Below are 744,187 nucleotides of genomic sequence, written 5' to 3' on the forward strand. Positions count from 1 at the left end.
GGGTCAGGTAAGGCGCAGCGAAGCTCCATTCTTCATCGCTGACGTCTGTTGGGTAGGGCTTGCGGGGCATCTGCAAACTCTACCCTTGGCTTCGCTCTCACGGAGCAAAGTTCATAACACGCTCTAGTCCCGTGGGGATGTGTCCAGTACGTTGCGCGATGCCCCCTCTGCACACGTTGGGCTTCCCCCAATTTCCCGGACGCCTTTTAAGCGCTGTGACGTCTCGGATGCGCGCACCCACTCAGCTGTGTTTACGACTTTAGGCAAACAAGCAGATAGCCAATCAACGCGCGCAGCCGCATGGATGCTGGACCTCTGTTTACGACTTTAATTGGCCAGAATAACTGCTGCGCGACAGTTGCACGCTCGGGAGCGAATCGCCTGCTTTTGCAAATCAAGTAACGACCATCTCTGGCTAACGCACTCCACCATGGCCAAGGCCTAAGGTGGGGGCTCAGTTGCAGGTGCGGCTTTTGCCAGAAGAAATTCAATGCAGGTTCGCACGGCCCTCGTCTGGTGGCGGTTGGGTAGATACAGCAGGTACATGTGGGTGCCGAAGATGCTCAGGCGGTACTCGTCCAGCGTGGTCAGCACCTCACCGCTTTCCAGCTTGTCCTGCACCACGTAGTCCGGCACCAGGCCCACCCCCAGGCCGGCCAGGATGCCCTGGCGCAGGAAGGGGAAGTGCTCGGAGATCAGCGTGGGCTCCAGCATCACCTCATGCCGTTCGCCGCCCTGGTAGGCCGCCAGACGCAGTTGCCGCCCGGTCACGCCGGCGGTGATCACGGGACTGGTGCGCAGGGCGTGCAGGGTGCGCGGCAGCCCGTGGCGATGCGCGTAGTCGAGAGAGGCGCAGGCCAGGTAGCGCACGGTGCCCAGGCTGCGAGCCACCAGTGACAGCGGCGGCTCCTGCACCACGCGGATGGCGATATCGACTTCGTCGCGCAGATTGTCGGCGCGGTTCTCGAACAGCACGTCCAGCACGATGCCCGGGTAAGTGCGCTTGAATTCGATCAGCCAGTCGCTCACCACGATTTGTCCATAGCCGCTGGGCACGCTGATACCCACGCGGCCCTGCAAGCCCTGGCCCAGGGTGGTGATGGCTTCGCGCGCGGCCAGCATCTCGTTGTGGATGGTGCGTCCGTGCTGGTACAGGCGCAGGCCGATCTCCGTGGGCTCCACGCGGCGCGTGGTGCGCTGCACCAGCTGCACGCCCACGTCCTTCTCCAGCTTGGCGAGGTGGTAGCTCACGTTGGCGCGGGTCATCTTCAGCTTGCGAGCGGCCTGGCTCAGGTTGCCGCTGTCGATGATCTCCACCAGCAGGGTCAGCGATTGGGAATCCATGTCTCAACAGTTATTGGTTTAAATCATTTGACAGTCTGTCAATGATTCATGGGATTGTTAGAAACCATTGTCGCCGTAAGAATGGATGATGGACGTTCCAGATCCACAACAAAGGAGACAAACGCATGACCCGTGAGGCAGCGGCTTCCGTCGTTCAAACCCGCCAACAAGGCGATGTGCTGGTGGTCGGCATCCACAATCCGCCCGTCAACGCCTTGGGCGCCGCCGTGCGCCAGGGCCTGTTGGCTGCGGTGGCGCAGGCCGAAGCCAGCGCAGCGGTGAAGGCCGTGCTGATCGTGGGCGAGGGCAAGGCGTTCATCGCCGGTGCCGATATCCGTGAATTCGGCCAGCCTGCCGTGCCGCCGTCGCTGCCCGAAGTCTGTGCGCGGATCGAGGCGTGCACTAAGCCGGTCATTGCTGCCATCCATGGTGCTGCGCTGGGGGGCGGACTGGAGGTTGCGCTGGCGGCCCATTACCGCCTGGGCTTGCACAACGCTGCCGGTGGTGCGCAATTGGGCCTGCCCGAAGTGAACCTGGGCCTGCTGCCAGGCGCTGGAGGCACACAGCGTGCGCCGCGCCTGATGGGCGCCAAGGCCGCAGCCGAACTGATGTTGAGCGGCAAGTCCATGTCGGCACGGGCGGCGCTGGCCGCAGGCCTGTTGGACCAGTGCGTGGAGGGCTCCGACGCCACGGCCGCAGGCCTGGCCTTTGCCAACGCCTTGTTGGCGCAGAACGCTCCGGTGCGCCGCACGCGCGACCTGCCCATTCCCGACGCGGCTGCGGCGCTGGCCGACCTGGATGCTTTGGCAGTCGACACGGCCAAAAAAAGCCGAGGCTTGTTTTCACCTTTGAAGATCGTCGAATGCGTGCGCGCCGCAGTCGAGTTGCCGTTCGACGAGGGACTGGCCAAGGAGCGCGCGCTGTTCGTGGAGTGCCTGAACAGCCCACAGCGCGCTGGCCTCATTCATGCGTTTTTTGCCGAGCGCGAGACTGCCAAGATTCCCGAGGCCCGGGCCGCAGCGCCGCGCACTGTCGATCGGATCGCCGTCATCGGGGGCGGCACCATGGGCGCGGGCATTGCGGTGTCTGCACTCGATGCCGGATTCTCGGTGGTGATGTTGGAGCGTGATGCCGAGGCCATTGCGCGCGGCCAGGCCAATGTGGAAAAAGTCTACGACGGCCTGATTGCCAAGGGTCGAATGAGCGAGGAGGACAAGGCCGCCATCCTGGCACGCTACGTGCCGACCACGCGCTATGAAGACATCCAGGCAGTGGACCTGGTGATCGAGGCCGTGTTCGAGGACATCGAGGTCAAAAAGGCCGTTTTCAAAGAGTTGGACCGTGTCTGCAAGCCCGGTGCGGTGCTGGCCACCAATACCTCGTACCTCGACATCGATGCCATTGCGGCGGCCACCTCGCGCCCGCAGGACGTGATCGGTCTGCACTTCTTCAGCCCGGCCAACATCATGAAGCTGCTGGAAATCGTGGTGCCGGCCCGAGTCGCCCCCGACGTGGTGACGACGGCCTTCGAACTGGCCAAGCGCATGAAGAAGACGCCGGTGCGCGCCGGAGTGTGCGACGGCTTCATCGGCAACCGCATCCTGGCCGTGTACAAGCGGGCCGCCGACTTCCTGATGGAAGACGGCGCTTCGCCCTATGAGATCGACGCCGCGTTGCGCGGCTTCGGCTACCCCATGGGCCCTTTCCAGGTGACCGACCTGGCGGGCGGCGACATCGGCTGGGCGACGCGCAAGCGCCGTGCCGCCACGCGCGACCCGAAGGCCCGCTATGTGGAGATCGCCGACCGCATCTGCGAGCGCGGCTGGTTCGGCCAGAAGACAGGCCGGGGCTTTTATGTGTACCCGCAGGGCTCCCGCGCGGGCCAGCCCGACCCCGAGGTGCTGGCCATCGTCGATGCCGAGCGCGCCAGGAAAGGCATCACGCCGCGCAGCTTCACCTCGGAAGAGATCATTCGCCGCTACATGGCCGCGATGGTCAACGAAGGCGCCAAGGTCGTGGACGAGGGCATCGCCCTGCGCCCGCTGGATGTGGACGTGACCTTTCTGTCAGGCTACGGTTTCCCGCGTTTTCGCGGCGGACCGATGAAGTACGCCGACATGGTGGGGTTGGACGCCATCCTGGCCGACATCCGCGAGTTCGCAAAAGAGGACCCGCTGTTCTGGCAGCCTGCGCCGTTGCTGGAAAGGCTGGTGGCCGAAGGCCGGAACTTCGACAGCCTGAACCAAGCTGCGGCAAAGGCCTGAGACGGGCGCTGTCGGTCGAATCAAAACAGAGAGCGTTTGCTGTTGGACTGTCGGCAGATTCAGATGCCTTTGGCGCTGAATCGTCCGTGGCGCCAGCGCAAGCCGCTACTGAAAACGCAGTGAACCACCTACCGAGACAAGAGAAAAACATGCGCGAAGCCGTCATCGTTTCTACCGCCCGCACGCCATTGGCCAAGTCCCACCGCGGCGAGTTCAACGCCACCCCTGCGCCCCAGTTGGCGGCGTATTCGGTCAAGGCCGCCGTGGAGCGCGCGGGTATCGACCCGGGAATGATCGAGGATCTCATTCCGGGTTGCGGCAATCCCGAGGGCATGCAGGGCAAGAATCTGGGCCGCCAAACGGTGTTGCGGGCCGATCTGCCGCTGTCCATCGCTGGCACCACGGTCACGCGTTTCTGCGCTTCGGGTCTGCAGGCGCTGTCCATCGCTGCCGGCCGTATCGTGGACGAAGGCGTGGATGCCATGATCGCTGGCGGGGTGGAAAGCATCTCGGGCGCGCGCGCCCTGGGCACTCCGGCCGACCTGGACCCCTGGCTGGTGGAGCGCAAGCCCGAGTTGTTCATGGCCATGATCGACACGGCCGACGTGGTGGCCCAGCGCTACGGCATCACGCGCGAGGACCAGGACGCCTTCTCGCTGCAGAGCCAGCAACGCACCGCCGCCGCGCAAGACGAGGGCGTGTTCGCCGAGGAAATCATTGCTTGCGCCGCACGCATGGCCGAGAAGAACAAAGACTCCGGGGAGGTCACCTACCGCGACGTGATCGCTACCCGGGACAACTGCAACCGCCCCGGCACCACGCTGGAGGGGCTGGCCAAACTTGAACCTGTCAGAGGCGAGGGCCACTTCGTGACAGCCGGCAATGCCTCGCAGCTGTCCGATGGATCCAGTGCCTGCGTGCTGATGGAAGCCAGGCAGGCCGAACGCCTGGGCCTGCAGCCCCTGGGCGCCTTTCGAGGCATGGCCGTGGCGGGCTGCGAACCGGACGAGATGGGCATCGGCCCGGCGTTCGCAGTGCCGAAGCTCCTGAAGCGCCATGGGCTCACGGTGGATGACATCGGGCTGTGGGAACTGAACGAAGCCTTCGCCTCGCAGGCCCTGTACTGCCAGCGGCAACTGGGCATTCCCATGGAACGCTTGAACGTCAACGGGGGAGCCATCTCCATCGGCCATCCCTTCGGCATGACGGGCGCGCGCCTGGCTGGCCACATCCTGCTCGAAGGCCGGCGCCGCAAGGCGAAGTACGGCGTGGTGACCATGTGCATCGCTGGTGGCATGGGTGCGGCCGGCCTGTTCGAGATGTATTGATGCCCCTGATTCGCTGCGCGCTGTCCCTGGCAGGGGCGAAGAGCGCATGGCGCCAGAGACGACTGAGGAAATAGCAAATGGATCTCCAATTCACACCGCAGGAAGAAGCCTTCCGCACCGAAGTGCAGGCCTTCCTGAAGGCTGAACTGCCCGTGCGCATCGCTGGCAAGGTCAAGGCCGGCCAGCGACTGACCAAGGCCGATCAAGAGGAGTGGCACGCCATCCTGAACGCGCGCGGCTGGCTGGCCAACCACTGGCCCCAGGAGCACGGCGGCCCGGGCTGGAGCGCAGTCGAGAAGTTCATCTTCGATACCGAATGCGCGCTGGCTGGCGGCCCGCGCATCGTGCCGTTCGGCGTGAGCATGCTGGGCCCGGTGCTCATCAAGTACGGCAATGAAGCGCAGAAGCGTTACTGGCTGCCGCGCATCCTGAGCGGCGCCGACTGGTGGTGCCAGGGCTATTCCGAGCCCGGCGCGGGCTCGGACCTGGCCTCAGTCAAGACCACGGCAGTGCGGCAGGGCGACCACTACGTCGTCAACGGCCAGAAGACATGGACCACCCAGGGCCAGCACGCCAACATGATTTTCTGCCTGGTGCGCACCCAACGCGAAGCCAAGGCCCAAGCCGGCATCAGTTTCCTGCTGGTGGACATGAACAGTCCCGGCGTGGAGTTGCGCCCCATCCGCACGCTGGACGGCGATCACGAGGTCAACGAAGTCTTCTTCACCGACGTGAAAGTGCCCGTGGACCACTTGGTGGGCGAGGAGAACAAGGGCTGGACCTATGCCAAGTACCTGTTGACCTATGAGCGCACGGGCATCGCTGGCGTGGGCTTTTGCATCTCGGCCCTGGCCAAACTCAAGATCATCGCTGCCAAGGTGCAAAAGAACGGCAGGCCCATCGACCAGGACCCGCTGTTCGCCGCGCGCATGGCCCGCGTCGAGATCGACCTGGAGAACATGAAGACCACCAACCTGCGTGTGATTGCCGCCGTGGCCGGCGGCGGGGTGCCGGGCGCGGAAAGCTCCATGCTCAAGATCCGCGGCACCGAGATCCGCCAGGAGATCCTCTCGCTGATCCGCCGCGCCATGGGCCCTTATGCCGCACCTTTCATCGAGGAAGCGCAGTACGAGGGCTACACGCAAGCGCCGGTGGGCCCGCAGGAGGCTGCAACGGCCGCCGCCAACTACTTCAACTACCGCAAGCTGTCGATCTTCGGCGGCTCCAATGAAATCCAGAAGAACATCATCTCCAAGATGATTCTCGGCCTGTAGCCATGCAAGACCCCTTGAGTCGTTTGGCGCCTGCCCCTTGCGAGGAGACAGCCTGCGCGGTGGCTGCTTTCTGGCCCCATGGATTGAGAAAGAGTTTCCTATGAACTTCGTACACACCGAAGACCGCCGCATGCTGGCGGACAGCCTGAACCGCTTCATCGCCGAGCAGTACGGCATGGAGCGCCGCAACCAGTTCGCCTATGGCGACGAGGGCCACAGCCCCGCCCTGTATGCCCAGTTCGCAGAGCTGGGCGCCATCGGCGCTTTGTTCCCCGAAGCCGCGGGAGGCTTTGGCGGCGGAGGTTTCGACATCAGCTTGGTGTTCGAAGCCCTGGGCAGAGGCTTGGTGGCTGAGCCCCTGCTGGGGGCCCTGGTCGTGGGCCAGGCGCTGATCGCAGCGGGCACCGAGGCGCAGAAAGCCAGGTTGCAAGACATTGCCGCCGGTGGTCTGGTCGCTGCCTTGGCCCACGACGAACCCGGCAGCCACTACGAGCTTTCCAATGTCTCGGCGACAGCTACCAAGACCGCCCAGGGCTGGGTGCTGAACGGTGCCAAGTCGGTGGTGGCATTTGGTGGAAAGGCCGATCTGCTGCTGGTTTCCACACGCACGGCAGGCCGCCCGTTCGACACCGCCGGCATCAGCCTGTTCCTGGTAGATGGCAGTGCGGCTGGCATCGCCAAACGCGGCTACAGCCGGATTGACGGCGGCTGTGCAGCTGAACTGACGTTCACCGATGTGCAGCTTGGCTCCGAAGCGCTAGTGGGCCAGGAAGGGGAGGGCTACGCGCTGCTAGAGCTCGTGCAGGGCTATGCGCTGCTGGCACTGGCGGCCGAAGCCCTGGGTGCCATGGATGTGGCCAAGCAGAGCACTCTGGAGTACCTGCAGACGCGCAAGCAGTTCGGCGTGGCCATCGGCACCTTCCAGGCCCTGCAGCACCGCATGGCCGACCTGTTGCTGGAGGTGGAGCAGATGCGTTCGGCCGTCATCAACGCGGCCGACGCCATCGACAACGCGCGGGGCGGGGCGCGCGAACGCGCTTTGTCGGCTGCCAAGTACACCGCAGGCTATGTGGGCGCGCTGGTCGCGGAGGAAAGCATCCAGCTGCACGGCGGTATCGGCATGACCTGGGAGTTGCCCCTTTCGCACTACGCCAAGCGCCTGGTGCTGATCGACCATCAGTTCGGCGACGAAGACCACCACCTTGCCCGGTTCATCGCTCTGGGCGCGGCATCCGCTGATTCCCCGAAAGGACGGCCATGACAGAGACCAACCCGCCTTTGCTGCAGCGGCGCGATGGCGCCGTGCTGGTGCTGAGCAACAACAACACGGCTGCGCGCAATGCGCTGTCCCCCGCGTTCTACGCCGCACTGACGCAGGCCTTGGTCGAGGCGCAGGCCGATCCTTCGGTGGGCGCTGTCGTGCTCACAGGAGAGGGCGGCCATTTCTGCGCGGGTGGCGACCTGAGGCAGTTGGCCAAACGGCGTGAGTTGAGCGTCGAACAGCGACGCGAGAGGCTCGAAGGCCTGCACGACCTCATCCGCGCCGTGCGCGACTGCGAGAAGACCGTGATCGCTGCAGTGGAGGGCGCCGCCGCGGGTGCTGGCCTGTCCTTGGCCCTGGCGTGCGACATGCTGGTGGCGGCGCGCGATGCCGTGTTCTCCGTGGCCTATGTGAAGGTCGGCCTCACTCCCGACGGCGGTGCGACGGCGTTCCTGGCCGAGTTCGTTTCACGCCAGGTGCTGACCGAGTTGTGCCTGACGGGTGAGCGCCTGTCGGGCGAACGCCTGCATGCCTTGGGTGCGGTCAACCGCCTGGCCGAACCGGGCAAGGCTCTGGCGGGCGCTGTGGCACTGGCCGCCAGCGTGGCGGACGGTCCGCACCGGGCGATGGCACGCATCAAGGCCTTGTGCCGTACTGCGCCCCATGCGTCGCTGGAGGAGCAGCTGGAAAGTGAAGCCCGCTTCATGGTGATGTCGCAAGCGACCGAAGAGTCGCGCGAGGGCATCGGCGCGTTCCTGGAAAAGCGCACGCCGGACTTCGCGCCGCTGCGCGGTGCGGACTGACGCACGCATGCCCACTACGACCAACACAGGAGACAACACCATGACCGCCCCAGAACCGTCACAGGACATCGATTTTCCGCTGGAAGGCGTGCGCGTGCTCGATCTGTCGCGCGTGTTCGCCGGGCCGCTGTGCGGCCAGGTGCTGGCCGATTTCGGCGCCGAGGTCATCAAGGTCGAGCACCCGGGCCGCGGCGATGACACGCGCGACTGGGGCTTGCGCATCGGCAAAACCGAGACCACTTACTACAACAGCATGAACCGCAACAAGCGGTCCATTACGCTGGATCTGCAAAGCCCCGAGGGCCTGCAGATCATCCGTGACCTGCTGCCGCAGTTCGACGTCGTCATCCACAATTTCAAGACCGGTGGGGCCGAGAAGCTGGGCCTGGGCTACGAGCAGTTGAAGGCGCTGCGGCCCGGCCTGATCTATTGCGCGGTGGCTGGCTACGACAGCAGCGGCCCGGAGGCCAAACGCCCTGGCTACGACCTGGTGATCCAGGGCGAGGCGGGCCTGATGGCGCTCAACGGCGAGGCCACGCAGCCACCGCTGAAATTCGGCGTGGCTGTGGTGGACCTGATGACCGGCATGTACGCTGCGCAGGCGGTGCTGGCGGCGCTGTTTCGCCGGGAGCGCACTGGGCACGGCCGGCTCATAGAAATGGCTTTGTACGACTGCGGGATCATGGTCACAGGCTACTACGGCCTCGACGCCATGCAGCTGGGCCGCGATCCGGAGCGCTACGGCAATGCGCACCCGTCCATCGTTCCCTACGGCATGTACGACGCGGCCGATGGTCCGTTGATCATCGCCGTAGGCAACAACGCGCAGTTCGACAAGTTCTGCCGCCAGGTCATCGAGCGGCCCGACATCGTGGAAGACCCGCGCTTTTCCACCAACGTGGACCGGGCCAGGAACCGCGTGGAACTGGGCCCCTTGCTGAAGGCGCTGATCCATGCCTTCCCGCGCGATCTGCTGCTTGAGCGCCTCACGGCCGCCGGTATTCCCTGCGGCCGTGTGGCGGGGCTGCACGAGGCGCTGACGAGCGAGAGAACGCGCCGCAGCGGCCTGCTGCGCGACATGCCGCACCCAGTGGTCGGAACCACGCCCGTCTTTGCACCTCCCTACCGCATGGACGGCCAGCGCCTGCCCATTCGCAGCGCGCCGCCCACGCTGGGCGAGGGCACACGCGAGGTGCTGCACCGCCTGCTCTCGATGAGCGACGACGAACTGCAGCAACTGCAGCAGCGCGGCGTGCTGACCCTGCCGGACGATTCGCCACCGGCCTGAAGGCCGTTCATTCACCGCCCGGTCCCTTGCGAAAACACCGCATCAGACGGTGCATGGGGCCGTTTTCATCCCTTGACGACGATCGCACTGATCCAGGAGACAACGCTATGGGAATCCAATACAACCGCCGCAACCTGCTGCAAGGGCTGGCCGCGCTGGGGGGCACCAGCCTGCTCGGCCAGGCCGCAGCGCAAACCGGCAAAGCAGCCTGGCCGACCAAGCCCATCCGGCTGATCGTGCCGTTCAACGCCGGGGGGGCGACGGACATCATCGCCCGCACGGTGGGCGAAGCGCTGGCGAAACGCGTGGGCCAGCCCGTGGTAGTGGACAACCGGGGCGGTGCCGCCGGCATCCTGGGTACCGACGCAGTCGCCAAGGCCGCACCGGACGGGCACACCCTGTTGGTATCGCTCAGCACATCGATGCTGATCAACCAGTTTCTGTACACCAAGCTGCCCTACGACCCGCAGAAGGACATCACGCCCATCACCCAGATCGCGGCAGCGCCCGTCACGTTGGTGGTTCACCCGTCGGTGCCCGCGAGCAATATGAAAGAGTTGCTGGCCTACGTGAAGGCCCACAAGGGCAAGCTCTCGTACGGGTCCTGGGGCGTGGGTTCCTACGCACACCTGGCCGGGGCCTACATGAGCAAGACGATGGACGCCGACATGACCCACGTGGCATACAAGGGCGAGGCGCCCATGATCCAGGAGCTGATCGGCGGCCAGCTGCAGCTGTGCTTCTCCAGTGCGCTGAACACCAAGCCCTTCATCGATGCGGGCCGCCTGAAGGCCATCGGCGTAACGGGCAAGCAGCGCATGGACATCCTGCCCACGCTGCCCTCCATCTACGAGCAGGGGGTGCCGGACGATGCGTATGCCATCTTCGGCTGGGTGGCCATGGGTGCCCCTGCCGGACTGCCCAAGGAGATCGTGGACCAGCTCTACGGCCATCTGCGCGAGATCGCCAAGGACCCGAAGGTGCTGGAGCGCACCGTGGGGGCCGGCTTCATGCCCCTGATGAACAGCCCGGAAGCCTTTCGCGAGAACTACCAGCGCGACATGCCTGTCTGGAAGGCTTTGGTCGACGAAGCTGGCGCCAAGCTCGACTGAAACCTGGCGGCCGCAGCTCAGCAACGAGTCAGTGGCTGCCCCTGCAATGACTGACCGATGGATTGACGGGAAACACCATGCCTATGCCTCACAAAACGTTTCTTGCCTGCACGCGCCGGAACACCCTTCTGGCGCTGGCCGCCGCCCCCTGGCTTTTCGGGAGCGCCAGCGCGCAGCAAGCGGCGGCCGTCTGGCCCACCAAGATGATCAAGCTGGTGGTGCCTTTTCCGGCAGGGGGGCCCACGGACACGGCTTCGCGCATAGTCGGGCAGAAGCTGGCCGATCGGTTTAAGCAGTCCGTGGTGGTGGACAACCGTCCGGGTGCCTCGGGCTCCATCGCCGCCTCGCAGGTGGCCAAGGCCGACCCGGATGGCTACACCTTCATGATGCTGGCCACTCCGACCTTGCTGGCCCCGCATCTCTACAAGAAGCTGAGTTACGACACGGTGAAAGATTTCACCCCCGTCGCCACGGTCTATGACCTGCCCATCGTGGTGGTGGTCAACCCGGCGCAGTTGCCGGACGTGACCGACCTGCGCACGCTCATCGCCCACGCCAAGGCGCAGAAGACGCCGCTCAACTACACCAGTTCCGGGACCGGCAGCTTTGGTCACCTCAGCATGGAGTTGCTCAAGCAGATGGGCCATTTCGACATGCAGCATGTGCCCTACAAGGGCGGCGTTCCTGCCATCACCGACACCATCGGCGGCCAGGTGCCCATCATGTATGCCGACCTGGTCGCTGCACTTCCGCATATCCAGGCCGGCAAGCTGCGGGCGATCGCCGTGGGCTCGCCCCAGCGGGTAATCATGCTGCCGGATGTGGCAACCATCGCCGAGCAAGGCTTCAAGGGCTACGACGCCGTGTCCTGGGGCGGACTGCTTGCACCACCCGGTACGCCGAAACTGGTTGTGGACCGGGTGGCGAACGAGGTCAAGCAGATCCTGGCCGAAAAAGAAACGCAGGAGAAGCTGCTGCACGCCGGCGCCATCGCGCGTTTCGAAGACCCCGCGCAGATGGGCAAGCATGTTCAGCAAGACTATGCCAAATGGGGCCAGCTGATCCGGGACAAGGGCATTGCCTCGGAGTGACCCCCGTTCAGTAATCCATCGGCCGCTTCATGCGTGAAGCCCATGCCCGTCTGCGAGCGCCTGGCTGGGCCGGCCTGCCGAGCGCTTCATCAACCCATCCTTTGCACAGGAAAGAACACTGCCATGAAAATTCTGGTTCCCGTCAAGCGCGTGGTGGACTACAACGTGAAGGTCCGAGTGAAGTCGGACAACACGGGTGTGGACATCGCGAACGTGAAGATGAGCATGAACCCCTTTGACGAAATCGCCGTCGAGGAGGCCGTGCGCCTGAAGGAAAAGGGCGTGGTGACCGAAGTCATCGCCGTCTCCTGCGGCGTCGCGCAGTGCCAGGAAACGCTGCGCACCGCGATGGCCATCGGCGCCGACCGCGCCATTCTGGTGGAGACCACCGAAGAGCTGCAGCCCCTGGCCGTGGCCAAGATCCTGAAGGCGCTGGTGGACAAGGAGCAGCCCCAGCTCATCATCCTGGGCAAGCAGGCCATCGACGACGATGCCAACCAGACCGGGCAGATGCTCGCCGCGCTCGCCGACTTGCCGCAGGCCACCTTCGCCTCCAAGGTGGAAGTGAGCGGCGACAAGGTCAACGTCACGCGCGAAGTCGATGGCGGTCTGGAGACCATCTCCCTCACGCTGCCGGCCGTGGTCACCACCGACCTGCGCCTGAACGAGCCGCGCTACGTCACCTTGCCCAACATCATGAAGGCCAAGAAAAAGCAGCTCGATACCGTCAAGCCCGAAGACCTGGGCGTCGATGTCAAGCCGCGCCTGAAGACCCTGAAGGTCTCCGAACCCCCGAAGCGCGGCGCTGGCATCAAGGTGCCCGACGTGGCCGCCCTGGTGGACAAGCTCAAGAACGAAGCAAAGGTGATCTGAACATGACAGCCCTCGTAATTGCCGAACACGACAACGCCAGCATCAAGCCCTCCACCCTGAACACCGTGACGGCCGCCGTGGCTTGCGGTGGCGACGTGCACGTGCTGGTGGCGGGCAACGGCGCCGATGCCGCCGCCCAGGCCGCCGCGCAGATCGCCGGCGTCAGCAAGGTCATCCTGGCCGATGGCGCGAGCCTCAAGGACGGCCTGGCCGAGAACGTCGCCGCCCAGGTGCTGGCCATCGCCGCCAACTACAGCCATATCCTGTTCCCCGCCACCGCGGGTGGCAAGAACGTGGCCCCCCGGGTGGCCGCCAAGCTCGATGTCGCGCAGATCAGCGACATCACCAAGGTCGACAGCCCCGACACCTTCGAGCGCCCCATCTACGCCGGCAACGCCATCGCCACCGTGCAGAGCAGCGATGCGACCAAGGTCATCACCGTGCGCACCACCGGCTTCGATGCCGCGGCCGCCACGGGGGGCTCGGCCGCTGTCGATAAGCAGGAGGCCGCCGCCGATTCGGGCAAGAGCAGCTTCGTGGGCCGGGAAGTGACCAAGAGCGACCGCCCCGAGCTCACCGCCGCCAAAATCATCGTCTCGGGCGGACGGGCGCTTGGCAGCAGCGAGAAGTTCAACGAAGTGATGACGCCCCTGGCGGACAAGCTGGGTGCTGCGATCGGCGCGAGCCGCGCGGCAGTGGATGCGGGCTACGCGCCCAACGACCTGCAGGTGGGGCAGACGGGCAAGATCGTGGCGCCGCAGCTGTACATCGCGGCGGGCATCTCGGGCGCGATCCAGCATCTGGCGGGCATGAAGGACTCCAAGGTGATCGTGGCGATCAACAAGGACCCGGAAGCGCCGATCTTCAGCGTGGCCGACTACGGCCTGGAGGCCGACCTGTTCACGGCCATGCCGGAACTGGTGGACCGGCTCTGACCCATGGACCAGAGCCACACGCCATGCCCGTGTGCCGGTCATTTCCCCTGATTCCTGGAGATAGGAGACACACATGCACACATTCCTTCGCCGCCGCCAACTGTTGCTCGCCGCCACGGCGGGTTTTGCCGGAGCGGCTGTCAGCGCGCCGGCCTTGGCCAGCGTCCCCTGGCCGAGCGAGCCGATTCGGATCGTGGTTCCTTACACTGCGGGCGGTTTCACCGACCAGATGGCGCGCTTGCTGCAGGTGGGCTTGCAACAGCGCTTGGGCCAGCCGGTGATCGTGGACAACAAGCCGGGCGCCAATAGCATCATCGGCGTGGACGCCGTGGCCAAGGCCGCGCCGGACGGCTACACCTTCGGCGTGTTCATCGCCGCCTATGCCGCCAATACCACGCTGTATCCCAAGCTGCCGTATGACCCGAAGAAGGATTTGGTGGGCGTGTCACTGATGGGGGTGTCGCCCCTGGTGGCCGCCGTAGCGATGAATGCGCCCTTCAAGACGACGGCCGAACTGGTGGCCTATGCGCGTTCCAACCCAGGCAAGCTGAGCTTCGCGTCGTCTGGCAACGGATCTGCAGCCCACCTCACCTCCGAGCTGATGCGCCTGATCACCAAGACCGAGATGGTGCACATCCCGTACAAAGGTGCTTCACCTGCGCTGGCAGACCTCATGGGTGGGCAGGTGCCGCTGTTCCTGGATCCACCGCCCAACCTGATCCAGCCAGCCAGGGCCGGAAAGATCCGACTGATCGGGGTGGCCAGCGAAAAGCGCCTTCCTGCCTTGCCCGATGTCCCGACCTTTGCCGAGCAGGGCTACCCTGGCCTGGTGGGCAGTACCTGGGCCGCGATGCTCGCGCCTTCCGGCGTGCCGCGCGAAATCGTGCAGCGCATGTCTGAAGAAGTGGCGCGCATCATCCGCAGCCCCGAAGTGACGCAGCGGCTGGAGCAGACCATGGGGACGTTCGCTGAAGGCTCCACCCCCCAGGAATGCGATGCCTTCATTGCTTCGGAAACGGTCAAATGGGCCAAGGTGATTCAGGAGGCGCGCGTCACGCTGGAGTGACGCGGCGGGCAAGGGCGGGGTTTCGACCCCGTCGGCACAGGCAGCACCTGCCGCCGCTCTTCATGAAACTTCGCACTCCGTTGATCAGCCACTGGATCTGCGCCATGACCGGATGAGCATCTGACGAGTGATCTGCTCCAGCAAACGCATGGGCGCCAAAGTACGAGAGGGAACCTCTCAAAACCCATCCGGTCCCTTGTTGATCGAGAACGCGTGCTCCATCCTTTGCCATGATCACTCCCCGTAGCGCCCTGAAGTTCGACCTGTTCGCTGAGGCCTCGCGCCAACACAAGAGAGATGAGGTGGGCGATCCGCTGCAGGTGATCGCGCGGCACATCGACTTCGCAGAACTGGCCCGGCTGGTGGATGCCTTGATCGAACGCGGGGGTGGCCGCCGGGGCGGTCGGCCCGCCTACCCCACCGAGGTGATGGTGCGCATCCTGGTGTTGAAGCGGCTGTACAACCTGTCCGATGAGCAGATGGAGTATCAGTTGCTGGACCGGGGGAGCTACCAGCGGTTTTGCCTGTTGCAGGATGCGATGAACGTGCCGGACCGCAACACGATCTGGCGCTTTGGCGAGCGCCTTGGCGTGGGCGGGGCAACGGCCTTGTTCCAGGGGGTGGATGCCCAACTGCAGCGCCACGGCTACATCGCCCGGGGCGGGCAGGCCATTGATGCCACGCTGGTGCCCGCGCCCCGACAGCACATCGGCCAGCAGGAGCGGCGAACGCTGGCACAAGGCGGGCAGCCGGACTGGAGCCAAGCGCGACGCAGGCAAAAGGATGTGGAGGCCACGCACACGAAGAAGCACGGCAAAAGCCACTTCGGCTACAAGCTCAGCGTGAGCGTGGACCTCAAGCACGGCTTCATCCGCCGCCTCGCCACGGGCACGGCCAGCGAGCACGACGGGCGCCACTTCGATGAGGTGCTGGACATGCACAACACCGGGCGGGCAGTGCATGCGGACAAAGCCTACCCGAGCCGCCAAAGGTGCCAGATGCTGAAAGTGCTGGGATTCGTGGATGCGATGCAGCGCCGTGCGCAGGCGGGCCGACCACAGAGCGAATGCCAGAAGGGGCGCAACCAGCGCATCGCAAAGAAACGAGCCAAGTTGGAGCACGTGTTCGCCGGTCTCCGCCACCTGGGGGGCAAGTTCGTGCGCACCATCGGACAGGCGCGCGCCACGGTGGGGATGACGATGATGGCCGCCTGCTACAACATGAAGCGACTGGCCTGGTTCCTGCATCGGGGCGTGGATGCTTTCTTCAAGCCCGCCACTGGCAAGGCACAAGTGCGCCTGCAAACGGTGAACGCCTGAGCCACCGGGCCTGCAAGGCCCCTCATGCACCCAGGCGCAGACCGCTGCTGGGCCTCATCACGCTCAAACGGCTACTGGCGCCCACTCCTCCCTATTCGGATTCGTCAAACATGGGGTTGTGAGAGGCTCCCGAGAGTGAAGGTGGTCCTTGGTACCAGTTACTCGGCTTTCGCACCGGACACCCGCACCTGCTCGGCAGCCAATGGCATCTGCTGCTGCACGAAGCTCCAGAATTCATCGACGCCCATCGGCTTGACGGGCAGCGAACCCTGGTCCAGGAACTGCTTTTGCACTTCGGGATTGCTCAGGGCGGTAGCGAGCGCAGCATTGAGCTTGTCCAACGCTGCACGCGGTGTACCTGCCGGCGCGACCAGTCCGTACCAGGAGTCGGTATGGAAACCCTTCACCCCGGCTTCCTCGAACGTCGGTACGTCGGGTAGCGCTGGCAGGCGCTGCCGAGCGGCCACCGCGAGCGGGCGCAGCTTGCCTGAGCGGATGAAGGACATTGCGCCCGTCGTCAAAACGAAATCCACGCGGCCAGCCATCAGGTCGGTCATCGCCGGGGCCGTTCCCTTGTAAGGGATGTGGGTCACGTCGGCGCCAGTGATCTTCTTGAAGTTGGCGCCAGCCAGATGCTGACTGGACCCGACGCCGCCTGATCCGTAATTGAGTTTGCCTGGTCGGGTTTGAGCGGCCTTGAGCAAGTCCGCAACCGAGAGAAACGGCGAATTGGCCGGTACCAGCAGCACGCTGGGAGATGTCGTAATCATGCCGATGGGTGCGAAGTCTTTCATTGGGTCATGGTTGAGCTTTGGGTACAGCGCAGAATTCAGACCGTGCGATGCCACTGTCGCCAGCATGATGGTGCTGCCATCCGGCTTCGCGCGTGCAGTCGCATCGCTGCCGATGTTGCCCCCAGCGCCCCCCTTGTTGTCGATGACGATGGATTGGCTCAGTGCCTCGGACATGCGAACGGCCGTGAGCCGTGCCACGTTGTCGGAGGGGCCTCCGGCAGGCCAGCCCACGATCATGGTGATGGGGCCGGCTGGTAGAGCGCCCTGGGCTATGGCGTGGATGTGAGGTAGCAGCGCAACAGCCAAGGCAAGTGTGGAGAAGAAGGTACGGCGATTCAGTATGTTCATGGTGTGCGTTCATCGAGGAGCCCGCAGGCCAGCGGCGAACCCATAGAGCGGCGAGGTCTTCAAGGGTGTTCCGGAACGGAAGGAGCGGCGCGTGTGCCTCGGCAAGCAGACGGGCTTGCGCTTCACGGTCTGTCCTGCCAGGGCATTTCTGCCCAGAGTTTGCGGAAGTTGGCTTCAGTGGCTTCGAGTTCGGCCGCATAAGCCGCTGGCGTCAGGTATCGCAAAGGTGCGTACATGGCTTCGGCCTGCTGCTTGAACGCAGGGTCCGCGGCGATGGTGGCAATCGCATCGACCAGTTTCTTGCGGATCGCCTCCGGTAAGCCCTTGGGCGCCGCCAAGCCACGCAGCGAGGCCAACTCAATGGCAATGCCTTGCTCTTTGAAGGTGGGCACCTGTGGCGCCAGGGATGAACGCTCAGCTGACATTTGACCCAGCAGTCGGATCGGGGTGCCACCCTTCTGATATGCCAGTACCTCCCCGACGTTGATGGCGCCAATCACAATCTGCTGGCCCGTGGCCGCGGCACGCACCTCGCCAGCGCCTTTGTAAGGCACATGCGTCAGCTTGGTTCCGGTAGCGCGTTCGAACAGCAGCATCGCCAGGTGGTCATCCGATCCAGTGCCTGTCGTGCCAACGGTCACGGCGCCAGGGTGCGCCTTGGAATAGGCCGCCAGGCCCGCCAGCGTGGTGATGTTGTTTGTGTTGTGTATGGCGAAGCCGCCCGGGTCATCCACCAGATTGCCGAGCAGGTCATACTGGCTCCAGTGGAAGCTGCTCTTGCGTTCAATCGGGATGGTCAACACGTTGGGCGTGTTGATAAAGCCGATGGTGTAGCCATCAGGCTTCGCGCGTGCCAGCTCACCGAAGCCGATGCCACCTCCTGCGCCAGGACGGTTGAGCACCACGACACTGCCTTCGAGTTGCTTTTCCAGGTGCCGTGCCAGCAGCCGGGCGACAAGGTCGGTACCTCCACCAGGACCGTAGGCCACAATCAGCTCGATGGGTTTGGACGGGTACGGCGCGGCGGGCTGCGCTGCTGAGGGCAGCGCAAATGCAGTCGCTGCCAGGCCGGCGCACAGCGTGCGACGGGTCCATCGTTTGTTCATGCTTGTCTCCGTGATGTTTGCCCGTTTCGGGCTTATGGAAATCAGTGGCCGAGCGCGGCGGCAATGCGCTCCCTGGCCCGTGGCCAGACGTCAGGGTTGACCAGTCGCTCAGGTCGCTCGCCATCCGAGAGCAACTGCAAGATCTGTGTGGCGGCCAGCGTGGCGTTGTTGCGCCGGGCTTCATGTGTGACACCGGCCGTGTGGAACGTGGCCACGACATTCGGGAGGCGCAACAGGGCATGGTTGGCGGGTGGAGGCTCCTGGTCCCAAACATCGAGACCTGCACCCGCGAGATGGCCGTTGGCGATTGCGGCATGCAGGGCGTTCTCATCGTGAATGCCGCCGCGTGCGGTGCTGACGAAGATGCTGCCCGGCTTCATCGCTGCGAATGCGGCTGCGTTCATCAGCCCGAGGGTGCTGGCATTTCGCGGGCAGTGCAGCGAGACAATGTCGGAACGACGCAGCAATTCATCCAGTGGCACGGATTGCGCACCTCGTGCACTCAGCTCGGCGTCGTCCAGGGCGGGATCAACGCCCAGCACTTGCATGCCGAAGGCCCGACCCAGCGCTGCGGTGCGTCGGCCGGTTTCGCCGACACCCACAATGCCCAGTGTGCGTCCGCGCAGTTCGTGGCCCATCAGGTCTTCGCGACTGAAGCTGCGTTGGTCCGAGCGCAGCAACGCATCCGATTCCGGAATGCGGCGCAGCACCGCCAGCATCAGGCCGAGTGCCAATTCGGCCACCGAATCGGCGTTGCCGCCGGCCTGGTTCATGACCACCACGCCAGCGCGCGTACACGCTTCGATGTCGATGGTGTCGCAGCCTGAACCACTCGACGAAACCGCCAGCAGCCTGGGGCAGCGTGCCAGCAATTCTGCGCTGACGAACCAGCGTCGCGGCAACTCATCCTTGGCCGCAGTAACCTGCAGCACCTGTGCTTGAGCCAGTACCTCCCATGCTGCACTGTCAGCGCCTTCCCGTGCGCAGGTCTGCAATGTCACGCCAGGGGCTGCGGAGATGATGCGATTGAAGGCCGGGTCCAGCCAATAGTCGAAGCGGACGACCTGGCTCACAGAACCCCCTTCTCGCGCAGCGTGCGTTCAACCCAACTCCGGTCGGCGCGGCCTTCAGCGATGGCCTGCAGCGCATCGGCTTCGATGCGTTCAATGGCTTCAACACGTGCCGCAATGTCTTCGGCCTCTTCGGGCGGCACCGCCAGCAGGCCATCGCCATCGCCAACCACAATGTCCCCGGGATGCACCACCATCCCGTCAATGGTGACTGGCACATGCAACTCGCCTGGACCATCCTTGTATGGGCCACGGTGTGCAACGCCGCGTGCATACACCGCCAGACTATGTTGACCGATTGTGTCGCTGTCACGAATCAGCCCGTCGATGACGATGCCTGCCGCGCCGCGCGCGATCAGGAGCGCGAGCATGATTTCGCCAATGATGGCGTTCGGACCCACTCCGCCGGCATCCACCACGATGACGTCACCCGGTGCGCAGGTGTCGATGGCGTGGTGCACCATGAGGTTGTCACCAGGCCTGGTGCGCACCGTCAGCGCACGGCCTGCGAGTCCACCCTCGCGTTTGTGGAACGGTTTCAGCGACGAGGTTCCGGTGGTGCGGCTCATGGCGTCGCTGATGTTGGCGACCTGAAATCCACGGTAACGCTCCAAGAGTGCGTCACTTACGACGGTCGAGGGGCGCGCATGGATGTGGAAGCCCTGGATTTTGCTCATGGTTGGTTCGAAGTGATGGGGAAATAGTCGGTCGGACTGGCAACTGGACGGATGCAGCGGGATGTGATGTCGGCAATGCGCGTGAGCCCCAGCATGGCCATATCGCGAGAAATTTCTTCGTGCAGCAGGGCGATGGCATGGGCCACGCCGCCTTGGCCTGCGACCGAGGCTGCATAGTTGAAGGGCCGGCCCACGAATACGCAGCGCGCCCCGAGGGCCAGCGCTTTGACGGCGTCGGTACCGCGGCGAACGCCGCTGTCGAGCATCACCGGCATTTCGGGAACGGCGCGTGCGATGGCGGGCAACACGCGCAGCGGTGCCACCGCACCGTCGAGCTGACGCCCTCCGTGGTTGGAGACGATGATCCCGTCGACGCCATGGTCGCGTGCATGCACAGCGTCCTCCGGCGTCAGGATGCCCTTGACCACGAGTTGATTCGGCCAGCGCTTGCGTATGGCTGCCAGATGCGGCCAAGCCAGGTGGGCGCGGTCTGAGAAATCGCGCAACACATTGGAAGAAAGGATGGGTGCGCCGCGCATGGCGTAGTTGTTCTCGAAGTGGGGCATGCCATGCAGCAGCAGCGTCTTCAGAAACGTACCCAGCAACCAGCGCGGATGGCTCAGGCCTTGCCAAGCCAGCGAAAAGCTGGGCTTGAGCGGCGTTGAAAAGCCTGCACGCACATTGTTCTCCCGGTTCGCTGCGACGGGTGTGTCCACCGTGACCACCAGGGTCTGTACGCCTGCGCCTTGCACGCGATCGAGCAGGCCACGTATCTGCGCAAGCTCGCCTGGCAGGTAGGCCTGGAACCAGGTTTGCGGAGCGACCGCCATCACCTCTTCGAGCCGAATCAACGAAGAGCCGCTCATGATGGCCGGCACATTGGCTTGCTGTGCTGCCTGGGCCAATACGACATCGCCACGGTAGGCCGAGAGCGCGGAAATACCCATGGGCGCGAGTCCCACTGGTGCGGCGTAGCGGCGGCCGAAGAGTTCGAATCCGAGGTCGCGTTGCGCGACGCCGACCAGCATGCGCGGTCGGAAGGCCAAATCACTGAAGGCCCGGCGGTTCTCCGCCAGCGACTGGTTGTCCTCTACGGCGCCGCTGATGTAGGCATAGATGGGCCGAGGCAGGTGGCGGCGGGCCAACTTCTCGAAGTCGTCCAGGGACAGCACCTGTCGGCAGGCTTTGGGGATGCGTGGGGGAGACGAAGGCATGGCGCAACAATGGTGCGCCGGTTGATATTGAAAGAAAAGAGAAAAAATTCGAACTTTTGATTTCGCTTTTCGTAAACTCAATTCATGACTCTCAAGCAACTCGAGGCCTTCTACTGGGCCGCCACTTGTCTCAATTTCACGGTCGCGGCTGAACGGGTGCACCTGTCCATCTCTTCCCTGTCCAAGCGCATTGCTGAATTGGAGGTTTCGCTGGGGACCCTGCTGTTCGACCGGAGCGGGCGGTCAGCCGAGTTGACGCCCCATGGCGAACTGCTGTTGCCGCGTGTTCGTGCGTTGCTGCATGACGCGGCCCAGTTGCAGCAGGTCATCGGTCAAAGTACTGGTTTGCAAGGGCGTTGCCGGATTGGCTTCGGCGAACTGAGTGGACTGACCTGGCTGCCGAAGCTGGTGCAGAAGGTGGCCGAACTGCATCCTGCGCTGCAGTTGGAGCCGCATACCGACATTGGCCAAGTGCTGGAGCAGCGCATCGTGGATGGCGAACTCGACTGCGTGGTGATCGCAGGCCCCTCATCGCGCAGTACCTTGGCTTTCGAACGCGTAGCGCAGGTGCGATTCGTCTGGGCTGCAAGCGAGGCATTTCTCGTGAAAGCCGGTACCGACTTGCCGCAGCGGCTGGTACGCGAGCAGATGCTGATTGCCCTGCCTGAGGGCTCAGGTGCTACCCGCATTCTGGATGAATGGCTGAGCGGTCAATCGATGAGCGTCGAGCGGCGGCTCAGCTGCAACAGTTGGGGTGCGGTGGTGGGAATGGTGGCCGAAGGCCTGGGCTTCACGTACATGCCCCACGGGTGGGCCGAAGCGCTGCAAGCTCGCGGGATGCTGAGGATTCTGTCTGCAGGCAATGCGTTGGCACCCCTGACCTATACCGTGCAGTGGCGGCGCGACGATGTGAGGCCGCTCATCACGGAAATGCGAAAAATCATCAAAAGCGTCATCGACTTTTCCGCCCCCCGCTGCTTGTGCTGAAAAGTGCAGAGTGATCCATCGTGATCTCGGATACGCAGGCGCAACGCGCTTTTGATTCCGAACAGTGCTCGTCGACACTTCGATGCCAGATCTCAATCGCAGCGACATCACCCGAAACGATCAGCGATGCTGGTTCGGAGGATTGCGTTTTCGTCGGCACGATGTGTGCTGGCACACCGTTCGCTGCAAGTGCGGGAGCTGTGAAGGGCTTGCTTCACGGCGCCGGCAGCGCCTGTCGCCGCTCCTCACAAAATCCCCGTCCCTCTTCTACCAGCCACTCCCGGACCTGCTCCATGGCCGGGCTGGGATGCACGGTGGTCACAAATGAGTAAGACGCGCGCGACAGCACGCTGCGCTGGAGAACCGGCACCAAACGCCCTGCCTTGATGTCCTGCAATACCAGTGCGGCCCGGCCCATGGCGATGCCCTGGCCGGCCAGGGCGGCGCCCTGAGCCAGTTGCGACAGGTTGAATTGCTGGCCGCCCGCCCACGGCGGGGGCGTGGCGCCCACTTGGGTAAACCAGTGCTGCCATTCCTCGTACGTGTCGGCGCCATCCCATGCGCTGCCGTCGTGCAAAAGCCAGTCACGCTGCAGGTCCTGGGGGGATGTGATGGGCAGATGCCGCGCCAAAAATTCGGGGCTCGCCACGGGCAGGAGCCACTCATCAAGAAACACCGTTGCGTTCAGATCACGGTAGCCGCCCAAATCGAAACGCACTGCGGCCTCGATACCGTCCCGCACCATGCGGGTGCGGTCCAGCCTGTGGAACTCGCCAAACACCCGCAGGCCCATGCTCGGATACTGGTGGAAAAATTCGCCCAGCCGGGGCGTGAGCCAGCTCATGGCGAACGACGGTGAGCAACTGAGGGTGGCGGTAGCGGCCTCCTGCGGCCGGCGCATCTGCGCCAGCGTGTTTTCGATCGCGGTGAAGCTCTCGCGCAGTACCACAGCCAGCCACTGGCCCTCGGGCGTGGGCACCAGTGCGCGCGGTGTGCGAAGGAACAGCGGACGGTGCAGCCAGTCTTCGAGGTGCTTGACCTGCTGGCTGACGGCGCCTTGGGTGATGCAAAGTTCGGCAGCGGCCTTGGTGAAGCTTCCATGGCGGGCGGCTGCATCAAAACAGCGCAGCCAGGCGAGCAAGGAGGCGGAGAGGTGGATGTCCATTACTTTGGTTAATGCGTTCGCCACTATAAATGCGTTGTGACAACGGGGTGACGGGCGAAGAATGCGTGGCAGGGGCCCTTTGGAAAGCGGCCCGAAGACCGCGTCCCATTGCTGCCAAAACCCGATATGTCCCATCCAATCGACCGTTCCCCGCGGGCTGGATTTGCCGCCTTGGCAATCCGTCTCCGGCAGGCCCAACCGTGCGTGTGGATCAATCCTGAACGCTTGGCACATCCACCGGCCACGTTGGAAGCATTGGGGCGCAGCATTAGTCTGGATGATACGAAAACCGCTGCCGCTCGCCTGAAACGTTTCGAGGCATTGCTGGCACAGGTGTTTACGGAATTGGCAGACGCGGAGGGCGTCGTGGAGTCGCCCCTGCTGCCGGCTGCCGCGTTGAAGCCTGTGCTCGGCCTGCAGCCAGGGCAGGGCAACCTGTTCATCAAGGCCGATCACCGCCTGCCAGTGGCGGGCTCCATCAAGGCGCGGGGCGGGATGCATGAGGTGCTGGAGTTCGCCGAACAACTGGCGTTGAAGCATGGGTTGGTGTCGCAGGGCGATGACGAACATGCCTACCTTGCGCTGGCCGGCACTGCGGCACGCGAAGTACTGGGACGCTACCAAGTGGCGGTGGGGTCTACCGGCAATCTGGGACTGAGCATCGGCGTGGTGGCCTCTGCCCTGGGATTCAAGGCGGCGGTACACATGTCAGCCGACGCCAAGGAGTGGAAAAAGGATCGTCTGCGCCAGCGTGGCGTGCTGGTGGTGGAGCATGCGGGCGACTATGAGCGCGCAGTGGCCGCCGGTCGCTCCCAGGCCGGAGCCGATCCCACGTGCCACTTCGTGGATGACGAGCAGTCGTTCTCGCTGTTGCTGGGGTACAGCACCGCGGCCTTGCATCTGCAAAAGCAGCTGGCAGAGCAGGGCATCGTGGTGGATGCCGGTCACCCCCTCATCGTTTACCTGCCTTGCGGGGTGGGCGGAGCACCTGCGGGCATCACCTTTGGCCTGCGGCAGTTGCTGGGACCCCATGTGCATTGCTTCTTCGCGGAGCCGGTTCAGTCGCCATGTTTCCTGGTGCAGATGCTGGGTGGGCAAGCCGGCTTGGCAAGCGGTTCAGCGCACCCTTCGGTATATGACTGGGGCCTGACAAACCAGACAGAGGCTGATGGGCTGGCCGTGCCGCGCGCTTCGTTGCTGGCGGCTGAATTGATGGCGCCGCTGCTGTCCGGGGTGTTTACGGTGGCGGACGACACCTTGTTCGTCCATTTGGTGCAGGTGCTGGATGCGCTGGGCGAGCGCATCGAGCCCTCTGCAGCGGCAGGCTTCAGCGGCCCCGGCATGCTGACTGGCACCGACGCGGGGCAGGCTTGGCTGCGCAGCACCGGCGTGGGCGAAGTGCTGCCCCAGGCCACCCACCTCGTGTGGACCACTGGTGGGCTCTTGGTGCCCGATGCGCAGTACCAGGGCTTCGTGGAGCGCGGGCGGGCTTTGCTTGCCGCGCGTGACTGACGCGGGGTGCGGCTGCGGCCTTTCTCGGCGTCTCTTTTTTGTTTCTATACCCTTGTTTGACCCTTGGAGCGAATGTCATGAACCGCAAGAAGCTGCTTTTGTCCGCTGTGATCTGTGCCCTGGGCGTGGCTTCGTGGGCCCCTGCCATGGCACAGGAGGCGCCATTCCCCACCAAGCCCATCACGCTGGTGATTCCGTTTCCGCCCGGCGGCGCCACCGACGTGCTGGGCCGGCTGATTGGCAAGAAGATGGGCGATCTGCTTGGGCAAAGCGTGGTCATCGACAACCGCGCCGGGGCGGGCACCACCATTGGGGCTGCTTATGCGGCCAAGGCAACGCCCGACGGCTACACGTTGCTCATGAGTTCAGGCACGACCTTTACCGTGAACCCTGCGGTGCGCCCCAAGCTGCCCTACGACCCGGTCAAAAGCTTCGAGCCCATCGGCATTGCCGGGCGCACCAGTCTGATCCTCTTGGCCAACAAGGACTTGCCGGCGGCTGACGTGAAGCAGTTCGTGGCTTTGGTGAAGGCCGCACCCGACAAATATTCCTATGGTTCCTTTGGCGCGGGCACCACGTCGCAGTTTGCAGGCGAGATGTTCTTTCACGCTGCGGGTTTGAAGATCCAGCACGTGCCCTACAAGGGCAGTGCGCCAGCCATGACGGACCTGATGGGTGGGCAGATTCCGTTCACGGTCGACACCGTTTCGGCGGCGCTGCCGCAGCTCAAGGACGGCAAGATCAAGGCCATTGCCGTCACGGCGGGCAAGCGTTCGGCCCTGCTGCCCAAGGTCCCCACGCTGGTGGAAAGCGGATACCCCGGCCTGGAGATGGACACCTGGCTGGCCATGGTGGCGCCGCGCGGGCTGCCGCCCGCCGTCAAGTCGCGGCTTGAGTTGACCCTGGCCCAGGTGGTGTCGGACCCGGAAACCCGCGACAAGATGATCGCCGTGGGATTCGAACCTGCCTATGCTTCGTCCAAAACGGTGGCCGAGTTGATCGACAGGGAACTGCCCCTGATGCGCGCCATTGCCCAGCGAGCAGGCATCACGGCCGATTGAGAGCCACTCCGCGCTGTACTCCCCTGTGCCATTGGGTAGGACGGTGCCAGCGCGGCAGAAAGACTTTGCGCTGCGGCCACTGCTTTGGACTGCCGCAGGTTCAGAGGCTGGCGGTGTTTTGCAGACATCATGGATAACGAATGGACACGCACTGCCGGATACGCACTGCCAAATCGACAAGGAGACGAGTACCCCATGACCACCCCCAGCACGCTGGTCGAGTTGACCGCCAACGAACTGCGTCACCGCATCGGCAGCCGAGAGGTATCGCCGGTGGAACTGCTGGACGCCTGCATCGAACGCATCGAGGCGTTGAACCCGTCTGTTAACGCCATCACGGCCACCTGCTACGACCGCGCCCGCGCTGAGGCCAGGGTGGCCGAGGAGGCCGTGCTGCGCGGCGAGCCGTTAGGCCTGCTGCATGGCCTGCCGCTGGGCGTAAAGGATCTGGAAGCCACAGCTGGGCTACTGACCACCTATGGCTCGGAAATCTACCGCGACCACATTCCTGTGCAAGACAACGTGCTGGTGGCGCGCCTGCGAGCCGCAGGCGCCATCGTGGCGGGTAAAACCAACATTCCCGAAATGGGTGCCGGCGCCAACTCGCGCAACACCGTGTGGGGGGCCACGGGCAACCCGTTCAATCCTGCGCTGAATGCCGGGGGCTCATCGGGCGGCTCGGCTGCGGCGCTTGCCTGCGACATGCTGCCCGTGTGCACAGGCTCGGACACGGGCGGGTCGCTGCGCATTCCCGCCTCCATCTGCGGCGTGGTGGGTTTTCGGCCTTCACCCGGTGTGGTGCCGAGTTCACGCAAGCTGCTGGGCTGGGCGCCTATCTCCGTTGTGGGCCCAATGGGCCGCACGGTGGAAGAAGCTTGCCTGCAACTGGCCGCGACGGCGGGCATGTCGGCCGGCGATCCGCTGAGCTACCCGCTGGACCCCACGAGCTTTCAGTTCCCCGAAACGGTGGACCTGGGCCGCCTGCGCGTGGCGATCACGGAGGACTTTGGTGCCTGCGCGGTGGACAACGGCATCCGCGCCGTGTTTCGCACCAAGGTGCAAGCCATGAAGCACCTGTTCGGCACCTGCGACGCGATCGACATGGACCTGGGCGACGTGCACCGCTGCTTCGACGTACTGCGCGCCGAGGCCTTCGTGGCCGGCATGCGCGAAGCCTACCAGCGCGACCCGAACAGCCTGGGGCCCAACACCCGTGCCAACTACGAAATGGGTGCCGCCATGACGCTGCTGGACAGCGCCTGGGCACAGGCCGAGCAAACGCGCATTCTGGCGCGGTTTCAGGCGCTGTTCGAGCAATACGACGTGATCCTGTCCCCTACCACGCCCGTGTCTCCCTTCGCATGGACGCAGCTGTTTGCCAGCCACATCAACGGCGAGCCACAGGCCAATTACTACCGCTGGCTGGCACTGACCTATGTGACCACGCTCACCACACACCCCTCGCTGAGCCTGCCGTGCGGGCTGGACGACGCGGGCATGCCCTTCGGCCTGCAGATCGTGGGGCGCTTTCGGGCAGACCGCCACACGCTGGGCGTGGGCCATGCGATGGAGCAGGCCTTCAAGGGCATCGCCGGGCTTGACCGCCCAAGGCCGGACCTGGCCAAGTTGGTGGCAACCCGTGTGGAGCCCGCACTGACCTCGATCGTGACCGGCGCACCCGATCCGCGCGATGTCCGCAGCCTGCCGCGCGATGACCGAGCGGCCTCGGCGGCGAAGGTGTCTGCGGTGTGATGGGGGAGCGTGAAATCATGCAATCAGTGGACTACATCATCATCGGCGCAGGCATTGCAGGTGCCTCGCTGGCCTGGCAATTGGTCAATCGGGAGGGCGAGAACGAACGCCCCGGCGTGCTGCTGCTGGAGCGTGAATCGCAGCCCGGTTATCACACCACAGGGCGTTCCGCGGCGCTTTACATGGCCACCTATGGAACCCCCAATATCCAGGCGCTCACACGAGCAAGCCGCGCTTTCTATGACGCGCCGCCGCCCGAGTTCGGAGCGGACCCCATCCTCTCGCCCCGTGGCGTGGTCTATGTGGCGGGGCCTGACCAACTGGACCTGCTCCAGCAGACTTATGATGAAGCCAGGGCCGCATCGCCCAATGTGGAATGGATGGAAAAGGCAGCACTGCTGGCCCAACTGCCATGCCTGAAGCCCGATGCCGTGGCGGCAGGCATGCGCGAGCCCGACGCTGCCGACATCGACGTGCATGCGCTTCACCAGGGCTATCTGCGTGGGCTGCGGCAGCGTGGTGGTCAGGTGCTGACCCATGCCGAGGTAACGGCTCTGCAGCGCCAGGGCGGCGGTTGGCGGGTCACACTGGCAGATGGCCGGCAGCTGCAGGCCGGAACCATCGTCAACGCGGCGGGCGCCTGGGCCGATGTGGTGGCAGGCCTCGCCGGCGTGCCGCCCATCGGATTGGAGCCGCGCAGGCGCACCGCCTTCACTTTCGCCGTGCCCGAGGGCCTGGATGCCACCCACTGGCCGGCCGTGGTGGGCATCGACGAAAGTTTTTACTTCAAGCCCGACGCAGGCCAGTTGCTGGGTTCCCCTGCCAATGCCGACCCCACCCATCCGCACGACGTGGTGCCCGAAGAGCTGGATGTGGCCACCGGCATCTATCACATCGAGGAAATGACGACTTTCCAGATCCGCCGCCCATCCCATATCTGGGCGGGGCTGCGCTCATTTGTGCCGGATGGCGACATGGTCATCGGGTGGGACAACCATGTTCCGGGCTTTTTCTGGCTGGCAGGGCAGGGCGGGTATGGCATTCAGAGTGCTGCTGGCGCGTCGCTGCTTGCTTGGCAATTGCTGCGCGGCGAGCCACTGCCTGATGAATTGGTGCGTGAGGGCTTGGTGGTGGAAGGGCTATCGCCTGCCCGGCTGTCCGCACGGCAAAGCATTCCGGACCAGGTGATATAGCCCTTTCCTGGCCGCGAAGTCAAAAACCATTCCCCGATTACCAATGGGTGTCTGCATCGCGGCCATGGGACATCCATGGCGGCCACCACGATCACCACCTTGGGCCTGAGAGGTCAGGTCATTTTGTACAGCTGATGGGACGCGGCCAAATTCTCGAGCTGTGCACCGAACTGCTCCGCATGGCTCCAAAAGCGCCGGTCCAGGCCATCGAGCACCTGGTTCGCAATTTCATATTCAGGGTGGTCTTCCGATGCCGTGCGCATGAGGTCGAAGCGAGCCACTCGGTTGGCGGGTACTGGTGCGTCACCGAATACCGCAGCCTTTGCCTGTAATAGAAGGTCTAGGGCCACGGTATCCCCGATCTCCTGGAGCGCATCGACGGTTTCGCGGTAGTGGTTACCGCTGGAGTTGGAGAAGAACTGATCGAAGCCTCCGTTGTGGACCTCGCCAGAAAGGACGCTGAGCAAGTAATAAAGCTGGTCGCCATGCGAGAGCGATTCAAAGCCCTCGCCTTTGTACACCCGGTCGACGAGGGCAATCCAATACAGGCGTTCCGGGGATTCTCGATCGGCACGCTCGGCCTCGCGGCGCTGCCGATGTTCCTCGCGACGCTCTCCAATGGAGCGGGTATTGCCTCGCACACAAGGCATGCACAGGCCATCGTTGCTTGCTGCCGTATCGGGGTGGATGGAGTCGCCGCATCTGGTGCATGGAAGACGTTGCAAGGTTTGATTCCTGTCTTTGGATCAAGTCGACTGTGCCGTTCGCTTCGATCAAAAATTCGCGTGTGTGTCTGAAGTAGATGACTTTGCCCTGCTGTCTCTCTTTCACGCAAGCGCTGAAACAATTTGCTGCAGCACTATCAGGGGCTGAGGGTACGCTAGACCAGAATGGGCGTACAAGCTGATCTCGAAGCTCAGAAAACCCCCTTGGGTCGGCGTGTCCGTATGGGCGCTCCAAGCTTCGAACGCGCCGATGATGTTCTGCACCGTGCTGATCGCATTGAATTCAGAGGGTGGGAGGAACATCACCGGAGTCAGGGTTTCAACGGCCGGCGTGGAGCTTGCGACACGGTAGCCATAGGTGGTACGGACCATGATCTCGCGACCCGTTTCATCGCTGTCGAACAACGCGTTGAACAGTGACGTCAGTGGGTTGGTGGCCACGTCGTTGGTCCAGATGCCGATGGGCAGCGGGGTATCGATGCGGATGAGTGGGATCAGCGGTTCTGAAACCCCCCTCTGCGCGGTTCGGTAGACAAAGGCCGGGCAGGTCAGGGCACCGTCGGTGCCCAGCAATTGCGCATTGCGTATGACGGCCACGGTCGCGTTGGCCCGTTGATAGCGAGCCACGTGCAGACCGGAAAGCGTCCATTGGCACGACACAGGGGTAAAAGCCGGCACATTGGGCACGCCTTCACCCGCAGGAAAGTTGTAGTCACGACTCTGGCCCACCGGCTCTACTCCGATCAGCGGGACGTTCGCGCCGTCTGCGCAGAGGATGGTGATCTCTGGCCATGCTGCGGGTCCATCGGCTTGCAGCCGCTGCAGCGTCAGTTTGCAGTAGGCAGGTTGATTGGTCCCGTCGCCAGCGGCTGTGGTGGCGTGCAGCGTTGCCAGGTATTGATAGCGCTCATGCGGCACACTCGCATCGGTCGAGCCTGGCATGGAGACGCCATGCGCGGCACTTTCGGCGCTGCCGGAAAGGTGTGGCGCCCGATGTCCGTCCATGCGGTGCGTGGCAGGGGGCGAGTCCTGCGAATCATGGCTGGGCCACCAATCCGACCAGAGTGCGCCCACACGTTCGGCCAGGTCGGCGTAGGTATGGAGTGCTGTCACGAGCACCGGGTCCTTCGGCGAAACGCTGGGCACTTGCAGTTGCCCAAGGATGGCCCAAAGGGGTTCCTGCACGGCCGTGTACTGCGCCAGGGCCTGGAACAGCGCGTTGTCACCCCGGTTCCCGAGGTCGGTGGCAACGGGCGGCTGACCGTTGAATTCAATCTCGATGAGGGCTTGGTCTTGTGCTGCGTTGTCATGGGCATGGATGAACACATAAGACCAGTGCAGAGCCTCTGCCAGCGTGGCTGGGTCGGTCGGCCCTTCGGCCTGATGCGAGGCCACGAGCGGCGGGTTGGGGCAGGTGCGCAGCGGCACCGGTATGACCGTCGTGCCCAGCGGCGCGCTGAAGGCCGCGGGTGGGAACCGTTCGAAGTCGCGTAAGAAGCTCAGTCGCTTTGGCTTGCCACTGTCGTGGTCCAAAAGCTCGCCGGCGACCTCGATGTCATGGATGGCATAGTCTGGTTGCAGTGCCACCGCTCGGTGGAAGGCGGGCTGGTCGACATCCAGCGGGAAGGAGACAGTGCCTTTGCGGGTGTTGGCCAGGGCGGTCGCGGCATTTCCCAATTGGCAGATTTTCCACGCGCCTGGATCGTCGGAGACGGAGTCGTGTGCGCCTGCAGCCTGTGGATTGCCCACGCGCCCAGTTCCCCAGAGCCGTGCCATGGACGCGGTGGCTGGGGACTTGACAGCGGCATTGAACTGCAGGATGGCAGCGGTGTCGTAGCCACTCAGCAACTGGTCCTGCAGGCGCTGTTGCAGTGCTTCGCGAGACGCTTGCCATGCCTCCGAATCGCGGGCGCCCATGCTTGTCTCCTGACTCACTAGGACGGGGGAAAGCCCGTTTGCCACGGCGCGGGCCATAACATTCTTGGCGGTCATCAGCCGAGCGAGCGCTTCGGGCGCCACTTGTGCAGCGGGCACGGCATAGCGGTCAGTGCAAAGCTGGTCCAATCCCGCCAACCAGATGCGCGCCCAGGCCTCCAGGTCAATGCCCTGGTAATCGTGGACAGAGGAGGCACCCCAGCCGCCGGTGGTCTCGTCAATGGATCGGATCTCGACACCAGTCGCGTGCTCCAACGTGTTTGACAGAGGGCGCAGCGCGAAGCTCAGCGGCTGGAGCCCTTCAACGCCGGGTACGCTGGCCTGTGGCGACACCTTCACTTCGGCGATGCCGCCAGTGGCGACGAAAGAGACACCCCATACATCAGCGGGGGCAGTGCCATGCTCCGTGGCCAGCTTCAGGCCGATCACAGTGTTCTCGATGGCAACAGCCAACTGGTCCAGCGCGACAGCGTTGCTTTCTTGGCCATCGCCAATGCCGTTGCCCACCGCCACCACCACGCTGCTGTCCTGCACTGCCGCGCCGGGCGCTTCTGTGGTGCCACGCAACGCCGGTAGTACCTGGTCAGCGTCGCGCTTCAGCGTGACCCAGGTGCGCAAAGGAAAAATCGCTGCCGGCAATTGCCAGCCGCTAGTGCCGAAGGCAGCGTTCAGTACCGTATCGACCGGCGGCAGAAGCAATTGCGCGCCGGCTGCCAGAAAAGCGGTGCTCTGATTCGCGCGGACCAAGTCCTCGATGGTGACGTCCATCCCGGCCAATGCGAAGCGGCGGATGATGGCATGGATGCTGTCGCTTTGCGCGGTCTCAATGGTGGGCCCATCGGCGACTTGCGATGGCTTGAGCACGAGGCCTGGCACGATCAGCTTCGGCGTGGCCGCATTGGCGCTGAGCAGTGCTGTCGCAGTCAGGCCATAAGCGGTAGCCAGATCCTCTGGCGTGGTGGCGCTTGCCAAAAACACGGGTGGACAAAGTAGCAGCGCGCCAGCGGCCAGTGCTTCGGGGTCGGTGGCGATGGCCGTGGCAAATTCGTCCAGGGTGACGGCTGGGTTGGCGCGCGCGATCAGCGCGTCGAAGCTGTCGCCGGCCTGGGTGGTCAGTGGTTGGCCTGCGACGGTGATGACCTGGCCCGGCGCCAGCGTGGCGGGCATGGAACGGTTGGTTTCGCACAATGCCTGTTCGTCTGTTTGCTCGGTGGCGGGCGCGGCAGAGGGCATAAACATCGCAGCAATGGTGGACAGTGTTTGACCAGCGCGAACGCGGTAGGGAATGCGCAGCGAAAGGGATGTGCCAAGCCATGCCGCCAAGCCGGGCACGGGCAAGTCGCGCACCGCCAGTCCCGCGTTGTGGCGCAGCAGATCGCCCGGTCCGATGGCATGGGCGTGGGCCAAGGCGCCGAGCGGCTCTGCATCCAGGCCTGTGGTCAGCGTGGTTTTGAGCAAAAGCGCCGAACCTGCAGGGAGCAGATCCACCGTACCGACATTGAGTCTGGCCAGCGGGCCCATGGCAGTGCCGGTGGGGTTGTCCGCCAGCGTCCAGCCTGCTTCGATCAGCCTGCGGTTCACTGCCAGCGTGATATTGGGGCGGAACATGCCTGGTTTGTCTGCGTTGGCCAGGGCGACCATGGCCGCTTCAATCCGTACACCTTTGTCTGAAAAGAGGTGCGCGATGTCGTTCAGGCAGGCTTCGGCGCCTGGATCGCCTTCGGCCGGAACTTGCACCGCCACGCCTTCGGCTTCGAAGACAAACCCCGGCGCCAGCAGAGCGGGGCGGGCGCAGTTGGCCGCCACCAGGCTGGCCGGAGTCAGGTGCAGCGTGGCGGCGAGTGCCGACAGCGGCAGGCCGCCGGTGGGTTGTGTCCGGTCGGTGGTCGGAATCGCCAACTCGATTCCGGGGTTCAGCGGCGCTGAGATGTTGTTCGGGTCGGTCAGCACGGCAGCAGGGTCCAGGTCCTCGGCCACCAGCGCTGCCACGGTGCCACCGGCCACGAAAGCGGCATAGCTGGGCATCCACAGGCCCTCGGGTGGTAGGTGCACCAGGGTGCCAATCGTGCGGTCTCGAGCGGCCAAGCCCATCGCCTGCCAATCCACACCGTAATGCGAAGAGACATCGGCCAGCGTGGCTGCTGCGACGGGGTCGGCCATGGCCACGCCCAGCGTTGCAGCCGCTTGGCTGAATGCGTGGCACGCTGCGGCATGGGCGCGCAGCGGCGGGATTTCCACCGGCATTTGGATCGGCGTGCCGCCAGCCGGCTGGTTCAGCGAGGTGGCGAGGGACAGTTGCATGTCCGGCTGTACCAACTGCCACATGATGGCTTCGAAGCGGGTCGCGACTTCGCTGGCCGTGGCTGCCGCCGCATCACCCGCCGCTGTGGGTGCGGGCAGCAGGCCTTCGGGATGCATGGCGATGTTCACCGCCAATGTGGCGCCCGTGGTCTCGGCACTGGCAGGCAAAAAACGCCATGCCATGGTGGTGTTTGGCCAGGATGCGATGCCCAGCACGGCATCGCTGTAGCCGACCGACGTGTTGTCGGTGTCGGCCTTTGCATCGCTTGATAGGGCGCTGGCTTGGGAGGGAGGGGATGGAGAGTTCACTGCGGCGCTCATGGTCGCGCGTCCCCTGGCGCTGTCAGGCTGGCCGAGACGGCCGGTGCAACTGCCTCGGGCGCAGTGCTGCTGCGGAATATATCTTGAAGCTCCGCACCGCTGCTGGCCATGGGTGGCGCATGGGACGCGGCACCAAGATGCCTGCCCGGCCAACCTTCAGCAAGCCCCTGTCACCAAGCCGTCTCTTGACCCTGCAGCGCACGCCGGGCCATCAGGAAGGTGGCTGCATTCCAGCTCTGCCCGGCCATGCCGAGCGGCGCCAGCGTGCGGCCGTGGAACCACTCGGTGAAGCGCCAATTGTCGAGTTCGTTCGTGCGCGCCAGCTTGACCAGTTCGGCCCAGCCTTCTGCTTGCAGGCCCACCTTCGTCAATGCCATGACCCAGAATGCACCGACAAAGGGCCAGATACCTCCGTTGTGGTATTGGTGCGCAAGGTTCTGTCGATGCCGTCCCATGTAGGCTCGCCAGAGATCGTGCTGTTCCGACAGGGGATGCAGCACCACCCGCACCGGATAAGGATCGCTGGCCCGCGCGGCCCCGATCGCGTTCGTGATGCTGTGCGACATGGCCTCGTCGGCCAGGCCGCATTGGATGGCCAGCAAATTGCCGAACACATCGCCCTCGTCCCCCACGACCGCCAGATTCACGAAGCTCAGGTAGAGCCCACGATCCCGACGGCCACGGCGCGCGTAGTGCTGGAGCAGGCGGGCGCGGTGGTACTGGTGAAGATCGCGCTGGAACGGATTGAAGAGATGGTTGAAATGGTGCTGCGTCTCGTCCGCATGGCACAGCGCGAAACGGCGCTTGACGTCGAACCACAGTGCATTGGTGTAGAGCACATATCCCGAGCGCGGCATGATGTCCGCCCAGTCGCTTGCCTCGTTCTGCTGCAACAGTCGAAAGTGCTGGTGCTCTTGCGCCAGCAGCCATCCGAGCGCGCGGTCGACTTCGCTGGCCCAGTGGTCGGTCCCAACCTCGCCGTGCCGTCGCACGTGGTCCACCGCGATCAACCACCACAACGTGGCGTCGATGCAGCCCAGGTACCAAAAGTCCGCATCATGGCCTTCCGGGTCCACATACTTTGGGATCTGCCCGTTGGGAGCCTGCTTCGCCGCCAGCGCATCCAGGCTGGCCACCGCGCCTTGTTCGAGGGCCGGCACCCCGCTGCCGCACATGGCCATCACGCAAATGGCCGCATCCCGCCCGAAGATGCGCGTGTAGCGTCGCGCCTCCGCAGCTGCGGTGCGGCTTGCCGCCAAAATACCATGCTGGGTGAGATTGCTCTCCAGCAGCGTCAGCGCAGCTTCCGAGCAGGTGTCAATCAAGGCGAGCGAGGACGTATCAAGGGTATGGTCGGACATGGGCAGTTCAGATGCCAAAGTGAACGATGCGTGGATTTTGCCGATCGTGGCGAGCGCTGACCATTTCTCCTTTTGTGCAGCACCTCGCTGGCAAATCAACGGTAACGACAACCCATCCTATGCCAAACCAATCGAAGCGGGCGAATAACCACGATGGATTCGTTCTTGTGCGCGGCGCACGGGAGCACAACCTGAAGAATGTGGATGTCGAGATTCCCCGCAATGCCATCGTGGTGTTCACGGGCGTCTCGGGCTCCGGTAAGTCTTCGCTGGCTTTTGGCACCATCTATGCGGAGGCGCAGCGCCGGTATTTTGAGTCGGTGGCGCCCTATGCGCGTCGTTTGATCGATCAGGTGGGCGTGCCTCAGGTCGATGCCATCGAGGGTTTGCCGCCCGCTGTGGCCCTGCAGCAGCAACGGGGCACGCCCACCGCACGATCATCCGTGGGCAGCGTGACCACTATTTCCAGCCTGGTGCGCATGCTGTACTCCCGCGCTGGAACCTACCCACTCCGGCAGCCCATGCTGTACGCGGAAGACTTTTCGCCCAACACCCCACAGGGCGCTTGTCCGCACTGCCACGGCTTGGGCCGCATCTACGAGGTAACCGAGGCCTCGATGGTGCCCGACGATTCACTCACCCTGCGCGAGCGGGCTGTGGCGGCTTGGCCCAGCGCCTGGCAAGGGCAGAACCTGCGCGATATCCTGACCACGCTGGGGCACGACATTGATGTGCCTTGGCGAGATCTGCCGCGCAAGACGCGAGACTGGATTCTCTTCACCGACGAGCAGCCGACAGTCCCTGTGTACGCAGGCTTCACGATGGAAGAGGTACGCCGGGCGCGACGCGCCAAGCAGCAGCCCAGCTACATGGGCACCTTCACCGGCGCTCGCCGCTACGTGATGCAGACTTTCGCCACCAGCCAGAGCGCCATGATGAAGCGCAAGGTGGCCCAGTTCATGGTGGGCACGCCCTGTCCCGTGTGCCATGGAAAACGTCTCAAGCCGGAGGCCTTGTCCGTCACTTTTTGCGGGCTGGACATCGGCGACCTCACACACCTGTCCCTGTCCGCATTGGCCGATGTACTTGGCCCGGTGGCCAAGGGGTTGCCGTCCATTGGGCCCTCGGAAAGTGCGAGCGCCAGCTTGTCGAAAGCGGCTCGCATGCGTGCGGCCGCACAGCGCGAAGCGGCAGGAGCGTCGGGCCACGCGAGCGCGCCCGACATCCGCCGTACGCCCAACCTGTCGGCGGAAAAGCAATTGGCCGCTCAGCGCATTGCGCAGGAGCTACTGGCCCGTGTTCGGGCGTTGACGGACCTCGGTCTGGGCTATCTGTCGCTCGACCGCGCCACCCCTACCCTGTCGCCTGGCGAGTTGCAGCGGTTGCGCTTGGCGACCCAGCTCGCATCGCAACTCTTCGGAGTCGTTTACGTGCTGGACGAGCCTTCTGCCGGCCTGCATCCCGCCGACAGCGAATCGTTGCTCACGGCGCTGGAGCGTCTGAAAGCCGCCGGCAACTCCATCTTCGTGGTGGAACACGACATCGCCACCATGCGCCGTGCCGACTGGCTGGTGGATGTGGGGCCGGCCGCCGGAGAACAAGGTGGCCAAGTGCTTTACAGTGGCCCGCCGCAAGGATTGGCCGGCGTGCTGCAATCCCAGACACGCCGGTATCTGTTCGCAGACGTTGCACGTGATCGCCGCGTCCAGCGAACACCGCAAGCCTGGCTGACATTGGAGGGTGTGCATCGCCACAATTTGCGTGGGGTGGATGCGGCTTTCCCCATCGGCTGCCTGACTGCCGTAACCGGTGTTTCAGGGTCAGGCAAGTCAAGTCTGGTCAGCCAAGCGCTTCTGGAACTGGTCAGCGCCCATCTGGGGCAGCCCATGCCGGCGCCGGAGGACGGTGGCATGCCGGAGGGGCCGCCCGATGCGGCTGCCGGCGATGATGATCCGGGCGCTACTCTTGAGCTGGGTGGGGCCATTCCCATCGTGGGCCGACTGGGTGGTGCAACCGATCAGGTGCGCAGGCTGGTGCGGGTGGACCAGAAACCCATTGGACGCACCCCCCGCTCCAATTTGGCCACATACACGGGCCTTTTCGATGCCGTTCGAAAGTTGTTTGCGGCCACACCTGCTGCACGAAAGAAGCGGTACGACGCAGGTCGTTTTTCGTTCAATGTTGCGAAAGGGCGGTGCCCCACCTGCGAGGGTGAAGGTTTCGTCAGCGTGGAGTTGCTCTTTCTGCCCAGTGTCTATGCACCTTGCCTTACTTGCCACGGAACACGCTATAACCCCCAGACATTGGCCATTACCTGGAACGGACTGTCGATTGCCGACGTGCTGGCACTTACCGTGGACGCAGCATGCGAAACCTTCGTGGACGAACCCAGTGTGTTCCGGTCTTTGCAAGTCCTGCGCGACATCGGTCTCGGCTACCTGCGCCTTGGTCAGCCCGCCACGGAACTGTCGGGTGGCGAAGCACAGCGCATCAAGCTCGCCACCGAATTGCAGCGCACGCAACGCGGGCACACGCTGTATGTGCTGGACGAGCCGACCACCGGTTTGCATCCTGCCGATGTGGACCGCCTGCTGTCCCAGTTGGATGCTCTCGTGCAGTCAGGCAACACGGTGGTAGTGGTTGAGCACGACATGCATTTCGTCGCCTCTAGCGATTGGGTGATCGACATCGGTCCGGGGGCAGGGGCCCAGGGCGGGCGCATCGTGGCGAGCGGGACTTCGGCGGAGGTGGCACTCTGCGCAGAGTCTCGCACCGCAGCCTATCTGAAAGCGGTGTTGGGAGTCATCACAACTGAAGCCTAAGCCCAGCAGGAACCCATGAGCTACGGCAGCATGGACCGCCCTGCTTATCCGCGTGATGGGGTGTTTGTGCTACCTGCCGTCTTGCGAGACTGGTATTTTTTCCAGAGATAGCCAGCGACAGCCATGAGAATCATTTTTCGCATCTGAAGACTCCGTTTGATGAAGTCCAGAGCTTCCTTGGGTTGTCAGTCGCGCCTTGTAGGAAGTCCGGGCGAGGCCATGTCGTCTTCTGCGGAATGCCCTGATCCTTGTCCGAAGGGATGACAGAGGGGTTGGGCTTGCCGAGCCCATTCGCGGCAGCAGAGTGAGCGCGCTGGCTGGGGGTCTCCCATCAACGCTGCTGCGCTGAATCCAGCAGCCAGCTCCTAAAGGTCTGCAGGGTCGGTGATTGCACCGACTCTTCCGGATAAACCAGATAGTAGCCCTTGGGGCTGCGCCATGTGCGCGAAGACAGGCGCACAAGCCGCGTGGCCTGCACCATGTCTTCGGCCATGTAGTCCGGCAGCAAGACCACGCCCAGGCCCGCCACGGCGGCATTCAGTGCCATGGACATGATCTCGAATCGGGGGCCGGTGCGGCCGGGAGCGGCGTCGATTTGCTCCGCCAAAAACCACTGCTCCCAGGCATCCGGCAGTGTGTGGTGATGCAGCAGCCCCGAACCGGGCGTTGCTGCCCCGATCTGCGTGCCGTGGCGCGCCACCCAGGCAGGGGCGGCATAGGGTGCGAGGTCCAGTGCCGCCACGAAGTCGCAGCACAGCCCGGCGCGCTGGCCATCGCCGAATTCCAGGGAAGCATCGATGGTGCCAGCCTTGAAGTCGGCGGGGCCCACGCGTGTGCTCAAGCTCAGCGCAATTTCTCCATGCGCCCGGGTGAATGCAGGCAGGCGGGGGATGAGCCAATACGCACCGATCGAAGCGCCCACCGACAAAGCCAACCCGCCGCCGCGCCCTTTGAACGCCATCACATTGACCGTGGCCCGCTCCAGGCGCTGAAGCAATGGCGCGATCTCCTCGAGGTAGTAGCGTCCGGCATCGGTGGTGGCCAGCGATTCGCGCCGCCGAACGAACAGACGCACGTCCAGCCGTGATTCCAAGGCCTGTATCTGCCGGCTCACCGCGCCCTGGGTGAGGTGCAATTCCTGAGCGGCCGCAGTGAACGAGCCGAGGCGCGCGCTGGCCTCCAGGCATAGCAGGGACATGGTGGATGGAGCACGGTACATGAAGGGAAACCATGAGCAATGCACATGCCGGCAGCAAGATGCACCGGGAAAGGGGCAAAGATCACCGCAATAGTGCATGAGAAAAAGACATGGTATCCCCAGCAAACATGGTTTGTGCCAAGCCAGATCGATTTCTAGCATTCATGCGGTTGAATCCAACGAACTGAAGGAATGCACCGATGAACGCTCCGCTCCGCCCCGCATCCCTGTCGCGCCGCCGCTGGCTGCAGACGGTCTCTCTCACCCCCTCCGTCGCACTGTTGCCGGATTCGACCCGGGCGGCGCCAGGGTATCCCGATCGTCCCATTCGCCTGGTCGTGCCATCGGCCGCAGGCGGTTCTCCGGATGCCGTCTGCCGCATCCTGACGAACGAGTTGCCCAAAGCACTGGGCCAGCCCTTCGTGGTGGACAACAAGCCCGGTGCCAGCGGCAACATCGGCATGGCCGACGTGTTTCGTGCCCCTGCAGACGGCTATACGCTGGGCTATGCCAACGTGGGCACCCTGGCCATCAACAAGGCCCTGTATTCCAAGCTTCCTTACGACCCTGACGCTCTGGTTTCCATCGGTTTGATCGGCTTCGTGCAGAACGCGCTGGTGGTGCGCAAAGACCTGCCCGTGCAGAGCGTGAAGGACCTCATCGCGCTTGCGCGCGCCAAGCCCGGGGAGTTGACGGTGGCTTCGGGCGGCAGCGGTACCACGGGGCACCTGAGCGGCGAGTTGTTCAAGGCATCGACCCAGGTGTCGATGACGCACATCCCCTACAAGGGCAGCCCGCAGGCCATCACTGACCTGATGGGCGGCGTGGTGGACCTGATGTTCGACAACCTCAGCTCCATTCTTCCGCACATCCAGTCGGGCCGGGTGCGCGTGCTGGCCGTGACAGGCGCCGCGCGCAGTCCGCAACTGCCGCAGGTGCCCACCGTGGCAGAGGCCGGCGTGCAGGGTTACGAGACCGTGGGCTGGGGTGGCATCGTCGCCCCGCCTGGCACGCCCAGCGCGATTGCCGCCCAGCTCAACAAGGCCCTCAATGACGCTCTTCGCCTGCCCCCCGTGCAACAGAAATACGCGGCCCTCGGCTTCGAACTGACGCCTGGTCCTCCAGAGCGCCTGATCGAGCGGGCGCGAAAGGAATCACCGATGTGGGCAGACGTCGTCAAGCGCTCTGGTGCCCAGGTGGGGTGAGGCGGGCCATGTTCGATCTCCTCATTTTCGGAGGCACCGTCGTGGACGGCAGCGGAGCGGCTCGTCGGCAGGCCGACGTCGGCATTGCAGGCGGGCGCATTCTCGCCGTGGGCGACCTCTCAGCGCAGCCTGCCCGCCAACGCCACGACGCTGTCGGGCGCATCGTGTGCCCAGGCTTCATCGACGTTCATACCCATGATGATCGGTTGTTGCTCACATCACCGGCCGGCCCCCATCCCAAGCTCACGCAAGGCGTGACCACAGTGGTCACCGGAAATTGCGGGATCAGCCTGGCGCCGCTTCTGAGCAATGAGACACCGCCAGCACCACTGGACCTGCTTGGCGCGGACGACTGGCGGTATGACCGGTTCGGTGACTACCTCGATGCACTGGAGGCCGCGGGGCCGGCGCTGAACGCGGCATGCCTGGTGGGGCATTCCACTTTGCGGGTGCGCCATGTGCCGGACCTGCGCCGACCGGCCACCGCGCCCGAAGCTGAGCGCATGGCCAGGGATCTGGCCGACGCATTGGATGCGGGCGCTTTCGGCCTGTCCACCGGGCTCTACTACCCTCCCGCCCGGGCCGCCACCGCAGAAGAGGTGATTGCGGTGGGCGCCCCGCTTTCGGCGGCGCAGGGCCTGATCACGATGCATATTCGCGACGAGGCCGATGCCATTGATGATGCATTGCGCGAAGCCTTGCACATTGGCCAGGCGCTGGGGGTGAGCACTGTGCTGTCGCATCACAAGTTGATTGGCCAACGCAACCATGGGCGCTCGGTGAACACCTTGGCCATGGTGGACACTGCCGCGCTGTCGCAGCCCGTTTGCATGGACTGCTATCCCTACAACGCTTCGTCCACCATGCTGCTGGCCAGCCGCGTCGGGCAGTCCCGGGAGGTCTTGGTGACTTGGTCTGTTGGCGACCCATCGGCGGCTGGGAAATCGCTGTTTGCACTGGCGCGTGAACGGGGTTGTTCTCCCGAATCCTTGGTGGAGCCTTTGTCTCCCGCCGGCGCGGTGTACTTTGCCATGCATGAAGACGATGTGCGCCGCATCCTCGGACACCCTTTGACGATGGTCGGCTCGGACGGACTGGCCCACGATGCGGTGCCGCATCCTCGTCTGTGGGGAACATTCCCCCGGGTTCTAGGGCATTACGCGCGCGACCAGCGCCTGTTCTCCCTCGAAACGGCGGTGCACAAGATGACCGGGTTGAGCGCGCGCCGCTTCGGGCTGCGCGACCGGGGTTTGATCGCCCAGGACCATGCGGCGGACATCGTGGTGTTCGATGAGACGTGCATCGCCGACCGTGCCACGTTCGAACAGCCCACCGCTCCCAGCGCAGGCATCGATGCAGTGTTCATCAATGGCCAATTGGCCTGTGCACATGGCCATACCGTCAATGCGCATGCCGGTCAGGTGTTGCGGCGACAGCGCTCGTTCTGATTCCCGACGCTAGGAGGTCACGCTTTGGCGGGCATGCCAGACGCATCTGGGCGATCTGTCGGCCGAAGCCGAGATGGCGAGGCGACGTTGCCTCATTGTCGGCCGAAGTGCTTTTGTCGATCTGGCTGGGCAAGTTTCCTATTTCTATCAAATTGCCAAGAGGTGAATAAATCAGCTTCTTCAGTAATTTACTTCTGTTGAGGGATTATGAAAAGTTTTCCTCTAGTTGTTGATAAAAAAGTCTTTGTAGGTATGTAAATCAAGGATCTCAAATATTTATCGATACTGCATGTAAAAAATACTTTGGGTTTTGAAGCATTGATTGCGCGCAGAAGGGAATCTGCCTACTGCTTGGGAGCGCTGATGGGCTATGTTCAGGTTCGGGGTGACCAAACGAATGGTGATCGCTCATCATCTTTTTCTATTGGTAATTATTTTTTGTGGAATTGCTGCTGAGTGTTTTATTCATTGTTTGAATAATAAGGGTAAACCCTTGTATTGCGAGAGCGCTTCCCTAATAGACTTTTTTGAAAATAAATGTGTCGGCTCAAAATAAACAGCCGTAATGGTTAGGGAAGAGAGGGATTCATGTCATTGAATCAATGGGGAGGGCGCACGCCGCGCACGGGTGTGATTCGGAAGGCGTGTCATTGCATGCGCCTCCAAGTTGCTGAGGGGCTCGGCCTGCACCTGCGGGCGTGTGCCGAAGCAAGCGACGCCGAGCACCAAAGGGTATTCCCACCAGCGGGCCCGGGCAGGGCTTGTCCTTGCACCGCCTACCAGCGCCTCCATGCGCGCAAACGCTTTCGTTCCTTCGGTGCATTTGCTGCGCGGATGCCTTCTGCGCCACGCCTCTGCAATGCGCCACTGCTCCGTCATGCGGCAGGGCACAGGCCGGATGGCCTGGGCATTCATCCGGTTTCAGAAGCAACGGTGAAGATCTTTTCCCCCGTGATTTCTACCGTCGACTGAGTGCGCAGGCGCGGCCTCCAAGGCCGTGCGATGCCTGCACTTCCACACCCTGCCATTCCTGGCCGGGCAGATCTGTCCCAGGCTCGTCCGAGCCTGCCAGTACCGATTTCAAGAGCGACATACGTCCGTGTCCGTACAGGTGCGGATGCTGAATTTCGTCCATACGACAGGGAGAATTGCATGAGCACGGTCGATCAATCCGGTGGTTCCATCCAACTCATGGCAGGCCAGATGGCCATGTGGCTGGGGGCTCAGTTCGCTTCGGCAGACACCAACTTCAACTTGGCTGAGGCCATCGACATCGAGGGAGACATCGATCCCGCACTGTTCGCCGAGGCTGTGCGCCGAGTCACCCACGAAGCCGAGGCCACGCGGCTCCACTTCGTCGATGCGGGGCAAGGCCCGACGCAGGTGCTTGCACCGACCTTTACTGGGGATCTTCCTTTCCTCGATTTCAGTGGCGAGGCCGACCCGATGGCTGCGGCGCAGGCTTGGATGCAGGCCGATTTCAGCCGTCGGGCGGAACTGGCATCAGGGCAGCTGTGGCTCTGCGCGCTTATCCGGCTCGCACCAGGAAAGCATGTTTGCTATCAGCGCAGCCACCATATCTTGCTGGATGGTTTCGGTGGTGGCCTGGTGGCACGGCGCATTGCGGATCTCTATACGGCGCTGGCGCAGGGGAGCGTCGTTCCTGAAGCTTCGCGACTTGCGCCGATGGCACAGTTGGCCGAAGAGGAGCGCGCCTACCGTGAATCCGGTCGGTTTCCAAGAGACCGCCAATACTGGATGGAGCGCTTTGCTGACGTGCCGGAACCTTTGACCCTGGCGTCGCGCCAGTCGGTGAACATCGGCGGCCTCCTGCGCCAGACCGTGCACCTGCCGGCTGCCAGCGTTCAAGCGCTGCAGGCCATCGGTCAGGCCTGGGGAAGCACGCTGCCTCAGATCCTGATCGCCACGACAGCCGCTTACCTCTACCGCGCGACGGGGGTGGAAGACATGGTGATCGGCATCCCGGTCACTGCGCGGCACAACGAGCGCATGCGGCGGGTGCCTGCCATGGTGGCGAATGCATTGCCACTGCGCCTGTCGATGCGCCCTGACCTGCCATTCCCTGAACTCGTTCGCGAAGTGGGGCGCCAGATGCGCCAGATCCTGCGACACCAGTGCTACCGATACGAGACCCTGCGCGGTGATTTGAATCTTCTGCTGAACCATCGACAACTCTTCACGACAGTCGTCAATGTGGAGCCTTTCGACTACGACTTCCGTTTTGCGGGGCACGTGGCCAAACCACGAAATCTTTCCAACGGAACGGCAGAGGATCTGGGCATCTTTTTGTACGAGCGCGGCAACGGCCAAGATCTGCAGATCGATTTCGATGCGAATCCCGCGCTGTACACCGCACAGACTTTGGCCGAGCACCAGCGGCGGCTGCTGACGCTCATGGCGGCAGTGATCGAGCGGCCGGATCAGGCCATTGGCTGCATCGAACTGCTGGGCGTCCAGGAGCGCCAACAGGTGCTGATGGGCTTGAACGATACCGAGCACGCGGTGCCCGACACTCACCTTTCCACCTGCATCGAAGCCGGCTTGCTGGCAGATCCCCAAGCCATTGCCTTGCGGTTCGAGGACCAGACGCTGAGCCGTGGTGAACTGGATCAAAGGGCGAATCGGCTGGCGCACCTGCTGCGTGCGCGTGGCGCGGGGCCCGAGCGCGTCGTGGCGATCGCCATGCCGCGGTCGCTGGATCTCATGGTGGCCTTGCTGGCCATTCTGAAAACCGGGGCGGCCTATTTGCCGGTCGATCCGGATTTTCCAGCCGATCGCATTGCCTACATGCTCGGCGATGCTCGGCCGGTATGCCTCGTCACCACGCAGGCGCTGGCGCAGACCTTGCCTGCGCCGGTGTCGTTCGTGCTGCTCGATGGCCCGGAAACCATCGACGAACTGGGCAGCCATCCCGAAACCCGCCCCGAGCCGCTGGGAACGCTCGATACCGCGCAGCCGGCCTATGTGATCTACACGTCTGGATCGACCGGAAATCCGAAAGGGGTCGCCGTCTCGCACCGCGCCATCGTCAACCGGCTCCGGTGGATGCAGGACCAGTATGGCCTGCAAGCCGATGACCGCGTGTTGCAGAAGACCCCCTCCAGCTTCGATGTTTCGGTGTGGGAATTCTTCTGGTCCCTGATCGACGGCGCCACGCTGGTGCTTGCCAAGCCGGGTGGGCATAAGGATGCAGCGTACCTGGCGGAGCTCATCGTTCGCGAAGACATCACCACCTTGCATTTCGTGCCCTCCATGCTGGAGGTCTTCTTGCTGGAGCCGGCCGCCTCCGCCTGCTCCAGCCTTCGGCGAGTGATTTGCAGCGGCGAGGCTTTGTCGTCTGCGCTGGCGCGCAAATTTCACCAGCAGTTGGGGTGCGAACTGTACAACTTGTACGGCCCTACGGAGGCGGCCGTCGATGTGACCGCATGGGCCTGCCCAAGCACGCCGCTGATGGAACCGGGGTCGGAAGGCGTGCCCATTGGCCGCCCCATCTGGAACACACAAATGGTGGTGCTGGACAGTGGCCTGCAGCCCTTGCCCGTGGGGATGACGGGCGAGTTGTACATCGCGGGAACGGGCCTGGCGCGAGGCTACCTGGGTCGCCCTGTGCTGAGCGCAGAGCGCTTCGTGGCCAATCCTCATGGCGGGCCGGGAAGCCGCATGTACCGCACGGGTGATCTGGCGCGCTGGCGTGCCGATGGCAGCCTGGACTTTCTGGGCCGAGCTGACCATCAGGTGAAGATCCGCGGCCTGCGCATCGAGCCGGGAGAGATCGAGTCGGCATTGCTGCAGCACCCTTGGGTCGCGCAGGCGGCGGTGATTGCTCGCGAGGATGTGGCAGGCGAAAAGCGCCTGGTGGCCTATGTAGTGTCCGCCGGTGAAGGCGAGCTTGCGCCCGGTGAGCTGCGCAGCCATCTGGCGCTGTCTTTGCCTGAGTACATGTTGCCTTCGGCCTTCGTTCAATTGGCGGCCTTGCCGCTCGGTCCGAGTGGCAAGCTCGACCGAAAGGCCCTGCCTGCACCCGAAGTGCAGAGCGCCGTTGCCTATGCGGCACCGCGCACACCGACGGAAAAGGCACTTGCGGACCTGTGGGCCGAGACACTGCATTTGCCCCGCGTCGGCATTCACGACAACTTCTTCGAGTTGGGTGGGCATTCTCTGATGATCGTGCAGTTGATCTCGATGATCCGGCAGCAGTTCATGATCGATCTTCCCCTGGACACCCTGTTCCAGGTCTCCACCATTGCGGGGCTTGCGGAGCGGCTGGACCAGGAGGCGGTATCGCGGCCGCGCCTGGCACCGATGCCCCGCCCGGCGCGGATTCCGCTGTCGTCCGCACAACGTCGCCTATGGCTCATGAACCAGCTGGACGGCGCCAATCCGGCCTACAACATGCCCCTGGCGTTGCGCCTGTCCGGCCTGCTTGATCGCGTGGCGCTGCACGTCGCCCTGGGCGATCTGGTGCAGCGCCATGAGAGTTTGCGCACGATCTACCCGCATGAGGCGGGACTGCCATACCAGCAGATCCTCGATGGTGCCGACGCCAACCCACCCGTGATAGAGGCGGAGGCCTGCGAAGACGATTTGACTGCGCAGTTGCACGCGGCGGCCCGCCACGCCTTCGACCTGTGCCATTCGATGCCTTTGCGGGTCTCGCTGTTCCGGCTGGCCGAGGACGAGCATGTGCTGTTGCTGCTCACCCACCACATCGCAGGCGATGGTGCTTCGCTGCTGCCATTGGCGCGGGACCTGAGCGTGGCCTACGCCGCGCGTTGCAGCGGCCAGACTCCGGATTGGGAGCCGCTGCCGCTCCAGTACGCCGACTATGCGCTGTGGCAGCAGGCAATGCTGGGCAGCGAAGACGATCCCGACAGCCTGGCTGGCCGGCAGCGCGGGTTCTGGCATGACGCGCTGCGCGACCTGCCCGAGCAAATGGCATTGCCTGTGGACCGTCCCCGCCCCCTGGTGCCCAGCCACCGTGGCGACGTGGTTCCGCTGCACATACCGGCTGCGGTCCATGAACGCATGCTGCATTTGGCCCGAGACGGGCAAGCCAGCCTATTCATGGTGCTGCAGGCTGCCCTGGCCGCGTTGCTGAGTCGCCTGGGGGCGGGCGACGACATCGTGATCGGCAGCCCGGTCGCGGGGCGCAGCGATCATGCCCTCGATGGGCTGATCGGCTGTTTCGTGAACACGCTCGTTTTGCGTACCGATACGTCGGGCCAGCCCGGGTTTCGCGAACTGATTGAGCGCGTGCGTGCCACCAATCTGGCGGCCTACGCGAACCAGGATTTTCCTTACGACCGCTTGGTGGAACTGCTGCGGCCGGGGCGCTCGCGGTCCAATCTGCCGCTGTTTCAGGTCATGCTGGGATTTCAGAACAGCAGCCGGCTGTCATTCAGCCTTCCGGGGCTGTCGATCACGCCGCAGCCTGTGGCCGTCGACACCTCCAAATTCGACCTGTCTTTCATCCTGACAGAGCAACGCCATCACGATGGCCTGCCCGGCGGGATCTCCGGCGGCATTCAATACAGCACCGATCTGTTCGACAGGACCACGGTGGAGTCTCTGGCGGCCCGGCTGGCGCACTGGCTGGAGCAGGCGTGCGACACACCGGACGAGGCGCTGGGCCGCATCGACATCCTGCATCCCGAGGAGCGCCGCCGCTTGCTGCGGAAGTGGAGCGACTCCGAACGAGCTTTGGCCACCAAGACCATTGCCTCCATGGTGGAGGGCCACGTCAGCCGGCGTCCGCACGCACCTGCGGTGGTTCTGGATGACACCACGGTCAGCTATGGCGAGCTCGACACACGGGCCAACCGCCTGGCCCACCTGCTGCAGGCACGGGGCGTGGCTGCGGGGGCCATCGTCGGGACGGTGCTGCCGCGCTCGCTCGATCTGGTCGTGGCGCACTTGGCCATCGTCAAGGTCGGGGCGGCTTACCTGCCTCTCGATCCGAACCATCTGGCAGGACGCAGTGCGTTGGTGTTCCAAGAGGCCGCTCCCGCCGCCGTCCTTACGCACGAAGCGCTGCTGCCGAGGCTGAGCAAGGTGGCCCATTGCATGGCGCTTGACAGCGACCTGACGGTTGCGGCCCTGGCAATCCAGTCGGACAGCCGCCCAGGTGGTTCGGGTGGAGCGCGACCTCAGGATGGCCCCCACGCGCAGGAGGCGGCATACCTCATCTACACGTCGGGCTCCACCGGGACACCGAAGGGCGTCGTGGTGCCGCATGCAGGCCTTCACAGCCTGGCCGCTTCCATGGCGGAGCGGATGGAGATCGGCCCGGATTCCCGCGTGCTGCAGTTTTCCTCCAGTGGGTTCGATGCTTCGGTGATGGACCTGCTGATGGCCTTTCACGTCGGTGCCGCGCTGGTGGTGCCCGGGCCTGCGCCATGGCTGGGGCAGGATCTGGCGCAGGGGTTGGTTCGCCAATCGATCAGCCATGCCCTGATTCCACCTGCCGCGCTGGCCTCGGTGCCGCCCGGCGAATTCCCAGCGCTTCGAACGCTGGTGGTCGGCGGCGATGTGTGTCCTCCCGCGCTCGCAGCGCAGTGGGCGCCGGGTCGCCGCATGATCAATGCCTACGGCCCTACGGAGACCACGATCTGCGCGAGCCTGAGCGAGCCCATGCAGGCCGGGACCGTGCCATCGATCGGACAACCGATCTGCAACACACATATGTACGTGCTGGACGGAGACCTCCAGCCGGTGCCCGCGGGCGTGGCCGGCGAGTTGTACGTCGCAGGGGCAGGCCTGGCGCGGGGCTACCTGGGGCGCCCAGCCCTGAGCGCAGAGCGATTCGTGGCCAATCCGCATGGCGGGCCAGGCAGCCGCATGTACCGCACGGGCGATTTGGCGCGCTGGCGTGCCGATGGCAGCCTGGACTTCCTGGGTCGTGCCGACCAGCAGGTGAAGATCCGCGGCCTGCGCATCGAGCCGGGAGAGATCGAGTCGGCATTGCTCCAGCACCCTTGGGTCGCGCAGGCGGCGGTGGTTGCCCGCGAAGACGTGGCAGGCGAAAAGCGATTGGTGGCCTATTTGGTGGCCGCTGGTGAGGGCGAGCTTGCCCCCGGCGACCTGCGCAGCCATCTGGCGCTGTCGCTGCCCGAGTACATGGTGCCTGCGGCCTTCGTTCAACTGGCGGTATTGCCGCTCAACTCGAGTGGCAAGCTCGACCGGAAGGCACTGCCTGTGCCGCAGGCGCCAGGCGACCAGCCCTACGCCGCGCCACGCACCGACACGGAAATCGCTTTGGCCGCGCTGTGGGCTGAGATCCTGCATTTGCCGCGGGTGGGTATTCATGACAACTTCTTCGAAATCGGTGGTCATTCGCTGATGGCGATCCAACTGGGTATGCGGATCCGGGACCAGATCCACCCCGATTTCCCGCATGCCGAGGTTTACAACCGCCCGTCGATCGCGCAATTGGCCCAATGGATCGACCAGGCCGGCGATGACGGCGCAGCCCTGGATCTGGCGCGCGAGATCCATTTGCCAGAGCACATCCAGGGCCAGGCCGCCGCGCCCACCCTGGTGCCGGCGCGCGTCTTTCTCACCGGGGCCAGCGGATTCGTCGGAAGCCATCTGCTGGCTGCGCTGTTGCGTGACACCTCGGCTTGCGTGGTCTGCCATGTGCGGGCTGCCGACGAGGCGCAGGGGCGGCAGCGCTTGCAGCGCACCATGGCCGAGCGGCAACTGGGCACCCTCTGGGACGATGCGCGAATCCAGGTGGTCACCGGCGATCTGGGTGCACCGCGGCTGGGGTTGGATGACGCCGCCGTGCAACAGGTCCGCGATGGCTGCGACGCCATTTACCACTGTGCTGCGCAAGTGGACTTTCTGCATCCGTATGCCAGCCTGAAGGGCCCCAATGTGGACAGCGTGGTCACGTTGCTCGAATGGACTTCGCAAGGGCGGCCCAAGACCCTGCATTACGTCTCGACGCTGGCCGTGATTGGTCAAAACGAGGACGGTGGCACGGTCACGGAGCGTTCGGCGCTGCCTTCCTGGAACGGCTTGGTGGACGGCTACAGCCAGAGCAAGTGGGTCGCCGACGCGTTGGCTCGGGAAGCGCAGGCGCGGGGAATGCCGGTGGCCATCTACCGGCTCGGTGCCGTGACCGGTGACCACGATCACGCGATTTGCAATGCCGCTGACCTGATCTGGCGGGTGGCACACCTGTATGCGGACCTGCAGTCCATCCCCGACATGGACTTGCCTCTGAACATGACCCCGGTGGACGATGTGGCGCGGGCCATCCTGGGTCTGGCTGCCCGGGCATCTTCCTGGGGGCAGGTGTATCACCTGATGAGTCCGGCGCCGCTGCGGGTGCGGGACATTCCTCCGGTGTTCGAGCGTCTCGGCCTGCACCTGGAACCGTTGGCGCTGGAGTCCTGGCTGCGGCGGGCCCATGTGCGGCTGGCCGAGGGCCAGGACCGCGATTTGGCTGCCGTGCTGGCGATCCTGGACCGCTACGACGCATCGGCCACGCCACCGAAGGTGTGCGGCGCGGCGACGCACGCGCAGCTCGAATCCATCGGCGCGGCGATCCGCCCGGTGAATCGCGATCTGCTGCACCGCTATTTCGTCGATCTGGGTATCGACGCCAAGGCACACCGTGCCCTGGAAACCAGCATTTCATGAACGAAGGAGGAAACCATGGCACGTTATCTCATTGCAGCGACCGCCTTGCCGGGACATGTGTTGCCCATGCTGGCCATCGCCCAGCATCTGGTGCGCCAGGGACACGAGGTGCAGGTGCACACTGCCAGCCACTTCAGGGAACAAGCCTTGGCCACTGGCGCGTCCTTTACCGCATTCGATCCGTCGATTGATTTCGAGCACCAGGAGCTGGACCGGCGGTTTCCGCAACGTCTGCAACAGCCCTCCGCCCATGCGCAGCTGTGCTTTGGACTGAAGCACTTCTTTGCCGACGCGATGGCGCCGCAGTTGGCAGGGTTGCGGCGCATCCTGGCGCATTTCGATGCCGATGCCATTTTGGTGGACACGATGTTTTGCGGCACGTTTCCGCTGCTGCTGGGACCGAGGGAGGAGCGGCCCGCCATCGTCGCCATCGGCATTTCGGCGCTGGCGCTGTCCAGCCGGGACACTGCCTTTTTTGGCACGGCGCTGCCGCCTTCGTCGACGGCCGAAGGTCGCATTCGCAACCAAGCCATGAACCGCAATCTGCAGCAGGCCATGTTCGGCGACGTGCAACGCCATTTCAATGACGAACTGGCACGCTTGGGGGCGCCGGCACTGCCCCGCTTTTTCATCGATGCGATGGTGACGCTGCCGGATCTGTACCTCCAACTGACGTCGGCATCTTTCGAGTATCCGCGCAGCGACCTGCCTGGCTCCGTCCGGTTCGTGGGGCCACTGCTGGCACCGTCACGTGCCGACTTCAACCCACCCGACTGGTGGCCCGAACTGGATGACGGCCGGTCCGTCGTGTTGGTCACGCAGGGCACGCTGGCCAATCAGAACCCTGCGCAGTTGATCGGGCCCACCGTGCAGGCGCTGGCCAGGTTCGATGACATCCAGGTGATTGCCACCACGGGCGGACCGGTGCCTCCGGGCCTCAGCGCAGCGATGCTTCCCGCCAACGCCCGTGTGGTGCCATTTCTGCCCTATGACCGTCTGTTGCCCAAGGTGCATGCCATGGTCACCAATGGTGGATATGGATCGGTCAACCACGCGCTCAGCCTGGGCGTGCCGCTGGCCGTGGCGGGCGCGACCGAAGAGAAGCCGGAAATTGCCGCGCGCGTCGCCTGGTCAGGCGCCGGCATCAACCTGGCCACCGGGCAGCCCAGCGCGCGCCAGATCGGCGATGCAGTGCGCAAGCTGCTGGACAACCCTTCCTACCGGCAGCGCGCCCGAGCGCTGCGACTGGATTTCGCGCGCCACCACGCACTGACCGAGATCGCATCGGCCCTGGCGGCACTGCGTGAAACATCCTCCGCCATCGCGGAATTTGCATGACCTTCAAGGAGATCTGACATGAGCAACCCATTCGACGACGAAAACGGCCACTTTCTGGTGCTGACCAATCCTGAAGGCCAACACTCGCTATGGCCCGCGTTTCTCGATGTGCCCGCTGGCTGGGAGGTGGCCTTGCCTGCGTCCGACAGAACCGCTTGCCGTGCGTACATCGAGGCCCACTGGACGGACATGCGGCCCCGTTCACTGGTTGCCGCCATGGGCGGTTGATTGCCAGGGAAGGGTGGATCGCCCCCTCGGTGTCCGGCATGCCGGCACGCCGAAGTACGGTCTGCACGGGGATTCAACGAATTGTTTCTGTAAACCCTGAAACGGCCCCTGCAACGGGCAGGCCACCCGTCGCATGGTGCGTGGCCTGCGCAGCCAGGTATGCGTGTACATCGAAGAGTTCGGTGCCCTCCCAGCGCTGCTCTGCATGCATCGCCACGCTACCTGCTTGAGCACGTTCTGCCACATCAGGGCACAACTGGCCCAGCACCCTTGGGAATGCCCGGCAGTATCCCTTGGCGACGCCAGCGAGGTCCGCCAACTGCCGGTACCCGATGCGCTTGCCAGCCGGTATGCGTCGCACGATGTGGGCGATGCGATCCTTCCAATCGTTGCTCATGGGGGGAATCGGTGCAGGTCCCTGGCAGATCGCATCGCCTACCCGCAGCACGCCGCCTTGCAACACCCGCGCCAGCGCGCCGCGGCGGCCCTTCAAAGCCTTGACGACGCCTGGCTTGCGCTGCTCCAGGCGGGCGCAGGGCTCGCACTCAAAGGTGATCCACAGCACCACTTCCGGGCCGATCTTCAACAGGGAGCCGGAGGGAAGGCCTGCCGTAGGCCAATCGATGAGCAGGTTTTCGCGCAGTGTGAACGATGGCATTTGGAGATCGCGATACACGTCGGTCCCAGCCAGCAGGACTTGGCGTGGCGAAAGCCGTTGGGCATGCCGGTCGCGAAGCAATCCCTGATCGGCCATGGCAGTGGCTTCAGGGACGGACTGGGGTTCCAAAGCGGCTGGACTGTGCAGACACAGTCTTTGCAGGGTGCCCACGGCCCGCCAGGGCAGAAATGGGGGAAACAGCACGGGGAGAGCACCCTTGGGATCAGGGACTGGCATCTGGGGGCGAATGGCAATGGGGTGGAGCGATGTTCGGGGAGGTTTTCCCGGAGCTTGGCAGAAATTTCACGCTGGGGTGGATGCAGGCGCAATTCCTACAACCTGGCTGCAGCCCGCCCAGCACACTGGCCCGCCCGCCCACCCGGCCGTGAAAGAAGCGCCATGCACTCCAGCCCACCCCTGTTAGAAGCTCCTACAGAGAGCCCCGGCGACGGCCTCGCCTCTGTCCATTCCGTGCGTCTGCGCGTGAACGGGCAAGACCATGAAGTCGAAATTCCCAGTTGGGTCACGCTGTTGGACCTGCTGCGCGAGCGGTTGGGACTCATGGGAACCAAGAAAGGCTGCGACCACGGCCAGTGCGGCGCTTGTACCGTGCTGGCCGATGGGCAGCGCATCAACGCTTGCCTCACGCTCGCGGTCATGCAGGAGGGGGTCGACATCACCACGGTGGAGGGCCTGCCTGCACTGGCCGGAGAGGGCCGCACGAGTGCCGGACTGCATCCTTTGCAGCAGGCTTTTATTGACCATGACGCATTCCAGTGCGGCTATTGCACGCCAGGGCAGCTGTGCTCCGCCGTGGGTCTGATGAACGAAGGCGGTGCGAAGACGGCGGACGATGTCCGCGAACGCATGAGCGGTAACCTCTGCCGTTGCGGTGCCTATCCGCAGATCGTGCAGGCGGTCGCTCAGGTGGCTGGCATTCGGGTCGATGCCATGCGTTTGTCGTCGCCTGCCCCCTTCACAGTGCAAGAGAGCCAGGCATGAGGGCATTCGTGTACGAAGCCGTCGCCACTGCCGACGCTGCGCTGGCGGCGATGCCCGGTCAAGCGCCCGACATTGGCGAGACCGCACCGCAGGCCAAGTTTCTTGCGGGGGGAACCAACCTGATCGACCTGATGAAGGAAGACGTCATGCGCCCACGGCGGCTGATCGATGTCAGCCGCCTGCCGCTGGCCGCCATCGAGGCCCGGCCCGAGGGCGGCGTGCGCCTCGGAGCCATGGCACGGAATGCTGCCACCGCGCGCCATCCCTTGGTGCGGGAACGTTATCCCTTGCTGTCGGCTGCCATCCTGGCGGGCGCATCGCCGCAGATTCGCAACATGGCGACCAATGGGGGCAATCTGTTGCAGCGCACACGGTGCCACTACTTCTACGACACCGGAACTCCCTGCAACAAGCGTGAACCGGGCACAGGTTGTCCCGCGCGGGGAGGGCTGGCCCGGCAACTGGCCATCCTGGGGACCAGCGACCATTGCGTGGCCACGCATCCGTCGGACATGTGCGTGGCGCTTGCCGCGCTCGATGCGGTGGTGCATGTGCAATCGCCGAGCGGGCAGCGGACCATCGCGTTCGCCGATTTCCATCGTTTGCCAGGCAACGCGCCGCAGCGCGACAACACGCTGGCCGGCGATGAACTCATCGTGCACATCGAGCTTCCGGCTAACGGGCTGCAGCGGCACAGCACCTATCTGAAGCTGCGTGACAGGGCCTCCTATGCCTTCGCCCTGGTGTCGGTGGCTGCGGCGTTCGAGCTGGACGCTTCCGGGCTGATGCGAAACGCCCGCATTGCGTTGGGTGGCGTGGCCCACAAGCCCTGGCGCGACGCCGAGGCAGAACAGCTTCTGGAGGGGCAGCGTCCGGAAGCCGCGCCTTTCCACGCGGCTGCGCATTTGCTTCTGCGGGACGCCCGTGGCCATGGTGCCCCGGGTGGATCCGGCGACAACCGTTTCAAGATCGTTCTGGCCCGGCGTGCCATCGTGCGTGCGCTCGAGATGGCGCGCGATGGCGAACTGACCAACACCGGAGAGCTGGGTACCGAACCTGTGCAGGAATTTCAGCCATGAGCACCCACGATGATTTTCGGACAGACACCGTCGCCTTGCAGGCCCTCTCCCAGCAGCCGATGGCGGAGCCCGGCACCGGGCTGGTGAAGACGGGTGCGCCCGTCTCCCGCATCGATGGCCGCCTCAAGGTCATGGGCCAAGCGCGCTACGCTGCGGAGCATGCCAGCGATGACCTGGTTTATGGAGTGGTCGTCAACAGCACTGTGGCAAAAGGGCGGATTCTGAATCTGCGGACGGATCCAGCGCTTGCAGTGCAGGGCGTGCTCGATGTCATCACACACACGAACCGGCCCGCGGTTCGGTCGCTCGATCTTTTCTACAAGGACATGACCGCCCCTGGGGGCTCTCCGTTCAAGCCGCTGCACGACGCGCGCATCCACTACAGCGGCCAGCCGGTCGCGCTGGTGGTGGCCACGTCCTTCGAGGCGGCGCGCTGTGCGGCCGCCTTGGTGGAACTGGACTACGAGGTCGAAAAACACGAGACCCACCTGCTGCACAACTTGCGCCGCGCGCGGGAGTCGAGCAGGCTCAAGGCCGGCTATTCACCGCCACCCAAGCCCCGGGGTGACGCACCGCGAGCGTTCGGCGCGGCGCCTGTCAAGATCGACGCCCAGTACTACAGCGGTGTAGAGCACCACAATCCCATGGAGATGCATGCCTCCACCGTATTGCGCGGTGCCGATGGCCATCTCACCATCTACGACAAGACCCAGAGCCCGCAGAACAGCCGATGGGTGGTGTCGCGCGTGTTCGGTCTTTCGCAGGAAGAGGTGACCGTTCGCAACCCCTTCGTTGGCGGGGCATTCGGGTCGGGCCTGCGGCCGCAGTACCAGCTCATCCTGGCGGTGATGGCCGCATTGCACCTGCAGCGTTCGGTGCGGGTGGTGCTCACGCGGCAGCAGATGTTCACGTTCGGGCACCGGCCCGAGACATGGCAGCGCGTCAGGCTCGCCGCTGATCGCGACGGTACCCTGAAGGCCGTCATGCACGAGGCAGTGGCTGAGACCTCGCGCCTGGAAGACTATGTGGAAGTGGTGGTGAACTGGTCCGGTCAGCTATACCAGTGCGACAACGTCAGCCTCGGGTACCGACTGGTGCCGCTCGACCAGTACAGCCCCTTGGACATGCGCGCACCGGGGGCGGCCCATGGTGTGCACGCGCTGGAAGTGGCCATGGACGAATTGGCCTATCAGCTGCGCATGGATCCGCTGATCTTGCGGCTCAAGAACTATGCGGAGCGCGATGCCTCGAAGGGTTTGCCTTTCTCTACCAAGGAGCTGCATGCGTGCTACCAGCAAGGTGCGGAGCGTTTCGGTTGGGCGCAGCGCCCCCTGGAGCCGCGTTCCATGCAGCAGGGGCGAGAGCTGATTGGTTGGGGCATGGCCACGGGTACCTGGGATGCCATGCAGATGTTCGCGCGTGTCCGCGCGGTGATGCATGCGGATGGGCGGTTGGTCGTGAGCAGTGCGGCCTCCGACATCGGTACTGGCACGTACACGGTCATGGCCATGATCGCCGCCGAAGCGATGGGCTTGCCACTGGAACAGGTGACCTTCGCCCTGGGCGACTCCAACCTGCCGTTGGCCCCTGTGGAAGGCGGATCGTCGCATGTAGCGACGGTCGGTGCCGCGGTGGAGGGCGCATGCGAGAAGTTGCAGCGGTTGCTCTGGGCGCTGGCAAGGCGCAGCCGAAGCATGGGCTTCGGCAAGGTGCTGCTCAAGGAGGTGGAATTCAAGGCGGGTCGCATGCGTCGCCGGGACGCCCCGCCGCAGGACCTGGGCGTCGCATTCGCCGACATCCTGGCGTCGCAAGGGCGCTCGTTGATCGAGGTGCGTCACCTCATGCTTCCGAACCTGCTCCGGCAAAAGAAGTTCGTGCGGGCCACGCATTCCGCCGTGTTCTGCGAGGTGCGAGTAGACGAGACCCTGGGGACGGTTCGTGTCACGCGGGTGGTCAGTGCCGTCGCCGCAGGGCGCATTCTGAATGCCAAAACGGCCCACAGCCAGATCACCGGAGGCGTGGTCTGGGGCATCAGCCAGGCATTGCATGAAGAGACGCAGACCGACCATGCCCTGGGCCGGTTCATGAATCACAACTATGCGGAATACCACGTTGCCACCAACGCCGACATTCCACCGATCGATGTGATTTTTGTGCAGGAGGATGACCGCATCGTCAGCCGCCTGGGCGCCAAGGGGGTGGGCGAGATCGGCATCGTGGGTGTGGCGGCGGCCGTGTGCAATGCCATCTTCCATGCCACTGGCCGGCGCGTGCGCTCCACCCCCATGACGCCTGACAAGGTGATGCTCCCTGCACCACCCGCCGTGCCGTCTTCCACGGAGGACGCTTTGTCCCTGTAGGCGGCCAGGGTTGCTGCGGCGGGCGACCGGATCGTGGCGGGCCGTCAGTCCGGGTTCATGGGCGGGGATGCAGTGCTGCATCCTTTTCGTGGCGGGCGGCCAGCAGCGCTTTCAAGCGCTCCAGCAGCCGGCCCATGTCCACCGGCTTGGAAAAATGGTCGTCGAAACCCGCCTCCAGCGCGAGCAGCCGGTCGGCATCGCTTCCATAGCCTGTCAATGCAATCAAAGGAAGGTGCCTGGTATCTGGCTGCGAGCGGACGCGGCGCGCCAGTTCGTACCCGTTGATCTCGGGCAGACCGATGTCGAAGATGGCCGCGTCGAACCGTGCTTCGGCTAATTTGGCCAAGCCCTCGGCGGCACTGTAGGTGGCCTGTACCCGATGGCCTTCCATTCGCATCCATTCCGCCAGCAGGTCGGCGGCATCGTTGTTGTCATCGACCAAAAGCAATCGCAGTGCGGGCAACGCCTCCGATCCCGAATCTCCTTGCGGGTCATCGGTGGCTTGTCGTTGGCCGAGCAAGGGCAAGCGCAGCGTGAAAGTGCTTCCTCTGCCCGGTCCGTCGCTGTGCGCCTCAATGGTGCCGGAGTGCAGGCCCGTCAAGCTGCGGGCGATGGCCAGTCCCAGGCCGAGCCCTCCGGACGCGCGCTCCAATGCTTGCTCGCCCTGCACGAACCGCTCGAATACGTGGTGGAGCAGGTGGGCAGGAATGCCCACGCCCTCATCGCTGACGCGGAGCACGGCCCAGCCCGTCTCGCTGGCGAGTTCGATCCGGATGGGCGTTTCCGGCGGGCTGAATTTCGCGGCGTTGTTGAGCAGATTGCAGACGATCTGAACGAGCCGGAGCAATTCGCCCTGCACGAGGACAGGCCCGTTTGGCAGGGTCAGCTGGGGCATGGAGCTGCGTGCCTGCAAGGCGGGCATCGTCAGCTCCAGCGCACGCTCCACCACCTCTTGAAGATCCACCGGTTCCAGCGCCAGGGTGATCTTTCCCGACACGATTCTCGAGATGTCGAGCAGATCGTCCACCAGGCGCGACAGGTGCTTGACCTGGCGGCCGATGATTTCGCGTTCCCGGGAAAACGCCGTGGGATCCCGGCGGGCGATCAACTGAAGGGCCAGCACGATGGGTGCCAGAGGGTTGCGGAGTTCATGGCCCAGCATGGCCAGGAATTCATCTTTCGCGCGGTTGGCTGACTCGGCCTCGCGCTGCGCCTTTCGCGCCTCCGACAAGAGCAGTGCATTGTCCAGTGCCAAGGCTGCGCGTTGCGCGAGCTCGCCGATCAGTGCGCTGTCTTCCGCTCCAAAGATGCGGCTAGGGCCGGCCTGCAGCACCGCCATGGTGCCGATCGTGCGCCCACGCGCAATGAGCGGCACGACGCAGGCCGCGACGGCTTCGAATTCCGGCACAAGCGCTGAAATGTCTTTGCTGCGGCCGTCGTCTTCGCCAGTCTGGCCGGATGGATGCAGGCTGGGCTTGCCGGTCTTCAGGGCGGTGATCAGCACTTGCGGTGTTTCCGCGGAATGGACCGGCATGCTGTCTTGTTCGGCAAGCCTGCCGCTGTGCTCCGTCCATTTGGAATGGCTCAGCCTTGGCAGCAAGGCCCCTTGCTCATCCAGCAGATCGATCCGGCAGGCATCGCCGATGGCGGGCACCACCAGGCGGGCAATCGCGTCGAGCGTGTCCGACTCCTCCAGTGATCCGGAAAGCACGGCACTGGCATTGACCAGCAACCCCAGCCGCTGTTCGGCCGCCTGGGCCGCGGACCGTGCATGGCTTTCGAGCTGCAGCAACTCTTCCCGCTCTGCCTCGCTGCCGGCGCGTTGCACAGCGGCCGATTCGAGCGCCCGGGCCACGGCGTCGATTTCCATGATGCGCGACATGCCGGATGGCCGCAATTCGCCCCGGCCCAGGGCATCGGCGTCGTCTCGCAGGCTGCGCATGGGCATCGTGATGGACTTCGACATCCACCAGGCACCCGTGCCCCCGAGAATCAGCGATGCCAGAAGACCCAGCACGTAGGCCCCCGCGGTGCGCCACCAGGAGCTTTCTGCCTTCGACAGCGATGTGCCCAGGACGAGCGTCCAGCCCCCTTCGTCGAGCCGCGCGAGCACGGTCTTCGCAAGCACGCCATCGACATTGGTACTGGTGCCCAGGAGTTCTTGCTTGTCGTGGCCCAGTGCCTGGAAAAAGGGCTTGAGCGATTCACTGGGGCCGGAGCCCCGCCATTTTTCGTCGTCCACCGTACGGGCGATGCGAGCCAGCTTGGCATCGAAGACGGACACGTACCAACCTTCGGGAACGCGTTGCGCACGCAGCACGGCGGCAATGGCCTCCGGTCGAATGATGGCTGTCAGCACATATTTCACCACCCCATCCCGTACCACCGGAACGCGGACCGGAAAGGCCAGATTGCCCCCGGCACCACGCGCCATGGACCCGGCGACGGGCCGTCGGGTCTGGACTGTTGCGTCAAAGCTGGATCGCTCCACCACGTTCGCGCTGGTAGGGCGGTCTGTCTCGGTGGAGAACACCACCCGCCCTGAAGGGTCCGCCAGCAGCAAGCCCCGCCACTCCGGATGGGAGGCACGCACCGCCCGGCTGAGTGCGAGGGCCTGGGCTTTGCCCTCGCCATCCGCCGTGCCCAGCGGATCGGCCAGGGCCAGCGTTTGCAAGGCGGACATCGTCAGTCGCAACTCTCCCTCCACTGCCGTGGCCAGCGCGCGTGCGACACCGAGGCTCGAAGCCTCGTTTTGCGCACGCTGGCTTTCGAAAAGGGCGGACAGGGAGATGCCGCACACGACCGCCAGCGGCAGGATCGCCGCCGCAGCCACCAGCAGCAGTTGGGTTTTCAAGGGAACGGTGCGCACGGGTTTCGGAAGGCGTTGTGTCCACTGAGACGGGCGGGCGTGGCGCAATGGGCAGGCGGAGGCATGACCGTTTTGCGGCGTGGCCTGGGCGAAGGGCAGGCGTGAAAGGCGACAGCATGTTATCTCCGCCCGGGCAGATTCCTTCCCTCCTATCTTCCGCAAATTTCCCGGCCCCCTGGCCTCCGACCGGCGATTTGTTGCAAAATGTTCGATTGATCCGCTTGACGGAATGCAGGAGGGGAGAAATGGCAAGAAGACGTCAAAAACAAAGTGCCGCAGACGATTTCATGGATTGGGTGGCACGGCTTCCATGGTGGGTCGGGCTTGGCCTGGCGGCCATGATTTATTGGGCGCTGCACACGGTGGCATCCCAGCCCATGCCGGCGATGAGAACGTCGCACGAGATGGGGTTGGTGGTCACCGGTGCGCTCTGGCGCAGTCTGGCTTATGCCGGGCAATTCGTGCTGCCGCTTCTGTGCCTGATGGGAGCCGTGCTTTCCGCCCTGAGGCGTCGGGAGCGGCGCCATCTGCTGGACGACTGCGGGACCGCCAGCTCCAGCGCACAGGCCTTGCAAGGAATGTCCTGGCAGGCTTTCGAAAAGCTCGTGGGCGAGGGATTCCGGCGGCGCGGCTATGCAGTGCAGGAGCGGGCGCAAGAGGGCGCGGATGGTGGGGTGGATCTGGTTCTCACCAAAGCGGGGGAAATGTCCCTCGTCCAGTGCAAGCATTGGAAAGCCTTCCAGGTCGGCGTCCCGGTGGTCCGCGAGTTGTATGGCGTGATGGCCGCGCACGGGGCGTCCGCCGGCTTCGTGGTGACGTCCGGGCGCTTCACACAAGACGCTACGGCGTTCGCCAGCGGGCGAAATATCCGCCTGATCGATGGCGCAGCACTGCTGCAACTCATTCGCGAAACCACCGTTGATCGCAGCCCGCTCCCGCAAACTGCGTCCAAGGTGTCGGTCCCTTCCTCACCGCAGGAGACCCCGGCAGTGCGGTCCGAAGTGTCCTGTCCTCAATGCGGCAGCCGGATGGTGCGGCGCACCGCCAAGCGGGGCGTGCTGGCTGGTCAATCGTTCTGGGGATGCTCTGACTACCCCTCCTGCCGGGAAACGCGCAACGGCTGAAGGGGCTTTGCACGGTGCGCAGACCTTGCAGGGTTTGGACGCCCAGCGACGGCATGACCGGCAGGCCCCATTCAGCCAACCCACTCCGGTCTGTGGGCCCAGCTCAAGACAGCGGTTTGGCCCGCGCGCCCCGGGGAACAAACCGCTGCACGAAGTCCGGCTGAAAACAGCGTTGGGTCCCGTCGGCAAAATCCACCGTGACGGAAATCGCGTCGATGGCCGCCACGGTGCCCTGGCCATACCGTTTGACGCGAACGGTTGCCCCCAGTTCGAGCGCCTGGGCATCACGACGGGCTTGCGCTGCCGACGCGATGACCGGCTCTCCCATTTCGCCCAGGTCGGTCGCCCCCAGGTTCCGCACCGTGTCGGCAGCCCGCTCGGCCAAAGCCTGTTGGGCCAGATGGGCCATGCGAATGCAGTTGTCGCAGGTACCGCAACGCTGCGGTTCGTCCGATGGGTCGAAATACTCGAGCAGCACCTGCCAACGGCAGCGACCCGTCTGCGCATAGAACACCATGCGCTCCAGCGCCTGCTGGTCTTGCTCCCGCTTGTCGGCATAGGCCTGCAGGAGCGCACGCACCGACGCGGGCTCCAGTTCCGTCTTGCGCAGGGAGAGTGCGCCGCTGCGCGCTTTCGAGACAATCTTGTGCCGCTGCAGCAGGCCCAGTCCCACCTGCAGCTTGCTGCGGGGCCGGTCCAGGCGGGCCTGCAGGCTGTCTAGCGTCCAGACGCCCGGGTCTTGCGGCGCGGGATCGCGCAATGCCTGGTAAAGCGCGTCGATGTCGTCCGCGCTCGGGTAGCGGCCCGCCAGAAAGAACTGCTGTACCGCTTTGTCCTTGCGGAGAAACAGCAGCGTGCAGTCTGCTGGATCGCCATCGCGTCCCGCACGCCCTGATTCCTGATAGTACGCATCGAGGCCGCCCGGCATCTGGTAGTGCACGACAAAGCGGACATCCTGCTTGTCGATGCCCAGTCCGAACGCATTGGTGGCGACCATCACGCGGACCTCTCCCCGCATGAACGCATCCTGGGCTTCACTGCGCTCCGCGGCTGGCATGCGCCCGTGGTAGAGGCCCGCCGCCACATCCGCAGCGCGCAGCGCTGCATGAACCTCCTGCGCTGCTTTCACCGTAGCGGCATAGACCAGCCCGGAACCCTCGGCCGCTTTCACAATGTCGATGAGGCGCGCCCGCTTGTCCGCTTCGTTGGCCAGCGCTTCGGCGCGGTAGCGGAGGTTCGGCCGGTAAGTCCCCGTGTCGACGACGCCTGCGGCAGGAATGCCCAGTTGCTTGCGAATGTCCGCCGCCACCGGCCCGGCCGCTGTAGCGGTCAGCGCCAGCACGGTCGGGCGGCCGAGCCGTGCCACCGCTCCGGCGATTTCGAGAAAGGCCGGCCGAAAATCATGGCCCCATTGGGAGATGCAGTGGGCTTCGTCCACCGCGAGCAGGCCGATCGGGCCGCTGGAGGCGACCAAGGCCAGAAATTCTGCGTCGGCGAGCCGCTCCGGGGTGGTCAGCACGATGCGTGCGCTGCCATCGGCAATGGCCTGCTCTGCCTCGCGCGTTTCCTGCGGTGTGAGCCCGCTGTGCAGTTGCACGGCGGGAACACCCCGCTCGCGCAGCGAGTCGCATTGGTCCCGCATGAGCGCGATGAGCGGTGACACCACCACCGTCCTGCCTTCGATCATCAGGGCAGGCAATTGGTAGCAAAGCGACTTGCCCGCCCCGGTCGGCATCACCGCCAACGTGTTTTCGGACTGCAGCACGCGGTCGATCACCTCGCGCTGGCCCGCCCGCAGCTCGCGCAAACCGAACGTCTTCTTCAGCACCGACTGGATGCGTGCCGCTGACGGCTTGCGAGGTGCTCTCGGCTGGCGGGCACGTTTGGGGGAGGCGGGTATGGGCTGGGGCGGGATGACAGGCATAGGCTGCCATGCTGGCGGGGGCCGCATCTCCCCCGCGTCAGACGTTGCTCACGCCGGATGTCATCCGCTGCCTCTGCCCCCTCCACCCCCTGCGCGATGTGTCAGAAACGTGCCTGCACGCCCAGCGTCAACGCGCGCGCCGTGCCCGGTGCAACCCAGAGGCGGCTGTACGAACTGGTGTAGTACGTGGTGTCGAAAACATTGTCCACGTCCAGGGTCAGCCGCACGGCCGGGGTGATGCGCCAGTAGGCGACCAGCTTGGCTGTGCGGTAGCTGGGCAGATCGAAGGCCGCCGATCCCGCATTGGCCTCGGCCTGGGTGCGGGCCTGGCCCAGGCGGCGGCCGACGTGCGTGACGCCGCCCCCGATGCCATAGCGTTGCCCATTGTCGAAGGCGTTCTCGTACACCGCCAGCACGCTGCCATTGACCTTGGGCACGTTGAGCAGCCGGCCGCCGACCTCCAGGGTGTTGTCCCGGGTGATTTCCACGTCGTTCAGAACCAGGCTGGCGTTGACCCGCCAGCGGGCCGTCACCTGGCCTGCGAAATCCAGCTCCAGGCCCCGGCTGCGCACCTCGCCAGCGGCCACGGAATAGCTCGAATTGAGCGGGTCGGAGGTCAGTACATTGCGTTTACGGATGTCGAACAGGGCGGCCGTGGCACCCATGCGCTGGTCCGCGCTCTCCCACTTTGCGCCGACTTCCAGGGAACGCCCGGTTTCTGGATCGAAGGGCTGCGAGGCACTGTCGGACCCCACGTTCGGGCGGAACGAACGCCCCACGTTCGCGTACACCGTCCATTGCGAGGACGGCAGCCAGCTCAGGCCGACGCGCGGCGAGGTGGATGACGGCTCCTGGCGGACCGTGGAGCCATTGCGCCGGTTTTCCAGCGACTGCCGGTACTGGTCCACGCGCACCCCGCCCACCAGGCGCCACGTCGGCGACAGCTTGATGGCATCCTGAAAATAAAGCGCGGTGTTGCGCTGGCGCTCCAGGGTGTCCGTGTTGGGCAATGGCGTGGGCTGGGACTGTCCGTAGACAGGGGTCTGGATGTCGATCGCATAGGGGGAGGTCGCCGTGGGGTTGGCGCGCAGCATCAGCGTGTCCAGATGGAACTTGAAGCTCTCCACGCCGAACAGCAGTTCGTGTTCCATGCCGCCGGCCTTGACGTTGCCCTGCAGTTCGGCCTGCAATGCGATGTCGTCCGAGGCGAAGTCCCGAAAGCGGCGCTGGCGGGTCAGCAGGCCATTGGACTGCAGTGCGCTGGCTTCGGTGGAGAAGCCCTGGATGGAGGTCTCGCGGTACGACAAGCCCACGCGGCTGCGCCATTGCGGGCTCCATTCGTGCGACAGGATGAACTGATGGGTCTGGTTCTCCACCGTCACATCGCCATCGCCCGGCTCGCCCAGGAATCGGCTGCGCGGGATGGTGCCCAACCGATTGCCCACGGCCACGACGCCCCGGTCCAAAGGCGTGGCATGGCGCAGAAACTCCCCGGCGTATTCCAGCGACGTGTCGCGGCCCAGCTTCCAGGTGAATGCCGGGGCGACCACACGCCGTTCGGAACTCACATGGTCGCGGAAGCTGTCGCGGTCCTCCGCTGCCACGTTGAGGCGATAGGCGAAGTTCTCGCCGATGGGGCCGGTGCTGTCGAATGCGCCCCGCTTGAGGCCCTGGCTGCCCACGGAGCCCTCGACGGCGTTGGCTGCCTTCCACAAGGGCCGCTTGCTGACGATGTTCAGGGTGCCGCCGGGCTCGCTGCTGCCATAGAGCGCTGCAGCGGGGCCTTTGAGAAATTCGATGCGCTCCACGCCGGCCAGATCGCGCGGCGCGTTGAAGCCCCGGTTGGAGGAAAAGCCGTTCATCAACGTGGCCATGCCGGTGTTTTCATTGCCAGGCAGGCCGCGGATGGCCACGTTGTCCCACAGCCCGCCGAAATTGTTCTGGCGGGACACACCGCCCACATAGTCGAGCACATCATCGAGCCGCGTGGCGCCCAGGTCGTCGATGGCCTGGCGGGTGACGACCCGCACCGATTGCGGCAGCTCCCGCAGCGGCAGGTCGGTCTTGGCACCCGCGGATTCTTCGGCATGGTAGGCCCCGGACTCGGTGCGTCCGACGATCTCGACGGTGGAAAGTTGGGGCGCATTGTCGGCGGTCTGCGCCATGGCAGAGCCGCACGACAGCGCCGCCATGGCGAGCGTGAGTGGAAAGGGGGCGCGAGCGCCCCGGCAGGAAATGAGGAACATGGACGTACTGAGGAAAAATCGCCGGCCGCGATTCGGGGCGGCCGGATGGCATGCACGGACCCGCCCGCGACGGTAGCGCCGCCACGGCGAGAGAGAGAAGATCCAACTGGGATGCGACCGCCTTGCGGGGCGGCATGCATCAGGCGATGGGAAGAGGGGGATCGCGCGATGCAAAAGGCCAGCGGCCAGGTGCCGGCACGAAGGCAAATGCCGCTGTGGGCTGCGGGCAGTTGGGGCCGCCGCCTGCCTGCGGCACCGGTAGTCCGATGCCACCGGGCAGGGCGGCGGGCTGCGCGAATGCCATGCACCCGGCGCAGGGGCCGCGTTCCAACGCGTGCGCCAGCTTCGCCGGCTGCGGCGCGTCGTCTTGCACCACGCTGACGGCCTCCGGGCCTGTGCCGATGGCGACCCGCAGGTGCTCCGCCTCGTGCAAGGGCAGCCCGATGCACGTGTGCAGGAACACGGCAAGCAGGAGCAGGCGAAGGAGGGCGCGGCGATGGTTCATGGCGAGGGCGCCGAATCATAGCGGCGTCTCTGCCGCTTTCCCGCCGGGGTAAAAAGGTGTCAGGCGCTTTCGGTCGCCACCACCACCTGGTTGCGCCCTTGCTGCTTGGCCTGGTACAGGGCCTGATCGGCACGCTGGACGATGTCGGTTTCGCTGGTGTCCTTCAGGCTGCAAAAGCTCATGCCCAGGCTCACGGTCAGCTGGCCGACGGCCGGGAAGTGGCTCTGGCTCACCGCGACGCGGATCTTTTCGGCCACCACGCGGCCCTCTTGCCGGTCCTGCGGCTCCGGCAGCAGCACCACGAATTCCTCGCCGCCGTAGCGCGCCACGAAATCGGTGATTCGCACGCTGCCGGAGATCACCTGTGCCAGTTGCTGGAGCACCGCGTCGCCGGCCTGGTGGCCGTGGTGGTCGTTGACATGCTTGAAATGGTCGGCGTCGATGACCAGCAGCGCGAAGGTCCGGCCCGTGCGCTGAAAGAGCTGCACGTACTCGCGCAGCTTTTCGTCGAACCTGCGGCGGTTGTATAGGCCGGTGAGGGCATCGTGAATCGCCAGGTTCTCCAGTTCCTGGTTGGCCCGGTGCAGCGCCTGCGTGCGCTCCGCCACCTGGGCTTCCAGGGAGATGTTCAGTTGGGACAGCTCGCGCTCGCGTTCGAGCAGGGAGGCAGTCATCGACTGGAATGAGTGGTTGAGCTGCGTGATCTCCGACGCGTGTTCGTCGCCCGGATACACCGGCGTTCCAGCGCGGTTTTCGATCATGCGGGCGGCGCGGGCCAGCTGCTCGATGGGTCGGCTGATGCGCGCTGCCAGCCGGTAGGCCACCAAGGCGCAGGCCAGGGCCGTGAGCAGGCCGAGCAGAATCAGTTGCTGGCGCAGCGCCTTCACCGGAGCCAATGCCTTGTCCAGCGGCTGGCGCAGCACGATGCGCCAGCCCAGATCGGTGTGCGCCACGGTCGGTATCTCCACCATGCTGGTGAGGTACTCCGCGCCATCGCTCCATTGCAGGCGCTCCGACTGTGCCTGCGGCGAGGCACCGGCAGGAAGATTCAGCAGTCCGGCATGCTGGAACGGGTAAAGAATGTGCCCGGCCTTGTCCGCGATCAGCACCTCTGCGCCGTGCTGACCGACCCGGTTCACCACGATGGACTCCACCGTCTCGGTCACCCAGGACCAGTGGGCATGGGCACCCAGCACCCCCCGCAACTGGCCCTGTTCGTCCAGGATGGGGGCTGCAAAGTCGATGAAGCGCAGCGGCTGGTCCGGGTTGCGGTTGGGCAGCTGCTTGGCCAGCAGCACGGCCTCGTGCACGTCGCCCACGAACAGTCCGGAACGGGCGGACTGGAACCACGGCCGGTGCTCGACCTGGGCTCCGACCAGCACGCCATCGGTGGCTTGCGTGACCCGTCCGCTCGCGTCGGTGACGCCGATCCAGGCGTATTCGTTGTGGGTGGTCTTGCGCAGATCCAGCGCCTGCCGCATTTCCTGGGCGGAAAGGTCGCCGCGGGTGAAGAGTGCCAACTGGCGCAGGAGGTCGATCTCCTGGGCCCGCTCGCGCAGGTTGGTTGCCAGCAGGTCGGCGGCCGACCGGGCACTGGTGTGCAGCAGTTCGCCGCCGAACCGGGCCAGTTCCCCCGTGGCGATGTGGCCCACGTAAACCCCCACGCCCAGCAGGCTGGCGAGCGACAGCCCGCCGAACAGCAGGGTCAGCTGTCCTCTGAAGCTCTGGCGTGAGCCGTTGGCCTTGTCGGTGGTTTTCATACGCCTGGCGATTTTCTCCGGATCAGGATCGGCTCTCTACAATGCCGGCCCTTTGGTCCTGGAAACCCCGCCCATGCATATCGTCGTCAACGAAGAACTCAAGGCCTACATCGACCCCCTGAGCCCCGAAGAGCACGCGGCCCTGGAGCGCAGCCTGCTGGCGGAAGGGTGCCGCGATGCGCTGGTGCTGTGGGGCGAGGTGCTGGTCGATGGCCATAACCGTTACGGTATCTGCCAAAAGCATGGGTTGCCGTTCCAGACGGTTCAAAATCAAAATTTCCGCTCCATGGAAGACGTGCACCTGTGGATGATCGACCAGCACCTGGGTCGGCGTAGCGTATCGGACTTCCAGCGCGGCGTGCTGGCCCTGCGCAAGCGGGAGATTCTGGCTGATCGCAACGTGCGCGCTGCCAATGGCGAAGCCCTTCGGGAAGCGACCCCCGGCGAACCAGGGGATGGCGTGGAAACCGCCGATGCCGCCGCGCCTGGCCCGATCGCAGCCGATGCCCCGGCGCAGGCACCATCGCCAGAGCCCCAGCCGCTGTCCAGCCGGGAGGCCATCGCCAAGGCCGCACGGCTGAGCAGCAGCCAGGTGGTGATGATCGAAAAAATACGCAAGCAGGCCGCGCCCGAGGTGGTGGCCGCGGTCAAGGCGGGCGCCCTTTCGCTCAACGCGGCGGCGGCCGTGGCCACGTTGCCGCAGGACGAACAGCGTACGGCGGCCATGGCGGGAGGCGACGAACTCAAGCAGGCGGCCAAGCGGGTGCGCGAAGCCAAGCGCAAGCCGCGGGACGAAGCCAACGCCCCATCGCCCGATACGCTGCAGTCGTTGCGCGACCGCGTGGCCGAACTCACGGCCGAGAACGAGGAACTGCGTCGCCAGTTGGCGGCCTGGCAGGCGCAGCCAGGCACCTAGGGACAGGGCGCAAGGGCATTTGCGCCACCGCGCCCCACCTGTTCCGCGGGTATCCGCACCTTGTGTGCGGGTGTTACCGCCATGCCATTGGGCTCTATGATTTGGGCCCACTCCGATCCGCGCCATGACATCTAACGCCCCTTCCTCCCAGATCCAGCGAGGCATGCCGATCCGGCTGTTCGCTGGCTTCATGTTGGCCGCGTTGGCCACCACCATCATTGCCCTGTTCACCTACCAGTCGCAACAGGAGCGGGCCGAAGCGGTGACTCGCATCAATGCGGCCGTGGAATCGCTCACGCAGATGCAGACCGTCCTGTCCATCACGAAGGATGCGGAAACGGGGCAGCGTGGCTATCTGCTCACCGGTGAGACCCGCTACCTGCAGCCCTACACGGCAGCGCAGGCCTCGCTCAAGCCCGAGATGGGACGACTGCGCACCCTGGTTCAGGCGTCGCCCGAACAGGTGCAGCGCTTCGAGCATCTGCAGGCCCTGGTGGCACAGAAGATGGCGGAGCTCGACGAAACCGTGAACATGCGGCGCGCAGGCAATGTGGAGGGCGCGGCGGATGTGGTCCGCACGGACAGGGGCCGTGCGACCATGGATGCGATCCGCAACATCCTGCGGGAAATGCTGAACGCCGAGCGCCAGGAGTTGGACACCCGGCGCGGCGAATGGGACGCCGCAGCCACCTTCGGCGCGTATTTCACCTGGGTCAGTTCGTTCGTACTGCTGCTGCTGATCCTGATGTCCGCCGTGCTGGCTCGAAGCGATCACCGCGCCAAGGCCCAGGAAGACTGGATCAAGGGCGGCCTGGTGGGGCTGGGCAACCGGCTGCAGGGCGACCACCGCTTGAGCGATCTGGGCCCGATCGTGATGGACTACCTGGCGGACTGGCTGGGTGCGCGGGTGGGCGCGGCGTATGTGGCTGAAGGTGGTGGTGTGTTCCAGCGGTTCGGCAGCTATGCGCTGGCCGATCCGCAGGCCGGGGCCCGGGTGTTGAGCGGCCAGGGCTTGCTGGGGCAGGCGGCCGATTCCCGCCAGCTGATGCATGTGACGGACGTGCCGACGAACTACCTGCCGATCTCCTCGGGGGTGGGGCACGCCACGCCGGCCGAGATCGTGCTGGTGCCGGCCGTGCACAACGGCGTCGTGCATGCGGTGATCGAGTTCGGGTTCTTCCGCACGTTGCGCGATGCCGATCTGCAGTTGCTCACCCGCGCGTCGGAATTGCTCGCCACCTCCATCCGATCGGCCATCGACCGGACCCGGCTCGAAGCCCTGCTGGAAGAAACCCAGCGCCAGGCCGAGGAACTGCAGGCCCAGCAGGAAGAGCTGCGCGTGAGCAACGAAGAGCTCGAGCAGCAAAGCCGGGTGCTGCAGGAGTCCCAGGCCCAGATGGAAGCGCAGCAGACAGAACTGGAGCAGAGCAATGCCCAGCTGGAAGAGCAGACGCAGCAGCTGGAATACCAGAAGCAGCAGTTGCTGCGCGCGCAGGATGCCCTGTCGCAAAAGGCCAATGATCTGGAACAGGCCAGCCAGTACAAGAGCGAGTTCCTGGCCAACATGAGCCATGAGTTGCGCACCCCGCTGAACTCCAGCCTCATCCTGGCCAAGCTGCTGGCCGACAACAAGTCCGGCAACCTGACGGGCGAGCAGGTCAAATATGCCCAGACCATCCATGGCGCGGGCAACGATCTGCTGTCCCTCATCAACGACATCCTCGACCTGTCCAAGATCGAAGCGGGGCAGGCCACCATCTCCATCGAGCCGATGGACGTGGCCCGCGCGGTGAACGCGTTGGTGGACCCGTTGCGGCCCATCGCGCACGACAAGGGCCTGGCCCTGCACTGCACGGTGGAGCCGGGCGCCCCGGCTGCGTTGCAGACCGACGTGCAGCGCTTCGGCCAGGTGCTGAAGAACCTGCTGTCCAACGCCCTGAAGTTCACCGAGCAGGGCGAGGTCTCGCTGCGTGTCTTCGGCAACGCCGACGGCACGGTGTCGTTCGCAGTCGGCGACACGGGCATCGGCATTCCCGAGCACCAGCAGGAACTGATCTTCGAGGCGTTCCGGCAGGCCGATGGCAGCACCCACCGCCGGTACGGCGGGACGGGCCTGGGACTGTCGATTTCCCGGGACCTGGCGCAATTGCTCGGCGGCAGCATCACCGTGCGAAGCACACCGGGGCAAGGCAGCATCTTCACGCTGGTGCTGCCTCTGGTGGCACCCTTGAATGCCCCGCAGGACGCGGCGCGGCCCACCGCGCAGGCCTCGCCGGCCCCTGCGGCTCCGGCGCCCGCCGGCCGTCCTTCCGGCCTGTCCGCGCCGCCGGCAGACGGTGCGCCGGTCGTGCCGCCATCCGCCGGCGCGTTGCGGCGCCCGGCGAATGCCGTGGCGGACGACCGGGACCAGCTGGCGCCCGGCCGCCGCACCATCCTGGTGGTCGAGGACGACGTGCGTTTCGCACGCATCCTGCTGGACCTGTCGCGGGAGATGGGCTTTCAGTCCGTGATCACGCATACCGGTGGCGAAGGCCTGGCCGCGGCCCTCGAATACATGCCCAGTGCGGTCGTGCTGGACATGAACCTGCCGGACATTTCCGGCCTGGCGGTGCTCGACCAGCTCAAGCGCAACCCGTTGACGCGGCACATTCCGGTGCATGTCGTCTCCGTGGCCGACTACGCCCAGGAGGCCATGGGTCGGGGGGCCATCGGCTATGCGCTCAAGCCCGTCAAGCGCGATGAACTCGTGCAGGCGCTGCAGCGCATGGAAGCCAAGTTCACCCAGGCCATGCGCCGCGTGCTGGTGGTGGAGGACGACGAGCGCCAGCGCGAGAGCATGCACCACCTGCTGGCCAATGGCGATGTCGAGATCGTCGGTGCCGAGACGGCGCAGCGCGCGCTCGAACTGCTGCGCACCAGCACGTTCGACTGCATGGTGATGGACCTGAACCTGCCCGACCTGAGCGGTTACGAGCTGCTGGAGAAGATGGCCGGCCAGGAAGAGGTGGCGTTCCCGCCCGTCATCGTCTACACCGGCCGCTCGCTGTCGCGCGACGAAGAGCAGCGGCTGCGGCGCTACTCCAAGTCCATCATCATCAAGGACGCCCGCTCGCCCGAGCGGCTACTGGACGAAGTCACGCTGTTCCTGCACCAGGTGGAGTCCAAGCTGCCCGCGGACCGCCAGCAGATGCTGCAGATGGCCCGGGACCGCGAGTCCACCTTCGAGGGGCGCAACATCCTGGTGGTCGAAGACGACGTGCGCAACATCTTCGCGCTGTCCAGCGTGCTCGAGCCCACCGGTGCCAAGGTGCAGATCGCGCGCAACGGCCGCGAGGCGCTGGAGGCCCTGCAGCGTGCGCAGTCCGGCGACGCGGCCACGGTCGATCTCGTCCTGATGGACATCATGATGCCGGAGATGGACGGCTTCACTGCTATGAGCGAGATCCGCAAACGCCCCGAATGGCGTCGCCTGCCCATCATCGCGCTCACTGCCAAGGCCATGAAGGACGACCAGGAGAAGTGCCTGGCCGCCGGTGCCAACGACTACATCGCCAAGCCGCTGGATGTCGAGAAACTGCTGTCGCTCGTTCGCGTGTGGATGCCCAAATGAGCGAAGACCCGGCGGCGCAGCAGCAGCGAAAGAAGACGTTCGACATCGAGCAGCACCTGCTGGTCGAGGCCATCTACCGGCGCTACCACTACGATTTTCGCGGGTATGCGCAGGCCTCGCTCAAGCGCCGCCTGCAGACGGCGCTTACCCGTTTCCATTGCCGGACGGTGTCCCAGTTGCAGCACTTGGTGCTGCACGACCCGGAGGTGTTTCCTGCCATGCTGGAATACCTAACGGTCCAGGTGAGCGAGATGTTCCGCGACCCGACGTACTTTCGCGCACTGCGCGAGACCGTGGTGCCGGTGCTGCGCACCTACCCGTCGCTCAAGATCTGGGTGGCGGGCTGCAGCACGGGCGAGGAGGTGTATTCGCTGGCCATCCTGCTGCGGGAGGAGGGGCTGCTGGAGCGCACCCTGATCTATGCCACCGACATCAACGCCAATGCCCTGCAGAAGGCCGAGGCGGGCATCTACGCCATCGAGCGCGTGCCGGCCTTCACCGAAAACCACGCCAGGTCGGGCGGGCGCACCTCCCTGTCGGAGCACTACACCGCCGCCTACGGGCGCGTGGTGCTCGACAAGAGCCTGCGCAAGCACATCGTGTTCTCGGACCACAGCCTGGCCACCGACAGCGTGTTCGCCGAAGTGCAGCTCGTGTCCTGCCGCAACGTGCTGATCTATTTCGACCGCGACCTGCAGGACCGCGCGCTGGGCCTGTTCCGCGATGCGCTGTGCCGCAAGGGCTTTCTCGGGCTGGGGTCGAAGGAGTCGCTGCGCTTTTCTTCGCATGCCGGCGAGTTCGAAGAGCTCGTGCCGCAGGACCGCCTGTACCAGAAGAAGGGTGGGGCATGAGCGACCGCATCCGCCCGCAGGCGGTGGTGATCGGCGGCTCTGCGGGGAGCATCGAAGCGCTCTCGGTCCTGTTGCCGGCGCTGCCGTCCGGCCTGCGGGCCGCGGTCTTCGTGGTGCTGCACCTGCCGCGCGAGCGGCCCAGCCTGCTGTGCGAAATCTTCCAGCCGAGCTGTGCCGTGCCTTTGCGCGAAGCCCAGGACAAGGAGCCGGTCGAGCCCGGGACCGTGTACTTCGCGCCGCCGGACTACCATCTGCTGATCGATGGCGGGCCTTCATTGGCGCTGTCCGTGGATGATCCGGTGCATTTTTCGCGTCCGTCCATCGATGTGCTGTTCGAATCCGCGGCGGACGCGTATGGTGAGCGCTTGCTCGGCATCCTGCTGTCGGGTGCCAACAGCGACGGGGCGCAAGGATTGGCGGCCGTGCAGGCCGCGGGGGGCACCACGGTCGTTCAGGACCCGGACAGCGCCCCCGTGCCCTTCATGCCCGAAGCCGCGATGAGCGCCTGCACGCCCGGCCATGTTCTTTCCCCGCAGCGCATCGCTTCGCTGCTCGAGACCCTGTTCCATCGGAGAGCTTCTTGATACCCGCCCCCATCCCGCCGTCCCCCGTGCGCACTGCCCCGGTGAAGTGCCTGATCGTCGACGACGTGGAGGAAAACCTGATCGCCCTGGAGGCCTTGCTGCAGCGCGACGACGTGCAGATCCTCAAGGCCGCTTCGGGCTCCGAGGCCCTGGAACTGCTCCTCGTGCACACCGACGTGGCCCTGGCGCTGCTGGACGTGCAGATGCCCGAGATGAACGGCTTCGAGCTGGCCGAGTTGATCCGCGGCAGCGAACGCACCCGCCATGTGCCGCTCATCTTCATGACGGCGGGCTCGCGCGACCAGAACTGGCAGTTCAAGGGCTACGAGACCGGCGCGGTGGACTTCCTCTACAAGCCCATCGATCCGCACGTGCTGGTGAACAAGGCCAACGTGTTCTTCGACCTGCAAAAGCAGAAGGTGGCCCTGGCGCGCGAACTGCAGGAACGCACCGAAGCCCTTCGGGTGAACGAAATGTTCATGGCCGTGCTGAGCCATGACCTGCGGGGACCGCTGAGCGCCCTCCTGGCGAGCGCGCTGGTGCTGCAGCGGCCGCAGGAGCCCGACAAGGTGCAGGCCATCGCCGGCAAGATGCAGTCGAGCGCGCAGCGCATGGGCCGCATGATCGAGGACCTGCTGGATGTGACGCGGGCGCGCCAGTCCGGCGGGCTGCCCGTGAAGACCGGGCCCGCCGACCTGGGCGAGCTGGTGCAGCGTCCGGTGAACGAGCTGCACGTCAGCCACCCCGACCGGACTATCGAGGTCACGCAAAAGGGCAACCTGACGGGCCAGTGGGATGCCGAGCGCCTGTGCCAGGTGGCGGCCAACCTCCTGGGCAATGCCATTCACCATGGCGATGCGGCCGAGCCGGTGCAGGTGACGCTGGACGGCACGGCGGCCGACCGGGTGGAGCTCACCGTGCGCAATGCCGGGACGATCCCCTCGGCGCTGGTGCCCCACCTGTTCGATCCGTTCCGGGGGCGGGAGCGCGAGCCGGGGCAGCACCAGGGGCTGGGGCTGGGCCTCTACATCGTGCACCAGATCGTGCAGCGCCACGGTGGGCGCATCGACGTCTGCTCGCGCGAGGGGCACACGGCCTTTCATGTGCAGTTGCCCCGCCAACCGGCCGCGGCCCGTCCGGCAGCGCGCTGATCTGCCCCACGGGCCGCATGCGGCCTGGGCCGGCTTCAGGGAGCGTTGGGATCTATTGGCGTGGCTGCGGCGGCTGCGCTGCCAGAAGAACGAAAAAAAGGGGGCACGAAGCCCCCCGTTCACTGTGGCGGTGCTCTGCGGTCAGGCAGGGTGATTGGAGCTGGATCCGCGCAATTGGTCGCGGATCGAATCCATGAGCTCTTCCAGCTCTTCCAGCTCGAACGGCTTGAGCAGCGCACGCACATTGGGGCCCAGGGCATTCAGGCCGTGGCCGAACTGGTAGCCCGAGCACAGCACGATCCAGCGCTGCGGATTTTCCGCCACCAATTGGCGGCACAGGTCGGTGCCCGACATGCCGGGCAGGCTGACGTCGGTGACGACCAGGTCGTAGGCGCCCTGCGCATCCAGCGTCAGCGCCTCTTCGGCGGTGGCGCACAGCGACACCTCCCGGTCGTCCCCCTCCAGCAGCATGCCGATGGTCTCGCGGAGTTCCGCGTTGTCCTCAACGTAAAGGATGCGCAAGGGAGGGGTCATGCTGTGGTCGATCCGGTCGAGCGGTGTGTGAAGGTCTCCGGCTGGCGGTCGCGCGTCAGTGGAAAACGGGGTGGAGGGGTGGGCCAGCGCTTGCATCATGCCAGCGTGCGCACGGAAGGTTCGCGCGCCCATTGTCGCGTGGTGGCCGCTTGAATGAAAGCAGCGGTCTCAGCGGGGTCCACCACGCCGGCGTCCGGCTGGATGCCGGCGGCCTTCAGGATCGGCTGCGAACCCTTGCATGCGGCGATGGCCTTGAGGTGACCGAAGGCGTCACGGAACCAGTCCACGGCGGCGGCTTCGCGCGACAGTTGCTCGCCCGCCTCGGGCGACAGGACCGAGGCCACCGCATCGAACACCGTGGAGGGCGTGCCGGCCAGTTGGCCATCGGCCGGCAGGCGCGAGCCATCCGCGAGCACGGCGCCGCCCACCTTCGGGGCTACGATCTTCACCGTGGCGCCGGCCTTTTCCGCCGCCTTGCGCAGCGCGGCGATAGGTGCGGCGGCCGAGCCGTCCGCCACCAGGATGCCCACGCAGCGACCCTCCAGCGTGGGCTTCATGCGGTCGATGATGCGCAGCGCGGGCGACAGCGGCAGGTCCTGCACGGCCGCAGCGGCAGGGAAGGGCTCGGGGAGCTCGGGCATGCCCAGCCCATCGGCCACGCGGCCGGCCAGGCTGTCATCCACATTGCGCAGCTGCGCCACCACGGCCGTCCGCACGGCGGGCGTCTCGACCTTGGACAGCTCGAACACCAGCGCCGATGCCATGTGGGCCTGCTCCAGCGGGCTCTGGCTGCGAAAGAACATGCGCGCCTGGCTGTAGTGGTCGGCAAAGCTCTCGGGCCGCACGCGGCCCTTGGAGCCGCCATCGGCCACTTCAGCGAAATGCCGCGTGCCCTGCGCCAGCGAGGCGCGCGGGCTGTCTCCGAGCAGGCTGCTCGGCTCATAGGCCACGCGACCCTTGGGCACCTGCATCTGCATGTGGCCATCGCGCTGCATGTTGTGGAAGGGGCACTTGGGCGCGTTGATCGGGATCTGCACGAAGTTCGGGCTGCCCAGGCGCGACAGCTGAGTGTCCAGGTACGAGAACAGGCGGCCCTGCAGCAGCGGGTCGTTGGAGAAGTCGATGCCCGGCGGCACGTTGGCAGGGCAGAACGCCACCTGCTCGGTCTCGGCGAAGAAGTTGTCGGGCCAGCGGTTGAGCACCATGCGGCCGATCATCTTGAGCGGCACCAGCTCTTCGGGGATGAGCTTGGTGGGATCCAGATGGTCGAAAGGAAACGCCTCGGCCTCTTCCTCGGTGAACAGCTGCACGCCCAGTTCCCACTCGGGGAAGCTGCCGGCCTGGATGGACTCGAACAGGTCGCGGCGATGGAAATCGTTGTCCGCCGCCTGCAGCTTCAAAGCCTCGTCCCACACGGTGGACTGGATGCCCAGCTTGGGACGCCAGTGGAACTTCACGAACGTGCTCTGGCCTTCTGCGTCGAGCAGGCGGAAGGAATGCACGCCGAAGCCTTCCATGGTGCGCAGGCTGCGCGGGATGGTGCGGTCGCTCATGGCCCACATGATCATGTGCATGGCCTCGGGCATCAGCGAGATGAAATCCCAGAACGTGTCGTGCGCGCTGGCCGCCTGCGGAAAGCCGCGGTCGGGCTCCATCTTCACGGCATGCACCAGGTCGGGAAACTTCATCGCATCCTGGATGAAGAACACCGGGATGTTGTTGCCCACCAGGTCCCAGTTGCCTTCTTCGGTGTAGAACTTGACGGCGAAGCCGCGCACGTCGCGCGGGGTGTCCACCGAGCCGGCGCCGCCGGCCACGGTCGAGAAACGGCAAAACAGCGGCGTCTGCTTGCCCACCTCGGTGAGGATGCGGGCGGTGGTGTATTTCGACAGCGATTCGGTCAACTCGAAGAAGCCGTGCGCGGCCGTGCCACGGGCATGCACGATGCGTTCAGGAATGCGCTCGTGGTCGAAATGCGTGATCTTTTCGCGGAGGATGAAGTCCTCCAGCAGCGTGGGGCCACGGGGCGTGGACCGCAGCGAATTCTGGTTGTCCCCGACCGGAATGCCCTGCTGGGTGGTGAGCACCGGGTGGGCGCCTCCGGCCTGCTGCTGCAACTCGCCCCCGGTGCCGCGCAGTTCTTCGCCTTCGTGGGCCTTGGACGGGGGGGCGGAGGCCTTTTTCACGGGACGTTGAACTGCGGGTGCTTTTGCCATGGAGGGGCCTTTTGGTTGATTACCGTGGGACCGCCGATCTTTTGCCGCGCAGGGGAGCGCTGGTGTAGGACAAGCCCGCGTCGGCCGAACTGCCCGCGGGGCGGATCGCCGGGGGACCTGCCGTGGGGGCTGGCACTTCGATGCGCTCTCCACTGACAAGGCGCGCTCGCGATGGGACACATACTCCAGCAGCGTCTGGTGCGGCATCGATCAGGTTCCTCACCCAACAGACGCAGGCCCTTTCCCCTCTACCACCACGGCAGGCCCCATGATCCGAATGAAACTCCAGTTGGAGTTGGAGTACGCGGTAGGCGATCCCGGCGCTGACTTCGTCTTCAACATCCATGCAGCGCAGACGCATTGCCAGACCGTTCAGGACGAGAACCTGGTCATCAGCCAGGACATTCCGACGCACTTGCACACCGATCCCGCCACGGGCACCCGCTGCCTGCGGCTGCACGCCGAACCCGGGCCGCTCACGCTGGCCTACACCGCGACGGTGGACCTGAACCACCACACCGCCGATCCCGCGCTCATTCCCGAGGTCGGCGTTCGCCACCTGCCCGACGATGTCGTGGGCTACATCTTTCCCAGCCGCTACTGCCAGTCGGACCGGCTGGCCACGCTGGCCTTTCGCGAATTCGGGCACCTGTGGCAGGGCTACAGCCGCGTGCAGGCCATTTGCGACTGGGTGCGCAACCACGTGGCCTTCCGCTCCAACACCTCCAACTCGACCACCTCGGCCGTGGACACGTTCGTCGAACGCGTCGGCGTCTGCCGCGATTTCGCCCACCTGATGATCGCGCTGTGCCGGGCGGTGAACATTCCCGCGCGCATCGCCACCGGCACCGACTACGGCGCCGACCCGGCGCTGGGCCCGCCGGACTTTCACGCCTACGTCGAGGCCTATCTCGGCGACCGCTGGTACCTGTTCGATCCGTCGGGCACGGCCATTCCCATGGGCATGCTGCGCCTGGCCACCGGCCGGGATGCCGCGGACGTGGCCTTTGCCACCATCTTCGGCAGCGTGCAGTCGCAGCCGCCCAAGATCCGCGCCTGGGCCGTGCAGGACCCGTCGCGGGGCTTTCAGTTGCCTCAGCACTCGTCCCTGGCTCTTTCCACCGACGCGCCGCAGAACTCGGGCGCATCGCCCGTGATGTCCGGTGGGCGCAGCGATTCGGCCCCTGGCGGCCGCTCGGTGATGGCCGGCTGAAGCCTTCGGGCCGGGAGCGCAGCGGCGCCCGCCCGGCCCGCGTGCGCGCCGTGCCTGCGGGGCATCGCTCGCCAGCCGCAGGCATGCGGCACCCCATGGTGACCATGAAAGTGGCACGACGCCCTAGTACCGATTGTCCTGTTTGCTATATATTTTGTAGCAATCATGCATCTCGGCGTTGATGCGCTGACGGCCTCCCCGTGTCCGGCGCACAGGCCCGGAGCTGCTTCGCCAGGCGGCATGCCACTTCGGGTGAATCCCCCCTTTCCGTTCCCCGCGAGGTTGGAATGCAGCCTCACGGAGAGGTGGTCCGGCCCCTGCTGCACAGGGCCCGGGAACAGGCACAGGGCGCACAGGGGCGGGATACCGGCCTCGGTCGGCGTGCGCGTGCGAAACCTTTCTTTCGCCACCCTGCCACGCCGAGCGCCTGCCATGCCATCTGCCGCCCTTTCTCCCTCGCTCCCTTCCCGCCGCGTGGCGGTGGACGGTGGTTCGCACGAAGGGGCTGCGTCCGGCAGCCCCCGGCCCGATCCACACACCCGTGCCCCCGGTTCTCCCCGCGAGTCGGCGCAGCGGCAGGAGCCCACCGCGATCCTGCCGCGCGCGCCCCTCCCGCCCGGTGACGCCGCCGCCGCGGGCATGGCGAGCTTGCCGCCCCGTTCCTCGCGCCAGGCGTCGTCCCCAGCGCCGCGCTCCGGACCCGCCTGGGGGGCACTGGCCTCGCGTGGCATGCAGCTGCTTCAGCCCCATCCCGCCTTGGTGCGGATCGGTGCGCGGTACCTGGCGCCTCCCGCCCTGTGGCTGGGCGAGCAGATGAGAACGCATTCCGAATGGACCCTGTTGGCTGTGCACACGCTGCAGGACCCAGCCTCTGCCACCGCATTGGCGCAGCGCGTGGCGGTGGCGGCCGGGCTGTTCGCCACCGGCACCGCCGCGCTGTCGCGGCAACTGCAGGAACGCGACGACCCGCAGGCCGTGGCCCGCATCGCGCAAGCGCTGGTGGACCTGGATGCCGCACGGCTGGCGGGCGAGCTGCTGGGCGAGGCGATCCAGGGCCTGCTCCAGCGCCTGCCCGACCGCGACGTGGCAGGGCTTCAACTGTTCGTGGGGATCGGCGCGGTGATGGCCCACTGGCACCTGAAGCATCGCGCCCCGGCGCCTGCGATAGTTTCACCCCCGGAGGTGCCGGACACCACCGCGACCCCGGGCACCGCCACGGCGCGTGTTGAGCCTCCCCGCCCGCGAAGCGCAGGGCTGGACCGCGTGGTCCTGGCCAACGCGGTGGTGGCCCTCCACCATGCGGGGCAGGGCATGCTGGGCGAGGGGTATGCCCGTGGCGTGGCCGAATCGCTGTCCGAGGGCGTGCGGGAGTCCGTGGGCCAGTGGCTGGCGCGGGCACGGGAGCGGCGGTAGCACCACGCGCCCGCCGATCACCTCGCCCGGCGGAAGGTCAGGTTCACGCGGACCGCTCCCCACTCCGCGTGGTGGCCTTGCGGCACCGGCAGCACGCCGTGAAAGCGCAGGCGGTCCTCCCCGCCCCACACCACCACGTCGGAATGGCGCAGCGGCACGCGCAGGGCGCGGTCGCCGCGTGCCAGGCCGCCCCAGAGGAACGTGGCCGGGAGTCCGAGCGAGACCGAGACGATGGGCGCCTGCAGGTCGCGTTCGTCGCGGTCCTGGTGCAGCGACAGGCGCGTGCCCGGGGCATAGCGATTGACCAGGCAGGCGTCCGGGACGAAATCCGCAAAGCCGGCCGCTGCCGCCGCCTCGCCCGCCAGCGTGGACAGCACGGCAGGCAGGGCGGGCCACGGCCGGCCGCTGTCCGGGTCCACGGCGGCGTAGCGGTAGCCGCGCGCATCGCTCACCCAGCCCAGGGCGCCGCAGTTCGTGGTGGCCACCGACATGCGGCGCCCGCCCGGCGTGGCCATGTGGCGCCACGGCGCCTGCCGCGCGATGGCGGCCACCTGCGCGTGCAACGCCGCAGCCACGGGGCGGGCGAAGCCGCGCAGCAGCACTGCGCCGGGCCCGAGGACGAGCCGGCCGCCCGGCGCTTCATCGGTGTCGAACAGGTCGTCGGTCATGGAACGAGCGGACAAGGGCCGAGGCCAGGGCCACCACCGGGGGCCTTGCCGTCAGGCCGCGTCATGAAAAATGAGGCCCATGGTATGCCGCTGTCCCGAGCGCACCCGCGACACGCCGTGCCGCATCTGCACGCGGTAGGGCCCGCGCGTGCCCTGCACTGGCCGGTGGTGCACCGCGAACACCACCGCATCGCCCTGGCGCAGCGGCACCACCTCGGGCCGCGACTGCATGCGCGGGCGCTGCTCGGTCAGCACGAACTCCCCACCCGTGAAATCGGCCCCCGGCGCAGAGAGCAGCACGGCCACCTGCAGCGGAAACACGTGCGCGCCATACAGGTCCTGGTGCAGGCAGTTGTAGTCACCCGGGCCGTACTGCAGCAGCAGCGGGGTGGGGCGCGTCTGGCCGGCCGCCTGGCACCGCGCGATGAACGCCGCGTGGTCCGGCGGAAAGCGGTCTTCCAGGCCCAGGGCCGCCTGCCACCGGTTGGCCACCGGCACGAGGTGCGGATAGAGCCCGGTGCGCAGCGCCGCGATGGCCTCGGGCAGCGGGTACTGGAAGTACTGGTATTCGCCGCGCCCGAAGCCGTGTCGCTCCATCACCACGCGGCTGCGAAAGCGCGCAGGCTGCGCGTAGAGGCCGGCGAGGGCGCGGCAGTCGGCCGCGGGCAGCAGGGCGTCGATCACGGCGCAGCCCTGGCCGTCCAGCGCCTGGGCCACGGCGTCCCAGTCGATGGCGCCCAGGTCGCGCGCGCTCACGCCTGGGCCTCCTTGTCCAGCAGCGCCCGCTTGCGCTCCACGCCCCAGCGGTAGCCGGAGAGCGCGCCGTCGGTGCGCACCACGCGATGGCACGGAATGGCCACGGCCAGGGCATTGGCCCCGCAGGCCTGGGCCACGGCCCGCACCGCGCGCGGTGCGCCGATGCGCTCGGCGATCTGCGCGTAGCTGGCGGTCTCGCCGGGGGCGATGGTCTGCAGCGCGGTCCACACCCGCTGCTGGAACACCGTGCCCTGCACGTCCAGCGGAAGGGCCAGCCCGCGCCGGGGCGCATCGACGAAGCCGATCACCTGCGCCATCCACTGCTCGAACGCGGCATCGGCCCCGAGCAGTTCCGCGCGCGGAAAGCGGTCCTGCAGATCGCGCACCAGCGCGTCGGGGTCGTCGCCCAGCAGCAGGGCGCACAGGCCCCGCTCGCTGGCCGCCGCCAGCACCGCGCCCAGGCTGCACTGGCCCACCGCGAAGCGGATGCGCACCTGCGCGCCCCCGGTGCGGTAGCGGCTGGGCGCCATGCCGAGCACGCGGCCGGCCTCTTCGTAGAAGCGCCCCTGCGAGCCGTAGCCCGCGGCATAGAGGGCCTCGGTCACCGTGCCGGCGTGGGGCAGGCCGTCGCGCAGCTTTCCCGCGCGGTGCGCCGCGGCGTAGGCGCGCGGCGTGAGGCCGGTGGCCGCCTTGAACACGCGGTGCAGGTGGTGCGGGCTGAGCCCGGCGGCTTGCGCCAGCGCGTCCAGCGAGGGCGGAGGCTCGCTGGCTTCGATCAGGCGGCACAGCCGCGCCACCGTGTCGGCATGCGGATCGAAGCCGGCGGGCCGGTCCGGATGGCAGCGCCGGCAGGGCCGGAAGCCGGCGCGCGCCGCCGCCTCGGCCGTGGCATGGAAGTCCACGTTCTCCGGCCGGGCGGGCCGGGCGGCGCACGAGGGCCGGCAGTACACGCCGGTGGTGCGGACCGAATAGACGAAGCGGCCGTCGGCCTGGGCGTCCCGCGCCGCGACGGCCGCCCACCGGGGATCGGCCAGCGTGGCGGCGGCGCGCTGCGCCGCCGGGGAAATGGTGCGGGGGGTGGGGCAGGAGTGGGGGCGGGAAGCCATGGCGTCGATTCCTCGTTCAATGGTAAGGGCCTGGCCTTGAATCTACGCACGGCGCGGCGGGCCCGCACCCCGGTTCTTGCGATCGCATTCGCAAGCCGCCGGACAGTGCCCACAGGCGTGCACGGTCATGGGAGGCGGCCTAGCATCACGCGTTCGCCCTTTGCAATGGAGTTGCCATGACCACCCCCCCGGCCCCTGCCACCCCCGTCCCCCTCAAGATCGATTTCGTCTCCGACGTGTCCTGCCCCTGGTGCGCCATCGGGCTGCACGCGCTGGAGCAGGCCCTGGACCGGCTGGACGGCACGGTGGCGGCGCAGCTGCACTTCCAGCCGTTCGAGCTCAACCCCCAGATGGCGCCGGAAGGCCAGGACATCGCCGAGCACCTGGCCGAAAAATACGGTGCCACGCCCGAGCAGTCGCAGCGCAACCGCGAAGCCATCGCCGAACGCGGCGCCGCGCTGGGCTTCACGTTCGACATGGGGCAGCGCAGCCGCATCTACAACACGTTCGACGCGCACCGCCTGCTGCACTGGGCGGGCGAGGCGGGCGGCGAGGCTGCGCAGACGGCCCTGAAGCACGCACTGTTCAAGGCCTACTTCACCGATGGGCAGAGCCCGGGCGACCATGGCGTGCTGGTGCGCGCGGCGGCCGGCGCCGGCCTGGATGCGGACCGGGCGCAGGCCGTGCTGGCCTCGGGCGAATACGCCGACGCGGTGCGCGAACGCGAGGCGTTCTACCAGCAGCACGGCATCCATTCGGTGCCGGCGGTCATCGTCAACGACCGCCACCTCATCCAGGGCGGCCAGCCGCCCGAGGTGTTCGAGCAGGCGCTGCGCCAGATCGCCGCCGGCCAATGATCCGGATCAGCTGTTTGCTATATAAATAATAGCAATAGAGGCAATGAGTACTAGGGCATGGAGGCGATTCGGCCACGAATCGCTTGCCCGTGCCCCGTTGGTCACTTCTTTAGCGGAATCGGCGTGGCGCGGTCCACCGGCACGGCGGTCACCGCGTTCTGCGGCGAGCCTTCGATGAGCCGGTCGGAGTACGTCAGGTACACCAGCGTGTTGCGGGCCGGGTCCACCATCCGCACGATGCGCAGGCGCTTGAACAAAATGGAGATGCGTTCGCTGAACACCTCGTCCTGCTGCTTGAGCGGCGGCTTGGGGAACGCGATGGGCCCGGTCTGCCGGCAGGCGATGGAGGCCTCGGCCTTGTCCTCGGCCAGCCCGAGCGAGCCCTTGATGCCGCCCGTGCGGGCGCGCGACACGTAGCAGGTCACGCCCTGCACGGCCGGGTCGTCGTAGGCCTCCACGATGATGTCGTGGTCGCGGCCCAGGAGCTTGAACGCGGTGTCCACGGTGCCGATGGTCTCGGCCTGGGCGCACAGCGCGGCGGCGGCCAGCCCGAGCGCCAGCGCGGCACGGGGCAGGGCATTGGAGAGGCGGCGGGCGGCGGTCATGCGGCCACCTCCGCGCAACGCTTGGCCAGGTGCGCCAGGGCTTCTTCCACCTGGTCCACCAGCACGAGGCACAGGTCGCCCGGCTGCAGCCGGTCCAGCGCCGAATCAATGGCGATGAACTCGCCGCGGATCTCCTCGATGTGCTTGGTGCGTGAGGCGCCCGCCAGGCCCTCGCGCAGCAGCGCCATCACCTCGCCATCGGCACGGCCGCGCTGGGCCGCGTCCTGGTAGAGGATCACGTCGTCGAACGCCGCGCCCAGGATCACCGTCTGGTCGCGGATGTCCTCGTCGCGCCGGTCGCCCGCGCCGCTGATGACCACGCTGCGGCGGTTGCCCGGCAGCGCATCGACGGCGGCCACCAGGGCGCGCATGGCGTCCGGGTTGTGGCCGTAGTCGGCGATCACCGTGGCACCCTTGAAATCCATCACGTTGAAGCGGCCGGGGGCGTTGTCGCTGTCGTTCACGAAGCCCGAGAGTCCGCGGCGGATGGTCTGCCATGGCAGGCCCGCGCCCCAGGCGGCGGCCACCGATGCCATGACGTTCTCGACCTGGAAGCCGATCTTGCCGTTGCGCGTGATGGGCACGTCGCGCAGGTGGATGGTCTCGCGCCACGAGCCTTCGGCCGCGACGATGGACTCGCCGTCCATGTACACCGACCGGTGGCCCTGCGCGCGGTGCGTGGCCATCACCGGGTGGTGGCGGTCGCTGGCGAAGTAGATCACCTTGCCCGGCGTGGACGAGGCCATGGCCGCGACGATGGGGTCGGCCGCGTTGAGCACGGCGTAGCCGTCCGGCGCCACGTTCTGCACGATCACGCGCTTGAGCACGGCCAGATCGTCCACCGTGGTGATGTAGTTCAGGCCCAGGTGGTCGCCGGCGCCGATGTTGGTCACCACGGCCACCTGGCAGCGGTCGAAGCCCAGGCCCTCGCGCAGGATGCCGCCGCGCGCGGTCTCGAACACGGCGGCATCCACCTCGGGGTGCAGCAGCACGTTGCGCGCGCTCTTGGGGCCGGAGCAGTCGCCGCTGTCGATCTGGCGGCCGTTCACGTACACGCCGTCGGTGTTGGTCATGCCCACGCGCAGGCCTTGCGCGGAGAACAGGTGCGCGATCAGGCGCGCGGTGGTGGTCTTGCCGTTGGTGCCGGTCACGGCCACCACGGGAATGCGCCCGTCCTGCCCGTTGGCGAAGAGCTTGTCCACCATGGCCTGGCCCACGTTGCGGGGCTTGCCGTAGCTGGGCGCCAGGTGCATGCGCAGGCCGGGCGCGGCGTTCACCTCGACGAAGCCGCCGCCTTGCACTTCCAGCGGCTGCAGCACGTTTTCGGCCACCATGTCCACGCCGCAGATGTGCAGGCCCACCATCTGGGCCGCGGCGATGGCGCGGGCCGCCACCTCGGGGTGCACGTCGTCCGTCACGTCGGTGGCGGTGCCGCCGGTGGACAGGTTGGCGTTGTTGCGCAGGATCACGCGCTGGCCCTTGGCCGGCACGGCGTCGGGCGTGAGGCCCTGCATGGCCAGCCGCGCCACGGCGATGTCGTCCAGGCGGATCTTGGTGAGCGAGGTGGCATGGCCCTCGCCGCGGCGCGGATCGAGGTTGACCAGGTGCACCAGCTCGCGCACGGTGCGCTCGCCGTCGCCCAGCACCTGCGGCGGTTCGCGGCGCGCGGCGGCCACCAGCTGGTCGCCCACCACCAGCAGCCGGAAATCATGGCCCGGCAGGAAGCGCTCGACCATCACCGTGCCGTATTCGGCGGCGGTGCGGAAGGCCTCGTCGAGCTGCGAGCGCTCGGTGATGTTCACCGTCACGCCCTTGCCCTGGTTGCCGTCCTGGGGCTTGACCACCACGGGCAGGCCGACTTGCTGCGCGGCCTTCCAGGCATCGTCCACCGACTCGACCGGGCGGCCCAGCGGCACCGGCACGCCGGCGGCGTGTAGCAGGCGCTTGGTGAGGTCCTTGTCCTGCGCGATGGATTCGGCCACGGCGCTGGTCGAATCGACCTCGGCGGCCTGGATGCGGCGCTGCTTGGAGCCCCAGCCGAACTGCACCAGGCTGCCCGACGTGAGCCGGCGCCACGGAATGCCGCGTGCCGCGGCGGCCTCGACGATGGAGCCGGTGCTGGGGCCCAGCCGTTCGTCCTCGTCCAGTTCGCGCAGGCGGGCCACGGCGGCCTCGGCGTCGAAGTGGCCGCCTTGCAGCGCGGCCTGGATCAGCGCCTGGGCATCCTCGAAGGCCTGCCTGCCCACGGCCTCTTCGCTGTACTCGACGACGACCTGGTACACGCCGCGGTCCACGGTGGCCGAGATGCGGCTGAAGCTCACGGGGCAGCCGGCCTGCGCCTGCAGCGCCAGGGCCGCGCCGCCCAGGACATGGGCCAGGGAGACATCGGCATCGCTGCCCTCGGGGTGCAGCACGCCCACGGCGGGAAACAGCGCGCGCAGCCGGGATTCGAAGCCATCGATCTGGCGCATGGCGAGTTCGGATTCGGCACAGGTCACCACGGCCTCGATGGCGGTGTGGCGGCTCCAGAGGTTGGGGCCGCGCAGGGCCCGGGTGCGGGATACGTCCATGGAAAAGCGTCTCTTTCTTGGGGTTGCCGGCGTGGGGTGCCGGCTCGAGTCCATGCGGTCGTTGAAAGGGGTCTAGCGGGCCGGGGCGGCGCAGGGAAGCTCGGGCTCGAACGTCTTGATGCCCGCGCCGATCAGGTCCGGCGCGATGTCCAGCGCCCAGGCCGTCGCCACGATGGCCAGCAGGGTGTCGGGCTCGGTCTGCACGGCGTTGCGGCCGAACGTCAGGTCGGCCAGCGCGCCGAGCACATGCTCGGCCGAGCCGGTGGCCAGCACCACCCGGCCTGCCTTCACGAAGACGGCGCGGCCGTTGTCCTGCGCGCGGTGCTCCGCGATCGCGGGCAGCGTGCCGTCCTGGGCGTACAGCACCACGGCGCCGTCCGACAGCGGGGCCAGCTCCAGCACCTGGGGCTCGGCGGCGTTCAGCACGGCGGCGCCGCCGGGCAGCACCACGTCGATCTGCGTGCGCAGCACCTTGAACATCTGGTCCTGTTCGAACACGTCGAACTCGGCCAGCGTGTCCTTGCCGTCCATGTCGGTCACCACGCCCACCTGGCAGCGGTCGTAGGCCAGGCCGTCGCGCAGGATGGTGCGGGCGTCGTTCTCGATCACGGCGGCCTGCACCATCTGGTTCATCAGCAGGCGGTGCGCGGCTTCCCAGTGGGCGCTGTCGGCGGTGTCCACGCAGCGGCGGTCCAGGAACAGGCCCTCGCGGCAGGCCAGGCCCGTGTGGCGCCCGCCCAGGTGCATGAGCCAGCCCACCACGCGGGCGATGGTGCTGGTGCCGCGCGTGCCGGCCACGCCGACCAGCGGAATGCGGCCGATCGTGCCGTCGGCGTTTTCTTCGGCCGGGAACAGGTGCTCGGCAATCGCCTGGCCCACGGGGCGCGGCGCGCCGATGGCGGGCTTCAGGTGCATGAGCAGGCCGGGACCGGCGTTCACTTCGACGATCGCGCCGCTCTGCTCCTGCAGCGGGCGGCCGATGTCGCGCGCCACGAGGTCGATGCCGGCGATGTCCAGGCCCACGACCTTGGCCGCCAGCGCGGCAATGTAGGCCACCTCAGGGTGCACTTCGTCGGTGCAGTCCACGGCCACGTTGCCGTTGCGCTGCACCACGACTTCGCGGCCGGCCTCGGGCACGGCCGTGGCGCTGAGGTCCTGGCGCTTGAGTTCGAGCTGCACGGCCACGTTGGTGTCCACCTGGATCAGCTCGAGCGGGTATTCCTCTTCGTAGCCGCGGCGCGGGTCGGAGTTGAGCTGCGTGTCGATCAGCTCCTGCACGGTGGATCGGCCGTTGCCGGTGATGCTCACCACCTCGCCGCGCGCGGCGGCCACTACCTTGCCGCCCACTACGAGCACCCGGTGCTCGTCGCCGGGGATGAAGCGCTCGACCATCACGTCGCTGCCCTCGGGATAGGCCACGTGGTAGGCCGCCTCGATGTCGGCCTGCTTGCGCAGGTCCAGCGTCACGCCACGGCCATGGTTGCCGTCCGAGGGCTTGACGACCACCGGCAGGCCGATGTCCTGCGCGGCATCCCAGGCCTCTTCGGGGCTGTTGACGACCTGGCCCTCGGGCACGGGCACGCCGCACGATTTGAGCAGGCTCTTGGTCAGGTCCTTGTCGCTGGCGATGCCTTCGGCGATGGCGCTGGTGAACTCGCTCTCGGCCGTCCAGATGCGGCGCTGCGAGGCACCGTAGCCCAGTTGCACCAGGTTGCCGTCGTTCAGCCGGATGTGAGGAATGCCGCGGTCGGTCGCGGCGGTGACGATGCACGCGGTGCTGGGGCCGAGGTACTGGTCGTCCACCTCGGTGCGCACGCGCGCCACGGCGGCCTGCACATCGAACGGGGTGTCGTTGATGGCCGCCATGATGAGCTGGTGGCCCTGCTCGAGCGCCACGCGCGCCACGCGCTCGTCGCGCGCCCGGAACACCATGCGGTACACGCCGCGCTGCGAGGTGCTGCGCGTCTGCCCGAAGCCCGTGGGCATGCCCGACAGGTTGAGCAGCTCGATCACGATGTGCTCCAGCACGTGGCCGCACCAGGTGCCGCCCTCCAGCCGCTGCAGGAAGCCGCCGCGCTCGCCCACGCCGCAGTGGTGCTCGATGAGCGCCGGCAGCCAGGTGGTCAGGCGCTCGTTGAATCCCGGCAGGGCGTTGGACGGGTGGTCTTCGAGCGCGCCGAGATCCAGCCAGACTTCGAGCACTGGACGGTAAGTCCAGATGTTGGGACCGCGCAGGTAGTTGATGCGCAGCAGTTGGATGTCATTGAATGTCGCCATGGAGTGCAGCGTAAAGGAAACTGCGGCCCGAAGCGGACCGATTTGCGGAAGGAGTGTCGGTCAATTGTGCGCCCACTCGGGGGTGGCCTAGAGGATGTCAGCGTGGCCAGTGGGGAAGGCGTTACATGCAGATGCGAAACCGGCTTGTGGAGCATCGGGGAGAATGGGTGCCAGAGCACGGGCTGGCTTCTCGGGCCGTCCAGGGCGGAAAAACCAACCAAAATGCAACATCAACATCCTGTGGACGCCTCGAGTGTCTTGAATGGCCCCGACGGGGCCGAATGGCGAGCCAAGCTCGCCCCCCACGAAAACGTGCTGGCCGCGCTACAGGTTGACCTGAGCCCGGCCCTGCGCTTCGCGCCCGGCCTGCTGGTGCTGACCTCCCAGCGCCTGCTGTCGCGCACCGATGGCGGTGCCGTGCAGGAGTGGCCGCTGGTCGCCGGCATGGCCTTGCGCCTGTCCGACCACGGTGGCGTGGGCGCCCTGGAACTGCACGACACCGAGCGCCGCCTGGCGCTGTGGCGCTTCACCCTCGGCGCGCATCCGCAGGCCCTGCGCATGCTGCAGAAGTTCGACCAGCGCCTGGCTGCGCTGGGCATGCCGCACGATGCCACGCTCGAGTCCGAGCCCGCGGACGAGGCCCGCTGCGAGGTCTGCCACACCGCGCTGCCGCCCGACACCGAGGAGTGCCCCGCGTGTGCCCGCGCGCCGGCCCCGCAGACCTCCACCTGGGTGCTGCTGCGCCTGTGGCGCTTCGCCCGGCCGTACCGCAAGCAGCTGGCGACGGGCTTCGGGCTCACGCTGGCCTCCACTGCGGCCACCCTGGTGCCGCCGTACCTCACGATTCCCCTGATGGATGACATCCTCATCCCCTACCAGAACGGCCAGCAGATTCCGGTGCACCTCGTGGGGCTGTACCTGGGCGGCCTGCTGCTGTCGGCGCTGCTGGCCTGGGGGCTGGGCTGGGCGCGCACCTACATCCTGGCGCTGGTGTCCGAGCGCATCGGCGCGGACCTGCGCACCACCACCTACGAGCACCTGCTGCGCCTGTCGCTCGACTATTTCGGCGGCAAGCGCACCGGCGACCTGATGGCGCGCATCGGCTCGGAGACGGACCGCATCAACGTCTTCCTGTCACTGCACGCCCTCGACTTCATGACCGACGTGCTCATGATCCTGATGACGGCGGCCATCCTGTTTTCGATCAACCCCTGGCTGGCGCTGGTCACGCTGGTGCCGCTGCCGTTCATCGCCTGGCTGATCCACAACGTGCGCGACCGCCTGCGCACCGGTTTCGAGAAGATCGACCGCGTGTGGTCCGAGGTCACCAACGTGCTGGCCGACACCATCCCCGGCATCCGCGTGGTGAAGGCCTTCGCCCAGGAAAAGCGCGAGGCGCAGCGCTTTCGCGATGCCAACCAGCACAACCTGGAGGTGAACGACCGGCTCAACAAGACCTGGTCGCTGTTCACGCCCACGGTCTCGCTGATGACCGAGATCGGCCTGCTCATCGTCTGGGGCTTCGGCATCTGGCTGGTGGCGCACAACCAGATCACCGTCGGGGTGCTGGCGGCGTTCATCGCCTACATCGGGCGCTTCTACACCCGGCTCGACTCCATGAGCCGCATCGTCTCGGTCACGCAGAAGGCCGCGGCCGGCGCCAAGCGCATCTTCGACATCCTGGACCACGTGAGCAACGTGCCCGATCCGGTGCAGCCGGTGACCATGGAGCGCGTCGAGGGCGCCATCGCGATGCGCAACGTGGGCTTTCGCTATGGCAGCCGCTCGGTCATCAAGGGGCTGAACCTGGATATCCGGCCGGGCGAGATGATCGGCCTGGTGGGCCACAGCGGCTCGGGCAAGAGCACGCTGGTCAACCTGATCAGCCGCTTCTACGACGTGACCGAGGGCTCGATCCAGGTCGACGGCGTGGATGTGCGCCGGCTGCGCGTGGCCGACTACCGCCGGCACATCGGGCTGGTGCTGCAGGAGCCGTTCCTGTTCTTCGGCACCATCGCCGAGAACATCGCCTACGGCAAGCCCGAGGCCACGCGCGCCGAGATCGTGGCGGCCGCGCGCGCCGCCCACGCGCACGAATTCATCCTGCGCCTGCCCCAGGGCTACGACTCGCTGGTGGGCGAGCGCGGCCAGGGCCTGTCGGGTGGGGAGCGCCAGCGCATCAGCATTGCCCGCGCGCTGCTGATCGACCCGCGCATCCTGATCCTGGACGAGGCCACCTCCGCCGTGGACACCGAGACCGAAAAGGAAATCCAGAAGGCGCTCGATAACCTGGTGCAGGGCCGAACCACCATTGCCATCGCCCACCGCCTGTCCACGCTGCGCAAGGCCGACCGCCTGGTGGTCATGGACCGGGGCGAGGTGGTCGAGGTCGGCCCGCACGACGCCCTGATGGAAAAGCAGGGCGCCTACTGGCGCCTCTACGAAGCCCAGGCCCGCCGGGCCGAGGAGGACGCCGAGGCGTCGGGCCTCGTCATCGACAGCGCGTTGCTGCACCCCGCCCATCCCGCGGGCAACTCCTGATCCTTGAAAGAGAGCGCACGCCCATGACTGCTTCGCCTTCTCCTTTGTCCGCAGCCGCGTCCACCGCGGCCGCCGTCCCTGCCACCGCTTCGGCCGTGGCCGGCATCCGCCTGCAGCGCAACGCCCACGGCCGCCTGGTGCTCACCCAGCCCGGCGGCGCCGAGCACGCCGAAGTGGTGCCGGTGCGGGCCTTTCCCATCGCCGCGCCGGCCGAGGGCATCTCCCTGGTCGGGGCGGACGGCCATGAACTGCAGTGGATCGAGCACCTGGACCACCTGCCTGCTGCCGCCCGGGCGCTGGTCGAGGAAGACCTTCATGCGCGCGAATTCGTGCCGATCCTGGAGAGGCTGGTCAGCGTCTCGGGGTTTTCCACCCCCAGCACCTGGGTGGTGGAGACGGACCGCGGCCCCGCGCAGCTGGTGCTCAAGGCCGAAGAGGACATCCGCCGGCTGGGCGGGCGCACCACCTTGCTGATCGCCTCGGCCGACGGCGTGCAGTTCCGCGTGCCCGATGTGACCGCGCTGGACAAACCCTCGCGCCGGCTGCTGGAGCGTTTTCTATAGCACCCCGGCCGCGCCGGTCGTGGGCCGGCGCCGGTGGATGCCGCCCTGCCTTACGACGTGGCGGGGCGCAGGCGTGCCCGGGAGATAGGGGTAAACCCTGGTTTTTGCCTTGATCCGTTAAAAAGGCCTTAATTTCCCTTTCTTTTTGCCGTTATGAAATACGACGAGGGATGAATTCCCCTTGCCGCTCCACTTTCACGAACGGACCCCGCCATGCAAATGCCACCTGTTGACCGATCGCCGAGCTGGCGTCCCCAGGGCGCCGATTTGTATTCCACGGGGGCCTCCGGCGCGGTTCCTGTTCGGCCCATCCATGCGGCCAACCCCGTCGAGTCGATGGACCGGCTGGGCGAGGGCGCCATCGTGCGAGAGCCGGACAAGCCCTCCGACCCGGACACGCGCAACCGCGACTGGACCGAGGTGAAGAAGAAGGACACGGTCGAAGAGAAACAGGAGCCGCCGCCGGAGCCCATCTACAAGCAACTGCTCGAGTTCATCCAGTCGATGTGGCGCGCCAGCGGCAGCGCCGTCGAGATGGCGCAGGAACTCAACAAGACCCCGCTGCAGGAGCGCCTGGCCCAGGAGGCCAAGGACGAGCCCCTCACCTATGCTGACCCCAAGGTCAAGCGAACGGGCGGGCTGTAAGACGATTGCTATTCAATCAATAGCAAGATGCCCTAGTGCTGATTGCGCTGGAGGCCATTTTGACTAAAAAGCCCCTAGTCTGGTGGCCCGTGCGGTAGCGAACGGCGCCTAGGGCTTGGCCGCGCTGGCCGGGGTTTTCGCTTCTTCGGCCCGGGCGCGGTCGCGTTCGGCCCGGTACTTGGCGGCGAACGCCCGCACTTCCTCGTACGACACGAAACCGTCGTGGTTGGTGTCGGCGTCGTCGAACGCGTTGGCCAGGCGCGGGAACAGCGCCACTTCCGAGCGGCTCAGCTTGCCGTCGCCGTTGAAGTCCAGCATCTTGAATTCCTTTTGCGCCTTGATTTCGCCCTTGCTCAGGGGCTCGCTCGCCTTGGTCTGGGGCGCGGCGGCCGGGGGCGTGGCGGCCACGGCACTGAAGGCCAGGCCGATGGCGAGCAGGGAAAACAGCGCGATGGCACGCAGGGCGGCCGCACCGGGCTGCACCGGCGCCGCGGCGGCGCGGGCGGCATGGACACGGGACGGCAGGGGAGCGGCAGGGGTGTTCATTCGGGGCATGGTGTCACAGATGGTGGGGCCAGCGGGTTTTTGCAATCGGGGGCGGCAGGGTTTCACCGGCGGTTGCAAAGGTTTGCGCTTCTTTGCCTTTCGATGGCGGGGTCGCTGCGCCGACGGCCTTCAACCGGGGTTGGAGATGCCGCTGTTCACGTGGCCCGAGGGCACGTGCCGCGCCGCCGAGGTGACGTGGCCGGTCTGGTCGTCGAAGAAGAAATCGGGCTCGAACTCGCGCAGGAACCCGCCCTTGTCCAGCCCGCCGAGGAACATGGCCTCGTCCACGGCGATGTTCCAGTTCATGAGCGTCTGGATGGCGCGCTCGTGCGCCGGTGCGCTGCGGGCGGTGACCAGGGCCGTGCGCAGGCGCATGCCCGACGAACTGCCCGCCGCCTGCTGAAGCCGGTGCAGCGCGGCCAGTAGCGGCTTGAAGGGGCCGTCGGGCAGCGGCTGCGCGGCCTTGTCGGTCTCGTGGCGCTGAAAGGCGGCCAGCCCCTGCGCCTGGTACACGCGCTCGGCCTCGTCGGAGAACAGCACGGCGTCGCCGTCGAAGGCGATGCGCACCTCGTGCGGATTGGCGTGGCTGGCCTGCACCGATTCGGTCAGCACGCGCGCGGCCGGGTAGCCCAGCTGCAGGGCCTGGCGCACGTCGGCCTCGTTGGCGGACAGGAACAGGTGTGCGCCCAGCGGCCGCAGGTAGCGGAACGGGTCGCGCCCCTGCGTGAACACGCCGCGCTCCAGCGGCACGTGCGCGGCGCTGGCCGAACGGAAGATGCGCATGCCGCTCACCGGGTCGTTGCGCGACAGCACCACCACCTCCACGCGCTGGTGGCCGGGCTCGTTGAAGGCCAGCAGCTTCTTGACCAGCGAGAACGCCACGCCGGGGCGCGCGGGCGTGTCCAGCCGGTCGAGCTGCAGCTGCATGTAGGTCTGCGGCTGCAGCGGATCGAACAGGCGGTTTTCCTCCTCGAAATCGAACAGCGCGCGCGAGGAGATGGCGACGACGAGCTTGTCGTCCAGGGTCATGGCCATGGAGGGCTCCGGCGGCGGAGGGAAGGCAGGCCGGTCATTATTTGACGAACTGGTTGAGCTGGATGATGGGCATGAGCACGGCCAGCACGATCAGCATGACGATGAGCCCCATGGCGACGATGAGCAGGGGCTCCAGGATGGTGGCCAGCTGCAGCGCCCGGCGCTGCACCTCGGTGGACAGCTGCGTGGCCGCGCGCTGCAGCATCACGGGCAACTGGCCGGTCTGCTCGCCCAGGCGCGCGAACATGGCGACCAGGCCGGGAAAGCGTTTTTTCTGCGCCATGGCCGACGCCAGCGGTGCGCCCTCGCGCACCAGCACCAGCGCGTCGAGCGCGTCGGCGCGCATGGCGCGGTTGTTCAGCGTCTCGGCGGCGGCCTGCAGCGCCCGCAGGATGGGCACGCCGGCGCCCGCCAGCATGGCCAGCGTGCCGGCAAAGCGCGCCGCGTTGTAGCCGCGCGCGAGCTTGCCCACCAGCGGCAGGGTCAGCCACACGGCATCGAACCTCTCGCGAAAACGCGGCTGCGCCAGGGCATACCTTGCCCCGAATGCTATGAAAATAATAGCGATTAGCGCTGCCCAGCCGTAGTGGCGCACCGCGTCGCTGATGGCGAGCATGGCCACGGTCAGAAAGGGCAGGGCGCGCTTGGTGCCGGCGAACACGGCCGCCACCTGGGGCACGACATAGCCCACCAGGAACAGCACGATGACGATGGCCACCAGGGTGACGATGGCGGGGTAGAGTGCCGCGCCGATCAGCTTGGCCTTGAGCGCCTGCCGGTCCTCCAGGTCGTCCGCCAGGCGCTCCAGCACCAGGCCGAGGTTGCCGCTGTGCTCGCCGGCACCGATCACGGCGCAGTAGATGGCCGAGAACTCGCGCGGGTGGGCGCCCAGGGCGCGGGCGAAGGTGGAGCCGGCGTTCACCTCGGCGCGCAGGGTGGCCACGAGGTGGCGCTGGCGCTCGTCGTCGGCCTCGTCGGCCAGGGCGGTGAGGGCCCGTTCCAGCGGCAGGCCCGAGGCGACGAGCCCGGCGAGCTGGCGGGTCCAGATGGAGAGCGCCGTGGCGCCGAACACCGGCCGCGTGAAGAGCCGCTGGCTGAAGGTGGCCGCGCCCCCGCCGGTGGGGCCCTGGCCCGCCGCGAGCGCCTCCACGGCCATGGGCACGAGCGCCTGGGCGCGCAGCAGGCTGCGGGCGGCCTTGGCGGTATCGGCTTCGATGGTGCCTTTGCGGGTCTGGCCCTGCGCGTCGAGGGCTTCAAAGGAAAAGGCGGGCATGCGGTTCAGTCGGGATCGGCGAGGGGAATGGGCAACGGGGCGGTGCGTGATGGTAGCCGCTGCCGGTGGCAGGCCGGTGTCGCGCGGTGATGGCGGGCCGGCATGCGCCTGCCGGCCCGGCGCCGTCCGTCGCGCGCGGCGCCGGGCCGGCCGCTCACTCCGCCCGGTTGGCGGCGGCCACGACGTCCAGCGACCGCAGGCGCAGCGCCGGGTCGTACACGTCGCTCACCAGCATGAACTCGTCGGCGCGGGTTTCCTCGGCCAGTTCGCGCAGGCCGGCGCGCACCGTGTCCGGCCCGCCAATCACGCCCGCGGACAGGAAGTCGCCGATGGCGGCGCGCTCCTGGGGCGACAGTCGTGCCGCGAAGTCCTCCACCGGCGGCTGCAGCTGCAGGCGGTTGCCCGTCAGGATGCCCAGCACCCGCTGGTAAGTGCTGCTGGCGAGGTATTCGGCCTCGGCGTCGGTCGGGGCGGCGATCACCGGCACGCCGACCACCACGTAGGGGGCGGCCAGGGTGGGCGAGGGGCGGAACAGGCGCCGGTACAGATCGATCGCCTGGTGCAGCATGCGCGGCGCGAAGTGCGAGGCGAAGGCGTAGGGCAGGCCGCGTTCTGCCGCGAGCTGGGCCGAGAACAGGCTGGAGCCCAGCAGCCAGATGGGCACCTCGGTACCGGCACCGGGCATGGCCACGAGGCGCTGGCCGGCCTGCACGGGGCCCAGCAGGCGCTGCAGCTCGGCCACGTCGCGCGGAAAGTCCTGCTCGGTCTCCACGCGGTCGCGGCGCAGGGCGCGCATGGTGGGGCCGTCGGTGCCGGGCGCTCGGCCCAGGCCCAGGTCGATGCGGCCGGGGTACAGCTCGGCCAGCGTGCCGAAGGCCTCGGCCACCACCAGCGGCGCATGGTTGGGCAGCATGATGCCGCCCGAGCCGACGCGGATGCGCTGCGTGGCGCCGGCGATGTGGCCGACCAGCACGGCCGTGGCCGAGCTGGCGATGCCGGGCATGTTGTGGTGTTCGGCCAGCCAGTAGCGCGAAAAGCCCAGCGATTCGGCATGCTGGGCGGTGCGCACGGCGATCTGCAGGGCCTCGGCCACCGTGCCGCCTTCGCGCACGGCCACCAGATCGAGCATGGAAAGAGCGGGGAATCGTTGCGTGGGGCGTTGCGTAGAGGTCATGCGGACGATTGTGGGGCGCCGGCCAAACCTGTGCTCGCCCGCGGCCATCGGTTCGGTGCTAGGCGCGCCGTGCGGGGCGCCGCGAATGCCAAGTTTGGCGATGGCTGAGCCAGCGTCGATAATCCCAGGCTATGACGGCGCCGCCGTCCCTGTCCCCTGCATCGCCGCAGTCCGCGGCGTGGCCGAGCGGGGCACGCACCAGGACCAGGAAGCCATGGGATTTTTCAGCCGTTTGTTCACGCCGCAGGCGGATGGCAAGGCCGTGGAAGACGACTGGACCTCGCTGCCCGACAGCAACGCCAGCGAACTGGTGGTGATGGGCGAGGAGGCCGCCAAGCTGCTGGCCGAGATCGACATCGACGCCGCCATCGCCAGCCACGAGCGCTGGCTGCCTTGGCTGGAGCAGGTGCTGCAGGGCGCGCGCGACGAGCGGCTGCGGCCCGAGGTGATCCAGGACGACGGCTGCTCAGAACTGGGCCAGTGGCTGCAGGGGGACGGGCGCATCGCGCTGGGCCACTTTCCGGCCTTCGACATGATGGCGCGGCGCCACCGCCATTTCCACCAGCAGGCGGCGGATCTGGTGCGGCACGCCGAGGCGGGCGACATGGCGCTGGCGCAGCAGGCGTTCAAGGGCTGCCAGCACGCGTCCAAGCAGGTGGTGCTGCTGCTCAAGGAGCTCAAGCGCGGGCTGGGGCGCTGAAGCGGAGCGGCCGGGCGACAGGCACGGCCGCCTCCGGATTTCGACCTGCCCTGGCCGCCGATCGCGATGGGGGTCGAATAGGCCGTCAGTGCAATCAATACTAGGGCATCGTGCTATTAAAATAATAGCAATCGATGCCTCACGCCGTGGCCGCTCTCTGGCGTGCCTGCCCGCTCAGTCCCGCGTAACGCGCAGCACTTCCTCGGGGCTGGTGATGCCGGCGCGCACCAGGCGCTCGCCGTCGTCGCGCATCAGCGTCATGCCGCCGGCCAGGGCCGTGGCGCGCAGGTCGGCCTCGGAAGACTGGTTGTGGATCTGCGCGCGCAGCGTGTCGTCCACCACCAGCATCTCGAACACGCCCGTGCGGCCGCGGTAGCCGCTGGGGTCGGACGGATCGAGCTTGCGCACCAGGCGCTGGGCCAGCACGCCGAGCAGCGAGCTGGACAGCAGGAAGGGCTCCACGCCCATGTCGGTCAGCCGCGTGACGGCGCTGGCGGCGTCGTTGGTGTGCAGCGTGGCCAGCACCAGGTGGCCGGTGAGGGAGGCCTGGATGGCGATCTGCGCGGTCTCGAAATCGCGGATTTCGCCGATCATGATCACGTCCGGGTCCTGGCGCAGGATGGCGCGCAGGGCCTTGGCGAAGGTGAGGTCGATCTTGGCGTTCACCTGCGTCTGGCCCACGCCCGGCAGCTCGTATTCGATGGGGTCTTCCACCGTCATGATGTTGCTGCTGGCCGCGTCCAGGCGGCCGAGCGCGGCATACAGCGTGGTGGTCTTGCCCGAGCCCGTGGGGCCGGTCACCAGGATGATGCCGTGCGGCTGGTGGATCAGGCTGTCGAAGCGGCGCAGGGTGTTGCCCTGCATGCCCACGGCCTCCAGGCTCAGCTTGCTCTCGCTCTTGTCCAGGAGGCGCAGCACGGCGCGCTCGCCATGGGCGCTGGGCAGGGTGGACACGCGCACGTCGATGGCGCGGGTGCCCAGGCGCAGGCTGATGCGGCCGTCCTGCGGCAGGCGCTTTTCCGAGATGTCCAGGTCGGCCATGATCTTCAGGCGCGAGATCAGCGCGGCGTGCAGCGCGCGGTTGGGCTGCACCACCTCGCGCAGGGTGCCGTCCACGCGAAAGCGCACGCTGGAGTGGCGCTCGTAGGGCTCGATGTGGATGTCGCTCGCGCCGTCGCGCGCGGCCTGCGTGAGCAGCGCGTTCAGCATGCGGATGATGGGCGCATCGCCGGCCGATTCCAGCAGGTCTTCGACCGCCGGCAGCTCCTGCATCATGCGCGAGAGGTCGGCATCGGATTCGACCTCGCTCACCACCGTTGCCGCGCTCGACTCGCCCTGCGAATAGGCCGCGCTGATGCGCTGCGCCAGCGCGTGGGCGTCCAGCGGCATGAGCTCGCGCACGGCGTACTTGCGCAGCACCTCCGACAGGGCGCCGGCATCGGGCGCGGGGCCGTGCCACAGCACGGTAGTCTGGCCGTCGTCCTCGAGCAGCAGCTGGGCGGTGCGCGCGAAGGCGTAGGGAAGCGGGTGGCGCATGGGTCGTTTATTGGGGGCTGAGCTTTTCCGGCGGCGCGGTGTACTCGTCGGCGGGCGCGGACATCGACCGGGGCACGGCGCGCTGCTCGGGCGCCAGCGGGGCGATCGGCGCGGTGCGCATCGGGGTCTGGGGTGCGACGGGCGTGCCGGGCGCGTTGTCGTTGCGCAGGGGCGGCAGCACTGGTGCTTCGGACACGCTGCGCATCACGGTGCTGGGCGCGGGCTGCGTGGTCTGCTGCAGGGCGCGGATGGCTTCGTAGCGGTCGGTCATCACCGCGTCGCTGGTGGCCGCGTCGCGGATCACCAGGGGGCGCAGGAACACCATCAGGTTGGTCTTCTTGCGCGAGCGGTTCTCGTTGCGGAACAGGCCGCCCACCAGGGGCAGGTCACCCATCAGCGGCACCTTGTCCTGGCCCAGCGCGTAGCGGTCTTCCAGCAGGCCGCCCAGCACGATCACGCTGCCGTCGTTCACCAGCACGGTGGATTCGATCGACCGCTTGCTGGTCGTCGGGCCGTTGGCGGCGGTGAGCGTGCCGTCGTTCACTTGCGAGACTTCCTGGTACAGCGTGAGCTTGACCAGGCCGTTTTCGTTGATCTGCGGGCGCACGCGCAGCATCAGGCCCACGTCCTTGCGCTCGACGGTGGTGAACGGGTTGACGGTGCTGCTGCCGGTGCTGTTGGCGTAGGAGCCTGTCACGAACGGCACGTTGTTGCCGATGATGATCTGGGCCTCTTCGTTGTCCAGCGTCATCAGGTTGGGGGTGGAGAGCACGTTCGCATCGCCCGTGTTCTCCAGGAAGTTGGCCAGCGCGCCCAGGTAGTAGTTGCCGTTGATGCGCGGTGCGATGGCGACGTTCAGGCCGGCGCCCAAATTGGCTGCGCTGCTGGCGATCGTCGTCGTATTGCCAGATGCGGCGGCGAGGGCCAGATTGAGAATGTTGGCACCCCCGCCCTGGGTCGAATTCGTGCCCAAAACCCCGACCGTGCCATTGCCGTAGTTGCCCATCACGCCTTGCCACTGGATGCCGAATTCAGCGACCTTATTGGCGGATACCTCGACGATCAGGCTTTCCACCAGCACCTGGGCACGCCGGCCGTCGAGCTGGTCGATGACCGCGCGCAGTTGCCTGAATTGCGGCTCGGGCGCGGAGATGATGAGCGAATTGGTCGTCGGGTCGGCCTGGATCTGCCCACCGGTGGATGGCTGGTTGCTGTTACCGGAGTTGCCCAGGCTGGCGTTGCTGCCCAGCCCCCCGCCGCTGCTACTGCTTCCGCTGCCTCCGAATGTGGAGTTGTTGCCCATGGAACTGCTGCCCCCGGACGGCGACATGCCGCCGCCCAGCCCGGTCGAGCCCAGGCCCATGCCGGTGCCCGCGGAGGTGCTGGAGCTGGCGCCCCCGCTCGACGATCCGCTGCCCGTGGCCGCCGACAGCGCGGCGCGCAGCGTGGCCGCAAGCTTGGTGGCGTCAGCGTTCTTGAGGTACACCACATGGATGTTGCCGCCCGCGGCGCTGCTGCCGGGCGTGGCGGGCTGGTCTAGCTTTTGCACCAGCGACCGCACGAGCGCCAGGCGCGCCGGGTTGGCCGCGCGCAGGATGAGCGAGTTGCTGCGCGGCTCGGCCAGCAGCGTGGTGCGGAACGACGTGTCCGACTGCCCCTGGGCCACGGCCGGAACGGCCCCGGCGGCCGTGCCGCTGCCCTCCAGCAGGCGCGACACCAGCGGCGCCAGTTCGGTGGCCAGCGCGTTCTGCAGCGGGATCACTTCCACGTCGCTGGCGTTGGAGACATCCATGGCCGCCACGATGCGCGCCAGGCGCTGCAGGTTGTCGGCGTAGTCGGTGATCACCAGCGAGTTGTTGCCGGGGTTCACGTTGATCGTGTTGTTGGGGCTGATGAGCGGGCGCAGCACCGGCACCAGGTTGGCCGCGTTCTCGAAGTTGAGCTTGAAGATCTGCGTGACGATCTGCCCGCCGCCGCGCGTGCCGCCGAGGCCGCTTTCCGACACGTTCACGCTGCCGGCCTGCAGCTTGGCATCCGCCTCGGGCACGACCTTGTACAGGCCCGCGGCCTCCACCACCGTGAAGCCCTGCAGCCGCAGCGCGGCCAGAAACTGCTGGAAGGCGGCCGCGGGCGTCACCGCGCGTTCGGTCACCAGGGTGAGCTGGCCCTTCACGCGCGGGTCCACCACCACGTTGCGGCCGGTGATGGTGGCCATGGTGCGTGCCACGGCCTCGATCTCGGCGTTGGCGAAGTTCAGCGTGACCGGCTCGCCGGCGCGCACGCTGCTGGTGCCGGTGCCCACGGCCGTCTGGGCCTGGAGCGTGCCGCCCGCGCAGGCCAGCAGGGCCCCTGCGGCCAAAGCGTGGAGTGCGAACCGCAGGCGTTGCGAAGTCAAGGAAGTCATAGGGTCAACCCACGGTGATGATGGAGCGCGCGCCGGTGCGCCGCCCGATGATATTGAGGAGATTGGCCAGCGCGCCCTCGCGCTCGGGCGCCGCGGTGGCCTCGCCGGTGAAGCGCAGGCGCTGGCCCACCCACTGGCCGCTGCCGGACAGGCGCAGCGCGCCGTCGAGCGTGGACAGCGCCAGGGTGGGCGCCTGCCCGCCCTGCAGCACCAGCCGGTAGCTGCCCATGGGGCGCAGCGTGGACAGGCGCGAGGACATGTCCAGCGCATCGACCTGCGCCTGCCCGTCCACCACGAGGCGGCCGGCGGACCAGTCGAACGAAAGGCTCTGCGTGCCCAGGGCCAGCTGGCCCTGCGGCTGCAGCGTGTTCCAGGGCGTGCCCAGGCCGGCCAGCACGGCGGCCGGCCACTGGCTGCGGCCGTCGGCCACGGTCACGCGGGCACCGCCCCAGTGCGGGCGCAGCCGCAGCTGCACCGGCTGGGGCGTGCAGCAATCGGCCCGCAGTTCGGCGCGGGCGCCGTCCCACGCCGGGCGCAGGCGCCACTGCAGGCGCCCGGGCAGGGCGGCCTGGTCCTGGCTGCCGCGGCCGCCGGTGAGCACCATCTGGGCCGAGCCGGTCCACACCGTGCCGCGCGCCTGCGCCAGCCGCACCTGCCCGCCGCTGGCCTGCTCCACGGCGCTGGCCAGCCACTGCGCGGGAGCGAAGACCAGCAGCGCCGGCAATGCGCCCAGCAGCACGCCGGCCAGCGCCCAGCCGCGCGGCGAGCGCGGCACGGCGGAGCCGGCGAATGGAGGGCGGGGGGCGGTGCTGCGGGACACGGTGGCGTTCAAGAAGGGGGCTCGGGGAAGGGTTGGGCGAGAGGGGGATGGCAAGGACCAGCGGATCAGCCCGGCGGCAGGGCCAGCACCAGGGTGCCGTCCCAGCGCGGCATGTCGGGCGCCGCAGGCTGGTTGGACAGGGCCGCGGGCGGCTTTCCGGCCGGCGTGGGGCCGACCACGGCCGTGCTGCTGCGCGCCAGGCGCGCCTCGATGGGCACGGTGCGGGCATTGCTGCGCGCCTGCGAAAGCCACAGGGCCAGCGCATCGGCAGGCGCCCCTTTGAGCGTGACGGTGGCGCGGTCGCCCAGCACCGCCATCTGCGCGGTGGTGCCCAGGCGCTGCGTGAGCGAGCTGCGCAGCACCTGGGCGGTGTCGCCCAGCGGCGCACGCGGCGCGCTCTGCAGCTGCAGGGCCTCGGCCTGCAGCGACTGCATGTGCTGCAGCTGCGCATCCAGTTCGGCATGGCGGGCGGGCGCGCTGCGCAGGGTCTGCAGTGCGGGCGCGACCGCCACCCACCACAGCAGCGCGGCGGCGACCAGGCCGCCGGCGGCCAGCACCAGCGACTGCTCGCGCGGGGCCAGGGCCTTCCAGCGCGCCTTGAGGGGCGTGACGGCGCTGGAGGGCGAAGAGGGGGCGGCGGGTGCGGGGCGCTTCATGGCTGGCCTCCGGTGCGCAGCAGCCACTGGCCGTCCTGCATGCGGGAGGAATACCCGGCGGCGGACAGCCGCTGGTTGGCGCTGGCCAGCGCCTCGGCGGGCAGCTCGAGCCCGCGCAGGCGCAGGTCGCCCGCGCTGTAGTCGAGCGCGGTGGGCAACTGGCCCGGCGGCAGCGCGGCGCCCGCGGCGGCCAGCATGGGTTCGAGGTCGCGCGGCGAGACGCTGCCGGCGGCTTGGCGCAACTGGGCGAGTTCGCGCTCCATCTGCACGGGCGCATCGACCACCACCTTCACCTGGGGAAAGGTCTGCGTGAGCGCGGCGCGCACGCCGGCCTGCTTGGCCTCCAGTGCCTGGCGTTCCTGCCAGGCCCAGGCATTGAGGCCCACGAGCTGCGTGGCCACCAGCAGCCCGAGGGCCCAGCGCGCGGCGCGCCATTGCGGCGCGCGCGCGAAGGTGCCGAGCGTGCTGCCGGCCTTGCGCAGCGCGCGGGTGCGGCCGCTGCTGGCCAGGTCGAACTGCGCCAGGTCCCAGTCGCCGCGGGCGGCGTCCAGGGCGCGCTGGCTGGCGGTGTAGAGCACGGCGGGGCGGCCCAGCATCTGCTCGGCGAGCGCGGCCACGGCGGGTTCGGCGCGCACGGCGGGGGGCTGTCCCCCCGCATCCGCACCGGCCATCGCGCCCGTGAGCTGCAGGGCCATGGGCGACAGCGGCAGCACCGCCACGGCCTGATCGGGGCCCTGCGCGGTGGCCACCAGATGGGCGTCTTCGGGCGTGCCCAGGGCGAAGTGGTCGGGCGCTCCGCTGGCGGTGGGGCCGGGCGCGAACTCGGGCACCACCCGCTGCACCGGGCGGCCGGCCGCCTCCAGGGCCTGCAGCGCGGCGCGCAGCCAGGCCCGGTCGCACACCGCGACCCAGGCGGGCGCGCCGGGGCGGGCCCCGGGCTCCAGCGCGAAATGCAGTGCGGCGGGATCGTCCAGCAGGCGCTCTTCGAGCAGCCCTTCGAGCACGGCGCGCAGGCGCGGCGCCTGCGTGCCGGCACCGGGCGGCAGGGTGACGCGCTGCCACGACAGGGCGCGGGCCGGCACCACGGCCACCACCTCGCCGGCGCGGCCCGGGTCGGGCAGCAGCGCGGCGGGCGCGTTCGCGTGTCGTGTGGCGGTGTGGCCGTCGGTGGTCAGCGTGTAGCCGTACTCGGTGGCCGGCCCCGGGTGGCCCGGGGGCAAGGAAAGGATGAGGGTGCTCATGGATGGGTTTCGCGGGCCATTTTAGGGGCGTGGCATGACGGATCGCGCGGCCGGGGTCAGCGGGTGGCCGTGGCGGCGTCGTTGCGCGCGAAGACCCCGCGTTCGCGCCACAGCGTGCGGGCTTCGCGGCCGGCCTTGTAGACCAGGGAGCGTTCCTGCACCACGGTGCTTCCCAGCCGCAGCCGGCCAAGCACTTCGTAGTACGACGAGGAGACGGTGTGCGTGGTGGTGTCCATCTGCGCCGAGCCGCTCAGCAGCTTGCGTGCGTCTTCCTCGTTGCGAAAGTGCCGGGCCTCGCGCGCCTGCACCAGTTGCTGCGCGCCGGCCATGTCCAGCCCCTCGATGCTGGCCTGCAGCACCTGGGCGCTGGCCGTGTTCAGGTTCACCCGCGTGCTGCGCGGCAGCACGGTGGCGTAGGGCTCCAGCGCCGCGATGGTGGCGGCGTCCACTCCCAGCCAGGACAGCTGCGACAAAGTGCGCGGCATCAGGGGCGCGTTGCCCGCATCGCCGCCCGTGGCCTTGGCCTGGCGCAACCCGTCGGCCAGCAGGTTCAGCTGCTGGCGCGGCAGGCCGAGCTGCTCGAAAAGGCGGGTGAACTGGCGCAGGGGGATCTCCTGCACCGCATTGCCGTCCACCAGGTTGAAGAGGTTCAGGCGCGACTGCAGGTCGATGATCCGGCCGGACAGAAAGGCATCGGCCGTGTCGGTGCTCGCATCCTCGGGCTGGCTCACGTTGCGGTCCGCCGCGAGGAAGGTGGACAGGCGCGCTTCTTCCAGCGGCACCGCCCAGGGCTCGGCCAGGTGGTCGGTGCCGTCGCTGTCGCGCGCGGCGGCGTCCTCGCGCAGGATGAGCCGCGACCAGTCGAGCGCGCCGGCCAGGATCCACGCCGACTGCGCGCGTGCGCGCTCGGCGGTCTCCACCTCGACCGCGCGCCACTGCTGCCACATGGCTGCGGCCGCGAACGTGGCCACCAGCGTCACCGTGAGCATGGCGGCCAGCAGCGCCGCGCCGCGTGCGGCGGGGCGGCGGGGGGGCGTGCGGCGGGCGCGGGTCATGTCTTGCCTCCGCCGTTCACCGGGTTGACCCAGTCGCGGGTGAGCGTGCCCGCCAGCGCGCGGCCGGGTGGCAGCGTCAACTGCAGGCGCACGCCTTCGGGGATGTTGGTGGCGGCCGTCGGGCCCTGCGATTGCGGCAGGTTGGCGGTCGTCTCGCTGCTGGACAGGGCGTTGTACCAGGCGCCGTCGCGGTAGTAATAGATCTGCCAGTTCACCAGCGGCATGAGCACGGTCTCGGCGCGCCGCTCGGCCTCGCCCGGCGTGCGGGCCCACTGCGCCGCGCGCTGCCAGGCCTCGCGCCATTGCGCCCGCGTGCGCACCGGCGGCGACTGCCAGCGCAGCCACTGGTCGATGCCGTTCACGTTGCGCCGGGTCCAGGCCACGACCACCGGGCCTTCGTCGGGCTCGGCGCTGCTGCGGCGCGTCATGCGCAGCACCTGGCCATCCCAGTCGAGCGGCTCGGTCTGGTCGATGGCCTGCAGCGCATCCAGGTCGGTGCCCCACTGGGCGAGCGCCGCCTGGATGACGAGCAGGCCGTCGGCCCGCTCCCGCGTCTGCTCCTGCGCGCGCACCATGCCGTCGAGCCCGCGCCAGCTCATGATCGCCAGGATCGCCATGATGGCGATGGCCACGAGCAGCTCGATCAGCGTGAAGCCGCGCGAAAGCCGGTTCGGGCGGTGCATGTCAGTACCTCCCCACGATGGTGGACAGGCGCAGCACGGAGTTCTGCCCGTCGGACACCTGGGCATCGACCCGGCGGAACTGCGGGTTGGGCGTGGGCCGCACGACCAGCGTGACGTCGTAGCGGCGCCCGGCCTGCTCGCAGGCCAGCGTGCTGTCGCCGATGGCCGGCATCTGGCGCGACAGGCGCACCTTCACGAGTTCGTTCTCGGCGCACAGGTGGGCGAGCAGCACGTCGGTCTGCCGCGCGGCATTGCGCGTGAGGGCCGACGTGGCCTGCAGCCCCGCCATGAGCGCGATCGCCACGATGGCCAGCGCCACCATCACCTCGACCAGCGTGAAGCCGCGCTCGCGCGGCCCGCCGGGGCGGCCGGTCATGGCGCGGGCTCCACGGCGAAGGGCCGCAGCCCGTCGGTGACCACGCGCACCGCGCGCCCCGGGTGGCCCTGGTTGGCCAGCACGACCTGCTGCGGGCCGATGAGCGGCTCCGGCCCGAGCTGCAGCAGGCCCGGCCCCAGCACCTGCGTGCCGGGGTCCAGCCAGGCGCCGGCCGACGGATTGCCCGGCAGCCCTTCGAAGCGAAAGCCGCCCGCGAACGCGCGCCAGCGCACGGTGGCGCCGGACGCCCGCGATTGCGCGCGTGCCGCCTCCAGCAGCGCCGAGAGCCGTTCGCCCTCGCGGTCCAGCAGCGTCTGGCCGTTGTCGCGCAGCGCAAAGCCCACGCCGGCCGTGGCCAGCGCGATGATCGAAACCACCACCAGCAGCTCGAACAGGGTGAAGCCCCGGGCGCGGCGGAAAGGATTCGGGGTCACAGGACGTCGATCGCCACAGGGGCGGGGGCCGGCGCGTTCATGCGGGCGGCGGCCGCAAGCCGGGGCCCCGTGGCGCGGCCGTCACTGCCAGCTGCCGATGTCCGCATCCTTGCCCTCGCCGCCGGACTGGCCATCGGCCCCGAACGACATCACATCGACCTCGCCCTTGATGCCGGGGCTGAGGTACTGGTAGGGGCGGCCCCAGGGGTCGTTGGGCAGCTTCTCGAGGTAGGGGCGCCAGTTGCCGGGCGCGGGGCCCGAGGTGGGCTTGGCAATGAGCGCCTGCAGGCCCTGCTCGGCCGTGGGATAGCGCTGGTTGTCCAGCCGGTACAGCTTCAGGGCCTGCACGATGTTGGTGATGTCGGTGCGCGCCGCCGTGCTGCGGGCATCGTCGGCGCGGTCGAGCACGTTGGGCACGATCAGCGCGGCGAGCACGCCGATGATCACCAGCACCACCATCAGTTCGATCAGGGTGAAACCGGCCGCCAGGCGGCGGCGTGCGGTGCGGGCAAGGGAGAAAGCGTGTGAATTCACTGAGGGGCGACTCGGATAGGGCAGATGCGGTCAATCATAATCGTGCGATGGTGACAAACACATACGGCAGGTGGGGCGTGCGCCTGGGCACGATGGCCCTGTGGGCATTGGCGGGCGCCAGCGTGGTCTATTGGGGCCTGCGCCTCTCGGCCCGGCCGGCAGGCCCGGGCGTGGCGGCGGCAGCGCCCGCGCCCCTGGCCCCCGATGCCCAGGCCTTGGCGCGGCTGCTCGGGGCAGGGCCCGCCGCGCCGTCGGCGCCGGCAGTGCGCGAACCCAGCCGGTTCGCGCTGGTGGGCGTGCTCGCGGGCACGTCCAGCGGTGGCGGCGCGGCCTTGATCGCCGTGGACAACCAGCCGGCCAAGCCGTTTCGCGTCGGGGCCACGGTGGCCGAAGGGCTGGTGCTGCAGGCCCTGGGCCGCCGCCAGGCGCGGCTGGGGCCGTCGCACGACGGCGCGGCCACGGTCACGCTGGAAATTCCGGACAAGCGGTAGCGGTTCGGGGGCCGCACGCGGGGTGTGCAGCACAAAGAAAGACACCTGTTTCAGGTGGGGCGAAAGCCGCTGTCTCCGACGCGTTCAGTGCGTTGGCGCGTCCAGCGGCACCGTGGTCCATTCCCCATAGGCCGGTGCGGCCACCGGCCATTCGTCGGCCCGCGGCAGGCGCCCGGGCCGGGCCTGCAGCCACTGCACGCAGCGCGCTACTCCCGCATGGGTGATCCACAGCACATCGCCACCCCGGTCGTGGGACAACTGGCGTGCCTCCGCCAGCGCTGCCTCCACGCGCAGCAGCATCGCGGCCAGGCTGTCGCCGCCGCTGGCGCGGGGGGCGCCGAAATCCGACGTCCACGCATCGATGTCGGCCCGGGCAATGGCGTCCCAGGCGCGGCCTTCCCAGGTGCCGAAATCCATCTCGGCGAGGCGGGCGTCGGGCTCGCTGGCCGAATCGGCCTTCAGCGCCATCAGGGCCTGCACAAGCTGCTCACATCTTTGTAGCGGCGAGTGGCGCATGTCCGCGAGCGTGCCGGGCAGCGCGCGGGCCAGCCGGCGGGCGGCATCGGCCGTCGCGGCAGGGTCGGCGGGTACGTCGAGCGCGCCGTAGCACACGCCCGGCGCCACGAGCGGCAGCGCATGCCGCACCAGCCACAGGCGCCGCTGCGTCACCGCAGGCCAGGCCCCAGCGCGATGGCGGTGGCCAGGTAGATGGCGATTTCGCCGATCTGCTGCGTGGCCCCCAGGCAGTCGCCCGTGAAGCCGCCCAGCCGCCGCGCGAACCAGCGGCGCATGCACAGCGCTGCCAGGGCGCTGGCCGCGAGGGACGCTATCCAGACAGCAATGCCCAGCGCATAGCCCATCAGCGCCAGAGGCCCGATCGACCACAAGAATGCGGTGGCCAGCGCGCGCCCGCTGATCTGGTCCGCCAGCGGCTTGCTCTTGGAGGTGGCCGTGTCGCCCACATGGGCCAGGGTGCGCACCAGCACCAGGGGCCAAAAGCGCGACAGCACATGGGCTGCGGCCAGCGCCGGCAGCACCACGCCCAGGCCACCGGCGCCCAAGAGCGCCAGCAAGGCCAGCTTGGCGGTCAGCGCCAGCACCAGCGCCATGGCCCCGAAGGCGCCGATGCGCGAGTCCTTCATGATCTCCAGCGCCCGCTCGCGCTGCAGGCTGCCGCCCAGGCCATCGGCCACGTCGGCTAGGCCGTCTTCGTGGAACCCCCCCGTGACCAGCACGGTGGCCACGGTGCTGAACACCGCGCACACCCAGGGCGCGGCGGGCTGGGGTCCCAGCGCCCACGCGAGCGCGGCGTGCACCGCCACAGCGACCGCCGCCACCAGCCAGCCCACGCCCGGCAGGTGTCCGGCGCTCGCGCGCAGCAGGGCAGGGCTGTAGCCTACCCAGGCCGCGGTCCGGCCGGTGACGGGAATCCGGGTGAAGAACTGCACGGCCAGCAGATAGTGGCGAAGCGCCTGCATGCTTTTTGCTATCAAATAAATAGCTATATGCCCTAGTGCTAATTGTGCTGGAGGCCTTTTTGGCGCCAAGCCTTCGGGCTAGGCGCGCCCGGCCTGCAGGAACAGCTGGTAGGCCGGGTTCAGCGTTTCTTCCACATAGGGATAGCCCAGTGTGGCCAGGAAAGCGTCGAACGCCGCCGCATCGCCCGGCGGCACCTGCATGCCCACCAGAATGCGCCCGTAGTCGGCGCCCTGGTTGCGGTAGTGGAACAGGCTGATGTTCCAGCTCGGCTGCATCAGGCTCAGGAACTTGAACAGCGCCCCCGGCCGCTCGGGGAAGACGAAGCGCAGCAGCCGCTCTTCCTGCGCGAGCGCCGAGCGGCCGCCCACCAGGTGGCGCAGGTGCTCCTTGGCCAGTTCGTCGTGCGTGAGGTCGAGCGCCTCGAATCCGTGGCGCTGGAAGTTGCGGGCGATCTTTTCCGACTCGCCCTTGCCGTGCGTGGTCAGGCCCACGAACACGTGGGCGCGCGCGGCGTCGCTGATGCGGTAGTTGAACTCGGTCACGTTGCGCGGGCCGCCGGGCAGTTCCCCCACCACCTCGCAGAACCGCTTGAAGCTGCCGCGCTCCTCGGGAATGGTGACCGCCAGCAGGGCTTCGCGTTCCTCGCCCACCTCGGCGCGCTCTGCCACGAAGCGCAGGCGGTCGAAATTCATGTTGGCGCCGCACAGGATGGCCGCGTAGGTCTCGCCCCGCGTCTTGTGCGTATCGACATATTGCTTGATGGCGGCCACGGCCAGGGCGCCGGCCGGCTCCACGATGCTGCGCGTGTCCACGAAGATGTCCTTGATCGCGGCGCACACGGCGTCGGTGTCCACGGTCATGAACTCGTCCACCAGGCCCTGGGCCACGCGGAAGGTCTCCTCGCCCACCAGCTTGACGGCCGTGCCGTCGGAGAACAGGCCCACGTCGGCCAGCGTAACGCGGCTGCCGGACGCCACGGACTGCGCCATGGCGTCGGAATCGTTCATCTGCACGCCGATCACGCGGATCTCGGGGCGCACCGCCTTGATGTAGTTGGCCACGCCGCTCACCAGCCCGCCGCCGCCGATGGCGACGAACACCGCATCGAGCCGGTTGCTGCCCAGGCTCTGCAGCTGGCGCAGGATTTCCATGGCGATCGTGCCCTGGCCGGCGATCACGTCGGGATCGTCGAAGGGGTGCACGAAGGTCAGGCCCTGGGCTGCCTGCAACTGGGCCGCGTGCTCGTAGGCGTCGGAATAGCTGTCGCCGTGCAGCACGACCTCGCCGCCCAGCGTCCGGACGGCATCCACCTTGAGCTGGGGCGTGGTCGTCGGCATGACGACGACGGCGCGGGTCCCCAGCTTGTGCGCGCTCATCGCCACGCCCTGCGCGTGGTTGCCAGCCGAGGCGCAGATCACGCCCTTTTGCAACTGCTCGGGCGACAGGTGCGCCATCTTGTTATAGGCGCCCCGTAGCTTGAAGCTGAACACCGGCTGCTGGTCCTCGCGCTTGAGCAGCACTTGGTTGTGGAGCCGGCGGCTCAGCGCCTTGGCGGGCTCCAGGGCCGATTCGACCGCCACGTCGTAGACGCGGGCCGTGAGGATCTTCTTTAGGTAGTCCAGGGGCGTGAGGTGCTGGGTCATGTCGTGCGGATCGTTGCCGCGCCGGTCGCGGGCAGGGCCGCCATCATAGGCGGTGGCCCGACGCTGCTGCCGTCGTGCGCTGGGCAAAAAAAACGGCCCCGGACTGTGAAGTCCGGGGCCGAATCCATCCTTTGAGGAGATGGAGGAGACAATGGGTGCGAACAAGCCGTTTGGGCTTGCTGTCCACCCTTTCGGGCAACGCATGGTGCGAAGTGTAGCCCAAACCATGCTGCGTTGCAGCAAAATTGACGGACCATCTGGGGATGGAAATGCCGTTTCGCTTTTTTTGATGGAGAAAAACAACATGGAATGCACAGTCACCTGGACGGGCGCCACGGGCACTCGGTCCGGTATGGGATTCATCGCCGAAACCGGCAGCGGCCATGTCCTGGCCATGGACGGCGCGCCCGATGCTGCCAACCCCGCCAACGGAGGGCAGAACCTGGCGCCGCGCCCCATGGAGACAGTCCTGGCCGGCACGGGGGGATGCACGGCCTACGACGTCGTGCTGATTCTCAAGCGCGGCCGGCACGACGTGCGCGGCTGCAGCGTCAAGCTCACCTCCGAACGCGCGCCGGTCGATCCCAAGGTGTTCACCCGCATCCACATGCAATTCACCGTGACGGGCAAGGCGCTGCCTGCGTCGGCGGTCGAGCGTGCGATCGCCATGAGCCACGAAAAATACTGTTCCGCCAGCATCATGCTGGGCAAGATGGCGGAGATCACCACGGGCTTCGACATCGTCGAGGGGTGATCGGCCTGGCGGCGCTTTGACGGCCGCCGCCGCTCCGGAGGGCCTTTGCTCAGATGCGGTGCGCCACCGTGGTCATGCATTTGGCGGCGGCTTTCATCAGCAGGCGCACCGGGGCAGGCAACTCCTGGCCACCTGCGGCCAGGGCACCGCTCGCGTGCCGCTCTTCATCGCTCTTCATGCGTGCCACGACCGAGCGGGACGCCAGGTCCTGTGCCGGCAAGCGCTCCAGATGGCTTTGCAGATGCTGCGCCACCTGCCGCTCGGTTTCCACAACGAACCCCAGGCTCACCCGGTCGCTGACCTGGGCCGCGGTCCATCCGATGGCGAACGCCCCGGCGAACCAGAGCGGATTGAGCAGGCTGGGCCGGTCGCCCAGGGCGTCGAGCCGCTCGCGGGTCCAGGCGAGGTGATCCGTTTCCTCCCGCGCCGCCTCCAGCAGGTGGGCGCGCAGGTGCGCATCCCGCGTCACGGCGGCCTGGCCGGTGTAGAGTGCCTGGGCACACACTTCGCCCACGTGGTTCACCCGCATGAGCGCGCCCGCCAGGCGTTTTTCCGCGGGCGAGAGATTGCCTTCAGAATGGGCGCGGGCCGGTGACGGCTCCCCGGCTCGGGGCTTGGCGAAGAGGGTGCGCAGTGCGGTATCGACCGCCGTCAGAAGTGGATCCATGGAAAAATCGGGTGGAGTTCGAAAGCGCTACAGAATTTTCGAATGGATACAAAAATGCGAGCATCCTTTGCCCGCTGGGCGCCGCGATAAGTCAGTTCCGTGACGCCCCAAGGGTTGTTGCAACACAGCAACGATTTGGGCCTTTCGGTGCAATTGTGAGGGAATTCCTTTGCGAAACGGACGTGGCTCTGTTGCAATAAGGACAACTTCCCCACCAGGAGGTTGGCCCGGGGATCCGGCGGACTGCGCTTGTGCATCTCAGCCCCCCGAACCGGCGCCCTCGTTTAACCTTGGAGTAACTCGCAATGAAAAAATCCCTGATTGCCCTGGCTGTGCTGGCTGCTTCCGGCGCTGCAATGGCTCAATCTTCCGTCACGATGTTCGGTATCGTTGATGCAGGCGTTGGCCGCATCTCCGCCGACAATTCCGTGACCGGCGTGTACAACAGCGGCAATGCAACCAGCCGTCTGGGTTTCCGCGGCGTTGAAGACCTCGGTGGCGGTCTGAAGGCTGGTTTCTGGCTCGAAGGCGCTATCCAGAACGACACCGGCACCGGTGCTGGCGGCGGCGCTACGGGTCCTGGCTTCGAATTCAAGCGCCGTTCCACGGTGAGCCTGATGGGCAACTTCGGTGAAGTTCGTCTGGGTCGTGAACTGACGGCTGGCTACGACAAGCCCAGCTCGTACGATCCGTTCGGCCAAGTCGGCGTGGGTAACTTCCTGGGCTTCGGCATCGGCGGTCAACCTTTCCGTATCGGCAACGGCGTGAGCTACCGCACCCCTGGCAACCTGGGTGGCTTCTTCGGTACCGTGCACTACGCTTTCGGCGAAACGCCTTCCAACGCTGCCTACGACAAGGCTGGCAACTACCTCGGCCTGGCCGGCGGCTACGAAAACGGTCCTCTGAGCGTGACCCTGGCAGCTGACAAGCTGCGCGGCGCTACGGCTCCCCAAGACGTGACCACGTACTCCATCGCTGGTTCGTACGACCTGGGCGTCGTGAAGCCAATCTTCATCTGGCACCAAGAAAAGAACAACGCTGCTGTGCAAACGAAGTACAGCACGTACCTGATCGGCCTGACCGCTCCTGTCGGTCCTGGCACGGTGAAGGCTTCGTTCGCGAACCTGGACCTGAAGAACAGCAGCGCCGACTCCCGCGTGCTGGCTCTGGGCTACGTGTATGACCTGTCCAAGCGCACCGCTGTGTACGGCACGATCGCTCACATGCAAAACAAGGGCGGCGCAACGCGCGTTCTGGCCAGCAACGGCCTGACCGGCGCTACCGCTCTGCCTGGCGAGAACGTCAACGGCTACCAAGTTGGTATCCGTCACTCCTTCTAATAGGGCGCTGACGCAAGTCAGCGGTTCTTGAGAAGAAAAAAGCCGCCGACCTTCGGGTCGGCGGCTTTTTGCATTGGTGTCCCCTGTGTCGCGTATGTAACAAAAAACTAGGGAAAACGCCTGTGGGTATGCTGCCATACGGTCTGTTCTGCAAAAACCGGGATTTCTAAAATGAATTTCCCTTATTCCAAGCAGAAAGAGACAACACATGCGTACTTCGTTTGTGACAAAAACCATCGCTGCCGCGGCGCTGGGTGTGGCCTCGCCATTGCTTTTCGCTCAGGCCAATACCAGTAGCGTGCAGCTGTACGGTATTGTGGATATGGCATATCGCCACACGAACAACGAAGGCCCGGCCGGCAGTCCCGGGGGCTCGCTGAACCAGATGGTGGGCGGCGGCATGTCTCAAAGTCGTTGGGGCATCAATGTGACCGAGGACCTGGGCGGTGGCCTGAAGGCTTTGGTCAATCTGGAAAACCGATTCGGGGCAGACACGGGAACCCCGGCGACGCCCTATTTCCAGCAGTCCTGGGTGGGCGTGCAGGGAGGCTTCGGACGGCTGACCATGGGCCGCCAGTACAACATCCTGTTCGACCTGGTCACGAGCACCTACGCCTCCTATCCCTATTCCCCCTACATGGACGTGTACAAGCCGGAAATCGGCTTCGCACTGGGCGCGCGGGCCGACAACATGCTCAAGTACATGGCCGAGGTCGGTCCATGGCGGGGCGCATTGCAGTATTCGTTCGATGAGAAGAGCCCCACCGGCGGCAAGACGGCCGGGGGCTATCTGCGCTATGCATCGGGCGGCTTGGCCGCTGGCCTGGGTTACCAGAACTACGAGTTCGCCTCGGGCAAAAAAGTTGATGCCTGGACGGTCGGTGGTTCCTACCGCATGGGCGATTGGTACTTCAATGCGGGCTACGGGCAGAACAAGGTGGATGACGGTCTCACGGCGGTCGACCGGGCCGTGCTGGGCGCCATGTGGCAGGGCACGATCAACGGCGGCTTCGGCGGGCCGGCCTTCCTGGCTGCCAACAAGCGCACCATCTACAAAGTCGGTGCGGGTTATCAGATCACGCCCCAGTTGAACATCGGCGCGCACTACTTCCGTGCCGACCAGAAGGGCAACACGGCGGCGGCCAAGGGCAAGGCGGACTTCTTCACGATGGCCTTCGACTACGCGTTCTCCAAGCGCACCGACGCGTACCTCGAACTCGACCACACCAAGCTCAAGGGTGACCAGATCAGCCTGAGCAACGCGGCGGGCCAGGTCAATGGCGCCAAGAGCCGCACGGGCTACACGATCGGCCTGCGTCACCGCTTCTGACGTGCCCTGGCTGCGCCCCGGGGCGCAGCCGATCATCGATGCGAACGTCAGCCTCTTCGAAAGGGGCTGTCTGCACTGAGTGCTCACGAAGGGCCGGGTGGTCCGCCAGCGCCGATCTGCGCATGGCGGGGACTGGCACCTTCCTTGCATGGGTTTCCCGCTCATGCCAGATCCTGGGCCGGCCAGACCCCGGCTTCCAGCGACCTTCCGCATTCCTCAAAAAGGAATGCGGCATGTTCCACGCTTTATCCAAGAGGGTTCCATGAAGCTCATCACTGCCATTGTTTCGGGCGCTGCCGCCTGTGCGATCCTCGCATCGCCCCTGGCCCACTCCAAGACGTTCAAATGGGCCAGCCAAGGCGAAATCTCCACCTGGGACATCCACTCGCAGAACAATGCCCTGCAGAACGGGCTGCACGCGAACGTGTACGAAACGCTGACGTACTACAACAGCCGCACCTTCGAGATCGAACCCGTGCTGGCGACTGCGTGGCGCGAGGTGAGCCCCACGCAGGTGCGCTTCACGCTGCGGCAGGGCGTCAAGTTCCATGACGGCTCGGCGTTCACGGCCGACGATGCGGTGTATTCGCTCTCCCGGGCCATGGCCAAGACCTCCAACTACACGCCGTTCGTACAAGGTTTCGACCGGATCGTGAAGGTCGATGCCCAGACGTTCGACATCTTCCTCAAGTCGCCCAATCCCGTGCTGCTGCGCCAGTTGACCGAGCTGCGCATCATGAGCAAGGCCTGGGCCGAAAAGAACAAGTCCGTGGAACCCAAGGACATCAAGGGCACCGACGAGAACTTCGCGCACCGCAATGCCATGGGCACGGGGCCGTACACCCTCGAGTCCTGGCAGCCGGACGTGCGCATGGTGTTCAAGCGCAACCCGAACTGGTGGGGCACGATGGAAGGCAACGTGACGGAGATCGTCTACACGCCCATCAAATCCGCCTCCACGCGCGTGGCTGCCTTGCTCTCCGGCGAGGTGGACATGGTGCTCGATCCCTCGCCGCAGGACCTGGCACGGCTGCGCTCCGGCGCCGACCTGAAGGTGGTCGATGGCGTGGAGAACCGCACCATCTTTCTCGGCATGGACCAGTTCCGCGATGAGTTGGTGGGCTCCAGCGTGAAGGGCAAGAACCCGTTCAAGGACGTGCGCGTGCGCCGCGCGCTCTACCAGGCCGTGGATGTGAACACGCTCACCCGCAGCATCATGCGCGGCCTGGGCAAACCGACCGGCACGCTGGTGGCGCCCCAGGTCGCGGGCTGGACCGAAGCGGTAGGCAAGCGCATGCCCTATGACGTCGAGGCCGCGAAGAAGCTCATGGCGGACGCCGGCTACGCCGATGGCTTCGAGGTGGACTTCGCTTGCCCCAACAACCGCTACATCAACGACGAGGCCATCTGCCAGGCCGTGACGGCGATGTGGGCGCGCATCGGCGTGAAAGCCAAGCTGCGCACGCTGCCGCAGGTGACGTACTTTCCGATGATCCAGCGCAGCGAAGCCAGCATCTACATGCTCGGCTGGGGCGTGCCGACGTTCGACGCGCTCTACAGCCTGCAGTCGCTGGTGCGCACCGTCGGCACGGGCGGCGACGGCAACTACAACGTGGGCCGCTACAGCAACGAGCGCATGGACTACCTCGTGGACCGCATCAAGGCGGAGACGGATGCACCGGTGCGCTCGCGCATGCTGACCGAGGCGCTGCAGCTGTCCAACGACACGGTTTCGCACATTCCGCTGTACGACCAGGTCATTCCCTGGGCGATGAAAAAGACGGTGGACGTGGTCCACCGTGCCGACAACCGCGTGGACATGCGCACGGTCAAGATCAATTGATGCACGCGATCCTGCCCAGGCCGACAACCCGGCCTGGACCTTGCCCAACTGCCGGCCGGGGGGTATTCGTGGCGATGGCCCATCCCCCTGCTAGCATGCCCGATTCACTCACGGTTCACTGATGCTTGCCTTTATTCTGCGACGCCTGATTCAGGCCGTCATCGTGATGATCGCGGTGGCCTTCATCTCCTTCATGCTGTTCCAGTACGTCGGAGATCCCGTCACCTTCCTGCTCGGCCAGGACGCCACGCCCGAGCAGATCCGTGAGCTGCGCGCGGCGCTCGGCCTGGACAAGCCTTTCATCGTGCAGTTCTGGCACTTTCTGGTGAACGCCGCGCAGGGCGAGTTCGGTCTCAGCCTGCGCCAGGGCGCGAAGGTGTCGCGGCTGATCGCCGAGCGCTTTCCCGCCACGCTGGAGCTGGCGCTCGTGGCCGCCGTGCTCGCGCTGCTGATCGGCGTGCCGATGGGCGTGTACGCCGCCTTGCGGCGCGGCAGCTTCGCGAGCCAGCTGTTCATGACGCTGTCCCTGCTCGGCGTGTCGCTGCCCACCTTCCTGATCGGCATCCTGCTGATCCTCGTGTTCGCCGTGCACCTGGGCTGGTTCCCGAGCTTCGGGCGGGGCCCCGTCACGCAATTGGGCTGGTGGAGCACCGGCCTGCTGACCCCCAAGGGCTGGCACCACATCACGCTGCCGGCGATCACGCTGGCGATCTTCCAGCTCACGCTGATCATGCGGCTCGTGCGCGCCGAGATGCTGGAGGTGCTGCGCACCGACTACATCAAGTTCGCCCGCGCGCGCGGCCTGTCCGACCGGGCGATCCACTTCGGCCATGCCCTCAAGAACACGCTGGTGCCGGTGATGACCATCACCGGCCTGCAGCTGGGCGGCCTCATCGCCTTCGCCATCATCACCGAGACGGTGTTCCAGTGGCCGGGCATGGGCCTGCTGTTCATCCAGGCGGTCACCTTCGCGGACATTCCGGTGATGGCGGCCTACCTGTGCCTGATCGCGCTGATCTTCGTGGTGATCAACCTCGTGGTCGATCTGCTGTATTTCGCCGTCGATCCGCGCCTGCGCGTGGGCAAGGCCGGAGGGCACTGAGACATGGCGCAGGCGCTTCGCTTCAAGGCCGGGGGCCGGGCCTTCGCGCACATCGCGCAGTACCACCCCGAACTCACTGCGTTCCGGCGGGACCTGCACGCCCACCCCGAACTCGGCTTCGAGGAGGTGTACACCGGGGCCCGCGTGAAAGAGGCCCTCAAGGTCTGCGGCGTGGACGAGATCCACGACGGCATCGGGCGCACGGGTATCGTCGCCGTCATCCGGGGGCAGGGCCGCGGCAGCCGCAGCATGATCGGCCTGCGTGCCGACATGGACGCGCTGCCGATGACCGAGCAGAACGATTTCGCATGGAAGTCCTGCAAGTCCGGCCTCATGCACGGGTGCGGGCACGACGGGCACACCGCCATGCTGATCGGCGCGGCGCGCTACCTGGCCGCCACGCGCCAGTTCGACGGCACCGCCGTGCTGATCTTCCAGCCCGGCGAAGAAGGCTTCGCCGGCGCGCGGGTGATGGTGGAGGACGGCCTGTTCGAACGCTTTCCCGTGCAGTCGGTGTACGCCATGCACAACTGGCCCGCCATGAAGCCCGGCACCATCGGCCTGAACTCGGGCGCCATGATGGCCGCGGCCGACCGCGTGACGATCGAGATCACCGGCCGGGGCGGCCACGGCGCCCATGCCTACCAGACGGTGGACGTGGTGCTGGTGGCGGCGCACATCATCACTGCGGTGCAGGGCATCGTCTCGCGCAACGTGCGCCCCATCGACAGCGCCGTGATCAGCCTGTGCGCGATCCAGGCGGGCGACCTGGGCGCCTTCAGCGTGCTGCCCGGCACGGCCACGCTGGTGGGCACGGTGCGCAGTTTCGATCCGGTGGTGCAGGACATGGTGGAGCGGCGCATCCAGGAGCTGTGCAGCGCCATTGCGCTCGGCTTCGGCGCCACCGCCACGGTGCGCTACGAACGCATCTATCCGGCCACCATCAACACCGAAAGCCATGCGCAGTTCGCGGGCGACGTGGCCGAATCGCTGGTGGGCGGCGAGAACGTGGTGCGCGACATGGACCCCAGCATGGGCGCGGAAGACTTCTCCTTCATGCTGCAGAACAAGCCCGGCGCCTACCTGCGCATCGGCCAGGGCACGGGCCCCGGCAACAGCGCGCTGCACAACAACCGCTACGACTTCAACGACGACATCCTGCCGCTGGGCGCCGCGCTGCATGCCAGCCTGGTCGAGCAGGCTATGCCGCTGGCGAGCGCCTGACGCCCGCATCGGCCCGTGTGCGCACATCCCCCTTTTCTTCCTCAGGAGTCCCCATGAAATTCCAGACAAAAACGGCGTTGGCCCTGGCGATGGTCGCCATGGTGTCCGTCGCAGGGGCGCAGACCATCCGCGTGGCGAACCAGGGCGATGCCCTGTCGATGGACCCGCACTCGCTCAACGAATCGCTGCAGCTGAGCGTGACCGGCAACGTCTACGAGCCGCTCGTGGGCCGCAACAAGGACCTGAGCCTGGCGCCCGCGCTGGCCACCAGCTGGAAGATGACCTCGCCCACGGTCTGGCGCTTCGAACTGCGGCGCGGCGTGCAGTTCCACGACGGCACCCCGTTCACGGCGGACGACGTGCTGTTCTCGCTGGGCCGCACGCAGGTCGAGGGCTCGGACATGAAGAGCTACACGAACGATTTCAAGGAAGTGCGCAAGATCGACGACTACACGGTCGAGATCGAGACCCGCTCGCCCTATCCCATCCTGCCGGACGTGCTCACGCTCGTGTACATGATGAGCAAGAAGTGGTGCGAGACCAACCAGGCCACGACGCCGGTGGACCGCCGCAAGGGCATCGAGAACGCCGCGTCGTTCCGCGCCAACGGCACCGGGCCGTTCCGCGTGCGCGAGCGCCAGCCCAACGTGCGCACGGTGTTCACGCGCAACGGCAGCTACTGGGGCGCCATCGAGAGCAATGCCAGCGAGATCATCTACACGCCGATCGGCAACGACGCCACCCGCGTGGCGGCCCTGCTGTCGGGCGAGGTGGACGTGATGGAGCCCGTGCCGGTGCAGGACATCGAGCGCGTCAACACCAGCCCCAACACCCGCGCCGTGACGGGCCCCGAGTTGCGCACCATCTTCCTGGGCATGGACCAAAAGCGCGACGAGTTGCTGTATTCCAGCGTGAAGGGCAAGAACCCCTTCAAGGACAAGCGGGTGCGGCAGGCGTTCTACCAGGCCATCGACATCGAGGGCATCCGCAAGACCGTCATGCGCGGCGCGGCCAACCCGTCCGCCCAGCTGGTCGGCCCCGGCATCAACGGCTTCCAGGCCGACATGAAGCGGCTGCCCTACGACGTGGATGCGGCCAAGAAGCTCATGGCCGAGGCGGGCTACGCCAACGGCTTCGAGCTGACGATGAACTGCCCCAACGACCGCTATGTGAACGATGGCCGCGTGTGCCAGGCGGTGGCGGCCAATCTTGCGCGCATCAACGTCAAGATCAATCTGCAGGCCGAGACCAAGGGCACCTATTTCCCGAAGGTGCTGCGCCGCGACACGAGCTTTTACATGCTGGGCTGGTCGCCCGCGACCTACGATGCGCACAACGCGCTGAATGCCCTCATGACGTGCGTGGACGACAAGGGCGCCGGCCAGTTCAACCTGGGCGCGTACTGCAACCCCAAGGTCGACGAGCTCACCCGGCGGATCCAGGCGGAAACCGACAAGACCCAGCGCAACGCCATGATCCGCGAGGCGTTCGCGATCCACGCCGCCGACATCGGCCACGTGCCGCTGCACCAGCAGGCGCTGGCCTGGGGCGTGAGCAAGAAGGTCAAGCTGGTGCAGATGGCCGACAACTTCATGCCCTTCAAATGGATGAGCATCGTCAAATGAGTGCCGCAGCGGCGTAGCCAACCAAGCAGGGTGCGCCGGCAAGGTGCCCGACCGAGGCGGTGGCCAGCCGGCGCCGCCGCAGTGAGTTTCCTGGGGTTTCCAAACACGATGAAAAAAACGCTCTTCCGATGGTTCGACAGCGATGTCGGCCACAGCTTTCGCACCTCGCCCGTGGCCATCGGCGCGGCGGTGATCGCGCTCATCTGCGTGTTCTGCTCGTTCTTCGCGGGCTGGGTCGCGCCGCACAACCCGTTCGATCTGACCACGCTCGAGCTGGGCGATGCGCGGCTGCCGCCGGCCTGGAGCGCCGAGGGCTCCACCAAGTACCTGCTGGGCACCGACGACCAGGGCCGCGACATCCTGTCCGCGGTGATCTACGGCGCGCGCATCTCGCTCATCGTGGGCTTCGCCTCGGTGGTGCTGTCGGTGGTGGTGGGCGTGGCGCTCGGGCTGCTGGCGGGTTTTCGCGGCGGCTGGGTGGATGCGGTGCTCATGCGCCTGTGCGACGTGATGCTGTCGTTCCCGGCCATCCTGGTGGCGCTGCTGATCGCCGGCGTGGGCCGCGCGGTGTTTCCCAATGCCCACGAGTCGCTGGCGTTCGGGGTGCTGATCATCTCGATCTCGCTGACCGGCTGGGTGCAATACGCGCGCACCGTGCGCGGCTCCACGCTGGTGGAGCGCAACAAGGAATACGTCCAGGCCGCGCGCGTGACGGGTGTCAACTCGCTGCGCATCATGCGCAAGCACGTGCTGCCCAACGTGATGGGCCCGGTGATGGTGCTGGCCACCATTCAGGTGGCGACGGCCATCATCACCGAGGCGACCCTGTCGTTCCTGGGCGTGGGCGCGCCGCCCACCTCGCCCTCGCTGGGCACGCTGATCCGTATCGGCAACGACTACCTGTTCTCGGGCGAGTGGTGGATCACGGTGTTTCCGGGCGCCATGCTGGTGTTGATTGCCCTGTCGGTGAACCTGCTGGGTGACTGGCTGCGCGATGCGCTGAATCCCCGTCTCCGCTGAAAGCACCCCCCATGAGCCTTCTCGAAGTCAAGAACCTCGTCGTCGAATTCCCGAGCCGCCGCGGCACCCTGCGCGCGCTGGACGACATCTCCTTTTCCATCGCGCCCGGTGAAATCCTGGGGGTGGTGGGCGAGTCGGGAGCCGGCAAGTCGCTCACGGGCGCGGCCATCATCGGCCTGCTGGAGCCGCCGGGGCGGGTGGCCTCCGGCCAGATCGTGCTGGAGGGCCAGCGCATCGACAACCTGTCGTCGCGCGAGATGCGGCACATCCGCGGCCGGCGCATCGGCGCGATCTTCCAGGACCCGCTGACCTCGCTGAACCCGCTGTACACGGTGGGCCAGCAGCTCGTCGAGACCATCCAGGCCCACCTGCCGGTGAACGCTGCCGAGGCGCGCCGCCGCGCCATCGACCTGCTCAAGGACACGGGCATCCCGGCCGCTGAGCAGCGCGTGGACCATTACCCCCACCAGTTCTCGGGCGGCATGCGCCAGCGCGTGGTGATCGCCCTGGCGCTGGCGGCCGAGCCGCAGCTCATCGTGGCGGACGAGCCCACCACGGCGCTGGACGTGTCGATCCAGGCGCAGATCATCCAGCTGCTCAAGAACATCTGCAAATCGCGCGGCGCGGCCGTGATGCTCATCACCCACGACATGGGCGTGATCGCCGAGACCTGCGACCGGGTGGCGGTGCTGTATGCCGGCCGCGTGGCCGAGATCGGCCCCGTGCACGAGGTCATCAACCACCCGGCGCACCCCTACACGGCCGGCCTGATGGCGTCCATCCCCGACATGGAGCAGGAGCGCGAGCGCCTGAACCAGATCGACGGCGCCATGCCGCGCCTGAACGCCATTCCCCAGGGCTGTGCCTTCAATCCGCGCTGCCCCCACACCTTCGACCGCTGCAAGGTGGAGCGCCCCGAACTGCTCCAGGCCGGCGCCACGAAAGCCGCCTGCTGGCTGCACGACCTGCCCAAGAAAGCCGCCGCATGAGCGCCCACACTCCCATCCCTTCCGCCAGCGCCAGTGCCGCCGCGGGCGAGCCCCTGGTGCAGGCGCACGACCTGGCCAAGACGTTCGATGTGTCCGCCCCCTGGCTCAACCGCGTGCTGGAGCGCAAGCCGCGCACGCTGCTGCACGCCGTCGACGGCGTGAGCTTCGAGATCGAGCGCGGCAAGACGCTGGCGCTCGTGGGCGAATCCGGCTGCGGCAAGAGCACGGTGGCGCGGCTGCTGGTGGGCCTGTACGAGCCCACGCGCGGCGGTCTCACCTTCGACGGGCAGGACGCGCACGCGGCCTTCAAGGGCAAGGATGCCCAGGCCATGCGCCGCCGCATCCAGATGATCTTTCAGGACCCGTATGCCAGCCTCAACCCGCGCTGGCTGGTCGAGGACATCATCGGCGAGCCGCTGCGCGAGCACGGCCTCATCACCGACAAGGCCGAGCTGAAGGCCCGCGTGGGCGAGCTGCTGCAGTCGGTGGGCCTGTCGCCGCTGGACATGGTGAAGTACCCGCACCAGTTCTCGGGCGGCCAGCGCCAGCGCATCTCGATCGCGCGGGCGCTCGCCACCGAGCCGGAATTTCTCGTGTGCGACGAGCCCACGTCGGCGCTGGACGTGTCGGTGCAGGCGCAGGTGCTCAACATCATGAAGGACCTGCAGCGCGAGCGGCACCTGACCTACCTGTTCATCTCGCACAACCTCGCGGTGGTGCGCCATGTGAGCGACCAGGTGGGCGTGATGTACCTGGGGCGCCTGGTGGAGCTGGCCGACAAGCGCGAGCTGTTCGCCACGCCGCGCCACCCCTACACGCGCATGCTGCTGGACGCCATCCCCAAGATGCACGACACCGGCCGCTCGCGCACGCCGGTGCAGGGGGAGGTGCCCAACCCGCTCAACCCGCCGTCCGGCTGCGCGTTCAATCCGCGTTGCCCGCACGCCAACGACCGGTGCCGCACCGAGCGGCCGCAGTTGCTGAACCAGGGCGGCGCCCGCGTGGCCTGCCACGGCATCGAGGAAGGCCGCATTCCGCTGGTGGCGGTGCCCGTTCCCGCCGCGGTTTGATCGGAATCGGGCCGATGCCCTAGTGGATCATGTTCCTTTTGCTATATTTTTCATAGCAAAAGGGGTGGCTCGGGTGGATTCGGGTGAGCGGCGGTGGGCGCCACCGCCCATCCCCCTTCAGTTGAATTTGCCGTTCACACCGCCCACGCTGTAGCGTCCGGCGCCCAGCAGCACCACGCTCAACGCGCCGAACAGGTACAGGCCCTGCAGTTCCAGCGCCCAGCCGCCCTGCTTGTTGAGCGCGAACAGGTCGGCCATGTGCACCAGGCCGAACGCCACCAGCATGTTGACCACCACGATGGCGGCGCCAGCGCGAGTGGCCAGGCCGACGATCATCAGCACCGGCGCCAGGATCTCCCCGACGAACACGAGGTAGCCCAGGGCGCCCGGCAGGCCGGCCCGCTCCAGCAGGCCGCTGACGAAGCCCACCCCGTTCTGCAGCTTGAAGATGCCGTGCAGCAGCACCAGCACGCCGACGGCGACACGCAGGACGAGTTTGCCGGCATCGTCCGAGGGGGCGGCGTCGGTATGGCGGGATACGTTGTTCATGGTTTCTCTCCTCTCTGAGTCAAAAAACGCAGTATGCGGGCCCGTTCGGGAGGTGTCAGTGCGTTTTCTCACAATCGGCCGAAGGGCTGTCGCACCTGGACCACGCCGTGTACCCCAGACCGCACAGTGCAGCGCAGCACGCTGCGCTGTGGGCGCTGCCGCCGGTCAAACCGCTTTGTCCTCCGGTGCGTTCAGCCTGTCGCGCAGCGTGGCGAGGATTTCATCGGACAGCGCAGGCTGGGCGGCGGCGGTGGCTCTGGCCAGCACGAGCCCGCCCACCATGGTCGCCAGCATTTCCATGGCGCGCGCCCGGCCTTCGGCGCTGATGGGGCCGCCGTCGGGGGCGAGTTCTTCGATCACCCGGGCGAAGCGGTCGATGTTGCGCTCGATGCCGCGCGCGAACACCTCGGACAGGTCGCTGCCGGCCCGGGCCGCGTCCACCGCCAGCGCGGCGGCGGGACAGCCTTCGCCGGGCCTGTCACGGTGGGTGGCCGAGAGATAGCTGTTCACGCGCGCAGCCAGGCCGGTCGCGCCTTCCGCGCCGTCCAGCGGGGCGATCGACCAATCGAACGCACGGGCACAGGCTTCGCGCACCAGCGCGTCCTTGGAGGCGAAGTGTCGATACAGGCCGCCGTGGGTCAGTCCCGCGTCGCGGGTGATGTCGGCCACCCCCACGCCCGACAGGCCGCGCTCGCGGTAGAGCCGCGCGGCGGCGTCCAGGATGCCTTGCCTGTTTTCCGCCGACTGGGCCTTGGACACTTTCATCGCTGATTTTCCTTTTTGATTGCGACCGTACGCAAAAACGGATCGTGCATTTATGATGACGGCCGCAATCATAAAAGCGCGGGCAGCCGTGCATCAACCAGCGAGGCCAATGATGGTGAATCACAAGGTGACCCCGGGCGGGGTATTTTCGGGCGGGGCAGCCTGATGCGGCGCGTCGTCGTGACCGGCATGGGGTTGGTGTCTCCCCTGGGCTGTGGTGTGGAACTGGCTTGGGGCCGACTGCTGTCCGGTGCATCGGGCCTGCGGCGCCTGCCCGAAGCCACGGTGGAGGGGCTGGCGGCCAAAGTGGGCGGCGTGGTGCCCACCATCGAGGAAGACGGGCAGGGCGGCTGGAATCCGATGTCTGTGATCGGCACGAAAGACGCTCGCAAGATGGACCGCTTCATCCCCTTCGCCCTCGGCGCGGCGCAGCAGGCCCTGGCGCAGGCCGGCTGGGCGCCGGCGGATGCCCACGCGGCCCACCGCACGGCCACGGTGATCGCCTCCGGCATCGGCGGCTTCGGCGCCATTGCCGAGGCCGTGCGCACCACCGACACGCGGGGGCCGCAGCGCCTGTCGCCCTTCACCGTGCCGTCGTTCCTGATCAATCTGGCGGCAGGGCACGTGTCGATACGGCATGGCCTGAAAGGGCCCATCGGCGCGCCCGTGACGGCCTGCGCCGCCAGCATCCAGGCCATCGGCGATGGCGTGCGCATGATCCGCTGCGGCGAAGCCGACGTGGCCGTGTGCGGCGGCACCGAGGCCGCGATCGACCGCGTCAGCCTGGGCGGTTTCGCCGCGGCCAAGTCTTTGTCCACCGGCTTCGCGGACCACCCCGCCGCCGCATCGCGCCCGTTCGATGCGGCGCGCGACGGCTTCGTGATGGGGGAGGGCGCCGGCGTGCTGGTGCTGGAGGCGCTGGAGCATGCGCTGGCGCGCGGCGCCGTGCCGCTGGCCGAGGTGGTGGGCTACGGCACCTCCGCGGACGCGCACCACATCACCTCGGGCCCGGAAGACGGCGACGGTGCCCTGCGCAGCATGCAGGCGGCGCTGGCGCAGGCCGGGCTGCAGCCGGCGCAGGTGCAGCACCTCAATGCCCATGCCACATCCACCTACGTCGGCGACCGGGGCGAGCTGGCGGCGATCCGCCGCCTGTTCGGCGAAGGGGCCGCGGTGGCCATTGCCTCCACCAAGGGGGCGACCGGGCATCTTCTGGGAGCGGCAGGCGCGGTGGCATCGGTCTTCACGGTGATGGCGCTGCGCGATCAGGTCGTGCCCGGCACGCTGAATCTGGACCAGCCCGATGACCTCGCCCAAGGGCTGGACATCGTGGCGCACCGGGCGCGCCCGATGGCGCTGGAGCATGCGCTGGTCACCGGGTTCGGATTCGGCGGCGTGAACGCATCGCTGGTGTTCCGCCGATGGGTGTCCTGAAATGCTATAAAAATAATAGCTATATGCCCTAGTGTTTATTGCGCTGGAGGCCTGAAAGCCTCTGCCTCTTGGTGGGCGGACCGGATCAGGTGTACCGCTTGGCCCGCAGGTTGTCCTTCATCTGCTGCAGGCGGGGCTGCAGCGGCTCGCCGATGCGCAGGGCCACGCAGGTGGCGAGCACGTCGATCACCAGCAGGTGCAGCAGGCGCGACACCATCGGGCTGTAGCGGTCGTAGCCCTCGGGGTGGTCGGCCGCCAGGTGGATGTGGCAGGCCAGGGCCAGGGGCGATCCGCTCGCGGTGATGGCGATGGTTGTGGCGCCGTTCTTGCGCGCGATGTCGGCCGCGTCCATCAGGTCGCGCGTGCGGCCGGAGTTGGAGACGATCACCGCACAGTCGCCCGGGCCGAGCAGGGTGGCGCTCATGACCTGCATGTGGCCGTCGCTCGTGCTGATGCTGGTGATGCCCAGCCGGAAGAACTTGTGCTGCGCGTCCTGCGCGACGATGCCCGAATTGCCGGCGCCGTAGAACTCGATGCGCCGGCCGGTCTGCCAGGTGTCCGCGATGGCCTTGGCGGCGCGCTCGATGGCGCCCGTGCTGGCGGCGTTGCGGTATTGCAGGAAAGCGGCGGCGGCGTTGTCCACCACCTTCACCAGCACGTCGCCGGTCTTGTCGTCGGCGTCCACGCTGCGGTGGATGAAGGGCACCCCTTCGCTCACGCTGCCCGCCAGCTTGAGCTTGAAGTCGGCCAGGCCGTCGTAGCCCATGCTGCGGCAAAACCGCACCACGGTGGGCTTGCTCACGCTGGCGCGGGCGGCCAGTTCGCGCACCGGCAGCCGGGCGAAGGCCCGCGCGTCGTCCAGCACGAGCTGGGCCACGCGCTGCTCGGCCGGGGCCAGCGAGGGCAGGGATGCGGTGATTCGTTCAAGCATGGCGGGGGCCCTTCATCGCCGGACGGCACGCGTGCTGCGAGCCACCGACGCGGCCTTGACCATCGGATGGCCGCGGAGCAGGCCACGCCAGCAGACGCCGTGGAACTGGCTCTGCCAGGCCACGGGCGTCGTCCCCCTCTGGGGGAAGGCGCCGCAGGCGACACAGGGGGCGGCTCAAGTCTCTTCCATCCAGGTGTGGCCGTCGCGCGCCACCATGGCGCTGGCGGCGCTGGGTCCCCAGCTGCCGGCGGAGTAGGGCCGGGGGCCGTCGTCGGAGTCGCGCCAGGCCTGCATGATGGGCTCCACCCAGCGCCAGGCGGCTTCCTGCTCGTCGGCCCGCACGAAGAGGTTCAGGCGCCCGCCGATCACGTCCAGCAGCAGGCGTTCGTAGGCGCCCACGCGCTCGGTGCCGAAGCGCTGCTCGAAGTCGAGGTCCAGGTGCACCGGCGCGAGTGCCTGCGCCTCCGACACGCGGGTGCCGCGCTTTTCCTGGCCCGCCGCGAACAGGTGCAGGGCCACGCCGTCGCGCGGCTGCAGGTGGATCACCAGCCGGTTGGCCGCGCCCATCGGCGAGCGGTAGATGGGGTGGGGCGTGGGCCGGAAGTTGATGGCGATGTGCGCCTCGTGCGAGGCCAGCCGCTTGCCGGTGCGCACGTAGAAGGGCACGCCGGCCCAGCGCCAGTTGGCGATCTCGGTGCGCAGGGCCACGAAGGTCTCGGTGCGGCTGCCGGGCGCCACGCCGTCCTCGTCGGCGTAGCCCTTCACGCGCTCGCCGCTCAGGCTGCCGGCCGTGTACTGGCCGCGCACCACGTCGCGTGCCAGGGTGGCGGGCGTCCAGGGGACCAGCGAGCGCAGCACCTTGAGCTTTTCGTCACGGATGGCATCGGCATGGGCGTTGATGGGCGGCTCCATGCCGATCGCGCACAGCAGCTGCAGCGCGTGGTTCTGCACCATGTCGCGCAGGGCGCCCGTGCCGTCGTAGAACGCGCCGCGCTTTTCCACGCCCAGCTTCTCGGCCATGGTGATCTCGATGCTGGCGACGGTCTCGCGGCGCCACAGGGGCTCGAAGAGCGCATTGCCGAAGCGCAGCGCCAGCAGGTTCTGCACCGACGGCTTGCCCAGGTAGTGGTCGATGCGGAAGATCTGCCACTCGTTGAACACCGTGCGAACCGCCGCGTTGATGGCGCGGTTGGATTCGAGGTCGTGGCCCAGGGGTTTTTCCAGCACCACGCGCGTGTTCGGGGTGGCCAGCCCGGCGGCGCCGAGCTGCTCGCAGGCGGTGGTGAACAGGCCCGGGGCGGTGGCCAGATACATCACCACGGTGTCGGCCTGCCGCTCGCCCAGCCGCTCGGCCAGCCGGGCGTAGTCCTCGGGCTTGGACAGGTCCATGCGCTGGTATTGCAGCAAGGCCGCGAACTGCTGGAACTCCTCTGCGCTCGGGCGCTTGTCGTCCACCACGGCGGCGAAACGGCTGGCGATCAGTTCGCGGTAGGCGGCGTCGGTCAGGTCGTCCCGCGCCACGCCGATGATGCGGCCGCCTGCGGGCAGCGAGCCGTGGCGGAACGCCTGGAAAAGGGCCGGCAGCAGCTTGCGCCATGCCAGATCGCCCGTGCCGCCGAACAGAACCAGATCGAAACTCATCGTTGTCGCGTCCCCAGAAGATTGGTAATTAAGCTGCCGGGCATGTTACCGAGTTTCATGATGAGGCGGCGACTGACAGGAACCCGGGTTACCGCGCAATACACTCTGCGGTTGCCGTGCCGACGGGGCCCGCCCGAGCGCCCCCGCACGCCACCTCACGGGAGCATTGCATGAACCAACTCGACGCCCTCAAACAAGTCACCACCGTGGTGGCCGACACGGGCGACTTCCGCCAACTGAGCGCCTACCAGCCGCAGGATGCGACGACCAACCCCTCGCTGATCCTCAAGGCGGTGCAAAAGCCCGACTACGCCCCCCTGCTGCAAGAGGCCGTGACCCGCTGGAAGAACCATCCGGTGGAAGAAATCATGGACCGGCTGATCGTGCGGTTCGGCTGCGAAATCCTCTCCCTCATTCCCGGCCGCGTCTCCACCGAAGTGGATGCGCGCCTGTCGTTCGACACCATGGCCACCGTCACGCGGGGCGAACGCATCATCGAGCTGTACCAGGCCGAGGGCGTGGACACCGCCCGCGTGCTCATCAAGATCGCCGCCACCTGGGAGGGCATCGAAGCCGCCCGCATCCTGGAAGAGCGCGGCATCCACACCAACCTCACGCTGCTGTTCTCGCCCGTGCAGGCCGTGGCCTGCGGCCGCGCCAAGGTGCAATTGATCTCGCCCTTCGTCGGCCGCATCTACGACTGGTACAAAAAGCAGGCCGGCGCCCAGTGGGACGAGGCGGCCATGGCCGGCGCCAATGACCCTGGCGTGCAGTCGGTGCGCCAGATCTACCAGTACTACAAGCACTTCGGCATCGCCACCGAGGTCATGGGAGCGAGCTTTCGCAACGTGGGGCAGATCACCGCGCTGGCCGGCTGCGACCTGCTGACCATCGCCCCCGACCTGCTCGCGCAGCTGGCGGCCAGCGATGCGCCGCTGACCCGCGCGCTCGACCCCGAGGCCGCGCGCGCGCTGGACCTGCCGGCCGTCGAATACGACGAGCCCGCCTTCCGCTACGCGTTCAATGCCGACGCCATGGCGACCGAGAAGCTCGCCGAAGGCATCCGCGCCTTCGCGGCCGATGCGGCCAAGCTCGAACACATGATGCAGGCCGCCTGACCCATGACCATGCCCCAACGCATCCGCTGCGACCACACCACCGCCTGGGCGGCGCTGCAGGCCCGCTACGACGACAGCGGCCGCACCTTCGACGTGCGCCAGGCGCTCGCCACCGACCCGCTGCGCTTCGAGGACTTCAGCCAGGAGGCGCCGCACCTGTTCGCCGACCTGTCCAAGAACCGCATCGACCGGCCGACCGAGGCGCTGCTCATGCAGCTGGCGCGCGAGTGCGGCGTGGAGGCCTACCGCGACGCCATGTTCGCCGGCGAGGCGATCAACCACACCGAGCAGCGCGCGGTGATGCACTGGTTATTGCGAAATCCGGCCGATGCCCTAGAAAATCATGCCCCTGGCGCTACTGATTTCGTAGCAAACAGCCTGCGCGACGTGCACACCACGCTCGATGCGATGCTGGCGCTGGCCGAGCGCGTGCGTGCCGACACCGCCATCACCGACATCGTGAACATCGGCATCGGCGGGTCGGACCTCGGGCCTTCCATGGTGGTGAAGGCGCTGGACGACCTGCGCCAGAGCGACAAGCGCCTGCACTTCGTCTCCAACGTCGACGGGCAGGAGCTGGGCACGCTGCTGCACACGCTGCGGCCCGAGAGCACGCTGTTCCTCATCGCCTCCAAGACGTTCACCACCGCCGAGACCATGTCCAACGCCCATGCGGCGCGCGACTGGTTCCTGTCGCACGGCGGCAGTCCGCGGCAGGCCGGGCGCGTGTCGGTGTCGCGCCATTTCGTCGCGCTCACGACCAACGTCGAAGCCGCGGCGGAGTTCGGCATCGACACCACGCTCGGCTTCTGGGACTGGGTGGGTGGGCGCTATTCGCTGTGGTCGGCCATCGGCCTGCCGATCGCCATCGCCATCGGCGCGGCGCATTTCCGCGACCTGCTGGCCGGCGCCCACGCGATGGACGAGCACTTTCGCCACGCGCCGCTGGAGCGCAACCTGCCGGTGCGCCTCGGCCTGCTGGACGTGTGGTACCGCAACTTCCACCGGTTCGCCAGCCGCTGCGTCGCGCCCTACAGCCACGGCCTTCGCCGGCTGCCGGCCTACCTGCAGCAGCTGGAGATGGAGAGCAACGGCAAGGGCGTGGACTGGGAAGGCCGGCCGCTGGCGGTGCAGACCTCGCCCGTGGTGTGGGGCGAACCCGGCACCAACGGCCAGCACGCGTTCTTCCAGATGGTCCACCAGGGCCCCGACGTGATTCCGGTGGAGTTCATCGCGCTGCGCAAGGGCGCGCGCGACCTCCCGCACCACCACTCGCGCCTCGTGGCCAATGCCCTGGCGCAGGCCAAGGCGCTGATGCTGGGCCGGCCGCAGGAGTCCGGGCACCGGCACTTCACCGGCAACCGCCCCAGCACGTTCCTGGTGCTGGACCAGTTGGCACCCGCGTCGCTGGGCGCGCTCATCGCGCTCTACGAGCACCGCGTGTTCGTGAGCGGCGCGGTCTGGGGCATCAACAGCTTCGACCAGTGGGGGGTGGAACTGGGCAAGGTGCTGGCCCGGGACCTGGAGCCCCGCCTGTCCTCGGGCGACACCGACGGGCTGGACGCGTCGACCGCCGGCCTGCTGCGCCAGCTGCGGTGACCTGAACATCTGGCGCTCCGGGAGGGCGCGATGGGTGTCGAGGGGCGAGCGGGGTTGTAACGGCGGGCCGGCGGGCCTCAACGCCGCCGGACGGTTGCCGATAACAGAGGGGAGACCGCGTGTCTCCCTTTGTTATCCCATCACCGGACTGCCCATGATCCGCACTGCTTCCACCCAAACCCGTTTCACCCTCCTGATCTGCGGCTTCTTCCTGCTCCTGCTGCTGGGAACGTTCGCCGTCATCCAACTGTCCGTCACGCCGGACCTGTCCACGCTGGAAGGCAAGGTCGTCTCCGCCAACGTGGAGCAGATCTCGGTGCGCATCAGCGAGCAGCTTCGCCAGGTCGAGGCCCAGTCCCGCAGCATCACCCAGACCGTGGCCTTGCTGGCCAGCGACCAGATCGACGTGCTGCAGCCCGGCCTGGTCGACCAGTACGGCGACCCCAACGTGTTCGGCGGCGGCATCTGGCCCCTGCCCAACAAGCGGGAGCCGGGCCGCGACAAGTTCAGCACCTTCTTTGCGCGCGATGCCAGCAACAAGCTGGTGGTCAACACCCATTGGAATTCGGCGGAGTCGCTCAAATACTGGGAGCAGCCCTGGTATGAGAACGGCAAGACGGCAGCCAAAGGCACCTGCAAGTGGGCCAAGGCCTATCAAGATGCCGCCAGTCCGCAACCGCGCACCAATTGCGCCATGCCCATCTACAAGGGCGATGAGTTGTATGGCGTGTCCACCATCGACGTGACGCTGGGCTTTTTCAACCGCCTGGTGGCCGACATGGAGAGCAAGGTCCAGGGCCAGATCCTGATCGTGGAGGGCGACGGCAAGATCGTCAGCAACAGCACGAAGATCCAGGGCAACATCGTTTTGAAAAATGTCTCGGACATCGCATCGAGCTCGCCCATGGCGGCAGAAATTCAGCGGATGCTGCCCACCCTGCAGGGCGGGGCCTCGGCCCAGGGGGCGTACCAGGATGGGCAGGGCTCGCAGGTGCTGTTCCTCCAGCCCATTCCCGGCAGCCCATGGTTCATCGCCACGGCCATTCCGGCATCGCTCCTGGCGGTCAACAGCCACCGCATCCTGACCAAGCTGGCCGCCGTGCAGGTGCCCATGGCCCTGGTGCTGCTGGGCCTGATGGTGATGGGCGTTCGCCTGTTCATGAAGCGCCTGGCCGTCCTCAAGGGCAACATCGACGCGCTCTCGGCCGGCGAGGCCGACCTGACGCGCCGCCTGCCCGAAACCGGCGGGGCGGAGTTCGGCGCGGTCGCTGCGAGCTTCAATGCCTTCATCGCCCGCCTGCAGGGCGTGGTGAGCCAGGTGGTCACGGGCGCATCGTCGATCGCCTCGGCCTCCGGTGAAATCTCCAGCGGCAACCACGACCTTTCCGTGCGCACGGAGGAGCAGGCCGCGTTCCTGCAGGAAACGGCGGGCTCCATGGAGCAGATCACCAGCACCGTCAAGCGCAACGCCGACAGCGCCAACCAGGCCAACCGCCTGGCCACCGATGCGTTCCAGGTGGCGTCCCGGGGCGGGCAGGTCATCGGCAACGTGGTCGAGACCATGGATTCGATCAGCACGTCTTCCAAGAAGGTGGTGGACATCATCGGGGTGATCGACGGCATCGCGTTCCAGACCAACATCCTGGCGCTGAACGCCGCGGTCGAGGCGGCCCGCGCGGGCGAGCAGGGCCGCGGGTTCGCGGTGGTGGCCAGCGAGGTGCGCAGCCTGGCCCAGCGTTCGGCCGAAGCGGCCAAGGACATCAAGAACCTGATCGCGGACTCGGTCACCAAGGTGGAGTCCGGCAGCGCCCTGGTGGTGCAGGCCGGCACGACGATGAGCGAGATCATCGCCACCAACACCAGCGTGGCCTCGATCATGGGCGAGATCATGGCCGCCAGCGTGGAGCAGAGCCGGGACATCGAGCGGGTGAACCAGGCCATCGCCCAGCTCGACACCACGACGCAGCAGAACGCGGCGCTGGTGGAGGAAGTGTCCGCCGCGGCGCGCTCCATGCAGGAGCAGACCGACCTGTTGCGGCAGGTGGTGGGGGCCTTCAAGGTGTGACGGGAGGGCTTCGCTGCCGGCGCTGGCATCGCCAGCGCATCCAGACAGTCCCCGCCGGTCTCGCGACCCGCGGGGATTTTTCTTGGGGTCGACCGAGGCAGGAGGGGCTGCCGCCGGTTTGGCCGCGTCCCGGGAATGCAGCGTCGGCATGTCGCCTGATTGCAACAAATTGCTTACAGATCGGTCATCGATTTCTAGAATAGGAATCGTTATCAATACTATTTATGTTTGCCATGAAATTCATTGATCTACGGGGCACGGCCTGCGTGGCCGCCGCCCTGGGGCTGGCGCCTTGGGCGCATGCCCAGGGCGTGGGCGCCACGCTGTCCGAAGTGCGGGTGGATGCCAACGCCGAAAAGGAATCCGCCACCGGCCCCGTGGTGGGCTACCGCGCCCGCAACGCCACCACGGCCACCAAGACCGACACGCCGCTCAGCGAAACGCCGCAATCGGTCACCGTCATCACGCGCGACCAGATGGTCGATCAGGGCGCGACGACCTTCCAGGGGGCGCTGCTCTATGCGGCGGGCGTGCGCAGCGATGCCTACGGGCTGGACAGCCGCTCCGACAGCGTGCGCGTGCGCGGCAGCTATCCGGACATCTACCTCGATGGCCTGCGCCAGAGCTACAACTACTACACCAGCACCACGCCCGCGGAGCTGTACACGCTGGAGCGCCTGGAGGTGCTGCGCGGCCCGTCGGGCATGTTGTTCGGCACCGGCACCGTGGCGGGCGTGGTCAACATGGTGAGCAAGCGCCCGCTGCAGGAGGCGCAGCGCGAAGTGGGCGTGCAGATCGGCAGCTGGAACCGCAAGCAGCTGCAGGCCGACCTGACCGGCCCGCTGACGGCCGATGGCCAGTGGTCGTACCGCCTCGTGGCGCTGGCCCGAGACGCCGACACGCAGGTGGACCACGTGCCCGACGACCGCCGCCTGATCGCACCGTCGCTGATTTGGCGGCCCAATGCAGCGACGTCGCTGCTGCTCCAGGCGCACTGGCAGCAGGACCGCTCGGGCAGCACCTCGCAGTTCCTGCCCTGGTCGGGCACCTTGCTGCCCAATCCCAACGGCCAGCTGCCCACCAGCCGGTTCATCGGCGAGCCGGGCGACTACTACGACACCGATCGGCAATCCATCGGCTACCAGTTCGAACACCGTTTCAACGATGCCTGGACGGCGCGCCAGAACCTGCGCTGGGCCCGCAACGAGAATCGGGGCGGCTACCACTATGCGGACTTCTTCACCAGTCCGGGCGGCTGGGGCGCCGACCCGGTCAACCAGCGCCTGATCGGCCGGCTGTACGGGCAGAACGTGACGCGCACGCGCATGGCCGCGGTCGACACCAACCTGCTGGGCCGGCTCACCACGGGCGCCGTGCAGCACCAGCTGCTGCTGGGCCTCGACTGGAATCGCCAGTCGGAGGACAAGGCGGAATCCGGCGATGCCTACGATTCGCCCATCGACGCGTTCGCACCGGTGTACAGCGGGCGGACCGACCGGCCGCTCACCGCGCAGCCCCGGAATGTGCAGCGCCAGACCGGCGTTTATGTGCAGGACCAGATGAAGTGGGACAGATGGATCTTCATCGCCGGCCTGCGCCATGACCGCGTGGCGAATGCCCTGGCCGGCTCGGCCGATGACCGCACCAGCGACACCACCAAGCGCCTGGGCGTGATGTACCAACTGGCCGGCGGCTGGACGCCGTACATCAGCTATGCGGAGTCGTTCAGCCCGGTGAGCGGCACCAACACCTCGGGGGCCCGCTTCAAGCCGCTGCAAGGCGAGCAGATCGAAGTGGGGGTGAAGTACCTGCCCGAAGGCGGCGCGACCTCGTTCACCGCCTCGGTGTACGACCTGAAGGAAAAGAACCAGAAGGTCACCGATCCGACCAATCCGATGAACACGCTGCAGGCCGGCCAGACCCGCAACAAGGGGCTGGAGCTGGAACTGAAGACCCGCGTGACCACCGCGTTCGATCTGATCGCCCACTACAACTACACCGACGTGGATCCGACCCTGGAAGGCCTGCCCCGCAACCAGGCGGCGATGTGGGGCCTGTATCGCTTTTCCGTCGCGGGGATTCGCGGGTTCTCGGCCGGGGCCGGGGTGCGGTATCTCTCCGCGTTCCGCGATGGTTCCGGTCCGCGCATTCCGTCCTCGCTCGTCGGAGATGCGCTGCTGGCCTATGACAGCCAGGCATGGCGCTACGCGCTCAACATCAACAACGTGGCCGACAAGCAGTACATGAGCACCTGCCTGTCGCGCGGCGATTGCTGGTGGGCGCCCCGGCGCAACGTGGTGCTGAGCGCGACCTACCGTTTCTGAGCGGCCCATCGATCCTGCGGGCCGAACCCACGGCCCCCAAAGAAAAACCCCGCAGGCCTTGCAGCCTGCGGGGTTTTTTGATGGGGCAGCCGGGCGGGAGTGCATCCCGTCCGGTGCGGCCAGCAATTACATGCCCATGCCGCCCATGCCGCCCATGCCGCCCATGCCACCCATGTCCGGCATGCCGCCGCCGGCCGGTGCATCGTCCTTGGGGGCTTCAGCGATCATGCATTCCGTCGTCAGCAGCAGGGACGCCACGGAAGCGGCGTTCTGCAGGGCCGTGCGGGTGACCTTCGTGGGGTCCAGAATGCCCAGTTCCAGCATGTCGCCATACGTGTCGTTGGCGGCATTGAAACCGTAGTTGCCCTTGCCAGCCAGCACGGCGTTCACCACGACCGAGGCTTCGCCGCCGGCGTTGTTCACGATTTCGCGCAGGGGGGCTTCGATGGCCTTCAACACCAGCTTGATACCGGCGTCCTGATCGGCGTTGTCGCCCTTGATCGAGTTGCCCACGGCTTGCTTGGCGCGCAGCAGAGCCACGCCGCCACCGGCCACAACGCCTTCTTCCACCGCTGCACGCGTGGCGTGCAGGGCGTCTTCCACGCGGGCCTTCTTTTCCTTCATTTCGACTTCGGTGGCAGCGCCGACCTTGATCACGGCCACACCGCCTGCCAGCTTGGCCACGCGCTCTTGCAGCTTTTCGCGGTCGTAGTCGGACGTGGCTTCCTCGATCTGCACGCGCACTTGCTTGACGCGGGCTTCGATGTCTTCAGCGGCGCCGGCGCCGTCGATGATGATCGTGTTTTCCTTGCCCACTTCGATGCGCTTGGCTTGGCCCAGGTCGGCCAGGGTGACCTTCTCGAGCGTCAGGCCCACTTCTTCGGCGATGACCTTGCCGCCCGTCAGGATGGCGATGTCTTCCAGCATGGCCTTGCGGCGGTCGCCGAAGCCAGGGGCCTTCACTGCCACGACCTTCAGGATGCCGCGGATCGTGTTGACCACCAGCGTCGCCAGGGCTTCGCCTTCGACTTCTTCGGCAATGATCAGCAGCGGACGGCCGGCCTTGGCGACTTGCTCCAGCGTGGGCAGCAGGTCACGGATGTTGCTGATCTTCTTGTCGAACAGCAGCACGAAGGGGTTGTCCAGAATCGCGGATTGCTTTTCGGGGTTGTTGATGAAGTAGGGCGACAGGTAGCCGCGGTCGAACTGCATGCCTTCCACGACGTCCAGTTCGGACTCGAGGGACTTGCCGTCTTCCACGGTGATCACGCCTTCCTTGCCGACCTTGTCCATGGCGTCAGCGATCAGCTTGCCGATGGTTTCGTCGGAATTGGCGGAGATCGAACCCACCTGGGCGATTTCCTTGGAGGTCGTGGTGGCCTTGGAAGCCTTCTTCAGCTCTTCCACCAGGGCCGTCACGGCCTTGTCGATACCACGCTTGAGGTCCATGGGGTTGATGCCCGCGGCCACGTACTTGAAGCCTTCGCGCACGATGGCCTGTGCCAACACGGTGGCGGTCGTGGTGCCGTCGCCGGCGTTGTCGGACGTCTTGGAAGCCACTTCCTTCACGAGCTGGGCGCCCATGTTCTGCAGCTTGTCCTTGAGTTCGATTTCCTTGGCCACGGACACACCGTCCTTGGTCACGGTGGGGGCGCCGAACGAGCGCTCCAGCACCACGTTGCGACCCTTGGGGCCCAGGGTGACCTTGACCGCATTGGCCAGGATGTTCACGCCTTCAACCATGCGGGCGCGGGCTTCGCCGCCGAAAACTACGTCTTTTGCTGCCATTTGATTTCTCCGGATTCAGTAAACAGGATGTTCGGGAAAAGGGCCGGAAGGCTTACTTTTCGACGACTGCGAACAGGTCGTCTTCCTTCATCACCAGCAACTCGTCGCCCTTGACCTTGACGGTCTGGCCAGAGTACTTGCCGAACAGAACGCGGTCGCCGACCTTCACGTTCAGAGCGATCAGTTCGCCCTTGTCGTTCTTCTTGCCGGGACCGACGGCCAGCACTTCACCTTGATCGGGCTTTTCAGCGGCGTTGTCGGGGATCACGATGCCGGAAGCGGTCGTGGTTTCGCTTTCAATGCGCTTGACGATCACGCGATCGTGCAGGGGGCGAAGGTTCATTGCATCTCTCCTGGTTCAAAAAAGGATTGCGACATCAACAACGCGCCCGCGGAGTGCGGGCGCTTTCTGACTTCAGCGGCCCGGCGCCAGGGTTGCTAGCACTCGGTCGCGTCGAGTGCTAATGATACGGGCATTCTTTTGCATTTCAAGAGGGGGCCTGTCAGTGGGAGTGCGGCGCGCCCACAGGAAGGACGCCGGCTGAGGGATGGATGGGGCGTGCACCTACAATACTGACCTCCTTGAGGCCGGAGGTAATTCGGCGCCCGCAATCCGCTTGGCCTCCAAGCAGGGATGGGCGCTGTTCTCGGCGGTGCTCTCAATCAAACGCCCGATGCGGGTCAGATCCATAGATTCGGGAGTCCAATGGCGTCTTTGCAAGCAACCACCGCGCTGATGGGCATCGGCCTGGCGGTGCTGATCCTTTACCTGATCCGCAGGGATCACCTGTATCTGATGCACGGCCTGTTCTGGGTGGTGGTGGCTGGGGCCGCTGCCTTGCTGGGGGCCTGGCCGGGGTTGATCGATCGTCTGGCCAAGCTGCTGGGCATCAGCTATCCCCCCGCGTTGCTGCTGCTGCTGGCCAGCATGGTGCTGCTGGTGAAGTCGTTGCATACCGACATGGTGAACACCCGCATCGAGAGGGATGTCCGCCGGTTGAACCAGCGGCTGGCCCTGTTGCAGGCTGACAATGAAAGCCTGCGCGCGCGCGTGATGGGCGATGGAACGCAGCCATGACCTTGGCGCAGCCGCTGTTGCCGGTCATCCTGTGCGGCGGGTCGGGCACGCGTTTGTGGCCTCTGTCGCGGGAGGCCTATCCCAAGCAATTTCTGGCGTTGGCCGGCGCCAGCACCATGCTCCAGGACACGGCACTGAGGCTGCAGGGGTGGGCGCCGGAGATCGGCGTCGCGCCCGATCCCATCCTGGTCTGCAACACCGAGCACCGTTTCATCGCGGCCAGCCAGTTGCTGGCAGTCGGCATCCGGACGGCACGCATACTCCTGGAGCCCGAGGGGCGCAACACCGCGCCTGCCCTGACTCTGGCCGCCTTGCAGGCATGCGCCGGAGGCGATGATCCGATCATGCTGGCCATGCCGGCCGATCACGTGGTGAAGGATCTGCCCGCGTTTCACGCCGCGGTCCGGCGGGCCCATTCCATGGCCCTGTCGGGCGGACTGGTGACGTTCGGCGTCGTGCCGGACCGGCCGGAAACCGGCTATGGCTACATCCAGTGCCATGCGGCGGGCCCGGAGGGTGCGGGCATCCACCGCATCGCCAGCTTTGCCGAGAAGCCCGATGCCGCGACCGCGCAGCGCTATCTGGACGCGGGCGATTATTTTTGGAACAGCGGCCTTTTCATGGTGCGCGCCAGCCAGTGGTTGGACGCCATCCGCGCTTGTCGCCCCGACATCCTCCAGGCTTGCGAAGCCGCGATGGAGGGGGCGCAGCGCGATCTCGATTTCATCCGGCCTGACGCGGCGGCCTTCCAGGCCTGCCCTTCGGATTCCATCGACTACGCCGTGATGGAACGGCTGCCGCTGATGCCGGAGATCGGCATCCCCACGTTCGCGGTCGCGCTGCAGGCCGGCTGGTCCGACCTGGGCGCCTGGGATGCCCTGTGGAGCGTGCTGCCGCGGGACAGCGAAGGCAACGCCACCGTCGGCGATGCCCTGCTGGAAGACAGCCAGAACACGCTGCTGATGTCCACCCACCGGCTCGTGGCCGGCGTGGGGCTTGACCACATCGTGGTCGTAGAAACACCCGATGCGGTCCTCGTGGCCGACAAGCGCCGTACCCAGGACGTCAAGCACATCGTGGCCCGGCTGAAGCAGGCAGGGCATGCGCTAGCCCACCACCACCGGAAGGTGCATCGGCCGTGGGGCTGGTACGACGCCGTCGACAGTGGCGAACGCTTTCAGGTCAAGCGCATCGTAGTGAACCCGGGCGCGCGCCTGAGCATGCAGATGCACTACCACCGCGCCGAGCATTGGGTGGTGGTGCGGGGCACCGCCGAGATCACCAATGGCGACGACACCTATCTGCTGGCACAGAACGAGTCCACGTTCATTCCGGTGGGCCGCCGTCATCGGCTGGCCAATCCGGGCAAGACGCCTCTCGAAATCATCGAGGTTCAGTCGGGCGACTATCTGGGCGAGGACGACATCGTCCGGTTCGACGACATCTACGGGCGCTCTACCGGTGCCGAAGGCGTTTCATGAGGGATTGGATTGCCTTTGCGACCGTCGTGACGATTGTCAGGCCCGCGCGCACGCATTTCCCGGCGTGCGAGCAGTGCGGCACCCGCACTTGACCCTCCCCATTCTTCCAACATAAAAACATGAATCTAGAACAAGCAAGGATCGCCGTGATCGGGCTCGGCTACGTGGGCCTGCCTTTGGCGGTGGAGTTCGGCCGCAAAAGGCCGGTCATCGGCTTTGACATCAATGCCTCACGCATCGCCGAGTTGCAATCGGGCCAGGACGGCACACTGGAGGTGACCCCCGAGAACCTGCAAGCCGCCAGCCACCTGCAATACAGCGCCAATCCGGAGGACCTGCGCGATTGCAAGGTCTTCATCGTGACGGTGCCCACCCCGGTGGACAAGGCCAACCGCCCCGACATGACGCCCCTGGTCAAGGCGAGTGAAACGGTGGGCAGGGTCATGCCGGACGGCGCCGTGGTGATCTACGAATCCACCGTGTACCCCGGCGCGACAGAAGAAGTGTGCGTGCCGGTGCTCGAACGGCTCAGCGGCAAGACCTTCAACACGGACTTCTTCTGCGGCTACAGTCCGGAGCGCATCAATCCGGGCGACCGGGTCAATACCCTCACGAAGATCAAGAAGATCACCAGCGGCAGCACTCCCGAAGTGGCCGACGCTGTGGACGCCCTGTATGCCAGCATCATCACGGCTGGCACCCACAAGGCCAGCAGCCTGAAAGTGGCCGAAGCGGCCAAAGTCATCGAAAACACCCAGCGCGACTTGAACATCGCCCTGGTGAATGAGCTGTCCGTCATCTTTGAACGGCTGGGCATCGACACCCTCGACGTGCTGGAAGCGGCCGGCAGCAAATGGAACTTCCTGCCGTTCCGTCCCGGTCTGGTGGGCGGGCATTGCATCGGCGTCGATCCTTACTACCTGACGCACAAGGCCGAGGAAGTGGGCTACCACCCGCAGGTCATCCTGGCCGGGCGGCGCATCAACGACAACATGGCGCGCTACGTAGCGCGCAACACGATCCGCCTCATGCTGAAGAACGGCATGGACGTGCCCCGCTGCCGCATCGGCATCCTGGGCATCACGTTCAAGGAAAACTGCCCGGACATCCGCAACAGCAAGGTCGTGGACATGGTGCGGGAGTTTCTGGCGTGGGGCGCGGACGTGGTGATCGCCGATTCCTGGGCCAGCGCGCAAGAGGTGGACCACGAGTACGGCCTAGCGCTGGGCCGTGTCGATGCCGACCATCCGGTCGATGCCCTGGTGGTAGCGGTCGGCCATAACGAATACCGTCAGGCCACGCCCGCGGAGCTTCGCTCGTACTGCCGTGGCGCACAACCTGTGCTGGCGGACGTCAAAAGCCTCTACCACCGCGGGCAGGCCGTCGAGGCCGGCTTCACCGTCTTTCGCTTGTAATTCTCTCCTTCGGATCCGCCATGAAAAACTTCGCCCTCATCGGCGCCGCCGGTTACATCGCGCCGCGCCACATGCGTGCCATCAAGGACACCGGCAACCATCTGGCCGTGGCTTACGACATCAACGACTCGGTCGGCATCATCGACAGCATTTCGCCGCAGAGCGACTTCTTTACTGAGTTCGAGCGGTTTGCGGAGCATGCGCACCAACTCAAGCGCGATCCAGCCACCGCACTCGATTACGTGTCGATCTGCTCGCCCAACTACCTGCACCATGCCCACATCGCCGCTGGCCTGCGCCTGGGGTGTGATGTCATCTGCGAAAAACCGCTCGTTCCCACGCCGCAATTGATGGACGAACTGGCGCGCATCGAGCAGGAGACGGGCCGGCGAGTGTTCAACATTCTCCAGTTGCGCCACCATGAAGCGATCCTGAAGCTGCGCGACAAAGTGGCTGCGGCACCCAAGGACACCAAATTCGATGTCGAACTGACCTACATCACATCGCGCGGCAAGTGGTACCTGGAGAGCTGGAAGGGCGACCCGCGCAAATCGTTTGGCGTGGCCACCAACATCGGCGTGCATTTCTTCGACATGCTGCACTTCATCTTCGGAAAGCTTCAGGACAACCGCATTCACCTGAGCGAGGAAACAAAGGCCGCCGGCTATCTGGAATACGAACGCGCCCGGGTGCGATGGTTCTTGTCCATCGATGCCAACGATCTCCCGGACGAAGTCAAAGGCAAGAAGCCCACGTACCGGAACATCGATGTCAGCGGCGAGCAGCTCGAGTTTTCCGAAGGCTTCACCGATCTGCACACCACCAGCTACCGCGAAATCCTGGCGGGCCGAGGGTACGGCTTGGCGAATGCGCGGCATTGCATCGAAACGGTGGACGTGATTCGCAGCGCGTCCATTGCGGCCGATAAGGATGAGCGTGTGCATCCCTTCGTGCGCAACAAGGGGTATTGAGAGCATGCAAGCTTCTGGTTTGAAGCCGCTTTCCCAACTGCAATTGCTTTTAGGGGATGTCCGGGGAGCCCTCAGGCTTTGGCGTTTTTGGCTGCACTTGGGCCTTGAAGACATTCTCAAACAATATCGCCGCTCGTTTCTCGGTCCGATATGGATTTCGATCAATACCGCGATTTTTATCGGCGCATTTGGATTGATCGGTTCTCAGGTCTTCAAGATCGATATTCAGACGTATTTGCCTTTTTTTTGCGTCAGCCATATTCTTTTCCTATTCATTTCGCAATCCATATCAGACAGCTGCCAAACATTCATGGCAGCCAGTGCATTTTTAAAGCAGACCCCTTACCCTAAAACAGCGTTCGGCCTGCGGGTAATCTGGCGAAATCTATTGATGATGGGGCATAACATTCCTATCGCGATGATCGTGCTTTTTGCTTTCGGTGGTTTGAATGAAATCAAAGTAATGCACTTCATCTTTGGATTGTCTTTTACGATCCTGTGTGCATCGCTGCTATCGTGCGTTTTGGGTGCACTTTGCGCGCGTTTTCGCGATATACCGATGATAGTTACCAGTTTGATGCAGATCGCTATGTTCCTCACGCCAGTCATGTGGCAACCATCGCAGTTGAGTGAGCGGGCCCAGTTGATCGTTCATATCAATCCCTTGGCTGCCTTTCTTGACTTGGTACGCGCTCCGGTATTAGGCCAATCCGTAGGCATTTACAGCTATTTGATGGCAGGGTGTACCTTTATCCTGCTGTTGATCGCTTTCTTTACTATTTTCCTGAAGAGCCGCCGCAGGCTCGTATATTGGCTCTGAGCATGGCAAGCATTGAACTGGAGCAGGTTAACGTTGATTTCCCACTGTTTTCTTCAAGGTCCCGCGGCCTGTTGAATACCCTTCTGGGAAAAGCCCAAGGGCATAGGGGACGGATCGAGGATATTGGTGGCGGCGCCATTGCAGTGCGTGCCCTGCGCGATATTACTTTATCGCTCAAAGATGGAGACAGGATGGGGCTTGTCGGCCGCAATGGCGCGGGTAAGTCCACCCTGTTGAGGGTTTTGTCCAGCGTTTATGAGCCTACCTCTGGTGTACTGAGGGCCTCTGGAAATGTATCCTCGCTGATCGACCTGATGCTGGGCATGGACCCTGACGCCAGTGGTTACGAGTTCATCGCCACGCGTTGCGTAGTCATGGGCATCGGCAGTAAAGAAGCAAAAGCGCTGGTCCCTGATATTGAGGAATTCACCGAACTTGGTGACTACCTTCACTTGCCTGTGCGGACCTATTCATCGGGCATGCTGCTCCGTTTGGCATTCGCTGTTTCTACCGCCATCGCTCCAGATATTTTATTAATGGATGAAATGATCGGAGTAGGCGACGCGCAATTCATAGACAAGGCGCGTGGCCGTTTGGAAAAGATGATGAGTAAGGTCAGGATTTTGGTTCTTGCCTCGCATAGCGACCCCATTTTGAAAACGTTCTGCAATCAAGGCATATGGCTGAATGAGGGGCAAATTCGTATGCAAGGAAATATTGAAGATTGCTTGGCTGCATACCATGCAAGTTAAGTGCCTATAAGGAGCCATTACTTGAAAGCAGCATGTTATACCGCTCACCCGACTGCCATCATAGACGACGGTGCTCACATAGGCGCTGGCACCAGAATATGGCATTGGGTGCACATCTCAGCGGGAGCCCGGATCGGCAATGGATGTTCTTTTGGGCAGAATGTATATATCGGTAATGATGTGCTGATCGGAAATAACGTCAAGGTACAGAATAACGTCAGCGTTTACGACGCCGTGGTGTTGGAAGACGACGTCTTTTGTGGGCCAAGTGTTGTTTTTACCAATGTTTATAATCCCCGCAGTGCGGTGGTGCGAAAAAATGAGTATAGGAAGACCATTGTTCGTCAAGGTGCCACATTAGGAGCTAATGCCACAGTGGTCTGTGGTATTACGATTGGTACCTATGCTTTTATTGCGGCTGGGGCTGTCATCAATCGAGATGTGAAGCCCTATGCGCTCATGGCCGGGGTGCCTGCACGCCAAATTGGATGGATGAGTGAGCGAGGGGAGCGCCTTAATCTTCCTCTGGAAGGAAATGCTGCTGTGGAGTGTCCAGAAGAGGGTGGTGTGTATACCCTTAACGGCGATCAACTCTGTCGCACCAATCAATAACGGCCTAGGAGGGCGTTAAATGGAATTCATCGACTTGAAGGCGCAATATCAGCGCTTGAAAAATAATATTGACGCGCGAATTCAAAAAGTACTGGATCACGGTCAATATATATTGGGGCCAGAAGTCAACGAACTGGAAGAACAGTTGCAGAGCTATACGGGGGCAAAATATTGCATTACCGTCGCCAATGGAACCGATGCGCTTCAGATCGCCCAGATGGCATTGGGTATTGGGCCAGGTGATGAGGTCATCACGCCAGGATTCACCTACATTGCCACGGCTGAAACGGTGGCCCTTCTGGGTGCTAAACCTGTTTATGTGGATGTATCGCCAGATACCTATAATTTAAATCCTGAACTGCTAGAAGCGGCAATCACTCCTCGTACGAAGGCAATTATTCCAGTCAGCCTATATGGGCAGTGTGCAGATTACAAAGCAATCAACGAAATTGCTGCACGCCATCAAATTCCGGTGATTGAAGATGCAGCGCAAAGTTTCGGCGCAACTTATCATGGAGAAAAAAGTTGCAACTTGACGACCATTGCATGCGCTAGCTTTTTTCCGAGTAAGCCATTGGGATGCTATGGCGATGGCGGTGCGATCTTTACCAATGCCGAAAATCTGGCCTTGGCGATGCGGCACATTGCAAGGCATGGTCAAGATCGGCGGTATCACCATATTCGAGTCGGTGTCAACAGTCGTTTGGACACACTCCAGGCGGCCGTTTTGCTTGAAAAAATAAAAGTATTCGATGAAGAGATGGATCAGAGGCAACGTGTGGCCTACCGCTATCTCGAAATGTTCAGTGAGATCGGGATCTGCCCACCCTATATAGCGCCAGAATGCAAAAGTGCGTGGGCTCAATATACCGTGCGATTTGAGAACAGAGAATTGGCTCAGCAAGTGTTGGCTGAAGAAAAGATTCCATTTGCAGTCCACTATCCAATCCCTCTTAACAAGCAACCCGCGGTAGTTCAGCCCGATGCAAAATTACCGGTAGGTGACAGGCTTGCAGCAGAAGTTCTTAGTATTCCGATGGGCCCCTACCTTGATCAAAAAGATCAGTTGAGAGTGGTTCGAGCACTGGCTTCGATAAATAAAAAATGAGAGTGTGGGAGTAGGAGTGATGAGAAAAACTGTATTGATGCTTGATCATGAACCGATGCTCATTGATCGAAGAATTGTTCTTGAGGGCAAGAGTCTTGTGGAAGGTGGTTATACAGTTTATCTGGCCACGCGTGGCGATGGGAAAAAGCCATCTGTAGAAAATGTACACGGCATTGAGATCAGAAGATTTTGCGATGCACAAGAAGAGGCGATTTCAGATCCTAAAAGCCCGGCAGGAAGAAGAGAAGCCTCACGTCAAAAAATCGAATCCTGGATCAGGTGCGCTGGTAATTACACGTTGGAGAAGAAAATCCGTGGAAGTCAGCCCACGCTACTCAATTCCATTGGCTATGCGCTTGCATGGCCTCCGGCACTCGCCCATGTCTTAAGACTACGCCTTCCGATTCTCAAGCGATGGCTTGGTCGGGCTTTTGAGCCGTTGGTCTACATGGGGATGCTTAGATTTGATTTTGTGGCGCCATATTTTACGCTGGCGTTTTACCTGATTAAAAATCCGGCCAAGAAACTTGGTGATTCTCCAGCAGACGATGAAAATAGCTGGGAATACAAGCTGAAGACGTATGCCATGGCTTTAAAGCCTGACATTGTTCACGCGCATGATTTGCCCAATCTTGAAATGGGATGTCAAATTGCTGAGCAATTGAAAGCAGTGCTTATTTATGATGCTCATGAGTTGTATCCGTTTCAATATTTTTCCGATGAAAAGCAAAAAACAAAACTCCTGAATCTTGAGCGCAGGCTGATTGTGCGTGCTGACGCGGTAATTAGCGTTAATCAGCAGTGTGTGGATGTGCTGTCTAGAGAATATGGCATTTCAAATGCCATCCCTGTCACCAATGCAACGGAATCTCCGCCCAATTTCGATCCGCTAGAGCGCAAGAAGAAATGGCATGAAACTTTCGCCCTTCCAGAAACCGTACGTATCATGGTTTTTCAAGGCGGTATCAATCCCGTCAGAAATGTCGACCCTCTTGTTCAAGCACTTGTCCATTGTGACGACAATATTCATATTGGATTCATCACTTATAAAAAGGATGTGCCCTACTACGAGCAGATGACTCGCAGTCTTGGGGTGCATCACCGAGTTCATTACATTCTGGAAATACCCTGGGACGAGGTGAATGATTGGCTGGCATCTGCTGATGTTGGAGTCATGCCGTATCAAGTGACCAATTTCAATGCGCAAATAGCCTCTCCCAATAAATTGTATGAATTCGTAGTGGCGGGTCTTCCTATTATTGCGAGCAGCGATTTAGTGAATGTTCGTAAGGCGGTGGAAGAGGACGATCTTGGAATAGTGACGCTGTTGAAAGAGGTTGATTCTTACATATGGCTGATTAAAGCGATGTTTGATCACCCTGAAGGTCCAGAGCGATTCCGTTCGAGCGTTTTGGCTGCCAGGCATAAATATCTTTGGTCGAATGAATCCCCGAAGGTTTTAGCTTGCTACGAAAAAATCTCGGATATCAATTTCGTTCCTAAAGCGGTAGCTAACGCTCAATAAAATCATGTGTGGAATAGCAGGCATCATTTCTGAAGACTCGGAGCAGACAAAAGAAGTCGCATGTCGTCGCATGATCGAATCATTGCTCCATAGAGGACCTGACGGACACTCGGTGGCAATTAAAGACTCAGTTGGGCTCGCGCATGCGCGGCTGGCAATCGTTGATCTCTCGGTGCATGCCAATCAACCCATGCGGAGTCATGCCACCGGAGCGATCATTGTATTCAATGGCGAAATTTATAATTACAAAGATATCCGCAATGAATTACTAGGTAAAGGGGTGTCATTCAAGACGTCTTCGGATACCGAAGTTTTGCTTTCCGCTTATGATCATTGGGGTGAGCAATTCATTGAAAAGCTCAATGGCATTTTTGCTTTTGCCATTCATGATGTGCGTCGGCAGTGCGTATTGCTGGCAAGGGATCGATTGGGCGTTAAGCCTTTGTACTGGGCGCGTGAGGCAGGGCGGATAATTTTTGGTTCTGAGATAAAAGCGCTAGCAGCTTCTGGTTTTGTTCAGCTTCGCGTTGATCAAAATGCATTTCTTGAATATCTTACTTTCCAGAATAATTTTCAAGAGAGAACACTCTTTAACAAAGTTGAATTGTTTCCCGCAGGATCTATTGCGCGTATTGAATCAAGTGCGTTGACCGTGAGCATGAGGAAGTTCTGGCAGGCTTCATTTTTGCCTAGCAAAGCCTCTGCACAAGACATTAAAACCAGCCTTCATAGTGCTTTGCGATCGGCCGTAAGCAGCCAGACGCAGGCAGATGTTCCCGTCAATTCTTTTCTGAGTGGCGGAATTGACAGCTGTGCAATCGCGGCCATTGCGTCAAAAAATTTCGATCGAATCAAAACATTCACTTGTGGTTTCATGCTGGAAGGTGTGACGGCCAACGAGCAGTTGTTTGATGAAAGGCTCAGCGCGGAGTCTGTCGCCGCGAAGATAGGCAGCGAACATTACGAAACAGTGCTGGGCGAGCATGATTTTCTCGCCGATATGCATGAGTGGGCTTGGCATGCAGAGGAACCTCGCGTTGGGTCGAGTTTTCCTAATTTTTGCGTCTCTCGGTTAGCTGCAAAATTCACGAAAGTTTGCCTCTCGGGTACGGGAGGGGATGAGTTGTTTGCCGGATATCCCTGGAGGTACCGGCCCGCTGTTTCTTCTTCCAATTGGGATGAGTTTGTTGGCTCATACTACGGCTATTGGAACCGCATGGTGTCTGCGAGTGACCTTCGTGCGTTGGTCGGTGCCAATGAAAATAATCAATATCAATCGCAAGCAGTTTTTCGGGAATTGATGGACAGCGCACGAAAGCGTGTCGAGGGTTCAGGTAATCAATTTCTTGATGCCTCCCTTATCTTCGAATTGGAGACTTTTTTGCATGGACTGCTCATCTCTGAAGACAAGGCAAGCATGGCCCATGGTTTGGAGGTTCGGGTCCCCCTTTTGGATAACTCCATCATCGATCTTGCGTTCTCCATTCCTGCTGAAATGAAAGTTTCGATGCAGGCCAATGCCTCTGCAGGTACGTATGGCAGTGCGGGTGTATCTGTAATGCCCCATTATGCAACCGGGAAAAAAATTCTTCGTGAAGTGTTGTCACCTTATGTGCCAGAGGCTATTTCCGGTGGACGCAAGCAAGGGTTTTCGCCTCCATTTGAAACTTGGTTCCGACGAGACCTGAGCGGCTGGATTGAAGGCGAGGTGCTTGGATCAAGCTCTCCTCTGCGTGATTATCTGGACATTGGTGTGGCTTCCAGAATTTGGCGAGAACATCTGTCAGGTGAAAAGAATCATCGTCTTTTTGTTTGGGGCCTGATTGCTCTTCATTTATCGATTGCAAGTTTCATGAGGCGAGCGAATGCGTAAAAAGGTATATCTGGTTTTAGGTCCTCACACCGACGACGGTGAATGGGGGTGTGGAGCCTCCATTGTGAAATGGATCAAAGAGGGACATACGGTTCACTACGCGGCATTTTCGGCTGCCGAAGAGTCCGTGCCTGACGGTTTACCTCCAGACATCTTGCGCAAAGAAATCGTGGATGCCATCGCCGTCCTGGGCATATCGATTGAAAACCTGAAGGTTTTTACTTTCAGAGTGCGACACTTTCCTCGGGATCGCCAAGAAATTTTGGAAGCCATGGTGGGGCTGCGCAAGCAGATCAAACCCGATGTGGTGGTGGTTCCTAGTTCGTTCGATACGCATCAGGACCATGAGGTCATCAGTCAAGAGGCTTTCCGAGCGTTCAAGCGATGTACCATTCTTGGCTACGAGATACCTTGGAACAACCGTCGGATCGATCTGACTTTTTTCAACGGCGTTGATCGTATTTGTTTGGATGCCAAGGTCGCATCGATTGCTGCATACAAGTCGCAAGCCTTTCGTGCGCCCAATTTCCCCGATTTAATTAATAGCTTGGCTATTCAGCGCGGTAGTCAGGCGGGCTTAGATTTCGCAGAAGCATTTGAGGTGATCAGATGGGTAGAAAGTTAAAAAATTCCATTGAGTTGGCTGAAATTGCAAAGACTCTTCATTTACCCTTTGTTGGCGAAAATATTTTCGTCGACGCTGTTGCAGCACTTTCTGACGCCAAGGCGGGCAACCTCTCTTTTGCAAAGAATGCGGATTGGGTGAAAAAGGCCCCTTCTGGCGTAGCGCTGCTATGCCGCAAGGATGATGCGACATCGGGACATTCATTAATATTCTCAGATAACCCCAGGCTTGATTTTGCCAGGGCGCTCACTTATTTGGAAAATCAAGTGGGATTCGAATGGAGCGTTGCGGCTCCAGCCGTTCATCCATCTGCAAAGATAGGTCGTAACGTGGTCTTGGGTGATGGCGTTTCTATCGGTCAAGGCTCTGTTGTTGCCCATAATGTAGTGATTGGCCCAGAGGTCATGATCGGTGATTTTTGCACCATCAAATCAGGCGCGGTGATCGGGGAGGAGGGATTCGGGTTCGAGCGTGATTCCGTTGGGCGGGCAGTGCGATTACCCCATGTGGGCAGCGTGAAAATTGGCAACAATGTTGAGGTGGGCTCGTTAACGACCGTTTGCAGAGGCACCCTTGGACTTACTACGTTAGCGGATGGTTGCAAAATCGATGATCACGTCCATATTGCACATAATGTTTATATTGGTGAAGACGCTTTTGTGATAGCCTGTGCGGAGGTTAGTGGGGGCGTTCGCATTGGCGCTCGGGCTTGGATCGCTCCTAATTCTGCGTTGATGAATCAGATTGACATAGGGCCAGATGCAGTGGTTGGTATCGGCGCTACAGTCCTTAAAAATGTGGAGGCAAACAGTGTCGTGGTTGGAAACCCTGCAAAGCCTATGAAAAACAAATAAGAATGAGCACGCAATGGTGATGAGCGTAATTCTGATTGATTCGATGAAATCAGTTAAATTGATCAACCTTGGTAAATTTCATTCAAGACGCAAGCACTGGTTATAAATATGTGTGGTATAGCTGGTTTGGCGCTCTCCGATACGACAGAATTTGCCGCTGAGCGCATGCAGCGTAGCTTGCAACTTCTAAAGCGCCGAGGTCCGGATAGAAGCTCCACATTTCAATTCCAATGGTGTGAAAAAACCTTGATGTTGGGCCATACGCGGCTCAGCGTTATTGATTTGACAGAGGCTGCCGCTCAGCCGATGAATTCGCCTGATGATCGATTCACACTGGTTTTTAACGGCGAAATATATAACTACAAGGAACTTCGATCTGAATTGACAGCCGCTGGGAGGCGGTTTCGCTCTGCGTCAGATACCGAGGTGCTTTTGCAAGCGTGGGCACATTGGGGTGAAGCAGCGTTGACGCGCTTCGTTGGAATGTTTGCCTTCGTCATTTTCGATCGCGAAACAAGTACTTTATACGGCGCTCGCGATGCCTTTGGGATCAAGCCGTTTTATTACAGCGCCAGCGGTGCCAGTTTCGTTTTTGCGTCAGAGATCCCTGCGGTTCAAGCGCTGCGTTCCACTGCGCCGAAGCTCGATTTACAGACCTCCTACGATTATCTTGTGCACGGAAATTACGACGCGGGGGAGCGAACATTCTTCTCTGACGTCCTGGCCTTGCCCGCAGGTCACCAATTCACCTATGATCTGCGGTCCAATGTCTTGCAGATAAAGCCTTGGTGGGCACCAAAGATCACACTGGTAGAACCTATTGCATTTAGCGATGCTGCGGATGGGCTCAGGAATCATTTGTTGAACAGCGTGCGCCTGCACTTGCGCAGCGATGTTCCTCTCGGCGCGGCACTGTCTGGTGGACTGGACTCCTCGGCCATCGTCGGGTGCATGCGCCACCTCGAACCTGATGTGCCCATTCACACATTCAGCTTTATCGCTTCTGGCAGCGCAGTATCCGAAGAGTGCTGGGTCGATCAAGTGAACACCCAGGTCGGCGCGGTGGCTCACAAAGTCAGCATTGCTCCCAGTGAACTGGCCGCCGACCTCGACGACATGATCGCGGCGCTAGGCGAGCCCTTCGGCAGCACGAGCATCTACGCCCAATACCGGGTTTTCAAATTGGCGCGGGAGCACGGCATGACCGTCACTCTCGACGGGCAGGGGGCGGATGAACTGTGCGGTGGTTATGTGGGCTACCCAGGGCCGCGAGTGCGCAGTTTGTTGGATGGTGGGCATTGGCTCGGTGCACTTTCGTTTCTTGGCAAATGGGGGCGATGGCCTGGCCGAGCGGGCTTGGACGGCCTGAAGGCCGCCGTTGCCGAATACACCTCTGACGCGGCCTACCAAGCTCTGCGCCGCATGAACGGGGCCAGTGCCAGCCCGTCGTGGATTGACGCGCATGTTCTGGCGGACGCCGGTGTGACCCTGCGGTTCCCGCGGGAGTTGCCGTCTCAAACTGCTTCAGAACGCCGCATGGTGGCTGAGCTGGCCCGCTCGCTGCACGGCGTCGGTCTCCCCGGGCTTCTGCGCCACGGCGACCGCAATTCCATGCGGTTTTCAGTAGAGAGCCGGGTGCCTTTTTTGACGACGGAGCTGGCCGACTTTCTGTTGACGTTGCCGGAGGAATACCTGGTGTCGCCCCAGGGCGAAACCAAGCATTTGCTGCGCCGCGCCATGCGGGGCCTCGTGCCGGATGAGATTCTGAACCGCCGGGACAAGATCGGCTTTGCCACGCCCGAACAAGCATGGCTTTTGCAGATGGCGCCGCAGGTTCGGGAGTGGCTGCGGTATCCGCTGAATTTGCCATTCCTCCGCCAGAACGAAGTGCTGAAGGCTTTCGATCAGGTCGTTGCGGGACAGCGGCCGTTCAGTTGGCAGGTTTGGCGCTGGATCAATTTCACGCGCTGGTATGCGCAGCATTTCGCGGGTTGAGTGACTGTGGCCCGTCTGCTGCTGTTGTCGCTTTCGCCCATCGCGTCCGACCCCCGCGTGATGCGCCAGTACGAGGCGCTGAGCGATGCGCATGATGTCCATGTGATGGGCTTCGGTGCGTGCCCGCCCGGGGTGCGCCATTTCACTGCCGTGGAGCAGCCGCGTGCGAGCCGCATGGGGGTTTTACGCAATGCGCTGCGTTTGGCCTTTCGCCGCTACGACGCCTATTACTGCCAGCACCCCCAGATTCTTGCGTTGGAGAAGGCCGCGGCGCATGTGCCGGCCAACTTCGACCTGGTATTGGCCAACGACGTGATGGCTTTGCCCATGGCGTTGCGGCTGGCGGGCAAAGCCCCGGTGTGGCTGGACGCGCACGAATATGCGCCCCGCGAATTCGAGGACCTTTGGGTGTGGCGCACGCTGCTGGGGCCTTTTTTCGATGCCACCTGCCGGGAAGCGCTACCGCGTGTGGCGCGCATGAGCACCGTGTGCGCGGGCATCGCACGGGAGTATGAGCGGTGCTATGGCGTGCCGGCGTCTGTCATGCCCAATTGCCCCGAGCCTCAGGCATTGCCCGTGCAGCCGACACGCGCCGACCGCATTCGGCTGATCCACCACGGTGCAGCCATCGCCTCGCGCAAGATCGAGGTGATGATCGATCTCATGGACCATCTGGACGATCGCTTCAGCCTCGACCTGATGCTGGTGGAGCAAGATCCGGCCTACCTGGCCGCGTTGAAGCAACGGGCCGCTCGGCACGCGCGCATCCGGTTCATTCCGCCCGTGCCCATGCGCGATATTGCGGCGCACACGAACGGCTATGACATTGGCCTGTTCCTGCTGCCGCCCACCAATTTCAATTACCTGCATGCCTTGCCCAACAAATTCTTCGAATTCATGCAGGCACGCCTGGCCATTGCCATCGGTCCTTCGCCGGAAATGCAGGCCCTGGTGACGGAGCTTGGCTGCGGCGTGGTCAGCGGCAGTTTCGAAGCAGCAGACCTGGCCGCGCATCTCTCGCGCCTCACGCCCCAAGACATCGATGCCATGAAGCATGCTTCGGACTCGGCCAGCCAGCGCTTCAATGCGGCGGCCACCCGCCAATGGCTTCTTGACGAGGTGGATGGCCTTCTGGCCGGCCGTGCAAGCGCGGTCCACTGACCCCATGCGCGCACTTGTTTTAGGCACCCAGTCGTTCATCGACGGCGGAACCAAGGTGGGCTCGCAGCATCTTGCGCAAGCGCTGGCGGCGGAGGGGTGGTCGGTGGACTATGTGCCCACGCTCTCGTCGCCCGTCGATGTGGTGGGGCGCCAGCGCCATGCCAGGCTGGCGAGGGCATGGGGGCATGGGCTGCGGCAGCGCTCGGTGGGTATTTCTCAAGGCCTCACCGAATGGAGCCTTCAGTCGATGTTTCCCGCGCATCGGCTATTTCTGCGCTGGCCCTGGCAACTGGCAGCGTATGGCCAACGGTGCCCGGCCCTGCTGGGCAGCGTGACTTTCGATGCATGTATTGCCGACGTGGCCCCCAACATGTTGCTGATGCGCCAGATCAAAGCCCGCGCGAAGGTCTGTCGCCTCAACGACTGGCCGCAGGGGTTCGCCCGCGATCTGCATCCGGTGCTCGTCAACGCGCTCGAATCCATGGTGGGCGGCTCTGAGTTCGATGAAGTGTGGGCCGTCTCCGAACCCCTGGCGGAATATGCCCGGGCGCTGAATCCGCAGGGTGAGGTGGTGCACATTCCCAATGGGGTGGAGGCGCGGCTCTTGGTGCCTGAGTCCCAAAGCCCGGTGGTGCGGCAGCCGCGCAGCGCGGTCTATGTCGGTGGGCTGACGGCTTGGCTGGACATCGGTTTGCTGTGCCAGGCCGCGCGGTTGCTGCCCGATTGGACCTTCGGGGTCTATGCGCCCGGCGCGCCGGAGCAGCAAGGATGGCCTGCAAACCTGCATTGGCGCGGCAGCGTGGGCCGCACAGAGCTGCCAGCGGTTCTGCAAAGCCATGAAGTGGGCCTGATTCCTTTTCGCGAGGCCGAGGGCCGCATGCGCTATGTCGAGCGCCCTCTGAAGTTCTATGAATACATCGCAGCCGGATTGGGCGTGGCCAGCACCGATCTGGGCGCTTTGCGCCACGGAATGGGTGATCTGGCCTGCTATGGCAACGATGCGCGGGCATTCGCCGATGCCATCGTGCATGCCCGGGAGCGCGCGCGTGCCCGCCCTGCGAGCTTCGCGAAAGACTTCGTGCAAGCCCATGACTGGAGTACGCGCGCCCAGACCATGCTGGCCCGTCTGGAGATGTTGCTGGCATGAAAAACTACCTTCTCTACGACTTCATGCAGGTGGCCGGAGGCGCGGAGCGTGTCACGCTCACGCTGGCGGAGGCGTTTCCGGAATTCCAGACCCTGGTCAGCCGTTGCTATCCGGAGGCCCAACCCCTGCTGGATGGTTCTGCCGCCAAGGTGCAGGAGCTGCGGGGTGGCTGGTCTGCGCGGCTGCCGCGTATTTTGGAGAGCCTGTGGTGCTTCCGGTTCCGGGCCGAGCGGTTGCAGAATGCAAACACCGTGCTCTACAGCGGCTTCTATGCCCCGCTGGCGGTCTACCAGCAGCGATCTGGCCGGCGCCTCTACTATTGCCACACGATTCCCCGATTCGCTTACGACCTGTACGACAGCACGCTGGCAGGCTTCCCGTTCTGGCTCCGGCCTTTCTATGCGGTATTCGTGCGTTGGTTCCGGGCGCAGTACGAGGCGGCCATCGGGCGCATGGACCGCATTTTCGTGAACTCGGAGAACGTTCGCGCACGGCTCCAGCGGTATACCGGGCTGGATGCCGAGGTGGTCTACCCCCCTGTGGCCACACAGCACTTTCGGTTTTTGGCTGATGAAGGCTACTACCTCTCTACCGCACGACTGGTGCCCAACAAGCGGGTGGATGTGATCGTGCGGGCTTTCCTTCAGATGCCCGATCGCTTCCTGGTCGTGCTCTCTGGCGGGCCGGAACTGGAGCGATTGAAAGCGATCGCCGGAGAGGCTCCCAACATCCGGTTCACCGGCTGGCAGGCCGATGAGGCGCTGAGGCGCTGGGTGGGTAATGCCCGGTGCGTGATCTACCTGCCGGTGGACGAGGATTTTGGCATGTCGCCCGTGGAGGCCATGGCTGCAGGCAAACCCGTGATCGGTGTGGCCGAAGGGGGGTTATTGGAAACGGTGCTGCCCGGCGAAACGGGGGTGCTCATCGCACCCGATCCCGCCCCCCAGGCGGTGATGGACGCCGTGGCACGGATTGAGCAGATCCATGGAGAGAGACTTTCTGCACAATGCCGGCAACGCGCCAGGCGATTCACCGAAGCCGCCTTCATCGACCGAATGCAGGCGATCCTGCGATAGGTCCTGGGCTCAGTCGGCCGAGCCGCGGGTTCGCCAGTGCGCGATGCACAGCAGCGACGACACCGCAACGTATCGCAGCGCATTGGCCCAGGACTGGAAGATCTTCGACCGGTCTACCTTGGCGGTGTGCATCGGCAAGGCGACTTCCTTGATGCGCAGGCCCTGACGCCGCATCAGCAGCAAGGTGCCGATGTCCTGATAGTCGAGCAGCGTGGCCTCGGTGGACACCGCCACTTCAAGGGCTTTGCGGTTGTACAGGCGAAAGCCGGACACGAAGTCGTGCAGCGCAAACCCCGTCAGGAACCGGAACCAGCCCCACGCCAAACGGCGCGCCCAACTGGTTCGGGTCGCGAAATGGCTCACCACCACATCGCCTTCTTCGCGCCGGGACAGCAGGCTGGAAATTTCTTCCACCTCATAGCGGCCTTCCGCATCGATGGTGATCACCGCGTCGTAGCCACGGGCCAGCCCGTAGCGCAGCCCCGTTTGCAAGCTGCCCCAGGTGGTCATCGCCAGCAAAGGGCGCAGCACCCGGGCGCCGGTACTCTCTGCCAGATGGCAGGTGCCGTCCGTGCTGCGGTTGTCCACCACGAGCACGTCGGCCCCCACCAGCGCGCGAACGCGCTGGATGAGGTGCTGGATGCTTGCTGCATGGTTACGGGTGGAGATCACCACGAGCACGCGTGGATTGGGCGCGGCCGGCGTGCTGCCCAGGGCCAGGTACTGGTATTGGTGCGCCAGCGCACGTTCGCACTGGGCAATGTCGAAATGCTGGAGCAGCGCCTGGTAACCCGCCTCGCCGAACTGTGCGCGCAGCCGCGTGTCGTGCTGCAGGCGGGCCAGGGTACTGCGCCAGCTCTCCACGTCTTCGATGGGCACATGCAGCCCGGCATGGGCGTAGGCCACCACCCAGGGCATGCCGGAGCCGGGCAGTTCCGTGACCACGCAAGGGCGCTTGTGCATCATGGCCTCCAGCAACACGATGCCGAACGCCTCGGTGCGCTCGCGCGACGCCAGGCAAAAGACGTCGCAGCCTTCCAGCAAAGCGTGCTTTTCCGCATCGAGCACCGAGCCGACCAAGCGCACCGCGGGTTCTCGGCCGGCTGGCGTGGTATCCCGGATCAGGGCCTCCAGCGACACCCGCAATTCGCCTTCGCCGGCGATCACGAGTTCGACCCCCGGCATGGCCTGCACTGCCTGAATCAGTGTCTCAAACCCCTTGTAGTAGGTGAGCCGGCCGATGGACAGAAGCCGCAGCTGGGTTTCGGGTCTCCATTGCAGCCCACTGCGCAAGGTAGCGGGCGGGGGAGGGCGGCGCAGGTTGATGCCCAGCGGAATGACCTCGCACTTGCTGCGCCACGGCTGCAGCGCACGGCTGGCCTCCAGGTAGGGGGGCGACGTGGCGAAAATCAACTGCGCCCGGTCCAGCACCGCGTGCTCGAACGGGCGGTACAGAAAATACGCCATCGCCACGGACAACTTGATGTCCGAGACGACGATGTCGGAATGCCAGTGCACCACGCACGGCACCTTGCGGGCCGCAGGCAGCGTCAGCGCCCACAGCGCAGAGTTGTTGGGCAGGTGCAGGTGCAGCACATCGGGCTGAAAGCGCCGGATGGCCCTTCCCAGCGCCGAGCGAAAGCCCAGGGCGATGGGCGCATAGACCAGGTTGAACTGCACCGGCACCCGCACCAGCCAGGGAGGGTCGTCCGGCAAGGGGGCTCCGTGCACCAGCGCGAACGCCTCGATGCCCTGGGCCCGCTGGGCTTCGATGAGGTCGGCCAGGAACACTTCCATACCGCCCAGATAGGGCGGAAAGAACTTGCCGATGTGCAGGACGCGCAGTGCCACGGGGGTCTCGCTGCCGCAGGCTATTTCTTCAGGGCCGCCACCTGGGCGCGCACCTGCGGGTACTGCGGATTGCGCGGATCGATCGCGATGGCGCGGTCCAGGTCCTTGAGGCTGTCGTCCAGGCGGCCGGCCGCCCGGTGGGCCATGGCCCGCCCGTAGTACGCCGGCGCTGCGTTGGGTGTGCGCGCGATGATCTGGTCGAACAGCGCGATCGCCGCCTTCGCATCGCCCTTGCCCACCTGCGCCATGCCCAGGCCCAGCATCAGGCGCTGGTTGTTGGGGCTGGCCTTCATCAACGCGGTGAAATCGCTGATGGCATCGTCGTACCGCTGCGTGCCGATGGCGGCTTCGGCACGGCGCATGCGCATGGATTCGCGCATGCGCTCGACCTCCTTGTCGGTGATGCCTTCGGCTGCGCGTGTCATGCCCTGGGTGAAGGCGTCGTACGCCGCGGCGAACTGTCCCAGCGCGAAGGCGGACTCGCCCCGGTGGTAGTACAGCGGCAAGTCGGTGAATCCCTGCTTTTCCGCTTCTGCGAAGGCCGCCAAGGCTTCGGTGTGCTTCTTTTGCTGCTGCAGCGCGACGCCGATATTGAAGCGGGCGGAGCCCTGCAGCGATCCCAGCGCCTCGGCGGTGGCAAAGCTCTTCTGGGCCTCGGCCATCGAACCGCGATCAAGGTGGTAGGCCCCGAGGTTCAGGAACGGACGCCAGCGGCCCACGGCGCTCGGCGATGCCTGCAGGTCGATCTTTTCGGCCGCATCGCCCCAGGCGGCGTAGTCGTCCCGCAGGGATTCCACCCGCTCGAACGCCAGCAGGCTGAACACCAGGCCCGCCATGCAGCCCAGCACGTAAATGGTTTTCGGCTTGAAGCCGGTCAGCACGATGGCGACCAGCACCGGCACGGCGATGGCCCAGAGATAGCTGCGGTAGAGCACGAACGGGTCCTGCACCCACACGGTCGCGAACTCGGTCACGTACAGCAGCAGCGGGAACATCAGCGCCACGCCCACGAGGCTCAACGCCCCGCGGCGGCGCAGCACGGCCCAGAGCGCGGCGGCCCACAGCGCCAAATAGCCGAAGATGCCCAGGATCTGCGGGAACGCGGCATACGACAGCGGGAACGCGGGCCGCAGGTCCACCGACATCCACATCACGTTGGGGAAGAACCACAGGAACCCGTAGGCAAAGAAGAGCGCCGCCTCGTTCAGGATGCTGAGCGGGTACATGCGCTGCGTGATCCCCGGGCTCAGGCGCTCCAGCTGCTGGGCGAAGTCCAGCGAGCGCTGGTCGAAGAGCTTGCCGATGAATTCGCCGTAGATGCCGAAAAAGACCACCGCTGCCACCGCGATCAGCGCGGCGGATGCGCCAGCCAGCGTGGCGACCGTCTTCCAGCTCGGGCGGCGGACATGGATATACAGCGGCACGCTCATCGCAGCGACCATGACCGCATGTTCCTTGGACAGCACCGCCGCCACGTAGCTCAGCAGGGCCAGGCCATACCAGAGCACGCCCCGGCCGGACAGGCCCCGCACGAAACACCAGCACGCCAGAACCGAGAACAGCGTGGCCATGACGATCGAGCGCTGCACCAGGTACGCCACGGCATACACCGCCATGGGATTGACCGCGAACAGTGCCACGCCCACCCGCACCGCCGCCTGTTGCGACAGGCCGAAATGCGGCTGCGATTCGAATTCCTCCGGGAAGCGCGTGCGGGCCAGCAGGTCGCGCACCAGCGCATACAGCGCGGCCACCGTGGCCAGGTGCAGTGCAATGTTCACGAGCCGCTGCTTGCCCCAGCCGGGGCCAGCCAAGGAGTCCACCCAGATGAAGCTGCCATATGACAGCATCCGCTGCTTGAAGGTGAGCAGGCTGCCGTAGCTACCGAAGATCGCGCCGTCGGAAAGCCGCAGATCGTCGAACAGCAACGCATGGTTCCAGCCGGGCAGGTAGATGGCCAGCACGGCCGCCAGAACGGCGATGCCGAATACAGCAAGGGAAATGGACGGTTTGACCATGGGCGGATAGAAAGCAGGTGGACGGGCGCAGCGGTGCGTGGCAGTGCGCGCAGGCAGCCGGCAAGTCTAAGCGATGGAATTTTCGCACCCGCTTGGCACCGCCGGATGCGGGGTGCCTCCAGGCCGGGCCATTTTCCAGCCGCACGCAGGGGCTCGCAGCGGCCCGGTTTCAGTCCTGGACGGGCGCCGCCGGCCCGGGTTCCAGGCCCCGCAGCACCAGGTGGCAGAGCAATTCCTCCGCCTTGTCGTAGTCGCGCTCGGTCAGCGCGGGCTTGCCCAGCAGCAGCGCGAACTGGGCCTGCTGGTCGGCGTAGGCCTGGGTCACGGACCAGATGATGAACATGAGATGGGTGAAATTCACCTTGGCGATGCGGCCCTCGCGCGCCCAGCGCTCGAAGGTGCGCACATCGTTCTTGAGCACGGGGCCCACGCGTTCGGCGATCACGCCCGCGTAGCGCGGCGCACCGGCGATGACCTCCTTGGCGAACACCTTGGCGGCGTTCGGCCGCTCCAGCGACGAGCGCAGCTTGGCGCGGATGTAGCGGCGCAGCGCCTCGTGCGGATCATCGCCATGGGACATCTCGTCCATGCCGGCCAGCCACTGGTTGAGCACGTCGTCCAGCACGCGCAGGTACAGCGCCTCCTTGTTCGGAAAGTAGTACAGCAGGTTGTGGCGGCTCAGCCCGATGGCCGCGGCGATGCTCTCCAGCGACGCGCCCTCGAAACCGAACTGCGCAAACTGTGTCTCCGCCTCGGTGAGGATGGCCTGTTCCTTTTTGAGCCGCGAGGCGGTGGGCTGGCGCCCCGGGTCGGCGGGCGCTCCATCGGGCGCGGGGGGCTGCAGGGCGGTGCGCGTTCGCACAGGTGCGGGGCGGGAGGGCTTGGGCGAAGGGCTCATTTGCACCATTGTGGAACGACTGCGGGGTGTTTTCGCTGGCACGGTGTTTGCACTAGGGGATTTTACTGATTGGTAAATTTTTACTGATTGGTAAATTGAAAACCAGCAGGGCACGGCACCGCCGAAGACACCTGCACCACGACAGCGAGGCCCCCCGATGAAACCTCTGCAGACTGTTCCGATGTGCGGCCGCCCGGCCGCCTGCGCCTGGCCCCGCCAACGCCGCAAGCGCCACGCCCACGCGCCCCGCCGCGTTCGCGCGCCCCTCTCCCGTCCCTGATCTCCCGTCCCTGACCCTTCGCCCCGAGGACTCCCGATGGAAACGACCGCAAGCCGCGCGTGCGGCATTCATGCCGCACGCCTGAACCTGGCCGACTACGCCGTGAACTTCGGCGACGCGCATCCGCCGCTCACCAAGGCGCAGGCTCTGGTGGAGGCCGAGCGCTGCTACTACTGCTTCGATGCGCCGTGCGCCACGGCGTGCCCGACCGGCATCGACATTCCCGCGTTCATCCACCGCGTCGCCCAGGGCAACGACCGCGGCGCGGCCCGCGCCATTCTCGAGGCCAATCCGCTCGGCGGTATGTGCGCCCGCGTCTGCCCGACCGAGGTGCTGTGCGAGCAGGCCTGCGTGCGCAATTCCCACGACGACAAATCGGTGGAGATCGGCGCGCTGCAGCGCCACGCCACCGATGCGTACTTTGCCGACCCGGGCGCGCCCCTGTTCACCCGCGCCGCGCCCACGGGCCGCCGGGTGGCCGTGGTGGGCGCGGGGCCCGCGGGGCTGGCCTGCGCCCATGGCCTCGCGGTGCGCGGGCACGACGTGGTGCTGTTCGAGGCGCGCCCCAAGCTGGGCGGTTTGAACGAATACGGCTTGGCCAGCTACAAGACCACGGGCGGCTTCGCGCAAAAGGAAATCGAATGGCTGCTGTCCATCGGCGGCATCGAGGTGCGCTGCAACCAGGTGCTGGGCCGCGATGCCACCGTGGACAGCCTGCTTCAGGCCTACGACGCCGTGTTCCTGGGTTTGGGCCTGGCGGGCGTCAATGCGCTGGGCATCGCGGAACCGCAGGTCGATGGGCTGCGCAACGCGGTCGATTTCATTGCCGACGTGCGCCAGGCGCAGGACCTTTCGACCGTCCCCGTGGGCCGGCGCGTGGTCGTGATCGGCGGCGGCATGACGGCCGTGGACGCCGCCGTGCAGGCGCGCAAGCTGGGCGCCGAAGAGGTGACGATCGTCTATCGCCGCGGTGCCGACGGCATGTCCGCCTCCGCCGTGGAGCAGCGCTGGGCGCAGACGAACGGCGTGGCCATTCGCCACTGGGCGGCGCCGAAGGAACTGCTCAGCGAAGGCGGGGTGGTGCGTGGCATGCGGTTCGCGGCCACAGCCCTGGCGGGTGGGCGGCTCGTGGACACGGGCGAAGCCTTCACGCTGGAGGCCGACATGGTGCTCAAGGCCATCGGCCAGAGCTACCTGCCCGAATACGCAGGTCCCACGGTGGCCCTGCAGGGCGGGCGCATCGCCACCGACGACATGGGCCGCACCAGCGTGGCGCGGCTGTGGGCCGGCGGGGACTGCCGTGCCGGCGGGCGCGACCTCACGGTCGAGGCGGTCGAGCACGGCAAGGTGGCGGCTCTTTCCATCAGCGAGGCGCTGCGCGGCTGACGGCCGGCGCCTTCTCCCTCCAACACCCCGTACCCCCGGAGCATTTCCCATGGCAGACATCCGCAGCCGCTTTCTCGGCATCGAGAGCCCCAACCCGTTCTGGCTGGCCTCCGCACCGCCCACCGACAAGGAAATCAACGTCACCCGCGCCTTCGAGGCGGGCTGGGGCGGCGTGGTCTGGAAGACGCTGGGCGAAGACCCGCACGTGGTCAACGTCAACGGCCCGCGCTATGCCACGCTGATGTCGCAGGACCGCCGCGTGATCGGGCTCAACAACATCGAGCTCATCACCGACCGCCCGCTGCAGACCAACCTGGACGAAATCCGCCGCGTCAAACGCAACTGGCCCGACCGCGCAATGATCGTCTCGCTCATGGTGCCCTGCGTGGAAGAAAGCTGGAAGCGCATCCTGCCCATGGTGGAGGACGTGGGGGCCGACGGCATCGAGCTGAACTTCGGCTGCCCGCACGGCATGAGCGAGCGCGGCATGGGCGCCGCCGTAGGCCAGGTGCCCGAATACATCCAGATGGTGACAGCGTGGTGCAAGCACTACAGCCGGCTGCCGGTGATCGTGAAGCTCACGCCCAACATCACCGACGTGCGCCAGCCCGCCCGCGCTGCCAAGGCCGGCGGGGCCGATGCGGTGTCGCTCATCAACACCATCAACTCCATCATGGGCGTGGACCTGGAGCGCATGGCCATGAGTCCCAGCACCGGCGGCCTGGGCTCGCACGGCGGCTATTGCGGCCCGGCGGTCAAGCCCATCGCGCTCAACATGGTGGCCGAGATCGCGCGCGACGCGCAGACCGCCGGCCTGCCCATCAGCGGCATCGGCGGCATCTCCACCTGGCGCGATGCGGCCGAGTACATCGCCCTGGGCTGCGGCACCGTGCAGGTGTGCACGGCGGCCATGGTGTACGGCTTCAAGATCGTGCAGGACATGTGCGACGGGCTGTCCAACTTCATGGACGCGCACGGCTACCACACCCTCGACGACTTCCGCGGCCAGGCCGTGCCGACGGTCAAGGACTGGAAGCAGCTCGACCTGAACCACATCGACAAGGCGGTGATCGATCAGGATTCGTGCATCCAGTGCGGCCGCTGCCACGTGGTGTGCGAAGACACCTCGCACCAGGCCATCACCTTCACCAAGGACGGCGGCGTGCGCTTGTTCGAGGTGAACGAGGCCGAATGCGTGGGCTGCAATCTGTGCGTGTCGATCTGCCCCGTCCCCGAATGCATCACGCTGCGCAGCCTCGCGCCCGGCGAGGTCGATGCGCGCACCGGCAAGGTGGTGACGGGCGAGTACGCCAACTGGACCATGCACCCCAACAACCCGCACCGCGTGGCCGCCTGAGCCGCGCTGCCGCGGCCCATTGCCCGCGCTGGTGCCCACTTTCGCGCCCGCTTCCCGCCTGCCAGCCTGTCTGCAACGTCTCGGAGACCGCCCCATGAAGACCCTGCATGCCCCCGGTGCCAGCAACGAACTGTGGAACGACGACCTGGCGCCCACCCAGCCGCACCAGCGCACCTGGCGCTGGTACCACTTCGCGGCCCTGTGGGTGGGCATGGTGATGTGCATCCCCGCCTACACGCTGGCCGCCAGCCTGATCGACAGCGGCATGTCGTGGGGGCAGGCGGTGGGCACGGTGTTCCTGGGCAACCTGATCGTGCTGGTGCCCATGCTGCTCATCGGCCATGCGGGGGCCAAGTACGGCATTCCCTACGCGGTGCTGGCGCGTGCCTCGTTCGGCACGCGCGGCGCCAAGCTGCCGGCGCTGCTGCGCGCACTGGTGGCCTGCGGCTGGTACGGCATCCAGACCTGGTTCGGCGGCATGATGATCTACACGCTGGCCGGTGTGCTCCTCGGGCACCCCCTGGAGGGCGACAAGATCGCGGGGCTGGGCATCAACCTGGGCCAGCTGGTGTGCTTCCTGGTGTTCTGGGCCATCCAGTTCTATTTCGTGGTGCACGGCATCGAGTCCATCCGCAAGCTCGAAACGTGGACGGCGCCGATCAAGATCGTTATCTGCTTTCTGCTGCTGTGGTGGGCGTATGACAAGGCGGGCGGTTTCGGACCCATCCTGGACCAGCCCTCGCAGTTCGCGCCCGGCGGCAAGAAGGCGGGGCAGTTCAGCGCCGTGTTCTGGCCGTCGCTGACCGCCATGGTGGGCTTCTGGGCCACGCTGGCGCTCAACATTCCCGACTTCACGCGGTTCGCCCGGTCACAGCGCGATCAGGTGGTGGGCCAGGCCATCGGCCTGCCCGTGCCCATGGGACTGCTGGCCGCGCTGGCGGTGTTCGTCACCTCGGCCACGGTGGTCATCTACGGCAAGGCGCTGTGGGACCCGGTGGACCTGGCCAGCCGCATGACGGGCGCGGCCGTGCTGATCGCGCTCATCATCCTGCTGATCGACACCGTCAGCGTGAACCTCGCGGCCAACCTGGTGGGACCGGCGTACGACTTCTCCGCGCTGAGCCCGTCGCGCATCAGCTACCGCGTGGGTGGCTACATCACCGTGGGCATCGCCATCGCGATGATGCCGTGGAAGATCCTGGAATCGACCCAGGGCTACATCTTCACCTGGCTCATCGGCTACTCGGCGCTGCTGGGGCCGGTGGCCGGCATCCTGATGGTGGACTACTACCTGGTGCGCCGCACCGAGCTGGACGTGGCCGCGCTGTACGAAGAGCGCGGCGCCTACCGCTACCGCGGCGGCTGGAATGCGGTGGCCGTGGTGGCCTTCGTGCTGGGCGTGGCGCCCAACATTCCCGGCTTTCTGAACGCGGCATTCCCCGCCACCTTCCCCGGTGTGGGCGAGGTGTTCAAGCAGATCTATGCCTATGCCTGGTTCATCGGCCTGGCCATTGCCGCCGTGGTGTACCGCCTCGGCATGGCCGGCCAGGTGCACCCGGCGCCCACTCCGCTGCGCCGCGCCTGAGTGCGGCGGCCACCCCTTCATCTTTCCGGAGACCTGCCATGAGCCCGACCCCTTCCAACGCCGTGCTGATCCGCGGCGGCACCGTGGTGCATGCCGACCGCGAAGAGCGCGCCGACGTGCTGTGCGTGGACGGCCGCATCGCCGCCGTGGGCCCCGATGTGGCGCGCGAGGCGCCTGCCGGTGCCGAGACGCTGGATGCGAGCGGCCAGTACGTGCTGCCGGGCGGCATCGATCCGCACACGCACATGCAGCTGCCCTTCATGGGCACCGTCACCATGGACGATTTCTTCACCGGCACGGCGGCGGGCCTGGCGGGCGGCACCACCAGCATCATCGACTTCGTGATCCCCGACCCACAGGAGCCCATGATGGACGCCTACCGCAAATGGCGCGGCTGGGCCGAAAAGTCGGCGGCCGACTACGGCTTTCACGTGGCCGTCACTTGGTGGAGCGAGCAGGTGCGGGCCGACATGGGCACGCTGGTGCAGGAAGAGGGCGTCAACAGCTTCAAGCACTTCATGGCCTACAAGAACGCCATCATGTGCGACGATGAAACGCTGGTGAACAGCTTCCGGCGCGCGCTGGAGCTGGGCGCCATGCCCACCGTGCACGCAGAGAACGGCGAACTCGTCTACCTGCTGCAGCAGGAGGTGGCCAAGATGGGCATCACCGGTCCCGAGGGCCATCCGCTGGCCCGCCCGCCCATGGTGGAGGCCGAGGCGGCCAACCGCGCCATCGCCATCGCCGACGTGCTGGGGGTGCCCATCTACGTGGTCCACGTCAGCTGCGCCGAAGCGGCCGAGGCCATCGCCCGCGCCCGCGCCCGGGGGCAACGCGTGTTCGGCGAAGTGCTGGCCGGCCACCTGCTGATCGACGACAGCGTGTACCGCGACCCGGACTTCGCCACCGCCGCCGCCCATGTGATGAGCCCGCCGTTCCGCCCCCGCTCGGGCGGCCACCAGGAGGCGCTGTGGCGCGGCCTGCAATCGGGCCAGTTGCACACCACGGCCACCGACCACTGCACCTTCTGCGCTGCGCAGAAAGCCATGGGCCGCGACAACTTCGCCAAGATCCCCAACGGCACGGGCGGCGTGGAAGAGCGCATGGCCGCCATCTGGGACGGCGGCGTGAACACCGGCCGGCTCACGCCCTCGGAGTTCGTCGCCATCACCTCCACCAATGCGGCCAAACTCTTCAACATCTACCCGCGCAAAGGCTTCGTCGGTGCCGGGGCCGATGCCGACCTGGTGCTCTGGGACCCGCAAGGCACCAAGACGTTTTCCGCGAAGACGCAGCACAGCAAGGGCGACTTCAACATCTTCGAGGGCCGCACCGTGCGCGGCATTCCCAGCCACACCATCAGCCAGGGGCGCGTGGTGTTCGCCAACGGCGACCTGCGCGCCGAGCCGGGCCGGGGCCGCTACATCAAGCGCCCCGCGTTCGGCCCCCAGTTCCAGGCCGTGCAAAAGCGCGCGCAGGACCTCGCCCCCACGGCGGTCGCCCGCTGACGGCCGCCCCCCGCATCCGGAGAACACCATGGACACGACCACCCGAACCGACATCAGCCACCTGCGCGTCAACGGCGAGCGCCTGTGGGATTCCCTCATGGAGCTGGCGCAGATCGGTGCCACGCCCAAAGGCGGCGTCTGCCGCCTCACCCTCACCGATCTGGACAAGCAGGGCCGCGACCTCGTCACCCGCTGGGCGCGCGAGGCCGGCATGACCGTCACCATCGACCAGATCGGCAACGGCTTCATGCGCCGCCCGGGGCGCAATAACAACCTTCCGCCCATCATGACCGGCAGCCACATCGACACCCAGCCCACGGGCGGCAAGTTCGACGGCAACTACGGCGTGCTGGCCGGCATCGAGGTAGTGCGCACGCTGAACGACCACGGCATCGAGACCGAGGCGCCGATCGAGGTGGCCTTCTGGACCAACGAGGAAGGCAGCCGCTTCGTGCCCGTGATGATGGGCTCGGGCGTGTTCGCCAAGGCCTTCACCCTGGAGCATGCCTACGCCGCCACCGATACCGAAGGCAAGACGGTGAAGGGCGAGCTCGAGCGCATCGGCTACGTGGGCGATCAGGTGCCCGGCGACCACCCCATCGGCGCGTACTTCGAGACCCACATCGAGCAGGGCCCGGTGCTGGAGGACCACGACAAGACCATCGGCGTGGTGACGGGCGTGCTCGGCATCCGCTGGTATGACTGCACCGTGACCGGCATGGAGGCCCATGCCGGCCCCACGCCCATGGCGTTGCGCAAGGATGCGCTGCAGGTCGCCACGCGCCTCATGCAGGAGGTGGTGGCCTGCGCGCACCGCCACCCGCCGCATGGTCGCGGCACGGTGGGCATGGTGCAGGTGCACCCCAATAGCCGTAACGTGATCCCTGGCCAGGTCAAGTTCAGCATCGACCTGCGCAACGCCACCGACGCCGATTGCGAAAGCATGGACCGCGATATCCGCGACGTGGCCGCCCGCCTCAGCGCCGAAACCGGCCTGCCGATCCAGATCGACCTGGTGTCCAGCTACCCCGCGCAGGTGTTTCACCCCGACTGCGTGGACGCGGTCGGCCGGGCCGCCGCCAGCCTGGGCTATAGCCACATGCCGGCCGTGTCGGGCGCGGGGCATGACGCGGTCTACATGGCGCGTCTGGCGCCCGCGGGCATGGTCTTCATCCCGTGCAAGGACGGCATCAGCCACAACGAGATCGAAGACGCCCAACCCGAGCACATCACCGCCGGCTGCAACGTGCTGCTGCATGCCATGCTGGAACGCGCCGGCACCTGAATGGTGCGGGGCCGGGGCGGCGGCCTGCCGCCGTGTTACAGCAACCCTCCCCCGGTGGGGTTGTGGCAGGCCCCTGCAGCGCATAACGTTCAACGCTTTGCTTGAAGCCATGCCTTCCATGACGACACCGAACCGGCCCGACGGGCGCGCTGCTCCCGCCTTCTTCCCTTCCACTCCCGCTCGCGCGACCCTCGTGGCCACCACCGTGGTGGCCGCGCTGGCCCTGGCCGGCTGCGAGACCACCAACATGCGCATGGGCAGCCCCGATGCCAAGACCGTGGCCACAGGCAGCGCGGCCGGTGGCGCCACCGAAGGCGCCAGCAGCGAGCTGGAGCGCTGCGAATCGCCACTGGGCACCGTCTCGCTGATCGAGAACCAGCAGGCCGGCTGGTACACCATCTTGCGCAACGAATACCGCCTTCCGCCCACGGCCAACCTGCTGCGCCTGCTGGTGCAGCAGTCCAACTGCTTCGTCGTGATCGAGCGCGGCGCGGCCGGCATGACGGCCATGGACCGCGAGCGCGCCATCATGCAGTCCGGCGAGATGCGCGGCGGCAGCAACTTCGGCAAGGGCCAGATGGTCGCCTCCGACTACGGCCTGTCGCCCGAGATCGTGTTCAACAACAACAACGCGGGCGGCGCCTCCGCATCGCTGGGCGGCCTGCTGGGCGGGCGCGCGGGCGGCCTGCTGGGTGCGCTGGGCGGCAGCCTGAACACCAAGGAAGCGAGCGCATTGCTCACCCTCATCGACCACCGCTCCGGCGTGCAGGTCGCTGCCTCGGAAGGCAGCGCCTCCAAGACCGACTTCGGCGCTATGGGCCAGCTGTTCGGCGGCTCGGGCGGCGCGCGCCTGGGCGGCTACAGCAACACGGCCGAAGGCAAGGTGATCGCTGCGGCCTTCATGGACGCCTTCAACCAGATGGTGCGCTCGCTGCGCAGCTACAAGGCCCAGTCGGTCAAGGGCCAGGGCCTGGGCGGCGGCGGTCGCCTGGGGGTCGATGGCGGCGCCGCGCCGTCGCAGACCTCGGCGCCGCGCGCGCAGCCCGTGTCGGCGGCCACCGGCGGCCTGTCGCTGCGCGATGCGCAGGCCAAGCTGAACGCCCTGGGGCACGACACCGGCACGCCCGACGGTGCCATGGGCGCCAAGACGGCGGCCGCCCTGCGTGCCTTCCAGAAGGAGCGCGGCCTGCCCATCACCGGCCGGCTCGACGCCGCTACTGCGGCCCAGTTGAGCCAGTAACGGCTGCCGGACGGCTGCCGGCTTCGAGGTGGTCGTCCGCGCCCACTGGCGGCTGGCGCCTAGCCGGCGCCGTGCGCGCCGGTCAGGTTCAGGAAGTGGTCCAGCATGTGGAAGTGGTCCTCGAAGAAGGCCTCTTCCATGGCCGCCAGGTCCGCGACCGGTATCCACTGCACCTGCATGGCGTCGTCGTCGGCCTGCACGGCAGGGAAGGGTGCATCGCCCAGGTCGAAGTAGTGGGCGTGCGTGATGGTGCGCCCGCGCTGGCTGCGGTCGGGGTGGTCGAAGACCGCCGTGGCGCGCAGTGCGCGGCGCAGGGTGGCGTCGGGCACGTCGCAGTGCGTCTCTTCGGCCAGCTCGCGCAGGCACGACTGCCACAGCGTCTCGCGCTGCTCGATGAAGCCGCCCGGCATGGCCAGCTGGCCCTTGCCCGGGGCGTGCGCGCGGCGGATGACGAGCACGTGGTCCTGGCAGCGCAGCACCGCGTCCACCGTCACGAACACCGGCGGGTAAGGCGCCTGCGCCCACGATTCGCGGTAGCTGCGCAGCACGCGCCATTCTTCCTGCAGCGCCGCGTAGTGCGGCTGCCGGGCGAACACGTCCAGAAATTCGAGCGTGCTGGCCGGCATCTGGTCGGCCAGGGGCCCGAGCGCCGTCAGCACGCCCTGCGGCGCCGCGCCGAAATACGCGTCGCGGATGGCGGTGGCATCGATGGTGCCCTGCCGGTCCATGGGGATCAGCGACCAGCCGGGGAAGGCATCCAGGTAGCTGCTGGTCGCGTCCTTGAAATGGCCGACCAGGCCGATGCGCGCATCGGGCAGCACGTGCGTGGACACGGCGCGCAGCACCGCCGCCACCCACAGGGCCTCGTTGTAGTGATCGCGCACGGGCAGCACGGTCAGCCGGGCGCGGTCGGCCTCGGGCAGGGCATTGCGCAGCATGGCTTCGCGCTCGGCCCAGGTGAACGGGTTCTTGGGCGATCGGGCCTGCCAGGCCGAGCCCATGACCACGATCACGGTGTGGGCGCTGTCCAGCGCGCGCTGCAGAAGGGCCAGGTGGCCGTTGTGGACGGGCTCGAAGCGGCCGATGTAGATGGCGGTGTCGTACATGTGTGTTCCGGTTGGGCGCCCCGCGCCTTGAGCGGCGCCGTCGGGGCTGCTGGGAATGTAGCCGGGCGGGCCGGGCCGGGCGGCGGGCGCGGCAAATGCGCCAACCGATCCTCATGGGTCACCGCGCGGCCGCATTCATCGATTTGCTATAAAAATAGTAGCTATATGCCCTAGTAATGATTGTGCTGGAGGCATTTTTGATGCAAACCTCTCCGTGGCGCAGGCCAGCGCCTCACACATACCGCGCGGCGATCGGCATCTGCCGCCCGGTGCCGAAGGCCTTGGCCCGCACGCGCACGATGGGCGGGGCCTGGCGCCGCTTGTATTCGCTGCGCGCAACCAGCATGCGCACGCGGTGCGCCAGGGCCCGGCCGTCCGCGCTGGCCTGCAGCTGGCGCGCGAAGTCCTGCGCGTTGGCGTACTCGGCTCGCGACAGGCCCTCGCCTTCGATGAGCAGCTTGAGGATCTCGTCCAGCACGGAATAGGGCGGCAGGCTGTCGTCGTCCTTCTGGCCGGGCGCGAGCTCGGCCGAGGGTGGCTTGTCGATGATGGCCTGGGGAATGATCTCGCGCCCCGCGTTCTCGTTCACGTGGCGCGACAGCTCGAACACCTCGGTCTTGTACAGGTCGCCCAGCAGGCCCAGGCCGCCGTTGGTGTCGCCGTACAGCGTGCAGTAGCCCACCGAGATTTCCGACTTGTTGCCGGTGGTGAGCAGCAGGTGACCGAAGGCGTTGGAAAACTCCATCAGCGTCGTGCCGCGAATGCGGGCCTGCACGTTCTCCAGCGGCAGGCCGCGCAGCGGCTGCCCGAAGCTGGCCTCGAACTGCGCGGAAAAGCCCGCCACCAGGTCCGCGATGGGGTGGGTGTGCAGCACCACGCCCAGGTTGCGGCACAGCTGCACCGAATCGTCCACCGAGCCGCTGGACGAAAACCGCGAGGGCATGGTGATGCCCACCACGTTCTCCGGCCCCAGCGCCTCGACCGCCAGCGCCAGCGTGAGCGCGCTGTCGATGCCGCCCGAGCTGCCCACCACCGCCTGGGTGAACCCGCAGCGGCGGGCGTAGTCCCGCAGGCCCAGCACGATCTGCTGGCGGTAGAACGCCATGGTGGGCAGGCCCTCGCGCGGCACGGGCGGCAGGTCGGTGCCGTCCAGACGGGCGAAGTGGCCGTTGTCCAGCAGCTGCACGGTGGACACGTCCTCCTCGAAGCGGCGCGATTCGAAGACCACGCCGTCCTCGGGCTCGACCGCGAAGGAGGCGCCGTCATAGACCAGCTGGTCGTGCCCGCCGACCTGGTTCACGTAGACGATGGGCAGGCCGTGCCGCCGCGCCGCATCGCCGAACACCTGGTGGCGCAGCTCGCGCTTGCCGATGTGACTGGGGCTGGCGTTGATGCTCACCACCAGGTCGGGCGCGGCATCGGCCATGCGCTGGAAGGGGTTGGTCTGGTAGTCGGCGCCGCTGTCGTTCCAGCCGTCCTCGCACACGATGAACCCCACCTGCGAGGTGCCGATGCGCAGCACCTTGGCCACGTCCGGGCCGGGCTCGAAATGGCGACGCTCGTCAAAGACGTTGTAGGTGGGCAGCAGCTGCTTGGCATACGACAGCCGCACCTCGCCCGCACGCAGCACCCGCAGCGCGTTCAGCAGCCGCTTGCCCGGCCCCGGCGTGCGCACCGGCATGCCGACCACCCAGTGCAGCGCGGGCAGGCCGGCCGATGCCTCGCACAGCCGCACCAGGCCCGCGTCCAGGCGTTCGAGAAAGGCGGGCTCCTCCAGCAGATCGCCCGGGTAGTAGCCGCACAGCGACAGCTCGGAGAACACCACGAGGTCGGACTGCGCGGCCGCGGCCTCCTGCGCGGCGGCGATCATGCGATCGACGTTGCCTTCGATGTCGCCCACGGTGAGGTTCAACTGGGCCAGGGTGATGCGGAGCATGGTGTCTTTCCTTTCTGTCTTTCTTCTTCAAGCGGCGATGGTTCGGTGGCGGGGCGGCGGCGTGCCGCGGTGCCTCATGGCGGTGGCACGTTGAACACCTGTCGCAGGTAGGCCAGGTAGGTTTCGTCGTCGCACAGCGTCTTGCCGGGGCTATCCGAGAGCTTGGCCACCGGCTGGCCGTTGGCGTGGGTGATCTTCATCACGATGTTGAGCGGCGCCACGCCCATGTCGTTGGTGAGCTGCGTGCCGATGCCGAAGCCCAGTTGCACCCGGTCGCTGAAATGGCGGTGCAGCGACAGCGCCTTGTCCACGTTCAGCCCGTCCGAGAACACGAGCCGCTTGGTGTGCGCGTCGATGCGCAGGCGGGCGTAGTGCGCCAGCGCCTTCTCGCCCCAGGCCACCGGGTCGCCCGAATCGTGGCGCAGGCCGTCGAACAGCTTGGCGAAGTACAGGTCGAAGTCGGCCAGGAAGGCGTCCATGCCCACCGTGTCGGTCAGCGCGATCCCGAGGTCGCCCCGGTACTCCTGCACCCAGTCCTCCAGCGCCGCTTTTTGAAAGTCGCGCAGCCGTACGCCCAGGGCCTGGTAGGTCTGCAAATACTCGTGCGCCATGGTGCCGATGGGCACCAGGTTCAGGTCGCGCGCCAGCATCACGTTGGAGGTGCCCTTGAACCACTGCGGCGCCTGCTGTGCGAAGGCTTGCACCACCTCGCGCTGCCACGCGCCGCTGTAGCGCCGGCGCAGCCCGAAGTCGAACATCTCGAACGGGTGCGTGCGCTCGGACTCGCCCGAGAGCGCCTGCACGTGCGCGATCTTGTCCGCCAGCCGGCGGCGTCCTTCGGCCAGCGCCGCTGCCGGGTCGAAGCGGCGGAAATACAGCTCGTTCACGATCGCCAGCACGAAGATCTCGAACCCCATCACATGCACCTGCGGGCCGCGCGCCACGATGTGCAGGTCGCCGCCCTCGGCCCGCGCCTCGATGAACGCGCGCTGGAACTGGAACAGGCGCAGAAAGTCCACGAAGTCGCTTTTGATGAAGCGCAGGCCGGCCAGGTAGTCCAGCTCACCGGGAGAAAACCGCAGCGTGCACAGCGCGTCCAGCGCTGCGTTCACTTCGCCGAGCAGCTCGGCCAGCGGATAGGCCGGCCGGTTGCGGCAGACGAAGCGGTATTCGGCCTGCGTCTGCGGGTGGCTGTGCAGCAGCGCCTGCCACATCGTGAATTTGTACAGATCGGTATCGAGCAGGCTGGTGATGACGGGTTGCATGGCGTTTGCTATTGTTTTAGGAGTGGATGCCGGGATGAAATATGCGCTAGAGGCGGATTTCATCGCTGCGCGCCAGTTGCGCCCCCTGGGCCTGCAGGGCGTCCAGAAAGTCCTGCTGCTGCGCCCCGAAGCCGGCCACGGGCGCCATGCAGTCGGTCAGCAGCACGAGGCGGTCGGCCCGCCAGCCCGGCTGCAGCCGGGGCAGGTGCTGCACGATGTGCTCGGTGGTGGCGCGCACGCAGTGGCTGCCGGCCTCGCCGGCAATGACGAGGCGGTCCGCCGTCCCCAGCGCGTGGAGCAGCCGAGTGTTGATCAACGTGGAGGGGTCGTCGGCATCGGGCACCTCGGCCTCGATGGCGCTGTAGTGCTCGGTCCAGGGGTTGGTGCCCTTGAACACGGGGTGCACCGCGCGCTGGCGCTGTGCCTGCCACGCACCGCAGGCGGCCAGCACGTCGGCATGCACGCCGTGACCCCAGCTGCCGATCTCACAGTGCACGGGCCACACCATCAGCGTGTAGCGCCCTTGAGACTCCAGCGCGTCCAGGTAGGCCAGTACGCGGGGCAGGGCCGCGGCATCGCGCGGGGCGAACGCGCCGGCGCGCACCTGCGCCGCGGTGATGGTCGTGAACGGGGCGACCTCGCCGCCGTCGCCCTGGCGCCAGAACGGGGGATGCGCCACGTCGTAGCGCTGGTGCGAGTCGAGCGTGACGGTGATCGCCTCCAGCGCCGGGCCATGGCGCCGGATGAAGGCGGCCAGGCGCTGCATGTCGGCATGGGCGCCGGGCACGGGCAAGGCGGGGGCGATGGGCTGGCCGGTGAGCGGGTGCGCCGGCTGCCAATCGGTGGGCAGGTCGCAGAAATCGTTCTGGGGGTCGATCACCAGCAGCTGGGTCGTCAAGGGGCGGTTCATGGAGCGGGTCATGGTGCAAGGTCCTCGGTGCGATGGGTGCAGTCTATTCCTGTTAGTTTGATTTTGCAACTAAGTGGATGAAAAGGCATTGTCAGCAAATGAAAAACCGGTCGACGGGACTGGATGGGTGGCATCGGCATTCCGGGAGTGGTAGGCTCGTTCGTCCAATCCTGCACATAACCACCCCCTTGATGTCCTCCGCCGTTTCGCCCGCCGTCATCTGCACCGTGGATACCGTGCTGCTCACGCTGCAGGGCGGCACCCTGCACGTGCTGCTCGTGCGCCGTGACAAGGCCCCCTATGCCGGCGCGTGGGCTTTGCCGGGGGGCTACATCCACGCGCAGGACGATGTCGATGCCCAGGCCAGCGCCGCGCGCGTGCTGCGCGAGAAGGCCGGCCTGCAAAGCCCTTACCTGGAGCAGCTCGCCACGTTCTCGGGCCTGGCGCGCGATCCGCGGGGCTGGTCGCTGGCGGTGGCGTATTGCGCGCTGGTGCCTGGCGAGGCGCTCCAGGGCATCCCGCCCCGGCAGGGCGTGAAGCTGGTGCCGGTCGATGCCTTGCCGCCCCTGCCATTCGACCACCGCGCCATGGTGGATGCGGCGCTGGCACGCGTGCGCAGCAAGAGCCTGTATTCCTCGCTGCCCGTGCACCTGTGCGGCGACGCGTTCACCCTGCCGCAACTGCAGGTGGTGTACGAGGCGGTGCTGGGCGAGCCGCTCAACAAGGTGAGCTTTCGCCGCAAGATGGACGAGCTGGACATGCTCGAACCCGTGCCCGGCCTGGTGCAGGGCGGTGCCCACCGGCCCGCGCAGATGTACCGCCTGCGCCCCGCGTTCCGAAAGGCCCTGGCGCTGTCGTCCCGCGCGCTCTGAACAGAAAAAAGCCCCTTTCGGGGCTTGTGGGGAACGGAGCAAGCCGCATCTCAGGCGGCGACCGCCTTGGCTTCGTCGTAGGTTTGCAGGTACTGCTGCGCCAACTCGGTCTTCTGCTTTTCGGTCAGCAGCTTGCCGGCCATCTGGAAGAACCGGTGTTCCTCTTCCTCCAGATGGTGCCGCACCTTCTCACCCAGCTTTTTGGCCACTGCCAGCCACGCGGAGCTGCCGGGGTCGGCCGCCTCCAGGTCTTCGACCAGTTCGTCCAGGGCATGGTGCTCCGCGATGGCGTGGCGCGACAGGTCGATGCCGGCATCGTGCTCCATGAGCGGCCGGTAGAAGTGGCGGTCTTCGGCCAGTTCATGGGCAGCCAGTTCGCGCTTGAGCTCGATGAACCGCTCGTGCCGCTCCGGGGTGTCGCCGCTGGTGGCCTCCACCTGGCGGACCATGTCGCGCTGCCGCTCATGGCTTTCGCGCAGGGCTTCGAAGATGTTCATGCGCGTTGCCCCTTACTTGAGGGCCTTGCGTGCCGCGCCGATGCCCAGCACGGCCAGCACGACGAACACCACGGCGATCACCAGGAAGATGAAGAACAGGATCTTCGCGATGCCGGCAGCGCCCGCGGCGACCCCGGTGAACCCCAGCGCGCCGGCGATGAGGGAAATGATGGCGAAAACGATGGCGTACTTCAGCATGGCAGAGCTCCTAGAAAAGTCAGTGCATGCACTGGATGGTGGATGCAAGGACGATAAGTGCCATGGAAGCGCCCCACCCGTCGGCCGGGGCGGGGCATGGGCGTAGGAGGGGGCCGATGCGGTGGGCGCCTGCCGTTCGCGCGGCGGCATTGCCCCGCCGGCTGGGCGCCGCCCTGGCGCCCTCAGGGGCTCAGCGCCCGGCGGCCGCCCGCAGTGCCGCGGCCTTGTCGGTCTTTTGGCTCCGGCCGGCCCGGTGGGCCTTCGCATCGCTGTGCGATACGAGCCTTTGCCGAAGCCCGGCCCAACCACGCTGGTCGCGTGGCGGGCTTACAGCCCGGCAGCGGCACGCAGTGCCGCTGCTTTGTCCGTCTTCTCCCAGGTGAACTCGGGCTCTTCGCGGCCGAAGTGGCCGTAGGCGGCGGTCTTTTCGTAGATGGGGCGCAGCAGGTCGAGCATCTGGATGATGCCCTTGGGGCGCAGGTCGAAGTGCTCCTGCACCAGCTTGGCGATCTGGTCGTCCGGGATCACGCCCGTGCCTTCGGTGTATACCGTCACGTTCATGGGGCGGGCCACGCCGATGGCATAGGCCACCTGGATCTGGCACTGGCGCGCCAGGCCCGCGGCGACGATGTTCTTGGCCACGTAGCGCGCGGCGTAGGCGGCCGAGCGGTCCACCTTCGTCGGGTCCTTGCCGCTGAACGCGCCGCCGCCGTGGGGGCAGGCACCGCCGTAGGTGTCCACGATGATCTTGCGGCCGGTCAGGCCGCAATCGCCTTGCGGGCCGCCGATGACGAATCGGCCGGTGGGGTTGATCAGGTACTTGGTGTCCTGGAGCCACTCGCTGGGCAGCACGGGCTTGATGATCTCCTCGATGATGGCCTCGGTGAAGCTGGCCTTCATCTTGGTGGAGGTCTCGCTCTGGTCGGGGTGGTGCTGGGTGGAGAGCACCACGGTGTCGATGCTGTGGGGCTTGCCGTCCACGTAGCGCATCGTGACTTGGCTCTTGGCGTCGGGCCGCAGGAAGGGCAGGCGCCCGTCCTTGCGCAGTTGGGCCTGGCGCTCGACCAGGCGGTGGGCGTAGTAGATGGGCGCGGGCATCAGCTCGGGCGTCTCGTCGCAGGCGTAGCCGAACATCAGGCCCTGGTCGCCGGCGCCGGTGTTCAGGTGGTCGTCGCTCGCCTGGTCCACGCCCTGGGCGATGTCGTTGCTCTGCTTGTCGTAGGCCACCAGCACCGCACAGCCCTTGTAATCGATGCCGTAGTCGGTGTTGTCGTAGCCGATGCGCTTGATGGTGTCGCGCGCGATCTGGATGTAGTCCACGTGCGCGTTGGTGGTGATCTCGCCCGCCAGCACCACGAGCCCGGTGTTGGTGAGGGTCTCGGCCGCCACGCGGCTGCGGGGGTCCTGCTTGAAGATCGCGTCCAGAATCGCGTCGGAAATCTGGTCGGCGACCTTGTCGGGGTGGCCTTCCGAGACGGATTCGGAGGTGAAAAGGAAATCGTTCGCCATTTGAATAAACTCCTGTGTTCCGGCATTTTGGGCGTTGCCCTCAGCCTTGGGAGCTTTGGCGAACGCTTTAGCAGATTTGTTTTACGTCGCCCTGCAAGTTGCTCATTTAACTCAGCGACCGCGCCATTTTAATGCCAACCCTTTTCCGTTTCCTTTCCCGGCTTCCGCTCTGGCTCGCCCATGCCCTCGGCGCGGCCGCGGGCTGGCTGGTTTTCTGCCTCTCGCCCACCTACCGGCGGCGCTTTCGCGAGAACGCGGCGCGGGCCGGCTATTCGTTCGGACAGGTGCGTGCGGCCGTGGGCCACGCCGGCCGCATGGCGGCCGAACTGCCCCGCCTGTGGCTGCGCGAGCAGACGCCGTGCCGCATCGAGAACGCCGCCGTGGTCGAGCGGGCCTGGGAAGCGGGCAAGGGCATCGTCTTTCTCACGCCGCACCTGGGCTGCTTCGAGCTGTCGGTGCAGGCCGCGGCCCAGCGCTGGAGCGCCGAGCGCGGACCCATCACCATCCTGTATCGCCCTGCGCGCCAGCCCTGGCTGGCCGGCGTGATGGCCACCGCGCGCAACCGACCCGGCATCCGCGCGGTGCCCACGGCGCTGACGGGCGTGCGCCAGATGATCAAGGCGCTGCGCCGCGGCGAGGCCGTGGGCCTGCTGCCCGACCAGGTCCCGCCGCAGGGCCAGGGCGTGTGGTCGCCGTTCTTCGGCCGCGAGGCCTACACCATGACTCTGGCCGCGCGGCTGGCGCAGCAGACGGGTGCCGCCGTGGTGCTGGCGCGCTGCGAGCGGCTGGGCGCCGGCCGCGGCTATGTCTTGCATTTCGAGGAGTTGTCCGTGCCCCTGTCCGAAGACCTTGACGCGGCCGTGCTGCAGATCAACCAGGCGATGGAGCACACCATCCGCCAGAGCCCCGACCAGTACCTGTGGGGCTATGCCCGCTACAAGCAGCCGCGGGCCGAAGCGCACGCCGCAGGGGCCGCGGCATGACGGGCCGCATGAACGTGTGGCTGATGGGCGTGCTGGCCCGCCTGCCGCTGCCGGTGCTGCGCGGCCTGGGCTGGGCGATCGGCCAGGTGCTGTACCGGCTGGCCGCGCCGCGCCGCAAGGTGGCGCTGCGCAATCTGGAGCTGTGCTTTCCCGATGCGTCCCCCGCCCAGCGGCGCGCCTGGGCCCGCGAGACCTTCGTGCGCTTTTGCCAGACCTGGCTGGACCGCAGCTGGCTGTGGATGGCGCCGCGCGCGTTGGTCGAAAAGCGGCTCACCATCCACGGCGCGCTGCACGAGCTGGACGGCGATGCGCCCACCATCATCTTCGCGCCGCATTTCCTCGGCATGGATGCTGCGGGCACGGCGCTCACCCTGCAGACCGACCGGGCCTTCACCTCGATCTTCACGCCGCACCCGGACCCGGCCGTGGACGCCTGGCTGTTCGCGGGCCGCCAGCGCTTCGGCAACGTGCGAATGCTCAACCGGGGCGACGGCGTCAAGCCCATCCTGAGCGGGCTGCGCAAGGGCGGGCTGCTGTATTTGCTGCCGGACATGGACTTCGGCCCGAGCGAGTCGGTCTTCGTGCCGTTCTACGGCGTGCGCGCGGCGACGATCCCCTCGCTGTCGCGCTTCGCCCGCCTGGGCCGCGCCAAGGTCGTGCCGCTGGTGGGCCGCCTGACCCCCACCGGCTACAGCGCCGAGATGATGCCGGCGTGGGAGCACTTTCCCACCGACGACCTGGAGGCCGACACGGCCCGCATGAACCGCGAGCTGCAGCAGTGGATCGACACCATGCCGGGCCAGTACTACTGGGTGCACAAGCGCTTCAAGTCGCGCCCGGACGGCGAACCTTCGGTGTACCAAAAATAAAAGCAATTTGTAGCCGAATCGTTGCCATGCCGGCGGTTTGATTGCCTGTATTGCTATTGATTTTGTAGCGCTCCAGGCGTCAGGCTGTCGGTGATGGCCTGGATCACCGCCGCCGGCTGCTCGTGCACGATCCAGTGCGAGGCGCCCGGCACCTCGGTGCGGGTGAGCGAAGGCACCCATTGCGCGAGCCCCTGCAGCAGCCCCGGCAGCAGGGCCGGGTCGTCCAGGCCCCAGACCACGCGGGTGGGCACGTTCACGGTGAGCATCGAATCCGGCAGGGTGAGCGCGCCGGCTGCGGCATCGCCCTCGCGCGGCGGGCGCAGCGGGCTGGCGCGGTAGTAGTTGCACGGGCCGGTCAGGCCGGCGCCCCAGGTGGCGCGGTACTGGTCGCGCACCTCGGGGGTGAGCCATGCGGGCGCCATGCCGTCGGCCCGGTCGAAAAAGCCGAACAGGCGCCGGAAGTCGTCGGCCGCAAGCAGCGCCTCGGCGTCCGGCCGGCAGAGAAAGTGCATGTACTGGCTGGCCGCCTGCTGGGCCGGGTTGTTCTGCAGCTCGCGCAGGAACGTGCCCGGATGCGGCGAATTGACGATCACCAGCCGCTGCATCAACTCAGGCCGCTGGTTGGCCAGGTTCCAGGCCACTGCGCCGCCCCAGTCGTGCGCGATCAGCGCGGCCATGGGCTGCGAGTCGCCGCATTCGGCCGCGATCAGGGCCGTGATGTCCTGCACCAGGTGCTTGGCGCGGTAGGCGGCCACGTCCGGCGGGGCGCTCGATGGCGCGAAGCCGCGCAGCCAGGGCGCCACGCAGCGGTAGCCGCCGTGGGCCGGGTCGGCGAAGTGCTCCAGCAGCGCATCCCAGATGAAGGCGCCTTCGGGAAACCCGTGCAGGAACAGCAGCACCGGGCGGCCGCGCTCGCCGCGGGTGCGGCAGTGCAGCGTGGTGCCGTGGGGCAGGGCGTGCGCAATGGTGTCGATCATGGTGCTCTGCTTTGGATCGCAGCCCGCGCATGACCTGTCTGCGCGGGCGCCTAGTTGTCTTCCGAATCCTCGTCCAGGGGTGCCTCTTCGGTGCCGTCCTGCGCCTCGGGCGACGGGCCGGCTACCGGGTGCGACCACTGCCACAGCAGTTGCGCCACCTCGTCCACCCCTTGCTTCTTGAGGGCCGAGAACATCTTGACCTCGCCGCCGCCGGCCTGCAGTCGCGTGATGGACAGCGCCTTGGCCTGCTCGGCGCGGGTGAGCTTGTCGGCCTTGGTGAGCAGCACCAGGAACTTCAGGCCCGCCTCGACGCGGTGGCGCACGGCTTCCAGCAGCGCCTCGTCCAGCTCGGTCAGGCCCAGGCGCGGGTCGCACAGCAGCACGATGCCGGTCAGGCTCTGGCGGGTGACCAGGTAGCTCAGCATCACCTGCTGCCAGCGGATCTTGTCCGAGCGCGACACGGCGGCGTAGCCGTAGCCGGGCAGGTCGGCCAGCACGGCGTCGGTCACGCCCTGCTTGCCCAGCGAGAACAGATTGATGTGCTGCGTGCGACCGGGCTTCTTGGAGGCGAAGGCCAGCTGCTTTTGCTGCGTGAGCGTGTTGATGCAGGTGGACTTGCCGGCATTGGAGCGGCCGACGAAGGCGATCTCGGGCACCTCGATGGGGGGCAGGTGGTGCAGTTGCGCCGCCGTCGTCAGGAACCGCGTGGTGTGCATCCACCCCATGGCGACTTTGGCGTCCGGTGCGGGCGGGAGGGAGCCAGCAACTGGCGCATGTGATGTAGTCGTCATAACGGGGGTTACCAAGGATAGAGGGCCAGGGGGTCGCATTGTAGAATCGCGCCGTTTTGCGCCCATAACACAAGAACCCTCGATATGAAGAAATTGCTTGCTCCCATGCTGATGGCTGCCGTGCTGGCAGTTGCTGCTTTCCCGGCTTTATCGCAGGGGCACGCCCCTGCCGCAGCGGCGCAAAAACCGGCCAAGCCGGACCTGGCCAAGGGAGAGGCCACCTTCACGGCCGTGTGCGTGGCCTGCCACGCGGCCGATGGCAACTCCGCCATCGCCATCAACCCCAAGCTGGCCCAGCAGCACCCCGAATACCTCGTCAAGCAGTTGCAGGAGTTCAAGTCCGGCAAGCGCAACAACCCCGTCATGAAGGGCTTCGCCTCGGCCCTGTCCGATGACGACATGCGCAACATCGCCTGGTGGGTGGCGTCCAAGCAGGCCAAGCCCGGCTTCGCCAAGGACAAGGAACTCGTCGCCCTGGGCGAGCGCATCTACCGTGGCGGCATCGCCGACCGCAACATCGCCGCCTGCGCCGGCTGCCACAGCCCCAACGGCGCGGGCATTCCGGTGCAGTACCCCCGCCTGTCGGGCCAGCACGCCGACTACACCGCCGCGCAGCTCGTCGCCTTCCGCGACGGCGTGCGCAGCAACAGCCTGCAGATGACGCAGGTCGCCGCCAAGCTCAACGACCGCGAGATCAAGGCCGTCGCCGACTACATCGCTGGCCTGCGTTGACCTGGGTCAATCCCCCGGGCCGGCCACCGTGCCGCGCCCCTGAACCAACCGCCGATAATCACACCCAAGACGGGCGGGTCCATCTGAACGGATGGCCCGCCCTTTTGTCTTTCGTCCATGTCTGAAACCACCCACGGCATCCGCATACACACCCGCTCGCAGGCCATGCGCGCGGCGGTGGAACTGCTGTCGTCCATGCGCTTCGCCATCTCGCTGCTGACGGTGATCTGCATCGCCTCGGTGATCGGCACGGTGCTCAAGCAGCACGAGCCCGCCGCCAACTACGTGAACCAGTTCGGGCCGTTCTGGGCCGAGCTGTTCATGGCGCTCAAGCTCAACGCGGTATACAGCGCGTGGTGGTTCCTGCTGATCCTGGCGTTCCTGGTGGCGAGCACCTCGCTGTGCATCGCGCGCAACGGGCCGCGCTACCTGGCCGACGTGCGCAATTACAAGGAAAACGTGCGCGAGCAAAGCCTGGAGGCCTTCGGGCTGCGGGCCAAAGGGCCGCTGCCCGGCGAAACCCCCGAGGCCGCGGCGCGCCGCATCGGTGACATGCTGGCCGGCGGCGGCTGGAAGGTGCGGCTGCAGCAGCGCACCACGCCGGCCGGGCCCGGAACGGGCTGGATGGTGGCGGCCAAGGCGGGTGCGGCAAACAAGATCGGCTACATCGCGGCGCACAGCGCCATCGTGCTGGTGTGCGTGGGCGGCCTGCTGGATGGCGACCTGGTCGTGCGCGCGCAGATGTGGCTGGGCGGCAAGACGCCGTACAACGGCGGCGGATTGATCTCCGAGGTCCGGCCCGAGCACCGCCTGTCCGAGCGCAACCCGACCTTCCGCGGCAACCTGCTGGTGGCCGAGGGCACGCAGTCGAGCACCGCCATCCTGAACCAGTCCGACGGCGTGCTGCTGCAGGAGCTGCCCTTCGCCATCGAGCTCAAGAAGTTCATCGTCGAGCACTACTCCACTGGCATGCCCAAGCTCTTCGCGAGCGAGATCGTCATCCACGACAAGACCACCGGAGAGGCCACGCCCGCGCGCGTGGAGGTGAACCACCCGGCGAGCTACCGCGGCATCGAGATCTACCAGTCGAGCTTCGACGACGGCGGCTCGCGCCTGCAACTGCGCGCGGTGCCGCTCGCGCCCGGCATAGCGCCTTTCGACGTGGAGGGCGTGGTGGGCAGCTCCACGCCGCTCACCGCCAGCGCCGCGGGCCAGCCGTTCACGCTGGAGTTCACCGCGCTGCGCACCATCAACGTCGAGAACTTCACCGACACCGGCGCCGTCACCTCCGGTGCCGATGTGCGCAAGGTGGACCTGCGCCAGGCCATCGAGGCGCGCCTGGGCGCGGGCAACAAGACGGTGACCCGCAAGGAGCTGCGCAACATCGGCCCCAGCGTGAGCTACAAGCTGCGCGACGCGGCGGGCCAGGCGCGCGAGTTCCACAACTACATGCTGCCGCTGGACGCGGGCGACGGGCAGCCCGCCTTCCTGCTCGGCGTGCGCGACACGCCGTCCGAGCCGTTCCGCTTCCTGCGCATTCCGGTGGACGACCAGGGCAGCATGCAGGGCTTCGTGCGCATGCGCGTGGCGCTGGCCGATCCGGCGCTGCGTGAGCAGGCGGTGCGCCGCTACGTGGCCAAGGCGGTGGACCCCGCGCGCCCCGAGCTGGCCGAGCAGCTGGCGCAATCGACCGTGCGCGCCCTGTCGCTCTTTGCCGGGGCGGACGCCGGCGCGCCAGGCGCTACCACGGGCAAGGGCGGCACGCCGGGCCGCGGCGGCCTGCAGGCGATCTCGGACTTCATGGAAGCCAACGTGCCGCCGGCCGAACGCGAGCGTGCGGGCGAGGTGCTGATCCGCATCCTGAACGGCGCGCTGTTCGAGCTGGCCCAGCTGACGCGCGAGCGCGCGGGCCTGAAACCCCTGGCGCAGAGCGATGCCACCCAGGCGTTCATGACGCAGGCGGTGCTGTCGCTCAGCGACGCGCAGGCCTACCCTGTGCCCGTGGCGTTCGAACTCAAGGACTTCACCCAGGTGCAGGCGAGTGTCTTCCAGGTGGCCCGCGCGCCGGGCAAGAACATCGTGTACCTTGGCTGCGCGCTGCTGATCCTCGGCGTGTTTTCGATGCTCTACGTGCGCGAACGGCGCCTGTGGGTGTGGCTGGTGCCCAAGGACCGGGGCGCCCAGGCCACCATGGCGCTGTCGAGCAACCGCAAGACCCTAGACGGCGACCGCGAGTTCGCCCGGCTCACCGACAAACTCATCGGGGCGCGGCCCCACGGAGACACCGCATGAACACCGCCGCCACGGACACTGCCCGCGATCGCACGAATCGCGCCGACCGCACCATCACCCTGAACGAGGGGTTCTTGGCCCGGCGCAATGCCTTCGACTGGGTCTTCGCAGCGTTGGTCGCGGCGGGCGGGCTGTTCGCGCTGCAGCGCTACGGCGCGTTCATGGATGTTTACGAAAAAGGCATCCTGCTCGGTGCCATTCCCTGCACCGTGTGGCTGGGCTGGTTCTGGCGGCCGCTGCGGGTGCTGATGGTGGTGGTGGCGGCCTTCGCCCTGGCGGCCATCGGCCTGTACCAGCAGGACGGCGCCGGCAGCCTGGCGCGCGCCGACACGGTGTTCGGACTCAAGTATTTCCTGTCCAGCCAGTCGGCCATCCTGTGGATGAGCATGCTGTTCTTCATGAGCACGGCGTTCTACTGGATCGGCATGTTCTCCCGCGGCGAGGGCCGCACCCTGTCACTGCTGGGCTCGCGCCTGGCGTGGGTGGGCATCGGCATGGCGCTCATCGGCACGCTGGTGCGCTGGTACGAGAGCTACCTCATCGGCGCCGACGTGGGCCACATCCCGGTCAGCAACCTGTACGAGGTGTTCGTGCTGTTTTGCTGGATGACGGCGGCCTTCTACCTCTATTACGAAGCGCAGTACGAGACCCGCGCGCTGGGCGGCTTCGTCATGCTGGTGGTCAGCGCCGCCGTGGGCTTTCTGCTCTGGTACACCGTGGTGCGCGAGGCGCACGAGATCCAGCCCCTGGTGCCCGCCCTGAAGAGCTGGTGGATGAAGCTGCACGTGCCCGCCAACTTCATCGGCTACGGCACCTTCGCGCTGTCGGCCATGGTGGCGTTCGCCTACCTCATCAAGCAGCAGGCCGGCGAGACGCGCTGGTACAAGCTCGCGCCCCTGTGGCTGCTGGGCGTGGTGCTGTGCTTCGAGCCCATCGTGTTCCGCCAGGGCGCCACCGAGAACGGCGGCGGCTACTGGATGGTGTATTTCGGCGTATCGGCGTTCATCGTGGCGGGCATCCTGCTGGGCCGCCGGCGCATCGCGGCCCGTCTGCCGTCGTTCGAGGTGCTGGACGATGTCATGTACAAGGCCATCGCCGTGGGCTTCGCCTTCTTCACCATCGCCACGGTGCTGGGCGCTCTCTGGGCGGCTGAGGCCTGGGGCGGCTACTGGAGCTGGGACCCCAAGGAGACCTGGGCGCTGATCGTGTGGCTCAACTACGCGGCCTGGCTGCACATGCGCCTGATGAAGGGCCTGCGCGGCACCGTGTCCGCCTGGTGGGCGCTGGTGGGGCTGGGCGTGACCACGTTCGCCTTCCTGGGCGTGAACATGTGGCTGTCGGGGCTGCACAGCTACGGAACGTTGTAGCCCACAATGAATCCTTTCGGGGCCGGTGCGCGTATAACCGGCATCGTCCCCCCGAACCACAAGGATTCCCCATGCCGATTCCCCGCAGAGACAACGGCTTCATCCACGCCGCCAGCAGCGAAATCACCCCCCGCGCGGTCTACGAAGGCCGGCGAGACCTCATCAAGCTCATGGCCGGCGGCGCTGCCGGGGCGGCCCTGGCCACCTGGGCCGCACGCGATGCCGGCGCCCAGGCCGCGCGCCCGGGCAAGCTGGCGGCCCTGGCCGGCGGCAAATCGGCGGTGGCGGGCGCCAACACCATGGAAAAGGTGACCGACTACAAGGACGCCAGCACCTACAACAACTACTACGAGTTCGGCGTGGACAAGGCCGACCCGGCTCGCAACGCCCACACCCTGAAGACCACGCCCTGGACGGTCGAGGTGGAGGGGCTGGTCAACAAGCCGGGCAAGTTCGGCATCGAAGACCTTATCAAGCTCAGCGCCCAGGAAGAGCGCATCTACCGCCTGCGCTGCGTCGAGGGCTGGTCCATGGTGATTCCGTGGGTGGGCTACTCGCTGGCCGAGCTGCTCAAGCGCGTGGAGCCACAGGGCAGCGCCAAGTATGTGGAGTTCGTCACGCTGGCCGACAAGAAGACCATGCCGTTCGTCGGCTCCGCCGTGCTCGACTGGCCCTACACCGAGGGGCTGCGCATGGACGAGGCCATGCACCCGCTCACGCTGCTCACCTTCGGCATGTACGGCGAGGTGCTGCCCAACCAGAACGGCGCGCCGGTGCGGCTGGTGGTGCCCTGGAAGTACGGCTTCAAGAGCGCCAAGAGCATTGTCAAGATCCGCCTGACCGACAAGGAGCCGGGCACGGCCTGGAACAAGGCCGCCAAGCAGGAATACGGCTTTTATTCCAACGTGAACCCGAACGTGGACCACCCGCGCTGGAGCCAGGCCACCGAGCGGCGCATCGGCGAGGACGGACTGTTCGCCAAGAAGCGCAAGACGCTGATGTTCAACGGCTACGAGGCCCAGGTGGCCTCGCTGTACGCCGGCATGGACCTGAAGAAGTTCTACTGACCCGCCCCGCGTCCGACATCCCGCCTCCAGCGCCTTCGAGGGCTGCCGCCATGAAAAAACTGCTGATGCATCCCGCCGCCAAGCCGGTGGTGTTCGCCTTGTGCCTGCTGCCGCTGGCGTGGCTGGTGTTCGGCGCCGCCACCGATCGGCTCGGCCCCAACCCGGCCGAGACGCTGATCCGGTCCAGTGGCGACTGGACGCTGCGGGCCCTGTGCCTGGCGCTGGCGGTGACGCCGCTGCGCGTCATCACGGGCACGCCGGCCCTGGCGCGCTTTCGGCGCATGCTGGGGCTGTTCGTGTATTTCTATGCGGTGCTGCACCTCATGGCCTACGCCTGGCTGGACATGGGCTTCGACTGGCCGGAGATCGTGTACGACATCGGCAAGCGGCCCTTCATCCTGGTGGGTACGCTGGCCATCGTGCTGCTCACGCTGCTGGCGGCCACCTCGTTCAACCGCGCCATCCGCTGGCTGGGCGCCAAGCGCTGGCAGGCGCTGCACCGGATCGTCTACGCGGTCGCAGGGTTGGCGCTGCTGCACTTTTTCTGGATGCGCGCGGGCAAGAACAACTTCGCCGAGGTGGCGGTGTACGCGGCCATCCTGGGCGCGCTGCTGGGCTGGCGCGTGTGGAAGCGCTACGCCCGGCGCCCGGTGGCCGCCCGCACGGCATGATGCTGTTAAAAGAATAGCAATATGCCCTAGTACTGATTGTGCTGGAGGCCTTTTTGGCTAGGATCGCCCCTGCACGGCGTGCAGGGCCGGCCGCACCTGCCGGGTGGCCGGGTCGATGAAGGCCGTGGGGAACTGGTAGGCCCGGTCGTCGAACAGGTCGATGCCGCACATCAGGTTCTCGATCCAGTCGAAGAAATCGCCGATGGCCTTCGGTCCCATGATCGGCGCGCCGTGCTGGGGCACCAGCATGGCGATGTCCATCTGCCGCACCATGCGCACCCACAGCCGCAGGATCTTGTTGGACACCATGTAGCGGCGGTGGAACCCTTCCATGCGTGGAATGTGCGGCGCCAGATCGGTCACGGGCTCGCGCGCCTCGGTGCCCGAGGTCATCGACACGCCCAGGTCCCCCGTGAAGAGGATGCGGCTGACCGGGTCGTAGAAGTGGAAGTTGCCCTCGGAATGCAGGAAATGCGCGGGCAGAAGCACCAGCTCGTGCCGCCCCAGCGGCAGGTGGCCGCCGCCGTCCGGCACGCCGATCACCCGGTTCTCCGTCTTGCCGACCTTGGTGAAATGCGGCGCGAAGCGCTCCCACACGCGCGAGATCACCAGCGTGGCCTTGGTGCTGGTCATCCAGCGGTCGAGCGAGGCGATGATGTCCGGGTCGGCATGTGAGGCGATCAGGTACGACAGCTTGTGCGGCGGGAAATGCTTGGACATTCCCATGAACAGCTCGTTGAAGGCGAGGTTGCCGCCCGGGTCGATGATGGCGCCCGTGTCGCCGTCCACGATCAGGAATTGATTGGCCTGAACGGCCTGCCCGTCCTCCTCGATGAGGTCAGAGAACATCAGGCAGGCGTGGTGCTTGTCTCGGTACAGTTCCAGCGGTTCCAGGGCCATGGCATGCAGCATTCTTGAAAAATGCCAATGTAGGCCGCGCCCCGTGCCGAGGGCTTGATGCGAATCAAGCGTTGGCCAGTCAGCCCACCAGTTTCTCGTGGCGGAAGGTGTCGGCCGCCGATTCGCGCGCGCGGATCAGGTGGGCCTGCGTGCCATCCACTAGCACTTCGGCCGGGCGGGCGCGCGTGTTGTAGTTGCTGCCCATCGAGCTGCAGTACGCGCCGGCCGACAGCACGGCCAGGTGGTCGCCCGGCTGCACAGCCAGCGTGCGGTCGCGGCCGATCCAGTCGCCGCTCTCGCACACCGGGCCCACCACGTCGTACACCCCGGCCGCTGCGCCGGCCGCGGCCGCCTGCACCGGCACGATGGCGTGGAACGCCTGGTACATCGCGGGGCGCGGCAGGTCGTTCATGGCCGCATCGACGATGCAGAAGTTTTTCTGCTCGCCGGGCTTCACGTACAGCACCTCGGTCACGCATACCCCGGCATTGCCCACCAGCGAGCGGCCGGGCTCGATCATGAAATGGCGGTCGCCGAAGCCGCGCGCATCCAGCTTGGCCAGCAGCTTGGCCCACAGCGCATCGGCGGCCGGTGGCGTGTCGCCGTTGTAGTCGATGCCCAGGCCGCCGCCGAAGTCGATGTGGTGGATCGGAATGCCTGCGGCCTCGATCTCCTGGATCAGGTCGAGCAGTCGGTCGGTGGCGTCGAGGTAGGGTGTCTCGTCCGTGATCTGCGAGCCGATGTGGAAGTCGATGCCGGCCACCTGCAGCCCCGGCAGCGACGCGGCGTGCCGGTAGGCCGCGACGATGCGCTCGTGCGCCACGCCGAACTTGTTGCCCTTGAGTCCGGTGGAAATGTAGGGGTGCGTCTTCGGGTCCACGTTGGGATTGACGCGGATGCTGATCGGCGCCTTCGTGTCGAAGGCCACGGCCACCTCGCTCAGCACGTCCAGTTCGGACTCGCTCTCGACGTTGAAGCAGCCGATGCCGGCCTGCAGGGCCTGCCGCATCTCGGCCCGCGTCTTGCCGACGCCCGAGAAGATGATCTTGCGCGGATCGCCGCCAGCGGCCAGCACGCGTTCCAACTCGCCGCCGGACACGATGTCGAAACCGCAGCCCTGGCGCGCGAACAGCTGCAGCACGGCCAGCGACGAGTTCGCCTTCATGGCGTAGCAGATCTGCACCTGGCGGCCGGCAAAGCCGCGCTGGTAGGCGGCCAGCGCGTCCAGCATGGACGCTTGCGAATAGACGTACAGCGGCGTGCCGTGCTGCCGCGCCAGGTCGGCCAGGGGGAGTTGTTCGATGAACAGCGCGTCGCCACGGTAGGCGATGTGGGGATGGCCGGGCAGGGCAGGCAAGGTCATGGGGTCGGGGAGGAAGCGGAACGGGAGGGGGCGGAGGGGACGATCGGCGCCGGCGTGGGCGTGTCGCGCATCGGGTCCAGCGTCTGGGCCAGGGTGGCCCGCTGGCTGGCAGCGGGGTCGGTGGGCAGGTACAGCGGGCCGCGCTGGCCGCAGCCCGACAGGGCCGCCGCACTCGCAGCAAGGGCAAGCGTCCTGACTAGAATTTGCGATGCTCTCAACATCCGCCGATTCTAATGACTGACCTCGAATTCCTGGACCACGCGGAAAAGCTCCTGCTCGCTGTCGAGCAAGGCTGCGATCGCATCAACGACACCTCGGACGCCGACCTGGACGCGCAACGCTCCGGAGGCATGGTGACCATCGCGTTCCAGAACGGCAGCCAGATCGTCATCAACCTGCAAAAGCCGCTGCACGAAATCTGGCTGGCCGCACAGTCCGGCGGCTACCACTACCGGTTCGACGGCCAGCGCTGGATGGACACCAAGGGGGCGGGCGAGTTCTTCGAAGCCCTGGACCGCAGCGCCAGCGAGCAGTCGGGACTGGCGCTGTCTTTCGCGCCGTGAGCGCCTTCGGTCTGTAACAAAAAAGCCCTTGCGCGATGGCCGCGCAAGGGCTTTTCTTTGAGGGGACCGCGTGCCTGCGGTCCATGGGGTCAATTGCGGAACAGATCCAGGATCCGGTTGCGCTCCTCGGTCGGCGGGGGCGTCTGCGGCGGCGATCCGGGCACGGCGGCGGAGGCGTCTTCCATGCCTACGCTGGCGACCCCGGCGTTGCGGGCGAACTCCTCATAGAACCATTCTCCGCCCACGTTCACCACGCCAGGCGGCACGGTGGGCTCGGCCACCGGGACGCCCTTGAGCGCGCGCTCCATGAAGCTGATCCAGATCGGCAGGCTCAGCCCGCCGCCGGTTTCGCGGCTGCCCAGGTTGCGGGGCGTGTCGTAGCCGATCCAGGTCACCGCGGCCACCGTGGGCTGGAAACCGGCGAACCAGGCATCGACGGCATCGTTGGTCGTGCCGGTCTTGCCGTACAGGTCGGGGCGCTTGAGCGTGGCCTGCGCGCGCGCCGCCGTGCCGGAGCGGGTGACTTCCTGCAGCAGGCTGTCCATCACGAAGGCGTTGCGCGCATCGATCGCACGGGGGTTGTCGGAGGTGGCCGGCGGCTGGAAGTCCGACAGGATACGGCCCTTGTGGTCGGTGACGCGGCTGATCAGGTAGGGGTTCACGCGGTAGCCGCCGTTGGCGAACACCGAATAGGCCGACACCATCTGCATGGGCGTGACCGACCCCGCGCCGAGCGCCATGGTCAGGTAGGGCGGGTGCTTTTCGGCGTCGAAGCCGAACTTGGACACCCACTCCTGCCCGTTCTTGGGGCCGACCGCCTGCAGGACGCGGATGGACACCACGTTCTTGGAGCGCGCCAGCGCGGTGCGCAGGGTCATCGGGCCGTCGTACTTGCCGTCGTAGTTCTTGGGTTCCCAGGGCTGGCCGCCCGTGACGCCGGCGCTGAAGAACAGCGGGGCATCGTTCACCACGGTAGCCGGCGTGAAGCCTTTTTCCAGCGCGGCCGAGTAGATGAACGGCTTGAAGCTCGATCCTGGCTGGCGCCATGCCTGCGTCACATGGTTGAACTTGTTCTTGTCGAAATCGAAGCCGCCCACCAGGGCCTTGATGGCGCCGGTGCGCGGATCGACCGCCACCAGGGCGCCCTCGACTTCCGGCAGCTGGGTGATATCCCAGGTCTTCTTGGGGGTCTGGATCACGCGGATCACGGCGCCGCGGCGAATCTTGACATTCGGCGGCGCCTTGTCGCTCAGGCCCGACTGGGCGGGTTTCAGGCCGTCGCCGGTGATCTCGATCGGCTCCCCGCTGGCGCGCGCCGCCACGATCTTCTTGGGCGTGGCCTCCAGCACCACCGCCGACATCACGTCCCCGTTGTCGGGATGCAGGGCGAGCGTGTCGTCGATCACGTCCTCGGCTTCCTGGGCGTTGGTGGGCAGGGCCACGAACTTCTCGGGCCCGCGGTAATGCTGGCGGCGTTCGTAATCCATGATGCCCTTGCGCAGGGCGACATACGCGGCCTCCTGATCGCCGGCATTGAGGGTCGTGTAGACGTTCAGGCCGCGGGTGTAGGCCTCGTTGCCGTACTGGGCGAAGATGAGCTGGCGGGCCATTTCCGCCACGTACTCGGCGTGGATGCGGGTGGAATCCGGGCCGGAGCGGATCTTCAGGTCCTCTTCCTTGGCGGCGGCGGCCTCCTGCGCGGTGATGAAACCGTTCTCCTGCATGCGGTCGATGATGTACAGCTGGCGGATGCGGGCGCGCTTGGGGTTGCTGATGGGGTTGTAGGCCGAAGGTGCCTTGGGCAGCCCGGCCAGCATGGCCGCCTCCGCGATGGAAATGCTCTGCAGGGGCTTGCCGAAATAAGCCTCCGAAGCCGCCGCAAAACCGTATGCCCTGTTTCCGAGATAAATCTGATTCATGTAGATCTCGAGAATCTGGTTCTTGGTCAGCAGGTGCTCCAATTTGAAGGTTAGTAATATTTCGTAAATTTTCCGGGTAAATGTTTTTTCCGACGACAAATAAACGTTCCGGGCCACCTGCATCGTGATCGTCGAGGCGCCCTGGCTCTTCACGCGGCCCAGGTTGGCCAGCGCTGCGCGCACCACGCCCTTGTAGTCCACGCCGCCGTGCTGGAAGAAGCGCGCGTCTTCGATCGCCAGCACCGCATTGGTCATGACCTTGGGGATGTCCTGGATGGGGGTGAGGTTGCGCCGTTCCTCGCCGAACTCGCCCAGCAATGCGCCTTCGACCGAGTACACCCGCATCGGCAGCTTGGGCCGATAGTCCGCCAAGTCCGAAATGTCCGGCAGATTGGGATAGGCCACCGCCAACGCGACGGCGATCGTGAGCGCCACGCCCACGGCGCCGGCTGCCGCCAGTCCCAGCAACCACGCTGCGCTGCGGACGATCCAGCGCCACCATGCCGGCCGTTTCGGCGGATTCGGGTTGGGGGTCTTGTCGGTAGGTGATGACGGCATAGCGTTCCAGGAGAGAGCAACCGGCCATTATAAAAATATGGGCCTCGGCCGTCTGCCAAATCGCTTGCGAGGGTGGCGCACCTATACCACAGGCGCATGAATATCGGTATCGGAAGAGGCGGCAAATGAGCGTGTGCTTTTGACAACGTTCGCCCCGTAACAGCGCCGTAAAACTCTTGGCTGGCCTGCAACCTTACTGATAGCATTCATGTGAAGTGTTAAGTTTTGTTGCGTCAAATTGGCAAGTTACGGGGGCTAATCTTGATCTCTTTGGGGTCTTTGTTCAGTCGCCAGTCCGCGCCACTGCTGGGTATCGACATCAGTTCCTCGAGCGTCAAGCTGGTGGAGTTGGGGCGCGACAAGGCGGGAGGGCTGGTACTGGAGCGATGTGCGATCGAGCAGTTGGAGCGCGGTTGGATCACCGACGGCAACATCGAAAAATTCGATGAGGTCGCCGAGGCCCTGCGCCGGCTGGTCAAGAAGAGCGGCACCCGCACGAAAAACGTGGCATTGGCCTTGCCGCCATCCGCCGTCATCACCAAGCGCATCACCCTGCCCGGCGGCATGTCCGAGCAGGAGCTGGAAGTGCAGGTGGAATCCGAAGCCAACCAGTACATCCCGTTCTCGCTCGACGAAGTGAGCCTGGACTTCTGCGTGGTCGGCCCGAGCAAGAGTTCGCCCGGCGATGTCGATGTGCTGATCGCGGCGTCGCGTCGCGAAAAGGTGCAGGACCGCCAGGGCCTGGCCGAAGCGGCGGGCCTCAAGCCCGTGATCGTCGACATCGAATCGCATGCCTCACGGCTGGCTGCGGGGCGCCTGATCGAAGCGCTGCCCAACCACGGCAACGATGCCTTGGTCGCGCTGTTCGAGGTCGGCGCCTTGACCACCAGCATGCAGGTGCTTCGCAACGACGAAGTGCTGTACGACCGCGACCAGGCCTTCGGCGGCGCGCAGCTGACGCAACTGATCGTGCGGCAATACGGGTTCTCGCTGGAAGAGGCCGAAGGCAAGAAGCGCAGCGGCGATCTGCCGGAAGACTACCAGTCGGCCGTACTGCGCCCCTTCGTGGAAAGCATGGCACAGGAAATCGGCCGTGCCCTGCAGTTCTTCTTCACCAGCACGCCCTACAACCGGGTCGATCACATCATGCTCGCGGGTGGCTCAGCGCCGCTGCCAGGCTTGACCGAGGCCGTGACCCAGCATTCAGGCTGCGCCTGCACCGCCATCAATCCGTTCGACGGCATGGAAATCGGAAGCGCCGTGCGATTGAAGAAGATGGTGCGCGAGGCGCCTTCCTACCTCACGTCATGTGGTCTGGCCATGCGGAGGTTTCTGCAGTGATTCTCATCAACCTGCTTCCCCATCGCGAGGCGGCCCGAAAACGCCGCAAGGAATCGTTCCAGGCAACGATGTTCGCGTCCTTTCTGGTGGGGCTCGCCATTGCCGGCGGTATCTATTGGTGGTACCAGATGGTTATCACCGCCCAGCAGGACAAGAACACGTTCCTGCAAAGCGAGATCAAGGTTCTGGAAGGCCAGATCAAGGAAATCGCGACCATCGAAGAAGAAATCGCGGCCCTTCGCGCGCGCCAGAAGGCCGTGGAAGACCTGCAGTCGGATCGCAATCTGCCGGTGCACTTGCTCAATGAACTGGTTCAACAGCTGCCAGATGGGGTTTACGTTACCAATCTCAAGCAAGTCGACCAGGTGATCACGATGCAGGGGATGGCGCAATCGAACGAGCGTGTGTCGGAGATGCTGCGCAATCTGGCGGACAACACACCGTGGTTCTCCAAGCCCGAATTGGTAGAGATCGTTGCGGCCAACATCGCGCTGAACCCGAGGGAACAGCGCCGCGTGGCCTCCTTCAACCTCCGGTTTCGGCTGATGCGCACGAGCGAGGCGCAAAAAGCCATTGGCGCTGCAAGTACCCCTGCCACTGCGCCCAAAGCGGTTGGAAAGTGATCATGGCAACGAAAAAAGCGTCTTCCGTGGACTTTGTGGCGCTGCAATCCAGCTTGCAGCGGCAGTTCCGCAACCTCGATCCCAAAGATCCTTCTCTGTGGCCGGTGCTGCCGAGAATCCTGCTTTGCATCGCCATCGCGGCGGGCATCGCTACCTTCCTGTGGTTCTTCAAGCTGAATGAGTACGAGGCGGAGCTGGAAGCCGAGCAGGCCAAGGAACTCACCTTGCGCGCTGATTATGAAAAGAAGCTCGTGAAGGCCGTGAGCCTCGACGCGCTCAAGAAGCAGCGCGAGCAGGTTCAGCAGTATGTGATCCAGCTGGAAAAGCAGTTGCCGAGCAAGGCGGAAATGGCGGCCCTTTTGTCCGATATCAATCAGGCAGGCCTGGGCCGCAGTTTGCAGTTCGAATCGTTCAAGCCGGGCCAGATCGTGGTGCGGGATTATTATGCGGAGCTGCCGATTTCCATAAAGGTGACCGGCCGATATCACGATATCGGCGCATTTGCCGCTGATATTGCCAATCTTTCCCGGATCGTGACGCTGAACAATATTTCCATCCTTCCCTCGGGCAAGGATGGCGGCAGCCTCACGATGGAAGCCACGGCGAGAACGTTCCGCTATCTGGACCCTGAAGAAATTCAGGCACAGCGCCAGGCGGCGGGTGGAGCGAAGAAATGAGAATGTGGCACATCGCTTTGCTGGCAGTCTGCGCGGCGTTGATGGGTTGCGAATCTTCGGGACAGGACGAGCTTCGCCAGTGGATGACGGATTTGCGTGCCAATACCAAGCCGCGCATTACCCCCCTCACCGAACCCAAGCAATTCCAGCCGCAGAACTATCAGGCGGATGGAGCAACGGACCCTTTCAATTCCATCAAATTGACGCAAGCCCTGAGGCGTGACTCGACCCAATTGGCGGCCAATGCCACCTTGATTGCCCCAGAAATGGCGCGACGCAAGGAGCCTTTGGAAGCTTATCCCCTGGATACCATGTCCATGGTCGGCAGTTTGAATAAAACCGGCACGCCGACGGCCTTGCTCAAGGTGGATAACTTGTTGTACCAGGTTCGAGTTGGTAATTACCTTGGACAGAATTATGGAAGGATTACCCAAATCACTGAAACAGCCATTCAGCTGCGGGAAATCGTTCAGGATGCAACGGGTGACTGGATAGAGCGTCAGACCACGCTCGATCTCCAAGAGGGGAAGAAATGATTCAGAAAAACAGTTTTGGTACACGCTATCGGGCGTTGTTGTTGGCTGCTGTGGCATCGCTGGGCAGCACCTGGGCCTATGCCCAGACCGCCATCGAGGCCGTCCAAGGGGTCATGCAGGGCGGTACCGAATTGGTGCGCATCGATTTGTCGCAACCCCTTTCCACCCTGCCGACCGGTTTTGCCATCCAGGCGCCGGCCAGGATCGCGCTTGATTTTCCGGCGACGACCAATGCGACGGGCAAGTCGCTGGTGGAAGTCAATCAGGGCAATCTGAAGTCCGTGAACATCGTGCAGGCAGGCGACCGGTCCCGCGTCGTTCTGAACCTCAAGCAACCCACGTCGTACCGCGCTGAAATCCAGGGCAAGTCCTTGATGGTGGCACTGGAGCCCGTGTCGAACACGGCGGCGGCGCAGCCGGCGCCGGTAGCGGTTTTCGCTGAAGACCGCAACAGCGACGTCCTGCCCCTGCGTGACCTCGACTTCCGCCGCGGCAGCGATGGCGCGGGCCGCGTGATCGTGGGCCTGGCCAACAACCAGGTCGGCGTGGATCTGCGTCAGCAAGGCAAGGGCCTGGTGGTCGAATTCCTGAAATCGTCGCTGCCGGAAGGTTTGCGCCGCCGCCTGGATGTGACGGATTTCGGCACCCCGGTGCAGATCGTCACGACATCGCAGCAAGGTGAGCGCGTTCGGATGACCATCGATCCCATCGGCGAGTGGGAGCACAGCGCCTACCAGAGCGACAACCAGTTCGTGGTGGAAATCCGCCAGAAGAAGGTGGACCTGAGCAAGCTGACGCAGGGCCCTGGGTTCAGCGGCGAAAAGCTGTCGCTCAATTTCCAGAACATCGAAGTGCGTTCATTGCTGCAGGTGATTGCGGACTTCACGAACTTCAACATCGTCACCTCCGACACCGTGACCGGCGCGCTCACGCTGCGTCTGAAGGACGTGCCATGGGATCAGGCCCTGCAGATCATCATGGACGCCAAGGGGCTCGGCATGCGCAAGTCCGGCACGGTCCTCTGGATCGCGCCCAAGGACGAAATCGACGCCCGAACCAAGAAGGACTATGAGGCGGCGCTCGCGATCCAGAAGCTTGAGCCACTGCGCACGCAAGCCTTCCAGTTGAACTATGCCAAGGCGGCCGACATGGTGACCCAACTGGCGACCAGCACGAACAGCGGCGGTACCAGCGGCACGTCCACTCGCTTTCTTTCCGAGCGTGGCAGTGCCATTTCCGAGCCTCGGACCAATCAGCTTTTCGTGACGGACACGCCGAGCAAGCTGGAAGAGGTGCGGCAATTGCTGTCGACGCTGGATGTGGCGGTGCGGCAGGTCATGATCGAAGCGCGGATTGTCGAAGCGCGCGACACCTTCGGCCGATCGCTCGGCGTCAAGCTGGGTGCATCTGACCTGAGGGCCAGCCGCGGCGGCGACGGTGGCTACGGCATCGGTGGCAACAACCGTGTCGCCTTCGGCACGAGCTACAGCAACGCCGTGTCCACGAGCGGCGCCAGTTCCTCGGCCACCGATCCTGGAGGCACGTTCGTCAATCTGCCGGCGCAGCTGTCCACGACGAGTGCGGTGGGCTCGTTTGCCCTGTCCATCTTCAATTCGGCGGCCAACCGTTTCCTGACCCTGGAGCTGTCGGCGATGGAGGCCGACGGCCAAGGCAAGATCGTGTCCAGCCCGCGTTTGATCACGGCAGACCAGACGAAGGCCTTGATCGAGCAGGGCACGGAGTACCCATACTCCGTCACGGCTCCCAACGGCGCCACCACCATCGCCTTCAAGAAGGCGGTGCTGAAGCTGGAAGTGACGCCGCAGATCACCCCGGAGGGCAACATCATTCTTGATTTGGATGTCAACAAGGACAGCCGTGGCGAGAGCACGACGCAGGGCGTGGCCATCGACACCAAGCACATCAAGACCCAGGTGTTGATCGAAAATGGCGGGACCGTGGTGATCGGGGGTATCTTCGAGATGGAAGAAACCAACCAGGAAAATAAAATTCCCGTGCTGGGTGATGTGCCGGTGGTGGGCAACCTCTTCAAGAGCCGGACCAAAGAATCCACGAAGCGGGAAATGCTGGTATTCATCACGCCCAAGGTCATTTCCGATCGCGGACCAGTTCGTTAACTATAGGTAAATAATGAAGTCATTCATCAAAATCATTGCCCTATCGCTGGCTGCCACTCTGGTCGCTTGCGGTGGCGGCGGGGGGAGCGCTGGCACCACGCCCGGAGGAACGACTCCGGTCAGCACGGCAGCCTCTGTGGAAATCTTGACGTCTGCCACGGGTCTGGCGTCGGCCGACAAGACCGGCCTGACGTTGACCGCTGTGGTGAAGGACGCCGCAAACAACGCGCTGTCCGCACAGGCGGTGTCGTTCACGGCATCCAGCGGCACGCTGGCAAGCATCGTGGGCACCACGGCTGCAGACGGCAAGGCGACGGCGGTGCTGACCGCCGGCACGGACCGTTCCAACCGCAACATCGCCGTCACGGTGAAGTCGGGATCGATCACGAAATCCATCACCATTCCGGTGACGGGTACCACGTTGACCGCATCGGGTTCGTCGTCGCTCCTGACCGGCGCCACGACCAATTTCGCGGTGAGCGTGAAGGACAGCGGCGGTGCGGCCATTGCCGCCAGCACGGTGGCCGTCACGTCGTCCCTGGGCAATGCCATCACCATGGCCAGCACTTCCACGGACGCCAATGGCGCCGTGACGTTCGCTTACGCGGCAACGCGAAGCGGCACAGACACCGTGACCATCCAGAGCGCTGGTGCGCAGACGCAGATTTCCATTAATGTCACCAGCGTGGATTTCGCGTTCTCGGCGCCCACGGCCAACACCGAAGTCGAGGTCAACACGGCGCGAACGGTCTCCGTGCGCTACGCATCCGGCGGCGCCGGTGTGGCCGGCAAGGTCATCTCGTTCAGCACCACCCGCGGCTCGGTGTCTCCCAGCCAGGCGACGACCGATGCCAACGGCATTGCGTCTACGCAGGCTTCGGCCGCATCCGTGGGCGTGGCGACGATCAGCGCGGTGGTGGACAACGGTGCTGTGACCACGCTGCCGCTGAATTTCATCGCTTCGACGCCAGCCTCGCTGGTGCTGCAGACGTCTTCCGCCGCTTTGCCCCCGAACGTGGCAGGCAGCTCCGCCAACCAGGTCCAGTTGCGCGCCACGGTGCGTGATGCCGCCGGCAACGCCGTCAAGGGCAAGACCGTTTTCTTCACGGCAGTGCAGGACCTGAGCGGTGGCAGCATCAAGACGGGCTCCGCCGTCACGGATGCCAACGGCTTGGCGACGGACGTCTTCATCTCCGGTGCCACGTCCACGGCCGCCAACGGCGTGCAGATTCGTGCAACGGTCGCGAACACCAATGTGACGGCCACGTCTTCGCTCACGATCAGCAGCCAGGCGCTTTTCATCTCCATCGCTGCCAACAATACGATCGAGAAGCTGAATACGACGTATCGCAAGACGTTCTCGGTGCAAGTGAACGATGCCAATGGCGCGCCGGTCGCAAATCAGAACCTGACGCTTTCCTACTGGCCTCCTTACTATCGCAAGGGTAGTTTGGTCTACAGCGATGCGGATACCCAGTGGATACCAAATGCCGGTAGCATCATTTCCTGCGTGAATGAAGATGCCAACCGCAACGGCATTCTGGACGCCGGTGAAGATGTCAACGGCAATGGTCAACTCACTCCAGGTCTTCCAGGGGTGATCGCACCTGCGTCGGTCACGACGGATGCCGCTGGTTCTGCCGAATTCACTTTGACCTATGGACAGCAATACGCGTTCTGGGTGAATTTCGAGTTGGCCGCCAAAGCCATTGTGTCCGGTACGGAATCCAGTTCGTTCTTTGCTTTCCTGGCATCGGCTGCAGCGTCTGACCTGACGGACAAGACGGTTCCTCCAGCTTCTCGTCTGAGCCCGTTCGGGACGGCAACCAGTTGCAGCAACCCCAACTGAGTCTCCACCTCATCGGCCTACCAGGCTCCGGGAAATCCACCGTCGGGCGTCAACTCGCCCGGCGGTTGGGGATTCCTTTCATCGATTCAGACCACGTGATCGAGCAGCGCATCGGCTGCTCGATCCGTGGTTTTTTCGATCGTGAGGGCGAAGCCGCCTTTCGCGACATCGAAGAGCAGGTGATCGATGAGTTGACTGCGGGCCGAGGCGCGGGCCCGGCACATGTGCTGGCCACGGGCGGCGGTGCCGTGCTGCGTGCGCCCAACCGCGACCGCCTGAGGGCGCACGGCAAGGTGGTCTATCTCGACGCGTCGCCCGAGGACATCGTTCGCCATGTGCGGCACGACACCTCTCGCCCCCTGCTGCAGGGAGCGGACCCGCTGGGCCGGTTGAAAGACCTGCACCAGCAGCGGGATGCGCTGTACCGGGCCACGGCCCACTACGTGGTGTCCACGGGGCGGGGCAAGACCGTCGCGGTGTTGGTGAATCACATCGCGATGCAACTGGAACTGGCCTCCGTCGGCTGACGGCGGCGCTGCTTCCACGCTGGCACACTGTCGCGCCGGTCATCACCGGTGCGGTGCTTCTTTTCGGCAACGCTGCGATCCGTCCGCTGGCCCCTGGCAGCGCTGGTGCAGCGAGCCGCTCTCCCATCTTTCCTCGAATGTCCGCATGCCTGGCAGCACGATTCGGACCGAACTTGTGCGTGCAGAGATCCGTCCGCATGGGAGCCCGTCGGCCCGCTAGACTCTCGACCATGGATCACGACATGCCCCTGGCATCCCAGGCCCCCCTTTCCCGCACCGCCCACCCATCCGCCGACGCGTTGCCGGGCGATCGCCCCGCCCAGGTGGACATCGCCCTGGGCGACCGCAGCTACCCCATCCTCATCGGCGAATCGTTGCTTGACGACCCCGCCACCTATCAGGCCTTGCCGGCCGCCGCGTCGGCCCTGATCGTTACCAATTCGACCGTGGCGCCGCTCTATGCGCAGCGGCTTGAGGCTGCGCTGACGGCGCGCTACCCACGGGTGCTGCAGGTCGTCCTGCCCGATGGCGAAGAGCACAAGACCTGGCAGACGCTGAACCTCGTCTTCGATGCGTTGCTGGCCAACGGCTGCGACCGCAAGACCGTGCTGTTCGCCCTGGGCGGTGGCGTGGTGGGCGACATGACCGGGTTCGCCGCGGCCAGCTACATGCGCGGGGTGCCGTTCGTGCAGGTGCCCACCACGCTGCTGGCGCAGGTCGATTCGTCGGTGGGGGGCAAGACCGCCATCAACCACCCGCTGGGCAAGAACATGATCGGCGCCTTCTACCAGCCGCAACTGGTGGTGTGCGATCTGGCCACGCTCGACACCCTGCCGCCCCGCGAGCTGAGCGCGGGGCTGGCGGAAGTCCTCAAATACGGACCGATCGCCGACATGGCGTTCCTCGACTGGCTCGAGACCGCGATGGATGCCCTGCGCGCCGGCGACCATGCCGCGCTGGCCCACGCCGTGCGGCGCAGCTGCGAGATCAAGGCCTTCGTGGTGGGCCAGGACGAGCGCGAGGCCGGCCTGCGCGCCATTCTCAACTTCGGCCATACGTTCGGCCACGCCATCGAGGCGGGCATGGGCTACGGCGTCTGGCTGCATGGCGAAGGCGTGGCGGCGGGCATGGTGATGGCGGCCGAGCTGTCGTGCCGGCTGGGGCTGGTGGACGCGGCCTTCGTGCAGCGACTGCGCCAGTTGATCGAGCGCGCGGGGTTGCCCGTGCGCGGCCCGGTGATCGATGCGGCGGACAATGCGGGCCGCTATCTCGAACTGATGCGGGTGGACAAGAAATCCGAAGGGGGCGAGATCCGCTTCGTGGTGATCGACGGCCCCGGGCGTGCGGCGGTGCGTGCCGCGCCGGACGCGCTGGTGCGCGAGGTCATCGACGCCTGCTGCGACTGATGGCTATTGTTTGAGCCGCATGCAATTGAAGCCAATCGAGCGGTGAAAGCCCTTTTGATGCAGCCCCCTGGATTGGCGCCGTACGCCTGCGACCCGGCCGATACCCGGGGGCGCCGCCATCCCCAGTCGGCGGCGCCCACGCGCTCGGAGTACCAGCGCGACCGCGACCGCATCGTGCATTCCACCGCCTTCCGCCGGCTGGTCTACAAGACGCAGGTGTTCCTGAACCACGAGGGCGACCTGTTCCGCACGCGCCTGACGCACTCGCTCGAAGTGGCGCAACTGGGCCGTTCGATCGCCCGCTCGCTGCGCATCAACGAGGACTTGGTGGAGGCCATCTCGCTGGCACACGACCTGGGCCATACCCCGTTCGGCCATGCCGGACAGGATGCCCTGCATGAATGCATGGCCGCGCACGGCGGCTTCGAGCACAACCTGCAGAGCCTGCGCGTGGTGGACGAACTGGAAGAGTGCTATCCCGATTACAACGGCTTGAACCTCACGTTCGAAACGCGGGAGGGAATCCTCAAGCACTGCTCGCGCGCCAACGCCGAGCGCATGGAGGCGCTGGAGCCCGGCGGCATCGGCCAGCGCTTCCTGCAGCGCGGGCAGCCCAGCCTGGAGGCGCAACTGTGCAACTTGGCCGACGAGATCGCCTACAACGCCCACGACATCGATGACGGCGTGCGATCCGGCCTCATCACGCTGTCGCAACTGAGCGAGGTGCCGCTGTTCGAGCGCTACCGCGCCGAGGCCGAGCGCGACCACCCCCACCTGGCGGCGCCGGCGGGCCAGCGGCGGCTTCTGAACGAAGCGATCCGGCGCATGCTCAGCGCGCAGGTGTACGACGTGATCGATGCGACGAACGCGGCCATCGCCCAGTCCGCGCCGGCGCAGGTGGACGATGTGCGCCGAGCACCGCCTTTGGTGGCGTTCAGCGCCGAAATGCGCGCGCAGTCGCAGGGGCTGAAGCGCTTTTTGTTCCAGAACCTGTACCGCCACCCTCAGGTCATGGAAACCACCGGGCGGGCCCAGCAGGTGGTGCGCGATCTGTTCGCGGCCTACACGGACTCACCCGAGGCGATGAAGCCGCGCTTCGCGGCGCGCGCCGCGGCCGGCGACGAGGTGCAACGGATGCGCACGGTGGCGGACTTCATCGCCGGCATGACGGACCGTTTCGCGGTGCGCGAGCACGAGCGGCTTACGGGCCAGCGGCTGCTGTCCTGATCGCTGCGGCGGCGCGGGCTGCCCGCTGTCGCGGTCTCGCGCAACGGCCCGCCGCAAGCCCACCCGCGCCCGGCCGATAAAATAGGCCCCCCCCCGAAGAAAGCCCCCATGACCGAATTGCCCGCCGCCGCCCCGCACGCCTTTCCGCACGACACCGTGAAAGAGGACATGGTGCGCTGGCTGGAGCGCGCGGTGATCGGCCTGAACCTGTGCCCCTTTGCCAAGGCGGTGCACGTGAAGGCGCAGATCCACTACGTGGTGAGCGAGGCGACCGATGGCCGCGGCCTGCTGGAAGACCTGCAGCGCGAGCTGGAGGCGCTGGCCGAAATCTCCGCCGAGCGCCGCGACACCACCTTGCTCATGGCGCCGGGCTGCATGGAGGATTTTCTGGACTTCAACGACTTCCTCGCGCTGGCCGACGATCTGGTCGAGGCCATGGACCTGGGCGGCATCCTGCAGGTGGCCTCGTTCCACCCGCAGTTCCAGTTCGACGGCACCGACGTGGACGACGTCACCAACAGCACCAACCGCGCGCCGTATCCCACGCTGCACCTGCTGCGCGAGGACAGCATCGACCGTGCGGTGGAGGCCTTCCCCGAGGCCGAGGCGATCTTCGAGCGCAACATCGAAGTGCTGGAGGAACTGGGCACCGAAGGCTGGAAGGCGCTGGACGTCGGCCCGCGCTGCCCGGTGACCGGGCGGTCCACGCCGACAGGCGCTGTCGGCGCAGGAGAGGGCGCATGAAGCGCGCCAAAGCTGCGGCCGGGCAGGGTGGCGCTTCTTCGTCATCGGCGGGGCGGGCCGCGCCGAAGCCCTCGCCCGAAGACCAGGTGCTGCAGGAGCTGCGGCCGGGCCAGTCCATCGAACTGCTCAAGGCGCTGCACATCCTTACACGGGAAGGGCGGCTCAACCAGGATTCGCGGCGCAAGCTCAAGCAGGTGTACCACCTGTTCCAGTTCATCGAACCGCTGCTGCAGGAGCTGTCGCAGGAAGGCCACGCGGCCACGCTGGCGGACCACGGGGCGGGCAAGTCGTATCTCGGCTTCATCCTGTACGACCTGTTCTTCAAGGCCCTGGGGCGCGGACACATCTACGGCATCGAGACGCGGGCCGAGCTGGTGGAGCACTCGCGCGCCCTGGCCCAGCGGCTGGCGTTCGAGCGCATGTCGTTCCTGAACCTGTCGGTGGCCGAGTCCACCGATGCCGCGGCGCTGCCGCAGCGCATCGACGTGGTGACGGCCCTGCACGCCTGCGACACGGCCACCGACGACGCCATCGCCTTCGGGCTGGCCAAGCAGGCGCGCGCGATGGTGCTGGTGCCCTGCTGCCAGGCCGAGGTGGCTGCGTGCCTGCGCCAGGGCAAGGCGCTGCAGCTGTCACGCACGCCGCTGGCCGAACTGTGGCGCCACCCGCTGCACACGCGCGAGATGGGCAGCCAGATCACCAATGTGCTGCGGTGCCTGCACCTGGAAGCCAGCGGCTACCAGGTGACGGTGACCGAGCTGGTGGGCTGGGAGCACAGCATGAAGAACGAACTGATCGTGGCCCGCTACACCGGCCAGAAAAAGCGCAGCGCGGCCGAGCGGCTGCGGGCGATTTTGGCGGAGTTCGGGCTGGAGCAGACTTTGGCGGCGCGGTTCGGCCTGCCACCAGAGGCGGACACGGCGCCCGGGGCGGTTCCGGCAACGGTTTGAGGGTTTTTGGCCGCATGCCGGGGTTTTTCTTGCCTTTGATGCTATAAAAATAGTAGCAATCGCGCCGATCAGGCGGCACATGCGGAATCGGGGACGGATTCCCCCTACCATGGCGCCTGCTTCACTTTGTGCGACCCCATGGCCCGACTGCCCCGCCTGACCCTTGCCGGCTACCCGCACCACGTGATCCAGCGTGGCAACAACCGCCAGGCCATCTTCGCCGACCGGCAGGACCACGAAACCATGCTGGCCCTGCTGACCGAGCAGGCACGCCGCTGCGGTGTGGCCGTCCATGCCTACGTGCTCATGGGCAACCACTTCCACCTGCTGGCCACCCCCCAGACGGCCGACGGACTGCCACTGATGATGCAGGCCGTGGGGCGCAGCTACGTGCGCTACTTCAACAACCGCCACGCGCGCACCGGCACGCTGTGGGAGGGGCGCTACCGCTCCACCGTGCTGCAGCCCGAGCGTTATTTGCTTGCCTGCATGGCCTACATGGATTTGAACCCGGTGCGCTCCGGTGCCACCGCGCAGGCGGTGGACTACCCCTGGTCCAGCCACGCCCATTGCCTGGGCCTGCGCAACGACCGGCTCATCACGCCGCATGCGTTGTTCTGGGCTCTGGGCAACACGCCCTTCGCCCGCGAGGCGGCCTACGCCGCGATGGTGCAGGCGGGCGTCGGCCGGCTACAGCAGCAGGCGCTGACCGATTCCGCGCTCACCGGCTGGGCCCTGGGCGACGCCGCGTTCGTGCAGGTGTTGCAACAGCAGACGGAGCGGCGGGTGGTCAAGGGCAAGGCAGGCCGCCCGCCTGCCGTGCCCAGGCCCATTCCCGAATAATTCCTTTAGGCCACATGGCGAAAAGCTTCATTGCTCCTGAATTTGATGTGTCCCCAATAAAAATAAATGCGATCTATTCTCATCAATAATGTGAATCTGACCCTATTTAAAGTGCTTGCCCGACCTTGCTGCGATGCACTAATCTTGCGCTCCCTGCGACCCATTTCCGAGGAGAGCGCCATGACGACGGCTGCCGAGATCCAATACCTGCAAGAGCACGGTCTCTATTCATCCACCCAAGAGCACGACGCGTGCGGCCTGGGCTTCGTGGCCCACATCAAGGGGGTGAAGCGCCACGACATCGTGACGCAGGCGCTCAAGATCCTCGAAAACATCGACCACCGCGGCGCCGTGGGCGCCGACAAGCTCATGGGCGACGGCGCGGGCATCCTGATCCAGATCCCCGACGCGCTCTACCGCGAAGAGATGGCCCGGGCCGGCACGGCTCCCGACGGCTCCACCGGCGTGGTGCTGCCGCCCTCCGGCGAATACGGCGTCGGCATGATCTTCCTGCCCAAGGAGCACGCTTCGCGCCTGGCCTGCGAGCAGGAGATGGAGCGCGCCATCAAGGCCGAGGGCCAGGTGCTGCTGGGCTGGCGCGACGTGCCGGTCAACCGCGACATGCCGATGTCGCCCACCGTGCGCAAGAAGGAGCCCATCCTTCGCCAGGTCTTCATCGGCCGCGGCAACGACGTGATCGTGCAGGACGCGCTGGAGCGCAAGCTGTACGTGATCCGCAAGACGGCCAGCGCCGCCATCCAGAACCTCAAGCTCAAGCACAGCAAAGAGTATTACGTGCCCAGCATGTCCAGCCGCACGGTGGTCTACAAGGGCCTGCTGCTGGCCGACCAGGTGGGCACCTATTACCTGGACCTGCAGGACGAGCGCTGCGTCTCGGCCGTGGGCCTGGTGCACCAGCGCTTTTCCACCAACACCTTCCCCGAGTGGCCGCTGGCCCACCCGTACCGCTACGTGGCGCACAACGGCGAGATCAACACCGTCAAGGGCAACTACAACTGGATGAAGGCGCGCGAGGGCGTGATGGCCTCGCCCGTGCTCGCGGCCGACCTCAAGAAGCTCTACCCCATCAGCTTCGCCGACCAGTCCGACACCGCCACGTTCGACAACTGCCTCGAACTGCTGACCATGGCCGGCTACCCCATCAGCCAGGCCGTGATGATGATGATCCCCGAGCCGTGGGAGCAGCACACCACCATGGACGAGCGCCGCCGCGCGTTCTACGAGTACCACGCCGCGATGATGGAGCCGTGGGACGGCCCCGCCTCCATCGTGTTCACCGACGGCCGCCAGATCGGCGCCACGCTGGACCGCAACGGCCTGCGTCCCTCGCGCTACTGCATCACCGACGACGACCTGGTCGTGATGGCCTCCGAGTCCGGCGTGCTGCCGATCCCCGAGAACAAGATCGTGCGCAAGTGGCGCCTGCAGCCGGGCAAGATGTTCCTGATCGATCTGGAGCAGGGCCGCATGATCGACGACGAGGAGCTCAAGGCCAACGTCGTCAACACCAAGCCCTACAAGCAGTGGATCGAGAACCTGCGCATCAAGCTCGACAGCGTGGGCGGCGAGGCGCCGGCCGGTCCGCTGCCGGCCGAACTGCCGCTGCTCGACCGCCAGCAGGCCTTCGGCTACACGCAGGAAGACATCAAGTTCCTGATGGCGCCCATGGCCAAGAACGGCGAAGAGGGCATCGGCTCCATGGGCAACGACAGCCCGCTGGCCGTGCTGTCGGGCAAGAACAAGCCGCTGTACAACTACTTCAAGCAGCTCTTCGCCCAGGTGACGAACCCGCCGATCGACCCGATCCGCGAGGCCATCGTGATGTCGCTCAACAGCTTCATCGGCCCCAAGCCCAACCTGCTGGACATCAACCAGGTCAATCCCCCGATGCGGCTCGAAGTGAGCCAGCCCATCCTGGACTTCGCCGGCATGGCCAAGCTGCATGCCATCGAAAAGCACACGCAGGGCAAGTTCAAGAGCGCGACCATCGACATCACCTACCCGCTGGACTGGGGCCGCGAGGGCGTGGAGGCCAAGCTGGCCTCGCTGTGCGCGCAGGCGGTCGATGCCATCAAGGGCGGCGCCAACATCCTCATCATCAGCGACCGCGCCGTGAACGCCACGCAGGTGGCCATCCCCGCGCTGCTGGCGCTGTCGGCCATCCACCAGCACCTGGTGCGCGAAGGGCTGCGCACCACGGCCGGCCTGGTGGTGGAGACCGGCACGGCGCGCGAGGTGCACCACTTCGCCGTGCTGGCCGGTTACGGCGCCGAGGCCGTGCACCCCTACCTCGCCATGGAAACCCTGGCCGAGATGCACGCCGGCATGCCAGGCGACCTGTCGCCCGAGAAAGCCATCTACAACTACGTGAAGGCCATCGGCAAGGGCCTGTCGAAGATCATGTCCAAGATGGGCGTGTCCACGTACATGAGCTATTGCGGTGCGCAGCTGTTCGAGGCCATCGGCCTGAACACCGACACCATCGTCAAGTACTTCACCGGCACCGCCAGCCGCGTGGAAGGCATCGGCGTGTTCGAGATCGCCGAAGAAGCCATCCGCATGCACAAGGCCGCTTTCGGCGACGACCCGGTGCTGGAAACCATGCTGGACGCCGGCGGCGAATACGCCTGGCGCGCGCGCGGCGAAGAGCACATGTGGAGCCCCGACGCCATTGCCAAGCTGCAGCATTCCACGCGCGCCAACAACTGGAATACGTACAAGGAATACGCCCAGCTCATCAACGACCAGAGCCGCCGCCACATGACCCTGCGCGGCCTGTTCGAATTCAAGTTCGACCCGACCAAGGCCATTGCCGTGGACGAGGTCGAATCGGCCAAGGAGATCGTCAAGCGCTTCGCCACCGGCGCCATGTCGCTGGGATCGATCTCCACCGAGGCGCACGCCACGCTGGCTGTGGCCATGAACCGCATCGGCGGCAAGAGCAACACGGGCGAGGGCGGCGAGGATGCCGCGCGCTACCGCCAGGAACTGAAGGGCATTCCGATCAAGCAGGGCGACACGCTCAAGAGCGTGATCGGCGCCGAGAACGTCGAGGTCGACCTGACGCTGCAGGACGGCGACTCGCTGCGCAGCCGCATCAAGCAGGTGGCGTCGGGCCGCTTCGGCGTCACGGCCGAATACCTGTCGTCGGCCGACCAGATCCAGATCAAGATGGCCCAGGGCGCCAAGCCCGGCGAGGGCGGCCAGTTGCCCGGCGGCAAGGTCACCAACTACATCGGCAAGCTGCGCCACAGCGTGCCCGGCGTGGGCCTGATCTCGCCCCCGCCGCACCATGACATCTATTCGATCGAGGACCTGGCCCAGCTCATCCACGACCTGAAGAACGTGGCGCCGCACGCCAGCATCAGCACCAAGCTGGTGTCCGAAGTGGGCGTGGGCACCATCGCCGCGGGCGTGACCAAGTGCAAGAGCGACCACCTGGTGATCGCCGGGCACGACGGCGGCACGGGTGCATCGCCCTGGTCGTCCATCAAGCACGCGGGCGGCCCGTGGGAGATCGGCCTGGCCGAAACCCAGCAGACCCTGGTGCTCAACCGCCTGCGCGGCCGCGTGCGCGTGCAGGCCGACGGCCAGATGAAGACCGGCCGCGACGTCGCCATCGGCGCGCTGCTGGGGGCCGACGAGTTCGGCTTCGCCACCGCGCCGCTGGTGGTCGAGGGCTGCATCATGATGCGCAAGTGCCACCTGAACACCTGTCCCGTGGGCGTGGCCACGCAGGACCCCGAGCTGCGCAAGAAGTTCTCGGGCAAGCCCGAGCACGTGGTGAACTACTTCTTCTTCGTCGCCGAAGAAGTGCGCCAGATCATGGCCCAGCTGGGCATCCGCAAGTTCGACGACCTCATCGGCCGCACCGACCTGCTCGACATGCGTGCCGGCATTGCCCACTGGAAGGCGCGCGGCCTGGATTTCGGCCGCCTGTTCGCCCAGCCGAACGTGCCGGCCGACGTGCCGCGCTTTCATGTCGACGTGCAGGACCACAACATCGAGAAGACCCTGGACCGCAAGCTCATCGAGCGCAGCCAGCCCGCCATCGAAAAGGGCGAGCGGGTGCAGTTCATCGAAGTGGCGCGCAACGTGAACCGCTCGGTGGGTGCCATGCTCTCGGGCGCCGTCACGCGCGCCCACCCTGAAGGCCTGCCGGACGACACCATCCGCATCCAGCTGGAAGGCACGGGCGGGCAGTCGTTCGGCGCGTTCCTCACGCGCGGCATCACGTTGTACCTGATCGGCGATGCCAACGACTACACCGGCAAGGGCCTGTCGGGCGGCCGCGTCATCGTGCGCCCGTCGATCGACTTCCGCGGCGACACCACGCGCAACACCATCGTGGGCAACACGGTGATGTACGGCGCCACCAGCGGCGAATCGTTCTTCGGCGGCGTGGCGGGCGAGCGCTTCGCGGTGCGCCTGTCGGGGGCCTCCACCGTGGTGGAAGGCACCGGCGACCATGGCTGCGAATACATGACGGGCGGCACCGTGGTGGTGCTCGGCAAGACGGGCCGCAACTTCGCGGCCGGCATGAGCGGCGGCGTGGCCTACGTGTACGACGAGGACGGCCTGTTCGACACCCGCTGCAACCTGTCCATGGTGACGCTGGAGCGCATCCTGCCCGGTGACGAGCAGACCGCCAGCATCTCGCGCGGCATCTGGCACCGAGACCAGACCGACGAAGCCCAGCTCAAGAAGATGCTGGAAGACCACAACCGCTGGACCGGCAGCAAGCGTGCGCGCGAACTGCTGGACAACTGGGCGGCCTCGCGCGCCAAGTTCGTGAAGGTGTTCCCGACCGAATACAAGCGCGCGCTGTCCGAAATCCATGAACGCAAGGTGCTGGAGGAGCCCGCGACCCCCGCGGTCGCCCATCCTGCGAAGGAAACGGTGCCCGCCAAGTAAGGCCCGCCCGATCCACCCGCACCGCATTCAACGATTCAAGGACAGACATCATGGGAAAGACCACCGGCTTCATGGAATACGAGCGCATCGAAGAGGGCTACAAGCCCGTCGGCGAGCGCCTGAAGCACTACAAGGAATTCGTCATCGGCCTGGATGACGCGCAGGCCAAGATCCAGGGCGCGCGCTGCATGGACTGCGGCACGCCGTTCTGCAACAACGGCTGCCCGGTCAACAACATCATTCCGGACTTCAACGACCTGGTGTACCAGCAGGACTGGAAGAGCGCCATCGCGGTGCTGCACAGCACCAACAACTTCCCCGAGTTCACCGGCCGCATCTGCCCCGCGCCCTGCGAGGCCGCCTGCGTGCTCAACGTGAACGACGACCCGGTGGGCATCAAGTCGATCGAGCACGCCATCATCGACCGCGCCTGGGCCGAGGGCTGGGTCAAGCCTCTGCCCCCGAAGCACAAGACCGGCAAAAAGGTCGCTGTGGTCGGCTCCGGCCCGGCCGGCATGGCGGCGGCCCAGCAACTGGCGCGCGCGGGCCACGACGTGACCCTGTTCGAGAAGAACGACCGCATCGGTGGCCTGCTGCGCTATGGCATTCCCGACTTCAAGATGGAGAAGTCGCACATCGACCGCCGTGCCGAGCAGATGGCCGCCGAGGGCGTCACCATCCGCACCGGCGTGTTCATCGGCGCCGCCAAGGACGGCCTGGGCAAGGGCTCCAAGGTCACCAACTGGGCCAAGGAAACCATCACGCCCGAGCAACTGCAAAAGGACTTCGACGCCGTGCTGCTGACCGGCGGCGCCGAGCAGTCGCGCGACCTGCCCGTGCCGGGCCGCGACCTGGACGGCGTGCACTTCGCAATGGAGTTCCTTCCCCAGCAGAACAAGGTCAACGCGGGCGACAAGCTCAAGGGCCAGTTGCGCGCCGATGGCAAGCACGTCATCGTGATCGGCGGTGGCGACACCGGCAGCGACTGCGTGGGCACCAGCAACCGCCACGGCGCCGTGAGCGTCACGCAGTTCGAGCTGATGCCCCAGCCGCCCGAGGTCGAGAACCGCCCCATGACCTGGCCCTACTGGCCGATCAAGCTGCGCACCAGCTCCAGCCACGAGGAGGGCTGCGAGCGCGAGTTCGCCATCTCCACCAAGGAACTGCTGGGCGAGAAGGGCAAGGTCACCGGCCTCAAGACCGTCCGCGTCGAATGGAAGGAAGGCAAGATGGTCGAGGTGGCCGGCAGCGAGCAGGTCCTCAAGGCCGACCTCGTGCTGCTGGCCATGGGCTTCGTGAGCCCTGTCGCTCAGGTGCTGGACGCCTTCGGCGTGGACAAGGACGCCCGCGGCAACGCAAAGGCCACCACCGACTTCGACGGCGGCTACGCCACCAATGTGCCCAAGGTGTTCGCCGCGGGCGACATGCGCCGGGGCCAGTCCCTGGTGGTGTGGGCCATCCGTGAAGGCCGCCAGGCCGCGCGCTCGGTGGACGAGTTCCTGATGGGGTACTCCGACTTGCCGCGCTGAGTTCCGTCAACAGCGGCAGGCTTTGAAACAAACGGCGCTCTTCGGAGCGCCGTTTTCTTTGGATCGATGCGATGGCCCGAACGACCCAAAAAAAAGCCCCTGCCGAACGGCAGGGGCTTTCGTGGAAAGGCCAGCGTTTGCGGCGCAGCGCCGGTCGCCCTTTCCTTTCTCTTTTTTCTCTGACCTCCCTCTCCTACCGAAATCAGGGGGTGATTTCGATGATCTGGGTGATGTGGGGCTGGCCTTGGCCTGGCAGCGGTTGGTAGATGTGCAGCTTCACCACGCGCACAGGGGCGTTGGGTAGCACGTTCTGGGCCTGGGACAGAAACGAATAGTTGGTGCCGGCGACCACTTGGGTTGCAAAGGCGAACGGGGTGTACTTGGTCCCCACCAGGGTCACGGCTTCCGCGAAGACCTTCTTGGCCTCTGCGGTGAGTTCGAAATTGAAGCCGGTCCAGCCGCCTGCAAGATTGTTCGACATGTCGCTCATCCTCTCTAGAGTTTGGTCGCTGCTTGAGTGAAGCCAAAAACGTGCGAGCCTCCGTTTCTGGCTGTCCATTCGTCACCGGAGAGCGCTTTTTTTTGAATTCTTGGTGATTCTTCGATCGCTTCGTTTCCAGCCACGGATTCTGGCGACAGGCCCTCTTTCTGCCCTTAACGGGGGCTGAGAGGTCCTGAAACGTTCTGAAATTTCTCGAAGCCCTGCGATCGGTGAGCGGTGCGTCTTGTCGCCGTGGAAGCAAAACGGCGCCGTGCGGCGCCGTTCTGGAACGCTATAGAAATATGAGCGTCATGCCGGCGCATTCATTGCGCTAGAGGCTGTTTTGTCGCTGAGTCCTCAGAACTTGTATTGCACGCCCACCGTCACCTGCCGCGGGCTGCCCGGCATGACCCAGACGCGGTTGTAGGCGCTGTGGTAGTAGGTCTTGTCGAACAGGTTGTCCACGTCCAGCGACACGCGCAGGCGCTTGTCCAGGTTCCAGTAGGTGGTCAGCTTGGCCACGGTGTAGGCAGGCAGGCGCGGCTCGCCCGTGTCGCCGCGGCGCTCGCCCACGTGGGTGAAGCCGCCGCCCACACCCAGCAGGCCGCCGCCGGCCAGCGCCCTTTCGTGCGTCACGAAGGCGCTGGCGCTCTGGCGTGCGAACTGGGTGATGAGCGGGTCGGCGTCCAGGTAGGTGTAGCTCAGCGCCACGCGCCAGCCGGGTGCGACCCAGCCGGCCAGTTCGGCCTCCAGGCCCCGGTTGCGGACCTTGCCGGGCACCGGCACCAGGTACACGCCGTCGTCGTCCCAGGTGGCCGTGTTGCGCTTGCTGATGTCGAACAGCGCCACGCTGCCGCCCAGGCGCGCATCGGCGCTCTGCCACTTCATGCCCAGCTCGCGCGCGGTGCCGATCTCGGGCTGGATCTGCTGGCCGGACGCGGTGGTCTGGGCCTGCGCGCGGAACGATCGGCCGGCGCTGGCGTACACCGACACCTCGGGCGTGGCCAGCCAGGTCAGGCCCAGGCGCGGCGAGGTGGCGCTCGGGTCCTGGGTGGTGACGCGGCCCGTGCTGCGCTCGTCGATCTCGCCGCGGTAGCGGTCGTGGCGCACGCCGGCCAGGAGCTTCCACTGGGGCGTGAGGCTGATCTGGTCCTGCACGTAGAAGGCGGTGGTGCGGTCTTCCACCGTGCGGTCGATGGCGCGGGCCGTGAGCGCGGGCCGCGCGGCGGCGCCGTACACCGGGTTGGCCACGCTGATGCCGTAGCCGAAGCGGCCGCCGCCGGCCTGGGTGAGCATGGTCTGGTCCATGTCGAAACGCGACACCTCGGCGCCGACCAGCAGCTCGTGCTGGAAGGCACCGGTCGTGAGGCGCCCGTTCAGGTCGAGCTGCACCGTGGTGTCGTCGGACCGGAAGTCGCGGCGGATGAGCCGGCGGCACAGCCAGCCGCTGGCCTCGACCGAGGTCTGGCAGGGCGACGGGCCGTACTGGTGGGATTCGCTGGCCAGGCCGGCCAGCGTGTTGCGCTTGTACTGCAGGCCGGCGCGCAGGCTCCAGTCGGCCGACAGCGCCTGCTCCAGGAAGAACTGGTGCGTCTGGTTGTCCACGGTGATGTCGCCGTCGCCGGGCTCGCCGTAGAAGCGCGAGGTGGGCACCGCGCCCAATTGGCCGTTGACCGAGACCACGCCCCGGTCGAGCGGCGCGCGCTGGCGCAGCCACTCGCCGTCGTAGCGCAGCACGGTGTCGGGGCCGAGCTTCCAGGTGATGGCCGGGGCGATCAGCTCGCGGCGGCTGTGCACGAAGTCGCGGAAGCTGTCCTTGTCCTCCACCGACACGTTGAGGCGGTAGGCCAGCGTGGCGGGCTCGGTGGCGCTACCGTTCAGCGGGCCGGTGCTGTCCAGCGCCATGCGCTTGGCGTCGTGCGTGCCGTAGTAGGCCTCGACCGAATGCGCGGCCTTGAACAGGGGCGGCTTGGTCACGACGTTCACCGTGCCGCCCGGCTCGCTGTTGCCGTACAGCGCGCCCATGGTGCCCTTGAGGAATTCGAAGCGCTCCACGTTGGCGGTGTCGCGCGGCGCGTTGAAGCCGCGGTTGGCCGGCATGCCGTTGCGCAGCAGGCCCATGCCCATGTCCTCGTGGCCCACGAAGCCGCGCATGGCCACGTTGTCCCAGATGCCGCCGAAGTTGTTCTGCCGCGAAACGCCGGCCACGTAGTCCAGCACGTCATCGAGGCGCTGGGCGCCCAGGTCGTCGACCAGCTGGCGCGTGACCACGCGCACGGCCTGGGGCACTTCGCGCAGCGGCGTGTCGGTCTTGGTCGCGCCCTCGGATTCCTGGGCGTGGTACTGGCCGGACTGCTGGCGGCCGACGACCTCGGTGGCGGGCAGTTGCGGCTCGGCGGCCGCGGGCGCCTGGGCGAAGGCGGGCAGGGCGGTGCCCTGCACCAGGGCCGCGAGGCTGGCGGCGGCCAGCAGCGAGCGGCGCGGGCCGCGGGCGGCGGCGGACGGGGGGAGCGGAAATCGCAGGTCAGGGGTCGGGTGGCGGTGCATCGGCGCTTCTCTCGTTGGTGGTAATCGAGAAGAAGACACGCAGCCCCCCGGAAAGGGGACAGCCCTTTTGCTTTGTTTCGATCGATGTTTGCGAAGTGTTGCGCGCACGCCGCGCCGGGGTGTTTTGCGCCCCGCCCCGCGGCCCTTGGCGGCGCGGGGCTTGATATTCTTCAGCCATAAGAAACGACATCGACGAGGAGAACCCGTGGCCAGAGAGCGGACGAGGGCAGGCAGCATCGGCACCCGGCTGGCACTGCTGGCGTTCAGCGCCGTCTTCGCCATGGGATTCGGCGTGGTCGGCTACACCTTCGGGCTCCGGCCCCTGGTCAGCACCCTGCGCCTGGCGTGGGAGGTGCACCACCGCTGGCAGCCGGTGCCGGCCGAGGTCCTCGCCGCGGAGCTCCGGCGGGACGAGCGCCGTCCGGACAGCGGCGCCGGGCCCGCGTTCGAAGTGCAGGCCCGCTACCGCTACGCCGTGGACGGCAAGCCCCATGAAGGCACCCGCGTGGGCCTGGATCCGACAGGCCACGGCGAATCGATGGACTTCGACGGCTGGCACCGCCGGTGGCTCGCGCGGCTGCAAAACGCCCAGGCCAGCGGGCACACCGTTACCGCTTGGGTGAACCCGGCCGAACCGTCGCAATCGCTGATCGACCCCACCATCCGCTGGCGCCTGCAGCTGTTTCGCCTGCCCTTTGCCCTGGTGTTCACCGGCGTGGGCCTGGTGGCGGCCTGGGTGTTCGTCTTCGTCCTGCTGCGCTGGCGCAAGATGGCTCGCGAAGAGGCCGATGCCGCGTCCCTGTCGGACGGGCCAGCGCCCCCGCCGGGGAACACGGCACGCCGATCCCTCGGCATCCTGTGGCCCATCGCCTTGTTCTGGTGCGGCTTCAGTGTCCCGATGGCCGCCTTGCTGTGGCCCGATCCCCATATTCCGTGGCTCGCCAAGGGGGTCGTGGGCCTGTGCGCTCTGGTGGGCGTCGGGCTGCTGTGGTACTCGGGGCATGTCACCTACCTGGCCTGGCGATACGCGGGCACCGGGCTCGCCCTGCAGCCCGCGCGGCCGCTGGCAGGGCATACGGTCGAGGTGGCGCTGGTGGTGCCGGCCCGTGCAGCGCCCCGCATGCAGGGGCACAGCCTGCAATTGCGACTGGCCCAGTACCGGGTGGACGAAGCGAGTTCGGGCTCACCCGAACGGTGCGTGGAGTCTTTCGCCGAGCCCGTGGCGATGCAGCCGGCCAGCGGCGGCCGGCTGCGGCTGGCGGCGCGTTTCCTGGTGCCGCCCGATGCGCCGACCAGTGGCGCCCGCCGCTCGGGCGAGCGCGTGGAATGGCGGCTGGATCTGCTGCGCACGCCGGAAGGTGCGCCGGAGTTGACGTGCGACGTGCCGGTCCAGGCGGCGGCGCAGCCCCTGTCAGGGGAGCCGCCGGACCGCTTCGACCGCCGGGCGGCCTGGAAGGGCACGCCCGTTCCCGTCAGCGCCCGCCCGGCAGGGCCGGGCGCGGAGCAGGATGACGAGGCCCCCATGTTCCTGCCGCCCGCCGTCACGCTGCAGGAAACCCGGCACGCCTGGCACTTCGTCTTTCGCCCAGGCGGCTGGACCTGGGCGGCCGGCATCGTGCTGGTGACTCTGGCGCTCGGCGCGGTGGCTTTGGACGGGCTGGGCGTGTCCCTGGCCGCCGGGTGGCGCACCCCGGCGGCCGCGGGCGCCGGATGGGCCTTGGCGGTGGCGTTGCTGCATGCCGCCTCCCGGCGCTGGACGCTGGCGGTGCAGGACGCCGGCTTGGTCGTGCAGCGCCGCTCCTGGCTGTGGTCGCACGCGCGGGTGGTGCCGGGCGAGGCCACCCAGGCGCTGGTCCGCGCGCTGCAACGGGTCACGGGCAGCGGCCCCAGCGAAAAAGCCTATTTCGCGCTGTACGCGCCGGTGCCCGAAGGGGGCCGCGTGCGCCTCACGCCCGGCATCGCCGGCACCGAGGCCGCCACGGCCGTGGGCCAGGCGATCGCCCAGGCCTGGCGGGTCCGGCAGGGCCATTTCACCCCCGGATCGCAGCGGCCCGCGTCGACGGGCCACTCGCGCCCGACCTGGGGCGCCCTGGCCGCGCTGGCTATGCTGGCGTGGTGCCTGTGGGGCGGTTAGCTCGCGGTCAGAACGTGTGCCTGGCCGTGAACGTGACGTGGCGCGGCGCGCCGGGCACCACCCACACGCGGTTGTAGGCGCTGGCGTAGTAGCGTTTGTCGAACGCGTTGTCCACCTGCAGCGACAGGCGCAGCGCGGGCCCTGCCTGCCAGTGCGCCAGCAGCCGCGTGGTGGTGTAGGCGGGCAGCCGGGGCGATCCGGCATCGCCCGTGCGCTCGCCCACGTGCGTGAGCCCGCCCCCGAGGCCGACGGTGTGCCCGCCCGCGCCACCGACGCCGTCCAGCGCCCATTCGCGCACCAGCAGCAGGCTGCCGCTCGCGCGTGGAAATTGCGGCAGCGACCGCTGCAGCCAGGCGCCGCCGGCCACCACGCTCCAGCCGGCCGCGGGCCGGCCCGCCAGCTCGAACTCCGCGCCCCGGCTGCGCACGCGGGCGGCCGCCACGCTGTGGTCCGGGTGCTGCGGGTCGGTGACGAGCACATTGCGCTTGGCGATGTCGTAGAGCGCGAGCGACGCCGACAGCGGGCCCTCGGGCGGCTGCCACTTCACGCCGATCTCGCGCGCCAGGCCTTTCTCGGGCGCGAAGGCGCCACCCTGCACGTCCACGCCCACGTTCGGGCGGAACGAGGCGCCGACGCTGGCATACACCGCCCAGCCCGGCACGGGCAGCCAGGTCAGGCCCGCGCGCGGCGACAGGGCGCCCTGCGACTGGCGCCGCGTGCCGCCGGCCAGCCGGTCGTCCACGGCCTGCCGGAAGCGGTCGTGGCGCAGGCCCAGCAGCGCCTGCCACTGCGGCGCCAGTTCGATCTGGTCCTGCAGGTACAGGCCCAGGCCGCGCTGGTGCTCGTCGGTGGACAGGAAATCCTGCGTCGCCGGCCGCTCGTCGCCGTACACGGGCTGGCGCACGTCGATGCCATCGGCCTGCCAGGTGCCTGCCGGCGACTGCTGCATGACCTGCGAGAGCCGGAAGCGAAACACCTCCATCCCCGCCAGCAGCGTGTGCCGCAGTCCGCCCGCCTCCCACTGCCCCTGCAGATCGAGCTGGCCCGAGCGGTCGCTGGAGGCGAAATCGCGCCAGCGCCGCTGGCGCCACAGCCAGCCGCGTGCCTCCAGGTCGGCCAGCGCCTCGCCGTAGCCGTGGCCGTAGGTGGTGAAGCCCACCATGGTGCCGCGCCGCGCCATCAGGCCCGCATGCAGGCGCCAGCCGGGGGCCAGGGCGTGGTCCAGCAGCCACTGGTGCGTCTGGTTGACCATGGCCAGGTCGCCGTCGCCGGGATCGCCATAGAAGCGCGTGACCGGCACGGTGCCCACCTGCCCGCCGAGCGCCACCACGCCCCGGTCCAGCGGCGCGCGCTGGCGCAGCCATTCGCCGTCGTAGCGCAGCGTGGTGGCCTCGGCGAGGCGCCAGGTGAGTGCCGGCGCGAGCATTTCGCGGCGCGTGCGCACGTGCTCGCGAAAGCTGCCCTTGTCCTCGGCCACGGCGGTGAGGCGGTAGGCGATGCGCGCGGGTTCGCCCGACTCCGGCGCGGTGCCTGCCGACGCATCCAGCGGGCCGCCCAGCGTGAGCACGGCGCGCCTTGTGTTCCAGCGGCCCAGGCTCGCCTCGATCGTGCGCAGCGGCTCCCACGGCGCGGGCTGCGTCACCACGTTGAGCGTGCCGCCGGGCTCGGACACGCCGTACAGCGCCGCCACAGGCCCGCGCAGGAACTCGAAGCGCTCCACGTTGGCCGTGTCGCGCGGCGCGTTGTAGCCCCGGTTGCCGGCCATGCCGTTGCGCAGCAGGCTCATGCCGGTGTCCTCGTGGCCGGCGAAGCCGCGCAGGGCGATGTTGTCCCAGGTGCCGCCGAAGTCGTTCTGGCGCGACACGCCGGGCACGTAGTCGAGCGCGTCGTCCAGGCGCGTGGCGCCCAGGGCGTCCAAGGTCGGGCGCGGCAGGGTGGACAGGGCCTGCGGCACCGCGAGCGCGGGCGTGGCCGTGCGCGTGGCGGCGCCGGCCCCGCGCCCGTTGCCGCTCCAGAGAGCGGCGTCGGTGCCCCCGGCCTCGCGCAGGGCGGTCACGCGCACCACGGGCAGCACGGCGGCGTCCGGCCCGGGCAGGGCCGACGCGGCGGTCATTGCGCCTGCGGGCCGCAGCACGAAGACGCCGGGCGCCTCCTCGGCCGCCGCGAGCCCCGTGCCCGCCAGCAGCCGCGCCAGCGCCTCGGCCGGCGTGAACCGCCCCGCCACGCCGGGCGCCTGCAGGCCGCGCAGCAGCGCCGCATCGGCCTGCACCGAGGCCCCGGTCTGCGCCGCCAGGGCCGGCAACCGGTCGGCCAGCGGTCCCGGGGGTAGTTCGACCGCCCGTGGCGCGGGGGCCGGCGATTGCGCCACGGCCGCGCCCGTCAGCAGGCACAGCGCCAGGCAGCCCGCCCGCGTGCGCAGCCCGGCCATCCGCCCTGCCATCAGTCCTGCACGGTGGCCGGCAGCACCCGTGCCCAGTAGCGCGTGCGCCAGGCCACGCGCACCGGCAGGGTGCGGGGCAGGGCGTCGAGCACGGCGTCGCTGCGGTCGATCTGGAAGGCGCCGGTGATGCGCAGCGCGGCCACGGCCGGGTCGCACTGCACCACGCCGGCACGGTAGCGGGCGAGGTCTTCGAGGAACTCGCCCAGCGGCTGGTTGCGCGCCACCAGAAGGCCTTCGGTCCAGCGCCCGGCGAACGGGTCGGCGGGCGCGATGGGCGCGATCCGGCCGGCGGTGAAGCGCAGCGCCTGACCGGCCGGCACGGTCTGCGCCAGCCCCTGCGCAGTGCGCACGGCCACGGCGCCTTCGTGCACCGTGAGCCGGCAGCCGTCCGCCGCGTCGCGCGCCACGAAGCGCGTGCCCAGCGGGCGCAGCTCGCCCTCGCGCGTGACGAGCACGAACGGGCGGTGGCCGGGCGCACCGGCGTCCGCGCCGGTCTGCACCAGCACCTCGCCGTGCAGCAGCCGCACAGTGCGCTGCGCGGGCGAATAGGCCACGTCGATGGCCGTGGCGGTGTTGAGCCACAGGCGCGTGCCGTCGGCCAGCACGAGGTCGCGGCGCTCGCCCCGCGCCGTGTGGTGGTCGGCCGTGAAGGCCTCGCCCCATTGGCGCCAGGCCAGGTGCGCGGCGGGCAGCGCCACGGCCAGGCCGCCGAGCGCGCGCAGCGCACGGCGCCGCCCGTCGCCGCGCGCCCGGCCCAGCACGGCCTGCGCGAGCGGTGGGCTGACGAGGCCCAACTGCGCCTGCATGCGCTGCGCGCGCTGCCAGGCGCGTTCGTGCTCGGGGTGTTCGGTGCGCCAGCGCTCGCAGGCCGCGTGGTCCTGCGCCGTGGCGTCGCCGGCATGCAGCCGGGCCAGCCATTGCGCCGCCGCGCGCACGGCGGCGCGTTCCGGGGGCAGGGGTGCGGCGGCGGGGCTCAATCCACCGCCAGGATGCAGGCTTCGAACGCCTGCGCCATGTAGCGCTTGACGCTGCGCTCGGTCACGCCCAGCGTGGCGGCGATGCGGGCGTAGTCCTGCCCCTCGATCTGCGACAGCAGGAAGGCGCGCCGCGCGCGCTCGGGCAGGCCGGCCAGGGCCGCATCCAGCCGGTGCAGCGCCTGGCGGGCCATGGCGTGCTGTTCGGCCGAGGGCCACTGCGCTTCGGGCAGCGTGGCCAGCGCGTCGAGCCAGGCGCGCTCCAGCGACAGCCGGCGAAATTGGTTGGCCACGAGCCGGCCCGCCACGGTGACCAGGTAGGCCCGGGGCTCGCGTGGCGTGGCGGCGTGTGCGTCGGCTTCGGTGCCGGCCTCGGCGCCCAGCCGGTGGGCGAGCAGCCGCACGAAGGTGTCCTGCGCCAGGTCCGCCGCCTGGTCGGGGCAGCCCAGCCGTGCGCGCAGCCAGCCCACCAGCCAGCGGTGGTGCGCGCCGTACAGGCGGCCGATCTCTTCGGCCGGCCCGGGGGCGGGCGCGGCGGCGTGGTGGGCGGCGGACACGGGAGCCACGGGCGGGAATCCGATGGGTAAACGCCCGGCGGGCGGTCAATGAGAATGCATCGCATTATCTCATCCGTGGGCGGAGGTCCGTCCACGGGCCCGTTGCCCGGGCCGGGATGCCTTCTGGTGCACCCTTCGGGTTTTTGGTTTGCTATTTAATTGATAGCGATATGCCATAGTGATGATTGTGCTGCAGGCCATTTTGGTTCTCATCTTCCGGCGCGCGCTGCACCGCCTTGGGGCGCGTTTCGCGCGGTCGGAGACAATATCGGCCTGGTCCCACCCCCTTCGCGCGTGGCCGCCCGCTGTCCCGGGCCGCCGCGCGCATTGCTTTTCGTCTCTCTGGAACACCCGATACGCCATGAAAAAGATTGCAGCCGTTTTATTGATGTCCCTGGGCGCACTGCTGGCCGGTTGCGGCAAGAACGACAGCGCGCAGCCCGCTGCGGCCGCCGCCCCCGCACCGGCCGCCGCCACCAAGATCGTGGTGGGCCTGGACGACAACTTCCCGCCCATGGGCTTTCGCGACGAGAAGAACGAACTGGTGGGCTTTGACATCGACATGGCGCGCGAAGCCGCCAAGCGCATGGGCGTGGCGGTCGAGTTCAAGCCGATCGACTGGAGCGCCAAGGAGGCCGAGCTGTCCGGCCAGCGCGTGGACGCGCTGTGGAACGGGCTGACCATCACGCCCGAGCGCAAGCAGAACATCGCCTTCACCGCGCCGTACATGGAGAACCACCAGATCGTCGTGGTGTCGGCCCAGTCCCCCATCAAGGCCAAGGCCGATCTGGCCGGCAAGGTGGTGGGCGCGCAGGAGGGCAGCAGCGCGGTCGATGCGGTCAAGAAGGAAGACGCCGTGTTCAAGTCGTTCAAGGAGTTCAAGACCTTCGGCGACAACGTGACGGCGCTGATGGACCTGTCCACCGGCCGCCTGGAAGCCGTGGTGGTCGATGAAGTGGTGGGCCGCTACTACGTGGCCAAGAAGCCCGGCGCCTACGCCGTGCTGGACGAGCACTTCGGCACCGAAGACTACGGCGTGGGCGTGCGCAAGGACGACACCGCGCTGCAGGGCCGCCTGGACAAGGCCCTGGCCGACATGAAGCAGGACGGCACGGCCGGAAAGATCGCCACGCAGTGGTTCGGCAAGAACATCCTTAAATAAAAAACAACCCCCTGAGGCGCTGCGCGCCTTCCCCCTTCTCTCGCATCACTGCGTGATGCGGGAAGGGGGGCGCAGCCGGCGCGGCGGGGCGGCCCTTGCGCGGCTGCCGCTGGCTTTGGGCCGCGCCAGTTGCCCAGGCTGCAGGCCTTGCCGGCCGCAGTCGTTTAGCCATGGACTCTCGTAGCTCATAGATGGATTACGTTCTCTCCCTTCTGGGGCCGATGGCGCAGGGCGCCGCGGTCACGCTGAAGCTCTTCGCCATCACGCTGGTGCTGGCCGTGCCGCTCGGGCTCGCACTGGCGCTGGCACGGGTGTCGCGCCTGGCACCGCTGTCGGCGCTGGTCAACGGCTACATCTGGCTCATGCGCGGCACGCCGCTCATGCTGCAGATGCTGTTCATCTATTTCGCGCTGCCGTTCGTGCCGGTCATCGGCGTGCGGCTGCCGGACTTTCCCGCCGCCGTGGTGGCCTTCGCGCTCAACTACGCGGCGTATTTCGCGGAGATCTTCCGCTCCGGCATCCAGTCGGTGGACCGGGGCCAGTACGAGGCCGCCCGCGTGCTGGGCATGACCTACGGCCAGACCATGCGCCGCATCGTGCTGCCGCAGATGGTGCGCCGCATCCTGCCGCCCATGAGCAACGAGACCATCACCCTGGTCAAGGACACCTCCCTCATCTACGTGCTGGCCCTGAACGACCTGCTGCGCGCCGCGCGCGGCATCGTGCAGCGCGACTTCACGACCACACCGTTCATCGTGGCGGCGGCTTTTTATCTGACCATGACCCTGGTGCTCACCTGGGGCTTCCAGCGCCTGGAGAAACGCTATGCCAGACACGACGCTTGACGCGGCGGGCGCGGTGCCCATGATCGAAGCGCGCGGCCTGCACAAGGCCTTCGGCGGCACGCCGGTGCTGCGCGACGTGTCGCTCACCCTCGGGCGCGGCGAGGTGGTGGCGGTGATCGGGCCCTCGGGCTCGGGCAAGAGCACCTTCCTGCGCTGCCTGAACCACCTGGAGACCATCGACAGCGGCCACATCGCCATCGAAGGCGAGGCGCTGGCGACCACCGACGCGTCGGGCCGCTGCACCTACGTGCCCGAGGCCCGCGTACGCGGCATCTGCCGCAAGATGGGCATGGTGTTCCAGTCGTTCAACCTGTTCCCGCACCTGACCGTGCTGCAGAACCTGATCGAGGCGCCCATGGTGGTGCGCGGCATGCCGCGCGAGGCCGCGGTGGCCCGCGCCGAGGCGCTGCTGGCCAAGGTGGGCCTTTCCGAAAAGCGCGACCACTTTCCCGGCCGGCTGTCGGGCGGGCAAAAGCAGCGCGTGGCCATCGCCCGCGCACTGGCCATGGAGCCCGATATCCTGCTGTTCGACGAGCCCACTTCCGCCCTCGACCCCGAGCTGACCGGCGAGGTGCTGCGCACCATGCGCGAGCTGGCCAGCGACCGCATGACCATGCTGGTCGTCACCCACGAGATGGGCTTTGCGCGCGAGGTGGCCCACCGCGTGGTGTTCATGGACCGGGGCGAGCTGATCGAATCGGCCCCGGCGGCGGCGTTTTTCGCAAATCCGCAACATGCGCGCACCCAGGCATTTCTTCGCAGCATGCTTTGACCGGCATTCGGTGGCCGGTAAAATCCAAGCCAAATCGGCTTCCAAGGCAATTATTACTAGGGCATAGTGCTATCGAAAAATGAGCATTCGCGCCCCCTGGATTTTTGCAAACATCCATGCATGTATGTTTGCGTTACCATCGCATGCCCGGGGTTTGCCCTGACCCGCGACAATCACCGGTTGGTCCCCTTCTTCATCCCCTCTGAATGCCTGAGCACCCACTTCTGGTCGAACTGCGCAACGTGACGTTCTCGTACGGCGAGCGTGACATCCTGCGCGACGTTTCGCTGTCCGTGCCGCGCGGCAAGGTCACGGCGCTCATGGGCGCCTCCGGCGGCGGCAAGACCACGGTGCTGCGCCTCATCGGCGGCCAGCAGCGGGCGCAGCAGGGCGAGGTGCTGGTCGGCGGCCAGGACGTGGGCCGCATGGATGCCGCCACGCTCTACGCCGCGCGGCGCCGCATGGGCATGCTGTTCCAGTTCGGGGCGCTGTTCACCGACATGAGCGTGTTCGAGAACGTGGCCTTTCCGCTGCGCGAGCACACCGACCTGCCCGAGGAACTGATCCGCGACATCGTGCTGATGAAGCTCAACGCCGTGGGCCTGCGCGGCGCGCGCGACCTCATGCCCAGCCAGGTCTCGGGCGGCATGGCCCGGCGCGTGGCGCTGGCCCGGGCGATCGCCCTGGACCCCGAACTCATCATGTACGACGAGCCCTTCGCCGGGCTCGACCCCATTTCCCTCGGCACGGCGGCCCAGCTCATCCGGCAGCTGAACGACGCCATGGGCCTGACCACCCTCATCGTCTCGCACGACGTGGAAGAGACCTTCCGCGTGGCCGACCACGTGATCGTGCTCGGCCCCGGCACCGTGGCCGCGCAGGGCACGCCCGACGAGGTGCGCGCCAGCCGCGACCCGCTGGTGCACCAGTTCGTGCACGCGCTGCCCACCGGCCCCGTGCCGTTCCATTACCCCGGCCCCGACGTGGCGCAGGATTTCGGCCCGACCCCCGGAGGTGCGCGATGAGCTGGTGGCGTCCTTCCGATGTGGGCTTCGCGGTGCGCAGCCACCTGGCCGGCGTGGGGCGCGCGGCGCGCCTGTTCGGCCGGCTGGTGGCCCTGATCGGCCCCACGCTGCAGCGCCCGGGGCTGGTGCGCGACCAGATCCATTTCCTGGGCAACTATTCGCTGTCCATCATCGCCGTGTCGGGCCTGTTCGTGGGCTTCGTGCTCGGCCTGCAGGGCTACTACACGCTGCAGCGCTACGGCTCGGCCGAATCGCTGGGCCTTCTGGTGGCGCTGTCGCTGGTGCGCGAGCTGGGCCCGGTGGTCACGGCGCTGCTGTTCGCTGGCCGCGCGGGCACCTCGCTCACGGCCGAGATCGGCCTCATGCGCGCGGGCGAGCAACTCTCGGCCATGGAGATGATGGCCGTCGATCCGGTGCGCCGCATCCTCGCGCCGCGTTTCTGGGCCGGCGTGTTCACCATGCCGCTGCTGGCCGCGGTGTTCAGCGCGGTGGGCGTGATCGGCGGCTGGATCGTGGGCGTGCTCATGATCGGCGTGGACGGCGGCGCCTTCTGGGGCCAGATGCAGGGCGGCGTGGACGTGTGGAAGGACGTGGGCAACGGGGTGCTCAAGAGCCTCGTGTTCGGCGTCACCGTCACGTTCATCGCGCTGCTGCAGGGCTACCTGGCCAAGCCCACGCCCGAAGGCGTGTCGCGGGCCACCACGCGCACGGTGGTGATGGCGTCGCTCGCCGTGCTGGGGCTGGACTTCGTCCTCACCGCCCTGATGTTCAGTATTTGACGGGGCCGCACGCCCGCAACCCCTAGGAAACATACACATGCAGCATTCCAAGAACGATATCTGGGTCGGCCTGTTCGTCCTGCTGGGCGGCGCGGCGCTGGTCTTTCTGGCCTTGCAGTCCGCCAACCTGCTCAAGTTGAACTTCCAGACCGGCTACCAGGTCACCGCGCTGTTCGACAACATCGGCGGCTTGAAGCCCCAGGCGGCGGTGCGCAGCGCCGGCGTGGTGGTGGGCCGCGTGCAGTCCATCACCTTCGACGACAAGAGCTTCCAGGCCAAGGTGACGCTGGAGCTGCAAAAGCGATACGCGTTCCCCAAGGACAGCTCGCTCAAGATCCTCACGAGCGGCCTGCTGGGCGACCAGTACATCGGCATCCAGGCCGGTGCCGACGAGGCCAACCTGGCGGAAGGCGACAAGATCTCCTCCACCCAGTCGGCCGTGGTGCTGGAAAACCTGATCGGACAATTTCTCTATGGCAAGGCAGAGGGCGGCGGCAACAGCAGCAGCGCGCCTTCCTCCAGCACAGGTGGCAAAAAATGACGACAACAACGACCATGAAACGGGCCCTGGCCCACGGCAGCGCACTGGCATTGGGCGCGCTCTTCCTGACGGGCTGCGCCAGCGGCCCCGGGGCCAACCCGCGTGACCCGCTGGAGCCCTACAACCGCAGCATGACGAACTTCAACGACAACGTCGATTCGATCATCCTGCGGCCGGTCGCCACGGCCTACCGCGACATCACGCCCGCGCCCGTGCGCACCGGCGTGAGTAACTTCTTCTCCAATCTGGGCGATGCCTGGTCGTTCGTGAACAACCTGCTGCAGCTGCGCGGCGAGGGCGCGCTCAACAGCCTGGTGCGCTTCAACGTGAACACGGTGTTCGGCCTAGGGGGCGTGTTCGACGTGGCCAGCGAAATGGGCGTGGACCGCGCCAAGCAGGACTTCGGCCTCACGCTTGGCCACTGGGGCATCCCCACGGGTCCGTACCTCGTGCTGCCGCTGCTGGGCCCGTCCACCGTGCGCGACACGCTGGCGCTGCCGGTCGATGCCAAGGGCGACCTCGTCTCGTACGTGGACCCGGTGTCGGCGCGCAATTCGCTGTATGCCCTGCGCGTGGTGAACATCCGCTCCAACCTGCTGCGTGCCAGCTCGGTGCTGGACACCGCGGCGCTCGACAAGTACAGCTTCACGCGCGATGTGTTCCTACAGGTTCGCAGCCAGGAAGGCGGCGCGCCGGCCACCAGCGGCGAGCAAGAATACGACGACGGCGGCGGCAAGCTGCCCGAAGAGCCGGCGCGCTGAGAGGCCTTGGCGCGGCGCGGTTGCAGTTGCTTGCATCCGTGCACCGGACCGACGCATCTGGGCGCCGGCCCGACCCGAGAATGAACGAATCGAAGGGACGCCGTCCGGGCGTGCCCGAGGAAGGAACGACACTGATGATGAATCGACGCACCCTGGGCCACGCCGCCCTCTGCACCGCCGCCGTGCTCTGGCTGGGCGCCCCGCTGGCCGCCCTGGCCGCCGAAGAAGCCCCCGACGCGCTGGTCAAGCGCCTGTCGGCCGACGTGCTGGAAACCGTCCGCAACGACAAGAGCATCAAGGCCGGCGACGTGAACAAGATCATGGCGCTGGTCGACAAGACCATCCTGCCGCACGTCAATTTCCGCCGCATGACCGCCGCGGCCGTGGGCCCAGGCTGGCGCCAGGCCACGCCCGAGCAGCAAAAGCGGCTGCAGGACGAGTTCAAGACGCTGCTGGTGCGCACCTATTCGGGCGCATTGAGCCAGGTGAACGACCAGACCATCACCGTCAAGCCCCTGCGCATGGCCGCCGACGACAAGGACGTGCTGGTGCGCACCGAGATCCAGGGCCGCGGCGACCCGATCCAGCTCGACTACCGCCTGGAGAAGACGCCCGGCGACGGCGCCGGCTGGAAGATCTACAACCTGAACGTGCTCGGCGTGTGGCTGGTGGAAACCTACCGCGGCCAGTTCGCGCAGGAGATCAACGCCAAGGGCGTGGACGGCCTGATCGAGTCGCTGGTGGCCCGCAACAAGGCCAACGCCGCCAAGGGCGGCTGACCGTTCGCCGGAGCCGATCGCGATGCTGGTGCTTCCTTCGGAACTGACCCATGCCCAGGCCAATGCGAGCTTGCGCATGCTGCTGCAGGGGCTCAAGGCCAACCGCGACGAGCTGCTGGTGGTGGATGCCAGCGCGCTGACCACGTTCGACTCTTCGGCGCTGGCGGTGCTGCTGGGCTGCCGCCGCGCCGCGCTGCTGGAAGGCAAGCGGTTCGAGGTGAAGTCGCTGCCGGACGGGCTGCAAAAGCTCGCCGGCCTGTACGGCGTGGGCGAGCTGCTGCCGGCCGCCTGAGCCCTCCGGGCGTGGCGCCTGCACGGGGTGCCCGGCCCGTCGTCCGGTGCCTGGCTGCCGCACCGCCCGGTGCGCCCTTTGCCCCGTGCGGGCGCGAGTCGCCGGCCATCGCTCTTTTTCTTTCCCATCGCCTTGCGCGGGCACCGGTTGCCGGCACGCCGTAAAATCACCGGCTCCCATGCCCGCAGTCTCCTTCCAGTCCGTCTCCAAAACCTATTCCACGCCCAAAGGCCCTTTCCAGGCGCTCGACAACGTCAGCCTGGACATCGAGGAGGGCGAGTTCTTCGGCCTGCTCGGGCCGAACGGCGCGGGCAAGACCACCCTCATCAGCATCCTCGCCGGTCTCGCCCGTGCCGCCAGCGGCCACGTGCGCGTGCAGGGCAGCGATGTGCAGGCCGATTTCGCCGCCGCCCGCCGCAAGCTGGGCGTGGTGCCGCAGGAGCTGGTGTTCGACCCGTTCTTCAACGTGCGCGAGGCGCTGCGCATCCAGTCCGGCTACTTCGGCGTGAAGAACAACGAGGCCTGGATCGACGAGCTGCTGGAAAACCTGGGCCTGGCCGACAAGGCCGGCTCCAATATGCGCCAGCTCTCGGGCGGCATGAAGCGCCGCGTGCTGGTGGCCCAGGCCCTGGTGCACAAGCCGCCCATCATCGTGCTCGACGAGCCTACGGCGGGCGTGGACGTCGAGTTGCGCCAGACGCTGTGGCACTTCGTCGCCCGCCTGAACAAGGAAGGCCACACGGTGCTGCTCACCACCCATTACCTCGAAGAGGCCGAGGCGCTGTGCAACCGCATCGCCATGCTCAAGCGCGGCCGCATGGTGGCGCTGTCCACCACCTCCGACCTGCTGCACGGGGCCTCGACCAACGTGATGCGCTTCAAGACCGATGACGCGCTGCCGCCCGCCCTGGCGGCCGTCGCCCGGGTGACCGGCCGCGTGGTGCAACTGCCCGCGCAGGACGCGCAGGACATCGAGCGCCACCTGGCCGTGCTGCGCGCCGCGGGCGTGGCGGTGCACGACGTGGAGATCCGCAAGGCCGATCTGGAGGACGTGTTCCTCAACGTGATGGCTCAAAGCAGCTACCCCGACCCGGCGCGAGAGCCCGCGCCACCCGAAGGACCCGAGGCCACGGCAGAAGGCGGGGTGCGCCTATGACCGGCTGGCAGACCCTGTTCTACAAGGAGGTGCTGCGTTTCTGGAAGGTGAGCTTCCAGACCGTGGCCGCGCCCGTGCTCACGGCCGTGCTGTACCTGCTGATCTTCGGCCACGTGCTGGAAGACCACGTGAAGGTGTACGACCGCATCAGCTACACCGCCTTCCTGATTCCCGGCCTGGTGATGATGAGCATCCTGCAGAACGCCTTTGCCAACAGCTCCTCCAGCCTGGTGCAGAGCAAGATCATGGGCAGCCTGGTTTTCGTGCTGCTCACGCCGCTGTCGCACTGGGCGTGGTTCGTGGCCTACGTGGGCTCGTCCATCGTGCGCGGGCTGGTCGTGGGGCTGGGCGTGTTCGTGGTGACGCTCGCGTTCGCACGGCCCGATTTCGCCGCGCCGCTGTGGATCCTGGCGTTCGCCCTGCTGGGCGCGGCGCTGCTGTCCACGCTGGGGCTGATCGCCGGGCTGTGGGCCGACAAGTTCGACCAGATGGCGGCGTTCCAGAACTTCGTGATCGTGCCCATGACGTTCCTGTCGGGCGTGTTCTATTCCATCCAGTCGCTGCCGCCGTTCTGGCAGACGGTGAGCCACCTGAACCCGTTCTTCTACATGATCGACGGCTTTCGCTACGGCTTCTTCGGCCAGAGCGACACGTCGCCTTGGCTGAGCCTGGGCATCGTGGGCATCGCCTGGCTGCTGGTCAGCGCGCTGGCGGTGCACCTGCTGCGCACCGGCTACAAGATTCGCAATTGACGACGCGACGACGCACCCACGACCCCCGAGCCCATCCATGACCGCCGACCAACTCAAAGACCTCATCGCCGCCGGCCTGCCTTGCGAGCACCTCGCGCTGGAAGGCGACGGACGGCACTGGTACGCCACCATCGTCTCGGCCGAGTTCGAGGGCAAGCGTGCCATCCAGCGCCACCAGCGCGTCTATGCCACGCTGGGCACCCGCATGCAGACCGACGAGGTGCATGCGCTGTCCATGAAGACCTTCACGCCCGCCGAGTGGGCCGCGCAGGGCGCCTGACGGCCTGCGGGCGGATGCTCACTTTTTGATAGCTATATGCCCTAGTGTTGATTGCGCTGGTGGCACTTTTGACTGAAACACCGGGCTCGATGCCATGGACAAACTCCTGATTCGCGGCGGCCGCGCGCTGCATGGCGAGGTGCTGGTTTCCGGCGCCAAGAACGCCGCCCTGCCCGAGCTGTGCGCGGCGCTGCTCACGGCCGAGCCCGTCACGCTGCTGAACGTGCCCCAGCTGCAGGACGTGGCGACCATGCTCAAGCTCATACGCAATATGGGCGTGGCGGCCGAGCGCTCGCCGGACGGCACGGTGCGCATCGATGCGGGCGCGCTCTCCACGCCCGAGGCGCCCTACGAACTGGTCAAGACCATGCGCGCCTCGGTGCTGGCCCTGGGGCCGCTGCTGGCGCGCTTCGGCGAGGCGACCGTGTCGCTGCCGGGCGGCTGCGCCATTGGCTCGCGCCCGGTGGACCAGCACATCAAGGGCCTGACCGCCATGGGCGCCGAGATCCTGGTGGAGCACGGCTACATGATCGCCAGGCTGCCGGCGGGCGCCACGCGCCTGAAGGGCGCGCGCATCACCACCGACATGGTCACCGTCACCGGCACCGAGAACTTTCTCATGGCCGCCACGCTGGCCGAGGGCGAGACGGTGCTGGAGAACGCCGCGCAGGAGCCCGAGATTTCCGACCTGGCCGAGATGCTGATCGCCATGGGCGCCCGGATCGAAGGCCACGGCACCAGCCGCATCCGCATCCAGGGCGTGGAGCGCCTGCACGGCGCCACGCACCGCGTGGTGGCCGACCGCATCGAGGCCGGCACTTTCCTGTGCGCCGTGGCGGCCACGGGCGGCGAGGCCCTGCTGCGCCACGGCCGCGCCGACCACCTGGACGCCGTGATCGAGAAGCTGCGCGAAGCCGGCGTGCAGGTGCAGGCCGAGCCGGAGGGCATCCGCGTCAAGAGCCCGGGCGCCGCGCAATTGCGCGCGCAGGGCTTTCGCACCACCGAGTACCCCGGCTTTCCCACCGACATGCAGGCGCAGTTCATGGCGCTGAACGTGGTGGCGCAGGGCACGTCCACGGTCACCGAGACCATCTTCGAAAACCGCTTCATGCACGTGGACGAGCTCGCGCGCCTGGGCGCCAGGATCCAGACCGACGGCAAGGTCGCGGTGATCGAGGGCCTGGGCAGCACGGCCGCGCGCCTGTCCGGCGCCACGGTGATGGCCACCGACCTGCGCGCCTCGGCCAGCCTCGTCATCGCCGGGCTGGTGGCGGACGGCGCGACCGTGGTGGACCGCATCTACCACTTGGACCGCGGCTACGACTGCATGGAAGCCAAGCTGCGCGGCCTCGGGGCCGACATCGAGAGGGCGGCGTGAGCCGCCTTCGCCGCCCCCCGGTTCCCTGGCGCGTGGCGGCCGGGTTCCTTTTTTCTTCACCCCTATGACCATGATCACTCTTGCCCTGTCCAAGGGCCGCATCTTCGACGAAGCCCTGCCCATGCTGGCCGCCGCCGGCATCGCGGTGCTGGACGACCCCGAGAAGTCGCGCAAGCTCATCCTGACCACCAACCAGCCCGACGTGCGCGTGGTGCTGGTGCGCGCCTCCGATGTGCCGACCTACGTGCAGTACGGCGGCGCCGACCTGGGCGTGACGGGTAAGGACACGCTCATCGAGCACGGCGGCCAGGGGCTGTACCAGCCGCTGGATCTGCAGATCGCCAAGTGCCGGGTGAGCGTGGCGGTGCGGGACGACTTCGACTATGTCCGCGCGGTGCAGCAGGGCTCGCGCCTGCGGGTGGCGACCAAGTACACCGCCATCGCACGTGATTTCTTCGCGACCAAGGGCGTGCACGTGGACATGATCAAGCTCTACGGCAGCATGGAGCTGGCGCCGCTCACGGGGCTGGCCGATGCCATCGTCGATCTGGTGTCCACGGGCAACACGCTGCGGGCCAACCACCTTGTGGAGGTGGAGCGGATCATGGACATCAGCTCGCACTTGGTGGTGAACCAGGCGGCGCTCAAGCTCAAGCAGGCGCCGCTGCGCCGCATCATCGACGCGTTCGCGTCGGTCATCCCCGCCGGCGGCTGACGTTGCGCGGGCGCCTCAGATCGCAGCCCACGCCGGCCAGGACACGGCAGAATCCGGGCTGTGTCGGGAAAATTGTTTCTCGATGCATCTTGTGTTTCAAAAATCTGAGGTGTTCCATGTTCAAGAAAATCCTGGTGCTGGGCTGTCTGGCACTGAGCGGCGCCTCCTTTGCCGCCGATGCCGACTTCACGCTGGTCAATCGCACCGGCTATGCGCTCAACGAGGTCTATATTTCGCCCACCAAGATGGACAAGTGGGGCAGCGACCGCCTGGGCCGCAACCAGCTGGTGAACGGCGCCTCGCGCAAGTTCAAGTTCGGCGACACCAAGCACTGCATCCAGGACATCAAGGTCGTGTTCACCGACGACGCCTCGGAAGTCGAGTGGGAGGGTCTCAACCTCTGCGAACTCGACAAGATCACGCTCAAGTACAACCGCAAGACGGGCGACGTGTCGGCAGAGACCGAATGAGCCCGGCGGCCCCTTCTTCCCCTTTGCGATAGAGATAGAAAAGCCATGAAAGCCACGCCTGTTCGTTTGCGTACCGATAGCGCCGATTTCGAGGCCGCGTTCCGGGACCGCCTGCATTGGTCCGCCGAGACCGATGTCGCCATCGAGCAGCGCGTGGCCGACATCCTGGCCGACGTGCAGGCCCGCGGCGACGCGGCCGTGCTGGAATACACGCGCCGTTTCGACGGCCTGCAGGCCGATTCCATGGCCGGGCTGGAGCTATCGCAGGACGAACTGAAGGCCGCCTTCGAGACCATTCCCACCGCGCAGCGCGAGGCCCTGGAGGCCGCCGCTGCCCGCGTGCGCCGCTACCACGAGGCGCAGCGCAAGGCCAGCGGCGAAAGCTGGAGCTACCGCGACGAGGACGGCACGCTGCTGGGCCAGAAGGTCACGCCGCTCGACCGCGTGGGCATCTACGTGCCCGGCGGCAAGGCCGCATACCCCTCGAGCGTGCTGATGAACGCCATTCCCGCGCGCGTGGCGGGCGTGGGCGAGATCATCATGGTGGTGCCCACCCCGCAGGGCGCGCGCAACCCGCTGGTGCTGGCCGCCGCCCACGTGGCCGGCGTGACCCGCGCCTTCACCTTGGGGGGCGCGCAGGCCGTGGCCGCACTGGCCTACGGCACGGCCACGGTTCCGAAGGTGGACAAGATCACCGGCCCCGGCAATGCCTATGTGGCGAGCGCCAAGAAGCGCGTGTTCGGCACCGTGGGCATCGACATGATCGCCGGCCCGAGCGAAATCCTGGTGCTGGCCGACGGCTCCACGCCGCCCGACTGGGTGGCCATGGACCTGTTCAGCCAGGCCGAGCACGATGAACTCGCGCAGTCCATCCTGCTGAGCCCCGACGCTGCCTACATCGACGCGGTGCAGGCCGCCATCGACCGGCTGCTGCCCACCATGCCCCGCGCCGAAATCATCGCCAAGAGCCTCACCGGCCGCGGCGCGCTGATCCTCACCCGCGACATGGAAGAGGCCTGCGCCATCAGCAACCGCATCGCGCCCGAGCACCTGGAGGTCTCGAGCCGCGAGCCCCACCGCTGGGAGCCGCTGCTGCGGCACGCCGGGGCGATCTTTCTCGGGGCCTACACCAGCGAATCGCTGGGCGACTACTGCGCCGGCCCCAACCACGTGCTGCCCACCAGCGGCACGGCCCGCTTCTCGTCGCCGCTGGGCGTGTACGACTTCCAAAAGCGCAGCAGCCTCATCGAGGTGAGCGAGGCCGGTGCGCAGACGCTGGGCAAGATCGCCGCCGAGCTGGCCTATGGTGAGGGCCTGCAGGCCCACGCGCGGGCGGCCGAAATGCGCATCAAGCCCTGACGATGCTCATCCCGCGCGGCCTGCGCGCCTTCGTCGCTCACCCGCAGCGTGGCGGGACCGGGCAGGTCCAGGGCTCTTAGACTGGTGAACACGACTGGTCCACAAAGCGAGAACAGATGATGTGTCCGGGAAACTGGAAGAAGCCCAGAGCTTTTTGAAGGACGTCTGGAATGGACAGTGGCTCATGGACAGGCATCAGGACTCATAGAGAACATGCACGCCCTGCCCGGTGCATCACGCCAGTGATGTTGGTCCATCTGAGGCGTGCATGACAGGTCTTCAAGCAGACTCGTGCCTCGGTCGTGGGTGCACATCAGCACCACAACGCCTTTGTCACCTCGCCGCAAAAGGATGTCGTTGGCTCCCAACTCAGGCTTGAGCATTGGATTTTCCTCAAAAGCCTTGTCAATGACCGCGCGGTCACTGACATCCTTTGCCCCAGTACCGTACAAAATCTCCGCTTCTACATTGGCTGTGAGCTTAGTCAGTGCAGAGGCCGCACTGTTCATCTTCGGCTCTTGGTTGTTCGAGCACGCCATTAGAGCGCAGCACAGAAGAACAATCCCCAGTTTTTCGGGCACCATGCTCAGTTACTCCAGAAGACGTACTTGCCAGTCGTTACCGACCGGCCGGTGTCCAGATTCCAGTCTTCAAGCGCCGCAAGAGACGCGGTGTCGTTCCTGCTCAAAGCGCTATCTAGCCCCAGCCAGACCTTAAGGATGTTGGAGATGGCTTTATCAAACAGGACGTAGTAATCCATCGCTCCTTCGGGAGTCATGATGTCCTTGACGTACATGGTCGACACTTGGTCGAGCTTCGGATAAACAAGACCACTATTGGCCGCGACGTGCCGAGCAAACGGGAATAGCTCTGTTGCACCTTTGACCGCTTTTAGTACCGTGCAAAAACCTGCATGCCAGTGGTCAGGTTTGGGCTCTGGAGCACCCTTGTTACCCGTTGAGGGATAGCTCTCGCTCAACATCTGTAGCCAAAGAGCCTTGATGGTCTTGTCAAGCTCCAGTGCACTTCCCTTTTCTCCGCAACTCGCAATCCCGGTGTTTAGATGCTGCGTAAGGCCGACATCGCCCACATTCAATTTAGGGAAGATGAAGGCGTCCTGATGCATCTCACACTTGCGGTGGGCTGCCTTATTCTGCTCATACGGTCCAACAATCTTCTCAACGATTGGATGAATCGTCATGTCGGCCGTCATGTGGCAAGCGACGCCGAGAAACCAAGCAAGCGCCTTCTCTCGCTCTGCTCCTGCCAGCTTTTGCACTCCAGCGACACCTGAGCGGAGAAACGCCGCAGTATTTTTGTAATGCATCTGGTCAGCCCAGAACCCTTGGCCAAGCCCGAGATATGGGTAATCTGGGCTGACACATCCAAGTTCTGCAAAGGACAGCCGCTTGCCCAAGGCATACATGCTTTCGCTACTCAAGACTCCTTTAGCTTTGCTTCTAGCCACATTCACCGCAGTGATGTGTGCATACGCACCTGGCATAAAAACCTCTTTTCCTACTTCGTGGAGAACGCACCAATTAATCTGTCGAGCAACGAGAAAAGCACTTCGACGCTGTAGCCGACCAAGAGCGCTACGGCGAACGGAGCCACCTCACCGAACTCAACACCGACGCTTGTTGGGAAAAACTTCGCGGCCACAAATCCTGCAACCATCCCCATGTAATACCGCGAACGGTGCAATATGGCCCGCTCAGACGCATAGGCCATAGCACGGATATCTTCCGCCAGGGACCGACTGACATACAGCGCAGAACCCAAAAAACCCCAGGCAATCGGGAGCACAAAACTCCGCAAGAGGACAAGCCAACCCTCGAGAATTCCGAGTGTGTACCGAGCCTTTTCAGCCTCAGACGGAGGTTCATCACCAACTGTTGGAAGTCCTTTGTTCCAGAAAAGCATCGCATTCATCCAATGCAATCGCCGACTGGTCTGTTCCGAGGCAACTTCGAACGTAGAGCGGCTCTTGGAGATCTCTTGGTCGATACGTTGCAACTCCGAGTCCGAGCCTTTGGCTCTGACAACAGCTTCCCGCTGCTTACCGAGTTCCTTGGCCCGCTCAGATTCCTGCTTAGACTCGACCTCTGCTTGAACGTACTTCGTCGCTGTTGTCTGCCCAACCTCGTAGTAAGACTGGAAAATTGCTACGACCAGAAGCCCAGCAAGAGCCAAACAGCGAGCTTGATTGACTGCCTTCTCTGCTGTGCTCAGTGGGCTAGGAAGAGCAAAATCAGTTCGGAAAATTTTCGCCCGAAGCTTCGCCCATCTCCCAGCCCAAACGTCGGGCTCAGATTTAGCCGCATGGCGAACACTGTCCACTGTCGCAGGGCGCGTGAGAATCGACAGACTTGCAAGGGCTGACCAGAACTCTTTTTGCGCTTCGAAGCTCTCTTTGTCTTCGGGGGACTGACTCAGTAGTGCCTGAGCTCCGACAATTTTCCCGACCAGTTCCGGCGAGACCTCAATGCCTTTGACGCTTGCGTACTGCAGAAGCCGTTGAGCGTCGGCAATCGAGCTTTTTAGTTCGTTTGTATCTGCCATGGTTCAGCGAACGACAAACGACCATTGGCATGGCTTCTTATCGCAAGGCACAGGCTCACCGTCTGCATAGAGGACGCGCACAATCCAGCGCCCCCGCCAAAGACTCTGTTTGTGACTCCACGTCCTCCAACGGAAGTCCCGGCCTTCATTGACAGTGGCAGTTAAGCCCCCGTTATCAACAATCGCGCCAACCTCCAGAAGCTTTCCAATATCTTGCGAGTCCTCTTGCGTCGGGGCCATAACATCCGGAGCAATGCTCAATGGAGATGAGAAGCTCCACTGATGGATGATTGGTAGCTTCCCTTGCTCCTTCAGGCTTGAAAGAGTATCGGGTCCACCCTTGAGCAACGTCCAGAAATAGAGCTCACTGACCCCTGTATCGGAACGAAGCTCTTTCGTGTACTGCCGGTTCTGAACACCGGAAGTCCACACACCCCGCTCGACCCGAAGGTCCTGCGAGAAGGTAAGCCCTGCAAATCCCAATCCGCTGCCAAGAACGAGAGCGAAAAAAAGTTGTCGGATAGCCCTCCCCCGGCGGCTCAACGAAAGAGAGTCGCCAGAGCCAAGGGTGTCAACGCAGACGCTTGAATTCATGCTTTTGCAGTCTTGATGTCGTCACGCACCTCTTTCAGTGCCGCAACGATAGGGCCAGGCTTGCGAGCCAAGAGCGCTCCAGCAAGAACCAGAAGGTCCGCAATCAAGTCGAGTGCTTGCGCCCAATCCTCAATCTTCTTGAGGCGTTCCTTCGCTTTAGCCAAGTCGCCTTCCAACTGTTTTTGGTCGTCAACAGCGTCATCGAGCACACGCTGAGCTGCTTCGAAGTACAGCTGATTGCTGATGGAGCGCAGACGCTGCTCTTCTTGCAGACGTGCGTAAACCTCCGCGCCATCGAGCTTTGGAGCCTCGAGCTTCAGCCGCTTGTTGTAGGCGTCAGCCACGTCGCTAAGCAACTTCGCAGTAGCCTGGACAGCCGCGATATCGCCGAAAATTGGAAAGGGTCCGTTCTCTGTTGCCATATCTGCCTCCTATCGCAATGCGTCGAGATTCTTACGAGCCGCCTTCAAATCAGTGACTGTGTCCTTGAGCACTGCCTGAAGCTCCTTGCGGTCCAATGAATCGAGGTCTTCTGCCATCGCGGCGTGAGCTGAGCGAATCTTGCCTAGCGCTGCAGTCGCGGTGTCCACACGCTTAATGAAGTCCTCATAGCGCTGCTCGTACTCTTGCATTCGGTCACGCGCCAGCATACGAACAAGGGGGGAAGTGTCCCTCGCGGAGGACAATGCGAACAGTGCATCCCCCACCGTTCGCGAATCGTTTTCCAGCATGCCACGCCAGCTTTTTGCTACCAACTCGAGCCTGGAAAGGAGGCGCGTCGCCGTCGGCCCACCTTCATTCACGAGTTCCTTGATGGCTGAACTTTGAGCGCGAGAAAGCACAAGGCGCTGGGCAATTTTGGTCAACGCGATTGCGCCTTCTGTGGTGCCGGTATCCAGCGTGCCATCCGGAAGCGACTTCAGCCCCAAGGCAATAGCATTCAGCTCCTTATCGAGCGTGAAGGAATCCTCGCCCGCAAGCTGGGCCAGCGTAGAAAAATAGCCAACCAAAGTGCTCTGCAACGCATTTGCAGCGGCCACCTGCTTTTTCCGAGCATCAGGGACGTCTGCCCGTGCCGGAGCGTTGGTCAGATAAGGCTGAATCGTGCGGGCACTGTCCTGATAGGCGTTACCAGCATCAACGTAGCTGGTGACCTCAGCAGCAGATTTGCCGAACTCACGCACAGCGGTGAGATTCGCGCAGCCTTGTAAGGCTCCAATAATGAGAACAAAGGCCCAAGCGCGAAGCATCACTTGTGCGGTCGAATAAGGTTGTTTCATCATCCCTCCATCAAGTAACTGAGCTAAATAGCGTCGGGCGCCATCCAAAATCTCTCCAGTCTTATGCAAAAACGCACAGGAGCAAGCGAGGTGAATTGATGGACCACTGACTCGCTTCATCAGGAATGAAGCCGCGAAGGCAGTAGTAGTCGCCACTCCCAAGTCTTTTGACGCCTTTGCTGTGTTTCAGTCAGGCGCTCTCAAAAATGTGTCGATTTATTACAACCGCTATGGCAAACATAGTCAATAGTTCAAACGATTTCCCATGTGATGCACCGTTGATATGGGTTCAGGCAGAGAGTCGGACTGCGCTGATCTGGCAAATGGGTTTTGCAGACCTTCCCTAACGGCAGATAGAAATAAAAACAGCGCAAGAGTGAAAAGGTTGTTTTACTTATATTTAATTTGGTCGGCGACGCACCTTGTGGAATTGATGGTAATGCCGTAGCCAATCCGTCCTACCGCTGCGCCGCCACTGCCTAGCATCGCGGTCGGGCGTGTCTCAAGCTCCTGGATGGCTATGGCACGGCACACGAATGTTGCTTCCGCCGTGGCGCGCGTCGATTAAAAGGAAAGGATAGGCTTAAATCACACGAACTTCGTGCTCCACGAAGTTCGTGTAGCATTTGCCCCATGAAGAACGTGACCATCACCATGGACGACGCCGCGGCCGAGTGGGTGCGCGTGGAAGCGGCCAAGCGGGGCAGCAGCGTCTCGCGGCTGGTGGGCGAATGGCTGGCCGAGAAGATGCGGCAGGAAGATGCCTATGCGCAGGCCATGCGCGAGGCGCTGAGCTTCGAGAGCTGGGGCGCCTCCGACGGCCCCTACGTGCCGCGCGAGATCCTGTTCCAGCGATGAGCACCGCACCGATCTTCGTCGACACCGAAGTGCTGCTGTCCAGCGTGGACGACCGCGATCCGGCCCGGCAGGCGCGTGCGCGCGAATGGCTCACGTTCTGCTGGCAGACGCGCAGCGGCCGCGTCAGCTCGCAGGTGCTCAACGAGCTGTACAACCAGGCCATCCAGCGCTTTCGGGGGCCGCACACGCTGCAGCAGGTGCGCGCGCAGGTGCGGCGCTTTCGCGTATGGCAGCCGCCGCACCTGGACGCCTACACCGTCGACGGCGCGTGGGATCTGCAGGACCGCTACGGCCTGGGCTACTGGGATGCGCTCATCCTCTCCTCCGCGCACCAGCAGGGCTGCCGCTACCTGCTGACCGAGGCGCTGCCGCACGACCAGCCCATGGACGCCGTTCGCCCCATCAACCCCTTCCTCATCGCTCCCCACGAACTGGACACCGCCGAATGACGAGCCCCGCCACCCCCGCTGCCACGCCGCCCAGCGCCCTCGACCGCATCCGCCCCGACGTGCGCGCCATGCACGCCTACACCGTGCAGCCCTCGGCCGGCCTGCTCAAGATGGATGCGATGGAAAACCCGTTCCGCCTGCCGACGGACCTGCAGGCGGCCCTGGGCGAGCGGCTGGGCGCGCTGGCGCTCAACCGCTATCCCGGCGACCGCATCGCCGACCTGAAGGCCGCGCTGGCCGACTACGTGGGCATGCCGGACGGCCAGGCCATCGTGCTGGGCAACGGGTCCGACGAGCTCATCACGCTGCTGGCGCTGGCCTGCGCGCAGCCCGGCACCGGCCAACGCGCCACGCTGCTCGCTCCCATGCCGGGCTTCGTGATGTACCCCTTGAGCGCGCAGTTGCAGGGGCTGGATTTCGTCGGCGTGCCGCTCACCGCCGACTTCGAACTCGACGAGCCGGCCATGCTCGCGGCCATCGCCCGGCACCGCCCGGCCATCACCTACATCGCCTACCCCAACAACCCCACCGCCACGCTGTGGGATGAGGGCGCGGTGCAGCGCATCATCGACGCCGCGGGCGCGCAGGGCGGCATCGTGGCCATGGACGAGGCTTACCAGCCCTTCGCCAGCCGCACCTGGATCGACCGCATGCGCGCCGAGCCCGGGCGCAACGCGCACGTGCTGCTGATGCGCACGCTCAGCAAGTTCGGGCTGGCCGGCGTGCGGCTGGGCTACCTGATGGGCCCCCGCGCGCTGGTGGCCGAGATCGACAAGGTGCGCCCGCCCTACAACGTGAGCGTGCTCAACTGCGAGGCCGCGCTGTTCGCCCTGGAGCATGCCGGCGTGTTCGCGGCCCAGGCGGCCGAGCTGCGACACGAGCGCGCCGCGCTGCTGGCTGCGCTGAGGGTGCTGCCGGGCGTCGAGAAGGTCTGGGACAGCGAGGCCAACATGGTGCTGCTGCGCGTGGCCGATGCCACCCGCACCTACGAGTGCATGAAGGCCCGCAAGGTGCTCGTCAAGAACGTTTCTACAATGCACCCACTGCTGGCCAATTGCCTGCGCCTCACGGTCGGCAATGCGGCCGACAACGCCCAGATGCTCGCCGCGCTCCAGGCCTCCCTATGACCTCTTCTGCACTCGTTCCTTCTGCCCCCTCCGACAGCCCCGACGCCGACCGCATCGCGGAGGTGTCCCGCACCACGGCGGAAACCCGCATCCTCGTGCGCGTGAACCTCGACGGCACGGGCGAAGCCCGCCTGTCCACGGGCATCGGCTTCTTCGACCACATGCTCGACCAGATCGCGCGCCACGGCCTGATCGACCTGCGCATCGAATGCGAGGGCGACCTGCACATCGACGGCCACCACACGGTGGAAGACGTGGGCATCACGCTCGGCCAGGCGTTCGCGCGGGCCGTGGGCGACAAGAAGGGCATCCGCCGCTACGGCCATGCCTATGTGCCGCTGGACGAGGCGCTGTCGCGTGTGGTGGTCGACTTCTCGGGCCGCCCGGGGCTGCACCTGCACATCCCGTTCACGGCGGGCAGCATCGGCGGCTTCGACACGCAGCTCACGTATGAATTTTTCCAGGGCTTCGTGAACCACGCGGGCGTCACGCTGCACATCGACAACATCAAGGGCATCAATGCCCACCACCAGTGCGAGACGGTGTTCAAGGCCTTCGCCCGCGCGCTGCGCGCCGCGCTGGAGCGCGACCCCCGTGCGGCCGGTGTCATTCCCTCCACCAAAGGGTCCCTCTGAGGTTTTCGGCTCCATGGGCCTTCAGCGCTCATCCAACATGCGCAAGCAGCTATGAAAAGTGAAGCAAAAACCGTGGCCGTCGTGGACTACGGCATGGGCAACCTGCGTTCCGTCTCGCAGGCCGTCCAGGCCGCCGCCGAGGGCACCGGCTGGACCGTCGTGGTCACCTCGCGTCCCGAGGACGTGCGCGCCGCGCAGCGCGTGGTGCTGCCGGGGCAGGGCGCCATGCCCGACTGCATGAGCGAACTGCGCGAATCGGGCCTGCAGGCGTCGGTGCTGGAGGCTGCTGCGTCCAAGCCGATGTTCGGCGTGTGCGTGGGTATGCAGATGCTGCTGGACCGCAGCGCCGAGGGCGACACGCCCGGCCTGTCACTCATCCACGGCGAAGTGCTCAAGTTCGACCTGGCCGGCCGCCAGCAGCCGGACGGCAGCCGCTACAAGGTGCCCCAGATGGGCTGGAACCGCGTGGGCCAGGTGCGCCACGGCGGCGCGGCGCACCCTGTGTGGGCCGGCGTGCCGGACCAGAGCTACTTCTATTTCGTACACAGCTTCTATGCGCGCCCGCGGGATGCGGCGCACTGCGCGGGCGAGGCCGATTACGGCGGCCCCTTTGCAGCGGCGATTGCGCGCGATAATATTTTTGCCACGCAATTCCATCCGGAAAAGAGCGCGGAGCACGGCCTGGCGCTCTATCGCAACTTCCTTCACTGGAATCCCTGATCTTCAACCCCTTGCCGGGCCTGCGGCCCGACCTGGCACATCCTTAGCCTTTCCATCATGCTGCTCATCCCCGCCATCGACCTCAAGGACGGACACTGCGTGCGCCTCAAGCAAGGTGACATGGACCAATCCACCACCTTCGGAGAAGACCCGGGCGCCATGGCCCGCAAGTGGGTGGAAGCCGGGGCGCGACGCCTGCACCTGGTGGACCTGAACGGCGCCTTTGCCGGCACGCCCAAGAATTACACGGCCATCAAGTCCATCCTGAAGGAAGTCGGCGACGACATCCCCGTGCAGCTCGGCGGCGGCATCCGCGATCTGGACACGATCGAGAAGTACATCGACGGCGGCCTGCGCTACGTGATCATCGGCACCGCCGCCGTGAAGAACCCCGGGTTCCTGAAAGACGCCTGCAGCGCCTTCGGCGGCCACATCATCGTGGGCCTGGATGCCAAGGACGGCAAGGTCGCGACCGACGGCTGGAGCAAGCTCACGGGCCACGAGGTGGTCGATCTGGCCAAGAAGTTCGAGGACTGGGGCGTGGAGTCGATCATCTACACCGACATCGGCCGCGACGGCATGCTCTCGGGCATCAACATCGACGCCACGGTCAAGCTGGCGCAATCGCTCACCATTCCGGTCATCGCCTCGGGCGGCCTGGCCAACATGGCCGACATCGAGCAGCTGTGCGCGGTGGAAGGCGAAGGCATCGAAGGTGTGATCTGCGGCCGCGCCATCTATTCCGGCGACCTGGATTTCGCCGCGGCGCAGGCCCGTGCGGACGAATTGAACGGCGCTGCCTGACGCCTCGGTCCGGCCGCCTCAGGATGCCTTGCGGCGTTTGAGGCGGGTTTTCAGGCGCCGGTCCTTGCAAGCCCCGGTGCCGTGCCATCCGGACCATCGGTCCGGCGGCTTTCCATCCAACGCGATGGCCTCCGGGCGCTAGGCGCGCTCCGGGATCAGCAGCCCGTGACGGCCCGCCCCTGGTTCACCGCGGCCACGGTCTGCAGCAGGTTCGTCCAGTACGAAGGCAGGGCGTCCCAGGGGTTGCCGACATCCGCCACCGGGTCGTATTCAAGGTTCGTCATGTAGATGGGGCCGGCGTTGTATCGGGCCGAGGCGGCGGTCTGCACGGCCTGCTGCATGTCGGCACAGGTGGCGGTGTTGTGCACCAGCGAGCTTTGGCGGCTGTTGGCCAGGGTGTACAGCCAGGGCGCGGTGCGCGGGTCGTAGCTGGCGTAGGTGCTGTTGCGCCCTTCGAAGGTGACGAGCACATCGGCCACCGCGGCGTAGCCGGCGGCAGGCACCATGCCGGGGTTGCCGATCACGCGCAGGCTGGCGTCCTTGGCCTTGATGTAGCTGTAGATCTCGCGGTAGAAGTCGAGCCGCGTGGTTTCGGAGGCCATTTCATCCAGGAAGATGCCGCTGATCGCCCCGCGCCCGAAGAGCGCGATGTAGTTGTCGATGTTGGCCTTGATGCTGGCCAGCGACCGCGAGCCCGTGCCGTAGCCGGTATAGACATAGCCTACCACCTTGCCGCCGGCCGAAACGAACGCGTTGACGGCGCTCACATAGCTGGCCTCCGCCGTGGTGAACACCCCGTTGTTGGGATTCAGGATGGCGGTGACGGACACTGCCGGATTGGCCGCCGCGCCGCTGGCCAGCAGGGCCCAGCCCTGGCCCGACGAGGGGTGGAAGTAGGCGGGCACCAGCACTTCCAGCGCCGCGGGGGCCGGGCGCAGGTACACCACGCGCGTGGCGGTGACCGACTGGCCGGACACGCTGGTGGTGGCGCTGATCTCCTGCCGGCCTGCCGCGGCGCCGGACAGGGTGGCGGTCGCCACGCCCGCGCGGGTGGCGCTGGTGGCCGAGAACGCGCCGGGCAGGGCGGAGAAGTTCACCGCCGTGCCATCGGCCGCGTCGGCGCCGTTCACTGTGACGCGCGCGCTGATGGCCAGGGCGGCATTCGCGTTGAAGACGGCCTCCGCCTGCGGAGCGCTGAGGGTGATGGCGATGCTGGTCGGGGTGGGGGTCACCGGCGTCGTCGGGTCGGTGGAACCCCCTCCACCGCCGCCACCGCAGGCGGCCAGCAAGGTAGCGAGTGACAGGCCGCACCAGCGGGTGATGCGGGCAATGAGGGTGACGCGGGCGGGAATGCGGGGCATGGGATGTCCTTGGCGGGCGGGAATGGGGATGGCGAGGGGTTGGATGGGGACTGGTGCAATCGGCGTGCCGGATGCGGATCTGCGGGTCAGCAGGTGGGCAGCGTGGCGCCCCGGTTGACGGAATCCACGGTGCCCAGCAGTCGGGTCCAGTAGGCCGGAAGGGTGTCCCAGGGGTTGCCTTCCTGCGTGTCGGGGTTGAAGGTGTCGTCGGTGACGTAGATCACGCCGCTGTTCACGCGGGCCGTGGCCGCTGCACGCACGGCGCCCTGCATGGCTACGCAGTCGGCCGCGTCGTGCACCAGAGCGTTCTGGCGCGTGTTGGCCATCTGGTAGAGCCAGCCACCGCTGGCGCGGGGATCGTAGTCGGCAAAGGCCGCGTTGCGGTTCTCGAAGGTCACCAGGGTATCGGCCACGGCGGCATAGGCGGCATTGGGCACGGTGCCCGGGTTGCCCACCACGCGCAAGCTGGCGCCTTTGCTCTTGATGTAGTCGAACAGTTGCCGGTAGTAGTTGATCCGGCCGGGCGCGGACGACATCTCGTCGATGAAAAAGCCGCTCACCAGCCCGGTACCGTAGAGGCTGAGGTATTTGTCGATGTTGCCCTTGACCTTGCTGATCGAGCGCGATCCGTAGCCGGTGTACACGTAGCCCAGCAGCTTGCCTCCCGCCTGCACGAAGGCCGTGGCGGCGGCCGTGAACTCGGGGTTGGCGCGGGTGAAGACGCCGTTGCTGGGGTTGAGAATGGCCGTGACGCTGACGGAGGGGTACGCGCTGGCGCCGGCGGTCATGGCGTCCCAGGGCGAGCCCGCCGAGGGGTAGAAATACGCGGGGACCAGCACTTCCATGGGTGCGGCGGCCGGGCGCACGTAAAGGATGCGCGAGGCGGTCACGGCGCCGCCGCTCGAGGCCACCGAAGCGGTCAGGGTCTGGCGCCCCAGCCCGGCGGGGGTGAAGGTGGTGCCGGCCTCGCCGCCGCGCAGCGCGGCCACCGGCGGCGCAAAGCTGCCCGAGGTGGCGGAAAAATCGACGGACACGCCGTCAGTGATGGCGCTGGCGACCCCCGCCTGCACCGTGAGGGAGACCGGCACGCTGGCTCCGGCGTCGAATACATCCTGGTCGAGCGGGGCGGCGAAGGCGGCCTGCGCACCTGCCGTGGCAGCTTCGGCTTTTTGCGCCGAGGTTTCTGCGGGTTCGCTGCCGCCGCCCCCGCAGCCGGCCAGCCCTGCGGCGAGCAATCCGGAGACCGTCCAGAACGCCAGCCGCAGCGCAGCGCGGCTCGGCAAGGCACGATGGATCGCGTTCGGCATGGCGCCTCCCTTTTTTCTGTGGCCCGGGTGGATTTCAGTTTTTGCCATTGTCCACCGAACGCGGGCCGGGCTACTGCAGCATGAAGGTTTCGTACTCCAGCCGGTTGAGTTGGCGCGACAGCAGGTACATGCCAGTGCACAGCGTGAGCAGCGTGGACAGCGCGAAGCCGTAGCCATACAGGGCCGCGCCGGCATACAGCGTGAAGCCGGTGAGCGCGATGTTCAGCAGCACGAACTGCACGCACAGCAGCAGCACGATGCGGCGCTGGTCCAGGTAGAAGAACACGTTCAGGATGGCCATCAGCCCCACCTGCAGGCCCGCGCCGATCACCTGCACGTGCAGCAACGGCAGGTAAAGCCGCGAGATGCCCAGCACGTCCAGCAGCGCCGGGCCGGCCACGAAGGTGACCAGGATGGCCAGCGTCTGGATCTTGCCGATTTCGCCCAGCCCTTGCTGGATCGAATACACCATCTCGTCGCGCATGGCCTCGATGTACTCGAGCGAGCCGCCGCTGCGCACCGCGTCGTAGAACTTGTCGTAGTACTCGACGAAGTCGGTCTCGATGCGCACCAGGAACACCGCCATGCCCGGAATGATGGACAGGTAGGCCAGGAACACCGGCAGGTCGTAGATGAGCGATGCGCGCAGCCCGCCGATGATGTTCTGGGACGTCGGTGGGAAGTACCAGAACATGAACTTGTCGATCCAGATCCCGAAGTTGTAGAGGAACCCGATGGCCACGAGCGACGGATACAGCAGCTTGCGCTCCGCGAAGTCGAACGCGATCAGCCGGCCCTTGGGGTTGAATTCCTGCACCACCAGGATCCACATGCCGGCCAGCAGCAGGTAGTTGCCCAGCACGAAGCCCGTCAGCAGCCCCTCCAGGCCCCAGGGGCGCATGAAGAGCGAGCCGATCACGATCACCGCGTAGGCCAGCCCGAACAGCACCACGATCTCCTTGTAGCGCTTCATGCCGGACAGCAGCACCGTCAGCACCCACACGTCGCACATCAGGGTGAAGCCCGCCAGCATCAGCATGCGGTACACCAGCCCCAGGTTGGGCAGCAGCAGGAACAGCGCGATCGTGCCCAGGGCACCGGCCACGAGCGTGACCACCAGCAGCAGCCCGTGCAGGTTGGGCAGGATGAGGTCCTTGCGCTTTTCGAAGAGCCGGTCGGACACGAAGCGCGTGAAGGCCAGCTGAACCAGCCCCGTGAGGATCAGGCTGCCCGCCACCATGTAGGTGACCGAGGTCTGGAACTGCGTGACCAGAAAGCCCGGCACCACCACGCTGGCGCTGAAGATACCGATGAGCAGGATGCCCACGATGGAGAACACCCACGGGCCCGAGCCGATGACGCCCGCATAGGCGTAGGCCTGCACCAGGCTCACCAGCGTGTTCTTGCGCAGCATGCGGCGCAGTTCGAATCCGATGCCAGCCATCAGCGGGGGCCCTCCGTCTTCTGGAACGCGTTCTCGTACACGCGGCGGTAGCGGTCGAACATCATGGTGTCGGTGTAGTAGCGCTCCACGCGCGCGATGGCCGCCCGGCTGGCGCTCTCCCAGGCGGCGGGGTCGTTGAGCAGCGACAGCGAGGCGTCGGCCAGGCGCTGCGGGTCGGCGATCGGCACCACCTTGCCCGAGGCGCCCAGCGCCTTGTCTTCATCGTCCAGCCCTTCGATGAGCTGGCGGCACGACCCCACGTCGGTGGACACGGTGGGCACGCCCGCGGCGTAACCCTCCAGGATCACCAGGGGCAGCGCCTCGCTGATCGACGACAGGATCACCAGCCCGATGCGCGGCATGAGGTCTTCCACGCGCTGAAAGCCCAGGAAGCGGATGTTCTGCTCCAGCCCCAGGCTGCGCACGAGGTTCGTGCATTCCTGGGCATAGGCCGGGTCCTCCTCGGTCGGGCCGGCGATCCAGCCCTCGGCCTGCGGCAGCTGGTTGACCACGCGGCGCATGGCGCGGATGAAGGTCTTGATGTCCTTGATGGGCACGACGCGGCCGATGAGGCACAGAATCGGCGGCACCTGGGCGGGGCGCTTGTCGCGCAATGGGGCGAAGCGGCCCAGGTTGATGCCGTTCGGGATGTTGAAGGTGCGCGATGCCTCGGCGCCATCGGTCACCTGCCGCAGCCGGTTGGTTTCGTAGAGCGCAATGATCGGGTCGGCGGCCGCGTAGCAGTAGTAGCCCAGCCATTCGAAGAACTGGATCCACATCTGGCGGAAGTACGACAGCTCGGTCGGGTCGCGCTGGAAGATGTTGCGGTTGTCGCGGATCCACTCGCTCTTGAACAGGTCGATCTTGCGTTCCTTGGTGTAGATGCCGTGCTCCGACAGGATCAGCGGCACGCCGCGCGCCTGCTCGATCAGCCCGCCGAGGAAGCCGGCGTACCCCGTGGAGGCGCAATGCACCACGCGCACCGGAATGAGCTGCTGCGCCACGCGGGCCAGCGTCCACAGCGGCTGGTACATGATGCGCACCGTCCAGAAGTAGTCCACGAACGACGGGTCGGTGCAATGGTCGCGGTAGCTCTTGCAGATGATTTCCCACGCCCGCTCGCTGTAGAGGAAATCCTCCAGCGGCAGGCGTCCGCCCGGCTGCATCTGCTGGGTGATCTCGCGGAACGCGGCCATCGTCTGCGGGCTGCGGTCGCCCGTGCGGAACGACTCGACCAGGGTGTGCACCATGTCCAGGGCCGCGCGGCTGCCCTTGCGCCGCGCGGGCAGGGTGCGCACGCCCAGGTGGTCGTAGAGGTAGTGCTCCTCGAAGTGAACGACGTTCGGCGGCAGCTCGTACTTGAACGCGGAATAGTCCTCGCGGCGGCTGCCCAGGAAGACGATGGCAAAGCGGTACTCCGGGTAGGCACGGATGATCTGGTTGATCCAGCTCGACACGCCCCCGCTCACATAGGGGAAGGTGCCCTCCAGCAGCAGGGCCACATCCGCCTCGCTGGCTTTGGGCCCTGTCATGGCGCGCTCCAGTAGTCGAGGACGGGGCGCAGCCGGGGCAGCGCGCGCCACTGGTTGAGCTGCTGCACCAGTTCGCGCGTCTGCGCGAAGTCGCGCCGCTCAAAGCACAGTTCGGCCTGGTAGGGCAGTACGCGCGTGGCGGGCAATCCCAAGTTCCGGGCGAGCGCGTAGGCGGCTTCGGCCTCTTCCACGCGGCCCAGCAGGTGCAGCAGGCGGCCGCGGCGCAGGTTCAGTTGCGGATGGTCCGGCTGCTGCGCCAGCACCTGGTCGCAGTACTGCAGCGATTCCTTCACGGCGTGGTCGCGCAGGTCGCCCTGCACCAGTTCCTGATAAACCAGCTCCCAATACAGGTCGGACAGACGGAAGGCCGATTCGACGGTGAGCGGCCCCGGCACTTCGCCTTCGGTCTCCTTGGCCAGGCGCAGCGCATCCAGTTCGCTGTCGATGGTGCGGTTGATGCGCTTTTCCAGGGTGTCCAGCATGCCGTAGGCGAGCAGGCGCAAATCCTCGCTCGGATCGCTCAGCACCGTGCGCAACAGGGGCGAGGCAATGCGGCCGGACACGTGCTGCAGCGCCACCATGGCGCGCATGCGTGTCTGCATCGGGGCCTGGCTGTTGCCCAAGAAGGACCGCAAACCGGACTGGCGAAAGCTCCCCTGCATGCGCTGGTGGCGATCGAACTCCGGCAGCCGCAGCGATTCGAAGTCGCCCTGCGACGAAGGGCTGCGGTAGATGCGCAGCACCACCACGGCGGCGATCACCCCGATGAATCCGACGATGGGCACGGCATAGCTGAACACCGCCATCAGGCCCAGCACCGGCGCGCGCGGCCGGGCCTGCTCGCCCGACAGCAGGGGCAGCAGAAAGAAGGACAGCATCACGCAGGCCAGGGCGTGCACCAGCAGGTAGCTCGACAGGGCCGCATCCGTGTGGCCCTGCAGCAGCGCGGGCCCGCTCCATGCGCCGATCTCCAGCAGCAGCGCGGAGATGGCGAACTTGAGGTTAAGCATGGGCCATCCCGTTCAGCCGCTTGAGCACGGCCAGGGGCTCGCCGTTCAGCGGGATGATGTGCGGAAACACGCCGGCCTCGGCCAGCGGCTTGCCGCTCTTTTGGCCCGACCAGACCTCCAGGCGGTTGATGTAGCCCTCGGCGGTGGCGTTGTCGCCCAGCGGCATCAGCATGGCGAGCACCTGGCGATCGTTGCCGGTGATGAGCCAGCTTTCGTCCAGCTCGCGTTTCAGCCGCTCGATCTGGCCCGGCAGGCCGGCCTCCATGGCGCGCGGCAGAAACTCCAGCGCCACGATCACGCTGGGCACCTTGGCCGTGTCGCGGATGTGCGCCAGGCGCTGCGCTTCGAAGGCGAAGTCGGCGGGGCACTGCGGCAGCTCCTTCAGGATCGGCGCGGCCACCGTCTGCATGGCCAGGCCGTCGGTGTAGTAGCCCAGCAGCAGGTTGATGGTCTGCAGGTTCTCGGCCTGCAGCGAGAAGAACGGCATGTCCTCGATCACCAGCAGCCCGTAGATCTCGCCCCCAAGGTCCAGCAGCGGCGCGGCGGCGAGGTAGCGGGTCTGCTGCTGGTCCGCCAGCATCTGGCTCACGTGGCAGAGCTTGCGGGTTTCCAGTGCCTGCTGTACGAGCGGGTCGCGCGCGTCCAGCTCGGCGCCGCTGCCGATGCGGGCCACGGCCCGGGCTTCGATGCTGTCTTCCGTGGCGGCGTACAGCGCCGCGGATTCGAGCTGGCAGTACTGGGCCAGCAGCCGCAGCAGGGTCTGCGCGCCCTGGGCCGCGTCCTCTTCGGAGCCGCCCAGCGCCTGCAGCGTGGACAGTGCATCGCGCATGGACATCGGCCGGCCGATCAGCTCCTGCTCCAGGCGGTCGTGCGACAGGCGCAGCAGGTAGTACTGGCGCACCAGGTGCTCCAGGCGCTGGTCCAGGTACAGCTGCACGTTCTCGGCCCGGCGGGTGCGCGCCTGCCAGAGGCTGGAGAACTCGCCCACCAGCATCACGAGGATCAGGCCGCCGAGAAAGAAGATCTGCGGAAAGGTGTCGTAGTGCCCGAAGTTGAGCGCCAGCCAGCCGGCCAGCAGCACGCAGGCGCCGCCCAGCCCGGCCAGCGGGCCGTAGCGCAGGGCCACGATCACCGGGGCCAGCCAGGACCAGGGGAACGCGGCCTCGCTCCACAGCGGGTCGAAGGGCTCCAGCAGCATGCCCAGCGCGAGCGCGATGATCGGCAACAGCAGCGTCTCGCCCAGCATGATGGCCGGACGGGTGTCGGTGTCGGCCAGCTTGCCCAGCAGGTTGGAGGGCAGGTGCCGCACGCTCGGCTTGGCCGGCGGCTCGGGCGCGGCCGCCCCGACGGTGCGCCGCCGCTGTTCCACCGACGAGGGGGTCTCTGATGCCATGGCTTCAGCGGGCTCGGGACAGGCCGGAATCCAGCAGGTCGCGGATCAGCTTCTGCGCCACGCCGGAAAGAGCTTCGCGGCTCCAGCCGCTCTTGCCGCCGGTGCCGCTCCAGATCGTGTCGCCGGAGGCCACGTCGATGATCTGCAGCGTCACGCCCGCAGCGGGCTCGCCGTCCACGCCGACCTTGTAGCGCCATTCGTCCACCGCCCCCGTGAGGGCGTATTTCGCCTGTTGCTCGCGTGCCCAGGCCAGCACTTCCTGCTGGCGCTTGGCGTCGCCCGCATCGAACAGCGCTTCCTGCTGCGTGGTGGTGGGATAGCGCTGGATGCGGCCAACGCCGCGCGCATGCAGCAGGGCCTGCGCAATGGCTTCGGCGCGGTTGCCGGCCAGCGGGGTCTCGGTGTGGTTGGCGAACGGCAGCACCACCCACGTGGCATTGCGCTCCAGCGCGGGTGGCTCGCCCCGGTCGATGGTGGAGCAGGCGGCCAGCAGCAGCAGGGCGCCGCCGGCGGCGAAAACTTGCAGGCGTTGCAGCAGGGTGCGTTGGTGTTGCATGGTGGATTCCTTTGGAGACGACATCAGAAATGGAGACGGTAGGTGAACAGCAGGCTGCGCGTGAGGCCCTGCAGCTGCAGGCCCGACTTGCCCACGCCCCAGCTCAGGCCCAGGTGATCGGAGCCGAGCACGCTGCCGGCCATGCCCAGGCGCAGTTCGTAGCCCGGGCCGAGCACGCTGTGCCAGGTGCGGCTGGCCGTGGCGAACGGCAGCAGGGCGCGCGTGTATTCCTGCTCGTAGCGCATGTTGGTGGACACCTGCAGGCCATAGAAGCTGAAGCTCTCGGGCAGGAAGAAGTCCTGCCCCAGCGGACCGGCGTTCACGGGCACGTAGCGGCGCACTTCCAGGTCCCGCGGTGCGAGCGTGCTCAGGTCGCGCCGCGAAAAATCGTGGTGCGACCAGAACGCGCCGAACTCCAGCAGCGGCGTCTCCTGCCGGTAGGTGTGCGTGTAGTTGATCGACGTGTGGCGGCCGCTGCCCAGCGAGGCGCCGGTCTGCAGCGTGTAGCGCTCGTCGGCATAGCCGATGGTGAACTGGTCCTGCCGCGTGGCCTGGTAGCGCAGGCTGGCGCCGGCGCGGTCCTTCATGCCGGCGATGCGCAGCGCCAGGCTTTCCTGGCTGGGCAGCTGCATGCCGAGTTCCATGCGCAGCGTCAGCCGGTTGTCGATGCGCTGCTCGTGCTCGACCTGCAGCGGCGTGTAGGCCAGAAAGCTCTCGCGGCGGCCTGCGCGGAACATCGTCTCGCCGTCGGGATGGCGCCAGCGCACCTGCACGTCCAGCGCACGCTCGTCGGGCGGGTTGCGCACCACGAGGGCATTGGTGGCATGCCGGCGGATGCTGATGAAGTTCACGTCCATGGCCAGCCGCGGGCTGATGGCGATGTGGAACACCGCGTCGGCCTCGCTCTCGTCCATGCCGCCCAACTGCTGGAACTGCAATTTGGTGCCCGCGTGGTCGCTGAAGGCCAGCAGGCTTTCGGTGAGCTGCAGGTGCAGGGGCTGGTCCTCGTGCTGGTCCTGCTGGGCGTCGAAGGCGGCGGTCTGCGCGAGGCGGATGTCGTTCACGGCGCGCGCCGCGTTCACGCGGTCGTAGCGGGGCAGGCGTTCGTCGAACTCCTGCAGCAGCTGGCCGGTGGCGGCCTTGTCGTCTTCGGCCAGCGCGACCGTGATCTCGGCCCACAGCGGGCGGTTGCTGCGCACGCCGCGGCTGCGGGCGTACTGGTGCCACAGGAAGCCGCGCTCGGCCGTGTATTCGCCGGCGTCCTGCAGCCAGCCGATGGCCGTCTCGGCCGCTGCGTTGGACATGCCGCCCTGGGCGTCGCGGTCCAGGCGCAGCAGTTCGCGCAGCACGTCGACCGAGGGGTCGCCGGGCCGCTGCGTGAGGAACAGCCGGGTGCGGGCGATGCGCCGGGTCTGGTCCAGGCCTTCTTCGGTGAGCCAGCGCTGGCGTGCCTGCGCGGGCGTGAGGCGCACGCCGCCGTCGCCCTTGCGCACCGATTTCCATTCGCGCGACAGCAGTTCGCGGCGCAGCCGCCACGAGCGGTCGGACTGCTGGTTCTGGTCCAGCGCGTCGGCGTAGTTCATGAGCCACAGGAAGTCGTCCTGGTGCTCCCGCAGGTGTGGCGTGAGGTAGCGGTCCAGCGCCACCTGCGGCAGCGACAGGGCCTGGTAGGCCGCCGCCAGCGCATCGTGCACATCGCTGTCGCGTGCCCAGCTGCGCTCCTGCGTGGCCAGCAGGGTGCGCAGCGAGACGGCATCGTTGCTGTCGATGAACAGCCACATCAGCGCCTGGCGCATCTCCGACGAATCGGGGCTCAGCCGCAGGCCGGCTTCGAAGTGCCGGCGCGCCTCGGGCAGGTTGCCGGTGTTCTGGTAGTAGGTGCCGGCCAGCCGCAGGAACTCGGGAATCTGCCAAAAGCGCGCCAGCGAGCGCCGGGTCGCCGTGGGGCTCGCGTCCAGCTGGGCGAGCAGGGGGCCGAACGCCTCCCACCGGCTGCGGCCCGAATACAGCGCCAGGGCCTCGACCAGGTAGCGCGGCTCGTCGAACCGCTGCCAGGCCAGCACGGACACGCGCGCGGCTTCCAGCGGCTGGTCGGTGATGAGCAGGCGCACCAGGGCGTCGAAGTCCGACACATCCGTGCCCTTGGTTTCCACCAGGCGCCGGTAGGCTTGCACGGCCAGGTCGTTGCGTTCGCGGCTCTCGGCCAGCTGGCCCGTGAGCCGCCAGAAGTCGGTCTCCATGTCCTGCGCGGGCAATTGCTGCTGCTGGGCCGTCTCCAGCCACTTCAGGCCTTCGTCGGGCCGGCCGTGGGTGAGGGCGAGGATGGCCGCGCGCATGGCGCGGGCGGGTGTCACCTGGGCCTTGTCGGCCAGCAGGCGGCGCCAGTTGTCGAGCGCGAGGGTGGGCTGGCCCGCGCGTTCGGCGAGGTTGGCCAGCAGTTCCACCGCTTGCGGGCTCTTGGCGTGGTCCTTCAGGTAGTCGATGGCGGGCTGCGGCTCGCCGATGCGCTCATAGGCATCCACCAGCGCGCGCACCAGGTTGAAGTTGTCGGGCCGGCTGCGCAACTGGTGGCGCAGGGCAAGCACCAGGGCGCCGTCGTCGAACTGGCCCGGCGCCAGGCGCAGCACGGCCTGCCAGGCGGCCTCCTTCTGCGTCTGCCGGGCGATGAAAAGCCAGTTCTCCAGCGCCGGGGCGGGGCGCTGCGTCCATTCGGACACCTGGGCCAGCCGCTCGCGCCACGCGAGGTCCTGCGGCTGCTGCTGCACGGCGGCGTTGGCCAGCGCCCAGGCGTCGTCCAGCTTGCGGTTTTCGAGAAAGACCTCGTAGCCCAGCGTGTAGATCTTGTCGTCGAAAGGCAGGCCGGGCGGCGGCACATTGCGCGGCGCGGGCCGCGCGGCAGGGGTGGCCGGTGCGGCGGCGGTTGCTGCGGGCGTGGCTTCTGCCGCCTGCGCCATGCGCTGCAGGCGCCAGGGTCCGGCGGGCACGGTGTCGGGTGCTTGCAGGCGCAGCCACGGCGGCACCATCAGGTGGGCGCCATCGTCGTACCGGTGCAGCGGCGCGGCCGCTGTAGGGGCGCTCGTCAAGGGGCGCAGCAGGGCGCCCACGGGCCGCATGGCTTCGGCATCGTCGCCCTGGGCCAATGCGCTGGGCGGTGCCGGCCAGGGCGGGCTGAGCGAGATGCGCAGCAGGCGCCGCACATAGAGGTCCGCCACCGCCGGCTTACCGGCCGCCCGGGCCAGGTTGGTGATCATGAGCAGCGTCTGCGGGTCGTCGGCCAGGGGGCCGATCTCGCGCTCGGCCAGGGCCAGGGCGGCCACGGGCTGGTTGCCCGACTGCAGCGTGCGCACGGCGGCCAGGTAGTAGGCCTTGGCCTGTTCCGGGTCGGGCGTGACCTGGCGCGCCAGCATGTACAGCTCGGCGCTGCCCGCGTAGTCGCCCGTGCCCAGTGCTTCCTTGGCGGCCCGCTCGTATAGGCGCGCTGCCTCGCGCGGGTCTTTGGCCTCCTGCGCCAGCTGGCGGCTCATGGCGACGCCGGTGGCGCGGTCTTCCATTTCGGCCGCGCGGCGGGCCAGCAGCAATTGGCGGTCAGCGGGCCACTTTTCCTTGGCCAGGGCCTGGAGCTGGCGCTTGAGACCCTCGCGCTGGGCTTTGCGGCGCTCGGTTTCCTTCTCGGGCGTGCGCTGGTATTCGGCGTACGACAGGTCCCACAGGCTCCACAGCGCGTCGCGGTGCAGTTCCGGGTCGCTGGAATCCAGCGCGGGCTGCAGCGTGGCCCGCGCGTCTGCCATTTCGCCCACGGCGATCTGGCGCTGCGCCAGCAGCAGGCGCAGGCGGGGGTTGTCGGGATCGCTGCGCAGCAGATTGGTCAGGTAGGCCACCGACAGCGCGATGTCGGTGGTCTCGGACAGCCGGCGCTCCAGATCCTGGCGGGGGTACAGCAGCCACAGCCCCCCGCCGACCATGCTCGCCAGCAGGGCGATCAGCCACGAAGGCGCCAGGACGGGGCGCTCAGCGGGCTGGGCACTGGAGCTGGATTTGCGCAGCAGCATCGGCGATCCGGAATTGTTGGACATCCGGGCCGGCCGGAGTGGCCGCCCGCGTGGGGGTGAGCAGTTTCTGGTTGGCGCGCACCTGGCAGTTGCCGGCCGCCGCCACGCTGAACGCGAGCGGGGCGTAGGCCTTCAGCGTGAACTCGGTGCGCGCGCCCTGGTCGCGCACGTTCCAGTCGCCGAGCCGGCCGTTGGCATCGAACAGGTAGGGGCCCTGGGCCACCGCGGCGGGCGTGCTGGCCGTGGCCGCAGGCGCCGCGGCGCCGGTTTCGGCCGCCACGCCACGGGTCTGCACCCACGCCGCGCCGCCGGTCAGGTGCACGTAGGTGCCCTCGGCACCGGCGCGGTAGCCCGCCACGCCCTGGCTGGCCTGCACCATCGGCGTGCCGAGGGCCGGGGGCAGGCGCAGCGTGCGCAGCTCGCCGTCGCCGCGCACGCGCCAGCCCGCGCCGTCGCGCGCCAGCGCGTAGGTGTGGAAGTCGCGCACCTTGCGGATGAACTCCGAGGCGAACACCGGGTGCAGCGGCTGGGCCACCGCCCAGTCGTACACCTTGCGCAGCACGTTGAGACCCGCGCGCTTGGTGGTGGAGTACACGTGGTAGTAGATGTCCACGGGCTTGATGCGGCGGGGCGTTTCCGTCATCTCGAAGCTCTGCAACACCTGCTCGTAGCCGTAGTAGGGGCCGCGCCACAGGTTGGTGTAGATGTTCTCGTTGGTGATGGGCGCGTACACCTGCAGGTAGCCGTTCTTCTGGATGCCGTGCGCGCCCACCGCGGTGAGCGAGGGGTTGGTGCGCGTGATGGACGTGTCGCCGCCGTTCATGTTGAGCAGGCCCGCGCGTTCGGTGATCTCCAGCGCCTCGGCGCCGGGCGCGGTGTCGCCCGACCACAGCAGGATCTTGACCTTCTTGTCTGGCGGCGCCAGCCGGGTGTTGATGTATTCGGTCGAGCCCACGATCTCGCGTTTCAGGTCCATGGTGTAGCCGGGAACGTCCAGGCTCATGGCGGCTTCCGAGTTCTCGCTGAACAGCCCGTGGCGCACGCTGCGGTCCCACAGGAACGGGTGCGAGTAGGTGTGGCTGGCGATCTCCACGTGGGGCAGGCGGAACATGCGCCGCGCGATGTCCTCCAGTTCCTTGCTCATCTCCGGGTGCAGGCCGTGCGGCGCGATCTCGGCTTCGATCACGGACATGGTCTGCGGCACGGTGCGGTATTTTTCGAACACTTCCTTGAGCAGCACCAGCCCGGCGTTGGGGCTGCCCGGCAGTTCGGCCAGGGAGGGGAAGCCGTCGCCGTCCACGTGCGAGAACATCAGCCGGCGGCCGTTCTCGGTGGTCACGTCCGGCACCGGAATGGGTGGCAGGCGAAGCGCCTGCGTGAGGAAGGCGAAGGGGTCCACCACCCAGCGTGCGTAGTCGGTGCCCGGCACCTCCACCACGACGAAGGGGTCCACCACGAAGCCGCCCCAGGGCATGATCGCGCCGCCGACGAAGGACTGGCCGCGCTGGTCCTTGAACTCCACCAGGGAGCGGCCCGCCTGCACCGGCACGCCGTTGCGCATGACGGGCTCGAACTGCGCCCGGGCCGCCGGCTCCACTGCCATCTCGAAGCCCATCATCGGGTCCTGGACCACGGGCTTTTGCGTGCCGCGCGGTGGCGAGGCATTGCCCTGGATGCCCAGTTTGTCGTTGAGCTGGCGGTCCAGCGCGAAGCCGAAGTTGCCGAACACCGCCAGGCGCGTGCGCTCGGCCAGCCGGGCCTGCAGCCACTGGTTCATCGCCTTGGTGCGGGTCTCGGGCAGGAAGCCGGAGAACCACGTCACGATGCCCGCGTAGCGGTCCTGGTACACGCCGGCAGGCAGTTCGTTGCGCACGTCCGCATAGTCCACCACGTAGCCCATGTGGTTGAGCGGCATCTGCAGGAAGCGGTGGGCTGCGGCGTAGTTCAGCGCCGGGCTTTCGCCGCCGTAATAGACCACCAGCACCCGCCGCGGCACCACCTCGATGCTGCCGATGCCGACGGTGTGCACTTGGCTGTCCGTCACCCAGGGAATGAACCCCAAGTCCTTGATCTTCTGCGCCGTGGCGCGGGTCAGTTCACGATCGGCCGGCGGCACGTAGTCAATGGCCAGCACCGGCAGGCCGTCGCGCTCGCGAATCGTGCGCAACTGGCCCAGCAGCCATTCGCGGTCTTCGGCCTTGACGGGCTCGTAGCGCTGGGCGCCGGCATTCCAGCCCTGGTACAGCGACTCGGCCGCCACCATCTGGATCTTGTCCTTGACCCGGGGCACGACCTCGAAGCCCCGGTTCAGGATGAGCTTGATGCCCGGAAAGCGCTGGTGCAGCAGTTCGATCACCCGGACGATGCCGGCCTGCTGCGCCGCCTCGTCAAACTGGTTGGCGAGCCGGTACGAGTCGAGGGTGTCCAGGAAAAAGCCGCGGTAGCCGCTTTGCCACAGCGGGCCGACCACGCGGGAGGCGAAGAACTCGGGCCAGTCGGCCGGCGTCTGGTCGATCACCTCGGAATTCCAGGCGCCGTTGCGGGCCAGCTTCCATGCAGCGGGGATGTCGCCGTAATAGGGGCGGGACGACTGCACTTCCGCCACCGAGACGTAGGCATACAGCTCGCTGCCGCCTTGGCGATAGGCCACAGGGTCCTGACCATGGCCGGGTTCGACCACCACGATGTCGAACACCTTCAGCTCCGACAGCGGGGCGGTCGGACCGTAGTGCAGCGCCACCGCCGGCGCAGCGGCCCACCCCCAGGCAGGCAGCACCAGGAATAGGCTTAAAAACAACAGTCGAAGCGTGGTTGGCACGATGGGTCGAGGGTGGGGACGCACAAGATGAAGCGGTTCGGATGCAGGGGATCTCGTTCGGATCATTGGGCCTGGCATCGTGGAAGCGGTGACTCTTCCGATTGAATGTTGCTACTTATAGACACATTGGCGCGGAAAAGGGAGACGGATACACCCCTGCATTAAGAAAAACAATCGAAACAATAGGTTTCATATGTGCATATTCCACACCGAAGTTCAGCACCGGGTTAAATACCAGCACGGCTCCATTTCCCCATCTTGACGGCTGGCAGGGTTTTGTGTTTTCCCGCCGACTTCTTTCGCGCGGCGCCCGGCACGGTACGCGGGGCTCGGGCATCCGGTTTCAAAAAAGGAGAAATTTCGTGATCCTCGTCACAGGCGGGGCCGGCTTCATCGGCTCCCACACTTGCGTCGCGCTGGCAGCCGCCGGCATTCCCTACCTCATCCTGGACAACTTCGGCAACAGCCGCCGCTCGGTGCTGGACCGCCTGGCCCGCATCACGGGAAAGGCGCCCGAGTGCATCGAGGGCGACGTGCGCGACGAAGCCCTGCTGGCGCGCATCTTTGCCGAGCACCCCATCGAGGCCGTGGTGCATTTCGCGGCGCTCAAGGCGGTGGGCGAGTCGGTGCGCCAGCCGCTCGCCTACTACGACAACAACGTGGCCGGCACCGTGGTGCTGCTGCGGGCCATGCAGAAGGCGGGGGTGCGGTCGCTGGTGTTCTCCTCGTCGGCCACGGTGTACGGCGAACCGGCCTCGGTGCCGATCCGCGAGGATTTCCCCCTGTCGGCCACCAACCCCTACGGCTGGACCAAGCTCATGATGGAGCAGGTGCTGGCCGACGTGGACGCGGCCGAGCCTGGCCAGTGGCGCATCGCGCGGCTGCGCTACTTCAACCCCGTGGGCGCCCACGAGAGCGGCCTGATCGGCGAAGACCCGCAGGACGTGCCCAACAACCTGCTGCCCTACGTGGCCCAGGTCGCCGTCGGCATGCGCGAGAGCCTGAGCGTCTACGGCGACGACTACCCCACCCCCGACGGCACGGGCGTGCGCGACTACATCCACGTGTGCGACCTGGCCGACGGCCACGTGGCGGCGCTGCGCTATCTGCGCGAGCACCCCGGCCTGCTCACCGTGAACCTGGGGACGGGCCGGCCCGTGTCGGTGCTGGAGATGGTGCGCGGCTTCGAGCGCGCGAGCGGCCGCCCGGTGCCCTACCGCGTGGTGGCGCGCCGGCCGGGCGACGTGGCCCAGTGCTGGGCCGACCCGGCGCTGGCCGAGCAACTGCTCGGCTGGAAGGCCCACCACGGCCTGGACCGCATGTGCGCCGACGCCTGGCGCTGGCAGGACGGGGCGGCGCGCACGCTCTGACGCGCCGCGGTCTCAGGCCGGTGCCTGCGCCGGGACGCCGTCGCCGCGCGGCGCATCGGGCTCGGTGTCCAGCGTGGCGGCGTGCACGGCCGCCTCTTCCTCGGACAGCAGCGCGCCCTCCCACTTGGCCACCACCGCGGCGGCGATCGAATTGCCCACCGCGTTGGTCGCCGAGCGGCCCATGTCCAGGAACGTGTCCACCCCGAGGATCAGCAGCAGGCCGGCCTCGGGAATGTTGAAGTGGTTGAGCGTGGCGGCGATCACCACCAGCGAGGCGCGCGGCACGCCCGCCATGCCCTTGGAGGTCAGCATCAGGATCAGCAGCATGGTCACCTGCGTCTCCAGCGGCAGGTGGATGCCGTAGGCCTGCGCGATGAAGAGCGTGGCGAACGTGCAGTAGATCATCGAGCCGTCGAGGTTGAACGAGTAGCCCATCGGCATCACGAAGCTGGAGATGCGGCGCTTCACGCCGAACCGGTCCAGAGCGTCCAGCAGCTTGGGGTAGGCCGCTTCCGAGCTGGCCGTGGCGAACGACAGCAGGAATGCCTCGCGGATGTTGCGCAGCAGCACGATGATGCGCCGGCCCAGGGCCAGGTAGCCGGCCAGGATCAGCACGGCCCACAGGATCACCAGCGCCAGGTAGAAGTCGCCCATGAACACGGCGAACTTCAGCAGGATGCCCAGGCCGTTCACCGCCACGGTGGCGGCCATGGCCGCCAGCACCGCCACGGGGGCGAACTTCATCACGTAGCCGGTGATCTTGAGCATCACGTGCGACAGCTCCTCGATGCCGCGCACCAGCGTGCGGGCCTTCTCGCCCAGGCCCGCCAGGGCGATGCCGAAGAACATCGAGAACACCACGATCTGCAGGATCTCGTTGTTGGCCATGGCCTCCACGAACGAGCGCGGCACCAGATGGTTCACGAAGTCCTTGAGCGTGAACTTGGACGTCGCCAGGTGCGCGGACTGCCCCGCATCCGGCAGCGCCAGACCCATGTTCGCGCCCGGCTGCAGCACGTTGGCCAGCACCAGGCCCAGCAGCAGCGACACCAGCGATGCCGTGAGGAACCACCCCATGGCCTTGGCGAACACCCGGCCCACCGACGACGCATCACCCATGTGGGCGATGCCCACCACCAGGGTGGAGAACACCAGCGGCGCGATCAGCATCTTGATGAGGCGCAGGAACACGTCCGACGCGATGGAGATGTAGCCCGCGATGCGCGCGGCTTCCTCCGGCTGGAGCACGTTGGCGTGGATCAGGTGGCCGATCACGATGCCGAGCGCCATCGCGACGAGGATGCCGACCGCGGGCGGGAGCTTTCTTTTCTTGGGCTGCATGGGTGACAGGGCGCGGCCGGTGGGCCCCGAAACGGGGAGCCGGCGATGCACCGATTTGGGGAAAACCCGCGATTGTGCTGCATGCGGGACACCGCCCTGCCACCGGCCCCGCGCCCCTGCCCGGCGCGTGGCGGGCTCCTACAATCGCCGGATGACCGCCACTCCGCCCGTGCCGCCCTCCGCGCGCTCCGTGACCTTCCATGGCCTGCCCGCACTGCAGTTGGCGCTGCCGACGGGCGAGACCGCCACCATCGCGCTGCAGGGCGCCCAGGTGCTGTCCTGGACCGGCCGTGACGGCGCCGAGCGGTTCTTCCTGAGCCCGCGCGCCGCCCTGGACGGCCACTCGCCGATCCGCGGGGGCGTTCCCGTGTGCTTTCCCCAGTTCAACCAGCGCGGCCCGCTGGCCAAGCACGGCTTCGCGCGCACCTTGCCCTGGCGGGTGGAGCGCAGCGAGGCTGATGGCGACAGCGGCAGCGATGGCCCCGTGGCCCGCGCCGTGTTCGCGCTGGACGACACGGCCGAGACGCGCGCCTGGTGGCCCCACGGCTTCGCGGCGCGCCTCACGGTGGCGCTGTCCGCCGAACACCTCTTGCTCGACCTGTCGGTGCGCAACACCGGCACCACGGCGTGGGATTTCACCGCCGCGCTGCACGGCTACTACCGCGTGAGCGACATCGCCGCCACCCGCGTGGAGGGGCTCGACGGCTGCGCCCGCTGGGATTCGGTGGCCGACGTGCATTCCGTGCAGCAGGGTCCCGTGGCGTTCGACGGCGAATACGACTGCATCTTCTCGGCCGCGCCCGCGCCACTGCGGCTGCACGCGGGCGACCACGCGCTGACCCTCGCGCAAAGCCCGTCCTGGGGCAACACGGTGATCTGGAACCCCGGCGCCGCCCTGTGCGCGAAGCTGGCCGACCTGCCCCCCGACGGCTACCGGCACATGGTGTGCGTGGAAGCCGCCTGCATCGACCACCCCGTGCACCTGGCGCCCGGCGCCGGCTGGTCGGGCTGGCAGCGCCTGGGGGCCGGCTGAGCCGCCCCTTCACCCGTTTCTTTCTTCGGACTTCCCATGCTTGCCAAACGCATCATTCCCTGCCTCGACGTGACCGGCGGTCGCGTGGTCAAGGGCGTCAACTTCCTCGAACTGCGCGACGCGGGCGATCCCGTGGAGATCGCCGCGCGCTACAACGGCCAGGGTGCCGACGAGCTGACCTTCCTGGACATCACCGCCACCAGCGACGGGCGCGACCTCATCCTGCACATCATCGAGGCCGTGGCCAGCCAGGTCTTCATTCCCCTCACCGTGGGCGGGGGCGTGCGCACGGTGGAAGACGTGCGCCGCCTGCTGAACGCGGGCGCCGACAAGACCAGCTTCAACTCCGCCGCCATCGCCAACCCGGACGTCATCAGCGCCGCCTCGGCCAAGTACGGCGCGCAGTGCATCGTCGTGGCCATCGATGCCAAGCGCCGCCAGGGCGAGGACCTGCAGGCGCGCGGCGAAGGCTGGGACGTGTACAGCCACGGCGGGCGCAAGAACACCGGGCTGGACGTTTTGCAATGGGCCACCGAGATGGCGCGGCGCGGCGCGGGAGAGATCCTGCTCACCAGCATGGACCGCGACGGCACCAAGTCCGGCTTCGACCTGCAGCTCACCCGCGCCGTGAGCGACGCGGTCAGCGTGCCGGTGATCGCCTCGGGCGGGGTGGGCAACCTCGACCACCTGGCCGACGGCGTGCAGCAGGGCGGGGCCGATGCCGTGCTGGCCGCCAGCATCTTCCACTACGGCGAATACACCGTCGGCCAGGCGAAGGCGCGCATGGCCGAGCGGGGCATTCCGGTGCGGCTGTGACGGGCCGCACCCGGGGCCGCGCCCGCGTCGCGGCGGGGATCTGCACGGTCCTTTTCGCCGCCGTGCTGGCGGGCTGCGCGCAGGGCCCGCGCTCTGCGGGCAGCACGCCGGCGCCGTCCTATGCCTCGGGCTACTTCGACCGCGCGCCTTGCGCCGACCGCATCGGCCGCTGCTTCGACGCCACCATCGGCGGCCAGCCGGTGGAGGTGATCGCCACGCGCGAGGAGTTCGAACGCCTGCGGGCGCAGTTGCGCGCCCTCGACGGCGGCGTGCGCGACGTGTACTGGACCGTGCGCCGCCCGCTGGGCAGGGCCGCGGCGCTCGATGTGGAGACGTTCGCCAACGCGTTCGGGCGTGCCCATGTCGGCGAGCCCCGCGAGGAGGCCGACGTGACGGTGTACGCCCTCGACGGGCAGAACCTGGAGAGCGAGACCGAGCACGTCGCCAGTCCCGACGTGCGCATCGGCGGCCGCCCGGCCGTGGTGCAGCAGGAGACGCTCACGCAGGACACACTGCCGCCCGGCCGCTACGCCTTCGCCATCAAGTACCTGGGCCGCACGAACTGGGACCGCAAATGGGTGTTTCTGTCGGTGCAGTGAGGTCCGCATGCTTTTTTGCATGAAAATGGCCTTCGGAACAATCGATACTAGGGCGTTATGCTATAAAAATAATAGCAAAACAGGCCTTTCCCGCAGTGCAGCAAATGACCGAGAATGACTCCATGAACTGGCTCGACGAAGTGAAATGGGATGCGCAGGGCCTAGTGCCCGCCATCGCGCAGGAGGCGGCCACGGGCGATGTGCTCATGTTCGCGTGGATGGACCGCGAGGCCCTGGCCAAGACGGCCGAACTGGGGCGCGCGGTGTATTTCAGCCGCTCGCGCGGCAAGCTGTGGTTCAAGGGCGAGGAGTCGGGCCACGTGCAGACGGTGCACGAGATCCGCCTGGACTGCGACAACGACGTGGTGTTGCTCAAGGTGACGCAGCTCGGCCACGAGCCGGGCATCGCCTGCCACACCGGCCGCCACAGCTGTTTTTTCAGCGTGCTTAAGGACGGCGCCTGGCAGGCGGTCGATCCGGTCTTGAAAGACCCCGAGTCCATCTACAAATAACGGCAATGCCCATGACCATTCCCCTCACCGACGCCCCGGCCGCTCCGCAGGCCCGTCCGTCCGAAGACGCGCTCGCGCGGCTGGCCGCCGTGATCGAAAGCCGCAAGCCCGCCCATGGCGGCGATGCCGACAAGAGCTACGTGGCGCGGCTGCTACACAAGGGACCGGACGCCTTCCTCAAGAAGATCGGCGAGGAAGCCACCGAGGTCGTCATGGCCGCCAAGGACGTGGACCATGGCGCCGACCCATCCAAGCTGGTGTACGAAGTGGCCGACCTGTGGTTTCATTCCATGATCGCCCTCGCGCACTACGGCCTGACCCCGGCCGACGTGGTGGCCGAGCTGGAGCGCCGCGAGGGCACCAGCGGCATCGAGGAAAAATCCCTGCGCAAGGCCCTGGCCCGCGCCAACGACGAAGGAGCCAACGCGTGAGCGACATCATCGACGTGGAGCCGAACGAGCGGGCCGAATCGCTCAAGACCGTGGGTTGGATCAGCTACTTCCTGCACCTGATCGTCGCCGTCGGCGCCGTCATCCCTGGCGCGCAGCCCGGGGCCCTGCTGCTGGTCATCGCCCTGGTCATCGACCTGGTCAAGAAAAGCGATGCCGAAGGCACTTGGCAGGCCAGCCATTTCTCGTACCGCATCCGCACCGTCCTCTGGGCCGGCGTGCTCTACGTGGTGACCGCGCCGCTGTGGCTGCTGTTCATCGCGCCGGGCTGGATCGCCTGGGGCCTGATCTCCATCTGGTTCCTGTACCGCATCGTGCGCGGCATGGTGGCGATGAACAAGGGTCAGGCGATCGATGCCTGAGGCAGCGGCCCCCGCAGCGCCGCGGCGGCTCAACCTCGCCCTGCAGGGCGGCGGCTCGCACGGCGCGCTGACCTGGGGCGTGCTCGATGCGCTGCTGGAAGACGGGCGCTTCACGCTCGACGGCATCAGCGGCACGAGCGCGGGCGCCATGAACGCCGTGGCCCTGGCCCACGGCTTCGCGCTGGCCGCCAAGGCCCACCGGCATGCCAGCGCCGACGCGGCGCACCGCGCCGGCTGCGAGGCGGCGCGCGCTACGCTGCGGCGGCTGTGGGAAGGCGTGGGCGCCATGGGCAGCCTGCTGTGGGGCGTGCCGCTGGCCTCCAGCCCCTTCATGGGCATGATGACGCAGTGGCTCTCGCCCTACCAGACGAACCCGCTGGACATCAACCCGCTGCGCCGGCTGCTGGAGCGCGAGGTGGACTTCGACGTGCTGAGCGCCGCGCGCCACCCCCGCGTCTTCGTGTGCGCCACCAACGTGCGCACCGGGCGCGGCGAGATCTTCTCCGGCAAGGCCCTGAGCGCCGATGCCGTCATGGCCTCGGCCTGCCTGCCCCTCATGTTCAAGGCCGTGCAGATCGGCACCGAGCACTACTGGGACGGCGGCTACTCCGGCAACCCGGCCCTGTACCCGCTGATCTACAACACCGAGTGCAGCGACGTCCTGCTGGTGCAGATCAACCCCATCGAGCATGCCGAAGTGCCCGACACCGCCTCCGAGATCATGGAGCGCATGAACGAGGTCACCTTCAACGCCAGCCTGCTGGGCGAGATGCGCGCCATCGAGTTCGTGCGGCGCCTGCTGGCCGAGGGCAAGCTGGATGCGCGGCGCTACAAGAGCGTGCGCATGCACCGCATCGACGGCGGCTCGCTGCTGGCGGGCTTTGGCGCCTCGAGCAAGACGCGCGCGGACCTGCCGTTCATCCGCCAGCTGTTCGAGCTGGGCCGCACCGCGGGGCAGGGCTGGATCCAGGCCCACCAGGCCGACGTCGGCGTGCGGCCCACGGTGAACATGGCCGACAATGCCTGACCCGGCGCCTCCAGCCAGGCCCCGTTTTTTCAGTTCCACTCCACCTCCCTCCATGCAGCACGATTCGAACTGCCTTTTCTGCAAGATCATCGCGGGCCAGATCCCCTCCAGGAAGGTGTACGAGGACGAAGACATCTTCGCCTTCCACGACATCCACCCCTGGGCGCCCGTGCATTTTTTGATGGTGCCCAAGGAGCATGTGCATTCCATGGCCGGCGTGACCGAGGCCCATGCCGGCGTGCTGGGCCGCATGATGGCGCTGGCCCCGCGCCTGGCGCTGGAGCAGGGCTGCAATCCCTATCCGGAGGGCGGATTCCGCATCGTGGTGAACACGGGAGCCGAGGGCGGCCAGGAAGTGCACCACCTGCACGTGCACGTGATGGGCGGCCCCCGGCCCTGGCTCAAGGGCTGAACCGGCGGCCGCCGGGAAGGGCGTGGAGCCCGGGCGCCGCAGGGATATGAACTTCCCCGTCATGCGGCGGGTCTAGAATGGTCCGTATTCGTTAGGAGATTGACATGGGTTCGTTTTCCATCTGGCACTGGCTGATCGTGCTGCTGATCGTGGTGATGGTGTTCGGCACGAAGAAGCTCAAGAACATGGGCTCCGACCTGGGCGGCGCCGTCAAGGGGTTCAAGGACGGCATGAAGGACGGCTCCGCGAGCGACGTGCCGCCGGCCACGCCCCCCGCAGGGCAGGTCGTCAACCACACCGCCGCCGACCCCAAGGGCACCACCATCGACGTCGAAGCCAAGCACAAGGGCTAAAGCCCCGCGGGCCCTGCTTCCATGATTGATATTGGCCTGTCCAAAATGGCGCTGATCGGCGCCGTGGCGCTGATCGTCATCGGCCCCGAGAAGCTGCCGCGCGTGGCGCGCACCGTCGGCACGTTGCTGGGCAAGGCCCAGCGCTACGTGGCCGATGTGAAGTCCGAGGTCAACCGTTCCATGGAACTGGACGAGCTGCGCAAGATGAAGGAAACGATGGAAGGTGCCGCACGCGACGTGCACCAGAGCATCCACACCAGCGCCAGCGACTTCGAGAAAGACTGGAACAACGACTTTTCCGGCACCGCGTCCGGCACGGGCACCGACACCGGTGTGCCGTACGACGCGGCCGGCGACGCCAGCGTGGTGCCCGCGTACAAGCACCCCGGCAAGAACTGGCGCCTCAAGCGGGGCGCCACGCCGCAGTGGTACAAAGCCCGCAGCGGCGTGCGCACCAAGGCCCAGTCGGGCGCGGCGCGCGTGGCCCGCTTTCGGCCCCAGAAATTCCATTGATGGCTGCGCACCCCGCGCAGCCACCCGCGCGGGTGCAATGCCCGCCCCTCCTGCACCATGTCCGAAACCCCCACTAAAGAAGACGAGCTGGCCGGCACCGAACAGCCGTTCGTGCAGCACCTCATGGAGCTGCGCGACCGCCTGGTCAAGGCGCTGATCGCCATCGGCATCGCCGCGGGCATCCTGTTCCTGTACCCCGGCCCGGGCGCGCTCTACGACCTGCTGGCCGCGCCCCTGGTGGCGCACCTGCCCAAGGGCGCCACGCTGATCGCCACCTCGGTGATCTCGCCGTTCATGGTGCCGCTCAAGATTTTGCTGATGTCGGCCTTCCTGCTGGCACTGCCCGTGGTGCTGTGGCAGGTGTGGGCCTTCGTGGCGCCGGGCCTGTATTCGCACGAGAAGAAGCTGGTGCTGCCGCTGGTGGTCTCCAGCACGCTGCTGTTCCTGGTGGGCGTGGCGTTCTGCTACTTCTTCGTGTTCGGGCAGGTTTTCGCCTTCATCCAGGGCTTCGCGCCCAAGAGCATCACCGCCGCGCCTGACATCGAGGCGTACCTGAGCTTCGTGCTCACCATGTTCCTCGCGTTCGGCCTGTCGTTCGAGGTGCCGATCGTCGTGATCGTGCTGGCGCGCATGGGGCTGGTCAGCGTGGAAAAGCTCAAGGGCTTTCGCGGCTATTTCATCGTGCTGGCCTTCATCATCGCCGCCGTGGTCACCCCGCCCGACGTGGTGTCCCAGCTGGCCCTGGCCGTGCCGATGTGCCTGCTCTACGAACTGGGCATCTGGGCGGCGCAGCTCTTCATCCGCCACACCAAGGCGCCCGAGGACGAACAGGCGCAGGAACCCACCTGACATCGGATCGGGCGGCTGGGCAACGCCTGCGCGGCGTGCCTTGCGCGCCGCGGTCCGGTCGCATCGCCGATGGCAGGGCGTGATCGGGTGATCGATCCTTCATGGCGGCGCTGATGCCGCGCCAGGGTTTGCCTGCAGTGCGCTCCACGGCCTGTTCGATGGCCTGATCCGCGCCGGATGTTCACGTCGCGCAGGCGAGCCTTCAAGACCACGGCGCTACCCATGGGCCGCCCGCAAGGCCCCATGCATCGCCCACCCGTTTCAATCGTGTCCCGCGGCGGAGCCCCCGGGACAACGCCTCTTCAACGCTGTGGCTGAGGTGCCCGCTGCGGCCGGGGCCGGGTTCCGGGCACCACCTCCAGCTCCACCTGCGAATCGCCGCGCTGCAGCTGGAACGTGGCGGGCGTGCCGGGCTTGAGCGAGGCCACGGCGGTCAGCAAGGCGGAGACGCTGGCGGTCGGCTTGTCCTGCACCTGCACGATCACGTCACCCGGGCGCATGCCGGCGCGGGCGGCGGGGCCGTCCTGCAGCACGCCGGTGATGATCACGCCCTCGGAGGCCTTCACGCCGAAGGTCTGCGCCAGTTCGGGCGACAGTTCGTTCGGCTCCACGCCGATCCAGCCGCGCGTGACCTGCCCGTCCTTCACGATGCCGTCCAGCACCAGCTTGGCGGTGGACACGGGAATGGCGAAGCCGATGCCCATGCTGCCGCCCGAGCGCGAGTAGATGGCGGTGTTGATGCCCATCAGGTTGCCATTCACGTCCACCAGCGCGCCGCCCGAATTGCCGGGGTTGATGGCCGCATCGGTCTGGATGAAGTTCTCGAACGTGTTGATGCCCAACTGGCTGCGGCCCAGCGCGCTCACGATGCCGCTGGTGACCGTCTGCCCCACGCCGAACGGGTTGCCGATGGCCAGCACATGGTCGCCCACGGCGAGCTGGTCGGAGTTGCCCAGCACGATCACGGGCAGCTTGTCCAGCTGCACCTTCAGGATGGCCAGGTCGGTGTCCGGGTCGGTACCGATCACGGTGGCGCGCGTGCGGCGGCTGTCGGTCAGGGTGACCTCGATCTCGTCCGCGCCCTCGACCACGTGGTTGTTGGTCAGGATGTAGCCGTCCGGGCTGATGATCACGCCGCTGCCCAGGCCGGTCTGCGCCTGCTGCGTGCCCTGGTCGCCGAAGAAGAACTGGAACCACGGGTCGTTGCTGCGCGGGTGGCGCACGGCGGCCTTGCTGGTGTTGATGCTGACCACCGCCGGCGCGGCCTTGCGCGCCGCGGCGGCGAAGCTGCCGGGGGCGGGGGGCGCGGCCGGGGTGCTGGGCGCCTCAATCAGGGCCACCCCCGCGCCGCTGCGGGTCGCGCCGCGCCGCAGCCAGTCCGGCTGGAGGGTGGCGACGACGAAGTAGGCCGCGACGAGCACCGTCACGGTCTGGGAAAACAGCAGCCAAAAGCGCTTCATGGTGGGCAGGGAAGAAAACCGGGGGAAGGGCGATTGTCGCCAGTTTGGGCCGGACCTTGGGCGAACAAGGCCCCTGGCCCGTCAGCCCGGGGTCAGCCCCACGGGGGCGCCGCTCAGGGCAAACCCTTAAAATGCCGCAGCGACTGCCACCGCACCCCCCGTCCCGTTCTCCCCGCGCGGCCCGGCCCACCGGCCCCGCCGCCTGCAACACGCCCCATCCGGAATGCCTGCTGAACGTCGGCCGCGCACCGCGCCCGCGGTGCCGCGCAGTCCCGCCATCGATCTCTCCGGAACCTGCCCATGACTTCTCCTTCCCCCGCCGCCGGCGCCCTGGCCGCCGCGCCCCGCCGTCCGCTCACCCGCCACGACTACCAGACGCTGGGCCTGTCCGCCCTGGGCGGCACGCTCGAGTTCTACGACTTCGTCATCTACGTCTTCTTCGCCGCCGTGCTGGGCGGGCTGTTCTTCCCGGCCGACATGCCCGACTGGCTGCGCCAGCTGCAGACCTTCGGCATTTTCGCCGCCGGCTACCTGGCGCGCCCCGTGGGCGGCATCATCATTGCCCACTTCGGCGACAAGCTGGGCCGCAAGCGCATGTTCACGCTGTCGATCTTCCTGATGGCCATGCCCACGCTGGTCATCGGCCTGCTGCCCACCTACGCCAGCATCGGCGTGGCGGCGCCGCTGCTGCTGCTGGCCATGCGCGTGCTGCAGGGCGCGGCCATCGGCGGCGAGATGCCCGGGGCCTGGGTGTTCGTGGCCGAGCACGTGCCCGCCAACCGCTACGGCCTGGGCGTGGGCACGCTCACGGCCGGCATCACGGGCGGCATCCTGCTCGGGTCGCTGGTGGCGATCGGCATCAACCGCAGCTACGCGCCCGCCGAGGTGCAGGAATTCGCCTGGCGCATTCCGTTCATCCTGGGCGGCGTGTTCGGCCTGGTGTCGGTGTACCTGCGGCGCTTCCTGCACGAAACGCCCGTGTTCCAGGAGCTGGCCGCCCGCCGCGCCGTGGCGCGCGAACTGCCGGTCAAGACCGTGCTGCGCGACCACCGCGGCGCCATGCTGCTGGTGGCCCTGATGACCTGGGTGCTGTCCACCGCCATCGTGGTGGTGGTGCTCATCACGCCGACCTACCTGCAGAAGGTGTTCCACATCCCGCCACGCTGGCGCTGGAGGCCAACGCGGTCGCCACGCTCACGCTCACCATCGGCTGCGTACTCGTCGGCTGGGCCACGGACCGCTTCGGCACCCGCCCGGTGATGCTGGTGGGCTGGGGCGGCCTGGTGGTCACCACCTATCTGTTCTACACGGGCCTGCCGGGCACGCCGGCCACGCTGGTGTTCAACTACGGGCTCATCGGCCTGTTCGTGGGCTCGATCGCGCTGCTGCCCATCGTGGGCGTGCGGGCGTTTCCGCCCGAGGTGCGCTTCACCGGCCTGTCCTTCTCGTACAACATGGCCTATGCGGTGTTCGGCGGCATCACGCCCATCCTCATCACGCTGTGGCAGCAGCACGACGTGCTGGCCAATGCCCACTACGTGGCGGCCATGGGCGTGCTGGGGTTCGCGCTGGGCTTCGTGCCGCTGGCTTCGCGCGGCTGGCAGCCTTCGGCGCGCACGTAAAGGGGAAGAGGGCGCCAAGACCCGACACTCCGGAGCGTTCAAACGGAATCGCGTCTCGCTTGAGAATTGAGAATGAACGCAGTTTTTCAAAGCCTGCTGCGAATTTGCGGCGCCTTGGCTCTGGTGTTGTTCGGCCTCCTGGCTTTCGTCGCGGCCATGACGACCATGCCGGGGAGCTCACACCGGGGACCGCTTCCCGCCATGAGCGCCCAGGAATGGGAACTCTCAGTCCGGTTGCTCAGACACGTGACGGCCATTGCGTCCACCGAGCACAACCGCCGGCACGACGAAGCGCTGGAAGCCGCCTCCGCATACATCGAATCCGAACTCGCGGGCTCCGGCTTCGTGGTGCGGCGCGAGGAATTCAGCGTCGCTGGCAAGGTCGTGCGCAACTTGGAAGTCACCATTCCAAGCCCGTCGGCGCCGGGCCGCAGTGCCGTCGTCATTGGAGCGCACTACGACTCGGCCCAAGGAAGTCCAGGTGCCAATGACAACGGCACCGGTGCCGCAGCGGTGTTGGAACTGGCGAAGAGCCTGAAAGCTGGCGCTGAAACCGCGCGGTCAGACGTCGTCCTTGTCCTGTACACCAATGAAGAGCCCCCGTACTTTCGTACCTCACAGATGGGGAGCGTCGTTCATGCGAAAGGCGTGGTATCCCGGGGCATGACGGTCAAGGCCATGCTGTCGCTGGAGACGATGGGGTACTTTTCTGACGAACCGGATTCTCAAAAATATCCCTGGCCACTCAACCAGTTCTATCCCGGTCAGGGCGACTTCATCGGCTTCGTCGCGACCACTGCCGATTGGCGCCTCGTTCGCCGGGTCGTCCAATCGTTCCGCGCGCATGCGGCTTTTCCGTCCGAGGGAGTCGCCGCACCCAGATTCGTACCGGGCGTGGATTTTTCCGACCACGCTGCCTACCTGGACGAAGGCATACCGGCGCTGATGGTGACGGATACGGCCCCGTACCGGTATCCCTACTATCACACGGCCCAGGATACGCCGGACAAAGTCGACTTCGACAAATTGGCGCGCGTGGTGTCGGGCTTGAACGCTGTCGTGCGCGACCTGGTTGCGGGTGAGTAGGGTGCAGGCCGGAAACGGCCGGCTCGCGGTTTAGCGGTCCGGAAAACCGGCGAGGTGACGCTCTGCGACGTCGCACCTTGTTTGCTGCTCAAGGGTGTGCGTGGCCATGCGGGCATTCCCGCCCGAGGGGCGCTTCACCGGCCTGTCCTTCTCGTACAACATGGCCTATGCGGTGTCCGGGGGGCATCACGCCCATCCTCATCACGCTGCGGCAGCGGCATGACGTGTTGGCCAATGCCCACTACGTGGCGACCATGGGCGTGCTGGGGTTCGCGCTGGGCTTCATGCCGCTGGCCTCGCGTGGCTGGCAACCGGCCGGCGCACGGGACTGAGCCGGGAGCCGTGCAGGGGCCTGCCGGTGATTGCCTCCCGGGCGCCGCACCGCGCGCTCAGGCCGAGGTCGACGGGCTGTGCATCGCATCGGCCCATTCCTTCTGGATCAGCTGCTTGAATTCGCGGTACGTCCAGTCGGAGTCGGGCTTGAAGTGCTCGATGCGCTGCTCCTTGTCGTCGATGTAGTCGAAGAACTCGTAGTGCTGGCGGTCCTTGTTCGCATAGCGGTAGCACTGGATGGTGGCGCAGAAGTCGCCGCCGGGCCGGGGTGACGGGTTGCTCAGCCGGTGGATCTGGTAGTACTGCGGCGTGAGGAAGGTCACGTCGCCCGCGTGCGCGAGCATGTGGCCCCAGGAGGTTTCGTCCTGCGGGCTGAGGGTGCCGAACCACTCGATCAGGATCTGGCCGTGCAGCACCTTGATGATCGCGTTGGCCTGCCCGTGGTCGTGGATGGGCGAATGGCTGCCTGCTGGCCAGACCTCCAGCACGTAGGGCTGGCCTGGCGAGTCGCCCAGGTTGCCGTCCAGCGTGATGCGCAGGTAGCTGAAGCCGCCTTCGCCGCCCGCCTTCTTCTTGAGTTTCTCGAAGCACATCTTGCCCGGCGTGACGATTGAATACTGGATGGCCTGCGCGAACTCCGGGAAGTCCGGTGTTTCCAGGCGGATGTTCGGCCCCGCCACGTTGGCGTAGAGCAATTGGCATTCCTTGGGCAGGTTCTGCGCCACGCTGACGGTGTTCTCCGCGATGAGGTCCAGCGTGATTTCTTCCGGCCGGATGACGCGCGGCGCCGGGTCCAGATTGACTGGGATCGGCCGCAGCAGCAGGTGGGGGTGGTCGCCTGCGCCCCGCACCTCGACGTGCCGCAGCGTGGGCGCGAGCGCACCGAGGCCGAGCGGGTCGGAAGTTTCCGGGAAGGCGTATTCAAGCTGCATCAGATGCAGCAGCATTTCGCCCTTGCCGTAGCGCAGGCGCCGGTTGTTGCTGTCCAGGCTGAGCCAGTACGACTGGTTCGCCGAGGGCTGCAGCAGGGCTTTCGGGGCGGTGCTGCGGGCGAGCTCGAAGCGCTCTCCGTTCTTTTCGACCCAGAGCACGGCGCAGGCCGCATCCACCGTCAGGCCGCAGGCGCCGGCCGGGTGCTTGCCGGGCTTGGCCGGCCGCAGGGCGATGGTGAGCGAGCGTGTGCCCGAATCGGCGGGCAGGCGCACGGAGGCGGTGCCCTGGCCGGTGATCCGGAAATCGGCCTGGGAGGCGTCCTGGGAGACGAGGTGGAGCTTGATCGGCGAGACGGTGGAGGCGGGCTGTGCGGAGGGCATGGCTTGGCGTGGGGGAATGGAGGGATGGGTGGGGGGCTGCGGAATGGGGCGGTGCGGGCGTGCGGGGCGGCAGCGCGCGTGCATGGGTGCATGCGTGCGCACGGCTTCCGGGGGCCCGGAAAGTGTCGGTGCTGGTGGTGTTTCCCTCCCTGTCGTGGCGCCGCCTGGTTGGCGGTCTGTGCGTCGGTGTTGCGTGCTTCGGTCTGCGGTGCGGCACTGTGCCGGCCTGGCGCGCGCCCTGCCACAATGGCCCGCATGACGGCCTCTTTTGTACCTTCTTTCACGCACGACTCCACCCCCGGGGTTTCCCGGCACGACCTGCAGCGCGCGTTCGACACCCTGCTGCAGCCCGAGCGTTTCAAGGACTACGGCCCCAATGGGCTGCAGGTGGAGGGTAAGGACCGCATCGCGCGCATCGTGAGCGGCGTGACGGCCAGCCGGGCGTTGATCGATGCGGCCATCGAGGACGGGGCCGATGCGATCTTCGTGCACCACGGCCTGTTCTGGCGCGGGCAGGACGGCCGCGTGACGGGCTGGATGAAGCAGCGGCTGCAGCGCCTGCTGGCCCACGACATCAACCTGTTCGCCTACCATCTGCCGCTGGATGCGCACGCCGAGCTGGGCAACAACGCGCAGCTGGGCCGCATGCTCGGCGTGGCCGCCGATGCGCGCTTCGGCGAGCAGGACCTGGGCTTCGCCGGTCCCGCGGAGTTCGCCGATGCGCACGCCCTGGCCCGCCATGCGGAGAGCGTGCTCGGTCGCGCCGTGACGCTGGTGGCGCCCGAGCCGCGCCCGATCCGGAGGCTGGCCTGGTGCACGGGCGGGGCGCAGGGCTATTTCGAGGGGGCGATCGCCGCCGGGGCCGACGCCTTCGTCACCGGCGAGATCTCCGAGCCGCAGGCCCACCTGGCGCGCGAGACGGGCGTGGCCTTCATCGCGGCGGGGCACCACGCCACCGAGCGCTACGGCGCTCCCGCCGTGGCCGAACGGGTGGCCGCGCAACTGGGCATTGCCCACCGGTTCATCGAGATCGACAACCCGGCGTGAAGGGGTTTGCTATTTAATTGATAGCGTAATGCCCTAGTACTGATTGTGCTGGAGGGCTGCGGAAGGTATGGTCGCCGACTCCATTCATGAGATCGGTCTGCCTACCGGCTTCGCAGGCTTTGCAGGCGCTCCTCAGCCAAAGCCGCTTTCCCCGGAGTTCGTACGAGACAGCTCATTGGCCCACCACCTTTTCTCCGTGCAGCACGTCGTTCATCCAGCGCGGATCGGTCGGTAAGACAAAGCCTGCGGGTGCATAGCCAACGAACTTGCCGTCATCCTCCCACTTCTTCATCTTGCGGGTGAACTCTGCGGGGTAGTCCCTCGCGCTGCATGCGATGTTGCTCCATGGATCGCACACGTACACGTCTGCAGGCCATGTCCTCATGTCTGCAGGCAAGGGGTTCGATGCGCGACCGATGACGGCAACGTCATGGGCAACACTTTGGTCATCGCCGCCGAGTTCAAGAATCTGCGCAGCCAATCCACGTTCTTCAAGGTGATGCACTGCCAGAAGCGCCAATTCCTGGCACTGATGGGCGTTCCCTTGCTTGGCAGCCTGAAGTGGATCAGGCTTGGCACGCATGCGTTCGACCTCCAGCGTGGCTTGTTCCTGCCGGGCCTGTTCTTCCGCCCCGCCGTTTCCATTGACCTTATTGCCGGACTTCAGGTTCGGTCGGTAGTAAGTGTCCCGCACGAAATTCAGGACATCGGTCACTGCAGCTTTTGCTTCGGATGGGCTCAGGCGCTGCGCGGAAGACAGTACCGCCGTGCGTTGCCTTTGAAAAGCGGAAGTTTCTGCGTTGTAGGTGCCCTGTCGATGGGGACTCAATCCACTCAAATGGCTACCGCCTTGGCCCGTTGTGCGCGCCTGGGCACTGCGACCAGTCGCGGCAGGCAAATGCTGGGTCCTCGAATCCATGTTGGGGCCATGCCGGTTGGAACCACTGCCCGATGTCGAAAAGCACAAGCCCATGACGCGCCTCCTGATCGTTGACTGCAACAGTCCATTTTGCGAGAGGCGTGATTTGCACCGAGGAAAAACGCGAAGATTCGTTTGTCAGCGCGAAGTGGAAGCTCGATGCTTTTAATCGGCACACCAGTGCGTTCAACGGGCAGGCCTGCCCTCAAAAGCAGACGCCTTCTACATGACCCGCCCGTACCACCACACCGACAGCGCGGCCGCCAGCAGCATGAACACCGCGCCGGCCATCGCGAACAGGGCGGACACCTCGGTTTCCTTCTTCTCCACCGTGAGGCGCGAGCTGAGTGTCTCGTACACCTTCTGCAGGTCGGCCGCCGTGGCGGCGTGGAAGTATTCGGCGTTGGTGCGCAGGGCCACGGCCTTGAGCGTGTCCTCGTCCAGGCGCACGCGCATGGACCAGCCTTCGAACCCGATCGTCTCGCCGGCCACCGTGCCCACGCCCACGGTGTACACGCGCACGCCGCGGTCGGCGGCCCACTGGGCGGCCTCGAGCGGGTCCACGCCCGTGGTGCGCTGGCCGTCGGTCAGCATGATGATGGCGGCCGAGGTGTAGGAGCCGGGCGCCACGGGTGTGAAAGGCTTCCTGCCCTGCGCCCGGCCCACCTCGTCGATGGGCTGCGAGCGCATGGCCTGCCGCCCGCCCAGGGCGGCGATGTCGATGCCCGAGTCGGGGAACAGCGTGGCCAGCGACAGCAGGATGCCGTTGCCCGTCGCCGTGCCGCGCTGCAGCTGGAAGCTGTCGATGGCCTTCACCAGGTCCTCGTGGTTCTGCGTGGGCAGCTGCGCCAGCTGGGCGCTGCCGGCGAACGCCACCACGCCCACGCGCACGTGGCGCGGCAGGTCGGCGATGAAGGCCTTGGCGGCGTTCTGCGCGGCGGTGATGCGGTCGGGCAGCACGTCGGCGGCGCGCATGCTGCCCGAGACGTCCATGGCCAGCATGATGGTCTGCTGCTGCGAGGGCAGGGTGATGACGGCCAGCGGGCGCGCCGCGGCCAGCAGCAGCGCGGCCAGCCCCAGCAGGAACAGGGCGGGCGGCACATGGCGCCGCCAGGTCGTGCGCGCGCCCAGGGCCTCGCGCACCAGCGCAAGGCTGGGGTAGTGCAGGGCGGTGGCCCGGCGCCGGCGCAGCAGCCACACGTAGAGCAGCACCAGCACCGGCAGCGCGATCAGCAGCCAGAGGAACGTGGGCCAGAGAAAGACCATGGTGCAGCGGCTCCTACTTGTTCTGTCTACGCGGCCCGGGCGGCAGCGCCCGCGACGGTGGGGGAGGCCGGGGCGCGGTAGGCGGGCTTGGCCGGCTGGCGTCCGCGCAGCTCCATGAAGCGCACCAGGGCGTCCAGCAGGTCGTCGCCGGTGGCCAGCTCCAGCGTGTCGGCCCCGGCCCGCGCGAGCGATTCGCGCAGGGCGGCCTCGCGCTGCGCGGCCAGGCGGGCGAAGCGGTGGCGAAAGGCATTGTCGCGCGTGTCCACCTGCAGCTGGTCGCCGGTCTCGGGGTCGCGCAGGGTGACCAGGCCCACGTCGGGCAGTTCCAGCTCCAGCGGGTCGAGCAGGCGCACGGCGACGACGTCGTGGCGCTGCGCGAGCTGGGCCAGCGGCTTTTCCCAGCCGGGCGCGGTGATGAAGTCCGACACCACGAACACCGCCGAGCGCCGCCGCACGGTGCCCAGGGCCGTGCCCAGCAGGTGCGACAGGTCGGTGGCGCCGGGCGGCGCCGCAGCGGGCCCGGGCACCTGCAGCAGGCGGTGCAGCAGGTGCAGCACATGGGCGCGGCTGGCGCGCGGCGGCAGGATGGCGTCCACGCCCGGAGCCCGCGCTGCACCGGCGGGCGCAGGGGAGGGGGCGGCCGCGGCCGCGGCAACCGCACCGTACAGCATGGCGCCCACGCGGTTGCCGTGGCGCGTGAGCAGGCGCGCCAGCACGGCCACGAAGCCGGCCAGGATGTCGCGCTTGGCCTGCCCCGGCGGGCCGAAGTCCAGCGACGGGCTCAGGTCCAGCAGAAACCAGGCGGCCATCTCGCGGTCCTCGGAGAACACGCGCACGTGCGGCACGGCGAGCCGCGCGGTCACGTTCCAGTCGATGTGGCGCACGTCATCGTGCGGCTGGTACTCGCGCAGGTCGGCCAGGTCCAGCCCACCGCCGCGCAGCAGCGTGCGGTAGTCGCCCTGCAGCAGGCCGTCGAGCCGGCGGATCACCGTCCACTCGAGCTGGCGCAGCAGCCGCTCGGCCTGGCCGGGCAGCGCCGCTGCGCTTGCGGCCGGCGGGGCGGCGTCAGGCGCGCTGCGGCTCATGGCGGGCCCCGTCCTGGGCGTCGTGGTGCAGCGGCCGGGGTGGCGCGGGCAGGTGGGCCATGAGCTGGCCGATGAGGGCGTCGGCGTCCAGCCCGTCCGACAGCGCTTCGTACGACAGCGTGATGCGGTGGCGCAGGACGTCGGGCGCGAGGTCGGCCATGTCCTCGGGCAGCACATAGGCGCGCCCGCGCAGCATGGCCAGGGCCCGCGCGCCCTCGGCCAGGTGGATAGTGGCGCGGGGGCTGGCGCCGCAGGCGATGCGCGGCGCCAGGCCGGGCAGGCCGTACTGGGCCGGCGCGCGCGTGGCGGCCACCAGGCGCACGGCGTACTGCAGCAGCGACGGGTCCACGTAGACCGTGCGGCACTCGGCCTGCAGCGCGGCGAGCTGGCCGGTGGTGGCCACGGCGGCCACCTGCACGGCGGGCGCGAGCGCGCGCTGGGCAATCACAAACTCTTCCTCTTCGCTTGGGTAGCCCACGAGCACCTTCATCATGAAGCGGTCCACCTGCGCCTCGGGCAGCGCGTAGGTGCCCTCGGTCTCGATGGGGTTCTGCGTGGCCATCACCAGAAAGGGCTCGGGCACGCGGTGCGTCTCGCCCGCGATGGTCACCTGGCGCTCCTGCATCACCTCCAGCAGCGCGCTCTGCACCTTGGCGGGCGCGCGGTTGATCTCGTCGGCCAGCAGCAGATTGGTGAACACGGGGCCGCGCGTGGTGCTGAACTCGCCCGTGCGCTGGTTGTACATGCGCGTGCCCACCAGATCGGCGGGCACCAGGTCGGGCGTGAACTGGATGCGCTTGAACTGGCCCTGCACGGTGCTGGCCAGGGTCTTGACGGTGAGCGTCTTGGCCAGGCCGGGCACGCCCTCGACCAGCAAGTGGCCCTGCGACAGCATGGCCACCATCACGCGCTCCAGGAAGCGGTCCTGCCCGACCACGACGCGCTTGACCTCGTAGAGGATCTGCTCCATCAGCGTGGCGGTGCCGGAGGGCTGCGAAGGGGTGTCCATGGGGCGGGCTCCGAAATGTGGGGGGCGGATGGTGGAGGGGATCATCTTTGGCTAGAACGGAGGCATGCCGACGGCGGCCGCCGCGTTCTCGATGGGCACGGCGAAGCCGATGCCGATGAAGGTGCGCGCGGGCGTGGGGTTCAGGATGGCGGTGACGATGCCGACCACTTCGCCGTCGAGCGTGACCAGCGGCCCGCCCGAGTTGCCCGGGTTGGCCGCGGCGTCGAACTGGATCAGGTGCTGCAGCTCGCGCTTGCCCTCGGGCGAATCGAACTCGCGCTCCAGCCCCGACACCACGCCGGCCGAGGCCGAGGGCCCGATGCCGAACGGAAAGCCCACCGCCACCACCGGGTCGCCCGGGCGCAGGTTCTGCGTGGAGCGCAGCGGGGCGGCCACCAGGTCGTCGGGAATCTTGTGGGCCTGCAGCACCGCCAGGTCGTTCTCGGGCTGCACGCCGGTGACGCTGGCGCCGGCCTCCATGCCGTCGGAGAACGTGATCTGCACGCGCGTGGTGCCCTGCACCACGTGCAGGTTGGTGAGGATGACGCCCTTGTCCAGGATCACCACGCCGGTGCCGATGCCGCGCTCGACCTCCTTGCCCTTCTTGGTGCGGGCGTAGCCCACCACGCGCACCACCGAGGGCGCGATGGTCTGCACCGCGCGCGCCGTGGCCGCGGGCAGGGGCTGGGTCTCCAGTGTGCGCAGCACGGCGGCGTCGATGTCCTTTTGCGTGAGGGGCGGGGCGGACGGGCGCTGGCCCATCCAGACACTGGCAGCCAGCAGCACCGACAGCAGGGCGATGGCGGCCCACAGGGCACGCTGGTGCAGGCGTGAGGCCGCGCGCATTGGGCGATCGCCCGTGGGGGCGGCCGTGGCAGAAAAGGTCTCGGGCGCCTGCGCGGCTTCGGCGGCGAGCCCGGCGCCGGGGCGTGGCGCGGCGCCGGCCGGGCCACGCGGTGCGGCCGGGTGCGGTGCCGCCTCGGGGGCGCTGCGGCGGTCGGAGCGGGAGCTGCTGTAGCGGGGTGGCCTGGGCATGCTGACACCTCTGGAAGCGGGCGCGCCACGGGCGGGCGGCGGCGGAGCGTTCACGGTAGCACGGAAAAGCCCGCCGCGCATGTGACAGGGCGTATCGGCGCGGGCCATGGCGCCCGCAGGGCCTGCCGCCTCGGGCATCATCCGCGCATGCACACCTGGATCGACACCCACTGCCATCTGGACGAGTTCGAGGCGCATGCCGGGCCCGCGCACCTGGCCCAGGTCCGCGCCGAGGCCGCGCGCGCCGGTGTCGCGCACTGCGTGCTGCCGGCGGTGGAACTGGGCAACCTGGACGCCGTGCGCCGCCTGGCGCACCAGCATGGCGATAGCTACGCGCTCGGCATCCACCCGCTGTTCACCGGCCGCGCGGGCGATGGCGACGTGGACACGCTGGCCGGGGCGCTGCAGACCCACCACGCCGACCCGCGCCTGGTCGCCATCGGCGAGATCGGCCTCGATTACTTCGTGCCCACGCTGGACGGCCCGCGGCAGGAGCGCTTTTACCGGGCGCAACTGCAGCTGGCGCAGCGCTTCGACCTGCCGGTGATCCTGCATGTGCGGCGCTCGTCGGACAAGGTGCTCAAGGGCCTGCGCGAGCGGCCGGTGCGCGGCGGCATCGCCCATGCCTTCAACGGCAGCCTGCAGCAGGCCCAGGCGTTCATCGCCATGGGCTTCAAGCTCGGTTTCGGCGGGGCGGTCACGTTCGACCGCGCGCTGCAGCTGCGCCGGCTGGCGGCGGAGTTGCCGCTCGAATCGCTGGTGCTGGAGACCGATGCCCCCGACATTCCACCGCATTGGCTCTATGTGACCGCCGCCCAGCGGGCCGACGGCGCACCGCCCGCGCGCAATGCGCCGGGCGAGCTGCCCCGCATCGCCGAGGTGGTGGCCGGGCTGCGCGGCATGCCGGTGGCGGAGCTGGCGCAGGCCACGCGGGCCAACGCCTGTGCGGCGCTGCCGCGGCTTGGGGCGCTGCTGGCGATCTGAGCCTTTTTGGCCGCCAGTGCAATTGATACTAGGGCATGTTGCTATGATATTGATAGTAATCCGCAGCTTCGCCGTGCGCCCTGGCCCGGTCTCGCGACACCGCTGGGCCCGCCGATTCCCCGTTCCCCTCTTTTTCTCCCCAATGCCCCCCGATGATGGCCGCCATGGATTCCGCTTCCGATCCGCCTGAGCCCTGGTTCCCCCCGCATTCCGGTCCGGTGCCGGCGGCGGCCCCGCGCCTTGTCGGGCTGGCGCCGGTCGTCTCTGCGCGCACCGTAGTGCTGGTACTCGGCAGCTTTCCCGGCGCGGCCTCGCTGCGCGCGGGGCAGTATTACGGGCACCCGCAGAACCACTTCTGGCGCATCCTGCAGGCACTGTGGCCGCAACCCGTGCTGCCCGGGCGTGACGACTACGCCGGGCGCTGCGCCTGGCTGCTGGACCGGGGCCTGGGCCTGTGGGACGTGTACGCCGCCTGCGAGCGCGAGGGCAGCCTGGACACCGACATCCGCAACGCCGTGGTGAACGATTTCCGGGCGCTGCGGGCGCAGTGCCCCCGCCTAGCCGCCATCGCCCACAATGGCGGGGAGAGCTTCCGGCACGCCAAGGCCGTGCGCGCCCACCTGGGGCTGCCGCCCGCGCTACTGGAGGGCGGCGTGCAGTCCCTGCGGCTGCCTTCCACCAGCCCGGCCAACGCCTCGTGGAGCTTCGACAAGAAACTGAACGCCTGGGCTGCCGCCCTGGGCACTTATGGATTGGTGTGACGATTTGACCCGCAAGAAAAACGACAGCGAAGCCCTGCCCGAGGTGAGCGTCTCCGACGATGGCGAGGTGCGCCACCTGCACCTGGGCACGCCGTGGATCCAGGGCTCCATGCGCGTGGCCGAGCCGTTCGAGCTCGAACTGGAATACGTGCAGCGCATGATGGCCTGGCTGCTCTTCGTCGAGCCCGCCAGCGTCACCAAGCGCCACGCGATGCAGCTGGGGCTGGGGGCCGGCGCCCTCACCAAGTTCTGCCACAAGAAGCTGCGCATGTGCGCCACCGCCATCGAGCTCAACCCCCAGGTGCTGGCCGTGTGCCGCGCCTGGTTCAAGCTGCCGCCCGACGGCCCCAAGCTGCGCGTGATCCTGGGCGATGCCGCCGCGGAGATCCGCGACCCGATGTGGCTGGGCACGGTCGATGCTTTGCAGGTGGACCTGTACGACCACGACGCCGCCGCGCCCGTGCTCGACAGCGCCGCCTTCTATGCCGACTGCCGCGCGCTGCTGTCCGAGGACGGCGCCATGACCGTCAACCTGTTCGGCCGCGCCTCCAGCTACGAGCGCAGCCTGGGCAAGATGGCCGAGGCCTTCGGCGCCGACGCACTGTGGGCCTTCAAGCCCACGCGCGAAGGCAACACCGTGGTGCTGGCGCAGCGCACGCCCACGCGGCCCAAGCGCGCCGACCTGCTCGCGCGCGCCGAGGCCGTGCAGGCCCGTTGGGACCTGCCGGCCACCAAGTGGGCGCGCGTTTTCAAGCCGGTGGCCGCATGACGCGGGCCGCTTCGGCCTTCCACCGTGGTGCGTGCTGCTGCAGCAGCCGCCGTACCGCTGCGCTCGCCCTTCCTCTCCTTTGAACGAGGCCCGCCCATGAGCACCGCCACCCCCACCGACACCCCGACGAAGCCCCCTGCCTATACCGGGCCGCTGGAGTGGCGCCGGCTGGTGGACTGGCTGCGGGCCGATGGCGTGATCTCGGCCGAGGAGGCCGCCCGCACCATCGCCCGCTGCTCGCAGGCCGAAAGCCGCCAGCACCCGCTGGTGCGCCTGGCCAACGTGGCCATGGCCCGCGCGAGCGACGGCCGCCCGCTCGATGCCGAGGCGCTCACGCAGTACCTGGCGCAGCGCAGCGGCCTGGCCTACCTGCGCATCGACCCGCTGAAGGTGGACGTGGGCCGCGTGGCCGACACCATGAGCGCCAGCTACGCCGAGCGCCACAAGGTGCTGCCCGTGCAGGTCACGCCCAAGGAGGTGGTGATCGCCACGGCCGAACCCTTCATCGACGACTGGGTGGCCGAGGTGGAGCGCCAGGCGCGCCGCTCGGTGCGCCGCGTGGTCGCCAACCCGCAGGACATCCAGCGCTTCACCGCCGAGTTCTTCGCGCTGGCCAAGTCGGTGCGCGCCGCGCAGAAGGCCGGCGGGGCCTCGGCGGGCAGCAGCTTCGAGCAACTGGTGGAACTGGGCAAGAGCAACAAGCAGCTCGATGCCAACGACCAGGGTGTGGTCAAGGTGGTGGACTGGCTGTGGCAGTACGCCTTCGACCAGCGCGCGAGCGACATCCACCTGGAGCCGCGCCGCGAGCAGGGCGTGATCCGCTTTCGCATCGACGGCGTGCTGCACCCGGTCTACCAGATGCCCATGGGCGTGCTCAACGCGATGGTCTCGCGCGTGAAGCTGCTCGGGCGCATGGACGTGGTGGAAAAGCGCCGCCCTCAGGACGGCCGCATCAAGACCCGCAACCCGCGCGGCGACGAGGTGGAAATGCGCCTGTCCACGCTGCCCACGGCCTTCGGCGAGAAGATGGTGATGCGCATCTTCGACCCCGACAACGCCGTCAAGGACCTGGACGCGCTGGGCTTCGCGCAGCACGACGCCACGCGCTGGGAGGCGCTGGTCAAGCGCCCGCACGGCATCATCCTGGTGACCGGGCCCACGGGCTCGGGCAAGACCACCACGCTGTACTCCACGCTCAAGCGCGTGGCGACCGAAGAGGTCAACGTGAGCACGGTGGAAGACCCGATCGAAATGATCGAGCCCAGCTTCAACCAGACCCAGGTGCAGCCGCAGCTCGACTTCAACTTCGCCGAAGGCCTGCGCGCGCTGATGCGGCAGGACCCGGACATCATCATGGTGGGCGAGATCCGCGACCTCGCCACCGCCGACATGGCCGTGCAGGCCGCGCTCACCGGCCACCTGGTGTTCAGCACGCTGCACACCAACGATGCGCCCAGCGCCGTCACGCGGCTCATGGAGCTGGGCGTGCCGCCCTACCTCATCAATGCCACGCTGCTGGGCATCCTGGCGCAGCGGCTGGTGCGCACGCTGTGCAAGCAGTGCAAGCAAAAGGACGAGGCGGCCTCGGCCGAGGCGCTGGCCGCCGTGGTCAAGCCGTGGAAGCTCAACGGCGGCTACCAGCCCTACAAACCCGTGGGCTGCGTGGACTGCCGCATGACGGGCTTCCATGGCCGCATGGGCCTGTACGAACTGCTCACCGTGAGCGAGGCGCTCAAGGACCGCATCAACCAGGCGCCCTCCATCGACGTGCTGCGCCGCCAGGCCGTGCAGGATGGCATGCGCCCGCTGCGCCTGGCCGGCGCGCTGAGGGTGGCCGAAGGCATCACCACGCTGGAAGAAGTGATGGCGGCCACGCCGCCGATGGAGTAGGCCGTGTCGCCGCGCGCGGCCCCGGCGGGGGCGGCTGCGCGCGCGTTGTCCGAGCCGTGCCGGGCCCTTCATCCACCGCCTGCGGACGCTCTGCCGTAGTGCTCCGGCGCGGCTTTTTCTGAGGCGCCACCCTGCGGTTTTCCCTAGGCGCTGGATAGGTGGAATCCACATCGATCCCGAGTGGACCGGACTGCACAATCGCCCGTCAAGTTCTTGTAAGGAGACGTTTTCGTGAAAATCAAGAGCCAGAAAGATTTCTTTTCGGGCCTCATGTTCATGGGTGTGGGCGTGGCCTTCGCGGTCGGTGCCTCCAACTACAACATCGGCAACGGCGCCCGCATGGGCCCCGGCTACTTCCCCCTGATCCTGGGCATCCTGCTCGCCATCCTCGGCGTGGCGATCACGTTCTACGCCACGGTGGTGGAGAGCGTGGATGGCGACAAGGTCGGCAAGTGGGCGTGGAAGCAGCTGTTCTTCATCCTGGCCTCGAACTTCGCGTTCGGCGTGCTGCTGGCGGGCTTGCCCTCGTTCGGCGTGCCGGCCATGGGCCTGATCGTCGCGATCTACGCGCTGGTGTTCATCGCCAGCCTGGCCGGCGACACCTTCAGTGCCAAGGAGGTGTTCATCCTCGCCACGGTCCTGGCGGTGGGCAGCTACGTGGCTTTCGTGTGGGCGCTGAAGCTGCAGTTCCCTGTGTGGCCCAGTTTCATTTCGGGTTGAGCAGGAGCATCGAAAACCATGGAATTGTTTGACAACCTGGCGACTGGCTTCGGCGTCGCCTTCACGTTTCAGAACCTCATCTACTGCTTCATCGGCTGCCTGCTGGGCACGCTGATCGGCGTGCTGCCGGGCATCGGGCCCGTGGCCACCATCGCCATGCTGCTGCCCGCCACTTATGCGCTGCCCCCGGTGGCCGCGCTGATCATGCTGGCCGGCATCTACTACGGCGCGCAATACGGCGGATCGACCACTGCCATCCTGGTGAACCTGCCGGGCGAATCGTCCTCGGTGGTGACCGTGATCGACGGCTACCAGATGGCGCGCAAGGGCCGGGCGGGTCCCGCGCTGGCAGCCGCCGGCCTGGGCTCGTTCTTCGCCGGCTGCGTGGGCACGCTGATCCTGGCCGCCTTCGCGCCGCCGCTGACCGAAGTCGCCTTCAAGTTCGGCCCCGCCGAATACTTCTCGCTGATGGTGCTGGGCCTGATCGGCGCCGTGGTGCTGGCCTCGGGCTCGCTGCTCAAGGCGGTCGCCATGATCGTGCTGGGCCTGCTGCTGGGCCTGGTGGGCACCGACGTGAACTCGGGCGTCGCCCGCTACAGCTTCGACATCCCTGAACTGACCGACGGCATCAACTTCGTCGTGATCGCCATGGGCGTGTTCGGCTACGGCGAAATCATCGCCAACCTGTCCAAGCCCGAAGACGACCGCGAGGTGTTCACCGCCAAGGTGCACGGCCTCATGCCGACCAAGGAAGACTTCAAGCGCATGATCCCCGCCGTGCTGCGCGGCACGGCCCTCGGCTCGGCCCTCGGTATCCTGCCCGGCGGCGGCGCGCTGCTGGCGGCCTTCGCGGCCTACACCATCGAAAAGAAGACCAAGCTGCAACCCGGCGAAGTTCCTTTCGGCAAGGGCAACATCCGCGGTGTGGCGGCCCCCGAGTCGGCCAACAACGCCGGCGCGCAGACCTCCTTCATCCCGCTGCTGACGCTGGGCATTCCGCCCAACGCCGTGATGGCGCTGATGGTGGGTGCCATGACGATCCACAACATCCAGCCTGGCCCTCAGGTGATGACGAGCAACCCCGAACTCTTCTGGGGCCTGATCGCCTCGATGTGGCTCGGCAACGCGATGCTGATCATCCTGAACCTGCCGCTGATCGGCCTGTGGATCAAGCTGTTGACCGTGCCTTACCGTTGGCTGTTCCCCTCCATCGTGCTGTTCTGCGCGGTGGGCGTGTACGGCACGAACAACAACACGTTCGACGTGTGGCTGGTCGGTATCTTCGGCTTCATCGGCTACCTGTTCCACAAGCTGGGCACCGAACCCGCGCCGCTGCTGCTCGGGTTCATCCTGGGCCCGATGATGGAAGAAAACCTGCGCCGCGCCCTGCTGCTGTCGCGCGGCGACTGGAGCGTGTTCGTGACGCGACCCATCTCCGCCGGCCTGCTGGCTGCCGCCGTGCTGCTCCTCATCATCGTGCTGCTGCCAGCCGTGAAGAACAAGCGCGAGGAAGCCTTCGTCGAGGACTGACCCTCGGGCTGGGTACCCTCTCACGATTGAGAACGACGGCACCTTCGGGTGCCGTTTTTCTTGGGGGCAACCGATGGATACACAACACTTTCCCGGCGATGCCTGGGTCTCGCTAGCATCGATCCGCCAAACCGGCAGCTTCAGGAAAAAGACCCATGACGCGATCGATGCCACGTACTGCCGTGGGTGCGGCCTGTGCTGCCACCTTGTTGATCGTGTGCGAAACCGGGTGGTCGCAGACCTCGGCGGCAGGGGCCGCATCCATCCGATCCGGCGCGTCTGCCATCGCCACGGCTTCCAGCGCAAAGGCCACGGTAGCGGCCAGCGAAACTCGCCCCGTCGGCCTTTGGGCCTCGCAGCCGGTGGCCCCCAACGACACCGTGGTGGTGAGCGCCGCCAACGCCGCGCCGGGCGCCACGGTCCAGGCCCGGCGCCTGGACGACCTGCCACTTGGCAATCCACTGGCCGGTGAACAGAGCAGCGGCGGTGCCTGGGTCGACATCGTGCCGCTGCAGGCCACGGCCCAATCGGTGAAGTTCGTGCCGCCAAACCAGGGCGCGGGGGTCTACGAATACCGCATCCTCGCCAATGGAACGACCGGCCCGATCGCTCAGGTGAATGCCCCCGATGTCTGGTTCGTGCAGGGGGACATGGGCGCGGCGGCGAGCCCCGGCGGCCGGCTGAGCGTGTTCGGCACGGCGCTGGGAGGCCTGTCGTCCTCCGGCAATACGCCCGTCATTGCGCTGGTGAAGGACGATCGGTTGGTGACGACCTTGCAGGCCGAGCCTGTCGAGCCCGCGGAAGCCGCCTTCACCGCCAGCTTCAACGTGCCGGCCTGGGTCGAACCCGGCGCGTATCGGCTGTACTTCCACAACGGATGGGGTGGCCCCGGTGCATGGAAGCGCTTTTCCGGCTTCGGTGCGGGCCCGGACCGTTCCCAGGGGCCTGCCGGGGTCGATGCCATCCAGATCGCCCGGCGCGTCGATTGGCCCCTGGCCGAATGCACCGTGCCCCCTCCCCGGGGAAACGGCCAGCCGGATGACAAAAGCTTCACCGACGCTTTCGCGTGTGCCGCCGCAGGCGGCACCATCGCGCTACAGGCGGGCCGCTACACGCTGTCCAGCCTCTATGCGCAGGGGTTCGGATTGCGCATTCCGAACCATGTGCGCGTGAGAGGCCAGGGCATGGGTGTCACGGAACTGTATTTTCCCGCGGCCACGGACGGCCCCCTGTTGGCAGGAAAGGGCCTGGCACTGAGCCAGGGCGGCTTCAACTACGACTATGGCGAAGCCGTGTACGGCGTCGAGGGCCTGTCGATCATCGCTCCGCTGATGACCCAGGGCGATGCGATCCGGTTCAACCACATGGCGCTTGCCGACAGCGTCTCGACCCCCTACGTCGTCAACGTGAAGATCGACCTGGGCGATGGCAAGCCCAACGATGCCAACGGCATCTTCGCCGCCAAGATGTCCAATGTGCTGGTGCGTGGCAACGACATCCGTGCGGGCTACCCGGTGCAGTTCAACGGCAACGTGTTTGCCGTCACCGTGACGGACAACACGTTCACGTGGTACCACGAGGCGCTGCGCTTCAACCACTTCGCGCAGAACGCCGTCATCACGAACAACACCTTCCGGCAAATGGCGCTGGAGGCGCCGAGGGGCGCGGCAGAACGGTCTTTCGCAGCGCCGTCGTCCGATGTCTACTACGCCCGCAACCGGAGCGAAACGGACCGGCCCCCTTCGGACTCTGTCTGGGGGCTCACGCTCGATGAAGGCAACGGCATCTTCTTCGGCCATGCCGTCGCCGCTTCAGGCACGACGCTCACGCTGGACGGCGACCTGAGAGATCCGAACTCGGCACCCGGCTTTTCCGCGATGGTCCTGTCGGGGCAGGGTGCCGGGCAGATGCGGTATGTGCTTCGAGCACTCGACAACCGCACATTGGTGCTCGACAGACCCTGGACGGTGGATCCCGACGGCACCTCGGTCATCAGCGTGGTGAGCACGCTCGGCCGCATGCTGTTCGTCAACAACGACTATCACGTGAACGGAGGGCAAAACAGCTTCTATCCCTCGGCCGACGTGGTGCAGGCGAACAACCGCCTCGGCGTGGCCGGCGGGGCCGATAGTGCCCTGGTCCAGTCCACCGGTATCTACGAAATGGGCCGAGGGATGATTCCCGGCTGGCACCACCAGATCCTGGGTAACACCATCCGGTACGCAGGCGTTCTGGAAGTGCACGGCGGCAATCCGGCCGGCGTGGGCAACGACGTCTGGTACACGGACCGCATCACGCAGACCAACATCGTTCGCCGAAATACTTTCGTGGACCAGGCACAGGGCTCGATCGAGCTCTGGGATTCGATCGGCAATTCGCTGGTCGAGCACAATGTTGTCCCAGCGCTGCGTCTGCAGAACGCCAGCGCGATGCGCGACACGCTCTTGCGCGGCAATCGGAGCGGCACTGGCGAGCCGCCATCGCTCCAATGGAACCAATCGATTCCAGCCGACGTCAAGGTGGTGAACTGAGCAGAGTCGGAGAACGGTTGAGCGCAGGCCGTGTGGGATGAAGGCACCGGTGCTGCAATGCGTCAAGGCATGATTTCGGCATCGGTCAGCGGTGGACAGTCAGCGCACTCCGGTGGAATGTTCTCGAACACCACGTCGCGCCCTACACGCACCTTGTTCATGGGCGGGTTGAGGTACCAATACAACTGGCCGTTGATCCAGAGGTCCACTACATCGCTGGTGCCCAACAGTGTCCTCGGCTCTACGCGATAAAGCCGAATCACGTGGGGATAACGCATGTCCATGTGCGTTAAACGTTGAAGCCAGGAGGCTTCGTAGTAGTCCAACCGGTACACACGGCGGGGGCTGTAGTGACTTCGATCGTAGGTTGGAGTAACGAAGTACCAGCCCCCGACGATCAAGGCAATCGCGAGAGCAGCCCGTTTTAGAAGAACCCGGTATTTTTTCTTCTCAGGGCATGATTTCGGCATCGGTCAGCGGCGGACAGTCAACGCACTCCGGCGGAATGTTCTCGAACACCACGTCGCGCCCTACACGCACCTTGTTCATGGGCGGGTTGAGGTACCAATACAACTGGCCGTTGATCCAGAGGTCCACTACATCGCTTTCCCCGAGCAGCGTTTCGGGTGCGATCCGATACAGACGCACGAATGACGGCATCTTGAAATTAGGGTGAATGAGGCTTTGCAGTAACGAGGCTTCGTAATATTCCAAACGATAGACGTTGCGTGGGCTGATCGCACTGTGGAACAGTTTGGGTTGGGAGCCGTACCAAAGACCGCAACCCAACGGAACGATCAAAAGCCAGAGCCATTTTTTTCGATATTTCCAAGCCATTGGCATTCCAGTCACCATGAAATTTTTTGCGGGAATGGCAGCCGCACCCGGCGCACATCCGATAACACCATGAAGTCGCCTCCCCTTTGGTGCTTGGCCCGCCAATCGCGAAAGTCCTTGTTTTGAACGACGTACTTGTAGCCCTGAACGGCAGCAGGGGATTCGTCCACCAGCACTTCTCCGAGCGGCACGCTCCACTGGGTACGAACGCCACATTCCACGCCATTGAAGCCCCAGCAGCCCAGCGGTTGTGAAATGAACGATTGGCCATCGTTGAAATCGTAGGCATCGCGCAGATAAAAGCCCAGTTCATTGATTTCGATGGTCGCTCTGCCCATGCCTTGAGGGGTCACCATTCCAGACGCTGCCACGTTGATCTGCGCTTCGCCCATGGCACCATAGAAGTCATCCATGGGATCGCTCCACTGGCCGAAAGCCAGGTAATTCACCTGACAGGTGTCTTCGAGTATTTTGGCGGGCTGGGCCAAGTTGCCAAAACGCCAGCATTGGTGACTGCGTCCACGACTCTCCTGTTTTACACGGTCTTTCAATTGCGCAATTCCTGCCGGGCTCGCCCATTTCGCTTGCAAACGGGCCATTGCAGCCTGCACACGCGCAAAGCCTAAAGCCCACGCCATGGAGACGGTATTCTCGTCAAGCTGCGTCGAGGGCAAATAACTCAAACGCTGACCTGCCACGCTGCCTTTGACTTGCGGGGTCATCTGGTACGCCGCACCGTTGAACCACCGCTCCATCAACGCCGCCGCCACCGGCCACCCCAAGCGCGAGCGCATCACCGATGGAATGTCCCGCAACTGGAACAGGCGGGTGGCATATTGCGGCGCATTCTTGCGCCCGAGCACGGACCGCAGGGCTTCCTGCGGCGCCTTCAGAAGATCGACCATTGACCCTGACTCCCCTTGTTTTTCAGTCACGCTGAGGCTTGCGTGAACGGGGCGGATTATGGCGAAAAAATGGCTTGACTCCACCAGCGTTGCTGTATGGATGGGTTGCAATGCGTAACCGTTAAGCAAATTATCTTGGTGCTCGAGGAGCCATCCCGCACCGCCCGCAATGCCGCCGCAAAGCACTGCGACTTCGCCGGTATCGCCGATCGCGGGGCGGGCCGCGCACAGGGCCGATGGCTGTGCCGCCACCTGCGTGCGACACTGAATGAATGCGCACCCGGCCAACGCACCGGGCTGCCCAACCCGCCGAATCCATGCAGCAGTCCACACCCCCCGATACCGCGCGCTCCACGGCCCCTGCCGTCGAAGCGTCCGCTTCCGTTCCAGTGCAGCCCTCGGGGCCTTTGCCCGCGCCGAATGCCGGCGTGGCCGCCGGCATGGCGCTCGCCCTGGTCGGCGCCATCGCCTTCAGCGGCAAGGCCATCATCGTCAAGCTGGCCTATCGTCACGGCGTGGACGCGGTCACGCTCATCATGTACCGCATGCTGTTCGCGCTGCCGATCTTCGCGGCCATGGCGTGGTGGGCCAGCCGGGGCAAGGCGCCGCTCACGCGCCGCGACTGGGCGGGCGTGGCCTGGCTGGGGTTCACGGGCTACTATCTGGCGAGCTTTCTCGACTTCGCCGGGCTGGCGTACATCAGCGCCAGCCTGGAGCGGCTGATCCTGTACCTCAACCCGACCCTGGTGGTGGTGCTGGGCTGGGTGCTGTATCGCCGCAGCATCCGCTGGGGGCAGATGCTGGGCATGGCAATCAGTTACTGCGGCGTGGTGCTGGTGTTCGGGCACGAGGCGGGCCTGCAGGGCGCGTACGTGGCCTGGGGGGTGCTGCTGGTGTTCCTGTCGGCCGTGAGCTATGCGGTCTACCTGGTGTACAGCGGCGAGATGGTCAAGCGCATCGGCTCGCTGCGCCTGGTGGGCCTGGCGACCACGGTGGCGTGTGTGTGCTGCCTGCTGCAGTTCGCAGTGCTGCGGCCGCTGGGCGCGGCGGTGGTGGCGCCCGAGGTGCTGTGGCTGTCGTTGCTGAACGCCACGCTGTGCACGGCGGTGCCGGTGCTGCTGGTGATGATGGCCATCGAGCGTGTGGGTGCGGGCCTGGCCGCGCAGGCCGGCATGGTGGGGCCGCTGTCCACGATCCTGATGGGGGTGTGGCTGCTGGACGAGCCGTTCACGCTGTGGGTGGCTTCGGGCACGGCGCTGGTGCTCACGGGCATCTTCGTCTTCACCCGCATGGCGGCGCGCAAGCCCGCGGGCTGAGGCCCTGCCGGGCCGGTGCATGGCGCAGGGCATTCCCCTTGCCCGGCGCTGGCGCGCGGCGCTTCGTATCATGGTCCTTCGATCGCTGGCGCACCGGGAGCAGGGCGCCTTCGGTACCTCTTGGTGTGATTCGCAACGGGCCGGGCGCGCCGGCCGTGAAAGGAGACTATGGACCTGGGTATTGCCGGTAAATGGGCGTTGGTGTGCGGCGCCAGCAAGGGATTGGGGTATGGCTGCGCCGAGGCGCTGGTGCGCGAGGGCGTGAACGTGGTGATCAACGCCCGCAACGCCGAGGCGCTGGAACAGGCCGCGGCGCAGTTGCTGGCCGCGGCGGCCAACGAGTCGGCCACGCTGGCGCACAAGCACCCGCAGCCGGTGGTGCTGGCCGTGGCGGCGGACATCACCACGCCCGAGGGCCGGGCCGCCGCGCTGTCGGTGGAGGGCGGGCCCGGGGCGGCGTTCGACATCGTGGTCACCAACGCGGGCGGTCCGCCGCCGGGCGACTTCCGCGACTGGGACCGCGATGCCTGGATCAAGGCGGTGGATGCCAACATGCTCACGCCGATCGAGCTGATCAAGGCCACGGTGGACGGCATGGCGGCACGGGGCTTCGGGCGCATCGTCAACATCACGTCGAGCGCGGTGAAGGCGCCCATCGACATCCTGGGCCTGTCCAACGGCGCGCGCAGCGGCCTCACGGGCTTCGTGGCGGGCGCCTCGCGCAGCTCCATTGCGGCGAAGGGCGTGACGATCAACAACCTGCTGCCGGGCAAGTTCGACACCGATCGCCTGTCGGCCAACATCCAGGCGACCGTCCAGAAGACCGGCAAGAGCGAAGACGATGTGCGCCGCGCACACCAGGCGGCCATTCCGGCCGGCCGCTACGGCACGCCGCAGGAATTCGGGGCGATCTGCGCGTTCCTGTGCAGCGTGCAGGCGGGCTACCTGACGGGGCAGAACGTGCTGGCCGACGGCGGGGCGTTTCCGGGCACGTTCTGACGCGAAGAGGGCCGCCTTGGGGGCGGCAGGCCCTTCAAGTCCGCGACTGGGCCCCGGCCGCCGCGCCGGATGCCCTTCGCCGCCGCTCGCCCAGGCGCAGGCCAAGCACCAGGCTGGCGAGGAACACCGCGAGCGCCAGGTACGCCTGCAGGTAGTAGCTCCAGCCCTGCTCGGCATACAGGTAGGGCCCGACGTCGGTGGAGTGGATCTCCAGCAGCAGCCCGGCGAACCACAGCGCGGGCACCACCGCCAGCGCCGCGCCCAGCCACCGCCGCCAGGCCATGCCCGCCATGCACACGGCGGAGGCGCCCAGGGCCACGGCCCAGATGTGCCAGAGGGCCGGCGTCTTGTCGCTGACTTCGGCCAGGGCGAGGCCCGGCATCAGCGCCAGGGCAAGGAGGGCGGTGGTGCGGGCCTTCATTCGGCCGGGTAGCGGACGGTGAGCGGGATGTAGCATTCGTGCAGGCCCCCCAGTTCGCTCTTGAGCTTCTCGACGAACTTGTCGATGTGCACGGTCAGGTCGATGCAGCCGGCGCTGCCCGGCGTCGAGCCGCCGTGGATGAAGAAGCCGCCGCGCCCGTAGGTCTCGGTGTCGGGATAGGGGTGGATGGTCAGCCGGAAGTTGCCCCAGGCCGCGCGTGGCGAGCGGTACAGGTTCTTGAGCCAGTTGTTGGCCCACATCTCGGACGGCTGGATCCAGTAGTCCCCTTCGGGGATGGGCCCGGCGTTTCGGGTCTTCTGCCATTCGGTGGAGTAGTCGAAGTGGCCGTTCTTGGGCTTGCCGGACACGGCGGGCAGCGCGAGGACGGATTGCGTGCCCGTGCCGCGCAGGACTTTTCCGTCGAATTGCAGTGCGATTTTCGATTGCAGGCATCCGGGGGCGTGGGGTCGGCTGCGCTCCAGGGCGTAGGGATCGGACATGGCGGGGTGAAAGGGTTGGCGCCGCGCAAAAGGAGCATGCGCAACGGGCAGGGCGCCCGGGTTCAGCGCGGCCGGCCGATTCTAGGAGGGGGTTCTGCCGTGCCCCGTGCGTTTTTGTAATGCCGGGTGTCGGGACGTATCGCACGCCGCACACCGAACGTGCGCCCGCTGGCGCGCTACACCGACCAGGTGCGCGGCCGCTGCGCCGCCATGCCCCAGCACTGTGCACGCCAGGCCGCCCACACGGCCTGCAGCAGGCCCATGGCGGGCTCCACCACGGGCGCGAGCACCCGCACCACCACCACGTTCGGATGGGGGCTGGTGGCGCCGGCCGTGGCGGCCAGCGGGTGCCCGTCGATGGCGGCGCGGGCGGCGTCCAGCGCGCCTTCGCGCCGCTCCCGAGTCAGGGCCTCGCCGGCGATGAAGAAGACCGACGCCATGCAGCGGTGCCCCGCCAGGCCCAGCGGGCCGTCGAGCAGCAGCCGGTCCGTCGAGTCGATGCGGCCGCGCTCCAGCCACACGCCCGGCACCTCGATGTGCTGGGTGAAGCGGCCCGATTCGAATGGTTGCCCTGCGTGGGGCAGCCCGAGCGCGGTGACGTCCCAGCCCAGGCATTCGGCGCCCGGGGCCACCTCCAGCGTGAGCCGGTTCTCGGCCTGGCAGGCGTTGTAGCAAAGGGCTTCGAGCGGCAGCCATTCGAGCCGCGCGCCGGGCGCCAGCACGGCGTGCGTGCGCTGCAGCGCGGGGGCACCGGTGGATCGGTAAAAGCGCGTGGCGCCGGGGGTGGTGACCAGGCCGTGCGCGCCGGCCGCGACGGTGGTGCGGATGTCCAGCGTGTCGCCCCCCACCAGCCCGCCGGGCGGATGCACCAGCACGTTGTGGCACACCGCATCGCCTTCGGGGTACAGGCTTTGCAGGATGCGCAGCGGGCCGCCGTGTTCGAAGCGCGCCACCGTGCGCTCGGCCTCTCGGCGGTAGTCCAGTTGCAGGTGGGCGTGCCAGGTCATGCGGTTGCTATCAAATCGTGAGCTAGACCGGCATGATATCCGCCGGCATCGGGCCGATTCGATGCCGACCGGGCGCAGGGGATGGGCTTCAGGCTTTCCATGCGCCCCGGTGCGAGGCCGAGGACTCCTCGATCAGCGCCGGGCCGATGCATTCGATGGCATGGGACGAGGCCGCGAACACGTCGCGGCACGACAGCTCGGCGTCGCGCTGGTCCAGCCGCTCGCCGCGAAAGGCGCGCAGCCGCACGGCGTCGATGCCGTACACCACGCGCCCGATGTTGGCCCAGAAGATCGCGCCGGCGCACATCACGCAGGGCTCGCCGGACGAATACAGCGTGGCCTGCGCGAAGGCCTCGCGCGGATGGTGCGGGCTGGCCAGCCGCACGGCCGAGGTCTCGGCATGCGCGGTGCAGTCGCCCGTTTCGCCGTTGGCGTTCCAGGCCTCGGCCAGGATGCGGTCGTCCGCACCCACGATGACGGCGCCGAACGGTCGGTTGCCGCGCGCGCGGGCCTGGTCGGCGAGGGCGATGGCGCGGCGCAGGTACAGGCCGTCGCGCGGGGCGAGGGGGACTTCCTCGGGCAGTTCGCAAGTGGGGGAGGCAGGCATGTTCATCGGGCGGTCTCCGCTTTCAGGCCGGCACCTTGCGGTCGGCCGCAGCGGGCAGGAACGCCGGGTTGAACACGCGCTCGGCCGCCGGCTTGCGGGCCAGGCCGAAGGTGGTGGCAATCTCGTCGATCTGCCGCGCGAGCACCTCGGGGTTCACGCCGCCCAGGCCGATGGCCTGCGTTTCGGCCGTGGCGAGGTATTGCCGCGTGATGGCCCAGCGGGCGCGTTCCATGTCCATGTTCAGGATGGGCTCGCGCGCCTTGATGGCGGCCATCGCCGCATCGGGGTTGGAGAGCGTCTCGCGCAGCGCCCGGTTCGTGGCGCGCAGGAAGGCCCGCGCCACTTCGGGCCGCTCCTGCAGCAGCCGGCCGGCCAGGATGGCGTTGCCGTAGAGGTTGAGCCCGGTCTTGCCGTACTCGAGCACGGCCAGGTCCTGCGGCGGCATGCGGGCGAACAGGGACACGGCTGAGTCGTGGAAGTAGGTGGCCGCGTCCACGTCGCCGCGCACCATCACGTTGTCGCGCGCGCTGAAGTCGGTGGTCACCCACTGGAACAGGTCGGGGCTGGTGTTGAGCTGGCGCGCCACCATGGGCCAGCTGCGGCGCGTGGATTCCACGGCGGCGGCGGCCACGCGCTTGCCCTTGAGCGACTGGAAGTCGGTGGTCACGCCGCGGTCCTTGCGGCCGATGATGACGAAGGGCGCGCGGTTGTAGTACTGGTAGATGGCCTGCACCGGCGCGTCGGCGTTCTGCGCGTGGAACTCGGCGAGCGCGCTGATGTCGCCCAGCCCCAGGTCGTAGGCCCCACTGGCCACGCGCGTGATCGAGGCCACGGAGCCCGAGCCCACGTCGATGCCCACGTCCAGCCCTTCGTCCTTGTAGTAGCCGTTGGCGGCGGCCAGGAAGAACGGCGCGGTCTGGCTGGTCACGCGGAAGTCGAGGGTGAACTTGAGCGCTGTGGTGGCCTTGCCCTGGGCGTGCACGGCGGGCGCGGCCAGGGTGGCGGACAGGAGGGTGGTGGCGGAGGTGGCGAGGAATCGGCGGCGTTGCATGGCGGTGGCTCCAGGTTCGGGGATGACAGCCGGCCACGGCGCATCTGCGCCGTGCATCGGTGCGAACTGAGCAATTTCCGGGCAACGGCGCCGTGGGGAACGGGCCGGGCTGAACGCTTCTACTCGGAGGCGGCGTTGCATGAAGCGTGCCTGCACGACGCCGTTGGAGTCGGCTCAGGGTGTGGGCGTGTGTGGTGCGGCGGAGGCGTGTCGCCGCTGGTGCATTTCCGGCGGGGCGGGCACACGGGTGGTGCGTGGCGGTCCCCGTTGCGGTGAGGCGCGGCGCGGCGGCCCGTGCTGCCGCGGCGCCGCAGCGCTGGTCCACCCGCTGCGCACGGATTGGCCTGCGATTTGCTTGCACGCCCCGCAAGAGTAGAAGCGTTCAGCCCGATGGCCTGCCCCGTGCGGGCCCCATCGGCGGGTCATTGCTCTTGAAGCCGGTGGTGGCCGCCGGCGCGCCGTTGCCGTCCTGGCGAATGCGTGCCGCCGGTCGCCGCCTTTGTCCCCTTCAAGAGCCCCGTGGCGCGTGCCTGCCTGGCCGTGTCCGCCATGGGCCTTGGTTCATCCGACGAGGAAACCCGCCATGCAGCAGAGCACCGCCAATCATCCCGCCATCTCCCCTGCCGATCCCGCAGACGCCACCGCCGATGTGCGCGGCGAACTGGAAAAGGAAGCCCGCATGGGCGGCATGGGCGCGGAAACCAGCGCCCGCGAAATCCGGCGCATCGACCTGTCCGACTTCGAACACCGCAAGGCCGAGATCGCCGAGCAGCTGTGGAGCGCCTCGGTCGAGATCGGCTTCTTCCAGGTCACCGGCCACGGCATTCCGGTGCAGGACATCCGCAACGCGTTCGCGCGCGCCCAGGCGTTCTTCGATCTGCCGCGCGAGACCAAGGCGCAGTGGCCCCTGGCGCGCAATGCCGGCTGGGAGCACAAGGCGCAGGTGCGCCCGTCCACGCGCACGCCGGACCAGAAGGAGTCCTACCAGGTCACCCGGCCGCGCATGGCTGGCCTGTGGCCCAGCGAGGCCGAGCTGCCGGGATTCCAGGAAGCCACCTTGCGCTTCGAGGCGCAGTGCTGGCACGTGGGCATGCAGCTGCTGTCGTGCTTCGCGGACCGGCTGGGTTTCGATCCGGACTTCTTCACCCGCGCGCACGACCCGTCGAGCGCGGCCTACCAGAGCACCCTGCGCATGCTCCACTACTTCGCCGTGGACCCGGCGCTCAAGGACGAACTGGGCCTGTGGCGCGCGGGCGCGCACACGGATTTCGACTGCCTCACGCTGCTGTTCCAGCGCCCGGGCCAGGGCGGGCTGCAGGTGCTGCCCGGCAAGGAGATGGAGAGCCGCCAGTGGACCAGCGTGGAGCCGGCCGAAGGCGTCATCACCTGCAACATCGGCGACATGCTGACGCGCTGGAGCGACGACCAGTTGCCCAGCAACTTCCACCGCGTGCGCAATCCGCTGCCGCACGAATACCAGGGTGCGCGCTACAGCCTGGCGTTCTTCTGCCAGGCGAACGAGGATGCCGTGGTGGAAGGCCCGGGCCGCAAGTACCCGCCGATCACCGCGGGCGACTACCTGCGCCAGCGCATCACGGCGAATTTCGCGAAGTACTGAGCGCGCCGGCGTGCGCTGAAGGACCGGGCCGCGTGCGCTGCCCGGACGCCGCGGGTGCCAGGCGCTACACCGTGGAGGTCAGCGGCGCCGGTGTGGTTTCTGAAGCGCCGCGTGCCGGCAGGACGATGTGAAACACGCTGCCCTGGGCCGTGTTGCTCGCATGGATGCGCCCACCGAAGGCCTCGACGATCTTGCGGCAGATGGCCAGGCCCAGGCCGGTGCCGCCCGAGCCGTCGCGCGTCTTGCTCGACTGCATGAAGGCCTCGAAGATGCGCTCGAGCTCTTCCTCGGGCACGCCCGGGCCGCTGTCTTCGATCTCGATGTGGATCTGCCCCAGGCCGTCCATGAAGCCGCGCAGCTCGATGGTCGAGCCCCCGGGCGAGAACTTGACCGCGTTCGCCAGCACGTTGCGCACGACCTGCTGGAACCGCAGCGGATCGGCTTTGGCGACCAGCGGCAGATCCGGCAGCTCCAGACGCAGGTACAGCCGGTGCCGGGCGAGCAAGGGGTCGAACTCCCGCGCGACCGAGCGGATGAGCCCGCGCAGGTCGGTGCGCTCCAGGTGGAAGGTACCCACCGTGCTTTCGATCTTGGCCACGTCCAGCAGGTCGTTGACCAGCGTGAGCATGCGCTGCCCTGAGGAGTGGATGTCGGTGAACATGCCGGCCAGCCGCGCATCGGCCGGGCTGCGCAGCGCGCCCAGCTCGGCGAACCCGATGATCGACTGCAGCGGCGTGCGCAGCTCGTGGCTCATGTTGGCCACGAACTCGGACTTGGTGCGCGAGGCCTCCTCGGCTGCGGTGCGCGCCTCCTGGATGGCGCGCTCGGCCATGCGGAAGTCGGTCACGTCCATGAGGATGCTCAGCACGCCGGTGGCGTGGCCCATCTCGTCGGTCAGCGCTGCCTTGAAGACGCGGGCGTCGCGGTGGGTGCCGTCGCCGTGAAGCAGCCGGGTCTCCAGCGTCATCTTGCCGCCCTGCATCAGCAGGCGCTGGTTGGCCTCCACCACGACGTTGGCCTCGTCCGGCGGCAGGAAGGCATGCAGCCGCTCGCCGATCACCAGCGCGCGGCCACGGCCCTTGTATTCCTCCCAGGCGCGGTTCACGAGCACCACGCAGTGGTCCTTGTCGGTCAGGGACATGGGCAGGGGCGTGGTTTCGAGCAGCAGGTTCTGGAAGGCCAGCTGGGCCTGCAGCTTGAGCTGCGCCTCCCAGCGGCCGGTCACGTCCACCGCGCTGCCGGCGAAGCCGGCGATGCGCCCTTCGCTGATGAGCGGTACCACCGCCAGCTCGAACAGCAGGTGCCGGCCATCGGCGCTGCGGATCAGCGCCTGGCAGGTGCGCGCCTGCGCCGTGGATTCGGTGTCGAGCATGGCCACGACCTCGTTGCGGCTGACCGAGTCCACGATGTCCGGCAGCGTCTGCCCCACGGCATGCGAGGGGCTGCGTCCGCTGATCGTGTCCCACCGCGCGTTGGCATAGGTGATGACGCCGTGCGCATCGGTGCGGAAGATCAGCTCCTGCACGCTGCTGATAAGCACCGCCAGATCGTGCTGGCTCTGCGCGATCTTTCGCTGCGCGAGGTTCATCGAGCGCTGCGCGGCCTCTCGCGCGCGCAGGCCGCGCCAGGCGGTCGCGGTCAGTCCGAGGGCGAGCAGCACGGCGGCCAGGCCGATGCCGAGCATGCTCTGGGCCTCCTGCAGCCACCGGTCCTGCGCCATCGCGTAGGGCTCTTCCACGATCGCCACCAGCGGCTTGTCGCGCGAGGCGCGAAAGGCCAGGATGCGGTCGCTGCCCAGCACGCCCTGGCCGATGTAGCTGGCGAAGTCGCGGTGGGGCAGGTAGCTGTGGAAGACGGGCAGGTTGTCGATTCGCCGGCCGACCAGGGCAGCGGCGGGCGCGGAGCTGGCCAGCACCTGGCCGTCGTCGCTGGCGATCACCGCGTCGTAGCTCAGGGATTCCAGCGTGAGGTACTGGAAGTTCGACAGCGCACCGGGATTGACCAGCCCCACGAGCATCAGGTCCCGGCCGCCGTTGGTGCGAAAACCGCGCAGCAGCGGAATGAACGACATGCCTGCCGGGGCCACGTCGGGGGGCGTGGTGCGGCGCAGGCTGCCCAGGCTGCGGCCCGGCACCAGCGGGCCGATGCGCTGGCGTTCTTCCTCCACCCAGGGCCCCAGGCCCGTGACGTCGATGAAGGTGCCGGCCTCGCCGGTGACGGTGCTGGCGACCACCAGGCCCTTGGTGTCCACTACCGCCACGCCGCGCATGAAGGGCAGCCCGGCCAGCACCTGCCGCATCGCGACCTCCATCGCTTGCGTGCTGGTGGGGGCATCGGTCAGTGCCTGCGAATGCGCGAGCACGCCCAGCGCCATGTCGCCGGCATCGAACGTGCGGGCGGCCTGGTCTTCGATGATGCGGGCCAGCAGCTGGGCCTGCACCTGGCTGGCGGTCATCGTCGCACGCATGTCGTTCACGGCGAGCAGGGCCATCGCGGCCGCCGCCAGCAGCGCGGCCGCCACGCCGGCGGCCAGCACGAGGCCGCTGGCAGGCAGCCCGCGAAAGCGCAGCGCCGGTTCCGCCGCGAGGGAGGGTGGGGAGGGAGCGCGGCGTTTCATCGTCATGTCAGGGCTCGATCACCTGGCCGAGGCCGTTCTTTTCCGCGGCGGCCTTGAGCCGGCCGTCGCGCTTGATGCGGGCCACGAAATCCTCCATCTGCCGGAGCCAGGCACCATCGCCGGGCCGCACCGCGTAGGCGTAGGGCACGACCCGGATCGAATGCGCCGGCACGAGGAGCTTGGCCCAGTTGGCGTTGTCCAGCAACTGGCGGCTGTAGAAGTAGTTGGTCATGAACACATCCACGCGGCCGGCGATGAGCTCCTGCTCGCGCGTGGCGGGCGCGTCGACCGGCACCACCCGCGCATGCTGCAACTGCGCCGCCATGATCGGCCCCGTCAGGGTGCCTTGCTGCACGCCGACCCGCACGCCGGGCTGGTCGATGTCGGACCATTGCGTGACCACGGCATTGTTCTTGGTGGTGATGGCGTACACGTCGCTGTGCAGGTAGGGCTGCGTGAAATCCAGCACCTGCTGGCGCTGCGGGGTCACGGCGATGGCGGACATGGCCACGTCACACCGGCGGCTGGTGAGGTCGGCCACCAGGGATGGAAAGGACGAATCCACATACTCCAGGCGCGCACCCAGGTCTTTCGCGAGTTCGGCCGACAGGTCGATGTCGATGCCCTTCAGCTCGCGCGTGCGGGGATGGCGGTAGGTCACGCCGTAGTAGTCGGGCCAGATGCAGACCCGCAAGACCCCGGTCGAGCGCACCCGATCGGACACCGGCCCGGCCTGCACCGCCGGCCATGCGGCCAGGCAGGCCCCGGAAAGCAGCGAGAGGGAAAGGACGATCCGCTTCATGCCATCCATTTCTTCAGGGCCGCGCCCTGCAGGAAAAGGGGCGCGCGATGTCCTCGGGATGCAGGCCCGCCGGGAAGGCGGCCTGGGGTGTCAGCGCATCATAGGGGCCGGTGCCCGTTTGCCCGTGTCGGCCTGTGCCTTTACCTTGACCGATCTCAGGGTTCCGGGCAGGGCGCGTCAGGCCAGGCTCGCCCCATGGCAGCGCGGCGCCGGGTTTTTGCCAGACGCTTGAGCAGGGACGACGAGCGGTGAAGGCCATGGGATCGGATGGTGAGAAAATGATAGAAATAAAAAACAGCGTCGTTGGCTGATTTTAATCAGAAAAATCATTTTTATCATCTTTAAATTTGTTTGTTTTGAACCCAACAGCGGCACAATTCACGCATGGCAACATCTGCTCCTGAGATCTCCGACGTGACCGATCACTGCACCACCCTGGAGGTGGCCAAGCTGCTCGGCATGGCCGTTCGATCCGTTCAACTCATGGTGGATCGCGGGGAGCTTCAAGCCTGGAAGACGCCCGGCGGGCACCGGCGCATTTCCCGCGCATCCGTGCAGCAATGGCTGCAGGGCAACAAGGCCGCCCCAGCGCAGCCGCACAACCGCCGGGCGGACGACGCCCGGACCGGGGCCGGAACCGAGGCCGGCGCGCCGAAAAAGCCCCTGCTGCTGCTCATCGAGGATTCGACGCACTTCCAGAACCTCATCCAGCTCATCGTGCAGCAGCAGTTTCCGGAACTGGGGCTGCAGGTGGCCGACGACGGCATCGCCGGGCTGGCCCTGTACGGGCAACTGCAGCCGGACATCCTCATCGTGGACATCCTGCTGCCCGGCCTGGATGGCGCGACCCTGATCACCACGCTGCGGTCCCATCCCCAGTTCGCGCGCAGCGAGCTGATCGTGGTGACCTCGCTCGACGAATCGCAACGCGCGCCCTATGCCTTCGCCCTGCAGGGCGTGGCCGTCATCCACAAGCCCCGGCTGGTCGCCGAACTGCCTGGGGCGCTGCAGGCCTGCCTGGAAACGCTGCGCCATGGATGAACCCGTCGTCCTCCTGGTGGAAGACGATGCCCTGGTGTCCCGCTTCGTCGGCATGGTGCTCGACGACCTGCCGGTGCGGCTACAGGTCTGCAGCAGCGTGGAGCAGGCGCTGCAGTTCCTGGCGGAGCACCGTGTCCAGTTGGTCATCACCGATCTGATGATGCCCGGGGAGTCCGGCATGGGGCTGATCCAGCGCATGGCCGCCGACCGCTCCCTCGCCGCGGACGCCAAGGTCGTGGTGTTCAGCGCGGGTTTGAACACCAAGGTGCGCGAGCAGCTGGCGTCGATGAACATCTGGCGCACGCTGGCCAAGCCGGCCTCGGTGGGCGATCTGCAGGGTTGCGTGCAGGATGCCCTGCAGTTGTCCGGCCAGAACCCGGAGGCCGCACCGCCGGCCGTCTCCGCGCCGGCGGCTCCCGCCGCCGAGTCGGGTCTGGCGGACCACGAAGCCCTGGCGGTGGCCACGCACTTCGCCAACAACCGCCGTCTGTTCGAGGCCTATCGCGAACGGTGCTTCGTGCAGTTCGCCAAGGATGGCGAAGAGGGCGACCGGGCCGCTGCGGCGGCCGACCTGGCCGCGCTGCGCCGGCTGGCGCACAACCTGCGCACCGTGCTGCTCACGCTGGGCCGCAGCGAAGGGCACCGGGTGGCCAGCCGCCTCGAAGAGGCCGCCATCGCCGAAGACGTCCCGGCCGCCGTGGCCGGCTGGAAAGCGTTGCGGGATTACCTGGCGCCCTGACCTTCAAGGCCCGGCAGGGCACCTCAGGGCATGACCCAGCGGTCCGCCGCCGCGCGGATGTGCGAGCGCATGGCCGACTCCGCCAGCAAGGGGTCGCGGGCCGCGAGGCAGCGGTAGATCTGCTCATGCTCGGCCAGGGCCGCGTGCCAGGTCGGCTGGCCTTCCAGCCGCTCTCGCATGTGGCTGGCCAGCGGCCCGCGGCGCTTGTCGAACAGGCTGCCCACCAGCCGCACCAGCACCGAATTGCCGGTCATCTCGGCGATGCGCACGTGGAACTCGCGGTCGTGTTCCAGCACGTCGCGCCCGGCCGCGATGTCGGCGCGCATGGCGTCGATGCTCGCCTGCACGCGGGCCAGGCCGTCCGGCGTGGCGTGCACGCACGCCAACACGATGACCGCCCCCTCCACCGCGCCGCGCGCCTGCATCAGTTCGGCCGGGCTCTCGCCCATGGAAGGGGGCAGGGCGGAGCGCCGCAGCGCGCGGCTGCACACGTACACGCCCGAACCCATGCGGATCTCCACGCTGCCCTCGATCTCCAGCGCGATCAGCGCCTCGCGCAGCGAGGGGCGTGACACGCCCAGCTGCTGCGCCAGATCGCGCTCGGGCGGCAGGCGGCTGCCTTCCCGGTAATCGCCCTGCTGGATCAGCAGGCGCACCTTGTCCGCGATCTGCTGGTACAGGCGCCGGGATTCGAGGGCTTTGGTCGAGTCGTTCATCAAACGTGTGGATTGAAATTGGCCAGACCATATGGCCTGACCAAAAAGAAGTTGTGCGCAGTGTAGGGGGTGAAATCACCAGATTCCAAGCATTGGATCGCTGAAAACCCTGCGGCTGGGGTTAACCCGGTAAGGCCAATTTGAATTTGGCGCTCAAATTGGCCTTACCAGAAACCCCTGCGATGGGCCGCCGAGCGGTCCGCACGCCGACACTGCCTTGAACTACGCTTTCGACTTCTCCGCGCCGCTGGCCTACTGGCCCGACCTCCTGGCAGGGGCGTGGACCACGCTGTCGCTGTCGCTGGCATCGACCTTCTTCGGCTTCCTGGTGGGCGTGTTCTGCGCCCTGGCCAATACCGGCCGCTCGCGCTGGCTGGCCCGGCTGGCGGGGGTGTACATCGAGGTCATCCGCAACACGCCGCTGCTGGTGCAGGTGTTCATCGTGTACTTCGGGCTGGCCTCGCTGGGCCTGCAGGTGGGTGCATTCACCGCGGCCATCGTGGCGCTGGTGGTGAACGTGGGGGCCTACACCAGCGAGATCGTGCGGGCCGGCATCGAGTCGATTCCCAAAAGCCAGCTGGAGGCGGCCGAATGCATGGGCCTGTCGCGCTGGCAGACGCTGCGCCACGTGGTGCTGCCGCCGGCCATCGAGCGCGTGTACCCGGCGCTGTCCAGCCAGTACGTGCTGCTGATGCTGGCGTCGTCGATCTGCTCGCAGATCTCGGCGGAGGAGCTGACGGCGGTGGCCAACCGCATCCAGTCGGACACCTTCCGCTCGGTGGAGACCTATCTCATCGTGGCCGCGGCGTACCTGGCCATGTCGCTGGTGATGCGCGGCGCGCTGTGGCTGGTGGCCATGGTCGCCTTCCCGCGCCGCCGGCGCCTGGGCACCCCCCTTTGAAAGCCGCAGGCACGCACCATGGGCTTTCTCAACGCATCGCACCTTCATTTCCTGTTCGACGGCCTGCTGTGGACCGTGGGGCTTTCGCTGCTGGCGTTCGCCGGCGGCGGGCTGCTCGGCTTTGCCGTGGCGCTGGGCAGCTCGTACGGGCCGCGCTGGTCGCGCGTGGCCGTGTCTCTCTACATCAAGCTGATCCAGGGCACGCCGCTCTTGGTGCTACTGCCGCTGGCGTATTTCGGCCTGCCCTCGCTCGGGTTCAACGTGGCGCCGCTCACGGCAGCGGCGCTGGCGCTGTCGATCTACGTGTCGGCCTACCTGGGCGAGATCTGGCGTGGCTGCATCGAGTCGGTGCCGCGCACTCAGGCCGAGGCCGTGGAATGCCTGGCCCTGCGCTGGCACCAGCGCGTGTGGCACGTGATCCTGCCGCAGTCCGTGAAGATCGCCACGCCGCCCACCGTGGGCTTCATGGTGCAAATCGTCAAGAACACCTCGCTGGCCTCTGCCATCGGCTTCGTGGAGCTGGCGCGGGCGGGCCAGATCATCAACAACTCCACCTTCGAGCCGTTCGTGATCTTCGTGATCGTGGCGGCCCTGTATTTCGCCCTGTGTTACCCGCTGTCGGTGCTGAGCCGGCGCCTGGAGAGGAGCTTTCATGTCGCCCATCGTTGAGATCGAGAACATCTCCAAGTGCTTCGGCGCCACCCGCGTGCTGGAGGGCGTGTCGTTCACGGTGAACAAGGGCTCGGTGGTCGCCATCATCGGCCAGAGCGGGTCGGGCAAGAGCACGGCGCTGCGCTGCATCGACCGGCTGGAGACGGTGGATGCCGGCCGCATACGCGTGTGCGGCCACGAGGTGACCGCGCCGGGGCTCAACCTGCACCAGCTGCGCCGCGACGTGGGCATCGTGTTCCAGAGCTACAACCTGTTCCCGCACCTCACCGTGCTGGAGAACATCATGCTGGCCCCGCGCCTGGTGCAAAAGGCCGCCAAAGCCGAGGTGCGCGAGCGTGCCCAGGCCGTGCTGGCGCAGGTGGGCCTGTCCGACAAGGCCGACTGCTACCCCTCGCAGCTGTCGGGCGGCCAGCAGCAGCGCGTGGCCATCGCCCGGTCGCTGGCCATGCAGCCGCAGCTGATGCTGTTCGACGAGGTGACCTCGGCGCTGGACCCGCAACTGACCGGCGAGGTGCTGCGCGTGATGGAAAAACTGGCCGAAGGCGGCATGACCATGATCCTCGTCACGCACGAGATGGGCTTTGCGCGCAAGGTGGCCGACGAGGTCATCTTCATGCACCGGGGCCGCGTGTGGGAGCACGGTCCGGCCTCGATCCTCGATGCGCCAGCCACCACCGAGCTGCGCGATTTCGTCGGCAACGGCCTGTAGCGCTGCCACGGTGATTCCCGAGCCCCGCACCAGACGGGGCCGACCCCAACCCTTCCTTTTCACACGGAGACAAAGCCCCATGACAACACCGCGTTCCTTCCTGCTGCGCACCCTGCTGGCCTCGGCCGCCCTGATGGCCTTCGGCGCCGGCAGCGCCCATGCCGATCTGCTCAAGGACATCCGCGAGGCCAAGAAGATCCGCATTGCCCTCGACACCGGATCGCCGCCCTACGGCTTCGTGGACGACGCGATGAAGCCCGTGGGCTCCGACGTGGAGACCGCGCAGCTGCTGGCGCAGGACCTGGGCGTGGCCCTGGAGATGGTGCAGACCACCAGCCCCAACCGCATCCCGTTCCTGCAGACGGGCAAGGCCGACATCGTGGTCGCCTCGCTGTCGGTCACGCCCGAGCGCGAGAAGGTCATCGACTTTTCGGTGCCCTACGCGCAGATCCTCGCCGTGGTCGCCGCCCCCAAGGCCGCGGACATCAAGGGCTTCGAAGACCTGCAGGGCAAGCGCGTGGCCACCACGCGCGGCTCCAACAACGACAAGGTCGTCACGCAAGGCGCCAAGGGCGCGCAGATCGTGCGCTTCGACGACGACGCCACGCTGGTCACCGCCGCGGTGAGCGGGCAGGCGGACATCATCGCCACCTCGCCCGCCATCGTGAACACGGTCCTGGCGAAATCGCCGCAGAAGGACCTGGTGCAGAAGTTCGTCATGCAGAAGGTGCCGCTGGGCGTCGGCCTGCGCAAGAACGAGCCCGAGCTGAAGGCCTGGATCAACGACTGGATCACCAAGAACACCGAGAACGGCAAGCTCGTGGCGATCTACAAGAAGTACCACGGCGGCAACTGAGCCAGCAGCCCATTCCACCGACCCACCCACCCCTCTTTTTCCTGCATTGCGAGCCCCCCATGCTGACCGTCATCTGTGAAACCCCTGGCACCCTGCGCGCCGTGGAGCGCGAACGCCCCGTGCGCGGCGAGGGCGAAGTGCTGCTGCGCGTCAAGCGCGTGGGCGTGTGCGGCACCGACCTGCACATCTACACGGGCAACCAGCCGTTCCTGCAGTACCCGCGGGTGATGGGGCACGAACTGTCGGGCGTGGTGGAAGAGGCCGTGCCCGGCGGGCGCCTGGCGGTGGGCGACGTGGTCTATGTCATGCCCTACCTGTCGTGCGGCACCTGCGTGGCCTGCCGGCAGGGCAAGACCAATTGCTGCGTCAACATCCAGGTGCTGGGCGTGCACCGCGACGGCGCTTTCACCGAGGTGCTTTCGCTGCCCGAGGCCTTCGTGCACCGTGCCGAGGGCGCCACGCTGGATCAGGCCGCGATGATCGAATTCCTCGCCATCGGCGCGCACGCCGTGCGCCGGGGCGACGTGCAGCCCGGCCAGCGCGTGCTGGTGGTGGGGGCCGGTCCGATCGGCATGGCCGCCATGATCTTCGCGAAGTTGCGCGGCGCTGAGGTGACGGCCATCGACGGCCGCCAGGACCGCGTGGCCTTTTGCCAGCGCGAGCTGGGCGTGGCCCATGCCGTGGCGCTGGGCGAGGGCGACGAGGCCCAGTTGTCCGCCGCCACGGGCGGCGAGTTCTACGACCAGGTGTTCGATGCCACGGGCAATGCCAAGGCCATCGAGCGCGGCTTCGGCTTCGTGGCGCACGGCGGCAAGTACGTGCTGATCTCGGTGGTGCGCGACACCATCACCTTCTCCGACCCCGAATTCCACAAGCGCGAGACCACGCTGCTGGGCAGCCGCAACGCCACCACCGAAGACTTCGAGACCGTGCTGGCCGCCATGCGCGCGGGCCAGGTGCCCACGGCGGCGCTCAACACGCACCGCATGGCCCTGGCCGACGTACCGGCCGATTTCGCGCGGCTGCTGGACCCCGCCCAGGGTGTGGTCAAGGCCCTGGTGGAAGTCTGAGGAACGCGCTGCCATGGTCCAACCCATCCTCCAGTTCGGCACCAGCCGGTTTCTGCAGGCGCACGTCGATCTGTTCGTGTCCGAGGCGCTGGCGGGCGCTCCCGGCGCGGGCGATGCGCTGGGCGGCATCACCGTGGTGCAGACCACCGACCGCCCCGACGGCGCGGCCCGCATCGCGGCGCTGGCGCGCGGCGAGGGCTACCCCGTGCGCATCCGGGGTCTCGCCGGCGGCGAGCGCGTGGACCGCACCGTGCAATGCACGGCGGTGCGCGAGGCCTGGCAGGCCGCCACGCACTGGCCCGAGCTGCGCGCCGCCGTGGCCGGACCGGTGCGCGTGATCGTCTCCAACACCGCAGACCGCGGCTACCTGCTCGACGACCGCGACGGCCCCGCCGCGCTGCGCCCGGGCAGCGCGCCGCCGCACAGCTTTCCCGCCAAGCTGCTGGTGCTGCTGCACGGCCGCTGGCAGGCCGCGCCGCAGGCGCCCATCACGCTGCTGCCGTGCGAACTGGTCGAGCGCAATGGCGACGTGCTGCGCGATGTGGTCGTGGGCCTGGCACGCCAATGGGCGCTGCCGGCCGAATGCACCGACTGGCTCACGGCGCACTGCGTGTGGGGCAACTCGCTGGTGGACCGCATCGTGTCCGAGGCCATCGCGCCCGTGGGCGCGGTGGCCGAGCCCTATGCCGTCTGGGTGGTCGAGCGCCACCCGCGCCTCACGCTGCCGTGCACGCACCCGGCCATCGTGCTCACCGACGACCTGGCGTTCTACGAGCGGCTCAAGCTGCTGCTGCTCAACGCCGGCCACACCTACCTGGCCGAGCGATGGCAGCAGGAAGGCCGCGCCGCCGGCGAGACCGTGCGCGAGGCCATGGCCGATGCCGCGCTGCGCACCGGGCTGGAGGCGCTGTGGGCCGAGGAGATCCTGCCCGTGTTCGGCGCCCTGGGCGCACGGGCGCAGGCCGAGGCCTACCTCGTCGATGTGCGCGAGCGCTTCGAAAACCCGTTTCTGGACCACCGCATCGCCGACATCGCGCAGAACCACGCGCAAAAGAAGCAGCGCCGCTTCGGCCCCCTGGTGGCCCTGGCGGCCGAACACGCCCCGCACCTGGCCCAGCCGCGCCTGAAGGCGGCCCTGGCAACCGCCTGATCTTTTTCATTCCTTTTGCGACCACCCTGCCGCGCAGCCCCCGACGATGACCACCGACCTGCAGACCACCCCACCCCTGGCCCTTCAGCTCGGCGCCACCGACAACGTGGCCGTGGCGCGCCAGCCGCTGGAGCCGGGCACGCGCCTGGCCATCGGCGGGCATACCGTGCAGGTCCGCGAGCCCATCGCCTCGGGGCACAAGGTGGCGCTCGTGCCCATCGCACGCGGCGCGGCCGTGCTCAAGTACGGCCAGGGCATCGGCACGGCCACCACCGACATCGCGGCCGGTGACCATGTGCACGTGCACAACGTGGGCATGGCGGCATCGAGCCACGGCCACGGCCACAGCGCGGGCGCGGGCTACCACCCCACGGCCGAATCCGCCGATGCGATGACCTTCGACGGCTTCGTGCGCGCCGACGGCCGCGTGGCCACCCGCAACTATTTGGGCGTGATCGCCAGCGTGAACTGCTCGGCCACCGTGTGCCGCCACATCGCCGATGCCTTCAAGGGCGAGGCGCTGGCCGCCTACCCGCAGGTGGACGGCGTGGTCGCCATCACCCACGGCAGCGGCTGCGGCATGGGTGGCAACGGCGAAGGGCTGGAACTGCTGCAGCGCACCCTGCGCGGCTATGCCAACCACCCCAACTTCGCCGGCGTGCTGGTCATCGGCCTGGGCTGCGAGGTCAACCAGATCGCGCCGCTGGTGGAGACGCTGACGGCGCGCGCGCCCGGCCTGTTCGCCACGCTCACCATCCAGGACGAGGGCGGCACGCGCGAGACCATCGCACACGGCAAGGCCATCCTCGGTGACATGCTCGTCCAGGCCAACGCAGCGCGGCGCGAGCCGGTGCCGCTGCGGCACCTGGCGGTGGGCCTGCAGTGCGGCGGATCGGACGGCTACTCGGGCATCAGCGCCAACCCGGCGCTGGGCGCGGCGGTAGACCTGCTGGTGCGCCACGGCGGCACGGCCATCCTGTCGGAGACGCCCGAGATCTACGGCGCCGAGCACCTGCTCACGCACCGCGCCGCCACGCCCGAGGTCGCGGCCAAGCTGCTGGAGCGCCTGGCCTGGTGGGAGCGCTACGCAGCGCTGCACGGCGGCGACCTGAACAACAACCCCTCGCCCGGCAACAAGGCCGGCGGCATCACCACCATCCTGGAAAAATCCCTGGGCGCGGTCGCCAAGGCCGGCTCCAGCGGGCTGATGGACGTGGTGGGCTACGCCGAGCCCGTGCGCACGCAGGGCCTGGTGTTCATGGACACGCCCGGCTACGACCCCGTGTCCGCCACCGGCCAGGTGGCGGGTGGCGCCAACCTGATCTGCTTCACCACCGGCCGGGGCTCGACCTACGGCTGCAAGCCCACGCCTTCGCTCAAGCTGGCCACCAACACGCCCATGTTCCAGCGCATGGCGCTCGACATGGACTTCGACTGCGGTGGCATCGTGGAGGGGCGCCAGAGCATCGCCGAGGCCGGCGAGGCGCTGTTTCGCCTCATGATCGCCACGGCCTCGGGGCAGCGCAGCAAGAGCGAGGACAACGGCCTGGGCGACAACGAATTCCTGCCCTGGCAGCTCGGCGCCGTGATGTGACGAAGGACCGATGAACTCCTGGATGGACGACGCCCCGATGCAACCCGACTCCCTTGCGCTCGATGTTCTGACCGTGGGCGAGCCCATGGCGCTTTTCATGGCCACCGCCCCGGGCGAGCTGCATGCCGTGGCCGACTACCGCCGCGCGGCGGCCGGTGCCGAGCTGAACGTGGCCACCGGCCTGGCCCGCCTGGGGCTGCGCACCGGCTACATCACGCGGCTGGGCGCGGACTCGTTCGGCCGCTTCCTGCAGGGCGAGATGGAGCGCGAGGGCATCGACCGCCGCCACGTCGCCACCGATGCCGCGCACCCCACGGGCTTCATGCTCAAGACCCGCGCCGAGGACGGCAGCGATCCGCAGATCGAATATTTCCGCAAAGGCTCGGCCGCGAGCCACCTGAGCCTGGCCGATGCGCCGCAAGGCGCGTTCCCGGCCCGTCACCTGCACCTAACCGGCATCACGCCGGCGCTGTCGCCCAGCACGCGCGAGCTGGCCTTCCACCTCGCGCGGCAGGCGCGCGCGGCGGGCGCCACGATTTCGTTCGACCCCAATCTGCGTCCCCGGCTGTGGCCCTCGCCCGAGGCCATGGCCGAATGCATCAACGCCCTGGCGGCGCTGTGCGACACCGTGCTGCCGGGCCTGGGCGAAGGCCGCACCCTCACGGGGCGCGATACCGCCGAGGGTGTGGCCGACTTCTACCTCGCCCAGGGCGCGCGGCAGGTGGTCGTCAAGCTCGGGCCGGAAGGCGCCTTCTACGCGCAGCAGGGCGGTGCGCGGGGCACAGCGCCCGGGTGCCCGGTGACTCGCGTGGTGGACACGGTCGGCGCTGGCGACGGCTTCGCAGTGGGCGTGGTCAGCGGCCTGCTCGAAGGGCTGGACCTGGCCCGCGCTGCGGCGCGCGGCAACGCCATCGGCGCGCGGGTGGTGCAGTTTCCGGGCGACTCGGACGGGCTGCCCACGCGGCAGGAACTGGGCGACGGGGTCTGACGACACCCCTTGCCCAGCAGAGCATCCCGGAGCGAGGAAGGCGAAGAAGGCTACAAGCGGTTGCTATTAAAAGTATAGCTATATGCCATAGTACTTATTGCGGTGGAGACCTTTTCAATGCACGACCTGTATGCGCCTTGCGCCGGACCGGCCTGGCGCCTGTCCATTCATTCCATTGAACGGGCGCCGCCGCCCCTTCACTGCTCCGTATAGTGGTAGGTCAGCCCGCCATCCACCGAATGCGTGCCGCCGGTGATGTAGCCCGCGTCCTCGCTCGCCAGGAATGCCACCAGCCCCGCCACATCCTTCGGCATGCCCAGCCGGCCCATCGGAATCTGCGCCTGCAGCGCCTTGAGCTTGGCTGGGTCGTTCAGCAGCTTTTCGTTGATGGGCGTGGCGATCGCGCCCGGCGCCACGTTGTTGATGCGGATCGACAGCGGCGCCAGTTCGCTGGCCAGGTTGCGTGCCAGCATGCGCAAGGCGCCCTTGCTCGCGCAGTACGAGGCGAAGTGCGGGAACGCGATCTCTTCGTGCACCGAGCTGATGTTCACCACGGCGCCGCCGCGCTGCAGTGCGCGGCGGTGGCGCACGAAGGCCTGGGTGGCGAAGAACAGGCCCTTCACGTTCGTGTCCATCACCAGGTCGTAGTCTTCTTCGGTCACGTCCCAGAAATCGGCATGGCGCTCCACGCCGGCGTTGTTGACCAGGATGTCCAGGCCGCCCAGCGCCTCCACCGCGCGATCGACCAGTTGGGCGGCCGCGCTGGCGGTGCCGATGTCGGCCGGCACGTAGACCGCGCGGCGGCCCAGCGCCTGGATCTGCTCGATGAGTTCACGCGGGCCGCCATCGGGTTTGCGGCCGTTGAGCACGACGTCGGCGCCCTCGCGCGCGAAGCGCAGCGCGATCGCGGCGCCGATGCCCTGGGTGCTGCCGGTGACGAGGGCGGTTTTCTGGGAAAGGCGTGGCATGGAAATGGGTCGGTAGGGAGATGAACGAGAGGCCGGCGGACGGGGCGCCGGGCGATGTGCCATTTCATCCCCATTGGCCGGCTTGCCATGTCAGCCAATGGCGCGAGGGGGCCCTCGCCTGGGGATGGGTACGCGCCGCCGACCCCTTACAAGAAGGGCCGCAGCCAGCCGAGTCCCGCGCTGGTGCCCCCGGGTGCCGCGCCGCGCGCGGGCCGGTATTCGCAACCGATCCAGCCCGGGTAGCCGAGTTCGTCCAGCAACTGGAACAGGTAGGGGTAGTGGACCTCGCCCACATCCGGCTCGTGCCGCTCGGGCACACCCGCGATCTGGATGTGGCCCACCCGGCCCGTGGGCACGTACTGGCGGATCTGGGTGGCCAGGTCGCCTTCGACGATCTGGCAGTGGTACAGGTCCATCTGCACCTGGACGTTCGGCGCGCCGATCTCGGCCAGCAGCGCATGGGCCTCGTCCTGGCGGTTCAAAAAGTAGCCGGGCATGTCCCGCCCGTTGATGGGTTCGATGAGGATCTGCAGCCCGTGCGGCGCGGCCATTGCGGCCGCCACGCGCAGATTGGCCACATAGGTGGCGCGCACCTCGCCCCGTGTGCGGCCGGCCGGCAGCAACCCCGCCATCACGTGGATGCGCGGCGACTGCAGCGCTTGCGCGTAATCGATCGCCTGCACCATGCCGGCGCGAAACTCCGCCTCGCGCCCTGGCAGGCAGGCCGTGCCGCGCTCGCCTGCGTCCCACTGGCCCGGTGGCGCGTTGAACAGCACCTGTTCGAGGCCATGGGCCTGCAGGCGCGCCGCCAGTTCGGCGGGCGGGTGGTCATAGGGAAAGAGAAATTCGACCCCACGAAAGCCGTCACGTGAAGCCGCGGCGAAACGGTCGAGGAAATCGAACTCCGGGTAGAGCAGGGACAGGTTGGCGGCAAAGCGGGGCATGCGATACGGCTTTCGGGCGCGGGCGATGGCTGCGATTTTCTGGCGCTGAGGCGACCGCTGCGAGGGGGCTCGTCGAGAGATTTGAAAGCGCCGCTCACACGCCGTCGTCACGTGCTGATTGGATTGCCATTTCTTTGAAATGATTTAACGAAACGTTGATTGGGTGTCGGACACGGCAAGGGCATGGAATGAATACTCCGATGTGTTTTGTGGCCTTGATCCGCAATGCAATGCCCTCGACGTCATTCATTACACACGGGTACGTGCCCATCCACAGGGCGCCGACGACCCGGTACCAACCGAGCACATCAGCGGACACATCGGCGACTTCGCAAAAAGCGACAGAGCTTCGCATCCCTGGACTGGGGCAGCGTCGTCCCTGTCGATTATGCGCACTCCTTTTTTAAATGAAATTGAGAATCATGAAGATTGACGCCCATCGCGGACTACTCAAATGCGTCTTGCCTCCGAAGGACAAGGACTCCCAGCCAGATCTGCAGCGCACGCAACATGGGGGCTGTTCGAAAGCGGGAAAAGTGCTATCGACGGCCGCACGTGCCATTGGCCTTCCAACCATCCGAAGCTGGGCCTCCAGCAAAAGTTCGAAGATTGCGGCGCCTCGAAATGCAGATATCCAGAAGTTGCCAACTGCGAGTCAGGCCAATAAAGAGCGTGTGGAGTAAACCGTTAGAAAAATCAGGTTGATTCACGCAACGATGAAGCCTCGGCTCGATGCGCACAAAGAGCATGTGAAGAATGATCAAAATCGCACGCAAGCGTACATAGTCAACGGGCTCGAACCTTGCGATGAAGTCAATGAATGTCTGAATTCACTGGTGACGACATGCAACGAGGATTATTCTGCCGACCAGTCCCGAGCCATAAGAAAAAATCTGAGCGATATCGCATCAGATCTGCAAGAAATTTCCAATCTTTCAGAAGGGGAGATGGAAAGAATTGCTTTGGACTACATTTTTACTGTTTTTAAAGATACAAGCATTCCTGTGCTGGATGCCGGTTTGAATAATAAAGACGATAAAACTACGCATCTGAAAAAGATTGTGTTCGATGTTCCGAACAGCAAAAAGATTGCAGGCGTGCAGGAAAGCCATCAGTTCTCTTTTCCATACCTCGATAATTACGACAAGATGGCGGAAAATGAGTTGCGCTTGTTGACGAAAGACAGTTCAATTCCTGATCTGAAGGGCAAGACCATTTCATTCGTCGGTGCCGGTTTTCCACTTTCTGCCATGATGTATCATATTCACTCGGGCGCCAAAATCCAGTTGGTTGATATTGATCAAGGTGCTTGCGAACGGGCCGAAGCCTTTTTGGATATCTGCGCCGAAGCCAATATAATTGATCGAAGTGATTTCTCTGTCGCACAAGGTGACGCCAGTAAAATCAGATATGTCCGAAAATCGACGGACGATGTTGCAGTACAAGCTGCCGAAGACAGGGCTGGTGCCTCGTCGGACAAGGCAGAGGTATCGGAGTTGCAGAGCGATATCCTTATTTTCGCTGCCGCACTACCCAGCGAAGTCAAGGCAGCCGCCTTGGATAATATTTCTTCCCGGGGTCTGGAGGTGATTAATCGATGCACCTCCGAAACAAATAATCTACTTTATCCGTCCACCAAATTGTCTGCCTTGCAGAAAAGATATGGACTGGAAGGTGGTTCCCGTGTCTTTTCAGTGGAAAAGGTCATGTATCCAGAATACGCCTATAGAAACAAGACCTCTATCAATGCGGCGGGTGTTCCAGTCAATAAAAATGGAGTGCCAATGATTGAAACCAATAAAATCAACCAAAATACCGCCCAGAAAATTGGCGTCGCCGTCAATACCGCATCGGAGGGGAGCCTCTCGAAGAAGCTTGGCAACTCCCTGTCCTGACAGCGCTCCCGTGTCCAGCCCGTGACATACATCCTGGCCTTGATGTCCCATATCGTCCCTCGAGAGCGAGGCGTCGGATGGGGGTGCACTGGGCCCAGGAGGAATTCAATCGTCTGCTTGAAGAAAGGCTGCCGGACTGAAGCCATGCCCCTGGGCGAAGTCCAGCGCATCGAGACGGCGCTGGCGCTGTAGCGGGTGGTGGCTTGGAGCATCAATCGGCCGACGCGCCTAGGCCGGTCAATGCCGTATCGGGCCGCGGCCCCGCTGTTTGAGAAGGACGAGCAGCAAGCGACGGCGCAAGTGCGCCACCAGAAGAAGATTCGAAGGAGGCACCGCATTCGAACACGCGGTGGTGCGGCTGGTTGGCTCCACAGGGCGGCTTCCTGGACCACCAGGGCAATAGAGGGCTTGGCATGCTGGCCGCATTGCATGCAGGGGCTGCGGTGTGCCCGGACGGCTCTTTGATGCGTGTGGTGGGATGCCCTTGAAGTGGCCTTGTTTTATCATGGGATTGTCATTATTGGTGGCTACGATCGCGGCCTTTAATCACAGCGATTACGCCGATAGGGGCCTGCTCACATGACACGCCGCGTCACGATCCAAACGCCATTGGGAGAACAGCTGCAGTTTCGCCGCCTGCAGGGCAAGGAATCCTTGAGCGAGCTGTTTGCGTTGGATGTGGATCTGCTGAGCGAGAGCAAGTCCCTCGACCCCAAGGCGTTGCTGGGCAAGCACGCCACGGTGGAAGTGGAGACCGAAGGCGGCGGTCGGCGCTACCTGGACGGCATCGTCACCCGGTTCGGGCTGCAGGGCGAAGACCACCGGTATTACTCCTACCGCCTGCGCCTGCAGCCCTGGCTGTGGCTGGCCACGCGCAAGAGCGACTTCAAGATCTTCCAGAACAAGACCGTTCCCGACATCATCGAAGAGGTGCTCGGCAAATACGGCCACCCCCTGCAAAAGCGGCTCACGCGGGCCTATCGCAGCTGGGACTACTGCGTGCAGTACGGCGAGACCGACTGCGCCTTCGTCTCGCGCCTGATGGAGCATGAAGGCATCTATTACTACCACCAGCACAGCGCCGGCCAGCACATCCTGACCCTGGCCGACGACATCGTCGCCTCGCACAGCCCGCTGCCCGGGGCCGCCGTCATCCCCTTCTACCCGCCCGAGAAGGCCGCCGTCGCCGACAAAGAGAACATCCACGCCTGGGAACTGCACCAGAGCATCCACTCCGGGCGGCACTACAACGACGACTACGACTTCAAGAAACCGCGCGCGGACCTGTCCAACATGCGCCAGACCCCGCCGGGGCATGCGCACGACGCCCACGAAATCTACGAATGGCCTGGCGGCTACACCGAATTCGGCGACGGCGAAGCCTATGCCCGGGTGCGGCTGCAGGAAAGCCTCACCGGGCACAGCACCGTGCGGGGCCAGTCGCGCCACCGGGCGCTCGCCCCGGGCTACACCTTCACGCTGGAGAACTACCCGCGCGAGGACCAGAACCAGGCCTACCTGCTCACCGGTCTCGAATACCACTTCAAGGAAAACCCCCAGGTCAGCGCTGCCGCGCCGGGCCCCAAGGGCACGGCGCAGGAAGAAGGCTCGTTCCAGCGATTCACCCTGCTGGCCCAGCCCACCAGCGTGCCCTACACCCCCGCGCGCACCACGCCGAAGCCCAGGACCACCGGCCCGCAGACCGCCGTCGTCGTCGGCCCGCCGGGCGAGGAGATCTGGCCCGACCAGTACGGGCGCGTCAAGGTGCAGTTCCACTGGGACCGGGTGGGCGCCATGAACGAGAACTCCAGTTGCTGGGTGCGGGTCTCCAGCAGCTGGGCCGGCTCCGGCTTCGGGGCCCTGTTCATCCCGCGCATCAACATGGAAGTCGTGGTCGACTTCCTCAATGGCGACCCGGACTACCCCCTCATCACCGGCTGCGTGTACAACGCCGACAACATGCCGCCGTGGGCGCTGCCGGCCAACGCCACGCAGTCGGGCATCAAGACCAAGTCGAGCAAGGGCGGGGCCTTCGGTGACGGATTGAAGAACGGTGCGGGCGATGCCAATGCCATCCGCTTTGAGGACAAGGCCGGGGCCGAGCAGCTGTGGCTGCATGCGCAAAAGGACCAGCTCACCGAAGTGGAGAACGACGAGGACAAGTGGGTCGGGAACGACCGGCGCAAGACCATCGACCGGGACGAGACCAACGTCATCCACCGCGACCGCACCGAGACCGTGGACCGCGATGAAACCATCACCGTGCACAACAACCGCACCGAACGGGTGGACCACAACGAAAAGATCAGCATCGGCGACAACCGCAGCGAAGATGTCGGCATCGACGAGACGGTGAGCATCGGCAACAACCGCAGCAAGACCATCGGCCGCAACGAGAAGGACAAGATCGGCAACAACTGGTCGATCAAGGTCGGCAGCTTCAAGACCGAGACCGTCGGCCTGGCCTACCTGCAGAACGTGGGGCTGGCCAAGATGATGAACATCGGCGCGGCCTACAACGTGAACGTGGGCGCGGCCATGGTGGTCAACGTGGGCCTGACGCAGAGCACGAATGTGCTGATGAGCCGTTCGGTCACCGTGGGGCAGAGCCAGACCAGCAAGGTGGGCAAGGACCGCACGGACAGCACCTCCGACAACTACACCGAGAGCGTGGGCAAGAACGCGGCCACGACGATCGGCGAGGTGCGCACGCTGTCGGTCGGCAAGGAAATGTCCGTGACCGTGGGCGACGCCATCGAGATCAAATGCGGCAAGGCGGTGCTGCGCATGACCAGCGACGGCACCGTGCAGATCAACGGGCAGACCATCAACGTGGCCGGCAGCTCCAGCGTGACCGTGGCGTCGCCCAACACCAACGTCAACCCCACCTGACCGGAGTCCGCATGGCGCTCGCACAACCGTCCTCCGTCGATGCTTCGCTCTCTTCTTCGCCGTCTCACGGCGATGGTGCAGGCGCGACCCCATCCGTCACGATGTGCCAGGCCACGGTGCGCGCGCAAGCCGGGCAGGGCGCCTACAGCGTGGCGTGCGGCGCGGAGACTTTGGATGCCATCGTGGGCGTGATGCTGCCTGCGCTCGTGCCTGGCGACGAGGTGCTGCTGGCACGCACCGGTGCAGGCCAAGCCGTCATCACCGCCGTGCTGGTGCCTTGTGCCGCCGTGCCATGGAGCGACCGGTCCATCCGTTTGCAGTCGCATGACTCCATCACGCTCTCGTCCGGCGCCGCGACGCTGCGGCTGACGGCCGAGGGGCTGGCCCGCATCGTGGCCCTCACCATCGAGCACGACGCGCGCGACCTGGTGGACATCGACGCCGCCGAAGTCCGGATCAACTGAACGGCGGCCGCCGTCCGTTTCAGAGATGGACCTGCACCGCCTCCACGTGGCCATGGATTTCCTGCGACAGCGTGTGGCGCCAGGTCAGTGCGAAGTGGCCATGCTCGGGCTCGATGGTCACGGTGTCGAAATGCGGAGACGCGGTATGGCGCTTGCCGCCGCCGGCCGTCCAGGAAACGTGGGGCCGGATATCGGGCAGGGTGATCTGCGACGGGCCCTGGGCACTCAAGTGGAGCCACTGGATCGATGTGCCGGATGTCACCTGATCGAAAGAAAACTGCATCCGTGGATGCGCGCAGTTCCAGGCCGCCGGGTCGAAGGATCGGGGCATCCGTCCCACGATGCCGGGCACCTGCCACTCCGCCGGCCCATAGCTGCCCAGCAGCTTGCGCCGTGGCAGCCAGGTGCGGCCGAAACACCCGAACCCAGCGGGCGAGGGCGTATCGCTCGCTGCGTGGATCAACTCGTCCGGCCATTCGATCCGGGGCAGCGGCAAACCATCGGGCGGCAGCCCGGCGCTGAAGCCCAGGCCCGTGGGGTTGGCGGGGGCGAAGGCCTGTGCATCGGCAGGGTCCTGCCCACCGTAGGCCAGGTGATAGGCCACGGGCACCTGCAGCGCGGGTGCCTGCTCCACCGCCACCGGAAACAAGCCCAGTCGCTTGCGCCACACGCGCTCGCCGAAGACTCGCACCACGCGCGCCTCGCGTCCCACCGTCACGCCCGCATCGAACGCGGCGACGGGCTTGCCGCCGGGCGCGTAGGCCACCGCGTTGACGATGACATCCACCCGCGGCTTGAAGGGCACCAGGTCGCTTTCGAAGCGCACCACGCCCTCCATGCCCGGTGCATCGAAGAACTGGTCGCCACGCAGGATCGGCAAGCCCGTGCCGTGCGGCGCCACCCGATTGCGAAAGTCCAGCGTGGCTTTGACGACCACGGTCTTTTGCAGCCCGCCATCTGGCCCGTAGCCCGGAAGGATTTCCGCGGCGAAGGGCGTCAAATTTTCCAGCATCGTATGCATCCTTTTTGCTTTCGGCCTTGCCATGCGCCAGCCCTGAGGGGGTCTGCGTGAGTGTCACCCGTCTTCCCCTGGCGCGCGCCATCGACATCCCGGTCATGCGCGCATTGCCCCTGCGCATGGCGCGTTCGCTGGTCACGCAGTACTGGCGCCGCACCCACATGCTCACGCTGCCCGCACACCGGCTGGAGGCCCTGGCGGTGTTCGACGACAGCATCGTCCAGTGCCTGGCCTCGCTCAAGCTGCATCTGTCCCATGCGCCCGCGATGGAATCGGATTTTCATGCGGAAATCGCCGCAGCAGGGCACGAATTGCAGCAGGAAGGCCCCGCCGTTTTTGCCCACGCCTGCATCGAAATCCTCAAGCTGCAGCTGGACCGGCCCGCCGATGTGGCCCCCAACCTCTGGAACGGCCATCTGCAAGCCCACCCCGCTGCGGTCTTCCATGCCTTGCGATTCGCTTTCGATGACGCCGTGGCCAGCTATCTCGCGCCGCGCGCAAGCCAGGCGGTGCAGCAGCAGCACCTGTCGCTGGTGCGCCTTCTGATGCGGCTCGCCATTGCGCGGCCCGCGGTGTCCGATGCCTATGCCGATGCGATGGCGGCCATGGCCGAGCCCCTGCCCGGCGGCTTGGCGAATCTCTGCCATTGGCGTTGCGTGGCCCGTGCCGACGAGGCCAAGGCGCTGCGGGCCGTGGAGCAAGGCGAGGACGCCGAAGCAGGGTTGATCTCCCTCGCGCTCATGGGCAGCCCGCAGGAGACCACGGCCGCCAAGGCGATGCTGGCGCGATGGCCCGACTCCCCGGTGGCGCTGGCCCTTTGCGCGGCGCGCGCAGGGCACGATCTGGCCGTTGCCTTGCGCGAGGGCCGCTTTCCCGCCATGGCCTGGACGCAGCAGCTGTATGCCGCCGCCCTGGTCGGCGACGGCCCCTTGCTGCGCCATCTTGCGGCGCACACGCCGTGGGACGACGAACTCGCATGCCGGGCACTGGCCGACAGCGTGGCATTGCTGGCGGGCGTTCCCTGCGATGGGCTGTTCGACCGAGCCCGCCCGGCCGGCGACCGCGCCCAGTGGGCGGACGCGGCCCTGGCGGCGCTGCCCAGCGCCGGCCCGCCCCTGCGAATCGGCAAACCGCGGCCATCGGTCGTGCTGGAAGAGGCCGCCGCGTGCGTGGGTGCACCGCTGCGCCGCCTGCTGTACATCGAACATGTCTCCCGCATGAGCGGCGCGCTGTGGATCGAGGCCGATGACCTGGCCGGCGTGCAGGCGCTGGCGCTTCAGACGGCCTCCGTGTTCGAGCGGGCCGTCTTTGCCGGGAGTGCGCCATGACGCCGCTCACCATTGCGGCCACCGGCGCCTGCACGCCCATCGGCACGCGTGCCTGGCAGACCCGCAGCGCCGTGGCCAGCCGCTTTGCGGCCTTCACCCGCCAGCCCATCACGGGCCACATCGATCACCAGGCCACGGTGTCGCGCGTGCAGGCCATCGAGGCCGACTGCACCGGCATCGATCGGCTGATCCGGCTGGCCGCACCGGCCCTGCACGAGGCGCTGCAAGGCCCGACCACCGCACCCACCGCGGCATGGCCGATGGTCCGGCCCATTCCGGTCTTCATCGCGCTGCCCGAGCCGCTGCCTGAGCTGCGCGGCGCCATCGACGCCCAGCGATTCGCGCTGGAGCTGCCGCGCGCGCTCGACGTGGCACCCGAGTTCCTGCCGCTCATGCTCTACACGGGCGGGGCGGTGGCCGGGGCGGATGCCCTGGCTGCGGCATACCGCTTCATGCAAGAGCACCCCAGCGTGCCGGAGGTGGTTTGCGGCGGCGTGGATAGCGGGGTGGACCCGGCCACCATCGATGTCTTCCACCAACGGCGCTGGCTCCGGGTGAAAGGCCATACGGAGGGGTTCATCGCCTCCGAAGGGGCCGCGTTCGTGCGGCTCGCCCGCAAGCCCTGTGCGGCGAACTACGTCACCGTGTTCCCGCCCGCGTTCGCGCAGGAGCCGGCCTCCCGGGTCGGCAGCGAAGCCATCCTGGAGGGCACTGCGCTCATCGGTGCGGCGGCCCAGGCCTTGAAGGCCGCGGACATCCCCGCCCAGGCGCTGCAGTCCTACTGGAGCGACATGGACGGAAGCCCATGGCGAGGCAGCGAACTCATGAACCTCAGCGCCCATCTGGCTGCGCAGAATGGCCATCCCGCCATGCACGATCCGGCGGCATTCCTTGGCGAAATGGGCGCCGCCTGGGTGCCTTTGCTGCTGTGCCTGCTGCACGAGATGCGGCAGGACTTGCATCACCCGCACAGGCCCGTGGCGCTGAGCGGCCACGCTGGCCTGCAGAGCGTGACCGGCCTCTCCACCCGCGTGGCCGCCTGGGTCGCCACCTGGAATCACACCCGCGCACCGATGCCATCCCCATCCACCCGCAACCGCGAAGCTGCCTGACCCATGGCCACTTACGTCAACGACCGCCGGGCGATCCATGAGGGGCGCAGCCCGGCCATGATTCCCGGGCCCATCAATCCCGTCTTCCCCAAGCCCAACGGACCGCCGGTTCCGATCCTCAACATGGCCCACGGGCCGGGCCTGAAGAACGGCACGGCCACCCTCAAGATCGACGGCAAGCCCGTCTCCGTGGCCGGCAGCCGGTTCGAATCCATCCCCGCCACGCCCGATCGGCTGGGCGGCATCGCCGGCGTGCGCTCCACCGTCGTGGGCGGCGCGGCCGAGCCCACCAGCTACAGCAGCGACACCAAGTTCGAAGGCAAGGGCAGCGTCCGCTCGTTCGACACGACGAAATCCAACGCCCTCGTCATCAACCCCGGCTGGGCCATGCGCCTGGCCATGAAGGCGCTGCCCGGCCCCTACGACCAACTGGCCCAGAAAGTCATCGAAAAGCTCCCCGGCGCCTTCGGTGACCAGTTGAGCGCCCTGGGCGAGTCGCTCACCGACCCGAGCGTGCTGATCGGCCCCGCGCTCAAGTTGGTGGGCAAGCTCATTCCCGGCGTCAATCTGGTGGTGGGCGGTGCCGCCATGGCCGAATCCGCCATGCAGATCGCAGAGCTGGCCCAGGAGGTGCAGGACCTGCTCACGCCGCCCCTGACCGACGAGAAGATCGACCAGATCGCCGACGTGATCGCCAATGGCGTGGCGGCCATCACCATCGGCTTCGTGCTCGGCAAGATCGTGAAGCGCGCCAAGTCCAGGATCAATGCGGTTGCCAGCCGGCAGAACAACCAGGTCAACCCCAACACGCAGGCCAAGATCGTCGATGACGTGCACGTCGGCGCACCGGGCGGCGCCAACTGCGAACTCGGCACCTGCCACCCGGTCATCTTCGCCACCGGCGTCAAGATCCTGTCGGAAACCGACTTTGCCTTGCCCGGCCTGCTGCCGCTGGAATGGCGGCGCTTTTACCGCTCGGCCGATCGGCGCCCCGGCTGGCTGGGCTGGGGGTGGAGCACGCCGTTGAGCATCGAGCTGGCCTTGGTCCACAGCCATGTGCACTACTACGATGCCCGGGGCCGCAGGGTGCAGCTGCCGCCGCTTTCGCCCGGGCAGAGCCACTTCGACGAGCGAGAAAAGATCACGCTGCATCGCCACGAAGACGGGCGCTACAGCGTCGAGTCCACCGACGGCCTGCGGCACGAGTTCGCCAAGCCCGTGCCCGGCCAGTGGCGCCTGCCCCTGGCGCGGCTACGCGACCGCCACGGCAATGCCATCACGCTGCATTACCCGGCCTATGACGAAACCGGCGTGGACGGCATTGCGCCGCGCCCCGCGGGCCTGACCGACAGCGCCGGCCGTGAGCTTCGCTTCGGCTGGACCGACGCCGGCCTGCTGGCCGAGGTGCGCCTCGCGCCCCGCACCCTCGATGGCGTGGAACACCAGGGCGGGGTGCTGGTGCGTTATGCCTACGACAGCGCGGGCAACCTGGAGGGCGACAAGGGTGGCAAGGGCAACAGCCAGGCCAACCTCGCCAGCGCCACCGATGCGCAGGGCGGCACCACGGCGTACCGCTACGAGAACCACCTCATGGTGGCCTACACCACCAAGAACGGCTTCACCCACCACCAGCAATGGAGTCGGCTGGATGCGGGTGGGCGCGTGGTGCGCACCTGGACCGACACCCCCGGCCTGCTGGACACCCGCTTCGAATACGACCTGGGGATGCGCACCACCCATGTCACCGATGCCCTGGGCCGGCGCACCAGCTACCACTACAACGGGCACAACGAAGTCGTCGCCCTCACGGAACCCGGAGCGGACGGCCAGCCCGTGCGCACCGAGACGCAGATGGACCGCGCCGGCAACCCCGACACGACCACCGACGCCCTGGGCCGCAGCACCCGCTGGCAATGGGATGCCCGTGGCAACCTGACCGCTGTCACCGACGCGGCCGGCGCCACCACGCGGCTGCGCTACAACGCGCTGAACCTGCCCACCGAGATCACCGACGCCCTGGGCCACGTCTGGAAGAACGACTACGACGCGCGTGGCGACCTGCGCCAGCACACCGACGCGCTGGGCCACGCCACCCGCTACCAATACGATCCGCGCGGCCTGCCCGTTGCCATCGAGGACGCCCACGGCAAGACAAAACACCTGCAATGGGACGCCGCCGGCCAGCTCACCGCCTACACCGACTGCTCGGGCCGCACCACGCGCTACCAATACGACATCCTGGGCAACCTGGCCGCCAGCATCGATGCCCTGGGCCAGGCCACGCGCTACCAGCACGACGCGCTGGGCCAGTTGCGCATCGTCACCGAAGCCGACGGGGCCGAGCACCGCTACGACCACGACGCCCAGGGCAACTTGGTGGCCTACACCGACCCCAAAGGCGCCATCACCCGCTACGCGTACAACGGCCTGGACCAGCCCGTGGAGCGCCAGGACCCGCAGGGCCAAAGCCTGCGCTACCGCTACGACGCGGTGGGGCGGCTCGTGGCGCTGCAAAACGAGAACGGCGCCTGGTACCAGTTCCACTACGACGCGGCTGACAACCTGGTGCAGGAGATCGGTTTCGATGGCCGCATCCAGCGCTACCGGTACAACGCGGTGGGCGAGCTGACCGAGCTGCACGAACGCGATGCGGCCGAGCCGCCGGACACGCCGTACGACATGGCGCCCGATGCGCCATTGCCCAAGCGCACGCACTTCCAGCGCGACCTGCTGGGCCGGCTGCTGGCCAAGGTCCACACGAACGGAGAGACGGCCAGCTACACCTACGACCTGCTCGGGCGCATGGTCGGCTGCGCCAACGCGCAGGCCCAGGTCCGGTTCGCCTACGACGCACTCTCGCAACTGGTCGAGGAAACGCAGGTGCATCTGGGCGATGCCCAGGCGGATGGCGTGCAGGCACCAACACCCACCCAGGCGCAGGCCCAGGTGGACAGGCACTTCACCTTCCGCCACGCCTACGACGCGCTGGGCAACCGAATCGCCAGCGTGTTGCCCAGCGGCAAGAACGTGCAATGGCTGTACTACGGCTCCGGGCACCTGCACCAGATCCGGGTGGATGGCCACACGGTCAGCGACATGGAGCGCGATGCGCTGCACCAGGAGATCTCGCGCACGCAAGGGGCGTTGACCAGCCGCTACGGCCTGGACCCCATGGGCCGGCTGGTGGCCCACAAAGTGAGCCGGGAAGCCGCCTTGCAAACGCTGCCCGGCGCGGCCACGGAGGCGTCGTTGCGGGACCGGGACCCGCCACCCGGAATGCCCGGCCCACCGGGCCTGTCCGACCTGCTGGCCCGTCTGCCACACCTTCCTTCAGGCCATCGGATTGCGCGGCACTACCAGTACGACCGCGGCGGCAACCTCACGGCCACGCAGGACAGCCTGCGGGGCGGCAGCGAATACCGCTACGACGCGCTGGGCCGCATCCTGTCGGCGCACAAAGGCACGCGGAGCACGACGCAAGGTACGCAGCAGGGAGAAGACCGCGAGCAATTCACGTTCGATCCGGCCGGCAACCTGCTCAACCCCAACCGGGGCGGCGAGCAAAGCGCCGGCGGCGTGAGCCACGAGCGGGAGAAGGTGCCCACCAACCGTCTCACCGTGTACCAGGACCTGCGGTTCACCTACGACCTGCACGGCAACGTCGTGCAACGGCTGGTGGGCTGGCACACGGTGCAGAACTATCGCTACAGCGCGGAGCACCAGATCGTGGAGGCCACCGTCACGCGCTACCGGGACCGGCCGACGCCGAAAGCCGTGCAGGCTGGGCAAGTCCAGACCGAGCCGCCCGCGACCGTGCAGACCACGCGCTACCGCTACGACGCGCTGGGGCGGCGCATCGACAAGACGGACGCCTTCGGCAAGACCCGGTTCGTGTATGACGGCGACCTGCTCGCGGGAGAAATACGGGGCAGCAAAGTCAGCGAATACCTGTACGAGCCGGACAGCTTCGTGCCGCTGGCCAAACTGGAATCGGAGGCGAAACAGGCTCCAGCGCAAATATCACTAGGGCATGTTGCTACAAAAGATGTAGCAAATGAGAAAAACGAAGACAAAGACTTCGCCATCTACTACTACCAGTGCGACCAGATCGGGGCGCCGCAGGAGCTGACGGACGAGGCGGGGCGGATCGTGTGGGCGGCCAGCTACAAGGTGTGGGGGCAGACGCAGGCGCTTGAGATGCTTCGCACGGGGACGGGCACCGATGGGGAAGCGGCGGTGTTCACGGCCAATGAAAGACCGTTGGCATTGGCTGCCAGCGGAGAGGTCCAAAGTCTCAATCTGGTGGAGCAGCCGCTCCGATTCCAGGGGCAGTACTTCGACGGGGAAACGGGGCTGCATTACAACCGCTTCCGGTATTACGATCCGGTGACGGGGCGGTTTGTGCATCAGGATCCGATTGGCTTGCTCGGAGGTGAGAATCTTTTTACCTATGGACCAAATACCTCTTCATGGATTGATCCTTCTGGCTTAATAAAAATGCCCCGGCTGGGGGCGCCAACGCATTCAAGCAGGACCTTGGTTCGGCCAGTTAATGGCCGCTATCCAATTAATCGCTGCTTTGCTGGCAAAACAATGAATGGCAGCGATTTGCCAGGAAATGTGAGAGGTAGATATCCCCACGGGGTTCCTTTTAATATGAGGGGGTTCCCGGATTTCTCAAGGTATGCCCTTAGAAAAGCAGACGTTGGATCTTTCACGACTGATTATAAAGATTTTAAAAGTGCCAACGAAGCTGCGTTTGGCAAAGGAAATCCATTCGGCTCGTCGAGCAAAATAACTATGAATGGTAAAGAGTATACGTGGCATCACACAGAAAAAGATGGGCAATTTCAACTGGTTCCAAAGGATATCCATGATGCCGTGAAGCACACAGGTGGTGCTGCGGTTTGCAATACAAGGAGATGAATGATGGTGCAAATTAAAAAATTGGGTCTATCTGAACAGGAGATTCAGGATTTGGATTCCAAGGGCTTTGGGCTTGATAAGAAGCAAAAAAAAATGATGTTGGAAATGTACGACACACATCCTGCTTCAGCAATTGATTTGAATAAGTTAGCGGTGGATTTTAACCTGCCAGAGGACTATAGGGATTTTCTTTTGAAAAATAATGGTGGAATTCCCATTCCAAATGCTGTTAAAACAGAAGGCAATATAAGAGTTGTGAACTCTCTTTTGGCATTGAATGCCCCTAGCGGTTTCTATGACTCGATTGATAATTATTTGGAAATATATAAGGATAGAATACCAAATAACACTTTACCAATCGCTTCAGCAGGTAGTAGCGATTTGATCCTAATGAAAACGGATGGGGTTGGAGGGATATATTACTGGGATCATAATTTTGAATCTGATGGTGATGGCGTTGAGAATTATTATGAGAATATGGAAATGTTAGCGTCCAATTTTTCAGAATTTCTCGATCTTTTCTATCAACCAGAAGACTGAAATCCTGCACGGCAACGTGGTGCAGCGGCTGGTGGGCTGATACACGGTGCAGGATTACCGGTACAGCGCGGAGCACCAGATCGTGGAGGCCACCGTCACGCGCTACCGGGACCGGCCGACGCCGAAAGCCGTGCAGGCTGGGCAAGTCCAGACCGAGCCGCCCGCGACCGTGCAGACCACGCGCTACCGCTACGACGCGCTGGGGCGGCGCATCGACAAGACGGACGCCTTCGGCAGGACCCGGTTCGTCTATGACGGCGACCTGCTCGCGGGAGAAATACGGGGCAGCAAAGTCAGCGAATACCTGTACGAGCCGGACAGCTTCGTGCCGCTGGCCAAACTGGAATCGGAGGCGAAACAGGCTCCAGCGCAAATATCACTAGGGCATGTTGCTACAAAAGATGTAGCAAATGAGAAAAACGAAGACAAAGACTTCGCCATCTACTACTACCAGTGCGACCAGATCGGGGCGCCGCAGGAGCTGACGGACGAGGCGGGGCGGATCGTGTGGGCGGCCAGCTACAAGGTGTGGGGGCAGACGCAGGCATTGCAGATGTTGCGCACGGGGACCGGCACCGATGGGGAAGCGGCGGTGTTCACCGCGAATGAAAGACCGCTGGCATTGGCGGCCAGTGGAGAGGTCCAGAGCCTCAACCTGGTGGAGCAGCCGCTGAGGTTCCAGGGGCAGTACTTCGATGGGGAAACGGGGCTGCATTACAACCGCTTCCGGTATTACGATCCGGTGATGGGGCGGTTTGTGCATCAGGACCCGATTGGATTATTTGGCGGTACAAACTTCTTTGTTTACGCTGCAAATACCAGCGGCTGGTTAGATCCTTTCGGACTTGCGAAACGTAGTGGACCTGGAATTCGAGAAAAGCTCTATCCATCGCGCGTCAGGAAAAAAACGAGAACAGAGCTTGAAGAGAAGCAAAAAGGTTCAGATGGAAATATTGCTTGTGCAATATGTAGTTGCCAGTTAGGACCGGGAAACACGTCGGTTCAGCATTCACCTCCTTTGGTGGAAACTCACAATAATTTAGGTTTTAATACAGATCAAGCCGGTAGAAATGATTTATATAACTCCACTGCTGATAGTTTGGTGTGTTTGCCTTGCCAAAAAGCTGAAGGTGGCACAATGAGTCATACGCAGCAATATAGAACCGACACAGGCCCTCAATTTAAACCTAGAAAATCAAGGCGAAAAGATGGATGTTAATGATATTGAATGGTTTTCTCGAGATGAGAAATTATCCTTTGATGTGAGGCGAAGCATAATTTTAGGGCATTACATGCATGAATGGGGTATGCCCGAGTACAGGGTCATAACCTCAAAATCATCAAGAAAAACCTATGTGGAGATATATTATTTTCCAGCAGGAAAAATATCTGATGTATCCAGATTTGCAACAATAGGCTTGTCAACCGCGCTTCGTCCGTCTGGTTCACCTGTTTCTGCTGAATGGATGCTTGCGCTTACTTCTGATTTAGGGGGGGAGTCTTCGGATAGAATTTTTGGATATATTGTTGATTTAATTGCGCATCATATTGAAAATGCAAAAAACTCCATAACTCCAATAGTTATGCCAGAAAGCGAAATTGCTCCCGATAAGTGGAGTGCAAAAGCTCTGTTGATAGATGAGTTGCGTGGAGAAAGTGAAAAACTAGATGATATAAAGGTGGGAATTGAATCCGTGCCTGTTTTATGGTTGATTCCAATCAGCAAGAAAGAGGTTGATATTATTAGTAATGAGGGGATTGAAAAATTTGACGAGATCATAGAGGGAGCTAGCTATTCGATAGTAGACCCACGTAGGCCTTGATCAAATTAACTGAGGCGCCAATTCGTTGTAACGAAATAACGATGTTAGAGAGCGCTCTGCGCTGCAATCGGTGCAGGGGCCTCAAAGCCAAACACCTGACCCGTCTACCATCGTGCAGACGACACGCTACCGCTACGACGCGCTGGGGCGGCGCATCGACAAGACGGACGCCTTCGGCAGGACCCGGTTCGTCTATGACGGCGACCTGCTTGCCGGGAAGGTGCGTGGCAGCAAGGTCAGCGAATACCTGTACGAGCCGGACAGCTTCGTGCCGCTGGCCAAGCCGGAGTCAGAGGCGAAACAGGCTCCAGCGCAAATACCACTAGGGCATATTGCTACAAAAGATGTAGTAAATGAGAAAACCGAAGACAAAGACTTCGCCATCTACTACTACCAGTGCGACCAGATCGGGGCGCCGCAGGAGCTGACGGACGAGGCGGGGCGGATCGTGTGGGCGGCCAGCTACAAGGTGTGGGGGCAGACGCAGGCGCTGCAGATGCTGCGCACGGGGAATGGCACCGATGGGGAAGCGGTGGTGTTCACCGCGAATGAACGACCGTTGGCATTGGCGGCCAGTGGAGAGGTCCAAAGCCTCAACCTGGTGGAGCAGCCGCTCCGATTCCAGGGGCAGTACTTCGATGGGGAAACGGGGCTGCATTACAACCGCTTCCGGTATTACGATCCGGTGACGGGGCGGTTCATTCATCAGGATCCTATTGATCTGGAAGGCGGCCTCAATAGCTTATGCGAATAATCCTCTGGAATGGATTGATCCTGTAGGGCTGCAAAGAAAGAGAAAGAGAAGCACAACAAAAACCTGTGGTTGTTCTCTCCCTTGCATCACGATTGACAGTAGTAAATATCCGGAAACAGCCCAGCACGTTAAAGACGCGATAGCGGCAGGTCATCCTGATGAGGTGACAATTGATCGCCCAGGCGCAAAGGCGCGACGTAAAGCGTCTCTTAAAGGAATAAAAACAAAAGTTAATAAAGATCGTGCCGAATATCCTCCGGCAATGTTTAAGGAGGGTGGAGCTGGGGCTGATGTCAAGCATATTGATCCCTGTGATAACAGAGGCGCGGGCTCATGCATGGGTCACCAGTGTAAGAAATATCCGGATGGAACAAAGGTGAAAATAAAGGTGAAATGATGCAATTTAAGAATGTCGAAAAACTCGTTAAAATTAGCACCTCCAGCTCTAGCGCTTCATGCGATTTAGAATTTTTGAGGGATTTTAAAATTCCAGAGCAAATGGTTGAGGAGTTGAGTTATTTCTTAAGCAAAATTAATGGGGGATATGCGTTTGAATCGGCTTTGCATATTATGGGTTCCGGATTGCAAAGAGCTGACTGGTCAATTGCGGAGTGGAATGATCCTTTGCTCTGGAGAGATTCTTATAAATCTCTAAATCCCAAAGGTTTGGTTTTTGCAGAAGATTTGTTTGGAGTCCAATTTGTAGCATCTGAGGAAGGAGTGTCTTCTTTTGATCCTGAAACCGGTGAATTGGAGTTGATTTCAAAGACGGTTGATGGGTGGACTAAAGAAGTCTTGGATGACTATGATTTTTATACTGGACACTCTCTCGCAAATGAGTGGCAAAGAATAAATGGCCCGTTGCCTGATAAATTCTGCTTGGTACCTAAAATGCCATTTGTTTTTGGAGGTGAGTTTGAAGTTGAAAATTTGTATGCGGCTGAGGCGGTTATGGCGATGCGGTCGCGAGCTTCCATTGCATTAAAGATAAAAGACCTGCCGGATGATGAGAAAATCAAATTTAAATTTGAATAATGATTTTGGTGTGTCTGGTACATTCTTTGCAATTTTGTGTGCAGACCAAGGGTTCTGATATTGACTAGTGCTGCAAAATATTATAATTGGCATTGCATCTCTTGTTGAAAATAAGGTGGAAGATGTAGAGACTGCAGAGCGATGTTCTGGAGTGGGAGGTTTGAGAGCCAATGACGGAAATAATAAAAATCCTGGATTATTTGAATCAGCTGCGCCCCTTGCCCTCCAAGGAAAAAAGAAGCACCTTTGAATCCCGAATGCTAAAGCTTTCTAACTTCATGATGGGGGTTGCATGCATTTTTTTCATTCTTCTTTTATTATTGGCTACCATGGCTTGGGTACTTCCAGAGATCAAGTCCCGAGTCGCGGTTCAAACAACGGCAGGTATTCTGTACATACTCTGTATGGCGCCGGTGTTTTCGGGTCTGCTGCTACAAATTCTATCGGGTTTGCCATTAATAATTTCTTTCAAAAAAGAATTCGAGGCAATGCTGCTGTTGGATGCCAAGAACGATTTGAAACACGTCGAATCCTTGAAAGCCCATCCCCAGGAAATCCTGGTGCTGGCTCAGCAATGGAAAGGCATTCAAATCGAACGGATCAAAGCCAGACTGTCCCTGTTCTTCGGCTCCCCTGATAAAGCGGTGCTTTTTGCGGTCCTCGGGTTGGCATCCACAGTTTGGAAAGAGTTGACCCTTGCCAATCTTGAAAGCAAGCTCACCGATTTTGATCATTGGATCGCCTTCCCCATAGCCTGCGGCTTGGCCGCACTGGTGGGTATCGTCTTGGGCGGGATGGTGATGCGCAATTACCTGACCACCACGCTGCAATCGGTGCCTGCTGCCGGCCAGGAGCAGGCCGAGCCTGCAGCCACAGTGCAGACGACACGCTACCGCTACGACGCGCTGGGGCGGCGCATCGACAAGACGGACGCCTTCGGCAAGACCCGGTTCGTTTATGACGGCCACCTGCTGGTCGGGGTGATGCGAGGCAGTCAGGTCAGCGATTACCTGTACGAACCTGAGAAAAGTAATGTTTATCTATGGTCGCCGGCGGTGAATTGAATTATTGATTGAGTGAGTGCTGCAATGGAAAGTGCTGTCGATAATGAACAAGCTGCAATGTGTGAAAAGTACAATGGCAGCCCGTTGGCATTCAATCCGACCTTGCATGTCGGGGCCCATCTTGCTTCGTTGAACCAGCAACCGATCTATGGCGTTCGAATTCAGCCGACGATTGATGAATCAGGATGGTATTTCTGGGGAGGCGAATATTCTGATGATGATGACTTTTTCCAGTCCGTGCATGGTTCTCATGTCTTGGAGCGGCTGCCAGAATTGGGTAAATATCTTGCCTTACCCCCTGGGTATAAATTCATTGTGGACGATGAAGGCTACGAGGATGTCTGGTACGACCCCTTTGCGTTTGTGCGCGCTGGCCAGGAGCCGTAAGGTCGGCATGTTGGAAGGGGTTTGAATGGCGGCTGGACACCAATTTCCAGAAATAGAGTCCTTGACGGCATGGGTGGCGCAAGATCTGAAGCGACAGGAATCTATTTGCGAAGAAATCCTGGAAAAACTCCCTGATCGTTTTCAGCGGGCCGGGTCTTTTCATGCCATTGAGCATCGAACGCAATCGAAAGTGAATATTCCGTGTTTCTATGACGAGGAATACGAAACCCCCTTGAGCCTGGTCTTTGGTGGGGTGCTTGATTACGGCATGAGTGATGCGCATAAAAAAGCCATTCAGGCTTTGTGCTCTCCCGATGAATGGCACATGCTGAAAACCTTGGTGGAGGATCGTGCCTCACCAGAGGAGAAAGCCGTACGCCCATTTCTGATGAGCAGGTTTCCGCTCTTTGAATGGGTAGCGGAAGAAAATATCGATTTGTCTGGCGATTTGGAACGGCCTGATTTTTCGACAGAAGAGGGGCCTTACCCCATCTATTTGTCAACCAGCGAGGCTGAAAAATTCTTGAGCAAAAGCGGCTACCGCTTACCGTGGGACCATGAGTGGGAATATGTGGCAAAAGAGCTGCGGTCGAATATTTTCATTGGCGGAGATAAATTGCCCCGGGGCGACCTTTCAAAAAATGTCTGCCTGACGTCTTTCGGAAGTGCTTCGAAGAATAAGAAAGCCTCCAATTTTTTTGGAATCGCAGGGCTCGGTTTGGCAGCGATGACCAAAGTGGAGGGCCGCAATGGCGTGATGGTGAGGGGTGGTGCTTCCGGTTTCTATCCATTCCAAGGTCCAGCGCAATGGGCGATGCTTTCTACGGAACTTCAAATCCCCCCTGCAAAATATGCCCGATTCTTTGGCGGGCATCCGGTTGTGCATGGATATTCCGAATTAAGCTGGAAAGCTGCAGATTGCCGGGGCCAGCGGATACCTCGCCCCTCCCGGTTTCGGATGGCGTGCGAATGGTTCGCCTTTGCCCATGTCCAAGATGAGGGCTTGGATAAGGTATTCCCTTTGCTTTGAGGAATCGAAATGGGAAACGCATGCTGCACGCCTTCGGTATCTGGCAGTGGCCGGATCAGCCGCCAGAACTCTTCCGCCGAATCGGTTCGGCCTTCTGCTGAGGAGCCGCGGCGCAGCAGCAGCCACGCCAATGCAACCCCATTGCCCATCAGTCCCAGGCGCAGCAGCAGTGGCAGTAGTGAGGAAAGCGGGCCTTTCAACCGTTTGCCTGGCGATCTGCAGCATCACATCGGCAGCTTGCTGCCCAGGACGGGGCGTTCGGCGCTTCGTCAGGCTTCGCAAACCCTCCATCAGGCGTTGCCCCGTGGCGAACGCGACGTCATGCATTCCATCGAGGGGGTTCATGCCCTGCTGGGTATCAATCCAGGCACGCCAAACGATGAAGTTTCATTGGCCATTGGCCGCGCTATCCAGGCCGCACAAAACCATCCGGGATGGACCGACCGGGGCAGGCTGCTGGTGGCTGCGCGGCACGCGGTTCAACCTCTTCAAAACCATCCTGACCGTGAGCAGTTGTTGCTGCAGATCGATTCCGCGATCCAGAACAGCGGATTGAGCGCAGAGCAATGGAGGCGTACCAATGCCGTCTTTGCCCACATGGTCAACGCCAGGGCCAACGCGTAGGCAGACGGGTTTCATTGGCCTGCGCAGAGCGATGCACATCGCTCCCTGCGGTCGGCTCGGTGCTGCGCCGCCGCCTCACTCCCCTTGCGACCCCCGGTGCGCCCAGCCCGTGGTGTGCTTTTCCAGCACGCTGAACAGCTCGTACATCACCATCGCCATGGCGCCCACCACCATCAGGCCGGCGAAGGCCAGGCCCATCTGCATGGACGAGCCGGCGGAGATCAGCAGGTAGCCGATGCCCTCGTTGGCGGCGGTCATCTCCGACACGGTGGTGCCCACGAAGGCGAGGGTGATCGCCACCTTGAGCGAGCCGTAGAAGTACGGCAGGGAGCGCGGCAGGCCGACCTTGGTGAGCACGTCCCAGCGCTTGGCGCCCAGCACGCGCAGCACGTCTTCCAGCTCGGGCTCCAGCGTGGCCAGGCCCGTGGCGATGTTGACCATGATCGGAAAGAAGCTGATGAGAAAGGCCGTGAGGATGGCCGGCCCCACGCCGATGCCGAACCACACGACGAGGATGGGCACGAAGGCGGCCTTGGGCAGGGCGTTGAAGGCGGTCATCAGCGGATAGACGGCGGCATACGCCAGCCGCGACGAGCCGATGACGAAGCCCAGCAGCACCCCGACCACGATGGCGATGCCGAAGCCGGCCATGGTGACCCAGAAGGTGCGCCAGGCGTGGCCCGCGATGATCCACTTGAACTCCACGAACTGCGTCCAGATCGCCCAGGGGCTGGGGAAGATGAACTCCGACACGCCCAAGCCCGAGCAGATCACCTGCCACAGCACGAGCACCGTGAACAGCAAAACCCAGGGCGACCAGCGCTCCACCCGTTTCTTGTGCAGCGCGTTCATTGCGTGATCTCCCCGCCGGTCTTGCGCAGGGCGCCGATGTGGCCGCGCAACTCCAGCACGATGTCGGTGAATTCCTTGGTGTAGGTCAGTTCCAGCTCGCGCGGGCGCGGCAGCTCGATGTCGCGCTTGACCACGAAGCGGCCGGGGCTCTTGCTCATCACGTACACGGTGTCGGCGAGGAAGACGCTCTCGCGCAGGTCGTGCGTGACGAGGATGACGTTGAACTGCTGCTCGGCCTGCAGGTCGCGCAGGATGCACCACAGCTCCTCGCGCGTGAAGGCGTCGAGTGCGCCGAAGGGCTCGTCCAGCAGCAGCATCTTGGGCTCGTGGATGAGGGCGCGGCAGATGCTGGCGCGCTGCTGCATGCCGCCCGACAGCTGCCAGGGGAACTTGTCTTCGTAGCCGGCCAGGCCCACCTTCTGCAGCAGGGCGCGCGCGCGGGCCTCGTATTCCTTGCGGCGGGCCTTGAACTGGCTGCGGTGCGGCTCGACGATCTCCAGCGGCAGCAGCACGTTGGCGACGGTGGTGCGCCAGGGCAGCAGCGAGGGGGCCTGGAAGGCCATGCCCGAGATCTTGAGCGGGCCGGTGACGGGCTGGCCGTCGATGCGGATCTTGCCCATCGACGGCATGCGCAGCCCGGTGGCCAGCTTCATGAAGGTGGACTTGCCGCAGCCCGAGGGCCCCACGATGGCGATGAACTCGCCGCGGCGCACCTGCAGGTCGATGGCTTCGACCGCAAAGTGGTTGGCGCGCAGCAACTCTTCGTTGTAGGCGAGCCAGACATCGCGAAAATCCACGAAATAGGTGTCGTCGGCCTGCATGGGATGAAAGAAGGGTTTGGAGTGAAAAGGGCCGCCAGAACAATCAGTACTAGGGCATTTTGCTATTAAATTTGTAGCAATTGCCGAATGGCGTGTGGCGGGCTCGGGAGGGCCGGACGGGCCAGGGGCTGCTCCCCATGGGCCGGCCCCCGGTGCCATCACTTCCTGGGCAGGATGTTCAGCTCGGCCGCCGGCGGCAGGAAGCTGCCGTTCCACACCGTCTCGGCGTTCACGCGGGACTTGGTGGCGAACGCGTCGGACACCTGCGAGGCCATCAGCGCCAGGCGTTGCGGCTTCGCCTGGCCGAAGCCTTCGACCCGCGCGTCGGCGCTGTTGACCACGGTGTCGATGGCCAGCTGCAGGCGGCGGGTTTCCAGGGCCACGTTCACGATGCCGTCGCGCTCCTTCACGGAGGCGATGGCGGCGGCCGGGTTGGCCATGACCTCTTTCGCGCCTTTGGTGAAGGCCTTGAGGAAGGCGCGGATCGCCTCGGGGTTCTCCTTGACCAGCTTGGGGCTGGCGATGATCACGTTGCCGTACAGCTTCACGCCGAAGTCGGCATACGGCAGCACCACCACGTCGCTGGCCTTGGCGCCGCGCGCCTCCAGGTTCAGCAGCGAGGTGAAGGTGAAGCCGGTGATGGCGTCCACGTCGCCGCGCACCAGCATGGTCTCGCGCAGCGGCGGGTCCATGGCGGTCCATTGCACGTTGCCGATGCCGTTGGCCTTGGCGAAGATGGGGAAGGCGCGGCGGCCGGCGTCGAACACCGGGGCGCCCAGCTTCTTGCCGGCCAGGTCGGCGGGCTTGGCGATGCCGCTCTTCTTGAGCGCCATGACCGAGGCCGGCGTGTTGTTGTAGACCATCATCACGGCCACGGGCTTGTTCTGCGCGTCGGGGTTGTTGGCATGGAATTCCATCACTGCGGCCAGGTCGGCGAAGCCCATGTCGTAGGTGCCCGAGGCCACGCGCTGCACGGCGCCGCCGGAGCCGTTGCCCGCGTCCACCGTCACGTTCAACCCGGCCTCCTTGAAGTAGCCCTTGGCCGTGGGCAGCAGGAAGAACGCGGCCGGCCCTTCGAAGCGCCAGTCGAGCTGGAACTTGATGGGCGTGGGGGTCTGGGCCTGGGCCAGGGTGAACGCGCTGGCGGCGGCCAGGGCCACCACGGCTTTCAGGAGGGAACGTTTGTGCATGGGGTCTCCGGTCGTGTCGGTCGATGGCATCCCGATCAGCAAGATCGATGCCCGGTTCCAGGCTCTGCCCCCGGCGGGGCGGTGCGGGCATGAACCAATGCGGTGCATGCTGCGGGAGGGTTTCCACCGTGGTGCATGGCGGGCAGGGCGCTGGCGTGCAAGGCCGAAAGGCTGGAGGCGGGAAACCCGGGGCTCGGTATTTCGGCAGCGCGTTCGCATCGGCGGTGACCGGGATCACCCCGTGGCGTTTTAATTTTCCTTTTTCGAGCGAGGGGAGCCATGCCCATCCAGCCGAGTGCCTTTCCTGGCATATTCATCCGCACCTCGACGAGGGCGACCCAAGATGGAAGCGGCCCCGCGCTGCAGGGCGCCGAGTTCGTGCGGCGCAACGAGTCCGCGCTGCAGCAACTGGCCTCGCGGGATTCGGGCCGTGCGCTGCTGCGGCAGATCGAGGCCATCACCGCGATGGCTCCGCGCAAGCGGGTGGTCCTGACCCCTGCCCAGAACGGCAAAGTGCATGTGCGCTCGTTCCGGCGCGACGACGCCACGCAGGAACGTATCGGCTTGAACAAATTGGAGTACATCGACGCCTACCTGAGCGAGCGGCGCGCGCCCAGTGCCTTCATGCCGGTCGTGGCGGCGGCCCCTTTGCCCGGTCTTGAAACACCCGGTGCCGATGAAGCGTGGGTCTATACAGACCCCGAGGTCGCATGGCGGTATCCCACGCCGGAGTCCGGCGAAGGAGAGCCCAGCCCCGAGGACTACGTCGCCACGCTGGCGCATGAGTTGATTCATGCCCGCGACAGCCTGCACGGCATCCATCCCGCGCGCACTGCGGACGAAACCCGTTACCAGCATCCTGTCGCGAAATCGCCGATCCCCCGTTCACTGCTGCCCGCAGAGCTGCGCACGGTCGGCGTTGGTGCCTATGCCGGCGCCGAGCCCACGGAAAACTCGATTCGAGCCGAACAAGGGCTCACGCAGCGCCCCAGCTACCACGGCTTCACCACGGATGGCCACGGTGACGTGGCGGTATCGGCAGCGACGCCTGGGAAAACGCAGGACAAGTCCGTCTGAAAGGCGGCCGGGCGTGGATTGCCAACGTTTTCCGTATATCGAAATGCGGTTTTTCACCAGGGAGTGGATTCGCTTCCCGGGCGGGGGCTTCGGGACTTCCAAAAAAAGCCGGCAGGCGAGGCAAGACGATGACTCGCATGTCATTGCTCTCCAAACTCTCGAACCGCTTCGGTCTGGCCCGCTTCAGCGTTGATACGCCCGTGGGCCAGAAACAGCAGACGCCATCGATCCCCAGTGCCGCGGTGCGGCCGCCCCTGGACGGCCCGGCGCGCCGGCGCGCCCACGCGGTGGCATCGCCCCTGCCGCCGCGTGGCGCCTTGCCGGACAGGAATGAGGCCGCGGGCCACGCCAACGCCCCGGCGGCCGCGCAGGCCGCTGCCGCCCAGCCCCAAGCCACCCATGTGCTGCTCGATGCCATGGCACAGGCCGAGCCCGACGGCTCCACGTTGACGAAGGCGCTGTTCGGACCGGGCGGGCAGCGTTTCGGCGTGGCGGCGGATCTCGCACTCGCGCTGACCGAGATGGATTTTTCGCGCATGGCACCGATTCCGGGGCTTCCTGGCGCGCCCACCGTGATCCTGGCCGAAGCCCTGGCCGCCGCGACGGGCGGCGACGCACAATTGGCACTGGGCGCGCTGGAACTCCTGCAGGAGTTCGATCCGCAGCAGGAAATCGCCGCGGCCTGGCAGCAGCGGGCCGGTGCGCCGGACGACGACGCGGCCTCGGTCTTCTACACGCCCGCAGGCTCCTTGCATGGGGGCGACGACGAGCCGGCTCCCTTGTCGCCCCCGGTCTCGCCCGCAGTCTCGCGCTCGCCATCGGCCTCGTCGATGGAAGGGGGTTCGGTCTATCACACGCCCTCGGCTTCGCTGGATGGCGGCCCTGACCGGTCGCTGCCAGGCTCGCCGCGGCGCTCCGATGCGGGCCTGCCGAGCGATGCCACCTTGGCGGCACGGCGGGCGGTGTGGCAGGTGGCAGCCGCCCTGGCCGACACGCCCATGGGCCTGGACGTACTCCAGGCCGTCGTGGCACGCCCTGTGGATGCGGCGCACAGCCGGGATTTCGCGCTGCTGCTCAAGGCCGCAACGGCGATGCCGCCCGGGCGCGCCGAGCGGGGCGACCCTGCTGCCATCCTGGCCAGCGCGCCGGCCCTGGACACGCTGACGGGCAAGGCCGTCGCTTGCGCCGCGGCGCGGATGGTGGGCGATGTGGCTGCGGCCTTGCCCCACCAATGGGCGCTGACCGCCGTGCGCAACGACCTGTTCGAGACTGGGCCGGGGACGGACTTTGCCGCGATCAACGCCCGCCTGATGAAGACCGGGCGCTGGATCGAGCGCGCCACGCCGGAACGCGGGCGCCTGCTGCGCAATCCGATCTTCGGCAAGTCGCCTTTCCGGGCCCTGCGGCACGGAACGCAGAAGGTGGAGCGGGGCCCGGCCGTCGCGCGCCACCGGCTGGCGCGCGAGACGGCGCTGCGCGAGGCCGCCGCTGCTTTGCAGGACCAACTGATCGACGCCGCACTGCACCTGCCGAGCCCCGGCCGGGTGCCCGAGGCGTTGCTGCGCGCGGCGGTGCTGCGGCATTGCCTGGAGACGCCGGTACCGCAGTCGTTCGAACGGGCGGGCTTCGACGAGGCGGCCTGTGCCGACATCGCGGACCGCCTGGCGCTCCTGCTGTCGCGGGACCCCAGGCCGGGCCTGGCGAGCCAGTTGACGCAATCGCCGCAGTTGCTGGCGCTGGCCGACCTGCGCCTGGACGCCGAGGCGATGGGCCAATGGTTTTCCGAGGCCCGCGAGGCGACCGGCAATGTCCAGGCGCTGGAGCGGCAAAACGTGCATTGGGTGCAGGCCGTCTCCAAGGCCCTGGCGCGGGCCGAGGAAGAGGTGCAAGGCCGCGACACCCGCGTGCCGGTGATCACCCGCGAGACCGTGCGTTCGGCATTGAAGGACATCGTTGCCAACATCGAGGGCTCGTCGCGGCTGCGGCTGAGCAGCGGCGGGCTGGTCGGCGTGGGGCTGCGGCAGATCACGTCATCGATCAGCGCGGTGGCGAGCGCCTTCTTCCTGCGGGGACGGATCGATGGCCGGGCGCAGCGCGGCCGCCAGGCGGTGTTCGAAATCGCCATGCCGCCCTACGACATGGAGCTGGTGCTGGGATCGCAGCGCCAGGTGGCCAAACAGGTGGGGGTCGGCGCGTTCGTCGGTCCGGACATCGGCGTGGCGAAGGCGGGGGTGAACGTCGATACGGTGCTGTACGGCAGGGAGGATGCCGAGATGCAGGGCATCTCCCTGCGCTTGCCGCGCATCGGCCGGCCGGTGCCCGAACTGCGGGCCGAGTTCTCGGCGCTGGTGGACGCGCTGCTCGACGGCAGCGAAGGCGGGGCACGGGCGAATGACCCCACTGATCTCCTGCAGCGGCTGCTGCAGGAGTTTCCTGACCTCACGGTCAACCGTGTCGGCCTGGCCGGCGATGGCCGCCGCCGGCATGGGCTGGGCGCGGACCTGATGGGATCGATCGGGAAGTGGCATGCCAAGGTCAGTGCCGGTGTCGGCGGCTTCGTCGAGGCCCAGCGCGATGTCACCAAGCACTACGCCGACGCCACCGGGCGCATGCGCGTGGAACGATCGATCCAGGGAAACAACCTGCGCGCCGGGGTTGGTGCCAAGGTGTCGGCTGGCCCGTCCGCCACCGTCGCGTCGGACACCTCGTTTTCTGGCAAGGTCGACGGGTCGCTCGCCGCGGTGCAGTTCGGCGTGGGCGCGGAACACATTCTCTCGGGCGTGTCCCACCGGCGGGAGGCCGTGTACGAGGACGGCCGCCTGCATCCGCTGTCGTTCGTCGAAACGGAATACCAGAAAGTCGATGCCTTCATGGAATCGATGAAGCCGCAGAGGGACGCGTGGGTGGACGCTGGTGCCGACCCTGCGCGCCTCGATGGCCTGTTGAACGATATGAGCGGCGATGCGGCGCCCACCCACAGCTTCGCGGCACGCCACATCGTGACGCCCGAGGCCCGCGCGCGGGACGATGCCTACCGTTCGTCCATGCAGCTGTGCGCGAAGCACCCGAGCGGCTTGCCGCAGGCCATCTCCGCGCTGGCCGAAACGGTCGAAGCGCAGTGGAAGGACCCGGCGGCCAAGCAGCCCTATTCGCTGCGCTCCTACGAGCGCAACATGGTGCAGAAGACGCAGGGCGTGGATCTGGTGGTGCAGATGGCGAGCGTGGAGGCGGCCGAGGCCTCCCACATCGACAACCGCCTGGATGTTCCGGCACAAAGGCCCCGCCGCGCGTGAGGCGCGGGGATCGGGGGGATCGGGGGGATGTCAGCCGGTAATGGCGCACGCCGTGCCTTGCGCACGACGCGCCAGCCGCCAGCCCCATCCCCCGGCGGGGGCGGGCCTGGCGGCACCCTTGCGTTCAGCGGGCCTTGGCCGCTGCCGCGTTCGCTGCGGCCAGCGCGGTCATGTTGACCACGCGGCGCACGGTGGACGAAGGCGTCAGCACATGGGCCGATGCCGCGGCGCCCAGCAGAATCGGGCCGATGGTCGTGCCGTGGCTGCCGGTGGTCTTGAGCACGTTGAACAGAATGTTCGCCGCGTCCAGGTTGGGGCAGATCAGCACGTTGGCCGAGCCCGACAGCGTGCCTTCCAGCAGCGCGGTGTGGCGGATTTTTTCCGACAGGGCCGAGTCACCGTGCAGCTCGCCGTCGCACTCGATGTGGGGCGCCGCCTTCACGAACAGGTCGCGTGCCGCGCGCATCTTGCGGGCCGAGGGGCGCGTGGACGAGCCGTAGTTGGAGTGCGACAGGAACGCCACCTTCGGCGGCAGGCCGAAGCGCTGCACTTCCTCGGCCGCCATCAGCGCGATCGCGGCCAGTTGTTCGGCATCGGGCGCCTCGTTGATGTACGTGTCGGCGATGAACAGCGTGTGCTGGTCCAGCGTGAGCGCGTTCACCGTGGCGAAGTCCGGCGTGCCTTCCTTCAGGCCGATCACCTGGCGCACATGCTCCAGATGGTGGTCGAAGCGGCCCACCAGCCCGCACAGCAGCGCGTCGGCGTCGCCCAGGCGCACCATGAGCGCGCCGATCAGCGTGTTGGAGCGGCGCACCGCGGCCTTGGCGGCCTCGGGCGTGATGCCGTCGCGGCCCATGAGCTGGTGGTAGGCCTCCCAGTACTGGCGAAAGCGCGGATCGTCCTCGGGGTTGCAGATCTCCACGTCCTTGCCCGGCTGCAGGCGCAAGCCGGCCTTGGCGATGCGCGTGGCGATGACGGCGGGGCGGCCTATCAGGATCGGGCGCGCCAGGCCTTCGTCGACGGCCACCTGCGCCGCGCGCAGCACGCGGTCGTCCTCGCCCTCGGCATAGGCCACGCGCTGGGGTGCGGCCTTGGCGGCGGTGAAGACCGGGCGCATGAACATGCTGGTCTGGTAGACGAAGCGGGTGAGGCTTTCGCGGTAGGCCGCGTAGTCCTGGATGGGCCGCGTGGCCACGCCCGAGGCCTCGGCCGCCTTGGCCACGGCCGGGGCGATGCGCAGGATCAGGCGCACGTCGAAGGGCGTGGGGATGAGGTAGTCGGGGCCGAACGACAGCTCCTGGCCCGCATAGGCCGCGGCCACCTCGTCGCTCATCTCGGCCTTGGCGAGGTCGGCGATCTCGCGCACGCAGGCCAGCTTCATCTCCTGCGTGATCTTGGTCGCGCCGCAGTCGAGCGCGCCGCGGAAGATGTACGGAAAGCACAGCACGTTGTTGACCTGGTTCGGATAGTCCGAACGGCCCGTGGCGATGATGCAGTCGGGGCGCACGGCCTTGGCCAGTTCGGGGCGGATCTCCGGCTCGGGGTTGGCCAGGGCCAGGATGATCGGCTTGTCGGCCATGGTCTTGACCATCTCGGCCGTCAGCACGCCGGGGGCCGAGCAGCCCAGGAACACGTCGGCGCCGTTGACCACGTCGGCCAGCGTGCGGGCCTCGGTCTTTTGCGCGTAGCGGGCCTTGGATTCGTCGAGGTTGGCGCGGCCGTCGTGGATCACGCCCTTGGAGTCCACCACGAAGATGTGCTCGCGCTTCACGCCCAGTCCCACCATCACGTCCAAGCAGGCGATGGCGGCGGCGCCCGCGCCCGACACGGCCACCTTCACCGCGCCGATCTCCTTGCCCACCAGTTCCAGGCCGTTCAGCAGCGCGGCGCTGGAGATGATGGCCGTGCCATGCTGGTCATCGTGGAACACCGGGATGTTCAGGCGCTTGGAGAGTTCGCGCTCGATGTAGAAGCACTCGGGCGCCTTGATGTCTTCCAGGTTGATGCCGCCCAGCGTGGGCTCCAGCGACGCGATGATCTCCACCAGCTTGTCGGGATCGCGCTCGGCCAGCTCGATGTCGAACACGTCCACGCCCGCGAACTTCTTGAACAGGCAGCCCTTGCCTTCCATCACCGGCTTGCCGGCCAGCGGACCGATGTCGCCCAGGCCCAGCACCGCCGTGCCGTTGGTGATCACACCCACCAGGTTGCCGCGCGCCGTGTAGTCGAACGCCAGCGACGGGTCGGCCTGGATGTCCAGGCAGGGGTAGGCCACGCCCGGCGAATAGGCCAGCGACAGGTCGCGCTGGTTGGACAGCGGCTTGGTCGGCGTGACCGAAATCTTGCCGCGGCTGGGGTTGCGGTGGTATTCGAGCGCGGCTTCGCGCAGGGCCTGCTCGGCTGCGGACAGTGTGTGTTGTGTCATGGATGGAGATCCTAGGGAGAAATGCGCAGGGAGCTTACTCCAAGCGGGGCGCGGAAATCCTCCCTGCCAATGCGGATTGCGCATGGCGTGCAACGCGTTCGCAAAGGCCCGCGCGATGGCGCCGCCATGGTGCGGGCATCCCGCCGCCATGGCGTCGACATCGCGCCGCCATCGCACGGCTTCAGAAGCTTTCCCACTCTTCCTGGCTGCCTTTCGGGGGAAGTGCGCGCGGCACGGCCCGTGCCGGCGCGGGCCGTGGTGCCGCCGCCCTGGCGTGGGGGAGGGCGCGGGCCGGCTGGCTGCGATGCACAGGCGCCTCGCGCGGGCGCAGGAGCGGGGCATGCGCCTTGGCCGCAGCCGGGGGGGACGAAGGCAGGGGCGCGGCTTCGTCGAGCTTGAAGACGCCCACGGCGGCCACCAGCTGCTTGACCTGCTGGTCGAGGCTGTCGGCCGCCGCCGCGGATTCCTCCACCAGGGCCGCGTTCTGCTGCGTCACCTGGTCGAGCTGCATCACGGCTTCGTTGATCTGGCTGATGCCCGAGGTCTGCTCCTGGGTCGCCGACGTGATCTCCTGGATCAGGTGGCTCACGCGCTGGACCTGCCCGACGATGTCCTCCATGGAGGTGCCCGCGGCATTGACGAGCTGGCTTCCGTTGGCCACCTTGTCCACGCTGTCGTTGATGAGCGTCTTGATCTCCTTGGCGGCTTCGGCGCTCTTTTGGGCGAGGCTGCGGACCTCGCTGGCCACCACCGCGAAACCGCGGCCTTGCTCGCCGGCCCGGGCCGCCTCGACGGCGGCATTGAGGGCCAGGATGTTGGTCTGGAACGCGATGCCGTCGATGACGCCGATGATGTCGGCGATCCGCTGGGACGAGTGGTTGATTTCCCCCATCATCGACACGACCTGTCCGACCACCTCGCCGCCCTTTTGCGCGGCCTGGCTGGCGGACTGGGCCAGTTGCGCAGCCTGCTTGGCGGTGTCCGCGCTGCTCATCACCGTGCTGGTCAGCTCCTCCATGGAGGCGGCGGTCTCCTCCAGGTTGCTCGCCTGCTCTTCGGTGCGTTGCGACAGGTCGGCGTTGCCGGTGGCGATCTGGGTCGCGCCCACGGCGATGTTGCCGCTGCTGGCGCGCACCGTGCCGACCACCTCGCGCAGCGAGGTTTGCATGGTCTGCATGGCCGCCACCACGCTGCCCGGGGCGGCGCGGGAGGTGTCGATGGGGAAGGTCAGATTTCCCTGCGCGATGGCACCGGCCACCCGTGCCACATCGGCGGGCTCGCCACCCAACTGGCGCGTGAGACCCCGCGTGAGCAGGACGCCGATCAGGATGCCCAGGACCACGCCGCCGATCGTGAGGCAGATGAGGATGAGCCGCACCTGGAGGTAGATCTCGGTCGTCTTGTCGTTCAGGCTCTTGGCATTGCTGCGCTTGCGTTCGACGATCTGTCCCAGCAGGTCGTCGGCCTTGTCGGCGAGCTGCCTGACTTCGTGGATTCTGGTCACCGAGGCACGCGTGTTCGCCAATTCTTCCGTCTGCAGCAGCGCGAGGACGGATTGAATGCCATCGTCGTAGGCCTTGGCGGCTTTCTGGCTCTCGGTCACCAGGGCCTTGCCCTGTTCCGTCACGGAGAAGTTGCCTGTCTTGTTCAGCGATTCGTGCATCGCCTTCAAGCGGGCCTGCACCGATTCCGTGTGGGTACGTCGCTCCTCCTGCGTCGATGCGAGCAGGGCATTGCGAATCGCCCGGCCTGCAGCGATGAGCTGGATATTGGCGTCCGCCGCATGGGACAGGCCGACCACCTCGCGCTCGTACATCAGGTCGGCCAGGTCATTGATCTCACTGGATCGCAGGATGCCGGTCGTGCCGATCAACGCGCCGATCGCCGCGACTGCCAGAAAGCCAGCGGTCAGCTTGGTGCCGACCTTCATTCGTTTAAACCATTCCATTTTCGGAGTCCGTTGGGATTGTCAAAGACCAGCGATGGCGCTGGCGACGCATTGGATTGCCGCAGGAATGGCCCAGGCCTCGTGAGCACTGGGTGGAGGGGCGTTGATTCACGAGGCGCCGTGACGCGCCTCGTGCAAGCAAGGTCGAGAGCCGCTTTTGTCTTTTGTCGTTGTTGGAGCCGATGGCAGAGCCTTGCAGGGACACATCGCGGGACCGTGCCAATGCCTGCGTAACCAATAGTTTCAAATCCTATCAGAAATGAAACCGATTGGTGTCATTAATGGCGATGCCTGTCAGCACGGAGCAACAAACGGAAGCGGTTGAAGTCCTGGTGTGCCCCGCACAGGCGCACGTGGAAAGGCCGCAGCGGTTGCCGCGGCAGGTCGCAGGCGATCAGGTGGCGCGGCAGCCGGCCAGGAAGACCGCCACGGACCGGTGCATGAGATGCGCCTGCTCTTCGGGCGATCCGGGAGGCATCGCGAAGGCCGCCAGGTTCTGCGCCGGCGATGAGATCAGGCTGGCGAACACCTTCGCCAGGGTGGGCAAGTCATCCACCACCATGGCTTCACTGGCGAACAGGGCCGCCAGATGCTGTGCCAGGAGCGCGAGGTATTGCTCGATCAATCCATGGACCAGCGGGGCCAGCTCCGGGTGCAGCGCGATGCCGTGGATGGCGAACCGAAGCCAGTTCTGCATGCCCGGGTGCAGCAGCGTGGCATTCATTTCCAGGCCGATCCGCACCAGCTTGTCCTGCAGGGCCAGGCCGGGCGCGAACTGGAAATCGAGCTGCAATGCGGGCAGCGCGGCGGTCGCCAGCACCTCGCGCAACAGGTTTTCCTTCGAATCGAACCGGGTGTAGATGGTGCGCTTCGTCACGCCTGCCGCAGTGGCGATGGCTTCCATGCTGGTGCCCGCGTAGCCGTGCTCCAGCATGAGGGCAGACGCCACACCGACAATGATCTGGCGCAGTTCCTGCGCGCGCTGGACGCTGGGGCGTCCGAGGGGGGAGCGGCCGACTGACGGGGCGCGACCTTCGGTGGGGGGCATGGTGGCGGGTCGTGTCTGTCGCTGTGGGGCACGAATGCTACGCCCGCGCCGCCCATGCCGCCTGGGGAACTGCCTCTAAACGGAGATGGGATGGCGAACCGGTGGCGCGCCCGGTGGGCTCGCGTGCGCGAATCAGCCCCGCGTGCCGTCCCGCGCCGGCAGCGGCGCCAGCGAGTCGCGCAGGCGGTCGTGCGTGCGGGGCGCCTGCGAATCGAGCGCCTGCTCCACATGCCCGATATGCGCCAGCATGCGCTCGCGCGCCAGGGCCGTGTCGCCGCGTTCGAGGGCCTCGACGATGGCGGCGTGCTCGGCGCACGACTGGCTGGCCTCGTGGCGCGACTGGTAGAGCGAGGCGGCCAGCGTGGTGCGCGCGGTGAGGTCACGCAGGATGCCGCTCAGGCTGCGGTGGCCCAGCGCTTCGGCCAGGCACACATGGAAGTCGGCCAGCAGAAAAGCCCGGGTGGCGGCATCCGCATCGTCAATGGCCTGCTGCTCCTGCGCGATGTGCTGGCGCAGCCGGCGCACCACCGCCTGCAGCGGCCGCCCGGCTTCGGCCAGGATGCCGGATTCCACGATGCGCCGCGCCGAGAAGGCATCGCGGGCGTCTTCCACCGAAGGCTCCACCACGTACCAGCCCCGGCGTGGCCGCACCTCGACGAAGCCGCGCGCCTGCAGTTGCATGAGCGCCTCGCGCACCAGGGTGCGGCTCACGCCGAACAGGGTGGCCAGCGCCTGCTCGCCCAGCCGCTCGCCGGGGGCGAGCTTTTGCGCCAGGATGGATTCCACCACCTGCTGGGCGATCTGGGTCTGGCTGCTGGCACCGTTCATGGTGGGCAAGGGGCGGTGCCGGCCGTCGCTTTTCAGCGTGGCAGGGCGAGGGGCGTCGCGCCACCGTGGCCTGCGGCGTGCTTGTCCAGCGTGAAGCCTGCCACGGTGCGCGAGAGGTTGTGCGCCTGCTCGTTGAGCACGCCCGAGGCGGCGGTGGACTCCTCGACCAGCGCGGCGTTCTGCTGCGTGGCGCGGTCCATCTCGGCGACGGCCTGGTTGATCTGGCCGATGCCGGCGCTCTGCTCGGTCATCGAGCTGTTGATCTCGCCGATGATCTGCGTGACGCGCTGGATGCTGTCCACGATCTCGCCCATGGTCTCGCCCGCCGCGCGCACGCGCTGGGTGCCGGTCGTCACGCTCACGCCCGAGGCGTCGATGAGCGTCTTGATCTCCTTGGCCGCCGTGGCGCTGCGGTGCGCCAGGCTGCGCACCTCGCTCGCCACCACCGCGAAGCCCCGGCCGTTCTCGCCGGCACGGGCGGCTTCCACGGCCGCGTTCAGTGCCAGGATATTGGTCTGGAAGGCGATGGAGTCGATCACGCCGATGATCTCGCCGATCTTGGACGAGGCCTTGGAGATCTCGTCCATGGTGCTGACCGCGCTGGCCACCACTTCGCCGCCCTTGCTGGCCGATGCGCTGGCCGAGGTGGCCAGGCGCGTGGCCTGCGCCGCCGCATCGGCGGACTGCTTGACGGTGACGGTCAGCTGCGACAGCGAGGCCGAGGTTTCCTGCAGGTTGCTGGCCGAGGTCTCGGTGCGGTTGGACAGGTCGTGGTTGCCGGCCTTGATTTCGTCGGTGGCCGTCTTCATCGATTCGACGCCGTGGCGCACGTCCTGCAGCACGGTGCTGATCTTGTCCACGAAGGCATTGAACGACGAGGCGATCTGTGCCACCTCGTCGCTGCCGGAGACGGGCAGGCGGTGCGTCAGGTCGCCGCCGCCCGAGCCGATCTCGTCCATGGCGTCGCGCACCTCCGACAGGCGGCGGAACGACTTGGCGGTGAGCATCGCGCCCACCGCAGCCGCCAGCACGGCCAGCAGCACGATGGCCACGGCCAGCGTCTGCAGCACGCTGCGCAGGCCCGTGGTGGCCTCGGCCTTGTCCAGGGCCACGATCAGCGACCAGTCGGTGCCCTGCACCGGGCGGGCCTTGAGCAGCTTGGCGCTGCCGTTGAGCTCCACCTCCATCGGCCGCGTCGCGCTTGCGAGCGAGGCCATGGCGGCGGGGGTGAGCAGGGGCGAGAGTTCGGTCACCGGCTTGAGGCTGAGCTTGGCGTCCGCATGGGCCAGGATCTGGCCGTCGCTGTTCACCACGAAGCCCAGGCTGCTCGGCGTGGGGCGGATGGCGGCGACCACCTCGCGCACGCCCTCCAGCGGCACGGCGCCGTTGACCACGCCCTGCAGCGCGCCGCTGCGCAGCAGCGGGGCGACGAAAGCCACGTAAGGCACGCCGGTGGTCGAGTCGCCGTAGGGCTTGGTCACGGCCAGCTTGCCGGCCTGCACCGCGGCCTTGTACCAGGGGCGGGCCGTCGGGTCATAGCCCGCAGGGGTCTGCGTGGTGGACTTGAAGGTCTTGTCCTCCCAGCCCACGGTGGTGATGGGAAAGCCGTTGGCCTTGCCCATCAGGGCCACGTAGCCCTGCGGATCGCCCTGTTCCACGACCGCCGCGGTGGCGTTAACGGCGGCCGCCTTGGCGGACACCCACTGGTCGATGGCCATCGTGTTGCCCGCCGTAATGGCGTTCAGGTCCTGCTCGATGGTCTCGAACGTGTTGGTGCGGGTGATGGAGTAGGTGGCGGCACCGGTCACCGCCAGGGCACAGACGACGGTGGCGGTGCTGATGACGAGGATTTTGGAGCGCAGAGACTGGATCATGGCGGCCTCGGAAAAGGAAGTCCTGCATTACACCGTAATTGCGTTACCAGTGCTTACAGCATCCTGGAATGTGTGTGGAAGCCGCACTACACGTCCGTGGGCGCATCCAGCGCCTTGCCATCCAGCACGGCATGTGCTCGGTTCCGATCGATGTCGCCTTCCCACGAGGCGATGGCCACGGTGGCTACGCAGTTGCCGATCAGGTTGCCCACCGCGCGGGCGATGCCCATGAACCAATCCACCGACAGCACCAGCACCAGGCCGATCGCGGGAATGGCCGGAATCGCATGCAGCGTGGCCGCCAGCACCACGATGGCCGAGCCCGGCACGCCGTGCGCGCCCTTGGACGTCACCAGCGAGATCGCCAGGATCGTCAGCAGGTCCGCCATGGAAATCGGCGTGTTCGTGGCCTGCGCGATGAACACCGCCGCCAGGGTGATGTAGATCGAGAACGCGTCCAGGTTGAACGAATAGCCCGTGGGAATCACCAGGCCCACGGTCGAGTCGCGGATGCCCATGTGCTTGAGCTTGGCCATGACCTGCGGCAGCACGCTATCGGACGACGTGGTGGCGAACACCACGGCCAGCTCCTCGCGCAGGTAGCGCAGCAGCTTGAACAGGCTGAAGCCCGAAAACCGCATGATCAGCCCCAGCACCACGGCCACGAAGATAAACACCGCCGCATAGAACAGTGCGACCAGCAGGCCCAGCTGCTTGAGCGAGCCGATACCGTACTTGCCCACCGTGAACGCGATGGCCCCCAGCACGCCCAGGGGCGCGAGCTGGATGACCAGGCCCATCGCCTTGAACAGCACGGCGGAAAAGTCATCGATGAGCGAGACCACCCGGGCGCCGCGCTCGCCCACCAGCGACAGCGCACAGCCGAACACGATGGAAAACAGCAGCACCTGCAGCACGTCGCCGGTGGAGAACGCGCTGATCGCCGTGTTGGGAATCAGCTTGAGCAAAAAGTCGCTGAAGCCGCCGCCCGCCAGCTTGTTGGCGTTGTCGGCATAGGCGCCCATGGCCGAGGCGTCCAGCGCCCGCGGGTCCACGTTCATGCCGACCCCCGGCTCGAACACGAAGGCCAGCACCAGGCCCAGGACCAGCGCGATGCTGGTGACCACCTCGAAATAGATCAGCGACTTGATCCCCACACGGCCCACCCGCTTCAGATCCCCCGTACCCGCGATGCCATGCACGACCACGCAGAACACGATGAGCGGGATCAACATCTTGATGAGCTTGATGAAGCCGTCGCCCAAGGGCTTGAGCTGCACCGCCCACTGGGGCCACAGCAGACCGACGATGACGCCGGCGATCAGGGCCAGGACCACCCGGCCGAACAGGGAACGGAAGAAGCGTTGCATGGGATCTCCGGCAGTCATCACGTTGGTTTACCAAACTTGCATACAAGAAATGTAGACATTGAGCAGGGCCATTGGTTTGGGGGTTATCCCGCGTGTGGCGTGGCGGCACGGCGGTGGTGCTGCGGCTTGATCAGGAGCAAAGCTGGCTTGCGATTGGTAACTATTAATCAATGATTGAGGGGCCATTCGTCCTTCAAGCGCTTCTATCATCCGCGCCTGTCGAATGAAGACAGGAATAAAAACGGGAGGAATGACCATGAACGACATCGTGACGTTGCCGCAGGAGGCACTGCGCGCTGAACTGGCGCGCAAGATTGCGCCCAAGTACGCCACACGGCTTTTTCAGCTGCGTGACATTCCGGGTGTGATGCGTTCCCGGCTGGGGTGGCCGGTGGCGTCGAACTTGATGGAGCGGTGGTTCAACGGGGCGGCTTTCCAGATGACCGAGGGAGTCAAGGGCAGTCTGGAAGGCAGCCGCCTGAATCAATTGCCTGCTTCTCAGTTAGACGACAGCACCGTCACCATGGAATGGGCGATGGGTTTTGCACGTGTCAGGGCCGCAGTCCAAGAATTGCAAGCCAAATGGGCAAGCCCTGCTGGCATGCAGCAGTTGAAGATCCGAGTGGGCAGGGCGAGTCTGGGACAAAATCACAGTTGCTGGCGCTTCGGTAATTTGGCTCAATCGCCAGCAGTGTTGGACTCGACTTGCCAAGTCAATTATTTGGTTTTCGGAAAGTTGAGCGATCCGCTCGATGATTTATATGGGGCAATGGGCGAGGCGCAAATCAAGGTGGCTGTTTCAGGGGTGGTCACTCCACAAGGAGGCGGAAAAGCCGGTATCGAGGTGGATGAGTTGGCTTTTTATTTGCGTGATTCCTACGATTTCAACGACGGCAGATTCTTTATATCCCAACCCCTTGGCTGCTGGGGATTCAATGGAATGGAGTGTGGTCTTGGCACGAAAATGGGTGTGCCCATCGAACCGCAGACAGTGAACGAGTCACCTTCATCGGTCCAGAGTCGCAAGTACTTGGTTCAGAACGCGGACTTCAGAAGGTGGCGAGAGGTCAATAACAGAGGCGGAGATTTCATGGTTCTTTCCAACACGTTGCGCATCAAGCTTCCTTTTTCACAAAAAATCGCATGGTGATTTTTATGCGCATTGCGTGGAAGCGTTTTAAAAAGCCAGTTTTTCTCCTGCTATTGGTGGGTGTATTGGTGGCCGTCTGGTACGCATTCACACCGAAGTTGTTTCATACATCGATCAGCCCGAGAAAAGTCTACCGTGTGGAATATTACGAGGCGTCCCCCATTCAAAGCTTGGTTCACTTCAATTTCAAAATGCCGGCATTTGTTCGGCTGTATCGGAATCAACCGGAGACCTTGCTGGGAGAAAGCGACGTGGTGGAGCTCTGGATGAATGGATCGCTGAACTGGTGGTTCGATGATCCCGTCAATTCGGTGGTGATCGGCAATGACATCGTGTTCGAGAACATCGCGCCCGAATGCCGGGAATGTCCACGGTTGCCGGATGCAGTGTTGATGCCATGAGCTGGCGCACTGCATATTCGGTGCCTGTAGGGGCTTTAGCCCCTTGAAGAAAACCCTGTGGATCGCGGCAGTGTTGTTACTGTCATGTGCCCTTTGGCATGCACTTTCCCCAAGATACGATCGCAGCCACTTCAGCCCTCGGCATGTTTATCGACTGGATTACTACGAAGCCTCATGGCTGCAGCGACTTGCGCACTGGGATATGCACTATCCGCATGTCATCCGCCTGTATCGTGTCCAGCCGGAAACCCTGTTGGGCGAAAGCGAGGTGGTGGATCTCTGGCTCAACGGGGAGATTGACTGGTGGCTCAATCCACCAGTGAATGCGGTGCAGGTCGGGCGGGATGCGGTGTTCGAAAACATCCCGCCCGAATGCACCGACTGCCCCCGGTTGCCCGACTCCGCCGTCATGCCCTGAGAGGCGGACAGCTGTCCCCCCTTCACCCCAGCAGGTCGTGCAGCGTCCGCGCCACCACCTTGGTCGCGCGCCGCAGGTCTTCCAGGTCCAGGCGTTCGTCGGCGCGCTTGGCGTGCGACTCCAGCACGGTGCGCGGGCCGGCGCCGTAGATCACGCCGGGAATGCCGGCCTCGCCGTACAGGCGCACGTCCGTGTACAGCGGCGTGCCCATGGCCGGGATCGGCTGGCCGAAGAGTGCCTCGCCGTGCTTTTGCAGCGCGGCCACCAGCGGGGCGTTGCCCGGCAGCGGCTGCATGGCATTGGCCAGCAGCAGGCGCTTGATATCCACCGTAATGCCGGCGCAGCCCGCGGCCGCCTCGGCGATCACCTGGCGGATGGCGGCCTCGACCTCGGCGGGGTTTTCCTCGGGGATCATGCGGCGGTCGAGCTTGAACACGACTTTGCCCGGGACCACGTTGGTGTTGGTGCCGCCTTCGATGCGGCCCACGTTCAGGTAGGGGTGCTCGATGCCATCCACCTTCGAGGTGATCTGCTGGTAGCGGGCGTTCTGCGCATAGAGGGCGTTCAGGATCGCGACCGCGCCCTGCAGCGCGTCCACGCCGGTGTGGGGAATGGCGGCATGGGCCATCTTGCCGTGCACGGTCACCTCCATCTGCAGGCAGCCGTTGTGCGCCGTGACGACCTCGTAGCTGAAGCCGGCGGCCAGCAGCAGATCGGGCCGCGTCAGGCCCTGGCGCAGCAGCCAGCCCGGGCCCAGTTCGCCGCCGAACTCTTCGTCGTAGGTGAAGTGCAGTTCCACCGCGCCCTTGGTCGGCTTCGCCACGGCCTCCAGGGCGCGCAGGGCGAAGGTGAAGCTGGCGAAATCGCTCTTGCTCACCGCGGTGGCGCGGCCGTAGATCTTGCCGTCCACGATGGTGCCGCCGTAGGGGTCGTGCGTCCAGCCTTCGCCGGGCGGCACCACGTCGCCGTGGGCGTTCAGTGCCACGGTGCGGCCATCGGCGGCGGTGGCGTCCGGACCATAGGGTCGGCGCACGATCAGGTTGGTGATCGACTCCATGCCGTAGGCCTTCACGTCGGCTTCGGGCACCGCGTGGCGCTCGGCCTCGTAGCCGAAGGCCTGCAGCAGCTCGGCCGTGCGCTCGGCGTGCGGGGCATTGTTGCCGGGCGGCGTGTCGGTGGGCACGCGCACCAGCGCCTGCAGAAAGCGCACTTCTTCGTCGAAATGTTGGTCGATCCAGGCGTCCAGTGATTGGTAGGTGCTGCTCATGGGGTTTCGGTGGCCAGTTGGTTCAGAAGGTGGGAGAAGGCGTCGACGGCGAGCTGCATGTCGTCGCTGGTCGTGCTTTCCAGGGGGTTGTGGCTGATGCCGCTGTTCAGGCCGCGCACGAACAGCATGGCCTGCGGCATGATTTCGTGCAGCTTCATGGCGTCGTGCCCGGCACCGCTGGGCATGCGGTGCACCGGCACGCCCAGTGCGTCCACCGCGCGTTCCCAGCGCTGTTGCCACGCGGGTGCGCTGGGCGCGGCGGCGGCGCGCATGGTCTCCTCCAGCGTGTAGTGCAGGCCGCGCCGCGCGGCGATGGACTGCAGCGCGGCCAGCACGTCGGCCACCAGCGCATCGCGCTGGGGATCGGTGGGGGCGCGCAGGTCCAGGCTGAACTGGCAGCGGCCCGGCACCACGTTGATGGAGCCGCCGGGCACGTTCAGCAGGCCCACGGTGCCCACCGAGTCGCCGTCGCGCGCGGCACGCGCCTCCACCGCGAGGATGAGTTCGGCCACGGCCGCGGCCGCATCGCGGCGCCGGTCCATGGGGGTGGTGCCGGCGTGGCTCGCCATGCCGTGCATCTCGCCCACGAAGCGCACGCTGCCGTTGATCGAGGTGACCACGCCCAGGGGCAGGTCCAGTTCGTTGAGCACCGGGCCCTGCTCGATGTGCACCTCGACGAAGCCGAGGTAGCGGCCCGGGTCGCGCTGCAGCTTCGGAATGTCGTCGATGCACAGGCCGGCATGCTGCATGGCCTCGCGCAGGGTCACGCCGTCGGCGTCCTTCTGGTCGAGCCACGCCGGGTCGAAGTCGCCGATGAGCGCGCCCGAGCCGAGGAACGTTGCCTTGTAGCGCTGGCCTTCCTCCTCCGAAAAGCCCACCACCTCGATGCCGAAGGGCAGGCGCCGGCCCTGGCGGTGCAGCTCGCGCACGCAGGCCATGGGCACGAAGATGCCCAGCCGGCCGTCGTACTTGCCGCCGTTGCGCACGGTGTCGTAGTGGCTGCCGGTCATGAGCAGGGGCGCATCGGGCGTGGCGCCGTGGTAGCGGCCCACCACGTTGCCCACCGCGTCCACGGCCACTTCGTCGAAGCCGCAGTCGCGCATCCAGTGGCTGATGCGCTGCGCGCAGGCGCGGTGCGCATCGGTCAGGTAGGTGACGGTGAGCTGGCCCTTCTCGGCAAAGCCCGGGTCGCTGTGCTGCGCCAGGGTTTCCTGCCAGTCCCACACCCCGTTGCCAAGCACGGGCGACACGCCGAACAGGTCGTTCAGGCGGATCTCGGCGATGCGGTGGATGTTGCGCAGCGCCTCGGCCAGTTCGAAGTCCGGTGGGTTGGTGAGCCGGCGCGCGAAGGTGTCGATGATGTCCTGCCGAGGCAGCCCCGTGCCGCGCGGGCCGCGCACCGCGAGGATGAACGGGAAGCCGAAGCGCGCGTTGTACTCGGCGTTGAGCTGCTGGATGCGCGCGAACTCTTCGGGCATGCACTGCGTGAGGCCGGCCGTGCCCTGCTCGCGGGCCGACTCGGCCGTGAGCGCGTTCGCCACCATGGCCTTGCCCGCCAGTTCCGGGTGGGCGCGCACCAGGGCCAGCTGCGCCTCGCGCGGCGCCTGGGCCAGCACGCGCACCATGGCGTGCTTGAACTGCGCGAGCGAGCGCAAGGGCCGCGCGGCGAGTGCCTGCGCGGCGATCCACGGCGAATGCTCGTACAGGCCGTCCAGCAGGCGCGCGGCCTCTTCGGGGGCGGCGGCATTCAGTTGTTCGAGGGTGAGGGGCATGGCGTTCACTCCGGGCAGGGATGGGTCTCGGCCCAGTGGCGTGCGATGTCGATGCGGCGGCACACCCACACGTGGTCGTGCCGCTGCACGTGGTCCAGGAAGCGCTGCAGCGCGGTGATGCGGCCCGGGCGCCCGAGCAGCCGGCAGTGCATGCCGATGCTCATCATCCTGGGGCGGTCGTCGCCAGCGGGGTCGCCCTCGGCATACAGCGCATCGAACGTGTCCTTCATGTACTGGAAGAACGGGTCGGCGTGCGAGTAGCCCTGGGGCAGCGCGAAGCGCATGTCGTTGCAATCGAGCGTGTAGGGCACGATGAGCTGCCGGGCCGTGCTGCCGTCGGTCCGGGCGACCTTCATCCAGAAGGGCAGGTCGTCGCCGTAGTAGTCGCTGTCGTAGGCGAAGCCGCCGTGGTCGGCCACCAGGCGGCGGGTGTTGGGGCTGTCGCGGCCGGTGTACCAGCCCGCGCCGTGCAGCGTGCCGGGTGCGCCGTGCCGCTGGCCCGTGAGCGCCTCGAAGATGGCCAGGGCCTCGGCCATGTGGGCGCGCTCCACGGCCTCGGGCACGTTCTGGTAGTGGATCCACTTGAGCCCGTGGCAGGCGATCTCGTGGCCCAGTTCCATGAAGGCGGCGGTCACGTCGGGGTGGCGCTGCAGGGCCGTCGCCACGCCGAACACGGTGAGCGGCAGGCCGCGCTTTTCGAACTCGCGCAGCAGGCGCCACACGCCGGCGCGCGAGCCGTATTCGTAGATCCCCTCCATGCTGATGTGCCGGTCGGGGTAGCTGGCCGGGTTGAACATTTCCGACAGGAACTGCTCGCTGCCGGCATCGCCGTGCAGCACGGCGTTCTCGCCGCCTTCCTCGTAGTTCAGCACGAACTGCACGGCGATGCGGGCGTTGCCCGGCCAGCGCGCGTGCGGCGGATTGCGCCCGTAGCCCACGAGGTCGCGGGGGTAGGGCAGGGTGGCGTCGTAGATCGGGGCGGCGGTCATCGGGTCCTCACGAAAGAGCCATGGAGATGTCGTTGGGGGGCAGCTTGCGGTCGAACATCAGGCTGTCCTGAACGTGCAGCAGGTGCGCGTCCATCAGGCGTACGGCGCGCTCCTCGTCGCGCGCGGCCAGGGCCTTCACGATCTCGGCATGCTCGTCGTGCGAGTGCGCGGCCTCGTCGGCGCTCTGGTACATGAGCGTGATGAGCGCACAGCGCGAGATCAGCTCCTGCAGCATCTGTGCCAGCACCTGGTTGCCCATCAGCTCGGCCATGCGCACGTGGAAGTCGCCCAGCAGTTCGGTGCGGTCCTGCACGTCGGCGCCGTCCACGGCCGCCTTCTCGCGGGCCACGTGCTCGCGCAGGGCGCGGATGCGGGCGGGGGTGACCTCTCGCACGAAGGCGCGGGTCATCTCGGCCTCCAGCATGCGGCGCACGGCGAACACCTGCCGCGCCTCGTCGGCGGAGGGCGCGGCCACGAAGGCGCCGCGCGCGGGCGCCAGGTGCACCAGCCGCTTTTGCGACAGCTGGAACAGCGCCTGCCGCACCAGCGTGCGCGAGACGCCGAAATGGTCGGCCAGTTTCTGCTCCGCCAGCTTGGCGCCCGGCAGCAGCCGGTGCTCGACGATGGCCCGCGTCAGGTCGCCGACGATGGCACTGGTGGTGGAGGTTTCCATCGGCGCATGATAGCCGTGGCCCAGCAATGTGTATACAGTTTTGGTGGACGATGTGGCGCCGACCCGTTCGGCCAGAATCCGGGGATGACCACCCCCAAGACCCCTGCTGCCGCCGGCCTGCCGGCCTTGCCCGTGTCGCCGCCGGCCAGCCAGCCGGCCGCGTTCCTTCGCCATCTGTACGACGTGGCCGTGCACGCCGCGTTGCCGGCCCATGGCCTGGCCGCGCACCTGCCCCCGCCGCCGCGCGGGCGCACGCTGGTGCTCGGGGCGGGCAAGGCGGGCGGCTCGATGGTGCACGCGCTGGAGGCGCTGTGGCCGGCCGATGCGCCGCTGTCGGGCCTGGTCGTGACCCGCTACGGCCATGTGCCCGAGCGGCCGCCCGGGCTGCCGCAGCGCGTGGAGATCGTGGAGGCCGCGCACCCCGTGCCCGATGCGGCGGGCCTGTCGGCGGCCGAGCGCATGCTGGCGCTCACGCAGGGGCTCACGGCCGATGACCTGGTGCTGTGCCTGATCTCGGGCGGCGGCTCCGCGCTGCTCACCCTGCCGGCCGAGGGCCTGACGCTGGCGGAAAAGCAGCGCATCCACCGCGCGCTGCTGGAAAGCGGCGCCGGCATCGCCGAGATGAACTGCGTGCGCAAGCACCTGTCGCGCATCAAGGGCGGCCGGCTGGCGGCCGCGTGCGCGCCGGCCCGCGTGGTCACCCTGGCCATCAGCGACGTGCCGGGCGACGACCCCGCCGTGATCGCCAGCGGCCCCACGGTGCCCGACGGCACGACCTGCGCCGAGGCGCTGGACATCCTGGCGCGCTACCGCATCCACCTGCCCGCGTCGGTGCATGCGGCGCTGCAGGCCGGCGCGCTCGAGACCCCCAAGCCCGGCGATGCGGCCTTCGCCGGCCACGCGGTCCACCTGATCGCCGCGCCGCAGCAGTCGCTGGAGGCCGCTGCGGCGGCGGCGCGCGCGGCCGGCATGGCGGCGTACATCCTGTCCGACGAGATGGAGGGCGAGTCGCGCGAGGTGGGCCGCGTGCATGCGGCGCTGGCGCGCTCGGTGGCGCAGCGCGGCCAGCCGTTCGCGCGCCCCTGCGTCATCCTGTCGGGCGGCGAGACTACGGTGACAGTGCGCCCGCGCACCGAGGGCGTGCCCCGGGGCCGGGGCGGCCGGGCGGGGGAGTTCTGTTTGGGCCTGGCGCAGGCGCTGCAGGGGCAGCCGGGCGTGTGGGCGCTGGCGGCCGACACCGACGGCATCGACGGCGTGGAGGACAACGCCGGCGCGATCGTCACGCCCGACACCCTGGCACGGGCGCGGGCGGCCGACCTGGCCGTGGCCCGCCACCTGGACCGCAACGACGCTTACGGGTTCTTCTCGGCGCTGGGCGATCTGGTGGTCACCGGGCCCACGCACACCAATGTGAATGATTTCAGGGTGCTATTTGTTTTGTAGCATCTGGTGCAATAGGCACTAGGGCAGTAGGCTGATTCCGAGGAGTTTTTGATCGCCTCAGGGAGCCGCTCGGTCAAGGCCTTGCGTCCGATGAGCAGTCGATGCCAGCGACCGTCGCAGCGTGATCAAGCCGAACGGGAAACGATGCCGCCACTTTGCAGGCTGGCTGCGCTGAGCTTTTCTGCGACCAGCGTGATGAGCGCGGACACTGCCATGGACAAGTGACGCCGGCTGGGATAGAGCGCATGAAGGCCATGGCTGGTCCGCTGGTATAGCGGTAGCACCGGCACCAGTCGGCCCGCTTGCAGGTCGAGCCGGGTGAGCTTTGCCGGCAGCAACGCGATGCCCAAGCCTGCAACCGCCGCCTTGCGCAGAGTCTGGGCGGTGTTGCCGGTGAAACGGCATGCCAACCGGATTTCATCCTCGGATCCGTCTGGCCCGGCCACCCGCCATGTCACTAGACCACTCGGATGGCCGAAACCCACGCCGTCGTGTTTTATCAGGTCCTGTAGCGTCCGGGGCGTTCCGCGGTTGGCCAGGTAAAGTGGACTGGCCACCATGCCATCCGTGTCTGCTTTGATCAACTGGCGGCCGATATAGCCTGAGTCTGGAAGCGGGCCACCTCGAAATGCCACGTCGATCTGCTCGGCGACCAGATCGACGTTTCGATCACTCAGCACAAAGTCCAGCCGCACGCGGGGGTGCGAGGCCATGAATTTTCCCATCTCCTCCATTGCGAAAAAGTCGAAAAAATCGGCGGGCGCTGCCACGCGCACGATCCCGCCTGGCTCCAGGCTGCCGTCGATCAATGCTTGTCCGGCCTCCCAAAGACCATCCACCGCACCCGCGCAGCGGTCATGGAGTGACTGTCCGGCATTGGTGAGCGTGAGTTTGCGGGTCGAGCGCTGCAGCAGCCGCGAACCCAGTTGCGCCTCCAGCGACTGCACCCGCCGGCTAACGGTGTTGGGCGGCACGCCAAGGCGGCGGGCCGCTTCCGCAAAGCTGCCGCTGCGTACGACCTGCACGAAAAGAGCGATGTCATTGAGATCCACCATGCCGCCGAGATTAAGAGGAGACGCGATCGCGTGCAAACTCAACGTCGCATATGGCCTATACGGCGTGCCGCCCCGCGTTTCAGCTTGTCTCAGTAGTTCAGAATCGGCATCAGCTTCTGACCGTTCGGGCTGGTCCAATCGACGGCGAGTTCCGCGATGATCTGGTCTACCGTCGTGATGATGGCGCCAGCGTTTTCCATGCGGCGCAACGCGAGTTCATCGCCGAACTTAGTGCGCGACGCCGATGCGTCTGCCGACACTTGCACTTCATAGCCTTCTTCGAGCATTTGCAGGACGGGGAAGGTGACGCAGATTTCCGTCGTCAGTCCGGCAACGAACAGTTTTTTGCGTCCGGTGGCTTTCACGGCTTGGTTGAATCCTTCATGGTGCATTGCGTTGACGATGCCGGGACGCTTGATGCGCGCTGAAAACTCGATCGGAAAAATATCTTCCAGTTCAGAAAACAGCGGTCCCGGGTTGGCATCTTCCAGGCTCGTCGTCAGCACGGTGGGCATGTCCAGCGCCTTTGCGATCCGGGCCAGTTTCAGCGTGTTTTCCTTCAGAAGGTTGATGTCGTGTGAATGAGTGAAGGCCAGCGTGCCATATTGGTGGTCGATCAAGAGTACGGCGGCGTTGCTGGGAGTGAAAGCGGATTTGTGCATGGCAACAATTTCTGGGGTTGGAACTCGTCGGAATCTTATGTTTTGGGTCCTGTCATGACTAGCCGGATGGCTTGGATTGCACTCGTCCGTTTTTGATATGAATGTGGGGTACGTGGGGACCTTTTTTTGAAGTCTGTGGGCTTATCTTGTAAAAAAGCCGCGCCCCTTGCGGAGCGCGGCCTGGCAGGGCGGGGGAGCGCCGCGGGTCAGTAGCCCAGCGTCTCGCCGTCGGGGTTGCGCGGGTCGGAGGCGCCGTACAGCAGCCCGTCGTGGAACTGGATGGTCTGCGTGCGGCCCATCGAAGGCTTCACGGCGATGTGGTGGCCGCGGGCCTGCAGTTGCGACAGGGTGTCGGTGCTCAGGCCCTTTTCCACGCGCAGCTCGTCGGGCGTCCACTGGTGGTGCACGCGCGGCACCGAGGCCGCCTCGGCCGGGTTCATGCCGAAGTCGACGGTGTTCACGATGGTCTGCAGCACCGTGGTGATGATGCGCGCGCCGCCGGGGCTGCCGGTCACGAGCATGGGCTTGCCGTCCTTGAGCACCATGGTGGGCGTCATCGACGACAGCGGGCGCTTGTTGGGAGCCACCGCGTTGGCATCGCCGCCGACCAGGCCATAGGTGTTGGCCACGCCGGGCTTGGCGGAGAAGTCGTCCATCTCGTTGTTCAGCAGGATGCCGGTGCCCTTGGCGACGATGCCGCTGCCGAAGTTGGTGTTGAGCGTGTAGGTCACCGCCACGGCGTTGCCCGCCTTGTCCACCACCGAGTAGTGGGTGGTCTGGTCGCTCTCGTACGGTTGGGGCTGGCCGGGCTTGATGTCCTTGGCCTGGCGCGCCGTGGTGGGGCTGATGCCCTTGGCCAGCGACTGCGCGTAGGCCTTGGAGGTGAGGCCCTTGAGCGGGATCTTCACGAAGTCCGGATCGCCCAGGTACTCCGAGCGGTCGGCGTAGGCGAGCTTCATGCTCTCCGCCATGTAGTGGATCGTCTGCGCGCTGTTCTGCCCCCATTGCGACAGCGGCCACTGCTCCAGCATGTTCAGCATCTGCACCAGGTGCGCGCCGCCGGAGGACGGGGGCGGCATGGTCACGATCTGGTAGCCGCGGTAGGTGCCGCGCACCGGCTCGCGCTCGACCACCTTGTAGGCCGCCAGGTCCTGCAGCGTGAGGGCGCCGGGGTGGGGCGCCATCTCGGCGGCGATGCGGCGCGCGATGGGGCCCTGGTAGAACGCCTTGGCGCCCTGCTGGCTGATGAGCCGCAGCGACTGCGCTAGGTCCTTTTGCACCAGCCGGTCGCCGACCTTGAGCGGGCTGTCGCCGCGCCAGAAGATCTGGCGCGTCGCCGGCCACTTGCCCATGTTGGCCTTTTCCTGGTGCAGCGTCTTGGCCAGCGTGAGGCTGACGGGAAAGCCCTTGTCCGCCAGCGCGATGGCTGGGGCGATCACGCGCGACAGCGGCAGCGTGCCCCAGTTCTTGAGCGCATGCTCCATGCCCGCCACCGTGCCAGGCACGCCCACGGCGTAGGGCGTGTACAGGGACTTGCCGTCCACCACGTTGCCGCTGGCGTCGAGGTACATGTCGCGGGTGGCCTTTTGCGGCGCCACTTCGCGGAAGTCGAGCGCCACGTCCTTGCCGGTCTTGGCGTCGTGCACCATCATGAAACCGCCACCGCCCAGGTTGCCCGCGTTGGGCAGCACCACGGCCAGCGCGAAGCCGATGCCCACCGCGGCATCCACTGCATTGCCGCCGGCCTTGAGGATGTCCAGGCCCACGCGCGAGGCCAGTTCCTGTTCGGTGGAGACCATGCCGTTGCGCGCCACAACCGGGTGGAACACATCCATGTCGAAATCGTAGGAATTGCTGGCGGCGCGGGCCGCGGCCGTCTGCTGCACGGCCTGCGGCGCGGCGGCGGGCGCTCCCTCGGCACTGCCGGGGCCGGCCGTGGGCACGTTGGTGCAGGCGGCCAGGCTGGCCAGGGCAAGGGCCAGGCTGCTGGCCAGCAGCGTGCGTTGGATGGGGTTCATGCTCTCTCCTCGTTATGAATCGGTGGACGCCCAGCGGCGGCGCCGTGGCGAGTGTAGAGAAGTTGCCTGCCGCTTCCCTGCGGCAGCGCCTGTCGGCGCACCTCCCATTTGCATTTGCGAACGTCTGCGTTGAAAAGTTGCACTTTGACAGGGAACTCTGGCCCTAGCATGTCAGCCGGTTTCCGCTAGGAAGAATGTTGGCCGTGGTCACGGCCCTCCGGCGGGCCTTCCTTTCAACCACGGAGGTGCGACATGGCGATGAAATCCTTATTGAAGAAGCTCGTGCTGGGCGGCTGCCTGCTGGCGGCCAGCAGCCTGTCCTGGAGCTATGCGATCAATGCCGGCAAGGTGGTGGACGACAACGGCAATGCCGTGCAGCTGCGCGGCGTGAACTGGTTCGGCTTCGAGACCAACACCAACGTGGTCCACGGGCTGTGGGCGCGCAACTGGAAGGACATGATCACGCAGATGCAGGGCCAGGGCTTCAACGCCGTGCGCCTGCCGTTCTGCCCGCAGACGCTGCGCGGCACGCCGCCCAACAGCATCGACTACGGCCGCAATGCCGACCTGCAGGGCCTGAGCGCTCTGCAGGTGCTGGACAAGGTGGTGAACGAGCTGAGCAGCCGCGGCATGTACGTGCTGCTGGACCACCACACGCCCGACTGCCAGAGCATCTCCGAGCTCTGGTACACCGGCTCGTACAGCGAGCAGCAGTGGATCACGGACCTGACCTTCGTCGCGCAGCGCTACGCCAGCGTGCCCGGCGTCATCGGCCTGGACCTCAAGAACGAGCCGCACGGCGCCGCCACCTGGGGCACCGGCAACGCCGCCACCGACTGGAACCGCGCGGCCGAGCGCGCCTCGGCCGCCGTGCTGCAGGTGGCGCCCCGCTGGCTGATCGTGGTGGAAGGCGTGGCGGAGAACCCCAGCTGCTCCAGCAGCGGCGGCCACTGGTGGGGCGGCAGCCTGGAGCCGCTGGAGTGCACGCCGCTGAACATTCCGGCCGACCGCCTGCTGCTCGCCCCGCACGCCTACGGTCCGGACGTGTACGGCCAGCCTTACTTCGGCGCCTCCAATTTCCCCGAGAACATGCCCGCCATCTGGGAGCAGCACTTCGGCCGCTTCGTGCAGGCCGGCCACGCCGTGCTGCTGGGCGAGTTCGGCGGCAAGTTCGGCCAGGGCGATGCCCGCGACGTGGCCTGGCAGAACAAGCTGGTGGACTACCTCATCGGCAAGGGCATCCGCAGCGGCTTCTACTGGTCGTGGAACCCCAACAGCGGCGACACGGGCGGCATCCTGAACGACGACTGGACGACGGTGCGCACCGACAAGGTCACGCTGCTCCAGCGCCTGTGGGGCGACGGCTCCAGCACCCCTCCCACGACGCCGCCGACCACACCGCCCACCACCCCTCCGACCACGCCCCCGACGACGCCACCCACCACGCCGCCGACCACCCCTCCCACGGGCGGCGCCAGCTTCAGCACCCAGGTCATCGTGGACAGCGAATGGAACACCGGCTACTGCGAACGCGTGCAGGTCACCAACACCGGCGGCGCGGCGGGCGACTGGGCCCTGAACCTGACCATCACCGGCACGGTGAACAACCTCTGGAACGCCGTGTGGTCGCAATCGGGCAGCACGCTCCACGCTTCGGGTGTGGACTGGAACAAGACGCTGGCCCCCGGCGCGAAGGCGGAATTCGGCTTCTGCGCGGCGCGTTGACGCGGTGGGCCTTCAACGACTTCGATAATCCGCAAAAATGCCGCCCTGAATATGGGGCGGCGGCTTGAAAATCACCTGCACCGCCCCGCCGATCGTTGGGATCGGCGGGGCGGTGTGCTTTGTCAATCCTTGGTGGGATTAATCGGCGTGAAAGCGCAGGCCCTGGTTGATCGCGCAGCGGTAGGCCAGCGGTTCGGCGCGCTGCTGGTAGCCGGGCAGGTCGAAGACGAACATGGTGAAGTCGATGGTGCCGTCCGGGCGCACCTGGTAGCGCAGCAGCTGCTGGATCGGCAGGCCGTCGCGGGCGACGGTGAAATGGGCGTCGCTGAAGGACAGCGTGCCGTCTTCGACGATTCGGTAGGCCTCCATGCGAAGGCCGCCGCGCGTGCGGCTCGGGGTGGCGTTGGCGGAGTTGGGGGTGCACAGCGAGAGGTCGATGGCGACCGACACCGCGTCCCCGGCGGCCAGCGCCTGCTGGATGTCGGCCGGATTATCGAGCCGGCTTTTGGCGCTGGCCGGCAGGGCCATCAGGGAAAGCGAAGAAGCCAGCAAAACGGCGGCAAGGCGTTGCATTGGAAAAACCTCCATTCATGGTTTTGAGTATCTCGGCTTGAAAATTCAAGCGTGGCGATGATATCCAAGCCATGGCAGGAAAATCGCCGAGATTTGTATGCCGAGAAGCATTTTTGTAAATGTCAGAAAGATATTCGGACAAACTGCCTGGGGTATGAGGCAGGCGCGCCGTGCGGGCCATGGCGGCCATGCATACTCGGCGGGTCGTCCGCTCGCCGCGCTGCCGGCGGGGGCGGTTTCCGATCCCTTCAATCCACCCCAAGGAGATGGCCCATGGGCCTCAGCACCCACGTTCTCGACACCATGCACGGATGCCCCGCGGCGGGCATGGCCGTGGCCCTGTATGCCACCCATGGCGAGGCCGCCACGCTGCTGCAGCGGCTGGTGCTCAACGCCGATGGCCGCACCGATGCGCCGCTGTTCGACAACGCCAGCCTGCGCGCGGGCACCTACCGCCTCACGTTCGACGTGGCGGGCTATTTCCGCAGCCGGGGGGTGCAACTGCCCGAGCCGAACTTCCTGAACCAGGTGAGCCTCGATTTCGGCGTGGCCCACGCGGACCAGCACTACCACGTGCCGCTGCTGGTCAGCCCGTGGAGCTACTCCACCTACCGCGGCTCCTGAGCGCGGGCCGCCGGGCGGGCCGGGGCGCAGGCCCGGCTCAGAGCTGTCCCTCGGTCAGCGTGTCGAGCTGGAAGCGCCCGGACTTGTGCCACAGCCAGGTGTCGGTGTAGGTGACCTTGCCCATCCGCGACGGCACGGGGTAGGGCGCGGCGGCGCGCACGGTGCGCTCGATCTCGGCGATCACCTCGGGCGCATGGCGCGGCGCGCGCATCCAGTTCAGCCGGGTCACGCGGCCGGCGCGGTCGATGTCCACCTGCAGCGTGCCGATGGCGTACAGCAAGGGCGGCAGCTTGCCCTTGTAGATGCGGTGGGCGTTCAGGCCGTACAGGTGGGTGGCGGCGTCCTGCCGGTAGGCGCGGGGCGTTTCGGCGGCCGAGGGGCGCGCGGAGCCTTGCTCGGCAGGCACCGGGCCCACCACCTCCTTCTCCAGCGGGCTGCTGGTGTCCGACGCGGCCTTGGCGGGCGGGGGTGCCGGTTCCGGTCCCGACGACCGGCAGGCCGCGATGAGGGATGCCAGGGCGGCCATGACGCTGGCCGCCAGCCACCGGCCGCGCGGCCGGCGAGGAAGCCGTTCAGGAGAAGGGGTGGGCATGGGCAGGTCTCGCTGTGGCTATGCTGTGCGGTGCCCGTGCTGCCGTTGCGCGGGGCGTACCGGAGGACTCGGATGGTGATGGCGGCGTTGCATCGTTTGCTGGAGGGCTTGGCGCACGGCCCGGCCTGCATGGTGGAGGTGGAGTCTACCCAAGGCTCGGTGCCGCGCGAAAGCGGTGCGTGGATGGCCGTGCTGGCCGATGGCCTGGCCGGCACCATCGGCGGCGGGCGGCTGGAGTTCGATGCCATCGCGCAGGCGCGCCGCCGGCTGGCGGGCGAGGGGGGCCCCGCCGTGCTGCGGTTCGCGCTCGGGCCCAGCCTGGGGCAGTGCTGCGGTGGCGTGGTGTTCCTGCGGTTCACCGTGGTGGGCGCGGGCGAGCGTGCCGCGCTGGCGCAGCGGCTGGCGCCCCGGCGCACGCCCGTGGCGCTGTTCGGCGCGGGCCATGTGGGGCATGCGCTGGTCCGCGTGCTGTCGGTCCTGCCGTTCGCCCTGACCTGGATCGACAGCCGCGACAGCGTCTTCCCCGCATTCCCCGTGGCCCCGGCCGAGGCGCCGCCAGGCGTGGCGTGCGAGCACTCCGATCCGGTGCACGCCGCCGTGCCGTCGCTCGCGCCGGGCTCGCGCGTGCTCGTCATGAGCTTCAGCCACGCCGAGGACCTGGACGTGGTGGCCGCCTGCCTGCTGCGCCAGCGCGAACGGGGCGACCTGCCCTTCATCGGGCTCATCGGCAGCCGCACGAAGTGGGCGACGTTCTCGCACCGGTTGGCTGCGCGCGGCTTCGCGCCCGAAGAGCTGGCCTGGGTCACCTGCCCCATCGGGCTGCCCGGCATCGCGGGCAAGGAGCCCGAGGTGATCGCCGTGTCGGTGGCGGCGCAGCTGCTGGCCCTGCCGGTGCCGGCGGACCCCGCGCAGCCCGGGTAAATCCGCACGCCGCCGTGCCGCGCCGGGCGTTCGGCAGGAACGATTCCTGCATACACTCGCGGCACAGGTCGCAGCGGTGCCCGGAGCCGATGCGTGTCGTCAGCCCCCAGGTGCGCGGCCTTTTCTTCTGCTCAGAGCGCCCGCAGTGGTGAGCAGGTTGACCGGGTGGTGCGCCGCGCGCCGCCCCCATGGCGCCTTCGTGCGCCGCCGAGGCTGAGACACATGGAAAGCTATCTCCTCGACTGGGCCAACCTGCTGCTGCGCTGGGTCCACGTCATCACCGCGATCGCCTGGGTGGGCTCGTCGTTCTACTTCGTCTTCCTGGACAGCAGCCTCACGCCGCCGGTCGACGACGACCTGAAAAAGCAGGGCGTGAGCGGCGAACTCTGGGCCGTGCACGGCGGCGGCTTCTACCACCCGGTGAAGTTCGCCGTCTCGCCGCCGAAGCTGCCCGCGCACCTGCACTGGTTCTACTGGGAGAGCTACAGCACCTGGCTGAGCGGCTTCGCGCTGTTCACCGTGTCGTACCTGTGGAGCGCCGGCACCTACCTCATCGACAAATCGCGCATGGACTGGGCGCCGCCTGCGGCCATCGGCGCGGCGCTGGGCTTCCTGGTCGTCTTCTGGCTGCTGTACGACGCCGTGTGCCGCCTGTTCGGGCAGCGCAGGAACGGCGACGCCATCGTCGGCGCGCTCGTGTTCGGGCTGGTGTGCGTGGCCTCCTGGCTGGCCTGCCACTGGTTCGCCGGCCGGGCGGCCTTCCTGCTGGTGGGCGCGATGATCGCCACGGCCATGAGCGCCAACGTGTTCTTCTGGATCATTCCGGGACAAAAGAAGATGGTGGCCGCCATCCAGGCCGGCCGGCCCGTGGACCCGGTCCATGGCCAGCGCGGCAAGCAGCGCAGCGTGCACAACACGTACTTCACGCTGCCGGTGCTGTTCGCCATGCTGTCCAACCACTACAGCTTCACCTGGAGCCACCCGCAGAACTGGCTGGTGCTGATCGTGATGATGTTCGCCGGCGCGGCGATCCGGCAGTTCTTCGTCATGCGCCACGGCCACAAGCTCGGACGCAACGGCAACCCGCTGCCCTACGCGCTGGTGGGCGTGGCGGCCATCGCCGGCGCCATCGTGTGGATGCGGCCGGTGCCACCGGCCACCACCCCGGTGGCTGCAGGAAATGCTACAGATTTGATAGCTAAAGGAACAAGCAATCCGCCGGCATCGGGCACGATCGGCTACGAAAAGCTGCAGCCCGTGCTGGCGCAGCGCTGTTTCCTGTGCCACGGCGAGCAGGTGCAGATGAAGAACCTGCGGCTCGATTCGGCCCCGTCGGTCAAACAGCACGCCCAGGCCATCTACCAGCAGGCCGTGGTGCAAAAGCTCATGCCGATGAACAACGCCACCGGCATGACGGACGAGGAGCGCGACGTGGTGCGGCGCTGGTTCGAAGGCGGCGCACCGGTGCCCTGAAGCGGCCGGGGGCGCTCAGTCCGTCGCGACGCGGTCGGCGGCTTTGCGTGCGCCCAGCGGGGCGACCGACCGGGGGGCGATGGCGCGGTCTGCGCCCAGACCGCCGATGCGGGCCGGGCCGCGATCGTGGCCATCCGCCTGCGAGTCGTCCGCCGCGTCGCGCCAGGCCAGGCCGCTTGCGGCCAGCTTGGCATCGTGCTTGGCCAGGGCCGCGAGGTTGGCCACTTCTTCCGCATGCGCGATGGTGCCGGGCGTGATGCGCACCGCGCCGATCGACAGCGTGGTGCAGGTGAAAAAGCGCTTCACTCCGTGCCGGTCCTCGGCCCAGATGCCGCCGGCCTTGCGCGAAGCGTCGTCGAACAGGGCCAGGGCCTCCTGCGCGAACTCGTCGACGATCCGCTGGCAGCGGTGCAGCCAGTCCGTGCTCTGGAACAGCAGCATGAAGTCGTCGCCGCCCACATGCCCCACGAAGTCGCGCTGTGCATCGCAGTGGGCCACGGCCAGGCGCGCTACGAGGCGGATCATCTGGTCGCCGCGCCAGTAGCCGTAGTAGTCGTTGAACGGCTTGAAGTGGTTCAGGTCGGCGTAGCAGGCGACGAACTCGGTGCCGCTGTCCAGCAGCCGCTGCATGTGCAGGCTGATGGGGATGTTGCCCGGCAGGAAGGTGAGCGGATTGGCGTGGCGCGCCGCCTCGATGCGCGCCTCGGTCACGCTGCGCACCAGCTGGTCGCCCGTGCCCAGCCCCACGTAGCGGCCGTTGTCGGTGACGATGAAGCCGTCGTTCAGGTAGCGCTGGTCCTGCGAGGTGAGGATGCCCACGAGCTGGTCCACGTCGCAGTCGAGTTCCACCACGCGCGGCGCGTGGTTCGCGAACGCCATGCAGGGCTTGCGCCCGTGCACCTCGCGGAAGTACAGCGTGGCGTAGTGGTTCATGAACTGCTGGCGGTTGATGAGCGCCACGGGCCGCGTGCCGTCCACCACCGCCATGGCGTGCAGGTCGGCATGGGCCTTGAACAGCCCGGCCACCGTGTCGTTGCGGGTCTCCGGCGTGGCCGTGGGCGCCTGCACCACGAGCAAGTTGCGCAGGATGCCCGGCCGCACGTTCTGGCCCAGGTGCGGCAGCACGGCCACGCGGCGGTCGCGCAGCGCATCGAGCGCGGGCAGCAGGATGGTGTCGCGCGGCAGCGGGGCCGGGCGGCCCAGCAGGTAGCCCTGGCCGTAGGGGATGTCGAGGTCGCGCAGGGCGCGCAGGTCTTCCTGCGTCTCGATGCCCTCGGCGATGAGCGTGGTGCCGAACACGTCGGCGATGCCCTTGATGGCCTGCAGCATCTGCAGGTTCTCGGGGTGCGCGCCCAGGTCGCGCACGAAGTATTTGTCGATCTTGACGAAGTCGGGCTTGGCCTCGGACCACAGCCGCAGGCTCGACCGGCCGTCGCCGAAGTCGTCCAGTGCCAGCCGGGCGCCGCTGGCGTGTACTTCCTTCAGCGCGTGGCGCAGCGGCTCCATGTCGGTCACGCGCTCGTGCTCGGTGATCTCCAGCACCACCATGCGGGCCGATACGCCCATCGCCTGCGCGGCCTCGGCCAGCGAGGCGCCACCGCACAGCGCCACGCCGCGCACCAGCGCATCGGCGCTGATGTTCACGAACAGGCGGCCGGCCGCGCCCAGCACGCCCCACTGCTGCAGCGCGATGAACACGCACAGCAGTTCGAAGTCCTGCAGCAGGCCTTCTTCGCCCGCGCAGCGCAGCAGCGCATCGGGCGTGTGCAGGGGCGTGCCCTCCGGGCCGCGGATCAGCGCCTCGTGCGCGTAGATGCCGCCCTCGCGCAGATCGGCCAAGGGCTGGAAGACACAGTGCAGGCCGTCGCCGCGCATGAGCTGCGCCAGCGGCCCATGGCCGTTGCGCACCCCGGGCGACAACGCCGCCAGCAAGGCATCGCGCCGGCCCCGGGGAGATGCATCGATCATGGTTACAACCTTACACAATTTCATCGCGGACCATAGCCGTGCGCCGTGACAGCGAAATGACAGGTGCCATGCCGCCAGGGATCGCCCACGCCGCTCACGGGTCGCTGCGCAGGTCGGCGTAGTCCACCGCGTATTTGACGAGCGCCGCCTGGCCCTCGATGCGCAGCTTGCGGCGCAGGTGCAGGCGGTGGGTCTCGACCGTGCGCACCGAGGTGCCCATGCGCTGGGCGATGTCCTTGTTGGATCGGCCCTCGGCCAGCAGCTCCAGCACCGCGGCCTCGCGCGGGGTGAGCGCGCGGCCCGACGGCGCTGGAACGGGAGGCGCCTCGTACAGCAGGGCCTGCACGCCTTCGCTGAAATAGCGCCCGCCGGCGTGCACCGCCTCGATCGCCTCCACCAGCTGGCGGGCCGGCGCGTCCTTGAGCACGTAGCCCCGCACGCCCAGTGCGGCCGCACGGCGCACGTACTCGCCATCGTGGTGCATGGACAGCACCAGCACGCGCACCTGCGGAAAGCGGTCGCGGAACACCGTGGCCAGGTGGATGCCGCTCGCATCCGGCATGCGGATGTCGGTCACCACGATGTCGGGCAGCAGGGCGGCGGCCAGGTCCACGGCCTCCTGCACGCCGCCCGCCTCGCCCGCGACGCGGATGTGGCCCGTGGCCTCCAGCCGCATGCGCACGCCGTCGCGCACCAGCGGGTGGTCGTCCACCAGCAGCACGCGGATGGGGGCGCCGCCGCTCATGCGGGCACCTGCGACGGTTCGAACCCGGGGTAGGGCGAGTCGTTGTCGCCCTGCAGCGGCAGCACGGCCAGCACGCGCGTGCCGCGGCGGCCGGAGGCCACGCCGAACGTGCCGCCCAGGCCCTCGATGCGCTCGCGCATGTTGCGCAGGCCGATGCCGCCCTGTCCGTCGGCCTGCACGCGCTGCACGTCGAAGCCGCGGCCGTCGTCGATCACCGACAGGCTCACGCGCCGGCGGCCGAAGCGCAGCAGCAGCTCCACCTGCGTCGCGTGGGCGTGCATCTGGGCGTTGGTCAGCGCCTCCTGCGCCACGCGGAACAGCGCGGTGCCGTGGCTGGTGGGCAGCGGGTGCGCCGTGCCGCGCAGCACGAAACGCACGCCGAGCGCGGTGTGCTCCTGCACCTGCTGGGCCATGAGGGCCAGGGCCGGCGCCAGGCCCAGGTCGTCCAGCAACGCGGGCCGCAGGCCGTGCGAGACGCGGCGGATCTCCAGCAGTGCATGGTTGAGCCGGTCCAGGCCCTGGTCCAGCACGTGGTGCGGGCCGTGCGCCGCGCGCTCGGCCCACTGCACCTGAGCGGTTTCCAGCAGGAACTTGGAGGACACCAGCACCTGCACCACGCCGTCGTGCAGCTCGCGCGCCACGCGCACGCGCTCTTCCTCCTGCGAGCGCACCACCCGCTGCGCGAGCCGGCGCAGCTTGGCGCTGGCCACGCGGTGGTCGCTGAGGTTCAGCGCCAGCCCGGCCAGCCCGATCAGCACGATGCACAGCGCGGCGATGCCGTAGATGCGCCGGCGCGTGCCGTCGATGTTCTCCTGGGCGCGCAGGTCGATGCGGCGCAGCGTGTCGTGCACGTCGTCCAGGTACAGGCCGGTGCCGATCACCCATTCCCAGCCGGGCAGCGTCATCACGTAGGCGAGCTTGGGCACCGTCTGCTGCGATGAGGGCTTTTGCCACAGGTAGCGCACCAGCCCGCCGCCCTCGCGCGCCTTGGCGAGGATGAGGTTGGCCGGCGCCTCGCTCTGCGGGTTGGACGGGTCGCACAGGTCCACGCCGGCCAGCCCCATCTGCTGTGCGTCCAGCAGCACGTTGCCCTGGCGGTCGTAGACGAAGAAGTACCCGTCCTTGCCGAACTGCATGCGCGAGAGCAGGGCCAGCGCCTGCTGGTGGCGCGCCGCGGGGTCCGCCACGTCGGTCGCGATGCGCGCCATCGCGCTCTGGGCCAGCTGCACGTAATGGTGCAGCTCGGTCTCCTTGCTGTGCAGGTAGGCCGACTCGACCAGTTCCCGTTCCTGGTGCGCCAGCTTCAGGGTCTGGTGGCGCACGGTGACGGCCACGGAACCCAGCGCCACCAGGATGGGAATGGTCGACAGCAGCAAAAGCTTGAGCCGCAATTGCATGAAGGGTTTCTTGGATAGGAAAGCGATGACTATCTGCCGCCTCACGCCAATGTCAAGCGGGTTGTTTCGAGGGATCATGGGATATTCCGGGAATCCGTGAACATATGTAAAGACGGTCGGTGCGATCGAATGGGGCGGAGAATCACCAAAAGTCAAAATGCGTCGGGGCGGCCCGGGGGCGGATTATGGAAAGGCAGCTTCCATAATCACCCCCGTGGTGCCTGGTGCCGCTGCGGGTGGGGCGTCGGCACCGGCTTGGTGCGCACCTTGTGAGTGCTTGCTACCGCAGTAGCCGCACCACAGCAAGGATTGCGCAGCAGAAGCCATGCCAGCCACGGGCGAGGCGGCGGTTTGCGTACTCCTGCGTAGGCCGGCCTGCGTACTACTGCGTAAGGGAAAAAGGTGCTTCGTTTTAGCGAGTTGTGCTGCCTAAAATTCTTTCGCGAATCGGGATTTCCAGGACAAAAGAAGGCGCGCCGGAAGATTATGGGAAATGCGGTCGCATGGAAATGGATGGGGCCTGCCGGTTTATCCGTGCATGGGTCGATTGATTTCCATCGTCATATTCAAGTCGTTGAAAAGGACATTCCATGAGTAATCGGATCCACCGCCACCGCGTGGCCTGGGCGGGCGCTGCCCTGGCGGCCTGCGTGCTGATGACGGGCTGCGCCGCGCCGTCCAAGCGCGAGGTGCTGTCCACCACGCAGATCTATCCAGCCATCGGGCCGTATTCGCAAATGGTGGCCCACGGAAACACGCTGTATTTCTCGGGCGTCCTGCCCCTCAATGCGGCGGGCAATGCGGTCAACGGCACCACCATCGAGGAGCAGACCCGGGCCGTGCTCGATTTCATGGGCGCCAAGCTGCGCTCGCAGGGCCTGTCGTACGAAGACGTGCTCTCCACCACGGTCTACATGAAGGACCTGAACGAGTTCGCTGCCATGAACAAGGTGTATGGCGAGTACTTCCGCACCGCTGCGCCGGCCCGCGCCACGGTGGAGGTGGCGCGGCTGCCGCGCGACGTGAAGATCGAAATCTCGGCCATCGTCGGCCGCCGCTGAAGCGCTGTGGTCCTGCCTCCACGCCCCAAGGAGTTTTCCCATGAATGAAGCCACCCCCCTGATGGCCGCGCCCGGCGCTGCCGCTCCCCTGGACCTGTCCGCGGTGTCGCGCTGGAGCGCCAAGCGCCGCGACTTTCTGCGCGTGCTCGGCTATGGCGCCGGCGCCGCGACGCTCGGGCCCCTGGTGGCCGCGTGCGGCAGCAGCGGCGCACAGACCCAGGCCGAAGCCCTGCGCGAGCAGCTCATGCGCGACGAGGCGTTCTGGACGGGCGTGCAGGGCATGTTCGTGCTCAAGCCCGAGAAGACCTACATGAACATCGGCACCGGCGGCTCCATGCCCAAGCTGGTGCTGGAAACGTTCGATGCCGAAAACCGCAAGAAGGCGGCCGATTCCGGCAGCGGCTACGGCAACCTGCTGGACCTGCGCAAGCAGGTGGCCCCGGGCTTCGGCGTGGATGCGGACGAGCTCGCGTTCTCGGCCAACACGTCCTCGGGCATGTGCCACGCCATCCTGGGGCTGGACTGGCAGCGCGGCGATGTGGTGGTCACCACCAACCACGAGCACGGCGGCGGCGACACGCCGCTCAAGATCGCCACCGACCGCTACGGCATCGAGGTCTCGCGCATCGCACTGCCGGTAGGCAACAACCAGACGGCCGCCACCTACGTGAACCTGTTCGACGAGCGCATCCGCGCGCTCAAGGCCCAGGGCAAGCGCGTGCGCGCCATGATGTGGTCCTCGCCCACGTACAAGACCGGCACCATGCTGCCGATCGCCGAGCTGATGGCGGTGGTGAAGGCGCACGAGCTCATCAGCATCGTGGACGGTGCCCACCTGCCGGGCATGATGGCCTACAACTACGCGGAGCTGGGCATGGACTTCATGTCCGGCGCGGGGCACAAGTGGCAGTGCGGCCCGGGCTCGACCGGCATCCTGGTGGTGCGCAACAAGATGCGCGCCTCCAACCCGCTGCCGCTGCCCAAGTGGTTCCCGGTGCACACCAGCTCCTACGCCGCCAAGGACCGCACCACCAACGGCACCGAGACCTACGACATCGCCGCGACGATCACCAGCTGCGGCAGCCTGCACACGCCCATGTTCATGGCGCTGGCCCAGGCCTGCGCGCAGTGGGACGGCATCGGGCGCAAGAAGATCGAGACCTACGACCTCACGCTGTCGTCCTACCTCAAGGAAAAGATCGCCGAGCGCTGGGGCGTGGATGCGCTGTACTCGCCCAAGGACGATCCCAAGCTGCTCTCCGCGCTCACCTCGTTCAATCCGTTCCCCAACAAGGACGACGTGATGAACGCGCAGAAATCCACGGCCTTCGTGGCGCGCATGCTGAGCGAATACCCGCAGGGCTTCGTGATCCGCAATGCCGACTTTCCCGTCATCGGCGCGCCGGCCAACCACTACGGCGTGCGCATCTCCACCCACCTGTGGCACGACGCGCGCGACATCGACCTGCTGGTCGATGCCATGTGGGACCTGTCGCGCAAGATCTGATCCGGCAGCGCGGCCGCATCCATAAAAAAAGCGCGGGAGGCGACTCCCGCGCTTTTTGTCTTGGGGCGCCCTGCGCGCCGTGCGGCGATCAGAAGCGGTGGCGGATGCCCACGCCGAAGCTGTTGCCCTTCGTCTGCGCCGTGATGCGGTCGTTCATGAGCATGGCGTACACGTCGGTGCGCTTGGACAGGAAGTGGTCGTAGCCCAGCGTGAAGGTCTTGCGGTCGATGTCGGTCTGCGTCATCTCGGTCTTGACCCACTCCACCAGCACCTTGCCGGCCGGCCCGACCGGCACCGAGGCGCCCAGCTGCACCGTCTTGGCCTTGTTGGTGGTGTTGTCGGCCTTGGCCTCGCCGTAGCTCACGAAGGGCTTGACCAGGCCGAAGTCGTAGGCGCCCAGCAGCATCCAGTCGGTCTTCTTCGTGCCCAGGTAGGCATTGGGAACGGCGGGGTTGCTGATCTGGTCGCGCTCGTAGAAGCCCGTCAGCGTCACGGGGCCGCCAAAGTAGAAGAAGTTCGCGCCGAAGTTCTTCTTGCCGTTGTCGCCCGGCTGCTCGCCGAACTGGTACTGGATGTTGGCCGAGAAGCCGCCGAATTTCGGCGTGCTGTAGACGATCTGGTTGCTCCAGCCCGTGTCGGACGGCGTGGTCGCACCCCAGCCGGTGCCGTTGAACAGCGGCACGTTCATGTGCAGGATCAGCGGCGAGAAGGTGAACGAATCGCCGAACGGATTGCCCACCACCGAGGGCAGGAAGTTGGGCGCCATCCAGCGGCCCAGCATCACCGAGCCGAAGTCGCCCGACAGGCTGACGTTGGCATCGCGCGAGAAGAACGTGTCGTTGGCGAAGCGCCCCTGCGAGCCGTTGTCCACCTTGATGAACGAGGTCAGCTGGAAGTTGGCCTTCAGTCCGCCGCCGAGATCTTCCGTGCCCTTGAAGCCGAACCACGAGGTCGTGAGGCCGCCGCTGTCCACGACCGACTTGCGGCCCGCATCGCCGGCCATCTTGATGGACCCGGCGAACACGTCGGCCAGGCCGGTGAGCTGCACGGAGCTTTGGGCCTGTGCCCCGGCGGAACAAAGCAGCGCTGCACCCAGCGCGATCCAATTCTTTTTCATAAGACTCCTGCGAAAGGGAAAAGGGAAAAGGGAAAAGGGGGAAGGGAAGGTGCCGATGGCTCGGCGGTGCACACGGGCCTTTCAACGGGCCAGGAAAAACGTGTCGATCTGCAAAGGGCTCCAAGCAAGGACCGTGCCTTCACCATTCGGCCTGTGGGGGCATGCGGCGCTCGTGGCATCCGGGCGCGGCGGTTGCGGCCAGAGCGCACCGCATTTGACTTTGCTCAACACCGCGCGGCGGTGCTGCGGTCACAGTGGCGGCTCTATGTTTCCCTCTTCTTCCACCCCCGCGCCGACCAAGACCGAGGCCCCTGCCGGCGAGGTGCTGCGCGAGCGCCACCAGCGTCCGGCCAGCGTGCTGTACCTGGACAGCGGCCGTGTGCTGCTCGGGGTGCGCGAGGATGGGCTGCTTCGGCACCAGTTGGGTGCGGTGGAGGGGCCGTGCTGGCTCGATGCCGCCCCCGCGCTGCTCGGCCAGGCGTGCATGGTGGACATGGTGGCGGACACGCGCGTGCTGCTGCGCCGCATGCCGCTGGAGGCCTTCCGGTCCGGCTTCGAATCGCTGCCGTCGCCCGCCCGCGCGCTGGTGTACGACATGGCGCGGGGCTACTGCCAGCAGACCGAGCTGGCCGTGAGCCGGCTCGCGCAGGACGCCGAGGCGCGTTGCGCCCAGTGGCTGCTGCGGCACGCCCAGCAAGACGATGCGGGCACGATGCGCGTGACGCTGCACCAGCGCAAGCGGCTCATCGCCGCGCAACTGGGCATCGCGCCGGAAACCCTGTCGCGCGTGCTGCGCCACCTGCGCGACCACGGGCTCATTTCGGGCACGGGCAATGTGCTCAATCTGCCACGGCCCGGCGCGCTGCAGGTGGTGGCCGGGGTCGGCTGAAGCGCGTTCGGCCGCCCTGGCAAGGAGCGGGGTGGGGTGGCTGCAACACGCGGGTGATCGGGGCGGCGCGGCCATGGCGCGGCGGTGCGAAGGGGCTCAGGGTTTCCCCCGGACCGACCGAGGGTTCCACCCAACCCGCGCGTTCGGGGGGCTGCGTATATTCGTTCGCACCCCATTGCACATTCCGCCTGACAGCATGCCCTGCGCCTTTCGCCGCTCCTTTGCCAGAGGTGCTTCGTCCACGGAGCACCGATGACCCCGCCATCGCACGAGGCGCTCGAGGCGGAGCAGGACGCGGCGGGCGACACGCCCGGCTGGCTGCTGCCGGGCCGCCTCGTGCAGCGCCTGATGCTGGTGGCCGTGCTGGCGGTGGTGTTCGCCGGGGCGATGGCCGCCTGGACCGTTTCGCGCGCGGCCGGCGAGGAGGCCATGCGCCGCCTCGTGAGCCAGCAGACCGACGAGGTCGAAGTGGTCGCGCGGCTGCTGGCCAGCAAGATCGAGCAGAGCCAGAAGGTGCTCAGCACCGTGGCCGAGGGCATCCAGCCCGTCATGCTCGACTCGCCGTCGTCCCTCGGGTGGCTGCTGCAGCAGGGCCTGCCGGCGGTGCGTTTCTTCGATGCCATGCAGGTGGTGCGGCAGGACGGCACCGTGGCCATCAACCTGCAATACGGCCGCCTGGACAGCGGCTCCAGCCTTGATCCGGCCGAGCGCGACAGCCTGCGCCGCACCATGTTGGAAGGCAAGCCGCTGGTGTCGGGCCTGATCGGCGGGCGGCCGAGCGAGGCGCGCGTGATGTTCACGATCCCGCTGCACCGGGACGAGGGCACGGTGGTGGGCGCCGTCTCGGGCGTGCTGCGCCTGCAGTCGCAGGGGCTGCTGCCGCCCTCGATGTCGCTGCCGGCGCGCAAGGAATCCCGGCTCATCGTCTTCACGCGCGACGGCACCATCCTGTCGCACCCCGACCCCGCGCGGGTGATGGGCAGCGTGCGCGACGAGGCCGGCCTGTCGCAGGTTTTCGCGCGGTCGGGCGACAAGGATCAGCCGGTCATGGGGCGCGGCTTCACCGAGCGGCTGCCGGGCCATGTGGTCAGCCTGGCCGGCATGCCCATGACCCAGTGGACCGTGGCGCGCGTGAACGATGCCCAGGCCCTGCTCGCGCCGCTGGAGGGCGCGCAGCGCCGGGCCGCCTGGCTGGCGGCCGCCCTCATCGGCGCGGCCGCATTGCTGGCCGTGGCCTGCATGGCCTGGCTGGCGCAGCCCCTCGCCCGGCTGTGCCACCGCGCCGCGCACCTGGGCGCCCGAGCGCCCGGCGCCCATGAAGACATGCCCTGGCCGCAGGGCGCCGGCGAGGTGGACGGGCTGGTGGCAGCCTGCCGCGGCCTGCTCGACGAGCGCGCCAGCACGCAGTCGCAGATGGGGCTGCTGCGCGGGCAGCTGCAGTCCATCCTGGACCACGCACCCACCGGCATCATCATCACGCGCGGTGAGAACCTGCAGGTCGTGAGCCTGCAGGCCGGCCGCATGCTGGGCTACGAGCCGGCGCAGCTGCAGGGGCGGCTGGCCCGCGCGCTCTACGTGAGCGATGCCGAGTACGAGCACCTCAAGCGGCGCGTGCGGGCGGAGTTCTCGGCACACGGCACCTTCGATGGCGACGTGTGCTTCCTGCGCCAGGACGGCAGCGCGGTGTGGGCCCGGGTGCTGGGCCGCTCGGTGCGGGACGCCCTGGGCGATGCGGGCACCGTCTGGATGCTGGAGGACCTCACCGCCGCGCGCGAGGCCCGCCGCCGCGAGAACTGGGCGGGCGGGCTTGATGCTCTCACGCAGTTGGCCAACCGCGACGCGTTCAGCCAGCGCCTGCATGCGCTGCTGGCCGACCGCGCGGCCCGCCCCGACACGGTGCAGGCGCACCCGGGCGGGGAGGCGGGCGAGGGCGTGGTGCTGTTCCTGGACCTGGACCATTTCACCGTGGTCAATGCCATCGCCGGGCACGACGCGGGCGACGACGTGCTGCGCCACGTGGGCCGCCTCATCGAGACCCAGGTGCGGTCGGTGGGCTGGGCGGCTCGGCTGGGCGGGGACGAGTTCGCCGTGGTGCTGCCCGGCTGCCCGCTGGGGCGCGGGCTGGCCATCGCCGAGCAGCTGTGCGCTGCCGTGCGGGCGTGGGAACCGTCGTACCAGGGCCGCAGCTACACGCTGGGCGTGAGCATCGGCCTCGTGCCGCTGGACAGCGGCGTGTACGACGTGACCGCGGTGCTCCATGCGGCCGACATGGCGTGCTACGAGGCCAAGCGCGCGGGCCGCGACCGGGTCGAGGTGCGCTCGGTGCGGGGTGGGCGCGCGCAGGTGCGCGCGGCTTGAAGGCGGGATGTGCTGCAGCGGTCACTGCGCCCTGCCGCCGCCCCATCGCCGGATGCTTCGCTCTTGCCCCTTCGGTTTGCCGATAATCGCCCCGTGCCCCAACCCCATCGCCCGCTGCGCAACCCCCTTGCTGTCCACGGCGGGCTGGCGCGTTGGCAAGCCTGCGTGCGCTGGGTCATGGCGTGGTTCGTGCTGTCGCTGGGCGTGGCGGTGGCCTCGCCCATCGTGCACCCCCAGGTGGTCGAGTGGGTCTGCACCGGCGTCGGAACGGTGAAGGCCGTCGTGCATGCCGATGACGGCGTGCAGCCCGCGGGCCTGGCGCACTGGGACTGCCCGCTGTGCCTTCTTGCCGCGCCCCCGGCGCAGCCGCCGGCGATCGCTCTGCCGGTCGTGCTGCCGCTGTCGCGCGCGGTGCAGTCCATTGCGGCCGCGCGCATCGCCGCGGCCACCGCGGCGCCGCTTCCGGCCCGCGGGCCGCCGCCGCTCTCCTGATCCGCCCTTCGATTTCGCAGCGCGGGCCGGCCACCACGGCCGGCCGCGCGACGCGATGTTTTCGCACCGATCAGCGGCGCCCAATGGGGCGCCACAGAGAGCCCTTTTTATGCACCCAACCATTGCACGGCCCGTCGCGCTGGGGATGGCCCTGGCCTGGCTGCCCCTGGCCGCCTCCGCCCAGACGCCCACCCCTGCAGACCCGGCGGCCGAACGCAGCCCGGCGCTGCCTGCCGTCACCGTCACGGCGCCGGCCACACCGGCGGCGCAGCGCAGCTCCCGCCTCGCCACCGGCACGGCGGGATCGTCGCTGGACACGCCGTTTTCCGTCACCACCGTGCCCAGCGAACTGGTCCGCCAGCAGGGCGGCACCACCTTGCAGGACGCGCTGCGCAACGTGCCCGGCGCGCAGGCCGACTCGGGCTTCAACGGGTCGCACACGCAGTTCTTCATCCTGCGCGGCGCGGTGACCGACAGCGGCACCGGCTCCAACCGCGTGCTGCGCGACGGCGTGCGGCTGTCCAACTACCCCTACACCCCGGCGTTCGTGGAAAGCGTGGACGTGCTGCGGGGACCCGGCGCGGCCCTCGGCGTGCGCAGCGAACCGGGCGGCACCGTCAACCTCGTGACGCGCCAGCCGCAGCTGGCGAACTTCGGCAGCGCCTCGCTCGGCGTGGGCTCGCACGGCGCGCTGGAGGCATCGATCGACCTGAACCGGGTGTTGTCGGCCGAGAACGAACTGGCCGCCCGCGTGACGGCCACGCGGTCCCAGGCCAGCCAATGGCGGCATGTGGAAGACCGCCTCGACGGCATCAAGCTGGGCCTGGCCCAAAGCGATGGCAACCGCTACCACCTGCGTGCCAACGTGGAGGCCACCAACCAGACCTACCAGCCGGACTACGGACTTCCCGCCCTGGGCGCGCGGCCGGTCGCCGTGCCACGGGACCGGCAGCTCGGCGAGCCGTTCGGCGACTCGACCACCAACAACCGCATCTACGACCTGCACGGCGATGTCGCCCTGTCGGCCCACACGCGCTGGTCGGCCGATTTCACGCACCTGGAGGCGCATTCGACCTCCATCAAGAACCTGCTGAACGGCTCGCCGCTGGCGGGCCAGCCCGCCGGCACCTATGCCCGGGTCTCGGCCTGGGAGCCGGGCACCGAGCGCCGCATCGACTCGTTCTCGACCGCGCTTTCCAGCACGCAGGGCACCGGCGCGGTGACGCACCAGCTGTACTTGGGGGCGGACTACTACAAGGAGGTGCTGAACCAGCCCGCGCTGTCGGTGCCGGCCTCGACCAGCCCGGCCATCAACGTGTTCGACCCGGTGTATGGCCGGGTGACCGCGCCCCCGGCCGGTGCGGTGCTGGCGCAGAGCCTGACGACGCAGGACCTCGAATCCGTGTCGGCGTCCGCCCAGGACCAGATCGACTTCGGCGCGTGGTCGGTGGTGGCGGGCTTGCGCTTCACGCGCCAACGCTTCCTGTACGGCACCGCCGGCGTGCTGCCCGTGGAGGAGTCGCGCTGGAACCCGAAGCTGGCATTGCTGCGCCGGCTGTCGGAGACCGACACGGTCTATGCCAACGTGTCCACCGGCACCTCGCCCAACCAGGTGGCTTCGTCGTCGAACCAGTCCCTGCCCTCGCGCCGTTCGGCGCAGGTCGAAGCCGGCTGGAAATCGCTGTGGCGCGGCGGCGCGGTGGTCAGCGACCTGGCGGTGTACCGCCTCGATCAGAAGAACATGATCGCGTCCGACCTGAGCACGCCGCTGAACAACTTCGACTTCACCACGGCCGGCAGCGCGCGGTCGCAGGGCATCGAGGCGTCGCTGTCCGGCCAGGTGACGGACCGGGTGACCGTGGCCGCCACCTATGCCTTCACCCACGCGAAGTACCTGCAGAACCCCGTGTACGGCGGCATGTCCGTGCCCAACGTGGCCCGGCATGCGGCCACGCTGTGGGCGCAGTACGCCTGGAATGCGCAGTGGAAGACGGGCGCGGGCCTGTACCTGCAAAGCCGGCGCTTCGCCGACGAGGCCAACACCACGGTGCTGCCGGGCTATGCGCGCTTCGACCTGAGCCAGACCTGGACAGCGAAGCTGGCCAACGGCCAGAGCGTCGAGGTCCAGGCAACCGTGCGCAACCTGTTCGACCAACACTACTTCGTGTCGAGCCACCTGCACGTGAGCCGCTGGATCACGCCGGGCCAGGGGCGCAACGCGTTCGTCTCGGCCACCTACCGCTTCTGAGCGCCCGCCGGCCCGTCCATCCCGCCCAGTGCCCGGAGCACGTTCTCGGCCGTGGCGGGCGCGGTCAGCGTGACCGGCTGCCGGGCCGCCTCAGCCGGGCGCGCTGCGGCAATCGCGTTGCGCAGGGCCTCGTACACGCTGATGGCCAGCATGAACGGCGGCTCGCCGACGGCCTTGCTGCCGCCCACGTTGTCTTCCCGGTTGGCCTCGTGCCACAGCGCCACGGTGAAGCGCTCGGGAATGTCGCCCGTGGCCGGGATCTTGTAGGTGCTGGGCGCGTGGGTGGTGAGCCGGCCCTGGTCGTTCCACACCAGTTGCTCGGTCGTGAGCCAGCCCATGCCCTGAACGAAGCCGCCCTCGATCTGGCCGATGTCGATGGCCGGGTTGATGCTGCGGCCCACATCGTGCAGGATGTCCACCGCCAGCACGCGGCTCTCGCCGGTGAGCGTGTCGATGGCCACCTCGGTGCAGGCCGCACCATAGGCGAAGTAGTAGAACGGCCGGCCGGTGAGCGTGGCCTTGTCGTAGTGGATCTTGGGCGTGCGGTAAAAGCCGTCGCTCCACAGCTGGATGCGGTTGGCATAGGCCTCCTTCACCACGTCGCCCCAGTCGCGCACCGCGTGGGGCGTGATGACCTGCCCGCCGGCGAATTGCACCTCGCCGGCGCCGCAATGGTCCAGGCCGCACACGAAGGCCGCGAGGTTGTCGCGCACGTGGCGCGCGGCGAACTGGGCGGCGCGGCCGTTCAGGTCGGTGCCGCTCGATGCGGCCGTGGCGCTGGCGTTGGGCACCTTGCTGGTGTCGCTGGCGGTCACCAGCACGCGCGCCAGCGGCACGCCCAGCTCGTCGGCCACGATCTGCGCCACCTTGGTGTGCAGGCCCTGGCCCATCTCGGTGCCGCCGTGGTTCACCTGCACGCTGCCGTCGGTGTACACGTGCACCAGCGCGCCGGCCTGGTTGAACAGCGTGGCGGTGAAGCTGATGCCGAACTTCACCGGCGTGATCGCCAGCCCGCGCTTGAGCACCGGGCTCGCAGAATTCCAAGCCAAAATGGCCTCATGCCGGCGTTTATATTGGCTGGATTGCTCTAATTTTGGTAGCAGATCGTGGAGGATGTTGTCCTCCACCGGCATCTGGTAGTGGGTGACGTTGCGGTCGGTGGTGCCGTAGAGGTTGCGCATGCGCACCGCCAGCCCATCGCACCCCAGGGCCCGCGCGATGTCGCCCAGAATGGCCTCGATGGCGATCAAGCCCTGCGGCCCGCCGAAGCCGCGAAAGGCCGTGTGGCTCTGCGTGTTCGTCTTGCAGCGGTACGAGGCGATCTCGACGTTTTCCAGGAAGTACGCGTTGTCGCTGTGGAACACGGCGCGGTCAGCCACGGGGCCCGACAGGTCGGCCGAGAAGCCGCAGTTGGCCGCCATGCGCAGCCGCAGGCCCGTGATGCGGCCCGTGCTGTCGAAGCCCACGTCGTATTCGTAGGCGAACGGGTGGCGCTTGCCCGTCACCATGAAGTCCTCGTCCCGGTCCAGCCGTAGCTTGACCGGGCGGCCGAACTTGTTCGCCGCTACCGCTGCCCACACGGCCAGGTGGCCGGCCTGTGTTTCCTTGCCGCCGAAGCCCCCGCCCAGGCGCCGGCATTCCACGCGCACCGCGTGGTTCTCCAGGCCCAGGGCGTGCGCCACCCAATGCTGCACTTCGCCCGGGTGCTGGGTGCTGGAGTGGATCCACCACTGCCGCTGCTCCAGCGGCAGCGCGTAGGCGATCTGGCCCTCCAGGTAGAAATGCTCCTGCCCGCCGACCTCGAAGCGGCCCTGCAGCCGGTGCGCCGCGCGGCCCAGGCCCGCGTCGGCGTCGCCGCGGCGCACGAAGACGGGCGGCAGCACGTAGCTTTCGGCGGCCAGCGCCTCGTGCACGGTCAGCACCGCGGGCAGGGGCGTGATGTCAGGCACCACGGCGCGCGCGGCGCGGCGGGCCTGCATGACCGAATCGGCCACCACCAGGCCGATCACCTGGCCCACGTGCTGCACGGTGTCGATGGCGAACACGGGCTCGTCGTGCGCGAAGGCGGCCAGCAGCTTGTCGCCCGGCACGTCGGCGCTGAGCACCACGCCGTGCACGCCGGGCAGGGCCAGCGCCGCGCGGGTGTCCACCCCGTTCAGGCGCCCGTGCGCCACGGGCGAGAGGATGGGCGCGGCATACAGCGTGCCCTTCACCTCGGGCAGGTCGTCGATGTAATGGGCGCTGCCCGCCACCTGGGCGCGCGCGCTTTCGTGGGGGTGCGAGCGGCCCATGGCGCGGGCCGGCGCGGGCGCGCCCTCGGGCGGGCGGGCCTGGGGCGTTTGGGGGCCGGCGGCACCGGCCGCGTTGGCGGCGATGGCCACGGGGTCGTCTTCGGCGTCGCGGCTCAAAGGGGCGTCGTCGTGCCGTTTCATGCCAGGGCCTCCGGGCGCAGTTGCTCCAGCAAGACGGGAATGGGCAGGGGAACGGGCAGGGGAACGGCCTGCGGCCCCTGGCGCTCCAGCCAGAAGCGCCGCAGCAGCCCCGCGAGCACGGCACGGCGGTATTCGCCGCTCGCCCGCATGTCGGAAATGGGCTGGAACTCGGCCTGCAGGGCGGCCGCGGCGCGCTCCACCGTCTCCACGGTCCAGGGCTGGCCGGCAAGTGCGGCCTCGGTCTGCCGGGCCCGCGCGGGCGTGGCGGCGACCCCGCCCGCGCCGATGCGGGCGTGCCGCACCCGGCCGTCGGCGATGTCGAGGTTCAGCACCAGGCACACGGCGGAAATGTCGTCGTCGAAGCGCTTGGACACCTTGTAGGCCGCCAGCGATTCGCCCGGCGCGGGCAGCGGCACCTCGATGCGCACGAGCAGCTCGTCCGGCGCTATCACGTTCTGGCGGTAGCCGGTGTACAGGTCTTCCAGCGCCAGCGTGCGTTCGCCGCGCAGGCTGGCCAGCACCACGCTGGCGCCCAGCGCGATCAGCAGGGGCATGGAGTCGCCGATCGGCGAGCCGTTGGCCACGTTGCCGCCCAGCGTGCCGGAGTTGCGAACGGGCAGCCCGGCGAAGCGCGCGGCGAAGCGGTGCAGCACGGGCCAGTGGGCCTGCAGCGCATCGAACGCGTCGGCCAGCGGCACGGCCGCGCCGATGGACAGCCGCCCGCCCTGCGTGCCGATGCGGCGCAGCTCCTGCGCCCGCGTGACGTCGAGCATCTGCGCGAACTGGCGGTGCTGCTTGGTGATCCACAGGCCCACGTCGGTGGCGCCGGCCACCACCTGGGCGGTGGGGTGCGCGGCGCGCGCGGCCAGCAGTTCGGCCAGCGTGGCCGGTGCCAGGTAAGCGTCGTCGGGCGTGGGCGCCGGTTTCGCCAGGGAGGCCAGCTGCGGCAGCAGTTGCGCTTCGTCCACCTGCATGCGGGGCAGGGCGGCCATCCGCTCGGCCGCGTCCAGGATGGGGCGGTAGCCGGTGCAGCGGCACAGGTTGCCCGACAGGTCGTGCACGGCCTGCTCGCGCGTCACCGCGCGGCCCTGGCACACGTGGTTCTGGTACATGCCGAACAGGCTCATCACGAAGCCCGGAGTGCAGAAGCCGCACTGCGAGCCGTGGCACTGCACCATGGCTTCCTGGGCGGGGTGCAGGCCCGGCGCGCTGGAGGGGGCGCCGCTGGAGGACGGGGGGGCGGGCGGCGCGGGCTGGACCAGCGGGTCCTGGTCTAGGTCCTCCACCGTCCACAGGGCCAGGCCGTCGATGGAGTGGGCCAGGCGGATGCAGCTGTTCACGGCCCGGTAGCGCACGCGGCCGTCCACGGCCTCGCCCAGCACCACGGTGCAGGCGCCGCAGTCGCCCTCGCCGCAGCCTTCCTTGGTGCCGGTGTGGCCCAGGTCTTCGCGCAGCACCTCCAGCAGGGTGCGGTCGGGGGGGACATGGGCCAGCGTCACGGGCTGGCCCCGGCGGATGAATCGCAGCGGGCGGGAGGTGGTCATGCGTTGTGCGGTGCAGGGTTCGGTCGTTGGGGCCAGTGTGCGCGCCATGTCGGGACAGGGTAGGGGCCCGGGGGGTGGCGGCGCATATGGGCGAGCGTATAACGGCCATGCGCCGCGCGCCATGCCCGCACACCAGCCGTTGCTTTGGCACCCTTTACGGCCTTCGCCTGGCACGGATGCTGCGTCCCTTCGTGGCGCCACGCCAAGGTGGCAGGCCGCAGACCCCAAGGACACCGGATGGACATCGATTTCTCGCAACTCGGCGCCTATGAGCGCTACAAGCTGATGGCCAGCCTGATCGTGCCGCGCCCGATCGCGCTCATCACCACCCTCGGGGAGGACGGCACGGTGAACGCCGCGCCGTTCAGCATGTTCAACATGCTGGGCGAGGACCCGCCGGTGCTGATGGTGAGCATCAACCGGCTGCAGGGCGGCCGCCTCAAGGACACGGCCGCCAACATCCTGCGCACCGGCGAATTCGTGGTGCACATCGCCGACGAGGCCATGGCCCAGCGCATGCATGCCTGCGGCGACGCGCTGCCGCCGCACGAGAGCGAGCTGGTGCATGCCGGCCTCACCCCGGTGCCGTCGCGCAGCGTGGCCCCGCCGCGCATCGCCGAGGCCCCCGTGGCGTTCGAATGCGTGCTGCACGAAACCATGGAAACGGCCAGCCGCTACGTCTTCATCGGCCGCGTGCAATGGCTGGGCGCGCGCGAGGGCCTGGTGGACACCGAGCGCTGGCGCGTGCGGCTGCAGGACTACCACCCGGTGGGGCGGTTCGGCGCGAGCTTCTACGTGACGACCGGCGATCGCTTCTCGCTCGACCCGGCGCCGCAGCCGGGCGCCGCGCGTTCGACGGCCATCGACGAGATCTGACCACCCGCGCCGCCGCCTCGGTACTTGCCTGGCTCGCGGTCGCGCGTCCTCGGCGCTACAGTGCGATGTCCCCTTGCCTTCTTCACTGCGCCCTTGCTCCGCCACCGGCAGGCCCGGCGTGCCATACGCGATGGCGTATGGCTGGAATGCCCCGACCCTTATGAGAGACCAAGCCCTTTTCGACAAGATAGACCTCCATCTCATAAGGGTCTTGCACACCGTGTTGACTGAACGCAGCGTATCGCGGGCCGCCGTGCGGCTGGGCATGCACCAGCCGGCCGTGTCGGCGGCGCTGCGCCGCCTGCGCGACCTGGCGGGCGATCCGCTGCTGGTGCGCTCGGGCGCGGCCATGCTGCCCACCGATGCCGCGCTGCGCATGGTGGAGCCGGCGGGCGCCATCCTGCGGTCGGCCGAGGCGCTGTTCTCCGATGCGCGCGGGTTCGACGCGCGCACCGCCACGCGGACCTTCCGCATCGCCGCGAGCGACTACCTGGACCCGCTCTTCCTGCCGCGCCTGGTGGCCCGCCTCAAGGCCGAGGCCCCGCTGTGCCCGGTCGAGGTGCTGCCGCTGTCGGCCGACGCGCACTACCACGCGCACCTGGCGCAGGGCGAGGTGGACGTGGTCATCGGCAACTGGCCCCAGCCACCCGACGACCTGCACATGGGGCGGCTTTTCGGCGACGAGGTGGTCTGCCTCGTGAGCCCCGCGCACCCGGCGGTGCGCCGCGGCTGGGACACGGACGAGTGGCTGGCCGCCGAGCACATCGCCCCCACGCCCACGCACCCCGGCGCGCGCGGCGTGATCGACGCGCACCTCGACTCCCTGGGCCTGCAGCGCCGCGTGACCGCGCGCTGCGCCCATTTCAGCCTGATCCCGGAGATGGTCGCCGCCAGCCTGCTGGTGCTCACCACGGGGCGGCAGTTCTGCGAACGCTTCACCGACCGCCTGCCGCTCACCGTGCTGCCGTGCCCGGTGCCCTTCCCGCGCCTGATGTACTACCAGCTGTGGCATGCCCGCACCCACCATTCGGCCGCCGCCATGTGGCTGCGCGACAGCGTGCGCACCGTGGCAGCATCACTACGAAAAGCATAGCGGCCAACGCATGAAGGACGTGCGCAGCATTCCGGTTTCGTGCCCAACCCCCTTTGAAAATCAAGAGACAATCGCCCGCATGAATTCCTCCCACACCTCCCCCGCCGCCGCGGCGCCGGTGCCGCGCCTGCAGCTGGCGGGCATCACGAAGCGCTATCCGGCCGTGGTGGCCAACAGCGGCGTGTCCCTCACGGTGCAGCCCGGCGAGATCCACGCCGTGCTGGGCGAGAACGGCGCAGGCAAGTCCACGCTGATGAAGATCATCTACGGCGCGGTCAAGCCCGACGAGGGCAGCCTGCACTTCAACGGCCAGCCGGTGGCGGTGCGCAACCCGCAGGAGGCGAGGGCGCTGGGCATCGCCATGGTGTTCCAGCATTTCAGCCTGTTCGATACCCTCACCGTGGCCGAGAACGTGTGGCTGGGCCTGGACAAGCGGCTGCAGCTGGCCGAGGTCACGCGCCGCATCTCCGCCACGGCGGCCGAGTATGGGCTGGACATCGACCCGCTGCGCCCCGTGCACACCCTGAGCGTGGGCGAGATGCAGCGCGTGGAGATCATCCGGGCGCTGCTCACCCAGCCGCAACTGCTGATCCTGGACGAGCCCACGTCGGTGCTCACGCCCCAGGCGGTCGAAAAGCTCTTCGTGGTGCTGCGCCAGCTCGCCAGCCAGGGCTGCAGCATCCTCTACATCAGCCACAAGCTGCACGAGATCCGCGCGCTGTGCACCGCCTGCACGGTGCTGCGCGGCGGCAAGGTGACGGGCGTGTGCAACCCGGCCGAAGAGTCGAACGCCTCGCTGTCGCGCCTGATGATCGGTGCCGAGCCGCCGGCGCTCACCCACCGCCCCGCTCACCTGGGCGAGACGGTGCTGCGCGTGCAGGGCCTGTCGCTGCCGCGCATGGACCCGTTCGGCGTCGATCTCATCGACCTCGGCTTCGAGGTGCGGGCGGGCGAGGTGCTGGGCATCGCCGGCGTCTCCGGCAACGGCCAGAAGGAATTGCTCTATGCCCTGTCGGGCGAGGACACGCGCGCGCAGCCCGCGATGGTGCAGGTGGCCGGCCAGGCGGCCGGGCGCATGAACCCGCGTCGCCGCCGCGCGCTGGGCCTGCATTTCGTGCCCGAGGAGCGGCTGGGCCGCGGGGCCGTGCCTACCATGGGCTTGGCGCACAACCTGCTGCTCACGCGCAGCAACTGCGTGGGGCCGGGCGGCTGGATCCGCACCGGCGCGCTGCAGGCGCATGCCCGCGCCATCATCGAACGCTTCCACGTGAAGGCGGGCGGGCCCCATGCGGCCGCGCGGTCGCTGTCGGGCGGCAACCTGCAGAAGTTCATCGTAGGCCGCGAGATCGATGCCAACCCGCGCCTGCTCATCGTCTCGCAGCCGACCTGGGGCGTGGACGTGGGCGCGGCCGCGCAGATCCGCGGCGAGATCCTGGCGCTGCGTGATGCCGGCTGCGCCGTGCTGGTGCTCAGCGAGGAGCTGGACGAGCTGTTCGAAATCTGCGACCGCCTGCACGTGGTGGCCAAGGGGCGCCTGTCGCCTTCGGTGCCGCGCGCCGAGGCCACGGTGGAGCGCATCGGCGAATGGATGAGCGGGCTCTGGCATGCCGACGTGCAGTCGCACCTCGCCCGGGCCGAAGCGGCGCGCGCGCAAACGGAGGCGGCCCATGCTCAAGCTTGAAGCCCGACCCCAGGCCTCGCGCTGGTGGACCTACGGCTCGCCGCTGCTGGCGCTGGCCGTCACCGTGCTGATCGGGCTGGCGCTGTTCGCGGCGCTGGGCAAGGACCCGGTGCGCGGGCTGCAGGTGTTCTTCTGGGAGCCCGTCAAGAACCAGTACGCCATCGGCGAGCTGATGGTCAAGGCCACGCCGCTGCTGCTGATCGCGCTGGGCCTGGCGGTGTGCTTTCGCTCCAACGTGTGGAACATCGGCGCCGAGGGGCAGTTCGTGATCGGCGCCGTCGCGGCCGGCGGCATCGCGCTGCTGGCCGACCAGACCACGGGCCCGTGGATCGTGCCCGCCATCCTGCTGGCCGGCGTGCTGGGCGGCATGGCCTGGGCCGGCATCACGGCGCTGCTGCGCGACCGGTTCAACGCCAACGAGATCCTCGTGAGCCTGATGCTGGTCTACGTGGCCACGCTGGTGCTGGGCTACCTGGTCTACGGGCCGTGGAAGGACCCCATGGGCTACAACTTCCCGCAGACCAAGACCTTCGAGCGCGTGACGCAGATCCCGCGGCTCATGCAGGGTTCGCGCGTGTCCATCGGCCTGCTGCTGGCGCTGGCGGGCGCCGCGGCGCTGTGGGTGTTCCTGTTCCGCACGCGGGCGGGCTTTGCGCAGCAGGTGGGCGGCCTGGCCCCGGCGGCGGCGCGCTACGCGGGCTTTTCCTCGCGCCGCGCGCTGTGGACGGCGCTGCTCATCTCGGGCGGTGCGGCGGGCCTGGCGGGTGCGCTGGAGGTGGCGGGGCCCATCGGCCAGCTCACGCCCTACGTGCCGGCGGGCTACGGCTTCGCGGCCATCATCGTGGCGTTCGTGGGGCGGCTGCACCCGGTGGGCATGGTGTTCTCGGCGGTGCTGATGAGCATGTTCTACATCGGCGGCGAGTTGGCGCAGTCGCGCCTGGGCCTGCCCAAGTCGCTCACGGGCGTGTTCCAGGGCCTGCTGCTGTTCACGCTGCTGGCGTGCGACACGCTCATCGCCTACCGCGTGCGGTGGGTCGGGTCCCAGGGGAGGGCCGCTTAAATGGAATCGTACGCACTGCTTCTAGGCGCGACGCTGAGCGCGGGCACCGTGCTGGCCATCGCCGCCCTGGGCCTGCTCATCAACGAGAAGGCCGGCATCGTCAACCTGGGGGCCGAGGGCATGATGCTCTGCGCTGCCATCGCCGGCTTCGCCACCGTGGTGCACACGGGCAACACCTGGCTGGGCTTTGCGGCCGGCATGGCGGCGGGGGCGTTCCTGGCGGCGATCTTCGGCGTGCTGGTGATCTGGCTCAACACCAACCAGTACGCCACGGGCCTGGCGCTGAGCCTGTTCGGGGTGGGCTTTTCCGCCTTCGCGGGCATCCGCTACGTGCAGGCCAAGCTGCCGGAGCTGCCCAAGTACGCCGTGCCCGGGCTGGGCGACCTGCCCATCGTCGGGCCCGCGCTGTTCCGCCAGCACCCCCTCGTGTACCTCACCATGGCGCTGGTGGCGGGGCTGGTGTGGTTCCTGTACCGCTCGCGCGCCGGCCTGGTGCTGCGCTCGGTTGGCGAGTCGCCCGAGTCGGCCCATGCGCTGGGCTACCCGGTGCGGCGCATCCGCCTGGCGGCGGTGGTGGCCGGGGGGGCGCTGTGCGGGCTGTCGGGCGCGTACATCTCCACGGTCTATACGCCGCTGTGGGTGGAGGGCATGGTGGCCGGCCGCGGCTGGATCGCGCTGGCCCTCACCACCTTCGCCACCTGGCGGCCGGCACGGGTGTTGCTTGGTGCCTACCTGTTCGGCGGCGTGACCATGCTGCAGTTCCACCTGCAGGCCACGGGCGTGCAGGTGGCCAGCCAGCTGCTGAGCATGCTGCCCTACGTGGCCACCATCGTGGTGCTGGCGCTGATCTCGCGCAACCCGGCCTGGATCCGCGTGAACATGCCGGCCTCGCTTGGCAAGCCGTTCCATCCCGGGTCGTGACCCACACGGCCCGCGCGGTGCTGCACGGGCCCCCGATAATTTATTTTTTCGTTGCCTTTCCCCTCACTTTTTTCCTCGAAGGAACCGACATGACCGATCTGCACAAACGCTCGCTGCTCAAGGTGGCCGCGCTTTCCGCCGTGGCCGCCGCCGCCCTGGCCGGCTGCGGCAAGAAAGACGAGCCCGCGCCAGCGCCGGCCGCCGCTCCGGCGCCCGCTGCGTCCGCGCCCGCCGCGAAGGCCGAGCCTTTGAAGATCGCGTTCGCCTACGTGGGCCCGGTGGGCGACGGCGGCTGGTCCTTCGCGCACGACAACGGCCGCAAGGCGATCGAGAAGGAGTTCGGCGACAAAGTGCAGACCAGCTTCGTGGAGAGCGTGCCCGAGTCGGCCGACGCCGAGCGCGTGCTGCGCGACATGGCCTCGCAGGGCAACAAGCTGATCTTCGGCACCACGTTCGGCTACATGGAGTCGATCCAGAAGATCGCCCCCGACTTCAAGGACGTGAAGTTCGAGCACGCCACCGGCTACAAGACGGCCGAGAACGTGCGCACCTACGACAGCCGCACCTACGAGGGCGCCTACATGGCCGGCGTGATCGCCGGCGCCATGACCCAGACCAACACGCTGGGCGTCGTGGGCTCGGTGCCGATTCCCGAGGTGATCCGCAACATCAACAGCTTCACGCTGGGCGCGCAGTCGGTCAATCCCAAGATCAAGACCAAGGTGGTGTGGGTGAACGAATGGTTCAGCCCCCCGAAGGAAACCGAGGCCGCCACGTCGCTCATCAATGGCGGCGCCGACGTACTGTTCCAGAACACCGACTCGCCCGCCGTGCTCAAGACCGCGCAGGAAAAAGGCAAGCGCGCCTTCGGCTGGGATTCCGACATGACCGCCTACGGTCCCAAGGCCCACCTGGCCTCGGCCGTGATCAACTGGGGTCCTTACTACATCAAGGCCACCAAGGATGCGCTGGGCGGCACCTGGACGACCGGCCAGAGCTGGTGGGGCGTAAAGGAAGGCGCAATCGATCTCGTCTCCATCGCCGAGGACGTGCCCGCCGACACCAAGGCCAAGGTCGAGCAGGTGAAGGCCGGCCTCAAGGATGGCAGCTTCTCGATCTGGAAGGGCCCGATCGCCGACAACACCGGCAAGGAAGTGCTGGCGAAGGACGCGGTCGCCGACGACAAGTTCCTGGGCGGCGTGAACTTCTACGTGAAGGGCGTCGAAGGCACCGTGCCCGGCGGCGACAAGAAGTAAGCAATCCGCCAGCGAATCCAGGCCGGCGCGCGTGCCGGCCTGGCGCGGCCTGCCTGGCCCGGGGCAGGCGCCGATGGCGGCGGGCCGCGGACAAGGCATCATTGGCCTACCGCCGCCCCGATCGGGCGCGCGGCATCCCTTTTTGGAGTCCGCCGATGTTCAAGGTCCCCCCCATTCCCGCCCAGCGCCTGCCCGCGCTGCTGCGCAGCATGCCCAAGGCCGAGCTGCACATCCACATCGAAGGCTCGCTCGAACCCGAGCTGATCTTCGCCCTGGCGCAGCGCAACGGCGTGGCGCTCCCGTACGCGAGCGTGCAGGCCCTGCGCGATGCCTACGCGTTCACCGACCTGCAGAGCTTTCTCGACATCTACTACGCTGGCGCCAGCGTGCTGCTGCACGAGCAGGACTTCTACGACATGGCCTGGGCGTACCTGCAGCGCGCCGCGGCCGACAACGTGGTGCATGCCGAAATCTTCTTCGATCCGCAGACGCACACGGCGCGCGGCGTGCCGATGGAGACCGTGATCCACGGCCTGCACCGGGCCTGCACCGATGCGCGCCAGGCGCTGGGCATTTCGTCCGCGCTGATCCTGTGTTTTCTGCGCCACCTGAGCGAGGAAGACGCTCTGGCCACGCTGGAGGCGGCGCTGCCGCTGCGCGCGCATTTCATCGGCGTAGGGCTGGACAGCAGCGAAGTCGGGCACCCGCCGGAGAAGTTCGCGCGCGTGTTCGCGCGCTGCGCCGAACTGGGCCTGCGGCGCGTGGCGCATGCGGGCGAGGAGGGACCGCCGGCGTACATCTGGAGCGCGCTCGACGTGCTGAAGGCCGAGCGCATCGACCACGGCGTGCAGGCCGTGCACGACCCGGCGCTGATGCAGCGGCTGGCGCAGGAGCGCATCGCGCTCACGGTGTGCCCGCTGTCCAACCAGAAGCTGTGCGTGTTCCCCGACCTGGCCGACCACAACCTGCGCCAGCTGCTCGATGCCGGGTTGGCGGCCACGGTGAACTCGGACGACCCGGCGTACTTCGGCGGCTACATCAACGACAACTTCACGCAGCTGTTCGCGGCCGATCCGCAGCTCACGGCCCGCCATGCCTACCAGTTGGCCTTCAACAGCTTCGAGGCGAGCTTCGTCCCCGAGGCCGACAAGCACGACTGGGAGCATCGGCTGAAGGTGTGCTTTCAGCAAAGCGTCGAGCAGGACTACTGACCTCCCTGGCCGGCCTGGACCGGCCAGGTGCCGGCGCTGCATTCCAAACCGGGGCAGGGTCGATGCGGATCGACGCGCCGCGCCGCGGTGCTGAAAAATGCAGCCCTGCCCGACGTCCGCACCGCATGCCCACCCCCAACCAACTTCACCTCTGGGACGACCGGTTCTTCTACATCACGCCGGCCATCCAGTCGGGCCTGACCGCGCGTTCGTCCGCGACCTTGCTCGCCTGCGGTGACGGACGGCCTTTCACCCTGGTGACGCACGGCGGCGAGGTGCTGCGCTGCACCGCGGCCCTGGTGGCGCCGCATGTGCCGCGCCGGCTGGATGCGGACGGCTGCGGGCTGCTGTCGCTCAACATCGATCCCGCTTCGGCCGTGTTCCGCGGCCTGTCCGACCGTCTGGGCGGCGCCGGCATCCTGCCGCTGGATGCCCGTTGCTTCGGCCCCCGGCTGCGGGAGGCCTTCGAAGGTGCGGTGCATGGGCAATTGCCTGCCGAGGCGTTGCGCGCTTTGAGCGTGGACATGGTGCACACCGTCTGCGGACAGCGGCCTGGGCCTGCGCCGATGGATCCCCGGGTGGTGCGCGTGCTGTCTCGGCTGCAGGCCCGGGCGGCCGAAGGCGCGGTGCCGCTGCAGGAGCTGGCCGCATGCGCGCAGCTGTCGCCGGACCGGCTCACCCACCTGTTCCGGGAGCAGACGGGCCTGTCGATCAAGCGCTATCTGCTGTGGGCCAAGATCCGGCGCGCGGTGCACATGCTGGCCACGGCCCGGCCGCTGACCGATGCCGCGTTGGCGGGCGGCTTTGCCGACAGCGCCCACATGAGCCACGCCTTCCAGCGCTGCTTCGGGCTGCCGCCATCGTTCCTCGCGCGAGCCGGCCAGGTGTCGGTGGTGGTCGACGCGCATGCGCAGCGCGTCTGGCATGGGTGAGTGAGCCTCCGACGGGTGTAGCGGCTGCGTACAAGCCAGGGAGCCGCGCGCCCTTTATCCTTGGCTCCCTTCCGCCGGCCCGTAGGCGGTCATCCAAGGAGACAAGACATGAGAGACATGATTCGGCGTGGCGGCCTGCCGCTTTCCGTGTTGGCGCTGTCGGCGCTGGCTGCCTGCGGCGGGGGCGGCGGCGAGGGCGGTGACAACGGCCGCTACAGCGCGGAGATCCGGCGCACGGCCATGGGCGTGCCGCACATCAAGGCGTCCAACTGGGGCAATGTGGGCTTCGGATACGGCTATGCGCAGGCGCAGGACAACCTGTGCACCATGGCCGATTCGTTCGTGACCTACCGCGGTGAGCGCTCGCGCTACTTCGGGGGCGATGCGCTGCTGGTGTACGAAAGCACCATCGACCGGCCGCGCAATCTCGACTCCGATTTCTTCCACCGCCACGTGATCTCCAGCGACGTGGTGGACGCCATGGTGGCGGCCCAGCCCGACAACCTCAAGAAGATGGTGGAGGGCTTCGCCGCCGGCTACAACCGCTATGTGCGCGAGGCCCAGGCCGGTGGCACCGCCCATGCGGCCTGCCGCACGGCGGCATGGGTGCAGCCCGTCACCGCGCGGGACATCTGGCGGCGGATGGTCGCCGCCAATCTGGCCGGGGGCTACAGCAACTTCGTGGCGCCGCTGGCGAATGCCACACTGCCCAGTGCGGCCGCCAGCGCGACGGCCGGGACCACCACGCCCGCGTCGCCATCCCAGAAGGTGGCGCAACTCGATCCCGCGCGCACGCAGCCGCCCCGGCTGCAGGTGGGTGGCACCGCGGGCATCGGCAGCAACATGTACGGCTTCGGCACCGCCGCCACCGGCGGGTCGAGCGGCCTGCTCTTCGGCAACCCGCACTGGTACTGGAAGGGACCGGACCGGTTCTACCAGGCCCACCTGACCATTCCCGGCGAGCTGAACGTGAGCGGTGCGTCGTTCCTGGGCGTGCCGGTGGTGCTGATCGGCTTCAACGACAACGTGGCCTGGAGCCACACCGTCTCCACCGCGCGGCGTTTCGGCGTTTTCCAGCTGCAGCTGGCCGATGGCGACCGCACGACCTACGTGCGCGATGGCAAGGCGGTGAAGATGGCTGCCACCCCCATCACCGTGCAGGTGCGCGGCGCCTCCGGCGCTCTCACCGACGTCACGCGCACCCTCTACAAGACCGAGTACGGGCCGGTGGTGAACCTGGGCGGCCTCAACCCGGCGCTGGCCTGGAGCCAGACCACGGCGTTCGCCATGCGCGACGTCAACGGCGAGAACTTCCGCACCTTCCGCAACTGGATGCGCTGGAACCAGGCGGCCTCGCTGGACGAGTTCATCGCCATCCAGAAGCAGGAATCGGCCATTCCCTGGGTCAACACCGTGGCCGTGGGGCGCGGCAACCCGCGCGCCTGGTATGCCGACATCGGCGCCGTGCCCAACGTGTCGACCGAGCAGGTGGCCACCTGCACCACGGGCTTCGGCAAGGCGATGGCGGCGGCCCTGCCCAACGTGCCGTTCTTCGACGGCTCGCGCAGCGCGTGCGACTGGCAGACCGACAGCGACTCGGCGCAAAAGGGCACCATCGGCGCCTCGCGCATGCCCAGCCTGCTGCGCGACGACTACGTGGGCAACATGAACGACAGCTACTGGCTGGCCAACGCCAAGGCGCCGCTCACGGGCTTTCCGGCGATCTTCGGCCCGGCCGGAACGCAGGCGCAGAGCCTGCGCACGCGCATGGGCCACACCATGGCGCTGGAGCGTCTGGCCGGAACCGATGCCTACGCCGGCCAGCAGGCCACCAGCGCCATCGTGCGGCAGATGGTGCTCGACAGCCGGGTGTTCAGCGCCGAGCGCTTCAAGGAGCAGGCCCTCTCCCTGGTCTGCGTGGCACCCCAGATCACGGTCGCGGCCGAGGGCCGGACGGTGGACGTGGCCGCCGCCTGCGCCACGCTGCGCGCCTGGAACAACACCGGCAACGCCACGGCGCGGGGCTCGCATGTGTGGGACGAGTTCTGGAACCGCGTGAAGGTGCCGGCCGCGCAGCTCTATGCCGTGCCGTTCAGCGCCGCCGACCCGCTGAACACGCCTCGCGAGCTGCGCGCCAGCGCTGCCGATGCGCTGCGGCAGGCCTTCGGCGCCGCCGTGCTGAGCGTGCAGCGCAGCGGCTTCGCGCTGGATGCGCCGCGCGGCGACGTGCTGTTCGCCACGCGCGGCGGCAGCAAGATCGCGCTGTACGGCGGCTGCGGCGATCCGGGCTACTTCACCATCAACTGCTCGGAAAACCCGATCGAGCAGGGCGGCTACAGCATGGACGGGCAGCCGCACGGCAACAGCTACATGCAGGTGGTGGGTTTTCCGGCCGGCGGGGTGGAGGCGCACACGTTCCTCACCTATTCGCTGTCGGACGATCCGGCCTCCAGCCGCAACGGCGACTACACCCGGGCCTACGGGGCCAAGCAGTGGCTGCGCCTGCCGTTCTCGGAATCGGAGATCACGTCGAGCGCGGGCTACAGCACCGTCATCGTGAGGGAATGATCGGCCGCGTGCCCCCGGGTTGACGGGACCCGGTGGCGCGCCCCGGTCGATTGGCGCAAAATGGGGCGGCAGCGCTTGATCCGCCTGCCCGTTCAGCTATCAATATGGAAGCATCCTGTCGTGTCCAGTCCTCGCATTCCCCTGCTCGTTCTCAACCACCTGTCCCCGCAGAGCCAGGCCCAGATCGCGGCCCTCTACGACCTGCACTACGCCCCCACGGCGGCGGACCGCACCGCGGCCATCGTCACCCAGGGCGGGCGGTTCCGGGCGGTGCTCACCATCGGCTCGCTGGGCCTGAGCGCCCAGGAGATCGAGGCCATGCCGGCGCTGGAGCTCATCTGCGTGCTGGGTGCCGGCTATGAGAACGTGGACCTGGCCGCGGCCCGCGCGCGTGGCATCGTGGTGGCCTCGGGCGCCGGAACCAACGACGACTGCGTGGCCGACCATGCCTTCGGCCTGCTGATCGGCGCGGTGCGCGGCCTGCGCCCGCTCGACCGCCTGTGCCGCGAAGGCGTGTGGCGCGACGCCATCGGCCTGCCGCCCAACGTGTCGGGCAAGCGCCTGGGCATCTTCGGCCTGGGCACCATCGGCCAGAAGATCGCGCGCCGCGCCTCGGGCTTCGACATGGCCGTGGGTTACCACAACCGCAAGCCGCGCGACGGCGTGGCCTACGAGTACTTCGGCAGCCTGCTGGAACTGGCGAAATGGTGCGACGTGCTGGTGTGCGCCACGCCGGGCGGCGCGGCCACGCGCCATGCCGTCAATGCCGAGGTGCTGCAGGCGCTGGGCCCGCTGGGCTACCTGGTGAACATCGCCCGGGGCAGCGTGGTGGACACCGAGGCGCTGGCCTCGGCCCTGCGCGTGGGCGGCATCGCCGGCGCGGGGCTCGATGTCTACGAAAGCGAGCCGCACCCGCCCGAGGCGCTGATCGGGCTGGACAACGTGCTGCTCACGCCGCACGTGGCGGGCTGGTCGCCCGAGGCCGTGCAGGCCAGCGTGAACCAGTTCCTGGCCAACGCTGGCGGGCATTTCGCGGGCACCGGGGTCGTGGCGCCGGTGTGAGCCGCGTGGACGGCCCTTTGGGGCCCTCCACCGCTTGGTTTCAAAGGTCGGTGCGCAGCTTCCAGATCTCGGGGAACAGCACCACGTCCAGCATCTTGCGCAGGTAGCTCACGCCGCCCGTGCCGCCGGTGCCGCGCTTGAAGCCGATCACGCGCTCCACCGTGGTCACGTGGCGAAAGCGCCAGAGCCGGAAGGCGTCTTCCAGGTCGGTCAGTTCTTCGCCCAGCTGGTACAGGTCCCAATGCTGCCGCGGGTTGCGGTACACCACCAGCCAGGCCTGCTCCACGGCGTCGCTTTCCTCATAGGGCTGGGTCCAGTCGCGGGCGGTGTGGCTGTCCGGCACCGGGATGCCGCGGCGCGCCAGCAGGCGCAGGGCCTCGTCGTAGAGCGAGGGCGCCTCGTAGGCGGCCTGCACCTGGGCCAGCAGGTCGGCGCGGTGCTCGTGCGGGCGGAGCATGGCGCGGTTCTTGTTGCCCAGCGCGAATTCGATGCTGCGGTACTGGTAGCTCTGGAACCCGCTGGAGCTGCCCAGGTAGGGCCGCATGGCGCTGTACTCGGGCGGCGTCATGGTGGCCAGCACGTCCCAGGCGTGCACCAACTGCTCCATGATCTTGGACACGCGCGCCAGCATCTTGAAGGCCGGCTGCAGCTCGTCCTTGGCCACCAGCGCGATGGCCGCGCGCAGCTCGTGCAGCATGAGCTTCATCCACAGCTCGCTGGTCTGGTGCTGCACGATGAACAGCATTTCATCGTGCGCCGGCGAGCGGGGGTTCTGCGCGGTGAGGATGGCATCGAGCGACAAATAGTCGCCGTAGCTCATGCTCTGGCTGAAGTCGAGCTGGGCCCGCTCTTCGTGCACGATGGATTCGGGCTTGCCTGCGGTCGCTTCGCTGCCGGCGGGCGCGGGGGATTGGGAATGGGGGCACATGGCTCAGGTCACCGCGTTGATCTGGTTGAACTCGGCGCGCTGCCACTCGGCGCCGTCGAGCACCTGGCGCAGATGCTCGACCGCATTCCACACGTCTTCGAAGCCGATGTACAGCGGCGTGAAGCCGAAGCGCAGGATGTCCTTGTGCGGGCCCTGGCCGCCGTCGCCCTTGCGGAAGTCGCCGATCACCCCGCGCGCGATGAGCGCCTGCACGATCGCGTAGGCCCCGCTGCCCTGGCCGTGGAGGCCCTGGCCTTCGTCCCGTGTGAGGCACACCTGCGAGCCGCGCCGGGCGTGTTCGCGCGGGGTTGCCAGGCCCAGACCATGGTCGCCGCAACGCGCTTGAACCAGCTGGATGAACAGGTCCGTCAGTGCCAGCGATTTGGCGCGCAGCGCGGCCATGCCGCCCAGCGGCTGCGCGGCATCGAACACGTCCAGGCCGCATTGCAAGGCCGACAGGCTGATGATGGGCTGCGTGCCGCACAGGTAGCGCGTGATGCCGGGCGCGGGCTGGTAGCCGGGCGTGAACTGGAACGGCGCCGCATGGCCCCACCAGCCGGACAGGGGCTGCCAGAAACGGTCGGCATGGCGCGGGTGCACCCACACGAAGGCCGGTGCACCGGGGCCGCCGTTCAGGTACTTGTAGCCGCAGCCGATGGAAAAGTCGGCATCGGCGCCCTGCAGGTCGACCGGCACCGCGCCGGCGCTGTGCGCCAGGTCCCACACCGTGAGGATGCCGGCCGCATGCGCCGCCGCCGTGACGGCCGCCATGTCGTGCATGGCGCCGGTGCGGTAGTTGACGTGGGTGAGCATCAGCACCGCCACCTCGCCGGTGAGCGAGGCGGCGATCTCCTCGGGCTCCACCAGCACCAGTTCCAGGCCGCGCTCCTTGCACAGCCCCTCGGCGATGTAGAGGTCGGTGGGGAAGTTGCTGCGCTCGCTCACCACGCGCCGGCGGGCCGGGCTCTCTTCACGGGCGATGTTGAGTGCCGCGCTGAGCACCTTGTAGAGGTTGATGGACGTGCTGTCGGTGCACACCACCTCGCCGGCACCGGCGCCGATGAACGGCGCGAGCTGGTTGCCCAGGCGCTGGGGCAGGTCGAACCAGCTGGCCGTGTTCCACGAACGGATCAGGTCCGTGCCCCACTCGCGCGTCACCACGTCGGCCACACGGGCCGCCGTGGCTTTGGGCAGCACGCCGAGCGAATTGCCGTCCAGGTAGATGACGCCGGGGGGAAGGTCGAAGTGCGCGCGCAGCGGGGCCAGGGGGTCCTGCGCATCGAGTGCGCGGCAGTCTTGCAAGGTGGTCATGGAAAGCTCGGTTTAATCAAAAATGATAGCAATCAGGGCAATGAAATCAACGGCATGGGCGCAATATGGCCCTGACCGGTGATGCGTCGGCCGTGGTCAGCTTCAAGGGCAAGGCGATGAGTTCGTAGTCGCCCTCCGGCACCTCGTCGAGCACCAGGTTCTCCAGCACCCGCAGGCCGCGGCGGCGGATCACCTGGTGGCTGTCCAGCGTCTTGCTGTCGGCCGGGTCGATGCTGGCGGTGTCGATGCCCACCAGCACCACGCCCAGATCCGCCAGCCGCTCGATGGTGCCGGGCGCGTAGGCGGGCAGGGCCCCGTCCCAGCGATCGACCGGCATGCGCTCGTAGGTGCGCACCAGCACCCGCGGCGGCAGGTCCTGCACGGCATGGGCCAGGTGCACCCATTCGATGAGCGGCCCCGCGCCGATGGCATGGATCACGCGGCAGGGGCCGATGAAGGCGTCCAGCGGCACCTCGCCGATGGAAGCGCCGTCCGGGTCGTAGTGCAGCGGGGCATCGGCATGCGAGCCGACATGGGGCGAAAGCGTGATGGCGCTCACGTTCACCGGGCAGCCGGGCCCGATGGTGGCGCACCACTGCTGCGTGTAGGCCGTGTCGCCGGGGAAGACCGGCGTGGCGGCATGCACCGGCGCCGAAATGTCCCACAGCCGGGGTGAATTCGTGTTCATGGCGCGCATGCTATGCGCATCGGGGGTGATTTCCCAAGGGGTTATCCTCTGCATCGGTAAAAATTGAATAATCCATTCTTTTAAACCAGAAAACAGAACAAATCATGCAGGCCGCCTCCCTCGATCGCACCGACAAGCAATTGCTCGAAGCCCTGCAGGGCAATGCCCGCCTCACCTCGGGCGAACTGGCGCAGATGGCGCACCTGTCCCAGTCGCCGTGCTGGCGGCGCGTGAAGCGGCTGGAAGACGACGGCGTCATCAGCGGCTACCACGCGGGCCTCAACCGGCGCGCGCTGGGGTTCGGGGTGATGGCGTTCGTGATGGTGGGCATCGACCACCAGACCGAGATCTCGTCCCAGGCCTTCGAAGAGGCGGTGTGCGCCATCCCCGAGGTGGTCATGTTCCACGGCATCTCGGGCCCGGAGGACTTCATGCTCGTCGTGGTCGCGAAAGACCTGGATGCCTATTCCGAGTTGCTGCAGCGCCGCCTGCACCGCCTGCCGGGCGTGCGGCACATGCACTCGTATTTTTCGTTGCAGGAGTTCAAGGGTCAGGTCGGCGGCCTGCCCGTGCCGGCGTAGCACCAGCGGCCTGCGCCGCGGCCGGTGCGATCCATCCCCCATCAGTAGATCGCGCTGTCCGGCAGCGCCGCCAAGCCATGGCGCTGGCGTGCGCGGCGGCAGGCATCGCTGCCCGCCTCGAACTCTCGGCAGGGCGAGGGCTGGATCGAGCCTCGTTGCACAGTTTCTTTCATCAAGCCCAGAGCTCCATGGCCTGCAGGCTCACCAGCGGCCTCGCCTACCGCGGCACCGATCGACAACAGGAACCATGTCAGCACGCAGCGGTGCAGGCTGGCAAGATGTCTGATGGCGGGTCTGGCTGCGATGGAGGCCTGCGGCGATGCAACCGCTGCCAACAGTCAGGTGCAACGGGTCGAAGACTTCGGTGTCCCTTGGGCCGCACGTTGTCTGAATGCCATCGGCGTCACTCCCAGAAGGCGTTCGAAAACACGCACCATCTGTTGACGCCCCGAAAAGCCGCAACGCAAGGCGACTTTGTCCATCGATTGATGCGTACCTGAGAGCAGTTCGCGTGCCAGGTCTACCTGCGCCGAGCGGATGTAGTCGCTGGGTGAAAGACCGAACGCTTCCTTGAAGGTGCGGGACAGCTGACGTGTTCCCACGCACACGTGCTCGGCCACCTGCTCCACCGTGACACCATCTTCCAGATGGGCAAGGATGTAGTCCGTGGCACGGCTCAGTCGGTCCGCGGTTCCGCCATAGGCGTTCAGCGCGGCGCTGTGCTGGCCCTGGCCTGCCGAACGGACCCTGAAGACGACCAGCTCGCGCGCAATCGCCAGTGCGAGATCGCGACCGAAATCTTCATCGACAAGGCTCAGGGCCAAGTCGATGCCCGCTGTGGCGCCGGCCGAGGTGAAGAACTTCCCGTCGCGGGCGAAGAGCGCATCGTCGAGGACCTGAACGTCGGGGTAGAGCTCCGCGAAGCGCTCGAGATGCCCCCAGTGCGTCGTGCTGGATCGGCCGGAGAGAAAGCCCGACTCCGCCAGCACATAGGCGCCGGTGCACACCGAGCCGATGCGCCGAACCCGGGGCTCGACGGCTCGCAGCCAATTGCGGAGGTGCAGGTCGTGCTTGGCGTTCGTCACACCGGGCCCGCCTGCGACGATCAACGTGTCGAATGCGCAGATTTCAGGGGGCGGCAGCGCTCCGGTTTGCAGGCGCAGACCGGACGACGTCACGACCTCACCGCCAAATGATGAGATCGCCGTGATGCGATAGCGATCCGGCTCATCGGCGCTGCGTGAATGGTGATTCGCCCTGCCGAGCACATCGGCCGGCCCGCTCGCGTCGAGCAGTAACACGTCGCTGAAGACGACGATGCCGACTTCCCGCGTACCGCGGTGCGGTGCCGGAGACAGACGTGCGTCAATCCGCAACGAAGCCGATGTCTTTGACAATTTGCTTCCACTGACCATATTCGTTCTGCATCGTGGCGGCGAGGGTGGCGGGGTCGCCATCACCGATCTCGAGTCCCGCGGCCAATAGGGTGGTGCGCAACTCCCGGTCTGTCAACACTTTGCGCAGGGCGGCGCTGTAGCGCGCGACGGTCTCCGGAGTTGCATGTCGGTTGATGAAGTACGAGAACCACTCTCGGTTCACGAGGTCCTTGAATCCCGCCTCCGGGAACGTCGGCACATCGGGAAGCTGCGTCGCGCGTGTCTGCCCGGTGACGGCGAGAATCCTCAACTTGCCCGCACGGTGGTGCTCCAGGATGTCGCTGGGTGCCAGGAATGCGAAAGGAACCTGCCCGGAAAGCACATCGGCCAACGCGGGGGCGGAGCCTCGGTAGGCGACGTGGGTGAACTCGCAGCCCATGGCGCGTGCCAACAGAACGCCCGAGAAGTGGAAGACGCTGCCGGAGGCCGGTGAACCGTAGAAGGCGAGCTTCGGGTCTTGCCGGATCAATGTGAAGGCGTCCTTCACTGTCTTCAACTGCAGGTTTGCCGCGCTGACGAAGGCGATCGGCGCTGTCGCCACGGTCCCAAGCGGAACGAAGTCGTGAACCGGGTCGTAGCGGAGGTTGCGGTAGGTATGGGGGTAAATGACCATCGAAGAGCCGATGGTTTGCAGTAGCACGCTTCCGTCCGACGGCGCGGCCTTCGCGTATTCGATCGCCAATTGCCCGCCGGCACCCGCCTTGTTGTCGACGATGACGCTGGTCTGCAGGTTGTTGGCCAACAGCGGTGCGACCGCCCTCGCGATCCGGTCGCCTGTGGCCCCCGGCGGGAAGCCCACCAAAAGCTTCACCATCTGGGGATTCCCGCCCTGTGCCATCGATAGCAACGGGCGCATCAGTGCGAGCGCGCCCAGCATTTGAATGGATTTCCGTCGGTCGCTCATGGCTCACCTCTTAGCTGCAGAAGGGCAGCTTTGAGTACAAGTTTTCCCGTGAGGGGGCGACGACGCCGGACTTTGACAGCTGATCTCGGGACATCGGCCGCCACGCTGCTTCAGCGTGTCCACAAATAACCACTGTTTGTCCAGCGCGCGCCCGAGCAGCCGGGCAAAGTGGTCGGCATGAACCCGAAACAAACAACCCGAATCGGCATGCTCGCGTTCCCGATGATGACCTCGCTGGACATCCTGGGGCCTTTCGAAGTGTTGGCGCGTGCACCGGACTGTCAGGCGGAATTGGTCTGGAAGGATCGCAACCCCATCAGGGGTGACACCGGACTCACGATCATTCCCGACCAGAGCTTCGGCGAGGCTCCCCAGTACGACGTGCTGGTGGTGCCTGGCGGACCCGGGCAGACGCCGTTGATGGAAGACGAGGAGGTGTTGCAATTCCTGCGCCAGCAGGCCCCAGGCGCCGCGCTGGTTACCTCGGTCTGTACCGGTTCTCTGCTGCTAGCGGCGGCTGGTCTGTTGAAAGGACACAAGGCGACATGTCACTGGCTGTCGATTGACCAGTTGGCGCTGTTCGGCGTCGAGATCGTGCCCGACCGGGTCGTCGTCGATGGAAACCGGATCACCGGCGGCGGCGTGACCTCCGGCCTTGATTTCGCCTTCACCGTGCTCGAAGTCCTCCGCGGGGCGGAGGCCGCGAAAGCGCTGCAGCTGATGCTTGAATACGATCCGGCCCCACCGTTCCAAAGTGGGCACCCGCGCGTGGCAGCGCCGGAGCTCATCGAGAAAGTGCGTCTGTCGGCGCAGGCGATGCTTCGGCAGCGTCTAGAGGTCTCGACGCGTGCCGCCAAACGCCTGGAACGCAGCCAATCAGCGCTGTGACCGTTGAAGGCAATGCCGATGCGCATTGACTCGTCGTCTGGTTTCTTGACGAGGCTTCGGGCCCGCGTTCGGCGGCTGCCGGATGTGGCAATACCACGAAGAGGCGGCTGCGGAGCGCGACGCACCTTGCCTCGCGGAGGGCATGGGCCTGAAGAACTCGCTGGCGGATCTCCCATTTGGGCGGCGGCAAGGCAGTCATTGTGGCGCCGAGCGAGCGCCACGACCGCCGAGCATTGTTCGGCGCGACGGGCGACGAGAGTCATCGCTTCCTGCACAGCAGCGCTACGGCAAAGAAGCGCGTCAAGACCAGGGAACAGTGCCGCAAGGCGGCGCCAAAGCCAATTCAACGGACGCAACCGGCTGAGCCCGCCGCACTTTGCCACGCGAATCCATCGCCACGGCCAGGGAGCAGCGAACAAAGCAAGACGTGCGAACACCGTCGCTGACGGTCGTGGCACTGACATCGCGCTTCGTCGGCCCGGCTGCGACCATCGACATCGCGACGCGCATCGACGGTACCTGGGGCGAGGCGGCTGCCGGCCTGACGCTGGCCCTGAACCGATCTGGACCGTCTACGGCGAAGTCGGCCAGATGTTCGCTGTCGGCGGCGACGCGCGCGTCAAGATCGGCGTGCAGGGCTCGATTGACGTCAAGGCGCGCTGGTAAGCACAGAGTGCAGGGGTGTACGGCGGCATCGCCCTGCATATCGTGCGATCCGCGGCTTCGGCGGCCGTCGGAAACCGACCGAAGCACGGGGAAGAGGGTGGCGGTTATTGACGCGTTATTGTCATTCCCGCCAGTCATCGGGAAAGGACAATGACCTGTCTTGACACCGATGATTCACATGCACTCTACCGAGATGGGCACTGACGTACTGGTTCTCGGTGCGGGCATGGTCGGCACCTGCACCGCGCTGCAGCTGGCCCTGCGTGGACATTCGGTCGCGTTGGTCGACCGACGAGCACCCGGCAACGAAACCTCCTATGGCAACGCGGGGATCATCCAGCGGGAGGCGGTCGAACCTTACGCATTTCCTCGCGCGTGGTCGACGGTGCTCGACGTCGCGCTGAAGCGTGGCATGGATGCCGACTACCACTGGCGCGCCTTGCCATCGATCGTGTCGCCTCTGGCCCGCTACTGGCATGCCTCGGCGCCATCGCGCTATGCCTCCATCGCGCGCGATCACCGTCACCTGATTGAACACTGTCTGAACGAGCACCAGGCCCTGATCGCCGCGTCCGGCGCCGGTGCGCTGGTGCGCCGGGAAGGCTACCGATTGGGCTTTCGCAGCCAGGCCGCGATGGATAGCATGGCGGACCGCGCTGTCATGCTGCAGGCGCAACACGGCATCCGACACACGCTCCTTGACAGTGATGCGCTGGCGCGCTCAGAGCCCGGTCTTCGCATGCGGTTGGCGGGTGCGGTGCATTGGCTGGATCCGTGGTCCGTCAGCGATCCTGGTGCGCTAGTCCAGCGCTATGCCGATCGATTCGTCGCGCTGGGCGGCCATCTCGCCGAGGGCGACGCAGCCACCTTGACCGAACGGACGGGTGGATGGCATGTGCAGTCGTCGAGCGGCCCGCTGACTGCACGCCATGCGGTCATCGCCCTGGGGCCGTGGGCGAAAGGGCTGACCTCCATGCTCGGGTACAAACTCCCGCTCTTCGTGAAGCGAGGCTACCACCGCCATTACCGCGGCGGGCCGGGTCTGCGGCTTCCGCTGCTGGACGCCGAGCGCGGCTTCGTCATGGCGCCGATGGCCCAGGGCATGCGCCTCACGACCGGGGCGGAGTTCGCTCGCCTCGGGGCACCTTCCACGCCAGTCCAACTGGAGAAGGTCGAAGGCGCGGCGCGCGAGTTGATCGACTTGCCGGAGCCGGTGGAGGCCGAGCCCTGGCTGGGCAACCGACCCTGCACCGTGGACATGAAGCCGGTGATCGGTCCTGCCCCCAGGCATACAGGTCTGTGGTTCAACTTCGGCCATGCGCACCAGGGCTTCACCTTGGGGCCGGTCAGTGGTCGGTTGATGGCCGATCTGATCGAGGGCAAGACACCCTTCGTTGACCCCATACCCTATTCGCCGCTGCGATTTTGAATGCCGACCTTTACCCAACCCAGGAATGCACATGACCGAGAAGCGACCTCCCTATGACCTGCTGATCCGCGGCGGCACCATCATCGACGGCACCAAGGCGCCGCGCTTCCAGGCGGACATCGGCATCACCGACGGCCGCATCGCCGCCATCGGCCGGCTCGATGGGCACGGTGCCGACGAGACCATCGACGCCACGGGCCTCATCGTCGCGCCGGGCTTCATCGACTCGCACACGCACGACGACCAGGCGGTGCTGTCGCAGGGGCTGATGCCCTTCAAGATCTCCCAGGGGGTGACGACCGTGATCACCGGCAACTGTGGCATCAGCGCGGCACCGTTGCGGGCCGACATGGACCTGCCCATGCCGCTGAACCTGATCGACGCACCGGCAGAAGGGCGCTTCACCACTTTTGCGGCCTATCTCGATGCGCTGCGGCACACACCATCTTCCGTGAACGTTGCCGCGATGGTGGGCCATTCGACGCTGCGCGGCGTCACGATGAGCGATCTTGATCGGCCCGCCACCGGCGAAGAGATCGCGGCCATGCGTGCCCATGTCGAGGAAGCGATGGCGGCCGGCGCCATCGGCATGTCGACCGGCACCTTCTATGCGACGGCCACGAATGCAACGACCGAGGAGATCATCGAGGTCGGTCGACCGCTCGGTGCCTGCGGAGCGGTCTACGTGACCCACATGCGCGACGAGTCCGACAAGATCATGGAGGCGATGGAGGAGTCCTTCGCCATCGGCCGCGCGCTGGGTGTTCCGGTGGTGCTGTCGCACCACAAGGCCATGCATGCGCCCAACTTCGGCAAGACGAAGGTGACGCTTCCCCTCATCCAGGAGACCATGAAGCACCAGTGCGTTGCGCTCGACTGCTATCCCTACACGGCGGGTTCGACCATGATCCGCGCCGACCGAGGCATGCTCGACGGCCGCGTGCTCATTGCCAGCAGCGAACCGCATCCCGAATGCGCCGGCCGCGATCTCGCCGACATCGCCGCGGACTGGGGCGTGTCGAAGCACGACGCAGCGCTCCGACTCCAGCCGGGCAGCGCGATCTATTTCATGATGGACGAAGACGACGTGCAGCGCGTGCTGGCTTTCGACGAAACGATGATCGGTTCCGACGGTATCCCGCTGGGCGACAAGCCGCACCCGCGCCTGTGGGGGACCTTTCCGCGCGTGCTCGGCCACTACAGCCGCGACGTCGGCCTGTTCCCGCTCGAGACGGCGGTGTGGAAGATGACCGGGCTGACTGCACGCAACTTCGGATTGGACCGCCGCGGCACCTTGAAGATCGGGCAACACGCGGACATGGTGCTCTTCGACGCCGCGACGATCCGCGATGCGGCGAACTACGAAACGCCGGCCCGGCCGGCCGAGGGCATCGACACCGTGATAGTGAACGGGGCGGTCACCTGGCGGCAAGGCGTGCACACCGGCGCACGCAGCGGGCAGGTGATCACGCGCATGGAGAAGGCGGCCGGATGAATGCGCCGGGCGGCACGAACGAGCACATCATTCGCGCGGCGCGGGCCTTCTCCAATCGGGCGATCGCGAACCAGGACATCGACGCGATCTCGAGCCTCTGGATGGAGGACGTTCTCGTCCTGACATCCACCTCTGTGCAACTCCTGGGCGCAGAGGCCAATCGCCGCTATTACCAGGCGCAGTTCACGCGCCGCCCCGATACCCTGTGGGTTCGCACGCCCTCGTCGGTAGGCGCCCCGTCTTCCTGGCGCATTGCCCACGAAGAAGGGGACTGGACAGGCCAGTGGTCCGAGTCCGACGGAAGGGTGCAACTCCGCGGGCGCTACATGGCGCAGTGGGTTTGCACTGAAGGCGACTGGCGCATTCAGGGGGAGATCTATGTCCCCACTTCGCGCGTTTTCGATCAGGGCGTGGTGCACGTGTAGTTGGCGGCCAGCGCTGCAGCGGCAGGATCATTGGCCGGCCCGGTGTACCGGGGGTATTGCGGAAAGCGGCAGAGCGGGCGGCTGGCCTGGACCACGCCATTGGCGACCTTCGTCGCACTCAGCGTGCCGGGCGCAGCATCCTTGACAACCCAGGCATCGAGCGCACCGAGCAGATCCGTCTGGTCGGCGCCCAGGCTGCCTCCGCAGTGGCCCACCCCCGGTGCGATGTAGTAGCGCGCGAACTCGTCCGCAGCAGCTTGGCCACCCACGGCCGCTGTGACAGCCTGATAGAAATCGGTCGTGGCCTGTGGGCTCAGTGAGGGATCGCCGCCGCCATGCCAAAGAATCAGCTTGGCGTTGCTGCGCTTGAACGGACGCAAGTCGGTGTTCGTCGCATCGTTGAGTGCCGCCAGGCTGTAGAGCGCGGCGAGGTTCGATTCATAGGCGTAGGTGAGCGAGTCCTGCGCCGGGTCGCGCGCGATGTAGTTCTTCACCGTGGTGTCCTGGAACAGGAAGTGGAACGAGTTGCGCACATTGCCGCTACCGGTGACGTTCGCTGCCCAACCCAACAGATCGTCTTCCTGGCCGTTCAGTGCCAAGCCTGCGCTGGTGTAGGCACCCCCTGCGAAAGATGCGGGGGACGTTCGGGAGCGTACGACCGCCAACTGCGCGTCCGACAGGCAGCTGTCGCCCGCATCGGCGCCTCCCGCGCAGCGCAGTGCCGCGGGATCGAAGGTGCACGCCTGCGGGTTCGAGACGATCCCGTCGGCAATGCCGTCCTTCGCGTCACACGCATCGCGCACCGCCTTGGCCAGCAGTCCCAGTTTCGCGGCAGTGAACTGACCGCCCGGTGCTGCCACCGCTTTGGCATTGCGATTCCAGTGGCCCATGAATCCCGTCCAGTTGTAGCCGGGCGCGCGCGCAATGATCCCGTCGAACAGATTGGGATCGCGCTGAGCGGCCATCAGCGCTTCGCGGCCACCCTCGGAGCAGCCTTCGAAGTAGGACTTCTCGGGCGCCTTGCCATACACCGCCTGCACCATCTCTCGGGTGGAGGACATCACGGTCGGCACTGCAGCGGAGCCGAACAGGTTGGCGGCCAGCGTGTCGTTCAGGGCGAACGCCGCAGAAAATCCGTCTCCCGTGTGGCCAGAGTCGCTGTTGACGGTGGCATAGCCTTTCTTCAATGCGCTCAGATTGTCACCGGCCAGCGCTGGGATGGAACCGTTGTAGGCGCCGCCCCCCTCGTAGTAGAGCTTGCCGTTCCATTGCTGGGGCAGCCGAAGTTCAAGGTGGAGCTGTGGTGCGATGGTGGCGCTCACCTTGCAATAGATGGGTGCTGATTCGCTCGCTGCAACCGTGCTCGCCGCAGTCACCGTGGCCCCCGCCAGGGTCTTTCCGGCCAGCAGGGCACATGCCTGTTCGGCGCTGGCATTTGCTCCCGGCGCCTCGCCATTTCTATCGCTGCCGCCACCGCCGCCACAAGCGGCCAGGGTGAGCGCGGCCAGCGTCATGCACGTCGTTCGATAGGAGCCCCGAGGAGGTGTGCGCTTCATGTTTTGCCTTGGTGAGATGACGGTGGGATGGCGCAGCAAGTCGTTGAAGACTTTCATCGATTCATGTCGAATCGATCACTGCGCCAACCATTTTTATCAACCCGTGAAGGCGATGAATGCCAATCTTGCGTTGAATCCCGCCAAGGTGCATTCAGGAAGAATCGATGCCTGCGCGCACGCCCTCGGTGAGTCAAAGCGACTCAGGATCGCTGCGGGAATGCAGCTCTCTGAAAAGCAGCGGCGTCATGCCGAATCGGCGGTCGAAGGCCTTCGACAACTGGGCACCGGTCGAGTAGCCCGTTCGTACCGCGATCTCCTTGAGCGACATGCCGGCCGTGAGAAGGTTGCGGGTCTGGTCCAGTCGCAGGGTCTCCACGAAATGCGCCGGCGTTTCGCCGGTGCTCTTCGTGAACCGTCGCAGGAAGGTGCGTTCGGACATCGAGACCCGCTCTGCCAGTCGCGGCACGTCCAGCGTCTGCGACAGGTTCTCGCGCATCCAGTGGATCAGGGCAGCGAAAGGCGCGTCTGCATCGGATTGCGCGCTGAGCACCGCACTGAACTGCGACTGGTAGCCTGGGCGGCGCGCGTATAGCACCAGGCGTTTGGCGATGGTGTTCGCCACCGCATTGCCCAGGTCAGCGGCCACCATCTCCAGGCTCATGTCGATCCCGGTTGTCACACCCGCGGAGGTCCACAGCCGGCCATCGTTGACAAACAGCGCGTTGGTGTCGACCTCGATGTCCGTGCATCGGTTCGCAAGGTCGTTGCATGCCGACCAGTGAGTGGCAACGCGCTTGCCGCTCAGCAGCCCGAAATGGGCCAATGCGAAGGTGCCCGTGCAGATGGAACCATAGCGGCGCGCGTTCTTGCTCGCTCTCACCGCCCATTTACGCACCGCGTCGTTGTCCGCCAGCAGCTTGAGTCCCGATTCTTCACCGCCGGCGATCAGCAAGGTGTCGATAGTGCCGGGCGACAGATCCTCGATCGATTGGGTCACCAGCGCCACCGCGCTGCTGGTCTGAATCGTGCCGCCCTCTGGGGAGCAGATGTGGACCTTGTAGTGGGCTTTGCCCAGCGCATCGTTGCCGGCCTCGAACACCATCGCCGGCCCGGTGACGTCGAGAACTTGGCAGCGAGGAAAGCTGAGGATGGCGACGTCGAGCGGCTTCGGCATTGGCGAATATTAGCCTGTGATTGTCATTTACGCCAACTTCGACGGCTCACACAATCTGTCATCGATTCGACATCTACACATCAATGAACGACATCATTCACATCGGATTTCTGGTCTTCCCCAAGGTGACCCAACTGGACCTCACCGGGCCCGCACAGGTGCTGAGCCGCGTACCGGGCGCCAAGGTGCACCTGGTGTGGAAGTCGCTCGAGCCCTTGATGACGGACGTCGGATTCACCATCAATCCGACCACCACGTTTGACGAGTGCCCGCAACTCGATGTGCTTTGCGCACCGGGCGGTTTCGGCGTGGTGGAACAGTTGAGCGATACGGCAACCCTGGCGTTTCTGCGGGCCCAGGGGACGGCGGCACGCTACGTGACCTCCGTCTGCAACGGTTCGCTGCTGCTCGGTGCCGCGGGGCTCATCGATGGCTACAAGTCGGCCTGTCACTGGATGTGGCGGCACTACCTGCCGCAATTCGGCGCCGAGCCCGTGGAGGCTCGCGTCGTGCGCGATCGCAACCGCCTGTCGGGGGGCGGCGTGACATCTGGCATCGATTTCGCTTTCACCCTGGCCACTGAACTGGCCGGGGAAGAAGCTGCGCGAATGATCCAGCTGGGCCTCGAATACGACCCGCAGCCGCCGCTCGACAGCGGGTCGCCCGAAAAGGCCGGTGCCGATCGCGTGGCACGCGCACGTGCGGCTCAGGACCCCTGGATCGCCGGCGTCGAGGCCCAGATCGCACAGGCGGCACAGCGCCTTTCGCTTCAGCGTTGAACACGATCCTCCACTCTCGTTCAGGAAATCCCATGAAACCCAGCCTCCGCAAATGGACCCTCGCGGCCGCCTCCGTCGCGGCGTTTCCGGCTTTGGGCCAGATCTCCGATGGCGTCGTCCGGTTGGGGGTCATCAACGACCAGTCGGGGCCGTATGCCGCACTGACCGGGCCGGGTTCCGCGCTGGCGGTTCAGATGGCGGTGGAGGACATGAAGCAGCAGCTCGGTGCGATCAAGGTGGAGGTGCTCGTCGCCGACCATCAGAACAAGCCCGACATCGGCTTGACGGTGGTGAAGCGCTGGTTCGATGTGGACAAGGTCGATGCGGTGCTCGACATCGCGAATTCCGCTGTGGCCCTGGGCGTTCAGTCCGTCATCAAGGAGAAGAACAAGATCGCGCTGTACGGCATCATCGGCACGACCGAGCTGACCGGCAAGCAATGCGCGAAGACCGGCTTTTCCTGGGTGCACGATGCCTATGCGCTGGTCTCGGGTCCCGTCAAGACGCTGACCAGGAGCGGGCTGGACACCTGGTACTTCGTGGGCGCCGATTTCGCTTTCGGCAAGAACATGGTGCAGGAAGCCAAGGCGTTCGTGGCCGCCAGCGGCGGCAAGACCCTGGGCGAGGCTTTCCATCCCATGAGCGCCTCGGACTACAGCTCGTATCTGTTGCAGGCGCAGAGCTCGGGCGCGAAGGTCGTGGCCTTCGCCAACGGCGGCGGTCAGCTGGTGAATTCCATGAAGCAGTGGAAGGAGTTCGGCATGCAGGACGGCAAACAACGGCCGGTCGCCACGCTGCTGTCGGTTGCGGATGTGCATGCGGCGGGGCTGGATGTCATGCAGGGCCTCTCGGCCACTACCGCGTGGTATTGGGATTTGAACGACGACACGCGTGCCTTCTCGCGTCGCTTCTTCGAGCGCTTCAAGGCGATGCCGACCGAGTCGCAGGCGGGCATGTACTCGGCCACGAGCCACTACCTCAAGGCCGTCGTCGCCACCCAGACCGACGCCACGGACGCGGTGGCGGCGAAGATGCGCAGCACGCCGGTGAACGACATGTTCGCCAAGAATGCGCCCCTGCGCGAAGACGGCAAACTGGCACATGATTTCCTGCTGGTCACCGTCAAGACAAAGGCGGAGTCCAAGGCGCCGTGGGACTACTACAAGGTCAACAGCGTCATTCCCGCTGGCGATGCCTTCACGCCCTTGAGCGCGAGCGAATGCCCCTTGGTCAGCAGCGCCGTTGGCAAGGCCAAGTGATGGCGCATGGCATGACGGGCGATCCCGCCATCCTCACTGCGCGTGGTCTCACGCGCAGCTTCTCGGGCTTCACTGCGGTCAGGCAGGTCGACCTGACCGTGCGCCGAAACACGGTCCATTCCGTGATCGGTCCCAACGGCGCCGGCAAGAGCACGCTGTTCAATCTGCTGACCCGCTTTCTGGACCCCGATGCCGGCAGCATCCACTACAACGGCGCGGACGTCACGCGCACGCCGCCTGCGCAACTGGCCCGGCAAGGGGTCGTGCGCTCGTTCCAGATCTCCGCTGTCTTTCCGCACCTGACCGTCGCGCAGAATGTGGGGGTGCCCCTGCAGCGCCTGTCGGGGCTGCAGAAGGTGTTCTGGCGTTCCACCGCATGCCTCAGTGAACTCGATGACCGGGTGCATGCGCTGCTGCGCCAGTTCGGACTGAGCGAGTGGGCCCACATCGCGGCGGGGGAGCTGCCCTATGGACGCAAGCGAGCACTGGAACTGGCGACCACCTTCGCGCTGGAACCCGACCTGGTGCTGCTGGACGAACCGATGGCGGGCCTGGGCATCGAGGACGTGACCCGGGTCGCCGATCTCATTGCCGAGCTTGCTGAGGCCAAGACCATCGTCATGGTCGAGCACAACCTCAAGGTGGTCGAGCGGCTTTCGGACACCGTCACCGTTCTCTGCCGTGGCGAAGTCTTGGCAGAGGGCCCCTATGAAGCGGTCGCCGCCGATGCGCGCGTCCTCGAAGCCTACATCGGCCATTGACCATGGATACCAACACCACCGTCCTCAATGTCAAAGGCCTGAGTGCGGGCTACGGCGGCAACCGGGTGCTCGACGATGTCAGCTTCACGCTGCAGCGCGGTGAAGTCGTCACGCTGCTCGGGCGAAACGGAGCGGGCAAGTCGACCACCCTCAAATGCCTCATGGGCTTCATCACCGAGAAGACCGGCGCCATCGACTTCGAGGGTGCGCCGATCATGCGCTGCCTGCCCGAGCAGATCGCCCGGCTGGGCATGGCGTACTGCCCGGAGGAACGCGGCATCTTCTCGCAGCTGAACGTGCTTGAGAACCTGACCTTGCCGCCGGTGCTGCGCGACGGCGGGCTCACGTTGCACGAGGTCTACGAACTGTTCCCGAACCTGCGTGAGCGCGCCGCCAGCCAGGGCACGAAGCTGTCGGGGGGCGAGCAGCAGATGCTGGCGATCGTGCGCATCCTTCGCACCGGCGCCAAATGCCTTCTTCTGGACGAGCCGAGCGAAGGGCTTGCGCCGGTCATCGTGAAGCTCATCGCCCAGACCGTCCATGCGCTCAAGCGCCGCGGCTTCACCATCCTGCTGGTGGAGCAGAACCTTCGCTTCGCCACCGAACTGGCCGACCGCCACTACGTCATGGAGACCGGGCGCGTGGTCGACATGCTGACCCGTGACGACATGCACAACGGCAACGCACGCGTCGAAGCCTACCTGGGAATCTGACATGCTTGAATCGCTGGGACTCCTGTCTCCGTCTCCCGCCCTGTTCGGGCAGCTCCTGCTCGGGCTGATCAACGGCTCCTTCTACGCCATGATGAGTCTGGGCCTGGCCATCATCTTCGGGCTGTTGAACGTCGTCAACTTCATGCACGGCGCGCAGTACATGATGGGCGCGTTCACCGCATGGATGCTGCTGCAGTGGCTCGGCATCGGCTATGGCTTCGCGCTGGTGCTGGCGCCGCTGATCGTCGGCGTGAGCGGCATCCTGCTGGAGCGGCTCTTCGTGCGCCGGCTCTATCACCTGGACCATGTCTACGGACTGCTGCTGACCTTCGGCCTCACGCTGATCGTCGAAGGCCTCTACCGGAAGGCCTTCGGCTCTGCCGGCTTACCCTATGCGAACCCCATGCCCGGCGGCTTCCGCACCGCCCTGGGGTACCTGCCGTACTACCGGCTGTGGGCCTTGTTCGCCTCGCTCCTGGTGTGCCTCGCCACCTGGTACATGATCGAGAGGACGAAGCTTGGGGCCTACCTGCGCGCCGCCATCGAGCGGCCGGACCTGGTGCGCAGCTTTGGCATCAACGTGCCGCGGATGGTGACGCTGGTCTATGGATTCGGCGTGGGCCTGGCCGGCCTGGCGGGCGTGTTCGCCGCACCGATCTACAACGTCAGTCCGACGATGGGCTCCAACCTCATCATCGTGATCTTCGCGGTGGTGGTGATCGGCGGCATGGGTTCCATCAAAGGGGCCATCATCACCGGCTACCTGCTGGGTTTGGCAGAGGGCCTGATGCGCTACTACTACCCGCCCCTGTCCGATACCGTCGTCTTCATCATCATGGCCGGCGTGCTGCTCATCAAGCCTGCGGGGCTGTTCGGCAAGGGCGTCATCAGTCAGCATGCGGCAGCAGCCATGGAAAGCCGAGCCGGCATCGAACCGAGGAAGCTGCGTGCGGGCTTGAGCTGGCTGCTTCTGATCGTGTCGGTGGCAGCACTTGTCGCTGCGCCCTTCGTGATGTACCCGGTGTTCCTCATCAAGGTGCTGTGCTTCGCGGTCGCCGCGAGCGCGGTCAACCTGCTGTTGGGCTACATGGGCGTGCTGTCGTTCGGTCATGCCATGTTCTTCGGCTTCTCGGCGTATGTGGCGGGCCATCTGGCCAAGGTGTGGGGGCTGTCGCCCGAGCTGGCGATCCTGGGTGCGACGCTCGCGTCGGTCGCGCTCGGCGGCATCGTCGGCCTCATCGCGATCCGGTTGCAGGGCATCTACTTCGCGATGTCGACCCTCGCGTTGGCCCAGATGGTGTATTTCTTCTGCCTCCAGGTGCCGTTCACGAATGGCGAGGACGGCATCCAGGCCATCCCGCGCGGAGTGGCCTTCGGCGTGTGGGACCTGAAGAGCGACCTCTCCGCGTACTTCTTTGTCCTGCTGATCTGCGGCGCCGCCATTTTGGCGATCGCTCGGCTGGTGCATTCGCCCTACGGTCGCATCGTCGCTGCGGTGCGCGACAGCGAACCCCGGGCGATCTCGCTGGGCTACAACGCCAATCGCTACAAGCTCGCGGTCTTCGTTTTCTCGGCGGGCATCACCGGCCTCGCAGGCGCGACCAAGGCCATCGCGGTGCAGCTCGCCACGCTCACCGACGTGGGCTGGCAGATGTCCGGAGAATTCCTGTTGATGACGCTCGTCGGCGGCCTCGGCAGCATCACGGGCCCGATCCTCGGCGCGCTCGCCCTCATCAGCATGGAGACCTACATGTCCGAACTGCAGGACTGGGTCACCGTGGTACAAGGCGCGGTCTTCTTCGTGGTCGTGCTGGCCTTTCGCGAGGGCATCGTCGGCAGCCTGTCCAGCCTCTGGCGCAAACGTGCGACGTTGCGCGCCGATGTGCACCTGAAGCTTGAAATTCCAGATGGAAAGCCATAGTGGGGATCAACGCTGTGCTCTTCGTCGTCGCTCCGGAGTTGCTGCGTTCGCCGACCATGGTCTGGTCGTTCGTCGGCAATTGCCATGGTCATCGGCTGGCACAATCTGGGGCGGTTCCACGGCTGAGGCCTGCGCGGCATGCGCCGCCCGTCAATAGCCGAGAGTGCTAGCGACGCGTGTCGAGACCTCGCGGTGCTGCCGAAGCACCTCCTCCGCCAGCAGACGCACTTTCTCGATCGGCTCCGGCGCTGCCGCGCGTGAGTGCGCAATCTGAAACGGCGAGGCCGGATCGTATTCGAGCATGGGCTGAAGCGACTTCGCCGCCTCGGCCCCGCGGAGCACTTCGAGCACGGTGAAGGCGAAATATTGCCTGCGCGACGGCACAGCCGATTTGCTCTTGGTGCATTCGCCGGGCGACGGCTCGCGCGGCCCGATCATCGAGAAGATCCAGTCGGCCCTCTTCGACATCGTGGGCGGCAAGAATCCCAAGTGCCGGTGAGGGCGGCGCAGCATGGCGACGCATGGTCGGTGCCGCGCATGCGGCGCAGACTGTCCGGCACGTCCACCAGCAGGCCTTGCGGCCCACTGCCGTCCAGCTCGTTCGGCTCATGCACCGAGAAATCGACCTGGAGACTCGCGCAGTACGCGCCGCAGCTCAAGCAGGGTTGGGTCATGGAAAGTGGTGGTGTTCAGAATGGAATCTGAATGGTGCGGCGCACCAGGGCCTGACGCACCGCAAACCCGCCCGAACGATGCGGCCTAAAATGAGAACTAAACTCATTCATAACAATCCGATGAAGATGACTGAAGAATCTTCGGGCCCTGCGCTGGCCCCAGGCACTGCCTTGCCCGCCACCACGGGCCTGGACCGCCTCCCGCGGCAGGTGCACGCCCATGTGACGGCGCTGCAGCCGGCTCGCAACGAACAGGAGCGCGCGGTGATCCAGCGCCTTATGGAAATCGGCTTCCTGCCCGGCGAGCCCGTGCGCGTGGTGGCCAGCGGCTTCCCCGGCGGCGATCCCCTGGCCGTGCGTGTGGGCCAGGCCACCTTCGCACTGCGCCGCCACGAGGCCGCGCTGGTGCATGTGCAGGCCGGAGCGCCCGCATGAGCGGCGCTGCCACTTCGCCCTTGCGCATCGCGTTGCTGGGCAATCCCAACTGCGGCAAGACCGCGCTGTTCAACCTGCTCACCGGCGCCCGCCAGAAGGTGGCCAACTACGCCGGCGTGACCGTCGAGCGCAAGGAAGGCCTGCTGCACACCGCCAGCGGCCGCCGCGTGCGCGTGCTGGACCTGCCCGGTGCCTACAGCCTGAACGCCCACAGCGCCGACGAAGCCGTCACGCGCGACATCGTCACCGGCGAGCGGCCCGGCGAGGCCGTGCCCGACCTGCTGGTCTGCGTGACCGATGCCACCCACCTGCGCCTGAACCTGCGTCTGGTGCTGGAGGCCCGCGCGCTGGGGCTGCCGATGGTGCTGGTGCTCAACATGAGCGACATGGCGGCGCGCCAGCGCATCGAGATCGACCGCGAAGCCCTCTCGCGCGAACTCGGCATGCCGGTGCTGTCCACCGTGGGCGTGCGCAGCGACGGCGCGCATGAATTGCTGCAATGGCTCGACACCCAGGCGCCGCAGGCGCTGGCGGGCACGGCGTCCGTGCACCGGGCGGAGGGCGTGGACCTGCGCGCCCAGGTGCTGCAACTGCACCAGGAAGTGCGCCGCATCATGGCCGCCGCCGTGCGCGAGCCTGCGGTCAGCCTGCGCAACGACGATCGCATCGACGCCGTGGTGCTCCACCCGGTGTGGGGCCTGTTGCTGCTGGCCGTGACGCTGTTCCTCATGTTCCAGGCCGTGTTCAGCTGGGCCGCGATGCCCATGGACGCCATCAAGGCCGGCGTGGACGGGCTGTCGGGCTGGATCAATGCGCACATGGCCGATGGCGTGCTGCGCAGCCTGCTCACCGACGGCATCCTGGCGGGCGCGGGCGGGGTGCTGGTGTTCCTGCCGCAGATCCTGATCCTGTTCTTCTTCATCCTGGCACTGGAAGACTCGGGCTACCTGCCGCGCGCGGCCTTTCTGCTCGACCGCGTCATGGGCACGGTGGGGCTGTCGGGGCGGTCGTTCATTCCGCTGCTGTCGAGCTTTGCCTGCGCCGTGCCGGGCGTGATGGCCACGCGCTCGATCACCCACTGGCGCGACCGGCTGGTCACCATCATGATCGCGCCCCTCATGACCTGCTCCGCGCGCCTGCCGGTGTATGCGCTGCTCATCGGCGCGTTCATCCCCGAGCAGACCGTGGGCGGCGTGTTCAACCTGCAGGGGCTGGTGCTGTTCGCGCTGTACTTCGGCGGCATCGTGAGCGCCATGGCCGTGGCGGCGGTCGCCCGCCTCGCGCGCCGGGGCGCCGGCCACGCGCCGCTGCTGATGGAACTGCCTGCCTACCGCTGGCCCAGCGTGCGCAGCCTGGCGCAGGGCCTGTACGAGCGCGCGCTGATCTTCATCCGCCGCGTGGGCGGCATCATCCTGGCCGTCACCATCCTGCTGTGGTTCCTCTCCACCTATCCCGCGCCGCCCGAGGGCGCCACGGGCGCGGCCATCCAGTACAGCTTCGCCGGCCGCATCGGCAGCGTGCTGGAGGTGCTGGTGGCGCCGATCGGCTTCAACTGGCAGATCGCTATCGCTCTGGTGCCCGGCATGGCCGCGCGCGAAGTGGCGGTGGGGGCGCTGGGCACCGTGTATGCCCTCTCGGCCACCGGCGAGGAAGTGGCCACCCAACTGGGCCCGCTGATCGCCCAGAGCTGGTCGCTGGCCACGGCGCTGTCGCTGCTGGCGTGGTTCGTCTTCGCGCCGCAGTGCATCTCGACCATCGCCGCCGTGCGCCGCGAGACCAACAGCTGGCGCTATCCGCTGCTGATGACCGGCTACCTGTTCGCGCTGGCGTACGCCGCCAGCTTCATCACGTATCGCCTGGCCCTGGCGCTGGGAGGAGGCTGAGCCCATGGCCCAGGAAATCATCGTCGGCGTGATCGTCGCTCTCGCCGTGGCCTACATGGTGTGGAAGTGGATGCCCGCCCGCTGGCGCGCCCGCCTGGACCGCGTGCACCCGGCGTTGGCGCAGTCGACCAGCTGCGGAGGCTGCAGCAGCTGCGATTCGGGTGGCTGCGGAACGGGCGGCGGTGCGGTCGGGCAGGAGCAGGTCGTGCAGATGCCGGGCAGCCGTTCTTCGGTGCCGAAGTAGGGGCGTCGCGGCGGCAGGCTCAAGGCGGAGCCAGCTTGCGGGCGTCAAATGGAAAGCCGGTCTGCAGGATGTCGGTGCAGGCTTCGCATCGCAGAAAGTAGGTCGTTCCCCGGGCCGTGATCGCGCCCCACCCCGTCCAGTGGTCGAGGGAGACTTTGGCGGTTCGGCCATCCTGGAATATCACCCTGGCCTGTGCGTTGCAATCGCCGGTCTGCAGTTCCTGGCTGTATTGATACTCGCTGCGGAACCGGGCATTCGCCAAAAAGAAACGCACCCTTTTCTCGTCGATCGCCAGGTGCCCGCAGTCGGCCTCCGCGCCGAAACCCTTGGCAGTGCGGTCCTGCACCACGACTGACTTGATCGGGCCGAGCCGGTATTTCTTGGGCTGGAGCGTCTTGTCGAAATCGCTCGTGGGGGAGGCGAACGAGGCGATGCCTGCGCTGGCCAAAATTGCCGCTGCTGAGTAACGGTGAACCATCAATCTGATGCCGTGATGATGGTTTTAACTGGCCGCCCATCAATTCAGGGCTCTACTTCAGAGGATTTTCTGGCTCTTTTCCGATCAGCGTTTTATCTTGCCGACATGTTGTGAGAGGCAACGAGCGCGCCGAGGAAATTTTTATCACCTCTTGTGTATCAGATCTAGCGCTCAGTTTTAGACAAGCGCAACCGTAGCCTGCGCTACCCGTTCCAGTTGCGACCCATCGTGCTTTTGGAAAGGTGGGCCATTTGCCTTCAGCTTGGTGGCCTCCCTGCATGCCGACTGTCCATTCCCCGTCCTTGTCTACGAGTGTGGCATTACCTGGCGTTGGATTGTCAAACCAGCCGCAACGGTTTGTTGTGTCGGCAGGGGAGGCCGCCCATGCGAGATTGCCAGCCCCTAGCCATAGCAAAGCACAGAAATAACGAGTGATTTTGTAGGTGCAGGGGGTTTTCGACGAAGAACTTGTCATGGCTTGACGGGGAGAGGTGTAGTGATGTTCGGGCGTGCTTTCAAAAGAGCAGCTTCAAATTTTTTTGCGATCTGCGAGATATCTTCGGCATGATCACTTCCATTAACCATCCTTCGTGCTGATGCATAATTCGTGGCATCTCCAGAAAAATACTGGGAAAATCGATGCCCATTCGCGAATCCTTTGCCTGTTCGCATTCCGTACGACATCAAGGCATAAGCGATTTCAGGAGTTTTTACTAGTTCTGGATCATTCAGTAAAGTGAGGCCGCGTCCAATCGCTATTCCAGCAGTGGCATAGTTGGACCACCAAGTAAGCTGAACATAGCCTCGACCAAAATAAGCATGTTCAATTCCATCATCACTGTCATAAATCTTGCTTGCAGATCCTCCATCTTTGGTTCCCATTTTTGCACCTTTGGTGAGCGGTGAAATAGCGCCTCCATCTAAGATTTTAAATTGGTCTCCATCTTGCTCAGTAATTCGTGTCCAGCCATCTGGCATCAACTTGACTTTGACGGGTTCGTGATATTTCCTGCCTTTGCCTTGACCGATTTCATTAACAGGAGCCATGGTCATCAGCCATTTTTTTTGTTTTAAGATCACTGGATTTTTGTTTTTGTCCAGTAGAGGTTGCCCTTTTTTGTTTTTTGCAACTTTTGTAATGCTGATGGGTGATGTTGTTTCCCACATTGCAGTTGCCAGCATGTAAGCTGCTTGGCGCACATCATTAATATTCGTATCGCGTTCAATCATGCTGAGTAAATTCAGCATGTCTGGTATGGCGGCTGCGTTATATCTTCCGCTTGTGCTGAATTGCTTGATAAATTCCGTTTGAAAAATGATCTTATTGTACGGCCCAATATGGTGGTAGTTGGTTTTTTGTGGCGCTGACATTGATGGATAAGGCTTTGGCTCAAAATTTCATTTTATGGCGCCGCTTTAATTTTCAAATTTTCAAGTTGTAATTTTTGTACAATTGCTGCTTACTCTCTATAGAGATATCAACGCTTTCGTAACGTTTGTAATGCCATGCTAATGTTTTCGCGAGCTTGGGCTTCTCTTTGGAATTGGAACCAAGGCGTGGCATAGATCCATGGCCGATCCAGAAACGACCGCAGCACCGCGGTGCGCCCCGCGACGTAGCGCGGCCAACGCACGAACCGGTATTCGCGCCGCACGTTACGCTCGAATTCGCCATACACCTCGGGCGGGGCGCCCAGCACGGCGAGATCGATGTCCACCACCCAGCACGCGTCGCCCTCCAGCGGCGCATCGGGCGTGTGGCGCGTGTCCATGATGTGGCGCTCCACCGTCTGCACCAGGCCCTCGGGCAACCGCTGGGCCAGCAGGAACCGACGCGCCCATTGCGCGCTGCGTTCTTCGTTGTGCCCGCTCCAGGGCCAGTAGATCGCGTCGTGGAACCACAGGGCCAGTTCGACCGCGTGCGGCTGCTGCAGCGCTGTCGGCTGGGCGGCCTGCACGGCCTCCAGGTGCAGGAGGCAGGCGTGCAGGTGGCGGGTGTCGTGGTAGGCGCGGGGCCAGCGGCTCCAGTGGCGCAGCAGGCGCCGGCCCTCGGCGGTCCATGCGGGGCCGGCACGCTCCAGCGCGGCGCCCAGGGCCTCCCAGCGCGCCAGCAGTTCAGCTTGGCTGGGCTTCATGCGGCGGCGGTTGGGGCGGAGGGCGTGGCGATTTCGGCTATCAGCTGGTGATGCGGCCGAGCAGCAGGTATTCCATGAGTGCTTTCTGCGCATGCATGCGGTTTTCGGCCTCGTCCCACACCACGGACTGCGGGCCGTCGATGACGTCGGCCTCGACTTCCTCGCCGCGGTGGGCGGGCAGGCAGTGCATGAACAGGGCGTCCGGCTTGGCGGCCGCCATCATTTCGGCATCGACGCACCAGTCGGCAAAGGCCTTCTTGCGCTCTTCGTTCTCGGCCTCGTAGCCCATGCTGGTCCACACATCGGTGGTCACCAGGTCGGCACCGGCACAGGCTTCGAGTGGGTCGCTATAAAACTTATAGCTATCTGCCCTAGAACCATTTGCGCCGAGGGCCAATTTCTCATTGATCTCGTAGCCGCGCGGCGTGCTCACGTGGACGGTGAAGCCCAGCAGTTCGGCCGCCTGCAGCCAGGTGTTGGCCATGTTGTTGCCATCGCCCACCCAGGCCACGGTCTTGCCCCGGATGGTGCCGCGGTGCTCGATGTACGTGAAGATGTCCGCGAGGATCTGGCAAGGGTGGAACTCGTTCGTCAGCCCGTTGATGACCGGCACACGGGAGTGGGCGGCGAAGGCCTCGATCTTGGTCTGCTCGTAGGTGCGGATCATCACCAGGTCCACCATGCGGCTGATGACCTTCGCGCTGTCCTCGATGGGCTCGGCGCGGCCCAGTTGGCTGTCGCCCGTGGTCAGGTGCACCACGCTGCCGCCCAATTGGTACATGCCGGCCTCGAAGCTCACGCGGGTGCGCGTGCTGGCCTTCTCGAAGATCATGGCCAGCGTGCGGTCGGTCAGAGGGTGGTGCTTCTCGTAGCTCTTGAATTTGCCCTTGATGACGGCCGCGCGGCTGAACAGGTAGGCGTACTCGTCGGCGGTGAGATCGTTGAATTGCAGGTAATGCTTCATAACGGAACGTTCATTCGGCGAGCAGCGCCTTGACCAGGGGAACCAGCAGGGCCACGATTTCGTCGGCCTCGGCCTGGGTGAGGATGAGCGACGGCACCATGCGGATCACGGTGTCGGCCGTCACGGACAGCAGCAGCCCGGCTTCGGCCGCGCGGCCGACCAGCGCGCCGCAGGGCTTGGTCAGTTCCACGCCGAGCATCAGGCCCTGGCCGCGGATTTCCTTCACGCCGGGCAGGCCGCCCAGCTCGCGCTCCAGCGCGGCCTTCAGGTGCGCGCCCACGACGGCGGCGTTCTGCAGCAGGCCGTCCTCTTCCATGATGCGGATGGTTTCCACACCGGCGCGCATGGCCAGCGGGTTGCCGCCGAAGGTGGTGCCGTGGTTGCCGGGCGCGAAGATGTTCGCGGCCTTGGGGCCGGCCACGACGGCGCCGATCGGCACGCCCGAGCCCAGGCCCTTGGCCAGGGGCATCACGTCCGGCACGATGCCGGCCCACTGGTGCGCGAACCACTTGCCGGTGCGGCCCATGCCGCACTGCACCTCGTCGATCATCATGAGCCAGTCGCGCTCGTCGCACAGTTGGCGCAGCTGCTGCAGGTAGTCGATGCGCATGGGGTTCACGCCGCCTTCGCCCTGGATGGTCTCGAAGAACACGGCCACCACGTTCGGGTTGCCTTCGGTGGCCTGCCGGATGGCGTCGATGTCGTTCATCGGCACGCGGATGAAGCCCTCCACCAACGGGCCGAACCCGGCCTGCACCTTGGGGTTGCCGGTGGCCGACAGCGTGGCGATCGAGCGGCCGTGGAAGGCTTTTTCGTAGACCACGACCACGGGCTTGTCGATGCCTTTGTCGTGGCCGAACTTGCGGGCCAGCTTCAGCGCGGCTTCGTTGGCTTCGAGGCCCGAGTTGCAGAAGAAGACGTTGGTCATGCCCGAGCGTTCGACCAGCTGCGCGGCCAGTTGCTCCTGCAGGGGCACGTGGTAGTAGTTGGAGCTGTGGATCAGCTTGGCGATCTGCTCCTGCAGCGCGGGCACCAGCTTGGGGTGGTTGTGGCCCACCGTGTTGACCGCGATGCCGCCGAGCGCGTCGATATATTGCTTGCCGTCCACGTCCCATACGCGCACGCCCTGGCCACGTTCCAGCGCGATTGGCAGGCGGCCGTAGGTGTTCATCACGTGGGGCGAGGCGGCCGGGGCGGAAGCGGTCATGCGGAAATCTCCAGAGAAGGGCAATGCGAAAGGGGGAGGGGGCTGAGCCGGCTCGTGGCCGGCAAAACGAAGCACGATTCTAGGGGCAGGGCTTTGCATGGCTGTTGACGATTGCGCATCACAGCCATGCGCCGTCCAGCGCCGATCCAGGGGTCTTTGGATGGGTTAGCTCTTATATAAGAGTTAGAATGCCGGCCTGTGGCGCGCCATGCGGCGATCCTGCGGCGACTTCCCCCCAACGACCCCCGATCCTGATGGTTTCCCCCACCTCCAAAGAAGTTTTCATCCAGGGCATCACCCTCGACGGGAAAACCTTCCGCCCCAGCGATTGGGCGGAGCGCCTGGCGGGGGTCATGAGCCAGTTCCGCCCCGGTGGCGCCCGCCCCGGTAGCCACCTGAGCTATTCGCCCTGGTGCGTGCCCACCACGCTCAATGGCATCAAGTGCGTGATCGTGCACCGCGACCTGCAGGGCCACGAACCCATGGCCTGGGATTTCGTCATGAACTTCGCGCGCGACAACCAGTTGCAGGTGGCCGAGGCCTGCCTTCTGCCCGACCAAGCGCCTGACACCGCCCGCAAAGGCTGACGGCGCCATGTCGCAGCGCTCTGGCGCTGGCGGCGGGAACGAATAAATGGCCAAAGCCCCTTCGGGGGCTTTTTTCATGGGCGTCGGAAGACGGGCTGGCGAGCGCCTTCCGATCCGCGATTTCGAGGCCCGACCCAATCCGAGCCGACCCACCGCAGATGGCCTGCGCAGTCATGGAAAAAGCCCCGCACTGCGGCGTCGCAGTAGCGGGGCGATCAGGCGCGGCCGCAGCCGCGCAGGTGGGGCGCCGGCGTCAGAGCGCCTGCATTTCCTTGTTCGTCCTGGGGCCTGCGGCCTCCGGCGCCTTGGGCTGCGTGGGTACCACGCCGGCCGGCGTCGCCGCCGCCTTGCCCAGGGTGGCCGGCACGTCCAGGTAGGGCAGGTGTAGGGCGCTGCTGGTCATGCGGCGGATCTCGTTGGTCAGGGCCGGGTCTTCATTGAGCTTGCGGCCGTAGGAAGGAATGATCTCCTTCAGGCGCGCCTTCCAGCCGGTGTCCGTCATCTGCTGGGGGAAGGCCTTGGCCATCAGGTTCAGCATGATGTGCGGGGCGGTGGAGGCACCGGGCGATGCGCCCATCAGGGCGGCGATGGTGCCGTCCTTGTCGGACACGATCTCGGTGCCGAACTGCAGCACCGCGCCTTCCTTGAGGTCGCGCTTGATGACCTGAACGCGCTGGCCCGCGGTGATGAGCTTCCAGTCTTCGCGCTTGGCGTTGGGGAAGTAATCCTGCAGCGCGCGCTGGCGGTCGTCGTCGGTCAGCTCGGCCTGTTGCAGCAGGTACTTGACCAGGTCCAGGTTGTGGATGCCCACGCGCAGCATGCCCACCAGGTTGTCGTGCGTGACGGAAGAGAACAGGTCGAACCAGGAGCCCTGCTTGAGGAACTTGCTGGTGGCCAGCGCGAACGGTCCGAACAGCACGACGGGCTGGCCGTCCATGTTGCGGGCGTCCAGGTGGGGCACCGACATCGGGGGCGAGCCCGTGGCGGCCTTGCCGTAAGCCTTCACCGTGTGGCGGGCGGTCAGGGCGGCGTTCTCGATGGACAGGAACTGGCCTCCGACTGGAAAGCCCGCATAGTCCTTCGATTCGGGAATGCCCGAGGCCTGCAGCAGTTGCAGCGCGGCGCCACCGGCGCCCACGAAGACGAACTTGGCCTTGACGGTCCGTTCCTTGCCGCCGTCGCCCAGGTGGGCCACGGTCACGTTCCAGGTCTTGTCGTCGTTCTGGCGCAGCGCGCGCACTTCGTTTTGCAGGTGCAGCTGGAAGTTGGGGCTCTTGCGCAGGCCCTGGACCAGCTGGCTGGTCACGGCGCCGTAGTTGACGTCGGTGCCCAGGGGCATGAAGGTGGCGGCCACCTTCTGCTTGGGGTCGCGCCCTTCGATCATCAGGGGCGCCCACTTCTGGATCTGCGCCTGGTCTTCCGAGTACTCCATGCCGTAGAACAGGGGGTTCTTGATCAGGGCCTCGCGGCGCTTGCGCAGGTATTCGATGTTTTCGTCACCCCAGACGAAGCTCATGTGCGGCGTGGGGTTCACGAAGGTTTCGGGCGACTGCATGTTGCCGCGGCCGATCTGGTGCGCCCAGAACTGGCGCGACACCTCGAACTGCTCGGCGATGCCGACGGCGCGCTTGGTCTCGATCGTGCCATCGGGCAGCTCGGGCGTGTAGTTCAGTTCCGCGAAGCCCGAGTGGCCCGTGCCCGCGTTGTTCCAGCCATTGGAGCTTTCCAGCGCCACGCCGTCCAGGCGCTCGAACACCTCGATCTTCCAGTCCGGCTGCAGCTCCTGCAGGTAGGTGGCGAGCGTGGCGCTCATCACGCCCGCGCCCACCATCACGACGTCGACGGGCTGGTCGTTCTCGGCAGGAGGAACGGAGCGGGGAAAGAGCGGCCAGTACAGGAACAGGACGGCCGCAAGGATCAGCACCACAACGGCGCCGAACAATGCTTTGATCGACTTTTTCATAGATTTGGTTGGACTGATTGCAATTGAAAAAGCCTGCGCGGACTCGGCAGGCTTTCACGCGTATCAAAAATTGAAGCTCCCTGACATCGGGAATTGTCCCATTAGGTAAATACCCTGACAAACATCAAAGTTTCACGAAATCGGCCGGAAAAAAATGGACTCACCGGCCGCAAACCCGCATGGATATTGGGTTGGCTGTATTTCAGGCACAAAAAAACCGCCCGAAGGCGGTTCTTTCGTTTTGCTGACAGCGCACCCGTTACAAACGGCGGACGGCAGGGCCGTCCGGGCTGTTTGCCTGAAAGGTCAGGCGGCCAGGGCCAGGGCTTTCACCTTGGCGGACAGGCGGCTCTTGTCGCGAGCGGCCTTGTTCTTGTGGAAGATACCCTTGTCGGCGATGGTGTCGACGACGGCCTGCATCTTCGCAAACAGTTCGGTGGCCTTGGTCTTGTCGCCGGCCAGGACGGCCTTCTCGACATTCTTGACCGCGGTACGGTACTTGGAGCGCAGCGAGGTGTTCGCGGCGTTCAGCTTGACGTCCTGGCGGACGCGCTTGCGGCCGGAGGCGAGACGGGGGTTCTTTTTCTTGGGCTTGGCAGATGCCATGGTAAATTTTCCTTAAGTGTCTGAGGATGATGTCAGCAAAGCCCGCGATTATAGCCCAGCGACTTGGGTAGGGCAGCCGGGGTCTTTCGAAGCGATACAGGCGGCTCCCTTCGGTGAGGTCCGAGGGGCAGGCATTCCGCGGACCGGCGCCGGCCGCAGCGCAGCGCATACACTCGCGGCCGTGTCCCTGTTCAAAGCCGCCTCCACCGTTTCCCTGCTGACCCTGGCCTCCCGCGTGACGGGCCTGGTGCGCGATCTGCTGATGGCCTCGCTGTTCGGGGCCAATGCGCTCACCGACGCCTTCAACGTCGCTTTCCGCATTCCCAACCTGTTTCGCCGGCTGTTCGCCGAAGGGGCCTTCAGCCAGGCCTTCGTGCCCGTGCTCGCGGCGCACAAGGCCCAGCACGGCGACGAGGCCACGCGCCGGCTCATCGCCAGCGTGGCGACGGTGCTGTTCTGGGTGCTGCTGCTGACCTGCGTGCTGGGCGTGCTGGGCGCGCCGCTGCTGGTGTGGCTGCTCGCCAGCGGCCTGCGCCAGAGCGCCGGCGGGTTCGATGCCGCCGTGGTCATGACGCGCTGGATGTTCCCCTACATCGGCTTCATGTCGCTGGTGGCCCTCTCGGCCGGCGTGCTCAACACATGGAAGCGCTTCGCCGTGCCGGCGGCCACGCCGGTGCTGCTCAACGTCTGCATGATCGCCGCCGCCTGGCTGGGCGCGCCGCAGCTGGCTGCGCGCGGCATCGAGCCCATCTATGCCATGGCCGGCGGCGTGATGCTGGGCGGCATCACGCAACTGGCGGTGCAATTGCCCGCGCTGTTCCGGCTGGGCCTGCTGCCGCGCATCGGCCTCACCCCCGGGGCCATTCGCGCGGCGTGGCGCGATCCGGGCGTTCGCCGCATCCTCACGTTGATGGGCCCGGCGTTGCTGGGCGTGGGCGTGGCGCAGATATCGCTCATGATCAACACGCAGATCGCCTCGTACCTCGCGCCGGGCAGCGTGACCTGGCTGTTCTACGCCGACCGGCTCATGGAGTTTCCCACCTCGCTGCTGGGCGTGGCGCTGGGCGTGGTGCTGACGCCGCAACTGGCGGCCGCCAAGGCGGCTGGCGATGCCGCCCGCTACTCGTCCATGCTCGACTGGGGGCTGCGCATCGTCGTGGTGCTGTCCGTGCCGTGCGCGGTGGGCCTGCTCACCTTTGCCGAGCCTCTGGTGGCCACGTTGTTCCACCATGGCGCGCTGCAGGACAGCGACGTCGGCCAGATCGCCCTGGCCCTGGCCGGCTACGGTGCGGGGCTGCTGGGCCTGGTGGCCATCAAGGTGCTGGCCCCCGGCTACTACGCCAGCCAGGACATCCGCACGCCGGTGCGCATCGCCATTGTGGTGCTGGTGGTCACGCAGCTCCTGAACGCCGCGCTGGTGCCGCTGATCGACCATGCGGGCCTTGCGCTGTCCATCGGCCTCGGAGCCCTGATCAATGCGCTGTGGCTGCTGATCGGCCTGCTGCGGCGTGGCACCTACCAGCCCCAGCCCGGATGGGCCCGGCTGGCGCTGCAGGTGGTGGCCGCCAGCGCCCTGCTGGCGGTGCTGCTGATGTGGGGATCGCGCCATTTCGACTGGCTGGCCCTGCGGGCGCATGAGGGGCAGCGCACCGGGCTCCTGGCCCTGCTGATGGGCGGCGCGGCACTGCTGTATTTCGGGGCGCTCTGGGCGGCGGGCCTCAAGCTGCGCGAACTGCTGCGCCGCTGACCGCCTTCGCGCCGGGTTTTGTCCCTTCGGAACCCCGCTTGACGCGGCCCGGCACGCCCCTTACAACCCTCCAATGGCCCTGAGCTATTCCCTTCCCACTCCGCTGGAGTACTTCGCCACGCTGGTGCGCAGCGACGACCAGTTTCCCCTGCTGGAGGCGGCGGCGTCCATCGCCCAGGACGAGTACCCCGAGCTGGACGTGCAGCAGTTGCTCGGCGACGTGGACCAGCTGCTTGCCCGACTGCGCCGGCGGCTGCCCGCCGATGCGTCGTCGCTGCAGCGCCTGCGCTCGCTCAACCAGTTCTTCTTCGGCGACCTGGGCTTCGCGGGCAACGTCAACGATTACTACGACCCCGAGAACAGCTACCTCAATGCCGTGCTGCGCACGCGGCGGGGCATTCCGATTTCGCTGGCGCTGGTGTGGATGGAACTGGCCCAGGGGCTGGACCTGCATGCGCGCGGCGTCTCGTTTCCCGGGCACTTCATGATCAAGGTGCTGTTGCCCAAAGGGCAGGTGGTGATGGACCCGACCACGGGCCAGTCGCTGTCGCGGGAAGAGCTGTCCGAGCGGCTCGAACCCTACCGGCACCGCAGCAGCGGCCTGGTGGACGACTACGACATTCCGCTGGGCCTGTACCTGCAGGCGGCGCCGCCGCGCGACGTGATCGCGCGCATGCTGCGCAATCTCAAGGAGATCCACCGCTCGCAAAAGGACTGGGCGCGGCTGGTGGCCGTGCAGGACCGGCTCATCGTGCTGCTGCCCGACGCCTGGGGCGAGTGGCGGGACCGGGGCCTAGCCCATGCGGAGCGGGGTGACACGGCATTGGCCGTGGCCGATCTGGAGACGTACCTGGCGCGCGTGGAAGACGGGCTCGACATCGACGCCATCGCCGAGCGCGTGAGCCTGCTGCGCCGCGCCAGCAACTGAGGCGCAGCGCTGCGGCAACGGCGCCACCAGAGTTCTGTTGGCCCTCTTACTGGCGCGCCGTGCGCACGTTGGGTGGCAGGGCTTGCGGATGGCTGGTGCGCAGCGGGTTGATGTCCAGCCCGCCGCGGCGCGTGTAGCGCGCATACACCGACAGCTTGATCGGCTTGCAGCGCGTCCACACGTCCATGAAGATGCGCTCCACGCATTGCTCGTGGAATTCGTTGTGGTTGCGAAAGCTCACCAGGTACTGCAGCAGCCCGGCCTGGTCGATCTGCGGGCCGCTGTAGTGGATGCGCACGCTGCCCCAGTCCGGCTGGCCGGTCACCAGGCAGTTGCTTTTCAGCAGGTGGCTCGTGAGCGCCTCGGTCACCGGCGTCTCGGCATGGTTGGCCGATAGCAGCTCGGGGGCCGGCGTGTACTGCGTACATTCCACGTCCAGGCGGTCGAGCAGCAGGCCGTCCAGTTCCTGCACGGGCTCGCGGTCGAACAGCTCGGGCTGCAGCAGCTTCACGCCCACCGTGCCTGCGTGGGGCGCCCCGCGCCATACGGCTTCGCTCACGTCGGCGCGGATGCGGGCCTGCACTTCGGCGGCATCCGCGAAGCGCGTGTTGTTGAAGCTGTTCAGGTAGAGCTTGAACGACTTGCTCTCGACGATGTTCGGCGTCTCGCACGGCACCGTCACATGGGCGATCGCCACCTGCGGCTTGCCGCGCGGGTTGAGCCAGGACAGCTCGAACGCCGTCCACAGGTCGGCGCCGAAGAAGGGCGGCGTGTCGCCGATGCCGATCTCCGCCCGCTTGCCGGCCCGGGGGATCGGAAAGAGCAGGGCGGCGTCGTACTGGTCCGCATAGGCGGATGCGCGGCCCAGCTGCGATTGTTCGGGGGTGTTCATGGAACTCCGTGTTTCTGTTTGCTATTGATTTAATAGCTATGGAGACAATGAGAACTAGGGCGTCAGGCCGATTTCATTCGAATTTTCGTTCGCGCAGCCATTTGGTGGCGATCCACTTCTCGCCGGCGATCACCGGCGCGCCGCCGTGCAGTGTGCGCGTGGACGGGTGGGGGCGTTCGTAGCTGAAGAACACCGCGTTGCCCTGGCGCGGCGCGATCTCCAGGTGCACGTCGGGGAAGGTGGTGCCGCCGCCCTTGTCCGGGTTGTTCAGGTAGATCACCAGCGTGGCCACCCGCTGCCCGCCGCGGCGCAGGATGGTCGGCGTGCCGGGCTCGGCAGGGTCGAAGTAGTCGTAGTGGGGCTTGTACTCTGCGCCCGGGCGGTAGTGCAGCACCTGCAGGCCTTCGCCGTTTTCCAGCGGCCAGTTCACCAGCTTGGCGATGCGCTCTTCCAGGAGGCGCACCACCGCGTTCTCGCCGATCTGGAAGAACATGCCGTCGCTCGTGCGGTCGTCGTTCACCTCTTCGCCGCCCGTGCGCGTGGCCACGGTGAGCGAACGCGCCATGCGCGGCTCGGCTTCGGCCACCAGCGCTTCGCACTCCTCGGGCGAGAGCAGGTTGCCGAACAGCACCACGCGGGGCTGGGCCATGGACATGAGCACTTCGACCTGGCGGTCGCCCACGTCGATGAAGAGCGGCGATTCGCCCACGGCCGGTTCGGGCACGCGCGAGGCAGGAGGCTGCCCCTGCTGCACCGCCAGCGCTTCCAGGTGGTCGCGCAGCACATGCTCCATGGCGTGCGCGGCCACGTCCTCCCGCCAGCCCGCGTCGAGCATGGACTGGAGCACCACCGGCGCCTGAAAACCGGCCTGGGCCTGCGCGATGATCCATTCGCGCAGCTCCGGCGTCACGGATTGGGACGGGGCATCGGCCGGGGCGGAGGAGGTGGTCTGGCGGGAACGTGCGGGCATGGCGTGGTGGGCGTCAGTGGCGTTGGCGTTTCGGGGAAGAGAAGTCCAGTCGATCGTCGGGGCCGGGAGGCGCGGGGCCATCCGCCCTCAGGCGGCCTTGCGGCGGAACACGAGCCGTTCCGGCGTGGAGGCGGCACTGGCGAAAGCATAGCCTTCCAGGTCAAAACCCTCGAGCTGGCGCGGTGTGGCCACCTGGTGCCGGATGGCATGGCGCGCCATGAGCCCGCGCGCCCGCTTGGCGTGGAAGCTGATGATCTTGTAGGCCCCGCCTTTCCAGTCCTCGAACACGCACTCGATGACGCGCGCCTTCAGCACCTTGCGGTCCACCGACTTGAAGTATTCCTGCGACGCCAGGTTAACGACCACCGGCGTGGCGTCGGCCGCCAGTTGCCGGTTGAGGTGCTCCGCAATCGACGCGCCCCAGAACTGGTACAGGTTGGCGCCTGCATCGGTGACGAGCCGGGTGCCCATTTCCAGGCGGTAGGGCTGCATGCGGTCCAGCGGGCGCAGCACGCCGTACAGGCCGCTCAGGATGGCGACATGGCGCTGGGCCCAGTCCAGCTCGGCCAGCGTGAGCGAGCGGGCCTGCAGGCCTTCGTACACATCGCCGTTGAAGGCCAGCACGGCCTGGCGCGCATTGGCCGCGGTGAACTTCGGCCGCCATGCGGCATACCGCGCCACGTTCAGCGCGGCCAGCGGATCGCTGATGCCCATCAGGGCGGCAACGTCCTGCGGCGACTTCTGCCGCAGCACTTCGATGAGCCGGGTGGACTGGGGGACGAACTGCGGCAGAGTGTGCCCGACGCCTTCGGGCAGGGGCGTGTCGTAGTCCAGGGATTTGGCGGGAGACAGCAGGAACAGCATGGGAGTCGCGATGGTCCGGTGACCTCGGAGGGGAAGCGGAAAGCCCGGCAGGGGCTTTCCGGCAAAGACGACAACCGGCCCGGGCGTTGCACCGCGGGCCGGCGGCGCCGCATCAGGCGGCGGGCGGCTGCTCGAACGGCAGCGTCAGGTCGCGCAGGTCGCGGCGCGTTTCCACCAGCACCAGCGGGCCTTCATCGATCGCCACCACCGGGGGGCGTTCGCGCGGCACGTGGACCGGGCGCGGTTCGGCCGCAATGGCGGCCTGCGCGGCGGCGATCTTCTCCGCATCGGAGTTGACCCACTGCAGGCCCGAGGTCTGGGCGACTTGGTTCAGCTCGTCCACCGGCAGGGTGAATGCCTGCACCCGTGGCATGGCGCCATTGGGCTGGGCAGGGGCTGCGGCTTGGGCTGGAGCGGCGGCAGCAGGCTGCACCACGGGGGCCGGCACGGGCGTTGGCGCCACCGGAGCCACTGGGGCCGCCGTGGAGACCACCGGCGCGACCGGGGCCGCGACCGGAGCGGGTGCCGACACAGGACGCGGGGCGACCGGCGCAGGGGCCACCGGCTCCAAGGCAGGCGCGCTGGGCACCGCCGATTCCACGGGCGCATCGGTGGCTGGTGCGGCAACGGGCTCGTGGGCCTGTGGCGCGGCGGCGGCGGACGCGTTGAAGTAGCTGCGGCGTGCGGGTTCCTGCGAGGCTTCGGCGGGCGCGCTGTCGGTAGGGGCCGTCGCGCTGACATCGAAGTCCATCAGGTTGCCCGCGGGCTGCTCCTGCTCCGCACCGTTTTCACGCGGAGCCCGCTCGCCGCGCTCGCGGCGATCACGGCCGTAACGGTCGCGCGACCGGCGTTCACGGCGCTCATCGCCCCCGGCGGTGGGCGCGGCCGGGGCGGCGTCGTTGCCGGTCAGGTCCAGGTCGGGCAGGGACGCCATGGGGGACGTGTCCACGAAGTCCGCCACGGGGCCCTGGCCTGCGCCGGCGGCCTCGTCGACGCGGGGAGCGCGTTCACCACGCCCGCCACGCTCGCCGCGGCCACCGCGCTCGCCGCGTTCGCGGCGGGGGCCGCGCTCGCTGCGTGCGGCTTCCACGGGTTCACCGGCACCGTCCAGGGTGACCGAAGCGGTCGCGGGCAGCGCTGCGCCGGTTTCGGCGTTCAGCGGGGACTGGCGGGGTTCGCCGTCCCGGCCGCGGCCGCGGCCTTCGCGTGGCTCGCGGGGTTCACGGCCTTCACGGGGCTCGCGCCCGCCATTGCGGGGTTCGCCTTCCGGACGGCCCTCGCGGCCTTCCCGGCCACCGCGTGCTTCACCGTCGCGGGGGCCGCGGCCGTTGCCGTTCCCGTTGCGTGGGGCTTCGCCCTCCGGGCGCTCCGCACGGCCGTCACGGCCATCGCGGCGGCCACGGCCTTCGCCATTGCCTTCCCGTTGGCCGTCGCGCGAGCCATTGCGGTCGCTGCCGTTGCGTTCACCGCGGCGGCCGCGTTCGCCGCCACGGCCTTCACGCCGGCCTTCCCGTGCGGGTTCGGCCACCGGGGCCGGTGCCGGCGCTGCCACAGGCGCCGGAGCGCGTGGGGGCTCGCCGAAACCGAACAGGCTCTTGAGCCATGCGAAGAACCCTTGCTCCTGGGGCGCGGGCGCCACGGTCGGCGCGGGTGCCGGAGCCGGGGTGGCCGCCGCAGCCGCAGCGGCGGCCGCTGCCGCGGGTCGGCTGTGCGACGGGTTGCGGGCCGCGCCCTCCGGGCGGGGCTCGGCGATCGGCGCCGGCGCGTCGGGCAGCACGCCCTTGATCACCGGGGTCTGCTTGTTGGTGGGCTCCTGCGAGCGGCGCGTGACGGCGGTGGGGTCTTCCACTTCTTCGACGAGCTTGTAGCTGGCGTCGATGTGGTCCAGGCGCGGGTCGTCGTGCTTGAGGCGCTCGAGCTTGTAGTTCGGCGTCTCCAGGGTCTTGTTGGGCACCATCAGCACGGTCACGCGCTGCTTGAGTTCGATCTTGGCGATCTCGGGGCGCTTTTCGTTGAGCAGGAACGAGGCCACTTCCACCGGCACCTGGCAGTGCACGGCGGCCGTGTTGTCCTTCATGGACTCTTCCTGGATGATCCGCAGGATCTGCAGCGCCGAAGATTCGGTGTCGCGGATGTGGCCCGAGCCGCCGCAACGGGGGCAGGGGATGGAGGAGCCTTCGCTCAGCGCGGGCTTGAGGCGCTGGCGGCTCATCTCCATCAGGCCGAACTTGCTGATCGTGCCGAACTGCACGCGGGCGCGGTCCTGGCGCAGGGCGTCGCGCAGCCGGTTTTCCACTTCGCGGCGGTTCTTCGACTCTTCCATGTCGATGAAGTCGATCACGATCAGGCCGCCCAGGTCGCGCAGGCGCATCTGGCGGGCCACTTCGTCGGCGGCCTCCAGGTTGGTGCGGGTGGCGGTTTCCTCGATGTCGCCGCCCTTGATGGCGCGGGCGGAATTCACGTCCACGCTCACCAGCGCTTCGGTGTGGTCGATCACGATGGCGCCGCCGGAGGGCAGGGTCACGGTGCGTGCGTAGGCCGACTCGATCTGGTGCTCGATCTGGAAGCGGCTGAACAGCGCGGCGTCGTCGCGGTAGCGCTTGACCTTGCCGGCATGCTCGGGCATCACGTGCGCCATGAACTGGTGCGCCTGCTCGTAGATGTCGTCCGTGTCGATGAGGATGTCGCCGATATCGCCGTTGAAATAGTCACGGATCGCGCGGATCACCAGGCTCGACTCTTGGTAGATCAGGAAGGCGCCCTTGCCCCCCTTGGCCGCGCCGTCGATGGCGGTCCAGAGCTTGAGCAGGTAGTTCAGGTCCCACTGCAGTTCGGGCGCCGTGCGGCCGATGCCGGCGGTGCGCGCGATGATGCTCATGCCCTTGGGGTATTCGAGCTGGTCCATCGCCTCCTTGAGCTCGGCCCGGTCTTCGCCCTCGATGCGGCGCGACACGCCGCCACCGCGCGGGTTGTTGGGCATCAGCACCACATAGCGGCCGGCCAGCGACACGAAGGTGGTCAGGGCTGCGCCCTTGTTGCCGCGCTCTTCCTTCTCGACCTGCACCAGCAGTTCCTGGCCTTCGCGGATCACGTCGTTGATGCGCGCCTGGCTGACCGAGACGCCTTCGGCGAAGTACTGGCGGGAGATTTCCTTGAAGGGCAGGAAGCCGTGGCGGTCTTCGCCGTAGTCGACGAAACAGGCTTCCAGCGAGGGCTCGACGCGGGTGACGACGGCCTTGTAGATGTTGCCCTTGCGCTGCTCGCGCCCTTCGATCTCGATTTCGTAGTCGAGCAGCTTCTGGCCGTCGACGATGGCCAGGCGGCGTTCTTCGGGCTGCGTGGCGTTGATGAGCATCCGCTTCATGATGGGATTCCTTTTCGTTGTCGGCCGGGCGGCGCGCAGCGAAAAAGCTGCATCGGCGCGCGTCCCGACCATTCAAACCAATGACACAGGCTCTTCAGGAGCCATGGATGCCAGGGCCGACGCGTTGAAACGAAGGGAATTGCCGCAAAGCCACGCGGCTGCGAAGCACTAGCTTCGCAGTCGTGGCGGGGGCGCGTGGATGGGGGCGAGGGGAAATGTGTGCAGCGTTGCCATGAAAGACTTGGCTGATGGCGCGGGCTGCACGGGCGATGCCGGCGATTGCGGAGCCCATGCCGAAGGCAGGCGCCTTCGCCAAAGGGTCACAATCCATGCCAACAATGCCCACATGTTTTCGCTTTGATCCGCCCGCAGAACCTGCCTGTTGGGCGGCCTGCGGACTGGGGATTCCGGTTTCGGTGTTTCAATTTGTCAGCCGGCCGCGCGGCGTGGGAGCCACCACAGGCATCTGGCCTGCAATCTGCGCACACGACACCCGTTGGCATCGACCTGCCTGCGCGGCTTGCAAGGTTGCGTGGACTAAACTCCAGACAAATCAACCACTTACAGAACATCGCGCAGGTGAAACACATTATAGGGGGCAAACCGGCGACGGACCGTGCCCCAAACCCCGCCCCCGCTGCAGCCCGCATCGTCGAAGTCGACGAGGACTCTGCCGGCCAAAGGCTCGATAACTTTCTGATACGCCATCTGAAGGGCGTCCCCAAAACGCACGTGTACCGCATCATCCGCAGCGGCGAAGTGCGCATCAACAAGGGCCGCGCCAGCGCGGACACCCGGGTCGCCGCGGGCGATCAGGTGCGCCTGCCGCCCGTGCGCATTTCGGACAAGGTGGCCGAGAAGGCCGAGCGCCCGGCGCCGGCCCGCGAATTCCCCATCCTGCTGGAGGACGACCACCTGATCGCCATCGACAAGCCCGCGGGCGTGGCGGTGCATGGCGGCAGTGGCGTGAGCTTCGGCGTCATCGAGCAGTTGCGGCAGGCCCGTCCCCAGGCGAAGTTCCTGGAACTCGTGCACCGGCTGGACCGGGAAACCTCGGGCATCCTCCTCGTGGCCAAGAAGCGTTCCGCGCTCACGCACCTGCAGGACCAGTTCCGGGAGCGGGAGACCGGCAAGACCTACCTGGCCCTGGTGCCCGGCACCTGGGCGGCCAACAAGAAAGTGATCGACACGCCCTTGCACAAGTACCTGCAGGCCGATGGCGAGCGGCGGGTGCGGGTGACCACGCCGGAAGACCCGGACGGCATGCGCTCCATCACCCTCGTGAAAGTGCGCAGCCACCTGCCGGCGCGCGCGGCCGAGGGGCTGCCGGCCATGAGTCTGCTGGAAGTCACCATCAAGACCGGTCGCACCCACCAGATCCGCGTGCACCTGGCCAGCCAGGGCCATGCGATCGCGGGCGACGACAAATACGGCGACTTCGAACTCAACAAGCGGCTGCACAAGCACGGCCTCAAGCGCATGTTCCTGCATGCGTGGCGGTTACAGTTCTCCCATCCCTCCCACGGCGAGCGCATCGAACTGCGCGCAGATTTGCCGCCTGACCTGGCGCAATTCACCGCCGCCATTGCCTGAACACCATGCCCACGACTCCACGCCGCCGCTTCGACCTCATCGCTTTCGATTGGGACGGCACCCTCTACGACTCCACCGCTATCATCGTGCGCTGCATTCAGGACTCCGTGCGCGATGTCGGTGGCACGGTGCCGACCGATCAGGCTGCGGCCTGGGTGATCGGCATGGGCCTCATGCAGGCGCTGACCCACGCCGCACCCGATGTGCCACCGGAAAAACACGCCGAACTGGGCAACCGCTACCGTTATCACTACCTCAAGCATCAGGACGATCTAAGCCTGTTTTCCGGCGTGTTGCCCATGCTGGAAGACCTGCGCGCCCGGGGCCACCTGCTGGCGGTGGCGACAGGCAAGAGCCGGCGCGGCCTGGACGAGGTGCTGCACACGGTGGCGCTGCGGGGCATGTTCGATGGTTCCCGCACGGCCGACGAAACCGCCGGCAAGCCACACCCGCTCATGCTCCAGGAGTTGATGGCCGAATTCGATGTGGCGCCGGAGCGCGTGTTGATGATTGGCGACACCACCCACGACCTGCAGATGGCCCTGTCGGCCGGGTGCTCCAGCGTGGGGGTGAGCTACGGAGCGCACGAGCCGGGCGAGTTCGAAAGCCTCCAACCCCTGGCCGTGATGCATTCCGTGCCGGAACTGCACGCCTGGCTTTTGCGGCACGCCTGACGCTGCCGCTGCACGCCACAGCCCATCGCCGGTCGTTGCCATGGCCTCTTCCTCGCAACCCATCGACCTTTGCCCCAGCGCCGATCTGGTGGACGGAGGGCAGGCCGTTGCCTTCGACGTCCTGTATGCCGGCCAGGCCTGCCGCGCCTTTGCCGTGCGCTTCGAAGGCCGGCCCCATGCCTATCTGAACCGGTGCACGCACGTGCCGATGGAGATGGATTACCAGCCGGACCGCTTCTTCGACGACACCGGCCAGTGGCTGCTGTGCGCCACGCACGGCGCCGCCTATCGGCCCGACACGGGCGCCTGCGCAGGTGGCCCGTGCCGCGGTGGCCTGGTGAAGATCCAACTCTCCGAAGGCCAGGGCGTAGTGCGCTGGCATACTGACTCCCACTTGCAACCTGTCGAATTCTGACAAATGACCGAACCGACCCGGCCCGAACCCTCTGGTTCTGGGCAGACCCCCCCGCCAGCGCCCGACCTGTGGGCGCAGACTGCTACTGAAAAAGAAGCAAAAGACCCTGCGAGAGCGCCAGGCTGGGAGCGTGACGTGTTGGAAAAGCTGGTGTTCGCGACCTTGTCCGAGCAGCGCTCCGCACGCCGCTGGCGCATTTTTACCCGGTTGGCGTGGCTGGTCTTCCTGATTGCCGTGGCCTGGGTGTTGCTGGCGCGCGACGCTACCAGCACGAGCAAGAGCACGCCCCACACGGCGGTGGTGGACATCAAGGGCGAGATCGCCGCGGGGGCCGAAGCCAGCGCCGAGTTCGTGGTGGCCGCCATGCGCAGTGCCTTCGAAGACTCCGGATCGCAGGCCGTGGTGCTGCTCATCAACTCGCCGGGCGGCAGCCCGGTGCAGGCCGGCATCATCAATGACGAGATCATTCGCCTGAAGGCCAAGTACAACAAACCCGTCTACGCCGTGGTGGAAGAAACCTGCGCATCGGCGGCTTACTACATCGCCGCCGCCGCCGACGAGATCTACGTGGACAAGGCCAGCATCGTCGGCAGCATCGGTGTGCTGATGGATGGCTTCGGCTTCACCGGCACGATGGAAAAGCTGGGCGTGGAGCGTCGCCTGCTGACGGCAGGCGAGAACAAGGGCTTCCTCGACCCGTTCAGCCCGCAGACCGAAAAGCAGCGCGCCTATGCGCAGGCCATGCTGGACCAGATCCACCAGCAGTTCATCCATGTGGTCAAGGAAGGGCGCGGCGATCGGCTCAAGCCCACGGCCGACACCTTCAGCGGTCTGTTCTGGACTGGCCAGCAGGCGGTGGAGATGGGGTTGGCCGACCACCTGGGCAACCTCGACTATGTGGCACGCGAGGTCGTCAAGGCGGAAGACATCATCGACTACACCCGCCGCGACAACGTCGCCGAGCGGCTGGTCAAGAAATTCGGCGCAGCCATGGGACAGACGGCCGTGCAGGCCATCAAGGGCGCACCGACCATCCGCTGAGGCCTCGCCATCCGGGGGCTGCCGCCGGCCCGGGCTCGGTGCCCGGTGGTCCGGATCAGTGGCTGGAATCCCTGAGATCTGTTGATCGGGCCCTAACGCCCGATGGCAAAGACGGCCGGTATCCGGTTATCGGGCACTTCAATTTGCTGCCGCCATTGGCGCACGAGCCGGCTTGCCGTGCGCGCCTGCGGCAGTGTGAGCCCGCTGGCAATCGCCAGCCGGGTATTGGGCTGCAAGGTTTGCACCAGGGCCTGCCACAGCGCGGCGTTGCGGTAGGGGGTCTCGATGAACAGTTGCGTTTGCCCTTGCTTGAGCGCCAGGGCCTCCAGTTCGCGGATGCGCTGGGTGCGCTGGGCCGGATCCTGCGGCAGATAGCCTGCAAAAGCAAAACCCTGTCCATTGAGACCGCTCGACGCCAGCGCCAGCAAGAGCGAAACGGGGCCCACCAGTGGCACCACCCTCAGCCCGCAATCGTGTGCGGCACGCACCACCGAGCTGCCAGGGTCCGCCACCGCAGGCATGCCCGCCTCGCTCACCAGGCCCATGTCGTTGCCTGCCAAAGCGGGCGTCAGCAACGTGCGGGTATCAAAGGTCACATGGCCGTCTGCACCATGGTCGCCTTTCTTGTGCACTTCGCGCGGCAACTCGTCGATCTGCTGCGACTGCAGCGGCAGCTTCAATGGGAACAGCGTGTCGACGCGCTTGAGGTAGGCGCGGGTGCTCTTGGCGTTCTCGCAGATCCAGTGGGTGATTTGCGACGCCGCCTGCAATGTCGCGGCAGGCAGGGATTGGTCCAGGGGGGCTTGGATGTCGCAGCCGAAGTCGAGTGGTGCGGGCACCAGGTAGAGCGTGCCTGTCGATGTGGCTGTCATGGCAGCTCCATTCCAGCGGCGCGCAACATGCGGCAGGTCCGGATCAGTGGCAGGCCGATCAGCGCTGTCGGGTCATCGCTTTGGATGCTGTCGAGCAGGCTGATGCCCAATCCTTCGCTCTTGGCGCTGCCGGCGCAGTCGTATGGTTGCTCGGCGCGCAGGTAGCGCTCGATCTCCGCATCGGACAGGTCGCGGAAGCGAACCTCCACGGGGGCCAACTCCACCTTTTCAAACCCCGTGGCGGCGCAGACTACCGCCACCGCGGTCTGGAACACGACGCTGTGGCCCCGCATCTGTTGCAGTTGGGCGACCGCTTTCTCGTGCGTGCCGGGCTTGCCCACCGGTTGTCCCAAGAGATCCGCCACTTGATCGGAGCCGATCACCACGGCGTCCGGGTAGGCGGCAGAGACGGCGCGGGCCTTGGCCATGGCCAACCGCAAGGCGAGGGCGCTGGGCGCCTCGCCGGCGCGGGGCGTTTCGTCGACATCGGGCGCTGCGACATCGAAAGGCAGGCGCAGGCGGGAGAGCAGTTCGGCCCGATAACGGGAGGTCGAGCCCAGCACCAGACGGCGGGGCAGGGAAGGGGATTGAGGCATGCGCTGATTCTCTTACACTGCCGCCATGACCAAGGAATTCTCCCCTCAGCGCCTCGATGTCAAAGCCTTCGCGCAGGCGGGCGGTCACCTGTCCGGCCATGACTCCCTTTTGAAGTACGAACGCCTGGCCCAGGAAGCCAAAGGCCTGCACCCCGATCTCATGGTGGATTGGCAGGTCGACGGCGAAGTGCGCAGCACGCATGGTATCGGCGGACAGATCTGGCTGCGGCTCACGGTGAACGCAGCGCTTCCCATGACGTGCCAGCGCTGCCTCGGATCGGTGGATGTGCCGCTTCAGGTGCAGCGTGAGTTCCGCTTCGTGGCGGATGAGGCCACGGCGGAAGCGCTGGATGATGAGAGCGATGAAGACCTGCTGGCCTTGAGCCGCGAGTTCAATTTGCGTGAGTTGATCGAAGACGAGTTGCTCATGGCATTGCCCTTGGTACCGCGGCACGACGAATGCCCGGCCCCCGTGCCGATGGAATCCAGCGACGAGGATTTCGAAGAGGCCAGCGCGCAAAAGCCCAACCCTTTCGCGGCACTGGCCGCCTTGCGAAAAGACAAAGCGGAAGACTGAAAACCGTTTGGGCTATAATCGAGGGCTTCGCGCGAATCCCCTCGTGTCTTTATGGGCTGATCGCGTTTTTACCAACCCTTCAAGACTCAGGAGCCACCATGGCTGTTCAGCAAAACAAAAAATCCCCTTCCAAGCGCGGCATGCACCGTTCGCACAATGCTCTCAACGTGCCTGGCACGGCCGTCGAGCCCACCACCGGCGAAGCCCATCTGCGCCACCACATCAGCCCCAACGGTTTCTACCGTGGCCGCCAAGTGCTGAAGAACAAGTCTGAAGCCTGATTTAACTCGCGCGCCGAGGCCCGCTGCTACGAAATTGGTAGCGCGGGCCTTTGTTTTGTTCGCTGTATTTTCATTTCCGGTCGTTTTCTGCGGTCGGACAAGTCGCCCATGATCACACTGGCTGTTGACTGCATGGGGGGCGATCACGGCCCCCGCGTCACGCTAGCGGCGTGCCGCCAGTTCCTAGAAAACCATCCCGAAGCCCGTTTGCTCCTTGTCGGCCAGCCCGAAAGCCTCAAGGACTTCAGGCACGATCGGGCCGCTGTCACGCCTGCCAGCGAGGTCGTCACAATGGACGACCCAGTGGAGATTGCCTTGCGCCGTAAGAAGGATTCGTCCATGCGCGTTGCCATTCAGCAGGTCAAGGATGGGGCCGCGCAAGCCGCCATTTCTGCGGGCAACACGGGCGCTTTGATGGCCATCGCTCGCTATCTCCTCAAAACCCTGGACGGAATCGACCGCCCCGCGATTGCAACCCAGATACCCAATGCCAAGGGCGGTGCCACGACCGTGCTGGACTTGGGCGCCAACGTAGATTGCAGTGCCGAGCATCTGCTGCAATTTGCAGTGATGGGGTCGGCGCTGGTGTCTGCACTTCAAGAGGGTTCGGAGCCCACCGTCGGCCTGCTCAACATTGGCGAGGAAGCGATCAAGGGCAGTGAAGTGATCAAAAAAGCAGGCGAACTGTTGCGTACGGTGGGTAATTCTGGTGATCTTCGCTTTTTTGGTAATGTAGAAGGCAACGACATTTTCAAGGGCACGGTCGATATCGTGGTTTGTGACGGTTTTGTGGGGAATGTGGCGCTCAAGGCCAGCGAAGGTGTGGCTTCCATGATCGTCGGCGGACTCAAGCAGGAGTTCAAGCGCAATATCTTTACCAAACTGGCGGCAGTTGTGGCCTATCCGGTGCTATCTGCACTTATGAAGCGAATGGATCACCGTCGCTACAACGGAGCGGCATTGCTCGGGCTGCGCGGATTGGTGTTCAAGAGTCATGGATCGGCGGACGCCATGGCCTTCGAGCAGGCTTTGAACCGGGCGTATGATGCAGCCCGCAACAACCTGCTCGACCGCGTCCGGACGCGGGTGGCGCATGCTGCGCCCTTGCTGGCGCCATCGGATGCCCAGCCTGTCAACACCGCCGTCGGGTCCCCATATTGATGAGACGCTACTCCCGCATTACAGGCACTGGCAGCAGCCTTCCTCCTCGTCGTCTGACCAATGCCGACCTCGTGGCCGAGTTGGCTCAGCGCGGTGTGGAAACATCGGACGAGTGGATCGTCGAGCGCACCGGCATCCGGGCCCGCCACTTCGCGGAGCGCGATGTCTGCAGCAGCGATCTGGGGCTGGAGGCTTCTCGCAATGCGCTGGAGGCGGCGGGGGTTCAGCCGCAGGACATTGATCTGATCATCGTCGCCACGTCCACGCCGGACATGGTTTTCCCTTCGACGGCCTGCATCTTGCAAAACAAGCTGGGGGCCAATGGATGCCCGGCTTTCGATGTGCAGGCCGTCTGCAGTGGTTTCGTGTATGCGCTGACCGTTGCAGACGCCATGATCCAGTCCGGCAGCGCCCGCCGCGCCCTCGTCGTGGGTGCGGAGGTATTCAGCCGCATCCTCGATTTTGATGACCGCACCACCTGTGTGCTGTTTGGTGACGGCGCAGGCGCCGTGGTACTGGAAGCGTCGGAAACTCCTGGCATCCTGTCGAGCGATCTGCATGCCGATGGCCGGCATGTGGGCATTCTGTGTGTGCCGGGCAACGTCTATGGCGGGCAGATTCTGGGTGACCCATTGCTCAAGATGGATGGCCAGGCCGTTTTCAAGCTGGCTGTGGGTGTGCTGGAAAAAGCAGCCCGTGCTGCCCTGGAGAAGGCCGGCCTGACCGATGCGGACGTGGACTGGCTGATCCCTCACCAGGCCAACATCCGCATCATGCAAAGTACGGCGAAGAAGCTGGGCCTGTCGATGGACAAGGTGGTCGTCACCGTAGACCAACATGGCAACACTTCGGCGGCGTCGATTCCCCTGGCACTCGATCATGCGGTTCGCACCGGCCAGGCCAAGCCCGGACAGACGTTGCTTCTGGAGGGCGTGGGAGGCGGTTTTACATGGGGTGCGGTGCTCCTGAAGCTGTAGCTTGAAACGCTGAAAAATTAAGCGGTGAAGGCGGTTTTGACCATTCGTTTATGACGACCAAAAAATCTTTTGCATTTGTTTTTCCTGGCCAGGGCTCCCAGTCGGTCGGCATGCTGGATGCATGGGGTGACCACCCTGTGGTGGCGCAAACCCTCCAGGAGGCTTCCGACGCCCTGGGCGAAGACATCGCACGCTTGATTCATGAGGGCCCGAAAGAAGCGCTTTCGCTGACGACCAACACCCAGCCGGTCATGCTCGTCGCTGGCGTGGCCGCGTGGCGTGCGTGGATCTCGGAGGGCGGCGACGTCCCGGCTGCGGTGGCCGGCCACTCGCTCGGCGAATATTCGGCGTTGGTGGCTGCAGGGGTGCTGACGCTGGCGCAGGCCGCGCCGCTCGTGCGTCTGCGTGCTGCCGCCATGCAGGAAGCGGTTCCCGTCGGCGTGGGTGCGATGGCTGCCATTCTGGGCATGGATGCGCACAAAGTGATCGAAGGTTGCGCTGCGGCGGCGGCATCCTTCGGTGCGGATGGCGGCGAAGTGGTGGAGGCCGTGAATTTCAATGACCCCATCCAGACCGTGATTGCGGGCACGAAAGCCGGCGTCGACAAGGCGTGCGAACTGTTGAAGGCATCTGGCGCCAAGCGTGCGTTGCCCTTGCCGGTATCCGCTCCTTTTCACTCCAGCCTGATGAAGCCGGCGGCCGAGAAATTGCGGGAGGCCCTGTCGGCCCTGTCCTTGGCGGCCCCGCAGATTCCAGTCGTCAACAACGTGGATGTCGCGGTCCGGGAGGAGGCGGATGGCATCCGTGATGCGCTGTACCGTCAGGCCTTCGGTCCGGTGCGCTGGGTGGAGTGCGTGCAGGCGCTCAAAGCCCGCGGCGTGACGCATCTGGTGGAGTGCGGCCCTGGCAAGGTGCTGGCTGGCTTGGCGAAGCGCATCGACCCCGAACTGGTTGCTGCTTCTATTTATGACCCGGCCTCGCTGGCCGAAACACGAGCATTGTTGGCATGAGCGATACCCCTTCGTTGAATGAAAAGCCCCAGGTAGCGCTGGTCACTGGCGCATCGCGCGGTATCGGCGCTGCCATCGCGACCGTGTTGGCGGCCCGTGGTTATTTGGTGATCGGTACCGCGACGACGGATGAGGGTGCTCAGCGTATCTCTCAGGCCTTATCGTCCGGCGGCGGTCAGGGTGTGAATCTGAACGTCACGGATGTGGCGGCTGTCGATGCGTTGATCGACACCATCGTGAAGCAGCACGGCGGTTTGCATGTGCTGGTGAACAATGCCGGCATCACCCGCGACACGTTGTCCATGCGCATGAAGGACGACGACTGGGATGCGGTCATCGACACCAATCTGAAGGCCGTGTTCCAGGTGAGCCGCGCCGTCATTCGACCCATGATGAAACAGCGCTTCGGCCGCATCATCAACATCACCAGCGTGGTGGGTTCGGCAGGCAATCCAGGCCAGGCCAACTATGTGGCGGCGAAGGCGGGCGTGGCAGGCATGGCGCGTGCCCTTGCCCGTGAACTGGCCAGCCGGGGCATTACGGTGAACTGCGTGGCTCCTGGCTTCATCGCGACCGACATGACCGCGCAACTCCCTGCCGAGCAGCAGCAATCGCTGCAATCGCAGATTCCAATGGGCCACATGGGCCGCCCGGAAGACATTGCCCATGCGGTCGCCTATCTGGCATCGGCAGAGGCAGGCTATGTCACGGGCCAGGAGTTGCATGTCAATGGCGGCATGTACATGTAATTGAGCAAAGTTAGCGCCGATTCATCGCGACGGCGGGCTGGTAGGGGACTGATCCCGAAGCAGCTAGAATCGCGGATTCATTCACAACCCTCAAAGGGAAACCATGAGCGATATCGAAGCACGTGTCAAAAAGATCATTGCCGAACAACTCGGCGTTGAAGAATCGCAAGTCACCAACGAAAAGGCTTTCGTGGCCGACCTCGGCGCTGACTCGCTGGACACGGTGGAGCTGGTGATGGCGCTGGAAGACGAGTTCGGCATCGAGATTCCTGACGAAGATGCAGAGAAGATCACCACGGTGCAAAACGCCATCGACTACGCCAATACCCATCAGAAGGCCTGAGCGCCTTCAGTTCAGACAGATCCGTAGAAAGTCTTAGCGCATGAGCCGTCGTCGCGTCGTCGTGACCGGCCTGGGTTGCATCACCCCCGTCGGAAACACGGTGGCAGATGCCTGGGCCAACATCCTGGCCGGTCAATCCGGCATTGACCTCATCACCAAGTTCGATGCTTCGAACTTTGCCTGCAAGATCGCGGGCGAGGTCAAGGGATTCGATCTTGGCGCCTACATGAGCGCCAAGGATGCACGCACGATGGATACCTTCATCCATTACGGCATCGCTGCGGCGGATGAGGCGGTTCGTGATGCCGGCCTTCCAACCGGTGAGGCGCTGGACGAAGAACTGGCGACGCGTATCGGTTGCATCATCGGATCCGGGATCGGTGGTTTGCCGCTGATCGAAAACACCCATGCAGAACTGGAAAGCCGGGGTCCCCGCCGGATCACGCCTTTTTTCGTTCCCGCATCCATCATCAACATGGTGGCGGGGCATGTATCGATGCGCTTTGGTTTCAAAGGCCCGAACCTTTCCGTGGTGACGGCGTGTACGACGGGCCTGCATTGCATCGGCGAGGCGGCGCGCAAGATCGAGTACGGCGACGCCGATGTGGTGGTCGCTGGCGGCACGGAAGCCACGGTTTCTCCCCTGGGTGTGGGTGGCTTTGCGGCCATGCGCGCCTTGTCCACTCGCAACGATGATCCTAAGACTGCCTCCCGCCCATGGGACAAAGGCCGCGATGGCTTCGTATTGGGCGAGGGTGCAGGGGTGCTGGTGCTGGAAGAGTACGAACATGCCAAAGCCCGCGGCGCCAAAATCTACGCGGAACTGTCCGGCTATGGCATGAGCGCCGATGCAGGGCACATGACGGCGCCCAACATGGACGGTCCTCGCCGCGCCATGCAGGCCGCGCTGCGCAATGCCGGCGTCAACGCTGAGGATGTGGATTACCTCAATGCCCACGGCACTTCCACGCCATTGGGCGATTTGAACGAAACCCATGCGATCAAGGCCGCTTTGGGCGAGCATGCCAAAAAGACGGTGATCAGCTCGACGAAGTCGATGACCGGCCATTTGCTGGGCGGTGCAGGTGGGATCGAAAGCGTGTTCACCGTGATGGCGTTGCGTGAGCAGAAGGCGCCCCCGACCATCAACCTCTTCGAACAAGACCCGGAATGCGACCTGGACTACTGCGCCAATGTCGCCCGCGACATGAAGATGAACATCGCGGTGAAGAATAATTTTGGTTTTGGCGGCACCAACGGCACGCTGGTTTTCAAGCGCGTTTGACGGGGTGGTCAGACCGCTGCACGGCGTCAGTCGGTCACCTGTGATGGCATGGGCGTGGTGATGGCTCGCTCTGCCAAGTCCCTTCATGCCCCAGCGACCCGCCATGAGGTGGCAAGGAGCCGCCGGTTGGGCTGGTTCATTGCGGGTGTGCTGTTTGCGGGCCTTGGTGGCTTTGTGGTGTGGATCACGCATTCTGCGGGAAGTGACCTAGTTCGAAGCGCTGTGTTTTTCGTCCTTTGGGTCACGTCCGCCGGACTGTCTTGGCGCTTTTGGTTCCGTCTGCCTGAAGGTGTCCTGTACTGGGATGGCTTGCATTGGTCGTTGAATCAAGGTGCAGGAGTACCGGTTGCAGGTGAATTGGTGGTCCATGCGGATTTCCAGTCCTTTCTCTTGCTGCAACTGCATGGTGTTGATGGCCGAACCCGCTGGCTGTGCCTCGAGCGTGTGGGGCCACGGGAGGCCTGGGCAGCGCTACGCCGTGCGGTATATTCGCGCCCCAAGCCAGAGCCCCGTGCCGACGGCATGTTCTCTGTCCGGCGCGGCGACGCGTGAGCCCTTTTTCATGACTGCTTCCATGCCCCCGCCTTCCGCCGACAGTGACCTTCAGCTTGTGGAGCGCACGGTTGCGGGTGACCAGAAGGCATATGAACTGCTGGTGATCAAGTACCAGCGGCGCATCGAACGGCTCATTGGCCGCATGGTCCGCGACTCGGATCTCGTGCAGGACATTGCCCAGGAAACGTTCATCCGGGCTTATCGTGCACTGCACCAATTCCGGGGAGAGGCGCAGTTCTATACCTGGCTCTATCGGATCGCGGTCAACACCGCCAAAAAGGCGCTGGTCGACATGAAGCGCAATCCCGTCATCTCGGAAAATGCCTTGCGAGGAAGTGATGACGACGATGAAACTTCCCGACTGGGTCATGAACTAACCACCGACGAAACGCCCGAGACGGTGCTTGCCGCTCAGGAAATCGCGGTGGCGGTGAATGCGGCAATGGATGCGCTGCCTGAAGACTTGCGCCAGGCGGTGACATTGCGTGAGATCGAAGGGTTGACCTATGAGGAGATTGCGGCTGCCATGGATTGCCCTATCGGCACCGTACGTTCCCGTATCTTTCGAGCGCGGGAAGCCATATCGGCCCGTGTCCGCCCTTTGTTGGAGAAGCAGTCGGGCAAGCGCTGGTAGCGCGGTGTGAATGGCAGAGCAGTGAAGCAAAACGTGATGGCTGGGGAACGACCATGAATGACGATCTGAAAATGCGTGAACATTTGTCTGCTCTCGCGGATGGACAGTTGCGAGGCCAGGAGTTTGGTCAAGCCGTGGACTACGCCAGCAGCAATGCGGACGGCTCCGAAACGTGGCAGATGTATCACCTGATCGGCGACGTGCTTCGCTCTTCCGAGTTGGCGCGTCCGGTGAATTCCTCACTGGTGGATCGGCTTCGCAGCCAGATCGAAGCGGAGGGCATTCAGCGCCCTCCGTTGGTGGCCAGTGCCGTCGTTCAAGGAGCCGTCGCGGAGGTCGTGACGCCTGCCTTGGCCGCCAATGCCTCTGTGTTTCGCTGGAAAATGGCTGCGGGTTTTGCTTCGCTCGCCGCCGTTGGGGCGATTGGATGGACGGCCATGACAGGTATTCAGTCCGGCGCCGAAAGTGCGCAGATGGCTTCCGCTGTGCCCGTGACCGCCGCTCCTGCAGCCGTGGCGGTGGCAGACGCAACGGAAGGGGGCGGCGCACCGCAGGTCATGATCCGCGATCCGCGGCTGGACGAGTTGCTGGCTGCGCACAAACAGTTTGGCAATACGTCGGCGCTGCAAATGCCGGCAGGCTTCCTGCGCAATGCCACCTTCGAGGCTCCGGCGCGCTGAGATCGTGAAGACAGGCCAAGAAGGCCCCTTGTACGCCGCTCACCAGCCTCGAGTCAGAGGTGTTTGTGCTTCCTTGGCGGGCGACCTGAGCAAGATGGCTTCGATGCGCCACGCTCTGGCGTGGATGCTGCTCATGGCCGCTTCGGGCCATGCGCTGGCCGGGCCGTCGCCCGCCGTTGTTGCATCCAATGCCGCGGTGCCTGGCGACACACGCTCCATTTCCGGATGGCTGGAGCGTATCCATCGCGCCTCCCGCGAGCACAGCTACAGCGGTACTTTCGTGGTGTTGTCCGCATCGGGCGCCATGGTCAGTTCCCGTATCTGGCATGCGGCCGACGGAAGCGACCAGATCGAGCGCATCGAGGCATTGAACGGGTCTCCCCGTGTGGTCTATCGCCGAGAGGGGCTCGTGCGCACCTTCTTGCCCCAGGCACGCATGGTGCGCGAGGATCGCCGCGACATGCCCAGCTTGTTCCCGCGGCTGCCTGAAACGGCTGATCGCGGACTGGATGCGCACTACACGGTGCAGACATTGGGACGTGAACGCGTTGCGGGCCACGAAAGCGAAGTGGCCTGGCTGCGACCCAGGGATGGGCTGCGATTCGGTTACCGCATGTGGGTGGCCGAAGCCTCGGGCTTGATCTTGAAGCTGCAGACCCTCGACCTGCGGGGACGTGTGCTGGAGCAGGCGGCATTTTCTCAGCTGGAGCTGGATAACGCGGTGCCATTTGCGCGCCTCGTCGGCATGATGGATGACGTGCGCGATTTCCGTGTGGTCACGGTTGCCATGCGCAAGACCACGGCACAAGCCGAAGGTTGGCGCCTGCGAACGCCGGTGGGTGGGTTCACCCCTGGGGATTGCTATAAGCAAGAGGATGCGTCTGCTGCGCATTCAGGCCTTCCCTTGCATTGCCTGCTCTCGGATGGACTGGCGACGGTCTCGCTCTTCCTGGAGCGTTACGACGCCTCCCGCCATGCTGCCGGCCCGAGCGCGGGCAGCATGGGGGCGACCCAGACCCTCGCGCAACGCGTTTCAGGCAACATGTGGCTCACGGCGGTGGGCGAGGTGCCGCAGGAAACCTTGCGGCTGGTGGCCGAGCAACTGGAATACGCCCGTTGAGTGGTGCCTCCGCTGCCCAAGCCGCCCCACCGGGGCGGATGCATGAACTGCTGACGGTGGTGTTGCGGGAACCAAATGTGAAGCTTGCAATACGAAGTTCTTTTGCTGCTCCCGATGTCTCCTCTGAATTTTGAAAGAACGATGATGCCGATGACGACGAACTGGAAAAATCTGCAATCGTGCGCGGTGGCCGTCGCGATGGCATTGACCGCTGCCTCCGCGGCTGTGCCCGTCAGTGTGTTGGCGCAAACGCCGCCGCCCACGGTCCGGGGTCTGCCGGATTTCACGGACCTGGTGGATCAGGTCGGGCCGTCGGTGGTCAACATCCGCACGCTGGAAAAGGCCGCGGAGCGTGCCGGTCCGAACGCCATGGACGAGGAGATGCTCGAGTTCTTCCGACGCTTCGGCGTGCCCGTGCCGCCCAATGCGCAGCGCCAGCAGCGCCCCCGTGCACAGCCCGAGGAAGAGCAGCCACGCGGCGTGGGCTCTGGCTTCATCCTCACGCAAGACGGCTATGTGATGACCAACGCGCACGTGGTGGAGGGCGCGGACGAGGTCATCGTCACCCTGACCGACAAGCGCGAGTTCAAAGCCAAGATCGTGGGCGCCGACAAGCGCACGGACGTGGCTGTTGTCAAGATCGAAGCCACCGGATTGCCGGCCGTCAAGGTGGGCGATCTCAACCGGCTGCGGGTCGGTGAGTGGGTCATGGCGATCGGCTCACCCTTCGGGCTTGAAAATTCGGTGACCGCGGGCATCGTCAGCGCCAAGCAGCGCGACACGGGCGATTACCTGCCCTTCATCCAGACGGACGTCGCGATCAACCCGGGCAACTCCGGCGGGCCGCTGATCAACATGCGTGGCGAGGTCGTCGGCATCAACAGCCAGATCTATTCCCGCTCGGGTGGCTTCATGGGGATTTCCTTCGCCATTCCGATGGATGAGGCCATTCGGGTCAGCGACCAGTTGCGCGCCACGGGTCGCGTGACGCGCGGGCGCATCGGCGTGCAGATCGGCCAGGTCACCAAGGATGTGGCCGAGTCGATCGGTCTGGGCAAGCCCCAGGGGGCGCTCGTGAGTGGGGTGGAGGCGGGGTCTCCTGCCGACAAGGCGGGCGTGGAGGCGGGTGACATCATCACGAAGTTCGACGGCAAGACCATCGAAAAAACCGCCGATCTGCCGCGCTTGGTAGGCAATACCAAGCCGGGCAACAAGAGCACGGTGACGGTGTTCCGCCGCGGTGCCAGCAAGGATCTCTCCATCACCGTGGCCGAGATCGAACCGGACGACAAGCCGGTGGCGAGCAAAGGCGGCGAGCGTGAAAGCGCAAAACCCAAGCCGTCTCCAGCCGCCCAGCAACTGGGCTTGGCGGTTGCCGAGCTGACCGACGCCCAGAAAAAGGAGCTGAAGCTCAAGGGTGGGCTGCGTGTCAACGCGGCCACAGATTCGGCCGCGCGTGCCGGCCTGCGCGAAGGCGATGTGATTCTTTCCATCGCCAATATTGAAGTGGCCAACCTGAAGGACTTCGAGGCGGCCCTGGCCAAGGCGGACAAGAGCAAGCCCATCAACGTGCTGTTCCGCCGCGGCGAATGGGCCCAATACGCGTTGATCCGTCCGGCACGTTGACCGGTGGCTGCACAAAGCCCCATCCCAAAGTGGGGTTTGGGGCCTTTGCGCAGAAATCCGGTTCGGTCCCTCAACGTTTGCGCGGCATTTCCATTGATCGTTTTCGATAGAATGGCGCCTGCTTTTTCCGGCTTAACTGCATATCGATTCAATTCTGCGCCACCATGTGGGATGGTCTCGAACCATGCACAGGTGATCCACAGTGTGCCCACAAGTTATTCCGGAAGTCGAAAGCGTTTTGTGAATAAGCTGTGTATAAAATACGCGTTGCAAGGCGGCAACGCCCTCTGAACCTTGTCGGGCGGACTTTCCCTCTCGGCCTTTTTGCCTACAATGAAGTTCCAACCATCGCAGTTGCCAAATGATTGTTGGTTCAGGGCGCGTCACCATTTGACGCGCCCTTTTTTCTTGTGCGCTCCGTTTTAATTCAATCACTTGTCGCTTTCCCTTGATGAACCACATCAGAAATTTTTCCATCATTGCGCACATCGACCACGGCAAATCGACCTTGGCGGATCGCTTGATTCAGCGCTGTGGCGGGCTTGCCGAGCGTGATATGGAAGCCCAGGTGCTCGACTCGATGGACATCGAAAAAGAGCGTGGGATAACCATCAAGGCGCAGACGGCGGCGCTGCAATACAAGGCCAAAGACGGCCAGATCTACAACCTTAATCTGATCGACACGCCGGGCCACGTGGACTTCTCGTATGAAGTCTCGCGCTCGCTCTCGGCCTGCGAAGGTGCGCTGCTGGTCGTCGATGCGTCGCAGGGCGTGGAAGCCCAGACCGTGGCCAACTGCTACACCGCGCTGGACCTCGGCGTGGAGGTGGTGCCCGTGCTGAACAAGATGGACCTGCCGAACGCGGATCCCGACAACGCGAAGGCCGAAGTTGAGGACGTGATCGGTATCGATGCGACCGATGCGATTCCCTGCTCTGCCAAGACGGGCATGGGCATCGACGAAATTCTCGAAGCCATCGTGGCCAAGGTGCCTGCGCCGCGCGGCCAGGCCGATGGCCCGCTGCGCGCGATGATCATCGACAGTTGGTTCGATCCGTACGTCGGCGTCGTGATGCTGGTGCGTGTGGTCGATGGCCGCCTGCTGAAGGGCGAGCGCTTCAAGATGATGGCCAGCGGCGCGGTGTACAACGCCGACAACCTGGGTGTGTTCACGCCCGCGAACGAATCGCGCAACTCGCTCGACGCCGGCCAGGTGGGCTACATCATTGCCGGTATCAAGGAACTGCAGGCCGCCAAGGTGGGCGACACCATCACGCTGGAAAAGAAGCTGCCCAACAATGCCGGTCCGGCGACCGAAGCGCTGCCGGGGTTCAAGGAAATCCAGCCCCAGGTGTTTGCCGGCCTGTACCCGACCGAAGCGAGCGAGTACGACTCGCTGCGCGACGCGCTGGAGAAGCTCAAGCTCAACGACGCCTCGCTGCACTACGAGCCCGAAGTCAGCCAGGCGCTGGGCTTCGGCTTTCGCTGCGGCTTCCTGGGCCTGCTGCACATGGAAATCGTGCAGGAACGCTTGGAGCGCGAGTTCGACCAGGACCTGATCACGACCGCGCCCAGCGTGGTCTACCAGGTGGTGAAGGCCGACGGCGAAGTGGTGATGGTCGAGAACCCCTCCAAGATGCCCGACCAGGGCCGCCTGGAGGAGGTGCGCGAGCCCATCGTGACGGTGCACCTCTACATGCCGCAAGATTACGTCGGCCCGGTGATGACGCTGGCCAACCAGAAGCGCGGCGTGCAGATGAACATGGCCTACCACGGCCGCCAGGTCATGCTGACCTACGAGATGCCGCTGGGCGAGATCGTGCTGGACTTCTTCGACAAGCTCAAGTCGGTGTCGCGCGGCTATGCGTCGATGGACTACGAGTTCAAGGAGTACCGCGCCTCCGACGTGGTGAAGGTGGACATCCTGCTCAACGGCGAGAAGGTCGATGCGCTGTCCATCATCGTGCACCGCTCGCAGTCGCAGTACCGCGGCCGTGCCGTGGTGGCCAAGATGCGCGAGATCATCAGCCGCCAGATGTACGACGTGGCCATCCAGGCGGCCATCGGCGCGAACATCATCGCGCGCGAAACCATCAAGGCGCTGCGCAAGAACGTGCTGGCAAAATGCTACGGCGGCGACATCAGCCGCAAGCGCAAGCTTCTCGAGAAACAAAAAGCAGGCAAGAAACGCATGAAGCAGATCGGTTCGGTGGAAGTGCCCCAGGAAGCGTTCCTGGCCATTTTGCAGGTGGAAGACTGAGATGCAGGCCATGCAATACGTGACCTCCGTCATCCTCGCCGCCTTCGTGGCCTATGTCGGGGCCTGGTACATGGGGGCCATCGAAGGCAACTTCGCCCTGCTGCTGTTCCTGGCCACCGTGGTGACGGGCGCCTATTGGCTGGCTGAGCGGCTGGTCTTCCTGCCACGCCGCCGCAGGGCGGCCCAGGCGATCGAAGATGCGGCGGCGCAGCGGCGCGCCGAACTGGACCGCATGGGCATCCAGAAGGTGGATGGCGACGTGCAGGAGGCCAAGGACCGCATCCTGATGCAGCCTTGGTGGCTGGACTGGACCGCCGGCCTGTTCCCGGTGATCGCCGTGGTGTTCCTGCTGCGCTCGTTCCTGTTCGAGCCGTTCAAGATTCCCTCGGGCTCGATGATCCCCACGCTGCTGGTGGGCGACCTGATCCTGGTGAACAAGTTCACCTACGGCATCCGCCTGCCCGTCATCAACACCAAGCTCACGCAGGGCAATGCGCCCCAGCGCGGCGATGTGATGGTGTTCCGCTACCCGCCCCAGCCCAGCATGGACTACATCAAGCGCGTGGTGGGCGTGCCCGGCGACGAAGTGGCCTACCTGAACAAGCGCCTCACGGTGAACGGACAGGTGGTGGAAACCTCCGCCGTGCCGGACTTCTTCGATGAAGACACGATGCGCTACTTCAAGCAGTTCGAAGAGCAGCTGGGCGACCACCGTCACCGGATGATCAACAACCCCGACGTGCCGGCCTTCGTCCAGGGCGCCAGCGATTTCGCGAACCGCCAGAACTGCCGCTACAGCGTCGAAGGGGTGGTGTGCAAGGTGCCCGAGGGCCAGTATTTCATGATGGGCGACAACCGGGACAACTCCCTCGATTCGCGCTACTGGGGCTTCGTGCCGGACGCCAACATCGTGGGCAAGGCCTTCTTCGTCTGGATGAACTTCGGCAACCTCAAGCGCATCGGCCCTTTCCGCTGAGCATCGGCTTCGCACGTTTCACCACCGCCAATACCAAAGAGGGGTAGATCACCATGGCATTGCACCGTACCGCCAGCCGCGCGCGCCAGCGCGGCCTGTCGTTCATCGGACTGATTTTCATCGGCCTGCTGGCCGTGGCCGCCTTTGCCATCGGCGGGCAGTCGGTGCCGATCTTCCTGGAGTACCAGGCCATCAGCAAGGCCGCCAACAAGGCCGCGCGGGAGGGCAGTTCGGTGCCGGACGTGCGCGCCATCTTCGACCGTGCCGCATCGATCGACAACATCAGTTCGGTCCAGGGCAAGGACCTCGAGGTGACCAAGCGCAACGAGAAGATCGTCGTGTCCTTCAGCTACTCGCGCGAGATCGCCCTGGCCGGCCCGGCCTATCTCGTGTATCGATTCCAAGAACAGACCAAGTAGTCGGTGCAACCCAGCCTTTCCGCACTGCAGGACCGCCTGCAGCATGCTTTCTCCGATCCTTCGCTGCTGCAGCGCGCCATCACGCACCGCAGCTTTTCCGCCGACCACAACGAGCGCCTGGAATTTCTGGGCGATTCCGTCCTCAGCCTGGCGGTGTCCAGCCTGCTGTACCAGCGCCTGCGCGATCTGCCCGAGGGCGATCTGTCCCGCGTGCGGGCCAACCTGGTCCGGCAGGAAACCCTCCATGAACTGGCATTGCGCCTGAAGCTGCCCGACGTGCTGCGCCTGGGCGAGGGCGAAGCCAAATCGGGCGGCAAGCTGCGGCCATCCATCCTGGCCGACGCGCTGGAGGCGCTCATCGGCGCGGTGTACCTCGATGCCGGCTACCTGCAGGCCGAGGCCCTGGTGCACCGGCTCTTCCAGAGCGTGGAGATCAACCCGCAGATGGAGGCGGCCGCCAAGGACCCCAAAACCGCGTTGCAGGAGTGGCTGCAGGGTCGCAAAATGAAGTTGCCGCAGTACCGGGTGGTGGGTACGGTGGGGGCTGCGCACCGCCAGACCTTCGATGTGGAGTGCGAGATCTCCGAACTGGGCCTGACCGAGCGCGGCATCGGCGGCTCACGCCGGGCAGGCGAGCAGGCGGCGGCAGCGGCCATGCTGGTCCTATTGAAAGCGAAGAATCCATGAATGAAGATGCTACAAAAAATGTAGCTGGTAGCGCAGATGAATCTAGCGCTGGCGGCCAAAATGACCTGGAAGCGATGCTGGCGGCCGCCAAGCCGGCCAGCGCCCCGGCGGATGCCACCGGCCAGCGTTGCGGACTGATCGCCATCGTGGGCAAGCCCAATGTGGGCAAGTCCACGCTGCTCAATGCGCTGGTGGGGCAGAAGATCAGCATCACCTCGCGCAAGGCGCAGACCACGCGCCACCGGATCACCGGCATCCGCACGATGGAGCAGACGCAGTTCGTGTTCGTCGACACGCCGGGCTTCCAGACCAAGCACAGCACGGCGCTCAACAAGTCGCTCAACAAGACGGTGATGGGCGCCATCGGCGATGTGGACCTGATTCTTTTCGTGGTCGAGGCCGGCAGTTTCACGCTGGCCGATGCCAAGGTGCTGTCGCTGTTCAAGCCCGGCATCCCCACGCTGCTGATCGCCAACAAGCTCGATACGGTGCACCGCCGCGCGGAAATCGCGCCGTGGCTCAAGGGCATGCAGGAGCGCCATCCGTTCGCCGAGTTCGTGCCCATGTCGGCCAAGAACAAGGGCGACATCGAGCGCCTGTTCGGCATCTGCGCCAAGTACCTGCCCGAGCAGGCCTGGTGGTATGCCGAGGACGAGCTCACCGACCGCAGCGAGAAGTTCCTGGCCTCGGAGACGGTGCGCGAGAAGCTGTTCCGCTTCACGGGGGACGAGTTGCCCTACACCTCGACCGTCGTCATCGACAAGTTCGAGGAAGAAAAGGGCAAGACCAAGAGCCGCATGATCCGCATCGCCGCCACCATCGTGGTGGAGCGCGACGGCCACAAGGCCATGGTGATCGGCGAGAAGGGCGAGCGCCTCAAGCGCATCGGCACCGAGGCGCGGCAGGAGCTGGAAAAGCTCATGGACGCCAAGGTGTTCATCGAGATCTGGGTCAAGGTGCGTTCGGGCTGGGCCGACGACGAAGCGCGCGTGCGCTCGTTCGGCTACGAGTGAATCGACCCTGCGCTGCTTCGGCGGCCGCGGCGCCGTGGGCCACCCCGGGGCTCGGCGCACCCGTGTGCCGGGTGCCCGACCCAAAGAAAACCCTCATCCAGCGCTTGTCCATCAAGCACTGGTCGCTATTGAAAGAATAGCAAACCATGGCTGTGCGCCGTATTGCCGACGAACCCGCCTATGTGCTGCACCGCTACGACTGGAGCGAGTCCAGCCTGATCCTGGACGTGTTCACGCGGCACCATGGCCGGGTCGCGCTGGTCGCCAAGGGCGCCAAGAAGCCCACCTCCAACTTTCGCCCCGTGCTGCTGCCGCTGCAACCACTGCGGGTCAACTACACCCTGTCGGGCGATGGACAGGGCGAGATCCATGCGCTCAAGGGCGCGGAGTGGGTGGGCGGGCACGTCATGCCCACGGGCGATGCGTTGCTGTCGGGCCTGTACCTCAACGAACTGCTGATGCGCCTGATGGCCCGCGAGGATGCCCATGCGCCCCTGTTCGACGCCTATGCCGGCGTGGTGCGGGTGCTCGGCAGCGAGCACGGCGATGCGCTCGAACCCGTGCTGCGCAGCTTCGAACTGCTGCTGCTGCGCGAGATCGGGCTGCTGCCCAGCCTGGGCGCCGAAACGGTCACGCTGGCGCCCTTGCAGCCACCCACCCGGTACACGCTGGTGCCAGAGGCCGGGCTGCGCGCCGCGACGGCCACCGACCGGGCCACGCTGGCCGGCGCGCAGTGGCTGGCGCTGCAGCGCGCGCTGGAGGCGGGCGAGGGCGCCAGCTACACCGCCACGCTGCGCGTGATCGCGCAGGCCGGCACGCCGATGGCGGCCGAACTCAAACCCCAGTTGCGCACGCTGCTGCAATACCATTGCGGCAGCCCGGTGCTGCGCACGCGCCAGCTCATGATGGACCTGCAATCGCTATGACCCTTTCCTCCGCCGCTTCCGCCCGCACCGCCCTGTCGGTCAACGTCAACAAGGTGGCCCTGGTGCGCAACACGCGCCACCTGGGCATCCCCAGCGTCACGCGCGCTTCGCTGCTGTGCCTGCAGGCGGGCGCCCAGGGCATCACGGTGCATCCGCGGCCGGACGAGCGCCACATCCGCGCGGGCGACGTGCACGACCTGGCCGCGCTGATGAAGGACTGGCCTGACCGCGAATTCAACATCGAGGGCAACCCGTCGCAGAACCTCATGGATTTCATCCGCGAGGTGCGGCCGCAGCAGGCCACCTTCGTGCCCGACAGCGAAGACCAGTTCACCAGCGACCACGGCTGGAGCTTTCCGCAGGATGCCGAGCGGCTGGCGCCGCTGATCGCCGAATGCCGCCAACTGGGCGTGCGCGTGAGCCTGTTCATGGACCCGCTGCCCGCCCAGATGGCCGCCGCCCGTGCCGTGGGCGCCGACCGCGTGGAGCTGTACACCGAGCCCTATGCCGCCGCCTGGGGCACCGGGCGCCAGGCCGCCGAACTGGAGCGCTACCGCGCAGCGGCCCAGGCCGCGCTGGATGCCGGCCTGGGCGTGAACGCCGGGCACGACCTGAACCGCGACAACCTGGCCGCCTTCGTGCAGGGCGTGCCCGGATTGCTGGAGGTGTCCATCGGCCACGCGCTCATCGCCGACGCGCTGGAATTGGGCTATGCCGCCACGGTGCAGGCCTACCAGCGCTGCATCGACGAAGGCATGGCGGCGAGGTGCTCCTGATTTGATAGCGGCATGCCGGCGATTTTCATGCCTTGGAGGCAGATTGGACCCTGAAACATGATCTACGGCATCGGCACCGACATCTGCGACGTCCGCCGCATCCGCGCCAGTCTGGAGCGCCACGGCGATCGCTTCGCCGAGAAGGTGCTGGCCGAGGGCGAGCTGTCCATCTGGCGCGAGCGCGGCGCGCGCTGGCCCGAACGCGGCGTGCGCTACCTCGCCACCCGGTTCTCGGCCAAGGAGGCTTTCAGCAAGGCCATCGGCATGGGGATGCGCATGCCCATGACCTGGCGGCACTGCGAGGTGGCCAAGCTGCCCAGCGGGCAGCCGGTGATCGTGCTGCACGGCGCGCTCAAGGAATGGTTCGAGGCCCAGGGCCTGCAGTGCCACCTGAGCGTGACCGACGAATCCGACTACGCGGCGAGCTTTTGCGTGGTCGAAAAGAAATAAGGCCCCACCGCAATGCGGTATTGCCTGGATTGCTATTAAAAAGTGAGTGAACCCCTGGCCATGACTTTCGAACACGCCCCCCTCATCCTCGACGTTGCCGGCACCGAACTCACCGCGGCGGATCGCCGCCGCCTGGCGCACCCGCTCACGGGCGGCGTGATCCTGTTCACGCGCAACTGGCAGGACCGCGCGCAGTTGCTGGCGCTCACCAGCGCCATCAAGGCCGTGCGGGACGATCTGCTGATCTGCGTGGACCACGAAGGCGGCCGTGTGCAACGCTTTCGCAGCGATGGCTTCACCCAGCTGCCGCCCATGCGGGCGTTCGGCGAGCTGTGGATGCAGGGCGACGGCCGGGGCTCCAAGGCCGTGCCGGGCAGCGGCGCGCTGCGCGCCACCAATGCGGCGACCGCCGCCGGCTACGTGCTGGGCAGCGAGCTGCGGTCTTGCGGCGTGGACTTCAGCTTCACGCCGGTGCTGGACCTCGACTGGTCCGATGAGGCACCCCGAGGCAGCGCGGAACGCGTGCAGCGGCCCGGTGCTTCCCGCAGCAGCGTGATCGGCGATCGGGCCTTCCACCGCGATCCACGCGTGGTGGCCCTGCTGGCCAAGAGCCTCATGCACGGCCTGCTGCAGGCGGGCATGGCCAATTGCGGCAAGCATTTTCCGGGGCATGGCTTCGTTCGCGCCGATTCGCACACGGACATTCCCGTGGACCCGCGCAGTCTGAAAGCCCTGCTGGCCGACGACGCGGCGCCGTACCCCTGGCTGTCGAGCACGCTCACCAGCGTGATGCCCGCCCACGTGATCTACCCCAAGGTAGACAGCCGGCCGGCGGGTTTTTCGCGGCGCTGGCTGCAGGACATCCTGCGCCATCAACTGCGTTTCGACGGTGCGGTCTTCAGCGACGACCTGAGCATGGAAGGTGCGCGCCGCATCGACGGCCAGACGGTGAGCTACACCGATGCCGCCGTGGTGGCACTCGATGCGGGCTGCGACCTGGTGCTGCTGTGCAACCAGAGCCTCGTGGGCGAGGGCGACCGCCAAGGCGAAGCGCTGGACGAACTGCTGGCGGGAATGCAGCAGGCCCGTGACGATGGCCGCTGGCATGCCAACCCCGACAGCGAATCCCGCCGCGTGGCGCTGCTGCCAGAGACGCTGCCCCAGCCGTGGGACGAACTGATGCTGCAGCCCGCCTATCTGCAGGCGCTCGAACTGTTGCCGTGAGCGGGGCGGGTTTTCCGGCGCATTGGTAACCAATCGTTGTGCATCCCACCACTGCGTTCGGTGGTTGCCTGGGTGCATTCAGATGGAAAAGCCGCCTCCCGCCCTGTCCGCACCCGCGAAAAACGCTGTTTCCAGCCTTTGCAGCGATTGGGGCCGGGGCGAGGGCCGACAGCGCGTGACGAACATTGGCCTACAACTGGCGGTCAACGCGAGGCATAACGTGCCGTTCTGAAGAGACCATCTGCCGACGAGGTGCCGACGCACGCCGGACCGGGTTTTCGCACCGGCCCACGGTGGATGGTTCAGGAGAAAACCATGGCGCCCCTTGCAGACCCCCGTGCTTCCCAAACCCACGCCGCCTCGCCGCTCCAACCGGCAGCGACCGCACCCAGACCCCTCCGCGCTGCGGGCCTGCGGCGCGCATCGCGCGGCATGGCGCTGTCGCTCATCGCCGTTTGCGCCCTGACCGCCTGCAATCGCCAGAACTCTTCTCCGCGGGTGCCTCCGCCCGCGCCATCCGCCGCCGCAGCGCCTGCGGCTGCACCGGCTCCGGAGGCCACACCCGTCGCCGTCCGCTACACGCCGCCCAGCGCGGATGCGCTCTACCAGATGGTCGCACCCATCGCGCTGTATCCGGACAAGCTGGTGGCGCAGGTGCTGGCCGGTGCGACCTACCCCGACCAGGTCACGGCGGCGGAAACCTGGCTGGGGCAAAACCCGTCGCTGAAGGCCGCCGCGCTGACGGATGCGGTGGACCAGCAACCGTGGGACCCGAGCATCAAATCGCTGACGGCCTTCCCGAACGTGCTGGAGCAGATGGCCTCCAACCTGCCCTGGACGGTGGCGCTGGGCAAGGCCTACTACAACGACCCGACGGACGTGATGAATGCCATCCAGGTCATGCGCTCGCGCGCCAGCAAGGCGGGCACGCTCAAAAGCTCGCCGCACCTGCGCGTGGCGACCGTCACGGCCGCGCCGCCGAGCCCACCGCCGCCGGCGGACCTGCAGCAACCCGTTGCCGTGTATAGCGGGCCCACGGTGGTGGTGCCGCCGCCCACCTACATCTCGATCGAACCGGCTGACATCCAGGCGGTGTACGTGCCGCGCTATGACCCGCAGGTGGTCTATGGCACGCCCGTGCCGCTGTACTCGAGCTATCGCTGGGCCGCGCCCGCACCGGTCTATTCGTCGGGGGTGGCCGTGGGGCCCGACCCCGTGGCCGTGGGCGCGCTGGCCTTCGGCGCAGGCGTGCTGGTGGGCGCGGTCGCATCGCACCACCACCATTGGGGCTGGGATGCCTGGGGCGTCAACTGGGGTCGGCCACCGGAGCGCGCGGCCTGGGTCCAGGGCGCGCCCTTGCCGCCGCCGCCGGTGGTGCGTCCCGCCGTGGTGTACCGGGGCAACACCTACATCTCGCAGTCCCGCACGGTGGTGGAGAACATCCACAACCGCGTCACCGTGAACAACATCTACGAGCGTGCACCGGACGGCGGCCATCCTGCGGCCGTGGCGGCCGCGATGCCGGCAGCGCCAGCCGCTCCGATGCCGGCCATGAATCCGATGGCATCGCGCGTCCCGCCGGACCGCGACCACCACGCCATGGCGCAGGCGGCCATGCTGCCGCACGCTCCGGGCCAGGACCGGCATCTTGTGCCGCCAGGCCAGTCCGCTGTGATGCCATCGCCGCAGGCCATGGTGCCTCCGCAGCGACCCCAGGTCGCGCGTGAATTCCAGAACGCCGGGCGCGCGGAGGAGCGTGTGCAGGCACCGCGGGCAGCGCTGCCCAACGTTCCTGGCCAACCCCCAATGCAGGCCCATGCTGCAGACCCGCGGGCAGTGCCCGGGGCAGCACAGCCGCACCGCGAGGTGGCGTTGCCGTCCAACAGGCCGGAAGGGATGGCGCCGCACGCACTGGTCGCACCAGGGGCGGTGTCGGGCACTGTGAGCCGTGAGCCCCACCGGGAGAGTCCGCGCGTGCAGATGGGTGCCGGCCCCGGTGCACAGGCACAGGCACAGCGGGCCCTGCCGAGGCCCGAGCATGTTCAGCACATGGCGCCGCAAGGGCCGGCCCAGGGTACGGCGGAACGTGCCCCGCACAGCATGCCGCCACCCGCCATGCAGCGGCCCATGCCAGCGATGCCGCATGAGCCGGCCGCACCCCGACCCGTCGCCGTGCAGCCGCCCCATGCCTCGCCGGCGCCAGCGCCAGCGCCAGCGCAGCATGGCCACGGGCCGGAACCGGCCCATCGGCCCGAAGGGCGCCGGCACGGCGAAACCTGAATGGCCGGCGCGCAATGCGTGCCACGCTGAAAAATTGCCGCGGCCTTGCGTGAGCCGGCAGCAGACCTCGCAGGGTCAGACCGTTTCCAGGCTGGAAGAGGCCTCGGCTGAGGCCGCATCTTCCGGCGCAGCATCCGCCCTGCGCGGAGGCCCGCCCTTCCAACGCCGCACCACGCGCTGGAAGATCAGGGTATTGGGAATCTGCAGCAATGCGCCGTCCGGCCCCGCGTCGAAGTCTTCCAGCGTGGTGTAGAGCAGGTTGATGTCGATCACGCGCCCCTTGGCGCCGGGCTTTTCCGCCGTGTCCAGCACCTCGATGTAGTCGCCCAGCCGGAATGGCCCCACGGTGAAGATGAGCAGCGCGCAGAACAGGTTGGACAGCACGCTCCACGCGGCGAAGAAGGCCACGGCACCCACGGTGGCGAATCCGGTGAAGGCGGTCCACAGCACGGTGGCGGAGACACCCAGGCGCTCCAGCACGAGCAGCAACGCGCTGCCCATGATGATCCAGCGCAGCAGGCCGTTGATCGGCACCATCATCTCGATGGGCCACTGGTAATGGTGGCCGGCACGTCCCACCAGCCTTCGCAGCGTGCGCTGCAGCACCACGGCGACGATCAGGATCAAGAGGATCTGCAGGCCCGGCACGATGATGTCGAGCCAGTCCCGGATCCAGTCGGGCAGGTAAGGTTGCAGGCGCAGCATGAAGGTCCAGTCGTTCGGCAAAAGGTCTCCTGTCAGCCGCGCAGTTGCTCGACGGTGTCCATCTGCATCTCGAAGCTGAAAAAACGGGCGCGTCCCTGGGCCTTGGCGGCATACAGCGCCTGGTCCGCGCGCATCAGCATGGCCTCCGCGCTGGTGCCTTCGTCAGGAATGCAGGTGGTGATGCCGCCGGACAGCGTGAGCGTCGGGCCGAGCGGCGAATTGGGGTGGGGAAGGGCGCGCACGGACAGCAGCTTGCCCAGCGCCCGTGCAAAGGTCATCGCGCCGGAGCGGGGCGTGCCGGGCAGGATGAGGGCGAACTCCTCGCCGCCGTAGCGCGCCGCTACATCCCGCGGGCGCGTGCACACGTCGCGCAGCAGGCGGCTCACATCCTTCAGGCAGGCATCGCCCTGCAGGTGGCCGGCGGAATCGTTGTAGCGCTTGAAATGGTCCAGGTCGCACAGCATCAGGGTGAGCGGCTCGCCCTCCCGCCGCGCCGCAGCGATCTCGTTGTGCAGGATGCGGTCCAGGCCGCGGCGGTTCACCAGCCCGGTCAGGGCATCCACCTCGACCATCTCATTGAGCCGCTGGTTGGCCAGGTGCAGCTCCTGCGACAGCGACACCAGCCGGCGGCGCATGTCCAGCAGCCGCCGCATGGCGCGAAGCTTGGCAACGAGGACGATCGGCTTGACCGGTTTGACCAGGTAGTCGTCGCCTCCCGACTCGATGCCGCGCCACACGTCCAGGTCGCCGTCCAGGCCGGAGAGAAAGATGATGGGCGTCCAGCCCCCGGGTTCGGCCTCGCGCATCTGCTGCGCGACCCAATAGCCGTCGTTGTGGTCCGACAGGCGGATGTCCAGCAGCACCAGGTCCGGCCGGTGCAACTGGAACAGGTCGAGCGCCTTATCGCCCGATGCGGCCTCCAGCACATCGACCACGCCGGCATGGCGCAGTTCCGCCACCAGCACCGCGCGCAGGGAGGCCTGATCCTCCACGACCAGCACGGTGAAGGGCATGGTGTCCTCGATGCGGCCCCCACTGGGGGGCAGCGGGGTGGGATGGGTGGTGGTCATCACGGTCCCTTTCCTGGAGGCAGGTGCAGGCCTTTCGGCCCCGGAGGCCGCAGTCCTCAGCCGATCAATGTTCGCGGCGCAGGGCGGGGAACAGGATCACGTCGCGGATGCTGGGGCTGTCGGTAAGCAACATCATCAACCGATCAATGCCGATACCGCAACCACCCGTGGGAGGCATGCCGTACTCGAGCGCCCGCACGAAGTCGTGGTCGAAGAACATGGCCTCGTCGTCGCCACCATCCTTGGCCGCGACCTGCGCCTGAAAGCGCGCGGCCTGGTCCTCGGCGTCGTTCAGCTCGGAAAAGCCGTTGCCGAACTCGCGGCCGGTGATGTAGAGCTCGAAACGCTCGGTCACTTCCGGGCGCGTGTCGTTGGCCCGGGCCAGGGGGCTGATCTCGGTCGGGTGCTCCATGATGAAGGTGGGCTGCCAGAGCTTGTCTTCCACCGTTTCTTCGAAGTACAGCACCTGCAGGCTGGCCAGCGTGCGCTTGGACAGTTGGTTCTTCTCTTCGTTCAGGCCCAGCTTCTTGAGGGCGCTGACGAGCCAGGCGGCATCATCCACATGGGCGCCGGCTTCGGTGTACTGGAAGATCGCCTCGCGGATGGTCAGCCGCTGGAACGGCTGGGAAAGGTCCACCTCGCGGCCGCCGTAGGTCAGCTGCAGCGTGCCGGCCGCCTTCATGGCCGCATCGCGCACCAGTTGTTCGGTGAAGTCCATCAGGTCGCGGTAGTTCCAGTAGGCCGCGTAGAACTCCATCATGGTGAACTCGGGGTTGTGGCGCACCGAGATGCCTTCGTTACGGAAGTTGCGGTTGATCTCGAACACTCGCTCGAAGCCGCCCACCACCAGGCGCTTCAGATACAGCTCGGGCGCGATGCGCAGGTACATCTCCTGCTCCAGCGCGTTGTGGTGGGTGACGAACGGCTTGGCATTCGCGCCGCCGGGAATTGGGTGCAGCATGGGCGTTTCCACTTCCAGGAAGCCGTGCTGCACCATGAATTCGCGCAGGCCGCTCACGGCCTTGCTGCGGGCGATGAAACGGCTGCGCGCGGTCTCATCGGTCATCAGGTCCACGTAGCGCTGGCGGTATTTCACCTCCTGGTCGGCCACGCCGTGGAACTTGTCCGGCATGGGCCGAAGGCTCTTGGTGAGCAGGCGCAGCGTGGTGACCTTGATCGACAGCTCGCCGGTCTTGGTCTTCATGAGCGTGCCTTCCGCACCCACGATGTCGCCCAGGTCCCAGTGCTTGAAGGCGGCGTACAGCTCTTCACCCAGCGCATCGCGCGTGACGTACAGCTGCAGGCGACCCCCCGTCGTGCCCAGCGAGCCGTCCTGCACGGTGGCGAAACTGGCCTTGCCCATCACGCGCTTGAGCATCATCCGGCCAGCGACGCTCACGGTGACAGGGCTCGCCTCGAGCGCATCCGCCGCGCTTTCGGCGTACTGCGCCTGCAGGTCCGCCACATGGTGGGCAGGCTTGAAATCGTTGGGAAACGCCACGCCCTTGCCTGCTGCCTGGGCCTCCCGCAGGGCCTTGAGTTTTTCGCGGCGCTCGGCGATGAGCTGGTTGTGGTCAATGGCAGGGGTGGGAGTGTCGGACATAGATTGAAATGATGGCGAAGAGAGGCGTCGCGCGACGAAACCGGCCATTTTAAGAGCCAAGTCAAACCAGCGGCCTTAGCGCAGCCAAGTGCGCAACAGCCGGACGCCGAACTTCAAGCAAGAGACCGGCAGCGCCAGCGCCAGCACGCCCTGGTGCCCGCGTTGGCCGACGGCGCGGAGCGCAGCCAGCTCACCGCGCTGCATGCGCCACAGCTGTGCGCTCAGGCCGGAGCTGCCGAAGGCAGGCTTGTACATGAACGACAACTGCTGGGAGTGGTGTGCACAGCGCCAGCCGGCCGCGATCAGCTGCAGCCAGAGTGCGTAGTCTTCGCTGAGTTGACCATTGTCGGGAAAGCGCACGCACGCATCGCGCCGCACCAGCACGGAGGACGTGTGAAACGGATTCGACAGCATGGCAGGAAGCAGGCCGACAACGCGGGTATTCAGCGGTTGGGACACACTGTCCAGCATGAAAGCCGGTATCTCCTGCACTCGTACCCCGGAGTGGCCCCCGACCAGATCCAGGCCTTGGTGGTGCATGGCTTGCAGCTGGCGCTCGAGTTTGTCGGGCGACCAGATGTCGTCCGCGTCCAGAAAGGCGACCACCTCGCCGGCAGCCAAGTCTAGGCCGCGGTTGCGCGCGGCTGCAGCGCCTGCGTTGCACGGCTGCTTCACTACACGCAGCACGAAGGCGCCTGCGGTCTCATAGTGCTCCGCCAAGGAGACGGATCCGTCGCGCGAGCCGTCATCCACGCAGATCACCTCGAATGGTGGCAAGGTCTGGTTGCGGATCGAGTCCAGAGCGCGCCGCAAGGTCGCTTCGGCGTTGTAGACGGGGATGACAACGGAGACGCGCGGCAGGCTCATGGTTCCATGGCGAAGTCAGCGTCGAGCCGATGCCACGAGGGCAATGAAGGGTCGGTCGCGGTGAGCGCGAGGCCGCGGAACCACGGCGTGGGCGCGAACACGGTGTGAGCGCGTCCCACATAGCCAGCCAGCGCACTGAACGAACTGTTGGCACAGGCCAGCACGTCGGCATTGATCAAGGCCTGCAACGCCTGGTCGGCCGTTTCCTTGCCGCCGAGGTGGGTGTCGAGGAACAGGCAGCGGTCCGGTGCCACCAACGGCGAAAGCATGGCCCGCGCATGGGCATAGTCGTCGGAAATGACGAGCCACTGCAGTTCGGGCCACTTGCGCTCCAGTGCCTGCAGCACGCCGCGGTAGTAGCCTGCGCCGAGCGGTCCGATCTGTTCGCGGTTGTAATGCGAGGCAGCGTAATCGCCCCCTCGCACGTGCAGGGCTGCATAGCGTGACAGGCCCGGGGGGGCGGCGCGAAACGCCGGGCGTAGCAGTTCGCGTGCCTGTCGCAGCGCTCGCTCGCTGTGGTGGCGCGGGTGCTGGTAGTAGCCGTAGTGATAGCGTGCATGCCAATCGCCGTGGGCAGGGGTTGCATCGTTGTGCAGTTGGCCCAGCAACCGGGCTGCACGCACAACCACCCGCTCGGCACGCCACAGCCCTTCAGTGCGGCGAGTCGGCAATCGCAGGTCGGTGAATACCTTCGACAATTCCAGCGCGCCGATGGCCTGATTGCCTGGTACTTTGCGCAGGAAGCTGGTGTCGAGTGCAACATCGGCTCTCGACTCGGCCAGCGTCAGCGCGTGCAGCCATTCGAAGAACTGATTGCCGAGCCCGCCGCGCAGAAAAACGCGTGTGGTCGTCATGTGGGCTCGCCAGTGTGCGGGGGCATGCGCTCGAAGGTGAAGATGCCGAGGGCGTAGTCCTGCTGCTCAATTCGGTCCAGTTCGGCTTCCCAATGCGGATAGTCGATCACGCGCCGTTCGGCACCAACCGCCGCGAACTGGCGCAGCGAAAGGCCTTCCGCTTCGGCCATTCGGACGATGCTGCGTGGCGAGAAAACGCGGTGGGCGTTGAACAGCAAGCGTTCGATGCCGACGGGCACCGAAAGGTAGAGCCGACCACCCGGCCGCACGATATGGGCCATGTTTCGCAGTCCTGTGGCGCTGCCTGCGGGATCGAGCACATCGCCGTAGCGGCCGAGTCCAAAATGCTCCAGGGCATGCAGGCATGACAGCGAGTCGCAGTAGTTCGTCAGTTCCGGGGCTGGGTTCATCAAATCGGCCTGCTTGAAGCGGATGCTCGGCAGCTCCGTGGTGATGGCGCGAATGTCGAAGACTTCGATTTCACGAAAGCTGGCAACATGCGCCACGAAGCCATCGACACGGGACCCGATGTCGACATGGCGCTCCGGCCCATGCCGGTGGATCTGCTGCGCCACGTGCAGATCCTGCAGGAAATACTCGCTCTTGGTCGTACCGCCTTCTTCGTACCAGTCATGGAGGCAGGGCATGAGCTCGAGCCGTCCTTGGTACTGGCGTCGGAAGCGCAAAAGATCGCGCAGGTAGCGCGGCGTGCCGCGCAGCGAGCGCAGCAGTCGCCGCGGGTCGATGCCGAACTGCTCCGAGAGGATCCAGTAAAACTTCTTCAGCTTAGCGTTCATGGTCGATCTTGAGGAGCCCGGGCAGGCTGGCGATAAAGCCGATGAAATTGATGATGAGCCAACCCGATGTCGCGCCAACCATGCCGAAACGCGACACCATGGGAGGAATGACCAGCAGACACAGCACCCCGGCCAGCAGGTTGACTTGCAGGATGCGCTGGATTTTTCCACGCACCAGCCAGTGGGCGTAGCCCACGTTGTAGAACGCGTTGATGATGGCACCGAACAGCAGCCAGCCGAGCAGCGGGTAGACCACGGAAACGGCATGTATGTCCTTCAGCCACCACGCCAATAGCCGTTCGCCTCCGGCGGCATAGACGGCGATGCCGATGGCTGCGGCCAATGCAATCAGTCCGAAGAGCCGTCCGTACAGATGGCGTAGGGCGGCTGGGTCGTCCTTGAGGCGAAGTGCGCGGGGCAGGACTGCCTGCATCAGCGGGTACACCAACTGCAGCACGCCCGCCGCTGCGGAAGAGGCGATCACATAGTAGCCAAAGTCCGCGATCGGTATCAGGTTGCTGAGCAGCACCTTGTCCAGCTGCATCGTGAGCGCGCCCAAGCCCGAAGCGGCCGCTAGACCGGCGATCGCCGGCCAGGCTTGGCGGACCACATCGCCTTGCCACCGTGCGTCGCCGCGATGCGTTCCGGTTGCAGACCAGGCAACATGGGCACGCAACGCAGTTTCAAACAGGCCTGCCGCGACGTGCCAGGCCAGATAGGTGGTCAGCGATGGCAAGGTTGTCACGGCGAGCACGGCGCCTCCGTGGCGGAGCAGCGTGGCGACGAACAGAATCTTGTTCAATGCCACCTGATGCTCCGTGCCGACAAGGAGGCTGCGGTAAAGCGATCCCGGGAGCATCGTTGCGAAGATGGCAGCCGCTCCGATCACCGCGGCGTGGCCGCTGGCCTGAGCGGCCTCATCCAGATGGAGCCAGTGTCGTGCGATCGGGGCTGCGAGCAGGACCAGCCCGAGGCCGATCAGCAGTGCAAGCGTCCAGTAAACGCGCTCAAAGCCGTACAGCAGTGCGGCTGTGCGCGGCTTGGCCGCACCTTCGCCAGCGGCACGCAACGATATCTCGCGCACCAAGGCCTGGCTCATGCCTGCGTCGAGCAGGTTGAGCACGGCCTGCAGTGTCGTGACGAAGCCCACGAAGCCGAATTGCAGGGGGCCGAGCGCAGCGAGATACCAGGGCAGGGCGAGGATAGGCGCGAGCGCGACCGCGCCCGAGCCGACGTAGTTCGCCAGAATGTTGCGCTTAAGGGACATGAAAGAGCGCAGCGCCTATGATTGGGTCGTCTTCCTGACCTCTATACATGCAAAAAGTCGCGCTTATCACCGGCATCACGGGCCAGGACGGGGCCTATCTGGCCGAATTCCTGCTGGGCAAGGGTTACATCGTGCACGGCATAAAACGCCGGGCATCGTTGTTCAATACCGATCGCATCGACCATCTCTATCAAGATCCCCACATTACTGACCGCCATTTGATCCTGCATTATGGTGATCTGGCCGACAGCACGAACCTGATTCGCATCATCCAGCAATCACAGCCCGATGAAATCTACAACCTCGCGGCCATGAGCCACGTGGCTGTCAGCTTCGAGACGCCCGAGTACACGGCCAATGTCGACGGCATTGGCACACTGCGCATCCTGGAAGCGATCCGCATCCTGGGCATGGAGCGCAAGACGCGCTTCTACCAGGCCAGCACTTCCGAACTCTACGGGCTGGTGCAGGAAGTGCCGCAGAAGGAAAGCACGCCGTTCTACCCGCGCAGCCCCTACGCCGTGGCCAAGCTCTATGCCTACTGGATCACGGTCAACTACCGGGAGGCTTACGGCATGTATGCCTGCAACGGCATCCTGTTCAACCACGAAAGCCCCGTGCGCGGCGAGACCTTCGTGACGCGCAAGATCACGCGCGCCATGGCGCGCATTCACCTGGGCCTGCAGGATTGCCTGTACCTTGGCAATCTCGATGCGCTGCGCGATTGGGGCCACGCGAAGGACTACGTGGAAATGCAGTGGCTCATGATGCAGCAGGATGTGGCTGAAGACTTCGTCATCGCGACGGGTGTGCAGCACAGCGTACGAGACTTTGTTTCGGCGGCGGCGCATGAGCTCGGCATGCAGATCGAATGGTCGGGCCATGGTGTGGACGAGGTTGGCCGGGACGCCCAGGGCCGTGCCATTGTCAAGGTGGACCCGAGATACTTCCGGCCCACGGAGGTCGAGTCTTTGCTCGGCGATCCCACCAAGGCGCGCGAGAAGCTCGGCTGGACGCCGCGCATTGGATTTGGCGAACTCGTGGCCGAGATGGTGCGCGAGGATCTGAAAAGCGCCCAGCGCGACGAACTGGTCAAGAAGTACGGTTTTTCTGCCTACGACTACAACGAATGACGGCAACGTTGACGAGGGTGGATATGGACAGGAACACCAAGATCTACGTGGCAGGCCACCGTGGCATGGTGGGCTCGGCCTTGGTGCGCAAGCTGGCCGAGCGCGGTTACGAAAACCTGGTGACGCGCACGCATGCCGAACTGGACCTGCTGGATCAGTCTGCGGTACATGCCTTCATGGCGCATGAAAAGCCCGACTACGTATTCCTTGCCGCGGCCAAGGTGGGTGGCATACAGGCCAACAACGTGTCGCGGGCAGACTTCATCTATCAGAACCTCATGATCGAGGCCAACGTGATCCATGCCGCGCATTCTGCCGATGTGCAGCGGATGCTATTCCTGGGATCGAGTTGCATTTACCCGCGTGACTGCCCACAGCCGATCAAGGAGGAGTACTTGCTGACGGGGCCGCTGGAGCCCACGAACGAACCCTATGCCATTGCCAAGATCGCGGGCATCAAGCTCTGTGAGAGTTTCAACCGTCAGTACGGCCGGCATTACGTGAGCGCGATGCCGACGAACCTCTACGGCCCCAACGACAACTACGACCTCAACACCTCGCATGTGCTGCCTGCTTTGCTGCGCAAGGCCCATGAGGCGAAACGGCGTGGCGACCCTGTAATGAAGCTATGGGGCTCGGGGCGGCCGCGCCGCGAGTTCATGCACGTGGACGACATGGCGGACGCCTGTGTGTTCCTGATGGAGCAGCTCGACATCACGGACGGTCTGTTCAATGTCGGCACGGGAACTGACGTGACGATTGAAGAGCTGGCCCGCCGGATCATGGGAGTGACCGGTTTCGAGGGCACGCTGGCTTTCGACCCGAGCAAGCCCGATGGCACGCTGCGCAAACTGCTGGATGTGGGCATGCTGCAGCGCCGTGGCTGGAGCGCGCGCATTCCGCTGGATGTCGGGATTGCCCAGACCTATCGGTCTTTCCTCGAAACGCCCGAAGCGCGGGGATGAGCCGCGGGGGGGGCGGTAGATGGGGCATGCCGGAAGTCTTCGCCGCGCTTTCTGGCCCTGTCAGCACCGAGCGAACCTAACGCGACCCGAATCCCCCCGCCACGATGCGCAGCGTCTTGTACGCAATCAGCAAGTCCAGGGCCACGGAGTAGTGCGCCACGTAATAGAGGTCATAGCTGAGCTTGATGGCGGTCTGCTCCTCGCTGTCGGCGTAGCCCTGCTGGACCTGGGCCCAGCCCGTCAGTCCGGGGCGCACGAGGTGGCGGTAGGGGTATGCGGGAATCCGGTCGGCGAACACGCGCACGAACTCCGTTTGCTCTGGCCTCGGACCGATCAGGCTCATCTCGCCCTTCAGCACATTCCATAGCTGGGGCAGTTCGTCCAAACGGGTGCGGCGGATGAATCGGCCCACGGAGGTCACCCGGTCGTCGTTGGGCTGGGCAAAGCGCGCTGTGCGGTCGTCGCCGGCATGGCGCATGCTGCGCAGCTTCCAGATGCGGAACGCACGGCCATTGCGGCCGACTCGGATCTGGGAAAAAAGCATGGGCCCTGGCGAGTCCAGTTTCACCGCCAGGCCGGCTGCCAGGCACAGCGGCAGCCACACCGGCAGCCCTGCCAGCGTGAGGAGCAGGTCGGTCAGTCGCTTGAAGGTGTCGTAGGCCGGGTTGCCGTCCAGCGTCCACAGGTCCTGGGTCTGTTGGTTGGGCAGTATTTTGCGGCCGCTCAGCAGTTCGGCCACGGCCTCCACGCTGTAGAGCCGCACATGCTGCAGGCGCAAATCGCTGATCCATCGCTCGCGTGCGGCGCTCGAGGGGGCATGGCGATCCAGCACCACGCCGGCCCATTGGGGAGTGGCGTGGGTTGTGCCGGTGTCCGTGCCGGATTCTTCCAGGGGCGTCCAGGGCAGCAGTGCGATGTGTTGCTGGCTGGCTTGGGCCATATCGCCCAGCAGCTCCCGAAGGCGCAGGGGCACGGTATCGTCCAGATAGGCCAGGGACAGCACCTGGTGGCGCCGGTTGCGCCAATGGCCGACCAAGAACCATGCAGAGGAGAGCAGGTACACGAGAAGAACGGCGCCGCGGGAATAGGGTTGCTGCAGCAAGGCGAAACCCAGCGGGGCGGCAAGGTAGGGGGCTGCGGTCGCCACGAAGAGAAAGCGGCGTCCCTCGAACTGGGGCAGATAGGCGCCGTTGTAGAGCCAGTGGGCTGTCATGGCATACGGGATGGCGCACCACAGCACCGTCTGCGGAAACTGGTAGGTCACCCAGTCGTACCGTTCCAGGCCGAGCCCCGCCAGATAGCTCACCAGCAGAATCAAGGTGCCACCCAGCGCCCAGCGCAGCACGGCACCCTGTCGGTGCGCCGTGGAGGAGCCGAGCTCGCGGCGTGGAATGCTGTTCATGGAATCGTCAGTGGGTGCGCGAAGTCGCCGCGGCGTAGACCGAGCGCACGGCCAGGGCCATGCGCTGTGCGGTGTAGTGCTGCTCGTAGCGTTGCCGTGCTGCCGCGCCCATGCGGGCACGCAGTGCTGGCGACTCTATCAGTTGCCGCAACGCCGCGGCCCATGCTGCGGGATCGGGCGGTACCAGGCGCGCATGAGCCGCCTCCGGCAGCAATTCGCGAATGCCCGGCAAATCGCTGGTCACGATGGCCATCCCCGCACGCATCGCCTCGATCAGCGAAATGGGCAGGCCTTCGTGATCCGATGCCAGCACGAAGATGGCGTGCTGGGCCAGTTGGGCCGCAACATCATCTACATCGCCGGTGAAGCGCACCGCTTGCAGGCCCAATCGATGGGCCAGTGCGCAGTGCGCTGCCAGCTCGGGGCCGCCACCGAAAAAGGTGGCGGGCACTTCGTACCCCAGGGCACCACGCAACTGGGCGAGTGCGTGCAGCAGGATGTCCGGGCGCTTGGGCTGGGCCATGCGGGCAACCATCGCTATCGCCGGCGCCGCCTCGGCGGTCGATGCTGCGCTGTTGCCCGGGACTGCCACATCCTCGACGCCGTTGTGGATGACGGACACCCGCCGCGAAGGCAGCGGCAACACGAGCGCCAGCCGGCGCTCATGGTCCGAGACACAAATCATGCGCCGGGTCAGCGGGGCCAGCAGCCACTCCATGGCAAAGGCCACTGTGCGGCGCTTCCAGGGATGTCCCGCCTTGAAGGCGAAGCCGTGCACGGTGTAGATCACGGGGGTGCGGGTCAGCGCACCGGCTAACCGGGCCACGACGCCAGCCATCGCACTGTGGGCATGGAGCAGATCCGGAGATTGTTCGCGCACCATGCCCCGCAGGGCCCAGGCGGCGCGCACCACGCGCACCGGGTTGAGCGCGTTGCCCAGTGCGGGGACGCGATGCACCGCGAGGTGCGAAGCCTCCAGGGCATTGGCCAGTGGCGGATGCGGTTCGGCGCCGCCGATGGCCACCTGGACCGCGACGCCCTGGCGGGTAAGTTCCCGGCAGAGGGTGAGCACATGGCTCTGCGCGCCCCCGACCTCGCCCTTGGTGATGACCTGCAGGACCTTCACGGCAGGGGCGCGCCAGGCCGGGCCGCTGCGCCCTTCGTGTTCACGGCGCGATGCCCGTGCGCTCCAGCACGTCTCCCACGAGTTCCAGGCGCAGCAGCGGGCTGTCGAGTTGCATGAGTTGCTGCTTCAGGTCCAGCGGCACGGGGAGCAGTTCGCACCAGCGATTGGCGACCCAGCCGCAATCGTCCAGTTGCTCGGGGGTGGGGTCGGGAAGGCTGGAGGGGTCGTCCGTACCCCGGTGGCGCAGGCGTGCAAGCACCTGCTCGAGCGCGGCGGCCGTATTGCGCAGGTCCTCCGGAACGGGGAGGGGCACGTCCGGGGGCATCTGCTCGATGTCGGCCACCCACAGCCCGTGCGGCAGCAGGTGGCGGCGCACGATGCGAAAGCGGGCCGTGCCTTCGGCACGCAGGACGATGAGGCCGGGGTGCGATGTGTCGATCTCCGCAATGTTCGCCAGCGTTCCTGCATTGTGGAACTGTTCGGGCGCTGCACCTGCCTGGCGCACTTCCTGGCCGCTCGTCAGGGCAACGACACCGAACGGTGCGCCCGCCTGCTGGCATTTGCGCACCATGTCGAGATAGCGCACCTCGAAGACGCGAAGCGAGAGCATCCCGCCCGGGTACAGCACGGTCCCCAGCGGAAAGAGCGGCAGGGAGGTCAGCGTGAGCGGCGGCAATGACGGCTCGGAAGGTGGGGGCACGAAGGTCATAGGCAGGCGGGTTGGCCCGCTATCATCCCACGGCGGAACCCTCCGCACCATTGCTCCAGATTCTCCACATCACGAGGTTTCATGCTTTACCAGATCGCTTCTTTCCTGCTGGACGTGGTGGGCGGCCTGCTGGCCGGGGCTTGCCTGCTGCGGCTTTACATGCAGCTGCAGCGCGTGCCTTTTGGCAACCCTATCGGGCAACTGGTTTTCGCGCTGAGCGACTGGCTGGTCCTGCCCCTGCGCAGGATCGTGCCTGCCACGGGGCGCTGGGATTGGGCCAGCCTGGTAGCGGCGATTGTGATCCAGCTGGTGCAGTACCTGTTGCTGTGGCTGCTGCTGGGCGCCGGCCCGGGCCTGGTGCTGCTGCTCTGGCTGGCCGTGTTCGGTCTGGTGCGTGCGGCGATCTACGGGCTGATCGGCCTGCTGATCGTCTATGCCGTGCTCTCGTGGGTGCAGACGCGCTCACCCCTTGCCGACGTGATTGCCCGCTTGTGCGAGCCGTTGCTGCGCCCCGTGCGGCGCGTGGTGCCGCTCCTCGGCGGGGTGGATCTGTCGCCGCTGGTGGTGCTGGTGTTGCTGCAGGTGTGCCTTATCGTGGTGGGCAACGTACAGGGATGGGTGCTGCGGTAGGGGCTCGGCAGCGAAATTTGCCTCGCCATAAAAAATAGCCGCCACCGCTGATCCAGCCAGCGGTGGCGGCTATTGTTTTGGTAGCGGTCGAAGCGTTTGGGCGATCAGGCCACCGAGTCCGCCGGCAGGCGCTGCAGCATCGCCAGGCTCTTGGCCACGGTGCCCCGCAGTTCGCGGCGGTCGCAGATGAAGTCCACCGCGCCCTTGGTCTGCAGGAATTCAGCGCGCTGGAAGCCTTCTGGCAGCGTCACGCGCACGGTCGATTCGATCACGCGCGGTCCGGCAAAGCCGATCAGTGCCTTGGGCTCGGCGATCACGATGTCGCCCACGAAGGCAAAGCCGGCCGAGACGCCGCCCATGGTCGGGTCGGTCAGCACGCTGATGTAAGGCAGGCCCTTCTTGGCCAGCCGGGTGAGGGCCGCGTTGGTCTTGGCCATCTGCATCAGCGAGAGCAGGCCTTCCTGCATGCGCGCGCCGCCCGTGGCGGTGAAGCACAGGAAGGGGACCTTCTGCTCGATGGCGGTTTCCACTCCGCGCACGAAGCGCTCGCCCACCACGCTGCCCATGCTGCCGCCCATGAAGTCGAACTCGAAGCACGCCACCACGATGTTGATGCTGCGCACCGAGCCGCCCATCACGATGAGCGCGTCGGTTTCCCCGGTGTTTTCCAGGGCTTCCTTCAGGCGGTCGGGGTACTTGCGGCTGTCCTTGAACTTCAGCGCATCGACCGGCAGCACTTCCTGTCCGATTTCATAACGGCCTTCGGCGTCCAGGAACGCGTTCAGGCGGGGGCGGGCATTGATGCGGTGGTGGTGGCTGCAGTGCGGGCAGACGTTCTGGTTCTGCTCCAGATCGGTCTTGTACAGCACCGTCTCGCAGCTCGGGCACTTGATCCACAGGCCTTCCGGCACCTGGCGGCGCTCGGTCGGGTCGGTCTGCTGGATTTTGGAGGGCAGGAGTTTTTCGAGCCAGGACATATCGGTTTCCTCTTCGCTTCAAGTCTCAGCCGGCGCGCCACGGACCGGGCGCGCGGGCTGCAATTATGCGTCCAGCGCCTTGCGCACTCCCCGCAGGAAGTCGATGGTGACCGGCACCACCTTCTCGTGCGGCTGGTCTTCCAGGAGCTGGATGATGCGGCTGCCGATGACCACGGCATCGGCCACGCGCCCGATGGCCTGGGCCGTGGCCGCATCGCGGATGCCGAAGCCCACGCCCACGGGAATGTGCACATGGCGGCGGATCACCGGCAGCATGGCCTCGACGGCGGTGGTGTCGAGCGCGCCCGAGCCGGTCACGCCCTTGAGGGACACGTAGTACACGTAGCCGCTCGCCACCCGCGCAACCTGCTGCATGCGCTCTTCCGTGCTGGTGGGTGCCAGCAGGAAGATCAGGTCCATGCCGCGCTCGCGCAGACTGGCGGCGAACGCTTCGCTTTCCTCGGGCGGGTAGTCGACGATGAGCACACCGTCCACGCCCGCCTCGGCGGCGTCGCGCACGAAGGCGCCTGCGCCATGGATCTGGTCGTAGCGTTCCACCGGGTTGGCGTAGCCCATCAGCACGACGGGCGTCTTGTCGTTGCGCTGGCGGAAATCGCGCACATGGCCCAGGACCTGCACCATGCCCACGCCCAGCGAGAGCGCCTTTTCCCCGGCCTTCTGGATCACCGGGCCGTCGGCCATGGGGTCGGAGAAAGGCACGCCCAGTTCGATCACGTCGGCCCCGGCCTCGACCATGCCGTGCATGAGCGCCGGCGTGATGTCGGCGAACGGAAAGCCGGCGGTCACATAGGGAATGAGCGCCTTGCGCCCCTTGGCCTGCAGTTCTGCGAAGGTGTTCGCAATGCGGTTGCGCGGCGAGCTCATGCGGCAGGCCCTCCCTTGACCCCGAGGCCGCGCATGGAGGGCCGGTCGTACACATCGGCCCCCGACAGGTCGGCGACGGTGCCGATGTCCTTGTCCCCGCGGCCCGAAAGGTTCACCAGGATGGACTGGTCGGCCGGCATGGTCTTGGCCAGTTTCATGGCGTAGGCCACGGCATGGCTGGACTCCAGCGCCGGAATGATGCCTTCGGTGCGGCACAGGTAATGGAAGGCGGCCAGCGCCTCGGCATCGGTGATGCCGACGTATTCGGCACGGCCGATTTCCTGCAGCCACGCGTGCTCGGGCCCGACGCCCGGGTAGTCCAGGCCCGCGCTGATGCTGTGCGTTTCGGTGATCTGGCCGTTCTCGTCCTGCAGGATGAACGTGCGATTGCCGTGCAGCACGCCCGAGCTGCCGCGCTGCAGCGAGGCCGAGTGCTTGCCGCTGTCCAGCCCCTCGCCGGCGGCTTCCACGCCGATCAGGCGTGTCTTTTCATGGGGAATGTAGGGGTGGAAGATGCCCATGGCATTGCTGCCGCCGCCCACGCAGGCGATCACCGCGTCGGGCTGCTGGGTGTTGGCCTTCTGCTCGGCCAGCATGGCCGGCATCTGCTCCAGGCACTCGGTGCCGATCACGCTCTGGAAATCGCGGACCATCATGGGGTAGGGGTGCGGGCCCGCCACCGTGCCGATGATGTAGAAGGTGTCGTCCACATGGGCCACCCAGTCGCGCATGGCTTCGTTCAGCGCGTCCTTGAGCGTCCTGCTGCCCGAATCGACGGGCACGACGGTCGCGCCCAGCAGCTTCATGCGGTACACGTTGGGGCTCTGGCGCTTGACGTCCTCCGAGCCCATGTACACCACGCATTCGAGGCCGTAGCGCGCGCAGATGGTGGCCGTGGCGACGCCGTGCTGGCCTGCGCCCGTCTCGGCGATGATGCGCGGCTTGCCCATGCGCCGGGCGAGCATCGCCTGGCCGATCACGTTGTTGATCTTGTGGGCGCCGGTGTGGTTGAGGTCTTCGCGCTTGAGGTAGATCTGCGCGCCGCCCATCTCGCGGCTCATGCGCGCCGCGTGGTAGACCGGGGAGGGGCGACCCACGAAGTGCTTCAGTTCCGAATGGAATTCGGCCAGGAACTCCGGATCGTTCTGGTAGCGGGCATAGGCCTCGCGCAGTTCGGTCAGGGCATGGGTGAGCGTTTCGCTCGCGAAACTACCGCCATAGGGGCCGAAATGGCCGGCGGCGTCGGGTTGCTGGTAGGAAAGCATCAATGAATCTTTGCAAATTGCGCATCGGCCGCCTGCACGGCGGCGATGAAGCGTTGGATCTTGCCGGCGTCCTTGATGCCCCTCAACGGCTTGCCGTCGGGGCCATCGGCTTCCACGCCGGAACTGACGTCAACCGCGAGCGACAGGCCGCGCGGCCGCACCTGCAAGATGCCATCGGTCACGTTTGCAGGCGTGAGTCCACCAGACAAAACGAGGTGAGAGCCGACGCTTGGAGGTAGAAGTGACCAATTGAATGCCTTGCCGCCACCGCCATAACCTTCGACATGGGCGTCGAGCAGGATGGCCTGGGCGCGGGAGTGGGTTGCCGCGAATTGTACGAGGTCGAACCGCGCCGCACCGTCGCCAAGGGGAATGCGTGCCGCCCGCAGGAACGGCCTGGCTCCATCCGCCGTGGCCGCCCAGCAGTCTTGGGGTGATTCATCCCCATGGAATTGGACCGTTGCCGACGGAATCATTGTGCAGGCTGCTATCACTTCTGTAGCGGGTGCATTCACGAACAACAGCACCGGCGTCACGAACGGAGGCAGTCTGCGGGCCAGGGCTGCGGCCCGTTGCGGCGTGATTCCCCTTGGACTGGCGGCGTAGAGCACGAACCCCACCGCATCGGCGCCAGCCGCCACGGCCGCATCCACATCGTCCTCGCGGGTGAGGCCGCAGATCTTGACGCGGGTGCGGTGGTGGGGAGGGATGGGGGCAGGCGGAGGGCTGGCGGGCTGGGGGCGGCTCATGGAAGCCAATCATACGCAGCGGTGCGCAGGGGCAGGCCCCATGCGGCATCGTAGAGCGGTCCCTGAAAGTACAGCCCGTCGGGCGAAAACGTGGGCGCGGCCGCATCGCGCGAGCGGGCCAGCAACACCTCCTGCATCCAGCCTGCGGGCTGATTTCCCTGCCCGATCGCGACCAGGCAGCCCATGATGTTGCGGATCATGTGGTGCAGGAACGCGTTGCCCTCGAACTCGAATCGCCAGTAGCAGGGCTGCCAGTCGTGCGGCGGTGCGTTGGCCGGCGGGCCGGCATCGCCTTCGGCGGGGCCCCGCCGCGTGATCGTGATGCGCTGCAAGGTTTTGATGGGCGATTTGGCCTGGCAGGCCGATGCCCGGAACGAGGTGAAGTCGTGCTCTCCGAGCAGGTGGGCGGCGGCCTCGCGCATGGCGTTGCCGTCCAGCGGATGGAACACCCAGCCCACGCGCGCGCCGTCCACGCTGGGGCGCACGGGCGACTGCAGCAGCACATAGGCGTAGCGGCGGGACGTGGCGCAAAAACGCGCATGGAACGTCTCCGGCACCGGGTGCGCCCATTGCACGGCGATGTCGGCAGGCAGGAAGGTGTTGGTGCCGCGCACCCAGGAAAACGGCGTGCGGTCGAGCGGCGTATCGAAATGGACCACCTGCATGAGCCCGTGCACGCCCGCATCGGTGCGGCCGGCGCAGATGGTGGACACGGGTTGCGTGGCAAAGCGGCCGAGTGCCGCTTCCAGGTGGTCTTGGATGGTTCTGCCGGAAGACTGGCTCTGCCAGCCGTTGTAGCCCTGCCCGTTGTAGCTGACGCCGAGCGCCATCCTCATGGATGGCGTCCCGGTGCGGCAGGGAGCGTGGCTGCGCTGGTGCCCTGCATCAGCCCAGTTCGGACAGCAGGCGTTGCGCCCGTGTCTTGAGCGCGCCGGACGATTCGGCGATGACTTCCTCGATCAGAGTGCGTGCGCCTTCGCTGTCGCCGATGGCGTTGAATTCTTCCGCTAGGGCGAGCTTGGTCGCCAGCGGATCGTCGGGCAGGGGCGGGGTCGCTTGCGGCAGATCCTGCACGGCCGGGCTGGCGGATGGGCTGGTATTGCCGGCAGGCGTGTCCAGGTCCAGCGACAGCGCCCCGAGGTCGAATTCGAGCGGCGCCGGGCCCGAATGAGCGGCCTCAGCCGACGACAGCGGTGCCGGAGCGGAATCCATCAGCCGCAGGTCGGTCGGGAATTCCAGATCGGCGGTGTCCGGAGGCGGCGACAGCGGGGCGGCCGCGGTGGCCACCGGCTTGTCCCACGACGGTTCGGGCAGGTCCAGGGCACCCGTGTCCAGTGCGGGAGGCTCCGAAACAGCGGGAGCGGGCGTCGGTGCGGGAGCCCAGGCCGGCGCGGCGGCCATGGCACCGGCAGCGGCGGCCGCAGCGGCGAAGGCACCCGGTGCGGCAGGTGGCGCGGGCGGCGCTTCGGTCAGGGCGTCGTCCGCCAGATCGAGGTCGAGGTCCAGATCGGGTGGCAGGGCCGCGCTGGTGGCGCCGGCCATCTGCGGACGGCCGTCCGTGAAGGTGCTGGCAAAGCCATTGCCGGTGTTGGGGCCGTCGTCGTCCAGGACCACGCCAGGGCGGCCGCCGGGTTGGTACAGCGGGTTCTCGGGATCGAGTTCGCGGCCCAGTTCGGACACGCGGGCCCAGTCGGGGCCTTGGCCATCGGTCAGCCGGAAGACGTCCTGCGCCACGGCTTCCAGCGCCTTGCGGTCCTGGCGCTTGGCATAGATCTCGCCCAGCTTGACGTGGACCGAGGTGCGGTCCGGGTTGTGGCGCACTGCCTCCTTGAGGATCTCTTCGGCCTGCAGGTCGCGGCCATAGGCCAGATACACGTCGGCTTCGGCCACGGGATCGACATCGCCGCCGGCATCGAGCTGGCTGGGCGAATAGGCCATCGAAGAGCCGGTGCTCAACTGGCTGCTGGCCGTGTCCACGCGCTGGCCGCCGCTGGCGCCGAAGAACGAATCCGGCTGCAGCTTGCTTTCCATGAAAGAACTGTCCACCGCATGCTGGTTGCGGCGGTTCTGGACCGTGCGGTAGACGCCATAGCCCAGCAGCAATGCCAGCAAGGCACCGCCGGCCAGCGGCAGCATGGGGTCGTCGAACAGGTTGGAGAAGAAGCCTGGCTCCTCCGTGTCGGGGGCTGGGGCGGGCACGGCAACGGGCGCTGGCGCCGGTGCGGGCGCTGGGGCTGCCACCACGGGCGGGGCTGGCTCGGCACTCGCCACGCTGGATGCCGGGGTTGCCGCCGCGCTGGCGGGCGTCACGGCAGCAGCGGGGGCCGCAGGGGCGCTGGCCACGCTGGCGGCGGCTTGCGGCGCGGGCGCCGCAGCAGGCGGCACCACGGTGCCCGTGGCCACGGCTGCGCCCGTCGCGGCGCTGGCGGTGGCTGAAGGCGCGCTGCCGGAGCCCGTGGACACCGGCGCGGAGGCGGTTCCGAGCTTGTTCAGGTCGGAGATGTTCTTCGACAGCTCGGCCATGCGCGCCGACGCGGCGCTGGCCTGCTTGTCCTTGGCCACCTGGTCTTCGGCGGCCTTTTGGCCTTGCACGGCGCCCTTGGACAGCGTGAGCTTGTCCGGCGCGGCCGTGGCGGGCTTGCGGTCCTCGACCTGGGTCTGGACCTTGCCGCTGGCCGAGCGCTCGGCGGCAGCCACCTCGGCGGAGGGTGCGGCTCCGGCCAGGCGGCGGCGGAATTCGTTGAAGTCGCGGCTTTGCGCGGCAATGATCTGCCGTGCCTCGCCGGGGGGAGTGGCCCGTGCCTGCGTTTCATCGGGCAGTTGCAGCACCGCGCCCGATTTCAGCCGGTTCACATTGCCACGGATGAAGGCGTCGGGGTTGGAACGCATCATCGCCACCAGCATCTGGTCGAGCGACACGCCGGCGGGGCGGTTGGCGGCGGCCAGGCGGCCCGCGGTGTCGCCGGCTTGCACGGTGACCGAGCCGGCGACACCCGCCGGGGCCGGTGCTGCGGCAGCCCGGGGCGTGCGAGGGGCCGGCGCAGCGGCCGGGGCGGACGGCGCCGTCACCTGGGGCGATGCGGTCACGGTGGCCGGCGCGCGGCGCAGGGCCGGCGGGTCGAACAGCATGGTGTAGCTGCGCACGATCTGGCCGGAGTTCCAGGTGGCATCCAGCACCAGATCGACGAAGGGGTCGTTGATGGGGCGGTCGCTGGTGAGTTGCAACACCATCGAGCCATCGCTGCGGCGCTGCAGTTGCACGCGTAGGCTGTTCAGCGCGGGAGACACTTCCATCCCCTGGGCGCGAAACACCTGGGGGGACGCGGGGGCCGCTCGCAGCGAATCCGCTTCGGCGGCAGTGATCTGGGGCAGCTCGATCTCGGCGCGCAGGGGCTCGCCGAGGGCGGACTGCACGGTGAGGCGGCCCAGGGCGAGAGCATTCGCATCGGTGGCATACAGGCCGGCCGACATGACGGCCGCGGCGGCCAGGATTGAGAGTTTCCAACGATGCATGTGTGCCATCAACAAAAGAGGATTGTGCGGTCTGGCAAGGTGCCAGATTCAGGCAGTTTTGGTTCCGCGCGTAAGCGTGAAAATGTGTAAAAAGCACAATAGCATCAATGTTTTGCACTGACAAGCTGAGCCATGGCGCAACCTTTGGGCGCCTTTCAGAAGGGCAATGTGCACTGCAGCAATGTTGTCAAAGGACAACGAGCAGTAACAAAACGTTGGTGCCTAAAGGCGCTGGCACCGGTTCGGTGTCAGCGCCCGCCGCGTCATTCGGCCAGCAGGATGCGCAACATGCGGCGCAGCGGTTCGGCGGCACCCCACAGCAGTTGGTCGCCGATGGTGAAAGCGCCGATGTATTCCGGTCCCATCGCCATCTGGCGGATGCGGCCCACGGGAATCGTCATGGTGCCGGTGACGGCCACGGGGGTCAGGTCCTTCAAGGTGGCTTCGCGCGTGTTGGGCACGACCTTCACCCACTCGTTGTCGGCGGCGATCATGGCCTCGATGTCGGCCACGGGCACGTGCTTCTTCAGCTTGAAGGTCAGGGCCTGGCTGTGGCAGCGCATGGCGCCCACCCGCACGCAAAAACCGTCCACAGGCACCGCGGGCGTGTCGAAGCCTTCGCCCTGGCCCATGATCTTGTTCGTCTCGGCCATGCCCTTCCACTCTTCCTTGGACATGCCGTTGCCCAGGTCCTTGTCGATCCAGGGGATCAGGCTGCCGCCCAGGGGCACGCCGAAGTTGGCGGTTTCCGCGTCCGACAGGCTGCGTTGCTTGGCGATGACCTTGCGGTCGATTTCCAGGATGGCGCTCTTGGGATCGTCCAGGAGCGAGCGCACTTCCGCGTTCAGCGTGCCGTATTGCGTCAGCAGTTCGCGCATGTGCTGGGCGCCGCCGCCGCTGGCCGCCTGGTAGGTCTGCGTGCTCATCCACTCGACCAGGCCGGCCTTGTACAGCGCACCCACGCCCATCAGCATGCAGCTCACGGTGCAGTTGCCGCCGATCCAGTTCTTGCCGCCTTTGGCCAAGGCATCCTGAATCACGGGCAGGTTGACCGGGTCCAGCACGATGACCGCGTCTTCCTTCATGCGCAGCGTGGAAGCGGCGTCGATCCAGTGGCCGTTCCAGCCGGCATCGCGCAGCTTGGGAAACACTTCGGTGGTGTAGTCGCCGCCCTGGGCGGTCAGGATGATGTCGCAGCGCTTGAGGGCGTTGATGTCGAAGGCGTCCTGGAGCGTGGTTTCGTTCTTGGCCTGCGCCGGGGCCTTGCCGCCCGCGTTCGACGTGGAGAAGAACACGGGCTCGATGAGACCGAAATCGCCTTCGGCCTGCATGCGGTCCATCAATACGGAGCCGACCATGCCGCGCCAGCCGACCAAACCTACCAACTTGCTCATTTCAACGCCCCTATTCAGTTTAAGAAACAGTACCCGACCGGGACTTTTCGCCTGGCTCGTCTGGCCAGGAAGGGCGCACGACGAACCAGGCTGGATCAGCCCTTAATGGTCGTGGTTTTGGTGGTGGTTGCGCGCGCGGCCCCACCGGCCAGGGCGGCGGGTGCAGTGTTCAGCAGGGTGAACGGGCGGGCGGCAAACATAGGCGGCGATTGTAGCGGAAGGCCTTTTGCCGACGGTGCTGTTTTTTGAGGGGTGGCGGGAGGTGTTGTTTAACATCCGGCCTTTTTTCCACGCCGAAGGTCCCTCACCGCATGCGCATCGTCGCCACCGCCTTTCTTGCCCTGGCCGCTCTGTTGAGCGGCTGCAATGCCTCACAGGACAGCCCGGCATCGATCGCGCCGCAGGAGACGCAGAGGGTTCGCGACGCCGTCGATGAGCTGGCCCGCCAGGATTTCCCAGCCGTCGAGGCCCGGCTGGCGCCCCGGCTGCGCTCCGCCGATTTGCGGCAGAACCTTGGCCGGATGGCGGCATTGATCCCCCCGGGACCGCCCCAAGCCGCCGAAGCGGTGGGCGTTCAGGTTCTGAAGACCGATTCCGCGACCTTCCACCACCTCACGCTCGAGTACGAGTATCCGCAGTCCTGGCTGGTCGTCTCTGCCATGCTGGAGCAACGCGACGGCGCAGTCGTCTTCAATGCACTGCAGGTGACGCCGGCGTCGCAGTCCCTGGCCGCCACCCACCGCTTTTCGCTGGAAGGCAAAACGCCGGGCCACTACCTGTTCCTCGCGCTCGCGATGGGCATTCCGCTCGGGATCGTCTATACGCTGTGGGTCTGCGTTCGCACGCCGATCCCGAAGCGCAAGTGGCTGTGGTGTACCGGGGTTGCGTTGGGCGTGGTGCAGTGCCATCTGGACTGGACCACGGGCGCATGGTCCGCGCAGTGGCTGAGCCTGCAGCTGCTGGGGGCGGGCTTTGCGAAGGCCGGGCCCCAGGCTCCGCTCATCCTCACCATCTCCGCACCGGTGGGGGCGCTGGCCTTCTGGGTGCGTCGCCGGTCTTTCGTTCGCGCGGCATCGGCCGCGCCGCAGGCCGCACCCGACGCGCGCTGATACCAGCGATCGCCAACGCCTGGACCGATAAAAAAAGGGTGGCCGGCGGGCCACCCTTTTGGGCAGGAACGGCCCGCTCCAGCGCGTGCCGGGCTGCAGCGGTCAGCCCAGGGCCTTCACCACGGCGTCGCCCATATGCGCCGTGCCCACCTTCGTGGTGCCTTCGCTCCAGATGTCCGGCGTGCGCAGGCCTTGGGCCAGCACCTTCTGCACGGCCGCTTCGATGCGCTGGGCGGCCGCTTCCTGGTTCAGGCTGAAGCGCAGCATCATCGCGGCGCTCAGGATGGTCGCCAGCGGATTGGCCACGCCCTTGCCGGCGATGTCGGGCGCGCTGCCATGGCTGGGCTCGTACAGGCCCTGGTTCTTGCTGTTGAGGCTGGCCGAGGGCAGCATGCCGATGGAGCCGGTGAGCATGGAAGCCTCGTCCGACAGGATGTCGCCGAACATGTTGCCGGTGACCACCACATCGAAGGCCTTAGGGGCCTTCACCAGCTGCATGGCGGCGTTGTCCACGTACATGTGCTGCAGTTCCACGTCGGGGTACTGCTGGCCCACTTCGGTGACCACGTCCTTCCAGAACTGGAAGGTTTCCAGCACGTTGGCCTTGTCCACGCTGGTGACCTTCTTGCTGCGCTTGCGCGCGGCCTGGAACGCGACGTGGGCGATGCGCTCGATCTCCGGCTTGGAGTAGCGCATGGTGTCGAAGGCCTCTTCGGCACCGGGGAAGTGGCCGTCCACGGCCGTGCGCCGGCCGCGCGGCTGGCCGAAGTAGATATCGCCCGTCAGCTCGCGGATGATGAGGATGTCGAGGCCCGAGATCAGCTCGGGCTTGAGGCTCGAAGCGCCCACCAACTGCTCGTAGCAGATGGCCGGGCGGAAATTGGCGAACAGCCCCAGGTGCTTGCGCAGGCCCAGGATGGCCTGCTCGGGGCGCAGGGGGCGGTCGAGCTTGTCGTACTTCCAGTCGCCGACAGCGCCGAACAGCACGGCGTCGGCGTCCTGCGCCAGCTTCAGCGTGGCTTCGGGCAGCGGGTGGCCATGGGCCTCGTACGCGGCGCCGCCGACCAGGGCGGACTCCATCTCGAACGGAAGGCCCAGCACGTCCAGCACCTTGACGGCCTCTGCCACGATTTCCGTGCCGATGCCGTCACCCGGCAAAACTGCGATTTTCATGTAATTGCTTCTCTTTTGATAGCGATATGCCCTAGTGCTTATTGCGCTGCAGGCCGATTGGATGCTTGATGTTTGGCTGCCGGCAGGCAGATCAGCCCGCCATGGTGTGGGCCAGCCAGGGCTTGGTGGCCAGGCGCTGGGCCTCGAACACCTTGATCTTGTCGGACTGCCGCAGGGTCAGGCCGATGTCGTCGAACCCGTTGAGCAGGCAGTACTTGCGAAAGGCGTTCACCTCGAACGGAATCTCTTCGCCCACGACCTCGTCGCGGTTCTGGCGCACGATCACCTGGCGCTCCAGATCGATGGTGAGTTGGTAGCCGGGAAAGGCGTGCACCTCATCGAACAGCTGCGCCACGGTGGGCTCGGGCAGCACGATGGGCAGCAGGCCGTTCTTGAAGCAGTTGTTGAAGAAGATGTCCGCGAAGCTCGGCGCGATCACGGCGCGAAAGCCGTATTGGTCCAGCGCCCAGGGCGCGTGCTCTCGGCTCGATCCGCAGCCGAAATTCTTGCGCGCCAGCAGGATGGACGCGCCGGCGTAGCGGGGCTGGTTGAGCACGAAGTCCGGGTTGGGCTTGCGGCTCGCCGGGTCCTGGCCCGGCTCGCCGTGGTCCAGGTAGCGCCATTCGTCGAACAGGTTCACGCCGAAGCCGGTCTTCTTGATCGACTTGAGGAACTGCTTCGGAATGATGGCGTCGGTATCGACGTTCTCGCGGTCCATGGGGGCCACGAGGCCTTGGTGGAGGGTGAATTTCTGCATGGTGTGTGTCCGGAAGAGGGCTCGAAGACAGCGGTGCGTTACTGCCCGTTGCTCCAGGTGCCGCCCTTGATGGCGGCGGTGGATGTTTCGCAGGCCTTGCGTTTTTCCTGCACGGCTTCGGGCGACAGGTTGTAGTAGTAGGCGTCCAGCGGCTGGCCCATCAGCCCCTTGCACGCGCCACTGGCGGGCCGGGGGCACTGCGCGAGGAAGGTCACCTTGCCTGCCTTGCCCCCGAGTTGGGCCGAGGTCTGCGCCAGGCCGTTGCAGCTCGCCTTGAGCTGCTCGGCCGGAATGCCGGCGGTGAACTCCATGCAGTCCTTCACCGCCACGGTTTTGCCGGCGACGGGCACGTTGCCTTCGATCACGCAGGCTCGGTCGGCCGCCAGGGCGGTGGCGGAACCGCCCAGGATGCAGGCGGCAAAGAAGGGCCATAAGGCTTTCATGCGGCGGTCCTTTCTGGAGGGCTGGGGCGTGGCGTGGCCGGTCATTTGGCGGCCCGCTCGATGGCGCTTCCCGCGCGTTGCACGTCCTGGCCCATGCCCTTGACGGTGTTGCAGCCGGCCAGCAGGCAAGCCAGGGCGAGGGTGAGAAGGGTGGCGGTCTTGTTCACGGCAAGTGTCCTTGGGGTGAATGGAATGCAGCCGTGGCGCTCAGGCGAACTGGCGCACGTCCACGAAGTGGCCGTGCACGGCGGCCGCGGCGGCCATGGCCGGCGAGACCAGGTGGGTGCGTCCGCCCGCGCCCTGGCGGCCTTCGAAGTTGCGGTTGCTGGTGGAGGCGCAGCGCTCGCCGGGCTCCAGGCGGTCGGCGTTCATGGCCAGGCACATCGAGCAGCCGGGCTCGCGCCATTCGAAGCCCGCGGCCTTGAAGATCTCGTGCAGGCCTTCGCGCTCGGCCTGCTCCTTCACCAGGCCGGAGCCGGGCACCACCATGGCCAGCTTGATGTTCTTGGCGACCTTCTGGCCCAGCTTCTTGACCACCGCGGCGGCTTCGCGCATGTCCTCGATGCGGCTGTTGGTGCACGAGCCGATGAACACCTTGTCCACGAAGATGTCGTTCAGCGCCTTGCCGGGCTCCAGGTTCATGTAGGTGAGCGCGCGCTCCATGGCGCCGCGCTTGTTGGCGTCCTTTTCCTTGTCGGGATCGGGCACTCGGGCATCCACGCCCAGCACCATCTCGGGCGAGGTGCCCCAGGTGATCTGCGGCACGATGTCCGCGGCGTTCAGCGTGACCACCGTGTCGAAGTGCGCGTCGGCGTCCGACTGCAGCGTCTTCCAGTAGGCGACCGCCTGGTCCCATTCCACGCCCGAGGGCGACAGCGGCCGGCCCTTCACGTAGTCGATGGTCTTGTCGTCCACCGCCACCAGGCCGGCGCGCGCGCCCGCCTCGATGGCCATGTTGCAGACCGTCATGCGGCCTTCGATGCTGAGGGCGCGGATCGCCGGGCCGCCGAACTCGATGGTGTAGCCCGTGCCGCCCGCCGTGCCGATCTTGCCGATGATGGCCAGCACGATGTCCTTGGCCGTCACGCCGGGCGCGACCTGGCCGTCCACGCGGATGAGCATGTTCTTGGCCTTCTTGGCCAGCAGGGTCTGCGTGGCCATGACGTGCTCGACCTCGCTGGTGCCGATGCCGTGCGCCAGCGCGCCGAAGGCGCCGTGCGTGCTGGTGTGGCTGTCGCCGCACACCACCGTCATGCCGGGCAGCGTGGCGCCGTTCTCGGGGCCGATCACGTGGACGATGCCCTGGCGCTTGCTCATGAACGGGAAGAACGCCGCCGCGCCGACCTCGGCGATGTTCTTGTCGAGCGTGGTGATCTGCTCCTTGCTGATCGGGTCGGTGATGCCGTCGTAGCCCCGCTCCCAGCCGGTGGTGGGCGTGTTGTGGTCCGCCGTGGCGACGATGGAGCTGACGCGCCAGACCTTGCGGCCGGCCTGGCGCAGGCCCTCGAACGCCTGCGGGCTGGTCACTTCGTGCACCAGGTGGCGGTCGATGTAGAGGATGGCGGTGCCGTCCTCTTCGGTGTGGACGACGTGCTCGTCCCAGATCTTGTCGTACAGGGTGCGTCCCATGGCGGTCTCTTTGGTGGGTTTCAGGTGGGGTGGATGATTTTAGGAAGGCTCGGGCAGGGCAGGTGGCACCAAGTGTTCGACCAGCAGCCGGGCCGTGACCGGCAGGGTGTCGAAGTCGCGGGCCACCAGGCGCAGTTCGCGCTGGCCCCAGGGCTCGTCGAGCGCGACGCACTGCAGCCGGCCCACGCCGCGCATCAGCGCGAAGGCCCGGTCCGGCAGCAGGCCCACGCCCAGGCCGTTGTCGATCATGCGGCACATGGCGTCCAGCCCGGTGACCTGGATGCGCTGGCGCAGCGGGCGCCCGGCCTGCGCGGCCGCCTGGTGCATGGCCAGGCTGATGCTGCTGTTGGCCTGCAGGCCCACGATGTCGCAGTCGAGGATTGCTTCAAATTTGATAGCGGCATGCCGGGACAATACATGCCCTTGAGGCACGACGAGCACCAAACGGTCGCTGCGGTAGGGGCGGCTTTGCAGGCCCTCGGGTTCGGCGGCGGCGCCGGTGTGGCACAGCCCCAGGTCGGCCGCGCCCTCGCGCACGGCCTGCAGCACGTCGGGGCTCAGGTGTTCCTGCAGGTCGATCTTGACCTGGCTGTGCGCGCGGGCGAAGGCCCCCAGGTCCTCGGGCAGGAACTGCACGATGGCCGAGATGTTGGCGTGCATGCGCACATGGCCGCGCACCCCGTCGGCGTATTCGCTCAGTTCGCCCTGCATGCGCTCCAGGCCGAACAGCACGGTGCGGGCGTGGTGCAGCAGGCTTTCACCGGCGGGCGTGAGGGTGACGCCGCGGCTGTGCCGGTAGAGCAGGGCGGTGTCCACCGCGGTTTCCAGGTCGGACAGGCGCTTGCTGACGGCGGAGGCGGCGATGAACTCCCGCTCCGCCGCGCGGCCGATGCTTCCCAGTTCGCAGACGGCCACGAAGAGCTGCAGCGAGGTGAGGTCGATTCGGCGCGCAAAACTGCGCTCGGAGCTTTTCATCGTGGTTGGAGAATTCTCTGAATCAGAGAGTTGCCGTATTTTCTCCCATGAAAATGCCGCGAGCCATCGTGGTATGCGATGGCTTTGATGCCCATTCACGCAAAAAAAGGCGCCCGAAGGCGCCGTTGGCGTTCAAGGCCTGGCTGCGATCAGCTGAACAGGTTCTTCAGCCGGTCGGTCCAGCTTTCGCCGCTGGGCGAATGCTTGGCGCCGCCTTTCTTGAGCGACTCCTCCAGCTCACGCAGCAGCTTGCGCTGGTGCTCGGTCAGCTTGACCGGTGTTTCCACCGCGATGTGGCAATACAGGTCGCCGGGGTAGCTGGCCCGCACGCCCTTGATGCCCTTGCCGCGCAGGCGGAACTGCTTGCCGGCCTGGGTGCCTTCGGGAATGTCGATGGCCGCCTTGCCCTGCAGCGTGGGCACTTCGATCTCGCCGCCCAGCGCGGCCGTGATGAAGCTCACGGGCACCTGGCAGTGCAGGTCGTCGCCGTCGCGCTCGAAGATGTCGTGCTTCTTCAGCCGGATCTCGATGTACAGGTCCCCCGGCGGGCCGCCGTTGGTGCCCGGCTCGCCGTTGCCGGTGCTGCGGATGCGCATGCCGTCGTCGATGCCGGCGGGGATCTTCACTTCCAGCGTCTTTTGCTTCTTGACCTTGCCCTGGCCGTGGCAGGTGGTGCAGGGCTCGGGAATGATCTTGCCCGTGCCGCGGCAGTGCGGACACGTCTGCTGCACGCTGAAGAAACCCTGGCGCATCTGCACCGTGCCGGCGCCGGCACAGGTGGTGCAGGTCTTGGCGCTGGTGCCCGGCTTGGCGCCGCTGCCGTGGCAGGTCTCGCACGATTCCCAGGAGGGAATGCGGATCTGCGCGTCCTTGCCCTTGGCCGCCTCTTCGAGGGTGACCTCCATCGCGTAGCTCAGGTCGTTGCCGCGATAGACCTGGCGCCCGCCCTGGCCGCGCCCGCGCGCGCCGCCCTGGCCGAACATGTCGCCGAAGATGTCGCCGAAGGCCTCGGCAAAACCACCGAAACCTTCCGCACCCGCGCCGCCGGGGCCGCGCATGTTCGGGTCCACGCCCGCGTGGCCGTACTGGTCGTAGGCGGCCCGCTTCTGCGGATCGGAGAGCATTTCATAAGCCTCTTTGGCTTCCTTGAACCGCTCTTCGGCAGGCTTGGCCGCGTCACCCTGGTTGCGGTCAGGGTGGTGCTTCATCGCGAGCTTGCGATAAGCCTTCTTGATCTCTTCGTCCGAGGCGTTCTTTGGAACGCCCAGAACTTCGTAAAAGTCTCTCTTGGACATGGTCTTTCCGAGCTCGGTTGGAACAGGAACGCCGCGCTGACCCCTGTGCAGGGCCCGGCGCGGCGGCTAGTCGGGCACGCGAGCGCGCTCAGCCTTTCTTCACTTCCTTCACTTCAGCGTCCACCACGTTGTCGTCGTGCGGTGCTGCACCGGCGGAGGACGAGGCACCGCCCTGGGGCGCTGCACCTTCCGTGCCACCTGCTGCTGCGGCCTGGGCGGCCTGCGCTTCGGCGTACATCTTCTCGCCCAGCTTCTGGCTGGCGGTCATCAGCGCGGTCGTCTTCTCGTCGATGGCCGCCTTGTCCTCGCCCTTGAGCGCGTCTTCCAGGGCCTTCACGGCGGACTCGATCTGCTCCTTCTCGGCGGCATCGAGCTTGTCGCCGTGCTCGGCCAGGCTCTTGGTCACGCTGTGCACGGCGGCTTCGCCCTGGTTGCGCGCCTGGACCAGTTCCAGCTTCTTCTTGTCGTCGGCCGCGTTCAGTTCGGCGTCCTTCACCATCTTCTGGATCTCTTCCTCGGACAGGCCCGAGTTCGCCTTGATGGTGATCTTGTTTTCCTTGCCCGTGCCCTTGTCCTTGGCGCCCACGTGCAGGATGCCGTTGGCATCGATGTCGAAGCTCACCTCGATCTGCGGCACGCCGCGGCCTGCCGGCGGAATGCCTTCCAGGTTGAACTCGCCCAGCAGCTTGTTGGCGCTGGCCAGTTCGCGTTCGCCCTGGAACACCTTGATCGTCACGGCCGGCTGGTTGTCGTCGGCGGTCGAGAAGGTCTGCGCGAACTTCGTCGGGATCGTGGTGTTCTTGCTGATCATCTTGGTCATCACGCCGCCCAGCGTCTCGATGCCCAGCGACAGCGGCGTCACGTCCAGCAGCAGCACGTCCTTGCGGTCGCCCGACAGCACCTGGCCCTGGATGGCGGCGCCCACGGCCACGGCTTCGTCCGGGTTCACGTCCTTGCGCGGGTCCTTGCCGAAGAACTCCTTGACCTTGTCCTGCACCTTGGGCATGCGGGTCATGCCGCCGACCAGGATCACGTCATGGATGTCCGACACGCTGATGCCGGCGTCCTTGATGGCGGTGCGGCAGGGGGCGATCGTGCGTTCGATCAACTCTTCCACCAGCGCTTCGAGCTTGGCACGCGTGAGCTTGATGTTCAGGTGCTTCGGGCCCGAGGCGTCCGCCGTGATGTAGGGCAGATTGATGTCGGTCTGCGCGCTGTTGGACAGCTCGATCTTGGCCTTCTCGGCCGCTTCCTTCAGGCGCTGCAGGGCCAGCACGTCCTTGGACAGATCGACGCCCTGGTCCTTCTTGAACTCGGAAATGATGTAGTCGATGATGCGCTGGTCGAAGTCTTCGCCGCCCAGGAACGTGTCGCCATTGGTGGACAGCACTTCGAACTGCTTTTCGCCATCGACGTCGGCGATCTCGATGATGGACACGTCGAACGTGCCGCCACCCAGGTCATACACGGCGATCTTGCGGTCGCCCTTTTCCTGCTTGTCCAGGCCGAAGGCCAGGGCCGCGGCCGTGGGTTCGTTGATGATGCGCTTGACGTCCAGGCCCGCGATGCGGCCGGCGTCCTTGGTGGCCTGGCGCTGGGCGTCGTTGAAGTACGCGGGCACCGTGATGACGGCTTCCGTCACCGCCTCGCCCAGGTAGTCCTCGGCGGTCTTCTTCATCTTGCGCAGGATGTCGGCGCTGACCTGCTGGGCCGAGATCTTGTTGCCGCGCACTTCGACCCAGGCGTCGCCGTTGTCGGCCGCCGTGATCTTGTAGGGCATCAGGTCGATGTCCTTTTGCACTTCCTTTTCGGTGAACTTGCGGCCGATCAGGCGCTTGATCGCGTACAGCGTGTTCTGCGGGTTGGTGACGGCCTGGCGCTTGGCCGAGGCGCCGACCAGCACTTCGCCGTCTTCCTGGTACGCCACGATGGAGGGCGTGGTGCGCGCGCCTTCCGAGTTCTCAATCACCCGCGTGGTGTTGCCTTCCATGATGGACACGCAGCTGTTGGTGGTGCCCAGGTCGATACCGATGATTTTTCCCATGTTGTTCTCCGAGATTTTGAAAAAGATTTGGATGCCGATAACTTGTGGATAACTTGGCCGGCTTCAAGCCGTCGCCGTCAGTTTTTCTTTGGGTCGGCGGGTGCTTACTTGGGCGCGGACACCGTGACCAGGGCCGGGCGCAGCACGCGCTCGGCGATCACGTAGCCTTTTTGCAACACGGACACCACCGTGTTGGGCTCCTGGTCGGCCGGCGCCATGCTGATGGCCTGGTGCTGGTGCGGATCGAACTTGTCGCCAGCGTTGGGGTTGATGGCCAGCACCTTGTTGCGCTCCAGGGCGGAGGTGAGCTGGCGCAGCGTGGCGTCCGAACCTTCGCGCAGCTGTTCGATCGTGGCGTCCTTGATGGCCAGGGCCGCGGCCAGGCTGTCGGCCACGGGGAGCATGCTTTCCGCGAAGCTCTCGATGCCGAACTTGCGGGCCTTGGAGATTTCCTCCTCGGCGCGGCGGCGGGCGTTTTCGGCCTCGGCCTTGGCGCGCAGGAATTGGTCGGCGAGATCGGCGCTCTTGGCCTTCAGCTCGGCCAGTTCGCCCTGCAGGCGGCCCAGTTCATCGGAGGCATGTGCCGCCATCGCGGCTTCGACTTCTTCAGGAGAGGGGGAGGCGTCCCCATGAGAGGCGGTGGCTGGATTGTTTTGATCGGACATGTCGATTTCTTCTGAAAGTGAACGGTACGCGCGGCAAATGGGTGCCATGCGGCGGATTTCAAGCGAAAAGGCGACGTTTGCACGCAGATGCGTCGGGCTGGCGTCGGTCTCGGCCGGCGTGAGTGTACAAGCGACCGGCCTTGGGGCTATAATCGCCGGCTTTGCCTTGCCACACCGCTTCTAGACGCAGCGGGTGGTTTCATCCACAAGGAGTTTGCATGCGTCACTACGAAATCATTTTGTTGATCCATCCGGATCAAAGCGAACAAGTTCCAGCCATGCTGGAGCGCTACAAGGGCATGATCGTCGCCGGCGGCGGCAAGGTGCACCGCGTGGAAGACTGGGGCCGCCGTCAACTGGCGTACCTGATCAACAAGCTGGCCAAGGCCCACTACCTGTGCGTGAACATCGAAGCCGACCAGGCCGTGATGGCTGAACTGGAGCATGCCTTCAAGTTCAACGACGCCGTGCTGCGCCACCTGACGGTTCAAAAGAAGAAGGCCGACACGGGTCCTTCCTCGATGATGAAGACCGTCGAGCGCGAAGAAGCCCGCAAGGCCAGCCAGGCCGAGTTCGCCGCTTCGGGCGAGCGCTGATCCATCGACTGGAGGAGTGGAAAACCACGTTGTCCTCACCGCCTGTATCGCCGAGGCTCAGGCCCTGCGCTACACGCCCGCTGGCCTGCCGGCCCTGGATCTGAAGCTCGAACACGGGTCTCAGCAGCAGGAAGCCGGTGCACAGCGCGAGGTCAAGGCGGTCGTGAAGGCCATTGCCTTCGGCACGCTCGCAGAGCGGCTGGCAAGACAGGCGCTCGGCAGCCTCTGGATCTTCCGGGGGTTTCTGGCGACGTCGCGCAACGGCAAGGGGCTGGTGTTCCACATCCAGGATATTCAACAAGATTAATTTTCAAGAGGTCCGAAAATGGCCACGTTCAAGAAGTTCAACAAAGACAAGCGCCCGAAGCGCAACACCCAGTCGCTGCTGTTCAAGCGCAAGCGCTTTTGCCGCTTCACCGTCGCCGGTGTGGAAGAGATCGACTACAAGGATGTCGACACGCTGCGTGACTTCATCGCCGAAAACGGCAAGATCATCCCCGCACGCCTGACCGGCACGCGCGCCATCTACCAGCGTCAGCTGAACACCGCCATCAAGCGCGCGCGCTTCCTGGCCCTGGTGCCTTACAGCGACCAGCACAAGATCTAAGGAGCAACAGTCATGCAAATCATCCTGCTCGACAAGGTTGTGAACCTCGGCAACCTTGGCGAAATCGTCAAGGTCAAAGACGGCTACGCCCGCAACTTCCTGATTCCTTCGGGCCGCGCACGCCGCGCCACCGAATCCGCCAAGGCCGAGTTCGAAGCCAAGCGCGCCGAACTCGAAAAGGCCGCCGCTGCAAAGCTGGCCGAGTCCCAGGCCCAAGGCGAAAAGCTCGGTGGCACGACCATCAAGCTGACGCAAAAGGCTGGCGTGGACGGCCGCCTGTTCGGTTCCGTGACCAACCACGACATCGCTGAAGAGCTGAACAAGCAAGGCTACAAGGTCGTGAAGTCGCAGATCCGCCTGCCCAACGGCCCGATCAAGGTCGTCGGCGACAACACGGTGAGCGTGGCCCTGCACACCGATGTGGTGGTGGACGTGACCGTGTCGGTCTACGGCGAAACCGCTTAACGAAAAAGCGCTGCCTCTGGCATCGATCGCGAAAGCCGCCCTCGGGCGGCTTTCGCGTTTCTGGCCTGCTGTTCCATGCACCGGTCACCCACCGCCTGTGAACAGCTTGTCCACAGACTTGTCATCCCAGTCTTCCCATCTGCCTGACGGTAACCCACCGCGCCCGCCGCGAGAGGACCTTTTGCCATGACCCTCGAGTCCCTTTCCATCGACGAGGATTTCGCTCCGGCGCCGGACCGCGAAGTCGCCCAGTTGCGCGTGCCGCCGCATTCCCTGGAGGCTGAGTCCAGCGTGCTGGGCGGCCTGCTGCTCGACAACATGGCCTGGGACCGGGTGGGCGACCTGCTGGTGGACGGCGATTTCTACCGGCACGAGCACCAGCTCATCTATTCGGCCATCGGCGCCATGGTGAACGCCAGCAAGCCTGCCGACGTGATCACGGTGTACGAGCGGCTGCAGGGGCTGGGCAAGGCGGAGGAGATCGGCGGGCTGGCCTACCTCAACAGCCTGGCGCAGTACGTTCCCAGCGCGAGCAATATCCGGCGCTACGCGGAGATCGTGCGGGAGCGATCGATCCTGCGCAAGCTGGTCACGGCCAGCGACGAGATCGCCACCAACGCCTTCAATCCCAAGGGCAAGCCGGTCGAGCGCATCCTGGACGAGGCCGAGCAGAAGATCTTCGCCATCGGCGAAGAAGGCTCGCGCATGAAGCAGGGTTTCCAGTCGCTGGACACGCTGGTGGTGGACCTGCTGGACCGCGTCCAGGAAATGGCGGACAACCCCGTGGATGTGACCGGCGTGCCCACGGGTTTCGCCGACCTGGACCGCATGACGTCGGGCTTGCAGGCGGGCGACATGGTGGTGCTGGCGGCGCGGCCGTCCATGGGCAAGACCTCGTTCGCCGTGAACATCGCCGAACACGTGGCGCTCAACGAAGGCCTGCCCGTGGCCATCTTCTCGATGGAAATGGGTGCGGCGCAGTTGGCGGTGCGGATCGTGGGCTCCATCGGCCGTGTGAACCAGGGCAACCTGCGCACTGGCAAGCTGACCGACGAGGAATGGCCGCGGCTGACCGAGGCCATCGAGCGCCTGCGTACGGTGTCGCTGCACATCGACGAGACGCCGGGCCTCACGCCCAGCGAGCTGCGCGCCAACGCGCGCCGGCTGGCGCGCCAGTGCGGCAAGCTGGGGCTGATCGTGGTCGACTACCTGCAGCTCATGAGCGGCTCGGGCTCGTCCAGCTCGGACAACCGCGCCACCGAACTGGGCGAGATCTCCCGGGGTCTCAAGATGCTGGCCAAGGAGTTGCAGTGCCCGGTGATCGCGCTGTCGCAGCTCAACCGATCGGTGGAGCAGCGCACCGACAAGCGGCCGATGATGTCCGACCTGCGCGAATCCGGCGCCATCGAGCAGGATGCCGACATCATCATGTTCATCTACCGCGACGACTACTACAACAAGGACAGCAAGGAGCCGAACGTGGCCGAGGTCATCATCGGCAAGCAACGGAACGGCCCCACCGGCACGGTGAAGCTGTTCTTCCAGAAAAACCAGACGCGCTTCGAAAACCTCGCCATGGGCTCCGGCGACGATTTCTAGGCGCCTGGGGTCAAAAAGGCCTCCAGCACATATTTTTCTAGGGCGTATTGCTATCAATTAAATAGCAAACGTCCGGAATGCGGTGCTGGCTCGGTCAGCTGCCGCCCAGTGCCCAGGCCAGCAGCCCCACGGTGGCGACGCCGGTCAGTGCCACGGCGATCGTCAGGCGCTGGCTGCGCACCCGCAGCGCATCCACCGCGCGCACGAGCTGGGCGTTCTGCTCGGCGAGCGAGCCGATCAGCACGGCCGACGCCTGCTGCTCGGCCTCCAGCGCCTGCACCCGCTGGCGCAGCGCGGCCAGGCCGTCCTCCGTGCCGTTGGGCAGGGGCGCGGCGACGGTGGCTGCCGGCCCTTTCTGCGTCTGGCCCAGCAGCCGCCGGGCGGCCTGCAGGATCTGGGGCGTCGCCTCGATCACGTCGCCCCAGGGCACCAGCTTCAGCGCGGTCATCCATCCCACGGCCATTACCGGGTGCTCCCGCTCACAGCACTTCGCTGGCGAAGTCCGCCAGGCGTGAGCGCTCGCCGCGCGCCAGGGTGATGTGGCCGCTGTGCGGCCAGCCCTTGAAGCGGTCCACCGCGTAGGTCAGGCCGGAGGAGCCTTCGGTCAGGTACGGCGTGTCGATCTGCGCCAGGTTGCCCATGCAGATGATCTTGGTGCCCGGGCCCGCCCGCGTGATGAGCGTTTTCATCTGCTTGGGCGTGAGGTTCTGCGCCTCGTCGATGATCACGTACTTGTTGAGGAACGTGCGCCCGCGCATGAAGTTCATGCTCTTGATCTTGATGCGGCTGCGGATCAGCTCGTTGGTGGCCGCGCGGCCCCATTCGCCGGCGTTGCCGCCGTCGCCCTTGGCCAGGAATTCGAGGTTGTCGTCCAGCGCGCCCATCCATGGGCCCATCTTTTCCTCTTCGGTGCCGGGCAGGAAACCGATGTCCTCGCCCACGCTCACCGTGGCGCGGGTCATGATGATCTCGGTGTAGCGGCGCTCGTCCAGCACCTGCGTGAGGCCGGCGGCCAACGCCATCAGCGTCTTGCCGGTGCCGGCCGTGCCGGTGAGGGTGACGAAGTCCACCTCGGGGTCCATGAGCAGGTTCATGGCGAAGTTCTGCTCGCGGTTGCGGGTGTTCACGCCCCAGATGGCGTTCTTGGCCGAGCCGTAGTCCTTGAGCGTCTGCAGCACCGCCGTGCGGTCGCGGATCTCGGTCACGCGGGCGAAGAGGCTGGGCTCGCCGGGGGCCTCGAAGTACACGAACTGGTTGATCATCAACTGCGGCACGATCGGTCCGCCGATGCGGTAGTACGTGTGCACGCCGCTCTGCCAGCTTTCCACGTTCTTGCCGGTCTTGATCCAGAAGTCGGCCGGCAGCGCGAGCAGGCCGGAATACAGCAGGTCGCCGTCTTCGAGCGTCTTGTCGTTCTGGTAGTCCTCGGCGTTCAGGCCGAGCGCGCGCGCCTTGACGCGCATGTTGATGTCCTTGGACACCAGCACGACTTCGCGCGGGGCATGCAGCTTGCGCAGCGCTTCGACGACGCCCAGGATCTGGTTGTCGGCTTTGCCCTGGGGCAGGCTGGTGGGCAGGCTGTAGTCGAGCGGCGCCGTCTGGAAATACAGGCAGCCGCCGGCCGCGCGCTGGCCGGTGGAGTCGAGCTTGAGCCCGCGCGCGATGTCGGCGCCCTGCGCGGCGGCCAGGGCGTCGAGCGTGCGGCTGGCCTGGCGTCCGTTGCGGGCGACCTCGGTCATGCCTTTCTTGTGGCCGTCGAGTTCCTCGAGCACGATCATCGGCAGGAAGATGTCGTGTTCCTCGAATCGGAAGAGGCTGGTCGGGTCGTGCAGCAGCACGTTGGTGTCCAGCACGAACATCTTCTTGGGGCCGTTGCTGCGCACCTTGCGGCTGCGCGCGCTGGATGCCGCAGCGGGGGCTGGTGCGGGCTCGGGCGCGGCGGTGCGTGCCTGCACCGGCTCTGCCAGGGCGGGCTCACGGGCCTGCACCGGCGCAGGGGCCGGTGCGGCGCGGCGGCGCGACGGCGCGCGCTGCTCGGGTTGCGGCGGTGCCTCGCTGGCCACTGGCGCGGGTGCACGCGCGGCAGTGCTTTCAGTGCGGGGTGCCGCATCGCGGGCGGACGGGGCCGTGCGCGCGGGCTTGCGGGTGGAACGGGTGGCGGGAGGGTTGGCGGATTCGAAGGCTTCGACCGGTTCGTCAACGGCGGTCAGGTCCGCACGGGCCGCGGTCTGGTGGTAAGCATCCGGAGAAAGCAGCGCGGCGCGCCGGGTGGGGGCGGGGGGCAGGGGCATGGTGCAATGGCCTCGATGGGATGTTCAGAAAGCAAAAAGCCGCCTGGAGGCCAAGGCGGCTTTTGGGTGAGGGGAGGGCGTTGCGTTTCTCAGCAGCATCGACCCATTATGCATGCTCCCTATGACGGGCCGCGGCAGCCTGCCGCAGCCGGCTTCAGGCAGCTTTCTTGAGGGCCTTGATGGACTTCACGGCCTTGAGCACTTCGTCCACATGGCCCGGCACCTTGAGGCCGCGCCATTCGTGGGCGAGGATGCCGTCGGGGCCGACCAGGAAGGTGCTGCGTTCGATGCCCTTGACCTTCTTGCCGTACATGATCTTGTTCTTGACCACGCCGAACATGTGGCACATTTTTTCTTCGGTGTCGGCGATCAGTTCGAACGGGAGTTCGAGCTTTTCCTTGAAGTCGTCGTGCGACTTCATGTTGTCGCGCGACACGCCGAAGACGGCTGCGCCGGCCTTGACGAAATCTTTGTACTTGTCGCGGAACTGCATGGCTTCGGTGGTGCAGCCAGGGGTGTTGTCCTTGGGATAGAAGTACAGAATCAGAACCTGGCCAAGATGCGAGGTATTGGAGACCTTGATCCCCCCGGTCGCGTTGGCTTCAAATTCAGGTAGGGGTTTGTTGACAACGATCGCCATGGCACTCAATCTCTCAGGATGAAAGTCGTTGAAAAGCCGGGGGAGCGGTGTGTGTTATTGCTCTTGGAGGGCCCCCGACCGCAACCGGAGATTTTACCTTGAAACGGACTCTTTCGCACTCTTTCAGGCCCTGCAGTCTGTAACCAAAGTACACAACTGGCGATCAAGGCTCCAGCAGCAGGGCGGCGACCACGTTGCGCCCCTCGCCCGCCAGGATGTTGTAGGTGCGGCAGGCTGCCGGGGTGTCCATGGTCTCCAGCCCCATGCGCTTGGCCATCAGAGGCTGCAGCCAGGCGGGCGGCGGAAAGCGGTTGCGCGTGCCGCTGCCGAAGAGGATGAGTTCCGCATCGAGCCCGGCCAGTTGCGCGAAGTGCGCCGGCGTGAGGTCTTCGAAGCGCGTGCAGTCCCATGCCTGGTGCAGCCCGCGCGAGCCGAGGATCACGCTCGTCGTGAGCTTTTCGCCGTCCACGCCGATCCAGCCGGGGCCGTAGGCGCTGATGGTCTGTGTTTCGGAGCGGTCGGGCTGGAATTTCATTCGCTTTGGATGGATATCCGTTTGTGGGAAAAGGTGCGCTACGAGGGGCCAAAGGGTGCCAGGGCGCTGCGGGAACTGTGGTCAAATTATAGGTTTCGCCACAGAGGCAATGCCTCCTGGCGGGTCTCTGAGTCCCCCCGTGTCCGGCTCCCGTCCTTTTTTCGCCAGCGCATGAAGACCATCCACAAATCCGCGAAGCTCAATAACGTTCTCTACGATGTCCGGGGCCCGATCGTGGACGCGGCCAAGCAGATGGAGGACGAGGGGCAGAAGATCATCAAGCTGAACATCGGCAACCTCGCGCCGTTCGGCTTTGACGCCCCTGAGGAAATTCAGCAGGACATGATCCGCAACCTGCCCAACTCGGCGGGCTACTCGGACAGCAAGGGCATTTTCGGCGCGCGCAAGGCGGTGATGCACTACAGCCAGCAGCAGGGCGTGGCGGGCGTGACGCTCGACGACATCTACCTGGGCAACGGCGCGAGCGACCTGATCGGCATGGCCACCAACGCGCTGCTCGACGACGGTGACGAACTGCTGGTGCCCGCGCCCGACTACCCCTTGTGGACCGCCGTCGCCAGCCTGTCGGGCGGCAAGCCCGTGCACTACCTGTGCGACGAGGCCAACGGCTGGATGCCTGACCTGGACGACATCCGCGCCAAGATCACACCGCGGACCAAGGGGCTGGTGGTCATCAACCCCAACAACCCCACGGGCGCGATGTACTCCGACGAGCTGCTCAAGGCCCTGGTGCAGATCGCCCGCGAGCACGGCCTGGTGCTGCTGGCCGACGAGGTGTACGACAAGGTGCTGTACGACGGCGTCACGCACACGGCGCTGGCGAGCCTGTCCACCGACGTGCTCACGCTGACCTTCAACTCGCTCTCCAAGGCCTACCGCTCGTGCGGCTACCGTGCGGGCTGGATGGTGATCTCGGGCAACAAGGAAGTGGCCCGCGATTACATCGAGGGCATCAACATGCTCGCCAACATCAAGCTGGGCTCCAACGTGCCCGGCCAATGGGCCATCCAGACGGCGCTGGGCGGCTACCAGAGCATCAACGACCTGGTCCGGGAAGGCGGGCGCCTGCGGCGCCAGCGCGACCTGGCCTATGAACTCATCTCGGCGATCCCGGGCGTGAGCTGCGTGAAACCCAAGGCGGCGCTCTACATGTTCCCCCGCCTGGACCCCGCGATGTACCCCATCGCCGACGACCGCCAATTCTTCATGGAGGTGTTGCGCGCCACGCGCGTGATGCTGGTGCAGGGCTCGGGCTTCAATTACCCCGACCAACAGCACTTCCGCATCGTGTTCCTGCCGCACGAGGACGATCTGCGCGTGGCCATCGGCCGCCTGGCGGATTTCCTCGCCAGGTACCGGCAGCAGCACGGCACCGCCTGAGCCTTCACTCCTATTTTCATAGCTGCCAGCGCATATTCAACTAGCGCTGCAGTGCAATTTGACTGGTAATTCGATCATGAAACCGATCCAAGTGGGCCTGCTGGGCATTGGCACCGTCGGCAGCGGCGTCTTCAACGTGCTGCAACGCAACCAGGAGGAAATCCGCCGCCGCGCCGGCCGTGGCATCGAGATCGCCATGGTGGCCGACCTCGACGCGGCCCGCGCCAGGACCGTCGTGGGCGACACCGCCCAGGTGGTGAGCGATGCGCGCGCCGTCATCGCCAACCCCGACATCGACATCGTGGTCGAGCTGATCGGCGGCTACGGCATCGCCAAGGCCCTGGTGCTGGAGGCCATCGCCGCCGGCAAGCACGTGGTCACCGCCAACAAGGCGCTGCTGGCCGTGCACGGCACCGAGATCTTCGCGGCCGCGTCGGCCAAGGGCGTGATGGTGGCCTTCGAGGCCGCCGTGGCCGGGGGCATCCCGATCATCAAGGCGCTGCGCGAAGGGCTCACCGCCAACCGCATCCAGTGGATCGCCGGCATCATCAACGGCACCACCAATTTCATCCTGTCCGAGATGCGCGACAAGGGCCTGGATTTCGACGTGGTGCTGAAAGAGGCGCAGCGACTGGGCTATGCCGAGGCCGACCCGACCTTCGACATCGAAGGCGTGGACGCCGCGCACAAGGCCACCATCATGTCGGCCATCGCCTTCGGCATCCCGGTGCAGTTCGACAAGGCCTATGTGGAAGGCATCACCAAGCTCGGCGCGGCCGACATCCGCTACGCCGAGCAACTGGGCTACCGCATCAAGCTGCTGGGCATCGCCAAGCGCCGCTCCGGCGCGGGCGCGGCCTCCGGCCAGACCGACGGCGTGGAGCTGCGCGTGCATCCCACGCTCGTGCCCGCCAAGCGCCTGATCGCCAACGTGGAAGGCGCCATGAACGCCGTGGTCGTGCAGGGCGATGCCGTGGGCACCACGCTCTACTACGGCAAGGGCGCCGGCAGCGAGCCCACGGCCAGCGCCGTGATCGCCGACCTGGTGGACATCGCCCGCCTGGCCTCGGCCGACCCCGAGCACCGCGTGCCGCACCTGGCCTTCCAGTCGCACACGCTCGACCAGGCCATGGGCACGCTGCCCGTGCTGCCCATGAGCGAGGTGGTCACCAGCTACTACCTGCGCCTGCGCGTGGCCGACGAGGCCGGCGTGCTGGCCAAGGTCACGGGCCTGCTGGCCACGGCTGGCATCAGCATCGACGCGGTGCTGCAGCGCGAGGCCGACGAGGTGGGCGGCGAGGGTTCCACGCAGACCGACCTCATCATCCTCACGCACGACACGCGCGAGGGCACGATGAACGACGCCATCGCGCAGATGCAGGCGCTGCCCACGGTGCTGGGCCCCATCACGCGCATCCGCAAGGAGGAGCTGAACTGATGCTGTACGTCTCGACCCGCGGCCACGCCGACCGCAAGCATTTCTGCGACATCCTGCTGGAGGGCCTCGCGCCCGATGGCGGCTTGTACCTGCCCGAGCGCTACCCGCAGATCGACGACGCGGCGCTCACCCGCCTGCGCCGTGCCTACCACGAGCAGGGCTACGCGGAACTGGCCTTCCAGATCCTGTCGCTCTACATCGACGACATTCCCGCGGTGGACCTCAAGCGCCTGTGCGAGAAGACGTACACGGCCGAGGTGTTCGGCACCGGCGAGATCGTGCCGCTGCGCCACCTGGAAAACAGCCTGTGGCTCGAAGCCCTGTCCAACGGCCCCACGCTGGCCTTCAAGGACATGGCGATGCAGCTGCTGGGCAACCTGTTCGAATACGAACTGGCGCGCCGCGGCGAGACGCTCAACATCCTGGGCGCGACCAGCGGCGACACCGGCAGCGCCGCCGAATACGCCATGAAGGGCAAGCAGGGCGTGCGCGTCTTCATGACCAGCCCGCACGGCCGCATGAGCGCGTTCCAGCAGGCGCAGATGTTCAGCCTGCAGGACGAGAACATCCACAACCTCGCCATCGAGGGCGTGTTCGACGATTGCCAGGACATCGTCAAGGCCGTGAGCAACGACCTGGCCTTCAAGCGCCAGTACAAGATCGGCACGGTCAATTCGATCAACTGGGCGCGCCTGCTGGCGCAGGTGGTGTACTACTTCGCCGGCTACGTGCAGGCCACCGACACCAACGACCAGAAGGTGAGCTTCACCGTGCCGTCGGGCAACTTCGGCAACGTCTGCGCGGGCCACGTGGCGCGCATGATGGGCCTGCCGATCGACCAGCTGGTGGTGGCGACGAACGAGAACGACGTGCTGGACGAGTTCTTCCGCACGGGCGTGTACCGCGTGCGCGGCAGCGCCGACACGCACGAGACCTCCAGCCCGTCCATGGACATCAGCAAGGCGAGCAACTTCGAGCGCTTCGTGTTCGACCTGCTCGGCCGCGACGGCGCCCGCACGCAGGCGCTGTTCGGCGAGGCCCTGGCCCGGGACGGCGCGTTCGACCTGAGCGGCGACCCCGCATTTGCCGAGGCGGCGGGGCGCTACGGCTTCGTGAGCGGCAAGAGCACGCATGCGGACCGCATCGCGACCATCCGCGACACGTTCCAGCGTTTCGGCGTGACGATCGACACCCACACCGCCGACGGCGTGAAGGTGGCGCGCGAGCACATCCGTCCCGGCGTGCCGATGCTGGTGCTGGAAACCGCGCTGCCGATCAAGTTCGCCGAGACCATCGTCGAGGCGCTGGGCCAACCGCCCGAGCGGCCGGCCAGGTTCGAGGGCATCGAGGCGCTGCCCAAGCGCGTGCAGGTCATGCCGGCCGACGTGGTGCTGGTCAAGGCCTACATCAGCCGCCACTGCGCCTGAGTCCTCCCAGGCGGGTTTGTGCCGAATCGGGCCGATGCCCTAGTGCTTATTGTTCCTTTTGCTATTGAATTAATAGCAAATCCCAGGAGGTCGCAATGAAGGTGGTGGGCTTTGCCGGGTTCTCGGGCAGCGGCAAGACCACGCTGATCGAGCGGCTCATTCCGGCGCTGGGTCAGCGCGGGCAGCGCGTGTCGGTGGTCAAGCACGCGCACCACCGGTTCGACGTCGATCACCCCGGCAAGGACACCTGGCGCCACCGCGAGGCCGGGGCGTTCGAGGTGGTGGCGGCTTCGGACCGGCGGATGGTGCTGATGCGCGAGTTCGCCCAGCCCACCGAGCCCGACGTGCACGGCCTGCTGGCCGAACTGGACAACCGGGTGGACTGGGCCCTGGTGGAGGGCTTCAAGGAATGCGATCTGCCCAAGGTGGAGGTGTGGCGCTCGCCGTCGCCCGATGACACCGAGCGCAGCGTGCGCTATCCGCAGGACCCGTTCGTCGTCGCCGTGGTGACCGATGCCCCCGCCCGCCTGCCCGTGCCCACCGGGCTGCCTGTCTTCGATGGCTGGGCCGGCCCGGTCGATGCCCTGGCCGACTGGCTGATCGCCCAGGGTCCACGCTTTCACTATGTTCCGCCACCGCCTGGAGTCCGCTGAATGCCCGCTGCCGCCCGCCCCCCGATGAAGCCCCTGGACGAGGCGCTGGCCGACCTGCTGGCCCATGCCGTGCCGCTGGCCGGCACCGACACGGTGGACACGTTCGAGGCCGATGGCCGCGTGCTGGCCGTGGCGGCCGTCTCGCCGCTGCAGGTGCCGCCCCATGACAACAGCGCCATGGACGGCTATGCCGTGCGCCGGGCCGACCTGGCCGCTGCCGGGGCGCAGCTGCCCGTGTCGCAGCGCATCGCGGCCGGCAGCGCGGGCCTGCCGCTGGCCGCGGGCACGGCGGCGCGCATCTTCACGGGCGCGCCGGTGCCGCCCGGGGCCGATGCGATCGTGATGCAGGAAGACTGCCAGGCGCTGGAGGGCGACCGCGTGCAGATCGATGCCGTGCCCGCCGCCGACCAGTGGATTCGCCGCGCGGGCGAGGACATCGCGCTCGGGGCCGAGGTGCTGGCCGCGGGCACGCGGCTCACGCCGGCCGCGCTGGGGCTGGCCGCGAGCATCGGCCTGGCGCGGCTCACCGTGGCGCGGCGCCCGCGCGTGGCGCTGTTTTCGACCGGCGACGAACTCGTCATGCCCGGCGAGGTGGACCCGGCCCGCATGCCGCCCGGCGCCATCTACAACAGCAACCGGTTCTTCCTGCGGGGGCTGCTGCGCCGCCTGGGCTGCGCGGTGACCGACCTGGGCATCGTGCCCGACCGGCGCGAGGCCACGCTGGAGGCGCTGCGTGGCGCCAGCCTGGAGCACGACCTGATCCTGACCAGCGGCGGCGTGTCGGTGGGCGAGGAAGACCACGTCAAGCCCGCCGTCGAGGCCCTGGGCCGGCTGGACCTGTGGCAGATCGCCATGAAGCCCGGCAAGCCCTTCGCCCATGGCCGCATCGGCGCGGCGCACTTCATGGGGCTGCCGGGCAACCCGGTATCGAGCTTCATGACCTTCGCGCTGCTGGTGCGCCCGTTCCTGCTGCGGCTGCAGGGCGTGCAGGCCGTCGCCCCGCAGAGCGTGGCGGCTACGGCCGACTTCGACTGGCCGCGCGCGGACCGGCGCCGCGAGTTCCTGCGCGTGCGGCGCAACGCGGCGGGCGGGCTGGACCTGTTTCCCCACCAGGGATCGGGCGTGCTCACGTCGGTCGCCTGGGGCGACGGCGTGGTGGACACCCCGGCCGGCCAGACCATCGCGCGGGGCGATACCGTGCGCTTCATTCCCTGGGCGGAGCTGCAGTCATGAGCCGCACCGTCACCGTGCGCTACTTCGCCGCGATCCGCGAGGCCGTGGGGCAGGGCAGAGAGCGCCTGGCGACGCAGGCGGCCACGCTGGGCGCGCTGCGCGACGAGCTGATCGCGCGCGGCGGGCCCTGGGCGCACAGCCTGGGTCGCGGCCGCGCGGTGCGCATGGCGCTCGACCAGACGCTGAGCGACGAATCCGCGGCGCTGGCCGATGGGGCGGAAGTGGCGTTCTTTCCGCCCGTCACGGGCGGCTGAAGGCCGGCGCGCCCGTGGCCTGACGCGTCCTTTTTCGATGCCTGCTTCCGACACGCCCCTCTTGCCGTTGCTGCAGGCGCTGGAGGTGGAGTTGCACCGGCCGGCCGCGCGCCAGGACGCGGCCCGGCTGGACGCGCTGCTGCACGACGACTTCCGCGAGTTCGGCCGCTCCGGCACGGTCTACACCAAGGCGGACCTCCTGTCGCAACTGCCGGCCCAGGCGCAGCATGCCGTTGTGGTCGCGGACGGCTTCGAGGTCCGGCGTCTCGGTGAATGCGCCGCGCTGCTCACGTACCGATCGGCGCAGCGGTTGGACGACGGAACCCTGGAGCGGTGGACGCTGCGCACCTCGGTGTGGGAGCGGTCTGCGCGCGGGTGGCAGATGCGCTTCCACCAGGGCACGCCTGCCGCGCCCGAAGGCCCCGGCGAATCCGAACCCCCGACGGCATGGGCCAAAGGGGTGCCGCCGCCTTGATGGCGGCGGCCCGAGGCCCATCTCCCGCAGGCTCTTAAGCGCCCTGGGGTGCGGTGACGGCCGGCTCGCCGCGCGGCAGGGCCGCCAGGGCCTCTTGCAGCCGCTGTACCAGTGCCGGCGAGGCCGACGTCATCGGCGCGCGCAGCTCGTCCGCCATCTCGCCCTGCGCGGCCAGCAGGGCCTTGATGGGGGCGGGGTTGGGCTCGGCGAAGAAACGCTCCACCCACGGAAGAATCCGCTGCCAGAGCCCGCGCGCCTGCACCAGGTCCCCGGCCGCGACGGCATTCAGGCAGGCCACCCATTCGGCCGTCTGCCAGTGCGCGCTCGCGGCGATGGCCCCGGCGCCCCCGAGCGCGACGGTGGTGAATGCCTGGGCGTCCTCGCCCGCCAGCATTTGCAGCGTGCCGTCTGCGATGAGCGCCTGCGTCTTCGCCGGGCTGCCGCCGCAATCCTTCACGGCGCGGAGGTTCGGGTGCGCCGCCAGGCCGCGCAAGGTGGCCAAGTCGAGCGTGGCGCCGGTGCGGTAGGGAATGTCGTAGACGACGAGCGGGACCGCGCTGGCGTCGGCGATCGCCTCGAACCACTGCTGCAGCCCGGCCTGCGACGGCCGGATGGAATGCGGCGCTGACACCAACAGCCCCGCGAGCGGCTGCGGGGCCAGGCTGCGCACCCGCGCCAGCACCTGGCCCATGTGGCAGCCCGACACGCCCATCACCACCGGCAGGCCGCCCGCGTGCGCGAGCACCGTGGCCAGCACGGCGTCCTGCTCCGGCGTGTCCAGCGCCCCGGCTTCGGCGGTGGAGCCGCAGGCCATGAACCCCGCGATGCCCGTGCCGCGCAGCCGCTGCACGAGGGCCTTCAGGGCGGCATGGTCCACGGCGCCTTGGCGAAACGGGGTGACGAGGGGAATCCAGAGGCCGGAGAAATCGCCACGGGCCCGCGGGGTGGCAGGGCGGGTGGTGGCATGGGAAGGGGTGGAATGTGAACGCACGGGAACATCCTTTCAGGCAACGACCGAGGGAGCCGTCCAGGGATGCGTGCGCCGACCGGCAAAGCGGCAGGCGTTCAAAAGAGAAAAAAGGGGAGAGGGTGCCTGCCGCGCGGTTCCGTCGCTCATCCGGACGGAACCGCAGCTCCGGTCAGATGAGCTGGGGTTTTTTGGCTTTGCCTGCGCACGCCGCCACGGACCGGAGGGTCCGCGAAGGCGAGGGGGTGTGCGAAGGCATGGGGGGCAGTATAGCCAGGATGCGCCGGTACAGGCCCTTCGTCGCGCCGCTGCCGGTGCCCTCGCGCTGGGTGGCGGGGCTAGGGCGCAGGGGCGTCGCCCTGCGGAACCTCGTCCGAAGGGGGCGGCAGTTCCGGGCAGCGCCAGTTCAGCAGTTCGGCCAGGCGCAGCGTGATCCAGCGCGCCTCGGACGGCGCCACGCCGGAGCCGGGCGTGGCCAGCCCGGCATGGATGCGCAGCAGGATCTCGGCCTCCGACGGGGCCTGCACGTGGTAGAGCGTCTGCGCCTGCTCCACCAGATGGCTGGCCAGGTCTTCGCACAGCTCGTAGCGCTCGCGGACCACGGCGACCGGCTCGGACAGGCGCTGGCGGGCATCGCTGTACACCGCCAGGAACGAGGGCGGGACGTGGATCTGGTTCTCGTCGTGCATGGCGGATGCGGCTCAGTCGGGTGTGAACAGGCGCGCGAACCGCTCGGCATCCTCGGCCAGCTCGAACGTGGCGAGCTGGCCCATCTTGCCGTCCGCCAGGCGGTGGGCCGCGAACAGGCTGTAGCGGCCCCGCAGGTCGTAGCTGGGCAGGTCGATCAGCGCATAGGGGTGGGGCTGGAAGACTTCGTGCTCGAACACCACGCGGTGCTGGTTGCGCGGTGACGGAAAGAGCTTGTAGCGGTCGGTGGTGACGGTCTGGGTGGCCATGCGGAAAGGAGAGCGAAGGGGAGGGGTGGCAGCGGTGCGAGGCGCAAGAGGCGGGCGCGGCGGCGCGCCTGGCAAGCCGGCCACTTTAGCAAAGGCGCTCTTTTCCCGGCCGGCGCCGGCGGTCGGGCGGTTTCCGTGACAATCGCGGTTTGCGAACGCACGCACAAGGACACCGCCGCATGGCACGCAATTCGAGAGACAAAGACGAGTGGGCCGGCAAGGTCTTCGCCCTCATCCAGGGCGGCAACACCCAGGCGGCCATCGCGCAGGTGAAGGTCGCGCCGTCGGTGAACGACGTGGTGCGGCTGCAGGCCATGCTGGCGCGCGTGCCGGCGTCCCCCGCACGGCGCCAGCTCGACCAGATCATCGAGGAAGAGCGCGGCCTGCTCTCCGCCCCGCGCCTGCACCGCTCGCCATGAGCCGCACCGGCGCCAGACCCCTTTCGCAGCGGCCATGAACCCCGTTTCCGCTCCACATCCCATTGCCCTGCCCCGCGTGGCCGTCCAGGCGGCCGACTTCGACGTGTCCGCCGAACTGGCGGCCCTGCGCGCCGGCGATCCGCGGGTGGGTGCGGTGTGCTGCTTTGTGGGCACCGTGCGCGATCACAATGCCGGCGACGCCGTCGCATCGATGGAGCTGGAGCATTACCCCGGCATGACCGAGAAGTCCATCGAAGCCATGGTGGACGAGGCGCTGCGCCGCTTCGAGCTGTTCGGCGCCCGGGTGGTGCACCGCGTGGGGCTGCTGCAGCCGCAGGACCAGATCGTGCTGGTGGCGGTGACTTCGGCCCACCGGGGCCAGGGCTTTCAGGCCTGCGAGTTCCTGATGGATTACCTCAAGACCCAGGCGCCGTTCTGGAAGAAGGAGGTTACGCCCCAGGGCGCGCGCTGGGTCGACGCCCGCGTGACCGACGATGCCGCGCTGGCGCGCTGGGGCATCGCGGCCCTTCCCAATGCGGATCAGGGTTTGAAGTGAAAAAGGCCTTCGCCGCATATTCCACTAGGGCGTGGCGCTATCAATAAGTGAGCATTTGGCATTTTTTGAGATGCCCGCCTGAATTTGATCTGGCGCATGGCCTGCTGTGGGGCGCGCGCTTGAAATGTGCCGCCACCTCCCCCAACTGCGTTGCAATTCGGAGGACATTTCAACCATGCGTCTCGACAAATTCACCACCAAGTTCCAGGAAGCCCTGAGCGACGCGCAGTCGCTGGCGCTGGGCAACGACAACGCCTACATCGAACCCGTGCACATGCTGGTCGCCATGTTGCGCCAGGAAGACGGCCCGCGAGCGCTGCTGCAGCGCGCCGGCGCCAACGTGCCGGGGCTGCTGTCCGCGGCCGAGGCCGCGGTCAAGCGCCTGCCCCAGGTGCACGGGCAGGACCAGGTGCAGGGCGGCCCCGAACTGGGCCGTGTGCTGCAGGCCACCGAGAAGGAGGCCATCAAGCGCGGCGACCAGTTCATCGCCAGCGAGCTGTTCCTGCTCGCGCTGGTGGACAGCAAGGGCGATGCCGCCCAGATCGCCAAGGACAACGGCCTGACCCGCAAGAGCCTGGAGGCCGCCATCGACGCCGTGCGCGGCGGCCAGAAGGTGGACAGCGCCGAGGCCGAAGGCCAGCGCGGCGCCCTCGCCAAGTACTGCCTGGACCTGACCGAGCGCGCCCGCATCGGCAAGCTCGACCCCGTGATCGGCCGCGACGACGAGATCCGCCGCGCCATCCAGGTGCTGCAGCGCCGCACCAAGAACAACCCCGTGCTGATCGGCGAGCCCGGCGTGGGCAAGACCGCCATCGTGGAGGGCCTGGCCCAACGCATCGTGGCCGGCGAGGTGCCGGAATCGCTCAAGGGCAAGCGCGTGCTGTCGCTGGACATGGCGGCCCTGCTGGCCGGCGCCAAGTACCGCGGCGAGTTCGAGGAGCGCCTGAAGAGCGTGCTGAACGAGCTGGCCAAGGACGAGGGCCAGACCATCGTCTTCATCGACGAGCTGCACACCATGGTCGGCGCCGGCAAGGGCGAGGGCGCCATGGATGCGGGCAACATGCTCAAGCCGGCGCTGGCGCGCGGCGAGCTGCACTGCGTGGGCGCGACCACGCTCGACGAATACCGCAAGTACATCGAAAAGGATGCGGCCCTGGAGCGGCGCTTCCAGAAGATTCTCGTGGGCGAGCCCACGGTCGAGGCCACCATCGCCATCCTGCGCGGCCTGCAGGAAAAGTACGAGGTGCACCATGGCGTGGACATCACCGACCCGGCCATCGTGGCCGCGGCCGAGCTGTCGCACCGCTACATCACCGACCGCTTCCTGCCCGACAAGGCGATCGACCTCATCGACGAGGCCGCGTCCAAGATCAAGATCGAGATGGACTCCAAGCCCGAGGTCATGGACCGGCTCGACCGGCGGCTGATCCAGCTGCAGATCGAGCGCGAGGCCGTGCGCCGCGAGAAGGACGAATCCTCGCAAAAGCGCTTCGCGCTGATCGAGGAAGAGATCGCCAAGCTGCAAAAGGAAATCGCCGACTACGACGAGATCTGGCAGTCCGAAAAGGCCCAGGCCCAGGGCAGCGCGCACGTGCGCGAGGCCATCGACAAGCTCAAGTTCCAGATCGAGGAGTTCACCCGCAAGGGCGACTTCAACAAGGTGGCCGAGCTGCAGTACGGCAAGCTGCCCGACCTGGAAAAGCAGCTCAAGGAAGCGCAGGCCAAGGAAGCCGGCAAGGACGGCGCAGGCAGTGCCCCGCGCCTGCTGCGCACCCAGGTGGGCGCCGAGGAGATCGCGGAGGTGGTGAGCCGCGCCACCGGCATTCCCGTGGCCAAGATGATGCAGGGCGAGAAGGACAAGCTCCTGCAGATGGAGGACAAGCTGCACGAGCGCGTGGTGGGCCAGGACGAGGCCATTGCCGCGGTGGCCAATGCCATCCGCCGCTCGCGCTCGGGCCTGTCCGACCCCAACCGGCCCACGGGTTCGTTCCTGTTCCTGGGGCCCACGGGCGTGGGCAAGACCGAGCTGTGCAAGGCGCTGGCGGGCTTTTTGTTCGACAGCGAAGACCACCTGATCCGCATCGACATGAGCGAGTTCATGGAAAAGCACTCGGTGGCGCGCCTGATCGGCGCGCCGCCCGGCTACGTGGGCTATGAAGAGGGCGGCTACCTCACCGAGGCCGTGCGCCGCAAGCCCTACAGCGTGCTGCTGCTCGACGAGGTGGAAAAGGCCCACCCCGACGTGTTCAACGTGCTGCTGCAGGTGCTGGACGATGGCCGCCTGACCGATGGCCAGGGCCGCACCGTGGACTTCAAGAACACGGTGATCGTGATGACGAGCAACATCGGCTCGCACCTCATCCAGGCGATGGTGGGGCAGGACTCGGACGACATCAAGGAAGCGGTTTGGGGGGAACTCAAGAACCATTTCCGACCCGAATTCCTGAACCGCATCGACGAGACGGTGGTGTTCCACGCGCTGGATGCGAAGAACATCGAAGCGATTGCACGCATCCAGTTGCAGTTGCTCGAAGCGCGTTTGGCGAAAATGGACCTGCACCTGCAGGTGTCCGACACGGCCCTGGCCGAGCTGGCCAAGGTGGGATTCGATCCCGTGTTCGGTGCGCGGCCGCTCAAGCGGGCGATCCAGCAGCGGCTGGAAAATCCGCTGTCCAAGCTGCTGCTGGAAGGCCGGTTCGCGCCCAAGAGCGTGATTCCGGTCGATGTGGACCCGGTGCTCGATCCGGGCGTGTTCCGGTTCGGCGAGGCCCTGACCCAGGGTTGAGCCGGGCCTTCTCAGGAAAGGATTGGGTTTGAACGATTTTGCAGCCGGGGTGATCCGGTGGATAGTGCGCCTGGCTGTGGTGGCCGTCGGCGTGGTCTTTTTCCTGAGCCTGCTGGCCGTGGCCGCTTTGCTGGCGGTGGTCTGGGGCGCCCGTGCCCTGTGGGCGCGGGTGACCGGCCGCCCCGTGACGCCCTGGGCCATGCGCATGGACCCGCGCACCGGCTGGAGCACGGTGTACCGCAGCACGGCGCGCTGGTCCGCCGCCCCGGGCGGCCGCCCGGTGGCGGACGGCCCCGCCGAGCCGGCGGTGCGCTCGCGCGAACTGCCCGGCGCGCGTGAGGTGACCGACGTGCAGGCGCGCGACGTGTCCTGAGCCGGCGGCGCGGCAGGGCGGCCTTGGTGGCGCGCTCACCTGCTTTTGTGTTGGGACATCGGTGCCGGGCCGCGCCCGGGATCGCACCGCGCCCAGTCCGGCTTGGGGCGTCGGCCATCGGGCACGCGTTTCCCGCTTATTTTCCCGAATGAGGCACTTGGAGACCTGGATTTACAGGCGGTTGCAAGGGCGCTGCCTATGATGCGTGGAATGACCCCTGCCGATATCCGCCACCAGTTCGAAATCCAGCGGCGTGCCAGCCGGGACCATGCCGACGTGCCCCTGCTGGTGCGCCGAGAGCGCCTGCTGCGGGTGCGCAAGATGCTCGACGAACACGGTCCGGTGCTCGCGGCGGCGGTGCAGGCCGATTTCGGCATGCGGTCGCCGCGCCTGACCGAGGTGGCCGATCTGTTCGTGCTGCGTGCGCAGCTGTCGCACACGTTGCGGCACCTGGCCCGATGGGCCAAGCCCCGCAAGGTCTTCACCCCGGTGTTCCTGCAGCCGGCGCATGCCTGGGTGCAGCGGCAGCCGCTCGGCGTGGTGGGCGTGATCGCGCCGTGGAACTATCCCGTGCAGCTGGCGCTGGCGCCGGCCATCGGCGCTCTCGCGGCGGGTAACCGGGTGATGCTCAAGCCCAGCGAACTCACGCCCCACACCTCTGCGCAACTGGCCTCGCTGGTCTCGCAGTTCTTTTCGCCCGATGAGTTCTGCGTGGTGCAGGGCGATGCCGCCGTGGCGGCGCTGGTCGCCTCGCTGCCGTTCGACCACCTCTTGTTCACCGGCTCCACGGCGGTGGGGCGCAAGGTGGCGCAGGCCGCCGCCGTGCACCTGACACCCACCACGCTGGAGCTCGGGGGCAAGTCCCCGTGCATCCTCGATGCGGACTGCGACCTGCAGGACGCCGCGCTCAAGATCGCACACGGCAAGCTGTTGAACGCGGGCCAGACCTGCATCGCCCCGGACTATGTGCTGCTGCCGCGCGGGCGCGAAGCCGCGTTCGGCGAGGCCTACCGCGCCGCCGTGGCACGGCTCTTTCCGTATTTCGAGGGCAATCCCGACTACGCCTCCGTCATCAACCCCCGGCAGCTGGCGCGCCTGCGCACCATGCTGCAGCAGGCGCAGACGCAAGGCGCCGACGTGCAGGTGCTGGAACCCGTGCCCGGCTCCCCGCCACCGCCCGCGCAGGGCATCGGCGACGGGGTGGGGCGGCAGATGCCGCCGGTGCTGGTCTTCAACGCCAGCCTGAACATGCAGGTGATGCAGGAAGAGATCTTCGGCCCCGTGCTGCCCGTGCTGGGCTACGAGCGGCTGGACGACGCCATCGCGCACATCAATGCTGGGCCGCGGCCGCTCGCGCTGTACTGGTTCGGCCGCAACGAAGCCGTGCGCGACGATGTGCTGCGCCGCACGGTGAGCGGCGGCGTCACGGTGAACGACACGCTCATGCACATCACGCACGACAACCTGCCGTTCGGCGGGGTCGGCGACAGCGGCTGGGGCGCCTACCACGGCGAGGCGGGCTTTCTGCGCTTTTGCCACCAGAAGTCGGTGCTGGTGCAATCGCGCTGGTCCATGGGCTCGGCGCTCTACCCGCCGTATGGCGCGCGTTTCGACCGCGTCATGGGCCTGCTGCGCCGCTGGCTTTAGGCGCCACGGGGCCTTCGCACAGGGCCCGGGACAGCCGGGGGCTGGAGTGGAAAAACCATTTGCGGCGACAATGCCGCTCCTTTCGTTTTTTCATCCCCCTGTTTTCGTCCCGTTTTTTCCATGTCCAGTATCCAGGTCCGTCCCGCCACGCTTCGCGATGCCAAAGCCATTGCACAGATCCATACCGTCTCCGCAGCCGAGGTATACCGTGGCTTGTTGCCTGACGACCAATTGAAATCCCTGTCTTCGGTCGAGAAGCGCCAAGCCTACTGGCGCGAGGCCATCGAGTATTGCGAGCCCCAGGTCCAGGTGGCCGTGGACGGCGACAAGATCGTCGGCTTCGTCGGCTTCGACCGTTCGCGCGATGAAAAATCCCGTCCCACCACCGGCGAAATCTGGGCCATCTACGCCGCCCCGACCCACTGGAGCCAGGGCGTGGGCGTGGCCCTTTGGGACGCCGCACGCGACGGCCTGCAGGAAGAGGGCTGCACCAACGTCACCGCCTGGGTGCCGCTGCGCAACGAACGCGCGCTGCGCTTCCATGAACTGGCCGGCTTCAAGCGCGAAATGTCCACGGCCAAGACCGCTGTCGTCGGCGGTGTGAAGATCGAGGAAGTGCGCCTCAAGCGCCCCTTGAACTGATCCGCCGCCTCCCCTGACTTTCCTTTTCGCACACCCTTCATGATCCACTGGACCGAGCACGGCGAGGAGCGCTCAGCGCCCTGGCGCAGCGAGAGCAACGCTGCGGCGCCCCGGCGCGTGGTGCTGGCCGACGATACGCTCGCGGCCGACACCGCCTACCGGCTGGCGTGCGAGGGCACGGGCCTGTTGTGGCGCGGCGATTTCCAGAACGCGCGGCACTTGCTGCAGGCGCTCATGCGCCGCGCGGACAAGAAGCCCAAGGCCAAAGGGGCCAAGGCTGGCCGCAAGGCGCAGGCCGCAGGCACTGCCGCCGAGAGCGCGATCCCTGCCCAGGCCTTCCATCTGCACCGGCAGGCCCAGGCGCAACGTGCGCGCACGCTGGGCATGCTGCTCGTGCCGGTGGAGGGGGACCGCACCATCGCGTTGCGCCGTGCGCCCGATTGGCGAGAGGCATTCGCCGAGGCCTGGGGCCCGGCCAACGGCACCGCCTGCGTGGTGTCGCTGCGCGAAATGCTGGGGCTGGTGGGGGCGCACGAGTGGCGCAAGAAGGGCGTGGAGATTCCCGCCCTGGGCACGCCTCAGTCACCGCGCCGCATCCATCCGCATTACGGCGTGTTTTCGCCCGTGCGCGGGGAGTACGTGGACCTTGTGGCCCAGGCGCCGCTGCCGGCCAGGGAGCTGGCCTTCGACATCGGCACCGGAACGGGCGTGCTCGCGGCGGTGCTGGCCCGGCGCGGTGTGCACCGCGTCGTGGCCACCGACCAGGACCCCCGCGCTTTGGCCTGCGCCCGCGACAACGTCCATCGGCTGGGCCTGTCGGCCCAGGTCGAGGTGGTGCAGGCCGATCTCTTTCCCGCGGGCCAGGCGCCGCTGGTGGTGTGCAACCCGCCCTGGTTGCCGGGGCGTGCCAGCTCGTCCATCGAGCATGCGGTGTATGACGAAGACAGCCGCATGCTGCGCGGCTTTCTGTCGGGCCTCAAGGCGCACCTGGCGCCGGCCGGCGAAGGGTGGCTGATCCTGTCCGATCTGGCGGAGCACCTGGGCTTGCGCTCGCGTGACCAACTGCTCGACTGGGTGGCCGGCGCAGGCCTGCGGGTGGTCGATCGGCACGAGGTGCAGCCCCGCCATGCCAAAGCCGCGGACGCTACCGATCCGCTGCATGCCGCGCGCTCGGCCGAGCGCACCTCGCTCTGGCGGCTGGCTGCGCTTTAGGCGCTGCGCCGGGCGCTAAGCACCACCGGTTTCGTTTTTACGCCGGCAGCAACTGCTCCATGCGCTCGCGCACGGCGGCAGCGCGTTCGGGGCCGGCCAGCAAGGTGATTTCGTCCAGCAGCGCCTCGCTCACGTCCAGCATGCTGTCGCGGTCGCGCGCACCGCGCAGCGCTTCATGGAAATTACGGGCCAGGTCGGCATTGCGCCGTGCGAACATGCGCTCGCAAATGTCGAACAGGTACATGCGCGCACCGGCCAGCGAACGCAGGGCGTTCGAGGGTGCCGGGGCTTCGTTCGTGGCGGCCGGCGCAGTGGAAGGCGCGGGCGTTGTGCTGGGGCTGGCCAGGTAACCCTGGCGCATCAGTTGCTCGACGATCTGGGCGCCGATGCCGTTGTACATGGCCTGCAGGTCCTTCATCGGCCGGCCATCGGCCAGCAGCAGCAGGGAGCGTTCTCGCAGGCTCAGTGTTCGCACGCCCGGGGACAGTTCCAGGCGGGCCTTGTCGGTTCTCAGGAGCAGCATGGAAAGGGCAAAGATCAGGCGGGAGCCTGATTGCAGCGCACTCCCGTGACGTGGCGATGACGCCAGCAGGGCCACGCGGCTGCGTGCGGCCAATGCACCACGGTTCGTGCGCCGGATGCGGACCTTGCCGCGAAGGCCGGTGGTATTCTCGCGGGCTTCGCCCAGGGGGGAGAAGCATGCTGACGGAACACCCAATGAACAAGAAAACAATTGCAGGCGCCGCCGTGGCGCTGGTTGTCGTGGCCTATGGTGGCGCGACCTGGTATCTGGGCCAACGGGCCCAGTCGAGCTACGAGGAGGCGCTGGTCGATCTGCGCCAGGCCCTGGGCCCGGAGGCCATCGTTTCCGAGGAATACCACAAGGGCTTCTTCTCATCGCAGGCCAAGCTGGTGCTGCAGTGGACCCCGCCCCGCACGGCCGAGCAGGTGGAGGCCAATGTGCCGCCATCCCCGCCGTTGCGCCTGGCCGTGAACAGCAACGTGCACCATGGCCCGCTGGCGGGCCGCCGCCTGGCGGCCGCCGTGGTCGATTCGCGCTTTGCGCTGGAGGGTCTGGACGCGCAGGCCACCAAGGACCTCGCCAAGGTGACCGCTCCCACCCTGACCACTGTGCACCACCTGACGGGCCGGCACGACCTCCATTTCCAGTTGCCCGCAGGTGAAGTCGGCAACGAGGAGATGACGTTGCGTTGGCAAGCCATGGTCACCGACATGACCCTGAGCGGAGACCGCAAACGCGTCAAAGGCAGCTTCCAGTGGCCCGAATTCGCGATGGTCGGAATGCCCGGTGGTACCCCGGACGAAGACGACGAAGAGGCCAAGCCGGTGGCCCGCATCACCATGGCCATGAAGGGCATGGACGGCACGTTCGAGAACGAAGTGATCGAAGGCATGTGGCTCTTCGGGCCCGGCACCGGCACGGTGCGGCTCGCGGAGATGGACGCCAGCAGCACCCCGGCCGCAGGCGGTGCGGCGACGTCCCTGTTCTCTCTGAAAGAAGTGGCCGGGTCGTCCACGATCGAGAGCAATGGCGCCACGATCAGCATCGCCACTGCGCTCAACGGCAAGGGCAGCATGGGCCCGCTGAATTTCGAATCGGTGGGCTTCGAAGAAAAGTTCCAGCGCATCGACCTGGAAACGATCAAGCGCTTTCAGCAGGCACTGATCGAGGCCTATCGCACGCAGGGCCTGGCAAACGCGGCCTCCCAAACGGAAGAGCGCATTCTGGCCTTGCTGGAAGAGAGCGCTCCCCGCCTGGTGGCAGCCCTTCCGGCTTACTCGATGAAGCTCATGGCCACCTACCAAGGCCAGCAGGGGCAGATCGAGTACGGCGGCGAAGTGCAGCGCGCTCCCTCGGCCGAAGAGGTTGCGCAGACGGGCTGGAAGGCCGCGTTGATCAAGGGCTCGATGCTGAATGCCAGCGCGCGTTTGCCCAAGGCGTGGATTGCGCCCATCGCCGAGGCCGCAGGCAAGAAAGACATGAAGAGCGAAGACATGGATGCCATGATCGGCATGGCCCAGGCTGCCGGGTTCCTGCGACAGGAGGGGGACAACCTGACCAGCGTAGTGAAAATGGAAGCCGGCCAGGTCAAGCTCAACGGCAAGAGCATCGACCTGCCGAAGGGGACTTTCTAAAATAGCGGTGCTTCGGTGGCTTCGGCCATCGGTCGGCTGCTCGCCAGGGCCCTTCGGGCCCTTTTTGTTTTTCCGGGGGGCCGGGCCGTTCGTGGGGCTGCAGGCAGTCCTTTTCCTTGTCGTTACCTTCATCGGGAATTCCGGATTCACGGCCATGGGCGCTCGGCGCCGGTGGCGAAAAGGCCCATTCACGCTGCCATGACCTTGCTGCTTGCGCCCATGGAAGGGCTACTCGACTTCGTGCTGCGCGACGTGCTCACCCGCGTGGGTGGGGTGGACCGCTGTGTGTCCGAGTTCATTCGCATCACCGGCACCTTGCTGCCTGACAAGGTGTTCCTTCGCTACCTCCCGGAACTGCGCCATGGCGGTAGGACGCTGGCGGGCGTGCCGGTGCGGGCGCAGTTGTTGGGCTCCGATCCCGTCAGTATGGCCGAGAACGCGGCGCGCCTGGCGGCACTGGGGCCCGAGGGGATCGACCTGAACTTCGGCTGCCCGGCCAACGTGGTCAACCGCCATGGGGGCGGTGCAGCGCTGCTCAAGGAGCCGGAGCGCATCGCTGCCGTGGTCGAGGCCGTGCGCCGTGCCGTGCCGCCGCACCTGCCGGTGTCCGCCAAGATGCGGCTGGGCTACCACGATGCCTCTCTGGCCCGTGAATGCGCACAGGCCATGCAGGCCGGCGGCGCGTGCGAATTGGTGGTGCATGCGCGGACCAAAGCCGACGGCTACCGGCCGCCGGCCTACTGGGAGCAGATCCCGGCTGTGCGGGATGCCGTCTCCATCCCGGTAGTGGCCAATGGCGAGATCTGGACTGTGGCCGATGCGCAGCGCTGCCGCGAGGTGTCGGGATGCAGCGCCCTGATGCTTGGAAGGGGCATGGTGGCCGATCCCGGCCTGGCCCTTGCGATCCGCTCGGCGGACGCTGGTGACGCCGACGCGCCTGCATTGCCTTGGTCGGCGCTGCAGCCGCATCTGTCCGATTTCTGGCGTCTGGTCTGCGAAGACCTGGAGCCCCGGCAGCGCGCGGGCCGGCTCAAGCAATGGCTCAACTTGCTGCGCCGGCGGTTTCCGGAAGGCGAGGTGGCGTACCAACAGGTGCGCACCATGACGGATCAACAAGACATCACGCAATGGCTGCAACGGCAGCCGATGCCCGATCCGGCTTGAAACCAACTTGTCCTGAGGGTATGGCGGCCCTGCCTCGGCTGAGTGCGGACAAGACGGTTCCGTCAGTTCGCACCTGAGGCGTGGGCCCGCGAAGCAGGCCGCCTGTTTCGCGCTACAAAAGGTGATCCGGTGCCAATGGACCCAGGAGCTTCAGCAGCAAACGCAGTCCCAGACCGGTATCGGGGTCCGTCGTGGCGTCTTCGAGGCCGCTGCCCTGGGGGGCTCGCCAAACCAATCCCTGTTCGGTCTTCTCCAGTCGCCAGGCGCCTTCGCGCATGGCGGTTTCGATCTGCTCTGACGCCATGCGGGAGAGGGCCCGGCTTTGGATCAGCAGGGCAATCTCGGTGTTCTGCAACTGGGAGCGCAGATCCAGGTTCATCGAACCCACCACCAGCAGCCGGCCGTCCAGCACCAGCACCTTGGAGTGCAGCATCGACCGGGACTCGCCCGTGGCGGCGGCCCCCGATGAGCCGAACGTCGACTTGAGGCCTGCCTGCTCGCTGCGCAGTTCATACAGCTGCACGCCCATGGCCAGCAATTCATCGCGGTGCCGTGCGTAGCCCACATGGGCAACCGGCGCATCGTTGGAGGCCAGCGAATTGGTGAGCACCCGCACGCGGACTCCCCGTGCCACGGCATCGGCAAACGCCTTCTTCATGTCCTCGCCGGGCACGAAGTAAGGCGAAATGATGAGCAGGTCCTGCCGTGCCTGGGCCAGCAACTGCAGAAGGCCGTCCACCACGGTTTCTCCTTGCGCTGCATGTTCTGCAGAGGCCTGGAGCGCCTGCGTCCGCGGTGTCGTGTAAGAGGGCGCGTTGTTGTCGGAATGGGAACCGGATGCGCTCACCTCGACAGCCGCCCCTGGCTTCATGTCGCCCACGGGAATGCCGCGCTCGCCTTCGGCGGGAATCTTCGCGGGTTGGTCCGCCAGCATGGCGGCCGGCGCCCAGACGAAGGCTGCCGCACCGAGGTCCATGGCTTGTTCGTTCCAGACGCGCTCGCGCTGCGCCTGCGTGGGTCCATCGCTGGATGGGCGGGGCTCGCCGTCCGGCGGCTTGGGCCCATCCCGCCGGTCAGAGGCCGCAGTGCGCGTCCCTGAAGGGGGGGCGTTGTTGTTGTCGCCATCACCCTGTCGCTGCTGTTCGGACACTGGCGCCGTCGAGGTCTGATCGCGCAACCGTGCCAGTTCCTGCTGGGTGATGAGCGATTGCACGGGGTAGGCGCGCTGGTTGTTCCAGTAGCTGTCGAAGCTGCGGGACAGATCCTGGACGATGGGGCCCACGGCGAGCACGTCCAGATCCACGAAATTGCCCGAATCGGCATTGCCGAAATAGGCATCGCCCAGATTGCGCCCGCCCGTTACGCCCATCACGTTGTCCGCGATGAACAGCTTGTTGTGCATGCGTTGCTGCACCCGGGAAAAATCGGTGACAGAGCCCCACAAGCGCCCCAGCATCGAACCACGCGGTCCAGCGACCGGGTTGAACATCCGCATTTCCACATTGGGCTGAAACGCCATGCCCATGACCAAGGCATTGCGCCCCGTGCTGTGAAAGTCGTCCAGGAGAATGCGAACACGTACCCCGCGCCGTGCCGCCGCTGCAATGCCGCGCAGCAACCGCTCGCTGCTGGTATCCGCATGGATGGCGTAGTACTGCAGGTCCAGTGTTTTCTGTGCGTTCTCCACCAGGGCGAGGCGGCTGCCATAGGCTTCCTGGGGGCCGCTGAGCAGGAGAAAACCGGAGTCGTGGCGTGCTTGGGCGCCGCGACGACGATCGTCCACGATCTTGGACAAAACCGTATTGCCGGTAGGTAACTCTGCGTGTGAGACAGGGCGTTCAACTCTATCAGGCAGACCGGCACAACCTGAAATGAAGAGCAGGGCGACAAGCGCTGAAATACCGCGGTGACTGTACAAACTGGGATGTCTCACTCGTAAGGATCTTGTGGATGGCCGGTTCGCTAGGTTGAGTGAATATTATTTAATTTGAGGCCGTGGCCGTACAGTTGGAATCAGTGGATGGCTTGCACGATCGTGCTCTTCCAGTCTTCGAAATAATGATTCTTCGCGTTTCTTCATTTTGTGTGGCGGTGGATACATCATTTCTTTTGATGGAAAGAGTGAGATTTTCTGAGGAACTGCCGTCTTTTTTTCTGGAAAATCCCGAACTGTCAAACGTCAAATAAGGATCGGTACCACTGGAAGTGCCGTTTCCCGATATGGTGAAGTAGCTGGCTGGCGCCTCTTGCTTCATCACCGTCACATCCCCGCTTTCGCTATAGCTCTGGTTGCGATCCTTGTCGACGAATACGATCCATCCACTGCCCCAATCGGCGCCGCTGGCGGGAATGACATATGCACTGGCATTTTGCTTCATGGCTTCCGCCTTTGCGGTATTGATGGCGACCAGCAGAGAACTGGTCAGTGAAGAGAGCTGAGAGTTGCGTTGGAAGGACTGGAAACCTGGCACAGCCACCAAAAGCAATATGGCAGCAATCGCCATCGTTATCACCAGTTCAATCAGCGTAAAACCGAACTGTGTTTTTGGTTTTTTACTCATGGCCAGCACAATCTAGGATTGCTTGTGTTGCCAGTGCATTTCTTCGTGCCATTGCTCATCAACTCCAAATTACCGACGACTGGGTCTGATTTCACTGGAGTTGCGATCACTCTGACACACTGAGAAATCGGCAAGGTCCCACTGCCTGTGGCGGGGCATGTATTGGCTGACAGCAGATAAGCCGCAGCAGGTAGGCCCCCATCGCCAGAAAAGGTTTTAAAGGGAACCGTTGAAGCCGTGACCCCCCCGCACGCTGTGGATGGCGAGGGTGCGAGGGCCGTGGCAGTGCCACTGCTATTGCTGAATGCCAAGTAGCAATTATTTTGGGTCATGTATCGCTCCTGTTGCTGCAGAAGCTCTGCCAAGGCGGCTCGCCCCTGCGCTCGCCGCCCTTTCAGAATGGAGTCGTTGTAAGCAGGATAAGCAACTGCTGCCAGAATGCCTATCACCGCCACCACAATCATGAGTTCTATCAGAGTGAAACCCCGGTTTGCTTGAGCTTTCATGGCGTGATTCAATTGTTTTTCATGTCTTGGTAGTTATTGATCTGGCGCCAGCTCAGTCGGCCGACGGCCTCGGTGATGCTAACGACTTGCGTGCTTGTACTGACACCGGATTGCCCGATGGTCGTGCTCCTCAAGGTGGTGGTTCTCCAGCCCCGACCGGTGCTGTCGAGTGGCGTCGGCGGGGTTTCGGATTCATTCACAAAGAACATGCTCGGTCCCAGTAGACCCACGGTCGATAGGTTGTATTTTCCTGAACCATCACCAATATTGACTACGTAGGCATTGCTGGTCCCAGGCGTGTTGGTGCAAGTTCCGGTAGCTCCGGTTGCACCAGGAATGATCGTATTGAAAGTTGCATAGAGACTGCCTTGGTCACCAATGGCGCTGACCAATTTTTCCCCAGAAACCGGCATATCAAAATACCAACCAGAACGTTGTGTCGCATCGGTATCCGACATGGCCCGGCCCCATTTGAATGCGCCGACCGTGATGACCCTTGTGCCAGTATTGATGGCGCCTTGTTTCAGCCGCGCCCGCCCACTGATAACACTTGCCGCAGCAGGAGAGTTGTCTGCAGTCGTAGTACCGTTGTCGTAAACGGCATAGAAGCTGTTGGTCGCGGTCGATGTATTGTCCGCGGTTTCCAGATATTTCCCTGTGCCGAAGGTCACATAGAAGGTTTCCAGTCCGGATACCGCCGGTCCCGAGAATATGGCCGGTGCTGCAGTAATGGGTTGGATGGTATTGCTCGAATCTTTGGCAATATACAAGGGGTAGGGTACCGGCGACCCTGCAGTGCCCTTGTTGAATGCCGTCAATTTATTCATATTCCAATCACTGGTAGGCTGGTTTTTCGAAAAATCCAGTTTCCAGAGGTTGCCGTGAAAGTCGCCCATGTAGATCTGCGTGACTTCTCCAGCACTGCCCCAGAGCGGTTGAAAATTGGCAAGCCCCGTCGCTTTCCCTGCACTCAGCGTACTATCAATGGGCAAAGAGATCTTGAAATAGTTGGTTCCCAAAGTCCAGGAAGTTCCAGGCTGCTTGTCCAGTGCCAGCAAGAAAAGAGCAGGCTGTCCAGTCGCGCTGAACACCCCATTGACGTCTGGCACATAGTTGTTTGCCCCGCTCGCCACCACTGCAAACCACCGATAGGTGCTGGTGCTGGAGCTTCCACTGGTTTTCAGTTTCAGAATCTGCGGCTTTCCGATCACTTGGCCCATGTCGGCGTCATCGGAACGCTTGAATTCCCACATGACGTTGGAGGCGGCAAAGGTGGAGGGGTCAGACACGTCCAACGCAAAAACCCCAGAGCCTCCACCCCCTGTTCCCGAAACCAGAACGGTTTTCCAGTCGGACGCCGTGCCATTGAACGCCACTTGCGCCTCTCCCACGACCGGCGACGCATCGACGTAGCTTTGGTGGTTGGTCACATAGCTGGTGTTTGTCAATGCTGAGAGTTTAGGCCCAAGCCAACTGGGAATATAGGCAAACAATTCGTCGCCAGTTCCTGCGTTGAATGAATGCAGCATGCCGTCATTCGCGCCAACAAAAACGGCTGGGGTGCGGGCGTTATAGCTATTCCTGAAGGCTGCATAACCGGCTCCGGAATAGGCTGTGGTAGGTGCACCTGAATAAACGACGCTGGAATTGACGATGTCTCCAAGCAATGAGCTGCGCACGCGGAAAGGATTTCCTTCCTTGGTTCGATCCCCTCTCAAAAAGCTGACACGCGCCGAACCTTGCCCATCTGAAGATGCGGTAGGCTCCGCTTTATTGAGATAGCCTTGCAAGGTGCTTTCAATGGTTAACCAAGTAAATGACGCCGCCACTGGATTGGCGTTCCCAGCGGTATTGCCTACAAAAATCTTGCGATTAGTTGCAGGCGAAGCCATTACCGATAGGCGGTCAGCGGCGCTCCAATTTTGAGAGCCCAGGCTAAGACTCGTACCAGAAACAGTCAGAGGTTCAGCGACGACGTCTCCGCTCCAGTTGCTGGTATCAAACTTGGCAGAATAGACAACGCTTCCCGACGTGCTGCTGATGGTCGTAGAAGAGGCTGAGCTGCCTGCGATGCTTCTGGCTTGGGTCGACGCCCTGCTGAAAATATCGTCAAAGGCTGAAAGGACACCACGTGCACTACTTTGAAGGTAGTAGGTGCCAGCCTCGCCAGGATCATTTTGCTTTTGCCAGACATTGTTGTCGTTGGTGCCGTCTTGGCGCTTGAAAGGATTGCCATAGGTGTTGTACGGCCTGGCTGCAGCGTTGCTGGGATCCGATTCGAAGCCGCCATACTTGGAGGCCATGAAAAACTGATTGGCAAAACGGCGTGTCGAGACGTTGTTTTGGTCCCCGTACTCGTTGACGTCGAAAAGGAACGTTTTGACTCGGAGTCCTGGGCGCTGTTTTGCGGGGGCAGCGGTCCAATCGGATCCACGAATGTCGTGCGTGTGAGACCAGTATGCCGACCCCATGATCTGGCTGGTTTGAGTGCCACTCGGCACGCTACCGTTGGCCCCATTGGGATTGCCAGTGGTTCGGGTCACATTTTGACCATCTTGATAGGTCGTTGCTTGATTCCGCTCAAAAGCTTGAACCGTGCTACGCCATGCATTGATGTTCGGAATATTATTTGCCAAATCAGGCGTTGGCAGCCTGTTTCCGTCATGGGTGTTCACGTCTCCAATGACAACCACGTTGCTTTTCAAGCAAGAATAATCCGATGAGCTGCTTCTGTTATCATATGGGTCGGTCCAGGTCGAATAAACCGGATAGCCATCATACATATCAGTTGAAATATTGCTCGTCGCAGCGGTGCTTGGCTGTAATCCTTGCAGGTATCTGATCGTTTCGTAATGGAGTTCACCGACGGGGTCATATATTTTGTAGCGACCCGGCACAGGTCCGGTTCTGCCAAATTTGTTCAGATAATTAATGACACCACTAATGTTCGGAGTTTGGCTGGTATTGTTATCGGGATTGGAGAGAAATACTCCGTTATTGGCATTCCATTCTGCATTGGGATTGCCACCGCTTGGAGTATTGTCCTGTCCCGTGGTGCTGAAGGTTTTGCTACCGACATATTTCATCGGTGCGCGAAGTACCCCGCCATAGCGGCCGTTGTTGTAGCTTGCCGTCTGGTCCATAAGATAACCAAAGGCAGCCAGTCGCATCTGATCACTGTATTTTTGAATAACACCTGTTGGTTTGTAATTGCCGTTGGGATACTGCCTGCACAAATTGTATGCAGCACGCACATCCTGCAAAACGCCAGAGGTGGTATTGCAGACTTGGACGCGGGCATAGAAAAAGCCATCGCTGTTCAAGTTTGCGTTCACAGGCGGTGTCCACGATCCGCTGTAGTTTCTGTAGTAACACTGCTTAGCAGTGCCGCTCTTCGGGTCGCCAAAGATGTCATTGGTACAAGCCACGCCATTCGATGCGGGAGCCACCTTCCAGTAATTCACACCATTGACCTTGACTCCGTACCAAACCTCTTTGGTGCCCGTAAAACTGCATGTGTTGTTTTCGGTGGCACACTGGGTGCTGCCATTGGGCAGGTTGGACGAGGAGTCGCTCACTGGCCCTACCGATGAATTGGTTGTTGGCGAGCCCAACTTATATGATGCGGGGCCTGTGGAGCAGTTTCCGGTGTTGGAGGTGCCAAAATAGATTCGATTCAAGGTATTCGCTACCCATATATCGTTTCCATTGGCAGCTGTGATCATTGCTGTGGGGACGGCTCCCCAATACGTCCCTGCACTTCCACCATCTTTTTGCAGTTGTTTGGCCGGAAAATTGCTGGTATTCCACATGCAGACCGGGTCCCCATTGGGAATAACTGCGCGTTGAAGTATGGTCAGGGAAGAGTTGGTAGTGGCTGTATCAATGTATCGATCACCGCCTGACAATGCCAGGCGGAGCATATCGATGGCTGAACTGCTGGCCCAGTTCAAAAAATTGCCGCTGAATGCATTGGTGCACTTCCGTGCGGTTGCAGCACCGCTGCGATCGAAACGCTTGTAGTCTGCTGCCGTCAAGCCACTGGCAGGGGTTTCAGCTGGGGAGTCATTATAGGTATAACAACTTTCCGCATCGTAATATCCCAAATATTCTTGCAGATTGGAATAGGTGTTATCTGTAGTGCCACCCGATGGGTATTGAGAGCCCACTGTTGGATATTCAACCGACAACGCCAGCGCCAGGGTGGGTTTATCCACCGCAGCTGCTGCATACAAAGGGTCTGCAGAAATATTAATTGCGGGTATGGCCGGCGCAGTGCCTGCGCTGAGTGCAACGAATGAAATGGTTGCCATGATAGGCACGGCTGCTAACGCAATCCATTTCGCAGAAGACGAGCTTTTAATGCTCTCTTTGAGTTTTGTAACGATTTTCATTGCCGTCGCAGGCCTGGGGGAAACAGAGTTATTCATATAGGCCTCTTCAATTTCTGAAAATCACTTGCGATACGGTCTGGGTGTCCGCATTCGGGCCAAACCCCATGGCAGTTATTCTGTAGATATATTTGACGTCTTTTGGATCTTTGGTGCGGGACATGGAGGGATCCGGGATGGGCTCTATGACATAGCGGGGAGGCTGTGCGGGTTGAATTCCTGCATTGCCTGAGGGAAATGTCCGTCCTGTATAAGTCCCGAATACCGTCGTCGGGGCATTGTTTGCTGTAATCGTGAAGTCCACGGCCAACCAAGCCGGCTTGCCTGTGGCGTTGAGAGCGCACAGACCGATTGTGTTTCCAGATGTTCCGCAGTCTTGGACAAATTGCGAGATATCTGTGCTGCCTCGTTTGAAGATGCTGTTTCTTTTTGTGGAAGAACTGGCTGGTTGTCCCAGAATGTCGAATTCTGCGTCCATCAAGGCAGCTTCGGTGGATTGCCAGGCGATTTGAGTATCCCGATCATTTCGAGTGCCACGCTCCGCCATCATCGAAATCTGCACTCCTGATATTCCCAATATAGAGACAATCACCAACAACAGCATCACTACAATTAATGATGCTCCTCGTTCTTTTGAAGCTCGAGGTAACACTGTGAATTTCACCGATAAATCTAGGAATTTCAGCATGCTAATTGTCTTGTTGATAGTTGCGCAGGTGTACCGTGAACGTAACGGTTTGCCGCAATCTGCCATCGGATGACGTGAACACGGTGCCTGGATCATTGCTTGCGTCTGCTAGGCCGCTGCCTATCGCGCCAGAACTGGAACCTTTGGCGATACCCAGCGGATAGAGAGTTTGAGAGCTCTTGTCAATAGCCGAACCGCTGGGGCCTCTGATAACCATGCCGATGCGCAGGCTCCTGACGCGCCGCCAATTGGAGTAGCTGACTGCCGCATCTGACGTGTTGGTGATCTGGTCGGCCCTTAAATAACGCTCAGGCCCATTTTCTGGCGAACTTGCTGCACTGGCCGGCAAAGTCGCATTGTTTGGACCGATGCCATCAACCCCGTAAAGCACTTGAAAGTTTTCCACTCCCCTGATCAAAGGCTCCGCTTCCAGAGAACCGGTTGAGCCGATATGGGTGCACATGAGAGATGGCTCACCGTCTTGTCCAACACCAACGTGCAATATACTCAATATGCGGTCGTATCGATCAACGGGCACTGCTGTCGGTGCCACACCCATGCAATCAATCATGGTTTGATCAGAAGTGGTCGCTGTTGGCACGAGCTGACTGGTTTGATTTCTCAGCACCAAAATATCGCTGCCTGCTCCCACCGCAGAGCCCCAGTTGGAGCTTTCATCCCACGCGTTGGTTTCGCTGCGTTTTTGATTATTAATCCCGTAAACATTCGGTGGTGGATTTGATTCGATTCCGGCCGTACTGTTGGGTACAGGGGTCGCAGCATCTCTCACGTCCTTGTATCCCGCCTGTACCCCTAAGCGCTGAATAAGATCGACGGCAAATCTACCGTTATCCCGGAGTTGTGAGGCTGCATCGACGCTGCTGAAGCCCTGCCTGGATACCACCAATGCGGCCACCGCCGCCAGTACAATCAGCAGGCTGATGACCATTGCTACCATCAGTTCGATAAGGGTCAAGCCCTTTTGTCGATGTTTGGCAGCTAAATAATTCTGCATGACATTATTCTTTTTCATATCGAACTGGCGTTGCCACTGGTCACTGGAAAAATAATATAGGGAACGCTTGTTGAACTGCTCGCCTGCTCAAGCAAGTCGCTCCCAATTTTGCTTCTGTCAGTAGAATTGCGGGTCCAGCCAATCTTTATGACGGCAATCTCATTTGAATTTGTTCCGGCAGGAGGACATGCCCATCGAGGAATACCGTTGCTATCATATGGAGCGCTGTCAAAACAGATAACCACACGGGCTCCAGGCAGGGTGTTGTCTACCCTGGCGAGCCAATCCGTCATTTCTGCGTTGGCAATATCAGTTGCGGACGTGCAACCTGTGGCCGCATTGCCCACGCTCAGGCAATACGATGGAGTGGCTGGGACCATGGAGCCGCTAGAGAGAGATACCAGATATGGGTTATCAGCAGTTGCTGTCTTGACGCCGACTTCTTTGTTGCCCCGCATCATTTCGGCCAGTTCCCTCGCCAACATCGCAGCTTGTGCTTGCAATCGAGCCTCTCTGTTCGACTGCAGTGCAAAAGCCTGCATGCCAACCAAGCCCAGCATGCCGAAAGACAGCACCATGATCGCGACCAGGACTTCAACCAAGGTAAAGCCTAGAGATTGCCTGATGGGTCGTGGACTGGAAGGGGTTTTGGCGGCCAGCCTGGGCGTTGGTAACAGGGCAGGGAATGTCATGTGCGAATGTTACGGAGGTCTCCTCCAGTTCACCCACCCATCCTGTGCCGTTGGCGCCATAAGGCTGACCGTTTGGCGGCAGAATGGGCGGCTGCCCGCCAAACCGTGGCATCCAAGACTGGAGTTTCCTCAAGCCGTATGAACAAGTTAGCAGAGCCAAACTTCATGGGGAGGGCATTGGAGTTGGCGCAGCAAGGCCTCTTTCGTACCTCGCCCAATCCACGCGTCGGCTGCGTGATCGTCGATGCTTCTGGCACGGTGCTGGGCGAAGGATCTACACAGCCGGCAGGTCAGGCGCACGCGGAAATCATGGCGCTGCGCGATGCCCGTGAGCGTGGGTTGTCGGTAGAAGGGGCCACTGCCTATGTCACTTTGGAGCCCTGTTCGCATCATGGGAGAACCGGCCCATGCTGCGATGCTTTGGCTGACGCGGGATTGAGCAAGGTGTTTGCCTCCATCACCGATCCCAATCCCATGGTGGCGGGGCGGGGGGTGAGCAAATTGCGCGAGCGTGGCGTGGAAGTAGACGTGGGCCTTGAAGCGCAAGCATCCCGCGAGTTAAACCTTGGTTTTTTCAGCCGCATGATCCGCCGACGCCCCTGGGTTCGCATGAAGGCGGCGGCCTCTCTGGATGGCTTGACGGCCTTGCATGGAGGTGAGAGTCAATGGATCACGTCGCCCTTGGCGCGCTCCGATGGTCATGCCTGGCGTGCACGGGCGTGTGCGGTGTTGACCGGAATCGGCACCGTTCTTGCGGATGATCCACGGCTGGATGTCCGGGAGGTGGAGACGCCTCGCCAACCTGACTTGATTTTGTTGGACAGTCAGTTGAGGGTGCCACTGCACGCGGCCATTTTCAAAGCCGAGCGCCGGGTTTTTATTTACACGGCCATTCAGAACCCTGAAAAAGAAGCGCTGCTGGCCTCACTCGGGGTCACCGTGCTGCATTTGCCCAATGCCGAGGGTCACATCGACCTTGCTGCCCTGATGTTGGATCTGGGTCGCCTGCAAATGAATGAAGTGCATGTGGAAGCGGGCAGCCAGTTGAATGGCGCGTTGCTGCAAGCGGGGTTGGTGGACGAGGTGCTGCTTTATCTGGCACCCAAATTGTTGGGCCCTGGATTAGGCATTGCCCACCGGACTGCACTGTCCAGGCTATCCGACGGAACCGATATGACATTTCAATCGGTCGATATGGTTGGCCCGGACCTGCGCGTGGTCGCGCGGCTGTCCGGCCATGCTGATTTTTAAGACCCGATTTTCGCCTCGGCTTCTTGAAAGCTCATGGCTTGGCATATCCAAGACACGCCCCGGCGTTCGGTCGCCCTTTGCATTCTCTGTACAGCCTGCGATCGCGTTCGGCAGTCGACTCTTCGGAGGCGCTTCGCGGGGTGGTCGTTTTCAGCTTGACCGTGTTCTTTCTTTTGTTGCCCTGCGCTGAATTCGAAGCATGGGTCGTTGCCGTGGCATGGGCCTCTAGCGTATTCATGCTGAGTGAGACCCCGGCGCAAAGCATGAAGGCAACTTCCGCAAGGTGTTTGGCAGTTAGAGTGGGCATGGGTTCCTCCCTGGGATTTTGATTTCAGGATATTGTGGCGTAAGAGCATGGTGGAAGCCGCTACGATGCCCGCTGATCTTTTTGCCCTGGAAGTTTCGATGCGCGCTACCGTCATCCATCTTGAAGAATCCAAAATCCGTGAAGTGGCCAACGCGGGAATGGGCCGCAGCGATGTGCTTGCTTTCTGGTTCGGCGAAAGCGATGAGGTCACCCCTGAGCCTGTGCGGCAGGCGGCCATGGAATCTCTTGAGCGGGGAGAAACCTTCTACTCACATAACCTGGGGCTACCCGAGCTGCGCACCGCGATCGCCTCGTACACGAGCGCATTGCATGGGCCGATCGCTGCAGACCGGGTGGCCGTGACCTCGGGCGGGGTGAACGGGCTGATGCTGTCCATGCAGGCGTTGCTCGATCCTGGTGACGAGGTGGTGGCGGTGACGCCGGTGTGGCCCAACCTGACGGCGCAGCCCCAAATCATGGGCGCTCGGCTGCGATGCGTTCCATTGCGTCCTCAGCGGGAGGGCGCATGGGTATTGGACATGGATGCGCTGTTGGCTGCCATCACCCCCTCCACGCGGTTGCTGATCGTGAATGCACCCAACAATCCCACGGGCTGGACGCTCACGCGCGACGAGCAGCGTCAAATCATCCAGCACTGCCGTACGACGGGCACGTGGATACTGGCCGACGAGGTGTACGAGCGGCTTTATTACGACGATCCATCCAACTCGGTGTGCGCGCCCAGCTTTCTGGATTTGGCAGAGGCTGAGGACCGATTGGTCGTGGTGCAGAGCTTTTCCAAAAGCTTCCTCATGACGGGCTGGCGTCTGGGTTGGCTGGTCATGCCGGCCGAGATGACCCATCACATGGGCAAGCTCATCGAGTTCAATACCTCGTGCACCAGTGTCTTCACCCAGCGGGCGGGAATTGCGGCTTTGCAGCATGCGTCAGAAATCACGCCCCGTGTCGTCTCTCATCTTCAGGTGTGCAGGGATGCGTTGGTTCCCTTGCTGCAGGCGCTGCCGGGCATTGAGGTCGCCAGTCCGCGTGGTGGCATGTATGCGTTCTTTCGGCTCACCGGCCAGGGCGACTCTCTGGATTTGGCCAAGCGGTTGGTGCGGGAAGCCGGTTTGGGGTTGGCACCGGGCAACGCGTTCGGTCTGGAGGCGCAAGGATGGTTGCGTTGGTGCTTTGCCTCCCGCGATCCTGAGCGGTTGGTGCAAGGGGTGCAACGGCTCAAAACATGGCTCGGGGTATAATCGCTAGGTTTTGCATGGTGCAAGACGCACGCTTGTGGCCATTCCAGCCGCTTGCGCAAGTAAGACAGGGGCAGGGCAGCCATGCGCTGCAATCACCGGCCCCGCAATTCAAGGAAAACCAATGATCGCATCCTCTATCAAGGCCGAAGTCGTCAAGGCCAACGCCCGTGCTGCCAACGATACCGGTAGCCCGGAAGTTCAAGTGGCCCTTCTGACGGCCCGTATCAACGAACTGACCCCTCACTTCAAGACCCATGCCAAGGATCACCACGGTCGCCGTGGCCTGCTGCGCATGGTGAGCCGCCGCCGCAAGCTGCTGGACTACCTGAAGGCGAAGGACGCTGAGCGTTATACGGCATTGATCGCCAAGCTGGGTCTGCGCAAGTAAGCGCATTCGCATGCCGAAACGCCTGGGTTAGCACGCTAGCTCAGGCGTTTTTTACTTCGGAGCCGCAAAACAGAGCGAAGCTGTGTCATTCCAATGGCCTTGTTCCATCGAGGAAAAGGGCAGGGCCACTGGAATGGCATCGTGTTCTGAATTGCACTCCTTTGCAGGCTGGTTCTGTGTAGCCAGCGATTAAAAATGGAGCAAACATGAGCATTTTCAATAAAGTCACCAAGTCCTTCCAGTGGGGCGACAAGACCGTCGTCATGGAAACGGGCGAAATCGCCCGCCAAGCGTCCGGCGCCGTGCTGGTCAACATCGATGACACCGTCGTTCTGGCCACGGTGGTGGGCTCCAAGACCGCCAAGCCCGGGCAGGACTTTTTCCCCTTGACGGTGGATTACATCGAGAAGACGTACGCTGCCGGCAAGATCCCTGGCAGCTTCTTCAAGCGCGAAGCCAAGCCCAGCGAGCATGAAACGCTCACGAGCCGCCTGATCGACCGCCCGATCCGCCCTCTGTTCCCCGAAGGCTTCTTCAACGAAGTGCACGTGGTCATCCATACGGTGTCGCTGAATCCTGAAGTGGATGCGGACATCGCCGCCATGATCGCCGTGAGCGCTGCGCTCTCTATCTCCGGCATCCCGTTCAACGGCCCGATCGGTGCCGCTCGCGTGGGCTATATCAATGGCGAATATGTGCTGAACCCCGGCCAGACGGCGCGCAAGAATTCCCAGATGGACCTCGTGGTGGCGGGCACCGAAGCTGCCGTGCTGATGGTCGAGTCGGAAGCGCAACAGCTGTCCGAAGAGATCATGCTGGGCGCCGTGGTGTTCGGCCATGAGCAAGGCAACATCGCGATCAACGCAATCCACGAATTGGTGCGCGACGCTGGCAAGGCCGTCTGGGACTGGCAGCCGCCAGCCAAGGACGAGCCCTTCATCGGCAAGGTCAACGCCCTGGCGGAAGAAAAGCTGCGCGAGGCTTATCAGATCCGTAGTAAGCAGGCCCGCACGCAGGCTCTGCGCGAAGCCACGGCTTCCGTTCTGGCGGCTTTGAAGGCGGAAGGTGCTGACTTTGACGCCGTCAAGGTCGAAGGCCTGTTGTTCGACATCGAAGCCAAGATCGTTCGCAGCCAGATCCTGGCGGGCGAGCCCCGCATCGACGGCCGCGATACCCGCACGGTCCGTCCCATCGAAATCCGCAATGGTGTGCTTCCCCGCACCCACGGTTCCGCCCTGTTCACGCGCGGCGAAACCCAGGCACTGGTGGTTTCCACGCTGGGTACCGAGCGGGACGCCCAGCGCATTGACGCACTGGCCGGCGAGTACGAAGACCGTTTCATGATGCACTACAACATGCCTCCCTTCGCCACGGGCGAAGTGGGTCGCATGGGTTCGACCAAGCGCCGCGAAATCGGCCACGGCCGTCTGGCCAAGCGCGCGCTGGTGGCAGTGCTGCCGACCAAGGAAGAGTTTCCTTACACGATGCGCGTCGTGTCTGAAATCACCGAGTCGAACGGCTCTTCCTCGATGGCTTCGGTGTGTGGCGGCTGCCTGTCGCTGATGGATGCAGGCGTGCCGATGAAGGCGCACGTGGCGGGTATCGCCATGGGTCTGATCAAGGAAGACAACCGTTTTGCCGTGCTGACCGACATCCTGGGCGACGAGGATCATCTGGGCGACATGGACTTCAAGGTGGCCGGCACCACGGGTGGCATCACCGCGCTGCAGATGGACATCAAGATCCAGGGCATCACCAAGGAAATCATGCAGGTCGCACTGGCGCAAGCCAAGGAAGCGCGCCTGCACATCCTGGGCAAGATGCAGGAAGCCATGGGCGAGGCCAAGACCGAGGTCAGCAACTTCGCACCGAAGCTGTTCACGATGAAGATCAACCCCGAGAAGATCCGTGACGTGATCGGCAAGGGCGGTGCGGTGATCCGTGCCCTGACGGAAGAAACCGGCACGCAGATCAACATCGACGAAGACGGCACCATTACGATCGCATCCACCGACAGTGCCAAGGCAGACGAGGCCAAGCGCCGCATCGAGCAGATCACGGCGGAAGTCGAGATCGGCAAGATCTACGAAGGCCCCATCGTCAAGATCCTGGACTTCGGCGCATTGATCAACCTGCTGCCCGGCAAGGACGGCCTGTTGCACATCAGCCAGATCGCTCATGAGCGTGTCGAGAAGGTGACCGACTATCTGACCGAGGGCCAGATCGTCAAGGTCAAGGTGCTGGAGACGGACGAGAAGGGTCGCGTCAAGCTGTCGATGAAGGCTTTGGCCGATCGCCCCATGGGCGACAGCGGCGGCCGTCCTGCACCTGCCGAGCGAGGTGAGCGCTCGGACCGTGGCGAGCGCCGTGAGCGCCGCGACGGTGCCGATCAGCAGCAACAGCAACAGTCCCTGGCTTCCGGCGAGTCGTCGGGTCAGATGGACGCCTGAGCCCCAACGCGATTGAAATGAGCGCTGCCGGCGCGGGCTTTGTCTGCGCCGGCGCGGTATTCATCTCGACTTTTGTAGCAAGGTGATGGCTATGCGTGTGGTGGAAATCGAAAGCCCGGGCGGTCCCGAGGTTCTGCGTCTGGCAGAGCGCCCGGTGCCCGAGCCGACCCAGGGTGAGTTGCTCATTCGGGTCGCTGCCAGTGGCATCAACCGGCCCGACGTTCTGCAGCGCAAGGGGCACTATGCCCCGCCGCCGGGCGCGTCGGATTTGCCGGGGCTCGAGGTGGCAGGGGTGATCGAGCGGGGCGATCAGGCTGCGATGGACAAGGCGGGCCTGAAGGTGGGCGACCGCGTCTGCGCGTTGGTCGCTGGCGGCGGTTACGCCGAGTACTGCGTGGCCCCCGTCGAACAATGTTTGCCCGTGCCCGACGGGTTCAGCGACGTCGAGGCGGCCTCGCTGCCGGAAACGCTTTTCACGGTGTGGAGCAACGTGTTCGACCGCGGTCGTCTGCAATCCGGTGAAACGCTGTTGGTGCAGGGCGGAAGCAGTGGCATCGGCGTGACGGCCATTCAATTGGGGCGTGCATTCGGCGCCACGGTCATCGTCACGGCCGGCAGCGATGAAAAATGCGCGGCCTGCCTGGAAATCGGTGCCCATCACGCCATCAACTACAAGACCCAGGACTTCGTTGCGGAGGTGCAGCGCATCACCGGTGGCAAGGGCGCGGATGTGGTGCTGGACATGGTGGCAGGCGATTACGTTGCCCGCGAGATCGAGTGTCTTGCGGAGGATGGGCGCCTGGTGATCATTGCCGTTCAGGGCGGCATCAAGGCCGAGTTGAATGCGGGCCTCGTGCTTCGCCGCCGTCTCACTGTCACCGGCTCCACCCTGCGGCCCCGGTCCGTGGCGTTCAAAGGCGCGATTGCCCGTGCCCTGCGCGAGCAGGTGTGGCCACTGCTGGCATCCCGGAAGGTTCGCCCGATCGTGCACAGCACGTTTGCCGCGGCGGAGGCTTCCAAGGCGCATGCGCTGATGGAGTCCAGCCAGCATGCAGGGAAAATTGTTTTGACGTGGAACGCATGAAAAAGAAATTGATTGCCGGCAACTGGAAGATGAATGGTAGCCTGGCTTCCAATCAGGCATTGGTGAACGCGTTGCGCGAAGGCATGGGGCAACCCGGCTGCGACGTGGTGGTGGCAGTGCCTGCGCCTTACCTGGCGCAAGTGCAGGCCCTGGCCGAGGGCTCCGCTGTCGCAGTCGCCGCGCAGGATGTATCGGCGCACGAGTCCGGTGCCTACACTGGCGAGGCCTCTGCCGCCATGCTGCTGGAGTTCGGGGTGCGCTACGTACTGGTGGGGCATTCCGAGCGGCGCCAGTATCACGGAGAAACCGACGAGGTGGTCGCGGCCAAGGCGCAGCGTGCGCTGGCGGCGGGCATCACGCCCATCGTCTGCGTCGGAGAAACGCTGGCAGAGCGCGAAGCGGGGCAGACGCAGGCCGTCGTCAAGCGCCAACTGGCGGCCGTGGTTCACGCGAATGGGCACTGCATCAGCGAGATCGTGGTGGCCTATGAGCCCGTTTGGGCGATCGGCACGGGCCGCACCGCCACGCCTGAGCAGGCGCAGGAGGTCCATGCGGTGCTGCGCGCCCAATTGGCGGCGGCGAGCCCGCAGGCGGATCGCATCCGTCTGCTGTATGGCGGAAGCATGAATGCGGCAAATGCCGCCCAATTGCTGGCGCAGCCCGACATCGATGGTGGGTTGGTGGGCGGGGCGTCGCTCAAGGCGCAGGACTTTTTGCAAATCATCGCTTCGGCGCAATAAAGACGCCGGCATACAGCTATCAAATTAGGAGTAAATAGAGAATGAACGCGCTTGTGAATGTGATTTTGGCAGTGCAGATTCTGGCTGCGCTGGGAATGATCGGTTTGATCCTGATCCAGCATGGCAAGGGTGCCGACATGGGGGCAGCCTTCGGCAGCGGAAGCTCCGGCAGCCTGTTCGGTGCCAGCGGCAGCGCCAATTTCCTGTCGCGAAGCACAGCAGTGCTGGCGGGGGTGTTCTTCGTGGCGACGCTGGCGCTGGCATATTTTGGCAACGTCCGTCCCGCGGGTGTTGGCAGCGTGCTGGAAGTGCCTGGGGTCGTGGCGCCCGCTCAGCCGGCTTCCGGTGCGGCGTCCGAGGTGCCTGCGGCACCCGTGGTGCCGGCCTCCGGCGCTGGGCAGATTCCCACCAAGTAAGAAGAAAAGCGCAAAATTTGATCCTGCTCCTCGGAGCAGGGTTTTTCCGGAGTAGAATCCCGGATTGTCTGGAAAGCCAAAAACCCAACGGGTTCCTCATGCCATCCAGATGCATAAATCAGCCGTCGTGGTGAAATTGGTAGACACGCTATCTTGAGGGGGTAGTGGCGAAAGCTGTGCGAGTTCGAGTCTCGCCGACGGCACCAAAACAAAAGCCCATCCAACACGCCCATCCTGGGGCGTCTGGGTGCAGCTTCAGCGGTGAGCACATCCTCCAGATGAACCTCGATCAGTACCTCCCCGTTCTTTTGTTCATCTTGGTCGGCATCGGTGTCGGCGTCGTGCCGCTGGTGCTGGGCTATATCCTCGGCCCCAATCGCCCGGATGCGGCCAAAAACTCCCCTTACGAATGCGGTTTCGAGGCCTTCGAAGACGCGCGCATGAAGTTCGATGTGCGCTACTACCTCGTCGCCATCCTCTTCATTCTTTTTGATCTGGAAATCGCTTTCCTGTTTCCGTGGGCGGTTTCGCTCCACGAAGTGGGGCTGACGGGTTTCATTGCCGTTGTCATCTTCCTGGCCATCCTGGTCGTGGGCTTCGCCTACGAGTGGAAAAAGGGTGCCCTGGATTGGGAATGACCGGTCTTCATAAGGAATGACACGATGATTGAAGGCGTGATGAAGGAAGGCTTCATCACCACCAGTTACGACTCGGTGGTGAATTGGGCCAAGACCGGCTCGCTGTGGCCCATGACCTTTGGTCTGGCCTGCTGCGCGGTAGAAATGATGCACGCTGCGGCGGCGCGTTACGACATCGGCCGTTTCGGTGCCGAGGTGTTCCGCGCCAGTCCGCGTCAGTCCGATCTGATGATCGTGGCCGGCACGCTGTGCAACAAGATGGCGCCAGCCCTGCGCAAGGTGTACGACCAGATGTCCGAGCCACGCTGGGTGCTGTCCATGGGTTCGTGCGCCAACGGTGGCGGCTACTACCACTACAGTTATTCGGTGGTTCGCGGCTGCGATCGCATCGTTCCGGTGGATGTGTACGTGCCGGGTTGCCCGCCCACGGCCGAGGCATTGATCTACGGGATCATCCAGCTTCAGCAGAAGATCCGCCGCACCAACACCATCGCTCGCGTCTGAAGGGTTGACGATGACTGCCTTTGCTATTCGACCCGAAGCACTTCGGGACGCGATTGTCGCTGCGCTCGGCGACAAGGTGCGCCAGCTTTCGGTGGCGCTGGATGAGGTGACCCTGGTGGTCTCTGCCGCGGACTATCTGGCGGCCATGCAGTTGCTGCGCGATGCGCCGGGCTGCCGGTTCGAACAGTTGGTCGACCTGTGCGGTGTGGACTACTCCTCGTATGGCGACGTCGGCGTGGAGGGGCCGCGCTACTGCGTGGTCTCGCACCTGCTGTCGGTCAGCATGAACCAGCGCGTGCGGGTGAAGGTGTTCTGCCCGGATGACGATTTTCCGGTCGTGCCGTCGGTCTCAGACCTGTGGAACTCTGCCAACTGGTACGAGCGCGAAGCCTTCGACCTGTACGGCATCGTGTTCGACGGGCATGGCGACCTGCGCCGCATCCTGACCGACTACGGCTTCATCGGCCACCCCTTCCGCAAGGATTTCCCGTTGTCCGGGCACGTGGAAATGCGCTACGACGCCGAGCAGCGCCGTGTCGTCTACGAACCGGTCACGATCGAGCCTCGCGAGATCACGCCCCGCATCATCCGTGAAGAAAAGTACGGAGGCCTGCACTGAGGCGCTCGCGCCGAAAAGTGATCCACCATGGCTGAAATCAAGAACTATTCCCTGAACTTCGGGCCGCAGCATCCGGCCGCACACGGTGTGCTGCGTCTCGTGCTTGAGCTGGACGGCGAAGTCGTGCAGCGCGCCGACCCTCACATCGGCCTGCTGCACCGCGCCACCGAAAAGCTGGCCGAGCACAAGACCTTCATCCAGTCGCTGCCCTACATGGACCGCCTGGACTACGTCTCGATGATGTGCAACGAGCACGCCTACTGCCTGGCCATCGAGAAGCTGCTGGGCCTGGATGTGCCCGTGCGTGCGCAGTACATCCGCGTGATGTTCTCCGAGATCACGCGCCTGCTGAACCACCTGATGTGGCTGGGTTCGCATGGCAACGACTGCGGCAGCTCTACGATCCTGATCTATACCTTCCGCGAGCGCGAAGACCTGTTCGACATGTACGAGGCGGTCTCCGGCGCGCGCATGCACGCGGCGTACTTCCGTCCGGGTGGCGTGTACCGCGACCTGCCGGATTCGATGCCGCAGTACAAGGTCAACAAGATCCGCAATGCCAAGGCCATCGAGGCGCTGAACCAGAACCGCAGCGGCTCCCTGCTGGACTTCATCGACGACTTCACGCAACGGTTCCCGAAGTGCGTGGACGAATACGAAACACTGCTCACCGACAACCGCATCTGGAAGCAGCGCACGGTCGGCATCGGTGTCGTGACGCCGGAGCGCGCCCTCAATCTGGGCATGACCGGCCCGATGATCCGCGGCTCGGGCATCGCATGGGATCTGCGCAAGACGCAGCCCTACGACGTCTATGACCGCATGGACTTCGACGTGCCGGTGGGCAAGACGGGCGACTGCTACGACCGCTATCTGGTGCGTGTACAGGAGATGCGCCAATCCAACCGCATCATCAAGCAGTGCGTGGACTGGCTGCGTGCCAACCCCGGCCCGGTGATCACGGACAATCACAAGGTGGCACCCCCTTCGCGCGAATCCATGAAGTCGAACATGGAGGAGCTGATCCACCATTTCAAGCTCTTCACCGAAGGTTTCCGCGTGCCCGAAGGCGAAGCGTATGCAGCCGTTGAGCACCCCAAGGGCGAGTTCGGCATCTATTTGGTGAGCGATGGCGCCAACAAGCCCTACCGCCTGAAGATCCGCGCGCCCGGCTTTGCCCACCTGGCCACCTTGGACGAAATGGCCCGTGGCCACATGATTGCCGATGCCGTGGCCATCATTGGCACGATGGATATCGTGTTCGGGGAGATTGACCGATGAATACCGAAACGAAGACGGTGGTGCCCGTCGCGTCCCAGATCACCGACGCGACGCTGGCGCGCTTTGCGCGCGAAGTGGCGAAGTACCCCGCGGAACAGAAGCAGTCGGCCGTCATGGCCTGCCTGGCCATCGTTCAGCAGGAACTGGGCTGGGTCAGCACCGAGAACGAGGCCGTGATCGCCAGCTACCTGGGCATGCCCCAGATCGCTGTGCACGAAGTCACCACGTTCTACAACATGTACAACCAGCAGCCGACGGGCAAGTACAAGCTCAACGTCTGTACCAACCTGCCGTGCCAACTGCGCGATGGCCAGAAGGCGCTGCACCACCTGGAAAAGAAACTGGGTGTGGCGATGGGCGAGACCACGGCCGATGGCCTGTTCACGCTGCAGCAGTGCGAATGCCTCGGCGCCTGCGCCGATGCGCCCGTGATGCTGGTCAACGACCGCACCATGTGCAGTTTCATGGACAACGACAAGCTCGATCAGCTCGTGGATGGCCTGCGCCAAGCCGAAGGCGTGGCATCCCCGGCCCGGGCGGAAGGGCAAGCATGACGACCGCTGCGCAGAAGATCCTGTCGCAATTCCAGGCGACGGGCGTTCAAACCTGCTTCCACGACCGCCATATCGATCCGCAGATCTATGCAGGCCTGGATGGCACCAACTGGAGCCTCAAGGACTACGAAGCGCGCGGTGGCTATGCCGCCTTGCGCAAGATCCTGGAGCAAGGCGAAGGCGTGGGCCTCACCCAGGACCAGGTCATTGCGACCGTCAAGGAATCGGGCCTGCGTGGCCGTGGCGGTGCGGGCTTTCCCACCGGCCTCAAGTGGAGCTTCATGCCCCGCTCGTTCCCTGGCCAGAAGTACCTCGTCTGCAATTCCGACGAAGGCGAGCCGGGCACCTGCAAGGACCGCGACATCCTGCAGTTCAACCCGCACATCGTCATCGAAGGCATGATCATCGCCGCATACGCGATGGGCATCTCCGTGGGCTACAACTACATCCACGGCGAAATCTTCCAGACCTACGATCGCTTCGAAGAAGCGCTTGAAGAAGCACGCGCTGCGGGCTACCTGGGCGACAAGATCCTGGGTAGCGCCTTCAGCTTCCAGCTGCATGCCGCCCATGGTTTCGGCGCCTACATCTGCGGCGAGGAAACCGCATTGCTGGAGTCGCTCGAAGGCAAGAAGGGCCAGCCGCGCTTCAAGCCGCCATTCCCTGCGAGCTTCGGCCTCTACGGCAAGCCCACCACGATCAACAACACCGAGACGTTTGCCGCGGTGCCCTGGATCATCCGCAACGGTGGCGCAGCCTATCTGGCCTGCGGCAAACCCAACAACGGCGGCACCAAGATCTTCTCGGTCTCCGGCGACGTCGAAAAGCCCGGCAACTACGAAGTGCCCATGGGCACTCCATTCGCCAAGCTGCTGGAACTGGCGGGTGGCGTGCGCAAAGGCCGCCAACTCAAGGCCGTGATTCCCGGTGGATCGTCCGCTCCGGTGCTGCCGGCGTCCGTCATCATGGAATGCACGATGGACTACGACTCCATCGCCAAGGCCGGCTCCATGCTGGGTTCGGGCGCCGTGATCGTGATGGACGATTCTCGAAGCATGGTGGAGAGCCTGTTGCGCCTGTCGTATTTCTATTCGCATGAATCGTGCGGGCAGTGCACGCCGTGCCGCGAAGGCACCGGCTGGATGTGGCGTGTGATCGACCGCATCCAGCACGGTGAAGGCCGCGACGGCGATCTGGAGTTGCTCAATTCGGTGGCCGACAACATCCAGGGTCGCACCATCTGCGCCCTGGGCGATGCCGCCGCCATGCCGGTGCGCGCCATGATCAAGCACTTCCGCCCGGAATTCGAAGCGCTGATCCGCAACAAGACCCCTCAGGCGTCTGCCTCTGCCTGATCGCGAGAAAAGCATATGGTTGAAATCGAACTGGACGGGCAGAAGGTAGAAGTCGCCGAGGGCTGCATGGTGATGCATGCGGCCGAGAAGGCGGGCACTTACATTCCCCATTTCTGCTATCACAAGAAGCTTTCCATCGCCGCCAATTGCCGCATGTGCCTGGTGGACGTGGAGAAGGCGCCCAAGCCAATGCCGGCCTGTGCCACGCCGGTGACGCAAGGCATGATCGTGCGCACCAAGAGCGACAAGGCCATCAAGGCCCAGCAGTCGGTCATGGAGTTCCTGCTGATCAATCACCCGCTGGACTGCCCGATCTGCGATCAGGGCGGCGAGTGCCAGCTGCAGGATCTGGCGGTGGGCTATGGCGGCTCTTCTTCGCGTTACGAAGAGGAAAAGCGCGTGGTGTTCCACAAGGACGTGGGTCCCCTGATCTCCATGGAGGAGATGACCCGCTGCATCCATTGCACCCGCTGCGTGCGCTTCGGCCAGGAAGTGGCCGGCGTGATGGAGCTGGGCATGATCCATCGCGGCGAGCACTCCGAGATCACCACGGTGCTGGGCGATACGGTCGATTCCGAGCTGTCGGGCAACATGATCGACATCTGCCCTGTGGGCGCTCTGACCAGCAAGCCTTTCCGCTACAGCGCCCGGACCTGGGAGCTGTCGCGCCGCAAGTCGGTGAGCCCGCACGATTCCACCGGTGCCAATCTCATCGTCCAGGTGAAGAACCACAAGGTGATGCGCGTCGTTCCCTTCGAGAACGAAGACGTCAACGAGTGCTGGATCGCCGACCGTGACCGTTTCTCCTACGAAGCCCTCAACGGAGACGAGCGCCTGACGCGCCCGATGCTCAAGCAGGGCGGCCAGTGGAAGGAAGTCGACTGGCAGACCGCGCTGGAATACGTTGCCAATGGCCTGCAGGGCATCCGCACCGACCATGGCGCCCAGAGCATCGGTGCGCTGGTGAGCCCGCACAGCACGCTGGAAGAGCTGTTCCTGGCCGGCGCGCTCGTGCACGGCATCGGCAGCGACAACATCGACCACCGCCTGCGCCACGCCGAGTTCACTCAGGCCGATGGCATCCATTGGCTGGGCACGAGCATCGCTTCGCTGTCCTCGCTGCAGTCGGTGCTGGTCGTGGGTTCGAACCTGCGCAAGGACCATCCGCTGTTCGCCCAGCGCATCCGCCAAGCTGCGCGCAAGGGCTGTACCGTCAGCGCCCTCAACGCCGCGGTCTACGACTGGGCCATGCCCGTTGCGCAGTCCATCGTGGCGCCAGCCCAGGACTGGGCTGCGATCCTGGCCGACGTGGCCGCCGCCGTGGCGCAGGACCGCGGTGTGGCTGCCCCCGTGGCCACCGGCCGTGTGACCGACGCCTCTGCCGGCATGGCCCGTGCATTGGCTTCGGGCGAAGGCCGGGCCATCCTGCTGGGCAACGCCGCTGCGCACCATGCCCAGGCCTCGAGCCTGCTGGCGCTGGCCCAGTGGATCGGTGCCCAGACGGGCGCGGTGGTGGGCTACCTCACCGAAGCCGCCAACACGGTGGGCGCGCAGTTCGTCGGCGCACAGCCGCAGAAGGGCGGCCTGAACGCCGGCCAGATGCTGGCGGGTGGCCTCAAGGCGGCGCTGCTGCTGAACACCGAACCCGTCCACGACTCCGCCGCAGGTACACAGGCAGCGGCTGCGCTGTCAGGTGCCGAGATGGTCGTCACGCTGAGCCCTTTCAAGGCCAACATGGAATTCAGCGATGTGCTGCTGCCCATCGCGCCGTTCACCGAAACCTCGGGCACCTTCGTCAATGCCGAAGGCCGCCTGCAAAGCTTCCATGCCGTGGTCAAGCCGCTGGGCGATGCCCGTCCCGCGTGGAAGGTGCTGCGGGTGCTGGGCAACCTGCTGGGTGTGCAGGGCCTCGACTTCGAGACCTCGCAGGACGTGCTGGCGAAAGCCACGGGTGCGACGGTGGCCGCTCCGCTGGCCCAACTGCCTGCCGACCGCCTGAGCAACAGCACGCGCGCTGCCATCGCCGTGCCCGCCGGTGCGGGTGCCGCGCCGGTCGTGGCCAGCATCTACCAGCTCGACGGGCTGGTTCGCCGTGCGCCGTCGCTGCAGTTGACGGCCGATGCACGCCGCGCCGCTGAAGGAGTTGCCGCATGATCGACGCGCTGTACAACGGCGGCCTGCACCTGTTCGCCCAGTCCTGGTGGACGGCGGCGGTGTGGCCGGTGATCTGGAACCTGATCAAGATCGTGGCCATCGTGGCCCCCCTGATGGGCGCCGTGGCCTACCTCACGCTGTGGGAGCGCAAGCTGCTCGGCTTCATGCAGGTGCGCCATGGTCCCAACCGGGTCGGTCCGTTCGGGCTGCTGCAGCCGCTGGCCGACGGCCTCAAGCTGCTGACCAAGGAAATCATTCAGCCAACGGCGGCCAGCAAGGGTCTGTTCGTGCTCGGCCCCGTCATGGCCATCATGCCTGCGCTGGCGGCCTGGGTGGCGATTCCGTTCGGTCCGGATGTGGCCCTGGCCAACGTGAATGCCGGCCTGCTGCTGGTGATGGCCATCACCTCCATCGAGGTGTACGGCGTGATCATCGCCGGTTGGGCTTCCAACTCCAAGTACGCCTTCCTGGGGGCGCTGCGCGCCTCCGCGCAGATGGTGAGCTATGAAATCGCGATGGGCTTCTGTTTCCTCGTCGTCATCATGGTGTCGGGCAGCATGAACCTGACCGAAGTCGTGATGGGGCAGGGCGCAGGCATGGCCGCCGCGAAGGGCTTTGGATTCCTGTCGTGGAACTGGCTGCCGCTGCTGCCGATCTTCATCGTCTACCTCATCTCGGGTGTGGCCGAAACCAACCGCCACCCCTTCGACGTGGTCGAAGGCGAGGCCGAGATCGTGGCCGGCCACATGGTCGAGTACTCGGGCATGGGCTTCGCCATCTTCTTCCTGGCCGAATACGCCAGCATGTGGCTCGTGTCCATCCTGGCCGTGCTCATGTTCCTGGGCGGCTGGCTGTCGCCGGTTGCGGCGCTGGACTTCATCCCCGGATGGATCTGGCTGGGCCTCAAGACCTTCCTCGTGGTGTCCATGTTCATCTGGATCCGCGCGACCTTCCCGCGCTTTCGCTATGACCAGATCATGCGGCTGGGCTGGAAGATCTTCATTCCGGTCACGCTGGTGTGGCTGCTTATCGTTGGCGCGTGGCTGCACTCGCCATGGAACATCTGGAATTGAGCGGGGACACCGATGACTGCTGTTGCTGCTACTGCATCCTTTTCGATCAAGGATTTTTTCAAGAGCTTCATGCTGGTGGAGCTGGTCAAGGGCATGGCCCTGACGGGTCGCTACGCGTTTCGGCGCAAGGTGACCGTTCAGTTCCCCGAAGAGAAGACGCCCCTGTCGCCCCGGTTCCGCGGCCTGCACGCGCTGCGTCGCTACGACAACGGCGAAGAGCGCTGCATCGCCTGCAAGCTGTGCGAAGCCGTGTGCCCGGCACTGGCGATCACCATCGAGTCCGACGTGCGTGCGGACGGTTCGCGCCGCACCACGCGCTATGACATCGACCTGACCAAGTGCATCTTCTGCGGCTTTTGCGAAGAGAGCTGCCCGGTGGACTCCATCGTCGAGACGCAGATCCTGGAATACCACGGCGAAAAGCGCGGCGACCTGTACTTCACCAAGGACATGCTCCTGGCCGTGGGGGACCGCTACGAGGCCGAGATCGCTGCAGCCAAGGCGGCCGACGCCAAGTACCGCTGAGCGCGGCTCCAGAACCCCTACAAAGACCCGATTCATGGACGCCAAGACTGGTTTCTTCTATCTGTTCTCGGTCGTGCTGCTCTTTGCAGCCTTCCGGGTCATCACCGCGCGCAACCCCGTGCATGCGGTGCTGTATCTCATCCTCGCGTTTTCGCAGGCGGCCGCCATCTGGCTGCTGCTGAAGGCGGAGTTCCTCGCCATCGCCCTGGTGCTGGTGTACCTCGGCGCGGTGATGGTGCTCTTCCTCTTCGTGGTGATGATGCTGGACATCCACATCGATTCTATTCGGCAGGGCTTCTGGCGGCACTTTCCGCTGGCAGCCTTCATCGGCGCGCTGATCGCCCTGGAAATGGCGGCCGTGCTGATGGGCGGCTTCCGTGGCATGGACGAGCCCAAGGCGGTGGCGGCCGTGGTCGATGCGGCGGGCCATGTGCTGCCTTACTCGAACACCAAGGCGCTGGGCAAGCTGCTCTACACCGAGTACCTGTACCCCGTCGAGATCGCAGCGGTCATCCTGCTGGTGGCGATGATCGCGGCCATCGCGCTCACCCTGCGCCAGCGCAAGGACAGCAAGGCGATCAACCCATCGCAGCAGATCCGTGTGCGCGCCAGCGACCGCGTGGCGCTGGTGAAGGTCGCCGCGACGCAAAAGCCTGCAGAGGAAGCAGCGGCGACGCCCGCTGCCGAGGAGAAGAAGGCATGACATTGACCCTGGGCCATTTCCTGTCGCTGGGCGCGATGCTGTTCGCGCTCGCCGTCATCGGCATCTTCCTGAACCGCAAGAACCTGATCGTGCTGCTGATGGCGATCGAGTTGATGCTGTTGGCCGTGAACATGAACTTCGTCGCGTTCTCGCACTACCTGGGCGACATGCACGGCCAGGTGTTCGTGTTCTTCATCCTGACGGTCGCCGCGGCAGAGTCGGCCATCGGCCTCGCGATCCTGGTGCTGCTGTTCCGCAACAAATCCAGCATCAACGCGGAAGACCTCAACACCCTCAAGGGTTGAGTCGCCGGTACTAGCCAAGGTCCTCAAGAATGAGCCAAACCCTTTCTGCTTCGACACTGCTGGCGGTGCCCATGGCACCGCTGGTGGGATCCGCCCTGGCGGGTATCTTCGGCACCGCCTTCGGCGGCAACCGGATCGGCCGGCGGCTGAGCCACACGCTGACCATTCTCGGCGTGCTGGCGGCCTTCGTCCTGTCCGCCATGACGCTCAAGAGCGTGGCCATGGACGGCGCGCGCTTCAACGAAACGCTCTACACCTGGATGGTGGTCGGCGGCCTCAAGATGGAGGTCGGCTTCCTCGTGGACAGCCTCACGGCCATGATGATGTGCGTGGTGACCTTCGTGTCGCTGATGGTGCACATCTACACGATCGGCTACATGGAAGAAGACGACGGCTACAACCGTTTCTTCGCCTACATCTCGCTGTTCACCTTCTCGATGCTGATGCTCGTCATGAGCAACAACCTGCTGCAGCTGTTCTTCGGCTGGGAAGCCGTGGGCCTGGTGTCGTACCTGCTGATCGGCTTCTGGTTCAACAAGCCGACCGCCATCTTCGCCAACATGAAGGCGTTCTTGGTGAACCGCGTGGGTGACTTCGGCTTCATTCTGGGCATCGGCCTGATCGCGGCGTACACCAACACGCTCAACTACAGCGAGATCTTCGGCAAGGCGGGTGAGCTCGGAGCACTGTCGTTCCCGGGCACCAGCTGGATGCTGATCACGGTCATCTGCATCTGCCTGTTCATCGGTGCGATGGGCAAGAGCGCGCAGTTTCCGCTGCACGTGTGGCTGCCGGACTCGATGGAAGGCCCGACGCCCATCTCCGCGCTGATCCACGCCGCCACCATGGTGACGGCCGGCATCTTCATGGTGTCGCGGATGTCGCCGCTGTTCGAACTGTCGGACACCGCGCTCAACTTCATCCTCGTGATCGGTGCGATCACGGCGCTGTTCATGGGCTTTCTGGGCATCATCCAGAACGACATCAAGCGCGTGGTGGCCTATTCCACGCTGTCGCAGTTGGGCTACATGACGGTGGCGCTCGGTGCCTCCGCCTACTCGGTGGCGGTGTTCCACCTGATGACGCACGCGTTCTTCAAGGCGCTGCTGTTCCTCGGCGCGGGCTCGGTCATCATGGGCATGCACCACAACCAGGACATCCGCTGGATGGGCGCCGTGCGCAAGTACATGCCCATCACCTGGATCACGTCGCTGCTGGGTTCGCTGGCACTGATCGGCACGCCGCTGTTCTCGGGCTTCTATTCCAAGGACAGCATCATCGAAGCCGTGCATGCCAGCACGCTGCCGGCCGCAGGTTTCGCGCACTTCGCCGTGCTGGCGGGCGTGTTCGTCACCGCGTTCTATTCGTTCCGCATGTACTTCCTGGTCTTCCACGGCAAGGAACGCTACGACCAGAACCCGGATGCGCACCACGACGACCACCATGCCCATGACGACCACCACGGCCATGGCCACGATGCCAAGCCGCACGAGTCGCCCTGGGTCGTCACCGTGCCGCTGATCCTGCTGGCCATTCCTTCGGTGGTCATCGGCTTCCTGTTCATTCAGCCCATGCTGTTCGGCGACTTCTTCAAGGACGTGATCTTCGTCGATGCCGCCAAGCACCCCGCGATGGCGGAACTGGCGGAAATCTTCCACGGCCCCGTGGGCATGGCGCTGCACGGCCTGCAGACCGCACCGTTCTGGCTGGCCCTGGCGGGCGTGGCGGCGTCCTACTACATGTACATGGTCAACCCGGCCCTGCCGGCCGCGATCAAGCGCATCTTCCATCCGATCTACGTGCTGTTCGAGAACAAGTACTACCTCGACTGGATCAACGAAAACATCATCGCGCGGGGCGCTCGCGCGCTGGGCACCGGCCTGTGGAAGGGCGGCGACCAGGCCGTGATCGACGGCGCGCTGGTCAACGGCTCGTGGAAGCTGGTGGGCCGCGTCGCGGGGGTGGTGCGCTGGTTCCAGACGGGCTACATCTACCACTACGCGCTGGTCATGATCCTGGGCATCTTCGCGCTCATGACGTACTTCGTGTGGCTCAACAAGTAGAGGGAAAACAAAAATGGGTTTGTTGAGTCTTGCCATCTGGGTGCCGATCGCGTTTGGCGCCCTGCTGCTGGCCTTTGGCCGCGATGAGCACGCACGCGCCGTGCGCTGGCTGGCCCTGATCGGGTCGCTGGTGGGTCTGGCCGTCACGCTGCCGCTGTACGGCGGCTTCGAGGCCACGTCCGCCGCAGCGCAGTTCGTCGAGAAAGCGCAGTGGATCGAGCGCTTCAACGTCCACTACCACCTGGGTGTGGACGGCATCTCGTTCTGGTTCGTGCCGCTCACGGCGTTCATCACGGTGATCGTGGTGATCGCGTCGTGGGAGTCGATCACCGAGCGCGTGAACCAGTACATGGGCGCGTTCCTGATCCTCTCGGGCCTGATGATCGGCGTGTTCAGCGCGCTCGACGGCCTGCTGTTCTACGTGTTCTTCGAGGCCACGCTGATCCCGATGTACCTGATCATCGGCATCTGGGGCGGCCCCAACAAGATCTACGCGGCGTTCAAGTTCTTCCTGTACACGCTGCTCGGCTCGCTGCTGATGCTGATCGCGCTGATCTACCTGTACAACCAGTCCGGTGGCAGCTTCGACATCGCCACGTGGCACCAGCTGCCGCTGTCGGCCCGTTCGCAGACCCTGCTGTTCTTCGCCTTCTTCGCCGCGTTCGCGGTGAAGGTACCGATGTGGCCGGTGCACACCTGGCTGCCCGACGTGCACGTGGAGGCCCCCACCGGCGGCTCCGCCGTGCTGGCTGCCATCATGCTGAAGCTGGGTGCCTATGGTTTCCTGCGCTTTTCCATGCCCATCGCCCCCGACGCCGCGCGCGAATGGGCCTGGCTGATGATCGCGCTGTCGCTGGTGGCCGTGATCTACGTGGGCCTGGTGGCGATGGTGCAAAAGGACATGAAGAAGCTGGTGGCGTATTCGTCGGTGGCGCACATGGGCTTCGTGACGCTGGGCTTCTTCATCTTCAACGACCTGGGCGTGTCGGGCGGGCTGGTGCAAATGATCGCCCACGGCTTCGTGTCGGGCGCCATGTTCCTGTCGATCGGCGTGCTGTACGACCGGGTGCATTCCCGTGAGATCGCGGCCTATGGCGGCGTGGTCAACACCATGCCCAAGTTCGCGGCCTTCGCGCTGCTGTTCGCCATGGCCAACTGCGGCCTGCCGGGCACGGCCGGTTTCGTGGGCGAGTGGATGGTGATCCTGGGCGCCGTCAAGGCCAACTTCTGGATTGGCCTGGCCGCGGCCACGGCGCTGATCTTCGGCGCGGCCTACACGCTGTGGATGTACAAGCGCGTCTACCTCGGCCCCGTGGCCAACGACCACGTGAGGGACCTCAAGGACATCGGCGCCCGCGAGTTCCTGGTGATGGCCGTGCTCGCGATTGCCGTGCTGTACATGGGGCTGTACCCCCGTCCCTTCACCGACGTGATGGATGCTTCGGTGGCGCAGCTGCTCAAGCACGTGGCGCTGTCCAAGCTCAACTGACCAGACTGAAACGAGAGACTCGAGATGATTGACAACATCAGCTGGCTGGCGGTGTATCCGGAGATCGTGCTCCTGGTCATGGCCTGCGTGATCGCGCTCGTGGACCTGGGCGTGACCAGCCCACGGCGCACGGGCACCTATGTGCTCACCATGCTCACCTTGACCGTGGTGGCCGTGCTGCAGGCCCTGTACGCCAACACCGGCAACACGTTCTACGGCTTCGGCAACATGGTGGTGAGCGATGCCATGGGCAACTGGCTCAAGTGCTTCGCCACCGTGGCCATGATGGTCACGCTGGTCTATGGCCGCCCCTATGCCGGCGACCGCGACATGCTGCGCGGCGGCGAGTTCTTCACGCTGTCGATGTTCGCGCTGCTGGGCATGTTCATCATGATCTCGGGCAACAACTTCCTGGTGATCTACCTGGGCCTGGAATTGCTCACGCTGTCCAGCTATGCGCTGGTGGCCCTGCGCCGCGACCATGCGACCTCGACCGAGGCCGCGATGAAGTATTTCGTGCTGGGCGCGATGGCCAGCGGCTTCCTGCTGTACGGTCTGTCGATGATCTACGGCGCGACCGGTTCGCTCGATATCGGTCAGGTGTTCAAGGCGGTCAACTCCGGCCAGATCCGCCACCAGGTGCTGGTGTTCGGCCTGGTGTTCGTGGTGGCAGGCCTGGCCTTCAAGCTGGGCGTGGTGCCGTTCCACATGTGGATTCCCGATGTGTACCAGGGCGCTCCCACGGCCGTGACGCTGATCATCGGCGGCGCGCCCAAGCTGGCGGCCTTCGCCATCACCATCCGCCTGCTGGTGGACGGGCTGCTGCCGCTGGCCATCGACTGGCAGCAGATGCTCGCGGTGCTGGCCATCGGCTCGCTGCTGGTGGGCAATCTGGCGGCCATCGCCCAGACCAACCTCAAGCGCATGCTGGCGTACTCCACGATCTCGCAGATGGGCTTCGTGCTGCTGGGCCTGCTGTCGGGCGTGGTCAACGGCAACGTGGATGCCAACGCGGTCGAGAACGCCTACAGCTCCTCCATGTTCTACGTGGTGAGCTATGTGCTGACCACGCTGGCGAGCTTCGGCGTGATCCTGCTGCTGGCCCGCGAAGGCTTCGAGAGCGAAGAGATTTCCGACCTGGCGGGCCTGAACCAGCGCAGCCCGCTGTATGCCGGCGTGATGGCGGTGTGCCTGTTCTCGCTGGCCGGTCTGCCGCCGCTGGTGGGCTTCTACGCCAAGCTGTCGGTGCTGCAGGCCCTGGTGGCTTCGGGCCAGACGCTGTACATCGCCCTGGCCGTCTTCGCGGTGGTGATGTCGCTGATCGGCGCTTTCTACTACCTGCGCGTCGTGAAGGTGATGTACTTCGATGCGCCGCTCACCGCCGCGAACGTGTCGGCCCCGCTGGACGTGCGCATGGTGCTCACGCTCAATGGCGCGCTGGTGCTGGTGCTGGGCCTGCTGCCCGGCGGCCTGATGGCGCTGTGCGCCGACGCCGTCGTGCGCGCGCTGGCGACCTGAGCGCGCCCGGGTTTCCCTTTCCCAGGCCGTTGCTCCTTCCGTGTCCGCCACCGCGTCCATCTGGCTGGTGATCGTGCTGGCGGCCATCGGGGCCAACCTGCCGTTCTTCAGCCAGCGCTGGCTGCTGGTGGGCCCGAAGGCGGCGCCCACCAAGCCCATGGCGATGCGCCTGGGCGAGATGGCCCTGCTGTACTTTCTGGTCGGTGGCGTCGCGCTGCTGCTGGAGCGCCGCGTAGGGCAGATCGCACCCCAGCAGTGGGAGTTCTACGCGATCACCGCCACGCTGTTCATCACGCTGGCGTTTCCCGGGTTTATCTACCGCTACCTGCTGCGGCGCAACAAGGGCTGAGGCCTTGCGCATCGCCGGCTGTCTGCCTCCGTTGCCTGCTCCATTCCCATTGCCATGAAAGTGCTCGATCTCCATTGCGCACAGGGCCATGCCTTCGAGGGCTGGTTCGGGTCCGAGGCCGATTTTCAGAGCCAGCTGGCGCGGGATCTCGTTCAATGCCCCCTGTGCGGCAGCAGCGAGATCCGCAAGGGCCTGAGCGCCCCGCGCCTGAACCTGGGCGCAACGCCCAACCCGGCTGCCCCGCGCGCCCGCGAGGACGGTGCTGGCCGCACTGCGGTGGCCCACCCATCCCCTTCCATGCCCCCGGGCGATTCCGCCCTGCAGGCCGCGTGGCTGCGGGTGGCCCGGCACATCGTGGCCCACACGGAGGACGTGGGGCCCCGCTTCGCGCAGGAAGCGCGCCGCATGCACCACGGCGAAACCGAAGAGCGCGGTATCCGCGGCCAGGCCAGTGCCCAGGAGGCGGCCGAACTGCTGGAAGAGGGGATCGCAGTGCTGCCCCTGGTGCTTCCGGACGCGGCCAAGGAAACCTTGCAGTAGCCGCCTGCCGGTGCGTCGGCATCGCCGACCGGATGGCAGGCCTCGACCCGCCGGCCTTCACTGCGTGAACTGCAGCGCCGCCAGCCGGGCGTACACACCGCCCTGCCGGACCAGGTCCGCATGGCGCCCTTCCTCCACGATCTGCCCCTGGTCCATCACCACGATGCGGTCGGCGTTCTGCACCGTGGCGAGCCGGTGCGCGATGACCAGCGTGGTGCGCTGGCCGCTGTGGCGCTGCATGGCGGCGTCCAGCGCGGCCTGCACCATGCGCTCGCTTTCCGCATCGAGCGCGCTGGTGGCCTCGTCCAGCAACAGCAGCGGCGGGTTCTTGAGCAGGGCACGGGCGATGGCGATGCGCTGGCGCTGCCCGCCGGACAGGCGCACGCCACGCTCGCCCAGGAAGGTGCCGTAGCCTTCGGGCAAGGCCGCGATGAACTCGTGTGCGAAGGCCGCGCGTGCGGCCTCCTGCACCTCCTGCTCGGTGGCGCCGGGGCGGCCGTAGCGGATGTTGTCCAGGGCCGAGGCGGAGAAGATCACCGCGTCCTGCGGCACGATGCCCACGTGGGCACGCAGGTCGCTGAGCGCCAGGCGGCGGATGTCCACGCCGTTCAGCGCGATGCCGCCGCCTGCGGCATCCACGTCGTAGAAGCGCTGCAGCAGCTGGAACACCGTGGTCTTGCCCGCGCCGCTGGCGCCCACCAGCGCGACGGTTTCGCCGGCCGACAGGTGCAGGTCGAAGCCGCGCAGCGCGGGTGCCTGCGGCCGCGAGGGGTAGTGGAACGCCACCCGGTCGAAGTCCACGCGCAGCCCGCCGCCCGTGTCCGGCAGCGCCGCGGGCTGCGCGGGGCTGGCGATGGGCGATCGGCTGGCGAGCAGTTCCATGAGCCGTTCGGTGGCCCCGGCGGCGCGCAGCAGGTCGCCGTACACCTCGCCGAGCACGGCCACGGCGCCCGCGAGGAACATGACGTAGATGACCGTCTGCCCCAGGTGGCCGGCCGACATCTCGCCCGCCAGCACCGCCTGCGTGCCCCGGTACAGGCCCCACAGCAGCAACGCCGCGTTGGCGATCACGATGAAGGCCACCAGCGCCGCGCGGGCCCGGCTGCGGCGCACGGCGGTCTGGAAGGCGTTCTCGGTGGAGGCTTCGAACCGGCGGGCTTCGCGCGATTCGGCCGTGTAGCTTTGCACGGCGGGCACGGCATTGAGCACCTCGGCCGCGATGGCGCTGGAATCGGCCACCCGGTCCTGGCTGGCCCGGGAGAGGCGGCGCACCCAGCGGCCGATCCACAGCGTGGGCAGCACCACGACCACGATGGCGGCGAACACCACCGACATGATGTACGGATTGGTCCACACGAGCATCCCCAGCGCCCCCACGCCCATCACAGCGTTGCGCAGGCCCATCGAGAGCGACGAGCCCACCACGGTCTGCACCAGCGTGGTGTCCACGGTCAGGCGCGACAGCACTTCGCCGGTCTGCGTGGTTTCGTAGAACTGCGGGCTTTGTTCCAGCACGTGCGCATAGACGGCGTTGCGCAGGTCGGCCGTCACCCGCTCGCCCAGCCAGCTCACGGTGTAGAAACGCGCGGCGGAGAACAGCCCCAGCGCCACGGCCACGGCGAACAGCAGCCCGAAATGCTCGCGCAGCGCCATGGCCTGCTCGCCGCGGGTGGCGCCCACCAGCCCGCCGTCGATGAGTTCGCGCAGTGCCAGGGGAAACGCCAGCGTGGCCAGCGCCGCCAGCACCAGGAAGACCAGCGCGAGCGCAATGCGCCCTGCGTAGGGCCGGAGGAAGGGCAGCAGGCCGCCGAGCGAGCGCGGGGCGCCGGGGGTGGGGGAGGAGGAGGGCATGGTCGCAGTGTAGGAGTCCGCGCCCGGATCGGCATGCGCCTTGCCATGAAGCCTGCCGAGACACAGGTTTGCTATTAATTTAATAGCTATCCGAACAATTGGATCTAGGGCATGGAGCGGTTTTCATCCAAAGCCCTGCCTGGGGCGGAAGGCGTGCGCCGGACCGCGCCCGGGCGTCCCCAGGGGAGCGGTGCCGGCCGGCCGGCCGGGTAGGCGTTTATACATAGGCATTTGTCCCAGTATCTGCGCAGCGGGCGCGCGCCTTAGGATGCGGTGCAACCTAACGCAGGCCAGGGTGCCTCGCTCCCCCGGGCGAAGCGCCCCGCCCAGCACCACCACGGAGCGGCCAAGGCGCAATGAGCGACGTCATTCTCGAAACCCACAGCCTGACCAAAGAGTTCAGAGGCTTCACCGCGGTCAGCGATGTCAATCTCGCGGTCCGCCGGGGCTCCATCCATGCGCTGATCGGCCCCAACGGCGCTGGCAAGACCACCTGCTTCAACCTGCTGACCAAGTTCCTGGAGCCGACCTCCGGCGTGATCCGCTTCAACGGCGAGGACATCACGCGCGAGCGGCCGGCGCTCATCGCGCGGCGCGGCGTGATCCGCTCGTTCCAGATCTCCGCCGTGTTCCCGCACCTCACGCTGCTGGAGAACGTGCGCATCGGCCTGCAGCGCAAGCTGGGCACGGCGTTCCACTTCTGGCGCAGCGAACGCAGCCTGCAGCAGCTCGACGGCCGCGCGATGGAGCTGCTGGCCGAAGTGGGCCTGCAGGACCTGGCCGACGAGACCACCGTGAACCTGCCCTACGGCCGCAAGCGCGCGCTGGAGATCGCCACCACGCTGGCCATGGAGCCCGAGCTGATGCTGCTGGACGAGCCCACGCAGGGCATGGGCCACGAGGACGTGGACCGCGTCACGCAGCTCATCAAGAAGGTCTCGGCCGGCCGCACCATCCTCATGGTGGAGCACAACATGAAGGTGATCTCCACGATCGCCGACCGCATCACCGTGCTGCAGCGCGGCGCCGTGCTGGCCGAGGGGCCGTACGAAGAGGTCTCGCGCAACCCGCAGGTGATGGAGGCCTACATGGGCACCACCGATGGCCAACTGCAAGGGGCCCACGCATGAGCGCGCCGGCCCTCGAGATCAGTGGCCTGCAGGCCTGGTACGGCGAGTCGCACGTGCTGCACGGCGTGGACATCACGGTGCAGCCCGGCGAGGTGGTGACCCTGCTGGGCCGCAACGGCGCGGGCCGCACGTCCACCATGCGCGCCGTGATGGGGCTGACGGGCGCCCGCAAGGGCTCCGTGCGCATCCATGGTCAGGAAACGATCCAGATGCCCACGCACCGCATCGCCCACCTGGGCGTGGGCTACTGCCCGGAAGAACGCGGCATCTTTTCCAGCCTGTCGTGCGAAGAGAACCTGCTGCTGCCCCCGGTGCTCAAGACCGGCACGCAGGGCATGTCGGTCGACGAGATCTACGCCATGTTCCCCAACCTGGCCGAGCGCCGCCACAGCCAAGGCACGCGCCTGTCGGGCGGCGAGCAGCAGATGCTGGCGGTGGCGCGCATCCTGCGCACCGGGGCCAAGCTGCTGCTGCTCGACGAAATCTCCGAAGGCCTGGCGCCGGTGATCGTGCAGGCTTTGGCCCGCATGATCACCACGCTGCGCCAGAAGGGCTACACCGTGGTGATGGTGGAGCAGAACTTCCACTTCGCCGCGCCGCTGGCCGACCGCTTCTACGTGATGGAGCACGGCCGCATCGTGGAGCAGTTCGGCGCCGCCGAGCTGAAGGCCAAGATGCCCGTGCTCAACGAACTGCTGGGCGTCTGACCCGGCGCGGGACGGCTTCGACCACCGCCTTCGTCCAGAGCGCCCCGATCCCCCTTTCCATCGAAGACCCAAGGAGACAACGACATGAAAAAGATGAACCTCAAGGCGCTCGCCGTGCTGCTGGGGGCCGCGGGCCTCGCGACGTTCTCCGCGCAGGCGCAGGACAAGGTGAAGATCGGCTTCATCACCGACATGTCCAGCCTGTACGCCGACGTGGAAGGCAAGAACGGCGCGGTGGCGATCCAGATGGCCATCGACGACTTCGGCGGCAAGGTGCTGGGCCAGCCTATCGAGCTGCTGAGCGCGGACCACCAGAACAAGGCCGACATCGCCGCATCGAAGGCGCGCGAGTGGATCGACACGCAGGGCCTGACCATGCTGTTCGGCGGCACCAACTCGGGCACGGGTCTGGCGATGGCGAAGGTGGCGCAGGAGAAGAAGCGCGTGTTCATCGTGAACGGCGCGGGCTCCTCGGCGCTCACCAACGAGCAGTGCAGCCCCTACACGGTGCACTACGCCTACGACACCGTGGCGCTGGCCAAGGGCACGGGCGGCGCGATCGTGGGGCAGGGCGGCAAGGACTGGTTCTTCCTCACGGCCGACTATGCGTTCGGCGCCGCGCTGGAGGCCGACACGGCCAAGGTGGTCAAGGAAAAGGGCGGCAAGGTGGTGGGCAGCGTGAAGCACCCGATCAACGCGTCGGACTTCTCGTCCTTCCTGCTGCAGGCGCAGAACTCCAAGGCGCAGATCCTGGGCCTGGCCAATGCCGGCGGCGACACCATCAACGCCATCAAAGCCGCGCGCGAGTTCGGCATCAACAAGACCATGAAGATGGCGGGCCTGCTGGTCTTCGTGACCGACATCCACAGCCTGGGCCTGAAGAACACCGAAGGCCTGCTGCTCACCACCAGCTGGGACTGGAACCTGGACGACAAGACCCGCGCCTTCGGCCGCAAGTTCTTCGCCAAGACCAAGCGCATGCCGACCGACATCCAGGCGGCCGACTACTCGGCCACCATGAACTACCTGAAGGCCGTGGAGGCCGCCAAGACGCTCGATGCCGACAAGGTGATGGAGAAGCTCAAGTCCACGCCCATCGACGACTTCTACGGCAAGGGCGTGATCCGCCCGGACGGCCGCTTCGCGCACGACATGTACCTGGTGCAGGTGAAGGCCCCGGCCGAATCCAAGGAGCCCTGGGACTACTACAAGGTCGTGAGCAAGCTGCCCGCCGACCAGGTGTGGACCACCAAGGCCGAGAGCAAATGCGCGCTGTGGAAATGAGCTGACGCGCACGATCGAAAAAAACACATCCGAGATCAGGAGACAAAGCCATGAAAAACAGACAACTCACCCGACTGGCCCTGGTGCTGGGCGCCCTGGGCCTGGCCGCATCGGCCGTGCAGGCCCAGGACAAGGTCAAGATCGGCTTCATCACCGACATGTCCAGCCTGTACGCCGACGTGGAAGGCAAGAACGGCGCGGTGGCGATCCAGATGGCCATCGACGACTTCGGTGGCAAGGTGCTGGGCATGCCCATCGAACTGATGAGCGCGGACCACCAGAACAAGGCCGACATCGCCGCATCGAAGGCGCGCGAATGGATCGACACGCAGGGCCTGACCCTGGTGTTCGGCGGCACCAATTCCGGCACGGCCCTGGCCATGGCCAAGGTGGCGCAGGAGAAAAAGCGCGTGTTCATTAACAACGGCGCGGCCACCTCGGCACTCACCAACGAGCAGTGCAGCCCCTACACGGTGCACTACGCCTACGACACCGTGGCGCTGGCCAAGGGCACGGGCGCCACCATCGTCGATGGCGGCGGCAAGAGCTGGTTCTTCCTCACGGCGGACTACGCGTTCGGCCACGCGCTGGAGGCCGATGCGAGCACGGTGGTCAAGGCCAAGGGCGGCACGGTGGTGGGCAGCGTCAAGCACCCGCTCAATGCGTCGGACTTCTCGTCCTTCCTGCTGCAGGCGCAGAATTCCAAGGCCCAGGTGCTGGGCCTGGCCAACGCGGGCGGCGACACCATCAACTCCATCAAGGCCGCCAAGGAGTTCGGCATCGGCAAGAGCATGAAGCTCGCCGGCCTGCTGATCTTCTTCAGCGACATCCACAGCCTGGGCCTCAAGACCACCGAAGGCCTGCAGTTCACGACGAGCTGGTATTGGGACCTGAACGACGACACGCGCAAGTTCGCCGACAAGTTCATGGAAAAGACCAAGCGCCGTCCGACCGAGATCCAGGCGGCCGACTACTCGGCCACCATGAACTATTTGAAGGCCGTCGAAGCCGCCAAGAGCACCGATGCCGACAAGGTGATGCAGGCCTGGCGCGGCATGAAGATGAACGACTTCTTCGGCTCCGGCACGCTGCGCCCCGATGGCCGCTACGTGCACGACATGTACCTGATGCAGGTGAAGTCTCCGGCCGAATCCAAGGGCGCATGGGACTACTACAAGCTCGTCAAGAAGCTGCCCGGCGAGGAAGTGTTCGCCACCCAGGCCGAGAGCAAGTGCGCCGCCTGGAAATGACGCACCGCCCGTTCCGCTGACCTTCTTTTTTCACCGCTTCACTGCCACTCGCGCCCTCCCATGCAAATCTTCGGTGTCTCACTGCCGGGCCTGTTGAGCCAGCTTCTGCTGGGGCTGGTCAACGGGTCGTTCTACGCCATCCTCAGCCTGGGGCTGGCGGTGATCTTCGGCCTGCTCAACGTGATCAACTTCGCGCATGGCGCGCTGTTCATGCTGGGCGCGATGCTCACCTGGATGGGCATGACCTACCTGGGCATCAACTACTGGGTGATGCTGCTGGCCGCGCCGGTGGTGGTGGGCATCCTGGGGGTGCTGATCGAGCGGCTGCTGCTGCGCTGGATCTACAAGCTCGACCACCTCTACGGCCTGCTGCTGACCCTCGGGCTCACGCTGCTGATCGAGGGGGTGTTCCGCTCCATCTACGGCGTCTCGGGGCTGGGGTACGACACGCCGGAACTGCTGGAAGGCGCGACCAACCTCGGCTTCATGATCCTGCCCAACTACCGCGCCTGGGTGGTGGTGGCATCGCTCGTGGTGTGCGTGGGCACCTGGTACGTGATCGAAAAGACCAAGCTCGGCGCCTACCTGCGCGCCGGCACCGAGAACCCGCGCCTGGTGGAGGCCTTCGGCGTGAACGTGCCGGTGATGATCACGCTCACCTACGCGTTCGGCGCGGCGCTCGCCGCCTTCGCCGGCGTGCTGGCCGCGCCGGTGTACCAGGTCACGCCGCTCATGGGGCAGAACCTCATCATCGTGGTGTTCGCCGTGGTGGTGATCGGCGGCATGGGCTCGATCATGGGCTCCATCCTCACCGGGCTGGGCCTGGGCGTGATCGAAGGGTTCACCAAGGTGTTCTATCCCGAGGCTTCTTCCACCGTGGTGTTCGTCATCATGGTGATCGTTCTCCTCATCCGCCCCGCCGGCCTGTTCGGCAAAGAGAGATAAGCAGGGGCCGCACGCATGAACTCCCAAAAACTCGCCCCCATCGGCTACGGCCTGCTGCTCGCCGCCCTGCTGGCGGCGCCCTTCCTGGGCGCCTACCCGGTCTTCGTGATGAAGCTCATGTGCTTCGCGCTTTTCGCCTCGGCGTTCAACCTGCTGCTGGGCTACACCGGGCTGCTGTCGTTCGGCCACGCGGCCTTTTTGGGCGGCGCGGCCTACGTGGCCGGCCACGCCATCAAGGTCTGGGGCCTCACCCCTGAGCTGGGCCTGCTGGCCGGCACCGCCGGCGGCGCACTGCTGGGGCTGCTGTTCGGCTGGCTGGCCATCCGGCGCCAGGGCATCTATTTCTCGATGATCACGCTGGCGCTGGCGCAGATGCTGTTCTTCGCCTGCCTGCAGGCGCCGTTCACAGGCGGGGAGGACGGCCTGCAGGGCGTGCCACGCGGCAAGCTCTTCGGGCTCATCGACCTGTCCAGCGACCTCACCATGTACTACGTGGCACTGGTGGTGGTGGTGCTGGCCTTCCTGCTGATCGTGCGCACCATCCACTCTCCGTTCGGCCAGGTGCTCAAGAGCATCAAGGAAAACGAGCCGCGCGCCATTTCGCTGGGCTACGACACGCACCGCTTCAAGCTGCTGGCCTTCGTGATCTCGGCCGCGCTCGCCGGGCTGGCGGGCTCGCTCAAGACCTTGGTGCTGGGCTTCGCCACGCTGTCCGACGTGCATTGGACGGCCTCGGGCCAGGTCATCCTGATGACGCTGGTGGGCGGCCTGGGCACGCTGTCGGGCCCACTGGTCGGGTCGGCCGTGGTCGTGCTGCTGGAAAACAAGATCGGCGAGTTCGGCCATCTGGTCGCATCCCTCACGGGCGTGGACTGGTTCAACACCCTGGGCGAGTCGGTCACCATGGTCACCGGCCTCATCTTCGTGGTGTGCGTGCTGGCCTTCCGCCGCGGGATCATGGGCGAGATCATCGCGCGCCTGCCGCGGCGCGCCGGGCGCAAGGCCTCAGCCAACGGGGCGTGAAGCGCGGGGTGCCCGGCTGACTCCTGGCCGGTGCGCATCGGCCCCTGTTGCGGCTAAAGCCGCAACGGCCGGGCGTAGCCGGTCATCTCCAGGTAGCCGCGCCCCACCGCGCGGCCGGCCCCGTCCCGCAGTTCGCTCAGGCCCTCCCAGTAGATGGCGCCCGTCGAGGCCTGGCTGTCCAGCTCCTGCGCGTCCAGCAGCGCATGCACTTCGAACGATCCGGCCGGCGTGTCCACGCGCCACTGCACCGGGTAGCGTGCCTGGCTGGCGGGACTGGTCCAGTGGCGTTGCGGGGTGAACGCGACGGCCTGCGGCCCGAACACCTGCGTGGTGCCCCCGGCCGCGCGCAGCGAGCCGCCGGCCCAGAGCGCCGAGCCGTCGCCGCGCCGCAAGCGAAACGCCGTGAGCGCGCTGCCGTCCTGCAGGTTCATGCCGATCCAGTCCCAGCCCACGGCATCGGGGTGCACCAGCGCATCGCTCCATTCGTGGTCCAGCCAGGCGCGGTTGTCCAGGCTGCCCGGTGCCGCGGCCTCCAACACCATGCGCCGGCCCGCGAGCTGCAGGTGCCCGGTCACGGCCATTTGGGGCTGGCTGTAATAGTAGCTGGCCTGGGTGGCGTCCGGCCCTTTGCGCGACAGGCCCTGTGCGCCCTGCAGCAGCACGGGCTGCGTGGTGTCGAACTGCAGGTCCAGCGCGAAGTCGGCCGCGCGAACCTGTGCCGCATAGCGGCTCCCCGCACCGCGGGGCGTGCGAGCCAGCGTCCAGTCGCCCAGGCGGATGTCGGTGTCGGCTTCGCTGGCTCCGGCGATGCCGAAGCCGGCGCGCGCGATGCGCTGGTCATGGTGCAGCGCGGCGCCGCCCAGGTCGGTCAGCGCGGCATGCGCGAACACCAGTTGTTTGGCGGCGAAGGCCGACTGCAGCGACTGGGCGGCCTCGACCCGCGAGCGAAAGAACGTCACCTGAAACCCCCACAGCCGCCCCGCCGCGCGCGCCTGGCCGGTGATGTACCACCACTCGGTGCGCAGTGCCGGATGGCTGCCGTGGTCCTGCGGGAACACCAGCGTGCGGTGCGCGAGGGCGTGGGCGGGCAGCCAGGGCGCGCCGCCGGCCAGGGCCGTGGCCGCCAACCAGGCGCGGCGCGTCCAGCCGGCGGGCGGGGCGGGGGGCGCTGGCGGTTTCATGGGGTGCATGGCGGGTGGCCTTACGCGCTGAGGGTGCGGCGGGCGGTAAGGCGGACGACGAAAGCAGGCAGGCGCATCCAGCCATTGTCACCGCGCGAAAAAAAGCGGTTGGCGCAGACCGATCGGTGCCTGCACGTGGCCAGCCCCATGGCGCGGTAGCTGGGGCCGGCAGACCGTCCGGTGGTGGGTGGCCGGCGGGGAGCGCCGCAGCGCCTGCGACCGTTCCCGCAGCGGGCCATCACAGCCCGTAGAACGTGCGATTGGCTTGCATGCGCGCGGTCTCCGATGCCGGAAAGCGCTGGTCGCGCAGCAGTTGGCGCAAGGCGTCCCGGCCCTGGTCCTGCGCGCCGGGGGCGTAGAAGGAACTGACGGCCAGTTCGTCCAGCGCGCGCCAGGCGTACACCGCGCCGTCCACGAACAGGATGTCCGCCGGCCTCGGGATGCGCGCGGCCTGCTGGGCATACAGGTGCGCCAGCGCGAACTCCGACCGCAGGCGGTGGTAGCGCGCCAGTTCGCACAGCGGTTCGGCGCGCTGGGGCCGCTGCGCGTAGGCGGCGAGGTAGGCGTCGCGCACCGCGCTGTCGGGCATCTGCAGGCGCTCGGTCAGCACCGCCACCTGGAACAGCGCGTACCAGGATTCCTCTTTCCAGCCGCCCATGCCGGCGCGGCGGCGATACCACTCCAGGCTGTCCTGCAGGCGGCCCGCATCGCGGTAGCTTTGCGCCAGATAGAACACATTGCGGGTGTTGTCCGGGTGATCGCGCAGGTCCTGCTCCAGCACCGCGATGTCGCGCAGGTAGGTGTCGGGATCGCGCCCGCGCGCGCCGTCATGGGCCACCTCGATGACCGGGCCTGCCAGCGTCTGCCAGGGCCCGTGCGCGGGCGCGGCCAGGTACTCGTGCAGCACGCCTTCCCAGCGCCAGTCCACGCGCGTGGCCACCATGCTGTTGCGCTGGTATTCCCAGCCGTTCATGTCGCACAGGAAGAGGTAGCCGTCCGCGTCGAGCGCAGGCCACCGGTACTGCGCCGGCATGCGCAGCTGCTCATCGGCGTCGATGAACAGCAGGTAGTCGGCATGCGGGCGGGCCAGTTCCAGGGCCTCGTTGCGGTTATGCGCGAAGTTCTTCCAAGGGCGCTCGTGCAGGGTTCCGGGAAGGTCGTGCAGGAAGCGGCGAACGATGTCCTGCGTGCCGTCCGTGGAGCCCGTGTCCACGATGACCCAATGGTCGATGAACGGCCGCACCGAAGCGAGGCACCGGGTGATCACCGGTGCCTCGTTCTTCACGATCATATTCAGGCAGATGCGGGGGCGGATCACTGCGGGTGCCGTGGCACCCGCAGGCACGGAAAGCCGAAGGCGTTCATATCCCGGGATGCCTCACGGAGGGGCGTTACTGGCAATACGCTTCAGCCACCACGTTGGCGACTTCGGTGCAGTTGAACTTGCAGGACCACTGCGTTGCGGACGAGCGATAGGACGAGGCGATGACGTTGCGGAAGTCGGTCGAATTGCACCCGCCGGACACGACGTTGCCCGCGCTGCAGGTCGCCGTCCGGGTGTCCTCGCCAGTACCGCCGTTGCAATTGGTGGCAGTAGACTGGGATGTGGTCAACGAGCCTACGCTGCCCGTGGCCCCCGTTGCGCCAGTGGCGCCCGTCACGCCGGTCGCTCCTGTGGCACCGGTCACACCCGTGGCACCGGTCACGCCCTGGATGCCTTGAACTCCCTGATTGCCTTGAGCGCCTTGAGGCCCCGTCGGCCCAGTCGCGCCGGTGGTTCCTGTCGGGCCGGTCACGCCCGTCGCGCCCGTGACGCCGGTCACGCCCTGAATCCCTTGGGGGCCGGTGGCGCCGGTCGTGCCCGTGGCCCCGGTCACCCCTGTTGCGCCAGTGGCGCCCGTCACGCCGGTCGCCCCGGTGACGCCCGTGGCACCGGTCACCCCTGTTGCGCCCGTGGCACCTGTGACACCCGCCCCGGTGGCGCCCGTCACCCCGGTGGCTCCCACCGGGCCCGTCGCGCCGGTGGGGCCAGTGGCCCCCGTGGCTCCAGTAGCGCCCGTCGCACCGGTGCCCACGCCAGGGGCGCATTGCGTCAGCTGGCCCGTGGCGGCGTTGTAGCAAGTCAGGCTGGCGTTGGTCGGCGAGGCGGACAGGCCGGGCACATAGACCTCACCCGTGCCTTGCACGCGCAGGCGTTCCTGGCCGCCCTGGCCCTTGACCACGAATCCTCCGCCGGCAGGGGGCGTGACGGTGATGTCCGCGGCCAGCACACCGGCGGCATGCAGGGCCAGGACGGAACTCAGTGCGGGAACGACCCAGTAGCGGTGCAGGCGATTCTTGGACATGGGGAAACCCTCTCTTGTCTAGCAGTGTGTTGAATGTTTTTCTAGCGTTGGATCGGCTGGCGATGCCCGTCAGCTGATCCGGCGGGAAGGGGCTGCGATGTCGCGCCGCTTCCAGAACATGGCCATGCCGATCAGCAGCGAAAGCAGCATCAGGCCGTACTCGCTGAGGGTGGGAATGGCGGCCAGGTTGGGCAATGCACCCAGTTGAACGGTGCCGGTCACCGTGGCGAAGTTGCGCACCACGGTGGCGTTGGGGCCCAGGTTGACCACGGCCGTCGTGCCGTTGGACGATACGAGTTGCACGTTCTGCCCAGGAGCGCCCTGCACGGTGAGCGTGCCCAGCACGGTGATGTTGGTGCCGGCGGGCAGCACGAAGGTGCGGCCGGTGGTGCTGGACAGTGTCAGGTTCTGGAACACGAAGTTGCCGCTGATCTGGCTGGTGTTGCCGGGATCGCAGCCGTCGCGCAGCACCACGGTGTTGTTGCCGGTATTGATGTTGCCGCCGGAGATGAGGTTGCCGCCCACCGAGATCACGCCATTGCTGCCCGTGACGTTGGAGCCCGAGCTGAAGGTGGCGTCGGTGTCCACGGTCACCGTGCCGCCATTGAGGTTCAGCGTGCCTTGCATGTCGAGCGCGGAGCAGCCCAGATCCGTCTGGCCTCCCGCGGGAACGTCGAGCGACGAGCCGGGTGGAAAGACCCATTGCGCGGCAGCGGGGCTGCACAGGACCAAAGCGGTCGCCAACCCAACCAGGAGCCGCCCGAATGCTTGTTTCATACCGAATTCCTTGATTTAACCGGACAGGCTCGACGACCGGGTCACTCCTGCCCGGTCAGCCATGTCCGTGAGAGTCCGCATTGCGGTTTTCTAATTGACTATCGACACCGAATCATCGCTAAATAAATACTGTCTTGCAAACAAAATTTAACGCCTGTGACGATGGTGCATCACTCGGGAAAACGCCCATGGCGAAGGCAGATCACGCTTTCGTTGATGCAGGTCAGTCCCGCCTACCAGTCTTCCTTCACGGCCAGCACCGCCTGCCGTCCCCCCGCCGCGCGCCCCGCCAGCCAGGCGGTCACGGTGCCCGTGGCCAGCACAGCGGCGCAAAGGGCCAGCAACCGCAGCCAGGGCACCCGCAGGTCCATGGTCCAGTGAAAGCTCTGGGGGTTGACGACGTGCACCAGCACCACCGACACGGCCAAGCCCAGCACGGTGCCCGCGACGGCGCCGATGGCGGTCCACGCGGCGCCTTCCCCGGCCACCACGGCCAGCACCTGCCGCCGCGTCAGGCCCAGGTGCGCGAGCAGCCCGAATTCCTTGCGCCGCGCCAGCACCTGGGCGCTGAAGCTGGCGGCCACGCCGAACAGGCCGATGCCGATCGCCACTGCCTGCAGCCAGTAGGTGACGGCAAAGCTGCGGTCGAAGATGCGCAGCGAGCGCTCGCGGATGCCCGCCGCCGAGGCGAATTCCAGAGCCCCCCCCGCCGGGATCGCCGTGCCGCCCGCTGCCGCTGCGTCCGATGGGGCACTGGCCAGCCGCTCGATCGACTGGCGCAGCGCCGCCTCGTCCGCACCCGGTCGCGGCCACAGCGCCAGGTCGTTCGTGCGCGTGTCGCCGGTCAGGCGCACGAAGTCCGCACGGTCCAGCGTCACCGCGCCGAACTGGCGCACATAGTCGCGCCAGACGCCTGCTATGAAAAACGGAGCAACCTGCCGGGAGCTTTCTTGCGCCAGCGGCCGAAAAGACTGCGAAAGCGCCGGCCAGTCCATGCCGGGCTGCACGCCGTACAGGTCGAGCACCGCCTCGCTCACGTACACGCCGATGCGCCCCGGCGGCACGGGCAGCGGCGTGCCCACCAGCGGCAGCGCCTGGGCCGGGTCGCCGTCCAGCGGGCGGGCCAGCAGTGCGATGGCGGGGCGGGCGGGGTCCAGCAAGAGGCTGCTGGTGCGCAGGGCCTGCACGCGCGCCACGCCCGGCAGCCGGGCCACCGCGGTGTCGAACCCGAGGGGAAAGGCCGCGGCATCGTCCGTCCCGGCGTTGGTCCCCGCCGTGCTGGCCAGGCGCAGGTAGAGCGGCGCGGGCAGCACCGCATCCAGCCACTGGCCGACCGATCCGCGAAAGCTGCTCACCATCACCGTGAGCGCCACGGCCAGGCTCAGGCTGGCCACCACGCCGCCCACCGCCACGGCGGCGGTGCCACGCGTGCGGCGCGCGCGCTCCAGCGCCAGCAAGGGCAGCAGGTGCCGCCCGGCCAGGGGGGCCAGCCCGCGCAGCAGCCCGCCCACGATCCACGGCAGCAGGGCAATGCCGCCCACCAGCAAAAGGCCCACCGAGGCATAGGCGGCCAGCGGAATGCCGAAGACGGGCGGCGCGCCGGCCAACAGTGCGCCGGCCGCCATCAGCAGCAACGCCAGCCCACCGCGCTGCGGTCCGCCCAGTGATGCGCCCAGGCCCTTGAGTGTCTGCGCGGGCGGCAACTGCTGGGCCGCGCGGGCCGGCCACCAGCCGCCCACGAGCGCTGCGGCCAGGCCCAGCAGGCCATACAGCAGCGCGGCCGGCGCGCTCCATTGCAGGGCCGGCTGCACGCCGGCGAAATAGCCGCCGCCCAGATCGCCGCCGAGCCAGCGCAGCGCCAGGGCCGCCAGCGCGGTGCCCAGCGCGATGCCTGCGGCACTGCCTGCCGCGCCCAATGCCGCCGACTCGGCCAGCACCAGGGACAGCCGCTGGCGGGGCGTGGCGCCCAGCACGGCCAGCAGGGCGAACTGCGGCGCGCGCTGCGCCACGCTCAGGGCCAGCACCGAGAACACGAGGAAGGCCCCGGTGAACAGCGCCACCAGCGCCAGCACGGTCAGGTTGACGCGGTAGGCGCGCGACAGGTTGCTGGTGCGCGCGGTGGCATCCCCGGGCTGCAGCACGGCCACGCCGGCCGATGCGCCGGGCAGGGCCTGCAGCGCCTGGCGGAAGGCGTCGGCACTGGCGCCGGGGCGCAGCTGCACGTCGATGCGGCTCAGTTGCCCGCCGCGCTGGAACAGGTCCTGCGCCGCGCCGATGTCCATCACGGCCAGCGGCGCGCCGCCCGCGGCCACCGTGCCCGCCACGCGAACCGTGTGCACCTGCAGGCCCGTGCGCAGCTGCAGTGCCGGCACCACGGCATCGCCGCGCAGCCCGAGTGCCTGCAGGGCCGCGCCGTTCAGAAACACCGTGGCCGGCGCCAGCAGCGCCAACCGGTCGGCGCCTTCGAAGGCCTGGGGCACCAGGGCGGGGGCCATCGTCGGCAGCAGCAACGCGTCGGCGCCCAGCACGCGCAAGGCCACCGCCGCGGCCCCCGCCGTTCCGGGCACGCTGGCCTGGGCGGAGGTTTCCAGCACCGGCCCGGCGCGTGCCACCAGCGGGTGCGTGGCGACCAGGCCATACAGCGCGTCGGGCAGGTTGCCCTGCGTGGCGCGCAGTTCCAGATCGGGCTGGCCGTTGATGCTGCGCACGGCCTGCGCGAACTCGGACAGGGCCGATGCATTGATCACATGGACCGCGAAGGCCAACGCCACGCCCAGCATGACGGCGGCCACGGCGGCTGCGGCGCGCCAGGGGTGGTGGCGCAGTTCCTGCCAGGAGAAGGTGCGCAGCAGGCGGAGCATGGGAGTGGAGGCCGGTGCCGGTCAGGTCGCGGGCGGCATAACCGGACCGGGTTGGCCAGCGGAAGGTGCCATGCCGCTGGCGGTGAGGCGCAGCCGCCGGTCCGCCCGGGCCGCGGCGGCGTCCGAATGGGTGACCAGGACCAGCGCGGCGCCGTGTTCGCGCGTCTGCGCCAGCAGCAGGTCCATCACGCGGGCGGCCGTGGCGGGGTCGAGGTTGCCCGTGGGCTCGTCGGCCAGCAGCAGGGCGGGGCGGTGCACGAGCGCGCGGGCGATGGCCACGCGCTGCAGTTGCCCACCGCTCAGTTGCTGGGGCAGGCGATCGCCCAGGCCCTCCAGGCCCACGGCGGCCAGCATGTGCGCCACCCGTGCCGGATCGGTACGGCCCAGCAGCATGAGCGGCAGCGCCACGTTCTGCGCCACGTCCAGGTGCGGCAGCACGTGGAAGGCCTGGAACACGAAGCCCACGTGCGCGCGCCGCCAAAGGGCACGCTGCGTGTCGTCCAGCGTGGACAGGTCGGTGCTGCCGTGCACGATGCGGCCCGTGTCCCAGGTATCAAGGCCCGCGAGGCAGTTGAGCAGCGTGGACTTGCCCACGCCCGATTCGCCCACGATGGCCACGAACTCGCCCGGGTGCACGGCCAGGTCCACCTGCGCGAACACGTCGGCCTCGCCGTAGCGTTTTCCCAGTTGTTCGACGCGCAGCACGGCGTTCGCTGAGCCGGCGGTACTGGACGGTGCGGCGCTCATGCTACGGCCTCGTCGGCCAGCCGCCGGTGCACGGCCTGCACCAGCCGTTCGGTGGCGCCGGGGGCATCGCAGGGGATGGCGTGGCGTGCCGGCATGCTGCGCAGCCAGGTCACCTGGCGCTTGGCCAGTTGGCGGGTGGCGGCCATGCCGCGTTCGCGCAGGCCTGCCACATCGAGTGTGCCGGTGGCCGCCTCGGCATCCAGCACCTCCCAGGCCTGGCGGTAGCCCACGCAGCGCATGGAGGGCAGGTCGGGGTGCAGGTCGCCGCGCGCCCGAAGCCGGCGCACTTCATCGACGAAGCCCGCGTCCAGCATGGCGTCGAAGCGTTGGGCGATGCGCCCGTGCAGCCAGGCGCGGTCTTCGGGTTCCAGAGAGAAAAGGGCATCCACCGCCGCATTGGCGCCGTCTTCTGCTCCTTTTTTAATCGTATGAAAGCTCGACAGCGGCTGCCCTGCGATGCGCCACACCTCCAGCGCGCGCTGGATGCGCTGGCTGTCCGCCGGTGCCAGGCGCGCGGCCGTGATCGGGTCCACGCGGGCCAGTTCGGCGTGCATGCCGGGCCAGCCGATGGCGGCGGCCTGGGCCTCCAGTTCGGCGCGCACGGCGGGGTCGGCAGGCGGCATGTCGTCGATGCCGTCCAGCAGGGCCTTGAAGTACAGCATGGTGCCGCCCACCAGCAGCGGCAGCGCGCCGCGCGCGCGGATCTGCGCGATGAGGCGGGTCGCGTCGGCCACGAACTCGGCCGCGCTGTACGCGTGCAACGGGTCGCGGATGTCGATCAGGTGGTGCGGCACCGCGGCCAGCTCGGCGGGCGTCGGCTTGGCCGTGCCGATGTCCATGCCGCGGTACACCAGCGCCGAATCGACGCTCACGATCTCCACCGGGCAATGCGGCGCCAGCGATGCGGCCAGCGCCAGGGCGCCCGCCGTCTTGCCCGAGGCGGTGGGGCCGGCCAGCGCGATGCAGGGCAGCGTTTCAGGCAGGCGCATGGGGCTCTCCGTGTCGTTGCACCAGCGTCCAGGCGGTCAGGGCCAGCGCGGCCGAGCAGGCCCACACGCCGTGCACCAGCGGCCACACGGTGCCGTCCAGCCGCGCGCCGACCCATCGGCCTACGGCAAAGGCGACCAGCATCATCATGAAGCCGTTCAGGGCCGAGGCCACGCCGGCCGCCTGCGGAAACGGGCCCACCGCACCGCTTTGCCCGCAGGGCTGGTGGATGCCATGCGCCACCATGAACACGCACATCGGCAGCAGCAGTGCCAGCGGCGCATGCCAGCCGGCGATGGCCGCCGCGGCCATCAGCGTGCCGCCGAGCAGGCTGACGGCGCCGGCCACCGCCACGGTGCGCCGCACGCCCAGGCGCGCGAGCAATTGCCGGCAGAGCACCGTGCCCACCAGGTACGCCAGCGCAGTCGACAGCAGCACGGCGCCGTATTGCGGTCGCGACAGTCCCAGGGCCTCGATGAAGACGAACGACGATGCCGCCAGGAACGTGAACAGCCCGCCGTAGCTGGCCGTGGTCAGCAGCGAATAGGCCCAGAACGTGCGGTGCCGCAGCACCGTGGCCCAGGTGCGTGCCAGCGTGGCCGGCCGCAGGGCGTGTGGGTTGCGCCGCGCCAGCGTCTCGGGCAGGCCCAGGGCGACCACGGCCAGCGTGGCCACACCGTAGGCGGTGAGGGCCGAGAGCGCCGCGCGCCAGCCCAGCCACTCCGTCAGCAGCCCGCCCACCGGCGCGCACAAGCTGGCCGCGATGCCCAGCCCGGTGAGGGCCCGTGACATCGCCCGCGCGCCCAGCGCCGGCGTGTAGAGGTCGCGCACGATGGCGCGGGCGCACATCACCACCGCGCCCATGGCCGCGCCCTGTGCCACGCGCCAGCCGATCAGCCATTGCATCGACGGGGCGAGCACGCTGGCGACCGATGCCAGGGTGTAGATGGAAAGACCCGCCAGCAGCACCGGCCGGCGGCCGAAGCGGTCCGACAGCGGCCCCCATACGAGTTGCGAGCACCCGAAGGCCAGCAGCAGCGCGCTGAGCGTGAGCTGGGCGGACGCCACGGGTGCGTCCAGGCTGCGCGTGAGGGAGGGCAGCGCAGGCAGGTAGAGATCGGTGGTGACGGGCTGCAGGCTCAGCAGCAGCGCGAGCACGGTGATGGCCAGACCCGGCGCGACGGCGACGGCCGGCGGCTCCTGGCTCGCCGCGGCGAAGGGGGGAACGGACATGCGGGCGAGCCTACCAGATGGGCACCGCCCAACCGGGTGCGCAGGCGGCCTTCGCCTGCGCACGCCGGCCGGGTCAGTACACCTGGAACAGGTCCGCCAGCGCGGCGCGGTACTGCGGCTCGCCCACCGTGTTCGTGCTGTGGTGCGTGCCGCCTTCCACCAGCACGAAGCGTTTGGGTTCCTGCGCGGCGTCGTACAGCTTGCGGCCGAGGGTGGGCGGAATCAGGCTGTCGTCGCTGCCGTGCACCACCAGCAGGGGCGAGCCGATGTGGGCCACCTTGCGCGCCGACTCGAAGCGCTGCGTGATGAGGCCCGACACCGGTAGCCAACCCCATTTGAACGTGGCCACGACCTCGGGGATGTTGGTGAAGGTGCCTTCCACGATGGTCCCCTTCTCGTCGTTCACCATCGCCGCCAGGTCGATGGCGATGGCGCCGCCGAGCGAGTGGCCGAAGATGTAGCGCGGCTGGTCAGGCGCGCGCTGCGCGAGCCAGTCCCACGCGGCGCGGGCGTCCTCCAGGGCCGTGGTCTCCGACGGCAGGGCCGCGCTGCTGCGCCCGAAGCCGCGGTAGTCGACCGCCAGCACCGAGAACCCCATGCTCTGCATGCGCCGCATGCGGCCCGCCGATCCCGACACGTTCCAGCGCGCGCCGTGCAGGTACAGCAGCACGGGCGCATCGGCTTTGGCGGCCGGCAGCCACAGGCCGTGCAGCTTCTCGGCCTTGCCGGTGGCTTGCGAGTTGAATGCGATCCAGACGTCTTCCATGTCGTCGGTGGACTGGGCGCCGCCCCAGGCGCGGTCGCTGGGCTGGAAGATCCACTCGCGCTGCTTGGCGTCGAGGGTGGCGCAACCTGCCGTGACGGCCATGGCGAGGGCGATGCATGAAAGGAGGGGCCAGCGTTTCATGGGTAGGACTGAGTGCCGCGGTGTCGGGAAAGTTCTATGGCAGTGTTTCAGCGGGTATGCCGGCGTTTTGATTGCCTTGGTTGCTCACTTTTCAATAGCAAATCGGGAAATCCCCGGCTTTTCCGGCTTTTGCAAGAAACGCGCCCGTCGATGCGCTTTGTTACATCCGGATTGTGCTGGAGAGATGGCCTGATTTCGGCACCGCTGCCCAGGGCAGGAGCCCGGAAAAGCGCCGATTGACGCTGCAGCGCAGCATCGATAGGCCGTGACGGCTGGACGGGGTGGCCCGTAGGATGCGCACTCCGGGGGCAAGGTGGGGCAACAACGCACAACAACGGTGCGTTCGGCGCCGAGATACCGCTGCGGCGACAAAGTTCCCCGAGTCACCGTCCTGTCATGTGGCGCCTCCACAGTGGCGCACTTCAACGATCAATGAGGTAGAGCAATGCACCTGTCTGGTTTCAAAGGGGCCGCGCTGGCCCTGGCCGCCGCTGCCGCCCTGGCCGCCTGTGGCGGCAACGACGATGATTGCCCCACGCTGAACGGCGCCAAGCCCTTGGTGATCGGCCACCGCGGTGCCGCCGGCTACCTGCCGGACCACACGCTGGAAGGCTACAAGAAGGGCATCGAGCTGGGCGCGGACTTCATCGAACCGGACCTCGTGGCCACCAAGGACGGTGTGCTGATCGCACGGCACGAACCCAACATCACCGGCACCACCGACGTGTCGCAGCGCCCGGAGTTCGCCAGCCGCAAGACCAAGAAGATGGTCGATGGCGTGCAGGAAGAAGGCTGGTTCGCCTCCGACTTCACCCTGGCCGAGATCAAGACCCTGCGCGCCATCCAGCCCCTGGCCGAGCGCGACCAGTCGTTCAACGGCAAGTACCAGATCCCGACGCTGGTCGAAGTGCTGGACCTCGCCCGGTCCGAAGGCACGCGCGTGGGCCGCACCGTGGGCGTGTACATCGAAACCAAGCACCCCACCTACCACGCCAACCTGAACCTCAAGCTCGAGGACCGACTGCTCACCACACTCTCGCAGTACGGCTACACCACCGCGGCGTCCCCCGTCATCCTGCAGTCGTTCGAAGTGTCCAACCTCAAGTACCTGCGCACCAAGACCCAGGTGCGCCTGGTGCAACTGGTGGACGCCAACGACATCAAGGCCGACGGCAGCATGGACCTGACCGCGCCCTACGACAAACCCTACGACTTCGCCGTGGCCGGCGACCAGCGCACCTTCGCCAGCCTGCTGACCCCTGCGGGCTTGAAGGAGGTCAAGACCTATGCGGACGGCATCGGCCCATGGAAGCCGTACCTGATCCCCTCGAAGCTGGTGGATGACAACAAGGACGGCCAGCCCGACGACCTGAACGGCGACGGCAAGATCGACGAGCGCGACCGCGTGATGATGCCCGCGACCTCCGTCGTGTCCGACGCGCACGCGGCCGGCCTCTTCGTGCACCCGTACACCTTCCGCAGCGAGGCGCGCCGCCTGGCTTCCGACTTCAAGGGCGACCCGAAGGCCGAATACCGCATGTTCTACCGCCTGGGCGTGGACGGCGTGTTCGCGGACTTCCCCGACCACGCCAAGGCGGCGCGGGACGACTGATCCGTCGGTCGACGGCCTGCCGGCAGCAGCGTCGCCGGCGGGCCATCGTTTCGGGGTGCGTCAGAAGCTGTGCTTGACGCCGATGCTCAGCAGGGTCCTGCCTTGCCGGCGCCCGACGACCCCATCCAGTTGCCAGCCCGGCGTCCATTCCCACAGTGCGCCGGTCTGGAACGTGGGCGGACCGCCGCGCTGGCCGAACGCCTCGATGTGCGCCGTGACCGCGCCCCAGGTGGATTCGACGGCGGCGCCCCAGGTGGGCAGCCAGCGGTGATCGGGCGTGTGCAGCGTGCCGGCATTGGCGTGCACGGCCCCCCAGCTGGCGATGCAGGTGCCCAGCAGGTTGAGGGCCCGCGTGCTGCGCGGCTCCCGGTGGGTGTGCCACAGGCCCACGCTGCTGGCCGCATGGCAGCCTTGCTCGGGCGGCGGCGTCCACTGCCATTTGGCCACCACGCTTTGCACCGTGGCGCGGCCGTCCAGATCGCGCGCCAGCAGGGCGCCCAGCTCCAGGCCCGGCAGCGCCGCCGGGGCATAGGCCGGCGCTGCATAGAAGGCGCCGCGGTCGCGGTGCACGCCTTCCCACCACACCTCTACATGCCCTTCGCCAGGGGCATTCACCCCCGCGTCGTCGACCGTGAGGGGCCGCCCCGCGTGGGCCGGCAGCGTGAGGGCGGCGATGGTCGCCAGGGCTGCCACGCCATAGCCCTGGCACGCGGAGCGAAGGTGATAGGGGTGGTGGCGGCGCAGTGGCATGGGTGGAATCCGTATGGCCTGCGGCGCCGGGGGGTCAGCGTCCGCGCAGGAAGAGGGCGTCCAGCTCGCGCATGGACAGTTGCCGCCAGGTGGGGCGGCCGTGATTGCACTGGTCGGACCGGTCGGTGACTTCCATCTGGCGCAGCAGGGCGTTCATTTCGTCGAGGGTGAGCCGGCGGTTGGCGCGCACCGCGCCGTGGCAGGCCATCGTACCCAGAATTTCATTGCGGGCGCGCTGCACCACGGTGCTGGCGTCGTGTGCTGACAACTCCGCGAGCACGCTGCGTGCCAGTTCCACCGCATTGCCCTGGGCCAGCGAGGTGGGTACGGCGCGCACGGCCAGCGTCTTCGGGGAGAAGGGGGCGATCTCCAGCCCCAGCATCGACAGCGTGTCGGCCTGGGCCTCGGCCGTGGCCACTTCCTGCGGCGTGGCGGCGAAGGTCGCGGGGATCAGCAGCGGCTGGCTGGCGATGCGCTCGCTGCCGTCCACCTGCGCCTTGAGCCGCTCGTACACGATGCGTTCGTGCGCGGCATGCATGTCCACGATGACCAGGCCGTGGGCGTTCTCCGCGAGGATGTAGACGCCCTGGATCTGCGCCACCGCCCGGCCCAGGGGCCAGGCCGGCGCGTCGTCGTCCGCCGCGGGCGGCGCAGGCGTCACGTCGGCGGCTGAAGAGGGGGTGGTCTGCGGGGAGGGGGGCGGAGTCCAGGCAACGGTGCCGGCCGCCGCGGCGCCGGCTGCGCCGGCATGGCCCCATTCGGCGCGCGGCTCCTGCACACCGGCCGGGAAGGCGCTGTCTTGTGCGCCGGCGCCGGGCCCCTTCGGCGATCCCCACAGCGCCTGCAGGTCGGTCACCCGGTGGCCGACCACAGGCTCATCGAACCGGATCGCCGCCTGCGCCTTCCAGCTGGGCGCGATCCCGGGAGCGGGGGCCGGGGCGGCCGCCCCTGGCGCCGTCTCGGTGGCGCCGCTCGCGGCGAGTGCCTGGGCACGGGGCACGGCCAGGGCGTTCTCCACCGCATGGCGCACGGCCTGGTGGACCTCGCGGCTGTCTCGAAAGCGCACCTCGATCTTGGTGGGATGCACGTTCACATCCACCCGCAGCGGGTCGATGGCCACGTACAGCGCATACACGGGCTGCTTCTGCCCGTGCAGCACGTCCTCGTAGGCGGCGCGCGCGGCGTGCGTGAGCACCTTGTCACGCACGAAGCGGCCGTTCACGTAGCAGAACTGCTGGTCGGCGCGCGAGCGGGCCGCATCCGGCAGGCCGGCGCGGCCGGTCACCGTGATGGCGCCGTGGCGGTGGCGCACGGCGACCGATTCTGCGAGGAAGTCGTCTCCCAGCACGTCGGCCAGCCGCCGGTCGAGCGCCTGCTGCAGCGCGCCATCGGACTCGTCGCCAGCGGCCAGGGTGGCGCGCCACTGTTCGACCAGCTTGCCTTCGTGCCAGATGGCGAAGCCCACATCGGGCCGGGCGAGCGCATGGCGGCGCACGGCCTCGATGCAGTGGGCCAGCTCGGTTGCGTCGGTCTTGAGGAATTTGCGCCGCGCCGGCGTGGCGAAGAACAGTTCCTTCACTTCCACCGTCGTGCCCTGGCTGCGCGCGGCGGGCCGCAGCTCGCCGCTGCGCGCATCCAGCAGGAAAGCGCTGGCCTGCTCCGCGGTGCGCGACAGCAGGGCCATTTCCGACACCGAAGCGATGGCGGCGAGCGCCTCGCCACGAAAGCCCATGGTGGCCACGGATTCGAGGTCGTGCAGGTTGGTGATCTTGCTGGTGGCGTGGCGCCGCAGGGCGATCGGCAGTTCTTCCTGGGGGATGCCGCTGCCGTCGTCTTCCACCGAGATCAGCCGCACGCCGCCGGCCAGCAGGCGCACGGCGATCTGGGTGGCGCCGGAGTCGAGCGCGTTGTCCACCAGCTCGCGCACGGCCGAGGCGGGCCGTTCGACCACCTCGCCGGCCGCGATCTGGCTGATGAGTTCGTCGGGCAGGTCGCGGATCGGTCGGCGCAGGGTGGGCTCTGTGGTCATTGCCCGGCATTCTAGGCAGTGCGGTTAGAGTACGCGCCGCATTGGCAATCCCGCCATCTCACTTTCCTCAGAAGGTCCGCCCTTGGAAATCATCCAGTTCCTGATCGACTTCATCCTGCACGTGGACAAGCACCTGGCGGCCTTCGTCAGCGCCTACGGCCCGTGGGTGTATGCGTTGCTGTTCCTCATCGTCTTCGTCGAGACGGGGGTGGTGGTGATGCCGTTCCTGCCCGGCGATTCGCTGCTGTTCATCGTCGGTGCGCTGTGCGGTGCGGGGCTCATGAACTTTCCGCTGGCCTGCGCCGTGCTGATCGCGGCGGCCATCCTCGGAGACCAGTGCAACTACACCATCGGGCGCTATTTCGGGCCCAAGGTGTTCCAGTGGCCCGATTCGCGCTGGTTCAACCGGCGCGCGTTCCAGCAGGCGCACGACTTCTACGAACGCTACGGTGGCGTCACCATCGTGCTGGCGCGCTTCATGCCCTTCATCCGCACCTTCGCGCCCTTCGTGGCCGGCGTGGCCGAGATGGGCCGGGCGAAGTTCACGGCGTTCAACGTGGGCGGTGCGCTGCTGTGGGTGCTGGGCATCTGCACGGCGGGCTACTTCTTCGGCAACTTCCCGTGGGTGCAGGCCAATCTGGACAAGATCATCTGGGCGCTGATCCTGGTGCCGGGCCTGATCGCGCTCTACGGCGGCTGGCGCGCCGGCCGCCAGAAAACGGCCTGAGCGGGCGCCGGGGGCACCGCGCCCCGTCCTCCGGCTGCCCGAGCGAATGCGCTGTCAGCGCATCGTGCGGTCCAGCCACTGCAGCAGCTGGCGGGTGACGAACTCCGGGTTGTCCAGGTTCGAGATGTGGCCGGCCTCGGGGATCACCACGGCATCGCAGCCGATCACCTCGGCCATGGCGTGCATCTCGTGCGGCGGGCGGGGAATGTCCTCGTCGCCGCACATGAGCAGCGTGGTCTGGGGGCGGAGCGCAGCCAGCCGGTCCATCGCATCGGCGCGGCCGAAGATGATGCGGCCCAGCGGCACCACCGATTGGCGCAATCGATCGGGCGCCATCGCCGCCAGGCTGCGGCCGAACGCGGCGGGGCGGGGGCTCGAGGGATCGGTGCCGGGCCGAAAAAAGATCGGCACGATGGCATCTACCAGCGGCTGGGTGATCTGCCCGCCGGCCTCGATCGCATCGAGCAGGCCGAAGTAGCGCAGGCGCGTGGCCTCGGGCTCGGCCCCGAGGTAGGTGTCCATCATCACGAGGCTGCGAACCCGCTCCGGCGCCTTCAGCGCCAGCTCCGCACCCCACATGCCGCCGACCGAGAGGCCGACCACGGCACATTCGCGGACATGCAGGGCGTCGAGCAGTTCCAGCATCTGTGCCGCCAGGCCTTTCAGGTCCTGCGTGTCGGCGGGCAGCGGCCCCGAGGCGCCGTGGCCCCAAAGGTCGGGGGCAATGACCCGGAAGTGGCGCGACAGCGCCAGGATCTGGGGCGCCCACATCGAAGAATCCCACAGGTAGCTGTGCCCGAGCAGCACGACCGGGCCCCGGCCACGATCCTGGTAGTGCAGGTGGCAGCCTTGCGATGTGGTGAATCGCTTCTTGACTGCAGCGCTCGCCGCATCCGCCGTGCCGTTCGCCAGGGCACTGCCCGACGCGATGGCGGCGGGTATGGCCATCAGTTGCAGCGCGGCACGGCGGCGGCTCAGCGCAGGCTCGGGCGAAAGAGGTTCGTTGGCGGTGGCCAGTGACGACGGGCGCATGGAATGTATTCTGCAGAGTGGAACAAGCCAAGAATGTTAGCCGCACCCACGCGCTTTAAATGTACTAAACCGTATCGGTTAGTGGCGAGACGCTTTATCGTTTTGCATCCGTGCTTTTGGGAGGCGCTCCGCTTGGCACCCACGCAAAAACGCCTGCAGGGCACTGGGGCCCTGCAGGCGTCTTGTGATCTAAAGGATGGGGGTTAAGCCATCCCTGTGAGATCAGCGGCGGCGTTGATCGCGGTCTTCGCCGAGTTCGTGGCCGACCAGCGCACCGGCGCCGGCACCGATCACGGTCGCGGTGGTGCCACCGACGGCACTGCCCAGCACGCCACCGGCCACGGCGCCTACGCCGGTACCGATCTGTGCATTGGTGGGGTTGGAAGAGCAGCCGACGAGGCCGAGTGCGGCTGCGACAGCGGCGGCGGAAACGAGATGGCGGTAGTTCATGACTTGGCTCCTGGTATCTTTGAGGGCATGGGATCCGGACAGGGCGGCGATCCATTCAAACCGCTGCATTTGCCTGTCCCAACCCATGCCTGCACTATCGCCCCGGCGCCGCGACTGCGGTGTAGGCAGGCGAGGCCGCGTGCTGTAGGAGGTGCCCCACCTGACCGCGGCTTGCGGGTCAGCCCGGGGCCAGGCAGATGGTCACGAGAAGCGAGGCATCGCTCACCGCGCGCAGCGAGTGCGCGGCGCGGGGCTGCAGGTGCACGAAGTCGCCCGGGCGCAGCAGACGCGCCCCGCCGGCGGTGTGGAACTCCGCTTCGCCCTCCAGGCACTGCACGGTGATCTCACCGGGCGTGTCGTGCTGGCGCAAATCCTTGCCGGCCGCCAGCACGACGCGGATCACTTCCAGTTGGGCGGCCTTGATGATGGCCGTGGTGGCGGCGCTCGCCAGCCGGTCGCCCAGCGGGCTCAGGCTGACGACTTCTCCGGAACGTGCGTGGTGCAGGGCCATGGGGTTCTCCTCGTGGTTTCAGGTCACGCTCGCAGGCCCGCCGAGCCGTCAGACGGACCGGCTGCGTGCCAGCGGCGGGTTTTTGGCGAAGTATCGCGTGATCCCTCGCATCAGCGCGTCGGCCAATTGCTGCTGGTAGGCGGCGGTGCGCAGCTTGGCCTCTTCCTCGGGGTTGCTGATGAAGGCGGTTTCCACGAGCACGCTGGGAATGTCCGGCGCCTTGAGCACGGCAAAGCCGGCCTGCTCCACGCGCGGCTTGTGCAGTTTGGCCATGCTGCCGATCTCCCCCAGCAGCACGCTGCCGAGCTTCAGGCTGTCGTTGATCTGCGCCGTGGTGCTCATGTCCAGCAGGGCGCTTTGCACGTGCCGGTCCTGCACGCGGACGTTCAGGCCGCCGATGAGGTCGGACTGGTTTTCCTTGTTGGCCAGCCAGCGCGCGGCCGAGCTGGAGGCGCCGCCCTGGCTCAGCGCGAACACGCTGGCGCCGCGCGCCGCGGGCGTGGTGAAGGCGTCGGCGTGGATGCTCACGAACAGGTCGGCCTGCACGCGCCGGGCCTTGTCCACCCGCACGCCCAGCGGCACGAAATAGTCGGCGTCGCGGGTCAGGAAGGCCCGCATCGGATTGCCGCCGACCGTGGTGGCGTTGATGCGGTCGCGCAGCAGGTGCGCCACCTTGAGCACGATGTCCTTCTCGCGCGTGCCGCCGGGGCCGGTGGCGCCGGGGTCTTCGCCGCCATGGCCGGGGTCCAGCGCCACGATGATGAGCCGGTCGGTCGCCTTCGCGATGGCGGGCGCGGCCGGTGGCGGCGACGGCGCGTGCGGCGGGGTGGGGGCGGCAGCGGCCGCTGCCACGGCCGGTGGCGGCGCGGCGGGCGCGGCCGGTGCGGGCAGGCCCACCGGCGGGGGCGGCGCGCCGGGGCGCTGGATCTGCTGGGCGATCAGCTCACCCAGCGGATCGCCCGCAGTGCCGGGCTTGGCGGCGGCGATGTTGGGCAGGGGCGCGGTCGGCGGCGCTTCGCGCAGGCGCTCGGCGATGAGGGCCTCCAGCGGGTCTTCGGGCTCGGCCGGGTACAGGTCGAACACCAGCCGGTGCTGGTAGGCCGCGATCGGCGGCAGCGTGAACACCTGGGGCAGGGCGGGCCGCTTGAGGTCCAGCACCAGCCGCACCACGTTGGGCGCGTTCTGGCCCACGCGGATGCCGGCGATGTTGGGATCGTCTGCCTTCACCTTGGCCACCAGTTCGCGCAGCTCGGGGTTCAGGTCGATGCCTTCGATGTCCACTGCCAGGCGGGGCGGCGTGGTCACGAAAAATTGCTTGGCCACCAGCTGGCGGTCGGATTCGATGGTGACGCGGGAGTAGTCCTGCGCGGGCCAGACGCGCACGGCCAGGATGCTGGCACCGCGTGCGATCTGCTGCGTGCCCAGCAGCAGCACCAGCGTGCCGGCCTGAAGCAGCGATCGCCGGCTGGGTGGATGGGGAGGTGGCGCTTCGCTCATGCCTTCGATCCTTGTGCAAGGGTGCGGCCCGATGCGGTGCGGGCCTGCAGGGTGACGTGCCGCTCGCCATCATCCCCTGCTTCAATGTGTATAGCAAGGTCTTCAATGGGGATGAGCGCGGCGGCCTTTTCGGGCCATTCCGCGATCTTGAGTCCCGGCCCCGCGAAGATGTCGCGAAAGCCCGCGTCCTCCCACTCGCGCGGGTCGTTGAAGCGGTAGAAGTCGAAGTGCCAGATGGCCAGCCCCGGTGCCTCGTGCGGCTCCACCACGGCATAGGTCGGGCTCTTGATGCGGCCCTGCACGCCGAGCGCACGCAACAGGTGGCGCACCAGCGTGGTCTTGCCGGCGCCCAGATCGCCGTGCAAGGTGATGAAGGCATTGGCGATCGGGGCTTGGGCGGCCAGCCGGGCGGCGAAGGCGGCGGTGTCTTCCTCGCTCTCCCAGCGCAGTGCGACGGGCGTGTCCGCGGGGGGGCTTTCTACAATCCGGGGGTGATGTTCAGCAGCAGTCAACTCGTTCCTCAAATGCAAGGCTGGGCCCGCGAATTGGGATTCTCCCAAATCGGCGTGGCCGGTGTGGATTTGTCGTCCGCAGAACCGGGGTTGATGCAGTGGCTGGCGCAAGGGTTCCATGGCGACATGCATTACATGCAAACCCACGGCCTGCGCCGCGCCCGGCCTGCCGAACTGGTGCCCGGCACCGTGAGCGTGATCACCGCGCGCATGGACTACCTGCCGCGCGACACGCCAGCCGGGCCCGCGCACGGCGCGCCGGGCGCCGGCCCTGGCTGGCAGGCCGTGGAGTTTGCGCGGCTGGAGCGCCCGTCCGAAGGCATCGTGTCGGTGTACGCCCGGGGGCGCGACTACCACAAGGTGCTGCGCCAGCGGCTGCAGAAGCTGGCCGACCGCATCGGCGAGGCCGTGGGGCCGGTGGGGCACCGGGTGTTCACCGATTCGGCGCCCGTGCTGGAGGCGGAGCTGGCCAGCCGCAGCGGGCAGGGCTGGCGCGGCAAGCACACGCTGGTGCTCAACCGCGAGGCGGGCTCCATGTTCTTTCTGGGCGAGATCTATGTGGACATGCCGCTCGAGCCCAGCGCGCCCGTGACCGCGCATTGCGGCAGTTGCCAGGCGTGCATCGACGTGTGCCCCACGCAGGCCATCGTCGCGCCGCACCGGGTGGACGCCCGGCGTTGCATCTCTTACCTCACCATCGAACATGCGGGGCCGATTCCCGTCGAACTGCGCCGCCCGATGGGCAACCGCATCTACGGCTGCGACGATTGCCAGCTCATCTGCCCCTGGAACAAGTTCGCGCAGGTCAGCGGGCTGCCCGATTTCGACGCGCGGCCCGGCCTGGCCGGGCAGCAGCTCGCGCACCTGTTCGCCTGGGACGAGCCCACCTTCCTGCGCATGACGGAAGGCGGCCCCATCCGCCGCATCGGCCACGAACGGTGGCTGCGCAACGTGGCCGTGGCGCTGGGCAATGCGCTGCATGCCACGGGGGACGCCGGCATCGAGGCCGCGCTGCGGTCCCGCGCCGCCGACGCCAGCGCCCTGGTGCGGGAGCACGTCGCCTGGGGGTTGGAGCAAAAACGGCCTCCAGCGCAATAAGTACTAGGGCATTGCGCTATCAAATAAATAGCATTCGCCTGCGGCAAAACGCCCGGGTGCGGGCAGGCTGCGGCTGGCCGACAATACCGGCCTGCCCATGATCCAAGCCCTGTGCCTTCTCATCGCCTTCCAGTTGCTCGGAGAGGCCACGGTGCGCCTGACGGGCTGGCCGTTGCCGGGCGCCCTGGTCGGCATGCTCTGGCTGCTGGCTTGGCTGGCCTGGAGGCGGCGCGTGCCCGAAGCGCTGGCCACGACCGCGTCCTCCCTGCTGCAGCACATGATGCTGCTGTTCATCCCCACCGTCACCGGCGTGATGGTGCACTTCGGCCGGGTGGCGGACGAGTGGAAGCCCTTCCTCATCGCCTGCATCGTCGGTGCGGCGGTGACGATGGCCGTGACGGCGCTCACCCTGCATTGGCTGCTGGCGCGCAGCCGGCGCGCGGGTCCGCCGGCATGAGGGCGCCCGCATGACGGACTCCACCACCGGTCTGGCGGCACTGAGCGCGCTGGAACGCTCCCCGTTGACCTGGCTCACGCTCACGCTGCTGGCCTACCTCGCAGCGCTATGGCTGTACCGTCGCAGCGGCCACAACCCGTTCCTGCTGCCCGTGCTCACGGCCGTGGTGGGCATCGTGTGCGTGCTGCTGGCGCTCGGCGTGCCGTACCCGGTGTACTTCGAGGGCGTGCAGCTGATCCATTTCTTCATCGGCCCGGCCACGGTGGCGCTGGCGGTGCCGCTGTACGGGCAACTGGGCCGGATCCGGCAGATCTGGCGGCCGGTGGCGATCGCGCTGCTCGCCGGATCGGTGGCGGCCATCGGGTCGGCCGTGCTCGTGGCGTGGGCGCTGGGCGGGTCGATGCAGACGCTGATGTCGCTTGCGCCCAAGTCGGCCACCATTCCCATCGCGACCGCCGTGGCCGAGCGGCTGGGCGGCATTGCATCGCTGGCGGCGGTGGCCGTGGCGGTCACCGGGATTGCTGGCGCGGTGATGGCTGGCCCGCTGCTGCGCGCGATGCGGCTCGATGGCGACCCGGTGGTGCGCGGCTTCGCCGTGGGGCTGACGGCGCATGCCATCGGCACGGCGCGCGAATTGCAGGCCAATGCCACCGCCGGCTCGTTCGCCGCGCTGGCCATGGCGCTCAACGGCATCGCCACCGCGCTGCTCATGCCGGCGATGGCCGCGCTCCTGCACTGGGCCGGCGTGTGGTGAGCGGCCCGCGGGCCGCATGGGTTTGTCAGCGCAGCACGGCGAGCGCGAAGGGCAGGCTGACCACCCCCAGCACGGTGGACAGCGTCACCAGCCCGGCCACGTAGGGCCCGTTGTAGCCCATGCGGGCCGCCAGCACGTAGCAGGTGGACGCGGTGGGCAGGGCGGAGAAAGCCATCAGCACCGTGGTCTGCACCGCGTCCAGACGCAGCAGCCGCGCCATGCCGAACGCGATCACCGGCTGCACCAGGTGGCGGATCGCCAGCACCGATGCAGACAGCAGCTTGCCGCGCGTGAGCAGGCCGAACTGCATGCCCGCGCCGGCCGCCATGAGCCCGAGCGCGAGCGACGCCGCGCTGATGCGGCTCACCGTGGGCTCCATCCACACGGGAATGTGAAAGCCCAGCAGGTTGGCCGCCAGCCCCGATCCGGTGGCCACGATCAGCGGGTTGCGCAGCAGCTCCTTGAAAAAACCGTGCTGGCCCGCGCGCGCCATGGGCCACACCGCGGCCACGTTGAACAGCGGCACGCACACGCCGATCAGCACGGCGATGAGCAGCAGGCCCTGTGGGCCCGCCAGCCGTTCGGCCAGCGCCAGGCCCATGAAGGAATTGAAGCGGAACGCCACCTGCGCGCTCGCCGCGTGGTCGCGCGGGTCGATGCGGCCACGCAGGCCGGGCAGCCGCGGCAGGCTGTAGGCCAGTGCGATGCCGACCAGGCCCGTCGCCACGCCGGCACCGATCAGCCCCGAGGCCTCGCCGATCTGGATCGGGCTTTTGACGATGGACTGGAACAGCAGGATGGGAAAGAGCAGGTAGTACACCAGGCTTTCCACCGGTTGCCACACGGCGCGGTTGAGGGCCGTGTAGCGGCAGACCAGGTAACCGCACAGGATGAGGGCAAAGTCGGGGAGGAGGAGCTGCGCGTAATTCACGGCCCGCAGGATACCGCGCGGCCCGCCCCGATGGCCGCCGGGGCCGGGCGTGGGTGACGCCTCAGGGACCGGGCCGCGCCGCGGACCTGCCGCCCTCGACGATGGCCTCGATCACCTTCTGCAGCCCCCGGTTCATGGGCTTGTCATGGCGGGTGATGAGGGCCTGGGTGCGGTACAGGGGCGGGTCCAGCGGCCGCAGTTCGAGGTCTTCATGGCGGCGGCTGTGGCCCGACAGCGCCATGCGCGGCAGGATGCCGCAGCCCAGACCCGCCGCCACCATCGCCTTGATGGCCTCCACGCTGTCGAACTCCATGACGGGCGCGGGCGTGGGCAAGGTGCCGCCGGCGCTCAGCCAGTCGTCCACGATCCCGCGCGTGCTGCTACCCGTCTCGAACTTCACCAGCGGGTGCTCGTTCATCATCTGCGCGGTGACCGCCCGCGGCCAGTGGCAGGTGCCGCGGCGGCAGATGGCCATGAGCTCGTCCTCCAGGATGGGGACCACGGCGACCGCGCGCGAGACGATGGGCAGCGTCACGATGGCGGCATCGATCGAGTTGTCCTCGATGCGGCGCACGTAGTCCTCCGTGTTGCCCGTGCTCACGAGGATGCTGAGCGACGGAAAGCGCTTGCGCAGGTCCTGCAGGATGGGCGGCAGCAGGTACAGGCACGAGGTCAGGCCCGTGCCCAGCCGCACGCGCCCCGTCACCCCGGCCGAGTGGAAGGTGGCGGCGCTGACGGCATTGGCCACGGCGGCCGTCACATGCGGCACATGGGCCAGCAGATCCGCGCCGGCGGAGGTCGGGCCCACGCGGCGGCCCACCCGCTCGATGAGGCGCACCGACAGGCGGCGCTCCAGATTTCTCACCTGCAGGCTCACCGCGGGCTGGGTCACCCCCAGCCGTTGCGCCGCAGCAGAAAAACTCCCCAATTCCAGCACCAGCGCGAAGGTCCGTAATTGATCGAGATCCAAGGTACGTTCCATAGGCTTAGCTTATGTTTTGTATAAGACGGCAAATCTTCACTTATGGATTGAATGCCGTCAATATTCATCCTGTGCAAAAACTCCAGAGACTTGAATAAAAAGCCGGGAGGGGAGGAGCAAGCTGCTATCGGTGCGCATTGGCGCACCGATAGCGCCTTGTATTTGTCGGCTGCAATGATTGATGGCGCATGGCCTCAAAAAACCTGATATCCATCGAAGACCTGTCGCGCAGCGAAATCGAGTCGCTGTTTTCCGATGCCGACGACATTCGGCGGTTTCCCGGAGAGTTCGGAAATGCGCTGGCTGGAAAGATCGTCTTCACCCTGTTTTGCCAGCCCAGCACGCGCACGCGGCTGAGCTTCGAATCCGCGGCCTACCGTCTCGGCGCACGCGTGCTGAGCGTTTGCGACATGCACAGCACCCGCCAACCCCTGGGCGAAAGCCTGCTCGATACCACCCGCATGGCCGGCTACTACTCCGACGCGCTGGTCGCGCGGCACGCCGACCATGGCGTGATGGAGCAAATCAAGGGCACCCTCGACGTGCCTTTGATCAATGCAGGCGAAGGGCTCGCGCGGCACCCTACCCAGACCCTGATCGACCTGTACACCGCGCGTGAGCATTTCGACACCCTCGATGGGTTGCGCGTGGGGCTGGTGGGCGGCCTGCGCTACTCGCGTGCGGTGAAGTCGCTGCTGGTCGGCCTCGGGCAGTTCCGAGATGTCGAACTGCATGCCGTCGATGCCGCCAGCGAAGCCGACGACGGCAGCCCTTTGCCGGCCGACCTCGCCGCTGCGGCGCGGCGCCCCATCCATCTGCACGATTCGGTGCAGGCCATGCTGGGCCATGTCGATCTGCTGTACGTCGTGCGCGTGCAGCGCGAGATGTTCAGCGACGCCGCGCTGTACCAGCGCCAGCTGGACAAATGCCGCGTGCACCGCGCGCTGCTGGCCAAGGCGCCACCGTGGCTGGCGGTGATGCATTGCCTGCCCCGCACGGACGAGCTGGACACCGATGTGGACCCGACCCCGCAAAACAAGTATTTCCTGCAGGCCGCGTACGGCGTGCCGCTGCGCATGGCCGTGCTGCGGCGCTACATGACGCAGCCGCAGGGCGGAGGAAGCGGCGGCAGTGGCGGTGGTGGCGCCAGGGGATTGGCTGCGGATGCGCTGTCGCGCCGCGCGATCGACGTGCTCAGCAACGACGAGTTGTCCCTCGCATGGTGATGCTCTGCGCAATGGCCCTGATGGGGCTCGTTGTGGGTGGCGTGGCCGTGACGGTCGGAGGGGGCGTCACCATCGGCGTGCCGTTGCTGCTGCTGATGGGGCATTCCGCCGCCGCGGCCATCGCCACCGTGAAGTTCGCGCTCGTGGGCTCGTTCTTCACCGGTACGCTGGCCCACCGCCGGGCCGTCGCGGCCCCGGTGCGCATTCCCTGGGTGCTCTGGCCCCTGGCGGTGGCGGGGTCCGTGATGGGCTCGCTGATCGTCACTGGGGTCGATGACCGGGTGCTGCGCATCATCGTCGCCGCCATGATGGCCGTGGTGCTGTGGATCACCTACCGGACGGATTTTTCCGCACGCACCGCCACCCCGGCGCCGGCCGCACGTCTGCCGCTGGCCGGCATCGCCACGGTGTTCGCGCTGTGCGTGTATTCGGGCTTTTTCGGCGCGGGCTTCGGCACCTTTCTCATCTTTGCGCTGATGCATTTTTTCGGCCTGTCGTTTTCCGACAGCGCTTCGGTGATGACGCGCCTCAACCTGCTCGTGGTGGGTTCGTCCGTGACGACGTTCATCACCCACGGCGCGGTCGATTTCCAGTGGGGCATTCCGCTCTTCATCGGCTGCGCCCTGGGCGGTGTGATGGGCGCCTGGGTGGCCCGGGTGCTGTCGCCCGAGCGCATGAAAACCGTCTTCCTGGCAGGCACGATGCTGGTCGGCGTCAAGCTGATCTGGGACGCGATGGTGTGATGCCGGACCGTCTTCCATCCGCGGTCCGCCCGGCCCTTACCCCTCACTTGCAAGGAGCAACGCCACCCCCTCAACGACGGCACTGAACCCATCTCCTGCCAACGGGAACCGCCCTTGCGCGTGCGGGAAATCCCTCACTGTGGACTGCCATGCGGACCACGATCGGCGTGCGTCAGCGATTAGGATGCACACCATCGTTTTCATCGTGTTCAAGCAGTACAAGGAGACTTCTATGCAGCGCCGAAACTGGCTGGGTCTGGCCGTCCTCGTGGCCACGGGCAGTGCCATGGCCCAGAGCTATCCCACCAAACCGATCCGGCTGGTGGTGCCCTTTGCTCCGGGGGGAACGACCGACATCATCGCCCGCGTGATCTCCGATCCGCTGTCGCGCGCGCTGGGCCAGCCCGTGATCGTGGACAACCGCGCGGGTGGGGGTGGCGTGGTCGGCGCGGCCGAGACGGCCAAGGCGACGCCGGACGGCTATGCCCTGGGCATCGCCACCGTGTCCACCACGGCGGCCAACCCGGCGATCAACCCCAAGACGCCCTACAACCCGCTGACGGACTTCACGCCGATCATCAACATCGCCGCCACGCCCAACATCATTGCGGTGAACCCCAGCTTTCCAGCCAAGGACTACAAGAGCTTCGCCGCCGAGATCAAGAAGGTGCCGGGCAAGTATTCGTACTCGTCGTCCGGCACGGGCGGCATCGGCCATCTGCAGATGGAGCTGTACAAGAGCCTGACCGACACCTTCGTCACGCACATTCCCTACCGCGGCGCGGGCCCGGCCTTGAACGACACGGTGGCCGGCCAGGTGCCGATGATCTTCGACAACCTGCCTTCGGCGCTGGCCTTCATCAAGGATGGCCGCCTGGTGCCCATCGTGGTCGCCGCGCCCCAGCGCGTGGCGGCCCTGCCCAATGTGCCCACCTTCAAGGAAGTGGGCCTGGAGCCGGTGAACCGCATGGCGTACTACGGCATCCTGGGCCCCAAGAATCTGCCCAAGGACGTGGTGGACAAGATCAACGCCGGCGTGCGCAAGGCGCTGGAAGATCCGGCCGTGCGCAAGCGCATCGAGGACACCGGTTCGATCATCATCGGCAACACGCCCGAGCAGTTCGCCGAGCAGATCAAGGCCGAGTTCGAGGTCTACAAGACCGTGGTGCAAAAGCAGAAGCTGTCGCTCGACTGAGCCAGCGCCTCTTCGCTTGCTCAGACCAGGCCCGCCGGCACCGCCCGCGGGCCTTTTTTATCGTGCTATGGTTTTGCGATGCTGCCCGAAAGCCAGACCTCCATCGACACCTTCATCGACGCGCTGTGGCTGGAGGACGGCCTCTCGCGCAACACCCTGGCGGCCTACCGGCGCGACATGACGCTGTATGCGCAGTGGCTGGCGGAGCAGCCGTCCGCGTTGGCCATCGACGGCACGCAGGAATACCACCTGCAGGGCTACTTCGCGGCGCGCCATGCGCAGACCCGGGCCACCTCGGCCAATCGGCGCCTGACCGTGCTGCGCCGCTATTTCCACTGGGCCCTGCGCGAGCGGCGCATCGTGGCCGACCCCACCGTTCGGCTGCAGGCCGCGCGCCAGCCGCTGCGCGTGCCGAAGACACTCTCGCAAGCCCATGTGGAGGCCCTGCTGCGCGCCCCGGACACCGGCCACCCGTTGGGGCTGCGGGACCGCGCCATGCTGGAGCTGATGTACGCCAGTGGGTTGCGCGTGACCGAGCTGGTCACGCTCAAGACCTTCCAGCTGGGCTTGCGTGAAGGCGTGCTGCGGGTGATGGGCAAGGGCGGCAAGGAGCGGCTGGTGCCCTTCGGCGACGAGGCGGCGGCATGGCTGGAGCGCTACTTGGGCGAGGCGCGCGCGTCCATCCTGGGCGGGCAGCAGACCGACGATCTTTTCGTGACGCAGCGCGGCGCGGGCATGACCCGGGCGATGTTCTGGGTCATCGTGAAAAAGCAGGCGCATGCGGCGGGCATCACCGTGCCGCTGTCGCCGCACACGCTGCGCCATGCCTTCGCCACGCACCTGCTCAACCACGGGGCCGACCTGCGTGTGGTGCAACTGCTGCTGGGGCATGCAGATATCTCCACCACCACCATCTACACCCACGTGGCGCGGGAGCGGCTCAAGGCCCTGCACGCGCAGCACCACCCCCGCGGATAGGCCGTCACCGGGGAGCCGGTGGAGGCCCCGCGGGGCGCGGACAATCGCGGTTTCCTTTTGCGCACCCGGAGTCTTTGCATGACCGATCTTTCCCGCCGGCAATGGATGCTGGCCGCCAGCTGTTCCTGGCTGTCCACGCTGCCGTTCGCTGCCCACGCCCAGCAGGCAGCCGCCTGGCCGTCCCGCCCCATCCGTATCGTCGTGGCCTATCCCGCCGGCGGGGTGAGCGACGTGGTTGCCCGGGCCCTGGGCGACAAGCTGTCGGCCCAACTGGGCACTTCGGTGGTGGTGGACAACAAGACAGGAGCGGGCGGCTCCATCGGCATGGATGCCGTGGCCAAGGCAGCGCCGGACGGCTACACGCTGGGCTTTTCGTCCATCAGCCCGCTGGTGCTGAATCCGCACCTGGGCAAATCGCCGTTCGATCCGGCCAAGGACATCGCGCCGGTGGCCAGCGTGATGGTCTCGCCCGTGCTGCTGCTGGGCACGCCCGCCAGCCAGGCCAAGGATTTCCGCCAGTTGCTCGCCACCGCGAAGGCGCAGCCAGGGGCGGTGCGCTGGGCCACTTCGGGGCTGGCGTCGCTTGGGCACATCATGCTGGAGCAGATCATGCAATCCACCCAGGCGAAGATCACGCATGTGCCTTACAAGGGCGGTGGCCAGCAGCTCAACGATGCGCTCAGCGGGCAGTTCGAAGTGCTGTCCACCAATGCCGGGCCCGCGGTGATGCAGCACATCCAGGCCGGCAAGCTGCGCGCGCTGGCCGTGGGCGCTCCTGCCCGGCTCGACACCTTGCCCGACGTGCCCACCCTGGCCGAACTGGGCATTCCGGCCGCCAACGTGAGTTCGCTGTTCGGCGTGTTCGCGCCGGCGCGCACGCCGGCTCCGATCCTGGAGCGACTGAACGCCGAGATCAACCGGGCCCTGGCGTTGCCGGACTTGCGCGCCCGGCTCGAAGCCACTGACAACGTGCCCCAAGGGGGCAAGGCGGCCGACTTTGCGCGGCAGATCGCCGAGGAGTCGCAGAACAACGCCCGCATCATCCGCGCGGCGGGCATTCAGATGAACTGATGCGAGTGTCAGCAGGAGGTGGCGGGCTCGTTTGGCTGAGCATGCGCGACGCTCACTCCGCTACGCAGCTGCACGCGGGCCGGTAGAAGGATCGCGAACGGCGCTTTCTGGTTCATTCTCCGCGCCGCGTCCCCAGAACAAGTCTTCTTGTGCTGGATCGCTGGAGAAGAGACGAACTTCGGCGATCTGGCTGTTCTCGATGCGGATCAGATCGACCCCCGGCTGCTTCAACTTGACGCCGTTGGCCTCGCCAGCGAACTCCAGCGTCACGGCAACCCAGTCGCCATTGGCCATGTAGTGACTGGCGTGGGTGATCGTGAAGGTGCCTTTGGAGATTTCCATCATCTTGCCCAGCATCGGACCGACTTGCGCCATGCCGCGATGCGTTCCGGAAAACTGATGATTGCCTGGCTGGTGCCAGATCACATCGGGAGAAATCAGTCGGATCAATGCCGCCTGATCGCCCGTCTGGACCGCATGAATATAGGCCTTGGAAATGTCGATGCCAGTCATGAATAATCACCTTTCAATAAGATATGAATGGTGATTGTTGGACAAACTAAGGCCTATTGCCCGATGATATTGGGACAATAAATGGTATTTTTTGGACATTCATGCAAAAGGCCAGACAAGTGATGCCGAAGGTGGCGAGTGTTCCGAAAGGAATGGTCAATGCGGGTATCCCGCGGCTGAAGTACGACCCCACGGCGCCCTACCGGCTCGATCTGGAGGTCTATCCGGCGGGTGATCTATGGCGCCGCGGCGGCAAGGAAAAAGTACAAACGACCCATCGCTACGACTTTTTCATGCTGGTGTGCATCACGCAAGGAGAGTGCGTTCAATGGGTGGATTTCCAGCCGTTTGCCTGCGAACAAGGAACGTTTCTGACTCTTCGACCAGGGCAGGCCCATAACCTCGGGAGCGATGAAGACTGGGAGGGTTGGATCGTCCTGTTTCGCTCGGAGTTTGCGATGCCCGTATCGGCTGCATCGGGCGACCCCGCGCTCGTGTCGGATCGGGTCGGGTTGCCGGAAAAGCTGCTTCTGGACCAGGATCAGTTGAGAACTGTGAGTCGCTCGATTCAGCAGATGTACGAGGACGCGCACCTCGAGGCTTCCCTCGATCACGTGCACGCTCTGCTGCGCCATCAACTTCACGCCCTGCTGGCACGATTGAGCCTTCTGAAAGGAAGGCAGCGGCCGTTGGATGAGCCGCCGGTTTCCGCCGCGTCACAGCGCTTCCAACGGTTTCAGGCGCTGGTTGAAGAACGCTTTGCGAATTGGCATCAGGTGGCCGATTACGCCAGTCACCTCGGCTATACAGAAAAGAGTCTGGGTCGGTCTTTGGCCGCCGCTACAGGCATGACCGCCAAAGGGTGGATCGCGGCACGGATCAATCTCGAAGCCAAGCGGCTGCTGGTGCACACGGACTTGCCCATTGGCGCCATTGCCAACAGGCTGGGCTTTGACGAGGCGACCAACTTCACCAAATTCTTCAAACGCGAAGTGCGCTGTTCTCCTGCGGAGTTTCGGCGCAGGCAACGGGGTGAAAGCCCACTGTTACACGCTGGTTAGAGTGTGGAACCAGCCCCGGCCCGGCCTGGACCGACCGGGGGGGCTTGCCGCTCACTCGCCCAGGCTTTCCGCCCAGGTCAGCGCCTGCAAGTGGGCCCAGTTCACCTGCCGGTTGGACAGGTGCAGCGCATCGGCCGAGCGAGCGAACGCTACCTCGTCGCCGCTTTCGCACGCCTTGGTGAGTTCGAGGAACGGCGCGAACACGCCGGTGTTGTGCAGCAGCGCATCGATCACGGGCTGGGGCAGGGCGACGGAGTCGAGCGCTTTTTCCAGCGGAACGCCCAGCATGGTGTCCAGCAGCGAGAACACGCCGACCACGAAGGCGTTGTCGCATTCCTCAGGCGGCAGCAGTTCGGCGGCGAGCAGCTCCATGAGGCGGCCGCGCACCACGGCGGTCTGGCCCACGGCGGGCGGAGAGCCGCCGGCACGCGAGGTGGTCATGAGCAGCGCCGCCCAGCGGAACAGCTTCTTGAGCCCCAGGATCATGACGGCGTGCCGGAACGAGGTGACCTCGCACGACAGCCCGAAGCCCGACGAGTTGATGAACCGCAGCAGGTTGAAGGACAGCGTGGGGTCCTTCTTGAGCAGTTCCTCGATCTCCGCCGTGCTGGCCTGCTTTCGCACCAGGTTGATGAGCTGGATGATCGTCGCCTGGGAAGGCCGGATGGTCTGGGCCTTCACCAGCGCGGGCTGGGCGAACCAGTAGCCCTGGAACAGCTTCACGCCCAGGGCGGACATGCGCTCGTGCTGCTCGGCGGTCTCCACCTTTTCGGCCACCAGCGTGGCCTTGGAATTGGCGCGCGCGAACTTCACCAGGGGCTCGGCCAGTTCGGCCCGGAACGCCTGCATGTCCAGCTTGACGAAGGCCGCCAGCGGCAGCCAGCTGGCATAGGTGCGGCGCAGCACGTTCTGGTTGAAGGCGAGGCGAAAGCCCCGCGTACGCAGGCCTTCGAGCGTGGACACGCGCCCTTCGATCTCTTCGGCCGTGGCGCCGTCGGCCAAGGGCGGCACTTCCAGCACCACCTTCTCTGGGTGGATCAGTTCGAGGTGGCCGCCGGCCAGGCTTTCGTGCGTGCAGTTGATGAACACCGTCTTCTTGCCCACGAGGGCCTCGGTGCCCGCATACGACAGGGCATTGAAGAGCAGGGCGGCATCGCTGGCCGCGGTGTGGGCATCGGAGGCGGTGGAACGGTCGAACAGCTCGTAGCCGAAAACGGCGCGCTGCTCATCCACGATCGCCTGGCGCGCAATGATCGCCAGGTTGCTCGAGTCCTCGTCTTCCCCTTGCGGGGCGGTGTTCTCGAAAGCCGGTACGTTGTCTGAGTTGCTCGACATGGAGGGTCTGCGTCAGTGAGTGGGATGAATTCGGTGACCTTACCACCAGAGCCGCACGCTGTCGCCCACTCTGGGGCTCATTCCGTCAACTGGTCTGCCCAGGCCAGGGCCTGCAAATGGGCCATGTTGATCTGCTGGCTGGACAGCTGCAGCGAACTGGCGGCCTGGTCGAAGGCAGCGTCGTCGCTGGATTCGCAGGCTTCGGCCAGCCGCAGCAGTTCGCCCAGCGTGCCGGTGCGGTGCAGCAGGGCCTCCGACACGGTGCCGGGCACGTGCAGCAGCCCCACGGCGGATTCCATCGGCATGCTCAGCATGCGGTCGAGCATCGAGAAGATGCCCACCACGAAGGCCTGGTCGGCGTCTTCCTGCGACATGGTCTCCAGGGCCAGCAGTTCCATCAGCCGCCCGCGCACCACGGCCGTGTGGCCGACGGCGGCGGAGATGCCGCCCGCGCGCGAGGCGGTGAGCAGCAGCGCAGCCCAGCGGAACAGCTTCTTGAGCCCCATGAGCATCACGGCCTGCCGGAACGAGGTGATCTCGCGGGAGAGTCCGAAGCCCGACGAATTGATGAGCCGCATCAGGTTGAAGGCCAGGCCCGCGTCCTTCTTCAGCACTTCCTCGATCTCGTCCGTGCTGGCCTGCTGGCGCACGAGGTTGATGAGCTGGATGATGCTGCTTTGCGCCGGGGTGAGCAGCTTGGCCTCCACCAGCGAGGGGCGGGAGAACCAATACCCCTGGAACAGCTGCACGCCCTTGCTGGAGGCCATGTCGTACTGCTTGGCTGTCTCCACCTTCTCGGCGATCAACTCGGCCTTGGAGTGCCGCCCGGCGTATTTGATGAGCACGGCCAGCTGGTCGGGCGCCAGCACGGACAGGTCGAGCTTGATGTAGTCGGCCAGCGGCAGCCACGGCGCATAGGCCGATTCCAGCACCGTGTGGTTGAAGGCCAGGTGGAAGCCCCGTTCGCGCAGGCCCGACAGGATCGGCAGCCGCGTGCTCACCTCTTCGGCGGCCGCGTGGCCCAGGGGGGGAATCTCCAGCACGACCTTGTCGGGATCGACCAGCTCCAGGTGGCCGCCGGACAGGCTCTCGTGCGTGCAGTTGACGAAGATGAGCTTCTTGCCCACCAGCTCCTCGCTACCGGCGTGCGACAGCGCGGTGAACACCAGGAACACGTCCGTCGCGGCCGTGTGGCCATGGCCGGAGCGCGAGCGGTTGAAGAGTTCATAGCCCACCACGGCCTGCTGCCCGTTCATGATCGCCTGGCGGGCGATCATGGCGCCGGCAGGGCTGCTCTCGGGGGCAATGGACGGAGAATTGCCGGCGACAGGCGTGTGGGGCATGGATGGCGAACTGAAAGCGATCGGTGGAGGGGCCGCGTCCCTTCGGCAAAGGGGCTGCGGGGCTTGGGCGCATTGTAGGAAAGAACGGCTGCCCACGCGGCCGGGTCAGCCATGCTGCAGCCACTCCATTTCGGCGTCGCTGAACCCCGCCGCACGGCGCGCATCGGCGTTGAAGGGCGGTTTCAGGCGTGGCGCCTCGTAGCGCCGGACCAGCAGGGCGTAGTGCGCCAGCGGGTCCAGCCCTTCCCGATCGCACAGGAAGCGATACCAATGGTTACCAATCGCCACATGCCCGACCTCCTCGCGCAGGATGATGTCCAGGATGTCCACGGCCGCCAGCGCGTCGGCGGTGCCCACCTGCCGCAGCTTGCGCTGGATGAGCGGGGTGGCGTCCAGGCCGCGGGCTTCGAGCGTGCGCGGCACCAGGGCCATGCGCGCGACGATGTCACCCGCCGTCTTCTCGCACATGGTCCACAGGCCCTGGTGGGCGGGAAAATCGCCGTAGTCGTGCCCCATGCTTCGCAGGTGCTCGCGCAGCAATCCGAAGTGCTTGGCCTCTTCGGCCGCCACCCGCAGCCAGTCGAGGTAGAAGGCCGGCGGCATGCCGTCGAAGCGCCAGACCGCGTCGAGTGCGAGGTTGATGGCGTTGAATTCGATGTGCGCGATGGCGTGCATCAGCACTGCGCGGCCCTCGTGCGTGGCGGGCGAGCGGCGCGCCACCTCGGTGTGGCGCAGCAGGGCGGGCCGCTCGGGGCGGCCGGGCAGGGTAGCGGGGTCGGCGGGGCCTTGCGGGCCGGTCGCGGCCACGCCATGGTCGGCCGCACGCGCGTGCAGGTCCAGGGTGGCGGCGGCTTTGGCCTGGGGGTCTGTCAGGCACAGGGCCTCGAGGGCACGTTGGCGAAGGTCCATCCCTACAATTCTAGGATTCGGCCCTGCTGACAAAAAAAGGAGACCTGGATGGCGCTTTACGAACTCGATGGCATTTCTCCCCGCACCGCGCCGTCGGCGTGGGTGGCGGACAGTGCCGAAGTCATCGGCCACGTCGTGCTGGGCGAGTCGTCCAGCATCTGGTTCGGGGCCGTGCTGCGCGGCGACAACGAGCCGATCACCATCGGCGCCGGCACCAATGTGCAGGATGGCAGCGTGCTGCACTCCGACCCCGGCCAGCCGCTGGTGCTGGGCGAGCGCGTGACGATCGGCCACAAGGTCATGCTGCATGGCTGCACGGTGGGCGACGAGTCGCTCATCGGCATCGGCGCGGTGGTGCTCAACGGTGCGAAGATCGGCAGGCATTGCCTCGTCGGCGCCGGCGCGCTGGTGACGGAGGGCAAGGAGTTTCCCGATGGCTCCATGATCATCGGCAGTCCCGCGAAGGCGGTGCGCCAGCTCTCGCCCGAGCAGATCGAGGGCCTGCGCCGGAATGCGCAGACCTACATCGACAACGCCCAGCGCTTTCGCGCCGGGTTGCGCAAGCTGGCTTGAGCGGCGCCAACATTTCAGGAAAACCAGGGTGTCTGAACTCCACAAGTTTCTTTTCGATGGCCTGCCCGTGCGCGGCATGATCGTGCGCCTCACCGACGCCTGGACCGAGATCCTCGCGCGGCGCGCCGGCAACACCACCTCCGGCGCCTACCCGCCGCCCGTGCGCGAGCTATTGGGCGAGATGGCCGCGGCCGGCGTGCTGATGCAGTCCAACATCAAGTTCAACGGGGCGCTGGTGCTGCAGGTCTTCGGCGACGGCCCCGTCAAGCTGGCGGTGGCCGAGGTGCAGTCGGACCTCAGCCTGCGCGCCACGGCCTCGGTGAACGGCGAAGTGCCGGACGGCGCTCGCCTGAGCGACATGGTGAACGTGGGCGGCGGCGGGCGCTGCGCCATCACGCTCGATCCGAAGGACCGCTTGCCGGGCCGGCAGCCCTACCAGGGCGTGGTGCCGCTGCATGGCGACCACCACGAGAAGATCGAAAAGCTCAGCGACGTGCTGCAGCACTACATGCTGCAGTCCGAACAGCTGGACACCACGCTGGTGCTGGCCGCCGACGACCAAGTGGCCGCCGGCCTGCTCATCCAGCGCATGCCGATCAAGGGCGAGGGCAACCTGGCCGGCGAGCTGACCCACCGCGAGAACGAGGACCAGATCGGCCACAACGAGGACTACAACCGCATCGCCACCCTGGCGGCCAGCCTGACGCGCGACGAACTGCTGGGCCTGGACGTGGACACCATCCTGCGCCGCCTGTTCTGGGAAGAAAAACTGCTGCGCTTCGTGCCTCAGCAGGGCGTGGACGGCCCGCGGTTCGCCTGCACCTGCAGCCGCGAGCGCGTCAGCAACATGCTGCGCAGCCTGGGGGTGGAAGAGGCCGAGAGCATCCTCGCCGAGCGCGGCGACATCGAGGTGGCCTGCGAGTTCTGCGGCCAGCAGTACCGCTACGACGCGGTGGATGCGGCGCAGATCTTCACCGAGCCCGGCAAGCAATTGCCGGGGCCGTCCAGCGTTCAGTAACCGCCGGCGGCAAGGCCCGCCGGCCCCGCATCAGCCGCGCAGCGCCGTGAACAGCTTGTGCTCGCACTCGGGGTCGCTGCACTTCTCGCACGACCATGCGCGAAGGCGGGCAGGCCGTGCCGGCGCTTCTTGATCAAAAACTGTGGGTGCCGGCGGATCATATGCCTTGGGTACTATTTTTTTAATAGCATCCAGGGTGGCCCGCAGCCGCTCGTTCTCGCTGCCGTACAGCACGCGATAAGCCACGCCGGCCTCGGAAAGCGCCCCGCGCAGGCAGGCATCGAACCGCTCCTGCCCGGAGGGCTGCATTGCCTGGTCCGGAGCTTTCGAAGGGGCTCCTCCATCCAGCCCGACGAGCAGCGTTGCACGGCACGTCGCCGCATGGGTCGCCGCCAGCGCTGCCAGTGCCTGCTGCGCCGCATCTTGCAAGGGGCCCACCGGTGCCTCCAGGCAACGCGACACGGCTGCATGCAGCGCCGGGCAGGGATCGACCAAGGCATGCCCCGGCTGCAGGTGCCGTGCCACTGCGCGCGCCAAAGCCTCCAGCCCGGTGCCGGGGGCGCCCAGCAGGGCGATGCGGACCGGATCGGCGGCCAAGGGACTCGGGGGTGGCAGTGGGAATGAACGCTGCAGGGAGCTGTCCGCTCAGCGGTGGGTCACCTGCACGTAGATCTCGTTGGGCTTGACCATGCCCAGTTCGTTGCGCGCCTTTTCCTCGACCATGTCCAGGCCTTCGCGCAGGTCGTGCACTTCGGAGGTGAGGCGTTCGTTGGCCTGGCGCGCCTCGGCATTGGCCTGCTTTTGCGCGGCGATCTTTTCCTTCATTTCCTGCACGTGGTGGACGCTGCCACGGCCGGACCACAGCTGCGCCTGCACCCCCACGAGGAGGAGGAGCAGCACCAGCGGAACGATGCGGGGACTCATGGCGGTCAGATCAGGCGGCAGGAAAGGGATCGGTCACCGCCCGTGGCACGGCCCTCACAGAAGGAGGGAGGGCCGTGCCACGGCGGTGGGTTCAGGTCAGCGCAGGTTGTAGAACGCAGCGCGGCCGGGGTAGTGGGCGATGTCGCCCAGGTCTTCCTCGATGCGCAGCAGCTGGTTGTACTTGGCGATGCGGTCCGAGCGCGACAGCGAGCCCGTCTTGATCTGGCCCGCGTTGGTGCCCACGGCGATGTCGGCGATGGTGCTGTCCTCGGTCTCGCCCGAACGGTGCGAGATCACGGCCGTGTAGCCGGCGCGCTTGGCCATCTCGATGGCGGCGAAGGTTTCGGTCAGCGTGCCGATCTGGTTGATCTTGATGAGGATCGAGTTGGCGATGCGCTTGTCGATGCCTTCCTTCAGGATCTTGGTGTTGGTGACGAACAGGTCGTCACCCACCAGCTGCACCTTCTCGCCCAGGCGTTCGGTCAGGTGCTTCCAGCCGTCCCAGTCGCCTTCGGCCATGCCGTCTTCGATGGAGATGATGGGGTACTTGTCCACCCACGCGGCGAGCATGTCGGTCCATTGCTGGGCCGTCAGGCGGATGCCGCCTTCGCCTTCCAGCACGTAGTGGCCGTCCTTGTAGAACTCGCTGGCCGCGCAGTCCAGGGCCAGGGCGATCTGTTCGCCGGCGGTGTAGCCGGCGGCGTCGATGGCCTGCAGGATGAGCTGGATCGCGGCTTCGTGGTTCTCGACGCTGGGGGCGAAACCGCCCTCGTCGCCCACGGCGGTGCTCATGCCGCGGTCGTTGATGATCTTCTTGAGGGCATGGAACACCTCGGCGCCCCAGCGCACGGCTTCGCGGAAGCTCGGCGCACCCACGGGGACGATCATGAATTCCTGCAGATCCAGACTGTTGTTGGCATGCGCGCCGCCGTTGATCACGTTCATCATCGGCACGGGCAACTGGATGCCGCCCATGCCGCCCAGGTAGCGGTACAGGGGCAGGCCGGACTCTTCGGCGGCGGCGCGGGCCACGGCCATGGAGACCGCCAGCATGGCGTTCGCGCCCAGGCGGCTCTTGTTGTCGGTGCCGTCCAGGTCGATCAGGGTCTTGTCCAGAAAGGCCTGCTCGGAGGCGTCCAGGCCCAGCACGGCCTCGGAAATCTCGGTGTTGATGTGCTCCACGGCCTTGAGCACGCCCTTGCCCAGGTAGCGGCCCTTGTCGCCGTCACGCAGCTCGATGGCCTCGCGGCTGCCGGTGGACGCGCCCGAAGGCACGGCCGCGCGGCCCATCACGCCCGATTCCAGCAGCACGTCGCATTCGACGGTGGGGTTGCCGCGACTGTCCAGCACTTCGCGACCTACGATATCAACGATGGCACTCATTCAAGGTTCTCCAGTTTTAAAGAATTATCGATTGGCCCCAGGTAGTGCTCTGGCAACGGCAACGACGATCGCTACCATCCTCCGCACTCACCCATGCAGCAAAGGGTGTGGGTCTACAAAAATGGGTCGGGTTTGTACAGGTAGATCGCGGAACCCATGATCAAAAGCACGGTTGCGCTCAATGAGCATGCCAAAACCAGTGATTTAGGCCATTGCGCGATGCGGACCACCAGCGCGCAGGGGCGCAGTGCCATCCAGGGCGCAGCCAAAAAGGATGCAATCAACAGCAACGTGCAAAACAGGCCGAAGCGCTCTGAGGGAGTCAGCAGGGTGAAATCTGAAATGACGAACAAGAAAGAGCCCACCAAAAGCCAGGCAATGGACTCGACTGCTGAGAGCCTTGCTCTTGAAGACTCACGCACCCCAGGCCGCGCAAGAAATCGGTACGAGAGAATCAGCGTGCAGGCAAGCAGCGCTGGCAAGGAGAGGAACGCAAATCCCATTGCGAAACCGCTGAGCGCACCGATGGCGATATAGATCATTGGAGTAAGCAACAACCCCATCACCACCGAAGACAGCACGACCACTGGAAAGTAAGCCATCGGCTGGTTGCGAGTGCAGCAGATTTGATCAATCAGCAAAATGAAGGTGCTCGGCTCACACGCCTTCCACGCACACCATGCGCATGACGGCCGCGCCTTCGCGGGCCGCCTTGGCCTTCTGGTACTCGGGCGTGTCGTAGAACGCGCGGGCCGCCTCGAAGCTTGGGAACTTCAGCAGCACGGTGCGGCCGGGGTTCCAATCGCCTTCGAGCACCTCGACCTTGCCGCCGCGGATGCAGACCTCGGCGCCATGCACCTGCATGGCGTGGGTGCTCCACTTCTTGTACTCCTCGTACTGCGTCGGGTTGGTGACGGTGACGGATGCGATGACGTAACCACTGCTCATGGCTCAGGCTCCAAAGTTGTTTTCGAGGAATCCGTTGCGCTTGGTGATGGTGTCCAGCGCCACCAGCGTTTCCAGCAGCGCCTTCATGTGCTTGAGCGGCACGGCGTTGGGGCCGTCCGACAGGGCCTTGGCCGGGTCGGGGTGCGTTTCCATGAAGAGGCCCGCCACGCCCACCGCGACGGCGGCGCGGGCCAGCACCGGGACCATCTCACGCTGGCCGCCGCTGCTGGTGCCCTGGCCGCCCGGCAACTGCACCGAGTGGGTGGCGTCGAACACGACCGGCGCCCCGGTCTCGCGCATGATGGCCAAGCCGCGCATGTCGGACACGAGGTTGTTGTAGCCGAAGCTCGCACCCCGCTCGCAGGCCATGAAGCTGTCCTCGGGCAGGCCGGCTTCCAGCGCGGCGGCGCGGGCCTTGTCGATCACGTTCTTCATGTCGTGCGGCGCGAGGAACTGGCCCTTCTTGATGTTCACCGGCTTGCCCGACTGCGCCACCGCGCGGATGAAGTCGGTCTGGCGGCACAGGAAGGCGGGCGTCTGCAGCACATCGACCACCTTGGCGGCCTCGGTGATGTCGTCCTCGGTGTGTACGTCGGTCAGCACGGGCACGTCCAGGTCGCGCCGGATCTTGGCCAGGATCTCCAGGCCCTTCTCGCGGCCGGGGCCGCGAAAGCTGGTGCCCGAAGAGCGGTTGGCCTTGTCGAAACTGCTCTTGAAGATGAACGGAATACCCAGTGCCGCCGCTGTCTCCTTCAGCTGGCCGGCCACGTCCATCTGCAGTTGCTCGGACTCGATCACGCAGGGGCCCGCGATGAGGAAGAAGCGGTGTTCCAGGCCGACGTCGAAGCCGCAGAGTTTCATGGCAGGGGTTCTTTCTTTTCTCGTCGTTGCTTCGGAAGAAGGCTTTCAGGCCGCCGCGAGGGCTGGCTGCTGGCTCTTTTGGCGCTCCACGGCCGCCTTGATGAAGGCGTTGAAGAGCGGGTGGCCGTTCCACGGCGTCGATTTGAATTCGGGGTGGAACTGCACACCGATGTACCAGGGGTGCACGCTCTTGGGCAACTCGACGATCTCGGTGAGCTGCTCGCGCTGCGTGAGCGCCGAGATCACCAGGCCCGCCTTGCGCAGCTGGTCGAGGTAGTTCACGTTGGCTTCGTAGCGGTGGCGGTGCCGCTCGGTGACGATGTTGCCGTAGATCTCGTGCGCCAGCGTGCCGGACGCCACGTCCGAACTCTGCGCGCCCAGGCGCATGGTGCCGCCCAGGTCGGAGTTCTCGTTGCGCGTCTTGATCGTGCCGTCGGCGTCCTTCCACTCGGTGATCAGGGCGATCACGGGGTGGGGCGTGGCAGGCTCGAACTCGGTGCTGTTGGCATCCTTGAGGCCGGCCACGTGGCGCGCGTATTCGATGGTGGCGACCTGCATGCCCAGGCAGATGCCCAGGTAGGGCACCTGGTGCTCGCGGGCATAGCGGGCCGTGCTGATCTTGCCTTCCACGCCGCGCGCACCGAATCCGCCGGGCACCAGGATGGCGTCGTACTTGGCGAGCTTCTCGGCCGCGTCGGCCGCGCCGATGGTCTCGGAATCGATGTGCTCGATCTTCACGCGCACATGGTTCTTCATGCCGGCATGGCGCAGCGCCTCGTTCACCGACTTGTAGCTGTCGGACAGGTCCACGTACTTGCCCACCATGGCGATGGTGACCTCGCCTTGCGGATGCTCGGTTTCGTAGACGAGCTGGTCCCAGCGCTTGAGGGTGGTGGGCGGCGTGTTCAGGCGCAGCTTGTCGCAGATCAGGCCGTCCAGGCCCTGCTCGTGCAGCATGCGCGGCACCTTGTAGATGGTGTCCACGTCCCACATGCTGATCACGCCCCATTCGGGCACGTTGGTGAACAGCGAGATCTTGCCGCGCTCTTCCTCGGGAATGCGGCGGTCGGCGCGGCACAGCAGCGCGTCGGGCTGGATGCCGATCTTGCGCAGCTCCTGCACGGTGTGCTGGGTCGGCTTGGTCTTGAGTTCGCCCGCGGCGGCGATCCACGGCAGGTAGGTCAGGTGCACGAAGGCGGCGTTGTTGGGGCCGAGCTTGAGGCTCAGCTGACGCACCGCTTCGAGGAAGGGCAGGGACTCGATGTCGCCCACCGTGCCGCCGATCTCGACGATGGCCACGTCCACCGCGTCGCCCGTGCCCACGCCGGCGCCGCGCTTGATGTATTCCTGGATTTCGTTGGTGACGTGCGGAATGACCTGCACGGTCTTGCCGAGGTAGTCGCCGCGCCGTTCCTTCTCCAGCACGCTCTGGTAGATGCGGCCCGTGGTGAAGTTGTTGGTCTTTTTCATGCGCGTTTCGATGAAACGCTCATAGTGGCCGAGATCGAGGTCGGTTTCGGCGCCGTCGTCGGTGACGAAGACCTCGCCGTGCTGGAACGGGGACATGGTGCCCGGGTCCACGTTGATGTACGGGTCGAGCTTGATGAGGGTGACTTTGAGGCCCCGCGATTCGAGGATCGCGGCAAGGGAGGCTGAGGCGATTCCCTTGCCCAGGGAAGACACCACACCGCCGGTGACGAAGACAAATTTGGTCATGTCTTTTTTGGTGGTGGGAAATCGGGATTATAGAGGGCGGCCATCGGCCGCCCGGCCGGTGCCCGCGCCGACCCCGCGCCCCGTCTGCTAAATTGCGCGCCATGAACGAGCTCGCCGGCAAACACATTCTCCTGGGACTCTCCGGCGGCATCGCCTGCTACAAATCGGCCGAATTCGCCCGACTGCTGATCAAGGCCGGGGCCTCCGTGCAGGTCGTGATGACCGAGGCGGCTGCGCAGTTCATGACCCCCGTCACGATGCAGGCGCTGACCGGGCGCACGGTGTACCACTCGCAGTGGGACGCGCGCGAGCCCAACAACATGCCGCACATCAACCTGGGCCGCGAGGCCGACGCGATCGTCATTGCGCCGTGCAGCGCGGACTTCATCGCGCGTCTGGCGCAGGGGCGGTCCGACGAACTGCTGAGCCTGACCTGCCTGGCGCGGCCCATCGACCGCGTGCCGCTGCTGCTCGCCCCCGCCATGAACCGCGAGATGTGGGCGCACCCGGCCACGCAGCGCAACCTGGCGCAGGTCGCGCGCGACGGCGCCGTGGTGCTGGCCGTGGGCAACGGCGACCAGGCCTGCGGCGAGACTGGTGACGGCCGCATGCTGGAGCCGGCCGAACTGCTGGAGGAACTGACGGCGTTCTTCGCGCCCAAGGTACTGGCCGGCCAGCACGTGCTGGTGACGGCGGGCCCCACGTTCGAGGCCATCGACCCGGTGCGCGGCATCACCAACCGCTCCAGCGGCAAGATGGGCTTTTCCATCGCCCGCGCCGCGCGCGAGGCTGGCGCGCAAGTCACGCTGGTGGCGGGGCCGGTGCACCTGCCCACACCGCGCGGCGTGCGCCGCGTGGACGTGCAATCGGCACAAAACATGCTCGATGCCGTAGTGGAATATGCCTCGAATGCTACTATTTTTATAGCAACTGCTGCCGTGGCCGACTGGCGCCCCGCTCAAGCGGCCCGCCACAAGATCAAGAAGGACGGTTCCGGCGAGGTGCCTGCGCTGGCGTTCGTGGAGAACACGGACATCCTGGCCCAGGTGGCGAAATCCGAGCGCGCGCGCGCGGGGCAACTGTTCTGCGTCGGCTTTGCGGCGGAGAGCGAGGACCTGCTGCGCCACGCCAGCGCCAAGCGCGAGCGCAAGGGCGTACCGCTGCTGGTGGGCAACATCGGCCCGGCCACCTTCGGGCAGGACGACAACGCGCTGTTGCTGATCGATGCCCAGGGGCACCGCGAGCTGCCGCGCGCCTCCAAGCGCGAGCTGGCCCGCCAGTTGGTGGCCGAGATCGCCCGGCGCATTGCCGGCGCCGCCTGACATCCCGTCCGAGACACCCCCCGTGCAGCATCCCTTGCGCCCCGAATGGGACACGCCGCCCGACGGCGATTTCGCGAGCTACGTCGAGCGGCTCAGCCGCATGCAGCATCCGGCCCATTCGCTGGCGCCCGGTGAGGAGCCTGGCCACTACGGTGCCCGCCCGACTGTCGTCGGTACGGCAGCGAAAGGCGCAGCCGTGAAGGCGCCCGTCCGCGATGCGGTGACGCGTCCGGCCTCTCTGGCGATGCCGGGCGCCCAAGGGCTCCGGCTGTTGCGCCTGGCACGGGCGGTGCTGCTCCTGCTGGTGCTGGCCAAAGCGGTGGCATGGCTGGCTTTCGCCTGGGGTTCGCTGTTCGGCGTCGTATCGCTCTGCCTGCTGTGGTGGGGCCTGGGCGCGGCCGGGCGCCTGCTGTCCGGCGGCCCGCCATCATCGCCCGGCACCGACCGTGCCGCAGCGCTGCAAACCGTGCTGGAGGCGCTGCGCCACGCGGCGCGCCAGCCCCCGAATTCCCGTTTTCCCAAGAAGTGAATTGAACCTGTGAAGATCGACGTCAAGATTCTCGACCCCCGCATGGCAGCGCAGCTGCCTTCCTACGCCACGCCGGGCAGCGCCGGCCTCGACCTGCGCGCCTGCCTGGACGAGCCGCTCACGCTGCAGCCCAACGCTTGGCAACTGGTGCCCACCGGGATCGCCATCTATCTGAAAGACCCCGGGTATGCCGCCCTGATCCTTCCGCGTTCGGGCCTGGGGCACAAGCATGGCATCGTGCTGGGCAATCTGGTGGGGCTGATCGACAGCGACTACCAGGGCCAGCTCATGGTCAGCGCCTGGAACCGCAGCGACACGGCGTTCACCCTGGAGCCCATGGAGCGGCTGGCCCAACTGGTCATCGTGCCGGTGGTGCAGGCGCAGTTCAACGTGGTCAGCGACTTTCCCGCCACGCAGCGCGGCGAAGGCGGCTACGGCTCGACGGGCCAGGCCTGATCGGTCTGACAGGCCCTCCATTTCGGTCGTTTGTAGGCCGGCGCCGACATGGCTGCCGGTATCTGTCTTGCCTGCCGGGCCGCGATTGCCCGTCGGGCTCCGGGGTGGGCTGCATGGTGCAATCCGCTTCACGTCAAAGGCTTTGAAGGCCTGCGCATCGCTCTGAAGGAGAACTCTCATGTCCCGTTTCATCCGCTCCGCCACCCTGGCAGGTTCCGTCGCCCTGGTGACCCTGCTCTCGGCCTGCGCTCAGCAACCGCGCTATTCCAACAACTACCCCGCCCAGCCCCAGCCAGGCTATTCCTCCTACCCCGCTGCGCAGAACCAGAACCAGAACGGCACCGAGTTCGGCGTGGTCTCCAACATCGAAACCCTGCACGCGCGCAACCGCGGCACCAGTGGCGCGGGTGCCGTGCTGGGCGCGGTGGCCGGCGGCGTGCTGGGCAACCAGGTGGGCAAGGGCAGCGGCCGTGCCGCAGCCACCGTGCTGGGTGCCGTGGGCGGCGGTGTGGTGGGTAACCAGATCGAAGGCCGCACCGGCAACAACAACGACGGCCAGGCCGAGGGCTACCGCCTGACGATCCAGCTGGATCAGGGCGGCCAGCGCGTCTATGACGTGACCACGCCAGGCGACCTGCGCACCGGCGACCGCGTGCGCCTGTATGGCGGCCAGATCTCGCGCATCTGACCTCCCATGGTCTCGTCGCCTGCCTCGCATGCGTGGCAGGCACCCCATGCAAAACGGGCCCCGAGGGGCCCGTTTTGCATGGGTCGATGAATCGGTCAGTGAAGGGTGGGTGCGTCCGCCGCGGGCGGTTGGATGCGGAAGAAGCCGGTGCCGGCCGAGCCGCGGCCGATCTCTTCCTCGGTGGCCTCGCGCACGCTTTGCACGGTGAGGTGCAGGCGCAGCGCGATGCCGGCCAGCGGGTGGTTGCCGTCGAGCACGATGTGCTCCGGGTAGATCTGGGCCACGGTGTACAGCACGTCGCGCGGGGCCTCTGGGTTGGTGCCCTGCGGCAGCGCGCTGCCTTCGACCGTCATGCCTTCTTCCAGGTCGGCGGGAAAGAGGTTGCGCGGTTCGAGGAACAGCAGCTGGTCCTGGTAGTCGCCGAAGGCTTCCTCGGGCTCCAGGTGCAGCGACAGCGACGTGCCCGCGGCATGGCCTTGCAGGGCCTCTTCGATGCGCGCGAGCAGATCGTCGCCGCCGACGAGAAACTCCACCGGCTCATCGAGCACGTCCAGCTCCTCGCCCAGGGTGTCTTTCAGGATCCAGGTCAAAGCGACCACACATTGTTGGTTGATTTCCATAGGAGAATTGTCGCAGTTCGACCCTCGTCCGCGCACGCGGCATCAATTCCCCATGGATGTTCAACAACCTCTGGCGCTGCTGGGCGGGCTCACGCCGGCGCAGTTCATGCGCCGCCACTGGCAGAAAAAGCCCTTGCTGGTTCGCCAGGCCATCGCCGCGTTCGACCCGCCGGTGCAACGTGCCGAATTGTTCGCGCTCGCCGCGCAAGAGAGCGTCGAATCGCGCCTCGTGCAGCACAAGGCCGGCGCTTGGAAGCTGCGCCACGGCCCTTTCGCGCGCCGTTCTCTGCCCCCGCTCACCACGCGCGAGTGGACGCTGCTGGTGCAGGGCGTCGATCTGCATGACGACGCGGTGCATGCGCTGATGGAGCAGTTTTGCTTCGTGCCGCGCGCGCGGCTCGACGACCTGATGATCAGCTATGCCTCCGATGGCGGCGGCGTCGGGCCGCATTTCGACAGCTACGACGTCTTCCTGCTCCAGGCCCAGGGGCGTCGGCGCTGGCGCATCGGCCGGCAGAAGGACCTCACGCTGCGCGAGGGCATCCCGCTCAAGGTGCTGGCGCAGTTCGAGCCCGAGCAGGAGTTCGTGCTCGAGCCCGGGGACATGCTCTACCTGCCCCCGCGCTATGCGCACGATGGCATCGCCGAAGGCGAATGCATGACCTACTCCATCGGGTTCCGCTCCCCCGCACGCAACGGGATCGCGCAGGAGCTGCTGTCGCGCCTGGCCGACGATGCCGCCGATGACGATGCGCCACCCCAGCTGTACCGTGATCCGTCGCAGGCCGCGGTGGCGCAGACTGGCGAGATTCCCCCGGCGCTGCAGGCCTTTGCCCGCCAGGCGCTGGAGCGGGCCCTGTCCGAGCCGCTGGCACTGGAGCGCGCCCTGGGCGAGAGCCTGACCGAGCCCAAGCCCAACGTGTGGTTCGAGCCCGGGGCGGTGGGGGGCCTGCTGGAGGGCGTTCAACTGGACCGCCGCACCCGCATGGTGTATGACGCGCGCCATGTGTTCATCAACGGCGACAGCTACCTGGCGGCAGGCCGCGATGCCACCCTCATGCGCCGGCTGGCCGATGAGCGCGTGCTGCGCCCCCGCGATCTCGCGCGCGCCAGCGACGATGCGCTGGAGCTGCTGTCGTCCTGGTGCGAAACGGGTTGGGCGCACGCCTGGTCGCCGCCCGATTGATGAAACGTTGAACGCGCAAAGGCGCAGTCACCCCGAGGAGCCACCGATGTCCGATGCATTCCCCCGCCCTTCCGAGTCGGCCGCTGCACTGCCCGCCGGGCGTTTCAATGGACGGGAGGACTTTCGCCAGTGGGTGCGCGACGGGCTGGCCTGCGCGGCCCGGGAGGGCTGGAACGAGATCGTGCTGAGCGACTTCGACTTTCACGACTGGCCGCTTGGCGAGCGCGAGGTGATCGATTCGCTGCAGTCTTGGGCGCGCCGCGGGCGCCGCCTCACGGTGCTGGCCGGAACGTACGACGAAATGGTGCGGCGCCATGCGCGCTTCGTACAGTGGCGCGGCGTGTGGGACCATGTGATCGAATGCCGCCGCGCACCCACGGCGGACCGCCTGGAACTGCCCAGCGTGCTCTGGTCCGATGCCTGGGTGCTGCAACGGCTGGACCCCGAGCGCTGTGCTGGGGTGGCCGGCCGCGAGCCCGAGCGACGCCTGCTGGCGCGCGAGGCCTTCAACGAATGGCTGCTGCGCAAGAGTTCGCCGGGGTTTCCGGCGACCACGCTGGGGCTGTGAATAATGCGCTGCTCATTTTGGCGATTTACCGAAGAGAAACAAAACGTCCCGTCGGTGTTAGTCTGTATTGACGGAATCTCCCTATAATTTGCGGTTGAAGTAAAAAAAGGCGCCCCTGAGCGCCAAGCACCGCCAAAGAGCACGCTGCAAGAGGGCGCCAATGGCGGCAATTCCAATATCCGTCTGTCCAATAGGAAAAACTGAAATGAAGAACTCTCTCGTTCTGGCTGCTCTGGTCGCCTCCGTCGCTCTCGCCGCTTGCGGCAAGAAGGAAGAAGCCGCTGCGCCCGCACCGGCTCCCGCTCCTGTGGAAGCACCCGCACCAGCACCAGCTCCCGCTCCCGTGGTGACGCCTGCTGCTTCCGACGCAGCCCCTGCCATGACCGCTCCCGCGTCCGACGCTGCTTCCGCTCCAGCAGGCGACGCTGCCAAGGCCGCTGCCGACGCTGCTGCTGCAGCCGCTGCCGGCGCTTCCACCGCCAAGTAAGCGATCGCTCCAACCGGCTTCGGCACACCGTGCCGGAGTCTGGCAAAAAGCCCCGTACCACCAGGTCGGGGCTTTTTTATTGGGCGAGTCGTTGGTGTGGTTTCGCAGGGGTACGAGATGCGAGATGCCTTGCGGACCTCAAGGCGCTACAAGGGACGCGGCCTGCCGAAAGATCAGCCGCAGGCGATCCAGTCGGAGCCGGTGACCGGGCTGGCCACGTCCACGCGCGAGGTGTCCCACCCCAAGGCCGAGGCCAGCGCGGCCTGGGCCAGTTCGGGGCGGTTGTTCTGCGCGCTGAGGTGGGCCGCCACCACGCGGCTCAGCCCCGTGTGCTGCATGGCCCGAAGGATGTCGGCGGCCACGGTGTTGGCCAGGTGGCCGTAGAGGCCGCTGATGCGGCGCTTCAGGAACGCCGGGTAGCTGGAGACGGCGAGCAGATCGGGGTCGTGGTTGGATTCCAGCAGCAACGCATGGCAGCCCTGGAGGTGGGCCAGCACATGGTCGGTGGCATGGCCCAGGTCGGTCAGCAGGCCGATGTGCGTCGCGCCGTCGCTGCAGCGCAGCTGCAGCGGCTCGCGGGCGTCGTGGGGCACGGTGAAGGGCAGGGCCTCGAACGCGCCCAGATCGATGGGCACGCCGTCCTGCGCGATGTTCAGCAGCCCATCCAGGCCCGGCGCGCCGATGGCCGTGTAGGTGCCGTGGCTCATCCAGACCGGAATGCGGTGCCTGAGCACCAGTTTCTCCATGCAGCCCACGTGGTCCGAATGCTCGTGGGTGATGAACAGGGCGTCGAGGTCATCGATCGACAGCCCGGCGGCGGCGAGGCGCGATGCCAGTTGCCGTGGCCCCAGCCCGCAGTCGATGAGCAGCCGCCGCACCTGCGTGCCGCAGCGCCCCTCCACCACCGTGGCGTTGCCAGAACTGCCGCTGCCCAGGTTCTTGAAACGCAGCACGCAGTCCCGGGCCTGGATTACTTCAGGTCGTCCGTCAGCACGCGCACGATGCGCTCGGCATTGGCCGACGTCTCGGGCGCACCGGCGGCGTTCAGGACGGACACCGTGCTCTTGTTCTCGACGCTGCGCACCACGACGCGGTACTTGACCGGTGCTGCGGCATCCGACGAGCGGCCCAGCAGCTTGCCGAAGAAGCCGGGGTCCTTCTTCTCGGTGGGCTCGACGTAGCGCACGAAATAGATGCCCTGGGCACGGTCGCGGTCTTCCACCGTGAAGCCGGTGCGGTCAAGCGCCAGGCCCACGCGGCGCCATGCACGGTCGAAGTTCTCGTCCAGTTCCACCACGGGCACATTGCCCTGGCGTGCCATGCGGGCCGTGGGCACCTGCTGTGCGGGCGCGGCCGCGATGGCGCGGGACTGCTCCTGGCTCACGCCCAGCTTGACCATCAGGCGGCGCAGGAATTCGGTTTCCAGCTCCGGATCGACCGGGCGGGGCTGCCAGACGGTGCTTTCCTTCTGGGCGGAGGTGTAGACCTCGACCATGCCGCGGTGGCTGATGAAGATTTCGGTGCTGCCATTGGGGCCGCGCTCCAGGCGGGTGCGGAACTTGTCGCGCTCGCCGGTGGAGTAGACCGAGTCGAACACCTTGCCGATGGTGGAGCGGATGATGTCCTGCGGCAGCTTGGCGCGGTTTTCGGCCCAGTCGGTTTCCATGATGCCGAGGTTGGCCTGGTCCTGCACCAGCACGAAGCCGTTCTCGGTCCAGAAGTCGCGCACCGGGTCCCACAGGACGTCAGCGGGGCGGCTCACGACCAGCCAGCGCTGGTTGCCGTCGCGTTCGATGCGCACGTCGCCGATGTTGCGCGTGGCCGCGTTCACGGCGCCCACGGGCTTTTGCGACTGGCCGGCCTCGAAGGCGGCTGCCGACACCACGCCACCCGGCACGGCGTAGCGCGAGTCGCGCGAGATCTGGTTCAGGTCCGGTGGCACCTCAAGCGTCGCGCCCTTGGTGGCGCTCTTGTAGTCGATCTTGTCGTTCTCCAGGACGGAGCAGGCGGACAGGGCCATGGCAAGGCCCAGCAGGCCCAGGCGGTTGATAGCGTTCACGCGGAAATCCTCTTTGGTGTCTGGGGAGAGCGGGGCAGGCAAGGCGGCGGGCCTGATGGATTACAGCAGGCCGCTGGCGCGAAGGGCGGCTTCCACCACGGCTTCGTTGCCTTGGCTCAGCGGGGTCATGGGCAGGCGCATCGCGCCGCCGCACCGGCCCAGGCGGTGCATCGCCCACTTCACCGGAATCGGGTTGGCTTCGACGAACAGCTGCTTGTGGGTGGGCATGAGCTGGAACTGGATTTCCATGGCGCGGCGCACATCGCCGGCCAGCGCGGCCACGCACAGTTCGTGCATGAGGCGCGGCGCCACGTTGGCGGTCACGCTGATGTTGCCCTGGCCGCCGCACAGCATGAGCGCCACGGCCGTCGGATCGTCGCCGGAATACACGGCGAAGCCCTTGGGCACGTCGCGGATCAGCCACTGCGCGCGTTCGATGTTGCCGGTGGCTTCCTTGATGCCGATGATGCCGGGCACCTGTGCCAGGCGCAGCACGGTGTCGTGCAGCATATCGGCCACGGAGCGACCGGGCACGTTGTACAGCACGATGGGCAGGTCGCCCACCGCTTCGGCGATCGCCTTGAAGTGCTGGTACTGGCCCTCTTGCGTGGGCTTGTTGTAGTAGGGCACGACCTGCAGCTGCGAGTCGGCGCCGACCTTCTTGGCGAAGCGGGCCAGCTCGATGGCCTCGGCCGTGGAGTTGGCGCCGCAGCCGGCCATGATGGGCACGCGCTTGGCGGCCTGCTCGACGGCCACGCGGATGATTTCGCAGTGTTCTTCGACGTTCACCGTGGGCGATTCGCCGGTGGTGCCCACCACGCCGATGCAGTCGGTGCCTTCGGCGACGTGCCAGTCGATCAGTTGGCGCAGGGTGGGGTAGTCCACGCTGCCGTCCTCGTGCATGGGGGTGACGAGGGCGACGATGCTGCCGGTGAGAGAGCTGGGAGGGGTCATGTCCGCGGTGGAAAACGGGTAAAGGAGCATTCTAACTAGAGCGGCGGTGCGAGCCGGTGGCGTGCCGGTGCGGCCCCCTCTTGCAGCCGGACCGCGGCGATGCGCTGGACGAATCGCTCCGGTGCATCGAGGAAGCCATCTTCATAGGCCACCGTGCACAGACCCGCGCAGGCCTGCAGCAGTTCCCCGGGCCGCAAGAGAAAGTCCGGCCGGGCCGGGCGGCCGACGGTTTCGTTGCCCGCAGCGAAGGTTTCGTACAGCAGCACGCCGCCGGGCGCGACGCTGGCCACCAGCGTGGGCAGGAGCGGCCGCCACAGGTACCGGGTGACGACCACGGCGCCGAAGGTGCGACCCGCCAACGGCCAGGGCCCGGCTTCGATGTCCGCGCAGAGGATTTCGCCCAGCCCCCGCAAAGGGGTCAGCGCGTCGGGGTCGCGGTCCACGCCGGTCACGGGATGCCCGCGCCCGTGGAGCCAGCGCAGGTGCCGGCCGCTGCCGCAGGCCACGTCCAGCACGCTGGCGCCGGGCGGCACGAGGTGGGCCCAGCGCTGGATCCACTCCGAAGGCGGTTCAAGACCCTGCGGTGCCGGCATTTGCTATGAAAATAATAGCTACCATGGCAATGAAATCCATGGCATGAGGGCGGTTGGGCACCATTTTCAGAAGCAGGCCCACAGCTGGTCGGCCATCATCACCACGAAGTCCGGCTCCGCATACAGGAGGAACACGGCGGCCAGCAGCACCGCGCCGGCAGCGCCCCAGGCCCACGCCCGGCGGACGCGGGCAGGGCCCGGCAGCGGGCGATGCGACGGGTGCGAGGTCGATGGCATGGTCAGCGCCTTTCAGGCCGAGGCCGGTTGCGGCGCCCGGTGGATCGGGCTTTCCTTGACCGGCAGGTTCACCAGCCCGGCCAGCACGCCCAGGCCGATGGCCAGGTACCAGACCAGGTCGTAGCTGCCGGTGGTGTCGTACAGATAGCCTCCCAGCCAGACGCCCAGGAAGCTGCCGATCTGGTGGCTGAAGAACACGAACCCGCCCAGCATGGACAGGTGCTGCACGCCGAAGATCTGCGCCACCGTGGCGTTGGTGGGCGGGATGGTGGACAGCCACAGCACGCCCATCACCGCCGAGAACACGTACACCGACAGGGGCGACAGCGGCACCAGCAGGAACACGCTGATCGCCACGGCCCGGGCGAAGTAGATGAAGGCGAGGATGTAGCGCTTGGGATTGCGCTGGCCCAGCGTGCCGGCGATGTACGTGCCGAACACGTTGAACAGACCGATCAGCGCCAGCGCGTAGCTGGCCACCTGCGGCGACATGCCGTGGTCCTTGAGGTAGCTGGGCATGTGCACGCCGATGAACACCACCTGGAAGCCGCAGACGAAGTAGCCCGCCGTCAGCATCAGGAAGCTCGGGTAGCGCAGCGCCTCGCCCATCGCCTGGCCCACCGTCTGCGAGCGCGCGGTGGTGGTGCGGCTTCGAAAGCCCGGCTCGCGCAGGCCGAAGGCCAGCGGCACGATCAGCAGCACCATGGCCGAGAGCACCAGCAGCGCCTCCTGCCAGCCCAGGCGCACGATGAGCTGGCCCTCCACCGGCACCATCAGGAACTGCCCGAACGAGCCGGCCGCCGCTGCCACGCCCATGGCCCAGGAACGCCTCTCCGGGGCGATCTGCCGGCCCAGCACGCCGTAGATGACCGCATAGGTGGTGCCGGCCTGCGCCGCGCCGATCAGCACGCCCGCGGTCAGGGCGAAGAGCGCCGGCGTGGGCGACAGGGCCATGCCGACCAGGCCCAGGCCGTACAGCACGGCCCCGCCGATCAGCACGCGGAAGGCGCCGAACCGGTCGGCCGCCATGCCCGCGAAGATGCCGAAGCAGCCCCAGGCGAGGTTCTGCACCGCGATGGCCAGCGCGAACGACTGGCGGGTCCAGCCCATGTCCTGGGTGATGGGCTGCAGCCACAGCCCGAAGCCGTGGCGGATGCCCATGGACAGCGTGACGATGGCGGCGCCACACACCAATACCTGGGCCATGGACAATTTCTGGGGGTCTTGAGGCATCCGGCAAATGTAGCCAAAGCGGCGCATCCGCGTGCACGCCTTCGCGACCCATTCCACCGCGGGCATCGGCGGCAGGTGAAAAGAAGGCTGGGTTTATATCCAGCCCATCCTGACCTGCGGCACTACAATCCGCCCCCATGGCAGCCAAACCCTCCTCCACCCCGCCAAGCGAATACTCCGAAGGCTCGATCCGCGTCCTCAAGGGACTGGAACCCGTCAAGCAGCGTCCGGGCATGTACACCCGCACCGACAACCCGCTGCACATCATCCAGGAAGTGCTGGACAACGCGGCCGACGAGGCGCTCGCCGGCCATGGCAAGAAGATCAAGGTCACGCTGCACGCCGACGGCTCGGTCAGCGTGGAAGACGACGGCCGCGGCATTCCGTTCGGCCTGCACCCCGAAGAGAAGGCGCCGGTGATCGAGCTGGTCTTCACCCGTCTGCACGCGGGCGGCAAGTTCGACAAGGGGTCGGGCGGCGCCTACAGCTTCTCGGGCGGCCTGCACGGCGTGGGCGTCTCGGTGACCAATGCGCTGGCCCTGCGTCTGGAGGCCAGCACCCACCGCGAGGGCAAGGTGGCCCGCCTGGTGTTCGAAGGCGGCGACGTGACCGAGCCGCTGGTGGCCCGCCCTCTGGCCGCCGGCGAGCGCAAGCAGGGCACCACGGTGCGCGTGTGGCCCGACGGCAAATACTTCGAGGCGACCGCGCTGCCCATGGGCGAGCTCACGCACCTGCTGCGCAGCAAGGCGGTGCTGATGCCCGGCGTGTCGGTCTCCCTCGTCAACGAGAAGACGCGCGAGACGCAGACCTGGCAGTACAAGGGCGGCCTGCGCGACTACCTCGGCCAGACGCTGAACGCCGACCCGGTGATCCCGCTGTTCGAAGGCGAAGGCTTTGCCGACCGCCACCACGAGAGCTTCGCCGAAGGCGAGGGCGCCGCCTGGTGCGTGGCCTTCACCGAGGACGGCCACCCGGTGCGCGAGAGCTACGTCAACCTGATTCCCACCAGCGCGGGCGGCACGCACGAAAGCGGCCTGCGCGACGGCCTGTTCAATGCCGTCAAAAGCTTTATCGAACTGCATTCGCTGCTGCCCAAGGGCGTCAAGCTGCTGCCCGAGGACGTCTTCGCCCGCGCCAGCTACGTGCTGTCGGCCAAGGTGCTGGACCCGCAGTTCCAGGGCCAGATCAAGGAGCGGCTGAATTCCCGCGACGCGGTGCGGCTGGTGAGCGGCTTCGTGCGCCCGGCGCTCGAGCTGTGGCTGAACCAGCACGTCGACTATGGCAAGAAGCTCGCCGAGCTGGCCATCAAGGCCGCGCAGACCCGCCAGAAGGCCGGGCAGAAGGTCGAAAAGCGCAAGGGCTCCGGCGTGGCCGTGCTGCCCGGCAAGCTGACCGACTGCGAGAGCCGCGACTTGGCCCATAACGAGGTCTTCCTGGTCGAGGGCGACTCGGCCGGCGGCAGCGCCAAGATGGGCCGCGACAAGGAAAGTCAGGCCATCCTGCCGCTGCGCGGCAAGGTGCTCAACACCTGGGAGGTGGACCGCGACCGGCTCTTCGGCAACACCGAGATCCACGACATTTCCGTGGCCATCGGCGTGGACCCGCATGGCCCCAACGATTCGCCCGACCTCTCGGGCCTGCGCTACGGCAAGGTCTGCATCCTGTCCGATGCCGACGTGGACGGATCGCACATCCAGGTGCTGCTGCTCACCCTGTTCTTCCGCCATTTCCCGAAGCTCATCGAGACCGGCCACATCTACGTGGCGCGCCCGCCGCTGTTTCGCGTGGACGTGCCGGCGCGCGGCAAGAAGCCGGCCTCCAAGATGTATGCGCTGGACGAGGGCGAGCTGGTGGCCATTCTCGACAAATGCGCCAAGGACGGCGTGGCGCGCGAGAAGTGCCAGATTAGCCGCTTCAAGGGCCTGGGCGAGATGAACGCCGAGCAGCTGTGGGAAACCACGCTCAACCCCGACACGCGCCGCCTGCTGCCCGTGCAACTGGGCGACATGGACTTCGCCGCCACCGAGGGCCTCATCACCAAGCTGATGGGCAAGGGCGAGGCCGCCGCGCGCCGCGAACTGATGGAACTGCACGGCGACGCCGTGGAAGTGGACATCTGAGCCATGGCCTGGCGCGACCGGTTCGGACGTTCGGGCCTTTCTGGCCTCTGGCGCATGGTTTGTGCCGGCATGCTGCTATTGTTTTTGCAGCAAACGGCGCGCGCCGACCTGTGGGCCTATGTGGACGAGCGCGGCGTGACCCACTTCGCGGCCGAGCAGGTGGACGGGCGCTACGGGCTGTTCTTTCGCGGCAACGATTTCGACTCCACCCGCGACGGCCCTGCCGCGGCATCCACGGGCGCCACCGCGGCCACGCCGTCCGGTGCCCGGCTGCTGGCGTTCTTCGACATCTCCCCCGACTACAAGCGCGTCAAGCACCACCTGCGCGCATCGGCCAGCCAGAACGGCGTGGACTATGAACTGCTGCAGGCCTTGATCGCCACCGAATCGGGCTTCGACGCGCGCGCCGTGTCGCCCAAGGGCGCGGTGGGGCTGATGCAGCTCATGCCTGCCACGGCGTCCCGCTTCGGCGTGGCGGGCGAGGCGCGCCGCTCGGTGGAGCAAAAGCTCACCGAGCCGGCGATCAACGTGTCGGCCGGCACGCGCTACCTGCGGCACCTGCTGGACCTCTTCGATGGCCGCACCGATCTGGCGCTGGCCGCCTACAACGCGGGCGAGGGTGCCGTGCAGCGCGCCGGCAACCGCATTCCGGCCTACCGCGAAACGCAGAACTACGTGAAAAGCGTGCTGGGCCTGTATGCCCAGCTCAAGCCCCCGGCACCGCTGCTGGCCCACCGGGCCGCGCCGGGCCGCGTGCGCATGGAGCTGGGCGCCGGTTCCGACGACACCCCTTCCCAAAGCGCTGCGGCCGGCCTGCCGGCTCGCACCGTCGGCGCCTCGCGCGCCCCTTGACCTTCGATTTCCCGAATGAGCGACCAAACCCCTCTCGATCTTTCCCCACCCGAATCGGACGACAGCCTGGGCCTGGCCGGCTATGCCCAGCGCGCCTACCTGGAATACGCCCTGTCCGTGGTCAAGGGCCGCGCGCTGCCCGACGTGTGCGACGGCCTCAAGCCCGTGCAGCGCCGCATCCTCTATTCCATGGACCGCATGGGCCTGGGGTATTCGGGCCCGACCCGCAACGTGGCGGCCAAGCCGGTCAAGAGCGCCCGCGTGGTGGGCGACGTGCTGGGCCGCTTCCACCCCCACGGCGACCAGTCGGCCTACGACGCGCTGGTGCGCCTGGCGCAGGACTTCAACCAGCGCTACCCGCTGATCGACGGGCAGGGCAACTTCGGCAGCCGCGACGGCGACGGCGCCGCGGCCATGCGCTACACCGAGGCGCGGCTGTCGCGCATCACCAGCCTGCTGCTCGACGAGATCGACGAGGGCACGGTCGATTTCATGCCCAACTACGACGGCAGCACGCAGGAGCCGCGCCAGCTGCCTGCGCGCCTGCCGTTCGCGCTGCTGAACGGCGCCAGCGGCATCGCAGTGGGCCTGGCGACCGAAATCCCGAGCCACAACCTGCGCGAGATCGCCGATGCCTGCGTGGCGCTCATCAAGGCGCCGCAGTTGTCCGAGGCGGAGCTGATGGCCATCGTGCCCGGGCCGGATTACCCCGGCGGCGGCCAGATCATCAGCACGGCGGGCGACATCGCCGACGCCTACCGCACGGGGCGCGGCAGCCTCAAGGTGCGCGCGCGCTGGAAGATCGAAGACCTCGCGCGCGGCCAGTGGCAGCTCATCGTGACCGAGCTGCCGCCCGGCGTCAGCACGCAGAAGGTGCTGGAGGAGATCGAGGAGATCACCAACCCCAAGGTCAAGGCCGGCAAGAAGGCCCTGTCGCAGGACCAGGTGCAGCTCAAGGGCAGCGTGCTGGCCGTGCTCGATGCCGTGCGCGACGAGTCCAGCAAGGATGCGCCGGTGCGCCTGGTGTTCGAGCCCAAGACCGGCAAGGTGCCGCAGCAGGAGCTGATCACCACGCTGCTGGCGCACACCAGCCTGGAAACCTCCTCGCCCATCAACCTGACCATGGTGGGGCTGGACGGCAAGCCGGTGCAGAAGTCGCTGCGCAAGATGCTGGAGGAATGGATCGCCTTCCGCCAGGGCACCATCGTGCGGCGCTCGCAGCACCGCCTGGGCAAGGTGCTGGACCGCATCCACATCCTCGAAGGGCGGCAGATCGTGCTGCTCAACATCGACGAGGTGATCGCCATCATCCGCGCGAGCGACGAGCCCAAGGCGGCGCTGATCGCGCGCTTCGCGCTGTCGGACCGGCAGGCCGAGGACATCCTGGAAATCCGCCTGCGCCAGCTGGCGCGGCTGGAAGCCATCAAGATCGAGCAGGAGCTGAAGGAGCTGCGCGCCGAGCAGGGCAAGCTGGAGGACATCCTGGGCAACCCCGGTTCGCTGCGGCGCCTGATGATCCGGGAGATCGAGGCCGACGCCAAGACCTTCGCCGATGCGCGCCGCACGCTCATCCAGGCCGAGAAGAAGGCCATCGCGGAGGTGCGCGTGGTGGACGAGCCCGTGACCGTGGTCGTCTCGCAAAAGGGCTGGGTGCGCGCGCGCAGCGGCCATGGGCACGAGCCGGGCAGCTTCGCCTTCAAGGCGGGCGACGGCCTGTATGCCACCTTCGAATGCCGCACGGTCGATACGCTGCTGGCCTTCGGCAGCAACGGCCGGGTGTATTCGGTGGCGGTGTCGCTGCTGCCCGGCGCGCGCGGCGACGGCCAGCCGGTCACCACGCTCATCGAGCTGGAGTCGGGCACCCAACTGCTGCATTACTTCGCCGGGCCGGCGGTCGCCACGTTGCTGCTGGCTGGGTCGGGCGGCTACGGCTTCCTCGCCTCGGTTGAGAACATGACGGCGCGCCAGCGGGGCGGCAAGGCCTTCCTCTCGCTGGGCGAGGGCGAGACCGTGTGCCGCCCGTCCCATGCCTGGGGCACCAGTGGCGCGCAACTGCTGGCGCCGGCCACGCACGTGGCCTGCGCATCGGCAGGCGGGCGCATTCTGACGTTCGAGATCGGCGAGCTCAAGACCATGGCCAACGGCGGCCGCGGCCTGATGCTGATCGACCTGGAGCCGAAGGACACGCTGGCGGGCGCGGTGGCGTACACGCGCAGCATCCGCCTGGAAGGCCTGGGGCGCGGCGGCAAGGAGCGCGAGGAGACGCTGGAGATCCGTTCGCTGAATAACGCCCGCTCGCCGCGCGGGCGCAAGGGCAAGGCCGCCGATCTGGGCTTCAAGCCGTCGGCGGTGTTCCGGGTCGAATAACCTGTTGCGGCGGGCCCCCGGCGCCCGCCTGCCGCCTTGTGCAGCGCACAAGGGTTTTCGCGCTGCACAAGGCGGCTCAACCGTTGGCACCATGGAGCTCTCTTTGGTGGTTGCTGGAGCGAACGGAGATCGGCCATGAAAAATCTGCGCATTTCCCACAAGCTGTGGGGGGCCGTCGTCGCGATCGTGATCGCACTGGCCGCCGTGGTCGGTACCTCGGCCTATCGCTCGGCCGCGACGCAGGCGCGCTCCGCGCAGGTCACGGCCGACATGGCCATGCGGGTCGAGGCGGCCCTGCGCTGGGCCGGGCTCACCGAGACCAACGCTGCGCGCACGCAGGCCATCATCGTGAGCAGCGACCCGGCCATGGAGGCGGAGTTCAAGGACCTGATCGCCGCCACCTCCGCGCAGATCACCGAGGTGCAGAAATCGCTGGAGGCCTTGCCGCTCTCGGAGGCCGACAAGGCGCAGATGGCCGCCATCGTCGCCGCCCGCAAGACGATGACTGAGCTGCGTGCGCGGGCGCGGCAATTGAAGGCCGACGGCCAGCAGGCCGAAGCGACGGCGCTGGTCAAGCAAAGCTACAGCCCGGCGGTGGCCGCCTACCTGCAGACCCTGCGCGACTTCGTGCAGCTGCAGCAGCGCAACGCCCAGGCCGGGCAGCAGGCCGTGGCGGCCGAGCGGCTGGTGACCGTGCGCGTGGGCGCCCTGGCCGTGGCGCTGCTGGTGGCGTGCATGGTGGCGGGTGCGTATGTGCTGATCCGCAGCATCCAGCAGCCGCTGGCCGAGGCCAACGCACTGGCCGCGCGCATCGCGGGCGGCGACCTGAGCGCCACGCAGACCTCGGTGCGCGGCGACGAGCTGGGCGATCTGCTGCGTTCGCTGCAGACCATGGGCGACTCGCTGGGCCGCATGGTGCAGCAGGTGCGCCGCAGCACCGACAGCATCGCCATCGCCAGCGCGGAGATCGCCGCGGGCAACCAGGACCTGTCCGCGCGCACCGAGCAGACGTCCAGCAACCTGCAGCAGACCGCCGCGACCATGGAGCAGTTCTCCAGCACCCTGCAGCAAAGCGCCGGCAGCGCCCGCGAGGCCAGCGGCCTGGCCGAGGGCGCCTCGGGCGTGGCGCGGCGTGGCGGCGAGGTGGTGGCGCAGGTGGTGGCCACGATGGAGGAGATCCAGCAAAGCAGCCGCAAGATCGAGGACATCATCGGCGTGATCGACGGCATCGCCTTCCAGACCAACATCCTGGCGCTCAACGCCGCGGTGGAGGCGGCGCGTGCGGGCGAGCAGGGCCGGGGCTTCGCCGTGGTGGCCGGCGAGGTGCGCCTGCTGGCCGGGCGCAGCGCCGAGGCGGCGCGCGAGATCAAGGGCCTGATCGGCGCCTCGGTGGAGCGGGTGCATGCGGGCTCGCGCCTGGTGCAGGACGCGGGCGCCACCATGGCGGACATCGTGCAGTCCGTGCAGCGCGTGGCCGACATGATCGGCGAGGTCACGGCCGCGACGTCGCAGCAAAGCGCCGGCATCTCGCAGGTGAACCAGGCCGTGGGCCACCTGGACCAGATGACCCAGCAGAACGCGGCGCTGGTGGAAGAAAGCGCCGCGGCCGCCCAGAGCCTGCGCGAGCAGGCGGATCAGTTGACCCGCACCGTGTCGGTGTTCCGGGTGGATCACGGGGCGGGTTTTGCGCCGGGCGCCGCGGCGGCGCAGGCCCCGGTGGCCGCGCCGACAGCGCGCCTGACACCGCGTCCGACACCGAGCACGCCACCGCGTCCAGCACCGCGTGCCGTTGCCGCACCGGCGAAGGCGCCGGCCAAAGTGCCGACCCAGGGGCCCAGGCCAACGCCCGCGCCCGCGCCCGCGCTCCAGGTTGCAGGCGCACCAGTCAGCGCAGCGGCCGCAGGAGACCGCCCCGCGCCTGCCAGCCCGCCCCCATCGAAGGGCAGCGCGCCTGCCCCGAAGCCTGCAGCCGCCGCGCGCGCGACGGCGGGCGGTGGGGACGATGACTGGACGTCGTTCTAGGGAATCATTGACACGCACCGGCTGCGAAGCGCCGATGCATCAGGGGGCTGCCAGCAGTGGGGCCACCGCGAGGGGGCTGTCGAAAGCCAGGGGTGACCCGCAGCGCGAGCGGGTCCCGGTCTTGACGGGGTGGGCGTCCCAGGCCCAGGCCTGCGCCAGCCACCCCTTGCGCGAACGAGGGCGCGCGATCAGCCCAGTTCGGCGATCAATTCGATTTCCACGCAGGCACCCATGGGGATCTGCGCCACGCCGAAGGCGCTGCGGGCGTGCACGCCCTTGTCGCCGAACACCTGGCCGAACAGTTCGCTCGCGCCGTTGGTCACCAGATGCTGTTCGGTGAACTCGCCCGTCGAATTGACCAGACTCATCACCTTGACGATGCGCTTGACCCGGTTCAGGTCGCCGCCGGTGGCCGCATGCAGCGTGCCCAGCAGGTCGATGGCCACGGCCCGCGCGGCCGCCTTGCCTTCTTCGGTGGTGATGCTGCGGCCGAACTGCGCGGCCCAGGGCTTGCCGTCCTTGCGCGCGATGTGCCCGCTCAGGAACACCAGGTTGCCGGTCTGCACGTAGGGCACGTAGGCCGCGGCGGGGACCGAGACGGGGGGGAGGGTGATGTCGAGTTCTTTCAGCTTGTCGTAAACGCTCATGGTGTTCCTTGGCAACGGGAGGAGTGAGAAGGCAGAAAAAGGCCGCAAGCCCCGGGGGCCTGCGGCGCAGCGCGCAAGTGTTGCACAACCGGCTGGCGGTTCTCTGCGTTCGTCGTTCCTCGCGGCCGCCCTGGGGGGCGGCGGCGCCCGTTCGCTCAGGCCAGGGCGGGGCGGCGAGGCTGGAAGGCCGGGGGCAGGGCGGCCTTGGCGGGGCTGCGCAGGGCCGGCTGGCCGGAGGCGGACAGCATGGCCTGGGCATCGAGCTTGAAGATGGCGACCGCGTCCACCAGCCGGCGCGTCTGCTGCTCCAGGCTCTGTGCGGCGGCGGCGCTTTCTTCCACCAGCGCGGCGTTCTGCTGCGTGGTCTGGTCGATCTGGCTGATGGCCTGGCTGATCTGCCCGACGCCGGCGCTCTGCTCGGCGCTGGCACCGCGGATCTGCGCCACCATTTCGGTCACGCGCTGGATCGCGCCGACCACTTCCTGCATCGTGCGGCCGGCCTCGTCCACCAGTTCGGACCCTTGCGACACCCGCTCCACGCTGGTGCCGATCAGGCCCTTGATCTGCTTGGCGGCGTCGGCCGAACGGCCGGCCAGGCTGCGCACCTCGGAGGCCACCACGGCGAAGCCCCGGCCCTGCTCGCCGGCCCGGGCGGCTTCCACCGCGGCGTTCAAGGCGAGGATGTTGGTCTGGAAGGCGATGCCGTCGATCACGCCGATGATGTCGGAGATCTGCCGCGAGCTGTCGTTGATGTCCTTCATGGTCTTGACCACCTGGGTCACCACGCCGCCGCCCTGGGTGGCCACCGTGGTCGCGTCCTGGGCCAGCTGATCGGCCTGCTTGGCGTTGTCCGCGTTGTTGCGTACCGTGGTGCTGAACTGTTCCATGGTCGATGCCACCTGCTCCAGCGCGCTGGCCTGCTCTTCGGTGCGCTGGCTCAGGTCGGTGTTGCCGGTGGAGATTTCCATCGAGCCGGTGGCGATGGAGTCGCTGGCGTTGCGCACCTCCGCCACGATGGACACCAGGCTCTGCTGCATGGTGCCCAGCGAGGCCAGCACGCTGCCGGGCAGGGCGTTGGCCAGGCCGGCCATGTCGGACAGGTCGCCCTGCGCCACGCGCTGGGCCGCGGAGCTGAGCTCGGAAGGCTCGGCACCCAGCGAGCGGGTGAGGCTGCGCGTGATCAGCACGCCGGCGATGGCCGCCGCGGCGAAGGCCAGCAGGCAGGCGCCCAGCAGCAGGGACCGCTGCCACCGGAACTCGGCCTCCGCCTCTTTGACCAGGGCGTTCGCCCGCTGGTCCGTGGCGAGCGAGTATTCGTTTGTCTTGGCGATCAGCGCCGCCAGCAGGGGGCGGCATTCTGCGTTCATCTTGGTGGTGGCCTGTTCGCGCTGGCCCGACACGGCCAGGTTGATGATGTCCAGGGCCACGGTGCCGTAGGCCTGCTCCACCTTGTCGATCTCGCCCACGAGGCTCCGGATGGCCGGCGGGACCTCGCCGTGGCTGACCATGTCTTTCAGTTTGGCCATGTTGGCCTGCACGTCCTTGTGCGCCTCGATCGCCGCCGCCTTCTCCAGCGCCACATCGGCATCGCTCTTCACCAGCACCAGATTGCGGGCCGCGATGGCCCGGCGGTCCACCGCCATGCGGATCTGCTCGGACAGCTTGGCGCGTGCGGCGACGCCATTCACGTAGTCGCTGAAGTTCTCATTGGCCCCATTGAGCCCCCAAACCGCCACGCTGGAGGCCAGCAGCACCAGCAAGGCCAGCACCCCGAAAGAAAGCGTCAACTGGGCTTTGACGGTGAGATTTCGCAGCGACATATGGCACTCCAAACGCGTTATTTGATAAATATGATTCAAATGATAGGCAACATTCTGTAAAAGTAAAGGTGAATCGACCCTAGGTTGGCCATGAAGATGGGCTATGCCAATAGGCGGAAAGCGCCGGGCTGTCGCTAAAAGGAAACGCTGCCGTCGACCGCCATTAGCATCCGCGCATGCCGCAGCCGTCTCCCGCCCCTGCCGTCCTCGCCACGTCTGCCATGGCGCGCCCCTGGCGCTGGCCCTGGTGGCTGGCCGGGGTGCTCGCGGGTGCGGCGCTGCAACTCACGCAGGCGGCGTTGTGGCCGCTGGCCGCCTATGCGGCGGCGGCGCTGGGCGGGCTGCTGGGGGCCGTGGCGGCGGTGGTGCCGTCGGGCCGCGGGCGGCGGCCGGCCTGGTGCGGCTCGCGCGGGTGGATGCTGGCCTGCGGCCTGGTCTTCATGGGGGGCGCGACGGGGCTGCGGGCGCTGCTGTTCCTGCAGGGTGCCTTGCCGCCGGCGCTGGAAGGCCGCGACATCGCCATCGTGGGCGTGGTGGCCGCCATGCCGCAGACCGGCGACTCCGGCGTGCGCCTGCGCATGGCGGTGGAATCGGCAGTGCTGGACGGCCAGGCGGTCGCGGTGCCGCCGGTGATCGATGTGGCCTGGTACGTGGGCACCTTCGGCGAAGCCGCTGGCGCGGCGGACGTGCGGCGGCTGTCCACCCAGGTGCAGGCCGGCGAGCGCTGGCGCATGACCGTGCGCCTGAAGGCACCCCACGGCCTGCGCAACCCGCACGGTTTCGATGCCGAGCTGGCGTGGTGGGAGCAGGGCGTGCAGGCCACCTGCTACGTGCGCACCGGCGCGCGGGACGAACCGCCCCGGCGGCTGGAGGCGACCTGGCGCTACCCGGTGCAGCGGGCGCGCCAGGCAGTGCGCGATGCCATCCTGGCCCATCTCGCGCCGGTCGATGCCGGCACGGGCCTGGACGATGGCGGCAACGCCGCCCGCACCCGCGCCGCGGGCGTGGTGGCCGCGCTGGTCACCGGCGACCAGCGCGCGATCGACCGGGCCGATTGGGACGTGTTCCGGGCCACGGGCGTGGCGCACCTCGTCAGCATCTCGGGCCTGCACATCACGCTGTTCGCCTGGCTGGCCGCAGCGGGGGTCGGCGCGCTGTGGCGCCGCGTGCCGCGCTGGTGCCTGGCCCTGCCGGCGCCGACGGCGGCGCTGGCCGGGGGCGTGCTGCTGGCCTGGGCCTATGCCGTGTTCAGCGGCTGGGGCGTGCCGGCGCAGCGCACGGTGTGCATGCTCGCCACCGTGGCGCTGCTGCGGTTATCCGGGCGGCGCTGGCCCTGGCCCCAGGTCTGGCTGCTGGCCTGTGCCGTGGTCGTGCTGGCCGATCCCTGGGCGCTGCTGCAGGCGGGTTTCTGGCTGAGCTTCGTCGCGGTGGCAGTGCTGTTTGCTACTGATTCAATAGCAAAAGAGGCAAATGAATCTAGGGCATCGGGCCGATTGGCATCCATGCTGCGCGAGCAGTGGGTGGTCACGCTCGCCCTCACGCCGCTCACGCTGCTGCTGTTCGGGCAGGTGTCCATCGTCGGCCTGCTGGCCAACCTGGTGGCGATTCCCTGGATCACGCTGGTGGTCACGCCGCTGGCTTTGGCGGGCACCCTGTGGGCGCCGCTGTGGACCGCCGCCGCGTGGTGCGTGCTGCCGTTTGCCGGGCTGCTGCAGTGGCTGGCCGCGTTGCCGTGGGCCGCGGTGTCGCTGCCCGCCGCCCCGGTGTGGGCGGGCGTGGCCGGGGTGGCGGGCGGCACGCTGCTGGCCTTGCGCTGGCCCTGGCCGTTGCGGGCCCTGGGCGTGCCGCTGCTGATCCCCGTGCTGTGGTGGCAGCCGCACCGCCCGCCGCCGGGCCAGTTCGACCTGCTGGCCGCCGACGTGGGGCAGGGCCAGGCCGTGCTGGTGCGCACCGCGCGCCACGCCATGCTGTACGACGCGGGGCCCCGCTATGGGCTGGACAGCGATGCGGGCGACCGCGTGCTGGTGCCCCTGCTGCGCAGCATGGGCGAGCGCATCGACCTGCTGATGCTGAGCCACCGCGACACCGACCACACCGGCGGGGCCGCCGCCGTGCTGGCGCAGCAGCCGCAGGCGGGGCTCATGGGCTCGATCGAGAACGAGCATGCCCTGCAGCAGTTGCGCCCCGCGGCGCCGTGCCTGGCGGGCCAGCGGTGGGCCTGGGACGGCGTGCTGTTCGAGGTGCTGCACCCGCTGGAGGCGCAGGCGCAGGCATCGCTGCCATCCGACGGGTCCCGGCCTGCCGTGCGGCCCAACACCCTGAGCTGCGTGCTGCGGATCACGGCCGCCCCGGCGCCGCAAGGCACCTCGGGGCAGGGCGCCGCGCCGTCCGCGCTGCTGGTGGGCGACATCGAGCAGGCGCAGGAGGCCGCCCTGGTGGCGCGCGGCGCCATCGCGCCGGTCGATGTGCTGCTGGTGCCGCACCACGGCAGCAAGACGTCTTCCACGCCCGCGCTGCTGGATGCGGCCCGGCCCCGCACCGCGCTGGTGCAGGCCGGCTACCGCAACCGCTTCGGCCACCCCGCGCCAGAGGTGGTGGCGCGGTACCGCGAGCGGGGCGCCGTGCTGCTCGATTCGCCGCGCTGCGGCGCCGCCACCTGGGCGTCCGAGGCGCCCGGCCAGTGGCGGTGCGAACGCGACGCGGGCCGGCGCTACTGGCACCACGCGCCCGCCCCGTTGCCGTGAGGACGGCGCGCCATCACCCCGGCGTGCCGGCGGTAAAACGCGCCCGTGCCCGCCGGTCGCCAAAACCCGGCTCACAACTTGCTATGCTGGTTACAGGAGGCACCAGTTATGCAGAAGTTCGATGAGATGTACACGATGCTGCCGTTCGACGGCAGCGACGTGCGCCCCCACTACAAGCGCTACGGCCAATGGTTGTCGGGCCAGCCAGACGAGGCCATGCAGGCGCGCCGCGCCGAGGCCGAGATGATCTTTCGCCGGGTGGGCATCACCTTTGCGGTGTACGGCGCCAAGGACGAGGACGGCGCCGGCACCGAGCGGCTCATTCCCTTCGATCTGATCCCCCGCATCATCCCCGCGCACGAATGGGCGCGCATGCAGCAGGGGCTGGTGCAGCGCGTGACGGCGCTCAACCGCTTCATCCACGACGTCTACCACGGCCAGGACATCCTGCACGCCGGCATCATCCCCTCGGACCTGATCCTCAAGAACGCCCAGTACCGGCCCGAGATGGCCGGTGTGGACGTGCCGCGCGACCTGTACGCGCACATCGCCGGCATCGACATCGTGCGCGCCCCGGACGCGAGCGGCAACGGCATCTACTACGTGCTGGAAGACAACCTGCGCGTGCCCTCGGGCGTGTCGTACATGCTGGAAAACCGCAAGATGATGATGCGGCTTTTCCCGGAACTGTTCCGCACGCACCGCGTGGCGCCGGTCGCCCACTATCCCGACCTGCTGCTGGACACCCTGCGCGCGAGCGCCCCCGCCGCCACGGCGCAGCCGACGGTGGTGGTGCTCACGCCCGGCATGTACAACAGCGCGTACTTCGAGCACGCCTTCCTCGCGCAGCAGATGGGCGTGGAACTGGTCGAGGGCCAGGACCTCGTGGTCAAGGACAACTTCGTGTACATGCGCACCACGCGCGGCCTCAAGCAGGTGGACGTGATCTACCGCCGCGTGGACGACGACTTTCTCGACCCCCAGGTCTTCCGCCCCACCTCCACCCTGGGCTGCGCGGGCCTCATGAACGCCTACCGCGCGGGCAACGTGGCGATCTGCAACGCCGTGGGCACGGGCATCGCCGACGACAAGTCGGTGTACCCCTACGTGCCCGACATGATCCGCTTCTACCTGGGCGAGGAGCCCATCCTCGCCAACGTGCCCACCTGGGTGTGCCGCAAGCCCGACGACCTGGCCTACGTGCTGGACCACCTGCACGAACTGGTCGTGAAGGAAGTGCACGGCGCCGGCGGCTACGGCATGCTGATCGGCCCGGCCGCGACGAAAGCCGAGATCGAGGAGTTCCGCGCCGCGGTGCTGGCCAACCCCTCGGGCTACATCGCCCAGCCCACGCTGTCGCTCTCCAGCTGCCCGACCTACGTGGAATCGGGCATCGCCCCGCGCCACATCGATCTGCGCCCCTTCGTGCTGAGCGGCCAGAAGGTGCAGATGGCCGCCGGCGGCCTGACGCGCGTCGCGCTCAAGGAGGGCTCGCTCGTGGTGAATTCATCGCAGGGCGGGGGCACCAAGGACACCTGGGTGCTGGGAGAAGAAGGGAGCGTTGCATGACGCATCAGACCCTTCGTTTCGAAATTTCTGCCGGGGAGACCGCATGCTGAGCCGCACTGCCGATCACTTGTTCTGGATGTCCCGCTACACCGAGCGGGCAGAAAAGGCCGCTGCAGGCGGGCTTTCATCAACACACCGCGTGCGCGCGCAGCGCGTGCGGGGTTTTCTGCCCGGGGAGGCCGCATGCTGAGCCGCACTGCCGATCATCTGTTCTGGATGTCCCGCTACACCGAGCGGGCAGAAAACACCGCCCGCATGCTCAACGTGAGCTACGAGACCTCGCTGCTCCCGCAGTCGGCCGACGTGGCGCAGGAGAGCTGGCTGGGCCTGCTGTCGATCAGCGAGCTGATCCCCGCCTACACCGCGCGGCACGGCGAGGTCACGCGCGAAGGGGTGCTGGAGTTCATGGTGCGCGACGGCAACAACCCGTCGTCCATCCTGTCGTGCCTGCGCGCCGCGCGCGAGAACGCCCGGGCCGTGCGCGGGGCGCTCACCACCGAGGTGTGGGAAACGCAGAACCAGACCTGGCTGGAGCTGCACCGCCAGCTCGAAGGCAGCCTGTTCGAACGCGATCCGGGCCAGTTCTTCGAATGGGTCAAGTACCGCTCGCACCTGTCGCGCGGCGTGACGCTGGGCACCATGCTGCAGGACGAGGCCTTTCATTTCCTGCGATTGGGCACGTTCCTCGAGCGCTCGGACAACACCGCGCGGCTGCTGGACGTGAAGTTCCACGCGGTGCAGAGCGACTTCCACGGATCGGGCACGCGCGACCGCAGCCGGGCCGCGCCGCAGGAGTTCGACTTCTACCACTGGAGCGCCATCCTGCGCAGCGTGTCGGCGTTCGAGGTGTACCGCCGCGTGTACCGCGACGTCATCACGCCCGAGCGCGTGGCCGACCTGCTCATCCTGCGCCGCGACATGCCGCGCTCGCTGCACGCCAGCCTGCACGAGGTGGGTGAGAACCTCGCGGTGGTGGCCAACGACCAGTCGTCGGAGACCCAGCGCAAGGCGGGCCGGCTGCTGGCCGACCTGCGCTACGGCCGCATCGACGAGATCCTGTCCACCGGGCTGCATGCGTACCTCACGCAGTTCCTGGACCGGGTGAACGAGCTGGGCGCGGGCATCAGCCGCGACTTCCTGGTGCCCGTGCCGGCCTGAAGCACGGCCCGCCGCGGATCATGGGGCCGGGCGGGAGGCGGCGCTGCCGGCCACGGCCGTGCCGCCCGCTGCGGCGCATTCGGGCACGGCCCGGTTCACGGGCGGGGTGGGCATGCCATAGGACTGCATCGCCATGGCCTCCAGTTCGCCCGAGGCACGCGCGCATTGCAGCTCGGCGATCACCTCGGCGCGCGTGCGGCCTGCGGGGGCATCCATCGCAACCACTCGGGGCGCAGTCGCGGCTGCGGTGGCCGCATCCGGCGGCGCGCTGGTCTGTGCCATGGTCAGGGAGCCCGTGAGCAGGGCGCAGGCGGCGAGGGCCGTGCGCGCCAGGGTGTGGGGCGAGGCGGTGGTGTTGCGGCGGTCGAAAACGGTGGGCATGGAAGGCTCCTGGGGCGGGTTGGGGGATCAGGACAGGCGTGTGCCTCTCCGTGCCTCCAATGTGCCCACCGGGGCCTGCGGCCGCGAGCCGATTGCGACGAATGCACGGCCCGAGCGCCTGAGCTGCGCTGGCGCAGCGCGAATGGGCCGTCAGGGATGGGTTGGTTGTCAGGGCCGGCCGCGTTCAGCCCGGCCTACCGCCCTGGCGCTTGTGCTCGCGCAGCATGAACAGGTACAGGCTCTCGACCTTCTCGCGCGCCCAGGGCGTCTTGCGCAGGAACTTCAGGCTGGACGCCACGCTGGGATCGCTTTCGAAGCAGCGCAGGGCCACGCGCTGCGCCAGGCCTTCCCAGCCGTAGTAGTCGTGCAGCGCGACCACGATGGCTTCGAGCGTGATGCCGTGCAGGGGGTTGCGCGGCTGCCTGGCCGGTGGCGCGGGCGGCATGGCGTTCGGGGTGGAGGGCGCGTTGGTGGCGCTGGGGGCGGGGGTTTCGCCAGGTTCGGGGACTTCGGGTTCGGTCATGCCGGGGAGCATACGGCCCCGCGCGGCCGGTGGGCGGCGGCCTGGCGTGGGTATGCATCGAAAAGGGCCCCAGTGCAATCGATACTAGGGCGTGTAGCTATGAAAAATATAGCGAACGTTCAGGTCTGCAGATACCGCTCGCTGGCGAACAGCTCGGCCGCCCAGTCCACGAAGGCCCGCACCTTGGCGCTCAGGTGCCGGTTGGGCGGGTACACCACGTAGATCGGGATGGGCGGAATGGACCACTCGGGCAGCAGCCGCACGAGGTCGCCGCGCTCCAGCTGCCGGGCCGCCTGGAACAGTGTGATCTGCCCCACGCCGCGCCCCGCGACCAGCGCCGCCGAGTAGGCGTTGGACTCGTTCACCGCCAGTTGCGAGGGCCCGGTGACCTCGATCATCTCGCCGTCGCGCACGAACTCCAGCGGATAGCGGCGGGTGGACAGCGGCGAGAAATAGATCACGCTCTTGTGGTCGCCCTCCAGATCGAGCGGGTGGGTGGGCGTGCCGTAGCGCTCCAGGTAGGCCGGCGCGGCCACGGTGACGAAGGCCAGGTTGCCGATGCGCCGCGCCACCAGCGACTGGTCGGTCAGCTCGCCGCCGCGGATCACGCAGTCGACGTTGTCGCCGATCAAATCCACCGGCCGGTCGCTCACCCCCAGGTCGATCTGGATGTCGGGAAACCGCGCATGGAATTCCTCCAGCCGCGGAATGATGAGCAGCCGCGCCACTGAAGTGCCCACGTCCACGCGCAGCCGGCCGCTGGGCGTGGCGCGCGCGTGCGTCATGCTCGCCTCGATGTCGTCGAAATCGGCGAGCAGGCGCACCGTGCGATCGTAGTAGGCCGCGCCATCGGCCGTGACGGTCACGCGCCGCGTGGTGCGGTTGAGCAGCTTCACGCGCAGCCGCGCCTCGAGCGCCTGCACGTACTTGGTAATGGTCGCCTTGGGCAATTGCAGCGAATCGGCCGCCCGCGTGAACGTGCCCGCCTCCACCACCCTTGCAAAAACCCGCATGGCCTGGATCTGGTCCATGGGCCCTCCTTCTCTCTGGCCCCGAATGGGGCCAAGGAATTCTCACACGGGCCCGTGCCGCCGATTGTTCGGCAATCGGAAACAGAGCTGTGGCATTTGGCTGGTTTATCGTCGGCGGCTGCGTCGCTACATTTCACATCACCCGGTCTTGTCCGGTCACCGCCATGTCCAGCACCTTCACCCCATCGCCATCGTCTTCCATCTGCACCGACACCACCATTGAGGTGGCCAAGGGGCAGGAAGTGTCCGTGCGCATGTACGGCCGCAAGAAGCCCAAGGAAACGCTGCCGCTGGTGGTGCATTTCCATGGCGGTGCCTTCGTGGCGGGTGATCTGGACAACGGCTGCACGGTGGCCCGGCTGCTGGAGCGCGCCGGCGCGCTGGTGGTGTCGGTGGCATACCCGCTCTCGCCCGACCATCCCTTCCCGCAGCCGGTGGACGCCGGCTACCTGGTGCTCAAGTGGGCGCACAAGCACCGCACCCGCCTGGCCGGTCCCGGCGCCGGGGTGTACGTGGCGGGGGAGGAGGCCGGCGGCAACCTGGCCGCGGGCGTGGCGCTGATGGCGCGCGACCAGTCCCATCCGCCGCTGGCCGGACAGATCCTGCTGTCGCCGATGCTCGACCCCTGCGGCGCCACGCCTTCGGTGCGAGCCGCCATGGGCGAGTCGACCGCCTGCAAGTGGGCCGATGGCTGGCTGCAGTTCCTGCGCTGCACCCGCGATGCCGAACACCCCTATGCCGTGCCCGCGATGGCGCAGCGGCTGGCCGGCCTGCCGCACACGCTGGTGCTGGTGGGCGACGACGATCCCATGCGCGACGAAGCCCTCGCCTACGCCAACCGGCTGCAGGCGGCGGGGCTGGAAGTCACGCAGCACGTGTTCGCCAAGGCGAACCAGTGGCCCGATGCCCTGCTGCAGCCCGGTTCGGGCGAATGCCCTTGTGCGCCCGAGGTTCAGGCGCAGTTCAGCCGTTTCTTCGAGGCCACCCGATGTCCTGCGCCCTGACCCTCACCACCACCGACCTGCCCGCGCGCTGACCCGCGGGGTGTATTGACCTCAACCCCGGTTGAGGTTTGATACTGCGATCCGCTTCGGCGAGCCGCACGACCCGCCTTTCGCCGCCTTTCCACTGTTAGCTGCGTCCCTTTTGTTTTCTGGCCCCCGTGGGCCGGAAGGGGCAACCCTTGCCCGATCGATTTCGACTTTTTGCTTTTGCCTTGAAAAAACCCGGAGGACTTCCACCATGAACCCGCAACACACTTCCCCTTCCCGTCGCCGCTGGTGGGCTGCCGCCGGCGCCGCGGCCGCCATCGCCGCCGCGGGCGGCACGCTCTTCGGGCTGCCCAGTTCGCATGCCGAATCCCCGGCCCCGGAAGCCGCGCCGCCCGCGGTGCCCGTCTCGGTGGCCGCCGTGCTGCAGCAGGAGATCGCGCTGTGGGACGAGTTTTCGGGCCGGCTCGAAGCGGTGCAGCGCGTGGACATCCGCCCGCGTGTGGGCGGCGCCGTGCAGGCCGTGCATTTCCGCGAAGGCTCGCTGGTCAAGCAGGGCGACCTGCTGGTCACCGTGGACCCCGCGCCCTACGCCGCCGAGGTGGACCGCGCCGAGGCCCAGGTGGTCGCCGCGCAGGCCCGCGTCTCCTACACCCGCAGCGAAATGGAGCGCGCCACGCGCCTGTGGGAAGAGCGTGCCATCGCCCAGCGCGAGCACGACGAACGCATGAATGCCCAGCGCGAGGCCGACGCTAACCTGCGCGCCGCGCAGGCCGCGCTGCAGACGGCGCGCCTGAATCTGGGCTACACCCAGGTGCGCGCCCCGGTCGCAGGCCGCGTGGGCCGCATCGAGGTCACCGTGGGCAACCTGGTGGCCGCGGGCGCCGGCGCGCCGGTGCTGACCACGCTGGTGTCGGTGAGCCCGATCTACGCGAGCTTCGACACCGACGAGCAGATCGTGGCGAAGGCGCTGGAGGGCCTGCGTTCGGGCAAGAGCGCGCGCACCCTGATCGAGAGCATTCCGGTGCAGATGGGCACGGGCACGGCCGGCGGCACGCCGCACACCGGGCACCTGCAGCTCATCGACAACCAGGTGGATGCCCGCAGCGGAACGGTGCGCGTGCGCGCCGTGTTCGACAACGCCGACGGCGTGCTCATGCCGGGCCAGTTCGCGCGCATCCGCATGGGCCAGGTCAAGAACACCCAGGCCGTGCTCATCAACGAGCGCGCCGTGGGCACGGACCAGAACAAGAAGTACGTGATGGTGGTGGGCGAGGGCAACAAGGCCGAGTACCGCGAGGTGCAGCTGGGCGCGCCGGTGAACGGCCTGCGCGTCGTCACCTCGGGCCTGAAGGCCGGCGAGCGCATCGTCGTCAACGGCCTGCAGCGCGTGCGCCCCGGCGCCCAGGTCTCTCCCCAGGACGTGCCCATGACCGCCAAGGCCGGCATGGCCGGCGATGGTGCCGAGGCCCGCGCCGCCGCCAAGCAGCCCGCGGCGTGATCGCGGAGCGCCCCGAAAGAACACCATGAATCTCTCTCGCTTCTTCATCGACCGCCCCATCTTCGCCGGGGTGCTGTCGGTGCTCATCTTCCTGTCCGGGCTGATCGCGCTGCGCGCGCTGCCCATCTCCGAGTATCCCGAGGTGGCGCCGCCCTCCGTGGTGGTGCGTGCCCAGTACCCGGGTGCCAACCCCAAGGTGATCGCCGAGACCGTGGCCACGCCGCTGGAGGAATCCATCAACGGCGTGGAGGGCATGCTCTACATGGGCAGCCAGGCCACGACCGACGGCGTGATGACGCTGACCGTCACCTTCGCGCTGGGCACGGACCCCGACAAGGCGCAGCAGCTGGTGCAAAACCGCGTCTCGCAGGCCGAGCCGCGCCTGCCCGAGGAAGTGCGCCGGCTGGGCGTCACCACGGTCAAGAGCGCGCCCGACCTGACCATGGTCGTGCACATGGTCTCGCCCAACGGCCGCTACGGCATCGACTACCTGCGCAACTACGCCGTGCTCAACGTGAAGGACCGGCTCGCCCGCATCCAGGGCGTGGGCCAGGTGCAGATCTTCGGCGGCGGCGACTACTCGATGCGCGCCTGGCTCGACCCGCAGAAGGTCGCGCAGCGCGGCCTGTCGGCGGCCGACGTGGTGGCTGCCATCCGCGGCCAGAACGTGCAGGCCGCGGCCGGCGTGGTGGGCCAGTCGCCCGGCCTGCCCGGCGTGGACATGCAGCTGTCGATCAATGCGCAGGGTCGCCTGCAGACCGAAGAGGAGTTCGGCGACATCATCGTCAAGACCGGCAGCGACGGCGCGGTGACGCGCCTGCGCGACGTGGCCCGGCTGGAGCTGGGCGCGGCCGACTACTCGCTGCGCTCGCTGCTCAACAACGACCCGGCCGTGGGCATGGGCGTGTTCCAGGCGCCGGGCTCCAATGCGCTCGATATCTCGTCGAACGTGCGCAAGACCATGGCCGAGCTGCAAAAGAACATGCCCGAGGGCGTGGAGTTCCGCATCGCCTACGACCCGACGCAGTTCGTGCGCGCCTCCATCAAGTCCGTCATCCAGACCCTGCTGGAAGCCGTGGCGCTGGTGGTGATCGTGGTGATCCTGTTCCTGCAGACCTGGCGCGCCTCCATCATTCCGCTGCTGGCCGTGCCGGTGTCGGTGGTGGGCACGTTCGCGGTGTTGCACCTGCTGGGTTTTTCGATCAACGCGCTGTCCCTGTTCGGGCTGGTGCTGGCCATCGGCATCGTGGTGGACGACGCCATCGTGGTGGTGGAGAACGTGGAGCGCAACATCGAGGCGGGCCTGACCCCGCGCGAGGCCACCTACCGCGCCATGCGCGAAGTGTCCGGCCCCATCATCGCCATCGCACTGGTGCTGGTGGCGGTGTTCGTGCCGCTGGCCTTCATCAGCGGGCTCACGGGGCAGTTCTACCGCCAGTTCGCGGTGACCATCGCGATCTCCACGGTGATCTCGGCGATCAACTCGCTCACGCTGTCGCCCGCCCTGAGCGCGCTCTTGCTCAAGGGCCACCATGAACCCAAGGATGCGCTGACGCGCGGCATGGACAAGGTGCTGGGCGGGTTCTTCCGCGGGTTCAACCGCGTGTTCCACCGCGGCTCCGAGGCCTACAGCGGCGGCGTCAAGCGCGTCATCGGCCGCAAGGCGCTGATGCTGGTGATCTACGCCGCGCTGGTGGCCGCGACATGGGGCCTGTTCAAGGTCGTGCCTGGCGGCTTCGTGCCGGCGCAGGACAAGCAGTACCTGGTGGGCTTCGCGCAGCTGCCCGACGGTGCCACGCTGGACCGCACCGAGGACGTGATCCGCCGCATGGGCGAGATCGTCAAGAAGAACCCGAACGTGGAAGACGCCATCGCCTTCCCGGGCCTGTCGATCAACGGCTTCACCAACAGCTCCAATTCGGGCATCGTGTTCGTCACGCTCAAGCCCTTCGCCGAGCGCGGCCGCGCGGACCAGAGCGGCGGCGCCGTCGCGGGCCAGTTGAACCAGGCCTTCGGCAGCATCCAGGACGCGTTCATCGCCATGTTCCCGCCCCCTCCGGTGGCCGGCCTGGGCACGACGGGCGGCTTCAAGCTGCAGATCGAAGACCGCGCCTCGCTGGGCTACGAGGCCATGGACGCCGCCGTGAAGGCCTTCATGGGCAAGGCGTACCAGACGCCGGAACTCGCGGGCCTGTTCACGAGCTGGCAGGTCAACGTGCCGCAGCTGTACGCCAACATCGACCGCACCAAGGCGCGGCAGCTGGGCGTGCCGGTGACGGACATCTTCGAGACGCTGCAGATCTACCTGGGCAGCCTGTATGCCAACGACTTCAACCAGTTCGGCCGCACCTACAGCGTGCGCGTGCAGGCCGATGCGGCCTACCGTGCCCGGGCCGAGGACGTGGGCCTGCTCAAGGTGCGCTCCACCACCGGCGAGATGGTGCCGCTGTCGGCGCTGATGAAGATCGAGCCCAGCTTCGGGCCCGAGCGCGCCATGCGCTACAACGGCTTCCTGTCGGCCGACGTGAACGGCGGGCCCGCGCCCGGCTTCTCGTCGGGCCAGGCGCAGGCCGCCATCGAGCGCATCGCCGCCGAGACGCTGCCGCAGGGCATTGGCTTCGAATGGACCGAGCTGACCTATCAGGAAATCCTGGCCGGCAATTCCGCCGTGCTGGTGTTCCCCATCGCCATCCTGCTGGTGTTCCTGGTGCTGGCCGCGCAGTACGAAAGCCTCACGCTGCCCATCGCCATCATCCTGATCGTCCCCATGGGCTTGCTGGCCGCCATGACGGGCGTGTGGCTGTCAGGTGGCGACAACAACGTTTTCACGCAGATCGGGCTCATCGTGCTGGTGGGGCTGTCGGCCAAGAACGCCATCCTGATCGTGGAGTTCGCCCGCGAGCTGGAGTTTGCCGGCCGCACGCCGGTGCAGGCCGCCATCGAGGCCAGCCGCCTGCGGCTGCGCCCCATCCTGATGACGTCGCTGGCGTTTGTGATGGGCGTGCTGCCGCTGGTGCTGTCCACCGGTGCCGGCGCCGAGATGCGCAGCGCCATGGGCGTGGCGGTGTTCGCCGGAATGATCGGGGTGACGGCCTTCGGCCTGTTCCTCACGCCGGTGTTCTACGTGGCGCTGCGCCGCCTGGCCGGCAACCGGCCGCTGCAGCAGCACGGCAGCCACACCGCGCCCCTGACCGATACCCCCGGGACCGGCCCTGGCGCCGTGGCCCACCCCGTGCTGGCGTCGCCGCGCGGGCATGACGAATGAGCGAGCGAAGGAGTTTTGCGATGACTGCCCCCTTGATGTCGATTTCCCTGCCGTCCTGGTCCCGCCTGGCGCCCCTGGCGGCCGCCCTGGTGCTGGCCGGCTGCATGGGCACCCCGCTCGCCCCGCCGCCCGAGCATGCCGGCGTGGCCGTGCCGGCCACGTTCAGCGAGGCCGACGGCGCGCGGTCGTGGACCACCGCGCCCCCCGCCGAGGCGCAGCCGCGCGGCGAGTGGTGGCTGGGCTTCCAGGACCCGGTGCTGAACGGCCTGGTGGAGCGGGCCGGCCGCGGCAACACCACCGTGCAGGAGGCCGCCGCGCGGCTGGCCGAAGCGCGGGCGCTGCTGCGCTCGGCCGATGCCAACCGCGCCCCGCAGGTCGGCGTGTCCACCGGCGTGTCGCGCCAGGCGGGCGCCAACACCGCCACGGGCGGCCCGGTGCCGGCCACGCTGGCCACGGCGGGCTTGAACGTGTCGTACGAGCTCGACCTGTTCGGCCGCCTGTCGCAGGCCAGCGATGCCGCGCGGCTCGACGCCCAGGCACGCGATGCGCTGCTGCAGAGCACGCGGCTCATGGTGCAGGCCGACGTGGCGCAGACCTATCTGCAATGGCGTGCGGTGCAGGCCGAGCGCGTGCTGGTGGAGGAAAGCCTGGCCGCGTACCGCGACACGCTGCGCCTCACGCAGCGCCGCTACCAAGCCGGTGATGTGGCCGAGCTGGACCTGGCGCGCGTGCAGACGGAAGTGGCCGCCACCGAATCGGAGGCGCTCGCGCTGGAGCGCCAGCAGGTGCTGCTGAACAACGCCCTGGCCGTGCTGGTGGGCGACGTGGCGAGCGGCTTCGCCGTGGCGCCCGCGGGCAGTGCAGGCGCGGCGGCTGCTGGCGAAGCGGTGCTGCCCGTGATCCCGGCCGGCGTGCCCGGCACGGTGCTGGCGCGCCGGCCCGACGTGTCGGCGGCGCAGGCCTCGGTGCTAGCCGCGCAGGCCCGCGTGGGCGTGGCGCAGGCGGCGTGGTTCCCGGCCGTCACGCTCACGGGCAACGGCGGCTATGCCTCGCCCGAGCTGGGCGACCTGTTCAAGTGGTCGGCCCGGTCGTGGGGCATCGGTGCGCTGCTGTCGCTGCCGATCTTCGACGGCGGCCAGCGCGCCGCGCAGGAAGAGGGCGCCCGCGCCCGCCTGGAAGGGGCGCTCGCCGCGCACCGGGGGCAGGTTCTCACCGCGTTCCGCGAGGTCGAGGACCAGTTGGGCGCCCTGCGCCTGCTGGCGGGCCAGGCCGAGGCGCAGGGCCGCGCCGTGCAGGCCGCCGCGCGCGCCACGCAGCTGTCGGACTCGCGCTACCGCAACGGCCTGGTGAGCCAGCTCGAGCTACTGGATGCGCGCCGCAGCGAGCTGCGCAACCGCCGCCAGGCGCTGCTGGTGCGCACCGCGCAGTACACGGCGACGGTGGGGCTCATCCGCGCGCTGGGCGGTGGCTGGGGCGATGCGCCCGCGCAGGTGGCGGCAGCGCGGCCTTGATCCGCTGGGCACCCCGTGTGTGCATGGCCCGGCCCCGCACGGGCTTTGGGGATGTAACCGCGCGGACTGCACGGCCCGGCGAACGGGCCTATAGTTGCCCGTTGGCGCCGCGCGGACGGGTCCGCCGCGGCAGGGGTTCGCCCCCTTCTTCCTTCCACCCACCCCCGACAGCAGGAGCATTCGCACAATGAGTTACCCCAGCACCCGCCTTTTCATCGCCGGCCAATGGCAGGACGCCGCCGACGGCAAATCCATCGCCGTGCACAACCCCGCCACCGGCAAGGAAATCGGCCGCGTGGCGCATGCGGGCAAGGCCGACCTGGACCGTGCCTTGGAGGCCGCGCAAAAGGGCTTCGAGGCCTGGCGCGACATTCCCGCGGTGGACCGCGCCAAGACCATGCGCCGCGCCGCCGCCCTGATGCGCGAGCGCGCCGACGCCATCGCCGCGATCATGGTGCAGGAGCAGGGCAAGCCCCTGGCCGAGGCCCGCATGGAAACCATGGCCTCCGCCGACATCATCGAGTGGTTCGCCGACGAATCGCAGCGCGTGTATGGCCGCATCGTGCCGTCCCGCAACCTGGCCGCGCGCCAGATGGTCGTGAAGGACCCCGTGGGCCCCGTGGCGGCGTTCACGCCCTGGAACTTCCCGATCAACCAGGTGGTGCGCAAGCTGGCCGCGGCCCTGTCGGCCGGCTGCTCCATCCTCGTGAAGGCGCCGGAAGAAACCCCGGCCAGCCCGGCCGAGTTGATCCGCGCCTTCGCCGATGCCGGCGTGCCCGCGGGCGCCGTGGGCCTGGTCTATGGCGACCCGGCGGAAATCTCCAACTACCTCATCCCGCACCCGATCATCCGCAAGGTGACCTTCACCGGCTCCACGCCCGTGGGCAAGCAGCTGGCCGCCCTGGCCGGCAAGCACATGAAGCGCGTGACCATGGAACTGGGCGGCCACGCCCCGGTGATCGTGGCGGAAGACGCCGATGTCGAACTGGCCATCAAGGCCGCCGGCGGCGCCAAGTTCCGCAACGCGGGCCAGGTGTGCATCTCGCCCACGCGGTTCCTGGTGCATGAAAGCATTCGCGCCGAGTTCGTGGCTGCGCTGTCGCGCCACGCCCAGGGCCTCAAGGTGGGCAACGGCCTGGCCGACGGCACGCAGATGGGCCCGCTGGCCAACCCGCGCCGCATCACCGCCATGGCCGACCTGATGGCCGACGCGGTGCAGCAGGGCGCGCAACTGGCCACCGGCGGCGAACGCATCGGCAGCGAAGGCAACTTCTTCCAGCCCACGGTGCTCAACGACGTGCCCCTGTCGGCCCGCATCTTCAACGAAGAGCCCTTCGGTCCCGTGGCCGCCGTGCGCGGCTTCGAGAAGATCGAGGACGCCATCGCCGAGGCCAACCGCCTGCCGTTCGGCCTGGCGGGCTACGCCTTCACGCGCTCGCTCAAGAACGCGCACCTGCTGGCCCAGCGCCTGGAGGTCGGCATGCTCTGGATCAACCAGGCCGCCGCACCCGCAGCCGAGCTGCCCTTCGGCGGCCTGAAGGATTCGGGCTACGGCTCCGAAGGCGGCTCTGAAGCGGTCGAAGCCCATCTGAACACGCGCCTCGTGTCGATCATGAACGTGTGATCGCCACCGGTTCGTCGAAAGGCCGCGCTGCACAGCGCGGCCTTTTTTTTGGGGTCGAGGCATGCTGCACTCCAGACTGGTCGAGAGGGAGCCGCGCGCGAATATCATCGTCCGATGCTCACCTTCGCCCAACTGCTCGCGTTCTTGCTCACCGCCGTGCTCATCACGGCCACGCCCGGTCCCGACAACCTGCTGGTGCTGGGCATGGGAATGTCCAGGGGGCGCTGGCAGGGCATCGTGTTCGGCCTGGGCTGCGCGCTGGGGTGCCTGAGCCACACGCTGCTGGCGGTGGTGGGCGTGAGCGCGCTGATCGCCGCGTCGCCCGTTGCCTTCACAGCGTTGCGGTGGCTGGGCGGGGCCTACCTGATCTGGCTGGGCATTCAGGCGCTGCGCAGCCCGGGCGCCGGCCGCGTCGATGCCGCGGGCGCACCGGCGCAGTCGCTCCGAAGCCTGTTCTTCAAGGGCATGCTCGCCAATGCGATCAACCCGAAGGTGGTGCTTTTCTTCCTGTCGTTCCTGCCGCAATTCGTGGTGCCGGCGCAAGGCAACGTCGCCCTGCAACTGGGCCTGCTGGGGCTTTTGTTCACGCTGCAGGCGGCGGTACTGTTCGGGCTGCTGGGCTATTTTGCGGGGGCCATCGGCGCCTGGCTCAACCGCCGGCCGCGCGCGGGCCTGTGGCTGGACCGCATTGCCGGCACCGTGTTCGTGGGCCTGGGCGTGAAGATGATCGCGGGCCGCTGAACGCCGCCGCGTCGCGCGGCTCGCTGTGGATGCCATAGCGATTGCACCGCGCGCCGCCCGGTGGCTTCAGGAGTGCACTTCCCACCCGCGCGCCTGCTGCAGCAGTTGCCGCAGAAAGGTCTCGGCGATGGGCGACAGCCGCTTGCCCTGCGGCCACAGCACATACCACGACGAGGGCACGGGCATGCGCTCCGCTGCCAGGATGGCCACGCCTTCGCTGGCAGGGTCTGCGGCCAGCGCATGCCGCGACACCAGCCCCAGGCCCATGCGTGCCGCCACGGACTGCTTGATGGCCTCGTTGCTGCCCAGTTCCAGACGCACCCGCGGCGCGAAGCCCAGGGCCTTGAAATGCTCCTCCGTCGCCAGCCGTGTGCCCGAACCCGTCTCGCGCAGGATGAACGGCTCCTTGAGCAATTGCTCCAGCCGCACGCGCCGGCGCGCGGCCAGCGGATGGTCGTGCGCGGCGATGACCACCAGTGGATTGCTCAGCAGCACCTGCCGGTCGTGCGGCACGCCGCGCGGCGGGATGGACAGGATGTAGAGATCGTCCTCGTTGGCCAGCAGGCGCTGCACCACGCCGTCGCGGTTGAGCACCTGCATTGCCACGTCCACGCCCGGATGCTCCTCGCAAAAGCGGCCCAACATGCGCGGAATGAAGTACTTGGCGGTGCTGGCCAGCGCGATGCGCAGCCGGCCCTGGCTCACGCCCTTGAGCGCGGCCACGCGCTGCTCCAATGCCTCCCAGTCGGCCGCGATGGCCCGTGCCGTCTGCGCCGCCGCCTCGCCCGCCTGGGTGAGGTGCAGCCGCTGACCAACGCGCTCGTACAGCGGCAGGCCGATGGCGTCCGACAGCTCCTTGAGCTGCATCGACGCCGTGGGCTGGGTCACGTGGCAGTGGCGCGCGGCCCCGGTGATGGAGCCGGTTTCGGCCAGGGCCAGCATGATCTGCAATTGGCGGAAAGTGGCATGCATAGAGAAATCCCGATGGGTCGGATCGACAGTATCGATTTTCCTTCATCGCCGTTGCCGCCTAGCATCGCGCCCCATGAAACACCTGCTCGATCCCGCGATTCTGTTCTTCGTGCTCGGCCTGGCGGCCGGGCTGCTGCGCTCCAACCTGGAGATTCCCGCGCCGTTGTCGCGCTTTCTGTCGCTGTACCTGCTCATGGCGCTGGGCCTCAAGGGCGGATTCGCCCTGGCCCAATCCGGCTGGACGGTGCAGGTCTCCGCCGCCCTGGTCAGTGCCCTGGTGCTCGCCGTCGCCGTGCCGGCCATTGCATGGTGCGTGCTGCGCCGCCTGCTGCCGCCCTTCGATGCGGCTGCCGTGGCGGCCACCTACGGCAGCGTCAGCGCCGTGACGTTCGTGACCGCCAGCCACCTGCTGGAGCAGCAGGGCACCCCTGCCGGCGGCTACATGGCCGCGGCCATGGCGCTGATGGAGTCGCCCGCCATCGTGCTGGCGGTGGTGATGGCGCATTGGCTGCGCGCCCCGGCCTCGGTGGCCCCCATCGCCGTGGGATCGCAGGCCGTGATGGCTGGCGGCCCGGGCATCGGGCCGGCGCGGGTGGGCTCGCCACTGGGCCCGGTGCTGCGCGAGGCGTTGACCGACGGCGGCGCCGTGCTGCTGCTGGGGGCGCTGCTGGTGGGGCTGTTGACGGGTGCGCAGGGCGAACAGGCCATGCATCCCTTCACCGTGGACCTGTTCAAGGGCCTGCTGGCGTTCTTCCTGTTGGACATGGGCCTGATGACGGCGCGCAGCCTCCCGGGCCTGGCCGGGCTCGGCGCGCAGCGCCTGCCGCTGGCGCTGTTCGCTGTGGTGGGCCCGGTGGCGCACGGGCTGCTGGCCCTGGGGCTGGCCAAGCTGGCGGGCCTGGCGGCGCCCGAGGCCACGCTGCTGGCCGTCCTGGGCGCCAGCGCCTCCTACATCGCCGTGCCCGCCGTGCTGCGCCACGCGATGCCCGAGGCCCGGCCGGCGCTCTACGTGGGCCTGTCCCTGGGCGTCACCTTTCCCTTCAACCTCGTGCTGGGCATTCCGCTGTACGGCGCTCTGGCACGGTGGTGGCTGGGGTGAGGCCCCGGTGCGGGGCCGTCCTCAGAACCGGTAGGTGCCCGTCATCGTGTACGTGCGGCGCTGGCCGTAGAAACAGTCGCCGCGCGCCAGGCACTGGGTGATCTGCACCTTGTCGGCCAGGTTGACCACGTTGAAGGCCAGGCGCCAGCTGCCGGCGTCGTAGGCCGCCATGGCATCGGCGATGAGTGCCGACGGCGTGGTGATGGCCGTGGTGCCGGTCCACTGCGAGCCGGTGTAGCGCACGCCCGCACCCACCGTCCAGCCACCGCGTCCTTCGGCCGCGAAGCGGTGCATGAGCCAGCTCGACGCCGTGTGCTTGGGCACGCTGGCCACGGGCAGGCCCTGGTCGCCCGCGTTGCTGCGCGAGATGACGGCGTCGGTGTAGGCGTAGCCCACCGTCCAGTCCCAGTTGCGGGCCAGGCTGGCGGTCATCTCGGTCTCGAAGCCCTTGGTCTTCACCTCGCCGAGCTGCAGGCTGTTGAGCGGGTTGGAGGGGTCGTTGGTCTTGCGGTTCTTCTCACGCAGCTGGTACACGGCGGCATAGGCGCTGATGCCCCGGTCCTGCGGCTGCCACTTCACGCCGGCTTCCCACTGCTCGCCGCGCTGGGGCTTGAACGGGGTGCCGAAGAAGTCCACGCCGCCCAGCGGCTGGAACGATTCGGAGTAGCCCACGTACGGTGCCCAGCCGCCATCGGCCTGGTAGGTGGCGCCGACGCGCTTGGTCCAGGCGGTGTCGTCCACGGCGGCGGCGGGGCGGCCGACCGTCTCGGTCTTGGCGCTGTCGTGGCGCAGGCCGAGCGTGGCCGTCCAGCGGCCCCAGCGGATCTGGTCCTGGGCGTAAAAGCCCAACTGGCGCTGCGTGACGTTGGGCTGGCGCACCAGCGCGGAGGCCGAGGGCGCCGTGAAGTTGCCGTACACCGGCGCATACGCGTCGATGCCCGAGATGGTCTGGAACCACGTGGACTGGCTGGTTTCGTTGCGCTGCGCGTCCATGCCGAAGAGCAGCGTGTGCTCGGTGGCGCCGGCCTGCACCTTGCCTTCGATCTGCGTGTCCGCCAGCAGCAGGCGGCTGGAGTTGATCTGCCAGGAGGCGTCGCGCAGCAAGGTGCGGTTGTCCGCATTGAACACCGGGCGCGCCGGCCGGCCGGTGGCGCGGTTGGCGCTGAAGCTGGTGTAGATGCTGCGGTAGTCCACCTCGCTCACCGTGCGGCGCAGGTTCTGGCGCACCGTCCATTGGTCGTTCAGGCGGTGGCTGAACAGGTAACCCCAGGAGTTGTTCTCGGTGTCGAAGGCGTCCCAGCCCGGTTCGCTGATGAAGGTCGAGGTCGGGATCTGGCCGTAGGGGCTGGACAGCCGCGTGCCCTGCCAGGGAAAGAAGCCGATCAGCGAGCCGCTTTTGTCTTTCTGGTGCGTGAACTGCAGCGTGAGCGAGGTGGCGGCGTTGGGCTTCCAGGTGAGCGACGGAGCGAGGATGAGGCGGTCGTCGCTCACGTGGTCGACCTGCGAGTCGCTGTCGCGGCCCACGGCCACCAGCCGGTAGAGCCACTCGCCGTCCTGGGTGAGCGGGCCGGTCATGTCGGCGGCGATCTGCTTGCGCGCGTAGTTGCCCAGCTGCACCTGCACTTCGCGCAGCGGCTCGGCCTGCGGGCGCTTGCTGGTGAGGTTGAGCACGCCGCCCACGCTGCCCTGGCCGTACAGCACGGACGAGGGGCCGCGCAGGAATTCGACGCGTTCCAGCAGGTAGGGCTCGGCCTTGGTGTTGTTGTAGGTGCCGTAGGTGCGCAGCAGGCCGTCCTGGTACTGCGTCACGCTGCCGCCGCGTGCCGTGAAGCTGTCCACCCGGCTGTCGAAGTAGTTGGACACCATGCCGGCGGTATAGGCCGTGGTCTGACGCAGGGTCAGCGCGCCTTGCGCCTCCATCTGGTCGCGCGTGACCACGCTGATGGCCTGCGGGGTTTCGATGAGCGGCGTGTCGGTCTTGGTGGCCGAAAGGGCGCGCTTGGCCACGAAGCCGCTGACGGGCGCGGTGGGGCTTTCCTGGTCCGCGCCGGCCTTGACGGTCACGGGGGCGAGCGTGGTTTCCGCCACGGGCGCGGCGGACTGGGCCTGGGCGGCGCTGGCGCCCAGGCCGCACAGCAGCGCGATCGCGGTGTGCAGGGCGGCGGCCAGGGGCAGGGGGAGGCAGGGCGCGCCGTGGGCACGCGGGTGAAGAAGGTGCGAGGTCATGTTGCTACTTTTTCAATAGCACTCCTGGCAATGAATCCGCTGGCAGGAGGGCTGTTCGGTTTAAAAATGCGGCGCGCAGGGCGCCGCCGCCGTCACGGCGCGGCGGCCGTGAAAGGTCTTCGGGGAGGGTGGGCCGGTCAGCGCCGGCCCGGCGCGGCGGTCAGTGCGCGGCCGGGGCGGGCAGCGGGGGCGATTCCATGCCGGCCGCCTGCACGAAGGTGAGCGTGGTCAGGTAGCTGGCCTCGCCGTACTTCTCGCCTGCGTGTTCGCCGGGTTGCTTGTCGCTGTGCTTGACCTCGGCCACGTACTGGCCCTTCCAGGGCAGCTCGAAGTGCACCGTGCCTTCGGCATTCGTGGCGGCCTCGCGGGCCCAGCCCGAGGGCGATACCAGGGTCACCTGGGCCTTGGGCAGCGGCTTGCCGTTGAACACCACGCGCAGCTCGCCCGCCTTGCCGGTGGGCACCACGTCCAGCGGCGCGGTGGCGGCCACGGGCTGCGCCAGGCTGGCCACCCAGCGCGCGGCGGGGCGCCACAGCAGCGGTGGCTGGCCGGCCTTGGTGCGGTCGATCAGCGGGTACGGCGCCTCGGCGAACAGCGTGTCGGCCGGCGCCGGCAGGGCGTAGGTGAACGCGGTGGCGGTGCGCTGGCCTTCGATGCGCCGGGCCTCGCCGCCGCGTGGCTGCTGCTGCTCGAGCACCGGCACGCCCTTGAACTTGTCGAGCGCACCGGGCGACTTTTCCAGCAGGCCGTCGGCATATTCGCCGAACTGCACGCGGGCCTGGGCGCCGCTGGCCTCGATCCAGACCTGGTGGGCCTGGACGGCCGTGGCCGCCAGCGCGGACAGCACGGCGGCGGTGATGGGCTTGAGCAAGGTGGACATCGGAAAGCTCCTGTGAAACAGAGGTTGAAAAAACGTTTGCTATCAAATAAATAGCGGTATGCCCTAGAAGAACATGCGCTGGAGGCCGTTTTGGTGCAAAAGGGCCATGGCGGCCGGCTGCATCGGGGCCCCGCTCGGCCGTGCGCCTAGTAGCGCGCCTTGAGCGCCACCGTCACGCGGCGCGGCTCGCCGTAGAAGTTCTGGCGGCCCAGGCTGGAGACCTTCTCGTAGTAGGTCTTGTCGAACAGGTTGTCCACGTTCAGGCTCACCGAAAGCTTGTCGTTGATCTGGTAGGCCACCTGGGCGTTGAACAGCGCGTAGTCGCCCGAGGTCAGGCGCACCGTGCCGCTTTGCGCGAAGAACTCGCTGCGGTAGCTCATGCCGCCGCCCACGCTCAGCCCCTGCAGCACCGGGCCCTTGAAGGCATAGCGGGTGGACAGGTTCACGCTGTGGCGCGGCGTGATGGGGCTGAACACCTGGCCCTGCTGCGACACGGGGGCCTGCAGGTACTTGGTGGCGGTGAATGCGTAGCCGGCCAGCACGTCCCAGCCGGGCGCGACCTGGCCGCTCACCTCGGTCTCGAAGCCTTGCGCGCGCACCTTGCCGCCGGCCAGGGAGGCGGTGGGAACGTCCGGGTCGGCGATGGCGCGGTCCTTGTCCAGGATGCGGAAGAGGGCGAAGTGCGTCTGCAGGCGCTTGTTCAAAAACTCGCCCTTCACGCCCGCCTCGATCTGCGAGCCCGAACGCGGCGTGAGCAGGCGGCCCGCGCGGTCCAGGCTGGACTGCACCACGAAGGTCTCGGCATAACTCGTGTAAGCCGACAGGTTTTCGTTCAGCTCGTAGATCGCGGCCACCGAGGGGATGAACTGCCGTCCGGGGTCGGCGGTGGCCGTGGTCTGGCCCGTGCTCAGCGTGCGCGTCTCGGCCTTGGCCCAGGACAGGCGCCCGCCGGCCAGCACCTTCAGGCGCTCAGCCACGCTGACCTGCGCCTGGCCGTACAGCGCTTTCTCGGTGCGCCGGGTGGCGCTCTGAAAGCCAGGCAGCGTGATGCTGGGGTAGGGCAGGTCGTACTGCGGATTGAAGATGTTGGCGGTGCGGGGCGCGCCGAATGCGGAGTTGCCGTCCAGGCTTTCGCTGGTCGTGTGGCTCACGCCCAGCAGTACGCGGTGCGTGCGGCCGGCCAGCGACAGCGGCGAGGCGATGTACAGGTCGTAGTTGCGGTCCTTCAGGTCCTGCTGGAAGTCCACCGACTGCAACTGGTAGTTGCCGTTGGCGGCCACGGCCGAGTTGGCCCGCACCGAGCGGTACAGCGATTCGCGGTGCACGTCGCGCGCCACGAACTTGACCTGCCCGCCATTGGACAGGCGGTGCTCCAGTTCGGCGAAGGTGTCGGTGTTGTCCAGGTCCTGGCGGTTGGCGGCGATGCCCGCGAACGTGGAGCGCGGCACGTCCAGCAGCCGGCCGTCGGCATACGCGGGCAGGCCCTGGTCCACCGTGGCGCGCACCTTCTGGCGCGTGTGGCCGACCGACAGCGTGGTGGACGGGGTGATGTCCAGCTCCAGCGTGCCGTAGCCCAGGGTCTTGTCGTTCTTCAGCGTGGCGACGTGGCTGTCGCGGTCGTCCTTCACCGCCACCACGCGGCCGCGCAGCGTGCCCGCGGCGTTGAGCGCGCCGGTCAGGTCCACGTCGGCGCGGCGCATGTTCCACGAACCCGCGGACACGTTGGCGTTCAGCCCCAGGGCGGACTGCGCACGCTTGCGCACCAGGTTGATGGTGCCGCCGGGTTCGCTCGCGCCTTGCAGCAGGCCGGAGGGGCCGCGCAGCACCTCGATGCGGTCGTAGATGGCGGTGTCCATCGCGGTGGCGTAGTTGGGGCCCTGCGGGATCGGCACGCCGTCCAGCAGCAGCGCGCCGATGTCGAAGCCGCGCGACTGGATGGTGTTGTAGTTGCCGGCGCCATCCAGGCGCGTCACGTTCACGCCGGTGGTCTGCTTGACGGCGTCTTCCAGCTTGGTGAGGTTCATGTCATCGAGCCGCTGGCGCGTGATCACGCTCACCGACTGCGGCGTCTCGCGCGGCGACTGCACCAGCTTGCCCACGCTGATCTCGCGGGCGATGTACTGGCCCGAGCCCTCGGTGGCCTCGCCCTGCGGGGCATCGGTCACCTTCACCTCGGGCAGGGCCACGGTGGGCGCCGCCGTCTGGGCGTGTGCGGTGGTGGCCGCGGCGAGCCATGCGGCCGCGGTGATGGCGTTCAGGGGAGGCAATCGCATGAAAGGCTTTCCGTCGATGAAAGAAACGACACGGCGTGGAGAACATGGCTTCCCGCGCGCCGGGGGGCTGCGGGTGGCTGGAAAAACGGAACCGGGCGCGAACCCGGTCGGCGGGCCCTGGGCTAGAGCGCCAGCGCCAGCAGGGCCGCGGCACCGGCCACCAGGCCCAGCACGGGCAGGCGGCGCGGCTGCCAGGTGGCCACGGCCGTGGCGCACACGGCGGCCAGCGACAGGGCCATGGTCCACCACGTCACGCTGAGCGCGGCGGTGCTGTCGCCCGGCCACGCGGCGGCATGCACGAGCGACAACGCCAACAGCGCCCAGCCCACGCGGCGCAGCGTGCGCAGCTGGCGCTCGCCGCCTTCGCGGTTCCAGGCGTCCTGGTGGTGGCGGTCCATGCCCAGCGCCAGGCCTGACCAGCCGGCAAAGCAGAGAAAGAATTCGAACATGGCGGTCAGGCTCCTGCGGCAGGGGTGGAGGGGGTGCTCGGGGGCGTGGCGGAGCCGGTCTCGGCGGACCGGCCCCGGGTGGCGACCACTTTCGCGCCGCGCGCGGGGCGCAGCCGCCAGGCCATCCAGCCGAGCAGGGCGCCGGTGGCCAGGAACGACAGGTCCATGCCGGCCCACACCCATTCGCCGGTTGGCAGCGTCACGCCCAGGTGGGTGTGCGTGGTGAAGGCGTTCAGCACCGGCAGCGCGGCGAACACCGCGCCCGCCAGGCCCAGCAGCACGCTCCAGCCCCAGCGGTCCGGTCGCACGATGCCGATCAGCAGGGCCAGGCCCCAGGCGCCGAAGAAGCACGACAGCTCGGCATCGGCGCGGCCTTCCAGGTCCAGCGGCAGCAGCCGGTTGGAGGCCAGGAACACGCCGGTGGCCAGCGGCAGGCCGCCCAGCAGGGCCACGTTGAGGCTGGCCACCAGGCGCTCGCCGCGCCGCAGCGGCGGCGCGGCGGCACCCTTGCGCTGCGCCTGCTGGCGGCGCTTGACGCTCCACAGCACCATGCCGGTGGCGATCATCAGGCTGCCCAGCACGCCGAAGCCGAACAGGCCCCAGCGCATGCCCGGCCCGGCGAAGCGCGCCAGGTGCAGGCCGTAGAGCACGCGGTAGGTGCGCAGGGCGGGCGAATCGGGGTCGATCAGCGCGAGCGTCTCGCCGGTGACGGCATCGAAGCGCATGCGGGCGGGGCCGTACTGCAGGCGGTCGCCGTCGTGGCGGGTGACCTCGATCACCGCCCGGTCGCCGTCGCGGCGGGCGCTGAGCCCGCCGATGCGCGCATCGCCCCAGGTGCGGTGCGCGCTGGCCAGCACGGGCGCCAGATCGGTCAGGGGCAGCGCCGGCACGGCCTCGCCCGGCGCGCGGCGCGCGCTGCGCCCCGAGGCCGTGTCGCCCTGCATCTCGGCGAAGTAGGTCTGCGAATCGGTGCCCTTGGGGCCGGGATAGGCCGCGGCAATGCCCGAGGGCATGTACATCGAGTGGAAGATCATCAGCCCGCTGAAGGTGATCATCAGATAGAACGGCAGCACCAGCACGCCCGAGACGTTGTGCGCGTCCAGCCACGCCCGCTGCCCGCCCTTGGTGGGCCGGAAGGTGAAGAAGTCCTTGAAGATGCGCCGGTGCGTGACCACGCCGGTCAGCAGCGCGATGAACATCAGCATCGTCGCCACGCCCACCACCCAGCGGCCTTCCAGCGTCCAGCGGCCCTTTTGCGCAGTGCGCAGCTCGAAGTGGAAGCGGTAGAAGAACTCGCCGCCCATGGTGTCGCGCGTCTCGATGGCCTCGCCGGTCTGCGGGTTCATCAGCAGGGTTTTGAAGCGCCCGCCCTCCTTGCCGCGCCACAGGATGGTCACGCCGGGTTGGCGCTCGTCGGGCAGCCGCATGAACCACTGCGTCACGTCGGGCGCCTTGCGGTGCAGCGCCTGCTGCGCGCGCTCGGCCACGTCGGCGCTGGCGGGCGGCAGGGCATGCAGCTCGGGCCGCATCCACAGGTTGAATTCGGTCTTGAAAAAGCTCAGCGTGCCGGTGAAAAAGATGGCGAACAGCAGCCAGCCCAGGATCAGGCCGGACCAGGTGTGCAGCCAGGCCATGGCCTGGCGGAAACCCTCGCGCTCGGGTGCGGTCTTCGGCTTCATGCGCCCCCCAGCCAGCGGGGCGCCATCGCCAGCGCGCCCAGGGCGAGCGCCGGCAGCCCGAGGGCGCCCCAGGCGCCCCAGGCCGTGCGTGCATAGAAGGCCCAGGCCACGGCGCAGGCATAGACCAGCCACGACAGCAGCGTGGCGGTGAGCACCGCCTCCACTCGCGGCATGAACGGCATCAGGCCGAGGGTGAGGGCGGCGGTGGCGGCCGCCGCCAGCGCGTAGCCACCCAGCCCCCCCGCCAGGGCGCGGGAGGTGATCGCCAGGCGGTAGCGCCAGTCGACGCGTGCCGCCTTCATGGCCGGGCGGCGCCCACCGGAGCGATGGCAGCCGCGTGGGAATGGGTGACGGAAAAAGGGTGATCGGCCGGGGTTGCGAAACAGGCGCGCGCAGGACAGTGCAGCATCGAAAGGCTCCATGCAGGTTGGGGCGCTGGCTGCAGGCGGGGCACGGGGCCCGGGGCGAACTGACTGGCTGGCTAGGCCGGTATTCTAGGTTTCATGAGAATCGTTCGCATTCCGTTGTGTGCAATCGCAACAAACAGTGGGAACTTGGGCGCGATGGGCACGCCACCTGATGCGTGCGCGCCACACTTTCAGGGGCGATACCGGGGCGGAAACGAAAAACCGGCCCGAAGGCCGGCTGGAGCACGGGTTACCCGGGGGCGGGTGCCGGGCAGGTGGTGCGTTATTCGATCTCGCCCATCTGCGACTGCAGGTAGTTCTGCAGCCCGACCTTGGCCAGCAGGTCGATCTGCGTTTCGAGGAAGTCAATGTGCTCTTCGGTGTCGTCCAGGATGCCCTGGAGCAGATCGCGCGAGACATAGTCGCGCACCGTTTCGCAGTGGGCGATGCCGTCCTTGATGGTGGCCTGGGCACCGCGCTCGGAGCGCAGGTCGCATTCGAGGATCTCGGGCACGTCTTCGCCGACTTGGAGCTTGGCCAGGTCCTGCAGGTTGGGCAGGCCGTCCAGCATGAAGATGCGGTCCATGAGCTTGTCGGCATGCTTCATCTCGCCGATCGACTCTTCGTATTCCTTCTTCGCCAGCTTGTCGAAGCCCCAGTGCTTGAGCATCCGGTAGTGCAGGAAATACTGGTTGATGGCCGTGAGCTCGTTCTTGAGCTGGGCCTGCAGATGCGAAATGACCTGTGCGTCGCCTTGCATGGAGATTCTCCTTGTGTGGGTTTGGGGTGCGATTGTCATGACGCGGGCCACGTGGCGCAAGGCAATCTCCCTGCCCGGGCGGTATGGCTGCGTTTGATGCTGAGTTGTGTTCGCGTTGGGCGTCCTCAGATACAGTAGTTCGCTCCTGCCCACGCCACCGAGCCCTTTGCTTTTTATAGCCTGTGGCAATCGACTTGATGAAGTCAATTAATTGGATTGATGGGTTGGGAGCGCCTAAACTTCAGGTTTTCGTGTTCAGCCATCAACCTAGGAAACAGCAATGTCCCTGATCAATACGCAAGTCCAGCCCTTCAAGACCACCGCTTTCGTGAACCGCGACGGCAAGGGCGACTTCATTGAAGTGACCGAAGCCAACCTCAAGGGCAAGTGGTCCGTCCTGATTTTCATGCCGGCGGCCTTCACCTTCAACTGCCCCACCGAAATCGAAGACGCGGCCGACAACTATGCCGAGTTCCAGAAGGCCGGCGCCGAGGTCTACATCGTGACGACCGACACGCACTTCTCGCACAAGGTGTGGCACGAAACTTCCGACGCCGTCGGCAAGGCCAAGTTCCCCCTGGTGGGCGACCCCACGCACCAGCTGACCAACGCGTTCGGCGTGCACATTCCTGAAGAAGGCCTGGCACTGCGCGGCACGTTCGTCATCAACCCCGATGGCGTGATCAAGACCCAGGAAATCCATTCCAACGAAATCGCCCGCGACGTGTCGGAAACCCTGCGCAAGCTGAAGGCGGCCCAGTTCACCGCCGCCAACCCAGGCCAGGTCTGCCCCGCCAAGTGGAAGGAAGGCGCCAAGACGCTGACGCCTTCCCTGGATCTGGTCGGCAAGATCTAAGCCCCTCGGCCTCCCGCAGGAGCGGGGCGCCCCGGGCGCCCCTGGCCGGACAGCAGCATGGCGTGCGCGCCATGCCGTCCGGCTTTTTTTCGCCCGCTCACCCCCGATTTCTCCGCTCCGTGCCCGGCACTGGCCGCACCGCCCAACGACATAACTCGAATCGCAAAGGACACCACCATGCTCGACGACCAACTCAAAACCCAACTTTCGGCTTACCTGGAGCGCGTGACGCAACCGTTCGAGATCGTGGCGTCCCTGGACGGCAGCGAGGTTTCCACCCAGACCCGCGAACTGCTGGAAACCATCCAGGGCCTGCGCAGCGACAAGATCACCCTGCGCACCGACGGCAACGACGCGCGCAAGCCCTCGTTCAGCCTGCAGCGCGCCGGCACGCAGACCCACCTGCGCTTCGCCGGCCTGCCGCTGGGCCATGAATTCACGTCCCTGGTGCTGGCGTTGCTGTGGACCGGCGGCCACCCCCCGAAGGTAGAGCAGGACGTGATCGAGCAGATCCAAGCCCTCGATGGCGACTTCGAGTTCGACGTCTACATGAGCCTGACCTGCCACAACTGCCCGGACGTGGTGCAGGCGCTGTCGCTGATGGCCATCCTCAACCCGCGCATCAAGACCACGGTGATCGAAGGCGGCGCCTTCCAGCAGGAAGTGACCGACCGCGAAATCATGGCCGTGCCCATGGTGTTCATGAACGGCCAGGTGTTCGGCTCGGGCCGCATGACCGTGGAAGAGATCGTGGGCAAGCTGGACACCGGCGCGGCGGCGCGCGATGCGGCCAAGCTCTCGGCCAAGGAGGCCTTCGACGTGCTGGTGGTCGGCGGTGGCCCGGCCGGCGCCGCGGCCGCCGTGTATGCCGCCCGCAAGGGCATCCGTACCGGCGTGGCCGCGGAGCGCTTCGGCGGCCAGGTCAACGACACGCTGGACATCGAGAACTACATCTCGATCAGCAAGACGGACGGCCCCAAGTTCGCCGCGGCGCTGGAGCAGCACGTGCACGACTACGAGGTGGACCTGATGAACCTGCAGCGCGCCAAGGCCTTGAAGCCCGCCGCGGCGGAAGGCGGCCTGATCGAGGTCGAACTGGAAAACGGCGGCACCTTGCGCTCGCGCACGGTCATCCTCTCGACCGGCGCGCGGTGGCGCAACATGAACGTGCCCGGCGAAGACCAGTACCGCACCAAGGGCGTGACCTACTGCCCCCACTGCGACGGCCCGCTGTTCAAGGGCAAGCGCGTGGCGGTGATCGGCGGCGGCAACTCCGGCGTGGAGGCGGCCATCGACCTGTCCGGCGTGGTGGCGCACGTCACGCTGCTGGAGTTCGCGGCCGAGCTGAAGGCCGACGCCGTGCTGCAGCGCAAGCTGCGCAGCCTGCCCAACGTGACCGTCATCACCCAGGCGCAGACGACCGAGGTGCTGGGCGACGGCAACCGCGTGACCGGCCTGGCCTACCAGGACCGCGCGAGCGGCGAAGCGAAGCAACTGGCGCTGGAAGGCATCTTCGTGCAGATCGGCCTGCTGCCCAACACCCAGTGGCTGCAGGGCACGGTGGAGCTGTCGAAGTTCGGCGAAATCGTGGTGGACTCGCATGGCCGCACCAACGTGCCGGGCGTGTTCGCCGCCGGCGACGTGACCACGGTGCCGTACAAACAGATCATCATCGCGGCGGGCGAGGGCGCGAAGGCGGCCCTGGGCGCATTCGACCACCTGATCCGCACCACCGCACCAGCGTGATCGCAGGCGCCCGCGCGCTTGATGGATGACGGGCCGCCACGCGCCCCGCTCCTTTTTTCTGTCTTTCCAAAGCACAAGGCGGCCTCCGGGCCGCCTTGTGCTTTTTGTCGTTCTGCCGTGCGCGGGATAGGGGCGCCCCTGCCCCTGGAAGGCCACCGCCGTCATGGCGCTGACATGGTGCGGGCGGATCATTCGGGTTGCAGATTCCTGCGTTTAAGCACTTTTCTGCAACTGCAAGGCGGTCGCCCCGAAGTTCGGTCTTTGGCCCAGTCCGCCGCTTGATCCACTCGACCCGCGAGACCCTTCCATGACCTTGATCCCTGCAGCCCTCCGATCGCGCCCCCGCTGGGCGCGGCCGCTCTTCATGTTTCTGGCCGGTTCGGCGATGGCGTTGGCCCTGGCGGGCTGCGGTGGCAGTGGCGGAGGCGGCACCTCCGCCGATGCCCCCGGCGCCGAAAAGACCCAGCTGCGCTGCGCCCCTTGAGCGCGCACGCCTTCCCCGTCGAACCCACGCAGAGCACACCATGACCATCGATTCCCGGAAACGCAAGTTCCTCCAGGCCGCGGCCGGCACCACCGCGTCCGCCGCGGCGCTGAGCCTGTTCCCGCCCAGCATCCGCCGGGCCCTGGCCATTCCGGCCAACCACCTCACCGGCACGATCCAGGACGTGGAGCACGTCGTGATCGTCATGCAGGAAAACCGCTCCTTCGACCACTACTTCGGCACCTTGCCCGGCGTGCGCGGTTTCGGCGACCGCTTCACCATCCCCGTGGCCGGCGGCCGCAGCGTGTGGCAGCAGCTGGACAAGAACGGCGCGCCCGTGCTGCCCTACCACCTGGATCAGAAGGCCGGCAATGCCCAGCGCGTGAGCGGCACGCCCCACAGCTGGGTCGACGCGCGCAACGCCTGGGACCGCGGCCGCATGCAGGAGTGGGCGCGCTACAAGCAGCCCCAGTCCATGGGCTACTACACGCAGCAGGAGGCCCCGTTCCAGTTCGCCCTGGCCGAAGCCTTCACGGTGTGCGATGCGTACTTCTGCTCGCTGCACGGCGGCACCAATTCCAACCGGCTGTTCCACTGGACCGGCACCAACGGCGCCACGGGCCCCTCCGGCCGGGTGGTGGTGAACAACGCCCTGGACGAGCTCGACTCGGACACCGACATCCGCACCGGCGGCTACGACTGGGCCACCTACCCCGAGCGGCTGCAAAAGGCCGGCGTCTCGTGGATGGTCTACCAGAACATGCCCGACAACTTCACCGACAACCCGCTCTTCGGCTTTCCGCAGTACCGACAGGCCAACCTCGCCTCGGGCAAGCCGGTCTACCACGACCGCGACGTCAACCCCGCCTACGACCCCGCGAGCGACAACGCCGGCAACCCGCTCTACAAGGGCATCGCCAACACCATGCCGGACGGCGGCTTTCTCGGCACCTTCCGCAAGGCGGTGCTCGACGGCTCGCTGCCGCAGGTGTCGTGGGTCGTCCCGCCCGCCACGTACTCCGAACACCCGGGCCCTTCCAGCCCGGTGCAGGGCGGCTGGTACGTGCAGGAGGTGCTCGATGCCCTCACGGCCAATCCCGATGTGTGGAGCAAGACCGTGCTGCTCATCAACTTCGACGAGAACGACGGCTACTTCGACCACCTGCCGCCGCCGTGCGCGCCGTCGCTGGATGCCAGCGGCGGCAAGATCGGCAAGTCCACGCTGAGCGACCGGGACATGGCCTACGAGTACTACACGCACACCCCGGTCCCCGGCACCGGCATGCCGCCGCCCGATGGCGACTGCTACGGCCCCGGGCCGCGCGTGCCGATGTGGGTGATCTCCCCGTGGAGCCGCGGCGGCTGGGTGAATTCGCAGAACTTCGACCACACCTCCGTGCTGCGCTTTCTCGAAGCCCGCTTCGGCGTGCAGGAGCCGCAGATCAGCCCCTACCGCCGCGCGGTGTTCGGCGACCTCACCACGGCCTTCAACTTCGCCACGCCCAACGACGGGCCGCTCGCCACGCTCGCCGGTCGCCGCACGCGGGACGATGCCGACGCCCTGCGCGCCGCCCAGGGTGCGCTGCCGCAGATCGCCGTGCCCACGCCGCAGGCCCTGCCGCAGCAGGCCGTGCAGGCCCGGCCCTCGCGCGCACTGCCGTACGAGCTGCACACCAGCGCCCGGGCGGAGCCGGCCGCGGGCACGGTGCAACTGCTGTTCTCGAACACCGGCACCAGCGCGGCCGTCTTCCACGTCTACGACCGGCTGCACCTGGACCGCGCCCCGCGCCGCTACGTGGTGGAGGCGGGCAAGCAGCTCGACGACCGCTGGAATGCCGGCACGGACGATGCGGGCGCCTACGACCTGTGGGTGCTGGGGCCGAACGGGTTCCACCGCAGCTTCGCGGGCCAGCTCAGCGCGCTGCGCGCCCCCGGCGTGCCCCAGCCCGAAGTGCGGGTGTGCTACGACATCGCCAATGGCAACGTGCACCTGACCTTGATGAACGCGGGCGCTGCGGAAGCCGTGCTGCGCGTGCAGGCCCTGGCCTACCGCCAGGACGGCCCGTGGACCGCCACGGTGCCGCCGGGCCAGGCGCAGGACCTGCAGTGGGACCTGGGCGGCAGCGCCCGCTGGTACGACTTCCAGGTCACGTGCAGCGCGCTGCCGGGGTTCGTCCGCCGCTTTGCCGGGCGGGTGGAGACGGGCCGCGACGGCTTCAGCGATCCCGCCATGGGGCAGGGCGGCCGTTGAGCGCCAAGGAAGGGGCCTGCCCGCGCCGCTCGGGTGGGGGCGCAGCAGCCTCACCGAGGCACCGTCGTAGCGGGTTTGCTATATTTTGTATAGCGTAATGCCCTAGTGTTTATTGTCCTGGAGGCCGTTTTGGCCTCAGGCCTCTCCAGGGCGATTGCCGGTGCGGACCGCCCGCCCGCTCAGCGCGTGGCCGCGGGCTCCATGCCCGTGCTGCGCACGATCGGGCCGGCGGCTGGCGACGCCAGGAAGCGGATCAGATGGCGGGCGGCATCCGCGTTCTGCGCGCCCTCGGCCACGCCGGCAGAGAAGAACACGCGCTGCTGCACGGCGTCCGGCAAGGGGCCGACGAATTCCAGCTCCTTGAACGGCAGCAATTCACTCACCTGCTGGAAGCCTAGCTCCGCATCGCCCCGCAGCACCACCGCGCCGACGCGTTCGCTGTAGATCCTGGTGGCCTTGGTCTTCATCGCCTCGGCCACGCCCAGGCGCGGGAACAGTTCGTTGACCAGGTAGGTGCCGCTGGCGCTGGCGGAATAGGCGACCGATTTGGCCTGGAGCAGGGTCTGCTTGAGGGCCTCCGGACTGCTGATGTCCGGCTTGGGCGTGCCTCTGCGCACGCTCATGCCGATCATGGAGCGGGCCAGGTCGACGCGGCTGCCCGCTTGCACCTTGCCCTGCGCCGTCAATTCGTCCAGCCCCGAATCGGCCAGGATCACGATGTCGAACTGCTCGCCCCGCGCCATGCGGCTGGGGATGGAGTCGGGTGCGTTGCCGAGCGATGCGCCACGCGCCGTGACGACCGTGTGGCCGGTGGCCTGCTCGTACAGCGGCACCAGCTGGTCGTAGGCGGCCGAGAAGCCGCCGGAGGTGACCACGCGGATCTCCGCGGCCTGGGCAGCGGGCGGGGCGGCGCCCCCCAGGGCCAGGCCGAGGCCCAGGGCGGTGCCCAGCAGGGTGCGCAGCACGCGGCGCCGGGCGTTGCTGGGCGTGGCCGTGGTGGGGGACGGTGTGAGCGGGAGGTTGAGCGGCATGTCCTTTGTCTCCTGATTTTTCTGGGGGGAATGCGTCCGGCCTGCCGTTTCAGTCGGCGGTGATCTTGCGTTCGCGGATGATGCGGCCCCACTTGGCATGCTCCGCCGCGATGAATTGGCCGAGTTCTTCGCGGCCCGTGGGGCTGGCGGTCTGCCCGTGCTTGAGCAGGTTGTCGCGCACCTCCGGCGTGTTGAGCACCTTGACGATTTCGGTGTTCCAGCGGTCCAGCAGGGGCTTGGGCGTCTTGGCCGAGGCCACGAAGGCATACCAGTTGGTGGCGTTGAAGCCCGGGTAGGTCTCCGCCACGGTGGGCACGTTGGGCAGGTAGGCCGGGCGGGTCAGGCCAGTGGTCGCCAGGGGAATGAGCTTGCCCGATTCGATGTGGGGCAGGGCCGAGGGCGGTGCGGCGTAGAACGCGGTGACCCGCCCGCCCAGCACGTCCTGCAGCGCCGGGGCGCCCCCTTTGTAGGGAACGTGCAGCGTGTCGATCTTCGCCACGTCGTTGAGCAGCTCTCCCGCCAGGTGCGCGGCCGAGCCCGGGCCGGTGGAGGCGTAGTCCAGCTTGCCGGGCTCGCGCTTGGCTTTGGCCACGAAATCGCCGAGCGATTTGATGCCGGTGCTCGCGGGCACCACCAGCACGTTCGGGAAGGCCACACCCATCGAGATGGGCGCCAGGTCCTTGAGGGGGTCGTACGCCACCTTCATGAAATGGGGCGCGATGCTCAGCGGCCCGATGGAGCCGAACAGCAGCATGGACCCGTCCGACGGGCCGTTGGCCACCTGGGCATGGGCCAGGTTGCCCCCGGCCCCCGGCTTGTTGTCCACCACCACGCTCTGGCCGATGTTCTCGCCCAGCTTCTTGGCGATGATGCGGGCGGCGATGTCGGCCGAGCCACCCGCGGCGAAGCCGACCACGAGGGTCACCGGCTTCTTCGGCGGAAAGTCCTGCGCCTGGGCGGTGCTGGCGAGGGGGAAGCTGGCGGCCAGGAAGGCTGCCGCGATGAGGGGGCGTCGTTGCATGGGGTATGTCTCCGGGAAAGCGCCGCCGGGTCGTTGGCCCGGCGATCAAGGGCGCATCGTAGGAGGGGCACAATGATCCGTAAATTGCAATTTACGAAACGACTGTTGCATGCGAAGCATCAAATTCGACCTCAAGGAACTGCAGGCCTTCGTGGTCACCGCGGACCAGTCCAGCTTCCGCGTGGCGGCCGAGATCCTGTGCCTGTCCGCCCCGGCCTTGAGCCGGCGGGTGGAGCGGCTGGAATCCGCGCTCGGTGCCCGGCTGCTGGAGCGGACCACCCGCACGGTGAAACTGACCGCGATGGGCCAGGAGTTCCTGCACGAGGCGCGCATGGCATTGACCGGGCTGGACGAGGCGGTCCAGCGCTTCGGCGACCAGGTGCAGTTGCGCCGGGGCCGCGTGACCATCGCCTGCGTGCCGTCCGTGGCCAACCACCTGCTTCCGCGGGCGCTGCAGGCCTTCGCGCAGGCGATGCCCGATGTGCAGGTGCACGTGATCGACGAGAACGCCCAGCAGGTGCTGGAAGCAGTGGCCCGCGGCGAGGCGGACTTCGGCCTGAGCTTCACTGGTACCCAGGAGTCGGCGCTGCTGTTCCAGCCGCTGCTGCGCGAACGCTACGTGCTGGCCATGCCGCGCAGCCACGCCTGGGCGCAGCGCACCGAGGTGCGTTGGGAGGAACTGGCTGGCCAGCGGCTGGTGTCGGTCTCCAGCCGCAGCAGCAACCGCCTGCTGCTGGACCAGGCCATGGCGGAACTGCCGAACCCTCCCGTCGCCTGGTACGAATGCAACCATGTGACCGGCGCGCTGGCCCTGGTCGAGGCCGGGTTGGGGCTGGCGGCCTTGCCGCAGTTGGCGCTGTCGCCCGCGCATTCCCAGGTGTGCGGCGTGCCGCTGACCGGGCCCGACCTGTGGCGCACCCTGGGGCTGCTGCAGCGGCGCTCGCGCGAACTCAGCCCGGTGGCCGAGGCCCTGCGGCAGCGCCTGCTGCAGATGCATGCCGCGGTCTGACGCGGCCGATTGCACTCGAAGGGCAGGGGATTTGGCGGCCGGCATGTATCCGCTGCCCCGATGGCCCGGCGCCGCCGCATTCGGCGCCAGGCTTGCTCAAGCCCTCGCCGAACCCGGCGCCAGCCGCGCGGCCAGCAGGTTGGCCGTGTAACGCAGCCGGTCGATGTCCGCATCGGCACGAACGCCGCGGCTGAAGCAGCACAACGTGCCATACACCGCCCCGCCGGACAGGCGCACCGGCGTGCTCAGATGGGTGCCGATGGGGAACCCCGGGTCCGGCGCCTTACCGGACGCGATGTAGGGCGCGGCATCTTCCATCCGTTCCGGCAGTCGGCCTTCGACCACCCGTTGGCACCAGCTTTCTTCGACCGGGTCGGACCGGCCCACTTCCACCAGCGAGAAATCCGGCGCGCTGTCCACGGCCATGATGGTGCGGTGGTCGTCCGTGAGCTGGGACACGAAGGCGACGTCCATGCCCAGCCGCGTGCGCAGCAGTTTCAGCACCTCCGGAACGGCGGCAGGAAGCTCAGGGTCGGCGGAATCGCTGGTGGCGACCAGCAGTTCGCAAATCTTGACGTCGAGGTCGTCGGGGTTGTAGTCCAAAAGCATGCCCGCCAGTCTAAGCCAGCGCTGCGTCCGACGGCGCACCGGGCCCGAAGGACACCATTCGCTTGAGAATTATTCTCATATACTGTGCTGTAGCCAGCCAGGCGCCACCCGAGGGGTGCAGCGCTCCGAGCCAGCGCCTTTTGTTCCCTGAATGATCCAGGTCTGCGCCCGTTCGCGTGGCGCACCCGCTGTCCGGCCCGTCGGCCGTGGACTCCGCGGGCGGCACCGTCGGCCCGTCCGGTCCGCAAGCTGCCCTGTCGTGGGATGCGGCGCGGCCGATGGCTGGCCTGGTCTGTTGCAATCCCGAAGGAGGCTTGACCATGGCTGCCGATGCACCGCGCCCGGACACTGAAAACCCCACCGACGAGGAATACCGCCTGCCCTGCACCGAGGCGCTGCTGGCCAGCACGATGGCGCTCATGACGGGACACGCGCACACCGCCGAGGCCCCGTATCGCGATGCCATGGCCCGCAAGATCATCGTGAACCTGCAGGCCCTGTCGCAGATGCCGGGGCTGACCTCGCACTTTCGCACCATGCTGCGCAGCCTGCAGACCCACTGGACCCCGGGGCCGGAGCGCCAGGCGGCAGCGCAAGAAAACCGCGACCCCGAGCCCCGCCCCCAGGCCCTGTGGCACGCGGCACCGGAGGCGGTGCAGTAGGCCAGCGGTCCTGCCGCACCTTTGGCAGAACTGGGCCGGACCTCGGGCCTCTTCGACTCAGCCGGCCACCTTGATCGCCAGGATCGCCAGGCCAAGCAGAACGAGCACCACGGGCAGAACGCGGGCCCGTGGCCGGGAGGCCTTCGCCGCGATGGCGATCTGGACCACTGCGACAAGGGCAAAGATCGCACCCGCCGCCACGATGGCATTGCCCGACCCGTTTTCGATGGCGTTGGCGGGAATGGACGGGTCCATACCGTGCATGAAGTCGTATTGATTTCGTGGCAGAAGCGCCATGATCAGCAGGCCCAGGATGGACGCTGCATGCAGGGTGATCCGCAATAACTTATTCATGGTGCAGGTTAATCATTCAATGAGGCTGCTGAATCGTGGCCAGAAATTGACGATGAAGTTTCCATAGCTCGTGTTCTGTTTGATCTGTTCCACAGACAGTCCCATGCCTCTGTTGTAGCGCGCGCCGATGATGCGGACTTGCTCCATGCTTAGTGGGAATGTGTATTTGTCATGATCTGCCAGTTGCCTCAGATGCTGCGCCACGACGTCGATATTGAAAACATCCCTTTGCAGGCAGTTGGCGAGTCCCCTGGATTGGGTGACTGACATGTCGGAAGCGGGAATGCCCATTGTCTCGCCCGCCGTGCGGATTTGAATGCTGACGGAGCCGAACGATGTTTTGTTCGGATGCCGGGTGATCGCCATTTTGTCGATGGCAGGAGGGCCGCTCCAATCAAATGAACGAACTTCGAATGCGACGCGATCAATGAAATTGGGGTCGCCCCCCACCTCGATCCAGCAAACACCAGCCAGCAATGGTGGTGGAAGTCGATATTTGGTGGCGGCTTCAAGGATGTACTGTTTGTTATGACGAACCCACGCGTCCTTGAAGTTCTGGATGTATTGCCGGCCGCCGCCCATACGGTCCGGAATCAGCTTCCACGCAAATAGATCGATCAAACCCCATGTAGGTGAATCGTTCGATGTACGGCACTCAATCTCAGCCATCGTTTCTCCCTTTTTTAAATCAATGAACCGATGGCCATGCTGTGCACAACCATCTCGATCCATCTGCAAATAATAAGGGAGCGCGGTCTGCCCAGGCGCTGGCTATTCGTTTGGCTGAGTCATTGCATATCAATACACCAGCCGCTCGGGACGCACTTCCTGCAGGATGGTCGTGGCGATTTCCTCGATGCTTTTGGTGGTCGTGGACAGCCAGCGGATGCCCGCGCGCCGCATCATCGCCTCGGCCTCGGACACCTCGTTGCGGCAGTTGTCCAGCGCCGCGTACCGGGAGTTGGGGCGCCGTTCGTTGCGGATCTGCGAAAGCCGCTCGGGCTGGATCGTCAGCCCGAAGATCTTCTTGCGGTGCGGCTCCAGCGCCGGGGGCAGCTGGCGCCGCTCGAAGTCCTCGGGAATCAGCGGGTAGTTGGCCACCTTCAGGCCGCACTGCATGGCCAGGTACAGGCTGGTAGGGGTCTTGCCGCTGCGCGACACGCCCACCAGGATCACGTCGGCGCCGGCCAGGTCGCGGTGGCTCTGGCCGTCGTCGTGGTCCAGGCTGAAGTTGATCGCCTCGATGCGGTCGGTGTATTCCTTGCTCAGGCTCACGTCCGAAAATCGGCCCACGCGGTGGTGCGACTTGGTGCCCAGCTCGGTCTCCAGCGGCCGGATGAAGGTGCCGAACATGTCCAGCAGCATGCCCTTGCAGCCTTCCTGGATGACGCGCAGCACGCCCATGTTGACCAAGGTGGTGAAGACGATGGGCTTCTTGCCCTCCACATCCGCCGTGTGGTTGATCTGCCGCACGGCCTGGTGGGCCTTGTCCTCGGTGTCGATGAAGGGCAGGCGCACGTGGCGCGGCTTCATGTCGAACTGGGCCAGGATGGCGTTGCCGAAGGTTTCGGCCGTGATGCCGGTGCCGTCGGAGATGAAGAAAACGGTGCGCGTGTGCATGGGCAGGGGTTCCGAAGAAGGGGGACGATCCGTCAGCCCGCCGCCAGCGCGGCCGCGCAGGGCAAGCCTACAATGGCGCCCATTATCCAAATTCTCACCATGCACCCCGGCGGCCTACAACCACAACACCAAAGCCGAACGCCGTGCATGGGCGCTCGCCCGCGATTGCTCCCCCGGAGCGCAGGCGCAGACCCAGTTTCAACTTCTGGAGCTATCCCATGTCTGCACTCTTCAACGCGACCGCCCTGGTCGTTCCGTTTGAAAACCTGAGAATGACCGACGTCGAGTCGGTGGGCGGCAAAAACGCCTCCCTCGGCGAGATGATCTCCCAGCTGCCCCAGGGCGTTCGCGTTCCCACGGGCTTTGCCACCACCGCCCACGCGTTCCGCCAGTTCCTCGCCCACGACGGCCTGGCCGACAAGATCAGCAAGCGCCTCGCCGCGCTGGACACCGAAGACGTGCGCGCCCTGGCCGCTGCCGGCGCGGAGATCCGCGCCATGGTAGAGGCCCAGCCCTTCCCGGCCGACCTGCAGCAAGCGATCGCCGAAGCTTTCGCAAAACTGTCCGAAGGCAACCCCCAGGCGAGCTTCGCCGTGCGTTCGTCCGCCACGGCGGAAGACCTGCCCGACGCCTCGTTCGCGGGCCAGCAGGAAACCTTCCTCAACGTGGTCGGCATCAACGACGTGCTGCACAAGATGAAGGAGGTGTTCGCCTCCCTGTACAACGACCGCGCCATCAGCTACCGCGTGCACAAGGGCTTCGCGCACGACGTGGTCGCCTTGTCGGCCGGCGTACAGCGCATGGTGCGCTCCGACCTGGGCGCGGCGGGCGTGATGTTCACCATCGACACCGAGTCCGGCTTCGAAGAAGTGGTCTTCATCACCAGCAGCTACGGCCTGGGCGAGACGGTGGTGCAGGGCGCCGTGAACCCCGACGAGTTCTATGTGCACAAGCCCATGCTCCAGGCGGGCAACAAGGCCGTGATCCGCCGCAACCTGGGCTCCAAGCTGGTGCAGATGGTCTTCGCCTCGGCCGAGGAGAAAGCTGCCACCGGCAAGCTGGTCAAGACGGTGGACGTGGCGACCGAGCAGCGCAACCGCTTCTCGCTGTCCGATGCCGACGTGGAGCAACTGGCCCATTACGCCCTGGTGATCGAACAGCACTACGGCCGCCCGATGGACATCGAATGGGGCAAGGACGGCACCGACGGCCTGCTCTACATCCTGCAGGCGCGTCCCGAGACGGTGAAGAGCCAGTCCAAGGGCCAGGCCGAGCAGCGCTTCAAGCTGAAAGGCACCGGCACCGTGCTGGCCGAAGGCCGGGCCATCGGCCAGAAGATCGGCACCGGCCCCGTGCGCCTGGTGAGCGACATCGCCGAAATGGACAAGGTGCAACCCGGCGACGTGCTGGTCACCGACATGACCGATCCCAACTGGGAGCCCGTGATGAAGCGCGCCAGCGCCATCGTCACCAACCGCGGCGGGCGCACCTGCCACGCGGCCATCATCGCGCGTGAACTGGGCATCCCCGCCGTGGTGGGCTGCGGCGACGCCACCAGCCTGCTCAAGGACGGCACGCTGGTAACGGTGAGCTGCGCCGAGGGCGACACCGGCAAGATCTACGACGGCCTGCTCGAAACCGAAGTGACCGAAGTGCAGCGCGGCGAAATGCCCAAGATCGGCACCAAGATCATGATGAACGTGGGCAACCCGCAACTGGCCTTCGACTTCTGCCAGCTGCCCAACGACGGCGTGGGCCTGGCCCGGCTGGAGTTCATCATCAACAACAACATCGGCGTGCACCCCAAGGCCATCCTGGACTACCCCGCCGTCGATGCCGACCTGAAAAAGGCCGTGGAATCGGTGGCGCGCGGCCACGCCTCGCCCCGTGCGTTCTACGTGGACAAGGTGGCCGAGGGCGTGGCCACCATCGCCGCCGCCTTCTGGCCCAAGCCGGTGATCGTCCGCCTGTCGGATTTCAAGTCCAACGAGTACCGCAAGCTCATCGGCGGCAGCCGCTACGAGCCCGAGGAAGAGAACCCGATGCTGGGCTTCCGTGGCGCGGCGCGCTACATCAGCGCCGATTTCGGCGAGGCGTTCGCGATGGAGTGCGACGCCATCAAGCGCGTGCGCGGCGAGATGGGCCTGACCAACGTGCAGGTGATGGTGCCCTTCGTGCGCACGCTGGGCCAGGCCGACAAGGTCACCCAGTTGCTGGCCAAGCATGGCCTGAAGCGCGGCGAGGCCGAGCTGAAGGTCATCATGATGTGCGAGGTGCCCAGCAACGCCGTGCTGGCGGACGAGTTCCTGCAGTACTTCGACGGCTTCTCGATCGGCTCCAACGACCTGACCCAGCTCACGCTGGGCCTGGACCGCGACTCGGGGCTCGAGCTGCTCGCGCAGGACTTCGACGAACGCGACCCCGCCGTGCTGGCGCTGCTCTCGCGTGCCATCGCCGCCTGCAAGGCCCAGGGCAAGTACGTGGGCATTTGCGGCCAGGGCCCCAGCGACCACCCGGACTTCGCCGAGTGGCTGGCCAAGGAAGGCATCTCGTCGATCTCGCTCAACCCCGACAGCGTGATCGCCACCTGGCAGCAACTGGCCCGCTGACGGGCCCGGTCCGGCCACCATGCCCACGCGCCCATCGGCGATCGAGGAGCCCGGGGCCGGACATCCCTTTCCGCCCGACCTGCACGATGCCCGCCACCTCTGGCTGAAGGCGGGCCTGCTGCTGGCCTGGGCCGCGGTGTCCTTCGGGGCCTGCTACTTCGCCCGCGACCTGCAGTTCATGGTGGTGGGGGGCTGGCCGCTGGGGTACTGGATCGCGTCGCAGGGCGCGGTGCTGGTGTTCATCGGCATCGTGGCGATCTACTGCGCGGCGATGAACCATTTCGAACGGCAGGACGCGAACGCGGTGGCCGGTGGTGCGGACACGCCGCCGTCCACCCCCGCCGCGCCGGGCCCGGGCGCCCCCGGCAAGTCGCATGGCTGACGCGCCGCCGCAAGCCGCCTATGGCCGGCGGCTGCGCCGCATCCTCGCGCTCTATGTGGCCGGGGTGATCGCGTTCCTGGCCGTCATGGCCTGGGCCGAGCAGCGCGGCCTGTCGCGCCACTGGATCGGCCCCATCTTCCTGTTCCTGTCCGTCATGGTCTATGCGGCCATCGGCGTGTACGGGCGCACGACCGATGCCGACGAGTACTACGTCGCCGGGCGCCGCATTCCACCCGTGTACAACGGCATGGCGGCGGCGGCCGACTGGATGAGCGCGGCCTCGTTCATCAGCCTGTCGGGCGCGCTGTACCTGCAGGGCTTCTCGGGCGTGCCGGGGCAGGCCGGCGGGCTGGCCTATCTGCTGGGCTGGACGGGCGGGTTCTGCCTCGTGGCGCTGCTGATCGCGCCGCACCTGCGGGCCATGAACCTCTACACCATCCCGGAGTTTTTTCAGGTGCGTTTCGGCGGGCGCTGGCCGCGCGTGATCGCAGCGCTCGCGGCCGTGCTGTGCTCGTTCACCTACGTGGTGGCGCAGATCTACGGCGTGGGCCTGATCGCCTCGCGGCTCACGGGCGTGCAGTTCGAGATCGGCATCATGCTGGGCCTGGGCGGGGTGCTGCTGTGCTCCTTCCTGGGCGGCATGCGCGCCATCACCTGGACGCAGGTGGCGCAGTACGTGATGCTGCTGCTCGCGTTCCTCATTCCCGTCTCCTGGCTGGCCTACAAGCAACTGGGCAATCCCCTGGCGCCCCTGGTGTACGGCACCCAGATCGGCAAGATCGCCGACATGGAGGCCCGGCTGCTCGCCGACCCCGCGGAGCGGCAGGTGGTGGCGGCCTACCAGGCGCGGGCGCAGGAGCTGCAGGCCCGTCTGCAGGACGTGGGCGCGGCGCTGGAGCGCGAGCGCGAAGCGGCCCGCCAGCGCATCCGCCAGCTGCGCGACCAGAACGCGGACGTCGGCCTCATCGTGGCGGCCAGCCGGGAGCTGGCCACGATGCCGCGCGATGAAGACACGGCCCGCGAGCGCTGGAGCCGCGAAATGCGCGAGAGCGAAGAGCGCGCCCGCCCCCTGGGCGGCCTGCCCGCGCACAGCCAGCCCTACGTGGGCGACCCGGACGGACCGCCCGAGGCGCAGCGGGCGTACGAGGACACCCGGCGCAATTTCCTCGCGCTGATGTTCTGCCTCATGGTGGGCACGGCCGGGCTGCCGCATCTGCTCACGCGCTACTACACCGTGCCCTCGGTGGCGGCCGCGCGCTCTTCGGTGGCCTGGTCGCTGTTCTTCATCGCGCTGCTGTACCTCAGCGCGCCGGCGCTGGCGGTGCTGGTGAAGTTCGAGGTCATGAGCAACCTGGTCGGCAGCCCGTTCGATGCGCTGCCCAACTGGATCGGGCAGTGGGCACGGGTGGATGCGGCGCTGCTGTCGGTGGAGGACGTGAACGGCGACGGCATCGTGCAGTTTGGCGAGATCCGATTCGGCGCCGACCTGATCATGCTGGCCACGCCCGAACTGGGCGGGCTGCCGTATGTGATCTCGGGGCTGGTCGCCGCGGGCGGGCTGGCGGCGGCGCTCTCCACGGCCGATGGCCTGCTGCTCACCATCAGCAATGCGCTGGTGCGCGATCTGTACTTTCACGAGACGGGCCGCAGGGCATCGCCCGAGCAGCGCGTGATCCTGACCAAGTTCACCCTGCTGGCAGTGGCGCTGTCCGCCGCGTTCGTGGCGGCGCTCAAGCGCTCGGAGATCCTGCCCATGGTGTCGGCCTCGTTCTCGCTCGCCGCCTCGGCCTTCGTGCCGGCCATGGTGCTGGGCATCTTCTGGCGCGGCGCCACGCGGCAGGGCGCGGTGGCCGGCATGCTGTGCGGGCTGGGCGTGACCGTGTACTACCTGCTGTCGCATGTGGAAGCCGTGCGCGCCGTGGTGCCTGCCGTGCTGCTGGCGGACGGCCTGTGGTTCGGCATCCAGCCGATCTCGGCCGGCGTGTTCGGCGTGCCCGTGGGCCTTGCGACCGCGTGGCTGGTGAGCCTGCTCACGCGGGCGCCGGGGGCCGGGCCGTCGGTCCATTCACGCCTGCCGGGGATGTGAACGGCGGGTGCGCGCGCCGCGGCGCGCGGTGGGGCTCGCGGCGATGCGGGAAGGGATGGAGGTTATGGATAAACCCGGATTCACAAAGCCCCGACCGCGTGCGACGCTGCGCCCAACCATCGGACGGGCGCGTGCCCCCGACGCCGCCGAAAACGATCAGGGGGAACCGTGCTACTCGTCAAGACATCTGCAGGCCATCTGGCCCTCAAGGACCGCCACGGCGCGCTGACCTCGCGGCAGCGTTCGGCCTTCATCCTGTTCGATGGCAAGCGCACGCTGGCGCAGGTGCTGGCGGCCACCGCGACCATGGGCATCGGCATGGACGACGTGCTGGCGATGGTCGGGCAGGGCCTGCTGTCGTTGCCGGACGGCAGTGCGCCGGACCTGCAGAACGCGTCGCCCGAGGGCATGCCGGCCCCGGTGGGGGCGCCGGGCGCGGCCCCGGCAACGGGCGAGGCATCCTCGTCGCCCATGGAGCGCTACCAGGCGGCCTATCCGATCGCCACGGAAATCACGTCCAGCCTGGGGCTGCGCGGCTTCCGGCTGAACCTGGCGGTCGAGGGCGCACGCAGTTTCGACGACCTCGCCGCATTGGCGCCGAAGATCCGTGAACTGGTGGGCGATGAAAAATACCGGCGCCTGGAGCGGGCGCTGTTCGGCTGACCGGCCCCGCGCAGCGGGCCGGTCCTGCCGCAGCGCCGTGGCGATGCGGCAGGAAGGCGCGGATCAGGGCTGCACGTCCACGCGGCCGTAGGCGCCGTTCACGCCCTTGTTCGGTCCTGCCACATAGAACAGCGTGTTCAGCGGCTGCTGGTTCAGGCCGTTGCCGAACGCGATGCCGCGCACGCCGTCCAGTTGCAGGGTCGTTCCGTCCTTTTGCGCCAAAGCGCCGTTCCATTCGCCCGTTGCGGGGTCGAACGCCTGCAGCGTGCCGTCGCCTTCATTGGCGACGATCAGGCGGCTGCTGGCCCCGGCGAAGTTGCCAGGCGCCTGGGCGATGCCCCAGGGCGCGTTGAGCGTGGCGCCGGGCGTGACGATGCGCTGCGCCAGCGTGCCGTCCGTGTTGAAGGCGTTCAGCGCGCCCAGGCCGGCGCCGGCCACGGCGTTGCGCCGGTTGGCGTCCTGCTGCGCATAGGTCACGTAGATGCGCGTGCCGATGGTCTGGATGCCATAGGGCGCATAGTTGGCCGGCAGCTGCGGGTCGGCGAAGCTGCCCGCCAGCTGCACCTTCTGGAAGCTGGTGTCGAACACGTCGACCTTGTTGTTGCGGAAGTCGGTGGCATACAGGAAGTCCGCGCCGCTGCGGGTGGCCACGGCCAGGCCCTTGTAGACCGCGCCGCCGCCGTCCCGGTAGGTCACGATGGCATTGGCCAGATCGGCTGCGGGGCTCCAGCCGGAGAGGCTGCCGTCTTCGCTGGAAAACACGAAGCGGCTGGGGCCGGTCACGCCGTTCTTGGTGACCGGGAAGCTGCCGGTGCCGCTGAAGATGATGCCGGTGGGGTTGGCCGGGGCGCTGCCGGCCGGGGGCACGGTCACCACCAGGGTCTGGGGCACGCCGTTGCCGTCATAGAGCGTGGACTTCTGCGTGGCCGTGGCGGTCACCCAGACGAAGCCGTTCGGGTTGAAGGCGATGCCCCAGCCGTTCTTCAGGTTGGCATCGGTCTGCGTACCTGCAATGCTGCCGTCGGACACCACAGCCTTGGCCGTGAAGGAGGTGACCGTCGGTGGGGCGTCGCTCCCGCCGCAGCCGGCCAGCACCAACGCCGTCGCCGGCACCGCACCCCACAAGATTCTGGATATTTTCAAGATTGCTCCGTTGGAAGATCGCAGTCATTTTTCTGCCGTGGTGAGTGCGGGCTGCGTGGCCAAAGGTTGTGGGGGCGGTGAAAAGAAAATGAAAGCGCGAGCGGGCAAGCAAGGGCGCACCAGATGGAAAAAGGGCTGTGCCTTCTTGCGAAGGCACAGCCCTTTGAGGGGAGGCGGCGCCCACCGGGCGCCGGTCTCGGTGCGGATCGCGCCGCGCTGATCAGCTGCCAACGCCGAGCAGCTCGACGTCGAACTTCAGCGTGGCGTTCGGCGGGATCACGCCACCGGCGCCGCGGGCACCGTAGCCCAGGGCGGCGGGAATGATCAGCGTGCGCTGGCCGCCCACCTTCATGCCCTGCACGCCTTCGTCCCAGCCCTTGATCACCATGCCGGCGCCCAGGCCGAACTCGAACGGATCGTTGCGGTCGCGGCTGGAGTCGAACTTGGCGCCTTGCTCGCCGTTGTTGTAGAGCCAGCCGGTGTAGTGCACGCTGACGTGGTTGCCGCGCGTGGCCTCGGCGCCTTCGCCCACGACGGTGTCTTCGTATTGCAGGCCGGAGGGGGTGGTGGTGAATGCCATGGGTGTTCCTTTCGAAGTGCTACTGAAATGATAGCTATATGCCCTAGTGCTTATTGCGCTGGAGCCCTAAAAGACCAAACCCGCGCAGCGCGCGGGTCGGGCAGGGTGGCGGACGCTGGAGGGGCCTCGCGCCGGCTTGTTCGACTTACTTCTTGACCCGCGCCGCGACCCAGCGGGTGGCGAAGGCCTGCACGTCGGACAGCCGCTTGAGCAGGTCCACGCCCGAGGGGGTGACGGTGTAGCCGTCGTTGCCGTGGTCCAGCAGGCCGGCTTCGCGCAGTTCCTTGATGCGGGTGTTCAGCGTGTTGGGCGTGATGCCGCCCACGCTGTCCTGCAGCAGCCGGAAGGTTTGGGGGTGGCCGTCGCGCAGGGCCCAGAGCACGCGCAACGCATAGCGGCATTCGAGCTTTTCGAACAGCTGGTTGATGGCGGCGTTTTCCTTGGAGCTCATGAAAGCTTCTCCTTGCGCGATAGAGAGATAGAAATCCGGCAGCGGGCAAAACCCGGGCGGCCGGAACGCTGTGAATATAGCGTGGAAACCATTTTGCTACAAGTTTAATAGCTCCAGAGCAGCACCCCACTTGCGCTGCGGGGTAAAAATACTCAGGTGTTACAGGATTGTTGCACTCCTGCCACGGCCCCGGTGGACGCTCCCTCAGCGCGCCGCGGCACCCGCCGACACCAGGTGCTCGACCAGCAATTGGGCGGCCGGCGCCAGACCCGGCGCCGGCCGGAAACACAGCGCGAAACGCCGCCGGGCCCACGGGTCGGCCAGCGGCACGATGCGCACCCCCGTGGCCGCGGCGAACGGCACCGCCACCTCGGCGGGCACCACGCTGATGGCGAGGTTGGCGCGCACCACGCGCAGCGCCGCATCGAAGTTGGACACCAGCACGCGGTGCACCAGCGTTTTGCCCTCCACCGCCGCGGCGCGCGCCAGCAGCACGTGCACGGCGCTCAGGGCCGGCATGCTCACGAACTCGTAGCCCAGCACGTCGGCGAACCGTACGCTGTCCTGGCGCGCCACCGGGTGCGAGGGGTGGGCGACGATGGCCAGGTGATCGTGCCGGTAGCTGCGCGTTTCCAGGCCCTGCAGATCGGCCGCGTCCCAGCAGATGCCGATGGAGGCGCTGCCTTCGCGGATGCCGCGGACCACCTCGGGGCTCACCCGTTCCTCCATGCTCACCTGGATGTCGCGGTGCGCGGGGTTCTGCAGGAAGGCCGCCACGTCGTCTGCCAGCGATTCGGCCATGACGGAGGCCGTGACCAGCATGCGCACGTGGCCGCGGATGCCGGTGGCGAAGGCCGCCATGTCGCGCTCGATGCGGTCCACGCTGGCCAGCATGGTGCGGGCGTGTTCCAGCAGGGTTTCGCCGGCGGCGGTGGGCACCACGCCGTGGCGCTTGCGCACCAGGAGCGGCGTGCCCAGCGTGTCCTCCAGTTGCGCCAGCCGCTTGCTCACCGCCGAGCCGACGATGGACTCCTGCTCCGCCGCGCGGGCGATGTTGCGGTGCTCACACACCGCCACGAAGAGCTTGAGGGTCTGGAGGTCGGGCAGGCGCATGGAAGGAATGTGGAAGAAGGGAAGGGATTCAAGATTTTCCTTCCTGGAATCTTAGGCCTTCCAAAATTGGCATGAATTGATGGAAGGGAATTTCTAGAATGCCTGTACAAGACCCCAGACAGGAGACTCCGTGACCCCCCGCACGCCCGCAGGCCCGCCCGCCCATCCGCTCCCCCCTTCGTCCGCCCAGGCCATCGTGAGAGAGGTGGGCCTGCGCGATGGCCTGCAAAGCATCGCCACCGTGGTGCCCACCGCCCGCAAGATCGAATGGGTCGATGCCGCCTATGCGGCCGGCCAGCGGGAGATCGAGGTCGGCTCGTTCGTGCCGGCGCGCCTGCTGCCGCAGTTGGCCGACACCGCCGAGGTGCTCGCGCACGCCAAATCCCTGCCGGGTTTGATCGCCTCGGTGCTGGTGCCCAACCTGCGCGGGGCGGAGCGGGCCATCGAATGCCAGGCCGACCTGATGGTCGTGCCGCTGTCCGCCAGCCACGCGCACAGCCTGGCCAACCTGCGCAAGACGCCGGACGAGGTGGTGGCCGAGGTGGCGCGCATCCGCGCGGCGCGCGATGCGGCGGGCAGCCGCACCCTGATCGAAGGCGGGGTGGGCACGGCCTTCGGCTGCACGCTCCAGGGCGAGGTGGCCGAAAGCGAAGTGCTGCGCCTGATGCAGGCCCTGCTCGACGCCGGGGCCGACCGCGTGAGCCTGGCCGACACCGTGGGCCATGCCGATCCCGCAGGTGTGCAGCGCCTGTTCGAGAAAGCCCGCGGACTCGTCGGCGAGCGGCTGGCCTGCGCGCATTTTCACGACACGCGCGGCATGGGGCTGGCCAACGCCTATGCCGCCTGGCAGACCGGCATCACCCGATTCGATGCCTGCCTGGCCGGCATCGGCGGCTGCCCCCACGCCCCTGGCGCGAGCGGCAACGTCACCACCGAAGACCTGGCCTTCATGCTGGAGCGCATGGGCGTTTCCACTGGCCTGGACGTGGCCGCGTTGCTGGCGCTGCGCGAGCGCGTGGCCGGCTGGCTGGAGGGGGAGACCTTGCACGGCGCGCTCTGGCAGGCCGGACTGCCCCGCACGGCCGCGTCTTTCCCCGCAGCGGTTGCGTCCGCTGCCTGACCGAACCCTTATCGTTGCGCCCATGAACGTTCCCTTGAATCCTTCTTCCGCCCCCACTGCCGAACGCCCGCGCCTGCCCCTGGCGGGCCTGCGCGTGGTGGAGTTCACCCACATGGTGATGGGCCCCACGTGCGGCATGGTGCTGGCCGACCTCGGCGCCGAGGTCATCAAGGTCGAGCCGGTGGACGGCGACCGCACGCGGCATCTGCTGGGCGCGGGCGCCGGGTTCTTTCCCATGTTCAACCGCAACAAGAAGAGCATCGCCCTGGACCTGCGCAAGCCCGAGGGGCTGGAGGTGGCGATCCGCCTGGCCTCGTCGGCCGACGTGGTGGCGCAGAACTTCAAGCCGGGGGTGATGGCCAAGTACGGCCTCGACTACGCCGCGCTGTCCCGCCTGAACGAGCGGCTGGTCTACGTGAACCACACGGGCTTCCTGCCCGGCCCCTACGAGCACCGCACCGCGCTCGATGAGGTCGTGCAGATGATGGGCGGGCTGGCCTACATGACCGGCCGCCCGGGCGATCCGCTGCGCGCGGGCACCAGCGTGAACGACATCATGGGCGGCATGTTCGGCGCCATCGGCGCCATGGCGGCGCTGATGCAGCGCGCCCAGACGGGCCGGGGGCAGGAGGTGGATTCCGCCCTGTTCGAGAACAACGTGTTCCTCGTCGGCCAGCACATGATGCAGTACGCCGTGACGGGCCAGCCCGCCGCGCCCATGCCCGACCGCATCTCGTCGTGGGCGGTGTACGACGTATTCAGCGTGAAGGACGGCGGGCAGATCTTTCTGGCCGCCGTGAGCGACGCGCAGTGGGTCACCTTCTGCGACGCCATGGGCTATGCCGACCTGAAGGCCGACCCGGGCCTGGCCTTGAACAACGACCGCGTGCGCGCCCGCGCCACACTGCTGCCCGAACTGCGCCGCCGCCTGGCCGAGCACACGGCCGAGGCGCTGTCGGCCATCTTCGAGCAGCACGGCCTGCCGTTCGCGCCCATCCTGCGCCCGGAGCAGTTGTTCGACGATCCGCACCTGAATGCCACGGGCGGCCTGGCCGATGTCACCTTGCCCGACGGCGAGCGCGCCGGCAGCACCGCGCGGGTGACCCTGCTGCCGCTGCGGCTGGACGGCCAGCGCATGGGCGTGCGGCTGGACCCGCCGCAACTGGGCCAGCACACGCGCGAACTGCTCGCCGGCCTGGGCTATGCGCCCGAGGCGATCGCCGCGCTGCACGGGGCCGCCGCGGTGGCCTGACGAGAACGGGCCCGGCCCCACCACCGGCATGCGAGCGCGGCACAGACCGCGCCGCCCCTTCATCCCCCCAACGATCACGGAGACAAACCATGACATCGCTGCCCACCCCCTGCGCACTGGCGCTGCGCCCCGCCGTTCTCACCCGCCGCCGCGCACTGGCCTGGGGCGCCGCCGTGCTCGCGGCGCCGGGCCTGGCCAACGCGCAGCCGGGCGACAAGCCGCTGCGCGTGATCCTGCCGCTGTCGGCCGGCTCGGGCGCGGACGGCGCCATCCGCGCCATCAGCAACAGCCTGGCCAAGGCCCTGGGCCATCCGGTCGTGATCGAGAACCTGCCCGGCGCGGGCGGCATCACCGGCACGGCGCAGATCGTGCGGGCGCCGCGGGACGGGTCGGTGATCGGTGTCGTCTCGAACAACCATGTGGTGAACCCGGCCGTCTACAAGAACATTCCGTTCGATTCGCTGGCCGACATCACGCCCATCACCGTGCTGGGTGCCACGCCCTTCGTGCTGGTCGCGCATCCGTCGGTGCCGGCCAAGACCGTGCAGGAGCTGATCGCGTATGCCAGGGCCAAACCCGGCGTGCTGAACTACGGCTCGTCCGGCAACGGCACCATCCTGCACCTGGGAGCGGCGATGTTCGTGGACCAGGCGCAGGTGGACATCAAGCACATCCCGTACAGGGGCATGGGACCGCTGATGAACGACATCCTGGGTGGACAGGTGCAGCTGGGCGTCGTGGCCGTGGCGCCGGCCGCGGCGCACATCAAGGCGGGCGCGCTGCGCGCTCTGGGCGTCACCACCGCCGTGCGCGTGCCCACGCTGCCCAGCGTGCCCACCATCGCCGAGCAGGGCCTGTCGGGCTTCGAGCTGGAAGGGTGGATCGCCCCCATCGGCCCCGCGGGCCTGCCCAAGGCCGAGGTGGCGCGGCTCTATAACGGCTTCAAGACCGCCATGGAGATGTCCGAGGCGCGCGAGGCCCTGCTGGCCCAGGGCTACGACATCAAGCTCACGCCGCCCGAGCAGGCGGCGGCGTTCTTTGGCAGCGAGGCCGCACGCATGGCGCAGGTGGTGAAAAGCGCGAACGTGAAGATGGACTGAAACGCAGCCGCCACGCACCGGCCTTCGCGCGGGCCGGCATGGCGCTCAGAAGCGGCCGCGCAGGTCCCGGTTCACGCAGCTGCGGCGCGCTCCAGGCGCTGAAGCGACCTCGCGATGCGAAACGGGCCGCTCCGCCAGATCCATGCCGGTCGGATGCCTTCGGCGTTCGCGCCCGCACTCGGCGGGCGGCTGAGCTGGTCAACCGCTATCGCGACATTGCGACATTGCGACATTGCGACATTGCGACATCGCCGCCGTGTAAGGGCAAACCTGGCGGAGGGGACGCGCCCCCGTGGGTGACGGGCATTTCATGTCGACGTCGAAGCCGGCATCCATCAGTGCCAGGCGCGCGGCACGCGACCCCTGGCCTGCGGATCGCTGCGCCGGCGACCTCCGGGTAAAGATTTTGCAAATGCGATTCATTTTCAATTGGACGCCCTAGAATTGCGGGTTTTCCCGGGCGCCACCCTGTGCGGTGGCTCGCTCCCTGTCCCTCCATCCGGCCCCTTCCGTTCCCGCATGACCCGCCCTCCGGACCCTCGCCGCCGCGCCCGCTGGCTCAAGACCCTGCATGAATGGCACTGGGTGAGTTCCGCCATCTGCCTCGTCGGCATGCTGCTGTTCGCGGTGACCGGGTTCACGCTCAACCACGCCGGCCAGATCGAGGCCAAGCCCCGGGTCACCAGCCTGCGGGCGACCGTGCCAGCGCCGGTACTCCAGGCTGTGGCGCCCCCCGTCGGGCAGGCCCGCGCGCCCTGGCCGCCGGCCCTGCAGCATTGGGCGCGGGCGCAGTGGTCCGTCGACACGGCAGGGCGCGAGGCCGAGTGGTCTGCCGACGAGGTCTATGTCTCGCTGCCGCGCCCCGGCGGCGACGCCTGGATCCGCGTGGGCCTGGCGGATGGCGAGGCCGAGTACGAGCGCACCGACCGGGGCTGGATCTCCTACTTCAACGACCTGCACAAGGGCCGCAACACGGGCGCGGCATGGAGCTGGTTCATCGACGCCTTCGCCGCCGCCTGCCTGGTGTTCTGCATCACGGGCCTGTTCATCCTGAAGATGCACGCCGGCAACCGGCCCTTCACGTGGCCGATGGTCGGCCTGGGCCTGGTGCTGCCGGCCCTGCTGGCGCTCCTGTTTATCCACTGAACCGAAAGAGGAAAAATGCCCATGAAAAAGCATTTGCAGCTGCGCTACACCGTGGCGATGGGGGCCTGCCTGGGCGCGCCCGCCTTCGCGGCCGGTCTCGGCGTGGGGATCGAGATCCCGCGCCTGGACGTGGCCGAATACCACCGCCCCTACGTGGCCGTGTGGGTCGAGCGCGCCGATGCCACCGTGGCCTCCACCCTGGCCGTCTGGTACGACGTGAAGATGAAGGACGCCGAGGGCAGCAAGTGGCTCAAGGACATGCGCCAGTGGTGGCGCCGCACGGGCCGCGACCTGTCGGTGCCGATCGACGGCGTGACCAGTCCCACGCGCCCCGCTGGCAAGCACCTGCTGCAGTTCACCGAAGGCACGAACCCGCTCGCCCGGCTGCCCGCCGGCAACTACAAGCTGGTGGTGGAGGCCGCGCGCGAGGTCGGTGGCCGCGAGGTGGTGACCGTGCCTTTCGCCTGGCCCGCCGCCAAGGGCGAGCCCCTGAGGGCCAAGGGCACCACGGAGCTGGGCGAGATCACGCTCGAACTCAAGCCCTGATCCGGCAAGCCCTTCACCCCCCATTCCCATCCATCCGGAGTTTCCGCATGCATTCCAAGACCCCATCGCGCCTCGCCGCTGCCTGCCTCGTCGCCCTCTGCGGCGCGTTCACCTCCGCGCAAGCCCACAACGTGTGGCTGCTGCCGTCCACCACCGTGCTGTCCAAGGCCGAATGGATCACGGTGGACGCCGCGGTGTCCAACGACCTGTTCTTCTTCAACCACTTCCCGCTGGGCCTGGAAAACCTCACCGTCACCGCCCCCGACGGCAGTGCCGTGGCGCCCGAGAACGCCCACAAGGGCAAGCTGCGCAGCGTGTTCGACCTGAACCTCACGCAGACCGGCACCTATCGCCTGGCCGTTTTGAACAACGGCCTGTTCGCCACCTACAAGGACAAGGCCGGCCAGCCCAGGCGCTGGCGCGGCACGACGGAAAAATTCGCGGCCGAGGTGCCTGCCGACGCCCAGGACCTCAAGGTCACGCAGTCGGCCGGGCGCATCGAAACCTACGTGACGGTGGGCAAGCCCAGCGCCGTGAAGGCCAGCGGCAAAGGGCTGGAGCTGGTGCCCGTGACGCACCCCAACGACCTGGTGAAGGGCGACAAGGCCACCTTCGCCTTCTACATCGACGGCAAGCCCGCCGCCGGGCTGGAGGTGGTGCTGGTGGCGGGTGCCACGCGCTACCGCGACAAGCAGGACGAGATCAAGGCCACCACCGATGCCAAGGGCGAGTTCAGCGTGACCTGGCCGCAGGCCGGCATGTACTGGGTCGATGCCGATGCCAAGGACGACAAGGTGTCGCTGCCCCAGGCCAAGGAACGCCGCCTGTCGTACGTGGGCACGTTGGAGGTACTGCCCTGACCCCGTCCGCCCCCGTGCGGGTGCGCTATGCGGGCGTGCCGCTGCAGGGCGGTGGCCGCAGCGGCACCACCGCCGAAGTGCTGCCGCCGCGGCCAGCGGGCGGCGCTGCCCTGCCTTCGTTCGTGCCGGCCGGGTATGCCACGGCGCCGTCGCCGCGCCGTGCCGATCCGGCCGCGCTGCACACGCTGTCGGGCGATTCCATGGGCACCACCTGGCGCGTGCGCCTGGGCAACCCACGCTTCGCGCCGCTCGCGCCGGTGCGTGCCGCCATCGACGCCGCGCTGGGCCGGGTCGTGCAGCAGATGAGCCACTGGGAGCCGGACTCCGACCTCTCGCGCTTCAACCGCGCCGCGGCCGGCACCTGGCACACGCTGCCGGACGAATTCTTCACCGTGCTGCAATGCGCCTTCGACTGGTCGCAGCGCAGCGGCGGCGCCTGGGATCCCACCGTGGGCCCGCTCGTGGACCTGTGGGGCTTCGGCCCGGGGGCCGATCCGCAGGCCGGGCCGGTGGCGCGCATCCCATCGCCCCAGGCCCTGAGCGATGCACGGGCCCGCGTGGGCCATGGCCGCATCGCGTTGCAGCCTGCGCACCGCCAGGCCTGGCAGCCCGGCGGTGCGCAGCTCGATCTGAGCGGCATCGCCAAGGGCTATGCGGTGGACTGCGTGGCGCAGCATCTGCAGGCGCAGGGCTGGACCGATTTTCTGGTCGAGGTGGGCGGTGAGCTGCGTGCCAGCGGTCGCCGGCCGGACGGGCAGCCCTGGCGCGTGGCCGTGGCCGACCCCGCGGGCCATGCACCGCGCGCGCTGGTGCTCCAGGGCATGGCGGTGGCCACCTCGGGCGACCTCTGGCATGCGTTCGACCATGCGGGCCGCCGCTATTCCCACACCATCGATCCGCGCACCGGCGAGCCCGTGCACCACGCGCTGGCGAGCGTGACGGTGCTGCATGCCGAGTGCATGCAAGCCGACGTGCTGGCCACCATCATCACCGTGCTGGGCCCGCAGGACGGCCTGGACTTCGCGCGGCGGCAGGGGCTGGCCGCGCTGGTGTGCGAGCGCACGCCGCGGGGCCTGGCCTGGGCCGCGACGCCGGCCTTCGAAGCGCTGGCGGGGGCCTGACACCATCGCCTGCTGCATCCCATGGTTTTTTCGATTCCCGTGCCGCGCCTTGCCGCGGCATTGATCCTGGTCCTGCTCTATGGGCTGATGTGCACCGCCATCGCACGGCGCGAGCGCCGCCGCGCACGCCGTGCGCGGGCCGAGGCGGCCGAGCTGGCCTCGGCCCGCGACGGGGCGCCGCCGCTGCTCGTGGCCTATGCCAGCCAGACGGGCCAGGCCGAGGCGCTGGCCCGCGAGACCGCGCGCCTGCTGCACGCGGCCGGCGAGCCCGTGCATCTGTGCGCGCTGGGCGCGGTGGATGCGGCGCTGCTGCAGCGCACGCGCCGGGCGCTGTTCCTGGCCAGCACGTACGGAGAGGGCGATGCGCCCGACAACGCGGCGGGCTTCCAGGGGCAGTGGATGGGTGCGGCCGCGGCGCCCTCGCTGGCAGGCCTGCAGTACGGCCTGCTCGCGCTGGGCGACCGGCAATACGCGCACTACTGCGGCTTCGGCCGCCAGCTGGACGGCTGGCTGCGCGCGCAGGGCGCGGTGCCGCTGTTCGAGCGGGTGGAGATGGACAACGGCGCCCCGGCCGCGCTCCTGGCATGGCAGCACCAGCTGTCGCAGGTCGCGAACCTGAACGGGGCGCCTGCCTGGGAGGCGCCGCCGTTCGCCGACTGGACGCTGGCCGCGCGCCGCCACCTCAACCCGGGCAGCCTGGGCGCACCGGTGTTTCACATCGAGCTGGCGCCCCCGCCCGGCACCGCGGCCGATTGGGCGTCGGGCGATCTGGTGCAACTGTGCGCGCCGGCCGACCCGCAACGCCCGCGCGACTATTCCATCGCCTCGGTGCCGGGCGACGGACGCATCCATCTCACCGTGCGCCAGGCCGTGCGCGAGGACGGCACGCCCGGCGTGGCATCGGACTGGCTGTGCGCGGGCCTAGCGCCGGGGGGCGCCGTGCCGCTGCGCCTGCGCGCGCATGGGCCTTTCCAACTGCAGGACAACGCTGCGCGGCCCCTCGTCTTGATCGGCAACGGCACGGGTATCGCCGGCCTGCGCAGCCATCTGCGGGCGCGCGCCGCGGCGGGGGCGGGCCCGAACTGGCTGGTGTTCGGCGAGCGCCAGGCGGCGCACGATTTCCTGTACCGCGCAGAGATCCAGGCCTGGCAGGCCAGCGGCGTGCTGACGCGCCTGGACCTGGCGTTCTCGCGCGACCAGGCGCAGCGGGTGCACGTGCAGGACCGCCTGGCCGAGGCCGCCGATGCACTGCGTGCCTGGGTGGCGGACGGCGCGGCCATCTACGTCTGCGGCAGCCTGGTGGGCATGGCGCAGGGCGTGCATGCCGCGCTTTGCGCCGCGCTCGGCGAGGAGGCGATGGAGGGCCTGTTGCGCAGCGGGCGCTACCGCCGCGACGTGTATTGACGCAGGCGCCACGGCACAGGGGCCGGCATGCCGGCCCCTGTGCTGTCCGGCGATGGAGCGCCGGTGGGAAGGCCGCTTACTTGGCGGCCACTGTCTCGGGCATGGCCGAGGAGTGGTGGTGGGCGATCAGCCACTGGCCGTTCACGCGCTCGTACACGTAGGTGTAGCGGGCCTGCACGGTCTTGCCGTCCTTGAAGCGGAACGTGTAGGTGCCCACGTCCTGCGCCACGTTGCAGCCGATGCGGATCGTGCGGCTGTCGATCTTGCCTTGCGGCTCGCTCTTGAGGAACTTCACGAAGTAGTCGCGGATTTCCAGCGGCGTCGTGCGGGGCTGGTTGGACACGGTGGGCAGCAGCACGCCGTCCTGCGCGTAGTTCGCGGTGACCTTGTCCGGGTCCAGCGTGCGCAGCGAAGCGTTCCAGCGGTCGAACAGCGCGGAGATCTGCTTTTCGTCGGCAGGGAAGCAGACCGGCTCACCCTGGCCCTGCGCGAAGGCCGGGGCGGAGACGGAGAACAGAGCCAGGGCAGCTGCGGAGAGGGCGGTGTGAAGCGTCTTCATGGGGTCCTTTGAGAAAAGTGGGTCAAGCGCCGGCCTTCGCCGGCACTGCATCGCTCACTGCGATACAGGACCTATTCTTCAAGGCGTGCATGAACACGGCCGTTGCAGCCCCATGAAGGGCAGATGACGCAAAAATGAACCGCGGATGAACAGGCTTTCGCCCCCGTGTCACTCGGCTGCGGCGTCCAGCCGGTACCCGAAGCCGCGCACCGTTTTCAGAAGCGAGATGGCATGGCCCTCGTCGATTTTTGCGCGCAGGCGGCGCACGTAGACATCGACCACGTTCGTCAGCGGGTCCTCGTTGGTGCCCCAGACATTGGAGAGGATGCGCTCGCGGCTGTACACCCGGCCGGGCGCGCTCATGAGCAGCTCCAGGAAGGCCAGTTCCTTCGCGGTCAGCGCGATGGGCTGGCCGGCGCGGCTGGCCTGCATGCGCTCCAGGTCGAGCACCAGGTCGGCCACCTGCAGCGTGCTGGCGCGCTGGCGCTGCTCGCGCCCCCGGCGCATCAGCGCCTCGATGCGGGCCAGCAGCTCTTCGAACGCGAAGGGCTTGGTGAGGTAGTCGTCGGCGCCCAGCCGCAGGCCGTTGACCTTGTCCTCGGTGTTGCTGAGTGCGCTGAGCATCAGCACCGGCACGTGGCGCCCTTCGGAGCGCAGCGTCTGGCACAGCTCCAGGCCGCTCAGGCCGGGCAGCATGAGGTCGAGCAGCAGCAGCCCGGGATCGCCGGTGCGCGCCAGGGCCAGGCCGTCCGGGCCGTTGCGCGCCAGCTCCACGCTGTAGCCTTCGGCCTTGAGACCGCGCAGCAGGAAGTCCGCCACGCGCGGATCGTCTTCGACCACCAGGATATTCATGCGGTTTCCTCGGGGGACAGGGTTTCGGGGTGGCTGGCCGAAGGCACCGTGATCTGGACCACCGTGCCCACGCCGGGCTGGCTGTCGATGTCGATGCGGCCATGGTGCGCGTGCACGATGGACTGCGCGATCGACAGCCCGATGCCGGTGCCGTCCGCGCGGTGCGCCCGCGCGCGCTGGCCGCGCACGAAGCGCTGGAACACGGCGGGCAGTTCCTCGGCCTCGATGCCGATGCCTTCGTCGCGCACCAGCACCTGGGCTTCGCCATCGGGTCCGGGCTGGCAGCCCACGCGCACCGTGCCGCCGCGCTGCGAATAGCGCACCGCGTTGTCCAGCACGATCATCAGCGCTTGGCGCAGCCGGTCGGCATCGGCGTTCACTACCAGCGGGCCGCCGGGGGCGGGCGGCAGGGGCTCCACGGTCACGCCGTGCAGCCCGCCCAGCGCGGCGGCCTGCTCCGCCGCATCGGTGACCAGGGCCTGCAGGTCCAGGCGGCGCGGGCGGATCACCAACTGGTCCGCCTCAGTCCTGGCGATCAGCAGCAGGTCGTGGATCACCTTGGTGAGCTGATCGACGCCGCCCACGATGCGCTCCAGCGTCTGGCGGTATTCCTGCGCCGGCCGGTCGCCGCCGCGCATCGCGATCTCGGCCTCGCCCCGGATGGCCGTGGCGGGCGTGCGCAACTCGTGGCCCAGGTCGGCGAACAGCTGGCGCCGGCGCTGGTCCACGCGCTGCAGGGTTTCGTGCGCCACGCTCAGTTCGTGCGTGCGGGCCTCCACCGCGTCCTCCAGTTCGCGGCGCGCCGCATCGGCATGGGCGCGGTGCTGCTGCAGCTCCGCCGCCATGGCATTGAAGTGCTGGGCGACGCGGTCGAATTCGTCCTTCGAGCCGGTGGCCACGCGGTGGTCCAGCGCGCCGGCCTGCAGGGCCCGCGTGCCGGCGAGCAGGCGGTCCAGCGGGCGCTGCAGGCGGCGGTTCAGGTGCAGCGCCAGCAGGGCCGCCACGGCGAGGGTGACGATCACCAGCGTGATCGCCTGCTGGCGCAGCACGTCCAGCCCGCGCTCGGTGGCGGCGCGCGCCACCGGAACGGCGCTGCGCTGGCGCTCGATGGCGCCATTGATGAGCTCGCGCAGGTCCAGGCCGCGCGCCATGTCGAACGTGGCGTTCAGCTCTTCCCACACCGCAGGGAAGTCGGCCCCGGGCTCCAGCGGCTGCAGCTGCGCCAGGCGGGCCTCCACGGCCCGGATGTTGTCCTCCAGCAGCTCCGTCATGCCCACGAGTTGCGGCACCTCCTGCGGCATGGACATGCCCTCGCGGTGGGCCAGCTCGTTCCACAGGGCCAGGTCGCGGCGGGCCAGCTCCGCCAGGGCGGCCGCGCCTTCGTGCATGCGTTCGAGCAGCCGCTCGCGCACCTCGGGCACGGCATTGGCGTTCATCAGGCGCTGGGTGGCCCACACGCGCAGCCGCTGCTTGTTGGCCGACAGGTCCAGCAACTCCGAGAGGATGTCGCTGGCCAGCCGACTGTGCTGGGCGTAGTCGTTGACGCGGTGCGTGCCCCAGTACACGAACGCGGCCTGGATGCACACCAGGGCCACGAGGGCGGCGAATGCCAGGGAGAGTCTTGCGCGGTACATGGAGCCGTCGGAGTGCGAAGGGCCTGCATTATGTTCCGTGCCGGGCCCCCGCCCACCTGCCAGGGCCCAGGCACCCGGATCGCCCGATTGCTATGAAAATAATAGCTACACAGGCAATCGATCTCCCGGCAACGGGGCTATTTGGCAGGGATGGCCTGGCTGCCGGCCAGCGCCCACAGCGATTCGGCCACCTCCGACATCGCGGCGCGCTGGCGGTACAGGCGGATCTCCACCGGCACGTCCCAGGCCGCCTCGCCGGCCGCCACCAGCGTGCCGGCCCGCAGGTCGTCGGCGATGAGGCTGCGCGGCAGCCAGGCCACGCCGCGCCCCTCCAATGCCATGGTCTTGAGCAGCACCGCGTGGTGCGCGGTGAACACCACCGCCACGCCGCCCGGTACGGCCGATTCCCCGCCATCGCCGTACACGCCGCGCATGCGCGCCCGCATGATGCGGCCCAGGCCCGAGGCGTCGCTGTAGGCCAGCAGGGGCAGCGGCGCGCCGTCCCGGCCGATGGCGTGCAGCGGCCCGCCGTCGGGGCCCGCCGCGCTCACCGGCTGCAGCACGTCGTCCGACAGCCGCTGCATGGGGTACTGCGCCTCGTCCAGGCGCCCGGGCGCTTCGGCATGGCCGTGGCACAGCACGAACTGCACGCGCCGCTGCAGCGCCAGGTCTTCGCACGCCCGGGAGCTGTCCGACATGGTCTGGATGGGCCCCAGGCGCAGCTGCGCCTCCAACTGGCCCAGCCAACGCGGAAAGAAGGTGAGCGAGAGCACGTGCGTGGCCGCGAAGCGCAGGCTGGCGGCCGCCGTGTCGTGCGCGGCGCGCGCCTTGATGCGCGCGGCCTCCAGGTTGGCCAGCAGGGTTTCCATCAGGGGCAGAAAGCGCTGCCCCGCCGCCGTGAGGGCGGCCGGGTGCGCGCTGCGGTCGAACAGCTCCACGCCCACCCATTCCTCCAGCGCGCGGATGTGGCGGCTGAACGCAGGCTGGGCGATGGCCCGGGCCTCGGCGGCGCGCGAGAAATTGCCGCACTCGGCCAGGGCCAGGAAGTCTTCCAGCCATTCGAGATCGAGGGGGCGGTTGCCAGGTCCCATGGGCGTCGTGTTCCGTGCAGATAGATGTATGCGATTCGGGTATTGGACGGTGCGGGGCCGTCGCCGGAAGATCCGCTGCGTTGTCGTTCCCCTGCACCCATAACGGAGACCTTGAATGCCTTCCATCGCGAATTATCGCGGGATCATCCCCGCCATCTCGTGCCCCTTCACTCCCGACCACCGCATCGACGAGCCCGCCCTGCGCAAGCTCGCCGCCTGGCTGGCCGGCCACGAGGGCGTGGTGGCCATCATGACCAACGGGCACACCGGCGAGGTGTTTTCCCTCACCCCCACCGAGCGCGCCGAGGTCACCCGCATCGTGGCCGACGAACTGAAGGGCCGCACGCCCGTCATCTCCTCCATCGTCTGCGAGGGCCTGGCCGAGGCCGCCGAACATGCCCGCGCCGCCCAGGCCGCCGGCGCCGTGGCGCTGGACGTCATGCCGCCCCACCACTGGCTGCGCTTCGGCTTCACGCCGGGCCATGCGCTGCAGTATTTCGAGGCCATCCACCGCGCCGCGCCGGGCCTGGACCTGGTGTGCCACGTGTACCCGGCGTGGACGCGCGCCTCGTACTCGTCGCAACTGCTGGCCGAACTCGCCCGGCTGCCCTACCTGCAGGCCTTCAAGGTGGGCCAGCGCGACATGAACAAGTACGCCCGCGACATCCAGGCGATCCGCGAGGCCGACGCCTCCAAGGCCATCCTCACCTGCCACGACGAGTACCTGCTGGCCTCGATGGTGCAGGGCGTCGATGGCGCGCTGGTGGGCTTCGCCACGTTCATCCCGCAGCTCATCATCGACCTGTGGAACGCCGTGAAGGCCGGCGATCTGAAGAAGGCCATGGCCGTGCAGGCCGTCATCACGCCGCTCAAGGACGCGGTGTACGGCGGCGGCGAGCCCACGGGCGAGGCCCATGCGCGCATGAAGGGCGGCATGTACCTGGCCGGCGTGATCGACGACGCCACCGTGCGCCCGCCCACCGAGGCGCCCAACGCCCAGGAGGTCGAGGCCCTGCGCGCCGCCGTCCGGCAGGCGGGCCTGCTGCAGCGCTGATCTGCGGGTGCCATGACAAGACGGGCCGCACCGCACGGCCCGCACCGGACATTCGCGACCCCATAAAGACAGGAGACACGCCATGCAACGCAAGCCATTCCTCCGCGCCGTCCTCGGCGCCCTCGCGCTCACTGCCGCCGCCAGCGGCTTCGCGCAGACCTACCCGAACAAGCCGGTGCGCGTGGTGATCCCGTTCCCGCCGGGCGGCACGCTGGACGCCGTGGGCCGCATGCTGGCGCAAAAGCTCGGCGAGCAGACCGGGCAGAGCTTCGTGATCGACAACAAGCCCGGCGGCAGCGGCGTGATCGGCGGCGACGCGGTCGCCAAGGCCGCGGCGGACGGCTACACGCTGCTGTTCAGCGCCTCCACCTTCACGACCGCGCCGATGACGCTCAAGTCGGTGCCGTTCAGCGTCACGCAGGACTTCGCGCCCGTGGCGCTGGTGGCCAAGGCGCCCCTGTCGGTGGCGGTCAACAAGGACCTGCCGGTGACCGACATCAAGTCCCTGCTGGGCTACGCCAAGAGCCACCCGGGCAAGATGACCTTCGCCGTGGGCTCCATCGGCTCGGCGGGGCATCTCTCGACCGAGCTGCTGAAACGGGCCGGCAAGATCGACTACCTCATCGTGCCCTACAAGGGCACGGCGCCGGCCTTCCAGGACCTGATCGGCGGGCAGATCGACGGCTTCATCGACCCCATCCTCGGCTCGCTCCAGTACCACAAGAGCGGCATGCTGAAGGTGGTGGCCGTGACGTCCGCGCAGCGCGTGCCCAACCTGCCCGACGTGCCCACGGTGGCCGAGACCATTCCCGGCTTCGAGTTCTACAGCTGGTACGGCCTGTGGGCCCCGGCCAAGACGCCGCCCGCGCTGGTGCAGCGCCTGAACGCCGAGGTGAACAAGGCCCTGGCCGGCGACATGGCCCAGAAGCTCAAGGACCAGGGACTGCTCGTCACGCCGGGCAGCGTGGACGACTTCGCCAAGTTCCAGCGTGCCGACATGGAGCGCTCCCAGAAGATCGTGACCGAGGGCAACATCCGTGCGGAATGACGGCTCGCCATCACCCGGCGCCCATGCCGCCGTCACCGGCAGCAGCAGCGGCATCGGCCGCGCCATCGCCGAGTCGCTGCTGGCCGCGGGCTGGCAGGTGAGCGGGCTGGACGTGGCCACGCCGGCCATCGAACACGCCGCGTTCACGCCCGTGGCCGTCGATCTGGCCGATGGCGAAGACATCGCCCGTGCCGCCGCGGGGCTACAGGCCGTCCAGGCCCTGGTGCATGCCGCGGGTGTGCTGCGCGTGGGCCCGCTGGGCCAGCTGGACCACGCAGGCGGCGGGTTGATGTGGCGCCTGCACGTCGATGCCGCCACGCGCCTGGCCGATGCCATCGTGCCCGCCATGGCCGCACGTGGGAACGGCCGGGTGGTGTTCATCGGCAGCCGCGTGGCGCAGGGCATGCCCGGGCGCGGCCAGTACGCGGCCACCAAGGCGGCGCTGGTCGCGCTGGCGCGCAGCTGGGCGGCCGAAGTGGCGGGGCAGGGCGTGACGGTGAACGTCGTCTCGCCCGCAGCCACCGCCACCGGCATGCTGAACGACCCCGCCCGCGCCGGCAGCGCACCGCGCCTGCCGCCCATCGGCCGCCTCATCGAGCCCGGCGAGATCGCCGCGCTCGTGGGCTACCTGCTGTCGCCGCCGGCGGCGGCCATCACGGGGCAGGACATCGCCATCTGCGGGGGCTCCTCGCTCGCCCGCTGATCCTTCTTTTTTCAACCACCCAAGCACCATGAAAATCGTCGATATCGTCGAATCCACCCGGCCCATCAAATCCGACATCCGCAACGCCTACATCGACTTTTCGAAGATGACACTGAGCCTGGTGGCCGTCGTGACCGACGTGGTCCGCGACGGCAAGCCGGTGATCGGCTACGGCTTCAATTCCAACGGCCGCTACGGCCAGGGCGCGCTGATGCGCGACCGATTCATCCCGCGCGTGCTCGAAGCCGACCCCGCCACGCTGGTGGACGGCACCGGCGAGAACCTCGACCCGCACAAGGTCTGGGCCCGCATGATGATCAACGAAAAGCCCGGCGGCCACGGCGAGCGCTCGGTGGCCGTGGGCACCATCGACATGGCCGTGTGGGACGCAGTGGCCAAGATCGCCGACCAGCCGCTCTACCAGCTGCTGGCCGAACGCTACGGCAACGGCACGCCCGACCCGCGCGTCTTCGTGTATGCCGCCGGCGGCTACTACTACCCTGGCAAGGGGCTGGACGGGCTCCGGAAGGAAATGGAGAGCTACCTGGCGCGCGGCTACTCGGTGGTCAAGATGAAGATCGGCGGGGCTTCGCTGGCCGACGACTGCGAGCGCATCGAGTCGGTGCTCAAGATCCTCGGCCCGGGCCAGCAGCTGGCGGTGGATGCCAACGGCCGGTTCGACCTGCCGACCGCCATCGACTACGGCCGCGCCCTGTCGCAGTACCCGCTGTTCTGGTACGAAGAGGCCGGCGACCCGCTCGACTACGAACTGCAGGCCAAGCTGGGCGAGGTGTACCAAGGCCCCATGGCCACGGGCGAGAACCTGTTTTCGATGCAGGACGCGCGCAACCTCATCCGCCACGGCGGCATGCACAAGGACCGCGACTGGCTGCAGTTCGACTGCGCTTTGAGCTACGGGCTGGTCGAATACCTGCGCACGCTGGACATGCTCAAGGACCATGGCTGGTCCCCCAGCCGCTGCATCCCCCACGGCGGCCACCAGATGTCGCTGGCCATCGCCGCGGGCCTGGGCCTGGGCGGCAACGAAAGCTACCCCGATCTGTTCCAGCCCTATGGCGGCTTCCCGGACGGCGTGAAGGTGGAAAACGGTTACGTCACGTTGCCACCGTTGCCGGGCATCGGGTTCGAGGGCAAGTCCGACCTGATCGCGGAGATGCGGGCCCTGGCTTCCTGAGAAGAATGCAGTGGGGCGGTTGCTATAAAAATATGAGCAATATGCCCTAGTAAGATATGTGCTGTAGGCCTTTTTGACCCGAACTGTTTTTTGGCGGCATCGCTCCGACGCCCGGCCTCGCCCTGCGATGCCGGGCGTTTGCCATGGGGGGTGGCGCAGGGCGTGCGGGGGGCTTTATGCTGGCCGGGGCCCTGTGATGGGTCGGCATTTGCTTGTATCGTCGGTTTTCTCGTGTCCTTCGTGCTCATCCATCCCCATGGACATCAAGACCCTGCGCCTTTTCGTGGAAATCGCCAAACACGGCAGCTTCGCCGAAGCGGCCAAGGTGGTGTGCGCCACGCAGTCGGCGGTCAGCAAGGCGATGAAGGGGCTCGAATCCGAGATGGGCGTGCAACTGCTCGCGCGCACGGGTCGGGGCAAGGGCCTCACCGCTGCGGGCAACCTGCTGCTGCGCCGCGCGGTGAACATCCTGCATGAGATGCGCGGGCTGGAGGGCGAACTGGCGGAAATGCAGCAGGTGCAGCGCGGAAGCCTGCGCATCGGTTTTCCCCGCATGGGCACCAGCGCGTATTACGCAGGGCTGTTCACCGAGTTCCGGCAGCGCTTTCCCGCCATCGACGTGGCCATGGTGGTCGAGCCGCTGGACCGGCTGGAAGCGCAGCTGCGGGCGGGCGAGGTGGATCTGGCGGCCCTGGTGGCGCCTGCCGCGCACGACTTCGACTGGCAGCATGTGCGCACCGAGCCCGTGGTGGCCCTGGTGCCGCAGGCCTTCGTACCCGTCGGCACCACGCGCATTTCGCTCGCGGAATTGGCGCAGTGGCCGCTCATCCTGTTCGAGGAGGGCACGACCGTGAACCAGGCCCTGCTGCAGGCCTGTGCGCGGCAAGGCGTGCGGCCCCGCGTGTCGGTGATGGGTACGGGGCAGGTCGATTTCATGGTGCAGCTGGTGGCGCAGCAGCTGGGCGTGATGCTGCTGCCGCGCGTCATCACGCGCTGGAGCAAGCACCCCGGCGTGTGCTACCTCGACGTGGACGATCTGTCCTCCATCTGGCACTTCACCCTGGCCTGGCGCCGCGGCGTGCCCCACACGCCCGCGGCGCGTGCCTGGCTGGACCTGGCGCAGGATTACTTCCAGGTGCGCCAGCTCGGATGCTGAGCCCCGCCATCGGGCGGGAGCGCCGGCTCAGTAGGCGCCCGACGAGCCGATCAGCCGCTGCGTGGGCGCCGGCAGCGCGCCATGGCGGCTGTTGCTGCTGCTGCGGGCGGTGCCAGTCGGGGTTCCGGCCGTGCCGGCATCGGTGTCGCCCGGCAGGCGGAACTGGGCCACCATGCGCGAGAGCGATTCGGCCTGGAACTTCAGGCTGTCGGCGGCGGCAGCGCTTTCCTCCACCAGTGCCGCGTTCTGCTGCGTGACCTGGTCCAGTTGCTGCACCGCATCGCCCACCTGGTTGATGCCGCTCGATTGCTCGGCGCTGGCCGCGCTGATCTCCGACAGCAGCGTGGACACTTGTGTGACCTGCGCCACCACCTCGTCCATGGTGCGCCCGGCCTGTGCCACGAGGTCGCTGCCGGTGCTCACGCGCGAGACGCTGGCTTCGATCATCGCCTTGATCTCCTTGGCGGCCTCCGCCGAGCGCCCGGCGAGCGATCGCACCTCGCTGGCCACCACCGCGAAGCCGCGCCCTTGCTCGCCTGCGCGGGCCGCCTCCACCGCGGCGTTCAGCGCCAGGATGTTGGTCTGGAAAGCGATGCCGTCGATCACCCCGATGATCTCCGCCATGCGGCCGGAACTCTGCTGGATGTCCTGCATGGTGGACACGACGTTGCCCACCACCGAGCCGCCCTGCGTGGCCACGGCCGAAGCGCCGGAGGCCAGCTGGTGCGCGCGGCGGGCCGAGTCGGCGTTCTGCTGCACGGTGGAGGTCAGTTCTTCCATCGACGCTGCGGTCTCCTCCAGGTTGCTGGCCTGTTCCTCGGTGCGCTGGCTCAGGTCGGCGTTGCCGTTGGCGATCTGCACCGACCCCGTCGCGATGGAGTCGGCGCTCGTGCGCACGTTGCCCACGATCTGCACCAGGCTGGCGTTCATGCGCTGCAGCGCGTTGAGCAACTGGCCCACCTCGTCCTTGCTGTTCGCCTCGATGTGCGACGTCAGGTCGCCCGCCGCCACGGTCTCGGCGATCTGCACCGCGCGCCCGATGGGCCGGGTGATGGATCGCGTGATGAGCCAGCCCAGCACGAACGACACGGCCACCGCCGCGCACGCGATGGCGATGATGAGCTGAAAGCCCGTCTTCACCTCGCGGTCCGCGCCGTCGCTGGCCTTGTCCATCTGCAGTTGCTGGTGATCGGACATCTTGTCGATCGCTGCCATGTAAGCCAGCTGGTTGCGCCGCAGCGTGTTGGCCAGCAGGCCCTTGGCTTCCTCGGTCTGGCCTGCGCGGATCAGCGAAAGGAAGGCGTCCACGTCCTTCACATAGGCGGACCGCTGCTCCTGCGTGTCTGCGAGCAACCGCTTGCCCATGTCGCTTTGCACCGTGGGCGTGAGCTTGGCGTACATGCCGGTGATGAGTTCGCGGCTGCCTTCGATGCCCTTGATCTCCTGCGCCCGCTGGGCCGCATTATCGAAGATCACCAGGTTGCGCACGTAGCGGGCCTGCTGATCGACCTCGTCGGAAATCTCGTTCAGCAGCCGGACCTTGACGTAATAGTCCTTGGTCACCAGCGTCAGCGCCTGGTTGACGTTGCTCAGGGCCGACATGGAGATGCCGGCCACGAGGAGCAGCAACACGATCGTGGAAAGAAATGCGAGCGTGATGCGGGGGCCGATGCGCAGGTTTCCGAAGAATCGGTGGTTCATGGACGTGCTCTTTCTTTCTTGGTGGGCTCAGAAAAAAAATGCGCCACCCGCAAGTGCCGGGGCGGAGTTGCAGGTGGCGCGCACTTCAATGCTTTCCTCTTGCGGCGTGCGGTTCGCCCCATGGGTCAGCCGCTTCGGCTTCTACCCTCCCTCCCTGTCCATCTGCGTGGAAACTTGCTGGCAGTGCAATGTCGTTCGTAAGTTTATGTTTCAGATTTTCAAATCCAAAGCGAAATTTTGGAAAGCAACACGTGCCAATTTCGCATGTCTCGCCAAACGCCGCATGTGGCGGCCGGCCATCTTCCGAAGGGTGGTGGGGCTCTTTCCCGTGCGGGCCAAGGGGTGCTTCCGCGAAAACGTCCAGCCATGAAAAAAGCCTGCTCCCGCAAGGCGGGGGCAGGCTTTTCGATGGACGCGGCCCAGGGGGCGGCGGCAGGCTGATTACAGCGAGTCGATGAAGCTGCGCAGCTTGTCGCTGCGGCTGGGGTGCTTGAGCTTGCGCAATGCCTTGGCTTCTATCTGGCGAATGCGCTCGCGCGTCACGTCGAACTGCTTGCCGACTTCTTCCAGCGTGTGGTCGGTGGACATCTCGATGCCGAAGCGCATGCGCAGCACCTTGGCTTCGCGCGGCGTGAGGCCGTCCAGGATGTCCTTGACCACATCGCGCAGGCCGGCCTGCATGGCGGCATCGATCGGGGCGGTGTTGGCACCGTCCTCGATGAAATCGCCCAGGTGGCTGTCGTCGTCGTCGCCGATCGGCGTTTCCATGGAGATCGGCTCCTTGGCGATCTTCATGATCTTGCGGATCTTGTCTTCCGGAATCTCCATCTTGGCCGCCAGGATGGACGCATCGGGCTCGAAGCCGAACTCCTGCAGATGCTGGCGCGAGATGCGGTTCATCTTGTTGATCGTCTCGATCATGTGCACCGGAATGCGGATGGTGCGCGCCTGGTCGGCGATCGAGCGCGTGATGGCCTGGCGGATCCACCACGTGGCGTAGGTCGAGAATTTGTAGCCGCGGCGGTATTCGAACTTGTCCACGGCCTTCATCAGGCCGATGTTGCCTTCCTGGATCAGGTCCAGGAACTGCAGGCCGCGGTTCGTGTACTTCTTGGCGATGGAGATCACGAGGCGCAGGTTGGCCTCGATCATTTCCTTCTTGGCATCGCGCGAGGACGATTCGCCCTCGTTCATGCGCTTGTTGATGTCCTTGAGCTCGGGCAGCGGCACCACCACGCGCGCCTGCAGGTCCATCAGGCGCTGCTGCAGTTCCTGCACCGGCGGAATGTTGCGTTGCAGCACGGTGCTCCAGGGCTTGCCGGACGCCGCCTGCTTTTCCACCCACTTCAGGTTCAGCAGGTTGGGCGGGAATTCCTTGATGAAGGTTTCCTGCGGCATGCCGCACTTGTCCACGATGATGCGGCGCAGCTCGCGCTCCTTCTTGCGCACGTCGTCCACCTGGCCGCGCACCATGTCGCACAGCTTCTCGATGGTCTTGGCGGTGAAGCGGATGGTCATCAGCTCGGCCGACAGGGCCTGCTGGGCCTTCATGTAGGCGGGCGTGCCGTAGCCTTCCTTGTCGTAGATCTTGTGGACCTTCTCGAACAGGTCGCGCATGGTGTCGAAGCGGGACAGGGCTTCGCGCTTGAGTTCTTCCAGCTTCTTGGTCAGCGCCTTGGAGCCGCCCTTGCCGTCGTCGTCGTCCTCTTCGTCGAATTCGTCGAAGTCTTCTTCGGCCACGTAGTCGTCGGCTTCATTGGGGTTGGAGAAGCCGTCCACGATGGTGGAGATGACGACCTTGCCCTCGCGGATCTCTTCGCCCATGTTCAGGATCTCGGCGATGGTGGCGGGCGATGCGCTGATCGCCTCCATCATGGCCTGCAGGCCGCCTTCGATGCGCTTGGCGATTTCGATTTCGCCTTCGCGGGTCAGCAGCTCCACCGTGCCCATTTCGCGCATGTACATGCGCACGGGGTCGGTGGTGCGGCCGAATTCGCTGTCCACGGTGGACAGGGCCGCTTCGGCTTCTTCTTCCGCTTCCTCGACGGTCGCCGCGGTGGGCGTCACGTTGTTCTGGAACAGGGTCTCGGCATCGGGCGTCTGCTCGTACACGGCCACACCCATGTCGTTGAGCATCGTGACCACGACTTCCATCGTCTCGGCATCGACCAGCTTGTCGGGCAAGTGGTCGGAGATTTCGACCTGCGTCAGGTAGCCGCGCGTCTTGCCCAGGGTGATCAGGGTCTTCAGGCGCGAGCGGCGCTTGGCCAGGTCTTCCTCGGACAGGACGGTCTCGTCCAGACCGAATTCCTTCATCAAGGCGCGTTCCTTCGCCTTGCTGATCTTCATGCGAAGGGGCTTGACCTTTTCGACCGTGGCCGTGGGGGTGGCTTCGGCTTCGGGTTCGCCTTCGAGGTCGGCCTCGATGTCGGACAGGTCGGCGTCGTCGCCCACCGCATCGTCGTCCGCACCGGCCTTGGGCTTGCGGCCCCGCTTGGCAGGGGCCTTGTCGGCTGCGGCGGCGGCGCCGGCGGCCTTGGCCGGGCGGCCGGGGCGCTTCTTGGGCGTTTCGTCGTCGGCGGAGGCCGCGGCGGCCTTGGCGCGGGCGGGCTTCTTGGTTTCTTCGGAGGCTTCGGCCTTGTCAGAGGACTTGTTCACGGGCACGGTATGGACTTTCTTGGCGGCTGGAGCAGCGGCGGCCAGGGCCTTCTTGGGCTCGGTCGTTGCGGCTTTGGCAGCAGGTTTGGAAGCGGCCTTCGCGGCGGTGCCTGGGGCGGACTTGGGCGACTTCGCGGACTTTTGAGCAGGCATGGACACCTCAGGATCAAAAACGGACACAAAGAAAACGCAAGCGCCATGGATCCCGGCGCGGGTGGCACGGCAAAGGCCGGAGCCTTCGCGGTTCGAGGGAGCGACCCTCAGGGGCAAGATGTGTGGGCGAACATTTGGTGTGCAGTCCTTGCGGTGTGAAGGGCGGTCGTGCGTGTGTGTCACGGTTGCCCGGCCCGGAGGTGCTGCTGTCGCTCTTGCCGATGAACCCTACATTATAGCGGCCCAGGGGAATTTCAAGCCGGCTTGAGCGAAATTCCGCGCAATGCCTTGAGCCGCTGCTCCAGGGCCTGGTACTGCGCCAGTGCCGCCGGGTCGCGCGCCGCCAGCAGGATGAGCTCGTTTTGCTGGCGCTTGAGCTCCTCGATGAGCATGCGGTCGAGCAGGTCGCGCAGCTCGGCCCGCAGTTCCTGCACGTCGCCCTCGGTCTGGGCGTGCGAGCCAGTCATCACCCGTTCCGCCAGCCCCTCGCATTCGTGCCCGAGCAGGCTCTCGCGCAGCACGGCCCAGGCCAGCGGACCGTGCTCGTGCAACTGGCCTTCCAGCCAAGTGAACAGCGGCCCGTGCGGCGCCGCCTGGGCGCACAGCACCGCATGGTCCTCGTGGGCCAGGTCTTCCAGGAACTCCATGTGCGACAGCAGAAGCCGCACCGCGTGGTCCGTGCGGCTCGCCGCCGGGGTGCGGGGCAGGCGCGGCTGGATGGGTCGCTCGTCTTCCTTCTTCCAGCGGCCCTTGCCTTTCCAGTCGCCGTTGTTTTTGCGAAACGGTTTGGCGGCATAGCCCTGGCCGCTACCGGGCGGCTCGCCGGCCGGGGCCCAGCCGGCGTCCTGCGCCGAGGCGCCCCAGGGCGGTTCGTCGGCGTAGGCGGGCGGGGGCGCGCCACCGGGCGCCGCGCGGTGCGCGCCGCCGCCCTGGCGGCTCGCGTCCTGTGCCGCAGCCTGGTTCCACAGATCGGACAGGTCGCGTGCGTCGAGCTGGCCCAGCTCGGCCAGTTCGGTCAGCAACTGCCGCTTGAGCGCGCCGTCGGGCAGGGCGGACCACAGCGGCCGCGCGTTGCTCACCATGTGGGCCCGGCCTTCGGCGGTGCCCAGGTCGCAGTTCTCGCGGGCCGCCTCCAAAAGGAAGCGGCTGAGCGGCAGCGCCTCGCCCACGTGGCGGGCGAAGGCCTCGGTGCCGTGTTCGCGGATGAAGCTGTCGGGGTCGTGCTCGGCCGGCAGGAACAGGAACTTCACGCTGCGCGTGTCGGTGGCGTAGGGCAGGGCGCCGTCGAGTGCCTTGCGCGCCGCGCGCCGCCCGGCCGCGTCGCCGTCGAAGCTGAACACCACGGTCTCGGTGAAGCGGAACAGCTTGTGCACGTGGTCGGGCGTGCAGGCCGTGCCCAGCGTGGCCACGGCGTTCGGGAAGCCGAGCTGCGCCAGCGCCACCACGTCCATGTAGCCTTCCGTGACCAGCACGTAGCCGTGCTCGCGGATGGCGGTGCGCGCCTCGAACAGGCCGTAGAGTTCGCGGCCCTTGTGGAACACGGGCGTTTCCGGCGAGTTGAGGTACTTGGGCTTGTCGTCGCCCAGCACGCGCCCGCCGAAGCCGATGCACTCGCCCTTCACGTTGCGGATCGGGAACATGACGCGGTCGCGGAAGCGGTCGTAGCGCTTGTCGTCCTCCTCGTTCACGATCACCAGGCCGCTCTCGGCCAGCAGGGGGCTGTCGTACTCGGGAAACACGCTGGCCAGATTGCGCCAGCCCTCGGGCGCGTAGCCCAGGCTGTAGCGCTTGGCGACCGTGCCGGACACGCCGCGCCCCTTGAAGTAGCCCACCGCGCGCGGCGAATCCTTGAGGTGCTTGCGAAAGGATTCACCGGCCTTTTCGAGCACGTCCGTCAGCGTGGCCTGCTTTTGCCGCTGGGCGGCGGCGCGCTCTCGCTCCTGGGGCGAGACGTCGTCCTGCGGTACCTGCAGGCCCACCTGCTGGGCCAGGTCCTGCACGGCCTCCACGAAGCCCATGCCGGCGTGCTCCATGAGGAAGCTGATGGCGTTGCCGTTCTTGCCGCAGCCGAAGCAGTGGTAGAACTGCTTGGAGGGGCTGACGCTGAACGAGGGCGATTTTTCCCCGTGGAAGGGGCACAGCCCCATGAAGTTGGCGCCGCCCTTCTTGAGTTGCACGTAGCGGCCGACGATGTCGACCACATCGACGCGGGCGAGCAATTCCTGGATGAACGACTGGGGGATGGACACCCGGCGATTGTCCCCCAACGCGCCGGTGCCGGCACCCGCCGGTCGGCCCGCGGGTCAGTTAGCCTGGTGGCGCGCCTCGCGTGGGCTGAGGCCGAAGCGGCGCTTGAACATGCGCTGGAAGGTGGACGGGTCCGAAAACCCGCACCGCAGCGCGATCTCCGAGAGGCTGGGCCGCTCGGTGCCGGCCCCTGCGGTCGCGGTGATCTGCTGCCAGGCGGCCTCCAGCCGGGCGCTCCAGATGGCGGCCGCCACGCCTTCGCCATGGCGTGCGAACAGGCGGTACAGCGATGCACGGGAGCATTCCAGCAGCAACGCCAGCCGCTCGGCGCCGAAGGCCGGGTCGCCGCAGTGACGCCGCACCAGGCCCCAGGCCGCCCGGTACAGGCTGTCGTCGAAGCGGCCGGCATCGGCCTGCAGGCCGGCTTTCTGCGATGTCTGCAGCAGGGCCAGGGCCATGTCGGTGCAGGCTTTCAGCGCCACGGTGCGTTCGTCGATTCCCATGCGCGGCGCCTCGCGCCAGGTGGCGGCCATCAGGGTCTGCAGCACGCTGCCCAGGCCCGGGCGCTGCGGCAGCTGGTCGGGCAGTGCGAAGCCGGGGCCCAGGGTGTCGTGGATCGTCTTGCGCGACACGATGAGGGACATGTCGCGGTGCCGGGAGCGCCGGATCTCCACGGGCCGGGCGTAGTCCACGAGGTAGAGCATGCCGGCCGAGATCTGCTGCGCTCCGTGGTTTTCCTGGGTGGCCCAGTCGCACTCCACCATCAGCGACAGGCTGATGTCGTCCGCGCCGTCCCGGCGGCACATGGCCTCGGTGCGCACGGCATGCACGGCCTCGCTCGCGTGCTCGACCAGATCGGCCCCATGGCCGACGATGCGACGCAACCGCCCGCCGAACGCCGCTCCGTCCGGCGCGTCGGACTCGGGGCGCATGCGGCTGAGCACCGATTCCCGCCAGAAGTCGAGGCGCTCGCCCGAGGGGATGGGGTCAGTGGAGACCTCCACCAGGGTCCCTGGGACGTGCGGACTGGCGAGCGCAGCATGGCGGCGGGGTGGATGGGAATCGGAAGCCGGACGGATCTCGTTTGCCATGAATTCCCTTCGGCGGTCTGTTGCTTTCTGTGTGTTTCCACTCGAAATGTAGTGCACGCGCGACAGGTCGCGAAAAAAACCCTGCGCGCCGAACGGGGTCGAAATGGACCCCGCGTCTCACCCGTTGGGCCTGGCATGGCCGCCCGTCTCAATTGCCCGTACGGAGGGCTCTGGCCGCGGCGTGGGATGGAAATCCCCACTGGATCAGCGGGTTGAAACGGCCGGGGCGAAACGTCACGATGCACCGGTGGGCGGGAGGCCTGCTGCCCGATTCCGGGCGAAAAAACTGCGTCATCACCCCAATGGACCGGCCTGCCGGACACAATTTATGCACCCTGTGGACAGCCCCCTCGACCCCCTGCAGCATCTTGACCTCGTCCGAAGCTGCGGCGAAGGCGGACTCGGCCCTGCACCCCATGCGCTGTCGGTGCCGGTCCATGCCGAGCCGGGCGGCCCGGGCCAGGGCACGCTCACGGTCTTCGGCGCGGGCGGCCAGACGCTGGTGCAGACGGCCTTCGACGGCCATGCCACGGTGCTGGTGCACGCGGCGCGGGACGGCCTGCGCCTCGTCCTGGACCTGGGGGACGGCCTGCACCTGGCCGCCCGGCTCGAGGACTACCGCTCCGGCACGGCGGTCGTGCTGTCGCCGATCTCCACGCTGGTGGATGCCTACCTCGCCACGCAGCCAGGGATGGCGCTGGCGCGGGCCCAGGCACGCGTGCTGGAGTCGCTGGGGCTGCCGCCCGACCTTCCCGTGGGGACTCTGGGCTTCAGCCTGGACCGCGACCGGTTCGATGCGGACCACTTCCACCAGGCCGCGCGCGGCGCGGGCGGCACGCAGGCGCTGGCATGGCAGGTGGCGGACGGCATCGACGCCACGGTCTCCGTCCAGCGCTTCGGACGGAACGCGGCCGGCCTGCTGGGCGCCGACAAAAGCCCCGACGCCACCATCAAGGACCTGGTGGATGGCTTGTCCGGCAACTTCAAGGACTGGGCCGGCGGCAAGGTCAAAGGCTGGCTCATGCGGGTCAGCGGGATCAACAGCTTCCTGAACGAACTGGGGCTGGGTGAAGGAGAGGACACCACCGCCAAGCAACTGCAGGCGATCACGGCCGAGATCAAGCGGCTGAGCGAGGCGATCGACAAGGTGCCGCGGTCCACGGCCTACATCGCCCGCCTGACGGCGCTGGAGGTATTGAAGGCGTTCGTGCAGGACAAGACCGAGTTGCTGGCCAGCGCGGCGGGGGATGCGCCGCCGACGGCCGACCAGCTTCAGGAGCAATTCGTCAAGTCCGTGAATGAAAGCCTGGTGTTGACCCAACTGCACGACAACCAGGTGGGCTCCGGTGCCGATGCCAAGGGGCTGATCCGCCTGCTGCTGGACGACCACCCCAAGTTCTATTCGGGCCGCGCCGGAACGGCCTATGACGACCTGCTGTTCAACGCCTTCAACCAAGCGCGCGCGCTGCAGGCCCAGGCACTCAATCTCAAGGTCGAGGCCGCCCATGCGGGCGATCCGCCGCAGCTGGACAAGGCGGAGCGGCACCTGGACGAGTACCACATTCACCTCAAGCGCCAGCGGCTGATGTACCCCAACGGGCTCAAGCCCTTCGCCGACGGCAGCATCCTGGACCGCGACACCGGCCTGATGTGGAAACCGGAGATGTTCGAGTACGACGGTCTGGAAGGGCTGATGGCCGACCCGGCGAGCGCGGGAAATCCCTGGCGCCTGCCCAGCATCACCGAACTGCAGAGCCTGATACCGTCGAACGCCGTGCGCCATCGGCTGCCTTCCGGCGAACAGTCGGCTGCGACGCCTCAAGTCATGCGGTATTTCGGTTTCAAGCCGCAGTCGTACCAGCAGGACGGCACCACCCATTACCGGCATTTCGCCGACCTGGGGCAGGCGGGGTCCAGGCCGTACAAGATCCTCGGCCCGGGCTACATCGTCACCCGCAACGCCTACACGCGGCGCGATCGCCACTGGGGCCAGTCGGACTACGAACTGCGCACGCTGGTGATGAACCTCTACAACGGCGACGAGGAAAACATCCGCATCAAATTCTGCCGTGGCGACGGCAAGTGCTATACCGAATACGGCTCCTCGCAGCCACCCGTGCCGTGGACCATGCCGGTGCTGTACGTGCGCACGCCGCCCGTTCCCGTGGAGTTCAAGGTCGAGTTCTACGAAGGTTTCAAATCCACGGCCGACACGGCGCAGGGTTGGGCGCTGGTGCGCTACTCCGACAGCGGCGAGTGGAAGGACGTGACCCAGGATGCGATCTGGAGCGTCGAGGGCGATAACGCGTCGGACGTGCACGTGTCCAACCACGAAGGCACCAGCGGCCTGGTACAGCTGCGCAGCCAGGAGCGCACGCCACGTGCCTACACGATCAAGGCCGAACTGCCCTGGTACCTGTCGGACCAGCTCGGGCAATGGGGCCGGCTCGAAGGCAAGGCCATCCTCTACGGCAACCAGAGCGCGCCGGTGCCGGTGCTCAAGCGGCTGCTGCTGTCCCCTGCCACGAAGGTCACCAAGCAATACCCGTTTTCGTACGACCTCAGCATCCGGGGCGTCCTGAGTTCGGAGGCCGCCGTCGACAAGGACATGGCCGTCTGGTCGTGCAACCCGAGCGATTCCGGCGTGCAGATCAGCCCCTCCGGCCACGTGACGGTGTCCCTGAGGCCCACATCGAAAAAGCAGATCCAGATCAAGGCCACGATCGGCGGCGCCGAAGGGTTCGCCTACCTCGTGCTGCTGCCCTGACCCGCGAGGCGCATTCCATGCCATTTCTCACCATCAGTGCCGGCCGCGACCGGTCCATCGCCCTCGCCGCAGACGGTGCGGCCTACGGCTGGGGCGGCGTCAAGCGGCTCGGCGCCCAGCTGCCACCCGGCTATCCAGGCGAGCTGTGCACATCCAGCCCCACCGAGATCGGCCACAACCGCTACGCGCAGCCGCAGCCCCAGTGGCTGAACCCGGGCCTGCCGTTCACCGCGGTGCACGACGGGCATTCCCACACGCTGGCCGTGCGCGAGGGCGGCGCCGTGGTGGCCTGCCGGCCCGTGGTGTCGCCGGATCACGGCGCCGACCGCGTGGGCGTGTCGGGCCTGCCGTCCCCGGTGGTCCAGGTGGCCCAGACCGAAGCCGCCGCATTCGCGCTGCAGGCCGACGGTACGGTGCGCTCCTGGGGCATGGCGGCCTACGGGCAACTGGGCCGCGTGACGGCGTCGCGCGAATCCGGCCCGCAGGCCATCGAAGGCCTGGGCGCCATCGCGCACCTGGCGCCCGGCCATGCGCACGTGCTGGCGCTGGACCGTGCCGGCCGCGTCTGGGCCTGGGGGGCCAACGCGGCCGGCCAGCTCGGCAACGGGGCACTGACTGAATCCGCCGTGCCGGTGCGGGTGGACCTGCCCGGGCGCATCGTGCAGGTGGCCGCGGGCGACACGCACAGCTTCGCGGTGGACGCGCAAGGCGGGCTGTGGGCCTGGGGCTCCAACCAGTACGGGCAATCGGGCGATGCGGCCGCGCGCTATTTCGCCCGGCCCGTGCGGGTGCGCACCGGCTTCGCCGTGGCGCAGGTGGATGCGGGCATGTTCTACACCGTGGCGCTGTCGCGCCAGGGCGATGTGTTCGCATGGGGTTGGAACGGCATGGGGCAGCTCGCGCGGGACGGCATGGCCTTTTCCGCCAAGCCGCTGCGGGTGCCGGCGCTGCGCGGCGTGCTGCAACTGGCGGCCGGATCGGGCCACGTGCTGGCGCGCACCGGCACCGGGCTGCTCGCCTGGGGCGACAACCGCTCGTCCGCCTGCGGGGCGTTTCCGTCCACCGCCGTGCAGGTCCGTCCCCATCCCATCGCATTCGCCTGAAGGCCCGCCATGACCGATTCTTTCTCGACCCCGGAGCCGACGCGCCGCGCCAGCCTGCAGTGGATGTTGGGGCTCTCCCTGGGCTCGGTGGTTGCCCCGCTGGCCGGCTGCGGCGGCAGCGCCTCCGGCGCCACGGCGGACACGCTGCCCGAGCCCGCCGCGCTGACGTCGTCCGGCGGCCAGCTCAGCCTGGACCTGTTCGCCCGCTACGGCGCGCAGCCGCTGCGCATCGCGGGATCGCAGCCGCCGGCCTATCCGGGCGTGGCCCGCACGGTGCAGACCGCGCTGCGCAGCTTCAACGGCCAGTACATGGCGCCCACGCTGCACCTGCAGCCCGGCGACACGCTGCGCATCCGGCTGGTCAACGAACTGCCGGCCAACGTGAAGGGCCAGTCCTCGCTGGACTACCTCAACCACCAGAACAGCACCAACCTGCATTTCCACGGCCTGCACGTCGATCCGCGGGAGATCCGCCCTGGCGTGTTCGGCGACTACGTGGTGGACATGGCCGAGGCCGGCGTGCTGCCGGGGGCCAGCCGCCAGCACGAGGTGGCCATCCCGGCCGACCACACCAACGGCATCTACTGGTACCACCCCCATCTGCACGGGTCGTCCAACGTGCAGGTCTCCAGCGGCATGTTCGGCGCCATCCTCATCCACGACCCCAAGGACACCTTCATCGACACGCCGGACATCCGCGAGCGGGCGATCCACGTGCACAAGGTCAACCTGACCGACGAGGGCAAAACGGAATCGTTCTACGACTCCATCCGCACCGCGTCGTCGGGCTTTTTGCTCAACGGCGCCTACCAGCCCACCATCGTGATGCGGCCGGGCGAGGTGCAGCAATGGCACTTCGTCAACACGGCTTCGTTCTACCCGTTCAACCCCGTGCTGGACGGCCACACGCTCTGGGCGTATGCCAAGGACGGCAACGTGTTCAACCGCCGTTTCAAGCCCATCAACGCGGCCACTTCGGACCAATTCGACAACGCCCACTGGCCCGGCAACGCGCTGTACCCCGGCAACCGCCATTCGATCGTGGTGAAGGCCAGTGACGTGCCCGGCACGTACTACCTGCGTTCGGTCAAGGCGCCGTCGAGCGAGGCGCAGGACGAGATCGTCGCGCGCATCGTGGTGGAGGGCACGCCGCTGTCCACCCCGCTGCCCCAGCCCGCGCGCCTGCCGCGCTATGCCGAGCACCTGCCCATCACCGATGAGGAACTGGCGGCCCATGGCGGCAAGCAGCGCAGCCTGGTGCTGGCCGTGCTGTCCAAGACGAGCGAGCGCCTGGCCCAGCCCATTCCGGCGGGGGAGGGCTGGTTCATCCCGCTGTCCGATGGCGTCGACGGTTTCACCGACACCGTGTTCTCGTCCGGCGATGCCTCGCCGCAGGCCCGGCTGTCGCCGTTCCAGTCGTCGCTCACGGCCACGCAGACGGTGGCGCTGGGCGCGGTGGAGGAATGGACCATCCAGAACCTCAATCGCTACCCGCACCCGTTCCACATCCACGTCAACGACAGCTATGTGGTCCGGGTCAACGGCGAGCCGGTCGATCCGTACTGGGCCGACACGCTGCCGGTGCCGCCGATGGGCAGCATCACCTTCCGCATGCGGTTCACCGACTTCCACGGCCAGTTCGTGTGGCACTGCCATGCGCTCGACCACGAAGACCTGGGAATGATGCAACTGGTGCACGTGGTGGCGTGACAGGCGACGAACACGAGCGAGCGAACAAGGGCAAGAGCAGACGCGGAGCCACAGGAACCAAGAGAGAGAGGGGAGAGAAGAAGAGCGCGGCGAGGGGCCCGGTGCGGTGCGCCGGGCCCCGGCGTCGTGCGCGGGATGGGGCCTGATGGGGCAGCAATGGCTGGTGTCCTGGTGGGGCACGGGACGCGTGTGGGACCAGGGTGCCGCTGAATGGGCGTAAGCTTGTCGAGTCGATCGTCGCCCCGCCATTGCCCGTGGCCCATCGCTGTCATGAATCTGCCCGCCTCCCCCCACGCCGTCTCTTCGGCCACCGCCTCTTCGCCCGCCTGCGCCGCCTGCCGCGATGGCCAGGCGCTGGACTTCGAGTTCACCATGGCGTTTCAGCCCATCGTCGACCTGCGCGACCGCAGCGTCTATGCCTACGAGGCGCTGGTGCGGGGGCTGGACGGCAGCTCGGCCCAGAGCATCCTGGATCGGGTGACCGAGCAGAACCTCTATGCCTTCGACCAGGCCTGCCGCGTGAAGGCCGTGGAGCTGGCCGCGGCACTGGGCATGCCCTGCCGGCTGAGCATCAACTTCCTGCCCAACGCCGTGTACCAGCCGGAGGCCTGTATCCGCGCCACGCTGCAGGCCGCGCAGCGCTGCGGCTTTCCCACCGAGCGCATCATCTTCGAGATCGCCGAGCGCGAGAACCTGCTGGACAAGGCGCACCTGCAGGGCATCCTGCACGCCTACCGCCGCCACGGCTTCCTGAGCGCGATCGACGATTTCGGCGCGGGCTACGCGGGCCTGAGCCTGCTGGCCGACTTCCAGCCCGATCTGCTGAAGATCGACATGGCCCTGGTGCGCGGCGTCGACCGCCATCCGGTCCGGCAAGCCATCGTGCGCAGCATCGTGGGCCTGTGCGATGACCTGGGCGTGCAGGCCCTGGCCGAAGGCGTCGAAACCGATGCCGAGCTGCACACCTTGCGCGGCCTGGGCATCCACCTGTTCCAGGGCTACCTGCTGGCCCGGCCCGCGCTGCAGGCCCTGCCGCCCGTGCGCTGGCCGCAGGACGCCGCCGCCTGACGCTGCGCCGCCAGGCGGCGGCGGGGGTTTACACGGCGCGCCGGCTGGAAGATGCTCGGCCTTCGTTCAACCCCTCGCCTTCGCCGCATGTCCCTCGATCCCGCCGTCATCCAGGCCTTTGCACCCACCGGGGTGCTGCGCGCCTCCATCAACCTGGGCAACCCCATTTTGGCCAAGGCCGGTGCGCCGGGGGCGGACCCGTCCGGTGTGTCCGTCGATCTGGCGCGGGCCCTGGCCGAGCGCCTGGGTGTGCCCATCGCCTTCGCCGTGTTCGATGCGGCCGGCCGATCGGTCGAGGCCGTCACGCAGGAGCAGGCCGATGTGGGCTTCTTCGCCGTGGACCCGCTGCGCGGCGCCGGCATCGCGTTCACCGCGCCGTACGTGCTCATCGAAGGCTGCTACCTGGTGCGGGACGATTCGCCGCTGCGCGACAACGAGGCCGTGGACCGGCCCGGGCACCGGGTGGTGGTCGGCAAGGGAAGCGCCTACGACCTCTACCTGAGCCGCGAGATGAAGGCCGCCACCCTGGTGCGCGCCCCCACGTCGCCCGCCGTCGTGGAAACCTTCCTGGCCGAAGGCGCCGACGTGGCTGCGGGCGTCAAGCAGCAGCTGCAGGCCGATGCGCAGCGCCTGGGCGGCGGCCTGCGCCTGCTGCCGGGCCGCTTCATGGTCATCCAGCAGGCCATGGGGCTGCCCAAGGGCCGGGGCGCGGCCGCGGCGGGCGTGCTCCATGCCTTCGTGGAAGAGGCCAAGGCCAGCGGCTTCGTGCAGGCCGCGCTGGAGCGGCACGGCATCCAGGGCGCCTCTGTGGCGCCGGCCCAGGCCCAGGCCCCGGCTTGAGGCGGTGATTCGATTGCTATTGTTTTAATAGCGATATGCCCTAGTGTCGATTGTGCTGGGGCCTGTTTTGATAACAAGCCTGCTTCGCAGGGCCCCGCCGGGGTGCTGGCCGGTGCGGGGCGCGCGGGGCCGCGCATAAGATCGCATCGGCACCGAACGGGCCGCGGCATGCTGCGGCGGCCCGCGCTGCCACCCGACCATTCCAAAGGAGACAACCCATGAAAAAAACGTTCCGCCTGCTGGCCGCCGCAATCGCCCTGGTGGGGGTGGCATCGACGGCGTCGGCCGAGGTGTACCCCAAGGAGGCGCTGCTGAAAGCCAACAAGGAGGGCGCCGGCGGCGGCAAGGGCACGCTGGCCGGCGAATACGCCTTCACGCGCGACAAGGCGCTCAAGGACCAGGCCATCAAGGAGATCAGCTGGCTCACGCTGCAGCCAGGCGACTCCATCGGCTACCACAAGCACACCAGCAACGAGGACACCTACGTGATCGTCTCGGGCCGCGGCACCTTCAAGGACAAGGACGGCGTGGACGTGGCCGTGAAGCCGGGCGACGTGACCATCGTGCGCAAGGGCGAATCGCACGGGCTGACCAATACCGGCACCGAGCCGCTGGTGTTCCTGGACGTGATCGCCGAGCAGTAGGCGCTGGCGCAGCGGCCGGCCCCGGGCCGTAACGCCAAAGAGCACCCGCCGGGTGCTCTTTTTTTGAGGGGCGGGCGCTCAGTCCCCCATCACCACGCCTTCGCGGCGCGGGTCGGCGCCGCCCAGCCACATCGGCTGCCCGTGCACCTCGGCGCGGGTGATGGCCTGCAGGCCGCTGGTCATGTTCATCTCGCGCACCTCGGCGCCGCGGGCGCGCAGCGCCTCCACCGTGGCCGGCGGGAAGCGGTTTTCCTCCAGCATCGTCGGGCCATTGAGCGAGCCGAAATTGGGCAGGTTGATGGCCTGCTGCGGCATCAGCCCCCAGTTGAAGATGCCGTAGAGCGTCTTGGCCGTGTAGTGGATGATGAGCGCGCCGCCCGGGCTGCCGCCGCTCATCACCACCTGGCCGGTCTGCTTGTCGAACACCAGCGTGGGCGCCATCGACGAGCGTGGGCGCTTGCCGGGCTCCACCCGGTTGGCGATGGGCTGGCCCTGCGCGTCCTTGGGCGCGAAGCTGAAATCGGTCAACTCGTTGTTCAGCAGGAAGCCCTTGACCATCTGGCGCGAGCCGAACTGGTCTTCGATGGTGGTCGTCATCGCCACCGCGTTGCCGAAGGCATCGACGACGCTGATGTGGCTGGTGCCGTGTTCGATCTGGTCGGGCATGGGCGCATGGCTGGTTTTGACCGCGCCGGGGTTGCCGGGCTGCGCCACCTTCATGCTCTGCGGGCCGATCAGCTTGGCGCGCTGGGCGAGGTAGGCGGGGGCGAGCAGGGTGCTCCAGCTGCCGCCCGGCGGTTGCACGAAGTCGGGGTCGGCCACGTAGAGGCCGCGGTCGGCGAAGGCCAGGCGCGAGGCCTCGTTGTACAGGTAGAGCCAGTCGGCACTGGGCAACCAGTCGCCCGCGCCCTTGGGGCCTTCCTGCAGCGCCATCGTGTTGGCGTCGGTGTTCTTCAGGATGCCCAGGATCTGCCCCACGGCGATCGCGCCCGAGCTGGGCGGCGGAAAGCCGCACAGGCGAAAGTCCTTGGAGGCCACCTGGTAGTCCGTGCACAGCGGCTCGCGCTTCCTGGGCTGGTAGCCGGCCAAGTCGGCCAGCGCCAGGCGCCCGGGGTTGGTCGGGTGGCCCTGCACCTTGGCGACGATGGCCTGCGCCACCTCGCCCTCCAGCAGCGCCTTGGAGCCGTTGTTCGCGATGCCTTTCAGCACGGCGGCCAGCTCGGGGTTCTTGAGGACATGGCCCACGGGCCAGGGCTGGCCCGCCGCGTCGAAGAAATAGGCGCGCGCGGCCGGGTCCTGGGCCAGGTACTTTTCGTTGGCCAGCAGCGTGTTCAGGCGCGGGCTCACCTTGAAGCCGTTCTCGGCCAACTGGATGGCCGGCTGGAACAGCGATGCCCACGGCAGCTTGCCGTGCTCCTTGTGCGCCAGCTCCAGCATGCGCACCGCGCCGGGCGTACCCACCGAGCGGCCGCCCACCACGCCGTCGTAGAAGGGCACGGGCTTGCCGTCGGGGCCGAGAAAGAGGTTCTCGGTGGCGGCGGCCGGCGCCGTCTCGCGGCCGTCGTAGGCCTCGACCCGGCTGCCCGCCGAGTGCAGCAGGAACGCGCCGCCGCCGATGCCGCTCGACTGCGGCTCGACCAGCGACAGCACCATCTGCACCGCGATGGCGGCATCGATCGCCGAGCCGCCGGCCTTGAGCACCTGGTAGCCCGCATCGGTGGCCAGCGGGTTGGCGGCCGCCACGGCGAACTTCTGCGTCGCCCAGCCGGGCTTCTCGGTGTAGCCGGACGCGCCTTCGGGCTGGTCGGGCAGGGTGTAGTTCAGGCGGGGGCTGGTGCCGCAGGCCGCGAGCAGGGCGGCGGCAGCGAGGGCGGCCAGCCGGGCGGCGGGCAGGTGCTTTTGGATCATGGAGTCTCCCTGTGTGGTGGGCGCCATGGTAATGCGGGGTGCAGGCCTGGCCTGCGGGTGTTACACCCCGCTACCGAACCGGCGCGCGTGGGCGGCCCCTGGGTTGGGAGTCTTTGGTCTTTTTGGCCTCCAGCGCAATAAATACTAAGGCATTTTGCTATTTATTTCGTAGCAAATCAGAGGTCGCGCACGGGCCCGGGGCGACCGTCTTCCACCACGAAGCGGGCCAGGGTGGAGGCGCCGCTGTCGGCCCGCAGCGGGTCGTCCACGGTACGCAGCGTGGTGGTCCAGCGCCGGGGCGTGACCTCGGCCAGCCCCCAGCCGCGCAGATCGCAGCGCGCCAGCAGCACGTGCGGGTTGTGGCGGGCGATGGCGTCCACCTTGTCCTGCGTGGTGCCCGAGCGTGAGCTGATCGAAGTGCCGCAGAACTCGCTGGCCAGCACGCGGGCCGTGGGAGCCAAGGGGGACTCGGCCGGCGCGGCCCCGTCGGTCGGCGCCATCACGTTGCAGACGTAGTTCTGGTGGATGTCGCCCCCCAGCAGCACCGTGTTGCGCAGCGCATGCCGGGCCACCGATTGCAGCAGCCGCTGGCGTGCGGCCGGGTAGCCGTCCCAGCTGTCGGTCGATTGCACGCCCGAGGGGTAGTGGCGCGGCGAGAACAGCGTCTGCTGCGCGATCACGCTCCACTGGGTGCCGTCGCCGATGGCGCTTCCCACGCCGCCGCCGCGTGCATCGGCGGCCAGGCCGGCATCCAGCCAGCGCTCCTGCGCCGCGCCCAGGAAGCTGCGCCCGGGCGCCTGCAGCTCGGCGCAGTCGCCGGGCCGCACGGCGCCCGCGCCGCTGCTGCCTTCCGCGCGGCAGGCCTGGCGGTCGCGGAACTGGCGCGCATCCAGCAGGTGGACGGTCGCCAGCCGCCCCCAGGGCAGCGCGCGGTACACCTGCAGCGCGCCGAACCCGCTGGCCGCCAGGCTCGCGGCGCGCAGCGGCGTGTGTTCGTAGAAGGCCTGCCATGCCGCCGTGCGCATCGCCAGGAAGTCGGCGGCGTCGCCGCGGCCGTGGGTGCCGGCGTAGTCGTTCTGCACCTCGTGGTCGTCCCAGGTCGTGGCCCAGGGGCACAGCGCGTGGGCCGCCTGCAGCGATGGATCGCTCTTGTGCAGCGCGTAGCGGTCGCGGTAGTCGGCCAGCGTGTGCGCCAGGCGCAGGCCGTGCACGCGCGCCAGCCCGGCCGGGTCCTTGGGGCTGGCGTATTCGTAGATGTAGTCGCCCAGAAACAGCACCAGGTCGGGCGACTGGCGGCACACGTCGGCCCAGGCCGCGTAGTGGCCGTGCTCCCACCGCTGGCACGACGCGAAGGCGATGCGCAGGCCCGGCGCCAAATCCCCGGCGGCCGGCGCGGTGCGCGTGCGGCCGGTGGCGCTGACGGCGTCGCCCTGCAGAAAGCGGTAGTGGTACCAGCGCCCCGGGGCCAGCCCCTGCAGCTCGACATGCACGCTGTGCGCGAGTTCCGGCAAGGCGGTGGCCGTGCCGCGCTGCACGATGCGGCGAAACGCGTCGTCGTGCGCCACCTCCCACCGCACGGCGATCGGGCGGTTCCACGCGCCGGGTTCGGCGGGCACGAGGCGCGTCCACAGCACCATGCCATCGGGCGAGGGGTCGCCGCTGGCCACGCCCAGCGTGAACGGGTCGTGCCGCAGCGCGCCGGTGCCTGCCCCCGCCCAGCGGGGCCAGGCGGCCACGCCCGCGGCCCAGGCGGCCCGTTGCAGCAGTGCCCGGCGCGAGAGCAGGGGTGTTTGCGTCATGGGAAGGGTTGCAGTGCGCGAGCGGGAAGCCGTCAGGCCGGGCGCGCGGAAACAGCCGCCCCGGGAGGGGCTCAGGCAGCCATCACCCGGTTCTTGCCTGCGCGCTTGGCCAGGTACATGCCCTGGTCGGCCCGGCGGATGGCTTCCGTGCTGCCTTCCTGCTCGGCCATCTGCGCCACGCCAGCGCTGAAGGTGATGAGCACCTTCTCGCGGTCCTTCAGGAAGTAGCGCGTGGTCAGCTCGCGCTGCAGCCGCTTCATGGCTTCCACGCCCTGGTCCAGGTCGGTGTCGGGCAGCACCAACACGAATTCCTCGCCGCCGTAGCGCGCCAGCATGTCCTGCGGGCGCATCACCTCGCGCGTGACGCCGGCCAAGTGCACCAGCGCCTCGTCGCCGGCCGTGTGGCCCAGGCGGTCGTTGATGAGCTTGAAGTTGTCCACGTCCAGCAGGGCCACGCACAGGGGCGAGCCGTTGCGCGTGGCGCGGGCGATCTCGCGCTCCATCACCTCGTCCAGGCCCTTGCGGTTGAGCGAGCCGGTGAGCGGGTCGTGCCGGGCCTGGGCGCTGGCGCGGTCCAGCTCTTCCTGCAGCTTGGCGATCTCGGCATGGCGCGCATCGGAGCGCGCGCGCAGGTCCTGCAGCTCGTCGCGCGCCACCCGGCTGTCCAGGGCCATGGCGCGCGTGGCGCTCATCACCTCTTCGAGCAGCGGGGTGATCTCCTGCAGGCTGTTGGCCTGGCCGATGCGCTCGGCGCAGTGCTCCATCTTGTCGTGGTAGGTGCTGCTGGAGGCGGTGATCTGCACCAGCCGCTCGATGAAGGTGGCCAGCAGCTCCTTCATCTGTTCCTGCGCCTGCACGGTGCGCTCCTTGGCCTCCGTCTGCTTGAAGATCACGTCCTTCAGGCGCCGCTGCACCTCGTCCAGCCGGCGCAGCGTGAGCGGCGGCGTGGAGGCGGCCATCAGCGCCTCGACCTGGCCCTGCAGCCAGCGGTCGTCCTGGCTCAGCACGGCGATGTTCTCGAACAGCATGTGCAGCAGTTCGAGCAGGCTGGCGCGGATGGCGGCCTGGTCTTCGGTGGCGAACGAGAGCCGGTAGCTGAAGTTGTTCAGCATCAGGCCGAAGGTCGAGACCGGGGGCGAGGGCTGGCGCAGGAAGTTGGTCAGCTGCGCGGCCAGTTCGTGCACGCGGGCATCGTCCTCGCCCAGCGCGGGCAGGGTGTTGTCGATCAGGCGGGCGAGCTGCTCGGTCAGTTCCTCGGGCAGGTGCGTGGCGGCCGAGGGTTCCGCCGCCGCGGCGGCCGGTGCGGCCACGCTGGCCAGGCCGAGGTTGGCGTAGCCCACCAGCACGCTCTGCAACTGGGCCCAGTCGGTGTTGTCGATGGCGGATTCGAACAGGCCCAGCAGGCGCTTTTGCGCCGGGGTCTGCCCGGGCAGCACGCGCAGGATGTGGCGCAGGGGGCCTTCCGGAAAGGCGGTGGGGCTGGGGTTGCCGGCGATCTCGTCGTAGAGCGCCTGGTAGTTGTCGGGCGTGGGCGCCAAACGGCGCGCGGCCAGCTGCTTGAGGGTTTCTCGCGCGATTTCTGAAGGGGGGCGGTCGGCCATCTGGCGTGCACGGAAAGGCAAAGATGCGCGAGTGTGACAGACGGCGCACCGCTTGAACAGGCGCCCGCAGGACATCCGTGCAACGCCGGCCCCGCGCACCACCGGCCTGGGTGAACGGGGTGAAGGGCCCGGCGGGTGCGGGCCGGCGCTCGCGTCAGTTCACCATGACCAGCTTGCCCATCACCCCGCGCGATCCCATGTGGGCATAGGCCGCGGGCAGTTGCGCCATCGGCATGGTGCGGTCGATCACGGGCTTGATGGCGCCCTCGCCGTACCAGGCGGCCAGCTCGGCCATCATGGCGGCGTTCGCCTGCCGCTCGCGCTTGGAGAACTCGCCCCAGAACACGCCCACGATCGAGGCGCCCTTGAGCAGCGCCAGATTCAGCGGCAGCGCCGGGATGGGGCCGGAGGCGAAGCCCACCACCAGATAGCGCCCGCGCCAGGCGATCGAGCGGAAGGCGGGCTCGGTGAAGTCGCCGCCCACAGGGTCGTAGATCACATCCGGGCCCTTGCCGTCGGTCAGCGACTTGATCGCCTCGCGCAGGTTTTCCTCGGTGTAGTTGATGACGGCGTCGGCGCCCACGGACAGGCACAGCTTGCATTTTTCCTCGGTGGAGGCCGCCGCGATCACGCGGGCGCCCATCTTCTTGGCGATCTGGATGGCCGCTGTGCCCACGCCGCCGGCCGCGCCCAGCACCAGCACCGTCTCGCCGGCCTTGAGCTGCCCCCGGTCCACCAGCGCATGGTGCGATGTGGCGTAGATCATGATGAACGCCGCCGCATCCACGTGCGAAAAGCCCTCGGGCAGCGGCATGCACAGCGCCGCGGGCGCCACCGCGTGGGTGCCGAAGCCGCCCGTGCCGGTGAGGCAGGCCACGCTCTGCCCGGGGCGCAGGTGGGTGACACCTTCGCCCACGGCCTCCACCACGCCAGCGTATTCCGACCCCGGCACGAAGGGCAGGGGGGGCTTCATCTGGTACTTGTTCTGCACGATGAGCAGGTCGGGAAAGTTCAGGCTGGCGGCCTTGATCGCGATCAGCACCTCGCCCGCCTTCGGCGTGGGCGTGGGCAGTTCGGTCCAGGCCAGGGCGTCGACGCCCGTCGGGTTGGTGCAAAGCCAAGCATGCATGGGAGGTCTCCTGTCGGTGTGGCCGCATGATAGGCGCGGGGGGCGGCATGGCGAGTCCCTGGAGCGACGGCGGCCGGCGGCAGGGGCGGGCAGTCGGGAGCAGGCCCGCCGTGCCGTGTCGGACGCGGCCTACAATCGCTCGCACCCTGCTTCCTGCCACCCATGAAGATCCTCATTTCCAACGACGACGGCTACCAGGCACCCGGCATCGTGGCCCTGCACGATGCGCTCAAGACCATCGCGGACGTCGAGGTGGTGGCGCCCGAACACAACAACAGCGCCAAGTCCAACGCGCTCACGCTGCATTCGCCCCTGTACGTGCACCAGGCGGCCAACGGCTTCCGGTACGTGAACGGCACCCCGGCGGACTGCGTGCACATCGCGCTCACCGGCCTGCTCGGCTACCGGCCCGATCTGGTCGTCTCGGGCATCAACAACGGCGCCAACATGGGCGACGACACCATCTACTCCGGCACCGTGGGCGCGGCGATGGAGGGCTACCTCTTCGGCATTCCGGCCATCGCGTTCTCGCAGGTGGACAAGGGCTGGGGCGAGATCGAATCCGCCGCCCGCAAGGCGCGCGAGATCGTCGAACAGATGCAGGCACAGAACCTGGTGGGCGAGGCGCCCTGGCTCCTCAACGTGAACATTCCCAACATGCCGTTCGATGCACTGCGGCCCCTGCGGCTGTGCCGCCTGGGCCGCCGCCACGCGGCCGAGCGCGTCATCGAGCAGCAAAGCCCGCGCGGGGAGGTCATGTACTGGATCGGGGGCGCGGGCGCGGCCAAGGACGACGCCGAGGGCACGGACTTCCACGCCACGGCCCAGGGCCATGTGGCCATCACCCCTTTGAAGGTGGACCTGACCGACCACGAAGGCCTGGGCTACTGGACGCAGACCGCGGCGCGCCTGGTGCCGGACGCGCCCGCCGCTCCCGCGCCGGCCCCCGCCCGATGACCCAGCGCCGCCCCGGCTTTCCGGCCCGCATCGACCCCCCGTCGGGCGCTGCGCTCCGGCCGCCATCGCAGCCCGCGCCGCGCCGCGATGCCCCGCCCATGCCCCAGGGCGTGGGGCTCGATTCGGCCGCCGTGCGGGCGCGCATGGTGCAGCGCCTGGCGGCCTCGGGCATAGCATCGCCGGCTGTGCTGCACGCCATGGGTTCGGTGGAGCGGCACCGCTTCGTGGACACGGCCCTCGTCAACCAGGCCTACGAAGACACCAGCTTGCCGATCGGGCTGGGCCAGACCATCTCCAAGCCGAGCATCGTCGCCCGCATGACGGAGCTGCTGCTGGGCGCGGAGGGCGCGCGCGCCGCCGGGCTGGGTCGCGTGCTGGAGATCGGCACCGGCTGCGGCTACCAGGCCGCAGTGCTCGGGCGTGTGGCCCGCGAGGTGTACACCATCGAACGTTTGCGCGCGTTGCACGAGAAGGCGCGCGACAACCTGCGTCCCTGGCGCCTCGCGAACGTGCACCTCATCTTCGGCGACGGCACGGTGGGCTATGCGAAAGGCGCGCCGTATGCGGCCATCATCGCCGCGGCAGGCGGCGAGACCCTCCCTCAGGCGTGGATCGACCAACTGGCCGTGGGTGGCCGCCTCGTGGCGCCCATGGTGGGCGCCGGCGGCCACCAGGTGTTGCTGGTCATCGACAAAACGGCGCACGGATTGAAACAGAACGTTTTGGAGGCCGTTCATTTTGTCCCCCTAAAATCGGGGATTGCCTGAAGGGATTGCTTATGTTGGTTACGCGTGGTCTTGTTGGTTGGGGTTCGGTAGCGCTCGCAGCCTTGGTGCTGACGGGTTGCGGTACCCGCGTCAACAGGGCACCGGTGGAAGATCGTGGCACGTCCGCTTCCACATCCGCCTCCCAGCCCGGCATGGTGGTCGCTCCTGCGGCCAAGCCCCTGCCCGGTGCTGAAAATGCCGGCAAACCCGGCTACTACACAGTCAAGCCAGGAGATACCCTGATTCGCATCGGCCTGGAGAACGGCCAAAGCTGGAAGGACATCGCCCGCTGGAACAACCTGGACAACGCCAACCTCATCGAGGTCGGCCAGGTGCTCCGCGTGGCTGCGCCTTCGGCCACGCCAGCGCCTTCGGTGGCCAGCGATACCGGCGTGGTCACCCGCCCGGTCACCTCGTCCGCGATCGCCCCGGCCACCCCCGCCAGCGGTGCCAAGCCCGGCGCATCGGCCCCCGCCGTGGCCGCTGCCCCCGCTCCTGCGCCCAGCCCCGCGCCTGCGGCGACCGGCGGCGAGGATGACATGGCGTTCATCTGGCCATCGTCGGGTTCGCTGGTGGCGGGTTTCGACGAGGCCCGCAACAAGGGTTATGACATCGGCGGCAAGGCGGGCGACCCCGTGCTCGCCTCCGCGGATGGACGGGTCGTCTATGCCGGCGCCGGCCTGCGTGGCTACGGCAACCTCGTGATCCTCAAGCACAACAACACCTACCTGACGGCCTACGCCCACAACCAGACCCTGCTGGTGAAGGAAGACCAGACGGTGCGCCGCGGCCAGAAGATCGCCGAAATGGGCAGCTCCGACACCGACCGGGTGAAGCTGCACTTCGAGATCCGCCGCCAGGGCAAGCCGGTCGATCCGTCCCGCTACCTGCCGGCGCGTTGAGCACGCTGCCGTCCGGCCCCGGCCTGCTCCCCGAGGGGGAGGCCGGCACCGAAGACCTGGAGGAGGGCGGCGAAGCCTCGCAGGAGATTCGCCAGTTCGCCATCGGCGAGGCGCAGCACGGCGAGCGCCTGGACCGGGCGCTGGCTGATCAGGTGCCCGAGTTTTCGCGCAGCTATCTGCAGCAATTGCTGGCCCAGGGGGGCGTTCTGCTCAACGGGCAGGCCGCTGCCAAGCCTGCGGCCCGCGTCAAGGCGGGCGATGTGGTCGCGGTGGAACTGCGGCCCACCCAGCAGAGCCAGGCCTTTCGGCCGGAGTCCATGCCCATCGACGTGGTGTTCGAGGATGCGCACCTGCTGGTCATCCACAAGCCTGCGGGGCTCGTCGTTCACCCCGCGCCCGGCAACTGGAGCGGGACCTTGCTCAACGGCCTGCTGGCCCGCGATTCCAAGGCGCTGCTGGTGCCCCGGGCGGGCATCGTCCACCGGCTCGACAAGGACACGAGCGGGTTGATGGTCGTGGCGCGCGAGCGAGGCGTCATGGATGCGCTGGTGCGCATGATCGCCGCCCGCGAAGTGAGTCGGCAGTATCTCGCCATCGGCCACCGTCCCTGGAGCGGTCCGGAGCAGCGCGTGGTCGAGGGAAGCATCGGCCGCGATCCGCGCAACCGCCTGCGCATGGCCGTGGTGGACCTGGCCACGCAGTCGGGCAAGCCCGCGCGCACGGACATCGCCTTGCTCGACAGCGTCGATCCGGTCTGCTTCGTGCGCTGCACGCTGCACACCGGGCGAACGCACCAGATCCGGGTGCACATGGCCTCGCTTCGCCATCCCCTGGTGGGCGATGCCTTGTACGGCGGGGAAGCGGCGGGGGGGCTCTCCCGGCAGGCGCTGCACGCGTACCGGCTGGCCTTCGTCCATCCCGTGACGGGTGAGCCGATGGAGTTCCATGCGCCTCTGCCGCCAGACATGGAAAACGCCTTGAATTTTTGGGGCCTGCGCTACAATCGCGCCTAGCGGCTGTACCAGCCGACTCGCCCGCATGGACACACTGCAGGGCTGGGAACAGCACCAAGGTCTTTGCGTGCGGTCCCGCTGAACGAACCCTTTGACAGGCATGGCGCCCTTTTCGACACGTGGCGTCTCTTTCCCCGCAATTGCTGAACCATGAATACGGTGGACGCCAAACGGGTCCTTGAAACCGCGCTGATCTGCGCTCCGCAACCGGCGACCCTGCGCGAGTTGCGCACGCTCTTCAACGACGCTCTCGGAACCGATACCCTGAAAACCATCCTGCTGGAACTCCAGCAGGACTGGGCATTGCGGGGCGTGGAGCTCGTGCAGGTCGCTACGGGCTGGCGTTTCCAGAGCCGCCCCGAAATGCGCGAGTACCTGGATCGGCTGCATCCGGAAAAGCCGCCCCGCTACACCCGGGCCACCCTGGAAACGCTGGCCATCATTGCCTACCGGCAGCCGGTGACGCGGGGCGATATCGAGGACATCCGCGGTGTGACCGTGAACAGCCTGATCATCAAGCAGCTGGAAGACCGGGGCTGGGTGGAGGTCATCGGGCACCGAGAAACCGTGGGCCGGCCCGCCCTGTTCGCCACCACGCGGCAGTTTCTGGACGACCTCGGGCTGCAGTCGCTCGACCAGTTGCCCGTGATGGAAAATCCGGCCGTGCAGGCCAGCGTGCTCGAAGCGCTGGGTTCTGGCGGCACCTTGCCGCTCGACGAGCCTGCCGACCCGGCGCCGGGGGATAACCCCCCTGTGGCAGAGGCGGTGCCTTCGGTGCCGCAGGGCTCTGAAACGGAGCCGGTCACCGGCCCGTCCACGGAAGACACGCCGCGCCCATCCGACGAAGAAGACGTGCTGGCCCCCTCGCACGAGAAGCCAAAAGACGCCGATAACGGCACACCAGAGAGTCTCCCATGAACGATCCCATTTCAGAACCTGCCGACGACCAGCCCGCGTTGCCCGCCGAGGCAGACGCCAGCGTGAAGAAGCCTGCGACCCGCAAGTCGCCCCGCAAGAAGGCGCCGAAGGAGTCCGACGCGGCAGCAGGCCAGCCGGTGGAGGCTTCTGCCGAGTCCGCGCAGGATGCCGAGGCTGTCGCTGCACCGGACGGGACGGCGGTGGAGGCTGCCCCTGCGCCGGTGCGGACTGAGCCCGCTTCACCCAGATCGGAACGTTCTTCGGGGCCTCGCCCTGCCGCGGGGGCGCGTACCACGCCGGGCTATCAGTTCGCCGACGTGGTGTCCGGCCGCCTAGACGAGGACGAAACGGCCGCCGATGCTGTGCCTGCGCGCCGCGTCCTGCTGCCGCAGGTGGAAACGCCCAAGCTGCACAAGGTGCTGGCCCAGGCAGGGCTGGGCTCGCGCCTGGAAATGGAGCAATTGATCCTGGAAGGCCGGATTTCGGTCAACAACGAGCCGGCGCACATCGGTCAGCGCGTGCAGTTCGGCGATCAGGTGAAAGTGAATGGCCGGCCCATTCGCTACCGCATCGATCCCCCTCCCGCCCGGGTCATCGCGTACCACAAGCCAGCGGGCGAAGTGGTGACGCACGACGATCCCCAGAACCGGCCCACCGTGTTTCGCAAGCTGCCGCGGCTCGCCCATGGAAAGTGGCAGTCCGTGGGGCGGCTGGACCTGAACACCGAGGGCTTGCTGCTGTTCACCAGTTCGGGCGAGCTGGCCAACCAGTTGATGCACCCCCGCTTTGGCCTGGAGCGTGAATATGCCGTGCGGGTGCTGGGCGCACTCAGCAACGAAGAGAAGCAGCGGTTGCTCGACGGCGTGCAGCTCGACGACGGCATGGCTTCGTTCGGCTCCATCGAGGATGGCGGCGGCGAAGGCTCCAACTGCTGGTATCGCGTAACCATCTCCGAAGGCCGCAACCGTGAAGTCCGGCGCATGCTGGAGGCCGTGGGCCATGCGGTCAGCCGGCTCATCCGCATCCGCTACGGCGCGATGATGCTGCCCCGCGGACTCAAGCGCGGCGCGTGGCTGGAACTGGACGAGCGCGATATCCGCGCGCTCATGCAGGCCGTGGGTGGTGGCAACAAGGCCCCCAGAGAGACGGTCGAGGCACCTGCCGGACCTGCGGACCGCAAAAGCGGCTTGCGCCGTGGCGGGCCCCGCGGTCGCAACAATGGCACGCCGCGCGATGCTGCCGCGCCATCTTCTGCGCGCAAGCCGGGCTATGGACCGGGCGCAGGGCGCGGCAAGGACGGCGCACCCGGTGGGCGCCAGGGCGGCGGTGGCGGCACGGGCAGCCAGCCGGATCCGATGAAGACGTCGGTGGGCTACATCGGCACGGACAGCTTGTCGCGCTACCGGCAGGACCAGAAACGCAACGGCCCGCCGCGCCGCGGCGGTCGCTGAACCTTCGCGCCTTGGGGAATTAATCCGCCCAGTTAGAATCGAGGGCTTTGTCCGCAGGGCGAAAAATTCAAATAGATCAACCACTCTCGAGGAAAATCAACATGGCTATCGAACGCACCCTCTCCATCATCAAGCCCGACGCAGTGGCCAAGAACGTCATCGGCCAAATTTACGCCCGCTTCGAAGCCGCTGGCCTGAAGGTGGTCGCAGCACGCATGGCCCACCTGTCGCGCCTGGAAGCCGAACAGTTCTACGGCGTGCACAAGGAGCGTCCTTTCTTCAAGGACTTGGTGGACTTCATGATCTCCGGCCCGGTGATGATCCAGGCCCTGGAAGGCGAGAACGCCATCCTGAAGAACCGTGAACTCATGGGCGCCACCGACCCCAAGAAGGCAGAAGCCGGCACGATCCGCGCTGACTTCGCAGACAGCATCGATGCCAACGCCGTGCACGGTTCCGACGCCTTGGAAACCGCTCAGGCAGAAGTGGCTTTCTTCTTCCCTGGCCTCAACATCTACTCGCGCTGATATGCGATCCACCCTTGCGCCGGAGCGCTGCCCAGGCCGCGCGCCCAGTGCAGGGGGCGGTGATCGACGTGAACAGCCTTCGCTCCGATGACCACCAATCTCCTTGACTTCGACCTCGACGGTCTGGCTGCGTTTTGCGAGCAGCTGGGGGAGAAGCGTTTTCGGGCGACCCAATTGTTCCGCTGGATTCACCAGCGGGGCGCGCACGATTTCGACCAGATGAGCGATCTGGCGAAGTCGCTGCGGGAAAAACTGAAGTCCTGCGCTCATGTGCAGGCATTGCCGGTCGTGAGCGAACATGTTTCGACGGACGGCACGGTCAAGTGGCTGTTCGACGTGGGTGACGGCAATGCGGTCGAAACCGTGTTCATCCCAGAGGATGACCGGGGCACCCTGTGTATTTCTTCCCAGGCCGGATGCGCCGTGGGATGCCGTTTCTGCTCCACCGGACACCAAGGTTTCAGCCGCAACCTGACGACGGGCGAAATCATCGCCCAGTTGTGGTTCGCGGAGCATGCACTGCGCCGAAGGCTGGGCAGCGAAGAGCGCGTCATCTCCAACGTCGTGATGATGGGCATGGGTGAGCCGCTGCAGAATTACACCGCCCTCGTGCCCGCGTTGCGTGCCATGCTGGACGATCACGGCTATGGCCTGTCCCGGCGCCGCGTGACGGTGTCGACCTCGGGTGTCGTTCCCATGATGGATCGGCTTTCCCAGGACTGCCCTGTGGCGCTGGCTGTTTCGCTGCACGCGCCCAACGATCCGCTGCGTGACAACCTGGTGCCGCTCAATCGCAAATACCCGTTGCAGGAGCTTCTGGATGCCTGCCAGCGCTATCTGGCGCATGCGCCGCGCGATTTCATCACCTTCGAATATTGCATGCTCGATGGCGTGAACGACCAGGCAGAACATGCCCGGCAACTCATCGATCTGGTGCGACCCCGCCATGGGCAGGGTGTTCGCTGCAAGTTCAACCTGATTCCATTCAACCCCTTTCCTGCTTCCGGCCTGCACCGATCGACCCCGCAGCAAGTTGCGGTTTTCGCAAAGTTGTTGAGTGATGCGGGTATCGTTACGACCGTGCGCAAAACGCGTGGCGACGATATCGACGCCGCGTGCGGCCAGTTGGCGGGAGATGTGAAAGACCGAACCCGGGCCGCCGAGCGCATGGCCAAGCAGCGCACCATCGTGCTCAAGCCTGTGACGTGATTTTCCGGTGCGGCTGACCCCCTTGGGCCCGCCATCTCGGAAAACGCCGTGACGGACGAAGGGGTGAAGCGATGCCGCCATTGGGATTTTCAAATCACCTTTTCCGGAAGCTGGCGCATGGCACGCATTGCCTTTGAGCAGGAAGGATCTACATGACGAGATCGGTCGCGGTTGTTGAGCGGCATGCCCGATGGGCGATGGCCTTGTGCCTTGCTGCGGTCGGGTTGGCAGGCCTGGGTGGGTGCGCGGCCTCTGGCGGCTCGAATGCCTCGTCTGGCAGTGCGGAGTACGTCACGCCGTCGGAAGAGACGGAAACCCGCCGCCGCGCCAGGCTCCGGTTGGAGCTGGCCGCCAATTACCTCGAGATGGGCCAGACCACGGTGGCGCTGGACGAAGTACGCCAATCGCTGACCACAGACCCGTCGTACGGTGATGCCTACAACCTGCGCGGGCTGATTTATCTGCGCCTGGGGGATCTGCCGCTGGCGGAGGAGAGCTTTCGCCGTGCACTCGGCTTTCACCCGTCCGAGCCCAACCTGCTGCACAACTATGGCTGGCTTCTGTGCCAGCAGCAGAAGTACGCGGAAAGCCAGCAGTATTTCGAGCGGGCCCTGGCCAGCCGGACCTATACCGCCCGCAGCAAGACGCTCATGGCCCAAGGCCTTTGCCAGGAGCGTGCCGGGCAGATCGCAGAGGCCGAGCAGACATTGCTCAAGGCGTATGAACTGGATGCGGGCAACCCTGTGGTGGGATACAACCTGTCGTCGCTCATGTTTCGCCGAGGCGAGATCAAGCGTGCGCAGTTCTACATTCGCCGCCTGAACAACAGCGAGTTCGCCAATGCGGAATCGCTTTGGCTGGGCATCAAGATCGAGCGGGCGTTGAGTGATTCGGTGGCGATGCGGCAGCTCGCCGAACAACTGCGCAAGCGTTTTCCTGACTCCAAAGAATTGATGGCATATGACCGAGGGGCGTTCAATGAATGAGCCGGTGGTGGGGCACGATGGACAGCCTGTGGACAGTGAAGTCTCGCCAACCCAGGACAGCGTGGCCGCAGGGCTGATGCTGCGGCAAGCCCGCGAATCCGCTGGCGTGCACATTGCGGCACTGGCCGTGGCCCTCAAGGTGCCGGTGCACAAGCTGGAAGCCTTGGAAGCGGGTTACTTCGAGGTTTTTCCGGACGTGGTTTTTGTGCGTGCCCTGGCCTCCAGCATGTGCCGAACGCTCAAGGTGGATCCTGCGCCCGTGCTGGCGCTGCTGCCGCGCAATCAGCCACCTGCGCTGTCGGCGCACCGAGGCATCAATGCATCGTTCAAGCCTGGCAGCGGCCAGTTGGCATCGTCCTCCAGCGGATCGGGTTCCCGCACCGCCATCTTTGCGGTGATCGTGTTGCTGGTGGGCGCTGCTGCCGTTCTGCTGTGGCCCCATCGGCCCGATGGCGTGGCCGGCAATGAGCCGGTGGCGGCGACAGGCACTGTCCCGGAAGCCGAAGGCACCAGAGGGGCCGATGCTGCCAGTCCTGCCCAGCCAGTGACTGCATTTTCGGCTCCGACCCCGTCGGCTTCTGCGCCATCTTCCATGGCAAGCCCATCGGGTGTATCGCCCGCGGCGATGGCTGCAGTGGCCGCGCCTGAGGCCCCGGCATCCGCACCGGCAGGTAGTCCGGATGCCGCACTGGTCATTCGCACGCGCGGAGAATCGTGGGTTCAGGTGCGCAGTGCGGCGGGAGCTACCGTCCTTCAGCGTGTCTTGGCGGCCGGCGAGAGCGTGACGGTTCCGGGAACCCCGCCATGGTCCGTGGTCATCGGCAAGGCCGACGTCACCGAAGTGGTGGTCCACGGCAAGCCTTTGGAGCTCAAAACCGTTTCGCGCGAAAACGTTGCCCGATTTGAGGTGAAACCGTGAACCCTTTATTGACGCCCGCTTTTCCGATTGCGATGGCTGCGCCCCAGCCGCGACGCTCGCGGCAAGCCCGAATCACCTGGGGCTCGCGTGTTGTCACGGTGGGCGGAGACGCACCCGTGCGCGTGCAGTCCATGACCAATACTGACACCGTCGATGCAATCGGCACGGCGATACAGATCAAAGAACTGGCGCAGGCCGGCTCCGAGTTCGTCCGGATCACCGTGAACACGCCCGAAGCGGCTGCGGCGGTGCCCTATATCCGCGAGCAGCTTGATCGCATGGGCGAAACCGTTCCGCTGGTGGGAGATTTCCATTACAACGGGCACCGGCTGCTGACCGAATACCCCGATTGCGCCCAGGCGCTGTCCAAGTACCGCATCAACCCCGGCAATGTCGGCAAGGGCGACAAGCGCGACCGCCAGTTCGGTCAGATGATCGACGCGGCCATGCGCTGGGACAAGGCCGTGCGCATCGGCGTCAACTGGGGCAGCCTCGACCAGGAATTGCTCGCCGAGCTCATGGATGCCAACAATCGGCGGCCGTCTCCCTGGGATGCGCGGCAGGTCATGTATGAAGCGCTGATCACATCGGCCATCGAATCGGCAAAGCGCGCAGAGGAAATGGGTCTGGATGGCAACCAGATCATCCTGTCGTGCAAGGTCAGCGGAGTGCAGGATCTGGTGTCCGTGTACCGTGAGTTGGCAAAGCGTTGCGACTACGCCTTGCACTTGGGCCTGACCGAAGCGGGCATGGGCACCAAGGGAACCGTGGCATCCACCACGGCCTTGTCGATTCTTTTGCAGGAAGGCATCGGCGACACCATCCGCGTCTCCCTCACGCCGCAGCCTGGCGAGGCCCGCACCCAGGAAGTCGTCGTGGCTTCCGAAATTTTGCAGGCGCTGGGTTTGCGCATGTTCGTGCCCAGCGTGACAGCGTGCCCCGGTTGCGGGCGCACGACCAGCACCACCTTTCAGGAGTTGGCCAAGCAGATCGATGACTTTCTGCGGTCGCAGATGCCGGTCTGGCGACTCAAATACCCCGGGGTCGAAAAGATCAAGGTGGCGGTGATGGGCTGCATCGTGAACGGTCCGGGTGAAAGCAAGCATGCCGACATCGGCATCAGCTTGCCAGGCACCGGAGAGGCCCCGGCCGCGCCCGTCTTCATCGACGGAGAGAAGGCGTTGACCCTGCGCGGCGACAATATCGCGCAGGAGTTCCAGCAGCTCGTCGAACGCTACATCGCCGACCGCTTCAGCACGGCGGTCGCTGCTTCTTGATCTGAATTGAAAGCCGCCTTCCGAGCCTGTGCATGTGCAGGCCGCTGCTGGCGCGCCAGTCACTTAACCCATTGATGCATTCCGTGAGCAACAAGACAAGCAATCCTCTGCCAAAGACCGGCAAATTGGTGGCCGTCAAAGGCATGAACGATATTCTTCCCCCCGACTCGGCGCGCTGGGAATGGCTGGAAGACAAGGTGCGGGCACTCATGGCCCGATATGCCTATCGCAATGTGCGAACACCCATCGTCGAACCGACGGCGCTGTTCGTGCGTGGCTTGGGCGAAGTGACCGATATCGTCGAAAAGGAAATGTATTCGTTCGAAGACCGTTTGAACGGTGAGCATCTGACGCTGCGCCCCGAGGCGACGGCAGGCGTCGTTCGTGCCGCAGCGGAGCATTCGATGCTGTACGACGGTGGCAAGCGCCTGTACTACATGGGGCCGATGTTCCGCCATGAGCGGCCACAGCGGGGGCGCTACCGGCAGTTTCATCAGATCGGTGCCGAAGCCATGGGTTTCCATGGCGCCGAGGTCGACGCCGAGCTGATCCTGCTGGCGGATGCACTCTGGAAGGAACTGGGCCTGAAAGACGTTCGCCTGGAACTCAACAGCCTTGGGCAGCCTGAAGAGCGCAAAGCCCACCGTGCGGCGCTCATCGCCTATCTGGAAGGCCATTCTGAGCTTTTGGACGAGGATGCTCGCCGCCGCCTGCACAGCAATCCCCTGCGCATCCTGGATACGAAGAATCCGGCCATGCAGAGCTTGGTGCAAGCGGCTCCCAAACTACTGGACTACCTTGGCGAAGAATCCAGGCGCCACTTCGACACCGTCAAGGCCATCCTTGATGCGAATGGCGTGGCCTGGACCGTCAATCCGCGCCTCGTCCGGGGCATGGATTACTACAACCTCACGGTCTTTGAGTTCGTGACGGAGCAGCTCGGCTCCCAAGGCACTATTTGCGGCGGAGGGCGCTACGACTATCTCTTCGAGCAAATCGGGGGCAAGCCTGCGCCGGCGGTGGGCTGGGCTCTTGGCGTGGAGCGTGTGCTGGAACTCGTCAAAGAGCAAGAAGCGGCCCCGCCCGTGCTGGTGGCCGATGCCTATGCCATCGTGCCGGACGAAAAGTCGTTGCCCGCTGTCATGGCCGTGCTGCAGCGGTTGCGGGCCTTGGGCGTGAGCGTGCAGATGCACAGCCCTGCGGTTCGGGGCGAAGGCATGGGCAGCATGAAATCGCAGTTCAAGAAGGCCGATGCCAGCGGCTGCAGGCACGCATTGATCTTTGGTTCCGATGAGCTTGCGCGATCGGTCGTGACGATCAAACCACTGCGGGAAGGCGGGGGTGACCAGGTGGAGCGGGCGCTCAATGCGCTGCCCGACTGGGCGCCCACTCTACAATCCCCCCGCTAACAGAGACCCTACATGGCAAATCACCTCGATCTTGAAGAACAAGAGCAGCTTGACCAACTCAAGCATTTCTGGAACACCTGGGGCACGCTGATCAGTGGCATCCTAGTATTGATTTTCGGCGCATTTGCGGCATGGAACGGATACCAGTATTGGCAGAACCGGCAGGCGGCACAAGCGGCTGCGCTGTCCGATGCCGTGGAAACGGCTGCGCAGGCAAAAGACACCGCGCGCTTGGAGCAGGCTTTCGGCGACCTCAAATCGCGATATGGCGGTACGACAAAGGCGGGGCAAGCCGGTCTGCTGGTGGCCAAAAGCTTGGTGGAAAGCGGTAATCCAGACGGTGCCAAGGCGGCTCTGGCTTGGGTTGCCGACAATGCTTCGGATGCGGGCTACAAGGCACTGGCCAAACTGCGGCTTGCCAGCCTATTGATGGACCAAAAGGCATACGACGAAGCGTTGAAACAGTTGTCCGGAAGTTTTCCTGCAGAGTTCGATGCCTTGGTTGCGGACCGCAAGGGCGACGCATTGGCGCTGCTGGACAAGAAGCCGGAGGCCATCGCTGAATACCAGCGTGCCTACAAATCGCTGGAGGAGGGCATGGAGTACCGCCGCTTGGTCGAGGTGAAGCTCAATGCCCTGGGTGTGCAGCCACAACTCGTGGCCTCGGCAGCGACTGCTGGAGATTCCAAATGATGCGCGGTCGCATGGGTTTTCAGACAACACTTTTGGGTGCGCCACGCGCAGCGGTCGCTGCCGTGGCAACGGCATGCTTTCTACTGTTGACCGGTTGCTCCCTGTGGGGCGGTCCCGCAAAGCCGAAGCCCGCCGAGTTGGGTGCGAACGTACCAGTGATCGGTGTGCGCCAGGCGTGGACGTCGAAAGTGGGCGCCATCGGTCGGCTGCCGCTCGATGTGCATGTCAATGGCAACACGGTGACGGTGGCTTCTGCGGATGGCGTGGTCGCTGCCGTCGATGCGCGCACCGGCGGTGATGTCTGGCGAGCCAGCCTTGGCACGCCTTTGTCTGCTGGTGTGGGCAGCGACGGCAAGTGGGCCGCGGTGGTCTCCGTCGATAACCAGTTGATTGTCTTGTCCGATGGCCGTGAGATCTGGCGCAAGCCGCTGTCCGCGCAAGCGTACACAGCGCCGTTGGTGGCGGGCAATCGCATCTTCGTCCTGGCGGCCGATCGGTCCGTTTCGGCGTTTGATGCTGCGACGGGACTTCGTTTGTGGAATCAACCCAGGCCGGGAGAGCCGCTGGTGTTGCGCCAGTCGGGTGTATTGACGGCTGTGGGCGACACGTTGGTCGCGGGACTGGCGGGCCGGATGGTTGGATTCAATCCCGACAATGGCACGGTGCGTTGGGAAGCGCCGCTGGCCAGCCCCAGAGGGACCAATGATGTCGAGCGGCTGGTTGAATTGGTCGGGCGCACAAGCCGCGAGGGCGACAGTGTTTGTGCCCGCGCTTTTGTGTCCACGGTGGGCTGTGTGAACACGGTGCGAGGTACCGTGGCCTGGACACAGCCGGCCAATGGAACGGAAGGCATTCACGGCGATGACACCACGATTTTCGGCACGGAGAGCAATGGGGTGGTGGTGGCCTGGCGGCGTGCCGATGGCTCGCGTGCCTGGTCTTCGGACCGACTTCAATACCGGCGCTTGACCGCACCGCTGTTGCTTGGCAGGTCGGTCGTCGTCGGTGACGACACGGGCTTGGTGCACCTGCTCTCGCGTGAAGATGGCTCACCGCTGAATCGTATGACAACGGATGGTTCGGGCATCGCTGCAGCGCCGGTGGCGGCAGGGAGCACTCTGGTGGTCGTAACGCGCAATGGCGGCGTTTACGGCTTCCGCCCGGATTGACGGGTTGACCTGGATGAAACCAGTCATCGCTTTGGTCGGTCGCCCCAATGTGGGCAAATCCACTCTTTTCAACCGGCTGACGAAATCGAGGGATGCGATCGTTGCCGACTTCGCAGGCTTGACGCGTGACCGGCACTACGGGAACGGAAAGCAGGGCAAGCACGAATACATCGTGATCGACACCGGAGGCTTCGAGCCCGATGCCGCCAGCGGCATTTACCGCGAGATGGCCAAGCAGACACAGCAGGCTGTCGCTGAGGCCGATGTCGTCATCTTTGTCGTCGATGCCCGCGCCGGGTTGTCTGCTCAGGACCATGACATCGCCAACTACCTGCGGCGCCTGGGCAAGCCCTGTCTCCTTGTCGGCAACAAGGCCGAGGGAATGCGCGAGGGGGTGCAACTCGTCGAGTTCTATGAGCTGGGGTTGGGAGAGATCTATCCCATTTCAGCAGCCCACGGACAGGGTATTCGCAGCTTGGTTGAGTTGGCTCTTGAGCCTCTCCACTTGCCGGATCCGGACGAAGACTCGGAAGCCGAAGACAAGAGCGTGGTCAAGCTTGCGGTAGCTGGCCGCCCGAATGTCGGTAAGTCCACCCTGATCAATACGTGGCTGGGCGAGGAGCGCCTGGTGGCATTCGATATGCCAGGGACCACGCGAGACGCCATTTCCGTTCCTTTCGAGCGCAATGGCCAGCGCTTTGAGCTGGTCGACACCGCAGGCTTGCGTCGAAAAGGCAAGGTGTTCGAAGCCATCGAGAAGTTCTCCGTGGTGAAGACACTGCAAGCCATTGAGTCCGCCAATGTGGTGCTTCTTGTCCTCGATGCGACCCAAGGGGTCACCGACCAGGATGCGCACATCGCTGGATACATCCTTGAAAGTGGCCGAGCGGTGGTTTTGGCGGTCAACAAATGGGATGCCATGGACGACTATGGTCGACAGCTGCTGGAGCGCTCCATCGAGACGCGGTTGTCGTTCCTCAAGTTTGCGTCGTTGCATTTCATTTCGGCAAAGAAGCGCCAGGGGTTGGGCCCTTTGTGGACATCCATCGTGCAGGCCCAGAAAGCGGCGATGTGCAAGATGTCCACGCCCGTATTGACGCGGTTGTTGCTGGAGGCGGTGCAGTTCCAAGCGCCCAAGCGTTCTGGCATGTTCCGGCCCAAGTTGCGATACGCCCATCAAGGCGGCATGAATCCGCCTGTCATCGTGGTCCATGGCAATTCGTTGGAGCATGTCACGGAAGCGTATAAACGCTTCCTAGAAGGCCGTTTCCGCAAAGAGTTCGATCTGGTCGGGACCCCCCTTCGCATCGAGTTGAAGACGTCGCACAACCCCTTCACCGATAAGGGCGACCACTAGCCCAGAACCTTGCGAGGGGTTTCCTCGGTTTTCCTTCGGCGCCTCTACAGCTGTGGTAAGGTGCCGCTTTACAACAATATTCCTGAACACGGAGAATATCGTGAGCAACAAAGGCCAACTTCTTCAAGATCCCTTCCTGAACGCGCTTCGTCGCGAGCATGTACCCGTCTCGATCTACCTCGTGAACGGCATCAAGCTTCAGGGCCAGATCGAATCATTCGACCAATACGTGGTGCTGCTGCGTAACACGGTCACCCAGATGGTCTACAAGCACGCCATCTCTACCATCGTCCCAGGTCGCGCTGTCAACTTCTCGACGGCTGAAGCGCCCGACGCCGAGGCCGGTAACTCTTGAACGAAGGTGGTATGCCCGTCGGGCATGTAGCGAACATGCCTCTGGGCGGGCCGTCTTGAGTTCATACGATACGCCTGACTCACCGAAGACGCCGGTCATCTTGGTTGGCGTTGATTTTGGTTTGCCCCATTTCGACGCTGAGCTGGAAGAGTTGGGTCTGCTTGCGCAGACAGCGGGATTGAATCCCGTGGCGCGAATCACCTGCAAGCGGAAAGCCCCTGATGCCGCCTTGTTTGTAGGCAGTGGCAAGGCGGACGAGATCCGGCTGCTTGCGCAGATGCATCAGGCGGTGGAAGTGCTGTTTGACCAGGCCTTGAGTCCAGCGCAACAACGCAATCTCGAACGGCATCTGGATCTTCCAGTCAATGATCGAACGTTGTTGATCTTGGAAATCTTTGCCCAGCGTGCTAGAAGCCATGAGGGCAAGCTGCAAGTGGAGTTGGCAAAACTCCAATACCTGAGCACCAGACTTGTCCGACGCTGGTCCCATCTGGAGCGTCAGCGTGGGGGCATCGGAGCCCGGGGTGGGCCAGGCGAAACACAGATCGAGCTTGATCGAAGAATGATCGGTGAGTCGATCAAGCGCACACGCGAAAGACTCGAAAAGGTCAAGCGTCAGCGCTCCACACAGCGACGCCAGCGCGAGCGCCGGGATACTTTCAACATATCGTTGGTGGGGTACACGAATGCCGGTAAATCCACACTGTTCAACGCACTGGTAAAAGCGCGAGCGTATGCCGCAGACCAGCTGTTTGCCACATTGGATACGACGACTCGCCAACTCTATCTTTCGGAGGCAGGACGATCGGTGTCTTTGTCGGATACCGTGGGATTCATCCGTGATCTTCCCCATGGACTGATTGATGCGTTCCAGGCAACCCTCCAGGAGGCGGTGGATGCAGATCTTTTGCTGCATGTGGTGGATGCATCGAATCCCAACTTTCCAGAGCAAATTATGGAAGTCCAGCGGGTGCTCTCTGAAATCGGCGCTGCGAACGTGCCCCAGATACTGGTCTTCAACAAGCTGGACATGTTGGCGCCCGAGCAACGGCCGGAAGTCTTGAATGACATCTACGACATGCAAGGTACCCCTGTTCAGCGGTTCTTCCTGAGTGCTGGCTCTGGAGAAGGGCTGTCCTCCTTGAGGCGCGGATTGTCGGACTGCGTGCCCAAAGCCCAGCCGGCATCCATGACCCTAGGTGCCGATGCTGAATTGCCTCCAGATAGGGCCTGATTGGGCACAATGCCGCTTTGTTCACGTATTCAGAGAAACAGAGATTTTGCGAATGAATCCTCAAAGCCGTATCCCGCGCTGGGCCATATTGCCTGAGCGCATCCGGGGAATGTTGAATCTGAATGACCCCCGTTGGGGTCGTGGCGATGATAAGAACGATGGCACGGGAAACTCCGATTCGGAGCGTCCCCCATCCACGCCCCCCTCGGGTCATCGAGGACGTGACAAAAACACCGCTGGCCAGCCACCGGACCTGGATGAACTCTGGCGTGACCTCAACCGCAAGCTGGGCGGTCTCTTTGGGGGAAAGCAGGGTGGAGGCCGTGGTCCTGCAGGCGGCGGTTTCCAGCCGGACATGAAAAATGCGGGTTTCGGCGTTGGCTTGATTGCCGCAATTGCCGTGTTGATCTGGCTTGGGACCGGATTTTTCATTGTGCAAGAAGGTCAGCAGGCCGTCATCACGCAGTTTGGAAAATACAAGAGCACCGTGAACGCCGGTTTCAACTGGCGGCTGCCTTATCCGATCCAGCGTCACGAACTCGTTTTTGTGACGCAAATCCGGTCTGCCGATGTCGGCCGGGATGTGGTGATCAAAAGCACCGGCTTGCGTGAATCGGCAATGCTGACTGAAGACGAGAATATCGTCGAAATCAAATTTGCCGTGCAGTACCGTTTGAACGATGCGAGAGCTTGGTTGTTTGAGAGCCGTAACCCATCAGATGCCGTGGTGCAAGCAGCTGAGACTGCGGTGCGGGAGATCGTCGGCAAGATGCGGATGGATACCGCTTTGGCCGAAGAGCGAGATCAAATTGCGCCAAGGGTGCGCACTCTCATGCAGACGATCTTGGATCGCTATAAGGTTGGTGTCGAAGTGGTGGGCATCAATTTGCAGCAGGGAGGGGTGCGTCCTCCTGAGCAAGTGCAGGCAGCTTTCGATGATGTTCTGAAGGCGGGGCAGGAGCGGGAGCGGGCCAAGAATGAAGCTCAAGCATATGCCAACGATGTCATCCCTCGCGCGGTCGGGTCGGCCTCTCGGTTGGCTGAGGAAGCAGCAGCCTACAAGTCGCGGATTGTGGCTCAGTCCCAGGGCGATGCGCAGCGATTCAGTTCGCTGCTTGCTGAGTATCAAAAGGCGCCCCAGGTGACCAGGGACCGCCTCTACATCGAATCGATGCAGCAGATCTACACGAACGTCACCAAAGTGCTGGTGGAGTCCCGTCAGGGCTCGAATCTGTTGTACTTGCCTTTGGACAAGATCATGCAGGGTGTCGCGCAGACTGGTGCTGCAGCGTCGAATGATTCCTTGCCGCCAGCGGTGTCGTCTGCTGTTCCGCCGTCGGGAACTGCTTCCACATTTCCCGCTGACCCCCGTGCACGGGACTCCAGCCGTACGCGTGAGCGCGAGTCTCGATAGGAGCGCATTGTGAACAGAGTCGGATTTTTCGTTTCTACTGTCTTGGTTTTGCTTGCTCTTTTGAGCTCAACCTTGTTTGTGGTGGACCAGCGCCAATTCGGTGTGGTGTACCAACTGGGTCAGATCAAAGATGTGATTACGGAGCCAGGTCTTAACTTCAAGATGCCCCCGCCCTTTCAGAATGTGCGATACATCGACAAGCGGTTGTTGACACTTGACAGCACTGACACCGAGTCGATGTTGACTGCCGAAAAGCAGCGGGTGGTCATTGACTGGTATGTGCGCTGGAGGATCTCAGATCCGTCAGCTTACATTCGCAACGTCGGCCTTGATGAGAATGCCGGAGCGCTGCAGTTGAATCGGGTCGTGCGTAACGCCTTCCAGGAAGAGGTCAACAAGCGGACCGTCAAGGAGTTGTTGTCACTCAAGCGTGATGCTTTGATGTCGGACGTGAAGCGCGAGGTGCTGGAGGTCGTTCAAGGTGCCAAGCCTTGGGGCGTCGATGTCGTTGATGTTCGCATCACCCGCGTGGACTATGTCGAGGCCATCACGGAGTCTGTTTATCGTCGCATGGAGGCTGAGCGCAAGAGGGTGGCCAACGAACTGCGTTCCACAGGGGCGGCAGAGGGCGAAAAAATCCGAGCGGATGCAGACCGTCAGCGTGAAGTCGCGATTGCCAACGCATATCGCGATGCCCAGAAGGTGAAGGGCGAAGGTGATGCAGAAGCTGCTCGCGTTTATGCAGAAGCTTTTGGACGTGACCCGCAATTTGCGCAGTTCTATCGCAGCTTGGAAGCTTACAAGTCGAGCTTCAATAAGAAGAGCGATGTCATGGTGGTAGACCCTTCCTCCACTGAATTTTTCAAAGCTTTCCGTGGAGGTGGCGTTAGCTCTGGTGCTGCGCCTACATCCGCGACTCGTAAGTAGAGTCCATGGATAGCGCGCCCTCACTGGGCGCGCTTACTTTTTTGTGACTTCCCGTGCTGTTGTCTTGGTACAGCAATTCGGCATCACACGTGGTCCATTGATGCATCGTGCCGATCACGCATGCATATGACCGCTTGGTCAGTTCGCTGCGGTTGGTGGATGCGGCCACTGCGGATGGTCATGCCGGTAGAATCGCGTTTTTAACAGCCTCCCACTTTCCATGTCTGCCTGGGTCCTGCCGGATCACATTGCCGATGTCTTGCCTTCCGAGGCTCGACACATCGAAGAACTACGTCGCGGGCTGATAGACACCGCTCAGGGCTACGGCTATGAGCTGGTCATGCCTCCCTTGATGGAACATTTGGAGTCGTTGTTGACGGGCACGGGTGAGGCGCTCAACCTTCAGACCTTCAAGCTGGTCGACCAGCTGTCGGGGCGCTCCTTGGGTGTACGCGCCGATATGACACAGCAGGTTGCACGCATTGATGCCCATTTGCTCAACCGCAAAGGTGTTACGCGGCTGTGCTATTGCGGGCCTGTGCTTCATACGAAGCCCGATCGCCCCCATGCAACGAGAGAGCCGCTTCAATTTGGCGCCGAAATTTATGGTCACGCGGGTCTGGAAGCTGACCTAGAGGCGGTTTTGCTTGCGCTGCAATGTCTACGCGTGGCCGAAGTTCGTGACACCAGCGTAGATTTAGCAGATGTACGCATCGTGCGGCGTCTTCTTACAAATCTCTCTTTGGACGCGTATGCGGTACGCAGAGTGCATGCCGCACTTGCAGCCAAAGATGGGAGCGAATTGGCAAGTCTTACGCGCGGCTTCCCTTCGGAATCGCGTGAGGGGCTGAATGCGTTGCTACAGTTATACGGTGACATTTCTGTTTTGGACGAAGCACAGAAAGCGCTTCATCACGTTCCCGGTGTGGACGAAATATTAAACAACTTGCGATCTTTGGCTGCTCATCTTGTAGGGGCCAACGTCACATTTGATTTGGCGGATTTGAGAGGGTATGCCTACTACAGCGGAACTCGGTTCACCATTTATGCAAAGGGAGCGAGCGACGCTGTGGTTCGTGGTGGTCGGTACGATGAAGTTGGAGCGGTGTTTGGCCGCAACCGTCCTGCAGCCGGGTTTAGCTTAGATATCAAACAACTGGTAGGCGTTGTATCTCCACGGGCTTTGAAAACTGCCATCAGGGCCCCGTGGATGCAAGATTCCGACGTCAACGAAGCTGTCGCTGAGTTGCGAAGCCGCGGCGAGACCGTTGTATGCGTTTTTCCTGGTAGTGAGAGTGAGTTCGACGAGTTTCGTTACGACCGGGAGTTGGCCAAAGTTGCCGACCGTTGGATCGTGAAAGTTATCTGAAGCATTAGCTATATTGAATCGGGTTTGAAATGAAAGCAACCAAAGGTCGGAACGTAGTCGTTGTAGGCACCCAATGGGGTGATGAAGGCAAGGGAAAGCTGGTTGATTGGCTTACAGAAAGCGCCCAAGGTGTTGTTCGTTTCCAAGGCGGGCACAATGCAGGTCACACTTTGGTCATCAATGGCGTCAAGACGGCCTTGCACTTGATTCCGAGTGGCATCATGCGGCCGGGCGTCAAATGCTACATCGGCAATGGTGTCGTGCTGTCGGTTGCCAAGTTGTTTGAAGAAATAAAAGGCTTGGAAAAAGCTGGGGTTGAGGTTCGATCGCGCCTTCGAGTAAGCGAAGCCTGCCCACTCATTTTGCCCTTTCACGTAGCCATCGACGTGGCCCGAGAGGCTGCACGCGAGCACCAGGGGACCGAAAAAATAGGAACAACAGGTCGTGGTATTGGTCCTGCTTACGAAGACAAAATTGCTCGACGCGCACTTCGTGTCCAAGACCTGAAGTATCCAGCCCGTTTTGCTGAAAAGCTGCGTGGTTTGCTGGCACTGCATAACCATGTTCTCAAGAATTTTTTAAACTCCGGCTCTTTTGTTTTTGGTGATTCGTTGGCCCCCTATTTGGTTGACGGAGAAGTGCAATTCAATGCAGTCTTCGACGAGGCTATGCAACATGCAAAACTGCTTGGTCCCATGATTGCAGATGTATCTAGCGAATTGAATGCTGCCCATGTAGCGGGAGCCAATTTGCTTTTTGAGGGTGCACAGGGAACCTTGCTGGATGTAGACCATGGCACTTACCCCTATGTGACATCTAGCAATTGTGTCGCTGGCAATGCTGCTGCGGGATCTGGCGTGGGTCCCAACCTGCTTCACTATGTTTTGGGCATCACCAAAGCTTATTGCACGCGGGTTGGAGGAGGTCCTTTCCCTACGGAACTGGATTGGGAGGTTCCTGGTACACCGGGTTATCACATGAGCACGGTAGGCGCGGAAAAAGGCGTCACTACAGGCCGTAGTCGCCGTTGTGGTTGGTTCGATGCAGCACTTTTGAAGCGAAGTGCCCAAGTCAATGGATTGACAGGGCTCTGTATCACGAAGCTGGACGTGTTGGATGGGTTGTCGGAACTGATGCTTTGCACAGGGTATGAGCTTGATGGAGCGCACATCGAAATTTTACCGATGGGTGCAGAGGAGATTTCCCGCTGCACTCCCATTTATGAGTCGATTCCCGGCTGGACTGAATCGACTGTGGGGGTGACAAGATATGAAGAGCTACCTGCTAATGCGAGAAGGTATTTGGAGCGAATTGAGGAGGTGACTGGGGTTCCAATTGCTATGATTTCCACGAGTCCTGATCGAGATCACACCATTACATTGCATAACCCATACTTGGTAAGTTGAAATTTACTAGTTAGTCACTGTGTGAGGTTGGTGCGTGAATCAGGAGTACTTAATGTTAACGGAAGACGGTAAGCATCTATATGTGAGCTATGATGAATATCATAGCTTGATTGAGAAATTGGCACTTAAGATTCACCAGTCTGGCTGGGAGTTTGATACGATTTTGTGTCTAGCCCGTGGTGGGCTGCGTCCTGGGGATATTTTAAGTCGGATATTTAGCAAGCCGCTTGCAATAATGTCCACTAGTTCATATCGCGCAGAAGCGGGGACAATTCAGGGGCACTTGGATATTGCAAGGTTTATCACGACGCCAAAGGGCGAAATTGCGGGTAAAGTGCTTTTGGTGGATGATTTGGCTGATTCCGGGCATACCTTGAATGCGGTTATAGAGTTGTTGAAGAATCAATACGTTCCTATTGTAGAGCTACGTAGTGCCGTAATTTGGACTAAGGCAATTTCACGCTTCACCCCGGATTATTCCGTTGAATTTTTAACCACTAATCCTTGGATTCACCAACCTTTTGAGGGCTACGATAATTTGAGTCCTGAGAAATTAATGGATAAATGGCGGTTATAGTTTGATGTGGGGACTCTGTGTGAGGAGAACATCTCGCAACTCTAGGTGCGGCACTAATCTGAATACGGACGGTCAGACTCCAGCCATTTTGAATCCGCGATGAGGTCCCCGATGATCTGTGCCACTTGCATCGGGGCCTAGCCGCCCTGACGGCTCACGCTTTCGCCGTTTGCGGGCCACCTTTGCCTTTCAAGTGGCGGGTTTGAAGGACGAATCCATGCCCCGCTCCAGTAATGAGGCCAAGTGCTTCATGTTGTAGCAGGCGGCAATCATCGTCATGCCCACCGTGGCGCGCTTTTCCGATCGTGCGCACGAAGTTGCCCCCCTTTAGTAGCGGCGGATACCGGCGAACATATATTCAACTTGGCAACAAGGTCTGGGTCACAGACATCACTACATCCGGACTTGGCAAGCTGTACCTAGTCGTGTTTCTGGACCTCTGCACCCGTAAGGTCGTGGGCTGGTCCATGAAGGCCACGTTGGGCAGGGAGCCGGCTTTCGACGCTTTACTGATGGCGGTGTGGCGCCGCAAATCCCAGCAGGGGATCCTAGTTCATAGCGAGCAAGCCAGCCAATATGAAAGCGACGACTTCAAACGCTTCTGCACAGCCCGCAACTTAGAGCAGAGCATGGACCGCGGGGACAATTGAAGCCTCCTTGATTTCCTGTGCCAGTCAGAAGTAGAGGTCAGGGAATCGTTTTATACGGTACTCGACTGGCGGCACGCGACCCAGCGCTTCATGTGGTCGATGGTGGTTGTAGCGCTGAAGCCAATCGGCAGTCATGGCTCGCACCTCGGCCAACGAGTCGAAGACGTAGCAGTCCAGCACCTCGGTGTGGTAGGTCTTGTTGAAGCGCTCGACATAGGCGTTCTGGGTAGGCTGGCCGGGTTGGATGTGACGTAGCTCGATGCCTTTAGCAGCGGCCCAGTCGCATAACGCCTGGGCGATGAATTCCGGCCCGTTGTCCAACCGGATCGACAACGGCGCGCCGCGCACCTCGACCAGTTCGCTCAAGGCCCGGATCACGCGCGCTGCCGGCAGACTCGTGTCGACCTCGATGGCAGCGCTTCGCGGTTGAACTCGTTGATGACGTTGAACGTCCTGAAGCGCCGCCCCGACCAGAGCGCGTCAGCCATGAAATCGCAGCTCCAGTGCTGATTGGGTTCGCGCGCGCGGTCCAAGGGCAGCTTGATGCGCGCGGGCAATCGCTTCTTGCCGCGCCTGGGCAGATTGAGCTTGAGATCGCAGTACACGCGCCACATCACGGTCTTGCCCCAGGGCTTGCCTTGATGGCGAGCACTGTCGTAGATCAGGCCGAAGCCATGCCGCGGGTTCACCGCGATGTGCTGTTCGAGGAACTCGATCACCCCGGAATCGTCGCGAGCCACGGCCCTGTAGCGCAAGGTGGATCTTGCGATCCCGCTGGCTCGACAGGCTTGACGTTGGCTCAAGCCATGGTCCGCCATCAGCGCTTGCACGACCTGCTCGCGGCGCTCCGGGGTCAGAGCTTTCGCTCGATGACATCCTTGAGCTCGCTGTGCATCAGCGCCAGCTCCGCGTACATGCGCTTGAGCTGCGCGTTCTCGTCCTGCAACTCTCGCAGTTGCGCCAGGCTCGACACGTTCATGCCGGCGAAGCGGCTCTTGCACTTGTAGTAGGTCGGCTCGCTGATGCCGTGCTTGCGGCACGTCTCGCCAACCTTGCCGCCAAGCTCGACCTCCTTGAGGATCGCAACGATCTGGCTGTCAGTGAATCTGGATTTCTTCATGTAGAGGCTCCATGGGTTTGGATTCTCTACTCCCAGTTGGATCAAGATTTCGAGGAGGCATTCACAATGCCGTCGTCGCGTCGTTCTTCAGCAGCCCGAAAAGGAGCGCATCCAAAAGCGTATCTACAAAACTAGGGATTTGGGGCGCCCCGATGTCTTCGACTACATCAAGGCGTTCTACCACCGAACCCTCGGCCACAACCATCTCGGCAGTATCATTTTCCGAAGAGTTTGAACGCGCCTCGGCTTGAGGTTGGGGTGGTCTACAGGACCGGGCGGGCAATCCAGTTAGTGATGCGGTGCAGGCTGTGTTGGGAGGAGGGGTTTGATGACAATTTTTTGTCATCTTTCTCCTACGGGTGTGGGAAAAGTGGTCTATACTTGCGGGCTTGGCAGGTGAGACGGATGACTGAGTTGTCCGGAGAGTCTGACAAGAAAGGTTGG

Annotated in this window: 649 protein-coding genes, 1 tRNA gene and 8 pseudogenes; 388 read left to right on the forward strand and 270 right to left on the reverse strand. The window is 66.6% G+C overall.

The genetic code is table 11. The annotated features are described in order from the left end of the window. Positions 1-441: 441 nt before the first annotated feature. Complete coding sequence (locus AVTE2539_RS11420; protein ID WP_284410723.1) at positions 442-1,344, reverse strand: LysR family transcriptional regulator; 903 nt, start codon at positions 1,342-1,344, stop codon at positions 442-444. 125 nt (positions 1,345-1,469) lie between these two features. Here AVTE2539_RS11420 and AVTE2539_RS11425 point away from each other — a divergent pair, with 125 nt between their 5' ends. The 12 genes from AVTE2539_RS11425 (at position 1,470) to AVTE2539_RS11480 (ending at position 15,958) form a co-directional block, all read left to right on the forward strand. Continuing rightward, positions 1,470-3,608 (forward strand): 3-hydroxyacyl-CoA dehydrogenase NAD-binding domain-containing protein, encoded by a 2,139-nt coding sequence (locus AVTE2539_RS11425; protein WP_284410724.1) that lies wholly within the window; start codon positions 1,470-1,472, stop codon positions 3,606-3,608. A 149-nt stretch (positions 3,609-3,757) separates the two neighbouring features. Further along, entirely contained in the window at positions 3,758-4,936 is a 1,179-nt protein-coding gene (locus tag AVTE2539_RS11430) for an acetyl-CoA C-acyltransferase (RefSeq protein ID WP_284410727.1), read from the forward strand. A gap of 77 nt (positions 4,937-5,013) precedes the next feature. Beyond that, positions 5,014-6,210, forward strand: a complete 1,197-nt coding sequence (locus tag AVTE2539_RS11435; RefSeq protein ID WP_284410728.1) for an acyl-CoA dehydrogenase family protein — start codon at positions 5,014-5,016, stop codon at positions 6,208-6,210. 100 nt (positions 6,211-6,310) lie between these two features. Next, entirely contained in the window at positions 6,311-7,471 is a 1,161-nt protein-coding gene (locus AVTE2539_RS11440) for an acyl-CoA dehydrogenase family protein (RefSeq protein WP_284410731.1), read from the forward strand. After that, positions 7,468-8,274 (forward strand): oxepin-CoA hydrolase, alternative type, encoded by an 807-nt coding sequence (locus tag AVTE2539_RS11445; protein WP_284410733.1) that lies wholly within the window; start codon positions 7,468-7,470, stop codon positions 8,272-8,274. The genes AVTE2539_RS11440 and AVTE2539_RS11445 overlap by 4 nt, the downstream gene beginning before the upstream one ends. Before the next feature lie 40 nt (positions 8,275-8,314). Beyond that, entirely contained in the window at positions 8,315-9,562 is a 1,248-nt protein-coding gene (locus tag AVTE2539_RS11450; RefSeq protein WP_284410735.1) for a CaiB/BaiF CoA transferase family protein, read from the forward strand. A gap of 107 nt (positions 9,563-9,669) precedes the next feature. Continuing rightward, complete coding sequence (locus AVTE2539_RS11455) at positions 9,670-10,674, forward strand: Bug family tripartite tricarboxylate transporter substrate binding protein (protein WP_284410737.1); 1,005 nt, start codon at positions 9,670-9,672, stop codon at positions 10,672-10,674. A 77-nt stretch (positions 10,675-10,751) separates the two neighbouring features. Beyond that, positions 10,752-11,765: a tripartite tricarboxylate transporter substrate binding protein gene (locus AVTE2539_RS11460; protein ID WP_284410739.1), complete on the forward strand. Its 1,014-nt coding sequence runs from the start codon at positions 10,752-10,754 to the stop codon at positions 11,763-11,765. A 123-nt stretch (positions 11,766-11,888) separates the two neighbouring features. Then, a complete protein-coding gene (locus tag AVTE2539_RS11465; protein ID WP_284404994.1) occupies positions 11,889-12,638 on the forward strand; it encodes an electron transfer flavoprotein subunit beta/FixA family protein in 750 nt (249 codons plus the stop codon). Between the two features lie 2 nt (positions 12,639-12,640). Beyond that, entirely contained in the window at positions 12,641-13,573 is a 933-nt protein-coding gene (locus AVTE2539_RS11470; RefSeq protein ID WP_284410740.1) for an electron transfer flavoprotein subunit alpha/FixB family protein, read from the forward strand. A gap of 73 nt (positions 13,574-13,646) precedes the next feature. After that, complete coding sequence (locus AVTE2539_RS11475) at positions 13,647-14,639, forward strand: tripartite tricarboxylate transporter substrate binding protein (protein ID WP_284410742.1); 993 nt, start codon at positions 13,647-13,649, stop codon at positions 14,637-14,639. Positions 14,640-14,872: 233 nt separating this feature from the next. After that, entirely contained in the window at positions 14,873-15,958 is a 1,086-nt protein-coding gene (locus AVTE2539_RS11480) for an IS5 family transposase (RefSeq protein ID WP_284411602.1), read from the forward strand. A gap of 158 nt (positions 15,959-16,116) precedes the next feature. Here AVTE2539_RS11480 and AVTE2539_RS11485 read toward each other — a convergent pair whose 3' ends face one another. The 5 genes from AVTE2539_RS11485 to AVTE2539_RS11505 form a co-directional block, all read right to left on the reverse strand. Beyond that, positions 16,117-17,100, reverse strand: a complete 984-nt coding sequence (locus tag AVTE2539_RS11485) for a Bug family tripartite tricarboxylate transporter substrate binding protein (RefSeq protein WP_284410748.1) — start codon at positions 17,098-17,100, stop codon at positions 16,117-16,119. 122 nt (positions 17,101-17,222) lie between these two features. Next, on the reverse strand, positions 17,223-18,206 hold the full coding sequence (locus AVTE2539_RS11490) for a Bug family tripartite tricarboxylate transporter substrate binding protein (RefSeq protein WP_284410750.1): 984 nt from the start codon (positions 18,204-18,206) through the stop codon (positions 17,223-17,225). 41 nt (positions 18,207-18,247) lie between these two features. After that, a complete protein-coding gene (locus tag AVTE2539_RS11495) occupies positions 18,248-19,279 on the reverse strand; it encodes a hydroxyacid dehydrogenase (RefSeq protein WP_284410752.1) in 1,032 nt (343 codons plus the stop codon). After that, complete coding sequence (locus AVTE2539_RS11500) at positions 19,276-19,953, reverse strand: RraA family protein (protein ID WP_284410754.1); 678 nt, start codon at positions 19,951-19,953, stop codon at positions 19,276-19,278. Before AVTE2539_RS11500 ends, AVTE2539_RS11495 begins: the two co-directional genes overlap by 4 nt. Continuing rightward, the gene (locus AVTE2539_RS11505; RefSeq protein WP_284410755.1) at positions 19,950-21,167 is read right to left on the reverse strand and encodes an alpha-hydroxy acid oxidase; all 1,218 of its coding nucleotides are present in this window, start codon (positions 21,165-21,167) and stop codon (positions 19,950-19,952) included. Before AVTE2539_RS11505 ends, AVTE2539_RS11500 begins: the two co-directional genes overlap by 4 nt. Positions 21,168-21,251: 84 nt before the next feature. Here AVTE2539_RS11505 and AVTE2539_RS11510 point away from each other — a divergent pair, with 84 nt between their 5' ends. Then, positions 21,252-22,154 (forward strand): LysR family transcriptional regulator, encoded by a 903-nt coding sequence (locus AVTE2539_RS11510; protein ID WP_284410757.1) that lies wholly within the window; start codon positions 21,252-21,254, stop codon positions 22,152-22,154. 214 nt (positions 22,155-22,368) lie between these two features. On the opposite strand, the gene AVTE2539_RS11515 is transcribed toward AVTE2539_RS11510, so the two are convergent. Next, positions 22,369-23,319 carry a LysR substrate-binding domain-containing protein gene (locus AVTE2539_RS11515; RefSeq protein WP_284410759.1) on the reverse strand — a complete coding sequence of 317 codons (951 nt, stop codon included), beginning with the start codon at positions 23,317-23,319 and terminating at the stop codon, positions 22,369-22,371. 126 nt (positions 23,320-23,445) lie between these two features. On the opposite strand from AVTE2539_RS11515, the gene dsdA reads away from it, so the two are divergent. The 4 genes from dsdA to AVTE2539_RS11535 all read left to right on the forward strand — a co-directional run bounded on the left by dsdA (position 23,446) and on the right by AVTE2539_RS11535 (position 28,837). After that, positions 23,446-24,831, forward strand: a complete 1,386-nt coding sequence (gene dsdA / locus AVTE2539_RS11520) for a D-serine ammonia-lyase (protein ID WP_284410761.1) — start codon at positions 23,446-23,448, stop codon at positions 24,829-24,831. Positions 24,832-24,908: 77 nt separating this feature from the next. Beyond that, positions 24,909-25,892, forward strand: a complete 984-nt coding sequence (locus tag AVTE2539_RS11525) for a Bug family tripartite tricarboxylate transporter substrate binding protein (RefSeq protein WP_284410763.1) — start codon at positions 24,909-24,911, stop codon at positions 25,890-25,892. Positions 25,893-26,087: 195 nt separating this feature from the next. Beyond that, on the forward strand, positions 26,088-27,644 hold the full coding sequence (locus AVTE2539_RS11530; RefSeq protein WP_284410764.1) for an amidase: 1,557 nt from the start codon (positions 26,088-26,090) through the stop codon (positions 27,642-27,644). Positions 27,645-27,661: 17 nt separating this feature from the next. Further along, positions 27,662-28,837, forward strand: a complete 1,176-nt coding sequence (locus AVTE2539_RS11535; RefSeq protein WP_284410766.1) for an NAD(P)/FAD-dependent oxidoreductase — start codon at positions 27,662-27,664, stop codon at positions 28,835-28,837. A gap of 113 nt (positions 28,838-28,950) precedes the next feature. Here AVTE2539_RS11535 and AVTE2539_RS11540 read toward each other — a convergent pair whose 3' ends face one another. From AVTE2539_RS11540 to AVTE2539_RS11550, 3 genes are all read right to left on the reverse strand, one after another. Then, complete coding sequence (locus tag AVTE2539_RS11540; protein ID WP_284410768.1) at positions 28,951-29,562, reverse strand: DMP19 family protein; 612 nt, start codon at positions 29,560-29,562, stop codon at positions 28,951-28,953. A gap of 102 nt (positions 29,563-29,664) precedes the next feature. After that, complete coding sequence (locus AVTE2539_RS11545; RefSeq protein WP_284410770.1) at positions 29,665-34,119, reverse strand: LysM peptidoglycan-binding domain-containing protein; 4,455 nt, start codon at positions 34,117-34,119, stop codon at positions 29,665-29,667. A gap of 170 nt (positions 34,120-34,289) precedes the next feature. Beyond that, positions 34,290-35,480: an amylo-alpha-1,6-glucosidase gene (locus AVTE2539_RS11550; RefSeq protein ID WP_284402989.1), complete on the reverse strand. Its 1,191-nt coding sequence runs from the start codon at positions 35,478-35,480 to the stop codon at positions 34,290-34,292. Positions 35,481-35,599: 119 nt separating this feature from the next. On the opposite strand from AVTE2539_RS11550, the gene AVTE2539_RS11555 reads away from it, so the two are divergent. Further along, a complete protein-coding gene (locus tag AVTE2539_RS11555) occupies positions 35,600-38,302 on the forward strand; it encodes an excinuclease ABC subunit UvrA (protein WP_284410772.1) in 2,703 nt (900 codons plus the stop codon). Positions 38,303-38,633: 331 nt separating this feature from the next. Here AVTE2539_RS11555 and AVTE2539_RS11560 read toward each other — a convergent pair whose 3' ends face one another. Continuing rightward, positions 38,634-39,500, reverse strand: a complete 867-nt coding sequence (locus tag AVTE2539_RS11560; RefSeq protein ID WP_284410774.1) for a LysR substrate-binding domain-containing protein — start codon at positions 39,498-39,500, stop codon at positions 38,634-38,636. A 200-nt stretch (positions 39,501-39,700) separates the two neighbouring features. On the opposite strand from AVTE2539_RS11560, the gene AVTE2539_RS11565 reads away from it, so the two are divergent. The 5 genes from AVTE2539_RS11565 (at position 39,701) to AVTE2539_RS11585 (ending at position 52,386) form a co-directional block, all read left to right on the forward strand. Next, entirely contained in the window at positions 39,701-40,705 is a 1,005-nt protein-coding gene (locus AVTE2539_RS11565) for a Bug family tripartite tricarboxylate transporter substrate binding protein (protein ID WP_284410776.1), read from the forward strand. A gap of 8 nt (positions 40,706-40,713) precedes the next feature. Further along, positions 40,714-42,153 (forward strand): N-acyl-D-amino-acid deacylase family protein, encoded by a 1,440-nt coding sequence (locus AVTE2539_RS11570; RefSeq protein ID WP_284410778.1) that lies wholly within the window; start codon positions 40,714-40,716, stop codon positions 42,151-42,153. 1,152 nt (positions 42,154-43,305) lie between these two features. Further along, complete coding sequence (locus AVTE2539_RS11575) at positions 43,306-50,820, forward strand: non-ribosomal peptide synthetase (RefSeq protein WP_284410781.1); 7,515 nt, start codon at positions 43,306-43,308, stop codon at positions 50,818-50,820. 15 nt (positions 50,821-50,835) lie between these two features. After that, the gene (locus tag AVTE2539_RS11580; protein ID WP_284410783.1) at positions 50,836-52,158 is read left to right on the forward strand and encodes a glycosyltransferase; all 1,323 of its coding nucleotides are present in this window, start codon (positions 50,836-50,838) and stop codon (positions 52,156-52,158) included. An 18-nt stretch (positions 52,159-52,176) separates the two neighbouring features. Beyond that, on the forward strand, positions 52,177-52,386 hold the full coding sequence (locus tag AVTE2539_RS11585) for an MbtH family protein (RefSeq protein WP_272567380.1): 210 nt from the start codon (positions 52,177-52,179) through the stop codon (positions 52,384-52,386). A 73-nt stretch (positions 52,387-52,459) separates the two neighbouring features. Here AVTE2539_RS11585 and AVTE2539_RS11590 read toward each other — a convergent pair whose 3' ends face one another. Beyond that, positions 52,460-53,140, reverse strand: a complete 681-nt coding sequence (locus AVTE2539_RS11590; RefSeq protein WP_284410785.1) for an MOSC domain-containing protein — start codon at positions 53,138-53,140, stop codon at positions 52,460-52,462. A gap of 303 nt (positions 53,141-53,443) precedes the next feature. On the opposite strand from AVTE2539_RS11590, the gene AVTE2539_RS11595 reads away from it, so the two are divergent. Genes AVTE2539_RS11595 through AVTE2539_RS11605 form a run of 3 tightly spaced genes read left to right on the forward strand, consistent with a single transcriptional unit; the run spans position 53,444 to position 57,485 of the window. Beyond that, entirely contained in the window at positions 53,444-54,046 is a 603-nt protein-coding gene (locus AVTE2539_RS11595; protein WP_284410787.1) for a (2Fe-2S)-binding protein, read from the forward strand. After that, complete coding sequence (locus AVTE2539_RS11600; protein ID WP_502868909.1) at positions 54,043-55,125, forward strand: FAD binding domain-containing protein; 1,083 nt, start codon at positions 54,043-54,045, stop codon at positions 55,123-55,125. The genes AVTE2539_RS11595 and AVTE2539_RS11600 overlap by 4 nt, the downstream gene beginning before the upstream one ends. Beyond that, positions 55,122-57,485 carry a xanthine dehydrogenase family protein molybdopterin-binding subunit gene (locus tag AVTE2539_RS11605; protein ID WP_284410790.1) on the forward strand — a complete coding sequence of 788 codons (2,364 nt, stop codon included), beginning with the start codon at positions 55,122-55,124 and terminating at the stop codon, positions 57,483-57,485. The genes AVTE2539_RS11600 and AVTE2539_RS11605 overlap by 4 nt, the downstream gene beginning before the upstream one ends. A gap of 55 nt (positions 57,486-57,540) precedes the next feature. Here the strand turns inward: AVTE2539_RS11605 and AVTE2539_RS11610 are convergent, their stop codons facing one another. After that, positions 57,541-60,354, reverse strand: a complete 2,814-nt coding sequence (locus AVTE2539_RS11610; protein WP_284410792.1) for a hybrid sensor histidine kinase/response regulator — start codon at positions 60,352-60,354, stop codon at positions 57,541-57,543. 245 nt (positions 60,355-60,599) lie between these two features. Here AVTE2539_RS11610 and AVTE2539_RS11615 point away from each other — a divergent pair, with 245 nt between their 5' ends. Further along, on the forward strand, positions 60,600-61,478 hold the full coding sequence (locus AVTE2539_RS11615) for a restriction endonuclease (RefSeq protein ID WP_284410795.1): 879 nt from the start codon (positions 60,600-60,602) through the stop codon (positions 61,476-61,478). A gap of 103 nt (positions 61,479-61,581) precedes the next feature. Here AVTE2539_RS11615 and AVTE2539_RS11620 read toward each other — a convergent pair whose 3' ends face one another. From AVTE2539_RS11620 to AVTE2539_RS11635, 4 genes are all read right to left on the reverse strand, one after another. Then, complete coding sequence (locus AVTE2539_RS11620) at positions 61,582-63,402, reverse strand: RecQ family ATP-dependent DNA helicase (protein WP_284410797.1); 1,821 nt, start codon at positions 63,400-63,402, stop codon at positions 61,582-61,584. Positions 63,403-63,503: 101 nt separating this feature from the next. Beyond that, positions 63,504-65,648, reverse strand: a complete 2,145-nt coding sequence (locus AVTE2539_RS11625) for a TonB-dependent siderophore receptor (protein ID WP_284410799.1) — start codon at positions 65,646-65,648, stop codon at positions 63,504-63,506. 139 nt (positions 65,649-65,787) lie between these two features. After that, positions 65,788-66,153, reverse strand: a complete 366-nt coding sequence (locus tag AVTE2539_RS11630) for a hypothetical protein (RefSeq protein WP_284410802.1) — start codon at positions 66,151-66,153, stop codon at positions 65,788-65,790. Positions 66,154-66,212: 59 nt separating this feature from the next. Further along, complete coding sequence (locus AVTE2539_RS11635; protein ID WP_284410804.1) at positions 66,213-67,913, reverse strand: sensor domain-containing diguanylate cyclase; 1,701 nt, start codon at positions 67,911-67,913, stop codon at positions 66,213-66,215. 73 nt (positions 67,914-67,986) lie between these two features. Between AVTE2539_RS11635 and AVTE2539_RS11640 the strand changes: the two genes are divergently transcribed. The 5 genes from AVTE2539_RS11640 to AVTE2539_RS11660 all read left to right on the forward strand — a co-directional run bounded on the left by AVTE2539_RS11640 (position 67,987) and on the right by AVTE2539_RS11660 (position 75,025). Continuing rightward, positions 67,987-68,829 carry a plasmid replication/partition related protein gene (locus AVTE2539_RS11640; RefSeq protein WP_284410807.1) on the forward strand — a complete coding sequence of 281 codons (843 nt, stop codon included), beginning with the start codon at positions 67,987-67,989 and terminating at the stop codon, positions 68,827-68,829. Positions 68,830-68,953: 124 nt separating this feature from the next. Further along, entirely contained in the window at positions 68,954-72,439 is a 3,486-nt protein-coding gene (locus tag AVTE2539_RS11645) for a response regulator (protein ID WP_284410809.1), read from the forward strand. Next, entirely contained in the window at positions 72,436-73,290 is an 855-nt protein-coding gene (locus tag AVTE2539_RS11650) for a CheR family methyltransferase (RefSeq protein WP_284410811.1), read from the forward strand. Before AVTE2539_RS11645 ends, AVTE2539_RS11650 begins: the two co-directional genes overlap by 4 nt. Beyond that, positions 73,287-73,874, forward strand: a complete 588-nt coding sequence (locus AVTE2539_RS11655) for a chemotaxis protein CheB (protein ID WP_272567402.1) — start codon at positions 73,287-73,289, stop codon at positions 73,872-73,874. Before AVTE2539_RS11650 ends, AVTE2539_RS11655 begins: the two co-directional genes overlap by 4 nt. 26 nt (positions 73,875-73,900) lie before the next feature. Next, on the forward strand, positions 73,901-75,025 hold the full coding sequence (locus AVTE2539_RS11660) for a hybrid sensor histidine kinase/response regulator (protein WP_284410813.1): 1,125 nt from the start codon (positions 73,901-73,903) through the stop codon (positions 75,023-75,025). Positions 75,026-75,166: 141 nt separating this feature from the next. Here AVTE2539_RS11660 and AVTE2539_RS11665 read toward each other — a convergent pair whose 3' ends face one another. Both AVTE2539_RS11665 and AVTE2539_RS11670 read right to left on the reverse strand, forming a co-directional pair. Then, entirely contained in the window at positions 75,167-75,559 is a 393-nt protein-coding gene (locus AVTE2539_RS11665; RefSeq protein WP_502868910.1) for a response regulator, read from the reverse strand. 95 nt (positions 75,560-75,654) lie between these two features. After that, positions 75,655-77,775 carry a catalase gene (locus tag AVTE2539_RS11670; RefSeq protein WP_284396370.1) on the reverse strand — a complete coding sequence of 707 codons (2,121 nt, stop codon included), beginning with the start codon at positions 77,773-77,775 and terminating at the stop codon, positions 75,655-75,657. Positions 77,776-78,043: 268 nt separating this feature from the next. On the opposite strand from AVTE2539_RS11670, the gene AVTE2539_RS11675 reads away from it, so the two are divergent. Continuing rightward, the gene (locus tag AVTE2539_RS11675) at positions 78,044-78,988 is read left to right on the forward strand and encodes a transglutaminase-like domain-containing protein (RefSeq protein ID WP_272567408.1); all 945 of its coding nucleotides are present in this window, start codon (positions 78,044-78,046) and stop codon (positions 78,986-78,988) included. A 432-nt stretch (positions 78,989-79,420) separates the two neighbouring features. Next, positions 79,421-80,401 carry a hypothetical protein gene (locus tag AVTE2539_RS11680; RefSeq protein ID WP_284410815.1) on the forward strand — a complete coding sequence of 327 codons (981 nt, stop codon included), beginning with the start codon at positions 79,421-79,423 and terminating at the stop codon, positions 80,399-80,401. A gap of 17 nt (positions 80,402-80,418) precedes the next feature. Here the strand turns inward: AVTE2539_RS11680 and alkB are convergent, their stop codons facing one another. The 3 genes from alkB to ada are packed head-to-tail and all read right to left on the reverse strand — an operon-like array spanning position 80,419 to position 82,931. Then, positions 80,419-81,069, reverse strand: coding sequence for a DNA oxidative demethylase AlkB (gene alkB / locus AVTE2539_RS11685; protein ID WP_284411606.1), 651 nt, complete (start codon positions 81,067-81,069; stop codon positions 80,419-80,421). Between the two features lie 51 nt (positions 81,070-81,120). Beyond that, positions 81,121-81,825, reverse strand: a complete 705-nt coding sequence (locus AVTE2539_RS11690; RefSeq protein ID WP_284410819.1) for a 2OG-Fe(II) oxygenase — start codon at positions 81,823-81,825, stop codon at positions 81,121-81,123. Beyond that, positions 81,822-82,931, reverse strand: coding sequence for a bifunctional DNA-binding transcriptional regulator/O6-methylguanine-DNA methyltransferase Ada (gene ada / locus AVTE2539_RS11695; RefSeq protein WP_284410821.1), 1,110 nt, complete (start codon positions 82,929-82,931; stop codon positions 81,822-81,824). Before ada ends, AVTE2539_RS11690 begins: the two co-directional genes overlap by 4 nt. Positions 82,932-83,107: 176 nt before the next feature. On the opposite strand from ada, the gene AVTE2539_RS11700 reads away from it, so the two are divergent. Further along, positions 83,108-83,788: a DsbA family oxidoreductase gene (locus AVTE2539_RS11700; RefSeq protein WP_284410823.1), complete on the forward strand. Its 681-nt coding sequence runs from the start codon at positions 83,108-83,110 to the stop codon at positions 83,786-83,788. A 101-nt stretch (positions 83,789-83,889) separates the two neighbouring features. Here AVTE2539_RS11700 and AVTE2539_RS11705 read toward each other — a convergent pair whose 3' ends face one another. From AVTE2539_RS11705 to AVTE2539_RS11715, 3 genes are all read right to left on the reverse strand, one after another. Beyond that, positions 83,890-84,393, reverse strand: a complete 504-nt coding sequence (locus AVTE2539_RS11705) for a CreA family protein (RefSeq protein ID WP_272567418.1) — start codon at positions 84,391-84,393, stop codon at positions 83,890-83,892. Beyond that, the gene (gene cphA / locus AVTE2539_RS11710; protein WP_284396383.1) at positions 84,390-86,963 is read right to left on the reverse strand and encodes a cyanophycin synthetase; all 2,574 of its coding nucleotides are present in this window, start codon (positions 86,961-86,963) and stop codon (positions 84,390-84,392) included. Before cphA ends, AVTE2539_RS11705 begins: the two co-directional genes overlap by 4 nt. Before the next feature lie 72 nt (positions 86,964-87,035). Beyond that, positions 87,036-89,240: a cyanophycin synthetase gene (locus AVTE2539_RS11715; RefSeq protein WP_284410825.1), complete on the reverse strand. Its 2,205-nt coding sequence runs from the start codon at positions 89,238-89,240 to the stop codon at positions 87,036-87,038. A 222-nt stretch (positions 89,241-89,462) separates the two neighbouring features. On the opposite strand from AVTE2539_RS11715, the gene AVTE2539_RS11720 reads away from it, so the two are divergent. The 3 genes from AVTE2539_RS11720 to AVTE2539_RS11730 all read left to right on the forward strand — a co-directional run bounded on the left by AVTE2539_RS11720 (position 89,463) and on the right by AVTE2539_RS11730 (position 92,989). Then, a complete protein-coding gene (locus AVTE2539_RS11720; RefSeq protein ID WP_284410828.1) occupies positions 89,463-91,781 on the forward strand; it encodes a cyanophycin metabolism-associated ABC transporter in 2,319 nt (772 codons plus the stop codon). 23 nt (positions 91,782-91,804) lie between these two features. Further along, positions 91,805-92,344 (forward strand): cyanophycin metabolism-associated DUF1854 family protein, encoded by a 540-nt coding sequence (locus tag AVTE2539_RS11725; protein WP_284410830.1) that lies wholly within the window; start codon positions 91,805-91,807, stop codon positions 92,342-92,344. A 213-nt stretch (positions 92,345-92,557) separates the two neighbouring features. Then, positions 92,558-92,989, forward strand: coding sequence for a hypothetical protein (locus AVTE2539_RS11730; RefSeq protein ID WP_284396393.1), 432 nt, complete (start codon positions 92,558-92,560; stop codon positions 92,987-92,989). A 108-nt stretch (positions 92,990-93,097) separates the two neighbouring features. On the opposite strand, the gene AVTE2539_RS11735 is transcribed toward AVTE2539_RS11730, so the two are convergent. The 4 genes from AVTE2539_RS11735 to AVTE2539_RS11750 form a co-directional block, all read right to left on the reverse strand. Beyond that, complete coding sequence (locus tag AVTE2539_RS11735; protein ID WP_284410833.1) at positions 93,098-93,544, reverse strand: EF-hand domain-containing protein; 447 nt, start codon at positions 93,542-93,544, stop codon at positions 93,098-93,100. 120 nt (positions 93,545-93,664) lie between these two features. After that, complete coding sequence (locus AVTE2539_RS11740) at positions 93,665-94,570, reverse strand: 5'-nucleotidase (RefSeq protein ID WP_272551189.1); 906 nt, start codon at positions 94,568-94,570, stop codon at positions 93,665-93,667. 37 nt (positions 94,571-94,607) lie between these two features. Beyond that, positions 94,608-95,843, reverse strand: coding sequence for a type II secretion system inner membrane protein GspF (gene gspF / locus AVTE2539_RS11745; protein WP_284410835.1), 1,236 nt, complete (start codon positions 95,841-95,843; stop codon positions 94,608-94,610). Positions 95,844-95,997: 154 nt separating this feature from the next. Continuing rightward, positions 95,998-97,017 (reverse strand): LLM class flavin-dependent oxidoreductase, encoded by a 1,020-nt coding sequence (locus AVTE2539_RS11750; protein ID WP_284410837.1) that lies wholly within the window; start codon positions 97,015-97,017, stop codon positions 95,998-96,000. Positions 97,018-97,231: 214 nt separating this feature from the next. Here AVTE2539_RS11750 and AVTE2539_RS11755 point away from each other — a divergent pair, with 214 nt between their 5' ends. After that, entirely contained in the window at positions 97,232-97,717 is a 486-nt protein-coding gene (locus tag AVTE2539_RS11755; RefSeq protein ID WP_284410839.1) for a CZB domain-containing protein, read from the forward strand. A 174-nt stretch (positions 97,718-97,891) separates the two neighbouring features. Here AVTE2539_RS11755 and AVTE2539_RS11760 read toward each other — a convergent pair whose 3' ends face one another. From AVTE2539_RS11760 to gspG, 10 genes are all read right to left on the reverse strand, one after another. Then, positions 97,892-99,253: a GspE/PulE family protein gene (locus tag AVTE2539_RS11760; protein WP_284410842.1), complete on the reverse strand. Its 1,362-nt coding sequence runs from the start codon at positions 99,251-99,253 to the stop codon at positions 97,892-97,894. Between the two features lie 7 nt (positions 99,254-99,260). After that, entirely contained in the window at positions 99,261-101,657 is a 2,397-nt protein-coding gene (gene gspD / locus AVTE2539_RS11765; RefSeq protein WP_284410844.1) for a type II secretion system secretin GspD, read from the reverse strand. Between the two features lie 4 nt (positions 101,658-101,661). Further along, positions 101,662-102,489, reverse strand: coding sequence for a type II secretion system protein N (gspN, locus tag AVTE2539_RS11770; RefSeq protein ID WP_284396420.1), 828 nt, complete (start codon positions 102,487-102,489; stop codon positions 101,662-101,664). 53 nt (positions 102,490-102,542) lie between these two features. Then, positions 102,543-103,133: a type II secretion system protein M gene (locus AVTE2539_RS11775; protein WP_284410846.1), complete on the reverse strand. Its 591-nt coding sequence runs from the start codon at positions 103,131-103,133 to the stop codon at positions 102,543-102,545. Then, positions 103,130-104,374: a type II secretion system protein GspL gene (gspL, locus tag AVTE2539_RS11780; protein WP_284410848.1), complete on the reverse strand. Its 1,245-nt coding sequence runs from the start codon at positions 104,372-104,374 to the stop codon at positions 103,130-103,132. The genes AVTE2539_RS11775 and gspL overlap by 4 nt, the downstream gene beginning before the upstream one ends. Before the next feature lie 56 nt (positions 104,375-104,430). Continuing rightward, positions 104,431-105,429, reverse strand: a complete 999-nt coding sequence (gene gspK / locus AVTE2539_RS11785) for a type II secretion system minor pseudopilin GspK (RefSeq protein ID WP_284410851.1) — start codon at positions 105,427-105,429, stop codon at positions 104,431-104,433. Beyond that, on the reverse strand, positions 105,426-106,112 hold the full coding sequence (locus tag AVTE2539_RS11790) for a PulJ/GspJ family protein (protein ID WP_284410853.1): 687 nt from the start codon (positions 106,110-106,112) through the stop codon (positions 105,426-105,428). The genes gspK and AVTE2539_RS11790 overlap by 4 nt, the downstream gene beginning before the upstream one ends. Position 106,113: 1 nt before the next feature. After that, positions 106,114-106,488: a type II secretion system minor pseudopilin GspI gene (gene gspI / locus AVTE2539_RS11795; protein ID WP_284410855.1), complete on the reverse strand. Its 375-nt coding sequence runs from the start codon at positions 106,486-106,488 to the stop codon at positions 106,114-106,116. After that, complete coding sequence (locus AVTE2539_RS11800; protein ID WP_284396432.1) at positions 106,485-106,922, reverse strand: prepilin-type N-terminal cleavage/methylation domain-containing protein; 438 nt, start codon at positions 106,920-106,922, stop codon at positions 106,485-106,487. Before AVTE2539_RS11800 ends, gspI begins: the two co-directional genes overlap by 4 nt. A gap of 81 nt (positions 106,923-107,003) precedes the next feature. Beyond that, on the reverse strand, positions 107,004-107,456 hold the full coding sequence (gene gspG, locus AVTE2539_RS11805; RefSeq protein ID WP_284396434.1) for a type II secretion system major pseudopilin GspG: 453 nt from the start codon (positions 107,454-107,456) through the stop codon (positions 107,004-107,006). Positions 107,457-107,503: 47 nt separating this feature from the next. Between gspG and AVTE2539_RS11810 the strand changes: the two genes are divergently transcribed. Further along, positions 107,504-107,947 carry a general secretion pathway protein C gene (locus AVTE2539_RS11810; RefSeq protein WP_284396437.1) on the forward strand — a complete coding sequence of 148 codons (444 nt, stop codon included), beginning with the start codon at positions 107,504-107,506 and terminating at the stop codon, positions 107,945-107,947. A gap of 84 nt (positions 107,948-108,031) precedes the next feature. On the opposite strand, the gene AVTE2539_RS11815 is transcribed toward AVTE2539_RS11810, so the two are convergent. From AVTE2539_RS11815 to ilvA, 3 genes are all read right to left on the reverse strand, one after another. Further along, entirely contained in the window at positions 108,032-108,616 is a 585-nt protein-coding gene (locus AVTE2539_RS11815) for a histidine phosphatase family protein (RefSeq protein ID WP_284410857.1), read from the reverse strand. Continuing rightward, positions 108,613-109,425 carry an adenosylcobinamide-GDP ribazoletransferase gene (gene cobS, locus AVTE2539_RS11820; RefSeq protein WP_284410860.1) on the reverse strand — a complete coding sequence of 271 codons (813 nt, stop codon included), beginning with the start codon at positions 109,423-109,425 and terminating at the stop codon, positions 108,613-108,615. The genes AVTE2539_RS11815 and cobS overlap by 4 nt, the downstream gene beginning before the upstream one ends. Before the next feature lie 78 nt (positions 109,426-109,503). Continuing rightward, positions 109,504-111,069 (reverse strand): threonine ammonia-lyase, biosynthetic, encoded by a 1,566-nt coding sequence (ilvA, locus tag AVTE2539_RS11825; RefSeq protein ID WP_272567449.1) that lies wholly within the window; start codon positions 111,067-111,069, stop codon positions 109,504-109,506. 304 nt (positions 111,070-111,373) lie between these two features. Here ilvA and AVTE2539_RS11830 point away from each other — a divergent pair, with 304 nt between their 5' ends. After that, positions 111,374-111,823 carry an OsmC family protein gene (locus AVTE2539_RS11830; protein WP_284405051.1) on the forward strand — a complete coding sequence of 150 codons (450 nt, stop codon included), beginning with the start codon at positions 111,374-111,376 and terminating at the stop codon, positions 111,821-111,823. A gap of 49 nt (positions 111,824-111,872) precedes the next feature. On the opposite strand, the gene coq7 is transcribed toward AVTE2539_RS11830, so the two are convergent. Next, the gene (coq7, locus tag AVTE2539_RS11835; protein WP_284410863.1) at positions 111,873-112,490 is read right to left on the reverse strand and encodes a 2-polyprenyl-3-methyl-6-methoxy-1,4-benzoquinone monooxygenase; all 618 of its coding nucleotides are present in this window, start codon (positions 112,488-112,490) and stop codon (positions 111,873-111,875) included. A gap of 305 nt (positions 112,491-112,795) precedes the next feature. On the opposite strand from coq7, the gene AVTE2539_RS11840 reads away from it, so the two are divergent. The 9 genes from AVTE2539_RS11840 to AVTE2539_RS11880 all read left to right on the forward strand — a co-directional run bounded on the left by AVTE2539_RS11840 (position 112,796) and on the right by AVTE2539_RS11880 (position 124,033). Further along, a complete protein-coding gene (locus AVTE2539_RS11840) occupies positions 112,796-113,830 on the forward strand; it encodes a porin (RefSeq protein ID WP_284396449.1) in 1,035 nt (344 codons plus the stop codon). Between the two features lie 208 nt (positions 113,831-114,038). Beyond that, entirely contained in the window at positions 114,039-115,160 is a 1,122-nt protein-coding gene (locus tag AVTE2539_RS11845) for a porin (RefSeq protein WP_284396452.1), read from the forward strand. 262 nt (positions 115,161-115,422) lie between these two features. Continuing rightward, entirely contained in the window at positions 115,423-117,003 is a 1,581-nt protein-coding gene (locus AVTE2539_RS11850) for an ABC transporter substrate-binding protein (protein ID WP_284410864.1), read from the forward strand. A 121-nt stretch (positions 117,004-117,124) separates the two neighbouring features. Beyond that, positions 117,125-118,105, forward strand: a complete 981-nt coding sequence (locus AVTE2539_RS11855; protein WP_272567456.1) for an ABC transporter permease — start codon at positions 117,125-117,127, stop codon at positions 118,103-118,105. Positions 118,106-118,108: 3 nt separating this feature from the next. Continuing rightward, entirely contained in the window at positions 118,109-119,329 is a 1,221-nt protein-coding gene (locus AVTE2539_RS11860) for a M20 aminoacylase family protein (RefSeq protein ID WP_284396458.1), read from the forward strand. A gap of 53 nt (positions 119,330-119,382) precedes the next feature. Next, a complete protein-coding gene (locus tag AVTE2539_RS11865; RefSeq protein ID WP_284396460.1) occupies positions 119,383-120,954 on the forward strand; it encodes an ABC transporter substrate-binding protein in 1,572 nt (523 codons plus the stop codon). 108 nt (positions 120,955-121,062) lie between these two features. Further along, on the forward strand, positions 121,063-121,974 hold the full coding sequence (locus AVTE2539_RS11870) for an ABC transporter permease (protein ID WP_272567462.1): 912 nt from the start codon (positions 121,063-121,065) through the stop codon (positions 121,972-121,974). Between the two features lie 11 nt (positions 121,975-121,985). Then, positions 121,986-122,963 carry an ABC transporter ATP-binding protein gene (locus tag AVTE2539_RS11875; protein ID WP_272567463.1) on the forward strand — a complete coding sequence of 326 codons (978 nt, stop codon included), beginning with the start codon at positions 121,986-121,988 and terminating at the stop codon, positions 122,961-122,963. Beyond that, on the forward strand, positions 122,960-124,033 hold the full coding sequence (locus tag AVTE2539_RS11880; protein WP_284410867.1) for an ABC transporter ATP-binding protein: 1,074 nt from the start codon (positions 122,960-122,962) through the stop codon (positions 124,031-124,033). Before AVTE2539_RS11875 ends, AVTE2539_RS11880 begins: the two co-directional genes overlap by 4 nt. Positions 124,034-124,150: 117 nt before the next feature. Here AVTE2539_RS11880 and AVTE2539_RS11885 read toward each other — a convergent pair whose 3' ends face one another. Together AVTE2539_RS11885 and AVTE2539_RS11890 are read right to left on the reverse strand one after the other, a co-directional pair. Then, positions 124,151-124,582, reverse strand: coding sequence for a DoxX family protein (locus tag AVTE2539_RS11885; protein WP_284410870.1), 432 nt, complete (start codon positions 124,580-124,582; stop codon positions 124,151-124,153). 165 nt (positions 124,583-124,747) lie between these two features. Next, positions 124,748-125,347, reverse strand: coding sequence for a TetR/AcrR family transcriptional regulator (locus AVTE2539_RS11890; RefSeq protein WP_284410872.1), 600 nt, complete (start codon positions 125,345-125,347; stop codon positions 124,748-124,750). Positions 125,348-125,512: 165 nt separating this feature from the next. On the opposite strand from AVTE2539_RS11890, the gene fabF (AVTE2539_RS11895) reads away from it, so the two are divergent. After that, on the forward strand, positions 125,513-126,781 hold the full coding sequence (gene fabF, locus AVTE2539_RS11895; protein ID WP_284410874.1) for a beta-ketoacyl-ACP synthase II: 1,269 nt from the start codon (positions 125,513-125,515) through the stop codon (positions 126,779-126,781). 85 nt (positions 126,782-126,866) lie between these two features. Here the strand turns inward: fabF (AVTE2539_RS11895) and AVTE2539_RS11900 are convergent, their stop codons facing one another. Both AVTE2539_RS11900 and zwf read right to left on the reverse strand, forming a co-directional pair. Next, on the reverse strand, positions 126,867-127,712 hold the full coding sequence (locus AVTE2539_RS11900) for a MurR/RpiR family transcriptional regulator (protein WP_272551228.1): 846 nt from the start codon (positions 127,710-127,712) through the stop codon (positions 126,867-126,869). 174 nt (positions 127,713-127,886) lie between these two features. After that, positions 127,887-129,353: a glucose-6-phosphate dehydrogenase gene (zwf, locus tag AVTE2539_RS11905; RefSeq protein WP_284410876.1), complete on the reverse strand. Its 1,467-nt coding sequence runs from the start codon at positions 129,351-129,353 to the stop codon at positions 127,887-127,889. A 170-nt stretch (positions 129,354-129,523) separates the two neighbouring features. Between zwf and tal the strand changes: the two genes are divergently transcribed. The 4 genes from tal to AVTE2539_RS11925 all read left to right on the forward strand — a co-directional run bounded on the left by tal (position 129,524) and on the right by AVTE2539_RS11925 (position 136,459). Then, on the forward strand, positions 129,524-130,471 hold the full coding sequence (gene tal, locus AVTE2539_RS11910) for a transaldolase (protein ID WP_284410878.1): 948 nt from the start codon (positions 129,524-129,526) through the stop codon (positions 130,469-130,471). Between the two features lie 3 nt (positions 130,472-130,474). Further along, positions 130,475-132,070, forward strand: coding sequence for a glucose-6-phosphate isomerase (pgi, locus tag AVTE2539_RS11915; RefSeq protein WP_284410879.1), 1,596 nt, complete (start codon positions 130,475-130,477; stop codon positions 132,068-132,070). A gap of 154 nt (positions 132,071-132,224) precedes the next feature. Then, on the forward strand, positions 132,225-134,135 hold the full coding sequence (locus AVTE2539_RS11920; protein ID WP_284410881.1) for a methyl-accepting chemotaxis protein: 1,911 nt from the start codon (positions 132,225-132,227) through the stop codon (positions 134,133-134,135). 233 nt (positions 134,136-134,368) lie between these two features. Then, positions 134,369-136,459, forward strand: coding sequence for a TonB-dependent siderophore receptor (locus AVTE2539_RS11925; protein ID WP_284410883.1), 2,091 nt, complete (start codon positions 134,369-134,371; stop codon positions 136,457-136,459). A 126-nt stretch (positions 136,460-136,585) separates the two neighbouring features. Here the strand turns inward: AVTE2539_RS11925 and groL are convergent, their stop codons facing one another. Together groL and AVTE2539_RS11935 are read right to left on the reverse strand one after the other, a co-directional pair. After that, a complete protein-coding gene (gene groL, locus AVTE2539_RS11930; protein ID WP_284410885.1) occupies positions 136,586-138,247 on the reverse strand; it encodes a chaperonin GroEL in 1,662 nt (553 codons plus the stop codon). Between the two features lie 52 nt (positions 138,248-138,299). Continuing rightward, positions 138,300-138,590 (reverse strand): co-chaperone GroES, encoded by a 291-nt coding sequence (locus AVTE2539_RS11935; protein ID WP_005799501.1) that lies wholly within the window; start codon positions 138,588-138,590, stop codon positions 138,300-138,302. 363 nt (positions 138,591-138,953) lie between these two features. On the opposite strand from AVTE2539_RS11935, the gene AVTE2539_RS11940 reads away from it, so the two are divergent. The 16 genes from AVTE2539_RS11940 to AVTE2539_RS12015 all read left to right on the forward strand — a co-directional run bounded on the left by AVTE2539_RS11940 (position 138,954) and on the right by AVTE2539_RS12015 (position 156,740). Next, positions 138,954-139,325, forward strand: a complete 372-nt coding sequence (locus tag AVTE2539_RS11940) for a DUF2304 domain-containing protein (RefSeq protein WP_272567478.1) — start codon at positions 138,954-138,956, stop codon at positions 139,323-139,325. Continuing rightward, on the forward strand, positions 139,322-140,806 hold the full coding sequence (locus tag AVTE2539_RS11945) for a mannose-1-phosphate guanylyltransferase/mannose-6-phosphate isomerase (protein WP_284396522.1): 1,485 nt from the start codon (positions 139,322-139,324) through the stop codon (positions 140,804-140,806). Before AVTE2539_RS11940 ends, AVTE2539_RS11945 begins: the two co-directional genes overlap by 4 nt. A gap of 119 nt (positions 140,807-140,925) precedes the next feature. After that, entirely contained in the window at positions 140,926-142,221 is a 1,296-nt protein-coding gene (locus AVTE2539_RS11950; RefSeq protein ID WP_284410887.1) for a nucleotide sugar dehydrogenase, read from the forward strand. 20 nt (positions 142,222-142,241) lie between these two features. Further along, complete coding sequence (locus AVTE2539_RS11955) at positions 142,242-143,192, forward strand: Gfo/Idh/MocA family oxidoreductase (RefSeq protein WP_284410889.1); 951 nt, start codon at positions 142,242-142,244, stop codon at positions 143,190-143,192. A 4-nt stretch (positions 143,193-143,196) separates the two neighbouring features. Continuing rightward, entirely contained in the window at positions 143,197-144,012 is an 816-nt protein-coding gene (locus tag AVTE2539_RS11960) for an ABC transporter permease (RefSeq protein ID WP_284410891.1), read from the forward strand. A 2-nt stretch (positions 144,013-144,014) separates the two neighbouring features. After that, positions 144,015-144,764, forward strand: coding sequence for an ABC transporter ATP-binding protein (locus AVTE2539_RS11965; protein ID WP_284410893.1), 750 nt, complete (start codon positions 144,015-144,017; stop codon positions 144,762-144,764). 21 nt (positions 144,765-144,785) lie between these two features. Next, positions 144,786-145,376: an acyltransferase gene (locus AVTE2539_RS11970; protein WP_284410897.1), complete on the forward strand. Its 591-nt coding sequence runs from the start codon at positions 144,786-144,788 to the stop codon at positions 145,374-145,376. Positions 145,377-145,395: 19 nt separating this feature from the next. Then, complete coding sequence (locus tag AVTE2539_RS11975; RefSeq protein WP_284410898.1) at positions 145,396-146,484, forward strand: DegT/DnrJ/EryC1/StrS family aminotransferase; 1,089 nt, start codon at positions 145,396-145,398, stop codon at positions 146,482-146,484. Between the two features lie 19 nt (positions 146,485-146,503). Further along, on the forward strand, positions 146,504-148,009 hold the full coding sequence (locus AVTE2539_RS11980; protein ID WP_284410899.1) for a glycosyltransferase: 1,506 nt from the start codon (positions 146,504-146,506) through the stop codon (positions 148,007-148,009). 4 nt (positions 148,010-148,013) lie between these two features. Further along, positions 148,014-149,882 (forward strand): asparagine synthase (glutamine-hydrolyzing), encoded by a 1,869-nt coding sequence (asnB, locus tag AVTE2539_RS11985; protein ID WP_284410901.1) that lies wholly within the window; start codon positions 148,014-148,016, stop codon positions 149,880-149,882. Next, positions 149,875-150,507, forward strand: coding sequence for a PIG-L deacetylase family protein (locus AVTE2539_RS11990; RefSeq protein WP_284410903.1), 633 nt, complete (start codon positions 149,875-149,877; stop codon positions 150,505-150,507). The genes asnB (AVTE2539_RS11985) and AVTE2539_RS11990 overlap by 8 nt, the downstream gene beginning before the upstream one ends. Then, positions 150,492-151,361, forward strand: coding sequence for a UDP-3-O-(3-hydroxymyristoyl)glucosamine N-acyltransferase (locus tag AVTE2539_RS11995; protein ID WP_284410905.1), 870 nt, complete (start codon positions 150,492-150,494; stop codon positions 151,359-151,361). Before AVTE2539_RS11990 ends, AVTE2539_RS11995 begins: the two co-directional genes overlap by 16 nt. Before the next feature lie 108 nt (positions 151,362-151,469). After that, positions 151,470-153,356 (forward strand): asparagine synthase (glutamine-hydrolyzing), encoded by a 1,887-nt coding sequence (gene asnB, locus AVTE2539_RS12000; RefSeq protein WP_284410907.1) that lies wholly within the window; start codon positions 151,470-151,472, stop codon positions 153,354-153,356. Beyond that, positions 153,357-154,517: a glycosyltransferase family protein gene (locus tag AVTE2539_RS12005; protein WP_284410910.1), complete on the forward strand. Its 1,161-nt coding sequence runs from the start codon at positions 153,357-153,359 to the stop codon at positions 154,515-154,517. 4 nt (positions 154,518-154,521) lie between these two features. Further along, on the forward strand, positions 154,522-155,664 hold the full coding sequence (locus AVTE2539_RS12010; RefSeq protein WP_284410912.1) for a glycosyltransferase: 1,143 nt from the start codon (positions 154,522-154,524) through the stop codon (positions 155,662-155,664). After that, positions 155,661-156,740: a glycosyltransferase gene (locus tag AVTE2539_RS12015; protein WP_284410914.1), complete on the forward strand. Its 1,080-nt coding sequence runs from the start codon at positions 155,661-155,663 to the stop codon at positions 156,738-156,740. Before AVTE2539_RS12010 ends, AVTE2539_RS12015 begins: the two co-directional genes overlap by 4 nt. Positions 156,741-156,749: 9 nt before the next feature. Here the strand turns inward: AVTE2539_RS12015 and AVTE2539_RS12020 are convergent, their stop codons facing one another. The 3 genes from AVTE2539_RS12020 to AVTE2539_RS12030 all read right to left on the reverse strand — a co-directional run bounded on the left by AVTE2539_RS12020 (position 156,750) and on the right by AVTE2539_RS12030 (position 161,507). Continuing rightward, positions 156,750-158,537 carry a glycosyltransferase gene (locus AVTE2539_RS12020; protein WP_284411608.1) on the reverse strand — a complete coding sequence of 596 codons (1,788 nt, stop codon included), beginning with the start codon at positions 158,535-158,537 and terminating at the stop codon, positions 156,750-156,752. Between the two features lie 74 nt (positions 158,538-158,611). After that, on the reverse strand, positions 158,612-160,609 hold the full coding sequence (locus AVTE2539_RS12025; RefSeq protein ID WP_284410916.1) for a tetratricopeptide repeat protein: 1,998 nt from the start codon (positions 160,607-160,609) through the stop codon (positions 158,612-158,614). Positions 160,610-160,778: 169 nt separating this feature from the next. Then, positions 160,779-161,507, reverse strand: a complete 729-nt coding sequence (locus AVTE2539_RS12030) for a TetR/AcrR family transcriptional regulator (protein WP_502868912.1) — start codon at positions 161,505-161,507, stop codon at positions 160,779-160,781. Between the two features lie 316 nt (positions 161,508-161,823). On the opposite strand from AVTE2539_RS12030, the gene AVTE2539_RS12035 reads away from it, so the two are divergent. From AVTE2539_RS12035 to AVTE2539_RS12060, 6 genes are all read left to right on the forward strand, one after another. Beyond that, positions 161,824-163,173: an NAD(P)-dependent oxidoreductase gene (locus AVTE2539_RS12035; RefSeq protein ID WP_284410920.1), complete on the forward strand. Its 1,350-nt coding sequence runs from the start codon at positions 161,824-161,826 to the stop codon at positions 163,171-163,173. Between the two features lie 49 nt (positions 163,174-163,222). Next, the gene (gene preA, locus AVTE2539_RS12040) at positions 163,223-164,530 is read left to right on the forward strand and encodes an NAD-dependent dihydropyrimidine dehydrogenase subunit PreA (protein ID WP_284410922.1); all 1,308 of its coding nucleotides are present in this window, start codon (positions 163,223-163,225) and stop codon (positions 164,528-164,530) included. Between the two features lie 94 nt (positions 164,531-164,624). Beyond that, the gene (locus tag AVTE2539_RS12045) at positions 164,625-166,115 is read left to right on the forward strand and encodes an NCS1 family nucleobase:cation symporter-1 (protein WP_284410924.1); all 1,491 of its coding nucleotides are present in this window, start codon (positions 164,625-164,627) and stop codon (positions 166,113-166,115) included. Positions 166,116-166,153: 38 nt separating this feature from the next. Next, positions 166,154-167,623 carry a dihydropyrimidinase gene (gene hydA / locus AVTE2539_RS12050; protein WP_284410926.1) on the forward strand — a complete coding sequence of 490 codons (1,470 nt, stop codon included), beginning with the start codon at positions 166,154-166,156 and terminating at the stop codon, positions 167,621-167,623. Between the two features lie 28 nt (positions 167,624-167,651). After that, a complete protein-coding gene (locus AVTE2539_RS12055; RefSeq protein WP_284410928.1) occupies positions 167,652-168,908 on the forward strand; it encodes a Zn-dependent hydrolase in 1,257 nt (418 codons plus the stop codon). A 118-nt stretch (positions 168,909-169,026) separates the two neighbouring features. Next, a complete protein-coding gene (locus AVTE2539_RS12060; RefSeq protein ID WP_284410930.1) occupies positions 169,027-170,148 on the forward strand; it encodes a peptidoglycan-binding domain-containing protein in 1,122 nt (373 codons plus the stop codon). A 59-nt stretch (positions 170,149-170,207) separates the two neighbouring features. On the opposite strand, the gene AVTE2539_RS12065 is transcribed toward AVTE2539_RS12060, so the two are convergent. The 4 genes from AVTE2539_RS12065 to AVTE2539_RS12080 form a co-directional block, all read right to left on the reverse strand. Then, the gene (locus AVTE2539_RS12065; protein WP_284410932.1) at positions 170,208-171,254 is read right to left on the reverse strand and encodes a bifunctional nicotinamide-nucleotide adenylyltransferase/Nudix hydroxylase; all 1,047 of its coding nucleotides are present in this window, start codon (positions 171,252-171,254) and stop codon (positions 170,208-170,210) included. Positions 171,255-171,486: 232 nt separating this feature from the next. Continuing rightward, complete coding sequence (locus tag AVTE2539_RS12070; protein WP_284410933.1) at positions 171,487-173,190, reverse strand: NAD+ synthase; 1,704 nt, start codon at positions 173,188-173,190, stop codon at positions 171,487-171,489. A gap of 74 nt (positions 173,191-173,264) precedes the next feature. Then, entirely contained in the window at positions 173,265-174,455 is a 1,191-nt protein-coding gene (gene pncB, locus AVTE2539_RS12075) for a nicotinate phosphoribosyltransferase (protein ID WP_284410935.1), read from the reverse strand. A 46-nt stretch (positions 174,456-174,501) separates the two neighbouring features. Beyond that, positions 174,502-175,377 (reverse strand): cysteine hydrolase family protein, encoded by an 876-nt coding sequence (locus AVTE2539_RS12080; RefSeq protein ID WP_284410936.1) that lies wholly within the window; start codon positions 175,375-175,377, stop codon positions 174,502-174,504. A gap of 179 nt (positions 175,378-175,556) precedes the next feature. On the opposite strand from AVTE2539_RS12080, the gene AVTE2539_RS12085 reads away from it, so the two are divergent. Then, positions 175,557-176,237 carry an NUDIX hydrolase gene (locus AVTE2539_RS12085; RefSeq protein ID WP_284410938.1) on the forward strand — a complete coding sequence of 227 codons (681 nt, stop codon included), beginning with the start codon at positions 175,557-175,559 and terminating at the stop codon, positions 176,235-176,237. 50 nt (positions 176,238-176,287) lie between these two features. Here AVTE2539_RS12085 and AVTE2539_RS12090 read toward each other — a convergent pair whose 3' ends face one another. The 3 genes from AVTE2539_RS12090 to metK form a co-directional block, all read right to left on the reverse strand. Beyond that, positions 176,288-176,734, reverse strand: a complete 447-nt coding sequence (locus AVTE2539_RS12090) for a hemerythrin domain-containing protein (RefSeq protein ID WP_272567531.1) — start codon at positions 176,732-176,734, stop codon at positions 176,288-176,290. Positions 176,735-176,746: 12 nt separating this feature from the next. Then, positions 176,747-176,932, reverse strand: coding sequence for a DUF1328 family protein (locus AVTE2539_RS12095; protein WP_272567532.1), 186 nt, complete (start codon positions 176,930-176,932; stop codon positions 176,747-176,749). A 327-nt stretch (positions 176,933-177,259) separates the two neighbouring features. Next, a complete protein-coding gene (metK, locus tag AVTE2539_RS12100; RefSeq protein WP_272567533.1) occupies positions 177,260-178,441 on the reverse strand; it encodes a methionine adenosyltransferase in 1,182 nt (393 codons plus the stop codon). A 131-nt stretch (positions 178,442-178,572) separates the two neighbouring features. On the opposite strand from metK, the gene AVTE2539_RS12105 reads away from it, so the two are divergent. Both AVTE2539_RS12105 and AVTE2539_RS12110 read left to right on the forward strand, forming a co-directional pair. After that, positions 178,573-179,424, forward strand: a complete 852-nt coding sequence (locus AVTE2539_RS12105; RefSeq protein ID WP_284410940.1) for a lysophospholipid acyltransferase family protein — start codon at positions 178,573-178,575, stop codon at positions 179,422-179,424. After that, a complete protein-coding gene (locus AVTE2539_RS12110; RefSeq protein ID WP_284410942.1) occupies positions 179,421-180,293 on the forward strand; it encodes a lysophospholipid acyltransferase family protein in 873 nt (290 codons plus the stop codon). Before AVTE2539_RS12105 ends, AVTE2539_RS12110 begins: the two co-directional genes overlap by 4 nt. Positions 180,294-180,346: 53 nt before the next feature. Here the strand turns inward: AVTE2539_RS12110 and AVTE2539_RS12115 are convergent, their stop codons facing one another. Further along, a complete protein-coding gene (locus tag AVTE2539_RS12115; protein WP_284410944.1) occupies positions 180,347-181,270 on the reverse strand; it encodes an alpha/beta fold hydrolase in 924 nt (307 codons plus the stop codon). A gap of 50 nt (positions 181,271-181,320) precedes the next feature. After that, positions 181,321-182,061 carry a ribosome biogenesis GTP-binding protein YihA/YsxC gene (gene yihA, locus AVTE2539_RS12120; RefSeq protein WP_272567539.1) on the reverse strand — a complete coding sequence of 247 codons (741 nt, stop codon included), beginning with the start codon at positions 182,059-182,061 and terminating at the stop codon, positions 181,321-181,323. A gap of 84 nt (positions 182,062-182,145) precedes the next feature. Here yihA and AVTE2539_RS12125 point away from each other — a divergent pair, with 84 nt between their 5' ends. From AVTE2539_RS12125 to msrQ, 5 genes are all read left to right on the forward strand, one after another. Next, complete coding sequence (locus AVTE2539_RS12125; protein WP_284410946.1) at positions 182,146-182,793, forward strand: c-type cytochrome; 648 nt, start codon at positions 182,146-182,148, stop codon at positions 182,791-182,793. 117 nt (positions 182,794-182,910) lie between these two features. After that, positions 182,911-185,085, forward strand: coding sequence for a cytochrome c biogenesis protein ResB (locus AVTE2539_RS12130; protein WP_284410948.1), 2,175 nt, complete (start codon positions 182,911-182,913; stop codon positions 185,083-185,085). Then, entirely contained in the window at positions 185,082-186,452 is a 1,371-nt protein-coding gene (ccsB, locus tag AVTE2539_RS12135; RefSeq protein WP_284410949.1) for a c-type cytochrome biogenesis protein CcsB, read from the forward strand. The genes AVTE2539_RS12130 and ccsB overlap by 4 nt, the downstream gene beginning before the upstream one ends. Positions 186,453-186,523: 71 nt before the next feature. Beyond that, entirely contained in the window at positions 186,524-187,519 is a 996-nt protein-coding gene (gene msrP / locus AVTE2539_RS12140; RefSeq protein WP_272567544.1) for a protein-methionine-sulfoxide reductase catalytic subunit MsrP, read from the forward strand. Between the two features lie 50 nt (positions 187,520-187,569). Further along, the gene (gene msrQ / locus AVTE2539_RS12145) at positions 187,570-188,190 is read left to right on the forward strand and encodes a protein-methionine-sulfoxide reductase heme-binding subunit MsrQ (RefSeq protein WP_272567545.1); all 621 of its coding nucleotides are present in this window, start codon (positions 187,570-187,572) and stop codon (positions 188,188-188,190) included. 57 nt (positions 188,191-188,247) lie between these two features. Here msrQ and AVTE2539_RS12150 read toward each other — a convergent pair whose 3' ends face one another. The 3 genes from AVTE2539_RS12150 to lptM all read right to left on the reverse strand — a co-directional run bounded on the left by AVTE2539_RS12150 (position 188,248) and on the right by lptM (position 190,674). Further along, the gene (locus AVTE2539_RS12150) at positions 188,248-189,090 is read right to left on the reverse strand and encodes an oxygen-binding di-iron domain-containing protein (RefSeq protein ID WP_284396651.1); all 843 of its coding nucleotides are present in this window, start codon (positions 189,088-189,090) and stop codon (positions 188,248-188,250) included. A 79-nt stretch (positions 189,091-189,169) separates the two neighbouring features. Next, the gene (gene lysA / locus AVTE2539_RS12155; RefSeq protein ID WP_284410951.1) at positions 189,170-190,453 is read right to left on the reverse strand and encodes a diaminopimelate decarboxylase; all 1,284 of its coding nucleotides are present in this window, start codon (positions 190,451-190,453) and stop codon (positions 189,170-189,172) included. Continuing rightward, positions 190,450-190,674, reverse strand: a complete 225-nt coding sequence (gene lptM, locus AVTE2539_RS12160) for an LPS translocon maturation chaperone LptM (protein ID WP_284410953.1) — start codon at positions 190,672-190,674, stop codon at positions 190,450-190,452. The genes lysA and lptM overlap by 4 nt, the downstream gene beginning before the upstream one ends. Before the next feature lie 12 nt (positions 190,675-190,686). On the opposite strand from lptM, the gene cyaY reads away from it, so the two are divergent. Further along, positions 190,687-191,016: an iron donor protein CyaY gene (cyaY, locus tag AVTE2539_RS12165; RefSeq protein ID WP_272567550.1), complete on the forward strand. Its 330-nt coding sequence runs from the start codon at positions 190,687-190,689 to the stop codon at positions 191,014-191,016. A gap of 89 nt (positions 191,017-191,105) precedes the next feature. Here cyaY and AVTE2539_RS12170 read toward each other — a convergent pair whose 3' ends face one another. Continuing rightward, positions 191,106-193,493, reverse strand: a complete 2,388-nt coding sequence (locus AVTE2539_RS12170; RefSeq protein ID WP_272567552.1) for a penicillin-binding protein 1A — start codon at positions 193,491-193,493, stop codon at positions 191,106-191,108. 261 nt (positions 193,494-193,754) lie between these two features. Here AVTE2539_RS12170 and AVTE2539_RS12175 point away from each other — a divergent pair, with 261 nt between their 5' ends. From AVTE2539_RS12175 to AVTE2539_RS12240, 14 genes are all read left to right on the forward strand, one after another. Then, positions 193,755-194,834 carry a pilus assembly protein PilM gene (locus AVTE2539_RS12175; RefSeq protein WP_272567553.1) on the forward strand — a complete coding sequence of 360 codons (1,080 nt, stop codon included), beginning with the start codon at positions 193,755-193,757 and terminating at the stop codon, positions 194,832-194,834. Then, entirely contained in the window at positions 194,831-195,457 is a 627-nt protein-coding gene (locus tag AVTE2539_RS12180; RefSeq protein WP_284410955.1) for a PilN domain-containing protein, read from the forward strand. The genes AVTE2539_RS12175 and AVTE2539_RS12180 overlap by 4 nt, the downstream gene beginning before the upstream one ends. Before the next feature lie 2 nt (positions 195,458-195,459). After that, on the forward strand, positions 195,460-196,134 hold the full coding sequence (locus tag AVTE2539_RS12185) for a type IV pilus inner membrane component PilO (RefSeq protein WP_284410957.1): 675 nt from the start codon (positions 195,460-195,462) through the stop codon (positions 196,132-196,134). Continuing rightward, complete coding sequence (locus AVTE2539_RS12190) at positions 196,131-196,670, forward strand: pilus assembly protein PilP (RefSeq protein WP_272567557.1); 540 nt, start codon at positions 196,131-196,133, stop codon at positions 196,668-196,670. Before AVTE2539_RS12185 ends, AVTE2539_RS12190 begins: the two co-directional genes overlap by 4 nt. Beyond that, entirely contained in the window at positions 196,667-198,808 is a 2,142-nt protein-coding gene (locus tag AVTE2539_RS12195; protein ID WP_272567558.1) for a type IV pilus secretin PilQ, read from the forward strand. Before AVTE2539_RS12190 ends, AVTE2539_RS12195 begins: the two co-directional genes overlap by 4 nt. Positions 198,809-198,821: 13 nt before the next feature. Beyond that, entirely contained in the window at positions 198,822-200,657 is a 1,836-nt protein-coding gene (locus AVTE2539_RS12200; protein ID WP_284410959.1) for an Ig-like domain-containing protein, read from the forward strand. Continuing rightward, positions 200,639-201,184, forward strand: coding sequence for a shikimate kinase (locus AVTE2539_RS12205; RefSeq protein ID WP_502868914.1), 546 nt, complete (start codon positions 200,639-200,641; stop codon positions 201,182-201,184). Before AVTE2539_RS12200 ends, AVTE2539_RS12205 begins: the two co-directional genes overlap by 19 nt. Positions 201,185-201,426: 242 nt before the next feature. Continuing rightward, complete coding sequence (gene aroB / locus AVTE2539_RS12210; protein WP_284410961.1) at positions 201,427-202,590, forward strand: 3-dehydroquinate synthase; 1,164 nt, start codon at positions 201,427-201,429, stop codon at positions 202,588-202,590. Positions 202,591-202,647: 57 nt separating this feature from the next. Next, positions 202,648-203,817: a deoxyguanosinetriphosphate triphosphohydrolase gene (locus tag AVTE2539_RS12215; RefSeq protein ID WP_284411612.1), complete on the forward strand. Its 1,170-nt coding sequence runs from the start codon at positions 202,648-202,650 to the stop codon at positions 203,815-203,817. Positions 203,818-203,925: 108 nt separating this feature from the next. Further along, the gene (locus AVTE2539_RS12220; protein WP_284410964.1) at positions 203,926-204,561 is read left to right on the forward strand and encodes a DUF1415 domain-containing protein; all 636 of its coding nucleotides are present in this window, start codon (positions 203,926-203,928) and stop codon (positions 204,559-204,561) included. Then, positions 204,558-205,511: a class I SAM-dependent methyltransferase gene (locus AVTE2539_RS12225; RefSeq protein ID WP_272567567.1), complete on the forward strand. Its 954-nt coding sequence runs from the start codon at positions 204,558-204,560 to the stop codon at positions 205,509-205,511. The genes AVTE2539_RS12220 and AVTE2539_RS12225 overlap by 4 nt, the downstream gene beginning before the upstream one ends. Positions 205,512-205,649: 138 nt before the next feature. Continuing rightward, positions 205,650-206,354: a transposase gene (locus AVTE2539_RS12230; protein WP_284410966.1), complete on the forward strand. Its 705-nt coding sequence runs from the start codon at positions 205,650-205,652 to the stop codon at positions 206,352-206,354. A gap of 180 nt (positions 206,355-206,534) precedes the next feature. Further along, complete coding sequence (locus tag AVTE2539_RS12235; RefSeq protein WP_284410967.1) at positions 206,535-211,289, forward strand: glutamate synthase-related protein; 4,755 nt, start codon at positions 206,535-206,537, stop codon at positions 211,287-211,289. Between the two features lie 50 nt (positions 211,290-211,339). Further along, positions 211,340-212,818: a glutamate synthase subunit beta gene (locus AVTE2539_RS12240; protein ID WP_284405115.1), complete on the forward strand. Its 1,479-nt coding sequence runs from the start codon at positions 211,340-211,342 to the stop codon at positions 212,816-212,818. Positions 212,819-213,020: 202 nt separating this feature from the next. Here AVTE2539_RS12240 and AVTE2539_RS12245 read toward each other — a convergent pair whose 3' ends face one another. Then, positions 213,021-213,299 (reverse strand): hypothetical protein, encoded by a 279-nt coding sequence (locus AVTE2539_RS12245; RefSeq protein ID WP_272551314.1) that lies wholly within the window; start codon positions 213,297-213,299, stop codon positions 213,021-213,023. 357 nt (positions 213,300-213,656) lie between these two features. Next, positions 213,657-215,846, reverse strand: a complete 2,190-nt coding sequence (locus tag AVTE2539_RS12250) for a TonB-dependent siderophore receptor (protein ID WP_284410969.1) — start codon at positions 215,844-215,846, stop codon at positions 213,657-213,659. A 205-nt stretch (positions 215,847-216,051) separates the two neighbouring features. Here AVTE2539_RS12250 and AVTE2539_RS12255 point away from each other — a divergent pair, with 205 nt between their 5' ends. Beyond that, on the forward strand, positions 216,052-217,980 hold the full coding sequence (locus AVTE2539_RS12255; RefSeq protein WP_284410971.1) for a DUF3592 domain-containing protein: 1,929 nt from the start codon (positions 216,052-216,054) through the stop codon (positions 217,978-217,980). A gap of 7 nt (positions 217,981-217,987) precedes the next feature. Here the strand turns inward: AVTE2539_RS12255 and AVTE2539_RS12260 are convergent, their stop codons facing one another. Genes AVTE2539_RS12260 through AVTE2539_RS12270 form a run of 3 tightly spaced genes read right to left on the reverse strand, consistent with a single transcriptional unit; the run spans position 217,988 to position 221,951 of the window. Further along, positions 217,988-220,420 (reverse strand): TonB-dependent siderophore receptor, encoded by a 2,433-nt coding sequence (locus AVTE2539_RS12260; protein WP_284410972.1) that lies wholly within the window; start codon positions 220,418-220,420, stop codon positions 217,988-217,990. After that, a complete protein-coding gene (locus AVTE2539_RS12265; protein ID WP_284410974.1) occupies positions 220,420-221,397 on the reverse strand; it encodes a FecR domain-containing protein in 978 nt (325 codons plus the stop codon). The genes AVTE2539_RS12260 and AVTE2539_RS12265 overlap by 1 nt, the downstream gene beginning before the upstream one ends. Continuing rightward, positions 221,394-221,951: a sigma-70 family RNA polymerase sigma factor gene (locus AVTE2539_RS12270; protein ID WP_284410976.1), complete on the reverse strand. Its 558-nt coding sequence runs from the start codon at positions 221,949-221,951 to the stop codon at positions 221,394-221,396. The genes AVTE2539_RS12265 and AVTE2539_RS12270 overlap by 4 nt, the downstream gene beginning before the upstream one ends. Positions 221,952-222,312: 361 nt before the next feature. On the opposite strand from AVTE2539_RS12270, the gene AVTE2539_RS12275 reads away from it, so the two are divergent. The 16 genes from AVTE2539_RS12275 (at position 222,313) to hisD (ending at position 235,017) form a co-directional block, all read left to right on the forward strand. Further along, the gene (locus tag AVTE2539_RS12275; RefSeq protein ID WP_284410978.1) at positions 222,313-223,113 is read left to right on the forward strand and encodes an amino acid ABC transporter substrate-binding protein; all 801 of its coding nucleotides are present in this window, start codon (positions 222,313-222,315) and stop codon (positions 223,111-223,113) included. Between the two features lie 191 nt (positions 223,114-223,304). Then, complete coding sequence (locus tag AVTE2539_RS12280) at positions 223,305-223,958, forward strand: amino acid ABC transporter permease (protein ID WP_272567580.1); 654 nt, start codon at positions 223,305-223,307, stop codon at positions 223,956-223,958. Then, positions 223,939-224,730 (forward strand): amino acid ABC transporter ATP-binding protein, encoded by a 792-nt coding sequence (locus AVTE2539_RS12285; protein ID WP_272567582.1) that lies wholly within the window; start codon positions 223,939-223,941, stop codon positions 224,728-224,730. Before AVTE2539_RS12280 ends, AVTE2539_RS12285 begins: the two co-directional genes overlap by 20 nt. Positions 224,731-224,936: 206 nt before the next feature. Further along, positions 224,937-225,755 carry an ABC transporter ATP-binding protein gene (locus AVTE2539_RS12290; protein ID WP_284396723.1) on the forward strand — a complete coding sequence of 273 codons (819 nt, stop codon included), beginning with the start codon at positions 224,937-224,939 and terminating at the stop codon, positions 225,753-225,755. Then, positions 225,752-226,534: a lipid asymmetry maintenance ABC transporter permease subunit MlaE gene (mlaE, locus tag AVTE2539_RS12295; RefSeq protein WP_272567584.1), complete on the forward strand. Its 783-nt coding sequence runs from the start codon at positions 225,752-225,754 to the stop codon at positions 226,532-226,534. Before AVTE2539_RS12290 ends, mlaE begins: the two co-directional genes overlap by 4 nt. Positions 226,535-226,571: 37 nt before the next feature. After that, positions 226,572-227,075 carry an outer membrane lipid asymmetry maintenance protein MlaD gene (mlaD, locus tag AVTE2539_RS12300; protein WP_284396724.1) on the forward strand — a complete coding sequence of 168 codons (504 nt, stop codon included), beginning with the start codon at positions 226,572-226,574 and terminating at the stop codon, positions 227,073-227,075. Continuing rightward, positions 227,072-227,836, forward strand: a complete 765-nt coding sequence (locus AVTE2539_RS12305) for an MlaA family lipoprotein (protein ID WP_272567588.1) — start codon at positions 227,072-227,074, stop codon at positions 227,834-227,836. Before mlaD ends, AVTE2539_RS12305 begins: the two co-directional genes overlap by 4 nt. 134 nt (positions 227,837-227,970) lie before the next feature. Continuing rightward, positions 227,971-228,615: an MlaC/ttg2D family ABC transporter substrate-binding protein gene (locus tag AVTE2539_RS12310; RefSeq protein WP_284396725.1), complete on the forward strand. Its 645-nt coding sequence runs from the start codon at positions 227,971-227,973 to the stop codon at positions 228,613-228,615. 22 nt (positions 228,616-228,637) lie between these two features. Further along, positions 228,638-228,907 (forward strand): STAS domain-containing protein, encoded by a 270-nt coding sequence (locus tag AVTE2539_RS12315; RefSeq protein WP_272567591.1) that lies wholly within the window; start codon positions 228,638-228,640, stop codon positions 228,905-228,907. A gap of 178 nt (positions 228,908-229,085) precedes the next feature. After that, complete coding sequence (locus AVTE2539_RS12320) at positions 229,086-230,063, forward strand: ABC transporter ATP-binding protein (RefSeq protein ID WP_284410981.1); 978 nt, start codon at positions 229,086-229,088, stop codon at positions 230,061-230,063. Further along, entirely contained in the window at positions 230,060-230,815 is a 756-nt protein-coding gene (locus AVTE2539_RS12325) for an ABC transporter permease (RefSeq protein WP_272567593.1), read from the forward strand. The genes AVTE2539_RS12320 and AVTE2539_RS12325 overlap by 4 nt, the downstream gene beginning before the upstream one ends. Before the next feature lie 37 nt (positions 230,816-230,852). After that, positions 230,853-231,095, forward strand: a complete 243-nt coding sequence (locus AVTE2539_RS12330) for a BolA family protein (RefSeq protein WP_272567594.1) — start codon at positions 230,853-230,855, stop codon at positions 231,093-231,095. Between the two features lie 94 nt (positions 231,096-231,189). Next, positions 231,190-232,473: a UDP-N-acetylglucosamine 1-carboxyvinyltransferase gene (gene murA / locus AVTE2539_RS12335; protein ID WP_284410983.1), complete on the forward strand. Its 1,284-nt coding sequence runs from the start codon at positions 231,190-231,192 to the stop codon at positions 232,471-232,473. Positions 232,474-232,543: 70 nt separating this feature from the next. Continuing rightward, positions 232,544-233,188: an ATP phosphoribosyltransferase gene (gene hisG, locus AVTE2539_RS12340; RefSeq protein WP_442867359.1), complete on the forward strand. Its 645-nt coding sequence runs from the start codon at positions 232,544-232,546 to the stop codon at positions 233,186-233,188. A gap of 116 nt (positions 233,189-233,304) precedes the next feature. Continuing rightward, complete coding sequence (locus AVTE2539_RS12345) at positions 233,305-233,658, forward strand: hypothetical protein (RefSeq protein WP_272567598.1); 354 nt, start codon at positions 233,305-233,307, stop codon at positions 233,656-233,658. Between the two features lie 45 nt (positions 233,659-233,703). Beyond that, a complete protein-coding gene (hisD, locus tag AVTE2539_RS12350; RefSeq protein WP_284410988.1) occupies positions 233,704-235,017 on the forward strand; it encodes a histidinol dehydrogenase in 1,314 nt (437 codons plus the stop codon). Positions 235,018-235,199: 182 nt separating this feature from the next. On the opposite strand, the gene AVTE2539_RS12355 is transcribed toward hisD, so the two are convergent. The 6 genes from AVTE2539_RS12355 to AVTE2539_RS12380 are packed head-to-tail and all read right to left on the reverse strand — an operon-like array spanning position 235,200 to position 239,453. Beyond that, complete coding sequence (locus tag AVTE2539_RS12355) at positions 235,200-235,601, reverse strand: hypothetical protein (protein WP_284410990.1); 402 nt, start codon at positions 235,599-235,601, stop codon at positions 235,200-235,202. A gap of 2 nt (positions 235,602-235,603) precedes the next feature. Further along, positions 235,604-236,521, reverse strand: coding sequence for a zinc dependent phospholipase C family protein (locus AVTE2539_RS12360; protein ID WP_284410992.1), 918 nt, complete (start codon positions 236,519-236,521; stop codon positions 235,604-235,606). Positions 236,522-236,535: 14 nt separating this feature from the next. Further along, the gene (locus AVTE2539_RS12365) at positions 236,536-237,579 is read right to left on the reverse strand and encodes a hypothetical protein (RefSeq protein ID WP_284410994.1); all 1,044 of its coding nucleotides are present in this window, start codon (positions 237,577-237,579) and stop codon (positions 236,536-236,538) included. Positions 237,580-237,582: 3 nt separating this feature from the next. Further along, on the reverse strand, positions 237,583-238,173 hold the full coding sequence (locus tag AVTE2539_RS12370) for a DUF2914 domain-containing protein (RefSeq protein ID WP_284410996.1): 591 nt from the start codon (positions 238,171-238,173) through the stop codon (positions 237,583-237,585). Next, positions 238,170-238,595, reverse strand: coding sequence for a hypothetical protein (locus tag AVTE2539_RS12375; RefSeq protein ID WP_284410998.1), 426 nt, complete (start codon positions 238,593-238,595; stop codon positions 238,170-238,172). Before AVTE2539_RS12375 ends, AVTE2539_RS12370 begins: the two co-directional genes overlap by 4 nt. Before the next feature lie 9 nt (positions 238,596-238,604). Continuing rightward, entirely contained in the window at positions 238,605-239,453 is an 849-nt protein-coding gene (locus AVTE2539_RS12380) for a hypothetical protein (RefSeq protein ID WP_284411000.1), read from the reverse strand. A gap of 633 nt (positions 239,454-240,086) precedes the next feature. On the opposite strand from AVTE2539_RS12380, the gene AVTE2539_RS12385 reads away from it, so the two are divergent. Genes AVTE2539_RS12385 through hisA form a run of 6 tightly spaced genes read left to right on the forward strand, consistent with a single transcriptional unit; the run spans position 240,087 to position 244,046 of the window. Beyond that, the gene (locus tag AVTE2539_RS12385) at positions 240,087-240,311 is read left to right on the forward strand and encodes a CopG family transcriptional regulator (RefSeq protein WP_284396732.1); all 225 of its coding nucleotides are present in this window, start codon (positions 240,087-240,089) and stop codon (positions 240,309-240,311) included. Then, positions 240,308-240,760 carry a PIN domain-containing protein gene (locus AVTE2539_RS12390; RefSeq protein WP_284411002.1) on the forward strand — a complete coding sequence of 151 codons (453 nt, stop codon included), beginning with the start codon at positions 240,308-240,310 and terminating at the stop codon, positions 240,758-240,760. Before AVTE2539_RS12385 ends, AVTE2539_RS12390 begins: the two co-directional genes overlap by 4 nt. Next, positions 240,757-241,887, forward strand: a complete 1,131-nt coding sequence (locus AVTE2539_RS12395) for a pyridoxal phosphate-dependent aminotransferase (RefSeq protein WP_284411004.1) — start codon at positions 240,757-240,759, stop codon at positions 241,885-241,887. Before AVTE2539_RS12390 ends, AVTE2539_RS12395 begins: the two co-directional genes overlap by 4 nt. After that, positions 241,884-242,522, forward strand: a complete 639-nt coding sequence (hisB, locus tag AVTE2539_RS12400; protein ID WP_284411006.1) for an imidazoleglycerol-phosphate dehydratase HisB — start codon at positions 241,884-241,886, stop codon at positions 242,520-242,522. Before AVTE2539_RS12395 ends, hisB begins: the two co-directional genes overlap by 4 nt. Positions 242,523-242,573: 51 nt before the next feature. Then, complete coding sequence (gene hisH, locus AVTE2539_RS12405; protein WP_284405133.1) at positions 242,574-243,242, forward strand: imidazole glycerol phosphate synthase subunit HisH; 669 nt, start codon at positions 242,574-242,576, stop codon at positions 243,240-243,242. A gap of 57 nt (positions 243,243-243,299) precedes the next feature. After that, positions 243,300-244,046, forward strand: coding sequence for a 1-(5-phosphoribosyl)-5-[(5-phosphoribosylamino)methylideneamino]imidazole-4-carboxamide isomerase (hisA, locus tag AVTE2539_RS12410; RefSeq protein WP_284396741.1), 747 nt, complete (start codon positions 243,300-243,302; stop codon positions 244,044-244,046). A gap of 155 nt (positions 244,047-244,201) precedes the next feature. On the opposite strand, the gene AVTE2539_RS12415 is transcribed toward hisA, so the two are convergent. The 9 genes from AVTE2539_RS12415 to AVTE2539_RS12455 all read right to left on the reverse strand — a co-directional run bounded on the left by AVTE2539_RS12415 (position 244,202) and on the right by AVTE2539_RS12455 (position 259,516). Next, positions 244,202-245,407: a spherulation-specific family 4 protein gene (locus AVTE2539_RS12415; RefSeq protein WP_284411009.1), complete on the reverse strand. Its 1,206-nt coding sequence runs from the start codon at positions 245,405-245,407 to the stop codon at positions 244,202-244,204. 86 nt (positions 245,408-245,493) lie between these two features. Further along, positions 245,494-246,714: a spherulation-specific family 4 protein gene (locus AVTE2539_RS12420; protein WP_284411011.1), complete on the reverse strand. Its 1,221-nt coding sequence runs from the start codon at positions 246,712-246,714 to the stop codon at positions 245,494-245,496. A gap of 70 nt (positions 246,715-246,784) precedes the next feature. Continuing rightward, complete coding sequence (gene pelG / locus AVTE2539_RS12425) at positions 246,785-248,158, reverse strand: exopolysaccharide Pel transporter PelG (RefSeq protein WP_284396747.1); 1,374 nt, start codon at positions 248,156-248,158, stop codon at positions 246,785-246,787. Continuing rightward, positions 248,158-249,690, reverse strand: a complete 1,533-nt coding sequence (gene pelF, locus AVTE2539_RS12430; RefSeq protein ID WP_284405137.1) for a GT4 family glycosyltransferase PelF — start codon at positions 249,688-249,690, stop codon at positions 248,158-248,160. Before pelF ends, pelG begins: the two co-directional genes overlap by 1 nt. Next, the gene (locus AVTE2539_RS12435; RefSeq protein ID WP_284396750.1) at positions 249,687-250,700 is read right to left on the reverse strand and encodes a tetratricopeptide repeat protein; all 1,014 of its coding nucleotides are present in this window, start codon (positions 250,698-250,700) and stop codon (positions 249,687-249,689) included. Before AVTE2539_RS12435 ends, pelF begins: the two co-directional genes overlap by 4 nt. After that, positions 250,693-252,093: a PelD GGDEF domain-containing protein gene (locus AVTE2539_RS12440; RefSeq protein ID WP_272567618.1), complete on the reverse strand. Its 1,401-nt coding sequence runs from the start codon at positions 252,091-252,093 to the stop codon at positions 250,693-250,695. Before AVTE2539_RS12440 ends, AVTE2539_RS12435 begins: the two co-directional genes overlap by 8 nt. A 4-nt stretch (positions 252,094-252,097) precedes the next feature. Next, positions 252,098-252,649 (reverse strand): penicillin-binding protein activator LpoB, encoded by a 552-nt coding sequence (locus AVTE2539_RS12445; protein WP_284411015.1) that lies wholly within the window; start codon positions 252,647-252,649, stop codon positions 252,098-252,100. Positions 252,650-252,672: 23 nt separating this feature from the next. Beyond that, on the reverse strand, positions 252,673-256,722 hold the full coding sequence (locus AVTE2539_RS12450) for a tetratricopeptide repeat protein (RefSeq protein ID WP_284411017.1): 4,050 nt from the start codon (positions 256,720-256,722) through the stop codon (positions 252,673-252,675). Further along, positions 256,658-259,516, reverse strand: coding sequence for a bifunctional glycoside hydrolase/polysaccharide deacetylase family protein (locus AVTE2539_RS12455; RefSeq protein WP_284411019.1), 2,859 nt, complete (start codon positions 259,514-259,516; stop codon positions 256,658-256,660). The genes AVTE2539_RS12450 and AVTE2539_RS12455 overlap by 65 nt, the downstream gene beginning before the upstream one ends. A gap of 362 nt (positions 259,517-259,878) precedes the next feature. Between AVTE2539_RS12455 and galE the strand changes: the two genes are divergently transcribed. After that, complete coding sequence (galE, locus tag AVTE2539_RS12460; RefSeq protein WP_284411021.1) at positions 259,879-260,886, forward strand: UDP-glucose 4-epimerase GalE; 1,008 nt, start codon at positions 259,879-259,881, stop codon at positions 260,884-260,886. A 12-nt stretch (positions 260,887-260,898) separates the two neighbouring features. Here galE and AVTE2539_RS12465 read toward each other — a convergent pair whose 3' ends face one another. Beyond that, positions 260,899-262,227, reverse strand: coding sequence for a dicarboxylate/amino acid:cation symporter (locus AVTE2539_RS12465; protein WP_284411023.1), 1,329 nt, complete (start codon positions 262,225-262,227; stop codon positions 260,899-260,901). Positions 262,228-262,378: 151 nt separating this feature from the next. Here AVTE2539_RS12465 and AVTE2539_RS12470 point away from each other — a divergent pair, with 151 nt between their 5' ends. From AVTE2539_RS12470 to tatC, 11 genes are all read left to right on the forward strand, one after another. After that, on the forward strand, positions 262,379-263,260 hold the full coding sequence (locus tag AVTE2539_RS12470) for a D-hexose-6-phosphate mutarotase (RefSeq protein WP_284411025.1): 882 nt from the start codon (positions 262,379-262,381) through the stop codon (positions 263,258-263,260). Between the two features lie 36 nt (positions 263,261-263,296). After that, positions 263,297-264,076, forward strand: a complete 780-nt coding sequence (gene hisF, locus AVTE2539_RS12475; RefSeq protein WP_272551361.1) for an imidazole glycerol phosphate synthase subunit HisF — start codon at positions 263,297-263,299, stop codon at positions 264,074-264,076. Then, a complete protein-coding gene (locus AVTE2539_RS12480) occupies positions 264,073-264,675 on the forward strand; it encodes a hypothetical protein (RefSeq protein WP_284411027.1) in 603 nt (200 codons plus the stop codon). The genes hisF and AVTE2539_RS12480 overlap by 4 nt, the downstream gene beginning before the upstream one ends. A gap of 104 nt (positions 264,676-264,779) precedes the next feature. Beyond that, positions 264,780-265,187: a phosphoribosyl-AMP cyclohydrolase gene (gene hisI / locus AVTE2539_RS12485; protein WP_487090342.1), complete on the forward strand. Its 408-nt coding sequence runs from the start codon at positions 264,780-264,782 to the stop codon at positions 265,185-265,187. 11 nt (positions 265,188-265,198) lie between these two features. Further along, complete coding sequence (locus AVTE2539_RS12490; protein WP_284396774.1) at positions 265,199-265,618, forward strand: phosphoribosyl-ATP diphosphatase; 420 nt, start codon at positions 265,199-265,201, stop codon at positions 265,616-265,618. Further along, positions 265,615-265,998 carry a DUF4870 family protein gene (locus AVTE2539_RS12495; protein ID WP_272567628.1) on the forward strand — a complete coding sequence of 128 codons (384 nt, stop codon included), beginning with the start codon at positions 265,615-265,617 and terminating at the stop codon, positions 265,996-265,998. The genes AVTE2539_RS12490 and AVTE2539_RS12495 overlap by 4 nt, the downstream gene beginning before the upstream one ends. Next, the gene (locus AVTE2539_RS12500; RefSeq protein ID WP_284411029.1) at positions 265,991-267,025 is read left to right on the forward strand and encodes a patatin-like phospholipase family protein; all 1,035 of its coding nucleotides are present in this window, start codon (positions 265,991-265,993) and stop codon (positions 267,023-267,025) included. The genes AVTE2539_RS12495 and AVTE2539_RS12500 overlap by 8 nt, the downstream gene beginning before the upstream one ends. 52 nt (positions 267,026-267,077) lie before the next feature. Next, positions 267,078-267,437 (forward strand): histidine triad nucleotide-binding protein, encoded by a 360-nt coding sequence (locus AVTE2539_RS12505; RefSeq protein ID WP_284411031.1) that lies wholly within the window; start codon positions 267,078-267,080, stop codon positions 267,435-267,437. A gap of 104 nt (positions 267,438-267,541) precedes the next feature. Beyond that, positions 267,542-267,790, forward strand: a complete 249-nt coding sequence (gene tatA, locus AVTE2539_RS12510; protein WP_284396782.1) for a Sec-independent protein translocase subunit TatA — start codon at positions 267,542-267,544, stop codon at positions 267,788-267,790. Positions 267,791-267,811: 21 nt separating this feature from the next. Beyond that, entirely contained in the window at positions 267,812-268,303 is a 492-nt protein-coding gene (gene tatB / locus AVTE2539_RS12515; RefSeq protein WP_284396785.1) for a Sec-independent protein translocase protein TatB, read from the forward strand. Between the two features lie 57 nt (positions 268,304-268,360). Next, the gene (gene tatC, locus AVTE2539_RS12520) at positions 268,361-269,152 is read left to right on the forward strand and encodes a twin-arginine translocase subunit TatC (protein ID WP_272567636.1); all 792 of its coding nucleotides are present in this window, start codon (positions 268,361-268,363) and stop codon (positions 269,150-269,152) included. Between the two features lie 302 nt (positions 269,153-269,454). Here the strand turns inward: tatC and AVTE2539_RS12525 are convergent, their stop codons facing one another. After that, positions 269,455-270,612, reverse strand: coding sequence for a S1C family serine protease (locus AVTE2539_RS12525; protein WP_272567637.1), 1,158 nt, complete (start codon positions 270,610-270,612; stop codon positions 269,455-269,457). A gap of 300 nt (positions 270,613-270,912) precedes the next feature. Here AVTE2539_RS12525 and AVTE2539_RS12530 point away from each other — a divergent pair. From AVTE2539_RS12530 to AVTE2539_RS12540, 3 genes and pseudogenes are all read left to right on the forward strand, one after another. Continuing rightward, positions 270,913-272,234, forward strand: a pseudogene (locus tag AVTE2539_RS12530) (MFS transporter). 72 nt (positions 272,235-272,306) lie between these two features. After that, a complete protein-coding gene (locus AVTE2539_RS12535) occupies positions 272,307-273,320 on the forward strand; it encodes a M28 family peptidase (RefSeq protein ID WP_284411034.1) in 1,014 nt (337 codons plus the stop codon). 100 nt (positions 273,321-273,420) lie between these two features. Beyond that, positions 273,421-273,652: pseudogene (locus AVTE2539_RS12540) on the forward strand (MFS transporter); the annotation flags it as partial. A 57-nt stretch (positions 273,653-273,709) separates the two neighbouring features. On the opposite strand, the gene AVTE2539_RS12545 reads toward AVTE2539_RS12540, so the two are convergent. Beyond that, positions 273,710-274,966: a cysteine dioxygenase gene (locus AVTE2539_RS12545; protein ID WP_284396799.1), complete on the reverse strand. Its 1,257-nt coding sequence runs from the start codon at positions 274,964-274,966 to the stop codon at positions 273,710-273,712. 255 nt (positions 274,967-275,221) lie between these two features. On the opposite strand from AVTE2539_RS12545, the gene AVTE2539_RS12550 reads away from it, so the two are divergent. After that, entirely contained in the window at positions 275,222-276,013 is a 792-nt protein-coding gene (locus AVTE2539_RS12550) for a Nif3-like dinuclear metal center hexameric protein (RefSeq protein WP_284411036.1), read from the forward strand. Positions 276,014-276,185: 172 nt separating this feature from the next. Here AVTE2539_RS12550 and AVTE2539_RS12555 read toward each other — a convergent pair whose 3' ends face one another. The 5 genes from AVTE2539_RS12555 to AVTE2539_RS12575 form a co-directional block, all read right to left on the reverse strand. After that, complete coding sequence (locus AVTE2539_RS12555; RefSeq protein ID WP_284411038.1) at positions 276,186-276,728, reverse strand: hypothetical protein; 543 nt, start codon at positions 276,726-276,728, stop codon at positions 276,186-276,188. A 426-nt stretch (positions 276,729-277,154) separates the two neighbouring features. After that, entirely contained in the window at positions 277,155-278,198 is a 1,044-nt protein-coding gene (locus AVTE2539_RS12560) for a VWA domain-containing protein (RefSeq protein ID WP_284405154.1), read from the reverse strand. 26 nt (positions 278,199-278,224) lie between these two features. Beyond that, on the reverse strand, positions 278,225-279,283 hold the full coding sequence (locus AVTE2539_RS12565) for a DUF58 domain-containing protein (RefSeq protein ID WP_284411040.1): 1,059 nt from the start codon (positions 279,281-279,283) through the stop codon (positions 278,225-278,227). Continuing rightward, positions 279,264-280,292 (reverse strand): AAA family ATPase, encoded by a 1,029-nt coding sequence (locus AVTE2539_RS12570; RefSeq protein WP_284411042.1) that lies wholly within the window; start codon positions 280,290-280,292, stop codon positions 279,264-279,266. Before AVTE2539_RS12570 ends, AVTE2539_RS12565 begins: the two co-directional genes overlap by 20 nt. A 51-nt stretch (positions 280,293-280,343) precedes the next feature. Beyond that, the gene (locus AVTE2539_RS12575) at positions 280,344-281,327 is read right to left on the reverse strand and encodes a S1C family serine protease (protein WP_284411044.1); all 984 of its coding nucleotides are present in this window, start codon (positions 281,325-281,327) and stop codon (positions 280,344-280,346) included. 147 nt (positions 281,328-281,474) lie between these two features. On the opposite strand from AVTE2539_RS12575, the gene AVTE2539_RS12580 reads away from it, so the two are divergent. The 7 genes from AVTE2539_RS12580 (at position 281,475) to AVTE2539_RS12610 (ending at position 290,512) form a co-directional block, all read left to right on the forward strand. Continuing rightward, the gene (locus AVTE2539_RS12580; RefSeq protein WP_284411046.1) at positions 281,475-282,311 is read left to right on the forward strand and encodes a TatD family hydrolase; all 837 of its coding nucleotides are present in this window, start codon (positions 281,475-281,477) and stop codon (positions 282,309-282,311) included. Between the two features lie 164 nt (positions 282,312-282,475). Further along, positions 282,476-283,072 (forward strand): DNA-deoxyinosine glycosylase, encoded by a 597-nt coding sequence (locus AVTE2539_RS12585; RefSeq protein ID WP_284411048.1) that lies wholly within the window; start codon positions 282,476-282,478, stop codon positions 283,070-283,072. After that, entirely contained in the window at positions 283,059-283,841 is a 783-nt protein-coding gene (locus AVTE2539_RS12590) for a class I SAM-dependent methyltransferase (protein WP_372588158.1), read from the forward strand. Before AVTE2539_RS12585 ends, AVTE2539_RS12590 begins: the two co-directional genes overlap by 14 nt. A gap of 96 nt (positions 283,842-283,937) precedes the next feature. Beyond that, on the forward strand, positions 283,938-285,731 hold the full coding sequence (gene tfpB, locus AVTE2539_RS12595; protein WP_284411050.1) for a type IV pilus assembly ATPase TfpB: 1,794 nt from the start codon (positions 283,938-283,940) through the stop codon (positions 285,729-285,731). 231 nt (positions 285,732-285,962) lie between these two features. Further along, on the forward strand, positions 285,963-286,451 hold the full coding sequence (locus AVTE2539_RS12600) for a tripartite tricarboxylate transporter TctB family protein (protein ID WP_284405161.1): 489 nt from the start codon (positions 285,963-285,965) through the stop codon (positions 286,449-286,451). A gap of 18 nt (positions 286,452-286,469) precedes the next feature. Beyond that, entirely contained in the window at positions 286,470-287,981 is a 1,512-nt protein-coding gene (locus AVTE2539_RS12605) for a tripartite tricarboxylate transporter permease (protein ID WP_284396834.1), read from the forward strand. A 155-nt stretch (positions 287,982-288,136) separates the two neighbouring features. Continuing rightward, positions 288,137-290,512, forward strand: coding sequence for a hypothetical protein (locus AVTE2539_RS12610; protein WP_284411052.1), 2,376 nt, complete (start codon positions 288,137-288,139; stop codon positions 290,510-290,512). A 62-nt stretch (positions 290,513-290,574) separates the two neighbouring features. Here the strand turns inward: AVTE2539_RS12610 and AVTE2539_RS12615 are convergent, their stop codons facing one another. The 3 genes from AVTE2539_RS12615 to AVTE2539_RS12625 are packed head-to-tail and all read right to left on the reverse strand — an operon-like array spanning position 290,575 to position 292,506. After that, entirely contained in the window at positions 290,575-290,982 is a 408-nt protein-coding gene (locus tag AVTE2539_RS12615) for a hypothetical protein (RefSeq protein ID WP_284411054.1), read from the reverse strand. Beyond that, on the reverse strand, positions 290,963-291,367 hold the full coding sequence (locus tag AVTE2539_RS12620) for a hypothetical protein (protein ID WP_284411056.1): 405 nt from the start codon (positions 291,365-291,367) through the stop codon (positions 290,963-290,965). The genes AVTE2539_RS12615 and AVTE2539_RS12620 overlap by 20 nt, the downstream gene beginning before the upstream one ends. Next, complete coding sequence (locus tag AVTE2539_RS12625) at positions 291,361-292,506, reverse strand: DUF6402 family protein (RefSeq protein WP_349817206.1); 1,146 nt, start codon at positions 292,504-292,506, stop codon at positions 291,361-291,363. Before AVTE2539_RS12625 ends, AVTE2539_RS12620 begins: the two co-directional genes overlap by 7 nt. Before the next feature lie 188 nt (positions 292,507-292,694). Between AVTE2539_RS12625 and AVTE2539_RS12630 the strand changes: the two genes are divergently transcribed. Both AVTE2539_RS12630 and AVTE2539_RS12635 read left to right on the forward strand, forming a co-directional pair. Continuing rightward, entirely contained in the window at positions 292,695-293,570 is an 876-nt protein-coding gene (locus AVTE2539_RS12630; protein ID WP_272569612.1) for a DMT family transporter, read from the forward strand. A 168-nt stretch (positions 293,571-293,738) separates the two neighbouring features. Next, entirely contained in the window at positions 293,739-294,569 is an 831-nt protein-coding gene (locus tag AVTE2539_RS12635) for an SDR family oxidoreductase (RefSeq protein WP_284411059.1), read from the forward strand. A gap of 34 nt (positions 294,570-294,603) precedes the next feature. Here the strand turns inward: AVTE2539_RS12635 and AVTE2539_RS12640 are convergent, their stop codons facing one another. From AVTE2539_RS12640 to AVTE2539_RS12660, 5 genes are all read right to left on the reverse strand, one after another. Further along, complete coding sequence (locus tag AVTE2539_RS12640) at positions 294,604-294,990, reverse strand: hypothetical protein (protein WP_284411060.1); 387 nt, start codon at positions 294,988-294,990, stop codon at positions 294,604-294,606. After that, complete coding sequence (locus AVTE2539_RS12645; protein WP_284411061.1) at positions 294,987-295,490, reverse strand: tlde1 domain-containing protein; 504 nt, start codon at positions 295,488-295,490, stop codon at positions 294,987-294,989. Before AVTE2539_RS12645 ends, AVTE2539_RS12640 begins: the two co-directional genes overlap by 4 nt. A 176-nt stretch (positions 295,491-295,666) precedes the next feature. After that, complete coding sequence (locus AVTE2539_RS12650) at positions 295,667-296,497, reverse strand: urease accessory protein UreD (RefSeq protein WP_284411063.1); 831 nt, start codon at positions 296,495-296,497, stop codon at positions 295,667-295,669. A gap of 88 nt (positions 296,498-296,585) precedes the next feature. Next, on the reverse strand, positions 296,586-297,110 hold the full coding sequence (locus tag AVTE2539_RS12655) for a nucleoside deaminase (protein ID WP_284411065.1): 525 nt from the start codon (positions 297,108-297,110) through the stop codon (positions 296,586-296,588). A gap of 16 nt (positions 297,111-297,126) precedes the next feature. After that, the gene (locus AVTE2539_RS12660; RefSeq protein ID WP_284411066.1) at positions 297,127-298,155 is read right to left on the reverse strand and encodes an ABC transporter substrate-binding protein; all 1,029 of its coding nucleotides are present in this window, start codon (positions 298,153-298,155) and stop codon (positions 297,127-297,129) included. 679 nt (positions 298,156-298,834) lie between these two features. Between AVTE2539_RS12660 and AVTE2539_RS12665 the strand changes: the two genes are divergently transcribed. Continuing rightward, positions 298,835-299,773 (forward strand): isopenicillin N synthase family dioxygenase, encoded by a 939-nt coding sequence (locus AVTE2539_RS12665; RefSeq protein ID WP_272569615.1) that lies wholly within the window; start codon positions 298,835-298,837, stop codon positions 299,771-299,773. Between the two features lie 64 nt (positions 299,774-299,837). Here AVTE2539_RS12665 and AVTE2539_RS12670 read toward each other — a convergent pair whose 3' ends face one another. Both AVTE2539_RS12670 and AVTE2539_RS12675 read right to left on the reverse strand, forming a co-directional pair. Next, complete coding sequence (locus AVTE2539_RS12670) at positions 299,838-302,396, reverse strand: sensor histidine kinase (protein ID WP_284411068.1); 2,559 nt, start codon at positions 302,394-302,396, stop codon at positions 299,838-299,840. Position 302,397: 1 nt separating this feature from the next. Further along, positions 302,398-303,192, reverse strand: coding sequence for an ABC transporter substrate-binding protein (locus AVTE2539_RS12675; RefSeq protein WP_349817207.1), 795 nt, complete (start codon positions 303,190-303,192; stop codon positions 302,398-302,400). A 384-nt stretch (positions 303,193-303,576) separates the two neighbouring features. Here AVTE2539_RS12675 and AVTE2539_RS12680 point away from each other — a divergent pair, with 384 nt between their 5' ends. Continuing rightward, entirely contained in the window at positions 303,577-304,233 is a 657-nt protein-coding gene (locus AVTE2539_RS12680; protein ID WP_272567680.1) for a response regulator, read from the forward strand. Then, on the forward strand, positions 304,226-304,972 hold the full coding sequence (locus AVTE2539_RS12685; protein WP_284411072.1) for a response regulator: 747 nt from the start codon (positions 304,226-304,228) through the stop codon (positions 304,970-304,972). The genes AVTE2539_RS12680 and AVTE2539_RS12685 overlap by 8 nt, the downstream gene beginning before the upstream one ends. 23 nt (positions 304,973-304,995) lie before the next feature. Here AVTE2539_RS12685 and AVTE2539_RS12690 read toward each other — a convergent pair whose 3' ends face one another. Beyond that, complete coding sequence (locus AVTE2539_RS12690) at positions 304,996-305,688, reverse strand: FadR/GntR family transcriptional regulator (RefSeq protein WP_284411074.1); 693 nt, start codon at positions 305,686-305,688, stop codon at positions 304,996-304,998. Between the two features lie 217 nt (positions 305,689-305,905). Between AVTE2539_RS12690 and AVTE2539_RS12695 the strand changes: the two genes are divergently transcribed. The 8 genes from AVTE2539_RS12695 to AVTE2539_RS12730 all read left to right on the forward strand — a co-directional run bounded on the left by AVTE2539_RS12695 (position 305,906) and on the right by AVTE2539_RS12730 (position 313,628). Continuing rightward, positions 305,906-306,589 carry an amino acid ABC transporter permease gene (locus AVTE2539_RS12695; protein ID WP_272551408.1) on the forward strand — a complete coding sequence of 228 codons (684 nt, stop codon included), beginning with the start codon at positions 305,906-305,908 and terminating at the stop codon, positions 306,587-306,589. A gap of 18 nt (positions 306,590-306,607) precedes the next feature. Beyond that, positions 306,608-307,258, forward strand: coding sequence for an amino acid ABC transporter permease (locus tag AVTE2539_RS12700; protein WP_284411076.1), 651 nt, complete (start codon positions 306,608-306,610; stop codon positions 307,256-307,258). Further along, on the forward strand, positions 307,242-307,970 hold the full coding sequence (locus AVTE2539_RS12705; RefSeq protein WP_284396876.1) for an amino acid ABC transporter ATP-binding protein: 729 nt from the start codon (positions 307,242-307,244) through the stop codon (positions 307,968-307,970). Before AVTE2539_RS12700 ends, AVTE2539_RS12705 begins: the two co-directional genes overlap by 17 nt. A 79-nt stretch (positions 307,971-308,049) precedes the next feature. Beyond that, positions 308,050-308,826 (forward strand): transporter substrate-binding domain-containing protein, encoded by a 777-nt coding sequence (locus AVTE2539_RS12710; protein WP_272567691.1) that lies wholly within the window; start codon positions 308,050-308,052, stop codon positions 308,824-308,826. A gap of 59 nt (positions 308,827-308,885) precedes the next feature. Further along, complete coding sequence (locus AVTE2539_RS12715; RefSeq protein ID WP_284396881.1) at positions 308,886-309,896, forward strand: zinc-binding alcohol dehydrogenase family protein; 1,011 nt, start codon at positions 308,886-308,888, stop codon at positions 309,894-309,896. Positions 309,897-309,909: 13 nt separating this feature from the next. Next, positions 309,910-311,046, forward strand: coding sequence for a mannitol dehydrogenase family protein (locus AVTE2539_RS12720; RefSeq protein WP_284411079.1), 1,137 nt, complete (start codon positions 309,910-309,912; stop codon positions 311,044-311,046). Positions 311,047-311,092: 46 nt separating this feature from the next. Continuing rightward, on the forward strand, positions 311,093-312,640 hold the full coding sequence (locus AVTE2539_RS12725) for a UxaA family hydrolase (RefSeq protein ID WP_284411081.1): 1,548 nt from the start codon (positions 311,093-311,095) through the stop codon (positions 312,638-312,640). 10 nt (positions 312,641-312,650) lie between these two features. After that, positions 312,651-313,628, forward strand: a complete 978-nt coding sequence (locus AVTE2539_RS12730) for a sugar kinase (RefSeq protein ID WP_284411082.1) — start codon at positions 312,651-312,653, stop codon at positions 313,626-313,628. Between the two features lie 197 nt (positions 313,629-313,825). On the opposite strand, the gene AVTE2539_RS12735 is transcribed toward AVTE2539_RS12730, so the two are convergent. Continuing rightward, on the reverse strand, positions 313,826-314,596 hold the full coding sequence (locus AVTE2539_RS12735) for an SDR family NAD(P)-dependent oxidoreductase (protein WP_284411084.1): 771 nt from the start codon (positions 314,594-314,596) through the stop codon (positions 313,826-313,828). A 146-nt stretch (positions 314,597-314,742) separates the two neighbouring features. Continuing rightward, on the reverse strand, positions 314,743-315,540 hold the full coding sequence (otnI, locus tag AVTE2539_RS12740; protein WP_284411086.1) for a 2-oxo-tetronate isomerase: 798 nt from the start codon (positions 315,538-315,540) through the stop codon (positions 314,743-314,745). A gap of 716 nt (positions 315,541-316,256) precedes the next feature. On the opposite strand from otnI, the gene AVTE2539_RS12745 reads away from it, so the two are divergent. The 3 genes from AVTE2539_RS12745 to AVTE2539_RS12755 all read left to right on the forward strand — a co-directional run bounded on the left by AVTE2539_RS12745 (position 316,257) and on the right by AVTE2539_RS12755 (position 320,791). Next, positions 316,257-317,435, forward strand: coding sequence for a class I SAM-dependent methyltransferase (locus tag AVTE2539_RS12745; RefSeq protein ID WP_284411088.1), 1,179 nt, complete (start codon positions 316,257-316,259; stop codon positions 317,433-317,435). Between the two features lie 579 nt (positions 317,436-318,014). Continuing rightward, a complete protein-coding gene (locus AVTE2539_RS12750) occupies positions 318,015-320,327 on the forward strand; it encodes a type VI secretion system Vgr family protein (protein ID WP_284411090.1) in 2,313 nt (770 codons plus the stop codon). 11 nt (positions 320,328-320,338) lie between these two features. Continuing rightward, the gene (locus AVTE2539_RS12755; RefSeq protein ID WP_284411093.1) at positions 320,339-320,791 is read left to right on the forward strand and encodes a hypothetical protein; all 453 of its coding nucleotides are present in this window, start codon (positions 320,339-320,341) and stop codon (positions 320,789-320,791) included. A 19-nt stretch (positions 320,792-320,810) separates the two neighbouring features. Here AVTE2539_RS12755 and AVTE2539_RS12760 read toward each other — a convergent pair whose 3' ends face one another. Then, positions 320,811-321,803 carry a DUF2169 family type VI secretion system accessory protein gene (locus AVTE2539_RS12760; protein WP_284411095.1) on the reverse strand — a complete coding sequence of 331 codons (993 nt, stop codon included), beginning with the start codon at positions 321,801-321,803 and terminating at the stop codon, positions 320,811-320,813. A gap of 56 nt (positions 321,804-321,859) precedes the next feature. On the opposite strand from AVTE2539_RS12760, the gene AVTE2539_RS12765 reads away from it, so the two are divergent. The 12 genes and pseudogenes from AVTE2539_RS12765 to AVTE2539_RS12825 all read left to right on the forward strand — a co-directional run bounded on the left by AVTE2539_RS12765 (position 321,860) and on the right by AVTE2539_RS12825 (position 336,432). Further along, positions 321,860-323,137, forward strand: coding sequence for a hypothetical protein (locus AVTE2539_RS12765; protein ID WP_284411097.1), 1,278 nt, complete (start codon positions 321,860-321,862; stop codon positions 323,135-323,137). After that, complete coding sequence (locus tag AVTE2539_RS12770; protein WP_284411099.1) at positions 323,134-324,249, forward strand: 3-oxoacyl-ACP synthase; 1,116 nt, start codon at positions 323,134-323,136, stop codon at positions 324,247-324,249. The genes AVTE2539_RS12765 and AVTE2539_RS12770 overlap by 4 nt, the downstream gene beginning before the upstream one ends. 3 nt (positions 324,250-324,252) lie before the next feature. Next, positions 324,253-329,175, forward strand: coding sequence for a DUF6531 domain-containing protein (locus AVTE2539_RS12775; RefSeq protein WP_284411100.1), 4,923 nt, complete (start codon positions 324,253-324,255; stop codon positions 329,173-329,175). Further along, positions 329,176-329,715 (forward strand): SMI1/KNR4 family protein, encoded by a 540-nt coding sequence (locus AVTE2539_RS12780; RefSeq protein WP_284411102.1) that lies wholly within the window; start codon positions 329,176-329,178, stop codon positions 329,713-329,715. A gap of 202 nt (positions 329,716-329,917) precedes the next feature. After that, positions 329,918-330,565, forward strand: a pseudogene (locus AVTE2539_RS26345) (RHS repeat-associated core domain-containing protein); the annotation flags it as partial. 358 nt (positions 330,566-330,923) lie between these two features. Further along, positions 330,924-331,538, forward strand: coding sequence for a suppressor of fused domain protein (locus tag AVTE2539_RS12790; RefSeq protein ID WP_284411107.1), 615 nt, complete (start codon positions 330,924-330,926; stop codon positions 331,536-331,538). A gap of 94 nt (positions 331,539-331,632) precedes the next feature. Beyond that, positions 331,633-332,689, forward strand: a pseudogene (locus AVTE2539_RS26350) (RHS repeat-associated core domain-containing protein); the annotation flags it as partial. Next, positions 332,689-333,327, forward strand: coding sequence for an SMI1/KNR4 family protein (locus AVTE2539_RS12805; RefSeq protein WP_284411113.1), 639 nt, complete (start codon positions 332,689-332,691; stop codon positions 333,325-333,327). The pseudogene AVTE2539_RS26350 and the gene AVTE2539_RS12805, both read left to right, overlap by 1 nt. A gap of 170 nt (positions 333,328-333,497) precedes the next feature. Next, positions 333,498-334,391, forward strand: a complete 894-nt coding sequence (locus tag AVTE2539_RS12810; protein WP_284411115.1) for a YuaM family protein — start codon at positions 333,498-333,500, stop codon at positions 334,389-334,391. Positions 334,392-334,415: 24 nt separating this feature from the next. Then, positions 334,416-334,778 carry an immunity protein Imm33 domain-containing protein gene (locus AVTE2539_RS12815; protein WP_284411117.1) on the forward strand — a complete coding sequence of 121 codons (363 nt, stop codon included), beginning with the start codon at positions 334,416-334,418 and terminating at the stop codon, positions 334,776-334,778. A gap of 25 nt (positions 334,779-334,803) precedes the next feature. After that, positions 334,804-335,808 carry a hypothetical protein gene (locus AVTE2539_RS12820; RefSeq protein WP_284411119.1) on the forward strand — a complete coding sequence of 335 codons (1,005 nt, stop codon included), beginning with the start codon at positions 334,804-334,806 and terminating at the stop codon, positions 335,806-335,808. Between the two features lie 9 nt (positions 335,809-335,817). Further along, positions 335,818-336,432 carry a hypothetical protein gene (locus AVTE2539_RS12825; protein ID WP_284411121.1) on the forward strand — a complete coding sequence of 205 codons (615 nt, stop codon included), beginning with the start codon at positions 335,818-335,820 and terminating at the stop codon, positions 336,430-336,432. Positions 336,433-336,507: 75 nt separating this feature from the next. Here AVTE2539_RS12825 and AVTE2539_RS12830 read toward each other — a convergent pair whose 3' ends face one another. The 3 genes from AVTE2539_RS12830 to AVTE2539_RS12840 all read right to left on the reverse strand — a co-directional run bounded on the left by AVTE2539_RS12830 (position 336,508) and on the right by AVTE2539_RS12840 (position 339,295). Beyond that, positions 336,508-337,284 (reverse strand): ABC transporter permease, encoded by a 777-nt coding sequence (locus tag AVTE2539_RS12830; RefSeq protein WP_272567750.1) that lies wholly within the window; start codon positions 337,282-337,284, stop codon positions 336,508-336,510. Beyond that, positions 337,281-338,105 (reverse strand): ABC transporter ATP-binding protein, encoded by an 825-nt coding sequence (locus AVTE2539_RS12835; RefSeq protein WP_284407760.1) that lies wholly within the window; start codon positions 338,103-338,105, stop codon positions 337,281-337,283. Before AVTE2539_RS12835 ends, AVTE2539_RS12830 begins: the two co-directional genes overlap by 4 nt. A 158-nt stretch (positions 338,106-338,263) precedes the next feature. Then, complete coding sequence (locus tag AVTE2539_RS12840; RefSeq protein ID WP_284411124.1) at positions 338,264-339,295, reverse strand: ABC transporter substrate-binding protein; 1,032 nt, start codon at positions 339,293-339,295, stop codon at positions 338,264-338,266. Positions 339,296-339,574: 279 nt separating this feature from the next. Here AVTE2539_RS12840 and AVTE2539_RS12845 point away from each other — a divergent pair, with 279 nt between their 5' ends. Beyond that, entirely contained in the window at positions 339,575-340,372 is a 798-nt protein-coding gene (locus AVTE2539_RS12845; RefSeq protein WP_284411126.1) for a M91 family zinc metallopeptidase, read from the forward strand. 137 nt (positions 340,373-340,509) lie between these two features. Beyond that, positions 340,510-343,665 carry a serine/threonine-protein kinase gene (locus tag AVTE2539_RS12850; RefSeq protein ID WP_284411128.1) on the forward strand — a complete coding sequence of 1,052 codons (3,156 nt, stop codon included), beginning with the start codon at positions 340,510-340,512 and terminating at the stop codon, positions 343,663-343,665. Positions 343,666-343,789: 124 nt separating this feature from the next. Here AVTE2539_RS12850 and AVTE2539_RS12855 read toward each other — a convergent pair whose 3' ends face one another. From AVTE2539_RS12855 to AVTE2539_RS12885, 7 genes are all read right to left on the reverse strand, one after another. Continuing rightward, on the reverse strand, positions 343,790-346,090 hold the full coding sequence (locus AVTE2539_RS12855; RefSeq protein WP_284411130.1) for an NADP-dependent malic enzyme: 2,301 nt from the start codon (positions 346,088-346,090) through the stop codon (positions 343,790-343,792). A 181-nt stretch (positions 346,091-346,271) separates the two neighbouring features. Continuing rightward, on the reverse strand, positions 346,272-348,038 hold the full coding sequence (locus AVTE2539_RS12860; protein ID WP_284411132.1) for a methyl-accepting chemotaxis protein: 1,767 nt from the start codon (positions 348,036-348,038) through the stop codon (positions 346,272-346,274). Positions 348,039-348,432: 394 nt separating this feature from the next. Further along, positions 348,433-349,086, reverse strand: coding sequence for a TetR/AcrR family transcriptional regulator (locus AVTE2539_RS12865; RefSeq protein ID WP_284411134.1), 654 nt, complete (start codon positions 349,084-349,086; stop codon positions 348,433-348,435). A 132-nt stretch (positions 349,087-349,218) separates the two neighbouring features. Then, positions 349,219-349,914, reverse strand: coding sequence for a GntR family transcriptional regulator (locus AVTE2539_RS12870; protein WP_272567760.1), 696 nt, complete (start codon positions 349,912-349,914; stop codon positions 349,219-349,221). A 32-nt stretch (positions 349,915-349,946) separates the two neighbouring features. After that, on the reverse strand, positions 349,947-351,788 hold the full coding sequence (locus tag AVTE2539_RS12875; RefSeq protein WP_284411136.1) for a methyl-accepting chemotaxis protein: 1,842 nt from the start codon (positions 351,786-351,788) through the stop codon (positions 349,947-349,949). Between the two features lie 86 nt (positions 351,789-351,874). After that, the gene (locus AVTE2539_RS12880; protein WP_284411138.1) at positions 351,875-353,158 is read right to left on the reverse strand and encodes a C4-dicarboxylate transporter DctA; all 1,284 of its coding nucleotides are present in this window, start codon (positions 353,156-353,158) and stop codon (positions 351,875-351,877) included. Positions 353,159-353,185: 27 nt separating this feature from the next. After that, a complete protein-coding gene (locus AVTE2539_RS12885) occupies positions 353,186-353,416 on the reverse strand; it encodes a hypothetical protein (protein ID WP_284411140.1) in 231 nt (76 codons plus the stop codon). Between AVTE2539_RS12885 and AVTE2539_RS12890 the strand changes: the two genes are divergently transcribed. Genes AVTE2539_RS12890 through AVTE2539_RS12900 form a run of 3 tightly spaced genes read left to right on the forward strand, consistent with a single transcriptional unit; the run spans position 353,415 to position 355,127 of the window. Continuing rightward, on the forward strand, positions 353,415-354,308 hold the full coding sequence (locus AVTE2539_RS12890; RefSeq protein ID WP_284411143.1) for a DUF6402 family protein: 894 nt from the start codon (positions 353,415-353,417) through the stop codon (positions 354,306-354,308). The genes AVTE2539_RS12885 and AVTE2539_RS12890 overlap by 2 nt on opposite strands. After that, a complete protein-coding gene (locus AVTE2539_RS12895) occupies positions 354,302-354,709 on the forward strand; it encodes a hypothetical protein (RefSeq protein WP_284411144.1) in 408 nt (135 codons plus the stop codon). Before AVTE2539_RS12890 ends, AVTE2539_RS12895 begins: the two co-directional genes overlap by 7 nt. A gap of 43 nt (positions 354,710-354,752) precedes the next feature. After that, positions 354,753-355,127, forward strand: a complete 375-nt coding sequence (locus tag AVTE2539_RS12900) for a hypothetical protein (protein ID WP_502868916.1) — start codon at positions 354,753-354,755, stop codon at positions 355,125-355,127. 22 nt (positions 355,128-355,149) lie between these two features. Here AVTE2539_RS12900 and AVTE2539_RS12905 read toward each other — a convergent pair whose 3' ends face one another. From AVTE2539_RS12905 to AVTE2539_RS12920, 4 genes are read right to left on the reverse strand one after another with little or no spacing between them, the layout of a single operon-like run. Then, entirely contained in the window at positions 355,150-356,394 is a 1,245-nt protein-coding gene (locus tag AVTE2539_RS12905) for a M20 family metallopeptidase (RefSeq protein WP_284411146.1), read from the reverse strand. Continuing rightward, positions 356,391-358,166, reverse strand: coding sequence for a 2-oxo-4-hydroxy-4-carboxy-5-ureidoimidazoline decarboxylase (uraD, locus tag AVTE2539_RS12910; RefSeq protein WP_284411148.1), 1,776 nt, complete (start codon positions 358,164-358,166; stop codon positions 356,391-356,393). Before uraD ends, AVTE2539_RS12905 begins: the two co-directional genes overlap by 4 nt. Positions 358,167-358,171: 5 nt before the next feature. Then, a complete protein-coding gene (gene puuE / locus AVTE2539_RS12915) occupies positions 358,172-359,155 on the reverse strand; it encodes an allantoinase PuuE (RefSeq protein WP_284411150.1) in 984 nt (327 codons plus the stop codon). Positions 359,156-359,162: 7 nt separating this feature from the next. Further along, on the reverse strand, positions 359,163-359,828 hold the full coding sequence (locus AVTE2539_RS12920; RefSeq protein WP_272567766.1) for a GntR family transcriptional regulator: 666 nt from the start codon (positions 359,826-359,828) through the stop codon (positions 359,163-359,165). A gap of 84 nt (positions 359,829-359,912) precedes the next feature. Between AVTE2539_RS12920 and AVTE2539_RS12925 the strand changes: the two genes are divergently transcribed. Then, positions 359,913-361,271 carry a glycerate kinase type-2 family protein gene (locus tag AVTE2539_RS12925; RefSeq protein WP_284411152.1) on the forward strand — a complete coding sequence of 453 codons (1,359 nt, stop codon included), beginning with the start codon at positions 359,913-359,915 and terminating at the stop codon, positions 361,269-361,271. 125 nt (positions 361,272-361,396) lie between these two features. Here the strand turns inward: AVTE2539_RS12925 and AVTE2539_RS12930 are convergent, their stop codons facing one another. From AVTE2539_RS12930 to ggt, 3 genes are all read right to left on the reverse strand, one after another. Then, on the reverse strand, positions 361,397-362,326 hold the full coding sequence (locus tag AVTE2539_RS12930; RefSeq protein ID WP_284411618.1) for a LysR family transcriptional regulator: 930 nt from the start codon (positions 362,324-362,326) through the stop codon (positions 361,397-361,399). An 89-nt stretch (positions 362,327-362,415) separates the two neighbouring features. Continuing rightward, positions 362,416-362,988, reverse strand: coding sequence for an isochorismatase family protein (locus tag AVTE2539_RS12935; RefSeq protein ID WP_284411154.1), 573 nt, complete (start codon positions 362,986-362,988; stop codon positions 362,416-362,418). A gap of 206 nt (positions 362,989-363,194) precedes the next feature. Further along, on the reverse strand, positions 363,195-365,006 hold the full coding sequence (gene ggt / locus AVTE2539_RS12940) for a gamma-glutamyltransferase (protein WP_284411157.1): 1,812 nt from the start codon (positions 365,004-365,006) through the stop codon (positions 363,195-363,197). Between the two features lie 252 nt (positions 365,007-365,258). On the opposite strand from ggt, the gene AVTE2539_RS12945 reads away from it, so the two are divergent. Next, positions 365,259-366,731, forward strand: a complete 1,473-nt coding sequence (locus AVTE2539_RS12945) for a cellulase family glycosylhydrolase (protein WP_284411160.1) — start codon at positions 365,259-365,261, stop codon at positions 366,729-366,731. A gap of 138 nt (positions 366,732-366,869) precedes the next feature. Here the strand turns inward: AVTE2539_RS12945 and AVTE2539_RS12950 are convergent, their stop codons facing one another. Next, entirely contained in the window at positions 366,870-367,304 is a 435-nt protein-coding gene (locus tag AVTE2539_RS12950; protein WP_284411162.1) for a VirK family protein, read from the reverse strand. Between the two features lie 273 nt (positions 367,305-367,577). Here AVTE2539_RS12950 and uraH point away from each other — a divergent pair, with 273 nt between their 5' ends. Next, a complete protein-coding gene (gene uraH, locus AVTE2539_RS12955) occupies positions 367,578-367,928 on the forward strand; it encodes a hydroxyisourate hydrolase (RefSeq protein ID WP_284396223.1) in 351 nt (116 codons plus the stop codon). A gap of 37 nt (positions 367,929-367,965) precedes the next feature. Here the strand turns inward: uraH and AVTE2539_RS12960 are convergent, their stop codons facing one another. Continuing rightward, positions 367,966-368,454, reverse strand: a complete 489-nt coding sequence (locus AVTE2539_RS12960) for a hypothetical protein (RefSeq protein WP_272569618.1) — start codon at positions 368,452-368,454, stop codon at positions 367,966-367,968. Positions 368,455-368,598: 144 nt separating this feature from the next. Here AVTE2539_RS12960 and xdhC point away from each other — a divergent pair, with 144 nt between their 5' ends. Both xdhC and AVTE2539_RS12970 read left to right on the forward strand, forming a co-directional pair. Next, positions 368,599-369,441, forward strand: coding sequence for a xanthine dehydrogenase accessory protein XdhC (gene xdhC, locus AVTE2539_RS12965; protein WP_284411619.1), 843 nt, complete (start codon positions 368,599-368,601; stop codon positions 369,439-369,441). Between the two features lie 222 nt (positions 369,442-369,663). Next, complete coding sequence (locus AVTE2539_RS12970) at positions 369,664-370,914, forward strand: urate hydroxylase PuuD (protein WP_284411164.1); 1,251 nt, start codon at positions 369,664-369,666, stop codon at positions 370,912-370,914. 15 nt (positions 370,915-370,929) lie between these two features. On the opposite strand, the gene AVTE2539_RS12975 is transcribed toward AVTE2539_RS12970, so the two are convergent. From AVTE2539_RS12975 to AVTE2539_RS12985, 3 genes are all read right to left on the reverse strand, one after another. Further along, complete coding sequence (locus tag AVTE2539_RS12975; protein ID WP_284411166.1) at positions 370,930-372,882, reverse strand: EAL domain-containing protein; 1,953 nt, start codon at positions 372,880-372,882, stop codon at positions 370,930-370,932. Between the two features lie 94 nt (positions 372,883-372,976). Continuing rightward, positions 372,977-373,627 (reverse strand): response regulator, encoded by a 651-nt coding sequence (locus AVTE2539_RS12980; RefSeq protein WP_284411168.1) that lies wholly within the window; start codon positions 373,625-373,627, stop codon positions 372,977-372,979. Then, a complete protein-coding gene (locus AVTE2539_RS12985; RefSeq protein ID WP_284411170.1) occupies positions 373,624-375,024 on the reverse strand; it encodes a cache domain-containing protein in 1,401 nt (466 codons plus the stop codon). Before AVTE2539_RS12985 ends, AVTE2539_RS12980 begins: the two co-directional genes overlap by 4 nt. 590 nt (positions 375,025-375,614) lie before the next feature. Here AVTE2539_RS12985 and AVTE2539_RS12990 point away from each other — a divergent pair. Together AVTE2539_RS12990 and AVTE2539_RS12995 are read left to right on the forward strand one after the other, a co-directional pair. Next, the gene (locus tag AVTE2539_RS12990) at positions 375,615-376,085 is read left to right on the forward strand and encodes a Rid family detoxifying hydrolase (protein WP_284411172.1); all 471 of its coding nucleotides are present in this window, start codon (positions 375,615-375,617) and stop codon (positions 376,083-376,085) included. 40 nt (positions 376,086-376,125) lie between these two features. After that, complete coding sequence (locus AVTE2539_RS12995; RefSeq protein WP_502868917.1) at positions 376,126-377,592, forward strand: aminotransferase class V-fold PLP-dependent enzyme; 1,467 nt, start codon at positions 376,126-376,128, stop codon at positions 377,590-377,592. Positions 377,593-377,680: 88 nt separating this feature from the next. On the opposite strand, the gene AVTE2539_RS13000 is transcribed toward AVTE2539_RS12995, so the two are convergent. Further along, on the reverse strand, positions 377,681-378,709 hold the full coding sequence (locus AVTE2539_RS13000) for a porin (RefSeq protein ID WP_272567786.1): 1,029 nt from the start codon (positions 378,707-378,709) through the stop codon (positions 377,681-377,683). Positions 378,710-378,974: 265 nt separating this feature from the next. On the opposite strand from AVTE2539_RS13000, the gene AVTE2539_RS13005 reads away from it, so the two are divergent. The 4 genes from AVTE2539_RS13005 (at position 378,975) to AVTE2539_RS13020 (ending at position 384,696) form a co-directional block, all read left to right on the forward strand. Then, positions 378,975-379,598 (forward strand): Crp/Fnr family transcriptional regulator, encoded by a 624-nt coding sequence (locus AVTE2539_RS13005; protein ID WP_284396205.1) that lies wholly within the window; start codon positions 378,975-378,977, stop codon positions 379,596-379,598. A 252-nt stretch (positions 379,599-379,850) separates the two neighbouring features. Then, positions 379,851-381,956, forward strand: a complete 2,106-nt coding sequence (locus AVTE2539_RS13010) for a sensor domain-containing diguanylate cyclase (RefSeq protein WP_284411174.1) — start codon at positions 379,851-379,853, stop codon at positions 381,954-381,956. A gap of 177 nt (positions 381,957-382,133) precedes the next feature. Then, positions 382,134-382,448 (forward strand): hypothetical protein, encoded by a 315-nt coding sequence (locus AVTE2539_RS13015; protein ID WP_284411624.1) that lies wholly within the window; start codon positions 382,134-382,136, stop codon positions 382,446-382,448. 109 nt (positions 382,449-382,557) lie between these two features. Continuing rightward, positions 382,558-384,696 (forward strand): TonB-dependent receptor, encoded by a 2,139-nt coding sequence (locus AVTE2539_RS13020; RefSeq protein WP_284411176.1) that lies wholly within the window; start codon positions 382,558-382,560, stop codon positions 384,694-384,696. Here AVTE2539_RS13020 and xdhB read toward each other — a convergent pair. Both xdhB and xdhA read right to left on the reverse strand, forming a co-directional pair. Further along, entirely contained in the window at positions 384,684-387,128 is a 2,445-nt protein-coding gene (gene xdhB, locus AVTE2539_RS13025; protein ID WP_284411178.1) for a xanthine dehydrogenase molybdopterin binding subunit, read from the reverse strand. The two genes, AVTE2539_RS13020 and xdhB, sit on opposite strands and share 13 nt — an antisense overlap. After that, complete coding sequence (gene xdhA / locus AVTE2539_RS13030; RefSeq protein WP_284411179.1) at positions 387,125-388,672, reverse strand: xanthine dehydrogenase small subunit; 1,548 nt, start codon at positions 388,670-388,672, stop codon at positions 387,125-387,127. Before xdhA ends, xdhB begins: the two co-directional genes overlap by 4 nt. A 237-nt stretch (positions 388,673-388,909) precedes the next feature. On the opposite strand from xdhA, the gene AVTE2539_RS13035 reads away from it, so the two are divergent. The 10 genes from AVTE2539_RS13035 (at position 388,910) to AVTE2539_RS13080 (ending at position 401,332) form a co-directional block, all read left to right on the forward strand. Next, positions 388,910-389,548: a flavin reductase family protein gene (locus tag AVTE2539_RS13035; RefSeq protein ID WP_272551489.1), complete on the forward strand. Its 639-nt coding sequence runs from the start codon at positions 388,910-388,912 to the stop codon at positions 389,546-389,548. 160 nt (positions 389,549-389,708) lie between these two features. Continuing rightward, positions 389,709-390,641 (forward strand): LysR family transcriptional regulator, encoded by a 933-nt coding sequence (locus tag AVTE2539_RS13040; protein WP_284407080.1) that lies wholly within the window; start codon positions 389,709-389,711, stop codon positions 390,639-390,641. A gap of 79 nt (positions 390,642-390,720) precedes the next feature. Continuing rightward, on the forward strand, positions 390,721-392,322 hold the full coding sequence (locus tag AVTE2539_RS13045) for an ABC transporter ATP-binding protein (protein WP_284411181.1): 1,602 nt from the start codon (positions 390,721-390,723) through the stop codon (positions 392,320-392,322). Next, positions 392,309-393,382, forward strand: a complete 1,074-nt coding sequence (locus AVTE2539_RS13050) for an ABC transporter permease (RefSeq protein WP_284396180.1) — start codon at positions 392,309-392,311, stop codon at positions 393,380-393,382. Before AVTE2539_RS13045 ends, AVTE2539_RS13050 begins: the two co-directional genes overlap by 14 nt. Beyond that, positions 393,383-394,303, forward strand: coding sequence for an ABC transporter permease (locus tag AVTE2539_RS13055; RefSeq protein ID WP_284396176.1), 921 nt, complete (start codon positions 393,383-393,385; stop codon positions 394,301-394,303). Between the two features lie 89 nt (positions 394,304-394,392). Continuing rightward, complete coding sequence (locus AVTE2539_RS13060) at positions 394,393-395,559, forward strand: BMP family ABC transporter substrate-binding protein (protein WP_272567809.1); 1,167 nt, start codon at positions 394,393-394,395, stop codon at positions 395,557-395,559. Positions 395,560-395,714: 155 nt separating this feature from the next. Next, the gene (locus AVTE2539_RS13065) at positions 395,715-396,770 is read left to right on the forward strand and encodes an adenosine deaminase (protein ID WP_272551495.1); all 1,056 of its coding nucleotides are present in this window, start codon (positions 395,715-395,717) and stop codon (positions 396,768-396,770) included. A 125-nt stretch (positions 396,771-396,895) separates the two neighbouring features. Then, positions 396,896-397,702, forward strand: a complete 807-nt coding sequence (locus AVTE2539_RS13070; protein WP_284411185.1) for a helix-turn-helix domain-containing protein — start codon at positions 396,896-396,898, stop codon at positions 397,700-397,702. Positions 397,703-397,810: 108 nt separating this feature from the next. Next, the gene (locus tag AVTE2539_RS13075) at positions 397,811-400,270 is read left to right on the forward strand and encodes a penicillin acylase family protein (protein ID WP_284411187.1); all 2,460 of its coding nucleotides are present in this window, start codon (positions 397,811-397,813) and stop codon (positions 400,268-400,270) included. Between the two features lie 60 nt (positions 400,271-400,330). Then, positions 400,331-401,332 carry a 2-hydroxyacid dehydrogenase gene (locus AVTE2539_RS13080; RefSeq protein WP_284396164.1) on the forward strand — a complete coding sequence of 334 codons (1,002 nt, stop codon included), beginning with the start codon at positions 400,331-400,333 and terminating at the stop codon, positions 401,330-401,332. A gap of 40 nt (positions 401,333-401,372) precedes the next feature. On the opposite strand, the gene kynA is transcribed toward AVTE2539_RS13080, so the two are convergent. From kynA to kynB, 3 genes are read right to left on the reverse strand one after another with little or no spacing between them, the layout of a single operon-like run. Continuing rightward, complete coding sequence (kynA, locus tag AVTE2539_RS13085) at positions 401,373-402,260, reverse strand: tryptophan 2,3-dioxygenase (RefSeq protein ID WP_284396163.1); 888 nt, start codon at positions 402,258-402,260, stop codon at positions 401,373-401,375. Positions 402,261-402,263: 3 nt separating this feature from the next. After that, on the reverse strand, positions 402,264-403,571 hold the full coding sequence (gene kynU / locus AVTE2539_RS13090) for a kynureninase (RefSeq protein ID WP_284411189.1): 1,308 nt from the start codon (positions 403,569-403,571) through the stop codon (positions 402,264-402,266). 46 nt (positions 403,572-403,617) lie between these two features. Beyond that, positions 403,618-404,259 (reverse strand): arylformamidase, encoded by a 642-nt coding sequence (kynB, locus tag AVTE2539_RS13095; RefSeq protein WP_502868918.1) that lies wholly within the window; start codon positions 404,257-404,259, stop codon positions 403,618-403,620. A 104-nt stretch (positions 404,260-404,363) separates the two neighbouring features. Between kynB and AVTE2539_RS13100 the strand changes: the two genes are divergently transcribed. Further along, positions 404,364-404,840 (forward strand): Lrp/AsnC family transcriptional regulator, encoded by a 477-nt coding sequence (locus AVTE2539_RS13100; protein ID WP_272551503.1) that lies wholly within the window; start codon positions 404,364-404,366, stop codon positions 404,838-404,840. 41 nt (positions 404,841-404,881) lie between these two features. On the opposite strand, the gene AVTE2539_RS13105 is transcribed toward AVTE2539_RS13100, so the two are convergent. From AVTE2539_RS13105 to AVTE2539_RS13115, 3 genes are all read right to left on the reverse strand, one after another. After that, positions 404,882-405,016: a hypothetical protein gene (locus tag AVTE2539_RS13105; RefSeq protein WP_502868919.1), complete on the reverse strand. Its 135-nt coding sequence runs from the start codon at positions 405,014-405,016 to the stop codon at positions 404,882-404,884. A gap of 162 nt (positions 405,017-405,178) precedes the next feature. After that, the gene (locus AVTE2539_RS13110; protein ID WP_284411193.1) at positions 405,179-406,237 is read right to left on the reverse strand and encodes a GlxA family transcriptional regulator; all 1,059 of its coding nucleotides are present in this window, start codon (positions 406,235-406,237) and stop codon (positions 405,179-405,181) included. After that, positions 406,206-407,180: a tripartite tricarboxylate transporter substrate-binding protein gene (locus AVTE2539_RS13115; protein WP_284411195.1), complete on the reverse strand. Its 975-nt coding sequence runs from the start codon at positions 407,178-407,180 to the stop codon at positions 406,206-406,208. The genes AVTE2539_RS13110 and AVTE2539_RS13115 overlap by 32 nt, the downstream gene beginning before the upstream one ends. 177 nt (positions 407,181-407,357) lie before the next feature. On the opposite strand from AVTE2539_RS13115, the gene AVTE2539_RS13120 reads away from it, so the two are divergent. The 5 genes and pseudogenes from AVTE2539_RS13120 (at position 407,358) to AVTE2539_RS13140 (ending at position 412,083) form a co-directional block, all read left to right on the forward strand. After that, positions 407,358-408,068, forward strand: a complete 711-nt coding sequence (locus AVTE2539_RS13120) for a DJ-1/PfpI family protein (RefSeq protein ID WP_284411197.1) — start codon at positions 407,358-407,360, stop codon at positions 408,066-408,068. 67 nt (positions 408,069-408,135) lie between these two features. Then, a pseudogene (locus AVTE2539_RS13125) lies at positions 408,136-408,432 on the forward strand (hypothetical protein); the annotation flags it as partial. A gap of 480 nt (positions 408,433-408,912) precedes the next feature. Further along, positions 408,913-410,163, forward strand: coding sequence for an NAD(P)/FAD-dependent oxidoreductase (locus tag AVTE2539_RS13130; protein ID WP_502868927.1), 1,251 nt, complete (start codon positions 408,913-408,915; stop codon positions 410,161-410,163). 31 nt (positions 410,164-410,194) lie between these two features. Beyond that, positions 410,195-411,658 carry an N-acyl-D-amino-acid deacylase family protein gene (locus AVTE2539_RS13135; RefSeq protein WP_284411203.1) on the forward strand — a complete coding sequence of 488 codons (1,464 nt, stop codon included), beginning with the start codon at positions 410,195-410,197 and terminating at the stop codon, positions 411,656-411,658. After that, positions 411,655-412,083 carry a YybH family protein gene (locus tag AVTE2539_RS13140; RefSeq protein ID WP_284411205.1) on the forward strand — a complete coding sequence of 143 codons (429 nt, stop codon included), beginning with the start codon at positions 411,655-411,657 and terminating at the stop codon, positions 412,081-412,083. Before AVTE2539_RS13135 ends, AVTE2539_RS13140 begins: the two co-directional genes overlap by 4 nt. Here the strand turns inward: AVTE2539_RS13140 and AVTE2539_RS13145 are convergent. Together AVTE2539_RS13145 and AVTE2539_RS13150 are read right to left on the reverse strand one after the other, a co-directional pair. After that, complete coding sequence (locus AVTE2539_RS13145) at positions 412,062-413,678, reverse strand: tannase/feruloyl esterase family alpha/beta hydrolase (protein WP_284411208.1); 1,617 nt, start codon at positions 413,676-413,678, stop codon at positions 412,062-412,064. The genes AVTE2539_RS13140 and AVTE2539_RS13145 overlap by 22 nt on opposite strands. Before the next feature lie 151 nt (positions 413,679-413,829). Further along, entirely contained in the window at positions 413,830-414,813 is a 984-nt protein-coding gene (locus tag AVTE2539_RS13150; RefSeq protein WP_284411210.1) for a GlxA family transcriptional regulator, read from the reverse strand. Between the two features lie 83 nt (positions 414,814-414,896). On the opposite strand from AVTE2539_RS13150, the gene AVTE2539_RS13155 reads away from it, so the two are divergent. Genes AVTE2539_RS13155 through AVTE2539_RS13175 form a run of 5 tightly spaced genes read left to right on the forward strand, consistent with a single transcriptional unit; the run spans position 414,897 to position 420,246 of the window. Then, entirely contained in the window at positions 414,897-415,592 is a 696-nt protein-coding gene (locus AVTE2539_RS13155; RefSeq protein WP_284411212.1) for a DJ-1/PfpI family protein, read from the forward strand. A gap of 32 nt (positions 415,593-415,624) precedes the next feature. Continuing rightward, positions 415,625-416,851 (forward strand): ABC transporter substrate-binding protein, encoded by a 1,227-nt coding sequence (locus AVTE2539_RS13160; RefSeq protein WP_284411214.1) that lies wholly within the window; start codon positions 415,625-415,627, stop codon positions 416,849-416,851. An 11-nt stretch (positions 416,852-416,862) separates the two neighbouring features. Then, on the forward strand, positions 416,863-417,612 hold the full coding sequence (locus tag AVTE2539_RS13165; RefSeq protein WP_284411217.1) for an ABC transporter ATP-binding protein: 750 nt from the start codon (positions 416,863-416,865) through the stop codon (positions 417,610-417,612). 2 nt (positions 417,613-417,614) lie between these two features. Next, positions 417,615-418,325, forward strand: a complete 711-nt coding sequence (locus tag AVTE2539_RS13170) for an ABC transporter ATP-binding protein (RefSeq protein ID WP_284411219.1) — start codon at positions 417,615-417,617, stop codon at positions 418,323-418,325. 1 nt (position 418,326) lies between these two features. After that, positions 418,327-420,246 carry an ABC transporter permease gene (locus AVTE2539_RS13175; protein WP_284411221.1) on the forward strand — a complete coding sequence of 640 codons (1,920 nt, stop codon included), beginning with the start codon at positions 418,327-418,329 and terminating at the stop codon, positions 420,244-420,246. Positions 420,247-420,396: 150 nt separating this feature from the next. On the opposite strand, the gene AVTE2539_RS13180 is transcribed toward AVTE2539_RS13175, so the two are convergent. Next, on the reverse strand, positions 420,397-420,759 hold the full coding sequence (locus AVTE2539_RS13180) for a hypothetical protein (protein ID WP_284411642.1): 363 nt from the start codon (positions 420,757-420,759) through the stop codon (positions 420,397-420,399). Positions 420,760-421,040: 281 nt separating this feature from the next. Here AVTE2539_RS13180 and AVTE2539_RS13190 point away from each other — a divergent pair, with 281 nt between their 5' ends. Genes AVTE2539_RS13190 through AVTE2539_RS13200 form a run of 3 tightly spaced genes read left to right on the forward strand, consistent with a single transcriptional unit; the run spans position 421,041 to position 423,482 of the window. Continuing rightward, entirely contained in the window at positions 421,041-421,355 is a 315-nt protein-coding gene (locus tag AVTE2539_RS13190; RefSeq protein ID WP_284411223.1) for a FeoA family protein, read from the forward strand. Beyond that, the gene (gene feoB / locus AVTE2539_RS13195; RefSeq protein ID WP_284411225.1) at positions 421,352-423,238 is read left to right on the forward strand and encodes a ferrous iron transporter B; all 1,887 of its coding nucleotides are present in this window, start codon (positions 421,352-421,354) and stop codon (positions 423,236-423,238) included. The genes AVTE2539_RS13190 and feoB overlap by 4 nt, the downstream gene beginning before the upstream one ends. A 4-nt stretch (positions 423,239-423,242) precedes the next feature. Beyond that, positions 423,243-423,482, forward strand: coding sequence for a hypothetical protein (locus AVTE2539_RS13200; RefSeq protein WP_272567823.1), 240 nt, complete (start codon positions 423,243-423,245; stop codon positions 423,480-423,482). A gap of 19 nt (positions 423,483-423,501) precedes the next feature. Here AVTE2539_RS13200 and AVTE2539_RS13205 read toward each other — a convergent pair whose 3' ends face one another. The 6 genes from AVTE2539_RS13205 to AVTE2539_RS13230 all read right to left on the reverse strand — a co-directional run bounded on the left by AVTE2539_RS13205 (position 423,502) and on the right by AVTE2539_RS13230 (position 428,266). Then, positions 423,502-423,960: a hypothetical protein gene (locus tag AVTE2539_RS13205; RefSeq protein ID WP_284411228.1), complete on the reverse strand. Its 459-nt coding sequence runs from the start codon at positions 423,958-423,960 to the stop codon at positions 423,502-423,504. Between the two features lie 52 nt (positions 423,961-424,012). Further along, the gene (locus tag AVTE2539_RS13210) at positions 424,013-424,435 is read right to left on the reverse strand and encodes a DUF4087 domain-containing protein (protein ID WP_284411230.1); all 423 of its coding nucleotides are present in this window, start codon (positions 424,433-424,435) and stop codon (positions 424,013-424,015) included. Next, positions 424,432-425,331 (reverse strand): glycoside hydrolase family 19 protein, encoded by a 900-nt coding sequence (locus AVTE2539_RS13215; protein ID WP_284411232.1) that lies wholly within the window; start codon positions 425,329-425,331, stop codon positions 424,432-424,434. The genes AVTE2539_RS13210 and AVTE2539_RS13215 overlap by 4 nt, the downstream gene beginning before the upstream one ends. 107 nt (positions 425,332-425,438) lie before the next feature. Next, entirely contained in the window at positions 425,439-426,095 is a 657-nt protein-coding gene (locus tag AVTE2539_RS13220; protein WP_284411233.1) for an HD domain-containing protein, read from the reverse strand. Positions 426,096-426,135: 40 nt separating this feature from the next. Beyond that, positions 426,136-427,059, reverse strand: coding sequence for an ornithine carbamoyltransferase (gene argF / locus AVTE2539_RS13225; RefSeq protein ID WP_284411235.1), 924 nt, complete (start codon positions 427,057-427,059; stop codon positions 426,136-426,138). A gap of 10 nt (positions 427,060-427,069) precedes the next feature. Then, positions 427,070-428,266 (reverse strand): aspartate aminotransferase family protein, encoded by a 1,197-nt coding sequence (locus AVTE2539_RS13230; protein WP_284411240.1) that lies wholly within the window; start codon positions 428,264-428,266, stop codon positions 427,070-427,072. A 254-nt stretch (positions 428,267-428,520) separates the two neighbouring features. Here AVTE2539_RS13230 and AVTE2539_RS13235 point away from each other — a divergent pair, with 254 nt between their 5' ends. Then, positions 428,521-428,853, forward strand: coding sequence for a DUF3579 domain-containing protein (locus tag AVTE2539_RS13235; protein ID WP_272567835.1), 333 nt, complete (start codon positions 428,521-428,523; stop codon positions 428,851-428,853). Between the two features lie 253 nt (positions 428,854-429,106). On the opposite strand, the gene mqo is transcribed toward AVTE2539_RS13235, so the two are convergent. Further along, positions 429,107-430,816 (reverse strand): malate dehydrogenase (quinone), encoded by a 1,710-nt coding sequence (gene mqo, locus AVTE2539_RS13240; RefSeq protein ID WP_284411242.1) that lies wholly within the window; start codon positions 430,814-430,816, stop codon positions 429,107-429,109. A 306-nt stretch (positions 430,817-431,122) separates the two neighbouring features. Next, positions 431,123-431,422 (reverse strand): 30S ribosomal protein S20, encoded by a 300-nt coding sequence (gene rpsT, locus AVTE2539_RS13245; RefSeq protein WP_284411244.1) that lies wholly within the window; start codon positions 431,420-431,422, stop codon positions 431,123-431,125. Positions 431,423-431,603: 181 nt separating this feature from the next. Here rpsT and murJ point away from each other — a divergent pair, with 181 nt between their 5' ends. Next, complete coding sequence (gene murJ / locus AVTE2539_RS13250) at positions 431,604-433,169, forward strand: murein biosynthesis integral membrane protein MurJ (RefSeq protein ID WP_284411245.1); 1,566 nt, start codon at positions 431,604-431,606, stop codon at positions 433,167-433,169. Between the two features lie 73 nt (positions 433,170-433,242). Beyond that, positions 433,243-434,097, forward strand: a complete 855-nt coding sequence (locus tag AVTE2539_RS13255; RefSeq protein WP_284396124.1) for a SirB1 family protein — start codon at positions 433,243-433,245, stop codon at positions 434,095-434,097. Between the two features lie 46 nt (positions 434,098-434,143). Here the strand turns inward: AVTE2539_RS13255 and queF are convergent, their stop codons facing one another. The 4 genes from queF to AVTE2539_RS13275 form a co-directional block, all read right to left on the reverse strand. Beyond that, the gene (gene queF / locus AVTE2539_RS13260; RefSeq protein WP_284411247.1) at positions 434,144-434,989 is read right to left on the reverse strand and encodes an NADPH-dependent 7-cyano-7-deazaguanine reductase QueF; all 846 of its coding nucleotides are present in this window, start codon (positions 434,987-434,989) and stop codon (positions 434,144-434,146) included. 73 nt (positions 434,990-435,062) lie between these two features. After that, entirely contained in the window at positions 435,063-435,959 is an 897-nt protein-coding gene (locus AVTE2539_RS13265) for a 2OG-Fe(II) oxygenase (protein WP_284396119.1), read from the reverse strand. Between the two features lie 87 nt (positions 435,960-436,046). Continuing rightward, complete coding sequence (yaaA, locus tag AVTE2539_RS13270; RefSeq protein WP_284411248.1) at positions 436,047-436,823, reverse strand: peroxide stress protein YaaA; 777 nt, start codon at positions 436,821-436,823, stop codon at positions 436,047-436,049. Between the two features lie 112 nt (positions 436,824-436,935). Further along, complete coding sequence (locus AVTE2539_RS13275; RefSeq protein WP_284411249.1) at positions 436,936-440,187, reverse strand: Rne/Rng family ribonuclease; 3,252 nt, start codon at positions 440,185-440,187, stop codon at positions 436,936-436,938. On the opposite strand from AVTE2539_RS13275, the gene AVTE2539_RS13280 reads away from it, so the two are divergent. From AVTE2539_RS13280 to AVTE2539_RS13300, 5 genes are all read left to right on the forward strand, one after another. Then, on the forward strand, positions 440,171-440,359 hold the full coding sequence (locus AVTE2539_RS13280) for a hypothetical protein (RefSeq protein ID WP_272567848.1): 189 nt from the start codon (positions 440,171-440,173) through the stop codon (positions 440,357-440,359). The two genes, AVTE2539_RS13275 and AVTE2539_RS13280, sit on opposite strands and share 17 nt — an antisense overlap. A 407-nt stretch (positions 440,360-440,766) precedes the next feature. Further along, on the forward strand, positions 440,767-441,780 hold the full coding sequence (locus AVTE2539_RS13285; protein WP_284411250.1) for an RluA family pseudouridine synthase: 1,014 nt from the start codon (positions 440,767-440,769) through the stop codon (positions 441,778-441,780). 5 nt (positions 441,781-441,785) lie between these two features. After that, positions 441,786-442,454 (forward strand): HAD family hydrolase, encoded by a 669-nt coding sequence (locus AVTE2539_RS13290; protein ID WP_284407057.1) that lies wholly within the window; start codon positions 441,786-441,788, stop codon positions 442,452-442,454. A gap of 40 nt (positions 442,455-442,494) precedes the next feature. Next, positions 442,495-442,869 (forward strand): Rieske (2Fe-2S) protein, encoded by a 375-nt coding sequence (locus tag AVTE2539_RS13295; RefSeq protein ID WP_284411251.1) that lies wholly within the window; start codon positions 442,495-442,497, stop codon positions 442,867-442,869. 3 nt (positions 442,870-442,872) lie between these two features. Further along, entirely contained in the window at positions 442,873-443,910 is a 1,038-nt protein-coding gene (locus tag AVTE2539_RS13300; RefSeq protein WP_284411252.1) for a S49 family peptidase, read from the forward strand. Positions 443,911-444,002: 92 nt separating this feature from the next. On the opposite strand, the gene AVTE2539_RS13305 is transcribed toward AVTE2539_RS13300, so the two are convergent. Then, entirely contained in the window at positions 444,003-444,782 is a 780-nt protein-coding gene (locus AVTE2539_RS13305) for an SAM-dependent methyltransferase (protein ID WP_284411254.1), read from the reverse strand. After that, positions 444,779-445,378 carry a Maf family nucleotide pyrophosphatase gene (locus tag AVTE2539_RS13310; protein ID WP_284411256.1) on the reverse strand — a complete coding sequence of 200 codons (600 nt, stop codon included), beginning with the start codon at positions 445,376-445,378 and terminating at the stop codon, positions 444,779-444,781. The genes AVTE2539_RS13305 and AVTE2539_RS13310 overlap by 4 nt, the downstream gene beginning before the upstream one ends. Positions 445,379-445,403: 25 nt before the next feature. On the opposite strand from AVTE2539_RS13310, the gene AVTE2539_RS13315 reads away from it, so the two are divergent. The 23 genes from AVTE2539_RS13315 (at position 445,404) to AVTE2539_RS13425 (ending at position 467,387) form a co-directional block, all read left to right on the forward strand. Continuing rightward, complete coding sequence (locus tag AVTE2539_RS13315) at positions 445,404-445,955, forward strand: YceD family protein (protein ID WP_272567859.1); 552 nt, start codon at positions 445,404-445,406, stop codon at positions 445,953-445,955. Positions 445,956-446,053: 98 nt separating this feature from the next. Then, complete coding sequence (rpmF, locus tag AVTE2539_RS13320) at positions 446,054-446,236, forward strand: 50S ribosomal protein L32 (protein WP_092744121.1); 183 nt, start codon at positions 446,054-446,056, stop codon at positions 446,234-446,236. Positions 446,237-446,344: 108 nt separating this feature from the next. After that, positions 446,345-447,397, forward strand: coding sequence for a phosphate acyltransferase PlsX (gene plsX / locus AVTE2539_RS13325; RefSeq protein WP_284411258.1), 1,053 nt, complete (start codon positions 446,345-446,347; stop codon positions 447,395-447,397). After that, positions 447,397-448,374 carry a beta-ketoacyl-ACP synthase III gene (locus tag AVTE2539_RS13330; RefSeq protein WP_272567863.1) on the forward strand — a complete coding sequence of 326 codons (978 nt, stop codon included), beginning with the start codon at positions 447,397-447,399 and terminating at the stop codon, positions 448,372-448,374. The genes plsX and AVTE2539_RS13330 overlap by 1 nt, the downstream gene beginning before the upstream one ends. 50 nt (positions 448,375-448,424) lie before the next feature. After that, the gene (gene fabD / locus AVTE2539_RS13335; protein WP_284407052.1) at positions 448,425-449,384 is read left to right on the forward strand and encodes an ACP S-malonyltransferase; all 960 of its coding nucleotides are present in this window, start codon (positions 448,425-448,427) and stop codon (positions 449,382-449,384) included. Continuing rightward, positions 449,381-450,133: a 3-oxoacyl-ACP reductase FabG gene (gene fabG, locus AVTE2539_RS13340; RefSeq protein WP_284411260.1), complete on the forward strand. Its 753-nt coding sequence runs from the start codon at positions 449,381-449,383 to the stop codon at positions 450,131-450,133. The genes fabD and fabG overlap by 4 nt, the downstream gene beginning before the upstream one ends. A 103-nt stretch (positions 450,134-450,236) precedes the next feature. Continuing rightward, positions 450,237-450,476, forward strand: coding sequence for an acyl carrier protein (acpP, locus tag AVTE2539_RS13345; RefSeq protein WP_003058049.1), 240 nt, complete (start codon positions 450,237-450,239; stop codon positions 450,474-450,476). 40 nt (positions 450,477-450,516) lie between these two features. Then, complete coding sequence (fabF, locus tag AVTE2539_RS13350) at positions 450,517-451,761, forward strand: beta-ketoacyl-ACP synthase II (protein WP_284411262.1); 1,245 nt, start codon at positions 450,517-450,519, stop codon at positions 451,759-451,761. 126 nt (positions 451,762-451,887) lie between these two features. Continuing rightward, positions 451,888-452,313: a hypothetical protein gene (locus AVTE2539_RS13355; protein ID WP_284411264.1), complete on the forward strand. Its 426-nt coding sequence runs from the start codon at positions 451,888-451,890 to the stop codon at positions 452,311-452,313. A gap of 10 nt (positions 452,314-452,323) precedes the next feature. Then, positions 452,324-452,950, forward strand: coding sequence for an RNA polymerase sigma factor RpoE (rpoE, locus tag AVTE2539_RS13360; protein ID WP_272567871.1), 627 nt, complete (start codon positions 452,324-452,326; stop codon positions 452,948-452,950). Positions 452,951-453,003: 53 nt separating this feature from the next. After that, complete coding sequence (locus AVTE2539_RS13365; protein WP_284411266.1) at positions 453,004-453,630, forward strand: sigma-E factor negative regulatory protein; 627 nt, start codon at positions 453,004-453,006, stop codon at positions 453,628-453,630. A 103-nt stretch (positions 453,631-453,733) separates the two neighbouring features. Beyond that, positions 453,734-454,750: a MucB/RseB C-terminal domain-containing protein gene (locus AVTE2539_RS13370; protein ID WP_284411269.1), complete on the forward strand. Its 1,017-nt coding sequence runs from the start codon at positions 453,734-453,736 to the stop codon at positions 454,748-454,750. A gap of 141 nt (positions 454,751-454,891) precedes the next feature. Beyond that, positions 454,892-456,376 (forward strand): DegQ family serine endoprotease, encoded by a 1,485-nt coding sequence (locus tag AVTE2539_RS13375; RefSeq protein ID WP_502868920.1) that lies wholly within the window; start codon positions 454,892-454,894, stop codon positions 456,374-456,376. 451 nt (positions 456,377-456,827) lie between these two features. After that, the gene (gene lepA / locus AVTE2539_RS13380; protein WP_272567874.1) at positions 456,828-458,636 is read left to right on the forward strand and encodes a translation elongation factor 4; all 1,809 of its coding nucleotides are present in this window, start codon (positions 456,828-456,830) and stop codon (positions 458,634-458,636) included. A 1-nt stretch (position 458,637) separates the two neighbouring features. Then, positions 458,638-459,612 carry a signal peptidase I gene (gene lepB, locus AVTE2539_RS13385; RefSeq protein WP_284395954.1) on the forward strand — a complete coding sequence of 325 codons (975 nt, stop codon included), beginning with the start codon at positions 458,638-458,640 and terminating at the stop codon, positions 459,610-459,612. Between the two features lie 53 nt (positions 459,613-459,665). Further along, a complete protein-coding gene (locus AVTE2539_RS13390; protein WP_284395952.1) occupies positions 459,666-460,031 on the forward strand; it encodes a DUF4845 domain-containing protein in 366 nt (121 codons plus the stop codon). Between the two features lie 3 nt (positions 460,032-460,034). Further along, positions 460,035-460,718, forward strand: a complete 684-nt coding sequence (gene rnc / locus AVTE2539_RS13395) for a ribonuclease III (RefSeq protein ID WP_284395950.1) — start codon at positions 460,035-460,037, stop codon at positions 460,716-460,718. Further along, positions 460,715-461,731, forward strand: coding sequence for a GTPase Era (era, locus tag AVTE2539_RS13400; protein ID WP_284411271.1), 1,017 nt, complete (start codon positions 460,715-460,717; stop codon positions 461,729-461,731). The genes rnc and era overlap by 4 nt, the downstream gene beginning before the upstream one ends. Positions 461,732-461,877: 146 nt before the next feature. Then, positions 461,878-462,657, forward strand: coding sequence for a DNA repair protein RecO (gene recO, locus AVTE2539_RS13405; protein WP_284395947.1), 780 nt, complete (start codon positions 461,878-461,880; stop codon positions 462,655-462,657). Then, the gene (locus tag AVTE2539_RS13410) at positions 462,654-463,433 is read left to right on the forward strand and encodes a pyridoxine 5'-phosphate synthase (protein ID WP_284411273.1); all 780 of its coding nucleotides are present in this window, start codon (positions 462,654-462,656) and stop codon (positions 463,431-463,433) included. The genes recO and AVTE2539_RS13410 overlap by 4 nt, the downstream gene beginning before the upstream one ends. A 57-nt stretch (positions 463,434-463,490) precedes the next feature. Then, a complete protein-coding gene (acpS, locus tag AVTE2539_RS13415) occupies positions 463,491-463,883 on the forward strand; it encodes a holo-ACP synthase (protein WP_284411275.1) in 393 nt (130 codons plus the stop codon). 60 nt (positions 463,884-463,943) lie between these two features. Then, positions 463,944-465,107: a beta-N-acetylhexosaminidase gene (gene nagZ / locus AVTE2539_RS13420; protein ID WP_284411277.1), complete on the forward strand. Its 1,164-nt coding sequence runs from the start codon at positions 463,944-463,946 to the stop codon at positions 465,105-465,107. 432 nt (positions 465,108-465,539) lie between these two features. Further along, complete coding sequence (locus AVTE2539_RS13425) at positions 465,540-467,387, forward strand: DUF3300 domain-containing protein (protein ID WP_284411279.1); 1,848 nt, start codon at positions 465,540-465,542, stop codon at positions 467,385-467,387. A gap of 75 nt (positions 467,388-467,462) precedes the next feature. Here AVTE2539_RS13425 and AVTE2539_RS13430 read toward each other — a convergent pair whose 3' ends face one another. The 7 genes from AVTE2539_RS13430 to AVTE2539_RS13460 all read right to left on the reverse strand — a co-directional run bounded on the left by AVTE2539_RS13430 (position 467,463) and on the right by AVTE2539_RS13460 (position 474,550). Then, positions 467,463-468,092 (reverse strand): mechanosensitive ion channel family protein, encoded by a 630-nt coding sequence (locus tag AVTE2539_RS13430; protein WP_284396306.1) that lies wholly within the window; start codon positions 468,090-468,092, stop codon positions 467,463-467,465. Positions 468,093-468,124: 32 nt separating this feature from the next. Further along, positions 468,125-469,105, reverse strand: coding sequence for a GGDEF domain-containing response regulator (locus AVTE2539_RS13435; RefSeq protein WP_272569624.1), 981 nt, complete (start codon positions 469,103-469,105; stop codon positions 468,125-468,127). 121 nt (positions 469,106-469,226) lie between these two features. Beyond that, entirely contained in the window at positions 469,227-470,765 is a 1,539-nt protein-coding gene (gene lysS, locus AVTE2539_RS13440; protein WP_284411281.1) for a lysine--tRNA ligase, read from the reverse strand. A 75-nt stretch (positions 470,766-470,840) separates the two neighbouring features. Next, positions 470,841-471,632 (reverse strand): glycosyltransferase family 2 protein, encoded by a 792-nt coding sequence (locus AVTE2539_RS13445; RefSeq protein WP_284411283.1) that lies wholly within the window; start codon positions 471,630-471,632, stop codon positions 470,841-470,843. Further along, on the reverse strand, positions 471,629-472,486 hold the full coding sequence (locus AVTE2539_RS13450; protein ID WP_284411285.1) for an O-fucosyltransferase family protein: 858 nt from the start codon (positions 472,484-472,486) through the stop codon (positions 471,629-471,631). Before AVTE2539_RS13450 ends, AVTE2539_RS13445 begins: the two co-directional genes overlap by 4 nt. Next, entirely contained in the window at positions 472,483-473,283 is an 801-nt protein-coding gene (locus tag AVTE2539_RS13455) for a DUF268 domain-containing protein (RefSeq protein WP_284411287.1), read from the reverse strand. The genes AVTE2539_RS13450 and AVTE2539_RS13455 overlap by 4 nt, the downstream gene beginning before the upstream one ends. After that, positions 473,273-474,550 (reverse strand): lipopolysaccharide biosynthesis protein, encoded by a 1,278-nt coding sequence (locus AVTE2539_RS13460; RefSeq protein WP_284411291.1) that lies wholly within the window; start codon positions 474,548-474,550, stop codon positions 473,273-473,275. Before AVTE2539_RS13460 ends, AVTE2539_RS13455 begins: the two co-directional genes overlap by 11 nt. Before the next feature lie 47 nt (positions 474,551-474,597). On the opposite strand from AVTE2539_RS13460, the gene gmd reads away from it, so the two are divergent. Then, positions 474,598-475,683: a GDP-mannose 4,6-dehydratase gene (gmd, locus tag AVTE2539_RS13465; protein WP_272567895.1), complete on the forward strand. Its 1,086-nt coding sequence runs from the start codon at positions 474,598-474,600 to the stop codon at positions 475,681-475,683. A gap of 23 nt (positions 475,684-475,706) precedes the next feature. Continuing rightward, positions 475,707-476,648, forward strand: a complete 942-nt coding sequence (locus tag AVTE2539_RS13470) for a GDP-L-fucose synthase family protein (protein ID WP_284411626.1) — start codon at positions 475,707-475,709, stop codon at positions 476,646-476,648. 76 nt (positions 476,649-476,724) lie between these two features. Here AVTE2539_RS13470 and AVTE2539_RS13475 read toward each other — a convergent pair whose 3' ends face one another. Genes AVTE2539_RS13475 through AVTE2539_RS13485 form a run of 3 tightly spaced genes read right to left on the reverse strand, consistent with a single transcriptional unit; the run spans position 476,725 to position 479,885 of the window. Further along, positions 476,725-478,050, reverse strand: coding sequence for a sugar transferase (locus AVTE2539_RS13475; protein WP_284411293.1), 1,326 nt, complete (start codon positions 478,048-478,050; stop codon positions 476,725-476,727). A 7-nt stretch (positions 478,051-478,057) separates the two neighbouring features. Continuing rightward, positions 478,058-479,176, reverse strand: coding sequence for a glycosyltransferase (locus tag AVTE2539_RS13480; RefSeq protein ID WP_284411295.1), 1,119 nt, complete (start codon positions 479,174-479,176; stop codon positions 478,058-478,060). A 40-nt stretch (positions 479,177-479,216) separates the two neighbouring features. Then, entirely contained in the window at positions 479,217-479,885 is a 669-nt protein-coding gene (locus AVTE2539_RS13485; protein ID WP_284411297.1) for an LON peptidase substrate-binding domain-containing protein, read from the reverse strand. A gap of 81 nt (positions 479,886-479,966) precedes the next feature. Here AVTE2539_RS13485 and AVTE2539_RS13490 point away from each other — a divergent pair, with 81 nt between their 5' ends. Next, complete coding sequence (locus AVTE2539_RS13490; RefSeq protein ID WP_284411299.1) at positions 479,967-480,515, forward strand: YggT family protein; 549 nt, start codon at positions 479,967-479,969, stop codon at positions 480,513-480,515. Between the two features lie 104 nt (positions 480,516-480,619). On the opposite strand, the gene accD is transcribed toward AVTE2539_RS13490, so the two are convergent. The 7 genes from accD to asd all read right to left on the reverse strand — a co-directional run bounded on the left by accD (position 480,620) and on the right by asd (position 489,298). Next, positions 480,620-481,492 carry an acetyl-CoA carboxylase, carboxyltransferase subunit beta gene (gene accD, locus AVTE2539_RS13495; RefSeq protein WP_272567902.1) on the reverse strand — a complete coding sequence of 291 codons (873 nt, stop codon included), beginning with the start codon at positions 481,490-481,492 and terminating at the stop codon, positions 480,620-480,622. Positions 481,493-481,555: 63 nt separating this feature from the next. Beyond that, positions 481,556-482,377 carry a tryptophan synthase subunit alpha gene (gene trpA, locus AVTE2539_RS13500; protein WP_284411301.1) on the reverse strand — a complete coding sequence of 274 codons (822 nt, stop codon included), beginning with the start codon at positions 482,375-482,377 and terminating at the stop codon, positions 481,556-481,558. Then, the gene (gene trpB / locus AVTE2539_RS13505) at positions 482,374-483,642 is read right to left on the reverse strand and encodes a tryptophan synthase subunit beta (RefSeq protein ID WP_284411303.1); all 1,269 of its coding nucleotides are present in this window, start codon (positions 483,640-483,642) and stop codon (positions 482,374-482,376) included. The genes trpA and trpB overlap by 4 nt, the downstream gene beginning before the upstream one ends. Further along, a complete protein-coding gene (locus AVTE2539_RS13510) occupies positions 483,642-484,391 on the reverse strand; it encodes a phosphoribosylanthranilate isomerase (RefSeq protein WP_284411305.1) in 750 nt (249 codons plus the stop codon). Before AVTE2539_RS13510 ends, trpB begins: the two co-directional genes overlap by 1 nt. Further along, a complete protein-coding gene (truA, locus tag AVTE2539_RS13515; protein WP_284411307.1) occupies positions 484,388-485,227 on the reverse strand; it encodes a tRNA pseudouridine(38-40) synthase TruA in 840 nt (279 codons plus the stop codon). The genes AVTE2539_RS13510 and truA overlap by 4 nt, the downstream gene beginning before the upstream one ends. Before the next feature lie 49 nt (positions 485,228-485,276). Then, a complete protein-coding gene (locus AVTE2539_RS13520) occupies positions 485,277-487,904 on the reverse strand; it encodes a motility hub landmark protein FimV (protein ID WP_284411309.1) in 2,628 nt (875 codons plus the stop codon). A gap of 263 nt (positions 487,905-488,167) precedes the next feature. Then, positions 488,168-489,298 (reverse strand): aspartate-semialdehyde dehydrogenase, encoded by a 1,131-nt coding sequence (asd, locus tag AVTE2539_RS13525; RefSeq protein ID WP_284395903.1) that lies wholly within the window; start codon positions 489,296-489,298, stop codon positions 488,168-488,170. Positions 489,299-489,609: 311 nt separating this feature from the next. Here asd and AVTE2539_RS13530 point away from each other — a divergent pair, with 311 nt between their 5' ends. Continuing rightward, entirely contained in the window at positions 489,610-490,407 is a 798-nt protein-coding gene (locus AVTE2539_RS13530; protein ID WP_284411310.1) for a hypothetical protein, read from the forward strand. A gap of 102 nt (positions 490,408-490,509) precedes the next feature. Here the strand turns inward: AVTE2539_RS13530 and leuB are convergent, their stop codons facing one another. The 9 genes from leuB to grpE all read right to left on the reverse strand — a co-directional run bounded on the left by leuB (position 490,510) and on the right by grpE (position 499,388). Next, entirely contained in the window at positions 490,510-491,580 is a 1,071-nt protein-coding gene (leuB, locus tag AVTE2539_RS13535; protein WP_284411312.1) for a 3-isopropylmalate dehydrogenase, read from the reverse strand. Positions 491,581-491,671: 91 nt separating this feature from the next. After that, complete coding sequence (gene leuD / locus AVTE2539_RS13540; protein WP_284411314.1) at positions 491,672-492,337, reverse strand: 3-isopropylmalate dehydratase small subunit; 666 nt, start codon at positions 492,335-492,337, stop codon at positions 491,672-491,674. Between the two features lie 38 nt (positions 492,338-492,375). Then, complete coding sequence (locus tag AVTE2539_RS13545) at positions 492,376-492,780, reverse strand: hypothetical protein (RefSeq protein ID WP_284411316.1); 405 nt, start codon at positions 492,778-492,780, stop codon at positions 492,376-492,378. A gap of 41 nt (positions 492,781-492,821) precedes the next feature. Beyond that, a complete protein-coding gene (locus AVTE2539_RS13550; protein WP_272567916.1) occupies positions 492,822-492,947 on the reverse strand; it encodes an entericidin A/B family lipoprotein in 126 nt (41 codons plus the stop codon). A 40-nt stretch (positions 492,948-492,987) separates the two neighbouring features. Then, positions 492,988-494,409 (reverse strand): 3-isopropylmalate dehydratase large subunit, encoded by a 1,422-nt coding sequence (leuC, locus tag AVTE2539_RS13555; RefSeq protein WP_272567918.1) that lies wholly within the window; start codon positions 494,407-494,409, stop codon positions 492,988-492,990. A gap of 39 nt (positions 494,410-494,448) precedes the next feature. Continuing rightward, entirely contained in the window at positions 494,449-495,384 is a 936-nt protein-coding gene (locus tag AVTE2539_RS13560; protein ID WP_284411319.1) for a LysR family transcriptional regulator, read from the reverse strand. A gap of 149 nt (positions 495,385-495,533) precedes the next feature. Beyond that, positions 495,534-496,679: a molecular chaperone DnaJ gene (gene dnaJ, locus AVTE2539_RS13565; RefSeq protein WP_272567922.1), complete on the reverse strand. Its 1,146-nt coding sequence runs from the start codon at positions 496,677-496,679 to the stop codon at positions 495,534-495,536. Positions 496,680-496,767: 88 nt separating this feature from the next. Next, positions 496,768-498,723 carry a molecular chaperone DnaK gene (dnaK, locus tag AVTE2539_RS13570; protein ID WP_272567923.1) on the reverse strand — a complete coding sequence of 652 codons (1,956 nt, stop codon included), beginning with the start codon at positions 498,721-498,723 and terminating at the stop codon, positions 496,768-496,770. A gap of 104 nt (positions 498,724-498,827) precedes the next feature. Next, on the reverse strand, positions 498,828-499,388 hold the full coding sequence (gene grpE, locus AVTE2539_RS13575; RefSeq protein WP_284411321.1) for a nucleotide exchange factor GrpE: 561 nt from the start codon (positions 499,386-499,388) through the stop codon (positions 498,828-498,830). 218 nt (positions 499,389-499,606) lie between these two features. On the opposite strand from grpE, the gene rpsF reads away from it, so the two are divergent. The 5 genes from rpsF (at position 499,607) to dnaB (ending at position 502,655) form a co-directional block, all read left to right on the forward strand. After that, complete coding sequence (gene rpsF / locus AVTE2539_RS13580) at positions 499,607-499,984, forward strand: 30S ribosomal protein S6 (protein ID WP_272551597.1); 378 nt, start codon at positions 499,607-499,609, stop codon at positions 499,982-499,984. A 16-nt stretch (positions 499,985-500,000) separates the two neighbouring features. Next, the gene (gene priB, locus AVTE2539_RS13585; RefSeq protein WP_272551598.1) at positions 500,001-500,291 is read left to right on the forward strand and encodes a primosomal replication protein N; all 291 of its coding nucleotides are present in this window, start codon (positions 500,001-500,003) and stop codon (positions 500,289-500,291) included. Between the two features lie 18 nt (positions 500,292-500,309). Beyond that, positions 500,310-500,591 carry a 30S ribosomal protein S18 gene (gene rpsR, locus AVTE2539_RS13590; protein ID WP_011794373.1) on the forward strand — a complete coding sequence of 94 codons (282 nt, stop codon included), beginning with the start codon at positions 500,310-500,312 and terminating at the stop codon, positions 500,589-500,591. Between the two features lie 12 nt (positions 500,592-500,603). After that, positions 500,604-501,056, forward strand: a complete 453-nt coding sequence (rplI, locus tag AVTE2539_RS13595) for a 50S ribosomal protein L9 (protein WP_272551600.1) — start codon at positions 500,604-500,606, stop codon at positions 501,054-501,056. A 186-nt stretch (positions 501,057-501,242) separates the two neighbouring features. Continuing rightward, on the forward strand, positions 501,243-502,655 hold the full coding sequence (gene dnaB, locus AVTE2539_RS13600) for a replicative DNA helicase (RefSeq protein WP_284395760.1): 1,413 nt from the start codon (positions 501,243-501,245) through the stop codon (positions 502,653-502,655). Positions 502,656-502,749: 94 nt separating this feature from the next. Here dnaB and AVTE2539_RS13605 read toward each other — a convergent pair whose 3' ends face one another. The 4 genes from AVTE2539_RS13605 to AVTE2539_RS13620 all read right to left on the reverse strand — a co-directional run bounded on the left by AVTE2539_RS13605 (position 502,750) and on the right by AVTE2539_RS13620 (position 506,121). After that, positions 502,750-503,118, reverse strand: coding sequence for a hypothetical protein (locus AVTE2539_RS13605; protein WP_284411323.1), 369 nt, complete (start codon positions 503,116-503,118; stop codon positions 502,750-502,752). A gap of 16 nt (positions 503,119-503,134) precedes the next feature. Next, a complete protein-coding gene (locus AVTE2539_RS13610; RefSeq protein ID WP_284411325.1) occupies positions 503,135-504,946 on the reverse strand; it encodes a PhoH family protein in 1,812 nt (603 codons plus the stop codon). A 154-nt stretch (positions 504,947-505,100) separates the two neighbouring features. Further along, the gene (locus AVTE2539_RS13615) at positions 505,101-505,586 is read right to left on the reverse strand and encodes a peroxiredoxin (RefSeq protein ID WP_272551605.1); all 486 of its coding nucleotides are present in this window, start codon (positions 505,584-505,586) and stop codon (positions 505,101-505,103) included. A gap of 163 nt (positions 505,587-505,749) precedes the next feature. After that, complete coding sequence (locus AVTE2539_RS13620; protein WP_284411327.1) at positions 505,750-506,121, reverse strand: Mth938-like domain-containing protein; 372 nt, start codon at positions 506,119-506,121, stop codon at positions 505,750-505,752. 171 nt (positions 506,122-506,292) lie between these two features. Between AVTE2539_RS13620 and AVTE2539_RS13625 the strand changes: the two genes are divergently transcribed. From AVTE2539_RS13625 to AVTE2539_RS13655, 7 genes are all read left to right on the forward strand, one after another. Continuing rightward, positions 506,293-507,522, forward strand: coding sequence for a pyridoxal phosphate-dependent aminotransferase (locus AVTE2539_RS13625; protein WP_284405962.1), 1,230 nt, complete (start codon positions 506,293-506,295; stop codon positions 507,520-507,522). A 76-nt stretch (positions 507,523-507,598) separates the two neighbouring features. Continuing rightward, positions 507,599-508,960 (forward strand): homoserine dehydrogenase, encoded by a 1,362-nt coding sequence (locus AVTE2539_RS13630; protein ID WP_272567932.1) that lies wholly within the window; start codon positions 507,599-507,601, stop codon positions 508,958-508,960. Continuing rightward, positions 508,960-510,387 (forward strand): threonine synthase, encoded by a 1,428-nt coding sequence (thrC, locus tag AVTE2539_RS13635; protein ID WP_284411329.1) that lies wholly within the window; start codon positions 508,960-508,962, stop codon positions 510,385-510,387. Before AVTE2539_RS13630 ends, thrC begins: the two co-directional genes overlap by 1 nt. A gap of 95 nt (positions 510,388-510,482) precedes the next feature. Next, on the forward strand, positions 510,483-511,040 hold the full coding sequence (mobB, locus tag AVTE2539_RS13640) for a molybdopterin-guanine dinucleotide biosynthesis protein B (RefSeq protein ID WP_284411331.1): 558 nt from the start codon (positions 510,483-510,485) through the stop codon (positions 511,038-511,040). Next, positions 511,041-512,273 (forward strand): molybdopterin molybdotransferase MoeA, encoded by a 1,233-nt coding sequence (locus tag AVTE2539_RS13645; RefSeq protein WP_284411333.1) that lies wholly within the window; start codon positions 511,041-511,043, stop codon positions 512,271-512,273. Next, positions 512,270-512,527, forward strand: coding sequence for a molybdopterin converting factor subunit 1 (gene moaD, locus AVTE2539_RS13650; protein WP_284411335.1), 258 nt, complete (start codon positions 512,270-512,272; stop codon positions 512,525-512,527). Before AVTE2539_RS13645 ends, moaD begins: the two co-directional genes overlap by 4 nt. 37 nt (positions 512,528-512,564) lie before the next feature. Beyond that, complete coding sequence (locus AVTE2539_RS13655) at positions 512,565-513,002, forward strand: nuclear transport factor 2 family protein (protein ID WP_284411337.1); 438 nt, start codon at positions 512,565-512,567, stop codon at positions 513,000-513,002. A 34-nt stretch (positions 513,003-513,036) separates the two neighbouring features. Here the strand turns inward: AVTE2539_RS13655 and AVTE2539_RS13660 are convergent, their stop codons facing one another. From AVTE2539_RS13660 to AVTE2539_RS13670, 3 genes are all read right to left on the reverse strand, one after another. Continuing rightward, positions 513,037-513,993, reverse strand: a complete 957-nt coding sequence (locus tag AVTE2539_RS13660; RefSeq protein ID WP_284411339.1) for a dihydrodipicolinate synthase family protein — start codon at positions 513,991-513,993, stop codon at positions 513,037-513,039. 314 nt (positions 513,994-514,307) lie between these two features. After that, complete coding sequence (locus tag AVTE2539_RS13665; protein ID WP_284411341.1) at positions 514,308-514,658, reverse strand: hypothetical protein; 351 nt, start codon at positions 514,656-514,658, stop codon at positions 514,308-514,310. 12 nt (positions 514,659-514,670) lie between these two features. Further along, on the reverse strand, positions 514,671-514,925 hold the full coding sequence (locus AVTE2539_RS13670; protein WP_272567945.1) for a hypothetical protein: 255 nt from the start codon (positions 514,923-514,925) through the stop codon (positions 514,671-514,673). A gap of 179 nt (positions 514,926-515,104) precedes the next feature. On the opposite strand from AVTE2539_RS13670, the gene AVTE2539_RS13675 reads away from it, so the two are divergent. The 7 genes from AVTE2539_RS13675 to AVTE2539_RS13705 all read left to right on the forward strand — a co-directional run bounded on the left by AVTE2539_RS13675 (position 515,105) and on the right by AVTE2539_RS13705 (position 522,559). Next, a complete protein-coding gene (locus AVTE2539_RS13675; protein ID WP_272567946.1) occupies positions 515,105-515,344 on the forward strand; it encodes a hypothetical protein in 240 nt (79 codons plus the stop codon). A 34-nt stretch (positions 515,345-515,378) separates the two neighbouring features. Beyond that, on the forward strand, positions 515,379-515,900 hold the full coding sequence (gene moaE / locus AVTE2539_RS13680; RefSeq protein WP_284411343.1) for a molybdopterin synthase catalytic subunit MoaE: 522 nt from the start codon (positions 515,379-515,381) through the stop codon (positions 515,898-515,900). 175 nt (positions 515,901-516,075) lie between these two features. Then, positions 516,076-518,685: an ATP-dependent chaperone ClpB gene (gene clpB / locus AVTE2539_RS13685; protein WP_284411345.1), complete on the forward strand. Its 2,610-nt coding sequence runs from the start codon at positions 516,076-516,078 to the stop codon at positions 518,683-518,685. Positions 518,686-518,713: 28 nt separating this feature from the next. After that, positions 518,714-519,058 carry a hypothetical protein gene (locus AVTE2539_RS13690; RefSeq protein WP_284395719.1) on the forward strand — a complete coding sequence of 115 codons (345 nt, stop codon included), beginning with the start codon at positions 518,714-518,716 and terminating at the stop codon, positions 519,056-519,058. A gap of 210 nt (positions 519,059-519,268) precedes the next feature. Further along, entirely contained in the window at positions 519,269-520,705 is a 1,437-nt protein-coding gene (locus tag AVTE2539_RS13695) for a coniferyl aldehyde dehydrogenase (RefSeq protein WP_284411347.1), read from the forward strand. Between the two features lie 120 nt (positions 520,706-520,825). Next, entirely contained in the window at positions 520,826-521,347 is a 522-nt protein-coding gene (locus AVTE2539_RS13700; RefSeq protein ID WP_092744242.1) for a GNAT family N-acetyltransferase, read from the forward strand. A gap of 39 nt (positions 521,348-521,386) precedes the next feature. Further along, on the forward strand, positions 521,387-522,559 hold the full coding sequence (locus AVTE2539_RS13705; RefSeq protein ID WP_284411349.1) for a methyltransferase: 1,173 nt from the start codon (positions 521,387-521,389) through the stop codon (positions 522,557-522,559). 37 nt (positions 522,560-522,596) lie between these two features. Here AVTE2539_RS13705 and AVTE2539_RS13710 read toward each other — a convergent pair whose 3' ends face one another. Beyond that, positions 522,597-523,082, reverse strand: coding sequence for a hypothetical protein (locus AVTE2539_RS13710; RefSeq protein WP_284395708.1), 486 nt, complete (start codon positions 523,080-523,082; stop codon positions 522,597-522,599). Positions 523,083-523,276: 194 nt separating this feature from the next. Here AVTE2539_RS13710 and AVTE2539_RS13715 point away from each other — a divergent pair, with 194 nt between their 5' ends. Both AVTE2539_RS13715 and AVTE2539_RS13720 read left to right on the forward strand, forming a co-directional pair. Further along, positions 523,277-524,716 carry a YdgA family protein gene (locus AVTE2539_RS13715; RefSeq protein WP_284411351.1) on the forward strand — a complete coding sequence of 480 codons (1,440 nt, stop codon included), beginning with the start codon at positions 523,277-523,279 and terminating at the stop codon, positions 524,714-524,716. A gap of 198 nt (positions 524,717-524,914) precedes the next feature. After that, positions 524,915-525,880: a tRNA dihydrouridine synthase gene (locus AVTE2539_RS13720; RefSeq protein ID WP_284395702.1), complete on the forward strand. Its 966-nt coding sequence runs from the start codon at positions 524,915-524,917 to the stop codon at positions 525,878-525,880. A 112-nt stretch (positions 525,881-525,992) separates the two neighbouring features. Here AVTE2539_RS13720 and AVTE2539_RS13725 read toward each other — a convergent pair whose 3' ends face one another. The 7 genes from AVTE2539_RS13725 to pilV all read right to left on the reverse strand — a co-directional run bounded on the left by AVTE2539_RS13725 (position 525,993) and on the right by pilV (position 535,733). Then, entirely contained in the window at positions 525,993-527,798 is a 1,806-nt protein-coding gene (locus tag AVTE2539_RS13725; protein WP_284411353.1) for a phospholipase D family protein, read from the reverse strand. A 64-nt stretch (positions 527,799-527,862) separates the two neighbouring features. Continuing rightward, entirely contained in the window at positions 527,863-528,441 is a 579-nt protein-coding gene (locus tag AVTE2539_RS13730) for a GspH/FimT family pseudopilin (protein WP_284411355.1), read from the reverse strand. Continuing rightward, positions 528,438-528,947, reverse strand: coding sequence for a type IV pilin protein (locus tag AVTE2539_RS13735; RefSeq protein WP_272567965.1), 510 nt, complete (start codon positions 528,945-528,947; stop codon positions 528,438-528,440). Before AVTE2539_RS13735 ends, AVTE2539_RS13730 begins: the two co-directional genes overlap by 4 nt. Positions 528,948-528,955: 8 nt before the next feature. After that, on the reverse strand, positions 528,956-533,377 hold the full coding sequence (locus AVTE2539_RS13740) for a pilus assembly protein (protein WP_284411357.1): 4,422 nt from the start codon (positions 533,375-533,377) through the stop codon (positions 528,956-528,958). 10 nt (positions 533,378-533,387) lie between these two features. Further along, on the reverse strand, positions 533,388-534,026 hold the full coding sequence (locus AVTE2539_RS13745; RefSeq protein ID WP_284411359.1) for a pilus assembly PilX family protein: 639 nt from the start codon (positions 534,024-534,026) through the stop codon (positions 533,388-533,390). A gap of 1 nt (position 534,027) precedes the next feature. Beyond that, positions 534,028-535,059: a PilW family protein gene (locus AVTE2539_RS13750; protein ID WP_284405980.1), complete on the reverse strand. Its 1,032-nt coding sequence runs from the start codon at positions 535,057-535,059 to the stop codon at positions 534,028-534,030. Continuing rightward, positions 535,056-535,733, reverse strand: a complete 678-nt coding sequence (pilV, locus tag AVTE2539_RS13755) for a type IV pilus modification protein PilV (RefSeq protein ID WP_284411362.1) — start codon at positions 535,731-535,733, stop codon at positions 535,056-535,058. Before pilV ends, AVTE2539_RS13750 begins: the two co-directional genes overlap by 4 nt. Positions 535,734-535,871: 138 nt before the next feature. Here pilV and ribD point away from each other — a divergent pair, with 138 nt between their 5' ends. Further along, on the forward strand, positions 535,872-536,984 hold the full coding sequence (gene ribD / locus AVTE2539_RS13760) for a bifunctional diaminohydroxyphosphoribosylaminopyrimidine deaminase/5-amino-6-(5-phosphoribosylamino)uracil reductase RibD (RefSeq protein WP_284411364.1): 1,113 nt from the start codon (positions 535,872-535,874) through the stop codon (positions 536,982-536,984). Between the two features lie 31 nt (positions 536,985-537,015). Here the strand turns inward: ribD and AVTE2539_RS26355 are convergent, their stop codons facing one another. Further along, a complete protein-coding gene (locus AVTE2539_RS26355) occupies positions 537,016-537,291 on the reverse strand; it encodes a hypothetical protein (protein ID WP_284411366.1) in 276 nt (91 codons plus the stop codon). A 98-nt stretch (positions 537,292-537,389) separates the two neighbouring features. On the opposite strand from AVTE2539_RS26355, the gene AVTE2539_RS13770 reads away from it, so the two are divergent. From AVTE2539_RS13770 to AVTE2539_RS13880, 23 genes are all read left to right on the forward strand, one after another. Then, positions 537,390-538,550 carry a pyridoxal phosphate-dependent aminotransferase gene (locus AVTE2539_RS13770; protein ID WP_284411628.1) on the forward strand — a complete coding sequence of 387 codons (1,161 nt, stop codon included), beginning with the start codon at positions 537,390-537,392 and terminating at the stop codon, positions 538,548-538,550. Between the two features lie 121 nt (positions 538,551-538,671). Beyond that, positions 538,672-538,938 carry a 30S ribosomal protein S15 gene (gene rpsO, locus AVTE2539_RS13775; RefSeq protein WP_007849123.1) on the forward strand — a complete coding sequence of 89 codons (267 nt, stop codon included), beginning with the start codon at positions 538,672-538,674 and terminating at the stop codon, positions 538,936-538,938. Between the two features lie 206 nt (positions 538,939-539,144). Further along, positions 539,145-541,388 carry a polyribonucleotide nucleotidyltransferase gene (pnp, locus tag AVTE2539_RS13780; protein WP_284411368.1) on the forward strand — a complete coding sequence of 748 codons (2,244 nt, stop codon included), beginning with the start codon at positions 539,145-539,147 and terminating at the stop codon, positions 541,386-541,388. A 91-nt stretch (positions 541,389-541,479) separates the two neighbouring features. After that, positions 541,480-542,472, forward strand: coding sequence for an NAD(P)H-quinone oxidoreductase (locus AVTE2539_RS13785; RefSeq protein ID WP_284411370.1), 993 nt, complete (start codon positions 541,480-541,482; stop codon positions 542,470-542,472). Next, positions 542,469-543,212, forward strand: a complete 744-nt coding sequence (gene tpiA / locus AVTE2539_RS13790) for a triose-phosphate isomerase (protein WP_284411372.1) — start codon at positions 542,469-542,471, stop codon at positions 543,210-543,212. The genes AVTE2539_RS13785 and tpiA overlap by 4 nt, the downstream gene beginning before the upstream one ends. 41 nt (positions 543,213-543,253) lie before the next feature. Then, the gene (secG, locus tag AVTE2539_RS13795; protein WP_272567979.1) at positions 543,254-543,628 is read left to right on the forward strand and encodes a preprotein translocase subunit SecG; all 375 of its coding nucleotides are present in this window, start codon (positions 543,254-543,256) and stop codon (positions 543,626-543,628) included. 121 nt (positions 543,629-543,749) lie between these two features. Further along, a tRNA-Leu gene (locus tag AVTE2539_RS13800) sits at positions 543,750-543,834 on the forward strand. A gap of 72 nt (positions 543,835-543,906) precedes the next feature. Continuing rightward, complete coding sequence (locus tag AVTE2539_RS13805; protein ID WP_284411374.1) at positions 543,907-544,266, forward strand: NADH-quinone oxidoreductase subunit A; 360 nt, start codon at positions 543,907-543,909, stop codon at positions 544,264-544,266. 24 nt (positions 544,267-544,290) lie between these two features. Next, complete coding sequence (locus AVTE2539_RS13810) at positions 544,291-544,770, forward strand: NuoB/complex I 20 kDa subunit family protein (protein WP_007849129.1); 480 nt, start codon at positions 544,291-544,293, stop codon at positions 544,768-544,770. A 10-nt stretch (positions 544,771-544,780) separates the two neighbouring features. Next, the gene (locus AVTE2539_RS13815; RefSeq protein WP_284411376.1) at positions 544,781-545,389 is read left to right on the forward strand and encodes an NADH-quinone oxidoreductase subunit C; all 609 of its coding nucleotides are present in this window, start codon (positions 544,781-544,783) and stop codon (positions 545,387-545,389) included. Positions 545,390-545,416: 27 nt separating this feature from the next. Beyond that, positions 545,417-546,670 (forward strand): NADH-quinone oxidoreductase subunit D, encoded by a 1,254-nt coding sequence (locus AVTE2539_RS13820; protein WP_272567984.1) that lies wholly within the window; start codon positions 545,417-545,419, stop codon positions 546,668-546,670. Further along, positions 546,667-547,224: an NADH-quinone oxidoreductase subunit NuoE gene (gene nuoE, locus AVTE2539_RS13825; RefSeq protein WP_284411378.1), complete on the forward strand. Its 558-nt coding sequence runs from the start codon at positions 546,667-546,669 to the stop codon at positions 547,222-547,224. Before AVTE2539_RS13820 ends, nuoE begins: the two co-directional genes overlap by 4 nt. Continuing rightward, the gene (nuoF, locus tag AVTE2539_RS13830; protein WP_284411380.1) at positions 547,221-548,579 is read left to right on the forward strand and encodes an NADH-quinone oxidoreductase subunit NuoF; all 1,359 of its coding nucleotides are present in this window, start codon (positions 547,221-547,223) and stop codon (positions 548,577-548,579) included. Before nuoE ends, nuoF begins: the two co-directional genes overlap by 4 nt. 15 nt (positions 548,580-548,594) lie before the next feature. After that, entirely contained in the window at positions 548,595-550,733 is a 2,139-nt protein-coding gene (gene nuoG / locus AVTE2539_RS13835; RefSeq protein WP_284411382.1) for an NADH-quinone oxidoreductase subunit NuoG, read from the forward strand. Continuing rightward, positions 550,730-551,806, forward strand: coding sequence for an NADH-quinone oxidoreductase subunit NuoH (gene nuoH / locus AVTE2539_RS13840; RefSeq protein WP_272567990.1), 1,077 nt, complete (start codon positions 550,730-550,732; stop codon positions 551,804-551,806). The genes nuoG and nuoH overlap by 4 nt, the downstream gene beginning before the upstream one ends. A gap of 12 nt (positions 551,807-551,818) precedes the next feature. Beyond that, positions 551,819-552,331 carry an NADH-quinone oxidoreductase subunit NuoI gene (gene nuoI / locus AVTE2539_RS13845; protein ID WP_092744422.1) on the forward strand — a complete coding sequence of 171 codons (513 nt, stop codon included), beginning with the start codon at positions 551,819-551,821 and terminating at the stop codon, positions 552,329-552,331. Between the two features lie 34 nt (positions 552,332-552,365). Then, complete coding sequence (locus AVTE2539_RS13850; protein WP_284405991.1) at positions 552,366-553,034, forward strand: NADH-quinone oxidoreductase subunit J; 669 nt, start codon at positions 552,366-552,368, stop codon at positions 553,032-553,034. Continuing rightward, on the forward strand, positions 553,031-553,339 hold the full coding sequence (nuoK, locus tag AVTE2539_RS13855; RefSeq protein WP_005793248.1) for an NADH-quinone oxidoreductase subunit NuoK: 309 nt from the start codon (positions 553,031-553,033) through the stop codon (positions 553,337-553,339). The genes AVTE2539_RS13850 and nuoK overlap by 4 nt, the downstream gene beginning before the upstream one ends. Positions 553,340-553,368: 29 nt before the next feature. Then, positions 553,369-555,402 carry an NADH-quinone oxidoreductase subunit L gene (gene nuoL / locus AVTE2539_RS13860; RefSeq protein ID WP_284411385.1) on the forward strand — a complete coding sequence of 678 codons (2,034 nt, stop codon included), beginning with the start codon at positions 553,369-553,371 and terminating at the stop codon, positions 555,400-555,402. Between the two features lie 13 nt (positions 555,403-555,415). Further along, complete coding sequence (locus AVTE2539_RS13865) at positions 555,416-556,891, forward strand: NADH-quinone oxidoreductase subunit M (RefSeq protein WP_284411387.1); 1,476 nt, start codon at positions 555,416-555,418, stop codon at positions 556,889-556,891. Between the two features lie 24 nt (positions 556,892-556,915). Continuing rightward, on the forward strand, positions 556,916-558,409 hold the full coding sequence (gene nuoN / locus AVTE2539_RS13870) for an NADH-quinone oxidoreductase subunit NuoN (RefSeq protein WP_272551660.1): 1,494 nt from the start codon (positions 556,916-556,918) through the stop codon (positions 558,407-558,409). A gap of 40 nt (positions 558,410-558,449) precedes the next feature. Continuing rightward, entirely contained in the window at positions 558,450-558,758 is a 309-nt protein-coding gene (locus tag AVTE2539_RS13875; protein ID WP_272567997.1) for a DUF2818 family protein, read from the forward strand. Positions 558,759-558,812: 54 nt separating this feature from the next. Beyond that, positions 558,813-559,298, forward strand: coding sequence for a DUF1178 family protein (locus AVTE2539_RS13880; RefSeq protein WP_284411389.1), 486 nt, complete (start codon positions 558,813-558,815; stop codon positions 559,296-559,298). 57 nt (positions 559,299-559,355) lie between these two features. On the opposite strand, the gene AVTE2539_RS13885 is transcribed toward AVTE2539_RS13880, so the two are convergent. Continuing rightward, positions 559,356-561,149, reverse strand: a complete 1,794-nt coding sequence (locus AVTE2539_RS13885) for an ABC transporter transmembrane domain-containing protein (RefSeq protein WP_284411391.1) — start codon at positions 561,147-561,149, stop codon at positions 559,356-559,358. A gap of 356 nt (positions 561,150-561,505) precedes the next feature. Between AVTE2539_RS13885 and AVTE2539_RS13890 the strand changes: the two genes are divergently transcribed. The 6 genes from AVTE2539_RS13890 to AVTE2539_RS13915 all read left to right on the forward strand — a co-directional run bounded on the left by AVTE2539_RS13890 (position 561,506) and on the right by AVTE2539_RS13915 (position 567,488). Next, the gene (locus tag AVTE2539_RS13890) at positions 561,506-562,279 is read left to right on the forward strand and encodes an ABC transporter ATP-binding protein (RefSeq protein ID WP_272551665.1); all 774 of its coding nucleotides are present in this window, start codon (positions 561,506-561,508) and stop codon (positions 562,277-562,279) included. Further along, entirely contained in the window at positions 562,276-562,986 is a 711-nt protein-coding gene (locus AVTE2539_RS13895; RefSeq protein ID WP_284411393.1) for an ABC transporter ATP-binding protein, read from the forward strand. Before AVTE2539_RS13890 ends, AVTE2539_RS13895 begins: the two co-directional genes overlap by 4 nt. Positions 562,987-563,070: 84 nt before the next feature. Continuing rightward, the gene (locus AVTE2539_RS13900; RefSeq protein WP_272568000.1) at positions 563,071-564,270 is read left to right on the forward strand and encodes an ABC transporter substrate-binding protein; all 1,200 of its coding nucleotides are present in this window, start codon (positions 563,071-563,073) and stop codon (positions 564,268-564,270) included. Positions 564,271-564,320: 50 nt separating this feature from the next. After that, a complete protein-coding gene (locus AVTE2539_RS13905; protein WP_284395524.1) occupies positions 564,321-565,520 on the forward strand; it encodes an ABC transporter substrate-binding protein in 1,200 nt (399 codons plus the stop codon). A 60-nt stretch (positions 565,521-565,580) separates the two neighbouring features. Next, entirely contained in the window at positions 565,581-566,465 is an 885-nt protein-coding gene (locus tag AVTE2539_RS13910; RefSeq protein ID WP_272568004.1) for a branched-chain amino acid ABC transporter permease, read from the forward strand. A gap of 15 nt (positions 566,466-566,480) precedes the next feature. After that, entirely contained in the window at positions 566,481-567,488 is a 1,008-nt protein-coding gene (locus tag AVTE2539_RS13915) for a branched-chain amino acid ABC transporter permease (protein WP_284411396.1), read from the forward strand. A gap of 53 nt (positions 567,489-567,541) precedes the next feature. Here AVTE2539_RS13915 and AVTE2539_RS13920 read toward each other — a convergent pair whose 3' ends face one another. The 9 genes from AVTE2539_RS13920 to AVTE2539_RS13960 form a co-directional block, all read right to left on the reverse strand. Then, a complete protein-coding gene (locus AVTE2539_RS13920) occupies positions 567,542-568,669 on the reverse strand; it encodes a lipocalin-like domain-containing protein (protein ID WP_284411400.1) in 1,128 nt (375 codons plus the stop codon). Positions 568,670-568,907: 238 nt separating this feature from the next. Continuing rightward, entirely contained in the window at positions 568,908-569,960 is a 1,053-nt protein-coding gene (locus AVTE2539_RS13925; RefSeq protein WP_284411402.1) for a tetratricopeptide repeat-containing glycosyltransferase, read from the reverse strand. Between the two features lie 100 nt (positions 569,961-570,060). Then, complete coding sequence (locus tag AVTE2539_RS13930) at positions 570,061-571,014, reverse strand: collagen-like protein (RefSeq protein WP_284411404.1); 954 nt, start codon at positions 571,012-571,014, stop codon at positions 570,061-570,063. 69 nt (positions 571,015-571,083) lie between these two features. After that, positions 571,084-571,791, reverse strand: a complete 708-nt coding sequence (locus AVTE2539_RS13935; protein WP_284411406.1) for an IPTL-CTERM sorting domain-containing protein — start codon at positions 571,789-571,791, stop codon at positions 571,084-571,086. A 233-nt stretch (positions 571,792-572,024) separates the two neighbouring features. Then, entirely contained in the window at positions 572,025-574,652 is a 2,628-nt protein-coding gene (locus AVTE2539_RS13940; RefSeq protein WP_284411408.1) for an ABC transporter permease, read from the reverse strand. A gap of 21 nt (positions 574,653-574,673) precedes the next feature. Then, positions 574,674-575,399 (reverse strand): ABC transporter ATP-binding protein, encoded by a 726-nt coding sequence (locus AVTE2539_RS13945; RefSeq protein ID WP_284411410.1) that lies wholly within the window; start codon positions 575,397-575,399, stop codon positions 574,674-574,676. Further along, positions 575,396-576,388, reverse strand: coding sequence for a tRNA (adenosine(37)-N6)-dimethylallyltransferase MiaA (gene miaA, locus AVTE2539_RS13950; protein WP_284411413.1), 993 nt, complete (start codon positions 576,386-576,388; stop codon positions 575,396-575,398). The genes AVTE2539_RS13945 and miaA overlap by 4 nt, the downstream gene beginning before the upstream one ends. Further along, on the reverse strand, positions 576,375-577,619 hold the full coding sequence (locus AVTE2539_RS13955; RefSeq protein ID WP_284411415.1) for a multidrug effflux MFS transporter: 1,245 nt from the start codon (positions 577,617-577,619) through the stop codon (positions 576,375-576,377). The genes miaA and AVTE2539_RS13955 overlap by 14 nt, the downstream gene beginning before the upstream one ends. 73 nt (positions 577,620-577,692) lie before the next feature. Then, the gene (locus AVTE2539_RS13960) at positions 577,693-578,526 is read right to left on the reverse strand and encodes an alpha/beta hydrolase (protein ID WP_284411417.1); all 834 of its coding nucleotides are present in this window, start codon (positions 578,524-578,526) and stop codon (positions 577,693-577,695) included. 445 nt (positions 578,527-578,971) lie between these two features. On the opposite strand from AVTE2539_RS13960, the gene AVTE2539_RS13965 reads away from it, so the two are divergent. Beyond that, positions 578,972-580,138 carry a glycerophosphodiester phosphodiesterase gene (locus AVTE2539_RS13965; RefSeq protein WP_284411419.1) on the forward strand — a complete coding sequence of 389 codons (1,167 nt, stop codon included), beginning with the start codon at positions 578,972-578,974 and terminating at the stop codon, positions 580,136-580,138. Positions 580,139-580,198: 60 nt separating this feature from the next. On the opposite strand, the gene AVTE2539_RS13970 is transcribed toward AVTE2539_RS13965, so the two are convergent. Together AVTE2539_RS13970 and mutL are read right to left on the reverse strand one after the other, a co-directional pair. Continuing rightward, entirely contained in the window at positions 580,199-580,888 is a 690-nt protein-coding gene (locus AVTE2539_RS13970; RefSeq protein WP_284411421.1) for a PA4824 family protein, read from the reverse strand. Between the two features lie 34 nt (positions 580,889-580,922). After that, entirely contained in the window at positions 580,923-582,917 is a 1,995-nt protein-coding gene (gene mutL / locus AVTE2539_RS13975) for a DNA mismatch repair endonuclease MutL (protein ID WP_284411422.1), read from the reverse strand. Between the two features lie 82 nt (positions 582,918-582,999). Between mutL and AVTE2539_RS13980 the strand changes: the two genes are divergently transcribed. Then, on the forward strand, positions 583,000-583,644 hold the full coding sequence (locus tag AVTE2539_RS13980) for a DedA family protein (RefSeq protein WP_272568021.1): 645 nt from the start codon (positions 583,000-583,002) through the stop codon (positions 583,642-583,644). A 54-nt stretch (positions 583,645-583,698) separates the two neighbouring features. On the opposite strand, the gene AVTE2539_RS13985 is transcribed toward AVTE2539_RS13980, so the two are convergent. From AVTE2539_RS13985 to tsaE, 5 genes are all read right to left on the reverse strand, one after another. Beyond that, positions 583,699-584,676, reverse strand: coding sequence for an alpha/beta fold hydrolase (locus tag AVTE2539_RS13985; RefSeq protein WP_284411423.1), 978 nt, complete (start codon positions 584,674-584,676; stop codon positions 583,699-583,701). A gap of 222 nt (positions 584,677-584,898) precedes the next feature. Next, a complete protein-coding gene (locus tag AVTE2539_RS13990; protein WP_272551696.1) occupies positions 584,899-585,126 on the reverse strand; it encodes a YMGG-like glycine zipper-containing protein in 228 nt (75 codons plus the stop codon). Positions 585,127-585,304: 178 nt separating this feature from the next. After that, positions 585,305-585,637, reverse strand: coding sequence for a cupin domain-containing protein (locus AVTE2539_RS13995; RefSeq protein WP_284411424.1), 333 nt, complete (start codon positions 585,635-585,637; stop codon positions 585,305-585,307). Positions 585,638-585,685: 48 nt separating this feature from the next. Further along, on the reverse strand, positions 585,686-587,134 hold the full coding sequence (locus AVTE2539_RS14000; protein ID WP_284411426.1) for an N-acetylmuramoyl-L-alanine amidase: 1,449 nt from the start codon (positions 587,132-587,134) through the stop codon (positions 585,686-585,688). Beyond that, positions 587,131-587,646, reverse strand: a complete 516-nt coding sequence (gene tsaE, locus AVTE2539_RS14005; protein ID WP_284411428.1) for a tRNA (adenosine(37)-N6)-threonylcarbamoyltransferase complex ATPase subunit type 1 TsaE — start codon at positions 587,644-587,646, stop codon at positions 587,131-587,133. The genes AVTE2539_RS14000 and tsaE overlap by 4 nt, the downstream gene beginning before the upstream one ends. A 12-nt stretch (positions 587,647-587,658) precedes the next feature. Between tsaE and queG the strand changes: the two genes are divergently transcribed. From queG to AVTE2539_RS14020, 3 genes are all read left to right on the forward strand, one after another. Then, complete coding sequence (gene queG, locus AVTE2539_RS14010) at positions 587,659-588,744, forward strand: tRNA epoxyqueuosine(34) reductase QueG (RefSeq protein ID WP_284411430.1); 1,086 nt, start codon at positions 587,659-587,661, stop codon at positions 588,742-588,744. Between the two features lie 97 nt (positions 588,745-588,841). Further along, positions 588,842-589,201: a CidA/LrgA family protein gene (locus tag AVTE2539_RS14015; RefSeq protein WP_284411432.1), complete on the forward strand. Its 360-nt coding sequence runs from the start codon at positions 588,842-588,844 to the stop codon at positions 589,199-589,201. 10 nt (positions 589,202-589,211) lie between these two features. Then, a complete protein-coding gene (locus AVTE2539_RS14020) occupies positions 589,212-589,955 on the forward strand; it encodes an LrgB family protein (RefSeq protein ID WP_284411434.1) in 744 nt (247 codons plus the stop codon). Positions 589,956-589,980: 25 nt separating this feature from the next. Here AVTE2539_RS14020 and AVTE2539_RS14025 read toward each other — a convergent pair whose 3' ends face one another. Together AVTE2539_RS14025 and AVTE2539_RS14030 are read right to left on the reverse strand one after the other, a co-directional pair. After that, on the reverse strand, positions 589,981-590,886 hold the full coding sequence (locus AVTE2539_RS14025) for an AEC family transporter (RefSeq protein WP_284411436.1): 906 nt from the start codon (positions 590,884-590,886) through the stop codon (positions 589,981-589,983). A 61-nt stretch (positions 590,887-590,947) separates the two neighbouring features. After that, on the reverse strand, positions 590,948-591,868 hold the full coding sequence (locus tag AVTE2539_RS14030; protein WP_284411438.1) for a LysR family transcriptional regulator: 921 nt from the start codon (positions 591,866-591,868) through the stop codon (positions 590,948-590,950). Positions 591,869-592,056: 188 nt separating this feature from the next. Here AVTE2539_RS14030 and pyrB point away from each other — a divergent pair, with 188 nt between their 5' ends. The 5 genes from pyrB (at position 592,057) to AVTE2539_RS14055 (ending at position 597,081) form a co-directional block, all read left to right on the forward strand. Continuing rightward, entirely contained in the window at positions 592,057-593,094 is a 1,038-nt protein-coding gene (gene pyrB, locus AVTE2539_RS14035; protein ID WP_284411440.1) for an aspartate carbamoyltransferase, read from the forward strand. Beyond that, a complete protein-coding gene (locus tag AVTE2539_RS14040; protein ID WP_284406016.1) occupies positions 593,088-593,837 on the forward strand; it encodes a sulfite exporter TauE/SafE family protein in 750 nt (249 codons plus the stop codon). Before pyrB ends, AVTE2539_RS14040 begins: the two co-directional genes overlap by 7 nt. 232 nt (positions 593,838-594,069) lie before the next feature. Continuing rightward, positions 594,070-595,032, forward strand: a complete 963-nt coding sequence (locus tag AVTE2539_RS14045) for a tripartite tricarboxylate transporter substrate binding protein BugE (RefSeq protein WP_272568039.1) — start codon at positions 594,070-594,072, stop codon at positions 595,030-595,032. A gap of 78 nt (positions 595,033-595,110) precedes the next feature. Beyond that, entirely contained in the window at positions 595,111-596,010 is a 900-nt protein-coding gene (gene xerD / locus AVTE2539_RS14050) for a site-specific tyrosine recombinase XerD (protein ID WP_284411442.1), read from the forward strand. Positions 596,011-596,088: 78 nt separating this feature from the next. Beyond that, positions 596,089-597,081, forward strand: coding sequence for a Bug family tripartite tricarboxylate transporter substrate binding protein (locus AVTE2539_RS14055; protein ID WP_284411444.1), 993 nt, complete (start codon positions 596,089-596,091; stop codon positions 597,079-597,081). Positions 597,082-597,141: 60 nt separating this feature from the next. Here AVTE2539_RS14055 and AVTE2539_RS14060 read toward each other — a convergent pair whose 3' ends face one another. Then, complete coding sequence (locus AVTE2539_RS14060; RefSeq protein WP_284411446.1) at positions 597,142-597,594, reverse strand: nuclear transport factor 2 family protein; 453 nt, start codon at positions 597,592-597,594, stop codon at positions 597,142-597,144. A 101-nt stretch (positions 597,595-597,695) separates the two neighbouring features. On the opposite strand from AVTE2539_RS14060, the gene AVTE2539_RS14065 reads away from it, so the two are divergent. Beyond that, positions 597,696-598,655 (forward strand): AraC family transcriptional regulator, encoded by a 960-nt coding sequence (locus AVTE2539_RS14065; RefSeq protein WP_284411448.1) that lies wholly within the window; start codon positions 597,696-597,698, stop codon positions 598,653-598,655. 51 nt (positions 598,656-598,706) lie between these two features. On the opposite strand, the gene AVTE2539_RS14070 is transcribed toward AVTE2539_RS14065, so the two are convergent. The 3 genes from AVTE2539_RS14070 to AVTE2539_RS14080 all read right to left on the reverse strand — a co-directional run bounded on the left by AVTE2539_RS14070 (position 598,707) and on the right by AVTE2539_RS14080 (position 602,242). Beyond that, positions 598,707-599,990: an EAL and HDOD domain-containing protein gene (locus AVTE2539_RS14070; RefSeq protein WP_284395463.1), complete on the reverse strand. Its 1,284-nt coding sequence runs from the start codon at positions 599,988-599,990 to the stop codon at positions 598,707-598,709. 77 nt (positions 599,991-600,067) lie between these two features. Then, positions 600,068-601,333: an EAL and HDOD domain-containing protein gene (locus AVTE2539_RS14075; protein ID WP_284395461.1), complete on the reverse strand. Its 1,266-nt coding sequence runs from the start codon at positions 601,331-601,333 to the stop codon at positions 600,068-600,070. 105 nt (positions 601,334-601,438) lie between these two features. Next, positions 601,439-602,242: a ferritin-like domain-containing protein gene (locus AVTE2539_RS14080; RefSeq protein WP_284411450.1), complete on the reverse strand. Its 804-nt coding sequence runs from the start codon at positions 602,240-602,242 to the stop codon at positions 601,439-601,441. Positions 602,243-602,290: 48 nt separating this feature from the next. Between AVTE2539_RS14080 and AVTE2539_RS14085 the strand changes: the two genes are divergently transcribed. Both AVTE2539_RS14085 and hslO read left to right on the forward strand, forming a co-directional pair. Next, positions 602,291-602,815: a gamma carbonic anhydrase family protein gene (locus AVTE2539_RS14085; RefSeq protein ID WP_272568047.1), complete on the forward strand. Its 525-nt coding sequence runs from the start codon at positions 602,291-602,293 to the stop codon at positions 602,813-602,815. Positions 602,816-602,843: 28 nt separating this feature from the next. Next, on the forward strand, positions 602,844-603,833 hold the full coding sequence (gene hslO / locus AVTE2539_RS14090) for an Hsp33 family molecular chaperone HslO (protein WP_272568048.1): 990 nt from the start codon (positions 602,844-602,846) through the stop codon (positions 603,831-603,833). 30 nt (positions 603,834-603,863) lie between these two features. Here the strand turns inward: hslO and AVTE2539_RS14095 are convergent, their stop codons facing one another. The 7 genes from AVTE2539_RS14095 to pyrG form a co-directional block, all read right to left on the reverse strand. Then, on the reverse strand, positions 603,864-604,430 hold the full coding sequence (locus AVTE2539_RS14095; RefSeq protein ID WP_284411453.1) for a hypothetical protein: 567 nt from the start codon (positions 604,428-604,430) through the stop codon (positions 603,864-603,866). Between the two features lie 48 nt (positions 604,431-604,478). Further along, positions 604,479-604,757, reverse strand: a complete 279-nt coding sequence (locus AVTE2539_RS14100; protein WP_272551727.1) for a septum formation initiator family protein — start codon at positions 604,755-604,757, stop codon at positions 604,479-604,481. A gap of 96 nt (positions 604,758-604,853) precedes the next feature. After that, on the reverse strand, positions 604,854-606,140 hold the full coding sequence (eno, locus tag AVTE2539_RS14105) for a phosphopyruvate hydratase (RefSeq protein WP_272568051.1): 1,287 nt from the start codon (positions 606,138-606,140) through the stop codon (positions 604,854-604,856). 113 nt (positions 606,141-606,253) lie between these two features. After that, positions 606,254-606,742 carry a hypothetical protein gene (locus AVTE2539_RS14110; protein ID WP_284411455.1) on the reverse strand — a complete coding sequence of 163 codons (489 nt, stop codon included), beginning with the start codon at positions 606,740-606,742 and terminating at the stop codon, positions 606,254-606,256. Positions 606,743-606,797: 55 nt separating this feature from the next. Then, positions 606,798-607,088, reverse strand: coding sequence for a DUF1330 domain-containing protein (locus tag AVTE2539_RS14115; protein ID WP_272568055.1), 291 nt, complete (start codon positions 607,086-607,088; stop codon positions 606,798-606,800). A gap of 3 nt (positions 607,089-607,091) precedes the next feature. Then, positions 607,092-607,949, reverse strand: a complete 858-nt coding sequence (kdsA, locus tag AVTE2539_RS14120; protein WP_272568056.1) for a 3-deoxy-8-phosphooctulonate synthase — start codon at positions 607,947-607,949, stop codon at positions 607,092-607,094. A 45-nt stretch (positions 607,950-607,994) separates the two neighbouring features. After that, the gene (pyrG, locus tag AVTE2539_RS14125) at positions 607,995-609,665 is read right to left on the reverse strand and encodes a CTP synthase (RefSeq protein ID WP_272568057.1); all 1,671 of its coding nucleotides are present in this window, start codon (positions 609,663-609,665) and stop codon (positions 607,995-607,997) included. A 101-nt stretch (positions 609,666-609,766) separates the two neighbouring features. Here pyrG and coaBC point away from each other — a divergent pair, with 101 nt between their 5' ends. From coaBC to AVTE2539_RS14145, 4 genes are all read left to right on the forward strand, one after another. Continuing rightward, positions 609,767-610,987 carry a bifunctional phosphopantothenoylcysteine decarboxylase/phosphopantothenate--cysteine ligase CoaBC gene (gene coaBC, locus AVTE2539_RS14130; RefSeq protein ID WP_284411456.1) on the forward strand — a complete coding sequence of 407 codons (1,221 nt, stop codon included), beginning with the start codon at positions 609,767-609,769 and terminating at the stop codon, positions 610,985-610,987. 22 nt (positions 610,988-611,009) lie between these two features. Further along, positions 611,010-611,516, forward strand: a complete 507-nt coding sequence (locus AVTE2539_RS14135; protein ID WP_284411458.1) for a hypothetical protein — start codon at positions 611,010-611,012, stop codon at positions 611,514-611,516. Positions 611,517-611,525: 9 nt separating this feature from the next. Continuing rightward, positions 611,526-611,972, forward strand: coding sequence for a dUTP diphosphatase (gene dut, locus AVTE2539_RS14140; protein WP_272568060.1), 447 nt, complete (start codon positions 611,526-611,528; stop codon positions 611,970-611,972). A 178-nt stretch (positions 611,973-612,150) separates the two neighbouring features. Continuing rightward, positions 612,151-612,660 (forward strand): outer membrane lipoprotein, encoded by a 510-nt coding sequence (locus AVTE2539_RS14145; protein WP_272551741.1) that lies wholly within the window; start codon positions 612,151-612,153, stop codon positions 612,658-612,660. A 95-nt stretch (positions 612,661-612,755) separates the two neighbouring features. Here the strand turns inward: AVTE2539_RS14145 and AVTE2539_RS14150 are convergent, their stop codons facing one another. Beyond that, a complete protein-coding gene (locus AVTE2539_RS14150) occupies positions 612,756-613,280 on the reverse strand; it encodes an FKBP-type peptidyl-prolyl cis-trans isomerase (protein WP_284411460.1) in 525 nt (174 codons plus the stop codon). Positions 613,281-613,332: 52 nt separating this feature from the next. Between AVTE2539_RS14150 and AVTE2539_RS14155 the strand changes: the two genes are divergently transcribed. The 3 genes from AVTE2539_RS14155 (at position 613,333) to AVTE2539_RS14165 (ending at position 615,521) form a co-directional block, all read left to right on the forward strand. Next, positions 613,333-614,466: a cupin domain-containing protein gene (locus AVTE2539_RS14155; protein WP_284411462.1), complete on the forward strand. Its 1,134-nt coding sequence runs from the start codon at positions 613,333-613,335 to the stop codon at positions 614,464-614,466. 46 nt (positions 614,467-614,512) lie between these two features. After that, positions 614,513-615,034: a hypothetical protein gene (locus AVTE2539_RS14160; protein ID WP_284411464.1), complete on the forward strand. Its 522-nt coding sequence runs from the start codon at positions 614,513-614,515 to the stop codon at positions 615,032-615,034. Positions 615,035-615,239: 205 nt separating this feature from the next. Then, positions 615,240-615,521, forward strand: coding sequence for a hypothetical protein (locus AVTE2539_RS14165; protein WP_284395434.1), 282 nt, complete (start codon positions 615,240-615,242; stop codon positions 615,519-615,521). Positions 615,522-615,694: 173 nt separating this feature from the next. Here the strand turns inward: AVTE2539_RS14165 and AVTE2539_RS14170 are convergent, their stop codons facing one another. From AVTE2539_RS14170 to AVTE2539_RS14195, 6 genes are all read right to left on the reverse strand, one after another. Next, the gene (locus tag AVTE2539_RS14170; RefSeq protein ID WP_284406033.1) at positions 615,695-616,474 is read right to left on the reverse strand and encodes an MBL fold metallo-hydrolase; all 780 of its coding nucleotides are present in this window, start codon (positions 616,472-616,474) and stop codon (positions 615,695-615,697) included. A gap of 17 nt (positions 616,475-616,491) precedes the next feature. Next, positions 616,492-617,580 (reverse strand): NlpB/DapX family lipoprotein, encoded by a 1,089-nt coding sequence (gene bamC / locus AVTE2539_RS14175; RefSeq protein WP_284411466.1) that lies wholly within the window; start codon positions 617,578-617,580, stop codon positions 616,492-616,494. A gap of 60 nt (positions 617,581-617,640) precedes the next feature. Further along, positions 617,641-618,534, reverse strand: a complete 894-nt coding sequence (gene dapA / locus AVTE2539_RS14180; RefSeq protein ID WP_272568071.1) for a 4-hydroxy-tetrahydrodipicolinate synthase — start codon at positions 618,532-618,534, stop codon at positions 617,641-617,643. 35 nt (positions 618,535-618,569) lie between these two features. Continuing rightward, the gene (locus AVTE2539_RS14185) at positions 618,570-619,127 is read right to left on the reverse strand and encodes a class I SAM-dependent methyltransferase (protein WP_284411468.1); all 558 of its coding nucleotides are present in this window, start codon (positions 619,125-619,127) and stop codon (positions 618,570-618,572) included. A 66-nt stretch (positions 619,128-619,193) separates the two neighbouring features. Next, positions 619,194-619,364, reverse strand: coding sequence for a hypothetical protein (locus AVTE2539_RS14190; RefSeq protein WP_284406117.1), 171 nt, complete (start codon positions 619,362-619,364; stop codon positions 619,194-619,196). 12 nt (positions 619,365-619,376) lie between these two features. Continuing rightward, positions 619,377-620,597, reverse strand: a complete 1,221-nt coding sequence (locus AVTE2539_RS14195; protein ID WP_284411470.1) for an MFS transporter — start codon at positions 620,595-620,597, stop codon at positions 619,377-619,379. A gap of 137 nt (positions 620,598-620,734) precedes the next feature. Between AVTE2539_RS14195 and AVTE2539_RS14200 the strand changes: the two genes are divergently transcribed. The 4 genes from AVTE2539_RS14200 to AVTE2539_RS14215 all read left to right on the forward strand — a co-directional run bounded on the left by AVTE2539_RS14200 (position 620,735) and on the right by AVTE2539_RS14215 (position 627,958). Next, entirely contained in the window at positions 620,735-622,717 is a 1,983-nt protein-coding gene (locus tag AVTE2539_RS14200; RefSeq protein WP_272568075.1) for a DNA topoisomerase IV subunit B, read from the forward strand. Positions 622,718-622,786: 69 nt separating this feature from the next. Further along, positions 622,787-623,569: a lytic transglycosylase domain-containing protein gene (locus AVTE2539_RS14205; RefSeq protein WP_284411472.1), complete on the forward strand. Its 783-nt coding sequence runs from the start codon at positions 622,787-622,789 to the stop codon at positions 623,567-623,569. A gap of 15 nt (positions 623,570-623,584) precedes the next feature. Beyond that, the gene (gene parC, locus AVTE2539_RS14210) at positions 623,585-625,936 is read left to right on the forward strand and encodes a DNA topoisomerase IV subunit A (RefSeq protein WP_272568080.1); all 2,352 of its coding nucleotides are present in this window, start codon (positions 623,585-623,587) and stop codon (positions 625,934-625,936) included. A gap of 135 nt (positions 625,937-626,071) precedes the next feature. Continuing rightward, complete coding sequence (locus tag AVTE2539_RS14215) at positions 626,072-627,958, forward strand: methyl-accepting chemotaxis protein (protein WP_284411474.1); 1,887 nt, start codon at positions 626,072-626,074, stop codon at positions 627,956-627,958. A gap of 188 nt (positions 627,959-628,146) precedes the next feature. Here the strand turns inward: AVTE2539_RS14215 and AVTE2539_RS14220 are convergent, their stop codons facing one another. Continuing rightward, positions 628,147-628,605, reverse strand: a complete 459-nt coding sequence (locus tag AVTE2539_RS14220) for a RidA family protein (RefSeq protein WP_272568083.1) — start codon at positions 628,603-628,605, stop codon at positions 628,147-628,149. Between the two features lie 155 nt (positions 628,606-628,760). Beyond that, the gene (locus AVTE2539_RS14225) at positions 628,761-630,425 is read right to left on the reverse strand and encodes a methyl-accepting chemotaxis protein (protein ID WP_284411477.1); all 1,665 of its coding nucleotides are present in this window, start codon (positions 630,423-630,425) and stop codon (positions 628,761-628,763) included. Between the two features lie 176 nt (positions 630,426-630,601). On the opposite strand from AVTE2539_RS14225, the gene AVTE2539_RS14230 reads away from it, so the two are divergent. The 4 genes and pseudogenes from AVTE2539_RS14230 (at position 630,602) to AVTE2539_RS14245 (ending at position 635,896) form a co-directional block, all read left to right on the forward strand. Next, the gene (locus AVTE2539_RS14230; RefSeq protein WP_502868921.1) at positions 630,602-633,169 is read left to right on the forward strand and encodes a DNA internalization-related competence protein ComEC/Rec2; all 2,568 of its coding nucleotides are present in this window, start codon (positions 630,602-630,604) and stop codon (positions 633,167-633,169) included. A gap of 108 nt (positions 633,170-633,277) precedes the next feature. After that, positions 633,278-634,738 (forward strand): circularly permuted type 2 ATP-grasp protein, encoded by a 1,461-nt coding sequence (locus tag AVTE2539_RS14235; RefSeq protein WP_272568087.1) that lies wholly within the window; start codon positions 633,278-633,280, stop codon positions 634,736-634,738. Between the two features lie 43 nt (positions 634,739-634,781). Next, a pseudogene (locus AVTE2539_RS26360) lies at positions 634,782-634,850 on the forward strand (alpha-E domain-containing protein); the annotation flags it as partial. Positions 634,851-634,921: 71 nt separating this feature from the next. Continuing rightward, on the forward strand, positions 634,922-635,896 hold the full coding sequence (locus AVTE2539_RS14245) for an alpha-E domain-containing protein (protein ID WP_272568093.1): 975 nt from the start codon (positions 634,922-634,924) through the stop codon (positions 635,894-635,896). An 18-nt stretch (positions 635,897-635,914) separates the two neighbouring features. On the opposite strand, the gene AVTE2539_RS14250 is transcribed toward AVTE2539_RS14245, so the two are convergent. The 3 genes from AVTE2539_RS14250 to AVTE2539_RS14260 form a co-directional block, all read right to left on the reverse strand. Continuing rightward, on the reverse strand, positions 635,915-636,277 hold the full coding sequence (locus AVTE2539_RS14250) for a DUF4148 domain-containing protein (RefSeq protein WP_284411479.1): 363 nt from the start codon (positions 636,275-636,277) through the stop codon (positions 635,915-635,917). Positions 636,278-636,461: 184 nt separating this feature from the next. Beyond that, positions 636,462-636,800: a VF530 family protein gene (locus AVTE2539_RS14255; RefSeq protein WP_502868922.1), complete on the reverse strand. Its 339-nt coding sequence runs from the start codon at positions 636,798-636,800 to the stop codon at positions 636,462-636,464. Between the two features lie 119 nt (positions 636,801-636,919). Next, positions 636,920-637,831: a LysR family transcriptional regulator gene (locus tag AVTE2539_RS14260; protein ID WP_284395394.1), complete on the reverse strand. Its 912-nt coding sequence runs from the start codon at positions 637,829-637,831 to the stop codon at positions 636,920-636,922. A 164-nt stretch (positions 637,832-637,995) separates the two neighbouring features. Between AVTE2539_RS14260 and AVTE2539_RS14265 the strand changes: the two genes are divergently transcribed. The 6 genes from AVTE2539_RS14265 (at position 637,996) to AVTE2539_RS14290 (ending at position 647,462) form a co-directional block, all read left to right on the forward strand. Then, entirely contained in the window at positions 637,996-638,835 is an 840-nt protein-coding gene (locus tag AVTE2539_RS14265; RefSeq protein WP_284411481.1) for an alpha/beta hydrolase, read from the forward strand. Between the two features lie 238 nt (positions 638,836-639,073). After that, positions 639,074-640,321 (forward strand): efflux RND transporter periplasmic adaptor subunit, encoded by a 1,248-nt coding sequence (locus AVTE2539_RS14270; RefSeq protein WP_284411483.1) that lies wholly within the window; start codon positions 639,074-639,076, stop codon positions 640,319-640,321. A gap of 25 nt (positions 640,322-640,346) precedes the next feature. Continuing rightward, a complete protein-coding gene (locus tag AVTE2539_RS14275; RefSeq protein WP_284411485.1) occupies positions 640,347-643,586 on the forward strand; it encodes an efflux RND transporter permease subunit in 3,240 nt (1,079 codons plus the stop codon). 20 nt (positions 643,587-643,606) lie between these two features. Next, positions 643,607-645,097, forward strand: coding sequence for an efflux transporter outer membrane subunit (locus tag AVTE2539_RS14280; protein WP_284411487.1), 1,491 nt, complete (start codon positions 643,607-643,609; stop codon positions 645,095-645,097). A gap of 187 nt (positions 645,098-645,284) precedes the next feature. Then, positions 645,285-646,721 (forward strand): NAD-dependent succinate-semialdehyde dehydrogenase, encoded by a 1,437-nt coding sequence (locus AVTE2539_RS14285; RefSeq protein WP_284395382.1) that lies wholly within the window; start codon positions 645,285-645,287, stop codon positions 646,719-646,721. Positions 646,722-646,835: 114 nt separating this feature from the next. Next, a complete protein-coding gene (locus tag AVTE2539_RS14290; RefSeq protein ID WP_284411490.1) occupies positions 646,836-647,462 on the forward strand; it encodes a LysE family translocator in 627 nt (208 codons plus the stop codon). A 66-nt stretch (positions 647,463-647,528) separates the two neighbouring features. Here AVTE2539_RS14290 and AVTE2539_RS14295 read toward each other — a convergent pair whose 3' ends face one another. Beyond that, a complete protein-coding gene (locus AVTE2539_RS14295) occupies positions 647,529-648,434 on the reverse strand; it encodes a LysR family transcriptional regulator (protein ID WP_284395379.1) in 906 nt (301 codons plus the stop codon). Between the two features lie 73 nt (positions 648,435-648,507). On the opposite strand from AVTE2539_RS14295, the gene AVTE2539_RS14300 reads away from it, so the two are divergent. Continuing rightward, on the forward strand, positions 648,508-649,533 hold the full coding sequence (locus AVTE2539_RS14300) for a sodium-dependent bicarbonate transport family permease (RefSeq protein ID WP_284411492.1): 1,026 nt from the start codon (positions 648,508-648,510) through the stop codon (positions 649,531-649,533). Between the two features lie 21 nt (positions 649,534-649,554). On the opposite strand, the gene AVTE2539_RS14305 is transcribed toward AVTE2539_RS14300, so the two are convergent. The 7 genes from AVTE2539_RS14305 to bfr form a co-directional block, all read right to left on the reverse strand. Beyond that, complete coding sequence (locus AVTE2539_RS14305) at positions 649,555-651,759, reverse strand: TonB-dependent siderophore receptor (protein WP_284411494.1); 2,205 nt, start codon at positions 651,757-651,759, stop codon at positions 649,555-649,557. 160 nt (positions 651,760-651,919) lie between these two features. Continuing rightward, entirely contained in the window at positions 651,920-652,639 is a 720-nt protein-coding gene (locus AVTE2539_RS14310; RefSeq protein ID WP_272568121.1) for a DUF4198 domain-containing protein, read from the reverse strand. A 146-nt stretch (positions 652,640-652,785) separates the two neighbouring features. Beyond that, on the reverse strand, positions 652,786-654,912 hold the full coding sequence (locus tag AVTE2539_RS14315) for a TonB-dependent siderophore receptor (RefSeq protein ID WP_284411496.1): 2,127 nt from the start codon (positions 654,910-654,912) through the stop codon (positions 652,786-652,788). Between the two features lie 122 nt (positions 654,913-655,034). Further along, the gene (locus AVTE2539_RS14320; RefSeq protein WP_284395364.1) at positions 655,035-655,361 is read right to left on the reverse strand and encodes a DUF3325 domain-containing protein; all 327 of its coding nucleotides are present in this window, start codon (positions 655,359-655,361) and stop codon (positions 655,035-655,037) included. Positions 655,362-655,366: 5 nt separating this feature from the next. Continuing rightward, positions 655,367-657,040 (reverse strand): PepSY-associated TM helix domain-containing protein, encoded by a 1,674-nt coding sequence (locus AVTE2539_RS14325; protein ID WP_284411498.1) that lies wholly within the window; start codon positions 657,038-657,040, stop codon positions 655,367-655,369. Then, positions 657,037-657,342 (reverse strand): DUF3649 domain-containing protein, encoded by a 306-nt coding sequence (locus AVTE2539_RS14330; RefSeq protein ID WP_284395359.1) that lies wholly within the window; start codon positions 657,340-657,342, stop codon positions 657,037-657,039. The genes AVTE2539_RS14325 and AVTE2539_RS14330 overlap by 4 nt, the downstream gene beginning before the upstream one ends. A 388-nt stretch (positions 657,343-657,730) precedes the next feature. Beyond that, complete coding sequence (gene bfr / locus AVTE2539_RS14335) at positions 657,731-658,207, reverse strand: bacterioferritin (protein ID WP_092744334.1); 477 nt, start codon at positions 658,205-658,207, stop codon at positions 657,731-657,733. A 280-nt stretch (positions 658,208-658,487) separates the two neighbouring features. On the opposite strand from bfr, the gene ahpC reads away from it, so the two are divergent. The 4 genes from ahpC (at position 658,488) to AVTE2539_RS14355 (ending at position 663,544) form a co-directional block, all read left to right on the forward strand. Next, positions 658,488-659,063 carry an alkyl hydroperoxide reductase subunit C gene (ahpC, locus tag AVTE2539_RS14340; protein WP_272551795.1) on the forward strand — a complete coding sequence of 192 codons (576 nt, stop codon included), beginning with the start codon at positions 658,488-658,490 and terminating at the stop codon, positions 659,061-659,063. A 177-nt stretch (positions 659,064-659,240) separates the two neighbouring features. After that, on the forward strand, positions 659,241-660,809 hold the full coding sequence (gene ahpF / locus AVTE2539_RS14345; protein ID WP_284411501.1) for an alkyl hydroperoxide reductase subunit F: 1,569 nt from the start codon (positions 659,241-659,243) through the stop codon (positions 660,807-660,809). 307 nt (positions 660,810-661,116) lie between these two features. Next, a complete protein-coding gene (locus tag AVTE2539_RS14350) occupies positions 661,117-661,293 on the forward strand; it encodes a hypothetical protein (protein ID WP_284395346.1) in 177 nt (58 codons plus the stop codon). Positions 661,294-661,333: 40 nt separating this feature from the next. Further along, a complete protein-coding gene (locus AVTE2539_RS14355; RefSeq protein WP_284411503.1) occupies positions 661,334-663,544 on the forward strand; it encodes a phosphocholine-specific phospholipase C in 2,211 nt (736 codons plus the stop codon). Between the two features lie 179 nt (positions 663,545-663,723). Here AVTE2539_RS14355 and AVTE2539_RS14360 read toward each other — a convergent pair whose 3' ends face one another. Further along, the gene (locus tag AVTE2539_RS14360; protein WP_284411505.1) at positions 663,724-664,575 is read right to left on the reverse strand and encodes a substrate-binding domain-containing protein; all 852 of its coding nucleotides are present in this window, start codon (positions 664,573-664,575) and stop codon (positions 663,724-663,726) included. Between the two features lie 49 nt (positions 664,576-664,624). Continuing rightward, positions 664,625-665,596, reverse strand: a complete 972-nt coding sequence (locus AVTE2539_RS14365) for a Bug family tripartite tricarboxylate transporter substrate binding protein (protein ID WP_272568140.1) — start codon at positions 665,594-665,596, stop codon at positions 664,625-664,627. A 109-nt stretch (positions 665,597-665,705) separates the two neighbouring features. On the opposite strand from AVTE2539_RS14365, the gene AVTE2539_RS14370 reads away from it, so the two are divergent. Then, positions 665,706-666,605, forward strand: coding sequence for a LysR family transcriptional regulator (locus tag AVTE2539_RS14370; RefSeq protein ID WP_284411507.1), 900 nt, complete (start codon positions 665,706-665,708; stop codon positions 666,603-666,605). A gap of 96 nt (positions 666,606-666,701) precedes the next feature. Here the strand turns inward: AVTE2539_RS14370 and AVTE2539_RS14375 are convergent, their stop codons facing one another. Beyond that, complete coding sequence (locus tag AVTE2539_RS14375; protein ID WP_284411509.1) at positions 666,702-667,214, reverse strand: GAF domain-containing protein; 513 nt, start codon at positions 667,212-667,214, stop codon at positions 666,702-666,704. 320 nt (positions 667,215-667,534) lie between these two features. On the opposite strand from AVTE2539_RS14375, the gene AVTE2539_RS14380 reads away from it, so the two are divergent. After that, complete coding sequence (locus AVTE2539_RS14380) at positions 667,535-667,876, forward strand: hypothetical protein (protein ID WP_284411510.1); 342 nt, start codon at positions 667,535-667,537, stop codon at positions 667,874-667,876. A gap of 57 nt (positions 667,877-667,933) precedes the next feature. Here AVTE2539_RS14380 and AVTE2539_RS14385 read toward each other — a convergent pair whose 3' ends face one another. The 3 genes from AVTE2539_RS14385 to ppsR form a co-directional block, all read right to left on the reverse strand. After that, the gene (locus AVTE2539_RS14385) at positions 667,934-668,218 is read right to left on the reverse strand and encodes a hypothetical protein (protein ID WP_284411512.1); all 285 of its coding nucleotides are present in this window, start codon (positions 668,216-668,218) and stop codon (positions 667,934-667,936) included. 24 nt (positions 668,219-668,242) lie between these two features. Then, positions 668,243-668,899, reverse strand: a complete 657-nt coding sequence (locus AVTE2539_RS14390) for a hypothetical protein (RefSeq protein WP_284411515.1) — start codon at positions 668,897-668,899, stop codon at positions 668,243-668,245. A 129-nt stretch (positions 668,900-669,028) separates the two neighbouring features. Beyond that, entirely contained in the window at positions 669,029-669,850 is an 822-nt protein-coding gene (ppsR, locus tag AVTE2539_RS14395; RefSeq protein WP_272568151.1) for a posphoenolpyruvate synthetase regulatory kinase/phosphorylase PpsR, read from the reverse strand. 218 nt (positions 669,851-670,068) lie between these two features. On the opposite strand from ppsR, the gene ppsA reads away from it, so the two are divergent. The 4 genes from ppsA (at position 670,069) to AVTE2539_RS14415 (ending at position 675,590) form a co-directional block, all read left to right on the forward strand. Continuing rightward, the gene (gene ppsA, locus AVTE2539_RS14400; protein ID WP_284411517.1) at positions 670,069-672,459 is read left to right on the forward strand and encodes a phosphoenolpyruvate synthase; all 2,391 of its coding nucleotides are present in this window, start codon (positions 670,069-670,071) and stop codon (positions 672,457-672,459) included. 19 nt (positions 672,460-672,478) lie between these two features. Next, positions 672,479-672,841: a DUF4212 domain-containing protein gene (locus AVTE2539_RS14405; protein WP_284411519.1), complete on the forward strand. Its 363-nt coding sequence runs from the start codon at positions 672,479-672,481 to the stop codon at positions 672,839-672,841. Further along, a complete protein-coding gene (locus AVTE2539_RS14410; RefSeq protein WP_284406067.1) occupies positions 672,834-674,927 on the forward strand; it encodes a VC_2705 family sodium/solute symporter in 2,094 nt (697 codons plus the stop codon). Before AVTE2539_RS14405 ends, AVTE2539_RS14410 begins: the two co-directional genes overlap by 8 nt. 168 nt (positions 674,928-675,095) lie before the next feature. Further along, positions 675,096-675,590 (forward strand): hypothetical protein, encoded by a 495-nt coding sequence (locus AVTE2539_RS14415; protein ID WP_284411521.1) that lies wholly within the window; start codon positions 675,096-675,098, stop codon positions 675,588-675,590. A 63-nt stretch (positions 675,591-675,653) separates the two neighbouring features. Here AVTE2539_RS14415 and AVTE2539_RS14420 read toward each other — a convergent pair whose 3' ends face one another. From AVTE2539_RS14420 to AVTE2539_RS14435, 4 genes are all read right to left on the reverse strand, one after another. Next, a complete protein-coding gene (locus AVTE2539_RS14420) occupies positions 675,654-676,733 on the reverse strand; it encodes a TIGR03118 family protein (protein ID WP_284411523.1) in 1,080 nt (359 codons plus the stop codon). Between the two features lie 220 nt (positions 676,734-676,953). Beyond that, positions 676,954-677,313, reverse strand: a complete 360-nt coding sequence (locus tag AVTE2539_RS14425) for an FKBP-type peptidyl-prolyl cis-trans isomerase (protein ID WP_284402534.1) — start codon at positions 677,311-677,313, stop codon at positions 676,954-676,956. Between the two features lie 145 nt (positions 677,314-677,458). Then, complete coding sequence (locus tag AVTE2539_RS14430; protein WP_092744314.1) at positions 677,459-677,764, reverse strand: winged helix-turn-helix transcriptional regulator; 306 nt, start codon at positions 677,762-677,764, stop codon at positions 677,459-677,461. 204 nt (positions 677,765-677,968) lie between these two features. Then, positions 677,969-678,877 (reverse strand): LysR family transcriptional regulator, encoded by a 909-nt coding sequence (locus tag AVTE2539_RS14435; protein ID WP_284402533.1) that lies wholly within the window; start codon positions 678,875-678,877, stop codon positions 677,969-677,971. Between the two features lie 130 nt (positions 678,878-679,007). On the opposite strand from AVTE2539_RS14435, the gene AVTE2539_RS14440 reads away from it, so the two are divergent. The 8 genes from AVTE2539_RS14440 to AVTE2539_RS14475 all read left to right on the forward strand — a co-directional run bounded on the left by AVTE2539_RS14440 (position 679,008) and on the right by AVTE2539_RS14475 (position 687,426). Beyond that, entirely contained in the window at positions 679,008-679,997 is a 990-nt protein-coding gene (locus tag AVTE2539_RS14440) for a hydroxymethylglutaryl-CoA lyase (RefSeq protein WP_502868923.1), read from the forward strand. Positions 679,998-680,019: 22 nt separating this feature from the next. Continuing rightward, positions 680,020-681,249: a CaiB/BaiF CoA transferase family protein gene (locus AVTE2539_RS14445; protein WP_284411526.1), complete on the forward strand. Its 1,230-nt coding sequence runs from the start codon at positions 680,020-680,022 to the stop codon at positions 681,247-681,249. Positions 681,250-681,338: 89 nt separating this feature from the next. Continuing rightward, on the forward strand, positions 681,339-682,349 hold the full coding sequence (locus AVTE2539_RS14450) for a Bug family tripartite tricarboxylate transporter substrate binding protein (protein ID WP_284411528.1): 1,011 nt from the start codon (positions 681,339-681,341) through the stop codon (positions 682,347-682,349). 519 nt (positions 682,350-682,868) lie between these two features. After that, on the forward strand, positions 682,869-683,495 hold the full coding sequence (locus tag AVTE2539_RS14455; protein ID WP_284411530.1) for a PepSY-associated TM helix domain-containing protein: 627 nt from the start codon (positions 682,869-682,871) through the stop codon (positions 683,493-683,495). A gap of 21 nt (positions 683,496-683,516) precedes the next feature. Then, positions 683,517-684,041 carry a DUF2271 domain-containing protein gene (locus AVTE2539_RS14460; protein WP_284411532.1) on the forward strand — a complete coding sequence of 175 codons (525 nt, stop codon included), beginning with the start codon at positions 683,517-683,519 and terminating at the stop codon, positions 684,039-684,041. A 47-nt stretch (positions 684,042-684,088) separates the two neighbouring features. After that, positions 684,089-684,901 (forward strand): DUF4198 domain-containing protein, encoded by an 813-nt coding sequence (locus AVTE2539_RS14465; protein ID WP_284411534.1) that lies wholly within the window; start codon positions 684,089-684,091, stop codon positions 684,899-684,901. Positions 684,902-684,915: 14 nt separating this feature from the next. Beyond that, entirely contained in the window at positions 684,916-686,022 is a 1,107-nt protein-coding gene (locus AVTE2539_RS14470) for an FAD:protein FMN transferase (RefSeq protein WP_502868924.1), read from the forward strand. A gap of 21 nt (positions 686,023-686,043) precedes the next feature. Then, positions 686,044-687,426 (forward strand): sulfite reductase subunit alpha, encoded by a 1,383-nt coding sequence (locus AVTE2539_RS14475; RefSeq protein ID WP_284411536.1) that lies wholly within the window; start codon positions 686,044-686,046, stop codon positions 687,424-687,426. A gap of 76 nt (positions 687,427-687,502) precedes the next feature. Here AVTE2539_RS14475 and AVTE2539_RS14480 read toward each other — a convergent pair whose 3' ends face one another. From AVTE2539_RS14480 to AVTE2539_RS14495, 4 genes are all read right to left on the reverse strand, one after another. Further along, on the reverse strand, positions 687,503-687,985 hold the full coding sequence (locus AVTE2539_RS14480) for an SgcJ/EcaC family oxidoreductase (RefSeq protein WP_284402526.1): 483 nt from the start codon (positions 687,983-687,985) through the stop codon (positions 687,503-687,505). Positions 687,986-688,153: 168 nt separating this feature from the next. After that, complete coding sequence (locus AVTE2539_RS14485) at positions 688,154-688,837, reverse strand: response regulator transcription factor (RefSeq protein ID WP_272568180.1); 684 nt, start codon at positions 688,835-688,837, stop codon at positions 688,154-688,156. Continuing rightward, entirely contained in the window at positions 688,834-690,471 is a 1,638-nt protein-coding gene (locus tag AVTE2539_RS14490) for a sensor histidine kinase (RefSeq protein WP_284411538.1), read from the reverse strand. The genes AVTE2539_RS14485 and AVTE2539_RS14490 overlap by 4 nt, the downstream gene beginning before the upstream one ends. A 137-nt stretch (positions 690,472-690,608) precedes the next feature. Continuing rightward, entirely contained in the window at positions 690,609-691,562 is a 954-nt protein-coding gene (locus tag AVTE2539_RS14495) for a LysR family transcriptional regulator (protein WP_284411540.1), read from the reverse strand. A gap of 115 nt (positions 691,563-691,677) precedes the next feature. On the opposite strand from AVTE2539_RS14495, the gene AVTE2539_RS14500 reads away from it, so the two are divergent. The 5 genes from AVTE2539_RS14500 to AVTE2539_RS14520 all read left to right on the forward strand — a co-directional run bounded on the left by AVTE2539_RS14500 (position 691,678) and on the right by AVTE2539_RS14520 (position 696,718). Beyond that, positions 691,678-692,616: a dihydrodipicolinate synthase family protein gene (locus tag AVTE2539_RS14500; RefSeq protein WP_284411542.1), complete on the forward strand. Its 939-nt coding sequence runs from the start codon at positions 691,678-691,680 to the stop codon at positions 692,614-692,616. Between the two features lie 82 nt (positions 692,617-692,698). Further along, the gene (locus tag AVTE2539_RS14505) at positions 692,699-693,664 is read left to right on the forward strand and encodes a Bug family tripartite tricarboxylate transporter substrate binding protein (RefSeq protein WP_272568184.1); all 966 of its coding nucleotides are present in this window, start codon (positions 692,699-692,701) and stop codon (positions 693,662-693,664) included. Continuing rightward, positions 693,654-694,367, forward strand: coding sequence for an SDR family NAD(P)-dependent oxidoreductase (locus tag AVTE2539_RS14510; RefSeq protein WP_284411544.1), 714 nt, complete (start codon positions 693,654-693,656; stop codon positions 694,365-694,367). Before AVTE2539_RS14505 ends, AVTE2539_RS14510 begins: the two co-directional genes overlap by 11 nt. Before the next feature lie 28 nt (positions 694,368-694,395). Next, positions 694,396-695,562 (forward strand): mandelate racemase/muconate lactonizing enzyme family protein, encoded by a 1,167-nt coding sequence (locus tag AVTE2539_RS14515; protein WP_284411546.1) that lies wholly within the window; start codon positions 694,396-694,398, stop codon positions 695,560-695,562. A gap of 256 nt (positions 695,563-695,818) precedes the next feature. After that, entirely contained in the window at positions 695,819-696,718 is a 900-nt protein-coding gene (locus AVTE2539_RS14520; RefSeq protein ID WP_284411548.1) for a LysR substrate-binding domain-containing protein, read from the forward strand. A gap of 27 nt (positions 696,719-696,745) precedes the next feature. On the opposite strand, the gene AVTE2539_RS14525 is transcribed toward AVTE2539_RS14520, so the two are convergent. Then, a complete protein-coding gene (locus AVTE2539_RS14525; protein ID WP_284411550.1) occupies positions 696,746-698,419 on the reverse strand; it encodes a methyl-accepting chemotaxis protein in 1,674 nt (557 codons plus the stop codon). On the opposite strand from AVTE2539_RS14525, the gene AVTE2539_RS14530 reads away from it, so the two are divergent. Next, a complete protein-coding gene (locus AVTE2539_RS14530; RefSeq protein WP_284411552.1) occupies positions 698,418-698,789 on the forward strand; it encodes a hypothetical protein in 372 nt (123 codons plus the stop codon). The genes AVTE2539_RS14525 and AVTE2539_RS14530 overlap by 2 nt on opposite strands. 71 nt (positions 698,790-698,860) lie before the next feature. On the opposite strand, the gene rpoD is transcribed toward AVTE2539_RS14530, so the two are convergent. From rpoD to AVTE2539_RS14545, 3 genes are all read right to left on the reverse strand, one after another. Then, the gene (gene rpoD / locus AVTE2539_RS14535) at positions 698,861-701,230 is read right to left on the reverse strand and encodes an RNA polymerase sigma factor RpoD (protein ID WP_284411554.1); all 2,370 of its coding nucleotides are present in this window, start codon (positions 701,228-701,230) and stop codon (positions 698,861-698,863) included. 254 nt (positions 701,231-701,484) lie between these two features. After that, on the reverse strand, positions 701,485-703,479 hold the full coding sequence (dnaG, locus tag AVTE2539_RS14540; protein WP_284411556.1) for a DNA primase: 1,995 nt from the start codon (positions 703,477-703,479) through the stop codon (positions 701,485-701,487). Positions 703,480-703,533: 54 nt separating this feature from the next. Beyond that, the gene (locus tag AVTE2539_RS14545) at positions 703,534-704,568 is read right to left on the reverse strand and encodes a helix-turn-helix domain-containing protein (protein WP_284411558.1); all 1,035 of its coding nucleotides are present in this window, start codon (positions 704,566-704,568) and stop codon (positions 703,534-703,536) included. 328 nt (positions 704,569-704,896) lie between these two features. Between AVTE2539_RS14545 and AVTE2539_RS14550 the strand changes: the two genes are divergently transcribed. The 6 genes from AVTE2539_RS14550 to AVTE2539_RS14575 all read left to right on the forward strand — a co-directional run bounded on the left by AVTE2539_RS14550 (position 704,897) and on the right by AVTE2539_RS14575 (position 712,700). Then, positions 704,897-707,335, forward strand: coding sequence for an Lcl C-terminal domain-containing protein (locus tag AVTE2539_RS14550; RefSeq protein WP_284411560.1), 2,439 nt, complete (start codon positions 704,897-704,899; stop codon positions 707,333-707,335). Positions 707,336-707,352: 17 nt separating this feature from the next. Further along, positions 707,353-708,438 carry an RCC1 domain-containing protein gene (locus AVTE2539_RS14555; protein ID WP_284411561.1) on the forward strand — a complete coding sequence of 362 codons (1,086 nt, stop codon included), beginning with the start codon at positions 707,353-707,355 and terminating at the stop codon, positions 708,436-708,438. A 9-nt stretch (positions 708,439-708,447) separates the two neighbouring features. Beyond that, a complete protein-coding gene (locus AVTE2539_RS14560; RefSeq protein ID WP_284411563.1) occupies positions 708,448-710,148 on the forward strand; it encodes a multicopper oxidase family protein in 1,701 nt (566 codons plus the stop codon). Between the two features lie 270 nt (positions 710,149-710,418). Next, a complete protein-coding gene (locus AVTE2539_RS14565) occupies positions 710,419-711,216 on the forward strand; it encodes an EAL domain-containing protein (RefSeq protein ID WP_284411565.1) in 798 nt (265 codons plus the stop codon). An 87-nt stretch (positions 711,217-711,303) separates the two neighbouring features. Next, entirely contained in the window at positions 711,304-712,056 is a 753-nt protein-coding gene (locus tag AVTE2539_RS14570) for a transporter substrate-binding domain-containing protein (RefSeq protein WP_284411567.1), read from the forward strand. A gap of 218 nt (positions 712,057-712,274) precedes the next feature. Beyond that, positions 712,275-712,700: a cupin domain-containing protein gene (locus AVTE2539_RS14575; RefSeq protein ID WP_284411569.1), complete on the forward strand. Its 426-nt coding sequence runs from the start codon at positions 712,275-712,277 to the stop codon at positions 712,698-712,700. Positions 712,701-712,778: 78 nt separating this feature from the next. On the opposite strand, the gene AVTE2539_RS14580 is transcribed toward AVTE2539_RS14575, so the two are convergent. From AVTE2539_RS14580 to AVTE2539_RS14595, 4 genes are all read right to left on the reverse strand, one after another. Continuing rightward, positions 712,779-714,608: a gamma-glutamyltransferase family protein gene (locus AVTE2539_RS14580; protein ID WP_284411571.1), complete on the reverse strand. Its 1,830-nt coding sequence runs from the start codon at positions 714,606-714,608 to the stop codon at positions 712,779-712,781. A 176-nt stretch (positions 714,609-714,784) separates the two neighbouring features. Then, the gene (locus tag AVTE2539_RS14585) at positions 714,785-716,407 is read right to left on the reverse strand and encodes an alkaline phosphatase D family protein (protein WP_284411573.1); all 1,623 of its coding nucleotides are present in this window, start codon (positions 716,405-716,407) and stop codon (positions 714,785-714,787) included. Positions 716,408-716,478: 71 nt separating this feature from the next. Then, positions 716,479-718,008, reverse strand: a complete 1,530-nt coding sequence (locus AVTE2539_RS14590; protein ID WP_272568206.1) for a GGDEF domain-containing protein — start codon at positions 718,006-718,008, stop codon at positions 716,479-716,481. A 154-nt stretch (positions 718,009-718,162) separates the two neighbouring features. Beyond that, positions 718,163-719,137, reverse strand: a complete 975-nt coding sequence (locus AVTE2539_RS14595) for an NADPH:quinone oxidoreductase family protein (protein ID WP_272568207.1) — start codon at positions 719,135-719,137, stop codon at positions 718,163-718,165. Positions 719,138-719,299: 162 nt separating this feature from the next. On the opposite strand from AVTE2539_RS14595, the gene surE reads away from it, so the two are divergent. The 23 genes and pseudogenes from surE to AVTE2539_RS14710 form a co-directional block, all read left to right on the forward strand. Beyond that, entirely contained in the window at positions 719,300-720,094 is a 795-nt protein-coding gene (gene surE, locus AVTE2539_RS14600; RefSeq protein WP_272568208.1) for a 5'/3'-nucleotidase SurE, read from the forward strand. After that, positions 720,091-720,861: a protein-L-isoaspartate(D-aspartate) O-methyltransferase gene (locus tag AVTE2539_RS14605; protein WP_284411575.1), complete on the forward strand. Its 771-nt coding sequence runs from the start codon at positions 720,091-720,093 to the stop codon at positions 720,859-720,861. Before surE ends, AVTE2539_RS14605 begins: the two co-directional genes overlap by 4 nt. 11 nt (positions 720,862-720,872) lie before the next feature. Further along, complete coding sequence (locus AVTE2539_RS14610; RefSeq protein WP_272568212.1) at positions 720,873-721,763, forward strand: peptidoglycan DD-metalloendopeptidase family protein; 891 nt, start codon at positions 720,873-720,875, stop codon at positions 721,761-721,763. Next, on the forward strand, positions 721,760-722,776 hold the full coding sequence (locus AVTE2539_RS14615; RefSeq protein WP_284411577.1) for an RluA family pseudouridine synthase: 1,017 nt from the start codon (positions 721,760-721,762) through the stop codon (positions 722,774-722,776). The genes AVTE2539_RS14610 and AVTE2539_RS14615 overlap by 4 nt, the downstream gene beginning before the upstream one ends. Positions 722,777-722,926: 150 nt before the next feature. Beyond that, positions 722,927-723,694 carry an SMC-Scp complex subunit ScpB gene (scpB, locus tag AVTE2539_RS14620; protein WP_284411579.1) on the forward strand — a complete coding sequence of 256 codons (768 nt, stop codon included), beginning with the start codon at positions 722,927-722,929 and terminating at the stop codon, positions 723,692-723,694. Then, positions 723,691-725,145, forward strand: a complete 1,455-nt coding sequence (locus tag AVTE2539_RS14625; protein ID WP_284411581.1) for a pseudouridine synthase — start codon at positions 723,691-723,693, stop codon at positions 725,143-725,145. The genes scpB and AVTE2539_RS14625 overlap by 4 nt, the downstream gene beginning before the upstream one ends. Positions 725,146-725,246: 101 nt before the next feature. Next, complete coding sequence (ndk, locus tag AVTE2539_RS14630; protein WP_272551858.1) at positions 725,247-725,672, forward strand: nucleoside-diphosphate kinase; 426 nt, start codon at positions 725,247-725,249, stop codon at positions 725,670-725,672. 87 nt (positions 725,673-725,759) lie between these two features. Further along, positions 725,760-726,881 (forward strand): dual-specificity RNA methyltransferase RlmN, encoded by a 1,122-nt coding sequence (gene rlmN, locus AVTE2539_RS14635; protein WP_272568220.1) that lies wholly within the window; start codon positions 725,760-725,762, stop codon positions 726,879-726,881. Positions 726,882-727,033: 152 nt separating this feature from the next. Next, positions 727,034-727,867, forward strand: coding sequence for a type IV pilus biogenesis/stability protein PilW (gene pilW / locus AVTE2539_RS14640; RefSeq protein WP_442867365.1), 834 nt, complete (start codon positions 727,034-727,036; stop codon positions 727,865-727,867). Continuing rightward, entirely contained in the window at positions 727,860-728,786 is a 927-nt protein-coding gene (locus AVTE2539_RS14645) for a helix-turn-helix domain-containing protein (RefSeq protein WP_284411583.1), read from the forward strand. The genes pilW and AVTE2539_RS14645 overlap by 8 nt, the downstream gene beginning before the upstream one ends. Positions 728,787-728,818: 32 nt before the next feature. Next, the gene (ispG, locus tag AVTE2539_RS14650) at positions 728,819-730,063 is read left to right on the forward strand and encodes a flavodoxin-dependent (E)-4-hydroxy-3-methylbut-2-enyl-diphosphate synthase (RefSeq protein ID WP_284402501.1); all 1,245 of its coding nucleotides are present in this window, start codon (positions 728,819-728,821) and stop codon (positions 730,061-730,063) included. A gap of 74 nt (positions 730,064-730,137) precedes the next feature. Then, on the forward strand, positions 730,138-731,472 hold the full coding sequence (gene hisS, locus AVTE2539_RS14655; protein WP_502868925.1) for a histidine--tRNA ligase: 1,335 nt from the start codon (positions 730,138-730,140) through the stop codon (positions 731,470-731,472). A gap of 12 nt (positions 731,473-731,484) precedes the next feature. Beyond that, positions 731,485-732,165, forward strand: coding sequence for a YfgM family protein (locus tag AVTE2539_RS14660; RefSeq protein ID WP_284411585.1), 681 nt, complete (start codon positions 731,485-731,487; stop codon positions 732,163-732,165). Further along, positions 732,162-733,334, forward strand: a complete 1,173-nt coding sequence (gene bamB / locus AVTE2539_RS14665) for an outer membrane protein assembly factor BamB (protein ID WP_502868926.1) — start codon at positions 732,162-732,164, stop codon at positions 733,332-733,334. The genes AVTE2539_RS14660 and bamB overlap by 4 nt, the downstream gene beginning before the upstream one ends. A 13-nt stretch (positions 733,335-733,347) precedes the next feature. Then, the gene (gene der / locus AVTE2539_RS14670; RefSeq protein WP_284411587.1) at positions 733,348-734,691 is read left to right on the forward strand and encodes a ribosome biogenesis GTPase Der; all 1,344 of its coding nucleotides are present in this window, start codon (positions 733,348-733,350) and stop codon (positions 734,689-734,691) included. A gap of 100 nt (positions 734,692-734,791) precedes the next feature. Beyond that, complete coding sequence (gene hfq / locus AVTE2539_RS14675; RefSeq protein WP_272568224.1) at positions 734,792-735,046, forward strand: RNA chaperone Hfq; 255 nt, start codon at positions 734,792-734,794, stop codon at positions 735,044-735,046. A 55-nt stretch (positions 735,047-735,101) separates the two neighbouring features. Continuing rightward, positions 735,102-736,280: a GTPase HflX gene (gene hflX, locus AVTE2539_RS14680; RefSeq protein ID WP_284411589.1), complete on the forward strand. Its 1,179-nt coding sequence runs from the start codon at positions 735,102-735,104 to the stop codon at positions 736,278-736,280. Between the two features lie 52 nt (positions 736,281-736,332). Beyond that, positions 736,333-737,694 carry an FtsH protease activity modulator HflK gene (gene hflK / locus AVTE2539_RS14685; RefSeq protein WP_284411592.1) on the forward strand — a complete coding sequence of 454 codons (1,362 nt, stop codon included), beginning with the start codon at positions 736,333-736,335 and terminating at the stop codon, positions 737,692-737,694. Between the two features lie 9 nt (positions 737,695-737,703). Further along, a complete protein-coding gene (gene hflC / locus AVTE2539_RS14690) occupies positions 737,704-738,621 on the forward strand; it encodes a protease modulator HflC (protein WP_284411594.1) in 918 nt (305 codons plus the stop codon). A 220-nt stretch (positions 738,622-738,841) separates the two neighbouring features. Next, on the forward strand, positions 738,842-739,990 hold the full coding sequence (locus AVTE2539_RS14695) for an ATP phosphoribosyltransferase regulatory subunit (RefSeq protein WP_284411596.1): 1,149 nt from the start codon (positions 738,842-738,844) through the stop codon (positions 739,988-739,990). Positions 739,991-740,019: 29 nt separating this feature from the next. After that, positions 740,020-741,396, forward strand: coding sequence for an adenylosuccinate synthase (locus AVTE2539_RS14700; protein WP_284411598.1), 1,377 nt, complete (start codon positions 740,020-740,022; stop codon positions 741,394-741,396). Between the two features lie 52 nt (positions 741,397-741,448). After that, complete coding sequence (locus AVTE2539_RS14705; protein WP_284411600.1) at positions 741,449-741,973, forward strand: phosphoribosyltransferase; 525 nt, start codon at positions 741,449-741,451, stop codon at positions 741,971-741,973. 368 nt (positions 741,974-742,341) lie between these two features. Then, a pseudogene (locus AVTE2539_RS14710) lies at positions 742,342-742,620 on the forward strand (DDE-type integrase/transposase/recombinase); the annotation flags it as partial. A 27-nt stretch (positions 742,621-742,647) separates the two neighbouring features. On the opposite strand, the pseudogene AVTE2539_RS14715 reads toward AVTE2539_RS14710, so the two are convergent. Further along, a pseudogene (locus AVTE2539_RS14715) lies at positions 742,648-743,743 on the reverse strand (IS3 family transposase). Positions 743,744-744,187 lie beyond the last annotated feature (444 nt).

The sequence above is a fragment of the Acidovorax sp. SUPP2539 genome (assembly GCF_030158975.1).
Classification (GTDB): Bacteria; Pseudomonadota; Gammaproteobacteria; order Burkholderiales; family Burkholderiaceae_C; genus Paracidovorax.

Bases quoted from the DNA above. Each gene is read 5' to 3' on its own strand.
- AVTE2539_RS11420 (WP_284410723.1), bottom strand. From the start codon at position 1,344: ATGGATTCCCAATCGCTGACCCTGCTGGTGGAGATCATCGACAGCGGC.
- AVTE2539_RS11425 (WP_284410724.1), top strand. From the start codon at position 1,470: ATGACCCGTGAGGCAGCGGCTTCCGTCGTTCAAACCCGCCAACAAGGC.
- AVTE2539_RS11430 (WP_284410727.1), top strand. From the start codon at position 3,758: ATGCGCGAAGCCGTCATCGTTTCTACCGCCCGCACGCCATTGGCCAAG.
- AVTE2539_RS11435 (WP_284410728.1), top strand. From the start codon at position 5,014: ATGGATCTCCAATTCACACCGCAGGAAGAAGCCTTCCGCACCGAAGTG.
- AVTE2539_RS11440 (WP_284410731.1), top strand. From the start codon at position 6,311: ATGAACTTCGTACACACCGAAGACCGCCGCATGCTGGCGGACAGCCTG.
- AVTE2539_RS11445 (WP_284410733.1), top strand. From the start codon at position 7,468: ATGACAGAGACCAACCCGCCTTTGCTGCAGCGGCGCGATGGCGCCGTG.
- AVTE2539_RS11450 (WP_284410735.1), top strand. From the start codon at position 8,315: ATGACCGCCCCAGAACCGTCACAGGACATCGATTTTCCGCTGGAAGGC.
- AVTE2539_RS11455 (WP_284410737.1), top strand. From the start codon at position 9,670: ATGGGAATCCAATACAACCGCCGCAACCTGCTGCAAGGGCTGGCCGCG.
- AVTE2539_RS11460 (WP_284410739.1), top strand. From the start codon at position 10,752: ATGCCTATGCCTCACAAAACGTTTCTTGCCTGCACGCGCCGGAACACC.
- AVTE2539_RS11465 (WP_284404994.1), top strand. From the start codon at position 11,889: ATGAAAATTCTGGTTCCCGTCAAGCGCGTGGTGGACTACAACGTGAAG.
- AVTE2539_RS11470 (WP_284410740.1), top strand. From the start codon at position 12,641: ATGACAGCCCTCGTAATTGCCGAACACGACAACGCCAGCATCAAGCCC.
- AVTE2539_RS11475 (WP_284410742.1), top strand. From the start codon at position 13,647: ATGCACACATTCCTTCGCCGCCGCCAACTGTTGCTCGCCGCCACGGCG.
- AVTE2539_RS11485 (WP_284410748.1), bottom strand. From the start codon at position 17,100: ATGAACATACTGAATCGCCGTACCTTCTTCTCCACACTTGCCTTGGCT.
- AVTE2539_RS11490 (WP_284410750.1), bottom strand. From the start codon at position 18,206: ATGAACAAACGATGGACCCGTCGCACGCTGTGCGCCGGCCTGGCAGCG.
- AVTE2539_RS11500 (WP_284410754.1), bottom strand. From the start codon at position 19,953: ATGAGCAAAATCCAGGGCTTCCACATCCATGCGCGCCCCTCGACCGTC.
- AVTE2539_RS11505 (WP_284410755.1), bottom strand. From the start codon at position 21,167: ATGCCTTCGTCTCCCCCACGCATCCCCAAAGCCTGCCGACAGGTGCTG.
- AVTE2539_RS11510 (WP_284410757.1), top strand. From the start codon at position 21,252: ATGACTCTCAAGCAACTCGAGGCCTTCTACTGGGCCGCCACTTGTCTC.
- AVTE2539_RS11515 (WP_284410759.1), bottom strand. From the start codon at position 23,319: ATGGACATCCACCTCTCCGCCTCCTTGCTCGCCTGGCTGCGCTGTTTT.
- dsdA (WP_284410761.1), top strand. From the start codon at position 23,446: ATGTCCCATCCAATCGACCGTTCCCCGCGGGCTGGATTTGCCGCCTTG.
- AVTE2539_RS11525 (WP_284410763.1), top strand. From the start codon at position 24,909: ATGAACCGCAAGAAGCTGCTTTTGTCCGCTGTGATCTGTGCCCTGGGC.
- AVTE2539_RS11530 (WP_284410764.1), top strand. From the start codon at position 26,088: ATGACCACCCCCAGCACGCTGGTCGAGTTGACCGCCAACGAACTGCGT.
- AVTE2539_RS11535 (WP_284410766.1), top strand. From the start codon at position 27,662: ATGCAATCAGTGGACTACATCATCATCGGCGCAGGCATTGCAGGTGCC.
- AVTE2539_RS11545 (WP_284410770.1), bottom strand. From the start codon at position 34,119: ATGAGCGCCGCAGTGAACTCTCCATCCCCTCCCTCCCAAGCCAGCGCC.
- AVTE2539_RS11550 (WP_284402989.1), bottom strand. From the start codon at position 35,480: ATGTCCGACCATACCCTTGATACGTCCTCGCTCGCCTTGATTGACACC.
- AVTE2539_RS11555 (WP_284410772.1), top strand. From the start codon at position 35,600: ATGCCAAACCAATCGAAGCGGGCGAATAACCACGATGGATTCGTTCTT.
- AVTE2539_RS11560 (WP_284410774.1), bottom strand. From the start codon at position 39,500: ATGTCCCTGCTATGCCTGGAGGCCAGCGCGCGCCTCGGCTCGTTCACT.
- AVTE2539_RS11565 (WP_284410776.1), top strand. From the start codon at position 39,701: ATGAACGCTCCGCTCCGCCCCGCATCCCTGTCGCGCCGCCGCTGGCTG.
- AVTE2539_RS11570 (WP_284410778.1), top strand. From the start codon at position 40,714: ATGTTCGATCTCCTCATTTTCGGAGGCACCGTCGTGGACGGCAGCGGA.
- AVTE2539_RS11575 (WP_284410781.1), top strand. From the start codon at position 43,306: ATGAGCACGGTCGATCAATCCGGTGGTTCCATCCAACTCATGGCAGGC.
- AVTE2539_RS11580 (WP_284410783.1), top strand. From the start codon at position 50,836: ATGGCACGTTATCTCATTGCAGCGACCGCCTTGCCGGGACATGTGTTG.
- AVTE2539_RS11585 (WP_272567380.1), top strand. From the start codon at position 52,177: ATGAGCAACCCATTCGACGACGAAAACGGCCACTTTCTGGTGCTGACC.
- AVTE2539_RS11590 (WP_284410785.1), bottom strand. From the start codon at position 53,140: ATGGCCGATCAGGGATTGCTTCGCGACCGGCATGCCCAACGGCTTTCG.
- AVTE2539_RS11595 (WP_284410787.1), top strand. From the start codon at position 53,444: ATGCACTCCAGCCCACCCCTGTTAGAAGCTCCTACAGAGAGCCCCGGC.
- AVTE2539_RS11600 (WP_502868909.1), top strand. From the start codon at position 54,043: ATGAGGGCATTCGTGTACGAAGCCGTCGCCACTGCCGACGCTGCGCTG.
- AVTE2539_RS11605 (WP_284410790.1), top strand. From the start codon at position 55,122: ATGAGCACCCACGATGATTTTCGGACAGACACCGTCGCCTTGCAGGCC.
- AVTE2539_RS11615 (WP_284410795.1), top strand. From the start codon at position 60,600: ATGGCAAGAAGACGTCAAAAACAAAGTGCCGCAGACGATTTCATGGAT.
- AVTE2539_RS11620 (WP_284410797.1), bottom strand. From the start codon at position 63,402: ATGCCTGTCATCCCGCCCCAGCCCATACCCGCCTCCCCCAAACGTGCC.
- AVTE2539_RS11625 (WP_284410799.1), bottom strand. From the start codon at position 65,648: ATGTTCCTCATTTCCTGCCGGGGCGCTCGCGCCCCCTTTCCACTCACG.
- AVTE2539_RS11630 (WP_284410802.1), bottom strand. From the start codon at position 66,153: ATGAACCATCGCCGCGCCCTCCTTCGCCTGCTCCTGCTTGCCGTGTTC.
- AVTE2539_RS11635 (WP_284410804.1), bottom strand. From the start codon at position 67,913: ATGAAAACCACCGACAAGGCCAACGGCTCACGCCAGAGCTTCAGAGGA.
- AVTE2539_RS11640 (WP_284410807.1), top strand. From the start codon at position 67,987: ATGCATATCGTCGTCAACGAAGAACTCAAGGCCTACATCGACCCCCTG.
- AVTE2539_RS11645 (WP_284410809.1), top strand. From the start codon at position 68,954: ATGACATCTAACGCCCCTTCCTCCCAGATCCAGCGAGGCATGCCGATC.
- AVTE2539_RS11650 (WP_284410811.1), top strand. From the start codon at position 72,436: ATGAGCGAAGACCCGGCGGCGCAGCAGCAGCGAAAGAAGACGTTCGAC.
- AVTE2539_RS11655 (WP_272567402.1), top strand. From the start codon at position 73,287: ATGAGCGACCGCATCCGCCCGCAGGCGGTGGTGATCGGCGGCTCTGCG.
- AVTE2539_RS11665 (WP_502868910.1), bottom strand. From the start codon at position 75,559: ATGACCCCTCCCTTGCGCATCCTTTACGTTGAGGACAACGCGGAACTC.
- AVTE2539_RS11670 (WP_284396370.1), bottom strand. From the start codon at position 77,775: ATGGCAAAAGCACCCGCAGTTCAACGTCCCGTGAAAAAGGCCTCCGCC.
- AVTE2539_RS11675 (WP_272567408.1), top strand. From the start codon at position 78,044: ATGATCCGAATGAAACTCCAGTTGGAGTTGGAGTACGCGGTAGGCGAT.
- AVTE2539_RS11680 (WP_284410815.1), top strand. From the start codon at position 79,421: ATGCCATCTGCCGCCCTTTCTCCCTCGCTCCCTTCCCGCCGCGTGGCG.
- alkB (WP_284411606.1), bottom strand. From the start codon at position 81,069: ATGACCGACGACCTGTTCGACACCGATGAAGCGCCGGGCGGCCGGCTC.
- ada (WP_284410821.1), bottom strand. From the start codon at position 82,931: ATGGCTTCCCGCCCCCACTCCTGCCCCACCCCCCGCACCATTTCCCCG.
- AVTE2539_RS11700 (WP_284410823.1), top strand. From the start codon at position 83,108: ATGACCACCCCCCCGGCCCCTGCCACCCCCGTCCCCCTCAAGATCGAT.
- AVTE2539_RS11705 (WP_272567418.1), bottom strand. From the start codon at position 84,393: ATGACCGCCGCCCGCCGCCTCTCCAATGCCCTGCCCCGTGCCGCGCTG.
- cphA (WP_284396383.1), bottom strand. From the start codon at position 86,963: ATGGACGTATCCCGCACCCGGGCCCTGCGCGGCCCCAACCTCTGGAGC.
- AVTE2539_RS11715 (WP_284410825.1), bottom strand. From the start codon at position 89,240: ATGGCGACATTCAATGACATCCAACTGCTGCGCATCAACTACCTGCGC.
- AVTE2539_RS11720 (WP_284410828.1), top strand. From the start codon at position 89,463: ATGCAACATCAACATCCTGTGGACGCCTCGAGTGTCTTGAATGGCCCC.
- AVTE2539_RS11725 (WP_284410830.1), top strand. From the start codon at position 91,805: ATGACTGCTTCGCCTTCTCCTTTGTCCGCAGCCGCGTCCACCGCGGCC.
- AVTE2539_RS11730 (WP_284396393.1), top strand. From the start codon at position 92,558: ATGCAAATGCCACCTGTTGACCGATCGCCGAGCTGGCGTCCCCAGGGC.
- AVTE2539_RS11735 (WP_284410833.1), bottom strand. From the start codon at position 93,544: ATGCCCCGAATGAACACCCCTGCCGCTCCCCTGCCGTCCCGTGTCCAT.
- AVTE2539_RS11740 (WP_272551189.1), bottom strand. From the start codon at position 94,570: ATGGCCATGACCCTGGACGACAAGCTCGTCGTCGCCATCTCCTCGCGC.
- gspF (WP_284410835.1), bottom strand. From the start codon at position 95,843: ATGCCCGCCTTTTCCTTTGAAGCCCTCGACGCGCAGGGCCAGACCCGC.
- AVTE2539_RS11750 (WP_284410837.1), bottom strand. From the start codon at position 97,017: ATGACCTCTACGCAACGCCCCACGCAACGATTCCCCGCTCTTTCCATG.
- AVTE2539_RS11755 (WP_284410839.1), top strand. From the start codon at position 97,232: ATGGGATTTTTCAGCCGTTTGTTCACGCCGCAGGCGGATGGCAAGGCC.
- AVTE2539_RS11760 (WP_284410842.1), bottom strand. From the start codon at position 99,253: ATGCGCCACCCGCTTCCCTACGCCTTCGCGCGCACCGCCCAGCTGCTG.
- gspD (WP_284410844.1), bottom strand. From the start codon at position 101,657: ATGACTTCCTTGACTTCGCAACGCCTGCGGTTCGCACTCCACGCTTTG.
- AVTE2539_RS11775 (WP_284410846.1), bottom strand. From the start codon at position 103,133: ATGAAGCGCCCCGCACCCGCCGCCCCCTCTTCGCCCTCCAGCGCCGTC.
- gspL (WP_284410848.1), bottom strand. From the start codon at position 104,374: ATGAGCACCCTCATCCTTTCCTTGCCCCCGGGCCACCCGGGGCCGGCC.
- gspK (WP_284410851.1), bottom strand. From the start codon at position 105,429: ATGACCCGCGCCCGCCGCACGCCCCCCCGCCGCCCCGCCGCACGCGGC.
- AVTE2539_RS11790 (WP_284410853.1), bottom strand. From the start codon at position 106,112: ATGCACCGCCCGAACCGGCTTTCGCGCGGCTTCACGCTGATCGAGCTG.
- gspI (WP_284410855.1), bottom strand. From the start codon at position 106,488: ATGACCGGCCGCCCCGGCGGGCCGCGCGAGCGCGGCTTCACGCTGGTC.
- AVTE2539_RS11810 (WP_284396437.1), top strand. From the start codon at position 107,504: ATGGTGACAAACACATACGGCAGGTGGGGCGTGCGCCTGGGCACGATG.
- cobS (WP_284410860.1), bottom strand. From the start codon at position 109,425: ATGCAGGCGCTTCGCCACTATCTGCTGGCCGTGCAGTTCTTCACCCGG.
- ilvA (WP_272567449.1), bottom strand. From the start codon at position 111,069: ATGACCCAGCACCTCACGCCCCTGGACTACCTAAAGAAGATCCTCACG.
- AVTE2539_RS11830 (WP_284405051.1), top strand. From the start codon at position 111,374: ATGGAATGCACAGTCACCTGGACGGGCGCCACGGGCACTCGGTCCGGT.
- coq7 (WP_284410863.1), bottom strand. From the start codon at position 112,490: ATGGATCCACTTCTGACGGCGGTCGATACCGCACTGCGCACCCTCTTC.
- AVTE2539_RS11840 (WP_284396449.1), top strand. From the start codon at position 112,796: ATGAAAAAATCCCTGATTGCCCTGGCTGTGCTGGCTGCTTCCGGCGCT.
- AVTE2539_RS11845 (WP_284396452.1), top strand. From the start codon at position 114,039: ATGCGTACTTCGTTTGTGACAAAAACCATCGCTGCCGCGGCGCTGGGT.
- AVTE2539_RS11850 (WP_284410864.1), top strand. From the start codon at position 115,423: ATGAAGCTCATCACTGCCATTGTTTCGGGCGCTGCCGCCTGTGCGATC.
- AVTE2539_RS11855 (WP_272567456.1), top strand. From the start codon at position 117,125: ATGCTTGCCTTTATTCTGCGACGCCTGATTCAGGCCGTCATCGTGATG.
- AVTE2539_RS11860 (WP_284396458.1), top strand. From the start codon at position 118,109: ATGGCGCAGGCGCTTCGCTTCAAGGCCGGGGGCCGGGCCTTCGCGCAC.
- AVTE2539_RS11865 (WP_284396460.1), top strand. From the start codon at position 119,383: ATGAAATTCCAGACAAAAACGGCGTTGGCCCTGGCGATGGTCGCCATG.
- AVTE2539_RS11870 (WP_272567462.1), top strand. From the start codon at position 121,063: ATGAAAAAAACGCTCTTCCGATGGTTCGACAGCGATGTCGGCCACAGC.
- AVTE2539_RS11875 (WP_272567463.1), top strand. From the start codon at position 121,986: ATGAGCCTTCTCGAAGTCAAGAACCTCGTCGTCGAATTCCCGAGCCGC.
- AVTE2539_RS11880 (WP_284410867.1), top strand. From the start codon at position 122,960: ATGAGCGCCCACACTCCCATCCCTTCCGCCAGCGCCAGTGCCGCCGCG.
- AVTE2539_RS11885 (WP_284410870.1), bottom strand. From the start codon at position 124,582: ATGAACAACGTATCCCGCCATACCGACGCCGCCCCCTCGGACGATGCC.
- AVTE2539_RS11890 (WP_284410872.1), bottom strand. From the start codon at position 125,347: ATGAAAGTGTCCAAGGCCCAGTCGGCGGAAAACAGGCAAGGCATCCTG.
- fabF (WP_284410874.1), top strand. From the start codon at position 125,513: ATGCGGCGCGTCGTCGTGACCGGCATGGGGTTGGTGTCTCCCCTGGGC.
- AVTE2539_RS11900 (WP_272551228.1), bottom strand. From the start codon at position 127,712: ATGCTTGAACGAATCACCGCATCCCTGCCCTCGCTGGCCCCGGCCGAG.
- zwf (WP_284410876.1), bottom strand. From the start codon at position 129,353: ATGAGTTTCGATCTGGTTCTGTTCGGCGGCACGGGCGATCTGGCATGG.
- tal (WP_284410878.1), top strand. From the start codon at position 129,524: ATGAACCAACTCGACGCCCTCAAACAAGTCACCACCGTGGTGGCCGAC.
- pgi (WP_284410879.1), top strand. From the start codon at position 130,475: ATGACCATGCCCCAACGCATCCGCTGCGACCACACCACCGCCTGGGCG.
- AVTE2539_RS11920 (WP_284410881.1), top strand. From the start codon at position 132,225: ATGATCCGCACTGCTTCCACCCAAACCCGTTTCACCCTCCTGATCTGC.
- AVTE2539_RS11925 (WP_284410883.1), top strand. From the start codon at position 134,369: ATGAAATTCATTGATCTACGGGGCACGGCCTGCGTGGCCGCCGCCCTG.
- groL (WP_284410885.1), bottom strand. From the start codon at position 138,247: ATGGCAGCAAAAGACGTAGTTTTCGGCGGCGAAGCCCGCGCCCGCATG.
- AVTE2539_RS11935 (WP_005799501.1), bottom strand. From the start codon at position 138,590: ATGAACCTTCGCCCCCTGCACGATCGCGTGATCGTCAAGCGCATTGAA.
- AVTE2539_RS11940 (WP_272567478.1), top strand. From the start codon at position 138,954: ATGGCGTCTTTGCAAGCAACCACCGCGCTGATGGGCATCGGCCTGGCG.
- AVTE2539_RS11945 (WP_284396522.1), top strand. From the start codon at position 139,322: ATGACCTTGGCGCAGCCGCTGTTGCCGGTCATCCTGTGCGGCGGGTCG.
- AVTE2539_RS11950 (WP_284410887.1), top strand. From the start codon at position 140,926: ATGAATCTAGAACAAGCAAGGATCGCCGTGATCGGGCTCGGCTACGTG.
- AVTE2539_RS11955 (WP_284410889.1), top strand. From the start codon at position 142,242: ATGAAAAACTTCGCCCTCATCGGCGCCGCCGGTTACATCGCGCCGCGC.
- AVTE2539_RS11960 (WP_284410891.1), top strand. From the start codon at position 143,197: ATGCAAGCTTCTGGTTTGAAGCCGCTTTCCCAACTGCAATTGCTTTTA.
- AVTE2539_RS11965 (WP_284410893.1), top strand. From the start codon at position 144,015: ATGGCAAGCATTGAACTGGAGCAGGTTAACGTTGATTTCCCACTGTTT.
- AVTE2539_RS11975 (WP_284410898.1), top strand. From the start codon at position 145,396: ATGGAATTCATCGACTTGAAGGCGCAATATCAGCGCTTGAAAAATAAT.
- AVTE2539_RS11980 (WP_284410899.1), top strand. From the start codon at position 146,504: ATGAGAAAAACTGTATTGATGCTTGATCATGAACCGATGCTCATTGAT.
- asnB (WP_284410901.1), top strand. From the start codon at position 148,014: ATGTGTGGAATAGCAGGCATCATTTCTGAAGACTCGGAGCAGACAAAA.
- AVTE2539_RS11990 (WP_284410903.1), top strand. From the start codon at position 149,875: ATGCGTAAAAAGGTATATCTGGTTTTAGGTCCTCACACCGACGACGGT.
- AVTE2539_RS11995 (WP_284410905.1), top strand. From the start codon at position 150,492: ATGGGTAGAAAGTTAAAAAATTCCATTGAGTTGGCTGAAATTGCAAAG.
- asnB (WP_284410907.1), top strand. From the start codon at position 151,470: ATGTGTGGTATAGCTGGTTTGGCGCTCTCCGATACGACAGAATTTGCC.
- AVTE2539_RS12010 (WP_284410912.1), top strand. From the start codon at position 154,522: ATGCGCGCACTTGTTTTAGGCACCCAGTCGTTCATCGACGGCGGAACC.
- AVTE2539_RS12015 (WP_284410914.1), top strand. From the start codon at position 155,661: ATGAAAAACTACCTTCTCTACGACTTCATGCAGGTGGCCGGAGGCGCG.
- AVTE2539_RS12020 (WP_284411608.1), bottom strand. From the start codon at position 158,537: ATGGAAGTGTTCCTGGCCGACCTCATCGAAGCCCAGCGGGCCCAGGGC.
- AVTE2539_RS12025 (WP_284410916.1), bottom strand. From the start codon at position 160,609: ATGGTCAAACCGTCCATTTCCCTTGCTGTATTCGGCATCGCCGTTCTG.
- AVTE2539_RS12030 (WP_502868912.1), bottom strand. From the start codon at position 161,507: ATGAGCCCTTCGCCCAAGCCCTCCCGCCCCGCACCTGTGCGAACGCGC.
- AVTE2539_RS12035 (WP_284410920.1), top strand. From the start codon at position 161,824: ATGGAAACGACCGCAAGCCGCGCGTGCGGCATTCATGCCGCACGCCTG.
- preA (WP_284410922.1), top strand. From the start codon at position 163,223: ATGGCAGACATCCGCAGCCGCTTTCTCGGCATCGAGAGCCCCAACCCG.
- AVTE2539_RS12045 (WP_284410924.1), top strand. From the start codon at position 164,625: ATGAAGACCCTGCATGCCCCCGGTGCCAGCAACGAACTGTGGAACGAC.
- hydA (WP_284410926.1), top strand. From the start codon at position 166,154: ATGAGCCCGACCCCTTCCAACGCCGTGCTGATCCGCGGCGGCACCGTG.
- AVTE2539_RS12055 (WP_284410928.1), top strand. From the start codon at position 167,652: ATGGACACGACCACCCGAACCGACATCAGCCACCTGCGCGTCAACGGC.
- AVTE2539_RS12060 (WP_284410930.1), top strand. From the start codon at position 169,027: ATGACGACACCGAACCGGCCCGACGGGCGCGCTGCTCCCGCCTTCTTC.
- AVTE2539_RS12065 (WP_284410932.1), bottom strand. From the start codon at position 171,254: ATGTACGACACCGCCATCTACATCGGCCGCTTCGAGCCCGTCCACAAC.
- AVTE2539_RS12070 (WP_284410933.1), bottom strand. From the start codon at position 173,190: ATGCTCCGCATCACCCTGGCCCAGTTGAACCTCACCGTGGGCGACATC.
- pncB (WP_284410935.1), bottom strand. From the start codon at position 174,455: ATGCAACCCGTCATCACCAGCCTGCTCGATACCGATCTGTACAAATTC.
- AVTE2539_RS12080 (WP_284410936.1), bottom strand. From the start codon at position 175,377: ATGACCCGCTCCATGAACCGCCCCTTGACGACCCAGCTGCTGGTGATC.
- AVTE2539_RS12085 (WP_284410938.1), top strand. From the start codon at position 175,557: ATGTCCTCCGCCGTTTCGCCCGCCGTCATCTGCACCGTGGATACCGTG.
- AVTE2539_RS12090 (WP_272567531.1), bottom strand. From the start codon at position 176,734: ATGAACATCTTCGAAGCCCTGCGCGAAAGCCATGAGCGGCAGCGCGAC.
- AVTE2539_RS12095 (WP_272567532.1), bottom strand. From the start codon at position 176,932: ATGCTGAAGTACGCCATCGTTTTCGCCATCATTTCCCTCATCGCCGGC.
- metK (WP_272567533.1), bottom strand. From the start codon at position 178,441: ATGGCGAACGATTTCCTTTTCACCTCCGAATCCGTCTCGGAAGGCCAC.
- AVTE2539_RS12105 (WP_284410940.1), top strand. From the start codon at position 178,573: ATGCCAACCCTTTTCCGTTTCCTTTCCCGGCTTCCGCTCTGGCTCGCC.
- AVTE2539_RS12110 (WP_284410942.1), top strand. From the start codon at position 179,421: ATGACGGGCCGCATGAACGTGTGGCTGATGGGCGTGCTGGCCCGCCTG.
- AVTE2539_RS12115 (WP_284410944.1), bottom strand. From the start codon at position 181,270: ATGATCGACACCATTGCGCACGCCCTGCCCCACGGCACCACGCTGCAC.
- yihA (WP_272567539.1), bottom strand. From the start codon at position 182,061: ATGACGACTACATCACATGCGCCAGTTGCTGGCTCCCTCCCGCCCGCA.
- AVTE2539_RS12125 (WP_284410946.1), top strand. From the start codon at position 182,146: ATGAAGAAATTGCTTGCTCCCATGCTGATGGCTGCCGTGCTGGCAGTT.
- AVTE2539_RS12130 (WP_284410948.1), top strand. From the start codon at position 182,911: ATGTCTGAAACCACCCACGGCATCCGCATACACACCCGCTCGCAGGCC.
- ccsB (WP_284410949.1), top strand. From the start codon at position 185,082: ATGAACACCGCCGCCACGGACACTGCCCGCGATCGCACGAATCGCGCC.
- msrP (WP_272567544.1), top strand. From the start codon at position 186,524: ATGCCGATTCCCCGCAGAGACAACGGCTTCATCCACGCCGCCAGCAGC.
- msrQ (WP_272567545.1), top strand. From the start codon at position 187,570: ATGAAAAAACTGCTGATGCATCCCGCCGCCAAGCCGGTGGTGTTCGCC.
- AVTE2539_RS12150 (WP_284396651.1), bottom strand. From the start codon at position 189,090: ATGGCCCTGGAACCGCTGGAACTGTACCGAGACAAGCACCACGCCTGC.
- lysA (WP_284410951.1), bottom strand. From the start codon at position 190,453: ATGACCTTGCCTGCCCTGCCCGGCCATCCCCACATCGCCTACCGTGGC.
- lptM (WP_284410953.1), bottom strand. From the start codon at position 190,674: ATGTTGAGAGCATCGCAAATTCTAGTCAGGACGCTTGCCCTTGCTGCG.
- cyaY (WP_272567550.1), top strand. From the start codon at position 190,687: ATGACTGACCTCGAATTCCTGGACCACGCGGAAAAGCTCCTGCTCGCT.
- AVTE2539_RS12170 (WP_272567552.1), bottom strand. From the start codon at position 193,493: ATGCCGTCATCACCTACCGACAAGACCCCCAACCCGAATCCGCCGAAA.
- AVTE2539_RS12185 (WP_284410957.1), top strand. From the start codon at position 195,460: ATGGCAACGAAAAAAGCGTCTTCCGTGGACTTTGTGGCGCTGCAATCC.
- AVTE2539_RS12190 (WP_272567557.1), top strand. From the start codon at position 196,131: ATGAGAATGTGGCACATCGCTTTGCTGGCAGTCTGCGCGGCGTTGATG.
- AVTE2539_RS12195 (WP_272567558.1), top strand. From the start codon at position 196,667: ATGATTCAGAAAAACAGTTTTGGTACACGCTATCGGGCGTTGTTGTTG.
- AVTE2539_RS12200 (WP_284410959.1), top strand. From the start codon at position 198,822: ATGAAGTCATTCATCAAAATCATTGCCCTATCGCTGGCTGCCACTCTG.
- aroB (WP_284410961.1), top strand. From the start codon at position 201,427: ATGCCCCTGGCATCCCAGGCCCCCCTTTCCCGCACCGCCCACCCATCC.
- AVTE2539_RS12215 (WP_284411612.1), top strand. From the start codon at position 202,648: ATGCAGCCCCCTGGATTGGCGCCGTACGCCTGCGACCCGGCCGATACC.
- AVTE2539_RS12220 (WP_284410964.1), top strand. From the start codon at position 203,926: ATGACCGAATTGCCCGCCGCCGCCCCGCACGCCTTTCCGCACGACACC.
- AVTE2539_RS12225 (WP_272567567.1), top strand. From the start codon at position 204,558: ATGAAGCGCGCCAAAGCTGCGGCCGGGCAGGGTGGCGCTTCTTCGTCA.
- AVTE2539_RS12230 (WP_284410966.1), top strand. From the start codon at position 205,650: ATGGCCCGACTGCCCCGCCTGACCCTTGCCGGCTACCCGCACCACGTG.
- AVTE2539_RS12235 (WP_284410967.1), top strand. From the start codon at position 206,535: ATGACGACGGCTGCCGAGATCCAATACCTGCAAGAGCACGGTCTCTAT.
- AVTE2539_RS12240 (WP_284405115.1), top strand. From the start codon at position 211,340: ATGGGAAAGACCACCGGCTTCATGGAATACGAGCGCATCGAAGAGGGC.
- AVTE2539_RS12245 (WP_272551314.1), bottom strand. From the start codon at position 213,299: ATGTCGAACAATCTTGCAGGCGGCTGGACCGGCTTCAATTTCGAACTC.
- AVTE2539_RS12250 (WP_284410969.1), bottom strand. From the start codon at position 215,846: ATGCACCGCCACCCGACCCCTGACCTGCGATTTCCGCTCCCCCCGTCC.
- AVTE2539_RS12260 (WP_284410972.1), bottom strand. From the start codon at position 220,420: ATGGCAGGGCGGATGGCCGGGCTGCGCACGCGGGCGGGCTGCCTGGCG.
- AVTE2539_RS12275 (WP_284410978.1), top strand. From the start codon at position 222,313: ATGAAAAAGATTGCAGCCGTTTTATTGATGTCCCTGGGCGCACTGCTG.
- AVTE2539_RS12280 (WP_272567580.1), top strand. From the start codon at position 223,305: ATGGATTACGTTCTCTCCCTTCTGGGGCCGATGGCGCAGGGCGCCGCG.
- AVTE2539_RS12285 (WP_272567582.1), top strand. From the start codon at position 223,939: ATGCCAGACACGACGCTTGACGCGGCGGGCGCGGTGCCCATGATCGAA.
- AVTE2539_RS12290 (WP_284396723.1), top strand. From the start codon at position 224,937: ATGCCTGAGCACCCACTTCTGGTCGAACTGCGCAACGTGACGTTCTCG.
- mlaE (WP_272567584.1), top strand. From the start codon at position 225,752: ATGAGCTGGTGGCGTCCTTCCGATGTGGGCTTCGCGGTGCGCAGCCAC.
- mlaD (WP_284396724.1), top strand. From the start codon at position 226,572: ATGCAGCATTCCAAGAACGATATCTGGGTCGGCCTGTTCGTCCTGCTG.
- AVTE2539_RS12305 (WP_272567588.1), top strand. From the start codon at position 227,072: ATGACGACAACAACGACCATGAAACGGGCCCTGGCCCACGGCAGCGCA.
- AVTE2539_RS12310 (WP_284396725.1), top strand. From the start codon at position 227,971: ATGATGAATCGACGCACCCTGGGCCACGCCGCCCTCTGCACCGCCGCC.
- AVTE2539_RS12315 (WP_272567591.1), top strand. From the start codon at position 228,638: ATGCTGGTGCTTCCTTCGGAACTGACCCATGCCCAGGCCAATGCGAGC.
- AVTE2539_RS12320 (WP_284410981.1), top strand. From the start codon at position 229,086: ATGCCCGCAGTCTCCTTCCAGTCCGTCTCCAAAACCTATTCCACGCCC.
- AVTE2539_RS12325 (WP_272567593.1), top strand. From the start codon at position 230,060: ATGACCGGCTGGCAGACCCTGTTCTACAAGGAGGTGCTGCGTTTCTGG.
- AVTE2539_RS12330 (WP_272567594.1), top strand. From the start codon at position 230,853: ATGACCGCCGACCAACTCAAAGACCTCATCGCCGCCGGCCTGCCTTGC.
- murA (WP_284410983.1), top strand. From the start codon at position 231,190: ATGGACAAACTCCTGATTCGCGGCGGCCGCGCGCTGCATGGCGAGGTG.
- hisG (WP_442867359.1), top strand. From the start codon at position 232,544: ATGATCACTCTTGCCCTGTCCAAGGGCCGCATCTTCGACGAAGCCCTG.
- AVTE2539_RS12345 (WP_272567598.1), top strand. From the start codon at position 233,305: ATGTTCAAGAAAATCCTGGTGCTGGGCTGTCTGGCACTGAGCGGCGCC.
- hisD (WP_284410988.1), top strand. From the start codon at position 233,704: ATGAAAGCCACGCCTGTTCGTTTGCGTACCGATAGCGCCGATTTCGAG.
- AVTE2539_RS12355 (WP_284410990.1), bottom strand. From the start codon at position 235,601: ATGGTGCCCGAAAAACTGGGGATTGTTCTTCTGTGCTGCGCTCTAATG.
- AVTE2539_RS12360 (WP_284410992.1), bottom strand. From the start codon at position 236,521: ATGCCAGGTGCGTATGCACACATCACTGCGGTGAATGTGGCTAGAAGC.
- AVTE2539_RS12365 (WP_284410994.1), bottom strand. From the start codon at position 237,579: ATGGCAGATACAAACGAACTAAAAAGCTCGATTGCCGACGCTCAACGG.
- AVTE2539_RS12370 (WP_284410996.1), bottom strand. From the start codon at position 238,173: ATGAATTCAAGCGTCTGCGTTGACACCCTTGGCTCTGGCGACTCTCTT.
- AVTE2539_RS12375 (WP_284410998.1), bottom strand. From the start codon at position 238,595: ATGGCAACAGAGAACGGACCCTTTCCAATTTTCGGCGATATCGCGGCT.
- AVTE2539_RS12380 (WP_284411000.1), bottom strand. From the start codon at position 239,453: ATGAAACAACCTTATTCGACCGCACAAGTGATGCTTCGCGCTTGGGCC.
- AVTE2539_RS12385 (WP_284396732.1), top strand. From the start codon at position 240,087: ATGAAGAACGTGACCATCACCATGGACGACGCCGCGGCCGAGTGGGTG.
- AVTE2539_RS12390 (WP_284411002.1), top strand. From the start codon at position 240,308: ATGAGCACCGCACCGATCTTCGTCGACACCGAAGTGCTGCTGTCCAGC.
- AVTE2539_RS12395 (WP_284411004.1), top strand. From the start codon at position 240,757: ATGACGAGCCCCGCCACCCCCGCTGCCACGCCGCCCAGCGCCCTCGAC.
- hisB (WP_284411006.1), top strand. From the start codon at position 241,884: ATGACCTCTTCTGCACTCGTTCCTTCTGCCCCCTCCGACAGCCCCGAC.
- hisH (WP_284405133.1), top strand. From the start codon at position 242,574: ATGAAAAGTGAAGCAAAAACCGTGGCCGTCGTGGACTACGGCATGGGC.
- hisA (WP_284396741.1), top strand. From the start codon at position 243,300: ATGCTGCTCATCCCCGCCATCGACCTCAAGGACGGACACTGCGTGCGC.
- AVTE2539_RS12415 (WP_284411009.1), bottom strand. From the start codon at position 245,407: ATGCCCCGCATTCCCGCCCGCGTCACCCTCATTGCCCGCATCACCCGC.
- AVTE2539_RS12420 (WP_284411011.1), bottom strand. From the start codon at position 246,714: ATGCCGAACGCGATCCATCGTGCCTTGCCGAGCCGCGCTGCGCTGCGG.
- pelG (WP_284396747.1), bottom strand. From the start codon at position 248,158: ATGGCTGGCATCGGATTCGAACTGCGCCGCATGCTGCGCAAGAACACG.
- pelF (WP_284405137.1), bottom strand. From the start codon at position 249,690: ATGACAGGGCCCAAAGCCAGCGAGGCGGATGTGGCCCTGCTGCTGGAG.
- AVTE2539_RS12435 (WP_284396750.1), bottom strand. From the start codon at position 250,700: ATGCTTAACCTCAAGTTCGCCATCTCCGCGCTGCTGCTGGAGATCGGC.
- AVTE2539_RS12440 (WP_272567618.1), bottom strand. From the start codon at position 252,093: ATGGCATCAGAGACCCCCTCGTCGGTGGAACAGCGGCGGCGCACCGTC.
- AVTE2539_RS12445 (WP_284411015.1), bottom strand. From the start codon at position 252,649: ATGCAACACCAACGCACCCTGCTGCAACGCCTGCAAGTTTTCGCCGCC.
- AVTE2539_RS12450 (WP_284411017.1), bottom strand. From the start codon at position 256,722: ATGTCCAACAATTCCGGATCGCCGATGCTGCTGCGCAAATCCAGCTCC.
- AVTE2539_RS12465 (WP_284411023.1), bottom strand. From the start codon at position 262,227: ATGCAGCCCAAGAAAAGAAAGCTCCCGCCCGCGGTCGGCATCCTCGTC.
- AVTE2539_RS12470 (WP_284411025.1), top strand. From the start codon at position 262,379: ATGACCGCCACTCCGCCCGTGCCGCCCTCCGCGCGCTCCGTGACCTTC.
- hisF (WP_272551361.1), top strand. From the start codon at position 263,297: ATGCTTGCCAAACGCATCATTCCCTGCCTCGACGTGACCGGCGGTCGC.
- hisI (WP_487090342.1), top strand. From the start codon at position 264,780: ATGACCGAGAATGACTCCATGAACTGGCTCGACGAAGTGAAATGGGAT.
- AVTE2539_RS12490 (WP_284396774.1), top strand. From the start codon at position 265,199: ATGACCATTCCCCTCACCGACGCCCCGGCCGCTCCGCAGGCCCGTCCG.
- AVTE2539_RS12500 (WP_284411029.1), top strand. From the start codon at position 265,991: ATGCCTGAGGCAGCGGCCCCCGCAGCGCCGCGGCGGCTCAACCTCGCC.
- AVTE2539_RS12505 (WP_284411031.1), top strand. From the start codon at position 267,078: ATGCAGCACGATTCGAACTGCCTTTTCTGCAAGATCATCGCGGGCCAG.
- tatA (WP_284396782.1), top strand. From the start codon at position 267,542: ATGGGTTCGTTTTCCATCTGGCACTGGCTGATCGTGCTGCTGATCGTG.
- tatB (WP_284396785.1), top strand. From the start codon at position 267,812: ATGATTGATATTGGCCTGTCCAAAATGGCGCTGATCGGCGCCGTGGCG.
- tatC (WP_272567636.1), top strand. From the start codon at position 268,361: ATGTCCGAAACCCCCACTAAAGAAGACGAGCTGGCCGGCACCGAACAG.
- AVTE2539_RS12525 (WP_272567637.1), bottom strand. From the start codon at position 270,612: ATGAAGCGCTTTTGGCTGCTGTTTTCCCAGACCGTGACGGTGCTCGTC.
- AVTE2539_RS12535 (WP_284411034.1), top strand. From the start codon at position 272,307: ATGAACGCAGTTTTTCAAAGCCTGCTGCGAATTTGCGGCGCCTTGGCT.
- AVTE2539_RS12545 (WP_284396799.1), bottom strand. From the start codon at position 274,966: ATGCCCTCCGCACAGCCCGCCTCCACCGTCTCGCCGATCAAGCTCCAC.
- AVTE2539_RS12550 (WP_284411036.1), top strand. From the start codon at position 275,222: ATGACGGCCTCTTTTGTACCTTCTTTCACGCACGACTCCACCCCCGGG.
- AVTE2539_RS12560 (WP_284405154.1), bottom strand. From the start codon at position 278,198: ATGGTCTTTCTCTGGCCCACGTTCCTCTGGCTGCTGATCGCGCTGCCG.
- AVTE2539_RS12565 (WP_284411040.1), bottom strand. From the start codon at position 279,283: ATGAGCCGCAGCGCGCCTGACGCCGCCCCGCCGGCCGCAAGCGCAGCG.
- AVTE2539_RS12570 (WP_284411042.1), bottom strand. From the start codon at position 280,292: ATGGACACCCCTTCGCAGCCCTCCGGCACCGCCACGCTGATGGAGCAG.
- AVTE2539_RS12575 (WP_284411044.1), bottom strand. From the start codon at position 281,327: ATGCCCAGGCCACCCCGCTACAGCAGCTCCCGCTCCGACCGCCGCAGC.
- AVTE2539_RS12580 (WP_284411046.1), top strand. From the start codon at position 281,475: ATGCACACCTGGATCGACACCCACTGCCATCTGGACGAGTTCGAGGCG.
- AVTE2539_RS12585 (WP_284411048.1), top strand. From the start codon at position 282,476: ATGGATTCCGCTTCCGATCCGCCTGAGCCCTGGTTCCCCCCGCATTCC.
- AVTE2539_RS12590 (WP_372588158.1), top strand. From the start codon at position 283,059: ATGGATTGGTGTGACGATTTGACCCGCAAGAAAAACGACAGCGAAGCC.
- tfpB (WP_284411050.1), top strand. From the start codon at position 283,938: ATGAGCACCGCCACCCCCACCGACACCCCGACGAAGCCCCCTGCCTAT.
- AVTE2539_RS12605 (WP_284396834.1), top strand. From the start codon at position 286,470: ATGGAATTGTTTGACAACCTGGCGACTGGCTTCGGCGTCGCCTTCACG.
- AVTE2539_RS12610 (WP_284411052.1), top strand. From the start codon at position 288,137: ATGACGCGATCGATGCCACGTACTGCCGTGGGTGCGGCCTGTGCTGCC.
- AVTE2539_RS12615 (WP_284411054.1), bottom strand. From the start codon at position 290,982: ATGCCGAAATCATGCCCTGAGAAGAAAAAATACCGGGTTCTTCTAAAA.
- AVTE2539_RS12620 (WP_284411056.1), bottom strand. From the start codon at position 291,367: ATGGTGACTGGAATGCCAATGGCTTGGAAATATCGAAAAAAATGGCTC.
- AVTE2539_RS12630 (WP_272569612.1), top strand. From the start codon at position 292,695: ATGGCGCTCGCCCTGGTCGGCGCCATCGCCTTCAGCGGCAAGGCCATC.
- AVTE2539_RS12635 (WP_284411059.1), top strand. From the start codon at position 293,739: ATGGACCTGGGTATTGCCGGTAAATGGGCGTTGGTGTGCGGCGCCAGC.
- AVTE2539_RS12640 (WP_284411060.1), bottom strand. From the start codon at position 294,990: ATGAAGGCCCGCACCACCGCCCTCCTTGCCCTGGCGCTGATGCCGGGC.
- AVTE2539_RS12645 (WP_284411061.1), bottom strand. From the start codon at position 295,490: ATGTCCGATCCCTACGCCCTGGAGCGCAGCCGACCCCACGCCCCCGGA.
- AVTE2539_RS12650 (WP_284411063.1), bottom strand. From the start codon at position 296,497: ATGACCTGGCACGCCCACCTGCAACTGGACTACCGCCGAGAGGCCGAG.
- AVTE2539_RS12655 (WP_284411065.1), bottom strand. From the start codon at position 297,110: ATGAACATGCCTGCCTCCCCCACTTGCGAACTGCCCGAGGAAGTCCCC.
- AVTE2539_RS12660 (WP_284411066.1), bottom strand. From the start codon at position 298,155: ATGCAACGCCGCCGATTCCTCGCCACCTCCGCCACCACCCTCCTGTCC.
- AVTE2539_RS12665 (WP_272569615.1), top strand. From the start codon at position 298,835: ATGGGCGGCATGGGCGCGGAAACCAGCGCCCGCGAAATCCGGCGCATC.
- AVTE2539_RS12670 (WP_284411068.1), bottom strand. From the start codon at position 302,396: ATGACGATGAAACGCCGCGCTCCCTCCCCACCCTCCCTCGCGGCGGAA.
- AVTE2539_RS12675 (WP_349817207.1), bottom strand. From the start codon at position 303,192: ATGAAGCGGATCGTCCTTTCCCTCTCGCTGCTTTCCGGGGCCTGCCTG.
- AVTE2539_RS12680 (WP_272567680.1), top strand. From the start codon at position 303,577: ATGGCAACATCTGCTCCTGAGATCTCCGACGTGACCGATCACTGCACC.
- AVTE2539_RS12685 (WP_284411072.1), top strand. From the start codon at position 304,226: ATGGATGAACCCGTCGTCCTCCTGGTGGAAGACGATGCCCTGGTGTCC.
- AVTE2539_RS12690 (WP_284411074.1), bottom strand. From the start codon at position 305,688: ATGAACGACTCGACCAAAGCCCTCGAATCCCGGCGCCTGTACCAGCAG.
- AVTE2539_RS12700 (WP_284411076.1), top strand. From the start codon at position 306,608: ATGGGCTTTCTCAACGCATCGCACCTTCATTTCCTGTTCGACGGCCTG.
- AVTE2539_RS12705 (WP_284396876.1), top strand. From the start codon at position 307,242: ATGTCGCCCATCGTTGAGATCGAGAACATCTCCAAGTGCTTCGGCGCC.
- AVTE2539_RS12710 (WP_272567691.1), top strand. From the start codon at position 308,050: ATGACAACACCGCGTTCCTTCCTGCTGCGCACCCTGCTGGCCTCGGCC.
- AVTE2539_RS12715 (WP_284396881.1), top strand. From the start codon at position 308,886: ATGCTGACCGTCATCTGTGAAACCCCTGGCACCCTGCGCGCCGTGGAG.
- AVTE2539_RS12720 (WP_284411079.1), top strand. From the start codon at position 309,910: ATGGTCCAACCCATCCTCCAGTTCGGCACCAGCCGGTTTCTGCAGGCG.
- AVTE2539_RS12725 (WP_284411081.1), top strand. From the start codon at position 311,093: ATGACCACCGACCTGCAGACCACCCCACCCCTGGCCCTTCAGCTCGGC.
- AVTE2539_RS12730 (WP_284411082.1), top strand. From the start codon at position 312,651: ATGAACTCCTGGATGGACGACGCCCCGATGCAACCCGACTCCCTTGCG.
- AVTE2539_RS12735 (WP_284411084.1), bottom strand. From the start codon at position 314,596: ATGCCACGCCTTTCCCAGAAAACCGCCCTCGTCACCGGCAGCACCCAG.
- otnI (WP_284411086.1), bottom strand. From the start codon at position 315,540: ATGCCCCGCTTTGCCGCCAACCTGTCCCTGCTCTACCCGGAGTTCGAT.
- AVTE2539_RS12745 (WP_284411088.1), top strand. From the start codon at position 316,257: ATGAAGCCTCGGCTCGATGCGCACAAAGAGCATGTGAAGAATGATCAA.
- AVTE2539_RS12750 (WP_284411090.1), top strand. From the start codon at position 318,015: ATGACACGCCGCGTCACGATCCAAACGCCATTGGGAGAACAGCTGCAG.
- AVTE2539_RS12755 (WP_284411093.1), top strand. From the start codon at position 320,339: ATGGCGCTCGCACAACCGTCCTCCGTCGATGCTTCGCTCTCTTCTTCG.
- AVTE2539_RS12760 (WP_284411095.1), bottom strand. From the start codon at position 321,803: ATGCTGGAAAATTTGACGCCCTTCGCCGCGGAAATCCTTCCGGGCTAC.
- AVTE2539_RS12770 (WP_284411099.1), top strand. From the start codon at position 323,134: ATGACGCCGCTCACCATTGCGGCCACCGGCGCCTGCACGCCCATCGGC.
- AVTE2539_RS12775 (WP_284411100.1), top strand. From the start codon at position 324,253: ATGGCCACTTACGTCAACGACCGCCGGGCGATCCATGAGGGGCGCAGC.
- AVTE2539_RS12780 (WP_284411102.1), top strand. From the start codon at position 329,176: ATGATGGTGCAAATTAAAAAATTGGGTCTATCTGAACAGGAGATTCAG.
- AVTE2539_RS12790 (WP_284411107.1), top strand. From the start codon at position 330,924: ATGGATGTTAATGATATTGAATGGTTTTCTCGAGATGAGAAATTATCC.
- AVTE2539_RS12805 (WP_284411113.1), top strand. From the start codon at position 332,689: ATGCAATTTAAGAATGTCGAAAAACTCGTTAAAATTAGCACCTCCAGC.
- AVTE2539_RS12810 (WP_284411115.1), top strand. From the start codon at position 333,498: ATGACGGAAATAATAAAAATCCTGGATTATTTGAATCAGCTGCGCCCC.
- AVTE2539_RS12815 (WP_284411117.1), top strand. From the start codon at position 334,416: ATGGAAAGTGCTGTCGATAATGAACAAGCTGCAATGTGTGAAAAGTAC.
- AVTE2539_RS12820 (WP_284411119.1), top strand. From the start codon at position 334,804: ATGGCGGCTGGACACCAATTTCCAGAAATAGAGTCCTTGACGGCATGG.
- AVTE2539_RS12825 (WP_284411121.1), top strand. From the start codon at position 335,818: ATGGGAAACGCATGCTGCACGCCTTCGGTATCTGGCAGTGGCCGGATC.
- AVTE2539_RS12830 (WP_272567750.1), bottom strand. From the start codon at position 337,284: ATGAACGCGCTGCACAAGAAACGGGTGGAGCGCTGGTCGCCCTGGGTT.
- AVTE2539_RS12835 (WP_284407760.1), bottom strand. From the start codon at position 338,105: ATGCAGGCCGACGACACCTATTTCGTGGATTTTCGCGATGTCTGGCTC.
- AVTE2539_RS12840 (WP_284411124.1), bottom strand. From the start codon at position 339,295: ATGCACAAACGTTCCCTCCTGAAAGCCGTGGTGGCCCTGGCCGCCGCC.
- AVTE2539_RS12845 (WP_284411126.1), top strand. From the start codon at position 339,575: ATGCCCATCCAGCCGAGTGCCTTTCCTGGCATATTCATCCGCACCTCG.
- AVTE2539_RS12850 (WP_284411128.1), top strand. From the start codon at position 340,510: ATGTCATTGCTCTCCAAACTCTCGAACCGCTTCGGTCTGGCCCGCTTC.
- AVTE2539_RS12855 (WP_284411130.1), bottom strand. From the start codon at position 346,090: ATGACACAACACACACTGTCCGCAGCCGAGCAGGCCCTGCGCGAAGCC.
- AVTE2539_RS12860 (WP_284411132.1), bottom strand. From the start codon at position 348,038: ATGGAATGGTTTAAACGAATGAAGGTCGGCACCAAGCTGACCGCTGGC.
- AVTE2539_RS12865 (WP_284411134.1), bottom strand. From the start codon at position 349,086: ATGCCCCCCACCGAAGGTCGCGCCCCGTCAGTCGGCCGCTCCCCCCTC.
- AVTE2539_RS12870 (WP_272567760.1), bottom strand. From the start codon at position 349,914: ATGAACGGTGCCAGCAGCCAGACCCAGATCGCCCAGCAGGTGGTGGAA.
- AVTE2539_RS12875 (WP_284411136.1), bottom strand. From the start codon at position 351,788: ATGATCCAGTCTCTGCGCTCCAAAATCCTCGTCATCAGCACCGCCACC.
- AVTE2539_RS12880 (WP_284411138.1), bottom strand. From the start codon at position 353,158: ATGCAACGCTTCTTCCGTTCCCTGTTCGGCCGGGTGGTCCTGGCCCTG.
- AVTE2539_RS12890 (WP_284411143.1), top strand. From the start codon at position 353,415: ATGAACGACATCGTGACGTTGCCGCAGGAGGCACTGCGCGCTGAACTG.
- AVTE2539_RS12885 (WP_284411140.1), bottom strand. From the start codon at position 353,416: ATGGTCATTCCTCCCGTTTTTATTCCTGTCTTCATTCGACAGGCGCGG.
- AVTE2539_RS12895 (WP_284411144.1), top strand. From the start codon at position 354,302: ATGGTGATTTTTATGCGCATTGCGTGGAAGCGTTTTAAAAAGCCAGTT.
- AVTE2539_RS12905 (WP_284411146.1), bottom strand. From the start codon at position 356,394: ATGAGCAGCACCTACCAATCACTGGACGCCTGGATCGACCAACATTTC.
- uraD (WP_284411148.1), bottom strand. From the start codon at position 358,166: ATGCCCCTCACCCTCGAACAACTGAATGCCGCCGCCCCCGAAGAGGCC.
- puuE (WP_284411150.1), bottom strand. From the start codon at position 359,155: ATGACCGCCGCCCCGATCTACGACGCCACCCTGCCCTACCCCCGCGAC.
- AVTE2539_RS12920 (WP_272567766.1), bottom strand. From the start codon at position 359,828: ATGGAAACCTCCACCACCAGTGCCATCGTCGGCGACCTGACGCGGGCC.
- AVTE2539_RS12925 (WP_284411152.1), top strand. From the start codon at position 359,913: ATGACCACCCCCAAGACCCCTGCTGCCGCCGGCCTGCCGGCCTTGCCC.
- AVTE2539_RS12930 (WP_284411618.1), bottom strand. From the start codon at position 362,326: ATGGTGGATCTCAATGACATCGCTCTTTTCGTGCAGGTCGTACGCAGC.
- AVTE2539_RS12935 (WP_284411154.1), bottom strand. From the start codon at position 362,988: ATGCACAAATCCGCTTTCACTCCCAGCAACGCCGCCGTACTCTTGATC.
- ggt (WP_284411157.1), bottom strand. From the start codon at position 365,006: ATGAACCCCATCCAACGCACGCTGCTGGCCAGCAGCCTGGCCCTTGCC.
- AVTE2539_RS12945 (WP_284411160.1), top strand. From the start codon at position 365,259: ATGGCGATGAAATCCTTATTGAAGAAGCTCGTGCTGGGCGGCTGCCTG.
- AVTE2539_RS12950 (WP_284411162.1), bottom strand. From the start codon at position 367,304: ATGCAACGCCTTGCCGCCGTTTTGCTGGCTTCTTCGCTTTCCCTGATG.
- uraH (WP_284396223.1), top strand. From the start codon at position 367,578: ATGGGCCTCAGCACCCACGTTCTCGACACCATGCACGGATGCCCCGCG.
- AVTE2539_RS12960 (WP_272569618.1), bottom strand. From the start codon at position 368,454: ATGGCCGCCCTGGCATCCCTCATCGCGGCCTGCCGGTCGTCGGGACCG.
- xdhC (WP_284411619.1), top strand. From the start codon at position 368,599: ATGGCGGCGTTGCATCGTTTGCTGGAGGGCTTGGCGCACGGCCCGGCC.
- AVTE2539_RS12970 (WP_284411164.1), top strand. From the start codon at position 369,664: ATGGAAAGCTATCTCCTCGACTGGGCCAACCTGCTGCTGCGCTGGGTC.
- AVTE2539_RS12975 (WP_284411166.1), bottom strand. From the start codon at position 372,882: ATGATCGATGCATCTCCCCGGGGCCGGCGCGATGCCTTGCTGGCGGCG.
- AVTE2539_RS12980 (WP_284411168.1), bottom strand. From the start codon at position 373,627: ATGAGCGGCGGCGCCCCCATCCGCGTGCTGCTGGTGGACGACCACCCG.
- AVTE2539_RS12985 (WP_284411170.1), bottom strand. From the start codon at position 375,024: ATGCAATTGCGGCTCAAGCTTTTGCTGCTGTCGACCATTCCCATCCTG.
- AVTE2539_RS12990 (WP_284411172.1), top strand. From the start codon at position 375,615: ATGAGTAATCGGATCCACCGCCACCGCGTGGCCTGGGCGGGCGCTGCC.
- AVTE2539_RS12995 (WP_502868917.1), top strand. From the start codon at position 376,126: ATGAATGAAGCCACCCCCCTGATGGCCGCGCCCGGCGCTGCCGCTCCC.
- AVTE2539_RS13000 (WP_272567786.1), bottom strand. From the start codon at position 378,709: ATGAAAAAGAATTGGATCGCGCTGGGTGCAGCGCTGCTTTGTTCCGCC.
- AVTE2539_RS13005 (WP_284396205.1), top strand. From the start codon at position 378,975: ATGTTTCCCTCTTCTTCCACCCCCGCGCCGACCAAGACCGAGGCCCCT.
- AVTE2539_RS13010 (WP_284411174.1), top strand. From the start codon at position 379,851: ATGACCCCGCCATCGCACGAGGCGCTCGAGGCGGAGCAGGACGCGGCG.
- AVTE2539_RS13015 (WP_284411624.1), top strand. From the start codon at position 382,134: ATGGCGTGGTTCGTGCTGTCGCTGGGCGTGGCGGTGGCCTCGCCCATC.
- AVTE2539_RS13020 (WP_284411176.1), top strand. From the start codon at position 382,558: ATGCACCCAACCATTGCACGGCCCGTCGCGCTGGGGATGGCCCTGGCC.
- xdhB (WP_284411178.1), bottom strand. From the start codon at position 387,128: ATGAAACGGCACGACGACGCCCCTTTGAGCCGCGACGCCGAAGACGAC.
- xdhA (WP_284411179.1), bottom strand. From the start codon at position 388,672: ATGACCACCTCCCGCCCGCTGCGATTCATCCGCCGGGGCCAGCCCGTG.
- AVTE2539_RS13035 (WP_272551489.1), top strand. From the start codon at position 388,910: ATGGACATCGATTTCTCGCAACTCGGCGCCTATGAGCGCTACAAGCTG.
- AVTE2539_RS13040 (WP_284407080.1), top strand. From the start codon at position 389,709: ATGAGAGACCAAGCCCTTTTCGACAAGATAGACCTCCATCTCATAAGG.
- AVTE2539_RS13045 (WP_284411181.1), top strand. From the start codon at position 390,721: ATGAATTCCTCCCACACCTCCCCCGCCGCCGCGGCGCCGGTGCCGCGC.
- AVTE2539_RS13050 (WP_284396180.1), top strand. From the start codon at position 392,309: ATGCTCAAGCTTGAAGCCCGACCCCAGGCCTCGCGCTGGTGGACCTAC.
- AVTE2539_RS13055 (WP_284396176.1), top strand. From the start codon at position 393,383: ATGGAATCGTACGCACTGCTTCTAGGCGCGACGCTGAGCGCGGGCACC.
- AVTE2539_RS13060 (WP_272567809.1), top strand. From the start codon at position 394,393: ATGACCGATCTGCACAAACGCTCGCTGCTCAAGGTGGCCGCGCTTTCC.
- AVTE2539_RS13065 (WP_272551495.1), top strand. From the start codon at position 395,715: ATGTTCAAGGTCCCCCCCATTCCCGCCCAGCGCCTGCCCGCGCTGCTG.
- AVTE2539_RS13070 (WP_284411185.1), top strand. From the start codon at position 396,896: ATGCCCACCCCCAACCAACTTCACCTCTGGGACGACCGGTTCTTCTAC.
- AVTE2539_RS13075 (WP_284411187.1), top strand. From the start codon at position 397,811: ATGAGAGACATGATTCGGCGTGGCGGCCTGCCGCTTTCCGTGTTGGCG.
- AVTE2539_RS13080 (WP_284396164.1), top strand. From the start codon at position 400,331: ATGGGGCGGCAGCGCTTGATCCGCCTGCCCGTTCAGCTATCAATATGG.
- kynA (WP_284396163.1), bottom strand. From the start codon at position 402,260: ATGTGCCCCCATTCCCAATCCCCCGCGCCCGCCGGCAGCGAAGCGACC.
- kynU (WP_284411189.1), bottom strand. From the start codon at position 403,571: ATGACCACCTTGCAAGACTGCCGCGCACTCGATGCGCAGGACCCCCTG.
- kynB (WP_502868918.1), bottom strand. From the start codon at position 404,259: ATGAACACGAATTCACCCCGGCTGTGGGACATTTCGGCGCCGGTGCAT.
- AVTE2539_RS13100 (WP_272551503.1), top strand. From the start codon at position 404,364: ATGCAGGCCGCCTCCCTCGATCGCACCGACAAGCAATTGCTCGAAGCC.
- AVTE2539_RS13115 (WP_284411195.1), bottom strand. From the start codon at position 407,180: ATGAGCGACCGACGGAAATCCATTCAAATGCTGGGCGCGCTCGCACTG.
- AVTE2539_RS13120 (WP_284411197.1), top strand. From the start codon at position 407,358: ATGAACCCGAAACAAACAACCCGAATCGGCATGCTCGCGTTCCCGATG.
- AVTE2539_RS13130 (WP_502868927.1), top strand. From the start codon at position 408,913: ATGCACTCTACCGAGATGGGCACTGACGTACTGGTTCTCGGTGCGGGC.
- AVTE2539_RS13135 (WP_284411203.1), top strand. From the start codon at position 410,195: ATGACCGAGAAGCGACCTCCCTATGACCTGCTGATCCGCGGCGGCACC.
- AVTE2539_RS13140 (WP_284411205.1), top strand. From the start codon at position 411,655: ATGAATGCGCCGGGCGGCACGAACGAGCACATCATTCGCGCGGCGCGG.
- AVTE2539_RS13150 (WP_284411210.1), bottom strand. From the start codon at position 414,813: ATGCCGAAGCCGCTCGACGTCGCCATCCTCAGCTTTCCTCGCTGCCAA.
- AVTE2539_RS13155 (WP_284411212.1), top strand. From the start codon at position 414,897: ATGAACGACATCATTCACATCGGATTTCTGGTCTTCCCCAAGGTGACC.
- AVTE2539_RS13160 (WP_284411214.1), top strand. From the start codon at position 415,625: ATGAAACCCAGCCTCCGCAAATGGACCCTCGCGGCCGCCTCCGTCGCG.
- AVTE2539_RS13165 (WP_284411217.1), top strand. From the start codon at position 416,863: ATGACGGGCGATCCCGCCATCCTCACTGCGCGTGGTCTCACGCGCAGC.
- AVTE2539_RS13170 (WP_284411219.1), top strand. From the start codon at position 417,615: ATGGATACCAACACCACCGTCCTCAATGTCAAAGGCCTGAGTGCGGGC.
- AVTE2539_RS13175 (WP_284411221.1), top strand. From the start codon at position 418,327: ATGCTTGAATCGCTGGGACTCCTGTCTCCGTCTCCCGCCCTGTTCGGG.
- AVTE2539_RS13180 (WP_284411642.1), bottom strand. From the start codon at position 420,759: ATGCTGCGCCGCCCTCACCGGCACTTGGGATTCTTGCCGCCCACGATG.
- AVTE2539_RS13190 (WP_284411223.1), top strand. From the start codon at position 421,041: ATGAAGATGACTGAAGAATCTTCGGGCCCTGCGCTGGCCCCAGGCACT.
- feoB (WP_284411225.1), top strand. From the start codon at position 421,352: ATGAGCGGCGCTGCCACTTCGCCCTTGCGCATCGCGTTGCTGGGCAAT.
- AVTE2539_RS13200 (WP_272567823.1), top strand. From the start codon at position 423,243: ATGGCCCAGGAAATCATCGTCGGCGTGATCGTCGCTCTCGCCGTGGCC.
- AVTE2539_RS13205 (WP_284411228.1), bottom strand. From the start codon at position 423,960: ATGGTTCACCGTTACTCAGCAGCGGCAATTTTGGCCAGCGCAGGCATC.
- AVTE2539_RS13210 (WP_284411230.1), bottom strand. From the start codon at position 424,435: ATGACAAGTTCTTCGTCGAAAACCCCCTGCACCTACAAAATCACTCGT.
- AVTE2539_RS13215 (WP_284411232.1), bottom strand. From the start codon at position 425,331: ATGTCAGCGCCACAAAAAACCAACTACCACCATATTGGGCCGTACAAT.
- AVTE2539_RS13220 (WP_284411233.1), bottom strand. From the start codon at position 426,095: ATGAAGCCCAGCCAAGCTGAACTGCTGGCGCGCTGGGAGGCCCTGGGC.
- argF (WP_284411235.1), bottom strand. From the start codon at position 427,059: ATGAAGCATTACCTGCAATTCAACGATCTCACCGCCGACGAGTACGCC.
- AVTE2539_RS13230 (WP_284411240.1), bottom strand. From the start codon at position 428,266: ATGACCGCTTCCGCCCCGGCCGCCTCGCCCCACGTGATGAACACCTAC.
- AVTE2539_RS13235 (WP_272567835.1), top strand. From the start codon at position 428,521: ATGGTTTCCCCCACCTCCAAAGAAGTTTTCATCCAGGGCATCACCCTC.
- mqo (WP_284411242.1), bottom strand. From the start codon at position 430,816: ATGAAAAAGTCGATCAAAGCATTGTTCGGCGCCGTTGTGGTGCTGATC.
- rpsT (WP_284411244.1), bottom strand. From the start codon at position 431,422: ATGGCATCTGCCAAGCCCAAGAAAAAGAACCCCCGTCTCGCCTCCGGC.
- AVTE2539_RS13255 (WP_284396124.1), top strand. From the start codon at position 433,243: ATGGCCCTGAGCTATTCCCTTCCCACTCCGCTGGAGTACTTCGCCACG.
- queF (WP_284411247.1), bottom strand. From the start codon at position 434,989: ATGAACACCCCCGAACAATCGCAGCTGGGCCGCGCATCCGCCTATGCG.
- AVTE2539_RS13265 (WP_284396119.1), bottom strand. From the start codon at position 435,959: ATGCCCGCACGTTCCCGCCAGACCACCTCCTCCGCCCCGGCCGATGCC.
- yaaA (WP_284411248.1), bottom strand. From the start codon at position 436,823: ATGCTGTTCCTGCTGTCTCCCGCCAAATCCCTGGACTACGACACGCCC.
- AVTE2539_RS13280 (WP_272567848.1), top strand. From the start codon at position 440,171: ATGAGCATCCGCTTCATGATGGGATTCCTTTTCGTTGTCGGCCGGGCG.
- AVTE2539_RS13275 (WP_284411249.1), bottom strand. From the start codon at position 440,187: ATGAAGCGGATGCTCATCAACGCCACGCAGCCCGAAGAACGCCGCCTG.
- AVTE2539_RS13290 (WP_284407057.1), top strand. From the start codon at position 441,786: ATGCCCACGACTCCACGCCGCCGCTTCGACCTCATCGCTTTCGATTGG.
- AVTE2539_RS13295 (WP_284411251.1), top strand. From the start codon at position 442,495: ATGGCCTCTTCCTCGCAACCCATCGACCTTTGCCCCAGCGCCGATCTG.
- AVTE2539_RS13300 (WP_284411252.1), top strand. From the start codon at position 442,873: ATGACCGAACCGACCCGGCCCGAACCCTCTGGTTCTGGGCAGACCCCC.
- AVTE2539_RS13305 (WP_284411254.1), bottom strand. From the start codon at position 444,782: ATGACAGCCACATCGACAGGCACGCTCTACCTGGTGCCCGCACCACTC.
- AVTE2539_RS13310 (WP_284411256.1), bottom strand. From the start codon at position 445,378: ATGCCTCAATCCCCTTCCCTGCCCCGCCGTCTGGTGCTGGGCTCGACC.
- AVTE2539_RS13315 (WP_272567859.1), top strand. From the start codon at position 445,404: ATGACCAAGGAATTCTCCCCTCAGCGCCTCGATGTCAAAGCCTTCGCG.
- rpmF (WP_092744121.1), top strand. From the start codon at position 446,054: ATGGCTGTTCAGCAAAACAAAAAATCCCCTTCCAAGCGCGGCATGCAC.
- plsX (WP_284411258.1), top strand. From the start codon at position 446,345: ATGATCACACTGGCTGTTGACTGCATGGGGGGCGATCACGGCCCCCGC.
- AVTE2539_RS13330 (WP_272567863.1), top strand. From the start codon at position 447,397: ATGAGACGCTACTCCCGCATTACAGGCACTGGCAGCAGCCTTCCTCCT.
- fabD (WP_284407052.1), top strand. From the start codon at position 448,425: ATGACGACCAAAAAATCTTTTGCATTTGTTTTTCCTGGCCAGGGCTCC.
- fabG (WP_284411260.1), top strand. From the start codon at position 449,381: ATGAGCGATACCCCTTCGTTGAATGAAAAGCCCCAGGTAGCGCTGGTC.
- acpP (WP_003058049.1), top strand. From the start codon at position 450,237: ATGAGCGATATCGAAGCACGTGTCAAAAAGATCATTGCCGAACAACTC.
- fabF (WP_284411262.1), top strand. From the start codon at position 450,517: ATGAGCCGTCGTCGCGTCGTCGTGACCGGCCTGGGTTGCATCACCCCC.
- rpoE (WP_272567871.1), top strand. From the start codon at position 452,324: ATGACTGCTTCCATGCCCCCGCCTTCCGCCGACAGTGACCTTCAGCTT.
- AVTE2539_RS13365 (WP_284411266.1), top strand. From the start codon at position 453,004: ATGAATGACGATCTGAAAATGCGTGAACATTTGTCTGCTCTCGCGGAT.
- AVTE2539_RS13370 (WP_284411269.1), top strand. From the start codon at position 453,734: ATGCGCCACGCTCTGGCGTGGATGCTGCTCATGGCCGCTTCGGGCCAT.
- AVTE2539_RS13375 (WP_502868920.1), top strand. From the start codon at position 454,892: ATGATGCCGATGACGACGAACTGGAAAAATCTGCAATCGTGCGCGGTG.
- lepA (WP_272567874.1), top strand. From the start codon at position 456,828: ATGAACCACATCAGAAATTTTTCCATCATTGCGCACATCGACCACGGC.
- lepB (WP_284395954.1), top strand. From the start codon at position 458,638: ATGCAGGCCATGCAATACGTGACCTCCGTCATCCTCGCCGCCTTCGTG.
- AVTE2539_RS13390 (WP_284395952.1), top strand. From the start codon at position 459,666: ATGGCATTGCACCGTACCGCCAGCCGCGCGCGCCAGCGCGGCCTGTCG.
- era (WP_284411271.1), top strand. From the start codon at position 460,715: ATGAATGAAGATGCTACAAAAAATGTAGCTGGTAGCGCAGATGAATCT.
- recO (WP_284395947.1), top strand. From the start codon at position 461,878: ATGGCTGTGCGCCGTATTGCCGACGAACCCGCCTATGTGCTGCACCGC.
- AVTE2539_RS13410 (WP_284411273.1), top strand. From the start codon at position 462,654: ATGACCCTTTCCTCCGCCGCTTCCGCCCGCACCGCCCTGTCGGTCAAC.
- acpS (WP_284411275.1), top strand. From the start codon at position 463,491: ATGATCTACGGCATCGGCACCGACATCTGCGACGTCCGCCGCATCCGC.
- nagZ (WP_284411277.1), top strand. From the start codon at position 463,944: ATGACTTTCGAACACGCCCCCCTCATCCTCGACGTTGCCGGCACCGAA.
- AVTE2539_RS13425 (WP_284411279.1), top strand. From the start codon at position 465,540: ATGGCGCTGTCGCTCATCGCCGTTTGCGCCCTGACCGCCTGCAATCGC.
- AVTE2539_RS13430 (WP_284396306.1), bottom strand. From the start codon at position 468,092: ATGCTGCGCCTGCAACCTTACCTGCCCGACTGGATCCGGGACTGGCTC.
- AVTE2539_RS13435 (WP_272569624.1), bottom strand. From the start codon at position 469,105: ATGCCCTTCACCGTGCTGGTCGTGGAGGATCAGGCCTCCCTGCGCGCG.
- lysS (WP_284411281.1), bottom strand. From the start codon at position 470,765: ATGTCCGACACTCCCACCCCTGCCATTGACCACAACCAGCTCATCGCC.
- AVTE2539_RS13445 (WP_284411283.1), bottom strand. From the start codon at position 471,632: ATGAGCCTGCCGCGCGTCTCCGTTGTCATCCCCGTCTACAACGCCGAA.
- AVTE2539_RS13450 (WP_284411285.1), bottom strand. From the start codon at position 472,486: ATGACGACCACACGCGTTTTTCTGCGCGGCGGGCTCGGCAATCAGTTC.
- AVTE2539_RS13455 (WP_284411287.1), bottom strand. From the start codon at position 473,283: ATGAACGCTAAGCTGAAGAAGTTTTACTGGATCCTCTCGGAGCAGTTC.
- AVTE2539_RS13460 (WP_284411291.1), bottom strand. From the start codon at position 474,550: ATGTCCCTTAAGCGCAACATTCTGGCGAACTACGTCGGCTCGGGCGCG.
- gmd (WP_272567895.1), top strand. From the start codon at position 474,598: ATGCAAAAAGTCGCGCTTATCACCGGCATCACGGGCCAGGACGGGGCC.
- AVTE2539_RS13470 (WP_284411626.1), top strand. From the start codon at position 475,707: ATGGACAGGAACACCAAGATCTACGTGGCAGGCCACCGTGGCATGGTG.
- AVTE2539_RS13475 (WP_284411293.1), bottom strand. From the start codon at position 478,050: ATGAACAGCATTCCACGCCGCGAGCTCGGCTCCTCCACGGCGCACCGA.
- AVTE2539_RS13485 (WP_284411297.1), bottom strand. From the start codon at position 479,885: ATGACCTTCGTGCCCCCACCTTCCGAGCCGTCATTGCCGCCGCTCACG.
- AVTE2539_RS13490 (WP_284411299.1), top strand. From the start codon at position 479,967: ATGCTTTACCAGATCGCTTCTTTCCTGCTGGACGTGGTGGGCGGCCTG.
- accD (WP_272567902.1), bottom strand. From the start codon at position 481,492: ATGTCCTGGCTCGAAAAACTCCTGCCCTCCAAAATCCAGCAGACCGAC.
- trpA (WP_284411301.1), bottom strand. From the start codon at position 482,377: ATGAGCTCGCCGCGCAACCGCATTGCGAACACCTTCGCAGAACTGCAG.
- trpB (WP_284411303.1), bottom strand. From the start codon at position 483,642: ATGCTTTCCTACCAGCAACCCGACGCCGCCGGCCATTTCGGCCCCTAT.
- AVTE2539_RS13510 (WP_284411305.1), bottom strand. From the start codon at position 484,391: ATGAGCCGCCCCCAGCCCGCCAGCCCTCCGCCTGCCCCCATCCCTCCC.
- truA (WP_284411307.1), bottom strand. From the start codon at position 485,227: ATGAGGATGGCGCTCGGCGTCAGCTACAACGGGCAGGGCTACAACGGC.
- AVTE2539_RS13520 (WP_284411309.1), bottom strand. From the start codon at position 487,904: ATGCATCGTTGGAAACTCTCAATCCTGGCCGCCGCGGCCGTCATGTCG.
- asd (WP_284395903.1), bottom strand. From the start codon at position 489,298: ATGAGCAAGTTGGTAGGTTTGGTCGGCTGGCGCGGCATGGTCGGCTCC.
- AVTE2539_RS13530 (WP_284411310.1), top strand. From the start codon at position 489,610: ATGCGCATCGTCGCCACCGCCTTTCTTGCCCTGGCCGCTCTGTTGAGC.
- leuB (WP_284411312.1), bottom strand. From the start codon at position 491,580: ATGAAAATCGCAGTTTTGCCGGGTGACGGCATCGGCACGGAAATCGTG.
- leuD (WP_284411314.1), bottom strand. From the start codon at position 492,337: ATGCAGAAATTCACCCTCCACCAAGGCCTCGTGGCCCCCATGGACCGC.
- AVTE2539_RS13545 (WP_284411316.1), bottom strand. From the start codon at position 492,780: ATGAAAGCCTTATGGCCCTTCTTTGCCGCCTGCATCCTGGGCGGTTCC.
- leuC (WP_272567918.1), bottom strand. From the start codon at position 494,409: ATGGGACGCACCCTGTACGACAAGATCTGGGACGAGCACGTCGTCCAC.
- AVTE2539_RS13560 (WP_284411319.1), bottom strand. From the start codon at position 495,384: ATGAAAAGCTCCGAGCGCAGTTTTGCGCGCCGAATCGACCTCACCTCG.
- dnaJ (WP_272567922.1), bottom strand. From the start codon at position 496,679: ATGTCCAAGAGAGACTTTTACGAAGTTCTGGGCGTTCCAAAGAACGCC.
- dnaK (WP_272567923.1), bottom strand. From the start codon at position 498,723: ATGGGAAAAATCATCGGTATCGACCTGGGCACCACCAACAGCTGCGTG.
- grpE (WP_284411321.1), bottom strand. From the start codon at position 499,388: ATGTCCGATCAAAACAATCCAGCCACCGCCTCTCATGGGGACGCCTCC.
- rpsF (WP_272551597.1), top strand. From the start codon at position 499,607: ATGCGTCACTACGAAATCATTTTGTTGATCCATCCGGATCAAAGCGAA.
- rpsR (WP_011794373.1), top strand. From the start codon at position 500,310: ATGGCCACGTTCAAGAAGTTCAACAAAGACAAGCGCCCGAAGCGCAAC.
- rplI (WP_272551600.1), top strand. From the start codon at position 500,604: ATGCAAATCATCCTGCTCGACAAGGTTGTGAACCTCGGCAACCTTGGC.
- dnaB (WP_284395760.1), top strand. From the start codon at position 501,243: ATGACCCTCGAGTCCCTTTCCATCGACGAGGATTTCGCTCCGGCGCCG.
- AVTE2539_RS13605 (WP_284411323.1), bottom strand. From the start codon at position 503,118: ATGGCCGTGGGATGGATGACCGCGCTGAAGCTGGTGCCCTGGGGCGAC.
- AVTE2539_RS13610 (WP_284411325.1), bottom strand. From the start codon at position 504,946: ATGCCCCTGCCCCCCGCCCCCACCCGGCGCGCCGCGCTGCTTTCTCCG.
- AVTE2539_RS13615 (WP_272551605.1), bottom strand. From the start codon at position 505,586: ATGGCGATCGTTGTCAACAAACCCCTACCTGAATTTGAAGCCAACGCG.
- AVTE2539_RS13620 (WP_284411327.1), bottom strand. From the start codon at position 506,121: ATGAAATTCCAGCCCGACCGCTCCGAAACACAGACCATCAGCGCCTAC.
- AVTE2539_RS13625 (WP_284405962.1), top strand. From the start codon at position 506,293: ATGAAGACCATCCACAAATCCGCGAAGCTCAATAACGTTCTCTACGAT.
- AVTE2539_RS13630 (WP_272567932.1), top strand. From the start codon at position 507,599: ATGAAACCGATCCAAGTGGGCCTGCTGGGCATTGGCACCGTCGGCAGC.
- thrC (WP_284411329.1), top strand. From the start codon at position 508,960: ATGCTGTACGTCTCGACCCGCGGCCACGCCGACCGCAAGCATTTCTGC.
- mobB (WP_284411331.1), top strand. From the start codon at position 510,483: ATGAAGGTGGTGGGCTTTGCCGGGTTCTCGGGCAGCGGCAAGACCACG.
- AVTE2539_RS13645 (WP_284411333.1), top strand. From the start codon at position 511,041: ATGCCCGCTGCCGCCCGCCCCCCGATGAAGCCCCTGGACGAGGCGCTG.
- moaD (WP_284411335.1), top strand. From the start codon at position 512,270: ATGAGCCGCACCGTCACCGTGCGCTACTTCGCCGCGATCCGCGAGGCC.
- AVTE2539_RS13655 (WP_284411337.1), top strand. From the start codon at position 512,565: ATGCCTGCTTCCGACACGCCCCTCTTGCCGTTGCTGCAGGCGCTGGAG.
- AVTE2539_RS13665 (WP_284411341.1), bottom strand. From the start codon at position 514,658: ATGCACGACGAGAACCAGATCCACGTCCCGCCCTCGTTCCTGGCGGTG.
- AVTE2539_RS13670 (WP_272567945.1), bottom strand. From the start codon at position 514,925: ATGGCCACCCAGACCGTCACCACCGACCGCTACAAGCTCTTTCCGTCA.
- AVTE2539_RS13675 (WP_272567946.1), top strand. From the start codon at position 515,105: ATGGCACGCAATTCGAGAGACAAAGACGAGTGGGCCGGCAAGGTCTTC.
- moaE (WP_284411343.1), top strand. From the start codon at position 515,379: ATGAACCCCGTTTCCGCTCCACATCCCATTGCCCTGCCCCGCGTGGCC.
- clpB (WP_284411345.1), top strand. From the start codon at position 516,076: ATGCGTCTCGACAAATTCACCACCAAGTTCCAGGAAGCCCTGAGCGAC.
- AVTE2539_RS13695 (WP_284411347.1), top strand. From the start codon at position 519,269: ATGACCCCTGCCGATATCCGCCACCAGTTCGAAATCCAGCGGCGTGCC.
- AVTE2539_RS13700 (WP_092744242.1), top strand. From the start codon at position 520,826: ATGTCCAGTATCCAGGTCCGTCCCGCCACGCTTCGCGATGCCAAAGCC.
- AVTE2539_RS13705 (WP_284411349.1), top strand. From the start codon at position 521,387: ATGATCCACTGGACCGAGCACGGCGAGGAGCGCTCAGCGCCCTGGCGC.
- AVTE2539_RS13710 (WP_284395708.1), bottom strand. From the start codon at position 523,082: ATGCTGCTCCTGAGAACCGACAAGGCCCGCCTGGAACTGTCCCCGGGC.
- AVTE2539_RS13715 (WP_284411351.1), top strand. From the start codon at position 523,277: ATGAACAAGAAAACAATTGCAGGCGCCGCCGTGGCGCTGGTTGTCGTG.
- AVTE2539_RS13720 (WP_284395702.1), top strand. From the start codon at position 524,915: ATGACCTTGCTGCTTGCGCCCATGGAAGGGCTACTCGACTTCGTGCTG.
- AVTE2539_RS13730 (WP_284411355.1), bottom strand. From the start codon at position 528,441: ATGAGTAAAAAACCAAAAACACAGTTCGGTTTTACGCTGATTGAACTG.
- AVTE2539_RS13735 (WP_272567965.1), bottom strand. From the start codon at position 528,947: ATGAAAGCTCAAGCAAACCGGGGTTTCACTCTGATAGAACTCATGATT.
- AVTE2539_RS13740 (WP_284411357.1), bottom strand. From the start codon at position 533,377: ATGAATAACTCTGTTTCCCCCAGGCCTGCGACGGCAATGAAAATCGTT.
- AVTE2539_RS13745 (WP_284411359.1), bottom strand. From the start codon at position 534,026: ATGCTGAAATTCCTAGATTTATCGGTGAAATTCACAGTGTTACCTCGA.
- AVTE2539_RS13750 (WP_284405980.1), bottom strand. From the start codon at position 535,059: ATGAAAAAGAATAATGTCATGCAGAATTATTTAGCTGCCAAACATCGA.
- pilV (WP_284411362.1), bottom strand. From the start codon at position 535,733: ATGACATTCCCTGCCCTGTTACCAACGCCCAGGCTGGCCGCCAAAACC.
- ribD (WP_284411364.1), top strand. From the start codon at position 535,872: ATGAACAAGTTAGCAGAGCCAAACTTCATGGGGAGGGCATTGGAGTTG.
- AVTE2539_RS26355 (WP_284411366.1), bottom strand. From the start codon at position 537,291: ATGCCCACTCTAACTGCCAAACACCTTGCGGAAGTTGCCTTCATGCTT.
- AVTE2539_RS13770 (WP_284411628.1), top strand. From the start codon at position 537,390: ATGCGCGCTACCGTCATCCATCTTGAAGAATCCAAAATCCGTGAAGTG.
- rpsO (WP_007849123.1), top strand. From the start codon at position 538,672: ATGATCGCATCCTCTATCAAGGCCGAAGTCGTCAAGGCCAACGCCCGT.
- pnp (WP_284411368.1), top strand. From the start codon at position 539,145: ATGAGCATTTTCAATAAAGTCACCAAGTCCTTCCAGTGGGGCGACAAG.
- AVTE2539_RS13785 (WP_284411370.1), top strand. From the start codon at position 541,480: ATGCGTGTGGTGGAAATCGAAAGCCCGGGCGGTCCCGAGGTTCTGCGT.
- tpiA (WP_284411372.1), top strand. From the start codon at position 542,469: ATGAAAAAGAAATTGATTGCCGGCAACTGGAAGATGAATGGTAGCCTG.
- secG (WP_272567979.1), top strand. From the start codon at position 543,254: ATGAACGCGCTTGTGAATGTGATTTTGGCAGTGCAGATTCTGGCTGCG.
- AVTE2539_RS13805 (WP_284411374.1), top strand. From the start codon at position 543,907: ATGAACCTCGATCAGTACCTCCCCGTTCTTTTGTTCATCTTGGTCGGC.
- AVTE2539_RS13810 (WP_007849129.1), top strand. From the start codon at position 544,291: ATGATTGAAGGCGTGATGAAGGAAGGCTTCATCACCACCAGTTACGAC.
- AVTE2539_RS13815 (WP_284411376.1), top strand. From the start codon at position 544,781: ATGACTGCCTTTGCTATTCGACCCGAAGCACTTCGGGACGCGATTGTC.
- AVTE2539_RS13820 (WP_272567984.1), top strand. From the start codon at position 545,417: ATGGCTGAAATCAAGAACTATTCCCTGAACTTCGGGCCGCAGCATCCG.
- nuoE (WP_284411378.1), top strand. From the start codon at position 546,667: ATGAATACCGAAACGAAGACGGTGGTGCCCGTCGCGTCCCAGATCACC.
- nuoF (WP_284411380.1), top strand. From the start codon at position 547,221: ATGACGACCGCTGCGCAGAAGATCCTGTCGCAATTCCAGGCGACGGGC.
- nuoG (WP_284411382.1), top strand. From the start codon at position 548,595: ATGGTTGAAATCGAACTGGACGGGCAGAAGGTAGAAGTCGCCGAGGGC.
- nuoH (WP_272567990.1), top strand. From the start codon at position 550,730: ATGATCGACGCGCTGTACAACGGCGGCCTGCACCTGTTCGCCCAGTCC.
- nuoI (WP_092744422.1), top strand. From the start codon at position 551,819: ATGACTGCTGTTGCTGCTACTGCATCCTTTTCGATCAAGGATTTTTTC.
- AVTE2539_RS13850 (WP_284405991.1), top strand. From the start codon at position 552,366: ATGGACGCCAAGACTGGTTTCTTCTATCTGTTCTCGGTCGTGCTGCTC.
- nuoK (WP_005793248.1), top strand. From the start codon at position 553,031: ATGACATTGACCCTGGGCCATTTCCTGTCGCTGGGCGCGATGCTGTTC.
- nuoL (WP_284411385.1), top strand. From the start codon at position 553,369: ATGAGCCAAACCCTTTCTGCTTCGACACTGCTGGCGGTGCCCATGGCA.
- AVTE2539_RS13865 (WP_284411387.1), top strand. From the start codon at position 555,416: ATGGGTTTGTTGAGTCTTGCCATCTGGGTGCCGATCGCGTTTGGCGCC.
- nuoN (WP_272551660.1), top strand. From the start codon at position 556,916: ATGATTGACAACATCAGCTGGCTGGCGGTGTATCCGGAGATCGTGCTC.
- AVTE2539_RS13880 (WP_284411389.1), top strand. From the start codon at position 558,813: ATGAAAGTGCTCGATCTCCATTGCGCACAGGGCCATGCCTTCGAGGGC.
- AVTE2539_RS13885 (WP_284411391.1), bottom strand. From the start codon at position 561,149: ATGCCCTCCTCCTCCCCCACCCCCGGCGCCCCGCGCTCGCTCGGCGGC.
- AVTE2539_RS13890 (WP_272551665.1), top strand. From the start codon at position 561,506: ATGAGCGACGTCATTCTCGAAACCCACAGCCTGACCAAAGAGTTCAGA.
- AVTE2539_RS13895 (WP_284411393.1), top strand. From the start codon at position 562,276: ATGAGCGCGCCGGCCCTCGAGATCAGTGGCCTGCAGGCCTGGTACGGC.
- AVTE2539_RS13900 (WP_272568000.1), top strand. From the start codon at position 563,071: ATGAAAAAGATGAACCTCAAGGCGCTCGCCGTGCTGCTGGGGGCCGCG.
- AVTE2539_RS13905 (WP_284395524.1), top strand. From the start codon at position 564,321: ATGAAAAACAGACAACTCACCCGACTGGCCCTGGTGCTGGGCGCCCTG.
- AVTE2539_RS13910 (WP_272568004.1), top strand. From the start codon at position 565,581: ATGCAAATCTTCGGTGTCTCACTGCCGGGCCTGTTGAGCCAGCTTCTG.
- AVTE2539_RS13915 (WP_284411396.1), top strand. From the start codon at position 566,481: ATGAACTCCCAAAAACTCGCCCCCATCGGCTACGGCCTGCTGCTCGCC.
- AVTE2539_RS13920 (WP_284411400.1), bottom strand. From the start codon at position 568,669: ATGAAACCGCCAGCGCCCCCCGCCCCGCCCGCCGGCTGGACGCGCCGC.
- AVTE2539_RS13925 (WP_284411402.1), bottom strand. From the start codon at position 569,960: ATGATCGTGAAGAACGAGGCACCGGTGATCACCCGGTGCCTCGCTTCG.
- AVTE2539_RS13930 (WP_284411404.1), bottom strand. From the start codon at position 571,014: ATGTCCAAGAATCGCCTGCACCGCTACTGGGTCGTTCCCGCACTGAGT.
- AVTE2539_RS13935 (WP_284411406.1), bottom strand. From the start codon at position 571,791: ATGAAACAAGCATTCGGGCGGCTCCTGGTTGGGTTGGCGACCGCTTTG.
- AVTE2539_RS13940 (WP_284411408.1), bottom strand. From the start codon at position 574,652: ATGCTCCGCCTGCTGCGCACCTTCTCCTGGCAGGAACTGCGCCACCAC.
- AVTE2539_RS13945 (WP_284411410.1), bottom strand. From the start codon at position 575,399: ATGAGCGCCGCACCGTCCAGTACCGCCGGCTCAGCGAACGCCGTGCTG.
- miaA (WP_284411413.1), bottom strand. From the start codon at position 576,388: ATGCGCCTGCCTGAAACGCTGCCCTGCATCGCGCTGGCCGGCCCCACC.
- AVTE2539_RS13955 (WP_284411415.1), bottom strand. From the start codon at position 577,619: ATGTCCGTTCCCCCCTTCGCCGCGGCGAGCCAGGAGCCGCCGGCCGTC.
- AVTE2539_RS13960 (WP_284411417.1), bottom strand. From the start codon at position 578,526: ATGAAACGCTGGCCCCTCCTTTCATGCATCGCCCTCGCCATGGCCGTC.
- AVTE2539_RS13965 (WP_284411419.1), top strand. From the start codon at position 578,972: ATGCACCTGTCTGGTTTCAAAGGGGCCGCGCTGGCCCTGGCCGCCGCT.
- AVTE2539_RS13970 (WP_284411421.1), bottom strand. From the start codon at position 580,888: ATGCCACTGCGCCGCCACCACCCCTATCACCTTCGCTCCGCGTGCCAG.
- mutL (WP_284411422.1), bottom strand. From the start codon at position 582,917: ATGACCACAGAGCCCACCCTGCGCCGACCGATCCGCGACCTGCCCGAC.
- AVTE2539_RS13985 (WP_284411423.1), bottom strand. From the start codon at position 584,676: ATGCGCCCGTCGTCACTGGCCACCGCCAACGAACCTCTTTCGCCCGAG.
- AVTE2539_RS13990 (WP_272551696.1), bottom strand. From the start codon at position 585,126: ATGAACTACCGCCATCTCGTTTCCGCCGCCGCTGTCGCAGCCGCACTC.
- AVTE2539_RS13995 (WP_284411424.1), bottom strand. From the start codon at position 585,637: ATGGCCCTGCACCACGCACGTTCCGGAGAAGTCGTCAGCCTGAGCCCG.
- AVTE2539_RS14000 (WP_284411426.1), bottom strand. From the start codon at position 587,134: ATGAGCGAAGCGCCACCTCCCCATCCACCCAGCCGGCGATCGCTGCTT.
- queG (WP_284411430.1), top strand. From the start codon at position 587,659: ATGCAAGGCTGGGCCCGCGAATTGGGATTCTCCCAAATCGGCGTGGCC.
- AVTE2539_RS14015 (WP_284411432.1), top strand. From the start codon at position 588,842: ATGATCCAAGCCCTGTGCCTTCTCATCGCCTTCCAGTTGCTCGGAGAG.
- AVTE2539_RS14020 (WP_284411434.1), top strand. From the start codon at position 589,212: ATGACGGACTCCACCACCGGTCTGGCGGCACTGAGCGCGCTGGAACGC.
- AVTE2539_RS14030 (WP_284411438.1), bottom strand. From the start codon at position 591,868: ATGGAACGTACCTTGGATCTCGATCAATTACGGACCTTCGCGCTGGTG.
- pyrB (WP_284411440.1), top strand. From the start codon at position 592,057: ATGGCCTCAAAAAACCTGATATCCATCGAAGACCTGTCGCGCAGCGAA.
- AVTE2539_RS14040 (WP_284406016.1), top strand. From the start codon at position 593,088: ATGGTGATGCTCTGCGCAATGGCCCTGATGGGGCTCGTTGTGGGTGGC.
- AVTE2539_RS14045 (WP_272568039.1), top strand. From the start codon at position 594,070: ATGCAGCGCCGAAACTGGCTGGGTCTGGCCGTCCTCGTGGCCACGGGC.
- xerD (WP_284411442.1), top strand. From the start codon at position 595,111: ATGCTGCCCGAAAGCCAGACCTCCATCGACACCTTCATCGACGCGCTG.
- AVTE2539_RS14055 (WP_284411444.1), top strand. From the start codon at position 596,089: ATGACCGATCTTTCCCGCCGGCAATGGATGCTGGCCGCCAGCTGTTCC.
- AVTE2539_RS14060 (WP_284411446.1), bottom strand. From the start codon at position 597,594: ATGACTGGCATCGACATTTCCAAGGCCTATATTCATGCGGTCCAGACG.
- AVTE2539_RS14065 (WP_284411448.1), top strand. From the start codon at position 597,696: ATGCAAAAGGCCAGACAAGTGATGCCGAAGGTGGCGAGTGTTCCGAAA.
- AVTE2539_RS14070 (WP_284395463.1), bottom strand. From the start codon at position 599,990: ATGTCGAGCAACTCAGACAACGTACCGGCTTTCGAGAACACCGCCCCG.
- AVTE2539_RS14075 (WP_284395461.1), bottom strand. From the start codon at position 601,333: ATGCCCCACACGCCTGTCGCCGGCAATTCTCCGTCCATTGCCCCCGAG.
- AVTE2539_RS14080 (WP_284411450.1), bottom strand. From the start codon at position 602,242: ATGGACCTTCGCCAACGTGCCCTCGAGGCCCTGTGCCTGACAGACCCC.
- AVTE2539_RS14085 (WP_272568047.1), top strand. From the start codon at position 602,291: ATGGCGCTTTACGAACTCGATGGCATTTCTCCCCGCACCGCGCCGTCG.
- AVTE2539_RS14100 (WP_272551727.1), bottom strand. From the start codon at position 604,757: ATGAGTCCCCGCATCGTTCCGCTGGTGCTGCTCCTCCTCCTCGTGGGG.
- eno (WP_272568051.1), bottom strand. From the start codon at position 606,140: ATGAGTGCCATCGTTGATATCGTAGGTCGCGAAGTGCTGGACAGTCGC.
- AVTE2539_RS14110 (WP_284411455.1), bottom strand. From the start codon at position 606,742: ATGGCTTACTTTCCAGTGGTCGTGCTGTCTTCGGTGGTGATGGGGTTG.
- AVTE2539_RS14115 (WP_272568055.1), bottom strand. From the start codon at position 607,088: ATGAGCAGTGGTTACGTCATCGCATCCGTCACCGTCACCAACCCGACG.
- kdsA (WP_272568056.1), bottom strand. From the start codon at position 607,949: ATGAAACTCTGCGGCTTCGACGTCGGCCTGGAACACCGCTTCTTCCTC.
- pyrG (WP_272568057.1), bottom strand. From the start codon at position 609,665: ATGACCAAATTTGTCTTCGTCACCGGCGGTGTGGTGTCTTCCCTGGGC.
- coaBC (WP_284411456.1), top strand. From the start codon at position 609,767: ATGAACGAGCTCGCCGGCAAACACATTCTCCTGGGACTCTCCGGCGGC.
- AVTE2539_RS14145 (WP_272551741.1), top strand. From the start codon at position 612,151: ATGTCCCGTTTCATCCGCTCCGCCACCCTGGCAGGTTCCGTCGCCCTG.
- AVTE2539_RS14150 (WP_284411460.1), bottom strand. From the start codon at position 613,280: ATGGAAATCAACCAACAATGTGTGGTCGCTTTGACCTGGATCCTGAAA.
- AVTE2539_RS14155 (WP_284411462.1), top strand. From the start codon at position 613,333: ATGGATGTTCAACAACCTCTGGCGCTGCTGGGCGGGCTCACGCCGGCG.
- AVTE2539_RS14160 (WP_284411464.1), top strand. From the start codon at position 614,513: ATGTCCGATGCATTCCCCCGCCCTTCCGAGTCGGCCGCTGCACTGCCC.
- AVTE2539_RS14165 (WP_284395434.1), top strand. From the start codon at position 615,240: ATGAAGAACTCTCTCGTTCTGGCTGCTCTGGTCGCCTCCGTCGCTCTC.
- dapA (WP_272568071.1), bottom strand. From the start codon at position 618,534: ATGACCCCTCCCAGCTCTCTCACCGGCAGCATCGTCGCCCTCGTCACC.
- AVTE2539_RS14185 (WP_284411468.1), bottom strand. From the start codon at position 619,127: ATGCCGGCACCGCAGGGTCTTGAACCGCCTTCGGAGTGGATCCAGCGC.
- AVTE2539_RS14190 (WP_284406117.1), bottom strand. From the start codon at position 619,364: ATGCCATCGACCTCGCACCCGTCGCATCGCCCGCTGCCGGGCCCTGCC.
- AVTE2539_RS14195 (WP_284411470.1), bottom strand. From the start codon at position 620,597: ATGCCTCAAGACCCCCAGAAATTGTCCATGGCCCAGGTATTGGTGTGT.
- AVTE2539_RS14200 (WP_272568075.1), top strand. From the start codon at position 620,735: ATGGCAGCCAAACCCTCCTCCACCCCGCCAAGCGAATACTCCGAAGGC.
- AVTE2539_RS14205 (WP_284411472.1), top strand. From the start codon at position 622,787: ATGCTGCTATTGTTTTTGCAGCAAACGGCGCGCGCCGACCTGTGGGCC.
- parC (WP_272568080.1), top strand. From the start codon at position 623,585: ATGAGCGACCAAACCCCTCTCGATCTTTCCCCACCCGAATCGGACGAC.
- AVTE2539_RS14215 (WP_284411474.1), top strand. From the start codon at position 626,072: ATGAAAAATCTGCGCATTTCCCACAAGCTGTGGGGGGCCGTCGTCGCG.
- AVTE2539_RS14220 (WP_272568083.1), bottom strand. From the start codon at position 628,605: ATGAGCGTTTACGACAAGCTGAAAGAACTCGACATCACCCTCCCCCCC.
- AVTE2539_RS14225 (WP_284411477.1), bottom strand. From the start codon at position 630,425: ATGTCGCTGCGAAATCTCACCGTCAAAGCCCAGTTGACGCTTTCTTTC.
- AVTE2539_RS14230 (WP_502868921.1), top strand. From the start codon at position 630,602: ATGCCGCAGCCGTCTCCCGCCCCTGCCGTCCTCGCCACGTCTGCCATG.
- AVTE2539_RS14235 (WP_272568087.1), top strand. From the start codon at position 633,278: ATGCAGAAGTTCGATGAGATGTACACGATGCTGCCGTTCGACGGCAGC.
- AVTE2539_RS14245 (WP_272568093.1), top strand. From the start codon at position 634,922: ATGCTGAGCCGCACTGCCGATCATCTGTTCTGGATGTCCCGCTACACC.
- AVTE2539_RS14250 (WP_284411479.1), bottom strand. From the start codon at position 636,277: ATGCCCACCGTTTTCGACCGCCGCAACACCACCGCCTCGCCCCACACC.
- AVTE2539_RS14255 (WP_502868922.1), bottom strand. From the start codon at position 636,800: ATGACCGAACCCGAAGTCCCCGAACCTGGCGAAACCCCCGCCCCCAGC.
- AVTE2539_RS14260 (WP_284395394.1), bottom strand. From the start codon at position 637,831: ATGGACCAGATCCAGGCCATGCGGGTTTTTGCAAGGGTGGTGGAGGCG.
- AVTE2539_RS14265 (WP_284411481.1), top strand. From the start codon at position 637,996: ATGTCCAGCACCTTCACCCCATCGCCATCGTCTTCCATCTGCACCGAC.
- AVTE2539_RS14270 (WP_284411483.1), top strand. From the start codon at position 639,074: ATGAACCCGCAACACACTTCCCCTTCCCGTCGCCGCTGGTGGGCTGCC.
- AVTE2539_RS14275 (WP_284411485.1), top strand. From the start codon at position 640,347: ATGAATCTCTCTCGCTTCTTCATCGACCGCCCCATCTTCGCCGGGGTG.
- AVTE2539_RS14280 (WP_284411487.1), top strand. From the start codon at position 643,607: ATGACTGCCCCCTTGATGTCGATTTCCCTGCCGTCCTGGTCCCGCCTG.
- AVTE2539_RS14285 (WP_284395382.1), top strand. From the start codon at position 645,285: ATGAGTTACCCCAGCACCCGCCTTTTCATCGCCGGCCAATGGCAGGAC.
- AVTE2539_RS14290 (WP_284411490.1), top strand. From the start codon at position 646,836: ATGCTCACCTTCGCCCAACTGCTCGCGTTCTTGCTCACCGCCGTGCTC.
- AVTE2539_RS14295 (WP_284395379.1), bottom strand. From the start codon at position 648,434: ATGCATGCCACTTTCCGCCAATTGCAGATCATGCTGGCCCTGGCCGAA.
- AVTE2539_RS14300 (WP_284411492.1), top strand. From the start codon at position 648,508: ATGAAACACCTGCTCGATCCCGCGATTCTGTTCTTCGTGCTCGGCCTG.
- AVTE2539_RS14305 (WP_284411494.1), bottom strand. From the start codon at position 651,759: ATGACCTCGCACCTTCTTCACCCGCGTGCCCACGGCGCGCCCTGCCTC.
- AVTE2539_RS14310 (WP_272568121.1), bottom strand. From the start codon at position 652,639: ATGTCCACCTTGCTCAAGCCCATCACCGCCGCCGTGCTGTCCGCGCTG.
- AVTE2539_RS14315 (WP_284411496.1), bottom strand. From the start codon at position 654,912: ATGCGATTGCCTCCCCTGAACGCCATCACCGCGGCCGCATGGCTCGCC.
- AVTE2539_RS14320 (WP_284395364.1), bottom strand. From the start codon at position 655,361: ATGTTCGAATTCTTTCTCTGCTTTGCCGGCTGGTCAGGCCTGGCGCTG.
- AVTE2539_RS14325 (WP_284411498.1), bottom strand. From the start codon at position 657,040: ATGAAGCCGAAGACCGCACCCGAGCGCGAGGGTTTCCGCCAGGCCATG.
- AVTE2539_RS14330 (WP_284395359.1), bottom strand. From the start codon at position 657,342: ATGAAGGCGGCACGCGTCGACTGGCGCTACCGCCTGGCGATCACCTCC.
- bfr (WP_092744334.1), bottom strand. From the start codon at position 658,207: ATGCAAGGCGACGCACAGGTCATTTCGCATCTGCAGGCCCAGCTCAAG.
- ahpC (WP_272551795.1), top strand. From the start codon at position 658,488: ATGTCCCTGATCAATACGCAAGTCCAGCCCTTCAAGACCACCGCTTTC.
- ahpF (WP_284411501.1), top strand. From the start codon at position 659,241: ATGCTCGACGACCAACTCAAAACCCAACTTTCGGCTTACCTGGAGCGC.
- AVTE2539_RS14350 (WP_284395346.1), top strand. From the start codon at position 661,117: ATGACCTTGATCCCTGCAGCCCTCCGATCGCGCCCCCGCTGGGCGCGG.
- AVTE2539_RS14355 (WP_284411503.1), top strand. From the start codon at position 661,334: ATGACCATCGATTCCCGGAAACGCAAGTTCCTCCAGGCCGCGGCCGGC.
- AVTE2539_RS14360 (WP_284411505.1), bottom strand. From the start codon at position 664,575: ATGCCGCTCAACCTCCCGCTCACACCGTCCCCCACCACGGCCACGCCC.
- AVTE2539_RS14365 (WP_272568140.1), bottom strand. From the start codon at position 665,596: ATGCAACGACGCCCCCTCATCGCGGCAGCCTTCCTGGCCGCCAGCTTC.
- AVTE2539_RS14370 (WP_284411507.1), top strand. From the start codon at position 665,706: ATGCGAAGCATCAAATTCGACCTCAAGGAACTGCAGGCCTTCGTGGTC.
- AVTE2539_RS14375 (WP_284411509.1), bottom strand. From the start codon at position 667,214: ATGCTTTTGGACTACAACCCCGACGACCTCGACGTCAAGATTTGCGAA.
- AVTE2539_RS14380 (WP_284411510.1), top strand. From the start codon at position 667,535: ATGGCTGCCGATGCACCGCGCCCGGACACTGAAAACCCCACCGACGAG.
- AVTE2539_RS14390 (WP_284411515.1), bottom strand. From the start codon at position 668,899: ATGGCTGAGATTGAGTGCCGTACATCGAACGATTCACCTACATGGGGT.
- ppsR (WP_272568151.1), bottom strand. From the start codon at position 669,850: ATGCACACGCGCACCGTTTTCTTCATCTCCGACGGCACCGGCATCACG.
- ppsA (WP_284411517.1), top strand. From the start codon at position 670,069: ATGTCTGCACTCTTCAACGCGACCGCCCTGGTCGTTCCGTTTGAAAAC.
- AVTE2539_RS14405 (WP_284411519.1), top strand. From the start codon at position 672,479: ATGCCCACGCGCCCATCGGCGATCGAGGAGCCCGGGGCCGGACATCCC.
- AVTE2539_RS14410 (WP_284406067.1), top strand. From the start codon at position 672,834: ATGGCTGACGCGCCGCCGCAAGCCGCCTATGGCCGGCGGCTGCGCCGC.
- AVTE2539_RS14425 (WP_284402534.1), bottom strand. From the start codon at position 677,313: ATGGCATTCACCACCACCCCCTCCGGCCTGCAATACGAAGACACCGTC.
- AVTE2539_RS14430 (WP_092744314.1), bottom strand. From the start codon at position 677,764: ATGAGCTCCAAGGAAAACGCCGCCATCAACCAGCTGTTCGAAAAGCTC.
- AVTE2539_RS14435 (WP_284402533.1), bottom strand. From the start codon at position 678,877: ATGCGCCTGCCCGACCTCCAGACCCTCAAGCTCTTCGTGGCGGTGTGT.
- AVTE2539_RS14445 (WP_284411526.1), top strand. From the start codon at position 680,020: ATGAACGTTCCCTTGAATCCTTCTTCCGCCCCCACTGCCGAACGCCCG.
- AVTE2539_RS14450 (WP_284411528.1), top strand. From the start codon at position 681,339: ATGACATCGCTGCCCACCCCCTGCGCACTGGCGCTGCGCCCCGCCGTT.
- AVTE2539_RS14455 (WP_284411530.1), top strand. From the start codon at position 682,869: ATGACCCGCCCTCCGGACCCTCGCCGCCGCGCCCGCTGGCTCAAGACC.
- AVTE2539_RS14460 (WP_284411532.1), top strand. From the start codon at position 683,517: ATGAAAAAGCATTTGCAGCTGCGCTACACCGTGGCGATGGGGGCCTGC.
- AVTE2539_RS14465 (WP_284411534.1), top strand. From the start codon at position 684,089: ATGCATTCCAAGACCCCATCGCGCCTCGCCGCTGCCTGCCTCGTCGCC.
- AVTE2539_RS14475 (WP_284411536.1), top strand. From the start codon at position 686,044: ATGGTTTTTTCGATTCCCGTGCCGCGCCTTGCCGCGGCATTGATCCTG.
- AVTE2539_RS14480 (WP_284402526.1), bottom strand. From the start codon at position 687,985: ATGAAGACGCTTCACACCGCCCTCTCCGCAGCTGCCCTGGCTCTGTTC.
- AVTE2539_RS14485 (WP_272568180.1), bottom strand. From the start codon at position 688,837: ATGAATATCCTGGTGGTCGAAGACGATCCGCGCGTGGCGGACTTCCTG.
- AVTE2539_RS14490 (WP_284411538.1), bottom strand. From the start codon at position 690,471: ATGTACCGCGCAAGACTCTCCCTGGCATTCGCCGCCCTCGTGGCCCTG.
- AVTE2539_RS14495 (WP_284411540.1), bottom strand. From the start codon at position 691,562: ATGGGACCTGGCAACCGCCCCCTCGATCTCGAATGGCTGGAAGACTTC.
- AVTE2539_RS14500 (WP_284411542.1), top strand. From the start codon at position 691,678: ATGCCTTCCATCGCGAATTATCGCGGGATCATCCCCGCCATCTCGTGC.
- AVTE2539_RS14505 (WP_272568184.1), top strand. From the start codon at position 692,699: ATGCAACGCAAGCCATTCCTCCGCGCCGTCCTCGGCGCCCTCGCGCTC.
- AVTE2539_RS14515 (WP_284411546.1), top strand. From the start codon at position 694,396: ATGAAAATCGTCGATATCGTCGAATCCACCCGGCCCATCAAATCCGAC.
- AVTE2539_RS14520 (WP_284411548.1), top strand. From the start codon at position 695,819: ATGGACATCAAGACCCTGCGCCTTTTCGTGGAAATCGCCAAACACGGC.
- AVTE2539_RS14530 (WP_284411552.1), top strand. From the start codon at position 698,418: ATGGACGTGCTCTTTCTTTCTTGGTGGGCTCAGAAAAAAAATGCGCCA.
- AVTE2539_RS14525 (WP_284411550.1), bottom strand. From the start codon at position 698,419: ATGAACCACCGATTCTTCGGAAACCTGCGCATCGGCCCCCGCATCACG.
- rpoD (WP_284411554.1), bottom strand. From the start codon at position 701,230: ATGCCTGCTCAAAAGTCCGCGAAGTCGCCCAAGTCCGCCCCAGGCACC.
- AVTE2539_RS14545 (WP_284411558.1), bottom strand. From the start codon at position 704,568: ATGGCAAACGAGATCCGTCCGGCTTCCGATTCCCATCCACCCCGCCGC.
- AVTE2539_RS14550 (WP_284411560.1), top strand. From the start codon at position 704,897: ATGCACCCTGTGGACAGCCCCCTCGACCCCCTGCAGCATCTTGACCTC.
- AVTE2539_RS14555 (WP_284411561.1), top strand. From the start codon at position 707,353: ATGCCATTTCTCACCATCAGTGCCGGCCGCGACCGGTCCATCGCCCTC.
- AVTE2539_RS14560 (WP_284411563.1), top strand. From the start codon at position 708,448: ATGACCGATTCTTTCTCGACCCCGGAGCCGACGCGCCGCGCCAGCCTG.
- AVTE2539_RS14565 (WP_284411565.1), top strand. From the start codon at position 710,419: ATGAATCTGCCCGCCTCCCCCCACGCCGTCTCTTCGGCCACCGCCTCT.
- AVTE2539_RS14570 (WP_284411567.1), top strand. From the start codon at position 711,304: ATGTCCCTCGATCCCGCCGTCATCCAGGCCTTTGCACCCACCGGGGTG.
- AVTE2539_RS14575 (WP_284411569.1), top strand. From the start codon at position 712,275: ATGAAAAAAACGTTCCGCCTGCTGGCCGCCGCAATCGCCCTGGTGGGG.
- AVTE2539_RS14580 (WP_284411571.1), bottom strand. From the start codon at position 714,608: ATGATCCAAAAGCACCTGCCCGCCGCCCGGCTGGCCGCCCTCGCTGCC.
- AVTE2539_RS14585 (WP_284411573.1), bottom strand. From the start codon at position 716,407: ATGACGCAAACACCCCTGCTCTCGCGCCGGGCACTGCTGCAACGGGCC.
- AVTE2539_RS14590 (WP_272568206.1), bottom strand. From the start codon at position 718,008: ATGGCCGACCGCCCCCCTTCAGAAATCGCGCGAGAAACCCTCAAGCAG.
- AVTE2539_RS14595 (WP_272568207.1), bottom strand. From the start codon at position 719,137: ATGCATGCTTGGCTTTGCACCAACCCGACGGGCGTCGACGCCCTGGCC.
- surE (WP_272568208.1), top strand. From the start codon at position 719,300: ATGAAGATCCTCATTTCCAACGACGACGGCTACCAGGCACCCGGCATC.
- AVTE2539_RS14605 (WP_284411575.1), top strand. From the start codon at position 720,091: ATGACCCAGCGCCGCCCCGGCTTTCCGGCCCGCATCGACCCCCCGTCG.
- AVTE2539_RS14610 (WP_272568212.1), top strand. From the start codon at position 720,873: ATGTTGGTTACGCGTGGTCTTGTTGGTTGGGGTTCGGTAGCGCTCGCA.
- scpB (WP_284411579.1), top strand. From the start codon at position 722,927: ATGAATACGGTGGACGCCAAACGGGTCCTTGAAACCGCGCTGATCTGC.
- AVTE2539_RS14625 (WP_284411581.1), top strand. From the start codon at position 723,691: ATGAACGATCCCATTTCAGAACCTGCCGACGACCAGCCCGCGTTGCCC.
- ndk (WP_272551858.1), top strand. From the start codon at position 725,247: ATGGCTATCGAACGCACCCTCTCCATCATCAAGCCCGACGCAGTGGCC.
- rlmN (WP_272568220.1), top strand. From the start codon at position 725,760: ATGACCACCAATCTCCTTGACTTCGACCTCGACGGTCTGGCTGCGTTT.
- pilW (WP_442867365.1), top strand. From the start codon at position 727,034: ATGACGAGATCGGTCGCGGTTGTTGAGCGGCATGCCCGATGGGCGATG.
- AVTE2539_RS14645 (WP_284411583.1), top strand. From the start codon at position 727,860: ATGAATGAGCCGGTGGTGGGGCACGATGGACAGCCTGTGGACAGTGAA.
- ispG (WP_284402501.1), top strand. From the start codon at position 728,819: ATGGCTGCGCCCCAGCCGCGACGCTCGCGGCAAGCCCGAATCACCTGG.
- hisS (WP_502868925.1), top strand. From the start codon at position 730,138: ATGCATTCCGTGAGCAACAAGACAAGCAATCCTCTGCCAAAGACCGGC.
- AVTE2539_RS14660 (WP_284411585.1), top strand. From the start codon at position 731,485: ATGGCAAATCACCTCGATCTTGAAGAACAAGAGCAGCTTGACCAACTC.
- bamB (WP_502868926.1), top strand. From the start codon at position 732,162: ATGATGCGCGGTCGCATGGGTTTTCAGACAACACTTTTGGGTGCGCCA.
- der (WP_284411587.1), top strand. From the start codon at position 733,348: ATGAAACCAGTCATCGCTTTGGTCGGTCGCCCCAATGTGGGCAAATCC.
- hflK (WP_284411592.1), top strand. From the start codon at position 736,333: ATGAATCCTCAAAGCCGTATCCCGCGCTGGGCCATATTGCCTGAGCGC.
- AVTE2539_RS14695 (WP_284411596.1), top strand. From the start codon at position 738,842: ATGTCTGCCTGGGTCCTGCCGGATCACATTGCCGATGTCTTGCCTTCC.
- AVTE2539_RS14700 (WP_284411598.1), top strand. From the start codon at position 740,020: ATGAAAGCAACCAAAGGTCGGAACGTAGTCGTTGTAGGCACCCAATGG.
- AVTE2539_RS14705 (WP_284411600.1), top strand. From the start codon at position 741,449: ATGTTAACGGAAGACGGTAAGCATCTATATGTGAGCTATGATGAATAT.